The 922,746-nt window shown below is 70.1% G+C and carries 788 protein-coding genes, 9 tRNA genes, 3 rRNA genes, 6 pseudogenes and 5 riboswitches (2 of these 811 cut by a window edge); of the genes and pseudogenes, 508 read left to right on the top strand and 298 right to left on the bottom strand.

The window, feature by feature from the left end; translation table 11 throughout:
* From OG718_RS20880 to OG718_RS20855, 6 genes are all read left to right on the top strand, one after another.
* Window positions 1-785, top strand: partial view of a hypothetical protein gene (locus OG718_RS20880; protein WP_328844780.1) — the end only. The gene continues 1,645 nt to the left of window position 1, outside the view; the window shows 785 of its 2,430 coding nt (coding positions 1,646-2,430); its start codon lies beyond the left edge, outside the window; it ends in the stop codon at window positions 783-785.
* 122 nt (window positions 786-907) lie between these two features.
* Window positions 908-1,780 carry an ABC transporter substrate-binding protein gene (locus tag OG718_RS20875; protein ID WP_143636591.1) on the top strand — a complete coding sequence of 291 codons (873 nt, stop codon included), beginning with the start codon at window positions 908-910 and terminating at the stop codon, window positions 1,778-1,780.
* A 147-nt stretch (window positions 1,781-1,927) separates the two neighbouring features.
* A complete protein-coding gene (locus OG718_RS20870; protein ID WP_328844779.1) occupies window positions 1,928-2,857 on the top strand; it encodes an ABC transporter ATP-binding protein in 930 nt (309 codons plus the stop codon).
* Between the two features lie 50 nt (window positions 2,858-2,907).
* The gene (locus OG718_RS20865) at window positions 2,908-3,657 is read left to right on the top strand and encodes an ABC transporter permease (RefSeq protein ID WP_328847799.1); all 750 of its coding nucleotides are present in this window, start codon (window positions 2,908-2,910) and stop codon (window positions 3,655-3,657) included.
* On the top strand, window positions 3,654-4,814 hold the full coding sequence (locus OG718_RS20860) for a sensor histidine kinase (protein ID WP_306938189.1): 1,161 nt from the start codon (window positions 3,654-3,656) through the stop codon (window positions 4,812-4,814). The genes OG718_RS20865 and OG718_RS20860 overlap by 4 nt, the downstream gene beginning before the upstream one ends.
* Window positions 4,811-5,425 carry a response regulator transcription factor gene (locus tag OG718_RS20855; protein ID WP_328844778.1) on the top strand — a complete coding sequence of 205 codons (615 nt, stop codon included), beginning with the start codon at window positions 4,811-4,813 and terminating at the stop codon, window positions 5,423-5,425. Before OG718_RS20860 ends, OG718_RS20855 begins: the two co-directional genes overlap by 4 nt.
* Window positions 5,426-5,554: 129 nt before the next feature.
* Here the strand turns inward: OG718_RS20855 and OG718_RS20850 are convergent, their stop codons facing one another.
* Window positions 5,555-6,406, bottom strand: a complete 852-nt coding sequence (locus OG718_RS20850) for a transglutaminase-like domain-containing protein (RefSeq protein WP_143636585.1) — start codon at window positions 6,404-6,406, stop codon at window positions 5,555-5,557.
* A gap of 17 nt (window positions 6,407-6,423) precedes the next feature.
* Window positions 6,424-7,527 (bottom strand): GNAT family N-acetyltransferase, encoded by a 1,104-nt coding sequence (locus OG718_RS20845; RefSeq protein WP_328844777.1) that lies wholly within the window; start codon window positions 7,525-7,527, stop codon window positions 6,424-6,426.
* Between the two features lie 141 nt (window positions 7,528-7,668).
* Here OG718_RS20845 and fdxA point away from each other — a divergent pair, with 141 nt between their 5' ends.
* A complete protein-coding gene (gene fdxA, locus OG718_RS20840; RefSeq protein WP_019058397.1) occupies window positions 7,669-7,989 on the top strand; it encodes a ferredoxin in 321 nt (106 codons plus the stop codon).
* Window positions 7,990-8,158: 169 nt separating this feature from the next.
* Window positions 8,159-9,259 (top strand): bifunctional succinyldiaminopimelate transaminase/glutamate-prephenate aminotransferase, encoded by a 1,101-nt coding sequence (locus tag OG718_RS20835; protein ID WP_143636581.1) that lies wholly within the window; start codon window positions 8,159-8,161, stop codon window positions 9,257-9,259.
* Window positions 9,260-9,437: 178 nt separating this feature from the next.
* Here OG718_RS20835 and OG718_RS20830 read toward each other — a convergent pair whose 3' ends face one another.
* Together OG718_RS20830 and OG718_RS20825 are read right to left on the bottom strand one after the other, a co-directional pair.
* Window positions 9,438-9,875: an ATP-binding protein gene (locus OG718_RS20830; protein ID WP_143636580.1), complete on the bottom strand. Its 438-nt coding sequence runs from the start codon at window positions 9,873-9,875 to the stop codon at window positions 9,438-9,440.
* Window positions 9,876-10,239: 364 nt separating this feature from the next.
* Window positions 10,240-11,232, bottom strand: a complete 993-nt coding sequence (locus OG718_RS20825) for a heavy metal transporter (RefSeq protein WP_306938173.1) — start codon at window positions 11,230-11,232, stop codon at window positions 10,240-10,242.
* A 118-nt stretch (window positions 11,233-11,350) separates the two neighbouring features.
* On the opposite strand from OG718_RS20825, the gene dapE reads away from it, so the two are divergent.
* Both dapE and OG718_RS20815 read left to right on the top strand, forming a co-directional pair.
* Window positions 11,351-12,430 (top strand): succinyl-diaminopimelate desuccinylase, encoded by a 1,080-nt coding sequence (gene dapE / locus OG718_RS20820; protein ID WP_328844776.1) that lies wholly within the window; start codon window positions 11,351-11,353, stop codon window positions 12,428-12,430.
* A 106-nt stretch (window positions 12,431-12,536) separates the two neighbouring features.
* Window positions 12,537-13,295: a TIGR00730 family Rossman fold protein gene (locus tag OG718_RS20815; protein WP_143636576.1), complete on the top strand. Its 759-nt coding sequence runs from the start codon at window positions 12,537-12,539 to the stop codon at window positions 13,293-13,295.
* A 209-nt stretch (window positions 13,296-13,504) separates the two neighbouring features.
* On the opposite strand, the gene folP is transcribed toward OG718_RS20815, so the two are convergent.
* A complete protein-coding gene (gene folP / locus OG718_RS20810; RefSeq protein ID WP_143636574.1) occupies window positions 13,505-14,365 on the bottom strand; it encodes a dihydropteroate synthase in 861 nt (286 codons plus the stop codon).
* A 148-nt stretch (window positions 14,366-14,513) separates the two neighbouring features.
* Here folP and OG718_RS20805 point away from each other — a divergent pair, with 148 nt between their 5' ends.
* Window positions 14,514-14,867 (top strand): DivIVA domain-containing protein, encoded by a 354-nt coding sequence (locus OG718_RS20805; RefSeq protein WP_143636573.1) that lies wholly within the window; start codon window positions 14,514-14,516, stop codon window positions 14,865-14,867.
* Complete coding sequence (locus OG718_RS20800) at window positions 14,864-15,448, top strand: DNA-3-methyladenine glycosylase I (protein WP_328844775.1); 585 nt, start codon at window positions 14,864-14,866, stop codon at window positions 15,446-15,448. The genes OG718_RS20805 and OG718_RS20800 overlap by 4 nt, the downstream gene beginning before the upstream one ends.
* Before the next feature lie 55 nt (window positions 15,449-15,503).
* Here OG718_RS20800 and OG718_RS20795 read toward each other — a convergent pair whose 3' ends face one another.
* The gene (locus OG718_RS20795) at window positions 15,504-16,310 is read right to left on the bottom strand and encodes an enoyl-CoA hydratase/isomerase family protein (protein ID WP_328844774.1); all 807 of its coding nucleotides are present in this window, start codon (window positions 16,308-16,310) and stop codon (window positions 15,504-15,506) included.
* Window positions 16,311-16,680: 370 nt separating this feature from the next.
* Here OG718_RS20795 and OG718_RS20790 point away from each other — a divergent pair, with 370 nt between their 5' ends.
* Window positions 16,681-16,848, top strand: a complete 168-nt coding sequence (locus OG718_RS20790) for a DUF3117 domain-containing protein (RefSeq protein WP_003966491.1) — start codon at window positions 16,681-16,683, stop codon at window positions 16,846-16,848.
* A gap of 144 nt (window positions 16,849-16,992) precedes the next feature.
* Here the strand turns inward: OG718_RS20790 and OG718_RS20785 are convergent, their stop codons facing one another.
* Window positions 16,993-17,691, bottom strand: coding sequence for an O-methyltransferase (locus tag OG718_RS20785; protein ID WP_281198615.1), 699 nt, complete (start codon window positions 17,689-17,691; stop codon window positions 16,993-16,995).
* Between the two features lie 214 nt (window positions 17,692-17,905).
* Between OG718_RS20785 and sigE the strand changes: the two genes are divergently transcribed.
* The 5 genes from sigE (at window position 17,906) to OG718_RS20760 (ending at window position 23,469) form a co-directional block, all read left to right on the top strand.
* Window positions 17,906-18,607 carry an RNA polymerase sigma factor SigE gene (gene sigE / locus OG718_RS20780; RefSeq protein ID WP_143636567.1) on the top strand — a complete coding sequence of 234 codons (702 nt, stop codon included), beginning with the start codon at window positions 17,906-17,908 and terminating at the stop codon, window positions 18,605-18,607.
* Window positions 18,604-19,560 carry an anti-sigma factor family protein gene (locus tag OG718_RS20775; RefSeq protein ID WP_143636565.1) on the top strand — a complete coding sequence of 319 codons (957 nt, stop codon included), beginning with the start codon at window positions 18,604-18,606 and terminating at the stop codon, window positions 19,558-19,560. Before sigE ends, OG718_RS20775 begins: the two co-directional genes overlap by 4 nt.
* Window positions 19,561-19,699: 139 nt before the next feature.
* Window positions 19,700-21,739 carry a trypsin-like peptidase domain-containing protein gene (locus tag OG718_RS20770; RefSeq protein WP_328844773.1) on the top strand — a complete coding sequence of 680 codons (2,040 nt, stop codon included), beginning with the start codon at window positions 19,700-19,702 and terminating at the stop codon, window positions 21,737-21,739.
* Window positions 21,740-22,014: 275 nt separating this feature from the next.
* On the top strand, window positions 22,015-22,467 hold the full coding sequence (locus tag OG718_RS20765) for a sec-independent translocase (RefSeq protein ID WP_143636561.1): 453 nt from the start codon (window positions 22,015-22,017) through the stop codon (window positions 22,465-22,467).
* 345 nt (window positions 22,468-22,812) lie between these two features.
* A complete protein-coding gene (locus OG718_RS20760) occupies window positions 22,813-23,469 on the top strand; it encodes a hypothetical protein (protein WP_143636559.1) in 657 nt (218 codons plus the stop codon).
* Between the two features lie 304 nt (window positions 23,470-23,773).
* On the opposite strand, the gene OG718_RS20755 is transcribed toward OG718_RS20760, so the two are convergent.
* The 3 genes from OG718_RS20755 to OG718_RS20745 are packed head-to-tail and all read right to left on the bottom strand — an operon-like array spanning window position 23,774 to window position 26,846.
* Window positions 23,774-24,907 (bottom strand): Mrp/NBP35 family ATP-binding protein, encoded by a 1,134-nt coding sequence (locus OG718_RS20755; protein ID WP_143636557.1) that lies wholly within the window; start codon window positions 24,905-24,907, stop codon window positions 23,774-23,776.
* Window positions 24,908-24,949: 42 nt separating this feature from the next.
* The gene (locus OG718_RS20750; protein ID WP_143636555.1) at window positions 24,950-25,549 is read right to left on the bottom strand and encodes a DUF1003 domain-containing protein; all 600 of its coding nucleotides are present in this window, start codon (window positions 25,547-25,549) and stop codon (window positions 24,950-24,952) included.
* Window positions 25,539-26,846, bottom strand: coding sequence for a magnesium transporter MgtE N-terminal domain-containing protein (locus OG718_RS20745; protein WP_143636553.1), 1,308 nt, complete (start codon window positions 26,844-26,846; stop codon window positions 25,539-25,541). The genes OG718_RS20750 and OG718_RS20745 overlap by 11 nt, the downstream gene beginning before the upstream one ends.
* Window positions 26,847-27,047: 201 nt before the next feature.
* Between OG718_RS20745 and OG718_RS20740 the strand changes: the two genes are divergently transcribed.
* Entirely contained in the window at window positions 27,048-27,806 is a 759-nt protein-coding gene (locus OG718_RS20740; RefSeq protein WP_186001143.1) for a hypothetical protein, read from the top strand.
* 198 nt (window positions 27,807-28,004) lie between these two features.
* Here the strand turns inward: OG718_RS20740 and OG718_RS20735 are convergent, their stop codons facing one another.
* Window positions 28,005-28,553 (bottom strand): hypothetical protein, encoded by a 549-nt coding sequence (locus OG718_RS20735; RefSeq protein WP_328844772.1) that lies wholly within the window; start codon window positions 28,551-28,553, stop codon window positions 28,005-28,007.
* Between the two features lie 25 nt (window positions 28,554-28,578).
* Window positions 28,579-29,688: a magnesium and cobalt transport protein CorA gene (locus tag OG718_RS20730; protein ID WP_143636549.1), complete on the bottom strand. Its 1,110-nt coding sequence runs from the start codon at window positions 29,686-29,688 to the stop codon at window positions 28,579-28,581.
* 504 nt (window positions 29,689-30,192) lie between these two features.
* Here OG718_RS20730 and OG718_RS20725 point away from each other — a divergent pair.
* Entirely contained in the window at window positions 30,193-30,789 is a 597-nt protein-coding gene (locus tag OG718_RS20725) for a suppressor of fused domain protein (protein WP_143636547.1), read from the top strand.
* A 50-nt stretch (window positions 30,790-30,839) separates the two neighbouring features.
* Here the strand turns inward: OG718_RS20725 and OG718_RS20720 are convergent, their stop codons facing one another.
* A complete protein-coding gene (locus tag OG718_RS20720) occupies window positions 30,840-32,105 on the bottom strand; it encodes an MFS transporter (RefSeq protein ID WP_143636544.1) in 1,266 nt (421 codons plus the stop codon).
* A 174-nt stretch (window positions 32,106-32,279) separates the two neighbouring features.
* Between OG718_RS20720 and OG718_RS20715 the strand changes: the two genes are divergently transcribed.
* The 3 genes from OG718_RS20715 (at window position 32,280) to OG718_RS20705 (ending at window position 34,819) form a co-directional block, all read left to right on the top strand.
* Entirely contained in the window at window positions 32,280-32,921 is a 642-nt protein-coding gene (locus OG718_RS20715) for a DUF6758 family protein (RefSeq protein WP_055610553.1), read from the top strand.
* 217 nt (window positions 32,922-33,138) lie between these two features.
* Window positions 33,139-34,005 carry a PHP domain-containing protein gene (locus OG718_RS20710; RefSeq protein WP_328847798.1) on the top strand — a complete coding sequence of 289 codons (867 nt, stop codon included), beginning with the start codon at window positions 33,139-33,141 and terminating at the stop codon, window positions 34,003-34,005.
* A gap of 208 nt (window positions 34,006-34,213) precedes the next feature.
* Window positions 34,214-34,819: a MarC family protein gene (locus OG718_RS20705; protein WP_143636540.1), complete on the top strand. Its 606-nt coding sequence runs from the start codon at window positions 34,214-34,216 to the stop codon at window positions 34,817-34,819.
* Between the two features lie 98 nt (window positions 34,820-34,917).
* On the opposite strand, the gene OG718_RS20700 is transcribed toward OG718_RS20705, so the two are convergent.
* The gene (locus OG718_RS20700) at window positions 34,918-35,070 is read right to left on the bottom strand and encodes a hypothetical protein (RefSeq protein WP_143636538.1); all 153 of its coding nucleotides are present in this window, start codon (window positions 35,068-35,070) and stop codon (window positions 34,918-34,920) included.
* 226 nt (window positions 35,071-35,296) lie between these two features.
* Here OG718_RS20700 and OG718_RS20695 point away from each other — a divergent pair, with 226 nt between their 5' ends.
* On the top strand, window positions 35,297-36,199 hold the full coding sequence (locus tag OG718_RS20695) for an NYN domain-containing protein (protein WP_143636536.1): 903 nt from the start codon (window positions 35,297-35,299) through the stop codon (window positions 36,197-36,199).
* A gap of 106 nt (window positions 36,200-36,305) precedes the next feature.
* On the opposite strand, the gene OG718_RS20690 is transcribed toward OG718_RS20695, so the two are convergent.
* Window positions 36,306-37,175 carry an alpha/beta fold hydrolase gene (locus tag OG718_RS20690; protein ID WP_328844771.1) on the bottom strand — a complete coding sequence of 290 codons (870 nt, stop codon included), beginning with the start codon at window positions 37,173-37,175 and terminating at the stop codon, window positions 36,306-36,308.
* 247 nt (window positions 37,176-37,422) lie between these two features.
* The gene (locus OG718_RS20685) at window positions 37,423-39,936 is read right to left on the bottom strand and encodes a DEAD/DEAH box helicase (protein WP_328844770.1); all 2,514 of its coding nucleotides are present in this window, start codon (window positions 39,934-39,936) and stop codon (window positions 37,423-37,425) included.
* A gap of 479 nt (window positions 39,937-40,415) precedes the next feature.
* Between OG718_RS20685 and OG718_RS20680 the strand changes: the two genes are divergently transcribed.
* Window positions 40,416-41,153: a ferritin-like fold-containing protein gene (locus tag OG718_RS20680; protein WP_143636528.1), complete on the top strand. Its 738-nt coding sequence runs from the start codon at window positions 40,416-40,418 to the stop codon at window positions 41,151-41,153.
* 136 nt (window positions 41,154-41,289) lie between these two features.
* On the opposite strand, the gene OG718_RS20675 is transcribed toward OG718_RS20680, so the two are convergent.
* The 4 genes from OG718_RS20675 to OG718_RS20660 all read right to left on the bottom strand — a co-directional run bounded on the left by OG718_RS20675 (window position 41,290) and on the right by OG718_RS20660 (window position 43,226).
* On the bottom strand, window positions 41,290-41,559 hold the full coding sequence (locus tag OG718_RS20675; RefSeq protein WP_143636527.1) for a hypothetical protein: 270 nt from the start codon (window positions 41,557-41,559) through the stop codon (window positions 41,290-41,292).
* 181 nt (window positions 41,560-41,740) lie between these two features.
* Window positions 41,741-41,968, bottom strand: a complete 228-nt coding sequence (locus OG718_RS20670) for a DUF3107 domain-containing protein (RefSeq protein WP_055610545.1) — start codon at window positions 41,966-41,968, stop codon at window positions 41,741-41,743.
* A 205-nt stretch (window positions 41,969-42,173) separates the two neighbouring features.
* Window positions 42,174-42,815, bottom strand: a complete 642-nt coding sequence (locus tag OG718_RS20665) for a TetR/AcrR family transcriptional regulator (protein ID WP_143636525.1) — start codon at window positions 42,813-42,815, stop codon at window positions 42,174-42,176.
* 195 nt (window positions 42,816-43,010) lie between these two features.
* Entirely contained in the window at window positions 43,011-43,226 is a 216-nt protein-coding gene (locus tag OG718_RS20660) for a hypothetical protein (RefSeq protein WP_143636523.1), read from the bottom strand.
* A gap of 286 nt (window positions 43,227-43,512) precedes the next feature.
* On the opposite strand from OG718_RS20660, the gene OG718_RS20655 reads away from it, so the two are divergent.
* The 7 genes from OG718_RS20655 (at window position 43,513) to moeZ (ending at window position 53,279) form a co-directional block, all read left to right on the top strand.
* Entirely contained in the window at window positions 43,513-44,502 is a 990-nt protein-coding gene (locus tag OG718_RS20655) for an alpha/beta fold hydrolase (RefSeq protein WP_306938144.1), read from the top strand.
* A gap of 8 nt (window positions 44,503-44,510) precedes the next feature.
* Window positions 44,511-46,364, top strand: coding sequence for a DUF3152 domain-containing protein (locus OG718_RS20650; protein WP_328844769.1), 1,854 nt, complete (start codon window positions 44,511-44,513; stop codon window positions 46,362-46,364).
* Between the two features lie 284 nt (window positions 46,365-46,648).
* Window positions 46,649-48,508, top strand: a complete 1,860-nt coding sequence (locus tag OG718_RS20645; protein WP_328844768.1) for a DUF3492 domain-containing protein — start codon at window positions 46,649-46,651, stop codon at window positions 48,506-48,508.
* Window positions 48,502-50,184, top strand: coding sequence for a hypothetical protein (locus OG718_RS20640; protein ID WP_328844767.1), 1,683 nt, complete (start codon window positions 48,502-48,504; stop codon window positions 50,182-50,184). The genes OG718_RS20645 and OG718_RS20640 overlap by 7 nt, the downstream gene beginning before the upstream one ends.
* A gap of 147 nt (window positions 50,185-50,331) precedes the next feature.
* Window positions 50,332-51,291: an NAD-dependent epimerase/dehydratase family protein gene (locus OG718_RS20635; RefSeq protein WP_055610539.1), complete on the top strand. Its 960-nt coding sequence runs from the start codon at window positions 50,332-50,334 to the stop codon at window positions 51,289-51,291.
* Entirely contained in the window at window positions 51,279-52,037 is a 759-nt protein-coding gene (locus OG718_RS20630) for a spherulation-specific family 4 protein (protein ID WP_143636515.1), read from the top strand. Before OG718_RS20635 ends, OG718_RS20630 begins: the two co-directional genes overlap by 13 nt.
* Before the next feature lie 63 nt (window positions 52,038-52,100).
* Window positions 52,101-53,279 (top strand): adenylyltransferase/sulfurtransferase MoeZ, encoded by a 1,179-nt coding sequence (gene moeZ / locus OG718_RS20625; protein ID WP_143636513.1) that lies wholly within the window; start codon window positions 52,101-52,103, stop codon window positions 53,277-53,279.
* Window positions 53,280-53,434: 155 nt separating this feature from the next.
* Here moeZ and OG718_RS20620 read toward each other — a convergent pair whose 3' ends face one another.
* The 3 genes from OG718_RS20620 to OG718_RS20610 form a co-directional block, all read right to left on the bottom strand.
* Window positions 53,435-54,979, bottom strand: coding sequence for an alpha/beta hydrolase (locus OG718_RS20620; RefSeq protein WP_143636511.1), 1,545 nt, complete (start codon window positions 54,977-54,979; stop codon window positions 53,435-53,437).
* A gap of 118 nt (window positions 54,980-55,097) precedes the next feature.
* Window positions 55,098-56,648 (bottom strand): alpha/beta hydrolase, encoded by a 1,551-nt coding sequence (locus tag OG718_RS20615; protein ID WP_328844766.1) that lies wholly within the window; start codon window positions 56,646-56,648, stop codon window positions 55,098-55,100.
* 127 nt (window positions 56,649-56,775) lie between these two features.
* Window positions 56,776-59,592: a lysylphosphatidylglycerol synthase transmembrane domain-containing protein gene (locus OG718_RS20610; RefSeq protein WP_143636507.1), complete on the bottom strand. Its 2,817-nt coding sequence runs from the start codon at window positions 59,590-59,592 to the stop codon at window positions 56,776-56,778.
* 185 nt (window positions 59,593-59,777) lie between these two features.
* On the opposite strand from OG718_RS20610, the gene OG718_RS20605 reads away from it, so the two are divergent.
* From OG718_RS20605 to nudC, 5 genes are all read left to right on the top strand, one after another.
* Window positions 59,778-60,143: an MGMT family protein gene (locus tag OG718_RS20605; RefSeq protein ID WP_143636505.1), complete on the top strand. Its 366-nt coding sequence runs from the start codon at window positions 59,778-59,780 to the stop codon at window positions 60,141-60,143.
* A 305-nt stretch (window positions 60,144-60,448) separates the two neighbouring features.
* Window positions 60,449-64,069, top strand: coding sequence for a UvrD-helicase domain-containing protein (locus OG718_RS20600; RefSeq protein ID WP_443055131.1), 3,621 nt, complete (start codon window positions 60,449-60,451; stop codon window positions 64,067-64,069).
* 268 nt (window positions 64,070-64,337) lie between these two features.
* Window positions 64,338-67,967, top strand: coding sequence for an ATP-dependent DNA helicase (locus tag OG718_RS20595; RefSeq protein WP_328844764.1), 3,630 nt, complete (start codon window positions 64,338-64,340; stop codon window positions 67,965-67,967).
* A gap of 10 nt (window positions 67,968-67,977) precedes the next feature.
* Window positions 67,978-69,381: a dipeptidase gene (locus tag OG718_RS20590; protein ID WP_328844763.1), complete on the top strand. Its 1,404-nt coding sequence runs from the start codon at window positions 67,978-67,980 to the stop codon at window positions 69,379-69,381.
* A gap of 85 nt (window positions 69,382-69,466) precedes the next feature.
* Complete coding sequence (gene nudC, locus OG718_RS20585; protein ID WP_328844762.1) at window positions 69,467-70,414, top strand: NAD(+) diphosphatase; 948 nt, start codon at window positions 69,467-69,469, stop codon at window positions 70,412-70,414.
* A gap of 12 nt (window positions 70,415-70,426) precedes the next feature.
* Here the strand turns inward: nudC and OG718_RS20580 are convergent, their stop codons facing one another.
* Window positions 70,427-70,669 (bottom strand): mycoredoxin, encoded by a 243-nt coding sequence (locus OG718_RS20580; RefSeq protein ID WP_143636495.1) that lies wholly within the window; start codon window positions 70,667-70,669, stop codon window positions 70,427-70,429.
* Window positions 70,670-70,804: 135 nt separating this feature from the next.
* Between OG718_RS20580 and OG718_RS20575 the strand changes: the two genes are divergently transcribed.
* From OG718_RS20575 to OG718_RS20555, 5 genes are all read left to right on the top strand, one after another.
* Window positions 70,805-73,114, top strand: a complete 2,310-nt coding sequence (locus OG718_RS20575; protein WP_143636493.1) for an ATP-dependent DNA helicase UvrD2 — start codon at window positions 70,805-70,807, stop codon at window positions 73,112-73,114.
* Between the two features lie 162 nt (window positions 73,115-73,276).
* Window positions 73,277-73,591, top strand: coding sequence for a hypothetical protein (locus OG718_RS20570; RefSeq protein ID WP_143636491.1), 315 nt, complete (start codon window positions 73,277-73,279; stop codon window positions 73,589-73,591).
* Between the two features lie 174 nt (window positions 73,592-73,765).
* Entirely contained in the window at window positions 73,766-74,134 is a 369-nt protein-coding gene (locus tag OG718_RS20565) for a WhiB family transcriptional regulator (protein ID WP_143636489.1), read from the top strand.
* Window positions 74,131-74,454, top strand: coding sequence for a hypothetical protein (locus OG718_RS20560; RefSeq protein WP_143636487.1), 324 nt, complete (start codon window positions 74,131-74,133; stop codon window positions 74,452-74,454). The genes OG718_RS20565 and OG718_RS20560 overlap by 4 nt, the downstream gene beginning before the upstream one ends.
* Window positions 74,455-74,571: 117 nt before the next feature.
* Window positions 74,572-74,781 (top strand): hypothetical protein, encoded by a 210-nt coding sequence (locus OG718_RS20555; protein ID WP_143636485.1) that lies wholly within the window; start codon window positions 74,572-74,574, stop codon window positions 74,779-74,781.
* 76 nt (window positions 74,782-74,857) lie between these two features.
* Here the strand turns inward: OG718_RS20555 and OG718_RS20550 are convergent, their stop codons facing one another.
* Together OG718_RS20550 and OG718_RS20545 are read right to left on the bottom strand one after the other, a co-directional pair.
* Window positions 74,858-76,261 (bottom strand): ABC1 kinase family protein, encoded by a 1,404-nt coding sequence (locus tag OG718_RS20550; RefSeq protein ID WP_328844761.1) that lies wholly within the window; start codon window positions 76,259-76,261, stop codon window positions 74,858-74,860.
* Entirely contained in the window at window positions 76,254-77,447 is a 1,194-nt protein-coding gene (locus tag OG718_RS20545; protein ID WP_328847797.1) for a TOMM precursor leader peptide-binding protein, read from the bottom strand. Before OG718_RS20545 ends, OG718_RS20550 begins: the two co-directional genes overlap by 8 nt.
* Before the next feature lie 210 nt (window positions 77,448-77,657).
* Between OG718_RS20545 and OG718_RS20540 the strand changes: the two genes are divergently transcribed.
* The 4 genes from OG718_RS20540 (at window position 77,658) to OG718_RS20525 (ending at window position 81,592) form a co-directional block, all read left to right on the top strand.
* A complete protein-coding gene (locus OG718_RS20540) occupies window positions 77,658-78,254 on the top strand; it encodes a M48 metallopeptidase family protein (protein WP_143636481.1) in 597 nt (198 codons plus the stop codon).
* Between the two features lie 152 nt (window positions 78,255-78,406).
* Window positions 78,407-80,125 (top strand): TerD family protein, encoded by a 1,719-nt coding sequence (locus tag OG718_RS20535; RefSeq protein WP_143636479.1) that lies wholly within the window; start codon window positions 78,407-78,409, stop codon window positions 80,123-80,125.
* A gap of 13 nt (window positions 80,126-80,138) precedes the next feature.
* Window positions 80,139-80,819, top strand: coding sequence for an AIM24 family protein (locus tag OG718_RS20530; protein WP_055610520.1), 681 nt, complete (start codon window positions 80,139-80,141; stop codon window positions 80,817-80,819).
* A 17-nt stretch (window positions 80,820-80,836) separates the two neighbouring features.
* Complete coding sequence (locus tag OG718_RS20525; protein ID WP_143636478.1) at window positions 80,837-81,592, top strand: AIM24 family protein; 756 nt, start codon at window positions 80,837-80,839, stop codon at window positions 81,590-81,592.
* 169 nt (window positions 81,593-81,761) lie between these two features.
* Here the strand turns inward: OG718_RS20525 and OG718_RS20520 are convergent, their stop codons facing one another.
* Both OG718_RS20520 and OG718_RS20515 read right to left on the bottom strand, forming a co-directional pair.
* The gene (locus tag OG718_RS20520) at window positions 81,762-82,283 is read right to left on the bottom strand and encodes an NUDIX hydrolase (RefSeq protein ID WP_143636476.1); all 522 of its coding nucleotides are present in this window, start codon (window positions 82,281-82,283) and stop codon (window positions 81,762-81,764) included.
* A complete protein-coding gene (locus tag OG718_RS20515) occupies window positions 82,280-83,719 on the bottom strand; it encodes a zinc-dependent metalloprotease (protein WP_143636474.1) in 1,440 nt (479 codons plus the stop codon). The genes OG718_RS20520 and OG718_RS20515 overlap by 4 nt, the downstream gene beginning before the upstream one ends.
* 190 nt (window positions 83,720-83,909) lie before the next feature.
* On the opposite strand from OG718_RS20515, the gene OG718_RS20510 reads away from it, so the two are divergent.
* The 4 genes from OG718_RS20510 to OG718_RS20495 all read left to right on the top strand — a co-directional run bounded on the left by OG718_RS20510 (window position 83,910) and on the right by OG718_RS20495 (window position 87,242).
* Window positions 83,910-85,022, top strand: a complete 1,113-nt coding sequence (locus tag OG718_RS20510; protein WP_143636471.1) for an SDR family oxidoreductase — start codon at window positions 83,910-83,912, stop codon at window positions 85,020-85,022.
* Between the two features lie 267 nt (window positions 85,023-85,289).
* Window positions 85,290-85,751, top strand: coding sequence for a molybdenum cofactor biosynthesis protein MoaE (locus tag OG718_RS20505; protein ID WP_306938102.1), 462 nt, complete (start codon window positions 85,290-85,292; stop codon window positions 85,749-85,751).
* Between the two features lie 145 nt (window positions 85,752-85,896).
* Window positions 85,897-86,079, top strand: coding sequence for a hypothetical protein (locus OG718_RS20500; protein WP_143636467.1), 183 nt, complete (start codon window positions 85,897-85,899; stop codon window positions 86,077-86,079).
* A gap of 68 nt (window positions 86,080-86,147) precedes the next feature.
* Window positions 86,148-87,242 (top strand): YlbL family protein, encoded by a 1,095-nt coding sequence (locus OG718_RS20495; RefSeq protein ID WP_143636465.1) that lies wholly within the window; start codon window positions 86,148-86,150, stop codon window positions 87,240-87,242.
* 142 nt (window positions 87,243-87,384) lie between these two features.
* Here OG718_RS20495 and OG718_RS20490 read toward each other — a convergent pair whose 3' ends face one another.
* Complete coding sequence (locus OG718_RS20490) at window positions 87,385-87,942, bottom strand: PPA1309 family protein (protein ID WP_186001141.1); 558 nt, start codon at window positions 87,940-87,942, stop codon at window positions 87,385-87,387.
* A 137-nt stretch (window positions 87,943-88,079) separates the two neighbouring features.
* Here OG718_RS20490 and OG718_RS20485 point away from each other — a divergent pair, with 137 nt between their 5' ends.
* The 4 genes from OG718_RS20485 to OG718_RS20470 all read left to right on the top strand — a co-directional run bounded on the left by OG718_RS20485 (window position 88,080) and on the right by OG718_RS20470 (window position 93,460).
* The gene (locus tag OG718_RS20485; RefSeq protein ID WP_143636874.1) at window positions 88,080-91,007 is read left to right on the top strand and encodes a UPF0182 family membrane protein; all 2,928 of its coding nucleotides are present in this window, start codon (window positions 88,080-88,082) and stop codon (window positions 91,005-91,007) included.
* 41 nt (window positions 91,008-91,048) lie between these two features.
* A tRNA-Met gene (locus OG718_RS20480) sits at window positions 91,049-91,122 on the top strand.
* 239 nt (window positions 91,123-91,361) lie between these two features.
* Entirely contained in the window at window positions 91,362-93,167 is a 1,806-nt protein-coding gene (locus OG718_RS20475; RefSeq protein WP_143636463.1) for a tetratricopeptide repeat protein, read from the top strand.
* A 219-nt stretch (window positions 93,168-93,386) separates the two neighbouring features.
* A tRNA-Met gene (locus OG718_RS20470) sits at window positions 93,387-93,460 on the top strand.
* 131 nt (window positions 93,461-93,591) lie between these two features.
* Here OG718_RS20470 and OG718_RS20465 read toward each other — a convergent pair.
* A complete protein-coding gene (locus OG718_RS20465) occupies window positions 93,592-94,008 on the bottom strand; it encodes a Fur family transcriptional regulator (RefSeq protein WP_143636461.1) in 417 nt (138 codons plus the stop codon).
* Window positions 94,009-94,145: 137 nt separating this feature from the next.
* Here OG718_RS20465 and OG718_RS20460 point away from each other — a divergent pair, with 137 nt between their 5' ends.
* Window positions 94,146-95,618 (top strand): catalase, encoded by a 1,473-nt coding sequence (locus OG718_RS20460; RefSeq protein ID WP_328844760.1) that lies wholly within the window; start codon window positions 94,146-94,148, stop codon window positions 95,616-95,618.
* A 128-nt stretch (window positions 95,619-95,746) separates the two neighbouring features.
* Here the strand turns inward: OG718_RS20460 and OG718_RS20455 are convergent, their stop codons facing one another.
* Window positions 95,747-96,139: a CBS domain-containing protein gene (locus OG718_RS20455; protein ID WP_143636457.1), complete on the bottom strand. Its 393-nt coding sequence runs from the start codon at window positions 96,137-96,139 to the stop codon at window positions 95,747-95,749.
* A 164-nt stretch (window positions 96,140-96,303) separates the two neighbouring features.
* The gene (gene hisN, locus OG718_RS20450) at window positions 96,304-97,104 is read right to left on the bottom strand and encodes a histidinol-phosphatase (protein WP_143636426.1); all 801 of its coding nucleotides are present in this window, start codon (window positions 97,102-97,104) and stop codon (window positions 96,304-96,306) included.
* 231 nt (window positions 97,105-97,335) lie between these two features.
* On the opposite strand from hisN, the gene OG718_RS20445 reads away from it, so the two are divergent.
* Window positions 97,336-97,947, top strand: coding sequence for a TetR/AcrR family transcriptional regulator (locus tag OG718_RS20445; protein WP_143636424.1), 612 nt, complete (start codon window positions 97,336-97,338; stop codon window positions 97,945-97,947).
* An 83-nt stretch (window positions 97,948-98,030) separates the two neighbouring features.
* Here OG718_RS20445 and OG718_RS20440 read toward each other — a convergent pair whose 3' ends face one another.
* The 4 genes from OG718_RS20440 to OG718_RS20425 form a co-directional block, all read right to left on the bottom strand.
* Window positions 98,031-98,354, bottom strand: coding sequence for a DMT family transporter (locus OG718_RS20440; RefSeq protein ID WP_306938088.1), 324 nt, complete (start codon window positions 98,352-98,354; stop codon window positions 98,031-98,033).
* 123 nt (window positions 98,355-98,477) lie between these two features.
* Window positions 98,478-99,488 (bottom strand): ribosome small subunit-dependent GTPase A, encoded by a 1,011-nt coding sequence (rsgA, locus tag OG718_RS20435; RefSeq protein ID WP_143636420.1) that lies wholly within the window; start codon window positions 99,486-99,488, stop codon window positions 98,478-98,480.
* Between the two features lie 16 nt (window positions 99,489-99,504).
* Window positions 99,505-100,821, bottom strand: a complete 1,317-nt coding sequence (aroA, locus tag OG718_RS20430; RefSeq protein ID WP_143636418.1) for a 3-phosphoshikimate 1-carboxyvinyltransferase — start codon at window positions 100,819-100,821, stop codon at window positions 99,505-99,507.
* Window positions 100,822-100,995: 174 nt separating this feature from the next.
* On the bottom strand, window positions 100,996-101,718 hold the full coding sequence (locus tag OG718_RS20425; protein WP_143636417.1) for a M50 family metallopeptidase: 723 nt from the start codon (window positions 101,716-101,718) through the stop codon (window positions 100,996-100,998).
* 50 nt (window positions 101,719-101,768) lie between these two features.
* Between OG718_RS20425 and OG718_RS20420 the strand changes: the two genes are divergently transcribed.
* From OG718_RS20420 to rsrA, 4 genes are all read left to right on the top strand, one after another.
* Entirely contained in the window at window positions 101,769-102,584 is an 816-nt protein-coding gene (locus tag OG718_RS20420) for an SOS response-associated peptidase (RefSeq protein ID WP_328844759.1), read from the top strand.
* A gap of 1 nt (window position 102,585) precedes the next feature.
* On the top strand, window positions 102,586-103,233 hold the full coding sequence (locus OG718_RS20415; protein WP_443055130.1) for an alpha/beta hydrolase family protein: 648 nt from the start codon (window positions 102,586-102,588) through the stop codon (window positions 103,231-103,233).
* Window positions 103,234-103,489: 256 nt separating this feature from the next.
* Complete coding sequence (gene sigR, locus OG718_RS20410) at window positions 103,490-104,170, top strand: RNA polymerase sigma factor SigR (protein ID WP_223064926.1); 681 nt, start codon at window positions 103,490-103,492, stop codon at window positions 104,168-104,170.
* The gene (rsrA, locus tag OG718_RS20405) at window positions 104,167-104,484 is read left to right on the top strand and encodes a mycothiol system anti-sigma-R factor (RefSeq protein ID WP_143636411.1); all 318 of its coding nucleotides are present in this window, start codon (window positions 104,167-104,169) and stop codon (window positions 104,482-104,484) included. Before sigR ends, rsrA begins: the two co-directional genes overlap by 4 nt.
* 131 nt (window positions 104,485-104,615) lie before the next feature.
* Here the strand turns inward: rsrA and OG718_RS20400 are convergent, their stop codons facing one another.
* Window positions 104,616-104,981: a hypothetical protein gene (locus tag OG718_RS20400; protein WP_143636409.1), complete on the bottom strand. Its 366-nt coding sequence runs from the start codon at window positions 104,979-104,981 to the stop codon at window positions 104,616-104,618.
* A gap of 160 nt (window positions 104,982-105,141) precedes the next feature.
* Between OG718_RS20400 and OG718_RS20395 the strand changes: the two genes are divergently transcribed.
* From OG718_RS20395 to OG718_RS20350, 10 genes are all read left to right on the top strand, one after another.
* The gene (locus OG718_RS20395; protein ID WP_260695075.1) at window positions 105,142-105,507 is read left to right on the top strand and encodes a hypothetical protein; all 366 of its coding nucleotides are present in this window, start codon (window positions 105,142-105,144) and stop codon (window positions 105,505-105,507) included.
* A complete protein-coding gene (locus OG718_RS20390) occupies window positions 105,504-106,448 on the top strand; it encodes a DUF4388 domain-containing protein (protein WP_328844758.1) in 945 nt (314 codons plus the stop codon). The genes OG718_RS20395 and OG718_RS20390 overlap by 4 nt, the downstream gene beginning before the upstream one ends.
* Window positions 106,449-106,702: 254 nt before the next feature.
* Window positions 106,703-106,879: a hypothetical protein gene (locus tag OG718_RS20385; RefSeq protein WP_186001139.1), complete on the top strand. Its 177-nt coding sequence runs from the start codon at window positions 106,703-106,705 to the stop codon at window positions 106,877-106,879.
* A 65-nt stretch (window positions 106,880-106,944) separates the two neighbouring features.
* Window positions 106,945-107,334, top strand: a complete 390-nt coding sequence (locus OG718_RS20380) for a roadblock/LC7 domain-containing protein (protein WP_143636407.1) — start codon at window positions 106,945-106,947, stop codon at window positions 107,332-107,334.
* A 227-nt stretch (window positions 107,335-107,561) separates the two neighbouring features.
* Window positions 107,562-108,956, top strand: coding sequence for an HD-GYP domain-containing protein (locus OG718_RS20375; protein WP_143636405.1), 1,395 nt, complete (start codon window positions 107,562-107,564; stop codon window positions 108,954-108,956).
* A 94-nt stretch (window positions 108,957-109,050) separates the two neighbouring features.
* A complete protein-coding gene (locus tag OG718_RS20370) occupies window positions 109,051-110,304 on the top strand; it encodes an HD-GYP domain-containing protein (RefSeq protein ID WP_143636403.1) in 1,254 nt (417 codons plus the stop codon).
* 117 nt (window positions 110,305-110,421) lie between these two features.
* Window positions 110,422-111,402, top strand: coding sequence for a tetratricopeptide repeat protein (locus OG718_RS20365; RefSeq protein ID WP_055617768.1), 981 nt, complete (start codon window positions 110,422-110,424; stop codon window positions 111,400-111,402).
* A gap of 136 nt (window positions 111,403-111,538) precedes the next feature.
* Window positions 111,539-112,192 (top strand): peptide deformylase, encoded by a 654-nt coding sequence (gene def, locus OG718_RS20360; RefSeq protein ID WP_328844757.1) that lies wholly within the window; start codon window positions 111,539-111,541, stop codon window positions 112,190-112,192.
* Between the two features lie 400 nt (window positions 112,193-112,592).
* Window positions 112,593-113,678: an epi-isozizaene synthase gene (cyc1, locus tag OG718_RS20355; RefSeq protein ID WP_143636869.1), complete on the top strand. Its 1,086-nt coding sequence runs from the start codon at window positions 112,593-112,595 to the stop codon at window positions 113,676-113,678.
* Window positions 113,675-115,045, top strand: a complete 1,371-nt coding sequence (locus OG718_RS20350) for a bifunctional albaflavenone monooxygenase/terpene synthase (RefSeq protein ID WP_328844756.1) — start codon at window positions 113,675-113,677, stop codon at window positions 115,043-115,045. Before cyc1 ends, OG718_RS20350 begins: the two co-directional genes overlap by 4 nt.
* A 15-nt stretch (window positions 115,046-115,060) precedes the next feature.
* Here OG718_RS20350 and OG718_RS20345 read toward each other — a convergent pair whose 3' ends face one another.
* Window positions 115,061-116,032, bottom strand: coding sequence for a helix-turn-helix domain-containing protein (locus tag OG718_RS20345; RefSeq protein ID WP_143636399.1), 972 nt, complete (start codon window positions 116,030-116,032; stop codon window positions 115,061-115,063).
* 94 nt (window positions 116,033-116,126) lie between these two features.
* On the opposite strand from OG718_RS20345, the gene OG718_RS20340 reads away from it, so the two are divergent.
* Window positions 116,127-116,363, top strand: coding sequence for a hypothetical protein (locus OG718_RS20340; protein ID WP_186001138.1), 237 nt, complete (start codon window positions 116,127-116,129; stop codon window positions 116,361-116,363).
* Here the strand turns inward: OG718_RS20340 and OG718_RS20335 are convergent.
* The 9 genes from OG718_RS20335 to OG718_RS20295 form a co-directional block, all read right to left on the bottom strand.
* Entirely contained in the window at window positions 116,276-117,319 is a 1,044-nt protein-coding gene (locus tag OG718_RS20335) for a ribonucleotide-diphosphate reductase subunit beta (protein ID WP_143636397.1), read from the bottom strand. The two genes, OG718_RS20340 and OG718_RS20335, sit on opposite strands and share 88 nt — an antisense overlap.
* A complete protein-coding gene (locus OG718_RS20330; protein ID WP_328844755.1) occupies window positions 117,319-119,724 on the bottom strand; it encodes a ribonucleoside-diphosphate reductase subunit alpha in 2,406 nt (801 codons plus the stop codon). The genes OG718_RS20335 and OG718_RS20330 overlap by 1 nt, the downstream gene beginning before the upstream one ends.
* A 139-nt stretch (window positions 119,725-119,863) precedes the next feature.
* Window positions 119,864-120,004, bottom strand: a riboswitch (cobalamin riboswitch).
* Between the two features lie 62 nt (window positions 120,005-120,066).
* Window positions 120,067-120,585: a GNAT family N-acetyltransferase gene (locus OG718_RS20325; RefSeq protein ID WP_143636393.1), complete on the bottom strand. Its 519-nt coding sequence runs from the start codon at window positions 120,583-120,585 to the stop codon at window positions 120,067-120,069.
* A gap of 115 nt (window positions 120,586-120,700) precedes the next feature.
* A complete protein-coding gene (locus tag OG718_RS20320; protein WP_328844754.1) occupies window positions 120,701-121,690 on the bottom strand; it encodes a nucleoside hydrolase in 990 nt (329 codons plus the stop codon).
* 239 nt (window positions 121,691-121,929) lie between these two features.
* Complete coding sequence (gene mctP, locus OG718_RS20315; protein WP_143636390.1) at window positions 121,930-123,555, bottom strand: monocarboxylate uptake permease MctP; 1,626 nt, start codon at window positions 123,553-123,555, stop codon at window positions 121,930-121,932.
* Complete coding sequence (locus OG718_RS20310; protein ID WP_373466181.1) at window positions 123,552-123,863, bottom strand: DUF3311 domain-containing protein; 312 nt, start codon at window positions 123,861-123,863, stop codon at window positions 123,552-123,554. The genes mctP and OG718_RS20310 overlap by 4 nt, the downstream gene beginning before the upstream one ends.
* A 168-nt stretch (window positions 123,864-124,031) precedes the next feature.
* Window positions 124,032-124,244 (bottom strand): YbdD/YjiX family protein, encoded by a 213-nt coding sequence (locus OG718_RS20305; protein WP_328844753.1) that lies wholly within the window; start codon window positions 124,242-124,244, stop codon window positions 124,032-124,034.
* Window positions 124,216-126,393, bottom strand: coding sequence for a carbon starvation CstA family protein (locus tag OG718_RS20300; RefSeq protein ID WP_328844752.1), 2,178 nt, complete (start codon window positions 126,391-126,393; stop codon window positions 124,216-124,218). The genes OG718_RS20305 and OG718_RS20300 overlap by 29 nt, the downstream gene beginning before the upstream one ends.
* Before the next feature lie 272 nt (window positions 126,394-126,665).
* Window positions 126,666-127,430 (bottom strand): GntR family transcriptional regulator, encoded by a 765-nt coding sequence (locus OG718_RS20295; RefSeq protein WP_055613737.1) that lies wholly within the window; start codon window positions 127,428-127,430, stop codon window positions 126,666-126,668.
* A 430-nt stretch (window positions 127,431-127,860) separates the two neighbouring features.
* On the opposite strand from OG718_RS20295, the gene OG718_RS20290 reads away from it, so the two are divergent.
* The 4 genes from OG718_RS20290 (at window position 127,861) to OG718_RS20275 (ending at window position 132,573) form a co-directional block, all read left to right on the top strand.
* Entirely contained in the window at window positions 127,861-129,138 is a 1,278-nt protein-coding gene (locus OG718_RS20290) for an extracellular solute-binding protein (protein ID WP_143636384.1), read from the top strand.
* 91 nt (window positions 129,139-129,229) lie between these two features.
* Window positions 129,230-130,222 (top strand): carbohydrate ABC transporter permease, encoded by a 993-nt coding sequence (locus OG718_RS20285; RefSeq protein WP_328844751.1) that lies wholly within the window; start codon window positions 129,230-129,232, stop codon window positions 130,220-130,222.
* Window positions 130,219-131,049, top strand: coding sequence for a carbohydrate ABC transporter permease (locus OG718_RS20280; RefSeq protein ID WP_328844750.1), 831 nt, complete (start codon window positions 130,219-130,221; stop codon window positions 131,047-131,049). The genes OG718_RS20285 and OG718_RS20280 overlap by 4 nt, the downstream gene beginning before the upstream one ends.
* A gap of 9 nt (window positions 131,050-131,058) precedes the next feature.
* A complete protein-coding gene (locus tag OG718_RS20275) occupies window positions 131,059-132,573 on the top strand; it encodes a glycoside hydrolase family 3 protein (protein ID WP_143636381.1) in 1,515 nt (504 codons plus the stop codon).
* A gap of 138 nt (window positions 132,574-132,711) precedes the next feature.
* On the opposite strand, the gene nagB is transcribed toward OG718_RS20275, so the two are convergent.
* On the bottom strand, window positions 132,712-133,497 hold the full coding sequence (nagB, locus tag OG718_RS20270; RefSeq protein WP_143636380.1) for a glucosamine-6-phosphate deaminase: 786 nt from the start codon (window positions 133,495-133,497) through the stop codon (window positions 132,712-132,714).
* Window positions 133,498-133,882: 385 nt separating this feature from the next.
* Between nagB and OG718_RS20265 the strand changes: the two genes are divergently transcribed.
* Entirely contained in the window at window positions 133,883-134,980 is a 1,098-nt protein-coding gene (locus OG718_RS20265) for an SIS domain-containing protein (RefSeq protein ID WP_328844749.1), read from the top strand.
* Between the two features lie 103 nt (window positions 134,981-135,083).
* On the opposite strand, the gene OG718_RS20260 is transcribed toward OG718_RS20265, so the two are convergent.
* On the bottom strand, window positions 135,084-135,836 hold the full coding sequence (locus tag OG718_RS20260) for an SDR family oxidoreductase (protein WP_328844748.1): 753 nt from the start codon (window positions 135,834-135,836) through the stop codon (window positions 135,084-135,086).
* Window positions 135,837-135,932: 96 nt separating this feature from the next.
* On the opposite strand from OG718_RS20260, the gene OG718_RS20255 reads away from it, so the two are divergent.
* A complete protein-coding gene (locus OG718_RS20255) occupies window positions 135,933-136,565 on the top strand; it encodes a TetR/AcrR family transcriptional regulator (RefSeq protein WP_143636375.1) in 633 nt (210 codons plus the stop codon).
* Between the two features lie 410 nt (window positions 136,566-136,975).
* Window positions 136,976-138,442, top strand: a complete 1,467-nt coding sequence (locus tag OG718_RS20250) for a PAS domain-containing sensor histidine kinase (protein ID WP_186001160.1) — start codon at window positions 136,976-136,978, stop codon at window positions 138,440-138,442.
* Window positions 138,443-138,698: 256 nt separating this feature from the next.
* Here the strand turns inward: OG718_RS20250 and OG718_RS20245 are convergent, their stop codons facing one another.
* Both OG718_RS20245 and OG718_RS20240 read right to left on the bottom strand, forming a co-directional pair.
* Window positions 138,699-138,956, bottom strand: a complete 258-nt coding sequence (locus tag OG718_RS20245; protein ID WP_016639615.1) for a WhiB family transcriptional regulator — start codon at window positions 138,954-138,956, stop codon at window positions 138,699-138,701.
* A gap of 318 nt (window positions 138,957-139,274) precedes the next feature.
* The gene (locus tag OG718_RS20240; protein WP_143636372.1) at window positions 139,275-140,243 is read right to left on the bottom strand and encodes a diacylglycerol/lipid kinase family protein; all 969 of its coding nucleotides are present in this window, start codon (window positions 140,241-140,243) and stop codon (window positions 139,275-139,277) included.
* 135 nt (window positions 140,244-140,378) lie between these two features.
* Here OG718_RS20240 and OG718_RS20235 point away from each other — a divergent pair, with 135 nt between their 5' ends.
* Window positions 140,379-140,828, top strand: a complete 450-nt coding sequence (locus tag OG718_RS20235) for a hypothetical protein (protein WP_143636371.1) — start codon at window positions 140,379-140,381, stop codon at window positions 140,826-140,828.
* 140 nt (window positions 140,829-140,968) lie between these two features.
* On the opposite strand, the gene OG718_RS20230 is transcribed toward OG718_RS20235, so the two are convergent.
* The 3 genes from OG718_RS20230 to OG718_RS20220 all read right to left on the bottom strand — a co-directional run bounded on the left by OG718_RS20230 (window position 140,969) and on the right by OG718_RS20220 (window position 143,039).
* A complete protein-coding gene (locus tag OG718_RS20230) occupies window positions 140,969-142,117 on the bottom strand; it encodes an RNA polymerase sigma factor SigF (protein WP_143636369.1) in 1,149 nt (382 codons plus the stop codon).
* Window positions 142,114-142,527, bottom strand: coding sequence for an anti-sigma regulatory factor (locus tag OG718_RS20225; RefSeq protein WP_055512819.1), 414 nt, complete (start codon window positions 142,525-142,527; stop codon window positions 142,114-142,116). The genes OG718_RS20230 and OG718_RS20225 overlap by 4 nt, the downstream gene beginning before the upstream one ends.
* Window positions 142,528-142,778: 251 nt before the next feature.
* Window positions 142,779-143,039, bottom strand: a complete 261-nt coding sequence (locus OG718_RS20220; protein WP_143636368.1) for a UBP-type zinc finger domain-containing protein — start codon at window positions 143,037-143,039, stop codon at window positions 142,779-142,781.
* Window positions 143,040-143,100: 61 nt separating this feature from the next.
* Between OG718_RS20220 and OG718_RS20215 the strand changes: the two genes are divergently transcribed.
* Window positions 143,101-144,696 carry a Na+/H+ antiporter gene (locus tag OG718_RS20215; RefSeq protein WP_143636366.1) on the top strand — a complete coding sequence of 532 codons (1,596 nt, stop codon included), beginning with the start codon at window positions 143,101-143,103 and terminating at the stop codon, window positions 144,694-144,696.
* Between the two features lie 12 nt (window positions 144,697-144,708).
* Here OG718_RS20215 and OG718_RS20210 read toward each other — a convergent pair whose 3' ends face one another.
* The 3 genes from OG718_RS20210 to OG718_RS20200 all read right to left on the bottom strand — a co-directional run bounded on the left by OG718_RS20210 (window position 144,709) and on the right by OG718_RS20200 (window position 146,671).
* Entirely contained in the window at window positions 144,709-145,668 is a 960-nt protein-coding gene (locus tag OG718_RS20210; protein ID WP_328844747.1) for a 1-aminocyclopropane-1-carboxylate deaminase/D-cysteine desulfhydrase, read from the bottom strand.
* A 44-nt stretch (window positions 145,669-145,712) separates the two neighbouring features.
* Window positions 145,713-146,303 carry an N-acetylmuramoyl-L-alanine amidase gene (locus OG718_RS20205; protein WP_186001135.1) on the bottom strand — a complete coding sequence of 197 codons (591 nt, stop codon included), beginning with the start codon at window positions 146,301-146,303 and terminating at the stop codon, window positions 145,713-145,715.
* A gap of 134 nt (window positions 146,304-146,437) precedes the next feature.
* Window positions 146,438-146,671: a hypothetical protein gene (locus tag OG718_RS20200; protein ID WP_328844746.1), complete on the bottom strand. Its 234-nt coding sequence runs from the start codon at window positions 146,669-146,671 to the stop codon at window positions 146,438-146,440.
* A 243-nt stretch (window positions 146,672-146,914) separates the two neighbouring features.
* Here OG718_RS20200 and OG718_RS20195 point away from each other — a divergent pair, with 243 nt between their 5' ends.
* From OG718_RS20195 to OG718_RS20185, 3 genes are all read left to right on the top strand, one after another.
* Window positions 146,915-148,321, top strand: coding sequence for a family 2B encapsulin nanocompartment shell protein (locus OG718_RS20195; RefSeq protein ID WP_143636360.1), 1,407 nt, complete (start codon window positions 146,915-146,917; stop codon window positions 148,319-148,321).
* A 112-nt stretch (window positions 148,322-148,433) separates the two neighbouring features.
* Complete coding sequence (locus tag OG718_RS20190) at window positions 148,434-149,564, top strand: family 2 encapsulin nanocompartment cargo protein polyprenyl transferase (protein WP_328844745.1); 1,131 nt, start codon at window positions 148,434-148,436, stop codon at window positions 149,562-149,564.
* Between the two features lie 841 nt (window positions 149,565-150,405).
* Complete coding sequence (locus OG718_RS20185) at window positions 150,406-151,029, top strand: GNAT family N-acetyltransferase (protein WP_143636356.1); 624 nt, start codon at window positions 150,406-150,408, stop codon at window positions 151,027-151,029.
* 64 nt (window positions 151,030-151,093) lie between these two features.
* Here OG718_RS20185 and OG718_RS20180 read toward each other — a convergent pair whose 3' ends face one another.
* Window positions 151,094-151,708: a TetR/AcrR family transcriptional regulator gene (locus OG718_RS20180; RefSeq protein WP_143636354.1), complete on the bottom strand. Its 615-nt coding sequence runs from the start codon at window positions 151,706-151,708 to the stop codon at window positions 151,094-151,096.
* A 119-nt stretch (window positions 151,709-151,827) separates the two neighbouring features.
* Between OG718_RS20180 and OG718_RS20175 the strand changes: the two genes are divergently transcribed.
* From OG718_RS20175 to OG718_RS20160, 4 genes are all read left to right on the top strand, one after another.
* Window positions 151,828-152,412, top strand: a complete 585-nt coding sequence (locus tag OG718_RS20175) for a dihydrofolate reductase family protein (RefSeq protein ID WP_306938046.1) — start codon at window positions 151,828-151,830, stop codon at window positions 152,410-152,412.
* A 61-nt stretch (window positions 152,413-152,473) separates the two neighbouring features.
* Window positions 152,474-152,734 carry a hypothetical protein gene (locus OG718_RS20170; RefSeq protein ID WP_143636350.1) on the top strand — a complete coding sequence of 87 codons (261 nt, stop codon included), beginning with the start codon at window positions 152,474-152,476 and terminating at the stop codon, window positions 152,732-152,734.
* 127 nt (window positions 152,735-152,861) lie between these two features.
* Window positions 152,862-153,275: a YciI family protein gene (locus OG718_RS20165; RefSeq protein ID WP_143636348.1), complete on the top strand. Its 414-nt coding sequence runs from the start codon at window positions 152,862-152,864 to the stop codon at window positions 153,273-153,275.
* Window positions 153,272-154,522 carry an RNA polymerase sigma factor gene (locus OG718_RS20160; RefSeq protein WP_143636346.1) on the top strand — a complete coding sequence of 417 codons (1,251 nt, stop codon included), beginning with the start codon at window positions 153,272-153,274 and terminating at the stop codon, window positions 154,520-154,522. The genes OG718_RS20165 and OG718_RS20160 overlap by 4 nt, the downstream gene beginning before the upstream one ends.
* 49 nt (window positions 154,523-154,571) lie before the next feature.
* On the opposite strand, the gene OG718_RS20155 is transcribed toward OG718_RS20160, so the two are convergent.
* Together OG718_RS20155 and sodN are read right to left on the bottom strand one after the other, a co-directional pair.
* The gene (locus OG718_RS20155; protein WP_328844744.1) at window positions 154,572-154,985 is read right to left on the bottom strand and encodes a helix-turn-helix transcriptional regulator; all 414 of its coding nucleotides are present in this window, start codon (window positions 154,983-154,985) and stop codon (window positions 154,572-154,574) included.
* Window positions 154,986-155,084: 99 nt separating this feature from the next.
* Window positions 155,085-155,480: a superoxide dismutase, Ni gene (sodN, locus tag OG718_RS20150; protein ID WP_007491258.1), complete on the bottom strand. Its 396-nt coding sequence runs from the start codon at window positions 155,478-155,480 to the stop codon at window positions 155,085-155,087.
* Window positions 155,481-155,625: 145 nt separating this feature from the next.
* Between sodN and sodX the strand changes: the two genes are divergently transcribed.
* A complete protein-coding gene (sodX, locus tag OG718_RS20145) occupies window positions 155,626-156,060 on the top strand; it encodes a nickel-type superoxide dismutase maturation protease (protein WP_186001159.1) in 435 nt (144 codons plus the stop codon).
* Here the strand turns inward: sodX and OG718_RS20140 are convergent.
* Window positions 155,964-156,593: a CGNR zinc finger domain-containing protein gene (locus tag OG718_RS20140; protein WP_055618041.1), complete on the bottom strand. Its 630-nt coding sequence runs from the start codon at window positions 156,591-156,593 to the stop codon at window positions 155,964-155,966. The two genes, sodX and OG718_RS20140, sit on opposite strands and share 97 nt — an antisense overlap.
* Window positions 156,594-156,691: 98 nt before the next feature.
* Between OG718_RS20140 and OG718_RS20135 the strand changes: the two genes are divergently transcribed.
* The gene (locus OG718_RS20135) at window positions 156,692-157,450 is read left to right on the top strand and encodes a class I SAM-dependent methyltransferase (RefSeq protein WP_143636342.1); all 759 of its coding nucleotides are present in this window, start codon (window positions 156,692-156,694) and stop codon (window positions 157,448-157,450) included.
* Between the two features lie 335 nt (window positions 157,451-157,785).
* Here OG718_RS20135 and OG718_RS20130 read toward each other — a convergent pair whose 3' ends face one another.
* From OG718_RS20130 to OG718_RS20120, 3 genes are read right to left on the bottom strand one after another with little or no spacing between them, the layout of a single operon-like run.
* Window positions 157,786-158,589: an amino acid ABC transporter ATP-binding protein gene (locus tag OG718_RS20130; protein ID WP_373466178.1), complete on the bottom strand. Its 804-nt coding sequence runs from the start codon at window positions 158,587-158,589 to the stop codon at window positions 157,786-157,788.
* On the bottom strand, window positions 158,586-159,530 hold the full coding sequence (locus OG718_RS20125) for an amino acid ABC transporter permease (protein ID WP_143636340.1): 945 nt from the start codon (window positions 159,528-159,530) through the stop codon (window positions 158,586-158,588). Before OG718_RS20125 ends, OG718_RS20130 begins: the two co-directional genes overlap by 4 nt.
* 33 nt (window positions 159,531-159,563) lie before the next feature.
* Window positions 159,564-160,526 carry an ABC transporter substrate-binding protein gene (locus tag OG718_RS20120; protein WP_143636338.1) on the bottom strand — a complete coding sequence of 321 codons (963 nt, stop codon included), beginning with the start codon at window positions 160,524-160,526 and terminating at the stop codon, window positions 159,564-159,566.
* Between the two features lie 670 nt (window positions 160,527-161,196).
* Here OG718_RS20120 and OG718_RS20115 point away from each other — a divergent pair.
* The 4 genes from OG718_RS20115 (at window position 161,197) to OG718_RS20100 (ending at window position 164,722) form a co-directional block, all read left to right on the top strand.
* Window positions 161,197-162,420, top strand: a complete 1,224-nt coding sequence (locus OG718_RS20115; RefSeq protein ID WP_143636334.1) for an NAD(P)-dependent malic enzyme — start codon at window positions 161,197-161,199, stop codon at window positions 162,418-162,420.
* A gap of 450 nt (window positions 162,421-162,870) precedes the next feature.
* Window positions 162,871-163,836, top strand: a complete 966-nt coding sequence (locus OG718_RS20110; protein ID WP_328844743.1) for a zinc-binding dehydrogenase — start codon at window positions 162,871-162,873, stop codon at window positions 163,834-163,836.
* An 89-nt stretch (window positions 163,837-163,925) separates the two neighbouring features.
* The gene (locus tag OG718_RS20105; RefSeq protein ID WP_328844742.1) at window positions 163,926-164,135 is read left to right on the top strand and encodes a helix-turn-helix domain-containing protein; all 210 of its coding nucleotides are present in this window, start codon (window positions 163,926-163,928) and stop codon (window positions 164,133-164,135) included.
* Window positions 164,135-164,722, top strand: a complete 588-nt coding sequence (locus OG718_RS20100) for a Clp protease N-terminal domain-containing protein (RefSeq protein WP_328844741.1) — start codon at window positions 164,135-164,137, stop codon at window positions 164,720-164,722. The genes OG718_RS20105 and OG718_RS20100 overlap by 1 nt, the downstream gene beginning before the upstream one ends.
* Before the next feature lie 56 nt (window positions 164,723-164,778).
* Here the strand turns inward: OG718_RS20100 and OG718_RS20095 are convergent, their stop codons facing one another.
* Both OG718_RS20095 and OG718_RS20090 read right to left on the bottom strand, forming a co-directional pair.
* Window positions 164,779-165,891, bottom strand: coding sequence for a PadR family transcriptional regulator (locus tag OG718_RS20095; RefSeq protein ID WP_143636329.1), 1,113 nt, complete (start codon window positions 165,889-165,891; stop codon window positions 164,779-164,781).
* Between the two features lies 1 nt (window position 165,892).
* Window positions 165,893-166,999: a DUF4097 family beta strand repeat-containing protein gene (locus OG718_RS20090; RefSeq protein ID WP_328844740.1), complete on the bottom strand. Its 1,107-nt coding sequence runs from the start codon at window positions 166,997-166,999 to the stop codon at window positions 165,893-165,895.
* Window positions 167,000-167,147: 148 nt separating this feature from the next.
* Between OG718_RS20090 and OG718_RS20085 the strand changes: the two genes are divergently transcribed.
* Window positions 167,148-167,996, top strand: coding sequence for a hypothetical protein (locus OG718_RS20085; protein WP_328844739.1), 849 nt, complete (start codon window positions 167,148-167,150; stop codon window positions 167,994-167,996).
* Window positions 167,997-168,130: 134 nt separating this feature from the next.
* On the opposite strand, the gene OG718_RS20080 is transcribed toward OG718_RS20085, so the two are convergent.
* Window positions 168,131-168,313 carry a DUF6104 family protein gene (locus OG718_RS20080; protein WP_046261288.1) on the bottom strand — a complete coding sequence of 61 codons (183 nt, stop codon included), beginning with the start codon at window positions 168,311-168,313 and terminating at the stop codon, window positions 168,131-168,133.
* Window positions 168,314-168,544: 231 nt separating this feature from the next.
* Here OG718_RS20080 and OG718_RS20075 point away from each other — a divergent pair, with 231 nt between their 5' ends.
* The 6 genes from OG718_RS20075 to fxsT all read left to right on the top strand — a co-directional run bounded on the left by OG718_RS20075 (window position 168,545) and on the right by fxsT (window position 180,092).
* A complete protein-coding gene (locus OG718_RS20075) occupies window positions 168,545-168,955 on the top strand; it encodes a CU044_2847 family protein (protein WP_260695043.1) in 411 nt (136 codons plus the stop codon).
* Complete coding sequence (locus tag OG718_RS20070; RefSeq protein WP_328844738.1) at window positions 168,952-171,036, top strand: VMAP-C domain-containing protein; 2,085 nt, start codon at window positions 168,952-168,954, stop codon at window positions 171,034-171,036. The genes OG718_RS20075 and OG718_RS20070 overlap by 4 nt, the downstream gene beginning before the upstream one ends.
* A gap of 157 nt (window positions 171,037-171,193) precedes the next feature.
* The gene (locus OG718_RS20065) at window positions 171,194-172,213 is read left to right on the top strand and encodes an AAA family ATPase (protein ID WP_143636860.1); all 1,020 of its coding nucleotides are present in this window, start codon (window positions 171,194-171,196) and stop codon (window positions 172,211-172,213) included.
* Between the two features lie 5 nt (window positions 172,214-172,218).
* Window positions 172,219-175,353: an SAV_2336 N-terminal domain-related protein gene (locus OG718_RS20060; protein ID WP_328844737.1), complete on the top strand. Its 3,135-nt coding sequence runs from the start codon at window positions 172,219-172,221 to the stop codon at window positions 175,351-175,353.
* Window positions 175,354-175,715: 362 nt separating this feature from the next.
* Complete coding sequence (locus OG718_RS20055; protein WP_328844736.1) at window positions 175,716-177,005, top strand: aKG-HExxH-type peptide beta-hydroxylase; 1,290 nt, start codon at window positions 175,716-175,718, stop codon at window positions 177,003-177,005.
* A 69-nt stretch (window positions 177,006-177,074) separates the two neighbouring features.
* Window positions 177,075-180,092 (top strand): FxSxx-COOH system tetratricopeptide repeat protein, encoded by a 3,018-nt coding sequence (gene fxsT, locus OG718_RS20050; protein WP_328844735.1) that lies wholly within the window; start codon window positions 177,075-177,077, stop codon window positions 180,090-180,092.
* A 118-nt stretch (window positions 180,093-180,210) separates the two neighbouring features.
* Here fxsT and OG718_RS20045 read toward each other — a convergent pair whose 3' ends face one another.
* The 4 genes from OG718_RS20045 to OG718_RS20030 form a co-directional block, all read right to left on the bottom strand.
* Window positions 180,211-184,002, bottom strand: a complete 3,792-nt coding sequence (locus OG718_RS20045; RefSeq protein ID WP_143636318.1) for a multifunctional oxoglutarate decarboxylase/oxoglutarate dehydrogenase thiamine pyrophosphate-binding subunit/dihydrolipoyllysine-residue succinyltransferase subunit — start codon at window positions 184,000-184,002, stop codon at window positions 180,211-180,213.
* Between the two features lie 296 nt (window positions 184,003-184,298).
* Entirely contained in the window at window positions 184,299-185,393 is a 1,095-nt protein-coding gene (locus OG718_RS20040) for a HAMP domain-containing sensor histidine kinase (RefSeq protein ID WP_143636858.1), read from the bottom strand.
* 359 nt (window positions 185,394-185,752) lie between these two features.
* Window positions 185,753-186,490: a response regulator transcription factor gene (locus OG718_RS20035; RefSeq protein ID WP_143636317.1), complete on the bottom strand. Its 738-nt coding sequence runs from the start codon at window positions 186,488-186,490 to the stop codon at window positions 185,753-185,755.
* A gap of 112 nt (window positions 186,491-186,602) precedes the next feature.
* Entirely contained in the window at window positions 186,603-187,316 is a 714-nt protein-coding gene (locus OG718_RS20030; protein ID WP_328844734.1) for a spermidine synthase, read from the bottom strand.
* A 178-nt stretch (window positions 187,317-187,494) separates the two neighbouring features.
* Here OG718_RS20030 and OG718_RS20025 point away from each other — a divergent pair, with 178 nt between their 5' ends.
* Window positions 187,495-188,385: a rhomboid-like protein gene (locus OG718_RS20025; RefSeq protein ID WP_328844733.1), complete on the top strand. Its 891-nt coding sequence runs from the start codon at window positions 187,495-187,497 to the stop codon at window positions 188,383-188,385.
* On the opposite strand, the gene OG718_RS20020 is transcribed toward OG718_RS20025, so the two are convergent.
* Window positions 188,324-189,232 (bottom strand): hypothetical protein, encoded by a 909-nt coding sequence (locus OG718_RS20020; RefSeq protein ID WP_143636313.1) that lies wholly within the window; start codon window positions 189,230-189,232, stop codon window positions 188,324-188,326. The two genes, OG718_RS20025 and OG718_RS20020, sit on opposite strands and share 62 nt — an antisense overlap.
* A gap of 188 nt (window positions 189,233-189,420) precedes the next feature.
* Between OG718_RS20020 and lon the strand changes: the two genes are divergently transcribed.
* The gene (gene lon, locus OG718_RS20015) at window positions 189,421-191,838 is read left to right on the top strand and encodes an endopeptidase La (RefSeq protein WP_143636311.1); all 2,418 of its coding nucleotides are present in this window, start codon (window positions 189,421-189,423) and stop codon (window positions 191,836-191,838) included.
* A gap of 109 nt (window positions 191,839-191,947) precedes the next feature.
* Here the strand turns inward: lon and OG718_RS20010 are convergent, their stop codons facing one another.
* On the bottom strand, window positions 191,948-192,751 hold the full coding sequence (locus OG718_RS20010) for a lysozyme (RefSeq protein ID WP_143636309.1): 804 nt from the start codon (window positions 192,749-192,751) through the stop codon (window positions 191,948-191,950).
* Between the two features lie 245 nt (window positions 192,752-192,996).
* On the opposite strand from OG718_RS20010, the gene OG718_RS20005 reads away from it, so the two are divergent.
* On the top strand, window positions 192,997-193,503 hold the full coding sequence (locus OG718_RS20005; protein WP_143636856.1) for a MarR family winged helix-turn-helix transcriptional regulator: 507 nt from the start codon (window positions 192,997-192,999) through the stop codon (window positions 193,501-193,503).
* A 216-nt stretch (window positions 193,504-193,719) separates the two neighbouring features.
* Here OG718_RS20005 and OG718_RS20000 read toward each other — a convergent pair whose 3' ends face one another.
* On the bottom strand, window positions 193,720-194,505 hold the full coding sequence (locus tag OG718_RS20000; RefSeq protein ID WP_328844732.1) for a hypothetical protein: 786 nt from the start codon (window positions 194,503-194,505) through the stop codon (window positions 193,720-193,722).
* 356 nt (window positions 194,506-194,861) lie between these two features.
* On the opposite strand from OG718_RS20000, the gene OG718_RS19995 reads away from it, so the two are divergent.
* The 5 genes from OG718_RS19995 to OG718_RS19975 are packed head-to-tail and all read left to right on the top strand — an operon-like array spanning window position 194,862 to window position 200,678.
* Window positions 194,862-197,810, top strand: coding sequence for a nitrate- and nitrite sensing domain-containing protein (locus OG718_RS19995; RefSeq protein ID WP_443055129.1), 2,949 nt, complete (start codon window positions 194,862-194,864; stop codon window positions 197,808-197,810).
* Window positions 197,807-198,307: a roadblock/LC7 domain-containing protein gene (locus OG718_RS19990; RefSeq protein WP_143636304.1), complete on the top strand. Its 501-nt coding sequence runs from the start codon at window positions 197,807-197,809 to the stop codon at window positions 198,305-198,307. The genes OG718_RS19995 and OG718_RS19990 overlap by 4 nt, the downstream gene beginning before the upstream one ends.
* Before the next feature lie 5 nt (window positions 198,308-198,312).
* The gene (locus OG718_RS19985) at window positions 198,313-198,714 is read left to right on the top strand and encodes a DUF742 domain-containing protein (RefSeq protein WP_186001158.1); all 402 of its coding nucleotides are present in this window, start codon (window positions 198,313-198,315) and stop codon (window positions 198,712-198,714) included.
* On the top strand, window positions 198,695-199,366 hold the full coding sequence (locus tag OG718_RS19980) for a GTP-binding protein (RefSeq protein WP_373466175.1): 672 nt from the start codon (window positions 198,695-198,697) through the stop codon (window positions 199,364-199,366). The genes OG718_RS19985 and OG718_RS19980 overlap by 20 nt, the downstream gene beginning before the upstream one ends.
* 58 nt (window positions 199,367-199,424) lie before the next feature.
* Window positions 199,425-200,678: a styrene monooxygenase/indole monooxygenase family protein gene (locus OG718_RS19975; RefSeq protein WP_328844731.1), complete on the top strand. Its 1,254-nt coding sequence runs from the start codon at window positions 199,425-199,427 to the stop codon at window positions 200,676-200,678.
* 43 nt (window positions 200,679-200,721) lie between these two features.
* On the opposite strand, the gene OG718_RS19970 is transcribed toward OG718_RS19975, so the two are convergent.
* The 3 genes from OG718_RS19970 to OG718_RS19960 all read right to left on the bottom strand — a co-directional run bounded on the left by OG718_RS19970 (window position 200,722) and on the right by OG718_RS19960 (window position 202,694).
* On the bottom strand, window positions 200,722-201,408 hold the full coding sequence (locus OG718_RS19970) for an SDR family NAD(P)-dependent oxidoreductase (protein ID WP_143636297.1): 687 nt from the start codon (window positions 201,406-201,408) through the stop codon (window positions 200,722-200,724).
* 89 nt (window positions 201,409-201,497) lie between these two features.
* Entirely contained in the window at window positions 201,498-201,890 is a 393-nt protein-coding gene (locus tag OG718_RS19965) for an ester cyclase (protein WP_328844730.1), read from the bottom strand.
* Window positions 201,891-201,953: 63 nt separating this feature from the next.
* A complete protein-coding gene (locus OG718_RS19960; RefSeq protein WP_328844729.1) occupies window positions 201,954-202,694 on the bottom strand; it encodes an SDR family NAD(P)-dependent oxidoreductase in 741 nt (246 codons plus the stop codon).
* A 94-nt stretch (window positions 202,695-202,788) separates the two neighbouring features.
* Between OG718_RS19960 and OG718_RS19955 the strand changes: the two genes are divergently transcribed.
* Window positions 202,789-203,397, top strand: coding sequence for a TetR/AcrR family transcriptional regulator (locus OG718_RS19955; protein WP_328844728.1), 609 nt, complete (start codon window positions 202,789-202,791; stop codon window positions 203,395-203,397).
* A gap of 17 nt (window positions 203,398-203,414) precedes the next feature.
* Here the strand turns inward: OG718_RS19955 and OG718_RS19950 are convergent, their stop codons facing one another.
* The 4 genes from OG718_RS19950 to OG718_RS19935 all read right to left on the bottom strand — a co-directional run bounded on the left by OG718_RS19950 (window position 203,415) and on the right by OG718_RS19935 (window position 207,262).
* Complete coding sequence (locus OG718_RS19950; RefSeq protein ID WP_328844727.1) at window positions 203,415-204,644, bottom strand: C40 family peptidase; 1,230 nt, start codon at window positions 204,642-204,644, stop codon at window positions 203,415-203,417.
* Between the two features lie 108 nt (window positions 204,645-204,752).
* Window positions 204,753-205,067: a hypothetical protein gene (locus OG718_RS19945; protein ID WP_143636289.1), complete on the bottom strand. Its 315-nt coding sequence runs from the start codon at window positions 205,065-205,067 to the stop codon at window positions 204,753-204,755.
* 10 nt (window positions 205,068-205,077) lie between these two features.
* Window positions 205,078-205,803: a TetR/AcrR family transcriptional regulator gene (locus OG718_RS19940; RefSeq protein WP_143636288.1), complete on the bottom strand. Its 726-nt coding sequence runs from the start codon at window positions 205,801-205,803 to the stop codon at window positions 205,078-205,080.
* A 529-nt stretch (window positions 205,804-206,332) separates the two neighbouring features.
* Window positions 206,333-207,262, bottom strand: coding sequence for an AurF N-oxygenase family protein (locus tag OG718_RS19935; protein WP_257678090.1), 930 nt, complete (start codon window positions 207,260-207,262; stop codon window positions 206,333-206,335).
* Between the two features lie 141 nt (window positions 207,263-207,403).
* On the opposite strand from OG718_RS19935, the gene OG718_RS19930 reads away from it, so the two are divergent.
* Window positions 207,404-208,510, top strand: a complete 1,107-nt coding sequence (locus OG718_RS19930; protein WP_328844726.1) for a ferritin-like domain-containing protein — start codon at window positions 207,404-207,406, stop codon at window positions 208,508-208,510.
* 40 nt (window positions 208,511-208,550) lie between these two features.
* Here the strand turns inward: OG718_RS19930 and OG718_RS19925 are convergent, their stop codons facing one another.
* The 7 genes from OG718_RS19925 to OG718_RS19895 all read right to left on the bottom strand — a co-directional run bounded on the left by OG718_RS19925 (window position 208,551) and on the right by OG718_RS19895 (window position 215,464).
* Window positions 208,551-209,075: a DUF3291 domain-containing protein gene (locus OG718_RS19925; RefSeq protein ID WP_306937980.1), complete on the bottom strand. Its 525-nt coding sequence runs from the start codon at window positions 209,073-209,075 to the stop codon at window positions 208,551-208,553.
* A 184-nt stretch (window positions 209,076-209,259) separates the two neighbouring features.
* Window positions 209,260-210,717: a peptidoglycan D,D-transpeptidase FtsI family protein gene (locus OG718_RS19920; RefSeq protein WP_143636854.1), complete on the bottom strand. Its 1,458-nt coding sequence runs from the start codon at window positions 210,715-210,717 to the stop codon at window positions 209,260-209,262.
* Between the two features lie 17 nt (window positions 210,718-210,734).
* Window positions 210,735-212,135 carry an FtsW/RodA/SpoVE family cell cycle protein gene (locus OG718_RS19915; protein WP_328844725.1) on the bottom strand — a complete coding sequence of 467 codons (1,401 nt, stop codon included), beginning with the start codon at window positions 212,133-212,135 and terminating at the stop codon, window positions 210,735-210,737.
* Between the two features lie 99 nt (window positions 212,136-212,234).
* Window positions 212,235-212,597: an SH3 domain-containing protein gene (locus OG718_RS19910; protein ID WP_143636280.1), complete on the bottom strand. Its 363-nt coding sequence runs from the start codon at window positions 212,595-212,597 to the stop codon at window positions 212,235-212,237.
* Window positions 212,598-212,809: 212 nt separating this feature from the next.
* Window positions 212,810-214,042 carry a sensor histidine kinase gene (locus tag OG718_RS19905; protein WP_143636853.1) on the bottom strand — a complete coding sequence of 411 codons (1,233 nt, stop codon included), beginning with the start codon at window positions 214,040-214,042 and terminating at the stop codon, window positions 212,810-212,812.
* Between the two features lie 32 nt (window positions 214,043-214,074).
* Window positions 214,075-214,815 carry a hypothetical protein gene (locus OG718_RS19900; protein ID WP_306937974.1) on the bottom strand — a complete coding sequence of 247 codons (741 nt, stop codon included), beginning with the start codon at window positions 214,813-214,815 and terminating at the stop codon, window positions 214,075-214,077.
* A gap of 142 nt (window positions 214,816-214,957) precedes the next feature.
* On the bottom strand, window positions 214,958-215,464 hold the full coding sequence (locus tag OG718_RS19895) for a protein-tyrosine phosphatase family protein (protein WP_186001134.1): 507 nt from the start codon (window positions 215,462-215,464) through the stop codon (window positions 214,958-214,960).
* Between the two features lie 90 nt (window positions 215,465-215,554).
* Here OG718_RS19895 and OG718_RS19890 point away from each other — a divergent pair, with 90 nt between their 5' ends.
* Window positions 215,555-216,358 carry a nuclease-related domain-containing protein gene (locus OG718_RS19890; protein ID WP_143636277.1) on the top strand — a complete coding sequence of 268 codons (804 nt, stop codon included), beginning with the start codon at window positions 215,555-215,557 and terminating at the stop codon, window positions 216,356-216,358.
* An 89-nt stretch (window positions 216,359-216,447) separates the two neighbouring features.
* Here the strand turns inward: OG718_RS19890 and OG718_RS19885 are convergent, their stop codons facing one another.
* Window positions 216,448-217,749: a vanadium-dependent haloperoxidase gene (locus OG718_RS19885; RefSeq protein ID WP_143636275.1), complete on the bottom strand. Its 1,302-nt coding sequence runs from the start codon at window positions 217,747-217,749 to the stop codon at window positions 216,448-216,450.
* Window positions 217,750-217,814: 65 nt separating this feature from the next.
* The gene (ligD, locus tag OG718_RS19880; RefSeq protein ID WP_328844724.1) at window positions 217,815-218,696 is read right to left on the bottom strand and encodes a non-homologous end-joining DNA ligase; all 882 of its coding nucleotides are present in this window, start codon (window positions 218,694-218,696) and stop codon (window positions 217,815-217,817) included.
* Between the two features lie 71 nt (window positions 218,697-218,767).
* Here ligD and ku point away from each other — a divergent pair, with 71 nt between their 5' ends.
* On the top strand, window positions 218,768-219,769 hold the full coding sequence (gene ku / locus OG718_RS19875; RefSeq protein ID WP_443055128.1) for a non-homologous end joining protein Ku: 1,002 nt from the start codon (window positions 218,768-218,770) through the stop codon (window positions 219,767-219,769).
* 560 nt (window positions 219,770-220,329) lie between these two features.
* On the opposite strand, the gene OG718_RS19870 is transcribed toward ku, so the two are convergent.
* Window positions 220,330-221,286 (bottom strand): helix-turn-helix domain-containing protein, encoded by a 957-nt coding sequence (locus tag OG718_RS19870; protein ID WP_260695035.1) that lies wholly within the window; start codon window positions 221,284-221,286, stop codon window positions 220,330-220,332.
* Window positions 221,287-221,699: 413 nt separating this feature from the next.
* Here OG718_RS19870 and OG718_RS19865 point away from each other — a divergent pair, with 413 nt between their 5' ends.
* The 5 genes from OG718_RS19865 to OG718_RS19845 all read left to right on the top strand — a co-directional run bounded on the left by OG718_RS19865 (window position 221,700) and on the right by OG718_RS19845 (window position 225,945).
* Window positions 221,700-223,169, top strand: coding sequence for an ATP-binding protein (locus OG718_RS19865; protein ID WP_328844722.1), 1,470 nt, complete (start codon window positions 221,700-221,702; stop codon window positions 223,167-223,169).
* Entirely contained in the window at window positions 223,166-223,582 is a 417-nt protein-coding gene (locus OG718_RS19860) for a roadblock/LC7 domain-containing protein (RefSeq protein ID WP_055616679.1), read from the top strand. Before OG718_RS19865 ends, OG718_RS19860 begins: the two co-directional genes overlap by 4 nt.
* Window positions 223,579-223,938, top strand: coding sequence for a DUF742 domain-containing protein (locus tag OG718_RS19855; protein WP_143636269.1), 360 nt, complete (start codon window positions 223,579-223,581; stop codon window positions 223,936-223,938). Before OG718_RS19860 ends, OG718_RS19855 begins: the two co-directional genes overlap by 4 nt.
* Window positions 223,916-224,575, top strand: a complete 660-nt coding sequence (locus tag OG718_RS19850; RefSeq protein ID WP_143636267.1) for a GTP-binding protein — start codon at window positions 223,916-223,918, stop codon at window positions 224,573-224,575. The genes OG718_RS19855 and OG718_RS19850 overlap by 23 nt, the downstream gene beginning before the upstream one ends.
* Window positions 224,576-224,637: 62 nt before the next feature.
* Entirely contained in the window at window positions 224,638-225,945 is a 1,308-nt protein-coding gene (locus OG718_RS19845) for a cytochrome P450 (protein ID WP_328847794.1), read from the top strand.
* Between the two features lie 513 nt (window positions 225,946-226,458).
* Here the strand turns inward: OG718_RS19845 and OG718_RS19840 are convergent.
* Window positions 226,459-227,706, bottom strand: coding sequence for a cytochrome P450 family protein (locus tag OG718_RS19840; RefSeq protein WP_143636266.1), 1,248 nt, complete (start codon window positions 227,704-227,706; stop codon window positions 226,459-226,461).
* A 199-nt stretch (window positions 227,707-227,905) separates the two neighbouring features.
* On the opposite strand from OG718_RS19840, the gene OG718_RS19835 reads away from it, so the two are divergent.
* The 6 genes and pseudogenes from OG718_RS19835 to OG718_RS19810 all read left to right on the top strand — a co-directional run bounded on the left by OG718_RS19835 (window position 227,906) and on the right by OG718_RS19810 (window position 235,951).
* Complete coding sequence (locus tag OG718_RS19835) at window positions 227,906-228,289, top strand: hypothetical protein (protein ID WP_328844721.1); 384 nt, start codon at window positions 227,906-227,908, stop codon at window positions 228,287-228,289.
* A 265-nt stretch (window positions 228,290-228,554) separates the two neighbouring features.
* Window positions 228,555-229,755 (top strand): annotated as a pseudogene (locus OG718_RS19830) (MFS transporter).
* 75 nt (window positions 229,756-229,830) lie between these two features.
* Entirely contained in the window at window positions 229,831-231,597 is a 1,767-nt protein-coding gene (locus OG718_RS19825; protein ID WP_328844720.1) for a glycoside hydrolase family 35 protein, read from the top strand.
* Window positions 231,597-234,116, top strand: coding sequence for a beta-galactosidase (locus tag OG718_RS19820; protein ID WP_328844719.1), 2,520 nt, complete (start codon window positions 231,597-231,599; stop codon window positions 234,114-234,116). Before OG718_RS19825 ends, OG718_RS19820 begins: the two co-directional genes overlap by 1 nt.
* 94 nt (window positions 234,117-234,210) lie before the next feature.
* Window positions 234,211-235,299: a LacI family DNA-binding transcriptional regulator gene (locus OG718_RS19815; protein WP_306937953.1), complete on the top strand. Its 1,089-nt coding sequence runs from the start codon at window positions 234,211-234,213 to the stop codon at window positions 235,297-235,299.
* A gap of 118 nt (window positions 235,300-235,417) precedes the next feature.
* On the top strand, window positions 235,418-235,951 hold the full coding sequence (locus OG718_RS19810) for a MarR family winged helix-turn-helix transcriptional regulator (RefSeq protein WP_306937951.1): 534 nt from the start codon (window positions 235,418-235,420) through the stop codon (window positions 235,949-235,951).
* Window positions 235,952-235,975: 24 nt separating this feature from the next.
* Here OG718_RS19810 and OG718_RS19805 read toward each other — a convergent pair whose 3' ends face one another.
* On the bottom strand, window positions 235,976-236,722 hold the full coding sequence (locus tag OG718_RS19805; RefSeq protein ID WP_143636254.1) for a DUF4142 domain-containing protein: 747 nt from the start codon (window positions 236,720-236,722) through the stop codon (window positions 235,976-235,978).
* A gap of 262 nt (window positions 236,723-236,984) precedes the next feature.
* On the opposite strand from OG718_RS19805, the gene OG718_RS19800 reads away from it, so the two are divergent.
* Window positions 236,985-237,704: a hypothetical protein gene (locus OG718_RS19800; RefSeq protein ID WP_306937944.1), complete on the top strand. Its 720-nt coding sequence runs from the start codon at window positions 236,985-236,987 to the stop codon at window positions 237,702-237,704.
* A 65-nt stretch (window positions 237,705-237,769) separates the two neighbouring features.
* Complete coding sequence (locus OG718_RS19795; RefSeq protein ID WP_328844718.1) at window positions 237,770-238,549, top strand: DUF1963 domain-containing protein; 780 nt, start codon at window positions 237,770-237,772, stop codon at window positions 238,547-238,549.
* 55 nt (window positions 238,550-238,604) lie between these two features.
* On the opposite strand, the gene OG718_RS19790 is transcribed toward OG718_RS19795, so the two are convergent.
* Both OG718_RS19790 and OG718_RS19785 read right to left on the bottom strand, forming a co-directional pair.
* The gene (locus tag OG718_RS19790; protein ID WP_328844717.1) at window positions 238,605-239,603 is read right to left on the bottom strand and encodes an aldo/keto reductase; all 999 of its coding nucleotides are present in this window, start codon (window positions 239,601-239,603) and stop codon (window positions 238,605-238,607) included.
* Window positions 239,604-239,762: 159 nt separating this feature from the next.
* Window positions 239,763-240,632 carry an SDR family NAD(P)-dependent oxidoreductase gene (locus OG718_RS19785; protein WP_443055127.1) on the bottom strand — a complete coding sequence of 290 codons (870 nt, stop codon included), beginning with the start codon at window positions 240,630-240,632 and terminating at the stop codon, window positions 239,763-239,765.
* Between the two features lie 175 nt (window positions 240,633-240,807).
* Here OG718_RS19785 and OG718_RS19780 point away from each other — a divergent pair, with 175 nt between their 5' ends.
* The gene (locus OG718_RS19780; RefSeq protein WP_443055126.1) at window positions 240,808-241,668 is read left to right on the top strand and encodes a helix-turn-helix transcriptional regulator; all 861 of its coding nucleotides are present in this window, start codon (window positions 240,808-240,810) and stop codon (window positions 241,666-241,668) included.
* Between the two features lie 502 nt (window positions 241,669-242,170).
* On the opposite strand, the gene OG718_RS19770 is transcribed toward OG718_RS19780, so the two are convergent.
* Window positions 242,171-242,638, bottom strand: coding sequence for a hypothetical protein (locus tag OG718_RS19770; RefSeq protein ID WP_143636242.1), 468 nt, complete (start codon window positions 242,636-242,638; stop codon window positions 242,171-242,173).
* A gap of 409 nt (window positions 242,639-243,047) precedes the next feature.
* On the opposite strand from OG718_RS19770, the gene OG718_RS19765 reads away from it, so the two are divergent.
* A complete protein-coding gene (locus OG718_RS19765; protein WP_328844714.1) occupies window positions 243,048-243,974 on the top strand; it encodes a phosphotransferase family protein in 927 nt (308 codons plus the stop codon).
* A 168-nt stretch (window positions 243,975-244,142) separates the two neighbouring features.
* Window positions 244,143-244,310, top strand: coding sequence for a hypothetical protein (locus OG718_RS19760; protein ID WP_328844713.1), 168 nt, complete (start codon window positions 244,143-244,145; stop codon window positions 244,308-244,310).
* A 64-nt stretch (window positions 244,311-244,374) separates the two neighbouring features.
* Here the strand turns inward: OG718_RS19760 and OG718_RS19755 are convergent, their stop codons facing one another.
* Window positions 244,375-245,628 carry a hypothetical protein gene (locus OG718_RS19755; protein ID WP_328847793.1) on the bottom strand — a complete coding sequence of 418 codons (1,254 nt, stop codon included), beginning with the start codon at window positions 245,626-245,628 and terminating at the stop codon, window positions 244,375-244,377.
* A 398-nt stretch (window positions 245,629-246,026) separates the two neighbouring features.
* Between OG718_RS19755 and OG718_RS19750 the strand changes: the two genes are divergently transcribed.
* From OG718_RS19750 to OG718_RS19735, 4 genes are all read left to right on the top strand, one after another.
* The gene (locus OG718_RS19750) at window positions 246,027-246,575 is read left to right on the top strand and encodes a bifunctional DNA primase/polymerase (RefSeq protein ID WP_328844712.1); all 549 of its coding nucleotides are present in this window, start codon (window positions 246,027-246,029) and stop codon (window positions 246,573-246,575) included.
* On the top strand, window positions 246,565-246,867 hold the full coding sequence (locus OG718_RS19745; RefSeq protein WP_328844710.1) for a hypothetical protein: 303 nt from the start codon (window positions 246,565-246,567) through the stop codon (window positions 246,865-246,867). The genes OG718_RS19750 and OG718_RS19745 overlap by 11 nt, the downstream gene beginning before the upstream one ends.
* Window positions 246,868-246,882: 15 nt before the next feature.
* A complete protein-coding gene (locus OG718_RS19740) occupies window positions 246,883-247,206 on the top strand; it encodes a hypothetical protein (protein WP_328844709.1) in 324 nt (107 codons plus the stop codon).
* Between the two features lie 621 nt (window positions 247,207-247,827).
* The gene (locus tag OG718_RS19735) at window positions 247,828-248,331 is read left to right on the top strand and encodes a hypothetical protein (protein WP_328844708.1); all 504 of its coding nucleotides are present in this window, start codon (window positions 247,828-247,830) and stop codon (window positions 248,329-248,331) included.
* Window positions 248,332-248,456: 125 nt separating this feature from the next.
* Here the strand turns inward: OG718_RS19735 and OG718_RS19730 are convergent, their stop codons facing one another.
* The 3 genes from OG718_RS19730 to OG718_RS19720 all read right to left on the bottom strand — a co-directional run bounded on the left by OG718_RS19730 (window position 248,457) and on the right by OG718_RS19720 (window position 251,355).
* Window positions 248,457-248,840 (bottom strand): hypothetical protein, encoded by a 384-nt coding sequence (locus tag OG718_RS19730; RefSeq protein WP_328844707.1) that lies wholly within the window; start codon window positions 248,838-248,840, stop codon window positions 248,457-248,459.
* Complete coding sequence (locus tag OG718_RS19725) at window positions 248,837-250,507, bottom strand: hypothetical protein (RefSeq protein ID WP_328844706.1); 1,671 nt, start codon at window positions 250,505-250,507, stop codon at window positions 248,837-248,839. The genes OG718_RS19730 and OG718_RS19725 overlap by 4 nt, the downstream gene beginning before the upstream one ends.
* Window positions 250,508-250,866: 359 nt before the next feature.
* Window positions 250,867-251,355, bottom strand: coding sequence for a hypothetical protein (locus OG718_RS19720; RefSeq protein ID WP_328844705.1), 489 nt, complete (start codon window positions 251,353-251,355; stop codon window positions 250,867-250,869).
* A 549-nt stretch (window positions 251,356-251,904) separates the two neighbouring features.
* Window positions 251,905-252,086, top strand: a riboswitch (cyclic di-AMP (ydaO/yuaA leader).
* Between the two features lie 7 nt (window positions 252,087-252,093).
* Here OG718_RS19720 and OG718_RS19715 point away from each other — a divergent pair.
* From OG718_RS19715 to OG718_RS19700, 4 genes are all read left to right on the top strand, one after another.
* On the top strand, window positions 252,094-252,327 hold the full coding sequence (locus OG718_RS19715; RefSeq protein WP_328844704.1) for a hypothetical protein: 234 nt from the start codon (window positions 252,094-252,096) through the stop codon (window positions 252,325-252,327).
* A gap of 1,051 nt (window positions 252,328-253,378) precedes the next feature.
* Entirely contained in the window at window positions 253,379-253,519 is a 141-nt protein-coding gene (locus tag OG718_RS19710) for a hypothetical protein (RefSeq protein WP_328844703.1), read from the top strand.
* A gap of 67 nt (window positions 253,520-253,586) precedes the next feature.
* Window positions 253,587-254,015 carry a Pycsar system effector family protein gene (locus tag OG718_RS19705; RefSeq protein ID WP_328844702.1) on the top strand — a complete coding sequence of 143 codons (429 nt, stop codon included), beginning with the start codon at window positions 253,587-253,589 and terminating at the stop codon, window positions 254,013-254,015.
* A gap of 216 nt (window positions 254,016-254,231) precedes the next feature.
* Window positions 254,232-255,152, top strand: coding sequence for a hypothetical protein (locus OG718_RS19700; protein WP_328844701.1), 921 nt, complete (start codon window positions 254,232-254,234; stop codon window positions 255,150-255,152).
* Window positions 255,153-255,532: 380 nt separating this feature from the next.
* On the opposite strand, the gene OG718_RS19695 is transcribed toward OG718_RS19700, so the two are convergent.
* A complete protein-coding gene (locus OG718_RS19695; RefSeq protein ID WP_328844700.1) occupies window positions 255,533-256,273 on the bottom strand; it encodes a GntR family transcriptional regulator in 741 nt (246 codons plus the stop codon).
* 202 nt (window positions 256,274-256,475) lie between these two features.
* Between OG718_RS19695 and OG718_RS19690 the strand changes: the two genes are divergently transcribed.
* The 8 genes from OG718_RS19690 to OG718_RS19655 all read left to right on the top strand — a co-directional run bounded on the left by OG718_RS19690 (window position 256,476) and on the right by OG718_RS19655 (window position 261,945).
* Window positions 256,476-256,817: an SCO3933 family regulatory protein gene (locus OG718_RS19690; protein ID WP_328844699.1), complete on the top strand. Its 342-nt coding sequence runs from the start codon at window positions 256,476-256,478 to the stop codon at window positions 256,815-256,817.
* Window positions 256,817-258,136: an FtsK/SpoIIIE domain-containing protein gene (locus tag OG718_RS19685; RefSeq protein ID WP_328844698.1), complete on the top strand. Its 1,320-nt coding sequence runs from the start codon at window positions 256,817-256,819 to the stop codon at window positions 258,134-258,136. Before OG718_RS19690 ends, OG718_RS19685 begins: the two co-directional genes overlap by 1 nt.
* Window positions 258,137-258,148: 12 nt before the next feature.
* On the top strand, window positions 258,149-258,343 hold the full coding sequence (locus OG718_RS19680; RefSeq protein WP_189837641.1) for a hypothetical protein: 195 nt from the start codon (window positions 258,149-258,151) through the stop codon (window positions 258,341-258,343).
* A gap of 31 nt (window positions 258,344-258,374) precedes the next feature.
* Window positions 258,375-258,665, top strand: coding sequence for a hypothetical protein (locus OG718_RS19675; RefSeq protein WP_189837642.1), 291 nt, complete (start codon window positions 258,375-258,377; stop codon window positions 258,663-258,665).
* Window positions 258,666-258,769: 104 nt separating this feature from the next.
* Window positions 258,770-259,021, top strand: coding sequence for a hypothetical protein (locus tag OG718_RS19670; protein WP_189837643.1), 252 nt, complete (start codon window positions 258,770-258,772; stop codon window positions 259,019-259,021).
* A complete protein-coding gene (locus tag OG718_RS19665) occupies window positions 259,018-260,379 on the top strand; it encodes a replication initiator (protein WP_328844697.1) in 1,362 nt (453 codons plus the stop codon). The genes OG718_RS19670 and OG718_RS19665 overlap by 4 nt, the downstream gene beginning before the upstream one ends.
* The gene (locus OG718_RS19660; protein WP_307521417.1) at window positions 260,369-260,572 is read left to right on the top strand and encodes a helix-turn-helix transcriptional regulator; all 204 of its coding nucleotides are present in this window, start codon (window positions 260,369-260,371) and stop codon (window positions 260,570-260,572) included. The genes OG718_RS19665 and OG718_RS19660 overlap by 11 nt, the downstream gene beginning before the upstream one ends.
* Window positions 260,569-261,945, top strand: coding sequence for a tyrosine-type recombinase/integrase (locus OG718_RS19655; protein WP_328844695.1), 1,377 nt, complete (start codon window positions 260,569-260,571; stop codon window positions 261,943-261,945). Before OG718_RS19660 ends, OG718_RS19655 begins: the two co-directional genes overlap by 4 nt.
* A gap of 82 nt (window positions 261,946-262,027) precedes the next feature.
* Here OG718_RS19655 and OG718_RS19650 read toward each other — a convergent pair whose 3' ends face one another.
* Window positions 262,028-262,810 carry a hypothetical protein gene (locus OG718_RS19650; protein ID WP_328844694.1) on the bottom strand — a complete coding sequence of 261 codons (783 nt, stop codon included), beginning with the start codon at window positions 262,808-262,810 and terminating at the stop codon, window positions 262,028-262,030.
* Window positions 262,811-263,117: 307 nt separating this feature from the next.
* Window positions 263,118-263,189: transfer RNA gene (locus tag OG718_RS19645), tRNA-Arg, on the bottom strand.
* 156 nt (window positions 263,190-263,345) lie between these two features.
* Here OG718_RS19645 and OG718_RS19640 point away from each other — a divergent pair.
* The 25 genes from OG718_RS19640 (at window position 263,346) to OG718_RS19520 (ending at window position 290,626) form a co-directional block, all read left to right on the top strand.
* Window positions 263,346-263,864, top strand: a complete 519-nt coding sequence (locus OG718_RS19640; protein ID WP_306937940.1) for a response regulator — start codon at window positions 263,346-263,348, stop codon at window positions 263,862-263,864.
* A gap of 448 nt (window positions 263,865-264,312) precedes the next feature.
* Window positions 264,313-265,362, top strand: a complete 1,050-nt coding sequence (nrtL, locus tag OG718_RS19635) for an ArgS-related anticodon-binding protein NrtL (RefSeq protein WP_143636237.1) — start codon at window positions 264,313-264,315, stop codon at window positions 265,360-265,362.
* Between the two features lie 26 nt (window positions 265,363-265,388).
* Window positions 265,389-266,780, top strand: a complete 1,392-nt coding sequence (gene lysA / locus OG718_RS19630) for a diaminopimelate decarboxylase (RefSeq protein ID WP_143636235.1) — start codon at window positions 265,389-265,391, stop codon at window positions 266,778-266,780.
* A gap of 160 nt (window positions 266,781-266,940) precedes the next feature.
* Window positions 266,941-268,239: a homoserine dehydrogenase gene (locus tag OG718_RS19625; RefSeq protein ID WP_143636848.1), complete on the top strand. Its 1,299-nt coding sequence runs from the start codon at window positions 266,941-266,943 to the stop codon at window positions 268,237-268,239.
* Window positions 268,240-268,245: 6 nt separating this feature from the next.
* Entirely contained in the window at window positions 268,246-269,304 is a 1,059-nt protein-coding gene (thrC, locus tag OG718_RS19620) for a threonine synthase (protein WP_143636233.1), read from the top strand.
* A 398-nt stretch (window positions 269,305-269,702) separates the two neighbouring features.
* Window positions 269,703-270,620, top strand: coding sequence for a homoserine kinase (thrB, locus tag OG718_RS19615; RefSeq protein ID WP_143636231.1), 918 nt, complete (start codon window positions 269,703-269,705; stop codon window positions 270,618-270,620).
* Between the two features lie 385 nt (window positions 270,621-271,005).
* On the top strand, window positions 271,006-273,060 hold the full coding sequence (gene rho, locus OG718_RS19610; protein WP_143636229.1) for a transcription termination factor Rho: 2,055 nt from the start codon (window positions 271,006-271,008) through the stop codon (window positions 273,058-273,060).
* A 369-nt stretch (window positions 273,061-273,429) separates the two neighbouring features.
* Window positions 273,430-274,563 (top strand): LCP family protein, encoded by a 1,134-nt coding sequence (locus OG718_RS19605; RefSeq protein ID WP_143636227.1) that lies wholly within the window; start codon window positions 273,430-273,432, stop codon window positions 274,561-274,563.
* Window positions 274,564-274,839: 276 nt separating this feature from the next.
* Window positions 274,840-275,067, top strand: a complete 228-nt coding sequence (gene rpmE / locus OG718_RS19600) for a 50S ribosomal protein L31 (protein WP_328844693.1) — start codon at window positions 274,840-274,842, stop codon at window positions 275,065-275,067.
* A 135-nt stretch (window positions 275,068-275,202) separates the two neighbouring features.
* Window positions 275,203-276,279, top strand: coding sequence for a peptide chain release factor 1 (gene prfA / locus OG718_RS19595; protein WP_143636225.1), 1,077 nt, complete (start codon window positions 275,203-275,205; stop codon window positions 276,277-276,279).
* 70 nt (window positions 276,280-276,349) lie between these two features.
* Window positions 276,350-277,195, top strand: coding sequence for a peptide chain release factor N(5)-glutamine methyltransferase (gene prmC / locus OG718_RS19590; RefSeq protein WP_143636223.1), 846 nt, complete (start codon window positions 276,350-276,352; stop codon window positions 277,193-277,195).
* A gap of 84 nt (window positions 277,196-277,279) precedes the next feature.
* Window positions 277,280-277,927, top strand: coding sequence for an L-threonylcarbamoyladenylate synthase (locus tag OG718_RS19585; protein WP_143636220.1), 648 nt, complete (start codon window positions 277,280-277,282; stop codon window positions 277,925-277,927).
* On the top strand, window positions 277,924-278,604 hold the full coding sequence (locus OG718_RS19580) for an arsenate reductase/protein-tyrosine-phosphatase family protein (RefSeq protein ID WP_373466174.1): 681 nt from the start codon (window positions 277,924-277,926) through the stop codon (window positions 278,602-278,604). The genes OG718_RS19585 and OG718_RS19580 overlap by 4 nt, the downstream gene beginning before the upstream one ends.
* 457 nt (window positions 278,605-279,061) lie before the next feature.
* Window positions 279,062-280,315, top strand: coding sequence for a serine hydroxymethyltransferase (gene glyA, locus OG718_RS19575; protein WP_328844692.1), 1,254 nt, complete (start codon window positions 279,062-279,064; stop codon window positions 280,313-280,315).
* 126 nt (window positions 280,316-280,441) lie between these two features.
* On the top strand, window positions 280,442-281,860 hold the full coding sequence (locus OG718_RS19570) for an MraY family glycosyltransferase (RefSeq protein WP_306937924.1): 1,419 nt from the start codon (window positions 280,442-280,444) through the stop codon (window positions 281,858-281,860).
* A 296-nt stretch (window positions 281,861-282,156) separates the two neighbouring features.
* Window positions 282,157-282,594, top strand: a complete 438-nt coding sequence (locus tag OG718_RS19565; protein ID WP_143636215.1) for a hypothetical protein — start codon at window positions 282,157-282,159, stop codon at window positions 282,592-282,594.
* 273 nt (window positions 282,595-282,867) lie between these two features.
* Window positions 282,868-283,638, top strand: a complete 771-nt coding sequence (gene atpB / locus OG718_RS19560) for a F0F1 ATP synthase subunit A (RefSeq protein ID WP_143636846.1) — start codon at window positions 282,868-282,870, stop codon at window positions 283,636-283,638.
* Between the two features lie 77 nt (window positions 283,639-283,715).
* Entirely contained in the window at window positions 283,716-283,949 is a 234-nt protein-coding gene (atpE, locus tag OG718_RS19555; RefSeq protein ID WP_143636214.1) for an ATP synthase F0 subunit C, read from the top strand.
* Window positions 283,950-283,989: 40 nt separating this feature from the next.
* On the top strand, window positions 283,990-284,547 hold the full coding sequence (locus tag OG718_RS19550) for a F0F1 ATP synthase subunit B (protein ID WP_143636212.1): 558 nt from the start codon (window positions 283,990-283,992) through the stop codon (window positions 284,545-284,547).
* Window positions 284,544-285,359 carry a F0F1 ATP synthase subunit delta gene (locus tag OG718_RS19545; protein ID WP_143636211.1) on the top strand — a complete coding sequence of 272 codons (816 nt, stop codon included), beginning with the start codon at window positions 284,544-284,546 and terminating at the stop codon, window positions 285,357-285,359. Before OG718_RS19550 ends, OG718_RS19545 begins: the two co-directional genes overlap by 4 nt.
* A gap of 139 nt (window positions 285,360-285,498) precedes the next feature.
* Window positions 285,499-287,091 carry a F0F1 ATP synthase subunit alpha gene (atpA, locus tag OG718_RS19540; RefSeq protein ID WP_143636209.1) on the top strand — a complete coding sequence of 531 codons (1,593 nt, stop codon included), beginning with the start codon at window positions 285,499-285,501 and terminating at the stop codon, window positions 287,089-287,091.
* 20 nt (window positions 287,092-287,111) lie between these two features.
* Complete coding sequence (locus tag OG718_RS19535; RefSeq protein WP_143636208.1) at window positions 287,112-288,029, top strand: F0F1 ATP synthase subunit gamma; 918 nt, start codon at window positions 287,112-287,114, stop codon at window positions 288,027-288,029.
* Window positions 288,030-289,466 (top strand): F0F1 ATP synthase subunit beta, encoded by a 1,437-nt coding sequence (gene atpD, locus OG718_RS19530; RefSeq protein ID WP_143636207.1) that lies wholly within the window; start codon window positions 288,030-288,032, stop codon window positions 289,464-289,466.
* A 209-nt stretch (window positions 289,467-289,675) separates the two neighbouring features.
* Window positions 289,676-290,050 (top strand): F0F1 ATP synthase subunit epsilon, encoded by a 375-nt coding sequence (locus OG718_RS19525; RefSeq protein ID WP_143636205.1) that lies wholly within the window; start codon window positions 289,676-289,678, stop codon window positions 290,048-290,050.
* Between the two features lie 129 nt (window positions 290,051-290,179).
* Complete coding sequence (locus OG718_RS19520; protein WP_055614422.1) at window positions 290,180-290,626, top strand: DUF2550 domain-containing protein; 447 nt, start codon at window positions 290,180-290,182, stop codon at window positions 290,624-290,626.
* Window positions 290,627-290,716: 90 nt separating this feature from the next.
* On the opposite strand, the gene OG718_RS19515 is transcribed toward OG718_RS19520, so the two are convergent.
* The 3 genes from OG718_RS19515 to OG718_RS19505 all read right to left on the bottom strand — a co-directional run bounded on the left by OG718_RS19515 (window position 290,717) and on the right by OG718_RS19505 (window position 294,538).
* A complete protein-coding gene (locus OG718_RS19515; RefSeq protein WP_328844691.1) occupies window positions 290,717-292,549 on the bottom strand; it encodes a glycoside hydrolase family 18 chitinase in 1,833 nt (610 codons plus the stop codon).
* 151 nt (window positions 292,550-292,700) lie between these two features.
* Window positions 292,701-293,342 (bottom strand): response regulator, encoded by a 642-nt coding sequence (locus OG718_RS19510; protein WP_143636202.1) that lies wholly within the window; start codon window positions 293,340-293,342, stop codon window positions 292,701-292,703.
* A complete protein-coding gene (locus OG718_RS19505) occupies window positions 293,339-294,538 on the bottom strand; it encodes a sensor histidine kinase (RefSeq protein WP_143636201.1) in 1,200 nt (399 codons plus the stop codon). The genes OG718_RS19510 and OG718_RS19505 overlap by 4 nt, the downstream gene beginning before the upstream one ends.
* A gap of 152 nt (window positions 294,539-294,690) precedes the next feature.
* Here OG718_RS19505 and OG718_RS19500 point away from each other — a divergent pair, with 152 nt between their 5' ends.
* Entirely contained in the window at window positions 294,691-295,275 is a 585-nt protein-coding gene (locus OG718_RS19500) for a hypothetical protein (RefSeq protein ID WP_306937910.1), read from the top strand.
* 175 nt (window positions 295,276-295,450) lie between these two features.
* Here OG718_RS19500 and OG718_RS19495 read toward each other — a convergent pair whose 3' ends face one another.
* The 3 genes from OG718_RS19495 to OG718_RS19485 are packed head-to-tail and all read right to left on the bottom strand — an operon-like array spanning window position 295,451 to window position 297,589.
* Entirely contained in the window at window positions 295,451-296,023 is a 573-nt protein-coding gene (locus OG718_RS19495) for a cob(I)yrinic acid a,c-diamide adenosyltransferase (protein WP_328844690.1), read from the bottom strand.
* A 13-nt stretch (window positions 296,024-296,036) separates the two neighbouring features.
* Entirely contained in the window at window positions 296,037-296,786 is a 750-nt protein-coding gene (locus tag OG718_RS19490) for an ABC transporter permease (protein WP_306943331.1), read from the bottom strand.
* 20 nt (window positions 296,787-296,806) lie between these two features.
* A complete protein-coding gene (locus OG718_RS19485) occupies window positions 296,807-297,589 on the bottom strand; it encodes an ABC transporter ATP-binding protein (protein ID WP_143636196.1) in 783 nt (260 codons plus the stop codon).
* A gap of 90 nt (window positions 297,590-297,679) precedes the next feature.
* Between OG718_RS19485 and OG718_RS19480 the strand changes: the two genes are divergently transcribed.
* The 4 genes from OG718_RS19480 (at window position 297,680) to OG718_RS19465 (ending at window position 302,623) form a co-directional block, all read left to right on the top strand.
* The gene (locus OG718_RS19480; protein ID WP_328844689.1) at window positions 297,680-298,321 is read left to right on the top strand and encodes a TetR/AcrR family transcriptional regulator; all 642 of its coding nucleotides are present in this window, start codon (window positions 297,680-297,682) and stop codon (window positions 298,319-298,321) included.
* A gap of 168 nt (window positions 298,322-298,489) precedes the next feature.
* Window positions 298,490-299,338 carry a 3-hydroxyacyl-CoA dehydrogenase family protein gene (locus OG718_RS19475; RefSeq protein ID WP_143636193.1) on the top strand — a complete coding sequence of 283 codons (849 nt, stop codon included), beginning with the start codon at window positions 298,490-298,492 and terminating at the stop codon, window positions 299,336-299,338.
* A 165-nt stretch (window positions 299,339-299,503) separates the two neighbouring features.
* The gene (locus tag OG718_RS19470; protein ID WP_030672301.1) at window positions 299,504-299,827 is read left to right on the top strand and encodes an STAS domain-containing protein; all 324 of its coding nucleotides are present in this window, start codon (window positions 299,504-299,506) and stop codon (window positions 299,825-299,827) included.
* A gap of 306 nt (window positions 299,828-300,133) precedes the next feature.
* Entirely contained in the window at window positions 300,134-302,623 is a 2,490-nt protein-coding gene (locus OG718_RS19465) for an ATP-binding protein (protein ID WP_143636191.1), read from the top strand.
* Between the two features lie 116 nt (window positions 302,624-302,739).
* Here the strand turns inward: OG718_RS19465 and nucS are convergent, their stop codons facing one another.
* A complete protein-coding gene (gene nucS / locus OG718_RS19460) occupies window positions 302,740-303,411 on the bottom strand; it encodes an endonuclease NucS (protein WP_143636189.1) in 672 nt (223 codons plus the stop codon).
* A gap of 287 nt (window positions 303,412-303,698) precedes the next feature.
* Here nucS and OG718_RS19455 point away from each other — a divergent pair, with 287 nt between their 5' ends.
* On the top strand, window positions 303,699-304,091 hold the full coding sequence (locus OG718_RS19455; protein ID WP_055617795.1) for an SCO5389 family protein: 393 nt from the start codon (window positions 303,699-303,701) through the stop codon (window positions 304,089-304,091).
* Between the two features lie 303 nt (window positions 304,092-304,394).
* Here OG718_RS19455 and OG718_RS19450 read toward each other — a convergent pair whose 3' ends face one another.
* Window positions 304,395-305,423 carry an LLM class flavin-dependent oxidoreductase gene (locus tag OG718_RS19450; protein WP_306937895.1) on the bottom strand — a complete coding sequence of 343 codons (1,029 nt, stop codon included), beginning with the start codon at window positions 305,421-305,423 and terminating at the stop codon, window positions 304,395-304,397.
* 218 nt (window positions 305,424-305,641) lie between these two features.
* On the opposite strand from OG718_RS19450, the gene OG718_RS19445 reads away from it, so the two are divergent.
* Window positions 305,642-305,974, top strand: a complete 333-nt coding sequence (locus tag OG718_RS19445; protein ID WP_143636185.1) for an ATP/GTP-binding protein — start codon at window positions 305,642-305,644, stop codon at window positions 305,972-305,974.
* A 34-nt stretch (window positions 305,975-306,008) separates the two neighbouring features.
* On the opposite strand, the gene OG718_RS19440 is transcribed toward OG718_RS19445, so the two are convergent.
* The 3 genes from OG718_RS19440 to OG718_RS19430 all read right to left on the bottom strand — a co-directional run bounded on the left by OG718_RS19440 (window position 306,009) and on the right by OG718_RS19430 (window position 309,116).
* On the bottom strand, window positions 306,009-306,854 hold the full coding sequence (locus OG718_RS19440; protein WP_373466173.1) for an ABC transporter permease: 846 nt from the start codon (window positions 306,852-306,854) through the stop codon (window positions 306,009-306,011).
* On the bottom strand, window positions 306,851-308,080 hold the full coding sequence (locus OG718_RS19435) for an ABC transporter ATP-binding protein (protein ID WP_143636183.1): 1,230 nt from the start codon (window positions 308,078-308,080) through the stop codon (window positions 306,851-306,853). The genes OG718_RS19440 and OG718_RS19435 overlap by 4 nt, the downstream gene beginning before the upstream one ends.
* A 151-nt stretch (window positions 308,081-308,231) precedes the next feature.
* Window positions 308,232-309,116, bottom strand: a complete 885-nt coding sequence (locus tag OG718_RS19430; protein ID WP_328844688.1) for a hypothetical protein — start codon at window positions 309,114-309,116, stop codon at window positions 308,232-308,234.
* Between the two features lie 169 nt (window positions 309,117-309,285).
* Here OG718_RS19430 and OG718_RS19425 point away from each other — a divergent pair, with 169 nt between their 5' ends.
* Window positions 309,286-310,257: a hypothetical protein gene (locus tag OG718_RS19425; RefSeq protein ID WP_328844687.1), complete on the top strand. Its 972-nt coding sequence runs from the start codon at window positions 309,286-309,288 to the stop codon at window positions 310,255-310,257.
* Here OG718_RS19425 and OG718_RS19420 read toward each other — a convergent pair.
* From OG718_RS19420 to mce, 5 genes are all read right to left on the bottom strand, one after another.
* Window positions 310,238-311,008, bottom strand: a complete 771-nt coding sequence (locus tag OG718_RS19420) for an ABC transporter permease (RefSeq protein WP_328844686.1) — start codon at window positions 311,006-311,008, stop codon at window positions 310,238-310,240. The genes OG718_RS19425 and OG718_RS19420 overlap by 20 nt on opposite strands.
* Before the next feature lie 4 nt (window positions 311,009-311,012).
* Window positions 311,013-312,020: an ABC transporter ATP-binding protein gene (locus tag OG718_RS19415; protein ID WP_328844685.1), complete on the bottom strand. Its 1,008-nt coding sequence runs from the start codon at window positions 312,018-312,020 to the stop codon at window positions 311,013-311,015.
* Between the two features lie 142 nt (window positions 312,021-312,162).
* Window positions 312,163-313,098 carry a cellulose-binding protein gene (locus OG718_RS19410; RefSeq protein ID WP_143636173.1) on the bottom strand — a complete coding sequence of 312 codons (936 nt, stop codon included), beginning with the start codon at window positions 313,096-313,098 and terminating at the stop codon, window positions 312,163-312,165.
* Window positions 313,099-313,280: 182 nt separating this feature from the next.
* A complete protein-coding gene (scy, locus tag OG718_RS19405; RefSeq protein WP_306937882.1) occupies window positions 313,281-317,129 on the bottom strand; it encodes a polarized growth protein Scy in 3,849 nt (1,282 codons plus the stop codon).
* Between the two features lie 230 nt (window positions 317,130-317,359).
* On the bottom strand, window positions 317,360-317,800 hold the full coding sequence (gene mce, locus OG718_RS19400) for a methylmalonyl-CoA epimerase (RefSeq protein WP_143636169.1): 441 nt from the start codon (window positions 317,798-317,800) through the stop codon (window positions 317,360-317,362).
* Between the two features lie 147 nt (window positions 317,801-317,947).
* Between mce and OG718_RS19395 the strand changes: the two genes are divergently transcribed.
* From OG718_RS19395 to OG718_RS19385, 3 genes are all read left to right on the top strand, one after another.
* Entirely contained in the window at window positions 317,948-319,150 is a 1,203-nt protein-coding gene (locus tag OG718_RS19395; RefSeq protein WP_143636167.1) for an acetyl-CoA C-acetyltransferase, read from the top strand.
* Window positions 319,151-319,181: 31 nt separating this feature from the next.
* Entirely contained in the window at window positions 319,182-320,138 is a 957-nt protein-coding gene (gene meaB / locus OG718_RS19390) for a methylmalonyl Co-A mutase-associated GTPase MeaB (RefSeq protein WP_143636166.1), read from the top strand.
* Window positions 320,139-320,523: 385 nt separating this feature from the next.
* Window positions 320,524-321,780 carry an MFS transporter gene (locus OG718_RS19385; RefSeq protein WP_328844684.1) on the top strand — a complete coding sequence of 419 codons (1,257 nt, stop codon included), beginning with the start codon at window positions 320,524-320,526 and terminating at the stop codon, window positions 321,778-321,780.
* Between the two features lie 54 nt (window positions 321,781-321,834).
* Here OG718_RS19385 and OG718_RS19380 read toward each other — a convergent pair whose 3' ends face one another.
* Window positions 321,835-322,563 carry a PepSY domain-containing protein gene (locus OG718_RS19380; RefSeq protein WP_143636163.1) on the bottom strand — a complete coding sequence of 243 codons (729 nt, stop codon included), beginning with the start codon at window positions 322,561-322,563 and terminating at the stop codon, window positions 321,835-321,837.
* A gap of 174 nt (window positions 322,564-322,737) precedes the next feature.
* On the opposite strand from OG718_RS19380, the gene OG718_RS19375 reads away from it, so the two are divergent.
* Both OG718_RS19375 and OG718_RS19370 read left to right on the top strand, forming a co-directional pair.
* Window positions 322,738-323,406 (top strand): response regulator transcription factor, encoded by a 669-nt coding sequence (locus OG718_RS19375; protein WP_306937872.1) that lies wholly within the window; start codon window positions 322,738-322,740, stop codon window positions 323,404-323,406.
* Window positions 323,403-324,827 (top strand): HAMP domain-containing sensor histidine kinase, encoded by a 1,425-nt coding sequence (locus OG718_RS19370; protein WP_143636160.1) that lies wholly within the window; start codon window positions 323,403-323,405, stop codon window positions 324,825-324,827. Before OG718_RS19375 ends, OG718_RS19370 begins: the two co-directional genes overlap by 4 nt.
* 171 nt (window positions 324,828-324,998) lie before the next feature.
* Here the strand turns inward: OG718_RS19370 and OG718_RS19365 are convergent, their stop codons facing one another.
* The 4 genes from OG718_RS19365 to OG718_RS19350 all read right to left on the bottom strand — a co-directional run bounded on the left by OG718_RS19365 (window position 324,999) and on the right by OG718_RS19350 (window position 327,646).
* Window positions 324,999-325,475 carry a MarR family winged helix-turn-helix transcriptional regulator gene (locus tag OG718_RS19365; protein WP_143636159.1) on the bottom strand — a complete coding sequence of 159 codons (477 nt, stop codon included), beginning with the start codon at window positions 325,473-325,475 and terminating at the stop codon, window positions 324,999-325,001.
* Between the two features lie 92 nt (window positions 325,476-325,567).
* Window positions 325,568-326,365, bottom strand: a complete 798-nt coding sequence (locus tag OG718_RS19360; protein WP_143636157.1) for an AIM24 family protein — start codon at window positions 326,363-326,365, stop codon at window positions 325,568-325,570.
* Entirely contained in the window at window positions 326,362-327,012 is a 651-nt protein-coding gene (locus OG718_RS19355; RefSeq protein WP_055617944.1) for an AIM24 family protein, read from the bottom strand. Before OG718_RS19355 ends, OG718_RS19360 begins: the two co-directional genes overlap by 4 nt.
* A 1-nt stretch (window position 327,013) precedes the next feature.
* Complete coding sequence (locus OG718_RS19350; protein WP_143636843.1) at window positions 327,014-327,646, bottom strand: AIM24 family protein; 633 nt, start codon at window positions 327,644-327,646, stop codon at window positions 327,014-327,016.
* Between the two features lie 239 nt (window positions 327,647-327,885).
* On the opposite strand from OG718_RS19350, the gene OG718_RS19345 reads away from it, so the two are divergent.
* From OG718_RS19345 to OG718_RS19330, 4 genes are all read left to right on the top strand, one after another.
* Window positions 327,886-328,230, top strand: a complete 345-nt coding sequence (locus OG718_RS19345) for a DUF3817 domain-containing protein (RefSeq protein ID WP_143636156.1) — start codon at window positions 327,886-327,888, stop codon at window positions 328,228-328,230.
* A complete protein-coding gene (locus OG718_RS19340; RefSeq protein ID WP_143636154.1) occupies window positions 328,227-328,520 on the top strand; it encodes an MTH1187 family thiamine-binding protein in 294 nt (97 codons plus the stop codon). The genes OG718_RS19345 and OG718_RS19340 overlap by 4 nt, the downstream gene beginning before the upstream one ends.
* Window positions 328,521-328,868: 348 nt before the next feature.
* The gene (locus OG718_RS19335) at window positions 328,869-330,686 is read left to right on the top strand and encodes a glycosyltransferase family 2 protein (RefSeq protein WP_143636153.1); all 1,818 of its coding nucleotides are present in this window, start codon (window positions 328,869-328,871) and stop codon (window positions 330,684-330,686) included.
* A 3-nt stretch (window positions 330,687-330,689) separates the two neighbouring features.
* Entirely contained in the window at window positions 330,690-332,645 is a 1,956-nt protein-coding gene (locus OG718_RS19330) for a kelch motif-containing protein (RefSeq protein WP_143636151.1), read from the top strand.
* A gap of 26 nt (window positions 332,646-332,671) precedes the next feature.
* Here OG718_RS19330 and OG718_RS19325 read toward each other — a convergent pair whose 3' ends face one another.
* The gene (locus OG718_RS19325; RefSeq protein ID WP_328844683.1) at window positions 332,672-333,682 is read right to left on the bottom strand and encodes a glycoside hydrolase family 6 protein; all 1,011 of its coding nucleotides are present in this window, start codon (window positions 333,680-333,682) and stop codon (window positions 332,672-332,674) included.
* 133 nt (window positions 333,683-333,815) lie between these two features.
* On the bottom strand, window positions 333,816-334,799 hold the full coding sequence (locus OG718_RS19320) for an ArsR/SmtB family transcription factor (protein ID WP_143636148.1): 984 nt from the start codon (window positions 334,797-334,799) through the stop codon (window positions 333,816-333,818).
* Between the two features lie 87 nt (window positions 334,800-334,886).
* Between OG718_RS19320 and OG718_RS19315 the strand changes: the two genes are divergently transcribed.
* The 4 genes from OG718_RS19315 to OG718_RS19300 all read left to right on the top strand — a co-directional run bounded on the left by OG718_RS19315 (window position 334,887) and on the right by OG718_RS19300 (window position 339,071).
* Window positions 334,887-336,224, top strand: a complete 1,338-nt coding sequence (locus OG718_RS19315; RefSeq protein WP_328844682.1) for an MFS transporter — start codon at window positions 334,887-334,889, stop codon at window positions 336,222-336,224.
* A gap of 10 nt (window positions 336,225-336,234) precedes the next feature.
* Window positions 336,235-336,741, top strand: a complete 507-nt coding sequence (locus tag OG718_RS19310; RefSeq protein ID WP_143636144.1) for a MarR family winged helix-turn-helix transcriptional regulator — start codon at window positions 336,235-336,237, stop codon at window positions 336,739-336,741.
* A gap of 170 nt (window positions 336,742-336,911) precedes the next feature.
* Window positions 336,912-337,250 carry a DUF3817 domain-containing protein gene (locus OG718_RS19305; RefSeq protein ID WP_143636143.1) on the top strand — a complete coding sequence of 113 codons (339 nt, stop codon included), beginning with the start codon at window positions 336,912-336,914 and terminating at the stop codon, window positions 337,248-337,250.
* A gap of 120 nt (window positions 337,251-337,370) precedes the next feature.
* Window positions 337,371-339,071, top strand: coding sequence for an acyl-CoA mutase large subunit family protein (locus OG718_RS19300; RefSeq protein ID WP_143636141.1), 1,701 nt, complete (start codon window positions 337,371-337,373; stop codon window positions 339,069-339,071).
* Between the two features lie 167 nt (window positions 339,072-339,238).
* On the opposite strand, the gene OG718_RS19295 is transcribed toward OG718_RS19300, so the two are convergent.
* The gene (locus OG718_RS19295) at window positions 339,239-339,868 is read right to left on the bottom strand and encodes a TetR/AcrR family transcriptional regulator (RefSeq protein WP_143636138.1); all 630 of its coding nucleotides are present in this window, start codon (window positions 339,866-339,868) and stop codon (window positions 339,239-339,241) included.
* 258 nt (window positions 339,869-340,126) lie between these two features.
* On the opposite strand from OG718_RS19295, the gene OG718_RS19290 reads away from it, so the two are divergent.
* From OG718_RS19290 to OG718_RS19275, 4 genes are all read left to right on the top strand, one after another.
* The gene (locus OG718_RS19290; RefSeq protein ID WP_143636137.1) at window positions 340,127-341,107 is read left to right on the top strand and encodes a tetratricopeptide repeat protein; all 981 of its coding nucleotides are present in this window, start codon (window positions 340,127-340,129) and stop codon (window positions 341,105-341,107) included.
* 620 nt (window positions 341,108-341,727) lie between these two features.
* Complete coding sequence (locus OG718_RS19285; RefSeq protein WP_143636135.1) at window positions 341,728-342,363, top strand: DUF6230 family protein; 636 nt, start codon at window positions 341,728-341,730, stop codon at window positions 342,361-342,363.
* Between the two features lie 101 nt (window positions 342,364-342,464).
* The gene (locus tag OG718_RS19280; RefSeq protein WP_055614528.1) at window positions 342,465-343,004 is read left to right on the top strand and encodes a DUF6114 domain-containing protein; all 540 of its coding nucleotides are present in this window, start codon (window positions 342,465-342,467) and stop codon (window positions 343,002-343,004) included.
* Window positions 342,994-344,298, top strand: a complete 1,305-nt coding sequence (locus OG718_RS19275) for a hypothetical protein (protein ID WP_143636133.1) — start codon at window positions 342,994-342,996, stop codon at window positions 344,296-344,298. Before OG718_RS19280 ends, OG718_RS19275 begins: the two co-directional genes overlap by 11 nt.
* Window positions 344,299-344,459: 161 nt before the next feature.
* On the opposite strand, the gene pyk is transcribed toward OG718_RS19275, so the two are convergent.
* From pyk to pta, 3 genes are all read right to left on the bottom strand, one after another.
* The gene (gene pyk / locus OG718_RS19270; RefSeq protein WP_143636131.1) at window positions 344,460-345,878 is read right to left on the bottom strand and encodes a pyruvate kinase; all 1,419 of its coding nucleotides are present in this window, start codon (window positions 345,876-345,878) and stop codon (window positions 344,460-344,462) included.
* A gap of 145 nt (window positions 345,879-346,023) precedes the next feature.
* The gene (locus OG718_RS19265; RefSeq protein ID WP_328844681.1) at window positions 346,024-347,244 is read right to left on the bottom strand and encodes an acetate kinase; all 1,221 of its coding nucleotides are present in this window, start codon (window positions 347,242-347,244) and stop codon (window positions 346,024-346,026) included.
* Window positions 347,241-349,370 carry a phosphate acetyltransferase gene (gene pta / locus OG718_RS19260; protein WP_328844680.1) on the bottom strand — a complete coding sequence of 710 codons (2,130 nt, stop codon included), beginning with the start codon at window positions 349,368-349,370 and terminating at the stop codon, window positions 347,241-347,243. The genes OG718_RS19265 and pta overlap by 4 nt, the downstream gene beginning before the upstream one ends.
* 267 nt (window positions 349,371-349,637) lie before the next feature.
* On the opposite strand from pta, the gene OG718_RS19255 reads away from it, so the two are divergent.
* Window positions 349,638-350,663: an ATP-dependent 6-phosphofructokinase gene (locus tag OG718_RS19255; RefSeq protein WP_143636125.1), complete on the top strand. Its 1,026-nt coding sequence runs from the start codon at window positions 349,638-349,640 to the stop codon at window positions 350,661-350,663.
* Between the two features lie 118 nt (window positions 350,664-350,781).
* Here OG718_RS19255 and OG718_RS19250 read toward each other — a convergent pair whose 3' ends face one another.
* Entirely contained in the window at window positions 350,782-351,495 is a 714-nt protein-coding gene (locus OG718_RS19250) for a helix-turn-helix domain-containing protein (RefSeq protein WP_186001132.1), read from the bottom strand.
* Between the two features lie 202 nt (window positions 351,496-351,697).
* Here OG718_RS19250 and OG718_RS19245 point away from each other — a divergent pair, with 202 nt between their 5' ends.
* Window positions 351,698-352,150, top strand: coding sequence for a PPOX class F420-dependent oxidoreductase (locus OG718_RS19245; protein ID WP_328844678.1), 453 nt, complete (start codon window positions 351,698-351,700; stop codon window positions 352,148-352,150).
* Between the two features lie 95 nt (window positions 352,151-352,245).
* Here the strand turns inward: OG718_RS19245 and OG718_RS19240 are convergent, their stop codons facing one another.
* The 5 genes from OG718_RS19240 to OG718_RS19220 all read right to left on the bottom strand — a co-directional run bounded on the left by OG718_RS19240 (window position 352,246) and on the right by OG718_RS19220 (window position 358,420).
* The gene (locus OG718_RS19240) at window positions 352,246-353,091 is read right to left on the bottom strand and encodes a carbohydrate ABC transporter permease (protein ID WP_143636121.1); all 846 of its coding nucleotides are present in this window, start codon (window positions 353,089-353,091) and stop codon (window positions 352,246-352,248) included.
* A 1-nt stretch (window position 353,092) separates the two neighbouring features.
* Complete coding sequence (locus OG718_RS19235) at window positions 353,093-354,040, bottom strand: carbohydrate ABC transporter permease (RefSeq protein ID WP_143636119.1); 948 nt, start codon at window positions 354,038-354,040, stop codon at window positions 353,093-353,095.
* Between the two features lie 95 nt (window positions 354,041-354,135).
* Complete coding sequence (locus OG718_RS19230) at window positions 354,136-355,503, bottom strand: extracellular solute-binding protein (RefSeq protein ID WP_143636117.1); 1,368 nt, start codon at window positions 355,501-355,503, stop codon at window positions 354,136-354,138.
* Between the two features lie 491 nt (window positions 355,504-355,994).
* The gene (locus OG718_RS19225) at window positions 355,995-356,687 is read right to left on the bottom strand and encodes a response regulator (protein WP_143636116.1); all 693 of its coding nucleotides are present in this window, start codon (window positions 356,685-356,687) and stop codon (window positions 355,995-355,997) included.
* Entirely contained in the window at window positions 356,684-358,420 is a 1,737-nt protein-coding gene (locus OG718_RS19220) for a sensor histidine kinase (protein WP_328844677.1), read from the bottom strand. Before OG718_RS19220 ends, OG718_RS19225 begins: the two co-directional genes overlap by 4 nt.
* A gap of 144 nt (window positions 358,421-358,564) precedes the next feature.
* On the opposite strand from OG718_RS19220, the gene OG718_RS19215 reads away from it, so the two are divergent.
* From OG718_RS19215 to OG718_RS19205, 3 genes are all read left to right on the top strand, one after another.
* A complete protein-coding gene (locus OG718_RS19215) occupies window positions 358,565-359,950 on the top strand; it encodes a cation:dicarboxylate symporter family transporter (RefSeq protein WP_143636113.1) in 1,386 nt (461 codons plus the stop codon).
* 243 nt (window positions 359,951-360,193) lie between these two features.
* Window positions 360,194-360,478 carry a hypothetical protein gene (locus OG718_RS19210; RefSeq protein WP_328844676.1) on the top strand — a complete coding sequence of 95 codons (285 nt, stop codon included), beginning with the start codon at window positions 360,194-360,196 and terminating at the stop codon, window positions 360,476-360,478.
* A gap of 51 nt (window positions 360,479-360,529) precedes the next feature.
* Entirely contained in the window at window positions 360,530-361,450 is a 921-nt protein-coding gene (locus tag OG718_RS19205) for an NAD(P)-dependent oxidoreductase (protein WP_328844675.1), read from the top strand.
* Between the two features lie 49 nt (window positions 361,451-361,499).
* On the opposite strand, the gene OG718_RS19200 is transcribed toward OG718_RS19205, so the two are convergent.
* Both OG718_RS19200 and OG718_RS19195 read right to left on the bottom strand, forming a co-directional pair.
* Window positions 361,500-362,456 carry an aldo/keto reductase gene (locus tag OG718_RS19200; protein ID WP_328844674.1) on the bottom strand — a complete coding sequence of 319 codons (957 nt, stop codon included), beginning with the start codon at window positions 362,454-362,456 and terminating at the stop codon, window positions 361,500-361,502.
* 1 nt (window position 362,457) lies between these two features.
* Window positions 362,458-363,360 (bottom strand): NAD-dependent epimerase/dehydratase family protein, encoded by a 903-nt coding sequence (locus tag OG718_RS19195; RefSeq protein WP_328844673.1) that lies wholly within the window; start codon window positions 363,358-363,360, stop codon window positions 362,458-362,460.
* A gap of 96 nt (window positions 363,361-363,456) precedes the next feature.
* Between OG718_RS19195 and OG718_RS19190 the strand changes: the two genes are divergently transcribed.
* The 4 genes from OG718_RS19190 (at window position 363,457) to OG718_RS19175 (ending at window position 367,177) form a co-directional block, all read left to right on the top strand.
* Window positions 363,457-363,978, top strand: a complete 522-nt coding sequence (locus OG718_RS19190) for an Lrp/AsnC family transcriptional regulator (RefSeq protein WP_186001130.1) — start codon at window positions 363,457-363,459, stop codon at window positions 363,976-363,978.
* A 29-nt stretch (window positions 363,979-364,007) separates the two neighbouring features.
* Window positions 364,008-364,436 (top strand): MerR family transcriptional regulator, encoded by a 429-nt coding sequence (locus tag OG718_RS19185; protein ID WP_143636105.1) that lies wholly within the window; start codon window positions 364,008-364,010, stop codon window positions 364,434-364,436.
* Window positions 364,433-364,765 carry a thioredoxin gene (trxA, locus tag OG718_RS19180; RefSeq protein ID WP_313904872.1) on the top strand — a complete coding sequence of 111 codons (333 nt, stop codon included), beginning with the start codon at window positions 364,433-364,435 and terminating at the stop codon, window positions 364,763-364,765. The genes OG718_RS19185 and trxA overlap by 4 nt, the downstream gene beginning before the upstream one ends.
* A 117-nt stretch (window positions 364,766-364,882) precedes the next feature.
* A complete protein-coding gene (locus OG718_RS19175; protein ID WP_306943324.1) occupies window positions 364,883-367,177 on the top strand; it encodes a HelD family protein in 2,295 nt (764 codons plus the stop codon).
* Window positions 367,178-367,403: 226 nt separating this feature from the next.
* Here the strand turns inward: OG718_RS19175 and glgB are convergent, their stop codons facing one another.
* The 5 genes from glgB to OG718_RS19150 all read right to left on the bottom strand — a co-directional run bounded on the left by glgB (window position 367,404) and on the right by OG718_RS19150 (window position 376,907).
* Window positions 367,404-369,824: a 1,4-alpha-glucan branching enzyme gene (glgB, locus tag OG718_RS19170; protein WP_328844672.1), complete on the bottom strand. Its 2,421-nt coding sequence runs from the start codon at window positions 369,822-369,824 to the stop codon at window positions 367,404-367,406.
* Between the two features lie 67 nt (window positions 369,825-369,891).
* Window positions 369,892-371,295, bottom strand: a complete 1,404-nt coding sequence (locus tag OG718_RS19165; protein WP_143636100.1) for a maltokinase N-terminal cap-like domain-containing protein — start codon at window positions 371,293-371,295, stop codon at window positions 369,892-369,894.
* Window positions 371,296-371,423: 128 nt separating this feature from the next.
* Entirely contained in the window at window positions 371,424-373,124 is a 1,701-nt protein-coding gene (treS, locus tag OG718_RS19160; RefSeq protein ID WP_306937818.1) for a maltose alpha-D-glucosyltransferase, read from the bottom strand.
* Window positions 373,121-375,469, bottom strand: coding sequence for an alpha-1,4-glucan--maltose-1-phosphate maltosyltransferase (locus OG718_RS19155; RefSeq protein WP_328844671.1), 2,349 nt, complete (start codon window positions 375,467-375,469; stop codon window positions 373,121-373,123). The genes treS and OG718_RS19155 overlap by 4 nt, the downstream gene beginning before the upstream one ends.
* 238 nt (window positions 375,470-375,707) lie before the next feature.
* Window positions 375,708-376,907: a S8 family peptidase gene (locus tag OG718_RS19150; RefSeq protein ID WP_306937816.1), complete on the bottom strand. Its 1,200-nt coding sequence runs from the start codon at window positions 376,905-376,907 to the stop codon at window positions 375,708-375,710.
* A gap of 480 nt (window positions 376,908-377,387) precedes the next feature.
* Between OG718_RS19150 and OG718_RS19145 the strand changes: the two genes are divergently transcribed.
* Window positions 377,388-380,006 carry a glycosyltransferase family 1 protein gene (locus OG718_RS19145; protein ID WP_143640516.1) on the top strand — a complete coding sequence of 873 codons (2,619 nt, stop codon included), beginning with the start codon at window positions 377,388-377,390 and terminating at the stop codon, window positions 380,004-380,006.
* Window positions 380,007-380,186: 180 nt separating this feature from the next.
* On the top strand, window positions 380,187-380,867 hold the full coding sequence (locus tag OG718_RS19140) for a hypothetical protein (RefSeq protein WP_328844670.1): 681 nt from the start codon (window positions 380,187-380,189) through the stop codon (window positions 380,865-380,867).
* A gap of 48 nt (window positions 380,868-380,915) precedes the next feature.
* Here the strand turns inward: OG718_RS19140 and OG718_RS19135 are convergent, their stop codons facing one another.
* The 7 genes from OG718_RS19135 to OG718_RS19105 all read right to left on the bottom strand — a co-directional run bounded on the left by OG718_RS19135 (window position 380,916) and on the right by OG718_RS19105 (window position 393,478).
* Entirely contained in the window at window positions 380,916-381,428 is a 513-nt protein-coding gene (locus tag OG718_RS19135; protein WP_143640518.1) for a DUF1990 family protein, read from the bottom strand.
* Between the two features lie 81 nt (window positions 381,429-381,509).
* Window positions 381,510-383,162, bottom strand: a complete 1,653-nt coding sequence (locus OG718_RS19130) for a M4 family metallopeptidase (RefSeq protein ID WP_328844669.1) — start codon at window positions 383,160-383,162, stop codon at window positions 381,510-381,512.
* A gap of 355 nt (window positions 383,163-383,517) precedes the next feature.
* Entirely contained in the window at window positions 383,518-385,554 is a 2,037-nt protein-coding gene (locus tag OG718_RS19125) for a M4 family metallopeptidase (protein ID WP_260695420.1), read from the bottom strand.
* 447 nt (window positions 385,555-386,001) lie between these two features.
* Entirely contained in the window at window positions 386,002-387,774 is a 1,773-nt protein-coding gene (locus OG718_RS19120) for an ABC transporter ATP-binding protein (RefSeq protein WP_306937812.1), read from the bottom strand.
* Window positions 387,771-389,594, bottom strand: coding sequence for an ABC transporter ATP-binding protein (locus OG718_RS19115; protein ID WP_328844668.1), 1,824 nt, complete (start codon window positions 389,592-389,594; stop codon window positions 387,771-387,773). The genes OG718_RS19120 and OG718_RS19115 overlap by 4 nt, the downstream gene beginning before the upstream one ends.
* Before the next feature lie 144 nt (window positions 389,595-389,738).
* Entirely contained in the window at window positions 389,739-391,598 is a 1,860-nt protein-coding gene (locus OG718_RS19110) for an ABC transporter ATP-binding protein (RefSeq protein ID WP_143640523.1), read from the bottom strand.
* On the bottom strand, window positions 391,595-393,478 hold the full coding sequence (locus OG718_RS19105; RefSeq protein WP_328844667.1) for an ABC transporter ATP-binding protein: 1,884 nt from the start codon (window positions 393,476-393,478) through the stop codon (window positions 391,595-391,597). Before OG718_RS19105 ends, OG718_RS19110 begins: the two co-directional genes overlap by 4 nt.
* A 247-nt stretch (window positions 393,479-393,725) precedes the next feature.
* Between OG718_RS19105 and OG718_RS19100 the strand changes: the two genes are divergently transcribed.
* The 4 genes from OG718_RS19100 to OG718_RS19085 are packed head-to-tail and all read left to right on the top strand — an operon-like array spanning window position 393,726 to window position 397,374.
* Window positions 393,726-394,676, top strand: coding sequence for an ABC transporter ATP-binding protein (locus OG718_RS19100; protein ID WP_186001297.1), 951 nt, complete (start codon window positions 393,726-393,728; stop codon window positions 394,674-394,676).
* Window positions 394,673-395,437 carry an ABC transporter permease gene (locus OG718_RS19095; protein WP_306937804.1) on the top strand — a complete coding sequence of 255 codons (765 nt, stop codon included), beginning with the start codon at window positions 394,673-394,675 and terminating at the stop codon, window positions 395,435-395,437. Before OG718_RS19100 ends, OG718_RS19095 begins: the two co-directional genes overlap by 4 nt.
* Window positions 395,438-395,462: 25 nt before the next feature.
* Window positions 395,463-396,716 (top strand): sensor histidine kinase, encoded by a 1,254-nt coding sequence (locus OG718_RS19090; protein WP_143640526.1) that lies wholly within the window; start codon window positions 395,463-395,465, stop codon window positions 396,714-396,716.
* Complete coding sequence (locus OG718_RS19085) at window positions 396,706-397,374, top strand: response regulator (RefSeq protein WP_143640527.1); 669 nt, start codon at window positions 396,706-396,708, stop codon at window positions 397,372-397,374. Before OG718_RS19090 ends, OG718_RS19085 begins: the two co-directional genes overlap by 11 nt.
* 22 nt (window positions 397,375-397,396) lie before the next feature.
* On the opposite strand, the gene OG718_RS19080 is transcribed toward OG718_RS19085, so the two are convergent.
* Together OG718_RS19080 and glgX are read right to left on the bottom strand one after the other, a co-directional pair.
* Window positions 397,397-398,803, bottom strand: a complete 1,407-nt coding sequence (locus tag OG718_RS19080) for a sulfatase family protein (RefSeq protein ID WP_328844666.1) — start codon at window positions 398,801-398,803, stop codon at window positions 397,397-397,399.
* A gap of 130 nt (window positions 398,804-398,933) precedes the next feature.
* Window positions 398,934-401,225, bottom strand: a complete 2,292-nt coding sequence (gene glgX / locus OG718_RS19075) for a glycogen debranching protein GlgX (RefSeq protein ID WP_143640529.1) — start codon at window positions 401,223-401,225, stop codon at window positions 398,934-398,936.
* Window positions 401,226-401,427: 202 nt separating this feature from the next.
* Between glgX and OG718_RS19070 the strand changes: the two genes are divergently transcribed.
* The 6 genes and pseudogenes from OG718_RS19070 to OG718_RS19045 all read left to right on the top strand — a co-directional run bounded on the left by OG718_RS19070 (window position 401,428) and on the right by OG718_RS19045 (window position 406,931).
* The gene (locus OG718_RS19070; protein ID WP_143640530.1) at window positions 401,428-402,660 is read left to right on the top strand and encodes a L,D-transpeptidase; all 1,233 of its coding nucleotides are present in this window, start codon (window positions 401,428-401,430) and stop codon (window positions 402,658-402,660) included.
* 235 nt (window positions 402,661-402,895) lie between these two features.
* The gene (locus tag OG718_RS19065) at window positions 402,896-404,143 is read left to right on the top strand and encodes a L,D-transpeptidase (protein WP_328844665.1); all 1,248 of its coding nucleotides are present in this window, start codon (window positions 402,896-402,898) and stop codon (window positions 404,141-404,143) included.
* 136 nt (window positions 404,144-404,279) lie between these two features.
* The gene (locus OG718_RS19060; RefSeq protein ID WP_143640532.1) at window positions 404,280-405,047 is read left to right on the top strand and encodes an enoyl-CoA hydratase/isomerase family protein; all 768 of its coding nucleotides are present in this window, start codon (window positions 404,280-404,282) and stop codon (window positions 405,045-405,047) included.
* Window positions 405,048-405,307: 260 nt separating this feature from the next.
* Complete coding sequence (locus OG718_RS19055; RefSeq protein WP_186001312.1) at window positions 405,308-405,916, top strand: ATP-binding protein; 609 nt, start codon at window positions 405,308-405,310, stop codon at window positions 405,914-405,916.
* Window positions 405,917-405,970: 54 nt separating this feature from the next.
* Window positions 405,971-406,219, top strand: a pseudogene (locus tag OG718_RS19050) (YncE family protein); the annotation flags it as partial.
* 88 nt (window positions 406,220-406,307) lie between these two features.
* Window positions 406,308-406,931: an ADP-ribosyltransferase gene (locus OG718_RS19045; protein WP_328844664.1), complete on the top strand. Its 624-nt coding sequence runs from the start codon at window positions 406,308-406,310 to the stop codon at window positions 406,929-406,931.
* A gap of 40 nt (window positions 406,932-406,971) precedes the next feature.
* Here the strand turns inward: OG718_RS19045 and OG718_RS19040 are convergent, their stop codons facing one another.
* A complete protein-coding gene (locus OG718_RS19040; protein ID WP_143640769.1) occupies window positions 406,972-407,610 on the bottom strand; it encodes a GNAT family N-acetyltransferase in 639 nt (212 codons plus the stop codon).
* A gap of 66 nt (window positions 407,611-407,676) precedes the next feature.
* On the opposite strand from OG718_RS19040, the gene OG718_RS19035 reads away from it, so the two are divergent.
* From OG718_RS19035 to OG718_RS19025, 3 genes are all read left to right on the top strand, one after another.
* Complete coding sequence (locus OG718_RS19035; protein ID WP_328844663.1) at window positions 407,677-407,937, top strand: hypothetical protein; 261 nt, start codon at window positions 407,677-407,679, stop codon at window positions 407,935-407,937.
* A 62-nt stretch (window positions 407,938-407,999) separates the two neighbouring features.
* Window positions 408,000-408,212, top strand: coding sequence for an EF-hand domain-containing protein (locus OG718_RS19030; protein WP_143640536.1), 213 nt, complete (start codon window positions 408,000-408,002; stop codon window positions 408,210-408,212).
* A 206-nt stretch (window positions 408,213-408,418) separates the two neighbouring features.
* Window positions 408,419-409,081 (top strand): NADPH-dependent F420 reductase, encoded by a 663-nt coding sequence (locus OG718_RS19025; RefSeq protein ID WP_143640537.1) that lies wholly within the window; start codon window positions 408,419-408,421, stop codon window positions 409,079-409,081.
* Between the two features lie 27 nt (window positions 409,082-409,108).
* Here the strand turns inward: OG718_RS19025 and OG718_RS19020 are convergent, their stop codons facing one another.
* From OG718_RS19020 to glyA (OG718_RS18985), 8 genes are all read right to left on the bottom strand, one after another.
* On the bottom strand, window positions 409,109-409,651 hold the full coding sequence (locus tag OG718_RS19020; RefSeq protein ID WP_306937786.1) for an MOSC domain-containing protein: 543 nt from the start codon (window positions 409,649-409,651) through the stop codon (window positions 409,109-409,111).
* Between the two features lie 10 nt (window positions 409,652-409,661).
* Window positions 409,662-410,216, bottom strand: a complete 555-nt coding sequence (locus tag OG718_RS19015) for a glycoside hydrolase family 25 protein (protein WP_143640538.1) — start codon at window positions 410,214-410,216, stop codon at window positions 409,662-409,664.
* 185 nt (window positions 410,217-410,401) lie between these two features.
* The gene (gene purU / locus OG718_RS19010) at window positions 410,402-411,316 is read right to left on the bottom strand and encodes a formyltetrahydrofolate deformylase (RefSeq protein WP_328844662.1); all 915 of its coding nucleotides are present in this window, start codon (window positions 411,314-411,316) and stop codon (window positions 410,402-410,404) included.
* 83 nt (window positions 411,317-411,399) lie between these two features.
* Window positions 411,400-412,047: a sarcosine oxidase subunit gamma gene (locus OG718_RS19005; RefSeq protein ID WP_328844661.1), complete on the bottom strand. Its 648-nt coding sequence runs from the start codon at window positions 412,045-412,047 to the stop codon at window positions 411,400-411,402.
* Window positions 412,040-414,931, bottom strand: coding sequence for a sarcosine oxidase subunit alpha family protein (locus tag OG718_RS19000; RefSeq protein ID WP_328844660.1), 2,892 nt, complete (start codon window positions 414,929-414,931; stop codon window positions 412,040-412,042). Before OG718_RS19000 ends, OG718_RS19005 begins: the two co-directional genes overlap by 8 nt.
* Window positions 414,928-415,224, bottom strand: a complete 297-nt coding sequence (locus OG718_RS18995) for a sarcosine oxidase subunit delta (protein WP_143640542.1) — start codon at window positions 415,222-415,224, stop codon at window positions 414,928-414,930. Before OG718_RS18995 ends, OG718_RS19000 begins: the two co-directional genes overlap by 4 nt.
* 23 nt (window positions 415,225-415,247) lie before the next feature.
* Window positions 415,248-416,468, bottom strand: coding sequence for a sarcosine oxidase subunit beta family protein (locus OG718_RS18990; protein ID WP_143640543.1), 1,221 nt, complete (start codon window positions 416,466-416,468; stop codon window positions 415,248-415,250).
* Window positions 416,465-417,790, bottom strand: a complete 1,326-nt coding sequence (gene glyA / locus OG718_RS18985; RefSeq protein ID WP_328844659.1) for a serine hydroxymethyltransferase — start codon at window positions 417,788-417,790, stop codon at window positions 416,465-416,467. The genes OG718_RS18990 and glyA (OG718_RS18985) overlap by 4 nt, the downstream gene beginning before the upstream one ends.
* A 95-nt stretch (window positions 417,791-417,885) precedes the next feature.
* On the opposite strand from glyA (OG718_RS18985), the gene OG718_RS18980 reads away from it, so the two are divergent.
* Together OG718_RS18980 and OG718_RS18975 are read left to right on the top strand one after the other, a co-directional pair.
* Window positions 417,886-418,581: a GntR family transcriptional regulator gene (locus tag OG718_RS18980; protein WP_328844658.1), complete on the top strand. Its 696-nt coding sequence runs from the start codon at window positions 417,886-417,888 to the stop codon at window positions 418,579-418,581.
* 207 nt (window positions 418,582-418,788) lie between these two features.
* Complete coding sequence (locus tag OG718_RS18975) at window positions 418,789-419,115, top strand: aldehyde dehydrogenase family protein (RefSeq protein ID WP_328844657.1); 327 nt, start codon at window positions 418,789-418,791, stop codon at window positions 419,113-419,115.
* A gap of 118 nt (window positions 419,116-419,233) precedes the next feature.
* Here OG718_RS18975 and OG718_RS18970 read toward each other — a convergent pair whose 3' ends face one another.
* The 4 genes from OG718_RS18970 to gcvT form a co-directional block, all read right to left on the bottom strand.
* Complete coding sequence (locus OG718_RS18970; protein WP_143640547.1) at window positions 419,234-420,601, bottom strand: L-serine ammonia-lyase; 1,368 nt, start codon at window positions 420,599-420,601, stop codon at window positions 419,234-419,236.
* Between the two features lie 137 nt (window positions 420,602-420,738).
* Entirely contained in the window at window positions 420,739-422,016 is a 1,278-nt protein-coding gene (glyA, locus tag OG718_RS18965; RefSeq protein WP_143640548.1) for a serine hydroxymethyltransferase, read from the bottom strand.
* A gap of 13 nt (window positions 422,017-422,029) precedes the next feature.
* The gene (gene gcvH / locus OG718_RS18960) at window positions 422,030-422,407 is read right to left on the bottom strand and encodes a glycine cleavage system protein GcvH (protein WP_143640549.1); all 378 of its coding nucleotides are present in this window, start codon (window positions 422,405-422,407) and stop codon (window positions 422,030-422,032) included.
* 176 nt (window positions 422,408-422,583) lie between these two features.
* Complete coding sequence (gcvT, locus tag OG718_RS18955; RefSeq protein ID WP_143640550.1) at window positions 422,584-423,711, bottom strand: glycine cleavage system aminomethyltransferase GcvT; 1,128 nt, start codon at window positions 423,709-423,711, stop codon at window positions 422,584-422,586.
* 33 nt (window positions 423,712-423,744) lie between these two features.
* Window positions 423,745-423,874, bottom strand: a riboswitch (glycine riboswitch).
* A riboswitch (glycine riboswitch) is annotated at window positions 423,875-423,982 on the bottom strand.
* 234 nt (window positions 423,983-424,216) lie between these two features.
* Between gcvT and OG718_RS18950 the strand changes: the two genes are divergently transcribed.
* From OG718_RS18950 to OG718_RS18895, 12 genes are all read left to right on the top strand, one after another.
* The gene (locus tag OG718_RS18950; protein ID WP_186001300.1) at window positions 424,217-424,903 is read left to right on the top strand and encodes an AAA family ATPase; all 687 of its coding nucleotides are present in this window, start codon (window positions 424,217-424,219) and stop codon (window positions 424,901-424,903) included.
* Window positions 424,904-425,019: 116 nt separating this feature from the next.
* On the top strand, window positions 425,020-425,808 hold the full coding sequence (locus tag OG718_RS18945; protein WP_143640551.1) for an enhanced serine sensitivity protein SseB: 789 nt from the start codon (window positions 425,020-425,022) through the stop codon (window positions 425,806-425,808).
* Window positions 425,809-426,045: 237 nt separating this feature from the next.
* Window positions 426,046-426,837 carry an enhanced serine sensitivity protein SseB C-terminal domain-containing protein gene (locus OG718_RS18940; protein ID WP_143640552.1) on the top strand — a complete coding sequence of 264 codons (792 nt, stop codon included), beginning with the start codon at window positions 426,046-426,048 and terminating at the stop codon, window positions 426,835-426,837.
* Window positions 426,838-427,221: 384 nt separating this feature from the next.
* Window positions 427,222-428,235, top strand: coding sequence for an ABC transporter permease (locus OG718_RS18935; RefSeq protein WP_143640553.1), 1,014 nt, complete (start codon window positions 427,222-427,224; stop codon window positions 428,233-428,235).
* Between the two features lie 61 nt (window positions 428,236-428,296).
* Window positions 428,297-430,087, top strand: coding sequence for an ABC transporter substrate-binding protein (locus OG718_RS18930; RefSeq protein ID WP_143640554.1), 1,791 nt, complete (start codon window positions 428,297-428,299; stop codon window positions 430,085-430,087).
* Between the two features lie 117 nt (window positions 430,088-430,204).
* Complete coding sequence (locus tag OG718_RS18925; RefSeq protein ID WP_143640771.1) at window positions 430,205-431,203, top strand: ABC transporter permease; 999 nt, start codon at window positions 430,205-430,207, stop codon at window positions 431,201-431,203.
* Window positions 431,200-432,297 carry an ABC transporter ATP-binding protein gene (locus OG718_RS18920; RefSeq protein ID WP_328844656.1) on the top strand — a complete coding sequence of 366 codons (1,098 nt, stop codon included), beginning with the start codon at window positions 431,200-431,202 and terminating at the stop codon, window positions 432,295-432,297. Before OG718_RS18925 ends, OG718_RS18920 begins: the two co-directional genes overlap by 4 nt.
* Before the next feature lie 23 nt (window positions 432,298-432,320).
* Window positions 432,321-433,664: a dipeptide ABC transporter ATP-binding protein gene (locus tag OG718_RS18915; protein ID WP_443055345.1), complete on the top strand. Its 1,344-nt coding sequence runs from the start codon at window positions 432,321-432,323 to the stop codon at window positions 433,662-433,664.
* Between the two features lie 27 nt (window positions 433,665-433,691).
* Window positions 433,692-434,393 carry a trimeric intracellular cation channel family protein gene (locus OG718_RS18910; protein WP_398938435.1) on the top strand — a complete coding sequence of 234 codons (702 nt, stop codon included), beginning with the start codon at window positions 433,692-433,694 and terminating at the stop codon, window positions 434,391-434,393.
* A gap of 97 nt (window positions 434,394-434,490) precedes the next feature.
* A complete protein-coding gene (locus OG718_RS18905; RefSeq protein WP_143640558.1) occupies window positions 434,491-435,351 on the top strand; it encodes a thioesterase family protein in 861 nt (286 codons plus the stop codon).
* 150 nt (window positions 435,352-435,501) lie between these two features.
* Complete coding sequence (locus tag OG718_RS18900) at window positions 435,502-436,479, top strand: helix-turn-helix transcriptional regulator (RefSeq protein WP_328844654.1); 978 nt, start codon at window positions 435,502-435,504, stop codon at window positions 436,477-436,479.
* A 112-nt stretch (window positions 436,480-436,591) separates the two neighbouring features.
* On the top strand, window positions 436,592-436,975 hold the full coding sequence (locus OG718_RS18895; RefSeq protein ID WP_143640560.1) for a hypothetical protein: 384 nt from the start codon (window positions 436,592-436,594) through the stop codon (window positions 436,973-436,975).
* 94 nt (window positions 436,976-437,069) lie between these two features.
* Here the strand turns inward: OG718_RS18895 and OG718_RS18890 are convergent, their stop codons facing one another.
* A complete protein-coding gene (locus tag OG718_RS18890; protein WP_143640561.1) occupies window positions 437,070-437,687 on the bottom strand; it encodes a TetR family transcriptional regulator in 618 nt (205 codons plus the stop codon).
* A gap of 145 nt (window positions 437,688-437,832) precedes the next feature.
* Between OG718_RS18890 and OG718_RS18885 the strand changes: the two genes are divergently transcribed.
* From OG718_RS18885 to OG718_RS18875, 3 genes are all read left to right on the top strand, one after another.
* A complete protein-coding gene (locus OG718_RS18885; protein ID WP_143640562.1) occupies window positions 437,833-438,045 on the top strand; it encodes a hypothetical protein in 213 nt (70 codons plus the stop codon).
* A gap of 79 nt (window positions 438,046-438,124) precedes the next feature.
* Window positions 438,125-438,394: a DUF4190 domain-containing protein gene (locus OG718_RS18880; RefSeq protein ID WP_143640563.1), complete on the top strand. Its 270-nt coding sequence runs from the start codon at window positions 438,125-438,127 to the stop codon at window positions 438,392-438,394.
* 190 nt (window positions 438,395-438,584) lie between these two features.
* Window positions 438,585-439,754, top strand: a complete 1,170-nt coding sequence (locus OG718_RS18875) for a cysteine desulfurase family protein (protein ID WP_143640564.1) — start codon at window positions 438,585-438,587, stop codon at window positions 439,752-439,754.
* Between the two features lie 115 nt (window positions 439,755-439,869).
* Here the strand turns inward: OG718_RS18875 and OG718_RS18870 are convergent, their stop codons facing one another.
* The gene (locus tag OG718_RS18870; RefSeq protein WP_328844653.1) at window positions 439,870-440,574 is read right to left on the bottom strand and encodes an N-acetylmuramoyl-L-alanine amidase; all 705 of its coding nucleotides are present in this window, start codon (window positions 440,572-440,574) and stop codon (window positions 439,870-439,872) included.
* Window positions 440,575-440,634: 60 nt separating this feature from the next.
* Here OG718_RS18870 and mnmA point away from each other — a divergent pair, with 60 nt between their 5' ends.
* Window positions 440,635-441,759, top strand: coding sequence for a tRNA 2-thiouridine(34) synthase MnmA (gene mnmA, locus OG718_RS18865; protein ID WP_143640566.1), 1,125 nt, complete (start codon window positions 440,635-440,637; stop codon window positions 441,757-441,759).
* Window positions 441,760-441,820: 61 nt separating this feature from the next.
* Here mnmA and OG718_RS18860 read toward each other — a convergent pair whose 3' ends face one another.
* Complete coding sequence (locus OG718_RS18860) at window positions 441,821-442,603, bottom strand: alpha/beta fold hydrolase (RefSeq protein ID WP_328844652.1); 783 nt, start codon at window positions 442,601-442,603, stop codon at window positions 441,821-441,823.
* Window positions 442,604-442,668: 65 nt separating this feature from the next.
* Window positions 442,669-442,992: a DUF427 domain-containing protein gene (locus tag OG718_RS18855; protein ID WP_143640568.1), complete on the bottom strand. Its 324-nt coding sequence runs from the start codon at window positions 442,990-442,992 to the stop codon at window positions 442,669-442,671.
* 164 nt (window positions 442,993-443,156) lie between these two features.
* On the opposite strand from OG718_RS18855, the gene OG718_RS18850 reads away from it, so the two are divergent.
* The 16 genes from OG718_RS18850 to OG718_RS18775 all read left to right on the top strand — a co-directional run bounded on the left by OG718_RS18850 (window position 443,157) and on the right by OG718_RS18775 (window position 463,442).
* Window positions 443,157-443,969: a class I SAM-dependent DNA methyltransferase gene (locus OG718_RS18850; protein WP_186001301.1), complete on the top strand. Its 813-nt coding sequence runs from the start codon at window positions 443,157-443,159 to the stop codon at window positions 443,967-443,969.
* 47 nt (window positions 443,970-444,016) lie between these two features.
* Window positions 444,017-444,556 (top strand): TIGR00730 family Rossman fold protein, encoded by a 540-nt coding sequence (locus OG718_RS18845; protein ID WP_143640569.1) that lies wholly within the window; start codon window positions 444,017-444,019, stop codon window positions 444,554-444,556.
* A gap of 64 nt (window positions 444,557-444,620) precedes the next feature.
* The gene (locus tag OG718_RS18840; RefSeq protein ID WP_143640570.1) at window positions 444,621-445,319 is read left to right on the top strand and encodes an SDR family oxidoreductase; all 699 of its coding nucleotides are present in this window, start codon (window positions 444,621-444,623) and stop codon (window positions 445,317-445,319) included.
* A gap of 137 nt (window positions 445,320-445,456) precedes the next feature.
* The gene (locus tag OG718_RS18835; protein ID WP_186001302.1) at window positions 445,457-446,476 is read left to right on the top strand and encodes a methionine synthase; all 1,020 of its coding nucleotides are present in this window, start codon (window positions 445,457-445,459) and stop codon (window positions 446,474-446,476) included.
* A 15-nt stretch (window positions 446,477-446,491) separates the two neighbouring features.
* A complete protein-coding gene (ligA, locus tag OG718_RS18830) occupies window positions 446,492-448,699 on the top strand; it encodes an NAD-dependent DNA ligase LigA (protein WP_328844651.1) in 2,208 nt (735 codons plus the stop codon).
* A gap of 260 nt (window positions 448,700-448,959) precedes the next feature.
* Window positions 448,960-451,263: a putative bifunctional diguanylate cyclase/phosphodiesterase gene (locus OG718_RS18825; protein ID WP_143640572.1), complete on the top strand. Its 2,304-nt coding sequence runs from the start codon at window positions 448,960-448,962 to the stop codon at window positions 451,261-451,263.
* A 281-nt stretch (window positions 451,264-451,544) separates the two neighbouring features.
* Window positions 451,545-451,841 carry an Asp-tRNA(Asn)/Glu-tRNA(Gln) amidotransferase subunit GatC gene (gene gatC, locus OG718_RS18820; protein ID WP_015036350.1) on the top strand — a complete coding sequence of 99 codons (297 nt, stop codon included), beginning with the start codon at window positions 451,545-451,547 and terminating at the stop codon, window positions 451,839-451,841.
* A 5-nt stretch (window positions 451,842-451,846) separates the two neighbouring features.
* Window positions 451,847-453,352, top strand: a complete 1,506-nt coding sequence (gene gatA / locus OG718_RS18815) for an Asp-tRNA(Asn)/Glu-tRNA(Gln) amidotransferase subunit GatA (protein ID WP_328844649.1) — start codon at window positions 451,847-451,849, stop codon at window positions 453,350-453,352.
* Window positions 453,349-453,591, top strand: a complete 243-nt coding sequence (locus OG718_RS18810) for a hypothetical protein (protein ID WP_055614821.1) — start codon at window positions 453,349-453,351, stop codon at window positions 453,589-453,591. The genes gatA and OG718_RS18810 overlap by 4 nt, the downstream gene beginning before the upstream one ends.
* Before the next feature lie 16 nt (window positions 453,592-453,607).
* A complete protein-coding gene (gatB, locus tag OG718_RS18805; RefSeq protein WP_143640574.1) occupies window positions 453,608-455,119 on the top strand; it encodes an Asp-tRNA(Asn)/Glu-tRNA(Gln) amidotransferase subunit GatB in 1,512 nt (503 codons plus the stop codon).
* A 490-nt stretch (window positions 455,120-455,609) separates the two neighbouring features.
* A complete protein-coding gene (locus tag OG718_RS18800) occupies window positions 455,610-457,865 on the top strand; it encodes an MMPL family transporter (RefSeq protein WP_328844648.1) in 2,256 nt (751 codons plus the stop codon).
* On the top strand, window positions 457,843-458,409 hold the full coding sequence (locus tag OG718_RS18795) for a GNAT family N-acetyltransferase (protein WP_143640576.1): 567 nt from the start codon (window positions 457,843-457,845) through the stop codon (window positions 458,407-458,409). Before OG718_RS18800 ends, OG718_RS18795 begins: the two co-directional genes overlap by 23 nt.
* 144 nt (window positions 458,410-458,553) lie before the next feature.
* Window positions 458,554-459,165 carry a hypothetical protein gene (locus OG718_RS18790; protein ID WP_143640577.1) on the top strand — a complete coding sequence of 204 codons (612 nt, stop codon included), beginning with the start codon at window positions 458,554-458,556 and terminating at the stop codon, window positions 459,163-459,165.
* Window positions 459,166-459,340: 175 nt separating this feature from the next.
* Window positions 459,341-459,502: a hypothetical protein gene (locus OG718_RS18785; protein ID WP_328844647.1), complete on the top strand. Its 162-nt coding sequence runs from the start codon at window positions 459,341-459,343 to the stop codon at window positions 459,500-459,502.
* A 527-nt stretch (window positions 459,503-460,029) separates the two neighbouring features.
* Window positions 460,030-463,080: a helix-turn-helix transcriptional regulator gene (locus tag OG718_RS18780; RefSeq protein WP_328844646.1), complete on the top strand. Its 3,051-nt coding sequence runs from the start codon at window positions 460,030-460,032 to the stop codon at window positions 463,078-463,080.
* A gap of 104 nt (window positions 463,081-463,184) precedes the next feature.
* A complete protein-coding gene (locus tag OG718_RS18775) occupies window positions 463,185-463,442 on the top strand; it encodes a DUF6191 domain-containing protein (RefSeq protein ID WP_328844645.1) in 258 nt (85 codons plus the stop codon).
* A gap of 19 nt (window positions 463,443-463,461) precedes the next feature.
* Here OG718_RS18775 and OG718_RS18770 read toward each other — a convergent pair whose 3' ends face one another.
* Together OG718_RS18770 and OG718_RS18765 are read right to left on the bottom strand one after the other, a co-directional pair.
* The gene (locus OG718_RS18770) at window positions 463,462-464,604 is read right to left on the bottom strand and encodes a PQQ-dependent sugar dehydrogenase (RefSeq protein WP_373466369.1); all 1,143 of its coding nucleotides are present in this window, start codon (window positions 464,602-464,604) and stop codon (window positions 463,462-463,464) included.
* A gap of 281 nt (window positions 464,605-464,885) precedes the next feature.
* Entirely contained in the window at window positions 464,886-465,893 is a 1,008-nt protein-coding gene (locus OG718_RS18765; RefSeq protein WP_306937750.1) for an aldo/keto reductase, read from the bottom strand.
* Window positions 465,894-465,968: 75 nt separating this feature from the next.
* Here OG718_RS18765 and OG718_RS18760 point away from each other — a divergent pair, with 75 nt between their 5' ends.
* The 7 genes from OG718_RS18760 (at window position 465,969) to OG718_RS18730 (ending at window position 477,057) form a co-directional block, all read left to right on the top strand.
* On the top strand, window positions 465,969-466,910 hold the full coding sequence (locus tag OG718_RS18760) for a 2-hydroxyacid dehydrogenase (RefSeq protein ID WP_143640583.1): 942 nt from the start codon (window positions 465,969-465,971) through the stop codon (window positions 466,908-466,910).
* 393 nt (window positions 466,911-467,303) lie between these two features.
* Window positions 467,304-470,264 carry a putative bifunctional diguanylate cyclase/phosphodiesterase gene (locus OG718_RS18755; RefSeq protein ID WP_328844644.1) on the top strand — a complete coding sequence of 987 codons (2,961 nt, stop codon included), beginning with the start codon at window positions 467,304-467,306 and terminating at the stop codon, window positions 470,262-470,264.
* Between the two features lie 239 nt (window positions 470,265-470,503).
* Window positions 470,504-472,360: an acetolactate synthase large subunit gene (locus OG718_RS18750; RefSeq protein WP_143640585.1), complete on the top strand. Its 1,857-nt coding sequence runs from the start codon at window positions 470,504-470,506 to the stop codon at window positions 472,358-472,360.
* Between the two features lie 25 nt (window positions 472,361-472,385).
* Window positions 472,386-472,913: an acetolactate synthase small subunit gene (gene ilvN, locus OG718_RS18745; protein WP_055615062.1), complete on the top strand. Its 528-nt coding sequence runs from the start codon at window positions 472,386-472,388 to the stop codon at window positions 472,911-472,913.
* A gap of 118 nt (window positions 472,914-473,031) precedes the next feature.
* On the top strand, window positions 473,032-474,030 hold the full coding sequence (gene ilvC, locus OG718_RS18740) for a ketol-acid reductoisomerase (protein WP_306937747.1): 999 nt from the start codon (window positions 473,032-473,034) through the stop codon (window positions 474,028-474,030).
* Window positions 474,031-474,352: 322 nt separating this feature from the next.
* Entirely contained in the window at window positions 474,353-475,942 is a 1,590-nt protein-coding gene (gene serA, locus OG718_RS18735) for a phosphoglycerate dehydrogenase (protein WP_143640587.1), read from the top strand.
* A gap of 464 nt (window positions 475,943-476,406) precedes the next feature.
* Window positions 476,407-477,057: a TetR/AcrR family transcriptional regulator gene (locus OG718_RS18730; protein WP_328844643.1), complete on the top strand. Its 651-nt coding sequence runs from the start codon at window positions 476,407-476,409 to the stop codon at window positions 477,055-477,057.
* On the opposite strand, the gene OG718_RS18725 is transcribed toward OG718_RS18730, so the two are convergent.
* The 6 genes from OG718_RS18725 to OG718_RS18700 form a co-directional block, all read right to left on the bottom strand.
* A complete protein-coding gene (locus tag OG718_RS18725) occupies window positions 477,035-477,724 on the bottom strand; it encodes an ABC transporter ATP-binding protein (protein ID WP_328844642.1) in 690 nt (229 codons plus the stop codon). The two genes, OG718_RS18730 and OG718_RS18725, sit on opposite strands and share 23 nt — an antisense overlap.
* Window positions 477,721-478,764, bottom strand: coding sequence for an ABC transporter ATP-binding protein (locus OG718_RS18720; protein ID WP_328844641.1), 1,044 nt, complete (start codon window positions 478,762-478,764; stop codon window positions 477,721-477,723). Before OG718_RS18720 ends, OG718_RS18725 begins: the two co-directional genes overlap by 4 nt.
* Window positions 478,761-480,572: an ABC transporter permease subunit gene (locus OG718_RS18715; protein WP_328844640.1), complete on the bottom strand. Its 1,812-nt coding sequence runs from the start codon at window positions 480,570-480,572 to the stop codon at window positions 478,761-478,763. The genes OG718_RS18720 and OG718_RS18715 overlap by 4 nt, the downstream gene beginning before the upstream one ends.
* A gap of 5 nt (window positions 480,573-480,577) precedes the next feature.
* Complete coding sequence (locus OG718_RS18710) at window positions 480,578-482,071, bottom strand: ABC transporter substrate-binding protein (protein WP_306937742.1); 1,494 nt, start codon at window positions 482,069-482,071, stop codon at window positions 480,578-480,580.
* 109 nt (window positions 482,072-482,180) lie between these two features.
* The gene (locus OG718_RS18705; RefSeq protein ID WP_328844639.1) at window positions 482,181-482,876 is read right to left on the bottom strand and encodes an HAD family hydrolase; all 696 of its coding nucleotides are present in this window, start codon (window positions 482,874-482,876) and stop codon (window positions 482,181-482,183) included.
* A gap of 59 nt (window positions 482,877-482,935) precedes the next feature.
* Window positions 482,936-484,561, bottom strand: coding sequence for a helix-turn-helix domain-containing protein (locus OG718_RS18700; protein ID WP_328844638.1), 1,626 nt, complete (start codon window positions 484,559-484,561; stop codon window positions 482,936-482,938).
* A 171-nt stretch (window positions 484,562-484,732) separates the two neighbouring features.
* Between OG718_RS18700 and OG718_RS18695 the strand changes: the two genes are divergently transcribed.
* A complete protein-coding gene (locus OG718_RS18695) occupies window positions 484,733-485,659 on the top strand; it encodes a proline dehydrogenase family protein (RefSeq protein WP_143640595.1) in 927 nt (308 codons plus the stop codon).
* Window positions 485,660-485,744: 85 nt separating this feature from the next.
* Window positions 485,745-487,376 (top strand): L-glutamate gamma-semialdehyde dehydrogenase, encoded by a 1,632-nt coding sequence (gene pruA, locus OG718_RS18690; RefSeq protein ID WP_143640596.1) that lies wholly within the window; start codon window positions 485,745-485,747, stop codon window positions 487,374-487,376.
* 154 nt (window positions 487,377-487,530) lie between these two features.
* On the opposite strand, the gene OG718_RS18685 is transcribed toward pruA, so the two are convergent.
* Together OG718_RS18685 and OG718_RS18680 are read right to left on the bottom strand one after the other, a co-directional pair.
* The gene (locus OG718_RS18685) at window positions 487,531-489,444 is read right to left on the bottom strand and encodes a glycoside hydrolase family 97 protein (RefSeq protein WP_328844637.1); all 1,914 of its coding nucleotides are present in this window, start codon (window positions 489,442-489,444) and stop codon (window positions 487,531-487,533) included.
* Window positions 489,445-489,597: 153 nt separating this feature from the next.
* Window positions 489,598-490,545: an NADP-dependent oxidoreductase gene (locus OG718_RS18680; RefSeq protein WP_143640598.1), complete on the bottom strand. Its 948-nt coding sequence runs from the start codon at window positions 490,543-490,545 to the stop codon at window positions 489,598-489,600.
* 102 nt (window positions 490,546-490,647) lie between these two features.
* Between OG718_RS18680 and OG718_RS18675 the strand changes: the two genes are divergently transcribed.
* Both OG718_RS18675 and OG718_RS18670 read left to right on the top strand, forming a co-directional pair.
* Window positions 490,648-491,187 (top strand): GNAT family N-acetyltransferase, encoded by a 540-nt coding sequence (locus OG718_RS18675; RefSeq protein WP_143640599.1) that lies wholly within the window; start codon window positions 490,648-490,650, stop codon window positions 491,185-491,187.
* A 309-nt stretch (window positions 491,188-491,496) separates the two neighbouring features.
* Window positions 491,497-491,625 (top strand): hypothetical protein, encoded by a 129-nt coding sequence (locus tag OG718_RS18670; protein WP_260695433.1) that lies wholly within the window; start codon window positions 491,497-491,499, stop codon window positions 491,623-491,625.
* 89 nt (window positions 491,626-491,714) lie between these two features.
* On the opposite strand, the gene OG718_RS18665 is transcribed toward OG718_RS18670, so the two are convergent.
* Complete coding sequence (locus tag OG718_RS18665) at window positions 491,715-493,298, bottom strand: purple acid phosphatase family protein (protein ID WP_143640600.1); 1,584 nt, start codon at window positions 493,296-493,298, stop codon at window positions 491,715-491,717.
* Window positions 493,299-493,440: 142 nt separating this feature from the next.
* Between OG718_RS18665 and OG718_RS18660 the strand changes: the two genes are divergently transcribed.
* Together OG718_RS18660 and OG718_RS18655 are read left to right on the top strand one after the other, a co-directional pair.
* The gene (locus tag OG718_RS18660) at window positions 493,441-494,484 is read left to right on the top strand and encodes a 3-isopropylmalate dehydrogenase (protein WP_306937736.1); all 1,044 of its coding nucleotides are present in this window, start codon (window positions 493,441-493,443) and stop codon (window positions 494,482-494,484) included.
* A 254-nt stretch (window positions 494,485-494,738) separates the two neighbouring features.
* Window positions 494,739-495,827: a branched-chain amino acid aminotransferase gene (locus tag OG718_RS18655; RefSeq protein WP_143640602.1), complete on the top strand. Its 1,089-nt coding sequence runs from the start codon at window positions 494,739-494,741 to the stop codon at window positions 495,825-495,827.
* Window positions 495,828-495,891: 64 nt separating this feature from the next.
* On the opposite strand, the gene OG718_RS18650 is transcribed toward OG718_RS18655, so the two are convergent.
* Window positions 495,892-497,334 carry a cytosine permease gene (locus tag OG718_RS18650; protein ID WP_328844636.1) on the bottom strand — a complete coding sequence of 481 codons (1,443 nt, stop codon included), beginning with the start codon at window positions 497,332-497,334 and terminating at the stop codon, window positions 495,892-495,894.
* A gap of 151 nt (window positions 497,335-497,485) precedes the next feature.
* Here OG718_RS18650 and ureA point away from each other — a divergent pair, with 151 nt between their 5' ends.
* The 7 genes from ureA to cimA all read left to right on the top strand — a co-directional run bounded on the left by ureA (window position 497,486) and on the right by cimA (window position 504,467).
* A complete protein-coding gene (ureA, locus tag OG718_RS18645) occupies window positions 497,486-498,199 on the top strand; it encodes an urease subunit gamma (RefSeq protein WP_328844635.1) in 714 nt (237 codons plus the stop codon).
* Window positions 498,196-499,923, top strand: coding sequence for an urease subunit alpha (locus OG718_RS18640; RefSeq protein WP_328844634.1), 1,728 nt, complete (start codon window positions 498,196-498,198; stop codon window positions 499,921-499,923). The genes ureA and OG718_RS18640 overlap by 4 nt, the downstream gene beginning before the upstream one ends.
* Before the next feature lie 32 nt (window positions 499,924-499,955).
* Window positions 499,956-500,996 carry an agmatine deiminase family protein gene (locus OG718_RS18635; protein WP_328847790.1) on the top strand — a complete coding sequence of 347 codons (1,041 nt, stop codon included), beginning with the start codon at window positions 499,956-499,958 and terminating at the stop codon, window positions 500,994-500,996.
* 96 nt (window positions 500,997-501,092) lie between these two features.
* On the top strand, window positions 501,093-501,587 hold the full coding sequence (locus OG718_RS18630) for a hypothetical protein (protein WP_143640606.1): 495 nt from the start codon (window positions 501,093-501,095) through the stop codon (window positions 501,585-501,587).
* Between the two features lie 53 nt (window positions 501,588-501,640).
* Window positions 501,641-502,189, top strand: coding sequence for a TetR/AcrR family transcriptional regulator (locus tag OG718_RS18625; protein ID WP_260695468.1), 549 nt, complete (start codon window positions 501,641-501,643; stop codon window positions 502,187-502,189).
* Window positions 502,186-502,551, top strand: coding sequence for a TolB family protein (locus OG718_RS18620; RefSeq protein WP_328844633.1), 366 nt, complete (start codon window positions 502,186-502,188; stop codon window positions 502,549-502,551). Before OG718_RS18625 ends, OG718_RS18620 begins: the two co-directional genes overlap by 4 nt.
* 275 nt (window positions 502,552-502,826) lie before the next feature.
* Window positions 502,827-504,467: a citramalate synthase gene (cimA, locus tag OG718_RS18615; RefSeq protein ID WP_143640609.1), complete on the top strand. Its 1,641-nt coding sequence runs from the start codon at window positions 502,827-502,829 to the stop codon at window positions 504,465-504,467.
* Window positions 504,468-504,720: 253 nt separating this feature from the next.
* On the opposite strand, the gene OG718_RS18610 is transcribed toward cimA, so the two are convergent.
* Window positions 504,721-506,598, bottom strand: a complete 1,878-nt coding sequence (locus OG718_RS18610) for a ricin-type beta-trefoil lectin domain protein (RefSeq protein WP_328844632.1) — start codon at window positions 506,596-506,598, stop codon at window positions 504,721-504,723.
* A 252-nt stretch (window positions 506,599-506,850) separates the two neighbouring features.
* Here OG718_RS18610 and OG718_RS18605 point away from each other — a divergent pair, with 252 nt between their 5' ends.
* Together OG718_RS18605 and OG718_RS18600 are read left to right on the top strand one after the other, a co-directional pair.
* Complete coding sequence (locus OG718_RS18605) at window positions 506,851-509,871, top strand: glycoside hydrolase family 3 protein (protein ID WP_328844631.1); 3,021 nt, start codon at window positions 506,851-506,853, stop codon at window positions 509,869-509,871.
* Window positions 509,872-510,048: 177 nt separating this feature from the next.
* The gene (locus OG718_RS18600) at window positions 510,049-511,386 is read left to right on the top strand and encodes a hypothetical protein (protein ID WP_143640613.1); all 1,338 of its coding nucleotides are present in this window, start codon (window positions 510,049-510,051) and stop codon (window positions 511,384-511,386) included.
* A 121-nt stretch (window positions 511,387-511,507) separates the two neighbouring features.
* Here the strand turns inward: OG718_RS18600 and OG718_RS18595 are convergent, their stop codons facing one another.
* From OG718_RS18595 to OG718_RS18585, 3 genes are all read right to left on the bottom strand, one after another.
* Window positions 511,508-512,290 (bottom strand): serine protease, encoded by a 783-nt coding sequence (locus tag OG718_RS18595; RefSeq protein WP_143640614.1) that lies wholly within the window; start codon window positions 512,288-512,290, stop codon window positions 511,508-511,510.
* A 195-nt stretch (window positions 512,291-512,485) separates the two neighbouring features.
* Window positions 512,486-513,253 (bottom strand): response regulator transcription factor, encoded by a 768-nt coding sequence (locus tag OG718_RS18590; protein WP_328844630.1) that lies wholly within the window; start codon window positions 513,251-513,253, stop codon window positions 512,486-512,488.
* Window positions 513,250-514,755 (bottom strand): sensor histidine kinase, encoded by a 1,506-nt coding sequence (locus tag OG718_RS18585; RefSeq protein ID WP_328844629.1) that lies wholly within the window; start codon window positions 514,753-514,755, stop codon window positions 513,250-513,252. The genes OG718_RS18590 and OG718_RS18585 overlap by 4 nt, the downstream gene beginning before the upstream one ends.
* A 156-nt stretch (window positions 514,756-514,911) precedes the next feature.
* Between OG718_RS18585 and OG718_RS18580 the strand changes: the two genes are divergently transcribed.
* The 3 genes from OG718_RS18580 to OG718_RS18570 are packed head-to-tail and all read left to right on the top strand — an operon-like array spanning window position 514,912 to window position 518,227.
* Window positions 514,912-515,844, top strand: a complete 933-nt coding sequence (locus OG718_RS18580; RefSeq protein WP_143640617.1) for an ABC transporter ATP-binding protein — start codon at window positions 514,912-514,914, stop codon at window positions 515,842-515,844.
* Complete coding sequence (locus OG718_RS18575) at window positions 515,841-517,427, top strand: ABC transporter permease subunit (RefSeq protein WP_328844628.1); 1,587 nt, start codon at window positions 515,841-515,843, stop codon at window positions 517,425-517,427. Before OG718_RS18580 ends, OG718_RS18575 begins: the two co-directional genes overlap by 4 nt.
* Window positions 517,424-518,227, top strand: coding sequence for an ABC transporter permease subunit (locus OG718_RS18570; RefSeq protein WP_328844627.1), 804 nt, complete (start codon window positions 517,424-517,426; stop codon window positions 518,225-518,227). The genes OG718_RS18575 and OG718_RS18570 overlap by 4 nt, the downstream gene beginning before the upstream one ends.
* A 117-nt stretch (window positions 518,228-518,344) precedes the next feature.
* Here the strand turns inward: OG718_RS18570 and OG718_RS18565 are convergent, their stop codons facing one another.
* The 4 genes from OG718_RS18565 to OG718_RS18550 form a co-directional block, all read right to left on the bottom strand.
* On the bottom strand, window positions 518,345-518,842 hold the full coding sequence (locus tag OG718_RS18565; RefSeq protein WP_143640619.1) for an N-acetyltransferase: 498 nt from the start codon (window positions 518,840-518,842) through the stop codon (window positions 518,345-518,347).
* A gap of 39 nt (window positions 518,843-518,881) precedes the next feature.
* Entirely contained in the window at window positions 518,882-520,108 is a 1,227-nt protein-coding gene (locus OG718_RS18560; protein WP_328844626.1) for a Cmx/CmrA family chloramphenicol efflux MFS transporter, read from the bottom strand.
* Window positions 520,109-520,328: 220 nt separating this feature from the next.
* The gene (locus OG718_RS18555; RefSeq protein WP_143640621.1) at window positions 520,329-520,673 is read right to left on the bottom strand and encodes a hypothetical protein; all 345 of its coding nucleotides are present in this window, start codon (window positions 520,671-520,673) and stop codon (window positions 520,329-520,331) included.
* 57 nt (window positions 520,674-520,730) lie between these two features.
* Complete coding sequence (locus tag OG718_RS18550; RefSeq protein WP_143640622.1) at window positions 520,731-521,273, bottom strand: hypothetical protein; 543 nt, start codon at window positions 521,271-521,273, stop codon at window positions 520,731-520,733.
* 85 nt (window positions 521,274-521,358) lie between these two features.
* On the opposite strand from OG718_RS18550, the gene OG718_RS18545 reads away from it, so the two are divergent.
* Window positions 521,359-521,976, top strand: a complete 618-nt coding sequence (locus OG718_RS18545; RefSeq protein WP_143640623.1) for a YdeI/OmpD-associated family protein — start codon at window positions 521,359-521,361, stop codon at window positions 521,974-521,976.
* Between the two features lie 118 nt (window positions 521,977-522,094).
* On the opposite strand, the gene OG718_RS18540 is transcribed toward OG718_RS18545, so the two are convergent.
* Entirely contained in the window at window positions 522,095-522,700 is a 606-nt protein-coding gene (locus OG718_RS18540) for a YceI family protein (protein ID WP_328844625.1), read from the bottom strand.
* 205 nt (window positions 522,701-522,905) lie between these two features.
* On the opposite strand from OG718_RS18540, the gene OG718_RS18535 reads away from it, so the two are divergent.
* The 3 genes from OG718_RS18535 to OG718_RS18525 all read left to right on the top strand — a co-directional run bounded on the left by OG718_RS18535 (window position 522,906) and on the right by OG718_RS18525 (window position 527,234).
* Window positions 522,906-525,236, top strand: coding sequence for a polysaccharide lyase 8 family protein (locus OG718_RS18535; RefSeq protein WP_328844624.1), 2,331 nt, complete (start codon window positions 522,906-522,908; stop codon window positions 525,234-525,236).
* Between the two features lie 153 nt (window positions 525,237-525,389).
* The gene (locus OG718_RS18530) at window positions 525,390-526,982 is read left to right on the top strand and encodes an acyl-CoA carboxylase subunit beta (protein WP_143640626.1); all 1,593 of its coding nucleotides are present in this window, start codon (window positions 525,390-525,392) and stop codon (window positions 526,980-526,982) included.
* Between the two features lie 60 nt (window positions 526,983-527,042).
* Window positions 527,043-527,234, top strand: a complete 192-nt coding sequence (locus tag OG718_RS18525) for an acyl-CoA carboxylase subunit epsilon (protein WP_143640627.1) — start codon at window positions 527,043-527,045, stop codon at window positions 527,232-527,234.
* A gap of 245 nt (window positions 527,235-527,479) precedes the next feature.
* Here the strand turns inward: OG718_RS18525 and OG718_RS18520 are convergent, their stop codons facing one another.
* The 8 genes from OG718_RS18520 to OG718_RS18485 form a co-directional block, all read right to left on the bottom strand.
* Window positions 527,480-528,061, bottom strand: a complete 582-nt coding sequence (locus tag OG718_RS18520) for a GTP-binding protein (RefSeq protein WP_026248371.1) — start codon at window positions 528,059-528,061, stop codon at window positions 527,480-527,482.
* Complete coding sequence (locus OG718_RS18515; RefSeq protein WP_055614001.1) at window positions 528,042-528,623, bottom strand: DUF742 domain-containing protein; 582 nt, start codon at window positions 528,621-528,623, stop codon at window positions 528,042-528,044. The genes OG718_RS18520 and OG718_RS18515 overlap by 20 nt, the downstream gene beginning before the upstream one ends.
* A gap of 92 nt (window positions 528,624-528,715) precedes the next feature.
* Complete coding sequence (locus OG718_RS18510) at window positions 528,716-529,129, bottom strand: roadblock/LC7 domain-containing protein (protein WP_055614026.1); 414 nt, start codon at window positions 529,127-529,129, stop codon at window positions 528,716-528,718.
* A gap of 10 nt (window positions 529,130-529,139) precedes the next feature.
* The gene (locus tag OG718_RS18505) at window positions 529,140-532,394 is read right to left on the bottom strand and encodes a sensor histidine kinase (protein ID WP_328844623.1); all 3,255 of its coding nucleotides are present in this window, start codon (window positions 532,392-532,394) and stop codon (window positions 529,140-529,142) included.
* A 392-nt stretch (window positions 532,395-532,786) separates the two neighbouring features.
* On the bottom strand, window positions 532,787-533,362 hold the full coding sequence (locus OG718_RS18500) for a GTP-binding protein (RefSeq protein ID WP_055614002.1): 576 nt from the start codon (window positions 533,360-533,362) through the stop codon (window positions 532,787-532,789).
* Entirely contained in the window at window positions 533,343-533,741 is a 399-nt protein-coding gene (locus tag OG718_RS18495) for a DUF742 domain-containing protein (protein WP_055614003.1), read from the bottom strand. Before OG718_RS18495 ends, OG718_RS18500 begins: the two co-directional genes overlap by 20 nt.
* Window positions 533,742-533,861: 120 nt before the next feature.
* Window positions 533,862-534,275 carry a roadblock/LC7 domain-containing protein gene (locus tag OG718_RS18490; RefSeq protein WP_044471908.1) on the bottom strand — a complete coding sequence of 138 codons (414 nt, stop codon included), beginning with the start codon at window positions 534,273-534,275 and terminating at the stop codon, window positions 533,862-533,864.
* A gap of 9 nt (window positions 534,276-534,284) precedes the next feature.
* A complete protein-coding gene (locus OG718_RS18485; RefSeq protein ID WP_260695440.1) occupies window positions 534,285-538,067 on the bottom strand; it encodes a sensor histidine kinase in 3,783 nt (1,260 codons plus the stop codon).
* A 602-nt stretch (window positions 538,068-538,669) separates the two neighbouring features.
* On the opposite strand from OG718_RS18485, the gene OG718_RS18480 reads away from it, so the two are divergent.
* The 10 genes from OG718_RS18480 to OG718_RS18435 all read left to right on the top strand — a co-directional run bounded on the left by OG718_RS18480 (window position 538,670) and on the right by OG718_RS18435 (window position 545,043).
* Window positions 538,670-538,858: a hypothetical protein gene (locus OG718_RS18480; RefSeq protein ID WP_186001304.1), complete on the top strand. Its 189-nt coding sequence runs from the start codon at window positions 538,670-538,672 to the stop codon at window positions 538,856-538,858.
* 105 nt (window positions 538,859-538,963) lie between these two features.
* Window positions 538,964-539,752 (top strand): fumarylacetoacetate hydrolase family protein, encoded by a 789-nt coding sequence (locus tag OG718_RS18475; RefSeq protein ID WP_306937715.1) that lies wholly within the window; start codon window positions 538,964-538,966, stop codon window positions 539,750-539,752.
* The gene (gene gltX, locus OG718_RS18470) at window positions 539,745-541,220 is read left to right on the top strand and encodes a glutamate--tRNA ligase (RefSeq protein ID WP_143640629.1); all 1,476 of its coding nucleotides are present in this window, start codon (window positions 539,745-539,747) and stop codon (window positions 541,218-541,220) included. Before OG718_RS18475 ends, gltX begins: the two co-directional genes overlap by 8 nt.
* A gap of 214 nt (window positions 541,221-541,434) precedes the next feature.
* Window positions 541,435-543,633 carry a FlgD immunoglobulin-like domain containing protein gene (locus OG718_RS18465; protein WP_328844622.1) on the top strand — a complete coding sequence of 733 codons (2,199 nt, stop codon included), beginning with the start codon at window positions 541,435-541,437 and terminating at the stop codon, window positions 543,631-543,633.
* 36 nt (window positions 543,634-543,669) lie between these two features.
* The gene (locus OG718_RS18460; protein ID WP_328844621.1) at window positions 543,670-544,437 is read left to right on the top strand and encodes an HAD family hydrolase; all 768 of its coding nucleotides are present in this window, start codon (window positions 543,670-543,672) and stop codon (window positions 544,435-544,437) included.
* 91 nt (window positions 544,438-544,528) lie between these two features.
* Window positions 544,529-544,600: transfer RNA gene (locus OG718_RS18455), tRNA-Gln, on the top strand.
* Between the two features lie 42 nt (window positions 544,601-544,642).
* Window positions 544,643-544,715, top strand: a tRNA-Glu gene (locus tag OG718_RS18450).
* Between the two features lie 62 nt (window positions 544,716-544,777).
* Window positions 544,778-544,850: transfer RNA gene (locus tag OG718_RS18445), tRNA-Glu, on the top strand.
* Window positions 544,851-544,870: 20 nt separating this feature from the next.
* A tRNA-Gln gene (locus OG718_RS18440) sits at window positions 544,871-544,942 on the top strand.
* Between the two features lie 28 nt (window positions 544,943-544,970).
* Window positions 544,971-545,043, top strand: a tRNA-Glu gene (locus OG718_RS18435).
* 139 nt (window positions 545,044-545,182) lie between these two features.
* Here the strand turns inward: OG718_RS18435 and ndgR are convergent.
* A complete protein-coding gene (gene ndgR, locus OG718_RS18430; RefSeq protein WP_053137572.1) occupies window positions 545,183-545,899 on the bottom strand; it encodes an IclR family transcriptional regulator NdgR in 717 nt (238 codons plus the stop codon).
* 189 nt (window positions 545,900-546,088) lie between these two features.
* On the opposite strand from ndgR, the gene leuC reads away from it, so the two are divergent.
* From leuC to OG718_RS18410, 4 genes are all read left to right on the top strand, one after another.
* Entirely contained in the window at window positions 546,089-547,513 is a 1,425-nt protein-coding gene (gene leuC, locus OG718_RS18425; RefSeq protein WP_143640631.1) for a 3-isopropylmalate dehydratase large subunit, read from the top strand.
* 5 nt (window positions 547,514-547,518) lie between these two features.
* On the top strand, window positions 547,519-548,112 hold the full coding sequence (leuD, locus tag OG718_RS18420; RefSeq protein WP_143640632.1) for a 3-isopropylmalate dehydratase small subunit: 594 nt from the start codon (window positions 547,519-547,521) through the stop codon (window positions 548,110-548,112).
* A 302-nt stretch (window positions 548,113-548,414) separates the two neighbouring features.
* On the top strand, window positions 548,415-548,645 hold the full coding sequence (locus tag OG718_RS18415; RefSeq protein ID WP_055614012.1) for a hypothetical protein: 231 nt from the start codon (window positions 548,415-548,417) through the stop codon (window positions 548,643-548,645).
* A gap of 138 nt (window positions 548,646-548,783) precedes the next feature.
* Complete coding sequence (locus tag OG718_RS18410; protein ID WP_143640633.1) at window positions 548,784-549,428, top strand: HU family DNA-binding protein; 645 nt, start codon at window positions 548,784-548,786, stop codon at window positions 549,426-549,428.
* 66 nt (window positions 549,429-549,494) lie between these two features.
* Here the strand turns inward: OG718_RS18410 and OG718_RS18405 are convergent, their stop codons facing one another.
* Window positions 549,495-549,707: a hypothetical protein gene (locus OG718_RS18405; RefSeq protein ID WP_143640634.1), complete on the bottom strand. Its 213-nt coding sequence runs from the start codon at window positions 549,705-549,707 to the stop codon at window positions 549,495-549,497.
* Between the two features lie 56 nt (window positions 549,708-549,763).
* Window positions 549,764-550,396 carry a 2-phospho-L-lactate guanylyltransferase gene (gene cofC / locus OG718_RS18400; RefSeq protein ID WP_328844620.1) on the bottom strand — a complete coding sequence of 211 codons (633 nt, stop codon included), beginning with the start codon at window positions 550,394-550,396 and terminating at the stop codon, window positions 549,764-549,766.
* Between the two features lie 145 nt (window positions 550,397-550,541).
* On the opposite strand from cofC, the gene OG718_RS18395 reads away from it, so the two are divergent.
* The 3 genes from OG718_RS18395 (at window position 550,542) to OG718_RS18385 (ending at window position 553,758) form a co-directional block, all read left to right on the top strand.
* Window positions 550,542-551,387 (top strand): lysophospholipid acyltransferase family protein, encoded by an 846-nt coding sequence (locus tag OG718_RS18395; protein WP_260695444.1) that lies wholly within the window; start codon window positions 550,542-550,544, stop codon window positions 551,385-551,387.
* Window positions 551,384-552,403: an NAD(P)H-dependent glycerol-3-phosphate dehydrogenase gene (locus OG718_RS18390; protein ID WP_328844619.1), complete on the top strand. Its 1,020-nt coding sequence runs from the start codon at window positions 551,384-551,386 to the stop codon at window positions 552,401-552,403. Before OG718_RS18395 ends, OG718_RS18390 begins: the two co-directional genes overlap by 4 nt.
* A gap of 194 nt (window positions 552,404-552,597) precedes the next feature.
* The gene (locus OG718_RS18385; RefSeq protein ID WP_143640637.1) at window positions 552,598-553,758 is read left to right on the top strand and encodes a D-alanine--D-alanine ligase family protein; all 1,161 of its coding nucleotides are present in this window, start codon (window positions 552,598-552,600) and stop codon (window positions 553,756-553,758) included.
* 78 nt (window positions 553,759-553,836) lie between these two features.
* Here OG718_RS18385 and OG718_RS18380 read toward each other — a convergent pair whose 3' ends face one another.
* Window positions 553,837-554,346: a DUF3515 domain-containing protein gene (locus OG718_RS18380; RefSeq protein WP_143640638.1), complete on the bottom strand. Its 510-nt coding sequence runs from the start codon at window positions 554,344-554,346 to the stop codon at window positions 553,837-553,839.
* A 20-nt stretch (window positions 554,347-554,366) separates the two neighbouring features.
* Window positions 554,367-554,600, bottom strand: a complete 234-nt coding sequence (locus OG718_RS18375; protein WP_055614017.1) for an Lrp/AsnC ligand binding domain-containing protein — start codon at window positions 554,598-554,600, stop codon at window positions 554,367-554,369.
* 206 nt (window positions 554,601-554,806) lie between these two features.
* Here OG718_RS18375 and OG718_RS18370 point away from each other — a divergent pair, with 206 nt between their 5' ends.
* Window positions 554,807-555,772 carry a thiamine-phosphate kinase gene (locus OG718_RS18370; RefSeq protein WP_143640639.1) on the top strand — a complete coding sequence of 322 codons (966 nt, stop codon included), beginning with the start codon at window positions 554,807-554,809 and terminating at the stop codon, window positions 555,770-555,772.
* A complete protein-coding gene (gene thiD / locus OG718_RS18365; protein ID WP_328844618.1) occupies window positions 555,769-556,605 on the top strand; it encodes a bifunctional hydroxymethylpyrimidine kinase/phosphomethylpyrimidine kinase in 837 nt (278 codons plus the stop codon). The genes OG718_RS18370 and thiD overlap by 4 nt, the downstream gene beginning before the upstream one ends.
* A gap of 134 nt (window positions 556,606-556,739) precedes the next feature.
* Here thiD and rpmB read toward each other — a convergent pair whose 3' ends face one another.
* Window positions 556,740-556,925 carry a 50S ribosomal protein L28 gene (gene rpmB, locus OG718_RS18360; RefSeq protein ID WP_004924906.1) on the bottom strand — a complete coding sequence of 62 codons (186 nt, stop codon included), beginning with the start codon at window positions 556,923-556,925 and terminating at the stop codon, window positions 556,740-556,742.
* Window positions 556,926-557,173: 248 nt separating this feature from the next.
* Between rpmB and OG718_RS18355 the strand changes: the two genes are divergently transcribed.
* Window positions 557,174-558,976 (top strand): DAK2 domain-containing protein, encoded by a 1,803-nt coding sequence (locus tag OG718_RS18355; protein ID WP_328844617.1) that lies wholly within the window; start codon window positions 557,174-557,176, stop codon window positions 558,974-558,976.
* Window positions 558,977-559,118: 142 nt separating this feature from the next.
* On the opposite strand, the gene OG718_RS18350 is transcribed toward OG718_RS18355, so the two are convergent.
* Together OG718_RS18350 and OG718_RS18345 are read right to left on the bottom strand one after the other, a co-directional pair.
* Window positions 559,119-562,058: a tetratricopeptide repeat protein gene (locus OG718_RS18350; protein WP_328844616.1), complete on the bottom strand. Its 2,940-nt coding sequence runs from the start codon at window positions 562,056-562,058 to the stop codon at window positions 559,119-559,121.
* Entirely contained in the window at window positions 562,055-563,896 is a 1,842-nt protein-coding gene (locus OG718_RS18345) for an HSP90 family protein (RefSeq protein ID WP_328844615.1), read from the bottom strand. The genes OG718_RS18350 and OG718_RS18345 overlap by 4 nt, the downstream gene beginning before the upstream one ends.
* A 163-nt stretch (window positions 563,897-564,059) precedes the next feature.
* Between OG718_RS18345 and recG the strand changes: the two genes are divergently transcribed.
* The 8 genes from recG (at window position 564,060) to mutM (ending at window position 571,615) form a co-directional block, all read left to right on the top strand.
* Window positions 564,060-566,270 carry an ATP-dependent DNA helicase RecG gene (gene recG / locus OG718_RS18340; RefSeq protein WP_328844614.1) on the top strand — a complete coding sequence of 737 codons (2,211 nt, stop codon included), beginning with the start codon at window positions 564,060-564,062 and terminating at the stop codon, window positions 566,268-566,270.
* 158 nt (window positions 566,271-566,428) lie between these two features.
* The gene (gene rsmD / locus OG718_RS18335) at window positions 566,429-567,016 is read left to right on the top strand and encodes a 16S rRNA (guanine(966)-N(2))-methyltransferase RsmD (RefSeq protein WP_143640645.1); all 588 of its coding nucleotides are present in this window, start codon (window positions 566,429-566,431) and stop codon (window positions 567,014-567,016) included.
* A 26-nt stretch (window positions 567,017-567,042) separates the two neighbouring features.
* Window positions 567,043-567,522: a pantetheine-phosphate adenylyltransferase gene (gene coaD, locus OG718_RS18330; RefSeq protein ID WP_055616180.1), complete on the top strand. Its 480-nt coding sequence runs from the start codon at window positions 567,043-567,045 to the stop codon at window positions 567,520-567,522.
* Window positions 567,523-567,632: 110 nt separating this feature from the next.
* On the top strand, window positions 567,633-568,715 hold the full coding sequence (locus OG718_RS18325; RefSeq protein ID WP_328844613.1) for a cell division initiation protein: 1,083 nt from the start codon (window positions 567,633-567,635) through the stop codon (window positions 568,713-568,715).
* A 125-nt stretch (window positions 568,716-568,840) separates the two neighbouring features.
* The gene (locus OG718_RS18320; RefSeq protein WP_143640647.1) at window positions 568,841-569,494 is read left to right on the top strand and encodes a YceD family protein; all 654 of its coding nucleotides are present in this window, start codon (window positions 568,841-568,843) and stop codon (window positions 569,492-569,494) included.
* Window positions 569,495-569,496: 2 nt separating this feature from the next.
* Window positions 569,497-569,670: a 50S ribosomal protein L32 gene (gene rpmF / locus OG718_RS18315; protein ID WP_006139588.1), complete on the top strand. Its 174-nt coding sequence runs from the start codon at window positions 569,497-569,499 to the stop codon at window positions 569,668-569,670.
* Between the two features lie 19 nt (window positions 569,671-569,689).
* Entirely contained in the window at window positions 569,690-570,604 is a 915-nt protein-coding gene (rnc, locus tag OG718_RS18310; protein WP_143640648.1) for a ribonuclease III, read from the top strand.
* A gap of 150 nt (window positions 570,605-570,754) precedes the next feature.
* The gene (gene mutM, locus OG718_RS18305) at window positions 570,755-571,615 is read left to right on the top strand and encodes a bifunctional DNA-formamidopyrimidine glycosylase/DNA-(apurinic or apyrimidinic site) lyase (RefSeq protein ID WP_328844612.1); all 861 of its coding nucleotides are present in this window, start codon (window positions 570,755-570,757) and stop codon (window positions 571,613-571,615) included.
* On the opposite strand, the gene OG718_RS18300 is transcribed toward mutM, so the two are convergent.
* A complete protein-coding gene (locus tag OG718_RS18300; protein WP_143640650.1) occupies window positions 571,588-571,977 on the bottom strand; it encodes a winged helix-turn-helix transcriptional regulator in 390 nt (129 codons plus the stop codon). The two genes, mutM and OG718_RS18300, sit on opposite strands and share 28 nt — an antisense overlap.
* 81 nt (window positions 571,978-572,058) lie before the next feature.
* On the bottom strand, window positions 572,059-573,189 hold the full coding sequence (locus OG718_RS18295) for a CAP domain-containing protein (RefSeq protein WP_143640651.1): 1,131 nt from the start codon (window positions 573,187-573,189) through the stop codon (window positions 572,059-572,061).
* A 131-nt stretch (window positions 573,190-573,320) separates the two neighbouring features.
* Between OG718_RS18295 and OG718_RS18290 the strand changes: the two genes are divergently transcribed.
* From OG718_RS18290 to OG718_RS18275, 4 genes are all read left to right on the top strand, one after another.
* Window positions 573,321-573,602, top strand: a complete 282-nt coding sequence (locus OG718_RS18290) for an acylphosphatase (protein ID WP_328844611.1) — start codon at window positions 573,321-573,323, stop codon at window positions 573,600-573,602.
* Between the two features lie 393 nt (window positions 573,603-573,995).
* Window positions 573,996-574,193, top strand: a complete 198-nt coding sequence (locus OG718_RS18285; protein ID WP_143640779.1) for a hypothetical protein — start codon at window positions 573,996-573,998, stop codon at window positions 574,191-574,193.
* A 202-nt stretch (window positions 574,194-574,395) separates the two neighbouring features.
* Window positions 574,396-578,037, top strand: coding sequence for a chromosome segregation protein SMC (gene smc / locus OG718_RS18280; RefSeq protein ID WP_328844610.1), 3,642 nt, complete (start codon window positions 574,396-574,398; stop codon window positions 578,035-578,037).
* A 321-nt stretch (window positions 578,038-578,358) separates the two neighbouring features.
* The gene (locus tag OG718_RS18275) at window positions 578,359-579,777 is read left to right on the top strand and encodes a sugar porter family MFS transporter (RefSeq protein ID WP_328844609.1); all 1,419 of its coding nucleotides are present in this window, start codon (window positions 578,359-578,361) and stop codon (window positions 579,775-579,777) included.
* 154 nt (window positions 579,778-579,931) lie between these two features.
* Here OG718_RS18275 and OG718_RS18270 read toward each other — a convergent pair whose 3' ends face one another.
* The gene (locus OG718_RS18270) at window positions 579,932-580,906 is read right to left on the bottom strand and encodes an LLM class flavin-dependent oxidoreductase (RefSeq protein ID WP_328844608.1); all 975 of its coding nucleotides are present in this window, start codon (window positions 580,904-580,906) and stop codon (window positions 579,932-579,934) included.
* Between the two features lie 355 nt (window positions 580,907-581,261).
* Between OG718_RS18270 and ftsY the strand changes: the two genes are divergently transcribed.
* Window positions 581,262-582,473: a signal recognition particle-docking protein FtsY gene (gene ftsY, locus OG718_RS18265; protein ID WP_143640656.1), complete on the top strand. Its 1,212-nt coding sequence runs from the start codon at window positions 581,262-581,264 to the stop codon at window positions 582,471-582,473.
* Between the two features lie 96 nt (window positions 582,474-582,569).
* Here the strand turns inward: ftsY and OG718_RS18260 are convergent, their stop codons facing one another.
* Window positions 582,570-583,223 (bottom strand): bifunctional DNA primase/polymerase, encoded by a 654-nt coding sequence (locus OG718_RS18260; RefSeq protein WP_143640657.1) that lies wholly within the window; start codon window positions 583,221-583,223, stop codon window positions 582,570-582,572.
* A 438-nt stretch (window positions 583,224-583,661) separates the two neighbouring features.
* Between OG718_RS18260 and nsdA the strand changes: the two genes are divergently transcribed.
* From nsdA to ftsH, 6 genes are all read left to right on the top strand, one after another.
* Window positions 583,662-585,137 (top strand): transcriptional repressor NsdA, encoded by a 1,476-nt coding sequence (gene nsdA, locus OG718_RS18255; protein ID WP_143640658.1) that lies wholly within the window; start codon window positions 583,662-583,664, stop codon window positions 585,135-585,137.
* A 312-nt stretch (window positions 585,138-585,449) separates the two neighbouring features.
* The gene (locus OG718_RS18250) at window positions 585,450-586,790 is read left to right on the top strand and encodes an ammonium transporter (protein WP_143640659.1); all 1,341 of its coding nucleotides are present in this window, start codon (window positions 585,450-585,452) and stop codon (window positions 586,788-586,790) included.
* Window positions 586,787-587,125, top strand: coding sequence for a P-II family nitrogen regulator (locus OG718_RS18245; RefSeq protein ID WP_143640660.1), 339 nt, complete (start codon window positions 586,787-586,789; stop codon window positions 587,123-587,125). The genes OG718_RS18250 and OG718_RS18245 overlap by 4 nt, the downstream gene beginning before the upstream one ends.
* A gap of 25 nt (window positions 587,126-587,150) precedes the next feature.
* The gene (locus OG718_RS18240; protein ID WP_143640661.1) at window positions 587,151-589,598 is read left to right on the top strand and encodes a [protein-PII] uridylyltransferase; all 2,448 of its coding nucleotides are present in this window, start codon (window positions 587,151-587,153) and stop codon (window positions 589,596-589,598) included.
* 185 nt (window positions 589,599-589,783) lie between these two features.
* Window positions 589,784-591,337 carry a signal recognition particle protein gene (gene ffh, locus OG718_RS18235; protein ID WP_306937665.1) on the top strand — a complete coding sequence of 518 codons (1,554 nt, stop codon included), beginning with the start codon at window positions 589,784-589,786 and terminating at the stop codon, window positions 591,335-591,337.
* A gap of 133 nt (window positions 591,338-591,470) precedes the next feature.
* Complete coding sequence (gene ftsH / locus OG718_RS18230) at window positions 591,471-593,411, top strand: ATP-dependent zinc metalloprotease FtsH (RefSeq protein WP_306937663.1); 1,941 nt, start codon at window positions 591,471-591,473, stop codon at window positions 593,409-593,411.
* A gap of 209 nt (window positions 593,412-593,620) precedes the next feature.
* On the opposite strand, the gene OG718_RS18225 is transcribed toward ftsH, so the two are convergent.
* Window positions 593,621-594,490, bottom strand: a complete 870-nt coding sequence (locus tag OG718_RS18225; RefSeq protein WP_143640664.1) for an SAM-dependent methyltransferase — start codon at window positions 594,488-594,490, stop codon at window positions 593,621-593,623.
* Between the two features lie 199 nt (window positions 594,491-594,689).
* On the opposite strand from OG718_RS18225, the gene proS reads away from it, so the two are divergent.
* From proS to OG718_RS18115, 22 genes and pseudogenes are all read left to right on the top strand, one after another.
* Window positions 594,690-596,105 (top strand): proline--tRNA ligase, encoded by a 1,416-nt coding sequence (gene proS, locus OG718_RS18220; RefSeq protein WP_328844607.1) that lies wholly within the window; start codon window positions 594,690-594,692, stop codon window positions 596,103-596,105.
* Window positions 596,106-596,365: 260 nt separating this feature from the next.
* A complete protein-coding gene (locus OG718_RS18215) occupies window positions 596,366-596,962 on the top strand; it encodes a hypothetical protein (protein WP_107021810.1) in 597 nt (198 codons plus the stop codon).
* Between the two features lie 318 nt (window positions 596,963-597,280).
* A complete protein-coding gene (rpsP, locus tag OG718_RS18210) occupies window positions 597,281-597,700 on the top strand; it encodes a 30S ribosomal protein S16 (RefSeq protein ID WP_143640666.1) in 420 nt (139 codons plus the stop codon).
* Between the two features lie 2 nt (window positions 597,701-597,702).
* Window positions 597,703-597,942, top strand: coding sequence for an RNA-binding protein (locus OG718_RS18205; RefSeq protein ID WP_003973401.1), 240 nt, complete (start codon window positions 597,703-597,705; stop codon window positions 597,940-597,942).
* A gap of 104 nt (window positions 597,943-598,046) precedes the next feature.
* Window positions 598,047-598,613 (top strand): ribosome maturation factor RimM, encoded by a 567-nt coding sequence (gene rimM / locus OG718_RS18200; RefSeq protein WP_143640667.1) that lies wholly within the window; start codon window positions 598,047-598,049, stop codon window positions 598,611-598,613.
* Window positions 598,613-599,434: a tRNA (guanosine(37)-N1)-methyltransferase TrmD gene (trmD, locus tag OG718_RS18195; RefSeq protein WP_143640668.1), complete on the top strand. Its 822-nt coding sequence runs from the start codon at window positions 598,613-598,615 to the stop codon at window positions 599,432-599,434. Before rimM ends, trmD begins: the two co-directional genes overlap by 1 nt.
* A gap of 135 nt (window positions 599,435-599,569) precedes the next feature.
* The gene (rplS, locus tag OG718_RS18190; RefSeq protein ID WP_062723172.1) at window positions 599,570-599,920 is read left to right on the top strand and encodes a 50S ribosomal protein L19; all 351 of its coding nucleotides are present in this window, start codon (window positions 599,570-599,572) and stop codon (window positions 599,918-599,920) included.
* Window positions 599,921-599,967: 47 nt separating this feature from the next.
* Window positions 599,968-600,726, top strand: a complete 759-nt coding sequence (gene lepB, locus OG718_RS18185) for a signal peptidase I (RefSeq protein ID WP_143640669.1) — start codon at window positions 599,968-599,970, stop codon at window positions 600,724-600,726.
* The gene (lepB, locus tag OG718_RS18180; RefSeq protein ID WP_143640670.1) at window positions 600,719-601,804 is read left to right on the top strand and encodes a signal peptidase I; all 1,086 of its coding nucleotides are present in this window, start codon (window positions 600,719-600,721) and stop codon (window positions 601,802-601,804) included. Before lepB (OG718_RS18185) ends, lepB (OG718_RS18180) begins: the two co-directional genes overlap by 8 nt.
* Entirely contained in the window at window positions 601,689-602,654 is a 966-nt protein-coding gene (gene lepB, locus OG718_RS18175; protein WP_143640671.1) for a signal peptidase I, read from the top strand. The genes lepB (OG718_RS18180) and lepB (OG718_RS18175) overlap by 116 nt, the downstream gene beginning before the upstream one ends.
* 80 nt (window positions 602,655-602,734) lie before the next feature.
* Window positions 602,735-603,481, top strand: coding sequence for a signal peptidase I (gene lepB / locus OG718_RS18170; protein WP_143640672.1), 747 nt, complete (start codon window positions 602,735-602,737; stop codon window positions 603,479-603,481).
* Window positions 603,482-603,602: 121 nt separating this feature from the next.
* Window positions 603,603-604,088, top strand: coding sequence for an NUDIX hydrolase (locus tag OG718_RS18165; RefSeq protein ID WP_143640780.1), 486 nt, complete (start codon window positions 603,603-603,605; stop codon window positions 604,086-604,088).
* Between the two features lie 55 nt (window positions 604,089-604,143).
* Window positions 604,144-604,452, top strand: a complete 309-nt coding sequence (locus OG718_RS18160) for a DUF2469 domain-containing protein (protein WP_055510545.1) — start codon at window positions 604,144-604,146, stop codon at window positions 604,450-604,452.
* A gap of 141 nt (window positions 604,453-604,593) precedes the next feature.
* Window positions 604,594-604,965 carry a YraN family protein gene (locus tag OG718_RS18155; protein WP_328844606.1) on the top strand — a complete coding sequence of 124 codons (372 nt, stop codon included), beginning with the start codon at window positions 604,594-604,596 and terminating at the stop codon, window positions 604,963-604,965.
* Entirely contained in the window at window positions 604,965-606,590 is a 1,626-nt protein-coding gene (locus OG718_RS18150; protein WP_328844605.1) for a YifB family Mg chelatase-like AAA ATPase, read from the top strand. Before OG718_RS18155 ends, OG718_RS18150 begins: the two co-directional genes overlap by 1 nt.
* A pseudogene (locus OG718_RS18145) lies at window positions 606,587-607,285 on the top strand (DNA-processing protein DprA); the annotation flags it as partial. The gene OG718_RS18150 and the pseudogene OG718_RS18145, both read left to right, overlap by 4 nt.
* A 58-nt stretch (window positions 607,286-607,343) precedes the next feature.
* Complete coding sequence (locus OG718_RS18140; RefSeq protein WP_328844604.1) at window positions 607,344-608,546, top strand: tyrosine-type recombinase/integrase; 1,203 nt, start codon at window positions 607,344-607,346, stop codon at window positions 608,544-608,546.
* Window positions 608,539-611,022, top strand: a complete 2,484-nt coding sequence (locus OG718_RS18135; RefSeq protein ID WP_328844603.1) for a tyrosine-type recombinase/integrase — start codon at window positions 608,539-608,541, stop codon at window positions 611,020-611,022. Before OG718_RS18140 ends, OG718_RS18135 begins: the two co-directional genes overlap by 8 nt.
* Before the next feature lie 37 nt (window positions 611,023-611,059).
* Window positions 611,060-611,563: pseudogene (locus tag OG718_RS18130) on the top strand (DNA-processing protein DprA); the annotation flags it as partial.
* A 272-nt stretch (window positions 611,564-611,835) separates the two neighbouring features.
* Window positions 611,836-612,672: an RNA polymerase sigma factor WhiG gene (gene whiG / locus OG718_RS18125; protein ID WP_055614587.1), complete on the top strand. Its 837-nt coding sequence runs from the start codon at window positions 611,836-611,838 to the stop codon at window positions 612,670-612,672.
* A 227-nt stretch (window positions 612,673-612,899) separates the two neighbouring features.
* Complete coding sequence (locus OG718_RS18120; protein WP_143640781.1) at window positions 612,900-613,457, top strand: TetR/AcrR family transcriptional regulator; 558 nt, start codon at window positions 612,900-612,902, stop codon at window positions 613,455-613,457.
* A gap of 218 nt (window positions 613,458-613,675) precedes the next feature.
* Window positions 613,676-614,122, top strand: coding sequence for a PPOX class F420-dependent oxidoreductase (locus tag OG718_RS18115; protein WP_328844602.1), 447 nt, complete (start codon window positions 613,676-613,678; stop codon window positions 614,120-614,122).
* On the opposite strand, the gene OG718_RS18110 is transcribed toward OG718_RS18115, so the two are convergent.
* Window positions 614,119-614,790, bottom strand: coding sequence for a murein hydrolase activator EnvC family protein (locus OG718_RS18110; protein WP_328844601.1), 672 nt, complete (start codon window positions 614,788-614,790; stop codon window positions 614,119-614,121). The two genes, OG718_RS18115 and OG718_RS18110, sit on opposite strands and share 4 nt — an antisense overlap.
* 281 nt (window positions 614,791-615,071) lie before the next feature.
* Here OG718_RS18110 and rpsB point away from each other — a divergent pair, with 281 nt between their 5' ends.
* The 5 genes from rpsB (at window position 615,072) to OG718_RS18085 (ending at window position 619,811) form a co-directional block, all read left to right on the top strand.
* Entirely contained in the window at window positions 615,072-616,037 is a 966-nt protein-coding gene (gene rpsB, locus OG718_RS18105) for a 30S ribosomal protein S2 (protein ID WP_306937532.1), read from the top strand.
* A 151-nt stretch (window positions 616,038-616,188) separates the two neighbouring features.
* On the top strand, window positions 616,189-617,025 hold the full coding sequence (tsf, locus tag OG718_RS18100) for a translation elongation factor Ts (protein WP_143640679.1): 837 nt from the start codon (window positions 616,189-616,191) through the stop codon (window positions 617,023-617,025).
* A 189-nt stretch (window positions 617,026-617,214) separates the two neighbouring features.
* Window positions 617,215-617,985: a UMP kinase gene (gene pyrH, locus OG718_RS18095; RefSeq protein WP_055614582.1), complete on the top strand. Its 771-nt coding sequence runs from the start codon at window positions 617,215-617,217 to the stop codon at window positions 617,983-617,985.
* Between the two features lie 120 nt (window positions 617,986-618,105).
* Window positions 618,106-618,663, top strand: coding sequence for a ribosome recycling factor (gene frr, locus OG718_RS18090; protein WP_037741929.1), 558 nt, complete (start codon window positions 618,106-618,108; stop codon window positions 618,661-618,663).
* Entirely contained in the window at window positions 618,663-619,811 is a 1,149-nt protein-coding gene (locus OG718_RS18085; protein ID WP_328844600.1) for a phosphatidate cytidylyltransferase, read from the top strand. The genes frr and OG718_RS18085 overlap by 1 nt, the downstream gene beginning before the upstream one ends.
* Window positions 619,812-619,964: 153 nt before the next feature.
* Here OG718_RS18085 and OG718_RS18080 read toward each other — a convergent pair whose 3' ends face one another.
* Entirely contained in the window at window positions 619,965-620,207 is a 243-nt protein-coding gene (locus OG718_RS18080; RefSeq protein ID WP_143640681.1) for a hypothetical protein, read from the bottom strand.
* 283 nt (window positions 620,208-620,490) lie between these two features.
* On the opposite strand from OG718_RS18080, the gene OG718_RS18075 reads away from it, so the two are divergent.
* The 6 genes from OG718_RS18075 (at window position 620,491) to OG718_RS18050 (ending at window position 627,319) form a co-directional block, all read left to right on the top strand.
* Window positions 620,491-621,327, top strand: coding sequence for a hypothetical protein (locus OG718_RS18075; protein WP_328844599.1), 837 nt, complete (start codon window positions 620,491-620,493; stop codon window positions 621,325-621,327).
* A 51-nt stretch (window positions 621,328-621,378) separates the two neighbouring features.
* The gene (gene rlmN / locus OG718_RS18070; RefSeq protein WP_328844598.1) at window positions 621,379-622,485 is read left to right on the top strand and encodes a 23S rRNA (adenine(2503)-C(2))-methyltransferase RlmN; all 1,107 of its coding nucleotides are present in this window, start codon (window positions 621,379-621,381) and stop codon (window positions 622,483-622,485) included.
* A 209-nt stretch (window positions 622,486-622,694) separates the two neighbouring features.
* Window positions 622,695-623,780 (top strand): thiamine ABC transporter substrate-binding protein, encoded by a 1,086-nt coding sequence (locus tag OG718_RS18065; protein WP_328844597.1) that lies wholly within the window; start codon window positions 622,695-622,697, stop codon window positions 623,778-623,780.
* Window positions 623,756-625,471 (top strand): ABC transporter permease, encoded by a 1,716-nt coding sequence (locus tag OG718_RS18060; RefSeq protein ID WP_443055125.1) that lies wholly within the window; start codon window positions 623,756-623,758, stop codon window positions 625,469-625,471. The genes OG718_RS18065 and OG718_RS18060 overlap by 25 nt, the downstream gene beginning before the upstream one ends.
* Before the next feature lie 2 nt (window positions 625,472-625,473).
* The gene (locus OG718_RS18055) at window positions 625,474-626,517 is read left to right on the top strand and encodes an ABC transporter ATP-binding protein (protein ID WP_328844596.1); all 1,044 of its coding nucleotides are present in this window, start codon (window positions 625,474-625,476) and stop codon (window positions 626,515-626,517) included.
* Window positions 626,518-626,527: 10 nt separating this feature from the next.
* Window positions 626,528-627,319, top strand: coding sequence for a maleylpyruvate isomerase family mycothiol-dependent enzyme (locus tag OG718_RS18050; RefSeq protein ID WP_328844595.1), 792 nt, complete (start codon window positions 626,528-626,530; stop codon window positions 627,317-627,319).
* 186 nt (window positions 627,320-627,505) lie between these two features.
* On the opposite strand, the gene OG718_RS18045 is transcribed toward OG718_RS18050, so the two are convergent.
* The 7 genes from OG718_RS18045 to OG718_RS18015 all read right to left on the bottom strand — a co-directional run bounded on the left by OG718_RS18045 (window position 627,506) and on the right by OG718_RS18015 (window position 634,512).
* Window positions 627,506-628,156: an LAETG motif-containing sortase-dependent surface protein gene (locus OG718_RS18045; protein ID WP_260695450.1), complete on the bottom strand. Its 651-nt coding sequence runs from the start codon at window positions 628,154-628,156 to the stop codon at window positions 627,506-627,508.
* Between the two features lie 165 nt (window positions 628,157-628,321).
* Window positions 628,322-629,455, bottom strand: a complete 1,134-nt coding sequence (locus OG718_RS18040) for an LOG family protein (RefSeq protein ID WP_328844594.1) — start codon at window positions 629,453-629,455, stop codon at window positions 628,322-628,324.
* Window positions 629,456-629,479: 24 nt separating this feature from the next.
* The gene (locus tag OG718_RS18035; protein ID WP_143640694.1) at window positions 629,480-629,887 is read right to left on the bottom strand and encodes a VOC family protein; all 408 of its coding nucleotides are present in this window, start codon (window positions 629,885-629,887) and stop codon (window positions 629,480-629,482) included.
* Window positions 629,888-629,998: 111 nt separating this feature from the next.
* Complete coding sequence (locus OG718_RS18030; protein ID WP_328844593.1) at window positions 629,999-631,678, bottom strand: hypothetical protein; 1,680 nt, start codon at window positions 631,676-631,678, stop codon at window positions 629,999-630,001.
* Window positions 631,660-632,400, bottom strand: a complete 741-nt coding sequence (locus tag OG718_RS18025; protein WP_143640696.1) for an ABC transporter ATP-binding protein — start codon at window positions 632,398-632,400, stop codon at window positions 631,660-631,662. Before OG718_RS18025 ends, OG718_RS18030 begins: the two co-directional genes overlap by 19 nt.
* A gap of 208 nt (window positions 632,401-632,608) precedes the next feature.
* Window positions 632,609-634,006: an aspartate aminotransferase family protein gene (locus OG718_RS18020; protein ID WP_143640697.1), complete on the bottom strand. Its 1,398-nt coding sequence runs from the start codon at window positions 634,004-634,006 to the stop codon at window positions 632,609-632,611.
* A complete protein-coding gene (locus OG718_RS18015) occupies window positions 633,991-634,512 on the bottom strand; it encodes an Lrp/AsnC family transcriptional regulator (RefSeq protein ID WP_143640698.1) in 522 nt (173 codons plus the stop codon). The genes OG718_RS18020 and OG718_RS18015 overlap by 16 nt, the downstream gene beginning before the upstream one ends.
* A gap of 163 nt (window positions 634,513-634,675) precedes the next feature.
* Between OG718_RS18015 and OG718_RS18010 the strand changes: the two genes are divergently transcribed.
* Entirely contained in the window at window positions 634,676-636,115 is a 1,440-nt protein-coding gene (locus tag OG718_RS18010) for a gamma-aminobutyraldehyde dehydrogenase (protein ID WP_328844592.1), read from the top strand.
* 158 nt (window positions 636,116-636,273) lie between these two features.
* Here OG718_RS18010 and OG718_RS18005 read toward each other — a convergent pair whose 3' ends face one another.
* A complete protein-coding gene (locus OG718_RS18005) occupies window positions 636,274-636,834 on the bottom strand; it encodes a hypothetical protein (RefSeq protein ID WP_328844591.1) in 561 nt (186 codons plus the stop codon).
* A 173-nt stretch (window positions 636,835-637,007) separates the two neighbouring features.
* On the opposite strand from OG718_RS18005, the gene OG718_RS18000 reads away from it, so the two are divergent.
* From OG718_RS18000 to OG718_RS17990, 3 genes are all read left to right on the top strand, one after another.
* Window positions 637,008-637,661: a response regulator transcription factor gene (locus OG718_RS18000; protein WP_143640701.1), complete on the top strand. Its 654-nt coding sequence runs from the start codon at window positions 637,008-637,010 to the stop codon at window positions 637,659-637,661.
* Window positions 637,658-638,923, top strand: a complete 1,266-nt coding sequence (locus OG718_RS17995) for a sensor histidine kinase (RefSeq protein ID WP_328844590.1) — start codon at window positions 637,658-637,660, stop codon at window positions 638,921-638,923. The genes OG718_RS18000 and OG718_RS17995 overlap by 4 nt, the downstream gene beginning before the upstream one ends.
* 133 nt (window positions 638,924-639,056) lie before the next feature.
* Window positions 639,057-640,220 (top strand): polyamine ABC transporter substrate-binding protein, encoded by a 1,164-nt coding sequence (locus OG718_RS17990; RefSeq protein WP_143640783.1) that lies wholly within the window; start codon window positions 639,057-639,059, stop codon window positions 640,218-640,220.
* A gap of 69 nt (window positions 640,221-640,289) precedes the next feature.
* Here OG718_RS17990 and OG718_RS17985 read toward each other — a convergent pair whose 3' ends face one another.
* Both OG718_RS17985 and OG718_RS17980 read right to left on the bottom strand, forming a co-directional pair.
* Window positions 640,290-641,444, bottom strand: a complete 1,155-nt coding sequence (locus OG718_RS17985) for a serine hydrolase domain-containing protein (RefSeq protein WP_143640703.1) — start codon at window positions 641,442-641,444, stop codon at window positions 640,290-640,292.
* A gap of 154 nt (window positions 641,445-641,598) precedes the next feature.
* Window positions 641,599-642,407 (bottom strand): IS5 family transposase gene (locus OG718_RS17980; RefSeq protein WP_328844589.1). Its coding sequence is split into 2 segments (ribosomal slippage): window positions 641,599-642,068 and window positions 642,068-642,407, totalling 810 coding nucleotides; the frame shifts between segments, so codons are not numbered across the junction.
* A 198-nt stretch (window positions 642,408-642,605) separates the two neighbouring features.
* Here OG718_RS17980 and OG718_RS17975 point away from each other — a divergent pair.
* Both OG718_RS17975 and OG718_RS17970 read left to right on the top strand, forming a co-directional pair.
* Window positions 642,606-643,880 carry an alginate lyase family protein gene (locus OG718_RS17975; protein WP_143640704.1) on the top strand — a complete coding sequence of 425 codons (1,275 nt, stop codon included), beginning with the start codon at window positions 642,606-642,608 and terminating at the stop codon, window positions 643,878-643,880.
* 23 nt (window positions 643,881-643,903) lie between these two features.
* The gene (locus OG718_RS17970) at window positions 643,904-645,589 is read left to right on the top strand and encodes an RNA polymerase sigma factor (protein WP_328844588.1); all 1,686 of its coding nucleotides are present in this window, start codon (window positions 643,904-643,906) and stop codon (window positions 645,587-645,589) included.
* Here OG718_RS17970 and OG718_RS17965 read toward each other — a convergent pair.
* Window positions 645,504-645,911, bottom strand: a complete 408-nt coding sequence (locus OG718_RS17965; RefSeq protein WP_260695454.1) for a winged helix-turn-helix transcriptional regulator — start codon at window positions 645,909-645,911, stop codon at window positions 645,504-645,506. The genes OG718_RS17970 and OG718_RS17965 overlap by 86 nt on opposite strands.
* A 70-nt stretch (window positions 645,912-645,981) precedes the next feature.
* On the opposite strand from OG718_RS17965, the gene OG718_RS17960 reads away from it, so the two are divergent.
* Window positions 645,982-646,581, top strand: a complete 600-nt coding sequence (locus tag OG718_RS17960) for an NADPH-dependent F420 reductase (RefSeq protein WP_328844587.1) — start codon at window positions 645,982-645,984, stop codon at window positions 646,579-646,581.
* Between the two features lie 37 nt (window positions 646,582-646,618).
* Here OG718_RS17960 and OG718_RS17955 read toward each other — a convergent pair whose 3' ends face one another.
* Window positions 646,619-647,302, bottom strand: a complete 684-nt coding sequence (locus OG718_RS17955; protein ID WP_328844586.1) for a glycerophosphodiester phosphodiesterase — start codon at window positions 647,300-647,302, stop codon at window positions 646,619-646,621.
* Window positions 647,303-647,330: 28 nt separating this feature from the next.
* Window positions 647,331-648,424 (bottom strand): annotated as a pseudogene (locus tag OG718_RS17950) (adenosine deaminase).
* A gap of 99 nt (window positions 648,425-648,523) precedes the next feature.
* Between OG718_RS17950 and OG718_RS17945 the strand changes: the two are divergent.
* Complete coding sequence (locus tag OG718_RS17945; protein ID WP_328844585.1) at window positions 648,524-649,429, top strand: DUF4190 domain-containing protein; 906 nt, start codon at window positions 648,524-648,526, stop codon at window positions 649,427-649,429.
* 280 nt (window positions 649,430-649,709) lie between these two features.
* On the opposite strand, the gene OG718_RS17940 is transcribed toward OG718_RS17945, so the two are convergent.
* On the bottom strand, window positions 649,710-650,267 hold the full coding sequence (locus tag OG718_RS17940; RefSeq protein WP_328844584.1) for an NADAR family protein: 558 nt from the start codon (window positions 650,265-650,267) through the stop codon (window positions 649,710-649,712).
* 207 nt (window positions 650,268-650,474) lie between these two features.
* On the opposite strand from OG718_RS17940, the gene OG718_RS17935 reads away from it, so the two are divergent.
* The 8 genes from OG718_RS17935 to OG718_RS17900 all read left to right on the top strand — a co-directional run bounded on the left by OG718_RS17935 (window position 650,475) and on the right by OG718_RS17900 (window position 660,325).
* Window positions 650,475-651,995, top strand: a complete 1,521-nt coding sequence (locus OG718_RS17935) for a gamma-aminobutyraldehyde dehydrogenase (protein WP_328844583.1) — start codon at window positions 650,475-650,477, stop codon at window positions 651,993-651,995.
* 50 nt (window positions 651,996-652,045) lie between these two features.
* Window positions 652,046-653,290: a polyamine ABC transporter substrate-binding protein gene (locus tag OG718_RS17930; protein WP_143640712.1), complete on the top strand. Its 1,245-nt coding sequence runs from the start codon at window positions 652,046-652,048 to the stop codon at window positions 653,288-653,290.
* A 160-nt stretch (window positions 653,291-653,450) separates the two neighbouring features.
* Window positions 653,451-654,602, top strand: a complete 1,152-nt coding sequence (locus OG718_RS17925; RefSeq protein WP_143640713.1) for an ABC transporter ATP-binding protein — start codon at window positions 653,451-653,453, stop codon at window positions 654,600-654,602.
* Entirely contained in the window at window positions 654,602-655,531 is a 930-nt protein-coding gene (locus tag OG718_RS17920; RefSeq protein WP_143640714.1) for an ABC transporter permease, read from the top strand. Before OG718_RS17925 ends, OG718_RS17920 begins: the two co-directional genes overlap by 1 nt.
* On the top strand, window positions 655,532-656,332 hold the full coding sequence (locus tag OG718_RS17915) for an ABC transporter permease (protein ID WP_055617187.1): 801 nt from the start codon (window positions 655,532-655,534) through the stop codon (window positions 656,330-656,332).
* 47 nt (window positions 656,333-656,379) lie between these two features.
* A complete protein-coding gene (locus OG718_RS17910; RefSeq protein ID WP_328844582.1) occupies window positions 656,380-657,807 on the top strand; it encodes an NAD(P)/FAD-dependent oxidoreductase in 1,428 nt (475 codons plus the stop codon).
* A gap of 118 nt (window positions 657,808-657,925) precedes the next feature.
* A complete protein-coding gene (locus OG718_RS17905) occupies window positions 657,926-658,384 on the top strand; it encodes a hypothetical protein (RefSeq protein WP_143640717.1) in 459 nt (152 codons plus the stop codon).
* 141 nt (window positions 658,385-658,525) lie between these two features.
* A complete protein-coding gene (locus OG718_RS17900; RefSeq protein WP_328844581.1) occupies window positions 658,526-660,325 on the top strand; it encodes a chitinase in 1,800 nt (599 codons plus the stop codon).
* On the opposite strand, the gene OG718_RS17895 is transcribed toward OG718_RS17900, so the two are convergent.
* Window positions 660,313-660,942 carry a phosphatase PAP2 family protein gene (locus OG718_RS17895; RefSeq protein WP_328847789.1) on the bottom strand — a complete coding sequence of 210 codons (630 nt, stop codon included), beginning with the start codon at window positions 660,940-660,942 and terminating at the stop codon, window positions 660,313-660,315. The two genes, OG718_RS17900 and OG718_RS17895, sit on opposite strands and share 13 nt — an antisense overlap.
* 589 nt (window positions 660,943-661,531) lie before the next feature.
* Window positions 661,532-662,866 (bottom strand): 4-aminobutyrate--2-oxoglutarate transaminase, encoded by a 1,335-nt coding sequence (gene gabT, locus OG718_RS17885; protein ID WP_143640720.1) that lies wholly within the window; start codon window positions 662,864-662,866, stop codon window positions 661,532-661,534.
* Window positions 662,867-663,225: 359 nt separating this feature from the next.
* Here gabT and OG718_RS17880 point away from each other — a divergent pair, with 359 nt between their 5' ends.
* From OG718_RS17880 to rpmF (OG718_RS17865), 4 genes are all read left to right on the top strand, one after another.
* On the top strand, window positions 663,226-665,349 hold the full coding sequence (locus OG718_RS17880) for an ATP-binding protein (RefSeq protein ID WP_143640785.1): 2,124 nt from the start codon (window positions 663,226-663,228) through the stop codon (window positions 665,347-665,349).
* Between the two features lie 193 nt (window positions 665,350-665,542).
* Entirely contained in the window at window positions 665,543-667,237 is a 1,695-nt protein-coding gene (locus OG718_RS17875) for a PucR family transcriptional regulator (RefSeq protein WP_328844580.1), read from the top strand.
* 363 nt (window positions 667,238-667,600) lie between these two features.
* A complete protein-coding gene (locus OG718_RS17870) occupies window positions 667,601-669,046 on the top strand; it encodes an aldehyde dehydrogenase family protein (protein ID WP_143640722.1) in 1,446 nt (481 codons plus the stop codon).
* 165 nt (window positions 669,047-669,211) lie between these two features.
* The gene (gene rpmF / locus OG718_RS17865) at window positions 669,212-669,382 is read left to right on the top strand and encodes a 50S ribosomal protein L32 (protein WP_143640723.1); all 171 of its coding nucleotides are present in this window, start codon (window positions 669,212-669,214) and stop codon (window positions 669,380-669,382) included.
* Between the two features lie 87 nt (window positions 669,383-669,469).
* On the opposite strand, the gene OG718_RS17860 is transcribed toward rpmF (OG718_RS17865), so the two are convergent.
* On the bottom strand, window positions 669,470-672,307 hold the full coding sequence (locus OG718_RS17860) for a glycoside hydrolase family 3 C-terminal domain-containing protein (protein WP_328844579.1): 2,838 nt from the start codon (window positions 672,305-672,307) through the stop codon (window positions 669,470-669,472).
* Between the two features lie 384 nt (window positions 672,308-672,691).
* On the opposite strand from OG718_RS17860, the gene OG718_RS17855 reads away from it, so the two are divergent.
* The 7 genes from OG718_RS17855 to OG718_RS17825 all read left to right on the top strand — a co-directional run bounded on the left by OG718_RS17855 (window position 672,692) and on the right by OG718_RS17825 (window position 683,787).
* Window positions 672,692-674,374, top strand: coding sequence for an extracellular solute-binding protein (locus OG718_RS17855; RefSeq protein WP_143640725.1), 1,683 nt, complete (start codon window positions 672,692-672,694; stop codon window positions 674,372-674,374).
* Between the two features lie 4 nt (window positions 674,375-674,378).
* A complete protein-coding gene (locus OG718_RS17850; protein ID WP_143640726.1) occupies window positions 674,379-675,473 on the top strand; it encodes an ABC transporter permease in 1,095 nt (364 codons plus the stop codon).
* The gene (locus OG718_RS17845) at window positions 675,470-676,420 is read left to right on the top strand and encodes a carbohydrate ABC transporter permease (protein ID WP_328844578.1); all 951 of its coding nucleotides are present in this window, start codon (window positions 675,470-675,472) and stop codon (window positions 676,418-676,420) included. Before OG718_RS17850 ends, OG718_RS17845 begins: the two co-directional genes overlap by 4 nt.
* Window positions 676,421-676,573: 153 nt before the next feature.
* On the top strand, window positions 676,574-678,802 hold the full coding sequence (locus tag OG718_RS17840; protein ID WP_143640728.1) for a 1,4-beta-glucanase: 2,229 nt from the start codon (window positions 676,574-676,576) through the stop codon (window positions 678,800-678,802).
* A complete protein-coding gene (locus tag OG718_RS17835) occupies window positions 678,799-680,790 on the top strand; it encodes a beta-galactosidase (RefSeq protein WP_328844577.1) in 1,992 nt (663 codons plus the stop codon). Before OG718_RS17840 ends, OG718_RS17835 begins: the two co-directional genes overlap by 4 nt.
* Window positions 680,787-683,021, top strand: coding sequence for a glycosyl hydrolase family 95 catalytic domain-containing protein (locus OG718_RS17830; RefSeq protein WP_328844576.1), 2,235 nt, complete (start codon window positions 680,787-680,789; stop codon window positions 683,019-683,021). Before OG718_RS17835 ends, OG718_RS17830 begins: the two co-directional genes overlap by 4 nt.
* A 52-nt stretch (window positions 683,022-683,073) precedes the next feature.
* Window positions 683,074-683,787: a glycoside hydrolase family 12 protein gene (locus tag OG718_RS17825; protein WP_143640731.1), complete on the top strand. Its 714-nt coding sequence runs from the start codon at window positions 683,074-683,076 to the stop codon at window positions 683,785-683,787.
* Window positions 683,788-683,862: 75 nt separating this feature from the next.
* Here the strand turns inward: OG718_RS17825 and OG718_RS17820 are convergent, their stop codons facing one another.
* Both OG718_RS17820 and OG718_RS17815 read right to left on the bottom strand, forming a co-directional pair.
* Window positions 683,863-684,630, bottom strand: coding sequence for an ABC transporter permease (locus OG718_RS17820; RefSeq protein ID WP_260695456.1), 768 nt, complete (start codon window positions 684,628-684,630; stop codon window positions 683,863-683,865).
* A 1-nt stretch (window position 684,631) separates the two neighbouring features.
* Complete coding sequence (locus OG718_RS17815; RefSeq protein ID WP_143640732.1) at window positions 684,632-685,669, bottom strand: ABC transporter substrate-binding protein; 1,038 nt, start codon at window positions 685,667-685,669, stop codon at window positions 684,632-684,634.
* A 157-nt stretch (window positions 685,670-685,826) separates the two neighbouring features.
* Between OG718_RS17815 and OG718_RS17810 the strand changes: the two genes are divergently transcribed.
* Window positions 685,827-686,597: an ABC transporter ATP-binding protein gene (locus OG718_RS17810; protein ID WP_328844575.1), complete on the top strand. Its 771-nt coding sequence runs from the start codon at window positions 685,827-685,829 to the stop codon at window positions 686,595-686,597.
* An 8-nt stretch (window positions 686,598-686,605) separates the two neighbouring features.
* Window positions 686,606-687,532, top strand: a complete 927-nt coding sequence (locus tag OG718_RS17805) for an LLM class F420-dependent oxidoreductase (protein ID WP_328847788.1) — start codon at window positions 686,606-686,608, stop codon at window positions 687,530-687,532.
* 12 nt (window positions 687,533-687,544) lie between these two features.
* Here the strand turns inward: OG718_RS17805 and OG718_RS17800 are convergent, their stop codons facing one another.
* Window positions 687,545-689,614, bottom strand: coding sequence for a glycoside hydrolase family 31 protein (locus tag OG718_RS17800; protein ID WP_328844574.1), 2,070 nt, complete (start codon window positions 689,612-689,614; stop codon window positions 687,545-687,547).
* 118 nt (window positions 689,615-689,732) lie between these two features.
* On the bottom strand, window positions 689,733-690,740 hold the full coding sequence (locus tag OG718_RS17795) for a LacI family DNA-binding transcriptional regulator (RefSeq protein ID WP_143640735.1): 1,008 nt from the start codon (window positions 690,738-690,740) through the stop codon (window positions 689,733-689,735).
* 401 nt (window positions 690,741-691,141) lie between these two features.
* Between OG718_RS17795 and OG718_RS17790 the strand changes: the two genes are divergently transcribed.
* The 11 genes from OG718_RS17790 to OG718_RS17740 all read left to right on the top strand — a co-directional run bounded on the left by OG718_RS17790 (window position 691,142) and on the right by OG718_RS17740 (window position 704,839).
* The gene (locus tag OG718_RS17790; RefSeq protein ID WP_373466160.1) at window positions 691,142-693,088 is read left to right on the top strand and encodes an acyl-CoA dehydrogenase family protein; all 1,947 of its coding nucleotides are present in this window, start codon (window positions 691,142-691,144) and stop codon (window positions 693,086-693,088) included.
* A 102-nt stretch (window positions 693,089-693,190) separates the two neighbouring features.
* Window positions 693,191-693,502 carry a hypothetical protein gene (locus tag OG718_RS17785; protein WP_143640737.1) on the top strand — a complete coding sequence of 104 codons (312 nt, stop codon included), beginning with the start codon at window positions 693,191-693,193 and terminating at the stop codon, window positions 693,500-693,502.
* A 53-nt stretch (window positions 693,503-693,555) separates the two neighbouring features.
* On the top strand, window positions 693,556-696,294 hold the full coding sequence (gene secA / locus OG718_RS17780) for a preprotein translocase subunit SecA (protein WP_328847787.1): 2,739 nt from the start codon (window positions 693,556-693,558) through the stop codon (window positions 696,292-696,294).
* Between the two features lie 146 nt (window positions 696,295-696,440).
* Window positions 696,441-697,718: a 1-deoxy-D-xylulose-5-phosphate reductoisomerase gene (gene dxr / locus OG718_RS17775; RefSeq protein ID WP_328844573.1), complete on the top strand. Its 1,278-nt coding sequence runs from the start codon at window positions 696,441-696,443 to the stop codon at window positions 697,716-697,718.
* A complete protein-coding gene (locus OG718_RS17770) occupies window positions 697,715-699,019 on the top strand; it encodes a M50 family metallopeptidase (RefSeq protein ID WP_143640739.1) in 1,305 nt (434 codons plus the stop codon). The genes dxr and OG718_RS17770 overlap by 4 nt, the downstream gene beginning before the upstream one ends.
* A 166-nt stretch (window positions 699,020-699,185) precedes the next feature.
* The gene (gene ispG, locus OG718_RS17765; protein WP_055616509.1) at window positions 699,186-700,343 is read left to right on the top strand and encodes a flavodoxin-dependent (E)-4-hydroxy-3-methylbut-2-enyl-diphosphate synthase; all 1,158 of its coding nucleotides are present in this window, start codon (window positions 699,186-699,188) and stop codon (window positions 700,341-700,343) included.
* A gap of 267 nt (window positions 700,344-700,610) precedes the next feature.
* On the top strand, window positions 700,611-701,459 hold the full coding sequence (locus OG718_RS17760; RefSeq protein WP_143640740.1) for a GNAT family N-acetyltransferase: 849 nt from the start codon (window positions 700,611-700,613) through the stop codon (window positions 701,457-701,459).
* Window positions 701,460-701,623: 164 nt separating this feature from the next.
* Window positions 701,624-702,193, top strand: a complete 570-nt coding sequence (locus OG718_RS17755) for a GNAT family N-acetyltransferase (protein WP_328844572.1) — start codon at window positions 701,624-701,626, stop codon at window positions 702,191-702,193.
* A 116-nt stretch (window positions 702,194-702,309) separates the two neighbouring features.
* The gene (locus OG718_RS17750) at window positions 702,310-704,004 is read left to right on the top strand and encodes a proline--tRNA ligase (protein ID WP_306937437.1); all 1,695 of its coding nucleotides are present in this window, start codon (window positions 702,310-702,312) and stop codon (window positions 704,002-704,004) included.
* 158 nt (window positions 704,005-704,162) lie between these two features.
* Window positions 704,163-704,516, top strand: coding sequence for a hypothetical protein (locus OG718_RS17745; protein ID WP_328844571.1), 354 nt, complete (start codon window positions 704,163-704,165; stop codon window positions 704,514-704,516).
* Window positions 704,513-704,839 carry a ferredoxin gene (locus OG718_RS17740; protein WP_260695458.1) on the top strand — a complete coding sequence of 109 codons (327 nt, stop codon included), beginning with the start codon at window positions 704,513-704,515 and terminating at the stop codon, window positions 704,837-704,839. Before OG718_RS17745 ends, OG718_RS17740 begins: the two co-directional genes overlap by 4 nt.
* 26 nt (window positions 704,840-704,865) lie before the next feature.
* On the opposite strand, the gene OG718_RS17735 is transcribed toward OG718_RS17740, so the two are convergent.
* The 3 genes from OG718_RS17735 to OG718_RS17725 are packed head-to-tail and all read right to left on the bottom strand — an operon-like array spanning window position 704,866 to window position 706,829.
* Window positions 704,866-705,759: an aminoglycoside phosphotransferase family protein gene (locus OG718_RS17735; RefSeq protein ID WP_143640743.1), complete on the bottom strand. Its 894-nt coding sequence runs from the start codon at window positions 705,757-705,759 to the stop codon at window positions 704,866-704,868.
* Between the two features lie 27 nt (window positions 705,760-705,786).
* Entirely contained in the window at window positions 705,787-706,269 is a 483-nt protein-coding gene (locus OG718_RS17730; protein WP_328847786.1) for a ferritin-like domain-containing protein, read from the bottom strand.
* A gap of 11 nt (window positions 706,270-706,280) precedes the next feature.
* The gene (locus OG718_RS17725; RefSeq protein WP_328844570.1) at window positions 706,281-706,829 is read right to left on the bottom strand and encodes a hypothetical protein; all 549 of its coding nucleotides are present in this window, start codon (window positions 706,827-706,829) and stop codon (window positions 706,281-706,283) included.
* Window positions 706,830-707,034: 205 nt separating this feature from the next.
* Between OG718_RS17725 and rimP the strand changes: the two genes are divergently transcribed.
* The 9 genes from rimP to OG718_RS17680 all read left to right on the top strand — a co-directional run bounded on the left by rimP (window position 707,035) and on the right by OG718_RS17680 (window position 719,655).
* Window positions 707,035-707,553 (top strand): ribosome maturation factor RimP, encoded by a 519-nt coding sequence (gene rimP / locus OG718_RS17720; RefSeq protein ID WP_143640745.1) that lies wholly within the window; start codon window positions 707,035-707,037, stop codon window positions 707,551-707,553.
* Between the two features lie 2 nt (window positions 707,554-707,555).
* Window positions 707,556-708,551: a transcription termination factor NusA gene (gene nusA, locus OG718_RS17715; protein WP_143640746.1), complete on the top strand. Its 996-nt coding sequence runs from the start codon at window positions 707,556-707,558 to the stop codon at window positions 708,549-708,551.
* A gap of 203 nt (window positions 708,552-708,754) precedes the next feature.
* Entirely contained in the window at window positions 708,755-709,036 is a 282-nt protein-coding gene (locus OG718_RS17710) for a YlxR family protein (protein WP_143640747.1), read from the top strand.
* A gap of 162 nt (window positions 709,037-709,198) precedes the next feature.
* Window positions 709,199-712,381: a translation initiation factor IF-2 gene (gene infB / locus OG718_RS17705; RefSeq protein ID WP_328844569.1), complete on the top strand. Its 3,183-nt coding sequence runs from the start codon at window positions 709,199-709,201 to the stop codon at window positions 712,379-712,381.
* Between the two features lie 314 nt (window positions 712,382-712,695).
* Window positions 712,696-712,992: a DUF503 domain-containing protein gene (locus OG718_RS17700; protein ID WP_143640749.1), complete on the top strand. Its 297-nt coding sequence runs from the start codon at window positions 712,696-712,698 to the stop codon at window positions 712,990-712,992.
* A gap of 67 nt (window positions 712,993-713,059) precedes the next feature.
* Window positions 713,060-713,515: a 30S ribosome-binding factor RbfA gene (gene rbfA / locus OG718_RS17695; protein WP_143640750.1), complete on the top strand. Its 456-nt coding sequence runs from the start codon at window positions 713,060-713,062 to the stop codon at window positions 713,513-713,515.
* The gene (gene truB, locus OG718_RS17690) at window positions 713,512-714,417 is read left to right on the top strand and encodes a tRNA pseudouridine(55) synthase TruB (protein WP_143640751.1); all 906 of its coding nucleotides are present in this window, start codon (window positions 713,512-713,514) and stop codon (window positions 714,415-714,417) included. The genes rbfA and truB overlap by 4 nt, the downstream gene beginning before the upstream one ends.
* Window positions 714,418-714,786: 369 nt before the next feature.
* Window positions 714,787-718,560, top strand: a complete 3,774-nt coding sequence (locus OG718_RS17685; protein ID WP_328844568.1) for a trypsin-like peptidase domain-containing protein — start codon at window positions 714,787-714,789, stop codon at window positions 718,558-718,560.
* Window positions 718,561-718,698: 138 nt separating this feature from the next.
* Window positions 718,699-719,655: a bifunctional riboflavin kinase/FAD synthetase gene (locus OG718_RS17680; RefSeq protein ID WP_328844567.1), complete on the top strand. Its 957-nt coding sequence runs from the start codon at window positions 718,699-718,701 to the stop codon at window positions 719,653-719,655.
* A 109-nt stretch (window positions 719,656-719,764) separates the two neighbouring features.
* On the opposite strand, the gene OG718_RS17675 is transcribed toward OG718_RS17680, so the two are convergent.
* From OG718_RS17675 to OG718_RS17650, 6 genes are all read right to left on the bottom strand, one after another.
* The gene (locus tag OG718_RS17675) at window positions 719,765-720,790 is read right to left on the bottom strand and encodes an ABC transporter ATP-binding protein (protein ID WP_328844566.1); all 1,026 of its coding nucleotides are present in this window, start codon (window positions 720,788-720,790) and stop codon (window positions 719,765-719,767) included.
* Complete coding sequence (locus OG718_RS17670; protein WP_328844565.1) at window positions 720,787-721,797, bottom strand: ABC transporter ATP-binding protein; 1,011 nt, start codon at window positions 721,795-721,797, stop codon at window positions 720,787-720,789. The genes OG718_RS17675 and OG718_RS17670 overlap by 4 nt, the downstream gene beginning before the upstream one ends.
* Window positions 721,794-722,741: an ABC transporter permease gene (locus OG718_RS17665; protein ID WP_328847785.1), complete on the bottom strand. Its 948-nt coding sequence runs from the start codon at window positions 722,739-722,741 to the stop codon at window positions 721,794-721,796. The genes OG718_RS17670 and OG718_RS17665 overlap by 4 nt, the downstream gene beginning before the upstream one ends.
* A 23-nt stretch (window positions 722,742-722,764) precedes the next feature.
* Window positions 722,765-723,847 (bottom strand): ABC transporter permease, encoded by a 1,083-nt coding sequence (locus OG718_RS17660; protein ID WP_186001311.1) that lies wholly within the window; start codon window positions 723,845-723,847, stop codon window positions 722,765-722,767.
* Window positions 723,848-723,905: 58 nt separating this feature from the next.
* Window positions 723,906-725,753: an ABC transporter substrate-binding protein gene (locus OG718_RS17655; protein WP_143640755.1), complete on the bottom strand. Its 1,848-nt coding sequence runs from the start codon at window positions 725,751-725,753 to the stop codon at window positions 723,906-723,908.
* 380 nt (window positions 725,754-726,133) lie between these two features.
* Window positions 726,134-729,835, bottom strand: coding sequence for an AAA family ATPase (locus tag OG718_RS17650; RefSeq protein ID WP_328847784.1), 3,702 nt, complete (start codon window positions 729,833-729,835; stop codon window positions 726,134-726,136).
* A gap of 151 nt (window positions 729,836-729,986) precedes the next feature.
* On the opposite strand from OG718_RS17650, the gene OG718_RS17645 reads away from it, so the two are divergent.
* Window positions 729,987-730,277 (top strand): hypothetical protein, encoded by a 291-nt coding sequence (locus tag OG718_RS17645; protein ID WP_328848012.1) that lies wholly within the window; start codon window positions 729,987-729,989, stop codon window positions 730,275-730,277.
* Window positions 730,278-730,300: 23 nt separating this feature from the next.
* Here OG718_RS17645 and OG718_RS17640 read toward each other — a convergent pair.
* Window positions 730,301-730,381, bottom strand: a pseudogene (locus tag OG718_RS17640) (SCO5717 family growth-regulating ATPase); the annotation flags it as partial.
* A gap of 402 nt (window positions 730,382-730,783) precedes the next feature.
* Window positions 730,784-731,080 (bottom strand): DUF397 domain-containing protein, encoded by a 297-nt coding sequence (locus tag OG718_RS17635; protein ID WP_143640757.1) that lies wholly within the window; start codon window positions 731,078-731,080, stop codon window positions 730,784-730,786.
* A gap of 298 nt (window positions 731,081-731,378) precedes the next feature.
* Between OG718_RS17635 and rpsO the strand changes: the two genes are divergently transcribed.
* The 5 genes from rpsO (at window position 731,379) to OG718_RS17610 (ending at window position 736,780) form a co-directional block, all read left to right on the top strand.
* Window positions 731,379-731,666, top strand: a complete 288-nt coding sequence (rpsO, locus tag OG718_RS17630) for a 30S ribosomal protein S15 (protein WP_019075416.1) — start codon at window positions 731,379-731,381, stop codon at window positions 731,664-731,666.
* A gap of 282 nt (window positions 731,667-731,948) precedes the next feature.
* Window positions 731,949-734,165: a polyribonucleotide nucleotidyltransferase gene (locus OG718_RS17625; protein ID WP_143640758.1), complete on the top strand. Its 2,217-nt coding sequence runs from the start codon at window positions 731,949-731,951 to the stop codon at window positions 734,163-734,165.
* Entirely contained in the window at window positions 734,162-735,541 is a 1,380-nt protein-coding gene (locus OG718_RS17620) for a M16 family metallopeptidase (RefSeq protein ID WP_328844564.1), read from the top strand. Before OG718_RS17625 ends, OG718_RS17620 begins: the two co-directional genes overlap by 4 nt.
* Before the next feature lie 28 nt (window positions 735,542-735,569).
* Window positions 735,570-736,322: a 4-hydroxy-tetrahydrodipicolinate reductase gene (gene dapB / locus OG718_RS17615; RefSeq protein WP_143640760.1), complete on the top strand. Its 753-nt coding sequence runs from the start codon at window positions 735,570-735,572 to the stop codon at window positions 736,320-736,322.
* A gap of 5 nt (window positions 736,323-736,327) precedes the next feature.
* Entirely contained in the window at window positions 736,328-736,780 is a 453-nt protein-coding gene (locus OG718_RS17610) for a hypothetical protein (RefSeq protein ID WP_328844563.1), read from the top strand.
* 92 nt (window positions 736,781-736,872) lie between these two features.
* On the opposite strand, the gene OG718_RS17605 is transcribed toward OG718_RS17610, so the two are convergent.
* Window positions 736,873-737,433 carry a hypothetical protein gene (locus OG718_RS17605; RefSeq protein ID WP_143640762.1) on the bottom strand — a complete coding sequence of 187 codons (561 nt, stop codon included), beginning with the start codon at window positions 737,431-737,433 and terminating at the stop codon, window positions 736,873-736,875.
* A 121-nt stretch (window positions 737,434-737,554) separates the two neighbouring features.
* The gene (locus OG718_RS17600; RefSeq protein ID WP_143640763.1) at window positions 737,555-737,794 is read right to left on the bottom strand and encodes a hypothetical protein; all 240 of its coding nucleotides are present in this window, start codon (window positions 737,792-737,794) and stop codon (window positions 737,555-737,557) included.
* Between the two features lie 230 nt (window positions 737,795-738,024).
* On the opposite strand from OG718_RS17600, the gene thyX reads away from it, so the two are divergent.
* The 8 genes from thyX to OG718_RS17560 all read left to right on the top strand — a co-directional run bounded on the left by thyX (window position 738,025) and on the right by OG718_RS17560 (window position 748,326).
* Window positions 738,025-738,765, top strand: coding sequence for an FAD-dependent thymidylate synthase (gene thyX / locus OG718_RS17595; RefSeq protein ID WP_143640764.1), 741 nt, complete (start codon window positions 738,025-738,027; stop codon window positions 738,763-738,765).
* Between the two features lie 211 nt (window positions 738,766-738,976).
* Window positions 738,977-739,876: a 4-hydroxy-tetrahydrodipicolinate synthase gene (gene dapA / locus OG718_RS17590; RefSeq protein WP_143640765.1), complete on the top strand. Its 900-nt coding sequence runs from the start codon at window positions 738,977-738,979 to the stop codon at window positions 739,874-739,876.
* A gap of 134 nt (window positions 739,877-740,010) precedes the next feature.
* Entirely contained in the window at window positions 740,011-741,696 is a 1,686-nt protein-coding gene (locus OG718_RS17585; protein ID WP_143640766.1) for a ribonuclease J, read from the top strand.
* A gap of 517 nt (window positions 741,697-742,213) precedes the next feature.
* Window positions 742,214-743,742, top strand: a 16S ribosomal RNA gene (locus OG718_RS17580).
* A 316-nt stretch (window positions 743,743-744,058) separates the two neighbouring features.
* Window positions 744,059-747,181: ribosomal RNA gene (locus OG718_RS17575) — 23S ribosomal RNA — on the top strand.
* Between the two features lie 96 nt (window positions 747,182-747,277).
* Window positions 747,278-747,394 (top strand): 5S ribosomal RNA (rrf, locus tag OG718_RS17570).
* The 16S, 23S and 5S rRNA genes sit together here, the layout of an rRNA operon.
* A gap of 114 nt (window positions 747,395-747,508) precedes the next feature.
* Window positions 747,509-748,171, top strand: coding sequence for a DegT/DnrJ/EryC1/StrS family aminotransferase (locus tag OG718_RS17565; protein ID WP_143638636.1), 663 nt, complete (start codon window positions 747,509-747,511; stop codon window positions 748,169-748,171).
* Window positions 748,172-748,253: 82 nt separating this feature from the next.
* Window positions 748,254-748,326, top strand: a tRNA-Thr gene (locus OG718_RS17560).
* A gap of 72 nt (window positions 748,327-748,398) precedes the next feature.
* Here the strand turns inward: OG718_RS17560 and OG718_RS17555 are convergent.
* Window positions 748,399-751,146, bottom strand: coding sequence for a SpoIIE family protein phosphatase (locus tag OG718_RS17555; protein ID WP_143638026.1), 2,748 nt, complete (start codon window positions 751,144-751,146; stop codon window positions 748,399-748,401).
* 321 nt (window positions 751,147-751,467) lie between these two features.
* Between OG718_RS17555 and OG718_RS17550 the strand changes: the two genes are divergently transcribed.
* The 9 genes from OG718_RS17550 to OG718_RS17510 all read left to right on the top strand — a co-directional run bounded on the left by OG718_RS17550 (window position 751,468) and on the right by OG718_RS17510 (window position 766,193).
* Window positions 751,468-756,954 (top strand): HAMP domain-containing protein, encoded by a 5,487-nt coding sequence (locus tag OG718_RS17550; RefSeq protein ID WP_143638028.1) that lies wholly within the window; start codon window positions 751,468-751,470, stop codon window positions 756,952-756,954.
* 297 nt (window positions 756,955-757,251) lie between these two features.
* Entirely contained in the window at window positions 757,252-757,938 is a 687-nt protein-coding gene (locus tag OG718_RS17545; RefSeq protein WP_143638029.1) for a response regulator, read from the top strand.
* Between the two features lie 226 nt (window positions 757,939-758,164).
* A complete protein-coding gene (locus OG718_RS17540) occupies window positions 758,165-760,915 on the top strand; it encodes a DNA translocase FtsK (RefSeq protein WP_328844562.1) in 2,751 nt (916 codons plus the stop codon).
* Window positions 760,916-761,204: 289 nt separating this feature from the next.
* A complete protein-coding gene (locus tag OG718_RS17535; protein WP_143638032.1) occupies window positions 761,205-762,047 on the top strand; it encodes a helix-turn-helix domain-containing protein in 843 nt (280 codons plus the stop codon).
* Between the two features lie 152 nt (window positions 762,048-762,199).
* Window positions 762,200-763,690: a 30S ribosomal protein S12 methylthiotransferase RimO gene (gene rimO / locus OG718_RS17530; protein WP_328844561.1), complete on the top strand. Its 1,491-nt coding sequence runs from the start codon at window positions 762,200-762,202 to the stop codon at window positions 763,688-763,690.
* Window positions 763,687-764,442 carry a CDP-diacylglycerol--glycerol-3-phosphate 3-phosphatidyltransferase gene (gene pgsA, locus OG718_RS17525; protein ID WP_328844560.1) on the top strand — a complete coding sequence of 252 codons (756 nt, stop codon included), beginning with the start codon at window positions 763,687-763,689 and terminating at the stop codon, window positions 764,440-764,442. Before rimO ends, pgsA begins: the two co-directional genes overlap by 4 nt.
* Window positions 764,439-764,984 (top strand): CinA family protein, encoded by a 546-nt coding sequence (locus OG718_RS17520; RefSeq protein WP_328844559.1) that lies wholly within the window; start codon window positions 764,439-764,441, stop codon window positions 764,982-764,984. The genes pgsA and OG718_RS17520 overlap by 4 nt, the downstream gene beginning before the upstream one ends.
* A gap of 109 nt (window positions 764,985-765,093) precedes the next feature.
* Window positions 765,094-765,468, top strand: a complete 375-nt coding sequence (locus tag OG718_RS17515; RefSeq protein ID WP_055509692.1) for a helix-turn-helix domain-containing protein — start codon at window positions 765,094-765,096, stop codon at window positions 765,466-765,468.
* 254 nt (window positions 765,469-765,722) lie between these two features.
* Window positions 765,723-766,193, top strand: coding sequence for a Dps family protein (locus tag OG718_RS17510; protein WP_306937386.1), 471 nt, complete (start codon window positions 765,723-765,725; stop codon window positions 766,191-766,193).
* Between the two features lie 634 nt (window positions 766,194-766,827).
* Here the strand turns inward: OG718_RS17510 and OG718_RS17500 are convergent.
* The 3 genes from OG718_RS17500 to OG718_RS17490 all read right to left on the bottom strand — a co-directional run bounded on the left by OG718_RS17500 (window position 766,828) and on the right by OG718_RS17490 (window position 773,587).
* The gene (locus OG718_RS17500; protein WP_328844558.1) at window positions 766,828-767,592 is read right to left on the bottom strand and encodes an SDR family NAD(P)-dependent oxidoreductase; all 765 of its coding nucleotides are present in this window, start codon (window positions 767,590-767,592) and stop codon (window positions 766,828-766,830) included.
* Between the two features lie 121 nt (window positions 767,593-767,713).
* On the bottom strand, window positions 767,714-768,514 hold the full coding sequence (locus OG718_RS17495; RefSeq protein ID WP_328844557.1) for an Fpg/Nei family DNA glycosylase: 801 nt from the start codon (window positions 768,512-768,514) through the stop codon (window positions 767,714-767,716).
* Window positions 768,515-768,601: 87 nt separating this feature from the next.
* Window positions 768,602-773,587, bottom strand: coding sequence for an ATP-dependent helicase (locus OG718_RS17490; RefSeq protein WP_328844556.1), 4,986 nt, complete (start codon window positions 773,585-773,587; stop codon window positions 768,602-768,604).
* Window positions 773,588-773,922: 335 nt separating this feature from the next.
* Between OG718_RS17490 and OG718_RS17485 the strand changes: the two genes are divergently transcribed.
* From OG718_RS17485 to OG718_RS17475, 3 genes are read left to right on the top strand one after another with little or no spacing between them, the layout of a single operon-like run.
* Window positions 773,923-774,915, top strand: a complete 993-nt coding sequence (locus OG718_RS17485; RefSeq protein WP_328844555.1) for an AraC family transcriptional regulator — start codon at window positions 773,923-773,925, stop codon at window positions 774,913-774,915.
* The gene (locus OG718_RS17480; RefSeq protein WP_260695281.1) at window positions 774,816-775,547 is read left to right on the top strand and encodes an AzlC family ABC transporter permease; all 732 of its coding nucleotides are present in this window, start codon (window positions 774,816-774,818) and stop codon (window positions 775,545-775,547) included. The genes OG718_RS17485 and OG718_RS17480 overlap by 100 nt, the downstream gene beginning before the upstream one ends.
* Window positions 775,544-775,852, top strand: coding sequence for an AzlD domain-containing protein (locus OG718_RS17475; RefSeq protein ID WP_143638048.1), 309 nt, complete (start codon window positions 775,544-775,546; stop codon window positions 775,850-775,852). Before OG718_RS17480 ends, OG718_RS17475 begins: the two co-directional genes overlap by 4 nt.
* 239 nt (window positions 775,853-776,091) lie before the next feature.
* On the opposite strand, the gene OG718_RS17470 is transcribed toward OG718_RS17475, so the two are convergent.
* Window positions 776,092-777,036, bottom strand: a complete 945-nt coding sequence (locus tag OG718_RS17470) for a hypothetical protein (RefSeq protein WP_143638050.1) — start codon at window positions 777,034-777,036, stop codon at window positions 776,092-776,094.
* 80 nt (window positions 777,037-777,116) lie between these two features.
* Here OG718_RS17470 and OG718_RS17465 point away from each other — a divergent pair, with 80 nt between their 5' ends.
* The 6 genes from OG718_RS17465 (at window position 777,117) to OG718_RS17440 (ending at window position 784,628) form a co-directional block, all read left to right on the top strand.
* On the top strand, window positions 777,117-777,311 hold the full coding sequence (locus tag OG718_RS17465) for a DUF3046 domain-containing protein (RefSeq protein WP_055618504.1): 195 nt from the start codon (window positions 777,117-777,119) through the stop codon (window positions 777,309-777,311).
* 60 nt (window positions 777,312-777,371) lie between these two features.
* The gene (locus OG718_RS17460) at window positions 777,372-778,631 is read left to right on the top strand and encodes an AI-2E family transporter (protein WP_143638052.1); all 1,260 of its coding nucleotides are present in this window, start codon (window positions 777,372-777,374) and stop codon (window positions 778,629-778,631) included.
* Window positions 778,632-778,928: 297 nt separating this feature from the next.
* On the top strand, window positions 778,929-780,056 hold the full coding sequence (recA, locus tag OG718_RS17455) for a recombinase RecA (protein ID WP_143638054.1): 1,128 nt from the start codon (window positions 778,929-778,931) through the stop codon (window positions 780,054-780,056).
* A 3-nt stretch (window positions 780,057-780,059) separates the two neighbouring features.
* Window positions 780,060-781,043, top strand: coding sequence for a recombination regulator RecX (recX, locus tag OG718_RS17450; RefSeq protein WP_143638055.1), 984 nt, complete (start codon window positions 780,060-780,062; stop codon window positions 781,041-781,043).
* Window positions 781,044-781,353: 310 nt separating this feature from the next.
* Window positions 781,354-782,100, top strand: coding sequence for a helix-turn-helix domain-containing protein (locus OG718_RS17445; RefSeq protein ID WP_328844554.1), 747 nt, complete (start codon window positions 781,354-781,356; stop codon window positions 782,098-782,100).
* Window positions 782,097-784,628, top strand: a complete 2,532-nt coding sequence (locus OG718_RS17440; RefSeq protein WP_328844553.1) for an ABC transporter permease — start codon at window positions 782,097-782,099, stop codon at window positions 784,626-784,628. The genes OG718_RS17445 and OG718_RS17440 overlap by 4 nt, the downstream gene beginning before the upstream one ends.
* A 206-nt stretch (window positions 784,629-784,834) precedes the next feature.
* Here OG718_RS17440 and OG718_RS17435 read toward each other — a convergent pair whose 3' ends face one another.
* The 8 genes from OG718_RS17435 to OG718_RS17400 form a co-directional block, all read right to left on the bottom strand.
* Window positions 784,835-785,269: a rhodanese-like domain-containing protein gene (locus OG718_RS17435; protein ID WP_328844552.1), complete on the bottom strand. Its 435-nt coding sequence runs from the start codon at window positions 785,267-785,269 to the stop codon at window positions 784,835-784,837.
* On the bottom strand, window positions 785,266-785,811 hold the full coding sequence (locus OG718_RS17430) for a cysteine dioxygenase (protein WP_186001199.1): 546 nt from the start codon (window positions 785,809-785,811) through the stop codon (window positions 785,266-785,268). Before OG718_RS17430 ends, OG718_RS17435 begins: the two co-directional genes overlap by 4 nt.
* Window positions 785,812-785,890: 79 nt before the next feature.
* The gene (locus tag OG718_RS17425; RefSeq protein WP_309544753.1) at window positions 785,891-785,962 is read right to left on the bottom strand and encodes a putative leader peptide; all 72 of its coding nucleotides are present in this window, start codon (window positions 785,960-785,962) and stop codon (window positions 785,891-785,893) included.
* A gap of 80 nt (window positions 785,963-786,042) precedes the next feature.
* Window positions 786,043-787,638: an FAD-dependent monooxygenase gene (locus OG718_RS17420; RefSeq protein WP_306937362.1), complete on the bottom strand. Its 1,596-nt coding sequence runs from the start codon at window positions 787,636-787,638 to the stop codon at window positions 786,043-786,045.
* A 190-nt stretch (window positions 787,639-787,828) separates the two neighbouring features.
* Window positions 787,829-788,743 carry an amino acid ABC transporter permease gene (locus tag OG718_RS17415; RefSeq protein WP_143638063.1) on the bottom strand — a complete coding sequence of 305 codons (915 nt, stop codon included), beginning with the start codon at window positions 788,741-788,743 and terminating at the stop codon, window positions 787,829-787,831.
* Window positions 788,740-789,405, bottom strand: a complete 666-nt coding sequence (locus OG718_RS17410; protein ID WP_143638065.1) for an amino acid ABC transporter permease — start codon at window positions 789,403-789,405, stop codon at window positions 788,740-788,742. Before OG718_RS17410 ends, OG718_RS17415 begins: the two co-directional genes overlap by 4 nt.
* An 89-nt stretch (window positions 789,406-789,494) precedes the next feature.
* Entirely contained in the window at window positions 789,495-790,340 is an 846-nt protein-coding gene (locus OG718_RS17405) for a glutamate ABC transporter substrate-binding protein (protein ID WP_143638067.1), read from the bottom strand.
* A gap of 60 nt (window positions 790,341-790,400) precedes the next feature.
* The gene (locus OG718_RS17400) at window positions 790,401-791,177 is read right to left on the bottom strand and encodes an amino acid ABC transporter ATP-binding protein (protein WP_143638069.1); all 777 of its coding nucleotides are present in this window, start codon (window positions 791,175-791,177) and stop codon (window positions 790,401-790,403) included.
* Between the two features lie 280 nt (window positions 791,178-791,457).
* Between OG718_RS17400 and OG718_RS17395 the strand changes: the two genes are divergently transcribed.
* Window positions 791,458-792,144, top strand: a complete 687-nt coding sequence (locus tag OG718_RS17395) for a response regulator transcription factor (RefSeq protein ID WP_055616841.1) — start codon at window positions 791,458-791,460, stop codon at window positions 792,142-792,144.
* 9 nt (window positions 792,145-792,153) lie between these two features.
* Window positions 792,154-793,557: a sensor histidine kinase gene (locus tag OG718_RS17390; protein WP_143638071.1), complete on the top strand. Its 1,404-nt coding sequence runs from the start codon at window positions 792,154-792,156 to the stop codon at window positions 793,555-793,557.
* 54 nt (window positions 793,558-793,611) lie between these two features.
* On the opposite strand, the gene OG718_RS17385 is transcribed toward OG718_RS17390, so the two are convergent.
* Window positions 793,612-794,610 carry a TAXI family TRAP transporter solute-binding subunit gene (locus OG718_RS17385; protein WP_143638072.1) on the bottom strand — a complete coding sequence of 333 codons (999 nt, stop codon included), beginning with the start codon at window positions 794,608-794,610 and terminating at the stop codon, window positions 793,612-793,614.
* A gap of 133 nt (window positions 794,611-794,743) precedes the next feature.
* Between OG718_RS17385 and miaB the strand changes: the two genes are divergently transcribed.
* From miaB to OG718_RS17370, 3 genes are all read left to right on the top strand, one after another.
* On the top strand, window positions 794,744-796,264 hold the full coding sequence (miaB, locus tag OG718_RS17380) for a tRNA (N6-isopentenyl adenosine(37)-C2)-methylthiotransferase MiaB (RefSeq protein WP_143638074.1): 1,521 nt from the start codon (window positions 794,744-794,746) through the stop codon (window positions 796,262-796,264).
* A 29-nt stretch (window positions 796,265-796,293) separates the two neighbouring features.
* Entirely contained in the window at window positions 796,294-796,560 is a 267-nt protein-coding gene (locus tag OG718_RS17375) for a hypothetical protein (RefSeq protein WP_143638075.1), read from the top strand.
* Between the two features lie 141 nt (window positions 796,561-796,701).
* The gene (locus OG718_RS17370) at window positions 796,702-797,451 is read left to right on the top strand and encodes a class III extradiol dioxygenase subunit B-like domain-containing protein (RefSeq protein WP_328844551.1); all 750 of its coding nucleotides are present in this window, start codon (window positions 796,702-796,704) and stop codon (window positions 797,449-797,451) included.
* A gap of 345 nt (window positions 797,452-797,796) precedes the next feature.
* Here the strand turns inward: OG718_RS17370 and OG718_RS17365 are convergent, their stop codons facing one another.
* Both OG718_RS17365 and OG718_RS17360 read right to left on the bottom strand, forming a co-directional pair.
* Entirely contained in the window at window positions 797,797-798,081 is a 285-nt protein-coding gene (locus OG718_RS17365) for an antitoxin (RefSeq protein WP_306937342.1), read from the bottom strand.
* 24 nt (window positions 798,082-798,105) lie between these two features.
* Window positions 798,106-798,390, bottom strand: coding sequence for a hypothetical protein (locus OG718_RS17360; RefSeq protein WP_328844550.1), 285 nt, complete (start codon window positions 798,388-798,390; stop codon window positions 798,106-798,108).
* Between the two features lie 182 nt (window positions 798,391-798,572).
* On the opposite strand from OG718_RS17360, the gene miaA reads away from it, so the two are divergent.
* From miaA to hflX, 6 genes are all read left to right on the top strand, one after another.
* Complete coding sequence (gene miaA / locus OG718_RS17355; RefSeq protein WP_143638082.1) at window positions 798,573-799,511, top strand: tRNA (adenosine(37)-N6)-dimethylallyltransferase MiaA; 939 nt, start codon at window positions 798,573-798,575, stop codon at window positions 799,509-799,511.
* Window positions 799,512-799,619: 108 nt separating this feature from the next.
* Window positions 799,620-800,141, top strand: coding sequence for a hypothetical protein (locus OG718_RS17350; RefSeq protein ID WP_143638640.1), 522 nt, complete (start codon window positions 799,620-799,622; stop codon window positions 800,139-800,141).
* Between the two features lie 111 nt (window positions 800,142-800,252).
* Entirely contained in the window at window positions 800,253-801,122 is an 870-nt protein-coding gene (dapF, locus tag OG718_RS17345; protein ID WP_328844549.1) for a diaminopimelate epimerase, read from the top strand.
* Between the two features lie 172 nt (window positions 801,123-801,294).
* Window positions 801,295-803,436, top strand: a complete 2,142-nt coding sequence (locus tag OG718_RS17340; RefSeq protein WP_143638085.1) for a RelA/SpoT family protein — start codon at window positions 801,295-801,297, stop codon at window positions 803,434-803,436.
* Window positions 803,437-803,523: 87 nt separating this feature from the next.
* Window positions 803,524-805,041, top strand: coding sequence for a M1 family metallopeptidase (locus OG718_RS17335; protein WP_328844548.1), 1,518 nt, complete (start codon window positions 803,524-803,526; stop codon window positions 805,039-805,041).
* Between the two features lie 182 nt (window positions 805,042-805,223).
* Complete coding sequence (gene hflX / locus OG718_RS17330) at window positions 805,224-806,717, top strand: GTPase HflX (RefSeq protein WP_143638088.1); 1,494 nt, start codon at window positions 805,224-805,226, stop codon at window positions 806,715-806,717.
* Between the two features lie 112 nt (window positions 806,718-806,829).
* Here hflX and OG718_RS17325 read toward each other — a convergent pair whose 3' ends face one another.
* Together OG718_RS17325 and OG718_RS17320 are read right to left on the bottom strand one after the other, a co-directional pair.
* A complete protein-coding gene (locus tag OG718_RS17325; RefSeq protein WP_143638089.1) occupies window positions 806,830-808,029 on the bottom strand; it encodes a hypothetical protein in 1,200 nt (399 codons plus the stop codon).
* A 231-nt stretch (window positions 808,030-808,260) separates the two neighbouring features.
* A complete protein-coding gene (locus tag OG718_RS17320; protein ID WP_306937329.1) occupies window positions 808,261-809,490 on the bottom strand; it encodes a trypsin-like serine peptidase in 1,230 nt (409 codons plus the stop codon).
* 333 nt (window positions 809,491-809,823) lie between these two features.
* Between OG718_RS17320 and OG718_RS17315 the strand changes: the two genes are divergently transcribed.
* The 5 genes from OG718_RS17315 to OG718_RS17295 all read left to right on the top strand — a co-directional run bounded on the left by OG718_RS17315 (window position 809,824) and on the right by OG718_RS17295 (window position 818,691).
* Complete coding sequence (locus tag OG718_RS17315; protein ID WP_443055120.1) at window positions 809,824-811,350, top strand: diaminobutyrate--2-oxoglutarate transaminase family protein; 1,527 nt, start codon at window positions 809,824-809,826, stop codon at window positions 811,348-811,350.
* Between the two features lie 218 nt (window positions 811,351-811,568).
* A complete protein-coding gene (locus OG718_RS17310) occupies window positions 811,569-813,611 on the top strand; it encodes an IucA/IucC family protein (RefSeq protein WP_443055118.1) in 2,043 nt (680 codons plus the stop codon).
* 39 nt (window positions 813,612-813,650) lie between these two features.
* Entirely contained in the window at window positions 813,651-814,535 is an 885-nt protein-coding gene (locus OG718_RS17305; RefSeq protein ID WP_328844547.1) for a GNAT family N-acetyltransferase, read from the top strand.
* Between the two features lie 57 nt (window positions 814,536-814,592).
* Window positions 814,593-816,551 carry an IucA/IucC family protein gene (locus OG718_RS17300; RefSeq protein WP_328844546.1) on the top strand — a complete coding sequence of 653 codons (1,959 nt, stop codon included), beginning with the start codon at window positions 814,593-814,595 and terminating at the stop codon, window positions 816,549-816,551.
* Window positions 816,552-816,687: 136 nt separating this feature from the next.
* The gene (locus OG718_RS17295; RefSeq protein WP_143638099.1) at window positions 816,688-818,691 is read left to right on the top strand and encodes an ATP-dependent DNA helicase; all 2,004 of its coding nucleotides are present in this window, start codon (window positions 816,688-816,690) and stop codon (window positions 818,689-818,691) included.
* Between the two features lie 116 nt (window positions 818,692-818,807).
* On the opposite strand, the gene lexA is transcribed toward OG718_RS17295, so the two are convergent.
* Window positions 818,808-819,587 carry a transcriptional repressor LexA gene (gene lexA / locus OG718_RS17290; protein ID WP_055617269.1) on the bottom strand — a complete coding sequence of 260 codons (780 nt, stop codon included), beginning with the start codon at window positions 819,585-819,587 and terminating at the stop codon, window positions 818,808-818,810.
* A 520-nt stretch (window positions 819,588-820,107) separates the two neighbouring features.
* On the opposite strand from lexA, the gene nrdR reads away from it, so the two are divergent.
* From nrdR to OG718_RS17260, 6 genes are all read left to right on the top strand, one after another.
* Window positions 820,108-820,659, top strand: coding sequence for a transcriptional regulator NrdR (gene nrdR / locus OG718_RS17285; protein ID WP_143638101.1), 552 nt, complete (start codon window positions 820,108-820,110; stop codon window positions 820,657-820,659).
* Between the two features lie 148 nt (window positions 820,660-820,807).
* Window positions 820,808-823,702, top strand: coding sequence for a vitamin B12-dependent ribonucleotide reductase (locus OG718_RS17280; protein ID WP_328844545.1), 2,895 nt, complete (start codon window positions 820,808-820,810; stop codon window positions 823,700-823,702).
* Between the two features lie 320 nt (window positions 823,703-824,022).
* Window positions 824,023-824,166 carry a hypothetical protein gene (locus OG718_RS17275; RefSeq protein WP_328842803.1) on the top strand — a complete coding sequence of 48 codons (144 nt, stop codon included), beginning with the start codon at window positions 824,023-824,025 and terminating at the stop codon, window positions 824,164-824,166.
* Window positions 824,167-824,276: 110 nt separating this feature from the next.
* Window positions 824,277-825,392 carry a tyrosine-type recombinase/integrase gene (locus tag OG718_RS17270; RefSeq protein WP_328842802.1) on the top strand — a complete coding sequence of 372 codons (1,116 nt, stop codon included), beginning with the start codon at window positions 824,277-824,279 and terminating at the stop codon, window positions 825,390-825,392.
* Window positions 825,389-825,715: a helix-turn-helix domain-containing protein gene (locus tag OG718_RS17265; protein ID WP_328842801.1), complete on the top strand. Its 327-nt coding sequence runs from the start codon at window positions 825,389-825,391 to the stop codon at window positions 825,713-825,715. Before OG718_RS17270 ends, OG718_RS17265 begins: the two co-directional genes overlap by 4 nt.
* Window positions 825,712-828,036 (top strand): XRE family transcriptional regulator, encoded by a 2,325-nt coding sequence (locus tag OG718_RS17260; protein WP_328842800.1) that lies wholly within the window; start codon window positions 825,712-825,714, stop codon window positions 828,034-828,036. The genes OG718_RS17265 and OG718_RS17260 overlap by 4 nt, the downstream gene beginning before the upstream one ends.
* A gap of 87 nt (window positions 828,037-828,123) precedes the next feature.
* Here OG718_RS17260 and OG718_RS17255 read toward each other — a convergent pair whose 3' ends face one another.
* Complete coding sequence (locus OG718_RS17255) at window positions 828,124-828,657, bottom strand: TerD family protein (RefSeq protein ID WP_306937316.1); 534 nt, start codon at window positions 828,655-828,657, stop codon at window positions 828,124-828,126.
* Between the two features lie 154 nt (window positions 828,658-828,811).
* On the opposite strand from OG718_RS17255, the gene OG718_RS17250 reads away from it, so the two are divergent.
* The 4 genes from OG718_RS17250 to OG718_RS17235 all read left to right on the top strand — a co-directional run bounded on the left by OG718_RS17250 (window position 828,812) and on the right by OG718_RS17235 (window position 833,112).
* On the top strand, window positions 828,812-829,417 hold the full coding sequence (locus tag OG718_RS17250; protein WP_143638107.1) for a YdbC family protein: 606 nt from the start codon (window positions 828,812-828,814) through the stop codon (window positions 829,415-829,417).
* A gap of 82 nt (window positions 829,418-829,499) precedes the next feature.
* Window positions 829,500-830,159: a histidine phosphatase family protein gene (locus OG718_RS17245; protein ID WP_143638109.1), complete on the top strand. Its 660-nt coding sequence runs from the start codon at window positions 829,500-829,502 to the stop codon at window positions 830,157-830,159.
* A gap of 12 nt (window positions 830,160-830,171) precedes the next feature.
* Window positions 830,172-831,083 carry an ADP-ribosylglycohydrolase family protein gene (locus OG718_RS17240; RefSeq protein ID WP_143638111.1) on the top strand — a complete coding sequence of 304 codons (912 nt, stop codon included), beginning with the start codon at window positions 830,172-830,174 and terminating at the stop codon, window positions 831,081-831,083.
* 268 nt (window positions 831,084-831,351) lie between these two features.
* The gene (locus tag OG718_RS17235; protein WP_443055115.1) at window positions 831,352-833,112 is read left to right on the top strand and encodes a DUF4153 domain-containing protein; all 1,761 of its coding nucleotides are present in this window, start codon (window positions 831,352-831,354) and stop codon (window positions 833,110-833,112) included.
* 116 nt (window positions 833,113-833,228) lie between these two features.
* Here the strand turns inward: OG718_RS17235 and OG718_RS17230 are convergent, their stop codons facing one another.
* On the bottom strand, window positions 833,229-834,776 hold the full coding sequence (locus tag OG718_RS17230) for an MFS transporter (RefSeq protein WP_143638113.1): 1,548 nt from the start codon (window positions 834,774-834,776) through the stop codon (window positions 833,229-833,231).
* A 199-nt stretch (window positions 834,777-834,975) separates the two neighbouring features.
* Between OG718_RS17230 and OG718_RS17225 the strand changes: the two genes are divergently transcribed.
* The 3 genes from OG718_RS17225 to OG718_RS17215 all read left to right on the top strand — a co-directional run bounded on the left by OG718_RS17225 (window position 834,976) and on the right by OG718_RS17215 (window position 837,092).
* Window positions 834,976-835,599 (top strand): TetR/AcrR family transcriptional regulator, encoded by a 624-nt coding sequence (locus OG718_RS17225; protein WP_143638115.1) that lies wholly within the window; start codon window positions 834,976-834,978, stop codon window positions 835,597-835,599.
* A 93-nt stretch (window positions 835,600-835,692) separates the two neighbouring features.
* Window positions 835,693-836,394, top strand: coding sequence for a ribonuclease HII (locus OG718_RS17220; RefSeq protein WP_055617260.1), 702 nt, complete (start codon window positions 835,693-835,695; stop codon window positions 836,392-836,394).
* A gap of 68 nt (window positions 836,395-836,462) precedes the next feature.
* Window positions 836,463-837,092, top strand: a complete 630-nt coding sequence (locus OG718_RS17215; protein ID WP_328844544.1) for a hypothetical protein — start codon at window positions 836,463-836,465, stop codon at window positions 837,090-837,092.
* A 495-nt stretch (window positions 837,093-837,587) separates the two neighbouring features.
* On the opposite strand, the gene OG718_RS17210 is transcribed toward OG718_RS17215, so the two are convergent.
* From OG718_RS17210 to OG718_RS17200, 3 genes are all read right to left on the bottom strand, one after another.
* Window positions 837,588-838,214 carry a hypothetical protein gene (locus OG718_RS17210; RefSeq protein ID WP_143638118.1) on the bottom strand — a complete coding sequence of 209 codons (627 nt, stop codon included), beginning with the start codon at window positions 838,212-838,214 and terminating at the stop codon, window positions 837,588-837,590.
* 224 nt (window positions 838,215-838,438) lie between these two features.
* Complete coding sequence (locus tag OG718_RS17205) at window positions 838,439-840,601, bottom strand: RecQ family ATP-dependent DNA helicase (protein WP_328844543.1); 2,163 nt, start codon at window positions 840,599-840,601, stop codon at window positions 838,439-838,441.
* A 28-nt stretch (window positions 840,602-840,629) separates the two neighbouring features.
* A complete protein-coding gene (locus tag OG718_RS17200) occupies window positions 840,630-840,959 on the bottom strand; it encodes a hypothetical protein (RefSeq protein WP_328848011.1) in 330 nt (109 codons plus the stop codon).
* A 318-nt stretch (window positions 840,960-841,277) separates the two neighbouring features.
* Between OG718_RS17200 and OG718_RS17195 the strand changes: the two genes are divergently transcribed.
* Entirely contained in the window at window positions 841,278-842,657 is a 1,380-nt protein-coding gene (locus OG718_RS17195; protein WP_443055113.1) for a DUF4192 domain-containing protein, read from the top strand.
* 509 nt (window positions 842,658-843,166) lie between these two features.
* Here OG718_RS17195 and OG718_RS17190 read toward each other — a convergent pair.
* Complete coding sequence (locus OG718_RS17190) at window positions 843,167-843,385, bottom strand: hypothetical protein (RefSeq protein WP_328844542.1); 219 nt, start codon at window positions 843,383-843,385, stop codon at window positions 843,167-843,169.
* Between the two features lie 399 nt (window positions 843,386-843,784).
* Between OG718_RS17190 and OG718_RS17185 the strand changes: the two genes are divergently transcribed.
* The 6 genes from OG718_RS17185 to OG718_RS17160 all read left to right on the top strand — a co-directional run bounded on the left by OG718_RS17185 (window position 843,785) and on the right by OG718_RS17160 (window position 852,673).
* On the top strand, window positions 843,785-845,860 hold the full coding sequence (locus tag OG718_RS17185; protein ID WP_328844541.1) for a glycogen debranching N-terminal domain-containing protein: 2,076 nt from the start codon (window positions 843,785-843,787) through the stop codon (window positions 845,858-845,860).
* A 128-nt stretch (window positions 845,861-845,988) separates the two neighbouring features.
* Complete coding sequence (locus OG718_RS17180) at window positions 845,989-846,747, top strand: NUDIX hydrolase (RefSeq protein ID WP_143638125.1); 759 nt, start codon at window positions 845,989-845,991, stop codon at window positions 846,745-846,747.
* 216 nt (window positions 846,748-846,963) lie between these two features.
* Entirely contained in the window at window positions 846,964-848,727 is a 1,764-nt protein-coding gene (locus OG718_RS17175) for an ABC transporter ATP-binding protein (protein WP_328844540.1), read from the top strand.
* 162 nt (window positions 848,728-848,889) lie between these two features.
* Entirely contained in the window at window positions 848,890-849,777 is an 888-nt protein-coding gene (locus OG718_RS17170) for a FadR/GntR family transcriptional regulator (RefSeq protein WP_186001200.1), read from the top strand.
* A gap of 406 nt (window positions 849,778-850,183) precedes the next feature.
* The gene (locus OG718_RS17165) at window positions 850,184-851,725 is read left to right on the top strand and encodes an RNA polymerase sigma factor (protein WP_143638128.1); all 1,542 of its coding nucleotides are present in this window, start codon (window positions 850,184-850,186) and stop codon (window positions 851,723-851,725) included.
* Window positions 851,726-851,857: 132 nt separating this feature from the next.
* Window positions 851,858-852,673, top strand: coding sequence for a serine protease (locus OG718_RS17160; protein ID WP_143638130.1), 816 nt, complete (start codon window positions 851,858-851,860; stop codon window positions 852,671-852,673).
* Between the two features lie 137 nt (window positions 852,674-852,810).
* Here OG718_RS17160 and OG718_RS17155 read toward each other — a convergent pair whose 3' ends face one another.
* Window positions 852,811-853,041, bottom strand: a complete 231-nt coding sequence (locus OG718_RS17155; protein WP_055513118.1) for a DUF7455 domain-containing protein — start codon at window positions 853,039-853,041, stop codon at window positions 852,811-852,813.
* A 440-nt stretch (window positions 853,042-853,481) separates the two neighbouring features.
* Between OG718_RS17155 and OG718_RS17150 the strand changes: the two genes are divergently transcribed.
* The 6 genes from OG718_RS17150 to OG718_RS17125 all read left to right on the top strand — a co-directional run bounded on the left by OG718_RS17150 (window position 853,482) and on the right by OG718_RS17125 (window position 860,406).
* Window positions 853,482-855,605: a DNA gyrase/topoisomerase IV subunit B gene (locus OG718_RS17150; protein ID WP_143638131.1), complete on the top strand. Its 2,124-nt coding sequence runs from the start codon at window positions 853,482-853,484 to the stop codon at window positions 855,603-855,605.
* Between the two features lie 263 nt (window positions 855,606-855,868).
* Window positions 855,869-856,393 carry a DUF1453 domain-containing protein gene (locus OG718_RS17145; protein ID WP_328844539.1) on the top strand — a complete coding sequence of 175 codons (525 nt, stop codon included), beginning with the start codon at window positions 855,869-855,871 and terminating at the stop codon, window positions 856,391-856,393.
* Window positions 856,390-857,541: a sensor histidine kinase gene (locus OG718_RS17140; RefSeq protein ID WP_143638134.1), complete on the top strand. Its 1,152-nt coding sequence runs from the start codon at window positions 856,390-856,392 to the stop codon at window positions 857,539-857,541. The genes OG718_RS17145 and OG718_RS17140 overlap by 4 nt, the downstream gene beginning before the upstream one ends.
* Entirely contained in the window at window positions 857,538-858,224 is a 687-nt protein-coding gene (locus OG718_RS17135; protein WP_328844538.1) for a response regulator transcription factor, read from the top strand. The genes OG718_RS17140 and OG718_RS17135 overlap by 4 nt, the downstream gene beginning before the upstream one ends.
* A gap of 104 nt (window positions 858,225-858,328) precedes the next feature.
* Window positions 858,329-858,817, top strand: coding sequence for a DUF485 domain-containing protein (locus OG718_RS17130; RefSeq protein ID WP_143638137.1), 489 nt, complete (start codon window positions 858,329-858,331; stop codon window positions 858,815-858,817).
* On the top strand, window positions 858,814-860,406 hold the full coding sequence (locus tag OG718_RS17125) for a solute symporter family protein (protein ID WP_143638139.1): 1,593 nt from the start codon (window positions 858,814-858,816) through the stop codon (window positions 860,404-860,406). Before OG718_RS17130 ends, OG718_RS17125 begins: the two co-directional genes overlap by 4 nt.
* 86 nt (window positions 860,407-860,492) lie before the next feature.
* On the opposite strand, the gene OG718_RS17120 is transcribed toward OG718_RS17125, so the two are convergent.
* Entirely contained in the window at window positions 860,493-861,185 is a 693-nt protein-coding gene (locus OG718_RS17120) for a response regulator (RefSeq protein ID WP_143638141.1), read from the bottom strand.
* Between the two features lie 160 nt (window positions 861,186-861,345).
* Here OG718_RS17120 and OG718_RS54425 point away from each other — a divergent pair, with 160 nt between their 5' ends.
* Both OG718_RS54425 and OG718_RS17110 read left to right on the top strand, forming a co-directional pair.
* Complete coding sequence (locus OG718_RS54425; RefSeq protein WP_443055110.1) at window positions 861,346-861,807, top strand: hypothetical protein; 462 nt, start codon at window positions 861,346-861,348, stop codon at window positions 861,805-861,807.
* A 259-nt stretch (window positions 861,808-862,066) separates the two neighbouring features.
* Complete coding sequence (locus tag OG718_RS17110) at window positions 862,067-863,119, top strand: ABC transporter substrate-binding protein (RefSeq protein WP_328844537.1); 1,053 nt, start codon at window positions 862,067-862,069, stop codon at window positions 863,117-863,119.
* Between the two features lie 114 nt (window positions 863,120-863,233).
* Here the strand turns inward: OG718_RS17110 and OG718_RS17105 are convergent, their stop codons facing one another.
* The 4 genes from OG718_RS17105 to OG718_RS17090 all read right to left on the bottom strand — a co-directional run bounded on the left by OG718_RS17105 (window position 863,234) and on the right by OG718_RS17090 (window position 867,927).
* A complete protein-coding gene (locus tag OG718_RS17105; protein WP_143638147.1) occupies window positions 863,234-863,914 on the bottom strand; it encodes a response regulator in 681 nt (226 codons plus the stop codon).
* Window positions 863,911-865,593, bottom strand: a complete 1,683-nt coding sequence (locus OG718_RS17100; RefSeq protein WP_328844536.1) for a sensor histidine kinase — start codon at window positions 865,591-865,593, stop codon at window positions 863,911-863,913. Before OG718_RS17100 ends, OG718_RS17105 begins: the two co-directional genes overlap by 4 nt.
* Before the next feature lie 71 nt (window positions 865,594-865,664).
* Window positions 865,665-866,615 (bottom strand): sucrase ferredoxin, encoded by a 951-nt coding sequence (locus OG718_RS17095; RefSeq protein ID WP_328844535.1) that lies wholly within the window; start codon window positions 866,613-866,615, stop codon window positions 865,665-865,667.
* Window positions 866,616-866,667: 52 nt separating this feature from the next.
* On the bottom strand, window positions 866,668-867,927 hold the full coding sequence (locus OG718_RS17090) for a citrate synthase (protein WP_328844534.1): 1,260 nt from the start codon (window positions 867,925-867,927) through the stop codon (window positions 866,668-866,670).
* A gap of 97 nt (window positions 867,928-868,024) precedes the next feature.
* On the opposite strand from OG718_RS17090, the gene OG718_RS17085 reads away from it, so the two are divergent.
* Window positions 868,025-869,191, top strand: coding sequence for a citrate synthase/methylcitrate synthase (locus OG718_RS17085; protein ID WP_328844533.1), 1,167 nt, complete (start codon window positions 868,025-868,027; stop codon window positions 869,189-869,191).
* 278 nt (window positions 869,192-869,469) lie between these two features.
* Here the strand turns inward: OG718_RS17085 and OG718_RS17080 are convergent, their stop codons facing one another.
* Both OG718_RS17080 and OG718_RS17075 read right to left on the bottom strand, forming a co-directional pair.
* On the bottom strand, window positions 869,470-869,706 hold the full coding sequence (locus OG718_RS17080; RefSeq protein ID WP_143638156.1) for a hypothetical protein: 237 nt from the start codon (window positions 869,704-869,706) through the stop codon (window positions 869,470-869,472).
* 150 nt (window positions 869,707-869,856) lie between these two features.
* Complete coding sequence (locus tag OG718_RS17075; protein WP_143638158.1) at window positions 869,857-870,399, bottom strand: DUF6082 family protein; 543 nt, start codon at window positions 870,397-870,399, stop codon at window positions 869,857-869,859.
* A 319-nt stretch (window positions 870,400-870,718) separates the two neighbouring features.
* On the opposite strand from OG718_RS17075, the gene OG718_RS17070 reads away from it, so the two are divergent.
* Window positions 870,719-871,861 (top strand): CobW family GTP-binding protein, encoded by a 1,143-nt coding sequence (locus OG718_RS17070; protein WP_328844532.1) that lies wholly within the window; start codon window positions 870,719-870,721, stop codon window positions 871,859-871,861.
* Here OG718_RS17070 and OG718_RS17065 read toward each other — a convergent pair.
* Window positions 871,858-874,308, bottom strand: coding sequence for a DNA gyrase/topoisomerase IV subunit A (locus tag OG718_RS17065; RefSeq protein WP_328844531.1), 2,451 nt, complete (start codon window positions 874,306-874,308; stop codon window positions 871,858-871,860). The two genes, OG718_RS17070 and OG718_RS17065, sit on opposite strands and share 4 nt — an antisense overlap.
* Window positions 874,309-874,681: 373 nt before the next feature.
* Here OG718_RS17065 and OG718_RS17060 point away from each other — a divergent pair, with 373 nt between their 5' ends.
* The 4 genes from OG718_RS17060 (at window position 874,682) to OG718_RS17045 (ending at window position 879,579) form a co-directional block, all read left to right on the top strand.
* On the top strand, window positions 874,682-876,043 hold the full coding sequence (locus OG718_RS17060; RefSeq protein WP_328844530.1) for a M16 family metallopeptidase: 1,362 nt from the start codon (window positions 874,682-874,684) through the stop codon (window positions 876,041-876,043).
* The gene (locus OG718_RS17055; protein ID WP_328844529.1) at window positions 876,040-877,428 is read left to right on the top strand and encodes a M16 family metallopeptidase; all 1,389 of its coding nucleotides are present in this window, start codon (window positions 876,040-876,042) and stop codon (window positions 877,426-877,428) included. The genes OG718_RS17060 and OG718_RS17055 overlap by 4 nt, the downstream gene beginning before the upstream one ends.
* Before the next feature lie 225 nt (window positions 877,429-877,653).
* A riboswitch (cyclic di-AMP (ydaO/yuaA leader) is annotated at window positions 877,654-877,814 on the top strand.
* 12 nt (window positions 877,815-877,826) lie between these two features.
* On the top strand, window positions 877,827-878,600 hold the full coding sequence (locus tag OG718_RS17050; protein WP_143638168.1) for a M23 family metallopeptidase: 774 nt from the start codon (window positions 877,827-877,829) through the stop codon (window positions 878,598-878,600).
* 286 nt (window positions 878,601-878,886) lie between these two features.
* Window positions 878,887-879,579: a GntR family transcriptional regulator gene (locus tag OG718_RS17045; RefSeq protein WP_306937263.1), complete on the top strand. Its 693-nt coding sequence runs from the start codon at window positions 878,887-878,889 to the stop codon at window positions 879,577-879,579.
* A gap of 292 nt (window positions 879,580-879,871) precedes the next feature.
* Here the strand turns inward: OG718_RS17045 and OG718_RS17040 are convergent, their stop codons facing one another.
* Complete coding sequence (locus OG718_RS17040; protein WP_121406547.1) at window positions 879,872-880,153, bottom strand: HPr family phosphocarrier protein; 282 nt, start codon at window positions 880,151-880,153, stop codon at window positions 879,872-879,874.
* Between the two features lie 267 nt (window positions 880,154-880,420).
* Between OG718_RS17040 and OG718_RS17035 the strand changes: the two genes are divergently transcribed.
* From OG718_RS17035 to OG718_RS17020, 4 genes are read left to right on the top strand one after another with little or no spacing between them, the layout of a single operon-like run.
* The gene (locus OG718_RS17035) at window positions 880,421-883,261 is read left to right on the top strand and encodes a bifunctional acetate--CoA ligase family protein/GNAT family N-acetyltransferase (protein ID WP_328844528.1); all 2,841 of its coding nucleotides are present in this window, start codon (window positions 880,421-880,423) and stop codon (window positions 883,259-883,261) included.
* Between the two features lie 41 nt (window positions 883,262-883,302).
* Window positions 883,303-883,890, top strand: a complete 588-nt coding sequence (locus OG718_RS17030; protein ID WP_143638176.1) for a DUF5998 family protein — start codon at window positions 883,303-883,305, stop codon at window positions 883,888-883,890.
* A complete protein-coding gene (locus OG718_RS17025) occupies window positions 883,890-885,077 on the top strand; it encodes an alkaline phosphatase family protein (RefSeq protein ID WP_143638178.1) in 1,188 nt (395 codons plus the stop codon). The genes OG718_RS17030 and OG718_RS17025 overlap by 1 nt, the downstream gene beginning before the upstream one ends.
* Before the next feature lie 51 nt (window positions 885,078-885,128).
* A complete protein-coding gene (locus OG718_RS17020; protein ID WP_306937256.1) occupies window positions 885,129-885,785 on the top strand; it encodes a thymidine kinase in 657 nt (218 codons plus the stop codon).
* A 54-nt stretch (window positions 885,786-885,839) separates the two neighbouring features.
* Here the strand turns inward: OG718_RS17020 and OG718_RS17015 are convergent, their stop codons facing one another.
* Window positions 885,840-886,634, bottom strand: coding sequence for a VOC family protein (locus OG718_RS17015; RefSeq protein ID WP_306937255.1), 795 nt, complete (start codon window positions 886,632-886,634; stop codon window positions 885,840-885,842).
* 314 nt (window positions 886,635-886,948) lie between these two features.
* Between OG718_RS17015 and OG718_RS17010 the strand changes: the two genes are divergently transcribed.
* Entirely contained in the window at window positions 886,949-887,776 is an 828-nt protein-coding gene (locus OG718_RS17010) for a sulfurtransferase (RefSeq protein WP_328844527.1), read from the top strand.
* A 141-nt stretch (window positions 887,777-887,917) separates the two neighbouring features.
* Here the strand turns inward: OG718_RS17010 and sepH are convergent, their stop codons facing one another.
* From sepH to OG718_RS16995, 3 genes are all read right to left on the bottom strand, one after another.
* On the bottom strand, window positions 887,918-889,012 hold the full coding sequence (gene sepH / locus OG718_RS17005) for a septation protein SepH (RefSeq protein WP_143638186.1): 1,095 nt from the start codon (window positions 889,010-889,012) through the stop codon (window positions 887,918-887,920).
* A gap of 440 nt (window positions 889,013-889,452) precedes the next feature.
* A complete protein-coding gene (locus OG718_RS17000; protein WP_306937252.1) occupies window positions 889,453-890,772 on the bottom strand; it encodes a D-arabinono-1,4-lactone oxidase in 1,320 nt (439 codons plus the stop codon).
* Entirely contained in the window at window positions 890,732-891,970 is a 1,239-nt protein-coding gene (locus OG718_RS16995; RefSeq protein ID WP_328844526.1) for an MFS transporter, read from the bottom strand. The genes OG718_RS17000 and OG718_RS16995 overlap by 41 nt, the downstream gene beginning before the upstream one ends.
* 161 nt (window positions 891,971-892,131) lie before the next feature.
* On the opposite strand from OG718_RS16995, the gene OG718_RS16990 reads away from it, so the two are divergent.
* Window positions 892,132-893,259 carry a ferrochelatase gene (locus OG718_RS16990; RefSeq protein ID WP_328844525.1) on the top strand — a complete coding sequence of 376 codons (1,128 nt, stop codon included), beginning with the start codon at window positions 892,132-892,134 and terminating at the stop codon, window positions 893,257-893,259.
* Window positions 893,256-894,080 carry an inositol monophosphatase family protein gene (locus tag OG718_RS16985; protein ID WP_328844524.1) on the top strand — a complete coding sequence of 275 codons (825 nt, stop codon included), beginning with the start codon at window positions 893,256-893,258 and terminating at the stop codon, window positions 894,078-894,080. The genes OG718_RS16990 and OG718_RS16985 overlap by 4 nt, the downstream gene beginning before the upstream one ends.
* 78 nt (window positions 894,081-894,158) lie before the next feature.
* On the opposite strand, the gene OG718_RS16980 is transcribed toward OG718_RS16985, so the two are convergent.
* Window positions 894,159-894,332 carry a hypothetical protein gene (locus OG718_RS16980; RefSeq protein ID WP_169801958.1) on the bottom strand — a complete coding sequence of 58 codons (174 nt, stop codon included), beginning with the start codon at window positions 894,330-894,332 and terminating at the stop codon, window positions 894,159-894,161.
* Between the two features lie 391 nt (window positions 894,333-894,723).
* Here OG718_RS16980 and OG718_RS16975 point away from each other — a divergent pair, with 391 nt between their 5' ends.
* The 4 genes from OG718_RS16975 to OG718_RS16960 all read left to right on the top strand — a co-directional run bounded on the left by OG718_RS16975 (window position 894,724) and on the right by OG718_RS16960 (window position 898,216).
* The gene (locus tag OG718_RS16975; RefSeq protein WP_055615445.1) at window positions 894,724-895,377 is read left to right on the top strand and encodes a response regulator transcription factor; all 654 of its coding nucleotides are present in this window, start codon (window positions 894,724-894,726) and stop codon (window positions 895,375-895,377) included.
* Window positions 895,378-895,383: 6 nt separating this feature from the next.
* A complete protein-coding gene (locus OG718_RS16970; RefSeq protein WP_143638650.1) occupies window positions 895,384-896,616 on the top strand; it encodes a sensor histidine kinase in 1,233 nt (410 codons plus the stop codon).
* Between the two features lie 393 nt (window positions 896,617-897,009).
* Window positions 897,010-897,306, top strand: coding sequence for a DUF4193 domain-containing protein (locus tag OG718_RS16965; RefSeq protein WP_005481602.1), 297 nt, complete (start codon window positions 897,010-897,012; stop codon window positions 897,304-897,306).
* A gap of 13 nt (window positions 897,307-897,319) precedes the next feature.
* A complete protein-coding gene (locus OG718_RS16960) occupies window positions 897,320-898,216 on the top strand; it encodes a hypothetical protein (protein ID WP_306937244.1) in 897 nt (298 codons plus the stop codon).
* A gap of 124 nt (window positions 898,217-898,340) precedes the next feature.
* Here the strand turns inward: OG718_RS16960 and OG718_RS16955 are convergent, their stop codons facing one another.
* Window positions 898,341-898,805, bottom strand: coding sequence for a DUF3093 domain-containing protein (locus OG718_RS16955; protein WP_200395445.1), 465 nt, complete (start codon window positions 898,803-898,805; stop codon window positions 898,341-898,343).
* 58 nt (window positions 898,806-898,863) lie between these two features.
* On the opposite strand from OG718_RS16955, the gene OG718_RS16950 reads away from it, so the two are divergent.
* From OG718_RS16950 to OG718_RS16940, 3 genes are read left to right on the top strand one after another with little or no spacing between them, the layout of a single operon-like run.
* On the top strand, window positions 898,864-899,448 hold the full coding sequence (locus OG718_RS16950; protein WP_328844523.1) for a PaaI family thioesterase: 585 nt from the start codon (window positions 898,864-898,866) through the stop codon (window positions 899,446-899,448).
* Window positions 899,445-899,966, top strand: a complete 522-nt coding sequence (dut, locus tag OG718_RS16945; protein ID WP_143638200.1) for a dUTP diphosphatase — start codon at window positions 899,445-899,447, stop codon at window positions 899,964-899,966. Before OG718_RS16950 ends, dut begins: the two co-directional genes overlap by 4 nt.
* 1 nt (window position 899,967) lies before the next feature.
* Window positions 899,968-900,729, top strand: coding sequence for a DUF3710 domain-containing protein (locus tag OG718_RS16940; RefSeq protein ID WP_055615449.1), 762 nt, complete (start codon window positions 899,968-899,970; stop codon window positions 900,727-900,729).
* 96 nt (window positions 900,730-900,825) lie between these two features.
* Here OG718_RS16940 and OG718_RS16935 read toward each other — a convergent pair whose 3' ends face one another.
* The 4 genes from OG718_RS16935 to OG718_RS16920 all read right to left on the bottom strand — a co-directional run bounded on the left by OG718_RS16935 (window position 900,826) and on the right by OG718_RS16920 (window position 905,012).
* On the bottom strand, window positions 900,826-902,187 hold the full coding sequence (locus OG718_RS16935) for a carotenoid oxygenase family protein (protein WP_328844522.1): 1,362 nt from the start codon (window positions 902,185-902,187) through the stop codon (window positions 900,826-900,828).
* A 123-nt stretch (window positions 902,188-902,310) separates the two neighbouring features.
* The gene (locus OG718_RS16930) at window positions 902,311-902,784 is read right to left on the bottom strand and encodes an SRPBCC family protein (RefSeq protein ID WP_328844521.1); all 474 of its coding nucleotides are present in this window, start codon (window positions 902,782-902,784) and stop codon (window positions 902,311-902,313) included.
* Window positions 902,785-902,835: 51 nt separating this feature from the next.
* Window positions 902,836-904,293: an MFS transporter gene (locus OG718_RS16925; RefSeq protein WP_328844520.1), complete on the bottom strand. Its 1,458-nt coding sequence runs from the start codon at window positions 904,291-904,293 to the stop codon at window positions 902,836-902,838.
* Between the two features lie 152 nt (window positions 904,294-904,445).
* Window positions 904,446-905,012: a TetR/AcrR family transcriptional regulator gene (locus tag OG718_RS16920; RefSeq protein ID WP_328844519.1), complete on the bottom strand. Its 567-nt coding sequence runs from the start codon at window positions 905,010-905,012 to the stop codon at window positions 904,446-904,448.
* A gap of 198 nt (window positions 905,013-905,210) precedes the next feature.
* Between OG718_RS16920 and OG718_RS16915 the strand changes: the two genes are divergently transcribed.
* The 7 genes from OG718_RS16915 to OG718_RS16885 all read left to right on the top strand — a co-directional run bounded on the left by OG718_RS16915 (window position 905,211) and on the right by OG718_RS16885 (window position 912,882).
* Window positions 905,211-906,104, top strand: coding sequence for a peptidoglycan-binding domain-containing protein (locus tag OG718_RS16915; RefSeq protein WP_328844518.1), 894 nt, complete (start codon window positions 905,211-905,213; stop codon window positions 906,102-906,104).
* Between the two features lie 207 nt (window positions 906,105-906,311).
* Window positions 906,312-907,526, top strand: coding sequence for an alginate lyase family protein (locus OG718_RS16910; protein WP_328844517.1), 1,215 nt, complete (start codon window positions 906,312-906,314; stop codon window positions 907,524-907,526).
* Between the two features lie 59 nt (window positions 907,527-907,585).
* Window positions 907,586-908,278, top strand: a complete 693-nt coding sequence (locus OG718_RS16905) for an ABC transporter ATP-binding protein (RefSeq protein WP_143638214.1) — start codon at window positions 907,586-907,588, stop codon at window positions 908,276-908,278.
* Between the two features lie 163 nt (window positions 908,279-908,441).
* Entirely contained in the window at window positions 908,442-911,000 is a 2,559-nt protein-coding gene (locus tag OG718_RS16900) for a sensor histidine kinase (RefSeq protein WP_260695257.1), read from the top strand.
* Window positions 910,997-911,680: a response regulator gene (locus OG718_RS16895; protein WP_328844516.1), complete on the top strand. Its 684-nt coding sequence runs from the start codon at window positions 910,997-910,999 to the stop codon at window positions 911,678-911,680. The genes OG718_RS16900 and OG718_RS16895 overlap by 4 nt, the downstream gene beginning before the upstream one ends.
* 80 nt (window positions 911,681-911,760) lie before the next feature.
* Complete coding sequence (locus OG718_RS16890) at window positions 911,761-912,159, top strand: OB-fold nucleic acid binding domain-containing protein (protein ID WP_143638218.1); 399 nt, start codon at window positions 911,761-911,763, stop codon at window positions 912,157-912,159.
* Window positions 912,160-912,162: 3 nt separating this feature from the next.
* The gene (locus OG718_RS16885) at window positions 912,163-912,882 is read left to right on the top strand and encodes a DUF3159 domain-containing protein (RefSeq protein WP_055615459.1); all 720 of its coding nucleotides are present in this window, start codon (window positions 912,163-912,165) and stop codon (window positions 912,880-912,882) included.
* A 182-nt stretch (window positions 912,883-913,064) separates the two neighbouring features.
* On the opposite strand, the gene OG718_RS16880 is transcribed toward OG718_RS16885, so the two are convergent.
* Both OG718_RS16880 and OG718_RS16875 read right to left on the bottom strand, forming a co-directional pair.
* Window positions 913,065-913,742: a potassium channel family protein gene (locus OG718_RS16880; protein ID WP_143638222.1), complete on the bottom strand. Its 678-nt coding sequence runs from the start codon at window positions 913,740-913,742 to the stop codon at window positions 913,065-913,067.
* Window positions 913,742-914,413: a potassium channel family protein gene (locus OG718_RS16875; RefSeq protein WP_055615461.1), complete on the bottom strand. Its 672-nt coding sequence runs from the start codon at window positions 914,411-914,413 to the stop codon at window positions 913,742-913,744. The genes OG718_RS16880 and OG718_RS16875 overlap by 1 nt, the downstream gene beginning before the upstream one ends.
* Before the next feature lie 436 nt (window positions 914,414-914,849).
* Here OG718_RS16875 and OG718_RS16870 point away from each other — a divergent pair, with 436 nt between their 5' ends.
* From OG718_RS16870 to OG718_RS16860, 3 genes are all read left to right on the top strand, one after another.
* A complete protein-coding gene (locus tag OG718_RS16870; protein WP_328844515.1) occupies window positions 914,850-916,901 on the top strand; it encodes an APC family permease in 2,052 nt (683 codons plus the stop codon).
* 106 nt (window positions 916,902-917,007) lie between these two features.
* On the top strand, window positions 917,008-918,348 hold the full coding sequence (locus OG718_RS16865) for a class I SAM-dependent RNA methyltransferase (RefSeq protein WP_328844514.1): 1,341 nt from the start codon (window positions 917,008-917,010) through the stop codon (window positions 918,346-918,348).
* A gap of 268 nt (window positions 918,349-918,616) precedes the next feature.
* Complete coding sequence (locus OG718_RS16860) at window positions 918,617-919,303, top strand: phosphatase PAP2 family protein (protein WP_328847781.1); 687 nt, start codon at window positions 918,617-918,619, stop codon at window positions 919,301-919,303.
* Between the two features lie 7 nt (window positions 919,304-919,310).
* Here OG718_RS16860 and OG718_RS16855 read toward each other — a convergent pair whose 3' ends face one another.
* The 4 genes in view from OG718_RS16855 to OG718_RS16840 are tightly spaced (at most 7 nt apart) and all read right to left on the bottom strand, a layout consistent with a single transcriptional unit that may run on beyond the window.
* Window positions 919,311-920,636 (bottom strand): glutamate-1-semialdehyde 2,1-aminomutase, encoded by a 1,326-nt coding sequence (locus OG718_RS16855; protein ID WP_328844513.1) that lies wholly within the window; start codon window positions 920,634-920,636, stop codon window positions 919,311-919,313.
* 7 nt (window positions 920,637-920,643) lie between these two features.
* On the bottom strand, window positions 920,644-921,195 hold the full coding sequence (gene rfbC, locus OG718_RS16850) for a dTDP-4-dehydrorhamnose 3,5-epimerase (protein WP_143638276.1): 552 nt from the start codon (window positions 921,193-921,195) through the stop codon (window positions 920,644-920,646).
* Entirely contained in the window at window positions 921,192-922,430 is a 1,239-nt protein-coding gene (locus OG718_RS16845) for a polysaccharide pyruvyl transferase family protein (protein ID WP_328844511.1), read from the bottom strand. The genes rfbC and OG718_RS16845 overlap by 4 nt, the downstream gene beginning before the upstream one ends.
* Window positions 922,427-922,746 carry the 3' portion of a glycosyltransferase family 2 protein gene (locus OG718_RS16840; protein ID WP_143638279.1) on the bottom strand. 628 nt of this gene lie beyond the right edge of the window, so 320 of the gene's 948 nt are visible here — the last part of the coding sequence; its start codon lies off the right edge, out of view; it ends in the stop codon at window positions 922,427-922,429. Before OG718_RS16840 ends, OG718_RS16845 begins: the two co-directional genes overlap by 4 nt.

Below are 922,746 nucleotides of genomic sequence, written 5' to 3'. Positions count from 1 at the left end.
TCGACGACGCCTTCAAGACGCGGGCGGCCAAGCCGCTGCAGCTCTCGGTCGAGGGCGACACCGTCGCGCTCAGGCCGGACCAGGCCGGTCTCCAGCTCGACAGCCAGGCGACGGTACGGTCCGCGGCGGGCAGCGACTACAACCCCGTCTCGGTGATCGGCTCGCTGTTCGGCAACCATCGCGTGGTCGACCCCGCGATGCCTGTCGACGAGGAGAAGCTGACGGCCGCCCTGGAGCGCGCCGCGGGCGGCTCAGGATCGGCGACCGAGGGCACGATCAAGTTCCAGTCCGGCAAGGCCGTCGCCGTCTACGGCAAGGCGGGCAAGGGCATCGACACCGGGCAGTCGACGGAGGCCGTCGAGGAGGCCTACCGCGCGCAGGTGGAGACCGGCAAGGCGGCGACCGTCAAGGTCCCCACCACGACGAAGGAACCCAAGGTCACCAAGGCCGAGGTCGACCGCATGATGAAGGCCTTCGCGCAGCCGGCGATGTCGGCCAACGTGACGATCAGGGCCGGCGGGGTGGAGCTCCCGTTCAGCCCGGAGAACTCCCTGTGGAAGTTCCTCGGCGTCAAGGCCAACGCCCAGGGCAAGCTGGTCGAGTACTACGACCTGGAAGCGCTGAAGGAGTTGTACGGCGGCGCGTTCGACGGCGTACTGATCACCCGGGGCAACGGCAAGAAGACCCCCGTGACACCCCAGGACGTGGTCGGCGCGATGCGCCCGGCGCTCCTCGGCAAGACGGCGGCGGACCGGGTGGGAGTGATCGAGACCGACCCCAGCTAGTCGCGGACTGGTTGAAGGGGGCACCCGGCGATGGCCGGGTGTCCCCTTGTCTCGTTCCGGCGTCCGGCTCATCGTGGCCCGAGTGGCCCGCGCCGGGCGGGTGCCGAAGGGGCGGGTGCCGTATGGGCTGGGAGTTCACGGACGACCGGGGGATCACGTTACGGCGCATGGGGCGGCCCGAGAGAGTGGCCGCGTACGTCCGCGCGGGCGCGGCACTGTGGGATCTGGGGGTGCGGCCCGTCGGGGTGTACGGATCAGGCCACGACGGTGACGAGCCCGACCGCGCCAAGTCCGGTGCCCTGGCCGACGTCCCGTACCTGGGCGCGGGCAAGGGCCTGGACGACGGGGCCATCCGGTCCGTACGGCCCGACCTGGTCGTCGACGTCACGTACGACCGGGAGAAGCCGTACGCCGTCACGGAGGCGGCGGCGAAACGGGCCGGCGCGCCCGTCCTCGCCCTCGCGGTCGGCGGCGACACCTCGCTGCCCGGCATCCTGGCGCGCTTCGCCCAGCTGGCGGTGGCCCTCGGCGGCGAACCTGCGAGCGGGGACGGCGAGTTGGCCGCCGCGGAGGACGCGGTACGGTCCGCCGCGGAGGACGCCGTATGGTCCGCCGCCTCCGCTCCGCTGAAGGTGCTCGCGCTGTCGGCCGCCGGAGCCCGCCAGGTGCATCTCGCGCGGCCCGGGACCTGGCCCGAACTGCGTCATCTGGCCGAGCTGGGCGTGGAGTTGACCGAGCCCGGCGCCGGTGGCGCGAACTGGTCCACGACCACGTGGGAGCACGCCGTCGACCTCGCCCCCGACCTTGTCCTCGTGGACGCCCGCGCGAACGCCGTGCCGGCGGGGGAGCTGGAGTCCGTGCCCGCCTGGCGCGCCCTCACCTCGACCGCGGCCGTGGAGCCCTGGAACCCTGAACTGCCGTGCAGCGCCCACGCGTACGCCGCTTTCCTCCGCTCGGTGGCGGACGCGCTCGAGGTCCTGGGGGCCAAGAGGTGAGCTTCGTATGACCCCTGACCCCTGACCCCGCCTCGGCCGATCACCCCTGCCGACCGCCTCCGCGTACCCCCACATGACATCTGTCATCCGGGAGTGACGACGGCCGACACTGCCGGGCGGGGCCCGCCTCCCGCCACGCTGGGTCACATGACAGCGACTGCGACAGCGGAGGCCACCGGCTCGGTGGTCGGATTCGATCAGGTGACGAAGACCTACGGAAGCGTACGAGCCGTGGACGGGCTCACGCTCGCGCTGCACCCGGGCGAGACGGTGGCCCTGCTGGGGCCGAACGGCGCGGGCAAGTCGACCACGCTCGACCTGCTGCTCGGCCTGAAGCACCCGGACAGCGGCTCGGTGCGGGTGTTCGGCGGCAGCCCGAGGGACGCCATCGTCGCCGGCCGCGTCGGAGCGATGCTGCAGAGCGGCGGGCTGATGGACGAGGTCACGGTCGGCGAACTGGTGCGGCTGGCCTGCGACCTGCACCCGAAGCCGTTCCCCGTGGCAGACGTACTCGCCCGCGCGAGCCTCACACAGATGGCGGACCGCAAGGTCAACAAGCTCTCGGGCGGCCAGCAGCAGCGCGTGCGCTTCGCGCTCGCCACCGCCGGCGACAGCGACCTCATCGTGCTCGACGAGCCGACGACCGGCATGGACGTCTCCGCGCGCCAGGCCTTCTGGGCCACCATGCGCGAGCAGGCCGACCAGGGACGGACGGTCCTGTTCGCCACGCACTACCTGGAGGAGGCCGACGCCATCGCCGACCGCGTGCTCGTCCTGCACCGGGGGAGGCTGCTCGCGGACGGCACCGCCGCCGAGATCAAGGCGAAGGCGGGCGCCCGGCGGATCGCGTTCGACCTGGAGGAGCCGATCGACGCTCCCGCGCTGCACGCCCTGCCCTTCCTCACCTCGCTCGACGTGTCGGGCCACACGGTCCGCATCCAGTCCTCCGACGCCGACGCGACCGTCCACGCCCTGTACGGGCTCGGCGTCTACCTCCGCAACCTCGAAGTGGCCGGGCTCGGTCTGGAGCAGGCCTTCGTCGCCATCACCGCCGCCGAGGAGGCGCGCACCTCATGAACGCCATGAACGGCATCAAGTCCACGAACCCCATGAAGGCCATGAGTGGCATGTCCGGTGTACGCGGTCTGATCAAGCTGGAGGTCATCCGCGCCCTGCGCAACCGCAAGTTCCTGTTCTTCTCGGTGATCTACCCCTCGGCCCTGTTCCTGCTGATCGCCGGCAGCGCCGACAGCACCACCAAGGTCGACGACACCGGGCTCACCCTGCCGACCTTCTTCATGGTCTCCATGGCGTCCTTCGGCGCCCTGACCGCCGTCCTCATGGGCAACAGCGAGCAGATCGCCAAGGAGCGCGCGAGCGGCTGGGTACGGCAGCTGCGGCTCACCACGCTGCCGGGACGCGGCTATGTCTTCGCGAAGACCGCGAGCGCGGCCGTGATCAGCCTGCCGTCGATCGTCGTCGTCTTCGTGGTCGCGGCAGCCGTGAAGGACGTACGCCTGGACGCCTGGCAGTGGCTCGCGCTCACCGGCGCGATCTGGGCCGGCAGCCTCGTCTTCGCCGCGCTCGGCGTCGCCATCGGCTACATGGCGAGCGGTGACGCGGTCCGCCCGATCACGATGATCGTGTACTTCGGCCTGTCCATGCTGGGCGGACTGTGGATGCCCACGACGACCTTCCCCGACTGGCTGCAGGACATCGCGAAGTGGCTGCCCACGCACGCGTACGCTGCCCTCGGTCAGGCCATCGAGCAGAGCCGGGCCCCGCACGCGACGGACCTCGCCATCCTCGCCGTCTCCTTCGTCCTGTTCGCGGGCGGCGCGGCCTGGCTGTACAGGAAGGACACGCTGAAGGCGTGAGCGGCGTGGAGATCGGTATCGGGCAGCGCCCGCAGAACAGCAGGCAGAGAGCGGTCAAGTTCCTCTGGACCGGCATCTGGCTCGCCTATCTCAGTGCACCCGTGCACGACCTGCTGCACGGCGGGCACAGCGACGGAGTCCGCGTCCTGGGCGCCGTCGGCCTGGTCGCCTTCGTCGCCTGGTACTTCGCCCTGGTCTTCCGTGCCGGACGCGGAGCGGCCAACGGGGTCGTACTCGGTTCGCTGGCCGTGCTCGCGGCCCAGTCGTCGATCCTCTCCCTCGCCCTCGGCCGCGAGTGGCTCGTCCTGTTCGTGTACGTGTCGGTCGCGTCCGGCGCGGCACTGCCGCCGCGGTTCGCACGGCTGACCATCCCGGCCGTGTCCGCCCTGATGACGGTGATCGCCTTCTCCGTGCCGGAGGGGAACGAGTACCTGGCCTCGCTGCTCCTCCCGGCGCTCCTCGGCGGGTTCTCCATGGTCGGCGTCCGCACCCTGATCCGTACGACGATCGAGCTGCGCGAGGCCCGCGCCACCGTCGCCCAGCTCGCCGCCAACGAGGAACGGCTGCGGCTCGCCCGCGACCTGCACGACCTGCTCGGCCACTCGCTCTCGCTGATCACGCTGAAGAGCGAGCTCGCGGGCCGGATGCTGCCCGAGCACCCCGACAAGGCGGCCCAGCAGGTCGCCGACATCGAGAACGTCAGCCGGCAGGCCATGGTCGACGTCCGGGAGGCGGTCACCGGCTACCGGCGGCCCCGGCTGCCCGGCGAACTCGCGGGCGCGCGGGTCGCCCTCACGGCGGCGGGCATCACGGCCGAACTGCCGGCCGAACCGGACCTCATGGGCGTCGCCTCGGAGACCGAGTCCGCGCTGGCCTGGGCACTGCGCGAGGCGGTCACCAACGTCGTACGCCACAGCGGGGCCCGGCGCTGCACGGTCGAGCTGGTGCGGCGCCAGACGCTGGAGGGCCCTGTGCTGGAGCTGAGCGTGGAGGACGACGGGGGCGGCGCGGACAGCGGTCCGGGCAACGGGCTGACCGGACTGCGGGAGCGGCTGGACAAGGTGGGCGGGGAACTGCAGGCAGGGAGCGCGCGGCACGGATTCCGGCTGGTGGCCCGCGTCCCGGCGGCCACGGCCGCCGTAGGATCCGGGGCATGAGCCGAACGATCAAGGTCCTGCTCGCCGAGGACCAGTCGATGGTCCGCGAGGCCCTGGCCGCCCTGCTCGGCCTCGAACCGGACATCGACGTGGTGGCGCAGGTGGCCCGCGGCGACGAGGTACTGACCGCCGTACGCGGTCACGACGTGGACGTGGCGCTCCTGGACATCGAGATGCCGGGCGCCACCGGCATCGAGGCGGCTGCCGAGCTCCACCGGGAGTTCCCCGCGCTCAAGCTGGTCATCCTCACGACCTTCGGCCGCCCCGGCTACCTCCGCAGCGCCATGGAGGCGGGCGCCGACGCCTTCCTGGTGAAGGACGCGCCCGCCGCCCAACTCGCCGAGGCGATACGCAAGGTCCTCACCGGCGAACGTGTCATCGACCCCGCGCTCGCCGCGGCGGCCCTGGCCGAGGGCGCCAACCCCCTGACCGACCGCGAACGCGAGGTACTCCGCGCGGCGGCCGACGGCTCCACCAACGCCGACCTGGCAACGGCCCTCCACCTGTCCCACGGCACGGTCCGCAACTACCTCTCCACCGCAATCCAAAAACTGGCGGCACGCAACAGAGCGGAGGCGGTCAGGATCGCGAGGGAGAAGGGCTGGCTGTAGAAGCCCCTTCAGGGCGCCCCCCGAAGGGGCGCGGGGAACTGCGCGACAAGCCACAACGCACCCGCACTCGCACGACGACGACAGCCCTACGGCGCCCGGGCGAACAACCGGCGGGCGCGAGGGCCAGGCTCAGTTCAGCATGGCTCGCGCAGCCCGAGCCTGCCGCCGAACCCGATCGGCGGCAGGCTCATCAACGGCGGCCACAACCTCCGCGTACGCATCGAGTTCCGTCGCCCCCACGAGGAAGTCCCCCCGCTCCACGAGCAACTGCGCCCGGTCGTACCGAAGACGAGCAGGATGGGACGGCAGCAGCAGGGAGAAGTCGACGGCCCAGAGGGCCACGTCGGACCGCTCGGGCCGAGCCGCGGCCCACGCACGGATGTTGTTCAGGATCCGCAGCACGACGTCCAGCGGATCGGCGGGCGACAGCATCGAAGGATCCAGCGGCGCCCCCGTCGCACCGGCCACCAGCAACTCGGCATCGGTCCCGGTCAGCACCCGGCCCCCGTCGAAGGGATCGGCGAGAACCTGCTGCTCCGGCGGCCCGAACCCGACGACGAAGTGCCCGGGCAGAGCAACCCCGTACACCGGGGCCCCCGCCCGCCGCGCGACCTCCATCCACACCACCGACAGCAGGATCGGCAGCCCGCGGCGCCGCCGCAGCACCTCGTGCAGCAGTGAGGAGTCCAGCCGCTGATAGTCACCGGGCGTACCCCGGAACCCGCAACGGCCGCCGAGGTGCTCGGCGAGCGCCGTGGCCCAGGACCGCGGCCCGCCGGGCCGGAACGGCAGCTCCCCGGCCAGCCGGTCCAGCTCGATCTGCGCCGCGTCCAGCCCGGCCTCGTCCAGCTCCCCGTCCGCCTGGGCGCCCAACAGCAGACACAACGCCGACAGGTCGGGCCGCTCGGCCCGCGCCTCGTCGCCGAACCGCCGCCGCCACTCGGCGCTCCGCTCGGGCCCGGGAGGATGAAGAGGACGCATAGCTGCCTCGTGCCCTTTCACGCCGATCGATACCGCTCTGTGGCTCCGCCACGGATTTCGCCGCCCGGGCGGTCGCCCACCTGTTCGTCGGCACCGGCGGAGCTCCCGCCGCCCGTTGCCCGGGGCTCGCGATAGTGGTGGTACGCGTGATGCGCCGCGAAGCCCATGCCCGCGTACAGGGCCCGGGCGCCCGCGTTGTCGGCCTCGACCTGGAGCCATGCCGCCGAGGCACCCTCGGACAGCGCCCGGCGGGCCAGGGCGGCCATGACCGTGGTGGCCAGACCCTGACGGCGCAGGGACGGGTCGACCTCCACCGCCGCGAAACCGGCCCAGCGCCCGTCGATCACACAGCGGCCGATCGCCGCCGGTATGCCCGGTTCGGCGCCGGGCACGGTCGCGAACCACACGGCGGGTCCGCTGCCCAGCACCTCCAGGGCCACCCCGCTCACGCCCTTGCGCTGGTAGCGGCCGAGCCACGCCTCGTCCGCCTCGCGCGCAAGCACGACTGGCCGGTCCGGATCGGGGTCCGGGAGGTCACCGATCGGCGCCAGCCCGCCGATCCACATCTCCGCGGTCACCTCGCGCGCCCACCCCCGCGCCTCCAACTCGGCGCACAGCAGCTCCTGCGTGCCTTCGGCACCGGTCGCGGTCTGCACGTACGCGGGCAGCTCCCGGGCCGCGTACCACTCCCGCACGAGGGAGAGCGCGTCGTCGAGCGGGACGCCGGGGTCGCCGAGCGGCAGCACCGAGTTGGCCCGCCGGGTGAACCCCGCGGCGGCCCGCAGCTCCCACTCGCCGAGCCGCTCCCGCTCGACCGGCTGCCAGGCCCGGGCGGCGACCCGCGCCAGCTCCTCGTACGAGGCCGCCGGGCCTCTCCGCCGGGCCGGCGCGGCCGGCACGACCTTGCCCGCCACCAGCGCCGATTCCGGAATACGGACGCTCTCCCCGGACCGTCGTGTGATCAGCAGCACACCGTCGTCCCATGATGTGAGAACGCCAACCGTGTCGGTGAACTTCTCACCCTCAGGAGCGTCTTCGCGCAACCGTCGCACCGAGATGCGTTTCCCCACGTCAGCGGGGGTAACACGGACATCGAGACGGAAGTGTGCGGAGAATTCCACAGCTCAGTCCAACCCTCCTGTTCGGATCATGCCCAAGAACGGAGATACTAGGTGCGGGCATCGACGACGCCGCGCTCCCGCGCGCCAGGTGGCGGGGCCTGAAGACGGCTCGCCAGCGCCCTATCGAGGAGGAACGACAGCGTGACCTACGTCATCGCGCAGCCTTGTGTCGACGTCAAGGACAAGGCGTGCATCGAGGAGTGCCCGGTCGACTGCATCTACGAGGGCTCCCGGTCCTTGTACATCCACCCGGACGAATGCGTCGACTGTGGTGCCTGTGAGCCGGTCTGCCCGGTCGAGGCGATCTTCTACGAGGACGACACTCCCGAGGAGTGGAAGGACTACTACAAGGCGAACGTCGAGTTCTTCGACGAGCTCGGCTCGCCCGGCGGTGCCAGCAAGCTGGGGCTCATCGAGCGCGACCACCCCTTCGTCGCAGCGCTGCCGCCGCAGAACCAGTAAGCGGTACGTACGCCGGGGCCACGCCCAGCGACGCTGTGGCCCCGCGCCGGCGGCAGAACGCCGCCTCGGTCCCGTACGGCCTGCCGCCGTACGGGACCGAGGCGTTTGCCGTGCGTGCCGCCTGTCCGTGCGGACGCCCGCGTCCGTACGAGAAAGTGAGCCAGAAACCGTGTCCGCAGTCTCCGACCGGCTTCCCACCTTCCCCTGGGACAAGCTGGAGCCCTTCAAGGCGACGGCCGCCGCTCACCCGGGCGGCATCGTCGACCTGTCCGTCGGCACCCCGGTCGACCCGGTGCCCGACCTGATCCAGAAAGCCCTGGTCGCGGCCGCCGACTCGCCCGGCTATCCCACGGTGTGGGGCACGCCGGAGCTGCGGGACGCCCTGGTGGGCTGGTGCGAGCGACGGCTGGGCGCACGGGACTTCACCCACCGCAACGTACTGCCGGTGGTCGGCTCCAAGGAGCTGGTGGCCTGGCTGCCCACACAGCTGGGACTCGGCCCCGGCGACAGGGTCGCCTACCCGCGCCTCGCGTACCCGACGTACGAGGTCGGCGCCCGCCTGGCCCGCGCGGACCACGTCTCGTACGAGGACCCGACGGACCTGGACCCGACCGGCCTCAAGCTGCTGTGGCTCAACTCCCCGTCGAACCCGACCGGCCGGGTGCTCTCCCTCCAGGAACTCACCCGGATCGTGGCCTGGGCGCGCGAGCACGGCATCCTCGTCTTCTCCGACGAGTGCTACATCGAGCTGGGCTGGGAGGCCGACCCCGTCTCGGTCCTGCACCCCGACGTGTGCGGCGGCTCGTACGAGGGGATCGTGTCGGTCCACTCGCTCTCGAAGCGGTCCAATCTGGCGGGCTACCGCTCGGCGTTCCTGGCCGGTGACTCCGCGGTCCTCGGTGACCTGCTCCAGATCCGCAAGCACGGCGGCATGATGACCTCCGCGCCCACCCAGGCCGCGGCGGTCGCCGCCCTCTCCGACGACACCCACGTCCACGAACAGCGCGCCCGCTACACGGCCCGCCGCACCGCCCTGCGCGACGCCCTCCTGACCCACGGCTTCCGCATCGAACACAGCGAGGCCAGCCTCTACCTCTGGGCCACCAGGGACGAACCCTGCTGGGACACGGTCGCCCACCTCGCCGACCTCGGCATCCTCGTGGCCCCGGGCGACTTCTACGGCCCGGCGGGCGACAAGTTCGTCCGCGTGGCACTGACGGCAACGGACGAACGGGTTCAGGCGGCGGTAGACCGCCTGGCGCCCCATTAGGGGCGCGGGGAACTGCGCGATCAGCCACGGCGCACCGGCACTCGCCCACCGGGCACGTTTTGAGGGGCGCGGGGAACTGCGCGACCAGCCACGGCGCACCCGCACCCGCCCACCGGGCAAAAGCGAAGGGGTCCAGGGAAACTCCCTGGACCCCTTCGCCGTACAGCCCCCGGAGGGCTTAGCCGAGAGGCAGCCCCTGAAGCGGCAGCTGCTCAGCCCCGGGCAGCCCACCCTTGGCAACGGAATCGGTCGGCAACCCACCACCGGTGGCCCCCGCGGCGTCACCGAGCACGTCACCCGCGGTCCCGGCGACATCCCCGGCGGTCTTCTGCGCCGCGGGAGTCGTGGTCTTGACGGCCTTGCCGCTGGTCTTGCCCGCGGTTGGCACGGCCTTCTTGACGGCCTTGCTGCCCGCGTCACCCGCGAGCCCGGTGGCGTTCTGCGCGGCGCCGTCGACGGTGGTGCCCGCGTTGTCCAGCGCGGTCAGCCCGCCGAGGTCGGGGGTGGCAGGCAGTTCGGCCGCGCTCGCGGAGCCGGCCGCACCGACCCCGGCTGCCGCTCCCGCTGCGACGAGCAGCGCGGCACGGGCGATCCGGCGGGTCAGGGGGAGGGACATGATGCTCCTTTGACGGAAGAGAACGGTGAAGTGTCGTGCCGCGCCCGGCAGTTGACCGACTGGCTGTCGGTCTGCCGTCGATCGACCGGCTGTTGATCGTTCCGGGCTCGGACGCAGTGACTACCGCTCGAAGTCCGCGAAGGTTGCGGTGATCCAACGTAAAGAGTTGGTAATGCGTCGCATTATCGGCTGTGGAGAAACCCGGGCAAAGAACGTCCGGTGAGAAAGTCTGCCGAATCGCTACGGCCCTTTGTTCCCAAGGGGTTCGGCGGATTCGTGAGAGGTGCGGGAAGGGCCGGGGGAAATACCCGGCGAGCCGTCGACATGCCGCGCCGGGCGTACCTCCAACGGGTGACGGCCCGTACTACTGCCCGGTGACGATTCGGACCTCGCCCGTGGAGTTCCGCGTACCCGAGTCGTCGCGCCACTCGCTCCGGGTGTTCCCGGCCGTCCATGCCCGGCCCGCGTACGAGACGCGCTCGACGTGCAGCGCCGAGGAGTTGGCCACGGCCCAGTGCGCCAGGGCCCAGCCACGCCGCCGCTCCCCGCCCTGCGCCGCCGGGGTCTTCGGGACGGTCACGGTCACGGTGCGCGTGCCGTCGGGGCCGTTCGCGGCGGTGGACGAGGTCGACGGTACGGCCGTCGAGGCCGACGGAGAGGCCGAGGGCGTGGCAGCCACCTCGGCACCCGCTTCCTGGAACGCGTCGCGCCCGAAGTCCCGTACGAGCGCGGCACGCACCGCGTCCGGGCCCTCGGCCGGTGTGCTCGGACGCCCCTCGCAGGTGAAGGTGGCGGCCGCGCGCCCGGTCAGGGCCGCGGCGAGGAGCGTGGCGTCCGGCTCGTGCTTCGCGTACGCCTCCGGGTAGCCGCTGCGCTGGACGCGCTGCGCGGCGACGGTGAGCGGCAGTTTCGTGTAGTCCGGCACCTTCTCCAGGTGCTCGTAGAACTCGCCCGCCGCGTACGTCGGGTCCAGGATCTCCTTCTCGGTGCCCCAGCCCTGAGACGGCCGCTGCTGGAACAGGCCCAGTGAATCCCGGTCGCCGTGGCTGATGTTGCGCAGGGCGGACTCCTGGAGGGCCGTCGCGAGAGCGATGGTGACGGCACGCTCGGGCACACCGCGGTTGGTGCCGACGGCCGTGATCGTCGCCGCGTTCACCGCCTGTTCCGCCGTGAACTCGTACGACGCTCCGTCGCCGTTGCCGGAGACGACCGTGCACTTCGGTTCGCCCGTGCTCCCTGTCAGGTACTGCACGGCGAGATAGCCGGCGAGGGCGAGCAGCACGGCGAAGGCGGCTCCGGAACGGAGGAGACGGCCACGGCGTACGGACCTTGCGGAGGTGGGGGACGGCTCTGGCACGCGTACAAGGTACTGGAGAGTACTGTCCGCCATCTGTGTGACTGTGGAGAAGCCGGTGACGTCGGAGGAATCAGGCCACCTACGGGGCCGGGACGCGCGCCGCGTTAGGGTCGACGGCATGGCCGACACCCAGCTTGACCTCGCCCTGGACGCCGCCCGGCTCACCGCGCAGCTCGTCGACTTCCCCTCGGAGAGCGGCACCGAGAAGCCCCTCGCGGACGCCGTCGAGACCGCCCTGCGAGCCCTGCCGCACCTGACGGTCGACCGGTACGGCAACAACGTCGTCGCGCGGACGAACCTGGGCCGGGCCGAGCGCGTGATCCTGGCCGGCCACATCGACACGGTCCCGATCGCCGACAACGTGCCCTCGCGGCTGGACGAGGACGGCGTGCTGTGGGGCTGCGGCACCTGCGACATGAAGTCGGGCGTCGCCGTCCAGCTGCGGATCGCGGCCACGGTCCCGGCCCCCAACCGCGACCTCACCCTCGTCTTCTACGACAACGAAGAGGTCGCCGCACACCTCAACGGGCTGAAGCATGTGGCCGAGGCGCACCCGGAGTGGCTGGAGGGCGACTTCGCGGTCCTCCTGGAGCCTTCCGACGGCCAGGTCGAGGGCGGCTGCCAGGGAACCCTGCGCGTGCTGCTCAGGACGAAGGGCGAGCGCGCACACTCCGCGCGCAGCTGGATGGGCTCCAACGCCATCCACGCCGCCGCCCCGATCCTCGCGCGCCTCGCCGCCTACGAGCCGCGCTACCCGGTCATCGACGGCCTGGAGTACCGCGAGGGCCTCAACGCCGTCGGCATCTCGGGCGGGGTGGCGGGCAACGTCATCCCCGACGAGTGCGTGGTGTCCGTCAACTTCCGTTACGCGCCGGACCGCACGGAGGCCGAGGCCCTGGCCCACGTCCACGAGGTCTTCGCCGACTGCGGCGTCGAGGAGTTCGTGGTCGACGACCACAGCGGCGCGGCGCTGCCGGGCCTCTCCCACCCCGCGGCCGCCGCCTTCATCGAGGCCGTCGGGGGCACCCCCCAGCCCAAGTACGGCTGGACGGACGTCTCCCGCTTCAGCGCGCTCGGCGTCCCGGCCGTCAACTACGGCCCCGGAAACCCGCATCTGGCACACAAGCGGGACGAAAGGGTCGAAACTGCGAAGATCCTCGCGGGCGAGGAGCGGCTGAGGGCATGGCTCACCGCCTGACCCGTACCTGACGGCGGTTCATGGCGGACATGTCGGCGTCCCCCCTCCGTAACCCGCGTAGATCTACGCTGGGGTGGAACGACCCGCACGCGTGAAGGGAGCGGACATGGCTACTGGCAACCCGGAGGGCAAGAAGCGGCCACCGGAGGAGCAGCGGCTGGGCCCCGTGCTGCGCAGGCGGGAGCAGGTGCAGGCCAGCACGACGGACCAGCGGCTGCTGGACGCCGGCGGGCCCTCGGACTGGGTCCACACCGATCCCTGGCGGGTGCTGCGCATCCAGTCGGAGTTCATCGAGGGCTTCGGCACGCTGGCCGAACTGCCGCCCGCGATCAGTGTGTTCGGCTCGGCGCGGACGAAGGCGGACTCTCCGGAGTACGAGGCGGGGGTCGCGCTCGGGCGCGGGCTGGTCGAGGCGGGCTTCGCGGTGATCACGGGCGGCGGTCCCGGTGCCATGGAGGCCGCCAACAAGGGTGCCTGCGAGGCGAAGGGCATCTCCGTCGGGCTCGGCATCGAGCTGCCCTTCGAGCAGGGGCTCAACCAGTACGTCGACATCGGCCTCAACTTCCGCTACTTCTTCGTGCGGAAGATGATGTTCGTGAAGTACGCCCAGGGGTTCGTGGTCCTGCCCGGCGGCCTCGGCACCCTCGACGAACTCTTCGAGGCGCTCACCCTCGTCCAGACCCAGAAGGTGACCCGCTTCCCGATCGTCCTCTTCGGTACGGAGTACTGGGGCGGCCTCGTCGACTGGCTCAAGAACACCCTGATCGCCCAGGGCAAGGCCTCGGAGAAGGACCTCCTCCTCTTCCACCTCACGGACGACGTGGACGAGGCGGTGGCATTGGTGTCGAAGGAGGCGGGGAGGTAGGGGCCTTTTTCCTCGCCCCCGCCGCCCCTACCCGTCCCGTCCCTGGGGGCTGCGCCCCCAGACCCCCCGTTATCGGCCTGAACGGCCTCGTCCTCAAACGCCGGACGGGCTGAAATTCAGCCTCTCCGGCGTTTGAGGAGCGGGGGTTCGGGGGCCGGCCCCCGAGTAGTGACGGGAATGGGTAGGGGCGGCGGGGGCGAAAAATGCCCCTAGGCCAGCCCCCGCCGGGCGACGGCAGGCGGACGATGGCCGGCGATCGACGCCACCATGTCCAGCACCTGCCGAGTCTCGGCAACCTCGTGCACCCGGTACACCTGAGCCCCCAGCCAAGCCGAAACGGCGGTGGTCGCGAGCGTCCCGACCACCCGCTCCTTCACCGGCCGGTCGAGCGTCTCACCCACAAAGTCCTTGTTGGACAGGGACACCAGCACGGGCCACCCCGTGTCCACCATCTCCCCGAGCCGCCGCGTCGCCTCAAGACTGTGCCGCGTGTTCTTCCCGAAGTCGTGCCCGGGATCGATGAGCACGGACTCCCGCGCCACCCCCGCCTCCACGGCCCGCTCGGCCAGCGCCGACGTCACCCGCAGGATGTCGGCCATGACGTCGTCGTAGGCGATGCGGTGCGGACGGGTCCGAGGCTGCGTCTCACCGGCGTGCGTGCACACCAGCCCCACCCCGTACCGCCCGGCGACCTCCGCGAGCCGCGGATCGACCCCGCCCCACGCGTCGTTGAGCAGGTCCGCACCCACCTCGCACACGGCCTCGCCCACCTCGTGCCGCCAGGTGTCGACGCTGATGATCACGTCGGGGAACCGGCGCCGCACCTCGGCGACGAAGCCGACCGTCCGCCGCGCCTCCTCCTCGGCCGTGACCTCCTCGCCGGGACCGGCCTTGACCCCGCCGATGTCGATGATGGCGGCGCCCTCGGACACCGCCTGCTCCACGCGCGCGAGCGCGGGCTCGTCGCGGAAGGTGGCGCCCTGGTCGTAGAAAGAGTCCGGGGTCCGGTTCACGATCGCCATGATCACCGGCTCGTGCGCCTCGAACTCGCGCCTGCCCAGCCTGAGCATCCCCTGTGGCCTCTCCCGGTAGTCGGCAGCGGATGTCGCCGTTCCGCCGCCTGCGACCCTAACTGTCGGAGTCGCATGGCACGATCGGAGCCTGACACTTTCCGCGCCGACGCGTCCGCGTCGGCACCAGAGCGTGGGGACCTCAGCGATGTTCATGTTCTTGTTCCTGGTCGTCGCCCTCGTCGTCGTGGTGGGCGCGGTGACTCTCTCCGTGGTGGGCGGCGGTGAGAGCGGCGCCCTCCCCGAGAGCCCGCCGGAGCGTCTGCAGGACCCGCTGCCCCTGGACCGCCCCCTGCACCGCGGTGACGTGGAGGCCCTGCGCTTCCCGCTCACGATGCGCGGCTACCGCATGGCGGACGTGGACGACGCCCTGGGCCGCCTCGGTGCCGAGCTGGCCGAGCGGGACGCCCGGATCTCCGACCTGGAGGCCGCGCTGGCCGGAGCGGCCCACGAGGCCCGGTCCACCTCCCTGGAGAAGCCCGCCGAGGAGGACCACCGGTGAGCGACGCCCTGAAGGGCCCCGACGGCGCCCTGCGCTGCCCCTGGGCCCTGTCCACCGACGACTACGTGGCGTACCACGACGAGGAGTGGGGCCGCCCGGTCCACGGCGACGACGCGCTGTACGAGAGGCTGTGCCTGGAGGCCTTCCAGTCGGGTCTCTCCTGGATCACGATCCTGCGCCGCCGCGAGGGCTTCCGCACCGCCTTCGCCGGCTTCAAGATCTCCGAGGTCGCCACGTTCACGGACGCCGACAAGGAGCGCCTCCTCGCCGACCCCGGCATCATCCGCAACCGCGCCAAGATCGAGGCGACGGTGGCCAACGCGCGCGTACTCACGGAATGGGCACCGAGTGAGCTGGACGAACTGATCTGGTCCTTCGCCCCCGACCCCACGACCCGCCCGGCCCCGAAGACCCTCGCCGACGTCCCCGCGGTCACCGACGAGTCAACAGCCCTCTCCAAGGCCCTCAAGAAGCAGGGCATCCGCTTCGTGGGCCCCACAACGGCCTACGCCTTGATGCAGGCCTGCGGCCTGGTCAACGACCACCTGGCAGACTGCGTGGCCAGAGGCGCCGCCTTTTAGGGGCGCGGGGAACTGCGCGACCAGCCCTCACCGGCCCGCAGCTCCCCACAATCGGTCACCGCCCCAAGTACTTCGGCTTCTCCTTGTTGACGAACGCCTGCACGGCGATCACATGATCCTCGGAAGACCCGGCCCGAGTCTGCAACTCGTCCTCCTTCTCCAGGGTCTCCTGCAGCGAGTGGGTCAGCCCGTAGGCAAGGGACTCCTTGAGCGCGGCGTACGCCAAGGTCGGCCCCTCGGCCAACCCCCGGGCCACCTTCACCGCCTCGGCCGCCAGCTCGGCACCCGGCACAACCCGATTGGCGATCCCCAGCTCGTACGCCTCCTGCGCGGTGATGCTGCGCGGAAAGAGCAGCAGATCCGCGGCCCGCGAAGGCCCGACGACCCGGGGCAACGTCCACGAGATCCCGGAGTCGGCGGTCAACGCGACCCCGGCGAACGACGTGTTGAAGGCAGCAGTGTCGGCAACGATGCGATAGTCCGCCGCGAGCGCGAAACCGAAGCCGGCACCGGCCGCGACCCCGTTGACCGCGGCCACGACCGGCTTCGCGGCCCCGGTCAGGGCCCGCACGATCGGGTTGTAGTGCTCCTGGACGGTGCTCATGACACCCCCGCCCGAGCCGGACTCGCGCGCCGCCATCAGTCCGCCGATGTGCTCCTTGAGGTCCTGGCCCACACAGAAGGCCCGGTCTCCGGCGGCGGTGAGCAGCACGGCCCGTACGGAGTCGTCCGCCGCGGCCGCCTGCGCCGCCTCCCGGAAGGCGACCTTGGTCTCGATGTTCATCGCGTTCATCGCCTCGGGGCGGTTGAGCGTGATCGTCGCGAGTCCGTCGCTCACCTCGTAGAGCACGGTGTCGGCCATGGCGGTCCCCTCCGGTTCGCGGCTCCGTCGTACCCATCGGTACGTTCTGGTCTGAGGACAGCATGGCGGAGATCATGAGCGGCGGCGGGGTTCGGACATGTGACCTGCGTCAAAGAATTCCGGCGTCCGAAAGTCCATGCAGCGGTGCGGCAGCGGCGCAGTATCGCAGCCACTTCGGCGAATTGAGTGGTTTTGCTCAAGCGCGTTGCGCAAGCGATGCCGACTGATGTTGGTCATCGGGTCCTGAGATGCGGGATAATGGCCTGGAAGCAATGTGTTCGATGCCGGTGACGCGTGTCCGACGAGAGGATGCGTGCCCTTCAGTGGGGCCGTCGGCGACGATGAGCTGGTTTCAGGAAGGGGAACGAGCATGGCGGCCATGAAGCCGCGGACGGGCGATGGCCCGCTCGAGGTGACCAAGGAGGGGCGGGGCATCGTCATGCGCGTTCCGCTCGAAGGCGGCGGTCGGCTCGTCGTCGAGCTGACCCCTGACGAGGCCGACGCGCTCGGCGACGCCCTCAAGAAGGTCGTCGGCTGACGCGGAACGCGACCATACCTGTCCACTGCCCCGGCATCAAAGTGATGCCGGGGCAGTGGGTTTCCAGGAGTACGTCAGCGACGTGTGCCATGCGTGTTCACGCAGGTCAGCAAAGGTTCAGGGGCGGTCGGGGGAGAGGCCGGATCAGCGTTTTACCGCGCACAGCAGGCCGTCGCCGACCGGCAGGAGCGAGGGAATCAGCTCCTGGCTCTCACGGACCGTGCGCAGCAGTTCGCGCAGCCGAAGGACCTCCGTGGGCTGCGGGCCCGACTCCACGGTCCGGCCGTTCGCGAAGACACCCTCGAAGACGACCAGGCCACCGGGCCTGAGCAGGCGCAACGATTCAGCGAGGTAGTCGAGGCTCTCCAGACGGTCGCCGTCGCAGAAAACGAGGTCGTAGCCGGCGTCCGCGAGCCGGGGCAGGACGTCCAGCGCGCGGCCCGGGATGAAGCGGGCCCGGTTGCTCGCGAAGCCGCACGCGCGGAAGGCCTGGCGGGCGAACTGCTGGTGCTCCGGCTCCGGATCCACGGTCGTCAGTACACCGTCCGGCCGCATGCCGTGCAGAAGATGCATTCCGGAGACTCCGGTCCCGGTCCCGATCTCCGCGACCGCCTTGGCGTCCACGGTGGCGGCGAGCAGTCGCAGTGCGGCGCCCGTGCCGGGCGACACAGAGCGCAGCCCTGCGTCCCGGGCCCGGTCCCGGGCCCAGTGCAGTGCTTCGTCCTCGGCGACAAAGGCGTCGGCGAACGCCCAGCTCGTCAGCCGGTTGCCGGTAATGGCCCTCTCCTGTCCCCGTGGTTGCCTGGGCGTGACTGTATCCGTTGCCGCCGGGAACCCGCAGATGGGACCGGGCGTTTAGAGGGGGTGGGGAACTACGCGGGGGTAGCAGATGGATCAGGACACCGAGCAAGTGCTGACGCAGCCATATGAGCGCGTATCAAATTCTCGTAAAACCGCTTATCCGGAGCTAACGGGCGAGGTGGCTATGGTAGGGGCTCCACCGGACACCACCAGAGCCGACAGGGGAGGTGCGGCTGCGCCTGTGGATCGGGGAGGGGTGCTGAGGCGCCTGCTCAGATCGGCGGGTGAGCCGAAATCTGTGAACGACACCGCTGACCGTTTCCGCACCGCTGACTCCGCTCAGACCGCGACCTTCACGTCCGACGCGGACTCGCAGGCGTGGACTCCGCCCACCTGGGAGGAGATCGTCAGCACGCACAGCGCCAGGGTCTACCGTCTCGCCTACCGCCTGACGGGCAACCAGCACGACGCCGAGGACCTGACCCAGGAAGTCTTCGTCCGGGTCTTCCGATCCCTGTCGACGTACACGCCGGGCACCTTCGAGGGCTGGCTCCACCGCATCACCACCAACCTCTTCCTGGACATGGTCCGCCGCAAGCAGCGCATCCGCTTCGACGCCCTCGGCGACGACGCGGCCGAGCGCCTGCCCAGCCGCGAGCCCTCCCCGCAGCAGGTCTTCAACGACACGCACTTCGACGCGGACGTCCAGCAGGCCCTCGACACGCTCGCCCCGGAGTTCCGCGCCGCGGTCGTCCTGTGCGACATCGAAGGGCTTTCGTACGAGGAGATCGCCGCGACCCTGGGCGTCAAGCTCGGTACGGTCCGCAGCCGCATCCACCGCGGCCGCTCCCAGCTGCGCAAGGCGCTCGCCCACCGCTCGCCCGAGGCCCGTGCCGAGCGCCGCGGTTTCGCGGTCACCGGAGTGCCCGCTCTGGGAGGAGGGGGCGCGAGCACGTGAGTGGATCACGGCTTAATCCTGCCGACCGGCCCCTTACCGAGCAGCACCTCGGAGACCGGCTCTCCGCCCTCGTGGACGGCGAGCTCGGTCACGAGGCGCGCGAGCGTGTCCTCTCGCACCTCGCCACGTGCGCGAAGTGCAAAGCCGAGGCCGACGAGCAGCGACGACTGAAGAACGTGTTCGCGGAGGTCGCTCCGCCACCCCCCTCGGAGAGTTTCCTGGCCCGTCTGCAGGGGCTCCCCGGAGGAGGCGACTCGGACGGCGACGGATCGCCGCTGGGCGGGGGAGGGTTCGGAACCTCCGGAGTCTTCGGCATGAAGCCGGACTCCTTCGGCTACGTGCCGTCCGGCCCCCACGCCGCCGTGCTGCCCTCCGAGCAGCGCGGGTTCCGCATCCATGACATAAGCCGGCGTGAGGCCGAGCGTTCGGCCTCACGGGGCCTGCGCTTCGCGGCCGCCGCTGCCGGTGCCGTTTCGCTCGCAGCGATCGCGCTCGGCGGGGTGTCGACCGGCATGCCGACGGACACCACGGACGCGCGCGGCGGGTCGGGCTCCGGAAGCAATGTGACCCCGATGCGGACGTCGAACGCGGGCGGGGTGACCAACCCCGACTCACAGCGCCGCCGGTCCCTCACGCCGCTGCTCGCGCAGGGACAGCGCACCTTCACCGGGGAGGGAGGCGCGCAGACCGAGCTGTCCGCGCCGCTGCTGCCCGGGGTGCCCGCGCCCGGCGTGTCCTCGCCGGTCGAGCAGGGCACGCGCACGCTGCACGCGCTGACCACCCCCGTGGTGGCCGGTGCCGCCGCCATGTCCCCGCTCATACGTCCCTTCAGCCCCGCCCCACCGGTGGCGCTGACCGCGTTCTCGACGGCGTCGGAGCTGGAGACGTCCCTGCTGCCGCTGGTGCCACCGTCCGACCCGTCCGCCTCACCCTCGCCTTCCTCCCCCGGCTGAACCGGCTCTCTGCGCGGCGGCCCGTGAACCTGGTTGAATCCAGGGATGGGCCGCGCCCGCGGTAGTAACCCGGGCTCGGAGTGGACAAACCGTGGTGACCGCCGACGCGTCGAGCCGCGGGTTCAGGTGTGGGGAGAGCATGGACGAGGGGAAGCCCACGAAGCCGAAGTGGTGGAGCCGGCCCCGGACCCACGTGCCGGAATCCGCTCCGGTGGACCCGGTTTCCGCGGGGGACGGCACGAGTGGGTTCCACGGGGGCGACATGGACGGTGACTTCGAGCTGGAGAAGCCTGTGGGTGCCAGCACCGGTGCCGGTGCTGGTGCCTCAGCTGGCTCCGGTGCTGCCGGTGCCTCGGACGGCGCGGGCGCAACCGGCGTCGCGGACGCCGTAGACGGCGAGGCCTCGACCGGTTCCACCGTGGTGCCGAGCCAGGTGTCGGGCCAGACATCGAGCCGGGCACCGATCCAGGCGCCTGTTGCCGCGAGCGGTGGCGCCGACGTGCCCGGTGAGCGGCCCGAGCCTCTCGGGGAGCGTCCCAAGCCGCTGCACGACCCGGACCCCTACAGCACGCCGCCCTACGGCGGGCCCGGCCCCTGGGCGCCCGCGCCCCCGGTCCAGCACCCGGCGACGACTCCCGCGCACGGGACGGCCGTCCAGGCCGCGACTCCGCCCCAGGGCACTCCGGCAGGAGCCGGGCCCGAGGACTCCGCCCCGCGGCCGGCCGCCACGCAGGGCATCCTCGGACCCGGGCTGCCTTCCGGCTACCGGCAGGCGGCGGCCCCCCTCCACGGCGCTCCCGACCACAGCCCCGCCGACCAGGGCGCCCCCGCGCCGGCCCCGGCTCCCCACCCCCAGGCCCCGCACGCCCCTGGACCGCACGCCCCTGGACCGCACGCTTCGGCCCCGCACGTCCCGGCAGCCCCCGTACCCGTGCCCCAGGCCGACGCTCAGGCACACCCCCAGACCCACCCCCCGGCGGCCCTCGCCCCCTGGCAGAACTACGACCCCTGGGCCGCCGCCCCCCTCCAGCAGAACGGGGCGGCCGTCGAGACCACGACCGGACGGCGTCGGCGTACCAGGCGAGGGCTGGTCCTCGGGGCCGCGCTCCTCGCCCTCGTGTCCGGCGGCGTCGGCGGGGCCGTAGGGGCGTATCTGGAGCGCAACGGCGGGATCGACGACATCGAGCTGCCGCAGGCCGGGACCGAGGCCAAGGGACGGGCCGCGGACAGCGTGGCCGGGATCGCTGCCAGCGCGCTGCCCAGTGTGGTGACCCTGCACGTGAGCGGGTCGGAGGCGCAGGGCACCGGCACCGGGTTCGTGCTCGACCAGCGCGGCCACATCCTCACCAACAACCACGTCGTCGACCCCGCGGACGGCAGTGGCGAGATAACCGTGACCTTCAGCGGCGGGCAGACCGCCAAGGCCAAGGTCGTCGGTCATGACAGTGGCTACGACCTCGCCGTCGTGAAGGTGAGCGGTGTCAGAGGCCTCAAGCCCCTGGCCCTCGGCAACTCCGACAACGTCCAGGTCGGCGACCCGGTCGTGGCCATCGGCGCCCCCTTCGACCTGGAGAACACCGTCACCGCGGGCATCATCAGCGCCAAGGAGCGTCCCATCACGGCCGGCGGCGAGGAGGGCGACGGCAGCGACATCTCGTACGTGGACGCGCTGCAGACGGACGCCCCGATAAACCCCGGCAACTCCGGCGGCCCGCTGGTCGACTCCAAGGGCCGGGTCATCGGCATCAACAGCGCCATCCGCTCCGCCGACAGCGGCTCGGACCTGGAGGGCGGCCAGTCCGGCTCGATCGGCCTCGGGTTCGCCATCCCCATCAACCAGGGCAAGCGCGTCGCCGAGGAGCTCATCAACACCGGCAAGGCCACGCACCCGGTGATCGGCGTGACGCTCGACATGGACTACAGCGGCGACGGCGCCCGCGTCGGCACCAAGGGCAACGACGGCAGTCCCCCGGTCAACCAGGACGGTCCGGGTGACCGGGCCGGCATCAAGCCCGGCGATGTGATCACCGAGGTCGACGGGCAGCGCGTGCACTCCGGCGAGGAGCTCATCGTCAAGACCCGGGCCCACCGCCCCGGCGACCGTCTGGAGCTGACGCTGGAGCGCGACGGCAAGGAGAGGAAGGTCACTCTCGTGCTCGGTTCCGCCGACGGTGACTGACGGAACGATCGCGCGGGGCGGAGGGCGGATCGGACGAGTGGATCGAACGAGTGGGCCGCGCCCGCGACTCGATCGCGCGGGGCAGCCGACAGGAACTTCACAGGAAGCGGGCCGAACCCGGGCCCCATCAGGCAAACATCCTGGAAAACCCGGCGTGTACACGCGGTCGGAGGGCCCCGGACAGTACCGGACAGACAGGATCGCCGGGTACCGTGGACCCGGCCCGGACCACGGAACGACCTGCCGAGGGCCGAGGACATCGCAAGGAGCTGAAGGTGTTCAATGACATAGGACCGCTCGAGCTCGTGACGCTCGTTGTCCTTGCCGTGCTCGTCTTCGGCCCGGAGAAGCTCCCGAAGATGATCCAGGACGTCACGCGCACCATCCGCAAGATCCGTGACTTCTCGGAGAGCGCCAAGGCGGACATCCGCGACGAACTCGGCCCGGAGTTCAAGGACTTCGAGTTCGAGGACCTCAACCCCAAGACGTTCATCCGCAAGCAGCTGGACAACGACGAGCTGGGGCTCAAGGAGATCCGCAACGGCTTCGACCTGAAGAAGGAGATGGCCGACGTCACGGACGCGGTGCACGGACGCGAGTCCGAGTCCTCCGCCTCCTCGTCGTCGTCCTCCTCGACCGGTTCCACCGGCGGCACCGTCGACATGACGAAGAAGCGCGAGAAGCTCGATCAGGACGAGCGCCCGCCGTTCGACGCCGACGCGACCTGAGCCGGTCTCGGCCGCTCGGCCGACCGCCCCTGACCTGGGCCGACTCGGCCCGGTCCGAACCGGCCCGTGGTCCGAGGCGTACGCCCGCGGGCCGTCGCCGTGCGGCACGCCCGCCGTCCGGAACGCGCTTCGGCCGGGTCGCCCGCACTCCTTTTTCCCGTACGTCGCCTGCGTTCTGCCTGCTCAAAGGGGGCCGGATCTGACGCGTACGCGACCCACGAGCCGACTGGTTTCCCGGGTCGTCACGGACCTGTGGCTATCCTGCCTAGTTGTTGTGCGGACCGGATGGACGCCCGAAGGGGGGCGGGCCGCCCGGTTCGACTAGAGCGAGGAGGCGTCCGGGCGATGGAGACGACAAGTCGGGTAGGCGCGCAGGCGCCGGCTGCGGAGGGCGGACAACAGGTCCCCTCCGCCCGGCGCACGGTCGACGGCTACCTGCTGGCGCCCTTCCCGTGGTACGGCCTCGACGAGGCCTTCACGGGACCGCGCTGGCTGATGCAGGTCGGTGCCTCGGCCGACGGAGCCATCGAGCACGGCTCGATCGGGCACGGCGACGAGCCCTCGGTACGCGGCGAGACCACGGAGGACAAGGAGCGGTTCGCGGTCGTGGTCACCGTGGCGGCCAGTCCGGTGCGGCGCAGTGCCGACGGCACGGGGCTGTTGGAGGCCACCTCCGTGTCCTCCGCGGCCTGGCTCGCGGGGGTGGGGCTGCTGTCCTTCACCTGGCCCGGGCAGATGGACCACACGCTGCGGGACGACTGGCTGGACCAGCAGACCGAGACGGCGTGGGTCCTCGCGGACGATCTGGACGGCGCCGACTGGTCGACGCTGTCCCTTCCCGTGGACGGGGTGCCGACGCCGTTCCACTACCGGGAGTCCGAGTTCGGGTGGGTTCTTGCGGGGTCCACGCAGGAGGGGGTTCACCTGGGGGCGTACGGGCGGGGTATGAGCGCGTACGGGTTGGGCTTCGCCGTGATCAAGGACATCGCCACGTACGCCTAGGCGGCGGGCTTAGCCGAAGGGGGCACCGTCTTCTGACGGTGCCCCCTTCGGCGTGTGCTGTTCGTCGGCTGCGGGCCGGTGGGGGCTTGTCGCGCAGTTCCCCGCGCCCCTGGAGGGGGTGGCTCGGGCCGGTTGGTACACGTGCGGGTTGTTCGTGGCTGAGCGCGCAGTTCCCCGCGCCCCTGAAGACAAAAGCCAGGGGCGCAGCCCCGCGCTTTTTAGGGGCGCGGGGAACTGCGCGAACAACCCCCACTCACCCGCAGCCGCCCCACAAGAAGCGGCCGCAGGGCATTGGGTGAAAGTCCTAGAACTTGTTCCGCGGGGTGATTCCCAGGGACATGCCCGACAGACCCCGCTGGCGGCCGCCCAGCTTGCCTGCGATGGCTCGCAGGGCCGAGCCCGCAGGGGAGTCGGGGTCCGTCAGCACCACCGGCTTGCCCTCGTCGCCGCCTTCGCGGAGGCGGAGGTCGATGGGGATGGAGCCGAGCACCGGGACGGTGGCACCAGTTGTGCGGGTCAGGCCGTCGGCGACCGACTGGCCACCCCCCGTGCCGAAGATGTCGACCATCTCGTCGCAGTGGGGGCAGGGCATGCCCGACATGTTCTCGACGACGCCGACGATCTTCTGGTGGGTCTGGACGGCGATCGAGCCGGCTCGCTCGGCGACCTCGGCGGCGGCCTGCTGAGGGGTCGTCACGACCAGGATCTCCGCGTTCGGGACGAGCTGCGCGACCGAGATCGCGATGTCGCCCGTACCCGGGGGGAGGTCCAGGAGCAGCACGTCCAGGTCGCCCCAGTAGACGTCCGCGAGGAACTGCTGGAGGGCGCGGTGGAGCATCGGGCCGCGCCACACGACGGGCGCGTTGCCGGGGGTGAACATGCCGATCGAGATGACCTTCACGCCGTTCGCCGACGGCGGCATGATCATGTTCTCGACCTGGGTCGGGTGGCCGTCGGCGCCGAGCATGCGGGGCACGGAGTGGCCGTAGATGTCGGCGTCCACGACACCGACCTTGAGGCCGTCCGCGGCCATCGCCGCCGCGAGGTTGACCGTCACGGACGACTTGCCGACGCCGCCCTTGCCGGAGGCGACCGCGTACACACGCGTCAGCGAACCCGGCTTGGCGAACGGGACCTCCCGCTCTCCCTGGCCGCCGCGCAGCGCGGCCGCCAGCTCCTTGCGCTGTTCGTCGCCCATCACGTCCAGCGTCACGTCGACACGGGTGACGCCCTCGACCGCCGCGACGGCGTCCGTGACGTTCTTCGTGATGGTCTCGCGCATCGGGCAGCCGGAGACCGTGAGGTAGACGGTGACCGCGACAGCACCGTCCGCACCGATCTCCACCGACTTGACCATTCCGAGCTCGGTGATCGGGCGATGGATCTCGGGGTCGTTCACTGTCGCCAGTGCTTCACGCACCGCGTCTTCCGTAGCCATGGGTCGATGGTACGGCGCTTCCCACCGACCCAGGAAAGCCTGTCACCGGTCGTCTACGTCACGTCCCCGAGGGTGTTCTGCCGGGAATACGACACGAGCGTCGCCGCGCGCCCCGGGACGCCGCTCGTCCAGCTCCTTGACCAGGTCCTCCAGCTCCGAGCGGATCCAGTCCCGGGTGGCGACCTCGCCGAGGCCCACGCGCAGCGCGGCGATCTCCCGCGTCAGGTACTCGGTGTCCGCGATCGACCGCTCGTTCTGCTTGCGGTCCTGTTCGAGGTTGACCTTGTCGCGGTCGTCCTGCCGGTTCTGCGCGAGGAGGATCAGCGGGGCGGCGTACGAGGCCTGGAGCGAGAGCATCAGGGTCAGGAAGATGAACGGGTAGTTGTCGAAGCGCAGGTCACGCGGCGCGGACACGTTCCACACCACCCACAGGATGATGACGACCGTCATCCAGACGATGAACCGCCCGGTGCCGAGGAAGCGGGCGATCCGCTCGGACAGCCGGCCGAAGGCCTCCGGGTCGTACTCGGGCAGGAACCGGCGCCGCGGCGGCTGCGGCTGGTCGAGCCGCGTTCGCGGCCGGGGGGCGGCCGTAGCCCCGGTGGCGGCACGCTCGCGGCCGGCCTCGCGCTCAGGAGCCATCAGAAGCCCCCTCGCCGGACGCCTCCGCGTGTGTCTCCTCGTCCAGGTGGAACTCCGTCTCGCGCCAGTCCTCGGGCAGCATGTGGTCGAGTACGTCGTCCACGGTGACCGCACCCAGCAGCGAGCCGCTCTCGTCGACGACGGGCGCCGCGACCATGTCGTACGCCGCGAAGAAGCCCGCCACGACGGGCAGTACGGCCTCCGGGTCCAGCGGCTGCAGATCGTCGTCGATCATCGAGCCGACGAGCGTGTACGGCGGATCGCGCAGCAGCCGCTGGAAGTGGACCGTGCCCAGGTACTTGCCGGTCGGTGTCTCGTCCGGCGGGCGGCACACGTACACCTGGGCGGCCAGCGCGGGGGAGAGGTCCGGGTTGCGCACCCGCGCGAGCGCGTCCGCGACCGTCGCGTCGGGACGCAGCACGATCGGCTCGGTCGTCATCAGACCGCCCGCCGTGCGCTCCTCGTACGCCATCAGCCGCCGTACGTCCGCCGCGTCGTCCGGACGCATCAGCGCCAGCAGCCGCTCCTTGTCCTCCTCCGGCAGCTCGCCGAGCAGGTCGGCCGCGTCGTCGGGGTCCATCGCCTCCAGGACGTCGGCTGCGCGCTCCTCCTTGAGCTTGCCGAGGATCTCGATCTGGTCGTCCTCGGGGAGCTCCTCCAGGACGTCAGCGAGCCGGTCGTCGTCCAGGGCGGCCGCGACCTCCGCGCGCCGCTTGGGGGACAGATGGTGCAGCACGTTCGCCAGGTCGGCCGGGCGCAGCTGCTCGAAGGTGGCAAGGAGGTTCTCGGCGCCCTGCCCGTGCTCCTCCAGCGAGAACCCGGTGACGGCCGACCACTCGACGGTCAGCGTCTCGCCCTTGGCCCGCCGGAACGCACTGCCCGTGCGCCCCTTCCGTACGAAGACCCGGTCGATCTCCCAGTCGCGACGGGCGGGCAGCTGCTGGATGGAGATGTCGAGGACGGTGACCTCCTCGTCGGTCTCGACGAGTGTGACCCGCCGGTCGAGCAGTTCCCCGATGACCAGCCGCTCGGTGGGCCGCTGCTCGAAGCGGCGGACGTTTAGGACACCGGTCGTGATGACCTGACCGGACTCGATGCCGGTCACGCGGGTCATGGGCAGGAAGATGCGGCGGCGGGTGGACAGTTCGACGACGAGGCCGAGCAGCCGAGGGGGCTTCCGCCCGACACGCAGCATGGCGACCAGGTCGCGCACCCGGCCCACCTGGTCGCCGTTCGGGTCGAAGACGGCGATGCCGGAGAGATGCGAGACGAAGATCCTGGGGGCGCCTGCCGCCATGCCCGCGCCTCCTTCTTCGTACGGGCTTCCACTACGGGCGTTTTGATGTGTCATGTCCGCTCGGGTGGGCTTCAGGCTAGCCCGTCCCGGTCGGATACGCCCTGGTGAGCGGTGCGGACGGACTGACTCCGAGTGGCGTAGAGGGCCCCGGTACGCTGCGGTACGCCGTTGAGGTCACCCGTATGAGAGGCAGCGCCACCTGTGACTGCGATTCCCCAGGGACGTACCCGTAGGGCCGCGTTGGCGAGCGCCGTGTGTGCGCTGGTCGTGACGGGGACAGGGGTGACGGGGTGCGGCGGTGACGACCCGGACGCGGGCACGAACGGGGTCGGGAAACTGCCCCCGGCCAAGATCCAGAGCAGAACGCAGTCGGCCGCCCGGGCCGCGGAGACGGTACGGCTGTCCGGTGCCGTGATCAGCGGCAAGCGCACCTACAAGCTGGACATGCAGCTGAAGGGTGACGGCGGCACCGGCTCGGTCACCTCGAAGGGCGTGACGTTCCAGCTGCTGCGGGTCGACGAGCACCTCTTCATCAAGGCCGACGCGGACTTCTGGGACCACCAGGACGGCAAGAGCGACGACGGTACGTCGGACGCGACGGCCGCGGGCAAGCTCGAGGGCAAGTACGTGAAGGTCCCCAAGGGCGACCCCGCTTACAAGCAGCTCAGCGTCTTCACCGACAAGGACGTGCTCCTCGACGGCCTCCTCGCCCTCCAGGGCGAGCTCGCCACCGACGGCCACCACGAGCAGCGCGGGCTCCGCACGATCCGGATCACCGGTGACAAGGGCTCCGGCGGCGAGCTGGACGTCTCCCTGGAGGGCAAGCCGTACCCTCTCCTCCTCGTCCGCGCCGGCGGGGCGGGGACGCTCCGCTTGACGGACTGGGGCAAGGGGTTTGCCCTGGAGGCCCCGGACAAGGACGACACGGTCGACTATGGACAGCAGCTCCCGTCGTCCTAGGGAACCTTCCGTATCCGCCCAACAGCTCGACGGGGCGTGTTGTCGGGCGGCTGCGGGTTGTCGGTGGCTGGTCGCGCAGTCCCCCGCGCCCCTAAAAATGCGGTCGGTGCAGCCCGGCTTCTTTTAGGGGCGCGGGGGACTGCGCGACCAGCCCCCACGCACCCGCAGCCGACAACGCACCCCGCGAACCGCTTCCGTTCAGCCGCGCCTGCGCTTCTTGAAAAGCAGCCGCGGCAACCCCGCCGGAATCGGCAGACGCGTAGTCGCAGACGTAGGCAACGGCGCCGCGGCGAGCGACCCGTCCGGCAGCGACGCAGTCGACCCCGTCGGGGCGAGCCGAACCACCCGGCACTCCCGCGCCCACCGCCCGGTCATGGCCTCCCCGTCCGGCGCGTTCAGCCGCTTGCCCTTCAGCTCGCCGACGGCCGTGTCCCACTCCTCGGACCCGGGAGGGAGCTCCACCACCTTCGCGGACCAGGAGACGAGACGACCGCCCTTGTCCTTGCTTCGGACGGTGACGACGGCCTCGCCCCCGTCCACGAGTCCGGGCAACGGCTGCTCACCGGGCCCGTCCCCGACCAGACACACCGCGCCGTCGTGCCACACGTGCCACAGGGCCCGGGAGGCCGCCCCGTCCCCCTGGACGGTGACCCCGTCCCCCTGGACGGGAAGCCCCCGCACCCAGACGAGCCCGGACTTCTTGGTGGCCTCCTCGACGAGGGCCTGGTCGAGCAGCTGATCCGTCATGAGGGTCAGCCTAGTTGCCGGGCCCTCAGAGCCAGCCGTTGCGCTTCAGGGTCCGGTGGATGCCCAGGCAGAGCACCACGGTGATGCCCATGATCACCGGGTAGCCGTACTTCCAGTGCAGCTCCGGCATGTGGTCGAAGTTCATGCCGTACACCCCGCACACCATCGTCGGCACGGCGATGATCGCCGCCCAGGACGTGATCTTGCGCATGTCCTCGTTCTGCGCGACGGAGGCCTGCGCGAGGTTGGCCTGGAGGATCGAGTTGAGCAGTTCGTCGAAGCCCACGACCTGCTCCTGCACCCGCGCGAGATGGTCGGCGACATCGCGGAAGTACTTCTGGATGTCGGGGTCGACCAGCCGCATCGGCCGCTCGCTCAGCAGCTGCATGGGCCGCATCAGCGGCGACACCGCGCGCTTGAACTCCAGCACCTCACGCTTGAGCTGGTAGATCCGCGCAGAGTCGACACCGCGCGACACCCCGCCGCGAGGCCCGGGCGAGAACACCTCGGTCTCGACCTCGTCGACGTCGTCCTGCAGCGCGTCCGCGACCGCCACGTACCCGTCGACGACGTGGTCGGCGATGGCGTGCAGCACGGCCGAGGGGCCCTTGGTGAGCAGCTCGGGGTCGTCCTGCAGCCGGTGCCGCAGCGCCCGCAGCGAACCCTGGCCGCCGTGCCGCACGGTGATGAAGAAGTCCCGTCCGGTGAAGCACATCACCTCGCCGGTCTCGACGACCTCGCTGGTGGCGGTGAGCTCGTCGTGCTCGACGTAGTGGATGGTCTTGAAGACGGCGAACAGTGTGTCGTCGTACCGCTCCAGCTTGGGCCGCTGGTGGGCGTGGACGGCGTCCTCGACGGCCAGCGGGTGCAGCCCGAACTCGGCGGCCACACCGGCGAATTCGGCCTCGGTCGGCTCGTGCAGGCCGATCCAGGCGAACCCGCCGTCCCGCCGCGCCTGACGGATCGCCGCACGCGGCGTGAGGCCTTCGTCGGACGGGAGGCGGACGCCGTCGCGGTAGACCGCGCAGTCCACGACGGCCGAACTGGCCCCGGCCGCGCGGGTGGTGTCGTACGCGCCGCCGTCCTTGCGCAGCGAGGGACGGACCGCGGCACGCAGGTCACGAATCATCGACATGGCTGGCTCCTTCGCGGAACGAGAGCCGCCGGCAACGGTTGAGACTGCCCGGAATGGGGACGTCCTGACTGCGGATGTTTGGCACGTCCACAAAGCGGGGAGCACCGCACCGTCGCGGTGGCAGCTTCGCTACTGATACAGATCAGAAAAATTCAGACAGATCAGGAAAAACGAAGTGCTCTTCCGTTGTGCACCGGAGGCCAGGACGCGAATGCGAGAGGTGGCAGCCAGTAGAGCCTGAGCTCTGGAGCTGAGAGGGACTCAGCAGCCGGAAGAGCGGGTGGTACTGCACGGTCGACTTCGATCCATGGAGCCCCACCTCCTCCGGCCGGTCCCCCGTAGGGGAGGTCCATCCCCCGTAGGGGAGTCTCATGTGTCGAGACTTGGGTCGGGACTCGAGAGCGACGCTTCTGCGTGCTGCCCCGACCAGCGGCCAAGACTATCAGCCGACTGAAGTGTCAAGCCGTCGCTTTGCCCGTCACTGACGAGTTCTATGCTCGGCGCATGGCTGATGTTCTTCCTCTGGTCGAGGCCCGGTTGCGTACCGCGCTGGGCGAACCGGACGCGCGCGCCGCGGTGACCTTCCTCGGCACGGACCGCATCGAGGTGCTCCGCTTCAGCGACGCGGAAGCCGGCAAGGGGATCGTCCGCTACGCCACGCTCGGCATGTCCGCCCAGCCGATGGCCGACCCCACGGCGGTCGTCGCCGACCCGGTCGCGGGCCCACGCGCCGAGCTGGTCCTCTCCGTACGGGCCGGCGCCGCCGACACCGACAAGGTCCTCCGCCCACTCGCCGTGCTGGCCGCTTCCCCGCAGGTCGAGGGCCTGGTCGTGGCCCCGGGCGCCTCGCTCGACGTGGGCGAGCCCCTGTGGCCGGGCTCCCCCTTCACCTCCGTACTGGTCGCCGAGGCGGGCGGCCTGATCGAGGACCTGGAACTCGACGCACCCCTGGACCCCGTACGTTTCCTGCCGCTGCTCCCCATGACGCCGAACGAGGCCGCGTGGAAGCGGGTGCACGGCGCGGGGGCCCTCCAGGAGCGCTGGCTCACGAGCGGAACGGACCTGCGCGATCCCTCACGCAAGTCCGTCCCGCTGGACTGATCCGGGCGGCCCGGGGGTGAGTAACGTCACCAACCCGTGGCCGGAATCCGTCAGTTGGCAAACACGGCGACACTGTCCTCGGTCGCGTGCCGCGTCTCCAGCTCCTCGGCCTCGTGCGCGAGGGACTTCCGGCGTACGAGGACGACGAGCGCGCCCAGTACCGCGGTGACCGCCGCGACCACGAAGGGGATGTGGATGTCGGTCCACTCCTCGATCTTCGGCGCGAAGAAGGGAGCGGCGGCGGCCGCGAACCAGCGGACGAAGTTGTAGCCGGCGCTCGCCACCGGGCGCGGGGCGTCCGAGACACCGAGCGCGAGCTCTGTGTAGACCGTGTTGTTCACGCCGATGAAGGCGCCGGAGAGGATCGTGCAGACGACGGCCGTGGTGTGGCTGCCGTAGCCGAGGACGAGTACGTCGGCCGCGAGCAGCATCAGCGATCCGCCGAGCACCTTCAGCGACCCGAACCGTGCCTGCAGGCGCGGCGCCACGAGCACCGAGAACACCGCGAGCAGCAGCCCCCAGGCGAAGAAGACCGCGCCGGACCTGTACGGGCTCATGTTCAGCACGAACGGCGTGAAGGCCAGCACGGTGAAGAACGTGTAGTTGTAGAAGAAAGCGGAGGCCGCCGCCGACGCGAGCCCGCCGTGGCCGAGCGCCTTGATCGGGTCGAGCAGGCCCGTCTTGCGCGCGGGCTTCGGCTGCTCCTTCAGGAACGCCGTGATGCACAGGAATCCGATCGCCATCAGGACCGCGGTGCCGAAGAACGGGTAGCGCCAGCTGGCGTCCCCGAGCAGTGCGCCCAGCAGGGGTCCGCAGGCCATGCCGAGGCCCAGGGCGGACTCGTACAGCAGGATCGCCGCGGCGCTGCCGCCGGCCGCCGCGCCGACGATGACGGCGAGGGCCGTCGAGACGAACAGTGCGTTGCCGAGCCCCCAGCCCGCGCGGAATCCGACGAGTTCGCCGACCGAGCCGGAGGTGCCGGACAGGCCCGCGAAGACCACGACCAGGGCGAGGCCGAGGAGCAGGGTCCTGCGGCCGCCGATGCGGCTGGAGACGAAGCCCGTGACCAGCATCGCGATGGCCGTGATGAGGAAGTACGAGGTGAAGAGCAGTGAGACCTGGCCGGCGGTGGCGTCCAGACCCTTGGCGATGGAGGGCAGGATCGGGTCGACGAGCCCGATGCCCATGAAGGCGACGACGGATGCCCCGGCGGTCGCCCAGACCGCCTTCGGCTGACGCAGGAGGCCGCCGGCGCCCGCGTCGAACGTGTCCCCTTCGGCGGGACCTCCTGTGTGATCTGCCGTACCGCTGTTCATGCCGGCTCCTTCGCTCCTCGCATCGAGATCGTTGGCGTATGCACATAATAAGTTAGGTCGGCTAATGAATGCAAGCTGCATCTAGTTTTCCGGGGTGAGGGGAAGGTGACAGGCACACGCCGGACGGGTGATCGTCCTTGACGCAACCAAATACGGGGAGGACCGTTGGGCCCTATGAGGGGCGAACCCAGTTGCCCGAAGTGTGGTGGCCGGGTCAGGGCTCCCGGCCTCTTTGCCGACTCCTGGCAGTGCGATGTGCACGGCATCGTGCATCCGCTGCAGCCCGTGATCCCGCCCAGCGTCGAAGCCCTCGGCGTGGTCGTGCACCGTGCGCGCGTACCGGTGTGGATGCCGTGGCCGCTGCCTGTCGGCTGGCTCTTCACGGGTGCGGCGTTCGCCGGTGACGACCGCAGCGGCGGTCGCGCCACGGCCGTGGCGTGCTCCGGGCCGGGGCCGCTCGGTGGCATAGGGGAACTGGTGCTCATCGCCGAGGAGCTCGGGGTCGGGCTCGGCGCGCGGTACGCGGGGATCGACGGGCCCGATCCGGGGCCGTACATGAGCGTCGAGAAGCCCGCCCAGGCGAAGCTGCTCGCCGCGGGGCGGCCGACACCGCTGTGGCATGTCGCCGGGACGCCCGACGACCGGGCCGTCTTCGCGGGGGAGGCCCGGGGGTTGTGGCTGTGGGCCGTCGTGTGGCCCGAGCAGTCGGGGTTGCTGATGTATGACGAGCTGGTGCTCACGGATCTGCGGGATGCGGGGGCGGAAGTGGATCTGTTGCCCTGTGGGGCGTTGTCGCCGCGGATTCTTGAGCCGTAGGTTTTTGGGCGGCTATGAGGGTGGGGTGCCTGTGGTCTGCCGGGTGCGGGTTGGGTGTGGCTGGTCGCGCAGTTCCCCGCGCCCCTGAAGAGCGGGCGTGCTCCTGTGTGGGTATCCGTAGGGGGTGAACCCCTTCTGCGGGTGTGACAGTGGGCGTCCCTGCTGCCGTTATCCTTGAGCGGTCCCTGCTGTTCCTTCCGTGTCTGGAGTTCGTGTCGTGCGCATCGATCTGCACTGCCACTCCACGGCCTCGGACGGTACGGACACCCCCGCCGAGCTGGTGCGCAACGCCGGTGCCGCCGGGCTCGACGTCGTCGCGCTGACCGACCACGACACCACCCGCGGATACTCGGAGGCCGTCGCGGCCCTGCCCGCGGGGCTGACGCTGGTGACCGGGGCCGAGCTCTCCTGCCGTCTCGACGGAGTGGGGCTGCACATGCTGGCGTACCTCTTCGATCCCGAGGAGCCCGAGCTGCTGAGCGAGCGCGAGCTCGTGCGCGACGACCGCGTGCCGCGGGCCCAGGCGATGATCGGCAACCTCCAGGAACTGGGCGTGCCGGTGACCTGGGGGCAGGTGGAGCGGATCGCGGCCGGCGGTTCCGTGGGGCGGCCGCACATCGCCACCGCGCTGGTCGAGCTGGGAGTCGTGCGCAGCGTCTCCGACGCGTTCACGACCGAGTGGCTCGCCGACGGCGGGCGCGCCTACGTCGCGAAGCACGAGTCGGACCCCTTCGAGATGATCCGGCTCGTCAAGGCCGCGGGCGGGGTGACCGTCTTCGCGCACCCCGCCGCTTCCAAGCGCGGGCTGACCGTGCCGGAGTCCGCGATCGCGGAGCTCGCGGCGGCCGGGCTCGACGGGATCGAGGTCGACCACATGGACCACGAACCGGCCACCCGGGCCCGGCTGCGGGGCCTCGCGGGAGAGTTGGGGCTGCTGCCCACCGGCTCCAGCGACTACCACGGCAGCCGGAAGACGTGCGTGCTCGGGGAGTTCACGACGGATCCCGAGATCTACGGGGAGATCACCCGGCGGGCGACCGGCGCGTTTCCCGTGCCGGGGGCCGGCGGGGGCGCCGGGCGCTGAACCCCGAGCGGTCCCGCTCGGTTCCTGCCGGGTTCCCGCTCGGTCGCTTCCGAAGGCGCCTGCACCCCGGGCTGTGCCCACCGGTTCCCGGCTGCGGCCACCCTTCCCGGGCCGCGTGGAGCCTGCCCGCAGCGATGGACGTCAGGCCGTACGGCCCGTCCTCGTTGTTCCACTCCCTCGTCCCGTCCCTCTTCTCGCAAGGCTCACCGTGTTCGACCTCGCCGTTTTCGGCTCTCTCTTCCTCACCCTCTTCGTCATCATGGATCCCCCCGGGATCACCCCGATCTTCCTTGCGCTGACGGCCGGACGGCCGGCCAAGGTGCAGAAGCGGATGGCGTTCCAGGCCGTCTGTGTGGCCGGCGGAGTCATCACGGTCTTCGGGCTGCTCGGTCACCAGATCCTGAACTACCTGCATGTGTCCGTCCCCGCGCTGATGATCGCGGGCGGGCTGCTGCTTCTGCTCATCGCGCTCGACCTGCTCACGGGCAAGACGGACGAGCCCAAGCAGACGAAGGACGTCAACGTCGCGCTCGTACCGCTGGGCATGCCGTTGCTCGCCGGGCCGGGTGCGATCGTGTCCGTCATCCTGGCCGTGCAGAAGGCCGACGGCGTGGCGTCTCAGGTGTCGGTGTGGGCCGCGATCGTCGCCATCCATGTCGTGCTGTGGGTCGTGATGCGGTACTCGCTGCTGATCATCCGGGTCATCAAGGACGGTGGCGTCGTGCTCGTGACCCGGCTCGCGGGCATGATGCTCTCCGCGATCGCCGTGCAGCAGATCATCAACGGCGTCACGCAGGTCATCCAGAACAGCTGAAGGCCCTCGTACGCGCAGAACCCCCGTACGGCATCGGTGCCGTACGGGGGTTCTGAAGTCTGTCGGTCAGCCATTCCTGGTCTGCCGAGCGTCCGGCGTTATGACGCCGGGGTGTTGGCCGGTCGGATCCAGAGGCGCTGCCCGATGGCGGCGGCCTGCTGAACGATCCGGTTGACGGAGGCGGCGTCCACGACGGTGCTGTCCACGGGGGTTCCGTCGACGTCGTCAAGGCGCATGATTTCGAAGCGCACAGGCTTCTCCCTTCGTCTGGTCATCCTCCTGAGGAGAACTACTTGGTTACACATGGATCCAACGGCATGCGTGTTACAAACATTCCCTACGCTAAAGAAATTTTTCGAACGGCTAACTACTGACTGGTATCCGACCGGTGTCCTGATCGGCGTCCGAACCGTTTTCTGGACCGTTTTCCGGACCGGTTGTGTTCGTCCCGTGACCGCCTGCGACAATGAGGCGTATATGAATGACGACCTCGATCCAGCGGTGCTCGGTGCGCGTATCGACCGCACGAACGAGCTGCTCCAGCGCATGCTCGCCGAGGTGGCGAAGACGCCGTCGACTCATGCGATCTTCGTCGACGCGGGGTATCTCTACGCGGCCGCGGGCCGGCTCGTCGCCGGGACGGAGGACCGCCGGGCCTTCGAACTGGACGCCGAGGGACTCATCGAGGCGCTCATCGACCGGGCCCGCACGATCTTCGCGGACAGCAGGCTGCTGCGCGTCTACTGGTACGACGGGGCGCGGCGCCGCATCCACACCGCGGAGCAGCAGTCCATCGCCGAGCTGCCCGACGTGAAGGTCCGGCTCGGCAACCTCAACGCCAACAACCAGCAGAAGGGCGTCGACTCCCTGATCCGTACCGACCTGGAGTCACTGGCCCGGCACCGCGCCATCAGCGACGCGGCGCTCATCGGCGGCGACGAGGACCTGGTCTCGGCGGTCGAGGCGGCGCAGGGGTACGGGGCCCGTGTGCACCTGTGGGGCATCGAGGCGCCGGAGGGGCGCAACCAGGCGGAGCCGCTGCTCTGGGAGGTCGACAGCCAGCGCACCTTCGACCTGGAGTTCTTCAAGCCGTACGTCGCCCGGCGGACCGCCGCGTCGTACGACACGTCGGCGGCGGGCCGGCCCACGCGCGAGGACGTGCGGTTCGTGGGCGCGCAGATCGCCGCGAAGTGGCTGGCCGCGCGGGGGCGCGAGGCGCTGGCGGAGCTGCTGCCCGGGCATCCCTACCTGCCCGGTCCCGTCGACCAGGACCTGCTCGTGGAGGCGGAGGGGCTGCTGCAGTACTCGCTGCGGGGCCAGGCGGACCTGCGACGGTCACTGCGGGACGGCTTCTGGGAGCACTTGCAGGGGCAGTACTAGCCCGTCACCTGCTTCCGGCCGAACTGGGGGCGCCCCGTCCAGGGGTGCGGGGAACTGCGCGACCAGCCACGAACGACCCGCAGTCATAGAACCCACCGGCAGAGCGTCAGCCCATCCCATCCCAGAACGCGGCGAGCGCCTCGGCCGTCTCCCGCGGCCGGTCCGAGTTCGGCGAGTGCTCGGCCCCGTGGACGATCGTGCGGTGTGCGTCGAGGCGTACGGCCATGTCGTCGAGGAGCGGCACAGGCCACGTGTCGTCGCGTTCGCCCGACAGGACATGGACGGGCAGCCCGACGGCGGCCAGCTCGGCCACCCGGTCGGGCTCCTCGCACAACTGCCGCCCCGCGGCGATGAGTTGGGCCGGGCTGTTGCCGAGCCAGCGGTGCTTGAGGTCGTCCTGGTCGTCCAGACCGGCGTCCAGGTCGTCCTCGGCGTCCTCCGGCGGCTCAAGGGCCTGGATGGCTTCCCACACCTGACCCATGTCCATCACGGCGAGCGCGTCCCGCAGGAGCTTCACGCGCTGCTGCTGGGAGGGGGAGATCTCGGCGGGCCCCGACGCCATCAGGGTGAGCGAGCGGAAACGGGGCGGGTCCAGCAGCACGGCCGCCCGGGCGACCTGGCCGCCGAAGGAGTGGCCCACGAGGTGGACGCGCTCCTGCGAGCCGTCGGTCAGGGCGTCGACCTGTGCGAGGACGTCCTGCGCCAACTCGGCCTGAGCGTAAGGCGTTTCGTCGTCCGACGGCCCCGGCGTCTCGTACTGGCCCCGCCCGTCCACGGCGATGGTCCGGTACCCGGCCGCGGCCAGCGGTTCGTGCAGCGAGATGAAGTCCTCCTTGCTGCCGGTGAACCCCGGCAGCAGGAGTGCGGTTCCCCTCTCGGGGCTGCCCGCCTCGATCACGGCGAACTCCCCGCGCGCGGTGGCGAGCCGATACGCGCGGGTTCCGGGGGGCGGGACGAAGGTGGCGGGCCTGCTCATGAGGAGGAGGCTATCCGGGGAACCTTTCGAGCGGCATGCCGGGCGGCGACGGCCGAGGGACGACGGGCCGGGGGTGCGGGCCCGCGATGGTGTGCGGGAATGGCGACGGGCCCGCGACCGTGTGCGGGAATGCAGGCGACAGGCCCGCGATCGTGTGCGGGAACGCCGGTGACGGGCCGGCAATCGCGTGCGGGAACGCCGACGGCCCGGCCCCACCGAAGGGGGACCGGGCCGTCAGGTGTGAGCGTCAGCTCTCCGTCGTCTCGGCGGCCGCTGCCGTCTTCCGCGCACGGCGGCGGGGAGTGGCCTCGGGGGCGGCCTCGACCGCGTCCGCGACGGCGGCCGTGGCTGCCGTCTTGCGGGTGCGGCGCGGCTTGACCGGGGCCTCGGCCGGGGCGGCCTCGGTGGCCTGGGCCGGGATGTCGGCCTCGGCGACCGCGACCTTGCGGGTGGTGCGGCGGCGGGGCTTCGTCTCGGCTGCCTCCGCGGTGTCCACGGCGGCCTCTGCGGCTGCCGCGGTCTTGCGGGTGCGGCGCGGCTTCGTCGCCGTGGCCGCCGGCGCGTCGACCGTCGTGCCCTCGGCGGTGTCCACCGCGGCCTCGGCGGCCTTGCGTGTACGCCGACGCGGCTTGGCCTCCGCGACGGGCGCCTCGTCCACCGGAGCGGTCTCCGCGACCGTGGCGGCGGTGACGGCCTTGCGGGTGCGGCGGCGCGGCTTGGCCTCGGCCTCCTCGGCCACCTGGGCCGGGATGGCGGCTTCGACGGCCTCGACGGCTGCGGCGACCTCGGCGGACGCGGCGGCCTTACGAGTACGGCGGCGTGGCTTGGCCTCCGCGGCCTCGGCGGTGTCCAGGGCGGCCTCAGCGGCTGCCGTGGTCGTCGCCTTGCGGGTGCGGCGCGGCTTGGCCTCGACGGCCTCCACCGGCTCGACAGTGGCTTCCACCGCGGCCACGGGGGCCTCGGTGGTCTTCCGCGTACGGCGGCGCGGCTTCGTCTCGGCGGCCTCCGCCGTCTCGACGACCGGGCCTTCGGCGGTGTCCACAGCGGTCTCGGCAGCCGTGGTGGCCGTGGCGGACTTGCGGGTCCGGCGGCGCGGCCTGGTCCCGGACGCCGGCTCGGACACCTCGACCGACTCGGCGACGGGGGCCGCGGGGGCCTCCTCGACGACGGCGGCCTCGGGCTGAGCGGCTTCCGCGGTCCGGCGCGAACGGCGGCGACGCGACTTGGCCTCTCCGGCGACCGGCTCGGCCGGCGGGGTCGGCTCGGCGGCCTCCGCCACCGTGCCCTCGGCCGTGGCGACGGCCGTCTCGGCAGCCTCCGACGCGCCACCGGCACGCGTACGACGACGGCGACGCGGCGTGCGCGGCTCCGTGACCGCGGCGGCCGGCGCCGACTCCGCGGTCTCCTGCGTGGTCTGCTGCTCCGTGGCGTCGAGCGGCGTGCCGTTGCGGGTGCGGCGACGGCGACGCGGCGTACGAGCCGGGCGCTCGCGGTCGCGCTCGGCGACCGGGGCCGAGGCCGGGGCGCCGCCGGGACGGCCACCGCGGCCGCGCGGGCCACCACGCCCGCCGGTCTCGCCGAGATCCTCGACCGCCTCGGCCGAGAGACCCGCGCGGGTGCGCTCGCCACGCGGCAGGACACCCTTGGTGCCCGCCGGGATGTTCAGCTCTTCGTAGAGGCGCGGGGACGTGGAGTACGTCTCCGGCGGGTCGCTCAGACCGAGGTCCAGCGCCTTGTTGATGAGCTGCCAGCGCGGGATGTCGTCCCAGTCGACGAGGGTGATCGCGATGCCCTTGGCACCCGCGCGGCCCGTACGGCCGATGCGGTGCAGGTACGTCTTCTCGTCCTCGGGGGACTGGTAGTTGATGACGTGCGTGACGCCCTCGACGTCGATGCCGCGCGCGGCCACGTCGGTGCAGACGAGCACGTCCACCTTGCCGTTGCGGAAGGCGCGCAGCGCCTGCTCGCGGGCGCCCTGGCCGAGGTCGCCGTGGACCGCGCCGGAGGCGAAACCGCGCTGCTGCAGCTGGTCGGCGAGGTCCGCCGCCGTCCGCTTGGTGCGGCAGAAGACCATCACGAGACCGCGGCCGTCGGCCTGCAGTATCCGCGAGACCATCTCCGGCTTGTCCATGTTGTGCGCGCGGTAGACGAACTGCTTGGTGTTGCGGACCGTCTGGCCCTCGTCGTCCGGCGCCGTGGCGCGGATGTGCGTGGGCTGCGACATGTAGCGGCGCGCGAGGCCGATGACCGCGCCCGGCATGGTCGCCGAGAACAGCATCGTCTGACGGCGGGCCGGCAGCATGTTGATGATCTTCTCGACGTCGGGCAGGAAGCCCAGGTCGAGCATCTCGTCGGCCTCGTCGAGGACGAGGGACTTGATGTGCTTCAGGTTCAGCTTCTTCTGGCCCGCGAGGTCCAGCAGGCGGCCCGGGGTGCCGACGATCACGTCGACGCCCTTCTTGAGGGCCTCGACCTGCGGCTCGTACGCCCGGCCGCCGTAGATGGCCAGAACGCGTACGTTACGGACCTTGCCGGCCGTCAGCAGGTCGTTCGTGACCTGGGTGCACAGCTCGCGCGTCGGGACGACGACGAGGGCCTGCGGGGCCTCGGTGAGCTGCTCGGGCTTGGCCCGGCCCGCCTCGACGTCCGCGGGAACGGTCACGCGCTCCAGGAGCGGAAGACCGAAGCCCAGCGTCTTGCCGGTGCCGGTCTTGGCCTGGCCGATGACGTCGGTGCCGGTCAGGGCAACGGGGAGCGTCATCTCCTGGATCGGGAAGGGACTGGTGATGCCGACGGCCTCAAGGGCTTCGGCTGTCTCGGGAAGGATCCCGAGGTCTCGGAAAGTAGTCAGGGTGCTGCCTCTTCTGTGTACGCGGTGCGAGGCGAGCGCGGGGGTCGTGTCGGGACCGTGCCGGGGACGTCGGCCGCTCTTGACCAGCGGGCCGGGTGGCATGGGACCACTGCCGACGCTCGAGCTCTCGTACCGCTGAGGGTTCCCTCCGGGTGTCGTACGCAATGTGCCGTACCGACGTGGAGGGCTGTCTGGTCGGAGCCGATCGGGCCACCGACCGGGCATCCTCATTCGTGCGGCCCGTCGAGTTACGTAGATCAACTCACCGAGCGCATTACCACCATACCCCGGAATCGCGCATATGCGATGGCCGATTTGGTCACGTAGCCGTCGTCACACTGATTGACCAGGGCCTTCCGTCGTACGGTGGGCGGGCTATTGTGCGCTTCATGACGACGCCTGACAACGCTTCCGACGCATCTGCCGCTCACACCGGAGTCGCCGCCCAGGACTGGGCCAAGGCCTCCGTCGACCCCCAGTACCGCGCCGCGGTCGTGGACCTGATCGGAGCGCTGGCGTACGGGGAGCTGGCGGCGTTCGAGCGCCTCGCGGAGGACGCGAAGCTGGCGCCGACGCTCGCGGACAAGGCGGAGCTGGCGAAGATGGCGTCGGCGGAGTTCCACCACTTCGAGCAGCTGCGGGCCCGGCTCACGGAGATCGGGGCGGAGCCGACGCAGGCCATGGAGCCGTTCGTCGCCGCGCTCGACGGTTTCCACAAGCAGACCGCGCCCTCGGACTGGCTGGAGGGGCTCGTCAAGGCGTACGTCGGCGACTCGATCGCCAGTGACTTCTACCGGGAGGTCGCGGCGCGGCTCGACTCCGACACTCGGGGGCTCGTGCTGGCCGTGCTCGACGACACCGGGCACGCGTCGTTCGCCGTCGAGAAGGTGCGGGCCGCCATCGACGCGGATCCGCGGGTGGGCGGGCGACTCGCCCTGTGGGCGCGGCGGTTGATGGGCGAGGCGCTGTCGCAGTCCCAGCGGGTGGTCGCCGACCGGGACGCCCTGTCGACGATGCTCGTCGGTGGGGTGGCCGACGGGTTCGATCTCGCCGAGGTGGGGCGGATGTTCTCGCGGATCACCGAGGCGCACACCAAGCGGATGGCCGCGCTGGGGCTGGCCGCCTAGCTTTTTGGCGCCGGTTCGTTTTCCTTGGGTCGTTCGTTTTCTGCGGGTGCGTGGGGACTGGTCGCGCCCACGCGGCGGAGCCGCATATGTCACAGCCCCGCGCCCCTAAGAAGGGGCGCGCCTCAATCGTCGTCCCTCACACCGTCGCCGAGTGGCGGCTGAGTCTTCCCGCGGGGCGTAGGAGCAGGGAGACGGACGCCGCCGAGACCGCCACCGCGCCGAGCATCACGGGCAGGAAGCCGACGGATCCCAGGGCGGTGTGGGTCAGGAAGGCGCCGAAGAGGCCTCCCGCGACACCTGTCCCGAGGACGAGGCTGCGAGCGGGCAGGCGGTGAGGCAGGCGATACGCGGCAGCCCAGGCCAGTGCCAGACCGAGGATCGCGGAGCCGAGCGCTTCCAAGAACATCAAAGGGTCCCTCCCGCACGGCCGTGTGCACTTCGGTCGTAGCCCGTCATACCCGTGACCTGCGGAATGCAATCCTCCTCTGTGAGCAAGTTGTGCTCCATCCGTGAAGCACGGACACCAGGGGCGAGAGCATGGAAAAGGGGCTCGGCGGCAAACTGCCGCCGAGCCCCTTCTCATCGCCTTACAGCGCGCTGAAGCCCACCTTGCGCGTCGTCGGCTCGCCGAGCTCCACGTAGGCGAGGCGGTCCGCCGGGACCAGGACCTTGCGGCCGTGGTCGTCCACGAGGCTGAGCAGCTGCGACTTGCCGGCCAGCGCCTCGGACACCGCGCGCTCGACCTCTTCCGGGGTCTGACCGCTCTCCAGAACGATCTCGCGGGGCGCGTGCTGCACGCCGATCTTGACCTCCACGGCTATGTCCCTCCGACGGTCACTGATGTGCGCGTTCGTCCGCGCCGTACGCAGCACACATTAGCCCGGTGAGGGGACGTACATGCTCCGCCCGAGAACGCCAGGAGCGAACATCCCGTGGGAACAAAGTGGCGGTCAGCGGTGATCCCCCGTGATCAGTGGTGATGCCCCGGTCCCGTGGTGCTCCGTGCTCCGTGCTCCGCGGTCAGTGGTGCTCGCTGCCGTGCAGCGGGAAACCGGCGATGCCCCGCCATGCCAGCGAGGTCAGCAGCTGCACCGCCTGGTCGCGCGGCACGCTGCGGTCGCTGTGCAGCCAGGAGCGGGCCACCACCTGGGCGAGTCCGCCGAGACCCGAGGCCAGCAGCATCGACTCGGCCTTGGACAGGCCGGTGTCCTCCGCGATGACCTCGCAGATCGCCTCCGCACACTCGAACGTGACCTTGTCGACCCGCTCGCGCACCGCGGGTTCGTTCGTCAGGTCCGACTCGAAGACCAGGCGGAACGCGCCGCCGTCGTCCTCCACGTACGCGAAGTACGCGTCCATGGTCGCCCGCACCCGCAGCTTGTTGTCCGTCGTGGACGCCAGGGCGGCCCGTACGGCCTGCAGCAGTGACTCGCAGTGCTGGTCCAGCAGGGCGAGGTACAGGTCGAGCTTGCCGGGAAAGTGCTGGTAGAGCACCGGCTTGCTGACGCCCGCGCGTTCGGCGATGTCGTCCATCGCGGCCGCGTGATATCCCTGCGCGACAAACACTTCCTGGGCAGCGCCGAGGAGCTGGTTGCGTCGGGCACGGCGCGGCAGGCGTGTGCCCCGCGGGCGCGCCGCCTCTGTCTGCTCGATGGCTGTCACGCCGCCTCCCAAAATCGTCCACATTGCGGTGAGCGCCGCGCGGCCATCGTACTTTTCGGTAACCGTGGTGTGCGCGGTGCGAGCGCAGAATTTCACGGACCGGACGCCGGTGATAACCCTGCATAACCCTTCATGAAGGGGCATACCGGGCGGTCGCTCCTTCTCCGACTCCGTCCCGGTTCGCCTCACCTCGGCTCAGCGGTAGTCGTCCTCGTCGAGTTCGACGACTCTCGCCTGTTCCGCGAGGTCCGCCTCGTTGGCACTGTCCGTGTCCGCGTCGGTCAGTGATTCGTCGCGGTGGGGTGTCAGGTCCGCGTGCTGTTCGGCCGCGTCGGCTTCGGGGGCCTCGACACCGATCTCGGTGTCGTCGGATTCCTCGATGGTCTCGGGGTCGGTGGGGTCGACGGTCATGTGTCCTCTTCCCGAGTGGGTGCGAGTGCGCTCTTGTGCCAGTAACGAGTGCCCTCGTCTATGAAGCGTATGAGAGTCGAGATCCGGACGCTATGCGATCGCGCCGAGGTCCGGTCGCGCTCCGGTCGCAGTCCGGCCGTGGTCCGGCTGCCGTCCGGTCGCGGTCCCGCCGCCGCACGGCCGCCGCTCGGGCGTCGGCCGGGCGTCGGCCGGCCCGTCGTGCGACACCGGACCCTGTGACTGCGAACACACGATCCAGCGCGTGATCGTCTCGTAACATTGCCGCATGTCTTCGACCGAACTGCCGTCCGTGCTGGCCACTTCCGTCGCTCCGAAGGTCGGGACCGTCAGGGTGGCCGCGGGGGAGCGGCTGCGCACGGTCGGGCTTCCCGGGATCACGCTGACGGTCCGGTCGAGACCGCCGGTGCGGGAGGGGCTGCCGCCCGCGCTGTACGTGCACGGGCTGGGCGGTTCCTCGCAGAACTGGTCGGCGCTGATGCCACTCCTGGACGGCCTCGTGGACAGCGAGGCCGTCGATCTGCCGGGCTTCGGCGACTCACCGCCGCCGGACGACGGCGACTACTCGGTGACCGGGCACGCACGCGCGGTCATCCGCTACCTCGACGCGGCCGAGCGCGGTCCCGTGCACCTCTTCGCGAACTCGATGGGCGGCGCCGTCACGACACGCGTCGCGGCCGTACGGCCCGATCTCGTCCGCACGCTCACCCTCGTCTCGCCGGCGCTCCCGGAGATCCGGGTGCAGCGCACGGCCGTACCGACGGCGCTGCTCGCCCTGCCCGGCGTGGCGGGCCTGTTCACCAGGTTCACCAAGGACTGGTCGGCCGAACAGCGCGTACGCGGCGTCACCGCGCTCTGTTACGGCGACCCCGGCATGGTCACGCCCGAGGGATTCCGCAACGCGGTCGAGGAGATGGAGCGGCGGCTCGCCCTCCCCTACTTCTGGGACGCCATGGCGCGCTCGGCACGCGGCATCGTGAACGCGTACACGCTGGGTGGCCAGCACGGACTGTGGCGCCAGGCCGAGCGGGTGCTCGCGCCGACGCTCCTCGTCTACGGGGGTCGCGACCAGCTCGTCTCGTACCGTATGGCCCAGCGGGCGGCACGCGCCTTTCGCGACTCGCGGCTGCTGACGTTGCCTGACGCGGGACATGTGGCGATGATGGAGTACCCGGAGACCGTGGCCACGGCCTTCCGCGAACTCCTCGCGGACACCGGCGAGTTGGCCGAAACCGGCCCTACCAGCGCGAGGAGCTGAGGCGGGACGTGGGACGTCACAGCCGCCGCGGGCCGGCCCCCAAGGGCGACACCGCCGACATACACGTGGTTCCCGCTGCCCGGCCGGAACCGGAGCCGGAGAAGAGAAAACGGACCGGGCGCCGACGGGGGACCGACGGACAGCAACCTCCTCAGCCGCAGACCGGCGGGACGCCGGACCAGGGCGTGCCCCGGCTGCCCGAGGGGTGGGCACCCCGAGGGTCCGAGGGCGTGCCGGGGCAGGGAGTTCCGCGGTCAGGGGGTGGGATGCCTCCGGGCGGAGCACCGCGTCGAGCCCCGGGTGGGACCTCGGGATTCGCGGGTGGCGCGCCGACGGGGGGACCTTCGCGGTTCTCCGGCGGCCCGTCGGCGGGAGCGCCCGCCGGTGGAGGGCCTCGGCTTCCCGACGGCACGCCCGCCCACGGGTTTCCGCGCCTCCCCGACGGGACTCCGGCGCACGGATTCCCGCGGATGCAGGACGGAACGCCCGCCCACGGTTTTCCGCGTATGCAGGACGGCACCCCTGCCTACGGCTTTCCCCGGCTGCCCGACGGGACTCCGGTCCGTGGCATGCCGCGTAATCCCGACGGCACTCCCGCTCACGGCGTACCCCGGGTCCGCGGTGGGCATCCCGAGCAGCGCGAAACCGGCGGTGCCTGGGGCGATTTGAGGGGTGGGCCGCCGGCGGGCGCCGGGTACGGAGGGCCACAGGCATCCCCGCAAGGGCCTCCCGGGGCGGTGCGGCCCGGGCCCGGGCAAGGTCAAGGGCTGCCGCAGGGCCGGTCCGGCCCGACGGTTCCCCGGCAGCGCTTCGCCCCGCCCCGGTCCGGAGCCGGTGGCCCCCGGCAGGCCTACGTCGACGCCTTCGAACAGGGCGACGACCCCTTCGCGCCCCGTTCGGCCGCCGCGGCGACGCTTCGCGCGGACCCTTACGCCTCCGTCACCGTCTGGGACGACGAGGTCGAGCACAAGGTGGCCCCGGGCGGGCCCAGGAGGCCCCCGGGCGATGAGGAGCCCCCGGATGCGCGGCCCGAGAAGGCCAGGGGAGGCAAGGGCCGGGCCTTCACCGGCATCGCGGCGGCAGCCGTCACCACCGTCCTTGCCGTCGTCGTGGCCGGGCAGGTCACCGGCGGGCGCGACGACGACTCCGTACGCTCGCAGTCCGCGAAGGGCGCCGACCGGGAGGCCAAGGACTCGGCGTCGCGCACCGACAGCCGGCCGGTCCCGTCCGCTTCGGCGGGTGGGGACGCGGATGCGGTCACGTTGTCGTACTCCCAGCAGATGGCGAAGAAATATCCCCTGGCGGCCGATCTCAAGGGCTCCGGGGAATTCGACGTGATCCCCGGGTTCGACAAGGCGCCGGGAACCGGGCGGAAGTACACCTACCGCGTCGACGTCGAGAAGGACCTCGGCCTCGACGGTGGGCTCTTCGCGCAGGCCGTGCAGAAAACCCTGAACGACGACCGGAGTTGGGCCCACGACGGCGGCCGTACCTTCGAGCGGGTCTCCTCCGGGAAGCCCGACTTCGTCATCACCCTGGCGAGTCCCGGGACCACGGCGTTCTGGTGCGCCAAGTCCGGCCTCGACACCACCGAGGACAACGTCTCCTGCGACTCGGCCGCCACCGACCGCGTGATGATCAACGCGTACCGCTGGGCCCAGGGTTCCGAGACGTACGGCGACAAGATGTACGCGTACCGCCAGATGCTGATCAACCACGAGATCGGCCACCGGCTCGGCTTCGGCCATGTGAGCTGCAGCGTGGACGGAGCGCTCGCACCCGTCATGCAGCAGCAGACCAAGTTCCTCGACCACGACGGAATCCGCTGCCGGCCCAACCCGTGGGCCTTCCCCGGGAACTGATGGCCTTGGAACCGACGGAACCGGCGGAACCGACGGAACTGGCGGCGCTTGGAGCTGGCGGCCCTTCGTCGGGAACCGGCGGGCTGTGACATGACGAAACGTGTTCGGTTGATCTCTTAGCGCGACAGAACGCGACCCGCACGGGAAAGTTACGACCGTTCACCCCTTTTGGTGGCGCGATGGACAACCGTCCATCGCGCCACCGTCATGTCCGCATACGTTCGTCCCGCTGCGAGCCGCCGGGTCAACGGCGGCTCCCCATACGGGAGATCGGGGGTGCGCTCGTGCGCATCGGACTGCTTACGGAGGGTGGCTATCCGTATGTGAGCGGTGACGCCAGGCTCTGGTGCGACCGGCTCGTGCGCGGGCTCGGGCAGCACGAGTTCGACATCTACGCGCTCAGCCGCAGCGAGCAACAGGAGGACGAGGGCTGGATCGAGCTCCCGCCCCAGGTCAGCCGCGTACGCACCGCCCCGGTGTGGACCGCCGACGACGACGGTGTCGGATACGGGCGACGGGCGCGGCGGCGGTTCGCCGAGTGCTACGAAGAGCTGGCGGCGGCCGTGTGCGCCGGGGACGCGCCTGTGGGATCCGCCGCGTTCGGGGGATCTGTCGCGTCGGCCGGGACTGCGGCGACAGCCGGATCCGTTGGAACGGCTGAGGGCGGAGGAGCAGTCGGGGGTGCTTCCGAGGGCGCTTCCGCGGGTGTGGCGGACCGTTTCGGCAGTGCGCTGTACGGGCTTGCGGAACTCGCCCGGGACGAGGGCGGACTGGTCGGCGCCCTGCGCTCCGAGACCGCTGTGCGCGCCCTGGAGCGCGCCTGCCGCGCGCCCGGCGCACTTCGTGCCGCACGGGGCGCACGCGTTCCGGATCTGCTCACCGTCGCCGCCCAGGTGGAGCGCACGCTGAGACCGCTGTCCCTCGACTGGTACGAGGACGACGGGCTCGGCTCGGTCGACCTGTGCCACGCCACGTCCGGCGGCGCGGCGGCCCTGCCCGGTCTCCTGGCGAGGCACTTCACGGGCGTGCCCCTGCTCGTCACCGAGTACGGCGTGCAGCTGCGGGCGCACTATCTGGGCGCGCGGGAGGATCTGGAGGGCCGTGCGGCCTCGTCCTCCGCGCGGGCGCTGCTCGCCGCGTTCCACGGCCGGCTCGCCGCCGAGGCGTACCGGCAGGCCGAGATCGTCACGCCCGGCAACACGCACGCCCGCCGCTGGCAGGAGCGCTGCGGCGCCGACCGTGCCAAGATCCGTACGGTCTATCCCGGCATGGAGGCGTCCCGCTTCTCGGACGTGGGCGAGAGTGCCGAGGCCGCCGACGCGTACACCCTGGTGTGGGTCGGGCGCATCGAGCCTGCCAAGGACCTGATCTCGCTGCTGCACGCCTTCGCGGAGATCCGCAAGGACGAGCCGAAGACGCGGTTGCGCATCGTCGGCGCACCGGCCGAGGGGCTGGAGGGCGCGACCTATCTGGCGCACTGCAAGGCACTGGCCGCGCAGCTCTTCCCCGACGAGGCCGACGGCGTGCACACCGTCGGCGACAACCCCGTCTCCTTCGAGGAGATCGGCGGACCGGAGGTGCCGACCCTCCCGGAGGCGTACGAGGCGGGCGCCGTCGTCGTCCTGTCCAGCGTCGTCGAGGGCTTCCCGATCAGCCTCGTCGAGGCGATGTTCTGCGGACGCGCCACCGTGTCCACCGACGTCGGCGCGGTCGTGGAGGTCATCGGCGGTACGGGTCTCGTGGTGCCGCCGCGCAATCCGCGGGCGCTCGCCGAGGCGTGCGTCTCCCTGCTGCGCGACCCGGAGCGCCGTGCGCGCCTCGGCGCGGCGGCACGCGCGCGTGCGCTCGAACTGTTCACCGTCGAGCAGAACATCACGGCATTTCACGGCATTTACCTGGAGATCGTCTCGCGCTGTCCGGTCCGGCGGGTCGTCGTCGACGCCTCGGGCGAACCCCTGCCGTTCGCCATACCGGCCGAGGTCCATGTGCCGGGGCGGTGGGCCGAGGCCGGCACACGGCTGGTCGCGGGCAGACCCGGGCCCGGATGGGCGGCGGGACCGCCGGTCCGGGGCCTCCCACTCGGGTCCGCCTCGGGAGCCGCTTCCTCCGGCGAGCCCGTGCCCGCGGGGGAGGGGGCGTGGTGAACGGACGGCGACGGACCGGGCGCGCGGACGCCACCCAGGCTCCGGGAAGCCCCGAGGCATGGGACGCGAGGTCCGAACAGTGGCTGACCGGCGTCGAGGAGTCGGGCACCCCGGACGCCGAGGTGGGCGAGACGAGGGTCGTCGACGTCCAGCCGGGAGAAGTCCGCGTGGTGGACGTGCAATTGGGGGAGTCGAGGGTGGCTGATGCCCGGCGCGGGGCGTCGAGAGTGACGGATGCCCGGCGTGCGGCGCCGCGGGCCACGGATGCCCGGCCGGTCGATTCCGGGGGCCCGGAGCGGGCCGACGACTCCGCAGCCGCGGACGCCCGGCCCGGACAGCCGAGGGTGGCGGATGCCCGGCTCGGGTGGGATGCCGTTTCGGCTGCGGCTGCGGCTGCGGGTGCCGGCTCGGACTCGGGTGTGGGTGTGGCTTCGGCCTCCGGCCGGAAGCCATCGGCTCGCGTGGGCGAGGCCGCGTCCGCCGTCCGCGGGGCTCCCTCCCACGGGAGCGAACCGGCCGGCTTCGACCGCGAGGCATCCGCCTACGCCAGGGGAGGTGCTGCCGCAGACCGCAAACCCTCCGCCCGGCGCGGTGCCGTCGACCCCGTGAAGGCCCTGATGCACCGCCACCGCGAACTGTGCGAGCGCGCGGTGGACCCACTGGAGATCGCCGCGGGCCTGGAGGCGCACGGTGTGACCGACCGGACGGCCACGCGCTTCCGGCACCGGGACGTGTTCTCGCTCGCCGAGGAGATGTACGCGCGCGTGCCCCGCGCCGGTGACACGGAACAGCGGACCGAGGCGCCCGACACCCCCAGGGTGCGCGCCGACTGGGCGCTGCTCACCCTGCTGCCGGGCGCCCTCTGCGCGGCGACCGTGACCGGGCTCCGGTTCACGGAGGGACGGCCGCGTCTCGCGGTGGCCGTCGTGGGCGTGTTCGCCATCTCCATGGGCCTGCGCGCGGCCGTACGCCACGGCCCGCTGCGCGCCGCACGCGCGTGGCATCCGACCACGTCCACGCGTGCGTGGACCTGCGGGCTCCTCGCCTACGTACTCCTCGGCGACGGTCTGCTCGCCGCGGGCATCGAGGGCGGCCCCGACGGACCGCCCACCGGCGGCTCCGACAGCCCCTGGCCGATCGCCCTCGCGTCCGTCGTCGCCCTCACTTCGGCCGTCGTCCCGGCGGCCTGGTGCGCCCACCTCTTCGCCGTACGCGCCCGGCGCCGACTCGCCACCAGCCGGGGCCTGGAGGAGTTCGCCTCCTCCGTGAGGCCCCTGCTCCTGGGCGTGTTCGGACTGTTCCTCTGTGCCCTGGGCGGGCTGCTCGCCGGCAGCGGGGCATGGCTGGGCGAGCCTCCCGCATACGCCGCGGCCGGTGCCCTCGGCGCCCTTCTGCTGCTCGCCCGGCTCCTCACGGTGCACGGCTTCACCCACGCTCCCGCCGTCATCCTCGCTGCCGCGGGCACGGCCGAGGCGCTGGCACTGGTGAGCGTCTTCGCGGGCCGTCTGCCCGGCTGCGCGCTCCTGGGCCGGCCCGTCGAGACCGTGGCCGCCGCCTGGGGGCCGGGATCCGTCCCCGCCCTCGTGTGCGGGGGCGCGGCACTCGTCCTCCTGATCCACGCGACCAGGACCCTCACCCGGGCCTCGGCCCACGCGGCACACGGCGACACGCCGTGAACCGCCCCCGGCGCCAGGCCTCCGCGCCGAGCGCCCTTCCCGCGGGGCCGACACCGCGGGCCTTCCGCACGACCCACGGCAACACCCTGAAGGAGAACGCCAGATGATCACCCTCCGCATCGGAGAATCCGCCCCGGGAGCCGCCCGATGAGGGTGCTGCTGATCGGAGCCAACGGATACCTGGGCCGCTTCGTCGCCGACCGTCTCCTCGCCGACCCCGCCGTGCAGCTCACCGCGCTCGGCCGGGGCGACGACGCGGACGTACGCTTCGACCTCGCCAGCGGCAGCCCGGGAGCGCTCACCCGCTTCCTGGACGCGGTGCACCCCGGCGTAGTCGTCAACTGCGCCGGAGCCACCCGCGGCGGCGCCCGCGAGCTGACCCGGCACAACACCGTCGCCGTCGCCACCGTCTGCGAAGCCCTGCGCCGCAGCGGCTGCGGCGCACGCCTCGTGCAGATCGGCTGCGGCGCGGAGTACGGCCCCAGCCAGCCCGGCTCCTCCACGGCCGAGGACGCCGTGCCCCGCCCCGGCGGCCCGTACGGCGTCAGCAAGCTCGCCGCCACCGAACTCGTCCTCGGGTCCGGCCTCGACGCCGTCGTCCTGCGGGTGTTCTCGCCCGCCGGACCCGGCACCCCGGCAGGATCGCCCCTCGGCCGCCTCGCCGAGGCCATGCGCCGCGCCATGCAGTCCGGCGACGGCGAACTCAAACTCGGTGGCCTGGGTGTCCAACGCGACTTCATCGACGTACGCGACGTCGCCCGTGCCGTCCATGCCGCCTCCCTCTCCGCCGCGCAGGGCGTCATCAACATCGGATCCGGTCGTGCCGTACGCCTCCGCGACGCCGCCTCCGTCCTCGCACGCGTCGCCGGCTACGGCGGTGCCCTGCACGAACTCGACGGACCACCCGTCCCGGTCAGGCCGTCCATCGGCCACCCCCGCTCCGAAGCGGAGCACACGGCCCCGGCCGCCTACCCCTACCCGGACGGCTGCGGCAGCTGGCAGCAGGCCGACGTGCGCACCGCACGCGACCGGCTCGGCTGGCGCCCCCGGATCAACCTCGAGGAATCCCTCGCCGACATCTGGATGGAGGCGGCATGCCGCATCTGACCAGCACCGCAACGGGCACCGCGAGCACCGACTTACGGGTCGGCTTCGGTATCCCCGGCTATGCGCACCCCCTTGTCGCCCCGGTCGAGTGGGGCGAACTCACCCGCCCCGGAACCCCCTTGCACTGGGTCGTCCTGAACGTCGCCGACGGCCCCGGCACCCGCCCCGACCCCCGCTGCCTGGAAGCGGCCGGACGTCTGCGCAACGCGGGTGTCCGGGTCCTCGGCCACCTGGACATGACGTACGGCGCACGAGCCTTCGGTGAGCTCGTCTCCGACGCGCACCGCTATCTCGACTGGTACCAGGTCGACGGCTTCCTCCTGGACCGCTGTCCCACGGAGCGGACAGCACTGCCCGAGGTCCGTCGTAAGGCCACCACCCTGCGCGCGCTCTTCGGCGAGGGCCACGAGGGCCACATCGTGCTCGGACACGGCACCCACCCGTATCCCGGATATGCCGAGGCCGCCGACCAGTTGGTGACCTTCGCCGGCCCCTGGAGCGATTACCGCTGGTCGCAGGTGGCCGAGTGGACCGCCGAGTACCCACCCGAGCGCTTCTGCCACTTCGTGCACAGCGTGCCCCGGGGCCATCTCGACGAGGCGCTGCGCATCGCCCGATGGCAGGGCGCCTCGACGATCTACTTCACCGACCGCACGGATCGCGGGGGTTCGGCCGACCCCTGGGAGAGCATGCCCGGCTACTGGGACGAAATCGTCTCGCGGATCGGAACGGGTGTCTCGGAATGAAGAAGGGCGTGGCAGTGTTACGGGGAGAACAACTGTAGTGATTGACCGACCAACGGAGTCCCCGTGTCGCTGCCACCCCTGGTCGAGCCAGCTGCTGAGCTCACCGTAGACGAGGTCCGCAGGTACTCCCGCCACCTGATCATCCCCGACGTGGGCATGGACGGGCAGAAGCGGCTGAAGAACGCCAAGGTGCTCTGTGTGGGCGCCGGCGGCCTGGGCTCGCCGGCGCTGATGTACCTGGCCGCCGCCGGCGTGGGCACGCTCGGCATCGTGGAGTTCGACGAGGTCGACGAGTCGAACCTGCAGCGCCAGATCATCCACAGCCAGGCGGACATCGGCCGCTCCAAGGCCGAGTCGGCCCGCGACAGCGTGCTGGGCATCAACCCGTACGTGAACGTCGTCCTTCACGAAGAGCGGCTCGAGGCCGAGAACGTGATGGACATCTTCAGCCAGTACGACCTGATCGTCGACGGCACGGACAACTTCGCGACCCGCTACCTGGTCAACGACGCGTGCGTGCTGCTCAACAAGCCGTACGTGTGGGGCTCCATCTACCGCTTCGACGGCCAGGCCTCCGTCTTCTGGTCCGAGCACGGCCCCTGCTACCGCTGCCTCTACCCGGAGCCCCCGCCCCCGGGCATGGTCCCCTCCTGCGCCGAGGGCGGCGTCCTCGGTGTGCTGTGCGCGTCCATCGGTTCCATCCAGGTCAACGAGGCCATCAAGCTCCTCGCGGGCATCGGCGAGCCGCTCCTCGGCCGCCTGATGATCTACGACGCCCTGGAAATGCAGTACCGCCAGGTCAAGGTCCGCAAGGACCCGAACTGCGCGGTCTGCGGCGAGAACCCCACCGTCACCGAGCTCATCGACTACGAGGCCTTCTGCGGCGTCGTCTCCGAGGAGGCCCAGGAGGCGGCCGCCGGCTCGACGATCACTCCCAAGCAGCTCAAGGAGTGGATCGACGACGGCGAGAACATCGAGATCATCGACGTCCGCGAGATCAACGAGTACGAGATCGTCTCGATCCCCGGCGCCAAGCTGATCCCGAAGAACGAGTTCCTCATGGGCACCGCCCTGGAGACCCTCCCGCAGGACAAGAAGATCGTCCTGCACTGCAAGACGGGTGTCCGCAGCGCGGAGGTCCTCGCGGTCCTCAAGTCGGCCGGTTTCGCGGACGCCGTGCACGTGGGCGGCGGCGTGATCGGCTGGGTCAACCAGATCGAGCCGGAGAAGCCCATCTACTAGGGACAGGCTTCGCAGGCACAGTCCTTGCGGCGAGGGGCTCGGCACCGGGTGTGCCGGGCCCCTTTCCGTTGCCCCGGTCGGGACTGCGGTGGTCGGGACTTCGGTGGTCAGGACGGCCCGGGTCGGGATCGCTCCCGTCGGGGCCGCCCGGATCTCTACTCGCAGACCTTGCCGTCCTGCGGCACCTTCCCGTCCAGCAGGTAGTCGTTCACCGTGCTGTCGACACAGTCGCTGCCGCTCCCGTACGCCCCGTGTCCCTCGCCCTTCCAGGTGAGCTGCACACCGACGCCCTTGCCCAACTCGTCGGCCATCTTGCGGGCACCCTCGTACGGCGTCGCCGGGTCGCCGGTGTTGCCCACCACCAGGACGGGCTCCGCGCCGGGGGCGCTCACCTCCGCCGTCTCGTGCTGGCCGGCCACCGGCCAGTCGTGACACCAGCCCGCCGTGTCCCAGCCCATCGAATCGCCGAAGACCGGCGAGATCTTCCGGAACTCGGGGAGCAGCGCCTTCGCCTCCTCGGGCGTCGGCCGCTCCTTGTCGTCCAAGCACGATATGACCCGTTGTGAATGCGTCGTCGTGCCGTAGCGCCCCGACGCGTCACGGTCGTTGTAGCCGTCGGCCTGTGCGAGCAGTTCCGTACCGTCGCCGTCCTCGGCCGCTTCGAGTGCGCTGGTGAGCGCGGGCCAGGACGACTTGCTGTAGAGCGGGTAGATGACGCCCGTGAGGGCCAGCTGCTGGGTGAGGTCGCGGCCGCTCGCCGTCGGCAGCGGCTCGGAGTCGATCCGCTTCAGCAGATCCACGATCTTCTGGGAGCCCTCCTGCGGGTCCTGGCCCGTCGACTTGAGGTAGTCCTCCAGGGCGCGCTGGAAACCCTTGGCCTGGTTCTTGGCGTGGCCCACCGTGCCCGCGCTCGGGTCGACGACCGCGTCGAGGAGCAGGCGCCCCACGTTCTTGGGGAACAAGTGGGCGTACACGCCGCCCAGTTCCGTGCCGTACGAGATGCCGAAGTAGTGCAGCTTCTGGTCGCCGAGGACATGGCGCATCAGGTCCATGTCCCGGGCCGTGTCGGTCGTCGAGACGTGCTCCATGAGCTTGCCCGCCGACTCCTCACAGCCCTTGCCGAAGTCGGCCGCGTCGTTGAGGAACGTGGTCTCCTCGGCGGAGGTGTCCGGAGTGGTGTCGACCGACTCGGCCGTCTCGATCTCCTTGTTGTCGCGGCAGCGCACACCCTCGCTGGCCGCGACGCCGCGCGGGTCCCAGCTCACCAGGTCGTACCGCTTGTGGAGCTCGGCGAACGTGGGCCCGTACGGCGGCAGGTAGTCGACGCCCGAGCCGCCCGGGCCGCCGAAGTTGAACAGCAGCGAGCCGAGGCGCTCGTCCGAGGAGCCGCTCGACTCGCTGCGGATCAGCGCTATGCCGATGGTCTCGCCCTTCGGCTTCGACCAGTCCAGCGGCACCTTGAGCGTCGCACACCGCCAGTCGCCGCCCGGCGCGGCGCCGGTCTCCGTGGCCTTGCAGCCTTCCCAGTCGAGCTTCTGCGAAGTGAGGGAAGCGGGCAGCCCGGTGGTGTCGGAGGGCGCCGCGGCAGGCGGCCTTCCGTCGTCCTTGCTCTCGTCCTCATCGCTCCCGGACGAGCCGCTGCAGCCGGCCACCAGCAACGCGGCGGCGGCCACAGCCGTCCACCGTGCGATACGCGCCATGAACACTTCCCCCCTCGCGGGCGTCGTCCGCCGGATGTCGCGGATGACAGTCAGGCAATAGTAGGCAGATGGCCGCGAGCGCCGTGATGCCCTGTGGATAACCGTCTGACCTGCTACTTCACGAGCAGATCTTGCCGGTCGGCGGGACCTTGCCGTTCAGCAGGTAGCCGTTCACGGCGTCGCGCACGCACTTGTTCCCGCTGTCGTACGACCCGTGCCCCTGGCCCTTGTACGTCAGCTCCACGCCGACGCCCTTGCCGAGCGAGTCCACCATCCTGCGGGCGCCCTCGTAGGGCGTCGCCGGGTCGCCGGTGTTGCCGACCACGAGGATCGGCGCCGAGCCCGGCGCGCTCACGTCCGGGTGGTCGGCGGCGCCCGCCACCGCCCAGTCGGTGCAGCCGACCAGGCCCCACGCCAGGTAGTCGCCGAAGAGCGGAGAGGCCTCGCGGAACTCCGGGAGCTTCGCCTGCACGTCGGCGGTGGTGTAGCGGGGCTTGTCGTCGGCGCAGTTGATGGAGACGTTGGCGGCGGCGATGTTGCTGTACTCGCCGTCCTGGTTGCGGCCGTTCATCGAGTCGGCCAGCAGCATCAGCACCCTGCCGTCACCGTCGTACGCCTGCTGGAGTCCCTCGGTGAGGTACTCCCAGAAGTCCTTCGAGTACAGGGACTGCGCGATGCCGCTGGTGGCGGCGGTCTGGGTCAGCTGACGGGGGAAGACGCCCGGGATGGGCTTGCTGTCGAGGTCCTTGAGCAGTTCGGCGATCCGGTCCTTGACGTCCTGGGCGCTGTCGCCGAGCGGGCAGTCCTCCGTCTTCGACGTGCAGTCCTCGGCGAAGTTGTCGAGCGCGAGCTGGAAGCCCTTGGCCTGCCCGAGGGACCCCTGCTCCGAGTTCTGAGTCGGGTCCACGACCGCGTCGAAGACAGCCCGCCCCACCTTCTTGGGGAACAAGTGGGCGTACACGCCGCCCAGTTCCGTGCCGTACGAGATGCCGAAGTAGTGCAGCTTGTCGTCGCCGAGAACCTGCCGCATCAGGTCCATGTCGCGGGCCGCGTCGGTGGTGCGTACGTACGGGAGGGTCTTGCCGGAGTTCTTCTCGCAAGCCGCGTTGAACTCCTGGGTGTTGTCCAGGAGCGTCTTCTGCTCGGCGGTGTCGTCGGGGGTGGCGTCCTGCTGGAAGTACTCGTCGAGCTGTTCGTTGCTCTCGCACTTCACGCCCGCGCTGCGGCCGACGCCCCGGGGGTCGAAGCTGACCAGGTCGTAGCGGGTGCGCAGTTGCTCGTAGTCCTGGCCGAACGCGGGGAGCGTGGTCACGCCCGAGCCGCCCGGGCCGCCGAAGTTGAAGACCAGTGAGCCGATGCGCTTGTCCTTGGCGCCGCTGGCCTCCGCGCGGATCAGTGCCAGCCCGATCGTGTCCCCTTTGGGCTTGTCCCAGTCGAGGGGCGCCTTCAGGGTCGCGCATTTCCACGTGTCACCGTCCGGAAGGGGCGACGGGGCGTCTCCGCCGCCCTCGGCCTCGGAGGGCTCCGGGCAGTCCTTCCAGCTCAGCTTCTGCGCCGACAGGTCCTCGTCCTTGGAGTCACCGTCGCCGCCGCAGCCGGCGAGGGCCGCCGACAGCAGAACGGCGGTGGCGGTCAGGGCGGCGGCCCGCAGCGGGGAAGGGTTCGGCATGCTCCCATCCTGAGGTCGCCCAGGGCGGGGCGCTCGGGGCACGGGCCGTGCGGGTGAGAGCCCCGACGTCCGTCTGCGGAGCGTGCTCTGGTGTCCCAGCGGCCAGCCCAGGGGCCGTCCCCAGGGGTCAGAGCGCGCCCTTGCGCGTCAGGTGGTTGAAGAACAGCCACCCCGGCAGCACGGGCAGCCACAGTGTGAGCAGGCGGTAGAGGAGGACGGCGGGCGCCGCGACCTCGCTGGGGAGTCCGACGGCGATCAGACCGACCGTCAGGGTCGCCTCGACAGCGCCCACGCCACCCGGGGTGGGCGCCGCGGAGCCGAGCGCGTTTCCGGCGAGGAAGACCACGGCGACGCTGGCGATGCTCAGCGAGGGCATGCCCTCGGTCCCGAACGCCCGGACCGACGCGTCGAGGCACATCACGAAGCAGGCCGTCAGCAGGAGCATGCCGCCGATGCCGGTGAGGAGCTTCTGAGGCCGCTGCAGCACATCCAGCATGCGCGGCACGACTCCCGCGAAAAGCGACCTCACGCGCGTGACGACGAATTTGCGCAGGAACGGCACCGAGGTCACCACGAGGACGAGGACCGCGACGGTCAGCAGACCCGCGATGACGGTCCTGGACGGCGACAAGGAGGGTGTCTTTTCGGTACCCGTCAGATAGCCGAAGGAGAGCAGCATCAGGATGTGGCAGCCGAGCCCGAACAGCTGCGACGCGCCGACACTCGCCACCGCGAGCCCGGGCCGTACCCCCGAGCGCTGGAGGAACCGCGTGTTGAGGGCGACACCGCCCACTGCCGCGGGCGCGACGATCTTCACGAAGGACCCGGCTACCTGCGCGGCCACGGTCCGCATGAACGGCACCCGCTCGGGCACGAAGCCCAGCAGGCTCATGGCCGCCGCGAAGTAGCTCAGCATCGAGAAGAGCACGGCCGCGGCGACCCAGCCCCACTCGGCTTCGTCGAAGAGCGTGCCGAACTCGATGTGCGTGAGCTGCGTCAGCAGGAAGTACGCGCCGAACGCGCCCGCGATGAAACTGATCAGGGTGCGAGGCCGGATGCGCTCCAGACGGGCCGGTTCGACCGGCGCCTGCGGCCTGATCAGGAGCACCTGGTGGCGGATCTGGGTGAGCAGATCCTCCTCGCGCGCCTCCTCCAGAGCGTCGTCGATGGCGCGCTTCTCGGCCCGCTGTTCCGCGCGTGCGGCCTTCTTGTCGGGCTTCTCCAGGACGGGCCTGGTCGCCTCGGAGGTGTGCTCGTGCTCCTCGGCGCGGGCCAGCTTGGCCTGCCGGGAGGCTTCCAGAACGGCCTCGCGCTCGCGCTCCGACCGCTCCCTGGCCAGCTTCCGCAGCGTCGCGCGGTGGGAGCGCGTGAGCGCGATGGGCTGCAGCATGGGCAGACAGTCCGCGACCGCGTCCGGGCCGAGGACCCCGACGGCCGACGCCACCGCGCGCTCCGCGCCGATCCGCAGGCCGAGCGTGGTCACCAGCTGGGCGACGTCCATGCGCAGCAGCAGCTCACCGGCGGCGATCTCGCCGTTGCGCAGATCCGTGAGGATCACCGTGCCGGAACGATCCACCAGGATCGCGTCGCCGGCGAGCCTGCGGTGCGCGATGCGCCGGGACTGCAGCGCCTGTACCTGGTGCCAGGTGTCCCGGAGCAGCTCGTCGGTGATGTCCTCGTCCGGCAGCGAGTCGAGCGTGCGACCACCGGTGTGCTCGTAGACCAGCATCACGGCGTCGGGGCCCAGTTCGGAGGTCGCGATCAGCTTGGGCGCGTTGGCTCCGGCCGCGATGGCCGCGTACGCGAGGAGGGCCTCCTGCTCCAGAGCCTGGCGCAGTGACTGGAGGCTGCGCCGCGTGGTGATGCCCCGCAGCGTCAGACGGCGCCACACGCGGTAGAAGAAGCCCTGTGCCTGCTGCTCGCGGTCGACCACTGTGACGTCCAGCGGTGGACCGTCCTGGAGCGTCACGAAGTACCGGCGGCCACGGTCGCCGTCCAGGGCCTCCGGAGTCTCGTCCCTGGCCGCGCTCACCGGGTGGAAGCCGACGTGCCGCAGGCCCGCCATCAGGGTCCGCCCCGTGGGCCGCACGTTCGGCGAGCCGACCGCGTACAGCGTCCCGTACGCCACGCTCCAGCCGATCAGCACGGTCAGGATGATCGAGAACGGGGTCGTGTAGCCGGTGACCAGCATGGAGAAGGCGTCGAGCATCAGCACGACCCACAGCACCGCGCGCCAGCGTGGCCGGCGCGACATGCCGACGGCCGTCATGTACGCGATGACCGGCGCGAGATAGCCGTGCACCGGGTCGGTGAGGGCGTGGATGTCGCCGGGGGAGGGCTGTGTGAGCGCCTTCTGGATCGAGCCCGGTGCCGCCTTGGCGACCCACAGGTCGGTGGCGAGTGTCACTCCGTGTGCGAGGACCGCGGCCAGCACACCGTCGGCGATGCGCAGCCCGTCGCGCTTGATCAGCCGCTCGATGGCGAACGCGACCGGCACCAGCAGGATCGCGATGCTCGACGCGAGCCCCGCGATCTTGATCAGCAGGTCGGGTGCCTCGTCGGTGCCCTTGTTGATGTCCTGTGCCAGCCCCGACGTCGTGCCGTGCGCGAACGCGGCGATCGCCAGCAACAGGGCGATCGCGAGCACGCCCACCAGGAGACGCATCAGGTCGGAAGGGCGGTGCACGCGCGCGGGGAGCAGCGGTTCGTCGCCCTCGACCTCTTCGCTGTGGGCGTCGTCGGCGCAGTCCGCCGCCTCGTCGCCCCTCTCCTCGTGCGCGTCCGCCTGCCCGTCGGCTCGTCCGTCGGGGTCCGTCTTCTTGGTCAGATCGGCCTTCTCGGACGCGTTCGCGGTGCGCTCGTCCGTGTCGTCGCCGGTGTCCGGGCGCGACGAAACCTCAGAGGTGCCCTCCGCGTCTTCGGGGTGCACGCCCTGCTGTTTCATCGTCTCTTCTTGATCTCGTATCACCAGTAACCGCCCGCACGATGGTGGCATGCCCCGCCGACACAGGGGGGCATCAGGGTGCAATGCGGGGTCGCACAGTCTGCCTCAAGCGCTGCTCCGGGGCGAGGGATACGCACAGTCGCCACCGCGTCACAATGTCGGTGCTCTGGGGCAGGATGGGCCGGATGAGCGAGCAGAGCCTTCCGGCGGACGCCCTGCCGGAGTACGCGGAGCGGGTCCTCGACGTCGCCGAGTTGATCCCGCCCGGGCGTGTCATGACGTACGGAGATGTCGCCGAATGGCTGGAGGAGGGCGGGCCCCGACAGGTCGGCCGCGTCATGGCCCTCTACGGAGGAGCCGTTCCCTGGTGGCGGGTCATACGCGCGGACGGCAAGCTGCTCCCCGGCCACGAGCTGGAGGCGCTCGGCCACTACCGCGCGGAGGGCACGCCGCTGAAGGAGGCGAGCAGAGCATCCGAGGGCCATCTCCCGCGGGTCGACATGAAACGGGCCCGGTGGGACGGCGGCGGGCGCACGGAGAGTCACACCTGACAGCTTCCGGCATTGGATGGTCGGGAGGGGTACCGGTGGCCCGTACGGGGGAAGCGGGGCACGTCCGTGACATGCCGTACGTTCGTGGGGCGGGAGACGCGTGTGCCTGGTGGGAACAAGAGGAAGCGCTGCTTCCACCACATCCACCGGCGTAGCGTCGACGGCGCGCATCCCGTTCATCCCGCGGCCACCGCCCTCAACGCGCGAGGGGCCCTCCATCCGATGCCCCACCACCACCCCTGAATGACGGCGTTCCGCGTCGACAGAGACAGACCCAAGCACACCCACCAGGACCGGCGAACCACGTGAGCTCCTCTTTCTCCACCAGGCGCCTGTCGCACCCCCAGGGGCGACAGGGGACCCGTGGCGCTTACCGACTGGTGCGTACCCCGCCGGCCAGGGTGGCTCCCCCTCTGCTGGACGCAGGGCAGCGCGCGGCGGTTGACCACGAGCACGGCCCCCTGCTCGTCCTCGCAGGTCCGGGCACCGGCAAGACGACCACACTCGTGGAGTCCGTCGCGGCGCGGATCGCACGAGGCACGGACCCCGAGCGGATCCTGGTGCTCACATTCAGCCGCAAGGCCGCCGTGGAACTGCGTGACCGCATGGCGCTGCGCATAGGAGCGGCCCGCGCGCCCCAGGCGACGACCTTCCACTCCTTCTGCTACGCCCTTGTCCGCGCCCACCAGGACAGCGACCTGTTCGTCGAGCCGCTGCGGCTGCTCTCGGGCCCCGAACAGGACGTGGCGGTACGGGAACTGCTCGCGGGCCAGCCCGGCCTGGAGCGGCTCGGCCTCGCCCATGTGCGCTGGCCGGACGAACTCCGCGCCTGTCTGACCACGCGCGGCTTCGCCGACGAGGTCCGCGCGGTCCTCGCCCGCAGCCGCGAACTGGGCCTCGGCCCCGACGCCCTCCAGGCCTTCGCACGGCGCATCGGCCGCCCCGACTGGCTCGCCGCCTCCGCCTTCCTCGCCGAGTACCTCGACGTCCTCGACATGCAAGGAGTCCTCGACTACGCGGAACTGGTCCACCGCGCGGTGCTCCTCGCCCGGCGCCCCGAGGTCGCCGAGCGCCTCGCCGCCCAGTACGACGCCGTCTTCGTGGACGAGTACCAGGACACCGATCCCGCACAGGTACGGCTGCTGCACGCGCTCGCGGGCGGCGGCCGCACCCTCGTGGCCTTCGGCGACCCCGACCAGTCGATCTACACGTTCCGGGGCGCCGATGTGAACGGCATCCTCCAGTTCCCGGAGGCCTTCCCGCGCGTGGACGGTACATCGGCGCCGATGGAGGTCCTGAGGACTTCACGCCGGTCAGGCGCCGGCCTCCTGGCGGCTACCCGGCTGCTGACCCAGCGCATGCCCCTGACCCGCCTTCCCGCGGAGAAGGTACGCGCCCACAGGGAGCTGGCCCCCGTACGGGACGGCGGCAGCGTCGAGGTCCACACGTACCCGACGCCCGGCACGGAGCTGGACAACATCGCGGACATCCTGCGCCGCGCCCACCTGGAGGACGGCGTCCCCTGGAGCGAGATGGCCGTCCTGGTGCGCGCGGGCTCCCGCACCATCCCGACGATCCGCCGCACCCTCACCGCGGCCGGTGTCCCCCTCGACATCGACGGCGACGACCTGGCGTTGCGGCACGAACCGGCCGTGTCGCCCCTCCTGACGGCACTCAGGGCGGTGGCCGCGGCGGAGACCTCGGGCCCGACGGGCGCGGCGGCGGGCGTACGTCCCGACGAGGACAGGCATCCCGATGAGGGCGTGCGAGCGGACGAGAGCGTACGGGCCGATGAGGGCGTACGGACCGGGGCGGATGAACTCGCGGCCGGGGTGGACGAACACACGACCGGCGGTGTGGACGAACACGCGGAGACAGGCCTCCAGGACGACGCACGCGTCGGGGAAGTCGGCGAGCGGGCCGAAGAAGCCGACGCGCCCCACGAGGAGCCCGATCCCTCCCAGGACCTCGACCCCTCTCAGGACCCCGACTCCTCCCAGGACCGCGGCCCCTCCGAGGAACCCGCCCCGGAAGCGCCCTCACCCGACAGGCCCTGGCTCGACACCGAGACCGCGCTCAGCCTCCTCGCGTCCCCGCTGGCCGGCATGGACGCCGCCGATCTGCGCCGCCTGGGCCGTGCCCTGCGCGAGGAGGAGCGCGCCGCGGGCAACCATGTGCCGCCGCCCTCCGACGAGTTGCTGGCGCGAGCACTGGCCGAGCCCGAGCGGCTGGTCGCCCACGACCCGTCGTACGCGCGCGGAGCCCAGAGGCTGGGTGCCCTGCTGCGGAAGGCACGGGAGCGCCTCGCGGGCGGCGGTACGGCCGAGGAGGCGCTCTGGGAGCTGTGGGACGGCACGCCCTGGCCGCAGCGCCTGGAGCGGGCCGCCCGGCGCGGCGGCGCGGCCGGCCGCAACGCGGACCGCGACCTCGACGCCGTGTGCGCGCTGTTCGCCACCGCGTCCCGCGCGGAGGAACGCACCGGAGGCCGCGGCGCCCTCAACTTCCTGGAGGAGATCGACGCCGAGGACATCGCGGCCGACACGCTCACCCGCAGGGCCGTACGCCCCGACGCCGTACGGCTGATGACCGCACACCGCTCCAAGGGCCTGGAGTGGCGCCTCGTGGTCGTCGCGGGCGTCCAGGAGGGTCTGTGGCCCGACCTGCGCCGCCGCGGTTCCCTCCTGGAGGCCGACCGCATCGGACGCGACGGCCTCGCGGAGCCGCTCACCCCCGGAGCGCTCCTCTCCGAAGAACGCCGTCTGTTCTACGTGGCCGCCACGCGCGCGCGTGAGCGCCTCGTCGTCACCGCCGTGAAGGCCCCGGCCGACGACGGCGACCAGCCCTCGCGCTTCATCACCGAACTCGGCGTGGAGCCCAAGGACACGACGGGCCGTCCCCGCCGCCCCCTGTCCGTCGCCGCGCTCGTCGCCGAACTGCGCGCCACGACGGTCGACCCACGCGTCTCGGACCGGCTCAGGGAGGCCGCCGCCCGCCGGCTGGCCAGGCTCGCCGCGCTCGGTGACGAGGACGGCCGCCCCTTCGTGCCGTCCGCCCACCCCTACCGCTGGTGGGGCATGTACGAGCCGACCGAGAGCAAGGTGCCGCTGCGCGACCGCGACCATCCCGTGGTGCTGTCCGGAAGCGCCCTCGACCAGCTCGCCAACACCTGCGCCCTGCAGTGGTTCCTGGGCCGCGAGGTGAAGGCCGACGCCCCCGCGACCGTCGCCCAGGGCTTCGGCAACGTGGTGCACGTCCTGGCCGACGAGGTCGCCTCCGGCCGCACCCCCGCGGACCTCGCCGTCCTCATGGAGCGCCTCGACTCCGTGTGGAACGCGCTCGCCTTCGACGCGCCCTGGAAGTCGGCGCAGGAGAAGGAGCACGCGCGCGTGGCGCTCGAACGCTTCCTGAAGTGGCATGTCATGGACCGCACGGGCCGCACACCGGTGGCGAGCGAGCACGACTTCGACGTCACCCTCGAAGCGGGCTCCTACGAAGTGCGCATCCGCGGCTCCATGGACCGCGTCGAGCAGGACGCCGACGGCCGCGCCTACGTAGTCGACTTCAAGACCGGCAAACAGGCACCGAGCGCGGCCGATGTCGCCCATCACCCGCAGCTCGCCGTCTACCAGCTCGCCGTCCGTGAAGGCGCGGTCGACGAGGCCTTCGAGGGCGAACGCCCCGACCCGGGCGGCGCCGAACTCGTCCAACTCCGTCAGGGCGCCCCCAAGAAGGACGGCGGCGAGACCCTGCCCAAGGTGCAGGCCCAGGAGCCACTGGAGGGGGAGTGGGTCGGCGACCTCCTCGCCACCGCGGCGGGCAAGGTCCTCGACGAACGCTTCACGCCGACGACCGGCCAGCAGTGCACCCACTGCGCGTTCCGTGCCTCGTGCAGCGCACGACCGGAAGGGCGGCACGTGGTCGAGTGATGGGTGCCGTCGAGTGACGGGAATGCGGGAATGGTCGAGTGATGGGCGCGGTCGAGTGACGGGAATGGCCGAGTGACGGCCACGGCCGAGTGACAGGGCGCGGGTCCCGGAGAGCGAGCGGACAACCGCCGCAGCGGGGATCCGCCGTTCGGAGGGCTCCTGCCGTACGCGAAGTGACGTACGGCACCACGCGTGCTGACCAGCGCATCCTCCGGCCCGGCCACCGATTCGGCACCGGCTGTCAGTGGGCGCGGCTAGCCTCTCTGACGTGCCAGCCCGTATCTCTGACCCCGAGCAGCTCAAGGAGCTCCTCGGCATCCCGTTCACCCCGGAGCAGACGGCCTGCATCACCGCACCGCCCGCCCCGCAGGTGATCGTGGCCGGCGCCGGATCCGGCAAGACGACGGTGATGGCCGCGCGCGTGGTGTGGCTGGTCGGCACCGGACAGGTCGCCCCCGAGCAGGTCCTCGGCCTGACCTTCACCAACAAAGCGGCGGGCGAACTCGCCGAGCGCGTACGGAAAGCCCTCATCAGGGCGGGCGTCACCGACCCGGACGTGATCGATCCGGACAACCCGCCCGGTGAGCCGGTCATCTCCACCTACCACGCCTTCGCGGGCCGCCTGCTGACCGACCACGGACTGCGCATCGGGCTCGAACCCACCGCGCGTCTCCTCGCCGACGCGACCCGCTACCAGCTCGCCGCGCGCGTCCTGCGCGAGGCACCGGGGCCCTACCCGTCGCTCACCCGATCCTTCCCCGACCTGGTCAGCGACCTCCTCACGCTCGACGCCGAGCTCGCCGAACACCTCGTACACCCCCAGGACCTGCGGGCCTACGACGCCGCACTGCTGCGCGACCTGGAGAGCGTCAAACTCACCAACGCCGAGCTGCGCAAGGTCCCCGAGACGGCCGCCGCCCGGCGTGAACTGACCGAACTGGTGGGCCGCTACAGGGCCGCCAAACGCGAGCGCGACCTCCTCGACTTCGGCGACCAGATCGCCCTCTCCGCGACCCTCGCCAGCACGCGCCCCGAGGTCGGCGGCATCCTGCGCGACGAGTTCCGGGTGGTCCTCCTCGACGAGTACCAGGACACCTCCGTGGCCCAGCGCATCCTCCTGGCAGGCCTGTTCGGCAGCGGCACGGGCCACCCGGTGACCGCCGTCGGCGACCCCTGCCAGGCGATCTACGGCTGGCGCGGCGCCTCCGTCGCCAACCTCGACGACTTCCCCGAGCACTTCGCCCACGCCGACGGCCGCCCCGCGACCCGCCAGTCGCTCAGCGAGAACCGGCGCAGCGGCGGCCGTCTCCTCGACCTCGCCAACGGCCTCGCCGAGCCCCTGCGCGCCCTGCACGCGGGCGTGGAGGCCCTCCGCCCGGCCCCGGGCGCCGAGCGGGACGGCATGGTGCGCTGCGCCCTGCTGCGCACCCACGCCGAGGAGATGGACTGGCTCGCCGACTCCATCGCCCATCTCGTGCGCACCGGAAAGGCGCCCGGCGAGATCGCCGTCCTGTGCCGCACGGCGACCGACTTCGCCGAGATCCAGGGCGCCCTCGTCGCCCGCGACATCCCCGTGGAGGTCGTCGGCCTCTCCGGGCTGCTGCATCTGCCCGAGGTCGCCGACCTGGTCGCCGTCTGCGAGGTCCTCCAGGACCCGGGTGCCAATGCCTCGCTGGTCCGCCTGCTCACCGGCCCGCGCTGGCGCATCGGCGCCCGCGACCTCGCTCTCCTGGGGCGCCGGGCCCGCCTACTCGTGTCGCACGCACGCGTGGGGGCCGACGACGACCCCGACCGGCGGCTCGCCGCCGCCGTCGAGGGCATCGACCCGGCCGAGATCATCTCGCTCGCGGACGCCCTCGACACGTTCCTGGAGACACCCCTCGGAGGCCATGGGGACGACGACGGACTGCCCTTCTCCGCCGACGCCCGCGTACGGTTCGCGCGGCTCGCCACCGAACTGCGCGACCTGCGCCGCTCGCTCTCCGACCCGCTCATGGACGTCCTGCACCGGGTCCTCGCCACCACCGGTCTGGAGGTGGAACTCTCCGCGTCCCCGCACGCCCTGGCCGCCCGCCGCCGCGAGACCCTCTCCAACTTCCTCGACATCGCCGCGTCCTTCGCCGCCAACGAAGGCGAGGCCACCCTCCTCGCCTTCCTCGGCTTCCTGCGTACCGCCGCCCAGTACGAGAAGGGCCTCGACAACGCCCTGCCCGGCGGCGAGAACACCGTCAAGGTGCTCACCGCGCACAAGTCCAAGGGCCTGGAGTGGGACGTCGTAGCGGTCCCGGGCCTCGTCACCGGCACCTTCCCCAGCAGCCAGGGCCGCGAGAAATGGACCGCCCAGGGCAAGGTCCTGCCGCACGAACTCCGCGGCGACGCCGACACCCTGCCGGACATCGGCGCCTGGGACTCCCGCAGCATGAAGGCCTTCCACGAGGCCATGAAGGAGCACCAGCACACCGAGGAACTCCGCCTCGGCTACGTCACGTTCACCCGCCCCCGCTCCCTCCTGCTCGGCTCCGGACACTGGTGGGGCCCCTCCCAGAAGAAGCCCCGCGGCCCCTCCGACTTCCTGCAGTCCCTGTACGAGCACTGCGAGACCGGGCACGGCGAGATCGAGGCCTGGGCGGACGAACCCGAGGAGACCGAGGAGAACCCCGCGCTGCACGAGGCAGGCGGCGACCACGCCTGGCCGCTCCCGCTCGACGACGCGGCGATGGCCCGCCGACGCGCGGCCGCACAGACGGTCCTGGCCCACCTGGAGTCCGGCCACTCCCACGAGACGGCCCACCCCTCGTCCCACGACGCATCGGACTCGTACGACGACCGGGACTCCTACGACGACCCGGACTGGCCGCCTCCGCCCGAGGAGGACGAGCCCCCTTACGACGAGCCCCCTTACGGGGAGGACGACTTCCCGGACGGTCCTCCCTACGGGGACGGCGATTTCGCGGACGCGCCCTACGGAGAGGCGTCACACAGGAAGACGCCCCGCGGGGAGGACCTCCACGAAGAGACCGATTTCACAGACGAGGCAGACCGCGGGGACCGGGACTCCTGGACCACGAACCGTCCCAGGGTTCCGCGCCCCACCCCGTCCCCGGACGCGCGCCCGCACCCTCCGCAGGCGCCGCGCCCCACGTCCGGGACCAGGCGCCTCACCCCGGAGGAAGCCCGCACCGTCGCCTCCTGGGACCGTGACCTGGACGCCCTCACCGGAGAGCTCCTGCGCGCCCGCGAAAGCGTCACGGACGTCACCCTTCCGGCCTCCCTGACCGCCTCCCAGCTGCTGCGCCTGGCCGCCGACCCGGACGCCTTCGCACAGGAACTGGCGCGCCCCATGCCCCGCCCGCCCCAGCCGGCCGCCCGCCGCGGCACCCGCTTCCACGCCTGGGTCGAGGCCCGCTTCGAAGAGCTGCGACTGCCGATGCTGGAACCGGAGGAACTGCCCGGCAGCGAAGCCGAGATCGCCGACGAACGCGACCTGGAAGCCCTCAAGGACGCCTTCGAACGCACCCCGTACGCCCACCGCACCCCCTACCGCGTCGAGGCACCCTTCCAACTCGCGATCGCCGGACGGGTCGTACGGGGCCGCATCGACGCCGTCTACAAAGAAGACGACGCCGACGGGACGACGTACGAGATCGTCGACTGGAAGACCAACCGCACCCGCAACGCCGACCCCCTCCAGCTCGCCGTCTACCGGCTCGCCTGGGCCGAGCAGCACGGCGTACCCCTGGAATCCGTACAGGCCGCCTTCCTGTACGTGCGCAGCGGCGAGGTCGTGCGCCCCGGGAGCCTGCCCGACCGGGCCGCACTGGAGCGGCTCCTCCTCGAAGAACCACCCGATGGGGTCCCCGAGGAACCGCCGGACCAGCACGCACGCGTGGACGGCTAGGCTCGTGACCATGAGCAAGACTCCGGACAGCGCCGTCCGCGCGTACATCGAGCAGCACCGCGCCGCCTTCCTCGACGACCTCGCCGAGTGGCTGCGCATCCCGTCCGTGTCGGCCCAGCCCGAACACGCAGCGGACGTACGGCGCAGCGCCGACTGGCTCGCCGCCAAACTCCAGGAGACCGGCTTCCCGACCTGCGAGGTCTGGGCGACACCCGGCGCCCCCGCCGTCTTCGCAGAATGGCCCTCCGACGACCCGCAGGCACCCACGGTCCTCGTCTACGGACACCACGACGTGCAGCCCGCAGCCCTCGTGGACGGCTGGGACAGCGACCCCTTCGAGCCCGTCGTCCGCGGAAACCGCCTCCACGCACGCGGGGCCGCGGACGACAAGGGCCAGGTGTTCTTCCACACACTCGGCGTCCGCGCCCACCTCGCCGCCACCGGCCGCACCGCCCCCGCCGTCCACCTGAAGCTGCTCATCGAGGGCGAGGAGGAGTCCGGCTCCCCGCACTTCCGCGCACTCGTCGAAGAGCGGAAGGACCGCCTCACCGCCGACGCCGTGATCGTCTCCGACACCAGCATGTGGTCCGAGGACACCCCCACCGTCTGCACCGGCATGCGCGGCCTCGCCGAGTGCGAGATCACGCTGTACGGGCCCGACCAGGACATACACTCCGGCGCCTTCGGCGGTGCCGTACCCAATCCGGCCACCGCCGTCGCCCGCCTCGTCGCCGCCCTGCACGACGAGCACGCGCGCGTGGCGATCCCCGGCTTCTACGAAGGCATCGCCGAACTCACCGACCACGAGCGGGAACTCTTCGCCGAACTGCCCTTCGACGAGGAGCAGTGGCTGCGCATCGCCAGGTCGACGGCCACCCACGGAGAAGCCGGACACACCACTCTGGAGCGGGTCTGGGCCCGCCCCACCGCCGAGGTCAACGGCATCGGCGGCGGCTACCAGGGCCCCGGCAGCAAGACGATCATCCCCTCCTCGGCGATGGTGAAGCTGTCCTTCCGCCTCGTCGCCGGACAGGACCCCGACCACATCGAGAAGATCGTCCGCGCCTGGACCGCCGAGCGGCTGCCCGCCGGAATCCGCCACGAGATCACCTTCGCCGCCGCCACCCGCCCCTGCCTGACACCGCTCGACCACCCGGCACTGCAGTCCGTCGCACGCGCCATGGGCCGAGCCTTCGAGCAGGAGATCCGCTTCACCCGCGAGGGAGGATCAGGGCCCGCCGCGGACCTCCAGGACGTCCTCGCCGCACCCGTACTGTTCCTCGGCATCTCGGTCCCCTCCGACGGCTGGCACGCCCCCAACGAGAAGGTCGAACTCGACCTGCTCCTCAAGGGCGTCGAAACCACCGCCTACCTGTGGGGCGACCTGGCCGAGAACTGGCGCGATGCACACTGAAGAAACCCCGTCGCACACGTCCTGCCGTACAGCCGCTGAACCACCCGCCGAAACAACCGTTCCACCGGGGGAGTTGGAAGCACCCGTGACCACCTGGACCGACCACACCGCCGACCGTCCCATCTCGCTCACCGCCCCGAGCGGCATCGACCGGGCCGCCCACCACCGGCTCGACGAGGCCTGGCTCGCCGCGGCGTGGAGCCACCCCACCACCCGCGCCTTCGTGGTCTCCGGCGGCCAGGTCCTCATCGACGAGACGGCGGACGGCACCACCGAACTCGTCATGACCCCGTCCTTCGAAGCACCCCTCACCGAAGCACACCGCTACTTCCTGGGCACCGACGACGACGGCGTCAGCTACTTCGCACTCCAGAAGGACGCCCTTCCGGGCCGCATGGACCAGTCCGCACGCGCCGCCGGCCTGCGCGAAGCAGGCCTGCTCCTCTCACAGCGCGACGCAGGCCTGATGGTGCACGCGGTCGCCCTGGAGAACTGGCAGCGCCTGCACCGCTTCTGCTCCCGCTGCGGCGAACGCACCGTGATCGCAGCGGCCGGCCACATCCGCCGCTGCCCCGCCTGCGGCGCCGAGCACTACCCCCGCACCGACCCCGCCGTGATCATGGCCGTCACCGACCACGAGGACCGCATCCTCCTCGGCCGCCAGGTCCACTGGCCCGAAGGCCGCTTCTCCACCCTCGCCGGATTCGTCGAGCCCGGCGAGTCCATCGAGCAGTCGGTCCGCCGCGAGGTCTTCGAAGAGGCCGGCGTCACCGTCGGCGACGTCGAGTACATCGCCAGCCAGCCCTGGCCCTTCCCCTCCAGCCTCATGCTGGGCTTCATGGCCCGCGCCACCTCGGCGGAGATCAACGTCGACGGCGAGGAGATCCAGGAAGCCCGCTGGTTCTCCCGCGAAGACCTGCGGGCCGCCTTCGAGTCCGGGGAGGTCCTGCCTCCCTACGGCATCTCGATTGCGGCCCGCCTGATCGAGCTCTGGTACGGCAAGCCCCTGCCGACGCGCGGAGCGGCCGCCTGAGGCACGTACCGACTACGCGCCGATCTTCTGCTTGACCTGCGCCAGCGAAGGGTTCGTCAGCGTCGAACCGTCCGGGAAGAGGACGGTGGGAACCGTCTGGTTCCCGCCGTTCGCCTTCTCCACGAAGGCCGCCGACGCCGGGTCCTGCTCGATGTTGATCTCGTTGTACGTGATGCCCTCGCGGTCCATCTGGCCCTTCAACCGGCGGCAGTAGCCACACCACGTCGTGCTGTACATCGTCACAGTGCCCGGCATGTCTCTCATGCTCCTTCGCTGCAGGGGAGTGCGTGTTCGCAGTGATGGAACGTACGCGACCTGGCCGCCATTCCCGTACGCGGCAGGGGAGAGAGCCGGTACACACGGCGCAGGACGGCCCCGGCGAAACAGGCGGTGCCGTCGCCACCGAACCGGGCGCCTGCCGCATTAGTACGACTGCAAGCGCCTCCCTGTGGACAACCAGCGCACCCGTCTCCGCCGACCTGGCAGCATGGCGGGGTGACAGCAGCAACGCATTCCACCCTCTTCCCGCAGGCCCCCGACACGGCCGACGCGGTACTGGAAGGGCTCGACCCCGAGCAGCGCGAGGTCGCCACCGCCCTGCACGGCCCGGTGTGCGTGCTGGCGGGAGCCGGTACGGGCAAGACCCGCGCCATCACCCACCGCATCGCCTACGGAGTACGCGCCGGGATCCTCCAGCCCTCCAGCGTGCTCGCCGTCACCTTCACCAACCGCGCCGCCGGAGAGATGCGCGGCCGCCTCCGCCAGCTCGGCGCCTCCGGAGTCCAGGCCCGCACCTTCCACTCCGCCGCCCTGCGCCAGCTCCAGTACTTCTGGCCGAAAGCAGTCGGAGGCAGCCTGCCGCGGATCGTCGACCGCAAGATCCAACTCGTCGCCGACGCCGCGGCCACCTGCCGCGTCCGCCTCGACCGCGGCGAGCTGCGAGACGTCACCGCCGAGATCGAATGGTCCAAGGTCACCCAGACCGTCCCCTCCGACTACGCCGCCGCCGCGGCCAAGGCCGGCCGCGAAGCCCCCCGCGACCGCGCCGAGATCGCCCAGCTCTACGCCGCGTACGAAGACCTCAAACGCGACCGCAGCGTCATCGACTTCGAAGACGTCCTGCTGCTCACCGTCGCCATCCTCCAGGACCAGCACGACATCGCCGAAGCGGTCCGCGCCCAGTACCAGCACTTCGTCGTCGACGAGTACCAGGACGTCAGCCCCCTCCAGCAGCGCCTCCTCGAACTGTGGCTCGGCGAACGCGACAGCCTCTGCGTCGTCGGCGACGCCAGCCAGACCATCTACTCCTTCACCGGCGCGACCCCCGACCACCTCCTCGACTTCCGCACCCGCCACCCCGGAGCCACGGTCGTCAAACTCGTCAGGGACTACCGCTCCACCCCCCAGGTCGTCCACCTCGCCAACGGCCTGCTCGCCCAGGCCCGCGGCCGCGCCGCCGACCACCGCCTGGAGCTCATCTCCCAGCGCACCGCGGGCCCCGAACCCGGCTACACCGAGTACACCGACGAGCCCGCCGAGGCCGAAGGCGCCGCCCGCCGCATCCGCGACCTCATCGCCTCCGGCATCCCCGCGAGCGAGATCGCGATCCTCTTCCGTACGAACTCGCAGTCCGAGATCTACGAACAGGCCCTCGCCGACGTCGCAGTGCCCTACCAACTACGCGGAGCCGAGCGCTTCTTCGACCGACCCGAGGTGAAGAGAGCCATCCACGCCCTGCGCGGAGCAGCCCGCTTCGGAGGCAACGACTCACTCCTCGACGACGCCCCCGACCTGCCCTCCCAGGTGCGAGCCGTCCTGTCGGGAGACGGCTGGACCCACCAGCCCCCCGCGGGCTCCGGCGCCGTCAGAGAGCGCTGGGAATCCCTAGCCGCCCTCGCCCACCTCGCCCAGGACTTCGCCGCCGCCAAACCCGACGCCACCCTCGGCGACCTCGTGGCCGAACTCGACGAACGCGCCGGCGCCCAGCACGCCCCCACCGTCCAGGGCGTCACCCTCGCCTCCCTCCACTCCGCCAAGGGCCTGGAGTGGGACGTCGTGTTCCTCGTCGGCGTAGCCGAAGGCATGATGCCGATCACCTACGCGAAGACCGACGAACAGATCGAGGAGGAACGCCGCCTCCTCTACGTCGGCGTCACCCGGGCCAGAGAACACCTCTCCGTCTCCTGGGCCCTGTCCCGCTCACCCGGCGGCCGGCCCAACCGGCGACCCAGCCGCTTCCTCGACGGACTGCGCCCCGGCTCCGTCACCACGGCCAACCGCGGCAGCGCGGCAGGCCCCCTCGGCTCGGGCGGCATCGAGCGCGGCGCTGCCGGCAGCGCCCCCGGCGTCACACGACGGGCGAACCGCACCCCGGCCCGCTGCCGGGTCTGCGGCCGCACCCTCAACGACGCCGGCGAGATGAAACTGATGCGCTGCGAGGACTGCCCCTCCGACATGGACGAAGGCCTCTACGAGCGGTTGCGCGACTGGCGGGCTGTCCAGGCACAGCGCAGCGGACAGCCGGACTTCTGCGTCTTCACGGACAAGACCCTGATGGCCATCGCAGAAGCGGTGCCGTCCACTCCGGTCGAGCTGTCCCGCATCCCAGGGGTCCGCGCCCGCAAGCTCAACCGCTACGGGGCCGACGTACTCGCCATCTGCGCAGGTCAGGAACTCGAGGACGACGCAGACGACGACTGATTCAAACTCGTCGAGAAAATAGTTTGCGCATGCCCCAGCAATCCCCATAGGTTCTAAAGCACGGAAACGGCGGCCTTCTCGAAGGCCCTGGTTCCGTGCTGTACTTAATAACCGTCGGACCGGCTCGCCCGGTCCCAGAGACGCCGAGAGGAGGCGATTCCAGTGATCAGCATCAACAGCAGCTCCGTCAGCACCGCCAAATTGACCGATCGCTCGGTCGTCTCCACGTGCCTGCTCGGCTTCTCGAACCTGGGCACCGGTCTGTCCGGCATCTCTGCCGTCCGTCCGGCGTCCTCCGTGTCTCTCGCGGGACTCCCTGTCCGCGAGCGCAATGAGCGACCGATGAAGGCACTGGAAGCAGTAGAGGCACAGGCGCAGGCCTATGCCTTTGCAGCCACCGGTGCCGGAGCCGCCAAGCACACGCATCACACGATGTGGGCCTTCCGTGGGCCTGAACCCTGGAGTGATCCAGCCTGATCGACGATCAGGCCGGCGCCTTCAGGGCCGCGGAACCCCACCCGGGATCCGCGGCCCTTCTGTTTGCCCCCGACCAGGGACGACAGAGCGAAGGGGCCTCGGGACAAGAAAAGAACCCGGTACCAGCCGCCAACCGGCCAACCGGCCGGCACGACCAGACGAGGAAGACCAACCGTGCAACTCGAAGCGCACGCCCCGTCCGTACCGCCTTCCGAAACGATCTCCCCGCCCGGCCTCACGGAGGACTCCACCTTGACCCCGCTCACTGCGCTCACCGCGCTCGACGACGCCATCGAGAACCTCGGCGTACCCGTCCCCTGCCGCTCCTACGACCCGGAGGTCTTCTTCGCCGAGTCGCCGGCCGATGTCGAGTACGCCAAGTCCCTCTGCCGCACCTGCCCGCTGATCGAGGCCTGCCTCGCCGGCGCCAAGGAGCGGCGTGAGCCCTGGGGCGTCTGGGGCGGCGAGCTCTTCGTCCAGGGTGTCGTTGTCGCCCGGAAGCGGCCGCGTGGCCGCCCGCGCAAGAACCCGGTTGCGGCATGAACACCCTAGGAACGATCGATCGCCCCCTGACGCACGACCCCAAGAAGCAGGTCCCGATGAAGCCGTCCACCAGCGAGCCCGCCGGCTCCGCGATCCCAGACTTCACCTCCACCGGCGCGAACGACACGCGCCAGAACAGGACCCGAGAGATGCAACTCATCCCAGAAGCCCTGGCTCGTGCGCATATGCACGACCGGCTGCATGAGGCGGAGCAGGAACGCCGGGCGATTCGCCTGGTGGCGGCCCGCCGCATGCAGCGCCGTGCCGAGCGCGCCTCACGTCGCGCCCGCCGCGCACTGGCCATGGCGGTCATGCAGTAGAGCCGTTTTCGCAACGGCAACAGAAGCAACAGCTGATGCGGGGGCCGGTCCGAACGGACCGGCCCCCGCAGTGCGTTGTACCTCTCCAACCACGGATCCCGGAGTTATCGTCACCAGGTGACGAGTCTTCCCGGGGACAGTGACAGCGGCGGCTCCACCGAGGAGCCCAGGCCCATCGTGTGCGCCCGCTGCGGCGCCACGGCAGAGGACCCGCCCCTCACCTGGACCTTCTCCGTCGAGAACGGCATCCGCCACTACATCTGCGACGCCTGCGCCCGGGCCAATCTCAGGGCGATCGAGGGGCGGCTGGACTCGGCTTGGTGGTGAGCTTCGGAGTCCTCTTGGGGCCCCTCCCCCCCGGCCCCCTCCCCACCCCTCCCGCCCAAAGAACGGCAGCCCAAGCTCACGCCTCAGCCGCTGATTCCCCCTCCGCCAGTGTCTGGTCGTCGTCCAGCACGAACCCTGGCAGCCACTCCTCCAGTTCGTCCCGCAGTCGTACCGTCGCTCCGAGTTGGCACAGCACACCGATGGTGCTCAAAGTCACCCGGTGTATCAGCAGGTACGCCGGGGGCAGGTTGAGCTTTTTGCCGAGTTGGTGTGCGGGGGAGCGAGGGTCGGCGATGCGGGCCGCCTGGCTGCGCATCCAGCCGCGGGTGAAGGTGAACTCGTCGGCCTGGGCCGGCTCGATGATGGGGAGCAGGTAGTCCAGTACGGCATCCGGGTCGAGTTCTATGGACTCCTTGACGAAGCCCTCCTCGCGGAGCAGGTCGTAGACCGCCTCGGCATCGCCGTCGAGGGTCATACGGAGCGAGTCGCCGATCGTCGGGGGCAGGCCGCCCGGCAGACGGTCCACCGTGCCGAAGTCCAGGACGCCGAGGCGCCAGCCGCTCTTGCCGCCGGAGCTCTCGGTGTCTTCGGCCTCTTCGGGGTCGTTCGGCAGGAGACGGAAATTGCCCGGGTGCGGGTCGGCGTGGAGCAGGCCGGTGCGGGACGGGCCGGAGAAGAGGAAGCGGGCAAGGAGCTGGCCTGCCCGGTCGCGCTGCTCCTGCGTACCGTCGGTGATCACCTCGGACAGGGGGATCCCGTCGATCCACTCCGTCACCAGGACCTGCTCGCACTGGTGGACCACGGCCGGCACCAGCACATCCGGGTCGTCCGCGAACTCCTCCGCGTGCGCCCGCTGTGCCTGTGCCTCCAAGGCGTAGTCGAGCTCTTCGGACACCCGGTCGCGCAGCTCCGCGATGAGCGGCTTGATGTCCATGCCGGGTATCAACGGTCCCAGGAGGCGGGCAAAACGGCTCAGTTGGTTCAGGTCGGACAGCAGGGCTTCGCCGGCTCCGGGGTACTGCACCTTGACCGCGACCTCCCGGCCGTCGTGCCACACCGCCCGGTGCACCTGGCCGATCGAGGCCGCCGCGGCGGGCTTGTCCTCGAACTCCAGGAACAGGTCGTGCCAGTCCTCGCCGAGCCGCTCCGCCAGCACGGAGTGCACCGTGCGGGTCGGCATCGGCGGGGCCGCTTCCTGGAGTTTCGTCAGCGCCGCTCGGTAGGGGCCCGCGACCTCCTCGGGCAGCGCCGATTCGAAGACGGACATGGCCTGTCCGAACTTCATGGCTCCGCCCTTGAGCTCGCCGAGCACCTTGAAAAGCTGCTCCGCCGTGCGCTGTTGCAGCTCGCGACCCACGAGTTCGGCGGATTTGCCGCCGATTCGTTTGCCGAGTCCCCAGGTCGCCCGCCCGGCGAAGCCGAGCGGTAGTGCGGCGAGCTTGGCGGTTCGGGTGACCGCCTTCCGGGGAAGATCAGACATGCGCCCTCCAAGTACCGGACAGCCGTGCCGCGTGCGGCTGTTGCCCGGCCATTGTCTCGTGCGGCCCTTCGTCGTCCGAGGTCTGCTCCCCCTTACCTTTCTCCGCGGCCCCGCAGCGGCATGCGGGATGCTCCCACACCGGCCTCGCGTGCCAGTCGAAACCAGGCACCGAGACCTCCCAGCGGGCCCCCGCACTCGACGGCAGTTTCCCGTCCAGAAAGGCGAGCGCATGCCCCGCGGCCAGGCCTGCGACCGCGGTGGTCAGCGCCAGATCACAAGCCGGTACGTGACGGGACTGGGCGGAACGCCACTGTGCCAGCAGGCGTGGCCAGGTCGGGTCCCGGTCGGTGCGTCCCTGATCCAGGCAGCCCGCGCAGGCCGTGTCGCCGGGCAGGACCAGCGGGCCGACGACTCCTGTGCCTTCGACCACTCCGGCGTACAGATGGGGTGTTCCGGAGTCGATCAGCGGCTCGGCGGCCGACGGGTCGGGTGCGTGGACCGCGAGACCGTCCCGGGGCGTGATGATCACGAGGGAGAGGCCCGGATCTTCTTGCTCGGTAGCCGGGCGTGTGCTGCCGCGCCGGGGCGGGCGGTTCGGTGCCGCACGGCGCACCGCACGGCGTGCGGCCTCGTCCCTGCGCTCGCCGATGGATTCGGCGGGCAGCCCGCCCGGAGCCACGTCCCACGGCTCGACGCAGCCGCCGTCGTGCACGTCGACCTTGCCCACGCCCGCTCCCGCCAGCGCCGCGGCCAATGCGACTCCGACCCGGCCCGCGCCCCGCACCTGTACGCGCAGTGAGCGGCGGGCCGCCAGCCGGCGCATGGCCTCGCCCGGTTCGGGAGTGACCAGGGAGAGCGATGCGACGTCGGGCCTCAGTCGGTCCAGGACCGCCGGTTTCTTGCGCAAAGCATCGGCGGCCGGGCCGCCGCCCGTCGCGTCGTCGAGCAGTCCGGCCTGGGTGAGCCGCTCCACGAGACCGTCGACATGGCCGTCGGGCAGACCCATGCGGCGCCCCTCGTCGCGTAGCAGAGGCAGTCCGCGTGTGCCGTCGAACAAGGTCAGGAGACTGCCCGTCGCCGTGTCCATCGGGCCGAGCACCATCGCGTGTGCGGGTGCCATCCCGAACTGCACGGTGTTGAGATCCCGCCAGCCGCGCCGCAGCGCGGGTTTCACCATCGGATGCATGACCGACCCCCGTACGTCCCCGTTGTGCCGGCGGGTGTTCGTCCTGTTCCGCCGGTCGAATGTCAGCATGCCCGCATTGCCCGGCGCGTGCCGAAAGTTGTCCACAGGTAGTGGATATTCGTCGTACAAATCGAGCGCGTGGGGTGCGGTTCGGCATCGATGCGTCCCGGAGGCGGGACTTCCCCCGTGTGCAACGGGTAACGTCGGGGCGTGCCCGCCGACCCACTGCACCGCGCCGGAAACCCACAGCGCAGCACGACGAGCCAGCCGCCAAGCGGCTCGGGGGCGAGCGCGATCGAGGTCCGCAGGAGCGCGCGACGGCGCAGAACGGTCTCCGCGTACCGTGAAGGCGATCGCACCGTCGTGCTCATTCCCGCCCGGATGTCCGAGGCGGAGGAGCAGCGCTGGGTGAGCGTCATGCTCGACAAGCTGGCCGCCCAGGAGAACAAGCGGGTGCTCGGCGACACGGAGCTGTCCGAGCGGGCCGCGCGGCTCTCCGATCTGTACTTCGACGGCCGGGCCAGGCCCACTTCGGTCCGCTGGGTCACCAATCAGAACACCCGCTGGGGTTCGTGCACCCCTGCCGAGGGCAGTATCCGTCTTTCGCACCGGCTGCAGGGCATGCCCGAGTACGTCGTCGACTACGTCCTCGTCCATGAACTCGCGCATCTGCTTGTGCCCGGCCACGGCCCCGACTTCTGGCGGCTTCTGGAGGCCTATCCGCGGACCGAGCGGGCCCGCGGCTACCTCGAAGGAGTGGTCGCCGCCGACCGGCTGCCGCACCTGCCCGTCGCTCGCGGCGAGTGACGTCGGTCTGACGCCCGTCCGGCGTCGTACCTGCCCGGACTGCTGGAAGCAGGGTTTCTGTACCGGGTCTGTACCGGCTTCGTCCGCGGCTGGATTTTGCCGTTAGCCTGACGCGACGCACTCGTATTCGGGATGGGGGACGGTCGTTACGCATGGCCAGGGAATTCCAAAGCGGCCACAAGGCCAAGATCAGTGACCTCACCGCGGGCACCGATCTGTACGTAGGTGTGCAGATCACCGGCCCCGGACTTTCCTTCGACATCAGCTGCTTCGGTCTGGACGCCAACGAACAGCTTTCGGACGACCGGTTCTTCGTCTTCTTCAACCAGCCGAAGACTCCCGAAGAGTCCATCCAGCTTCTCGGCGCGCAGGCGGGCGACACGGAGTCCTTCCGCGTCACGCTCGACAGGATCCCGCCGCAGATCCAGAAGCTGTCCTTCACGGCGACGATCGACGGCGCCGGACAGATGTCGCAGGTCGCCCCCGGGTACCTCCGCATCGTCGCGGGCGGCGAGGAGGTGGCCCGCTACTCGTTCAACGGTGGCGAGTTCTCCACCGAGCGCGCCGTGATGCTGGGCGACTTCTATCTCAAGGACGTATGGCGGTTCGCCGCGGTCGGACAGGGCTTCGACGGCGGGCTCGACGCGCTGCTGAAGAACTTCGGCGGCGAGGTCGCCGAGGAAGAGCCAGCAGCCCCGGCACCGCAGGCCGCCACGCCGTCGTTCGCGCCGCCGGCCCAGTCCGCCGCACCGCCCGCGTTCGGCGCCCCGGCGGGCCCCGCCGTGCCGGCTCCAGCGCCGGCTCCGCAGCCTGCCGCCCAGGGTTTCGCACCGCCCCAGGGAGCCACGCCACCGCCGGCCCCCGCGCCTTCAGTGCACGCGGCGCCGACCATCATCGCGCCTATGACCCCGCCCGGCGGCGCCCCGGTACCGCCTCCGGCTCCCGCCCCGGCGCCCTACGGGCAGCCGGGCCAGCAGCAGCCTCCGTACGGCCAGGCCCCCGGCCAGACCGCACCCCTGCCACCCGGCTACGGACAGCCCCAGGCACCTCAGGCGCCCCAGGCGCCCGCTCCGCCCCCGGGCTACGGCCAGCCGACCCCGCCTCCCGGCTACGGTCAGCAGCCGCCGTTCGGTCAGGTGCCCGGTCAGCCCGGCGCGCCGGGTGCGCCCGCCTCCTACGGAGTGCCGCAGGGCGCTCCCCAGGGAGGCGCCGGTGTCACCGCGGCGCTGCAGGTGTACAAGGAGACGCCCACCGGGCAGCGCTGGACGCAGCAGAACAAGAAGATGGTCCGTGTCGACCTCGGCATGGGCGGCGACCAGGCCGTACTGGCCCGCCAGGGCAGCATGGTGCTCTACCAGGGCAAGGTCGACTTCAGCTACAAGGGCGCCGGGTTCTCCGGGCGGATCGTGGGCAACGCGACCGGCCAGGAGATGCAGCTCATGCGCTGTTCGGGCCGCGGTCAGGTCTTCCTCGCGGAGAGCGGCGCCATGCTGCACCCCATCGAGCTGCAGGGTGACGCTGTCTGCGTCTCCGCGGAGAACGTCCTCGCCTTCGACGAGACGCTCCAGTACGAGGTGCGCCGCGTCGAAGGACACGGCATCCCCGGCGGAGCGCTGTTCACGATGCAGTTCCAGGGGACCGGCACGGTCGTCGTGAAGACGCGCGGGGTGCCCGTCGTCCTGCCCGTGACGCCGACGACGTTCGCCGACTGCAACGCCGTCGTCGCCTGGTCCGCCGCCTCGCAGGTGATCGTTTCCAGCCAGGTGCGGATGCGCCGCAACGCCTACCCGGGCGACACCGGAGAGAGCGTGAACCTCCAGTTCCGCGGCGCGCCCGGCAATTTCATCGTCGTCCAGCCGTACGAGGTCTGAGGGAGCCCGTCCTATGAACCAGCAGCTAGCGGGCTTCGCCCCGGCACCCGTTGCCGCACGCATGGAGAACCACGGCAACCACATGCTCAAGGTCGCCATGCAGACCGGAAACGACCTCCTCGCGCGCGTGGGGTCGATGGTCGCCTACGAAGGCTTCGTCCAGTACGAGCCGAATCCGCCGGCCGTGCGCCAGATCGCCAAGGACTGGATGACCGGCGAGGGCGCACCCCTGATGAAGTGCTCCGGAGACGGTCTGCTGTACCTCTCCGACTACGGGGCGAACGTCGTCGTCATCAACCTCAACGGCGACGCGATCTCCGTCAACGCCACCAACCTGCTCGCCTTCGACGCGCACCTCACCTGGGGCGTCGAGCGCGTCAAGGGGCTGGCGAAGTTCGCCGGACAGGGACTGTGGAACACCAAGATCTCCGGGCAGGGCTGGGTCGCCCTGACCTCCCGGGGCAAGCCCATCGTCGTCGACTGCGGCGGCGGCGAGGACGAGACGTACGTCGACCCGGACGCGCTCGTCGCCTGGTCCCCGAACCTCAAGGTGAAGGGCAAGCGCAGCTTCAAGGCGCAGTCCCTGATCGGGCGGGGCAGCGGCGAAGCCTTCCAGATGGCCTTCTCCGGACAGGGCATCGTCGTCGTCCAGCCCAGCGAGGACAGCACCGACCGCCTCCGGGTACGGGGCTGAGGGGGAGCACACACACCATGCAGAGCCCGCTTTTCGCCTACAACGACCAGCAGTCCCAGGAGCGCTACAGCCTGCAGAACAAGCAGATGCTGCGCGTGGTCCTGGAGGGCCACGACGACATGCTGGCCCGCAAGGGCACCATGGTCGCGTACCAGGGTCTTGTGGAGTTCGACGCCGAGTACCAGAACTCCGGTCAGCAGCGTTCGCGCGCGCACACCGGAGAGGGCCTCGACCTGATGCGCTGCCACGGGCAGGGCACCGTCTACCTGGCCAACCTCGCCCAGCACATCCATGTGGTGGACGTGGACCAGGACGGCCTCACCGTCGACAGCAGCTACGTCCTCGCGATGGACTCCTCGCTGCACCACGACGTGATCGCCGTGGACAGCCAGTACGGGATCTCCGGCTCCGGCAAGTACCAGCTCAACATCACCGGGCGCGGCAAGGTCGCCCTGATGACGTCGGGCATGCCGCTGATGCTTCAGGTCACGCCGGACCGGTACGTCAACTGCGACGCCGACGCGATCGTGGCCTGGTCCACGAGTCTGCGCGTACAGATGCAGGCCCAGACCCACTCCTCCGGCGTGTTCCGGCGCCGCGGCAACACCGGTGAGGGCTGGGAACTCAGCTTCATGGGCCAGGGGTACGCGCTCGTTCAGCCCAGCGAGATGCTGCCGCCGCAGAACGCGGCGATCGGGTCGGGTGTCGCCGCGCAGTACGGGATGGGACAGCAGGGGGCCCGGGGGCAGAACCAGGGCAACGCCTGGAGTTAGGACCTTTCGCGGGGCACTCCGAAGAGTGCGCCGCGAAAGGTCCGGGGCCGGTGGTTGGCTGCGGGTCCGCCGTGGCTGGGCGCGCGGTTCCCCGCGCCCCTGACGGGGCGCTCTTGTCGGCGTGTGTAAGGGGCGGCCGCTATTGCGGCCGCCCCTTACACGTGCCCCTTCAGAGCCTTGCTCGTGTTGCATTCAGCAGGCGTACGACCGAGTCGTCCGCCACCGTCGCCACCTCGTCGTACGGGAACCAGCGCAGGTCGAGGGATTCGTCGCTGATCTCCTGGACCGCGCCCGGCTCGGCCACGACCGCGTACTGCACGTCGAAGTGGCAGTGGCAGGGCGGCGGGATGGGATGCCGGTCCAGGCGTACGGGCCCGCCCGGGAGCAGGGTCAGGCCCGCGATACCCGACTCCTCCGTGGCCTCGCGCAGGGCCGCGGCCTCCAGCGTGGCGTCCCCGGGCTCGCAGTGACCACCCATCTGGAGCCACATCCGCAGCTTTTTGTGAAGCGTCAGCAGCACCCTGCCGTGCCCGGGATCGATCACCAGGGCACTCGCCGTGACATGCCCGGCCGTGCAGGCCTTCCACATGCCGTCCGGATGCGCCTCCAGATGGTCGAGATAGGCCTGGCGCAGTTCCTCCTGGCCCTCGATGCCCTTGAGGACCAGGACGGCGTCGTCGTACAGGCTCACTTGTCGTCGTCGCCCTTTTCCTCGCCCTTTTCGTCGTCCTTGGGCGCGTCCTTCGTGAGGTTCGGCTTCTCGGAGGGACCGCTCGCGGCCTCGCCGAGCATCTTGTCGAGCTCGGAGAAGTCCAGCTGCTCGCGGTGCACGAAGCCGTCCGGGTCGTCCAGGTCGGAGGCGGTCGGCAGCATGTCCGGGTGCGCCCACAGGCCGTCACGGCCGTCGACACCGCGCGCGTCCGTGAGCGAGGCCCACAGGCGCGAGGCGTCCCGCAGGCGGCGCGGGCGCAGCTCCAGGCCGATCAGCGTGGCGAAGGTCTGCTCGGCGGGGCCGCCCGTCGCACGGCGGCGGCGCAGCGTCTCCCGCAGCGCGTCGGCGGACGACAGACGCGGCTTCGCGGCAGAGTGGACCACCGCGTCCACCCAGCCCTCGACGAGCGCGAGCGCGGTTTCCAGGCGGGCCAGGGCGGCCTTCTGCTCGGGCGTGTCCTCCGGCTGGAACATGCCCTGCTGGAGTGCCTGCTGCAGCTCCTCCGGGTTCTGCGGGTCGAACTGGCCGACCACGTCCTCCAGCTTCGCCGTGTCGACCTTGATCCCGCGCGCGTACCCCTCGACCGCGCCGAACAGGTGCGAGCGCAGCCACGGCACGTGGGCGAAGAGCCGCTGGTGGGCGGCCTCGCGCAGGGCGAGGTAGAGCCGCACCTCCTCCTGCGGGACGCTCAGGTCCTTGCCGAACGACTCGATGTTCAGCGGCAGCAGCGCGGCCTTGCCGGCCGGGCCGAGCGGCAGGCCGATGTCGGTCGAGCCGACGACCTCGCCCGCGAGCACGCCGACGGCCTGCCCGATCTGCGTGCCGAACATGGCGCCGCCCATGGAACGCATCATCCCCAGGAGCGGGCCCGCCATGGCCTGCATCTCCTCGGGCAGTACGTCGCCCATGGCCGCGCCGACCCGCTCGGCGACCGGGTCGACGAGCTCCTTCCACACCGGAAGGGTCGCCTCGACCCACTCCGCGCGGCTCCAGGCCACCGCGGAACCGGCGCCGGACGGCAGCGACGTCGCGTCGTCCAGCCACAGGTCGGCCAGGCGCACCGCCTCGTCGACCTGGGTGCGCTCGGCGGGGCCGATGCTCGCGTCCTTGGTGCCGTCGGGAGTGCCCTGGGACACCGTCTGGCGGGCGATCTGCTTGGCCATGTCCCAGTTCACCGGCCCGCCCTCGTACGAGAGCATCTGGCCGAGCTGCTGGAACGCGGCGCCCAGGTCGTTGGGGTTCAGCGAACCGAACATGGCTGCGAGCGGGTTGTCGCCCCCCGGTCCGCCGGGCCCGAAACCGAACGGGTTGGCAGGTCCCTGACCACCACCGCTCTGCTGGTCCTTCTTCTTGCCCTCGTCGCCGTCGTCCGGCTCCTCCGGCGGAAGGCCGAATCCGAATGGGGTGTCACTCACGGGATTCCTCGGCTGTTAAGGCCGCCGGTTCGCTCCGACGGCGGCTGCCCTACATCACCACCCAGCGTAGACACCACAACCGGTTCGGGCCTCGGTGCTTCGCCGACTCGGCGGCTGCGGCAGGATGGATGCCACCTGGTACGTACGCGTCACGCGCGTTCTTACTGAAGACAACCGCTGGAGACGCCCGGTGAGTTCCCCAGATCCACAGGTTCGCGCAGCGCGAAACCCTTCAACCAATCCGGCCGTACGCGGCCCCGTAGTCGCGATCACCGGCGCCGCGGCCGGAATCGGCGCGATGCTCACCGAGCGGCTCGCCGCCAGCGACGAGATCAAGCAGGTCATCGCCATCGACGAGCGGCGCGGTGAGTGCGCGGCCGCGCAGTGGCACATCCTGGACGTCCGGGATCCGGCGATCGCCGAGAAGCTGCGCGGCGCGGACGTCGTGGTGCACCTCGCGCTCGATCTCGACCTGGAGACGGATCCGGCCGCACGTACGGCCTACAACGTGCGGGGGACACAGACCGTGCTGACGGCCGCCGCCGCGGCCGGGGTGCACCGGGTCGTGCTGTGCACCTCCGCGATGGTCTACGGAGCCCTGCCCGACAACGAACTGCCCCTCTCCGAAGACGCCGAACTGCAGGCGACCGCGGAGGCCACAGGGGTGGGGGACCTCCTGGAGGTCGAGCGGCTCGCGCGGCGGGCGCCACGCGCGCATCCCGGGCTCAACGTCACCGTCGTACGGCCTGCCGTGCTGGTCGGAGGGACCGACACGGCGCTCACCCGGTACTTCGAGTCGCCCCGGCTGCTGGTCGTCGCCGGGTCCCGGCCCGCCTGGCAGTTCTGTCATGTCGAGGATCTGTGCGCGGCCCTGGAGTACGCCGTTCTGGAGAAGGTCGAAGGAGAGCTGGCCGTCGGGTGCGACGGGTGGCTGGAGCAGGAGGAGGTCGAGGAGCTCAGCGGGATTCGGCGCATGGAGCTGCCGTCCGCCGTAGCGCTGGGGGCCGCGGCCCGGCTGCACCGGATCGGGCTCACGCCGTCTCCGGCGGGGGACCTCGCCTACACGATGTACCCCTGGGTGGTGAGCGGGAGCCGGCTGCACGACGCCGGGTGGCGGCCGCAGTGGACCAATGAGGAGGTTCTCGCGGAGCTTCTGGAGGAGGTTGCCGGGCGGCACACGCTGGCCGGGCGGCGGCTTGGGCGGAAGGACGCCACCGCCGCGGGGGCCGCGGGGGCGACGGTTGCGCTGTTGGGTACGGCCGCGTTGGTGCGGCGGGCTCGGAAGGCTCGGCGGCGGATCTGAGACGGCGGGGTTGGCGGCGTGGGGTTTTCGCCCCCGCCGCCCCTTCCCGTTCCCGTCCCCTTCTGGGGGCTCCGCCCCCAGACCCCCGCTGTCGGCCTGAACGGCCTCGTCCTCAAACGCCGGACGGACCGGGTCTGCCTGGGCCGGGTTGAGAGGTGCGGGACTGAGCCGAAGGGTGCGTCCTGTAGAAGGCTCCAATCGTGCACGCGCGTGTGCGGGAGGAAATCCGTATTCCGTGGGGTTGGCGGGGTGGGGCACGATGGGGGTATGGCACCCATGAATGATCATCCCGGTGAGCAGGCCGCTCAGGAGCCCATCAAGCTGCTGGCCATTCGGGACACCGCACTGTCCTTGGACGAGGTCTTCCGGGCTGTCGGGGACGATGCCTCCGGGGGGACCGCGCTGTTCGTCGGGACCGTGCGGAATCATGACGGGGGAGCCGATGTCGACGCGCTCGGGTACTCCTGCCATCCGAGTGCCGAGGCGGAGATGCGGCGGGTCGCCGAGAAGGTCGTCGCCGAGTATCCGGTGCGGGCGCTCGCCGCGGTGCACCGGATCGGTGACCTTCGGGTGGGTGACCTCGCGGTGGTCGTCGCCGTTTCCTGTCCGCATCGGGGCGAGGCCTTCGAGGCCTGCCGCAAACTGATCGACGATCTCAAGCACGAGGTCCCGATCTGGAAGCACCAGACGTTTTCCGACGGTACGGAGGAGTGGGTCGGGGCCTGTTGAAGTCCCACGGGTCACTTCGGTCCCAGTGGCACTCCTGTCCGCCGTTCCGGTTGCGTAACCGGACCCCTGCCGTGAGCGTTGAACATGCGGATGGTTAATCTGCTGATCAGTCAGTTGCGGTCGCTCATGGGGTTGGGAGGTCGGCATGGCGGCGCTCGCCTGGTTGCTGATTCCGCTTTTGGCCGCGATCGGCGCAGGACTTTGGGGCAGTTGGGCCGGACGGAACCGAAAGACCCTCGGGGACGGCACCGAGCTCGCGGGCTACACACGTTTCCGCGAGGCCATGGAGAAGTCGGAGAAGTCGGAGCAATTGCACACGGACGCCTGACCGGCCCGGATTCCCCGGACGGACGGCCCTGACGGTGCGCTGACAGACCGGTCCCGTACTGTCGTTCCATGCCACGCCGCACCGCGACGATGCTCGCCTCCACCCTGATGCTGATCGCGCTCCTGTGTGCGGGAGTCTTCATCAATGTGCCGTATTCGGAGATGTCACCGGGGCCGACGGTGAACACACTCGGGGAGCACGACGGCGAGCCGGTGCTCCAGATCTCCGGTCGCAAGACCTACGCGACGACCGGGCATCTGAACATGACCACCGTCCGGGTCACCAGCGCCGACTACAAGATGAACCTCGTCGAGGCCGTGTACGGGTGGCTGGCCCACGACAACAAGGTCGTTCCGCACGACACGCTCTATCCGGACGGCAAGACGGAGGAGCAGTCGACGCAGGAGAACGCCGAGGAGTTCAGCCAGTCCCAGGAGAGCGCCAAGGTCGCGGCCCTCAAGGAACTGGACATCCCGGTGAAGTCCTGGGTGATCGTCTCCACCGTCGTCAAGGACACCCCCGCCGAGGGCAGGCTGCACGCCGGTGACGTCATCAAGGCCGTCGACGGTACGACGGTGAAGGCACCCGACGACGTCGCGAAGCTGGTCACCAAGCACAAGCCTGGTGAGAAGGTCGTCTTCACGATCGTGCCCGCCAAGGAACAGGCCGCCGCCGAGAAGGAGAACAGGACGGCGACCAGGACCGAGGAGATCACGATCACCACCGCCAAGTCCGACGACACCGGAGAGCAGCGCGCGATCGTCGGAATCTCGGCCGGGACCGACCACACGCTGCCGTTCACCATCGACATCAAGCTCGCCGACGTCGGCGGCCCGAGCGCCGGCCTGATGTTCGCCCTCGGCATCGTCGACAAGCTGACGCCGGGCAACCTCACCGGCGGCAAGTTCGTGGCCGGCACCGGCACCATCACCGACGACGGCAAGGTCGGCCCGATCGGCGGCATCGAGATGAAGACGGTCGGCGCCCGCGACAAGGGCGCCCAGTACTTCCTGACGCCCAAGGACAACTGCACGGCCGCCGCCCGTGACATCCCCGAGGGGCTCACACTCGTCAAGGTCGACACCATCGACGACGCGATGAGCGCGCTCAAGGACATCCGCGGCGGCAACACGGCCGACCTGCCGAAGTGCACCAGGAGCTAGGGCCTGTCCGGCAATTCCCTCCCCAGCCTCCGGCCGGGGGGACCCCCAGAGCACGCTCCTGACGGCGCCGGGCCGCTCTCCGGGCGACGACGGGAACTGCCAGACAGGCCCTACCGCCCACGGCGGGCCGGCCCGCTCCGCGCTACTCCGCGAACGTCGCCGTCAGGGCCTCGGCCAGGCCCGGCACGAGGTCCGATCCGGTGAGCACGTCCGTCGCCGCGTCCTTCTCGCGCAGCCGCAGCGCCGACTCGCGCTTTCCGCCGCGCAGCACCGCGACGGTCATCCGGACCTCCTGGCGCTCCGGGTGCTCGGCGACCCACTTCGCCAGCCGCTTCTCGTCGAGGCCGTCCGGTACGGACGCCTCCGCGGACGGCGGGAGCATCAGCCGCTCCACGGAGAGGGCGCAGCCGACCACCGAGTCCGGCCAGGCGATGGTGCCGAGGAACTCGTCCAGCGGGCTGCCCGCGGGGAGTTCGTCCTGCTCAATTGGGGTAAGGGTGCCCTCTGGGGCGTCCTCGGTCAGACCGAGGCGCTCGGCGAGACCCGGTTCCTGGGAGCGCAGTTGGCCGGTGTCGACCAGGGCGAAGAGGCGGGCGGGCTGGTCCCAGCCGAGCCCCGATACGTACTCGTCGATCTCGAGGACGGCACGGGTGAGGGGCCCGGCCGCCATGGGGGTGCCTGAGGAGGTGGTGTTGGACATGGTCACAATCCTGCCTCGTTCGGCCCCCGAAGCGGGAACCGAGTAAAGCATCAGTAAGTTGCATAGATGTGGCCCGGCATTTGCGGGGCCCCCAGATACCAACAGCGAACTTCGAGGTGCGCACCTTGGCTTTCCAGATGCCGGACCGCGGCGGAGGCCCGACGGGGCCACGGATCAGAGTGGGCCGACCGTCCCGGCGCGTCCGGACCCTGCTCATGACACTGGGCGTACTGGCCGTGCTGGCCATGGCCTTCGTCATGTTCGCGGGGTTCTGGACGGACTGGCTCTGGTATCGATCGGTCAAGTATTCGTCCGTCTTCACGACCACCCTGTGGACCAAGATCGGCCTGTTCTTCGTCTTCGGACTGCTGATGGCCACGGCCGTCGGCGTGAACATCTGGCTGGCCCACCGGCTGAGGCCGCCACTGAGCGCCATGTCGATGGAGCAGCAGAGCCTCGACCGCTACCGGATGGGCGTGGCCCCGTACAAGAAGTGGATTCTTCTCGGGATCACCGCCCTGGTCGGGCTGATCGCGGGCGCCTCCGCGGCGGGACAGTGGCGTACGTGGCTGCTGTGGGTGAACGGAGTGCCCTTCAACCAGAAGGACCCCCAGTTCCACCTGGACATCGCCTTCTACGCCTTCGATCTGCCCTGGTACCGCTTCCTGCTGGGCTTCGGATTCGCTGCCGCGATCCTTTCGGTGATCGCCGCCGCGCTGACCCACTACCTGTACGGCGGGCTGCGCATCACCAGCCCCGGAGCGCGCGCCACGGCCGCGGCCACCGGGCATCTCTCGGTGCTGCTCGGTCTCTTCGTCGCACTGAAGGCGGTCGCGTACTGGCTCGACCGGTACGGCCTCGCGGTGAAGTCCAGTGACTTCAAGGCGACGGACAACTGGACGGGCCTCAGGTACGTCGACGCGAACGCGTATCTGCCCGCCAAGACGATTCTGTTCTGCATCGCCGTCATCTGCGCCCTGCTGTTCTTCGCCACCCTGTGGCGGCGCACCTGGCAGCTGCCGGTCATCGGCTTCGGCCTGATGGTGCTCTCGGCGATCCTGATCGGCGGTCTGTACCCGGCGATCGTCCAGAAGTTCCAGGTCCAGCCGAACGAGCAGGCCAAGGAAGCGCCGTACGTCGACAAGAACATCAAGGCGACGCGCGAGGCCTACGGCATCGACGACGCCAAGGTGACGGACTACTCCGGCAAGGGCGGCACGGAGAACGCGGAGCAGATCCGCAAGGACGCCGACTCGGCGGCCAGTTACCGGCTGATCGACCCGAACGTCGTCTCGCCGGCCTTCCAGCAGCTCCAGCAGGAGCGCAAGTACTACCAGTTCCCCTCCACGCTCGACGTCGACCGGTACACGGACGCCGACGGCAAGGAGCAGGACACCGTCATCGGTCTGCGCGAGCTGAACCTGAACGGCATCCCGAAGAGCAACTGGATCAACGACCACTTCACGTACACCCACGGCTACGGCGCGGTCGCGGCCAGGGGTACGGCGACGGGTTCCGATCCGCCGGGTTCGCCGGACTTCTCCGAGTCGGGGCTGCCGACCACAGGTGACCTCGGCAAGTACGAGCAGCGGATCTACTACGGGGAGAAGACCGAGCAGTACTCCATCGTGGGCGGCCCGCAGAAGGAGCTCGACTACGAGGAGAACGGCGAGAAGACCACCAGCTACAAGGGCAAGAGCGGCGTCAACCTCGCCAACCCGATCAACCGCGCCGCGTACGCGGTGGCGTTCGGCGAGCCGCAGATGTTCTACTCGGGCGCGATCGGCGAGGGTTCCCGGATCCTCTACAACCGCACGCCCAAGGAGCGCGTCGAGGCCGTGGCCCCGTGGCTGACCATCGACGGCGACGCCTATCCGGCGATCGTGGACGGCAAGATCCAGTGGATCGTCGACGCCTACACGACGACCAACGGGTACCCCTACGCCTCCCGTACGACGCTGGGGGACACCACGGCGGACTCGCTGACCGACAACCAGCGGGCGGTGGTGGCGCAGCAGAACCGCGTCAACTACATCCGCAACTCGGTGAAGGCGACCGTCGACGCGTACGACGGCTCGGTCAAGCTCTACCAGTGGGACACCAAGGACCCGGTCCTCAAGACCTGGATGAAGGCGTTCCCCGACACGGTGAAGCCGAAGACCGACATCAGCGAGTCGCTGATGGAGCACCTGCGCTACCCGCAGGACCTCTTCAAGGTCCAGCGCGAGCTGCTCACCCGCTACCACGTCACCGACGCCGCCCAGTTCTACAGCGGCAGTGACGCCTGGCAGGTGCCGGACGACCCGACCAACAAGGACAGCAGTGCGGTCCCGCCGTATTACCTGAGCCTGAAGATGCCGGGGCAGAACGCACAGCAGTTCTCACTGACCACGACCTTCACGCCCAACGGGCGCCCGAACCTCGGGGCGTTCATGGCCGTGGACGCCGACGCGGCCAGTAAGGACTACGGCACGATAAGGCTGTTGAGAGTGACCTCCACGGTGAGAGGTCCACAACAGGTGCAGAGCGAGCTCAACAGCAATGCAGACGTCGCCGAGTTCGTCCGCAACCTCAGAGGCACGGACTCCGACATCGAGTACGGAAACCTGCTGACCGTGCCACTCAACGGCGGGTTCCTGTACATCGAGCCGGTGTACGCACGAGGCGGCACGTCCAACTACCCGCTGCTGAGAAAGGTGGGCGTCGCCTACGGCGACCAGACCGTCTTCAAGGACACCCTCGCCGAAGGGCTGAACACGGTCTTCGGAGTGGACGGCGAGGAAACCACCGAGCCACCACCCAAGGACGGTGAGACCCCGAAGCCACCGACGACGGGCGACACCGACCTGGCGAAGGCCATCGCCGACGCCGAGGACGCCTACACGGCCGGCGAGGAAGCGCTCAAGAAGGGTGACTGGGAGGCGTACGGCAAGGCCCAGGAGGACCTTCAGGACGCGCTCCAGCGCGCCGCCGAGGCCGAGCAGAAGGCCAGCTCGGCCAGTGGCGCCAACAGCGACGCCGACAAGGAAGCAAGCGGTCAACAGGACGGTGACCAGGGCAGTTGAGCAGTCCCACCCCGCGCCGTGGTACGGTTGCAACACAACGGCGCGGGGTGGAGCAGCTCGGTAGCTCGCTGGGCTCATAACCCAGAGGTCGCAGGTTCAAATCCTGTCCCCGCTACTGAAGTAGAAGGACCCGGATCCTCCAAGGATCCGGGTCCTTCTATGTGTGCGGCCGCGCGGGGATCGCGTGCGTGTGCCCATCGCTCATCAGTGCTGCCGCGGTGAAGGCTGCGCCATCCGCCTGGAGTTGAGGAATCTGTGTTTCACTTGTCTCTCTGTGGGCATGTCGACAAAACGCTGAAGTGACCTCACTGGCTGCGGTATACCAGGTGTACCCAGGTTGCAGGTGGTGCGACGATGGACGTTATGGGGGACAAGGCAACTCTGTTGGAGACAGGGCGGTTTGTGCAGCCTTCCGACCGGGACGAGACCGGCGAGGCTGCTGAGGAGGCGCGCCGACGACTCGCCGCGGAGGCGGGCGACGTCGAGGCGATGAGCGTTCTCGGAGCCATGCTGCTCCGCCGCGGTGATCTCGACGGGGCCGAGCCTCAGCTGCGCGCTGCCACGGCGGCCGGTGACCGGGCCGCCGCCAACAACCTGGGTGTCCTCCTGCACCAGCGCGGATACGCCGAGGAGGCGGCCGGCTGGTGGCGGATCGCCGCCGTCGCCGGATCCGCGGCCGCCGCGCACGCGCTGGGCCGCCACCACCGCGAGCGCGGGGACGAGCCCGCCGCCGAGTACTGGCTGCGCCAGTCCGCCGAGCAGGGCCACGCCCTCGGCGCGTACGCGCTCGCCGACCTTCTGGAGCACCGCGGCGACGCCGGTACCGGGGACTGGATGCGGGCTGCCGCCGAGCGGGGCCATCGTGAGGCGGCGTACCGGCTCGCGCGGACGCTGGACCGCAAGGCCGTGCAGGCGGGCGAGGACGAGGGCGACAACGGTGTCGCGGCGACGATCGCCGCACAGGCCGAGCAGTGGTACCGGCAGGCCGCCGCGCGCGGTCACCGGCGGGCCGCGCTGCACCTCGGAGCGATCCTGGAGAGGCGCGGGGAGCTCAAGGAGGCCGGGCGCTGGTATCTGACCTCCGCCAAGGACGGTGAGGCGCGGGCCGCCTGCGCGCTGGGGTTCCTGCTGCGGGACGCGGGCGACACCGAGAGTGCGGCCGTGTGGTGGCTGCGGGCCGCCCAGGACGGCAACGGGAACGCCGCCAACGCGCTGGGCGCGCTGCACGCGGAGCGGGGCGAGACCCAGACCGCCGAGCGGTGGTACCGGGCCGCGATGGACGCCGGCGATGTGAACGGCGCGTACAACCTCGGGCTGCTCTGCGCCGAGCAGGCACGGACCGCGCAGGCCGAGCAGTGGTACCGGCGCGCGGCGTACGCGGGGCACCGTGAGGCCGCGAACGCACTGGCCATTCTGCTGCTGCAGGTCGGTGACGCGTCCGGGGCCGAGCCGTGGTTCTCCAAGGCCGCCGAGGCCGGGAGCGTGGACGCCGCCTTCAACCTCGGGATCCTGCACGCCGGGCGGGGGGCGGACAAGACAGCCCTTCGGTGGTACGAGCGGGCCGCTGCCGCCGGGCACTCCGAGGCCGCGCTGCAGGTGGGGATCGCGTGTCTGCGGGACGGGGACGAGCGGGCTGCCGAGCGGCACCTCCGGTGTGCCGCGGGTGGGGGGAGCGCGGAAGCGGCCTACCGGCTGGCCACCGTGCTCGACGCCCGGCGGCCGCCTGCGCCCGCGCACGAGCTGGGGGAGCCGGCCACCGAGAAGAGCGAGTGCGAGGAGTGGTACGAGCGGGCCGCCTCCCAGGGGCATCGGCGGGCCCAGGTGCGGGTGGGGATGCTGGCCTCCGCGCGCGGGGATGTCGTGGATGCGGCTCGGTGGTACCGGGAGGCCGCGGAGGCGGGGTCCCGGAACGGGGCGTTCAATCTTGGGCTGTTGCTCGCCCGGGAGGGGAGTGAGCCGGAGGCTGCCCTGTGGTGGACTCGGGCCGCTGACGCGGGGCATGGGCGGGCGGCGTTGCGGCTCGCCCTCGTCTACGCGCGTCGTGGGGAGCTGGCGGAGGGGCAGCGGTGGGCCGATCGGGCCGTGTCGCTCGGGCCCGGTGAGGTTTCCGAGCGGGCGGCTCGGTTGCGGGATGCGTTGCGGCAGGAGTTGTCGGCGTGAGGGGGTGGCGGGGGTGAGTTTTCGCCCCGCCGCCCCTACCCGTTCCCGTCCCTTCTGGGGTTGCGCCCCCAGGCCCCCGCTGTCGGCCTGAACGGCCTCGTCCTCAAACGCCGGACGGGCTGAAGAGCAGCCCGCCCGGCGTTTGGCGGGCAGGGATTCGGGGGGCGCGGGAACTGATTTGCACTGGTCGGCGCCGGTGACGTACTGTTCAGACATCGCCGCGGGGTGGAGCAGCTCGGTAGCTCGCTGGGCTCATAACCCAGAGGTCGCAGGTTCAAATCCTGTCCCCGCTACTGAAGACCGAAGGCCCGGAACCAATGGTTCCGGGCCTTCGGTGTGTTCGGGAGCAAGAGGTAGGGGCGCGGGATGTCGAAAGCCCCGGCCTTCTTGTGGCCGGGGCTTCGGGGAGTGCCGAGTCGGGCGGTCAGGCTGCCGCGCAGTTCGGGCACACGCCGCGGTACGTCACCTCGACGCCCGAGACCGCGAAGCCGAAGCGCTCGGAGTCGGGGAGGTCCGCCAGCGGATTGCCGCCCGGGTGGACGTCCTTGATCGCACCGCACTGGGCGCAGACCAGGTGGTGGTGCGGACTGTGCGCGTTCGGGTCGTACCGCTTCGCGCGCTTGTCCGTGGCGACTTCCAGCACCTCGCCGAGCGAGACCAGCTCACCCAGCGTGTTGTAGACGGTCGCCCGGGAGATCTCGGGCAGCTTGGCCACGGCCCTCGCATGGACCTCGTCGGCCGTCAGATGGACGTGATCGCCGTCGAGGACCTCGGCCACGACGCGCCGTTGCGCGGTCATGCGCCAGCCGCGTCCGCGCAGTCGTTCCAACAGGTCGCTCATACCACCAACCCTAACAGCAAGGAGGCCCAGTTTCCGAACAGGTGTGACTTTGGAGCATTCCTTGACTTAGACATTGTCCATTGTAGGATCGAGTTCGGCTTTGGCTGAGGGACAGGAACAGCCAGGATCAGCAAGGAATGACGCAGGAGGCGCACGTGACGCAGGGACCGCTTACGACGGAGGCCGGCGCGCCGGTGGCCGACAACCAGAACAGCGAGACCGCGGGCATCGGCGGCCCTGTTCTCGTCCAGGACCAGCTCCTCCTGGAGAAGCTCGCCCACTTCAACCGTGAGCGCATCCCGGAGCGTGTGGTGCACGCCCGTGGCGCAGGCGCCTACGGCACCTTCACGGTCACCGCCGATGTCAGCCGGTACACGCGCGCCCACTTCCTCTCCGAGGTCGGCAGGCAGACCGAGACCTTCCTGCGCTTCTCCACCGTCGCGGGCAACCTCGGCTCGGCCGACGCCGTCCGTGACCCGCGCGGCTGGGCGCTGAAGTTCTACACCGAAGAAGGCAACTACGACCTCGTCGGCAACAACACCCCGGTGTTCTTCATCAAGGACGCCATCAAGTTCCCCGACTTCATCCACACGCAGAAGCGCGACCCGTACACGGGCTCCCAGGAGGCCGACAACGTCTGGGACTTCTGGGGGCTCAGCCCGGAGAGCACCCACCAGGTGACCTGGCTCTTCGGCGACCGCGGCATCCCCGCCTCGTACCGCCACATGAACGGGTACGGCTCGCACACCTACCAGTGGAACAACGAGGCCGGCGAGGTCTTCTGGGTCAAGTACCACTTCAAGACCGACCAGGGCATCAAGAACCTGACGACCGAGGAGGCCGTGAACGTCTCCGGTCTCGACCCCGACTCGCACCAGCGCGATCTGCGCGAGTCGATCGAGCGCGGCGACTTCCCGACCTGGACCGTGCAGGTGCAGATCATGCCGGCGGCCGACGCGGCGACGTACCGCTTCAATCCGTTCGACCTCACCAAGGTGTGGCCGCACGAGGACTACCCGCCGATCGAGGTCGGCAGGCTGGAGCTCAACCGCAACCCGGAGAACGTCTTCGCCGAGGTCGAGCAGTCCGTCTTCAGCCCCGCGCACTTCGTGCCGGGCATCGGACCCTCGCCCGACAAGATGCTCCAGGGCCGCCTGTTCGCGTACGGCGACGCCCACCGCTACCGCGTCGGCGTCAACGCCGACCACCTGCCGGTGAACCGTCCGCACGCCACCGAGGCGCGTACGCACTCCCGTGACGGCCTTCTGTACGACGGCCGCCACAAGGGTGCCAGGAACTACGAGCCGAACAGCTTCGGCGGCCCGTTCCAGACGGACCGGCCGCTCTGGCAGGCGACCGCGAACTTCACGGCCGGCACCGGCAGTCATGAGGCCCCGGTCCACTCCGAGGACGACGACTTCGTGCAGGCGGGCAACCTCTACCGCCTGATGTCCGAGGACGAGAAGGGCCGTCTGATCGACAACCTCGCCGGCTTCATCGCCAAGGTCTCGCGCGACGACATCGCCGAGCGCGCGATCGACAACTTCCGTCAGGCCGACGGAGACTTCGGCAAGCGGCTGGAAGCCGCGGTCCAGGCCCTGCGCGGCTGACGCCAGCACTGGAACGCTTGTCGTCGAAGAGCGGGCCGGATCTCCCGTACCGGAGATCCGGCCCGTTCGCCTTCTCCTGAGTTGCTGTGTGCCCGGGGCCGGCAGCCGCCCGGCGGGTCCTTACGTGCTCAGGCCGGGGCGTGCTGTCGCAGCGGTGCCCAGCAGCGGATGATGTCGCGGACCGAGACGATGCCGACCGGCTCGCCGTGGTCGAGGACGACGAGGTGGCGGAAGCCGCCGTGGGTCATGGCCAGCGACGCCTCCTCCAGCGTCCAGGTCGGGGCGGCGAAGACGACGTCGGTGGTCGTGTGGGCGTGGGCCCGCTCGGTGTCCGGGCTCTGGCCCAGGCCTACGGAGTTGAGGATGTCGCGCTCGGTGAGGATGCCGAGCCCGCCTTCGTCGGGGTCGAGGACCACGGCCGCGCCCACGCGGCGTGCGGACATCAGCGCGGCGGCCTGCCGGAGGGTGTGAGCGGGTCCGATGGTGAGGACCACCGTGCTCATGGCGTCGCGGACGAGCATGGACGGAGCCACCTCCTACGAATCCGTTAGTTAACGGATTCACAAGTTCACAAGTGGGGGGACTCTCAGAGTCGCAGTTGAAGAGACGGTCAACAAGAGGGCGCGTGCAGACGATATTTGGGGCGCTTTCCCGCCCGTCAGTGCCTCAACTGCCCCCGGGCGCCTCAGTAGCGCTGGTTCAGATAACCCAACAGCTCGTCGTGGAGGATGCCGTTCGACGCGGCCGCGTTGCCGCTGTGCGGGCCCGGGCGGCCGTCGAGGCCCGTGAAGGAGCCGCCCGCCTCGGTCACGATGATCGCGGTCGCCGCCATGTCCCACAGCGACAGTTCGGGCTCCGCGCAGATGTCGACCGCGCCCTCGGCGACCATCATGTACGGCCAGAAGTCGCCGTACGCGCGCGTGCGCCACACCTCGCGGGTCAGGTCGAGGAAGCCGTCGAGCAGGCTGCGCTCCTCCCAGCCCGCCAGGGAGGAGTACGCGAAGGACGCGTCCTTCATGCGCGAGACCTGCGAGACCTTGAGCCGGGACGCCGACGACAGGCTGCGGCCGGTGAACGCGCCGTGGCTCTTCGCCGCCCACCAGCGGCGGCTCAGCGCGGGCGCGGAGACCACGCCGACGACCGGCTGGTAGCCGCCCTCGACCGCCTCCATCAGCGCGATGAGCGTGGCCCAGACGGGTACGCCGCGTACGTAGTTCTTGGTGCCGTCGATCGGGTCGATCACCCAGCGGCGGGGGCCCGTGCCCTCGACGCCGTACTCCTCGCCGAGGATCGCGTCCCGCGGCCGTGCCCGTTGGAGGTGGCCGCGGATCAGCTCCTCGGCGGCCTTGTCGGCCTCGCTCACCGGGGTCATGTCCGGCTTGGTCTCGACCTTGAGGTCGAGCGCCTTGAACCGGTCCATCGTCGCGGCGTCGGCGGCGTCCGCCAGGACATGGGCGAGGCGCAGGTCATCGCGATAGTCGGGCATGAGCGAACCGTATCTTCCGGGTCGCTCCGCGGGGAACGGGGGGAGACCGGGGGTTGTGTTACAGGTGCGGGTCGGACGCGGCCGGTCGCGCCCCGCGGCGAGCCGCGGGCCGGCACAGCCGCACGCCTCTTCGGGGCACTTGGCGCCCCCTGGTCATGCCGCGAACCCTTGACAGTGCCTCCGTGCGCGTCAACTCTGAAGCGCAGAGCCGATCGCCCCCGGGAGGCGACGATGCCTGCAGCGCGGGAATCCCTGCTGGACGCCGCCCACACGGCGCTCGGACGCCGTCCGTGGTCCGCCGTGCGGATGGTCGACGTGGCCGCCGCGGCCGGGGTTTCCCGGCAGACCCTCTACAACGAGTTCGGGAGCAAGGAAGGGCTTGCGCGTGCGCTCGTACGGCGGGAGGCCGACGCGTATCTCGCGGGGGTCGAGCGGGCTCTGGTGAGCCGTTCGGAGCCTCGGGAGCGGTTGGCCGCTGCGGCGGAGTGGACGGTGTCGGCGGCCCGGGGCAACGCGCTGGTGCGGGCGATGCTCACGGGGTGCTGGGCGGAGCGGCTGCCCTCGCCCACCCTGTCCGCGGTGCCGTCCTCGTCGGCCGTGCCCGCTCAGCGCAGGGCCGACGGGCCGTTGCCGTCGCCGGGGGACTTCGTGGGGCTGGTGCGGGACCGGGCCGTCGCGTCGCTGGCCGTGCAGGGTGCGTCGAAGTCCGAGGCCGCGGAGCTGGCCCGGGCCTGTGAACTCGTGGTGCGGCTGGGGGTGTCGTGCGTGCTGGCCCCCGCCGGGGAGGGCGGCACGGCCGGGATGGTCCGGGACGCTCTGACGACTGTGCGGTCCGTGAGTTGAGCGCGACCGCGGGCGGGCACGGACCGGTGACCTGTGGTCCTGACGGGACGGTCCGGGCGGGAGCAGTCCTATGGGGAGCAGTCCTAGTGGGACGAGCCCGACAGCTGCAGGCCGATGACTCCTATGATCACCAGGGAGATCGAGATGATCTTCAGGACGGAGACCAGGTCGTCGAGGAAGATCATGCCGTAGATGGCGGTGCCGGCGGCGCCGATGCCGGTCCAGACCGCGTACGCGGGGCCCACGTCGAGCTTCTTGAGGGACAGCGTGAGCAGGCCGAAGCTGCCCAGGGCGAAGATACAGAAGGCCACCGTGGGCCAGAGTCTCGTGAAGCCGTGGGAGAGCTTGAGGCAGACGGCGAAACCCGTCTCCAGCAGCCCCGCCACGACAACCAGCAGCCACGCCATGTGATGCCCTCCCACGCTCCGTGACCGCTTCGTCTCGCTTGCATCCCGCTTGGTGCGATTATGCCTTTACCGTCGCGGCGGGGATGCAAACAACACTGAGGTCAAACGGAGATCGGCCGCAGATCAGTCCCCCTCGCGCCGTTCGCGCGTGGAGAGCAGCCGGCGCAGCGAGTAGAGGCGGGCCGGATCCGCGTGACCCTCGGCCACCCACGCGTCCAGCGCGCAGTCCGGTTCGTCGTGGCTGCACGCGCGCGGACAGCCCTCGGTGCCGGGCTCCAGATCCGGGAAGGCCTTGATGACCCGGGACGGGTCCACGTGGTGCAGGCCGAAGGACCGTACGCCCGGCGTGTCGACGACCCAGCCGTCGTTGTCGGGAAGGGGGATCGCGCGCGCCGACGTCGTGGTGTGCCGGCCGCGGCCGGTGACCGCGTTGACCACGCCCGTCGAGCGCCGCCGCTCCCGCGACACGAGCGCGTTGACCAGCGTCGTCTTGCCGACGCCCGAGTGCCCGACGAAGGCCGTGATCTTGCCGTCCAGCTGCTTGTGCACGCGGTCCAGCGCCTCGCCGCTCTCCAGCTCCTGACGGCTCGTCACGACGTACGGGACGCCCAACGCCCCGTACATCTCCAGGAGTTCGTCGGGCGGGGCCAGGTCCGACTTCGTCAGGACCAGCAGGGGGTCCAGGCCGCCGTCATACGCCGCCACCAGGCAGCGGTCGATGAGACGCGGGCGGGGCTCGGGGTCGGCCAGGGCCGTCACGATGGCCAGCTGGTCGGCGTTGGCGACGACCACGCGCTCGTACGGATCGTCGTCGTCGGCCGTGCGGCGCAGCACGGAGGTGCGCGGCTCGATGCGGACGATGCGGGCCAGGGTGTCCTTCTCACCGGACAGGTCGCCGACGATGGCCACCCGGTCGCCGACGACCGCGGCCTTGCGGCCCAGTTCGCGGGCCTTCATCGCCATGACGACCCGGTCGTCCACCAGGCAGGTCAGGCGGCCCCGGTCGACGGTGAGGACCATGCCCTCGACCGCCTCCTCGTGCTTGGGGCGGATGTTCGTACGAGGCCGGTTGCCCTTGCGGTTCGGGCGCTGGCGGATGTCGTCCTCGTCGGTGTGCTTGCCGTAACGGCGCATGATCCCGGTCCGCCCGTCAGTTCCCGAGCATTCCGGTCCACAGATCGGGGAAGTCCGGAAGGGTCTTCGCCGTCGTCGCCACGTTCTCGATCCGTACGTCGTCGACCGCGAGGCCGATGATCGCGCCCGCGGTGGCCATGCGGTGGTCGTCGTAGGTGTGGAACACCCCGCCGTGCAGCGGGCGCGGCCGGATGTGCAGGCCGTCGGCGGTCTCGGTGACGTCGCCGCCCAGTTCGTTGATCTCCTTGGTGAGCGCGGCCAGCCGGTCCGTCTCGTGCAGACGCAGATGGGCCACGCCACGGAGGGTGGAGGGGGAGTCGGCGAGGGCCGCCACCGCCGCGATGCCCGGGGTCAGCTCGCCGACCTCGCCCAGGTCCACGTCGATGCCGTGGATCGAGCCGGATCCGGTGAACTCCAGCCCCCGGTCGGTCAGTTCGCAGGAACCGCCCATCTCGGTGAAGATGTCACGCAGCTTGTCGCCGGGCTGGGTGGTGCGCAGCGGCCAGTCGGGGATGACGACCCTGCCGCCGGTGACCAGGGCGGACGCCAGGAACGGCTGGGCGTTCGACAGGTCCGGCTCGACCGTCAGGTCCCGGCCCAGGAGCGCGCCCGGCGTGACCCGCCAGACGTTCGGCTCGCCGCCCGACTCCGGGGTGTCCACCTGGGCGCCGATCGAGCGCAGCATGTCGACGGTCATCCGGATGTGCGGCATGGAGGGGAGCCTGGAGCCGGTGTGCCGTACTTCCACGCCCTGGTTGAAGCGCGGGCCGGACAGCAGCAGCGCCGACACGAACTGGGACGACGAGGACGCGTCGATCTCCACCGGGCCGCCCTCCAGCGCCCCGGAGCCGTGCACGGTCAGCGGCAGCGCGCCGCGGCTGTCGTCGTCGATACGGGCGCCGAGGGCACGCAGCGCGTCGATCACACCGTGCAGGGGGCGCTCGTACGAACGCGGGTCGCCGTCGAACCGGATGGGGCCGTCGGCGAGGGCGGCGACCGGGGGCAGGAAGCGCATCACCGTGCCGGCGTTGCCGACGTCGACCGTGGCCGGGCCGTGCAGGCCCGAGGGGATGACACGCCAGGCCTCGCCGGAGCCGTCGGGGCCCACGCCCTCCTCGATGCCCACGCCCATCGCCCGCAGGGCGCCGGCCATCAGGAGGGTGTCGCGGGAGCGGAGGGGGCGGCGCAGCCAGCCCGGCTCCGCGGCGAGGGCGGCCAGGACGAGGGCGCGGTTGGTGACCGACTTGGACCCGGGCACGTGGACCGTCGCGTCGACGGCTCCGCTCGCGTGCGGGGCGGGCCAGAGGGCGGTGTGTGCGGCGTTAACGGGCATGCCCTCACTTTAATGGTTTGCCACTTGCGGAGATCTTGATCGAAAGGGGCGAAACCACTCCGTGGGGGTGCGCCTGAGAGCTCGGGGGTTCGTGTGGATGGGCGGCTGCGGGTCGTGTGTGGCTGGTCGCGCAGTTCCCCGCGCCCCTTGCGGGGCGCAGCCCCATCGGGTGCCTCACAGCCCCAGCAGCCACCTGCCCCCGCCCATCAGTGAGCACAGGGACACCGTGTGGAACAGGAACAGCCACAGGCCTGCCGGGACGTGGGTCAGGCGGGAGAGCTGGTCGGCGTCCGAGTCGCCGGCTCCGCCGCGGCTGCGCTTCATCTGGAGTTCGAAGGCCGGGCGGACGCCGCCGAGGAGGAGGAACCAGACCACGGCGTAGGCGAAGGCGGCCTGGACCTGGGGGCCGGCCAGCCAGGAGACCACCACGAACGTGCCGCCGGTGACCAGGACCGTGAGGGCGCCGTACGCGTTGCGGATCATCACCAGCATCGCCACGAGCAGCAGTGTGGCCAGCCACAGCAGGGCCGTGATGTGGCCCGCGGCCAGGAGCGCGGCGCCGCCGAGGCCGAGCAGCGGGGGAGCGGTGTAGCCCGAGGCCGCCGTGAGGATCATGCCGAGACCGGTCGGCTTGCCCCGGCTGACGGTGAGGCCGCTGGTGTCCGAGTGCAGCCGGATACCGCTGAGGCTGCGACCGGTGAGAAGGGCGACGAGACCGTGGCCGCCCTCGTGGGCGATGGTGATGGCGTTGCGCGAGAGCCGCCAGACGTTGTGCGGGACGATCACGGCGAGCGCCGCGACCAACGTGGCTATGACCACCCAGGTGTCCGGGTCGGGCTGGCTCCCGAAGACCTCGTCCCAGAGGGTGGCCAGCGAGGTGGCGGCGATGCTGTCCATTGTGGGTGAGGGCTCCTCTGGCTGGCTCGGAATCTGGCAGTGTTGCACGTATGTGCGGACGGTATGCAGCGAGTCGTAGGCCCGAGGATCTCGCAGGAATCTTTGAGATCGAGAAGTGGGAGCCGGAGGAGGCTCTGGCCCCCGACTACAACGTGGCTCCCACCAAAGAGGTCTACGCGATCCTGGACCGTCCCCTTAAGGACGCGGAGGACCCCAAGCCGGTTCGGCAGTTGCGCACGCTCAAGTGGGGCCTCGTCCCGTCCTGGTCGAAGACCCCCGAGGGCGGCGCCCGGATGATCAACGCCCGGGCCGAGACCGTCCACGAGAAGCCCTCGTACCGGCGGGCCTTCGCCACCCGGCGCTGCATCATCCCCGCCGACGGCTATTACGAGTGGGTGACCGGTTCCGGCGAGCGCGAACTGGAGGTCGAGGGCAAGAAGAAGCGGCCGCGCAAGCAGCCGTACTTCGTGCTCCCCGCCGACGGGTCCGTCTTCGCGATGGCCGGGCTCTACGAGTTCTGGCGGGACAAGACGCTGCCCGACGACCATCCGCGGGCCTGGTGGGTGACGTGCTCCGTCATCACCACCGAGGCGGAGACCGCGGCGCTGGCGGCCGGCCCGGAGGACGGGCCGCGCGCGCTGGCCGACATCCACCCGCGCATGCCGCTCATGCTCACCCCGGACCGCTGGGACTCCTGGCTCGACCCGTCCCGTACGGACGTCGAGGACCTGCGCTCCCTGCTCGCGCCGCCGCCGGAGGGGCTGATGCGGGCGTACCCCGTCTCCACGGCGGTGAGCAACGTCCGCAACAACGGGCCGGAGCTGCTGAAGGAGCTGGAGGGGCCCGAAGAGGGCACACTCTTCTGACGTGACGGATCATGTGACGGAGATCATCGAGACCATCGACACCGACGCGGGTACGGCCCGCGTCACCTGGCACCGGGCGAGCAGGGCGCGGCTGGTGCTGGCCGTCAGCCACGGCGCCGGCGGTGGGATCGAGGCGCGGGACCTCCGGGCGCTCGCCGCCGGGCTGCCCGCGCACGGCGTGAGCGTGGCCCTCGTCGAGCAGCCCTGGCGGGTGGCGGGCAGGAAGCTGGCGCCCGCGCCGAAGACGCTGGACGTGGGATGGCGGGGCATCTGGCCCGTCCTGGCGAAGCCCGGGCTGCCCGTGATCGCGGGCGGTCGCAGCGCCGGAGCCCGCGTCGCCTGCCGCACGGCCACCGAACTCGGCGCCCACGCCGTACTCGCGCTCAGCTTCCCCCTCCACCCGCCGGGCAGGCCGGAGAAGTCCCGCGCCGGCGAACTGCTCGGAGCCGGAGTGCCCACGCTGGTCGTCCAGGGCGGCAACGACCCGTTCGGCAGACCGGAGGAGTTCCCGGAGGGCGCGTACGAACTCGTCGAGGTGCCGTACGGCGATCATGGCTTCGCGGTGCCGAAGCGCGCCCCGGTCGACCAGGACCAGGTCCTGAAGGTCATCACCGATGGCGTACTGAAGTGGACCTCATCACTCGGGTGACCCCCGGGAATGCTGAGCCCCGGGCCACTGTTGTGCGGATCAGACAGCACGGCATGTGCTGTGAGAAGTCGCATGAGAGGAAGTCCGCCGCATGGGTTCGACCATCTGCCCGAGCCGTAGCAGCAGCGCTGACCTGGAGTGGTCGGTTCTGCATGCGGCAAAGACCACCCCTATTCGGGCGGCGGCCGGGCCGGATCGTCGTCTATCCTCCGATTCTGGTGGGTCCGGTTTCGGGCCTGCCCAGACTCTGGAGGAGGTGGGTCCGGTCACAGGGACCGACGCAGGGACCGAAAACGGCCAGGCGGAGCAGCCCGAGGGCCCGGGCAGCGGCGAGTCGGCCGCCGAGCGCAGTGCGCGCTTCGAGCGGGACGCGCTGGAGTTCCTCGACCAGATGTACTCGGCCGCGCTGCGCATGACGCGGAACCCGGCCGACGCCGAGGACCTGGTGCAGGAGACGTACGCGAAGGCGTACGCGTCCTTCCACCAGTTCCGTGAGGGCACCAACCTCAAGGCGTGGCTGTACAGGATCCTCACCAACACCTTCATCAACTCGTACCGCAAGAAGCAGCGCGAGCCCCAGCGGTCCGCCGCCGAGGAGATCGAGGACTGGCAGCTGGCGCGTGCCGAGTCGCACATGTCGACCGGTCTGCGCTCCGCCGAGTCGCAGGCGCTCGACCACCTGCCCGACTCGGACGTCAAGTCCGCGCTGCAGGCGATCCCCGAGGAATTCCGCATCGCCGTCTATCTCGCTGACGTAGAGGGCTTTGCGTACAAGGAGATCGCGGACATCATGGGGACACCCATCGGTACGGTGATGTCCCGGCTGCACCGGGGTCGCCGCCAGCTGCGCGGCATGCTCGAGGACTACGCGAAGGACCGTGGCCTGGTCCCGGCGGGCGCCGGGGAGTCGGACGGAACGAAAGGCTCGGGCTCATGAGCTGCGGAGAGCCGCACGAGACGGACTGCAGTGAAGTACTCGATCATCTCTACGAGTTCCTCGACCGGGAGATGCCCGATGCCGACTGCACCAAGTTCGAGGTGCACTTCGAGGAGTGCTCCCCGTGCCTGGAGAAGTACGGCCTCGAGCAGGCCGTGAAGAAGCTGGTCAAGCGGTGCTGCGGCCATGACGACGTGCCGACCGACCTGCGGGCCAAGGTCATGGGCCGTATCGAGCTGATCCGCTCCGGCGAGACCGTGCCCGAGCACGACGTCACCGCCGCCGACATCCGCGGCGCGGCCACCGAGGGCTGACACCGCCTCGGTCGCTGTCTCTGTCTCCGCACTGCCGGTCCTGAACCGGCCCCGGTCGCCACGCTGCCTGCGGCCGGACCGGGCTGACCGGTCCGGCCGCAGGCAGCGGCGTTGGACGTCCGGGGCCTTTTTCAGATCTCCAGGCCGTTCTCGATCCGCTTCAGGCTGTGCCGGGCCAGTGCCAGGTTGCTGCGGGCGCGGTCGAGCGCGAGGTAGAGGAACAGCGTGCCGCTGCTGCTGCCGAGCGGGCGGATCAGGTGGTACTGCTTGCCCAGCGTGATCAGGATGTCCTCGATGGTGTCGTCCATGGCCAGCGACGCCAGCGTGCGCATCTTCGAGCGCACCACCTCGGTGTTGCCCGCCGCGGCGAGTTCCAGGTCGAGCGACGGCCCGCCGCCGAGCGTGCCGAGCGACATTCCGCTTTCGTAGTCGACGAGGGCGATGCCGATGGCCCCGTCCACGCTCATGGCTTCCTTGAGTGCGGTCTCGATGTTCACGTTGCCCCAATTCCTCAGTGACGCTGACGGTCGTTGCTCGTACAACTACGATCGAACACAAGTGGCTTGTGCGTCACAAAACATCAAATTTGTTACCTGTTGCGGTAGTTGATGTTCAAAGTACTGTGCGACGTTCGGACGTGAAGGGGGAAACGGGGAAATGACGACGGCCGTTGATGCCTCCCTGGCCCGGCTCCTCGACTCCCCCGGGGTCACCGGTGTCGCCCTGGTCGACGCGGTCACGGGCCTCACCTACGGGGTGGCCGGGGACTCCGAGGAGGCCGCGGGCGGCGCGGAGTGTGCCGAACTCGCCGCGCTCATCGTCGAACGGCTCGGACAGGCGGGCGCCGAGGGGGAGTTGGAGAGCGTGATCACGACCAGCGCGCGGCGCCATCAGGTGCTGCTCGCGGTGACACGGCCGGCCGGCGACCCCCTGCTGCTGGCGGCGGGCATGGACCGGGAGCGGGCCAACCTGGCGCTCGCCACGCGGAGTCTGGGCGACCGTGTCGCAGAGGTGCTCGCATGACGGGAGCCCCGGCGCGCAATCTGCCCGCGCTTCTGCAGGGGCTGCACGAGGAGGGCTTCACCGGCACGGTGCGGGTCTCCGGCGCCCCGGGCGGAACGATCCATCTGAGGGACGGTCTGATCGGCGCGGTCGAGACACCGGGCGCACCGACCGCCACGTCGGTCCTGCTCACACCGGGCCGCATCGACGACGAGGCCTGGCTGGCCGCGTGTGCTGCGGAACGTGATGTGGACCGGCTGGGCGGGCAGTTGGTGGCCGCCGGCCTGATCGGCGCCGCCGAACTCGAGATCGTGTGCACCGCGGCCGTGTTCGACGCGGCCTTCGCCATGGCGCTCGGCCCGCCCGGCAGTTGGACGCTGAGCGACCCGGAGCCCACTCTCCTCGCCACGCCGGGTGTGGAACCGCGGCGGCTGACCGAGGAGACCACGCGGCGGATGGTGCAGTTGTCCGGTCCGTGGGGGGCACCGGGAGAACTCGCGCGGGTGCGGCCCACACCGGTTCCGGGCCCCGGGCCGGGCCGCTGGCTGCCGCACCGCCATCAGTCCGTGCTGAACACCGTCAACGGGCGGCGCACGGCCCGGGACATCGCCTTCACGCTCGGGCGCGGGCTGTACGCGGTCATGCTCGACCTGACCCGCCTGGAGGGGCTGGAACTCGTCCGGTGGGACGCGGGCAGGGAACCCGGCGTCAGGCCGAGCACCGCGCCGCGCGTACTGCCCGAACGGCGCTCCGCGACACCGCAGCCGTCGAGGTCGGGCGCCGGGTCCGGGTCCGGGCTCGGGCTCGGGTCACAGTCCAAGGCCGAACCACTGCCGAGGCGCAGGCCCGGCGGTGCGTCGAGGGTGGGTGAAGGCCCGGCACGGGAGGGCCCGGCGGGCGAACGGCCCGCGGAGGGAAGCAACGCTTTTGCCGCAGGGAAGGACGGGGGGACGGGGGGGTAGTGAGTTCACGCAGACGTCGGGCAGCGATGCGCCGACGGAGCACGGAGGCCGAAGCGAGGCGGGCCGCGAAACGGCGGACACGAGGACCGGACGCGGACGCCCCACAGGCGCGGCTCGGGCGCTCCGCCGAATCAGGCACTTCACCGCAGGCGGCGCAGGTCCCACAAGCGCCGCCGGCGCAACAGGTCCCACAGGAACATCAGGCAGCACCGCCGTCCCGGCCGGTACCGCCGGCCGGCAGACCGCCGCTGCCCGTGCGGGGCGCGGCCGCGTCGTCCGGGGACGACCCGGACGCCACCGGTGAATCTCCGGGGGCGCAGCCGTTCGTCCTCCCCATGCTCTCGCCGGAGGACCTGGCCGCCGACCAACCCTCCGTCGACATGCTGCGCCGTGTCCGCCGGGGCCTGACGGGACTGCCGGAATCCGACTGACCCCCTTGGAAACGTGCCAGTTGGACCGTACCAGGATTGCATATGCCTTTAGCAAGGAGCTCGTCATGAGTGAACAGCCGCCGCCCAGTCCCCTGACGGAGATCCTGACCTCGCTGCGCGATCGGGTGATGGGGATATCCCAGAGCGTTCTGTCCACGGCGGACGGCCTCCTCGTCGTCCACGACTCGGACTCCGTCCATCCCGAGTCCGTGGCCGCGCTGGCCGCCGCGACGCTCGGCGTGGGGCGGCGGATGGCGGACCAGGCAGGCGTCGGCGCGCTCCGCGAGGTGGTGGCGAGGTGCGGCTCCGGGCACGTCATCGTGATGGCGGTCGGCGACCGGGCACTGCTGACCGTCATGGGCGACGACGGCCTCGACATCCCCGCGTTCCAGCGCGAGTCACCGGCGACGGTGGAGCAGCTGACCCGGGCGCTCGCGGCCGACGTGGCGCACTGACGGCTTCGATGAGGCTCTGACGGCGCTCTGACGACGCAGCACCCCGTGCGTACCCGGCTCACTCGAACGGGCGAATCTGCCTCCTGGGCCCGGCGAATCGTTCCATGCCTCCCCCGAGCCGTGCCCGGCCGCCCTATCGTCCATGTCCCAAGGCCTGTACGGGGCTCGTGCCGGAGCCGTCCCGCCCGGTCGGCCGACAGGGGCCGGGCCACAGGGAAGGGAGCGCCATGCGGCCGGTTTCGCCGTGGGCGCGTGTCTACGTCGTCTGCACCGCGCTCGGAGCGGCGTGCTGCGCCCTCCCGCTGTGGGCCACGCACGCCCCGTGGGGTGCGGTGCTGCTCTTCGCGGCGCTCTGCGCGGGGTGCGAACGGCTCGCCGGGAGCCGGTTCGCGGCGGGCCGCACACCCGAGGGCGCGGGGGTGGCCGGGGACCCGGGCGGTTCCCCCAGATGGCACACGCCCGTGCTCCTCGCCGCGGCCTTTCTGCTGCCGCCTCCGGCCGCGGCGCTCGTGGCCCTGCCCGGGGCGCTGCTGACCCGGGTCGAGCAGCGGCCGCGGTGGCTGCGCCGGGTGTGGCGGGCCGGGCAGCTCGCGATCGCGGCGTGGGCCGCCTCATGGGTGCACTGGGCGCTGGGCGGGCGGGACGCGGTCCTCTCGTCCGACTTCCCGTACGTCCTCGTGACCGCCGGTGCGGCCGTCGTGGCGTTCTGCCTGGTGCTGACCGTGCTCGACGGGGGGATCCTGGTGCTCGCCGAGCGGGTGCCGGTACGGGCCGCCTGGCGCGGCCTCTTCCTCCGCTCACTAGCGCCCGTCGCCGTGCACGGGCTCGCCGGGCTGATGATGGCGGTGCTCTGGCGCAGTCCGTACGGTCCGGTCGCCGCGCTGCTCGTGCTGTTGCCGATGTACGTGTCGTGGTGGGTGTTCGCGCAGTACAGCCGGGAACGGGCCGCCCACCAGGCGACCATCCGGGCACTCGTGCAGGCCGTCGACATCAAGGACGGGTACACGCGCGGGCACAGCGAGCGGGTGGGACAGGCGTCGATGGTGATCGCGCGCGAACTGGGCATGGACGACGAGCGGGCCGAGGTGCTCAGGTTCGCCGGGATCCTGCACGACGTGGGCAAACTCGGGGTCCCCACGCGGCTGTTGCGCAAGGACGGGCCGCTGACGCCCGAGGAGCGGCGGGTGATCGAACTGCATCCCGAGTACGGGCACGAGATGGTGCGCGGGATCGGATTTCTGGGGGAGGCCAGGTCGGCGATCCTGCATCACCACGAGCGGCTGGACGGGAGCGGGTATCCGTACGGGCTCAAGGGGGGCCAGATTCCGGAGTTCGCGCGGGTGGTGGCCGTCGCGGACGCCTTCGACGCGATGACGTCCACCCGGTCCTACCGGCGGGCGCGGCCTGTTGCGGCCGCGCTCGAGGAGTTGGAGCGGTGTGCGGGGGCGCAGTTCGATCCGCGGATGGTGGAGGCGTTGGTGCGGGGGCTTGGCCGGCGGGGGTGGCATCCCGCGGTCACCGCTGACGAGACGCCGCTGCGCGGCGAGCCCTGCCCACCCGCTTCGCCCGTTTCCAGCGAGCCACCAGGTCAACGTAAAAGCCTCGACGGAACCAGACCATGAGGGCCCCCGGCAACACCTCACCCTCGCAAGCCACCGAACCCCACGCCACCCCGCACGGCCGATCCATCGCCCGCACGGGCCGTCGGAGGTCCCCGTGAACCCGTCGCGCCCCCTGCCCGTGCTCACCCTCGCCCGCGTCACCGCCGCCCTCCTCGCGGCCGTCGCCCTGGTCGCCACCCTCTGGCACGGCCTCGACGAACGTGGTGTCGCGCTTGCCTTCGGGGTGCTGATCGCCGTTGGGGAGCTGGCCCGGTGGGGCGGGGCGGAGCAGCGGGAGTCGGCGCCGCTCGGGGCGGCCGGGGCGCTCGCGTACGCGCTGCTCGGGGAGAACGGCGGGCAGAGCACCCACCACGGGGTGCTGCAGACCGTCGCCGTCGTCGTGGCGGCCTCGCTGCTGGGATGCGTGCCCCATGTGGCCAAGGGAAACGGGCCCACCGCCGATCACCTCACGCGGCGCGTCCTGACCGTCGCCTTCGCCGCCGCCTGCTTCCAACCCCTCTACAACCAGGGCAGGTTGAGGGAGTGGGCCGAGGACGGACCCACGTACGCGGCCCTCGTCGTCGCGCTGCTCGTGCTGTCCGCGCTGTGGGACGCCGTCCTGGCCGCGGCCATGGCGCACGCGCGGACCCGCTGGCCGTTCGGGCCACTGCTGCGGGACGAGCTGCGGGGCACGCTCGGCATCGGGTCGGCGGTCTGCGCGACCGGTGCCGTGATGGCGCTCGCGGTCGCCGTCGCCGGCCTGTGGGCGCTGCCCGTGTTCTCCCTGCCGCTGCTGCTCACCCAGCTGTCCTTCCGGCGGTACGCGGCCGTGCGGACCACCTACCGCCAGACCATCGCCTCACTCGCCCGGGCCACCGAGATCGCCGGCTACACCCCGGCCGGGCATGCCAGACGCGTGGCCGCGCTCAGCCGGGCCGTCGGCCGCGAGCTGGGTCTTTCCGAGCCCGAACTGACCGTTCTGGAGTACGCGGCCCTGATGCACGACATCGGCCAGCTGTCCCTCGTCGATCCCGTTCCCGCGGGGGCCACGGCCTCCCTCGCCCCGGACGACCAGCGGCGCATCGCCCTGCTCGGCGGCGCCGTGGTGCGCCAGACCGGGGTGGACGCCGAGGTCGCCGTGGTGGTGGAGCGCCAGGCGGACCCGTACCGCGAACAGCCGGTCAGCGCCAGAATCGTACGGGCGGTCAACGCGTACGAGGAGAAAGCCCGGGAAGCAGGTCCCGGCGGGCCCCTCAAGGCGTTGGAGGAGCTGAGGCTCGGCACTGCCCGGGACTATCAGCCCGAGGTGGTGGAGTCGCTGGCCAGGGTGCTGGCGAGGGGCAGTCTTATGCTGCCCCTGGCTGGGTAACCCATGGGTAATGAGCGCCCGTCCGACCGTCCGTGGTTGGATGCGAGGAAGAGGACATCAGGGGGCACAGTCCAGCCCGAGGCTGCACGCTCTTCAACGAACTGGCAGGCGGGAATCGTGAGGATCTTCGGCAAGGGACGGCACCGGCCCTCCGCCTCATGGCGGCAGGCCACCGACCGTGCGTTCACGCTGATCGGCGACGGCCGGTACGAGGACGCGGGGGCGCTGCTCACGCGCGCCGCGGACCTGGAACCCTGGCTGTCCGAGTCCTGGTTCAACCTCGCGCTGCTGCACAAGTTCCGGCACGACTGGGAGCAGGCGCGGGCGGCCGGTCTGAGGGCCGTGGCACTGCTCGACCGGGAGACCGGGGCCCCTGATTGGTGGAACGTCGGGATCGCGGCCACCGCCCTGCAGGACTGGCCGCTCGCGCGGCGGGCCTGGCAGGCCTACGGACTGCGGGTGCCCGGCGGTGCCACCGCCTCGGGCGAACCGGTGGGCATGGACCTCGGCAGCGCGGCCGTACGGCTGTCGCCCGAGGGCGAGGCCGAGGTCGTGTGGGGGCGGCGGCTCGACCCCGCCCGCATCGAGGTCCTCTCCATTCCGCTGCCGTCCTCCGGGCGGCGCTGGGGCGAGGTCGTACTGCACGACGGGGTTCCGCACGGCGAGCGGACGACCGCCGCGGGCCACTCCTATCCCGTGTTCGACGAGATCGAGCTGTGGGCGCCCTCTCCCGTGCCGACCTGGGTGGTGCTCCTGGAGGCGGAGACCGAGGACGACCGCAACGCCCTGGAGCGGCTGGCGGCCGATGCCGGGTTCGCCGCGGAGGACTGGTCCTCGTCGGTCCGGCTGCTCTGCCGGATGTGTTCCGAGTCCCGGATGCCGTCCGACGAGGGGGACGGGGAGCATCTCGATCCGCACGATCACAGTGAGCCGGGGCATCCGGGGCCCCTCGGGCACCGGACCGACGGGCAGCTGTGGGTGCCCGAGCGGGAGTGCGGGCTTGCCGCCCCCGCCTCGTTGGTGCGGGGGTTGCTGGACGGGTGGGTTGCCGACAGTCCGGATTCCAGGGACTGGCGCGATCTTGAAGAAGTCTGTTAGGGGCTGCGAGCCCGGTTCTTGACCTGCAGGCCGTCCGTGGCTTGTCGCGCGGTTCCCCACGCCCCTTTCAGGGGCGTGCCCCCCGTACCCTGTTCAGCATCACAACCCTGTTTTCCGAGGAAGGCTTACGTCGGTCATGGCGCAGCAGGACACCGATCAGCAGCACGTGGGCGTGCTCCCCGTGGACGACGAGGGCTTCGTCATCGACAGCGAGGACGACGCGGGGGAGCGTGAGGCGGCCTATCGCGGGCGCGGCAGCTCGCGGCCCATCACGGTCGTCGGGAACCCCGTACTGCACAAGGAGTGCAAGGACGTCACGGAGTTCGGCGACGACCTCGCCAAGCTGGTCGACGACATGTTCGCCAGCCAGCACACCGCCGAGGGTGTGGGCCTGGCCGCCAACCAGGTCGGCGTCGACCTGAAGGTCTTCGTCTACGACTGCCCGGACGACGAGGGCAAGCGGCACGTGGGCGTGGTCTGCAACCCCGTGCTCGTCGAGCTGCCCGCCGAGCGGCGCCAGCTGGACGAGAGCAACGAGGGCTGCCTGTCGGTGCCGACGGCGTACGCGCCGCTGGCCCGCCCCGACTACGCCGAGGTCAGCGGGCAGGACGAGAAGGGCAACCCGATCAAGGTGCGCGGCACCGGCTACTTCGCGCGCTGCCTGCAGCACGAGACGGACCACCTGTACGGGTACCTCTACATCGACCGGCTCTCCAAGCGCGAGCGCAAGGACGCGCTGCGGCAGATGGCCGAGAACGAGCCGCGGTATCCCGTCGTCGCGAACGACTGAACCACCGCTGCCGACGCCACGGGGAACGGCCGAGAACAGCCGGGACGGCTGCGAGCGGCCGTGACGGACTCCGGACGGCTGTGAACGGCTGTGGACGGATGAGACAGAGAACGACAGCCGGGGCGTGAGCGTCCCGCATCCACGACGCCTGGTCGGATCACCCTCCGACCAGGCGTCGTTCGTCTGTGCGTCGCACGTTCGATCCCTTGTGTGCTCGCAATGATCCATATTCAGTCACGGGAGGGGAGATTCTCGGCACGGTGGGGTAGTGAGTGAAGCAAATCCGTTCCCAGAACGGTCAGTTGTGGTGCTGAATGGGAAGTGCGGGGATACGCAACGGCGCACGCCCGGCACAGCGGGAGGGGCGTGTCGCCAACAGGCGGCTGAGAGGGGTTTGTTCGTGCCTGCTTTCCCACAGAGCACCACAACGACGCACACCGCGATCTCGGTTCCACCGGCGCTCTCTCTCCCGGTGATCGAGAGCGAGTTTCCCCGTCAACTCCATCCGTATTGGCCGAGGCTTCAGGAGAAGACCAGGGCCTGGCTCCTGGAAAAACGCCTCATGCCCCCGGACAAGGTCGAGGCATATGCCGACGGGCTTTGCTACACGGACCTGATGGCGGGCTACTACATTGGCGCGCCCGATCAGGTCCTCCAGGCGATTGCGGACTACAGCGCGTGGTTCTTCGTCTGGGACGACCGACACGACCGCGACGTCATACACGGCCGGCCGGAGGCCTGGCGCCGGCTCCGGCGACGGCTGCACACGGCTCTCGACTCCCCGTGGGACCACCTGCACCACCAGGACCCCCTGGTAGCGGGGTTCGCCGACAGCATGGTGCGGCTGTACTCGTTCCTGGGCGAGGGGTGGAACATCCGGTTCGCCGACCACTTCCACGCCGTCATCGAGGCGTACGACCAGGAGTTCCGCAACCGCACGGAAGGAATTGTCCCGACCGTCGACGAATATCTCGAACTGCGGCGGATGACTTTCGCGCACTGGATCTGGCTCGACCTGCTGGAGCCGAGCGCGGAGTGCGAACTGCCCGCCGCCGTACGGGAGAACTCCGCATATCGTCGGGCTTCGTTGCTGTGCCAGGATTTCGCCGCCTGGTACAACGATCTCTGTTCGCTCCCGAAAGAAATAGCGGGCGACGAGGTCCACAATCTCGGAATCAGTCTCATTCACCACGAGGGAATGCGACTCGAAGAAGCGGTGAAGGAAGTGAGGCGTCGGGTCGAGGAATGCATCGCAGAATTCCTCGACGTCGAGAAGGAGGTATTGCGGTACGCCGACCGGATCGACGGCGGCTCCGCGCGGGGCGCCGAATTGGCGGATGCCGTGCGCGCGTGTCTGTTCAATATGCGGAACTGGTTCAGTTCCGTGTACTGGTTCCACCACGAGTCCGGCCGGTACATGGTCGACAGCTGGGACGACCGCTCAACACCCCCGTACGTCAACAACGAAGCGGCAGGTGAGAAATGACCGTCGAGTCCGTGCGGCCCGCTGCACCTCAGGCGGCAGAACTGTCCACCCCGCCCCTCGCGGGGGGCGGGGTCCCCGGCCTCGGTCACGGCCTGAAACTGGTCCGTGACCCGCTGGGCTTCCTGGCCCGGCTGCGCGACCAGGGCGACGTCGTCCGGCTGAAGCTCGGCCCGAAGACGGTGTACGCGGTCACCACGCCGGCCCTCACCGGGGCGCTGGCGCTGAACCCCGACTTCAAGATCGACGGACCCCTGTGGGAGTCCCTCGAAGGCCTGCTCGGCAAGGAGGGAGTGGCGACCGCCAACGGGCCGCGGCACCGGCGCCAGCGGCGGACCATCCAGCCCGCGTTCCGGCTCGACATCATCCCCGAGTACGGGCCGATCATGGAGGAGGAGGCGCACGCCCTCGCCGAGCGCATGGGGTCCGGCGAGACGATCGACTGCACCTCGGAGTCGTTCCGGGTCGCCGTCCGTATCGCCGCCCGCTGTCTGCTGCGCGGCGACTTCATGGACGAGCGCGCCGAGCGGCTGAGCGTCGCGCTCGCCACGGTGTTCCGCGGTATGTACCGGCGGATGGTGATCCCGGCGGGGCCGCTCTATCGGCTGCCGATTCCGGCCAATCGCAAATTCGACCGCGCCTTGGCCGATTTGCACCTCCTGGTCGACGAGATCGTCGCCGAACGCCGGGCGTCTGGTCAAAAGCCGGACGATTTGCTGACGGCATTGCTGGAGGCGAAGGACGAGAATGGCGACCCGATCGGCGAACAGGAGATCCACGATCAGGTCGTCGCGATACTCACCCCCGGCAGCGAAACCGTCGCGTCGACGATCATGTGGCTGCTGCAAGTCCTCACGGAACATCCGGAACACGCGGACCGCGTACGCGAAGAGGTCGAATCCGTCGCGGGGGACCGTCCGGTCGCATTCGCGGATGTGCGGAAGCTGTCCCACACGAACAATGTCGTCGTCGAGGCCATGCGGCTGCGTCCCGCCGTATGGATATTGACGCGCCGGGCCGTGACCGAAACCGAACTGGGCGGGTATCGCATTCCGGCCGGGGCGGACATCGTCTACAGCCCGTACGCGATCCAGCGCGATCCGCGGTCGTACGACGGCAACCTGGAGTTCGACCCCGACCGCTGGCTTCCCGAGCGCGCCAAGGACGTGCCGAAGTACGCGATGAGCCCGTTCAGCGTGGGCAACCGGAAGTGCCCGAGCGACCACTTCTCGATGGCCCAGCTCAGCCTCATCACGGCGGCGGTGGCGTCACGGTGGCGCCTGGAGCAGGTGTCCGACTCCAACGACACGACCCGCGTCGGCATCACCCTGCGGCCGCATCGGCTGCTGCTGAGGGCGGTGGCCCGCTGAGTGCGCGGCGCACGTTCAGGCGGCCTCGGTGCCTCTGAACGTGCGCCGGTACGCGTTCGGGGTCGTCCCGAGCGAGCGGACGAACTGGTGGCGCAGCGCGGCCGCGGTCCCGAACCCCGTGCGGTCCGCGATGAAGTCCATGGTCTCGTCCGTGGCCTCCAGCAACTCCTGTGCCAGCAGCACCCGTTGACGCAGCAGCCAGCGGTACGGGGTCGTGCCCGTCTCCTGCTGGAAGCGGCGGGCGAAGGTGCGCGGGGACATGAGTGCGCGAGCGGCGAGCTGTTCGACGGTCACCTCCTCGTCGAGGTGGTGCTCCATCCAGGCGAGCACCTCGCCGACCGTGTCGCACTGCGAGCGCGGCAGCGGCCGCTCGACGTACTGGGCCTGGCCGCCGTCCCGGTGCGGGGGTACCACCATGCGGCGGGCGATGGCGTTGGCGATCTCGGGGCCCTGCTCCTTGCGGACGATGTGCAGACAGGCGTCGATGCCGGCCGCGGTGCCCGCGGAGGTGACCACCGGGTCGTCGTCCACGTACAGCACGTCCGGCTCGACCCTCGCCCGCGGGTACTGCCGGGCCAGCGTGTCCACGTGCTGCCAGTGCACGGCGCAGCGCCGCCCGTCCAGGAGTCCGGCGGCGCCCAGCACGAAGACCCCGGAGCAGACGCTCAGGATCCGGGCCCCGCGGTCCACGGCCCGGCGCAGCGCGTCGAGCATCTCGGGCGGATACTCGCGCACGGCATAGGTGCTCCCGGCGGGTACGACGACCAGGTCGGCCTCCTCCAGCCGGTCGAGGCCGTACGGAGTGGCGACCGTGAACCCGGGGACGTGGGTGCTGAGGCTCGCGCCCGGAGTCTCCGCGGAGACCACCGCGAAGTCGTACACCGGCAGCCCCTCGTCGCTGCGGTCGAGGCCGAACACCTCGCAGACCACACCGAGTTCGAAAGGATGCACGCCGTCGAGCAGGACGACGGCCACGTTGTTCAGCATGCTGCCCAGTGTGCACCCGATCTGGCAGGAAATCGAGGGTGTGCGGCAGTACTGCCACTCACGGTAAGGAGCATTCGGCGCGACAGTGGTGTCCATGGAAACGACACAGCTGGAAGGCCTGGTCTCAATGCTCTTCGTCCTCGGAATCCTGGTCCTGCTCGTCCTCCCGTCGGTGATCGGCATCGTGCGCGACCGGCGCATCGACCGTCAGCTCAGGGAGGCCGAGCAGGGACACCGCAAGGATCAGAAGTCCTCGTCGAAGCCGACGGAACCCTCCACCGCCACCTGGTACGCCGAAGGCCGGCGCTCGAAGAAGTTGGTCAGCTCCTGAACGCCCTGCAGCTCCATGAAGGAGAAGGGGTTCTCGGAGCCGTACACCGGAGCGAAGCCGAGGCGCGCCAGGCGCTGGTCGGCGACACACTCCAGGTACTGCCTCATCGAGTCGGTGTTCATGCCCGGAAGGCCGTCACCGCACAGGTCGCGCGCGAACTGCAGCTCGGCCTCGACGGCCTCCCGGAGCATGTCGGTGACCTGCTCCTGAAGCCGGTCGTCGAAGAGCTCCGGCTCCTCCTTGCGGACGGTGTCCACGACCTCGAAGGCGAAGCTCATGTGCATCGACTCGTCGCGGAACACCCAGTTGGTGCCCGTCGCCAGACCGTGCAGCAGACCCCGGCTGCGGAACCAGTAGACGTACGCGAAGGCACCGTAGAAGAACAGCCCCTCGATGCACGCGGCGAAGCAGATGAGGTTGAGCAGGAAGCGCCGGCGGTCGGCCTTCGTCTCCAGCCGGTCCAGCTTCTCCACCGAGTCCATCCACCTGAAGCAGAACTCGGCCTTCTCGCGGATGGACGGGATGCTCTCCACCGCGTCGAAGGCCGCGGCCCTGTCCTGAGGGTCGGGCAGATACGTGTCGAGCAGCGTCAGATAGAACTGGACGTGCACGGCCTCCTCGAAGAGCTGACGGCTCAGATACAGCCGCGCCTCGGGGGAGTTGATGTGCTTGTAGAGCGTCAGCACCAGGTTGTTCGACACGATCGAGTCGCCCGTCGCGAAGAACGCGACCAGCCGGCCGATCATGTGCTGCTCGCCCGGTGACAGCTTCGCCAGGTCGGTGACGTCCGAGTGGAGGTCGACCTCCTCGACGGTCCAGGTGTTCTTGATCGCGTCCCGGTAGCGCTCGTAGAAGTCCGGGTAGCGCATGGGACGCAGGGTCAGCTCGAAGCCCGGGTCGAGCAGGTTCTTCTGGACCTTCTCGGCGTTCTCTGTGTTCTCGGGAGCGGTGGTCATTACTGGCAGGCCTCGCAGGACTCGGGGTTCTCAAGGGAGCAGGCGACGGCGTCCTCGTCGGGAGTCGCCTGTACGGGAATGGGGGCGGCCGCGGCCGCGGAGGAACCCGCGGCACGGGCGATGCGCGTCGCCGGGCGCGAGCGCAGGTAGTACGTCGTCTTGAGCCCCGACTTCCAGGCGTACGCGTACATCGAGGAGAGCTTGCCGATGGTCGGCGTCTCCAGGAACAGGTTCAGCGACTGGGACTGGTCCAGGAACGGGGTCCGGGCGGCGGCCATGTCGATCAGGTCGCGCTGCGGGATCTCCCACGCAGTGCGGTACAGATCGCGCACGTCCTGCGGCACCCAGGTGAAGCCCTGCACCGAGCCGTTGGACTCGCGCAGCGCCTCCCGGGTCTGCGCGTCCCACACGCCGAGCTTCTTCAGCTCCGCCACCAGGTAGGAGTTGACCTGGAGGAACTCGCCGGAGAGGGTCTCGCGCTTGAAGAGGTTGGAGACCTGCGGCTCGATGCACTCGTAGACGCCCGCGATGGACGCGATCGTCGCGGTGGGCGCGATCGCGAGCAGCAGCGAGTTCCGCATGCCGACCGAGGTGATCCGCTCCCGCAGCGCGGCCCAGCGCTCCGGCCAGTTCAGCTCCACGTCGTAGTGGTCGGGGTGCAGCACGCCCTGCGCCGTACGGGTCTTCTCCCAGGCGGGCAGCGGGCCGTTGCGCTCGGCGAGATCGGCGGACGCCTCGTACGCGGCGAGCATGACGCGCTCGGCGATACGGGTGGAGAGCGCCTTGGCCTCGGCGGAGTCGAAGGGCATCCGCAGCTTGAAGAAGACGTCCTGCAGACCCATCGCGCCCAGGCCCACCGGCCGCCACTTGGCGTTGGACCGGCCCGCCTGCTCGGTCGGGTAGAAGTTGATGTCGACGACCCGGTCGAGGAAGGTGACGGCGGTACGGACGGTCGAGTCCAGCCGCTCCCAGTCGATGTCGCCCGTCGCCGTGTCCACGAACGCGCCGAGATTGACCGACCCGAGGTTGCAGACCGCCGTCTCGCCGTCGTCCGTGACCTCCAGGATCTCCGTGCAGAGGTTGGAGGAGTGGACCGTGTGGCCGGGCAGCGCGGTCTGGTTGGCGGTGCGGTTGGCGGCGTCCTTGAAGGTCATCCAGCCGTTGCCGGTCTGCGCGAGGGTGCGCATCATGCGGCCGTACAGATCGCGGGCCGGGATGGTCTTCTTGGCGAGCCCCCGGTCCTCAGCCTTGCGGTAGGCAGCGTCGAATTCCTCGCCCCACAGGTCGACCAGCTCGGGCACGTCGGCCGGCGAGAACAGCGACCAGACGCGGTCCTCGTTCACCCGGCGCATGAACTCGTCCGGGATCCAGTGCGCGAGGTTCAGGTTGTGCGTACGCCGGGCGTCCTCACCGGTGTTGTCGCGCAGCTCCAGGAACTCCTCGATGTCGGAGTGCCAGGTCTCCAGGTAGACCGCGGCCGCGCCCTTGCGCCGGCCGCCCTGGTTCACGGCGGCGACCGAGGCGTCGAGTGTCTTCAGGAACGGGACGATGCCGTTGGAGTGCCCGTTCGTCCCCCGGATCAGGGAACCGCGCGAGCGGACACGGGAGTACGCGATGCCGATGCCGCCCGCGTGCTTCGAGAGGCGGGCCACCTGGTGGTAGCGGTCGTAGATGGAGTCCAGCTCGTCCAGCGGGGAGTCGAGGAGGTAGCAGGACGACATCTGGGGGTGCCGCGTACCGGAGTTGAAGAGCGTGGGGGAGGACGGCAGGTAGTCGAGGCGGCTCATCAGCCGGTACAGGGCGGCCACTTCGTCGACCGAGCGGGACGTGTCGTCCTCGGCGAGGCCGCTCGCCACGCGCAGCATGAAGTGCTGGGGCGTCTCGATGACGGACCGCGTGATCGGGTGCCGCAGCAGATACCGGCTGTGCAGCGTGCGCAGGCCGAAGTAGCCGAAGCGGTCGTCGCCTTCGAGGTCGATCAGCGCGTCCAGACGGGCCGCGTGGGTCCGTACGAACTCGGCGGTGCGGTCGGCGATCAGGCCCTCGCGGTGGCCGACCGCGACGGACTCGGAGAAGGAGCGGACCCCCTGCGAGGCGGCCTCCTCGGCGATGCCGATCGTCAGCAGGCGGGCGGCCAGCTTCGAGTACACGGGGTCCTCGGAGATGAGGCCCGCGGCCGCCTCCGTGGCCAGCTCGCGCAGCTCCGCGGTGATCCCGTCGGCCCCGACGGAGGACCGGCCGCGCAGCGCGGCGGCGGCGACCCTGCCGGGATCGGCGTCGGGAAGGTCGGCGGTGAGGTCGGCCAGGGTCCGCAGCAACACGGTTCCCGGTCCGTCGGCCTCGGCCCTGTCCTGCTGGTACTGGGGCGCTTTCGCTGAGACCGGATCGGCTGGCGCGATGGTCACGTGGGGCTCTCCCTCGCTCGGCACGGAGCCTGCGGGGAGAGGGGTTCGGGGCACACGGGGGTACACGCTCTGCGCAGCGGTACGCCGCGTCCACCGGCCCACTCCGCGAGGCCCGGACGTCATGGCACCCGGGCCGGATGGCCTGGGCACGCTGTCGGCAGGTCCTCGGACTGACCAGGCGCACGGCTCTCCTCCAGGGACAGACATGCACAAGTACACCGTTGCGGGACAGTTCCGGATTTGCACCGGATTCCCCTGCGGCGACAGCGAGCATGAGCATACATCTTGTGCCGGGCTCGGGAAGCACCCCCACATGTTGTGTCGTGTCGGCTTCGGAGGGTGTCAGAGTGTCAACTCGTAGGTGAGCAGCATGATGTCGTCGAGGTCCGGGACCGGGTTCCAGTCGCGGTCGGGGGCGCGGGTGAAGCCGAGGCGTCCGTAGATGCGGTGGGCGCTGTGCATGGTGCGCTGGGTGGACAGCACGACGCGTACGCAGCCGTGCGTGGCCCGGGCGCGGTCGACGCAGGCGCGTACGAGGGCCTCGCCCGCTCCGTGCCCGCGGGCCTCCGTGGCGACCGCCAGCATCCGTATCTCGGCCTCGCCCTCGCGCGCGATGTCGGCCATCGGCCCGCCGGACGGGACGAAGGTCACGCCGCCGACGACCCGCTCGCCCGCCCCTGCCCCCAGCACGGCCACCAGCACGTCGGCGGCCGCGGCCCGCTTCGCGACGTCCCGCAGCTCGCCCAGATACTCGTCGCTCTCGCCGAAGTCGAGGAGCCCGTCCCCGAGATAGGCCTGCGCGGTGATCTCGCCCACAGCCTCGTACTCCTCGGGCCTCGCCCGCCTGATCACGATGTCCATGCCTGGCAGTGTGCCCGAGGGGTACGACGAGGGGCTGCCGAGTTTCTCGCGTACCGGTACCGGTACCGGCGTCGGGGGCGTCGCGCCGGTGCCAGGGACGTCCGAGGCGGCGGGCTCAGGCCACGGCCGGCCACTGCGGGAGGGTCGTGACGAAGTCCTTCGTGAAGTCGCGTGGGCCCGGGCCGAGGGCCACCCGGCCCGTGTGGCGGGTGCGGGCGGTCAGGGCGGGCGACTCGGTGTAGTAGTTCCGCTGGGCGGCCGCGGGGACGAACACGGTCTGGCCGCGGGTGAGTTCGCTGGCGCACTCGACGACGACCGCTCCCTCCGCGAGCGTCACGAACGACTCGTCCGCGCACACGCCCACGGCGAGCGGGTCGTGCAGCGGGCAGGAGTCGCCTCCGCCGTGGCGGCGGTAGGAGTCGGTGTAGACCCGCAGCAGCCGGGCCGCGAGCGCCGCGCCCGCCCCCGCCGCCTCCAGCGCGGCGAGGTCGGCGGGGCCGAACAGCCAGCGGTGCGAGGCGTCCAGGTCGACCATGGTGAACGGGATGCCGGAGGAGAGCACCACCTCGGCGGCGTCCGGGTCCGCCCACATGTTGAACTCGGCGACCGGGGTGATGTTGCCCGGCACCTGCGCGTTGCCGCCCATGAACACGAACTTCTTCACGCGGCGGGCGAAGGCCGGGTCCTCCAGGAGCGCGATGGCCACGTTGGTGAGCGGGCCGGTGGCGCACACGGTCAGCTCGCCCTCGTGCTCCCGGGAGAGCCGCAGCAGTGCCTGTGCGGAGGACTCCGTCAGGTGTGCGGCGGTCGAGTCGGGCAGCGTCTCGTGGCCGAGGCCCGCGGGGCCGTGGAAGTGGGCGGCGGCCGCGTACGGGAGGCGGGTGAGGGGGCGGGCCGCTCCGCGGTGGACCGGGACGGCGGTGTCGATGCGGAGGGCTCTCGCCAGGGCGCGGGCGTTGCGGTAGGTCTCCTCGGCCGGGAGGTTGCCGCCCACGGAGGTGTAGGCCCTGAGGTCCCATCTGCCTGTGCCGAGCAGGTACTGGAGAGCTACGGCGTCGTCTATGCCGGGATCACTGTCGAGGACGATCGGCGCGCTGGCGGTCACACCGACCAGCGTAACCGCGGGCTCCCTTGCCGCCAGGGGGAGTTGTCGCCCCCGCCGCCCCTACCCGTCCCGTCCCTGGGGGCTCCGCCCCCAGACCCCCGTATCGCGCTGAACGCGCTTGTCCTCAAACGCCGGACGGGCTGAAGATCAGCCCCTCCGGCGTTTGAGGAGCGGGGGTTCGGGGGCGGAGCCCCCGAGTAGTGACGGGAATGGGTAGGGGCGGCGGGGGCGAAAAAGGGCTAGTGACCAGCCCCCGCCGTCGCCGGCGGCAGCTCAACCTGGACGCCCTTGTCGCCCGCGTCCGCCGTGTAGTCCTCGGGGGACGTCTCGTCGATGCCGTCGGGTGCCTTGAGGGCCCGCAGGGCGAAGGTCAGGACGACCGTCACGACCACGTTCAGGACGAACGCCGTCAGACCGATGTACCCGATCTCCCCGATGCCGGGAATCTCCTTCGAGGAACCACCGAAGTGCTTCTGCGTGGGCGAGGCCACACCGTAGGCCGCGACAGTGCCGTACAGCATGCCGACCGCCCACCCGGCGAGCAGCGCCCACCGGTGGAACCACCGGGTGAACAGCCCACCGACCAGCGCCGGGAAGGTCTGCAGGATCCAGATCCCGCCCAGCAGCTGGAAGTTGATGGCCACGGTCTTGTCCATGGTCAGGACGAAGACCAGCGCACCCACCTTCACGAGGAGCGAGACCAGCTTGGAGACCTTGGTCTCCTGGGCCGGCGTCGCGTCGGGCCGGATGAAGTCCTTGTAGATGTTGCGGGTGAAGAGGTTCGCCGCCGCGATGGACATGATCGCCGCGGGCACGAGCGCACCGATCCCGATCGCCGCGAAGGCCACCCCCGCGAACCACGCCGGGAACATGTCCTCGAAGAGCTGCGGGATCGCCAACTGCCCGTTGCTGACCTTGACTCCGGCCGCGATCGCCATGAACCCGAGCAGCGCGAGCAGGCCCAGCATCAGCGAGTACAGCGGCAGGATCGTGGTGTTGCGCCGGATCACCTCACGGCTGCGGGACGACAGCGTGGCCGTGATCGAGTGCGGGTACATGAACAGGGCCAGGGCGGAGCCCAACGCCAGCGTGGCGTAAGTCCATTGGCCCGCCTCGCCCGGTGCCAGCGCACCACGCGGCGCGCCCGTCGCCGGGTTGGTCTGGCTGTACGCCTCGCCCGCCTTGGCGAAGATCTCGTCGAAGCCGCCCAGCTTGATCGGGATGTAGATGATCGCCACCGCGATGACGATGTAGATCAGCGTGTCCTTCACGAACGCGATCAGGGCGGGCGCGCGCAGACCGGACGAGTACGTGTACGCGGCCAGCACACCGAAGGCGATGAGCAGTGGCAGGTCCTTGACGAACCAGTTGGTGTCCTCGCCGCCGCCGACGCCCATCACGTCCAGGACGGCCTGGATACCGACCAGTTGGAGCGCGATGTACGGCATCGTCGCGAGGATGCCCGTCACCGCGACGGCCAGCGACAGGCCCTTCGAGCCGAAGCGTCCGCGCACGAAGTCCGACGTCGTCACGTACCCGTGCTTGTGCGAGACCGACCACAGGCGGGGCAGGAACGTGAAGATCAGCGGGTAGACGAGGATCGTGTACGGCACGGCGAAGAAGCCGGCCGCGCCCGCCGCGTAGATCGCCGCCGGGACCGCCACGAACGTGTACGCCGTGTAGAGGTCGCCGCCGAGCAGGAACCAGGTGACCCAGGTGCCGAACGACCGTCCGCCCAGGCCCCATTCGTCGAGGCTCTCGGTCTCGGCCCTGCGCCAGCGCGCGGCCAGGAAGCCCATGGCCGTGACGGCCACGAAGAAGAAGATGAAGACGGCGAGTGCCACGCCGTTCACGCCGTCGTTCATGCGGACGCGCCCTCCTTCTGGGACTTGCGGGCGCGCTGGTCACGGTTCCAGAGCTTGTACGCGACCATCGTGAGCGCGGTCGAGATGAACACCCACAGCATCTGGTACCAGTAGAAGAACGGGATGCCGATGAAGGCCGGGTCGACCTTCGCGTACGAGCCCACCCAGAGCATCGCCACGAACGGCGCGATCAGACAGACGGCGATCACCACACGGACCGGTGTGACGACAGGCGGTGTCACGACCGGCGGGGTCTCCACCGGCGGTTTCCCTTCGGGCGCTCTTGGCGCATCCGGCGCTTCAGACATACGGCGGCTCCGTCCCCTCACTGATCACCTGTGCAACGCGCAGGAAATCTAAGGGACGGTTCCGCTTTATGGAACCCCTGTCCGCATAACGGATACGGCGTTCCGCTCACTGTCGCCGACTGCCGCTCACTGCCGAGTTCGAAGCCCGACAGTGAGCGGACATGCTGCTCAGCAGCAGCGGAAGCCCTGCCGGGGGTCCTCCTCCTGACGGTCCGTGCGCATCCGCTCGAACTCCCGCCGCGACGGCACGGCCGCGTCGGGGTGGCCCTGACGTATATGCGCGACATAGCGGTCGTACGCCGATTCGTCGGTGAGCTCCCGTACGTACCAGCGCACACCTCTGAGCGCCCGGCTAGCTGCCCGGTGCAGCGCCGACCGCATCGCGTTCCTCCTCCTTCTCCTCCTTGGTCGGGATCAGCCCGGCCGGAGCGACGATCTTCGACTCGACGTACGGCGACTCGCTGAGCGTGGAGAGTGCGGGACGGCGTACGTGCCGGATGCACACCCTCGTGGCGTCCGCGATCACGATCACGATGAGCAGGGCGAGGACCGCCGTGAGGACACCGTCGACTGTGGAGTTCGTGACGATCGTGTGCATGTCGTCCATGCTCTTGGCGGGTGCGACGAGTTCACCCCGGTCGATGCCGTCCTGGTACACCGAGCGCTGCTTGAAGAAGCCGACGCGCGGGTCGCTGGAGAACACCTTCTGCCAGCTCGCGGTCAGCGTCACCGTGGCATCCCAGACGAGCGGAATCCCCGTGATCCAGGCCCACTTGAGGCGCCCGGACTTCACCAGCAGGGTCGTGCAGACGGCCAGGGCGACCGCCGCGAGGAGCTGGTTGGAGATGCCGAAGATCGGGAACAGCTGGTTGATTCCGCCGAGCGGTTCATGGACGCCGACCCACAGGAAGTAGCCCCAGAGACCGCAGACGATGCCACTCGTGATGACCAGTCCGGGCTTCCAGCTCACATTCTTGAAGGGTTTGTAGAGATTGCCCAGCGTGTCCTGGAGCATGAAGCGGCCCACACGGGTGCCGGCGTCGAGCGCGGTCAGGATGAACAGCGCCTCGAACATGATCGCGAAGTGATACCAGAACGCGCGCAGACTTCCCCCGGTGACCTCGGAGAAGATCTCCGAGACGCCGACCGCGAGGGTGGGCGCGCCACCGGTCCGCGACAGCAGGGACGCCTCCTCGACGTTCTTCGCCGCGGCCGCCAGGTCCTCGGGGGAGATCTGATACCCCCAGCTCCCCACCACCTGCGAGGCGTTCTGGACCGTGTCCCCGATGACACCGGCCGGCGCGTTCATCGCGAAGTACAGACCCGGGTCGATGATGGACGCCGCGATCAGCGCCATCACGGCCACGGACGACTCCATGAGCATGGAGCCGTACCCGATCATCCGGACCTGCGTCTCCTTCTGGATCATCTTCGGCGTCGTACCGGAGGAGATGAGGGCGTGGAAGCCGGACAGGGCCCCGCACGCGATGGTGATGAAGACGAACGGGAAGAGCGAGCCGGCGAACACCGGTCCGTCGCCGCGTGTGGCGAAGTCCGTGACCGGGTCCATCTTCAGCGTCGGCATCGCGACGACGACGCCGATCGCGAGCAGCGCGATGGTGCCGATCTTCATGAAGGTGGAGAGGTAGTCGCGGGGCGCGAGCAGCATCCACACGGGCAGGATCGACGCGACGAAGCCGTACGCCACCAGCCAGATCACCAGCGTCGAGGGCGCGAGCGTGAACGCGCTGGCCCACGACGACTCGGCGACCCAGCGGCCCGCGATCAGCGCGAGCAGCAGCAGGGCGACACCGATCAGCGAGACCTCGCTGACCCGGCCGGGCCGCAGGACCCGCAGGTAGAAGCCCATCAGCAGGGCGATCGGGATCGTCATCGCGATGGAGAAGGTGCCCCACGGCGACTGGGCGAGCGCGTTCACGATGACCAGCGCGAGCACACCGAGCAGGATGATCATGATGGCGAAGGCGGCGAGCAGGGCGGCCGCGCCGCCGAACGGGCCGATCTCCTCGCGTGCCATCTGCCCGAGGGACCTGCCGTCCCGGCGGGTGGAGAAGAACAGGACGACCATGTCCTGGACCGCCCCCGCGAGGATCACGCCGACGATGATCCAGATGGTGCCCGGCAGATATCCCATCTGCGCGGCCAGTACGGGGCCGACCAGAGGGCCCGCCCCCGCGATCGCCGCGAAGTGGTGGCCGAGCAGCACCCGCCGGTCGGTGGGGTGGAAGTCGATGCCGTTGTTGAGCCGCTCGGCGGGCGTGGCCCGGGTCTTGTCGACCTTCAGGACCTTGTAGGCGATGAACTTCGAGTAGAAGCGATAGGCGATGGCGTACGAGCCGAGGGCGGCGGCCACCATCCAGACGGCCGACACCTCCTCGCCCCGGGACAGCGCGAGGACGGACCAACCGGCCGCGCACACCAGCGCGACGACGGTCCAGATGACGATGGTTTGCGGACTTGCCTTGCGAGGGCCTTGAGGGGATGCCGTCTGTGGGCTGTCGGTGCGCACGGGTCGTCCTCCCGTCCATGGGTGACGGGAGGACCGTAGAACAGGAAGAGGACCAGCGCTACACCACGTGCACCAGTGGGTGTGCGTTCCGCGAACTCCCTTGCCCTGACGGGCGCTTGGGCCGGTGGACATCGTGCGGGCCCGGTGGGGGCTGATCGCGCAGTTTCCCGCGCCCCTGAAAGCAGGGGGTTACGCCCGGCCTTTTGTCTTCAGGGGCGCGGGGAACTGTGCGACAAGCCACGACGCACCCGCAGCCGCCCACCCCCGCACCCCTACTCCACAGGCCTCTTCAACCGCGCAACGAACTTGTACCGGTCCCCCCGGTACACCGACCGCACCCACTCCACCGGCAACCCACCCCTGTCGAGCGAGTGCCGGGACAGCATCAGCATCGGCAGCCCCACATCCGTACCGAGAAGGCCCGCCTCCCGAGGAGTGGCCAGCGACGTCTCGATCGTCTCCTCGGCCTCGGCGAGATGAACGTCGTACACCTCCGCCAACGCCGTGTACAGCGAGGTGTACTTGACGAGCGACCGCCGCAACGCGGGAAACCGCTTCGCGGACAGATGCGTCGTCTCGATCGCCATCGGCTCCCCGCTCGCGAGCCGCAGCCGCTCGATGCGCAGCACCCGCCCCCCGGCGGTGATGTCGAGCAGCCCGGCGAGCGTCTCGTCGGCGGTGATGTAGCCGATGTCCAGGAGCTGCGAGGTGGGTTCGAGGCCCTGGGCCCTCATGTCCTCGGTGTACGAGGTGAGTTGGAGTGCCTGCGAGACCTTCGGCTTGGCGACGAACGTGCCCTTGCCCTGGATGCGCTCCAGCCGGCCCTCGACGACCAGCTCCTGGAGGGCCTGCCGCACGGTCGTGCGCGAGGTGTCGAACTCGGCGGCGAGGGTGCGCTCGGGCGGTACCGGCGTGCCGGGCGGCAGGGTCTCCGTCATGTCGAGCAGATGCTTCTTGAGGCGGTAGTACTTGGGCACGCGCGCGGTACGGATGGGTGCCCCACCCTCGTTCTCCGCACTGCTGACGTCGGTGCTCATACTCTGCCTTCCCGGCTCCAGGTGCCGATGGGCCGACGTGCGCGTCGGCCGCGGCTCACATCGTGGCACGGCTTGCCGTGCGAGTGTCCCCCCGCACGCTGCGTGATCCCCTCTATATACCGTCGGGGTCTCTTTTGGTCTAGTCCACAGGGCCAGAGAGCGGTTGCTGCGGGTGCTCCGCAGGGGCTGTCGGGGTGCCCGTCGAGGCATGCCCGTTCTGTTACCCGTGTAGTGAAAGGTCCCTGCATATGTAGGTCGCGTAACGGACGGCCGGGAGCGGCTTTTCGGCCCTTGACACCCCTCTAGGTCTAGGCCAAGCTCCCCCCTACTGGTCTAAACCATTGAGGACCAGGTCCCAGCCCCACGGGCAGTACTCGTCGTAAGTCACGCGGTGGGCAGGGGGGTTGCTGGCATCCCTGAGGAGGGTGACGTGAAGCGCAAGCTCATTGCGGCTGTCGGTGTCGCGGGCATGTTGATGTCTGTCGCGGCATGTGGCGGCGACGACGGTGACAGTGGCGGGAAGACGGGGGCCGACGGCTTCAAGGGGCAGACCCTGACCGTCTGGGCCATGGACGGCTCCACGCCGCCCGGCTGGACCAAGGACGTCACGGCCGCCTTCGAGAAGAAGACGAAGGCCAAGCTGAAGTTCGAGACGCAGCAGTGGAACGGCATTCAGCAGAAGATCACCACCTCGCTCTCCGAGGAGAACCCGCCGGACGTCCTGGAGGTCGGCAACACCCAGACCCCGGCGTACGCGGCCACCGGCGGTCTCGCCGACCTGTCGGACCTCAAGTCGGAGATCGGCGCCGACTGGACCAAGGCCCTCAACGAGTCCTCGGTCTTCGACGGCAAGCAGTACGCGGCCCCGTGGTACTTCGCCAACCGTGTCGTCATCTACAACAAGAAGGTCTGGGCCGACGCGGGCATCAAGGACACCCCGAAGACGCGGGACGAGTTCTTCGACGCCCTGAAGACCATAGACAAGAAGACCGACGCCGAGCCGATCTACCTGCCCGGCCAGAACTGGTACTTCTTCGACGGTCTGACCATCGGCCAGGGCGCCGACCTGGTGAAGAAGGACGGCGACAAGTACGTCTCCAACCTCGCGGACCCGAAGGTCGGCAAGGCCATGGAGATCTACAAGGAGTACCAGGCCTTCTCCAAGGCGCCCAAGGACAAGGACGAGGCGACCCCGCAGCAGGCCGAGGTCTTCGCCAAGGGCAACGTCGGCGCCTTCATCGGCATGGGCTGGGAGGCCGGCACGGCCATCGCCGCCAACAAGAAGATCGAGAAGGACATCGGCTACTTCACCATTCCCGGTGAGTCGGCCGCCGAGCCCGAGGGCGTCTTCCTCGGTGGCTCCAACTTCGCGGTCGCGGCGGGCAGCAAGAAGCAGGAGCTCGCCAAGGAGTTCCTGAAGGTGGCGCTGTCCGACAAGTTCGAGGGCGCGCTCGCCAAGGAGAACGGCGTCATCCCGAACAAGGAGTCGCTGCAGACCAACCTCGCGGGCAACGGCGCCGCCGAAGCCGCCGCCCCGGCCGCGGCCGGCGGTGGCACCACGCCGCTGATCCCCGAGTGGGCCGCCGTGGAGAACGACCCGAACCCGATCAAGGCGTACATGACCGCGGTTCTGAAGGGCAAGTCGCCCGCCGAGGCCGCCAAGCAGGTCGAGGCGGAGATCAACAAGCGGCTCGCACAGAGCAGCTGATCACCTGCGCGCCGGGGGCGGCCCCTTCCGTCCCCGGCGCGCCGGCGCATCGAACGATCTGCGACTCCTGAACCTGGAAGAGATGGCGAGCATGTCAGTGCAGACCGAACGCACGGACACAGGCACGGCCGCGGCGCCCGGTGTCCGTAAGACCGACGTAACCCCGCCCGGCGATCCGGGGCAGGCCAGACGGCGCGGCGGTGCGGCCGCCCCCTATCTGCTCCTGGTGCCCGCACTGCTCGTCACCGTGGTGCTGCTCGGCTGGCCGCTGGTCAAGAACGGCATGCTGTCGTTCCAGAACCTCAATCCGCGCCAGCTGATCCTGCACCTCACCGAGTGGAACGGCGGCGACAACTACAAGGAAGTCCTAGGCAGTTCGGACTTCTGGAAGGTCGTCCAGCGGACGGTCGTCTTCACCACCGCCAACGTCGTCCTCATCATGCTGCTCGGCACCCTCGTCGGACTGCTCCTCGCGCGGCTCGGCAAGCGCATGCGGCTGGTCCTGCTGCTCGGCCTGGTGCTCGCCTGGGCGATGCCGGTGATCGCCGCGACCACGGTCTACCAGTGGCTGTTCGCCCAGCGCTTCGGCGTCGTCAACTGGCTGCTCGCCAAGGCGGGCTGGTCGTCGATGGCGGACTACAACTGGTTCGGCAGCCAGTTCTCCACCTTCTCCGTGATCACCCTGCTGATCGTCTGGCAGTCCATCCCGTTCGTCGCGATCAACCTCTACGCCGCCACGACCACCATCCCGAAAGAGCTGTACGAGGCCGCCTCCATCGACGGGGCCGGGGTGTGGAAGAGCTTCACCCACGTGACCTTCCCGTTCATGCGGCCGTTCCTGTGGGCGACGACCTTCCTCGAGGTCATCTGGGTCTTCAAGGCGTTCCCGCAGATCCTCGCGATGAACGCCGGCGGACCCGACCGGCTCACCGAGACCCTGCCGATCTACGCGTTCGTCGAGGGCCCCGGCAACCAGCACTACGGCATGGGCGCGGCGATCTCGTTCCTGACGATCCTCATCCTGCTCGGCCTGACCGCCTACTACCTGCGTACCGTTCTCAAGCAAGAGGAGGACGAGCTGTGAAGCGCTCCCTGATGGCCCGGCTGTGGCCCAACGCGACGGCCGCCGTCCTCTTCGTCGTCTTCGCGTTCCCCGTCTACTGGATGTTCGCGACCTCGCTGAAGCCGACCGGCGACATCATCGCGGACGACCCGGTCTTCCTGCCGACCGACATCACCTTCGACCACTTCCGACGGGCCCTCGACGCCGACCACTTCTGGACGCTGGTCGGCAACTCCCTGACGGTGACCGTCCTCGCGGTGGTCTTCTCCCTCATAATCGCGCTGCTCGCGTCCTTCGCGCTGGCCCGTATGCGGTTCAAGGGCAGGCGTGGCTTCCTCCTGACCTTCATGATCGCGCAGATGGCGCCCTGGGAGGTCATGGTCATCGCGATCTACATCATCGTGCGTGACGCCAACCTGCTCAACAGCCTCGTCCCGCTCACCGTCTTCTACATGATCATGGTGCTGCCCTTCACCATCCTGACGCTGCGCGGATACGTCGCCGCCGTGCCCAAGGAGCTGGAGGAGTCGGCGATGGTCGACGGCTGCACCCGTCCGCAGGCCTTCGTGAAGGTCATCTTCCCGCTCCTCGCCCCGGGCCTGATGGCGACCTCGCTCTTCGGCTTCATCACGGCGTGGAACGAGTTCCCGCTGGTCCTGATCCTCAACAAGGACGCCGAGAAGCAGACGCTCCCGCTGTGGCTCTCCAGCTTCCAGTCGACGTTCGGCGACGACTGGGGTGCCACGATGGCGGCGGCCTCGCTCTTCGCCATCCCGATCCTCGTTCTCTTCGTCTTCCTCCAGCGCAAGGCCGTCAGCGGACTGACCTCCGGCGCGGTGAAGGGATAACGCCCCCCGATGACCACCATCGCCTCCGGCACCGACACGCTGACCCGTGACGCCCTTGCCGTCCTGCAGCCCGGTTTCACCGGGACCTCGGCCCCCTCCTGGCTGCTGCGACGGCTGGGCGAAGGCCTCGCCTCCGTCGGCCTGTTCGGCCGCAACGTCGCCACGTCCGCCCAAGTGGCCGCCCTGACGGCCCAGTTGCGCGCGGAGCGCGACGACGTGCTGGTCGCCATCGACGAGGAGGGCGGTGACGTGACCCGCCTCGAAGTGCGTACGGGATCCTCCTTCCCCGGCAACCACGCGCTGGGCGCGGTCGACGACACCGCACTGACCGAGGCGGTCGCCCACGAGCTCGGCCGCCGATTGGCCGCCTGCGGCGTGAACCTCAACTGGGCGCCGTCCGCCGACATCAACTCCAACTTCGACAACCCCGTCATCGGCGTACGGTCCTTCGGCGCCGACACCTCACTGGTGGCCCGGCACACGGCCGCGTACGTCTCAGGGCTGCAGTCCGCCGGGGTCGCCGCCTGCACCAAGCACTTCCCGGGCCACGGCGACACGGCGGTCGACTCGCACCACGCGATGCCGCGCATCGACGCGGATCTCCCGGTCCTGGAGTCCCGCGAACTGGTGCCGTTCCGCGCGGCCATCGAGGCCGGCACGCGTGCCGTGATGAGCGCGCACATCCTGGTGCCGGCCCTGGACCCCGTCCACCCCGCGACCCTCTCGCGCCGCATCCTCACCGGCCTGCTCCGCGAGGAACTGGGCTACGACGGCCTGATCGTCACCGACGGCATGGAGATGCAGGCCATCTCGGCGACCTACGGCATCGAACGGGGCAGCGTCCTCGCGATCGCCGCCGGCGCCGACGCCATCTGCGTGGGCGGAGGACTCTCCGACGAACCGACGGTCCTGCGACTGCGGGACGCCCTGGTCGCGGCGGTCCGCTCGGGTGAACTCCCCGAAGAACGCCTGGCGGACGCGGCGGCCCGGGTCAGGGCACTGGCCGCCTGGACGGCATCGACACGGTCGAAGCCTTCGACACCTTCGTCGGCAGGTTCCGCGGCGGGGTCCGAGGCGGGTTCCGACGTCGGGCTGGTGGCGGCCCGGCGGGCGCTGACGGTCACGCGCGGAGCGCACTTCACGCCGGTCACCGAGGCTCCGTACGTCGCCGCCCTCACCCCCGTCGCCAACATCGCCGTCGGTGACGAGACCCCCTGGGGCGTCGCCGCCGAACTGCGGCGCATGCTGCCGGGCACGGAGACCGGAAGCTTCACGGGGGAGCGGGCCGGGGCCGAGGCCCTCGCGGCAGCCGGCTCCCGCCGCGTGATCGCGGTGGTCCGCGACGCCCACCGCCACACCTGGATGGCCGAGGCACTCGACACCCTGCTCGCCGCCCGCCCCGACACCGTCGTGGTCGAGATGGGCGTGCCGCAGTCACCGCCCCGGGGCGCCCTCCACATCGCCACGCACGGCGCGGCCCGCGTCTGCGGCCTCGCGGCGGCGGAGGCCATCGCGGGAGCGTGAGCCGACAGGGCATGAGCCGGCAGGGCGTGAGTCGGCAGAACGAAAGCGCGGGTCACCGCACGGATGAAGATGCCGGGTTCACCACGGGGGACCCGGCACCTTCGTGTTCGTACGCATTCGTCTCGTGGAGCGAGTCGCCTAAATGCCCTGCCAGTCCGGCTTGTTGGCGTAGGTGTGCCGGAAGTAGTCCGCGAGTTTCAGCTTGGAAGCGGCCGCCTCGTCCACGACGACCGTGGCATGCGGATGCAACTGCAGCGCCGACGCGGGGCACACCGCGGCGATGGGCCCCTCGACCGTCGCCGCCACGGCATCGGCCTTGCCCTCGCCCGTGGCGAGCAGCACCAGATGTCGTGCCTCCAGAATCGTCCCGATCCCCTGGGTGATCACGTGATGCGGCACCTGCTCGATGTCGCCCTCGAAGAACCGGGCGTTGTCCACCCGCGTCTGCTCGGTCAGGGTCTTGATCCGCGTACGCGAGGCGAGCGACGAGCACGGCTCGTTGAACCCGATGTGCCCGTCGGTCCCGATCCCGAGGAGCTGGAGATCGACCCCGCCGGCCTCGGCGAGCGCCTTGTCGTACGCCTCGCACGCGGCCCGCACGTCCTCGGCGGTCCCGTCGGGTCCTATGAACGCGTCGACGTCCAGCCCCAACGGCTCCAGCACCTCGCGCCGCAGCACCGACCGGTACGACTCGGGATGCTCGGCCGGCAGTCCCACGTACTCGTCGAGCTGCGCGACCCGCGCCCGCGAGGCGTCCACGGCCCCGGAAACCACCTTCGCCGCCAGCGCCTCGTAGATGGGCAGCGGCGTCGAGCCGGTGGCCACCCCGAGCAGCGCGTCGGGCTTGTGCCGGAGCAGCTCCGCCATGGCCTCGGCAATGAGCTCGCCACCCGCCTTGGCGTCCGAAACGATGACAACTTCCACGCTGGGCCTGCCGTTCTGAAAGGTGAAGGGGACACAACCGAACATGTGGTATAGACCAATCTAGCAGAATGGCTCTCCAAGGTCGCCCCTCAGCAGCCCTCGGCCACCTCGACCCAGGCCACCCCCGGCCCAGGCCACCCCCGGCCCAGGCCACCTCGACCGATGGTGCGGAGCGGCACCTCGACCGACCACATCCGACCGGCACCCCGACCCACGGCAGGCGGCCGGCACTCCGACCCACGGCACCCGACCGTCACCCCACCCCGAGCGGGCGCCGCGCGCCCCGGGGGAGTGGAATGGAACCTGCGCACGCGCAACCAAGCCCCGCCGCCCCTCCCTCAGACGCAGCTCCGCCCACGACGCAACAGCCCCAGGAGGACACGCCATGACCGCCACCCCGCCGGACCCCCAGCCCGACGCGCAGCCGGCGCCTGCCGAGTCCGACCGCCCGGGCCGGATCATGGCCCGCGAGATGGCCGAGCAGCCCGCCGTCCTGCGGCGGATCCTGGAGGAGGGCGCCCCGCGCATCCAGGACGTGGCCCGGCAGGTCGCCGCCCGCAAGCCCCGCTTCGTACTGCTCACCGCCCGAGGGACCTCCGACAACGCCGCCCTCTACGCCAAGTACCTCCTGGAGATCCGCCTCGGCCTGCCGTGCGGCCTCGCCTCCATGTCGACCACGACGGCCTACGGCGCCCGCCCCGACCTCACCGACGTCCTGGTGATCACGGTCAGCCAGTCCGGCGGCTCCCCGGACCTGGTGGCCTCGACCCGGGCCGCCCGCGAGGCCGGCGCCATCACGGTCGCGGTGACCAACAACCCGGACTCACCGCTGGCAGCCGTCTCCGAGTACCACATCGACATCATGGCCGGACCGGAGAAGGCACTCCCCGCGACCAAGACCTACACCGCCTCCCTCCTCGCCCTCTATCTCTTCGTCGAAGGACTGCGCGGCGGCGACGGCTCCCAGGCCAAGGTGCTCCCCGACCTCGCCGAGCATCTCCTCGCCCGCCAGGACGAGATCCGCACCCTCGCCTCGCGCTACCGCTTCGCCGAGCGCATGGTGATCACCTCCCGCGGCTACGGCTACCCCACCGCCAAGGAAGCCGCCCTCAAGCTCATGGAGACCAGCTACATCCCCGCCCTCTCCTACTCCGGCGCGGACCTGCTGCACGGCCCGCTCGCCATGGTCGACAACATCTCCCCGGTCATCGCGGTCGTCACCGACGGCAGGGGCGGCGCGGCACTCCAGCCCGTGCTCGACCGGCTCCGAGGACGCGGCGCCGACCTCGTCGTCATCGGTCCCCGGCCCCAGGTCGAACAGGCCTCCGCCGGCTTCGTCCTGCCCACCGAGGGCGTGGCCGAAGAGGTCCAGCCGATCCTGGAGATCCTCCCGCTCCAACTCCTCGCCTACGAGGTCACCATCGCCCGCGGCCAGGACCCGGACGCACCCCGCGCCCTCGCGAAGGTCACCGAAACCCGCTGATCCCGAGCCGTCCCGCTGACCCCCAGCCGTCCCGCGGGAGCCGCGCGGTTCCGCCGATCCGACGGCGTCCCGCCGGACTCGGCGCGCCCGGGCGTCCGAGGACTCAGGTCAGCGAACCCCCTGTCGCGTCCATCCAGTGCCCGGTCACCCACCGCCCCTCGTCCGAGGCGAGGAACGCCACCACGTCGGCGATGTCGGCTGCCTCGCCCACCCGGCCGAGCGCCGATACCGCCGCGGCCTTCGCCCACCCGTCGGAACTGCCGTGCAGCAGCTCGGCCGTGTTGTCGGTGTCGACGATGCCCGGCGCCAGCGAGTTCACGGTGATGCCGCGGGCGCCCAGCACCTTGGACAGGTCTCGGGAGAAGACGTCCAGGGCGCCCTTCGTCATCGCGTAGGCGATCAAGTGGGGGAAGACCGCGGTCCGTGCCAGCCCCGAGGAGATGTTGACGACCCGGCCGCCGTCGCGAAGGCGCGCCAGACCGTGTCTGACGATGAAGAACGGCGCCTTCACGTTCACCGCGAAGACCTGGTCGTACGTCCCCTCGTCGATCTCCTCGATCGGCGGTGTCGAACCGATCCCGGCGTTGTTCACCAGGATGTCCACCCCGTCCGCGTGCCGGTCGAACTCCTCCCACAGGGCCGCAGCGTCTCCCGGCAGCCCGAGCTCCGCGCGGATCGCGAACGCCGAGCCGCCGGCCGCCTCGATCGTCGCCACCGTCTCCTTCGCGGCCGTCTCGCTCCTGCCGTAGTGCACCCCGACCCGCGCCCCGTCGCGGCCGAGCCGCTCGGCGATGCCGCGTCCGATGCCCCTGCTCGCCCCGGTGACGAGTGCCGTCCTGCCCGTGAGCACGCCCATGCCGGCGCCCCCTTCTCATTTGTCTAGTGGTCGCTACAGAAAGACCGTACAACGCGCCGCGGACATTTCTCTAGTACCCGCTATACAATTCACTCCATGGTGAGCAGCCACGACATCAAGGACGCCGCCGGTCCGGGCTCGAAGCCTCGCGGTCGCCCCCGCTCCTTCGACCGTGAGACCGCGCTGGAGAAGGCGATCCTCGCCTTCTGGGAGCACGGGTACGAGGCGACCTCCGTCTCGGACCTCACCCAGGTCATGGGCATCGGCGCCCCCAGCCTCTACGCGGCCTTCGGCGACAAGCGCTCGCTCTTCGACGAGGTCGTGCGCGAGTACGGCGCGAGGTACGGCTCGTTCGGCGATCGCGCCCTCGCCGAGGAGTCGACGGCCCGAGCCGCGGTCGAGCGGATGCTGCACGAGGCCGCGGCCGAGTACACCGAGCCGGGCCGTCCGCACGGCTGCCTGATCGTCCACGCGGCCACCAACTGCACCACCCCGGAGGTGGAGGAGTCCCTCCGCGAGCGGCGCAACGCGAACATCGCCGCCATCGAGGGCCGTGTAAGGTCCGGCGTCGCCGCAGGTGAGCTGCCCGCGGACATCGACGCGGCAGCCCTGGCCCGGCACACCGGAGCCATGATCCAGGGCATGTCCCAGCAGGCCCGTGACGGCGCCACCAAGGAAGAGCTGGAGGCGCTCGCCGAACTCGCCATGAGAATCTGGCCCCGCTCGTGAACCGCTCGGGGATAGGCTGCGTGGTGGATGTAGGACGTGAGTTGTTGGATAAAGAGACAACAACAAACATCCGCCAACGCATGGACAGTCGAGAGTGGTCTAGTCCACAATCGTACAAAGCTTGAGAATGCAACTGGATGATCAAGCCGTCCGAATGACCAAGCCTCCGTCTTCCCCGCACAGGAAGACGGACCGAGGAGCCGGCGCTCTCTGCCCTGACTGCACCGGATCCTCATCCTTCGGCCGAACGGGACCGCACAGCCCGCGGCCGATGTTGCTCCGGGCTGCGGTGCCGGGAGGGTTGAGGGTCCCTCTCAGGCGCCGCGGCCCGCGGGTGTTTCCGGGCCCGTACGGATGGCCGATTTCGGAGCATGTCGTACCCGGCGGGTACGCTCGCACACGTGCCCTCCATGAACGAACTCGTCCGCCAGCACACAGCCCTCGGTGACTCCGACCTCGAGTGGCTGCACCTGCTGGTCTCGGAGTGGCAGCTGCTCTCCGACCTCTCCTTCGCGGACCTCGTCCTGTGGGTTCCCACCCGCGACGGCACCCGCTATGTGTCGGTCGCCCAGATGAGGCCCAACACCGGCCCCACCTCGTACCAGGACGACATGGTCGGCCACCTCGTCCCGCGCGGCCGCCGCCCCATGCTGGACGCGGCCCTGGACGAGGGCCGGATCGTGCGCGAGGGCGACCCGGAGTGGCGCGAAGAAGTTCCCGTACGGGTCGAGTCGATCCCCGTGCGCAGGGAGGGCCGCGTCCTGGGCGTCATCGCCCGCAACACCAATCTCCTCACCGTGCGCACGCCCTCGCGGCTCGAACTCACCTATCTGCAGAGCGCGTCCGACCTCGCACAGATGATCGCGGCAGGCTCCTTCCCGTTCCCCGACCAGCAGGTCGACATGGACGCCTCGCCGCGGGTGGGTGACGGCCTGATCCGGCTGGACGCCGAGGGCATCGTCCAGTACGCGTCGCCGAACGCGCTGTCGGCGTACCACCGTCTCGGCCTCGCCGCCGACCTGGTCGGCCACCACCTGGGCAAAACCACTTCCGAACTCGCCCCGTCCCGCGGCCCGGTGGACGAGGCGCTGGCCAAGGTCGCCAGCGGCTGGGCGCCCCGCGAGTTCGAGATCGAGAGCAACGACGGCGTGATCCAGCTGCGCGCCATCCCGCTCAAACCCAAGGGCACGCGGGTGGGTTCGCTCGTACTCCTGCGTGATGTGACCGAACTGCGGCGCCGCGAGCGCGAGTTGATCACCAAGGACGCGACCATCCGGGAGATCCACCACCGGGTGAAGAACAACCTCCAGACGGTCGCGGCCCTGCTCCGTCTCCAGGCCCGCCGTATCGAGTCCGACCGGGGCCGCGAGGCGCTCGAAGAGGCCGTGCGCCGAGTCGGGTCGATCGCCATCGTGCACGAGACGCTCTCCCAGAACCTGGACGAGCGCGTGGAGTTCGACGAGATCGCCGACCGGGTGCTCGCCATGGTCGCCGAGATCTCCCCGGGCAAGGTGGTCGGCCGGCGCACCGGGCGCTTCGGCATACTCGACGCCGAGGTCGCGACCCCGCTCTCCATGGTCCTCACGGAGATTCTGCAGAACGCGCTGGAACACGGCTTCCGGGAAGGCGACCGCGGCACGGTCGAGGTGTCCGCGGTCCGCGGCGGCACCACGAAGGAGGCCCGCCTCCTGGTCACCGTCCAGGACGACGGCATCGGTCTGCCCGAGGGCTTCGACCCGCACCGCTCGGGCAATCTGGGCCTGCAGATCGTACGGACCCTGGTGGAGGGGGAGTTGGGCGGCACCTTCGACATGGTCCGCGCCCCCGAGCGCGGGACACAGGTCGTCCTGGACATTCCGGTGGTGCCCCACAAGTGAGACACAGGCAATCCGCACCATTACTCCACGCACACTCTGCGTAATCGTCACGAGTTGCCGGCGGTGGCCGGCGGTCGTCGGGTACCCCACGAAGACGCAGCCGCAAACAGCAATGAGCCCCGGACCGTTTTCCGGTCCGGGGCTCATCGTGTTCGTTGCTATCTGCGCATCGGGGGTACTGCGCGCTGCGGCTCGGGGGCGGGAGAAGCGTACTCGCTGTACGCGCCGCCAAGCTCAGGCCGTGTGGGGTGGGTTGTCAGGCGGATGCCTGGCGGGCCCGGTTGCGGGCGGCGCGGCGCTTCATGGCGCGGCGCTCGTCCTCGCTGAGACCACCCCAGACGCCGGAGTCCTGGCCGGACTCGAGCGCCCACTGCAGGCACTGCTCCATGACGGGGCAGCGACGGCAGACGGCCTTGGCTTCCTCGATCTGCAGCAGCGCAGGACCGGTGTTGCCGATGGGGAAGAAGAGCTCGGGGTCTTCCTCGCGGCAAACGGCGTTGTGACGCCAGTCCATGGCTGCTACCTCTCCTTGGTATTACATGCACGTTGCTTGTGAATGTGAACGCTTTCACGAATCCCTCAACAAGTGAAGGGCCGACTACCAGACGGGCTGGCGTGGTCCTGTGAATTGAGGAGGGGTTCCGGCGCTCTGTGGGGGCGATGTTGCGGCCCGTCCCGAGCGCCACAAAGAGACTCGCAAACCTCAGCGGCGGATACAACCCCTACCGGAAAGTTTTTTTTGATTCCTCGGTGTCGACTAGGTCACAGCCGTACTTCCATGGGGTGGATCCTGGCCTAAACGTTCGAGTGGAAGGACTTTAGCCCGTTCCGCTCACACAATCACACGCAGTGCACGACGAACGCCTGTGAACGTCACGCTCGTACGCAGTCCGAGGTGGTCGCCGTCCATCTGCAGGGGGAGTGGGACCTTCGAATGCAAGGTGAAGTCGGTCAGGTCGTGCAGGGACACCGCATGCTTCCCATGGGGTCCGCGCTCGGGGGACGAAGTGAGCAACTGGGTGCCATACCGGGCAACCGCGGCCGTCGACATGCGGCTGAGACCGAGTACGTCGAGCCCGGTATCGAACGAGGCCTTAGGTGACGCGTACACCGGGCGATTGCCCAGATACGTCCACGGAGAGGTGTTGCAGACTATCGACAGCACCAAATCGGCCACCGGGTCCGCGCCGGGCCGCTCCAGGGTGATCGTGCCGTGGCGGCGGTGGGTCTCCCCGAAGAACTGGCGCATCGCCTGGCGCAGGTAGAGGGAGTGCGTGGAACGCTTGCCGCGCTCGCGGTGCTGTTCGACGCGGCCGACCACGCCGGCGTCGAAGCCGAGACCCGCGTTGAAGGTGAACCAGCGGGCGGGGACTCCTTCGTCCTCACTGCCCGGGGTGCCCGCGGCGAGGCCGAGGCCCACCGTGCGCTGCCGGCCCTCGCGCAACGCGTCGAGGAGGGCACCGGTGGCCTCCACGGGCTCGTTCGGCAGGCCGAGGGCTCGCGCGAAGACATTGGTGGAGCCGCCGGGGACGACGGCGAGGCCGGGCAGCCGGTCGGGGTCGGGGCCGCCGTGCAGCAGACCGTTCACGACCTCGTTGACCGTGCCGTCGCCGCCGAGGGCCACGACCAGTTCTATGTCCTTGCTCTCCGCGGCCTGCCGGCCGAGGTCTCTGGCGTGCCCGCGGTACTCGGTGGTGACCGCTTCGAGCTTCATCTCGCTCGCCAGGGCGTGGATCAAGACGTCACGCGTGCGCGCGCTTGTGGTGGTTGCTGCCGGATTGACCACGAGAAGTGCACGCATGCGATGCAGCGTACCTACCGCGTGGTACTCGGCCCATACCGAGGTAAGGATCAGGTGTGAGGGGGAGCACACAGCGGGTTTCCGAGGGCGCCCCGGGGCCGTTGGCGGGTACGGGGTGAGGGCTACCCTTCAGGGGTGAGTTCTGAGCAGAAGACGACCCCGGACGCCCCCGACGCCGAACCCCGTCCCACGCGGCTGACCGTCGCGGCGGCGCTCGCCGCGCTGGAGGGGCTCGCTCTTGTGGCCGGCGGCGGCTACATGCTTGTGATGGGTCTCACGGGGCACCCGGACGACCGCAGCCAGGCCGTCACGGGAGGCGTGACGCTGATCGTGCTCGCGCTGCTTCCGCTGCTGGCCGCGCGTGGGCTGTTGCTGCGGCGCGGGTGGAGCCGGGGGCCGGCGATCATCACGCAGATCATGGCGCTGCCCGTCGCGTACAACCTGCTTCAGGCCGACAGTCTCGCCATTCCCGGGGGGATCGCCCTGGCGGTGGTGGCTGTTGCGGCGCTGGTGCTGATCGTGAATCCGGAGACGACCAGGGCCCTGGGGATCACCGGGCCGGGTGGCGTACGGGAAACGAAGTAGTCCGGGGTGGGCCGACGGCGTACTGCCGGGGTGGGCCGAGGGCGCACCGAGTCTGCGGGCCCGTTGTGGCTGATCGCGCAGTTCCCCGCGCCCCGAAGAGCCGGTAGTTGCCCGCGCCCCTGTGACAGGGGCGCGGTCCGTTACTCCTCCACCAGGAGCTTTTCGCGGAGCTGGGCCAGGGTGCGGGCCAGCAGGCGGGAGACGTGCATCTGGGAGATGCCCACCTCCTGGGCGATCTGGGACTGGGTCATGTTGGCGAAGAAGCGAAGGAGGAGGATCCGCTTCTCGCGCGGTGGAAGGTCCTCAAGAAGGGGCTTGAGGGACTCGCGGTACTCGACGCCTTCCAGGGCCTCGTCGTACGCGCCCAGGGTGTCCGCGACCGCCGGGGACTCGTCGTCCGTGTCGGGGACGTCCAGGGACAGCGTGGAGTACGCGTTGGCCGACTCCAGGCCCTCCAGGACCTCCTCCTCCGAGATGCCCAGCTTCTCGGCCAGCTCGTGCACGGTGGGCGAGCGGCCGTGCCGCTGCGAGAGCTCCGCGGTCGCCGTGGTGAGAGCGAGCCGCAGCTCCTGCAGCCGGCGCGGCACACGCACCGCCCAGCCCTTGTCGCGGAAGTGCCGCTTGATCTCACCGACCACCGTCGGAGTCGCGTACGTCGAGAACTCGACGCCGCGCTCCGGGTCGAAGCGGTCGACCGACTTGATCAGACCGATCGTGGCGACCTGTGTGAGGTCGTCCAGCGGCTCGCCGCGGTTGCGGAAGCGGCGCGCGAGGTGCTCCACGAGCGGCAGATGCATCCGGACCAGCCGGTTGCGCAGCTCCGCGTACTCCGGGCCGGCGGGGTCCAGCTTGCGCAGCTCGATGAACCTGGCCCGCGCCCCGGCGCGGTCGTGGGGGTCGTGCTGCGTACCCGACGCGCCGCTGTCGGCATTTCGTTCGTGCTCGTGCTGCTCGCTCATGATCCCGCCCGTCACCCGCCGCCGCCCTTCCGAGGACGTTCCCCCAGACTCCGTCCGGGGGGACCCCCACTGCGCGGCAACGTCTGGATCCTGTCGCCCGTCACTGCCGGAGAGCGCCTCGCGCCCGTCCTTGTCGATCGGCTCTTCCCGCCGAGGTGCTTCGGCCGCCGAGGAGGCGTCGTCCTCCGGATGCGGCCGGGCCTGCTGCTCGGGGATGCCGTCGACACCTTCCGCCGGACGCCGTGGCCCGGTCGGGCCGTCCTCGCCGTTGCCGGGAAGTTCCCGTGTGCCGCGCTCTTCGTCCTGCACCGGCCCGTCCCCGTTCCTCACGCCGGCCCGGGTCCCGCGCCGCGCTGTTTGTAGAGGCTGATCGAAACGGTTTTGTCATCGGCCACCGAGGAGGACACCTTGCCCGCGAGGGCCGACAGCACGGTCCAGGCGAAGGTGTCCCGCGCGGGGGCGTGGCCGTCGGTGGTCGGGGCCGAGACGGTCACCTCGAGCGAGTCGTCGATCAGGCGGAAGACACAGCTGAGCACGGAGCCCGGCACCGCCTGTTGCAACAGGATCGCGCATGCCTCGTCCACGGCGATGCGCAAGTCCTCGATCTCGTCGAGGGTGAAGTCCAAACGCGCCGCGAGGCCGGCTGTGGCCGTGCGCAGCACCGACAGGTAGGCACCCGCAGCCGGCAGCCGGACTTCGACGAAGTCCTGGGTCGCGGGCTCGCCTGCGATCTGGGACACCCTCACCTCCAAGGTGGTACAAGCTCTTTCGGGGGCCGAGGGTCGCCCCCCGGGGTAACGCGCAACGTGGTTCAGCGGTGACGCTATCGCGCTCTCAGGTTTCCTGTCCCCGGGACCCCAACCCCTTGCTGTCACTCATAGTAAACCTATGGATACGCACAGTGGCTAGGGGTCTGCGGGCCCAATTGGGAAGAGCGCGCGCCGGGTTGACGTACCCAACGGTCAGAGGGTCGAACCGTCCGGATCCCTCGTCACACGAGTACGTGGTCGACGAAGCACCAGCGCCAGTTCTCTCCGGGCTCGAACGTGCGCATGATCGGGTGTCCCGTCTCCTTGAAGTGCTCCGTCGCGTGCCGCAGAGGCGACGAGTCGCAGCAGCCCACGTCTCCGCAGATGAGACACAGTCGCAACTGCACGGGGTGCGAGCCGGCCGCCAGACACCCCAGGCAGGTCTCGCTCAGCGGCTCGGGTTCCGGATGCGGCAGCGCGTGGGCGTGCGTGCACTGTTTCATGATTGCCAGATTACGTCGGGCGTGCGGGAATCCGCGCGGAAACGAAGGTGGGCCGAAGTCGATGCATGTGATGCCCCTCCTGCTGCTGGTCGCGGGCAGCGCCGTGGTCGCAGGCGCGGCCCGCCGTACCCCGGTGCCCGCGCCGCTGCTGCTGGTCACCGCCGGTCTGATCGTCTCGTACCTGCCCGGCGTCCCCGAATACACCCTCGACCCCCACGTGGTGCTCCCGCTGGTACTGCCCCCGCTGCTCTACACGGCGGCCACGGACAGCTCGTACCTCGATCTGCGGGCGCAGCTCAGGCCGGTCGCGCTGTTGTCGGTCGGGTACGTGCTCTTCGCGACGCTCGTCGTCGGCTGGGCCGCGTACATGATCGTGCCGGACCTGTCGCTGACGGCGGCGCTGGTGCTCGGCGCGGTCGTGGCGCCGCCGGACGCGGTGGCGGCCACGGCGGTGGCGCGCCGGGTCGGGCTGCCCTCCAGGGTCACCACGATCCTGCAGGGCGAGTCCCTGGTGAACGACGCGACCGCGATCACCGCCTACAGGGTGGCCGTCGCCGCCGTTGTCGGCGAGGGCGCGACCTGGGCGGGCGGCATCGGCGAGTTCCTGCTCGCGGCGATCGGCGGCGTCGGGATCGGAGTCGTCCTGATGGTGCCGCTCCACTGGCTGCGCACACACCTGACGGAGGCGCTGCTCCAGAACTCCCTGTCGCTGCTGATCCCGTTCTTCGCGTACGCGGTCGCCGAGCAGGTGCACGCCTCCGGGGTGCTCGCCGTGGTGGTCGTCGCGCTCTACCTGGGGCACCGCAACTGGGAGGTCGACTTCGCGACGCGGCTCCAGGAGGAGGCGGTGTGGAAGATGGTCGCGTTCATCCTGGAGTCGGCGGTCTTCGCACTGATCGGCCTGCAGCTCCCGATCGTCCTCAGGGGTCTCGACGAGTACGAGGGAGTGAGTGCCGCCTGGTACGCGGTGGCCGTCTTCCTGGTCGTCGTCGTGTCCCGCTTCGTGTGGGTGTATCCGGCGACCTTCCTGCCACGCATCCTGTCCAAGCGGATCCGGGAACGGGAGGACGACCCCACCTGGAAGGCGCCCTTCATCATCAGCTGGGCCGGGATGAGAGGCGTGGTCTCGCTCGCCATCGCCTTCTCGATCCCGCTCACCGCAGAGGGCGGCGAGGAGTTCCCGGGCCGCAACCTGATCCTCTTCCTGACCTTCACGACGGTGATCGGCACGCTGGTCGTGCAGGGGCTGACGCTGCCGCCGCTGGTCCGCGCGCTGAAGCTGCCCGAGAGGGACCGGCAGGCCGAGACGCTCGCGGAGGCGAACGCCCAGGCGCAGGCGTCCCGGACCGCGGAGCGCCGTCTGGACGAACTCCTCGCCGACGAGCGCAATGCGCTGCCGCCCCCGCTCGCCGACCGGCTCCGCACGGTCCTGGAGCGTCGCCGCAACGCCGTGTGGGAGCGGCTCGGGACGGTGAACCCCGTGACCGGGGAGACCGTCGACGACACCTACCGGCGGCTGTCGCGCGAGATGATCGGCGCCGAGCGGGAGATGTTCGTGAGACTCCGGGACGGCCGCTACATCGACGACGAGATGCTCCGGACGCTGCTGCGGCGCCTGGACCTGGAGGAGGCGGCGGCGTTCCGCGAGGCGACGTAGGGCCTGGGCGGCCTAGACCCTGTCGGCGGCCCGGGGGAATGGGCTGCCGGTGACGACCGCCGCGATCGTCGTCCCGCGCGGGAACGCACCCTCCCCGGCAAGGGCGACAAGTCCGTACAGCAACTTGGCGACATAGAGACGCTCCACGGGCAGGTCGTGGCGCTGCTCGAAGTCGGCGGCGAACGCTTCGAGTTCGGGTGGCGTACGGGCGTAACCGCCGAAGTGGAAGCGGTCGTCGAGCGACCAGTCGCCGCGCGGGCCGCCGAAGGCGTCGTCCTGGAGCGCACGTATCTCCGCGTCGAGGAAGCCGCCTCTGAGGACGGGTATGCCGAGGGCGCGCCGGCCAGGACCCAGGCCGGCGGCCAGGCCCGCGAAGGTGCCGCCGGTGCCGCAGGCGACCGTGGCCACGTCGACACCGCCGTGGTCGCGCAGCTCCTCGCCGAGAGCCTTGCAGCCGACGACGGCAAGGGAGTTGCTGCCTCCCTCCGGGATCACGTACGCGTCCTCGGCGGCGCACGCGCGAAGGAGGGCGGCCAGCGTCCGAGGCTCGCTCTTGCGGCGGTACGTCGATCTGTCGACGAAGTGGAATCGCATGCCGTCGGCCGCGCAACGGGCCAGGGACGGGTTGAGCGGCCGGTCGGCGAGCTCCTGGCCGCGGACCACGCCGACGGTGGGCAGGCCCAGGAGGCGGCCCGCGGCGGCGGTGGCCCGCAGATGGTTGGAGTACGCGCCGCCGAAGGTGAGGACCGTGCGGCCCGCCGCCGCCCGCAGGTTCGGGGCGAGCTTGCGCCACTTGTTGCCGACCAGCTCCGGGTGGATCAGATCGTCCCGCTTGAGCAGCAGCCGGACACCATGCCGCGCGAACCGCTCGTCCACGGCCTCCCGCACCGGGGACGGCAGCCGTGGCCGCAGGGTGCCCGGGCCGAGCGCTTCGGGGGTCTCGGGGCTGATCACCCACCCATTGTCGGACATGCGTCCGAATGGGGGAGCGGCGGCACGGGCCCGCCACGAGGGCGCTACTTCAGTCGTTCGTGGATGCGATCCCGCATGGCCGCCATCGTGAAGCCGCGGGGGTCGATCTTGCCCGGCTGCCATTCGAGGTGGCCGATGACCGAGCGTGCCGTCCAGCCGTGGTGGCGGCAGACCGCTGCCGCGGCGCGCTCGATGGCGTCGAGCTGGGCTTCGGGCCAGGGGTCCTCGCCGTCGCCGAGGTTCTCGCACTCGAAGCCGTAGAAGTGGCGGTTGCCGTCGGTGTTCGCCTCGTTGTCCGGCGGGAGGGCCTTCTCCGCGATGACCGCGCGCAGGACGTCGTCGTCGCCCAGGCCCGCGTGGTTGGAACGGCCGTAGCCGACGAGGTGGACTCTGCCGTCCTTCGTGATGACACCGTGGCACAGCGGGCCGGGCAGGCCGCTGTAGCCGTCACGGCAGATCTCCACCGTGCGCTGACTTCCCGATGTCACCGTGTGGTGGATCATCACGCCGTGGACCGGGCCCCACGGGCCCTTGTGGTTGCGGTTGTGATGCTCCCAGTCGCCGACCTCGACGACGGTGAGCCCTTCCGCCTTGAGCCGGCTCAGAAAGCTGCCCGCGGACATGGGTGGGGCCATGACCGCCTCCTCACAGGCCGCGACGGCCACCCGGCGCGGCCGTCTCGTACCGCTGCTTGTACCCGGATCTCCTCGGTCGGAGCCACTTCTTCGCACGGCGTGCGAGCCGATCCGGTCAGCGGTACGGGCGGACCTCAGACGCGCAGAAAGCCGTCCCCGTGCGTCGCGATGTGGCTCTCCACGGCCTGGAGGGCCTGCTGCGTGGCCTCCGGAGAGCCGCTGCCGCGCCGCTCCGCCAGGTAGGCCGCGCCCAGGCTCTTCAGCAGATCGGCGCCCGCCCGCTGTGCCTGGACGTCGTCGAGCTTCTGCTTGCCCTGCGTGAGGCCGCGCTGCGCTTGTTCCTTGGCGCGGTCCAGAAAGCCTGCCATTGCCGTCTCCTCGTCATTCGTCCGTGTTGTCGGTTGAACGGGCGGCCCGATCTTGAAGTTCCCGTTCGGGAAGATCCACGTCGTCGGGCAGGCCGGTCGCCAGGGCCTGTCGGCCCGGGCGGGGCCCTCCGTTATGCCCCGCTTTCGAAGATCCATTCCCCCTCTTTCGTGTAATAGCACCAGCACGGTCCGTGATGGAAGTGTTCTCGGCGCAGCTCATTGCACGATGGGGAGGGCAATTTCATGTCGGTAGGCGAAGAGATCCGCGCGGACCAGGATCAGCCGCAGAAGAGTCTCGGCACATCCGCGGCGCGGAACCTGGCCACCACGACCAAGTCCGCACCGCAGATGCAGGAGATCAGCTCACGATGGCTGCTGCGCATGCTGCCGTGGGTGAACGTGCAGGGCGGCACATACCGCGTGAACCGCAGGCTCAGCTACTCGGTGGGCGACGGTCGCGTGACGTTCGTGAAGACGGGTGACCGGGTCCAGGTCATCCCCGCGGAGCTCGGCGAACTGCCGGCACTGCGCACATACGAGGACCCGGAGGTGCTCGCCGAGCTCGCACTGCGCTGCCAGCAGCGGGAGTTCGACCCGGGCGACGTGCTCGCCTCCTTCGGCAGCCAGGCCGACGAGGTGTTCCTGCTCGCACACGGCAAGGTCGAGAAGATCGGCACGGGTCCGTACGGGGACGACGCGGTCCTCGGTGTACTGGCCGACGGTGCCTACTTCGGCGAGCAGGCGATCACCGATCCGGAGGCGATCTGGGAGTACACGGCCCGCGCGGTCACGGCCTGCACGGTGCTCGCGCTGCCCCGCCAGGACCTCGACCAGATCGCCGAGCGCTCCGAATCCCTGCGCGAGCACCTTCAGCAACTGCGCGCGATTCCCACGCAGCGCGCCAACAACTACGGCGAGAAGGAGATCGACCTCGCCGCCGGCCACACCGGAGAGCAGGCCATCCCGGGGACGTACGTCGACTACGACGCGGCACCGCGCGAGTACGAACTCAGCGTCGCGCAGACCGTGTTGCGCATCCACACGCGCGTGGCCGACCTCTACAACCAGCCGATGAACCAGACCGAGCAGCAGTTGCGGCTCACGGTCGAGGCGTTGAAGGAGCGCCAGGAGCACGAGCTCATCAACAACCGGGAGTTCGGGCTGCTCAACAACTGCGAGTACGACCAGCGGCTGCAGCCGCACGACGGCGTACCCAGCCCGGACGACCTGGACGAGCTGCTCACCAGGCGGCGCGGCACCAAGCTGCTGCTCGCCCACCCGCGCGCGATCTCCGCGTTCGGCCGCGAGCTCAACAAGAGGGGGCTCGTCCCGGAGACCATCGACATGGGCGGCAACCGCATCCCCACCTGGCGCGGCGTGCCGATGTTCCCGTGCAACAAGATCCCGGTCACCGAGGCCCGCACGACCTCGATCATCGCCATGCGTACGGGCGAGGCGGACCAGGGCGTCATCGGGCTCCAGCAGGCCGGCATCCCGGACGAGATCGAGCCGAGCCTGTCCGTGCGGTTCATGGGCATCAGCGAGCAGGCGATCATGTCGTACCTGGTGACGACGTACTACTCGGCCGCGGTCCTGGTGCCCGACGCGCTCGGGGTCCTGGAGAACGTCGAGATCGGCCGCTGGAGGTGACGTCCCGTACGGCGCGGGCCGCGTCCCCGTCCGCCGGTGCGGACGGACCGCAGGGGTACGCACCCGTCGCCGGCGGAACCGCCGCCGTCCGAGCACTCCGCGAAGCGGATCCATGGGTGAGCTCATGACGGAGACACAACAGAGCCCGCTACCGGCCGTGGATGGACCGGAAGCGCGGGGAGGGCCGGTGCCTGGTGGCGTGCCTGGCGGGCGGCGGGGTTCGCCCGACGGGCAGGAGGCCGCCGGGATCCTGGAGCGGTCCCGGGCGTCGGTCGACCCCGAACTGCGCCGGGCCGTCGAGTCGTTGCCCGGCCCGTTGCGCCGGATCGCGCTCTACCACTTCGGGTGGGAGCACGCGGACGGCAGCCCGGCGGCGGGGAACGCGGGCAAGGCGATCCGGCCCGCGCTCGTGCTGGCCGCGGTGCGGGCGCTCGGCGGACAGCAGGAGGCGGCCGTGCGGGCGGCCGCCGCGGTGGAGCTGGTGCACAACTTCACCCTGCTGCACGACGACGTGATGGACCGGGACACCACCCGCAGGCACCGGCCCACCGCGTGGGCGGTGTTCGGGGACGCCGACGCGGTCCTCGCAGGGGACTCCCTGCAGGCGCTGGCCCACCAGTTGCTCGCCGAGGATCCGCATCCGGCGTCCTCGGCGGCGGCCGCGCGGCTCGCGAGCTGTGTCGTCGAACTGTGCGCGGGCCAGCACACGGACACCGCGATGGAGCGCCGCGGTCCCGACGACGTCACGCTCGACGAGGTGCTCGCCATGGCCGAGGCCAAGACGGGGGCGCTGCTCGGCTGCGCGTGCGCGCTCGGGGCGCTGTACGCGGGAGCCGGAGAGGAGGACGTCGACGCCCTCGACGCGTTCGGGCGGGAGGCCGGGCTCGCCTTCCAGCTCATCGACGACGTGATCGGCATCTGGGGGGACCCGAGCCGCACCGGCAAGCCGGCCGGGGCGGACCTCATCGCCCGCAAGAAGTCCCTCCCCGTGGTCGCCGCGCTCGCCTCCGGCACACCGGCCGCGGCCGAACTGGCCGAGCTGTACCGGGTTCCGTACCGCGACGGCGATCTGGAGCGTACGGTCCTCGCCGTCGAGCGGGCGGGTGGGCGTGACTGGGCCCAGGTCCAGGCCGCCGACCGGATGGCCAGGTCCCTGCAGCACCTGTCCCGGGCCGTCCCGGATCCGGAGGCGGCGGGAGGACTTCTGTCGCTGGCGGAGTTCGTGACGCGGCGGAGCGCGTGAGGTCGGGCCGCCGAAGGGAGCGGCAGGTGAGACGGGTGAGACAGGTAGGACGAGTGCGACGAGTGAGGGGTGATCGAAGGGCGGCGCCTATGTAGAGATCGGGTGGCCGATGCCGTGCGGTGCCCGCGGGGACGCGGCAGCCGAAGCCGTACGGCGTCGGAAGCGGGGGCAGGGAGGCAGAGGAGGGGCAGGGGCAGAGGGGACCGGGGGCGAGGCGGGCCGAGAGGCCTAGGGGTCGGGGCGCGGGGGGCGAGGGCCGGGGGAACTTTGGGCGGGAAGGCGCTGCCCGGGTGGATGGCTTGGCCGGGCGCGGTGGATGAGGCCGCGCGGCGGGTGAGTTGTCGGTGCCTGGGGGTGGGTGGGGTCCTGACCCGGTTCGATCCGGCCCGATCCTGGCTTGGTGCGGCGGGGTGTGGTGCTGCCTTGCTCGGCTCGGCCCGGCTTGTCTCGGCTCGGTCAGGCCCGGCTCGGTGCGGTAGGCCGGGCCGGGCGGTAGGCGCCCAGTATCCGGTCCGCCCAGTATCCGGTCCGCCGTGCGTCCGGTCCGCCTTGCGTCCGGCCCGCCCCCTGCCGGCCGCCCCGCGTCCGGCCCTCCCCCATCCTCACTTCACTTCTGCCACTCCACCCTGAGCGGTACGGCGTCCGTCGGCCGTAATGGGTACGAGACTCCGGGGCCCTCTTCGCCGCGCGGTGCCTGACAACGCGGTGAGGCGGAGGGGTTCCGGTTCCGGCGGGCCCCGCGCATCCCCACGGTGCGCGGGGCCCGCCGTCTTCTGCCGAAGTGATCGCCTAGGCTGCAACGGCCGAGTGGGCATGGGCAGTTGAGCCAAAGGGGCGGGCTATGGGCGTGGCGATCCGCAGAGCGGGCGAGGGCGACCGGGAGGCCGTGACACGGCTCCTCGACGAGGCCTTCCAGAACGACCCGGTGAGCAGTTGGGTCTTTCCCGACGCGGAACACCGGCGGCGCAGGCATCCGTTGCTGATGGGGGCTTTCGTCGACGCCGTGCTCGCCGAGGGGTACGTGGACGTCACGGAGGACGGCTCGGCCTGTGCGCTGTGGCTGTCGATGCCCGCGGAGCCCACCGGTGAGGACGACGAGGACGGGCCCGCCCAAATGCGCGAGGAGGTCGATCCCGAGAACGAACGGGTCGAGCTGATAGGCCGGTTGACCGCAGGGATCCACCCGGAGGGGCAGGCCCACGAGTACCTCTGGATGATCGCCGTCGCGCCGGGCAGGCAGGGGGAGGGGCTCGGTTCGGCGCTTGTCCAGCATGTGCTGGACCGGTGTGACGGCGAAGGTGTGGCCGCGTATCTGGAGGCGAGCAGTGCGCGCAGCCGAGGGCTCTACGAGCGGCTCGGGTTCGCCTTCACGGGGAGCGCGCTCGAGCTTCCGGACGGGCCGTCGATGTGGCCCATGTGGCGTGACCCGTCGAGTGAATCGCTTGGCGGGGCGGCCGGTTCGTAGTCCGCGGGCCGGTGGGGGCCGGCCGCGCGCTTCCCCGCGTCCCTGACGGGGCGCCCCGGTCCGCTCAGCCGTCGGACGGGCCCTGGTCGCCCCGTTCCGGCACGATCGTCGCGACGATCCGCTCCACCAGACCGTCCGGGACGGTCACGCCCGGCAGTACGCCCTCCAGGACGCCCGGCAGGGTCAGGTGCTCAAGGATCAGGCCGAGCATGGCGAGGTACAGGACCGTGACCGTCTCGTCGCCGCCGGGGAGGCCTGCCCCGCGGTGGAACTCCATGCCGTATTCGAGGTCGGCGCGGATCGTCTTCGTGTAGGAGGCGCGGAGTTCGGGGCGTCGCGTGGCCTCCAGACGCATCTCCAGCAGGGCCAGATAGCCCGTGCGGTCCCGTTGGGCGCGGGCCATGAGGTCGTGCATGAACGCCGTGACCAGGGCGCGGTCCTTGGGGGCCTTCATGAGTTCGGCCAGGACCTTCGGATCCGGGGCGAGGCGTTGGTGGAGGCGGGCGTCGATCTGACGGAGCAGGTCGTCGCGGCCGCCGAAGTAGTTCGATGCCGTGCCCACCGGCACCCCGGCCTCGCCGTCCACCGCGCGGAACGTCAGCCCGCGTGCCCCCTCGCGCGCCAGCACCTCCACGCCGGCATCGACCAGGGCCGCCCGGCGCTCCGGGTTGCTCGCCATGCGGAATCCCTTCTCCTACTTGTCTTCCGTACGGGAGATCCTGGGAAATCCCCTTGCAACCACTACAGATGAAGCACTATGAATGGAGTGGTTCACGCATCCTACGGAAAGAGGCCGGCTTGCGAAAGCTCACGTATTTCATCGCCTGCTCGATCGACGGCTTCATCGGCGACCCGAGCGGCGACGCACAGATGATGGTGGAGATGGTCGACGAGGAGTTCTTCGACTTCCTCAAGACCGAATACCCGGAGACGCTGCCGACCCACGGCCGTCGGGCGACGGGCACGGACCACCTGGCGAACCAGAAGTACGACACGATCATCCAGGGCCGTGCCAGCTACGACATCGCGCTGGAGATCGGCGTCACCAGCCCGTACGCCCACATGCGCGAGTACGTCGCCTCGCGCAGCCTGAAGGAGTCGCCCGACCCGAACGTCGAGATCATCTCCGACGACCTGGTCGGCAAGGTCCGCGAGCTCAAGGCGGAGGACGGCGATCTCGGTATCTACCTGTGCGGCGGCTCGCGGCTCGCGGGCGAGCTGGTCGACGAGATCGACGAGCTCGTCGTCAAGACCTACCCGATCGTGCTGGGCTCCGGCATGCCGATGTTCGGCTCCGGGTTCGCCATCGGTGAGTTCACGCTCGGCGAGGTGCGCACGTTCAAGAACGGAGCGGTCGTGCGGACGTACAGCAGGAAGCACTGATTCCTGGGGCAGAGCCGTCGCCCGCCTGTCGGCGCGCCCCCTCCCGCAATACCCTGGGGACATGACCAGCGATGAGTATGTCTGTCCGGTCTGCAAGCAGGCCGTGGACACGGTCGTGCGTCGGCACAAGACCCTCGGGGTCTTCGTGCCCCTGTGGGGGGCGGGCCCCTGCCAGAACCCCCAGTGCGCGGAGTACGAGGAGGGGGAGGCCGAGAAGGCCGAGGCCGAGTCGGAGCGCGTCCTGGCGAGCGAGCCCGAGGCACCCCAGGCGGCCGCCGGCCAGGCGCCCGCGGACCAGGCGTCCGCGGAGCGCGATTCCTGAGTGCGGAGGCCCGCGAGAAGCCGCGGGAAAGTTTTTTTCCGCGCGCTTGTAGAGAACCGCGGCCCGGCTCCGACGTCCCCTGTGAGAGCCGCCCAGTGCGGGTGGCCCGAACCGAAGGAGCGGACTCATGAAGTACCTCGTGATGATCCAGGGCACGCAGGCGGACTACGCGGCGCAGAGCGGCAAGGGCTCCGCCGACGCGCCCACCTGGACCGAGCAGGACATCCAGACCATGTACGCGCACATGGGCGCGATCAACAACGACCTCGCCGAGACCGGGGAGATCGTCGACGCCAACGGTCTGTCGGAGCCCGCGAAGGCCCGGTTCGTCGAGCGGGGCCCGGACGGGAAGCCCGTGATCACCGACGGACCGTACAGCGAGACCAAGGAAGTGCTCGCCGGCTACTGGGTCCTGGACTGCGCCAGCCTGGAGCGGGTCACGGAGATCGCCGCGCGGGTCCTCGAGTGCCCCGTCCCCGAGGGCACGAAGCAGTACCCGTTGGTCATCCGCCCGATCCCCGACGGCAGCGGGGACGTGTGAGCGGTCCCCCGAGACGTCCGTCGGGGCGTACGACCGAGATCGAGGACCTGCTGCGCCGCCACGCGCCGCAGGTCCTCGGCGCGCTCGTGCGCCGGTACGGGCACTTCGACGCCGCCGAGGACGCCGTACAGGAGGCGCTCCTCGCGGCGGCCGGGCAGTGGCCCGAGGCCGGGGTGCCCGACAATCCGCGCGGCTGGCTGATCAAGGTCGCCTCGCGGCGGCTCACGGACGTTCTGCGCAGTGAGGAGGCCCGCCGACTGCGCGAGGAGCGGGCGGCGGCGCTCACTCCGCGCGACGCGTTCACCGCGCCGCCACCCGGCGCAGACCGTGCGCCGTCGGAGGACGACACCCTCACCCTGCTCTTCCTCTGCTGCCACCCCGAACTGACGCAGCCCGCGCGGATCGCGCTCACGCTGCGCGCGGTCGGCGGTCTGACGACGGCCGAGATCGCCCGTGCGCATCTGATGCCCGAGGCGTCCATGGCACAGCGGATCAGCCGGGCCAAGCAGAAGGTGAAGGGCACGAGCTTCGGCCGCCCCGAGAACTGGGAGGAGCGGCTGCCGGCCGTCCTGCACGTTCTGTACCTCATCTTCAACGAGGGGTACACGGCCACGTCGGGGGCGGCGCTCCAGCGGGCCGAACTCTCGGGCGAGGCCATCCGGTTGACCCGTACGGTGCACGCGCTGCTGCCCGGCCACTGCGAGGTGACGGGTCTGCTGGCGCTCATGCTGCTCACCGACGCCCGCCGTGCCGCGCGCACCGGGCCGCACGGCGAACTGGTGCCGCTCGACGAGCAGGACCGCGCGCTGTGGGACAAGGCGGCGATCGAAGAGGGCGTGGCCCTTGTGACGCGGGCTCTGACCCGACCGCGGCTGGGGCCCTACCAGTTGAGGGCCGCGATCGCCGCCGTCCACGACGAGGCGGCCTCGCCCGACGACACCGACTGGCAGGAGATCCTCGGCCTCTACGACATCCTCGTCCGGCTGGTCCCCGGTCCCGTGGAACGGCTCAACCGCGCGGTGGCCGTCGCGATGGCCCACGGTCCGGAGGCCGGTCTCGCCGAACTCGACTCCCTGGAAGGGGAGCTGTCGACGGGCCACCGCCTCGACGCGGTCCGCGCCCACCTCCTGGAACGGTCCGGTGACGCCGAGGCCGCCCGCACCGCCTACGAGTCGGCCGCCGCAAAGACCCTCAGCCGCCCGGAACAGCGCTACCTCCGGGCGCGCGCGTCCCGCCTGCAGACCTGAAGCGAGCCGCTGTCTTCGAAGCACCCCGGCCCCGAGACCACCCCGGCCGTCAGGACGGGGGCTCGAACGCCCGGACGCGCGTGGGCCGCGTGTACATCTTCGCCACGCAGGCCGGGATCGCCGCCCCCTCGTCGTGCGGCCGGGCCCGGTACGCGCTCGGGGACTCGCCCACCAGCTCGGTGAAGCGGGAGCTGAACGACCCCAGTGACGTACACCCGACCGCGATGCAGACCTCCGTGACACTCAGGTCGCCGCGCCGCAGCAGCGCCTTCGCGCGCTCGATGCGCCGCGTCATGAGATAGCTGTACGGAGTCTCGCCGAAGGCCGCCCGGAAGCTGCGCTGGAAGTGGCCCGCCGACATCAGCGCCGTGCGTGCGAGCGCGGGCACGTCCAGCGGCTCCGCGTACTCACGGTCCATCCGGTCGCGCGCCCTGCGCAGCCGGACCAGATCTTCCGTGTTCATGCCCCTCAGCATGCCACGGCCCACCGACAGGGCAACGCGGAAGGGGCCCGGCCAAGGTACTGGCCGGGCCCCTCCACCGCGAAAACGGAAGGCGTTGGGTCACGCCTTCTTGGTCTCCCAGAAGATCTTGTCGATCTGGGCGATGTAGTCCAGCGCCTTCTGGCCCGTGGCCGGGTCGGTCGAACCCTTGGCGGCCGAGAGGGCCTTGAGGGCGTCGTTGACCAGCTGGTGCAGCTCCGGGTACTTCTCGAAGTGCGGGGGCTTGAAGTAGTCGCTCCAGAGCACCGAGACGTGGTGCTTGGCGAGCTCGGCGCGCTGCTCCTTGATGACGGTGGCGCGAGCCTGGAAGTGCGGGTCGTCGTTGGCGGCCATCTTTTCCTGCACGGCCTTCACCGACTCCGCCTCGATGCGGGCCTGGGCCGGGTCGTACACACCGCAGGGCAGGTCGCAGTGTGCGCTGACCTTGACCTTGGGGGCAAACAGGCGGGAGAGCATTGAGCTGTCCTTCCTCGTGATCGTCTTCTCAGGTGGGACATTACTCCGTGAGGGACGGGTTTTCGCGAGTGCCCCCATGGGCTTAGGACAAAAGTCCAGGGTGAGACTGGGACTCGTGGAGGATAGGACCGGGGAGGTGCCGGTGATGCCGGAGCTGTCGCAGGAGACCGAGCGTGGAAGGGCCGCCCTGCCCTTCGGTACGGCCGAGGTGACGGGGCCGTCCATGGTGCCCACACTGCAGCACGGGGACCTCCTCGTCGTGCAGTACGGGGCCCGGATCAGGCCCGGTGACGTGGTCGTACTGCGTCATCCGTTCCAGCAGGACCTGCTGGTCGTCAAGCGCGCGGCCGAGCGGCGCGAGGGAGGCTGGTGGGTGCTCGGCGACAACGCGTACGCGGGTGGGGACAGTACCGACTACGGGACCGTGCCCGAGGAACTGGTCCTCGGGAAGGTCCGGTTCCGGTACCGGCCGCCGAAGAAGGGTCAGCGCTCGCCGTTCGCGGTCGCGCGCTGGGTGCTGTCGGCCGCGAGGCCGGTGCTCTCCGACCGGTCCGCCTCCAGGCGTTTGCGGGCCCGGTAGGCGGCGACGTTCGCCCGGGTCGCGCAGCGGTCCGAGCAGTAGCGCCGGGAGCGGTTCGTCGAGGTGTCGAGGTAGGCGTTGCGGCACGGTGCTGCCTCGCACAGGCCCAGGCGGTCCACGCCGTACTCGGTGAGGTGGAAGGCCAGGCCCATCGCGGCGGTCGCGGCGTACCCCGCGGTCGCGTTCGACGGGTGGTCCGCCAGGTGCATGTGCCACAGCGGGCGGCCGTCGTCGTCCCGGAAGTCGTGGCCGGAGATCTGCGGGCTCACCGGGAACTCCAGCAGCAGTGAGTTCAACAGGTCCACGGCGAGGGTCTCGTCGCCGCCGTCGGCCGCCTCGAAGACCGCGCGCAGCCGGGCCCGTACGCCGCGGAAGCGGGTCACGTCCGCGTCCGTGGCGCGGCGGGCCGCCGACGAGTTGCCGCCGAAGAGGTCGCGGACGGCCTCGACCGAGGTGAGCGCGTCCTTGCCCCGGGCCGGTTCCTCGCTGTTGACGAGTCGTACGGCGTAATCCGAGTAATAGGCCAGTTCCACTTGTAGTCCTTACGGAGGCACTCTATCGTCGTGGTGCGGACAGGTAATGGCTAATTGCACTTTCAGGGTATTACACGCTGGAGGGGAGAGGGGTATCCATGACGACCGACATCGGAGCCGACTGGGCTGCCTGGCAGGAGAGCTGGGACCGGCAGCAGGAGTGGTACATGCCGGACCGTGAGGAGCGCTTCCGGGTCATGCTCGACATGGTCGAGGCCCTCGTGGGCCCCGAGCCGCGCGTCCTGGACCTCGCGTGCGGTACGGGAAGTATCACGGCTCGCCTCTTCGAAAGGTTCCCGAAGGCGGTCAGTACCGGCGTCGACCTCGACCCCGCGCTCCTCGCCATCGCCGAGGGCACCTTCCGGGGCGACGACCGGGTCACCTTCGTCACGGCCGACCTCAAGGACCCCGACTGGCCGACGCGGCTGCCGTACGACTCGTACGACGCCGTCCTCACGGCCACCGCTCTCCACTGGCTGCACAGCGAGCCCCTCGCGGTCCTCTACGGTCAGGTCGCGGAACTCGTCCGTGACGGCGGTGTGTTCATGAACGCGGACCACATGATCGACGAGACGACTCCGCGGATCAACGCGGCGGACCGGGCCCAGCGGCACGCGCGCATGGACGAGGCCAAGGCGGCCGGTGTCCTCGACTGGGCCGAGTGGTGGCAGCTCGCTGCCCAGGATCCCGTCCTCGCCGAGCCGACTGCCCGCCGGTTCGAGATCTACGGCGAGCATGCGGAGGGGGACACTCCGTCCGTGGAGTGGCACGCGCGTGTGCTGCGCGAAAGGGGCTTCGCGGAGGCCCGCGCGGTCTGGCGCTCGCCGTCGGACGCACTGGTGCTGGCCCTCAAGTAGCGGGTTTTCCTCGCCCCCGCCGCCCCTACCCGTCCCATCCCTGGGGGCTGCCGCCCCCAGACCCCCACTGTCGGCCTGAACGGCCTCGTCCTCGAACGCTGGACGGGCTGGGTGGGTGGAGAGTCGGTCTGAACGGCCTTGTGCTCGAGTGCCGGATGGGCTGAAAGGTCGGGGCGTAGGCCTGCTTTTCAGGGGCGCGGGGAACTGCGCGACAAGCCCCCACCGGCCCGCAGGCGTCGAACCGGCCCGGCGTCGGCCACACGACCGCGGCACGCGAAGGGGCGGTACGGATGATCCGTACCGCCCCTTCGAACGCCTGCTGAACCGCCGGACGGCTAAAGCACCTTCGACAGGAACGACTGCGTCCGCTCCTGCTGCGGATTCGTCAACACGTCCCGCGGGTTGCCGGCCTCGACCACCACGCCCTCGTCCATGAAGACCAGCGAGTCGCCGACCTCCCGGGCGAAGCCCATCTCGTGGGTGACGACGATCATCGTCATACCGGACTCGGCGAGGTCGCGCATCACGTCGAGGACGTCGCCGACGAGCTCCGGGTCGAGGGCCGAGGTCGGCTCGTCGAACAGCATCAGCTTCGGGTCCATGGCGAGGGCCCGGGCGATGGCGACCCGCTGCTGCTGGCCACCGGAGAGCTGCGAGGGGTAGTTGCCCGCCTTGTCGGCGAGACCGACCCGCTCAAGGAGCTGCGCCGCACGCTCCCGGGCCTGCGCCTTGGTGACGCCCTTGACCTGGATCGGCGCCTCCATGACGTTCTCCATCGCCGTCATGTGCGGGAACAGGTTGAAGCGCTGGAAGACCATGCCGATGTCCCGCCGCTTGCGCGCGACCTCGCTGTCCTTGAGCTCGTACAGCTTGTCGCCCCGCTGGCGGTAGCCGACCAGCTCCCCGTCCACGTACAGGCGCCCGGCGTTGACCTTCTCCAGGTGGTTGATGCACCGCAGGAACGTCGACTTGCCGGAGCCGGAGGGGCCGATGAGGCAGAAGACCTCGCTGGGCTTGACCTCGAGGTCGATGCCCTTGAGGACCTCGACCGGGCCGAACGACTTGTGGACGCCTTCGGCCTTCACCATGGGCGTACCGGAGCCCGCCGCGGTCGAGTCCTTGATCATGTCGGTGCTCATGCGTTGGCCCCTCCCCCCGAGCGGTTGGACAGTGACAGCATGTTCGCCTTGATCTTCTGGAACGGCGTGGCCGGCAGCGAGCGGCTCGAACCGCGGGCGTAGTACCGCTCGATGTAGTACTGCCCGACGCTGAGCACCGAGGTCAGGACCAGGTACCAGGCGGCGGCCAGGAAGTACATCTCCACCGGTGCGCCCGAGGACTGGCCGATGTCCTGGGCGTACCGGAACAGTTCGGCGAACTGGACCACCGACACCAGCGAGGTCGTCTTCAGCATGTTGATGACCTCGTTGCCCGTGGGGGGCACGATCACGCGCATCGCCTGCGGGATCACGATCCGCCGCAGGGTCTTGCTGTGGCTCATGCCCAGGGCGTGCGAGGCCTCGGTCTGGCCCTCGTCGACCGACAGGAGACCCGCGCGGCAGATCTCCGCCATGTACGCGGCCTCGTTCAGGCCGAGTCCCAGGAGCGCCGTCAACAGCGGCGTCATGAAGCTCGACCAGTAGTCCTTGTAGATCGGACCGAGGTTGATGTACTGGAAGACCAGGCCCAGGTTGAACCAGACCACGAGCTGCACCAGGACCGGGGTGCCACGGAAGAACCAGATGTAGAACCACGCGATCGACGAGGTCACCGGGTTCCTCGACAGACGCATCACCGCGAGCAGGATGCCGCCCGCGATGCCGATCACCATCGAGAGGACGGTGAGGAGCATCGTCTGGCCGACGCCCTTGAGGATGCGGTCGTCGAGGAAGTAGTCCGGTACGGCACCCCAGTTGATCTTGCCCTGGGCGAACGCGTAGATGATCGAGACGAAGATCGCGATCGCGATGACGGCCGAGACGTACCGCCCGTAGTGACGGACCGGAATGGCCTTGATGGCCTCCGGTCCGCCCGGGGGAGTGTCCTGGGGGCCGGCCGTCTTGTCGATGTCAACAGTCACGGATGTTGCCTTTCAGTGCCGCTGGGAACGCGGTCACTTGCCGCCGTTGAGGGTGGCTTCCTTGACGGCGCCCGCCTCGACGCCCCACTTCGCGATGATCTTGTCGTACTCGCCGTTCTTGATGATCGCGTCGAGCGCGGCCTTCAGGGCGTCCCGCAGCTCGGTGTTCGACTTGGCGATCGCGATGCCGTACGGAGCGGCCTCGACCTGCTCGCCGACGACCACGAAGTCCTTGCCGCCGCCGGAGGTCTTCGCCGCGTACGCCGCGACGGGGAAGTCCGAGGAGCCGGCGTCGGCGCCGCCGGCGCGCAGCCGGGTCTGGGCCTGCTGGTCGTTGTCGAAGGCCTCGATGGAGAGCTTCTTGCCGGCCGGGCACTCCTTGGCCTGAGCCTTGGCCAGGTCGTTCGAGACGGTGTTGCGCTGCACCACGATCTTCTTGCCGCAGAGGTCGTCCCAGGTCTTGATGCCCTGGTCGTCGCCCTGCTTGGTGTAGATCGAGACGCCCGCGGTGAAGTAGTCGAGGAAGTCGACGCCCTCGCCGACCTTCTTGCCGGTGTCGGCGTCGATGCCCTCCTGGCGGTCCTTGGTGTCCGTCATCGCCGACATCGCGATGTCGTACCGCTTGGAGCGCAGGCCGGTGAGCAGGGTGTCGAACGTGCCGTTCTCGAACTCGAACTTCACGCCGAGCTGCTTGCCCATGGCGTCGGCGAGGTCGGGGTCGATACCGACGGTCTTGCCGGAGTCGTCCTTGAACTCGACGGGCGCGTACGCGATGTCCGAGCCGACCTTGATGACGCCCTTGTCGCGGATGGCCTTGGGCAGCTGGTCGGCGAGCGGCGCCGCGCTGGAGTCAGCGGTGTCCGAGCTGCCGCTGTCCTTGTCCTTGGTCTGGTCACCGCAGCCGGTGAGCAGCAGGGCGCCTGCGACCGCGATCGCACCGACCGCGGCTATCCGGGACTGCGCTGCGGTCGTACGACGGGTGGAGCTTGCGGTCATGGTGGGTTCCTCCGGCGGGTGGGTGGAGTTGCCGATGGGTCGGCAGTAGCCGATGGGTCGACGAGAACACACACCTTCGGGTGTCGCGACCTCGTGTGATTACGGCATCTTGCCATTCGGACTCGCGCCTTCAGGGTGCCTGCCATGTCAAAATCGGATAACGGGTGACCCCCGAACCGGACCGAGTCGGTCCGTCGAAGCCGGATCTTGTGCGGAAAACCCCCCGTCACGGCCGGAAGATCTTCGGTGTACTGGGCGAAACGGGCGACCGCTTCTCCGCGTACGCGGTGCTTCGGTGCGCATCGGTGGATGGTTCGCAAAATGGGCGCGTTCGGCATATTCAGTCATGAGTCCCGTCACCGGTATGTGACCTTCGTTCTCCGGTATACGGCCGGTATTCGGCCTGTATCCGGCTCGCGGTCCTCCGGTATGTGACCTTCCGCCGTCGACGTGTGACCTTCGCGCCATGGACTCGTCTGCGATGCGGTCCGTCGGGTAAGAAGGTTCCTTACACCCCTCATCCGGGGCTCAGGGCGCGTGTGCGGCGCGCCCGTCGCGTATGACCCGTACGTACACGTACGTAACCGTCATCTGGGACATACGCGGTGCCCGCCTGCTCCTCACCCGGAGCGGAGACCCTCAACCGTTAAGACTTAAGGGGTAAAACAAAGTGGCAGCGGAGATCGTCAATCCTCGCAGCGACAGCAGTACGGATCAGGAAGGCGGGGCCGAGCCCCTCGATTCCTTCGACCCGGCATTCGCGCTGCACCGCGGCGGCAAGATGGCCGTGCAGGCCACGGTGCCCGTCCGTGACAAGGACGACCTGTCCCTGGCGTACACGCCCGGCGTCGCGAAGGTCTGCATGGCCATCGCGGAGCAGCCGGAGCTCGTCCACGACTACACGTGGAAGTCGTCCGTGGTCGCCGTCGTGACCGACGGCACCGCCGTGCTCGGGCTCGGTGACATCGGGCCCGAGGCCTCCCTCCCCGTGATGGAGGGCAAGGCGATCCTGTTCAAGCAGTTCGGCGGGGTCGATGCCGTGCCGATCGCGCTCGCCTGCACCGGCGTCGACGAGATCGTCGAGACCGTGGTGCGGCTCGCGCCGTCCTTCGGCGGCGTGAACCTGGAGGACATCTCGGCGCCCCGGTGCTTCGAGATCGAGCGGAAGCTGCAGGAGCGGCTCGACATTCCCGTCTTCCACGACGACCAGCACGGCACGGCCGTCGTCACGCTGGCGGCCCTGCGGAACGCCGCGCGGCTGACCGGGCGGAGCCTCGGGCAGCTGCGGGCCGTCATCTCGGGTGCGGGTGCGGCCGGGGTCGCCATCGCCAAGTTCCTGCTGGAGGCGGGGCTCGGGGACGTCGCGGTCGCCGACCGCAGGGGCATCGTGTCGACGGACCGGGACGACCTGACGCCGGTCAAGCGGGAACTCGCCGCCATGACCAACAAGGCGGGACTGTCGGGCTCGCTGGAGTCCGCGCTCGCCGGGGCCGACGTCTTCATCGGCGTGTCCGGCGGTACGGTGCCGGAGCCGGCCGTCGCGTCCATGGCCGAGGGTGCGTTCGTTTTCGCCATGGCGAACCCGAATCCCGAGGTGCATCCCGATGTCGCCCACAAGTACGCGGCGGTCGTCGCCACCGGGCGGTCGGACTTCCCGAACCAGATCAACAACGTGCTGGCGTTCCCCGGGATCTTCGCGGGGGCGCTTCAGGTGCGGGCCTCTCGGATCACCGAGGGGATGAAGATCGCTGCGGCTGAGGCGTTGGCTTCGGTCGTCGGCGACGACCTTGCCGCGGACTACGTGATTCCGTCGCCGTTCGACGAGCGGGTTGCTCCCGCCGTCACCGCGGCGGTCGCGGCGGCGGCTCGGGCCGAGGGTGTGGCCCGGCGGTAGGTCGTTTGCCGTTTGTTGTTTGTTGTTTGTTGTTTGTGCGTGAGGTTCGGGTCCTGTCCTGGTGGGCGGGGCCCGAATTTTTTGTGCCTGGAGATTTTTTGCCCGGAGGTTCGGCTGGGTGGGTGGTGCGTGTGGGGAGGGGCTGGAGGGCTGTGGGTGGGTGCGGGCCCGGTGGGGGCTGGTCGAGCGGTTCCCCGCGCCCCTGAAAGCAGGGGGTTGCGCCCGGTCTTTTGTCTTTAGGGGCGCGGGGAACTGCGCGCTCAACTCCCACCGGACCCGCACTTGACCGGTCACGCCAATCCTCACCCACCCACGGGCGCGGGAGACTGCGCGCTCAAACCCCACCGGCCCGCACTTGCGCACGCGGACGAACCCCGCCCGCCCGGCGGGACACGCGTCACAGGGGGACGTGGTTCCGTCGGGAGGCCGGTGGAGCCTAGGGTCGAGGGCATGTTCGCTGCCTACGCTGCTCGTATTGACCGGGACCAGCCCTTGAACGGCCTTGAGTTGGGGGAGCGGCCCGCTCCCGAGGCCCGCGCCGGCTGGACGACCGTGAACGTCAAGGCCGCCTCACTGAACCACCACGACCTCTGGTCGCTGCGTGGCGTGGGCCTCGCCGAGGACAAGCTGCCGATGATCCTCGGATGCGATGCCGCCGGCGTCGACGAGGACGGTAACGAGGTCGTACTGCACTCCGTGATCGGGCAGACGGGACACGGCGTCGGCCCCAAGGAGCCCCGCTCCATCCTCACCGAGCGGTACCAGGGCACCTTCGCCGAGCAGGTCTCCGTGCCCGCGTGGAACGTGCTGCCCAAGCCCGAGGAGCTCTCCTTCGCAGAGGCCGCCTGTCTGCCCACCGCGTGGCTGACGGCGTACCGCATGCTCTTCACCAACGCCGGTGTACGTCCCGGTGACTCGGTTCTCGTCCAGGGCGCCGGAGGCGGTGTCGCCACCGCCGCGATCGCGCTCGGGAAGGCGGCGGGGCTGCGGGTCTTCGCGACCAGCCGTGACGAGGCGAAGCGCAAGCGGGCCCTCGAACTGGGCGCCGTGGAGGCCGTGGAGTCGGGCGCGCGGCTGCCGCAGCGCGTGGACGCCGTCATCGAGACGGTCGGCGCCGCCACCTGGTCGCACTCGGTCAAGTCCCTGAAGCCCGGCGGCACCCTGGTCATCTCGGGCGCCACGAGCGGCGACCGCCCCTCGCACGCCGAACTGACCCGCATCTTCTTCCTCGAACTCAAGGTCGTCGGCTCCACGATGGGCACGAAGGACGAGCTGGAGGACCTGCTGTCCTTCTGCGCCGCCACCGGTGTCCGTCCCGTCATCGACGAGGTCCTGCCGCTGGACCGGGCCCGCGAGGGCTTCGAGCGGATGGAGTCCGGCGAACTCTTCGGCAAGGTCGTTCTGAACACCCCCTGATGCCGTTCCGGGCCTTGGTGCGGGTCCTGCACACCCTCGGATGTCAACTGTGGTTGACATCCGAGGGTGTGTCAATCTAAGTTGACATCATGACCGAAGCAACGGATCTCGCCGAGCGCGCGGGCGACCGCGATCCGCGGATCGGGCTGCGGGCCGTCTCCGCGTTGCGGCGGCTGCTGGAGCAGCTCGAAGCGGTTCAGGTGCGCAGTGCGCGCAATCAGGGTTGGTCGTGGCAGGAGATCGCCGCGGAACTGGGTGTCAGCAGGCAGGCCGTGCACAAGAAGTACGGGAGGCATTGATGTTCGAACGGTTCACCAAGGACGCCCGGGCGGTGGTGCTCGGTGCGGTCGATCACGCCGAGCGGCTGCACGCGGAGACGGTCGAGGAGCAGCACGTACTGCTGGCCCTGCTCGACCGTGAGGCCAGCCGCGCGTCGTTCGCCCTCATGTCGCTGGGGCTCGCGGAGCGCAAGGAGTCCGTCGAACAGGCACTGGCCGATGCACGGCGTCGCGGCGGGCTCTCCCGCGCCGACGCGGACGCGCTCTCCGGGCTGGGCATCAACGTCTCGGAGATCGTCTCCCGGGTCGAAGAGGCCCATGGCGAGGGCGCGCTGCGGTCCGGCGGGACGCGCGCCGGGCGGGGCAGGGGTTGGTGGTCCGGGCTCGTCGGAGGGCATCGTCCCTTCGCTCAGGGGGCCAAGGACCTTCTCACGGAGTCCCTGCGGATGGCTCTCGCCCAGCGGGACCGGTACATCGGCGACGAGCACCTCCTCCTCGCCCTCGCCGCCCGCCCGGGCGTCCCCGCGGAGGTCCTGGCCGACCACGGGGTGACGTACGCGTCGCTGCGGCGGGTCCTGTACGGCGGGGGAGAGGCCAAGGCGGGCTGAAGGGCCCTCGCGTCGGCCGGCCGTGGTGGGGCAGACCCACCACGGGCGGCCTCCGCTCAGCCCCTGGGCGTCCGCAGTGCTGCCCCTATGTGCGCCGCCGCCGTCGACAGGTGGCGTCGGGCGTCGCGCAGTTGCTCCTCCGTCACCCCGTGGTCGCGGGCCGCGTCGCGGATGTCGTCACGGAAGCGGTCCAGGAGCCGGTCGAGGTCGCGGGCGGGGTCGCCCGTGGAGTCCTCGTGGGCCCAGGAGGGTTCGTAGTCGGCGGGGAAGTCCTCGGGGGTGACCGTGTAGTCGGGCTCCCTCGTGCCGGCCCCAGCACCGGCACCGGCCCGTGCCTCCGTCCCGCCCCCGGTCCCTGTCCCTGGTCGGCCGAAGCCGAAGTCCTTCCCGAACTCCTTGCCGAAGTCCTTTCCGAACTCGCCGAATTCCTTGGCCAGTTCGGTGATGCCCTCGCGCACGCCCGTCGGCCAGTCGCCCCGGGTGAAGTGGTCCTGCACCTGGTCCTGGACGCGCTTGGCGATGCGCTGGAGCTCCTCCTGGGCCTGTGCCCGGGCCCGCTCCTGGGCCTCCTTGGCCTGGTGGCGCGCCCGCTGGGCCTCCTCGCGGGCCCGCCGGCTCTCGTCCTTGGCGCGCCGGGCCTGCTCCTTCCACTCCTGCTTGACGCGGCGCATCTCCTCCTTCGCGATGCGCCACGCCTCCTTGTCGCCGTAGTCCGTGAAGTCCCCGTGGGCGCCCTCGTGCTCGCCGCGCTCCCCCTTGGCGCTCGCTCCCGTGGAACTCCGACGCGCCTCGCTCGCCGCCGCCCGCATCTCCCGGCGCAGATCGCCCGCCGCGCCGCGCACATCGGCACGGATCTCCGCGGCGAGCTCGGCGACCGACTCGCGGATCTCCAGCTCCAGATCGGCCAGTTCGCCACTGCGGTCGGCCAGCTCGGCCCGGCCCGCGTCCGTGATCGCGTACACCTTCCGGCCGCCCTCGGTGGTGTGGGTGACCAGTCCCTCGGCCTCCAGCTTGGACAGCCGGGGGTACACGGTGCCGGCCGACGGCGCGTACAGCCCCTGGAAGCGCTCCTCCAGGAGACGGATCACCTCGTAACCGTGGCGCGGTGCCTCGTCCAGGAGCTTCAGCAGGTAGAGCCGCAGGCGGCCATGGGCAAAGACGGGAGCCATGTCAGAGCCCCTTCTCGTGGGTCGGGTCGTCGGTGACGCCGGCGTCGGAATGCTCGGTGGGGCCGGAGTCGGGGGCCGCGGCGGGGGTCGCGCCGGAAGTGGGGGACTTGGCGGGACCGTCCGTAGCCGAGGCGCCCGGTCCGGCACCGACGTGAGTGCCGGGCACCGTGTCCTCGGGCACCGCGCTGTGCCCCTTGCCGTGCTCGGACCCGGCTCCAACAGGAACCGCGTCCTCCGGCTCATCCTCCCCGAAGTCCGTCCCCTTCTTGAAATCCACTCCCTCGTCCCATGGTTCGTCCTCCGAGGGAGGCCGCCGCAGCAGGGCGATGGAGCCCGAGACTGTGGTCGCCTTCAACCGGCCGTTCCCCGCGCCCAGCCTGCCCGTGATCTTCTTGGCGCCCCACTGGCCGCCGACCCTGAGGTCCTCGAAGGCGCTGGAGACCGTGCCGCTCGCCGTGTCCACCTGGACCTCCGCGTCGGCCGGATGCGGCAGGCGGATGGCGATCTCGCCCGAGATGCTGGTCAGGCTGATGTCGCTGGGCCGTCCCGCCGGGTCGAGGTCGACGATCACGGAACCGCTGACCGACTCGGCCCGCACGGAGGGGCTGGAGCCCTCGATGACGGTCAGGTCGCCCGAGACGGAGTTGAGCCGGAGGTCGCCGGTGAGCGCCTGTGCCTCCACGTTCCCCGACACCGTGTCCGCGCGCACCGGGCCGGAGAGTCCCACGAGTGTCGTGTCACCGGAGATGCCCTTCACCACCGCGCGCCCGTCGACGCCGGAGATCACGGCGGTGGCGCTGACCACGCCGACCTCGACGCGCGTGCGTGCCGGAACGGCCAGGGAGACCACCGCGCTGCGGCGCCAGCCCTTGCGGTCGAGCCATTTGAGGAAGCCCTTCCAGGGCAGGTCCTCGTAGGCGACCGTGAGTGTGCCGTTCTCCTGGGTCACCACCAGAGGTGGTCCCTCTATCGAGGACACTTCGAGCCGGGTGGAACCCTCGTCGACCCCCACGACGTTCACCGTTCCATTGGCGATGCGCACATGGAGGGCCGACACCGGTTCGTCGAACGTGAGCTTGCCGGGCTCTGTGACGGACCACTCGGACATGGTGCTGACCTCCTCGGCCGGGGCGGGACACGACACGCCATATCGCGTCTTCCAATAGACACGATATATCGCGGATTCGCGAAGTCAAGACACTCGTTCTGGTGATCCAGGGGGCATTAGTCACCACAAAACCCAATAATCTGGGCGCATGTCGCCCCATGAGCCGGAGACTCCGCAGGCGCCCGCGCCGCCCGACCGGGCGGCCGGTGCCCTGCTGCTCTGCCGCGCGGACCCCGAGGCCGTCGGCCCTGTCGCCCGACTGCTGCGCGAACGCATGCTGCTCGCCCGGGCCGGGCCGCAGTGGAGCGTGCTGGTCCCCGAGGGAAAGCCCTGGCTGCACGGCGGCGAACCGGTCGGCCGCGTCCTCACCGGCTGGGCCACCGCTCTGGCCGTCGGCGCCCCCTGGCCCGTACTCGCCCTGTGGTGGGACGCCGGCCACAGCGGCTGCATCCTCGCCGCCGGCTTCCGCCGCCCGGTCGGCTACGAGTGGCTCGCCAACGGCACACCCGTGGGCGAGGGCGAGGCCATGAGTGCCCTCGCCGCCCGCCTCGGCCTCGACCCGGTCCTGCAGTCCCTCGACGGCCTCACGGAACCCGACCCCGATGCCGACGCCCGCGCCCGCCTGCGCGGCCTGCTCGCCGTCCTCACGCGCGCGGGTGTCGCCCTGCCCGCCGGGCTCATCCCGGGCGAACCCGCCGGCCGCCTCCGCGAGGCGGCCCGTGCCCAGCCCGACGCGCGGCCCCTCGAATGGACGGGCTGGCGCCACGCCGTCCGCGCGGAACTCGACGTCGTCGAGCGGGGTTCACTCGGTCCCTGGCTGCCCTGGGCCGGCACTCCCGGTGCCCGTGCCCTGGCACTCGCCCAGGTGACGGCCGGCCTGCCGCTCACCGTCTGGGGCGTACGCCGACGCGGCGGCGGCTGGATCGCGGCGGGGGCGCTCCTGGTGGCGCACGGGGCGCTCGGACTGGCGTACGACCTCATGCGCCCGCGCGACTGACCCCGGCGGGCGCCGGAAGCGCCCGGCTCGAACCCCGGACGGACCCTGCTCGAACCCCGGACGGACCCTGCTCGAACCCCGACCAGACCTTGCTGTCAGCCCCGAGCGGGCCTGGCTCCAACCCTGAACAGGCCCTACTCGTCGTCCTCGTCGTCGTCCAGCCGTGCCAGCCAGGTCGCCAGCCGCTCCACCGGAACCTCGAAGTCCGGGTTGAGATCGACGAACGTACGCAGCTGCTCGGCGAGCCACTCGAAGGTGACCTCTTCCTGGCCGCGCCGCTTCTCCAGTTCCTCGATGCCGCGGTCGGTGAAGTACATGGGGTGTTCTCCTGCGTGCGTCCGTGTTCCGCTTCCGGTCACAGTTCACAGTCCGTGGACCGGTTTCCGGTCACAGCCTATGTACTGCCCGCCGGATCCGGTCGCCGGGAGCCGTCACCGATAGGTGCCCCTCGCACATGTCCCAGGTCCGGAGTTAGCCTTCTCCTTCCCTGCGGTAGGGGAGCTTCACAGTTGGCAAAGGGAAACCGGCAGCGAACGGACGGGGGCGCCGTGGGTGGAGGGATCGAACGGATACGGCTCGACGACGGGACCGTCGTATGGGCCAGGGTCAGTGCGGCGGACGAGGCCGAGCTGGAGCGGGACGGATATCAGGACACCGGGGTCGGGGACCGGATCATCGACATGGCGGGCGGACTGGCCGACGCGGTCGGTGGCGTCGTGCGCTCCCTGCGCGCCGGTCTGCACACCCCGGCACCGGTCGAGGTGGCCGTGAGCTTCGGCATCGAACTGTCGGCGCAGGCAGGCAGGATCGTAGGAGCCATCGCGGGAGGCGGTGGCCAGGCTTCCCTTTCCGTGTCCCTGACCTGGACCGAGCCCGCGGGGCAGGCGGGCACGGCGGGTGCGGGGCGGGGAGACGGCGGCGACGGGCAGCCCGGACCCTCGTCCTCCGGCACCGGATGAGCGCCCTTGAGGAGATGGTGCGCCCCTCGCTCGCGCGCATCGTGGCCCCGGGCGACGGGTATGCACCGGACCGTGAGGAGTACTGGGGCAGCGGTTTCTTCATAGCACCCGGCTGGCTGCTGACCTGCGCCCATGTCGTGGGAAAGGGGGGAGCGGCCGTGTGGCGAAGTGGCAACGCCGTCGGCGTGACCTGGCAGGGCGGCAAGACCACCGGCGAGGTGGTGCTCGCCAAACCGCGGCCCGAAGAGCCCGACGGGGCCCGCGGCAGCTGGCGGTTCCCGGACATCGCGCTCGTCAGGGTGCGGGGCGCGGACGACGCGCCGTGCGTCTGGCTCAGCGACCGGGCGCCGACCATCCCCGCTCAGGTCAGCCTGCACGGCTGGTCACGCCAGACCGGCGACCTCGGTATGCGGCACGGCATCGGAGAGGCGTCGGCCCTGGACGGCAAGGCGCTGCTCCTCACCGGCCAGACGCCGGTCGAGGGAGTCTCGGGCGGGCCCGTCGTCGATCTGCGGCACGGCGCCGTCATCGGCATGAACAAGGGGCGCGGCCGGCACGAGGGAGCGGCCGTCCCCATCACCGCGCTGCGCGAGCTGTACGACGTGCGGGGCGGCGAGATCCTGCACACCGTCATGGGGGAGCACGACCTCCACCACCTCGACCGCTTCAACGACCCGGCGGCGGGCGCGGACTGGACCAGGGCCCAGACACGGCTGCGCGGTCCCGGTGCCCAGGGGCTCGATCCCGGACTGCGCGTCCGCCTCTACGGCCACTTCGCCCATCTCCCGCCGCCCGGCGGACCGGGGGAGGTCATGCACCTCGTCCACGAGGTCAAGTCCCGTGTGGTGCAGGAGGACTACCGCTCGCCCATCGAGCACGACCCGCGCACCTGGCGCGAGGGCGCCGGACTGCTGCACGGCCTGCGGGACCCCGGCGACCACGGCGGCAGACCCGAACTCGCCCTCGACGCCGTCCTGTTGTACGCGGCGAAGGTGGCCAGGCAGTCCGCTCTCGACCACCCCGCCGGCCTGGACCGGGACCGGCTGCGCGCCTTCACCGTCTGGATCACCGAGCAGGCGACCCTCTACGCACGGCAGGCCATCCGCGAGGACATCGACGCCCTCCTGGACCGTCTGCCCGAGGAGACCCTCCGGACGCCGGCGACCGTCGTCACGGTGGCCGGGCCGACGCCGGCCGGGACACCGTCCCGGGCCCGGGCCGACGTCCTCGTCGACGTCGGGGAGCCCGTCTACGGAGAGCGGTATCCCCTGAGCGTCAAGCTCCTCTACGACGGCCAGGACGTCACCCCGCTCTACAGCAACGACCACGGCGTGCGCCGCGACGAACTGCACCAGTACCTGAGGGAACCGCTCGCGGAGGCCCTGCGCCTGGGCGACCGCGGCGAACACCTGGCCGCGGTCGAGGCCTTCCTGCCGCGCCGGCTGTTCGACGTACCGCTCGACGACTGGCGGCTCGGCGCCGATGACGCCTGGGACGACGCGGACCTCTTCGACGAGCAGTCGATGCCGCTCGGGCTGCGCAGGGTCGTCGTCATCCGCGACCGCCGGCGGGGCACCCGGCCGCCCAGCCCCGAATGGCGCCGCAGATGGGCGGGCGTGACGGGCCGGCCGCTGTCCGCCGGGCCGCTGAGGGGCGAGGCGACGGCACAGGGGCACCCGGAGACGGGACGCCCGGAGGGCAGGATGGCGGCGTACGGCCGGCTCTCGGGCATGGACGACGCGTGCGTGCCCGTCCACTGCGGTCCCGTCGGGAGCGGTCCCGGCCTCGACGCGATGGCGGCCGCGCTCGCCGCCGGGCATCCCCTGGTGCTGTGGCGCAGGGACGGCCACGACCACGACGAGTGCCGGGAGTTCCATCTGCGGGCCGGGCAGTTGCTGGGTCTGTCGGGCGGGGCCGAAGGCCTGCACCGGCAGGTGCGCGAGCTCAGGATCCGGGTGTCGGATCCCGACACGGCGGAGGGTCTCGTGGGCGACATCGCTGTACTGTTCGATCCGCCGGATCGTCCGCCACACGGAACGGAACCCATGCAACCGCCCCTCATGGCAGCCCCCGACACGTGAATCGACTCCCAACTCCCTTGCCTCGCACGGATGTTCGCTGACCGGATTCGATACCGGACGAACAGGAAGCTCGGCAGGCCCGGCGCACCGGCGGTAACGTCGTACATCGAACAGCCGGGACCCGCTGCATGATCACCAGAGCCGGGAGGAGCCCATGGTGAACGACTGGCGGATCTACCGAGGGGTGGGTCAGCCGCACGACGGTGTGCGGCAGTTACCCCCGCCGCCCCCTTGGCGGGACTTCGCGGCGGCACCCGACCGACCCGAGTCCGGACCGGACGACCCCAGCAGCGCCCGCCGGCTCGGCGTACGGCGGCGCCTCGTCGAGAACTACGCGCCCCGGCCCGCCGAGGTCGACGCCGTCAACGCGGCCCTCTATCTGCGCCGCCCCCTCCTCGTCACCGGCAACCCGGGCACGGGCAAGTCCACCCTCGCCTACGCGGTGGCCCACGAGCTGGGCCTCGGCCGGGTTCTGCGCTGGCCCGTCGTCAGCCGCACCACGCTCCAGGACGGCCTGTACCGCTACGACGCCATCGGCCGCCTCCAGGACGTCCAGCTGGAGCGGGCCCAGGGCGCCACCGCCGCGCCGGCGGCCGCCCCGTCCGGCATCGGATCGTACGTACGACTCGGCCCCCTCGGCACCGCGCTGCTGCCCGCCGAGGTGCCCCGCGTCCTGCTGATCGACGAGCTCGACAAGAGCGACCTCGATCTGCCCAACGACCTTCTGAACACGCTGGAGGAGGGCGAGTTCGCCATCCCCGAGCTGGAGCGCGTGGCCGACCGCGAACCCGTCGTGGAGGTGCTCACCCACGACGGCCGCCGCGTACCCGTGCACGGTGGACGCGTCGCCTGCACCGCCTTCCCGCTCATCATCCTGACGTCCAACGGGGAGAGGGACTTCCCCGCGCCCCTCCTGCGGCGCTGCATCCAGCTGGAGCTCGAACCGCCAGGTGAGGAACAGCTCACCGCCATGGTCGAGGCGCACCTCGGCGGCGAGAGCGTCGAGGCGGGCCGCGATCTCATCGACCGCTTCCTCGACCGGGAGCCCGGCGAGGTCGTCGCCGCGGACCAACTGCTCAACGCCCTCTTCCTCACCCAGCACACCCCCCACGCGGAGCGCCTCACCCGCGAGCGGATCGCGGACCTGCTCATGCACCCACTCGACCGCTCGCGGTGAGCCGGATGCACGGGATGCATCTGGAGGAACTGATCGGCAGGCTGCGCCGGGGCGGTCTCGACCCCACCGCCGAAGAGGTGGCCGACGCCGTCTGGCTGTCCCGGTGGCTCGACGCGGCGCCGCCCCGCGCCGAGCGGGACCACGGACAGGCCGACCCGCCCGCCGCGCCGGAGAACGGGACCGACGGGACGGGGCCGACGATCCGCTCACCGGCGGACCACACCCCCGGGCCCGGCCGGGAACCCGGCACGGACACCTCGCTCGGCGCCGTCCCCCTGCACACGGCCGGCGGCGGTGCCGGTCCGCGGGCCGACGGCGCCCGGCAGGTCTTCCCGGTGCGCGCCCCGGCGGCCACCGCGCTGCCGGGCCTGCTGGGTCTCGAACAGGCGCTGCGCGCCCTGGGCCGCTACCGGGGACCCGCCGCCCCGCCCCGGGACGGGGCGATCGACGAGGAGGCGACCGCCGACCATGCGGCCGCCAGCGGAGTCCTGGTGCCCGTCCGCCGCCCGGGCCGCCGCCGGCGCTGCGACATCCAGCTCCTGATGGACACCGGCCCCGCGATGGCCGTCTGGGGGCAACTGGTCGAGGAACTGCGCCAGGCCTGCCAGCAGTCCGGGGCCTTCGGCAGCGTCCGGGTCCACCATCTGTACGCGGGCGAGGGCGGCATCCCGCTCATCGGCACCACGGCCGGACCCGGTCACCACACCCGGCTGCGCTCGGCCGACGAGTTCCACGACCCCACGGGCCGCTGGCTCACCCTCGTGATCAGCGACTGCGTGGGCCCCCTGTGGCAGAACGGCAGCGCACAGCGGCTCCTGCACGGCTGGCCCCGCACCTCGCCGCTCGCCGTCGTCCAGCCGCTGCCACCCCGGCTCTGGGGCCGCACCGCACTGCCCGCCGAACCGGGCCTGCTGGTCAGGCAGGCGGAGACCGGCGGACGCACCACCTTCCTGCCCGACGAGGAACCCTGGGAGGAACCGGCCGCCGGAGCCCGCCCCGTGCCGGTGCTCCAGCCGACCCCCGAGGCCTTCGAGGCCTTCTCCCGCCTCCTGTCCGGCACCGGCCCCACCAGCGAACGGGCCTGGGCCGCCTGGACCACCCCCGCCCCCGCGCCGGCGCAGAACGTGCCCGCACAGCCCCCCGCCCCACGCGGCGACGACGAACTCCTGCGCGCCTTCCGCGCCGGCGCCTCGCCCGGCGCGGTCCGCCTCGCCGTGTACCTCGCCGCGGCCCCGCTCACCCTGCCCGTCATGCAACTCGTCCAGCGGGCCATGCTCCCGGACACCGGGCCCATGGAACTGGCCGAAGTCCTCCTGGGCGGCCTGCTCAGGCAACTGCCCGGCACCGAACGGCAGCCCTGCTTCGTCTACCCGGGCCGAGTCCAGGACCTGCTGCTCAGCTCACTCGACCAGGACACCGCCGGACTGGTCCTCAAACACTGCTCCGCCTACGTGGAACGCCACTTCGGCAAGGGCACCCGCAACTTCGCCGCGTTCGCCTCCGCCCGACTCGCCGACCACGACACGACCGTCACCGCGACCGGCGTCACCGACGGCGAGGGACAGCGGGACGACCGCGGCGATGTCGAGGCAGAACTGTTCGCCCGCATCCCCGCCCGGGTCCTGCGCTTCTACCTCCCCGACCTGGAGACGCCCGTCCCTCTCGCCGAGGCCGAGCGGCTCCTCGGCCAGTGGCAGGCCCTGGCCGACCCGACCGTCCTGCGCCGCGCGAAGGAACAGGCCGAAGCAGCCGTACGCCAGGGCGGCACCGGCCTCCCCGACGCCGTACGCGCCCATGTGCTCCTCGGCCGGGTCCTGCGGGCGGAGGCCGGCACCGCGGCCGCGCGCACCGGCGACCGCCGCGCGCAGCTCCTGAACGCCGCCGTCGCCGAGTTCACCCGCGCACACCGCGCCGCACCGGCCGGCAGCCCCGGCCGGAGCGAGGCCGCACTCGAACTCGCCGCGTCCCGGCACGAGTTGTGGCGCCTCACCGCGGACACCGCACACCTCACCGCCGCACTCGACGTCCTCGGCGTCCCGTTGGACCCGGACGGCCACTGGCCCGCCCCCCTGCGCCGGGCGCGGCTGCTGCGCCGCGGACGACTGCTGCTCGACCTGGGCCGGCCCGGGGAAGCTGTTCCCGAACTCCGCGAAGGATGCGCACTGTTGGACAGCGAGGGCGCCCCCGACGCGGTACGCGGCCCGGCCCTGCTGGACCTCGCCCGAGCCCTGCACGCCTCCGGGGCCGACGGGGCCGAGGCCCACGACGCCCTCGTACGCGCCGAACGCGCCGCGGCCGACGACCCGGCCCTCCGTCTGTCCTGCCTGGCCGCCCGGGCCGCCTTCCACGACGCCGCGGGCGACCACCCGGCGGCCGACGAGGCGTACGAGACGGCAGCCATGCTCGCTCCGCCGGACAGCGTCCGGCGCTGCGAACTCCTCACCGTCTGGGGCGAGTCACTGCTCCGGCGCGCCTCCCGGCCGGACGGCGCCGGCATCGTCGACCGGGCCGAGAACGTCCTGCGCGAGGCGCTCAAGGCCCTGCCCGCCCGGTCCGCCCAGCGCGGCAGACTCCAGGGGCTCATCGGGAGCGCGCTGGCACAGCGGTTCCGGCATCTGGGCTTCCTGCCGGACCTCTACGAGAGCCGGCATCTGCTGGGGCAGGCGGCCCGGGCTGCCGCCGACGACGCCGTACAGGCCGAGTCCTGGCTCCAGTTGGGGCGGGTGCGCCTGGAACTGTGGCACCGCGCCGGGGCGCCCGTCCTGGCCGACGCGCTCCAGGCGTACGAGGCCGCGGAGCGCGAGGCCCGCCGGGCCCACGGCGACGACCCCGGCTCGGTGACGGCCGCCCGCGCGCTGCACGGCCGCGCCGCGGCCCTCGCCCTCATGGGGCGACCCGCCGCGGCCGGCGAGACCTACCGGGCGGCCCGCGACCAGTGGCAGCGGCTCGTCGGAGTGCTCACCGAAGTCGACTGGGACGACGTCGAGTCGACTCGCCGCGCCGCCGAGGAACTGGCCGCGCGACCGGCGTCGTCCGCCGGCCGCCGGCCGCTGCCGGACGACGAGTGGAGCCGTGCCTCGCCGCCCTGGTACCCCTGGTCCGAGGGGCGGCTCAACCACGCGGCGCATGACCGGAGTTGATCGGCAAGGGTTTCTGATTCCCACGCGTCGGGAAGAACTGGGCAGCCGTTGCGGCCGTGCGGGGCGGGCGTCGGCAGGGAGGAGCCGAGGGTGGGGGAGCAGAGGAATCGGGCGGCCGACCCTGGCCGGGACACCGGACGGACGGTGGCCCTGCCCGACCTCACCGACGTCGACCTGCGGACATTGCGTGCCATGGATGATCCGGGGCTTGCGGCGGCGGTTGATCAGGTGCTCGACAACTCCCGTGAGTTCGGGGAGGTCTGGCACACCACCAGCGATCCGGCCCATGTGCGAAGAGAGCCTGCTGTGCGTTCGTTTTCGGTCGGATGCGCGGAGTCCGCACGGAGTGGGGCAAGGCTGGGATGACTCCGTCGTCCGTCACCTCCGAGGTCTTCGCGGAGTTGGCGAGGACCCAGCCCTCGCCGGCCGGCACAGCGGCACTGCGTGCCGGACTCCACGCGCGTCGACTGTTGCTTCTCAAGTCGCTACTCGTCCTGGTCGAACGGCGAAGCACCCTGCTGTCCCCTGGCGTGCGCCAACGTTTCAAGAGCGACTGGACGCTGCTCGAACGTGCGGAGCGCACCGATGCCACAGCGGTCCGTGACGTCGTCGACTACCCGATGATCGGGGCATGGCTTTCCGCAGCGCTCGCCTCGCCCGACGGCCCCGCCTTCGAAAGGCATCTGGCCCACCTGGGCGGTGTCGCTGTCGCCGCCGCCGTCCGCGCGGGTTGCCGGGTCAGTGGCACGCTGACACTGCCGACAGGCACCTTGACACTGCCTGGCCTCGGCGTGCTCCGCTGCCTGTCGGGCAGCGTCAGCCTGAGCAGCCACGCCGGGCTGGTGCGGATCACGGACGGCACCGGCGATGGAGTGGAACTGCCGAGCCCCGCAGCCCGGCACCGGCTGGGTGCACCGCGCCCGCTCGGTGGCGGGCCGGGCTGGTCCGCGTTGCGCGTCCTGCCCGGCAGCGCGGTCGTACTCGACGACTTGGACCCCTACCGGGTGCTGCCGCGGGGGATCGGCCCTGCGGCGTTACCCGCGGCCGAGCGGCCGCTCTCCGCCCACAGGCTCTGGGCGCAGCGCTGGCGCGAGGCTCATGAGCTGCTCTCGGCGACCCATCCCGGGCGTGCTGCCGAGACAATGGCGGTGCTGCGCGCCGTGGTGCCTCTGGCACTGTCGGAAAGCGCCGGCGGTGCCGCGATGAGCGCCACACTCCGGGCCGCTCCAGGCGCCGTACTCGCTCAATTGCCCGCTGATGCACCGCAGTTGACGGAGGTCCTGGTGCACGAGGCCCATCACAACAAGCTGGCTTCCCTCCATGAGCTCATACCCCTGTTCCGTCCGGACGGGGGCACCCTGCACCGCGTGGGATGGCGGCCGGACCCGCGCCCCATCCCGGGGGTTCTTCAGGGGGCGTACGCGCATCTTGCTCTCACCGATCTCTGGTGGCGGGCATGGAATGGGCCCGCTACTCCCGGAGAGTGGCGGCAGCGGGCCGCGGAGCAGTTCGGGTCGTATCGCGGGAGAGTCAGCGAGGCCTTGTCCATCCTGCTTGAATCCGATGAACTGACCTTTGCGGGAGGGGAGTTCGCCCGGGAGATGGGCAGGCATCATGCGAGTCTCGGCGTGGCGGCCCGGATCCGCAGGTGACACTGGGTGCAAGATCGGTCGCGTTCGGTACGTGAACGGGCGCGACACAGCGGGAGCAGGGAGCTTGGGATGGCGGAACAGCGGCGGTCGGGCGGGGAGAGCGCGGCAGACCGCGGCTCAGCGGCACCGGAGCACTTCCTGGTGGTCTTCCCGGGCTACCACCGCTCGTGGGCGGCGTGGATCGCGCAGTGCCTGGAACGGCACGGCAACCGGGCCACCCAGCAGCGCTGGGACCCGCCTCGTGAGGTCCCGCTCGAGGACTCGCTCGGTGACCTGTTGCTGTCCAGCGGACGCGTACTCCTCGTCCTCAACGACTGGTTCTTCGAGCTCGGCCCGCGCCCCGCGGGCGAGTGGAACGATGTCCTGCGCGGCTTCGTCGCCGCGCACGCGGACCGCTTCGCCGCCGTCAATCTCACGAACCGGCCGCTGCTTCCGGCCACCGCGGTCCTCGAACCGGCCAGCATGTGGGGTCTGAGCGAGGAGGCGGCCGAGGAACGTCTGCTGAGCCGCCTCGGCCTGCAGCGGCGTCGTACCACGAGGGCGGCACCCACCCGGCTCCGCTACCCGGAGACACGCGCCGAGATCTGGGGAGAGGTCCCGCGTCGCAACCCGCGGTTCACGGGCCGCGACGATCTCCTCACGAACCTCCACCAACGTCTCGCCGACGCCGAGCGCGGCGCTGCCGCCTGCACACTGCTCGGCATGTCCGGGATCGGCAAGACCCAGCTGGCCGCCGAGTACGCCCACCGCTTCAGCCCTGACTACGACATGGTGTGGTGGATCAACTCCGACGACCGCAACATTCAGCGTGACCGCTTCGGCGAACTCGCCGTGGAACTCGGTCTGCGCAGCGGCAGTGAGCCGGGCGAGCGCATTCGTGCCGTGCGGGACGCCCTGCGGCGCGGGGAGCCGCACTCCCGCTGGCTTCTGATCTTCGACGGCTGGGACGACACCGACGACATCGACGCGCTGCTCCCGCAGGGACCCGGGCACGTACTGGTCACCTCCCGCAACCGCGGCTGGAGCGAGCACACGGAGATCCTCGAGATCCCCGCCTTCCTGCGCGCGGAGTCCACCGGCTACCTCATGCGCCGCGCCCCGCACATCACCGCGGACGAGGCCGACGAGGTGGCCGTCGAATTCGGCGACGTACCGCTGCCGCTCGTACAGGCCGCCTCCTGGCTCGGCGAGTCCGGCATGGAAGTGCCCGAGTATCTGCGGATGGTCCGCGAACGCAAGCTGTCGACCGTCGACGAACCCGCCACTGGCGAGGGTTTCCCGCAGTCGTCCATGACTTCCTGGTCGATACTGCTCAACCGGCTGCGTCGTTCGCAGCCACAGGCCATCGACGTGCTGAGCCTGTGTACGTCGTTCGCACCCGGACGCATCCCGCTCGGCCTCATTCGCGCCTACCCGCAGGCCGATCTCCCTGAGGAACTGCGTTGGATGGCCACCGACCTGCCCGCCTGGACCCGGGCCCTGGACACACTGGTCAACTACTCGGTGCTCACCCGCGAGACCCGCGGCCCCGCGGGTGCGGAGATGGGCCCGCACCAGGAGTCCGTGCACATGCACCGTCTGGTCCACGACATCGTTTCCAAACTGGCCAGTGAAGACAGCCGCGCCATCCACCGGAGGGCCGTCCGTACCCTCCTCGCGGAGGCCGACCCGGGCAACCCCGTGGACAGCAGGAACTGGCCTCGATACGCGGAGTTGCTTCCGCACCTGGAACCGTCCGGCGCGCTGGGCAGCACCGCGCCCCGGGTCCAGGAGGCCGTCCTCAACTGCCTGCGCTACTGCCTGCGCAGCGGGGAGTTCAAGGCCGGACTGGATCTGGCTCAGCGGATCCACGACCGCTGGGACCGTTCCATGGATCGGCTGGCGCAGCCCATGCTCGACCTGATCAACCAAGAGGGCCACATCCTGCGGGCCAGCGGCAGGTTCCGCGATGCGTACGAACTGGACCGTGGCGTCCTGGAGAAGCTGCAGACCGCGCCGCAGCGCAATGAACTCGGCGAGCTGACCACGAAGGGCGCTGTGGCCACGAGTCTGCGTCACCTCGGCCGGTACGAGGAGGCGTACGAGTTGCAGCGCGAGGTCCTTGACGGCATCGGCCGACTGCTCGGCCAGGACGAGCTGCCCACCCTCGTCGCCCGGCACAACCTCGGCGTCGGGCTCCGGCTCCTCGGCAAGTACACGGACGCGTACGAACTCGACCTGGAGACCCTCGCCAGGCGTGAGAGCGTCCTGCGCGCCCGGCACATCAACACCCTCAGCTCGGGCAACGCGGTCACCCACAGTCTGCGTCTCCTCGGCCGCTACCGTGACGCGCTCGCGCGCCAGGAGCCGGTCGTCAGGCTCCACGTGCAGGTGCTCGGTGCACAGCATCCGCAGACCCTGGAGGCACGAGCCCAACTGACCATGTGCCGCCGCCGCGAGGGCGGTCACACGCAGGACGTCGGGCCTTCGATGACCAGCCTCCTGGAACAGATGGTGCAGTTGAACGGCCGGGAGCACCACCGCACTCTGTCCTTCCTGACGAACTACGGCAACTTCCTGCGGGAGCACGGCGACCTGAGCCAGGCACGCGATCTGATCGCGGAGGCGGAGGCCGGCTACCGGGCCCTCCTCGGCCCCGCACACCCCGTCGCGACCGGCATGCTCACCAACACCGGCCTGGTCATGCAGGCAGCGGGCGAACGAGCCGAGGCCATGTCGATGTTCGAGTCGGCGATGGCCGGTCTCACCGCCACGCTCGGCCCCGACCACCCCTGGGTGCTGGGCTGTGCGCTGAACGCCGCGAGCGCGCGCAACTTCAACGGCCGTATCTCCGACGCGGTCGAGCTGAGCCGCGACACACTGCGCCGCGCCCGGCACTCGCTGGGGGAGGAGCACCCGCTCACGCTGTCCTGCCAGGTGGCCCTCTCCGCGGACCTGCGTGCGGCGCGGGAGCAGGAGGAGGCGGGGAAGCTGGAGGAGGACGGCCTTCTCTCCCTCACCCGCACCCTGGGCGCCCAGCACCCGCACACCATCTCGGCCCGCCAGCGCACGCGGCCCTACTGGGACTTCGAACCGTATCTGGGCTGATGAGCACCCGGCCGGTGTCACCCTGACGCGCCGGACAGCGAAAAGGCCCGGCCCCGAGTGCTGAGACTCGGGGCCGGGCCCTTGTTCGCGTACGTACCGAACGACGCGTTCCAAGCCGTCAGGCCTCGAACACCTCACGCACCAGCTGCTCCTGCTCGGCCTGGTGCCGCTTCGCCGAGCCGACCGCCGGGGAGGAGGACGCCGGGCGGGAGATCCGCCGCAGCCGCTCCCCGTGAGGAACGTCCGCGCCGACCGCCAGGTCCAGGTGGTCGATCAGGTTGAGGGCGATGAACGGCCAGGCACCCTGGTTCGCCGGCTCCTCCTGGGCCCACAGGTACTTCTCGGCGTTCGGGTACTTGGCGATCTCCGCCTGCAGCTCGGCACCCGGCAGCGGGTACAGGCGCTCGATGCGGATGATGGCCGTGTCCGTCGAGCCGCGCTTGGTGCGCTCCGCGTCGAGGTCGTAGTAGACCTTGCCCGCGGTGAAGACGACCTTGCGGACCGCGGACGGGTCCACGGACGCGTCGCCGATGACCGGACGGAAACCGCCCGTCGTGAACTCCTCCGCCTTCGACGCGGCCGCCTTGAGGCGCAGCATCGACTTCGGGGTGAAGACCACCAGCGGCTTGTGGTGCGGGTTGTGCACCTGCCACCGCAGGAGGTGGAAGTAGTTCGACGGCAGGGTCGGCATGGCGACCGTCATGTTGTTCTGCGCGCAGATCTGGAGGAAGCGCTCCGGACGCGCGGACGAGTGGTCCGGGCCCTGGCCCTCGTAGCCGTGGGGCAGCAACAACGTCACACCCGACGTCTGGCCCCACTTCTGCTCCGCCGACGAGATGAACTCGTCCACGACCGTCTGGGCGCCGTTGACGAAGTCGCCGAACTGCGCCTCCCACATGACCAGGGACTCCGGCCTCGCGAGCGAGTAGCCGTACTCGAAGCCCATCGCCGCGTACTCGCTGAGCAGCGAGTCGTAGATGTTGTAACGGGCCTGGTCCTCGGACATGTACTGGAGCGGGGTGAAGTCCTCGCCCGTCTCCCGGTCGATCAGCACCGCGTGGCGCTGGCCGAACGTGCCGCGGCGGGAGTCCTGGCCCGAGAGGCGCACCGGGGTGCCCTCCAGGAGCAGGGAGCCGATGGCCAGCGTCTCGCCCATGCCCCAGTCGATCGTGCCGTCCTCGACCATGGCCGCGCGGCGCTGCAGCTGGGGCAGCAGACGCGGGTGGACGGTGACGCGCTCGGGGATGTTGACCTGGGACTCGGCGATCCGCTTGACGACCTCCTGGGAGACCGCCGTGGTGACGGTCACCGGGAACTCGGGCTGCGCGTCCGGGACATGGGTCTCGGCCGGCGCGTTCGCCGCCTCGCGGACCTCCGTGAAGACCTTCTCCAACTGACCCTGGTAGTCCTGCAGGGCCTGCTCGGCCTCTTCCAGCGTGATGTCGCCGCGACCGATGAGGGACTCGGTGTAGAGCTTGCGCACCGAGCGCTTCTTGTCGATCAGGTCGTACATCAGCGGCTGGGTGAAGGCCGGGTTGTCCGACTCGTTGTGACCGCGGCGGCGGTAGCAGATGAGGTCGATCACCACGTCCTTGTTGAACGCCTGGCGGAACTCGAAGGCCAGGCGCGCGACGCGGACCACGGCCTCCGGGTCGTCGCCGTTCACGTGGAAGATCGGGGCCTCGATCATGCGGGCCACGTCGGTCGAGTACATGGAGGAGCGCGAGGACTCGGGCGCCGCCGTGAAGCCGACCTGGTTGTTGATGACCACGTGGACCGTGCCGCCGGTGCGGTAGCCCCGCAGCTGCGACATGTTCAGGGTCTCCGCGACCACGCCCTGGCCCGCGAAGGCCGCGTCGCCGTGCAGGGCGACCGGCAGGACCGTGAAGTCCGTGCCGCCCTTGTTGATGACGTCCTGCTTGGCGCGGACGACACCCTCCAGGACCGGGTCGACCGCCTCCAGGTGCGAGGGGTTGGCGGCCAGCGAGACCTTGATCTGCTCGCCGTCCAGACCGGTGAACACGCCCTCGGCGCCCAGGTGGTACTTCACGTCGCCGGAGCCGTGCATCGACTTCGGGTCGAGGTTGCCCTCGAACTCGCGGAAGATCTGCGCGTACGACTTGCCGACGATGTTCGCCAGGACGTTCAGGCGGCCGCGGTGGGCCATGCCGATGACGACCTCGTCGAGACGGGACTCCGCCGCGCTGTCGAGAACCGCGTCGAGCAGCGGGATGACGGACTCGCCGCCCTCCAGGGAGAAGCGCTTCTGGCCGACGTACTTCGTCTGCAGGAAGGTCTCGAAGGCCTCCGCCGCGTTCAGCCGGCGCAGGATGCGCAGCTGCTCCTCACGCTCGGGCTTGGTGTTCGAGCGCTCGATGCGGTCCTGGATCCACTTGCGCTGCTTCGGGTCCTGGATGTGCATGAACTCGACGCCGGTGGTGCGGCAGTACGAGTCGCGCAGGACACCGAGGATGGAGCGCAGCTTCATCATCGACTTGCCGGCGAAGCCGCCGACCGCGAACTCGCGCTCCAGGTCCCACAGGGTGAGCCCGTGCTCGGTGATGTCCAGGTCGGGGTGCTTGCGCTGCTTGTACTCCAGCGGGTCGGTGTCGGCCATGACGTGGCCGCGGACCCGGTAGGAGTGGATCAGCTCGAAGACGCGGGCGGCCTTCGTGACGTCGTCGTCGTGCGAGGCGTCGATGTCCTTGAGCCAGCGGACCGGCTCGTACGGAATGCGCAGGGCCTCGAAGATCTCGTCGTAGAAGCCGTTCTCGCCGAGGAGGTAGTTCGCGACGATGCGGAGGAACTCGCCCGACGCGGCGCCCTGGATCACCCGGTGGTCGTAGGTCGACGTGAGCGTCATGACCTTCGAGATGCCGAGCTTGTTCAGGGTGTCCTGGGACGTGCCCTGGAACTCCGCCGGGTAGTCCATCGAGCCGACGCCCATGATGACCGACTGACCGGGCATCAGACGCGGGACCGAGTGGACGGTGCCGAGGCCGCCGGGGTTGGTCAGGGAGACTGTGACACCGGTGAAGTCGTCCATCGTCAGCTTGCCGTCACGGGCGCGGCGGACGATGTCCTCGTAGGCCTGCCAGAACTCGAAGAAGTTCAGCGTCTCGGCCTTCTTGATGCCCGCGACGACCAGCTGGCGGTCGCCGTTGGGCTTCACCAGGTCGATGGCGAGGCCGAAGTTGATGTGCTCCGGCTTGACCAGCGTCGGCTTGCCGTCCTTCTCCACGAAGGAGTAGTTCATCGACGGCATGGCCTTGATGGCCTGCACCATCGCGTAGCCGATGAGGTGGGTGAAGGAGATCTTCCCGCCCCGGGCACGCTTCAGGTGGTTGTTGATGACGATGCGGTTGTCGAAGAGCAGCTTCACCGGGACGGCGCGCACGGACGTGGCCGTGGGCAGTTCCAGCGAGGCGTTCATGTTCTTCGCGACCGCGGCGCTCGGTCCGCGCAGCGTCACGTACTCCGGACCCGCGGTGGACTCCGCCGCGGGCGCGGCCTTCGCCGCGGCCGGCTTGGCCGCTGCGGGCTTGGCCGGGGCCGCGGCAGGAGCAGCGGCGGCGGGCTTCGCCGGCGCTGCGGCCGCGGGCTTCGGCGCCGCTGGTGCGGCCGGGGCCGGAGCGGCCTGAGCCGGAGCCGCGGGCGCAGCCGGAGCGACCGTGGTGGTCCCCGCGGCCCCCGCGGCCGCGGTACCCGACGGAGCCGAGGCGGCGACGCCGCCCGGCTTGTAGTCGGCGAAGAAGTCCCACCAGGCTCGGTCTACCGAATTCGGGTCCTGGAGGTACTGCTGATAGATCTCGTCGACGAGCCACTCATTGGGACCGAACGCAGCAGCGGGGTTCTTCCCGGCTTGGTCCTCGGTCGAGGTGCTCGAGTTACTGGGGGACTGTGGCGACACGGCGGCAACCGCCCTCTTCCGCTTCACAAGGTGATGGACAGCGGGAATAAAGGCTACGCCTCCCGGACCGCGTAGGTCAGGCCGGGCCTGGTCATCGTCGCGTAAGTCACATCGAAAAGCGTGTTTCGGTGGTGGAAATGGCGGGAAACAAGCGAGGTTCCGATGCGGAACCGACACGTCGGGTCAGGACTGCGACCCCGAAAGGCCGAGCCTCCGTACGAGGACCGCGCGATGACACGTGTCCTGCTGCCCGATCACACGTTTCACACATGGATCTTGGGCTCTCGATTTGAACCCTACGTCAACCTGTCAAGCGAAGGCACGCCCGGAAGAGTGACCTGGATCCGGCAGCCACGGGGGGATTCGGCCACACCGATCCGGCCGCCGTGCAGATCCACCGCCCAGCGGGCGATCGCGAGCCCGAGGCCCGTACCGCCGTCGCTGCCGGGACCGTGCGGGGCGACCACGCCGCCGCGGTTGAACCGCTCGAAGACCCGGTGCCACTCCGAGCGCGGGATGCCCGGACCCTCGTCCAGGACCTCCAGGTCCAGCGACTCGTGTCCCTCGCCGCGCCGGGCCTTCACCGTGACGCGGCCGTGCGGCGGGCTGTGCTTGACCGCGTTGTCGATGAGGTTGGCGACGACCTGGTGTATCCGCTCCGGGTCCGCGTGCGCGGTCAGCTCGGGCGGCGACACGTCCAGGTGCAGATGGACGTCCGTACGCGTGTGGCTGCCGGAGCCCGAGGCGATGCCCGCACGCGCGGAGGCCACCATGTTGGCCTCCTTCAGTACGCCGGACAGGTACGGCCACACCTCGAAGCGGCGCTTGCGCAGCGGTACGACGCCGTTGTCCAGGCGGGAGAGGTCGAGGAGCGTCTCCACGAGCCGCCCCAGCCGCTCCGTCTGCTTCAGGGCCGTACGCATCGTCTCGGGGTCGGCGGCGGAGACACCGTCCACCACGTTCTCCAGGACCGCGCGCAGGCCGGCGATGGGGGTGCGCAGCTCGTGGGAGACGTTCGCCACGAGTTCCTTGCGCTGGCGCTCCTGGGCCTCCAGGTCGTCGGCCATGCGGTTGATCGTCTGGGCCAGGTCGCCCAGCTCGTCGCGGCGGTCGGCGCCCCTGACCCGGCGGGTGTAGTCGCCGTGCGAGATACCGCGCGCCACGGTGTTCATCTCGTCCAGCGGGGAGGTCAGCGAGTGCGCCACGAACTGTGTGATCAGCAGAGTCGCGATCACCGAGAAGACCGTGATGAAGCGCAGCTCCGTCTCGGTGCGCACCGCGATCATCAGCAGACCGGTGGTGATGAAGACCGAGACGACGACCAGCGTGCCGAGCTTCGTCTTGATCGAGAAGGGCCGCACCTCGCCCCAGGAGCCCGTCGCCGAGCCCACCGCGGAAGCGGTACCGGTGGCGGCCGACGTCGCCGCGGACGCGGGGGCCGTTCCGGAAGCCACACTCGAATCGGGCACCGGGCTCAATCCGGACACGGAGCCCGAACCGGTGCCGACGCCGATATCGGTACCGCTACCGGTAGGGGGCGGTGAATCCGAACCGGGGCCGACGAACGCACCCGTACCCGAGCCGGCGTGCGGCCCCGCGTCCGGGCCGGCATGCGGCCCCGGACCTGAGTGCCTGCCCGAGCCCGGGCGCCTGCCGAACGGCGAACGGGATCCCGCACCCGCCAGCACGCTCCTGCGCCACGCACCGAGACTGCTCATCACTTGCGCCCCCTCAACCAGGGTGCCCGACTCTAGGGCGTCGGGGTCTCCAGCGCGTAGCCCACGCCATGAACCGTACGGATGCGCTCGGCGCCGATCTTCCGGCGCAGCGCCTTGATGTGGCTGTCCACGGTGCGGGTGCCGGACGCGTCGGCCCAGTCCCACACCTCGGCCAGCAGCTGCTCGCGCGAGAGGACCGCGCGCGGCGTGTTCGCGAGGCAGACCAGCAGGTCGAACTCCGTGGGCGTGAGATGCACGTCCTCGGAGCGCACCCGGACCCGGCGCTGCGCGTGGTCGATCTCCAGCTCGCCGAGCCGCAGGATGCCGGACCGCGGTGTCGACGCGGCCAGCGCGGCGCGCTCCACGCGTCGTAGCAGTACGTGCACGCGCGCGGCCAGCTCGCGCATCGAGAACGGCTTCGTCATGTAGTCGTCGGCGCCCACGCCGAGCCCGACCAGCATGTCCGTCTCGTCGTCGCGCGCGGTGAGCATCAGCACCGGCACCGGACGGGCCGCCTGCACCCGGCGGCAGACCTCCAGGCCGTCGAAGCCGGGCAGCATGATGTCGAGAATCAGCAGGTCGGGCTGCCATGCCTCGGCCGTGTCCACGGCGGCCGGCCCGTCACCCGCCGTTTGCACGAGGAATCCCTCGGCACGCAGGCGGGCGGCGATGGCGTCCACGATCGTGGGATCGTCCTCGACCACCAGCACCCGGCGCTGAGCGCCCGGCGTGGCCGCCGTGCCGTTCTGGGAGGTGTGTGTCTGCTCCATCGCCCGCCCCTGAGTGTGCTTTCCGGAACCAGTGGGGTGATTCCATGACTGCGCTTGACGCTTGAATGATCGGCGTCAGGTCAGCAGAGTACGGGCAGTGACCGCCGCTCGGCTATCCAGGCCCGATCGCGAGATGTACGACGTCCGGAACGCCCCGGGCAACCGGGATCTCTTCGGTACGCACCTGTCGGAACCCGGCATTCCCCAAGGTTCTTGAGAAATCAGGCGAGGGCCTGGCCGACCACACGGCCAGTACCCCGCCGGGCCTCAACACCCTTGCGCACGCGGCGAGTCCGGCCGCCGAATAGAGGTTTTCGTTGCCCTCTGTGACGGTCCACTCGGGTCCGTTGTCGATGTCCAGGCACAGCGCGTCGTACGTGTCGGACGTCTCATTGACGTATGCGACGAGATCCGCCTCGATGATCTCCGTACGCGAATCCGTCAGCGCCCGCGACGACAGGGCGGCCAGCGGCCCGGACCGGTGCCAGCCGATGATCGCCGGCTCCCGCTCGACGACGGCGATCCGGCCCCAGCGCGGCTCGGCGGCAGCGTGTGCGAGCGAGAAGCCGACGCCCAGGCCGCCGATCAGGACGTCGGGCCCCGGCCGGCCGTCCAGCGCGCCGAGCGCGGCCTCGACCAGCCGTCTCTCCGAGCGGCCGTCGGAGGTGTCCATGAGGAAACAGCCGTTGGCGATGATCTGCAGCAGCCCGCCGTGGCGGCGGAGCACGACCTCGCCGTACGGCCCCTCGCGACGGTCGATGACTTCAGGAGTGCCGTGGGAGGCGTCGTAAGTGGTGTTGTAGGGGGCGTCGTGCGAGGTGGTCATGCGGCCATCCTGGCAAGTTCCCCCGGTACGAGCAGCTGAATTGCGCCGGGCCGCCGAATTGCGCCGGGGTCGCACCTGACCATGAGAGATGGCTGTGAATCGGCCCTTCCGTGGTGCCCGTCACAGACAGCCCGGCCGTGCGAAGCTGAGGGTGGGGGTGACGGAAGGAGCCTTCCCGGTGAAAAGGCCTGTGACGAGCGGCGCGGAGACGACGACCCCCGCTGCACCCTCCGCCACTTCCGCCTCCACCGCCGATCCGGCCGTCGGGCTCGACGGCATCCCGCGGCAGCGGCCTCTTGTCGTCGAGCGCGTGCACGTCGCCGTCGCCTCCGCCGAGAGCGCGTCCGCGGCTGCCGAGAACGCGCCCGCCACCACCGGGAGCGCCCGGCCCCTGCCCGCCCGCCTTCGCCGCGTCCGGCCCTGGCGGCTGTTCCCCACGCCCACCGGAACCCCCTTCACCTTCGGGTACGCCGTCGTTCTCGCGGTGACCTCTCTCATCGCCGAGTACGCGGACCCGGACATGGTGGACCGGGTGCTCCAGGCGTCCAGTACCGATGTGGCGCATCTGGCTCAGTCGCCGGTGCGCGTGCTGGTCGCCAGCGCGCTGTGGATCGCGGGCGGCCTCACGTCGGCGTACGTGATCGCCCTTCTGCTGGTGCTCACCGCGTTGGAGCGGCGGATCGGCGGGTGGCGTACGGCGGGCGTCTTCCTGCTGGGGCACGGCCTGGCGACGCTGGCCACCGAGATACCCGTCGGCCTCTCCGTCCTCGCCGGGCACCTTCCCGAGAGCTCGCTCCACCGCTACGACTACGGCATCAGCTTCGGCGTCGCCGCGAGCGTGGGCGCGCTGGCCGGGCTGCTGAGGCCCTGGCTGCGCTGGACCGTGCTCGCGGTGTTCGGCTGGATGGTCGTCGGCGACCTGATCGCCTTCACGGATCCGATGACGAACTGGGGACACGTGATGGCACTGGCCATAGGGGTCGCCACCTGGCCACTGCTGCGACGGGTCAGCTCCAGGACGACGACCGGGACCACGGAGAGTCCTCGTACGGCACGGGCCTGCCCGTGAACGCGTCCAGGAGCATGCGGTCGCCCACGGGCCGGTCCAGCTTCACCGTCACCTTCTTCGCGCGCAGCTCCTTCGTGCAGGGACCGTCGGAGGGGTTGCGGATCCAGGCGGAGAACACCACGTTGTCCGCGCTCTCCAGCACGTCGACGCCGGGGCCGTCGTCGCAGGACCCGTGGTGGGCGCGCAGCACGACGGTCCGGCCGTCCCGCGACACCGTGTCCAGTCCGGCCAGCTCCCACAGGTCCTCCGTCAGGTCCGGTACGGGCTTCACCGGGGGCTTCGGAAGCTTCGAGGCGACGACCGCGACGCGCTTGAGCGGCGTGTCGTAGCCCTTGACCGTGAAGTGCCAGGCGGGGACCGTCGCCGATCCCCGGCTGGTGTGGATCGTCATCTCCCCGAGCCGCGCACCGGTCACGGTGAGCCGGGGCCCGGGCCCGGGACCGGAACCCCCGCCGATCTGCTCGTACGCCGCCCGCGCGGAGACGACCGGAACGGCCAGCGAGCCGCCGCCGCGCCAGCGGACCTCCCCCTTCTTCGGTGGGGCCCCGGGGAGTGAGCCGCGCAGCTCGAAGTTCTGACGCTGGTACGCCTGCTTGTCGGCGTCGCTGTGGAACGCCCCGTCGGGCAGTCGGACCGGGTCCCCCAGCGGGAAATAGCCTTCACGCCACACCCGCGCCGCCGCCGAGCCCTCCCAGGCGTCGGAGACCTGACGCGCGCGTTCCGCGGTACGGGCCGGGTCGTGTGTACCGGCATCGCCGTACTTGTCTCCGCAGGCGGTGACTCCGACGGCCGCGGTGGCGAACAGGCCTAGGCCGACGAGCCACCGACGCAGTTGTGCGGTCCGCATGATGCCCCCGAGGCAGACGGTTGGAACGGAAGGAAACCCGATCGCTGCACCTGTGACGCACCGGCCGGGCGAGACGTTCACCGGGGTTCACCGGCCCGATCGCTCACAGCGAACAGCGCCTGGGGAACAATCAGAGGCTCACATGCATTGAGTCGGCATAGCTCAACTTGAATGCCGAAGGGGAGATCATGACTTTGACGTCCGAACCGCTCACTCTGCCCGTGCTGCCGCTCGACGACGAGGTCGTGCTGCCCGGCATGGTGGTGCCCCTGGACCTCAACGACGCCGACGTACGCGCCGCGGTGGAGGCCGCACAGGCCGCCGCACGCTCCAGTGGAGGAAGCAAGCCGAGGGTGCTGCTTGTTCCGCGGATCGACGGGACGTACGCGAACACGGGGGTGCTCGGCACGGTCGAGCAGGTCGGGCGCCTCGCCGACGGCGACCCCGGCGCCCTGATCCGCGGCCGCGGCCGGGTGCGCGTCGGCGCCGGTACGACCGGCCCCGGAGCCGCGCTGTGGGTGGAGGGCGTCCAGGTCGAGGAGACCGTGCCCGACCCGCTGCCCGGCGCCGTGACCGAGCTGGTCAAGGAGTACAAGGCGCTGGCCACCAACTGGCTGAAGAAGCGTGCCGCCTGGCAGGTCGTGGACCGCGTCCAGGCCATTGACGACGTGTCCGCGCTCGCCGACAACTCCGGCTACTCACCGTTCCTCACGACCGCCCAGAAGGTCGAGCTCCTGGAGACCGCCGACCCGGTGGCCCGGCTGAAGCTCGCCACCGAGCAGCTGCGCGAGCACCTCGCCGAGCAGGACGTGGCCGAGTCCATCGCCAAGGACGTACAGGAAGGTGTGGACAAGCAGCAGCGGGAGTTCCTGCTGCGGCGCCAGCTGGAGGCCGTCCGTAAGGAGCTGCGCGAGCTGAACGGCGAGGCGGAGGGCGAGGAGTCGGACGACTACCGGACCCGCGTCGAGGCCGCCGACCTCCCCGAGAAGGTCCGCGAGGCCGCGCTCAAGGAGGTCGAGAAGCTGGAGCGCTCCAGCGACCAGTCGCCCGAGGGCTCCTGGATCCGCACCTGGCTCGACACCGTCCTGGAGCTCCCGTGGAACGAGCGCACCGAGGACGAGTACGACATCCAGGGCGCCAAGGCGATCCTGGACGCCGAGCACGCCGGCCTCGATGACGTGAAGGAGCGGATCACCGAGTACCTGGCCGTGCGCAAGCGGCGCAACGACCGTGGTCTGGGTGTCGTGGGCGGCCGCCGCGGCGGTGCCGTGCTCGCGCTCGTCGGGCCTCCCGGCGTCGGCAAGACCAGCCTCGGCGAGTCCGTCGCGCACGCCATGGGCCGCAAGTTCGTCCGGGTCGCCCTGGGCGGCGTACGGGACGAGGCGGAGATCCGCGGCCACCGGCGTACGTACGTCGGCGCGCTGCCCGGCCGTGTCGTGCGGGCCATCAAGGAGGCCGGGTCCATGAACCCGGTGGTCCTGCTGGACGAGATCGACAAGGTGGGCTCCGACTTCCGCGGCGACCCGGCCGCGGCCCTGCTCGAAGTCCTGGACCCGGCACAGAACCACACCTTCCGGGACCACTACCTGGAGGTCGAACTCGACCTGAGCGACGTGGTGTTCCTCGCCACGGCGAATGTGCTCGAAGCCATCCCCGAGGCGCTGCTCGACCGTATGGAGCTGGTGCGTCTGGACGGCTACACCGAGGACGAGAAGGTCGTCATCGCCCGGGACCACCTGCTGCCGCGTCAGCTGGAGCGGGCCGGTCTGGAGAAGGCCGAAGTCACCCTGGACGAGAGCGCGTTGCGCAGGCTGGCCGGCGAGTACACGCGGGAGGCGGGCGTACGCAACCTGGAGCGGTCCGTCGCACGGCTGCTCCGCAAGGTGGCGGCGCAGCACGAACTCGGCGAGCGGGAACTGCCGTTCACGGTCGGCGCCGACGATCTGCGCGCGCTGATCGGACGGCCGCACCACGTGCCCGAGTCCGCCACGGACCCGGCCGAGCGCCGCACGGCGGTGCCGGGCGTGGCGACGGGCCTCGCGGTCACGGGCGCGGGCGGTGACGTCCTCTTCGTGGAGGCGTCGCTGGCCGACCCGGAGACGGGCGCGTCGGGTCTGACCCTGACCGGTCAGCTCGGTGACGTCATGAAGGAGTCGGCGCAGATCGCGCTCTCCTTCCTGAGGAGCCACGGAGCCGAACTGGAGCTGCCGGTGGGCGACCTGAAGGACCGGGGTGTGCACATCCACTTCCCGGCCGGCGCGGTCCCGAAGGACGGCCCGAGCGCCGGCGTCACGATGACGACGGCCCTCGCCTCGCTCCTGTCGGGCCGCCTGGTCCGCACGGACGTGGCCATGACGGGTGAGGTCTCGCTCACCGGCCGGGTGCTCCCGATCGGCGGCGTGAAGCAGAAGCTGCTCGCCGCGCACCGCGCCGGGGTCACCACGGTCGTGATCCCCAAGCGCAACGAGCCCGACCTGGACGACGTCCCGGCCGAGGTCCTGGAAAAGCTCGACGTCCACGCGGTCACGGACGTCCGCCAGGTCCTCGAACTGGCCCTCGCCCCGGCGACGAGCGGCGCGGCGACGGAGGTTCCGGTGGCGGCGTGACGGACGTCCACCGGTAACGCAAGGCCCGGGTCCCTCTTCACGAGGGGCTCGGGCCTTCCGCGTACGTACACGCGGGTCGGCGGTGGACGCGGTCATGGCTGTGCGCGGGTCAGCCGTTGGCCAGGGCCACCACTCGGTCCAGGGCCCCATTGAACTTGTTGTGGTCGCCGACCGTCGGGCCCGAGGAGGTGTACTGCCACATCGTGTAGTAGCTCCAGCCCGCCGGGAGTGTGCCCACCGCCGAGGCGTAGCGCGCGATCCAGAGCGGGTTGGCGGAGGCGAAGCCGGCGTAGTTGCCGGTGCACTCGGTCCACCAGCTGGTGGCCGTGTAGATGACGGCGTCGCGGCCGGTGCGGGCCCTGTACTGGTTCAGGAAGTCGCGGATCCAGGTGACCATCGCGCTCTGCGTCTTGCCGTAACAGGCCGCGCCGTACGGGTTCCACTCGATGTCGAGGGCGCCCGGCAGGGTCCTGCCGTCCTTGGACCAGCCGCCGCCGTGGTCGACGAAGTAGTTGGCCTGGGCGGCTCCGCCCGTCGTGTCGGGGGTCGCGAAGTGGTACGCGCCGCGGATCATGCCGACGTTGTACGAGCCGTTGTACTGCTGGGTGAAGTAGGGGTTCGTGTAGTACGTCCCCTCGGTGGCCTTGACGTAGGCCCACCTGACCCCGCTCGTCCACAGGGTCGACCAGGCGACGTTGCCCTGGTGGCTGCTGACGTCCACGCCCTCCGTCTGCGTGGCGTCACCGGGGGTGGGCAGACCGCCCTGGCCGTCGTGCGGGATGACGCCCATCCCCATGTGGGCGGAGCCACGGGGCGGGACGTCGGCCGCCCGGGCCGGGAGCGGGAGGGCGAGGAGGAGAGAGACGAGGGAGATGAGGGCCGCGAGCGGTAATCGGGATCTGTGCACGGGCATTGCGTGCCTCCGAAGGCTCGAAGTGCTCGAAGGTGCCGGAACGTGCTGGAAGATTGCTCGATGCGGGTAGTGGCGTGGGCATGCCATGGAGTGCCTGTCATGAAGCTACGCGCCGCTACGACCGGGCGGAAAGAGGGGCCGGAGGCTGCCGTTGGTCTATTCCTGCGAAATACTGGCCCAGCTGCGGCAATGGCGGTCTTTGGTAGAAACTTTCACGATCGGGAAACCGGGTCATGGGTGCTGACGTGCACGAGGGCGGAAACGGCGAAGGGCACCGGACGAAATCCGGCGCCCCGGCGAGTGGCGTGGACCGGGGCGGGGTGGACCAGGAGTTCCTTGCCCTGGAACGTGAGCTGACCGTCCTGCTGCGGCGTGCCCGCGCCTCCTCCGGTGAGATGGTCCGGGAGGTCCATCCCGACCTGGAGTCCTCCGCGTACGGCCTGCTCGTGCGGCTGGAGGAACTCGGGCGGCAGCGGGCCACGGAGCTTGCCGCCTACATCGGCGTCGGCAAGGCCACGATGTCGCGGCAGCTGCGGGCGCTGGAGGAGATGGGCGTCGTCGCCCGCGAGCCGGATCCCGCGGACGGGCGGGCCTGGCTCGTTCATCTCACGGAGGAGGGGCGGGTGCGGTTTCGTGCCGTGCGGGATGCCCGGCGGGCGCGGTACGTGCGGGAGCTCGCCAGCTGGGACCGGAAGGAAGTGGCTGAGCTGGCTCGGTTGTTGCATCGGCTGAATCGCGGTGTTGAGGGCTGAATGGGTTCCCTCCCGGGGGTTGTTCGTCGGCTGCCGGCCGGGTGTGGCTGGTCGCGCAGTTCCCCGCGCCCCTGAAGGGGCGCCCTGGTCGTCGCGAGCCTGAATGGGCAGCCCCGACCGGCTCACAGCCCCGCGCAGACCACCGTCGATCGACCGACACTCCGCGCAGACCACCGCCGATTGACCGACACTCCGCGCAGACCACCGTCGATCGGCCTACAACTCCACGTACGCCACCGTCGCGTCGTCATGTTGCTTTGAGCGGCCCAGGAACGCGCGCTCCACATCCGCCAGTTCCAGGGCTCGTACGCGGTCGATCAACGCCTGGCCGCCCTCCTTGCGGACCAGGGCGAACAAGTCCGTCCAGTCGCCCTCGTGGAACTTGTCCGTCCAGCGGGTCGCGCCGTCCGTGAGGGCGGCGAGGGCGCGGACCTCGGAGCGGGGAAGGGTGCCCGTCACCGCTCGCGACGCCACCGAGGGATCCGCCGCTGCCGTGAAGAAGCCGCCCTCCTTGTTGCGGAGGGTGGCGTCCGTGGCGGTGTGGGAGGTCAGGGTGGCTCGGGGGACTCGGGAGAGACGGTCGTCGAGGAGCGGGGTGACCACGCCCGCGGGGGATTCCACGAGGAGGGCCGAGTCCGAGAGGATCAGGTACTCGACGGATTCCCGGGACCAGCGGGCCAGGACGACTGTTGCCTGTGGGGTGCGTGGGTGAGAAAGGTCACAGGTGGCTCGATGGGCGTCGGCGGTACGCGCGATGGCGTGCGCGAGCACCTCAGGCAGCGTCAGATCTCGGCGTGAAACGGACAGTTCGTGCAGGGAGCCGCCCAGGTGGGCCGTGAACCAGGGGACGGAATGCAGACAGGCGTAGTCGGTGGACGGTGGCGTGACGCCGTCCAGGACGACTAGCGAACCGCCCTGTCCGGAGGCGGGAAGTCCGAGCGACGCGTAGTCCTCGTCGGGGCGGGCAGGGTCACCGGGGACCGAGATCAGTTCCGAGCGCATTCGGCCAGTCTGCACGAGCCCTTCACAAGCTTCGCCAAAGGCTGGCAACCGTCGCCGAATTGACCCTGACGGGCAGGTCAGGCGCCTGTTTTGAGGTGGAATCACCGACTCCGGTGGAGCGTGGCGGCGCATCTTGCCACCGGTCGCCGTGGACGTCCAACCGGCCTGCCGCGCAAGGGTGTGGCACGCGCCACGGGAACTTGCCGGTCCGCTCCTCGGGGATGTTCACTCCTTCGTGTGGCGGGTCAGGCGATGCGCGACCACTGCCCACCGGCACTGGGAGGGTCGGGAGCCGTACCGGGACGACACGCGAGTTGACGGACAGTCACCCGGGCCCATGGGGACACGAGTCAAGAATGCGAGCACCGGTGCAGAAAATGCGGCCTCGGCGCAAAGGCAGGCAGTCGGCCTCGGGTGAAGCCTCCGGGCACACGCCGAACTCGCCGACCGCACAGAACACCCAGGACCCCGCGGGCCGCGGTCGCCCGGCGCACGTACGCAGTCGGCTGATCATCGCCGTCGCCGTCGTGGCCGCCGCGATCGCCGGAGCCGGTGCCCCGTCCGTGATCACCGCGTCGAGCGAGCTGAACGACTCACAGAACCTGGTGACGCTCGCCGGGCGCACCCAGGACGCGCTGGCCCTCGCCCACTCGCTCTCCGACGAACGCGACGAAGTCACCTCCTACATCGCGGCCGGCCGCCCCGACGGCAAGGGCCCCTCCGAGCGCCGCAGCGCCCGCGTCGACCGGCAGGTCGACGAACTCCGCGCGGAAGCCGTCGAGGCCGACGCCCCCGCGGCGTTCCGCAAGACCCTCGACGACATCGCCACCGTGCGCCGGGCGGCGCTCACCGGGAAGGACACCGCTCTCGAAGCGCATCAGGCGTACTCCGCCGTCCTCACCGAACTCCACGGCCTCGCCGAGGAACTGGCCGAGCAGCTCCCGCCCCGCGCGGGCGCCGGCGCGCACGCCCTCGCAGGCCTCGACACCGCGGTCCAGCAGGCCGCCGCGACCCGCGGCCTCCTCCTCGCGGCCCTGAACGTCCCCACCTCCACCCGGACCGACACCGACCCGATCACGGGCCTGCCCACGACGAGCACCACGTCGACGGCCGCCGACACCAAGCAGCGCAACGCGCTCACGGCCGCGGCCATGCAGTCCAACGTCCGCGAGCAGGCGGCGATCACCGGCTTCCGCGAGACCGCGCCGAAGACCGACCGTGCCTCGTACGACTCCACGGTGACCGGCGCCGAGGTCAACACCGCCGACAAGTACCTCGCGAGCCTGGCGACCCGGCCCACCCTCTCCGACTCCCAACTCGGCACCGACACCAAGAAGCTGGACGCCGCGCTCTCCGCCCGTGTCGAGCAGATGCGTGGCGTCGAGGCCTCCCTCAACACCCAACGGGCCAAGCAACTCGCCCAGTTGAGGGACGACGACGTCACCGCGCTGGAGATCCGGATCGCGATCCTCGGCGCCCTGATGCTGCTCGCCGTCGGTGTCGCCACGGGCATGGCCCGCTCGCTCACCCGCCCGCTGGCCGTCCTGCGCCTCGGCTCGGCCCGCCTCGCCGCCGAACCTGCCACCGAGGAACCGGTCAAGTTCACCGGCCGCAACGACGAGTTCGCGCAGGTCGTTCGCTCGGTCAACGCGCTCCACGCACACGCCCTCGCGGCCCACGAGCGACTGGCGACCCTGGAGAGCGACCGCAAGCACCTCATCGGCAAGCGCCAGAAGATGGCCGACGAGCGCGACCGGCTGCGCTCCGAACTCGCGGACGCCGTCGCCCACTTGGAGCAGGTCCGCAGCAGCATCCACGGCACCTTCGTCAACCTCGCCCTGCGCACCCTCGGCCTCGTCGAGCGTCAACTCGGCGTCATCGAGGGCCTGGAGGAGCGCGAGCAGGACCCGGACCGCCTCGCCACCCTCTTCCGGCTCGACCACTTCGCCACCGTCATGCGCCGCCACAGCGAGAACCTGCTGGTCCTCGCGGGCGCCGACCACGGCCACCAGCACCCCGGCCCGGTCCCGCTCGTCGACGTCGTACGCGCCGCCGTCAGCGAGATCGAGCGGTACGAGCGGGTACGGATCGCCGCGCTGCCGCCGCACGCGCACCTCGCCGGGTTCGCCGCGGACGACATCAGCCACCTGGTGGCCGAACTCCTGGAGAACGCCTCGTCGTTCTCCCCGCCCGACATGCCCGTCGAGGTGTCCGGCTGGCTCCTGGAGAGCGGCGAGGTCATGCTCTCCGTCCAGGACGAGGGCATCGGCATGACAGGCGACCGGCTCACCCAGCTCAACGCCCGCCTCTCGGACTTCGATCCCGAGGACGCGTACGACCAGGAGAGCGGCGAGGGCCTCGGGCTCGGCCTGTACGTGGTGGCCCGGCTCGCCCACCGGCACGGCGTACGGGTGCAGTTGCGCGAGCAGAAGCAGGGCGGCATCACGGCGGTCGTCGTCCTGCCCAAGTCGCTGCTCGCAGCCGCGCCCGCGGTCGCCGTCCCCTCGGCGACCACCGCCCGCACGGCGGGCGGCGCTCCAGCGCTCTCCCTCCCGGGCGCGGACGCCGAGGTCAACTCCAACGTCCTGTACGCCCGTTCGGACCGCGACCCGCTGATCGCGGCGGCGGAGGAGTCCCTGCGGGACACCGGCGAGGTGCCCCTCGCCGACAGTCCCGCACACGAGGACGACGAAGACCGCGAAGCCCACGAGGACGCGAGCCCGCAGGGCGGCACCGAGGACGAGCAGTCCTCCCAGCCGGCCGGGTCCGCGGACACGATGGAGCCCGCCGCCACCGGCCCCGAGACGACCATGGTGCTCATGGCACCGGTCCCCCCGGCCGAGGACCTCTCCGAGCCCGCCGAAGCCCGCGGCCCCGAGGCCCCCGGCCCCGAAGCCGCCACCCCGCCCGTCACGCTCCCCGCCCAGACGAGCACCGACCCGTACGCCATCGGCCCGGACGCCCACGAGCGCGTCCCCGACGCGCCGCACCAGCCGCAGCCGGCGTACGAACCACAGGCACCGCAGGAATCACACGCACCGCAGGAACCGGACGAGCCGGTCACCGACAAGGGGCTGCCCAAGCGGACCCCCAGGATCTCCGCGCCCGCCCCGGCGGCGAGGCCGCGCAACGCTTCCGTGGACGCCGAGGCCCTGCGCCGCAGGCTCGGCGGATTCCACCAGGGCGCGAACCACGGCCGCCGTGACGTCGAAGCGGAGATCGCCGAACAGACGTCGGGGCTGCAGCAGCCCGCCGCACATGCCGTAGAAACCAAGGGGGACACAGTCGAGGAGGCAAGCAGTTGACCGCGCCCAGTACCTTCGGACTGAGCAGTGAAGCCCGCAATCTGCACTGGCTGCTGACGAACCTCGTCGAGGAGGTGCCGGGGCTCCTGTCGGTCGCGGTGGTCTCCTCCGACGGCCTGCTGCTGCTCTCCTCCGACCCCGGGAGAAACGCCCAGGCACGTCGCACCACGGACAGGCGCACGAGCCCCAGGGGCTCCGCGGCGGACCTGGCGACCATCGTGTCCGGCATCGGCAGCCTCGCCATCGGCGCCGCCAAGCTGATGGACGGCGGCGGCGTCAAGCAGACGATGGTCGCGATGGAGGACGGCGGCCTGTTCATCATGTCGATCAGCGACGGCTCGCTGCTCGGTGTGCACGGCGCGCCGGACTGCGACATGAGCGTCGTCGCGTACCACATGGCGCTCTTCGTGGGCCGCGCCGGACATGTCCTGACCCCCGAACTCCGCAGCGAGCTGCGGCAGTCGATCGAGGCCACGACGATGGAGGCGGCCAAGTGAGCGACCTGAGCGGCACGCCCAGGCTCCCGGTCCGCGGCGGCGACCGCAAACCCGCCCGCGTACGCCCGTACTCGCTCACCGGCGGCCGTACGCGCTTCGGGCACGTCCTGCTCGTCGAGACGTTCGTGGCGGCGCTCGAAGCCCCGCCGGAGCGCCCGGAACTGGAGAATGGTTCACTCTCCACCCGGGTGATGCCGGAGATGCGGGCCATCGTCGAACTCTGCCGCCGGATGCGTACGGTGGCCGAGGTCGCCGCCCTGCTGAAGATGCCGCTCGGTGTGGTCCGGGTGCTCCTCAGCGACCTGGCGGACCAGGGAAAGATCCGTGTGTACGGAACAGGTCACGGCCCGGGACAGCCGGACCGCGCTCTGCTGGAAAGGGTGCTGAGTGGACTCCGTCGTCTCTGACGCCTCCCGCGTCTCGGATGCCGCCCGATTCGGGCAATTCTCGAAGGACTCTCAACTCATCGAGCCCGACGAAGAGTTGAAGGCATGGCAGAAGGACCGTACGCGCGCCCCGATCGCCACGAAGATAGTGGTGGCCGGCGGCTTCGGCGTCGGCAAGACCACCCTCGTCACCGCCGTCTCGGAGATCACGCCGCTCCAGACGGAGGCACTGATGACCGAGGCGAGCGAGGACACCGACGACCTCAGCTCGACCCCGGAGAAGCTGACCACGACCGTGGCCATGGACTTCGGCCGCATCACGCTCGACGACGACCTGGTCCTGTACCTGTTCGGCACGCCGGGGCAGCAGCGGTTCTGGTTCATGTGGGACGACCTGGTGCGCGGGGCGATCGGCGCGGTGGTCCTCGCCGACACGCGCCGCCTCAAGGACTGCTTCCCGGCGCTCGACTACTTCGAGAGCTGCGGGCTGCCGTACGTCGTCGCCGTCAACCACTTCGACGGCAGCGAGAAGTACGAGCCGGAGGACGTACGCGAGGCCCTCACGATCCCGCCGCACATACCTGTCATGATCATGGACGCGCGGCACAGGTTCTCGGTGATCGAGACCCTGCTGGCCCTCGTCGGCCACGCGCTCGAAGTCAGCCCGGAATAAGACGCCGGAACAGCCGGATCAAGACACCGGAACACGTCGTACGCAGAGAAGGACAGGCATGCGGAAGATACTCGTCGTCGGAGCCGGCCAGTCCGGACTCCAACTCGCCCTCGGACTCCAGTCGAACGGGTACGAGGTCACTCTGATGTCCAACCGCACGGCGGACGAGATCCGTACCGGCCGCGTCATGTCGACGCAGTGCATGTTCCACACGGCGTTGCAGCACGAGCGCGATCTCCAGGTGAACTTCTGGGAGTCCCAGGCCCCGAAGATCGAAGGACTCGGCGTCTCGGTCGCCGCCCCCGGCTCGCACGACCCGGGGCCGACCCAGCGCGCGATCGACTGGGTCGGCCGGCTCGACGGGTACGCCCAGTCCGTCGACCAGCGCGTCAAGATGGCCGGCTGGATGGAGACGTTCGCCCAGCGCGGCGGCCAACTGGTCATCCACGGCGCGGCGGTCGGCGACCTCGACTACTTCTCCCGTACGTACGACCTGGTCCTCGTCTCGGCAGGCAAGGGCGAACTGGTGTCGATGTTCGGCCGCGACGCCTCCCGCTCCCCGTACACGGAGCCGCAGCGCGCGCTGGCCGTCGCGTACGTCCACGGCCTCGGCCCGCGCCCGGAGCACCCGGACTACGACGCGGTCCGCTGCAACCTCGTCCCCGGCGTCGGTGAACTCTTCGTCATGCCCACCCTCACCACCTCCGGCCGGGCGGACATCCTCTTCTGGGAGGGCATACCCGGCGGCCCGCTGGACGTCTTCCAGGGCGTCAAGGACCCGGCCGAACACCTCTCCCTGACCCTGGAACTCATGGAGCGGTTCACGCCGTGGGAGTACGCGCGGGCCACCAAGGTCGAACTCACCGACGCCGGCGGCACGTTGTCCGGACGCTACGCGCCCACGGTCCGCAACCCGATCGGCCGGCTGCCCGGCGGCGGACTGGTCCTCGGCGTCGCCGACGTGGTCGTGGCGAACGACCCCATCACCGGCCAGGGCTCCAACTCGGCCTCGAAGTGCGCCGCTTCGTACCTCGACTCGATCCTCTCGCACGGCGAGAAGGAGTTCGACGAGACGTGGATGCGAGACACGTTCGAGCGGTACTGGGAGACGGCCCAGCACGTGACCAAGTGGACGAACGCGATGCTCGGCGCCCCGCCGGAGCACGTCCTCAACCTGATCGGCGCGGCGGGCCAACTCCCCCCGGTCGCCGACCGCTTCGCAAACGGCTTCAACGACCCGTCGGACTTCGAGAACTTCTTCTACGAGCCGGAGAAGACGGGCGCGTATCTGGCTTCGGTCGCCGGAGTCTGACGGGGCAGTCGCGTTGCCTTCGGTCGTGCTTGTGCCCGCGCGGCTACCAGCGCAACTCCCCGTTTTCGTCCTGGAGGGTTCCTGTGGGGCCGTCCGTGTCGAGGGTTGCCAGGCGCACGACAGTTCTGGCGCTCTCCTCCACCGGACGTCCGACTCCGAGGGCCGCGGTCATGTCGGTGGCGGTGGTGCCGGGCTCAAGTGCGTTGAACTTGATGCCCGGCTGGGACTTGGCGTACTGGACCGTGAGCATGGTCGCCGCCGACTTGGACGCGGCGTAGAGAGCGAACGGCACGTTGAACTCCGGCCGGTCCGGGTTGTTCACCGCCCAGAATGATCCGAGGCTGCTCGAAACCGTGACCACGTTGGGGTTCGAGGATTTGCGCAGCAGGGGAAGTGCCGCCTCCGTGACGCGCACGATTCCCACCGCGTTGGTGTCGAACATTCGCAGAGCCGTGGGACCGTCGCTGGCTTCGGTCCCGAGGATGCCCGCGTTGTGCACGAGAACGTCGAGCCGGCCCTCGGCCGAACCGATCGTCGCCAGCGCGTTGCTCACCGATGCGTCGTCGGTCACGTCGAGCTGTACGAATCGTGCGCCGAGCGTTGCCGCGGCCTTCTCACCTCGCTCGACGTCACGCGCGCCGATGTAGACGACGTGGCCCAGCTCCAGAAGTTGTCTGGCTGTCTCGAAACCGATGCCCTTGTTGGCTCCGGTGATCAGTGTGACGGTCATGCCTCTACTCCAGAATCAAGTGGCCCGAGTGGGCGGTTGTCGGTGTCCGGACTGCTTCTTCTATGGATTGCTGTTGCCGATCCGGGAGGTCAGCGGGTCAGCTGCCGGCGCAGTTCGCCGGCGTCGTGCAGGGCCGTCATATGCACGAACCGTCCGTCGCGGACCTGATAGATGGCGTACTCGACGATCTCGAACGAGGCGCCGGTGGGAGCCACGCCGAGCCATTCCTTCACCGGGGTACCGGTGTTGACCAGGCGCGCGGCCAGACGGTCGCCGTCGAAGAGCAGTTCCCTGAGCTCCCAGTGGAGGTCCGGAACCGCGTCCACGGTCTTCCTCTGAACCGCGAGAAGGTCGTCCCGGGTGGCCGGCTCACCGTTCAACGTGGTCCGGTCGTTGATGAACTCGTCCATACCGTCTAACTTGTGGGCGTTGAGCTGCTCGATATAGCGGAGATAGAAAGCGCGCAGATCACTGTCGGACATCGGATGACCTTTCTGTGCGGCAGCCGTGAGCCGCCGTCCTCGCCGGATGTGCGGTCACGGAAATCAGATCTGGTTCAGGCCGCCGTCGACGTACAGGCTCGAACCGGTGATGAAGCTGCTCTGCTCGGAGGCGAGGAAGGCCACGGCGGCGGCGACCTCCTCCGGGCGCCCGAGCCGGCCCAGCGGCACACGTGCCGCCAGTTGCCGCTGGAACCGCTCCGGGTCGGGAGTGAGCGCCGACAGCACAGGGGTATCGGTCGGGCCGGGCGTGACGGTGTTGACCCGGATACCGCGTCCCTTGAGCTCGTTGGCCCAGGTCCGGGCGAACGACCGGGTGGCGGCCTTCGTCGCCGCGTACACACCGAGCGCCTCATCGCCGACGTCCACGTTGGTGGAGCCGTTCAGGATCACCGAGGCGCCGTCGTTGAGCAGTGGCAGCGCCTTCTTGACGGTGAACACCGTGCCCCGGACGTTGATGCCGAAGAGGGTGTCGAAGTGCTCCTCGGTGACCTCCTCGAGCGTCCCGAGTTCGGCGACGGAGGCATTCGCGAACAGTACGTCCAGGCCCTGTCCCCGGCTGCGGATCGTCTCGTAGAGCCGGTCCAGGTCGGCCGGGTTCGAGATGTCGCCGGTCACCGCGGCAGCCGCTGAGCCGATCGCTTCGACGGCCTCGTCGAGTTCGGTGCTGCGCCGGCCGGTGATGAACACGTGTGCGCCCTCGGCCGCCAGTCGCACGGCGCTGGCCAGGCCGATTCCGCTGCTGCCTCCGGTGACGAGAGCGGTCTTTCCCTCAAGTAATCCCACGTGAACAGCCTCCTTCGACTTCTGCAGCGATCGCCGCAGAAGTCGAACGATAGCACTTCCGCATCGATCGATACGGAAGAGGTAGACTGCGGGGGTGGAGACGAAACAGAGCGGCCCGATCGGCCGACCGCGAGGGTTCGACGCCGACGAGGCTCTCGAGCGCGCCATGGTGGCCTTCTGGGAGCACGGCTACGAGGGAGCGAGCCTGACCTGTCTGACGAAGGCGATGGGCATCTCCACCACCAGCATGTACGCGGCCTTCGGCAACAAGGAGGAGCTGTTCCGCAAGGTCCTGGAGCGCTACACCGAAGGCCCGAGCGCCTACCTGCCCCGGGCCCTGGAGGAGCCGACCGCCCACGGCGTCGCCACCGCGATCCTGGCCGGCACCGTTCGAACCACCACCCGCCCGGCCCATCCCAACGGCTGCCTGGGCGTCCAGGGCGCCCTGACCGTCAGCGACTCAGGCAGGGGAGTCCGCGACCTCCTCGTCGCCTGGCGTGACAACGGCTACTCCCTCGTCCGGGAGCGGTTCCAGCGAGCCGTCGACGACGGCGACCTGCCCCCGGAGACCGATCCGGGGCTACTGGCCCGCTACCTCACCGCCCTGGCGTACGGCATCGCCGTGCAGGCCGGGAGCGGTGTGGGCCGCGATGAACTCCAGGAGATGGCCGACGCGGCCCTGCGCAACTGGCCGCTCTCCTGAGAGCGGCGCCCGGTCTCTCACCTCGGCTGCGGGCCGGCTGTGGCTGATCGCGCAGTTCCCGGCACCTCCGGGTGGGAAGTGGCGCCGTAGCCCTCGTCCGAGCCGTCCGTCGCGCCCTCGGGGAGCTTCGGCGGGGTGTAGCTCGGCAGCGGCTCCTCGTCGGTGTCCGGGCGGACCGCGCCCAGGATCGGGTTGGCCGCGATGGGGGAGACCTTGACCGTCGCCCCCGGTCTCGGAGCCTGGACGACCATGCCGTCCCCCAGGTACATGGCGACATGGGTGGCCTCGGGGAAGTAGACGACCAGGTCACCGGGCCGCAGCTCGCTCAGCTCCACACGAGGCAGTCGGGCCCACTGCTCCTGGCTGGTACGGGGGATGGAGCGGCCCGCGCTGCCCCAGGCCTCCGACGTGAGACCGGAGCAGTCGTACGTGTCCGGTCCCTCGGCGCCCCACTCGTACGGCTTGCCGATCTGGTCCACGGCATGGCGCAGCGCCCGGTCCCCTTCACCGGAGGGCGGCCGCGCACTGCTCAGCGCACCCGAGGCCACGAGTTCGTCCTGCGCCTCGGCCACCCCCGACTTCTCCAACTCGGCCACCTGGGCAAGCTGTTCGGCGGTCAGTGAGACGAGCAGCTCCTCGACGTCCTTCAGCCGCTTCCCCACGAGGTCGCGGTCCTTCTTCTGCCGTTCGGCGAGGGTGAGTTGCTCGTCGAGTGCGCGCCGGGCCTCCCGCGCCAGCCCGTCTGCCCTCTTCTCGTCCACCGTCAGCCGGTCGACCGTTCCGGCGCGCTCCAGCGAGACCTGCCGGATCACCTGGCCCTGGTCGAGCGCGTGTTGGGGATCGCGGGCGAGCAGCAGCCGGACGTACGAGGAGATCTCACTCGTGCCCTGGTACTGCTGCCTGGCGAGCCGTCCCGCGGCGCCGCGACTGCCCTGGAGCGAGAGCCGGGCCGCGGAGAGGCGCCCGTTGAGCCTCGCGACCTCGGTCCGCTGCCGCTTCAGCTTCTCCTCGGTCGCGTTGTACGTCTCCGTCGCCTCCTCGGCCTCCCGGTACAGCCGCTGGAGGTCGGTCAGCAACTCGGCGACGGACGGCTCGCCCTCCGGTACGGAATCCGGTGCCGAGCTCTCGCCGGGCTCGGCCACGGGGCTCTCGCCGGGCTCGGGCACCGCCGCCGCCGGGCCGGGTGCGAGGACGGCACCGGCCGCGATCGCCGCCGTACAGACCAGCCGCAGAAGCCTTCCTGACACGTCATCACCTCCGGTGCGGGGCGCGGCCCTTCCGCTCCTCCGCACCGCGAGCATCAGACGCGCGCGCGAACCCCGCGCGGCGAGCGTGGGCGATCCGGCCCAACAACGTCACTCGTCGGTGTCGTCCGACTTGCCGTCCGGCGTGGCGTCTGGCTTGATGGTCGGCTTCGACCACGGCCACCGGAGCCTGCCGCCGCTCGTATCGTCCGGGTCGTACTGGTACTTCCACCCCTGATGCAGCGCGAGCCGCCTGCTGGTCCCAGCCTGCACCCGCCGGTAGACGAGCACGGTCGGCGGACCACCGGCGTTGTCCGGCACCGGAACCCGGTACACCTTCGGCGGGTGTCCGGTCGCACCGAGCAGGACCGGCAGCACCCGGCCGTCCAGGGGGCCGCCTTCGAAGGGGGTGTCTTCGCTCTTCACGGAGCCAGTGTCACAGCAGGTGGGCCGCGTCGCCCACCACGGGCAGCACCGCCCGTGCGAACGTGCCCATCGGGCCGTCCGCGTGCTCCGTCGCCAGCGCGGCCCGTACGGCACCGGCCGTCTGGGGGTCGCGTCCCGCGGTCGCCACGAGACACGCGACGAACTGCTCGACCAGCCAGTCCCGCAACTCGTCCAGCGGGGGTTCCTTCTCCTCGTCCAGCCAGATCAGGGAGGCTGCCTCGACCGCCGTGATCCACATCCGGACGGTCATCCGCAGCCGGGGCGCCGGCTCCTCGACCTCCAGATGAACCAGGATGTGCTCGGCGGCCGCCCGCCGCACCCCGTCCACGATGGCCGTGGTCCGTGACGTCTCGACGACGCTTCCGCCCTGCAACAGCGCGCTGAAGCCGGCGTCGTGCTCGTCCACGAAGGCGAGATAGCGGTCGAGAGCGTTGGAGAGCCGCTGGGTGAGCGGGCCTTCCGGGGGTTCCGCGAAGCAGTGCTCAAGCTCTTCCGCGGCGGACCTCAGTGCGGCTTCGTACAACTGCTGCTTGCCGCCGGGGAAGTACCGGTACACCAGGGGCCGCGAGACGCCCGCCGCTTCCGCGACATCGTCCAGGGAGACGTCCTCGGGGGCCCGCGCCGCGAACAACGACAGTGCCGCGTCGAGCAACTGGCTCCGCCGCTCCTCGACACCGAGCCGCCGATACGCGCGTGTAGGAACCTCCGAGCTCATGCCCCGCAGCGTAACCTTTCCCGCCCCCGCCGCCCCTACCCGTCCCATCCCCGAGGTCTGCCGCCCCCAGCCCCCCGCCATCGGCCCGAACGACCTCGTCCTCAATCGCCGGACGGGCTGGGTGAGTGGGACCGGCCTGAACGGCCTTGTCCTCAAACGCCGGACGGGCTGGGTGTGCCTGGGTCAGTTGTGAAGTCGTGAAGTCGTGAAGTCGCGAAGGGGAGGGGTCGTGACGGGGAGGCGGTGGCGCGAGGATGGTCGTGCTCGCGGTCGGCGTCGTGCCGGAGGGGACGGGGCGGGGGTGTCCGCCCGCAGCGGATGGCGTGTCGACTCGGGTGCCTTGGAAGGCGACCGATTTCGCGCCAGACCGAGGACGGACACCCCCGGCCCGTCCCCGCCCCCACGACAACGGACGCCAGACCACAACCCGCAGCAGACGACCGGACCACACCCCCACCCACCCAGGGGCGCGGGGAACTGCGCGATCAGCCACACACAACCCGCACCCGACCCCCGACAGCCCGACCCCTCAGGCCAGCAACCCAGACGACCGCCAGAGCCGCCGCCCGGCCCCCCGCAACACCCCGATGTCGTCAAGGAAGTCGGTCAACCGCTTCGCACCCGTCTGCATGACCTCCCGCCGATGCCCACTCGCCTTCACCTGAGCCATCGCCTCACGCCGGTCGAGCCCCACGTTCTCGTACACGTCCGGATTGACGAAGGCCACAGAGAACACCCGCGCGAACTCCCCGGACGTGACCCGCGTGAACTCCTGCGACCACCGGGGCGCGGTCACCATCTGCCGACGCAGTTCCTCCCGCGCGTACCGGACATGCCGCGCCTCCTCCACCACGTGGATCCGAGTCACCCCCCGGACCAACGTCTGCACCCGCTCGTCCGGAAACGTCAGCCGCTGCATCCAGTCGAGCACCTCCTCGCCCAGCAACGTCGCCGTGAACGACCCCGGCGTCGTCGACACCGTCTTGAAGAAGCGCCCGAGGTTCTGATGGGCCCGGCTCACCGGATACCAAGGCGTCCCGCCCGAAGCGATCAGCCGCGCGAACATCTTCGAGTGCCGGCACTCGTCCTCGATCTCGGTCAGCGCGTAGCGCACATGCGCACTCGTCGCCGCCTTGTCGTAGATGTGCCGCACCAGCAGCTGCATCAGGATGATCTCGAACCAGATCCCCAGCGAGGCCAGCGCAGCGGCCTCGTGCCGCGACAGCAGAATCCGCTGCTCCTCACTCATCCGCTTCCACAGCGGCGTGTCGTACAACGACACCAACTCCGGCGGCCAGAACCACTTCCCCTCCTCGAAGGGCGCGTCCCAGTCCAACTCCTTGTCCGGGTCGAAGGAGTGCTTCGCGGAGGAGTCGAGCAGCCGCTCGGCCACCTGCTCCCGGTCCTTGAGCAGACCGAGCGCATCGCGCAGCACCTCGGCCTCCGTCACGGTCGTCATGGCTGTGCCCACCTCGTCGTACGGGAAGAACCCTCTGGGTTACCGCCGGTCACTTCTTATGAGACTGCTTGTCAGCAAGCCCGTCAATCCCTCGCGCGCAACTTGTTGACCCGTCGTCTACTACGTAGGAGCCTGCGAGACATGCCCACCTACGACCTGTACGCCAAGGACCCCGGAGCCCCCCTCTGGCAGGTGCCCGCGACCGGCGCGGCGCGGTTCAGCTGGGAGTACGACGAAGGGCGCGCCCGTCTGCTCGCCCTCTACCAGAAGGGCAAGGACAAGCAGTGGGACGGCCAGAAACGGATCGACTGGGCCTTGGAGGTGGACCCGTACGATCCGCTCGGCACCCCCGACGAGGCCATCTCGATCTACGGCACGCCCTACTGGGCGAGGATGAACGACCGCGACAAGGGGGAACTCCGCAAGCACTTCGCCTCATGGCAGTTCAGCCAGTTCCTGCACGGCGAGCAGGGAGCCATGGTCTGCGCGGCCCGCATCGTCGAATCCGTCCCCGACCTGGACGCAAAGCTCTACTCCGCCACACAGACCATGGACGAGGCCCGCCACGCGGAGATCTACGCCCGCTTCCTCCACGAGAAGATCGGGATGCTCTACCCGGTCAATGACAACCTTCAGTCGCTGCTCGGCGACACCCTCCGCGACTCCCGCTGGGACATGCCCTACCTCGGCATGCAGGTCCTCATCGAGGGCCTGGCCCTCGCCGCGTTCGGCATGATCAGGGACACCACGGACAAGCCGCTGCCCAAGCAGATCCTCGCGTACGTCATGCAGGACGAGGCCCGCCACGTGGCCTTCGGCCGCATGGCCCTGCGTGACTACTACAAGCAGCTCACCGACGCCGAGCTCCGCGAACGCGAGGAGTTCGTCATCGAGGGCTGCTACCTGATGCGCGACCGGCTGCGCGGCGTCGAGGTCCTGGAGAACTTCGGCATCCCCAAGGCGGAGGCCGAGGAGTACAGCGAGCGCTCCGAATTCCTCGCCCTCTTCCGGCAGTTGCTGTTCTCCCGCATCGTCCCCTGCGTCAAGGACATCGGCCTGTGGGGCAAACGCCTCCAGCAGGCCTACGTCGACATGGGCGTCTTCGACATGGGCAACTCCAACCTCGACCTCCTCATGGCCCAGGACGAGGAACTGGCGGAACAGCTGGACGCGGAACGCTTCGCCGCGGAGGAGAAGGCACGGGTCGCGGAGGTGAAGCAGGCCATCGAGGCCGGCGCGAAGTCCTAGACCGGGCGAGCAGCACTCCTCCAGCCCCGGACCGGCAGTTCTAGACCGGGCACTCCACATCCGGCAGGACCCGGTCCGTCGTCCCCGCCCCGACGACAGGCGCCGCCTCCCCGGCCGGGAACGACGTCCGCAGCGTGAACGCGTACTCCGTGGCCCCGTGCGCCCGCAGATGCAGCAGCCGCTCCTCGGCCTCGGCCACCGTCGGCCGGTGCCCGGCAGGCACCCACCACAGAGCCGTCATCGCCTCCTGGATCCGCGCGAACCATTCATTGCGGCGGGTGAGCAGCTCACGGTGCTGCCCCTGGTACATGAACGCGGTCAGGGCGTTGGTGTCCCGCCACACCGTCAGGTTGATGATCAGCCAGTCGTCGCCGAAGACGGACGTGTCCGTCGCGTTGCCGGAGTCGCTCTGCAGACGCCAGACGAAACCGTCCGAGGCGTCGGCGACCGCGTTCACCGGGTCGAGGGCGTCGACGAAGTCCTTCAACTGAGGGGAATCCAGCGGGGCTTTGAGCCGGGAGATGTTCACCTGGGCGAGTTCGTACGCGGCTGCGGACTGAGTCATGAACCGAACGTTAGGTCGGTGGACGCACGGGCAACACCCCCGTCTCACAAAGCGAGCCGACAACGCAGGCCGGACAGCGCACGCCCGGCAGCGCCCGCCCGGCAACGCCCGCCGGACAACGCACGCCAGACAACGCCTGCCCGGCAGCGCACGCCCCACAACGCACGCCCCACAAAGCCGGGCATCAATCCGCGAGCGCCGCCTCCATCACGGCCCGTGCGATCGGCGCCGCGTCCCCGCCCCCGCTGATGTCGCCCCTGTCGGCCTCCGCGTCCTCGACGACGACCGCGACGGCCACGGCCGGCTCCATCGCGTCGTCCGCCTTGGCCCAGGAGATGAACCAGGCATACGGCGTACCGGAGTTGTGGATGCCGTGCTGGGCGGTGCCGGACTTGCCGCCGACCGTGGCGCCGGGGATGGCGGCGTTCTTGCCGGTGCCCCGCTCCACCACGTCCGTCATCAGCTCGCGCAGCTGTACGGCGGTGGCGGGGTTCATGGCCTGGCGGAGGGTGCGCTGCCCGGTGGCCGACACCGTGTCGCCGTCGTCCGTGGTCGTCCGTTCCACCAGGTGGGGCGCACGCACCGAGCCGTTGTTCGCGACGGCCCCGGCGACCATCGCCATCTGCAGCGGCGTCGCCCGGGTGTTGTACTGGCCGATGGAGGAGAGCGCGAGCTGCGCCTGGTCCACCCGGGTGTCGAAGGTGCTGGGGGAGACTCGGAAGGGGATCCTCAACTGCCGGTCGTTGAAGCCGAATCCGGCCGCCCCGGCCCGCATGCCGGCCACCCCCACGTCCACGCCCAGCCGGGCGAAGACGGTGTTGCACGACCAGGTGAAGGCGTACCGCAGGGACGCGTCCCGGCAGCCCTCGACCTCGTTCGTCAGCCGGACCGAGCTGCCCGGCAGCCGGTAGGGGTCGGGGGACTTCGTGGGCTCGTCGACGTCCTCCACCACGCCCGCGTCGAGGGCCGCCGCCGCGGTGACCACCTTGAAGGTGGAGCCGGGCGGATACGTCTGCCGCACGGCCCGGTTGAGCATCGGCTTGTTGGCCGCCTGGTTCAGCCGCGTCCACGCCCGGGCCACCGCCGAGTCCGTCCCGGAGAGTTCCTCGGGGTTGTAGGACGGGGTGGAGACCAGCGCCAGGATCCGTCCCGTGGACGGTTCCAGAGCCGCCACCGCGCCCCGCCGGTCGCCGAGTCCCGCGTACGCCGCCTGCTGCGCGGCCGGGTCGAGGGTGGTGACGACGTGACCGCCGGGGTTGCGGGCCCGGGTGAGGTCGTTCCACAGGGGGAGCGGCGACAGCAGCGGATCGGTGCCCGCAAGGACGTCGTCCTCGGCGCCTTCCAGCAGATTCGTCCCGTACACCTGAGAGGCGAAGCCGGTGACGGGCGCGTACAACGGGCCGTTCCTGTACGTCCGTTCGTAGCGGAACTGCTCCCCGGAGTCCTTGGAGCCGGTGACCGGCCTGCCGCCGACGAGGATGTCGCCGCGCGGCTGGCCGTAACGGGCGATGGTGTGACGGCGGTTGGCCGGGTTCTCGTCGTACGAGCGGGCCTGGACGAGCTGGATGCGGGTGGCGTTGACGAGGAGGGCGATCAGGAGCAGGGCGCAGAAGGCGGCGGCGTGCCGGATGTACCGGGTCATGGGGCGGCCGTTCCCGGTCATGGCGTGGCTCCTCCTTTGATTCCCTCGATTCCCTCGATTCCCTCGGCCTGTGCCGTCCCGGGCCGGCCGCGTGCCGAGTCGCTGAGGCGCATCAGGAGGGCCACGATGATCCAGTTGGTGACGACCGACGAACCGCCCTGCGCCAGGAAGGGCATCGCCATACCGGTCAGGGGGATCAGCCCGGTCACGCCACCCGCGATCACGAAGACCTGGAGGGCCACGATCGAGGCGAGCCCGACCGCGAGCAGCCGGCCGAAGGGGTCGCGCAGGGCGAGGCCCGCCCGGTAGCCGCGCTCGACCAGCAGCCCGTACAGCAGGAAGATCGCGGAGAGGCCGGCCAGGCCCAGCTCCTCGCCCGCAGTGGCCAGGACGAAGTCCGACTTGGCGGCGAAGCCGATGAGGACGGAGTGGCCGAGGCCGAGTCCCGTGCCCAGCATCCCGCCGGCGGCGAACGAGAAGAGCGACTGGGCGAGTTGGTTGGGACCCCGGCCCGCCTCGATCGACGCGAACGGGTGCAGCCAGTCCTCGACCCTGCTGTGCACATGCGGTTCGAGCCAGCCGACGGCGACGGCCCCGCACGCCGCGAGCAGCAGGCCCACCGCGATCCAGCCGGTGCGGCCCGTGGCGACGTACAGCAGGATCACGAACAGGCCGAAGAAGAGCAGCGAGGTGCCGAGGTCACGTTCGAGGACCAGTACCCCGACGCTCAGCAGCCAGATCGCGAGGATCGGGCCGAGGACACGTCCGGTGGGCAGTTGGAGCCGCCAGACGCGACGGCCGGTGTACGCGAGGGCGTTGCGGTTCGCCGCGAGGTAGCCGGCGAAGAACACCGCGAGCAGGACCTTCGCGAACTCGCCCGGCTGGATGGAGAATCCGGCGACCCTGACCCAGATACGGGCGCCGTTCACGGAGGGGAAGAAGATCGGCAGGACGAGCAGGACGAGCGCGCTGACGACGGACACGTACGTGTAGCGCTGGAGCACGCGGTGGTCGCGCAGCAGCACCACGACCGCGATGAACAGGCCCATGCCCAGCGTCGACCAGACGAGCTGTGTCGGGGCCGCCGGGTCGTCCGGGGTCTCCAGGTCGAGCCGGTAGATGAGCACCAGGCCCAGTCCGTTGAGCAGGACGCCGATCGGCAGCAGCAGCGGATCGGCGTACGGGGCCCGCAGACGCACCGCGAGATGCGCGAGGAGCGCGAGTACACCGAGCCCGGCGCCGTAGCCGACGGCGCCGGGCGGGACCGATCCGGTCCGGGCGATGCCCACGTCGCAGTAGCCGTACACGGAGAGCAGGACGGCCACGACGATGAGGGTGAACTCGATGCCACGGCGCCGGGGGAGGGGGACGACGGGAGCCGGCGGGTCCGCCTGCGCTGTCGTTCCGGGCGAGAGCATGTCCGGAACGTAGCAAGCGAAACAGTCCATGTCCCGCTATAGAGGGTCAAACGGGCTTCTTGGGTGGACCTCTGCCGCCCCCTCAGGGGCGCGGGGTGTTCAGCACCAGCGGGGCGCCGGACCGATGTTGTCGATGAAGCGGGCCGTCGCCCAGGCCCAGGTGCCGTCCGCGAGGAGGTACCAGAGGTGGTTGCCCTTGACGTTCTCGCCGCTCGTCTTGCAGAAGATGGAGACCTTCTGGCCGTGGCCCACGAAGCCGACGATGGCGCTGCCGCGGGTCGGCCTGTCGCGGAGGTTCAGTCCGCCGGGCGCGGTGACGACGCCCTTGTAGAGCTTGTGGTGACTGCCGTTGTTGTGGTGGCCCCAGTCGTCGTTCGCGAGAGCGGGGCTCGCGGCTCCGACGACGAGGGCGCCGCCGGCGGCGGCTATGCCGATGCGGGTGAGAGCGGTACGCAGTGACATTGCTGGCTCCTCCAGAAGGGGGCAGAGCTGACTAATCGCCACATTATGAGCGCCCCGTGCGACGCGCCCGTCACACTGAGCCATCAGAGACAAGCAACCGCTCAGCAAGGCGCCCCAAAGAGGCACGGGGAACGGCGTGACCAGCCACGATGCACCCGCAGCGGCCAACACCATCCGCATCCCCGAGCTCTGTCGCCCCCGTCCCCCGGGGCTCAGCGGAGCGTCAGCGACGCGACAGCCCCACCGTCCACGGAGTTCGCGAACCCGAGCCGCGCCCCCAACACCCCCGCCTGCCCCAGCGCGATGGTCAGACCCAGCCCGTGCCCCTTGGAGCCCCCCTCCGTCCGGAACCGCTGCGGCCCGTGCTCGACGAGATACGCCGGAAAGCCGTCACCGTGGTCCCGCACGGTGACGACGGGCCCGTCCACCGTCAGCGACACGGGCGCCCGCCCGTGCTTGTGCGCGTTGGCCACGAGATTGCCCAACACCCGCTCCAGACGCCGCCGGTCGGTCTCCACGACCACGTCCCGTACGACCAGGACCTCCGTCTCCGTGCCGGACGCCCGGACCACCCGCTCGGCCACTTCCGCGAGCCGCACCGCGTCCACGTCCAGCCGCTCGCTGCGCGCGTCGAGCCGGGAGATCTCCAACAGGTCCTCGGTGAGCGTGCGCAGCGCGGCGACCCGGTCGCGGACCAGTTCGGTCGGGCGGCCGGGCGGCAGCAGCTCGGCCGCCGCGTGCAGCCCCGTCAGCGGGGTCCGCAGCTCGTGGGCGACGTCCGCGGTGAAGCGCTGCTCGCTCAGCAGCTTGCCCTGCAGCGAGGACGCCATCGTGTCCAGCGCGCCCGCGACCGCGGCCACCTCGTCCTGGGGGCGCGTCGGGTCCTCGGCCCGCGGATCGTTCACCCGCGCGTCCAGATCACCCGCGCTGATCCGCCGCGCCACCTGGGCCGTCCCGTGCAGCCGCCGCGTCACGCGCGTCACCGCGAACGCGCCCCCGAGCAGCGTCACGCCGATCGCCAGCGCCGAGGAGCCGAGGATCGCCCGGTCGAGGCCGTCGATCGTACGGACGCCCTGCGAGTAGTCGACCCGCACGGCCAGCGCGCGCCCGCCGCTCGCAGGGCCGGCCGCCCACATCGTGGGGTGCGGGTCGTCGCCGCCGACCATCGTGCCGCGGTCCCCGGCCTCGGCGAGCGTACGCAGTTCGACGGGCAGGCCCGCCAGGTCGACGCCCGCGCCGGGCGGCAGCCGGTCGCCCGCCTCGAACGCCTCCGTCGCCTCGGTGAGCCGGTCGAGCGCGCGGTCGCGGGCCTCGCCGACGGTCTGGTTGGTCACCGAGACGTGCACGAGGGTGCCGAGGAGCGCGGCCAGGCCGCAGCACATCACGGTGATGAAGGCGGCGGCCTTCCAGGTGAGGGTGGCGGTCCAGTGGCGCAGGCGCCGCATCCAGGTGGGCGGCCCGGCCGGCCGCGGGCTCCTCACCGGGAGTCCGCGGCCGGGGAACGCGTCGGGGTGGGGCCGCCGGGCGTGGCGGTCGCCCCCACCCGCAGGATCTCGTCCTTCGCCGCGAGCATCGCCTTCTGGCGGCGGTCCCAGGACCACACCGTGCGGTACTCGTAGCCCGCCAGCGTGGACGGCGAACGGATGATCACGTCATGGTCCGCGACCTGGACGCTGAGCGTGCTGTCCGTCGTGGCCATGACCTCGACCAGCCGGTGGCCGATGAAGGTGTACGCGCGTACGCCCAGCTGGTTCTCGGGCATCCGCACGCCGAGCACCATGTCGTCCCGGCCGTCGCCGGTGATGTCGCGGTAGTACGGGCGCAGGACCGGGCACTTCCGGCCACGTTCGCCCTTCTTGCCGCACTCCTTCGTCCGCTTGGCGGTCTCCGCGTAGGAGGCTCCGTCGTCGGTGTAGAGGTCCGGATGGCGGGCGATCTCCGCGCGGAAGACGGTGACCGGGTCGACCTCGCGGATGTCGTCGCCCGGCGCGGTGACGCCCTGGACCGTCTCGGTGTCCGCCTCGCCGTAGTCGAGGGCGGGCGAGGCGGCGGGCGGGACCTCCGGCCACAGCAGGGTCGGGCCCACGGCGGTGGACGTCGGGCCCGACCCGCGCAGATCGCCCGGATCGCCGCACCCTGCGAGGAGCAGGGCGGCGACGGGCAGCGCGAGCGCCGCGCGCGCGAGGCGGCGGGAGCCCGCGGGGCGGTTGTGGATCACTGCGCTCCTGCGTCAGGGCCGCTCGCCCGGTGCGAGATCGGCGTGGACCGGGATGGTGCCGCGGTCACCGGCCGTGGCCGACTGCCGCCGCCCGTACACCCTATTCGTACGGAAGTCCTTTTTGTTCGCCGGACGGAACAAGCTACTCGGCGAGCTCTTCGAGGAACCGGACCGTGTCGAGCCCGGTGTGCAGGTACTCCACGAACAACTCGTTGTGCAGCGCCCACGGGGAGCGGCGCGAGCGGATCAGACGGATGGTGTCCTCGGCGGTGCCGCCCGCGCGGATCAGGGCGTGGGCGACGACCAGCCCCGAGCGGTTGTAGCCGTGGTAGCAGCGCACCAGGACGCGTCGGCCGGCGTCCCGCGCCTCGTCCGCGGTCCGTGCGAGCCGCATCACACCGGCCAGTTGGGTGCCGTCCAGTGGTCCGTCGGGAATCGGCCACACATGGTGTTCCACGCCCGGGTCGGGGCCGTGGCCGGGTAGTCGCAGCAGGGTCAGTACCAGGTCGAACTCGTCTCGTACGACGGCGAACTCCGGTTGTCCCGACCGGCCCGTGTACTCGTGCCCGCCCATCCAGAGGCCTGGCACGATCTCGCTCCACGGGCTGTCCGGGGCCGGCGCATTGGATTGCTTCCCGCGATCCGGCAACGGCGCCTCCCCCTCCACTGGTCCCAAAGGTAACCGGGTTCTTGCCCCTGGAGCACCCCGCCTGTTCCCATGGTCGTGGGGTGATGGTGCATGAGCGGACTGCGCGTCATACCGACCTGGCGCCACGGCCAGGAGCGGCTTTACGTCTGTCTCACGGACGGCAGGAACGTCGCCTGGTACGACAGGGAGGCGGCCAGGGTCAACCTGCTCAGCGAGGAGCGGCGCGAGGACGTGCTCGACGTGCTCGGGCCGTTCCTGACCGGCGCGGTGACGGTGGGTCCGCCACCGGTGCCCACGCCCGTGGAGCTGGCGCGGCTGTCCCTCCACCCCGACGACGACCTCGCGCCGAACCGGCCCGGAGAGGCGCTCCAGATCGCCCTCGACCGCGAACCGGCCGCCCCGCGCCGCATGCGCCCCGATCCACGAAGGCGCGCGCTCGCGGCGGAGCAGGCGGTGGGGGAGGCCCTGGACCGCCTGGACGGGGCGGGCTGGCACACCCTGCACTCGGTCCCGCTCCCGGGCGGCGACCGCATCCACCATCTCGTCGTCGGCCCCGGCGGCCTCTTCGCCGTCCGCGCCCTCTACGCCCGCAAACAGCGGGTCCTGGTGGCCGATCCGATGGTCACGGTGGGCCGCCGCGAGCCGCGCCCACTGCTCCGCGCCGTACGAGCCGACGCCGATCGCGCCTCGTACGCCCTGACCGCGGAGGTCCGCCCGGTCCTGGCCGTCTTCGCCCCGTCCTCCCTCGACATCACCGCCCCCCTGCGGGAGGCCCGTGTGCTCACCGACACGGACCTCCCGACGCTGACCCGCCTCGGCGGAACCCTCAAGCCGGCGGACGTCGAGGCACTGCACGCGATGGCCCGCGACCGGCACACGTGGACGCGGGTGTGAGGGCCCCGCGACCGGTGCGGCGCATCGACGTGCGCGACGGACGAGGCGAATCGAGGCACGCGTTCGGCGCGGCGGCTCGCATCACGTGATCAGGGCAGCGGCGCGAAGTAGTGGTCGAGTGCCCAGTTGCCGATGTGCCGGCCGATCCGGTTGCCGACGACGTCGGCGGTGCGGAAGTGGATCCCGCTCCAGATCCGGGCGTTGATCACATCACGGTTGTAGTCGGCGGACCTCGTGTACGTACGGGTGGTGCCCGTCACCGCCGACGAGACGCGGAGGTCGATGTCACCGCCGGTCAGCCGGTCCAGTACGGCCATGACGGCCCCGTCGTTGGCGCAGTGGCCGCCGATGTACTCCGGATACGGGGGTGTGGTGAGCAGCGGCTCCCAGGACGGGTCGGCCTCGGTGGCGGGGTTGCCGTCGGTGTCGGCCAGCCGGATCGCGCTGATCGGACGCCACAGGGCGTGGGTGAACTTGGAGTTCCATGTGGTGATCGTCGCGTCGGCACTGGCCGTGTTGGCGGCGGCGAACAACCGGGCCGCCTCGACGATGTCCAGGCCGTGCCGTGCCGTGTGGTCGCGGTAGGCGGCCTGGAGCTGCTGCGGCAGTGGGTCGGAGAAGAAGCGCGCGGTCTCCGTCTGCCGGGCCGTCCGTCCGGGGCTGTTCTTCGCGCCCATCGACTTCACCTCGGCGAAGTCCCGGGCGTACCTCTTCGACGTCAGCGCGGGCGGCGGGCCGGGCATGAACCGGTCCGGCGAGTCGAAGAGCATCGGCCGCAGCTTCCCGAGCCACGGGTTGGCGAAGGGCCTGAAGCCGGGCGGGGTCGGGCGCCAGACGCCGGGGGCGGGCTCCTTGTCGTACGTCACCGGGGTGTCGCGCCCGTCGTTCTCACGCAGCTCGACGATCCGTGCGGCGGCGCGCTCCCCGAAGCGGACGCCCCGGTCCTCGGCCTTTCCGTCGGGGACCCTTGCGAGCGATGCGGTGTAGGCGGTGTCGATCCGGGCCTTCGAGGCGGGGAAGTACGTCAGCAGGACCCGGCGGGCGGCAGCCGCCGCGGCCGCCTCGGAGGAGGCGCCGCGAGGACCGCGCACATGCCACTTGTACGGGGTGTAGCGGCCTTCGATGCCCACGACCGCGTTGTAGACGGCGGCTGAGACGAACCCGTACCAGAGGAACGGTTCGGCCGTCGGGCGCCCGGCGTCCACGCTGACCACGGCAGCGGCGGTCTCGCTCCAGTCGGTGATCACCTCGGCGCCCGGGGCCCGCGTCGGGGCCCGGTCCGTGGAGGCCGTGGAGGCCGTGGGTGCCCAGGGCAGGGCGCCGAGGGCGAGAGCCGTCAGCCCGACGACGAGTGAGCGGCGGACGGTACGAGAGGGCGGTGGTGCTTGCATGGTGCTCCTTTGTTGTGAGGTCCCCCCTCGTCTTCGGTGTGAGCCCCGCCCCCGGCCCGCCGTGCTCAGGGCAGTGGGCCGGCGGACTCCGGATCGAGCAGCGGGGCCAGCAGGTCGCCGTGGTCCCGCAGCCGCGGAGCGATGTCCGGGGCCACGAAGGTGAGCCCGCGGGCGGACCGGCACTCCTCGACCTCGGCCCACGTCACCGGCGCCGACACCGTCGGCTCCGCACGGGCCCGCAGGGTGTAGGGGGTCGCCGTCGTCTTCCGCGCCGCGTTCTGGCTCCAGTCGACGAAGACCTTGCCGGGCCGCAGGCTGCGCGTCATCCGGTGCACGACGAGCCGCGGCAGCGCCTTCTCCGCCTCCATCGCGAGCTCCTTTGCGTACTCCGTCGTCCGGCCGGAGGGTGTCGGCCGCAGCGCCGCCAGCAGGTGCAGCCCCTTCGACCCCGACGTCTTGGCGTAGGCCTCGATCCCGTCCGCCGCGAGCCGCTCCCGCAGCCACAGCGCGACCTCGCAGCACTCGACGACGGTCGCGGGCGCCCCCGGGTCGAGGTCGAAGACGAGCCGGTCGGCCTCGCCCGGCGCGGCGATCAGCCACTGGGGGGTGTGGAACTCGGTCACGAGGTTCGCCGCCCACACGAGGCTCGCGAGGTCCTGGACCAGGACCATACGGGCCGGTCCCTCCGACCGCGGCACCTCGGCGGTGGTGACCCACTCGGGCGTACCGGGCGGCACGTTCTTGGCGAAGAAGACCTGGCCGTCGGGCCCGTCGGGATAGCGCAGGAAGGACAGCGGCCGGTCGCGCAGGTGGGGCAGCAGAACCTCGGCGGTCGTCGCGTAGTAGTGCAGCAGCTCGCCCTTGGTGAAGCCGGTCGCCGGATGGAGGACCTTCTCCAGATTGCTCAGCGCAAGCCGTCGCCCCTCCACCTCCGTGATCGGCGTCATAGGATGACAATCGCATGATTTCGCCCTGAAACGTCAAATCTCATCCTCAACCGATCGGAAAGGTGCTGAACGTGCGATCCATATGGAACGGCGCCATCTCCTTCGGCCTGGTCAGCATCCCGATCAAGCTCGTGAACGCCACCGAGAGCCACTCGATCTCCTTCCGTCAGATCCATCTGGAGGACGGCGGCCGCATTCGCTACCGCAAGGTGTGCGAGCTGGAGGAGCGCGAGGTGTCGGCGCCGGAGATCGGCAAGGGGTACGAGGACGCGGACGGGTCGATCATCCCGATCACGGACGAGGACCTGGCGTCCCTGCCCATCCCGACCGCCAGGACGATCGAGATCGTGGCCTTCGTGCCGGCCGACCGGATCGATCCGCTCCAGATGGACACGGCGTACTACCTGGCGGCGAACGGGGTGCCGGCGGCGAAGCCGTACACGTTGCTGCGGGAAGCGCTGAAGCGCAGCCAGAAGGTCGCCATCGCGAAGTTCGCCCTGCGGGGGCGTGAGCGGCTCGGGATGCTGCGGGTCGTCGACGACGTCATCGCGATGCACGGGCTTCTCTGGCCGGACGAGATCCGTACGCCCGAGAGTGTCGCCCCCGACTCCAGTGTCACCGTCCGGGACAAGGAACTCGATCTCGCGGACGCGCTGATGGACACCCTCGGGGAGGTCGACCTCAACGATCTCCACGACGACTATCGCGAGGCCGTCGAGGAACTCATCGCGGCCAAGGCCTCCGGCGAGAAGGTGCCCGCCGCTCCCTCCGCGGAGAAGGGCGGCGGGAAGGTCATCGACCTCATGGCCGCGCTGGAGAACAGCGTCCGCGAGGCCAAGGCCGCCCGAGGCGAGGAGGCCGCCGACTCCGACGCCGACGTGAAGCCCCTCCGCAAGGGTCCCGCCCGCAAGTCCTCCCCCAAGCCGGCCTCGGGCAAGAAGCCGACAGCGAAGAAGGCGGCCGCCAAGAAGACAGCGGCAACAAAGAAGACGACAGCCGACTCCACGAAGAAGACAGCCGCGAAGAAGACCCCGGCCAAGAAGTCGCCCCCCAGGAAGCGAGCCTCGGCCTGACACTCACGGGGGCCCTCCGGGGGTTGACGGTGACATCGGTGCGGGCCCTCTGAGGCTGGTGTGCGCAGTTCCCCGCGCCCCTGGGGGCGGGTGGGGGTCGAGGTGCTTCGTCGACCGCGGACCGTCGTGGTTGCTCGCGCAGTTCCCCGCGCCCCTAAAAGCCGCTGGTCGAGGCCGGTTCACCACGTGCCGGCCGTCCTGGGTTGCTCGCGCCGTTCCCCGCGCCCCTCAAAAGGGGCGGTACCCGCCGCCGTCACGTGCAGGTATGCGTCGGTTGCTCGCGCCGTTCCTCGCGCCCCTGAAGGGGCGCCCCCCTCTGGCGGGGGCCGGATGGTCCACCGGTCGGAGGGGACGTGGCGGGATGTGTGGCCGCAGCTTACGAGGACGCCAGTTGTCGGTCACCGGGCGGCAACCGCGCTTTACGTCACCGGCTGCGGACGCACATCCCGCCACGGCCCCGCACCAGACGGACGAGCCGAACCCCCCACCCACCCAAGGGGCGCGGGGAACTGCGCGACCAGCCACAAACACACCCGCAGCCGAACACGAACACAAACCCCTCAGCGCACCCCGTACCGCATCTCCCGCGGACTGACCCCGAACCGCTGCCTGAACGCCGTACTCAACGCACTCGCCGACGAGAACCCCGACGCATACGCCAGGTCGGTGATCGTCATGTGCTCACACTCCCCGCACTGCAGCCGATCCCGCACAAGCCGCAACCGCTCCTCACGGATCAGCTCCCTCGGCGTGGTCCCCACCCGCTGCAACGCCAGCTGAATCTGCCGCAACGACCACCCGAGCGCCCGCGCCATCGACGTCCCGGTGAGCCCGGGATCCGCCGCATGCTCCCGCACATGACGGCGTACCACCGCCTCGACCTCCGTCAGATGCCCGGACGAGTCGGGCCGGTCGTCCCCGACAGTGATCATGCACAGCAGCTCGACGATCCGGTCGGACACGGCGTTGAACTCGGTCGTCGTCAGACTGTCCCGTTCTCCGGACAGACCCTCGAACATGGAGCCGACGACCCGCCCCAGCCCGGTCGTCAGATCGATACGGGTCGCCAACGGCGACTTCCGGTTCAGCGGCCCGTCGATCTCACGGGCCGGTATCGAGAAGATGATCCCCCGCAACGACGCGTCGTGCAGCAACTGGAACGGCGCCCCCAGCGTCATCAGACTCCCCGCACCCGGAGTGAGCCGCGCCTCCTGGTCGTCCTGCCGCAGCACCAGCTCCCCGGAGAGCGGAAGCAGGAACCGGTAGTCGGGATCAGGCTCCTGCCGCACAAGCCGCGGCGTACGGACGTACTCGATCTTGTCGCAGCTCCAGTCGACGATCTGGTACGTGTCGGTGCCCTGCCGGATCATCTCGCCGCGGAACGTCTCGGGGCTCGCGTATCTGAAGTCCATCCGGGTCTGGTACGACCCGACATGCTCGCTCCAGAAGTCGGTCCGCTCACGCGGATCCACCTCACCGGTCGTCTGCGACTCCACGATGTAGGTTCCCGCGGGCAATGCGCTTCCTCCGCCCAGAGTGTGCCCGGCCGCGGCCGACATGCCTGATCAACTGGAGTTCTGGCCACGGCAGTTACGGCTCGTAAGCGTAGTGCACACATTCCGTTTACGTAGTCGGAGCGCGACAAACGAGTGGCCGACGGCACCCGCACGACAGACGCGCGCACGCACGACGCACGCACGCCAACCGGCGCTCTGAGCCCACCGCGCGCCCCGCGCCCGAAGACGCGCCCGACAGTGCGCCTCACGGCAACTTCCTTGCGCGCGCGGAAAAGCGCGCGCGCCCGCTCGCGACTATCGTCGGGCGCCGCGTCCCCCACCTCCCCACGCCCCCCATCCCTTGCTCCCACCGCACTCACCACACCCACCCCTCAATCACCACCCTCCCCGCCTTTGAGAACTTCGAGGACTTCATGAAGGAACAGATACCGGAGGCGGTGTTCTGGTGCGTGGCCGTCGGCCTGCTCGCCGTCACCGTGCTGCTGGTGCGCCAGCGCGGGATCACCGCGCGGCTGCGCCGACGCATCACCGAGCTGGCCGAGGACGTGCGCACCCGCGAGGACGAGGTCCGGCACCTGGCCGCCGTACGGCTCCCCGCGCTGGAGGACCACGGCCCCCAGCAGCCGCTCGCCGGCGTGGGCCTGCTCGACTCGAGACTCTCCGGCAGCGGCTTCGCGAAGTCCCTCGACCACGTCCTGGAGCGGTTCGCCACCGCCGTGGAGCACGCCCAGGCCCGCGCAGACCAGTCCGCGAAGGCCGCCCTGAAGTCGTCGATGCGCTCGATCCAGGCGCTGGCCAACGAGCAGCAGGTCGCCATCTCCGACATGCAGGACCGCCACGACCGCCCCGACGTGCTGCGCGACCTGCTGGAGATCGACCACGCCAACGCCCAGTTCGGCCGCCGAGCCCAGGCCATCGCCGTACTGTGCGGATCCTGGCCGGGCCGCCAGCGCTCCACCTCCGCGCTGATCGAGGTCGTCCGCGGTGCCACCTCCCGCATCCGTGACTACCGGCGCGTACAGATCCACGGCCAGGCCGACATCGCCGTCGAGAGCCGGGCCGTCGAGCCGGTCGTGCTCACCATCGCCGAGCTGCTCGACAACGCGGCCCGCCACTCGCAGCCCAACACCAAGGTCGAGGTCAACGTCCAGTCCGTGCACAACGGCGCCTGCGTGATCATCGACGACGCCGGTGTCGGCATGGACGCCCACGCGACCGAGCGGGCCGCCGCCCTGCTGTCCGGCCGGCACGCGGTGGACGTCACCCGGCTCGACGACCCGCCTCAGTTCGGCTTCGCGGTCATCGGCGTGCTCGCCGCGCGCTACGGGTTCAGCGTCTCCGCCGACACCCGCTCCCCGTACGGAGGCGTCCGTGCCGTCGTGTTCGTGCCGTCCGCCCTGCTCACGCACCGGGACACTGCGGAGGAGCTGCCGCCCGTGACCGCACCGCCCGCCCGCGCCTCCTCCCGTACGCCGGCCGCGTCGGCCCGTACGACGGAGTCCGCTCGTACCACCGAGCACGGTCGTACGCCCGCGTCCGCCGGTACGTCCGAGACCGCGCCCGCGTCCGCCCGTACGCGCGAATCCGGCGGTACGTCCGAAGCGGCGCTCGCGCCGTCCTCCGCCTCCTCCGCCGACGAGCCGGCGGCCACGGCCGCCACGGCGACCACGGCCGGTGGACTGCCCAAGCGGCGCAGGCGGGCCCAGGCGCAGGCGGAGCCCGCCGCCGGAGCGCAGGAGCCGCCCGCGCCCCTGGACGATCCCGGCGAGCGCTCGGCCGAGGAGACCGCCCGTCGCATGGGCGCGTTCGCCCGCGGCACGCTGCACGGCCGTGCCGCCCAGGACACCACCTCCCACGAAGACGAAGGGAACATCCAAGGATGATCGAGCCCACTACGAACAACGAGTTGGGCTGGATGCTCGATGAGGTCCTGAAGGTCCCCGAGGCGCGCCACGCGATCCTGCTCTCGGCCGACGGCATGCTCCGCGCCCACTCCGCGGACATCGGCAGGGACGACGCCGAACGGCTCGCCGCGGGGCTCTCCGGCGTCCAGTCGATCAGCCGCAGCACCGCCGAGTTCTGCGGCAGCCCGCACACCCCCTGGCGGCAGACCCTGATCGAGTTCGCGCACGGCTACGTCTTCCTCGTGGCCGCCGGCGAGGGCGCCTACCTCGCGGTGTCCACCACCGAGCACGTGGACATGGAGGCCGTCACGTACCGCATGCACAAGCTCGTCGACCGGCTCGGCAAGGAACTGACCAGCCCGGCGCGTCGGGACGCCGGCAGCCCGGCATGACACCGCCCAGGCGTCCCGGAGGGAAGCTGGTGCGGCCGTACGTCGTGACGGACGGCCGCTCCCACCCGACCCGCAACACCCTGGACCTGGTCACCCTGCTGATCGCCGCCGACGACCTGCCACTGACCGGACTGAGCCCGGAGAAGCGGGCGTTGATGGAGCTGTGCCGGCCCGGCGCGCTGTCGGTCGCCGAGGTGGCCGGACATCTGGCGCTGCCGGTCAGCGTCACCAAGGTGCTGATCGCCGACCTCATGGACAGCGGCCACGTCGTCACCCGCTCCCCCATCCCGTCCGCCCGGCCGTCCGAGACCCGCATCCTCCAGGAGGTCCTCGATGGGCTCCGCGCCCGCCTCTGAAGACCGCCCCGCCGCGGGCGTCTATCTGCCGAGCGGTGTGCAGACCGCCGTCAAGGTCCTGATCGTGGGGCACTTCGCGGTCGGCAAGACCACCTTCGTCGGCGCGCTGTCCGAGATCCGGCCGCTGCGCACGGAGGAGGTCATGACCCAGGCCGGTGCCCTCGTCGACGACCTCGCGGGCACGAAGGACAAGACGACCACCACCGTCGCCCTCGACTTCGGCCGCCTCACCCTCAACGACTCCCTCGTGCTGTACCTCTTCGGCACCCCCGGGCAGCAGCGCTTCACCGAGCTGTGGCAGGACATGACCCGCGGCGCGCTCGGCGCGCTCGTCCTCGCCGACACACGCCGCCTCGGCCAGTCCTTCGACGTCATGGGCGTACTGGAGGAACTGGGCCTGCCGTACGCCGTCGCCCTCAACGACTTCGACGACGCCTGTGCCGAGCACGACCTGGAGGAGGTCCGCGAGGCCCTCGACCTGCTCCCCGAGACACCCCTCGTACGGTGCGACGCCCGCGACCGGATCTCCTCCACGCACGCGCTGATCGCCCTCGTCGAGTACCTCCTCACCCGCAATGCCCACAGCGCCGACGACAGTGCCGGCAGTGCCGGCGACAGTGAACTGGAGCACGCGTGACCTCCCCCGAAGCCCCCGGCCCCGTCTCCGCGCCACCAGAGGGCTGCCCCTTCCACCACCCCATGTACGGCCCCGAGTTCGCCGCCGACCCGGCCGCCACGTACGGCAAGCTGCGCGCGCACGGCAACACCGCGCCCGTCGAACTCGCGCCCGGCGTGCGCGCCACCCTCGTCACCGGGTACGAGGCCGCGCTGCACGTCCTGCGCAGCCCGGAGACGTTCTCCAAGGACCCCCGCCGCTGGCGCGACCTGGCCGACGGCACCGTCGCGCCGGACAGCCCGGTCGTGCCGATGATGATGTACCGGCCGAACGCGCTGTTCACCGACGGCGAGGAGCACCGCAGGCTCCGCGGCGCCATCACCGACAGCCTGGCGCGCGTCGAGCCCAACACCCTGCGCGGGTACGTCGAGCGCAGCGCCGACACGCTGATCGACCTGATCGCGCCGCGCGGCGAGGCCGACTTGCTGGGGGAGTACGCGCAGGTCCTGCCGCTGCTCGTCTTCAACCGGCTCTTCGGGTGCCCGCCCGACCTCGGTGAGCGGCTGGTCGAGGGCATGTCCGGGATCTTCGACGGCGTGGACGCGGAGAAGGCCAACGAGCTGCTCACCGTGACCCTGCTCGACCTCATCGCGCTCAAGCGGGCGCGGCCGGGGCAGGACATGACGTCCTGGATGATGGCCCACCCGGCCGCCCTCACCGACGAGGAGATGATCCACGAGCTCGTCGTCCTCATGGGCGCGGGCACCGAGCCCCAGCAGAACCTGATCTCCAACGGGCTGCGGCTGCTGCTGTCCGACGACCGGTTCGCGGGCAGCCTGGGCGGGGGCAGCCTGCCGGTGGAGGACGCGCTCGACGAGGTCCTGTGGACCGATCCGCCGATGGCCAACTACGCGGTGCACTATCCGGTTCGGGACGTCGTGTACGAGGGGACGCTGTTGCGTGCCGGTGATCCGGTCGTCATCAGCCTCGCCGCCGCGAACACGGATCCGGCGCTGACGAATGATCAGCGGGCGGGGAATCGCGCCCACTTGGCGTGGAGCGCGGGTCCGCACAACTGTCCGGCACAGAGCCCGGCGCGGTTGATCGCCGCCGTGGCGGTCGAGAAGCTGCTCGACCGGTTGCCCGATGTGGAGCTTGCGGTGCCGGTGGGTGAACTGGAGTGGCGGCCGGGGCCGTTCCACCGGGCGTTGGCTTCCCTGCCGGTGCGGTTTCCTGTGGCGCCGGTCAGTCGGGAGACGGTCGTTGGGCGGGAGGGTGTGCGGCGGCCCGCACTGCCCGCGTTCGCCGGGCCGCCGGAGACGGCGGTCGCCGAGGTCGGTCGGCCTGCGGGGGTGTGGGCGCGGCTGCGGGGGTGGTGGCGGGGGGAGTAGGTACGGGTTCGTCTTCGTTGTCGGCTGCGGGTGTGTTGTGGCTGGTCGCGCAGTTCCCCGCGCCCCCTGGGTGGGTGCCGGTTCGTCTTCTGGGTGCGGGGCCGTGGCGGGATGTGCGTCCGCAGCCGGTGACGTAAAGCGCGGTTGCCGCCCGGTGACCGACAACTGGCGTCCTCGTATGCTGCGGACACACATCCCGCCACGTCCCCTCCGGCCGGTGGACCATCCGGCCCCCGCCAGAGGCGCGGCGATCGGCGGGCGGCGCCCCTTCAGGGGCGCGGGGAACGGCGCGAGCAACCCAGGACGGCCGGCACGTGATGAACCGGCCCCAGGCACCGGCTTTTAGGGGCGCGGGGAACGGCGCGAGCAACCCAGGACGGCCGGCACGTGATGAACCGGCCCCAGGCACCGGCTTTCAGGGGCGCGGGGAACGGCGCGAGCAACCACGACGGTCCGCGGCCGACGGAGCACCCCGACCCCCACCCACCCGAAGCCCGTTCACCCGACCGGAGGTCAGCCGCTGAGCCTTACCGGCAGGTACCGGTGGCCGTTGGAGATGAAGGATGCCACCGGGTCCAACTCCTGGTCAGGAACGGCGAGTTCGAGGTCGGGGTAGCGCTCGAAGAGGGCAGGCAGCGCGATGCGGGCCTCCATGCGGCCCAGCGGAGCGCCGAGGCAGAAGTGGACCCCGTGGCCGAAGGCCAGGTGCTCCTTGCCGAGGCGCGTGACGTCGAACCGGTCGGCGTCCGCCCCGTGGTCCACGGGATTACGCCCGGCGGCGGCGTACGCCGCGAGGATCGCCTCACCCTTGGCGATCACCACACCCTCGGGCCCGCCCAGTTCACCGAGCGCCAGGTCCTCCACGGCGTACCGCAACGGCAGGCTGGCCACCGGCGCCTGCACCCGCAGGGTCTCCTCGATCACGTCGTCCCAGGTGGCCCGCCCCGCCCGGACGTGTGCCAACTGCTCGGGGTGGGTCAGCAGCGCGTGAATCGCGTTGTCGATGAGGTTGACCGTGGTCTCATGCCCCGCGCTGATCATCAGCACCAGCGTGTCGAGCAGCTCCTGCTCGCTGAGCCGCGTGTCGCCCTCGTCGTCGCGCGCGGCGATGAGCCCGGAGGTGAGATCGTCGCCGGGCGACTCCCGCTTGGCGGCGACGAGTTCACCCAGGGCCGCGTACAGCCGCGTGTAGATGTCCGTGACCTCCTCCGGGGTGGCGGCGGTGTTGAAGATGCCGTCCACGACGGCCCGCAACTCCGCGCCCTTCTCCTCGGGCAGTCCGAACAGCTCGCTGATCACCTGGATCGGCAGCGGGTAGCAGAACTCCTCGCGAAGGTCGACGACCTCGCCCCGCCGCCCGGCCTCGTCGATACGGTCGAGCAGGGTCTTGGTGATCTCCTCGACACGCGGCTGGAGCGCGGCCGTCCGGCGGCCGGTGAACGCCTTCGCCACCAGGGTCCGCAGGCGTTTGTGCTCCCCGCCGTACGCCGTGAACATGTTCTGCACGGCGACCCAGGTGAACAGCGGCCACTCCGGGGAGATCTCCCCGTTGATCCACACCGGCCAGTGCTGCCGCGGGTCCTTCGACACCCGTGGGTCGGTGAGCAGCTTCTTGAGGAGGTCCGTACTGCTGACCGCCCAGGCCTCCACACCGTCGGGGAGCTCAACTCGTGTCACCGGACCGCGCTCGCGTATCCGTGCCGCCTCGCCGTGGATGTCGCGACCGGACGGGTCGATGACGATGGAGCCCTGCTCTGACATGGGAGCCTCCCAGTTTCCGAAACGCGAACCGCTCGAACCCAATACGGCGGGTGACGTTACGCGGCCGTAGGGTTCGCGAACGAGAGCGCGTGGGACGTGCTGCGCATGTCGACAAGTTCCCTACGCGTACTGGCAAGTTGGTGAATCGCGTCCGCCCTAGGGTCGTCTTCCCCGGGCGAGAGGCGGTGAGAGCCGGACCATGCCGAGCAGCGATGCCCCCAGGTGGCTGCGGCCCCTCGGCCCCGGCGTGCGGACACTGCCGGCCGGCGAGTGGTGGGACGCGGTGCGGGTTCCCCTCGCCACGGGCCTGAGCATCCTCGAACATCTCGGACCGCGCACGGGAGCCGTCATCGAGGACGGCTACGGCGGCAACGGCATTCTGTACTGGCTCGTCCCGCCCGGCGAGGCCGTCGACTGGCACCTCCCTCCGGCCCAGATCCTCGGCCCGGGGTCTCATGTGGCCATCCCGCCGCGGCACCGCACGTACGCCCCCGGCCTGCACTGGCGGGTGCCGCCGACCAGGACCCGGCACTGGACCGACCCGGCCGGCCTCCACGCCGCCCTGCGCGCCACCCTGTCCTGACCGACTCCGGGCCTCCGCGGCCGGACTCCCTCCCGGGTCGCGACCCCACCCCGCACTGTCCTGCTGCGGGGATCTTGACGGCTTTGAGTTACCGGTAACATCATGGTTCTCGTAGCGCTGCCGCCGGCGTCCGGGGCGGCTCGTCGCCCACGGGAGCGTGGGCCGTCGACTGGAGTCCCGCGTGAGTGACCACGTGACAGGCCCGACGACCGCGTCGCCGGTCGCGAGCGTCCCGAGGCATGCCCAAGTGGCCCCGGACAAACCCGTGTTCAGCAGGGCGGCCGTCGTCGCCTCCTGTGTGGGCTTCGTCCTCATCGGTGCGCTCCAGGCGCTGTACGGTCCCGCGATCCCCGCCTTCCGCGAGGAGTTCGGGCTCTCGCCCTCGGCGGCCGGGCTGGGGCTGAGCGCACACTTCGTCGGTGGCGTCGCGGGGGTCCTTCTCTTCGACCGGCTGTACGGGCGGCTCGGCAACCGGCAGATCCTCGGTGCCTCGTACCTGCTGATGGCCGTCGGCGCGGCCGGCTTCGCGCTGGCCGCCGGCCCTGGCCGCGGCCCTGCTCGCCGGGCTGGGCTTCGGCGGCATCGACTACGGGCTCAACCAGCTGTTCGCCGTCGGCTTCGGCCATCGCTCGACCGCCATGCTCAACATCCTCAACGCACACTTCGGCATCGGCGCGATCCTCGGCCCGGCCCTGATCGGTCTGGTCGGCTCCGAGCACTATCCGGCGGTCTTCCTCGTCTTCGCCGCCGCCAACCTGCCGCTGCTGCTCTGCCTCAAGGGCGTACGCGACCATGTGCCGCATCCCGCCACCGGCAGTACGGAGGCCGGTCGTGGCGGGCAGGTGCTCGGCCGCAGCCTCGGGTCCGTACTCGCCGTCTTCGTCACCCTCTATGTCCTGCACGTGGGTATCGAGGCGGGTGTCGGCGGCTGGGAGCCCACCCATCTGGAGACGGTCGGTTATGGCGCCGGGGTCGCCGCCACCGCCACCTCCGTGTACTGGCTGATGATGACCGTCGGCCGCTTTCTCGTGGCACCGATCGCGCTGCGGTACTCCGCCCAAGCCATCATCACCGTCTCGTGCGCCGGCATGACGGTCTGCCTGCTGCTGGCCGCCGTACCGGGGCTCGCCCCCTACGCGTACGCCGGTGTCGGGCTGTTCATCGCGCCGATCTTCCCCACCGGGCTGCCCTGGCTCAACAGGGCCGCCCCGCGGGCCCGTAGGGCCGGAGCGGTGGTCATCGCCGCGTCCATGGTCGGCGGGGTCGCGGCCGGGCCCGCGCTCGGCAAGGCCATCGAGTGGTCCGGCGTCCGCGCGGTGCCCCTCCTGCTGGGCGCGGTCTCGGCGCTGTGTCTGGCGGCCACGGTGTGGCTGATCCGCGCGACGCGAACCGCCGGTGCCGACGCCCACGCCGATCCCGATGCCCACACCGACGCCCATGCCGATGCCGACGCCTGCGTCCGCTGAAGAACACTCCCGTCCCCGGCCCGGCACGACCGGGGCCCCGGCTGAACTCGGTTGAACCGAAAGGAAGTTCCCCTCATGTCCGCTCTGACGACGTCGTCCGACGGTTTCCTCCTCCACGGTGAGCCGTTCCGCATCATCTCCGGCGCGATGCACTACTTCCGCATCCACCCCGACCAGTGGACCGACCGGCTCCGCAAGGCCCGTCTGATGGGCCTCAACACGGTGGAGACGTACGTGCCGTGGAACCTCCACCAGCCGGAGCCCGGCACCCTCGTCCTCGACGGGTTCCTCGACCTGCCGCGCTTTCTGCGCCTCGCCCGCTCCGAGGGACTGCACGTCCTGCTGCGCCCCGGCCCGTACATCTGCGCCGAGTGGGACGGCGGTGGTCTGCCCTCCTGGCTGACCACCGACCCCGACATCCGGCTGCGCTCCAGCGATCCCCGCTTCACGGACGCGCTCGACCGCTATCTCGACCTGCTGCTGCCCCCGATCGTGCCCCAACTGGCCGCGAACGGCGGCCCGGTGATCGCCGTACAGGTGGAGAACGAGTACGGGGCGTACGGCACCGACACCGCGTACCTCGAACACCTCGCCCGGTCCCTGCGCTCGCGCGGCATCGAGGAACTCCTCTTCACCTGCGACCAGGCCAACCCCGAACACCTGGCGGCCGGCAGCCTGCCCGGCGTCCTCAGCACCGGCACCTTCGGCAGCAGGATCGAGTCCTCCCTGGAGCAGTTGCGCGCCCACCAGCCCGAAGGGCCCCTGATGTGCGCGGAGTTCTGGATCGGCTGGTTCGACCACTGGGGCGAGCCGCATCATGTGCGGGATGCCGATGATGCCGCTGCCGATCTCGACCGGCTGCTCTCGGCCGGCGCGTCCGTGAACATCTACATGTTCCACGGCGGCACCAACTTCGCCTTCACCAACGGCGCCAACCACGACCACGCGTACGAGCCGATCGTGACGTCGTACGACTACGACGCCGCCCTCACCGAGTCCGGCGACCCCGGCCCCAAGTACCACGCCTTCCGCGAGGTGATCGCCCGCCACGCCCCCGTCCCCGACGAGCCGGTCCCGGCACCGGCCCGCAAACTCCCGCTCACCACAGTGGAGTTGGACCGCCGGGCCGCACTGCTTCCGCACGCGACCGCCCTGGCCAAGCCCGTACGCGTCGACGCCGACCCGGTGACCGCGGAGGAGCTGGGCCTGCGGTCGGGGTACGTCCTGTACCGCACCACGGTCCCGCTCCACGGCGACGGACTCCTGCATTTCTCGGGCGGTGTCGGCGACCGCGCGCAGGTCTTCGTGGACGGCGCCCCCGTCGGCGTACTCGAACGTGAACGCCATGAGGAGGCCCTGCCCGTGCGCGTTCCGCGGGCCGGTGCCTCGCTCGACGTGCTCGTGGAGAACATGGGCGGCGTCAACTACGGCCCGCGCATCGGCGCGCCGAAGGGGCTGCTCGGCCCCGTCACCTTCAAGGGCACGGTCCTGCAGGGCTGGGACTGCCATCCACTGACACTCGACAACCTGGGATCCGTGCCCTTCGCCCCGGCGTCCGAAGCACCCGCGGACGCCGGTCCCGCCTTCCACCACGGCACCTTCGAGGTCCACGCGCCCGCCGACACGTTCCTCTCCCTGCCCGGCTGGACCAAGGGACAGGCCTGGGTCAACGGCTTCCACCTCGGCCGCTACTGGAACCGCGGCCCGCAGCGCACGCTGTACGTGCCGGCACCCGTACTGCGTCGCGGCACCAACGAACTGGTCCTGCTGGAGCTCCAGGCCACGACCGGCCCGCGCGCGCTGCTCACCGACACGCCCGACCTCGGCCCGGTGAAGCCCTGATGCCCCACCACTTGCGTGTTCCCGCGCCCACCGGGACCCCGCTGACCGGCCATCTCCCCTTCGGCGACGCCCCCGGCGTCCCCGACCCGATCGAGGTCACCAGCCGGTACCTCACACGCGGCGGCCGTCCCTGGTTCCCGGTCTCCGGCGAGTTCCACTACACCCGCTACCCGGCCCGGGACTGGGAGGAGGAACTCCTGAAGATGAAGGCGGGCGGGGTGACCGCCGTCGCCAGCTACGTCATCTGGATCCACCACGAGGAGGCCGAGGGCCGCATCCGCTTCGACGGCGACAGGGACCTGCGGCGTTTCGCCGAACTCTGTGGCCGCCACGGCCTGGACTTCATCCCGCGTATCGGTCCCTGGTCCCACGCGGAGGTGCGCAACGGCGGCCTCCCCGACTGGCTGCTCGCCCGCGCCTGCACCCCGCGCACGGACGATCCGGCCTATCTGGCACCCGTACGCACCTGGTTCGAGGCGATCGCCGGGCAGCTGCGCGGGCTCGACCGTGCGCACGGCGGCCCGATCGTCGCGATCCAGATCGAGAACGAGCTCTACGACCGGCCGGGCCATCTGCTGACGCTGAAGCGCATGGCACAGGAGGCCGGACTGAGCGCCCCGCTCTGGACGTCGACGGCGTGGGGCGGCGTCCAGCTCCCGCCCGACGAACTGCTTCCGCTCTACGGCGGCTACCCCGAGACCTTCTGGACGGAGGCGGACGGCGGCTGGCCCGACACCTGCCGCAAGCACTTCTTCTTCACCCACCAGCGCGACGACGAGGGCATCGGCGCCGATCTGCGCCCGACGACGGTTCGCGGCAGCGACCCGACGGCCCTGGAGGACCGATTCCCCTGGGCCACCTGCGAGTTGGGCGGCGGCATGGCGGTCGCCTATCACCGCCGCCCGCGCGTCGACGCCGCCGACATCGGCGCCCTCGGCCTCACCAAGATCGGCTGCGGTTCGGTGTGGCAGGGCTACTACATGTTCCACGGCGGCACCAACCCGCAGGGCGAGTCGACGACTCTTCAGGAGTCCCACGCCACCGGATATCCGAACGACCTCCCCGTCCTGACGTACGACTTCCAGGCACCGCTCGGCGAGTACGGCCAGTACCGGCCCACGTACGACGAACTGCGGCTCCACCACCTGATGCTGGCCGACTTCGGTCATCTGATCGCGCCCATGGAGTCCGTGCTTCCCGAGCGGCAGCCGGCCGGACAGTACGACCGGGAGACACTCAGGTGGGCGGTCCGCGCGGACGGGCGGTCCGGGTTCCTCTTCGTCAACAACCATCAGCCGCACGAGCCGCTGCCGGACCATCCGGACACGTCGTTCACGGTCGAATTCCCGGACGCCGGCGAACTGACGTTTCCCAGCACACCGGTGACGGTTCCTCAGGGGGCCTACTTCTGCTGGCCGTTACGGCTCGACGTGGCCGGACTGCGGCTCGACTGGGCCACCGCCCAGCCCGTCTGCACGGTCGACGCGGACGGTCGTACGGTCCTGGTGCTGGCCGCCGTCGACGGGATCGCCCCCGAACTCGCCCTGGACACCAGCACGTTGAAGTCGGTCTACGCTCCGACGCGGCAGGTCTCCTCCGTCGGCGGGCGCGTCCTGGTCACCGGGCTGCGGCCCGGCACCGACGCACTCGTCGAGGTCATCACGACGGACGGCAACCAGGTCGGCCTGCTGGTCCTGGACGCGGCGACGGCCCGCACCGCCTACCGGGGTGTCGCGTGGGGAACCGAGCGGCTGGTGCTCTGCGCCGACGGTGTCGTCTTCGACGAGCACGCGGGGGACGGTCGGGGTGGACAGGGCGAGGTGCGGGTGCACGGTCGACGGGCCGGGGAGGTGTCGTTCGCGGTGCTGCCGGCGCCGGAGCGGGCGCCGGTGGTGACGTGGGCGGGGCCAGCGGCAGCCGGGGTGACCGGGGCGGTCGTTCGGGAGGCGGCGGACGGGGTGCTCACGCGCTACACGGTGCAGGGTGGCGGCGGCCAGGCTGTCGCGGAGGCGTCGGCCACGCTGATTCGGGCTTCGGCGGCACCGGCGCCCGAGCCGGTGACGGGTGTGCTGGGCCGGGCGAGCGCCCCGGCGGACAAGCACTTCGACACCCCGGCGGCCGCCGAGTACGAAATCGCCGTGCCGGACGGCCTTCCGCGCGAGGGCACCCTCCTGCGCGTCCACTGGAGCGGGGACGTGGCGCGGGCGTACGTGGGGGACACGCTCGTGGCGGACCAGTTCGCCTCGGGGCGGGTCTGGGACATCGCCCTGGACCGGCTCCCCGCGGAGGCCCTCAGGGAGGAGGGCCTGCGGCTGCGGGTGCTGCCTCGCCACCCGGACGCCCGGGTGTACGTGGCGGCGGAGGCGGGCGACACCGGGGGAGCGGTGGCGGCGGACACGGGTGGGGACGTGGGAGGAGCGGTGGCCGGACGGACGAACGGAGACGGGAGAGCGGTGGCGGCGAGCATCGGGCGCGTCGAGTGGGTGACGGCCCGCACATGGGTGACGAGGGCGGGCTGAGCCCCCGGGGCCCCTCTCCCGCCGGGCGGCCTATCCTGTGGGCCAGCCGGGCGGGGCACGACCGCCGGCACGAACCCGAAGGACATCACCCGTCATGACCCGAAGTGCCGGTGACGGCGCGCCGCCCCAAGGCCCTCCCAAGGACCTCCCCAAGGGCCGCAGCCGCCGCAACTTCGCGGGAGCGCGGCCGGTGATGGACGACGTGGCGCGCCTGGCCGGTGTCTCCAAGCAGACCGTGTCCCGCGTGCTGAACGACAACCCGTCCGTCCGCCCCGAGACCCGTGAGTCGGTCCTGACGGCCATGCGCACGCTCGGCTACCGCCCGAGCCGCAGCGCCCGCTCTCTGGCCAGCGGAAGAACGCGCATGCTGGGCGTGATCTCCTTCGACGCGGCGCGGTTCGGCCCGGCCTCGATCCTGACCGCGATCAACACGGCGGCCCAGGAAGCCGGTTACCTGGTGAGTTCCATCGCGCTGGACACGGCGGACCGGGCCACCGTCGTACGGGCCGTGGACACGCTGTCGGCCGAGGGCGCGGACGGTGTGATCGCCATCGCCCCGCAGCGCTGGGTGGGCAGGGCGCTGGCGGAGGCGCAGTTGGACACCCCGCTGATGGTGCTGGAGAACGACCTGGGCAAGGACGCGTCCTTCGTCACGGCGGACAACCGCGCGGGCGCGCGCAAGGCCACGGAACATCTGCTGGCGCTGGGCCACGCGACGGTCTGGCACATCGCGGGCCCCACGGGCTGGCTGTCGGCGGACCGAAGGGTGGAGGCCTGGAGGGCCACGCTGGAGGCGGCCGGGGCCGAGATCCCCGAACCTCTCATCGGCGACTGGAGTGCAGACTCGGGCTACGAACTTGGCCGCCAACTGGCCGGCCGGCCCGACGTCACCGCGATCTTCGCCTCCAACGACCAGATGGCCCTGGGCCTGCTGCGGGCCCTGTACGAGGCGGGCCGCCACGTCCCCGACGACGTCAGCGTCGTCGGCTACGACGACATCCCCGAGGCCGCGCACCTGCTGCCCCCGCTGACCACGGTCCGCACCGACTTCCCCGAGATCGGCACCCGTTCCCTGCGCCTGCTCCTGTCCCAGCTGGACGGCCCGCCCGAGCCGGCCGTCGGCCGCGTCGTACCGGTCGAACTGATCGTCCGGAGGAGTACGGGCCCGGCCCCGGGCCGTTGACCTCTACCCGGGCACGGCCTGACCGGCGGGCCGTCTTCCCCGTACGCAGGTCATGGAGAAGGAAAATCTGTGCGGATCAGGTGAGTGGTCGGGTACCTCGGCGGGATAGAAAGGACACATGCCGGAGCACGAGACCCCCGCCGGGGCCAAGGACGATGTCGACGCGGTGACCCATGCGGTGATGACCGCCTCCCGCCTTCTCGTCGCGGTCTCGGCGCGTTCGCTCGCCGAGGTCGAGGAGCGCGTGACGCTGCCGCAGGTCCGGATGCTGGTGGTGCTCGCCACACGCGGCGCCACCAAACTGGTCACGCTCGCCGATCTCCTCCAGGTCGCGCCGTCCACCGCCATGCGCATGATCGACCGGCTCATCGCCGCCGGGCTGGCCGACCGCCAGACCAACCCCACCAACCGCCGAGAGACCCTGCTGCAGCTCACGGAGGAGGGGCGGCGCACCGTCGCGAACGTGACCGCCCGTCGGCGCGCCGAGATCTCCGCGATCGTCGAACGGCTCACCCCGAAACAGCGCGAGGCACTGGTCGACGCGCTGACGGCGTTCAACGAGGCGGGCGGAGAGCCCCTGGCCCCGGCACTGGACGACGCCGAGCCGTACCCCCTGGGCTGGGTGGACGTGCCGGCCACACACGAGGCCTGAAACCTTCTTTCCCTCCGGCCCGGTTCAACCGGCGCTCGGGCTGGGAGCCGGCGTCGGGGAACTCGTGTTCACATCCAGCCCCGGAGGCTCGTTGAGGACGAGAACGGGCGAGCCCGGCTGCGGCGCCGGCGGCGTCATCTCGTCCTTGGGGAGCTTCGGCGGGGTGGTCTGCTGGAAGTTGACCTGGTCGTAGTTGACGAGGTCGGTCTTCTCCAACACGGTGATGTGGTCGAGGACGGTGTCGTTGGCCAGGTCGGCCAGCTGCCGGATCATGGTGTTCTGGGTACTGGCCCGGATCTTGGCGATGGTCGGGAAGATCTGCCCGTGCGTCACCCGCATGATGTTCACCGCGGTCGTGTCGAACTGCTTGCCGGTGTTCCCGTCCACGGTCGCCACGAACTGCTGCTGTTGCGGGCTGGCCTGGTTGGGCAGGGTGATGCCCAACTCGGGAGCGATCTTCCGGCACAGCTCGTCGAGCCCGGAGTGCCCCGCGACCAGATGCTCGCCGGCCTCCTTCATCTCCGGGGTCGTCCCCCGCTCCATGGCCATCAGCCCCAGCGGGTGCTCCCACAACCCCGCCGCCCGAACCTTGATGACGAAGTCCCGGTCGGCCTCCGTCACCGGCCCGTACCGGGTGTTGGCGATGATCCGCTCCTGGTTGGTCGCCGTCTTCTCGATCCCGACGAGGGCGGGGTAGGCGAGCGCGGTGAGCGTCACGGCCAGCCCGCCGATCACGAATACGGTTCCTGCCGTGCGTTGCGTTACGCGCATGGTGCCTCCTGGGTGAACGGCTCGGTCCTCAGGGGGTACGGATGAGAAGCACAATGCAATCATTGCGCAGGGTAAATTTTGCACTCCGCTGATCCAGAGGGTGCCGTAAGGGGACCGACGGCCGTCCCGCCTACCGTGCAACCTGCCTCTGCGGCCTCCTCGGCTCGCCGTCTTCGCGGCCACGGGTCATACCCTTCAGTACGCCCCTAGGGTGTTCGGGCATGGGAACGGCCCACACCATTTCTGCTTGGGGGAGGGCGCCATGCCACGTCCGCGCCGTGCCAGGTGGTCAGTTTTATTGATCATGACGTTGGTCGCCGCGCTTCAAGCGGGGGCCATGCCCACCGCTTCCGGTCACGGTGACCACGGCGGTGAAGGCCGCATCGTCGAGCCGCGCAAGAAGTTGGACGGACTGACCGGGCGAGATGCCATGGGAGAGGGCTGGCATCGGACGTTCACCCTGCCGGCGGCGGAGAATCCATGGTTCGAAAACGGCGAACGGTGCGTGAAGCTCGGACGAACCGGCAAGGTTCTCCTGGCCATTGGAAACGGACCCCCGCAGAACTGCACCGTGAAAGAAGGAACGGCGGTGTTCGTCCTCGGACTCATGACTGTCTGCGACGACGTCGAGGAGCCCCCGTACTACGCGGTCGGCGAAGCCGCCCAACGCAAATGCGCCTGGACGGACCTCCGGACCAACACCGAGTCGGTGCGGCTCACCGTCGACGGCGGCAGGCCCATCGATCTCCAAAAGCGACGCTTCGCAATCTGCGCACCGCAGCAGGCGGTTCAGCTGAGGCCGGACAACTTCCTGAACGTACCCGCACAGCCCGCGACCTTCACCGCCTGCGGGTGGGTGGCATGGCTGACAGACCTCGCACCAGGCCGACACGTCCTCAACTCACAAGCAACCTACTTCGACGGCTCGGAGCCGCACGTATGGGCTCCCGTCATCAACGTGGTCCGGAAGAACCACCACTGAGGACCTTCAGCCGCGGCAATTCGACGATCGACGACCTGTCAGTGGCCCATGGCACGATCGCGGCCATGACATCGATCGAGGAACAGCTCCTTCTCAGGACGGCCGCCGAGTACGGCGTTCCCGGCCCCGTCGCACAGGAGTTGATGGCCCGGACGCGGCCGTGCCTGTATCTGGTGCCGCACGAGGAAGTGCCTGCGTCCCGGCGGGGAAACGCCCGCCCCGCCGCACGAACGGGCGGGCTCCCCGCACTGCCGGACGGGGTGGACTGGCCCGAACCGAGAAATCCGCTCGTGCTGAGCGTCGACTGCGCGGCCCTGCCTCACGACGTCCTGGACATCGAACTGCCCGCCGATGGGCACCTGTTGTTGTTCACAGAGATCGAGTACCCGCCGGACTCGTCCGTGGTGCTCCACATCCCTGCCGGAGCACGCACCACGGAACGCTCCGCGACATATGAATTCAACGGTGAGGCCGAGCAGGTCAGGGTCTACGAACCACGCACCCTGTATCCCATGCCCGGGCTGACCCTCGACAGTGACTGGGAAGAGGGCCCACAGACCCGCGCGTTCCTGGCCGAGGACGGAGCGGAGGACACGCTGGACGGTTTCGAGGAAGCCGTCCTCGACATGGCCTTCGGTGGACATCGCCCCGGAGTCTGCGTACAGATCGGCGGGCACTCCGACCCGTGGGACATGGCACCGGACGAGGGCGATCTCGTGCTCTTCGCGCAAATGGCCGGGCAGGCGATCGACTACAACGTATTCACCATGAACCTGATCGTGGGCACACGGGAGGACATCGCCGCCCGACGGTATTCCAGCCTCCAGTACGACCAGCAGTGCTGAGCCGGCGCACTCACCTCGAACCAACGACGCCGGTCGCTTCGGACGGGTACCGGGATCACTCCTGGATGGAGGCCATGCCCATCGGCGCGTAGCGGTCTCCCGCCACGGCTCCGACCGGGATCGCGGCGCTCAGCCCGGCGACGGTTGCGGGGTCGAGTTCGACGGCGGCGGCTGCGACGTTCTGCTCGAGCCACGTGCGCCGCTTGGTTCCGGGGAGGGCAGTGACTCCGTCCTGGGCGAGCACCCAGGCGAGGGCGAGTTGACCGGTCGTCACGCCGAGGCTGTCCGCCGTCGCGACGATCCGGTCGAGAAGTGACAGGTTCTGTTCCAGGTTCGTGTCGGCGAAGCGCGGCGACGTGCGACGGAAGTCGTGGGCCGGCAGGTCGTGCACCGATCGCACGGCTCCGGTGAGGAAGCCGCGGCCGAGCGGGGCGTACGCGACGAATCCGATGCCCAGTTCACGGACCGTGTCGAGCACGCCGTTGACTTCGACGGTGCGGCTGAACAACGAGTACTCGGTCTGCACCGCCGACAGCGGGGCCACCGCGTGCGCTGCCCGGATACTCGCCGGGGACGCCTCGCTGATACCGAGGTACCGCAGCTTCCCCTCCGCCACCAGATCGGCGAGGGCGCCGAATGTCTCCTCGACAGGCACGCCCGGGTCGACCCGGTGCAGATAGTACAGGTCGATGTGATCCGTGCCCAGCCGGCCCAACGAGCCTTCCACACCCGCTCGTAGGTAGTCGGGTCGCCCGTTGGGACCGCCGACGATCTTCCCGGTCCCGTCGAGAGTGACGCCACCACCCTTCGTCGCGACGGTCAGTTCGCCACGGCGGCCCTTCAGCGCCCGGCCGAGCAGTTCCTCGCCGCTGAAGGGCCCGTACATGTCCGCGGTGTCGAACATCGTGACGCCCAGCTCTACCGCCCGGTGAACAGTTCTGATCGCCTCGGCCTCGTCCGGGGTGCCGTACATCGCGGTCATGCCCATGGTGCCGAGGCCCTCGACGGAGGCGACCAGGCCGCCGCCGCCGATGTCGTGTGTCTGCAAAGTCATGTCTCCACCAGGTCGTTGTAGGGGGATCGCTGATGATCTTTCAAGGTGCCACCGAGGGAGCCGGGCGAGATCTACGCCCAGGTCGACGGTCTGTTCCGGAAAGCCGTGCGGTACGTAGATCTCGGCGTGGGGCGGCCTCCAGGTAGTTCATTGGGCCGCTCATCGGACAACCGCACCGACGAGGTCGGTGGTCGCGTCCCACAGCCGGCCGGCCATGGCGGAGTCGAGACCGGCCTTGCCCTGTCTGCGGATGGCCGGGGAGCCCCGGAAGCCGCCCAGACCGTCCGGTCCGACGTAGGAGTTGCCGGGGACGTCCTGCGTCGCGGCGAAGAGCAGCGACAGCGCTCCGCGCTCAGGGGCGTTGGTGAGGAACGTGAACCGGTTGATGACGTTCGACCGGGACTGGGCCGCCAGCGAGGTACGGGCGATGCCGGGGCTGGCAAGCACCGAGCGCACGGCACTACCGGCGGCGGTCAGCCGACGCTGCAGCTCCAGAGAGAACAGGACGACAGCGAGCTTCGACGCCTGGTAGGCCTGCATCCCGTTGTGCTTGCGCGTCCGCCAGTCGAGGTCGTCCAGGTCGATCCAGCCCTGCTTGTGCAGCTCGCTGGTGACGTGCACCACGCGGTCGGAGACGCGCTCGAGCAGCCGGTTGGTCAGCAGAAAGGGACCGGTGTAGTTGGTGGTGGTCTGCAGATCGAGGCCGTCGGCGGTACGCGCGGCGGGGATGTCCATCACACCGGCGTTGTTGATCAGGATGTCGATGTCACCGGACCAGGCGGCGGCGAAGGCTCGCACCGAGGTCAGATCCGATACGTCGAGTGGTCTGACGTCGAAGATGCCGGGCAGGCCGTCGACGGCGCGGCGGGCCTTGCCGGTGTCGCGTACCCCCAGCACGACGCGGGCACCGGCACGGGCGAGCTCGCGTGCCGTGATCAGGCCGAGGCCGCGGCCGGCGCCGGTGATCACCACCGTACGGCCGGTCAGATCGGGGAGGTCGTTCGCTGTCCAACTGCTCATGCTGGTCATGGATCTTGGCTCCGTGGGTCAGGATTCGCGTTTCGGGATCCGCAGTCCGGAATCCGCGGCGACCGGTGATCGCAAAGCCAGTGAACTCGCCGCGCCACGGGCGGTGGAAGGACATGCGGAACCACTGAATGGGAGGTCGTGGCTAAGCCGCGCCGGATGGCCAACGATGGGGAACATGGACCATACGTTCGACCGCTCGTCCCTCGGCGCCTTTCTGCGCACCCGGCGCACGGCGCTGCAACCGGAGGACGTCGGCCTGCGACGCGGGGAACGCCGACGCGCTCCGGGCCTGCGCCGCGAGGAGGTGGCGGAGCTGTGCACCATGTCCGCCGACTACTTCGCCCGGCTGGAACGCGGTGACGGGCCGCAGCCGTCGGAGCAGATGGTCGCGGCCATCGCCCGCGGCCTGCGGCTGACCCCGGACGAACGTGATCACCTGTTCCTGCTCGCCGGCTACCGCACCGCACGACGTGACCTGCGGCTTCAGCACGTGAGCCCCGGCCTGATGCGAGTGATGGACGGCTTGGCCGGCACGACAGCACAGGTCATGGGCCCGATGGGCGAGACGTTGCTGCAGACGCCGTCCGCGGTGGCATTGCTCGGCGAGCAGACCCAGTACACCGGCAACGCCCGCAGCGCGACGTACCGCTGGTTTACCGATCCGGCCGCCCGCGAGCGGTACCACCCCGAGCAGCACGACAACAACAGCCGGACCAATGCCGCCCTTCTGCGCGCGGCTGCCACCCGGGACGGCCCCGGCTCCCCCGCGGCGGAGCTGGCGGACATCCTGCTGCGCACCAGCGACGAGTTCGCCCGCTTGTGGGAGCGTCACGAGGTGGGCCTGCGCCGGAGCGACACCAAACGCTTCATCCACCCCCAGGTCGGCCGACTGGACCTCTACTGCCAACTCCTCCTGGAGCCGGACCAGGGCCAGTCCCTCCTCATATTCACCGCCACCCCGGGCACGGAAAGCCACGAGAAACTAACCCTGCTCACGGTGCTGGGCACCGACCGGTTCGCCGCCAACACGGAGTGACGCCACCCCGGCCTGCCACCTCGGCGGCACTCTCCTGAGCCGAAATCCGGTTGATCTCATGAGAGTTCAGGATATGGCGGGGAAGGAAAGGAAATCTTCCGGCTTTCGTTCATACCGTCGGTGAGGACGCCGCGTCCCCGACAGCCGGCCGATGGTGCGCTCAACGATCCAACGGTGACGGCCCAGGTGGCGGGCGGACTCGATGCGCCTGCGGGCCAGAGGACGGCGAACGCGGCGTCCACTGGCCATCGACGCAGGGGGTTGTGGGGAGTGCCTGCGCCGTGGAGTGGCTGCTCGCGCGGGCCCCCTAGGTCGACGTCGTGCTGAAGGTCTACGCAAAGTAAGTCGACGGCCAGGAGCAAGAGATGAAGGACAGCATCCTGAAGGGCTTGGGAGAAGAGGTGGGCGTGTAGTTGAGGGATGCATGACTACTGATCAGAGTTGCTCAGCCAACCGTGGAACCCGTGGAGGGACCCGGGGCTTCCACGGTATTCGGCTCGTCTCATTGCACGTCGGACGAGGCGAGCGTGATGAAGTGCTCCAGAGCTTCTCGTGCCTGTGTACCGAGAGTGCTCAGTTCTGTCTTGTCGGATGCTTTGTGGAGGTTGGATGCGTGTGCGTAGGCATCTCGCGCGGCGTCGATCAACGTCTGCCCGCTTGCTATGAGCTGAACTCGGAACATCGCGTGGAGGGCGACCCCGCGGAGCCGGTAGGCCTCGGTTCGAGCCTCGAAGCATGCAGAGCTGTCTGGATCTTCGCTCTTGCGGTGCCAGCGATCCAGTTGGCCTCGCCTGTACTCGGTCAGCGCTCCGGCGAAGTCGCTGTAGACAGCCATCCGATCTGAGCGGAGTTGTTGCTGAGCTGCGAACACCTTGTCGCGCGCAGACGCTCTGCGTTGAAACAGGTGCGTCACACCGACGCCCAGTAGCGTTCCGATGACTGCGATGAGGGTCGAGAGAACACCGTCCACGGAAAGCAGAACATCACAAGATCGTCTACCCGCTCAGGTACTTTGCGGAGTTCCCCGGGACCTCTCCGAGAGTCGGCCTGACCTGCGGCGAGGCACATCAAGATCATTAAGCTGTCGTTACGTGACCACAGTCATGGAGCCGCATCCGGCCGCATCCGCCCGCACATACGCCAAGACCCCGTCCTCAGCTGAATCGCTGATGGCGGGGTCTTCGGGCACCTCATAAAGGGTGCCCCCGGCAGGATTCGAACCTGCGCACACGGCTCCGGAGCCCGGGTGAGGTCGTGAGGCCATTGACGCTCTGGCCTGCGAGGGAGCGGTCGGCACGGGGCCTGCTGAGCAAGGTCATCACGCCCCTATTACGTGGGCGGCCTGTCGAGCGGCGGGGCAGCGCCGTATGGTCGAAGGCATGATCTCGGGCAGCGGCGGGGGCCAGGACGGCGGTACGGAGTTCACGGCAGACGGCCTTGAGGTGGTCCTGCGAGAGGCGTGCGGGACGGCAGGACTGGACCCCGACGGCGCTGAGTTGCTGCGGCTCGGCTCCAACGCCGTATACCGCTTATCGGCGTCGCCGGTCATCGTCCGCGTTGCTCGCGACCCCGATGTCCTGGAGGAGATGGAGCGGGCCGTACGGGTTGCCCGATGGCTGGAGGCGGAGGACCTTCCAGCAACTCGGGTGCCGGCCAGGGTGACGCAACCCTTGGTGGTCGGCGGCCGGGTCGTGACGTTCTGGGAGAGCGTGCAGGAGCACGAGGAGTACGCCACGGTGGGTGAGCTGGCCGACCTGCTCCGCCGCTTGCACTGGCTCGAAGAGCCGGAGTCCCTGAGGCTCCCGTACTTCGACCCCTTCGCGAAGCTCTGGGGGTCGCTCCGGCAGATGGACGGCGTAACGGCGGACGACCGCGCGTTCCTGGAGGAACGAGCCGGAAAGCTGAACAAGGACTACGACCGGCTGGACTTCGTGCTCCCGTTCGGGATGATCCACGGGGACGCCAACATAGGCAACGTACTCCGCCACCGAGACGGCCAAGCGGTCCTCATCGACCTCGACGGCTTCGCGCTGGCTCCTCGCGAGTGGGATCTGATCCTCACCGCGATCTACTACGAGCGGTACGGCTGGCACACGCGGGCACAGTACGAGGAGTTCGTCCACCGGTACGGCTTCGACCTGATGAACTGGCCGGGCTACGAAGTACTCGCTGATCTGCGCGAGTTGATGATGGTCGTCTGGGTCGGGCACCAGGTCGCCACGAGCGAGCGGTCCGCCGACGAGTTCGCCCGCCGCGTTCGCGCCCTGCGCACGGGCGGCAGTCGGAAGGACTGGCAGCCGTTCTGAAGGGCCGCCTCTTTGGCTGACCGTGCTCGTTGACGAGAGTGTCCAATCCGGCGCGTGGGTGACTTTGCCATTGCGCGAGCCGTCCCCCATGACGGTGCGGCTCGCGGAACTGACTCGACCCTGGCGCGACGGCAGCACGGCAAGGCCAGCACGCAGAAGGGATCGACCATGAGTAACGTTCATGTCCGTATCGGGGAGTACCGCTACGCGTATCACACCGACCCTGACTGCCCTGCACTGAACGGCAAGCCGGAGACCTTCAAGGGGATGACGGAGATCTCCAGGGAGGAAGCGGAGAAGCAAGACCTCAAGGCTTGCCATCAGTGCAAGAAGTGACGACTGTTCTCGCCTCCCGTGGGGTCGCAGCAACTCGAAGTGGCGGCCCCACCACGTGCAAGCTCTATGCAGTGGAGAGCCCGGCGGCGGCGGCGTACCACAGTCGCTGGTCCGCTGCCTGTTCGTAGAAGTCCCGGAGGACGGCCGTAGGGCCGATGGTCGCCAAGTGCTGCTGGAACTCGGCGAGGTAGCTGACGCAGCGAGCGGACTTCAGCTGCTCGCCGAGGTCCAGCGCGTCCAGGGCCACCCGGCACGCCTCTTCGAGATCGCCGGCGCGTAGGTGTGCGTCGGCGAGAACCATCGTTGCGAAGAAATCACTCCGGACGTGGCTGCCGCTCATCGCGTTCGACGCGTGGGCAACGGCTTGGCGGGCGCTGTTGACGTCCCGGAAGCAGTGGGCGGCCTCGGCGGCGAGTTCCGCTTCGTCGAAATAGCTGATCCACTCGGGCTCGTCGTCGCTGTTCCGACTCTCCAGGGTCTTCGTCGCTGCTGCCAAGGCGAGTTCGCATGCCCGAGCGTCGCCGGTACGGGCCAGAGCGCGGGCCTCCATCGCGTGGAACTGCGCGCGAAGCGTCGGCGTCGCCACGGGCGAGATCCCCATGAGCGCCGCTCGGGCGAGCGTTGCGGCCTGCGTATAGCGGCCCAGGAACGTGGCCTGGTGGCTCATCGCGGAGAGGATGCTCCCGGCGAGGCGGCGATCGTTGGCGTCCTGGGCGAGCCGCAATGCCTGTAGGAAGTACCGCTGAGCGAGGCCGTGATGGCAGGCGTCGTACGACATCCAACCCGCGAGGAGAGTCGCCTCGGCGACGGTGGAGAAGAGTGCGCGGCCGACGGGCTCGGTGTACTGGCCGCTCAGCAGCGGAGTGACATCGCGACTCAGGAACTGGATCACGGAATGCCGCGCGTGGTCGCCTCCGAACCGGTCATCGAGCTGGGCGAACATATCGGCGGTCGTCTTGACCGTTGCCACATCGGCGAGGCCGACACTCACCACACTGTTCCGCGGCGCGGCGGGGAACGACGGCTCGGGCGCCACAAGCCACCGGAGGGACGCTTCATTCCACGCAGGTTCGGACGCCGGGGCCTCGAACAACGGCTCATAGCCGTTGAGATCAGCACGCCATAGCCACCCGACCGACTCAATGGCGGCATCGGGACTGTCCGGGTAGCCGGCCTCCAAGAAGGCCGAGTCCGCTCCATCGGCATGGTTCAGCCCGAGTTCCGCGGCGCTTGTGCCGAACGCAACGCTGAGGAACGGCCCATAGAACTCGTCAGGGACGCTGTGGCCGTTCTCCCAACTGGCGATACGTCGCTTCACGCTGGCGTCCGCCGGGAGTTGGTGCCCACGTCGCGCGGCGACCTGACGCAACTCACGTACGAGACGCGGTTGACTCCAGCCTCGGTTGGTACGGGCTTCACGTAAGCGGACACCGATCGGCTGCATCGGAAACGCGCCCCTTCTTTCCCTCTCGTGTGCCGTACAACAAGCCAGTCCCACAGTCGAATGTACGCGCCGCCAGTCCTCATGCACGCGCTGTAGCCGAAGTTGCCTTTGCCGAGTGTGGGGTGACGGGGGATGACGTACGGGGAGGTGCCGCGTCACCTCCCATCACCTCTCGTCATCTGCCCAGTTCAGGAGCCCTGGGACCAGTCTGGATCTGCGGCGGCAGAGCGGCCGTCGGCGCAGCCCGACAGAGGTGAGATGGCGTGCAGAGGATGACCAGAAGAGGCGTCGAGTGGCTGTCTGCTGCCGCTGACGATCCGGAGATGTGCAGGGCGCGGTGGGCGGACGATCCGCGTGGGCCGCGAATGCTGCCGACGGGCCGTCTCTTCGATGTCGTGGCGATCGACCAGCGCATCGGCTTGGAAACCTTCGATCTGCTCGTACGCCGGCAAATGCCGCTCGGCCCGGTCATGATCGACCACGCGGCCCGACGGGTCGGGTTCTTCCTCAACTCCCGTTGGCAGGGACGCTTTGTCCGCTTCCTGGCCAGGGCGACCGACAACCCACCGCCGTACAGGTACCTGGGCGACAACTCGTTCGTCGTGGTGCCTGGCCCCATGCCCATGTCGGGCGACCGCTACCAATGGCTCCGAGCTCCGGTCCGCCGGCCAGAGGCCGACCCACTACGTGCAGTTGCGCTGGCCTTCATGTTCGTGGCCGCTGCTGACCTCCTCGCGCGGGTCGATCACTACAGCGAGCAATACCCGAACCCTGAGGCTGCGACGGCCGAAGTCCTGGAGGCGGCGGCCAATGAACAGTGAGGGCGAGGAGCGCGACGGCATCGCCCGTTGGTCTCCGCTCGAAAGCGAAGGGTGGTACGCCGCGCGGGGTGCCACGAGCGCGCTGCGCGACGTCCTTGTGGCGGCGGGCCTGGAGAAGGACTTCCCGTACCTGCGGGCGGACTTGAACGCGTTCGGCCATGGGCTGATCGAACTCGGGCGCGTATCGCCGGAGACGGCGGAGCGGTTGGCAGAGCTCCTGAAACGTGCGCTGTCCTGCCCGCAGAGTGCGGACGGCGTGTGTAGCGGCCCGACGAACTTACGAGAGAACTAAAGGAGCGGGGAAGTCATGACGGACCGGCGAGGAGTGGTGGCGAAGCGGGCCGAGAACCTGATGCCCGGTGTGCCTTATGTGCGCGGATGGGTTCGCGCTCGGCGCGGTGCCGAAACGCTGGCACTACAACTGGCCGCGCTCGGCTTGGAGTCAGACTTCCCCGGCCTCAGCGCCGACGTGAACGTCTTCGGCGACGGCATGGTAAGCCTGGGCTCGATCCGACCGGAAGCGGCAGCACTCCTGGCTGAGTTGATCGCCTCCGGTTTAGCTGCGGAGATGACTGACCGTGCGGCGCCTACACCCAGCGAGCGTGACCACCGGGATACTCCAGTGACCTGAGAACTGCTGCCGCCCATGACTCCGGTCCGCTGTGGTCGGTTGAAACTCCCCCTCACGCGAACCGGACCCCGGCCCTGTGCGCCGAATGCCTCCGTCGCAGCAACCGGCACGCAGGGCTTTGGCATGACGGTGCACGTTTCGTGCACTGCGGCCGCCCCTGTCCGCCCGACCGGGACCGGCGCCCCAGCGCCGCAGCCCGGACGGGACGGCAGGGGCGACCGCCCCATGCGTATGTGGTTTCCTCAACGACAACTGCCTTGACATCCGCTTCAGGAGTTCGATCCTTGCCCGGGTGTCCGAGAGAGGACAGCCCTCGACAGGCGGGGGAGTGAGCGCTGAAGGACCTCCTCATCCACGGTCGTCTGCCGTCGTTGATGTCACTGTGTAAGAGGCTGATCCGTCGAGTGAGTTGCTCCGGTAGGCGGCACCCGTGCGAGACCTGGCTCCTACTCTGTCCGCGGCGCCAACATGTCCACTGAGTGGGCCCGGGTATCGACACCGGTGTGAGGTAGCCCGTCATCGGAGTAAGAGACGCCCTACTCCGACTTCCTGGAGGTTTCATCGGGACTGAACCGCTGCCACAATCGTGCTGATTGCGGTAGCACGCGCAGAGGGGGGCGGGTGGCTCAGTCTGAGATCCCTGTGGCGCTGATCGGCCTGGGAGGCGCAGTCGCTGGAGCGGCGGCCACCGCTGTGGTAGGTCGCTTCACAGGGCGCGCGAGCGTTAAGGCAGCGACCGTAGCCAAGGTGGACACCTTGCAGGACGAACTGACGAAATTCTGCGCTCCGTTCGTCGAAGCGAGGATTCAATTGCTTCCCGCTCTCACCGGGCATACGCCTTCCGACCCGTGGTTGGCGATAGCTCCTCAAATGTCCAGGGCAGCGCCGCGCTGGACGTCCATGGCTGCGAACCCCCTAACCCTGTGGGAGATGCCCGGGGTCGTACGTCGTAAGGCCTCGTACGTTGACGGCGAAATACGGTCCCACCAGACACGTGAGGATCAACTGCTCGTTTTCGATGTGCACATGGCCGTCCGCGAGCTCTACCAAGACGCCAGGGAAATCATCGACACGTACACGCGAGAATTTCGGCGACTCGCCAAGCGCGGGATGGGAGTGATGTGACTTGTGGCCAAATGGGCGTCTCCCGTCCCCGCACCCTTACGACGGACGACGGCAAGCGCGACCTCGTTTGGTCCTCGGCTGACGGGCGTACGTCGAAGGATGTTCCGGTGTTGGGTCGTTATACGTCAGGCGAAGGTGGCGATCAAGGAGAGAGCGGAGCTGAGTAGGGATACGAGTCCGGGTACGCCGTCGCATTTGGCCAGGATCTGTTCCAGCATGGTCCTGGCCGTGGAGCGGCCGCCTGTGTCGTCGAGGCGTTGCTGCGCGGTGAGGTCGAGGAGGATGACGCACTGCTGATAGTCGTTGACGCGGTCCTGATCGGCCGCCAACTGCTGTCGGATGCGGTCGAGTAAGGTGGTGAATTCTTTCAGCTGATCCGGGCCGGTGCCGGTGTTGGTCTGATTCTGGTGGGAATTAGTGGCGCCCGGCTGGTTCTGGACGTTGCCCATAGCCCCGTAGTTCACGATGCCGGAGTTATCGCCCGGGGGCTGGCTATTCCTGCGGATCACGCTGTACCTCCTGTCGTCGGGGGCCGGGTGTTCATCTGGGAGTTCACGGCGCCGGGCTGGTTCTGTACGGAGCCCATTTCGCCGTAGTTGATGACGCCAGAGTTCTGGAGAATGACCGTGGTCTGATCCACGTAGGAGCCGATGTCGACGTTGTGATCGACGAGGAATTTCTTGACCGAGTCGAAGATGCGCCGTTGCATCATCTCGATGTAGCGGCGCGCGTCGTCGTACTGGAGCATGTCGTCCATGTACCGGGTCGAGTATGCCTCGCGCAGGCTCACAGGACCTTTCTGCTTATCGAGTTCGGGGCGCCGGCGATCCTTGCCGGGGTTGAACAGCCGAATGAGCATCAGCACCACGTCCACCGCCGAGGCTAGCCAGGCCCGGCGGTGCCAGGACCAACCGGAGCGGGCGGCCTCACTGTCAGCGGTGCGGAGAGTCGGGTGGAGTGGGTTGATCACGTGAGGGCGGATGGTGACCCGCAGGTAGTGGTCCTCATAGGCGAAGCCAACGAAGACTGAAGCTACCAATTCACCGTCCCAGGAGATGACGCGGGCGCACAGGAACCGGCGGGCTACCTTCGGAGTCCGTCCCGCACCGACGGCCCGGGGGCCATGTTCGGCCAGGACACTCAGTGACGTCCATTGCTCGGGAGTGATGCTCTTCCATCGCTCCGCAGAGATTGCGGCGACGCCGTACGCTTCGAGTCGGTTATCTGGGTGGAAGTCGGGGCTGGGCGCGGTTCCGCGTTCGAGCTCGCGAACGACATGGGTGAGCAGATTGTCCGGGGTGAAGTGTTTGACACCGGTTGGCTCTGGCCCGGCCGTGCCAAGGAGGTTTTCGACGCGGGGGTTCGGGATGCCGGGGCCAGGTGCGCCATCGTTCTTGGGCGTTGGCTGAGCAGGCAGGACGTCGATGCCGATCTGGGCCTCGTACCAAACTTTGCCTGCACCGACGAAGTGGTACTTGGGGCCGCCCGCACGGATTTCGGTGACGTACGGAATCACCGTGCCGAACTTGAGCCGCCTGATGGCTTCCAGGGCGCGACGGCTTTTCCGGGGGAGGCCGCGCGTTTGGGTGCCCGTTTCACCGGATTCTGCGGTCACCCGCACCAGGCGGCGTTGTGCGAGGAGCCGGTCGAGGTAGAAGGCGCTCCACAAGCCCACGACCGCGACAGCTAGCGCCCACTCGGTAGCTGCGGTGTACAGGCAGGCGAGTCCCGCCAGTACCGCGAGAGTGATGAGGGCTCGCCGGAGGTACAGCAGATGCTCGGCGGCGGCGCAGCGCTCTATGACCGGGGTGAGCTCGAAACCGAAGGATGGGATGGGACGGGTGGTGGCGACGCGGTCGCGTACCCAGCGAACATAGTCGGGCCCGATGATCACCTTCGGCTGAGGTTTCTCGGGCATCTCGTCCGCGCCAGTGTCAGCCTGCGCTTCCTGCTTCTTGTCCCGCCACTTCGCGACGAAGACGGGCGTCAGTTTCTTCTTGAACTTGGCCCACTCGTTCTTTCGCCACGTGCGAAGCTCCGCTGGAGAATCAGGCCGTAGGTACGCCGCCGCACCCAATAATCGCGTCGTCTCTGTCTGCTCACCCTGGCCGTGTGCGCCGGCGGCGTCCCCCAGTGGCACGGCGGGCGCGCTGATCAATGAGATACCAACGGTCACAGAGCTGTCCGCGTCTTTGCCGAGCTCTCTGCCTAATCCCATGGCTCGCGCTTACCCCTGTCCCTCGCGCGACCCCCCTTGGCCGCTGGGTGGCCCATGCTGCCGTGCCGCCCGGGTTCTGACTACACCACCAACCACAACAAAACTGGCAGGCTACGAAGGATCAGCGGCGCAGGGGCTGTGCCCTCCGGGTGAGGGCCGCACTCGCGCTCTCAGCTTGGGAAGCTGCGATCATCTGCGGTTGGCTCGGGTGCTGACCTGGGCGAATGGTCGGGTTATGGCCTCTTTGGGCTCGGTCGCTTTCACCGTGGTTCCCCGCTGTTCCCCGCCCGATCTGGTGCGCTTGGGTGCGGTCGACCTCACGGCGCCGGTGGTCGGTGTCCTGTCGGGGGCCTTCGCCACGGAGTTCGGCGCAACCACTGGCGGCTGGTGCGAGTTGGCGCCGGGTCATAGGCGGCGTCGAGCCAAAGTTGGCGCAGATGCCTGAACTCGTAGTCGCGCCCAGCATCCGAATCCCGGAGGGTCTCGGCCCAGAGACGGTCGAACGCCGGACGATGCATCTGTGCGTGGATGGCGCCGCCCCAGTCACGCCAAGTGTCGTCCGAGACCCAGCCTTGAGCCCGCAGGTCGGCCTCGTCCTCGCTCAGGCGAAAGTAGAGCCGTATCGGTACCTCCTCTTCCTCGTCCAAGGCGCCAGCGTCTACGCCTCGAAGAGTGCGGGTCGACAACCGGTCCAGCAACGACCAGTAGCGCGCAATGTAGAAGTCCTCGACCTGTCGGACTCGCTGCGTGCGCACCTGCCAGATCGCGACGCCTGAGGCAGCCAACGCTGTCAGCAGGGTGATCACAAGGGAGAGCCATTCCATAATCGGAGATCATGGCGGCTAGCGGACCGCATGCATCCTCTCGTGACTCACTCGTAACTGCCCGCCCCTTGGCAGACAGCAACACGCTTTCCAACTGTGTTGGTTAGGTGTTGGGGCGGGTGCAGGGGCGTTCATCTGCGTTCATGGGGGGCGTTGATGCCGGAAGGCTTTGGGTCTGGTCTGAACGACCGTGAACGGGACTGAATGAGACGGAAATTGATACGGAGGCCAGCGGGAGGGGATCCGTCGGAACTCTCTGGAGGCCATCGAGCACGGGGCCGCATAGCTCCGTCCGGAACCACGTCGACGGCACACGTGGACTCCTGCAACGTGCTGACCTGATACAACGTCAAAGTCCTTTTGACCTTGGGTGATTGGCCATCATGTCCACCCGATCGGGTGAGTGGTGAGTAACCCCACAAATACGGTTCCGAGTTCGCGTTACTCCCAAGTAGCCGTAGATGATCCTCGTCACAAGTCCTCACCGACGGAGGTGGGGCGGTCCGGGCGGACGCCGAGTCCTGCCGCCGTCCGGATGACCGGTCTCTTCATGGGATCGGCAGGAGTGGAGGACCCAGGCACGACGGGTCGCCGGGACGGTCACGCCATGACCGGGCCGAGCAGCCCTTGGGGTGAAGCCGCGTCAGCGGCCGGGCAACTTCGCCAGCCCGAATCCGACAGGTCATCCTTCACAGGCGGTTGACGAAGGTGCAGCGAGCCATGACGGCAACGCAGAACAGCCCGCAGCTCCCAGGGGCTCCGCAGCCCCCGAGGAACAAGAAGACCGACGCGGTCATCGCGATCCTGGCCGCGATCATCGTCGGCGGCTTCGCGGGTGTCCTCCATCGGGCCATGGAGGGGGTCTCGTACTACGAGGCCATGAAGACCGCTGGAGGGACGACCCTCGGTCTTCTGATCGTCATCTTCGTGATCTTGACTTATATCTGGTCCTGATCACACAGGTCAACCCGATTTCCGGCAGTCACCCTCCATCCATCGGGGATACCGGAACCCAGGTCTTCACGGCAACCCCGTGACAGGACGTTGGCGGACCCGGGGGAGAGGCCTTGGAACCCAGACCAAGGCCTCTCCTTTCATGATCGAGAAGGTTCAGGTTGGTGCCAGCAGATGCCGTCCAGCCGCGCAGAACCCTCAGCTTGGGAAGCTCGCGTGCCTCGCGGGTGGGAAGCTTGCTGACCTGCGGCGGAACGCTGTCGGCGTCTGAAGCCCACAGTCTGCGTTCCCCGGTGTTCCCCGTGGTTTCCCGCACGACCTGGCACGAATCTGGCACGTCTGCCTGGGATGCCGACCAGAGGAACATGGGCGTTTGAGGTCGGGACTGTTAGTCAAACCCCTCGTTTGCCGGACAGTCACCCCCATCTGCTGGTATACCACCCAATGATGCCTAGAAGTCGAGAGTGCGCTAGAGGGAGCCATGGGACTCAGGAGTGACATTGACGCAGCACTGACTGAAGTTGTTGGGCATACATGGAAACAACGCGATGGGCGATCGGTCCCGGAGACTAAAGATATTGTCTTGCGCGACGGAGCCGTGAATCTAGAAGCCGTATACCTCTACTCAGACATGAGAGATTCGACCCGCCTGGCTAGAGATTTTCACCCAACCGTTGCGGCCAAAGTAGTGCGAGCATTCTTGAATTGTGCTGTTCGTGTAATTAGGCATTATGATGGTCACGTTCGAAGCTTCGACGGTGACCGAGTTATGGCTATCTATATCGGCGAGCGGGCGCGCACTCGTGCGGCTACCTCCGCTCTTAAGCTCAAATGGGCAGTGGATAACTGCGCCCGCCCCGTACTCGAGCAAAGGTTCCCACAACTGGCAGAAAACGACTTCGTATTGAGTCATGGTACCGGCATCGCGTCAGGGAAGGCATTTCTTGCGCGAGCTGGCGTCCGAGACAATAATGACCTGGTCTCTATCGGGCGTGCCCCGAATGTAGCAGCAAAACTGAGTGATATTAAGCGGCCACCCTATCGGACTTATATGACCGAGGACGTCTATAAGAAGATGGCCGATGATGGGAAACTAGACGACGACGGAAGGGATATGTGGAGTGTGGAGACGCGTGAAGTCGGAGGCGAACAACTCGCTGTCTACCGGTCGTTCTGGGGGTGGGTCGTCTGAGCGCCGAGGAAATCCAGAGGAAACAGCATGGAAGATCCATTCAGCTCTGGTCGATTGGACAGGAAAGGTGGACACCAAGGCTTCCTTCGCCTTGACTGTGGAATCCGCTGTCCTCGTAGCAATTACTGCACTATCCAACAGCGGGCGAAGGTTGGGAAGAATTGACGGGTGCGCAATTTGGAGCTTCTATTTTGGGGTTGCGGCACTAGCCATCGGTGCCTTGTTTGCCATTTCTGTAGTTTCTCCCAATTTGCGAAAGGGGAAAGTATCCTTCGAGAGCCGCGATAACTTTGTATTCTTCGGGCATGTTCGACATTGGGATCCTGCCGACTTGGAGACGGCACTTCGTGAGCGGGATATCCTACCCGTGCTCACCAGGCAATTGGTAGTTATGAGTGAAATCGCATGGAAGAAACACGAGAGAGTGAAGAAGTCTTTTGCATTTGCCGTTTTGGGTGCATTCTTGGTAGTGCTGGCAGGAATCTTCGGCGTATAAGGAGAAGCTGGCATAGCTATCTGTAGATCCCAGCGAAGGGACAGGCGGGCGGGAAGACAGCTCGATAGAGCCTCGGTCAGCGGCTGTGCAAAGATCGCAGGGATCTGAGCATCAGCGTCGATGGCAGTCGCTGCCCGTGCCGTGTGGAACAGCGGTTACTTCGCTCACTAAGCGTGGCGAAAACACGACAGGCACAGGGCGTTAGAAGGGGGAAGTGTGGCCAGTGATGTGAATGTCAACGAGCTACTCGCCGAGTTGAGCACGAAAACGAAGGAGGAGATCTCCAGTACTCCTGAGGTAGTTACTCAAAACGAGGTCGATGTAGCCTCGTTGCCGATCAGAGCCAGAAAGTGGATCAAGCTACCAAGCATCGTCGCGGTGATGATTGATCTGAAGAGTTCTACAAAACTGGGGACTGGTAAATGGGCGGCATCGACAGCCAGCATTTACGAAGCATCGACTGGTGGAGTAGTGAAAGTCCTAAATAATTTCGATGCGGACTTTATTCAGATTCAAGGCGATGGTGCTTTCGGGCTTTTCTGGGGAGAGCGGAGGTTTGAAAGGGCCCTCTGCGCCGGAGTGACCGTGAAGACCTTTAGTGTGGACCTGGGCGACCAGCTCGAAGCTCGATGGCCCAACATGCCGACTACAGGATTCAAGGTTGGCGTTGCCTGTAGTCCAATTCTTGTAAAGCGCATTGGAACTCCAAAGAATCCTGCAGAACAAGAACCGGTGTGGGCGGGAAAAGCCGTCAATTACGCGGCTAAATGTGCTCAGTCGGCAGACCGACACGAGATGATCGTAACCGGCTCCGTTTGGGATCGCGTAGAGAAGAACGATTACCTCTCTATCAGCTGCTCCTGTAACTCCGGGCCAAGCGCTGACATTTGGGAGACCCTTAACATCGATCGACTTCCTGATAGCGACCCTGAAGCGTCAGGAAGAAAGCTCAAGGTCGGCTGGTGCGAGGTGCATGGCCAGGAATACTGTGAAGCAGTACTGGCGGGTCGCAAAAAGCGCCAGGACGTTGATGGCGTCCGCTCGACACTTCAAAGAAATCTGATGCGGGATGCCATCTTCTCTAAGGCTCAGGCGGAGCGCGTAACTCGCGATGCGCGGAGAAGCGGGTTGAGGTAAGTCTGGGAAGATACTGATCGAAAGAGGCGAATTGCAGGAAACGTGCATGCCCACTCGACGATCGGCGCAAAATCCAGGCCGACGGAGCGGCTTTGGGGTGGCGCTGCTTTGGCGCGAGTGATCATGGCCCCGTAAGCTTCCGGCGTGTCGGGCAGTCTGTGGACCTGCCCGCTAAGCACGACGTTGGGGCCATGATCTTCGAGGCTCGCGCCAAAGTGGCTCCGTAAAGCCGTGTAGCCGGCCGCCTCAGCCACGATGTACCCGTTCTCTGGCATTAGGCGGCTGATTGCTGTGCGCCCGGGCCGCGCGGGGAGCGGAGCGAGCCGCCTTGATGACGTAGAGAAAGTCTGAGCCAACCGGGGTTCAACTCGGGTGTCCGGCTACAGCCTGAACGAGAGTTCCAAGTCGTCGCCAGGGAGGTGGAACTCCTCAAGGGCCAGCGGCTTGTCCGCCGCGTTGAGCGTTACGCGGAGGACATGCAGAAGCGGAACTCCGTCCGGGAGTCGGAGCGCCTGGGCCTGGTCGGGCATGGGCATGCGGGTGCGGACGTACTCCGTGAAGTGGAGTTCGTGGTCCAGCTTGGCGAGCGCCCCGTAGAGCTCCGGTGCCGGGGGCGGTGCCTCCTCCTCGTACTTGGTGTCGACCAGTACCGAGAACGGCACGTACGTGCGGTGGAGTTGGCGGAGGTGGCCGTGGTCCGCGGTCTGCAAGGCGTCGTACGTGAACATCGGCTCGCCCGGTGGGATGCGGAGTAGGTCCGCCAGGGCCATAGGGGCATCCGTGCGAGTGGCTACCGGCGGCTCGGCGTTTTCCCATCGGATGCCGTCGGCCTCCACGTATCGGCCGTCGGGAGTCAGGCGTACGCCGCGCGGGCGCGTGAGGCTCGGGCGGCCATGGGGTGAGCGGGCAAATGTGCCCCTGCCCATGATCGCCTCGACGAGACCGGATGCCCGTAGCTCCGTGAGTCCCTGACGGACTGTGGGGCGCGTCACGCCGAACTGCTTTGCCAACGCCTCCTCGGAGGGGAGTGGTTGGCCGGCGGGGAAGGTGCCGTTCAGGATGCCTTCGCGCAGGTAGTCGGCGATTTGCCGGTACTTCGGCTGCGTGTTTTTCGGCGGCATGCGGGCCCTCCGTGGCCGTGATCCCTGATCGGCTGTCCATCGGGATGGATGGTTCATTGCAGTGCTTGGACAGCCTCTCCCATCACAAGACGGTTGACAACCCGTACTACGGGTCGCACTCTGGAGTCTCAACCCGTACTACGGGTGGTCTAGCAACCCGAAGGATCCGCCTTCGGGTGCCAGAGAAGAGGAGTTCAGAACAGTGGCAAGCCTTCCGATCGACACAGCGAAGTTCACGGGGATCATCTGTGCGGTTCCCCCGGCTCCGCGCGTTGCCAACCGAGAGACCGGTCAGCTCCGCGTTGACCGTGAGACAGGCAAGACCATGTACCAAGTCGGCCTCTGCATGATGGCTGGGACATCGGCGGACGTGGTGAACGTGAGTGTGGCCGGGGAACCGGCCGGCGTGCAGCTCGGTATGCCCGTGGCCGTGCGGGACCTGATCGCCACTCCTTGGGAGAACGACGGGCGGCACGGGATTGCCTTCCGCGCGGCGGAGATTCGGCCCCTGAACGCTCCGGCAGGGAAGGGGACCGGGCAGTGATGACCTTGGCCTCCACCCCTTCGGTCGGCGCGACTTGGCCGAGTTGGGTTCTGCTGGTGGCCACAGTGCTGGTGGCGGGCCTGCTTATTGCGGGCCCGGCCCTGCGCCGCCACTACCCCGTTGCTTGGTGGCTGCTACTCGGCTTCCCGGTCGTGGCCTTCCGGGTGACGTACACCTGGCGGCCGTTGATGGCGGGGTGCGGCCTTGCCGTAAGTCGTCGACCGGCGCTGACCGTGGTGTCCGGGCTCGTCGGCAACGGGGCTCCGCCGCCCCAGCCGCGTGTGCCTCGACGCGGGCTCATACGACCGACCGCTGGCGGATTCTGGCTTCTCGTCCGGCTGTTACCTGGGCAGGTGCCGGAAGACTTCATCAAGGCGGCACCCGCGATGGCTGAGGACTGGCAGGTCCACGCGGTGCGAGTGACTTCCTGGAAGCCGGGACTTGTACGGATCGCTGCCTCGATGGCGGACCCGCTGGCCTCGCCTCGGCTGCCGAAGCAGCGCGGGCCTGGTCATCTACTCCGGGTGGTCGTGGGCACGCTGGAGACCGGCGCTGCGTGGGTGATGGACCTGCGTCGCGTACCGCACTGGCTGATCGTCGGGGCTACGCGCTCCGGTAAGTCGACGCTGATCAACGCACTCGTTGCTGGCTTGGCTCCGCAGCCGGTCGCGCTGGTCGGTATCGATTGCAAGGGCGGCATGGAACTGTCGCTCTACGAACCCCGGTTGTCGGCGCTGGCGACCAACCGCGGGCAGGCGGTCAAGCTCCTGGCGGAGCTGGTAGACCTGACGCTCGACCGCATGACCGTCTGCCGGACGGCTCGCGTACGGAACATCTGGGGCCTGCCGGAGAAGGAACGCCCGGTCCCCGTGGTCGTGATCGTTGACGAGATCGCGGAACTGTTCCTCATCGCGAGCCGGAACGAGAAAGACGAAGCACACGCGGCCGGGACGGCGTTGATCAGGCTAGCCCAACTCGGTGCGGCTCTCGGCGTGTTCCTTGTCGTGGCTGGCCAGCGCGTCGGCTCCGACCTGGGGCCGGGTGTCACTGCTCTACGGGCCCAACTCGGCGGCCGGGTCTGCCACCGGGTAGCCGATCCCGGTACGGCAGAGATGGCGCTCGGCGACCTCAACCCCGATGCGCTCAAGGCGGCTCAAGCCATCACTCCGGAACAGGCCGGCACGGCAGTTCTGGCCTCCGGCGACGGCTGGGAGCGCGCCCGTTCCCACCTGACCACCGAGGCGGACGCGGAAGCCATCGCGGCGGAGTACGCACACCTGACCCCGGTCCTGCCCGAACTGCTCGACTCCGAGAAGTGACCGGAGGCTGCCGTGCTGGTGTCCATGTCGGCTGTGCTGTTGCTCGGCCTCCTCATCTGGTTCCTGCTGCGCATCCGCTATCTGCGCTTGGCCGACGTGTTGCTCAGCGGAACCTTCGGCTTCCTGCTCGCCAAGACGGTGGCCGCGCCTGTCGTTCAGACGCTCCTCGACGGCGTGAGCGGCTTCCTCGGCCAACTCCGCTTCTGAACAACCCGACCACAGAAAGGAGGGGAGAGCCATGTCCGCGTATGTCATCCGCTCCGGCGACCGTGCCGCGTTCATCGCCGGCCTCCGGGAGCTGGCGGACTTCCTCACCACCAATCCCGGTGTCCTCGTGCCGCGCAATCCGTCATTCGGCGTCCTCATCGATGCCTCCGACCCTGCTGCTCGCAGAGAGGGCCTGGAATACGCCGCGGCACCGCTCGGCGTCCCGGTGGAGGACCTCGGCGAGGGCTACTACGACGCACGCCGCAGCTTCGGACCGATCGCGTACAGCTTCATCGCGATCCCGCCCGAGGAGCGGCAGTGATCGCCCGTACGACGGGCTCCCGACGGGGCGCGAAGTCGCCAAACCCGACCCCGTCAGGAACCCACTCCATCCGCCACATGAGCAGTGAAAGGAGTACTCACACTTTGTCCACCGCGCATCGTTCGCGCAAATCTCCTCAGCCGGACTGCGAGTTGAGGGAGAAGGAACGGCCGACCTGTGTCGGACGGGAACAGGTCGTCCTCGTCGGGCTCGACGGCTTCGAACAACACCTGTGCCCGGCGCATGCCGCCGCACTCTGGCTCACCGATCCGACACTCCGGTTCAGCGCCAAGACCCGACCGCAAGGGATCACCGCCGTGATGTGGCAGGCGTTCGGGGGCGGTGGTCGGCGATGACCGCACCTCTCCCGAAGAACGTTGCTGCCCTGGTCGCAAGGGCGTCGGAGCCCGAGTTCGCGGCCTGGCGACGTAACATCCTCCGCCTGGGCGGCTGTACCAACCCGATTCACCTGGTCGGCGGGGCAACCGTCTTCGACATGACTACGGGCGAGGCACTGTTCTCGTACGAGTCGGACGTCTACGGTGGTCGGCTGCTGACAGCGTGCGGCAACCGACGGGCGACTGTCTGCCCGACCTGTTCCCGGCTCTATCGGGCAGACACGTACCAGCTGATCCGGGCCGGGCTCGTCGGCGGCAAGAACGTCACGGAGGAGGTGAGCGGGCATCCTCGGGTGTTCGCCACCCTGACCGCTCCCGGCTTCGGCCCGGTCCACACTCGCCGTGAACGAGATGGACGGGTACGAGCCTGCCGTCCCCGGAAGGCGGGGGAGTGCTGTCGACATGGATCGCCCGCCGGCTGCCATGAGCGGCATACGGCGGACGATCTCCGACTCGGCGAACCGTTGTGCCCGCGCTGCTACGACTACGCCGGGGCCGTGCTCTGGCAGGCGCACGCCGGGCAACTCTGGCACCGCTTCGGGCTGGAGCTGCGCCGCGAGATCGCCCGGAGGGTTGGGCTGTCCCGCACTGAGATCAGCGAGGCTGTGCGGCTGTCGTACGCGAAGGTTGCCGAGTATCAGCGGCGTGGCCTGGTCCACTTCCATGCCGTGATCCGCCTCGACGGGCCGGACGGACCGACCTCGGTCCCGCCTGGCTGGGCGACAACGGTTCTCCTGGTGGAGGCGGTGCGCGCGGTCGTCGTGCGGGTGCGGCTCGTTGCTCCCGGCGCGGAGGTCGTCGGTCCTCGCGTGCTGAGGTTCGGCGAACAGGTCGACGCGCGGCCCATCGCGGCTTTCGGCGCGGGGGAGCGGCTGACCTCGGCTGCCGTCGCGGGCTACATCGCCAAGTACGCGGCCAAGGGAGCGGAGTCCGCCGGCGCGGTGGACGGCCGGGTTCACCACGCACGTGACCTGGTCATGCTGCCTGTACGGGCTCACGTACTCCGCCTGATTGGTACCTGCTGGTGGCTCGGCGGCCTGCCTCCGTTCGAACCTCTTGGGTTGCGACGCTGGGCGCACATGCTCGGCTACGGCGGTCACTTCTCCACCAAGTCACGCCGCTACTCCACCACCCTGACGGCACTTCGTCAGGCCCGTGCAGATCACCGTGCCGACGAACAACGGACAGCCCTCGGCATCGGCGCGCGGCCAACCGTCACGGTCGGCCAATGGCGCTACGCCGGGCGCGGCTACTCACCGGAGGCAGCGCTCCTGGCCGCGTCGGTGCGAGAGGGCGGGGGTCCTCATGGCGCGTGAGAAAGCGGCCGAACTGCTCACCGTGCGGCAGGTAATCGAGGAACTGGGCGGGATCTCCCGGCGCACCTTCTACCGGTGGCGGGAGTTGCGCATCGCCCCGCGCTGCATCCGGTTACCGAACGGTGAGCTACGCGTCCGCCGGGACGTTCTCAACGACTGGTTGGAGAAGCGTGCGGAGGGGGCGGCGTCGTGAAGTCGTACAAGGTCTCCGTATGGAAGCTCTCGGTCAATCGGACGACCAAGAAAGCGACCTACCTCGTTCGCTGGGTAGTCGACGGCCAGCCGTTCAGTGAGTCGTACAAGACAAAGGCACTGGCTGACCGCTTCCGCGCGAAGCTGCTCCGAGCTGTGGACAAGGGAGAGCCCTTCGACACGGTGTCTGGACTGCCTGACTCGCTGCGTGGAGGCAAGGCGGCGCTTTCGTTCCTGGAGTTGGCGCTCAAGTACGTCGATGCCCGGTGGGCGGAAGCGTCGGCGAAACAGCGGGACAGCATGACCGACTCTCTGGCGACGGCTGTGCCTGTACTGGTCAAGCCGGTACGGGGGAGGCCAACGCCGGAACTCGTGCGCCGCGCACTGCGCTCGTACGTCCTGCCTGTGCCCCGGAGGGACAGGGAACGGACCGAGGAGATCGCGGCCGCAGTGCGATGGATCGAGCGGGCCTCGCTACCGGTGGCGGAGTTGCTGGAGATCGCTCGGGTTCATGAGCTGATCGACGGTCTCGGGCGAAAGCTGGACGGCAAGCCTGCGGCTACGCAGACGTATCGGCGGCGGCGCGCGGTGGTCTTCAACGCCCTTGAGTTTGCTGTGGAGTTGGAGCTTCTATCGTCCAACCCGCTGAGCAGGGTGAGGCGCAAGCGCGGGAAGCGGCCTGTGCAGGAGGTTGACCGCCGAGTGGTGGTCAATCCCCGGCAGGCACGGGAGCTGCTGGCGTCGGTGACGTACGTGGGTGGCTACGAGAGGGCCAGCGGTCGACGGCTGAGGGCGTTCTTCGGCTGCTTGTACTACGCGGCCATGAGGCCTGGCGAAGCGCTGGGCCTTCGGCGCTCGGACTGCACACTCCCGGCGAAAGGCTGGGGTCGTATCGAACTGGCCGAGACGCGCCCGACGGCAGGCAAGGCATGGACGGACTCAGGTGAGGCGCACGACCGAAGGGGCCTAAAGCAGCGGGCGGAAGGTGAGGTGCGCATCGTGCCGATACCGCCACCACTGGTGCGGTTGCTTCGGGAGCATCTGAAGGAGTTCGGCACGGCGAAGGATGGCCGGCTCTTCGCCAGTGAGCGAGGCAACGTCGTTGCCGCATCGTCGTATTCGCGGGTATGGAAGCAGACACGAGAGCTGGCACTCCTGCCGGAACAGGTCTCATCCGTGCTCGCCTCCCGGCCGTACGACCTCCGGCATGCGGGCGTCTCGCAGTGGCTCAACTCCGGAGTTCCGGCACCGGACGTGGCCGCTCGCGCGGGTCACTCGGTCGACGTGCTGCTCAAGATCTATGCGAAGTGCATCGACGGGCAGGAAGCTGAAATGAATGACCGCATCATGCAAGGACTCGGTGAGGCGGATTAGTGAAAGCGAGCATGTCCGCTCGTGAAGGAGGGCGCCCTCAAGGCTCTTGAGGGCGCCCTCCTTCACGTACGCGAGTCGCGGGTTAAGCCATGGGAGCAGCTCTGATCCAACCGCGCCTGGGTATCCAGGCGATGGCCGGGCTGCGGCTGGCCGTGGTGGACAGCCATACTCCATCGATCCCTTCTGGCAACTCAGGGGGATCACTTGGGAGTGGCCCTTCGTGGCTCAGGGGGACGGCCTCCATATACTCCCAGCCGTAGATCAGGAAGGCGTGCCGCTCGTCGGTCTCTGCTGCGGCCAGTTGCCTTCGCAGCTTGGACATGCTCGGGCTGCTCACTAGCTCGCAGGCGGACGCGACAACGCGTTCCAACTCCGGAACGATCCCGCCCCATGACGCCTGCATCACGTAGTAGCCAGGCGGATGCTTCTCTGTGGAGGGTATGCAGGACAACGAGTCGATGCCAAGGCGTTCGAACTCGATGTACAGGTTGAAGTCGTGCTGCCAAAAGTAGGGCGCGGTTTCGGGGAGAACTCCGCGCTCTTCCAACTCGGACAGAAGGTTCGGGATGCGTGCCAGTGCGCGCTTCCAGCTCTTGTCTGGAGAGAGGTACACGAGCCATGTGTAGGTAAGGCCTGACTGGCGTATGTAGCCGAGCTGATTGGACTTGGTGCCGGCGGCTCTGTGGCGCGGGTCAACCACGAGTTTGACCTCAAGCGCGATGGTGCGTTCTTCGTGTTTTAGCGCCAAGTCGTACGCACCTTGTCGGCCATCGGCATCGTTTGTGATGACCTCCACGCCCAGCGTGCTACTGACGCATTTGCCCGCCAGGTGCGCGGCGGCATCGATCTTTTGACGGCCTTGCATGAGTCGACGGTACGGAGGTCGGGAGCCTCGCGCAGCAGATTTATGGCGGGCTGATCTCTCGGTGCCGTTGGCGTCCCGGTTCCGGGCCTGGCCGTCGCAGCGGGCCGTGCAGCAAGCTGGCTTCTGGTGGGTTCCTTGGGTCTGAGGAGCAATGCTGACCTGCTGATATGCCCCTCAAGATCAACACGCTATTACAACGTGATCACTGTCATGGAGCCGCATTCGGCGGCATCCGCCTGCGCATACGCCAAGACCCCGTCCTCAGCTAAAGCGCTGATGGCGGGGTCTTCGGGCACCTCATACAGGGTGCCCCCGGCAGGATTCGAACCTGCGCACACGGCTCCGGAGGCCGTTGCTCTATCCCCTGAGCTACGGGGGCGTGTCGGGCGCGGTGTTTGCGGCGACGGGTAGAACCCTACCAGCTCTTTCGGGGTCGTCATGAACGGGTTTTGGGGGCGGGGGAGGGGGTGTCGGGGGCCGTTCCGATCTTGGGCGACGGGTGGGTTTCGGGTGGGTTCGGGGTCGCCCGCGCGGGGTGGAAGTGGGGAAAAGCCGGACGCGGCCCCACGTGCCGACCTACTCTCGACTTGTGCCAGGCGCGTCGGGTCGGGTGCTTGTTGTGGACGACAACAAGGTCATCCGGCAACTGATCAGGGTCAATCTCGAGCTGGAGGGTCTCGAGGTCGTGACCGCGGCCGACGGTGTCGAGTGTCTGGACGTCATCCACCAGGTCCGGCCCGATGTGGTCACCCTCGATGTGGTCATGCCCCGGCTCGACGGACTGCGTACCGCCGCTCGGCTCCGGGCCGATCCGCGGACCCGTAACCTCCCCCTCGCCATCGTGAGCGCCTGCAACCAGTACGAGGTCGAGAACGGCCTCGACGTCGGCGTCGACGCCTTCCTGGCCAAGCCCTTCGAACCCGCCGAACTGGTCAGGCTCGTACGCCAGTTGCTGGAGCGGCGGGAGACTCCGCCCACCGGCGCGTCTTTTGAGGGTGCCGAGAGCGTCTACGGCTCCGGCGAGACCGAACGCGCCGGCCGCACCGGCAGCTGAGTCGACGGCAACGACCCGAGACCGGCACCACCGTCCGCCATCCGCGGCACCACCATCCGCCCGCGGTCGCCCGACGGCCGAAGGGGTCGTGGCGATGTGTCCGCCCGCAGCGGATGGCGCGTCCCCGCCGGGCTCCCCGCGATGCGATACCAGTTCATCGCGCCAGACCGAGGACGGACATGTCGCCGCGACCCCGACCCCACCCCGGCGACGGCGCAGCAACCCCCACCGGCCCGTACCAGCCCACCAGCGCGCGCCAGCCCACCGACCCATACCAACCCACAGCCCCGCACCAGCCCACCACCTGAACAACCCCCCCCACCCCCGGCCCCACCGTGCCGCCCGACCTACCCCCGCGCCCGCCCTACCCCCACCCCACCGTCCACATCCCGGACCCTCCCCCAAACCAGTTCGCCTACCCACCCCCCTCCTCCCCTACGCTTGTCCCGTGACCCCCGTCGAGCTCTCCCGTACCGTCCTGCGTGCAGTGCGTCGCGCAGTGGACGCGGGTGAGCTTGTCGCGCCCGTTCCGGAGTGTGCCCAGGTCGCGAGCCCGGGGCCCGGCGGCCGCGGGGACTACGCCACGAACGTCGCTCTGCGGCTGGCCCGCCCCGCAGGCCGCCCGCCGCGCGAGGTCGCCGAGATCCTGCGGTCGCACCTCACGGACGCGGAAGGCGTGGCCGGTGTCGACATCACCGGGCCCGGTTTCCTCAACATCACCCTCGGTGGCAGCAGGGAGCAGGCCCTCGTCGCCGAGGTCCTGCGGCGTGGTGGACGGTACGGGTTCGTCGACGAACCCACCGGGGACCTCGTGCAGCTCCACCACCCACGCGAAGTACGCGCCGCCGTCACCGCTCAGGCCGTCGCCCGGATCCTCCGTTCCCAGGGCGCCCTCGTCCGTACGTCCTGCGAGGACGAGCCCGACCCGGCCTGGGCCGCCGTCCTCGGTGTCAGGGTCGACGCCCACGGCAGGCCCGGCGCGCCGGCGCCTCTCAAGGTCAACGTCCGGCCCGTGCCGGCCGTCGAGGACCCCACCCCCCTCGGCCGTGACGCCGCCCGCTGGGCGCTGCTGCACCCCGCGTCGCACGACCACCCCCGCATCACCGCGGACCACCTCGTTCAGCGGGAGACCAACCCGCTCTTCAGGGTCCGGTACGCCCACGCCCGCACCCGGGCCCTCACCCGCAACGCCGCCGCCCTCGGCTTCGCCGGCGCCCCCGGCGACGTGCAGCACGAGGCCGATGCCCTGGTCGACGCCCTCGCCGCCCACCCCCCCACCCTCGCCACCGCCGCCCGCCACCGTGCCCCCGACCGTCTCGCCCGGCACCTCGTCATCACCGCCGACGCGCTGCTCGCCTTCCAGCACACCGTGCTTCCGCTGGGTGACGAGAAACCCTCGGCCGCCCACCGTGCCCGGCTCGCGCTCGCCGAAGCCGCCGGGACGGTGCTGGCCGGCGGCCTGTCCCTCCTCGGCATCGACGCCCCAGAACATCTCTAGAACATCTCTGAGGAAGCCCAACAGACATGAGCCGTTCCGCACACCCCGCCGGGCCCCGTCACGCCGATGTCTGGCCCGAGGGTCACTACTCCGCCCCTCCCGCCGACCTGAACGCCCTCGACCCGAAGGTCTGGGCCCAGACCGTCACGCGTACGGGCACCGGTGAGGTCAGCGTCGGGGGGATCGGCGTCGCCGCGCTCGCCGAGGAGTTCGGCACCCCCGCCTACTTCGTCGACGAGACCGACTTCAGGGCGCGGGCGCGCGCCTGGCGTACCGCTTTCGGGCATGACGCCGACGTGTTCTATGCCGGCAAGGCCTTCCTCTCCCGCGCCATCGTGCGCTGGCTGCACGAGGAAGGGCTCAACCTCGACGTGTGCTCCGGCGGTGAACTCACCACCGCCCTCTCCGCCGGGATGCCCGCCGACCGCATCGCCTTCCACGGCAACAACAAGTCGACGGACGAGATCACCCAGGCCATCGAGAGCGGCGTCGGACGGATCGTTCTCGACTCCTTCCAGGAGATCGTGCGCGTCGCGCACATCGCGCAGAGCCTCGGCAAGCGGCAGCGCGTGCAGATCCGTGTCACCGTCGGCGTCGAGGCCCACACGCACGAGTTCATCGCCACGGCGCACGAGGACCAGAAGTTCGGCATCGCGCTCGCGGACGGCCAGGCCGCCGAAGCCGTACGTCGCGCGCTGACCCTCGACGGTCTCGAACTGATCGGCATCCACTCCCACATCGGATCGCAGATCTTCGACATGGCGGGCTTCGAAGTCGCCGCCCGTCGTGTCGTGGCCCTGCTTGCCGCCGTCCGTGACGAGCACGGTGTCGAGCTTCCCGAGATCGACCTCGGTGGTGGCCTCGGCATCGCCTACACCAGCGACGACGACCCGCGCGAGCCCCACGAGATCGCCAAGGCCCTCGGCGAGATCGTCACGCGCGAGTGCGAGGCCGCCAAGCTGCGGACGCCCCGGATCTCGGTCGAGCCCGGACGCGCCATCGTGGGCCCGACCGCCTTCACCCTCTACGAGGTCGGCACCATCAAGCCCCTCGAAGGACTGCGTACGTACGTCTCCGTCGACGGCGGCATGTCCGACAACATCCGCACCGCGCTGTACGACGCCGAGTACAGCGTCGCTCTCGTCTCCCGTACGAGCGAGGCCGAGCCCATGCTCGTACGCGTCGTCGGCAAGCACTGCGAGAGCGGCGACATCGTCGTGAAGGACGCCTTCCTGCCCTCCGACCTCGCGCCCGGCGACCTCATCGCGGTGCCGGCCACCGGCGCGTACTGCCGCTCGATGGCGAGCAACTACAACCACGCCCTGCGCCCGCCGGTCGTCGCGGTCCGCGACGGCGAGGCGCGCGTGATCGTCCGCCGTGAGACGGAGGAGGACCTCCTGCGTCTCGACGTCGGCTGACAGGAATGACGGCACAATGCTGAGCGGGGCGGAAGATCTCCTGTCTGCCGCCCTCGCGCAAATGAAATAGACATCTCACGATCCGGACGAGGGATAGAAACCCCCGTCCGGTGAGTGAGACTGGTCCCACCGTGACGGTATGAGGAAACGAGGTCGGATGATGCGTACGCGTCCGCTGAAGGTGGCGCTGCTGGGCTGTGGGGTTGTCGGCTCAGAGGTGGCGCGCATCATGACGACGCACGCCGACGATCTCGCCGCCAGGATCGGTGCTCCCGTCGAGCTCGCCGGTGTCGCCGTGCGGCGACCTTCCAAGGTGCGTGAAGGGATCGACCCCGCCCTCGTCACCACCGACGCCACCGCGCTCGTCAAGAGCGGGGACATCGACGTCGTCGTCGAGGTCATCGGCGGTATCGAGCCCGCCCGTACGCTCATCACCACCGCCTTCGAGCACGGCGCGTCCGTCGTCTCCGCGAACAAGGCGCTCCTCGCCCAGGACGGTGCCGCGCTGCACGCCCTCGCCGAGGAGCAGGGCAGGGACCTCTATTACGAGGCCGCCGTCGCCGGTGCCATCCCGCTGATCCGCCCGCTGCGCGAGTCCCTCGCCGGCGACAAGGTCAACCGGGTGCTGGGCATCGTCAACGGCACCACCAACTTCATCCTCGACAAGATGGACTCCACGGGGGCCGGCTACCAGGAGGCCCTCGACGAGGCCACCGCCCTGGGGTACGCCGAAGCCGACCCGACCGCCGACGTCGAGGGGTTCGACGCCGCCGCCAAGGCCGCCATCCTCGCCGGGATCGCCTTCCACACGCGCGTGCGTCTCGACGACGTCTACCGCGAGGGCATGACCGAGGTCACCGCCGCCGACTTCGCCTCGGCGACGCGGATGGGCTGCACCATCAAGCTGCTCGCCATCTGCGAGCGGGCCGCCGACGGGGGATCGGTCACCGCGCGCGTGCACCCCGCCATGATTCCGCTGAGCCACCCGCTCGCCTCCGTGCGCGGCGCGTACAACGCCGTGTTCGTCGAGTCGGACGCCGCCGGGCAGCTCATGTTCTACGGGCCGGGCGCCGGGGGTGCGCCCACCGCCTCCGCCGTGCTCGGTGACCTCGTCGCCGTCTGTCGCAACAAGCTCAGCGGCGCGACCGGGCCCGGCGACTCGGCGTACACCCAGCTGCCCGTGAGCCCCATGGGTGAGGTCGTGACCCGCTATCACATCAGCCTCGACGTGGCGGACAAACCGGGTGTTCTCGCCCAGGTTGCGACCGTTTTCGCCGAGCACGGTGTCTCGATCGATACCGTTCGGCAGCAAGGCCGACAGGACGGAGGCGGCGAGGCCTCTCTCGTCGTCGTCACGCACCGCGCGTCCGACGCGTCCCTCAACGGGACCGTCGAGGCGTTGCGCAACCTCGACACCGTGCGGGGTGTCGCCAGCATCATGCGGGTTGAAGGAGAGTAACGAGCAATGACCCACCAGTGGCGCGGAATCATCGAGGAGTACCGGGACCGGCTGCCGGTATCCGACACCACGCCGGTCGTGACGCTGCGCGAGGGCGGTACGCCGCTCGTGCCGGCGCAGGTGCTCTCCGAGCGCACGGGCTGCGAGGTCCACCTCAAGGTCGAGGGTGCGAACCCCACCGGGTCCTTCAAGGACCGCGGCATGACCATGGCCATCACGAGGGCCAAGGAGGAGGGCGCGAAGGCAGTCATCTGTGCCTCGACGGGCAACACGTCGGCGTCCGCCGCCGCGTATGCCGTACGCGCCGGAATGGTCTGTGCCGTTCTTGTACCGCAGGGCAAGATCGCGCTCGGCAAGATGGGCCAGGCCCTCGTGCACGGCGCGAAGATCCTCCAGGTCGACGGCAACTTCGACGACTGCCTCACGCTGGCGCGCAGCCTCTCCGACAACTACCCGGTGGCGCTGGTCAATTCGGTGAACCCGGTGCGTATCGAGGGGCAGAAGACCGCCGCCTTCGAGATCGTGGACATGCTGGGTGACGCACCCGACATCCACGTCCTTCCGGTGGGCAACGCGGGCAACATCACCGCGTACTGGAAGGGGTACACCGAGTACGCCGCCGACGGGATCGCCGGGCAGACCCCGCGCATGTGGGGATTCCAGGCCTCCGGTTCCGCGCCCATCGTGCGGGGCGAGGTCGTCAAGGACCCCTCGACGATCGCCACCGCGATCCGCATCGGCAACCCGGCCTCGTGGAAGTTCGCGCTGGCCGCGCGGGACGAGTCGGGCGGCTTCATCGACGAGGTGACGGACCGTGAGATCCTGCGCGCCTACCGCCTGTTGGCCGCTCAGGAGGGCGTCTTCGTCGAGCCCGCCTCCGCGGCTTCGGTCGCCGGTCTGCTCAAGGCCGCGGAGCAGGGCAAGGTCGACCCGGGCCAGCGCATCGTCTGCACGGTGACCGGAAACGGCCTCAAGGACCCCGACTGGGCCGTCGCGGGCGCACCCCAGCCGGTCACGGTCCCTGTGGACGCGGCAACGGCAGCCGAGCGCCTCGGCCTGGCGTAACACGGGACCTCGGCCTGTCGTAGCCCGACACCAACGCCGGGCCACCAACAGCGAGTGAGCCGAAGGGGCGCGCCTGTGTCGAGACGGCGAACGCGCGGAGCGCCCGACGAAGGAGGGTCGAGCACGATCGCCGTCTCGACACAGGCTGTAGCGCCCCGGAGGCGAACCGAGCTCTAAAAAAATGGGGGGTGCACAAGGGGCTTACGACACGCATCGTGCGCCTCCTGTGCGCCCTATGTCGCCACGGAACCTTCCTTCGATAGGCTGTACCGAACCCGCCCGCCGCATATGCCGCGGTGCCGCGCCGTCCCTGCGGCCTCCGGGTCTTCCGCATTTTCCGTATGTCTCGCAGGATTTCGACAATCTCGCAGCTCAAGCTCAAGGAGAGTCATCGAGCGATGGCCGGTCCAGCGTTCCGCGCCGCCGCCGTCCGGGTGCGCGTCCCCGCCACCAGTGCCAACCTCGGCCCGGGCTTCGACGCCTTCGGTCTGTCACTGGGGTTGTACGACGACGTGGTCGTCCGGGTGGCCGACTCCGGACTGAACATCGACATCGCAGGCGAGGGCAGCGAGACGCTCCCACGCGACGAGAGCCACCTGCTCGTACGCTCCCTGCGCACCGCCTTCGATCTGCTCGGCGGACAGCCGCGCGGTCTTGAGATCGTCTGCGCCAACCGCATCCCGCACGGCCGGGGCCTCGGATCCTCGTCGGCGGCCATCTGCGCCGGCATCGTGGCCGCACGCGCTGTGACCATAGGCGGCGACAGCAAGCTCGACGACGAGGCGCTCCTTGAGCTCGCAACGGAGATCGAGGGCCACCCCGACAACGTCGCGGCCTGTCTGCTCGGCGGTTTCACGCTGTCCTGGATGGAGGGCGGATCCGCGCGCGCCATCAGGATGGAACCCGCCGATTCCATCGTTCCGGTGGTTTTCGTACCGGCGAAGCCGGTCCTCACCGAGACCGCGCGAGGACTGCTCCCGCGCTCCGTTCCGCACGTCGACGCAGCCGCCAACGCGGGCCGCGCCGCACTGCTTGTCGAGGCCCTGACCAGGCGCCCCGAGCTGCTGCTGCCCGCCACCGAGGACCGACTGCACCAGGAGTACCGCGCTCCGGCCATGCCGGAGAGCGCGGCGCTGGTGGAGCGGCTGCGGGCCGACGGAATTCCCGCGGTGATCTCCGGCGCCGGGCCCACCGTGCTCGCGCTCGTCGCCGACACCGCGGCCGACAAGGTCGCACGACTGGCGGGCGAGGGCTGGGCGGCCAACCGGCTGGGCCTCGACGCCACCGGAGCGAGCGTGCTGCCGCTTGCCCCGTGACACACGGTCGCCGGATTTCGAGAGGGGGAATGTTTGTTGGATCCGGTAGTGTTAACCTCAAGTCTGCACCCGACCCCACCATGGCGAGGTGCTTCACGTCCCCGTCCGGGACAACCATTCTTCCGGGAGCCCCCCAAATCGCTTTGTGCCATGCATTGGGTGCTACGCGCTGAGCGGTGCTGAGCACGCTCCGGAACCGGCGTGACCGAGCCGATGGACACAGAACCTCAAGTCCACGGCCCCGGGAATCGCCATCCCAGAAATTCCCTCCGCCTTTTGGCGGACCACCGCCCCGGCACGGTCCACACAGCAAGGACCACTGTCGGACAGCACAACCGGTCGCCGAGCCAGACAGGCCGACGTCCGCTCCAGGGAAGGACCCTTCGTGAGCGACACCACCGATCTGATGGGCGCACGTGTCGAGGAGACCGCTGCCGCGCCCGCCACGGACGCCTCCGCGCCTGCCACCGGTGCCGGCTCCCGTCGGCGCCGCGGTACCGGCCTCGAGGGCATGGTGCTGGCCGAGCTGCAGCAGGTCGCATCCGGCCTCGGCATCAGGGGCACCGCGCGGATGCGCAAGAGCCAGCTGATCGAGGTCATCAAGGAGGCGCAGGCGGGCGGGGGAGCCCCGGCCAAGGCCGCGTCCTCCGCCGCCGCGGACGCCACTGAGACCAAGCCGAAGCGCCGGGCCACCTCCAAGGCTCGTACGGGCGACGACGCCGCTCCCGCCGACAAGAAGGCGGAGGCCAAGGCCGAGAAGGCCGTGGCACAGCAGCAGATCGAGATCCCCGGCCAGCCCGCGAGTGACGACGCCCCGGCCGAGCGCCGCCGGCGCCGCGCGACCGCCGATGCCGGCAGCCCCGAGACGGTCACCGCCGAGGCGAAGAGCGAGCCGAAGGCCGAGACGCCCGCCCAGTCCCAGGGCGAGGCCAAGGGCGACGCCGGTGACGGTGGCGAGGGCCGTCAGGGCCGCCGCGACCGCCGTGACCGTGGCGAGCGCGGCGACCGTGACCGCGGAGGCCGCGGCGACCGCGACCGCCGTGGCAAGGGCGACGAGCAGCAGGGCGGCGGCCAGGGTGGTCAGGGCGGTGGCAACCAGCAGCGCCAGGACCGTCAGGGCGGCCAGCAGCAGGGCGGCGGGCGTCAGGACCGCCAGGACCGCCAGCGCGACAACGGGCCCCAGGACGACGACGACTTCGAGGGTGGCCGCCGCGGCCGCCGCGGTCGTTACCGGGACCGCCGTGGCCGGCGCGGCCGCGACGAGTTCGGCCCCAACGAGCCGCAGGTCGCCGACGACGACGTCCTGATCCCCGTCGCGGGAATCCTGGACATCCTCGACAACTACGCGTTCATTCGTACGTCGGGCTACCTGCCCGGCCCGAACGACGTGTACGTCTCCCTGGCCCAGGTCCGCAAGAACGGTCTGCGCAAGGGTGACCACGTCACCGGTGCGGTCCGTCAGCCCAAGGACGGCGAGCGCCGCGAGAAGTTCAACGCGCTGGTCCGCCTCGACTCCGCGAACGGCATGGCCGCCGAATCAGGCCGTGGCCGCCCGGAGTTCAACAAGCTGACGCCCCTTTACCCCCAGGACCGGCTCCGTCTGGAGACCGACCCGGGCGTGCTGACCACCCGCATCATCGACCTCGTCGCGCCGATCGGTAAGGGCCAGCGCGGTCTGATCGTGGCCCCGCCGAAGACCGGCAAGACCATGATCATGCAGGCGATCGCCAACGCGATCACGCACAACAACCCCGAGTGCCACCTGATGGTCGTCCTGGTCGACGAGCGTCCGGAAGAGGTCACCGACATGCAGCGGTCGGTGAAGGGCGAGGTCATCTCCTCGACCTTCGACCGTCCGGCCGAGGACCACACCACGGTCGCCGAGCTCGCCATCGAGCGCGCCAAGCGCCTGGTGGAGCTGGGTCACGACGTCGTCGTGCTGCTCGACTCGATCACGCGTCTGGGCCGTGCGTACAACCTCGCCGCCCCGGCCTCCGGCCGCATCCTGTCCGGTGGTGTCGACTCGACCGCGCTGTACCCGCCGAAGCGCTTCTTCGGTGCCGCGCGCAACATCGAGGACGGCGGCTCGCTGACCATCCTGGCCACCGCGCTCGTCGACACCGGCTCGCGCATGGACGAGGTCATCTTCGAGGAGTTCAAGGGCACCGGCAACGCCGAGCTCAAGCTCGACCGGAAGCTCGCCGACAAGCGCATCTTCCCGGCGGTGGACGTCGACGCGTCCGGTACCCGTAAGGAAGAGATCCTGCTCGGCAGCGACGAGTTGGCGATCACCTGGAAGCTGCGCCGGGTGCTGCACGCGCTCGACCAGCAGCAGGCGATCGAGCTGCTTCTCGACAAGATGAAGCAGACGAAGTCGAACGCCGAGTTCCTGCTGCAGATCCAGAAGACGACGCCGATGCCGGGCAACGGCAACGACTGACGGATCCACAGCCGGCCGGACCGGTACCGCGAAGGGCCGCTCCCGTACACGTACGGGAGCGGCCCTTCGCGTTGCTTTGAGCCCCGGTGAAATGGGTGGTGGAGAGACCTTCGCCACAGATGTGAAGAGCGCCACGTGCTCGCGGAAGCACGCCGTCCGCCATCGAAAGCCCAGGTGAGCGCTCGACGGTCCGCCTCGCCCCTCACACAGCGTGTCCGTTGGTCCACAGTGCGGTCACAGCACGTCGTGCAACCCTTTTTTCGGTTTCAACGTCTGACCTGACGGGTCCTGACAGAGACGTCGCGGGCAGATGACCAGGCCTGACCCTGACTGCAGGGGGTAACCGAACGTACGAGGACTGAGGAGCACATGTCTGCCGAGAGCATGCCGGAACCCGGCACACCGGAGGATTCCGGTTCCAGCGCCCCGGGCCGCCGCGCCAAGGGGCGCCGCCGCAAGCCGCGGAGCACGCGCCACAAGGCGCTCGTCATCACGGCCTGGGCCGCGGCAGGCGTCGTCGTGCTGGGCGGTACCGGCCTCGGGTTCATGTACTTCAAGCTCAACGACAACATCAAGAGCGTCGACATCAACCAGGCACTCGGCACCGACCGGCCCCTGGACGTCGACAACGGCTCGCAGGACATCCTCGTGCTCGGCTCCGACACCCGCTCCGGCGGCAACAAGGAGCTCGGCGGCGGCGTCGACGACGGCAGTGCCCGCTCGGACACCGCGATGATCGTGCACGTCTACGAGGGCCACAAGAAGGCCAGCGTGGTCTCCATACCCCGCGACACCCTCGTGGACCGCCCCGAGTGCACCGACAGCAAGGGCGTCGAGCACGATGCCGGGTCCGAGGTGATGTTCAACTCCGCGTACTCGACGGGCGGCGCCGCCTGTGCCGTGAAGACCGTCGAGTCGATGACCGGTATCCGCATGGACCACTACGTCGAGGTCGACTTCAGCGGTTTCCAGAAGCTCATCGACGAGCTCGGCGGAGTCGAGGTCACCACGACCAAGAGCATCCGGGACAAGGAGAGCCACCTCGACCTCGAGGCCGGCACGCATCAGCTCACCGGCAAGCAGGCACTCGGTCTGGTCCGCACCCGGCACGGCGTCGGCGACGGCTCCGACCTCGGCCGGATCCAGCTCCAGCAGGCGTTCATCAAGGCCCTGGTCGAGCAGGTCAAGGACATCGGCGTACTGACCAGCCCGAAGAAGCTGTTCGACCTCGCCGACACCGCGACCAAGACCGTCACCACCGATACCGACCTCGACTCGGTCAAGGACCTGGCCTCGTTCGCCAACGGCCTCAAGGGCATCGGCCCGTCGAAGATGAACATGGTGACGATGCCGGTGCAGTACGACCCGGCCGACGGCAACCGCGTACTCGTCCTCAAGGCCAAGTCCCAGCAGGTCTGGGACGCGCTGAAGAACGACCGCCCGATCCCGAAGTCCGCGACCAAGGGTGCGGCTACGGGTGCGGCGAAGGGTGTTGTGAGCTGAGCGCTCCGCTGGGGGTGGATTGTTGTCTGCGGGCCCGGTGGGGGTTGCTCGCGCAGTTCCCCGCGCCCCTTAAAAGACAAAAGCCAGGGGCGCAGCCCCGCTTTTAGGGGCGCGGGGAACTGCGCGACAAGCCCCACCGGGCCCGCGGGGAATACACAACGCGAACCCCCGGTTTTGGGGGATGGCGCCAGTGCTGGCAGACTGGTACGTCGGCCCCGGTTCACGCTCCGCATCCCGCGGCAGCGACCCGGCGCCCTCCCGAATCTAGGAGACACCTTGAAGCGCGAAATCCACCCCGAGTACGTCGAGACGCAGGTCAGCTGCACCTGTGGCGCGTCGTTCACCACCCGCAGCACGATCTCCAGCGGCACCGTCCGCGCCGAGGTCTGCTCCGAGTGCCACCCGTTCTACACGGGCAAGCAGAAGATCCTCGACACCGGTGGCCGCGTGGCCCGCTTCGAGGCCCGCTTCGGCAAGGCCAAGGCTGCCGCTGACAACAAGTAGCGAGCCCACAGCGCCGGTCTCCGGAGCCTCCGTCCAGGGGGCGCTGGGACCGGCGCTTTGCGGTGCAGCCCCCATTCGTCTTACCTACGTCCCCACGCCCGACACGGAGCGGGGGACAGCCCATTGGAGCCGGAGATGTTCGAGGCGGTCGAGGAACTGATCGGCGAGCACGCCGATCTGGAGAAGAAGCTCGCTGACCCGTCGGTCCACGCCGACCAGGCCAACGCGCGCAAGCTCAACAAGCGCTACGCCGAGCTCACCCCGATCGTCGCGACGTACCGCTCCTGGAAGCAGACCGGGGACGACATCGAGACGGCGAAGGAGTTCGTCGCCGACGATCCGGACTTCGCGGCCGAGGTCAAGGAGCTGGAGAAGCAGCGCGAGGAACTGACGGAGAAGCTCCGGCTGCTCCTCGTCCCGCGCGACCCCAGCGACGACAAGGACGTCATCCTGGAGATCAAGGCGGGCGCGGGCGGCGACGAGTCGGCCCTGTTCGCCGGCGACCTGCTGCGCATGTACCTGCGGTACGCGGAGCGCGTCGGCTGGAAGACCGAGATCATCGACTCCACCGAGTCCGAGCTGGGCGGCTACAAGGACGTCCAGGTCGCCGTGAAGACCAAGGGCGGCCAGGGCGCGACCGAGCCCGGCCAGGGTGTCTGGGCCCGGATGAAGTACGAGGGCGGGGTGCACCGCGTGCAGCGGGTGCCCTCGACCGAGTCGCAGGGCCGTATCCACACCTCGGCCGCCGGTGTCCTGGTCACGCCCGAGGCCGAGGAGGTCGACGTCGAGATCCTCGCGAACGACCTGCGGATCGACGTCTACCGCTCCTCCGGGCCCGGCGGCCAGTCCGTCAACACGACTGACTCCGCCGTGCGCATCACGCACATTCCCACCGGAGTCGTCGCCTCCTGCCAGAACGAGAAGAGCCAGCTGCAGAACAAGGAGCAGGCGATGCGTATCCTGCGCTCCAGGCTGCTGGCCGCGGCGCAGGAGGAGGCGGAGAGCAAGGCCGCGGACGCCCGCCGCAGCCAGGTCCGCACCGTCGACCGCTCCGAGAAGATCCGTACGTACAACTTCCCGGAGAACCGCATCTCGGACCACCGGGTCGGCTTCAAGGCGTACAACTTGGACCAGGTGCTCGACGGTGATCTGGACGCGGTGATCCAGGCGTGCGTCGACGCGGACTCGGCAGCCAAGCTCGCCGCGGCGTAAGGCACGTACAAGTACACAGCGCAGTACACATCCGCTCGACGGACAACAGCACAGCTCCCGGAGGACCAGCGTGAACCTGCTGCTCGCGGAAGTGGCCCAGGCCACCCAGCGGCTGGCCGACGCCGGCGTGCCCTCGCCGCGCAACGACGCCGAGGAACTCGCCGCGTTCGTGCACGGCGTGAAGCGGGGCGAGCTGCACACCGTCAAGGACGCGGACTTCGACGCCCGGTACTGGGAGGTGACCGCGCGCCGCGAGGCCCGCGAGCCGCTCCAGCACATCACCGGGCGGGCCTACTTCCGCTACCTGGAACTCCAGGTCGGGCCAGGCGTGTTCGTGCCCCGGCCCGAGACGGAGTCCGTGGTCGGCTGGGCCATAGACGCCGTCCGAGCGATGGACGTCGTCGAGCCGCTGATCGTCGACCTGTGCACCGGCTCGGGCGCGATCGCGCTCGCCCTCGCGCAGGAGGTGCCGCGCTCGCGCGTCCACGCCGTCGAACTGTCCGAGGACGCCCTGCGATGGACCCGTAAGAACGTCGAGGGATCCAGGGTCGACCTGCGGCAGGGCAACGCCCTGGACGCGTTCCGCGACCTCGACGGCCAGGTCGACCTCGTCATCTCCAACCCGCCGTACATCCCCCTGACCGAATGGGAGTACGTCGCTCCGGAGGCCCGGGACTACGATCCCGAACTCGCCCTGTTCTCGGGGGAGGACGGCCTCGACCTCATCCGCGGTCTGGAGCGCACCGCGCACCGGCTGCTGCGGCCCGGCGGTGTCGTCGTCATCGAGCACGCCGACACTCAGGGCGGGCAGGTGCCGTGGATCTTCACCGAGGAGCGGGGCTGGGCCGATGCCGCGGACCACCCCGACCTCAACAACCGGCCGCGGTTCGCGACCGCCCGCAGGGCGACGCCATGACAGCGGCGACTTCTTGTGTGGACGACGTGGAAATCGTTAGATGCGCGGCCAACGGGGCCCGCGTGTTCGAGGAGGCTTGCTGATATGGCACGGCGATACGACACCAACGACGCGACCGATCGCACGACCGGTCTGCGCGAGGCCGCGTCCGCCGTCCGCCGCGGCGAGCTCGTGGTGCTGCCGACCGACACCGTGTACGGGGTCGGCGCCGACGCGTTCAGCTCGGAGGCCGTGACCGACCTGCTGGAGGCCAAGGGCCGCGGCCGGAACATGCCCACGCCCGTCCTCATCGGCTCCCCGAACACGCTGCACGGCCTGGTCACCGACTTCTCCGAGATGGCGTGGGAGCTCGTCGACGCGTTCTGGCCGGGCGCGCTCACGCTCGTCGCCAAGCACCAGCCGTCCCTCCAGTGGGACCTGGGGGACACCCGCGGGACCGTCGCCGTCCGTATGCCGCTGCACCCGGTCGCCATCGAGCTGCTGACCGAGGTCGGCCCGATGGCCGTCTCCTCGGCGAACCTGACCGGCCATCCGGCCCCCGAGGACTGTGACGCCGCGCAGGAGATGCTCGGCGACTCCGTCTCCGTGTACCTGGACGGCGGGCCGACCCCCGGCAACGTCCCGTCGTCGATCGTGGACGTCACGGGCAAGGTGCCGGTGCTCCTGCGGGCGGGAGCCCTGTCCGCGGAGGAGCTGCGAAAGGTCGTCCCCGACCTCGAGGTGGCGAATTGACAGCCCCTGACGCGGGGCGTGGCATAGGTACGGGGACGGGGTACACGGGGGCTTACGGCGACGGGGCCTCGGGGGACTCCTCTTTTCGCATCCTCCACGTCAGCACCGGCAACGTGTGCCGCTCGCCGATCACCGAGCGGCTGACCCGTCATGCCCTGGCGGACCGGCTCGGCGACCCCCTGTGGGGCGGCCTGATCGTGGAGAGCGCCGGCACCTGGGGCCACGAGGGCGCGCCCATGGAGGCCAACGCGGAGGCGGTCCTCGCGGACTTCGGCGCGGACGCCTCCGGCTTCGTCGGCCGTGAGCTGCTGGACGAGCACGTCATCAGGGCGGACCTCGTCCTCACGGCCACCCGCGACCACCGCGCCCAGGTCATCTCCATGGGCCACTCGGCGGGCCTGCGCACCTTCACCCTGAAGGAGTTCACCCGCCTGGTCCGCGCCATAGACCCCGCCACCCTCCCTCCCCTGGACGACGGCATGGTCGAACGCGCCCGCGCCCTGGTCCGCGCGGCAGCGGCTCTACGCGGGTGGCTCCTGGCCCCGACAGCAGAGGCGGACGAGGTGTACGACCCGTACGGCGCCCCGCTGCCGTTCTTCCGCTCGGTGGGCGACGAGATCAACCAGGCACTGGATCCCGTGGTCACGGCACTGACAGGTGTGCCGGCTCGCGCCTGACCGGGGCCGGGGCGGTCTCCGGCGGACGGAGTCCGGCGCAGCGGCTCGAAGCCGGGGAGGCCCGCCGGGGCCGAGCGGTGCGAGGGGCGCGTCGGGGATGGGTCGAGATCAACCAGGCGCTGGACCCCGTGGTCACGGCCCTGACGGGTGTGCCGGCTCGCGCCTGACCGGGGCCGGGGCGGTCTCCGGCGGACGGAGTCCGGCGCAGCGGTTCGAAGCCGGGGAGGCCCGCCGGGGCCGAGCGGTGCGAGGGGCGCGTCGGGGATGGGTCGAGATCAACCAGGCACTGGATCCCGTGGTGACGGCGTTGACGGGTGTGCCGGCCCGCGCCCGACCGGCCCGGGCGGTGTGAGCGGGGTGTCAAGGAGGGGCCCCGCTCGGACGTAACACCGGGCGCGGCAGGGGACACGGTTCTACATTGGACTTAGCGTTCCCCTGCCGAGGTCCGGAGTCCGCCATGCCGGTCACACACACGCTTGAAGGTCCGCTGTCGGTCGACGTGCTCGGCCGGCAGGATCCGGAGCTGGCCGAGATCCTGCTCGGGGAGCTGGAGCGGCAGTCGACGACGCTGCAGCTCATCGCCGCCGAGAACTTCACGTCGCCGGTCGTGCTGGCGGCGCTGGGCTCGCCGCTCGCGAACAAGTACGCCGAGGGATATCCCGGTGCCCGGCACCACGGCGGCTGCGAGATCGTCGACGTGGCCGAGCGCATCGCCGTGGAGCGCGCCAAGGCCCTGTTCGGCGCCGATCACGCCAACGTGCAGTCCCACTCCGGGAGTTCGGCCGTCCTGGCCGCGTACGCCGCCCTGCTGCGTCCGGGAGACACCGTCCTCGCGATGGGTCTGCCGCACGGCGGCCACCTCACGCACGGGTCGCCCGCGAACTTCTCCGGCCGCTGGTTCGACTTCGTCGGGTACGGCGTCGACCCCGAGAGCGGGCTCATCGACCACGAGCAGGTGCGCAGCCTGGCCCGCACGCACCGGCCGAAGGCCATCGTGTGCGGGTCGATCTCGTATCCCCGGCACATCGACTACGCCGCGTTCCGCGAGGTCGCGGACGAGGTCGGCGCCTATCTCATCGCGGACGCCGCCCATCCCATCGGGCTCGTCGCCGGGGGAGCGGCGCCCAGTCCGGTCCCGTACGCCGATGTGGTGTGCGCCACCACGCACAAGGTGCTGCGGGGCCCGCGCGGCGGCATGCTGCTGTGCGGGAGCGAACTGGCCGAGCGGGTGGACCGGGCGGTGTTCCCCTTCACACAGGGCGGCGCGCAGATGCACACCATCGCCGCCAAGGCCGTCGCGTTCGGCGAGGCGGCAACACCGGCGTTCACCGCGTACGCCCATCAGGTGGTGGCGAATGCGCGGGTGCTCGCGCAGGGCCTGGCCGCCGAGGGGCTCGCGGTCACCACCGGCGGCACCGACACCCACCTGCTCACCGTCGACCCGGCACCGCTCGGGGTGGACGGCCGCACCGCCCGCGGGCGTCTCGCCGCCGCCGGAATGGTCCTCGACACCTGTGCCCTTCCCCATCCCGACGTGCGAGGACTGCGTCTGGGCACGGCCGCCCTCACCACCCAGGGGATGGGCGAGGCCGAGACGGCACGCATCGCGGTGCTGTTCGCGACGGCCCTGCGGGACGAGTCCGCAGGGCGTGGAGTGCGTGAAGAAGTGCGGGATCTGACCGGAAGATTTCCGCCCTATCCCGCCCACTGAGGGGTAGACGACCATTCGTGCACAGCCACTCGTGCAACCATCGGCCCTACCCGGAAGTCCCCAACCGTATGCGCACGAAGCTAGGGTGTGAGGCTGAGATGGCCAGCGAGACCTGTGGGGAAGCCCGTGCGTGAATACCTCCTGACGCTCTGCATCACGGCCGCGGTGACGTACCTGCTGACCGGGCCGGTGCGGAAGTTCGCGATCGTGGCCGGAGCGATGCCGGAGATCCGGGCACGTGACGTGCACCGGGAACCCACACCGCGCCTCGGCGGGATCGCGATGTTCTTCGGACTGTGCGCCGGCCTGCTGGTCGCCGACCACCTGACGAACCTCAGCGTGGTGTTCGAGAACTCCAACGAGCCGCGGGCCCTGCTGTCCGGCGCCGCCCTGATCTGGTTGATCGGCGTCCTGGACGACAAGTTCGAGATCGACGCCCTCATCAAGCTCGGCGGCCAGATGATCGCCGCGGGCGTCATGGTCATGCAGGGTCTGACGATCCTGTGGCTGCCGATCCCCGGCGTCGGCTCGGTCTCCCTGACCCAGTGGCAGGGCACGCTGCTGACCGTCGCGCTCGTCGTGATCACCATCAACGCCGTGAACTTCGCCGACGGCCTCGACGGCCTCGCCGCCGGCATGGTGTGCATCGCGTCCGCGGCGTTCTTCATGTACGGATACCGCATCTGGTACGGCTACGGTCTTGAGTCCGCCGCCCCCGCCACCCTCTTCTCCGCGCTCCTCATGGGCATGTGTCTCGGCTTCCTGCCGCACAACATGCACCCCGCGCGGATCTTCATGGGTGACTCGGGCTCGATGCTCATCGGCCTGGTGCTGGCGGCCGGTGCCATCTCCATCACCGGGCAGGTCGACCCGGACGCGATGAACCTCTTCGCCGGGTCGGAGAAGGAGGCCGTGCACCAGACGGTGCCGGTCTACATCCCGCTGCTGCTGCCGCTGACGATCATCGCCGTGCCGGCGGCCGACCTGGTGCTCGCCATCGTGCGGCGCACCTGGCGCGGTCAGTCCCCGTTCGCCGCCGACCGCGGCCACCTGCACCACCGTCTCCTTGAGATCGGGCACTCGCACAGCCGGGCCGTGCTCATCATGTACTTCTGGTCGGCGCTGATCGCCTTCGGAGCCCTGGCCTACTCGGTGAACTCCGGGGCCATGTGGATCGTGCTCGGCATCATGGCGCTCAGCGCGGTGGGCCTGGTCCTGCTCCTGCTGCCGCGCTTCACACCGCGCGCCCCGCGCTGGGCCGAGCACTTCGTGCCGCCGCGCTACCGCCGCCGCAGGGCCGCGGAGGTGTCGGCGGAGGCCTCGACGGCGGTCGCGTACGCCACGGGTGACGGGACGCACGACGGGGCACCCGTCGGGGCCGGCGATGGGGTCGGCGAAGGCGCCGACGACGGCGACGGCGTCGACGGCGAGCGTGAGGAACGCCGCACTCCGGTTGTTGCCGGTGTCTCAGGAGTCAACGGGGCGACGGCTGTTGGCCCCCGTTCGCGCCTCCTGGATGGGCGCAAAGCCGGAACGTCGCGCTGACGCGAGGTAAGAATCGTGCAAGAACCACCGAGATGACGGCGTCCGTAAACCGCCCCAATACCAGACAAGTTGGTCGCCTGAGTGCACAGACGTGCAGTTTCACTCTCATGTGTGACGCCGAGCACACCAACCAGGTAAAGACCTCATCAAATAGTTTGTGATACGGTTCACGAGAACCCGGGACAGAGCCGAAGGACCGCAGTGCGACGGTCCATTGGCGGTGAGGTTCTCTCTCTGTCCGGGACTACGCTCGTCCATGACGACACCTGCCCCCTTGAGCAAGCGGAGTTGCCGCCATGCCGTCCAATGACGTCCGGATCCTTCTCCAGGCCGCTGTGCCCACAGCTGCCGTCGGCGCGATCGCAGCCGTCGTCAGTGCCGTGGTCGCCGGTGGCAAGGGAGCGATCGGGGCGGGCTTCGCGACGCTGGTCGTGATCCTCTTCATGGGCATCGGGCTGTACGTCCTGCAGCGCACCGCCAAATCGCTTCCGCACCTTTTCCAGGCGATGGGTCTGATGCTCTATACGGCACAGATTCTGCTGCTGTTCATCTTCGTCGCCGCCTTCAAGAACACGACGCTGTTCAACCCCAAGGCTTTCGCGATCACGCTGGTCGCCGCCACGCTCGCATGGATCGGCGCCCAGGCGCGTGCCCATATGAAGGCCAAGATCCTCTATGTCGAACCCGACTCCTCGAAGGGCGACAAGCCCGAAAAGACGGGGCACTCGTCGTGAGGGGTAGGGCCGGGATAAGCGCGGGTGGGAGATCCTGCTATCGTCCGGTGCCAACTGCGGCATCGCGGGCGCGGGCATATGAGCTGACGCCTGCTCTAGCGCGAGGCTCGATGCCCTCCAGCCGCCCCCACATCCGTAACACCAGTCCAGTGCCGAACCGCGGCTGCGCGCCGCGCCGACACAACGAGGTTGCCGTACCCATGCGTCACGCCGAAGGAGCCCGTGGTGAGTGCTGACCAGACCCAGCTCGCCTTTGAGTGGAACTGTCGGATCATGTCCGACAACGGCTGCGGCTTCCCGGCACCGGGCCTGCACTCGTTCCTGTTCAAGCCGATCGTCACGGTCGGTGGGTTCGAGTTCAACAAGGTGATGCTGCTCGCGCTCATCACCACCCTCCTGGTCATCACCTTCTTCACTCTTGCCTTCGGCAAGGCGAAGGTGGTCCCGGGCAAGCTGCAGATGGTCGGCGAGGCCGGTTACGACTTCGTTCGCCGCGGCATCGTCTACGAGACCCTCGGCAAGCGGGAGGGCGAGAAGTACGTCCCCCTGATGGTCTCGCTCTTCTTCTTCATCTGGATCATGAACATCTGGTCCGTGATCCCGCTGGCCCAGTTCCCGGTCTCGTCGATCATCGCCTTCCCGATGGTGCTCGCCGGCATCGTCTACGTCGTCTGGGTCTCGCTGACGTTCAAGAAGCACGGCTTCGTCGGCTTCTTCAAGAACGTCACCGGTTATGACAAGTCGCTCGGCCCGGTGCTGCCGCTCGTCATGGTGATCGAGTTCTTCTCGAACCTGCTGGTCCGGCCGTTCACGCACGCCGTGCGACTGTTCGCCAACATGTTCGCCGGTCACCTGATGCTGGTGATGTTCACCGTCGCCTCCTGGTACCTGCTGAACAGCTGGATGATCCCGGCGGCCGGCATCTCGTTCGTGATGACCATCGTCATGATCCTCTTCGAGCTCTTCGTGCAGGCCGTCCAGGCGTACGTGTTCGTGCTCCTCGCCTGCTCGTACATCCAGGGCGCCCTGGCCGAGAACCACTGAGCCGCGACGCTCCGCAAACCCCCAGAACGTCCGGTGGCCAACCCCCGCCGGTCCATGAAAGAGAAGGAAGAAACAGCATGGCTGCCCTTGAGACCCTCGCCGCTGTCGAAGGCAACATCGGTTCCATCGGCTACGGCCTCGCCGCCATCGGCCCCGGCGTCGGCGTCGGCATCATCTTCGGTAACGGCACCCAGGCCCTCGCCCGTCAGCCCGAGGCGGCCGGCCTGATCCGCGCCAACCAGATCCTCGGCTTCGCCTTCTGTGAGGCCCTCGCCCTCATCGGCATCGTCATGCCGTTCGTCTACAACTGACGAACCCTGACGAGCGAACCTTTCAACGGAAGGCACTGATGTGATCGCCAACCTGGTACAGCTGGCGGCCGAGGAGGAGCAGAACCCGCTCGTCCCGCCGGGCCCCGAGCTGCTCGTCGGCACCATCGCCTTCGCCATCGTGTTCTTCTTCTTCTGGAAGAAGCTCCTCCCGAACATCAACAAGGTTCTGGAAGAGCGCCGCGCGGCGATCGAAGGCGGTATCGAAGAGGCCGACGCCATGAAGGTCGAGGCCCAGAGCGTGCTCGAGCAGTACAAGGCTCAGCTCGCCGAGGCTCGGCACGAGGCCGCGCGTCTGCGCCAGGAGGCGCAGGAGCAGGGCGCCACGCTCATCGCCGAGATGCGTGCGGAAGGCCAGCGGCAGCGCGAGGAGATCATCGCCGCCGGTCACTCGCAGATCGCGGCCGACCGCAAGGCCGCGTCGTCGGCGCTGCGCCAGGACGTGGGCCAGCTGGCCACCGAACTGGCCGGCAAGCTCGTCGGCGAGTCCCTTGAGGACCACGCCCGGCAGAGCCGCACGATCGACCGGTTCCTCGACGGTCTCGACGAGTCCGCTTCGAAGGCCGAGGCGTCGCGATGAACGGAGCGAGCCGCGAGGCCCTGGCCGCCGCACGGGAGCGTCTCGACGCGCTGACGGACAACACGTCCGTGGACGCGACGCTGCTCGCCGACGAGCTGGCCGCCGTCACCGCGCTGCTCGACCGCGAGGTGTCACTGCGTCGGGTCCTCACCGACCCGGCGCAGGCCGGAGAGGCGAAGGCCGAACTGGCCGGGCGTCTGCTCGGCAGCCAGGTCGGCGGTCCGACCGCCGATCTGGTGGCCGGTCTGGTGCGCTCCCGCTGGTCGCGGTCGCGTGACCTGGTCGACTCCATCGAGGAGCTGGCCGACACCGCCGACCTCACGGCGGCGCAGCAGGCGGGCACGCTCGACGAGGTCGAGGACGAGCTGTTCCGGTTCGGCCGGATCGTCTCTTCGAACACCGGGCTGCGTGCCGCACTGACCGACCGCGGCGCCACGACCGCGGCCAAGAGCGAGCTGCTGCGCAGCCTGCTCGGCGGCCGGGCCAAGGCGACGACCGAGCGTCTGGTCACGCGCCTTGTGACCGCGCCCCGGGGACGTAGCCTGGAGTCGGGACTCGAGTCCCTGTCCAAGCTCGCCGCCGAGCGTCGCAGCCGCATGGTCGCCGTCGTCACCTCGGCGGTTCCGCTGAGCGACCCGCAGAAGCAGCGCCTGGGTGCCGCCCTCGCGAAGCTCTACGGCCGCCAGATGCACCTCAACCTCGACGTGGACCCCGAGGTCCTCGGCGGGATCCGGGTGCAGGTCGGCGACGAGGTCATCAACGGCTCCATCGCGGACCGGCTCGAAGACGTCGGCCGCCGCATGGCGAGCTAGCGACAGCAACTCAATAGACGTACGTAAACAGTTACACGCAGTAATACGGCCCTGGTTGGGCCGTGCAGAGGATTCCTGGGGGCTGACCCCAGACCCCCCAAGAAAACTTCGGGCCCAACAAGGAGAGCAGGGAACCCAGATGGCGGAGCTCACGATCCGGCCGGAGGAGATCCGGGATGCGCTGGAGAACTTTGTCCAGTCGTACAAGCCGGACGCGGCCTCGCGCGAGGAGGTCGGTACGGTCACCCTTGCCGGCGACGGCATCGCGAAGGTCGAGGGCCTGCCCTCGGCCATGGCCAACGAACTGCTGAAGTTCGAGGACGGCACCCTCGGCCTCGCGCTCAACCTGGAAGAGCGCGAGATCGGCGCCATCGTCCTCGGTGAGTTCAGCGGCATCGAGGAGGGACAGCCGGTCACCCGTACCGGCGAGGTCCTCTCCGTGGCCGTCGGCGAGGGCTACCTCGGCCGCGTTGTCGACCCGCTCGGCACCCCGATCGACGGTCTCGGCGAGATCGAGACGTCCGGCCGCCGCGCCCTCGAGCTGCAGGCCCCGGGCGTCATGGCCCGTAAGTCGGTGCACGAGCCGATGGAGACCGGCTACAAGGCCGTCGACGCGATGACCCCGATCGGCCGTGGCCAGCGTCAGCTGGTCATCGGTGACCGCCAGACCGGCAAGACCGCCCTGGCCGTCGACACGATCATCAACCAGCGCGACAACTGGCGCACCGGCGACCCGAACAAGCAGGTCCGCTGCGTGTACGTCGCCATCGGCCAGAAGGGCTCGACCATCGCCTCCGTGCGTGGCGCCCTCGAAGAGGCCGGCGCGCTGGAGTACACGACCATCGTCGCCGCCCCGGCGTCCGACCCGGCCGGCTTCAAGTACCTTGCGCCGTACACCGGTTCGGCCATCGGCCAGCAGTGGATGTACGAGGGCAAGCACGTCCTCATCATCTTCGACGACCTCTCGAAGCAGGCCGACGCCTACCGCGCCGTGTCCCTGCTGCTCCGCCGTCCGCCGGGGCGCGAGGCCTACCCCGGTGACGTCTTCTACCTGCACTCCCGTCTGCTGGAGCGCTGCGCGAAGCTCTCCGACGAGATGGGCGCGGGCTCGATGACCGGTCTGCCGATCGTCGAGACGAAGGCCAACGACGTCTCGGCGTTCATCCCGACCAACGTCATCTCCATCACCGACGGCCAGTGCTTCCTGGAGTCGGACCTGTTCAACGCCGGTCAGCGCCCCGCGCTGAACGTCGGTATCTCCGTCTCCCGAGTCGGTGGTTCCGCACAGCACAAGGCGATGCGCCAGGTGTCCGGCCGACTGCGTGTGGACCTCGCCCAGTTCCGTGAGCTCGAGGCGTTCGCCGCCTTCGGTTCCGACCTGGACGCCGCGTCGAAGTCGCAGCTGGAGCGCGGTCAGCGGATGGTCGAGCTGCTCAAGCAGGCTCAGTACCAGCCGATGGCCACCGAGGACCAGGTCGTCTCCATCTGGGCCGGCACCACCGGCAAGATGGACGAGGTGCCGGTGAACGACGTCCGCCGCTTCGAGAAGGAGCTCCTGGAGTACCTGCACCGCAAGGAGCAGGGCCTCATGACCTCCATCAAGGAGGGCGGCAAGATGTCGGACGACACCCTGCAGGCCATCGCCGACGCGATCGCGGAGTTCAAGAAGCAGTTCGAGACGTCGGACGGCAAGCTGCTCGGCGAGGACACCCCTGCCGCTGCGGGCAAGTGACGACGGAAGGGACCTGACTCATGGGAGCCCAGCTCCGGGTCTACAAGCGTCGCATCAAATCCGTCACCGCGACCAAGAAGATCACCAAGGCGATGGAGATGATCGCCGCCTCGCGTGTCGTCAAGGCGCAGCGCAAGGTGGCGGCCTCCACGCCGTACGCGACCGAGCTCACCCGGGCGGTCACGGCGGTCGGCACGGGCTCGAACACCCAGCACCCGCTGACCACCGAGGCCGAGACGCCGACGCGTTCCGCTGTGCTGCTCCTGTCGAGCGACCGCGGCCTCGCCGGCGCGTTCAACTCCAACGCCATCAAGGCGGCGGAGCAGCTGACCGCCCGTCTCGAGGCCGAGGGCAAGGAGGTCGACACGTACATCGTCGGCCGCCGCGGTCTGGCCCACTACAACTTCCGTGAGCGCAAGGTCTCGGAGTCGTGGTCGGGCTTCACCGACGAGCCCACGTACGCGGACGCCAAGAAGGTGGCCGTTCCGCTCATCGAGGCCATCGAGAAGGAGACGGCGGACGGCGGCGTGGACGAACTCCACATCGTCTACACCGAGTTCGTCTCGATGATGACGCAGACGGCGGTCGACAGCCGACTGCTGCCGCTCAGCCTCGAAGAGGTCGCGGAGGAGTCCACGTCCAAGGGCGAGATCCTTCCGCTGTACGACTTCGAGCCGTCGGCGGAGGACGTCCTCGACGCCCTTCTGCCGCGGTACGTCGAGAGCCGTATCTACAACGCGCTGCTCCAGTCGGCCGCCTCCAAGCACGCGGCCACCCGCCGCGCGATGAAGTCGGCGACCGACAACGCGGGAGACCTGATCACTTCACTCTCCCGACTTGCCAACGCGGCCCGCCAGGCCGAAATCACCCAGGAAATCAGCGAGATCGTCGGTGGCACCGCAGCCCTGGCCGACGCGACCGCGGGGAGTGACAGGTAAATGACGACGACAGTTGAGACGGCCGTTGCCACGGGCCGCGTCGCCCGGGTCATCGGCCCGGTCGTCGACGTGGAATTCCCCGTCGACGCCATGCCGGAGATCTACAACGCCCTTCACGTCGAGGTGGCCGACCCGGCCAACGCCGGCGAGAAGAAGATCCTGACCCTGGAGGTCGCCCAGCACCTGGGTGACGGCCTGGTCCGCACGATCTCGATGCAGCCCACCGACGGTCTGGTCCGCCAGGCCGCGGTGACAGACACGGGCTCGGGCATCAGCGTCCCGGTCGGTGACTTCACCAAGGGCAAGGTGTTCAACACCCTCGGTGAGGTACTGAACACCGACGAGAAGTACGAGGGCGAGCGCTGGACCATCCACCGCAAGGCCCCCGCGTTCGACCAGCTCGAGTCGAAGACCGAGATGTTCGAGACGGGCTTGAAGGTCGTCGACCTTCTCACCCCGTACGTCAAGGGCGGCAAGATCGGTCTGTTCGGTGGTGCCGGTGTCGGCAAGACCGTGCTGATCCAGGAAATGATCATGCGTGTCGCCAACCTCCACGAGGGCGTCTCCGTCTTCGCGGGCGTCGGTGAGCGCACCCGTGAGGGCAACGACCTCATCGCGGAGATGGAGGAGAGCGGTGTTCTCGACAAGACCGCTCTTGTCTTCGGTCAGATGGACGAGCCCCCGGGCACCCGTCTGCGCGTGGCCCTCGCCGGTCTGACCATGGCGGAGTACTTCCGCGATGTGCAGAAGCAGGACGTGCTGTTCTTCATCGACAACATCTTCCGCTTCACCCAGGCCGGTTCCGAGGTCTCGACCCTGCTCGGCCGCATGCCCTCCGCGGTGGGTTACCAGCCGACCCTGGCCGACGAGATGGGTCTCCTCCAGGAGCGCATCACCTCGACCCGTGGTCACTCGATCACCTCGATGCAGGCGATCTACGTCCCCGCGGACGACCTGACCGACCCGGCCCCGGCCACCACGTTCGCCCACCTCGACGCGACGACGGTTCTCTCCCGTCCGATCTCCGAGAAGGGCATCTACCCGGCCGTGGACCCGCTGGACTCCACGTCCCGCATCCTGGACCCGCGGTACATCGCGCAGGACCACTACGACGCCGCCATGCGCGTCAAGACGATCCTGCAGAAGAACAAGGACCTCCAGGACATCATCGCGATCCTCGGTATCGACGAGCTCGGCGAGGAGGACAAGCTCGTCGTCCACCGTGCCCGTCGCGTGGAGCGCTTCCTGTCCCAGAACACCCACGCCGCCAAGCAGTTCACCGGCGTGGACGGGTCGGACGTTCCGCTGGAGGAGTCGATCGCGGCCTTCAACTCGATCTGCGACGGCGAGTACGACCACTTCCCGGAGCAGGCGTTCTTCATGTGCGGTGGCCTGGAGGACCTCAAGGCCAAGGCCAAGGAGCTCGGCGTCTCCTGAACCGGCGCTTCTGATCGAGCACTGCTTCACGAAGAGGGGCGGGTGCGTCCCGCCCCTCTTCGTACGCCCACGCAGCACCTCCCGGGGCCAACCCCCGGACCCCCGGCCGAGAGGCGGGGCGGGGCCCGGCACTTCCGTACTCGGCGCCCTACTAGACTTAGACCCAACACCCGGCGGCAAAAGCCGGGTGGTGACCCGAGGAGCCCACCTTGGCTGCTGAGCTGCACGTCGAGCTCGTCGCCGCGGACCGCAGTGTCTGGTCCGGCGAGGCCACCCTGGTCGTCGCGCGTACCGCGTCCGGCGACATCGGCGTCATGCCCGGCCACCAGCCGCTGCTCGGTGTGCTGGAGTCGGGCCCGGTGACCATCCGTACGAGTGATGGTGGAACGGTCGTCGCCGCGGTGCACGGCGGTTTCATCTCGTTCGCGGACAACAAGCTGTCGCTGCTGGCCGAGATCGCCGAGCTGTCGGACGAGATCGATGTCCAGCGCGTGGAGCGGGAGCTCGAGCGCGCGAAGGCGGAGGGCGATGCCTCCGCCGAGCGTCGCGCGGACGTCCGACTGCGAGCGGCGTCGACGCACTGAAACCAGCGCGCGACGAGATGTGACTCAGCCGCGGCCAGGACCGGAGCTTGCTCCGGACCGGGTCGCGGCTGAGGCGATGCGGGTGCTTTTTTCCTTTCCGTTACCTAGGAGACGAGGAGGTCGGTGTCGATGGTCCTCGCTCTGACTGTGTGCGGGTTGGTAGTCGTGCTGGTGGCGGTGGCACTCTTCGTGTTCCATCTGCGCCGCCGACTGATCCAGCGCTCCGGTGGCACCTTCGACTGCAGCCTCCGCTGGGACGCTCCGGAGAAGAGCGACACCAGCGGCAAAGGCTGGGGCTACGGCATCGCCCGCTACAACGGCGACCGCATCGAGTGGTTCCGCATCTTCTCGTACGCTCCCCGCCCGCGCCGTGTCCTGGAGCGCTCGGCGATCGAGGTGGCCGGCCGCCGCACCCCGGACGGCGAGGAGGAGCTGGCGCTGCTCGCCGACCAGATCATCCTCGCCTGCGTCCATCGCGGTACGCGCCTTGAGCTGGCCATGAGCGAGGACGCGCTGACCGGGTTTCTCGCGTGGCTCGAAGCAGCCCCGCCCGGACAACGAGTGAACGTGGCGTAGCCACGTTCACTCGTTGGTTGGGGGTCCCCCCGGACGAAGTCTGGGGGAGCGTCAATGTCGCTTGATCTCATCCGTTGGTGCTGACGGTCGCTAGTTCAGGCCGCCGTTGATCGCGCTCACCAGCTCGCCGTTGCTGGTGTCGCCGCTGAACTCCCAGAAGAACGCGCCGCCCAGGCCCTGGTTCTTGGCCCAGGTCATCTTCGAGCCGATGGTGGCCGGGGTGTCGTAGCTCCACCAGTTGTTGCCGCAGTAGGCGTAGGCCGTGCCGGCGATGGTGCCGGTGGCCGGGCAGGAGTTCTTGAGGACCTTGTAGTCCTCGATCCCCGCCTCGTACGTGCCGGGTGCCGCGCCGGTCGCCGAGCCGCCGGGAGTGGACTGGGTCACGCCGGTCCAGCCGCGCCCGTAGAAGCCGATACCGAGCAGCAGCTTCTTCGCCGGTACGCCCTTGCTCTTGAGCTTGGCGATCGCGTCGGCCGAGTTGAAGCCGGCCGCCGGGATGCCCGGGTACGAGGTCAGCGGGGAGTGCGGAGCGGTCGGACCGTCCGCGTCGAAGGCGCCGAAGTAGTCGTACGTCATCACGTTGTACCAGTCGAGGGACGCGGAGGCGCCGCCGTAGTCGGCCGCGTCGATCTTGCCGCCGGAGGAGCCGTCGGCGGTGATGGCCGCGGTGACCAGGTAGTTGGAGCCGAACTCGGTGCGCAGCGCCTGGCTGAGCGTCTTGAACGAGCTGAAGCCGGACGTGTCGCAGGTCAGGCCGCAGGCGTTCGGGTACTCCCAGTCGATGTCGATGCCGTCGAAGACGTCGGCCCAGCGCGGGTCCTCGACAACCGCCTTGCAGGAGGCGGCGAACGCGGCCGGGTTGGCGGCGGCCTGTGTGAAGCCGCCGGAGTAGGTCCAGCCGCCGAAGGAGTACAGCACCTTGATGTGCGGGTACTTGGCCTTCAGCTGGCGGAGCTGGTTGAAGTTGCCGCGCAGCGGCTGGTCCCAGGTGTCGGCGGTGCCGCTGACGGACTGGTCGGCGGTGTACGCCTTGTCGTAGGCGGCGTAGGTGTCGTCGACGACGCACTTGCCGTCCTTGACGTTGCCGAACGCGTAGTTGATGTGCGTGATCTTCGACGCGGAGCCGGAGGTCACCAGGTTCTTGACGTGGTAGTTGCGGCCGTAGACGCCCCACTCGGTGAAGTAGCCGAGCTTGACCTTGTCGCCGGTGGGCGGCTCGGTGGTGCCGCCGGTGGTGCGCACGGCGACCGCTCCACCGGCCGGACCGGTCTGGTCGGCGGTGTCACGGGCCTGGACGGTGTACGAGTAGTCGGTGCCGGCGGTCAGGCCGGTGTTCGTGTACGAGGTGGTCGTGACGGTGGCGACCTTCGTGCCGTCGCGCAGGACGTCGTAGTTCTTGATGCCCTTGTCGTCGGTGGCCGCGCTCCAGGACAGCTTCACCGAGGTGTTGGTGATGTCGGAGGCCGTGGGGGTGCCGGGGGCCGAGGGGGCGGAGTCGCCGGGGACACTGCCGCCGTCACAACTGCCGCCGTTCAGAGTGCAGTTGGCGGGGGAGCCGGTGCCGGAGCCGTTGAAGCCGAAGGAGACGGAGGCGCCGGGGGCGAGGCTGCCGTTCCAGGACTTGTTCTTGGCGGTCCAGTGGGTGCCGGAGTTGGTGACGTCGGCGTCCCAGGCGGAGGTGACCGAGGTGCCCGAGGGGAAGTCCCACTGGACGTTCCAGGAACTGATGGCCGTGGTGCCGGTGTTCTTGACGGTCCACTTGCCCTCGAAGCCGGATCCCCAGTCCTGGGTCTTGGCGTAGGTGGCGGTCGCCGATGTGGCGGCGGAGGCGGGGCTCGCGAGCCCGACCAGGGCGGCGAACGGCAACAACAGGGTGGTGAGCCCTGCCACGGTTCTCTGTCCGAGTCTGTGTCTGAGGCGCATCCGCGTCTCCTATGGGGAGTTTGATGAGGTGCGCAGGACAATAGAAAGGTCTGGACCATAGGTCAATAGGTCCAGACCAGTGCGGGCATGCCGGGCGGCTAGTTGTTACACGCGCCGCCCGACCCGCGCCGCCGCTCGCAGCGACTGCCCGCTACACGCCCAACTCCTGTGCCAGGACCGCCGCTTGGACCCGGCTGCGCAGTTCGAGCTTGCCCAGCAGGCGGCTGACGTGCGTCTTCACGGTCGCCTCCGCCATGTCGAGTCGTACGCCGATCTCCGCGTTGGACAGGCCCTCCCCGAGACAGGACAGCACCTCCCGCTCCCGTCGTGTCAACGATTCGAGGACGGACGGGTCGGCCGACGGTTCGCGTACGGGCTTCGCCGCGAACTCGGAGATCAGCCGTCGGGTCACCGCGGGCGCGATCAGACCCTCGCCGCGCGCCACCGTCCGCACCGCGTCGAGGAGTTGACGTGCCTCGGTGTTCTTCAGCAGGAAGCCGGCGGCGCCCGCGCGCAGCGCGCCGAAGACGTACTCGTCCAGGTCGAACGTGGTCAGTACGAGCACGTCCGCGAGGCGCTCGGCGACGACCTGACGGGTGGCGGAAACGCCGTCGAGCCGCGGCATCTGAACGTCCATCAGAACGAGGTCGGGCCTCAGTTCCCGGGCCAGGGCCACCGCCTGCTCGCCGTCCGCGGCCTCGCCGACCACCTCGATGTCGGGGGCGCTGCGCAGGATGAGGACGAGACCGGCGCGTACGGCGGACTGGTCCTCGGCGACGAGCACACGGATCATTCGGATTCTCCTTCGGTGATCGGGAGGGTGGCGCGTACGGTCCAGGTCTTGCCGTCGGCGGAGGCCGGATCCCCGACGGGTCCCGCCTCGAACGTGCCGTGCAGCAGGGCGACCCGCTCGCGCATCCCTATCAGGCCGGCGCCCGAGCCGGGCGCGCGCGGGCCGTCGTCCCGGGCACCGCCGTACGGGCTGGTCACCCGCACGTCGAGGGAGCGGTCGCGCTGGGCGAGGACGACGGTGACCAGGCCGGGGGAGGCGTGCTTGAGGGCGTTGGTCAGGCACTCCTGCACGATGCGGTAGGCGGCCAGCTCGACCGGGGTGGGGAGCGTCGTGTGCGTGCAGTCCAGGTCCACGTCGAGGCCGTTGGCGCGGGCGTGGTCCACCAGCGTGCCGAGTCCGTCGAGGGTGGGCGCGGCGACCGCCTTCGTGTCGCCGCTGCTGTCGCGCAGGATGCCGATGAGACGGCGCATTTCGGCGAGCCCCTCGACGCTGTTCTCGCGGATGACGCCGAGGGCCTGTTTCGAGGTGTCGGGGTCGTCGAGCGAGAGCGCGGCCGTGGAGTGGATGGCGATCGCGGAGAGGTGGTTGGCGACCATGTCGTGCAACTCCCGTGCCATGCGGGCGCGTTCGGCGGTGATGGCCTGGCTGCGGTCCATCTCCGCGAGCAGGGCGGTCTGTTCGGCACGCAGGCGGGCCGCTTCGGCGGCGTCGCGGTGGTTGCGGACGATCCAGCCGGTGGCGGCGGGTGCCAGTGCCACGATGCCGACTGCCACACCGATCAGCAGGGCCTCCGGCTCACGCCAGATCGCCACGGGCGCGATGGTCCCGGCCACCGTGAGCAGCCCGGTGATCCACGGGATGCGCCGGGCGGAGGCCGGTGGCCCGTACAGCACCGCCGCGTACATGAGGTCGGTGAACATCACGACGGTGGCCAGGCTGCCTCGTGTGAACAGGTCCGCGACCAACGCGACCGTGCCGACGAGCAGGGCCGTGCGCGGCATGGTCCGGCGCAGCAGCTCGCAGCCCGCTATCACGCCGAGCGGGATCAGCAGTGCCCGGCTGTCGGACCACAGGACGATCGGCTCGTCGGCCGGCCGGGTGCCAAGACCGACGATGTACAGGAAGAGCCCGCCGAGGAGTCCCGCGGCCGCGATCCGCACGTCGTCTCGGTGGGGGCGGGGGAGTCGTACGGCCATGACTCCATCCAACACGGAGTGTGCGACCGGCGCCTGATCCCCGGGGACGGTCCTCGGCTACATCGAAGGATGCAGTGCCGTTTCGTCACTGGTGACGACGATCGGGGCGCGGGGCGCCGGGAGCCTGGAAGGGTGACCGAGAGGAGCGAGCCGTGATCGTCACGCTGATCGTCGTATGCGAGGTCGGCTTCTGGGTGCTGCTGGCCGCGGGCCTCGCCTTCCGCTACCTGTTCAAGATGCCCCGCACGGGGCTGGCCCTGCTGTTGTGCGAGCCGCTGCTGGAGGTCGTGCTGCTGGTGGTCACCGCGCTGGACCTGAAGGACGGGGCGGAGCCGAGCTGGAAGCACGGGCTGGCCGCGCTCTACATCGGCTACACCGTGGGGCATGGCCACCGGACGGTGAAGTGGCTCGACGGGCATGCGGCCCACCGGCTCGCGGGTGCGGCCCGGCCCGTCGGGCCGCCGCGGTACGGGATGGCTCGTGCGCGGCACGAGGGCAAGGTGTGGCTGGGGTCCGTGGTCGGCGCGGCGGTCGCGACCGTGTTGTTGCAGGTCGCGATCTGGTACGTCGGGGATTCGGGGCGTACGGGGTCGTTGGAGAGCTGGCGGTTTGTGGCTTGGCGGGCGGTCGGGATTCATGGGGTGATCGCGTTGACTTACCTGATCTGGCCCAAGAAGGCCCCGGAGCGCTCCGCTGGGGAAGGGGCGTCGGAGGGGCGGAGCCTCACCAAGAGGTGAGGCTCCGCCGGGGGTGGGGGAGAAGGTGATTCGTTCGCTGCGGGTGCGTCGTGGCTGGTCGCACAGTTCCCCGCGCCCCCGAGAAGCCAAAAGCCAATAGACTGCGCAGTTCCCCGCGCCCCCAAGACGAAGGCCGCGCCGTTCCCCCTGCCCTGAGGTGTCCCCGGCGCCGTCCTCAGCGTTCGCCGCCCGGGACCCAGAGGACGTCGCCCGTCTCCTTGTTGGCCGCCCTTGCCAGGATGAAGAGCAGGTCGGAGAGGCGGTTCAGGTAGGTCGCTGTGAGCGGGTTCATCACCTCTTCGTGCACCTCCAGGGCCGCCCAGGTCGAGCGCTCCGCCCTCCGTACCACCGTGCATGCCTGGTGGAGTAGGGCCGCGCCCGGGGTGCCGCCGGGGAGGATGAAGGAGCGGAGCTTCTCCAGCTGTTCGTTGAAGTGGTCGCAGTCCGCCTCCAGCTTGTCGATGTAGAACTGCTCGACCCGCAGGGGAGGGAACTCGGGGTTCTCGGCGACCGGCGTGGAGAGGTCCGCGCCCACGTCGAAGAGGTCGTTCTGGACGCGGGTGAGGACCTTGACGATCTCCTCGTCGAGGCCGCCGAGGGCGATCGCCGCGCCGATGGCCGCGTTCGCCTCGTTGGCGTCGGCGTACGCCGAGATCCGCGGGTCGGTCTTGGCGACCCGGCTCATGTCGCCCAGGTTCGTCGTGCCCCGGTCGCCGGTCCTGGTGTAGATGCGCGTCAGATTGACCATGCGGCCAGCGTAGTTACGCCCCGGCCTCCCGGAACACTCGTGTGCCCACCGTCACGGCGATTCCGGTGAGGCCGACGGCCACCAGGACGCCGTACGCCATGGAGGCGGTCGCGTACGAGCCGACGTACGCGTCCCGCATCGCGTCCACCAGATAGCGGAACGGCATGACGTGCGAGAGGGCGTCCAGCCAGCCGGGTGCCAGTGACATGGGGAGCATGAGGCCGGACAGGAGCATGGACGGCATGGTCAGGGCGTTGATCGTCGGGCCGAAGGCATGGGGTGACGCGGTCTTCATGGCCAGCGCGTACGACAGCGAGGCCAGTGAGACGGTCAGCAGCGCGACGAACGCGAAGCCGATCAGGATGCCCGTGACCGGTGCGCGCAGGCCCATCACCAGGGCGGCCAGGACCAGCAGGACCGCCTGGAAGACGAAGACCGCCGTGTCGCGCAGCACCCGGCCGAGCAGGAGCGCGAGCCGGCTGACCGGGGTGACGCGCATCCGCTCCACGACCCCGTGGCTCTTCTCGACGATGATCATGAATCCGGCGAACGCGGCGCCGAACAGGCCGAGTTGGAGCAGCAGTCCGGGGACCAGGACCTGCCAGGAACTCCCGCCGCCGCCCAGCGGCAGATCGGTGAGCAGCGGGCCGAAGAAGAGCAGGTACAGCAGCGGCATCAGTACGCCGAAGAGCATCGCGAACTTGGAGCGCAGGGTCTGGCGGAGGTAGCGCCCGAAGATCAGCGCGGTGTCCTGGAGAAGCATGTCGGTCACTTCCTGGAGGGTCAGACGGCTACGGGGGTGGCGTCCGCCGGTGCGGGGGCGCGGCCGGTGATGGCGAGGAACGTGTCCTGGAGCGTCGCGTCGATCGACCCTCCGTACTGGAGCTTGAGCGCGCTCGGCGTGCCCTCCGCCACCACGACGCCCTGGTCGACGATCACGAGCCGGTCGGCGAGCGCGTCCGCCTCGTCGAGGTAGTGGGTGGTGAGGAAGACGGTCGTGCCGTGGTCGTCGCGCAGTCGTCGTACGAGGTCCCAGAGGTCCGCCCGGCTCGCCGGGTCGAGGCCCGTGGTCGGCTCGTCGAGGAACAGCACCTTCGGGCGGTGGGTGAGGCCGAGCGCGATGTCGAGACGCCGGCGCTGGCCGCCGGAGAGCGCCGACGTCTTCCGGTCGAGGAGGTCGGTGAGGTCCAGATCGCGGGCCAGCTCCTCGGCGCGATCGACCGCCTGATCCTTGGTCAGACGGTAGAGCCGTCCCTGCGTTACGAGTTCCTCGCGTACGGAGATCTGGGGGTCGACGCCGCCCGACTGCGCCACGTACCCGCACGCGAGGCGGACGCCCTCCGGGTCGGTGGCCAGGTCGTGGCCCGCGACCGTGGCCGCGCCGCCTGTCGGGGCCAGCAGGGTCGTGAGCATCCGGAGTGTGGTCGTCTTGCCGGCTCCGTTCGGGCCGAGGAAGCCGAGGATCTCGCCCGCCGCGACGGTGAGGTCGATGCCGCGGACCGCCTCGACGGGGCCGCGTCTGGTCTGGAAGGTCCGGGCGAGGCCGGCCGTGCTGATGATGGGCATGCGCCAAGAAAAACAGAGGGACTTAAATTTTGCAATGCCACCAAAATTTGAGAGAGACCAGAAATCATCGGTCCGGCCTACGATGAAGCCATGGCAGAGGGGCTCAGGGAGCGGAAGAAGCGCGAGACCAGGCAGCGCATCTCGGACATCGCCACGGGACTGTTCCTGGAGCACGGCTTCGTGACGGTGACCATGGCCGAGGTCGCGGACGCGGCCGACGTCTCCGTGAACACCGTCTACAACTACTTCCCGGCCAAGGAGGACCTCTTCTTCGACCGCAGCAGGGGTGTCGTCGACCGGCTCTCGCGCTGGGTCCGCGGCCGCCGCGTCGGCGAGTCGGCCGCCGTCGCCGTCCTGCGCGAGCTGCGCGAGGAGGTCGAGGCGGTCTCGCCCCGGGTCGGGCTGATGGAGGGGTACGACCGCTTCATGCGCGTCATCCATGACGCGCCCGCCCTCAGGTCCCGCCTGTGGAGCCTTCAGCAGGAGGTCCACGACGACCTGGAGGCGGCGCTGCGTGAGGAGACGGGCGCGGATCCCGACGATCCGACGCCGGGCCTGATGGCCGGGCAGATCGGCTGGCTCCACCAGACGGTCATGAGCAACATCAGCCGCGAGATGATGGCGTGCCGCGATCCGGCCGAAGTGTCCCGAGAGGTGCTGGCGCTGCTCGACGGCATGGAGGACCTTTTGAGCGAGAAGGTCCTCAACTACGCCGTACGGGCGGCGGAATGAGCCGCTCGGTGTGATGTCCGTCCTATGAGACGTGACGCGCGTTACTTACCGGTCACACAGCGCCTCACGACCGCTAGGGTCCGCCGAAGAGGCAACCCAACAGCGTGTTACCCGGGGTGTCTCGCGATGGTCAACGCCGCCGGGAAAACGCAGTAGGGGAGTCGGACAGTGGCACGGAAGCTCGCCGTCATCGGGGCCGGACTCATGGGTTCAGGTATCGCCCAGGTCTCCGCACAGGCCGGCTGGGACGTCGTCCTGCGCGATGTCACCGACGAGGCGTTGACCCGTGGCACCGACGGCATCAAGGCCTCGTACGACAGGTTCGTGAGCAAGGGCAGGCTGGACGCCGGCGCGGCCGAGCAGGCGCTGGGCCGCATCACCACGACGACCGACCTGGACGCGGCCGCCGACGCCGACATCGTCGTCGAGGCCGTCTTCGAGAAGCTGGAAGTCAAGCACGAGATCTTCCGTACGCTCGACAAGCTGGTGAAGGACGAGACCGTACTGGCCTCCAACACCTCCGCCATCCCGATCACCAAGATCGCGGCGGCCACCGAGCGCCCGGAGCGGGTCGTCGGCGTCCACTTCTTCTCGCCGGTCCCGATGATGCAGCTCTGCGAACTCGTCCGCGGCTACAAGACGAGCGACGAAACGCTCGCCACCGCGCGGGAGTTCGCCGAGTCGGTAGGCAAGACCTGCATCGTCGTCAACCGTGACGTGGCCGGCTTCGTGACCACCCGTCTCATCTCGGCGCTCGTCGTCGAGGCGGCCAAGCTGTACGAGTCGGGCGTGGCGACCGCCGAGGACATCGACCTCGCCTGCAAGCTGGGCTTCGGTCACGCGATGGGTCCTCTCGCCACCGCCGACCTCACGGGCGTCGACATCCTTCTGCACGCGACCAGCAACATCTACACCGAGTCCCAGGACGAGAAGTTCGCCCCGCCGGAGCTGATGCGCCGGATGGTTGACGCCGGTGACATCGGCCGTAAGAGCGGGCAAGGCTTCTACACGTACTGATACACGTACTGACTCTGTGGCGATCTTCGACCGGTCACTCCTCGGGGTGAATTCGGTATCGGTTCGCTTACAGAGGGCAACTTCTGCCCCGGTACGGCAGTCAGTCCTGGCAACACAGGACACGACGAAGACGCAGCGTACGAAACGCACTCTCGGGGAGCGCATATGTACATCAGGGGCGACCACGCCGAGCTGGTCGTCGGGGGCCGCCTCGACGTCCGCAGCGCGGCGGACGCCCGTACGGTCCTGCACTCGGCAGTCGACGACGGCGTCGGCGACCTGGTGCTCGACCTGTCAGAGCTGGACTCCTGGGACGCCACCGGACTCGGTGTCATCATGGGGGCCCACCGGCGGGCGGGGCGGTGCGGCCGGAGGCTTGTGCTGCGCGGCGTCCCGCCGCAGATGCAGCGACTGCTGGTGGCCACCCGGCTCCACCGGATCCTGGCGATCGAAGGCGGCATCGGCGTCGAGTCGCTGCCCCGGGTGTGACCCCGCGCCGCTCCCGGACGTGATCCCGCACCGCCCCTGGATGTGACCCGGCGTCACTGTCGCAAACGGCGAAGATCCGGTAAGAAGCGTTCGTACGAAACGTACGTCGCGAACAATCCTCACGAAGCTGTGACGTCTCGGACGGCGCGGTACCCCGTGTGTTCGTAGATACTGTGCGAAGGTTTAGGGTTCGGCTGCCCGCGTCTTGACGAACCCGTGAGCGGGCACCGGACCAGAAGCGACAGCGCAGTGTGCAGCAAGGCCGGGAGGGGCTCGGCACACCACGCTTTTGGGGGGCTTGGACCTATGGACCCGATGAACCGGGGACCCGAAGAGTACGGCCACGACGACGACGGCTCGGCGCCACGACAGCGGCCGCCGCGCGATCCTCTGACGTCCGACTTCGGTCAGCACACGCCAGCATTGGCCCGCACCGTCCAACTCGTGTCGGGCGACCATCTGCTCACCGTCAATCCCGTCGACGGCAGCGAGATCGAGCTCTGCCCACCGGGCGAGCGACCGCCGCGGCCCACGAAGTTCAGCGCAGCCGAGCGGGCCGAGCTGGCTCGCGCGACACGACCTCCCGTACCGCCCGGGGCCTCACTGCCCAGGCTGCCGCTCCTGGAGCGGCAGGAGGATCGTGAGCGGCTTGTGCGCCTGCTCGCGCGCGGGCGCTCCGTACGGCTCACCGGACCCTCGGGTTCGGGCCGCACCGTGCTCCTGGACGCCGTCGCCGACGACTGCGCGGACCTCGCCCCGGACGGCGTGGTGCGCCTCAGCGGCCACCGCCGTACCCCGGACGATCTCCTGCACGACCTCTTCGCCGCCGTCTTCAACGCTCCGCTGCACCGGCCGGAGCGTGAGGAACTGCTTGCACTCGTCCACGAGATCGGCGCGGTCGTCGTCCTGGACGACGTGGAGTTCGGCGCCGGCGCGCTCGACGAACTGCTCGACGCGACCCCCGAGTGCGCCTTCCTGATCTCCGCGACACCCGACGTTCCCGCGCCGTCGACCGACTCGCTCCTCGAAGAGGTCTTCCTCGGCGGCCTCGGCCGCGGCGGCGGTCTCGAACTGCTGGAGCGCGCCGTAGGCCGCGTCCTGACCGAGGACGAGGCGAACTGGGCGGGCGACCTCTGGTTCGAGTCCGAAGGGCTGCCGCTGCGCTTCGTGCAGGCCGGTGCGCTGCTGCGGCAGCGCGACCAACTGCGCGCCGACCCGAACGCCTTCGACGAGTTCGGCTACTACGAGGACGCGCCCGTGGACGCGCCCTTCGACGCCGAGGACGGCCACGACGTACCACTGCCGTCGCTCGCCGAGGGCGCCGCTCCGGCCGCGCTGCTCGCGACCCGGCTCAGCGAGTCGGCGCGCGCCACGCTGCGCTTCGCCGTCGCGCTGGGCGGCGAGGTGCCGCACCAGGCGCATCTGCCCGCCCTGGTGGGGGACACGCACGCGGACGCCGCGCTCGCCGAGCTCGTCGGCTGCGCGCTGGTCACACCGGTCGGCTCGCACTACCGGCTCGCGGCAGGCGTGCAGACCCAGTTGGAGGCCGTCGGGTACGCCTCCGACGCCGAGGAGAAGGCACACGCCGCCGCCGAGCACTACGCCTGGTGGGCGGGGCATCCGTCGGTGACCCCGGAGCGGGTCGCAGCCGAGGCGGACGCGGTGCTCGCCGCGCTGACCGCCCTGGCGCCTCTCACGGCGCCGCGGGCCGAGGACGAGGAGAGCGCCACCGCCGTACGGCTGGCGCGCACGGCCGCGCCCGCGTTCGCCGCGGGGCTGCACTGGAGCGCCTGGGAGCGTGCGCTGCGCTCGGGCGCCGAGGCGGCCCGGCTGTCCGGCGAGGTCTCGGATCAAGCCTATTTCCACCACGAGCTGGGCATCCTCGCGCTCTGCGGTGATCAGTACGACCGGGCCCGCGCCGAACTGGAGGCGTCCATCGGGCTGCGCGGCGCCCTCGCCGAGAAGCGCGGCACCGTCGCCGGCCGGCGCGCACTGGCGCTGGTCGCGGACCGCACCGGCACCACACCGCCGGCCGGGATCGGTTCGACGGTGGGCGAGGAGGTCCCCGACGCTCGGTACGAGGAGTCGGCGTCGCCGCCCGGTGGCGTACCGGCCGGATTCACTCCGGTCCCCTCGCTCCAGCAGCCGGGCGAGTCCGCGACGGTGATCACCCGTGGCGGTGCCGCCTCCGCGACGAAGCCGGGCCGAGTCAAGGGCCTGGTCAACGGCACCCGGCGCAACCTCGCGGCGGCGGGCGCGGGCGCGCTCCTCGCCGCCGTGCTCGGCACGGTGGTGACACTCGGCGCGACCTCCAACCCCGACGACAACATCCCGTCGGAGCAGGTCGGCCCCAACCCGTCGGCCAGCGCCGGCGACGAGGGCGACGGACTCGGCGCGGACCGGCCGCAGAAGGACAGCGGCAACGCCGACTCGACGAGCCGTCCCACCGACCCGGGCGACGACGGGGTCATCGGGACCTCGGACGACCCGGCGCCTTCTTCGAGCACGAAGCCTTCGGACGATCCGACCGGGACGAAGGACCCGAGCACGAACAAGCCCACGACGAAGCCGCCGTCCTCGACCAAGCCGCCGACTTCACCGAAGCCGCCGACCAGTCCGAAGCCGACGCCCACGCCGACTCCGACCCCGACTCCGACCGAGCCGACCGGTGAGCCGAGCGAGACTCCGCCGACCACACCGGAGACCTCGGACTCGGCCAGCGGCCCGGCCTCCAGCCCGGCCGAGAGCAGCAGTGCCGCGAGCAGCCCGGCGGACGGCGACTCGCCGACGATCTGACACCCGGGGTACGACACCCGCGCACGGCACGACATGACGGTGGGCCGGGTCCTCCACACGGGACCCGGCCCACCGTCATGCCGTACACACCAGTTGTACGAGTGATTCCGTGGCCGTCAGAACAGCCGCAGCTTGTCGTCCTCGATGCCGCGCAGCGCGTTGTAGTCGAGGACCGCGCAGCCGATGCCCCGGTCGGTGGCGAGGACGCGGGCCTGGGGCTTGATCTCCTGGGCCGCGAAGATGCCGCGGACCGGCGCGAGGTGCGGGTCGCGGTTCAACAGCTCCAGATAGCGCGTGAGTTGCTCCACGCCGTCGATCTCACCGCGTCGCTTGATCTCCACGGCGACGGTCTGGCCCTCGCCGTCACGGCACAGGATGTCGACCGGGCCGATGGCCGTCATGTACTCGCGGCGGATCAGCGAGTAACCCTCGCCGAGGGTGTCGATGCGGTCGGCGAGGAGTTCCTGGAGGTGTGCCTCCACGCCGTCCTTGATCAGGCCGGGGTCCACGCCGAGTTCGTGCGAGGAGTCGTGGAGGATCTCCTCCATCGTGATGATGAGCTTCTCGCCCGCCTTGTTGATGACGGTCCAGACACCCTCGTCGTCCCCCGAACCCTCCTTCAGGGTGCAGGGCGGCGACATCCAGTTGAGGGGCTTGTAGGCCCGGTCGTCCGCATGGATCGAGACACTGCCGTCGGCCTTCACAAGGATCAGGCGGGGGGCCGACGGGAGATGGGCGGTGAGCCGGCCCGCGTAGTCAACGGAGCAGCGGGCAATGACGAGACGCATGGTCCGCAACGCTACTCGACCGGCACGGGTCGGCGCGATCCGCCCATGGGTCCGCTTGACCGGAGCCTTTACTGTCGCCCCTGTTTCCCCGGATAAGCCCTGTTCGAAAGTGGCTGGTTGTGAGCAGGTTGAGTCTCCCCCGGTTTCTCAATGTCCTGGTGCGGCCACGAACAGTTGCCTACCGTGTAAACGGGAGGTCGCGACGCGTGTACTCAGCGTGTTCGGCGTCGCGGTCTCCTTACCTGTCCGTCAACCCCCTCTGCCGAGGGGGTGCGAGAGGAGAACCCATGTCGCTGGACGTCTCACCGGCCCTACTCGAAAAGGCCGAGCGAGGCGAGGTCGACGAAGCGGAATTCGTCGACTGCGTCCGGATTTCCCTGCCCTACGCATGGGAGATGATCAGCTCCCTGGTGGCTCAGCTGAAGGTGGACGGCGGCAACTTCGCCGACAACCAGACGCCTCCGCCGGACGAGCAGGCGCGTGGCCAGCTGCTGCGTGCGCTCGCGAGTGACGCGATACGCGGTGCGCTGCAGCGGCACTTCGGGGTGCGCCTGGCCTTCCAGAACTGCCACCGCGTGGCGGTGTTCCCGCTGGACGGCTCGGTGGACGACACCTTGACCCGTTTCACCTCGGTGCGCAGCCAGCTGCTGAACCAGTCGCCGGAGTTCCGGGACTGCTGAGGCAGTGATGCTGCACGGCTTGCCGCTCCGTACGCGGGAGGTGCTTTTGTACTGGGGCGGCAAGCTCCCCGCGGCGCACACCGGTTGGGGCCGGACAGCGGTCTGTTCCGGTCGGATACGGGCCCGTTGCGACCGGACAGGGCCCAACCACCGGAAGGCGCACGCCAGTTCGCTCCCGACGCACTCGGACTCGGTCCGGGCGCACCCTGGTTCGGTGGTCCGGGCGCACCCCGGTTCGGCCCGGTCGCATCCCGGCTCGGCCGGGACGCGGTTCCCTTCGGCTCGGCCCGGGCGGGGCCCCGCTCACCGCAGCCGCGGCAGCACCTCGCCCCCCAGTCGCCGTACGTTCTCCTCGGTCGCCGCGAGGTCGCCCGAGCCCTCCACCAGAAGCGCGAAGCGCGTGATCCCCGTGCGCTCGGAGGTCGCCGCGAGGCGGTCGGCGCACAGGCGGGGCGTGCCCACCGGGTGCAGACCGCAGAGCAGTTCGGTGTACGCCAGCGGGTCCCGCATCGAGCGGGCCCGGCCGTCCACGGTCACATGGGCGTCGAGACCCTGCTTCAGCCAGCCCGGCATGGCCTTCAGGAGCATCTCGACGGCGTCCGTGCGTCGGTCGGCGACCTGGGCGATACCGGCCGAGACATGGGCCGCGTCCGCGATCACGTCGGGCGAGTACCCCGCGTCGCGCGCGCACGTACGCCACAGCGAGACCATCTCCGCCTTCTCCTCGTCCCCGACATGCATCCCGAGAAGCATCGGCAGCCCGTGCCCGGCGGCCAGCCGGACACTCGCCGGTGAGGTGCAGGCGACGACGACCTCGGGGCTCTCGCCGCCCGTCAGGGCCTCCGACGGCCTTGGTACGACGGGGACTTCACGGAAACCGAAGCGCTCCGAACCGCCCGCGACGGACGGCTCACGCAGCCACCGCACCAGCAGATCGAGTGATTCCGGGAACCCCTTCTCGTACGCATCGAGGCCCGTCCCGAAGACCTCCAGGTCCACCCACGGCCCGCCGCGCCCCAGCCCGAGCGAGAAGCGCCCGCCGGACGTCACGTGCAGCAGCGCGGCCTGCTCGCCGAGCGCCACGGGGTGCACGGTGGGCAGCACGCTGACCGCCGTGCCGACCCGGATCCGACGCGTGCGGCCGAGCAGTAACGCCGCGAGCGTGATGGCCGACGGGCACGTCCCGTACGGCACGAAGTGGTGCTCGGCCAGCCATACTGCGTCGAGCCCGGCCTCCTCGGCGACCTCGGCGGACCGCACCGCGCGGTGCAGTGCCTCCCCCTGGCCCTGGCCCGGGAACTGGGCCGCCAGTACAAAACTTCCTACGCGCATCGCACTCCTGCCTCCTTGTGCCGACGCGGCTCCCCCACAGCGCATAACCGTCTGACACGTGCCAAGGACACGGCTTGGCGGGGAGATTGGCGGATTGTCTGCAGAATGAGCCGGCCGTGCGGGGGATCTGTGGGGATTGGTGACGTACGCGTACCCCTGGGTGCTCCGCGTAGGCTGGACACAGCCCGTGCTCCCTGTATAGCTCCGTGAGGTGTCCTGTGTCCCCGCGTCGCAACCGTCCCAAGGGTGCCGGTGACTCCGGCCGGAGCCCGGACGGAGATCCCTCCGACCGTTACGGGGGCTGGCAGTCGACGGAGAGCTGGCAGGGTGACGCGTGGAGCGTGCGGCACGTGGCGGGCGCGAGTGCCCAGGGCAAGACGTATCGCTGCCCCGGCTGCGACCAGCAGATTCCCTCCGGAGTCCCGCACGTGGTGGCCTGGCCCGAGCACTCCGGCGTGGACGAGCGACGGCACTGGCACAAGGCGTGCTGGAACGCGAAGGACCGCCGCACCACGAGGGTGCAGCGGTCCCGGAACGCTCCACGGTTCTAGACCTTCGAACGATTTTGCGTACGTTCCCTACGCCCTAGACATCCCGCTTCTCCAGCAGTGCGTAGGCCCCGGCGATCGCCGCCACGGTCACACCCGCGAGGAGGGCGAGCTGGGAACTGCCGTTCCCGTTCTCGGTGTCGAGCTGGAAGATCCGGGCGAGCGCGTTCGGAGCGTTGTACTCCATCATCTTCTCGCCGATCGTGCGCATGCTCTCGGACATCAACAGGAACGCGGGCAGGATCGCGGGCACCAGCACCACGCCGAGCATCGTGGTGATCGCGCCGGCGGAGTGCCGCAGCATCGAGCCCACCGCGAGCGCGAGGACGCCGAGCAGCGACACGTACAGCGCGCCCATCAGGACGGTCCCGCCCCACTCGTTGTCCGACGCCCCGCCGTGCATGCCCGACGTGATCATGCCGACCACGCCGATGGAGAGGGCCGACACGACGAACGCGACGACGAAGAAGATCATCAGCTTGGCCGTGAGCACCCGGTAGCGCTGCGGCGACGCCGTGAACGTCGTACGGATCATGCCCGTGCCGTACTCCGACGAGACCACCAGCACGCCCAGCGTGATCAGGCAGATCTGCCCGAGGATCAGGCCGAAGAAGGCGGGGACCGTGTACGGGACGTCCGTGAAGTCCTCGTTGGTGGTCTGGGCGGCGACGAGGAAACCGATGCCGACGACCAGCAGCACGAAGACACCGAGCGTCCACATCGTGGAGCGCACCGACTTGATCTTCGTCCACTCGGAGGCGAGCGCGTGACCGAGGTGCGTGCGCGTGATCGGAATCGGCGAGGTGTACGAAGTCCCGGACGTGCCCTGCCAGTCGGTGGCAGGGGCGGCCTGCTGCTGCATCTGGTGCTGGGGCGTGCTCATCGGGCGTCCTCGGGCTTGGTCAGGTCGGGCGCGGCGGAGGAGGGCTGCGCGGGGGCGGTGGGCGCGGGCGCGGTGCCGGCGGGCTGGGCGTACGGGTTGGGCTCTCCGGCACCGGGAGCGGCCGGGGCACCGTACGGACCCGCGGGCGGGCCGGCGGGCGGCTGCGCCTGGGGCATCGCGAACGGCTGGCCGCCCTGCTGGGGCGGCGGCGGGGCGTACCAGCCCGGCTGGCCCTGACCCGGCACCGGCATCTGCTGCGGCGGCATCGCGCCAGGCGGCAGCTCCTGCTGCAGCCCCGCGCGCTGGTCGATGGTGGAGCGGTAGTCGACGGCGCCCTGCGTCATCCGCATGTACGCCTCCTCCAGCGAGGCCTGGTGCGGGGAGAGCTCCCACAGGCGTACGTCGGAGCTGTGCGCGAGGTCGCTGATCTGGGGGAGCGGCAGGCCCATGACACGCAACGCGCCGTCCTGCTCGGGCAGCACCTGGCCGCCCGCCTCGGTCAGCGCCGCCGTCAGCTTCTCGCGCTGCTGGGGCTCGGAGTCGGGCGTGCGTACGCGGGCGAAGTCGGCCGAGTTGTGCGAGATGAAGTCACGGACGCTCATGTCGGCGAGCAGCTGGCCGCGGCCGATCACGATGAGGTGGTCGGCGGTGACCGCCATCTCGCTCATGAGGTGGGAGGAGACGAAGACGGTCCGGCCCTCCGCGGCCAGCGACTTCATCAGGTTCCGCACCCAGAGGATGCCCTCGGGGTCGAGGCCGTTGACCGGCTCGTCGAAGAGCAGCACTTGGGGGTCGCCGAGGAGCGCGGCGGCGATGCCGAGCCGCTGGCCCATGCCGAGCGAGAAGCCCTTGGAGCGCTTTTTCGCCACGTCCTGGAGGCCGACGACACCCAGCACCTCGTCCACGCGCCGGGCCGGGATGCCGGACAGCTGGGCGAGGCACAGGAGGTGGTTGCGGGCGTGCCGGCCACCGTGCACGGCCTTGGCGTCGAGGAGCGCGCCGACCTGGCGGGGGGCGTTGGGCAGCTTGCGGTAGGGGTAGCCGCCGATCGTGACCTGACCGGAGCTGGGGTTGTCGAGCCCGAGGATCATGCGCATGGTCGTCGACTTGCCCGACCCGTTGGGCCCGAGGAAGCCGGTGACGGAACCCGGCCTTACCTGGAAGGAAAGGTTGTACACGGCTGTCTTGTCGCCGTAGCGCTTCGTCAGGCCGACTGCCTCGATCATTCTCCGCACCCATCGAATGGTTCAGGACGTCGGGGCACACGCCCCCGTAAGGGTTAGGAGGATATCGGGGTGCTGACGGTTCCACTCAAGAGGAAGTAAAACAGCGCAGGTCACATGGGCGACTTGTCAGGTATGTGCCGTGCCTGGCCGGTCAGGATTCCGGAAGCGAGCCGTCCAGCGCGGGGAGGTGGTCGTAGAGCCGCAGTTCCGAGTCGTCGGACTCGTACGGCAGGAACTCGGGCTGCAAAGTGAGCCAGCCCTCCTCCCGGAAGACGCTGGTGCCGTTGTCCCGCACCGCCTCGTCGGCGCCCGCCCGACGCACCCAGGACTCGGGATCCGGGCCCAGCAGCTCGCGCAGGGCGCGGGACTCGGTGAGCAGTTCCCGCAGCAGCGCCGCCTGGTCCCCGCCGCCGGGGCGAGGAGCGCCGTTCCGGTCGGCCAGCATTCCATACGCGCTGAAGTAGATGTACGCGCCGCCCAGCCGCTCGCCCGAGGGCATCGTCATCGGGAACGCGTCGCCGGGAAGGAGCGCCCGCCGATAGCCGGGGAACTCGGTGTCGTCGACCACCTTCAGCTGGGCCGCGTCCAGCCAGGTGACGACCAGCGGTGTTTCGGCCTCCGGGTCCAGGTACGGTGCGGAGGCGACGTATCCGGCAGGGCTGATGTGGGCGGAGAGCCCGATGCTTACTCCCCGTACCTTGACCGGGATCATGGGCATCTCGTCGGCGATTCCGATGCGTCCGAATTTGTGGCTCACCTGACCCGGTGCCGCGTTCGACCCCACCGAGATCACCGGGTAGCGGCTACCGGTCGATGCCTGGCCGAGCCGGTCCAATACCGAGTCCAGGGTTTCCTTCTCGGGCACGCCGCCGCAGTCCACCAGCCAGTTGCCCAGGCGCTGCCGCCGTACCCGAAGAGCCAGCAGTTCCTTGCCGGAGAGCAGGACGGGTTCGTCGATGATGCGCCCCGGGTAGGTCAGCGGCTGCAGCGCCGGGACGTCGGTGAAGCCGAGCGCTTCGATGCTGCGGTGGGTCATGGTCAGTCCTTCTGTGAGCCGGCCGGGGAGGCGGGGACGGTCCGAGCCTGCCATAAGCACGCGTACCCGCGACACCTGCGAGGGGACCCTCCGGATGTGAATTGGTCGCAACAACGCCTGGACGCCAGACTGTTGGCGCTACGTTGCTGGTGACGAGTGGGGGAGACACATGCGTCTGTCAAGGCGTGTCCACGGGCAGCATCCCAGATTCCGTAAGTCAGTTCGGTGGTGGATAGCGGACCGTACGCTGCCCGCGCTGCTGATCCTGGCGCTCCTGGCGCTCCTGGCGCTTTCCCTGCTGATCGCCGTGGGGTATGTGCTGGCCGAGGACTCGCCGCAGGCACCGGCGGAGCGGCTGTGGTCCCTTCGGCTGCTGGACGTGACCCTGGAGGCGCTGCGCGCCTGCGTCGGCACGGACAGCCTCTCCGTGCGGGACGGGAACACCGCGCAGGAAGTGCTGGCGACGGTCGCGTCGGTGACCGGCGCGCTGGCCCCGGCGTCTCTCATCGGTGTCCTCTTCATCAAGATGTTCACGGTCCGGCCGGTCGTCTGGCGGAGGAAGGCGAGCATCTCGCGCGCCGCCATGTCGGATGCTCCGGACTACGCGAGGGCCCACGAGAGCAGCGACAAGGCGGTGATCGCCGTGCGCTTCTACAACCACATCCTGAATGTGGTCATGATGGAGGCGCGGGCCGAGGCCCATCTGCGCTATCTCCAGGAGTCACCGCGCGACGGCACACTGGTGATGTACAAGCAGCGGCTGAAGATCCTCGGCGAGGACGGCAAGCCGTGCGACGAGCGTGTGTGGTCCGTCGTGGAGCGCGCGGCTCCGTTCACCGTGTGGATACCCGTCGACGCCAAGGTGTCCGAGCTTCCGCTCTCCTCACTCCAGGGCAAGGATCTGCGCGGGCTCGAGGGTGTGCGCATCATGGTGCGCTTCACCGCCAAGGTGGTGGGGACCGGAGCGGCACTGAGTGACGAACGCTGGTTCAGGCTGGACGACGAGGACATCGAACTGGGCAAGTTTGCGTCCGTGGAGCCGGATCTCAGTATCCCCGTCGGCAAGTGGAAGGGGTGGAAGGAGTTCGACGAACTCCAGCCCGCCGGCTCACCGGAGGACCCTACGCATCCCGCTTCTTGAGCAGCACGTATCCGCCGGCCACCGCCACCAGCACCCACAGGACCATGATTCCCAGGCCGCCCCAGGGGCCGTACGGCACATCGTCGTCGATCGGGGTGACGACCTGCATGATCTTGCTGCCCGCCTGGTCCGGGAGGTACTGGCCGACCTTCTTGGTGGCGTCGACGTTGCCGAGGATCGCGGAGATCAGGAAGAAGAAGGGCATCAGGATGCCGAGGGAGAGCATCGGGCTGCGCAGCATCGTGGCGACGCCCATCGAGAAGAGGGCGATGAGGGTCATGTAGAGGCCGCCGCCGATGACCGCGCGCAGGACACCCGGGTCGCCGATCGAGGCCCGGTGCGAGCCCAGCATCGCCTGGCCGAGGAAGAAGGCGACGAAGCTGGTGGCGAGGGCGACGAGGAAGGCGAGTCCGGTCGCCACCGCGATCTTGCTGAAGAGGAAGGTGCCGCGCTGCGGCACCGCGGCGAGGGAGGTGCGGATCATGCCGGTGCTGTACTCGTTGGACACCACCAGCACGCCGAACACGATCATCGCCAGCTGACCGAGGCTCATCCCCGCGAAGCTGATGAACGTCGGGTCGAAGGAGAGCCGGTCCTTCGTGCTCAGGTCGTCGAACTCGTTCTTGGACAGCAGCGAGATGAGCACGCCGAGCGCGACGGTGACCACCGCGGCGAGACTGAGCGTCCACACCGTGGACGCCACCGACCGGATCTTGGTCCACTCGGACCGGACGACCTGGGTCGCGGCCATGGATTCAGCCCTTCTTCCAGTCGTTGCCCCACTGGGGCGCCTGCCGCTGCCCGGCGGGCGGCGCGGCAGATGGAACGGCGGGTGGCACGGTCCCGGTGAGTCCCGGGTCCGCGTGCGCGTGGTACTCCACCGACTCCGCCGTCAGCTGCATGAACGCCTCTTCCAGCGAGGCCTGTTGAGGGCTCAGCTCATGCAGCACGATCTGGTGCTGGGCCGCGAGCTCCCCGATGTGCTCCGACTTCGCGCCGTCCACTTCGAGCGCCTCGCCGCCCGCCTCGACGACGGTGACCCCGGCCCCGTGCAGCACGTCGAGCAGCCGCTCCCGCTGGGGCGACCGGATCCGTACGTACGACCGTGAGTTCTGCCGGATGAAGTCGGCCATGGAGGTGTCTGCGAGCAGTCGGCCCTGGCCGATCACGACGAGGTGGTCCGCGGTCAGCGCCATCTCGCTCATCAGATGCGAGGAGACGAAGACCGTACGCCCCTGGGCGGCCAGGGACTTCATCAGGTTGCGGATCCAGTGGATGCCCTCGGGGTCGAGCCCGTTGACCGGCTCGTCGAACATCAGGATCCGGGGGTCGCCGAGCAGCGCGCCCGCGATACCGAGCCGCTGCCCCATGCCGAGCGAGAAGCCCTTCGCCTTCTTCTTCGCCACCGCCGTGAGGCCCACCGTGTCGAGGACCTCGTGCACCCGCGCCCTCGGAATCCCGTTGCTCTGCGCGAGGCACAGGAGGTGGTTGAAGGCGCTGCGGCCGCCGTGCATGGCCTTGGCGTCGAGCAGGGCCCCGATGTACTTCAGCGGATCCTTGAGACGGTCGTAGTGCTGCCCGTCGATCCGCACATCGCCCGCGGTCGGCCGGTCGAGCCCGAGCAGCATCCGCATCGTCGTGGACTTTCCGGCCCCGTTCGGCCCCAGAAACCCGGTCACGATCCCCGGCCGCACGGTGAACGTCAGATGATTCACCGCCATTTTCTCGCCGTACCGCTTGGTAAGCCCCTCAAGCTCGATCATGGGCCCACGCTAAAACGCGACAAAGCCCCCTGCCACTTCAGTGGCAGGGGGCTCTTTGCCTTTGCGGGTCCCGCTCCCCTTTGGGGGAGCGAGGAACTGCGCGACCAGCCCGAACGGACCCGCAGATCCCCTACAACCCGGATTAGCGGGTCTGCTGCGCCGGCACCCCACGAGAGATCGGCTCGTCCTCGGCCGGAGAGCCCGCGGCAGCGACCGCCGCACCGGTGAGCGTCGCGAGCATCTCGCGGACATTCGTCAGCTGAGCGTTGATCGAGTCGCGACGGTTCGTGAGAGCCGCCAGCTCCCGCTCGGATTCCGAACGGATCCGGTCAGCCTTGGCGTTCGCGTCGGCCACGATGTCCTCGGCCTGGCGCTGAGCCGTCTCCACCGTCTGACGGGCGCGGCGCTCGGCGTCCGTGCGCAGCTTCTCGGCCTCCAGGCGGAGCTGCTCCGCGCGGTGCTCGATCTCCGCGAGACGCTTCTCGGCCTTGGCCTGACGCGAAGCCAGGTCGCGCTCGGACTGCTCGCGGCGCTTGGCGAGGTTCGTCTCGAAGTCGGCGGCGGCCTGAGCGGCCTTCGCACGGGTCTCCTCGAAGAGGGCGTCCGCCTCCTCACGCTTGGACTGCGCGTCCTTCTGAGCCTCGGTACGCAGCTGAGAAGCGTCGGACTTGGCCTTCTCGACGATCCGGACGCCCTCGTCCTCCGCCTTGGCCTTGCGGTCCGCAGCGAACGATTCTGCGTCGTTACGCACCTGCTGGGCCGCCGACTCGGCGAGCTCACGGTGCTGTTCCGCCGCGCGACGGGCCTCTTCGCGCAGGTCCTTCGCCTCCTCCTCGGCGAGGCGGAGGATCTTCTCGACGCGCGCGCCGAGACCCGCGTACGACGGCTCTGCGTCGCTGACCTGGGCCTGGGCGTTCTGCGTTTCGAGATGGAGCTCCTCGATGCGCTTTTCCAGAGCAGTGATACGGGCCAGAGCGCTGTCACGGTCGGAGACGAGCTTCGAAATGCGTTCGTCCACCTGAGCGCGGTCGTACCCACGCCGCACAAGCTCGAAGCCGTAGGGGGAAGTGTCGCTCATGGGGTTCCTGTCGAATGAGACCGGTGAGGTGATAGGTGGAATCCTAGGGGTCAAGACGGTGTGTCATCGAGCAGTAGCCCGATTGATATGGAGAATGACACCCTTTTTGGTGGCTAACTGCCGGACCGCTTGCCAGAGACGATGCCGAAGGCGTCTGGCAAGCACGGAAGTTGGCCATTTGGCTAGCCCTCCGACGGCTTGCCACCCGAACGAGTCGCACCGGCCGCAGCGGCAGCCTTGACGCCACCGTCCTTGCCACTCGACGGGGCCTCAAACGACTCCAACGCCTCAAGGACGTCCTGGACACGGGAGATCTCGGCATTGATGTCCTCGCGGCGCCGGACCAGCACCTCCAGCTCGCGCTTGCCCTCCTCGACCGCGGCCCGCGCCTCGCGCACCGCCTCGGATCTGATCGCCTCGGCCTCGGAGATGAGCGCGGCCTTCTTCTGCTCGGCCTCCTTGAGAAGCCCCTCCGCCTTCTTCACGGCGGCGATCCGGACCTTGCCCGCCTCGGAGTTGGCCTCCGACACCAGGTCCTTGGCCTTCGACTCGGCTTCTCTCAGCTGGTCCTCGGCGGCCTTGATGAGCGCGTCGCAGCGGTCGCCCGCCGCCTTCATCGTCTCGGCGGACTCCCGGCGGGCCCGGTCGTGCAGATCCTCGATCTCGCCGGTGATCCGGTCACGCAGCTCCTCCGCCCGCTCCCTTATGGCCGTGGCGTCCCGGCGCGCGCCGACGAGCAGCTCGTCCGCGTCCGTCCGGGCCCGCTCCACCAGCGAGTTGCCCTCGACGGTCGCCTCGGAGACCAGCCGCTCGGCTTCGTTGCGGGCGGCGCCGACCATCGTGTCGGACTGCGTCTCCGCGTCCGCGGTGGTCTTGTGCGCCGCCTGCTGGGCCTCCGTGATCAGCTTGTCGGCCTCGGCGGTCGTCTCCGTGATCAGCGTGTCGACCTGCTCGGCCGCCTCGGAGCGCCGCTTGTTGGCTTCCTTGCGCGCCTTGTCCAGCGTGTCGTCGGCCTCGTCGCGTGCGTTCGACATGAGCCGGTCGGCCTCGGCGGCGGCCTCGTTCCTGACGCGCTCCGCCTCCGACCGGACCCGCTCGGCGTGCTGCTGCGCGGAACCGACCGTCTCGGCCGCCTCGGCGCGCAGCCGCTCCGCGTCGCCCGTCGCGTCCGAGATCAGCTTCTCGGCCTTCGCCACGGACTCGGAACGGACCCGCTCCGCCTCCGCGTTGGTCTCCGCCGTGAGCCGCTCCGCCTCCGACGTCACCTCGGTGATGAGGGTGTCGGCCTGTGTCGCCGCGTCCGACCGGATGCGGTTGGCGTCCTCGCGTGCCTCGGCCCGCGCCCGTGAGGCGTCCTGCTCGGCCGACGCGACGGTGTCCGACGCCTCCGTACGGGCCCGCTGGACGAACTCCGAGGCATCCGAGCGCAGCCGCTCGGACTCGGTGATCGCCTCCGAAACCGTGCGCTCCGCAAGGGACTTGGCGGCCTCCGCCTCGTCCCGCGCCTCGCGCCGGACACGGTTGCCGTCCTCGGTGGCCCGCTCCCGCTCCGCGTAGGCGTCTGCGCGGACCCGGTCGGCCTCCTGCTGGGCCTCCGTGCGCATGCGCTCCGCCACGTGCTCGGCGGCGCTGCGCAGGCCGGTGATCTCCTCCTGGGCCTGCTCGTGCAGCCCGGCGACGGAGTCCCGTACCTGCTGCGCGGTCTGCTCGGCGGCCGACACCATCTCGGTCGCCCGGCGGTCCGCCTCCTCGACCAGCCGTACGGCCTCGGTCTGGGCCTCCTCCACGCGGTTGCGCGCCGAGGCCAGCAGCTCCTCGCTCTGCTCGCGAGCCCGCTCCCGCTCCTGGTCGGCCTCCTGCCGGGCGGCGCCGAGGAGTTCCTCGGCCTCGCGGCGGCGCCTGGCGGCCTCCTCCTGGGCGGCGGACAGCGCCTCGGCCGCCTCCGTGGCGAGCCGCTCGGCGGCGGCCTGCGCCTCCGTCCGTACGCGGTCCGCGGTGTCCTGTGCCTCCGACTTCAGCCGCTCGGCCTCCGCCGCGGCCTCCGAACGCAGCCGTACGGCGATGGACTCGCCCTCGGCACGCGACGCGGACGCGTCGGAAGCGGCCTCGTCGCGCAGCCGCTCGGCCTCCGCCTCGGCCTGCGCCTGGAGCGTACGGATCCGCTCGGCGGCCTCGCCGCGCAGCCGGTCGATCTCCTCGGATGCCTCACGACGGATCCGCTCGCCCTCGGCGCGCGCGTCGGTCAGCGCCTCCTCGGCGGAGGCGAGGCGCTCCTCGGCCTCCGTGTGCAGCCGGGTCAGCCCCTCGGCGGCCTCGTCCTGGCGGGCCGCTATGGCCCGCTCGGTGTCCTCGTGCAGTTCACGGGCGGCGCGCTCGGCCTCCGCCGTGATGGCCTCGGCCTGCTCGACGGCCTCCGCCCGGTGCCGCTCGGCCTCCGCGCGGGTGCGCTCCAGCGTCTCCTCGGCCTGCCGGCGCAGCGTCGTGGCGCGCTCGATGGCCTCCGTACGGACCCGCTGGCTGTCCGTCGTCGCGTTCGACCGCTGCTCGTCCGCGTCGGCCTTCGCCTTGGCGAGCAGCTCCTCGGCGGTCTTGGCCGCCTCCTCGATCTGCTGGACGGCCTCACGCCGGGCCTCGGAACGGATCCGCTCGCCCTCGGCATTGGCGTCCGCACGCAGCTGCTCGGCGTCGCCGCGCAGCCGGCGCGCCTCCTCCTGCAGCTCGACCGTCTTGGCGCGGTACTCCTTGGTGTCGTCCTTCGCCGTGCCCTTGAGCTGCTCGGCGATGTCGTGCGCCTCGGCACGCAGCCGGTCCGCCTCGGCCTCGGCCTCGGCGCGGATCCGCTCGGCCTCCTCGGACGCGGCCTTGGTGGTCGACTTGGCTTCCTCGGACGCCTTGTTCAGGACGTCCTCGGCCGTACGGGCCGCCTTGGAGAGCTGGGAGGCGGTCTCCTCGGCGGTGAGACTGCGCGCGTTCTCCTCGGCCTCCGCGACGATCTTCTCGGCGGCGGTCTTGGCGTCCGCGACGACCTGCTCGGCCTCCGCCTTGGTGGCCTCGGCCTCCTTGGTGGCTTCGCTGACCAGCCGGGCGACCTGCTCCTTCGCCGTACGCGTGCGCTGCTCGTTCGCCGACTCCGCGCCGGTGAGCGCCTTGGCCGCGGCCTCCTTCGCCTCGGCGAGGACCTTCTCCGCCTCGGCCCGCGCCTCGCGCAGCGCCGCCTCGGCCTCGCTGGCGCGCTGCTCGGCGGCCCGGCTCAGCTCGCCCGCCTGGCGGCGCGCGCTGTCCGACTCGGTCGCGGTCGAACTGCGCAGCTGCTCGGCGTGGTCCGTGGCCTCCTGGGCCTGCGTCGACGCCGCGTTCAGCAGCCGCTCGGCGTCCGTGCGGGCCCGGCGCAGCAGCGCCTCGGCCTCGGCGCGCGCCTGCTCCGCGTCGCTCTGCAGCCGCTGACGGGCCTCCGCGGCGACCCGCTCGGCCTCCGCGCGGGCGGCGGCCAGGGCCTGCTCGGCCTCGCCACGGGACTCGTCGACCAGCCGGCGGGCCTGCTGCTCGCTGCGGGCACGCAGCTGCTCGGCCCACGCCACGTTCTCGTTGACGTGCGACTCGACGCTCTGCCGGCGCTCCGAGAGCTCCTGGTCGAGCTGCTGGCGACGGGTGACCGCCTCCTGGTGCAGCTCCGCCTGGAGACGGGCGGCCTGCTCGGCGTGCTCCTGGAGGATCCGCTGAGTCTGCGCACGGGCCTGGCTCAGCTCCCGCTCGGCGTCCTGCCGCAGCTGGTCGGCCTGGATCTGCGCGTTACGGAGCATCTGCTCGGCCTGATAGCCGATGTCGGCGCTGTCGTAGGCAGGCCGGGTCGCCAGACTGCGGCGCGCCTCGTGCAGCTTGGCGCGCAGCACCTCGACCTGATAGCCGAGGTCCTCGGCGTGCTGGACGGCCTTCTCCCGCTCGGTCTTCAGCCGCTCCATCTCGGCCTCGAACCGAGAGAGGTGGTCGACGTCAGCCGCCGGCTCTCGCTCCTGGCGTTCGTAGCCCCGCACTGCGCGGTCCCATCCGTCCCCTGGTCGCAAGTCTCTCCAAACGAGCACCGTCCATCCGCCGAACGGGGCCCCCGGGGAATGGTGTCAGATCAACGGCGGAGCACACGCTGCTGCCCCGCCACTCGCCCCCGAAACCTGGACCCCGGCCCTCGGATCCTGACGATGAGGACCCGGACCACCCCGAAGAGGCGGCGGCCGTGCCCAACCCTACCGGCCCTTATGTACGCGGGTCAGTGCTCAGGTGACTCAACAGGCGCCGATGTGACCAGTTCTGTCAGGACGCCATGGCAATCCTTCGGGTGCAGGAAGGTGATGCGCGACCCCATCGAACCCCTGCGCGGCTCGTCGTACAGCACGCGTACGCCCTTGTCGCCGATGGCAGCCGCGTCCGCGTCCACATCCGCCGTACCGAAAGCGATGTGGTGCACGCCCTCACCGTTCTTGGCCAGCCACTTTCCGACGGCGGAGTCCTCGCGGGTGGGTTCCAGGAGCTGGAGGTAGGAGGCGCCCCCGTCGGACGTCTCGTTGATCTTGAGCATGGCCTCGCGCACGCCCTGCTCCTCGTTGACCTCGGAGTGGAAGACCTCGAAGCCGTATGTCGCACGGTAGAACTCGACAGTCCTGTCGAGGTCGAAACAGGCGATCCCGATGTGGTCGATTCGCGTCAGCATGGTGTCAGTGCAGCGCTCCTGAGGCGGTTACGCAACGTGCGCGCGATCACACACCGCGCCGGATGACGCGTGGCGTACCGGTCAGTACATTTCAAGTAAACCCTCGTTCACTCCTCAGCTGTGCAAGCTGGAAGGGGATCGCTCCTCATGTCTGGAACGAACAGCACCACCTCCGTCATCGTCGCGGGTGCCCGCACCCCGATGGGACGGCTGCTCGGCTCTCTCAAGTCCTTCTCCGGAGCCGACCTCGGTGGTTTCGCGATCAAGGCCGCCCTCGACCGTGCGGGCATCGGCGGCGACCAGGTGCAGTACGTGATCATGGGCCAGGTGCTCCAGGCCGGGGCGGGGCAGATCCCGGCACGCCAGGCCGCGGTCAAGGCGGGCATCCCGATGAGCGTCCCGGCGCTCACGATCAACAAGGTCTGTCTGTCGGGGCTCGACGCCATCGCGCTCGCCGACCAGCTGATCCGCGCCGGTGAGTTCGACGTGGTGGTGGCGGGCGGCCAGGAGTCGATGACCAACGCTCCCCACCTGCTCCCGAAGTCCCGGGAGGGCTACAAGTACGGCGCGATCGAGATGCTCGACGCGATGGCGTACGACGGGCTGACCGACGCCTTCGAGAACATCGCCATGGGCGAGTCGACCGAGAAGCACAACACGCGCCTGGGCATTCTGCGGCCCGAGCAGGACGACTTCTCGGCCCTCTCGCACCAGCGGGCCGCCGCCGCGCAGAAGAACGGCCTCTTCGAGGCGGAGATCACTCCGGTCGGGATTCCGCAGCGCAAGGGCGAGCCCGTCGTCTTCAGCGAGGACGAGGGCATCCGTGCCGAGACGACCGCCGAGTCGCTCGGCAAGCTGCGGCCCGCGTTCGCGAAGGACGGGACGATCACCGCAGGCTCGGCCTCGCAGATCTCCGACGGGGCGGCCGCGGTCGTCGTCATGAGCAAGGCCAGGGCGCTGGAGCTCGGACTGGACTGGATCGCGGAGATCGGCGCCCACGGAAACGTCGCGGGACCCGACAACTCTTTGCAGTCGCAGCCGTCGAACGCGATCCAGCACGCGCTCAAGAAGGAGGGCATCGGCGTCGAGGATCTTGACCTGATCGAGATCAACGAAGCCTTCGCCGCCGTCGCGGTCCAGTCAATGAAGGACCTCGGCGTGTCCACGGAAAAGGTGAACGTCAACGGCGGCGCCATCGCCCTCGGTCACCCGATCGGCATGTCCGGCGCCCGGCTCGTACTGCACCTCGCCCTCGAACTGAAGCGGCGGGGCGGCGGAGTGGGCGCGGCCGCGCTGTGCGGTGGCGGCGGGCAGGGTGACGCGCTGATCGTGCGGGTACCCAAGGTCTGACGCGTTTTCCCGTCTCGTGAACGGAGCTGTGATGCAGGACGTCGCCTCGCTGGTGACCCAGGCCAGGGAAGGCCGGCCGCGGGCCGTGGCCCGGCTGATCTCCCTGGTGGAGGGGGCGTCCCCGCAGCTCCGTGAGGTGATGGCCGCACTGGCGCCGCTCGCGGGCAACGCGTACGTCGTGGGGCTCACGGGCTCGCCCGGTGTCGGCAAGTCGACGTGCACGTCGGCGCTCGTGACCGCCTACCGGCGGCAGGGCAAGCGGGTCGGTGTCCTCGCCGTCGACCCGTCCTCGCCCTTCTCCGGCGGTGCGCTCCTGGGGGACCGGGTGCGGATGTCGGACCACGCGTCGGATCCCGGTGTCTACATCCGCTCCATGGCGACGCGGGGGCACCTCGGCGGGCTCGCCTGGGCGGCCCCGCAGGCGATCCGCGTGCTGGACGCGGCGGGGTGCGACGTGGTCCTCGTGGAGACCGTGGGCGTCGGGCAGTCCGAGGTCGAGATCGCGTCGCAGGCCGACACGAGTGTGGTGCTGCTGGCTCCCGGCATGGGTGACGGCATCCAGGCCGCCAAGGCGGGGATCCTGGAGATCGGTGACGTGTACGTGGTCAACAAGGCCGACCGGGACGGGGCGGACGCCACCGCCCGTGAGCTGAACCACATGCTGGGGCTCGGTGAGTCCCGGGGGCCCGGGGACTGGCGGCCGCCGATCGTGAAGACGGTCGCTGCGCGGGAGGAAGGCATCGACGAGGTCGTCGAAGCGCTGGAGAAGCATCGGGCCTGGATGGAGGAGCGGGGGGTGCTCGTCGAGCGGCGGCTCGCTCGGGCCTCTCGCGAGGTCGAGACGATCGCCGTCACGGCCCTGCGCGAACGGATCGCCGACCTTCACGGCGACCGGCGCCTCAGCGCCCTCGCCGAGCGCATCGTCGCGGGCGACCTGGACCCCTACCGGGCGGCGGACTCACTGGTGGAAGGCCTGACGGAGGCCTGACCCCGGGGTTTCCTCGCCCCCGCCGCCCCTTCCCGTCCCGCCCCTGGGGGCTGCGCCCCCAGACCCCCGCTCATCGGCCTGAACGGCCTCGTCCTCAAACGCCGGACGGGCTGAAAATCCAGCCCCTCCGGCGTTTGAGGAGCGGGGGTTCGGGGGCGGAGCCCCCGAGTAGTGACGGGAATGGGTAGGGGCGGCGGGGGCGAGAAAAGTCCTGTCGGCTGCCCGGGGGCGCTGGTACGTTGATCGGCGTGTTCCTCCTCTTGGCATAGGGCCCGTCCCGGCCCGCGATCGGCAGCGCGGTAGGCGCAGCCGTCGCGGAGCACAGGCGTCCCCATTGCCCGGGCGCACGCCCCCGGCGGCGCCCTCTTTCTGAGGAACCCTTCGCATGTCGGCGTCTTCGACGCGGCCTTCGTATGCCGCGGTACTGCGCATGCCCCACGCCACCCGAACCTTCACAGCCGCCCTCGTGGGCAGGCTGTCGTACGGCATGGTCTCGCTGGCCGTGCTGCTCGCGGTGAGCCGTGCCACCGGCTCGTACGCCGTGGCCGGTGTCATCATGGCGCTCTTCGGCGCCGCGAGCGTGTTTCTGTCGCCCCTGAGGGCCGCCCTGGTCGACCGGCACGGCCCGCGCCGCGCACTGCTGCCGATGGCCGCGCTGTACGCGGGCCTGCTCGGCGTACTCGCCGCGGCGACCTGGCGCCCCGGGGCACCCGCGGCCGTCCTGGGAACGGCCGCTGTCGCGGCGGGCGCGTGCACCCCGCCTCTCGGCCCCACCATGCGGGCCGTGTGGGGCGAACTCGTCACCGACCGACGGCTGTTGCAGCGCGCGTACAGCCTGGACGGCGTCGCCGAGGAACTGCTGTTCGTCTCGGGGCCACTGCTGATGGGAGTGGTCGTACAGTTCGCGCCCCCGGCCGCGGGAGTCGCCATAAGCGCCCTGCTGGTGGCCATCGGCACCCTGGCGTTCGTCACCTCACCCGTGGTGAGGAGCGTCGCCGTACAGGCCTCACGCGTACGGGCGCGGATGCGGATGCGGATCGAGCGCGGACTCGTCCAGCCCGTCGTCGTGGCCGCGGGCGTCGGGCTCTCACTCGGCGCCGTCGACCTGCTGGTGCTGGCCTTCGCCGAGGAGCGGGGCCACGGGGACGACACCGTGGCGTGGATCTTCGCCGCGCTGTCGGCCGGAAGCGCCGCGGGCGGGCTGCTGTACGGCGCGGTCGAGTGGCGCGCCGGAGCCCGGGTGCGACTGCCCGCGCTGACGGCGGGCCTCGGCCTCTCCCTGGCCGTCGCCGGGCTCTCTCCGAGCCTGGCCACGCTCACCGGCGCCGTCGTGTGTGCCGGGTTCTTCGTCGCCCCGGCGCTGACCACCGCGTATCTGGTGGCCGACGAGTCCGCCGCGCCGGGCGCCCGGGTCCAGGCCGGCGCCTGGGTCAACACCGCGGTGAACGCGGGTATCTCGACGGGTGCGGCGGCCGCGGGACTGCTGGTGGGCCGACTGCCCGTGGAAGCGGGGTTCGCCCTGGCCGGCGGGGCGGCGCTCCTCGCGGCCGCAGCCGTCGGAGTGGGGACCCGGTATCCGCGCGCACGGCCCCAGGAGCAGGAGCAGGAGCAGGAGGCCGGCTCGGTGGAACAAGCCCGCTGACGCCGGTAAGGGCACCCGGTGCCGGGTGCCCTTACCTGGAGAGAGGGGGAGACGTCAGTCGTTCGAGCGGTCCGCCGTGATCTTGCCGGAGTCGGGGTTGACCCTCCAGTCGCTGCCGGTGCCGTTGGCGGCGGTGGTGTCGACCTCCCAGGCCTTGTCCGTGCTCTCCTCGTCGAGGTCGACGGAGGTCACCGTGCCCTTGGCGGCGCCGGCCTCCGCGGCCTCGGCGGCGGTGACGGAGCTGCCCTTCAGAGCGGCACGGATCTGAGCGGTCTCGGCGGCGTCGTCACCGTCTTCGTCCCGGTCGACGTGGGAGCCGACGACCTTGCCGGTGGCGGGGTCGACCTGGACGCTGTGCCAGGCGCCGCCGTTGGTGAGGATGTCCACGTCCCACACGTGCTTCGTGCCCTCGTCGTCCAGGTCGGCCGAGACGGCCGTGCCCTTCGTGTTCTTCAGCGCCGCCTTGATCGCGTCGGCGGCATCGACCTGCGCGACCTTGGCGTCGGCGGCGTTCTCGGCCTTGTCCTCGGCGTCCTCGCCGTTGTCCTTCGCGGCCCTGTCCTCGGCCGCGTCGGCCTTGTCCTCAGCCTTGTCGTCCGCGTCGTTGTCGTCCGTGTCGTTCACATCGGTGTCGTCGTCACGGCCGGTGTCGTCGTTCGACACCTGCACGTTCGACTTCTTTGCCGGCGCCTCCTCGTCACCCGAGACCGCGAGGGCGGTCGCGGTGCCGCCGCCGATCAGGGCTGCGGCCGCGATGGTGGCGATGACGACGTTGCGCTTCATGGTGATTCCTCCAGAATGCGACTGGTTGCAACCAGTAACGGATGTTGTCGCCGGTTGCAGCTGGCTTGTTTGCCTCGTCTGCTGTTCGACAGGAACCAATCTGGCCGACCGACGCTGAAGCCGACCTGAAGCCTCCTGAAGGTGTCTTCAGGTTCGGTTTGCCAAGCTGGGCGCATGCGCCTGTTGATCGTGGAGGACGAAAAGCGGCTCGCCCTGTCGCTTGCCAAGGGCCTGACGGCCGAGGGATACGCCGTGGACGTGGTCCACGACGGCCTGGAGGGGCTGCACATGGCCGGCGAGGGCTCGTACGACCTCGTCATCCTCGACATCATGCTGCCCGGGATGAACGGCTACCGCGTGTGCGGCGCCCTGCGCGCCGCGGGACACGACGTGCCGATCCTGATGCTCACCGCCAAGGACGGCGAGTACGACGAGGCCGAGGGCCTCGACACGGGCGCCGACGACTATCTGACCAAGCCCTTCTCGTACGTCGTCCTCGTCGCCCGGGTGAAGGCGCTGCTGCGGCGGCGCGGCCCGTCGGGCGGAGCCTCGCCCGTGTACGAGATCGGGAACCTGAAGGTCGACACCGCCGCCCGGCGCGTGTTCCTCGCGGACGACGAGATCACCCTGACCACCAAGGAGTTCTCCGTCCTCGAGCAGCTCGTCGTGCGGGCCGGGGAGGTCGTGTCGAAGGCCGACATCCTGGAGCACGTCTGGGACTTCGCGTACGAGGGAGACCCGAACATCGTCGAGGTCTACATCAGCACCCTGCGCCGCAAGCTCGGCCCGGAGCTCATCAAGACCGTCCGCGGGGCCGGATACAGACTGGAGGTACGGGCATGAGGCGGCGAATGAGATCGGTACGGGCCCGCGCCACGCTCGCCGCGACCCTCGTCGTCGCCATAGCCCTGGTCGCCGCGGGCGCCGCCGTGCTGTTCGCGCTGCGGGCCAGCCTCATCGGCCAGGCGGACACCGAGGCCGACTCGGTGGCCCGCAACGCCGCCTCGGCGCTGTCGAACGGGCTCGCGTACAACGATCTCGACCTGCCGGACGGCGACGAGAACCCCGTCGAGGTCCTGGACCGGAAGGGGAAGGCCGTCGTCTTCGGCGAGGACGTCGAGGGCATGAGCGTGGCCGCCAGGGCCTCGGACCGGCTGAACTCCGTCGCCAATGACGACGCCGGCGACAAGGACGAGGGACTGGCCGACGAGGAGGACGCTCTCAAAGCCGGCGAAATCGCCGACGAGACCTGGTACGGCGAGGGCACCGCGACCGTCGAAGGGGAGACCGACGACTACCGGTTCGCCGGGGTCGACGTGGTCACGAAGGGGGGTGTCCCGCTCACCGTCTACGCGGGCGCTCCGCTCTCCGCCGAACAGAGCGCTGTCGGTACGGCGTTGACGGCCATGCTGATCGGCCTGCCCCTGCTGCTGGTGACGGTCAGCGGGGTGACGTACGTCGTCACCAGGCGGGCTCTGCAACCCGTGGAGGGGATCCGGGCCGAGATGGCCGCCATCACGGCCTCCGAGGACCTCTCGCGACGCGTCCCCGAGCCCGCCACCCACGACGAGGTCGCCCGCCTCGCCCGTACGACGAACGAGACGCTCGCCGCGCTGGAGGCCTCGGTGGAACGGCAGCGCGCGTTCGTCGCCGACGCCTCGCACGAGCTGCGCAGCCCCATCGCCTCACTGCGCACCCAGCTCGAAGTGGGCGCCGCGCACCCGGAGCTGCTCGATGTCGAGGGCGCCGTCGAGGACACCGTACGACTGCAGCGGCTCGCCGCCGACCTGTTGCTGCTCGCCCGGCTGGACGCGGGGGAGCGGTCGGCGGACGCGCCCCTGGACCTGGCGGCGTTCGTCCGCGAGGAGGCGAGCCAGCGGGTCGGGGACGGGGTCGAGGTGTCCGTGGACGCGGACGCCGTGGAAGTGAGCGGATCCCGCGGTCAGCTGACGCGCGTGCTCGGCAATCTGCTGGACAACGCCCAGCGGCACACGCGGACCTCGGTCACCGTGACCGTGCGGCGCTCGGGGGAGTGGGCGGTCGTAGGGGTCGCCGACGACGGCGCGGGCGTGCCCGCCGCCGAGCGCGAGCGGATCTTCGAGCGGTTCGTACGGCTCGACGAGGCACGTACCCGCGACGACGGCGGAGCCGGTCTCGGCCTCGCCATCGCCCGCGGTGTCGCCGTCCGGCACGGCGGATCACTCACCGTCCGGGACGCACCGACAGGCGGAGCCCTGTTCGAACTCCGCCTGCCACTGCGCTGAGCGCTTCGCCGGAAGTGCCGCGATGTGCCGTCGTTCGTCTGCGGCGCCGTCATGGTCCCCCAGCCTTCGGCCGGGAGGTGCCCCCAGGTCGCGCAGTTCCCCGCGCCCCTTCGGGGCGCTGCCGAACCGCGGTGGACTTCGCCAGACCTGCCTGGCCGGCCGCTTTCCGCGCTACGAACGTCCCCGTTGCCCCCGCAGGTGCTCCGCGATCGGGGTCAGGGACTTGTGGAGCTCTTCCAGGGCCTCCGGCGAGAGGAGGTCGATGAAGTGCCGCCGCACGGACGCCACATGATGAGGCGCGACCTTCTTCATCGTCTCCATGCCGTGGTCCGTGAGCACGGCGTACAGCCCACGGCGGTCGGACTCGCAGTTCTCGCGCCTGACCAGGTCCGCGTTCTCCATGCGGGTGATCTGGTGGGAGAGGCGGCTCTTGGACTGGAGGGTGGCGGACGCGAGGTCGCTCATCCGCATTCGTACGCCCTCCGACTCGGAGAGGTTCACCAGGATCTCGTAGTCGTTCATCGTCAGGCCGAACGGTTGGAGGTCCCTCTCGAGCTGGTACGTCAACAGCCTGTTGACCTCCAGGTGGGTGCGCCAGGCGCACTGCTCCGCATCGGTCAGCCAGCGAGTGGCCGTCTCGGTCTCCATGTATGAATTCTACCTAAGATGTTGAAAAGGGAACTAGTGAGGGTTGCATGACGGCGCGCACACGTTCGACGTCACACTCCGCAGACTACCGCTCACAGCCCGAAGCGACGCTGGAGGTCTCCCAGCTGTCCGGGAAGACGCGGTGCGCCGGCTTGCTGTCCCTGGTGGCCGGGTACCCCGCCACCGCCCGGCACTCCGGCCTGGTTCGGCACCGCACCCGCGGCCTGCTCCGCCATCAGGGCCTCACTGGACTGGAGCAGGACCGTGCCGGCACCCACGAACTCGAACTGGTGCTCCTCCCCGGAGGCCCCGCCGACGCCCGTCAGCGCACGTAGACCGCCCATCAGGCCTGTCATGTACCCGTGGTCGTAGTGGTGGCACGGCGAGGGGCAGTCGGCCCAGCCGACCAGCGCCTGCGGGTCGACCCGGATCGGCGGTTCCATGAACACCACGGGACCGTTCGACGCGGCCACGAACTTGCCCGTCCCGATCAGCGTGAGGAAGCCCGGCACGATCGACTGCTTGAGCGCGAGACTTGGCTGAAAAGCGAGGAGGTTGCCCGAGCGAATGGTCAGGTTGCCCTCCTCCAGGTCGAAGGAGTTCACGTCGAAGGCCCGGTCGGCGAGGAGCATCTTGCCCGAGCCGGAGGCCACGACCCAGTCGCTCGCGTGCAACGGCGAATGAAAACTCGTCCGCACCAGCCGGTCGAGACGACCGTGCCCGATGCCGTTGAACTCCATCGAGCCGTAGTACGCGATCATCTTGCCCTTCTGCAGGAACCACTCGCTCCCCTTGAGCTCCACGCAGAAGGTGTACGCGTTCACGTTGTCGTCGACCGGCAGCGTCGACGGGTCGTGGATCACGGGGCCCGCGCCCGGGTAGGTGGTCACAGCTTCTCCTCCGACGCCTGCACGTACACCGCACCACTCCCGGTCAGCTCCAACTGGAACGCCTCGCCCGAGCCGCGGCCCACCAGATCGCGCAGACCGAGCGCGCTGGACAGCTTGTTGCGCACGTCCCCGTGGTGGGCGACGTACGCCTGCGGGTCGACATGGACCGGGCGCTGCGGGCTGATCGGCACCTCGATGACCCCGCCGTGCGCCATGACGGCGACGCTGCCGTGTCCCTTGAGGGTCGTGGTGAACAGCCCCTGCCCCGTCACCTGGCCGCGCACCATGCCCATGACCCCGCCCTGCGAGCCCATGAACATCGTGCCCTGCTCCAGGGTGCCGTCGAAGGCGAGCAGCCGGTCCGCCTCCACGTACAGGGTCTCGCCGGTCAGGCTGATCACCTGGATGTGGTGGCCGCCGTGCCCGAACAGGACCGTGCCGGAGCCCTCGACGGTCATCAGCGGAGTCGCCTCGTCGGCCACCCGCCGTCCGATCATCGACATGAGGCCGCCCTGGCCGCCCTGCATGTTGGGGGTGAAGGACACCTCGCCCTTGTAGGCGAGCATCGCGCCGCGTTGGCTGAACAGCCGCTGCCCCGGCATGACCGTGGCCTCGATCATCTTCGAGTTGATCTCACGGAAGGGCATGTCACACATCTCCCGCGATCGAGTTGCGCTCACTGGGCTGTACGTACACGACGCCGTCGCCCTCGAAGCGGATCTGGAAGGCCTCGCCGCCGCCCTCGCCCATGAACGTGCGGAACGTCACACCGGACTGGAAGGACTGCCGCAGATTGCCCTGATGGGCGATGTACGCCCCCGGGTCGACGGTCAGCGGATACTGCGAGCTGACCCGCAGCACCACGGCCGGTCCGTCCGACATGATCGCCGCCTGGCCGTTCCCCTCGATGGTCGTCGTGAAGAGCCCGTTGCCCTGCGAGGCACCCCTGAGTCCTGTGAAGGACGTGCCCGTACGCAGGCCGGAGTCGGTCGCGAGCAGATTGCTCGACTCGACGAACAGCTTGTCGCCGCGCAGGTCCACGAGATTGATCTCGCTGGCCCGGTCGGCGAACCAGCAGGTCCCCTGCCCCTTCACCTCCATGAGGGTCATCTGCTCACCGGTGATCCGGCGCGTCACCATGCCGCGGATCCCCTCGCCACCGCCGCTGAGCTTCTTGAAGGCCATCTGACCGTCGTACGCCACCATCGAGCCGTTCTTCGCCTTCACGGCGTCGCCGGTCATGTCGACGGCCAGCACCTTGCTGCCTTGCAGTCGGAACATCGCCACGATGACGACGGTAGCCGTCGGGCCTGGTCGCCGAACAGATCCTTCGGGATGATCCGTCCCTGAAAACACCCCTGAGTCCGGTCGGTCAGGTCCCGGCGGCCCGGACCCCGCGGCCGGAGGACAGCGGCCCGGATGCTTCAATGGGAAAGCTTGTGCGTGCGTTCACAAAGCGTCGGCGCGGCACCGGCACCCCTTCCGAATCCACCCCAGACTCCTCCCACCGAAGGTGACTCGTGGACATCAAGACCGCCTCCGCCCTCCGTCGTCTCCGTCTGGTCTCGGCCCCCGAGGCCGTTTCCTTCCTTCTCCTGCTGGTCTGCTCGGTGCTGAAGCGGACGACGGACTTCAACGCGGTACCCGTGATGGGCATGGTCCACGGCGTCCTCTTCATCCTGTACCTGATCTTCTGGGCCGACGCCTGGAACCGCGCCAAGTGGGACCTGAAGACCGCGGCCCTCTACTTCGTCCTCTCCGTGCTGCCGACCGGCGGCTTCTTCGCCGAGCGCAAGCTCAAGCGTGAGGCGGAGAGCGCGCTCATCGCGTCCCGCGCCCGCAACGAGGGGATCGTCAGCGCATGATCGTCGCCTTCTCCGTGACGCCGCTGGGTGTCGGCGAGGACGTGGGTGAGTACGTCGCCGACGCCGTGCGGGTCGTGCGGGAGTCGGGGCTGCCGAACCGTACCGACGCGATGTTTACCTCGATCGAGGGGGAGTGGGATGAGGTGATGGCCGTCGTGAAGCGTGCCGTCGCTGTGGTGGAGGAGCGGGCGCCGCGGGTCTCGCTCGTCCTCAAGGCGGACATCCGGCCCGGGGTCACGGACGGACTGACGTCCAAGGTCGACACGGTGGAGCGCCACCTGTCGGTGTAGCCGCCCTGCCTTGCCGCTTCCACGGGGGGTTGTGTGGTGGGTGCGGGCCGGTGGGGGCTTGTCGCGCAGTTCCCCGCGCCCCTGAGGACGGTGGCTGAGGCCGCTCCGTCGCGTGCCGGCCGTCTTGAGTTGCTCGCGCGGTTCCCCGCGCCCCCAACCGCCTGAGGGGCGCCGGGGAACTGCGCAATCTTTTAGGGGCACGAGGAACTGCGCGAGCAAGCTCCGCCCGCCCGCAGGTGAATCGACAACGCCTCGCCCCCTACCCCCAACTGGACCCTCTCCGTTCGACACGCCGACCAAATGCCACTTTTGTGTGGGTATCGGCTCGTTCGATCACTGGAGGGCGCTGTGCGGCCGGAGGGCTACGACTACGACACCCACAGCCAACTGGCCGGACCGCTCACGGAGCCGTCCGGCACCGCGTACCGGGTGCAGTACACCAAGCTCCTGTCGCGCGAGCCCCACCGAATACGAGCCGTCCTGCTCATGACGCTCGCCCCGCTGCTCACGGGGCTGCTCCTCGTCTACCTGGTCTGGCCGACCCACTGGGTCGCCAGAGAAGGCGGCACCCGCTGGCTCGTCGGTCTCGACATCACGATGCTCATATCCATCGGCCTGATCGAGCTGTTCATGGTCGTCAACGTGGTGTCCATCGCCCACGCGACCATGGTCGCCAGGGACCCGGTCCCCGTGACCCCCGAGCGCGGAACCAGGGTCGCCTTCCTCACCACGTACGTCCCGGGCAAAGAGCCCCTCTCCATGGTCCGCGCCACCCTCGAAGGCGCCGTCCGCGTCACCCACCCCGGCCTCCTCGACGTCTGGCTCCTCGACGAGGGCGACGACGAACAGGCCAAGGCCCTCTGCGTCGAGCTGGGCGTACGCCACTTCACCCGCCACGGCGTCCCCGAGTGGAACAGGGCCAAGGGCGTCCACAAGGCCCGTACGAAGCACGGCAACTACAACGCGTGGATCGCGATGCACGGCGGCGAGTACGACTACTTCGCCTCCGTCGACACCGACCACGTCCCGCTCCCCGAGTACCTGGAGCGGATGATGGGCTACTTCCGCGACCCGGACGTCGCGTTCGTCGTCGGCCCGCAGGTGTACGGCAACTACACCACTCCGGTCACCAAGGCGGCCGAGTCCCAGCAGTTCCTGTTCCACGCGCTGATCCAGCGCGCCGGCAACCGCTACCGCGCCCCCATGTTCGTGGGCACCAACAACGTCGTACGGATGGCGGCCGTCCGGCAGGTGGGCGGGCTGTACGACTCCATCACCGAGGACATGGCCACCGGGTTCGAACTGCACCGGCGCAAGAACCCGAGGACCGGCCACCACTGGCAGTCCGTCTACACACCCGACGTGCTGGCCGTGGGCGAGGGCCCCGCCTCCTGGACGGACTTCTTCACCCAGCAGATGCGCTGGTCGCGCGGCACGTACGAGACGCTGTTCAAGCAGTACTGGAAGGCGCCCTTCACGATGCCGCCCGGCCGGCTGTTCTCGTACACGATGATGCTCGTCTACTACCCGATGACGGCCGTCAACTGGCTGCTGGGCATCCTCAGTTGCGTCCTGTTCCTGTGGTTCGGCGCGTCCGGCACCCAGGTCGCCGCCTCGATGTGGCTGATGCTCTACAGCGACGCCGCCGCCCTCCAGATCGGCCTCTACCTCTGGAACCGGCGGCACAACGTCTCCCCGCACGAACCGGAAGGTTCGGGCGGCCTCGCCGGCATGGCGATGTCGGCCCTCTCCGCGCCGATCTACCTCAAGTCGCTCGGCGCGGCCGTGGTCCGCCGCCCCAGCCGGTTCGTGGTCACCCCGAAGGGCGGCGGCGCCAGCCCGGACCGGGTGCTGACCTTCCGGATCCACCTGTTCTGGGCGGCCGTCCTGACGGCCTCGCTGGTGGCGTCGTTCGTCCTCGGGCACACGCACGCGGCCATGCGCACCTGGTCCGTCCTCGCCCTGGCCATCTCCCTCGCCCCGGTCGGCGTGTGGCTCGGCACCCGGTTCCAGGAACGCCGGGCCCGGCAGCGCGTCGCCCCCGCCGTCGCCCGGGTCACGGAAGGAGAGCAGGCACCCGCGCCGGCCTTCAGCGCCGGCGGCACGCTTCCCAGTGGCTCGATCCCCAGCGGGACGGTCTCCAGCGGTACGACAGGAGGTAACTAGCCCATGGCCTACCGCCCTTCGAAGAAGGCCCAGAAGAGGCTGCTCGGCATAGGCGGCGTCGCACTGCTCGCCGGACTCAACGCCCCGGCCGCGATCGGTTTCGCCTCGGAGCAGTACTACGAGTACAAGATCGCCCAGCCCGGCTACAAGGCGAAGTACGGCTCCTGGAAGCACCTGGACATTCCCAGGGAGTTCCGCACCAACGCCATCCACGCGGCGCTCCTGCACACCGGCAAGGTGCTGATCGTCGCGGGCTCCGGAAACGAGCAGAAGAAGTTCGACAAGGGCTCCTTCGACACCGTCCTGTGGGACCCGAGGACCGACACCTTCAAGAAGATCCCCACCCCGGACGACTTCTTCTGCGCCGGCCACGCCCAACTCCCCAGCGGCAGAATGCTGGTGGCCGGCGGCACGGCCCGCTACGAGCTGCTCGACGGCGAGGTCGACCGGGCCGGCGGCGGTATGCGCGTGAAGAACGAGAACCCGGACAAGCCGGTCGTCCTCAAGAAGGGCACCCGCTTCCGCTCGCCGACCGGGGTGGAGTACGTCAGCAGGTTCGACGTCACCGTCCCCAAGGCCAAGCGCACGCAGGAGATCAAGTACAACAGGGCCGGTGTGATGCAGCCCTGGAAGACGAAGGTCACGGCGAGCGAGGCCCGGGTCTTCGTCGAGGCCACCGAGGTGGGGCAGCGGGCGGTCACGGGCAAGCAGGCCCAGTACGAGATCGTCGGCCTGAAGGGGAAGGAGGCGGCCAACACGTACGGCCTCTCCGAGAAGATCACCATGGACAAGCAGGACTTCCAGGGGATCAAGGCCGCGTACGAGTTCGACCCGACGGCGGAGAAGTACGTACCCGTCGCGCCGATGGCCAAGGCCCGCTGGTATCCGACGCTGGTCGGTCTGGAGGACGGGCGGGTGCTCGCGGTCTCCGGGCTCGACGACGTCGGGGTGATCGACCCGGGCGACAACGAGATCTACGACCCGAAGACCAAGAAGTGGACCCCGGGCCCCAAGCACTACTTCCCGACCTACCCCGCCCTCTTCCTCACCAAGGGCGGCAAGCTCTTCTACCCGGCCTCGAACGCCGGTTACGGGCCCGCCACCATGGGGCGCGAACCCGGGCTGTGGGATCTGAAGACCAACAAGTTCGAGAAGGTGCCGGGGCTGAGCGACACCGACCAGACGGAGACGTCGGCGTCCCTGCTGCTGCCCCCGGCCCAGGACCAGAAGGTGATGATCCTCGGCGGCGGAGGCGTCGGCGAGTCCAAGAAGGCGACCTCGCGCACGGCGGTCATCGACCTCAAGAAGGACAACCCCGTCTTCGAGGACGGCCCCGACCTTCCGCAGGGCACCCGCTACCTGAACAGCGTGATCATGCCGGACGACTCGGTGTTCACCTCGAACGGCTCCTCGGACTACCGCGGGCGCAGCGCCAGCAACATCCTCAAGGCGCAGTTCTACGACCCCCGGTCCAACTCCTTCCGTTCGGCGGCCTCGCCCAGGGTCGGCCGCAACTACCACTCCGAGGCGCTGCTGCTGCCCGACGGCCGGGTCGCCACGTTCGGCTCCGACCCGCTCTTCGACGACCAGCAGAACACCAAGCTCGGCCACTTCGAGCAGCGCATGGAGATCTACACCCCGCCCACCCTGCACAAGAACGCCAAGACCCGTCCCGTACTCGGCGACGGTCCGCAGGAGGTCGACGGCGAGGGCCGTGCGACCTTCGCCACCCGGTATCCGGACCGGATCGTGAACGCCCGTCTGATGCGGCCCAGCGCGGTCACCCACACCACGGACGTCGAGCAGCGGTCCATCGAGCTGGGGCTCACCAAGACGAAGGACTCGGTCACCGTGGACGTACCGAAGGACCGGACGCTGGTGCCGCCCGGCTGGTACATGCTGTTCGTGACGGACACGGACGGCACACCGTCCGAGGCGAAGTGGGTCCAGGTCAGGTGAAACCGACCGAGAGGTGAAGTCGCCTGCTACGCCTTGGAGTTGCGGGCCAGGCTCAGCGCGTAGTCCGCCCACCACTGGCCCGCCGACGGGCCCCCGCGGCACTGTCCGTCCGACTCCCCGGGGCGCTTGATCCACAGGTAGGCGTCCACGAGCGGGTCGCCGGTGTCCTTGGTGGGCGGGGTGCCGAGCGCCCGGCCCGGCGGGTTGCACCAGGCCTGGGAGGGGTCGCCGTCCAGCGGGCCGTTGCCGTTGCGGCTGGTGTCCACGACGAAGTGCTTGCCGCCGAGGTCCTGCGAGAGCCGGCGGCCGTACTCCTTCGTCGTCTCGTCCGTCTGGAAGTTGGAGACGTTCAGGGCGAAGCCGTCGGCGTTCGCGACGCCCGCGCGCTTGAGAGGCTCGACCAGCTTCCACGACTCCCGGATCCAGGCCGGGTTGCCCGCGTCGAGGTACACCTTCGTGTGCGGCTGCCGCTTCAGCCGCACGATCGCCTCGGAGAGCATCTGTTCGCGCTCGGCGTGGTACTCGCCCGGGGTGCAGCCGTCCACGATGTGCGCGACCGCGTCGGGCTCCAGCACCACCAGGGCCTCGCTGTCGCCGATGGCCCGCGCGAACCGGTCGATCCAGTCCTGGTAGGCGTCCGCGCCGTACGCCCCGCCCGCCGAGTGCTGTCCGCAGTCGCGGTGCGGGATGTCGTACGCGACGAAGACCGCGGTGCGCCCCTCCCGGGCCGCCGCCGCGGTCGCCTCCCTGATCTTCGGCTCGGGGCGCTCGGCGGAGGGCCAGATCGCGGCGGGCCGGTCCGCGATGAGCTTCAGGAGACGGGCGTCGCGCTCGCGCCCCTGCCGCTCCCACCGCTGTACCTGCTGGGCCGCGGGGCTCGCGGGGTCGACCCAGAACGGGGAACCGGCGGCGGGGCTCGCCGGTGCGGACGTCTCACGGGCGGCGGTGGTGTCGGCCTCGGGTGCGGACGAGCAGCCCGCCGCGAGTCCGAGCACGGCGAGCGCCGCGAGGGTACGGGTACGGGTCTGCCGGAACATCCTGCCCCCTTGGGCGAAGGTGACGGTCAGTGACGATGTCCGACTATCGTGACATAACGGACTTGACCGGCAGGGGTGCGACACCGTGGGCCGCCGCCTCCTCTCGGGCTCCTGCCGGGCTTTTGTCGGGGCGTCAGGCGCCGCCTGACGCCAGCGCGATGCCCAGCGGCGTCCTCTCGTACAGCACCTGGTGTCCGTACCGGCGCGAGACGAGCAGGCCCGCGTCGCGCAGCGCCGACAGATGCGCCGACACCGATGAGGGCGCGAGGCCGAGGCGGTGCGCGAGGCCCGTCGTGGTGGCGGGGTCGTCGAGCGCGGTCAGGACGGCGGCCCGGCCGCGGCCGAGGATCGCTGCGAGCGCCTCGGGCATGCGGTCGGACGGCTCGGCCCACAGGCCCCCGATGCCGCGCGCCGGGTAGACCAGCGTCGGCTGCCAGGGCGGTTCGAAGCCGCTCACCACGTTCGGCCAGGAGAAGACGCTGGGCATCAACACCAGGCCCTGGCCGCCGAGTTCGCGGACGTGCTCGCCCTTCACGTCGATCGTGAGCGTGCCGGCGTCCCAGGCGAGCCGCCGGTCCAGCTCGGACAGCAGCCCGCCCAGGCCCACCTCGGCCAGGCGGCGCGAGTGGAAGACCACGTCGGCCTCCAGGAGGGCGCGCAGCCGCGGCCAGTCGGGCTCGACCAGGGCGCGCCAGGCCGCGGCCAGCAGATCGGTCAGCTCCTGGATCATGCGGACCGGGTCGGCCAGCAGGGAGCGCCCGCGCGGGGATTCGAGGGCGCCCGGGGTGTCCGCGAGCGCCAGTGCGGTGTCCTCGCGGGCCGCCTCGGGGTCGGCACCGCGAACCGCCGCGATCTCCTCGTCGAACGTGGCCGAGGGGCCGAGCGGCGGAGGTCCCAGCCAGTCCGGAGTGTGCCCGCGCTGGGGCATCAGCAGCCACAGCGGTGTGAGGTCGAGCTCCGCGGCGGCCGAACGCGTACGACGGAGCCAGTGCGCGTGATACCCGTGCCGCTCGGGGCGGTTGAGGGTGCGGACGGCCTCCTGGGTCTCCCACAGCGGGGACACCGCGAAGCGGCACCTGAGGAGGTCGTCCTCGCCGAAGCGCAGATGGAACGGCACGTGCCCTCCCGCCGTGGTCGATCGCGAAGATTCGGCTGACACCGAAACTCTACGGCGGGCGGCCCGCGCGCATGCACGCTGCGGGACATGCCGGAAGAGAACAGGGGCACCACGACGCTGCCCGCACCCGAGAAGACGGGTTACGGTCCCGTCTTCGCCGTACGCGAGTTCCGTGCCGTGTTCCTCGCACACGCGCTCTCGCTGCTCGGCGTCGTCGTCAGTGAGATCGCGCTGACCGTGCTCGTGTACGAGCTGACGGGGTCGCCGCTGCTCAGCGCGCTGGTGTTCGCGCTGGGCTTCCTGCCCTACCTGGTGGGCGGCACGCTGCTGTCCGGCGTGGCCGACCGGTTCCCGCCGCGTCGGGTGCTCGTCGTCTGCGACCTGGTGTGTGCCGGGTGCGCGGCACTGATGGCCCTGCCGTCCACACCCGTCGCCGCGCTGCTCGTGCTGCGGTGCGTCATCGCGGCCGTGTCACCGGTGTTCAGCGGGACACGGATGGCCACGCTGACCGACATCCTCGGGGACGGCGACCTGTTCGTGCTCGGCCGCTCCCTGCTGCGGATCGTGTCGCAGAGCGCGGTACTCGTGGGCTTCGGCCTCGGCGGTGTCCTGCTCACCGTCGTGTCACCGCGCGGGGCACTGGCCGTCACGCTGGGCACCTTCCTCGCCTCGGCGCTGCTCCTGCGGCTGGGCACGCGGCGCCGGCCGGCCCGGGCCGGGGGCGGGGCGTTGGTGCGGTACTCGCTCTCCGGCGCCCGGCAGGTCCTGGGCGACCGCCGGATCCGGGCGCTGCTGCTGCTCCTGTGGGTGCCGCCGATGTTCGTCGTGGCGCCGGAGGCGCTGGCTGCCGCGTACGCGGACGAGGCCGGGGTCGGCACGGCCTGGATCGGGCTGCTGATGTGCGCGATGCCGGTCGGGACGATCGCGGGGGAGCTGTACGCCGGCGCCGCCCTGTCGCCCGCGGCCCGCTCCCGGATCGTCCTGCCCCTGGCGGGCGGCGGACTCCTGCCGCTCCTCCTCTATCCCCTCCACCCGGGCCTCGGCTGGATCCTGCTCGTGCTGGTGCTCGCCGGGTCGGCGGGCGCGTACACCCTCGGGCTCGACCGCTGGTTCGTGGACGCCGTGCCCGAGGAACTGCGCGGGCGGGCCATGACCGTGCACACGGCAGGACTGATGACGATCCAGGGCGTCGGCATGGCGCTCGCCGGGGCGGCCGCCGAGATCTGGGCGGTCAGCACGGTCGTGGGCGGCGTCGGCGTGCTGGGGACCGTGTGCTGTGTGCTCCTGGCGATGGAGGTACGGCGTACGGGAAGGGTTCGGGGAGACGAGGGGAAGGCGCCGGTGAAGGGGCGGGGAGAGAAGGCGGAAAAGGGGGCGGATATCGATACGCGAGACGGGGCTGACCACGATATGACCGGCCGGTAGGGTCCTTGCCGTGCCGAAGCCGCTCAGTCTTGCCTTCGATCCCATCGCCCGTGCCGACGAGCACTGGAAGCAACGCTGGGGATCCGTGCCGTCCATGGGCGCGATCACCTCCATCATGCGCGCCCACCAGATCCTCCTCGCCGAGGTCGACGCGGTCGTCAAGCCGTACGAGCTGACGTTCGCGCGCTACGAGGCCCTGGTGCTGCTCACCTTCTCCAAGGCCGGCGAGCTGCCGATGTCCAAGATCGGCGAACGGCTGATGGTGCATCCGACGTCGGTGACCAACACCGTGGACCGGCTCGCCCGGTCCGGTCTCGTCGACAAGCGCCCCAACCCCAACGACGGCCGCGGCACCCTCGCCTCCATCACCGACAAGGGCCGCGAGGTCTGTGACGCCGCCACTCGCGACCTGATGGCGATGGACTTCGGCCTCGGCGTGTACGACGCCGAGGAGTGCCGGGAGATCTTCGCGATGCTGCGGCCGCTGAGAGTGGCGGCGAACGACTTCGACGAGTAGCTCCGCCGGGCGCGGTTCGTCGACTGCGGATCGGTGGGGGGCCGGTCGCGCCCACGCGGCGGAGCCGCATGATGTCCCGCCCAGCGCCCCTAGCGGGGCCCGTTGCCGGGCCCCGACGACGGGCGGGGGTGGCGGAAGATCGTGCGGAACCGGTCGTTACGCTCGTAGCCATGAAAAAGAGCGTGCTGACCCGCTACCGCGTCATGGCCTACGTCACCGGTGTCCTGCTGGTCCTGTTGGTCCTCGGGATGATCGGCAAGTACGTGCTCGACCTGGACGGTGCCGCGGACTTCACGCGTGTCGTCAGCGTCGCGCACGGCTGGCTGTACGTCGTCTACCTGGTCTTCGCCTTCGACCTGGGCTCCAAGGCCAAGTGGCCGGTCCCGAAGCTGCTGTGGGTGCTGCTCGCGGGCACCGTCCCCACCGCCGCCTTCTTCGTGGAGCGCAAGGTCAGCCGCGAGCTGGAGGCCAAGGTCACGGAGGACGCGGGCGCGGTCGCCAAGGCGTGACGGACTGACGGGCCGGGTGCCATCACCGCTCCGGCCCTCGCCCCGCCCTCACCGCCACGGGTGTGATCTGTGGCGGTTTGCCATCGACCATTACTAGGACGTCCTAGTAACTTTGATGGTATGGACGCTGACGCCATCGAGGAGGGCCGCCGTCGCTGGCAGGCCCGGTACGACGCCTCGCACAAGCGGGAGGCCGACTTCACCACGCTTTCCGGTGACGCGGTGGAGCCCGTGTACGGGCCTCGGCCCGGGGGCGACTACGACGGGTTCGAGCGGATCGGCTGGCCCGGGGAGTACCCCTTCACGCGAGGGCTCTACGCGACCGGCTACCGGGGGCGGACGTGGACCATCCGGCAGTTCGCCGGGTTCGGGAACGCCGAGCAGACCAACGAGCGGTACAAGAAGATCCTCGCCAACGGCGGGGGCGGGCTCTCCGTGGCCTTCGACATGCCCACGCTCATGGGGCGCGACTCCGACGATCCGCGCTCGCTCGGGGAAGTCGGTCACTGCGGGGTCGCGATCGACTCCGCGGCCGACATGGAGGTCCTGTTCAAGGACATCCCGCTGGGCGACGTGACGACGTCGATGACGATCAGCGGGCCGGCCGTCCCGGTCTTCTGCATGTACCTGGTGGCCGCCGAGCGGCAGGGCGTGGACCCGGGGGTGCTCAACGGCACGCTCCAGACCGACATCTTCAAGGAGTACATCGCGCAGAAGGAGTGGCTCTTCCAGCCCGAGCCGCATCTGCGCCTCATCGGCGACCTGATGGAGCACTGCGCGGCGAGGATCCCCGCGTACAAGCCGCTGTCCGTCTCCGGCTACCACATCCGTGAGGCCGGCTCCACGGCCGCGCAGGAACTGGCCTACACGCTGGCGGACGGGTTCGGGTACGTGGAGCTGGGGCTGTCGCGCGGGCTCGACGTCGACGTCTTCGCGCCGGGGCTGTCCTTCTTCTTCGACGCGCACGTCGACTTCTTCGAGGAGATCGCCAAGTTCCGGGCCGCGCGGCGGATCTGGGCGCGGTGGATGCGGGACGTGTACGGGGCGCGGTCCGAGAAGGCGCAGTGGCTGCGCTTCCACACGCAGACGGCGGGCGTCTCGCTCACCGCGCAGCAGCCGTACAACAACGTGGTGCGTACGGCCGTGGAGGCGCTCGCGGCGGTGCTGGGCGGCACCAACTCGCTGCACACGAACGCGCTTGACGAGACGCTCGCCCTGCCGTCCGAGCAGGCGGCGGAGATCGCTCTGCGTACGCAGCAGGTATTGATGGAGGAGACCGGTGTCGCCAACGTCGCTGATCCGCTGGGCGGTTCCTGGTACGTCGAGCAGCTGACGGACCGGATCGAGGCGGACGCGGAGCGGATCTTCGAGCAGATCAGGGAGCGGGGGGTGCGGGCGCATCCCGACGGGGTGCATCCGATCGGGCCCGTCACGTCCGGGATTCTGCGGGGGATCGAGGACGGGTGGTTCACCGGGGAGATCGCGGAGTCGGCGTTCCGGTACCAGCGGGCCGTGGAGAAGGGGGAGAAGCGGGTTGTGGGTGTCAACGTCCACCACGGCTCTGTCACTGGTGACTTGGAGATTCTGCGGGTCGGTCATGAGGTGGAGCGGGAGCAGGTTCGGGTGCTCTCGGGGCGTCGGGCTTCTCGCTCCGAGTCGGCTGTGGATGCCGCCCTTCGCGCGATGCTCGGTGCCGCGCGGGACGGGTCCAACATGATCGTGCCGATGCTCGACGCGGTGCGGGCCGAGGCGACCCTCGGCGAAATCTGCGACGCCCTCCGGGACGAGTGGGGCGAGTACACGGAACCGGCGGGGTTCTAGCCTCTTCCTCGCCCCCGCCGCCCCTACCCATTCCCGTCACTTACTCGGGGGCTCCGCCCCCGAACCCCCGCTCCTCAAACGCCGGAGGGGCTGAACTTCAGTGGGGGTCCGGGGGCGCCAGCCCCCAGGGGAAGGGAACGGGTAGGGGCGGCGGGGGCGAAAAAAGGTCAAGTCTCGGTCGTGGCCGCGCCCGCGAGGCCCAGCAGCAGGACCCGGGTGAAGTCGTGGACCCAGGTCGGGTCGACCGGTTCGGCGCTGACGAGGGTTCGGTGGACCACCGCACCGGCGACCATGTCGAAGATGAGATCGACCGTGCGGCCGGCGGCCGAGGGGTCGGACTCCGGAGGGAGTTCGCCCCGGACCTGGGCCCGCCGACGCCCTTCCAGGACCAGCCGTTTCTGCCGGTCGACGACCGACGCCCGGATCCGCTCCCGCAACGCGTCGTCCCGCGTCGACTCGGCCAGCACCGCCATGAGCCCGCTCTTCGCCTCGGGACGGGCGAGGATCGCCGCGAACTGGAGCACCACGCCCTCGATGTCCGCCGCGAGGCTCCCCCGGTCGGGCAGCTCCAGCTCGTCGAAGAGCGCCGCCACCGCGTCGACCACGAGTTCGTTCTTGCCCGCCCACCGGCGGTAGAGGGTTGTCTTCGCGACCCCGGCACGCGTCGCCACGTCCCCCAGCGTCAGCTTGGACCAGCCCAGTTCGACGAGAGCCGCACGTGTCGCCGCCAGGATCGCGGTGTCCGCGGCGGCGCTGCGGGGACGCCCGGTGCGGGGGGCGGAGGTGCGGCTCTGCATGCCGGTGACCATATCCGGGGACTGCTGAGTAAGGGGATTCGGTGGAGTCGTGAGGGAGATCACCGAAAGGTGCCTGCCGTGATTCCCCCGGGACAGTTACGCTACGACCCGTAGCGAAAGCTCGTGCGTGAGCGACAACCGCGCGGCGCCAGGTGGGGACCCGGCGCCAGGACCGACGTTGACCAGTACTGGACCACGTGAGCGACCAGCTTTCACAACGCTTTTCACACAGGCGCGCGGAGGGGGGAGGATAGACGCATGCAGCCACGGAACATGTCCATGAGCGGAGTCGTCGACCTCGCCGCGGTGAAGGCGGCCCAAGAGGCCAAGGCGAAGGCGGAGCAGGCGCGTGCGGAAGCGGCGCGGCAGGGCGGCGGAGCCGTCTCCGCGGTGTCGCCGTCGAGTCTCGTCATCGACGTCGACGAGGCGGGTTTTGAGCGGGACGTCCTGCAGCGCTCCACCGAGGTGCCGGTCGTCATCGACTTCTGGGCCGAGTGGTGCGAGCCGTGCAAGCAGCTCAGCCCGCTCCTGGAGCGGCTCACCGCCGAGTACAACGGCCGGTTCGTCCTCGCCAAGATCGACGTCGACGCGAATCAGATGTTGATGCAGCAGTTCGGGATCCAGGGGATCCCGGCGGTGTTCGCGGTGGTGGCCGGGCAGGCCCTGCCGCTCTTCCAGGGCGCCGCCCCCGAGGCCCAGATCCGGGGCACCCTCGACCAGCTCGTACAGGTCGCCGAGGAGCGCTTCGGTCTGACGGGCCTGACCGTCGACCCGGACGGCGAGCAGGGCGAGCAGCCCGCGGAGCCCCAGGTCCCGGCCGGTCCGTACGACGCGCTGCTCGAAGCCGCCGTACAGGCCCTGGACGCGGGCGACTTCGGCGGCGCGGTGCAGGCGTACAAGAACGTGCTGAGTGACGACCCGGGCAACACGGAGGCCAAGCTCGGCCTGGCCCAGGCCGAGTTGCTCCAGCGGGTGCAGGCCGCCGACCCGCAGCAGGTGCGCAAGGAGGCCGCCGACAATCCCGGTGACGTAGCGGCGCAGATCGCCGCCGCCGACCTGGATCTGGTGGGCGGCCATGTCGAGGACGCCTTCGGGCGGCTCGTCGACGCGGTGGCGCGTACAGCGGGTGACGACCGGGACGCGGCGCGCGTACGGCTTCTTGAGCTCTTCGAGGTCGTGGGACCCGACGACCCCCGTGTCGCCGCGGCGCGCCGGGCGCTGGCCCGGGCCCTGTTCTGACCAGTCGCTAAACGTCGGGACCCGTGGTGCCCGAGTGAAGGATTTGGCGACAGAGCGACACTGCGGCCGCGTTTTACCAAAACTTGGTAAACGTGGCCGCTGTTACTGCGAGTAAGTCAGAGGCGGTGATCTGTCGGATTCCGTCCAAGGTTCGATCACTTTGTCACCGCCCTTGGTGCCACCCAGAGTTGTCGGCCGATACCGACGGGTCGTTGTTCGGTTATCCGGCCGTTACTAGCCAGTAACGAACCCCCTTGTGCGGGCGGCGAGAATGCACCACGATCGGCGACGCTCGGTCCATTCCCCTTCTCCGACAGCCAATCGGGTCAGCGGGTTTCCTTGGGTCCCCACCGAGTAGGGACGGCGGCAGTGGAGCCGGCCCTTGGGCAGGGGGGTCTTCGCCGTTCGGTGGAGCCTGTCCGGCAGGTTGTGCGTGAAGTGTTCAGGCGCGACCAGTGGTTGTCGCTCGGGGGTGATCGCCGGTGATTCGGGTGCGTTCCGCGCCTCCGGGTTGGGGCGCTCTCCTTCCCGAGGACGTAGCACTTCTCCCATCCCTGCCCGGCTGAGCCGCCGTCTGGGGGCAGCCAGGGCCGGAGATGTACGTCCGAGAAGGAGGAAATATGGAGTCCCAGGTGCGTGGCGGGACCAGATGGAAGCGGTTCGCGGTAGTCATGGTGCCCAGTGTGGCCGCGACCGCCGCGATAGGTGTCGCCCTGGCTCAGGGTGCTCTCGCCGCGTCGTTCAGCGTGTCGGGTCAGTCGTTCAAGGTGACGGCGGACCGGCTCGACGGTGTTGGCTTCTCGCAGTACGGGGCCATCGACCAGGGCTACACGCTCAAGGGTGAGAAGACGGCGCACCCGGTTGCGGTGTCGGCGTTCAAGAGCGCCAAGATCACCAACATGTGCCAGTCCGTGGTCACCCCGGACATCCCGTTGATCGGTTCCGTCAGCCTCACGCTGAAGGCCGGCGGCGGCAGCACGCCGGTCGAGGCCGAGAACCTCTACATCGACGTCGAGGATCTGCAGGCCAACGCGACCTTCCGCAACATCGACATCGGTGTTGCCGCCGGGAACGCCGACAAGGGCCCCGGCATGAAGGGCGGCAAGGAGCAGGCGAACCCCTACGGTTTCGCCCAGCAGGCCGACTCGGCCACGCTGACCGACGTGAAGCAGACGGCGTGGGCGACCACCGCCGGCACCTTCAAGCTCAGCGGCCTGAAGATGTCGCTGTCCAAGGGTGTCAAGGAGTGCTACTAGGCACTCCGTGGGCGGGTGAGGGAGCCTCGCTGCCTCGCCCGCCCGTCCCTTTTCGTAGTACGTGAAACCCTCAGCAACGCCGTTCCAGGGAGCTGTTTTCCATGAGCGCCGAGACTCCTGCCGCGCGCGGTCAATTCCACATCTGGCGGCTGCGGTTCCGTGCCTGGCGGGGCGGCCGGCCGTTCTGGGCGGGCCTGTTCATCCTGATCGCCGGATTCCCGATCGCATACCTTCCGTACGCGAATCTGCAGATCGGGCATCTCACGCTGGCCATGGCGACGACCGCGGGTGCGGGATCCCTCATCATCGGCGTACTCCTGGGCGTTCTCGGAATCAGCCTCTGGTACCAGAAGCACATCCGGACCTTCGCCGGTGTCGCGGCCATCCTGCTGGGCCTGGTGTCGCTGCCGGTGTCCAACTTCGGAGGCTTCTTCGTCGGCTTCCTGCTGTCCCTGGTGGGCGGCGGAATGGCCGTGGCCTGGGCCCCGGGCGAGGAGCCCGCCGCGCGCCCGGCCGAGACGGACCGTACGGACAAGGGAGACGCTCCGGAGGCCGCACTGGCCAACGGCGCGAGCGAGCCGAACGATCTGTCAGGAACGAGCCCGACGAACGGGGCGAACGGGAGGCACAGTGCCGGCTGACGAGGTCCAATACGCGGGCCCCGCGGGGGAGTCCCGTGAGAGAACCGGGCCGCGGCACGCAGCCCCCAAGAAGCCGTTGTTCACCAGGTTGCACGTGCCCGCGGGCAAGGCGATAGCCATCGCGTCGATGCCGACGGCCATCCTCATGGGGATGGGCTTCACACCGACGCTCGCCCGGGCCGAGGACAAGCCGTCGGCCAAGAACCTGACGATCGACGAGTACAAGGACTGCGTCGACGCGCTGGAGGAGGAGACCGAAGAGGCCAAGGACGACGCGTCCCCCACGCCGTCGCCCTCCGCCTCGACGAGCACCCCCGCGGACGACGAGAAGGAGCCGAGTGCCTCGGACCCCTCGGGTTCGGACACGTCGGGCTCGGGCTCTTCGTCGGATTCAGGTTCCGACGACAAGCCCGAACCGACGCCGTCCGCCTCGGAGTCCAAGGCGCCCGCCGAGAAGACCGAGCCGACACCGACGCCCTCCCCCTCGGCGTCCGAGTCGAAGAACCCGCTCGACCCCCTGGGTCTCGGCGAGGCGATCAAGGACATCTTCACCCCCGACGAGGAGAAGACGGCGACCCCGACGCCGACCCCCTCCGCGTCGACCCCCGCGGCCGAGAAGCCCGCCGAGAAGCCGGCGGACAAGGCCGAGGACCCGGTCAAGGACACGGTGGAGAAGGCCGAGGACACGGTCAAGGACGTCACCGACGCGGCGACGGACGCGGCCGAGGACACCGCGGAGAAGGCGGAGGAGGCGGCCGACGACGCCACCGCGTCCCCGACTCCCAGCCCGTCCGCGAGCTCCACCACGGACCCGGACGACTGCCCGACCGCCACGGACGACGAGAGCGGTGTCGAGCAGGGCATTCCCGCCCTGGCCGACGACCCCTGGCAGCTGGAGGCCAGTTCGCTGCTGCTCAAGGGCGCGGACTACCAGGGCATCGTCAAGGTGAAGACCGCCAGCGGCAAGGTCAAGAAGGTCCTCAAGTACGTGATCTCCGACGGGACCGACATCGGTGATCTGCACCAGACCGTCACCGACAAGCAGGCCGGCAAGACCTACCACGTGCAGGCGGGCAAGGGCACCACGTCCACCATCCGCGACGGTAAGACGGTCATGTACACGGAGAGCATCTCCGGCAACCTGCTCGGTCTGATCCCGATCACGTTCGACCCGGAGCACCCGCCGCCGCTGAACATCCCGCTGATCTACTTCACGAAGGTGAAGGTCGTACAGGCCGCCCAGTTCGGCGGGACGCTGACCGTCCCCGGGATGCACCAGTTCACGAGCGACTGACCCGGACGCCATGGACGGGCCGTACGCGGCCGTCCGGGCGCCCACCGGAGAAAACGACCTCCGGGAGCCGCAAAACACGCTGAGGGCGCCCCCTGCGCGGCAGGGGGCGCCCTCAGCGGCGTACAGCGGCCGTACCGCCGACAGGCGGCCGTACGGGCGGATCAGCCGCCCAGGTGGTGCACGCGGACCATGTTGGTGGTGCCGGGGACGCCGGGGGGCGAGCCGGCGGTCATCACGACGATGTCGCCCTCGCTGAAGCGGTTGAGCTTGCGCAGCTCCTGGTCGACCAGGTCGACCATCTCGTCGGTGCTGTTCACGAACGGCACGACGTAGGACTCGACGCCCCAGCTCAGCGCGAGCTGGTTGCGGGTGCCCTCCTCCGTGGTGAAGGCCACGATCGGCTGCTCGGCGCGGTAGCGGGAGAGCCGGCGGGCCGTGTCACCGGAGTTGGTGAAGGCCACCAGGCCCTTGCCGCCCAGGAAGTCCGCGATCTCGCACGCGGCACGGGCCACCGAACCACCCTGCGTACGCGGCTTCTTGCCGGGCACCAGCGGCTGCAGGCCCTTGGAGAGCAGCTCCTGCTCGGCCGCGACGACGATCTTCGACATCGTCTTCACGGTCTCGATCGGATACGCGCCCACGCTGGACTCGGCCGACAGCATGACCGCGTCCGCGCCGTCCAGGATCGCGTTGGCGACGTCGGACGCCTCGGCGCGCGTGGGGCGGGAGTTGGTGATCATCGACTCCATCATCTGGGTCGCCACGATCACCGGCTTGGCGTTGCGTCGGCACAGCTCCACGAGGCGCTTCTGCACCATCGGGACCTTTTCGAGGGGGTACTCGACGGCGAGGTCGCCACGGGCCACCATCACACCGTCGAAGGCCGCGACGACGGCCTCCATGTTCTCCACCGCCTGCGGCTTCTCCACCTTGGCGATGACGGGGACCCGGCGGCCCTCCTCGTCCATGATCTTGTGCACGTCGTTCACGTCGTGGGCGTCGCGCACGAAGGACAGCGCCACCAGGTCGCAGCCCATCCGCAGGGCGAAGCGCAGGTCCTCGACGTCCTTCTCGGACAGCGCAGGCACGTTCACGGCCGTGCCGGGCAGGTTGATGCCCTTGTGGTCCGAGATGACACCGCCCTCGATGACGATCGTCCTGACCTGGGCGCCCTCGACCTCGACGACCCGCAGCTCGACGTTGCCGTCGTTGATCAGGACCTGGTCGCCCTTGGAGACATCGCCCGGCAGACCCTTGTAGGTGGTGCCGCAGATCGACTTGTCGCCCGGGACGTCCTCGGTCGTGATGGTGAACTCGTCACCCCGCTCCAGCTCCACGGGGCCCTCGGCGAAGGTCTCCAGCCGGATCTTGGGGCCCTGCAGGTCGGCGAGCACGCCGATGGCGCGGCCCGTCTCCTGGGCGGCGGCCCGGACCCGGTCGTAACGGCCCTGGTGCTCGGCGTGGGAGCCGTGGCTGAAGTTGAAACGGGCCACGTTCATGCCGGCCTCGATCAGCGAGACGAGCTGTTCGTGGGAGTCGACGGCGGGGCCCAGTGTGCAGACGATTTTGGAACGGCGCATGGGGGCGATCCTATCGGTTTGTTTCGCTACGGAATATTCCGTCTGGTGGAAGATACAAATGGGCGGGTACGCGCTCAGGCGTGGGCCTGGCCGGCTTCCTCGGTGCTCTCTCCGAGCGGCTCGTCGGCAGCTTCCCGGCGGTTCCTCAGGCGTTCCCGTTCCTCACGAGTGCGTAGGTCTGGTCGGCGATCTCCAGTTCCTCGTCGGTCGGTACGACGGCCACCGCGACCCGCGCGCCCTCGGGCGAGATCAGGCGCGGCTCGCCGGACCGTACGGCGTTCAGCCCGCCGTCGACCGCCAGGCCCAGCGCCTGAAGGCCCGCGATCGCGGCCTCGCGCACGGGGGCGGCGTTCTCGCCGACGCCCGCCGTGAAGGCGACCGCGTCGACCCGGCCGAGCACCGCGTAGTACGCGCCGATGTACTTCTTCAGTCTGTGTATGTAGATGTCGAAGGCGAGCTGGGCCTGTGCGGCGTCCTCGGCACCCTCGTCGATGCGGCGGCGGATCTCACGCATGTCGTTGTCGCCGCACAGGCCGATCAGACCGCTCTTCTTGTTGAGAAGAGTGTCGATCTCGTCCGTGGACATCCCGCCAACACGCATCAAATGGAAGATGACCGCGGGATCCATGTCACCGGAGCGTGTACCCATCACGAGCCCCTCCAAGGGCGTCAGTCCCATGGAGGTGTCCACGCACCGGCCCTTCTCGACCGCCGACGCGGAGGCGCCGTTGCCGAGGTGCAGCACGATGACGTTCACCTCCTCCGGCGCCTTGCCCAGCAGCTCGGCGGTCGCGCGGGACACGTACGCGTGCGAGGTGCCGTGGAAGCCGTACCGGCGGATGCGGTGCTCGTCGGCGGTCTTCACGTCGATCGCGTAGCGGGCCGCGGCCTCCGGCATCGTCGTGTGGAACGCGGTGTCGAAGACGGCGACCTGCGGGAGGTCCGGGCGCAGCGCCTGGGCGGTACGGATTCCGGTGAGGTTGGCCGGGTTGTGCAGGGGCGCCACCGGGATGAGGCGCTCGATCTCGGCGAGGACGGCGTCGTCGACGACGGTCGGCTCGGTGAAGGTCTTGCCGCCGTGCACGACCCGGTGGCCGATCGCGGCCAGCTCGGGGGAGTCGAGGCCGAGCCCGTCCTTGGCCAGCTCCTCGGCGACGGCCTTCAGGGCGGCGTCGTGGTCGGCGATCGGCCCGGTCGTCTCGCGGGACTCGCCGGTGGCGAGGGGCGTGTGCTTCAGCCGGGAGGTCTCCTCGCCGATGCGCTCGACGAGCCCCACCGCCAGCCGGCTGCTGTCGCTCATGTCGAGCAGCTGGTACTTCACCGACGAGGAGCCGGAGTTGAGGACGAGGACGCGGGTGGCGGTCACTGGGCGGAGGCCTTCTGGGTCGGGGACGCGGACGGGGAGGTGGCCGAGGGACCCTGCTGGGCGGCTTGGGCCTGGATCGCCGTGATGGCGACGGTGTTCACGATGTCTCCGACCAGGGCGCCGCGGGACAGGTCGTTGACCGGCTTGCGCAGGCCCTGAAGGACCGGCCCGACGGCGATCGCGCCGGCGGAACGCTGCACGGCCTTGTACGTGTTGTTGCCGGTGTTGAGGTCCGGGAAGATCAGCACGGACGCCTGCCCGGCGACCTCCGACCCCGGCAGCTTGGTGGCCGCGACGGTCGGCTCGACGGCGGCGTCGTACTGGATCGGCCCCTCGATCTTCAGGTCGTCGCGGCGTGAGCGGACCAGCTCGGTGGCCGTGCGCACCTTGTCGACGTCCGCGCCCGAGCCCGACGTGCCGGTCGAGTACGAGAGCATCGCGATCCGCGGTTCGACGCCGAACTGCTCGGCGGTGGCGGCCGACTGGATGGCGATGTCGGCCAACTGCTCCGCGTTCGGGTCGGGGTTGACCGCGCAGTCCCCGTACACGAGGACCTTGTCGGCGAGGCACATGAAGAAGACCGAGGAGACGATCGACGCCTCCGGCTTGGTCTTGATGATCTCGAAGGCGGGCCGGATGGTGGCCGCCGTGGAGTGGACCGACCCGGACACCATGCCGTCGGCGAGCCCCTCCTCGACCATCAGCGTGCCGAAGTAGTTCACGTCCGAGACGACGTCGTACGCGAGCTCGACGGACACCCCCTTGTGGGAACGGAGCTGGGCGTACTTCTCGGCGAACCGGTCGCGCAGCTCGGAGGTGTGCGGGTCGATCAGCTGGGCGCCGCCGAGGTCGATGCCCAGGTCGGCGGCCTTCTTGCGGATCTGGTCGACCGGGCCGAGCAGCGTGAGGTCGCAGACACCGCGGCGCAGGAGCACCTCGGCGGCGTGCAGGACGCGGGCCTCGGTGCCCTCGGGCAGCACGACGCGCCGCTTGTCGGAGCGGGCCTGCTCCAGCAGCTTGTGCTCGAACATCATCGGCGTGACCCGGCCGCTGCTGGGTGCCGAGACCCGCTTCAGCAGGCCGCCGCTGTCCACGTACCGCTCGAAGAGACCGAGGGCCGTCTCCGCCTTGCGGGGCGTCGCGGCGTTCAACTTCCCTTCCATGCCGAAGAGTTCGGACGCCGTGAGGAAGGAGCCGGTCTCGACCGCGACCACCGGCGTGCCGGGGGCGAGGCGGGCGGCGAGGGTGAGGACCAGGTCGCTCGGCCGCTCGTTCAGGGTGAGCAGGACGCCCGCGATGGGCGGGGTGCCGGCGCTGTGCGCGGCGAGGGCGCCCACCACGAGGTCCGCGCGGTCGCCGGGCGTGACGACCATGCAGCCCGGGGTCAGCGCGCCCAGGAAGTTCGGCAGCATGGCGCCGCCGAAGACGAAGTTCAGCGCGTCGCGCGCGAGCCCCGAGTCGTCACCGAGGAGCACCTTGCCACCGAGGGTGTGCGCGATCTGGGCGACCGTCGGCGCGGAGAGCGCGGGCTCGTCCGGCAGCACGTAACACGGCACGGGGAGCCGGTTGTCGAGCCGCTCGAATATCTCCGCACGGTCGGCCGGGGCGACCCTGTTCACCACCATCGCGAGCACATCGCAGCCGAGCCCGTCGTAGGCGCGGAACGCGTTGCGGGTCTCCGCGAGCACCGACTCCGAGGTCTGCTTGCGGCCGCCCACGACCGGGATGACGGCGGCGCCGAACTCGTTCGCCAGCCGGGCGTTGAGCGCGAGCTCGTCGGGGAACTGCGTGTCCGCGTAGTCCGTACCGAGCACGAGGACGACGTCGTAGTCGCGGGCCACCCGGTGGAAGCGGTCGACGAGCTGGGAGACCAGTTCGTCGGCGCCCTGCTCGGCCTGGAGCGCGGACGCCTCGTGGTAGTCCATTCCGTAGACCGTCGTCGGGTCCTGGGCCAGCCGGTAGCGGGCCCGCAGCAGCTCGAAGAGACGGTCGGGCCCGTCGTGGACGAGCGGGCGGAACACCCCCACCCGGTCGACCTGGCGGGTCAGGAGCTCCATGACTCCCAGCTCGATGACCTGGCGGCCGTCTCCTCGGTCGATCCCGGTCACGTACACGCTGCGCGTCACGCGTGCTCTCCGTTTCCTCCGATAGCGGTAAAAAGGCAGCCGTTATCATCGGCTGTGCCCTCTTGACAATACCTCCGGGCATGGTTAGAGCGCCCGTCACGGCAGGGGGCGGACGGCGGCTCCGCCGAGGGGGAGCGGGGGCTTGAGGGGCGCGCCGAGGGCGTGCGCAGGCGCGGACAGCGCCCCCCTGCCGCCCATGAAACAATCGGACTGGCTCTCAGGTACCACAGGAGAAACAGCCCAACAGCGAGCAGGAGACACAGCACGATGCGCATCGGAGTTCTCACCGCAGGCGGCGACTGCCCGGGGCTGAACGCAGTGATCCGGTCGGTCGTGCACCGAGCCGTCACGAACTACGGCGATGAGGTCATCGGCTTCGAGGACGGCTACGCGGGGCTGCTCGAAGGCCACTACCGCAGCCTCGACCTCGACGCCGTCAGTGGCATCCTCGCCCGCGGCGGCACCATCCTCGGCTCCTCCCGCCTCCAGCGCGACCGCCTCCGCGAGGCCTGCGAGAACGCGCAGGACATGGCCCGTGAGTTCGGCATCGACGTGCTGATCCCGATCGGCGGCGAGGGCACCCTGACGGCGGCGCGCATGCTGTCGGACGCGGGCCTGCCGGTGGTCGGCGTCCCCAAGACGATCGACAACGACATCTCGTCGACGGACCGTACGTTCGGATTCGACACGGCGGTCGGTGTCGCCACGGAGGCGATGGACCGCCTCAAGACGACCGCCGAGTCCCACCAGCGGGTGATGGTCGTCGAGGTCATGGGCCGGCACGCAGGCTGGATCGCCCTGGAGTCCGGCATGGCGGCCGGCGCCCACGGCATCTGCCTGCCCGAGCGGGCCTTCGACCCGGCCGACCTGGTCAAGATGGTCGAGGAACGCTTCGCGCGGGGCAAGAAGTTCGCCGTCGTCTGCGTCGCCGAGGGCGCCCACCCCGCTGAGGGCACCATGGACTACGGCCACGGAGCGATCGACCAGTTCGGCCACGAGCGCTTCCAGGGCATCGGCACGGCGCTCGCGTACGAACTGGAGCGCCGCCTCGGCAAGGAGGCCAAGCCGGTCATCCTCGGCCACATCCAGCGCGGCGGCACACCGACCGCGTACGACCGGGTGCTGGCGACGCGCTTCGGATGGCACGCGGTCGAGGCCGCGCACCGGTCCGACTTCGGCCGGATGACCGCGCTGCGCGGCACGGACGTGGTGATGGTGCCGCTGGCGGAGGCGACCACCGAACTGAAGACGGTCCCGAAGGACCGCATGGACGAGGCGGAGTCGGTCTTCTAGAAGGCCGGCTTCCGGAAGACCTGTTGGTGAGGGGGCATCGCGGGCGGCCCGGGCGGTCGTTGCGGGCCTGCCCGGTCCGGGGCTTCCCAGCGGCCCCTGGCATCCCCGTCAACCGCGGTCAGGCGCTGTTGCGCTGGACCACCGACCAGAAGCGGTCGACGATCCGGTCCAGGAAGTCCCGGCCCGCGTCGTCGGCCTCACCGGCGGCCGCGCCGCCGCTCCAGCTCAGCGTGGCCACCATCTGCCCCTGGTACTCGGTGTGCAGCGCCCGCAGCACATCACCCACGAGCCGCCGGTCCAGCGGCAGCAGCTTGCCCACCGGCCGTACGTACGCCTGCCAGCGGGTCGTCACCGCGTTGCGCAGCATCTCCGCCAGCTTCGTCTCGTGGCCGGTGACCGTGACGAGGTCCGCCAGGGAGAGGTCGAGCACCTCGGCGAGCGCCGAGGACTGACGCTCGTTGCCGCGCCACTCGTCCGCCTCCTCCATCCGTACGTACACGAGGAGTTCGAGCCCCACGGCGCGCGCGACGTCCTCGGCCGCGAGACCGCGCGCGATCCGGTGCTCGCGCAACGTCCGCGGCGCGCCGATGAGATCGCCCGGCGAGCACCACAACACACCCGCGAGCGCGATGAGTTCGGTACTGCTCGGCGCGGCTATGCCCCGCTCCCAGGCGACGACCAGGTCCGGGGTCACATAGGGCAGCCCGAACGAGGCCTGCATGCCGTACGCGACATGCTCGGGCCCCATGCGCAGGGCCAGCCGCAGCTTGCGGGCGGCCGGGGCGTCGAAGGGCGGGGTGGGCTGTTGGGCCGACGGTTGGTGCACGCGCACAACGTATGGGTGCGGGGCTGCGATGACTACGGTCTGTTCGGCCAGGATCACGGATCGTGCGAACCTACGGTTTCGGATGTCTGACCGAGGCTTGTTCGGGGTGGCCGAAGATCAGCTGGTGGCGGGGTGGTGTGGAGATCAGGATGGCGGGCAGGGGCTCGTGCGGACGAGTCGGAAGGGCGGATCGAAGGTGGCAAGCGCCGTGAGCAGGATCGAAGGGCATATTCGCGAGCGACTGCTGGCGCCGAACTTCTGGCATCTGGCGACCGTGGGCGCGGACGGGTCGCCGCAGATCTCGCCCATGTGGGCGGACCTCGAAGACGAGTACGTCATGGTCAACACGTCGATGGGCCGCGTGAAGGAGGAGAATCTTCGGCGCAATCCGTTCGTTTCCCTGTCCCATCACGACGTCGAGAACCCCTACGACCGGGTGGAGATCCGGGGGCAGGTCGTCCGCTTCGTCGAGGGCGAGGTGGCCGAGCGGGCCATGGACCGGCTCACTCAGAAGTACATCGGTGAGGACCGGTATCCGTGGCTGCTGCCGGGCGAGCGGCGCGTGATGATCCTGATCGAGCCGACGCGGGTGCGGCATGTGGTGGGCGTGGAGAAGTTCCGGCCCGGGGTGCTTCCCGAGGTTTCCGAACCCGCCGAGTGACGCCGGCCTGTCTTCTCCCAGTACTGACGCCCTGACGCCCTGACGTTCACCTGGTCCCGGGCAAGGGTGGTCGGCTCTCCCGTTGTCGGGCCCTGTCACCCCTTGACCGCCCCACCCAGGGCAAACCCCCCGCCCAACCGCCTTGCCACCAGCACGTACAGCAGGATCACCGGTGTCGAGTAGATGATCGAGAACGCGGCCAGCTGCCCGTACACCACCGTCCCGCGGTTTCCGAAGAAGTCGTTGATGCTCACCGACGCCGGCATCTGGTCCGGGGTCAGCAGCAGCATGAAGGGGACGAAGAAGTTGCCCCACATCATCACGAACGAGAAGACGGTGACCACGGCCACTCCGGGGCCCATCAGCGGCAGCACGATCCGCAGGAGGGACTGGAACGAGGACGCGCCGTCCGTCCAGGCCGCCTCCTCCAGCTCCTTCGGTACGCCGTCCATGAAGTTCTTCATCAGCCAGATGGCGAAGGGCAGTTGGGACGCGGCGAAGAAGAAGATCGTGCCCTGCATCGTGTCGATCAGGTCCACCTGAACGAACAGGGCGTACACGGGAACCATGATCGCCGTGATCGGCAGGCACGTCGCGAAGAGGATCGTCAGGAGGAAGGGGCGGTTCAGGCGGGAGCGGAAGCGGGACAGCGGGTAGGCGGCCAGGGCCGCGCACACCACCGTCAGCAGCGTCGCCCCGCCGCACAGGATCAGGCTGTTGAGGAGAGGCGTGAACGTGACCTCCGGCGTCAGGACCGCGTCGAAGTTGTCGAGGGTGACGCCGTCCGGGACCTTCACCTTCAGGTCGGCCTTCGGGTCCACCGACGAGAGGAGGACCCAGACGAGGGGGAGGACGAACGTGGCCGCCAGGAAGAGAAGGCCCGCGTCGGCGGCGTAACGGCGGCTGCTGCGGCGGGACACGAGGGTCGTACTGCCGGGCATGTCAGACCTCCGTCCGCAGCAGGCGCATATAGACCAGGGAGAAGAGCGAGCCGACCACCAGAAGGAGCAGGGCCACGGCCGTTCCGTATCCGATCATGCTCTTCTGGAAGGCCTGTTCGTACATGAAGAGCGGGAGCGTCTGGCTGCGGTTTCCCGGGCCGCCTCTCGTCATCACCCAGATCAGACCGAAGACCGAGAGCGTCTGGAGGGTGTTCAGCATCAGGTTCGTACCGATGGAACGGCGGATCATCGGCAGCGTGATGTGCCACATCCGCCGCCAGCCGCCCGCGCCGTCCACCTCCGCCGCCTCCGTGATCTCCTTCGGGATCTCGTTCAGGGCCGCCGAATAGACCAGCATCGAGAAGGCCGTTCCCCGCCAGACGTTCGCGAAGGACACCGCGAGGATCGGAAGCGTGAACAGCCAGTTCTGGGACGGGAGATGGAGCCAGTCCAGAACGGCGTTCAACGTGCCCTCGCGGCGGAAGAAGGCGTAGAGCAGGAATCCCGCCACCACCTCCGGCAGCACCCAGGCGGCGACGACGATGCCGCCGGTGACCGTTCGGACCGGCTTCGACGCGCGCTGCATCAGTACCGCCAGGGTCAGGCCCAGCGTGTTCTGGCCGATCAGGGAACTCAGCACCGTGAACACCAGCGTCAGCCATACGGCGTTGAGGAACGCGTCGTCCTTGAACGCGGCCCGGAAGTTGTCGAAGCCGACGAACGACGACTCGGCCTGGCCGGTGAGCTGGAGATCCGTGAAGGCGATGTACGCGCAGTACGCGATGGGGCCGGCGAGGAAGAGGAGCAGAAGGACGACGGCGGGGGAGACGGGCAGCGCGCGCGTCAGGGCACGGCGGACATCGCGGCGGCCGCCCGACGGGCGCGGAGGGACGGCCGGGCCCGGCGCGGTCTTCACCACGCCGGGGCCCGCCGGAGGTGCGGAGGTCATGAGCGGCTGATCATTTCTCACTCATCCCCTGGTACGGCCGGTCGTCTTCCGGTGCGGCAGGGCCGGGCCCCGGCTCCGGTGCTTCCGGGCCCCGGTCATTTCTTGATGACCTGGTTGTCCGTGGCCGTCTTCAGTTCCTCGTCGTAGCTCTTCGCCGCCTCCTCGACCGAACTGTCGCCCGTCGTCACGCCCTCCATCGCCTCCTGGATGGCCGTCGAGACCTTCGGGTACGCGGGATACGCGGGGCGGTAGTGCGTGCTGGCCACCAGGTCCGTGAAGAACTTGATGCCGGGCTGCGCCTTCACGTACGCCGGGTCCTCGGCCACGTCCGTGCGCACCGAGATGCCGGAGTTGGCGACGTACCACTTCTGGGCGTTCTCCTTCGTCTGCATCGTCTTGATGAATTCGAAGGCCAGGTCGGGGTTGCCCGCCTTGCTCGGGATCGCCCAGGTCCAGCCGCCCGACATGCTCACCTTGCCGGGGGACTGGCCGGTCTGCGTCGGCATGTACGCGAGGCCCAGCTTCTCGGACCACTCGGGCCACTCGTGGCCGCTGCCCTCCAGCCAGTCCTGGGGGAGCCAGGAGCCGTCGAGGTTGATGCCGAGCTTGCCCTCGGGGAGGAACTCGCCGCGGACCCTCGTCGCGATGTTGGGGTCGAGCGCGTCCGAGACGTCCGGGCCGAGCTTCTCCTTGAACACCGTCTCGACGAACTCCAGAGAGTCCCTGAACCCCTGGCTTCCCGTGATCCACTTCTCGGACGCCGGGTCGTAGAGGGGGCTCTCGGTGGCCCCGGTGGCCGTTCCGTACAGGAGCATCTCGAAGCCCTGCATGGTGGCCGCCTCGCCCGCGGGCTTGCCCGTGTAGACGTTCAGGGGGATGACGCCGGGGACCGTCGTCTTGATCCTGCGGGCCGCTTCGAGGATGTCGTCCCAGGTCTTCGGCTGCCAGTCGGCGGGGAGTCCGGCCTTCTTGAAGATGGCCTTGTCGAACCAGAGGCCCCGGGTGTCGGTGCCGTCCGGGACGCCGTACGTCTTCCCGTCCCGCCCCTGCGCCGCCTCCTTCGCCGTGTCGATGAACTGGTCCCAGTCCTCCCACTTGCTCAGATACGGGTCCAGGGGCTTGAGATAGCCGCTCGTGATGTCGGAGTTGATCAGGAACGTGTCCTCGTAGACCAGGTCCGGGGCCGTCTTGGGCGAGCGGAGCATCTGCTGGAGCTTCGTGTAGTACTCCGAGTCCGGGGCCTTGATCGGGACGAGATCCACCCTCTTGCCGGGGTTGGCCTTCTCGAACTGCTCCTTGATGTCGGCAAGGTACGTGTCCATCACCTTGATGGAGTTGTCCGTCGACTGTTTGAAGGAGATCTTCACCGTGTCCGGATCACTTCCGGAGTCGCTTCCGCAGGCACTGAGCGCGGTGGCGGTGAGCAGGGTGGCGAGGAGAAGTGGAACGGCTGTGGGGCGCACGGGTACAACCTCCTGCTGGCCGACGTCTTTGTGGCCGGGTTGGGCTGCACGAGAACCTAAGAGGGCTGGTCCAGCCAGGTCAATGACTTTGCATGAGCAGTCCGCCACAGTGCGTGTGGTCGCGGACACTCAAGGTACTGCCCAGTCGCCCGCCCTGGCGGGGTGTCGGGCGACCGGAAGAGGAGCGTGACGTGCCGGAACAGGACGCGGCCGCACGGCAGTTGCTGCCGGCGCCGCCGCCCGTGGGCGTAGTGCTCGGCCGGATCTGCCTCGTGAACGACGAGGACATCCCGGCGGTCGGGGCGTATGCGCGGGGCGACTTGGGGCCTCGGCCGGCCGATCTCGCGCAGATCGAGCGGTCGGCGGCCTTCGGCTTCGGCCGGGAGACCGCCCACCGCGGCGGCGCCCGTCGGACGTGGTGGGACCGACGGTTCAAGTCGCGCTGTACGCAGGGGTGTTCGGCTCGGGGAGGTGGTGAGGCACCCGTTCGGCTAGCCCTTCACCCACCGGTACTGCAGCTCCGGTCTCCCCACCTGTCCGTACTGAGGACTGCGTCCCGCTCTCCCCGCGTCCACCAGGTGCTCCAGATAACGCCGGGCCGTGATCCGGGAGATCCCGACGGCCTCCGCGACGCCCGTCGCGGTCAGCCCCTCCTCGGAGTCGCGCAGGGCCCGGGTCACCCGCTCCAGAGTGGGTGCGCTCAGCCCTTTGGGCAGGGCCGCAGGACCGGGGGCCCGGAGGGTGGCGAGGGCGCGGTCGACCTCGTCCTGGCCGCTGGCCTCGCCGGCCGCCGCGTGGAACTCGGCATAGCGCACCAGGCGGTCACGGAGAGTGGCGAAGGTGAACGGCTTCAGTACGTACTGCACCACTCCCAGTGACACGCCCTCCCGCACCACCGTCAGGTCGCGCGCCGAGGTCACCGCGATGACGTCCGCGTGGTGGCCGGCGGCGCGCAGCGAGCGAGCCAGCTGCAGGCCGTGCACGTCCGGCAGGTGGAGGTCCAGGAGGAGCAGGTCCACGGGCATGCGGTCCAGCGCCCGCCGGGCCTCCGCGCCCGTGTGGGCCTTGCCGACGGCCGTGAAACCGGGCACCCGCCCCACGTACAGGACATGCGCGTCCGCCGCGACGGGATCGTCCTCGACGACCAGGACGCGGATGTCCCGCGAGGGGGAAGGCGTGCTCATACGGTGCCTCCGTGCGGCGTCGGCTCGGGCGCGGGCTCATGCGTGGGCCCAGGACCGCCGCCGGACCCGTCCCCGGACCCGTCCCCGGCCCCTGACCCGGACTCGGGCCCGGCGTGGACCTTAGTCCTCTCCCGCCCCGACGTCGGCAGCGGCAGCCGTACCTCGAAGGACGCTCCGCCGCCCGGGGCCTCCGTCACGGTCAGTGTCCCGTCGTGCCGGGCCACCGCCTGCCGTACGAGGGCCAGGCCCAGCCCCCGCCCGCCGGGCCCCGCGGGCTTGGTGGACCACCCGCGCTGGAAGACAGCCTCCGCGTGGGCCGGGTCCACACCCGTACCGGTGTCGACGACCCGCAGGACCAGCCCCTCGGCGTCCGCGATCGCCGTCACCGTGACACGGGCGCCGACCGTGCCCTGCGCCGCGTCCACGGCGTTGTCGATCAGGTTGCCGAGGACCGTCACCAGGTCACGGGAGGGCAGGGACTCGGGGAGCAGGCCGTCGTCGATGCTGCTGTCCTCGGAGACCACCAGTTCCACGCCACGCTCGTTCGCCTGGGCCGTCTTGCCCAGGAGCAGGGCGGCCAGCACCGGCTCGCTGACCGCCGCGACGACCTGGTCGGTCAGCGCCTGGGCCAGTTCCAGCTCGGCCGTGGCGAAGTCGACGGCCTCCTCGGCCCGGTCCAGCTCGATCAGGGAGACGACGGTGTGGAGGCGGTTCGCGGCCTCGTGCGCCTGCGAGCGCAGGGCGGTGGTGAAGCCCCGCTCGGAGTCCAACTCGCCCATCAGGGACTGCAGTTCGGTCACATCGCGCAGGGTCACGACCGTGCCCCGGCGCTCACCGCCCGACACCGGCGAGGTGTTCACGACGAGCACCCGCGACTCGGTCAGATGCACCTCGTCCACGCGCGGTTCCCCGGACAGCAGCGCCCCCGTCAGTGGCGTGGGCAGGCCGATGTCCGCCACCGAGCGGCCCACCACGTCGTCGGTCACATCGAGCAGCTCGCGCCCGCCGTCGTTGATCAGCGCCACCCGGAACTGCCCGTCCAGCATCAGCAGCCCCTCGCGCACGGCGTGCAGCGCGGCCTCGTGGTAGTCGTGCATCCGGCTGAGCTCGGCCGCGTTCATCCCGTGGGTGGAGCGGCGCAGCCTGGCGTTTATGACGTACGTACCGACGGCGCCCAGGGCCAGGGCGGCGGCCGCGACGCCGATCAGGGCCTGCACCTGGCCCTCGACCCGCTGGCTGATCTCGTCGACCTTGATGCCCGCACTGACGAGGCCGACGATGCGGCCGTCGTCGTAGATCGGCGTGACGGCCCGCACGGACTCGCCGAGGGTGCCGGTGTACGTCTCGGTGAAGGGATGGCCGAGGAGCGCGGACTGCGTGTTGCCGAGGAAGTGCTTGCCGATCAGGTCCTTGTTGGGGTGCGTCCAGCGGATGCCCTCGGGGTTCATGATCGTGACGAAGTCGACCTGGGCGTCGCGCTGCACCGACGTCGCGTACGGCTGGAGCGTCTTCGTCGGGTCGTCCGTACGGATGGCCTCCCGTACGGACGGGGAGTCCGCGACCGAGCGGGCCACCGCCATGGCCTGGCGGCCCGCCGCGTCCTCGGCCTGGCTGCGGTCACTGATGTAGGTGAAGAGCGCACAGCCCGCGACCACGACCGCGACGAGCACGGCCTGCATGGCAAAGAGCTGACCAGCCAGGCTGCGGGGTCGTGGAGCACGGGGGAGGCGCATGGAAACAGTCTGCCCCTCCGGATAAGCATGAACTAAATGAACGGAAGGGTGACCGGCCTCACAAGGCGGGAGATAGTCACCGACAACCCCCGGACGTGAGCCGCACGCCGGATGATGCCGACGACGTCGTCAAGGAGGGCAGCCGTGACCAGTACATCGAATACGGCACCTGCCGCTCCCGCTGCCAAGCGGGACCGCACCCACTACCTGTACATCGCGGTGATCGCCGCCGTGGCCGCCGGCATCGCCGTGGGCCTGATCGCTCCCGACTTCGCGGTCGAACTGAAGCCCATCGGTACCGGCTTCGTGAACCTGATCAAGATGATGATCTCGCCGATCATCTTCTGCACGATCGTGCTGGGCATCGGCTCGGTACGGAAGGCCGCCAAGGTCGGCGCGGTGGGCGGCATCGCGCTCGGCTACTTCGTGGTCATGTCGTTCGTCGCCCTCGCCATCGGCCTGGTCGTCGGCAACATCCTGGAGCCCGGCACGGGCCTCGCGGTGACCGACGCGATCAAGGACGCCGGTCAGGGCCAGGTCACCGAGGCCAAGAACACCGAGGAGTTCCTGCTCGGGATCATCCCGACGACGATCGTCTCCGCCTTCACCGGCGGCGAGGTCCTGCAGACCCTGCTCGTCGCGCTGCTCGCCGGGTTCGCGCTGCAGGCCATGGGCTCGTCCGGCGCCCCGATCCTGCGCGGCATCGAGCACATTCAGCGTCTCGTCTTCCGCATCCTCGCCATGGTGATGTGGGCGGCGCCCATCGGCGCGTTCGGCGCGATGGCGGCGGTCACCGGCTCGGCGGGTCTGGACGCACTCAAGAGCCTCGCCGTCCTGATGCTCGGCTTCTACGTCACCTGCTTCCTCTTCGTCTTCATCGTGCTCGGCACGATGCTGCGGGTCGTCGCGGGTCTCAACATCCTCACGTTCTTCAAGTACCTGGGCCGTGAGTTCCTGCTGATCCTGTCGACCTCCTCCTCCGAGTCCGCCCTGCCGCGGCTCATCGCGAAGATGGAACACCTGGGTGTCAGCAAGCCCGTCGTCGGCATCACCGTCCCGACCGGTTACTCCTTCAACCTCGACGGCACCATGATCTACATGACCATGGCCTCGCTGTTCATCGCCGACGCCATGGGTACGCCGATGTCGGTGAGCGAGCAGATTCCGCTGCTCCTCTTCCTGCTGGTCGCCTCCAAGGGCGCGGCGGGTGTCACCGGAGCGGGTCTGGCCACCCTGGCGGGCGGCCTCGCGTCCCACAAGCCCGCGCTGGTGGACGGCATCGGCCTGATCGTCGGCATCGACCGCTTCATGAGCGAGGCGCGCGCCCTGACGAACTTCGCCGGCAACGCCGTCGCCACGGTTCTGATCGGTACGTGGACCAAGGAGATCGACAAGGGCCGCGTCGACCAGGTCCTCGCGGGGGAGCTGCCCTTCGACGAGATGACCCTCCTGGACGACGGCCACGGTTCCGCTCCCGCCGCGGCGGAGGTCCCGGACCAGCCGGAGGACAAGACCCTGGCGAAGGCCTAGCCCCGAGCCTGGGCCCCGTCCCAGAACTCCGGGCGGCTGGGTGCATCCCCCGTCGCTCAGCCGCCCGGTCACTCCGCACCACACGCTCAGACTTCCCCGGCCACCGGCCGGTGGCCCCGGTTCTCCCCGACCGGGCTCACCGGCCGGTGGCTTTTGGGTGGGCGGGAGTGGTCGGCAGGGTGCGGGTGCGTTGTGGCCGAGCGCGCAGTTCCCCGCGCCCCTAAAGACACCGATGGCCGGGGCGTGCCCCGCCAGGGGCGCGAGGAACGCCGTGCTCAGCCCACGACGTCCGAGACGTACGTACGGGCCTGGGCGCCCCGTCAGGGGCGCGGGGAACTGCGCGAGCAACCACGATGGACCGAGACGTACGCACCGGCCTCGACGCACCCCCAGGGGCGCGGGGAACTGCGCGACCGGCCCACCGCGGCCCCGGCCATGCCCACCGGCTCCCGCACCCCCGGATCGACTCCCCGGCGGCGCAAGCCGGTTCCCGCGGGGTCACCCACTTACCTCCCGCTCAGTACCTGACCAAATAGTGCGTACTTGTGGGGAGTTGGGCCCGCGACCAGCATGGTCCGCATGACAAATGACCTTGAAAAGACCCCCGTCACCGTCCTCGGCCTGGGCGCCATGGGCCAGGCCCTGGCCACCGCGTTCCTGGAGGCGGGCCACCCCACCACCGTCTGGAACCGTTCCCCCGGCAAGGGCGACGAGCTGGTCGCCAGGGGCGCGGTCCGCGCGACCGGTGCCGGCGAAGCCGTACGCGCCGCCGAGCTGGTCGTCGTCTGCGTGCTCGACCACGACGCGGTCGAGGCCGTCCTCGACTCCGTCGCCGACGAGCTGCCCGGCCGGGTACTGGTCAACCTCACCTCGGACACCCCGGAGCGCGCCCGCAAGACCGGCGCCTGGGCGCAGGAACGCGGCATCGACTACCTCGACGGCTCGATCATGGTGCCGGTCGACCTGATCGGACAGCCACCCGCGCTGATCTTCTACAGCGGTCCCCGGGCCGCGTACGACAAGCGCGAGGCGGCACTGAAGGCGCTGGGCGGCAAACCCGCCCACCTCGGCGAGGACCAGGGACTGGCCGCCGTCTACGACCTTGCGCTGCTCGACTACTTCTACGGCTCGATCTCCGGCCTGCTGCACGCGTACGCGCTCGCCGGTGCCGACGGCGTGCGCGCGGCGGATCTCGCCCCCTACCTCGACACCATCACCGCCATCATGCCGTCCGGCGTCGCCGAGGCCGCTCAGCATGTCGACGCGGGCAGCCACCCGGGCGAGGCCGCCAACCTCGGCATGATGGCGTCCGGCGTGGGCCACATCCTGGAGTGGGCCGAACACCGCGGCCTCGACGTGAGCACCCTTCGCTCGATCAAGGCGGTCTACGACAAGGCCGTCGCCCTCGGCCACGCCGCCGACAGCTGGACACGCACGATCGACGTCGTACGAGGCGACGCCGGCACGGCACGCGGCGACCGAGTGGGCCAATCCCTTTGACGCGTCCGTGAGTTCGGGCCTCCGGGACGGGGCGCGGCTCGGCACACGCTCAGGAGCCCACCGCCGCGTCCAGCCGCGCCACCTCCTCCGGAGTCAGCTCCAGCTCCGCCGCGCCCGCGGAGTCCCGTATCGTCCCGGGCCGGCTGGCGCCCGGGATGGGCACGACCACAGGTGAGCGCGCCAACAGCCAGGCCAGACAGACCTGTTGAGGGCTGACGCCCCTCTCACGGGCCACCGCGTGGAAGGCGTCGAAGCTGGTGGCGTGGCCGGGGCCGGGGCCGGTGGCGTGGTCGGGCCGGGTGGAGCGGCCGGAGTCGCCGGAGTCGTCGGACGGCAGCCGCGACGGCCCGTCCAGCGAGCTCCGCGATATCCCGCCCAGCGGACTCCACGGCAGGAAGGCGAGGCCCAGCTCGGCGCAGAGCCGCAGTTCGGGTTCGCTGTCCCGGACGGCGGGGGAGTACTGGTTCTGGACCGAGACCAGCCGGTCGCCGAGGACGGCGTGGGCCAGGCGGATCCGGCCGGTGTCCGTGTTGGAGACGCCGGCGTAACGGATCTTGCCCTCGTCGAGCAGGTCGCGCAGGGCACCCACCGAGTCCTCGAAGGGGACGGCGGGGTCGGGCTTGTGGAGCTGGTAGAGGCCGATCGCCTCCACGCCCAGCCGCTTGAGCGAGGCCTCCGCCGCCGACTTCAGATGCCGGGGAGATCCGGTCACCGTCCAGCTCCCGTCGGCCGGCCTGCCGCGTCCGCCCTTGGTGGTCACCAGGACGTCGGCCGTGTCGCCGCCGTACGTCGCGAGGGCGCGGGCCACGAGTCGCTCGTTGTGCCCGGGCTCGTCGCCGGGCAGGTGGTAGGAGTCGGCCGTGTCCAGGAGCGTGACGCCCGCGTCCAGGGCGGCGTGCACCGTGGCCATGGCCCGCCCCTCGTCGGGCCGGCCCTCGATGGACAACGGCATCGCACCGAGCCCGACGGCACTCACCCGCAGCTCGCCGACTGTGCGGTAGCGCATGTCAGTTCACCTTCCCGAGTGTCTCCGCCACGGCACGCGGCAGCCATTCCCGCGCCTCACCGAAGGCGAACCCGAGCCGTGTGGCCCGCGTGTTGTCCATCCCGTACGAGCGCGCGAAGGAGAACGGTGAGAACTCCCCGACCTCGACGGCCTGGAACACGGTCCTCCCGCCGGGGAGGTGTTCGGCCAGCGCCTCGCACAACTCCCCGGTGGTGAGCACCCCGTGGGACGCGGCGTTCACCGGCCCGGTGAACTCCTCGCCCGCCGCCCACGACAGGAGGTCGGCGATCTCCTCCACGTGGATGTACGTCGCCGGGTGGTTCGTGGCGGGCACGGCGATCGCCTCGCCCGCGCGGATCCGCTCGGCGTAGTGGTCGAGCCGTCCCGTGAAGTCGTCGCCCCCGCCCAGCACATGGGCCACCCGCACGGTCACGTACGGAAATCCGGGATCGGCAGCGAAGACCGCCTCCGCCTGCCGCTTGCCCTCGCCGTAGTGGGTGTCGAGGAACTCCGGGTCGTTCCAGGGGAGTTCGAGATCGACGGCGACCGTACGCGGGTTCACGGCGTCCTCGCGTACGAGCTCGGCCGAGTCCTCGTACTCGTACACCTCGACCGTCGAGGTCATCACATAGCGGCGCGTGCGGCCGGCGAAGACCCGGCGGGCGATCTCCGCCTGCCTCGGTGTGTAGCAGACCTGGTCGACGACGACGTCGAAGGTCCGTGAACCGAGCGCTTTCTCAAGGGAATTCTCGTCATTGCGATCGGCGACGAGATGAATGGTCCCCGCGGGAGGCGCCGACGAGCCGCGATTGATGACGGTGACCCTGTCTCCCGCGGCCGTCAGCCTGGCTATCAGCCGCTTGCCGAAATACCGGTTTCCGCCAATGACACACACCTCGCGCACGGCGCCCCTTCCGTAATGCACTTCACCGTGGTCCCGATCCGTGGACCCTGTGGTCATAATTCTCCCGGCGTACGAATGAGGTCTGAAGGGGGAGTCATGGGAGATCCGGTCGCGGTACCGAAAGAACCACGGCATCTGCGAGCCGCCGCCAACGAAACGTCGGTGGCCTTCGACGCGCTGGACCGGCAGATCCTGGAACTGCTCCAGAGCGACGGCCGGATCAAGCTCAGCGAGCTGGGCCGCCGGGTCCGGCTGTCCCCGGCGGCCGTCGCCGAACGCGTGCGCCGGCTGGAGTCCGTCGGTGCCGTCACGGGTTACGGCGCCCATGTCTCGCCGTCCCGCCTCGGTTATGGCATGCAGGCCTACATCCGCGTCAACCCGCACGGCGGCTACACGCTGAAGCACCCCAGGACCCTGGAACTCCTGGCCCGTCCCGAGATCACCGAGGCCCACCACGTCGTCGGCGAGGACTGCTGGATCCTCAAGGTCGCGGTCGAGGGCACCCTCCACCTGGAGGAGGTCCTGGAACAGACCTCGGCGCTCGGCCGTACGACGACGTCGATCCTCCTGTCGTCCCCGGTGGAGCGGAAGCCGCTGCTGCCGCCGGCGTTGCCTTGACGCCAGGGTCAAGGATTACGTTCGTGGGCATGCGAATCGGCGAGCTGGCGGCGCGGGCCGGGACCACCACGCGGACCCTCAGGTACTACGAGTCGCGGGGGCTGCTGCCCGCGCGGCGGGGGAGCAACGGGTACCGCACCTACGACGAGGACGACCTGAGGCTTCTGCGGCAGATCAGGACGCTGCAGGACTTCGGGTTCGACCTGGAGGAGACGCGGCCCTTCGTGGAGTGTCTGCGGGCCGGGCACCCGGAGGGCGACTCCTGCCCGGCGTCGCTCGCCGTGTACCGGCGCAAACTGGGCGAACTCGACGCGCTGATCGGTGAGTTGCAGGCCGTACGCGCGCACGTCGGCGAGCAGTTGGCGCGGGCCGAGGCGTCGAGGGACGAGCTGGCCGCCGGGGCGGAGGTTCCGGGCGGTCCGGAGCCGGTGTGCGAGCTGGGAGGGACCTTCAGGTGATCAGGGCAGCGGGTGTGGCCGAAGTGACGGACGCGGACTTCGAGGCGGAGGTGATCGGGGCGGATCTGCCCGTGCTGGTGGAGTTCACCGCCGACTGGTGCCCGCCGTGCCGGCAGATCGCGCCGGTGCTGAGCGCCGTCGCCGTCGAGGAGGGCGACCGGCTCAAGGTGGTGCAGCTGGACGTGGACACGAACCCGGAGACCACGAACGCGTACGGGGTGCTGTCGATGCCCACGCTCATCGTGTTCCGCGACGGACAGCCGGTGAAGTCGATGGTGGGCGCCCGGCCCAAGCGACGGCTGCTGGAGGAACTGGCCGACGTGCTGTAGACGGGCCGAACAAGAAATCCCCCGCGGCCAATTGCCTGCGGGGGATTTCCTTGCGTATATTGAATGGTTCGCGACTTCAAGGAACTTGGTCGCGATGAAGTTCACTAGGCGCAGTATATCCGGCCGGGAGCGGAATTGTCAAACAGGGGATCACACACAGAATTCACCGACGATGAATTGAGGCACGAGCAGGAATTCATCGACGGTCTGTACGCGCGCGTGGACGCCCTGCGCGGCGGCACCGAGGCCTCGGTGGAGGACGCGCTCGCGCAGGGCAGCACGCCGATGCAGGCCCGCCTGGAGCGGGACGTCCTCGTCGCCGAGCGCTCGGGCCTCCTCGCCGCGCTCAACGCGGTGGACGGCTCGCTCTGCTTCGGCCGTATCGACCTGACCACGGGCCTCACCCACCACATCGGCCGCATCGGCGTCCGCGCCGACGACACCGAGCACACCCCGATCCTGATCGACTGGCGGGCCCCGGTCGCCCGCCCCTTCTACCTCGCCACCGGCCACACCCCGATGGGCCTGCGCCGCCGTCGGCACATCACCACCGACGGCCGCTCGGTCGCCGCCCTGCACGACGAGATCCTCGACCTTGGAGACCAGCAGCGCACCGGGCACGAGGACCCGACCGGCGACGCCGTGCTGCTCTCCGCCCTCAACTCCGCGCGCACCGGCCGCATGAGCGACATCGTGCAGACCATCCAGGCCGAGCAGGACCGCATCATCCGCGCCCCGCACCGCGGCGTGATGGTGGTGGAGGGCGGCCCGGGCACCGGCAAGACCGCCGTGGCGCTCCACCGGGCGGCCTATCTCCTCTACGAACACCGGGAGCTGCTCGCCAAGCGCGCCGTCCTGATCGTCGGCCCGAACCCCGCCTTCCTCGGCTACATCGGCGAGGTCCTGCCCTCGCTCGGCGAGACGGGTGTGCTGCTCGCGACCGTCGGCGAGCTGTACCCCGGGGTGAAGGCGACCGCGTCCGACACCCCCGAGGCCGCCGCCGTGAAGGGCCGGGCCGAGATGGCCGACGTCCTGGCCGCCGTCGTACGAGACCGCCAGGCGCTGCCCGACCCGGTGATCGCCATCGAGCACGACCGGGACATCCTGATGCTCGACGCCGGTCTCGTCCGCGTCGCGCGTGACCGCACCCGCGAGGTGGACCTGCCGCACAACGCGGCCCGTGAGCACTTCGAGGGCCACATCCTCAACACCCTCACCGACATGCTCGCCGAGCGGATCGGTACGGACCCCTTCGACGGCACGAATCTGCTCGATCCGAGCGACGTCACCCAGATCCGCGACGAGCTGGCCGAGAACCGCGAAGTCTGGGCCGCCATCGACCAGTTGTGGCCGCGCGTCACCCCGCGGCGGCTGATCGCGGACTTCCTCGCCGAACCCGACGCGTACCTCTGCGAGTCCGACGCGAACGCCATTCGCCGTACGGTGACGCGGGCCTGGACCACCGCCGACGTTCCCCTCCTCGACGAGGCCGCCGAACTCCTGGGCGAGGACGACCGGTTGGCGAGGGCGGCCGCGGAGAGGGAACGCAACCAGCAAGTCGCTTACGCCCAGGGCGTGCTGGACGTCTCCTACGCCTCCAGGACGTACGAGTTCGAGGACAAGGACGACGAGGACGCCGAGGTTCTCTCCGCGCACGACATCATCGACGCCGAGCGGATGGCCGAGCGCCACGAGGAGGACGACCACCGCAGTGCCGCCGAACGGGCCGCGGCCGACCGGACCTGGGCGTTCGGGCACATCATCGTCGACGAGGCGCAGGAGCTGTCGCCGATGGCGTGGCGCCTGCTGATGCGCCGCAGCCCCACCCGGTCCATGACGCTCGTCGGCGACCCCGCGCAGACGGCCGACGCGGCCGGCGTCGGCTCCTGGTCGGACATCCTCCACCCCTACGTCGAGGACCGCTGGGAGCACACCCGCCTCGCGGTCAACTACCGCACACCGTCCGAGATCATGGACGTGGCGGCGGCCGTCCCGCGTGCCGAGCACCCGGACTTCGAGCCGCCGAGTTCGGTCCGCTCGACGGGCGTACGCCCGTTGGTGCGCGAGGCCGCCGACGCCGCCGAGCTGCCCGGCGCCGTGGAGAAGGCCGTCGCGGAGCTGGCCCCCGCCGAGGGGCGCCTCGCGGTGATCGCGCCGCGCGACCTGCACGCGGCGCTGGCCGCGCGGCTGGACGGGGTCACGGCCGGGGCGGAACCCGATCTGACCCGTGCGGTCGTGCTCCTTGACCCCCGTCAGTCGAAGGGGCTGGAATTCGACGCGGTGCTCGTTGTCGAGCCGGCCCGCTACGGCACGAGTGATCTGTACGTGGCCCTGACGCGGGCCACGCAGGCGTTGGGGATCGTCCACACGGGGGAGCTGCCGCTGCCCCTGGCGAAGGCGCTGGCCCGCTAAGCCTGGTTTCGCCCCCGCCGCCCCTACCCATTCCCGTCACTACTCGGGGGCTCCGCCCCCGAACCCCCGTGCGCAGTTCCCCGCGCCCCTAAAAGGGGCGCGGGGAACTGCGCGACAAGCCACAGCCGGACCCGCACCCGACAACGCACCCCACGGGGCCTGGGGCGGAGCCCCAGAAAAGGGACGGGAATGGGTAGGGGCGGCGGGGGCGAGAAAAGCCATGCCGCTATGCCGGGCGGAGCCACACCGTTGCCAGGGGTGGCAAGGTGAGGCGGATGCTGGCCGGGCGGCCGTGCCAGGGCTGGGCGTCCGGCTTGACGGGGTCGGGGTTCGTGACGTCGGTGCCGCCGTAGCGGCCGACGTCCGTGTTGAGGACCTCGTGCCAGGCGGGCACGTCATCAGGAACCCCGAGCCGGTACTCGTGCCGCACCACGGGCGAGAAGTTGGACACGGCCAGCAACGGCGAGCCGGCCGCGTCGAACCGCAGGAACGCGAAGACGTTGTCCTCGACCGCGTCCCCCGCGATCCAGGCGAACCCGGAGGGATCGGTGTCCCGCTCCCAGAGCGCGGGAGCATGCCGGTACACGGTGTTGAGGTCCCGGACGAGGTCTCGCACACCCTGGTGGTCGGCGGCGGCCCCGTACGACGGATCGAGCAGCCACCAGTCGGGCCCGTGCGCTTCGGACCACTCCGCGCCCTGCGCGAACTCCTGCCCCATGAAGAGGAGCTGCTTGCCGGGATGCGCCCACATGAAGGCCAGATACGCCCGCAGAGTGGCCCGCTGCTGCCACCAGTCGCCGGGCATCTTGGACACCAACGACCGCTTCCCGTGGACGACTTCGTCGTGCGAGATCGGCAGGACGTAGTTCTCGCTGTACGCGTACACCATCGAGAACGTCATCTCGTGGTGGTGGTACTTGCGGTGGACCGGTTCGTGCGCGACATAGCCGAGCGAGTCGTGCATCCAGCCCATGTTCCACTTCAGCCCGAAGCCGAGACCCCCGAAGCCGCCCGGCCCGATGTGGTGGGTGGCCCGCGTGACCCCGTCCCACGCCGTCGACTCCTCGGCGATCGTGACGACTCCCGGCTCGCGCCGGTACAGGGTCGCGTTCATCTCCTGGAGGAAGGCCACCGCGTCGAGGTTCTCCCGCCCGCCGTGGACGTTCGGCGTCCACTGCCCGGCCTCGCGGGAGTAGTCGAGGTAGAGCATGGAGGCGACGGCGTCGACCCGGAGGCCGTCGATGTGGAACTCCTCGCACCAGTACACCGCGTTGGCGACGAGGAAGTTGCGTACCTCCCGGCGCCCGTAGTCGAACTCCAGGGTTCCCCAGTCGGGGTGCTCGGCCCGCAGCGGATCCTCGTGCTCGTACAGCGGCCTGCCGTCGAACTCGGCCAGCGCCCAGTCGTCCTTCGGGAAGTGGGCGGGCACCCAGTCCATGATCACGCCGATCCCGGCCCGGTGCAGCGCGTCGACGAGGTACTTGAAGTCGTCCGGCGTACCCAGCCTCGCCGTGGGCGCGTAGAAGCCGGTGACCTGGTAGCCCCACGAACCGCCGAAGGGATGCTCCGCCACGGGCATCAGCTCCACATGCGTGAAGCCCAGGTCCGACACGTAGACCGGGAGTTGCTCGGCCAGCTGACGGTACGTCAACCCCGGTCGCCAGGACGCAAGATGGACCTCGTACACCGAGAACGGCGCCTCATGGGCCGGCGGGTCGGAGGCCCGCCGCGCCATCCACTCCCCGTCCTGCCACTCGTGACGTGAGGCGTGCACGATGGAGGAGGTGGCGGGCGGGATCTCCGTACGCCGCGCCATCGGGTCGGCCCGCATCGTCTTGGAACCGTCGGGCCGGGTGATCTCGAACTTGTACAGCTCGCCCTCGCCGATCCCGGGAATGAACAGCTCCCACACCCCGGAGGAGCCGAGCGACCGCATCGGAAAGGCCGTGGCGTCCCAGAAGTTGAAGGTCCCGGCGACCCGCACCCCACGGGCGTTGGGCGCCCAGACGGTGAACCGGGTGCCCGCCACACCCTGGTGGACCATCGGCTCGGCACCGAGCGCCGTCCACAGCTGTTCGTGCCGCCCCTCGCCGAACAGATGCAGATCGAACTCACCGATCGTGGGCAGGAACCGGTACGCGTCCTCGGTGTCCTGAACCGTCCCCTCGTACTCCACGAGCAACCGGTACGCGGGCACCTCCCGCAACGGCAGCACGGCCGAGAAGAACCCCTCGCCGTCGTCCTGCAGTTCGGCCCGCAGCTCCCCGGTCACGACCGTCACGGACAGCGCGTACGGCCGCAGCACCCGGAAGACCACACCGCCGGGCACGGGATGGGCCCCGAGCACGGAGTGCGGCTCGTGATGCGCGCCCCCGAGCAGCCGCTCCCGGTCACCACGGTCCAGCACGGCCAACGGCCGCACATCCTGCACGGGCGGCTCGACATCGCGCACGGGCGCGGTAGCCCCTACGGGTTCCACATCGGGCACGGGCTCCGCATCCCGTGCGGGCGGTTCCACATCGCGTACGGGCTCCGCGGGATCCGCGACCGCGGGCTCGGCCTTCGCCTTGGCGGCGGCCTTGCCGTTACTGGCCTTGGCCTTCGCGCTCTTCGGCTTCTTGGCGGGCGGGTTCGGGCGGGGCGTCACGGGTGGGGCCTCCTCGGCGGAGTCGACGGTGATGAGGGGGAGGGGGAGGGCAGGTCGTGCGGGACGCCTACGACGATCCGGAGAGGGCCAGGCGGCGGACCGCCTCCATCGGCACGGGCAGCCAGTCGGGGCGGTGCCGCGCCTCGTACACGACCTCGTAGATCGCCTTGTCGGTCTCGTACGCGCGCAGCAGCACCGGATCCGTACGCGGATCACGTCCGCCGCCCTCCGCGTACCCGGAGCAGTAGGCCGCCCGGCAGGCATCGGCCCAGCCGGGCACGACGGGCGAGTGCGAGTGCGCCGCGTAGTCGAAGGAGCGGAGCATCCCGGCCACGTCCCGCGCGGTCGGCTGCGGCATCCGCCGCTCGGCGAGCGGTTTGGAGGGTTCGCCCTCGAAGTCGATCAGCGACCATTCACCGGACGGCGACCGCAGACACTGCCCGAGGTGCAGATCCCCGTGGATCCGCTGGGCCGTCCACGTCTCGCCCTCGCTCGCCAGATCGGCGAGCGCCTCGAAGGCGGTGTGCAGCCCCGGCGCGTACGGCCGCAGTGCGGGCACCGCCTGGGCGGCCGCCTCCAGCCGCTCGGTCATACCGTCCACGAGGAGTTCCATCTGCCCGCGTCCCATGGTCACCGTGGGCAGCGCCCGCGCCAGCGCCGTGTGCACCTCGGCCGTGGCCCGCCCCAGCGCCCGAGCCTCACCGCTGAAGTCCTCGCCCTTGGCGAGCTCGCGCAGCGCGAGCTCCCAGCCGTCCGCCGCACCCTGGACGAAGGGCTGCAGCACACCCAGTACGTACGTCTCGTCGGCCAGGTCCGCGAGCAGCCACCCGGCGGGCGCCGGAACCCGGGGGCAGCCCTCGCGGGACAGCACCAGCGGCAGCTCCAGGTCGGGGTTGTCCCCCGGCACGATCCGCCGCAACAGCTTCAGGATGAACGTATCTCCGTAGACGATCGAGGAGTTCGACTGCTCGGCCGTCACCAGCCGCGGCACCAGGCCGTCCCGGATCTCCTGCCGCATGTCCCGCTCGAAGCGCAGGTCACCGACGCGTGCCCGCGACCGCAGCGCCTCCAGGAGCACATCGGCGGGCCGTGCGTCGTGCAGAGCCTCGTACACGGTCCGTCCGGCCAGCGGCCCCTCGGTCGGACGGCCGATCAGCGCGGGCGCCAGCCGTGGCGGCAGCGTCTCGCGCACACCGATCAGGAGCTGGTAGCAGTCGGCCGGATGCGTGGCGGCACTCTGCGTCGGTACGAGCGGCTGATGTGCCCGCACGAGCAGATGCAGCAACCCCAGCTTCGCGTCCCACGGCAGCACCTCTACCGCCGCCACCAGCGAGAACCCGGTGACGGGACGGCCCTTACCCGCGAACCACCGCTGCCGTGGCAGCCACTCGCGAAGCAGTGGATCGAGGGACGCAAGGAGGCCTGGACTCGTCGAAGCGGAGTGCACGGAACGGGTGACGGCTTCCGACATGGCGTCGCGTCCTTTCCCCAGGGACCCGGAAACCGGGTGAGTCGGGGTGTTACTGATGCGTGCCCAAGGCGGGGCGGGGGAAACCGCCCCGCCCCTGTTCTACTCCTACCTGCTTCTTCTCCCTGTTTCTAGGCCATGTCCTTGCGGAGTCGGAACCAGTAGAAGCCGTGTCCGGCGAGGGTGAGGAGGTAGGGGAGTTCGCCGATGGCGGGGAAGCGGACGCCGCCGATGAGTTCGACGGGGTGGCGTCCGTTGAAGGCTTGCAGGTCGAGTTCGGTGGGCTGGGCGAAGCGGGAGAAGTTGTGGACGCACAGGACGAGGTCGTCGCCGTGTTCGCGCAGGAAGGCGATGACGGCGGGGTTGGTGGAGGGCAGTTCGGTGTAGGAGCCCAGGCCGAAGGCGGGGTTCTGTTTGCGGATCTCGATCATGCGCCGGGTCCAGTGCAGCAGCGACGAGGGCGAGGACATCGACGCCTCGACGTTGGTGACCTGGTAGCCGTAGACCGGGTCCATGATCGTGGGCAGATACAGGCGTCCGGGGTCGCAGGAGGAGAAGCCGGCGTTGCGGTCCGGGGTCCACTGCATGGGGGTGCGGACCGCGTCGCGGTCGCCGAGCCAGATGTTGTCGCCCATGCCGATCTCGTCGCCGTAATACAGGATCGGCGAGCCGGGCAGCGACAGCAGCAGCGCGGTGAACAGTTCGATCTGGTTGCGGTCGTTGTCCAGGAGGGTGGCCAGCCGCCGCCTGATGCCGATGTTGGCGCGCATCCGCGGGTCCTTGGCGTATTCCGCGTACATGTAGTCGCGTTCTTCGTCGGTGACCATTTCGAGGGTGAGCTCGTCGTGGTTGCGCAGGAAGATGCCCCACTGGCAGCCGGAGGGGATCGCCGGCGTCTTCGCGAGGATTTCCGAGACGGGGTAGCGGGATTCGCGCCGCACGGCCATGAAGATGCGGGGCATGACGGGGAAGTGGAAGGCCATGTGGCATTCGTCGCCGCCGGCGCTGTAGTCGCCGAAGTAGTCGACGACGTCCTCGGGCCATTGGTTGGCCTCGGCGAGCAGGACGGTGTCGGGGTAGTGGGCGTCGATCTCCGCCCGCACCCGCTTCAGGACTTTGTGGGTGGCGGGCAGGTTCTCGCAGTCGGTGCCCTCCTCCGCGAAGAGGTAGGGGACGGCGTCGAGGCGGAAGCCGTCGATGCCCAGGTCGAGCCAGAACCGCAGGGCGGAGACGATCTCCTCCTCGACGGCCGGGTTCTCGAAGTTCAGGTCCGGCTGGTGGGAGAAGAAGCGGTGCCAGTAGTACTGCTTGCGGACGGGGTCGAAGGTCCAGTTGGAGGCTTCGGTGTCGACGAAGATGATGCGGGCGTCGGGGTATTGCTTGTCGTCGTCGGCCCACATGTAGTAGTCGCCGTAGGGCCCGTCCGGGTCGTTGCGGGACTGCTGGAACCAGGGGTGCTGGTCGCTGGTGTGGTTCATGACGAAGTCGATGATGACGCGCATGCCGCGTTGGTGGGCGGCGTCGACGAATTCGACGAAGTCGGCGAGGTCACCGAATTCCGGCAGTACCGCGGTGTAGTCGGAGACGTCGTAGCCGCCGTCTTTGAGGGGTGATTTGAAGAAGGGGGGGAGCCAGAGGCAGTCGACGCCGAGCCATTGCAGGTAGTCGAGTTTGGCGGTGAGGCCTTTGAGGTCGCCGATGCCGTCGCCGTTGCTGTCCTGGAAGGAGCGGACGAGGACTTCGTAGAAGACGGCGCGTTTGAACCATTCGGGGTCCCGGTCTTTTTGCGGGGTGTCCTCGAAGGTGTCCGGGACGGGCTCGTTGACGATCATGGTGTGGGTGACCCTCCGGTTGGCGGTGAGGACGGTCGCAGGACGGTCAGTACGTGCGCGGGCCGGTGCCCGGGCTCAAGGCGTACGTAGTTGGTCCTGCCCCAGTGGTAGGTCTCGCCGGTGAGCTCGTCGCGCACCGGCATCGACTCGTGCCAGTCGAGGCCGAGTCGTGGCATGTCCAACGAGACCGTGGCCTCCTGGGTGTGGTGAGGGTCGAGGTTCACGACCACCAGAACCGTGTTCGATCCGCTGCGTTTCGAGTACGCGATCACCGCCTCTTTGTCCGCCTGGTGGAAGTGCAGGTCGCGCAGTTGCCTCAGGGCCGGGTTGCGGCGCCTGACCGCGTTGAGTTCGGCAATCAGAGGGGCGATGCTACGACCCTCGCGCTCGGCCGACTCCCAGTCTCGCGGACGTAGTTGGTACTTCTCCGAGTCCAGGTATTCTTCGCTCCCGTCCCGCACCGGGACGTTCTCGCACAGCTCGAATCCGCTGTAGACACCCCAGGCCGGCGACAGTGTCGCGGCGAGCACGGCCCGCAGTTCGAAGGCCGGCCGACCGCCCTCCTGGAGGAACTCGTGCAGGATGTCGGGGGTGTTGGCGAAGAAGTTGGGCCGCATATAGGCGGCAGCCTCGCCCGAGAGCTCGGTGAGGTACTCGGTGAGTTCTTCCTTGGTGTTGCGCCAGGTGAAATACGTGTACGACTGCTGGAAACCGATCGCGCCGAGCGTGTGCATCATCGCCGGGCGCGTGAACGCCTCGGCCAGGAAGATGACATCGGGGTCGGTGCGGTTGATGTCGTCGATCACCTGCTCCCAGAAGATGACCGGTTTTGTATGGGGGTTGTCCACACGGAAGATCCGCACCCCGTGACTCATCCAGAACCTCAGAACCCTGAGCGTCTCCTGGACCAGACCAGGCATGTCCTTGTCGAAGGCGATCGGATAGATGTCCTGGTACTTCTTCGGCGGGTTCTCCGCGTACGCGATCGTGCCGTCGGGGCGGTGATGGAACCACTCCGGATGCTTCTCCACCCACGGGTGGTCCGGCGAACACTGGAGCGCGAAGTCCAGGGCGATTTCCATGCCCAGGCTCTCGGCCCGGCGTACGAAGGCGTCGAAGTCGTCGATCGTGCCGAGGTCGGGGTGGACGGCGTCGTGCCCGCCCTCCGGTGAGCCGATCGCCCAGGGGACCCCGACGTCGTGCGGGGCCGCGTCGAGCGTGTTGTTGGGGCCCTTGCGGAAGGTCGTGCCGATGGGGTGGATCGGTGGCAGGTACACCACGTCGAAGCCCATCTCCGCGATCGCCGGCAGCCGCCGCGCGGCGGTCCGGAAGGTGCCGGTGACCGGCGGGCTGTCGGGCTCCACCACCGCGCCCTCCGAGCGCGGGAAGAACTCGTACCAGGAGCCGTACAGCGCCCGCTCCCGCTCCACCAGCAGGGTCAGCCGCTCGGCCGACGAGACCAGTTCGCGCAGGGGGTGGCGTGCGAGGACGTGGTCCACGTCGGGCGTGAGCGCGGCGGCGAGGCGGGCCGCGGCGGGACGGTCGGTGTCGCGCAGGGCCTCCGCGGCCGCGAGGATCGCGTCACGGCGTCCCTTGCTCTTCGGCACGCCGGTCGCGGCGCGTTCGTACAGCAGCGCGCCCTCCTCCAGGACCAGCTCGGTGTCCATGCCCGCCGGGATCTTGATCTGTGCGTGGTGGCGCCAGGTGGTGATCGGGTCGCCCCAGGCCTCCACGGTGTAGGTCCAGCGGCCCGTTCTCGGTACGGAGACGGTGGCGCCCCAGCGGTCGGTGCCGGGGGCCAGTTCGCGCATCGGGGTCCAGGGGCCCGAGCGGCCGTCCTGATCGCGCAGGACGACGTTCGCCGCGACCGCGTCGTGGCCCTCGCGGAAGACCGTCGCGGAGATCTCGAAGGGTTCGCCCACCACGGCCTTGGCGGGGCGGCGCCCGCCCTGCACGAGGGGGCGCACGTCCAGGACGGGGATGCGCCCGATCAGAGGGCCGCTTCCCGGGACGGGCGTGGGGGCGGGGGCGAGGCGGGTGGTGCTCTTCCGGGTGGTCGTCGACGGCCGTGACTGCTTGGACGGCTTGGACGGTTTCATCGACTCCGACGGTTTCGCCGACTCGGCCGGGTGCACTGATTCTGCCGGTTTCGCCGACTCCTCCTGGTTCGCCGACTCGGCGGGTTTCGCCGACTGTGCCGGCTTGGGAGTCTTGGCCGGCTTGGCGGCCGGCTCGACGGTCCTCGCCGTCGGCGGCTGTGGCCGGTCGGCCTTCTCTCCCTGGTCGGGGGGTGCGGTGGTGCTGGGCGTCGGGGGTGGTGACGGCTGGTGGTGCATGGCGGGCATGACCGCTCCTGTCCGCGTCAACGTGGGTGGGCGGATGAGGGTGTGGGGAGGTTGGTCCTGCTGGGCGTACCGGTGGAGCCTTCCCACTCTTTTCGGGTGGGCAATCCGGCACTTTGTTAACTACTCGCGCGTATGTCTACACACAAGACCGGCCTCGTCCGATGAGAATCCGCCAAGGATCCGTAAAGGTTCGGTTGGCGTTTCCCGGGACGAGGCCGGTCGGTGAATGCGCAAATACTTAGGGGTTGTTGACTTGCAGGAGCTTGTTCGGTGAGCCGAGCCCGGCGTTGGACATCTTCCCGGAAGCGGCCCGCTCGACAAGAGCCTTGCTGACATCGGCGGGTGTCGCCCAGGCGTGGTCGGCCAGATACAGCGCGGCCGCACCTGCCGCGTGGGGCGACGCCATCGACGTACCGGAGAAGGTCGCCCTGCCCGTGTCGCTCGCGTTGGAGGCCGAGGTGACGTCCACGCCGGGGGCGAACAGATCGAGCCGCGCGCCCCAGTTGGAGAAGTCCGCCCTCGCGTCCTTCTTGTCGCTCGCGCCGACCGTGATCGCCTCCTTGACACGGGCCGGTGAGTAGAGGCTCGCTGGGAGGCCGTCGTTGCCCGCCGCGACCGTGTAGGTGACGCCGGAGGCGATGGAGTTGCGGACCGCGGAGTCCAGTTGCGGGTCGGCGAGCCCGCCGAGGCTCATGTTGGCGACCGCCGGCTTCCGGGCGTTCTTGGTCACCCAGTCGATGCCCGCGATGACCTGCGAGAGCGTGCCGGCCCCGTTGTCGTCGAGCACGCGGACGGCGACGACCTTCGCCTGCTTGGCGACGCCGTACGTCGTGCCCGCGATCGTGCCCGCCACGTGCGTGCCGTGGCCCTGGCCGTCCTGGGCGGTGGCGTCGTTGTCGACGAAGTCCCAGCCGTGGCTCGCCCGGCCGCCGAAGTCCTTGTGGGTGATGCGTACGCCGGTGTCGATGACGTACGCCGTCACGCCCTGGCCCGCGGACTCCGGCCAGGTGTAGCCGCTGTCCAGCGGCAGGTCCTGCTGGTCGACGCGGTCGAGGCCCCACGGCGGGTCCGCCTGCCGGTGCTCGACGGCCACGGTGGCGTCCCGCGAGACCGAGGCCACACGGGAGTCGGCGGCCAGGCGCTTGGCCTGCCCCTCGTCGGCCTTCACCGCATAGCCGTTGAGCGCCGTGCTGTAGGTGTGGCTGATTCTCGCCCCGTACTCGATGGCGAGGGCCTTGCCCGCCTGCGACGGAGCCTTCGTTCCCCCCTTGAGCGTCACTATGTAGCTGCCGCTGACGGAACCCGCTCCGTCCGCGCCGGATATCTGCCCCTCGGGGGCGGCGTGTGCGGGCAGGGTGATGGCCGAAAGCACCGTGGCCGTCATGACCGCGGTCAGGCCTCCCGCCCAGTGCAGCCGCCGCTTGCGCGTCACTGCCATGGTGTGAGTTCCCCTCCTCAACTCGGCGTGCTCCGGCCGGTGCGCGCGGGCCCCGACGGGGGCTCTGGCAGGCCTGGCAAATCCCGGTACGGGTCCTGCGAGGCCTTGGCCGGATCGCCACTTGGCAGCCTCTCGTGCGGTGTGAAGCGCCACAAGGTCGTACGACGGTGCGGAATCGGCCATATCGCCTGTGGCGGACATGTAAAGGTTGCGCCGATTTTCGGCCCTTTCGCAGGGGGCGCGGGGCTCTGGTGCCGGAGGCTCCACCGCGCGGGCGCGACCAGTGACGATCGTCCTCCGGTCGCAGTACGGCACATCCCGCGGAGCACTTCGCGCCGTGGTTACGGAGGCGCCTCGCCGCTACCGTCATGGGTGACAAAGTGCGCACAGCGACGTGCGTCCCGTGGGTCGCCCCGATCCGTCTACCCATCGCAACGCCGATACGCCGTCCTGGTACGTCCTCCGTGAAGGTGGAAGCTCGTGAAGGCCATCCGCAGATTCACCGTGCGTCCCGTACTCCCCGAAGCCCTTCACCCCCTCATCGATCTGGCGCGCAATCTGCGCTGGTCCTGGCACGCCGAGACCCGTGACCTCTTCCAGTCCGTGGACCCCGAGCACTGGGCCGCCTCCGAATGCGATCCCGTACGCCTCCTCGGGAGCGTTCCGCCCGGACGGCTGGCCGAACTGGCCGAGGACCGGCGCTTCCTGCGGAGGCTCGCCGCGGCAGCCGACGACCTCAAGGACTATGTGGGCGGGGACCGCTGGTACCAGTCCCAGCCCTCCGGACTGCCCGCCGCCATCGCCTACTTCTCACCCGAGTTCGGCATCACGGCCGCGCTGCCGCAGTACTCCGGCGGCCTCGGCATCCTCGCCGGGGACCATCTCAAGGCGGCCAGCGACCTCGGCGTACCCCTGATCGGCGTCGGGCTCCTCTACCGGCACGGCTACTTCCGGCAGTCGCTGTCCCGGGACGGCTGGCAGCAGGAGCACTATCCGGTCCTGGACCCGAACGAACTGCCCGTCTCCCTGCTGCGCGAGCCCGACGGCACCCCCTCGCAGGTGTCCCTGGCCCTCCCCGGCGGGAAGTCCCTCCATGCCCGTGTCTGGCTGGCCCAGGTCGGCCGGGTCCCGTTGCTGATGCTGGACTCGGACATAGAGGAGAACGACCTCGGTGAGCGGGGCGTGACGGACCGGCTCTACGGCGGCGGCAGCGAGCACCGGCTGCTCCAGGAGATGCTGCTCGGCATCGGCGGGGTGCGTGCCGTGCGTACGTACTGCCGGCTGACGGGGCACGCGCGGCCCGAGGTGTTCCATACGAACGAGGGACACGCGGGATTTCTTGGCCTGGAACGAATTCACGAACTGTCTTATGAGGACCTGGACTTCGACGCCGCGCTCGAAGCGGTCCGGGCCGGCACGGTCTTCACGACCCACACCCCCGTGCCCGCCGGAATCGACCGCTTCGACCGGGAACTGGTGGCCCGGCACTTCGGCCCCGACGCGGAACTCCCGCGCATCGACGTCGAACGCATTCTGCAATTGGGAATGGAGACCTATCCGGGCGGCGAACCGAACCTCTTCAACATGGCCGTGATGGGCCTGAGGCTGGGCCAACGCGCCAACGGGGTGTCACTGCTGCACGGACAGGTCAGCCGGGAGATGTTCTCCGGGCTCTGGCCGGGCTTCGACCCGGACGAGGTCCCGATCACCTCCGTCACGAACGGTGTGCACGCGCCGACCTGGGTGGCCCCCGAGGTCTTCCGCCTCGGCGCCCGCCAGATCGGTGCGCAGCGCACGGAGGACGCGATGACGGTCGGTGGTTCCGAACGCTGGGACGCCGTGGCCGAGATCCCCGACCAGGACATCTATGACCTGCGCCGCGTGCTGCGCGAGCAGCTGGTGACGGAGGTACGGGAGCGGCTGCACGCGTCCTGGCGTCAGCGCGGCGCGGGCACGGCCGAACTGGGCTGGATCGACGGCGTGCTGGACCCGGACGTCCTGACGATCGGCTTCGCGCGCAGAGTCCCCTCCTACAAGCGCCTGACGCTGATGCTGAGGGACCGGGACCGGCTGATGGACCTGCTCCTGCACCCCGAGCGGCCGATCCAGATCGTGGTGGCGGGCAAGGCGCACCCGGCGGACGACGGCGGCAAACGCCTGGTCCAGGAACTGGTCCGCTTCGCCGACGACCCACGCGTACGCCACCGGATCGTCTTCCTCCCCGACTACGGCATGGCGATGGCGCAGAAGCTGTATCCCGGCTGCGACATCTGGCTCAACAACCCGCTCCGCCCCCTGGAGGCGTGCGGTACATCGGGGATGAAGGCGGCGCTGAACGGCTGCCTCAACCTCTCGGTCCTGGACGGCTGGTGGGACGAGTGGTTCCAGCCGGACTTCGGCTGGGCGATCCCCACGGCGGACGGCACGGCGGTGGACGACGACCGCCGGGACGAGCTGGAGGCGTCGGCGCTCTACGAGCTCCTGGAACAGCGGGTGGCCCCGCGCTTCTACGAACGCGGCCAGGCCGGCCTGCCCGACCGCTGGATCGAGATGGTCCGCCAGACCCTGACCCACCTGGGCCCGAAGGTGCTGGCCGGCCGCATGGTCCGCGAGTACGTGGAACGCCTCTACACCCCGGCGGCCCACGCCCACCGTGCCATGTCCCCTTCCTCGGCAAGGGAGTTGGCGGTGTGGAAGTCCCGCGTCCGCGCGGCCTGGCCACACGTCACGGTCGACCACGTGGAGACCTCGGCGGGGACTCCGACGGCCGAACTCGGCACGACGCTCTCCCTGCGCGTCCGTGTCGGCCTGGGCGACCTGGCCCCGGACGACGTCGAGGTCCAGGCCGTCTCGGGCCGAGTGGACTCGGAGGACGGCATCACGGACGGCACGGCAGCCCCCCTGAAACCGGCGGGCGGCCCCGACCTGGAGGGCCGCTGGCTGTACGAGGGCCCCCTGTCCCTGGACCGCACGGGCCCCTTCGGCTACACGGTCCGAATCCTGCCCACCCACCGACTGCTGGCGTCGAGCGCGGAGTTGGGGTTGGTGGCGGTGCCTTCTGAGGAGTTGGGGGAGGGGGCGGGGGTTTTGATGCGGTGAGGTCGCCTGCACCCAGGGTCGCTTGACGCGCGGAAGAGGGGTGGGGACGCCCCCGCGCCTCGTTGATCGGAGCTGGTCTAGGGTTGTCGCTCGGGTCCGCCGAGCCAGGGGCAGGGGTGTCGCGGACCCGGTCGGCGACCGGTGGGGGTTGGGTCAGTGGTGAGCGGTGCGTGGCGTGCCATGAAGGCTGTTGTGCTGGTGATCGGCACGACAGTTGTGCTGTCGGCGTGCGGTGGGTCGGGGGACGGGGAGTCGAAGTCCTCCGCCGGTGGTCAAGGGCCGCTCACCAAGGCCCAGTTGACCGACGCGCTGCCCGAGGGGTCCGACCTGCCCGGTTTCAGTGCGGAACCGCAGAGCCTTCCACTGCTGGAGGCCAAGGATGTCGTGACGACGGGTCAGGCGGGCTGTCGTCCGATCGCGGACATGATGAGCGTGCGTCCCCGGCTTCCCCGGCGGGCCATGGTCTGGGCGACGATCGAGGCGGACGGTGCTCCGGAGTCGGCCCCGCCCGGCAGCCTGACCCTGACGAGCCACGGTGGTGACACCGCCGCGGAGTGGATGACGGGGCTGAAGAGAGCGGTTGCCGACTGCCCCCGGTTCACCGCCACGTCGAAGCGTGGCTGGACGTACGAGTTCACTGTCGCCCCCGTTCCCCTGGAGCGGATGGGAGACGACACGGTCGGCTATCGGATCACCAATGTGCTCGACCCGAGCGGTGGTGGCAATGTCATGTCCGTCGTCCGCACCGGCACGACGCTGGCCACGTATCTCCTGCCGCCGTCGAAGAACGGCAAGCCGCGGCCCGTGCCGGAATCCGTCGCCACCGGGCAGGAGAAGAGAATCCGGGCCGCGGCGGACTAGGTGAACGCCGCTGCCAATGCCCGCTTAGGCAGAGTCGGTCGCGCTCGGCTACGCCAGGAAATCGCCCTTGGGGTCCTCGCACATCTTCCGCAGCACCACCCCGCACCGCCGTGCGTACGCGTGCTGCAAGCCACGGGTCGCCGCTCCGCCCGCCTTGGCGTACCACTTCGCCGGGCGGCTGAAGGCGGTTATGGTCAGCCAGACCGTGCCGTCGCCCGTGCGGTCGACGATGAAGGCTTCCTCGCCGGATTCGGGGTGGCCGGGGAGGGTGCCGTAGGCCCAGCCGGCCCGGCGGGGTTCGTCCACCGTCCAGACGATGCGGCAGGGGGCCTGGAGCAGGCCCAGGCCGACCGTGACGTCCACGCCGGGGGCGGCCTGCGGGGCGTCCGTGGTGATCTTGACGCCCACCGCTCTGTGGAGGTCCCAGGTCAGGACCGCCTGGGACGCGGATTTGAAGACCTCCTGGCCCTCGCCGATGCGGCTGCGGACGTGCAGGGGATGGAAGCCGGGTGGGCACCGGCCGTCGCGGGTCGCACCCACGTCCTCGTACGTGTAGGGCATGGGAACCAAGAGTAGGGCGGTACCCGGGAATGCCTTCGTTCCGGGTACCGCCCCGATCGACTACAGCCAACTACGCGGGTGTCAGTTGACGTTGACTCCTGCCCAGGCGGCCTGGACCGCCTTGTACTCCGTGCTCGCCGTGCCGCCGTACAGTGCCGACGCCGCGTTCAGTGTCGCCGTACGGGCGCCCGCGTACTTCGTCGTGGACGTCATGTACTCGGTGAGCGCCTTGTACCAGATCTTGACCGCCTTGTCGCGGCCGATGCCGGTGACCGTGGAGCCGTTGGAGGTCGGGGAGTTGTAGCTGACGCCGTTGATCGTCTTGGCGCCGCTGCCCTCCGAGAGGAGGTAGAAGAAGTGGTTCGCCGGGCCCGAGGAGTAGTGGACGTCGATGCCGCCCAGGCTGGACGACCAGCTGTCCTTGGACGCGCCGTCCTTGCTCGGCTTGTCCATGTAGCGCAGCGGGGTGCCGTTGCCGTTGATGTCGATCTTCTCGCCGATGAGGTAGTCGCCGACGTCGGACGCGCTGGCGGCGTAGAACTCCACCGCCGTGCCGAAGATGTCGGAGGTCGCCTCGTTCAGCCCGCCGGACTCACCGCTGTAGTTGAGGCCCGCGGTGTTCGACGTGACGCCGTGCGTCATCTCGTGGCCCGCCACGTCGAGGGACGTCAGCGGCTTGGAGTTGCCCGAGCCGTCGCCGTACGTCATGCAGAAGCAGCTGTCGTCCCAGAAGGCGTTCACGTACGCGTTGCCGTAGTGGACGCGGGAGTAGGCGGCCTTGCCGTCGTTCTTGATGCCGCTGCGGCCGAGTACGTTCTTGTAGAAGTCCCAGGTGGCCTGGGCGCCGAAGTGCGCGTCGACCGCGGCGGTCTGGGTGTTGGAGGCCGCGCCCGTGCCCCAGGTGTCGTCCGCGTCGGTGAAGAGGGTGCCGGTGCCGGACGTACCCCGGTTGAGGTTGTACGTCTTGTGGGCGCCGCGGCCGGTGTCGTTCAGCTGGTACGTCGAGCCCGACAGCGAGGTGCCGATGGTGACCTTGCCGGAGTACTGGCTGTTGCCGGTGCCGGTCTGGATCGCCTCCCACTCGTACAGCTTCTTGCCCGTCTGCGCGTCGGTGACGACGTGCAGCTGCTGCGGGGTGCCGTCGTGCTGGAAGCCGCCGACGACCGTCTCGTAGGCCAGGGCCGGCTTGCCGTCGGCCGCCCAGACGACCTTGCGGGGCGCCTTGTCGGCCGCCGACTTCTTGCTGCCCTCGGCCTTCGCCGCCTTCAACGCCTGCTTCTCGGCAGTGGACTTGGCGATGTCCGGGGTGACGTCGGAGACCTTGATGGCGGCCTTGGTCGCCTTGGTCACGCCCTCGGTCTCGCCGGCCTTGGTCTCGTGGATCACCAGGTCGCCGCCGAGGACGGGGAGTCCGTCGTACGTGCGCTCGTACCTGGTGTGCGTCGTGCCGTCGGCGTCCTTGACGACGTCTCTGACGACCAGCTTCTCCTTGGCGCCGAGACCTATCTCGTCGGCCGTGTCCGCCGTGGCGGCGTGGGCCTTCTGGATGAGGCTCGTGCGGGCTGCCGCGGTCAGCTGGACCGGCGCCGCGGCGAGGGTCGTCCCACCGGACTGCTCGGCAGGGGACTGGGCGGAGGCGCCGGTGGTCAGACCGGTGGTGAGCAGGGCTCCGGCCGCGACTGCGGTGGCGATGGCCAGAGTGGTGCGCTTGTGACGCGCGTAGAGGGGGGTCACGCAAGCTCCTTCGTGGGGGGTGTCCGGCCGGCATGGGGGACCGGTCGGGCGGTTGTGAAGTTGCGGTGCGGGTGTGGCGTAAGCAGTGATGCGAGGTGAACGTTGCCAGTTGAGTCCTGTACATGTCAGCGGGGCGAATAAAGGTTGGCCGGAAATCGTCCGCTGCCCGAAGATCCGCGTACGGATTGCGGACTTGATCGCCCGCAAAGGCCTGGTAAAGGGTGGGGAAGGCTGTCGTAAGGCGGCGGCAATGGCGTGGCAAAAAGGCGCCGTCCCGGGGAGTTGGATCCCCGGGACGGCGCCCTGTGCGTGTGAACCTGAGCGAGCCCGCGTGGTCGGGGCTCACCCGGACCGGTTACGCCTGCGGGAAGGTGATCTTCCAGCCATTGATCCTGCCGGTGTCCTGCGCCGCCTGGTCCTGGACCTTCAACTGCCAGGTGCCGTTGGCGACTTCGGAGGACGCGTTCACCGTGTACGGCTCGGTCACGTTGTCCGCCGAGTCCGAGGAGCTGAAGGGCTTGAGGCGGTAGCTCGTGCCGTCCGGTGCCACCAGGTCGACGACCAGGTCACCGCGCCACGTGTGTGTGATGTTCGGGGTGACGACCAGGTTCGTGGGAGCGTTGCCGGCCTGGCCGGAGACGGTGATCGACGACGTCACCGCCGCTCCGTTGTCCGGAATCGATACGGCCGTCGTGCTCTCGAACGACGTGCCGCCGCCCCCGCCGCCGGGCCGGGTGCCGACGTTGATACCGGCCCACGCGTTCTGCACCGCCGTGTACTCGGCGCTCGTGGTGCCGTACAGCTCACCCGCGACCGCGAGCGTGCCGGTGCGGGCCGCCGCGTAGTTCGTCGTCGACGTGAACTTCGTGGTGAGCGCCTTGAACCAGATCAGCGCGGCCTTCTCGCGGCCGATGCCGGTCACCGGCAGTCCGTCGGAGGTCGGCGAGTCGTACGAGACGCCGTTGACGGTCTTGGCGCCACTGCCCTCCGAGAGGAGGTAGAAGAAGTGGTTCGCCGGGCCCGAGGAGTAGTGGACGTCGATCGAGCCGATGCCCGAGTACCAACTGTCCTTGGACGAGCCGTCCTTGCTCGGCTTGTCCATGTAACGCAGCGGCGTCCCGTTGCCGTTGATGTCGATCTTCTCGCCGACCAGGTAGTCGCCGACGTCCTGCGAGTTGCCGGCGTAGAACTCGACGGCCGCCGCGAAGATGTCGGAGGTGGCCTCGTTCAGGCCGCCCGACTCACCGCTGTAGACCAGGCCCGCGGTGTTGGAGGTGACGCCGTGCGTCATCTCGTGCGCGGCCACGTCGATCGACGTGAGCGGCTTGGCGTTGCCCGAGCCGTCGCCGTACGTCATGCAGAAGCAGGAGTCCTGCCAGAAGGCGTTGACGTAGTTGTTGCCGTAGTGGACGCGGGAGTACGCGCCGACCCCGTCACCGCGGATGCCGCTGCGGCCCTGCACGTTCTTGTAGTAGTCCCAGGTCAGCGCGGCCCCGTAGTGGGCGTCCGCGCCCGCCGTCTCCAGGTTCGACGCGGCCCCGTTGCCCCAGACGTCGTCGGCGCCGGAGAAGAGCGTGCCGGTGCCCGACGTACCGCGGTTCAGGTTGTTCGTCCTGTGGTTGCCGCGGGTCGTGTCCGTGAGGTTGTACGTCGACCCGGACTGGGCGCTGCCGAGGGTCACCGAGCCGCTGTACTGGGTGTTGCCGGTGCCGGTCTCGACGGCCTGGTACTCGTAGAGCTTCTTGCCGGTGGCCGCGTCCGTGATGACGTGCAGCTCGTTCGGGGTGCCGTCGTGCTGCAGGCCCCCGACGACCGTCTCGTACGCGAGGCTCGGCGTGCCGTCGGCCGCCCAGATCACCTTGCGCGCGCCGTCCGCCTCGGTCTTCTTCGAGCCCTCCGCCGAGGCGGCCTTCAGGGCCTGCTTCTCGGCGACGGCGGGCTTTACCGCCGCGCTGGTGGTGATGCCCTTGAGCTGGGCCTTCACCGCGCGCGTAACGGCCTCCGTCTTCCCCGACTTGGCGGTGTCGACGACCAGGTCGCCGCCGAGGACCGGGAGTCCGGCGTACGTACGCTCGTAGCGCGTGTGGACCGTACCGTCGGCGTCCTTGACGACGTCGCGGACGACGAGCTTCTCCTGGGCGCCCAGGCCGAGTTCCTTCGCCGTGTCCGCCTTCGCCGAGTCGGCGTCGCGGATCAGCGCCGCGCGCTGGGCGGGGGAGAGTTTGACGGCCAGCGAGCCCTTGTCGAGCTTGCCCGGGGCGGGTTTGGTGTCGGCGGTGGCGGCGCCCGTCTGGACGGCCGCGGCGAGCAGGGCGGCGACGGCGACGAGCGCGCCGGCGGCGGCCTTGCGCCGGGTGGAACGGGAGGCGAACGCGGAACGGGAGTTACCCACGGTCTGAGAAGTGCCTGCGGTGTGGGAGGTGCGTCTGTGGGAGGTGCGTCTCAACACGGACTCCTTCTGCGTGGCCGCGGATCGCGGATCGCGCGGCCAGGGGGGACCGGACGGTTGGGATCCGTCCGGGCAGAACAAGGCAGAACGCGGAACCACTTGCATGGGGCACGTGCGGGCGTGCGTGGGGGTCCACCACGGCACAGCAGTTCTTGTGGGGTTGCTGTGGAGTGGTCGTGGGAAGAGTGGCAGGAGATTGCGCTCTCTGTCAGGTGCGCATCAAGAAGTTGGCTGGAAACGGTTCGTTGTCCGGGTGGTCATGTTCGGTATACGGACTCGTTGCCGACGGGTGCGTTGCCGGGCGCCTGGCCCGTGATGGCTCAGGCCCGTGATGGCTCAGGCCCGTGATGGCTGAGGCCCGCGAAGGACCGGGCTCATGAAGGACCGGGCTCATGAAGGCCGTTGGTCGGGAAGCCCCGGCCGCTCGCCGTGCCACGAGTGCCACAGGGCCGCGTACGCGCCGTCGGCGGCCACCAGACTGTCGTGGGTGCCCAGTTCGGTCAGCAGGCCGTCCTCCATCACGGCGACCCGGTCCGCGTCGTGGGCGGTGTGCAGGCGGTGGGCGATGGCGATGACCGTGCGGCCTTCGAGGACGGCGGCGAGCGCGCGCTCCGTGTGGCGTGCGGTCGCCGGGTCCAGCAGTGCCGTGGCCTCGTCGAGGATCAGGGTGTGGGGGTCTGCCAACACGACCCGGGCCAGGGCGAGTTGCTGCGCCCGGGAGCCGTCCGCGCGATGGGGGCTGTCGGGCCCGAGCCCGGTGTCGAGGCCGTCCGGCAGCTCCCGGACCCAGTCGTCGGCGCCGACAGCCGCGAGGGCCGCCCACAACTCGGCGTCACCGGCGGACGGTTCGGCGATGAGCAGGTTGTCGCGGACCGTGCCGAGGAACACGTGGTGTTCCTGGGTGACGAGCACGACCTGCCGCCGCAGCTGCTCCGGGTCAAGGTCGACGATCGGCACCCCGCCCACCGTCACCGAGCCCGAGCGCGGCGCGTCGATGCCCGCCAGCAGCCGGCTCAGGGTGGTCTTCCCGGCGCCGGAGGGTCCGACCACGGCCAGCCGCTCCCCGGGCCGCACGGTCAGGTCCACCCCGCGCAGGACCTCGCCCCCGCGATCGTACGAGTAGCGCACGTCCGTCACGTCGATCCGGTCGTCCGCCGGGGCCGGAGAGCCGGACGGGACGGCCCGCGGCGCCCGGCCGAGGCCCTCCACCCGGGCGAACGAGGCGCTGCTGCTCTGCAGTTGCTCCACCCGCATCAGGACCTGGTCCAGCGGCGATTCCAGCTGCCGCAGATACAGGGCCGCCGCGATCACCGCGCCCAGGCTCACCGTGCCCCGCTCGTGCAGGGCACCGCCGACCAGCAGCACGACGGCCACGGGGAGTACGAACGAGATCTCCACGGTCACGAAGAACACGGTCCGCAGGTACAGCGTGTACAGCCGGGTACGCCTGGACGTCTCCAGGGCGTCCCGGCTCGCGGCGATCCGCCGCCGCTGGAGTCCGAACGCCTCGACCGTGCGCCCGCCGGACGCGGTGGCCGTGAGGATCTCGGCGACCTCCGACGTGGCGGCTCCCTCGGCGAGATAGCCGGTGCGCGCCCGGCGCAGATACCAGCGCAGCGCGAGCCAGATACCTGCCTGGGCGAGCACCGCGCAGCCGCCGAGCAGCGGGTCGAGCGCGAAGACCGCGCCGAGGAGGAACAGACACTGGACCGAGGAGATCAGCAGCTCGGGACCGGCGTCGCGCAGGGTCGTACCCACCGCCGAGACGTCCGCGGTGCCCCGGGCCGTCAGATCGCCCGTGCCCGCCCGCTCCACGACCGAGGCGGGCAGCGTCAGCGTCCGCTCGACGAACTCCTCGCGCACCCGCGCCAGCGTCCGCTCCCCGAACCGGTACCCCACGTACCGGGCGCCGCGCGCCAGCACCAGCTGCGCCAGCGCGCACACCAGGATGACCAGCGCCAGACGGTCCACGACGGCCACGCCGCCACCGGCCCGGACCTCGTCGATGATGCGGCCGAGCAGCCATGGACCTACCAGACCGGCAGCGGCGGCCAGCGCGTTCAGGACGAGCACGACGGCGAAGGCGCGGCCGTCCGCGCGGATCAGCCGGCCCGCGGCCCTGCGTACGTCGGCCGGCTCGGCGACCGGCAGCTGAGCGGTCATCGCACGGCCTCCTCTGCGTCCAGATCCGATGCCGCGGCCGGGCGCGACGACGCGTCCGGATCCGGCTCATCGATGTTCGTGCCGTCCACGTCGTCCACGTCGTCCACGTCGTCCGTGTCGTCCATGTCCGCGTCTCGGGCCACCAGCGCGCGGTATTCCGGCTCCCCGTCGAGGAGTTCCTGATGGCTGCCGAAGGCCGCGACCTTGCCGTCGACCAGGTAGTACACGGTGTCCACCTGGTCGAGGACGAGCGGAGAAGTGCTGGTCACGACGGTCGTACGGCCCGAGCGCGCCGCGCGCAGCCGGGCGGCGACGGCGGCCTCGGTGTGCGCGTCCAGCGCCGACGTGGGCTCGACCGCGAGCAGCACCTCGGCGTCGGCGAGCAGCGCCCGCACCAGGCGTACGCGCTGCCGCTGGCCCCCGGAGAGACTGCGGCCCTGTGCGTCGACGCCCGAGTCGAGCCCGTCCGGCAGCCCGAGCACGACGTCGTCCGCCACGGCCGCGCGAACCGCCGCCGCGACGGTCTCCTCGTCGGGGTCCCCGCGGCCCGAGACCAGGTCGCGCAGGGTGCCCGCGAACAGGTCGGCCTCGTTGTCCGCGACCAGGATGCGTGCCCGGACCTGCGGCAGGGCGATCGCGTCGAGGCGTACGCCGCCCCAGGTCGCCGCCGACGCGGTGTACCGGCCGAGCCGGTCGACCACGGCGGCGGACTCCGCCGGACGGGCGCCGACCAGCGCGGTCAGCCTGCCGGGCGCCACCCGCACGCCGGACCGCGGATCGTGCAGCACGGAGGGTTCGGCCGGCGCGTCCACGGAGGTGCGGCCCGTCTCCATCGGCTCCAGGGACAGGAACCGTACGACGCGCCGGGCGGCCACCACACCCCGGCTGAGCTGGTAACCGCACTCGACGAAGAAGGCCACCGGCGCCACGAGGACCGCGACATAGCCGTACACGGACACCAACTCGCCGATCGTGATGGCCCCTTGAGCGGCGAGCCGGGCCGCCAGCCATGTCACGACGGCCAGGAACACCGTCGGCAGCCCGATGCCGAGCGCCTGGATCCAGCTGGTCACCGACCCGACCCGGTACCCCTGCATCCGCAGCCGCTGCGAGTCACGGCGGAAGGCGTCGGCGAACAGCCCTTTGCCGCCAAGGCCGTTGAGGACGCGCAGCCCGCCCGCGAGGTCGCCGATCCGCGCGGTCAGCACGCCCTGCCGCTCGCGGTACTCCGTCTCCGCGCCCCGCAGCCGCCCCATCAGCGGACCGACGAGTACGACTATCACCGGCACCCCGAGCAACACCACCGCGGCCAGCGGCAGGGAGACCGAAAGCAGCAGTCCGGCCACCACGGCGTAGGCAACGGCCGAGCCCACGCCCGGGCCGACGACGGTCAGGGACTGGCTGATCGTCTGCACGTCACCGACACCGATGGTCACGACCTCCCCGGCTCCGGTCCGGCGCGACAGCGTCGCACCCAGCCGGGTCGCCTGCCCCACCACGAGCTTGACCGACCGGAAGTTGGCGTCCATCCGGAGCCTGGTCATCGTGCGGTGCCGCATGATGCTCACCCAGGAGTTGAACAGCCCGACGCCCAGCAGCGCGGCGGACCAGCCCGCCAGCACCGCCTGGTCACCCGGTTCGAGGCCGTCGTCGATCGCCCGGGACAGCAGATACGGCGTCAGCGCCATGAGCACCATCCAGACGGTGCCCAGCAGCGCCCCCGCGGTGGCCCGGCCCGGCTGTCTGGCGACCAGCCACCAGAGGTACCGCGCTCCACCACGACAGTCGGGTGTCCCCGGATCCTCGTACGCGTCGACCATTGACCCCTCTTTTTTCGCTCGGTTCGCCTCCGGGGCGCCAAAGCCTGTGTCGAGGGACCGACCGTGCTCGACCCTCCTCCGTCGGGCCTCCGCGCACTCGGCCCCTCGACACAGGCGCGCCCCTTCGGCTCACTCGCTGTGCCGCTAGACCAGGCTGTCCCGCCACGCCTGGTGAAGGTCCGCGAATCTGCCCGTGTCCGCGACGAGTTGGGCGGGGCTGCCGTCCTCGACGATGTGGCCGTGCTCCATGACCAGCACCCGGTCGGCGATCTCGACGGTCGACAGACGGTGGGCGATGACGACCGCCGTCCGGCCGCGCAGGACCGTGTCCATGGCACGCTGGACGGCCCGCTCGCCCGGCACGTCCAGCGAACTGGTGGCCTCGTCCAGGATCAGCACCGCCGGATCGGCGAGCAACGCCCGGGCGAACGCCACGAGTTGACGCTGACCGGCCGAGATGCGGCCGCCCCTCTTGCGTACGTCCGTGTCGTAGCCCTCCGGCAGGGCGCTGATGAAGTCGTGGGCGCCGATGGCCTTCGCGGCCCGCTCGATGTCCTCGCGGGAGGCGTCGGGGCGGCCGATGGCGATGTTCTCCGCGACCGTGCCGGAGAACAGGAAGGCCTCCTGCGTCACCATCACCACCCCGCGGCGCAGTTCGGGCACCGAGAGCTCGCGCAGGTCGACGCCGTCGAGGAGGACCCGGCCGTCGGTGGGGTCGTAGAAGCGGGCCAGGAGCTTGGCGAGCGTCGACTTGCCCGCGCCCGTGGAGCCGACCACGGCGACGGTCTGGCCCGCCGGAAGGGTCAGCGAGAAGGGCGGGAGCACCTCGCCGCCGGTGCGGTACGTGAAGCGCACGTCGACGAACTCGACCTCGCGGCCCGGGTGTTCGGAGACGAGCTCCGGCAGCGCACGCGCCCGCGTCGGCTCCGGCACCGAGGGGACCTGGGCCAGCAGACCCGCGATCTTCTCCAGGGACGCGGCCGCCGACTGGTACGAGTTGAGGAACATGCCGAGCCGGTCGATCGGGTCGTACAGCCGGCGCAGGTACAGCACCGCGGCCGCCAGCACGCCCAGCGCCAGCGAACCCGAGGCCACCCGGTAGGCACCCCACAGCACGATCCCCGCGACCGCGGTGTTGGCCACGAGCCGGGAGCCGATGACATAGCGGGCCATCTCCAGGATGGCGTCGCCGTTGACGCGCTCGTGTCGGCTGTTCAGTACGTGGAAGTCCGCGTCGTTGACGGCCTCGCGGCGGAACGCGCGCACCGGCCGGATGCCGTTCATCGTCTCCGCGAACTTCACGATGACGGCGGCGATGGCGGTCGAGCGGACGCTGTAGATCCGTCCGGCGCGGCGCCGGTAGAGCCGGATGAGGAGGTACAGCGGCACGAACGAGGCCACGGCGACCGCGCCGAGGCCCAGGTCGAGCCAGAGCAGCAGCGCCGAGATGTAGACGAACGACAGGATGACGGTGATGAGCTCCTGGAGGCCCTCGCTGAGCAGTTCGCGCAGCGACTCGACGTCCGTCGTGGAGCGCGAGATGAGCCGGCCCGAGGTGTAGCGCTCGTGGAAGTCGACGCTGAGCGCCTGCGCGTGCCGGAAGATCCTGCCGCGCAGGTCGAGCAGGACGTCCTGGTTGACGCGGGCGGAGGTGAGGACGAAGCCGTACTGGAGCGTGCCGGCCGCCACCGACGCCAGGACGTAGGCGACCGCCACGGCGATCAGCGGACCGTGGTCGTCGCCGCGGAAGGCCGGTACGGCACGGTCGATCGCGTACGCCACGAGGAGCGGGCCCGCCTGCACGGCCGCCTGCTGGAGGAGCAGCAGGACCGCGGCGAGGACGACGCGGGCCTTCATCGGTGCGAGCAGGGAGCGCAGGAGGGTGGCCGTCGCGCGCGGGGGAGCGGGGAGGGAGTCGCGGTCGAAGGGGTCGCCGCCGCCCTTGGGCGGAGGTGCCGGCCGGTCCTCTTCGTCGGTCGGCGCGGTGGTCGTGGGCGCCGTCATCGGCCGTCCCCCTCGCTCGTCGCTGTCGCTGTCGCTGTCTCTGCCGTCCCGGACATCAGCCAGGCGTACTCGGCGCTCGTACGCAGCAGTTCGTGGTGGGTGCCGACGGCGGTGATACGCCCTTTGGAGAGCAGCGCCACCCGGTCGGCGAGCATGACCGTGGACGGGCGGTGGGCCACGACGAGGGCGGTCGTATCGGCGAGGACGCGGCGCAGGGCCGCCTCGACCAGGGCCTCCGTGTGCACGTCCAGGGCCGACAGGGGGTCGTCCAGGACGAGGAAGCGGGGTCTGCCGACCACGGCCCGCGCCAGGGCGAGGCGCTGGCGCTGGCCGCCGGAGAGGCTGAGGCCCTGCTCGCCGACCTGTGTGTCCGTGTCATGGGGCAGCGCGTGGACGAAGTCCGCCTGCGCCACGGCCAGGGCACGGTTCAGCTCGGTCTCGCCGGCGTGGGCCCCGGCGCCCATGAGGACGTTCTCCCCCACGCTCGCGGAGAAGAGGGTCGGCTCCTCGAAGGCGACCGCCACGAGTGCGCGCAGTGTTTCCCGGGGCATCTCGGTGATGTCCACGCCGTCAAGGGTGATCCGGCCCGCCGTGACCTCGTGCAGCCGGGGGACGAGCGCGGTGAGTGTCGTCTTCCCGGTGCCCGTGCCTCCCACGAGAGCCATGGTCTCGCCGGGGCGGATGTGGAGGTCGATGCGGTCGAGAACGGGAGCGGAGTCCGCCGGGGCGTCCGGGTAACGGAACCGGACGGCGTCGAAACGGAGTCCACTGGGCTTCGGATCGGGGCTGGAGCCGGGGGCCGGAGAGGGGAGGAGGGCGGAGGAGGTGCCGGTGCCGCCGGCCCCGGACTCCGGTTCCGCGTCCATCACCTCGAAGTACCGCTCCGTCGCCGTCGCCGCCTCCTGGCTCATCGCCAGCAGGAAGCCGATCGACTCGATGGGCCAGCGCAGCGCGAGAGCCGTGGAGAGGAAGGCGACCAGTGTGCCGGTGGACAGCTCGCCGTCGGCCACCTGCACCGTCCCGAGCACGAGCGCCGCGCCGATGGCGAGTTCGGGCAGGATCGTGATCGCGGCGAAGATCCAGGCGAGCAGACGCGCCTTGGCCAGCTCCGTGCCGCGCAGGGTGCGGGAGAGGTCCCGGAAGGCGAGGGCCTGACTGCGGTGGCGCCCGAAGCCCTTGATGATCCGGATGCCGAGCACGCTCTCCTCGACGAGTGTCGTCAGATCGCCGACCTGGTCCTGTGCCCGCCGCGCCACTTTCGAGTACCGCTTCTCGAAGAGCCAGCAGACGATCATCACGGGCACGGCGGGCGCGAGCAGCACCAGCCCGAGCGTCCACTCCTGGGCCAGCATGATGACGAAGCCCACCAGAATCGTCACGCCGTTGACCAGCAGGAACGTCAGCGGGAAGGCGAGGAACATCCGCAGCAGCATCAGATCCGTCGTGCCGCGCGACAGCAACTGCCCCGAGGGCCAACGGTCGTGGAACGCCACGGGCAGCCGCTGCAGATGCCGGTACAGATCCGCCCGCATCGACGCCTCGACCCCGGCGAGCGGCCGGGCCACCAGCCACCGCCGCAGTCCGAAGAGCACCGCCTCGGCGAGCCCGAGCAGCAGCAGACACAGCGCCCCGAGCCACACCCCGCCCGTGTCCCGGTCGGCCACCGGACCGTCCACGATCCACTTCAGTACGAGCGGGATCACCAGCCCCGTACACGAGGCGGCGACCGCGACGACTGCCGCCGTGAAGAGCCGGACGCGCACGGGCCGCACATACGGCCACAGGCGCAGCAGGCTTCGTACGGCGGAACGGCTCCTGGCCGGTTCGGTTTCCGGGGCTTCCTCGGCGGGGGTGTCGGCGGGTGCGGGTGTAGTGGGCATCAACGCGAGCCTACGGATCGGCACTGACAACGCCCACCGAGTTTTGGCCGGTCCCGGATCCGCCGCTGGTCCTACGACCTGCGTGTTCGACGGGTCGTACGCATGAGCGAGCGGGTCGTACGCGCAGGGCGGGAGGGCCGTCCGCTCGGTGCGGCCGGGTCGTACGACGGCATCAACCGATCGGTTGATGCGCGTTCGAGCGCGACGGCCGATGTGGCGCACCCGGCCCCGGCGGGACGCTCGGAACATGTCATCCACATCCATGATCGAAGTCACCGATCTGCGCAAGTCCTACGGCGGCAGGCCCGCCGTCGACCGTGTCTCCTTCACGGTCGAGGAGGGCGAGATCTTCGGCGTCCTCGGCCCGAACGGCGCCGGCAAGACCACCACCGTCGAATGCGTCGAGGGCCTGCGCGTGCCCGACGCGGGCCGCGTCCGGGTGACCGGCCTCGACCCCGTCACCGAGCACGCGGCCACCCGCCGAGTGCTCGGCGCGCAGCTCCAGGAGAGCGAGCTGCAGGCCAAACTCACCGTCCGCGAGGCGCTGGAGCTGTACGCCGCCTTCTACCCCAGGCCGCTCGACTGGCGTCCTCTCGCCGAACGCCTGGGCCTCACCGACAAGCTCACCACCCGCTTCGCCAAGCTCTCCGGCGGCCAGAAGCAGCGCCTGTTCATCGCGCTCGCCCTCATCGGCAACCCCCGGATCGTCGTCCTCGACGAGCTGACCACCGGCCTCGACCCGCGGGCCCGCCGCGACACCTGGGAGCTCATCGAGGACATCCGCGCGAACGGCGTCACCGTCCTGCTCGTCACGCACTTCATGGAGGAGGCGCAACGGCTCTGCGACCGGATCGCCGTGATCGACAAGGGCCGGGTGGCCGCACTCGACACCCCGGCCGGTCTGATCCGCCGCTCGGCGGGCGCCACCGTCATCAGCTTCACCCCGTCCGCCCCGCTGGACGACCGTGACCTGAACTCGCTCCCGGCGCTCGCGTCGGTCGAGTACAGGGACGGCCGCGTCACCCTGTCCGGCACCGACGAGACCGTCAACGCCGTCATCACCCTTCTCGCCCGCACCCACGTCACGGCCCACCAACTCCGCGTCACCGACGCCACGCTGGACGACGCGTTCCTCGACCTCACCAAGGACGCCGCGAAGGACGCCATGAACGACGCCACGAAGGAGGAAGCAGCATGAGCACGGCCCTCGGCGACACCGCTCTCGTCAACCCCGCCGTACTGAGGAGCGAGGTCCGCCTCTTCCGCCGGGAGCCCGGCAGCCTCTTCTGGATCCTCGGATTCCCGACCCTGCTGCTGGTGATCCTCGGCTCGATCCCCGCCTTCCGCGACGCCGACCCGGACTTCGGCGGGCTGCGCCCGGTCGACGCCTACGTCCCGGTGAGCGTGCTGCTTGGCCTGACCGTCGGCGGTCTGCAGGCGATGCCGCAGACCCTCACCGGCTACCGCGAGCGCGGCATCCTGCGCCGGATGTCCACCACCCCGGTCCGGCCCGCGGCCCTGCTGTCAGCGCAGATGCTGATGTACGGCGGGGCCGCCCTGACGTCGTCCCTGCTCGCCCTCGCGGTCGGCCGCCTCGCCTTCGACGTACGACTGCCCGAGCAGCCCTTCGGATACGCGCTGGCGCTGCTCCTCGCCGTGCTGGCGGCCCTCGCCCTGGGCGCGGTGATCTCGGCCCTGTCCCGGACGACGAAGATCGCGGGCGCCATCGGGTCGGCCGTGTTCTTCCCGGCGATGTTCTGCGCGGGTGTGTGGATGCCGGTGCAGACCATGCCCGACGTACTGGCCCGGGTCGTCGGCTACACGCCGTTCGGCGCCGCGGCAGAGGCCCTGAACCAGGCGGCGGCGGGCGACTGGCCCGGCTGGGGCCACCTGGGTGTGCTCGTGGCCTGGACGGTGCTGCTGACGGCCGCGGCGTCACGCTGGTTCCGGTGGGAGTAGGGGAGGGCCCGTGCAGACTGGGGAGATGACCGAGGCGGATCGGCGGATCGAGCACCGTTGGGACCAGCTCCACACCTGGGGTCCCTACGGGCTGCTCCTTGTCTCCACCGTCCTTTCGGTCCTCGCCGGCGAGCTCATGGAGAGTCCCGCCGAGTGGTACACGGCCGGGGCGCTGGTGGTCGCCGCGGTGGTGCTCCAGCTGTGGCACGGGCCCCGCCGTGGCCGCCGGACCCCGTCCCGCAGCGGGACCGTCTACTACGTTCTGCGGTGGGTGATCTCCTTCCCCCTCACCTGGCTGAACCCGTTCTTCGCCTTCTACGCGTCCACCGGCTACTTCGACACCGACGAACTGATGTCCGGAACGCGCCGGCAGCGGCTCGGCCTCTTCGCCACCGTCGTCGTGGTGGCGGGCGCGCAGGCCGGCGGGCTGCCGTTCCGCAGCCCGGTCCAGTGGGTGCTGTTCGGCGTGATGATCGTCGCGAACAACGCCCTGATGATGGTGGTCGGCCACCTCAACCAGCAGGAGGAGCAGCGCTCCCGCGAGCGGGCCGGGACCATCGCCGAACTCGAACGCACCAACACCGCCCTGCAACAGGCCCTCGACGAGAACGCCGCCCTGCACGCCCAACTCCTCGTCCAGGCAAGGGAGGCAGGGGTCGCCGACGAACGCCGGCGCCTCGCCGCCGAGATCCACGACACCATTGCCCAGGGCCTGACCGGCATCATCGCCCAGCTCCAGGTCGTCGCGAGCGCCCCCGACCTGCCCACCGCCCGCACCCATCTCGACCGCGCCTCCACCCTCGCGCGCCACAGCCTCGGCGAGGCCCGCCGCTCCGTGCAGAACCTCGCCCCCGTGGCCCTGGAGAACGACGGACTGCCCGAAGCCCTGAAGAAGACGGTCGCCGAATGGGGCGAACGGACGGGCGTACGCGCCGAGTTCACCGTCACCGGCACCACCGAGCAACTCCACGAGGAGATCTCGGCGACCCTCCTGCGCATCGCCCAGGAGGCCCTGTCCAACGCCTCCCGGCACGCCCACGCCACCCGCCTCGGCCTCACCCTGACCTTCCTCGGCGAGGAGGTGATCCTGGACATCCGCGACGACGGCCGCGGCTTCGACCCGCTCGCCGTCCCCGCCCGCTCCACCGCCGCCGGTTTCGGCCTCGACGGCATGCGCGCCCGCGCCGAACGCGTCGCCGGCTCCCTCGCCGTCGAGTCCGAGCCGGGCCTCGGCACGGCCCTCTCCGCTCGCGTACCGTTGGTACGCCATGACAGATGACGCGACAGACGACGGCACGGAAGAGGGGACGATCTCCCTCCTCGTCGTGGACGACCATCCCGTCGTACGGGACGGTCTGCGCGGCATGTTCGAGTCCGCGCCCGGATTCCGCGTACTGGGAGAGGCGTCGAACGGCGTCGAGGCGGTCGGGAAGGCCGCCGCGCTCGACCCCGACGTGATCCTCATGGACCTGCGCATGCCGGGCGGCGGGGGTGTCGAGGCGATCGCGCACCTCACCCGCGCGGGCGCCCGCGCCAAGATCCTCGTCCTGACGACGTACGACACCGACTCCGACACGATCCCCGCGATCGAGGCGGGCGCGACGGGTTACCTCCTCAAGGACGCGCCCCGCGACGAGCTCTTCACCGCCGTACGGGCGGCCGCCCAGGGCCGTACGGTCCTCTCCCCGGCCGTGGCCTCCCGGCTGGTCTCCGCGGTCCGTACGCCCAGGGCCCCCGGCAACGAGCCGCTCTCCGCCCGCGAACGCGAGGTCCTGACCCTGGTCGCCAAGGGCACGTCCAACCGCGAGATCGCCCGCGAACTCTTCATCAGCGAGGCGACGGTGAAGACCCACCTCACCCACCTGTACGCCAAGCTGGGCGTCAAGGACCGGGCGGCGGCGGTGGCGACGGCCTACGACCGGGGAATCCTGGGCTGATCCGCCCGACTGCATCGCCCGACTACGCGGTCGGGTACGGGAGCAGGCCGTCCGCGACCTTCTCCCACGACGCCTTCAGCTCGGCCAGCAACTCCGGCCTGTCCGGGGCGAGGTCGGCCTGCTCGCGGGAGTCGGCGGCGAGGTTGTAGAGGTGGTCCTCGCCGGTCTCGTCCCGGTAGTACTTCCAGTCGCCGCGCCGCAGGGCCCGGTTGGCCCGGACCCGCCAGAACAGGTCCCGCTCGGGCACGTCCTCGCCCCGCAGCAGGTATCCGGCGAGGCTCCTGCCGTCCAGCGGGTAGGCCGGGTCGGGCCGGGCGCCGCCCAGTTCCAGGAGCGTGGCTGTCCAGTCGGGGGAGAAGTTCGGCTCGTGGCTGACCTGGCGGCCGTCGATCCGGGTGGGCCAGCGCACGATGGCCGGCACCCGGATACCGCCCTCCAGGAGCACGAACTTCTCTCCGCTGAGCGGCCAGTTGTACGAGTAGCGCTCCCCGCCGTTGTCGCTGGCGAACAGCACCAGCGTGTTCTCCTCCTGCCCGGACCTGCGCAGCGCCGCGAGCACCTCGCCGACGGCCGCGTCCAGGCTCTCCACCATCTGCGTGTACTTCTCGACCGAGCCGCCGTCGTAGTGGTTGAGAGCCCTGGAGACCTCCGCCTGGCTCTTCGCGGCCCGGATCTTCGCGGCGATCTCGGCACCGGTCTCCGCGTCGTCCTCCGCGAGCCAGGGCCAGTGCGGGGTCGTGAAGTTGAGGTTCAGCAGCCACGGCTTGTCGTGGTCCCGGCCGACGTACTCCACGGCCCGTTCGGTGAGGACCTCGGTGTAGTAGCGCAGGTCCTGGTACTCGGCGTCACCCTCGTAGAGGTCGTAGGTGCCCAGCTGGCCGAGCTTGGAGAAGTACTCCAGTACGCCGCCGAAGTTGCCGAAGAACTCGTCCCAGCCGGACTTGGTGGGGCTGTAGTCGGGCAGCCAGCCGCAGTGCCACTTGCCGATCAGAGCGGTCGAGTAGCCCGCCTTCTTCAACTGGGAGGCGAGCGTGGGGTGGTTCGGGTCGAGCCCCTGGGCCTTGTTCGCGATCGGCTCGGCAAGACCGCCCGGCGTCCGGCCCGGGTAGCGCCCCGTGTAGAGGCTGAACCGGGTCGGAGAGCAGGTCGCGGACCCGGAGTACGCGTCGGTGAACCGCACCCCCTGCCGGGCCAGCCGGTCCAGGTTCGGCGTCTTGATGTGCGGGGCGCCGTAGGAGGAGAGGTCGGCCCAGCCGAGGTCGTCGCCGAGGATGACCAGGAGGTTGGGGCGTTTGCCGGCGGCGGCGGGGCGCGCCTTGAAGGGGCGTTCGGCGGGCGCGGCCCCGGCGGCGGTGGCCGTACTGGCGACGGCGGTCACGGCACCGCCACCGACGAGACCAGCGAAGGCGCGGCGGGATATTTCAGGCATGCGGAATCCTTGCGGGGAGAGAGGGAGTGGCATCAGTGTGATCAGCCGGTCACCCTCATGGCCAGGAATCCCGCGCGGAGTTCACGGTCCTGAAACGTTGTCTCGGTCGGCCTCCTTCACCCGGCCACCCTCAACTCGCCACCTTCAGCAACATCACCGCCCGCGCCGGCACAGTGATCGCCGCCCCCGCCCGGTGCACCACCCCGGGCGTCTCCCCCTGCTCCTCCCGCGACGTGTCGACGACGACCTCGTACTGCTCCGCCCACGGCGGTCCGGGCAGGACGAAGCTCGCGGGCCGGTCGCCCGCGTGCAGGACGGCCAGGAAGCTGTCGTCCGTGACCGGCACGCCCCGCGCGTCCCGGCCGGGGATGTCCCGTCCGGACAGGTACATACCGAGCGTCGCCGCGGGCGCGTACCAGTCCCGTTCCGTCATCTCCGCTCCGCGGGCCGTGAACCACGCCAGGTCGCGCAGCCCGTCGGCCGAGTGGGCCCGGCCGGAGAAGAAGGCACGCCGCCGCAGCACGGGATGGGCGTGGCGGAGGGCGATCAGACGGGCGGTCAGGTCGAAGAGGGCCCGCCAGTCGGGATCGTCGAGCAGGGTCCAGTCGATCCAGCTGATCTCGTTGTCCTGGCAGTACGCGTTGTTGTTGCCCCCCTGGGTCCGCCCCAGCTCGTCCCCCGCGACCAGCATCGGCACACCCGTGGACAGCAGCAGGGTGGTCAGGAGGTTGCGCAACTGACGGCGCCGCAGACCCTGTACGCGGGCGTCCTCCGTCTCGCCCTCCGTCCCGCAGTTCCAGGCGCGGTTGTCGTCGGTGCCGTCCCGGTTGCCCTCGCCGTTGGCCTCGTTGTGCTTGCGCTCGTACGACACCAGGTCCCGCAGGGTGAAACCGTCGTGGGCCGTCACGAAGTTCACCGAGGCGTACGGCCGCCGCCCGCCCCACGCGTACAGGTCGCTCGACCCCGACAGCCGGTACCCGAGATCCCGTACGTCCGGCAGCGCGCCCCGCCAGAAGTCCCGTACGGCGTTGCGGTAGCGGTCGTTCCACTCGGTCCACAGGGGAGGGAAGGCCCCGACCTGATAGCCGCCGGAGCCGACGTCCCACGGCTCGGCGATCAGCTTCACCCGGCGCAGCACCGGGTCCTGGGCGATGACGGCCAGGAACGGGGACAGCATGTCGACGTCGTGCATGGAGCGGGCCAGCGCGGCCGCCAGGTCGAACCGGAAGCCGTCCACCCCCATCTCCGTCACCCAGTACCGCAGCGAGTCCGTGATCAGGCGCAGGACATGCGGCTGAACGACGTGCAGGGTGTTGCCGCAGCCCGTGTAGTCCGTGTACCGCCGGGCGTCGCTCTGCAGCCGGTAGTAGCCGCGGTTGTCGATGCCGCGCAGCGACAGCGTGGGGCCCAGCTCGCCCGCCTCGGCCGTGTGGTTGTAGACCACGTCGAGGATGACCTCGATACCGGCGGCGTGCAGCGACCGCACCATGCTCTTGAACTCGCCGACCTGCTGGCCGGTCGTCCCCGAGGCCGCGTACCCGGCGTGCGGTGCGAAGTAGCCGATCGAGTTGTAGCCCCAGTAGTTCTTCATGCCCCGGCGCAGCAGATGGTCCTCGTGCGCGAACTGGTGCACCGGCAGCAGTTCCACCGCCGTCACGCCCAGCTTCACCAGGTGCTCGATGGCCGCCGGGTGCGCCAGCCCCGCGTACGTGCCCCGCAGTTCCTCCGGGATGTCCGGGTGCAGCTTCGTGAAGCCGCGCACGTGCAGTTCGTAGATGACCGAGTCCGCCCAGGGCGTCTTCGGGCGGCGGTCGTCCGTCCATTCGTCGTCGGGCGCGTCGTCGTGGACGACGACACCCTTGGGGACGTACGGAGCGGAGTCCCGGTCGTCGCGCACAGTGTCCGCGACCTGCTGCTGGGGCCAGTCGCGCACATGCCCGTACACCTCCGGCGGCAGCGTGAAGTCGCCGTCCACGGCACGGGCGTACGGATCGAGGAGCAGCTTCGCGGGGTTCCAGCGGGCGCCGGTCCACGGGTCCCAGCGGCCGTGCACCCGGAAGCCGTACCGCTGCCCGGGCCGCACGCCGGGCACGAAACCGTGCCAGATCTCGTGGGTCAGCTCGGTGAGGGGCACCCGGATCTCGGTGCTCGCGCCGTCCGCGCCTCCGGAGACGCCGTCGTAGTCGAAGAGGCACAGCTCGACGGACTCGGCGCCGCCCGCCCACAGCGCGAAGTTGGTGCCCGAGACACCGTCGGGACCGGTCCGGAAACGCGCCCCGAGCGGGGTCGGCGCACCGGGCCACACGGGGACGGCCGGCGCGACGCGCGGACTGCCGTTCAGCACGGGGGCGGGCTGCGCGGGCAGCCCGGCGCCCGGGGCGCGCCCCTCCTGCACTGCCTCCTGCTCGGCTGCGCTCGACACCTCACGGCCTCCTGCGGCTCGATGGGAGCGACGCGCGGGGATGCCCATGGCGTCCCGGCCACGGCTCCCCGTCGCGTCGTCCTTCCCACTGTTCTGCCCAGCGCCGGGCTCGCACTCACGTTTCCCCAGGAGGGGGCTGCGCGGCCTCGTGCGGATGAGGCCCGCCCCACTTCCCCGGGGCCGCTTCCTCGTTGGGCCCCACGTGATGCACGCACAGACGCGCGCGGCGCGCGCAGGGGCCACGCTGGCCGCCGTACTGACATGGGCCGGACTGCTGGCCGGAGCCGCGGGATGCACCTCGCACGGCGTGGACAAGGTGCTCGGCAAGCCCCGTTCGCCCGAGAACACGATCCGTGTCTCACCGGACGACGGCAGCAAGGCCGTACGCCCCGAGGAGAGCCTGCGGGTACGGGTGCCGGCCGGGCGCCTGGAGTCGGTGAAGGTCGTCAGGTCCCAGGACGCGCAGGACTTCCCGGTGCCCGGCCGGATCGCCGAGGACGGCATGACCTGGCGGCCGGACGAGCCCCGACTTGCCCTGGCCGCCAAGTACTCCGTCGACGTGGTCGCGCTGGACGGCCACGGCCGCCGGGTGGCCAGGCACGCGACGTTCACGACGTCCGTCCCCGACGAGCGCTTCATCGGCTACGTGATGCCCGAGAACCGCTCCACGGTCGGCACCGGAATGATCGTTTCGCTGGACTTCAACCGGGTGATCGAGAACCGCGCGGCCGTCGAGCGCGCCGTCCGTGTGACCTCCGTGCCGGAGGTGGAGATCGCCCCGCACTGGTTCGGCGAGAAGCGTCTGGACTTCCGGCCCGAGGAGTACTGGAAGCCGGGCACGAAGGTCACCGTCGCGCTGCGGCTGCGCGACGTCGAGGCGGCCCCCGGCGTGTACGGACTGCAGTACAAGACCTTCTCGTTCACGGTCGGCCGCAGCCAGGTCAGCCTCGTCGACGCCGCCGCCCACACCATGGAGGTACGCCGCGACGGCGAGGTCCTCTCCACCGTGCCGATCACCGCGGGCGCCCCCAAGAGCACGACGTACAACGGGAAGATGGTGGTCACCGAGATGCTGGAGGTGACCCGGATGAACGGCGCGACGGTCGGCTTCACCGACGCCGACGGCAAGGGCGAGTACGACATCCCCGACGTGCCGCACGCGCTGCGCCTCACCACCTCCGGGACCTTCCTGCACGGCAACTACTGGGCGCAGGGCGTCTTCGGCACCGCCAATGTCAGCCACGGCTGCGTGGGCCTGCGCGATGTGAAGGGCGGCAGCTCCGCGACCCCGGCGGGCTGGTTCTTCGACCGCAGCCTCATCGGTGACGTCGTCGAAGTCGTCAACAGCAATGACAAGAAGGTCGCTCCTGACAACGGCCTCGGCGGGTGGAACATGGGATGGAAGGCCTGGAAAGCGGGCTCCGCGGTGAAGTAGCCGGACATAGGGGTACGGACAAGACGTACGCCGGTGGCACCACGGGCTGTTGAAGTTGGGACTGAACGGTGACAATCCCAGGAGGCCAACGCTCCTGGCGGTGTGATTAATTAGCGCGATACACGCGTGGGACGCGGCTGTGAGCTGCGGGCTCCCGCCATGGGCCCAGGCGTCACGGGGCGACCATCGATGGGTAGTGCGGGCCTTGATCAGGCCGTGCGAGGGGAGAACGAACTTGAACGGGCGACCGATATCGGGGGCGTCGGTTGGCGCGCGGACACGGCGTGGAAAGGGGGCCCTGGCGCTGGCGCTGGGGACCCTGATGCTCGTCGTGACCGCATGCGGCGGGGGAGGGGACTCGGATTCCGGGTCCGGCTCGGGGAAGGGCGGGGGCAAGGATTCGGGCCAGGCGGACACCAAGGTCTCGCAGGCGGTCGTGACCGTGGCCCCGAAGGACGGCGCCAACGGTGTGAAGACCAGCGGCGCGCTCAAGGTGACGGCGGCCAAGGGCAAGCTGACCGAGGTCGAGGTCGAGGACACCAAGGGCAACCCGGTCGAGGGGAAGATCACCGACGGGGGCGCGACCTGGACGCCCGCCACGCATCTCGCCGCGTCCACCAAGTACAAGGTCCACGCGGTGGCCAAGGACTCCGAGGGCCGTGAGTCGGCGGAGGAGTCGGCGTTCACCACGCTGACCCCGAAGAACACGTTCGTCGGCATCTTCACGCCGGAGGACGGCTCGAAGGTCGGCGTCGGGATGTCCTTCTCGGTCAACTTCACACGGGGGATCACGCACCCCGAGGACGTCGAGAAGGCGATAGACATCAAGACCGAGCCGGCGGTCGACGTCGAGGGCCACTGGTTCGGCAACGACCGCCTCGACTTCCGCCCCGAGAAGTACTGGAAGCCCGGTACGAAGGTCACCGTGAAGCTCAACCTCGACGGCGTCGAGGGCCGGCCCGGTGTCTACGGCGAGCAGGCCAAGACCGTGAAGTTCACGATAGGCCGCAGCCAGGTCTCCACCGTCGACGTCAAGACCAAGAAGATGACCGTCAAGCGCGACGGCAAGGTCATCAAGACCATCCCGGTCACGACGGGCAAGCCCGGCTACGAGACCTGGAACGGCCAGATGGTCATCACCGAGCGCCTCCGGGTGACCCGGATGAACGGTGAGACGGTCGGCTACGGCGGCGAGTACGACATCAAGGACGTGCCGGACGCGATGCGGCTGACCACGTCGGGCACCTTCATCCACGGCAACTACTGGGGCGGCGACGCCTTCGGCAACTACAACGCCAGCCACGGCTGCATCGGCCTGCGCGACCAGCGCGGCGGCGGCGACCGCGGCGCACCGGCCGCCTGGTTCTTCGACCGCTCGATCGTCGGTGACGTGGTGGTCGTGAAGAACTCCAACGACCGGATCGTGGACCCGGACAACGGGCTCAACGGCTGGAACATGTCGTGGGAGAAGTGGAAGGCGTGACGGTCCGCGGACGGGGGCGGCACTGACCACGCTTCTCCCGGCCCGCGTTGTCGCGGCTCGTACGGCCCCGGTGTGCTGCTCCTCTGTGACGCAGCACACCGGGGCCGTTGTCGTTAGCCTTCGTTAACCTGCCTTCATGACTGTGCATCTCGAAGTCGCCGAAGGTGTCGGCACGATCCGTCTCGACCGCCCGCCCATGAACGCGCTGGACGTCGCCACACAGGACCGCCTCAAGGAGCTCGCCGAGGAGGCCGCGCGCCGCGAGGACGTGCGCGCGGTGATCCTCTACGGCGGCGAGAAGGTGTTCGCGGCGGGCGCGGACATCAAGGAGATGCAGGCCATGGACCATACGGCGATGGTCGTACGCTCCCGGGCCCTGCAGGACTCCTTCACCGCAGTGACCCGCATCCCCAAGCCGGTCGTCGCCGCGGTCACGGGTTACGCACTGGGCGGGGGCTGCGAGTTGGCGCTCTGCGCCGACTTCCGCATCGCCGCGGACAACGCCAAGCTGGGCCAGCCGGAGATCCTGCTCGGGCTGATCCCGGGCGCCGGCGGCACCCAGCGCCTGTCCCGCCTGATCGGCCCCTCCAAGGCCAAGGACCTCATCTTCACCGGCCGCATGGTCAAGGCCGACGAGGCCTTGTCGCTCGGCCTGGTGGACCGGGTCGTACCGGCCGGCGAGGTGTACACCGAGGCGCACGCGTGGGCCGCGAAACTGGCCCAGGGGCCGGCGCTCGCGCTGCGCGCCGCCAAGGAGTCCGTCGACGCGGGCCTGGAGACGGACATCGAGACCGGGCTCGCCATCGAACGCAACTGGTTCGCGGGGCTGTTCGCCACCGAGGACCGGGAGCGGGGGATGAAGAGCTTCGTGGAGGAGGGCCCGGGCAAGGCGAAGTTCCTCTGACAGGGGCCGCGGCAGGAAGTCGTGGGTGTCTGCGGCAGGGGTTGCGGGTGTCCGTGGCAAGGGATTGCGGGTGCCGGGAAAGTCACCCGTCGAATTCCGCTGATCCACTTGCAGTTGACGCGATGTCTTACCCGCGTCCCTCGAAGGGGCGGTTTATCCGAGGGTTAAGGCAACCTTAAGACTTCCTTGTCGAGGGCGGCGGGCGATTGCCCCGACGAGGCCTTTTCCCGCAGGCCAGGCAGGCTGTGGTCGCCCCCGAACTGCCGTTGGCATATGCCGATCGAATCGTGCGGAATGGGGGGTTCCGGGGGGCGTATTCCTCCGGAACGCCCCCAACGAGGCCTCTGGGCGGCCATGATGGGGGCATGGCGGGGCTGGAGGGTATCGAACAGCCGCGGCGGCACGGGAGTGCGACCGCGGCGCGCTGGTCGCCCGCGGTCGAGGACGAACACGCGCTCAAGGCGCTGGAGTTGTTCGGCAATCCGACCGAGGGGGAGGTGCCGTTGCCCTCCCGGCCCGAGTCCGCGGCCACCGCGCGTCGGCTCACCCAGGTCGTGGTTCTGCGCCACTGGGGGCTCTCGCCGAAGATGACCGAGGACGCGGTCCTGCTCGTCTCGGAGTTGGTGGGCAACGCCGTGCGGCACACGGGTGCGCGGGTGTTCGGGCTCCGGATGCGCCGCCGTCGGGGCTGGATCCGCGTCGAGGTCCGTGACCCCTCCCGTGGCCTTCCCTGCCTCATGCCGGTCCAGGAGATGGACGTCAGCGGCCGAGGCCTCTTCCTCGTCGACAAACTCTCCGACCGCTGGGGCGTGGATCTCCTGCCTCGCGGCAAGACGACGTGGTTCGAAATGAGGGTGGCGGACCGTTAGGGCTATTCGCCCGGCGGGGCGAAATCCGTAAGCAGGCGATCCGCCCCACCCGTCGACTTCACCCAGGACCGGCTCACCAAGAAGTGGCACCTCCCGGACGGCGGCAGCCCCGACACGGGCGGCGTCTCGGCCGACGGCAAGGTCCTGTGGCTGTCGGGCCGTTGCAACTCCGAGGTGTACGCCATCGACACCGGGACCGGTGCCCAGCTCGCCCGCATCCCGGTCGGCAACGGCCCGCACGGCCTCGCGGCCCATCCCCGGCCGGGCCGCTACTCCCTCGGCCACACGGGCATCCTCCGCTGAGACGGCCGAGGCAACGTCCGTCGGCGGCGCGCCGCCGAACGAGTGAGGATCCACGGCCCGCCCCCGCGGAACCGAGATCGTGCTGTTCATGATCACAACTCGCCTGCGGCGGTGGGCCGCTGCCGTCGTCCTGTCCCTCTCGGCCGTCTTCGCGACGTCCGCGGCGACGCTCCCCGCCGACACCACGACGAAGGCACCCACGGCTTTCGCCGCGAAGGCCGCCGCCCCCACCTGTCCCCAGTTCGCCGACCCGGTCCATGCCGCCGCGGACCACCGCGTGGAGGTCGACCGCATCACGCCCGAGCCCGTCTGGCGCAAGACCTGCGGCACGCTCTACCGCAGCGACGGCCGCGGCCCCTCGATCGTCTTCGAGCAGGGCCTCCACCCGCGGGACGTCATCAACGGCCAGTACGACATCGAGCAGTACGTCCTGGTCAACCAGCCCTCCCCGTACGTCTCCACGACCTACGACCACGACCTCTACAAGACGTGGTGGAAGAGCGGCTACAACTACTACATCGACGCCCCCGGCGGCGTGGACGTCAACAAGACCATCGGCGACACCCACAAGTGGGCCGACCAGGTCGAGGTCGCCTTTCCCGGCGGTATCGAGCGGAAGTACATCATCGGCGTCTGCCCGGTCGACAAGAAGACCAAGACCGAGATCATGAGCGACTGCGAGAGCAACCCGCACTACGAGCCCTGGCACTGAGCCCCGGCCCCCGACCCGACGCCGGCCCGTCGCTCGCTCCCTAGCGGGCGATCAGCAGTGCCTCCGCCCCGACCGGGCGGAACCCGGCCGCCTGGAAGGCCCGTACGCTGCGGGCGTTCCCGGCGGCCTGCTGCGCCCAGACCGGCTCGCCCCCGCCCAGATGCCGGGCGGCCACGGCGAGCGCCCGCCCCAGCCCCCGGTGCCGTACCCCCTCGGCCACCTCGATCGCGGCCTCCAGCCGCCCCGCGACCCCGCGCCCCAGGACGAGTACGCCGCCGTCGGCGGCCCACACCCGCACGTCGTCCCGCCGCTTGCGGGCCCGGGCGACCCGGGGATGGCCGGGATCGTCGAGTTCCGTCAGCCGCAGCGGAGGCGGGCCGGACAGTGGCGCGGCGACCGTCAGCAGGTCGATCGTGTCCGTCGTACGCCCCGTACGCTCCATGAACGCCGCGAGGAACCGCGGGTTCATCGTCGCGGCGAGCGGATCGCAGTCGGCGGCGGCCAGCGTTTCGCGCACCCAGCCCTCCCCCTCGTCGGTGAACACGACGGAGTGCGCGGTGAAGGCGATGACCCCGGCGTCCCGGTGAGCGTGCTGAGGCACGACCGTCGTACCGCCGTCCGGCGGCGGGAAGACTCCTCGCGCCGCCGCGTCGAGAATGTCCCGCAGAGTGCCGGCCACCGCGCCGCCCCTTCCCTCGCCCGCCACTTGAGTCTCCACCCACTGGAAGGCTCCAGACTCCACCCCATGATCGACGACGGCACCGGGCTGCTCACCATCGGGCGGCTCTCCCGGAGCTGGGCCTCGGCCTGGACGACGTACGCCCCGGAGGCCGCCACGGTCCTGGCCGAGCTGCTCGGCGACGCCGACAGGGCCGCCGTACTGGAACGCATGGTGTCGGCGAGCCGGGCCGAGCTCGCCCGCTTCCGGGAACTGCCGGCGCTCGTACGGGGGCCGAGCCGCTGCGCACGCACCGGGAGGAGTCCGCGTGGGTGGTCGCCGCGCTGAGCGCCGAGCTCGGCAGCTAATCTGACCTCGGCAAGTACGGCACATCAGAAGGGGCGGGTCCGGTGGCGGACATCGAGGAAGCACGCAAGGCGTTCGAGCGCATCGACGTGGACGGGGACGGCTACATCACCGCCGCCGAGTTCAAGAAGGCCCTGGCTCAGGGCGGCGACTGGAACGTCACCGAGTCGGTGGCCGAGGCCGTGATCGCCGCCCGGGACCTCAACAGCGACAAGCTGCTGTCGTTCGACGAGTTCTGGTCCCACCTGAACAAGTAGCCGAACGCGAGGGGCGCTCCTGCCGGACGGGCGGGGGCGCCCTTTGCCGTGCGGGCGCGCGACCGGTCACGCGACGGCCGGGACAGCGGTTTCCGGACGTTCGAAACGCTGTGCGGCCTTTCGGGTGATGGCCCGGAATAGCCCGCTTGCCCCGGAGGTTGGTGTTCCACATCGGAGTCATCGACCCCCGGAAGGGCGCGCGAGCCATGAAGATCGGCATCATCGGAGCGGGCAACATCGGCGGCAACCTCACCCGGCGGCTCACCGCCCTCGGTCACGAGGTGTCCGTCGCCAACTCCCGAGGTCCGGGGACCCTCACCGCACTGGCCGAGGAGACCGGCGCGACACCCGTCCCGGTCGGGGAGGCGGCACGCGGCGCCGAGCTCGTCGTGGTCACCATCCCCCTGAAGGCGGTCCCGAACCTGCCGTCCGGGCTCTTCGACGAGGCCGCCGACGGGGCCGTCGTCATCGACACCGGCAACTACTACCCCCGGCAGCGGGACGGAAAGATCGCCGCGATCGAGGACGAGGGCCTGACGGAGAGCCGCTGGACGGCCCGGCAACTCGGCCACACGGTCGTCAAGGCCTTCAACGGTACGTACGCCCAGGACATCCTCGACCGCCACCGCCCGGCCGGCGCCCCGGACCGCATCGCCCTCCCGGTCGCCGCCGACGACGCGTCCGCCAAGCAGGTCGTCCGCGACCTCATCGACGAACTCGGCTTCGACACGGTCGACGCGGGCTCCCTCGACGACTCCTGGCGCCAGCAGCCCGGCACCCCGGTCTACGGCCTCCAGGAAGGCGTGGACGCGGTGACGAAGGCCCTGTCGGAGGCGCCGCGGGAGCGCTCGGCGGACTTCAGGGCGTAGGGCTCCGGCGCCCGCCGGGACGATCTCTCAGACGATCTCCAGGGGCAGGTGCGGCCCGTCCGGCAACTCGACCTCGACCGGGTCACCGGGCCGCACCACGCCACCCGTGACGACGACACTCATGATCCCGGCCCGGAACCGGACGGTCCCGTCCTCGTCCCGCCCGACGACCTGCTTCATCAGCCCCTTCTGGAAGCCGTCGATCTGCGCACAGGGATTCCGCAGCCCGGTGACCTCCACCACGGCCTCGCCCCCGACGCGCAGCAGTGTTCCCGTCGGCAGCCCGAGCAGATCGATCCCCCGGGTGGTGACGTTCTCCCCGAGCTCCCCGGCCGCGACCTCGAACCCGGCCTCCCGCACCTCGTCGAACAACTCCTCGTGAATGAGGTGCACCTGCCGCAGATTCACCTGCGAAGGATCCTTCTCCATCCGGAACCGATGCTTCACCGTCACTCCGGCGTGCACGTCCCCCTCCACCCCGAGCCCGGCAAGCAACGTGATGCCGTCCCGATTCGGCTTGGAGAACGAATACTTGCCGCTGCTGCTGACCGCAGTCACTGTCCCGCCCATGCGCGACAGCCTACGGGGTAGCCCATTCCCGCAGGTCGGCGATGGTGTCGAACCGCGCCATGTTCTTGTCCAGCGGGTCGTCCGTGTACTGGTGGAAGCGCCACTTCGCCTGGATCCGCGGTTTGCCCGCGGTCACGTAGTCGGCGATCCAGAGGCCGTCGCCGGCATACGAGGTGGTGTCGACGTTCAGCCAGTAGTTCCGATTGCAGTAGAGGACCACCCGGTTGTTCGGCCGGAGTTCCTTCACCTTGCGGATGAAGCGGTCCTTCTCGGCGTTGGTCGCGTGGGTGCCGTCGCCCGTTGTCTCCCAGTCGACGGCGAGGATGTCGCCTGCCTTTTCGGGGGCCTTGCCGACGAAGTACTCGGCCTGGGCCGTGAGGTTGCCCGGCCAGAGGAAGTGATAGAAGCCGACGACGCAGCCGGCGTCGCGGGCCCGCTTCGTCTGCGCGCTCAGCTTCGGGTTGACGTACGTGCGGCCCTCAGTGGCCTTGACGAAGACGAACGACAGGCCTTCGGTGCTGTACGAGGACGACTGGTAGGCGCTGACATCGATGCCGCGCAGCATGTGGTTCCTCCGTGCGGTGGGGGGACGGGTGCTGTTGGTGCCTGTGGGGGGCAACTTCCTTTGCTCTTCCCCCACTTCGCCCGTCCCACCCTCAGCAGTCGGTGATGTCCACCGTCGGCCCGCCCCGCGCGGTCCCCCTGTGCTTCACCTGTGTATCGGCCGGTTCCGGTCATGGCGTCCGGCCGTCAGCGGAGGACCACCGTGCGCCTGCCCTGGACGAACACCCGGCCTTCGCAGTGCCATCGGACCGCTCGGGCCAGGGCTGCCGACTCCGCGTCGCGGCCGATGGCGGCCAGGCCGTCGGGGGTGTGGCTGTGGTCGACGTCGATGACCTCCTGGGCGATGATCGGGCCTTCGTCGAGGTCGGCGGTGACGTAGTGGGCCGTCGCGCCGACGAGCTTGACTCCGCGGTCGTGTGCCTGGTGGTAGGGCTTGGCGCCCTTGAAGCTGGGCAGGAACGAATGGTGGATGTTGATCATCCGGCCGGCCAGCCGGGTGCACAGGCCGTCGGAGAGCACCTGCATGTAGCGCGCCAGCACGACCAGCTCGACGTCGAACGAGTCGACGATCTCCATGAGCCGGGTCTCGGCCTCGGGTTTGGTCGTCGTGGTGACCGGCACGTGGAAGAACGGGATGCCGTGCCAGGCGACGAGTGACTCGTGGTCACGGTGGTTGGAGACCACCGCGACCACGTCGACGGGCAGGTCACCGCTGCGGGCGCGGTAGAGCAGGTCGTTGAGGCAGTGGCCGTAGCGGGACACCATGACCAGCACGCGGCGCCGGGTGCTGACCGGTTCGAGGTGCCAACGCATGGTGAAGGGGGCCGCCACGGCGGCGAAGTCGCGGCGCAGGGTCTCCGTGACGCTCTCGCCGGCCGAGGCGGCGAAGCGCACCCGCATGTAGAAGTGGCCGTCGCGGCGGTCGCCGAACTGCTGGTTGTCGATGATGTCGCTGCCGTGCTCGACCAGGAACCGCGAGACGGCAAGGACGATGCCGGGAGCCTCTGGGCAGTCGAGGGTGAGTAGGTGCTCGGCCGGTGCCGTGGCGGGGCCGGCCGGCGGGTGGGCGGGGGACGCGGCGGAAGCCGGGAGATCAGTCATGGTGCCAGCAATCGATGACGTCGACGGCGAGGCCGCCGAGGGCGGATTCCTTGTAGGTGACTCTCGTGTCCCGGCCGGCGCCGTCAGGGCACCTCCGACCCGCGGTACTCACTCATGGCGTCGATGAGCCGGCGCGCCAGGTGGTCGGCGAACGAGGATCGCGGGAGGAGCCGGTAGGTGGGCGCGTCGTCGACCTGCCAGAGCAGCAGCGGGACAGGTCCCACCGTGGTCGACACCGCCCGGCCGGGGCCGAAGGCCCGAGGATGCAGGTCGAGCGGGCAGCCCTTCTCCAGCACCTGCCGAGCGGACGGGCCGCTCAGCTCCACGGTTGTGCGGTTCGCCGAGACGTCCACGACCGAGCCCGGGTCCCCTCCGAGTGCCGCCCGCAACTCGGCGGCCACGTCGGTCTCGTACGTCTCGGTGGCCCCGTCCGTCCGGGACAGCACGAGCCATTCGTCGGGGCCGAGCCAGAGGACCGTGTGGGGGCCGGACGCGGTGGTGTGGCCGCACTGCCGCGGGAGCGATGCCCCCAGGCTCTTCTCGACGCGGTCGGCCGCTTCGGACGCGGGGTCGACGCGCAGGTTCACCATGGTGACGAACGGCCGCTCGGTCAGCGTGACCCCGCGGGCACCGGTGACGGCGGCGGCACGCATCCGATCCTGCAGATGTGCCAGGGGGCTGGTGCGCAGGGCCACCGGGCCCGCGCCTGCTTCGATCGTCGGCTCAGCCATCGCGCTTGGTCCCTTCGGGGTCGTAGAGGACGAAGTCGGTCACCTCGACGGGCACCAGGTCCTCGCCCACCGGGGCGAGCAGGGTCTCGCCGATCCTGGCCCGCCCGTCGGCGACGAGGGCGAGGGCGAAGGGGCGGCCCAGGGCCGGGCTGTGGTAGCTGGAGGTGACGTGGCCGAGCATCGGCACCGGCCCGGTCTCGGGGGTGATGGGTACGTCCGGCGCGACGAGCTGGGTGCCCTCGGGCAGCCGGGTCGTGCGGTCGGCCGGCAGCAGGCCGACCAGCTGCTTGCGGTCGGTGCGGGCGGTGTCGGCGCGGGAGTGGGACCGCTTCCCGATGAAGTCCTTCTGCTTCGAGACCACCCAGGACATGCCGGCGTCCTGCGGGGTGACGGTGCCGTCGGTGTCCTGTCCGACGATGATGTACCCCTTCTCGGCCCGCAGCACGTGCATGGTCTCGGTGCCGTACGGGGTGATGCCGTACGGCTGCCCGGCCGCGTGCACCTGCTCCCAGACGGCCAGGCCGTACCAGGCGGAGACGTTGATCTCGTAGGCGAGTTCGCCGGAGAAGGAGATCCGGCAGATACGGGCCGGGATCCCGGAGGCCAGGGTGGTCTCGCGGAAGGCCATGAAGGGGAACGCCTCGGCGGACAGATCGACGTCGGGCGCGAGTTGGGCCACGACCTGGCGCGACCGCGGGCCGACGACAGCGATCGTCGACCACTGCTCCGTCACCGAGGTGCAGTGGACGTCGAGTTCGGGCCACTCGGTCTGCAGCCACTCCTCCAGCCAGTCCAGGACTCCGGCCGCGCCGCCGGTCGTGGTGGTCATGAAGTAGCGGTTCTCGTCGAGGCGCAGGGTCACACCGTCGTCGAAGATCATGCCGTCGGGCTTGCACATGACGCCGTAACGGGCCATGCCGGGCTTGAGCTTCTTGAAGGCGTTCGTGTAGACGCGGTTCAGGAACTCGCCCGCGTCCGCACCCCGGAGCTCGATCTTGCCGAGGGTGGATGCGTCCATGAACGCCACCCCCTCACGGGCCGCACGGCACTCGCGGGCCACGGCCGCGTCCATGTCCTCACCGGGCCGGGGGTAGTACCGGGGGCGTTTCCACTGCCCGACGTCCTCGAACTCCGCCCCGTGCGCCACATGCCAGCTGTGGATGGAGGTGGTGCGTTCGGGGTCGAGCAGGTCACCGCGCTCACGACCGGCGAGGGCTGCGAAGCCCACCGGCGTGTAGGGCGCCCGGTAGGCCGTGGTGCCGATCTCCCCGGGAGACGCGCCCGCGCCGAGGGCCTCGGCGATCACACCGATCGCGTTGACGCCGGACGTCTTGCCCTGGTCGCCCGCCGTGCCGAGCGAGGTGTAGCGCTTGACGTGCTCGACACCGCGCATGCCGGCGCCGGTCGAGCGCCAGACGTCGGCGACGGTGACGTCGCGTTGCAGGTCGACCAGGTGGGTGTCCCAGCCGATGGGTTCGCCGTCGGGGGCGGGCACCAGCCAGAGGGCGCGCACATCGGCACGTACCTCCTTGTGCGAAGCCGTGGGCACCGGCACCGGGAACCCCGCGTCCGTCGCGGCCCGCGCACCGGCCCGTGCCCCTTCGGCCAGACAGCCGTCGAGGCCGTACGTCCCGTGGGCCGCACCGACGACCTGCTGGTCCCGGACGGTGCCGTCGGGGACGAAGGCGACCAGGTCCTCGTCCCAGCGCAGCCGGCCCTGGCGCTGGCTGTGCAGGTGCACCACCGGGCTCCAGCCGCCCGAGACGGCGAGCAGGTCGCAGTCGAACGGCTCGGCGGCTCCGGTGAGCCGGCCGTCGGCGTCGAGGGTCTGGACGGTGACGCCGGTCAGCCGGCTCTCGCCCGCCGTGCCGGTCACCGCGCTGCCCGTCAGCACCCGGACCCCGGTCGCGACCGCCACCTCGGCGGCCCGGTGGGACATCTCGGGGCGTGCGTCCACGACGACTGCGATGTCGATGCCCGCGGCGTGCAGGTCGGCGACCGTGTCGTACGCACTGTCGTTGGTCGTGCTCACCACGGCCCGCGAGCCCGGGGCCACGGCGTACCTGTTGACGTACGAGCGCACGGCCGCCGCGAGCATCACGCCGGGGCGGTCGTTGCCGGCGAAGACCAGCGGGCGCTCGTGAGCGCCGGTCGCCAGGATCACCTGGCGAGCGCGGATGTGCCACAGCCGCTGGCGCGAGACACCCGTGGACGGTTCGGGGGCATCGGCTCCGAGGTGGTCGGTTCGCCGCTGGAGGGCCAGAACGTAGTTGTCGTCGTACGAGCCGAAGGCCGTGGTGCGGTGCAGTACGACGACCTCGGGGGCGGCGAGGAGTGCCGCGCCGGCCTCGGCGACCCACTCCAGGGCGCTCCGCCCGCCGGCCTTCTCGGTACGCCCGGAGAGCAGCGAACCGCCGGGCTCGGGCTGGTCGTCGACGAGGATCACGCGGGCGCCGGAACCCGCGGCAGCGGCGGCGGCCGCCAGCCCGGCCGGTCCGGCGCCGACGACCAGGACGTCGGTGTGGACGTACTTCTTGTCGTAGACGGCGGGGTCGGAGCCCGGGTCGAGCCGGCCCATCCCGGACAGTGTCGCGGCGGACAGGCCGTCGTACAGCTCCGCCGTCGTCGCGGGCAGCATGCCCTCCGAGTACGAACCGCCGATCTGCAGCAGGGCGTTGGGTTCCTCGACGCCCGCGGAGACGATGCCGCGCGGGCGGCCGCGGTAGATCGACGGGGCGACCTCGACGAGTCCGTTCGCCAGCATCGCCGAGGCGACCGTGTCTCCGGGGTGGCCGGTCAGCTCCCGGCCGTCGACGGTGAACCGCAGCACGGTGCCGCGGTCGACACGGCCGCCCTGCCCGAGCCGGAAGTGCTGGTCGGTCATCGGTTCCCTCCGGCCTGGGGCAGTTCGGGGCGGGGCTCGTCGAGCCGGTAGGAGGTCAGCACTTCGTAGGTGGCGGTGTCGCGCAGGACGTTGAACCAGCGGCGGCAGCCGACGCTGTGCATCCACCGCTCGGCGAAGGGGCCCTTGGGGTTGTCGCGGTAGAAGACGTACTGGCCCCACTGTTCGTCGGTGAGGTCGGCCGTGGTCTCGGGGTAGGGGACGTGGGCCTGTCCGCCGTAGTGGTACTCGGTCTCGTCGCGGGGGCCGCACCATGGGCAGCTGATCAGCAGCACGGTGTCCTTCTCTCAGCGGGCTTTCAGTGGGCCACGGCGGCGGCGCCGTGCTCGTCGATCAGTGCGCCCGTCGTGAAGCGTTCGAGGGCGAAGGGGGCGTTCAGGGGATGCGGTTCGCCCGTGGCGATGGTGTGGGCGAAGGTCCAGCCGGCGGCGGGGGTGGCCTTGAACCCGCCGGTGCCCCAGCCGCAGTTGACGTAGAGGTTCTCGACGGGGGTGGTGCCGATGATCGGGGAGGCGTCCGGGGTGACGTCGACGATGCCGCCCCAGGTCCGCAGCACGTGCGCGCGGGCGAAGACGGGGAAGAGCTCGACGGCGGCGGCCATCTGCTGCTCGATGACATGGAAGGAACCGCGCTGTCCGTAGCCGTTGTACGAGTCGACGCCCGCGCCCATCACCAACTCGCCCTTGTGGGCCTGGGAGACGTAGACGTGCACGTGGTTCGACATGACGACCGTCGGGTGCACCGGCTCGTGCAGCTCGGAGACCAGGGCCTGCAGGGGGTGCGACTGCACCGGCAGCCGTACGCCCGCCCGCTCGGCCAGCACGCTGCTGTGCCCGGCGGCCGCGAGGCCGACCCGGCCGGTGTGGATACGGCCGCGGTTGGTCTCGACGCCGACGACCCGGTCGCCGTCCTTGAGGAAGCCGGTGACCTCGCAGCCCTGGATGAGATCCACGCCCATCTCGTCGGCCCGGCGGGCCAGCGCCCAGGCGACGTGGTCGTGCTTGGCGATGCCGGCCCGCGGCTGGAAGGTGCCGCCGAGGACCGGATACCGGGTGCGCGGCGAGAGGTTGACGATCGGGCAGACCTCGCCGACCTGGTCCGGGTCGAGCCACTCGGCGTCGACTCCGTTGAGCCGGTTGGCGTTGACGCGGCGCATGCCCTCGCGGACGTCCTGCAGGGTGTGCGCGAGGTTGAGGACACCGCGCTGGCTGAACAGGAAGTCGTAGTCCAGTTCCTCCGGGAGCCGTTCCCACAGCCCCAGCGCGTACTCGTAGATCGCCGCGCTCTCGTCCCACAGGTAGTTCGAGCGGATGATCGTGGTGTTGCGGGCCATGTTGCCGCCGGCCAGCCAGCCCTTCTCCAGGACGGCGACGTTGGTGATGCCGTGGTTCTTGGCCAGGTAGTAGGCGGTGGCCAGGCCGTGGCCTCCCGCGCCGACGATGACGACGTCGTACGAGGAGCGCGGCTCCGGGTTGCGCCAGAGGAAGTCCGGATGCTCCGGCAGCGGCGTGCTGGTCATGCCGCGTCTCCGTTCACGTGGGGCAGGTGGGGATAGAGAGGGAAGGCGGAGGCGAGCTTCTCGACCCGGGCACGCAGCAGGCCCGCGTGCTCGTCGCCGAACCGCTCGTCCTTCAGGGCCTGGGCGATGATGTCGGCGGTCTCCCGGAACTCCGCCTCGCCGAAGCCCCTGGTGGCCAGGGCCGGGGTGCCGATCCGCAGCCCCGAGGAGACCATCGGCGGGCGCGGGTCGAACGGCACCGCGTTGCGGTTGACGGTGATGCCGACGCGGTGCAGCCGGTCCTCGGCCTGCTTCCCGTCGAGCGCGGAGTTCCGCAGGTCGACGAGGACCAGGTGCACTTCGGTGCCGCCGGTCAGTACGGTGATGCCGGCCTCGGCCACATCGTCGGCCAGCAGCCGGCCGTCCAGGATGCGGGCGCCGTCCAGGGTGCGCCGCTGGCGCTCCTTGAACTCCTCGCTCGCCGCCACCTTGAAGGCCACCGCCTTCGCCGCGATGACGTGCTCCAGCGGACCGCCCTGCTGACCCGGGAAGACCGCCGAGTTGATCTTCTTGGCCAGTCCGGCCCGGCTGAGGATCACACCGCCGCGCGGACCGCCGAGGGTCTTGTGCGTCGTGGTCGTCACGACATCGGCGTACGGCACCGGGTTCGGGTGCAGGCCCGCGGCCACGAGACCGGCGAAGTGCGCCATGTCCACCAGCAGATACGCGCCCACCGCGTCGGCGATCCGCCGGAACGCGGCGAAGTCCAGCCGGCGGGGATAGGCCGACCAGCCGGCGACGATCATCTTCGGCCGGTGCGCGAGGGCGAGTTGCTCCACCTCGTCCATGTCGATACGCAGGTCGGACTCGCCCACGTGGTACGGGACGGCGTTGTAGAGCTTGCCGGAGTAGTTGAGGCGCATGCCGTGGGTCAGGTGCCCGCCGTGGGCCAGGTCGAGGCCGAGGATCGTGTCGCCGGGCTGGAGCAGCGCGGACATCGCGGCCGCGTTGGCCTGGGCGCCCGAGTGCGGCTGCACGTTCGCGGCCTCGGCGCCGAACAGTTCCCTGACCCGGCCGATGGCCAGCCGCTCGATGACGTCGACGTGCTCGCAGCCGCCGTAGTAGCGGCGGCCCGGGTAGCCCTCGGCGTACTTGTTGGTCAGCACCGACCCCTGGGCCTCCATGACGGCGGCCGGGGCGAAGTTCTCCGAGGCGATCATTTCGAGGGTCGACTGCTGACGGTTCAGCTCGGCGTCCACCGCGGCGGCGACCTCCGGGTCGAGCTCGCTGAGCGGAAGGGCGAGGGGAGGGGTGAATGTGCTGGTCGACGGGCTGGTTGCCATCTGTGCACCATCCTGGAGGCCAACTAGTACGCAACTGATATATCAATCTCTGCGGTACGGTATGGGAGCTCGCGAGACAGGTCAAGGGGGCATTGATGCAGCAGCTGGCGACAGAGCCGAGAAGCGGGAAGCCCGGAGGCGGGGAGCCCGGAGGCGAGGAGCTGTCTCTCGCCGAGCGCGCATACCGCGTCATCCGCGACCGGCTCGTCATGCTCGAGATCCGCCCGGGCGCACCGATCAACGAGGAACAGCTGGCACAGTCCCTGGGCGTCGGCCGGACACCGGTGCGCGAGGCCCTCAAGCGCCTCCAGTACGAGCGCCTCATCACGACCTATCCCCGACGCGGCACCTTCGCCACCGACGTCAACATCACCGACCTGGCCCACATCTCCGAGGTGCGCCAGGAACTGGAGCCCCTGGCCGCGGGCCAGGCCGCACGGCGGGCCACGGCCGCGGACCGGGCGACCCTGACGGCTCTGCGGCAGGAGCTGGAGAGCGCGGATTCCGGTCGGCACGACGCCACCGAGTTCATGCACCTGGACCTTCGGGTCCACCGCGCCATCTACGCCGCCACGCACAACCCGTACCTGGAGGACACCCTCGTCCGCCACGACAACCTGGCCACCCGGATCTGGTGCCTGTTCGTCGACCGTCTGTCCGACATGGCCGGTCACGTCGAGGAGCACGGGCCGTTGATCGAGGCGATCATCGCCGGTGAACCCGACAGGGCGGCACGCCTCGCCCGTAGTCACGTCGAGGGCTTCGAGCGGGCCATTCGCGACGCCATCTGAGAAGACCGTCCGCGTCGAGCAAGGCGTCGTGTACGGCGGCGTCCTCGTCGGCGATGGTGTCGCGGGCCTGGCTGTAGTCCATCTCCAGCACCGTGACGAACATGTGCAGGCGGGCCGTCAGATGTTCGAAGGTGCGGGCGGCCTGCGGAAGGTCCGCGATACGGGCCAGGGCGTCCTGGAACCACAGGTCGACCTCACGTATGCGCGGTGGTCGTTGTCCCGGGCGGCGGCGCGGGCCTCTGCCAGGGCGGCCGAGGCGGGGGCGAGGTTCCCGCGACCGAGCATGGCGACGCGGCGGATGAGCAGCGCACCGAGGCCGGCGCGCAGAGCGTAGAGGTCGAGAACGCCCGCCGCAGCCACGACATCGCAGCGCGCCTGGACTTCGGAACCGTCTGGGTCAACTCACATCTCGTGCTGGCCGGCGAAGTCCCCTGGGGCGGCTTCAAGGGATCCGGTTACGGCCGTGACCTGTCGGTCTACGCCCTGGACGACTACTCGCGCACCAAGCACGTCATGCACAACCACGAGCGCTGATCCGTCCGTCGAGACGGTGGACCCGCTTCGGCAGGCTCCAGCTCCGGAACCGAGGCGAGGTGCGGCACGGGGTACGGGCGTCCGTCACCGTGCCGGGCAGAGCCTGTTCCCCTGGCGCTCAGCACTCGATGATGTTCACAGCCAGCCCGCCCCGTGCCGTCTCCTTGTACTTGACGCTCATGTCCGCGCCCGTTTCCTTCATCGTCTTGATGACCTTGTCGAGGGACACCTTGTGCGAGCCGTCGCCGCGCATGGCCATCCTGGCCGCCGTGACGGCCTTGACCGCGGCCATGCCGTTGCGTTCGATGCAGGGGATCTGGACGAGGCCGCCGACCGGGTCGCAGGTGAGGCCGAGGTTGTGTTCCATGCCGATCTCCGCGGCGTTCTCGACCTGTTCGGGAGAGCCGCCGAGGACCTCGGCCAGCGCGCCCGCCGCCATCGAGCAGGCCGAGCCGACCTCGCCCTGGCAACCGACCTCGGCGCCCGAGATGGAGGCGTTCTCCTTGAAGAGCATGCCGATGGCGCCGGCAGCCAGCATGAAGCGGACCACACCCTCCTCGTCCGCGCCGGGCACGAAGTTGATGTAGTAGTGCAGGACCGCCGGGATGATGCCGGCCGCGCCGTTCGTCGGGGCGGTCACGACACGGCCGCCCGCCGCGTTCTCCTCGTTCACCGCCATCGCGTACAGCGTGATCCACTCCATGGCGTGGGCCAACGGGTCGCCCTCTGCGCGCAGTTGGCGGGCCGACATGGCCGCGCGGCGGCGGACCCTGAGGCCGCCCGGCAGGATGCCCTCGCGGGACATGCCCCGCGAGACGCACGCCTGCATGACCCGCCAGATGGCGAGCAGTCCTTCGCGGATCTCGTCCTCGGTGCGCCAGGCCCGCTCGTTCTCCAGCATCAGGGCCGAGATCGACAGGCCCGTCTCGCGGGTGAGGCGCAGCAGCTCGTCGCCCGTGCGGAAGGGGTACTTGAGGACCGTGTCGTCCAGCTTGATGCGGTCCGCGCCCACCGCGTCCTCGTCGACGACGAACCCGCCGCCGACCGAGTAGTACGTCTTCGACAGCAGTTCGGCGCCCGAGGCGTCGTACGCCCACAGCGTCATGCCGTTCGCGTGGTACGGCAGCGTCTTGCGGCGGTGCAGCACCAGGTCGTCGTCGAAGGAGAAGCCGATCTCCTGGTCGCCGAGCAGGGCGATGCGGCCCGACGACTTGATGTGCTCGACCCGTTCGTCGGCCCCCTCCACGTCCACCGTGCGCGGCGAGGCGCCCTCCAGGCCGAGCAGCACCGCCTTGGGGGTGCCGTGGCCGTGGCCGGTCGCGCCCAGTGAGCCGTACAGCTCGGCGCGGACCGAGGCCACCGAGGACAGGACGTCCTCGGTGCGCAGCCGGCGGGCGAACATCCGCGCGGCACGCATCGGGCCGACCGTGTGGGAGCTGGACGGGCCGATGCCGATCGAGAACAGGTCGAAGACCGAGATGGCCACGGGAACTCCTCAAAGCGGGGGTGGTGCAGAAAAACGAAAGGCGCGAAGCGCTTCGACCAGGGCGGTGGTGTGGGGTGACGGGCGGGCGGGGCACCGCCCACACCTCCCAGTGTGCGCGGTGCCCCCGTGAAACGGGACTACTGGCCCAGACCGGGGTACAGCGGGTGCTTCTCCGCCAGTGCGGACACCCGGGCCTTCAACGCCTGGGCGTCGGCCTCCCCGAAGGACGCGGGGGCCTTCAGTGCCTCGGCGATGACGTCCGCGACCTCGGCGAAGTCCTCGGCGGTGAAGCCGCGGGTGGCGAGGGCGGGCGTGCCGATCCGCAGGCCCGAGGTGACCATCGGCGGGCGTGGGTCGTTCGGGACGGCGTTGCGGTTGACCGTGATGCCGACCTCGTGGAGGCGGTCCTCGGCCTGCTGGCCGTCCAGCTCCGAGTCGCGCAGGTCGACCAGGATCAGGTGGACGTCCGTGCCGCCGGACAGCACGTTCACGCCGGCCGCGCGGGTGTCCGGCGCGGTGAGCCGCTCGGCGAGGATCCGCGCGCCCTCGACCGTACGGCGCTGGCGCTCCTTGAAGTCCTCCGAGGCGGCGACCTTGAAGGAGACGGCCTTGGCCGCGATCACGTGCTCCAGGGGGCCGCCCTGGAAGCCCGGGAAGACGGACGAGTTCAGCTTCTTCGCGAAGGCCTTCTTGGCGAGGATGATCCCGCCGCGGGGCCCGCCCAGCGTCTTGTGGGTGGTGGAGGTGACCACGTCCGCGTGCTCCACCGGGTTCGGGTGGAGACCGGCCGCGACCAGACCCGCGAAGTGCGCCATGTCGACCCACAGGTAGGCCTCGACCTCGTCCGCGATCCGGCGGAACTCGGCGAAGTCGAGCTGCCGCGGGTACGCCGACCAGCCCGCGATGATCACCTTCGGGCGGTGCTCCTTGGCGAGCCGCTCGACCTCGGCCATGTCGACCAGTCCGGCCTCGTCCACGTGGTAGGCGACCACGTTGAACTGCTTGCCGGAGAAGTTGAGCCGCATCCCGTGGGTCAGGTGGCCGCCGTGGGCCAGGTCGAGTCCGAGGATGGTGTCGCCGGGCTGGGCCAGCGCGAAGAGCGCGGCCTGGTTGGCGGAGGCGCCCGAGTGCGGCTGCACGTTGGCGTACTCGGCGCCGAACAGCTCCTTGACCCGGTCGATGGCGATCTGCTCGGCCACGTCGACGTGCTCGCAGCCGCCGTAGTAGCGGCGGCCCGGGTAGCCCTCGGCGTACTTGTTGGTGAGGACCGAGCCCTGGGCCTCCATGACGGCGACCGGAGCGAAGTTCTCCGAGGCGATCATTTCAAGGGTGGACTGCTGACGGTTCAGCTCGGCGTCGACGGCGGCGGCGACGTCCGGGTCGAGCTCGTGGAGGGACTGGTTCAGAAGCGACATCGGTCAGGAGTCCTTAGCTGCCGGAGAATTCGGTGTACTCGTCCGCGGAGAGCAGGTCCTTCGGCTCCTCCGCGACCCGTACCTTGAACAGCCAGCCGCCCTCGAACGGGGCGGTGTTCACCAGCGCGGGGTCGTCCACGACGTCCTGGTTGATCTCGGTGATCTCACCGGAGACGGGCGAGTACAGATCGCTCACCGACTTGGTCGACTCCAGCTCGCCGCAGGTCTCGCCCGCGGTCACCGTGTCACCGACCTCCGGGAGCTGGACGTACACCACATCGCCGAGCGCGTTGGCCGCGTGCTCCGTGATGCCGACCGTCGAGACGCCGTCCTCGGCGCCCGACAGCCACTCGTGCTCCTTGCTGTAGCGCAGCTGCTGGGGGTTGCTCATGGCCTGAATTCTCCTGTACGCGGGGGAGTGCTGATGCAGGGGGACTGGGGGTGACCTGGGCGGATGTGCCCTGGGTCACTTCTGACGCTGTCGACCGGTGTCGCGCAGGGCCTGTGAACCGGTGTCACTTCCGACGCTCGCGACCGGTGTCACTTTCCGACGCTCGCGGACCAGTGTCACTTCTGGCGCTTGTAGAACGGCAGCGCCACGACCTCGTACGGCTCGTGGCTGCCCCGGATGTCCACGCCGACACCGGGCGTTCCGGGTGCGGAGTGCGCGGCGTCGACGTACGCCATCGCGATCGGCTTTCCCAGAGTGGGCGAGGGCGCGCCGGAGGTGACCTCACCGACGACCTTGCCGTCTGCGACGACCGGGTACCCGGCGCGCGGCACGCGGCGGCCCTCGGCGATCAGGCCGACGAGGACGCGCGGGGGCTGCGACTCGGCACGGGCGGCGGCCTCGGTCAGCGCCTCGCGCCCCACGAAGTCGCCCTCCTTCTCGAACTTCACGACCCGGCCGAGCCCCGCGTCGAACGGGGTGAGCGCGGTGCTCAGCTCATGCCCGTACAGCGGCATGCCCGCCTCCAGGCGCAGGGTGTCCCGGCAGGAGAGGCCGCACGGGACGAGCCCGACCGGGGCGCCCCCGTCGGTGAGCGCCTGCCACAGCTTCTCGGCGTCGGCCGGGGCCACGAACAGCTCGAAGCCGTCCTCGCCGGTGTAGCCGGTGCGCGCGATCAGCGCAGGGACGCCGGCGACCGTGCCGGGCAGGCCGGCGTAGTACTTCAGGCCGTCCAGATCGGCGTCGGTGAGGGACTTGAGGATGCCGGGGGACTCGGGTCCCTGGATCGCGAGCAGGGCGTACGCGTCACGGTCGTCGCGGACCTCGGCGTCGAAGCCCGCGGACCGTTCCACGAGCGCGTCCAGGACGACCTGGGCGTTGGAGGCGTTGGCCACGACCATGTACGTGGTCTCCGCGAGCCGGTAGACGATCAGGTCGTCGAGGATGCCGCCGTCGGCCCGGCAGATCATGGTGTAGCGGGCCCGGCCGGGCTTCACGCCCCCGATGTTGCCGACCAGTGCGAAGTCGAGCAGCGCGGCGGCCTGGGGCCCGGTCACGGTGATCTCGCCCATGTGGGAGAGGTCGAAGAGCCCGGCCTTCGTCCGTACGGCGAGGTGCTCGTCGCGCTCGGAGCCGTACCGCAGGGGCATGTCCCAGCCGGCGAAATCGGTCATCGTCGCGCCGAGCGAACGATGGAGGGAGTCGAGCGCGGTATGACGCGGTTCGACGGGGGCGTTACTGCTCACGGTGGGGCTCCCAAGGCATGACGGCGAGGTCGTTCCTCCCCATCTGTCATCGGAACCTGAGAGGTTCGCCGTGACCACCGCTCGAAAGGGACGGTCACTGACTTGCACCTTGGGTGGAGCCGAAGCCCTGGTGACAGGGGGACGGCCCGCTTTTCAGATGTGCCTCGCCCGCGCGGTAACGGTGCCTGAGAGATTCAAGGGAGGGACTTGCTCCTTCGGCGCCCGGACCACGTACGCAAAAACGTGTCCGGAACTCTCCCGCGCGGATTCAAGCGGCCGGTATGCAGTTGGCGGGCACATCATTGCACGCATCGGAGCGGCGCGGCAGGGGACTCTTCGCGAGGGGGCGGTGCACGGCGTCGCGGCCCGGCCGCACGGCGTCCGCACCGGGTCCACAGACATCCACAGTGATCTGTGACGGGGCTGTGGCAGGACGAGAACAGAAATGAGGGGACCAGCGCATTACCTTCTCTTTACACTCGACGGGGATGGGTCTCCCGACCCCATGGGGAGGACGATCAGGGTGAACAGGACCACGGCGTACGCCACGAGCGCGGCCATCGCGCTGCCCAAGCAGCCCACTGCCCCGGCCGGGGAGGCGTGCGGCCCGCTTCCGGCGCCCGTCGTCCGCGATCTGCGGGAGCGTGCGGGACACAGTCCGCACGGCCTCCGCTTCGGCACGGCCGACCTGGTGGTGGTCACGGGCCTGCCCGGCAGCGGCAAGTCGACCCTGATGCGCCGGGCGGTGACGGGCCGCCGCATCGACTCCCAGGACACCCGCGACCGCTGGGACGGCCGGCTGGCCCGCTTCCTGCCGTACGCGGTCTACCGGCCCCTGGTCCGCGCCGCGCACTACGCGGGCCTGCGCCGGGCCCTGCGGTCCGGCGAGGGGGTCGTGGTGCACGACTGCGGGACGCAGGCCTGGGTGCGCAGCTGGCTGGCCCGGGACGCCCGGCGGCGCGGCGGCACCCTGCACCTGCTGCTGCTCGACGTGGACCCCGGCACGGCCCTGGACGGCCAGCGCGAGCGGGGCCGCGGCGTCTCGCGGTACGCGTTCGCGCGGCACCGCGGCGCGTTCGGCCGGCTGCTGCGGTCCGTGGAGAAGGGCGAGATGCCGGAGGGCTGCGGTTCGGCGGTGCTCATCGACCGGGCGGCGGCGGACGTGCTGCGGCGGGTCGACTTCGGCGACTGAGGTTCCGGTGAGCCGGACGGACCGAGGTCCCGGTGACCGGACGGACTGCGGCGGGGGAGGGCGCGTGCGCGTAATCTCGACAGCCGCAGACGGCGGTTCGAGCAGGCGGTAGAGAGATGGACTTCCCGGCACAGGACATTCCGGTGCAAGCACACCCACACCCCCATGTCGGCTGGCCCGGCAACGAGTTGGAGGCGGTACTGGCCGCCTCCCTCGGTGCGGCGTCGCCTTCGGCGGGCGCCCGGATCGTGGAGGTCATGGGCCGCAGCTTCCTGTGGGTGCCGCTGCCCGAGGGCGGCGGCCCGCACAGCGGCCCGCTCGACCTGCCCACGATGGAGTTCGGCGGACAGGCGTACGTGCCGGTCTTCTCCTCGGAGCAGCAGTTCCGCCAGGTCGTCGGCGACCACATGTCGTACACGGTGGCGCCCGCCGTCGAGTTCGCGCGCGGTCTTCCGCCCCAGGTGGGCATCGTGGTGAACCCGGACGGCACGGTCGGGGTGCCGCTGCCGCCGCCCGCCGTGGCCGAGCTGTGCCGGGCCGGGCGTACGGAGCTGGACGGGTCGGCGGGCGGCGGCCGGGTGCGGCTGTTCCAGCCGGACTGGCAGCACGACCCGGTGGACTTCCTGTCCGCCGCGTCCGCGGAGTTCGCCGCGACCGGTGTCGTCCTGAGCGCCCGCCGCTGTCTGGCGAGCATCGAGGGTGGCGATCCCGTGATGTTCATCGGTGTCGAGCTTGCCCACTGGCACGACGAGGCCCGCACCCTCCCGCTGGACGCCGTGGGCCGGGCCCTCGGCCAGGTACCCGTGCCGCACCCGGTGAACCTCGTCTTCCTGGACGTGGCCCAGGACCCGGTGGGCGACTGGCTACGGGCCCAGGTGCGCCCGTTCTACACGCGGGCCCACTGAGGCGCGCCCCGGAGGGGCGCGGGGAACGGCGCGCCCAGCCACACACGACCCGCAGGCGGCGAACAACAGAAAGTCCCGAGCTCTCAACACCAATCCCAGCGGAGCGCAACGGTGCTGTCGGGATCGACACTTAAGCTGGTTTCATGGCTCGGTCGGGGTGGTGCCATGTTCAAGCGAGCACAGCGCCCCGTCGAATAGGACCTGTATGTCAGGGATGTCACGAAGGGGCGGTAGAAGGTGAGCGCGTCGGGCACGGCCGCGGCCGGGCAGGTCGAGCACATGCTGCGCCAAGTGACGCCCGGGCGTTACGACGCCTACGAGGCGCTTCTGCGCGCCCTCGCGACCCCGTCGTCCGGCCAGGTCTGGATGCTGCTCTGGCACGGCCAGTCGGGCTCGCCCGACGCCCAGTACGGGAACATGGAGGTCGACGGCTTCGGCTACGCCCCCTGTGTGACCTCCGCCCAGGAGCTCTCGGCGAGCGGCTGGAACCGTTCGTACGAGGTGGTCGACGGGCTCGACGTGGCCCGCACCCTCTACCCCGACCACTACGGCCTGTGGCTGAACCCGCACGCGCCGGGCGGCGGCGTCGGCATCCCCTGGCTGGATCTGCGGCGCATCGCCACCGGCCTGGAGCGGCAGCCCGCGGGTCCGCTGCGGCTGTCCGAGCCGGGCATCGAGATCCCGCAGTTCTACGCCCTGCTCACGCAGAACGCGCACCGGACCACCGCCGTCAGATCGCTGCGCCGCGCCTGGGTGCAGCCCGCGCTCGGGGCGCCGTATCTCGCCATCGGGCTCGACGTGTACGACACCAGCCCGCCCGCCGTGGACTCGGTGCGGGCGATGATGCAGCAGTCCATCCGAGCGGTGCCGGACGGTCTGCCGGTGTCGACGGTCGCGATGTCCGACGAGTACGACCCGGTGGCCCTGTGGCTGCGGATCAACGCGCGGCCGTTCTACGATCGTGAGGCCCATGCGGCGCCCGCCCAGGCGCCGGCGGCCGGCGGATACGGATTCCCGGGCACCTACTGAGACGATTCGAAGGGTCTGAGAGGATCCGGTCGAAGTGCCTGGGTCGATCCGGGTCCGGTCGAGTCCAACCTGTGGAGCATCGGCTTCCTCTCCCGCATCATCCGTGGGCGGTATGTCCCGATCTACGCGGGTAAATGGGCTGCGAGGCCCCTTTCGTACCAAAACTCCCGCGTCCGACCCCCGTTACCCGGCGTTCGGATAACGGAACCCCCCAGACAGCATCACGTTTGCGCATCCATTCACCGTCAGGTCTGGCAACAGATCGCCGAGGCGTTGAAGACTCCCGGTCCAGGGGGTTTATCCCTCGTGTACGACGGACTGATCACGCCGCTACAGCGGCAAGTGTGGGCCGGCTACCGCCGGTTGAGAGGGGTCCCTGCCACGATGACGGCACCATTGCACGAGCCGACGGCCGAAGCCGCCCCGAGCGCGGCCGAGGAGGCGGCGTTCGTAGCCGGCTCCGCCGAGGCGAAGGCGGTACAGGGTCGTTCCCTCGGCCGCATCGCCTGGGAGCGCCTGAAGCGGGACAAGCTCGCCCTGACGGGCGGCGTCATCGTTCTCGTGCTGATCGCGATCGCGCTGCTCGCTCCCGTGATCACGAACCTGGTCGGGCAGGACCCCGAGTCACACCACGAGGACCTGATCGATCCGCTCTTCTCGACCCCCACCGGGTCCTTCGGTGGAATCAGCGGAGACCACCTTCTCGGCGTCGAACCGGTCAGCGGCCGCGACATCTTCGCCCGGATCGTCTACGGCGCCCGCATCTCGCTGCTCGTCGGCTTCCTGTCGGCCCTGGTGGCCGTGGTGCTCGGCACCGTGCTCGGCGTTCTCGCCGGCTACTTCGGCGGCTGGGTCGACGCGTTCATCAGCCGCGTGATGGACGGCCTGCTGGCCTTCCCGCAGCTGCTCTTCATCATCGCGCTGGTCTCGGTCATGCCGAACGAGATGCTGGGCCTGACGGGTACGGGCGTGCGCCTGTTCGTCATGATCCTGGTGATCGGCTTCTTCGGCTGGCCCTATGTGGGACGCGTGGTGCGCGGTCAGACGCTGTCCCTGCGTGAGCGCGAGTACGTGGAGGCCGCGCGCAGCCTCGGGGCCGGGCGGTTCTACATCCTGTTCAAGGAGCTGCTGCCCAACCTCGTCGCGCCCATCATCGTGTACACGACGATGATGATCCCCACCAACATCCTCACCGAGGCGGCGCTCAGCTTCCTGGGAGTGGGCGTCAAGCCGCCCACCGCCTCCTGGGGACAGATGCTCTCCTCCGCGATCGACTACTACGACTCGGACCCCATGTACATGGTGATCCCGGGTGTGGCGATCTTCATCACCGTGCTCTCCTTCAACCTTTTCGGCGACGGCGTACGCGATGCGCTCGACCCGAAGGGTTCCCGCTGAACTGCCGTACCCCCAGGGCCCCGTCATCTGTCGACGGGCCGCTACATATCGGAGGATCCGAGTGAGTACCCAACGCACCACAGGGCGGCGCAAGCAGGCCGCGGCCGCCGCAGCCGTGGTCGCTGCGCTGCTGTCCACGGCGGCGTGCGGCGGCGGCGGCAACGACGACGACGGCGGCTCGAAGAACGGCGCGGCCGGCTTCAACGCAGCCAACAACAAGGTCGCCCAGGCCTCCCTCGCCAAGAAGGGCGGCGAGCTGAAGTTCGCAGGCGCCCAGGACGCCGACTCGTGGGACACCACGCGCGGCTACTACGGCTTCGCCTGGAACTTCATGCGGTACTACAGCCGCACGCTCGTGACCGGCAAGGCGGAGCCCGGAGCCAAGGGCGCCGAGGTCACTCCCGACCTCGCCACCAGCACGGCGAAGATCTCCGACGACGGCAAGACCTACACGTACACGCTGCGTGACGGGGTCACCTGGGAGGATGGCAAGCCCATCACCTCCAAGGACGTCAAGTACGGCATCGAGCGCGTCTGGGCGCAGGACGTCCTGTCCGGCGGTCCGGTCTACCTGAAGGACGTGCTCGACCCCAAGGGCGAGTACAAGGGCCCGTACAAGGACAAGTCCAAGGACAAGCTCGGTCTGAAGGCGATCGAGACGCCCGACGACAAGACCGTCATCTTCAAGCTGCCCGAGGCCAACTCGGACTTCGAGGACATCCTCGGCCTGGCTTCGGCGTCCCCGGTCCGCCAGGACAAGGACACCAAGTCGAAGTACGGCCTGAAGCCCTTCTCGTCCGGCCCGTACAAGTTCCAGTCGTACACGCCGAACAAGAAGCTGATCCTGGTCCGCAACGAGAACTGGAAGCAGTCCTCGGACCCGATCCGCAAGGCGTACCCGGACAAGATCTCGCTGACGCTGTTCACCAACGCCAATGACATGGACCAGCGTCTGATCAACGGCGACTACGACCTGGACATCGGCCAGACCGGTCTGTCGCCGCAGGGCCGCACCACCGCCCTGAAGCAGCACAAGGCCAACCTGGACAACCCGGTCTCCGGCTACATCCGCTACGCGGTCTTCCCGCAGAGCGTCAAGCCGTTCGACAACGTGCACTGCCGCAAGGCCGTGATCTACGGCGCCGACCACGAGTCGCTGCAGACCGCTCGTGGTGGCCCGGTCGCCGGTGGCGACATCGGCACCAACATGCTGCCGCCGTCCGTCCCCGGTTCCGAGGGCCAGAAGTACGACCCGTACGAGTCGGCCACGACGAACAAGAACGGCAACGTCGCCAAGGCCAAGGAAGAGCTCAAGGCCTGCGGTCAGCCGAACGGCTTCAAGACCACCATCGCGGTCCGTAACAACAAGCCGGTCGAGGTTGCCACCGCCGAGTCCCTCCAGGCCTCGCTGAAGAAGGTCGGCATCACCGTCGACATCGACCAGTTCGACGGTGCGCAGACCACCGGCATCATCGGTAGCCCCGAGAACGTGAAGAAGAAGGGCTACGGCATCATCATCATGGGCTGGGGCCCGGACTTCCCGACCGTCCAGGGCTACGGCATGCCGCTGTGGGACAGCAAGTACATCCTCGAGAGCGGCAACAACAACTTCGCCCTGATCAAGGACAAGTCGATCGACGGTCTCTTCGACAGCTACGTCAAGGAGCTCGACGAGGCGAAGAAGGTCGAGATCTCCACGGAGATCAACCACAAGGTCTCGGAGGGCGCGTACTACCTGCCCTTCGTCTTCGAGAAGTTCATCAACTGGCGCTCCAGCCGTCTCGCGAACGTCTACACGACCGACAACTACAGCGGTCAGTACGACTTCGTGAACCTCGGCATCAAGAAGTAACACCGACCGGCGCACCCGCCATACGGCACGAAAGGCAGGTGAAGGCCGGCGCGGCGTGACCCGCGGGCCACCGGAAGACCTCCGGTGGCCCGCGGCACCGCCGCCGGGCCGAGAGCAGTGCTCGCATACCTCATCAGGCGGCTCTTCGCCGCCGCAGTGATGCTGGTGGTCATCATTCTGGTGGTCTTCGGCATCTTCTTCCTCGTCCCCCGCTGGGCGGGCGTGGACCCGGCCACGATGTTCGTGGGCAAGCAGGCCGACCCCGCGGCGATCGAGGCCGTGCGGCAGAAGCTCGGTCTGGCCGACCCGATCTTCGTCCAGGTCTGGGAGTTCTTCAAAGGCCTCTTCGTCGGGCGCACCTACGCGGCCGGCGGCGACGTCACGAACTGCGCTGCCCCCTGCTTCGGCTACTCCTTCCGCAACGAGCAGGCCATCTGGCCGGTACTCACCGACCGCTTCCCAGTGACCCTGGCTCTCGCGCTCGGTGCCGCCTTCCTGTGGCTGATCTTCGGTGTCGCGGCGGGTGTGCTCTCCGCGCTCAAGCGCGGTTCCCTCTGGGACCGTGGCGCGATGATCGTCGCCCTCGGCGGCGTCTCGCTCCCCATCTACTTCACCGGCCTGCTGTCGCTCGCGATCTTCAGCTACGGACTGGGCTGGATCGACGCCCAGTACGTGCCCATCGAGGAGAGCTTCACCGGCTGGTTCGGCGGCATGATCCTGCCCTGGGTCACGCTGGCCTTCCTCTATGCGGCGATGTACGCCCGGATCACCAGAGCCACCATGCTGGAGGTCCTGGGCGAGGACTACATCCGCACGGCCCGCGCCAAGGGCCTGCGTGAACCCGTCGTCATCGGCAAGCACGCGATGCGCTCCACCATGACGCCGATCCTCACCATGCTCGGCATGGACCTCGGCGCCCTGATCGGCGGCGCGATCCTCACCGAGACCACGTTCAGCCTTCCCGGCCTCGGGCAGGCGGTTCTCAAGGCGATCAGCGACAAGGACCTGCCCGTCATCCTGGGCGTCACGCTGATCACCTCGCTCGCGGTGATCGTCGCGAACCTCCTGGTGGACCTGCTGTACGCCGTGATCGACCCCCGAGTGAGGCTCTCATGACCGAACTCAGCAAGAGTGGAGCCGCGGTGAGCGAGCCCGTCAAGGACTCGCCCGCCCCCTCCGCCTTCCTCGAAGTCCGCGACCTGAAGGTGCACTTCCCGACCGACGACGGCTTGGTCAAGTCCGTCGACGGGCTCAGCTTCACGCTGGAGAAGGGCAAGACCCTCGGCATCGTGGGCGAGTCGGGCTCCGGCAAGTCGGTGACCTCGCTCGGCATCATGGGCCTGCACACCGCGGGTCAGTACGGCAAGCGCAAGGCGCAGATCTCCGGCGAGATCTGGCTCGACGGCACGGAACTGCTCTCCGCCGACCCCGACTACGTGCGCAAGCTGCGTGGCCGCGAGATGGCGATGATCTTCCAGGACCCGCTGTCGGCGCTGCACCCGTACTACACGATCGGCCAGCAGATCGTGGAGGCCTACCGGATCCACCACAAGGTCGACAAGAAGGTGGCGCGCAGGCGTGCCATCGAGATGCTCGACCGGGTCGGCATCCCGCAGCCGGACAAGCGGGTCGACAGCTATCCGCACGAGTTCTCCGGCGGTATGCGCCAGCGCGCGATGATCGCGATGTCGCTGGTCAACAACCCCGAGCTGCTGATCGCGGACGAGCCGACGACCGCCCTCGACGTGACCGTCCAGGCGCAGATCCTCGACCTCATCCGGGACCTGCAGCAGGAGTTCGGCTCCGCGGTCATCATCATCACCCACGACCTGGGCGTCGTCGCCGAGCTCTCCGACGACATCCTGGTGATGTACGGCGGCCGCTGCATCGAGCGGGGCCCGGCCGAGAAGGTCTTCTACGAGCCCAGGCACCCGTACACCTGGGGTCTGCTCGGCTCCATGCCTCGCCTGGACCGTGAGCAGACCGAGCGGCTGATCCCGGTCAAGGGTTCCCCGCCCTCGCTGATCAACATCCCGTCGGGCTGCGCCTTCAACCCGCGCTGCTCGTACGCGGACGTCCCCAAGGACAACGTCACCCGCACGGTCCGCCCCGAGCTGACCGAGGTCGGCAGCCAGCACTGGGCCGCCTGCCACATGACGCAGGAGCAGCGGGAACGGATCTGGACCGAAGAGATTGCGCCGAAGCTGTGAGTGACAAAGCAGAGGACAAACCCGTGGTCATCCCCGCGCAGAGCGACGGCGTGGCGACTCTCACCAAGGACGCCGCCCCCGGCGAGACGCTCCTGAAGGTGACCGGCCTGCAGAAGCACTTCCCGATCCGCAAGGGCCTGCTCCAGCGGCAGGTCGGCGCGGTGCGGGCGGTCGACGGCATCGACTTCGAGGTCAGGTCCGGCGAGACGCTCGGCGTCGTGGGCGAGTCGGGCTGCGGCAAGTCGACGATGGGCCGGCTGATCACGCGGCTGCTCGAACCGACGGCGGGCAAGGTCGAGTTCGAGGGCAAGGACATCACGCACCTCAGCGTCGCGGGCATGCGCCCGATGCGCCGTGACGTCCAGATGATCTTCCAGGACCCGTACTCGTCGCTGAACCCGCGCCACACGATCGGCACGATCATCAGCGCCCCCTTCAAGCTCCAGGGCGTCTCGCCCGAGGGCGGCATCAAGAAGGAGGTCCAGCGGCTGCTGTCGGTGGTCGGTCTCAACCCCGAGCACTACAACCGCTACCCGCACGAGTTCTCCGGCGGCCAGCGCCAGCGCATCGGCATCGCCCGCGCGCTCGCGCTCAACCCGAAGATGGTCGTGGCGGACGAGCCGGTCTCCGCGCTCGACGTGTCGATCCAGGCGCAGGTGGTGAACCTGCTGGACGACCTCCAGCAGGAGCTGGGCCTCACGTACGTGATCATCGCGCACGACCTGTCCGTCGTACGCCATGTCTCGGACCGTATCGCCGTGATGTACCTCGGCAAGATCGTCGAGCTGGCCGACCGCGAGTCGCTGTACAAGGCGCCGATGCACCCGTACACCAAGGCGCTGATGTCGGCCGTGCCGATCCCGGACCCCCGGCGCAAGTCGGCCAAGAGCGAGCGCATCCTGCTCAAGGGCGATGTGCCCTCGCCGATCTCGCCGCCGAGCGGGTGCCGCTTCCACACGCGGTGCTGGAAGGCCACGCAGATCTGCACGACCACCGAGCCGCCGCTCCTGGAGCTGAAGCCCGGTCAGCAGGTGGCCTGCCACCACCCGGAGAACTTCGAGGACCAGGCCCCGCAGGACACCGTGCTGCTGACCGCCGCGAAGGAGGCGGCGGAGCTGGTGGCCGACGAGGTGCTCGCGGAGTCGGCGGCCACGTCGGCGGCGGTCGCGGCCGAGGTGGCGGCGGTCACGGAGACGCCGGCGGTCACGGAGACGCCGGCGGTCACGGAGACGTCGGTCGCCAAGGAGTCCCCGGCGGTTTCCAAGGACGCTCCGGCTGCCACGGAGGCACCGGCGAAGGACGCTGCCGGCGAGGCTGCTCCCGAAGCCGACGAAGCCTCCGAGGGTGACACTCCCGCCAAGGAGTAGTAAGTATCACCGAGCCCCTGCCTTGCAATGGAAGGCAGGGGCTCAGTGCTGGGCGAGAATGTTCGGGTGATCCAGGAACTCTTCACCCCGTCCGTCCAGCACACGCTCGACCTGGTCGGCATCTTCGTCTTCGCGATCTCCGGTGCCCTGCTGGCCGTCCGCAAGAACTTCGACGTCTTCGGCATCGCGGTCCTCGCCGAGGTCACCGCGCTGGGCGGCGGGCTTTTCCGGGACCTGATCATCGGAGCCGTACCGCCCGCGGCCTTCACGGATCTGGGGTACTTCCTCACCCCGCTGCTCGCCGCCCTGCTGGTGTTCTTCCTCCACCCCGAGGTGGAGCGGATCCAGCTCGGGGTGAACATCTTCGACGCGGCCGGACTCGGCCTCTTCTGCGTCGCGGGCACGACGAAGGCGTACGAGTACGGGCTCGGCCTCACCGCCTCGGCGACCCTCGGTCTCGCGACCGCGGTCGGCGGCGGTGTGCTGCGGGACGTCCTCGCCAACGAGGTCCCCTCGCTGCTGCGCTGGGACCGCGACCTCTACGCCGTGCCCGCCATCGTCGGCAGCGCGATGGTCGCCCTGTGCATCCGCTACGACGCCCTGAACACCTTCACCTCCGCGCTCGCCGTCGTCACGACCTTCGTGCTGCGGCTCCTCGCGATGCGGTACCACTGGCGCGCGCCCCGGGCGTGGCACCGGCGCTCGACGGCGGTCGAGGTGGCGGAGTGAGGCAGAGCAAGCCCGAGTGAGGCGGACCACGGGGCGTTTCACGTGATCGAAACAGAAAAAGCTACTGCTTAGTAATTACCTGTTGTACCGTTCAGGCATGTCAGAAGCAGCTTCCGTGCACGCGGTACGGGCCAGGATCGGCGACAGCGAGTTCGACCGCGACACCGCGGTCACCCGTCGCGCGCCCGGCGTCTACGACATCGACCTGTCCGCCGGGTGGACGATCATCAGTGCCGTCAACGGCGGCTACCTGCTCGCAGTCCTGGGCCGCGCGCTCGCGGACGCCCTGCCGCACGCCGACCCGTTCACGATCTCCGCGCACTACCTCACCGCGTCCCAGCCGGGCCCGGCGGTCGTCCGCACCGATGTCGTACGCACCGGTCGCACCCTCTCCACCGGCCAGGCGTCCCTGTACCAGTACGACGACCAGGGCCGCGAGGTCGAGCGGATCCGCGTGCTCGCTTCGTACGGGGACCTCGACGGCCTGCCCGACGACGTCCGTACGAGCGCGAAGCCGCCCGCGATACCGCCCATGGACCAGTGCTTCGGGCCCGAGGACGGACCCGCCCCCGTCTCCGGCAGCTCCGCGATCACCGAGCGGCTGATGCTCAAGCTCGACCCGGCCACCCTGGGCTGGGCCCTCGGATCGCCGTCCGGCAAGGGTGAGATGCGAGCCTGGTTCGGCCTCTCCGACGGGCGTGAACCGGACCCCCTCTCGCTGCTCCTCGCGGTGGACGCGCTGCCGCCGACCGCCTTCGAACTCGGCCTGTCCGGCTGGGTGCCGACCGTCGAACTGACCGTGCACGTGCGCAGCCGTCCGGCACCGGGTCCCCTCCGCGTCTCCATCACCACCCGCAACCTCGCCGGCGGCTTCCTGGAGGAGGACGCCGAGGTCTGGGACAGCGCGGACCGGCTCGTCGCACAGTCGCGTCAGCTGGCGAGGGTGCGGCTCGGCTAGGCTGCCCGGCGCAGTCGGCTGCGGTTCGGGCAGCGCCCCGAAGGGGCGCGGGGCTGTGACACCTGCGGCTACGCCGCGGGGCGCGACCAGCCACAACGCACCCGCAGACGAAACACCGCACCCAGCGGAGCGACTTCGTAGGCTGAGGGCGTGAAGTCCGACCGGCTGCTGTCGATCCTCCTGCTGCTGCAGACCCGCGGCCGGGTGCCCGCGCGGGAACTCGCCGAGCGGCTGGAGGTGTCGGTGCGGACGATCTACCGGGACGTCGAGGCGCTGTCGGCCTCCGGTGTCCCGGTGTACGCCGAGCGTGGGCGGCACGGCGGGATCGAACTGCTCGCAGGGTTCCGTACGGACGTCACGGGGCTCACCGCCGACGAGTCGCGCGCCCTGTTCGTGCTGGCCGCCCAGGGCGCGCACGCCGCGCTCGGCCTCGATGCGGCCCTCGGCTCCGCGCTGCGCAAGGTGATGGCCGCGCTGCCGGAGCCGTACCGGCCCGCCGCCGAGGTGACCAGCCGCCGCATCCTCGTCGACGCGACCCGCTGGAAGGGCGGCCCGCAGGGCCCGGCCGACCTCGCGGCGCTCCAGGACGCGGTGTTCGCCGACCGCAGGCTGCGGCTGCGCTACCGGCACAGCGGTGACGCCGAGCCGCGTACCTACACCGTGGACCCGTACGGACTCGTCGCCAAGGCGGGCGTCTGGTACCTCGTCGCCGACCGGCGCGGCAGGCCGCGGCTCTTCCGCGCCGACCGGGTGCGCTCCGCCCGCCTCACGGACGCGCCGGTGCGGCGTCGGCCCGGCGTCGAACTCGCCGACGTCTGGGAGGTGTTGCGGCGCCGGGTCGAGGAGCGGCCGGGCGGGATCGACGTGACGGTGCGGGTGCGGCGCGACCGCTTCGACCTGTTCCTGCGTCTGCACGGCGGCGCGCTCACCGAGCCGCCCGAGGACGACGGGACGAGCCCGTGGGTCACCGCACGGCTCGGGTACGAAGTCGTGGGCGAGGCACGGCCGTTGCTCGCATTCGGCGACCGGCTGGAGGTCCTCTCGCCGCCCGGGGTGCGCGAGGAACTGGCCCGGGCTGCGGCTTCTGTCACGGACTTGTACCAGGAGTCGCACCAACGCGGCGATTGAGCCGGTTTGCGCCGGAGCCACAGGCTGGGCACAGCGCGGACCCAATCGAGGCACATGGGCGGTTGGTTGCATGCACCTCTCAGAAACCGCTCAGAATCCGGGAGTTGTCCTCATGAAGCGTGTACGCCATGTCCCCGCCGTCGCCCTGTTGGTGCTGTCCCCGCTCCTGCTGACGGCCTGTGGATCCGGCTCGGACGACTCCTCGTCCTCGGGCAACGGCAACGGCGGCTCGGGGCAGCAGAGTTGCCAGGCGCCGTCGGGCGCGCCGAGCGGTGCTCCGTCGGGGAGGCCGAGTGGAGCGCCGTCCGGGGCGCCTTCGGGAGCACCCTCGGGGGCGCCGTCCGGTGCCGCCACGGGGAAGGCCCCGTCGGGCGCGCCCTCGGGGATGCCGTCGGGAGCGCCCAGCGGCGGTCCCGGTGGCGGGCAGGGCGGCGGCCCGGGCGGAGGCTGCGGGGCCGGCGGCCAGCAGGGGCAGGGGCAGCAGGCCCAGGGCTGACCCGCTCGCGGCCGGTGGTGAACGGCGCGAAGGGCGCGTACGGCACTGTCGTACGCGCCCTTCGCGCGTGCGGGCCGAGTCGTATCGCGGGGCGTCAGCCCAGCCAGTGGCGGCGGCCGATGCTGATCAGCCGCATCCGGCGGGTGGCCACCCGGGCCACCTGGTCCAGTTCCTCGGGGGCCGCCTCCAGGAACGTACTGGCGGTCATCAGCATCTGGTCGACGTACAGGCCGGCGAGCATCAGCAGGTCGTCGTCGCTCCAGCCGGAGGATTCGGGCTGTTTGGCCAGTTCGGCCTTCACCTCGTCGGCGAACCGGGCCATCTGCTCCGCGATCGCCGACCGGACCTTCTGTACGCCGCCGTTGCGCTCGCGGGCGATGAACCGGATGTGCGCGGGGTGCTCACGCACGTGACGGGCGATCAGGGCGACGGCACGGTCTATGCGTTCGTCGCTGTCGCCGGACGCCGACACCGTTCCGGCGATCATCGGGTGCAGGCTGCCCAACGCCTCCTCGACCAGGGCGACTCCGAGATCCGCGGTCGAGTGGAAGTGCCGGTAGAAGGCGGTCGGGGCGACGCCGACGGCCCGGGTGACCTCGCGCAGGCCCAGGCTGCTCAGGCTCTGCTCCTCCAGCAGACCCAACGCGGCGTCCAGGAACGCCTGTCGGGTCTTCTGCTTCTGGGCCTGCCGGATGCCGAGGGTGTGACTCATGCCATGTAGTTAACAACTGTTCTCTGTAATGGGAAAGTCGTACGGCGCGCTAGACTATGGAGTCAGTGAACAACTGTAACCACAAGCGTTCACCGAGTTGTCGGGTCCCGGAAACATCCGGGGGTCATCCGGACCGTACGGAGCTGTGCGGAGCGGACACGGCGGCTCGCCGGACTTCCACGAGAGGCATCTCATGCTCTTCCTCGTCGCAGCGCTCCTGCTGCTGGGCCTCATGCTCGGCACCGTGGCCCACGCCCCGCTGTCCTTCACCCTCGTCGCCGCCGCCGTCATCGGCGTGTGGCTGGCCGTCTTCGCGGTCCGCGAGCGCCACGGCCGGCGCCGCGAGACGTCGAGCTGAACCGGCCGAACTCCTCAGCCACCCACGCTCAACCACCCACGATCACCTGACTGTTCGACTGCCTGTTGGGAGCAGACACATGGAACTCACCACCGCCGCCCCGCGGCGCCGGAGCACCGTCCGTGACGCCGACGGCATGGCCGTCGCGTCGTTCATCCTCGGTCTCGTCGGCCTGCTGGCCCTGAACATCTTCCTCGGCCCCATCTCCATCGCCCTCGCCTCGGCGGCCCTCTACCGCGGCACCACCCGCCGCGGCCGCGCCTTCCTCGGCCTCGGCCTGGGAATCGCCGACCTCCTGGTCCTACTGGCCTTCATGTCGGCGGACAGCACGTTGTCCTGGAGCTTCTGAGGTCGCAGCCCACACCTCTGTGGGCACCCGTTCCACCGGGCGGAACGGGTGGGCACAGCCCTTGGCTCCGGGTGCCTGGTCAAAAGGGGCTGAGCAAGAGCACCGGTAGGGGCACCCGGCACCGGGCCCCGTGCAAACAACCCCCGCCCGACCAGCCCATCACATAGCGGGCCCTAGAATCGGGCCTACCATGGCATACCTCGACCACGCCGCGACCACCCCGATGCTCCCGGAGGCGGTCGAGGCAATGACCGCGCAGTTCTCCGTCACCGGCAACGCATCCTCCCTGCACGCAGCCGGCCGCCGCGCCCGCCGCACGGTCGAGGAAGGCCGCGAAACCCTCGCGGACGCCCTGGGCGCCCGCCCGAGCGAGGTGGTCTTCACCTCCGGCGGCACCGAGGCCGACAACCTCGCGGTGAAGGGCCTGTACTGGTCCCGCCGCGACGCCGACCCGGCCCGCACCCGGGTCCTCGCGAGCCCCGTGGAGCACCACGCCGTCCTCGACGCGGTCCACTGGCTCGGCGAGCACGAGGGCGCCACGGTCGAGTACCTCCCCGTCGACCGGTACGGCCGCGTCCACCCCGAGGCCCTCCGCGAGGCCATCGCGCGCAGCCCCGAAGACGTCGCCCTCGCGACCGTCATGTGGGCGAACAACGAGATCGGCACGGTCATGCCGGTCCGTGAACTGGCAGACGTGGCAGGGGAGTTCGACATCCCGCTGCATGCCGACGCCGTCCAGGCCTTCGGTCAGGTCCCCGTCGACTTCGGCGCCTCGGGCCTCGCCGCGATGACCGTCTCGGGCCACAAGATCGGCGGCCCGTACGGCATCGGGGCGCTGCTCCTGGGCCGTGAGTACAGCCCCGTACCGGTCCTGCACGGCGGGGGCCAGGAGCGGCACGTACGCTCCGGCACCCTGGACGTGCCCGCCGTCGCCGCGTTCGCCGTGGCGGGCCGGACCGCCGCCGAGCAGCGCGAGTGGTTCGTCCGCGAGATCGGCGGGCTGCGCGACGACCTGGTCGACGCCGTCCTTCAGGCAGTGCCGGACGCGATCCTCGGCGGCGACCCGGCGAGCGGGGGCCGCCTGCCGGCCAACGCCCACTTCACGTTCCCCGGCTGCGAGGGGGACTCGCTGCTCCTGCTGCTCGACGCGCAGGGCATCGAGTGCTCCACGGGCTCCGCGTGCACGGCGGGTGTGGCCCAGCCGAGCCACGTCCTCCTCGCCACGGGCACCGACCCCGACCTGGCCCGCGGCACCCTCCGCTTCTCCCTCGGCCACACCTCGACGGAGACGGACGTCGAGGCGGTCGCGAAGGCGATCGGGCCGGCGGTGGAGAGGGCCCGGACGGCGGGGCTGAGCTAGACGCTCCGCCGGTTCGCTTCGCTGGACGCGGAGGCGGGGCTGCGGTTGTTTGTGGGCTGCGGGTCGTTCGTGGCTGAGCGCGCAGTTCCCCGCGCCCCTGACGGGGCGCGCCCGTCTACGCGCCGCGCGTGGACGGCTCCGCCGACGGGGAGGCCGACCGCTCGGCTGCCTCGCGCACCAGGGGTATGTATCTCTTCCAGTCCCAGTGCGGTCCCGGGTCCGTGTGGTCCGTGCCCGGTACCTCGACATGGCCGATGATGTGCTTCCGGTCGACCGGGATGTCGTACCGGGCGCAGATGCGGGCCGTCAGCCGGGCCGAGGCCTCGTACATCGCGTCAGTGAAGTCCTTCGGGCGGTCCACGAAGCCCTCGTGCTCGATGCCGACGCTCCGCTCGTTGAAATCACGGTTGCCCGCGTGGAAGGCCACGTCCAGCTCGCGGATCATCTGCGTGACACGGCCGTCCTGGCGGACGATGTAGTGCGTGGCGGCGCCGTGCGCGGGATTCTGGAAGACCTTCACCGCGCTCGCGTAAGTGCCCTGTGTGACATGGATGATCACGCGGTCTATGCCGAAGTCGTCGGGCCGGTCGGCCATCCGCCAGTTCGACGAGGACGCCGCCACCCAGCGCGCGCCCCGGTAGTCGACCTCGCCCTCCTCGCGCGGCTTCTCCACGCTCGGCAACCGCCACCACATACGTCTGAGATCGTCCTGGGCCAGCACGGCCGTGCCCACGGCGGCCACGGCCCCGCCGATGAGCAGCGCACGGCGCCCGATGTGCCGGTCCGTGTCCTTCGCCGTATCCCCACCCTGATCGTGCATGTCTAGTCGAACGGATACTCGTGGGCTCCGGTTCCCACGGACCCGTACCCTGGAAGGGTTATGACTGAGACCTCGCAGCGCCCCCTTCGCGTACTGGCCGCCATGTCCGGTGGTGTGGACTCCGCCGTCGCCGCCGCCCGTGCCGCGGAAGCAGGGCATGACGTGACCGGAGTCCACCTCGCCCTCTCGGCGAACCCGCAATCGTTCCGCACGGGCGCGCGTGGCTGTTGCACCATCGAGGACTCGCGCGACGCCCGCCGCGCCGCGGACGTCATCGGCATCCCGTTCTACGTGTGGGACCTCGCCGAGCGCTTCCGCGAGGACGTGGTCGAGGACTTCGTCGCCGAGTACGAGGCCGGCCGCACCCCGAACCCCTGCCTGCGCTGCAACGAGAAGATCAAGTTCGCGGCCCTGCTCGACAAGGCCCTCGCCCTCGGCTTCGACGCGGTCTGCACGGGCCACTACGCCAAGGTGATCGTGAACGACGACGGCACGCGCGAGCTGCACCGCGCCTCGGACATGGCCAAGGACCAGTCGTACGTCCTCGGTGTGCTGGACGACCGTCAGCTCGCGCACGCGCTCTTCCCGCTCGGTGACACGCTCACCACGAAGGACGAGATCCGCGCGGAGGCCGAGCACCGTGGCCTCGCCGTCGCCAAGAAGCCGGACTCGCACGACATCTGCTTCATCGCCGACGGCGACACCCAGGGCTTCCTCGCGAACCGCCTGGGCAAGGCGGAGGGCGACATCGTCGACGAGACCGGCACGGTCCTCGGCAGCCACGAGGGCGCGTTCGGCTTCACGATCGGCCAGCGCAAGGGCCTGCGCATCGGCACGCCGGCCCCCGACGGCAAGCCGCGGTACGTCCTCGACATCTCGCCCGTGGACAACACCGTGACGGTCGGCCCGGCGGCCGCCCTGGACGTCTCCGCCCTGACGGCCATCAAGCCCCGCTGGTGCGGCGCCGCTCCGGCCGGCCCGGGCACGTACACGGCTCAGCTCCGCGCCCACGGCGGCGAGACGACGGTCACCGCCGAACTCGTCGACGACGAGCTCCAGGTGCGCTTCACCGAGCCCGTCCGCGGCGTCGCCCCCGGCCAGGCGATCGTCCTCTACGACGACACCCGCGTGGTGGGCTCGGCGACGATCGCGACGACGACACGCGCGGCGACCGCACTGGCCTGAGACGGCCCCGCACCGGCCGCACGGCGGCATGGCTGAAGACCGATATACGGCGGTTGTACGGCTACCCGGCGAAGAACTCCGCCAGCGCCGGAGCCAGGACCCCCGGATCCACCACGTGGGTCTGCCCCTCCAGCACGCGGTACGTCCCGTCCGGCGCCGCCTCCGCGGTGGCCCGGGCGGAGTCGCGCATCCACTCGGGGCTCGCGCCGCCCGCCAGGGCCAGCACGGGCACGGGGACGGCGGCGAGGCGCTTGCGGGGCACCAGCCCGTCACCCATCACGGCGTTGTCGTACGCGAGGGTCGGGGCGACCGCCTCCAGGGCCGGCCACACGGCGGAGTGCCGCATGCCCCTGATGACCTCGGGGGGCGCCCCGGTCAGGGCGATGAACAGCTCCACCGCGTCCCCGCGCCTGCCCTGCGCCAGTAGCTGGGCGAGGCGCTCGGTGTACTCCGCGCGCTGTTCTTCGCCCCCTTCGTAGACGGCGAACGGCGGTTCGTAGACGGCCACCTTGCCGACCGGCAGCCTGCTCGCCGCCGCCTCCAGGACCAGCGCGGCGCCCGACGACATGCCGTACAGGGCCGCGCTGCCGTCGCCCGTGGCCTCGATGAGAGCCGCGATGTCCTCGACTTCCCGGGCCACGTCGAAGGGCTGCGTGTCACCGCTCTCGCCGCGGCCCCTCCGGTCGTACACGACCGCGCTGAACCGGTCCGACAGGAGCGAGGCCAGGGGCGCGTCGGAAGCGCCCGTGGCCATGGCCCCGGTCACGAAGATGACCGCCGGGCCCTCACCACTGACTTCGTACGCGATGGGCGTGCCGTCGCGCGAGATCGTCTTCTTCTCCATGCCTGTGAGGACTGCCGGACGGCCCGGAACTCATCGGTGGGATACAGATCTGTTCAGAGGCGGGGTCAGACGACTTCTACTTCGTAGAAGCACAGGTGGTCCTTGATCTCGGCGACCTCCGGCTTCGGGTCGGGGTATGTCCAGACAAGGTCGGGGGCGTCCGGCAGCGACCAGTAGGACGCGTCTCCCTTGAAGGGGCAGTGGGTGCGGGTCTCCGACGGGGTCAGCAGATCGAGGCGTACGTCCTCCGCGGGAAGGTAGTAGCGCACGGGCAGGCCCGTCTCGCGCAGCAGCAGCGGGCGTGTGCTCTCCGCGAGCACCTGTCCCGCGCGCACGACACGGACGTGCTCGGTGCCCTGCTCGACGGTGATGCGGTGGCCCTGGGTCACGGCTTTCGGCCTCCTCGGGTAGCGGTCTCGCCCTGTACAGCGCAGGCTGCTGTCGTGTTCTTCCCCGGCTTTCCGGCCACTTTTCTCGCTTTCTGCTGTCCTGTTCCGTTCGTTGATTCCATTCCGTCCGTTCCTTCCTTGGTTTCTCTCCGGCGGAGGTCCTCATGGGAGCCACGCGCCTGACCCGCAACCGCAAGACCCTCGCCCACCAGGTGCGATACGCCCTGCGGTATCCCGAGAGGGTCCCCGCGCACGCGCGCAGGGCCACGCGTGACGCCTGGCTGCGGCTGCGGTACGGCCACGACCACATCGCGTACTACCGGGCCGTGATGGCGTCGGACACCGCACGCGGCGCCGAGTCGGCGGTGGGGCACAACCCGTCACGCGACCGGTGGACGCAGATCGGCCGGATGCAGTTCGACTACCTGGTGCGGCACGGGCTGAAGCCGGAGCACCGGATGCTGGAGATCGGCTGCGGCAACCTGCGCGCCGGGCGGCTGTTCATCGACCACCTGGAGAGCGGCCACTACTACGGGATCGACATCTCGCCGGACATCCTCATCGCGGCCCAGGACACCCTCGTACGGGAGGGTCTGCAGGACCGGCTGCCGCATCTGACGCTCACCGACGACCTGACGTTCGCGTTCCTGCCTGACGCGCACTTCGACGTGGTGCACGCGCACAGCGTGTTCTCGCACTCGCCGCCGCACGTCATCGAGGAGTGCTTCGCGAACGTTGGCCGGATCCTCGCGCCAGGCGGCTTCTTCGACTTCACCTTCGACCGGACCGAGGGCAGGGAACACCAGGTCCTGCACGAGGACTTCTACTACCGCACGGAGACCCTCGTCGGCCTTGCCGCGACCCACGGCCTGTCGGCCCGCTTCATGGACGACTGGGAGGCACTGCCGCACCGTCAGTCGCGGATGCGGGTGACGGCGCTGCCGGATCCGGCCCGTGGTTCCGGACCGGCCCCCTGATCGAGGATCCGGCTCGTGATGTCAGAGCCGGGCCGTAGCGTGGAGCCATGAATATCTGCGTCTTCCTCTCGGCCGCCGACCTCGACGAGCGCTACACCCGCCCCGCCCGCGAGTTCGCCGAGCTGCTCGGCAAGGGCGGGCACACGCTGGTGTGGGGCGGTTCGGACGTCGGGCTCATGAAGGTGGTCGCCGACGGTGTGCAGGAGGCCGGAGGGCGCCTGCTGGGCGTCTCCGTGGAGTTCCTGGCGGCCAAGGCGCGCGCGGGCGCCGACGAGATGGTCGTCGCGGGCGACCTCGCCGAGCGCAAGGCGCTGCTCCTGAAGAAGGCCGACGCCGTCGTGATCATGGTCGGCGGCACGGGCACGCTCGACGAGGCGACGGAGATCCTGGAGCTGAAGAAGCACGGGCACACCGACATGCCGGTCGTCCTGCTCAACACCGCGGGCTTCTACGACGGCCTGAAGGAGCAGTTCCGCCGCATGGAGGACGAGGGCTTCCTGCCGCTGCCCCTCACGGAGCTCGTGTTCTTCGCCGAGGAGCCCGTCGGGGCGCTGGCCTACCTGGAGGAGAGCCAGGGCACGCAGTGAGCCGAGGGGTGCCTGGGCAGAGCGGCTGCAGGGCCCGGCGGGGGAGGAGTACGGGCGTGCGAGCATGGCGGGCATGCCTACTCATCTGATCACCGGGGCCGGTTCCGGCATCGGCGCGGCCGTCGCCCGCCGCCTGCACGCGCGCGGGGACGAACTCGTCCTGCACGCGCGCGACGCGGGCCGCGCGAAGGAGCTGGTCGCCGAGTTCCCCGGGGCCCGGACCCTCGTCGGCGACCTCGCGGACCCGGACCGGCTCTCCTGGGCGTTCTCGCACCAGACGCTGCCCGACCGGATCGACTCGCTGATGCACATCGCGGGTGTCGTCGACCTCGGCCCGGTCGGCGAGCTGACCCCCAAGACGTGGCGTCACCAGCTCGACGTGAACCTGATCGCGCCCGCCGAGCTGACCCGTCACTTCCTGCCCCAACTCCGCGTCACCCAGGGCCATGTGATCTTCGTCAACTCCGGGGCCGGCCTCAGTGCCTCCGCCGGCTGGTCCGCGTACGCCGCCTCCAAGCACGGTCTGAAGGCCCTCGCCGACTCCCTGCGCAACGAGGAGCACGCGAACGGCGTCCGCGTCACGACCGTCTATCCCGGCCGCACCGCGAGCCCCATGCAGGCCAAGGTCCACCAGCAGGAGGGCAAGGAGTACGACGCCTCGAAGTGGATCGACCCCGAGTCCGTCGCGACGAGCATCCTCATGGCCCTCGACCTGCCCCGGGACGCGGAGATCAACGACCTGACGGTACGCCCCGGCCGCTGACCGGGATCCCGACCGGGACCGGAGCCCGGACGCTGATCCGAACCGGGCACGGACACAGCACCCGAACCCGGACCCGCATCCGTCCCCGGACACGGACTGTGGCGTCCCGTCCTGCGGGCATTCCGTAGGCTGCCCGGGTGAGCGAAAACAGCGAGTTCAGGCCCGGCCCCGCGACCGGTGTCGGGTCGATGCCGGGAGGGGACGCCCGGGAGGCCGCCAAGACCGTGGCCGGGACCTTCGAGGGCCCCGAGACGGGCATGCCGTTCCTGGCGGAACTGCCCGCGCGCGGCCCCGGTGCCGACATGATCGGGCGGACCGCCGGGATGCTCGCCGAGCTGTACGCGCGCGTGGAGCCCAGCGGCTGGCGGATCGGGGACCGGCCGGGGCGGGACACCAAGCGGGCCAGGTCCTGGCTCGGCGAAGACCTCGACGCCCTGGAGGAGTTCACCCAGGGCTACCAGGGACCGCTGAAGGTCCAGGCGGTGGGCCCCTGGACGCTCGCCGCCGCGCTGGAGCTGCGCAACGGCGAGGTGGCGCTCTCCGACCCCGGCGCCTGCCGGGACCTCGCCGGATCGCTCGCCGAGGGACTGCGCGAACACCTCGCCGAGGTCCGCCGTCGCGTGCCCGGCGCCGACGTCGTCCTGCAGCTCGACGAACCGTCCCTCTTCGCCGTACTGAGCGGCCGGGTGAGGTCCGCGAGCGGCTACCGCACCCACCGGGCCGTCGACCGGCAGCTCGTCGAGGCCACATTGCGGGACGTCGTCGAAGTACAGGCCGGCGGCCCGGTCGTCGTGCACTCGTGCGCCCCCGACGTCCCGTTCGCGCTGCTGCGCAGAGCCGGAGCGACCGCCGTCTCCTTCGACTTCGCTCTCCTCACCGAGCGTGACGAGGACACGATCGGGGAAGCAGTGGAAGGGGGGACCAAGCTCTTCGCCGGTGTCGTCCCGGGGACGGATGCCCCATTGTCAGACCCTGCCGGTAGCGTCATGGGTGTCAGGACGCTGTGGCGCAGGCTGGGGCTGAATCCGGGGCTTCTCACGGACGCGGTCACACTCACCCCGTCGTGCGGACTCGCGGGCGCTTCCCCCGAGTACGCACGCCGGGCACTGGCCCACTGCGCCCGGGCGGCGAGATCCCTCGCGGACAACCCAGAGTAACGGGAGGACGACACGGTGGCCGGCGACAAGGACGCACAGATGGCCTCGGCTGCGGGGCCCGTGCCCGCCGAGGCTCGGGAGAAGCACGCGCAGCTCGCTGAGCAGATCGAGGAGCACCGCTTCCGGTACTACGTGAAGGACGCGCCGGTCGTCAGCGACGCCGACTTCGACAGACTCCTGCGCGCCCTTGAGGGGTTGGAGGACGAGTATCCCGAGCTGCGCACCCCCGACTCCCCGACCCAGAAGGTCGCGGGGGCGTACGAGACGGAGTTCACGGCCGTCCAGCACCGCTCGCGCATGCTCTCCCTCGACAACGCCTTCGACGACGAGGAGCTGGCCGGCTGGGCGGACCGCGTCGCCAAGGAGGTCGGCACCTCCGACCACCACTTCCTGTGCGAGCTGAAGGTCGACGGCCTCGCGGTCAACCTCACGTACGAGCACGGCCGTCTCACCCGCGCGGCGACCCGCGGCGACGGCCGCACCGGCGAGGACATCACGCCCAACGTCCGTACGATCACGGAGATCCCCGACCGCCTCCACGGCGACCGCATCCCGGACCTCGTGGAGATCCGCGGCGAGGTCTACTTCCCGATGGAGAAGTTCGAGGAGCTCAACGCCCGTCTGGTGGAGGCGGGTGACAAGCCCTTCGCCAACCCGCGCAACGCGGCGGCGGGTTCACTCCGCCAGAAGGACCCCCGCATCACGGCGACCAGGCCGCTGCACATGGTCGTCCACGGCATCGGCGCCCTTGAGGGCTTCGACGGCATGAGCCGCCTCTCACAGGCGTATGAACTGCTGCACGCATGGGGCCTGCCGACGACCCGCTACGGCAAGGTGGTCGACGACCTCGACGGCGTGAGGGAGTTCATCGCCTACTACGGAGAGAACCGCCACTCCGTGGAGCACGAGATCGACGGCGTGGTCGTCAAGCTCGACGAGATCCCCCTCCAGGGCCGCCTCGGCTCGACCTCCCGCGCGCCGCGCTGGGCGATCGCCTGGAAGTACGCGCCGGAGGAGGTCAACACCAAGCTGGTCAACATCCGCGTGGGCGTGGGCCGCACGGGCCGCGTCACTCCGTACGCGCAGGTGGAGCCCGTCACGGTGGCCGGCTCCGAGGTCGAGTTCGCCACGCTGCACAACCAGGACGTGGTGAAGGCCAAGGGCGTCCTCATCGGCGACACCGTGGTGCTCCGCAAGGCCGGTGACGTCATCCCGGAGATCCTCGGCCCGGTCGTCGACCTGCGGGACGGCAGCGAGCGGGAGTTCGTGATGCCCGCCGAGTGCCCCGAGTGCGGCACACCGCTGGCGCCCGCCAAGGAGGGCGACATCGACCTCCGCTGCCCGAACGGCCAGACCTGCCCCGCCCAGTTGCGCGAGCGCCTCTTCTACCTCGGCGGCCGCAAGTCCCTGGACATCGAGAACTTCGGTTACGTCGCCGCTGCCGCGCTCACCAAGCCCCTGGAGCCGGCCGAGCCGCCCCTGAGGGACGAGGGCGACCTCTTCGACCTCACCATCGAGCAGTTGCTGCCCATCAAGGCGTACGTCCTCGACCAGGACAGCGGACTGCCCAAGCGGGACCCGAAGACCGGCGAGGAGAAGATCGCCACGGTCTTCGCCAACCAGGAGGGCGCTCCGAAGAAGAACGCGCTCGCGATGCTGGACTTCATCGCGGCCGCCAAAGAGCGTCCGCTGGCCCGGATCATCACCGGCCTGTCCATCCGGCACGTGGGACCGGTCGCGGCCGAGGCCCTGGCCCGCGAGTTCCGCTCGATCGAGCGCATCCAGCAGGCCACGGAGGAGGAGCTGGCCGCCGTGGAGGGCGTCGGGCCCACCATCGCCGCCTCCCTGAAGCAATGGTTCATGGTGGACTGGCACCAGGAGATCCTCCGCAAGTGGAAGGCCGCGGGCGTCCGCATGGAGGAGGAGGGCTCCGGCGAGGACGAGGGACCCCGCCCGCTCGAAGGGCTCACGGTCGTCGTCACCGGCACCCTGGAACATCACACCCGCGACGGAGCGAAAGAGGCACTCCAGAGCCGGGGAGCAAAAGTGACCGGTTCAGTTTCGAAGAAGACAGCTTTTGTTGTCGTGGGTGACAATCCTGGATCGAAGTACGACAAGGCAATGCAGCTCAAAGTGCCGGTTCTGAACGAGGAGGGCTTCGCCGTCCTGCTCGAACAAGGACCGGAGGCAGCGGCCGAAGTCGCGCTTCCGATCGAGGAGTAGCGGTTGAAGACCACCCGTTCGGCGCATACCAGATGCATACGGGTGGCCGGGTCGCATTCGGGCAACCGTCGACGACCGCTGCCCGTGGAAGCCTTCTGCGGCCTACTGTTGAGGTGTGCGCCTGCCGTGCCCAGCTGCGGTTGGGGCATCCCCTGCTCTTCAGGAGCTCTGGGGAAGGGTTATCAGACGCGGTGCCGTTGAGGGTTAGTCGGGCATCGGGCCGCGTGGCGTGGGCACCGCCGGCTGTGAGAGGGACGGGAATGGAACCGACCGAGAGCGCCGCCCCGGACTCACGGCTGCGCCCGCGCTGGGTGACCGGCGTGCGGCGATGGGGGCACCCCTTGCTGGAGCGAAGCCGGGAGTTCGGAGCGGGCCTCAGGGTCGCACGGCCGACAGGGCGACCGGGCGGCCAGGTGCGCGCCGCCGGACAGTACAGCGCGGCGGCCGGGCACGGCCCGGGCCGCCTCACCTCCGTCCCCGGATCCCCGTCCCACATGCCGGGCCACGAGTCCGAGAAGCAGATGTCCTGGCCCGCGCTGCCCACGGCGGTCATCACGTCGGCCGCGTTCGTCCTGGGCGCCGGCTTCTACCGGGCGTTCACCGGGAACCACGCGCTCTTTCCGTCCGGTTCCACCGGCTGGGCGCTCGCGGTCCTGGTCGGCATCATCGTCGGCCACCTGGTCGCGCTCGGCCGTTCCCGCTGGTGGGGCGGCACGGGCTCCGGCGCGGCGCTCACCCTCGCCGTGCTGCTGCTGTACGGCTGGGTGCCCGCCGGGATGGTCAGCCTCACCGTCGTCGTCCTCGTCGGCATAGCCCGTCGTCATCGCTGGCGGCAGGGCGTGCTGCACGGCGCGGTGGACATCCTCGGCATCGGTGCCGGGGCGCTGGTGCTCGCGGTGTTCGGCCGGGTGCCGTCCGTCGAGACGCCCTGGAAACCGGAGACTTGGACTGTTTACACGGCACCTTCGGTGGTGTTGGTGGCCGGGGCGTATCTCGTGGTCTCCCGCGCGCTGCTCTGGTACCTCCACGCGCCGCGTACGGCCGGACTGCCGACCGTGGCCCGTACGGCCCTGGTCAGACAGGGGTTGGTCGCCGTCGCGCTGCTCGGCATCGCCCCGCTGATCTGCGTCGTCGCGATCGCGCTCCCTGTGCTGCTGCCGCTCTTCTCGGTTCCCCTCATCGCTCTCGACTCCACGCTCTGGATAGCGCGGGCGCGGGCCGAGGAGCAACTGCGTGACCCCCTCACCGGACTGCCCAACCGGCAGTGGCTGCTCGAACGGACCTGGCGGGCGCTGGACGACGCCGAACGAATCGGGGCCCGTTCCGCTCTGATGCTGATCGATCTCGATCGCTTCAGGGCCGTGAATGACACGCTCGGTCACCTCGCCGGAGACCGGCTGCTGCTGCAGATAGCGGACCGGCTGCGGGTGGCGCTGCCGCGCGGGGCGGAGGCCGCGCGGCTCGGCGGGGACGAGTTCGCCGTGTTACTGCCCATCGTCGACTCGACGACGTCCGCGTCGCGGGTCGCCCGCAATCTCGTGGCCGCGCTCGGGTCACCGCTCGACCTCGACGGGCTGACGCTCGTCCTGGAGGCCAGCGCCGGGCTCGCGGTCTTCCCCGATCACGCGCTGGACGCGGAGGGGCTGCTGCGGCGGGCGGACGTCGCGATGTACCAGGCGAAGCGCGACCGCACGGGCGTGGAGGTGTACGAGTCCAAGCGGGACTCCAACACCCCCGACCGGCTCGGACTGCTGGGGGACCTGCGGCGGGCGCTCGACGCGGGAGACGTCGAGCTGCACTACCAGCCGAAGGTCCGCTTCGACGGACAGGTGGCGGGTCTCGAGGCGCTCGTACGGTGGGTGCATCCCGAGCGCGGGAAGGTGCCGCCGGACGAGTTCATAGCCATCGCCGAGTCGTCCGGGCTGATGCCGCATCTGACGGAGTACGTGCTGGAGACGGCGCTCGCCCAGGTGGCGAGCTGGCGGGCCCGGGGGCTGCGGGTGCCGGTCGCCGTCAACGTGTCGCCGCGGGACGTGCACACGCCCGGGTTCGCCGGTTCGGTCGCCGCGCGGCTCGCCCGGCACGGGGTTCCCGCGGGGTCGCTTCAGCTGGAGATAACGGAACACGTGCTGCTCGAAGACCCGCAGCGCGCCGCGGACACCCTGGCGGGGCTGACCGGGCACGGCGTGAAGATGTCGCTCGACGACTTCGGGACCGGGTACTCGTCGCTGGTGCATCTGCGGCGGCTGCCCGTGAGCGAGCTGAAGATCGACCGGTCCTTCGTGGCCCGGCTCGCCGTGGACACCGAGGACGCCGAGATCGTCCGGTGCACCATCGATCTCGCCCATTCGCTCGGGCTGGTGGTCGTCGCCGAGGGGGTCGAGGACGACGAGACGTGGGAGCGGCTCCGGGATCTCGGGTGCGACGCGGTCCAGGGGTGGCTCGTCGCCGCGGCGATGCCTCCGGAGGAGGCCACCGCGTGGCTGCTCGCCCGGGGGTCGCGGGGGTGGCAGCGGCCCAAGGCTGCGTTGCCCGCGGCGTTGCCTGCGGCGGCTGAGGAGTAGTTCTTCGGGTGCGGGTCGGTGGGTTGTCGCTTTCCCGCCCGCACCGCCCGTTACTGGTACCTGAGACGGTGAAGGTTTCCCGTGGGGCGTCCTCGCCGTCGGCGGCCGTCCGGCCGTCCTGCGGCGGTCCAGGCCGTCCTGCGGCGCGTGAGACCCGTACGGCCCATACCGCCCGCATGCGTCCCCCAACGACCCGTGCCCGGGAAACCGATGTACGGGGATCCCCGTGCGACCCATAGGATTGGGCCAAACCACACTCACTCACCCCTGAGGATCGCTGCATGCCTGGCATCACGCGCGAGGAGGTCGCCCACCTCGCCCGGCTGGCGCGTCTGGAGCTGAAGGGCGAAGAGCTCGACCACTTCGCCGGCCAGCTCGACGACATCATCGGCGCGGTCGCCCGCGTCAGCGAGGTCGCCGACCAAGACGTACCGCCGACCTCCCACCCGCTGCCGCTGACGAACGTCATGCGCGCGGACGAGGTCCGTCCGTCGCTCACCCCCGAGCAGGCGCTCTCCGGCGCCCCGGCCCAGGAGCAGCAGCGTTTCAAGGTGCCGCAGATCCTGGGGGAGGACTAATCACCATGACGGACAGCAACGTCAACATCATCAAGCTCACCGCCGCGGAGATCGCCTCCAGCATCGCCGCCGGCGAACTCACCGCCGTCGAGGTCACCGAGGCGCACCTCGAGCGCATCGAGGCCGTCGACGAGAAGGTGCACGCCTTCCTGCACGTCGACCGGGACGGAGCGCTCGCCCAGGCCCGTGCCGTCGACGAGAAGCGGGCGAAGGGCGAGAAGCTCGGCCCGCTCGCCGGCGTCCCGCTCGCGCTCAAGGACATCTTCACCACCGAGGGCATCCCGACCACCGTCGGCTCGAAGATCCTCGAAGGCTGGATCCCGCCGTACGACGCCACGCTCACCAAGCGGCTCAAGGCCGCCGACGTCGTCATTCTCGGCAAGACCAACATGGACGAGTTCGCCATGGGGTCCAGCACCGAGAACAGCGCGTACGGGCCCACCGGCAACCCCTGGGACCTGACGAGGATCCCCGGCGGCTCCGGCGGCGGTTCGTCCGCCGCGCTCGCCTCCTACCAGGCGCCCCTCGCCATCGGCACGGACACCGGCGGCTCCATCCGCCAGCCCGCCTCCGTCACCGGCACGGTCGGCGTGAAGCCGACGTACGGCGCCGTCTCGCGGTACGGCATGGTCGCGTTCTCGTCCTCCCTCGACCAGGGCGGGCCCTGCGCCCGTACGGTCCTCGACGCCGCGCTCCTGCACGAGGTCATCGCCGGGCACGACCCTCTCGACTCCACCTCCATCGACGCGCCCGTCCCGGCCGTCGTCGAGGCCGCCCGCAACGGCAGCGTCGAAGGCATGCGCGTCGGTGTCGTCAAGCAGTTCCGCGGCGAGGGCTACCAGGCCGGTGTCGTGCAGCGCTTCGACGAGTCCGTCTCGCTCCTCAAGGAGCTGGGCGCCGAGATCGTCGAGCTGGACTGCCCGTCCTTCGACCTCGCCCTTTCGGCGTACTACCTGATCGCCCCGTCCGAGTGTTCGAGCAACCTCGCCCGCTTCGACGGCCTGCGCTACGGCCTGCGCACCGGCGACGACGGCACGCACTCCGCCGAGGAGGTCACCGCCCTCACCCGTGAGGCGGGCTTCGGCGACGAGGTCAAGCGCCGCATCATGCTCGGCACGTACGCGCTCAGCTCCGGCTACTACGACGCGTACTACGGCAGCGCCCAGAAGGTCCGTACACTCATCACGCGCGACTTCGAGAAGGCGTTCGAGCAGGTGGACGTGATCGTGTCGCCCACGACGCCGACCACCGCCTTCCCGATCGGCGAGCGCGCCGACGACCCGATGGCGATGTACCTCGCGGACCTGTGCACCATCCCGACGAACCTCGCGGGCAACGCCGCGATGTCGCTGCCCTGCGGTCTCGCGCCGGAGGACAACCTGCCCGTGGGCCTGCAGATCATCGCCCCCGCGATGCAGGACGACCGCCTCTACAAGGTCGGTGCCGCTGTCGAGGCAGCGTTCGTGGAACGCTGGGGGCACCCGCTGATCGAGGAGGCTCCGTCGTTGTGAGTGCTACGGCCAACAAGGCAAAGAACTTCAAGAAGTCGAAGAAGGGGCTGTACCTGTCGCTCGGCAGTACGGCGTTCGGCGCGATCAGCGTCGCCAAGCAGGCCAAGCTGGCCCGCAGCGACGGGGACACCCTGAGGCTCATCGACGCCGCCGTTTCCGCCGCCGCCATCGTCACCGGCCTTGCGATCATCTACCGGGAGCTCAAGCGCCTCGGTGACGACGACGTCCTGCTGGGCTGAGAGGGAATGTTTCACCGTGACTGTCACGACTGACCTGGTGTCGTACGAGGACGCGCTGGCGTCGTACGACCCCGTCATGGGCCTCGAAGTCCATGTCGAACTCGGCACCAAGACCAAGATGTTCTGCGGCTGCTCCACCGAGCTGGGCGCCGAGCCCAACTCGCAGGCCTGCCCGACCTGCCTCGGCATGCCCGGCGCGCTGCCGGTCGTCAACGCGGTCGGTGTCGAGTCCGCGATCAAGATCGGTCTCGCGCTGCACTGCGAGATCGCCGAGTGGTGCCGCTTCGCCCGGAAGAACTACTTCTATCCGGACATGCCGAAGAACTTCCAGACCTCCCAGTACGACGAGCCGATCGCCTTCAACGGCTATCTGGACGTCCAGCTGGAGGACGGCGAGGTCTTCCGCGTGGAGATCGAGCGCGCCCACATGGAGGAGGACACCGGCAAGTCGCTGCACGTCGGCGGCGCGACCGGCCGTATCCACGGCGCCTCGCACTCGCTGCTCGACTACAACCGCGCCGGCATCCCCCTCATCGAGATCGTCACCAAGCCGATCGAGGGCGCCGGCGAGCGCGCTCCCGAGGTCGCCAAGGCGTACGTCGCCGAGCTGCGCGAGCTCATCAAGGCGCTCGGTGTCTCGGAAGCCCGCATGGAGCAGGGCCAGATGCGCTGCGACGTGAACCTGTCGCTGCGCCCGCACGGCCGCGAGAAGTTCGGCACCCGGAGCGAGACCAAGAACGTCAACTCGCTGCGGTCCGTCGAGCGCGCCGCCCGCTTCGAGATCCAGCGGCACGCCGCGGTTCTCGACGGCGGCGGAACGATCATCCAGGAGACCCGCCACTTCCACGAGGACACGGGCTCCACGACCTCGGGCCGGGTGAAGGAGGAGGCGGAGGACTACCGCTACTTCCCCGAGCCGGACCTCGTGCCGGTCGCACCGTCCCGCGAGTGGGTCGAGGAGCTGCGCGCGGGTCTGCCCGAGCAGCCGCTGGCCCGGCGCAACCGGCTGCGCGAGGAGTGGGGCATCACCGCCCACGACATGCAGTCGATCCTCAACGCCGGTGCCATCGACTCCATCGTCGCCACCATCGCGGCGGGCGCCGACGCGGCCTCCGCCCGTAAGTGGTGGATGGGTGAACTGGCGCGTACGGCCAACGAGTCGGGTGTGTCCCTGGACGCGCTGGCCATCACACCCGAGCAGGTCGCCCGGGTGACCGCCCTGGTCAACGAGGGCTCCCTCAACGACAAGCTGGCCCGCCAGGTCATCGAGGGCGTCCTCAAGGGCGAGGGCACCCCGGACGAGGTCGTCGAGAAGCGCGGTCTGAAGGTCGTCTCTGACGAGGGCGCCCTGACGACGGCCGTCGAGGAGGCCATCGCCGGCAACGCGGCCATCGCGGACAAGATCCGCGGGGGCAAGGTCGCCGCCGTCGGCGCCCTTGTGGGAGCGGTCATGAAGGCCACGCGTGGGCAGGCCGACGCGGCCCGCGTCAAGGAGCTCATCCTGGAGAAGCTGGGGGTCGAGGGCTGAGCCCTCGGTCTTTGCCTTGCGGAGGGGGCGTGCGCCTGAGTTTCAGGTGCGCGCCCCCTCGGCGTTCGTCCTGGGGGCTGCGCCCTCAGACCCCGTCAATCGGTTCACCGCGGGAGTGTGTCCTGTGCGGGCCGTTCGTGACTGGGCGCGCAGTTCCCCGCGCCCCTGAAGGGGCGCCTGCTGAGCGGGCGAGCTGAACGCCGCCGCGGTCTCATGCGTACAAGTCTCCGAGGCCGCTCACTCCTACCGCGTGTAGGTCCGTCGGGGGGTACATCGGGACCGATGTACCCCCCCGACGGTGTGCCTGCGGACGCCGTGTGGGGCGACAGAGTTCATTGGATTGTCGTGTGAACTGCCTCGCACTCTTGTGAGTAAACCCACGAATGCGGCCAACGATCACTTTCGGCTGCAAGAGTGATAACGAATTGGTCATGCGTTCTTTGCGGGCAGTTCCCGATAAAGATCCACAAAACACCCAGGGAGCTCGTCCGTGGCAGCTCTAGCACGTTGGTGTGTCCAGCACCGCCTCGTCGCCGTACTGCTCTGGCTCCTTGCCTTCGGCGGGATCACCGCCGCCGCTGCCGTCACCGGAACCGCGTACTCGAACGACTACGAGGCGCCGGGCACCGAATCGGGCCGCGCCAGCCAGCTCCTCCAGGACGGTTTCCCCGGCCTCGGCGGCGACAGCGACACCGTTGTCTGGCACACCACCGCCGGCACGGTCCGTGCCGCGGACGTCGAGCAGACCATGAGCCACACCCTCGACAAGATCGCCGACCTCCCCGGAGTGGCCGCCGTCGCCAGCCCGTACAAGGGCCACGGCGCGGACCAGATCAGCGGCGACGGACGTACGGCCTACGCCACCGTGACCTTCGACGACCCGGCCGAGGACATCGACCAGGGCGAGGCCACGGCCGTCGTCGACACCGCGAAGGCAGCCGGGACGGACGGACTCCAGGTGGAGCTGGGCGGGCAGGCCGTCGCCCTCACCGAGTCGTCGGGCGGCCACATCGCCGAGGTCGTCGGCGTGATCGTCGCCGCCGTGGTCCTCTTCCTCGCCTTCGGCTCCCTCGCCGCCTCACTGCTGCCCATCGCCACGGCCCTGGTCAGCGTGGGCACGGCGTACGCGGGGATCGCGCTCCTCGGACACGCGATGACCGTCGCCGACTTCGCGCCGATGCTCGGCATGCTGATCGGACTCGGCGTAGGCATCGACTACGCGCTGTTCATAGTGACCAGGCACCGGCGCGGCCTGAAACGCGGACTCTCCGTCGAGGATGCCGCGCGGAACGCGGTGGCCACCACCGGGCGCGCGGTCGTCTTCGCGGGCGCCACCGTCTGTATCGCCCTGCTCGGCATGCTCATACTGCGGCTGGGCTTCCTCAACGGCGTCGCGATCGCCGCGTCCCTCACCGTGGTCCTCACCGTCGCGGCCTCCGTGACCCTGCTGCCCGCGCTCCTCTCCTTCATCGGCATGCGCGCCCTCAGCCGCCGTGAGCGCCGCCGCCTGGACGAGCACGGCCCCCAGCCGGAGATCCCCACCGGGCTCGCCGCCCGCTGGTCCGCCTTCGTCGAGAAGCACCCCAAGATCCTCGGCGGCGTGGCCCTGGCCGTCATGGCCCTGCTCGCGCTCCCGACCTTCTCCCTGCACCTGGGCACCTCCGACCAGGGCAACAATCCGGAGACGGCCACCACGCGACAGGCGTACGACCTGCTCGCGGAAGGCTTCGGACCCGGTCTGAACGGGCCGCTGACCCTCGTCACACACGTCGGCGGGGCCCAGGACCGGGTCGCCCTCGACAACCTCGACGCCACGCTCAGGGCGACCGAGGGTGTTCGGACGGCGACCCCGGTGACGTACAACAACGCCGGTGACACCGCCTACCTCAGCGTCGTACCGACGTCCTCGCCGCAGTCCGAGCGGACCAGCGATCTCGTCGACCGGCTGCGCGACGACGTGCTGCCGCGGGCCGAGGCCGGGACCACGCTCGACCTGCAGGTCGGCGGCATGACCGCCGGGTACGACGACTTCGCCGATGTCATCGTCGGCAAACTGCCCCTCTTCGTGGGCGTCGTCATCGGCCTCGGCTGTGTCCTGCTGCTGCTCGCCTTCCGCTCCATCGGCATCCCGCTGAAGGCCGCCGCGATGAACATCGCGGCCGTCGCCTCCTCCTTCGGAGTCGTCGTCGCGATCTTCCAGTGGGGCTGGGGCAGCGAACTGCTGGGCCTCGGCCGCGCAGGCCCGATCGAACCCTTCCTGCCCGTGATCATGGTCTCCGTACTCTTCGGGCTCTCCATGGACTACCAGGTGTTCCTGGTCAGCAGGATGTACGAGGAGTGGCTGGAGACCGGCGACAACCGGCGGGCCGTCCGCGTGGGTCTCGCCGAGACCGGCCGGGTGATCAACTCCGCCGCAGTGATCATGATCTCGGTCTTCCTGGCCTTCGTGCTCAGCGGCGACCGCGTCATCGCGATGTTCGGCATAGCGCTCGCCTCGGCCGTCGCCCTCGACGCCTTCGTGCTGCGTACGCTCCTGGTGCCGGCCCTGATGCACATGCTGGGCGGCGCCAACTGGTGGCTGCCCCGCTGGCTCGACCGGCGCCTGCCGCGCATCAGCATCGAGCCGCCGGAAATCCGTACCCTCGACGCCGAGGGCCGTGCGAGGATCCCGGGAGCGCGCGAGGACGCGCTCGTGGAGGTTCTCGTGAAGGAGCAGCAGCAGGATGTACGCGATATCCCTGGGTGACGACGGCGCCGAACTGCGGCCCCTGGAGCCGTGGCACGCGGAGGAGTTCCTGGCGCATCTCGACCGGGGACGCGAGTTCATCGGGCAGCACATTCCGTTCGGGACCAAGGCCGTCGACGTCGACTCCGCGAGGGAACTCCTCCAGGCGTACGCCGACAAGCGCGCCACCGACTCCGGCAGCCTGCACGGGCTGTGGCTGGAGGGGAAGCTGGTCGGCGGTGTGCTGTTCCTGCACTTCGACGCCGAGCGGGGCACCTGCGAGGTCGGCTGCTGGCTGGAGCCGGCCGGCGTGGGACGCGGCCTTGTCACGCGTGGCATGCGGATCCTCATCGACTGGGCGGTCGAGGAGCGGGGCATCCACCGCGTGGAGTGGCAGGCGTCGGCCGCCAACGAACCGAGCATCAACGTGGCGCGGCGGCTGGGCATGAACCGCGACGGGGTGCTCAGGGAGAGCTTCCCGTACCGGGGCGTACGCCAGAACCTGGAAGTGTGGTCGGTGCTCGCGCCCGAGTGGCGTGCCGCACGCGCGCGTGCCTGGAAGTGACGTCCGTACCGGTGGCCTCCCGGCAGTGATGTCGGCGGTCGGGACGTTGGCGTACGGGCGCCGAGTAAGGCGAAAAGCCGCCCGGCGCGTGAGGATCTTGGGATCTTTAAGAAATTCTCAGACAGCGTCCGTACGGTGCGGAGCATGGGAACCAAGACAGAGGACGAAGCCGGAGCCAAGACCGGCACCGAGGCACAGCGCGACGAGGAGGCCGTGAAGCTCAGCAAGAGCGACGAGACGGCCGCGATCGGAGAGGTCGAGGAGGCCGAGGCCGCCGAGGCGGCTGACGACCGGGCCGACTCCGAGGTCCTCGGAGAGGACGAGGACGACGAGGCCCTGGTCGCGGCCGAGCGCGGTTCAGGCGTGGGCCTGGGTGCCGCCGCCGTCGTATCCGCCGGACTGGGCGTGGTCTCGCTGACCGGCAGCTGGGTCGGCACCATCGCGCAGGCGCGCGACTCGCTGTACGGCCAGCTGGAGACCGCGCAGGGCGCCGGTGTGGCCGAGCAGATCAAGCAGGTGTACGCCGACTCGTGGAACGCCAACGCGCTGGTCGCCGGGTTCTTCGCGCTGACCGCGCTGATCGTCGGCGTCGTGGTGCTGGCCCGGCCCGCGTTCGGCAACCCCGACCGGATCCCGGCCCAGGCCCCGTGGGTCAAGTCGGTCGCCTGGGCGGGTGTCGCGCTCGGCGTCGTCGGCCTGCTGCTGGCCGCGCTCAAGTACTCCGACATCCTGCTCGGCATGCCGTCCACGAGCTGAGGAACCGCACGTCTGAGGGGCCTTAGTCCCGCCGTAGGCCACTTACGGCGGGACTAAGGCCCTTCGTGCGCTCAAGATGCGGAACTCTCCCGATGTGGCGCACCCCCCTTGGAGACGAAGGTTGAGGCATCGCAACAGAGCGAAGCCGGAAACAACACTTCACGAGGGGTACGAGATGTTCGAGTACGAGCTCCAGCAGATCCGCACCGCGGAGATGATCCGCGAGGCCGACAACTACCGACTGGTCCGCGAGGCCGCGCGATCCGGCCGCGACGACAGTGAGGGGCGGGTGCATAGCCGGCGCCACCGCACGCCCCGGTCCGCACGCGTCGCGTGAGCGCCGGGGCGGGGGAGGGCGGCCGTACGGGGGTCGGCCGCCCTCAGCGGGACGGGGCCACAGTGACCGCCCTCCCGGTCGTGAGCACGCCCCCCGGGACCTCGGGCCCGTCCGCCACCGCGGACGGGCCCGAGGTCTTGAGCGGGGCTGCGACTGCGGGCAGGTCCGAGGCCGTGGGCGGGCCCGAGGTTGTGGGGAGGGCCGGAGCGGTGGGTGGGTCCGAGGTCGCGGGCAGGTCCCAGGCCGTGGGTGAGCCTGCGGCTGTGGGCGGGCCTGAGGCCGTGGGCACGTCCGAGGTCGTGCGTGAGCCTGAGGTCGTGGGCGGGTCCGAGACCTTGGGCACGCTCGGAGCGGCGGGTGAGCCCGAGGCCGTGAGCAGGCTCGTAGCCGTGGGCAGGTCCGAGGCTGTGAGCAGGCCCGAGGTCGTCGGGGGGTTCGTGGAAGTGCGCAGGTCCGAGGGCCCGGGGAGGGCCGGAGGTGTGGGCAGGACCGGGATAACCAGTGCCGTTGTGTCAGAACCCTGTGCGATGCTCGGCGCTGTGGAGACCAGGTCCGTCAGTCCGGTCTTCGTCGGCAGGGCCGACGAGCTGGGCGTGCTGAACGACGCGCTCGCCCGCGCCGCCGCGGGCGAGCCGCAGGCGTTGCTGCTCGGCGGTGAGGCCGGTGTCGGAAAGACCCGGCTCCTTGAGGAGTTCGCCAACGCGGCCTGTCGCGAGGGGGCCGTCGTGGCGCTCGGCGGCTGCGTCGAGATCGGCGCCGACGGCCTGCCCTTCGCGCCCTTCTCCACCGCGCTGCGCGCCCTGCGCCGCCACCTGCCCGACGAACTGGCCGCCGCGGCCGCGGGGCAGGAGGAGGAACTGGCCCGGCTGCTGCCCGAGTTGGGCGACACCTCACGCGGGCGGCACGACGAGGACGGCATGGCCCGTCTCTTCGAACTCACCGTCCGGCTGCTGGAGCGCGTCGCCTCCGACCGCCCGGTCGTCGTCCTCCTGGAGGACCTGCACTGGGCCGACGCCTCGACCCGCCACCTCCTCGCCTATCTCTTCCGCACGCTCCGCAGCGGCCGCCTCCTCGTCGTCGCCACCTACCGCGCCGACGACATCCACCGCCGCCATCCGCTGCGCCCCCTGCTCGCCGAACTCGACCGGCTGCGCACCGTCCGCCGTATCGAACTCGGCCGTTTCAGCCGCGCCGAGGTCGGCCGCCAGATCGCCGGAATCATCGCCTCCGAACCCGATCAGACCCGGGTCGACGAGATCTTCACGCGCTCCGACGGGAACGCGTTCTTCGTCGAGGAGCTGGCCGTGGCCGCCCACGACGGCTGCCGCACCGGCCTCACCGACTCCCTGCGCGATCTGCTCCTCGTCCGCGTCGAGAGCCTGCCCGAAGGATCCCAGCGGGTCGCCCGGATCGTCGCCGAGGGCGGCTCCACCGTGGAGTACCGGCTGCTCGCCGCCGTGGCACGGCTCTCCGAGGACGACCTCATCGAGGCGCTGCGGGCCGCCGTCGGCGCCAACATCCTGCTCGCGACATCCGACGGGGACGGCTACCGCTTCCGCCACTCCCTGGTGCGCGAGGCCGTCGGCGACGACCTGCTGCCCGGCGAGCGCTCCCGCCTCAACCGCCGGTACGCGGAAGCGCTGGAGGCCGATCCCACGCTCGTCCCGGCCGACGAGCGAGCCGCCCGTCTGGCCAGCCACTGGTACCACGCGCACGACGCGGCCAAGGCCCTGCCGGCCGTCCTCGACGCCTCCGTCGCGGCCCGCCGCCGGCACGCCTACTCGGAGCAACTACGGCTCCTGGAGCGGGCGATGGAGCTCTGGGACACGGCCCCCGACTCCGTACGCGCCGACCTGCGGCCCGTCGACTACACCGAGGTCTACCCCCCGTGCGGCTGCGACCCGGCCACCACACCGCTGCGTTACCTCGACCTGATGGCCGAGGCCGCCGTCGCGGGCCGGTTCGGCGGGGAGCGCGAGCGCGCCCTCAAGATCACCAAGCGGGCCCTGCACCTCCTGGGGGACGACGGCGATCCGCTGCGCGCGGCCTGGTTCTGGATCCAGCGCTCCCGTCTCGTCGAGGCGGTGGCCCGCGGCGACGGGTGGAAGGAACTCGCCACGGCCCAGGAGCTGGTGCGAGGGCTGCCGCCGTCCGAGGTGCACGCCGACGTCCTCGCCAATGTCGCCAACTGGTCGATGATGCACAGGCCGGGACCGGCAGCCCTCCAGGCCGCCGAGCGCGCCGTGGAGTACGCCCGGATGGTGGGCGCCCGCGACATCGAACTGAACGCGCGGCTCACTCTTGGCGGCCTCCTCGTCGAGTCGGGCGACATCGAGGCGGGGCTCGCCGAGGTGCACGAGGTCAAGGAGCGGGCCGGGGAGATCGGCGCCGCCTATGTGGTGGGCCGCGCCCATGTGAACCTCCCCTCCCACCTGGAAGGCATCGGCCGCTCCCAGGACGCCGTCCGGATCCTTGAGGAAGGGGTCCAACTGGCCCGCAGACTCGGTCTGTTGGACACCGAGGCCTGGGTGTGGGGCAATCTCGCCGAGTCCCTCTTCTCCCTGGGCCGCTGGGACGAGGCGGGTGCGGCCGGGTTCAACTCGGACCGCGTCGGCCAGAGCGCCAAGCCCCGCGGCTTCCGCACCACCCTCCACGCCCACCTCGCGCGCGCCAGGGGTGACCTGCCCGAGGCCGGCCGCCAACTGGCCGCCGCACGGGAGCACTTCGGCACCCACGACACCGTGCCCCAGCACGCGCTGCCGCTGACCACCCTCGCGATCGGCATAGCCGCCGCCGAGGGCCGCCTCCTCGACGCCCGTGCCGAACTGGACGATGCCCTGAGCACCGGCTTCCCGCCGGGCACCCAGCGCTACGCCTGGCCCCTGCTGCTCACCGCCGCGACCGCGGAGGCCGACGCCCGCGGACTGCCCGTCGCCGAACAGGGCCGCCCCGACGTCCTGGAGCGCCTGCGCAAGGCAGCCAAGTCCCTCGCCACGAACGTGCCCGTCTGGCAGGCCTACGAGCACTGGGTGCGGGCCGAACTGCTGCGCGCCGAGGGCCGGGACACACCGGACGAGTGGTCCGAGGCGGTCACCGCCTTCGAGCCCCTTGAGCGCCCGTACGACCTCGCGCGGGTGCGGCACCGGCTCGCGGAGTCCCTGCTCGCCTCCGGAGGCGGCGAGGAGGAGCGGGACCGCGCCACGGAACTGCTGCGGCTGGCCCGCGCCGTGGCCGACCACCTCGGCGCCCGCCCGCTCGCCGATGACGTCGCCCTGCTCGCCCAGCGCGCCCGTCTCACCCTCGCCCGCGCTCCCGAGCGGTCCGCCCCCGCTCCCGCCGACCCGGTCGAGGCACTCGGTCTGACCAGCCGCGAGCGCGACGTCCTCCGACTGGTCGCCGCCGGTCGCAGCAACCGCCAGATCGCCGAGGAGCTCTTCATCTCCCCGAAGACGGCCAGCGTCCACGTCTCCAACATCCTCGGCAAGCTCAACGTCTCCGGCCGCGGCGAGGCGGCCGCGCTCGCACACCGGATGCGGCTGTTCCCGCCCCACCCGGCCGGCGCCCGGACGGCCGGGTGAGATCCACGCGGACAGGGGTACGCAGACGGATCCACCCAGTGGGATCCACTCCGTGAGGTCTACGCTGTAAGAGACCCAGGGTCGAGGGAGGCACCGTGTTCAACATGATCGAGGAGCTTTTCGCACCAGGCCGCAAGCACACCGACGAGGAACGCAAGCGGCTGGAACTGACCCGCGTGGACCTGAACGACGGGGACCCCGGACGAGGCCCGATAGACCTTGCCTCCGGCAAGGTGATCGTCCGCCTGCCGACGCAGCCCGAGCCCGAGGCTGAGGCCGATTCGGACCCGGTCCCCACTCCGGACCAGGCCCGGGCCACAGTTCCGGATCCGGCCCCCACTCCCGAGGAAGCTCCCGAATAGACGCCCTGCTTCGGGTGCCCTACGTGACCTCCAGTTCCAGAATCTTGTCGTCCCCCGACCCCGGGGTCCCCCTGCCGTCCGTCTCGCTCGTCACCAGCCACAGCTTGTTGCCGCCCGCCGAGACCACCGTGCGCAGGCGGCCGTAGTCGTCCTCCAGGAAGGACTGGGGGTCCGCCGACTCCTTCGTGCCGTTGAGCGGGATGCGCCACAGCCGCTTGCCGCGCAGCCCCGCCATCCAGATGGAGCCCTCCGCGTAGGCGATGCCGCTGGGGGAGGCCTCGTCGGTGCTCCACTGGTCGATCGGGTTGTGGTACTTGGAGTCGTCGGACTGGCCCTCCGCCTCCGGCCAGCCGTAGTTGTCGCCCGGCTTGATGTGGTTCAGCTCGTCCCACGTGTCCTGGCCGAACTCCGAGGCGAACAGGCGCTGCTTGGAGTCCCAGGCGAGGCCCTGCACATTGCGGTGGCCGTACGAGTAGACCGGCGAGTTGAACGGGTTGCCCGGGGCCGGCTCGCCCTCCGGGGTCAGACGGAGGATCTTGCCGCCGGTGGACTTCTTGTCCTGGGCCAGTTCGGTGACGTAGGTCTCGCCCGTGCCCACGTACAGCATCTTGTCCGGGCCGAAGGCGATCCGGCCGCCGTTGTGGTTGGTGCCCTTCGGGATGCCCCTGAACACCGTGTCGGGCGCTCCCAACTGCTCACCGGACGGCTTCTTCGCGTCGTACAGCATGCGCACGATGCGGTTGTCCGAGTCCGAGGTGAAGTACGCGTAGACCATGTGGTCCGACGCGTACGAAGGGGAGAGGGCCAGGCCCATCAGGCCGCCCTCGCCGGCGGGGGCGACTCCGGGCACGGAACCCAGCTCGGTCTTCCTGCCCGTCTTCTCGTCGACCCGGGTGATCGTGCCCTCGTCCCGCGAGGACACCAGGAGGCCGCCCTCGGGCAGCGGTGCCAGGCCCCAGGGGCTCTTCAGACCCTCGGTGACGGTCCGCAGGACCTTCACGGAGCCCTTGGCGGGCGGGGTCTCCTCGGCAGCCTGCCCGGAGGCCGGGGCCGAGGCGCCGGGCTCCGAACTGCTCGGAGACGTGCTCCCGCCGCCGCCCGACTCCTCCCCGTCCCCCGAGGAGCACCCGGCCGTCACCAGGAGCGTGGCCGCGGCCAACATGGCCGTCACAGCTCGACGTTGCACGATCAGGATCCCTTCGACGCGGCAGGTTCTACTTTTCATACACCGCGAGTGCTCCGCAGGTTCCCACTTGGACGGATCAAGCTGTCTTCTCGGCCGGAGGTCCGGGGGTCGTCCCCCGGGAAACGCAGTCGCCGCTCGCGCCTCACGGGTTCCCGATCACCGAACCCCGAAGCACCGAACCCCGAAGCACCGAACCCCGAAGCACCGAACCACGAAGCGCCGAACCTCGAAACGCCGGGCACCGTGAACCATACGGCTCAGTCCCAGGATCCCCGTGCCGAAGGCAGCCCCGCCACCTCCGCGAGATCCTCCGTGGTCAGACGCAGCCCGGCCGCCCCCGCGTTCTCCGCGGCCCAGCACTCCCGCTTGGTCCCCGGCACCGGCACCACGTGCCGCCCTCGCGCGAGCACCCACGCGAGCGCCACCTGCGCGGGAGTGACGTCCGCTCCCTGCGCCGAGTGCCGGGCGGCTATGCGCCGCAGACCGGCGACGATCGGCTGGTTCGCGGCCATCATCTCGGCGGTGAAGCGGGGGTGCCGGGCCCGTACGTCGTCGGGTTCGAAGCCCTCGCCGGGTGTGAGCGTCCCGGTCAGGAAGCCGTTGCCGAGCGGCATCGCCGCCAGGAAGCCGATGCCGCGCGCCTCGCACCACGGCAGCAGACCCTCCAGCGCCTCCGGCGACCACACGGACAGCTCGGCCTCCACCGTGCTCACCGGGAAGACCTGCTGCACCCGCTCCAGCTGGCGGATCGTTCCGTCGTGCAGCCGGGCTCCCGAACGGCGGTGGGAACGCGCGCCCACAGCGCACAGCCCGAGCGCCCGCACCTTGCCGGCCGAGACGAGCTCCGCCATCGCGCCCCATGTCTCCTCGACGGGTATCTCCGGGTCCGCGCGGTGCAGCTGGTACAGGTCGATGACGTCCGTCTGGAGGCGTCGCAGGGAGGCGTCGCACGCCCGCTTCACATAGCCGGGGCGGCCATTGGCCACGATGTGCTGTTCGCCCACCAGGAGGCCGACCTTGGTCGACACGAAGGCCTCGGAACGCCGCTCCTTCAGTGCCCGTCCCACCAGCAGCTCGTTGGTGAACGGTCCGTACATGTCGGCGGTGTCCAGGAGCGTCGCACCCCGGTCGAGGGCCGCGTGCACGGTCCGCAGCGACTCGTCGCCCCGCTGCCGCGAACCCGAGTACGCCCAGCTCATCGGCATGCACCCGAGGCCGACAGCCCCCACCTCGAGCGCCGCCGCCCCGATCGTCCTGCGCTCCACCTGGCCGTGCCCTCCCTTTCCTGGCACCCCAAACTAACCTCTGCGTCCCCAGGCGCTTCGCATAGCCTCCTGACCATGACGTACGAAGTGTGGCTTCCCTTTCACGCAGACGACCTCGACGGCCTCCCCGACGGCCCCAACTACCGCTACTGGAACGGTGAGCAGGAGTTTCCCGCCGATCCCGCCGACTGCGCCTTCTATGTCGTGCCCTACATGAAGGGCAGCGACATCTCGGTGCGACCCCTGGCCGAAATGACGTCCGTCCAGGTCGTGCAGACCCTGTCCGCCGGTATCGACCACGTACAGCCGGGCCTGCAACTGCTCCCCGAGGGCGTGCAGTTGTGCAACGCGCGCGGGGTGCACGACGCGAGCACCGCCGAACTCACCCTCACTCTGATCCTCTCCTCGCTGCGAGGCATCCCCGACTTCGTCCGTGGGCAGGACAGCGAGGAGTGGCGGTCCGGATTCCGTCCCGCTCTCGCCGACAAGTCCGTACTGATCGTCGGCTACGGAGCGGTCGGTTCGGCCATCGAGGACCGGCTCGTTCCCTTCGAACTCGCGCGGGTGGCGCGCGTCGCGCGCTCCGCACGCGAGACGGCGCGCGGCCCAGTGCATCCGATCACCGCCTTGCCCGAACTTCTCCCGGAGGCCGATGTGGTGGTGCTCATCACGCCCCTCACCGAGCAGACGAAGGGCCTGGCAGGGGCCGACTTCCTGGCCCGGATGAAGGACGGCGCCCTGCTCGTGAACGTCGCGCGCGGCGGAGTCGTCGACACCAAGGCGCTCCTCGCCGAGCTGGAGAGCGGCCGGATCATGGCCGCCCTGGATGTCACCGATCCCGAACCGCTGCCCCCGGGGCACCCCTTGTGGCATGCGCCGGGCGTCCTCATCAGCCCCCACGTGGGAGGCCCGACCTCCGCGTTCTTCCCGCGTGCCAAGCGGCTCCTGGGCGACCAGTTGAACCGTTTCGTGAACCGGGAGCCGCTGCGGAACGTGGTCCTTACGACGGGCTCCTAGTCCTCCTCCACCCTCGGCCGCGCCCCGACGGGCACCCTCCGCAGTTCCCCGAATGCGGTCCGTGCCCGTATTCCCGCTGGTCGTCACGGAGCGTAGAGAGACTATGTCCCTGAGTGACGAGACTGGTGTATCGTCCCGACAGGGGCTGCGCCGCGCACGTTCGGCGCCGGGGATCGACAGACAGCAAGAGCGAGGGGGGCGACGGGCGATGCATGGTCTATGGACCAATGATCCGACGCGGCGGGGCCGCCGACGGCGACCCTGGCGCGTACCGACGCACAGACGCGGTCACAGCGGTCATCACCACCGAAGGCCCGGCGGTCGCAGGAGGCACGCACATCCGGCACGCCGGGACCAGAGGGACTCGGGGGCGGCACGGACCGGAGAGACACAGTGAGCTCCCCGGCGGTTCTGCCGGCCCGTCGTCCGGTCGCCGGGGGCGGAGCGGGTCTCGTACCGCAGCTCGTGCTGGCCCTCGTGTGCGCGGGATACGCCGTCGGTTCCGCGCTCGGCTGGGGCTCACCGCGACTCGCCCTGATCATGGGCGACTTCGGGCTCAGCGCGGCGGCCGCCACCGCGGCCGTCTCCTGCTTCCTCTGCGCCCGCACCCGTCGCAGCCGCTTTCGACCCGCATGGCTGCTCTTCGCGCTCTCCTCCGCCATGGCGGCGGCGGGCAACCTCGTCTGGGGCTGGTACGAGGTCGTACTGGACGCCCCGGTGCCCAGCCCGAGCTACGCCGACCTGTTCTTCCTGTGCTTCGCGCCACCGGCCATCGTGGGACTGCTCGTCCTCGCCAAACGGCCGGTGAGCAAGGCCGGCTGGGTCTGTCTGGCCCTGGACGCCTGGCTGATCGGCGGCTCGCTGCTCACGCTCTCCTGGAGCCTCGCGCTCGCCCAGGCGGCGAAGGCGGAGGGTCCGAGCGTCCCGCACACCGCGCTGTCGCTCGCGTACCCGCTGCTGGACATCGCCCTGGTGAGCATGGTGCTCGCACTGCACTTCAGGCGCTCGGCGGTGAACCGCTCGGCGGTGAACACCGCGATCGGCGCCCTGGCCCTGACGGTCATGTGCGACGCCCTGTTCACCTCGCCCCTGATGCACAACGACTACCGCTCCGGGCAACTGCTCGACGCGGGCTGGTTCGCCGGATCACTACTACTCGCATACGCCCCCTGGGTGGGGCAACGACACGGACACACGGAAGAAGAGGGGCACACGCGCGTGGTGTACGGCTACGTGCCCGGGCCCCGGCAGGGACAACCGGCACACGTGCCCCTCCAGGAAGGAGGTCACAGTCGGTATCCGGCCAGCCGGCCCATCAGCAGTTCACTGGCGGCACTCACTCCCTACCTGGCCGCCGCCGTCTGCACACTGGGCATTCTCTACAACGTGCTCAACGGCCGCAGCGTCGACCGCGTGGTGCTCGTCACCGGCGGCACGGTCGTGCTCGCCCTCGTCGTGCGCCAGGGCATCATGCTCGTCGACAACATCACCCTCACCCAGGAGCTGGCCCAGCAGGAGAACCACTTCCGCTCCCTGGTGCAGGGCTCCAGCGACGTCATCATGATCGCCGCTCCGAACGGCATCCTCCGGTACGTCAGCCCGGCCGCGGCCGGGGTCTACGGACAGCCCGCCGAAGAACTGGTCGGCTCCGAACTCGCCACACTGATCCACCCGGAGGACCTGGGCTGTGTGGTGCACGAGGTGCGCCGCTTCCTCGCCGCCAGCCCCGCCGAGGAACCCACCACCCGCATCGAGTGCCGCTTCAGGTCCGGCGGCGGGGGAGGCTGGCTCAATGTCGAGTCGACCGTCAACCGCCACCACGGCGGCCTCATCTTCAACAGCCGTGACGTGACCGAGCGGGTCCGCCTCCAGGCCCAGTTGCAGCACAACGCCGAGCACGACCCGCTCACCGACCTGCCCAACCGCGCCCTGTTCACCAAGCGCGTCGGACAGGCGCTTTCCGGCCGTCGGTCCTCCGACCGCGGCACCGCGGTCCTCTTCATCGACCTCGACGGCTTCAAGGCCGTCAACGACACCATCGGGCACCAGGCCGGCGACGAACTGCTCGTCCAGGCCGCCCGCAGACTCCAGGACGCCGTCCGGCAGAGCGACACCGCCTCCCGCCTGGGCGGCGACGAGTTCGCGGCCCTGATCGTCGGCGACGGCGGCCGCGACCGCACCGCGCGCGAGCACCAGATCTTCGAACTCGCCGACCGGCTGCGCGTGACCCTCTCGCAGCCGTACACCATCGACGGCAACGATGTCCGCGTCGCCGCCTCCATCGGTGTCGCCTTCTCCGAACCCGGCCTCGGCGCGGGCGAGCTGCTGCGCAACGCCGACCTCGCGATGTACCGCGCGAAGGCCGCGGGCAAGGGCCGCGTCGAGCTGTACGCGCCACAGATGCAGCAGGACGTCGTACGGAAGGCCCAGCTGGCCACCCGGCTGCGGGCCGCCCTGCACGACGGCGAGTTCGCGCTGCTGCACCAGCCGGTGGTGTCCCTCGACACCGGCCGGATCACGGCGGTCGCGGCCCAGGCACGCTGGCGTTCGGCCCAGGGCGTGCTGTTCACCCCCGCCGAGTTCCTGCGCGTCGCCGAGGACAGCGACCGCACCGCCGAGCTGGGCCGCTGGATGCTGGAGGAGGCCGTCGAGCAGGCCGCCGAGCGTGCCGCCACGGGGCTCGCCGTGCCCGTCGCCGTCCGGATGACCGCCCGCCGGCTCCTCGACCGGTCCATGCCCCTGGGTTCCGTAGAGGCCCTGCTGACCCGGCACGGCCTGCCGTCCGGTGCCCTCATCATCGAACTGGCCGAAACCGATCCCAAGATCTCCCTCGACGAGCTGGAGCGCCGCCTCAACGCACTCAGGCGGCTGGGCGTCCGGATCGCCCTGGACGGCTTCGGCAACGGCTACGCCACGATCACCGCACTGCGCCGCCTCCCCGTCGACATACTGAAACTGGATCGCGGTCTGGTGGAAGGTGTCGTCGAGTCCGCCCGGCTCCACAAGATCACCAGTGGGCTGCTGCGTATCGCGAACGACCTGGGCCTGCAGACCGTGGCCGCCGGCGTGGACCTGCCCGAGCAGGTGATCGCCCTGCGCTCGATGGGCTGCACACACGGACAGGGCAACGCGTTCTCCGGACCGCTGGACGAGTACCGACTGCGCCGCGCGCTCGCGGCCGGCGCCTACCCCGTGCCCCACGGCCCCGTCGAACCGATCTTCGTGGGAGGCGGCAGCAGCGGTGTCTACGCAGGTGGGAGCACGAGCGCGTACGTGGCCGGAGTGTCCTCGGCCTCGTACGGAACCGGTACGGCCCTCCGCTCACATGATGAGACTCCCGTCCCACCCACTTGACACGCACTGCGTGCCGGGGGGAGGGTCTGTGCCATGCGCACCCGAATTCTCGTACTTGGAAAGCGCGTCGGCTGAGCTGGGAAGCACCGGATCGATGACCCGGAACTCCCAGCGACCGCACCCGGCGCGCTCCCCTCGCTTGCCTCACGGCACGAGGGGTTTTTTGTTGCACAGGTGCCTGTCGAGCAGCAACTGAACACCGCACAAACCTCGCAAAAACCCTCAGCATCGAGAAGAGAATGCCGATGACCGAGCAGGCCACCGGGGCCCACCACCCGCAGCCGCGGCCCCGTTCCGGAGGACAGCAGTCCGCCCCCGAGCAGGTGACGGGAGCGCAGTCCCTCATCCGTTCTCTCGAGGAGGTCGGGGCCGAGACGGTATTCGGCATTCCCGGCGGTGCGATCCTTCCGGCCTACGACCCGCTGATGGACTCCCGGCGGGTGCGCCACGTGCTCGTCCGCCACGAGCAGGGCGCGGGCCACGCGGCCACCGGTTACGCGCAGGCCACCGGCAAGGTCGGCGTCTGCATGGCGACCAGCGGCCCGGGCGCCACCAACCTGGTGACCCCGATCGCCGACGCGCACATGGACTCGGTGCCGCTCGTGGCGATCACCGGCCAGGTCGCGTCCAAGGCGATCGGTACGGACGCCTTCCAGGAGGCGGACATCGTCGGCATCACGATGCCGATCACCAAGCACAACTTCCTCGTCACCAAGGCGGAGGACATCCCGCGGACGATCGCGGAGGCCTTCCACATCGCCTCCACCGGCCGCCCGGGTCCTGTCCTGGTCGACATCGCCAAGGACGCCCTCCAGGCGCGCACCACCTTCCAGTGGCCGCCCGCCCAGGACCTGCCCGGCTACCGACCGGTGACCAAGCCGCACGCCAAGCAGATCCGCGAGGCCGCCCGGCTGATCACCCAGGCCAGGCGGCCCGTCCTGTACGTCGGCGGCGGAGTCCTCAAGGCCGGTGCCACCGCCGAGCTGAAGGTCCTCGCAGAACTCACCGGAGCGCCCGTCACCACCACACTGATGGCGCTCGGCGCATTCCCCGACAGTCACGAGCTGCACGTGGGAATGCCGGGCATGCACGGTGCGGTCACCGCCGTCACCGCGCTGCAGAAGGCCGACCTGATCGTCGCCCTCGGAGCCCGCTTCGACGACCGCGTCACCGGCAAGCTGGACAGCTTCGCCCCGTACGCCAAGATCGTCCACGCCGACATCGACCCGGCCGAGATCGGCAAGAACCGCGCCGCCGACGTGCCGATCGTCGGAGACGCCCGCGAGGTCCTGGCCGACCTGGTGCAGGCGGTGCAGAAGGAGCACAGCGAGGGTCACCGGGGCGACTACACCGCCTGGTGGAAGGACCTCAACCGCTGGCGCGAGACGTACCCCCTGGGCTACGACCAGCCGGACAACGGCTCGCTCTCGCCCCAGCAGGTCATCGAGCGCGTCGGACAGCTCGCCCCGGAGGGCACGATCTTCGCGGCGGGCGTCGGCCAGCACCAGATGTGGGCCGCGCACTACATCCAGTACGAGAAGCCCGCGACCTGGCTGAACTCGGGCGGCGCCGGGACGATGGGGTACGCGGTCCCGGCCGCGATGGGTGCCAAGGCCGGCGCCCCGGACCGTACGGTCTGGGCGATCGACGGCGACGGCTGCTTCCAGATGACCAATCAGGAGCTCACCACCTGCGCCCTGAACAACATCCCGATCAAGGTCGCCATCATCAACAACGGCGCCCTCGGGATGGTCCGCCAGTGGCAGACCCTCTTCTACAACCAGCGGTACTCCAACACCGTGCTGCACTCCGGCCCCGAGGCGGACGGCAAGCAGCCGAGTGCCGGCACCCGCGTCCCCGACTTCGTGAAGCTGTCGGAGGCCATGGGCTGCTACGCGATCCGCTGCGAGTCGCCGGACGACCTCGACAAGTGCATCGAAGAGGCGAACTCGATCAACGACCGTCCCGTCGTGATCGACTTCATCGTGCACGAGGACGCCATGGTGTGGCCGATGGTCGCCGCCGGCACCTCCAACGACGAGGTCATGTTCGCCCGGGACGTCCGCCCCGACTTCGGCGACAACGAAGACGACTGAGAGCCGTAGGTAAAGGAAGCAGATCATGTCCAAGCACACGCTCTCCGTCCTGGTGGAGAACAAGCCCGGTGTCCTCGCCCGGATCACGGCCCTGTTCTCCCGCCGCGGGTTCAACATCGACTCGCTCGCCGTCGGCGTCACCGAGCACCCCGACATCTCCCGCATCACGATCGTGGTGAACGTGATTGAGGAACTCCCCCTCGAACAGGTCACCAAGCAGCTCAACAAGCTCGTCAACGTGCTGAAGATCGTCGAACTGGAGCCGGGTTCCGCGGTTCAGCGCGAACTCGTTCTGGTGAAGGTGCGCGCCGACAACGAGACGCGCTCCCAGATCGTCGAGATCGTCCAGCTGTTCCGCGCCAAGACCGTGGACGTCTCCCCGGAGGCCGTCACCATCGAGGCCACCGGCGGCAGCGAGAAGCTGGAGGCCATGCTCAAGATGCTGGAGCCGTTCGGCATCAAGGAGCTCGTCCAGTCCGGCACGATCGCCATCGGCCGCGGCGCCCGGTCGATCACCGACCGTTCGCTGCGCGCCCTCGACCGGTCCGCGTAGGGCTCCTGCGGCGCGTACGCGAAGTCGTACGCGCCCGTATTCCGAGACCCCGAAACCTCCCTTCCCCCTCCCGCCGTACGGTGGGACGCAACACCCAGCACACATAGGAGAGAACCCAGTGGCCGAGCTGTTCTACGACGACGACGCCGACCTGTCCATCATCCAGGGCCGCAAGGTCGCGGTCATCGGCTACGGCAGCCAGGGCCACGCCCACGCGCTGTCGCTCCGTGACTCGGGTGTCGACGTCCGGGTCGGTCTGCACGAGGGCTCCAAGTCCAAGGCGAAGGCCGAGGAGCAGGGCCTGCGCGTGGTGACCCCGTCGGAGGCGGCCGCCGAGGCCGACGTCATCATGATCCTCGTCCCGGACCCGATCCAGGCCCAGGTGTACGAGGAGTCCATCAAGGACAACCTCAACGACGGCGACGCGCTGTTCTTCGGGCACGGCCTGAACATCCGCTTCGGCTTCATCAAGCCGCCGGCCGGCATCGACGTCTGCATGGTCGCCCCGAAGGGCCCGGGCCACCTGGTCCGCCGCCAGTACGAGGAGGGCCGCGGCGTTCCGTGTATCGCGGCCGTCGAGCAGGACGCGACCGGCAGTGGCTTCCCGCTGGCGCTCTCGTACGCCAAGGGCATCGGTGGCACGCGTGCGGGCGTCATCAAGACGACCTTCACCGAGGAGACCGAGACCGACCTGTTCGGTGAGCAGGCCGTTCTCTGCGGTGGTACGGCCGCGCTGGTCAAGGCCGGTTTCGAGACGCTGACCGAGGCCGGCTACCAGCCGGAGATCGCGTACTTCGAGTGCCTCCACGAGCTGAAGCTGATCGTGGACCTCATGTACGAGGGCGGCCTGGAGAAGATGCGCTGGTCGGTCTCCGAGACCGCCGAGTGGGGCGACTACATCACCGGTCCCCGCATCATCACGGACGCCACCAAGGCCGAGATGAAGAAGGTCCTGGGCGAGATCCAGGACGGCACGTTCGCCCAGCAGTGGATGGACGAGTACCACGGTGGTCTGAAGAAGTACAACGAGTACAAGCAGCAGGATGCCGAGTCCCTCCTGGAGACGACCGGCAAGGAGCTGCGCAAGCTCATGTCGTGGGTCAACGACGACGAGTGACTCCGTCGGTTCGGCCGTGGTGTCGGGGTTGCCCGGCGCCACGGTCTTACCGCCTGCCTCGGGCAACGCCTCGGGGCTCCGCCCCGGACCCCGCTCCTCAAACTCCCCCACTGCCTTAAGGGCGTGGGGGGACCCCCAGGGGCTGGATTATCCACGTGCGGGTGATCCTTCTGCGGAGGCGTAAGAACAGCACCGCGCCGCCACTAGACTGCTCCACTAAATACGCGTCGGGCCCACAGCGTCGTGCGTCTTCCACGCGGCAACCCCTCCACCGCATGCGGCCGTCGGGACGGCCGTCCGCATTGGACCTGTGAGGACTCACGTGAGCTCGAAACCTGTCGTACTCATCGCTGAAGAGCTGTCGCCCGCGACCGTCGACGCCCTGGGCCCGGACTTCGAGATCCGGCACGCGAACGGCGCGGACCGCGCCGAACTGCTGCCCGCCATCGCCGACGTCGACGCGATCCTGATCCGTTCCGCGACGAAGGTCGATGCCGAGGCCATCGCCGCCGCGAGCAAGCTGAAGGTCGTCGCACGAGCCGGCGTCGGCCTGGACAACGTCGACGTCTCCGCCGCCACCAAGGCCGGCGTGATGGTCGTCAACGCCCCCACCTCGAACATCGTGACCGCCGCCGAGCTGGCCTGTGGTCTGCTCCTGGCCTCCGCGCGTCACATCCCGCAGGCCAACACCGCGCTCAAGAACGGTGAGTGGAAGCGCTCCAAGTACACCGGCGTCGAGCTCGCGGAGAAGACCCTCGGTGTCGTGGGTCTGGGCCGCATCGGCGCGCTCGTCGCCCAGCGCATGTCGGCCTTCGGCATGAAGGTCGTCGCCTACGACCCGTACGTACAGCCCGCGCGGGCCGCGCAGATGGGCGTCAAGGTCCTGTCGCTGGACGAGCTGCTCGAGGTCTCCGACTTCATCACCGTGCACCTGCCCAAGACGCCCGAGACCGTCGGTCTCATCGGCGACGAGGCGCTGCACAAGGTCAAGCCGTCGGTGCGGATCGTCAACGCCGCGCGTGGCGGGATCGTCGACGAGGCCGCGCTGTACTCCGCGCTCAAGGAGGGCCGCGTCGCCGGCGCCGGCCTCGACGTGTACGCGAAGGAGCCCTGCACGGACTCCCCGCTCTTCGAGCTCGACGAGGTCGTCTGCACCCCGCACCTCGGTGCCTCCACGGACGAGGCGCAGGAGAAGGCCGGTATCTCCGTCGCCCGCTCGGTGCGCCTCGCGCTCGCCGGTGAGCTGGTCCCGGACGCGGTGAACGTCCAGGGCGGCGTCATCGCCGAGGACGTCAAGCCGGGTCTGCCGCTCGCCGAGAAGCTCGGCCGCATCTTCACCGCCCTCGCGGGCGAGGTCGCGGTCCGTCTCGACGTCGAGGTGTACGGCGAGATCACCCAGCACGACGTCAAGGTTCTCGAACTCTCCGCGCTCAAGGGCGTGTTCGAGGACGTCGTCGACGAGACCGTGTCGTACGTGAACGCTCCGCTGTTCGCGCAGGAGCGCGGTGTCGAGGTGCGGCTGACCACGAGCTCGGAGTCCTCGGACCACCGGAACGTGGTGACCGTGCGTGGCACCCTCGGCGACGGCCAGGAGGTCTCGGTCTCCGGCACGCTCGCCGGGCCCAAGCACCACCAGAAGATCGTCGCGGTCGGCGAGTACGACGTGGATCTGGCGCTCGCCGACCACATGGTCGTCCTCAACTACACCGACCGTCCCGGTGTCGTCGGCACCCTCGGCCGGATCCTCGGCGAGGCGGGCATCAACATCGCGGGGATGCAGGTCGCTCGTGCGGACGTGGGTGGCGAGGCGCTTGCCGTGCTGACTGTGGACGACACGGTTCCGCAGAATGTGCTTACTGAGCTGGCCGAGGAGATCGGAGCCACTCAGGCTCGGTCGGTCAACCTGGTCTGAGGCTGCCCGACCCACTGGGGGCTGCCGCCCCCAGGCCCCCGCTTCGGCCTAACGGCCTTGTCCTCAAACGCCGGACGGGCTGAAGGGCTTTCGTCTGCGGGTGCGTCGTGGCTGGTCGCGCAGTTCCCCGCGCCCCTAAAAGGGGCGCGGGGAACTGCGCGTTTCAGCCCCTCCGGCGTTTGAGGAGCGGGGGTTCGGGGGCGGAGCCCCTGAGCAGGGACGGGAATGGGTAAGGGCGGCAGGGGCGGCCCTCTCCGTGTCGTCAGGCGAGGACCTTCTCCGGCTCCGCGCACGCCGATTCGCGTACGCGGACCTGGCGCAGGGTTACTGCCGCCAGTACCGCCGCGCCCAGCAGGAGCAGCGTCATGCGAAGGAATGTACGGGCGTATTAAGCATTTGCCCCATACGTTCGTATTAGACGTCGGTCTGGGACGATTGTCTGTCGCGGAGGTACGCTGAGTCGCATGGGACACCGTGAGGATCTGCTCGAAGGCGCCAAGCGCTGCTTGCTGGAGAAGGGCTTCGTGCGCACGACGGCCCGCGACATCGTCAAGGAGTCGGGGACGAACCTGGCGTCGATCGGCTACCACTACGGTTCGAAGGACGCGCTGCTCGCGGAGGCCTACGTCTCCATCGTCGAGGGGCTGTCCGACGACTTCGACGCGGGCGGGACCGCCACGGCGAGCGCGGAGCCGGGGTCCCTGGAGCGGTTCCAGGAGGTGTGGTCGAACGTCATCGGGACCATGCAGAAGCCCGGTTCGATGTGGCATCTCAGCATGGAGATCGTGGTCATGGGCGACAAGGTGCCCGGGGTGCGCGACCACCTCGCCAAGGCCCAGCGCGAAGGGGCGCGGGGCATCGTCCCGTTGCTGATGGGCGGGCTGGAGGAGGACGTGCCGGACAGGGACGTCGACACGCTGGGCAAGTTCTACATGACCCTGATGATGGGGCTCATCGCGCAGTGGACCTTCGATCCCGAGACCGCGGCCAGTGCGGAGGAACTCACCGAGGGGCTGCGGCAGGTCCTCGCGAAGGCGGGGGCGGGGACGGGGGCCGTGGACCCGGCGGGCGCGGCGGGTTCGGCGGCTGCGGTTACGGTGGAGGGGTCGTCCTGACGATCCTGCCCTGGCGCATCTCCGCGACACGGTCGCAGAAATGGCGTACGAGTGCCATGTCGTGGCAGATGAACAGGTAGCCGAGGCCGAGGCGATCCTGCAGCTCGGCCAGCAGGTTGAGGATGCCCGCGCGCAGGGACGGGTCCAGCGCGGAGACCGGTTCGTCGAGCACCAGGAGCTTCGGCCCGCAGGCCAACGCGCGGGCGATTCCGGCGCGTTGGCACTGACCGCCGGAGAGTTCGTGCGGGCGCCGGTCGCCGAGTGACGGGTCGAGGCCGACCTGCTCCAGCAGCTCGGCCACCCGCTCGGGGCCGGTCGTCCGGTCCCAACTCCCTTGTATGCGCAGGGGTTCCGCGATGGCCTCGCGGATGCGGTGGCGGGGGCCGAGCGATCCGTACGGGTCCTGGAACACGGGCTGCATCGCCGGTCTGAGCGGGCGCAGCTGCTTCTCGTTCAGTGAGGTCAACTCAAGGTCGTCGAACCATACTTCACCGCCGTCCGGGCGGCGCAGCTGCAGTACGGCCATGGCCGTGGACGACTTGCCGCAGCCCGAGGGGCCGATGAGACCGAGGGTTTCGCCGGGGGCGATGTCGAAGGAGACGTGGTCGACGGTGGTACGGGGCCCGTGGCGGACGACCAGGTCCCGTACGTCCAGCAGAGGGTTCACACCGACTCCAGGAACAACTCGGCGGGGTGGTCGGGGAGTTCGCGCCATCGGTGGCAGGCGACGGTTCGGCCGTCGTGGGATTGCGGCTCCGGCTGCTCCGTGTGGCAACGGGGTGCGTCCGCGAGGGGGCAGCGGGGGGCGAAGGCGCAGCCCCGGGGGAGGCTGGCGGGGTTGGGCGGGGTGCCGGGGATTGAGGGGAGCCGGCTTCTCCGGGTCTGTTGTGGCTGGTCGCGCCCACGCGGCGGAGCCGGGTATGTCACAGCCCCGCGCCCCTGAAGGGGCGCCGATGCCAGTAGGCCCGCCGTGTATGGCGCCCGGGGACGGGTGAACACGTCCTCCACCGGGCCCTCCTCGGCCAGGCGGCCCGCGTACATGACCAGTACTCGGTCGGCGTGGTCGCGGACCACGGGGAGGTCGTGGGTCACCAGGACCAGCGTCGTGCCCGTGGCCTCGCTGCGGCGGGTCAGAAGGTCGAGGATCTGGCGTTGGGTCTCCGGGTCCTGGGCCGTCGTCGGTTCGTCGGCGATCACGAGGTCGGGGGAGTGGAGCAACGCCATGGCGATGACGGCCCGTTGGCGCATACCGCCCGAGAACTCGTGCGGGTAGGCCCGCGTCTGCTCCGCGGGGATGCCGACCTCCTCCAGCGCGGCCACCGCCCGGGCCCGCGCCTCCTTGCGGGAGACCCCGTCCACGGACCGTACGGCGGCGGCGAGTTGGTCGGAGACCCGGTGCACGGGGGAGAGCGCCGAGAGCGCGTCCTGCGGAACGAGGGCGAGACGGCGGCCCCAGAGGGCGGCGCGTACGGAACGAGGGGCGCCCACCAGCTCGTACGGACCCATCCGCACGCTGCCCGTCACCGTCGCCTCCTGCGGTGGCATGCCGAGCAGCGTGCGGGCGGTCAGGGACTTGCCCGCGCCCGACTCGCCCACCACGGCGAGGACTTGGCCCTTGCGTACGTCGAAGGAGAGGCCCCGTACGGCTTCGACCGCGCCGAAGGAGACGTTCAAGTCCCGGACGGAGAGGAGGACTTCGGGGTTCAACGGGCTGGCTCCTTGCGGGGGCGGAGGGTGGAGAAGGCGGCACGGGAGAGGGAGAGGGAACGAGAGCGGGGGCCGGAGCGGGGCGGCCCGGCCGTTCTGCCTGGTCCGGCCTCCGCGTACGCCGCCGACGACACCGCGAGGCCCGCCAGCAGGGCCAGGGCGACCGCCGGGGCCAGGGCCGCCCACGGGGCGCGTTCCACGTACGCCCGTGACTCGTCCAGGAGGAGTCCCCACTCCGGTGCGGGCGGCTGGGCGCCGAGGCCGAGGAAGCCGAGGGAGGCCAGGGCCAGGGCGATGCCGGGGAGGCGCAGGAGGGCGTGGCGGGTGACCGGGGCCGCCACCGAGGGCAGGACGTGACGGGTGAGGATCCACAACGGGCTTGCCCCGATGGCCCGTTGGGCCAGCAGGAAGGTCGACGCGCGGACCTCCTGCACCAGTGCCGCCGCGTGCGACGACAGGGCGGGCCAGGAGAGCAGGGCCACGGCGAGCGCGGCACCGCCCGTTCCGGGGCCCACGACGGCCGCGACCAGGATGCCCGCGATCACCGGCGGCAACGCGTTGGCGATGTCCGAGGCGCCGGACGCCACGGCCGGCAGGAAACCGAGGACGAGCGCGAGGACGAGGCCCGCCAGACAGACCGCGGTCGCCGTGCCGATCGTCGACGCCGCGCCGTGCCCGAGCCGCGCCAGCACGTCACGGCCGAGCCCGTCGGTGCCGAGGGGATAAGCCCAGGAGGGCGCCTGGAGGCGGGCGCTCGTGTCCACCGTGTACGGGTCGCGCAGCAGCCCCCAGCCGACGCAGGTCAGCAGTGTGACCCCGAGCGTCAGAGGGACGGCCGGGTGCGCGCGGACCGGGCGGGCCGCGGGCAGCGTCAGCCCCGCGTCGCGCAGGGCGGGGCCCAGCAGCCGGCGCCGTACGACGGCCGCCGCCGCGCCCGTGACGAGACCGAGGGCGAGCAGCGCGAGAACCGACCCCTGAAGCAGCGGCAGGTCCTGCGACTTGGCCGCTCCCAGCGCCGTACGCCCGATGCCCGGTACCGCGAACACCGTCTCGACGGCGACCGCCCCGCCGGTCAGTCCGACGGCGACCATTCCGAACTGCGGTACCAGGGGCGGCAGTACGCGACGCAGGGCGGCGGCCGAGATGCGTGTCCTGATGACCCCGGCGCCCCGCCACAGCTCCACCCAGCGCTCGTCGAGCACGGGCGGCAGCGCGTCCGCGACCAGCCGGCCGAGCAGTCCGCCGGCGGGAACGCCGAGTGCGACGGCGGGCAGCACCATGTACTGCGGGCCCTGCCAGCCGGAGGTCGGCAGGACGCCCAGCCACACCCCGCACACCAGCAACGCGACCGTGGCCAGCAGGAATTCGGGCAGTGCGGCGAGCATGGCGGCGAACGCGCCGGCCGAGCCCCGGCCCCGTACGAGAACGGGAGCGACGATCGCGCAGGTGACCAGGAGCGCGACCCCGAGCGCCGCGCCCATCAGCGCGAGCGACACCTGGAGTCCGGAGACGACCGACGGCAGGACGTCGGTGCCCGACACCCAGGACGTGCCGAGGTCGCCGCGCGGCAGGCGGGAGAGCCAACTCCCCAGCAGGGAAAGGGGACCCGCGTCCAGGCCGAGGTCGGAGCGGATCGCGGCCAGGGCTTCCGGCGTGCCCTCCTGTTCGGCCGAGCGGGCGCGCAGGACGGTGAGGGCCGGGTCGCGGCCGGAGAGCCAGGGGAGCAGTCCGACGGCGGCGAGAACCGCGGCGAGGCAGCCGAGCCGCGTGAGCGAGGCCCGGCGGCCAGGAGCGAACAGGCGTGCCATGAACGTCACTTGACGTACGTGTCCGCGGTGATCAGGGCCCGCTCGCGCGGGTCGTGCTCGACGTCCACGACACCGGCCGCGTCGCCCTGGATCACACGCTCGTGCAGCATCGGGATCGCGGCGTCGGTGGCCAGCACCGCGGCCTCCGCCTCGACGACGGCCCGGCGGCGCGCGTCACCGGTCTTCGTCCCGGCGGCCTTCTCCAGGGCCGTGTCGACCTTCTTGTCGGACAGCTGCGAGATGTTGAAGGAACCCTTCGATCCGAAGTCGCTGTAGAGGTACGCCGCCGGGTCGCCCGAGTCGAGGACGGTCGCCCGGGACAGGATGAAGGCGTCGAACTCGCCTGCCAGCGCGTCGGATTCGATGTTCGCGTACTCGCGGACGTCCAGCTTCACCTTGAACCCGGCCTTCTGGAGCTGCTGTTGCAGCGTCTGGGCCACCTCCGGCAGTTCGGCGCGGTCGGTGAACGTACCGATCGTGATCGTCTTCCCGTCCGGATCACCGGACTTGGCGTGCGAGACCGGCTTGCGCAGCTCGGCGGCCCAGGGGAGGGCCGGGCCGAGCAGGCCCTTCGCGACGTCCGCGCGGCCCTCGTACACGCCCTTGACGATCGACTCGGCGTCGAGGGCCTCGCGGGCGGCGGCCCTGAGGGAGGCGTCCTTGAACGGGCCGCTCCCGGTGTTCAGGTACAGGGTGTTGGTGCGCGGCATCGGCACCTCGGTGACCAGTTCCTTGTCGAGCAGCGCGGCCTGCGACACCGGAACCGCCTCGACGACGTCGGCCTCGCCGCTGCGCAGGGTGGCCGCGCGGGCGGTGCCGTCCGGCACGAACTTCACGTCGATACCCGGGGACTTGGCCGTGTCGCCCCAGTAGTCGTCGTAGCGGTCGAGGGTCGCCGACGACGTGCCGTTCACCTTCGTCAGCTCGAAGGGGCCGGTGCCCGCGCCGACCGGGCTGACGGTCTTCCCGCGGTACGCCTTCGCCGCCAGGATCGACAGCTGCGGCGAGCTCAGCCGCTGCGGGACGAGCGGGTCCTCGGTGCCGGTGGTGACGGCGACCGAGTCGCCGTCGGCCTTCACCGTCAGGTCGACGCCGTCGAGGATGCGCGGCTTGGGGGAGGCGGTCGCGGCCTTGGTGAGCGACCTGACGACGGACTCGGCGGTGAGCTTCGTACCGTCGTGGAAGGTGACGCCTTCCCGTATCCCGAACGTCCAAGTCCGGCCGCTCTGCTGCCACTTGGTGGCGAGAGCGGGCTCGGCGTCGCCGTCCGCGTCGAGTGTCACCAGCGTCTCGGCGGTCGACCAGCGCGACAGCTTGAACGCGTCGTCGGACAGTGGTGACAGCCCGGAGCGCGGCGGGTTCATCATCGCGATGCGTACGCGCTTGCCGTCGCCGCCCGCGGAATCGTCCGAGGCGGATTCCGAGAAACACCCGGTGAGCAGCAGGGCGGAGGCCGCGGTGACCGCGGACAGGGGGAGAAGACGGGCGGACAGGCGCACGGAGCACTCCGGGTAAAGGGATGGTCAATGGAGACGTGGCGCCGACCGTAGCATGATGACAATCGTTTTCAGTAGTGGCGTCCGAATCCCGACCATCGCCCGGTGGCTGTCACACCCCTCCCGGGGTGTCCGGTGTCCCATCGTCCCGGGCACCGCCGCCGTGCTCGACGACGTGGGTGAGGGCAGACGCGGCGTCGCCGGTGATGTGTGTGGGCCGGAACGTCTCGTCGGTCCACGGCCGGCCACCCGACACCCACACGCTGCGGACCCGGCCGAGTCCCCTCGCGCCGCCGACGTCGGCGTGCGCCGAGTCCCCGATCACCCAGGCCCCGTGCAGGGACGTCCCCACGGCGGCCGCCGCCGCACGGAAGATCTCCGGCGCGGGCTTCTTGCACCCGACCGCCTCGGAAACCACCCATCCGTGGACGATCCCGTCGAGCCCGGTGCCCCGGATCTTCGCCTCCTGCTGCACGACACGGCCGTTGGTGACGATCACGCATGTCCATCCGGCGTCGACAGCCGCCCCGAGCGCGACGCGCGTGGCCTCGGCCAGTACGACACGGTCGGCGGCGCCCCGGTCGAGGAAGTCCCGGACGGCGGCCCCTGAGACGGCCCCTCCGTACCGCTCGGCCATGGCCCGGGCAACGTCCTCCCTCGGCGTATAGCCACTGGCGTCGACGGACAAGAGCCACGCGAGGTCGTCGACAGGGAGCGCGTTCTCGTCGAGGAAGGCCGACGACGCCTCCCGGAAGGCGGAGTCGCGGTCGACCAGGGTGTTGTCGAGGTCGATCATCAGGAGGGGCATGGTCGGGAGTAGAGCATGAGCCGTGTGGCGCGAGCGGACGGATTTCGTGAGCCCGGCGGTTAGAGACGCCGCGCCTTGAGCCCCATGTGCAGGAGCAGGCGGTCCTCGCCGTCGTCCAGGTCGAGGCCGGTGAGCTGTTCGACGCGGGAGAGGCGGTAGTAGAGGGTCTGGCGGTGGATGCCCAGTTCGGCGGCGGTGCGGCCGGCCTGGCCCGCGCAGTCGAGGAACACCTCGGCGGTGTGGGCGAGTTCGCGGTGGGCGGGGGCGAGGAGAGGGCGTACGGCGAGGTCGTGCGAGGCGGTCGGCGGCAGCGACGTCAGCAGGCGGTACGGGCCGATGGACGACCAGTGCGCGACCGGGCCCAGCCGGGGCTCGGCCAGCGCCGCGCGGGCGGCGGCCGATGCCTCCTGCCAGGCGGTGCCGAGGTCGGCGAGTCCGGAGTGCGGGACGGCGATCCCGGCCGCGATCCGGGCGGGGCGGGGGGCGTGCGGTTCCGGGGCCTGTCCGGCTCCGACCGCTCGGGGGCGGCCGGGGGGTGGCGTACGCGGGGCGCTCCGCGCCTGGTCCGACGGCTGGGCCGCCCGTCGGGATCCCTCCGCCTCCTGAGCCGCCCGCCCGGATGCCTCCGCGGCTCGGGCCGTCCGCGTGGATGCACCTGTGCCCTTGACTGTCCGGCCGGACGTTCCTGTCTCGGGGTCTGTCCGCCCGGCACTCCCTTCCCCCTCGTCCGCCCGCGCGGCTTCCGCCTCGCCTGTCCGATCCGGCGGCCGGTCCGCCCCGGCGTCCTGGTCCCGGCCCTGGTTCGGTGGCTGCGCCGGGCCCCGGCCCCGGGTGGCGCCTGTTTGCTGGTGAGCCCCAGGAGGGCCGGGCTCGGCCGGGGAGGACTGTGGGCGCGCTGGTCCCCGTACCCCCTCCGCCCGCTCCAGCAGGCGTGCCGCCGCCGTGGTCGCCGGGGTGAGGACCTCCGGTGAGCGGAGGCGGACCAGCAGGGCCAGGCTCTGGTCGGTGGGGCCCCAGGGGAGGGCGCAGACGGCGGTGGCGGACGGGATGGTGCGGACCGACGGCGCGTCGTCGGGGTGGGACGAGGGCCAGGGAGCCACGCAGACCATCGTGTGGAGGCCCTCGCCACGGGCGCCGAGTTCCGTGTGGAGTTCGGCCAGTGCCATGTCGCGCTGCCAGCCGCTCTCGGCGGTGAGGACCGCGCGCAGCTCCCGGCTGAGGTCCGCGCCCGCCTGGGCCTCGTCCGCCAGGAGGGCGCCGATGCGCGGGGTTACCTCCATCGCCGCGGAGAGCTGCTGGTCGGTGGGACCCGGATCGTCCGACAGCAGCCATACGTACCCGAGGACGACACCCCGGTGGCGTACGGGGAGGCAGACGCGGCCCCGGTAGACGCCGGCCTCGGGGGTGGGCGGGATACGGACCGGCGCCGTGGCGCGGGCGATGCCGAAGCCCTCGAACCAGGTGCGGACCGCCGAGGTCGAGCGACGCGTGAGGATCGAGCGGGCGCGTACGGGGTCCAGCGCGGAGGCGTCCAGCTCGCCCTCGCTGTCGTACGCGCCGAAGGCGATCAGCTCGAAGTCGCGGTTCTCCAGCGTCGCGGGGGCGCCGAGGAGCTCCGAGATCTCGTCCACCAGCTCCTGGTATTCGCCCTTGGGATCCGATGTCACCCGGGCATTCTCCATCATTTCCCCGCGGCTTCATACATCTGTCTGAGATCCAGGGCACGGATGCGTGACAGCTGTCGATGGTCGACGATCGGAGGGATCCTTAGGTTTCACGGTGGTTCTTCGTGCCGTACCGGGACGCCGTACAACGGTGGGTACGGCCTTCCGCCGGCCTTGTTGTGGAGGTGCCCCGTGCTGGGTCCCGTGATTCTCGCCGCGTCGCGCAGCGACCGGATGCGTCGTCTGATCTCGGCGGCCCCGGTGACCAGGCCGGTCGTCGACCGCTTCATCCCCGGCGAGTCCGTCGACCAGGTCGTACCGATCATCCAGGACCTCACGGCCAAGGGCCTCGAGGTCACCATGGACGTGGTCGGCGAGGACATCACCACGCCGGAGCAGGCGACGCTCGCCCGTGACGCGTACCTGGAGCTGATCGACCGCCTCAAGCAGCTGGAGCTCGGAGAGCGCGCCGAGATGTCGGTGAAGCTGTCCCTCTTCGGGCAGGCGCTTCCCGGTGGCCACGAGATCGCTCTCGCCAACGTCCGCCCGGTCGTCGAGGCCGCCGCCGCCATCGGTACGACGGTCACTCTCGACGCCGAGGACCACACCACCCTCGACTCGATGTTCGCCATCCACGAGGAGCTGCGGAAGGACTTCCCGGAGACCGGCTGCGTCATCCAGGCCTACCTCTTCCGCACCGAGGCCGACGCCCGCCGCCTCGCCGACAGCGGCAGCCGCGTACGGCTCGTGAAGGGCGCCTACAAGGAGCCCGCCGAGGTCGCGTACCAGCAGAAGGCCGAGACCGACAAGGCGTACGTGCGCATCCTGCGCATCCTGATGGAGGGCGAGGGGTACCCGATGATCGGGTCCCACGACCCGCGCCTCATCTCCATCGCCCAGGAGCTGGCCCGGCGCGCCGGCCGCAAGCCCGACGAGTACGAGTTCCAGATGCTGTACGGGATCAGGAGCGACGAGCATCTGCGGCTCGCCGCCGAAGGCCACCGGATGCGTGTCTACACCGCGTACGGCACCGACTGGTACGGCTACTTCATGCGGCGCCTCGCCGAGAAGCCGGCCAACCTCCTCTTCTTCGGCCGCTCGATCCTCACCAAGAGCTGAGAAACAAGAACCGGAACCGAGAACCGGAACCGAGAACCAGGGCTTGAGCCCCGAGAACACCGCTCACTAAGGAGTTACGGAACTTATGGACGCTGTGACCCAGGTCCCCACCCCCGTCAACGAGCCGGTGCACGGCTATGCCCCCGGCTCTCCCGAGCGCGCCCGCCTGGAGTCCAAGCTCAAGGAGCTCGCCGAGAACCCGGTCGACCTGCCGATGACCATCGGCGGCGAGAAGCGGATGGGCGGCGGCGACCGTTTCGACGTCGTGCAGCCGCACAACCACAAGGCCCGCCTCGGCACGTACGCGAACGCCACCCAGCAGGACGCCCAGGACGCGATCGACGCGGCCCTCGCCGCCGCGCCCGCCTGGCGCGCGATGTCCTTCGACGACCGCGCCGCGATCATCCTGCGCGCCGCCGAGCTGCTGGCAGGACCGTGGCGCGAGACGCTCGCCGCCTCGACGATGCTCGGCCAGTCGAAGACCGCCCAGCAGGCCGAGATCGACTGTCCCTGTGAGCTGGTCGACTTCTGGCGCTTCAACGTCAAGTACGCCCGTGACCTGCTCGCCGAGCAGCCGCCGGCCAACTCGCCGGGCGTCTGGAACCGCCTCGACCACCGCCCGCTCGAAGGCTTCGTCTACGCGATCACGCCGTTCAACTTCTCGGCGATCGCGGGCAACCTGCCGACCGCGCCCGCGCTGATGGGCAACGTGGTCGTGTGGAAGCCGTCCCCGACGCAGACCCACGCGGCCGTCCTGCTCATGCAGCTGCTGGAGGAGGCCGGTCTTCCCAAGGGCGTCATCAACCTCGTCACCGGTGACGGCATCGAGGTCTCCGAGGTCGCCCTGGAGCACCGCGACCTCGCCGGCATCCACTTCACCGGCTCGACCAGGACCTTCCAGTACCTGTGGAAGACGGTCGGCAACAACATCGAGAAGTACCGCACGTACCCGCGCATGGTCGGCGAGACCGGCGGCAAGGACTTCGTCGTCGCGCACCCGAGCGCCGACCCGGCGATCCTGAAGACGGCCCTCACCCGCGGTTCCTTTGAGTACCAGGGCCAGAAGTGCTCGGCCACCTCGCGCGCGTACGTCCCGGCCTCCATCTGGAACTCCGGCTTCAAGGAGGAGTTCGCGGCCGAGATCGACGGCATCACGATGGGTGACGTCACCGACCTGTCGAACTTCATCGGCGCCGTCATCGACGAGCGCTCCTTCGCCAAGAACAAGGCGGCGATCGACCGGGCGCACGCCGACCCGTCCTGCACGGTCGTCGCGGGCGGCACCTACGACGACTCGGTCGGCTACTTCGTCCGCCCGACCGTCGTCGAGTGCACGGACCCGGCGAACGAGGTCTTCACGACGGAGTACTTCGGCCCGTTCCTCGCGGTGCACGTGTACGAGGACGACCAGTACGACGAGATGCTGGCCCAGATGGAGTCGGTGTCGGACTACGCGCTCACCGGCTCGGTCATCGCGGGCGACCGCGCTGCCGCCGCGTACACGATGGAGAAGCTCCGCTACGCCGCGGGCAACTTCTACATCAACGACAAGTCGACCGGCGCCGTCGTCGGCCAGCAGCCCTTCGGCGGCGGCCGCGCGTCCGGCACCAACGACAAGGCGGGCGCCCCGCAGAACCTGATGCGCTGGACCCTGACCCGCGCCATCAAGGAGACCCTGGTCCCGCCGACCGACTACCCCTACCCGCACATGGGCTGAGACGTCCCCGCACACGGGCCGACGTCTCACGGAACCGCCCCCGCCCCGGACGCATCCCTCCGGGCCGGGGGCGGCGTGCGTCTTGCCGACGTACCGTGGCCCTGCCTCCGCGTGGAGACAGGGCCACGGTGGACGTGCCGGTGGATGTGCCGTGTCAGCGGTCGCAGGTCGTGCGGCCCGGGTGCCAGCGGCAGGCCAGCGCGGCGAAGCCGCCGTCCGCCACGACGGGCACCGTCAGCGAGGTGCCGCCGCGGACGACGTGTGGTTCGCGGACCAGGCCGGACGGGCCGTCGGTCACGGTCTCGACGAGCCACTTGCCCGTGCCGAGACGCATGGGCACGTCCACGCTGTGGGCCGCCCCCGCGAACGTGCCGCCGATGAACCAGCGGCCGTCGGGCGCGCGGCGGGCCAGGACGGCCGAGCGGCCGGGATCGCCGGTCAGCAGCCTGGTCTCCTCCCAGCCGCTGGGCAGTTGCTCCAGGTAGCGGCGGGCCTCCGGGCGGGCCTCGTACGACTCCGGGGTGCCGGCGAGGTTCTGGATGCCGGACTCGTAGAGGACGGTCAGGCCCAACTCGCCCGCGTCGGAGCCGACGTTGGGGCGGAACGGGCGGTGGAAGGCGCCCGGGGTGAAGTCCATCGAGCCGATGACGTTGCGGGTGTAGGGGAGTGCGGCCAGCTGCTCGGGCGTGTTGTTGCGCTTCTCCTCGCCGCCGACGCCCTCCAGCGTCATGACGTGCGGCCAGGTGCGCTGGATGCCCTTGGGGATCGTGGAGCCGTGGAAGTTGACCATCAGGTGGTGCTTCGCGGTGGCCGGCAGGATCTCGTCGTACCAGGCCATCCGCTCCTGGGACTCCGAGTCCATGAAGTCGATCTTCACGCCCCTGACGCCCCAACGCTCCAGCGTGGAGAGCCACTTCTCCCGTTCGACGGGGTCGACGAGGAGCGAGTAATGGAGCCAGACCTGGATCTCGACGCCGCGTTCCTTGCCGTAACGCACCAGCTCCGGCATCCAGTTGTTCGTCTGCCAGTCGGGATCGATGACGTCCCACTCGCCGGGCTTGTAGTACCAGCCCGCGTCGACGACCTCGTACGGCCAGTCGCGCTGGGCCGCGTAGTCGACGTACTTCTTCTGCGCCTCCAGGCTCTGCCCGGCCTCCTTGCCGCCGGCGAGCCAGGTCCACAGGGCCGGGCCCGGCTTGATCCAGGAGGTGTCGCGGACACGGGACTTGGGGGCTAGGTCGTCGGTGAACGTCGACTCGGTGACGGTCGACAGGTCGCCGGTGACCACCGCGCGCCAGGGTGTGGTGAGCTTGCCCGACACCTGGATCGGCTCGTCGTTCCACGGACTCACGCCGAACGTGGGAGAACCGGCGGCGTGCGTGAGGTGGGAGCCGGCGTAGCTGCCGGTCAGGTCCGACTCGGCGACCAGGGCGTAGCCGCCGTCCGTCTTGAAGAGCGCCTGCATCGAGTACGTGCCCGCCGGTACCGCGGCCGCCGACTGGTAGCGGACGAAGGGGAGTTCGTTGTCCCGGCGGTAGGCGCTGATGACGGGCTCGGTGGTGGTCGGGAAGGTGAAGGCGGAGGCCTCGCGTACGACGTCGCCGTGATCGTCCGGCAGGACGTAGCGATACGCGACGCCGTCGGCGGCGACGCGGGTCAGCAGGTCGATGCGCGCGCCGTCCGCCGTACGGAAGCGGAAGCGGGACTCGGTCATACGGACAGCCCGCTGGTGCGACTTGCCCGTCGGGACGGTGTAGCGCTCCGAGATCGTGCGGTCGGAGCGGCGGGTGAGGGTCAAGTTCCGGGAGAAGTCGGCCTGTTCCGTGACGAGGCCGACGGGGGACGGTTCGAGGACCGTACGGCCGGCGCGACTGATCGCCAGGGACGGGCTGCCGTCGGCCGGGTCGAGGGAGACCACGGCCGTGGGGGAGCCGTGGGGGCCGCGCACCTCCCAGGACGTGTGCGGGGCGGGCGCCTCGGCGCGGGCCGGAAGCGTCGCCGCGGTGGTGGCAAGGAGTGCGGAACAGAGCGTCAACACGATGGTGCGGGCCCGGGGTTGGACCGCCATGTGGAACCCCTCCTGTCACAGTCATCCGATGACTGGTCGATGAATGTGAGAGTGGAGGGGGCTTTTGGGCATGTCAAGGAATCTGACAGCATCAGACATCGGATTGCTGATGAGTCATTCAGTAAGAGGGGATCACTCGGGACGGTACGAGGTTCACTCCGGGAGGCTGAGGACGATCTTGCCCTTGGTGTGTCCCGCCTCCCCCAGTTCATGGGCCTTGGCCGCCTCCGCGAACGGCAGGACCGCGTCCACGTGGATACGTACCCGGCCGCCCGCCAGCAGCGAGGCGATCTTCGCCAGACGCATGCCGGACGGTTCCACCCGCACGACCGCGAAACGCATCCCGCGCGCCTCGACGTCCTCGGCCGACAGGCCCGTGTCTCCGGGCAGGGCGGACAGCAACAGGCCTCCTGGATGCAGGGTGTTGAGGGTGCGCGGACCGTAGTCGCCGCCGATCAGGTCGAGGGCGACGTCCATGTCCCGTACGGCCGTGGCGAAGTCCGTGTCCGTGTGGTCGACCGGCTCGTCCACACCCAGGTCGCGCAGGAACTCGTGCTTGTCGGCGCGGGCCGTACCGACGACGTACGCGCCCTCCGCCTTGGCGATCTGCACCGCCGCGTGACCGACGCCGCCCCCTGCCGCGTGGACCAGCACCCGGGTGCCCGGGCCGACCTGGGCCAGATCGACCAGCGCCTGCCAGGCGGTGAGGGTCGCCGTGGGGGCGGCCGCCGCGTGGACGTGGTCCAGGGTCGACGGCTTGGCCGCGAACTGGTCGGCGGGGGCGGCCACGTGCTCCGCGTACCCGCCGCCCAGGACCTTGCCGAAGACCTCGTCACCGGGCCGGAACCTGGTGACGCCCGCCCCGGCCGCCTCCACCACACCGGAGACGTCGCCGCCGAGGACGAACGGCGGTTCCCCGAAGAGCGGCGCCGCGCCCGAACGCACCAGCCGGTCGACGGCGTTGACACCCACCGCGCGCACCCGCAGCAGAATCTCCCCCGGACCGGCGACAGGCCGCTCCCGTTCCTCGATCTCCAGAACCTCAGGACCGCCGAAGCGATGCTGGGTGATCACACGCGTACGCGGAAGTGCGGTGGTCATCGGGTCTCCCTCCCGAAGCCGGTTTCACGGACCGCTCGGCCCCCATGGTGCTCCCACGGCCAGGCTTCCGCAGCCCGCGGGATCAGGACGAATACTTGAGGGATGACCATCCGACTGCGCACCGCCCACACGGCGGACCTCGCTCCGGCCGAACTCCGCGCCGCCCGCGCCCTCCTGGACGACGCGTTCGAGGGGGACTTCTCCGACGAGGACTGGGACCACGGGCTGGGCGGGGTGCACGCCCTCGTGCACGACGGTGCCGGACTCGCCGCCCACGGCTCGGTGGTCATGCGCAGGGTGCTGCACCGGGGCCGCTCCCTGCGCACGGGGTACGTCGAGGCGGTCGCCGTCCGCGCGGACGTACGCCGGACCGGCCTCGGCGGGCAGATCATGGCCGCCCTGGAAGGGGTCGTCGACCGCGCGTACGCCCTCGGCGCGCTCTCCGCGAGCGAGGCGGGCGCCGCCCTCTACACGGCCCGCGGCTGGCAGGTCTGGCCGGGCCGGATCTCCGTCCTCGGCCCGGACGGCATCGTGCGCCTCCCCGACGAGGAGGGCACCACCTTCGTCCGCCCCGCCTCATCCGGCCCCCTCGACCCGTCCCACGACCTGGCCTTCGACTGGCGCGACGGCGACGTCCTCTAGAGACGACCTCCAGGGGCGTCCTCCGGGGATGCCCTCCAGAGAGGCAAATACAGAAAGCGCAGGTCAGCGCGGTGTGACCCAATCCGCCGTCTCAGATAGTAGGAAGTCCGACTAACTGTGGAGACAGATGCGCGGTCCTCGCCTAGCTTTGTAGGAGCCGAACGTCTCGCTAGACCAAGCGAATGGCGGTCGTGAGCCGGAGCCCCTGGCAGGCAACCCCTGCGGCACCGCTCCCCGCCCCATCCGGCGTCTCGTAATCCCTCATCGCACTTCCGGCGGCCGCTGCCGGAGGCAAGGAGTCGATTCATCATGGCCGAGACGACCGCCCGCCGAGTCCGTCACGTCTCCCGTTCGAGCGAGTCCGACCGCAAGAACGCCGCCGCCGCGCTCCAGCGCGCCCTCGACCGCAGGGACAACGGCGGCTCGACCGGGCACTGAGCCCGGTCCTGCCTCACCTGCACGCCTCACTTTCACGCCTCACCGATGGAAGCCGGGAGCCGCGCCCGCACGAGGTGCGGCGCGGGGCCTCACGCCCCGCGCCGCACCTCGAAGTAGTCGATGCGCTCGCCGCCCTGCGCCAGCGCCGACACCTTGAGCTTCGGGGCCGCTCCCGCCACCGCCTCCACGGAGAGGAAGGAGTAGCCGGTGTACCGCACCCTCGACCACTCCACGGTGTCGGGGTTCTGGTCCTTCGACTTCGTCCAGTGGAACGTCTCCACGGACTCGCGGTCGGCGATCTTCCCCTCGTAGCTGTCCTTCACCCCGGCGGGGAAGTGGTAGAGGCTCTTGCCCGCACCGCCCGCCGTGACGTACACGATCCCGTCCCGCGTCGGATCGGTCGACGCACCGACCGGCACCCGCCTGCCCACCTTGCCGCCCTTGATGGCGTCGGTCCGCTCGTAGACGTGGTTGTGCCCGTTGATCACCAGGTCCACCTGGTGCTTGGTGAACAGCGGCAGCCAGGCGTCGCGCACACCGCCGTCCGAGGCGTGGGTCGACGTCGAGTACGTGCAGTGGTGGAAGAAGACCACGATGAAGTCGACCTGCTTGCGCAGTTCACCGAGCCGCGTGTCGAGCCAGGCGGTCTGCCGGCCGTTCGAGTAGCCCTTGTTGGCGGGGATCTCGTAGGACACGTCGTTCGCGTCCAGCGCCACGACCCCGACGTTGCCGTACGTGAACGAGTAGACGCCGGGGGAGTTCTTCGCGTCGAAGCCGTTGTCCGGGAGGGCCCAGCGCGCGGACTGCCCGCCGTACCCGTTCGGGGAGTACCACGCCTCCATGTCGTGGTTGCCGGTCGTCACCATCCACGGGACGGACTTCGCCACCGGCTCGGTCTGCTTGAGGAACAGGTCCCAGGTGGTGGGCGAGTAGTAGTCCGACTTCTTGCCGTGTCCCGTGTCGTCGGCGTAGCAGATGTCCCCCGCGTGCAGATGGAAGGACGGCTGCCGGCCGAGGATCAGCCGGTCGTTGGCGAGCGCGTCCGGGGTGACGCCCTGGTCGCCGAACGCGGTGAACACGAACGTCCCGGGGCGGGCGGGCGCCGTGGTGAACGAGCCGACCGTGGAATGCCGCTGCTTGGACGCCGGGTCGAAGCCCTCGTGGCCGACGCCGTAGTAGTACGTCGTGCCGGCGCGCAGGCCGTCGAGCGCCGCGTGCAGGTAGTACTGCTCCACCGCGAGCCGCTGCCCCTCCACCTCCGGGGTGTGCAGGTCGCGGACCTCGGCCTCGATCTTCCGGCTCAGCTCCCACGGCTTCAGCCCCACGCGCACGTACGGCTTCTTGACGGGAAGCGGCACCTGCCACGAGATCCGCATCTGGGTCTTCGGGTCCGCGCCGAAGGCGAGGTGGCGGCCGAAAGGGGTGACGACCTTGCCGTTCACCCGGCCGGTGCCGGTGGGCGTGGACGTCGCGGACAGGGGCGAGGCCGTCCGGCTCGCCGTGTCCGTACCGGAGCCCGGGCCGGAGCAGCCGGTCAGCAGACCGCCGGCCACCGCCCCGGCGGTCACCAGGGCGCGGCGCCGCGAGTGCTTCGTCCGCAGGTACTCGTACTGCTCCGCCATGCTCATCCGGCGTGCGAGCTGCGGCGGGATGCCGACGTCGGGAGTGTCCATGATTCTGAACTTCCCAGCGTGTCCCAACAACCGCCATACGTACGGGTGAACGGGAGCCGACAGATTGATGCGCGGCCATCCGGTGGTGTCCGTATCGCGGACTCCCGATGTCATCCCGTGGGACGAGGAGTAGGGTGCCGACATGTCTCGCAGCCTCAATCTCGCAGTGATCCCCGGTGACGGCATCGGCCAGGAAGTCGTGGCCCAAGGCCTGAAGGTCCTCTCGGCCGTCCTCCCGCAGGATGTGAAGCTGGAGACCAAGGAGTTCGATTTCGGCGCCAAGCGTTACCACGCGACCGGTGAGACCCTCACCGAGGCCGACCTGGACGCCCTGAAGAAGCACGACGCCATCCTGCTCGGCGCGATCGGTGACCCGAGCGTGCCGTCCGGTGTGCTGGAGCGTGGTTTCCTGCTCAAGCTCCGCTTCGCCTTCGACCACCACGTCAACCTGCGTCCGTCGAAGCTCCTTCCGGGTGTCGCCACCCCGCTCGCCGGCCAGCCGGAGATCGACTTCGTCGTGGTCCGCGAGGGCACCGAGGGCCCGTACACGGGCAACGGCGGCACCATCCGCAAGGGCACCGAGCACGAGGTCGCCACCGAGGTCTCCGTGAACACGGCCTTCGGTGTGGAGCGCGTCGTCCGTGACGCCTTCGCCCGCGCTCAGGCCCGCCCGCGCAAGAAGCTCACGCTGGTCCACAAGAACAACGTGCTGACCTTCGCGGGTCACCTGTGGACGAACGTCTTCAACAAGGTGGCCGAGGAGTTCCCCGAGGTCACCACGGACTACATCCACGTGGACGCCGCGACGATCTACCTCGTCACGGACCCCGCCCGCTTCGACGTGATCGTCACCGACAACCTCTTCGGCGACATCATCACCGACCTCGCCGCGGCCGTCTCCGGCGGCATCGGTGTTGCCGCCTCCGGCAACATCAACCCGAGCGGCGAGTTTCCGTCCATGTTCGAGCCCGTCCACGGCTCGGCCCCGGACATCGCAGGCCAGGGCAAGGCCGACCCCAGCGCCACCGTCCTGTCCGTCGCCCTCCTGCTGCGTCACCTCGGCCACGAGTCCGAGGCCGCGCGCATCGAGGCCGCCGTCTCCGCCGACCTCGCGGAGCGCGTCGGCAAGCCGGCCCGCAGCACCGAGGAAATCGGCGACGCGCTCGCCGTACGAGTAGCCGGCTGACCCGCCGCGCCACTCGAAACTCTCGAAGCCGCCGGGTCTCTCAAACACCCGGCGGCTTTTCTATGTCCCCGCCGGGTGTCACCATCATCCTCTGGGTCGCATTCACGCCCTTTTCGTCCATGGCCCCGCACGCGCGATAATCGAACGCGGAGCCGCGGAATGAGGGAATGCTCGGACGTCCTAACACCGGCCACTGGCAGGTACAGGCGTGAGCGCGGCCCGTCACACACGAAACCGGTGAAGGACAACCACTCATGACGACGCCCACGATCGAGCTCAAGCCCTCGGCCTCGCCACTTTCCGGCGCGGAGCGCGAGGCCATCCTCGCCAACCCCGGGTTCGGCCGCCACTTCACCGACCACATGGTGACGATCAAGTGGACCGAGGGCCGCGGCTGGCACGACGGCCAGCTCACGCCGTACGGACCGCTCTCCCTGGACCCGGCGACCAACGTCCTGCACTACGCGCAGGAGATCTTCGAGGGTCTGAAGGCCTACCGGCAGCCCGACGGCTCCGTCGCCACCTTCCGCCCGGACCGCAACGCCCTGCGCTTCCAGTCCTCCGCCCGTCGCCTGGCGATGCCCGAGCTGCCCGTCGAGACGTTCATCGAGGCGTGTGACGCGCTGGTCCAGCAGGACAAGGCATGGGTGCCCGCGCACGGCGGCGAGGAGTCGCTCTACCTGCGCCCGTTCATGATCGCGAGCGAGGTCGGCCTGGGCGTGAAGCCCGCCAACGAGTACCTCTTCCTGGTCATCGCGTCCCCCGCCGGCGCGTACTTCCCGGGCGGCGTGAAGCCCGTCTCGATCTGGCTCTCCGAGGACCGCGTGCGCGCCGTCCCCGGCGGCATGGGCGACGCCAAGACCGGCGGCAACTACGCCGCGTCCCTGCTCGCCCAGGCCGAGGCCGCCTCGAAGGGCTGCGACCAGGTCTGCTACCTCGACGCCGTCGAGCACAAGTGGGTCGAGGAACTGGGCGGCATGAACCTGTACTTCGTGTACGGGGACAAGATCGTCACGCCCACGCTGACGGGCTCCATCCTGGAGGGCGTCACCCGCGACTCGCTCCTCTCGGTCGCCCGTGACCTCGGCTACGAGTCCGAGGAGTCCCGCGTCTCCATCGACCAGTGGCAGCGCGACGCCGAGAACGGCAGCCTGACCGAGGTCTTCGCCTGCGGCACGGCGGCCGTCATCACCCCCGTCGGCACGGTCAAGCGCTCCAGCGCCGAGTGGCAGCAGTCCGGCGGCGAGCCCGGCGAGGTCACCCTCAAGCTCCGCCAGGCCCTCCTCGACATCCAGCGGGGCGTGACGAAGGACCAGCACGGCTGGATGCACAACCTGGGCTGAGGCTCCGGCTCGGTAGTTACGTTGCGTGAGGCCCGCCCCCTGTGTCGGGGGCGGGCCTTTCGCGCTACTGGGAGACCGAGGCCCGCCGGGTCTCCGTCCCCGACGCCTCCGAAGGCACCGGAGCCTGAGGCGACCGTGCCGTGAGGGTCAGATACGCGGTGCCTCCCACCAGCCCCGACAACAGGAAACTGCAGTCCACCCCGCCGGTCAGGGCCAGCAGCGGCCCCTCGTACGACGGCAGGGACACCGCGAGCAGTCCGGTGACGGCGCCCAGGCACCACGACAGTGTGGCCGGGATGTTCCAGCCGGCCGAGTACCAGTAGATCCCGCCCCGGGAACGGCGGTTGAAGACCTGGAGGGCGTCCGGGTCGTACATGCCGCGGCAGCGTACGAAGCCGATGAGTGTGATGACCGCCCATGGCGTGCCGACCGCGGTCAGCAGCAGCACGAAGGACGTCATCGCGTCCTGGGCGCTCGACGCGTAGTGGCCGACGAAGACGCAGGCCGTGGCCACGACGGCGACCGTGTACGTGGCCCGGGTGCGGGAGGCGCGCGGGAGGATCGCGTCGAGGTCGAGGCCCATCGAGTAGAGCATCAGACCGGCGTTGCCGACCGACCCGGCGGAGGCGGCGAGCAGGAGCGGGACCAGGTACCAGGTCGGGGCGGCGGAGACCAGCGGGCCCGCGTAGTCGAGGGCCGCGCGGGCCGCGTACGCCGTGAAGGTGCCGAAGAGCTGGGGGATCAGGAGCCCGGCGGTCAGGCCCAGCCAGGTCGCGTGCAGGACCGTGCGGGAGGAGTGCCGGGCGGGTGAGATGTAGCGCGTGTAGTCGCCGAGCAGCGTGATGAACGCGACCGGGCCCGAGAGACCCGCGGCCACCGCCGCCAGCAGCCACGTCGGCCAGAAGCCACCGAGCAGATAGCCGCCCGCCTCCGGCAGCGCGGAGGTCGTGAAGTGCGGCGCGTACGCGAACACCCCGAGGACCAGCAGAGCCGTCATGCCCACGGCCAGGACCCGGGACATGCCGAGCAGCACTCGGTAGCCGTACACCGCGCCCGCCACGGTTGCCGCCGAGAGCAGGGCGTAGACCAGCGCGTACGAGAGGTCCGAGGCCGGCAGTCCGAACAGGCGGTGGAGCACGCCCACCATCACGTCGCCGCCGATCCACACGGTCAGGGCCGTGTAGCCGAGGGCGAGCAGGAGCCCGACGACCGAGCCGACGAGCCGGCCCCGGACGCCGAACTGGGCGCCGGACGACGTCGAGAGGTTCGTCGCCGTGCGCAGGGAGACCAGCGCCAGCGGAGCCGTGAGCGCCGTGCCGACCAGCGTGCCCACGACGACCGACGTCACGGACGACCACCAGTCAAGGCCGAACGACGGCGGCAGCCAGCCGAAGATGATCACGCCGAGGCAGAGGTTCGAGCCGAGCAGGATCGACACCAGGTCCCGCGGACCGCTCGTCCGCTCCTCCTCCGGGATGGTGTCGACTCCGTGTTGTTCCACCGGCATGGCAGGTCTCCTTCGATGGCCACTTGCGTCCCGCACTTTAGAGCGACGTTCAATGTGCCCGGTTCGAATTCGCCCGTCAATGGTTCCACTCCAGGAATGACATGGTTAGAGTGATGCTCTAAATCGTGTGGACGCAAGGAGGTGTCGTGGCGTGAGACTGACCCCCACGGAACGTGACCGGCTGCTCCTGTTCGGGGCCGCGGAGCTGGCTCGTGCCCGCCGGGCACGCGGCCTTCGGCTCAACGTTCCGGAGGCGACCGCGCTCATCGCGGACACCGTCTGCGAGGCCGCGCGCGACGGGCGACGGCTCGCCGAGGCCATCGAGGCGGCCAGGGCGGTGCTCGGACCGGACGACGTGCTGCCGGGTGTCGCCGACGTCGTGACCGAGGTGCATGTCGAGGCCGTCTTCGACGACGGATCGCGGCTCGCGGTCGTGGCCGACCCCATCGGCGGCGGACTGGGGGAGCGGGCCCCCGGTGCGTTGCTGCCCGGGCCCGTGCACGCCGAGCCCGAGGCGGTCGTGCGGCTCGCGGTCACCAACACCGCCACCGTGCCCGTCTCCGTCACCTCCCACTTCCACTTCTTCGAGGCCAACCCGCGGCTCGACTTCTCACGCGTGGACGCCTACGGGATGCGGCTCGCCGTGCCCGCGGGGTCGTCGGTGCGGTTCGGGCCGGGCGAGCGCGTCGAGGTCGGGCTCGTACCGGTCGGGGGCGAGCGGATCGCGATCGGGTTCGCCGGGCTCGTGGACGGCCCGCTGGACGCGCCGGGCGCGCGGGAAGAGGCCCTGCGCAGGGCCGTCGCCTGCGGATATCTGGGAGCCGCGGCTCCAGGGGGCGAGTCTCGGCGGGGAGCGACACGATGAATCCGTACGAGTACGCCGCCACCCACGGCCCCCGGGCCGGCGACCGCGTCCGCCTCGGCGACTCGGGGCTCACGATCCGAGTCGAGTCCGACGCCCAGAAGTACGGCGACGAGTTCCTCGCCGGGTTCGGCAAGACCGCGCGCGACGGGCTGCACCTCAAGGCCGCGGCCGTCCGTGAGACCTGTGACGTCGTCATCAGCAACGTGGTGGTGATCGACGCGGCGCAGGGGATCCGGAAGGTCTCCATCGGCATCCGCGAGGGGCGGATCTGCTCCATCGGCCGGGCCGGGAACCCCGACACCCTCGACGGCGTCGACGTCGTGGTCGGCACGGGTACGTCCATCGTCTCCGGGGAAGGGCTGATCGCCACCGCCGGAGCCGTCGACACACACGTCCACCTGCTGTCGCCGCGCGTCATGGAGGCCTCACTCGCGTCCGGCGTGACGACGATCGTCGGGCAGGAGTTCGGTCCGGTGTGGGGCGTCGGCGTCAACTCGCCCTGGGCGCTGCGGCACGCGTTCAACGCGTTCGACGCCTGGCCGGTCAACATCGGCTTCCTTGGGCGGGGTTCGTCCTCGCACGAGGCACCGCTCGTCGAGGCGCTGGCCGAGGGCGGGGCGTCCGGCTTCAAGGTCCACGAGGACATGGGCGCCCACACCCGCGCGCTCGACACGGCCCTTCGGGTGGCCGAGGAGTACGACGTCCAAGTCGCCCTGCACAGCGACGGGTTGAACGAGTGCCTGTCCGTCGAGGACACCCTGCGCGTCCTCGAAGGCCGCACCATCCACGCCTTCCACATCGAGGGCTGCGGCGGCGGTCACGTGCCGAACGTGTTGAAAATGGCGGGAGTCCCGAACGTCATCGGCTCCTCCACCAACCCCACCCTCCCCTTCGGCCGGGACGCGGTCGCCGAGCACTACGGGATGATCGTCTCCGTCCACGACCTCAAGACCGATCTGCCCGGCGACGCGGCGATGGCCCGCGACCGGATACGGGCCGGGACGATGGGCGCCGAGGACGTCCTGCACGACCTGGGCGCGATCGGCATCACCTCGTCGGACGCGCAGGGGATGGGGCGTGCGGGCGAGACCGTGCGCCGGACGTTCGCGATGGCCGGGAAGATGAAGGCGGAGCTGGGGCCGCTGGACGGGGACCAGCCCCGAGGCCCGGGCGGCTCGGCCGGCTTCGGCGGCTCCGGCGACTCGGGCGACGACAACGCGCGCGTCCTGCGCTACATCGCCAAGCTCACCATCAACCCCGCCATCGCGCACGGCCTCGCCCACGAGGTCGGCTCCATCGAGACCGGCAAGCTCGCCGACATCGTGCTGTGGCGCCCCGAGTTCTTCGGCGCGAAACCGCAGCTCGTGCTCAAGTCCGGCTTCCCGGCGTACGGAGTCGTCGGCGATCCGAACGCGGCGACCGACACCTGTGAACCCCTGGTCCTCGGACCGCAGTTCGGGGCGCACGGCACCACACCCGCGGACCTCTCCGTCGCCTTCGTGGCGCGGGCCGCGCTCGACCAGGGCAACGACAGCATGCCAACACGCCGCCGCCGCGTGGCCGTTCGCGGCACCCGCGGCATCGGTCCCGCCGACCTGCGCCTCAACTCCCGTACCGGCACGGTCGATGTGGATCAGCGCACCGGCCTGGTCACCCTCGACGGCGACCCGCTGCGCTCCGAGCCGGCCGACTCGGTCTCCCTCAACCGCCTGTACTTCCTGTGAGAAACCCCGACGAGGACCCGATGACGATCCCGATGGAACAGCCCGCCGCCGACGGTTTCCGCATGCCCGCCGAGTGGGCCCCGCACGAGCGCACCTGGATGGCGTGGCCGGGACCCAACCACACCTTCGACACCCCGGACGACCTCGCCGGGTCGCGCGCGGCGTGGGCGGCGGTGGCCCGAACGGTCCGGCGCTTCGAACCGGTGACCGTGGTGTGCGGTCCGGGGCAGTCCGCGGCGGCCAGGGAGCTCCTCGGCCCGGACATCGACACCGTGGAACGCGAGCTGGACGACGCCTGGATGCGCGACATCGGCCCCACCTTCCTCACCAATGGAAGGGGCGAACTCGCCGCCGTGGACTGGACGTTCAACGGCTGGGGCGCCCAGGACTGGGCCCGCTGGGAACACGACGCCAAGATCGCGGCGTACGTGTCGGACCTGGCCGGGGCACGGACGTACGCCTCGAAGCTCGTCAACGAGGGCGGTGCGATCCACGTGGACGGCGAGGGCACGGTGCTGCTCACCGAGACCGTGCAGCTCGGCCCGGAGCGCAACCCGGGCTGGACCAGGGAACAGGTGGAGGCGGAGATCCATGCCCAGCTCGGCACCCGCAGGGCCATCTGGCTGCCGCGCGGACTGACCGGCGACTATCCCCCGCACGGATACGGGACGCTCGGACACGTCGACATCGTCGCCGCCTTCGCCCGGCCCGGAGTCGTCGTCGCACACTCCCAGCCGGACCCGGCACACCCGGACCACGAGGTGTCGAAGGAGGTCATCGGGCTGCTCAGGGCGCAGACCGACGCGCGCGGCCGCCGGATCGAGGTCGTCGAGGTCCCTGCCCCCACGGTCCTGGAGGCGGACGGCCACTGGGCCGACTACTCCTACATCAACCACTACCTCTGCAACGGCGGAGTCGTGCTCTGCGGCTTCGACGACCCACGCGACGAGATCGCGGCCGGGATCTTCCGGCGACTGTTCCCCGAGCGGACGGTCACGCTGGCCGACGCCCGCACGATCTTCGCGGGCGGCGGCGGCATCCACTGCATCACGCAACAGCAGCCGAGGACCTGATGGCGACAGGAGCGGACCGACCGGATCACTGCGAACCGGGCGGTGGCCCACCGCATCCACCACGACTCCCTGGGAGCGGTCAGGTAGAACGTACGGGTGAACGTACTGTTTTGTGCCGCCTGCGGGCGCCGGCTGACCGAGCCTGTCCGGCAGCTCGACGAGATGCCCGAGTACCCCGGCTGGGACGGCAAGCCCGACGCGGAGGGGCGGCGGCACGGTCCGGCGAGCGTCCCGCGCGGCACGTATGTGGTCGATCCGCAGCCGTTCGGGGCGCCCTTCGAACCGTACGAGGGGGACGAGGACGCGTACGACGGGATCGTGCCCGGCGGGATGTGGATGTCCGACGAGCGGGGCTCGCTCGTGTCCGCCGGGCCGCGCGGCACCTACGTCCTGCACCCGCTCGACGTCGTCGAGCTGGACTTCCACCCCGACATGTCCCGCCTGGGCGGCTGCTGCGGCGCGAGCCCCTACGAGGGCGTCAACCGCGTCTGCTCCTGCGGCGCCGAGATCGCTGTCGAGGCCAGTGACTGCTCGGGCGGCTACGAGACCCGGCTCGTCCCGGACGCCGTCCGTGCGGAGGCCGTCGCGTGACGACCCGTCGGCGCAATACCGCCCCGCCCCGCGAGGACGTCCTCGCCGTGGCGATGGACATGATCGCCGAGAGCGGTCTGGAGAAGCTCACCATGGCGGCGCTCGGCCGCGAGGTCGGCATGAGCAGCGGTCACCTCCTCTACTACTTCCACTCCAAGGACGAGCTGCTGCTGCGCACCCTGGAGTGGAGCGAGGGGCGGCTCGGCGCCGAGCGCGGCCGGCTGCTCACCCGGGCGGCTCCGGCGCGCGAGCGCCTCGACGCGTACGTGGACCTGTACGTGCCCGACGGTCACCGCGACCCGCACTGGACCCTCTGGCTGGAGGTCTGGAACCGCTCGCAGAACGCCGACGAGGACGCCCGCGAGCGACAGGCCGCGATCGAGGGAGCCTGGCACCGGGACCTGGTGGCACTGCTGGCGGAGGGGGTGTCGCGCGGGGAGTTCCGCCCGGTGGACCCGGACCGTTTCGCGTCCCGGCTGAGAGCCCTCCTCGACGGCTTCTCCATCCACGTGGCGATCGGGCTGCGGGGGACGGACAGGGAGCAGATCCTGGCCCACGTACGGGAGTTCCTGGACGAGTCGCTGGCGCGCTCGGACACGTGAAGGACCTCCGCACCGGCGCCGTCGAGCGTCTCGACGACGAGCAGGCGCCCGGCTACGACACCGGGCGCCAGCCCGCGATCAGCGCGGACGGTCGCTATGTCGTCTTCGCCGCGAGCCGCTCGGAGGGCTCCTCCGAGCACGACCAGCACGCCCGGGTCTATCGCGTCGACCGCAGGACCGGCACTGCCGTCCGGCTCAGCCAGGCACCCGATCCCGGGCGGTGGCGATCGGTCACCAACCTGTCGATCAGCGCGGACGGCACTCGCGTCGGCCTCGGCCGACCTGGTGCCGGGAGACACCTGGGACGGCCAGCACGTGTTCGTCCGCCACCTGCGGTGATCAACCGAGTGCTCGCATCCTGAGACGGACGGTGAGCGCGGGGGCGGTATGTGCCAGACTGCCTCCGTGCTCTCGTTCGCCACGATTATTGGCAGCAGGCGCGCCGGTCCGCAGTGACCGCACCGTACGACCACGTACGGGCGGCCACCGTCGTCCTGACCCGCGCGCAGACCTCTCGCACCCGCGAGAGGTTTTTCTGTTTCCTGGCCCACCTTTAGCCGGGACCGGAGCGCGAGAGATCATGGACGGTGGAGCCGGTCATTCCGGTAGACCGAATCCGATACAGGAGCCTCAAGAGATGACGGACGCAACCGACGAGAATCGCGACTCCTCCCGTCGCGGCCCCTCCCGAGTCGACGACGCCTTCCACGTCTTCGACACGACGCTGCGCGACGGTGCGCAGCGAGAGGGCATCAACCTCACCGTCGCGGACAAGCTGGCCATCGCACGGCACCTGGACGACTTCGGCGTGGGCTTCATCGAGGGTGGCTGGCCGGGGGCGAACCCGCGCGACACCGAGTTCTTCGCCCGTGCCCAGCAGGAGATCGACTTCAGGCACGCCCAGCTCGTCGCCTTCGGTGCCACCCGCCGGGCGGGCGGCAAGGCGAGTGAGGACGCGCAGGTCAAGGCACTCGTCGAGTCCGGCGCGCCCGTCGTCACGCTCGTCGCCAAGGCCCACGACCGGCATGTCGAACTGGCGCTGCGCACGACCCTCGAAGAGAACCTGGAGATGGTCCGCGACACCGTCTCCTACCTCCGCTCCCAGGACCGGCGCGTCTTCGTCGACTGCGAGCACTTCTTCGACGGCTACCGCGCGAACCCGCAGTACGCGAAGGCCGTCGTCCGGGCCGCCTCGGAGGCCGGCGCCGACGTGGTCGTGCTGTGCGACACCAACGGCGGCATGCTGCCCGCCCAGGTCCAGGCCGTCGTCGCCACCGTCCTCGCCGACACCGGCGCGCGCCTGGGCATCCACGCCCAGGACGACACCGGCTGCGCCGTCGCCAACACCCTCGCCGCCGTCGACGCGGGCGCGACCCACGTCCAGTGCACGGCGAACGGCTACGGCGAGCGCGTCGGCAACTCCAACCTCTTCCCCGTGGTCGCCGCACTGGAGCTCAAGTACGGCATGAAGGTCCTCCCCGAGGGCGCGCTGTCCGAGATGACCCGTATCTCGCACGCGATCGCCGAGGTCGTGAACCTGACCCCGTCCACGCACCAGCCGTACGTCGGTGTCTCGGCCTTCGCCCACAAGGGCGGCCTGCACGCGTCGGCCATCAAGGTCGACCCGGCCCTGTACCAGCACATCGACCCCGAGCAGGTCGGCAACACCATGCGGATGCTGGTGTCGGACATGGCCGGCCGCGCCTCGATCGAGCTCAAGGGCAAGGAGCTCGGGGTGGACCTGGGCGGCGACCGCGAGCTGATCGGCCGGGTCGTCGAGCGGGTCAAGTCGCGCGAACTCAAGGGCTACACGTACGAGGCCGCGGACGCCTCCTTCGAGCTGATGCTCCGGGAGGAGGTCGAGGGCAAGGCCCGCAAGTACTTCGAGGTCGAGTCCTGGCGCGCCATCGTCGAGGACCGCCCCGACGGCAGCCACGCCAACGAGGCCACGGTCAAGCTCTTCGCCAAGGGCGAGCGCATCGTCGCCACGGCCGAGGGCAACGGCCCGGTCAACGCCCTCGACCGCTCCCTGCGCGTGGCCCTGGAGAAGATCTATCCCCAGCTCGCCAAGCTGGAGCTCGTCGACTACAAGGTCCGCATCCTGGAGGGCAAGCACGGCACCCAGTCCACGACCCGGGTCCTCATCTCCACCTCCGACGGCACGGGGGAGTGGTCGACGGTGGGGGTCGCCGAAAACGTGATCGCGGCCTCGTGGCAGGCACTCGAGGACGCGTACACGTACGGACTGCTGCGCGCGGGTGTGGAACCGGCGGAGTAGCCGACCGGGGGTTTTCTCGCCCCCGCCGCCCCTACCCGTCCCGTCCCTTCTGGGGGGCTGCCGCCCCCAGACCCCCGCTGATCGGCCTGAACGGCCTCGTCCTCAAACGCCGGACGGGCTGAAGGTGTCGGCCCGGGCTGCGAAATCTTCAGCCTCTCCGGCGTTTGAGGAGCGGGGGTTCGGGGGCGGAGCCCCTGAGTAAGTGACGGGAATGGGTAGGGGCGGCGGGGGCGAAAAAAGGTCCCGCGGCCCCCTACCGCAGCTGCCACTTCTGGTTGGCGGCCCCCGTGCAGCTCCAGATCTGCCCCCGCGCCCCGTTCGCCGACGAGTTGTCGCTCACGTCCAGGCACCTGTTCGCGGCCGTGTTCACGACGTCACCGGTCGAGGCGTTGTACGACCAGCGTTGCGCGCCCGAGCCGTTGCAGTCGTAGAGCTGGACCTTGGCCCCGTCGGAGACGGACGCGCCGGTGACGTCGAGGCACTTCCCCAGGGCCCGGACCGAACCGTCCGCGGCGACCGTCCAGTTCTGCGCGCCCGAGCCGTTGCAGTCGTAGAGCTGGACCGCCGTGCCGTTGGCCGACGAACCGCCCGCCACGTCGAGGCACTTGCCCGCGAGCCCGACGAACGACCCTGCCCGCTCGCCGCCGCCCGACTGGGTGCCGGACCAGGTGAAGGTCGCCGACGTCTTGCCGGGGAGCGAGTAAGTGGCGTGCTGCGAGCCCCAGTTGATCGTCACGGTCTTCGCCGCGCTCGCGTCGTTGTACGCGATCAGCGCCTTCGAACCGTCCGTGTTGCGCCAGGCCACGTTCGGCACCGACGAGCTCGCCGTGGAGGCGATGCGCTGGGCTCCGGGGCGTACGAACTTCGTCAGGTGGCCCATCGTGTAGTACTCGACGGTGTAGTCGACCTGGCCGTGCCGGGAGTCCCCGTTGTGCACGGTGATCAGACCGTCGCAGGTGCCGCAGCCGCCGTTGTGCGGGCCGCGGTTCTGGTCCACGGCCAGCGACCACTTGGTCACCGACTTCGCCCAGTTGCGGGTGTAGTCGATGATGTTGAGCATGTCCTCGCGCTGCTGGTTGGCGATCCAGGTGCCGCCCGAGTGCTCGGTGCCGAAGGCGTCCAGCTGCGGATACCGGTTGTGCACGGTGGTCTGCTTGGCGACGTCGCCGCCGTAGCCGTGCCAGGCGATCCCGCCGAAGTTCGGGTGCGAGCGCACCGCCGCGTCGTCGACGGTCTGGGCGGCGTACGCGTCGTACGTGTCCCAGTTCCAGTCGTGCGCCAGCACCTTCGTGGCCAGGCCCGCGCCCTGGAGCCCCGGCAGCAGCTCGCTCTTGGTGAAGTACGCGAGGCCGGAGCCGTTCCAGCTCATGGAGGGGTAGCCGGAGCAACAAGTCGGCTCGTTCTGGGCCGTGACGTAGTCGACCGGGACGCCCTGGTCGCGCCACGCCTGGAGGTACTTCACGAAGTAGTTGGCGTACGCCCCGTAGTTCTCGGCCTTCAGCCAGCCGCCGTTGAGCTGCCCGTTGTCCTTCATCCAGGCGGGCGCGGTCCACGGCGACGCCATCAGCGTGAGGGACGGATTGAGCTGCCTGGCCTGCCGGGTGAGCGGCAGCACGTCCTGGAGGTCGTGGGCGATCGAGAACTCGGAGAGGTCCGGGTCGGTCTGCCCGGCCGGCACGTCGTCGTACGTGTAGCCGAAGCGGGCCAGGTCGGAGCCGCCCATCGGGTTGCGGAGCAGGGAGAGTCCGATGCCCTCGGTGGGGGAGAACAGCTTGCGCATGGTCGCGTCACGGGTCGCCTGGGTCAGGGCACCGCTGCCGTCCATCAGCCAGGCCGCGGTGTCCGTGAAGGACGCGCCGCCGCCGGAGAACGACTGGTAGCGCGTGTTCTCGTCCACGGAGATGTTCTCGCCGCTGCCGCCGCTGCCGGCCTGGAACGCGAAGGGGGCCTGCGCCTGCAACCCCCGCACGACGTGCCGGCCGCCGGTGTCGTCCGTCGTGGTGAGCCAGGCCGTGACCTGCTCGCCCGCGGCCTGCGCGGGCGTGGCACCGACGGCGGTCAGCCCGGCGGTGGTGAGCAGCCCGGCGAGGAGGAGCCGGGCCACCCGGAGGGGTCTTCTGGGGGTGTTCATGGTGCGCCGCCCTTCTGGAGGTGGGGGATGTGGGCGTGCGAGGCGTGAGTAAATGACGGCTCCGGACGGGCGTCAAGGGGGTGCGCGTTCAGTTTCTGAAGGAGCAACGGCCCTGATCCGGCCGGGAGTTGGGTGTGTACCGCTTCTGACGTGAAGTCTTGACGGCTTGGCGGGGCGTCAGTTAACTCACGCCGTGAGGTAAGTCCTGAGAGGTCAAGTCATAACAGCCGCACCAGAGCCGAGGGAAGGTCCATGCGAAGAACCGCCCTGCTCGTCTCCGCCACCCTGCTGACCGGGCTGCTCCCGTTCGCCGTGGCGGGCCCCGCCTCCGGAGCGGACGATCCCGCCCCCGTGCCCGTCGACAGCTTCGAGGGCGAGATCCCGTTCGCGAACCCGCCCGCCGAGGGGATCTTCACCTGGGGCAGCGACACGGACGACCCGCCCACGCTGGAGCTCGCCGCCCGGGACGACGCGCCGCAGGGCGAGAAGGTCCTCTCCGGTACGTACGACATCAGCGGCTACGGCGGCTTCACGCACGACTTCGCCTTCGACAAGCCGGCCCACGACTGGTCGGCCCACCGGGGCATCCGCTTCTGGTGGGAGGGCCGGAACAACGGCAAGAAGGTCAACTTCGAGCTCAAGGACGGCGGCGCCAACGGCGAGGCCTCCGAGCTGTGGACCACGTCCTTCACCGATGACTGGACCGGCTGGAAACAGCTGGAGATCCCCTTCACCGACTTCACCTACCGCACGGACTACCAGCCCGTCGGAGGCATCGACCAGGTCCTCGGCCTCACCGGGATGTGGGGCTACGCGCTCACCCTCCCGGTCGGGAGCGCGGATCAATTCGCCATGGACGGCGTCGAGTTGTACGGCAAGGCCGACCAGGCCCTGCGCGCCAACGTCGTCACCGACGCGGCCGTCCACCCCGTCAAGGAGGGCCGCTCGGCCGCCGTGAGGATCACGGTCGCCACCACCGGCTCGGCGCCGATCGAGGAGCCCGTCACCGTCGCGTACGAGACGGCCGGCGGCACCGGCGAGTCCGGCAAGGACTACACCCCGGTCAAGGGGGAGCTGACCTTCCCGGCGGGCACGGCCTCCGGCGCCTCGCGGACCGTCACCGTGGCGACCCTCCGTGACAAGGCGGGGGAGAACGCCGAGACCGTCCCGCTGAAGCTGGCGGTCACCGGCGCGAAGCCGCCCGCCGAGAACCCGCAGATCGTGATCGACGCCCACGGACTCCCGTACCTGGACCCGAAGTTGCCCGTGAAGAAGCGGGTCGTCGATCTGCTCTCCCGGATGTCCCTCGCGGAGAAGGCCGGCCAGATGACCCAGGCCGAGCGCGGCGCGCTCACCACGCCGGGTGACATCGCCGCGTACGACCTCGGCTCGCTGCTCTCCGGCGGCGGCTCCACACCGACACCGAACACGCCCGAGGCCTGGGCGAAGATGATCGACGGCTTCCAACTCCGGGCGCAGGCAACCCGGTTCCAGATCCCGCTCATATACGGCGTGGACGCGGTGCACGGCCACAACAACCTCGTCGGCGCCACGATCATGCCGCACAACATCGGCATCGGTGCCTCGCGCGATCCCCAACTCGCCTACGAGGCAGGGAAGGTGACCGCAGCCGAGGTCCGGGCCACCGGCATCCCGTGGGACTTCGCGCCCTGCCTGTGCGTGACGCGCGACGAGCGCTGGGGGCGGACCTACGAGTCGTTCGGTGAGGACCCGGCGCTCGTCGAGTCCATGGAGACCGTCGTCCAGGGCCTCCAAGGGGCGCCCAGCGGCAAGGACTTGAAGAGGAACGACAAGGTCCTCGCCACCGCCAAGCACTTCGTCGGCGACGGCGGCACGGAGTACGGCTCGTCCACGACCGGCACGTACACCATCGACCAGGGCATCACCAAGGTCACCCGGCAGGAACTGGAAGCCGTCCACCTCGCGCCCTACCAGGACGCCGTGGACCGGGGCGTCGGCACGGTCATGCCCTCGTACTCCTCGCTCGACGTCCTCGGCGACTCCGAGGGCCCGGTGAAGATGCACGCGGACGCCGCGATGATCAACGGCGTCCTGAAGGACCGCATGGGCTTCGACGGCTTCGTGATCAGCGACTGGCAGGCCATCGACCAGATCCCCGGCGACTACGCGAGCGACGTCCGTACGTCCGTCAACGCGGGCCTCGACATGATCATGGTCCCGTACGCGTACAAGGACTTCCACAAGACGCTGTCGGACGAGGTGACCGCCGGCCGGATCTCCGGCAAGCGCATCGACGACGCCGTGTCCCGCATCCTCACCCAGAAGTTCAGGCTGGGCCTCTTCGAGAAGCCGTACGCCGACACCAGCGGGGCCTCGGCAATCGGCTCGGCCAAGCACCGGGCCGTGGCCCGCGAGGCGGCCGCCGAGTCCCAGGTCCTGCTGAAGAACGCGGGCGGCGTGCTGCCGCTGAAGAAGTCGCAGAAGGTGTACGTCGCCGGGTCCAACGCCGACGACATCGGCAACCAGGCCGGCGGCTGGACCATCACCTGGCAGGGCTCTTCCGGGAAGATCACGGACGGGACGACGATCCTGGAGGGCATGCGGAAGACCGGGAGCGCGGTCACGTACTCCAAGGACGCGTCGGCGCCGACGGGCGGCCATGACGTGGGTGTCGTGGTCGTCGGCGAGACCCCGTACGCCGAGGGCGTCGGAGATGTCGGCAACGGCAACGACCTGGTGCTCTCCGCTGCCGACCGGGCCGCCGTCGACAAGGTGTGCGGCGCCATGAAGTGCGCGGTGCTGATCGTCTCCGGGCGGCCCCAGCTCGTCGGCGACCAGCTGGGCGACATCGACGCGCTGGTCGCTTCCTGGCTGCCGGGCACCGAGGGCGACGGCGTCGCGGACGTGCTGTACGGGAAGCGGGCCTTCGCCGGTCAACTCCCGCTCACCTGGCCGAAGTCGGAGGCCCAGCTGCCGATCAACGTCGGCGACTCCTCGTACGATCCGCAGTTCCCGTACGGATGGGGGCTGACCACGCTGACCTCCGTGCCGGGCGGTGGCACCAGTGCCCTGAAGGCTCTCGCCGTCGCGGCCGCCGTGGCCGAGAAGGCCGGGTCCGGGACGGCCGGGCGCGCGATCGTCACCAAGGCGCGGCTGCTCGTCCAGCAGAAGATGGGGCAGACGATCACGGCGGCGAGCGCGAAGCCCTTCGCCGACGCCGATCACCTGCTGCTGACCGGCCGGTACGGGCAGGCGGTGGCGAAACTGACGGCGGCGTACAAGGCCGCCTGATCACTGCCTGTTCACTGCCGACGGGCCCGTCGGCCGAGGGATCCTCGGCCGATGAGCCCCTCGGCCGAAGGATCCCTGGTGGGCGGTGCTGCGCGCGGCGTCGCACCGCCCACCAGGCACGGGGTGCCCGGCCGGCACGAGGTACGTTTTCGGGCGCCCAGGAGTAGCTTCGAAGGTATGAAGGCCGCACAGACCCTCAGCCGAGGACTCTCCGTACTCCTGATCGCGTTCGCGGCCTTGGCGGTGCTCTCCGTCGGGGCCACGGGCGCCCACGCGGCGACGGACGTCTCGACGGTCGCCGACGCCCTGAAGAAGAGCCCCGTGTACGTCGACCCGTCGATGTCCGGGCAACTGTCGTCGGCGGACGCCGACGCCCTCGCCGAGAAGATCGAGAGGGCCGACAAGCCGGTCTTCGTCGCCGTGCTCCCCGCGGACTTCCCGAAGCAGGACGTCTTCCAGAACCTGCGCACCGCGACCGGCGTCACCGGTTTGTACGCGATCCGGCTCGGCGACCGGTTCGACGCGAAGGCCGACGCCTCGGTCCTGTCGCAGAGCGGTGTGAAGAACCTCGTCACCAGCGTCCGGGGCGAGGACACGAAGACCCAGCTCGACGACTTCACCGACCGGGCCCTCGCCAACGTCGGCGGCTCGGCGCCCAGCGGCTGGAGCGAGGGCGGGGGAGGCGTGGACCCGGGCGCCCTGATCGGGGTCGGCGCGGTGATCGTGGCGGGCGGCGCCGGCGCGTACACCCTCGTGCGCCGCAACCGCCGCAAGAAGGAGGCGGAGCGACAGGCCGCGCTCGACAAGCTGCGCGTCGTCGTCGACGAGGACATCACCGCCTTCGGAGAGGAACTCGACCGGCTCGACTTCCACCCCGCGGAGGCGGGCGCGGACGACGCCATGCGCGCCGACTACGAGCGCGCCCTCGACGCCTACGACAAGGCGAAGTCCTTCATGGCCGCGGCCACCCGCCCCGAGGAGGTACGGGCCGTCACCCAGTCCCTGGAGGACGGGCGCTTCTCGCTCGCCGTGCTCGCCGCGCGCCGCGAGGGCCGGCCCGTTCCCGACCGCCGGGCCCCCTGCTTCTTCGACCCGCGCCACGGTCCGTCGGTCGCCGACGCCACCTGGACGCCGTCGGGCGGGGCGACCCGCGAGGTGCCCGTCTGCGCCGCCGACCAGGTCCGTCTCGCCGACGGCCACGACCCCGCCGTCCGCGAGGTCGACACGGACACCGGCCGCCGCCCCTACTGGGAGGCGGGCCCGGCGTACGGCCCCTGGGCGGGCGGCTACTTCGGCGGCGGCATCCTGCCCGGCCTCCTCGTCGGCACGATGCTCGGCTCCATGATGGCCAGTCCGTCGTACGCGGCCGACTACGGCTCCGGCTACGGGAACTTCGGCGGCGGAGGATACGAGGGCGGGGACGTGTCCGGCGCCGACTTCGACTCCGGTGACTTCGGCGGCGGCTTCGGAGGCGGTGACTTCGGGGGCGGCGGGGACTTCGGAGGGGGTTTCTGAACCCGTTGGCTTCCGCTGAGACCCTTGGCTTCCGTCCGCTGGAGCGGCCAGGGAACGGGCATGGGCCCGGCGCTCTGCGGCACCGGGCCCATGGACCTCGTACGAAGAAATGAGGCGGACGTCAGAGAGTCGACGCCGCCGAGGCGATGGCCGACGCGAACGTCGAGACCTCGCTGTAGACGCCGGGGGCGTTGGGCCGGGCGCAGCCTATGCCCCAGCTGACGATGCCGACCTGGATCCAGGCGCCGGCCGCGTCCCTGCGGAACATCGGGCCGCCGGAGTCGCCCTGGCAGGTGTCGACGCCGCCCGCGGTGAAGCCGGCGCAGATCTCCTCGCTCGCGACGAGCCCGCTGTAGCCGCTGTAGGAACGGCAGGTGGCGTCGCTGACGAACGGCACGGTGGCCTTGAGCATGTAGCGCTGCTGCCCGCCGCCCTCGGAGGCCGCACCCCATCCGGCGACGGTGAAGTTGCCGGTGTTGTACTGCGTGGTGGTGGCGATCTTCAGGGTCGGCAGGTTGATCGGCTGGGCGAGCTTGATGAGCGCCCAGTCCTTGCCGGTGCCGTTGTAGCCGGGGGCCTGAAGGACCTTGGTGGACCTGACCTGGACCCGGCCGCTGGTGTTCTGGAGGTCCACGACTCCGGCGGTGGCCGTGATGCTGGTGTTGTTGCCGGAGCCGCTCACACAGTGCGCGGCGGTGAGCACGATCTGCTGTGTGTAGAGCGCGCCGCCACAGCCCATGGAGAGCCGGACCATGAACGGGAACTCGCCCTGCGCGGCGCGGGTTCCGCCGACCACGGGCGCCGGGGCGGCCTGTGCGTTGGAGACGGGCTGAAGGCTGACGACCGCGAGGGCGGCCGCACCGGCGACCGCGCATCTCTTGAGGGCCTTGAGGAGGTTCTTCAACGTGATGCCTTCCGTGGGGGGTTGACATACGAGCTGGTGGAACCGGATGCGGATGCGGCAGAAATGGCAGGCACATGCCAAGGAATGCGACAAATAATCGCGTTTGCTGGCATGAGCCGGTCAATTTCTGTTGAGGGATTATGTGAACGCTGTGAGTGCCGCCACAAGGGGTGAAATTCGGCCGCCCTTATCCGGTCAGGCCGAGCTCCCCGCCCCCGGCACGACCAGACCCGTCTCGTACGCCATGACCACCGCCTGGGTCCGGTCGCGCAGCCCGAGCTTCGAGAGCACCCGGCTGACATGCGTCTTCACCGTCTCCTCGCCCACGTGCAGACGCCCGGCGAGCTCGGGATTGGACAGCCCCTCGGCGAGCAGCCGCAGCACCTCCGACTCACGCGGAGTCAGAACCGCGAGCGCGTCCCGGCGCGGCGCCCTGGGCTTCAGCCGGGCGAACTCGGCGATCAGCCGGCGCGTGACCCCGGGCGCCAGAAGGGCCTCCCCGGCGGCGACCACGCGTACGGCGTCGAACAGCCGCTCCGCGGTGACGTCCTTGAGGAGGAAGCCGCTCGCTCCGGCGATGAGGGCGTCGTACACGTGCTCGTCGAGGTCGAAGGTGGTGAGGATCAGCACGCGGGGCGGGTGCGTGAGTGCGGCGTCGCCCATGAGTTCCGCGGTCGCCCGGATGCCGTCCGACACCGGCATCCGTACGTCCATCAGCACCACGTCGGGCCGCTGCTCCCGGCACACCCGGACCGCCTCCGCGCCGTCCCGCGCCGTGCCCACGACCGTGAAGTCCGGCTGGGTGGCGAGGAGTCCGGCGTACCCGGCGCGGACGACCTCGTGGTCGTCGGCCACGACGATACGGACGGGGTGGGCCTCGCTCGGCACATCGGCCGCCGTCTCGGGGGCGGCGCCGGCATCCGTCCTCGCGACCGCCTCGGGGGTGGCTTCGGGGGTTGTCATGCGAGGGCCTCCGCCCGTACGGGTAGGCGTGCCTCGACCAGGAAGCCCCCGCCCGGTGCGAGGCCGGTGCGCAGGGTGCCGCCCACGGTCGCCGCGCGTTCGTGCATGCCGAGGAGGCCGTGCCCGACGCGGTCACGGTTCGCCGGGGCCGCGGGATCGTTCGGGTGCGCGGGGTCGAAACCGGAACCAGGTTCGGGTCCAGGTCCGGGGCCGTTGTCGCGTACGCGGAGTTCCAAGTCGTCCGTGCCGTACCGGAGTTCCACGTCGACGGCGGCGCCCGGAGCGTGCCGGCGGGCGTTCGTCAGGGCCTCCTGGACGATGCGGTAGGCGGTGACCTCGATGCCCGGGTCGAGCGGGGCGACCGTGCCACTGACGATCAGCCGGGTACGGGAGCCCGCGGCCTCCCGGGAGTCGTCGACCAGCTCCATCAGCTGGCGCAGGCCCGGCTGGGGGCGCCGGGTGACCCCCACGTCCGCGTCCTCGCGCAGCACGCCGAGCAGCCGGCGCATCTCCGTCAGCGCGGCCCGGGCGGTGTCCCCGATGGCCAGCAGCCGGGTGGCGCCGTCGGCGGGCAGCCCCTGGGTGGTCAGCCGGGCGGTCTCGGCCTGTACGGCGATCATCGAGATGTGGTGGGCGACGACATCGTGCAACTCCCTTGCGATACGGGCCCGTTCACCCCGTGCCGCATGTTCGAGCAGGGTGTCGGCGAAGGCCCGTTCCGTGGCGCTGTGTGCCTGCGCGGCCGTCCGCACATGCCGGGTGATGCCCGTGGCCGCCACGGCGGAGCCGAGCGTGGCGACCAGAACGGCGACGACACGGACGGTGGAGTCGGCGGGGTCACCCGCCGCGGCCAGCGCGAGACCGACGTACGGCAGCACGAGCAGACCGCTGAGCAGTGGTGACCCCGCCCGGCCCAGCGCATGGACGGTGATCAGCTGGGCCGCCACCCCAGCGACGGTGAGGGCACGGAAGGGTTCCAGGGCCAGGACACAGGCGGTCGTGAGCGCGACGGCCGCTGTGCCGCGGATCGGCGCACCGCGCTCCGGCGCGAGGACGAACCCCACGGGCAGCGTGGTGCACAGCGCGAGCAGCAGGGCCAGCGCCAGATTCCCGCGCAGCCCGGCCGCGCGGACCAGGATCTCGGCGGAGGCGAGGACCGCGAGGCCGACGGAGAGCACGACGGGGGAGAGGGACCCGGCACCGGCGGCACCGGCGGAGAACAGGGCCGAGGAGCCGGGGCGTGCCGCGGGGGAGAGGAGGCGAACCGCTCGGCCGAGAGCGAGTGCGCCACGGCCGGGGGCCCGTACGTCAGGGCCGCGGGTGCCTACGCCGTGCCCGTCGGCGACCGCGCCGCGCTCGCGCGACCGCGGCGCGCGGGAGGCGGCGGCCCGGCGCGGCCCCGACGGCCAGGGCCGACGCAGCCCCAACTTCCAAGGTGGGCACGGCAGTTCCGCGGGTCGAGGGACCGCCCGCCCTGTCGTCACCTCGTCGGCCTCGTCCACGTCCGCCATTCTGCCGCCGCCCGCGCCGGACCGCGTCCCCCAGGTCAGCAGTGCCGTGTCCCTCGCGTGGGGGATGCCGTCCCCCGGGCCGGGGGCGGCGAAGACTGCTCCCGGGCGGGACGACGCCCCATGCCGTGGTTCCCTAGCCTCGCCGGCATGGACGCAACCATCGAAGTCCGGGACCTCCGCAAGAGGTTCGGGCAGACCGTCGCCGTGGACGGGCTCTCCTTCACGGTCGAACCGGGCCAGGTCACCGGCTTCGTCGGCCCCAACGGGGCGGGCAAGTCGACGACCATGCGGACCGTGCTCGGTCTGGACGCCCCCGACACGGGGCACGCCCTCATCGGCGGGCGCCCCTACCACGCCCTGCGCACCCCGCTGTTGGAGGTCGGCGCGCTGCTCGACGCCGCCGCGCTGCACCCGGCCCGCCGCGGCCGCGACCACCTGCGCTGGCTGGCCCACTCGCACGGCCTGCCCATGCGCAGGGTCGACGAGGTCCTCGAACAGGTCGGCATGGAACAGCCGGCCCGCCGCAGGGCCGGCGGCTACTCGCTCGGCATGCGCCAGCGCCTCGGCATAGCCGCCGCACTCCTCGGCGACCCGCCCGTGCTCCTCTTCGACGAACCGGTCAACGGCCTCGACCCCGAGGGCATCCAGTGGATCCGCGGCCTGCTGCGCCGACTGGCCGCCGAGGGCCGAGCCGTCCTCGTGTCCAGCCATCTCATGAGTGAACTCGAAGACACCGCCGACCACTTGGTCGTCATCGGCCGGGGGCGCCTGATCGCCGACACGGCCGTCGCCGACCTGCTGGCCGCGGCGTCCGGCGACCGTGTGGCCCTGCGCACGAGTGCTCGTACGGAGGCGATGGAACTGCTCGCCCGCAAGGGCGGCACGGTCGCGGTGACCGGCCGCGACACCCTCACCGTCACCGGTCTGCCGCCGGAGCGGATCGTGGCGCTCCTCACCGAGGCCGGAATCGCGTTCGCGGAGGTGGGCTCCCACCGGGCCACCCTGGAAGAGGCGTACATGGAACTGACCCGGGACTCCACGGAGTTCGTCTCCGCGGTGGACGGCGAGGTCGCGCGATGACGTCCTCCTCGACACCGCCCTCACTCACTCCCCCGACACCTCCGGCACCCACGCCGAGAACCCCGTACAAGTCCCGGCTCCAGCCGGGGCGGGACGGGTTCGTACGGCTGCTGCGCGCGGAGTGGAGCAAGTTCTGGACCGTACGGAGCTGGCTGCTGGTCCTCGTGCTGGCGGCCGCCGCCACGGTCGTGATCTCGCAACTCGGCGCGAGCGGCGCCGTCAACGACTCCAACAGCCGGGTCCGCATCGTCTCCGCCCCCGACGGCACCCGCGTGGACGACACCTTCCGCCTCGTCCACCGGCCGCTCAGCGGGGACGGCAGTGTCACGGTCCGCGTGTCCGGCATCGAGGGACGCGAGGGCAGGTCGCCGGAGCCGTGGGCGAAGGCCGGCGTCATCGTCAAGTCGAGCTCGAAGCCCGGCAGTTCGTACGTGGCCCTGATGGTGACCCCGGACCACGGCGTCCGTATGCAGTGGGACTTCACCCACGACGAGCAGGGCTCGTCCGCCGGCGCGCGCTGGCTCCGGCTGACCCGCTCGGGCCAGGAGCTGACGGGCTACGAGTCGCCCGACGGCCGCGAGTGGACGAAGATCGCGACCGTCCGCCCGGCGGACCTGCCGAGGACGGCCCGGGCGGGACTGTTCGTCGCCTCCCCGGCGCACACCATCCTGCGCCGCTCCTTCGGCGGCTCCTCCGCGACCGCGGGAATCGCGACCGCGACGGCGGCCTTCGACCACGTGGAACTGCGTGGCGACAGCGCGCGCCCGTCCTGGAGCAGCACCGATGTGGGCGCCCCCGACCCGGACGACCCGAGGCTCCCGGAGTCGGGCCCGGCCCGGCCGATCCCCGGCAGCACACAGGTCACCGGCGACGGCGCCTTCACGCTCACCGGCCAGGGCGACATCGCCCCGGACCAGACCGGCGGCGACACCGTCCAGATGAGCTTCCAGGGCGTCTGGGTCGGCGTCCTGTTCATGGTGGCGCTCGGCGCGCTCTTCATCACCGCCGAGTACAAGCGCGGCATGATCCGTACGACGTTCACGGCAAGTCCGCGCCGAGGACAGGTTCTGGCGGCGAAGGTCCTGGTGATCGGGGGAGTGACGTTCGCCGCGGGGCTCGTGGCGGCGGCCCTGGCGTTCCCGCTCGCCCAGGACACGCTGCGCTCCAACGGCTTCGGACCGCCCGCGTTCCCGGAGCTGTCGATGCTGGAGGGGGCGGCCCCGCGGGCGGTCGTCGGCAGCGCGCTCCTGCTGTCCCTGGTCGCGGTCCTCGCCCTGGCCGTGGGGTCGCTGCTCCGCAGCAGCGCGGGCGCGATCACGGTGGTGGTGGTCCTGGTGATCCTGCCGCAGATCCTGGCGTTCGCCCTCCCGCTGCCGGCCTCCGAGTGGCTGCTGCGGCTGACCCCGGCGGCGGCCTTCGCGATCCAGCAGGGGGTCACCTACTACCCGCAGGTGGACCACCACTGCCTGCCGGAGACCGGCTGTTACCCGTTGACTCCCTGGAACGGCCTGGCGGTGCTGGTCGCGTACGTGGCGGTGGCGCTGGCCCTCGCGGTCTGGCGCCTGCGCAGGAGGGACGCGTGAGCCGCCCGCGGGCGTTGCGACCGCTGCACGCCGAGTGGACGAAACTCCGTACGCTGCACAGCAGTTGGTGGCTGCTTGCGGCGACCGCGGTCCTCACGGTCACGGTCGGCGCGGCCACGGTGTCCGCCGTCGGCACCGGGGCGTGCCCGTCGGCGGCCGCCTGCCACGAGGACACCGTGAAACTGAGCCTGACGGGTGTCTGGCTGGGCCAGGCGACGGCCCTCGTCCTCGGCGCGCTGTCGATGGGGGCGGAGTACGGCACGGGCACGATCCGCACGACACTGACGGCGATACCGCGCCGGGTGTCGCTGCTGGTCGCGAAGGCTGTGGTGCTGGCCGCCATGACGGCGGCGGCGGGAACGGCGGCGATCCTGGGTTCCCTCTACGCGGGCCGGCTGATCCTCCCCGGCAACGGCTTCACTCCGGAGGCCGGCTACCCGCTCCCGTCCCTGGCCGACGGCCCCACGCTCCGCGCCGCCTTCGGGTCGGTCCTCTGCCTGACCCTGACAGCCCTTCTCGGCCTCGGCCTCGCGGCCCTGCTCCGGGACAGCACGGGCGCCATCACGATGGGCCTGGGCCTGCTGTACGCCATCCCGCTGCTGGCCGACCTCCTGGGCGACCCGAGCTGGAGGGACCGGCTCGAACGCTGGGCCCCGATGCCGGCGGGCCTGGCCATCCAGGCGACCCGGGACCTCTCCCGCCTCCCGATCGGCCCATGGCCGGGCCTCGGGGTACTGGCGGCGTACGCGCTCGGGTTGCTGGTGGTCGCGGGCGCGGCCTTCAAGGCCCGTGACGCCTAGGAGCCCCCTGAAGGGCAGAAGCTCGCGTGCACCCGTGCCTTCGAGGGGCGCGGGGAACTGCGCGACCAGCCCCCACCCACTCGCAGCCGACACCCATACGAATGGGCCCCCAACGGCTCAGCGAGCCGGATCCGGCAGGGCCAGCCATTCCTTCCACGACAGGTCGCGTCCGATGAACCGCGGCCGCTCGAAGGGCCACGCCTCACCGATCCACCGCGGCACGAACGCGTCGAGATCCCGCTCCAGTTCGGTGCCCACCCGCTCGTCGACGACCCACCAGGAGATCTCGGCGTCGGCACCGGCCTTCTCCGGCGGATCGATGTAGACGCATCCGTACTCGACGCTCTCCGACTCGTCGAACAACACGTAGTTGAACGACTCGTGAGCGGCGATCTCGGCCTCGTGCCGCTCCAGGTCCGCAAGGTTCGCCTCGTACGTGATCGTCGCGGCGGGCCATCCCCAGGCCTCCCCGAAGATGGACCACAACCGCTCCCGCGACCCCATCACCGTCGGGTAGTCGATCGCGGCGTCGCCCCCGGTGATCGGCCGCAGATGGTGCCCACCGGGCACGTCGACGCGCGGCGGATGGACGAAGTCAGCGGGCAGCCAGGTCATCCCCGGAGGCTAACCGCCCGCCCGCCGACCCGCACCGGGTTATTCCGTGGGCTGCCCGAGGGGGCGCCCACTGTCGTCGGTGTGGACGCCGTCCGCATGGGCGCCGGTGCTCGCGCGGACCGTGAGGGCCCCCGCTCGCCGCGCGGCCCCTCCCGCCACGAGGGCGAGCCCCACCAGCACGACACTCACCCACACCGGCGAGCGGTACCCGAGACCCGCCCCGATCGCGAGCCCGCCCAGCCACGGCCCGAGCGCCCCGCCCACGTTGAACGCGGCCGTGGCGAAGCCACCCGCCAGGGACGGCGCGTCGGTGGCCTCGTACAGCACCCGGGAGATCAGCGTGGACCCGACGCCGAACGACAACACGCCCTGTACGAAGGCGAGTACGACCGCGGCCACCGGGTTCCCGGCGGTCAGCCCGAGGAGGCCCCACCCGACGAGCAGGGCCACGCCGCCCCCGACGAGGACCCGGCCGGGCCGGGCGTCGGCGATCCGCCCGGCGACGGCGACCCCGACGAACGAGCCGAACCCGAAGAGCGCGAGCACGAGGGGCACCCAGGCCTCTCCCAGCCGGGCGACGGAGGTGACGAGCGGTGCGAGAAAGGTGAAGGTGCAGAAGGTGGCACCGTTCACCAACGCCCCGAGAAGCAGGGCCACTTGGAGTCGGGGCGCGCGAAGTGCCCGCACCTCGCCGCGCACACTCGCGCGAGCGGCCCCGGGCACCCCGCCCGGCACGGACCGCACGATCGCGAAGAGAGCCGGCACGGAGAGGACGACCACGGCCCAGAAGGCGGCCCGCCACCCCCACAGCTGCCCGAGGACGGCACCTCCCGGTACCCCCGCCACACAGGCGACGGTGACCCCGCCGAGCAGCACGGACGTGGCCCGCCCCTTGGCATCGGCGTCGACCATCCCCACGGCGGTCACCACGGCGACCGCGAGGAACCCGGCGTTGGCGAGCGCGCCCACGACCCGGGTGACCAGCAGCACGGCGAAGCTGTCGGTGACCGCCCCGACGACGTGGACCACCAGGAAGGCGCCCAGGAACCCCAGCAGCGCCGCACGCCGGGACCAGCGCCGCGCCAGTACGGCCATGAGCGGCGCCCCCACGACCATCCCGGCGGCGAACGCGGAGGTCAGCGATCCGGCCGCCGGTACCGAAACCCCCATCTCCCGCGCGATGTCCGGCACCAGCCCGGACAACATGAACTCGGAAGTCCCCTGAGCGAAGACAGCGAGCCCCAACAGATACAGCCCGAAAGGCATGACAGAACTCCGTACACCCGAAAACGAACATGGCAGGCTGCACGGCGTTCCGGTGACGGGCACGGTGACGACAGTGACAAGGGCAGGAGCGTGTACGCGCTTGACCGCGACGCTTCAGCCGGACATCCCGAGCAGCCACCGGAGAGCCGGTGGCCGGAGTCTTGACGCCTCGGGGCTGGACATGGGGGCAGGCTAGTGACGCCCGACCTGCCCGGTCCACTCAATTGCCGGAGAACCTCTTCGCGAGGTCGCGGTGCCAGTCCGCGGCCTGCTTCGCCTCAGTGCCGCTGATGGCCGATCCCGGCGTGAGGCCCAGGTGTTCGACGGTCTCCGCGAGCCGCAGATGCTCGCGCCCCGCGTGTTCACGGCAGGCGAGACAGGTGACGCTGTCCGGACGAGGAGAGGTCATCGCGTACGGCACCCGCAGTCCGCACCCCGTGTCGACAACACTCGGCAAGTCACCGGCCAGGCCGAACGTGGACGCCAGCACATTGCGGACAGCGGAGTCGCCCCGGGCCACTTTCGACTCGACATGGATGTGCGGATCACGACCGTGTTCGTCCATGTGCCCTCCTCTCTCCACCGTCCTTCTCCTGCCCGAGCGACAGGGGGCCGGAACTCCTCACGACCCCGCCGAGGCCGACTCGTCGAAGATCCACCGTCCCGAATGCCCCGGCGGAAGGGCCAGATCGTTGCGCACCGCGGAGTAGTACCGCTCCCGGCCCGCCCGTTGGCGGGCCAGCAGCGTCGACCAGGCCTCGGGATCATGGGTGCGGGTGTCCAGGAAGCGTTCCATCTCGATGACCAGGACGACCCACTCGCGGGCCCGTTCCACCACGTCCGCCGAGCCGAGCATCAGGAGCGCCTCGCCGACCGGATCCCGGGCTTCGAGGGCCGAGGCCAGCTGGGGCGCCGCCTCCTCGGGGGAGAGGGGATGCGGGTGCGGATCGTTTCCGAGGTGGGCGGAGACCCGGTAGGTGAGGGTGACGCTCTTCTTCAGGACACGGGCGTAGTCGGAGTACACGGTGAGGCGCCGTTCCTCCCAGCGCGCCGTCTGCTCGCGCCGGAACCGGACCTGGTCCCCGCGCACGATCGCCAGATACGAGCCGAGGGCACCGACGATCACGCCTATCAGGGCGGGGAGTTGCTGTATGAACGCGGACACCGGCGCACAGTAACGTCGGAGTCCCGTACGGCCAACCGGCCCTTGTAGGACGGAAACTGTCCTAGTTCCGTCCTAGTGTCTTCCCATGGACGAGACCTCCGGTAATCGCGAAGCCCCCGAAGCCCCCGACGCCCTCGACGGCGTGGAGACCAGGACCTTCACGGACGTGGCGGACCTCGACGCCTGGATGTCGGCCAATGCCGGGCTCCGCGGCGGCGTCTGGCTGAAGATCGCCAAGAAGGGGTCCGGCCTGCCGTCCATCACCATCGCGGAGGCACTCGACGTGGCCCTCTGTCACGGCTGGATCGACGGTCAGCGCCGGGGTCTCGACGCGTCGTACTACCTGCAGAGGTACACCCCGCGCAGGCCAGGCAGCCTCTGGTCGATGGTCAACGTGCGCAAGGTCGAGGCCCTCACCGCGGCCGGCCGGATGCGGGCCCCGGGGCTCGCGGAGGTCGCGGCGGCCAAGGCGGACGGCCGGTGGGAGGCGGCGTACGAGTCCCAGCGGAACGCCACGGTGCCGGACGACCTCGCCGCGGCCCTGGACCGCAGCCCTCGCGCGAAGGCCTTCTTCGAAGGGCTCGGCAGAACGGACCAGTACCTGGTCGTCCTGGCCCTGCTGAAGGCGAGAACCCCGGAGGTCAGGGCGGCCCGGCTGGAGAAGGCGATCGCCGGTCTGGAGTCGGGCCGACGGGCGCGGTGACGCCCCGCCGGGATCCAGGCCCCCGACACACCCGAGCGCCCGCCTCCCGCTCACAAGGAGCCGGACGACGGGCGCGCTCAGAGGTCGATCGGGTGCGGTGAAAGAAACCCGAACCCGGTCAGCCGGCGTTCTTGATCGCCGAGATGTCGAAGTTCAGCTTGATCTTGTCGGAGACGAGCACGCCACCGGTCTCCAGCGCCGCGTTCCAGGTGAGGCCCCACTCGGAGCGCAGGATCTCCGCCTTGCCCTCGAAACCGACGCGCTCGTTGCCGAACGGGTCCTTCGCGGAGCCGTTGAACTCCAGGTCGATGGCGAGCTGCTGGGTGGTGCCGAGAATCGTCAGGTCACCGGTGATGCGGTAGTCGTCGCCACCGAGGGCCTCCGCCTTGGTGGAGCGGAACGTCATCGTCGGGAACTCGTCGGTCTTGAAGAAGTCCGCGCTCTTCAGGTGACCGTCACGGTCGGCGGAACCGGTGTTGATGCTGTCCATCGTGATGTCGAGGGAAGCCGTCGACTGCGACGGGTCGGCGCCGTCCAGGTGCAGGCTGCCGGAGAAGTCCAGGAAGCCGCCCTTGACGTTCGTCACCATGGCGTGACGCGCGACGAAGCCGATCGTCGAGTGGGACGGGTCGATCGTGTAGTCGCCGGTGAGGGCGGCAAGGTCGGGGTTCACGGCGGCGGGCGCCGCGGTGGCGGTGTTGTCCTTGTTGCCGAAGAGGCCCATGACTAACTCCTTGTGGGGACGAGCCCGGCCCTGCGCCGAAGCTGTTTAACGTTCAACGACATCGACCATAGACCTATTCCTTACGGGTTTCAACTGAATGCGTGGCGTGTTGCGCCGATTACACCCGGTTGTCATTGGTCTACTCCTAAGATCACCCGTTGCCCCTCTGGTGGGCACACGGGCACCTCCGGCACCATCGCCTGACATGACCCCCACCCGCCGTACGTTCCTCCTGGCAGCGGCGCTCACGGCGAGCCCGGCGCTCATGCCCACCCCATCCGCCCACGCGGCCCGCGACGACGACGAGTACGACACCCTCCGCCTCCGCTGGCTGGAGATCGCCCTCGGCGCCGGCTACGACCCGACCGCCGAGCCGTACGCCGCCCGTCTCGCCGAGACCGGCGAACTGGCCCGCGGCTTCCGGCGGACCATGGCCCCGACCGCCGGCTCACTCTGGCCCGGCCACCCGTACGACCCGCCGACCGGCATCACCCAGAGCTACAGCCGGCTGTGGACGATGACGCAGGCGTACGTCCAGGAGGGCACCGGCTCCACCGGCGACGCGGCCCTCCGCACGGACATCCTCCGCGGCCTCGACCACCTCTCCGCCACCGTCTACAACCCCTCCACCACCCGCTACGGCAACTGGTGGGAGTGGCAGATCGGCAGCCCCCGCCTCCTCATGGACATCGTGGCCGCCCTCCACGGCGAACTCACCGCCGACCGGATCGACGCCGCCTGCGCCGCCGTCGACCACTTCATCCCCGACTCGATGCTCCGCGACTACTCGGGCACCTCGACCGGCGCCAACCGCGTCGACCTGTGCCGCTCCGTCGCCCTGCGCGGCATCCTCGGCCGCACCCCCGCGAAGATCGCGCTCGCCCGGGACGCGCTCTCACCGGTCTTCCCGTACGTCACTAAGGGGGACGGGCTGTACGCCGACGGGTCGTTCGTCCAGCACACCTGGGTCGCGTACTCGGGAACGTACGGACAGGTCCTGCTCGACGGACTCGGCCGCCTCTTCGCGCTGCTGGCCGGTTCGACGTGGGAGGTGACCGACGCCAACAGGCAGATCATCCTCGACAGCGTGGAGGGCGCCTACGCGCCCCTGATCCACGACGGGTTGATGATGGACAGCGTCAACGGGCGTGCCATCAGCCGCGGTTACCTCAGGAGCGACGACCGCCACATCATGCGCAGCGACCACTTCCACGGTCAGGGACTGATCGCCGCGATCGCGCTCCTCGCCCAGGGCGCGAGCGCGGCGGAGCGTGAGCGCTGGCACGCGAGCGTCAAGGGCTGGATCGAACGGGACACCGTCACCCCGCTCCTGACGGCACCTCAGTTCGGGGTCGGCGACCTGGCCCGGCTGCACGCGGTCGCCGACTCGGCGGTCGAGGCCGCGCCCGAACCGGTCGGCCACCGCCTCTTCGCCGCCATGGACCGGGCCGTCCACCGCCGCCCCGGCTTCACCGCGAACATCGCCATGGCGAGCGACCGGATCGCGTACTACGAGTGCGGCAACGGCGAGAACCCGCGAGGCTGGCACACGGGCGCCGGAATGCTCTACTGGTGGGCCGGTGGTCGAAGTGGCCGGGCCGATCAGTACACGGACTGGTACTGGCCGACCGTCGACTGGTACCGGCTCCCCGGAACGACCGTGTCCACCAAGCGGCTCGCCGACAGGGCGGGCGGCGAGTGGGGCGAGCCCAAGCCCGCCGTGCGCTGGGTCGGCGGCGTGACGGACGGGGAGTTCGCGGCCGTCGGACAGCACCTGAAGGGCCTCGGGTCCACCCTGGAGGCCCGCAAGTCCTGGTTCTGCCTCGCCGACACGATCGTCTGCCTGGGCGCGGGCATCACGGCCACCGACGGCGTCCCGGTCGAGACGGTCGTCGACAACCGCAACCTGGGGGAGGGCGGCACCCAGACACTCGTACGAGGTCCCGGGTGGGCGCACCTCGAAGGCCACGGCGGCTGGGTGGTCCTGGACCGGTCCGCCCTGCGCACCCTCCGCGAGGACCGCACCGGCGCCTGGTCCGACATCAACACCACCAGCACCACCGAAGCCCGGACCCGCCGCTGGCAGACCCTCTGGCTCGACCACGGCACGGACCCGGTGGACGCCACGTACGCGTACGCCGTCCTGCCCGGTGCCTCGCGCCGCACGGTCGCCGCCCGCGCGGCCGACCCCCGCCGGCTGTCGGTCCTCGCCAACGACTCGGGCCGCCAGGCCGTGACCGTGCCCTCCCTGGGCCTGACCGCCGCCAACTTCTGGCGGGCGGGCAGGGCGGGCCCGCTCACCGCCTCGGCCCCCGCGAGCGTGCTCGTACGCCGCCGCGGCCGCACCGCTACCCTCTCCGTCAGCGAACCCCCGCGCACCGGAGAGGGCCTGGAGGTCGTCTGGGACCGTCCCGTACGCCGGGTCGTGCGCGCCGATCCCACCGTCGAGGTACTCGCCACCGGGCGCCGACTGAAGGTGCGTGTCACTCCGGGGACGGCATGCGCCACGCACGAATGTGAGGTGGCTCTCAGCTGACGGCTTGTGCGACCCCTACAAGCCGCACGCCCTCTGAGCAGTCGGATCGCCTGCATGCGGTTGTGGTTCTGTTCAGGGGTACCAGTAAAACGGGCCGGAGACTGTACGGAGTCGACGGCCCGCTTTCCTTGGTGGGCTTCGTAAGGTCGCTACATGACCGTTTTGGACGAGACCGGATCCTCGGCAGGCGAACCCACCGACGCCCGCGGGCGCGTGGCCGAACTGCACGCGATCCGTGCGGAGGCTCTTCGCGGACCCAGTGACAAGGCGACCGCGGCGCAGCACGCCAAGGGCAAGCTGACCTCCCGGGAGCGGATCGAGCTTCTGCTGGACGCCGGTTCGTTCAACGAGGTCGAGCAGCTGCGCCGCCACCGGGCGACCGGGTTCGGCCTGGAGGCCAAGAAGCCGTACACGGACGGTGTCGTCACCGGCTGGGGAACGGTGGAGGGCCGCACGGTCTTCGTGTACGCGCACGACTTCCGGATCTTCGGCGGCGCGCTGGGCGAGGCCCACGCCACCAAGATCCACAAGATCATGGACATGGCCATCGCCGCCGGCGCGCCGCTGGTCTCGCTGAACGACGGGGCGGGCGCCCGCATCCAGGAGGGCGTGTCCGCGCTTGCCGGCTACGGCGGCATCTTCCAGCGCAACACCCGCGCCTCGGGCGTCATCCCGCAGATCTCCGTGATGCTCGGCCCGTGCGCGGGCGGCGCGGCCTACAGCCCCGCCCTGACGGACTTCGTCTTCATGGTCCGCGAGACCTCGCAGATGTTCATCACCGGACCGGACGTCGTCAAGGCGGTCACCGGCGAGGAGATCACCCAGAACGGCCTGGGCGGCGCCGACGTGCACGCCGAGACCTCGGGCGTCGCGCACTTCGCGTACGACGACGAGGAGTCCTGCATCCACGAGGTGCGCTACCTCCTGTCGATGCTTCCGCAGAACAACCGCGAGAACCCGCCCCACACGGACTCCGAGGACCCCGCCGAGCGTCGTTCGGAGGTGCTCCTCGACCTGGTCCCGGCGGACGGCAACCGTCCGTACGACATGACCAAGGTCATCGAGGAGCTCGTCGACGACGGCGACTACCTGGAGATCCACGAGCGCTGGGCCCGCAACATCATCTGCGCGCTCGCCCGGCTCGACGGCCAGGTGGTGGGCATCGTCGCCAACCAGCCGCAGAGCCTGGCCGGGGTGCTGGACATCGAGGCGTCGGAGAAAGCTGCGCGTTTCGTCCAGATGTGCGACGCTTTTAACATCCCGATCGTCACTCTGCTGGATGTCCCGGGCTTCCTTCCGGGGGTCGATCAGGAGCACGGCGGCATCATCCGCCACGGCGCGAAGCTCCTCTACGCCTACTGCAACGCGACCGTGCCGCGGATCTCACTGATCCTCAGGAAGGCCTACGGCGGCGCCTACATCGTCATGGACAGCCAGTCCATCGGCGCCGACCTCACCTACGCGTGGCCCACCAACGAGATCGCCGTGATGGGCGCCGAGGGCGCCGCCAACGTCATCTTCCGCAGGCAGATCGCCGACGCCGAGGACCCCGAGGCGATGCGCGTCCGCATGGTCAAGGAGTACAAGTCCGAGCTGATGCACCCCTACTACGCGGCCGAGCGCGGTCTGGTCGACGACGTCATCGACCCCGCCGAGACCCGCGAGGTACTCATCCGCTCCCTCGCGATGCTGCGTACGAAGCACGCGGACCTGCCCTCCCGCAAGCACGGAAACCCGCCGCAGTAGTAACTCGGCGGACCCATCGCGGCAACCCCGCGGACCCCTCTCTCACGGAGACTCACCCACATGGACATGCCTGATATTCGCGTCGAGAAGGGCCACGCCGAGCCCGAGGAAGTCGCCGCCATCACGGCCATCCTCCTGGCCCGCGCCGCCTCCGCCCCGGCCGCGGCCCCGACCCACCGGGGCCGCGCGAAGGCCGGCTGGCGCCGGCTGGAGCGCGAGCCGGGGTTCCGCGCCCCGCACAGCTGGCACTGAGCCTTTGCGAATGGGCCCCCTCCTACACGGAGGGGGCCCATTCGTATGTGTTGTCGGCTGCGGGCCCGGTGGGGGCTGGTCGCGCAGTTCCCCGCGCCCCTTAAAAGCAGGGGGTGCACGCGAGCCTTTGTCTTTCAGGGGCGCGGGGAACTGCGCGAGCAACCACGACGCACCCGCAGTCGAACACGAAGGGGGCCCTCCCAAAAGGAAAGGGCCCCCTTCGCATTCGGCTGAGCGCCGCAGGCCTACCGCAGGCGCGCCATCAGGGCGTGCTCCACCAGCGTGATGAGCGCCGACTTGGCGTCCGCGCGGTGGCGGGCGTCCGTGGTGATGATCGGGGTGTCGGGCCCGATCTGGAGCGCCTCCCGGACCTCGTCCGGGTTGTACGGCTGGTTGCCGTCGAAGCCGTTCAGGGCGATCACGAACGGCAGCCCGCTGTTCTCGAAGTAGTCGACCGCGGGGAAGCAGTCGGCGAGACGGCGGGTGTCGACCAGGACGATCGCACCGATCGCGCCGCGTACCAGGTCGTCCCACATGAACCAGAAGCGGTCCTGGCCGGGCGTACCGAACAGGTACAGGATCAGGTCCTGGTCCAGGGTGATACGGCCGAAGTCCATCGCCACCGTGGTGGTGGTCTTGTCTCCCGTGTGGGTGAGGTCGTCGATGCCCGCCGAAGCGGACGTCATCACGGCCTCGGTACGCAGCGGGTTGATCTCCGAGACGGCCCCGACGAACGTGGTCTTGCCCACGCCGAAGCCGCCCGCCACCACGATCTTCGCGGACGTGGTGGAGCGGGAAGGCCCTCCGCTAGAGCTTGCGAAGTCCACTGAGCACCCTTTCGAGCAAAGTCACGTCTGGCTGACCGCCGGCGTTCTCGTCGCCGCCGGGCTGATGGATGGCGACCAGGCCCGCCTCCGCCAAGTCGGCGACGAGGATCCTGGCCACGCCGAGAGGGATCGTCAGGAGGGCCGAGATCTCGGCCACCGACTTGATCTCCCGGCAGAGGTTGCAGATCCGCTGATGCTCGGGCAGCTGGCCCTGCATCTGGTGCGGCTGCGCGGTGGTGTGCACCAGTGCCTCGATGGCGAGTTGATACCGAGGCCTGGTGCGGCCGCCCGTCATGGCGTAGGGGCGGACCAGCGGGTTGCTGGCGCCCCCCGCGGGCGACGGTTCGGGAGAGCGTCGCTGCGGCTGCACGGGCTGGATGCGCGGCGCCGGCGGCTGGTCGTACGGCGAGGGCCCGGGGCCCTGGGGTGCGTAGGGCTGCTGGCGCCGCGGGGACGGTGCGGAGGGGAAGTTGTACCGGTTCGGCGAGTCGTTCCCGCCCTGGCCCTGGCCAGGGCCATAGGACCAGTTGCCCGAAGACGAACCGCCTGGGGGTGTTGCCACTTTCTCCTCCTCCGACTGTGCCGGGCCCATCAATGTGGAGCCGCGTCCCGAAACCTTACGGCCACGGGACGCCAAAACGCATCGCTTGTCTGCTAGTTGAGAAGGCTCCCCTGGAGCTCCGCACGCAGATCAGGCGTCAGAACCGTACCGGCACGGTCCACCAGAAGGGCCATCTCGTACCCGACGAGACCGATGTCCGCTTCCGGATGTGCGAGTACTGCGAGCGACGATCCATCGGAAATGGACATGAGGAAGAGGAATCCCCGCTCCATCTCCACAACCGTCTGATTCACGCTCCCGCCCTCGAAGATGCGGGACGCGCCCGCGGTCAGCGAGGTGAGACCCGACGCGACGGCCGCCAGCTGGTCGGCACGGTCGCGCGGAAACCCGTCGGACATCGCCAGAAGGAGTCCGTCGGCGGAGACCACCACCGTGTGGGACACCCCGGGGGTGTTGTCCACGAAGTTGGTGATCAACCAGTTCAGGTTCTGTGCCGCCTGGCTCATCGGGCTCACACTAACGCTCCTGGTTGTAGGTGCTGTCAGGACCGAAGCCCTGGCCGTTCGTTTCGCTTCCTGCGTTACGCCCCCTCTGGACCCCACGGCGCAGGTTGCTCAGCCTGCCCCGTACGTCCTCGGGAGCGCGGGAGACCGAGGGGCCGCCCTGGGGGGTCGATTCCGCGGTGCCCTCGACCAGATTGGCCTTGGGTACACGCCTCGGCAGACCGGAGGAGGTGACTCCGCCCGCCTTGGGCTTCTTCAGCTGCTCGGCGCGCTGCCACATCTGGTCGTTGTTCGACCGCCAGTCGCCCTTGCCGGAGCCGTTGCCGCCGCTTGAGTTGCTGTCGTTGCCGCCGCCGAAGGGAGCGGGCGATTCCTGGCCCACGGTCTGCTGGCCGCCCGCGCTCGCGGTGGAGCCGCGACGGGGAAGCCCGGCGTCGGTGGATCCGCGGCGCGGAAGCCCGGCGTCGGTCAGCGCGTGGGCGGCGGGAGAGGCCGTTCCCGGACGCTCGAAGCCTACGCGGTCCTGCTCGGCCACGTCAGCGGCCTGTACGGGTTCCGCTTCGGGAGCGTACTCGGAACGGTAGCCGTTCTGGTACGTCTCCTGCTGCGGCCAGTCGTCCTGGTAGGACTGCTCCTCGAAGGCCGAGAAGGAGTCCCGCGCGGGAGCGTGGGCCGGCTGGGGCTCCTCCTGGACCGGCTCCGCATAGGGGGTTTCCGGGTACCCGCCGTTGGCCGGGAAGTACGTCTCGTCGTACGACGCCTGCTGCGGCTCCTCGTACGGCGTCTGCTGGTCGTACGCGGGCGCGTCGTTGTACGCGGCTGCGCCGTTGTCGTACGCCGTCACACCGTTGTCGAAGGCCTGCTGACCGTTGTCGTAGCCCTGCTGCGGGCCGAACTCGTCGCTGAGCGGCTGGACCCCGCCCTCCAGCTCGCCGTGCGTCTGGGCCTCCAGGGCCGCGCGGCGCTCCTCACGCATCAGCGAACGGCCCACGGGGTCCAGCTCGCGTATGTCGTCCGGGACCTCGGCGTAGCGGCTGTCGTCGAAGCCCAGCTCGGCGGCCGTACGCATCGGCTGCTGGCCGCCGCCCTGGAACTCCTCGCCGCCGAACGGCTGCTGCTCCGGGATGATCTGCGAGACGGTGAACTCGTCGCGCTGCGGTGCCTGCTCGCCGCCACCACCGTGCGTGATGATGTCGGGGAGCATGACGAGCGAGGTCGTACCGGCCTGCTCGCCCGAGGGGCGCAGCTGGACGCGGATGCCGTGCCGGTCGGACAGCCGGCCGACCACGAACAGACCCATGCGCTGCGAGATCGCGGCGTCCACGGTCGGCGGGTTGGCCAGCTTGTGGTTGATGTCCGCGAAGTCCTCGGCGGTGAGGCCGATGCCCTTGTCGTGGATCTCGACCATGATGCGGCCGTCCGGGAGACGGGTCGCGGTGACGCGGACCTTGGTCTGCGGCGAGGAGAACGTGGTCGCGTTCTCCAGGAGCTCGGCGAGCAGGTGCACGAGGTCGGTCACGGCGCGGCCGTGGATCTCGGCCTCCGGGACGCCGGAGAGCTCGACGCGCTCGTACTGCTCCACCTCGGAGGAGGCGGCGCGCAGCACGTCGACCAGCGGGACCGGCTGGTCCCAGCGGCGGCCCGGCTCCTCGCCGGCGAGGACCAGGAGGTTCTCGCCGTTGCGGCGCATACGGGTCGCGAGGTGGTCCAGGCGGAAGAGGTTCTCCAGCTGGTCCGGGTCGGCCTCGTTGTTCTCCAGGTCGGTGATGAGGGTCAGCTGGCCCTCGATCAGCGACTGGTTGCGGCGCGACAGGTTGGTGAAGATCGCGTTGATGTTTCCACGGAGCAGGGCCTGCTCGGCGGCCAGTCGTACGGCCTCGCGGTGGACCTGGTCGAAGGCGCGGGCGACTTCGCCGATCTCGTCCGTGGTGGTGATCGGGATGGGCGTGACCCGGGTGTCGACCCGGCCCGGGTCGGTACGCGAGAGCTGGTCGACCAGCATCGGCAGGCGCTGCTCGGCGACACCGAAGGCCGCGTTGCGCAGCTGGCGCATCGAGCGGCTCATCTGGCGGGCCATGAGGCCGGCGATGATGAAGGCGGCGAGCAGGGCCACGATGACGATGGCGCCGTTGACGAAGGCGTCGCGCTGGGCGTCGGTGGCGATCTGGCCCGCTTCGTCGACCGCCCGGTTGATGAGGTCTTCCTCGACCTCGCCGTAGCCGTCGAACTTGAGGGTGGAGGCCGCCATCCAGGTCTCGGGCGTGATGCCCTGCTGGGCCAGGTCGGTGGGTGAGGCACCGCTGCCGATGGCCTGGATCATGCCGGTCATGGAGGGCGGGGCCTTGTAGGTCCCGCCGGCTGCCTCGGTCTTGCTCTTCGCCTCGGCGGCCAGCTTCGCGCCCTGGGCGGTCTTCTCCGCCATCACCTGCTTGAGCCGCGCGGCGTCCGCCTCCGTGCCACCGGAGACGTACTCCTGGACGGCGATGTTCTCCAGGTACGCGTACGACGTGAACGCGGTGACCTGCTGCTCACGGATCTTCTCGTTCGAGCTGGGCTTCACCAGGAGGTGCATGCCGATCGAGCGCTGCAGGGACTCGGCGCCCTTGGCCAGCGTGACGGCGTACACGGTACGGCCGTAGCTCGTGATGTTGCCGGTACCGAGGCCCAGCTCGTTGGAGAACTCCGCCAGGAGGTGCTCGACGGTGACGTAGCCCTCTTCGGTCTTCGTCGGATCCATCGCGGTGGTGTACGCGGCCTTGCGCAGCTGGCCCAGCGTGGGCTCGGCGTCCTCCACCAGCTTCAGCCGGCGCTCGAGGCCCTGCCCGGCCGGCATTCCGACGACTTCCTCGTGGAACGCGTCGGCCCGCTGGTCCGTGAGAGCACGGGCCTGCTTGACCGTGGCGTTGTTCCGGTCGCCCTCCAGCAGTGGCTGGGCGGAGATGTCACGTTCGTTGAGGAGCGCCTCGGCGTACTGTCCGGCCGCGTCGACGATCTTGGCGACCTTCTCCGCGTCCTGCGCTTCCTGCCAGGTGTCTATGGAGCTCTTCACCTGGAAGCCGCCCATGACGAGCCCGACGATCACGGGTATGAGCAGAATCGCGTTCAGCCTGGTCGGCACACGCCAGTTGCGCGGGGACAGACGACCGCCGCTCTTCGCGGGTGGGGCCGCCGGCTCCGGGCCGGACACATGTGCGGGTGCCGCTCCGCGCGGCGGCGGGGTGAAGTTGCCCCGTGCCGACGGCTCGGGACCGTTCTTGCTACGCCTCACTCGACCAACAACCTCTCGGCGTGTGCACCTTCGTCGTGCCGCGTGTGTCTTCCGGCCCTTACTACTGGGCAGTTCTGGCATTCCAGCACGTCAGGGTGTGCTCGTCCAAACACTCGGAACCAAGGATTCCGAGTGATGTAAGCCCTAGATAAAACGGTCATAAAGAGCGAGCCCCGCCAAAAGGCGGGGCTTTTGTGAGCACAGCGGCATCAGACGACCGCGACGCGTGTCGGTACCACTCGATATCTCTGTCGAAACGTTATGAACACCAAGGCCGACCGTGTCAAACGACACAGCCGGCTCCAGTGCGTCTACGACAACTGCCGTACGGCGTTGCCAACTTGTGTGCCAGGCCTGCCGGGCCGACGAGAACACGGTCCTCCGCACGATCCCTAGCGCAGACGAGCCATCAGGGCGTGCTCGACCAGAGTGATCAGCGCACTCTTGGCGTCCGCGCGATGGCGGGCGTCCGTCGTGATGATCGGGGCGTCCGGGCCGATCTGCAGAGCCTCCCGGACCTCGTCGGGCGTGTAGGGCTGGTGCCCGTCGAAGCCGTTCAGGGCTATGACGAACGGCAGGCCGCTGTTCTCGAAGTAGTCGACCGCGGGGAAGCAGTCGGCGAGACGACGGGTGTCCACGAGCACGACGGCGCCGATCGCGCCGCGTACCAGGTCGTCCCACATGAACCAGAAGCGGTCCTGGCCGGGCGTACCGAACAGGTACAGGATCAGGTCCTGGTCCAGGGTGATACGGCCGAAGTCCATGGCGACGGTGGTCGTCGTCTTGTCCCCGGTGTGGGTGAGGTCGTCGATGCCCGCCGAGGCGGACGTCATGACGGCCTCGGTGCGCAGCGGGTTGATCTCGGAGACGGCACCCACGAACGTGGTCTTGCCGACGCCGAAGCCACCCGCCACCACGATCTTCGCGGAGGTGGTCGCCCGACCTCCGTCAGAGCTTGCGAAGTCCACTGAGCACCCTTTCGAGCAGTGTCACGTCCGGGGCGCCGCCATTGCTCTCGTCGCCACCCGGCTGGTGGATCGCGACGAGTCCGGCCTCCGCGAGGTCCGCGACGAGAATCCGTGCCACACCCAGGGGCATGGACAGCAGGGCCGACACCTCGGCCACCGACTTCACCTCACGGCAGAGGTGGCAGATCCGCTGGTGCTCCGGGAGCAGCCCCATCAGCTGCGCCGGGTCGGCCGTGGTGCTGATCAGTGCCTCTATGGCGAGCTGGTAGCGCGGCCGGGTCCGGCCGCCGGTCATCGCGTACGGACGTACCAGCGGCTGGTCGCCCTCATCCTCGTACGGCTGTGCGTACGGATCATGAGAGGCGGTGGGCGGGGTCATTGATCCTCCGGGCGGGACAGCAGGTCGGTCAGTCGTGCCGTCTGACGGGGCCGGTGGGGGGAGGGCGGCCGACGGATTGTGCGGACGTTCGGTGAAATTCGGACGTACGTTAAAACCTGGCTAGTGAAGCAGGCTGCCCTGGAGCTCGGCCCGCAGATCCGGCGTGAGCACCGCACCCGCACGGTCGACGAGCAGGGCCATCTCGTATCCGACAAGGCCGATGTCGCAGTCCGGGTGGGACAGGACCGCGAGGGACGATCCGTCCGAGACGGACATGAGGAAGAGGAAGCCGCGTTCCATCTCGACGACCGTCTGGGCGACGGTGCCGCCCTCGAAGATCCGGGAGGCGCCGGCCGTGAGTGAAGTGAGTCCGGAGGCGACGGCCGCGAGCTGGTCGGCGCGGTCGCGCGGAAAGCCCTCGGACATCGCCAGAAGGAGTCCGTCGGCGGAAACGACGACGGTGTGGGACACCCCGGGGGTGTTGTCAACGAAGTTGGTGATCAACCAGTTGAGGTTCTGTGCCGCCTGGCTCATCTGGCTCAACTAACGCTCCTGCTGGTGAGTGGGGCTGGGGAAGCTGCCGGTCTGGCCGGTACCGGCCTGCCGACCTTGCTGGATGCCCCTACGAAGATTGGTCAGCCGGCCGCGTACGTCATCGGGCGCACGCGAGACCTGCGGACCGGTTTGGTGCTGTTGCTGCTGAGCCGTCCCCGCGACGAGGTTCGCGCGGGGGACCCGGCGCGGCAGACCCGAGACGGTGACGCCACCCGCGGAGGGCTGGCGTACCCGCTCGGCCTGCCGGCCGAGTTCGTCATTGGGGGTGGTCCGCCAGGAGGCGGACCCGGATGCGGCGGGCGCCGGACGCTGCGGGGCCGCGGGAGCCTGTGCGGGCTCCTGCGGTGCCTGCTCGCCGTTGCCGGCCTGGGCCTGGTTGAACCAGTTGGTCTCCAGGGTGTCGTACAGCGGCGTACGCCCGTCGCCGGGACCCGCCGGCGGCAGCGCCTCGGGCTCCGGGGGGAGCGCGGGACGCCGACGCGACGGGGGACGCTGGGGGTGGGTGCCGTTGGTGCCGTTGGCACCGGGACGCTCGAACTGTCCGGTGCCGCCACCCTGCCGCTCGCCGTGGTTCGGCGCCGGGAACTGGCCGGTGTTGTTCTGCTGAACATCCTGCCCGGGCGCCGCGTACTGACCGGTGGAACCACCGTCATGGCCGGGCATCGAGAACTGGCCGGTGGCGGCGGGGTCCTGGCGGTTGTACTGGCCGCCCGCGGACGGGTTCTGGCCCGCGCCGGAAGGATTCGGCGTACCGAACACGTCCGGGCGGACGAACTGCCCGTTGTTCTGCGGGGCGCCCGCGCCGGAACGCGGGGCGTCGTAGTCCTGCCGCGGGTACTCGCCCGTGGAACCGGCACCCTGACGGTCGTCGATCCGCGGGAACTCCGAGGTGGACGCGGGAGAACCCGGGCCCTGACGGTCGTTGATCCGCGGCATCTGCGAAGTGGCGTCCGGCTCCTCGTGGCCGCGCGGGGCGTCCATCGGGGAACGCGGCACCGGCGGCTGCGCGTTGTCGTCGCTCCAGCTGGGCACCCGCGGCTGCGGGTTGCCGCCGGGCAGCTCGGCACGCGGACCACCGCGCGGCGGCAGCTGCGGCGGCTGCTGCGGAGGACGACGGCCCTGGTCACCACCGGCCGGACGCTGCTGGGGCTGCGGGGGCACGGGGCCGCGGTTGTTGCCGCCCATCGTGTCCTGACGTCCGCCACCGAACGCGTCCTGCCGACCGGAGTCGTTGTTGCCGAAGTCGTTGAAGGCCTGCGGGGCACCGGCACCGGCCGGGGCCGGCCTGCCCTGCGGGGGCTGGGGGCCACGCGAGCCGCCAGGTCCACCAGGTCCAGGTCCGCCCGGGCGACCGCCCGCGTCCGGCCTGGGCAGCGCGGCGCGCGCTCCGGTTCCGGCGCCGACCTGGCCGCGCTGCGGACCGGGGTTGAGCCGACCGCCGTTGCCGCCGGTGGGAGCACCCGCGCCGAGGGCGGGACCGCTTCCTGCGCCGCCCCGACGGGCTGCCGCGACACCGGCCGCGGCCTGCGCGGCGGCGGGGCCGCCGCCGGCGGGAATGCCCTGGCCCTGCTTGTTGCCCGGAACCTTCTTGCCGCCCTGGGCGACATCGACGGGCAGCATGACCAGCGCGGTCGTACCACCGGAGTCGGACGGGCGGAGCTGGATGCGGATGCCGTGTCGCTGGGACAGCCGGCCGACCACGAACAGACCCATGCGGCGGGAGACCGAGACGTCCACGGTGGGCGGCGAGGCGAGCCGCTCGTTGATCGCCGCGAGGTCCTCGGGCGAGAGGCCGATACCGGTGTCGTGGATCTCGATCAGTACGCGGCCGTCGGGCAGCGCGTGACCGGTGACCTTGACCTTGGTCTGCGGGGAGGAGAACGACGTGGCGTTCTCCAGCAGCTCGGCGAGCAGGTGCACGAGGTCGTTGACCACGCGGCCTGCGACCTCGGTGGTGGGCACGGCCGACAGCTCGATGCGCTCGTACTGCTCCACCTCGGAGGCGGCGGCACGGAGCACGTCGACCAGCGGGACCGGACGGGTCCAGCGACGGCCGGGCTCTTCACCGGCGAGAACCAGGAGGTTCTCACCGTTACGGCGCATGCGGGTCGCGAGGTGGTCGAGCTTGAACAGCGAGGACAGCTGGTCCGGGTCGGCCTCGCGGGACTCCAGTTCGGAGATGAGCGAGAGCTGACGCTGGATGAGGCCCTGGGAGCGGCGCGAGAGGTTGGTGAACATCGCGTTGACGTTGCCTCGCAGGAGGGCCTGCTCGGCGGCGAGCCGGACGGCCTCGCGGTGCACGTCGTCGAACGCCGCGGCGACCTGGCCGATCTCGTCCTTGGAGTGCACACCGACCGACTCGACGGACGTGTCGACGTCCTGCGGGTCGGACTCGGAGAGCTGCTTGACCAGCTCGGGCAGCCGGTCCTGGGCGACCTTCGTCGCGGTGTCCTGGAGGCGGCGCAGCGAGCGGATCATGGAGCGGGCCACCACGAAGGCGCCGACCAGCGAGACACCGAGCACCAGCAGGATCAGCGCACCGGAGATGATCGCTTCCTGCTCGGCCTCGTTGCGCAGCTCGCGGGCCTTCTGCTCCATCTCGTTGAGCAGCGTGAGCTCGATCTTCGACATTTCCTGGATCTTGGAGGAGTCCGCGTCCACCCAGTCCAGGTACGAGCGCTTGTCACGCAGCTGCAGACCGTTCTCACGCCGGAGCACACGCTCCGCGTAGGTGTCGGCCGCCTTGATGGTCGGGCTCGGCTCGTCGAGCGGCTTCGTCAGCTCGCGCGAGTTGCCCTCGTAGATGCTGGCGAAGCTGGTGAGCTCGGCCTTCTGGTTCTCGAAGGCGGAGAGGCCGTACTGCCGGTCGTTCTCGGAGAGATCGCCGTACGTGGCATCGGTGGCCGGCAGGGCCGCGGCGATGACCGCACGCTGGATGGACGCGTACTCCTTGGCGGTGGAGAAGGCCGCCAGGGCGCGCGTGCGCTGGATCATCTCCGGGTTGCTGGTCGCCTCGGCCATGTCCTGGGAGAGGCCGAGCAGCTGCTCGATCAGCCGGTGGTACGACTCGACCGACTGGGAGGAGTTCTTCTCGTCCTGGAAGGCGTTGTTGCGGATGCCGCTCAGGGTGTTCAGCTGGGTGGCGATGGCCACCACGTTGTCCCGGACGCCGTCGAGGTTCTCGTTGTTGCCCGCGTCGTCGAGCTCGTGGGTGCCCTCCATGAAGGCGGCACGCGCACGGTCGGTCTTGTCGCGGACGCCCTTGACGGTGAAGTCGGACGCCTTCGTGCCGTTGGCGAGCGGACCGGCCGACTTGTCGCGCTCCTCCTGGAGCGCGGCGGCGAGCTCGGTCGCCTGCTTCGTCATGTCGGTCAGCAGCTTCATGTTCTCGAGCTGCTGGATCTCGTCCATCGTGTCGCTGATGCGCAGGGCGCCCAGCGAGGTGGCGGCGACCACGGGCAGCGCGAGCAGCGAGACCAGACGCGTGGAGATGCGCCAGTTGCGCAGAGCTATTCGCGAGCCGGGGCCGCTGGGGTTCTTCGCTTTGGGCGGTGCGGCGGGCGGGGTACCGGGGCCACCGGTCACCGCGTTCGGACCGCCCTTGCCCTGGGCGCCCTTGGGCGCACCGGGGCGCGAGGAGCGCTCACCTCCGTCGCCGGCCTGCGCCGGTCCTTGGTTCTGGGCGTGCTGGGGCGAGGAACCGGTGCCGGTCCCGCCGTGCGGCTCCGGCTCCGCCGAAGCGCTGCCATCCCTCTTGAAACGTCCCTGCACTAGCGTCGCAACCTCTGGACCAGGCGCCTCTCCGCGTGAACGGCGAGACGGTGTCGGCGTCTTGGGAGCGCCCTGAACGCGCTCCCATGTGTGGTCGTGAGTGACCGGCGCAGGCCCCCCTTCCCGCCGCCACTCGGCGCTGCGTTCGCGCCCCTTGCGCGCCGGTTCGATCCCGCGGCGGTTCCGTGGAATTCCAGCACAGTGCCGGATCTCCAACAAGGCCCATGGGTCATGCTGTGACCATCGTGACACCTAGTGAAGGAGGTGTTACGGCATGTGGAAAGCGATTCTGTTTATATCGGACACAGGTGCACGAGTCATTCGCATGTAAGCGGTGTCCCAGTCGCCATGATCAGGAGCGGAATAAGGGCTTCAGTGGCGCAATGTCCGTTTCGGTAGGGCGAGTTGAGAGTCCGAATTGACCGGATTGCCTGCTGGTAAGTGAGGAAACTCACACGTTGATCACGTCGCCTTCACGCGTTCCACAGGGAATCGCATGTTTAGCCTGGCGCTTTACAGGGATGGCAAATCCGACAACCCGCGCCCGCGCGGCGGTTCTTGAAGCCGCCCGGCGCCCGTACCGACAGGGTCCGAAACCGCAGATGAAGACGACGATGATGTTCCTCAACATAGCCAACCCGCGGCGCACGACACTGGCCCACCTCGAGGACGCCGAGGAGCTGCGTACGCCGGAGCAGCAGGAGCACTCCGTCGAGCTCCCCGCGCAGACCGCCAACCCCCGGCGCACGATCCTGATGGACGCCCCGGTCGCGGCCATGGCGGCGGAGTAACCCTCCCACGCCCACCCCGGAGCAGTTCCGCGAGGTCGCGCCCCTCTCCCGCGTTAGCCTGGAGCCTCAGACTCCAGCCAGCTCAGTGAGGGGCGCAGGCATCTCGTGCGCATCGCCAGGTTCTCCATCGACGGCAACGTCGCGTTCGGCGCGGTCGAGGGCGAGAGCCCTCCTGGGTCGACCGACGGGCTCGTGCTCGACATCATCAAGGGCCATCCGTTCACGGACTTCGAGCTCTCCGGCACGAAGGTCCCGCTGAGCAAGGTCCGGCTCCTGCCGCCCATGCTCCCCAACAAGGTCGTGGCCTTCGGCCGCAACTACGCGGAGCACGCCAGGGAGCTGGGCAACGAGGTGCCGGACGCCCCGTTCGCCTTCTTCAAGCCGTCCACCTCGGTGATCGGCCCCGGCGACGAGATCGCGTACCCCTCCTTCTCGAACGAGGTGCACCACGAGGCCGAGCTGGCCGTGGTCATCGGCCGTATGTGCCGGGAGGTCCCGCGCGAGCGCGTCAAGGACGTCATCCTCGGCTACACCTGCGCCAACGACGTCACCGCACGCGACGTCCAGAAGCGCGAGAAGCAGTGGGCCCGGGCCAAGGGCTTCGACTCCTCCTGCCCGCTCGGCCCCTGGGTGGAGACGGACCTCGACCCGTCCGACCTGACCATCATGTGTACGGTCAACGGCCAACAGCGCCAGCTGGGCCGCACCAGCGAGATGATCCACTCCGTGGAGGATCTGATCGTCAACATCACCGAGGCCATGACGCTGCTCCCCGGCGACGTGATCCTCACGGGCACCCCCGCGGGGGTCGGCCCGCTCACTGTCGGCGACGAGGTCGCCGTCACCATCGAAGGCATCGGCACTCTCACCAACAAGGTGATCAAGCGTGGCTAACGCGACCGTCCGCGTACGTTTCTGTCCGTCCCCGACCGGCAACCCCCACGTGGGCCTGGTCCGCACCGCTCTGTTCAACTGGGCGTTCGCCCGGCACAACGAGGGCACTCTGGTCTTCCGCATCGAGGACACCGACGCGGCCCGCGACTCCGAGGAGTCGTACGGCCAGCTGCTCGACTCGATGCGCTGGCTGGGCTTCGACTGGGACGAGGGCCCCGAGGTCGGCGGCCCGCACGAGCCGTACCGCCAGTCGCAGCGGATGGACATCTACCGCGACGTGGCGGCCAAGCTCCTGGAAGCGGGCCACGCCTACCACTGCTACTGCTCCACGGAGGAGCTGGACGCCCGCCGCGACGCCGCCCGCGCCGCCGGCAAGCCGTCCGGCTACGACGGCCACTGCCGCGAGCTGACCGCCGAGCAGAAGGCCGCGTACGAGGCCGAGGGCCGCACCCCCATCGTCCGCTTCCGCATGCCCGACGAGACGATCACCTTCACGGACCTGGTCCGCGGCGAGATCACGTACCTCCCGGAGAACGTCCCGGACTACGGGATCGTACGAGCCAACGGAGCCCCGCTCTACACGCTCGTGAACCCGGTCGACGACGCCCTGATGGAGATCACCCACGTCCTGCGCGGCGAGGACCTGCTCTCCTCCACCCCGCGCCAGGTCGCCCTCTACAAGGCGCTGACCGAGCTGGGCATCGCCAAGTCGGTACCCGCCTTCGGACACCTGCCGTACGTGATGGGCGAGGGCAACAAGAAGCTCTCCAAGCGTGACCCCCAGTCGTCGCTGAACCTCTACAGGGAGCGCGGCTTCCTCCCCGAGGGCCTGCTCAACTACCTCTCCCTGCTGGGCTGGTCGCTCTCCGCCGACCAGGACATCTTCACGATGGACGAGATGGTCGCGGCCTTCGACGTCAAGGACGTCAACCCGAACCCGGCCCGCTTCGACCTCAAGAAGGCCGAGGCGATCAACGCCGACCACATCCGCCTGCTGGATGTGAAGGACTTCGCCGAGCGCTGCGCCCCCTGGCTGAAGGCCCCCTTCGCGCCCTGGGCGCCGGAGGACTTCGACCAGGCCCAGTGGGACGCGATCGCCCCGCACGCCCAGACCCGCCTCAAGGTCCTCTCCGAGATCACGGACAACGTCGACTTCCTGTTCCTGGCGGAGCCGGTCTTCGACGAGGTGTCCTGGACGAAGGCCATGAAGGAGGGCAGCGACGCGCTGCTCCGTACGGCCCGCGAGAAGCTGGACGCGGCCGACTGGTCTTCGCCCGACTCCCTCAAGGAGGCCGTCCTGGCCGCCGGCGAGGAGCACGGCCTCAAGCTGGGCAAGGCCCAGGCCCCCGTCCGCGTCGCCGTCACGGGCCGCACGATCGGCCTGCCGCTCTTCGAGTCCCTGGAGATCCTGGGCAAGGAGAAGACGCTGGCCCGCATCGACGCGGCACTGGCGAAGCTGACCGCCTAGGCACGCGGTCGTTCAGTCCGCACGCAGAGGGGCGGCGTCCGGTTCGGACGCCGCCCCTCTCGCGTACACGGAGTCGACACCCGGAGTTCACCCCTCCGGCCAACTCCCGCTCTCCCGACGGACATTGGATGTTTCGGGCGCACATGATGCGCGTGTTCACCATGTTTCAGGGGAGGGGAACGTGACCCGTTCACGAGGACGTTCACGAAGACTTGTGGGATTCGCTCTTGGCGGGGCGATGGCGTTGTCGGGGGCAGTGCTGACCGTGCCGGCCGAGGCCGCGCCGAACGCCGACACCCCGGTCGCCACCACGCAGTTGAACCACATCAACCCGGTCGACGTCCGATACGGCTGGGTGGGGGCCTCCGGATTCCAGTACGCGCTGGGCAACGCGGGCAACTTCCAGTGGGCCGAGTACCCCGGCATCACGCCGCCGGCACACGCAGGCCCCGACGATCTGGCCACCGGCACCGACGTCCAGATCACCGGGACGTCGGGCACCGTCATCACCCAGAGGCACCGCTCCACCGGCACGACCGCCACCGTCACGATCCCGACCGGCCAGACCTACCGGGCGGCGTCCGGCTGGAGCGTGCTCACCCAGGACGCCGACGGAGCCCTGCACGTGCTGCGGGCCGCCGCCGACGGCACGACCGCCGACCTCGCGGTCACCGGCCTGCCGTCAGGAGCCCGGCCCACGGGCACCTACGCGACCGGCGGCTCGGTCCGCCGCCTCGCCGTCACCTACACCCTGGACGGCACCTCCTCCCTGGGCCTCGTCGACCTCGCGGACGGCACCTTCCGTACGTACGCCGGAGGCGTCGGCACCGAACCGTCGATCACCTTCAACGACAGCTGGCTCGTGGTGAACCGCAAGGCGATCCGGGTGGACCCGGAGCCCGGCACCGCACCCGCCACGGTGAGCTTCCCCGCCAAGCCCCTCGCGGTCGTCGGCGACCAACTCCTCAGCGGCGACCCGGACTTCATCTCCTCGCCCGCCGGCGAGGCACTCACCGCCACTTCGCTCGCCACCGGCGCCAGGCGCACGGTCCTCGCCGACGCCGACGGCGCCTTCCGTGCCACCCCGGACGGCGGCCTGCTCGCCACGGCCGGTGCCACGGCCAGCGACTTCCACGTGTACCGCGTCCTGCCCGCAGGGGGCGGGGACGTCTCGGCCCGGCCCGTGTTCACGGTGCCGCCGACCCGGGCCAAGGTCGACGGCCTGATGGTCGCGGGCGGCGAACTCCTGATGTTCGGCAACGCCACTCCCACCCCCGGCTGGGACGCCGCGTACGCCGTACCGCTGGACCCCACGGGCAAGCCCACCGGCATCCAGGTCCGCCGCAGCCCGTTCATCGGCTCCTCGCCCTGCCTCGGCGGCGACGCCGCCTGCCCCCAGCTGGAGGCCCTCGGCGACGGCCGCTTCGCCTACCTCCACACCAACTCGGACGGCAAGGAGTCGGTGCACGTCGCCGGGGACACCGACACCTTCCTCGCCGAACCCACCGGCTCCGTCGGCGGCCGCATCGGCACCGGCACCGGTCGCTACGTCCTCTACAACGGCGGAACCCCCGCCACCCAGAAGATCGCCGACTTCCCCCGCGGAGCCGACGGCCAGACCGCGCTCGACCGCACCCGCAGCGCCGCCGCGATCTGGGGCCAGCGCCTGTGGACCCCCGGCACCACCCAGGGCAGCGTCGTCGCGTACGACCTCAAGGCCAAGCGGAACGTCGCCACCGTGGACACCGGCGCCCCCTGCACCCCCAGCGAGATCCAGGCCGTCAACACCTGGCTCTACTGGAGCTGCGGCAGCGCAGGACCCTCCGGTGTCCACGACCGGGCCACGGGCCGGAACATCACGGTCCCGGCCGGCCCGTCCCGGCTCGCCGACGGCTACCTCGTCCGTGAGAACCGCACCGGCCACGAGCTGCTGCTCACGGACTTCCACACCGGTACGGCGACCACCCGGACCGCGGCCGTGCTGCCCACCGCGGACCAGAACACCGGCGGCAACACAGGCCGCTGGGCCGTCGACCGCTTCGGCGGCAACGTCGCGTACCTCACCGCCCAGGGCGAGGTGGCGATCGTCACCGCGGGCGTCCCCACCTCGCCGCTCGCGCAGATGGAGGCCCAGACCGACGCCGCCGCCGGGCCCACGACCCAGAACCCCTGGCAGCCCGTCTGGCAGTTGAGCAAGCCCTCGACGTGGACCCTGACCCTGACCAACGCGAGCGGCAACGTCGTACGCAACCTCACCGGCGATTCCAGGGCCGCCGCCGTCCGCGCCTCCTGGGACGGCCGCTGGGGCGACGGCAACCGGGTCACCGGCACATACACCTGGCGCCTGACCGCCGAGGCACGCGACGGCCAGGGCCCCGACCTGGCCCTGACCGGCACGACCACGGTCAACTGAGAGACGCGGCCACCGGCACAGGGTTACGGTCGAACCATGACGATCAGGGCTGTGGTCTGGGATGTGGACGACACCATCTTCGACTACACCACGGCCGACCGGGCCGGCATGCGCGGACATCTCGCCGCCGAGAACCTGCTCGACGGGTACGCCTCCGTCGAGCAGGCCCTCGACCACTGGCGCGACCTCACCGACCAGCAGTGGGCGAGGTACGCGGCGGGGGAGGTGGACTGGGAGGAGGGCCGCCGGGACCGGGTGCGGGCCTTTCTGGGCAAGCCCCTCACCGACCCGGAGGCGGAGGACTGGTTCCTCCGGTATCTCGGGCACTACGAGTCGGCCTGGGCGCTGTTCCCCGACGTCCTGCCCGTCCTCGACACCCTGGCCGGCAGCCACCGCCACGCCGTGCTGTCCAACTCCAGCATCCGGGTCCAGGACCACAAGCTGCGCGTTCTCGGCGTACGGGACCGGTTCGAGTCCGTGCTCTGCGCGGCCGAGCTGGGTGTCTCGAAGCCCGCGGCGGAGGCGTTCCACGCGGCCTGCGAGGCCCTGGAGCTGCCGCCGAACCAGGTCGCGTACGTCGGGGACCACCCGGAGATCGACGGGCAGGGCGCGGCCGACGCGGGAATGTTCTCGGTCTGGATCGACCGCGGGGGCGTGAGAGCCGTCACGGCCCCGGAGCCCGACGCCGCACCGGGCGGGGTGCCGGATCAGCTCACCGGCCTGCGCCGGATCGCCTCGCTGGCCGAACTCCCTGCGATCCTCGGGCCCGATACCCGTTTTGGAGCGCCGTCCACCTTCAGGTAATGTTCTTCCTGCGCCGCCGGAGAGCGGGCCGAAAGGCCGGAAACCGGAGGCGCACGCTAAAGCAGGATCCCTGCGGGGGTTTGTGTTTCAGTGGCCTATGGTGTAATTGGCAGCACGACGGTTTCTGGTTCCGTTAGTCTAGGTTCGAGTCCTGGTAGGCCAGCTCGCAGAGCTCATCTGCAACCGCGGAGATCAACTCCGCAAAGCCCCCGTTGTGTAGCGGCCTAGCACGCTGCCCTCTCAAGGCAGTAGCGCCGGTTCGAATCCGGTCGGGGGTACAGATCCTTCCCAGGGAGACAGTCCGGGTCGCACCCACTGATTCTCATGCAGGATCGCTAGGGCCCCCGTTGTGTAGCGGCCTAGCACGCCGCCCTCTCAAGGCGGTAGCGCCGGTTCGAATCCGGTCGGGGGTACGAACTGGTATGAACCACATTGGTCTATGGTGTAATTGGCAACACTACGGTTTCTGGTACCGTCATTCTAGGTTCGAGTCCTGGTAGACCAGCTCGGATCTGCGGAAACGCAAGATCCTGGCCCCCGTTGTGTAGCGGCCTAGCACGCCGCCCTCTCAAGGCGGTAGCGCCGGTTCGAATCCGGTCGGGGGTACGTCATCGAAGAAGCCCTCCCCAACAGGGGAGGGCTTCTTCGCGTTGAGAGCCGGGTCGATGTCAACTCCGGTCGGTCGCTGCGGCGTTGAAGCGACCGGCGGGAGGAAGTCGAATCGGGCGTCAGTCTGCGATGCACGTCAGCCGGTGCGGCGCAGGGCCTCCGAGAGGCGGCCGGCCGCGTCGATGATCGCCTGGGCGTGCATCCGGCCGGGGTGACGTGTGAGGCGCTCGATCGGTCCGGAGACCGAGACGGCGGCGACCACGCGGTTCGACGGCCCGCGCACCGGGGCCGAGACGGACGCGACGCCCGGCTCGCGCTCGCCGATCGACTGGGCCCAGCCCCGGCGCCGTACACCCGACAGGGCCGTCGCCGTGAAGCGGGCGCCCTGGAGGCCGCGGTGCAGACGCTCCGGCTCCTCCCAGGCCATCAGGATCTGGGCCGAGGAGCCCGCCTTCATGGTGAGCGTCGAGCCGACCGGGACCGTGTCCCTGAGGCCCGACAGGCGCTCCGCCGCGGCGACGCAGATGCGCATGTCGCCCTGGCGGCGGTAGAGCTGCGCGCTCTCGCCCGTGACATCGCGGAGGTGGGTGAGCACCGGGCCCGCCGTCGCGAGGAGACGGTCCTCGCCGGCGGCCGCGGCCAGCTCGGCGAGGCGGGGGCCGAGAATGAAGCGGCCCTGCATGTCGCGCGCCACCATCCGGTGGTGTTCAAGTGCCACGGCGAGGCGATGTGCCGTGGGTCGTGCCAGCCCGGTTGCCGCGACCAGCCCTGCGAGGGTGGCCGGACCGGACTCCAGGGCGCTCAGGACAAGGGCTGCCTTGTCCAGAACGCCGACGCCGCTACTGTTGTCCATGAAACGATACTCGCGTCTCACTCTGTGAAACGCAAGTTCAATTTTACGTGGAACGCGCCACCCTGGTAGGTACACGGCCCGTGGACCGACGGGCCCGGCGGAAGACGTCCGGTACGAGGGGTACGGACGCCACCGCCCCGAAAATCTCTAGTTGGGCCGGCGCCACACAGGCCGGCCGGAGGGAAAGCGATGGGTAGGACACTCGCGGAGAAGGTCTGGGACGACCACGTCGTCCGGCGCGCGGAGGGCGAGCCCGACCTTCTCTTCATCGATCTGCACCTGCTGCACGAGGTGACCAGCCCCCAGGCCTTCGACGGTCTCCGTCAGGCGGGGCGCCCCGTGCGCCGTCTCGACCTCACCATCGCGACCGAGGATCACAACACCCCGACCCTCGACATCGACAAGCCCATCGCGGACCCGGTCTCCCGCGTCCAGCTGGAGACGCTGCGCAAGAACGCCGCCGAGTTCGGCGTGCGCCTGCACTCGCTGGGCGACGTCGAGCAGGGTGTCGTGCACGTCGTGGGCCCGCAGCTGGGCCTGACCCAGCCCGGCACCACGGTCGTGTGCGGTGACTCCCACACCTCCACGCACGGCGCCTTCGGCGCGCTCGCGTTCGGCATCGGCACCTCCCAGGTCGAGCACGTGCTGGCCACCCAGACGCTGCCGCTGGCCCGCCCCAAGACCATGGCCATCACGGTCGACGGCGAACTGCCCGAGGACGTCACGGCCAAGGACCTGATCCTGGCGATCATCACCAAGATCGGTACGGGCGGCGGCCAGGGCTACATCCTGGAATACCGCGGCTCCGCCATCGAGAAACTCTCGATGGAGGCCCGCATGACCATCTGCAACATGTCGATCGAGGCCGGCGCCCGCGCGGGCATGATCGCCCCCGACGAGACCACCTTCGCGTACATCAAGGGCCGCGCCCACGCCCCCGAGGGCGAGGACTGGGACGCCGCCGTCGCGTACTGGAAGACCCTGAAGACGGACGAGGACGCGGAATTCGACGCCGAGGTCGTCATCGACGGCGCCTCCCTCGCGCCGTTCGTCACCTGGGGCACCAACCCCGGCCAGGGAGCGCCGCTTTCGGCGTCCGTCCCCGACCCGGCTTCGTACGAAGACGCTTCGGAGCGCTTCGCCGCCGAAAAGGCCCTGGAATACATGGGGTTGGAGGCCGGACAGCCGCTGCGCGACATCAAGGTGGACACCGTCTTCGTAGGTTCGTGCACCAACGGCCGTATCGAGGACCTGCGCGCGGCCGCCTCGATCGTGGAGGGCCGCAAAGTCGCCGACGGCGTACGGATGCTGGTGGTCCCCGGCTCCGCGCGCGTCGGTCTGCAGGCCGTCTCCGAGGGCCTGGACCTGGTCTTCAAGGAGGCCGGCGCCGAATGGCGGCACGCGGGCTGCTCGATGTGTCTGGGCATGAACCCCGACCAGCTGGCCCCCGGTGAGCGCTCCGCGTCCACCTCGAACCGCAACTTCGAGGGCAGGCAGGGCAAGGGCGGCCGTACGCACCTGGTCTCGCCGCAGGTCGCCGCCGCCACCGCCGTGCTGGGCCATCTGGCCTCTCCCGCCGACCTGTCCGACGCCCCTGTGCCCGCTGGAGTCTGAGAGTCATGGAAGCATTCACCACGCACACCGGCCGGGCCGTCCCGCTGCGCCGCAGCAACGTGGACACCGACCAGATCATCCCTGCTCACTGGCTCAAGAAGGTGACCAGGGACGGTTTTGAGGACGGGCTCTTCGAGGCCTGGCGCAAGGACCCGTCCTTCGTCCTCAACCAGCCCGAGCGCGCGGGCGCCACGGTCCTGGTCGCCGGACCCGACTTCGGTACGGGCTCCTCGCGCGAGCACGCCGTCTGGGCGCTCCAGAACTACGGCTTCAAGGCCGTCATCTCGTCCCGCTTCGCGGACATCTTCCGCGGCAACTCGCTCAAGAACGGCCTGCTCACAGTGGTTCTGGAGCAGAAGATCGTGGACGCGCTGCAGGAGCTCACCGAGAAGGACCCGAAGGCCGAGGTCACGGTCGACCTGGAGGCCCGTGAGGTGCGTGCCGAGGGCATCACGGCCGCCTTCGAGCTCGACGAGAACGCCCGCTGGCGGCTGCTGAACGGGCTGGACGACATCTCCATCACCCTGCAGAACGAGGCGGACATCTCCGCGTACGAGTCCAAGCGGCCCTCCCACAAGCCGCGGACCGTTCAGATCTGATCGCCTCGGGGTCCCCGGTCCTCTTCGGATCCGATCGGAGTCGCACCCCACAAGGCTGATTCCAGCCAGCGCAACAGGCTTCTGTACCCCCAATCGTGGACGGTTGGGGGTACATCTGTGTCTGCTTCCGGAAGGGCTGTTCAGGACTTTGTGGTTGGCCTCAACTGCCCTTGTTTCAAGGGGCTTTGATGGGGTAGCCGAGTCTCGGCAGAGCCTTGTGGGGAGGTGCGCAGGAGGCCCTCGGGAGGCGGTAGTTACCCCCTGCGCAGGCGACAACTCGCCCCAGATGGCACAATCTGTGCATGGAACACGACGGCCAACTCGAGCTCTATGCGGCAGTCGCGTCCCAACTCAAGGAAGCGCACACAAGGGTGCGCGCACTGCAAGTCCCGGAGGGCGTACGGATGGCGCTGACCCGGAAGCTGCTGGTCATTACGGCCGTGGCCAAGCACGATCTCGCCGATGCGACAAGGCGGCTGGAGCGGTTCACGACGGACCTCGACGAGGGCCGAATCCCCGAAGAGGAACGCTGAGGAACTTCGCAACAGCCCCAGTTCGTTGCGGCACAAGGGTGATTAGCCCGTTTCGTGTTTGATTTGCGGTATATATCTGCCTAACGTGCGAAAAAGCTTGAACACTTTCGTTCTGGCAATGTCTCCGAAGGGGAAGACGTGAACAAGGCGCAGCTCGTAGAAGCGATTGCCGACAAGGTCGGCGGGCGTCAGCAGGCCGCGGAAGCGGTCGACGCCGTACTGGACGCCATCGTGCGTGCAGTTGTCAGCGGGGACCGGGTCTCGGTCACCGGCTTCGGTTCCTTCGAGAAGGTGGACCGTCCGGCCCGTTACGCCCGCAACCCGCAGACCGGGGAGCGCGTTCGGGTCAAGAAGACCTCCGTGCCGCGCTTCCGTGCGGGCCAGGGCTTCAAGGACCTGGTGAGCGGCTCGAAGAAGCTGCCGCGCGGTGGCGAGGTCGCGGTCAAGAAGGCCCCGAAGGGCAGCCTGTCCGGCGGCGCCTCCGCCACGGTCAAGAAGGCGGCGGCGAAGAAGGCCACCGCGAAGAAGGCGGCGGCCAAGAAGACCACGGCCAAGAAGACCACCGCCAGGAAGACGACCGCCAAGAAGACCACGGCGACGGCCAAGAAGACGACCGCCAAGAAGACCTCGGCGGCCGCCAAGAAGACCACGGCCAAGAAGACCACCGCCAAGAAGGCGGCGGCCAAGAAGGCCCCGGCGAAGAAGGCCGCGGCGAAGAAGGCGCCGGCCAAGAAGTCGGCGGCCCGTAAGACCACCGCCAAGAAGGCCACCGCCCGCAGGTAGACAGGGGCGCTGGGATACTCACGCGCCGGGCCGGGCTCCCTCTGGGGAGCCCGGCCCGCGGCGTTTTCAGAACGTCTGCAGCGTGATGAGTGTGATGTGCCGGGCCGAGTCCTCGCCGTGCCCGCTCTCGACCTCGATCCGGACCCGTTGACCCGGGCGGAGCAGTCGGAGACCGCCCTTGTCGAACGCCGGGGCGTCGAAGGGGACGGGGGTGCCGTCGTCCAGCAGTACCTGGCCTGTGCGGGTTTCTGGGTCGTATGTGTACGCGGTCGCCTGCATGGGGGAAGGGTATGCGGTTTGTCCGGGGGCACGCCTGTCTGAAGGGGCGGAGATGTTCAGGCTGCCTTGAGGCGCTCGACCACTGCCGCTGTGCGCGGGCCCACCCCCAGTGTCAATGCCGCTCGCAGGTCCGCGCCCGTGTCCACGTCCTGGCGTACGGAGGGTACGTCGGGCAGGAGGAGTTCCGCGGCGCCCGAGGCGCGGTGTCGGGAACGGGAATCGGGGCCGAATGCGGGGAGCAATTCGCGGTTCGGGGACGCGGCCAGGAGAGTGGTACCGATTCCGGCGGCGTCCGGGAGGAAAGCGCGGGGGAATTCGGCGGCCGCGTCGAGGACTCGGGCCAATTCAAGAGGGCGCAGGGCGGGCAGATCGGCGTTCAGAGCCGCCAGCGGACTTTGCGGGTTTCTGGTGCGTACGACCGAGGCGGCATGGGTCAGAGCGGCGTTGAGGCCGCCTCCGGGCTCGTCCGGGACGATGCGGGCGCCCAGGGCGGCCAGCTCGCGTCCCGCCAGCACATCACCCGTGACTACTGCCACACCCCCGACCACCGGGCAGGCCAGTGCCGCGGCCACCGTGTCCTGCGCGAAGGCCAGGGCGAGCCCCGGGCGCAGGCCGTCGGCCGCGGTGTCCGAGAGCCTGCTCTTCGCCCGCGACAGGGCTTTCAGGGGTATGACCAAGGTCCACTGCACGCGCGCTCCGTCCCTCCCTCGTCGCGCCCATTGTGACCCGGGCGCCCTGGCGGGCCGATGGCCGGGGCGTACGGTGTTCTCGACAGACCGGCGGCCTGGGGCGACACTTGTGCGGCCCCCCAGGCCCTAGAAGGAAGGTGCACGCGTGCCCCGCCGCAGAATCAGCTTCTGGTACCGCTTCGCAGCGGTTCTCTGTAAACCGCCGCTGATGGTTCTGATCAAGCGGGACTGGCGTGGAATGGAGAACATTCCTGCCGAGGGCGGATTTATCACCGCGGTGAACCACAATTCCCACGTGGATCCGTTCGCGTACGGGCACTTTCAGTACAACACGGGCCGGGTTCCGCGATTCCTCGCCAAGAGCGATCTTTTCAGGAAGGGCTTCGTCGGGGCGGCCATGCGCGGGACCGGGCAGATCCCGGTGTACCGCGAGAGCACCGACGCGCTGAGCGCCTACCGCGCCGCGATCGACGCCGTGGAGCGCGGGGAGTGCGTCGCGTTCTATCCCGAGGCCACCCTGACCCGCGACCCCGACCTGTGGCCGATGACCGGCAAGACGGGTGCCGCGCGGGTCGCGCTGCAGACCAGGTGCCCGGTGATCCCGGTGGCCCAGTGGGGCGCCAACCACCTGCTGGCCCCGTACGCGAAGAAGCCCGACCTTCTGCCGCGCAAGACGCATCAGGTGCTCGCGGGCCCGCCCGTGGACCTCTCGCGCTTCTACGACGAGGAGATGACCCCCGACCTCCTGAAGGAGGCGACCGAGGTCATCATGGCGGCGATCACCGCACAGCTGGAGTTGATCCGCGGCGAGAAGGCCCCCGCGACGCGGTACGACCCGCGCCAGGTGCGCATCGAGCAGCGGCGCAGGACGCGGGGGAACGAAGAGCAGGAAACGGCCGTGCCGGAGCGGACGGTGCAGGGAAACACCGCGCCGGAAAAGGCCGTGCGGGAAATGACCGAGGTTGAGCACGAAAAGGGGCATGGCAAGTGACGACATCCGGCAAGCCCGTCAAGGCGGCCGTCTTCGGGACCGGATCGTGGGGCACGGCCTTCGGCATGGTGCTTGCCGACGCCGGGTGCGACGTGACGCTGTGGGGGCGGCGGGCCGAGCTCGCCGAAGCGGTCAACTCCACACATACGAACCCCGACTACCTGCCGGGCATCGAACTCCCGGAGAACCTGCGGGCCACCACGGACGCCGCCGAGGCCGCCCGTGACGCCGACTTCACGGTGCTCGCCGTGCCCTCCCAGACGCTGCGCGGAAACCTCGCGGACTGGGCGCCGCTGCTCGCCCCCGGCACGGTCCTCGTCTCCCTCATGAAGGGCGTCGAACTCGGCTCCGCCATGCGGATGAGCGAGGTCGTCGAGGACGTCTCGAAGGTCGGCGCCGACCGTATCGCCGTGGTCACCGGGCCCAACCTCGCCCGTGAGATCGCCGCCCGCATGCCGGCCGCCGCGGTGGTCGCGTGCAGCGACGAGGCGGTGGCCCAGCGACTCCAGGCCGCCTGCCACACGCCGTACTTCCGCCCCTACACCAACACCGACGTGGTCGGCTGCGAACTGGGCGGCGCCGTCAAGAACGTCATCGGTCTCGCCGTCGGAATCGCGGACGGCATGGGGCTCGGCGACAACGCCAAGGGGTCCCTCATCACACGGGGGTTGGCGGAGACGACCCGGCTCGGACTCGCCATGGGCGCCGACCCGCTGACGTTCTCCGGGCTCGCGGGCCTCGGCGACCTCGTGGCGACCTGCTCCTCGCCGCTCTCGCGCAACCACACCTTCGGCACCAACCTCGGCAAGGGCATGACCCTCCAGGAGACCATCGCGGTCACCAAGCAGACCGCCGAGGGCGTCAAGTCCTGTGAATCCGTACTGGACTTGGCGCGCCGGCACGACGTCGACATGCCCATCACGGAGACCGTCGTCGACATCGTCCACGACGGCAAGCCCCCGGTCGTCGCGCTCAAGGAAATGATGTCGCGCAGCGCCAAGCCGGAGCGACGCTGAGCAACCGCCCCTTCTTTTAGCGCTCGGTTCGCCTCCGGGGCGCCAAAGCCGGTGTCGAGAGACCGACCGTGCTCGACCCTCCTCCGTCGGGCCTCCGCGCGCTCGATCTCTCGACACGGGCGCGCCCCTTCGGCTCACTCGCGGGCCGGGGCACGCTGACTCGGGGCACTACCAACGGGTACTCTCAACGCGATATGAGCACTGAGAACCTTCCCCAGAGCCCTGAGCAGCAGCCACCTCGCAAGCCGCGCGTGGCCGTCGTCTTCGGCGGGCGCAGCTCCGAACACGGGATCTCCATGGTCACCGCCGGAGCCGTACTGCGGGCCATCGACCGGACCAAGTACGACGTCCTGCCGATCGGAATCACCCGGGAAGGCCGCTGGGTGCTCACCGCGGACGAACCGGAGCGCATGGCGATCACCGAGCGTCGTACGCCCGACGTCGAGGAACTCGCCGAGTCGAGCGAGGGCGGCGTGATCCTGCCCGTCGACCCCGCCAACCGCGAAGTCGTCTACAGCGAGCCCGGATCGGTCCCCAAGGCGCTCGGTGAGGTCGACGTCGTCTTCCCGATGCTGCACGGTCCGTACGGCGAGGACGGCACACTCCAGGGCCTCTTGGAGCTCTCCGGTGTCCCGTACGTCGGCTCGGGCGTGCTCGCCTCGGCCGTCGGCCAGGACAAGGAGTACATGAAGCGGGTGTTCACCTCCTTCGGGCTGCCGGTCGGCCCGTACGTGGTGATCCGGCCCCGCGAGTGGGAGCTCGACGAGTCGGCGGCCCGCAAGAAGATCATCGACTTCGCGGGGGAGCACGGCTGGCCGCTCTTCGTGAAGCCCGCGCGCGCGGGGTCCTCGATCGGCATTACCAAGGTCGACGACCTGTCCGGCCTCGACGAGGCGATCGCGGCGGCCCGGCAGCACGACCCGAAGTTCCTCGTGGAGGCGCTGCTGCGCGGCCGCGAGATCGAGTGCGGGGTCCTGGAGTTCGAGGACGGTCCGCGGGCCTCCGTACCGGCCGAGATCCCGCCGGTGCAGTCGCACGACTACTACGACTTCGAGGCGAAGTACATCGACTCGACGCCCGGCATCGTGCCCGCCCCGCTGACCCCCGAGCAGACCGCCGAGGTCAGGCGCCTGGCCGTCGAGGCCTTCGACGCCGCCTCCTGCGAGGGCCTGGTCCGTGCGGACTTCTTCCTCACCGAGGACGGCACCTTCGTCATCAACGAGATCAACACCATGCCCGGCTTCACCCCGATCTCCATGTACCCGCAGATGTGGGAGGCGACGGGAGTGCCGTATCCGGAACTGGTGGACCGCCTGATCCAGGCGGCACTGCGCCGCCCGACAGGCCTGCGCTGAGGTCTTGGTTTTTAGGGGCGCGGGGAACTGCGCGACCGGCCACGACGGGCCCGCAGCCAACGAACCACCCCAGTCGCCTCAGTCCGCGATCCCCTTGGGGATCGCCTTCTTGATGGCCCCGGCCAAGTCGACAAGCACAGAGGACGTGTCCCGCCCCTCGGGCACGGTCACCTCGACATACGCCAGACGCTGAGCGGAGGTGAAGCGGGTCGCCCCGTCGTCCCGCTTCTCCATCAGCCAGCCCACCCCGTTCACCCCGCCGCCGACCGCGTCGGGGTCACCGCCCTCGGCGACCTTGGGGTCGACCATCTTGGGCGGCCGCTGTACACCACAGCGCAGTATGATCGCCGGGCTTCCCCAGCCCGCGGTCAGCGCGGACCGGGGCTCGGGATCCTCCCGGTCGAGTCCGTCCACCTTCCGTGGCAGCGACTTGTCCAGGTTCTGACACAGCTCGGTGGCCTTCGTGCCCGGACTGGGAACCGCGGTCCGGGTGTTGTCGTCTGCTGAGGAGCAGCCTGTGGCCGCGATCAGCAGAACGAGGGCGGGCAGCCCGGGATAAGAGAAGCGCCGGTGACGGAAGAAGTCCACCGGCCAAGGGTAGACGGGGGCTACAGGTGCACGACCGGGCAGGTCAGGGTACGCGTGATGCCGTCCACTTGCTGGACCTTCGCGACCACCATGCGGCCGAGATCGTCCACTGTGTCGGCTTGGGCCCGCACGATCACGTCGTACGGTCCTGTCACATCCTCGGCCTGGATCACCCCTTGTATCTTGCTGATCATTTCGGCGACGGTCGACGCTTTGCCGACCTCCGTCTGGATCAGGATGTACGCCTGTACCACGGAACCTCCAGGGCGGCCACGAGGATCATGTGGGGAAAAGGAACGCCACGGTATCGCGTCGCCGCGCGCCGCGGGGAGACCCGCGGGGGCAAGGGCCCCCGCGAAGGGGTGCACGGACCGCACAGGTTGACGGTCGAATCGACCGTACCCAGGTCGGAGGCGGCCCGCGACCGGGCGGACGCAGCAACAAAAGGAGACGTACAACGATGAAGGGCACCGTGGGCGAGTTGGGGGAGTTCGGGCTCATCAAGGAGCTCACCTCACGGCTCACCACCACTCCGGCGGTACGCGTCGGGCCGGGCGACGACGCCGCCGTGGTGGCCGCCCCCGACCGCAGGGTCGTGGCGAGCACCGACATCCTCCTGGAGGGTCGGCACTTCCGTCGTGACTGGTCCACGGCGTACGACGTCGGTCGCAAGGCGGCCGCACAGAACCTCGCGGACATCGCCGCGATGGGCGCCGTGCCGACCGCGCTGCTGCTCGGCCTGGTCGTCCCGGCCGAGCTCCCGGCCACCTGGCCGTCCGAGCTGATGGACGGCATTCGCGACGAGTGCCAGGTCGCCGGCGCGGCGGTGGTCGGCGGCGATGTCGTACGCGGCGACACGATCACCGTGGCGATCACCGCGCTCGGAGATCTGCGCAACCACGAGCCGGTCACGCGCGCGGGCGCCCAGCCCGGTGACGTGGTGGCCGTGACGGGCTGGCTGGGCTGGTCCGCGGCCGGGCACGCCGTGCTCTCCCGCGGCTTCCGCTCGCCGCGCGCCTTCGTCGAGGCCCACCGGCGTCCGGAACCGCCGTACCACGCGGGTCCCGCGGCCGCCGGGCTCGGCGCGACCTCGATGACGGACGTCAGCGACGGGCTGATCGCCGACCTCGGACACATCGCGGAGGCCAGCAAGGTGCGCATCGACGTCCGCTCCGGCGCCGTCGACATCCCCTCGCAGATGAACGACATCGGTCAGGCCGTCGGCGTCGACCCCCTCCAGTGGGTGCTCACCGGCGGTGAGGACCACGCGATCGTGGCGACCTTCCCGCCGGACGTGAAACTGCCCGCCCGCTGGAAGGTGATCGGCGAGGTCCTCAACCCGTCGGCGCTGCCGCAGGTCACGGTCGACGGGGCCCCGTGGACCAGCAAGGGCGGCTGGGACCACTTCGCGGACATCGAGTCATGAGTGCCCCGCTCAGTGCCCCGCCCAGGGTTCTGACGGTCGCGGGCTCCGACTCCGGTGGCGGCGCCGGGATCCAGGCCGACCTGAAGACGATGCTCGCGCTCGGCGTGCACGGCATGAGCGTGCTCACCGCCGTCACCGCGCAGAACTCCCTCGGCGTACAAGGCGCTTGGGAACTGCCGGTGGAGGCGGTGCGCGCGCAGTACCGCAGCGTGGTCGACGACATTGGCGTCGACGCGGTGAAGACCGGCATGCTCTCCTCGGCCGAACTCGTCGAGGCCGTCGCCGAGTTGATCGGCGGCACGGCCGTGCCCTCCGTCGTCGACCCGGTCGGCGTCTCCAAGCACGGCGACTCGCTGCTCGCCGCGTCCGCGCTGGATTCCGTACGTACGAAGCTGCTGCCCGTCGCGACGGTTGCGACGCCGAACCTCGACGAGGTGTTCCAGCTGACGGGCCTGCAGGTCGAGTCGGAGGACGGGATGCGGCGCGCTGCGGCGGCCGTGCTGGCGTACGGGCCGGCATGGGTGCTGATCAAGGGCGGTCACCTGAGTGACGGCGCGGGGAGGGCGGGCGAGGGCCAGGCCGTCGATTTCCTGACGGACGGTTCGGAGGAGCACTGGCTGCGGGCCCCCCGGTTCGACAACCGGCACACGCACGGCACGGGGTGCACCCTCGCCAGCGCCATCGCTTCGGGGCTCGCGAAGGGGCAGGCGGTGCCGGAGGCGGTCGCGGCGGCGAAGGAGTACGTCACCGGGGCGATCGCGGGCGGCTTCGCGCTCGGGGGCGGGATCGGGCCGGTGGATCATGGATGGCGGTTCGGGGCGGGCGGCGCGTAAACGCTTGCGCAATCGATTACGTCCGCAGGCCAGGCAGTCGCGCGTCTACCTGCGGACACAGCAAAAAGCCGGTCCACCGTGAAGTGGACCGGCTTTGAGCAGCGAACCAGCAGTGGCCGCGCGCTAGCAGAGCGTCAGCGCGAGACCTTGCCGGCCTTGATGCACGAGGTGCAAGCGTTCACGCGCTTCGGCGTCCCGCCCACCACGGTACGGACGCGCTGGATGTTCGGGTTCCAGCGACGGGGCGTACGGCGGTGAGAGTGCGAGATGTTGTTGCCGAAGCCCGGCCCCTTGCCGCAGACGTCGCAGTTGGCAGCCACGGGTCACTCCAAAGACTTCAGATGCTCTTACGGATGATCCCGGCATGCCGGGATCAAGATCTAGGATCTGAGTGGCGGTGCCAGGAGGAAGGCCCGATGGGATCGGGCAACCGGAGCAGCATACAACGACTGCGTCCGTACAACGAAACTACCATGGCCGGCCCGGGGACCTGGCCCGGCCCTCTTCCGGTGGAGACCTGACCGGGGTCTACGCTGCGTCGGACGTTCGGCTGCTCAAGGAGGCGCAGGTGCCGCAGGTGCCGCAGAGACTGGACGCGTCCGCGGTGCGTGCATGGTGCGGCCTCGCGCTGCGGGCACTCGGCAGTGCGCGCGAGGAGATCGACGCGATCAACGTCTATCCCGTGGCGGACGGTGACACCGGCACCAATCTGTATCTGACCGTGGAGTCGGCGGCCGCGGCGGTCGAGGCCGTCTTCGCGGGTCATGCCGCACTTGCGGGCGGCCGGGAAGCCTTCGAAGGGCACGAAGCGGTCGCCGGGCAGGAGGTCTCCCTCGGCCGGGCGGCGGAGGGTCCCGCCCTCGCCGACGCGGTGCACGCGATGGCGCACGGCGCACTCATAGGGGCCCGCGGGAACTCCGGGACGATCCTCGCGCAGCTCCTGAGGGGCATGGCCCAGGTGCTCGCCGCCGACAGTGACGCGACACACACCGACGGGCAGGGGCTGCGGCTCGCCCTCCGGCGCGCGGCCGACTCGGCCCGGCAGGCCGTCGTGCACCCGGTCGAGGGCACGGTCCTCACGGTCGCCTCGGCCGCCGCCGACGCGGCCTCCGGCGCCGAGGGCGACTGCGGGGCGGTCGCGCGTGCGGCGTACGAGGGCGCGCGGGCGGCGCTCGCGGCGACTCCCGGGCAGCTGGCGGTCCTGGAGCGGGCCGGGGTGGTCGACGCGGGCGGACGCGGGCTCGTGGCCGTGCTGGGGGCGCTGGTGGAGACGTTCACGGGCGAGGCGCCCGCCGCGGCGGCGGTGCCGGTTCTCGCGGCCCACGCGCGCGTGGGGGCGGGTTCGGACACGACGGGTCTCCACACGCGCGTGGACGCCACTGTGACGGAACCCCTCGGAGAGGCGGGGGAGTGCGCGGACGGAACCCCCGCTCCCGATGAGGGCGGGCCGGCCTTCGAGGTGATCTACCTCCTGGAGGCGGAGGACGCGGCGGTGACGCGGCTGCGGGACCGGCTCGACGCGCTCGGCGACTCGCTCGTCGTGGTCGGCGGGGACGGCCTCTGGAACGTCCACGTACATGTCGACGACGCAGGCGCGGCCGTGGAGGCGGGCGTCGAGGCCGGGCGGCCGTACCGGATCCGGATCACGCACTTCGGGCTGGACGACGCGCACACGACGGGCGCCGGGAGCCGGCCGGTCCGGGAGCGGGTCGAGCGGGCGGTCGTGGCCGTCGTCCCGGGAGAGGGCCTCGCGGGACTCTACACCGAGGCGGGAGCCACCACGGTCCTCGCACGTCCCGGGGAGCCGCCCGCCAGCGGTGAGCTCGTCGAGGCCGTACGGCGGGCGCACGCGCGCGAGGTGGTGCTGTTGCCGAACGACGCCGAGCTGCGTCACACGGCGGCCGCGGCGGCCGAGCAGGCCCGCACCGAGGGTGTCAGGGTGGCGCTGATCCCCACCCGGTCCGCGGTGCAGGGCATCGCGGCGCTCGCCGTGCACGAGCCAGGGCGGCGCTTCGACGAGGACGTCGTCGCGATGACCTCGGCCGCCGGTGCGACCCGGTACGCCGAGGTCGAGGTCGCGGAACGCCAGTCCTGGACCATGGCCGGCATCTGCCAGGCCGGCGACATCCTCGGCCTCATCGAGGGCGACGTCGCCGTGATCGGCTCCGACGTCACGGCCACCGCCGAGGCGGTCCTGAACCGCATGCTCGCGGCGGGCGGCGAGATGGTCACCCTGGTCCTCGGCGACGACGCCCCCGACACGATCGCGGCCCACCTCGAAGCGCGCGTCCGGGAGTCCTACCTCGCCGTGGACACGGTCGTGTACCGGGGCGGCCGCCAGGGAGCCCTGCTGCTGATCGGCGTGGAGTAGCCGACTCGATCCCGCGCTTGTGAAGCCCGGTGCACAACAGCGCGCCCTGAAGGGGCGGGGGGCTGTGACATAGGCGGCTCCGCCGCGTGGGCGCGACCAGCCCAGCGGGCCCGCAGACAAGGACCGGCCCCCAGGCGGAGCGCTACGCGTTCGACTCCGTCGCCCGCAGCAGCCGCTCCGCCTCACCACGCCGGGCCACCACCGTCTCGTCCGAGCCGTCCCCCTCCGCGTACGCAACGAGCACTTCCCGCGCGCGTGCAGCCGCCCGGTCGGGGTGCTCCAGGTCGGCTTCCAGCCAGCCGGCGGCGAGTTGGGCGCCGGTGCGGCTGTGCAGGGCGTCCTCGCCGAGGGAGAGGAAGCCCGCGACGGCCAGCGTGACGTGGGCCAGGGCCTCCTCGAACAGGGCCTGGATCGCCTCGTCGTCGGCGTCGTCGGGCGCGGAGCGGGCGACCAGGTCGCCGAACTGCCGGTGCGTCTGGGCGAGTTCGGCGACGAGCTGCTCGCGCGTCTCGTCGTCCTCGGACACCTCGTCCTCGCACGCGCGGACCGCCTCGTCCATCAACTCACGTGCCGTGTCGAGCCCGGAGCCCTCCTCGCGCACCGCGAGCCACGCGCGCGCCCGCAGGGAGCGGATCAGCCCATGGACGTTGCCGAGGGACCGCCAGAGGTCACCGGCGCGCGCGTAGGCCTGCTCCGCCTGAGGGAGCAACTCCGCGTGGCCGAGGGCCTCCGCGGCGAGATGGGCGAGCATCGCGTGGTCGCGCTGCTCGGGCCAGTGCCGGGCGATCTCGGCGGCCTGGAGCCAGTGTTCGGCGGCCTCGCGGTGTTCGCCGAGTTCGGTGAGACAGTCGCCGAGCCACCAATGGGTCTGCACGATCGCCCCGTCGCCGTGCGTCTGCGCGCTCAGCTCCGGAAGCGCAGACTCCAGGACCTCCGCGGCCTCGGCCCAGCGGCCCTGACGCAGCAGGAAACCGCCGAGCTGATGCCTGGCCCAGGCGCCGAGCGTGGGCCCCTCGCCGCCCTCGTCGGCCCAGTGCGACGCTTCCAGGGCGTGGTCGGCGGCGGGTCCGAACCGTCCGGTGGCGCCGAGTATCTCGGCCAGCTGCAGGTGCAGTTGGGCGTGGCCGGCCGGCTCAAGGAAATCCGCGCCGTGCTCCAGCGCCGCCCGGGCCGCGCGCTCGGCCGCCTCGGCGTCGCCCAGATGGCGCGCGATTCCGGTGAGCCGGGCCTCGTACTCCACCGCGAACCACGGCAGCCCCGCCGCCACGAACGCCTCCGAGGCCCGCGTGAGCAGCTCGGCCGCCCTCTCCGCGTCCCCGGCGTGCGCCGCGAGCTCCCCGAGCGTGGCCTGCGCCTCCGCGGCCCGTGAGGCGACCAGGACGTCGTTCCCGGCCTCCGGCCCCGCGAGGGCCAGCAACTCCCGGGCGGCGGTCTCCGCGGCGGCCAGGACCTTCGAGTCGTCTCCCGCCCCGTTCACCTCCGCCGCCTCGTGGACCCGCTGCAGCAGGATGCGCGCCCGTCCCACCAGCACCGAGGCGGCCTGCCGGACACCGGTCCCGCCCTCCGCGAAGAGGGCGAGCACCCGCTCGTACGGCTCCGAGACCGCGGCAAGCGCCTCGCGGGTCCGGCCGGAGAGGGCCAGTACGTACGCTCCACGCGCGCGTGCCGCCAGGGCCTCGCCCGGGTCGCCCGCCGCCTCGTACAGCTCGGCGGCGCGGGCGAACAGCTCCACGCCCTCGGGGCCGAGGCCCATCGCCTCGTGGTCGGTCAGCTCCGCGAGGTCGCGGGGAGCCAGTTCCTCGTCACCGGCCGCCTCGGCGACCGCGGCCCATGCCGCGACGGAATCCGGATGCAGGGCGGCCGAGAGCCGACGGGCCTCGGCGAGCAGCGCGGCCAGATCCGGCTCGGCATCGGCGGTGGCATCCGCGGACGGGGCGGGCGCGGGCCGCACGGAAGCAGCCACGGCCGGTGTCGCGCGCATGCCCAGGGGCAGCCGCTCCACCAGCGGCGGTTGGTCCATGCGCTCCCGGACGCGCCCGCTCACGTACGCCGTGCCGTTGCGCTCGTCGAAGCGGCCCGCCAGCGAAAGGGCCTCCACGCGCGCGTGGGCGGCGAGTTCGGCCGCGGTCCAGGTGCGGCCGGCCGGTCCCGGCACGGTCTGCGCGCCGAGCCCGAGCGAGGTCAGCCGGTCCGTCAGCAGGGCGACCACGGCCAGGAAGTCCATCCGGCTGCGCGGTTCCCCGGCGTCCGTGAAGTAGGCGGGACGTTCCGCCAGCAACTCCAGGGCCCGTGCCTCGTTGCCGGTGAGCGCGCAGAACTCCACATGATCCGCGTACGCGCCACGCATGCTCTCCATGGGGCGTACCAGCCGGAAGCCACGCAGATGGTGGGCCCGCGCCTCGTCCAGGCGGCCGAGCCGCAGCAGCGGCAGCAGCGAGGACGCGAGGACCGCGTGCGGCTCGTGGGCGCACGTGTACTCGCCCTCCAGGACGGGCCGCCACAGTTCGAGCGCCTCGGCCTCGGCACCCTGCTCGGCCCGCCACCAGCCCTGGTCGTGCAGTTCGCAGGCGTGGCAGTCGGCCATGCTGTCCCGGTCGGCGGCCAGCCACGCGGTGTACGCCCGCTCCGCCCGTGCCAGGTCCCCGATGGACCGCGCCACCGTGAACTCGGTGCTGCGGACCGCACGTTCGGAGTGACCGGCGAGCCGGTAGCGGTGCTCCATCTCGCCGAGCCACTTCTCGATGGAGGCGAGCGGAACATGCGGCTGGCCGACCATTCCGGAGGACACCCACTTGAAGACCCAGTGCAGGGAGTGGGTCTCGTACTCGTCGAAGTCCTCGGGGCGTTCGTCCCACATGCGCAGCAGGCGCGCGAAGGGGACGAACATCCTGTCCTTCTCGGAGCTGTAGTTGTAGACCTTCAGCTGGTGGCCGAGCGCCTCGATCACGGCGAGCGGGATGTTCAGCTTCTCGGCCTCGGCGAGCAGGACCTCCGCGCGCGCGTTGCGGGCGGGGCCCTCCGGCTGCTCGTAGTTCTCCTGCATCGCCCGGCGCAGCGCGTCGAAGTCCGTGCTCTGGGTCATCGGGGGCCCTCCGGGGAGTCGCTGTGGGTGGCCCACTCCAGGAGGCCGATGAACGCCCGGTTCAGGAGCGCCGAGTCCGCCGGTCGCAGCGGACGCTGCGCCATCAGCAGGGCCTGGCCGTAGAGGGACTCCGTCGCCGTCCCGATCAGCTCCCGGTCGTCGAGCGAACTGATCTTCCGGATCAGCGGGTTGAGGTGGTTGAGCACCAGCCGCGCGCGCGGGGCGCTGCCCCGCAGCGAGCCGAGGATGCCCGCCCACAGGTCGTCGGCCTGCTCCTCGGCCTCCGCGCGCGCCTGCTCGTGGCGGGCCGCCCGGTCGTCCAGGTGCAGCGCGGGCACGGAGAGGGGGTGGAAGGCGCGCAGGACCACATCGCACCCCAGGGGGTCGAGTTTGGCCCGCGCGGCCCCCAGGAAGGCCGACAGGGCCAGCTCCACCGCCGGGTCGACCGAGTCCAGATGCGCGGTCACCGTGTCGGCGTCCAGCTCCGCCACGACCGTCCCGGGCCGCACCGAGGGCAGCGCCTCGACCAGCTCGCTGTCGTACGTGTAGCCGCCGTTCACGACCCCCACGCCCTGTGCGGACGCGATCGGCGCGACCTGGCGGTACTCCTCCACGGACCGCGTGAAGTGCACCACCGGGTGCCGCTGGGCGAACTCCTCCAGGGACAGCTGCCCGTCGGTCGTCTCGAAGGGCAGCCACGGCAGCATCGTGCGCAGCATCTCGCTGTCGTGCCGCGCCAGGGACTTCACGCCCAGGTGGTGCACCGCCAGGAAGGCCGCGAGACGCTCGGGATCACCGGCCGCGAGCCCCGTCAGCCAGGCCCTGATCCGCTCGCCCAGCGCCTCCCGTACGCCCGCCAGGGCCTCGTCCTCGTACAGCGCCTCCCGGGACGCGGTGGGCCGCAGGCTGTCCGTGTCGAGGACGCAGCGCACGAAGAACGCCCAGTCGGGCAGCAGCTGTTCGGCCCGCTCGGTGAGCAGCATGCCCTTCAGGTGCACGCGATGACCGGCGCGCTGGGCGGGACTGACCGCGGACGGCAGCACGTACGCCACCCCGCGTATCCCCGCCAGCGGCACGTCCAGGTCGATCGAGTCCAGCGGCGTGAACCCGAACAGCTCGTGGCAGTGCCGCCCGAGGGCCACCCTTCGGGAGGCGGGGCTCGGGTACGCGCGGTCCCAGGGCGCCGGAAGGTCCGTGACCGCCTCGTCGCCCACCCGTACGTCGTACGGAAGCAGCGATCCGAAGTCCCGGGCCAGCGAGAGGACGCGCTCCTCGGACAGCCAGTCGGCGGCGCCCGGACGCGCCACCAGGTACACGGTCGTACCCGGCTCGGGGCGGGCCTCGTGAGGCAGCGTACGAACGGTGTACGAGCCGTCGTCGGCCGCCGTCCACTCCACGGGCGGTGCGTCCGGCGTACGGGCGCTGCGGCTGACCACCCGGATGCGCTCGGCGACCACGAAGCAGGCGAGCAGGCCGATGCCGAACTGGCCGAGGAAGTCGGAGCGCGCCGATTCCAGGCCCTCCGCCCGCTTGGAACTGCGGCCGATGGTCGCCAGGAGGCTGTGCACGTCCGTCTCGGTGAGTCCGATCCCGGAGTCCTCCACACGAAGGGCACTGCCGCCGCCCTCGACGAACAGCCGCACCAGGGCAGGCGCGTCGGGCTGCTCGGCACGCCGGGCGGTGATCGCGTCCACGGCGTTCTGCAGCAGCTCGCGCAGATAGACCTTGGGGCTGGAGTAGAGGTGATGGGAGAGAAGGTCCACGAGGCCGCGCAGGTCGACCTGGAACGTATGGGGTGACTGGGATGCCTGAGCTGACTGTGAGATCTGGGAGTCCATCGTCGCTGCGCCGGTGGGGGGACGTGCGACGGCGCGGGGTCGGGCGGTCCCAAGACGAGGTGACCGCGAACAGGGCCGGAGCCGGACATCCTAGGCCCGGAACCAGCCGTCTGACCAGCGGATTTCCGGGACGTATACGGCATTGTCAGTGCGGTGGTGTGCAATGGATCTCGTGCCCGCGCTCGAAGAACCACTGAAGAAGGTGCTCGGACCCGCCACCGCGAAGGTGATGGCCGAGCACCTCGGCCTGCACACCGTCGGCGACCTGCTGCACCACTATCCCCGCAGGTACGAGGAGCGCGGCCAGCTCACCCACCTCGCCGACCTGCCCCTGGACGAGCACGCGACGGTGGTCGCCCAGGTCGCCGACGCCCGCCTGCTCACCTTCTCCTCGCCCAAGGCCCCCCGGGGCAAGGGCCAGCGCCTCGAAGTGACCATCACGGACGGCAGCGGCCAGCTGAAGCTGGTCTTCTTCGGCAACGGCGTGCACAAGCCCCACAAGGAGCTCCTGCCCGGCACACGCGCCCTGTTCGCGGGCAAGGTCTCCGTCTTCAACCGCCGCCTCCAGCTGGCCCACCCGGCGTACGAGCTGCTGCGCGGCGACGACGTGACCGAGACGGTGGACACCTGGGCGGGCGCCCTCATCCCGCTCTACCCCGCCACCGCCAAGCTGGAGTCCTGGAAGATCGCCAAGGCGGTCCAGACGGTGCTGCCGAGCGCCCAGGAGGCCACCGATCCGCTGCCGGAGTCCCTGCGGGCCGGCCGCGGTCTGGTCCCCCTCCCCGAGGCCCTGCTGAAGATCCACCGCCCGCACACCAAGGCGGACATCGAGGACGCCCGCTCCCGCCTCAAGTGGGACGAGGCCTTCGTCCTCCAAGTGGCCCTGGCCCGCCGCCGTCACGCGGACGCCCAACTGCCCGCCGTGGCCCGCAGGCCCAAGAAGGACGGCCTGCTCTCCGCCTTCGACGCCAAGCTCCCCTTCACCCTCACCGAGGGCCAGCAGAAGGTCTCCAAGGAGATCTTCGACGACCTGGCCACGGAGCATCCGATGCACCGGCTGTTGCAGGGAGAGGTCGGAAGCGGGAAGACGATGGTGGCCCTGCGCGCCATGCTCGCCGTCGTCGACGCGGGCGGTCAGGCGGCGATGCTCGCGCCCACCGAGGTGCTCGCCCAGCAGCACCACCGGTCGATCACGGAGATGATGGGGGAGCTGGCCGAGGGCGGCATGCTCGGCGGGGCCGAGGACTCCACGAAGGTGGTGCTCCTCACCGGCTCCATGGGGACGGCCACCCGTCGCCAGGCGCTGCTGGACCTGGTCACCGGCGAGGCAGGCCTCGTCATCGGGACGCACGCGCTGATCGAGGACAAGGTGCAGTTCCACGACCTGGGCCTGGTCGTGGTGGACGAGCAGCACCGGTTCGGGGTCGAGCAGCGCGACGCCCTGCGCGGCAAGGGCAAACAGCCGCCGCACCTCCTCGTGATGACCGCCACGCCGATCCCGCGCACGGTCGCCATGACGGTCTTCGGAGACCTCGAGACGTCCGTCCTGGACCAGCTCCCCGCCGGGCGCTCGCCCATCGCCAGCCATGTCGTCCCGGCCGCAGACAAGCCCCACTTCCTTTCGCGCGCGTGGGAGCGCGTGCGCGAGGAGGTGTCCAACGGCCATCAGGCGTACGTGGTCTGCCCGCGCATCGGCGACGAGGACGAGGACCCGAAGAAGTCCAAGAAGAAGCCGTCCCCCGAGGACGAGGCCGAGAAGCGCCCGCCCCTCGCGGTCCTCGACATCGCCGGCCAGCTGGGCAAGGGCCCGCTCCAGGGACTCAAGGTCGAGGTCCTGCACGGCCGTATGCCGCCGGACGACAAGGACGCCGTGATGCGCCGCTTCGCGGCGGGTGAGACGGACGTCCTGGTCGCCACGACGGTCATCGAGGTCGGGGTGAACGTGCCGAACGCCACCGCGATGGTGATCATGGACGCCGACCGGTTCGGCGTCTCCCAGCTCCACCAGCTCCGCGGCCGTGTCGGCCGTGGCTCGGCGGCGGGCCTCTGCCTCCTGGTCACCGAGATGCCCGAGGCCAGCCCGGCCCGCCAGCGGCTTACCGCGGTCGCCTCCACCCTCGACGGCTTCGAGCTCTCCCGCATCGACCTCGAACAGCGCCGCGAGGGCGATGTCCTCGGCCAGGCCCAGTCCGGCGCCCGCACCTCCTTGCGGATGCTCGCCGTCATCGACGACGAGGAGATCATCGCCGAGGCCCGCGAGGAGGCGTCCGCGGTGGTCGCGTCCGACCCGGACCTGGAACACCTGCCCGGCCTGCGCACGGCACTCCAGGCCCTGCTGGACGAGGAGAGGGAGCAGTACCTGGAAAAGGGCTGAGCACCGCGCACCCTGCAAGGGGCGCGGGGAACTGCGCGAGCAACCACGACGGGCCCGCAGCCGTGCACAACGCGAAGCCCCCACCCGCCCAAAACGCATCGCACACCCCTGCCTGCCAGACTGGGGTCCGTGACCATCCCCACCCGCAAGGACCCGAGATGACCCGCGTGATCGCCGGCGCGGCCGGCGGACGACGCCTGGCAGTCCCCCCGGGCACCGGCACAAGGCCCACCTCCGACCGGGCCCGCGAGGGACTCTTCTCCACCTGGCAGTCCCTGCTCGGCGGCCCTCTGGAAGGCGACCGCGTCCTCGACCTGTACGCAGGCTCCGGAGCAGTCGGCCTGGAGGCGCTGAGCCGCGGCGCCGGACACACCCTCCTCGTGGAGGCCGACGCCCGCGCGGCCCGAACCATCCGGGAGAACGTGAAGGCACTGGGCCTCCCCGGCGCCGAGGTCAGGCCCGGCAAAGCGGAACAGATCATCCGCACGGCGGCGCCGGCAGCCCCGTACGACCTCGTCTTTCTCGATCCGCCGTACGCCGTCACGGACGACGATCTTCGCGAGATCCTGCTCACACTCCGCTCCGGGGGCTGGCTCGCGGGCGAAGCGCTCGTCACCGTTGAACGCAGTACTAGAGGCGGCGAATTCCGGTGGCCCGACGGCTTCGAGGCATTGAGGTCCCGTCGTTACGGCGAGGGAACGTTTTGGTACGGTCGCGCCGCCTCTACGTGCGAAGACGCACGATGACCGGACCGGAGAGCGAGGGATCTCAAGTGCGCCGCGCCGTCTGTCCCGGGTCGTTCGACCCGATTACCAACGGACATCTCGACATCATCGCCAGAGCCTCCAAGCTGTACGACGTCGTCCACGTCGCGGTGATGATCAACCAGTCCAAGAGGGGCCTGTTCGAGATCGAGGAGCGGATCGACCTGATCCGCCAGGTCACCGCGGAGTTCGGCAACGTCGAGGTGGAGTCCTTCCACGGCCTCCTCGTCGACTTCTGCAAGGAGCGCGACATCCCGGCCATCGTCAAGGGCCTGCGCGCGGTCAGCGACTTCGACTACGAGCTGCAGATGGCCCAGATGAACAACGGCCTCTCCGGCGTCGAGACCCTCTTCGTCCCGACCAACCCCACCTACAGCTTCCTGTCCTCCTCGCTGGTCAAGGAGGTCGCGACCTGGGGCGGCGACGTCGCCCACCTGGTGCCGCCCGTGGTCCTGGAGGCCCTCAGGGAGCGCCTCAAGAAGGACTGACGGAGCCCCGGACACCTGACAGTGCGTCACCCGGTGTCGGGAGGGGCGGGTGTGGTCGTACAGTCGAGACGTCCGTCTCCATCACAGCTGTAGAGAGTGGCGAGCACACGGTGGACGTGCAGAAGAAGCTCGATGAGATCGTCTCGGCGGTCGGCAGCGCCCGTTCCATGCCCATGTCGGCCTCGTGCGTGGTCAACCGCGCCGAGCTCCTCTCCCTGCTCGAAGAGGTGCGCCAGGCGCTGCCCGGCTCCCTCGCCCAGGCCCAGGAGCTGATCGGCGGCCGCGAGCAGATGGTCGAGCAGGCCCGCCTGGAGGCCGAGCGGATCATCGAGTCCGCGCACGCCGAGCGCGGCAGCCTGATCTCCGACACCGAGGTCGCCCGCCGCTCGCAGAACGAGGCGGACCGCATCCTCTCCGAGGCCCGCAAGGAGGCCGAGGACGTGCGTGCCGAGGCCGACGAGTACGTCGACTCCAAGCTCGCCAACTTCGAGGTCGTCCTCACCAAGACCCTCGGCTCCGTCGGCCGCGGCCGCGAGAAGCTCCTCGGCACGGGCCCCGGCACCGACGAGCAGGGCTACGAGGACGAGGACGCTCCCGAGCGCAGCCACGACCCGGAGACCCTGCGCCAGAACGCGGACCAGTACGTCGACGTCAAGCTCGGCGCCTTCGAGGCCGTGCTCGCCAAGACCCTGGACGCCGTCGGCCGCGGCCGCCAGAAGCTGCACGGCCGGATCGCCAGCGACGATCTCGGCGACCTGGGCGGCTTCGCCGAGGACGGCAACGCGCAGCACACCACCGACGCCGAGTACCTGGACGGCCTCTCGGACCTCTCCGAGCGGCCAGCCCAGCCACAGGCTCCGGCGGTCCTGGCCCAGCAGCAGTACGCCCAGCAGGACGCGTACGCCTATCAGCAGCAGACCGCGGATCCGTACGGCTACCAGCAGCAGTACGCGCAGCAGGACGGATACGGCTACCAGCAGCAGACCGCCGATCCGTACGCCGCCTATCCGCAGCAGCAGGGCTACGACCAGCAGGCCGCGTACGACCCGAACCTGCAGCAGCAGGCGTACGGCCAGTCCCCGCAGGCTCCCCAGCCGCAGCAGGCGCAGGCGAACGCCCTCGACGAGACCAGCCTCTTCGACACCACCATGATCAGCGCGGAGCAGCTCAGGGCCTACGAACAGGGGCGCTGAGCCCGGATTGGGCCGAGAGCGAAAGGTCCAGTATCCTGGCTCTTCGGTCGCGTGTACGTCCGCGATCAACGCTGCCCGGGAAGCACCGAAGGGCGGCGTCCAGAGTTTCAAGATCGAAAGCAGGAATGGCCCTGAACGCCCGCCTCGACCACCGCAACCCTCTCGTGTTCGACACACACGAGCTGGGGCGGCGTCCTGGCGCGCTGCAGCGCCTGACCCGTGAGATCGACGCTCCCAAGGACTTCGGTATCCAGGGAGTCATCGGAGTGCCGGAAGGCGCCCCGGTGAAGCTCGAACTCCGCCTCGAGTCGGTCATGGAAGGTGTGCTTGTCACAGGCACCGCCCGTGCACTGGCCAAGGGGGAGTGCGTAAGGTGTCTGGAGCCGGTCGAGCAGCAGCTCGAAGCGGATTTCCAGGAGATGTTCTCGTACCCTGACGCCGACGACCGGGGCCGTGTGAAAGCGGAGCCGGCCGACGACGCCGAGGACGACGAGGACACGCTCTTCATCGAGGACGGCTTGTTCGACCTCGAACCCGTGCTGCGTGATGCGGTGGTGCTCGCACTGCCGATGCAGCCGGTGTGCCAGGACGACTGCCCCGGCCTGTGCTCCCAGTGCGGAGCCCGGCTCGCGGAAGACCCGGACCACCACCACGACGCCGTCGACATCCGTTGGGCGGCACTGCAGGGACTCGCCGGTTCACTCGAAGATGGCGAGAAGGACGAGATCAGTGGCGAAGCGCCTCGACCGGCGCGCGCCAACGAGAAGCAGGAGAAGTAGCCGTGGCTGTTCCGAAGCGGAAGATGTCGCGCAGCAACACGCGCCACCGCCGGTCGCAGTGGAAGGCTGCGGTCCCCACCCTGGTTGCGTGCGAGCGCTGCCACGAGCCCAAGCTGCAGCACATCGCGTGCCCCGCTTGCGGCACCTATAACAAGCGCCAGGTCCTCGAGGTCTGAGCGGCTGGTGAGAGGCTTCATGTCTGACGCCAAGGCGGACGTAAACGCCAAGAAAAAGGCGGACAACACAGCCTCGTCCCACACGCTTCTGGAAGGGCGGCTCGGGTACAAGCTCGAGTCCGCCCTTCTGGTGCGTGCACTGACCCACCGTTCGTACGCGTACGAGAACGGCGGTCTGCCCACCAACGAGCGCCTGGAGTTCCTCGGGGACTCCGTGCTCGGCCTGGTGGTCACGGACACGCTGTACCGTACCCACCCCGACCTGCCTGAAGGCCAACTGGCCAAGCTGCGGGCCGCGGTGGTCAACTCGCGTGCGCTGGCGGAGGTGGGCCGCGGGCTCGAACTCGGCTCCTTCATCCGGCTCGGCCGGGGCGAAGAGGGCACGGGCGGCCGGGACAAGGCGTCCATCCTCGCCGACACCCTTGAAGCGGTGATCGGCGCTGTCTATCTCGACCAGGGTCTCGACGCGGCGGGCGAACTCGTCCACCGCCTCTTCGACCCGCTGATCGAGAAATCCTCGAATCTGGGAGCGGGCCTGGACTGGAAGACCAGTCTCCAGGAGCTCACGGCGACCGAGGGGCTCGGCGTGCCCGAGTACCTGGTCTCCGAGACCGGCCCGGACCACGAGAAGACCTTTACTGCTGCTGCCCGCGTCGGAGGCGTCTCGTACGGCACCGGCACCGGCCGCAGCAAGAAGGAGGCGGAGCAGCAGGCCGCGGAGTCCGCGTGGCGTGCGATCCGCTCCGCCGCGGACGAACGCGCGAAGGTGGCGAAGGCTGCCGCGGAGGCCGAAGCCTCCGCGGCAGCCAAAACTGCCGCTGCAGTCAAAGCCTCCGCGGAGGCCGAAGCGTCCGCGGCGGTTGAGGAGGCCGCAGCGGCCGAGGAGGCCGTCGAGGCCCCCTCGACAGCGGCATCCGACACCGCTTCCGCCTGACCGAACCGCAGTTCAGCGCTGTGACCGATCGCCCGTCCCCCGTCCGAGGGGGCGGGCGATCGTGTTCGGGGGCGTCGGCGGTACGCTGCGGGCGCGCGGCCCCGGTCCGGGGCGCCCGAGTCATCGGCCCACGCATCCGGAGGAGAAGCCGTGCCCGAACTGCCCGAGGTCGAGGTCGTACGACGGGGCCTCGAGCGCTGGGTCAGCGGACGGATCGTCGCCGACGTCCAGGTGCTACACCCGCGCGCGGTGCGCCGGCACATCGCGGGCGGCGAGGACTTCGGGGCCCGGCTCAAGGGGCACCGGATCGGGCTGGCCCAGCGTCGCGGCAAGTACCTCTGGCTGCCGCTCGCCGACTCCCCGAGTGCCGTTCTCGCGCACCTCGGGATGAGCGGGCAGCTCCTCGTCCAGTCGCAGGACGCCGCCGACGAGAAACATCTGCGCATCCGCGTCCGGTTCGAGGACGACCTCCACACCGAGCTCCGCTTCGTCGACCAACGGACCTTCGGCGGACTGTCGTTGCACGACACGTCGCCCGACGGGCTGCCCGACGTCATCGCGCACATCGCCCGCGACCCGCTGGACCCGCTGTTCGACGACGACGCGTTCCACGAGGCGCTGCGGCGTCGGCGTACGACCGTCAAACGTGCCCTGCTGGACCAGTCGTTGATCAGCGGCGTCGGCAACATCTATGCGGACGAGGCGCTTTGGCGTGCGCGGTTGCACTACGAGCGCCCCACCACCGGGTTCACGCGCCCGCGTACGGCCGAACTCCTGGGCCACGTACGGGATGTGATGAACGCCGCCCTCGCCGTCGGCGGCACCAGTTTCGACAGCCTCTACGTCAACGTGAACGGGGAGTCGGGCTACTTCGACCGCTCGCTCGACGCGTACGGCAGGGAGGGCGAGCCGTGCCGGCGCTGCGGCACCATCATGAGGCGCAGGCCCTGGATGAACCGGTCCAGCTACTTCTGCCCGCGCTGTCAGCGGCCTCCGCGCGCCGTGTCGTAACGCTCGCGCGCTCCCAGCACGTCGTCCATGCGCCCCTCCACGAAGTGGATGAGGGACAGCAGCCGCTCGGCGATCTCGCGGCCCAGCGGCGTCAGTTCGTAGTCCACCCGGGGCGGGTTCGTCGGCTGGGCCTCGCGGTGCACCAGGCCGTCGCGCTCCAGCGCGTGGAGGGTCTGGGACAGCATCTTCTCGCTGACGCCGTCCACGCGCCGGCGCAGTTCGTTGAAACGGAACGAACCCTCGTACAGCGCCCCCAGCGTGAGCGCGCCCCAGCGCCCCGTGACGTGCTCCAGCGTGCCCCGGGACGGGCACGCCTTGGAGAACACGTCGAACTCGAAGTCCGGTCGCTCCGTCAGGTCCATGCGCCCAGAATACTCGCCGCAGCGCAAACCGAAGAGGGGGCGCTAACTTTTCGCTAGCGCCCCCTCTTCGGTTCCACGCGGCTAGTAGCCGAAGTCCTGCGTCCACCAGGGGCCGCCCGACGCGAAGTGCGCGCCGACGCCCAGGGTCTTGAAGTCGCAGTTCAGGATGTTCGCGCGGTGGCCGGGGCTGTTCATCCAGGCTTCCATCACCGCGGCTGCGTCGGCCTGGCCGCGGGCGATGTTCTCCCCGCCGAGGTTCGCGATGCCGAGCTTCTCCGCGCGGTCCCAGGGGGAGGCCCCGCTCGGGTCCGTGTGGTCGAAGAAGCCGCGCGCGGCCATGTCCTCGCTGAAGGACTCGGCCAGCGCCGCAAGCGTGCTGGACGCGGTCACCGGGCTGCAGCCGGCCTTGGCCCGCTCCTCGTTGACCAGCGACAGCACCTCGGCCTCGGCCTTGGACGCGGTGGACACCGCCTTCGACGGAGCAGTCTCGGGTGCCTTCTTCTCCGGAGCCTTCGTGGTCGGCTCGGTCTTCGGCTTCTCCTTGACCGGAGCCTTCGTCGACGGCTTCGCGGAGGGGGTCTTCTTCTCGGTCTTCTCCGGGGCCTCCGTCGGCGAGACCGACGGAGACGCGGAGCGCTCCAGGTCACGGCTCGTGCCCGAGTCCTCGCGGTCGTCCGTGGTGCCGTCCGTGCCGCCCTGGGTCTGCACGTCGCTCGGCGAGTCCTGGGCGCGGACCTTGTCGGCGTTGCCGCCGCCGATCGAGAGGCTGTCGCTGCCCGGGATCAGCCCGGAGGCGACCGCGACGGCACCCATCGCGACGGCGGCCGAGACACCGAGCAGACCGGTGCGTACGGGCGTCACGTTCTTCCTGCGGCGGCGGTGGCCGCGGCCACCGCCGCCGGGCGCATAGCCGGTCGTGGCGTGGGTAGCAGGATCCGCAGCGAAGAGGTAGCTGTCGCTCTTCGAGTAGAGGTCGCCGGTCTCGTGTATGCCGCCCGGCGAGTCGTACATGCCCGCGGTCGCGTAGGGGCTGCCGTTCAGGTAGTCCCCGGCGGTCAGGTGGTCACCCGCGGTCGCGTAGTCGCCGGCGCCCGCGTAATCACCGGAGTCCGCCGCCGCGTAACCGCCCGCGTATGTATCGTACGTTTGTGTGACCCCGGTGGCGCGGCCTGTGGCGGCGCGGCCGGCGGCGGAGCGTCGGTGGCGTCCCATCTCCTGGCCTTCCTCATCCTTGCGGTCAACGTTCCTCACCCGAACGAGTGAGGCTCATTGGGTCGGGACGGTACCCCATGGCGCAAGGGGAGGAAGTGCTCCGAGAGCATTTGGCCGGTTAGCGTGCAGCCATGAGCGAGGATGTAAGGCTGGTCGCGTGGGTACGCGGACGGGTCCAGGGTGTGGGTTTCCGCTGGTACACACGGGCCAAGGCGCTGGAGATCGGCGGCCTGAGTGGTTTTGCTCTCAATTTGGGGGACGGACGGGTCCAGGTGGTCTCCGAGGGCCCTCGGGCCGGATGCCAGCGACTCCTCGACTGGCTCCAGGGGGACGACACGCCGGGCCGCGTCGACGGAGTCACTGAGATTTGGGACACGCCCCGCGGGGGCTACGACGGCTTCGTCATCCGGTGAGATCCACTCCGCTCCACCGGTTGCAACACCCCAGGCGGCGGGCGCGGGGCGTGCGCCGGGCACCTGCCACAGGCAGAAAGCGCCTGGTGGTTGCCAAGAATCGCTTGTCGTGGCAGGCTCCGCGAGTAAGGATGATCTCTACGCCCCCAGGGCCCCGAAACAGTGGCCGCGCCGCCCGTTCTCAAGCCGCGCGCCCCGGGTTGGCCCCCAATACGGGGCGTGATCGTGTTGACCGTCAAACTTTTTGGTGAGACGCTGAAAGTCCCCGCGCACCTTAGCTGTTTGGCATGTAAGAGCGGCAGTAAAAACTCGTCAGTGCCAAGCATCGCGGGTGCGATTCCCTCACGACCCACACCGCTTCGGTCGGTCACTCAGTGTGGAGGACCATCCATCATGGCAAAGGCGCTTCTCGGTTACGTCGGCGGTTCCGACCCGCGACTCATTGCCGAGATGCGACGGCTCCAGCAGCGCGTCCAGGACCTGGAATCCGAGCTCGTACGGATCCAGGCCGAGAACGACGCGCTCGCGGCTGCCGCTTCTCACGACTTCGAAAGCATCGACGTACCCCAGGCGGAGCCTGCGCTCACCTGATCACTGAATCGCATCGTCGCCACCAGTGAACAGGCTGCCCGTGTCAGCCGCTAACAGAGTTGCAAGGGACGCTTCGGCGTCCCTTCTTTCTTGCCCCCGCGCACTCTTTCACTGTCTTTAACGTTTGGTGTGCCCTGCACGTTCAAGGGTGAAACCGCGCGTTCATGGAGTGAGACCCACCCGGAAGGTAGAGTCCGGCTGCGTGCACCTCAAGGCCCTGACCCTGCGCGGGTTCAAATCGTTCGCCTCGGCGACCACGCTGCGGTTCGAGCCGGGCATCACCTGTGTCGTGGGCCCCAACGGCTCGGGCAAGTCCAATGTCGTGGACGCCCTCAGCTGGGTCATGGGCGAGCAGGGCGCCAAGTCGCTGCGCGGCGGCAAGATGGAGGACGTCATCTTCGCCGGCACCACCGGGCGGCCCCCGCTGGGCCGCGCCGAGGTGTCCCTGACCATCGACAACTCCGACGGCGCGCTGCCCATCGAGTACGCCGAGGTCACCATCACGCGGATCATGTTCCGCAACGGCGGCAGCGAGTACCAGATCAACGGCGACACCTGCCGGTTGCTGGACATCCAGGAGCTGTTGTCCGACTCCGGCATCGGCCGCGAGATGCACGTCATCGTCGGACAGGGCCAGCTGGACTCCGTCCTGCACGCCGATCCGATGGGCCGCCGCGCCTTCATCGAGGAGGCCGCGGGCGTTCTCAAGCACCGCAAGCGCAAGGAGAAGGCGCTGCGGAAGCTGGACGCGATGCAGGCCAACCTCGCGCGCGTGCAGGACCTCACGGACGAACTGCGGCGCCAGTTGAAGCCGCTGGGCCGGCAGGCCGCCGTCGCCCGCCGGGCCGCCGTGATCCAGGCCGACCTCCGCGACGCCCGCCTCCGGCTGCTCGCCGACGATCTCGTACGGCTCCGGGGCGCGCTCCAGGCCGAGGTCGCCGACGAGGCCGCGCTGAAGGAACGCAAGGAGGCCGCGGAGGCCGAGCTGAAGAAGGCGCTCCAGCGGGAGGCGATGCTGGAGGACGAGGTCCGGCGGCTCACCCCGCGCCTGCAGCGAGCGCAGCAGACCTGGTACGAGCTGTCGCAGCTGGCCGAGCGGGTACGCGGCACGGTCTCCCTGGCGGACGCGCGGGTCAAGAGCGCGACCGCCCAGCCGCCGGAGGAGCGGCGCGGGCGCGACCCCGAGGACATGGAGCGCGAGGCCGCGCGGATCCGTGAGCAGGAGGCCGAGCTCGAAGCGGCCCTGGAGGCGGCCGAGCGGGCCCTGGAGGACACCGTCTCCCACCGGGCCGACCTCGAGCGCGAACTGGCGGTGGAGGAGCGGCGCCTGAAGGACGTGGCCCGCGCCATCGCGGACCGCCGCGAAGGCCTGGCCCGGCTGAACGGGCAGGTCAACGCGGCCCGTTCGCGCGCCGCCTCCGCCCAGGCGGAGATCGACCGGCTCGCCTCCGCCCGCGACGAGGCGCAGGAAAGGGCCGTCGCCGCCCAGGAGGAGTACGAGCAGCTCAAGGCCGAGGTCGACGGCCTGGACGCGGGCGACGAGGAACTCGCCGAGCGGCACGAGACGGCCAAGCGCGCCCTTGCCGACGCGGAGTCCGCCCTGACCGAGGCCCGCGAGGCGGCCACCGCGGCCGAACGCAAGCGCGCCGCCACGCAGGCCCGCCACGAGGCCCTGTCCCTGGGGCTGCGGCGGAAGGACGGCACGGGGGCGCTGCTCGTGGCGAAGGACAGGCTGACGGGTCTGCTCGGCCCGGCGGCCGAACTGCTCTCCGTCACACCCGGCCACGAGGTCCCGGTCGCGGCCGCCTTCGGCGCGGCGGCGGACGCGATCGCGGTGACCAGCCCGTCAGCGGCGGCGGACGCCATCCGCCTGCTGCGCAAGCAGGACGGGGGACGAGCGGCGCTGTTGCTCGCGGGGGCGCCGGAAGCTTCCGCGGCCGGGGGAGCGTTCGGCAACACCGGCGACGTACCCAGTGGGCAGGCCGGGCAGACCGGCTCGGGCGTCGGCGGGACGTCCTCCGTGGGACATCCGGAGCGCGGTGGTCCGTTGTTCGCCGCCGATCTGGTCCGTGGGCCCTCCGACCTCATGCCTGCCGTACGTCGGCTGCTGTGGGGCATCGTCGTGGTCGGGACGCTGGAGGACGCCGAGGATCTCGTCTACTCCCGGCCCGAGCTGACCGCGGTGACCGCGGAGGGCGACCTGCTCGGGGCGCACTTCGCCCAGGGCGGTTCCGCCGGGGCGCCGAGTCTGCTCGAAGTACAGGCCTCCGTCGACGAGGCGGCGGCCGAGCTGGAAGAACTGGGCGTGCTGTGCGAGGAGTTGACCGAGGGGCAGCACCGGGCCGCTGAGCTGCGCAGGGAACGGACCGCTCTCGTCGAGGAGTTGGGCGAGCGGCGGCGGGCCGGTGAGCGGGAGAAGTCCCAGGTCGCCCAGCAGCTCGGGCGGTTGGCCGGGCAGGCGCGGGGCGCCGCGGGAGAGGCCGAGCGAAGCACCGCGGCGGCCGCACGCGCACAGGAAGCCCTCGAACGGGCCGTCCAGGAGGCGGAGGAACTGGCCGAACGGCTCGCCGTCGCCGAGGAGATGCCGTTCGAGGAGGAGCCCGACACCTCCGTACGGGACCGGCTCGCGGCCGACGGGGCCAACGCTCGGCAGACCGAGATGGAGGCCCGGCTCCAGACGCGTACGCACGAGGAACGGGTCAAGGGGCTTGCCGGGCGGGCCGATTCGCTGGACCGGGCCGCGCGCGCCGAACGCGAGGCACGCGCGCGTGCCGAGCAGCGCAGGGCACGGCTGCGGCACGAGGCCGCCGTCGCCGGGGCCGTCGGCTCCGGCGCGCGGCAACTGCTCGCGCACGTCGAGGTCTCGCTCGCCCGGGCCGACGAGGAGCGTACGGCCGCGGAGCGCGCCAAGGCGCGGCGGGAGCAGGACCTCGTCGTCGCCCGCAACGAGGGCCGCGACCTCAAGGCCGAGCTCGACAAGCTCACGGACTCGGTGCACCGCGGCGAGGTCCTCGGGGCCGAGAAGCGGATGCGGATCGAGCAGCTGGAGGCGAAGGCGCTGGAGGAGCTGGGGGTCGAACCCGCCGGACTGATCGCGGACTTCGGCCCCGACCAGCTCGTGCCGCCCTCCCTGCCGGCCGAGGGCGAGGAGCTGCCGGAGGATCCGGAGCATCCGCGCAACCAGCCCAGGCGCTTCCACCGTGCCGAGCAGGAGAAGCGGCTCAAGTCCGCCGAACGGGCCTACCAGCAGCTGGGCAAGGTCAACCCGCTCGCCCTGGAGGAGTTCTCCGCGCTGGAGGAGCGCCACAAGTTCCTCAGTGAGCAGCTGGAGGACCTGAAGAAGACGCGTGCCGATCTTCTTCAGGTGGTGAAGGAGGTCGACGAGCGGGTCGAGCAGGTCTTCACCCAGGCGTTCTGGGACACGGCGCGGGAGTTCGAAGGGGTCTTCAGCCGGCTGTTCCCGGGTGGGGACGGGCGGCTCATCCTCACCGATCCCGACAACATGCTCACCACGGGTGTCGACGTGGAGGCAAGGCCGCCGGGGAAGAAGGTCAAGCGGCTGTCGCTGCTGTCCGGCGGCGAGCGGTCGCTGACCGCCGTGGCCATGCTCGTGTCGATCTTCAAGGCCAGGCCCAGTCCGTTCTATGTGATGGACGAGGTCGAGGCGGCGCTGGACGACACGAATCTTCAGCGGCTGATCCGGATCATGCAGGAGCTGCAGGAGGCTTCGCAGTTGATCGTGATCACGCATCAGAAGCGGACGATGGAAGTCGCCGACGCGCTTTATGGCGTGTCCATGCAGGGGGACGGTGTTTCCAAGGTGATCAGTCAGAGGCTGCGCTGACCTTCGGTCGGGTTGTCGTGCGGCCGGCGGTTCGTTGTGGCTTGTCGCGCAGTTCCCCGCGCCCCTTGGGGGGCGCCCCTGGCCAGGCACTTTTAACAGGCCGTTTCTCTTTCTTTAAGAGTTGAACACAAAATGGCCACGTGGTGCCTCGAAAGTCACAGCTACCCGCCTGTTGACTTCGGAACTTGAAGGCATAGGGTCGACGGCGTTGCTTTTACCTTCAGGTGGTGGGTGGCGTAAACGTGTGCGCCACTGGAAACACCGTCCCGAAGGGCTCGCCCCCACCCCCGGCAGTGAGGCCGGTGGCCCGAGGAGTCACACGTGACCAGCACAGCGCAGCCACCCCCGTCAGGGGCCCGAGCGGCTCATCCCGAACATCTCGGGCACGTCATCTTCATCGCGGCGGCGGCCGCGATGGGCGGTTTCCTCTTCGGTTACGACAGTGCCGTGATCAACGGTGCAGTCGAGGCCATCCGGCACCGGTACGACATCGACTCCGCGGCTCTGGCCCAGGTCATCGCCATCGCGCTGATCGGCTGTGCGATCGGTGCCGCCACCGCGGGCCGGATCGCCGACCGCATCGGCCGTATCCGCTGCATGCAGATCTCGGCCGCGCTCTTCATCGTCAGCGCCGTCGGGTCCGCGCTGCCCTTCGCCCTGTACGACCTGGCCTTCTGGCGGGTCGTCGGCGGTTTCGCCATCGGTATGGCCTCGGTCATCGGCCCGGCCTACATCGCCGAGGTCGCCCCCGCCGCGTACCGCGGACGGCTCGGCTCCTTCCAGCAGGCCGCGATCGTCATCGGCATCGCCATCTCGCAGCTGGTCAACTGGGGCATCCTGAACGCCGCGGGCGGTGACCAGCGCGGCGAGATCATGGGCCTGGAGGCCTGGCAGGTCATGCTCGGCGTCATGGTCATTCCGGCCGTTCTGTACGGGCTGCTCTCCTTCGCGATCCCCGAGTCGCCGCGCTTCCTCATCTCCGCGGGCAAGGACGAGCGCGCCCGCGAGGTGCTGCGCGAGGTCGAGGGCGACAGCGTCGACCTGGACGCCCGCGTCGCCGAGATCGAGCACGCCATGAAGAGCGAGCACAAGTCGGTCTTCAAGGACCTGCTCGGCGGCAGCTTCTTCTTCAAGCCGATCGTCTGGATCGGCATCGGCCTCTCGGTCTTCCAGCAGTTCGTCGGCATCAACGTCGCGTTCTACTACTCCTCGACGCTGTGGCAGTCGGTCGGCGTCGACCCGTCCGAGTCGTTCTTCTACTCGTTCACGACCTCGATCATCAACATCGTCGGCACCGTGATCGCCATGATCTTCGTCGACCGGATCGGCCGCAAGCCGCTCGCGCTCATCGGCTCCGTGGGCATGGTCATCGGGCTCGGCCTGGAGGCCTGGGCCTTCTCCTTCGACCTCGTCGACGGCAAGCTGCCGGCCACCCAGGGCTGGGTCGCCCTGATCGCCGCCCATGTGTTCGTGCTCTTCTTCGCCCTTTCCTGGGGTGTCGTCGTCTGGGTCTTCCTCGGCGAGATGTTCCCGAACAAGATCCGCGCCGCCGCCCTGGGTGTCGCCGCCTCCGCACAGTGGATCGCCAACTGGGCCATCACCGCGAGCTTCCCGTCGCTGGCCGACTGGAACCTCTCCCTGACCTACGTGATCTACACGGTCTTCGCCGCGCTCTCCATCCCGTTCGTGCTCAAGTTCGTGACGGAGACGAAGGGCAAGACCCTGGAGGAGATGGGCTAGCCCCGTCCGTCCGGCGAGGCTTCCGCGAGCCGCGAGCCGCGAGTCCTCGCCGGCTCCCCGAACTCGGGGAGAAGGGCCAAGTCCCCGCTGCCCCTCTCCCCGTATACGTAAGACGTACTGCCCCGGCTCCGCCTCCGAAGATCTGTCCCAGGATCTACAGGCCCTTGAGCCGGGGCAGTACGTTCTCGCAGAACAGGTGCATGCTGCGCCAGCCCTCGTCGAGCGGCATCCCGCCGGACAGCGGATGCAGCACGTAGCTGTCGAGGCCCTGTGACAGGCACTCGTCCGGCGTAAGGATCCGGTAGACGCCCTCGGCGCGCAGCTCGTCGACCGTCGTGGCCGCCGACCGCACCGCCGAGCGGATGTCCGACGACTGCCAGGAGGCGTACGTCCGCGCCTCGTGCAGGAAGTGCTCGCCGTGCTCGGCCCAGACGCGGTCCGGGTCCTCGGCGAGGTGCAGGAGCGGGGTGACCGCCGAGGGCATCATGGTCCAGCCCTCCTTGCCGTACTCGACCAGCCGCTCCTTGTAATAGGCCTCCAGCTCCGGAAGATGCGCGCTCGGGAAGAACGGCAGTCCGAGCCGGGCCGCGCGGCGGGCCGCCGCCTTGGAGGAGCCGCCGACCAGCAGCAGAGGGTGCGGATCCGAGAAGGGGCGGGGTGTGACCCGTACCGTACGGCCCTGGTACTCGAACTCCTCGCCGGTCCACGCCTTCAACAGCGTCTCCAGGAGCTCGTCCTGGAGACGGCCGCGACGCTTCCACTCCACGTCGAAGATCGCGTACTCCTCGGGCCGGTAGCCGATCCCCGCGACCGTGATCAGCCGGCCGCCGCTCAGCAGGTCGAGTACGGCGATGTCCTCGGCCAGCCGCAGTGGATCGTGCAGCGGGCCGATGATCGCCGAGACGGTGACCGCGATGCGCCGGGTCGCGCCGAAGACCGCGCCCGCGAAGGTGAACGGCGAGGGCAGCCAGTTGTTGGCGACGCCGTGGTGCTCCTCGGTCTGCACGGTGGTCATCCCGCGGTCGTCGGCGTAGGCCGCCATCTCCAGCGCGGCCTTGTAGCGGGTGCTGAGCGAGGCGGGTGTGGCGCCGGGTTCAACCAGGTTGAAACGTACGACCGTTGCGGGCATGGGAAAGTCCCCCTTCGCCGAGCCGGGCGGGGTGCCGGTGTGATGTCGGTGCAGGGGGACGGTAGCTGACGGATCGTCAGACGGCCAGAGTGGCGGGCTCCTTGGCCGGCTTCGGCTTCGGGCCCGGAGTCTGCCCCGACGCGGGCCCGGTCATCGCGGGCTTCGGCGGCGGCATGCGATGCCGGCGGCGAAGCCCAGGTGGGAAAGGGTTCGCGGGTGAGGGCGGGCTCCACACGGCGGCGGGGTGAGCGGTCGTCGAATCTTAGTTCGACGCTCTCCCTTAAGGGGCTTATGTCCTTCGGAGGAAAACACAAGGAGTAGCCGTCAGGGGCCTATGGCCGATACTGGACGCGTTATGGAAATCGTCATCCTTGCTGTAGTCATCGCCGTGGTCGTGATCGGCGCGCTCGGCGGGCTCGTCATCGGCAGTCGCAAGCGGAAGCAGCTGCCCCCGTCGCCCCCGTCCGCCCCCGACATCACCGCTCCGCCGGCCGAGCCGCATATCGGCGACGAGGCCGAGACGCCGCGCGACGAACCGCGCCGCACGATAGAGGAGGTGGATCTTCCGGACGCCTCGGCGGCCGCGCCGGTCGCCGTCGACGAGCCCGCGCCGGTGGTCGAAGCACCGCCGGTCGAGGTTCCGGAGCCGACCGCGGGTCGCCTGGTGCGGCTGCGTGCCCGCCTCTCCCGCTCGCAGAACGCGCTCGGCAAGGGGCTGCTCACGCTCCTCTCGCGCGAGCACCTCGACGAGGACACCTGGGAGGAGATCGAGGACACGCTGCTCACCGCCGATGTCGGCGTGCAGCCCACCCAGGAGCTGGTCGAGCGGCTGCGCGAGCGCGTGCGGGTGCTCGGTACGCGCACTCCGGACGAGCTGCGGTCCCTGCTGCGCGAGGAACTGCTCACCCTCCTCGTGCCCGACTTCGACCGCACCGTGAACACCGAGTCCGGTCTGGACACCCCGGGCATCGTGATGGTCGTCGGGGTCAACGGCACCGGCAAGACCACCACCACCGGCAAGCTCGCGCGCGTGCTCGTCGCCGACGGCAAGCACGTGGTGCTCGGCGCGGCCGACACCTTCCGTGCCGCCGCCGCCGACCAGCTGCAGACCTGGGGCGAGCGCGTCGGCGCCCGCACCGTGCGCGGCCCCGAGGGCGGCGACCCCGCGTCCATCGCCTTCGACGCCGTCAAGGAAGGCATCCAGGAGGGCGCGGACGTCGTGCTCATCGACACCGCGGGCCGGCTGCACACCAAGACCGGTCTCATGGACGAGCTCGGCAAGGTCAAGCGCGTCGTCGAGAAGCACGCCCCGCTGGACGAGGTGCTGCTCGTCCTGGACGCCACCACCGGTCAGAACGGCCTGGTCCAGGCCCGGGTCTTCGCCGAGGTCGTCGACATCACCGGCATCGTCCTGACCAAGCTCGACGGCACGGCCAAGGGCGGCATCGTCATCGCCGTCCAGCGCGAACTGGGCGTCCCCGTCAAGCTCGTCGGCCTCGGCGAGGGCGCGGACGACCTGGCCCCGTTCGAGCCGGAAGCGTTCGTGGATGCCCTTATCGGAGAGTGACGTCCCGTACGAGAGGTACGTACGCGAGGAAGGGCCCCACCGCATGGTGCAGATGCGATGGGGTCCTTCCGTATCGGTAGGTCTGTATAGGTGGGGCTACGCGCGCGACCGGTGTGCCACGTACGCCAGTGTCCCCAGCAACAGCCGCGCGGCGGGCGGCTTCGTGGCCGAGTCGAGGGCGGGGGAGCGGAGCCAGTGGACCGGGCCGAGGCCGGCGCGGTCGGAGGGCGGGGCCGTGACGTATGTGCCGGGGCCCAGGCCGTGCAGGTCGAGCGCGGCGTCGTCCCAGCCCATGCGGTAGAGCAGCTCGGGCAGTTCGGCCGCGGCGCCGGGGGCCACGAAGAAGTGGGCGCGGCCGTCCGGGGTGGCGGCCACGGGGCCCACCGGGAGCCCCATGCGTTCGAGCCGGACCAGGGCTCGGCGGCCGGCCGGCTCGGCGACGTCGATGATGTCGAAGGCGCGGCCCACGGGAAGCATCACCGCGGCGCCGGGGAACTCGCCCCAGGCCTGCGTCACTTCGTCGAGGGTGGCACCGGCCGGGACGACCGGGGCGAAGTCCAGGGGATGTGCGCCGGGTGCCGGGCAGTCGGCCCGGCCGCACGAGCAGGTCCCCCCGGCCGTACGGGCGCCGGGCGCCACGTCCCAGCCCCACAGTCCGGTGAACTCGGCCACGGCCGTGCACTCCGAGGAGCGGCCGCGGCGACGAGAGCCGGACCGGATTTCGCGGATGCCGCCGATCGTGAAGCCCATGCCCCCTCCAACGGGTCCAGCGCGCCGGTGGTTACGTGACGGAACGGAACAGTAACTCTCCGTTCCCAGTGCTGTGTGGTTCATGCGGCGCCCGGTGGCGTCACGGGTGGTGCGTCCGGCTTCGCGCGCCCCGATGTGCATCGCTCCGCCCACTCCCGGCCGTCATGTGTCAAGTGAATCGCGTACAGGCCGCCGGGAGTTCATTCGAAGGGGTGGCGAATGGTGGCGTTTCCGGGATCGCCATGGCTGGAGGGGTGATCGTAGGATTACCGTGAGTGCACGGGTCCTGGGGACGCATGCACTCGTGGGTATGCCGGAGGCAACTCGGCTTCTCGTTCGATGGGTGAGAACCGCCGGACGGACGACCATATGTACCGGCATTCTGGTAGGGCTTGGCGCACACAGCGCACAAGTGGGTTCAGGGATGGGGGCGTTCCAGTGGGCGGCAACGGCGGAGGCGGGACGACTGCTGACAAGCGCCCCAATGAGCTGTTGGGCTCGTGGTTCGTGCGCAGCGGTTGGTCCAAGGGTGAGCTGGCGCGTCAAGTGAACCGCAGGGCACGCCAGTTGGGAGCCAACCACATCTCGACGGACACCTCTCGCGTCCGCCGCTGGCTGGACGGCGAGAACCCCCGCGAGCCCATCCCGCGCATCCTCTCCGAGCTGTTCTCCGAGCGCTTCGGCTGTGTCGTCGCCGTCGAGGACCTGGGCCTGCGCGCCGCGCACCAGTCACCGTCCGTGTCCGGTGTCGACCTGCCCTGGACGGGTCCGCAGACCGTCGCCCTGATCGGTGAGTTCTCGCGCAGTGACCTGATGCTGGCGCGGCGCGGATTCCTCGGCACGTCACTGGTGCTCTCCGCGGGCCCCTCGCTGATCGAGCCCATGCAGCGCTGGCTGGTGCCCAGCCCCGTCACCCCCCGTGAGCAGCCCGAGTCGGCAGCCGCCCTGCGCCGCCCCGGCCGGCTCTCCCAGCCCGAGCTGGACCTCCTCGAATCCACCACGGTGATGTTCCGCCAGTGGGACGCGCAGTGCGGCGGCGGCCTGCGCCGCAAGGCGGTCGTCGGCCAGCTGCACGAGGTGACCGACCTCCTCCAGGAGCCGCAGCCCGAGGCCACCACCAGGCGTCTGTTCAAGGTCGCCGCCGAGCTGGCCGAGCTGGCGGGCTGGATGAGCTACGACGTCGGGCTCCAGCCGACCGCCCAGAAGTACTTCGTCCTCGCCCTGCACGCCGCCAAGGAAGCCGCCGACAAGCCGCTCGGCTCGTACGTCCTGTCCAGCATGAGCCGCCAGATGATCCACCTCGGCCGGCCCGACGACGCTCTGGAACTGATCCACCTCGCCCAGTACGGAAGCCGCGACTGCGCGAGCCCCCGCACCCAGTCCATGCTGTATGCGATGGAGGCCCGGGCCTACGCCAACATGGGGCAGCCCGGAAAGTGCAAGCGAGCCGTCCGGATGGCCGAGGACACCTTCGGTGACGCGCTCGAGTTCGACGAGCCCGAGCCCGACTGGATCCGCTTCTTCTCCGAGGCCGAGCTGCACGGCGAGAACTCCCACTCCTTCCGCGACCTGGCCTACGTCGCGGGCCGCAGCCCCACGTACGCCTCGCTGGCCGAGCCCGTCATGCAGAAGGCCGTCGACCTCTTCGAGAAGGACACCGAGCACCAGCGTTCGTACGCACTCAACCTCGTCGGGATGGGCACGGTGCACCTGCTCCGGCGGGAGCCCGAGCAGAGCACGGTCCTGGTGCGCCAGGCCCTCGGGATCGCCAAGAAGGTGCGCTCCGAGCGGGTCAACACTCGTATCCGAAAAACCGTCGACACGGCTGTACGCGATTTCGGGGATCTCGCCGCCGTGGTGGACCTCACCGAGCAGCTCGCCATCGATCTGCCCGAGACCGCCGAGGCGGTCTGACCCCAGTACCCCGGCCGCGGCCGCCGTCCTTAACAGCCCGACTCGGCTCCCCCATGCCAGGTCATCGGACGGCCGACCGCGGCCGGTTCCATACCTTCGATGAAGGTTGCGCCACGATAACGATCGCGCGGACCGACATCAGCCAGTTCATCGAGGCGTAACACGCAGAGCCTCTTCGTCACTGCGGCGAAACATCGAGGGGTGCCGGTCGAAACGGCGCTGCGCCAATCTCTGGCGCATAACCGGCCCACCCCTCATGACCGCTCATGGCTTCGCCCGCACGGGGCCGTACCAAACGACGAGGAGACGCCGATGGCACCAGCCATCACGCTTGCCGCAGACGCTCCCACGCTGTCTGCCGCCAACACCGGGTTCATGCTCATCTGTTCCGCCCTGGTGCTGATCATGACTCCCGGACTCGCCTTCTTCTACGGAGGCATGGTCCGGGTCAAGAGCACCCTGAACATGTTGATGATGAGCTTCATCAGCATGGGGATCGTCACCATCCTGTGGGTGCTCTACGGCTTCTCGCTCGCCTTCGGCACCGACTCGGGCAGCATCATCGGCTGGTCCTCGGACTACGTGGGCCTCAGCGGAATCGGCATCACGCAGCTCTGGGACGGCTACACCATCCCGATCTACGTCTTCGCCGTCTTCCAGCTGATGTTCGCGATCATCACGCCCGCCCTGATCAGCGGTGCCGTCGCGGACCGTGTGAAGTTCACGGGCTGGGCGCTGTTCGTCGCCCTGTGGGCCACGGTCGTCTACTTCCCGGTCGCGCACTGGGTCTGGGGCGCCGGCGGCTGGGCCTTCGAGCTCGGCGTCATCGACTTCGCCGGTGGTACGGCGGTCCACATCAACGCGGGTGCCGCGGCGCTCGGTGTGATCCTCGTGATCGGCAAGCGCGTCGGCTTCAAGAGGGACCCGATGCGCCCGCACAGCCTGCCGCTGGTCATGCTCGGCGCCGGTCTGCTGTGGTTCGGCTGGTTCGGATTCAACGCCGGCTCCTGGCTCGGCAACGACGACGGCGTCGGCGCGCTGATGTTCATCAACACGCAGATCGCCACCGCCGCGGCCATGCTGGCCTGGCTCGCGTACGAGAAGATCCGCCACGGCGCGTTCACCACGCTGGGTGCCGCCTCCGGCGCGGTCGCCGGTCTGGTCGCCATCACCCCGTCGGGTGGTGCGATCTCCCCGCTCGGCGCGATCGCCGTCGGCGCCATCGCGGGCATCCTCTGCGCCATGGCCGTCGGCCTCAAGTACAAGTTCGGCTACGACGACTCGCTCGACGTCGTCGGAGTCCACCTCGTCGGCGGTGTCGCCGGCTCCCTGCTGATCGGCTTCTTCGCCACCGGCGGCGGCCAGTCCGACGTCGCGGGCCTCTTCTACGGCGGCGGCCTCGACCAGTTCTGGAAGCAGTGTGCCGGTGTCTTCGCGGTCCTGGCCTACTCCCTCGTGGCCTCCGCGGTGCTCGCCTTCCTGATCGACAAGACGATCGGGATGCGCGTCTCCGAGGACGACGAGATCGCGGGCATCGACCAGGCGGAGCACGCCGAAACCGCATACGACTTCAGCGGTGGCGGCGGCGGCGCGTCCTTCAGTGCCGCAGCCTCCCCGGCCCAGGGCACCCCGGCCAAGAAGGTGGACGCATGAAGCTCATCACCGCCGTCGTGAAGCCCCACCGGCTCGACGAGATCAAGGAGGCCCTCCAGGCCTTCGGCGTTCACGGTCTGACGGTCACCGAGGCGAGCGGCTACGGTCGTCAGCGGGGTCACACCGAGGTCTACCGCGGTGCCGAGTACACCGTCGACCTCGTCCCCAAGATCCGCATCGAGGTGCTGGTCGAGGACGACGACGCCGAGCAGCTGCTCGACGTCATCGTGAAGGCGGCCCGCACCGGCAAGATCGGCGACGGCAAGGTCTGGTCCGTCCCGGTCGACACGGCGGTCCGGGTCCGGACCGGCGAGCGCGGACCCGACGCGCTGTAGGCAGAACAAGAACAGGAGCCACTGGGTGACGAGCACGGACGTGCGTACGGATGCAGAGGACTCGGGACCCAGCGGCTATGCGGCGGCCCGGCTGCGCCTCCTCCAGGAGGGGGCGCGGTCCGGGCCGCCGCGCCGTGCGGCCCTCGCCGAACTGACCGACGACTGGCTGTCCGGTCTGTTCGACGCGGGCGCCGACAAGCTGCGCGGCATCTCGCTCGTCGCCGTCGGCGGCTACGGCCGCGGCGAGCTCTCCCCGCGCAGCGACCTCGACCTGCTGCTCCTGCACGACGGCAGCGCCGATCCCGGCGCGGTGGCCTCCCTGGCCGACCGCATCTGGTATCCGATCTGGGACCTCGGCCTCGACCTCGACCACTCCGTCCGTACGCCCGCCGAGGCACGCAAGACCGCGGGCGAGGACCTCAAGGTCCAGCTCGGGCTGCTGGACGCCCGGCACCTCGCCGGCGACCTCGGCCTCACCGCAGGACTGCGCACGGCCGTCCTCGCCGACTGGCGCAACCAGGCGCCGAAACGTCTCCCCGAACTCCAGGAGCTGTGCGCCGAGCGCGCCGAGCGCCAGGGCGAGTTGCAGTTCCTCCTCGAACCCGACCTCAAGGAGGCCCGCGGCGGCCTGCGCGACGCCACCGCGCTGCGCGCCGTCGCCGCCTCCTGGCTCGCCGACGCCCCGCGCGAGGGCCTCTCCGACGCCCGCAGGCGCCTTCTCGACGTCCGTGACGCCCTGCACCTCGCCACCGGCCGTGCCACCGACCGCCTCTCCCTCCAGGAGCAGGACCAGGTCGCCGCCGAACTCGGCCTGCTCGACGCCGACACACTCCTGCGCCAGGTGTACGAGGCCGCCCGCGTCGTCTCGTACGCCAGTGATGTCACCTGGCGCGAGGTGGGGCGCGTGCTGCGATCGCGCGCCGTACGACCCCGGCTGCGCGCCATGCTGGGCGGCGGCAAACCGACCGCCGAGCGCTCACCGCTGGCCGAGGGCGTCGTCGAGCAGGACGGCGAGGTCGTCCTCGCCCGCGCCGCCCGCCCCGACCGCGACCCCGTACTGCCGCTGCGCGCCGCCGCCGCGGCCGCCCAGGCGGGTCTGCCGCTCTCCCTGCACGCGGTCCGCCGCATGGCCGCAGGGGTCCGCCCGCTGCCCACGCCCTGGCCCGCCGAGGCCCGAGAGCAGCTCGTCACGCTGCTCGGCTCGGGCCCTTCGACCATCGAGGTCTGGGAGGCCCTGGAGGCGGAGGGCCTGATCACCCGGCTGCTGCCCGACTGGGAGCGCGTCCGCTGCCGCCCGCAGCGCAACGCCGTCCACATCTGGACCGTCGACCGCCATCTGATCGAGACGGCCGTCCGCGCCGCGGAGTTCACCCGCCGCGTCCACCGCCCCGACCTGCTGCTGGTCTCCGCCCTGCTGCACGACATCGGCAAGGGCTGGCCCGGCGACCACTCCGTGGCCGGCGAGATCATCGCGCGGGACGTGGCCGCCCGGATCGGCTTCGACCGCTCGGACGTGGCCGTGCTCGCCACGCTCGTACGCCATCACCTGCTGCTCGTCGAGACGGCGACCCGGCGCGACCTGGAGGACCCGGCCACCGTGCGCTCGGTCGCCGAGGCGGTCGGCTCGCAGGGCACGCTGGAACTGCTGCACGCGCTGACCGAGGCGGACGCGCTGGCCACCGGGCCCGCCGCCTGGTCCTCGTGGCGCGCCTCCCTCGTCGCCGACCTGGTCAAGCGGGTCTCCGCCGTGCTCGCCGGGGACACCCCCGAGGAGCCCGAGGCCGCGGCGCCCACCGCCGAGCAGGAGCGGCTCGCCATCGAGGCGTTCCGCACCGGCGGTCCCGTACTCGCGCTGCGCGCCCAGACCGAGCCGCCCACCGAGGAGCCGTCCGGCGACCCGGAGCCCCTCGGTGTGGAACTGCTCATCGCGGTACCGGACCAGGAAGGCGTCCTGCCGGCCGTCGCGGGCGTCCTCGCCATGCACCGGCTCACCGTGCGGACGGCGGAGCTGCGTGCGCTGGACCTGCCCGACGGCGTTCCCGGGTCCGTCCTGCTCCTCGACTGGCGGGTCGCCGCCGAGTACGGCTCGCTGCCGCAGGCCGCCCGCCTGCGCGCCGATCTCGTACGCGCTCTCGACGGGTCCCTCGACATCGCCGGACGCCTCGCCGAGCGGGACGCCGCGTATCCGCGCCGGCGGGGGATCGTGGCACCGCCTGCCCGGGTGTCCGTGGCCTCCGCGGCCTCCCGGCTCGCCACCGTCATCGAGGTGCGTGCCCATGACGCGCCTGGGCTGCTGCACCGGATCGGGCGGGCGCTGGAGGAGGCGCACGTGCGGGTCCGCAGCGCGCACGTGTCCACGCTGGGGGCGAACGCGGTGGACGCCTTTTATGTGACGGGGCCCGACGGGTCGCCGTTGCCCGGGGAGCAGGCGGCTTCGGTTGCCCGGGCGCTGGAGGACACGTTGCGGGAGTGAGTGTTCCGTTGGCGGGTTGTTCGACGGCTGCGGGCCGGCCGTGGCTGGTCGCGCAGTTCCCCGCGCCCCTATCGGGACCCCGAGGGCGGAAGCCTGTGACGGGGTGGAGACCCTTCCTGGCGCGGGCAGATACCCTGGAGGGCGGACCTGCCCCCCTGCCCCCTACTTGAGGATTCGCGACCGCCGTGTTCGACACTCTCTCCGATCGCCTCGCAGCGACATTCAAGAACCTTCGCGGCAAGGGGCGCCTGTCCGAGGCGGACATCGACGCCACCGCGCGCGAGATCCGCATCGCCCTGCTGGAAGCGGATGTCGCGCTGCCGGTCGTGCGGGCCTTCATCAAGCAGGTCAAGGAGAGGGCCCTCGGGGCCGAGGTGTCGCAGGCACTGAACCCCGCCCAGCAGGTCATCAAGATCGTCAACGAGGAGCTCGTCGGCATCCTCGGCGGCGAGACCCGCCGGCTGCGCTTCGCCAAGCAGCCGCCGACCGTGATCATGCTCGCGGGTCTGCAGGGTGCCGGTAAGACCACGCTCGCCGGAAAGCTCGGCAAGTGGCTCCAGGGCCAGGGCCACGCCCCGCTGCTGGTCGCCTGCGACCTCCAGCGTCCGAACGCCGTGACCCAGCTGAGCGTCGTCGCCGAGCGGGCCGGGGTCGGCGTCTACGCCCCCCAGCCGGGCAACGGCGTCGGTGACCCGGTCCAGGTCGCCAAGGACTCCATCGAGTACGCGAAGCAGAAGCAGCACGACGTCGTCATCGTCGACACCGCCGGCCGCCTCGGTATCGACCAGGAGCTGATGCAGCAGGCCGCGGACATCCGCGACGCGGTCTCGCCCGACGAGATCCTCTTCGTCGTCGACGCGATGGTCGGTCAGGACGCGGTCAACACCGCCGAGGCCTTCCGTGACGGCGTCGGCTTCGACGGCGTGGTCCTCTCCAAGCTCGACGGCGACGCCCGTGGTGGTGCCGCGCTCTCCATCGCGCACGTCACCGGCCGCCAGGTCATGTTCGCCTCCAACGGCGAGAAGCTGGACGACTTCGACGCGTTCCACCCGGACCGCATGGCGTCCCGCATCCTCGGCATGGGCGACATGCTCACGCTGATCGAGAAGGCCGAGCAGACCTTCTCGCAGCAAGAGGCCGAGCAGATGGCCGAGAAGCTGGCCTCCAAGAAGGGCCAGGACTTCACGCTCGACGACTTCCTGGCCCAGATGGAGCAGGTCAGGAAGATGGGATCCATCTCCAAGCTGCTCGGCATGCTCCCTGGCATGGGCCAGATCAAGGACCAGATCAACAACCTCGACGAGCGTGACGTCGACCGCACGGCCGCCATCATCAAGTCGATGACCCCGGGCGAGCGCCAGGAACCGACGATCATCAACGGCTCGCGCCGTGCCCGTATCGCCAAGGGTTCCGGTGTCGAGGTCAGCGCGGTCAAGGGACTGGTCGAGCGGTTCTTCGAGGCCCGCAAGATGATGTCCCGTATGGCCCAGGGCGGCGGCATGCCGGGAATGCCCGGGATGCCGGGCACGGGTGGTGGCGCCGGCCGCGCGAAGAAGCAGCCCAAGAAGGCCAAGGGCAAGCAGCGCTCCGGCAACCCGATGAAGCGCAAGCAGCAGGAGGAAGAGGCCGCAGCGCGCCGCGAGGCCGCGGGCCAGGCGGGCGGAGCCTTCGGTCTGCCTGGCGGCCAGCAGCCGCAGGACTTCGAGCTGCCGGACGAGTTCAAGAAGTTCATGGGCTGACGAATTTTCGGTACGAGGCTGGGGGCACCCTTCTTTGGAAGGGTGCCCCCAGCCTTCGTATGTGCGGGTGCGGGTGCGGGTGCCGGCCTTCCGAGCGCATGCTGGTGCGGCTTTCATGTCGTAACGTCCGCATATGAGCAACCCTGTGCCGCCGCGCAAGGCCCCCGACCGGCCGTGGCGTTCCGAGGGCACTCCGGACGAGGAGCCGCCGAAGCCGTCGCCCGGTGGTGGGAGGCGGATGCGCGGCGGCTGGTGGGGCCTGGCCCTCACCGCCCTGCTCGTCTTCCTCATCGCCTACCTCGGGCTGTCCTTCTTCAACGAGGGCGACGAGCCGACGATCTCGTACACGGAGTTCAGCAAGCAGGTCGACGACGGCAACGTCACCAAGATCTACTCCAAGGGCGACGCGATCCAGGGTCAGCTCAAGAAGGCGCAGGACAAACCCGGGGACGACGGGAAGTACACCAAGTTCAAGACCCAGCGCCCGGTCTTCGCGGACGACGAGCTCTGGGAACAGCTGGACAAGCACGACGTCACCGTGACGGCCGTGCCGGTGGTCCAGCAGCGCAGCCTCCTGGCGAACCTGCTGATCTCGCTGGCGCCGATGCTGCTGCTGGTCGTCCTGTGGATCTTCATCGCCCGGCGTATGCGCGGGGGACTCGGCGGCGCGGGCGGCATGCTCGGCCGCAAGGCGCCGCCCAAGCCGGTCGAACTGCAGCCCGGCGCCGAGCGCACGACGTTCGCGGACGTGGCCGGTATCGACGAGGTCGAGGGCGAGCTCAACGACGTGGTCGACTTTCTGAAGAACCCGGACGCCTACCGCAGGATGGGCGCGAAGATGCCGCGCGGGGTGCTGCTCGCGGGTGCGCCCGGTACCGGCAAGACGCTGCTCGCGCGGGCGGTCGCGGGAGAGGCGGGCGTGCCGTTCTTCTCGGCCTCCGCGTCGGAGTTCATCGAGATGATCGTGGGCGTGGGCGCCTCGCGCGTACGGGAGCTGTTCGCGGAGGCCCGCAAGGTGGCTCCGTCGATCATCTTCATCGACGAGATCGACACCATCGGGCGGGCCCGGGCCGGCGGTTCCGGCATGGGCGGCCACGACGAGCGCGAGCAGACGCTGAACCAGATCCTCACCGAGATGGACGGCTTCTCCGGCTCCGAGGGCGTGATCGTCGTCGCGGCGACCAACCGGGCCGACGTCCTGGACCCCGCGCTGACCCGGCCCGGCCGCTTCGACCGGGTCGTCAACGTCTCGCCTCCCGACCGCGCCGGCCGCGAGGCGATCCTGGAGATCCACACCCGGGAGATCCCGCTCGCGCCGGACGTCGACCTCGGCCAGATCGCCCGTACGACCCCGGGCATGACCGGTGCGGAGCTGGCCAACCTGGCGAACGAGGGGGCGCTGCTTGCGGTGAAGCGCAAGCAGTCCCAGGTCACCCGGAGCGACCTCTCCGAGGCGCTGGAGAAGGTGCAGCTGGGTGCGGAACGGCCGCTGGTCATGCCCGAGGAGGAACGCAGGCGCACCGCCTACCACGAGAGCGGGCACGCGCTCCTCGGCATGCTGCAGCCGGGCGCCGACCCCGTCCGCAAGGTCACCATCGTGCCGCGCGGGCGGGCGCTGGGTGTCACGCTCTCCACCCCTGACGCCGATCGGTACGCGTACACGGAGGAGTACCTGCGCGGGCGGATCATCGGGGCCCTGGGCGGCATGGCGGCGGAACACGTCGTCTTCGACGTGGTCACGACCGGCGCCGAGAACGACCTGGAGCAGGTCACCAACATCGCCCGTGGCATGGTCGCGCGCTGGGGCATGAGCGAACGCGTCGGCCGCCTCTCCGCGCTTCCGGGCGATGCCCAGCAGGCATACGGGCTCTCCGCCGCGCCGGAGACCCTCGACACGATCGAGCACGAGATGCGGCGGATCGTGGACGAGTGCTACGAGGAAGCGTGCGGCAAGCTGCGCGCCCACCGCGCCCAACTCGACGCCCTCGCGGCGGCGCTGCTGGAGAACGAGAGCTTGGATGAGGCGGACGCGTACCGGGTGGCCGGGGTGACCCGTCTGACGAAGGACGACTGAGGGGCTTCCTTCGCCCCCGCTGCCCCTTCCCTTCCCGTCCCTGGGGGCTGCCGCCCCCCAGACCCCCGTATCGGCCTGAACGGCCTCGTCCTCAAACGCCGGACGGGCTACTGGCCAGCCTCTCCGGCGTTTGAGGAGCGGGGGTTCGGGGGCTGGCCCCCGATTAGTGACGGGAATGGGTAGGGGCGGCGGGGCGAGGAAAGTCCCTGTCAGGGCGTACGCGCGATCAGGTAGCGGAAGATGTTCGGCATCCACACCGTGCCGTCCCGGCGTTGATGCGGATGCAGAGCCTCGCGGAGCTCCTTGTCGACCTGGGCCTGATCCGTGGCGGCGACGGCAGCGTCGAACAGCCCCGTTGAGAGCAACCCCCGCACCGCGTTGTCCACATCGGCGTACCCGAAGGGACAGGCAACCCGCCCCGACCCGTCGGGCCGAAGCCCGGCACGCTGAGCGACCTCCTCCAGATCGTCCCGAAGGGCGGGCCGCCAACTCCCGGCGCCCCGCAGCGGATCCGCCAGCTTGGTGGCGACCCGAAGCACCGAGGCCGTCGCACACCGCTCCGGCGGCCCCCACCCCGCGATCACCACAGGAACCCCCCGCCCCACAAGCGGACGCGCCCCCGCCAGCAACTCACCCAGCCCTTCGGAGTCCCCGGCCACACACCCGACCGGCTCGAAGGCGGTCACCAGGTTGTACGCGGCCGTCCCCGAGTCACCCGCGTCGGACGCGAGGTCCGCCGGCTCCCCGTCGACCAGCCGAGTACGGGCACGCGCACGCGTGCCCCACGCCTCGGGCAGTAACCGCTCCCGCGCGAGCGCCAGCCGCTCCGGCGCGCAGGCATCGACACCGGTGACTCCGGCACCTCGGGAGGCCGCCATGAGCAGCGCGAGACCGGATCCGCAGCCGAGCCCCAACAACCGGGTGGCAGAGCCCACTTCGAGCCGCTGGTACACGGCCTCGTAGAGCGGGACGAGCATCCGCTCCTGAATCTCGGCCCAGTCACGCGCGCGTGCCCACGGATCCACCCGGGGCGCAGCCCCCGTGTGAGGTAGGTGATGCCGCACGAGCGTAGGTGTCATCGAAAGCGCCCCAATCCGCCGAGAGTTGCTTCTTGTGCCCCGTTTCTCCGCCCCCGTGCAGTGCGCGCGCACTCCCCCCGTATGCCAGGAAACTCCGCGCTCGTCGTGGCGTCCAGGGGTTACGGAGCCCGGTTTGTGTGCCACCGGCGCGCGCCGTAAAAATTCACATACCGGCAACATGTGCCCGTACCATCGCGCCATGGCAAAGGCACCTGTTCTTACGCCTCGGGCGGACGACTTCCCACGCTGGTACCAGGATCTGATCAGCAAGGCCGAACTGGCCGACAACGGTCCGGTGCGCGGCACGATGGTCATCCGGCCGTACGGCTACGGGCTGTGGGAGCGGATGCAGCAGGAGATGGACGCCCGGATCAAGGAGGCGGGTGCCCAGAACGCGTACTTCCCGCTGTTCATCCCGCAGTCGTACCTGACGAAGGAGGCGGAGCACGTCGAGGGCTTCGCGCCCGAGCTCGCCGTCGTCACGCACGCCGGGGGCAAGGAGCTGGACGAGCCGGTCGTCGTCCGCCCCACCTCCGAGACGATCGTCAACGACTACTTCTCCAAGTGGGTGCAGAGCTACCGCGACCTCCCGCTGCTGATCAACCAGTGGGCGAACGTGGTCCGTTGGGAGATGCGCCCGCGCGTGTTCCTCCGTACGACGGAATTCCTGTGGCAGGAGGGACACACGGCCCACGCCACGTACGAGGATGCCCGGGACTACGCCGCGCACATCCACGAGAAGGTGTACGCCGACTTCATGGTGAACGTCCTGGGCATCGACGTGGTGCTGGGGCGGAAGACGCCGGGCGAGCGGTTCGCGGGGGCCGTCAACACCCTCACGCTCGAAGCGATGATGGGTGACGGCAAGGCCCTGCAGATGGGCACCAGCCATGAGTTGGGCCAGAACTTCGCCAAGGCCTTCAACACCCGGTACCTGTCCAAGGACGGCCGGGAGGAGTTCGTCTGGCAGACCTCCTGGGGGTCCTCGACCCGCATGGTGGGTGGCCTGATCATGTCGCACGGTGATGACAGTGGGTTGCGGGTGCCACCGCGCCTCGCCCCCGTACAGGCCGTGGTCCTCGCGATCAAGGGCGACGATGCGGTTCTGGCCAAGGTCCACGAGATCGGCGACCGGCTGAAGGCGGCGGGCGTACGCGTCCAGGTCGACGACCGCACGGACACCCCGTTCGGCCGCCGCGCCGTCGACTGGGAACTCAAGGGCGTGCCCGTGCGTATCGAGGTCGGTCCCCGTGACCTGGAGAACGGCACCGCGATGCTGGCCCGCCGAATCCCCGGCGGCAAGGAGCCGGTGGCGATCGACTCCCTCGTACGGCTGCTGCCCGCCGTCCTCGAAGAGGACCAGGCCCTGCTGCTGACGCAGTCGCGCGAGCGGCGGGAGTCCCGGACGTCCGAGGTGTCGACGATGGGGGAGGCCGTCGAGGCCGCCGTCGCCGGCGGCTGGGCGCGCATCCCCTGGGCCGTCCTCGGCGAAGAGGGCGAGGCCGAGCTCGCGGCGCACGCGGTGACCGTACGCTGTCTGGTCGCGGAAGACGGGTCGGTGCCCGGGAGTGACGACGCACCCGGTAACGTCGCCGTTGTGGCCCGCGCCTACTGAGCCCCGGCATTCCGCCGCGAGAAGGACCGAAACGCCTCTTGCGCATCTGATGACCGCAGGTGCCCCGGCGGGCGGACACCGTCTACAGGCCGGGGCGTACGAGTCACTACGTACCGGCTAGGTGTGAACTGTGAGGCTTCTCCGCAGATCAGCGCACCCGCCCTCGTCAGGACGCATCAGCGGCAACTGACGGGTACGTGCAAATTATTTGGGATGCCCCGGAATAGGAACACAGAGGCACCCCGGCTCGTTGTCATTACGTGAGCACGACACCACCTGTTCTCGCCGCAGAGCTGGCAGGGGCGTGGGCCGACATTCAGCGGCACCACCCCGAGCTGCCCGATCTTGCCGCGCCAGAGTCCCTGATCGGAGAATCGTCGTCCGCCTGCGGGCACGAGCTCTCCTTCGAACGACTGCTTCACGAAGCAGTCCACGGCATCGCCGCCGCCCGAGGTGTCCGAGACACCTCCCGCGCCGGCAGATACCACAACCGCAGATTCCTCGCGATCGCCGAGGAGCTGGGCCTGGACCACCCCGAGGAGCCGCATCCCAGCAGTGGCTTCTCGCTGGTCACGCTCAACCCCGAGGCGAAGCGGCGTTATCGCCCGACGATCGAGCGACTGCAGCGTGCCCTCAAGGCGCACACGGTCGCGACCGCCGCGGACACGGCCCGCAGCTTCCGGGGCCCGGCCGCCCGGCACGGCTCCTCCGGAGGAGGCGTGCGCGTGAAGGCGGTCTGCGACTGCGGGCGCAACGTCCGCGTCGTCCCGTCGGTCCTCGCCCAGGCACCGATCGTGTGCGGAGGGTGCGGGAAGCCGTTCCGCATCCCGGAGGTGGTCGGCGCGGCAGCGGGCTGAGCGGACAGTCGTAGCGGCGGGCAGTCGTGCCGCCGGGGTGGTGCGGGAGAGCGCAGTGGCATCTCGTGGGTGCCGGGTTGCGCAGCGGCCCACCTCGACGGCGACACCCGCGTGGGGCCCGATCGTGCCGCGAGCCGGTCGTGCCCTGCCCGGTTCAAGGCGCCGGTCAGGGTGTGGCAGAATGGCCAGCTGTACTCGACAGCCGCACAGGACCCCTCTCTCCTCCGGCTGACGCGTCCATCGGGCACTCGGGTACCGCAACCCCACGCGGCAATTCCGTCGTGCCCAACCACGTCAAGACCAGGAGACACCACTCCAGTGGCAGTCAAGATCAAGCTGAAGCGTCTGGGCAAGATCCGTTCGCCTCACTACCGCATCGTCGTCGCCGACTCCCGTACCCGCCGTGACGGCCGGGCCATCGAGGAGATCGGCCTGTACCACCCGGTGCAGAACCCCTCGCGCATCGAGGTCGACTCCGAGCGTGCGCAGTACTGGCTGGGTGTCGGCGCGCAGCCGACCGAGCCCGTTCTCGCCATTCTCAAGCTGACCGGCGACTGGCAGAAGTACAAGGGCGAGCCCGCCCCGGCGCCGCTGCTCGTGGCCGAGCCGAAGGCCGCGCGCCCGTCGTTCGACGCCCTGGGCGGCGACGACGAGGGCAAGGGTGAGGCCATCACCCAGAAGAAGAAGGCTGAGAAGAAGGACGAGGCCACCGCCGAGTCCGCGTCGACCGAGGCCTGAGCATGCTCGAGGAGGCTCTCGAGCACCTCGTGAAGGGCATCGTCGACAACCCGGACGATGTGCAGGTCGCCTCGCGCAACCTGCGTCGCGGACGCGTTCTCGAGGTCCGGGTGCACCCCGACGACCTCGGTAAGGTGATCGGCCGCAACGGCCGCACCGCACGCGCCCTGCGCACCGTCGTGGGCGCCATCGGCGGCCGCGGCGTCCGTGTCGACCTCGTCGACGTGGACCACGTCCGCTGACGTAAAAGCAGCACCGGCTCGGGCCGGGGAGGGCCATTGGGCCGTCCCCGGCCCGTAGTCGTCTACGCGGCAATGCCGTAGCCACACGACAGGAGATCAGGCAAGTGCAGCTGGTAGTCGCGCGGGTGGGCCGCGCCCATGGCATCAAGGGCGAGGTCACCGTCGAGGTACGTACCGACGAGCCGGAGCTGCGGCTCGCGCCCGGCGCCGTCCTGGCCACGGACCCCGCCTCGGCCGGTCCGCTGACCATCGAGACGGGGCGGGTGCACAGCGGCCGCCTCCTGCTGCGCTTCGAGGGCGTACGCGACCGCAACGGCGCCGAGGCGCTGCGCAACACCCTGCTGATCGCCGAGGTCGACCCGGACGACAAGCCCGAGGACCCGGACGAGTACTACGACCACCAGCTCATGGACCTGGACGTCGTCCTGAAGGACGGCACCGAGGTCGGACGGATCACCGAGATCTCGCACCTGCCCTCGCAGGACCTCTTCGTGGTCGAGCGGGCCGACGGGACCGAGGTGCTGATCCCGTTCGTCGAGGAGATCGTCGTCGACATCGACCTGGAGACGCAGCGGGCGGTCATCGACCCGCCGCCCGGACTGATCGACGACCGGGCGGAGATCGCCTCCTCCAGGGACGCCGAAGACGCCTCCGCGGGAGACGAGGCGTAATGCGGCTCGACGTCCTCACGATCTTCCCCGAGTACCTGGAACCCCTGAACGTCTCGCTCGTCGGCAAGGCACGCGCGCGTGGACAGCTGAATGTGCACGTGCATGATCTTCGGCAGTGGACGTACGACCGGCACAACACGGTCGACGACACCCCGTACGGCGGCGGCCCCGGCATGGTCATGAAGACCGACCCCTGGGGCGACGCGCTGGACTCCGTCCTCGCGGACGGCTACGAGACGGGCTCCCACGGGCCGGTCATGGTCGTCCCCACACCGAGCGGACGTCCGTTCAACCAGGAGCTCGCCGTCGAGCTCTCGCAGCGACCCTGGCTGGTCTTCACACCTGCCCGCTACGAGGGCATCGACCGGCGCGTCATCGACGAGTACGCGACCCGCATGCCCGTATACGAGGTGTCCATCGGCGACTACGTGCTGGCCGGCGGCGAGGCGGCCGTCCTCGTCGTCACCGAGGCCGTGGCCCGGCTGCTGCCCGGTGTCCTCGGCAACGCGGAGTCGCACCGGGACGACTCCTTCGCGCCGGGAGCCATGGCCAACCTCCTGGAGGGGCCCGTCTACACGAAGCCGCCCCAGTGGCGCGACCGCGGGATCCCGGACGTGCTGCTCAGCGGCCACCACGGGAAGATCGCCCGCTGGCGGCGGGACGAGGCACTGAAGCGCACGACGGCCAACAGGCCGGACCTCATCGAGCGTTGCGACCCCGCCGCCTTCGACAAGAAGGACCGCGAAATGCTCTCCATCCTCGGCTGGCAGCCCGGCCCCGACGGCCGATTTTGGCGCAGGCCAGAGGCCGTGGAAGAATAGGCGGCTGCTGTACGTCGTCCGGCGTGCGCCCCTGCCACAGGGGGACACGACGCCCGCCCCGACCCGCACGGCCTCCCTTTTGGAAAAACGACTTCCGTTGATGACCTGTGGCATCGGCGAAGAAAGCAGACGATCATGTCTCACCTGCTCGACACAGTCGACGCCGCGTCGCTGCGCAGCGACGTCCCGGCCTTCCGCCCCGGTGACACCGTCAACGTCCACGTCCGCGTCATCGAGGGCAACCGCTCCCGTGTGCAGCAGTTCAAGGGCGTAGTCATCCGTCGCCAGGGCGCCGGTGTCCGTGAGACCTTCACGGTCCGCAAGGTCTCGTTCTCCGTCGGCGTCGAGCGCACCTTCCCGGTGCACACCCCGATCGTCGAGAAGATCGAGCTCGTCACCCGCGGTGACGTGCGTCGCGCCAAGCTGTACTACCTCCGTGACCTGCGCGGCAAGGCCGCGAAGATCAAGGAGAAGCGCGACAACTGAGCACTCGCGACGGGCTCCGAATGAGGGCCGGATAGCATCTGGCCCCGATGGACGCCGAAGCACAGCACACGGAGCGCGACCGCTCCTCCCACCCCGCCGGATCCGAGGAGATCTCGGACACAGAGGGGACGGAGGAACGGTCGCGTTTCGCGTTGGTGGCCCGGGCCGCCGACCGGCTGCCCGGTGGCCGGATCACCCTGACCGTGCTGTTCTGTCTCTTTTTTCTGCTCCTGCTCAGCCGCTTCGTAATCCAGCCGTTCCAGATTCCCAGTGGCTCGATGGAGCCCGGATTGAGGATCGGGGACCGCGTTCTCGTAAATAAGTTGGCGTACCGTTTCGGTGCTGAGCCGAGGCGCGGTGACGTCGTCGTGTTCGACGGCACCGGTTACTTCGGCGACGCCGACTACATCAAGCGTGTCGTCGGCGTGGGGGGAGACCATGTGGTCTGCTGCGACAGGCAGGGGAGGATCGAGGTGAACGGCCGGTCGGTCGACGAGTCGACGTTTCTGTTCCCGGGCGACAAGCCGTCAGAGGTGTCCTTCGACGTCGCAGTGCCCGACGGCGCTCTGTTCGTCCTCGGCGACCACCGCGGTGACTCCAGCGACTCCCGCGACCACCTGGGCTCCCCGGGCGGCGGCATGATCCCCGTCGACGACGTGATCGGCAGAGCCGACTGGATCGCCTGGCCCCTCGGCCACTGGACCCGCCTGGGGCGTGCCGACGACTACGCGCGCGTGCCCGCCGCCGCGGGACGCGGCGCCCCGGCGGCGAGCGGGCCGAGCACCGCGGACGGTGTCCATGGGTAACCGCGGCAAGCCCCGCAGCGCCCGCAGCGCCGCCGAGGACCTCCTGCCCACCGGTAGCCGACGTACCGGCGGCCCCGTCCTGCCCGGCCGGGCCGAGCGGCGCAAGCTCGCCCGCAGGGTCAAGCGGCGCAGACAGCGCTCGGCCATCAAGGAGATACCCCTTCTGATAGGGGTCGCCCTGCTCATTGCGCTCGTCCTGAAGACGTTCCTCGTCCAGGCCTTCGTGATCCCGTCGGGCTCCATGGAGCAGACGATCCGGATCGGTGACCGCGTCCTCGTCGACAAGCTCACGCCGTGGTTCGGCTCGAAGCCCGAGCGCGGCGACGTCGTCGTGTTCAAGGACCCCGGCGGATGGCTGGAGGACGAACAGCCGGTGGCGAAGGCGGACGACCCCATCGTCGTCAAGCAGGTCAAGGAGGTGCTGACCTTCATCGGCCTGCTGCCCTCCGACAACGAACGGGACTTGATCAAGCGGGTCGTCGCGGTCGGCGGCGACACCGTCAAGTGCTGTGACACCCAGGGCCGCGTGACCGTCAACGGCATGCCGCTCAACGAGCCCTACATCAACCCCGGCGACAAACCCTCGTCACTCAACTTCGAGGTGAAGGTGCCCGAGGGGCGCCTGTGGGTCATGGGCGACCACCGCTCCAACTCCGCCGACTCCCGCTATCACCGCACCGAGAAGTACAACGGCACCATCTCCGAGGACGTCGTGGGCCGCGCCATGGTCATCGCCTGGCCCATCGGTCACTGGAGCCGGCTCAACGAGCCGGAAACGTATGCCTCCGTGCCCGACGCGCCCGGTGGGGCGGGCGTTGTGCTCGGCGCGTCGCATAGGGTGGCCACCGCGGATCGATACGGATTGATCCCGCTCCCGACCCCTGCGGAACTCCCGCTCGTTATGGGAGTGGTGGGCCTGCGTCGCATCCGTCGCAGGCGGCGGCACGGAGTGAGGAGTGGATGTGGGGGATTTGGCGGTCGGCGCACGGTCCGGACACGAGGGCCCCGAGGAGCGACCGGAACGACCCGGAGATTCGGTCCCCCCGGCCGCAGAGGACGACGTGACCGCCGGAGGTGACAACGGAGACGACTCCGGTGGCGACGGAGGCAGGGACGAGCGGGACGGCGACGGAGCCGCCCCGCAGCCGAAGAAACCGCGGTCCTTCTGGAAAGAACTCCCGCTGCTCATCGGTATCGCGCTGGTTCTCGCGCTGCTGATCAAGACCTTCCTGGTGCAGGCGTTCTCGATCCCCTCGGACTCGATGCAGAACACCCTCCAGCAGGGTGACCGCGTCCTGGTCGACAAGTTGACCCCGTGGTTCGGCTCGGAGCCCGAGCGCGGCGAGGTGGTCGTCTTCCACGACCCCGCCAAGTGGCTGGCGGGAGAGCCGACCCCGAACCCGAACGCGATCCAGAAGGGCCTCAGTTGGATCGGCCTGATGCCGTCCGCCGAGGAGAAGGACCTCATCAAGCGCGTCATCGGCGTCGGCGGCGACACCGTCGAGTGCAAGGGCACCGGCCCGCTGAAGGTCAACGGCAAGGCGCTGAACGAGACTTCCTACGTGTACCCGGGGAACACGCCGTGCACCGTGGACGACCTCGGCGGCCAGTTCAAGGTGAAGGTACCCGAAGGCAAAATCTGGGTCATGGGTGACCACCGGCAGAACTCGCTGGACTCCCGTTACCACCAGCAGGACAAGCACAAGGGCTTCGTGCCCGTGGACAACGTCGTGGGCCGCGCCATCGTCGTCGCCTGGCCGCCCACCCGCTGGTCCACGCTGCCGGTGCCGGACACCTTCGACCAGAACCTCAGCGCCGCCGCTCCGGGCGTGCTCGGGCTCGCGGGCGCGGTACCGCTGGTGCTGTGGCGCAGGCGCCGTTCCACCGTCGGGAACACCAGGGTTTCTGGGCCGGGTACCGCCGGGTAGGGTGCCGTCCCAGATCGCCGATCTTCCGCGGCCCGCACCTGGGCCGCGGGGTCGATTCTCCGAGTTGGGGGAGCACTGGGATGAGCGGGACAAGTCGTACGGACGAGGGCCACGGACGGCTCGGCAGCAAGCTGTCGGGACTCGCCATGGCCCTCGGCTGTGTGCTCTTCCTCGGCGGTTTCGCCTGGGGCGCGATCGTCTACCAGCCCTACACCGTGCCGACCGACTCGATGTCGCCGACCATCACGGCAGGCGACCGGGTGCTCGCCGAGCGGATCGACGGCTCCGAGGTCGAGCGCGGTGACGTCGTCGTCTTCAAGCAGGCCAGCTGGGGCAACATGCCCATGGTCAAGCGTGTCGTCGCCGTGGGCGGGGACACGGTCGCCTGCTGCACGCAGGACAAGCTGACCGTCAACGGCAAGAAGGTCGACGAACCGTATCTCCCCAAGGGCAGCGCGGCCGAGGCGACCACGATCCCGTCCATCAAGGTCCCCGAGGGCAGGCTCTTCCTGCTCGGCGACGAGCGCAGCGGCTCCCTCGACTCCACCGCCCACCTCACGGAGGCGGGCAGCGGCACGGTGCCACGCAGCGCGGTGGACGCCCGCGTCGACGCCGTGGCCTGGCCCATGAACGGCATGCTGGCCCGGCCCACCAACTTCGAGCCCTTCGGCGCCATCTCCGAGCCGGGGCCCCTGCGCCTGGTCCTCACGGCGATCGTGGTGGGCGCGGTACTCGTCCTCGGCGGAGGGGCCTACGGTCCGATCGCCAAGCGGGCGGAGCGCCGGCGCAGCCGCACGGGGACGACGGAGCAGGCCCTTGCGGGCTGAGGCGCCGCAGGGAGCGGGCGAGCCGTCGGCCGCCGAGTCCGCAAACGAGGGTGGCCAGCCGGTTCCCCGGTCCGGAAGCACGGGCGAGCGGCCGGTCCCCGGGCCCGGCGAACTCGGGGAGCTGCGGAAGGTCGCCCGGGTGGTGCTGCTGGACCCGCAGGACCGCATCCTGCTGCTCCACGGCCACGAACCCGAGGATCCGTCGGACAACTGGTGGTTCACACCGGGCGGCGGCGTCGAGGGCGACGAGACGCGGGAAGAGGCGGCCCGAAGGGAACTCGCGGAGGAGACCGGCATCACCGAGGTCGAGCTGGGCCCGGTGCTGTGGCGGCGGACCTGTTCGTTCCCGTTCGCGGGGCGCCGCTGGGACCAGGACGAGTGGTACTACCTGGCCCGGACGGCGGATACGCGAGAAGTGGTGCCCGAGGCCGCGGGACTGACCGAGCTGGAACGGCGCAGTGTCGCCGGAGCGCGCTGGTGGACGTGCCAGGAACTTAACCAGGCACATGAGACGGTGTATCCGACCAGACTCGCCGAGCTGCTGCGCAGGCTGCTCGACGACGGGCCCCCGGCCGGTCCCGAGACCCTCGACACGGAAATCGTCTAGGGGCTCGCGGGGCTGGCGCACAATAGGGGGACGCACGGCTGAAGGGGAACATGCCATGAGCGCCGAGGACCTCGAGAAGTACGAGACCGAGATGGAGCTGAAGCTCTACCGGGAGTACCGCGATGTCGTCGGTCTGTTCAAATACGTGATCGAGACCGAACGGCGCTTCTACCTCACCAACGACTACGAGATGCAGGTGCACTCGGTCCAGGGTGAGGTGTTTTTCGAGGTGTCCATGGCGGATGCCTGGGTGTGGGACATGTACCGGCCCGCTCGGTTCGTGAAGCAAGTGCGCGTCCTTACATTCAAGGACGTGAACATCGAGGAGCTCAACAAGAGCGATCTCGAACTGCCGAGCAGCTGAGGGATCACGGTCGCCGACCGGCCGGAGGTGGGGACGGCCGCTCGTGTGGGTGACTGAGTTGTCCACAACCGAGTGGCCGTCCACCAAGATCCAATAGCGGGCCGCGGCGGGCTCAGTGTGGGTGCCGGAGGTGGTGCCCACATGAAGACGTCCAAGGCACGCAACGCACTGGGAAAGTACGGCGAGGATCTGGCCGCGCGGTGGCTGACCGAGTCGGGAATGAAGGTCCTGCAGCGCAACTGGCGCTCGGGCCGGGCCGGCGAGATCGACATCGTGGCCCGTGACGGCGACGCGCTGGTCGTCTGCGAGGTCAAGACCCGCCGCACGGGAACCTTCGAGCACCCGATGGCCGCCGTCACCCCCGTCAAGGCGCAGCGGCTGCGCGGCCTCGCCGAGCGCTGGCTGCAAGAACACGGAGGAGCCCCACCGGGCGGCGTCCGTATCGACGTCGTCGGCGTCCTGCTGCCCGACCGCGGCGCCCCCGTCGTGGAGCACGTGCGGGGGGTGGCCTGATGGGATTCGCGCGTACGTGCTCGGTGGCCCTCGTCGGTGTGGAGGGCGTCGTCGTCGAGGTCCAGGCCGACCTGGAGCCCGGGGTCGCGGCCTTCACCCTGGTCGGCCTGCCCGACAAGAGCCTGACGGAGAGCAAGGACCGGGTGCGGGCGGCCGTGGTCAACTCCGGCGGCGAGTGGCCGCAGAAGAAGCTCACGGTGGGCCTCAGCCCGGCCTCGGTCCCCAAGAGCGGCAGCGGATTCGATCTCGCTATCGCATGTGCGGCTCTGGGGGCCTCCGAGCGCATCGACCCACGGGTGCTCTCCGACATCGTGATGATCGGCGAGCTGGGCCTGGACGGGCGGGTCCGGCCCGTCCGGGGTGTGCTGCCGGCCGTGCTGGCCGCGGCGGACGCGGGATACGAGCAGGTGGTGGTGCCGGAATGCGCGGCCGCCGAGGCCTCGCTGGTGCCCGGGGTCTCCGTGCTCGGCGTCCGCAGCCTCCGGCAACTGATCGCCGTCCTCACGGACGAACCGGTGCCCGACGAGGAGCCCGACGACCAGGGCCGCCCGGATCCGCTGCTCGCGGGCCTGCGCATGCCGGGGACGGGCGCGGCCACAGGCATGCACGGCATGGGCGCCATGCAGCACGACCACGGACACGACCTCGCCGACGTCGTCGGCCAGCACTCGGCACGGACCGCGGTCGAGGTCGCCGCGGCCGGCGGACACCACCTGTTCCTGGAAGGCCCACCGGGGGCGGGCAAGACGATGCTCGCCGAGCGACTGCCCGCCATCCTGCCGAGGCTCAGCCGCGGCGAGTCCCTGGAGGTCACAGCCGTCCACTCGGTCGCCGGCCTGCTGCCACCGGGAAAACCCCTGGTCGACGTCGCTCCCTACTGCGCACCGCACCACTCGGCGACCATGCAGGCGCTCGTCGGAGGTGGCCAGGGAGTCGCACGGCCGGGCGCGGTGTCCCTCTCCCACCGGGGAGTGCTCTTCCTCGACGAGACACCCGAGTTCAGCAGCCATGCCCTCGACGCCCTGCGCCAGCCCTTGGAATCGGGGCATGTGGTGATCGCGCGCAGCGCCGGAGTCGTGCGCTTCCCCGCCCGGTTCCTCATGGTGCTCGCGGCGAACCCCTGTCCGTGTGGTCGCTTCTCGCAGCGGGACAGCCTGTGCGAGTGCCCGTCCTCCGCGATCCGCCGCTACCAGGCACGGCTCTCCGGACCGCTGCTCGACCGGGTCGATCTGAGGGTCGAGGTGGACCGCGTCACCCGTTCCCAACTCACGGAGCGGGGCGCGCGGGGCGAATCCACCGAGACGGTCGCCGACCGGGTGCGGGCTGCCAGGGAGCGGGCCGCGGCGCGGCTGACGGACACTCCCTGGCGGACCAACAGCGAAGTGCCGGGGCGGGAGCTGCGCAGCCGTTGGTACGCCTCCCCGGGAGCCATGGACGACGCCGAGCGCAGTCTGGAGCGCGGTGTGCTCACCGCGCGCGGTCTCGACCGTGTCCTGCGCGTCGCCTGGACCGTCGCGGACCTCGTGGGGCACGACCGGCCCGACGTGACGGACGTCGCCCTCGCCCTGCAACTGCGCACCGGGGTCCCTCGGGGGGTGCCAATGGCGATCGGAGCGCTGTCATGACCGGGGACAGCAGGGGCAGAGAGGATGACAAGGACAGCAGGGACAGCAGGGAGGACGCGCGACTCCACCGGGCCTTCCTCGCGCGCGTCGTCGAACCGGGGGACGAGGTCTGCGGGCGGTGGCTCCGCGAGTTCGGCGCGGCGGAGGTGGTCGGGCGGCTCACCGGAGGCGGTCAGCAGCTGCCGGGCGTGACGGACAAGCGATGGGCGGGGCTGAGGGCCCGGGCCGAGCGGGCGGACCCGGAGCGGGACCTCGCCGTGGCACGGGACACCGGGACGCGGTTCGTGTGCCCGGGGGACGCCGAATGGCCCGCGCAGCTGGACGACCTCGGGGACGCGCGGCCCACCGGTCTCTGGGTGCGAGGGCGGCCCAGCCTGCGGATATGGGCGCTGCGCTCGGTCGCGGTCGTGGGCGCACGGGCCTGCACCGAGTACGGCGCGCACATGGCGTCCGTACTCGGCGCGGGGCTCGCCGAGCGGGGGTGGGTCGTGGTGTCCGGGGGCGCCTACGGGGTGGACGGCGCGACACACCGCGGTGCGCTCGGCGCGGGCGGGGCCACCGTCGCCGTCCTCGCCTGCGGGGTCGACCGGCCCTACCCGCGCGGGCACACACAACTGATCACCCGCATCGCCGAACAGGGACTGGTCGTGGGTGAGTTGCCACCCGGTGACCATCCGACTCCGAGCAGGTGTGTTAACTGCACCTGCTCTGGCTCGTTAGACGGGGTGATGTACCCCTTCCAAGGAGCTCAACGTGTCCGACGATCCATACCGAGAACTGATCGAGGGACGGGTATCCGTCCCTCGAATCGGCTCGGTCGTACAGCTCCGTACTGTGCATCCGCCGTACGGCATGCTCGATGCCACCGGAGAGCCGTTCAAGCCCGTGATGACCTACCTCCGGCAGCTCTCGCTTGATGACAACAGGCCGCTGACCTGCCGGAGTTACGCCTACGACTTGCTCCGCTGGTTCCGCATCCTGTGGCTGCTCGGCCTCTCCTGGGAGAAGGCCACCGAGGCCGAGGTCACCGCGATGGTGGGCTGGCTCCGCGTAATCCCGAACCCACAGCGCCGCCGCAGCAACCCGAAGGCTCCTCGGCCCGGGTCCGTGAACGTCCGGACCGGCAAGCCCTACCTCAAGGCGGGGTACTCGCCCAGGACGATCAACCATGCCCTGACGGTGGTCAGCAGCTTCTACAACTTCTATCGCCTCACCAACCGTGGCCCGCTGATCAACCCGGTCCCCGAGTCCCTGGCCCGCCGCCGAGCTCTCGCCCACCACAACCCCATGGAAGCGCCGGCGAAGTTCCGCCGCACACGCCTGCGCCAGAGGGTTCCCAAGACGGACCCGCGAGCCATTCCCGACGCGATGTGGGACGAGTTCTTCGAGGCCATGACCCATGACCGCGACCGTGCTGCCGTCCTGCTCTATGTCTCCAGCGGCGCCCGCGCCGGTGAACTGCTCGGGGTCACCCCGGGTGACATCAACTGGCCCAAGCAGATCTTCTACGTCATTTCCAAGGGGACGGACGAGAAGGAACCCGTGCCGGCCAGCCCGCAGGCCCTGGTGGTGCTCGCCGCCTACATCGATCAGACCGGCCTGCCACCCGCGGACCAGCCGGTGTTCCGCACCCGCCGCGGCCCGGACAAGCCGCTGACCTACTGGGCGATGCGCCGCGTCGTTCAGCGCGTCAACGACAGACTCCGCACCAACTGGACCCTGCACGACCTACGGCACACCGCTGCCCAGCGGATGGCCAACGATCCCGCCCTCACCCTCGCCCAGGTCCGGGCCATCATGCGCCACTCCGACCTGGCCACTACGGGCCTCTACCTGCACCAACGCGTCGAGGATCTCTTCGACGCCCTCCAGGAGCACTACAACCGGCCCCGTGTTGAGCGGAGTTACGCACCCGGCTACGACCCCGAGGACGTGAAGGCGGTATTCGGTGCCTAGTCAGGAGCTCACCTTCGGCAGCTACACCGTCCGCAACCGGCGCACGAACTACCGCGACCGTGACGCCGAACTGCCGGAGCCTCGTGGCACCCGGTTCTCCAGCGCACAGGTCAAGGCGGCCCCGGCGCCGCGGCCGGAGAACCCGCCGGCCCCGTTCGGCGACTTGTCGCGGTCCTCCATCGAGGACCTCTGCTACCTGGCGACCTCCACCTTGAAGGGGCGGACCAGCTCCTTGGCAGAGAAGCGCCGACGAGGGCTCCGGCTGTTGCTCGGGCACCTGGAGACACTGCCGGGGGAGACCTGGCAGGAACGGTGGGAGGCAAGCGGGTTCAACGAGGAGAACGCGCAGTCGGTCAACATCCTTGGCCGACCGGAGAGCCGCTTCGACGGCTCCGACCTCATCTCCGCGGCGAAGTGGGCCTTCGGCACCCGGCTGATCCAGCCCTCGTTATCCGGGTTTCGGGCCAACAAGTTTCTAGACTTCGCCGAGCCCTTCCGCAAGCTCCAGAATGACCCTCATCTGGACGCCTTCTTCGCCGCGGTCGACGCGACCGAGCACTTCAACAACAACCATCGGCTCCGCGCGAGGTTCGATCTGACCTGCGCGTTGACCGTTCAGGGCATCGACCTGGAACACCTGACGCCGGCCGCACTGCTGCACTACTCGCTCGAGTGCCGCCGCCTGAGACTCACGCACGGCGCCAGCACCCACAACAAGGAGACCCGCTTCGCGGCTCGCGGAGCTTGGGAAGTCCTGCACGCGATGGGGCACTTTCCCGACGGGACACCGCCGACCTTGCGGACGTTCATCTACAACGGTCAGTACACGATCGAGGAGATGGTCGACCGCTACGGGATCAAGCACCAGGGCATCCGCCAGCTACTGATCGACTATCTCGTCCGGCGACGGGCTGACACCGACTACATCACCACCGAAGGCCTCGCCCGCCATCTGGCCAGCCATTTCTGGGCCAAGATCGAAGAACTCAACCCCGATCAGCAGGACCTCGTACTCAGCACGGATCTCTACGACCAGTGGCGAGCCGACCTCCAGTTCTGGGGGAAGGAGAAGAACAGGGTCCGCAAGGACGTCGCTTCCATCCTCTTGGCGATCCGCGGCTTCTACGTCGACCTGCACAGCTGGGCCATCGAGGAACCGGAACGATGGGCGCAATGGGTGGCCCCCTGCCCCATCCAGCCCAAGGACCTCAAGGGCTTCGGCAAACGCCGCCGCGAGATCAACCGGCGCATGGCCGAACGGACCCGGGTCCGCCAGCCCCTTCTGCCGATCCTCGTCCAGCACGTCGAGGCACGGCACGAGCACCTGGCATCCCTACTGGAAGCCGGGGCCGACGTTCCGCTCGGCGGCGAGTTCACCCTCAACGGACTCCACTACCGTCGCACCGACTCCCGTCAGGACCGGCGCCTGCTGAACCTTGGTATCGAGCTGCCCCTCCGGGTCTTCGCCCCCTCCGGCGACATGATCAACGTGACCATGGCCGAGGACTCTGCCTTCTGGGAGTGGGCCGCAGTCGAGATCTTGCGGCACAGTGGCATCCGGGTCGAGGAGCTCGTTGAACTCACCCACCTCAGCATCCGGCAATACCAGCGGCCGAACGGCGAGGTGATCGCCCTCTTGGTGATCGCTCCATCCAAGAGTGAACGTGAGCGGGTCATCCCGATGTCCGCCGAGCTGTTCCACACGGTCGCCCAGGTCGTGCGCCGCCACACCCGCAACAGCCGCACGGTTCCCTTGCTCACCCGCTACGACGGACACGAAAAGACCTGGTCAGAGCCCATGCCGTTCCTCTTTCAACGGCAGATCGGGACCAGTCGCGGCGTCATGTCACCCACCACTGTCCTCAACATGCTCGGCCGCACCTGCGAGGAGATCGCCAAGACCAGCAAGACCTTCGCCGCGAAGTTCACCCCGCACGACTTCCGCCGGCTGTTCGCCACCGACATCGTCAATGGCGGCCTGCCCATCCACATCGGAGCCGCTCTACTTGGCCACCTGAATCTGCAAACCACACAGGGTTACGTCGCGGTCTTCGCCGAGGACATCGTCAGCCACTACCAGAAGTTCCTCAACCACCGCCGATCTCTGCGGCCCGAGACCGAGTACGCAGACGTCACCGCCGACGAGTGGACTGAATTTGAAGAGCACTTCGACAAGCGGAAGGTCGAGTTGGGGAACTGCGCTCGTCCCTACGGATCGCCCTGCCAGCATGAGCACGCTTGCATCCGATGCCCGATGCTCCAGGTCAATCCCAAGATGCTGCCCAGGCTGGCCGAGTTGGAGAAGGACCTCCTCCTGCGACGCAAGCGCGCGGAACAAGAGGACTGGCTCGGAGAGATCGAAGGCATCGACATGACCCTGACCTTCCTTCGCACCAAGCAAGCGGACGCGGCACGGCTCACACGCCGAGCGCCAGTCGATATCGGGCTGCCGCGACCTCGACCAGAACAGCCCTAGCTGCCCGATCATCACCCCGCAGAGTGAAGTGCAGAGAAGGTTCATCCTGCGCAACCGAGTCATCGCGGCGTTGACCCGCGGCACGGTGGTCGTCGAGGCGGCGTACCGCAGCGGCGCCCTGGTCACCGCCCGAGCCGCTCAGCGGTTGGGCCGGTACGCGATGGGGGTGCCCGGCCCGGCCACCAGCGCGCTCTCGGCGGGGGTGCACGAACTGCTGCGCGGAGAGGCGGCGCTGGTCACCGACGCCGCGGAAGTGGCGGAGCTGGTCGGCGACATGGGCGAGCTGGCGCCGGACCGGCGTGGGCCGGTGCTGCCGCGCGACCTCCTGGACCCAGCCGCCGCCCGTGTGCTGGCCGCGCTGCCGGCCCACGGGACCGCGTCGCCGCAGGACACGGCCAGGGGCGCCGGAACGACGGCGGACGACGCGGTCGCGAGACTGTACGAACTCCGCTCACTTGGGTTCGTCGAACGACACGGCGACGGCTGGAAGTTGACACGCCAGGCCACTATCTCCGTCGACAAGGATCGGGGGCCATGCTGACCGAGAGTGTTCGGCCGTCCGGGCGACCCCCCGAAACCCTTGGCAATTCCCGTAGTTGGCGCTCAGCGATGATTACGCACGGCGACGGTCGTGACCCTGAGGGGCGCCCAGCGGAACGTATCTGCGCACGGTGGATCCCTCGCCCTTCGCACACTGCGACTCCTCAGTCACGCTACGCTCACGAGGATTCCGACTCAGACAGGCAACTCGACATCAGACCGACAGCTCACTCAGGCACCCCCAGTTCACGGCAGAACGGCACAAGGCGACGAATGCCCCAGCACACCTCCGGGTCTGACCGGGCGGCTGTTACCCCCGCTGCCCGCGGCGGCGTGCGGCCGCCCGCCCCCTCGACGCTCGACGAGCTGTGGAGGTCGTACAAGACCACGGGCGACGAGCGACTGCGCGAGCAGCTGATCCTGCACTACTCGCCGCTGGTGAAGTACGTCGCGGGCCGGGTGAGTGTGGGGCTGCCGCCCAATGTGGAGCAGGCGGACTTCGTCTCGTCGGGAGTGTTCGGGCTGATCGACGCCATCGAGAAGTTCGACATCGAGCGTGAGATCAAGTTCGAGACGTACGCGATCACGCGGATCCGGGGCGCGATGATCGACGAGCTGAGAGCGCTCGACTGGATCCCGCGGTCCGTGCGGCAGAAGGCGCGCAATGTCGAGCGGGCCTACGCGACGCTGGAGGCACGGCTGCGGCGTACGCCGTCGGAGTGCGAGGTGGCCGGCGAGATGGGCATCGCGGTCGACGAACTGCATGCGGTGTTCAGCCAGTTGTCGCTGGCGAACGTGGTGGCCCTGGAGGAGCTGCTGCACGTCGGCGGCGAGGGCGGCGACCGGCTGAGCCTGATGGACACCCTTGAGGACACCGCGGCCGACAATCCCGTGGAGGTCGCCGAGGACCGGGAACTGCGGCGCTTCCTGGCGCGGGCCATCAACACGCTGCCCGAGCGCGAGAAGACCGTCGTCACGCTCTACTACTACGAAGGGCTCACGCTCGCCGAGATCGGCAATGTCCTCGGAGTGACGGAGAGCCGGGTCAGCCAGATCCACACCAAGTCCGTCCTCCAGCTGCGGGCCAAGCTGGCGAGTTTCGGGCGCTGATCTCGTTTCCTCGAATGCTGATCTCGCTGAATCGTCCCTGCCTCCGGCGCGGGGCGGTGCCCTGCGGGGGCGCGTGAGGTGAAGCCGGATGCTGCCGGCCGTAGCGCCTCTGAAGTGGGACTTCTTTCGGCCGGGGACCCAGGGATCAAGCCCTGAGGGGCGAGACCCTCCCGTCTTGGGCGGGGCATCCGTAAAGTGGGAGCGTGCCAAGGATTCGAGCGGCCTCCGTGGCCGAGCACCGGTCGATGCAGCGAGCCGCCCTGCTGGACGCGGCACGGTCACTGCTGTCCGAGGGCGGGACGGAGGCGCTGACGTTCCCGGCACTCGCCGAGCGGACGGGTCTGGCGCGGTCTTCCGTGTACGAGTACTTCCGGTCGCGGGCGGCCGTCGTCGAAGAACTCTGCGAGGTCGACTTCCCGGTGTGGGCGGCCGAGGTCGAGGCGGCGATGGCGCTGGCCGGTACGCCCGAGGGCAAGGTCGAGGCGTACGTCCGCCGGCAACTCGGTCTCGTCGGCGACCGGCGTCACCGGGCCGTCGTGGCGATCTCCGCGAGCGAGCTCGACGCGGGTGCGCGCGAGAAGATCCGCGCGGCTCACGGGGGACTCGTCGCGATGATCGTGGAGGCGCTGCGGGACATCGGGCACGAACAGCCGCGGATGGCCGCGATGCTCCTCCAGGGGATCGTGGACGCGGCCGTGCGCAGGATCGAGATCGGTGCGGCCGAGGATCCCGGTGTGATCACCGATGCCGCGGTGGCGATGGCCCTGCGGGGCGTCCAGGGCTGAGTCCCTCCGACCTCGGACGGCCGGGAGTCCTCCGGCGTCGGACGGTCAGGATCCCTCCCGCGTCGGACGGCCGGTGTCCCTCCGGCCGCTGCCGGCCGGGGTGCCTCTCAGGCGTGTCGGTCGGTGTCGATTTGGCGGGATGCCGTTCGTATGGGGGTGGAGGCCACTTCCCTCTGGGATGGTTGCGCCCCTTTCGAAACGTAGGCCCGGAGGTTGTCATGTCGTTCACCGACGAAGAGATCGCCTACATGCGGTCACAGCCGCTCGCGCGCGTCGCGACACTGTCTCCCGACGGCCGGCAGCCCGACGTGGTCCCGCTCGCCTTCGAATACGACGGCACGCATTTCTGGGTCGGCGGCAGCGGCTCGTCGGTCGCCGGGACCCGTAAGTTCCGCAACATCCGGGGCGGCCACCACGAGGTGGCCCTCGTCATCGACGATCTGGTGTCCCTCAATCCGTTCGTCGCACGAGGCGTCCGGGTCTACGGCATCGCCGATGAACCCGTCGAGCGTGTGGGGATGGTCGGCCCGGGGCTCTATGTGCGCATCACGCCGACCCTCTCCTGGAGTTGGAACATGGCGGGCCGTCCGGTGGGCGCGGAGTGGTACCCGTCGCGTCGGTCGGTCCACGAGGTGCCGCCGTCCGGTCGGCCGGACCCGAGCTAGGGCACGGCCCGTGCCCCGGACTCGGGCACTCCGATGACCGGCAGCAGCCGTGACGGACCACGGCCGAGCAGCCATGGCGGCAGCAGGGACAGGGGATCCAGGTAGGTGTCGGCCCGGCGCAGTCCCCAGTGCAGGCAGGACGCCGGGCAGTGGGAACCCGTCGGTTCCACTACGCCGATCACCTCGCCCGCCGCCACCTCCGCGCCCCTTTTCGCCGTCGCCCGCACCGGCTCGTAGGTCGTGCGCAGGGGTGGGTCTCCCGTGCCGTTCAGCTCCACCGAGACGACTCCACGGCCCGCGACCCGGCCCGCGAAGGACACGCGGCCGGGAGCCACCGCGCGGACCGGGGTGCCGGGGGCCGCGGTGAGATCGACGCCGCGGTGGCCACGGCCGTAGGTGGTGGCCGGGGGTTCCCAGCCGCGTATCACCGATGGACGCAGGCCCACCGGCCAGGCGCGGCCGATGGCGGGCACCGGTGTGTCGGCGGGTGGAGCCGCCGGGGGCGAACTGCCGTCGGGATCGCTGCCGGGACCGCCACCGCGGCCACCGCCGGGACCGCCGTCGAGGGCGGTCGCCGCGGGGAGAGCGGCACCCCCGGCGCCCACGGCGGCCACCATCAGGGCCAGCAGCAGCGTCAGCCACGTACGCGTCGATCGGTCTTCTCGCATGCGAGAACGGTCCCGTGCTCGGTGGAAAAAAGTGGATCATGGCCAGGATCTGTGGAGTACCGGTCGGTTGTGGACAGCGGCGTCACCCGGCACCTCGCGGGTCCCGTACACTTCTTGTGGCGATCCGGGTCACCGGGTCGACTTCGCACGCCCCGACACCAGGCCCTCAAACAGCCGGTGTCAGCGCCTCTCGGTCCCTAGCGGCAAGGCGCATCGCGGGCGTCAGGCGCGAGTGCCGTCCGGCACGCGCGGCACAACCGAGAAACTCAAGGAGAACGGCCATGGCCGTCGTCACGATGCGGGAGCTGCTGGAAAGCGGCGTCCACTTCGGTCACCAGACCCGTCGTTGGAACCCGAAGATGAAGCGATTCATCTTCACGGAGCGCAACGGCATCTACATCATCGACCTGCTCCAGTCGCTGTCGTACATCGACCGCGCCTACGAGTTCGTCAAGGAGACCGTCGCCCACGGCGGCACGGTCATGTTCGTCGGCACGAAGAAGCAGGCGCAGGAGGCGATCGCCGAGCAGGCGACCCGCGTCGGCATGCCCTACGTCAACCAGCGCTGGCTGGGCGGCATGCTCACCAACTTCTCCACCGTCTACAAGCGTCTGCAGCGCCTCAAGGAGCTTGAGCAGATCGACTTCGAGGACGTCGCCGCGTCCGGTCTGACCAAGAAGGAGCTTCTCGTGCTCTCGCGCGAGAAGGCCAAGCTTGAGAAGACCCTCGGTGGTATCCGCGAGATGTCCAAGGTTCCCAGCGCCGTCTGGATCGTGGACACCAAGAAGGAGCACATCGCGGTCGGTGAGGCCCGGAAGCTCAACATTCCGGTCGTCGCCATCCTCGACACGAACTGCGACCCCGACGAGGTCGACTACAAGATCCCGGGCAACGACGACGCGATCCGCTCCGTCACCCTGCTCACCCGCGTGATCGCCGACGCCGTCGCCGAGGGCCTCATCTCCCGTTCCGGTGCCGGCAAGGCCGCCGAGGGTGACAAGGCCGCGGGCGAGCCGCTCGCCGCGTGGGAGCGCGACCTGCTCGAGGGTGGCGAGAAGAAGGCCGACGAGGCCACCGCCGAGGCTCCCGCCGCCGAGGCGCCTGCTGCTGAGGCCCCTGCCGCCGAGGAGGCCCCCGCGGCCGCCGAGGCGGAGGCTCCGGCCGCTGCCGAGGCTCCCGTCGCCGAGGCTCCCGCCGCTGCTGAGGCCGAGGCCGAGAAGCCGGCCGAGGCCGCCGAGCAGGCCTGACGAACCAGCGTCACGGTTGAGTGACGGCGGGCGGTGCCAAGGGCGCCGCCCGCCGTTCACCCCCAGACCGTAGATCTTCGGTGGACGCCCGCCCGATCAGCGGCGGACGCCGACTTCGAGACTTCGAACTCCGAGAAGAGATTCACAGATCATGGCGAACTACACCGCCGCTGACGTCAAGAAGCTCCGCGAGCTCACCGGCGCCGGCATGATGGACTGCAAGAAGGCGCTGGACGAGGCCGACGGCAACGTCGACAAGGCCGTCGAGGCGCTGCGCATCAAGGGCCAGAAGGGCGTCGCCAAGCGCGAGGGCCGCTCCGCCGAGAACGGCGCCGTGGTTTCCATCATCGCCGACGACAACACCTCGGGCGTCCTGGTCGAGCTGAAGTGCGAGACGGACTTCGTCGCCAAGGGCGAGAGGTTCCAGGCTGTCGCCAACACGATCGCCGAGCACGTCACCAAGACCTCCCCGGCCGACCTCGAGGCGCTGCTCGCGTCCGAGATCGAGGCCGGCAAGACGGTCCAGGCGTACGTCGACGAGGCCAACGCGAACCTGGGCGAGAAGATCGTCCTGGACCGCTTCGCGCAGTTCTCCGGCGCCTACGTCGGCTCGTACATGCACCGCACCATGCCCGACCTGCCCCCGCAGATCGGTGTCCTGGTCGAGCTGGACAAGGCCGACGCCGACCTCGCCAAGGGCATCGCGCAGCACATCGCCGCCTTCGCGCCGAAGTACCTCTCCCGTGAGGACGTTCCGGCCGAGGTCGTCGAGTCCGAGCGTCGCGTCGCCGAGGAGACCACCCGCGCCGAGGGCAAGCCCGAGGCCGCCCTCCCGAAGATCGTCGAGGGTCGCGTCAACGGCTTCTTCAAGGAAGCCACCCTTCTCGGTCAGCCGTACGCGCTCGACCAGAAGAAGTCCGTCCAGAAGATCCTGGACGAGGCCGGTGTCACCCTGAAGCGTTTCGTACGCATCAAGGTCGGCATCTGAGTCCGTACCGCGATCGACGCACGACCCCGATAGGGTCGACAGCAGTCGTCCGCGTACGCCATCACGCGTGTGCGTGACGGTCGACAGCAGATCTGACGAGGAGGCCATTGCCGCGCATGGGTTGCCACCAACACCCCACCGGCAATGGCCTTCTTTGTATGTGCGACACGTAGAAGAGGCGAGATCTCCATGACCACCACCAAGGCCGACAAGGACGAAAAGAGCGACACCGGCAAGGGCGCCGGCCGCTTCCTGCTGAAGCTTTCCGGCGAGGCGTTCGCCGGTGGCGGGGCACTCGGCGTCGACCCCGACGTGGTGCACAAAATGGCCCGGGAGATCGCCGCGGTGGTCCGCGGCGGTGCCCAGATCGCCGTCGTCATCGGCGGCGGCAACTTCTTCCGCGGTGCCGAACTCCAGCAGCGCGGCATGGACCGGGCCCGCTCCGACTACATGGGCATGCTCGGCACGGTCATGAACTGCCTGGCCCTCCAGGACTTCCTGGAGAAGGAGGGCATCGACTCGCGCGTGCAGACCGCCATCACCATGGGGCAGGTCGCCGAGCCGTACATCCCGCTGCGGGCCGTGCGGCACCTGGAGAAGGGCCGTGTGGTCATCTTCGGTGCGGGCATGGGCATGCCCTACTTCTCCACCGACACCACCGCCGCCCAGCGCGCCCTGGAGATCGACGCCGAGGCTCTGCTGATGGGCAAGAACGGTGTGGACGGGGTCTACGACTCCGACCCGAAGACCAACCCCGAAGCGGTCAAGTTCGACTCGCTCAGCTACGGCGAGGTCATCACCCGCGACCTCAAGGTCGCCGACATGACCGCGATCACCCTGTGCCGCGACAACAAGCTCCCGATCCTCGTCTTCGAGCTTCTGGCCGAGGGCAATATCGCGCGGGCGGTCAAGGGTGAGAAGATCGGCACGCTTGTGGGTGACCAGGGCAGTCGGGCCTGACCGGGGGATGGACAATGTCCTGCCGGTCGGGAACCGTGCAGGAATAAGACGCGACGCAGCCGGCCGCCTACCCGCCAAGGAACCGCAGCCGGGCCTACTCAAGACACGCAGGAGCAAGTGGTGATCGAAGAGACCCTCCTCGAGGCCGAGGAGAAGATGGAGAAGGCCGTCGTGGTCGCCAAGGAGGACTTCGCCGCGATCCGCACCGGCCGTGCGCACCCGGCGATGTTCAACAAGATCGTGGCGGACTACTACGGCGCGCTGACGCCGATCAACCAGCTGGCCTCGTTCTCGGTGCCCGAGCCGCGTATGGCCGTGGTGACCCCGTTCGACAAGAGCGCGCTGCGCAACATCGAGCAGGCGATCCGTGACTCCGACCTCGGAGTCAACCCGAGCAACGACGGCAATATCATCCGGGTGGTGTTCCCCGAGCTGACGGAGGAGCGCCGCAAGGACTACATCAAGGTCGCGCGCACCAAGGCCGAGGACTCCAAGATCTCGATCCGCTCCGTGCGCCGCAAGGCCAAGGACGCCATCGACAAGCTGATCAAGGACGGCGAGGTCGGCGAGGACGAGGGCCGCCGTGCGGAGAAGGAGCTCGACGACACCACGGCGAAGTACGTCGCTCAGGTGGACGAGCTGCTCAAGCACAAGGAAGCAGAGCTGCTCGAGGTCTGATGAACGACTCTTCCTGGGAGGCGCCGCCACAAGCCGGGTACTGGGGGCCGTCCGACCAGGGGCCTGTCCAGGGGGCTGCCCCGGCGGGTCCCGCCTACGATGCGTACAACGCGCAGCAGACTCGCCCCATGCCCATCGTGCCCGACGTACCCGCGCATGGCGGAGACCAGGATGACGACCGGGGGGCTGCTCGGACGGGCGGCCCCCTGTTCCGCGACGAGGCGCCTCGGACGCCGCCGCACCAGGATCCGTCCTCTCAGGTGCCGTCCCACCAGTCGCAGAATCCGCAGGAGCCCATGTCCAGCGCCGCACAACCCGCACCCGCGCCGCAGAAGAAGAGCGCGGGCCGCGACCTGGGCGCTGCCATAGGGGTCGGGGTCGGGCTCGGTGCCGTGATCGTCGCGTCGCTGTTCGTCGTCAAGGCCGCCTTCGTCGGGGTGATAACGGTCGCCGTCGTGGTCGGCCTGTGGGAGCTCACGTCGCGGCTCGCGGAGCAGAAGGGCATCAAGGCGCCGCTCGTGCCGCTGGCGGTCGGCGGTGCCGCGATGGTGATCGCCGGATACGTCCGGGGTGCCGAGGGTGCCTGGGTGGCGATGGCGCTCACCGCGCTCGCGGTCCTGGTCTGGCGGATGACCGAACCGCCCGAGGGGTACCTCAAGGACGTCACCGCGGGAGTCTTCGCCGCCTTCTACATTCCGTTCCTCGCCACGTTCGTGGCGATGATGCTCACCGCGGACGACGGTGCGCGGCGGGTGCTCACGTTCCTGCTGCTGGCCGTGGTCAGTGACACGGGCGCGTACGCCGTCGGCTGGCGCTTCGGCAAGCACAAGCTCGCCCCGCGCATCAGCCCCGGCAAGACCCGCGAGGGCCTGCTGGGCGCGCTCGCCTTCGCCATGGTGGCGGGCGCGTTGTGCATGCAGTTCCTCATCGACGGCGGCACCTGGTGGCAGGGGCTGATCGTCGGCCTCGCGGTCGCGGCCAGCGCCACGCTCGGCGACCTCGGCGAGTCGATGATCAAGCGCGACCTCGGAATCAAGGACATGGGCACCTTGCTGCCGGGGCACGGCGGCATCATGGACCGCCTGGACTCGCTGCTGCCCACGGCTCCGGTGGTGTGGCTGCTGCTCGTGCTGTTCGTCGGTAGCTGATCGTCGGGAGCTGACACCGAGGTTCGCGGTCTGCGGTTTCGCGGTACGAGGGGCTCGTCGTCCAAGTGGACGGCGAGCCCCTGACGTATGTCTGCCGTACGCATGCCGGATGTCCGGGCCACTCGAACGGGAGGGCCCTGGTCTGCGCCGATGTCAGTCCGTGCCGTATTCGTGCGGTCGGCCGCCCTGCCAGTCCACCCAGTGCGGATCCTCCAGCAGCTCCCACGCGTCCGGCAGGCCCGCGCGGCGCAGGAACTCGATCAGGTCGGCGTCGCTGTGGGCGAGGCCGGCGACCCGGGAGCGGATCGACACCCGGCGGCCGCCGGTGCCGGCCGCGCGATGCACGACGATGGGCGCGGTGCCCTCGCCTTCAGGCTGTGACTGTTCGCGGTTCACAGCTCACCGCGGAAGCCATAGGGGGTGGGGGCGCGTCTGCCGCCCACTGGTCGCGCGGCGAGCTTCCGCCCGGGCGTCGGTGGGGGAGGCGTGCGTGCTTGATCCGGGCGAGACAGGTATTCGTACACGAGTTCGATTGTAGGTCCAGGTGTGGCCCTTGGGACAGAGCCAGGCCTCCCGCGGCATCGAACTTGGGCCCGTCGGCAGCTCACGACCACGCGCCTGCCCGAGGTCGTGACCCGAGGGATGGGTAGGTTTGTCGCACCGCTCAAGGAGATGCCCGATGCCGGAACGCCGTAGAGCCCTGTACGTGACCGATCTCGCCTACCAGGCACGGGGGCGGCGCTACTGCGACGAGGACATCTTCCTGACCTCCCGACTGCGCGACGCCTTCGATGTCGCCCTGTGCCACCCGCTGGACGCCGCCGCGCTGATGGACGCCTTCGACGTGGTCGTGGTCCGCAACAGCGGGCCGGTGCTGCACTACCAGAAGGAGTACGACGCCTTCCGGGAGCGGGCGACGGCCGTCGGCACCCGGGTCTACAACCCGTTGACCGGACGCGGCGACATGGCGGGCAAGCAGTACCTGCTGGATCTGACCGCCGCAGGACACCCGGTCATCCCCACCGTCGACCGGCCCGAGGACCTGCACCTGCTCCCCGGGGCCGGCCAGTACGCGGTCAAGCCCAAGGTGGGCGCGGACTCCATAGGCCTGGCCTTCCTGCCCCGAGAGCAGCTCGGCGCCCTCGCCTACGGCGACATCCTGGTCCAGCCGCGCATCGACTTCCGCTACGAAGTGTCCTTCTACTACGTCGACGACGCCTTCCAGTACGCCCTTCACGCCCCCGATCCCGAGCGCCGCTGGGTCCTTGAGCCCTACGAGCCCACCGACGCCGACCTGGCCTTCGCCCGGCGTTTCATCGACTGGAACACCCTCGACCACGGCATCCAGCGCGTGGACGCCTGCCGCACCCGGGAAGGCGCGCTGCTCCTCGTCGAACTGGAGGACCTCAACCCGTACCTGTCCCTGGAACTGGTCTCCGACCGGACCCGCGACTCCTTCGTGGCGAGCATGACGGAATCGGTCCACCGGTTCCTGGATGCCCAGCCCCGCAGCTGAGACTGCCGGCGGCACAAGTCACACGATTCGATCTGCGACACTGATACAGCCATGCCTAAGCCCGGAGAACTCACTTTCGTTGCCCCCCGCGGAGCCAAGAAGCCGCCGCGGCACCTTGCCGATCTCACGCCTGCCGAGCGTAAAGAGGCGGTTGCCGCGGTCGGTGAGAAGCCGTTTCGTGCCAAGCAGCTGTCGCAGCACTACTTCGCACGGTACGCGCACGACCCGGAGCAGTGGACCGACATCCCCGCCGGATCGCGCGCCAAGCTGCAGGAAGCGCTGCTGCCCGAGCTGATGACGGTCGTGCGGCACCTTTCCACCGATGAGGACACCACCCGCAAGACCCTCTGGCGGCTCTTCGACGGCACGCTCGTCGAGTCCGTGCTGATGCGGTACCCGGACCGGGTCACCATGTGCATCAGCTCGCAGGCGGGCTGTGGCATGAACTGTCCGTTCTGTGCCACCGGGCAGGCCGGTCTCGACCGGAATCTGTCCAGCGCAGAGATCGTGCACCAGATCGTGGACGGGATGCGGGCGCTGAGGGACGGGGAGATTCCCGGCGGGCCGGCTCGGCTCAGCAACATCGTCTTCATGGGCATGGGCGAGCCGCTGGCCAACTACAAGCGGGTCGTCCAGTCCATCCGGGCCCTCACCGACCCCGAGCCGGACGGGCTCGGGCTGTCGCAGCGGGGGATCACCGTCTCCACGGTGGGTCTGGTCCCTGCCATCAACCGCTTCGCCGACGAGGGCTTCAAGTGCCGTCTCGCCATCTCCCTGCACGCACCGGACGACGAGCTGCGTGACACGCTCGTGCCCGTGAACACGCGGTGGAAGGTCCGGGAAGTGCTGGATGCCGGCTGGGAGTACGCGGCGAAGTCGGGGCGCCGGCTCTCCATCGAGTACGCGCTCATCCGGGACATCAACGACCAGGCGTGGCGCGGTGACCGGCTCGGGCGCATGCTCAAGGGCAAGCCCGTGCATGTGAACCTGATTCCGCTGAACCCGACACCCGGCTCCAAATGGACCGCCTCGCGGCCCGAGGACGAGAAGGCGTTCGTCGAGGCGATCGCCGCCCATGGTGTGCCCGTCACCGTCCGGGACACCCGTGGTCAGGAGATCGACGGGGCCTGCGGGCAGCTCGCGGCGACCGAGCGGTAGTCTGGCGGACGTACATACATCTTCATATTCCGACAGGGGAGCGCCACAGCGCTGAGAGTGCGGGACAGCCCGCAGACCCTCTGAACCTTGCCCAGGTCATTCTGGGTAGGAAGTTCGGTCACTACTCAAGCTGTTGCGCCCTGCCCGGGACCCGACCGAGGTCCCGGGCAGGGCCGCGTCTCTTCCTGGTCACCCCCAGGAGGAATTCAGTGAGCACCACAGGGAAGTTCACGGCCGTGGTCGCGGTCACCGGGCTCGGCCTCGCCGCGCTCACCGCGTGCGGGTCGTCCGACTCCGGCGACGAGGGCTCCGGGTCCAAGACCGTCACCCTCGTCAGCCATGACTCCTTCGCCTACACCAAGGCCGTACTGAAGGACTTCGAGAAGGAGTCCGGTTACAAGGTCAAGGTCCTCAAGGACGGCGACGCCGGTACGGCCGTCAACAAGGCCATCCTCACCAAGGACAACCCGCAGGGCGACGTCTTCTTCGGCGTCGACAACACCCTGCTGTCGCGGGCGCTCGACAACGGGCTGTTCCAGTCGTACGAGGCCAAGGGCTCGGACCTGATCCTGCCGCAGTACCGGGTCGACCAGGACAAGCACCGGGTCACGCCCATCGACTCCGGCGACATCTGCGTCAACTACGACAAGGCGTATTTCGACAAGCGGAAGCTGGCTCCGCCGACGTCCTTCGACGATCTGATCAAGCCCGAGTACAAGAACCTGCTGGTCACCGAGAACGCCTCCACGTCCTCGCCCGGCCTCGGTTTCCTGCTCGGGACTGCCGCCAAGTACGGCGACGACGGCTGGCAGGACTACTGGAAGAAGCTCAAGAGCAACGGCGTGAAGGTCGTCGACGGCTGGGAGCAGGCCTACAACGTGGAGTTCTCCGGTTCCGCCGGCGGCAAGAAGGCCAAGGGCGACCGGCCGCTCGTCGTCTCGTACGCCTCGTCCCCGCCGGCCGAGGTCATCTACGCCGACCCGAAGCCGAAGACCGCGCCGACCGGTGTCGCGGACGGCACCTGCTTCCGCCAGGTCGAGTACGCGGGCCTGCTCAGCAACGCGAAGAACACGAAGGGCGGCAAGGCGCTCATCGACTTCCTGATCACCAAGAAGTTCCAGGACGACATGCCGCTCAACATGTTCGTGTACCCGGTCCGTGAGGTCGCCCAGGTGCCCCCGGAGTTCACGAAGTTCGGCCCGGCCGTCGAGAACCCCGAGACCCTGGACCCCGCCAAGATCGCCGACAACCGTGACGAGTGGGTCAAGTCATGGACCTCGCTCGTACTGAAGTAGAGCCCCGCGCCGAGGCGGAGCCGCCCGCGAGCCGGCGTCCGCGCCCCCGCACGCGCCCGCGTACGGGGAGCGCGGCGCGGCTCGCTCTCATGGCCCTGCCCGTCGCGTTCTTCGGGCTCTTCTTCGCCTACCCGGTCGCGGCGATCACGGCCCGCGGGCTCAGGATCGACGGGGTCTGGCGGTTCGGGCGGATCGGCGACGTGCTCGCGCAGTCCGACATCCGGCACGTCCTGTGGTTCACGACCTGGCAGGCGCTCGCCTCGACCGCGCTCACACTGCTGATCGCGCTCCCCGGCGCGTATGTGTTCGCGCGCTTTGATTTCAGGGGCAAGCAGGTCCTGCGAGCCGTCGTCACCGTGCCGTTCGTGCTGCCTACCGTGGTCGTCGGCACGGCGTTCCTGGCACTCCTCGGCCGCGGTGGGCTTCTGGACGAGCTGTGGGGTGTACGGCTCGACACGACCGTGTGGGCGATCCTGCTGGCGCACGTCTTCTTCAACTACGCGGTCGTCGTCCGTACGGTCGGCGGCCTCTGGTCGCAGCTCGATCCGCGTCAGGAGGAGGCCGCGCGCGTGCTCGGCGCCTCACGGTTCGCCGCCTGGCGCAGGGTGACGCTTCCGGCGCTCGGGCCGGCCGTCGCGGCCGCCGCGCTCATGGTCTTCCTCTTCACCTTCACCTCGTTCGGCGTGGTGCAGATCCTCGGCGGCCCCACCTTCTCGACGCTCGAAGTCGAGATCTACCGGCAGACCTCGGAGATCTTCGACCTCTCGACGGCCGCCGTCCTCACCCTCGTCCAGTTCGTGGCGGTCGGCGCGATCCTCGCCGTCCACGCGTGGACGGTACGGCGGCGGGAGACCGCCCTGCGCCTGGTCGACGCGTCCGTGACGGCGCGACGGCCGCGCGGCGCCGGGCAGTGGGCGCTGCTCGCAGGTGTCCTCGCCACCATCGCCGTCCTGCTGGTGCTGCCGCTGGCCGTGCTGGTCGAGCGGTCCCTCGACGCCCCCGGATTCGGCTACTACAAGGCGCTGACCAGCGACGAGGGCGGCATTTTCCTCGTCCCGCCGATAGAGGCCATCGGCAACTCGCTGCAGTACGCGCTCGCCGCCACCGCCATCGCCCTGCTGATCGGCGGACTCGCGGCCGCCGCCCTCACCCGCCGGGACGCAGGCCGTCTCGTACGGGGGTTCGACGCCCTGCTGATGCTGCCGCTCGGTGTCTCCGCCGTGACCGTCGGGTTCGGCTTCCTCATCGCGCTCGACAAGCCTCCGCTGGACCTCCGGAGCACCTGGATCCTCGTGCCCCTCGCACAGGCGCTGGTGGGCGTCCCCTTCGTCGTACGGACCATGCTGCCCGTACTGCGGGCGGTGGACGGACGCCTGCGCGAGGCGGCCGCGGTGCTCGGGGCCTCGCCGTGGCGGGTGTGGCGCGAGGTCGATCTGCCGATGGTGCGGCGGGCGCTGCTGATCGCGGCCGGGTTCGCCTTCGCCGTGTCGCTGGGCGAGTTCGGCGCGACCGTCTTCATCGCGCGGCCCGACAACCCGACGCTGCCGGTCGCCGTGGCACGGCTGCTCGGGCGGGCCGGTGACCTCAACTACGGACAGGCCATGGCCCTTTCGACGATCTTGATGATGGTGTGCGCGGTGGCGCTGCTGGTTCTCGAACGTCTTCGCACCGACCGGACCGGGGAGTTCTGACCATGCGTGACGCAAAGCTCGAACTCGTTGGCGCGACCGTACGTTTCGGCGGGCGGGCCGTGCTCGACTCCGTCGGGCTCGATGTCGCCGAGCACGAGATCGTGTGCGTTCTCGGGCCCAGCGGCAGCGGCAAGTCGACCCTGCTGCGGGCGGTCGCGGGTCTCCAACCTCTGGACGAGGGACGGGTGTTCCTGGACGGCCTCGACCTCCACGGCGTGCCCGCGCACAAGCGGGGCGTCGGCCTGATGTTCCAGGACCACCAGCTGTTCCCGCAGCGCGACGTGGGCGGCAACGTGGCCTTCGGGCTGCGGATGCACGGCGAGTCGAAGGATCAACAGGCCGTACGTGTAAGGGAGTTGCTCGATCTCGTGGGGCTCCCCGGTGCCCGTGAGCGGGCCGTCGCCTCCCTCTCCGGTGGGGAGCAGCAGCGCGTCGCGCTCGCCCGGGCCCTCGCGCCCCGCCCCCGGCTGCTGATGCTCGACGAACCCCTGGGCCAGCTGGACCGCTCGCTGCGTGAACGGCTGGTGGTCGAACTCCGCCAGCTGTTCGGCGAGTTGGGCACCACCGTGCTCGCGGTCACCCATGACCAGGGGGAGGCGTTCGCGCTCGCCGACCGGGTCGTCGTGATGCGGGACGGCCGGATCGCTCAGTCCGGTACGCCACTTGAGGTCTGGCAGCGCCCGGCCGACGCGTTCGTGGCCCGCTTCCTCGGCTTCGAGAACGTGACCGCGGCGACCGTCAGCGGGGAGGCCGCGGACACGCCGTGGGGCAAGCTGCCGGTGCCCTCGGACGCCCGGCAGGGCGAGGTCGAACTGCTCGTCAGGCCCGCCGGCGTACGCCTCGTACCGGCGTCCGAGGGGCTGCGCTGCACGGTGGCCGCGCGGACGTTCCGGGGCACCCATGTCGCCGTACGGCTGCGGCCCGAGGACGCGCCGTGGCTGGAGGCGGCATGTGCCCTGCGGGACGCGCCGGAGACGGGCGACGAGGTCGGGGTGGCGTTCGACGCAGCGGAAATTGTCGTACTCGGAGGGCCACCAGGAGCCTAGGGTGCGGCTCATGACGCTACTCGGGCACGACCGCTACTGCGGCGAAATCGTCGGGCAGACCGCGCTGCTGAGGTCGCACCTCGCCGGCGCCGACCTCGACGCGACCGTACCGACCTGTCCGGACTGGACGCTGCGGCAGCTCGCCGTGCATGTCGGCGAGGCACATCGCTGGTCCGAGCACATCGTGCGGACGAGAGCGACGAAGAACGTGCCGGTCGAGCACGTGGCCGACGTCGGAGGACCGGAGAGCGACGACCCCGCCGCCCTGGACGCCTGGCTCGCCGAGGGCGCCGAGAAGGCCGCGGAGACCTTTCGCACCGCCGGGGCCGACACCGCCTCCTGGTCCTGGGCCTGGGAGCACACGGCAGGCTTCTGGGCGCGGCGCATGACCCACGAGACGGTGATCCACCGGGCCGACGCGGCGATCGCCGCGGGGGTGACGTACGAGGTGGCGCCGGAGTTCGCCGCCGACGCGATCGACGAGTGGCTGCAGATCGTACGGTTCGCGCAGGAGAAGTATCCGAGCGACGCCGCGAACGAACTGCGGGGCGAGGGGCGCAGCATCCACCTTCACGCCACCGACACCGAGTCCGGCCTGGACGCCGAGTGGCTCATCGAGTTCGAGGACGAGGGCATCGGCTGGCGGCGCGGGCACGAGAAGGCGACCGTCGCGCTGCGGGGGCCGCTCACCGAGGTGATGCTCGCCTTCTATCGCCGGATGGCGCCGGACGGTGGGGGGCTGGAGGTTCTGGGGGAGCGGGAGTTGCTGGACTTCTGGTTGGAGCGGGCCACGTTTGGTTGAGTGGTGGCGCTCCGCTCGGGCGCGGGTTTTCGTGTGCGGGCCCGGTGGGGGCTGGTCGAGCAGTTCCCCGCGCCCCTCAAAAGCGGGGCTGCGCCCACGCTTTCAGGAGCGCGAAACGAGACGGTGGCCCGCCCCCTCGGACGGGGGCGGGCCACGCCTGGTGGAACTGGGTCTACCGGGCGGTGCTCAGCGACCGTTCGCTGCGCCGCGGCGACGCAGGGCGAACATGACGCCGGCGCCGGCCGCCACGAGCGCGGCCGCTATCCCGGCGATGGCACCGGTGTTGGAGCTGGAGCCGGTCTCGGCGAGGTTCGAGTCGCCGCCCGCGGGAGACGGGGTGCTGCCGCCGGCCGACGCGGCCGGGGTGCTCTCCGACTCCGAGGGCGCCGGGGACTCCGGCTTCGCGGTGACGGGCGAGGAGGGCTCGTCGGACGGGGACGGGGTGGCCGGAGGCGTCGACGGCTCCTCGGACTTGCAGGCCTCGGACGGGGTGACGAGGTTCGGCTTGATGTCCTCGTCGACCTGCTTGCCGGCCTTGACGTGGATCCGGTACTCCGCGTTCGGCTTCCAGTCCTCTGAGAAGTCGATGGTCACGCCCTCGCGGGAGCCCTTGACCTCCTGGGTGCCGACGAGCTTCTCGTCCGCGCCGTTGGACTCCAGGAAGACAGTGACCGTGGCCGCGACGCCGGTCGGGTCCTTGTCGGTGACGCTGATGACACCCTTGGCGCCGTCGCACTTGGCGACGGCCGAGAACTCACTGATGTTGCAGGCGAGCGCGTTGCCGGCGAGGCCGAGCGTGAGCGCGGCCGAGGCGGAGGCAACTCCGAGAATGCGCACGGAACGTGCGGTACGGCGAGATATGGACACGATTGCCCTTCACGGGATGCACAAACGAGGGGGGTGGGGGAGTGGCTGCGAAGAAGCAGCAATCCCAGACGCCTCACAGGTTTATTGGGCCACGTCTCGGGTTGTCAATCCGTCTGTCCGTCTTGACCCTCGGCTTTAGCTTTCATTTACATGAGCCAACCGGATGAGTGCCTCCGGTGCCTCCTCGATCCGGTCGACCAGCGCGATCCGGGACTCCATCGAGCGGTCGCGGGCGAGCGCCTGGAGCAGGGGCCAGGTGGGCAGCCGTTCAGTCCAGTGCGCCCGGTTCACCAGCACCATCGGGGTGGGTTCGCCCCGGGACTCGTAGTAGTTGGGGGTCGCGTTGTCGAAGATTTCCTGGACCGTTCCGGCGGCGCCGGGCAGGAACACCACACCCGCGTTCGAACGAGCCAGCAGGCCGTCCTCGCGGGTGGCGTTGGCGAAGTACTTGGCGATGTGCGAGGCGAAGGCGTTCGGCGGCTCGTGCCCGTAGAACCAAGTGGGGATCCCCACGGAGGTGTTGCCCTTCGGCCAGCGAGTGCGCACCTCGAAGGCGGCGCGCGCCCAGTCGGTCACCGACGGCACGAACGACGGTGACTTCGCGAGGAGTTCGCACGCCTCGTGCAGCATGGTGTCGTCGTACGGGGCCGCGTACGCGCCGAGGTTCGCCGCCTCCATCGCGCCGGGGCCGCCGCCCGTCGCAACGGTGAACCCGGCGCGCGCGAGCGCACGGCCGAGCCGGACGGCGCTGTCGTACGCGTCCGTGCCGCGCCCGAGCGCGTGGCCGCCCATCACGCCCACCACCCGTGTGCCGCGCAGGAGTTCGTCGAGGGCGTCGGAGATCGCGTCGTCGTGGACGGAGCGCAGCATCGACGCGTAGATGTCGCCGTCGGTCTTCGTCTGCTGGAACCAGGCGTACGCGAGGGCGTCCGGCGTCTCCTCGTACCCCTTGTCGAGCGAGGCGAACAGCTCGTCGGGCCGGTAGAGATGACCGCGGTACGGGTCGAAGGGCAGGCCGGGGAGCGGCGGGAAGACCAGGGCGCCGTCGGCACGGACCTTCGCCGCGGCGTTCTCCCGCATCGGACAGCCGAGGAATACGGCGCCGGTGGCGTCGCTCGCCAGCAACTCCTTTGTACGGTCCGTCAGATCGACGCACTGGACACGGAAGCCGGCGAGGGTGCCGCGGGACGAGACGACTGCGTCGAACTCCTCCAGCGTCTCGATCTCACGGTCGTTGTGGTGGGCCGCATGGGCGGGGCTCGTCTGCACCCGCCCATGCTAAGCACGGCCGGTTCAGCCCTGGACGACCGCCGGGTCCATCCACATGACCTCCCAGGTGTGGCCGTCCGGGTCGTCGAAGGCGCGGCCATACATCTGGCCGTAGTCCTGGGGATCGCGGGTCTCCGAACCGCCCGCCGCGACCGCCTTGTCGACCAGCTCGTCCACCTTCTCGCGGCTCTCGGCGCTCAGACACAGCAGCACCTCACTGGTCTTCGTCGAGTCCGCGATCTCCTTCTTCGTGAAGTCCGCGTAGCGCTGCTTGTTCAGCAGCATCGCGACGATCGTGTCGCTGATCACGACGGACGCGCAGTTCTCGTCCGAGAACTGCTCGTTGATCGTGTAGCCGAGCTCCGTGAAGAACTTCTTGGAGGCGTCCACGTCGGTCACGGCCAGGTTCACGAAGATCATCTGCTGGTACATATGAGGTCTCTCCCATCGCGTGATGTGCTGTTCGGAGGGGTAGACCGGGGGGTCGTCGAAAAGTCATCGGCGTCCCGTGAACTTTTTCGGGCGAGTTCTTCGGGTGAGCCGTCAGCGGGTCAGTGGCAGCGCGGCCAGCTCGGCGACCGCCCAGGTCAGCGGGCCGAAGACGGCGAGCAGGGCACCCGTGCGGAGGGCGGCGGCGCTGCGCAGGGCCGTGGCGGGCGCCCCGAGCCGCAGCAGGGCGGCCGTGGTGTCGGCGCGCGCGTTCCTCGCCTCCACCGCGGCGGTCAGGAGCGTCGCGACGGCGCACCCCGCGACGAGCAGCGCGCCCAGGGTGGTGAGCGGCCCCACGTCGGGGCGCGCGCGGCCATAGAGCACGGCCATGGCGTACGCCCCCGACGCCACCGCGCACACCACGCCGAGCGGGCGCCCGATGCGGGCCGCCTCCTCCATGAGCACGCGCCCGGCGAGCAGCCGCAGGGCGCCCGGCCGCACGGCCTGGAGCAGCCTGCCGCAGAGGTGCGTGATCGCGGGCCCGGCCAGCGCGAGACCGAACGCGGTGAGCGCCCAGCCCACCAGCACACCGAGGGGTCCGACCGAGAAGCCGCCCGGCAGCTCGGGTCCCGCGAGAGCCGGGGACGTACGGCCGGCGTACGTCTCCACGGCGAGCCCGGCCGCCAGGACCGCGGCGCCCCAGGGGAGGCCGGAGGGGGCGGGGAGAGGGGCCGGAGGGTGTTGGGGGTCCAGCGGGTCCATGGGGTGGCGGGTGCGGCCGGAGAACCCGGGGCCGTCGTTGCTGCCGGGGCTGCCGGGGCTGTCGGGACGCAGTGAGGCGGTGCGGTGGTCGGGCGCGTCGTGACCGTTGTGCGCGGGTGAGTCGGCGGTGGCGTGGGTGGCGGCGAGCTGCTCGCCGCCGGGGCGGCCCTCGACCCTCGCGCGGGCGCGCGCGCCGGAGCGGCGGGGAACGTCGAGCGCCGCGGCGCTGGTGGACGCCTCCGGGCTGCCGTGCCCGGTGTGCGCGGTGCGGCCGGTGGTGTCCTGCCGGGAGCTGCCCCGACCCTCGGAACCCCCCTGACCCTCGGAACCCTCCCGACCCCCGGAGCCGCGAGGGCCCCCCGAACCGTCCGGGCTCTCCGAGCGAGGGCCCGCCTTCGCCTCCGTACGCGTCCCGAAGCGCCCGTACGCGCCGAAGCCGACGCGCTCGACGGAGCGTCCGTATCCGCCGAAGCCGCTCAGCCGTCCCGGCCGTCCGCCCGTGGTGAAGCCGCTCGGCCTCGGGCCCCGTGGCCGGAGCACCGCCGCACTGGCCGCCGAGGCGATGATCGGTACGAGGGCCAGCAGGGTGAGCGCGGCCGGGAGGGGCAGCGGCTCGTCCGCGGCGAGGAGGTCGGCGGCGTCGCCGTCGAAGGGGAGGCCGGTCAGGTCGCCGCGCAGATGCAGGAAGAAGAGCAGGGCGACCATCGAACCGAGCGTGCAGGACACGGCGGTCGAGATCGCCGCGAGGGCCGTCAGCCGGGCGGGGCCGAGACCGAGCGCCGACAGCCCCTGCCGGGGACGGGTGGCCGGGTCGGTCCGGGCGACCGCCACCGCGAACTGCACGGTCGCGGCGAGCGGCGCGACACACCAGGCCAGCCGCAGCACGGCCGCGCCGGACGCGTCCGGGTGCCCCATCGCGTACCCCAGGGTGCACAGCAGCAGGAAGCCCGTGCCCGCCGACGCCGCCGCGACCAGGAGCCTGCGGAGCTGGACGGCGGGGCGGGCCCCGCGCGCTAGACGGAGAGCGAGCACGCGGCCCGGCCTTCCGCGCTGTCGGACACCGGCGGCAGATGGACGGTGTTCACGCGCCGCCCGTCGAGCAGTGACACCGTGCGGTCGGCGAGGGCCGCGGTGTCCGCGTCGTGCGTGGCCAGCACGACGGTGATCCCGTGCGAACGGGCCGCCGTCGTGAGCGTACGCAGCACATGGGCCCGGTCGGCGCGGTGCAGCGGGGCGGTGGGCTCGTCGGCGAAGAGCACGGTCGGCGCGGGGGCCAGGGCGCGGGCGATGGCCACACGCTGTCGCTCGGCGTGCAGAAGCGCGTGCGGGCGTTTGCGGGCGCAGCCGCCGATGTCGAGGCGGTCCAGCCACTCCAGGGCGGCGGTCTTGGCGCGGCGGCGCGAGACACCTCGCAGCATCAGGGGCAGGGCCGCGTTCTCCCAGGCGTTCAGCTCAGGGACCAGGACCGGCGCCGGGTCGATCCAGGCGAACCGGTCGCGGCGCAGCCGCTCGCGGGTCAGCGGACCCATGGTGTGCACCGGCGTGCTGTTGAACCAGACCTCGCCCTGTTGCGCCTGCAACTGCCCGGACAGGCACTGGAGGAGGGTCGTCTTGCCGCTGCCGCGCGGACCGCCGACGGCAAGGATCTCGCCCTCGCGAACCCCGAGCGAGACGCCGGTGAGCGCGGGCGAGCCGTTGTGGTTGACGTGCAGGGCGCGTGCCCACAGCACGTCGTTGTCCGGCGGAGCCACCATGGCGTACACCTCGGTTCAGATCAGAAATGCCGTGCGGAGTCCCCCTTCCGGGGGAACGAAGGCAGGGCCGATCGGTCACTGGGCACGCTAGGTAGTCGGGGCCGGGAGGCCGGACAGCACGCGGCCCCGGGCCGCCCATTCTCACTCGAACGGGCGCCACCGGGGCCGGTGTTGATCACAGATTCAGCTCATCGGAGCCATGTCACGATCAGAGCTTCGCCCACGCCTCCGTCAGCACCTGGCGGACGATCCCCTCGATCTCGTCGAAGGTCGACTGGTCGGCGATCAGCGGCGGCGAGAGCTGGATGACCGGGTCACCGCGGTCGTCGGCGCGGCAGTAGAGGCCGTACTCGAAGAGCTTCTTGGAGACGAAGCCGTAGAGCACGCGCTCCGACTCCTCGTCCGTGAAGGTCTCCTTGGTGGCCTTGTCCTTCACGAGCTCGATGCCGTAGAAGAAGCCGTTGCCGCGGACGTCGCCGACGATCGGCAGGTCGTGCAGCTTCTGGAGGGTGGAGAGGAACGCCCCCTCGTTGTCCAGCACGTGCTGCGTGAGGTTCTCCCGCTCGAACAGGTCGAGGTTGGCGAGACCCACGGCCGCCGACACCGGGTGGCCGCCGAAGGTGTAGCCGTGCAGGAAGGTGTTGTCGCCCTTGTAGAACGGCTCGGCGAGCCGGTCCGAGATGATGCACGCGCCGATCGGGGAGTAGCCCGAGGTCATGCCCTTGGCGCAGGTGATCATGTCCGGTACGTAGTCGAACTTGTCGCAGGCGAACATCGTGCCGAGGCGGCCGAAGGCGCAGATGACCTCGTCCGAGACGAGCAGTACGTCGTACTGGTCGCAGATCTCGCGTACGCGCTGGAAGTAGCCGGGCGGCGGCGGGAAGCAGCCGCCGGCGTTCTGCACGGGCTCCAGGAAGACCGCGGCGACCGTCTCCGGGCCCTCGAAGAGGATCTGCTCCTCGATCTGGTCGGCGGCCCAGCGGCCGAAGGCCTCGGGGGAGACGCCGGACCCCTGGTCGAGGAACGAGGGGGCACGGTAGATGTTGGTGTTCGGGACCTTGTGGGCGCCGGGGACCAGCGGCTCGAACGGTGCCTTCAGGGCGGGCAGGCCCGTGATCGACAGGGCGCCCTGCGGGGTGCCGTGGTAGGCGACCGCGCGGGAGATGACCTTGTACTTGGTCGGCTTGCCCTGCAGCTTGAAGTACTGCTTGGCGAGCTTCCAGGCGGTCTCGACGGCCTCGCCGCCACCCGTGGTGAAGAAGACCTTGTTCAGGTCGCCCGGCGCGTAGTTCGCGAGGCGCTCCGCGAGCTCGACGGCCTTCGGGTGGGCGTAGGACCAGATCGGGAAGAAGGCCAGCTCCTGCGCCTGCTTGAACGCCGTCTCGGCCAGCTCCCGGCGGCCGTGGCCCGCCTGGACCACGAACAGCCCCGCGAGACCGTCGAGGTAGCGCTTGCCCTTGTCGTCGTAGATGTACGTGCCCTCGCCACGGACGATCGTGGGGACGGGAGCGTTCTCGTACGAGGACATGCGGGTGAAGTGCATCCACAGGTGGTCGTACGCGGTTCGGCTGAGGTCCTTGGTGGTCACGGCTATCGGGTTCCCCACATGTAGGTCTGCTTCTTGAGCTTGAGGTAGACGAAGCTTTCGGTGGAGCGCACGCCGGGCAGGGCCCGTATGCGTTTGTTGATGACGTCCAGCAGGTGGTCGTCGTCCTCGCAGACGATCTCGGCGAGGATGTCGAACGAGCCCGCGGTCATCACCACGTACTCGACTTCCGGCATGGCGGTCAGCGCGTCCGCCACGGGCTCAAGGTCGCCGTCGACGTTGACGCCCACCATCGCCTGCCTGCGGAAACCCACGGTGAGCGGGTCCGTGACGGCGACGATCTGCATCACGCCCTGGTCGAGCAGCTTCTGGACGCGCTGGCGCACGGCCGCCTCGGAGAGGCCGACGGCCTTGCCGATCGCGGCGTAGGGCCTCCGGCCGTCTTCCTGGAGTTGCTCGATGATGGCGAGGGAGACGCTGTCCAGTGAGGGAGTGGTGTTCCCCGACCGGGTGTCTCGGGAGCCCTTTGGCTCTGCGCTGCGACTGGACACGTGCTCACTGTGCATGAGGCATCAGCAGTTCCGCAAGAGTTGATTGATGAAATTCGTTGTCTGCGCGGCCTACATGTGCGGATTTCGCAGTTCTGAGGCGATCGGGGGTGTTGAAAACGTGGGGCGCGGGACTAGGGTGGGTGTCTCAGTGATTGGACATCCGACTGGAGGGCCGGCAGTGAGCACCGAGCTGCGTCGTCTGCGCAATTACATCGACGGAGAATTCCGCGATGCCGCCGATGGACGGACCACCGACGTGGTCAACCCCGCGACGGGCGAGGCCTACGCCACCGCGCCGCTGTCCGGTCGGGCCGACGTCGACGCCGCGATGGCAGCGGCCGCCGCGGCCTTCCCGGCCTGGCGCGACCAGACCCCGGCCGAGCGTCAGAAGGCCCTGCTCAAGATCGCGGACGCCTTCGAGGAGCGGGCCGAGGAGCTGATCGCGGCCGAGGTGGAGAACACCGGCAAGCCCATCGGCCTCACCCGGTCCGAGGAAATCCCGCCCATGGTCGACCAGATCCGCTTCTTCGCGGGCGCGGCGCGCATGCTGGAGGGCCGCGCGTCCGGTGAGTACATGGAGGGCCTGACCTCGATCGTCCGCCGCGAGCCGGTCGGCGTCTGCGCGCAGGTCGCGCCGTGGAACTACCCGATGATGATGGCCGTGTGGAAGTTCGCCCCCGCGCTCGCGGCCGGCAACACGGTCGTCCTGAAGCCGTCGGACACCACTCCCGCCTCCACGGTCCTGATCGCCGAGATCATCGGCTCGATCGTCCCCAAGGGCGTCTTCAACGTCATCTGCGGCGACCGTGACTCCGGCCGCGCGATGGTCGAGCACCCGGTGCCCGCCATGGCGTCGATCACCGGCTCCGTGCGCGCCGGTATCTCCGTCGCCGAGTCCGCCGCCAAGGACGTCAAGCGGGTCCACCTGGAGCTGGGCGGCAAGGCGCCGGTCGTCGTCTTCGAGGACACCGACATGGCCAAGGCCGTCGAGGACATCTCGGTCGCGGGCTTCTTCAACGCGGGCCAGGACTGTACGGCCGCCACCCGCGTCCTCGTCCAGGAGTCCATCCACGACGAGTTCGTGGCCGCGCTCGCCAAGGCCGCCGCCGACACGAAGACCGGTATGCCGGACGACGAGGACGTGCTGTACGGGCCGCTCAACAACCCGAACCAGCTCAAGCAGGTCACCGGCTTCATCGAGCGACTGCCCGCCCACGCCAAGGTCGAGGCGGGCGGCCACCGCGTCGGCGACAAGGGCTACTTCTACGCTCCGACCGTGGTGTCGGGGCTGAAGCAGGACGACGAGATCATCCAGAACGAGGTCTTCGGCCCGGTCATCACCGTCCAGTCCTTCTCGGACGAGGCACAGGCCGTCGCGTGGGCGAACGGCGTCGAGTACGCCCTCGCCTCCTCCGTCTGGACCAAGGACCACTCGCGCGCGATGCGCATGGCCAAGGTCCTCGACTTCGGCTGCGTCTGGATCAACACCCACATCCCGCTGGTCGCGGAGATGCCGCACGGCGGATTCAAGAAGTCCGGCTACGGCAAGGACCTGTCGGCGTACGGGTTCGACGACTACACGCGGATCAAGCACGTGATGACGTCCATCGAGGGCTGACGGGCCGGCGGGCCGACGGTTCGCGGCTGACGGAGTGAACGGCACGGCCCCGGGCGGGAGTTGATCCGCCCGGGGCCGTGTCGTGTCGTGCCGTGTCGGTCGCTCGGTCGGGTGGCTGGTTGGGCGAGTACGTGTCGGACGGCCTGGGTGAGTACGAGTCAGACGGTCCCCGTGAGTACGAGTCCGGCGGCGCTCTGCTCTGCGTCGGCCCCCTTCTCGCTCTTGTCGCCCTTCTCGTTCCTGTGCTCCTCGCGGCCGCCGCAGTCCGGGGGCCAGGGCCGGTCGCCCTTGCCGGGCGGCTCGTCGGGCGGGACCGGGAAGTCGACGCCGATGTCCTCCAGGATGTGCTTGCAGGCCTTCACGGCCTTCCGGAACTCCTTGGAGACCGGGTCGGGGCGGCTCGCCCGGTCGCCCGCGTCGATCCGTACGCGTACGCCGTCGCCGTCGTCCGCCGTGTGGATGACGATGTCGGGGAAGTCCTCCAGACCGTTGTCGCGCACGCACTCGGTGAACTCGCGGGATGCCTCGTCCTGGCGTTTCCAGTCGGTCGAACCGCTCGGGTCGTCGTCCTTCGGGGGTTCCGACGACGATCCGCCGCCCGACGGTGCGGACGGGTCGGCCGCGACGGCCTGGCCCGCGTACACCCCGCCGAGTGTGACGGCGGTGATCAGGGCGCAGGCCGCGGCCAGCCGGCGGTGCCCCTTCGTCGTACTTCGCATGAGGATCCTCCTGGTGCGTCTCTGGAGTACGTCTCGGGAGTGCGTCTCCTCGAATCACCTCAGCGCGTGGGCGGTTACGGCACGGGAACGGGTGCTCTTACCGCCCTGTTACCGCCCGGCGGGCACGCTGGCCGCAGGGTTCGCAGCAGCCGGAGACGCAGCCGGAGATGCCGATGCGCGTATTGGTGGTCGAGGACCACGAGGAGCTCGCCGAGACCGTCGCGGCGGGACTGCGCAGAGAGGGTATGGCCGTCGACATCGCGCTGGACGGCCATGCGGCGCTGGAGCGTGCCACGGTCAACGGCTACGACGTCGTCGTACTCGACCGTGACCTGCCCGGGCTGCACGGAGACCGGGTCTGCCGGGCCCTGGCCGAGGGGGGCAGCCGGGCGCGGGTACTGATGCTGACCGCGTCCGGCACGGTCGCCGACCGCGTCGCGGGGCTCGGGATGGGTGCCGACGACTATCTGCCGAAGCCGTTCGCGTTCACCGAACTCGTCGCGCGTATACGGGCGTTGGGGCGCCGTGCCCAACCCGCGCTGCCGCCGGTTCTGGTCCACGGCGATCTGCGGCTCGACCCCGCGCGACGGGTGGCGTCCCGCAACGGCAGCCAACTCCCGCTCAGTCCCAAGGAGTTCGCGGTCCTGGAGCTGCTGATGGGTGCGGGTGGGGCCGTGGTCTCCGCCGAGGAACTGCTGGAGCGGGCCTGGGACGAGGCGGCCGATCCGTTCACGCAGACCGTGAAGGTGACGGTCAGCCGACTGCGGCGCAAGCTCGGAGAGCCGCCGTTGATCGAGACGGTGGCGCAGGCCGGGTACCGGGTATGAGTGAGCGTCCTGGGCTCCCCGGGGTGTGGCGGATCCGCGGCCGGAAGAGCATGCGCAGACTGCGGGGCATCCGGGGACCGCAGAGCATCCGGTGGCGGCTGACGTTGGTCTACAGCGGGCTGTTCGTGGTGGCGGGGGCGGTGCTGCTGGCCCTCACGTACACCCTCATGTCAGAGCGCGGCGGACAGGTGTCGGTGACCAGGCCCGATGTGCCTGCGCCGGGGGCAGGGGTGCCCGACGTCCGGGGGTACGTACGTGAGCAGCTGGTCGCCCAGCGCAGCGACCAGCTGCATCAGCTCTTCGTCGAGTCGGGGGTCGCCCTCGGCGTCATGGCGTTGGCCTCGCTCCTGCTCGGGTGGCTGGTGGCCGGGCGGGTGCTCGCGCCTCTGCGGAGCATGACCGGGGCGGTACGGCGGATCTCCGCGGACGCTCTGCACCGACGGCTCGCGGTGGCCGGGCCGGCCGACGAACTCAAGGACCTCGCCGACACGTTCGACGATCTGCTCGCCCGGCTGGAAGGCGCCTTCGAGGCGCAGCGGCGGTTCGTCGCCAACGCGTCGCACGAGTTGCGTACGCCGCTCACCCTTCAGCAGGCCGTCATCGATGTCGCGCTCGCCGATCCCGGGGCCGGTGTCGAGGCCCTGCGGTCCGCCTGTCTTCGGGTCCGGGCCGCCGGGCAGGAGCAGGAGCGGTTGATCGAGGCGTTGTTGACGTTGGCTCTCAGCCAACGGGGGGTGCCGGAACGGGAGTTCGTGGATCTGTCCGTGGTCGCGGCCGAGCTGTTGCCCGACGGCGGGCCCCGGGTGTCCGCCGAGCTCGCGCCCGCGGCGCTCGTCGGGGACCCGCAGCTGATCGGGCGGCTGGTGAGCAACCTCGTCGAGAACGCCGTGCGCCACAACGTGCCGTCGGGGGAGGGTGGTTGGGTCTCCGTCTGGACCGGGGTCGTCGATGGGCGGGCCTCCCTGCGGGTCGTGAACAGTGGGCCTGTGGTGCCGTCGGATCAGGTGGGCGTCCTGTTCGAACCGTTTCGGAGGCTGGGGGTCGAGCGGGTGCGGGCCCGGGCCCGCGAGGGTTCCGGGCTGGGGCTGTCGATCGTGGCGGCGATCGCCGCGGCGCACGGGGGTGTGGTGGAGGCGCGGGCTCGGGGGGAGGGTGGGTTGTGGGTCGAGGTGGTGTTTCCGCCCCCGCCGCCCCTACCCATTCCCGTCACTACTCGGGGGCCAGCCCCCGAACCCCCGCTCCTCAAACGCCGGAGGGGCTGACTATTAGCCCGTCCGGCGGGGGCGACAGTGTGTCGCACCCCAGCCGGACGGCTCGACGCAGCGTCCATTGCCCGCCCGGCAGGGCAAGCGGGATGCTGCCCACGTGCCAGCGAACCCGAGCCAGAGAACGCGAATCTCCCGCCGCAGCCTGCTGCGCACCCTCGGCACGGGCGCAGCCACCGCACTGGCCGCCGGTTGCGGAGTACCCGCGGCGTACGTCGCGCCCTCGGACCGTTCGAGAAGCGACCTGTCGGCCACCGACAAGCGTCTGACCTGGGCCAACTGGCCCCTCTACATCGACACGGACGACGAGAACGAGTCGAGGCGCCCCACCCTGGACGCCTTCGAGAAGCGCACCGGGATCGAGGTCACGTACACCGAGGAGATCAACGACAACGACGAGTTCTTCGGGAAGATCAGCCCCTCCCTGATGAATCATCAGGAGACGGGCCGGGACCTGATGGTGATCAGCGACTGGATGTGCGCGCGGTTCGTACGCCTGGGCTGGGTCCAGGAGATGGACCGATCCAGGCAGCCCAACGTCACCAAGTACCTGGACCCACAACTGCGTTCACCGGCCTTCGACCCGGGCCGGAGGCACACCGTGCCGTGGCAGTCGGGAATCACCGGCATCGCGTACAACCGCCGCAGGGTCGGCCGCGAGGTCCGGCACGTCTCCGACCTGTGGGCGGACGACCTCAAGGGCCGTGTCACGCTCCTCTCCGGTCTGGACGAGGCGTTCGCGCTGCTCATGCAGGGCAACGGCGTCGACATCACCAAGTGGACCGCGGACGACTTCCACACGATGTGCGACCAGGTCGAGGAACTCGTCCGCGCGGACCACATCCGCCGTTTCACCGGCAACGACTACATCAAGGACCTGTCGAGCGGCGACGTACTGGCCTGCCAGGCGTACAGCGGTGACGTGATCCAGCTCCAGGCCGACGACCCCGACATCGAGTTCGTCGTCCCGGAGGAGGGCGCCGAACTCTGGTCCGAGTCCCTGATGATCCCGAACCTCGCCCGCCACAAGGCGAACGCGGAGTCGCTCGTCGACCACTACTACGAGCCGTCCGTCGCCGCCGAACTCGCCGCCTGGGTCAACTACGTCTGCCCCGTCCCGGCCGCCCAGGACGTCCTCGCCTCCGCCAAGGACGAGGAGACCGCCGCCCTGGCCGAGGACCCGCTCATCTTCCCCGACACCGCCATGCGCAAGCGGCTCGCGATCGCACGCGACATCACGTCGAAGGAACGCACGGACTTCGCGAAGCGATGGAACGCGATCGCCGGGCTGTAGACGGGGACAGAGACGGAGATGGGGACCGAGACGGAGACGGGGACGGGGACGGAAACGGACGCGCGGGCGTCACTCCGTTCCGAACGCCGCCCCCACGATCCGCTCCGCCACCGGATTCATCTCCTCGCTCTTCGCGTCGGTCGCGTTCACCGAGTACACGAGGGTGCGTGACAGATTGCGGGTGGCGGCGATCGCCGTGCCGTAGCCGGGCCTGGCGCCGGACTTGGCCCAGACGACGGTGTCTTCGTCGACCTGGAAGCGCTGGAGGCCGGCGCTCATCGTGGCGTTCGGCACGTCCGGGAGTGTGAACATCTCCTTGTCCAGGAGGGGCTGGGGGACCAGTTGGCCGCGGAACAGTGCGAAGAGCAGGCGTTCCAGGTCCTCCGTCGTGGAGATCATGTCGCCCGCTGCCCACCGGTCCGACATGTTCCACTCGGTGGCGTCCACCAGCCTGCCGTCCGCCAGGATCTGGTAGCCGCGGTTGTGCGGGCCGTGGATACGGGGGTCGGGCCCGTCGGGGAAGGACGTGTGATGCATCCGGGCCGGCCGCAGGACCCGTACGGCCGCCTGATGCTCGTACGTGTCGTCGGTGACCTTCTCGATGAGCAGGCCGAGCACGGTGTAGTCGATGTTTGCGTACTGCTGCCGCTTGCCCGGGCAGAAGGCGGGGCCGGCGGCGACGGACGACGCCACGACCGCCTCCGGGGTCAGCGTCTCGAACCGCCGATCGTACCCCTCACCGTTCACGTCACCCAGCGTCGCTCCCGGCTTCAGCCCGCTGGTGAAGGTCAGCAACTGCCGTACGGTGATGGGTTCGAACGCCTTCGAGAGGAGGCCGGGGAGGTAGGTCTGGACGTGTCCGTCCAGGTCGATCGTGCCTTCCGCGGCGAGCTGCAGCACGACGGCCGCGGTGACCACCTTGGTGGTCGAACCGGCCCTGAAGCGCCCGTGTTCCAGGGCCTTGCGGCCGCTCGCCAGGTCGTGCACGCCGGCGCTGCCCCGCCAGGTGCCGGCCTTGCCCCCGACGCGTACCAGCGCGGCCGTCGTGTCCTTGTCCGGAATCCCCTTGAGCGCTTCGCGTAAGGCCTTGTCTGTCTTCGGACTCACGGTCTCCCGTACGACCGCCGTGGGGGTGGGGGCGGCGAGCGCGGTCCCGGCCAGGGGCCCCGCGGTGAGGCCCAGGACCACGAGGGCGGCGCAGGCGGTACGGATACGGAGATGCATCGGCTGACTCCCGGGGGTGGTTGGTGACCTTCATCCTCCGGTCGTACGCCGCCGCCGCGGATCCTCTCCGAGGAGGGTGCCGACCCTGGCCGCTGCCCCCATCAACTGCCGGGCAGAACAAGGGTGTTGTCAGGGATTCCCCTTACTGATGGTTTCAGAATGAGGTTCGGAGTCGTCTCAAGCAGATGATGCTGCAGGCAAGTTGGAGGAAGCCCAGGTGGAGATCTGCGCGCTTCTCGTAGCGGATCCGCAGCCGTTTGAACTGGTGCAGCCAGGCAAATGTGCGCTCCACGACCCAACGCGTCTTTCCCAGGCCGGAGCCGTGCGTGATGCCTTTTCGGGCGAACTTGGGTGTGATGCCGCGAGCCCGGAGAAGGCGGCGGTACTTGTCGTAGTCGTAACCGCGGTCGGCGAACAGCCGACTTGGCCGGTGCCTGGGTCGACCGCGGACACCGCGGATGCGGGGTATCGCATCGAGCAGGGGCATCAGCTGGGTGATGTCGTGGCGGTTCCCGCTGGTCAGTGAGACGCAAAGGGGGGTGCCTTGCCGGTCGACGATCAAGTGGTGCTTGCTGCCGGGCCGGGCCCGGTCGACCGGCGAAGGTCCGGTGTGAGCCCCCCTTTCAGAGCCCTCACGTGCGATCCGTCGATCGCGGCGTCGTCCATGTCCAGCAGACCCGCCGCACGCAGCTCGGCCAGCAGCACCTCGTGCAGTTGCGGCCAGACACCGGCCTCGGTCCAGTCCCGCAGTCGCCGCCAGGCCGTCACGCCACTGCAGCCGACCTGTTCTGCGGGAACGTCCCGCCAGCTCACGCTTTTGCACAGCCCGTAGACGATGCCTCTGAGCGCAGCCCGGTCATCTGCCGGCAACCGCCCCGGATACCGATGCCGCCGAGGCGGCCGAGCAGGTAAAAGCGGGGCTACACGTTCCCACAGGTCATCAGGCACAAGTTCAGCAGCCACTCAACCGATCCTGCCGACACAACACCCAACTGCCAAGCCCCACAACGAATGTCATTCTGAAACGGTCAGTTAGGGCGACGCACGCGGTACGGGAAAAACTGTTATCGCGGAAGCCCCTCCTCCGTCTCCTGTGCACACGCACCACGCACGCGCAACGTACGCACAACGCACACCCCTCCATCCGCACAGGAGCTATTCGTGGCAGAGCACAACAAGCACCGCATCAGCCGTCGCAGCGCTCTCCAGATCGCCGGTGGTGTCGCCGCCGCGGGAGCCGTCGGCGGTATCGCGGTCTCGTTGGGCGGCGGCGACTCGGCCGACGCGGCGCAGACCGGTGCCTCCCCGTCGCCCGGTGAGTCCGCCGGGAAGCCGGTCTTCGCGCACCCCGGGATGCTGCACAACGCCGGCGACCTCAACCGGGCCAGGGTGCGCGTCGCCGCCGGACGGGAGCCCTGGACGGCGGGCTGGCAGCGGCTGACCGCCAACCGGCACTCCGCGAGCACCTGGGCCCCCAGGCCGCAGGCCACGGTCGTCCGCGGCGGCACCGGCCAGAACTACGTGTCCCTCTACAACGACATCCACGCCGCCTACCAGAACGCCCTGCGCTGGAAGATCGCGGGCACGAGGGAGAACGCCGAGGCGGCCGTCGCGATTCTCAACGCCTGGTCGGCCACGCTCACCACGGTCACCGGCAACGCCGACCGGTTCCTGGCGGCCGGGCTCTACGGCTACCAGTTCGCCAACGCCGCCGAGCTGGTGCGCGACCACGACGGCTTCGACCTGGCCCGCTTCCAGAAGATGATGCTCAAGGTCTTCCACCCCATGAACGACGACTTCCTCACCCACCACAACGGCGCCGTCATCACCAACTACTGGGCCAACTGGGACCTGTGCAACGTGGCTTCGGTCATGGCGATCGGCATCCTCTGCGACAACAGGGCCGTGTTCGACCGTGCGGTGGACTACTTCAAGAAGGGGGCGGGCAACGGCTCGATCGGGAACGCCGTCCCCTTCGTCCACGAGTCCGACGACCTCGCCCAGTGGCAGGAGGCCGGCCGCGACCAGGGGCACACAGCGATGGGCGTGGGCCAGATGGGCGCGATCTGCGAGATGGCCTGGAACCAGGGCGTCGACCTCTACGGCTACGACGACAGCCGGTTCATGAAGGGCGCCGAGTACGTCGCCAAGTACAACCTCGGCGGCGACGTGCCCTTCACCAAGTACACCTGGCGCAGTGGCACCGGGAGGGGCAAGTACAACGAGCAGTCTGTGATCTCCGGCATAGCGCGTGGAGAGACCCGTCCCGTTTGGGAGATCCTGCACTACCACTACGCGCGCCGCCGTCGGCTCTCCGTTCCGAACATCACGGCCATGGCTGAGAAGGTGCGTGCGGAAGGCGGAGGCGGTGACTACGGACCGAACAGCGGCGGCTTCGACCAGCTCGGCTTCGGGACGCTGCTCTACGCCAAGTGACACCTCTTCGGGAAGGGACGGACGTGAACGGGCGGCAGTGGCGTACGACGATCGCGGCGGCGCAGGCCGGTGACCGGCGCGCGCTCGACGAACTCGTCGAGGGCTGGCTGCCGCTGGTCTACAACATCGTCGGCCGCGCGCTGAACGGTCACGCGGACGTCGACGACGTCGTGCAGGAGACGATGCTGCGGGCCGTCGACAACCTCGGCACCCTGCGTGACCCGGACAGCTTCCGCTCCTGGCTGGTCGCCATCGCCATGCGGCAGATACGCGACAGGGCCAGACGTCGGACCTCCGAGTCACTGGCCGACGACGCGGCCCAGGAGGCCACCGACTTCGCCGAACTCACCGTGCTGCGGCTCCAGTTGGAGGGTCAGCGGCGCGAGGTCGCGGAGGCGGTGCGCTGGCTCGACGACGAGGACAGGCAACTGCTGTCGCTGTGGTGGCTGGAGGTCGCGGGCGAACTCACCCGGCGCGAACTGGCCGCGGCCGTCGGTATCTCTCGCCAGCACACCGCCGTACGCGTCCAGCGGATGAAGGCCCGCCTGGAGGCCGCGCGCGGCATCGTGCGGGCCCTCGACTCGTCCTGCCCAGAACTGCGCGAGCTGACCGCCCGCTGGGACGGGCGCCCCGACTCGGTGTGGCGCAAGCGGCTGGCCCGGCACATCCGGGGCTGCCGTCACTGCGCGGCGCCCGGCGAGACGGTCGTACCGGCCGAACGGCTGCTCGTCGGGCTCGCGCTCGTCCCGATCCCGGTCGGCTTCACGCTCTCGCTCGCCCTCGGCGGCAAGACGGCGGTCGCCGCGACGACAGCCGCCACGGGGGTCGGCTGGTCCGCCAAGGTCGTCGCCGCACTCACCAAGCCCGCCGTCGCCATGACGGCCGGGGCGACCATCGTCGCGGGCGGCGCGTACGTCGTCACCCAGCCGGACTCCCGGCCGCCCAAGGCGGCCGCGCCGCCCACCGCGTCGAGCACCTCGCGGCCGAAGGCGCCGAGCCCCACCGCGGCGCTCAGCCCGTCACCGTCCCCCAGCAAGACCCGCAAGGACCTGTACGGCACTGTTGTCGACGCCGTCGACAGGGCCCCGGACCCGAACGCGCGGCCCGTGGACCTGCCGCGCCGCCCCGAGTCCGGGCTCACCAGCACCGGCGGACCCAAGGCCGTGATGCAGCACCGCGGGGACAGCGTGACGCTCAGCGGCCAGGGCTATGTGCTGGTGCGCTGGCAGATCTCCCCGAAGTCGCGGCCGGGCGCCGTGGTCATGCCGGCCTGGACCGGCCTCAAGGGGAAGCTGTTCCACGTGGCCTCGGGCGGCGGCCGCCGGATGGACGACACCTTCGCGGAGAACGCCGACGGCTACACCTCCGGCATGGGCGGACCGCGTGTCGGATACGCCGTCCTGCCGACCGGCACCCAGCAGATGTGGCAGAACGAGTACTTCTACGTCGACGGCACGGTCACCCTCACCCAGAACGAGCGGGGCGGCGACTACGGACTCATCGTCTTCCCCTCGAACCGGGAAGCCGTGACCAAGGACGTCATGACCGGCCCCGCCCAGGGCGCCATCCGCTACGGCCTCGTCCGCGACACCGGAGACGACACGGCACCGATCCCTCAGTACGTCACGCGCTCGACCCCGGCCGACGCGTCGACGGTCCGTCAGAAGTCGCTGCTGACTGGCTGGTCGCGCGGTCCTGGGCCGCCATGATCTCGTCCCCGTGGTCGAAGGCCCACGCCCCGAACGCCTCGATCGGGTCGAGCAACGTCCGCCCCAGCGCGGTGAGTTCGTACTCCACCCGGGGCGGCGACCCGGCGTACGCGCGCCGCCCGACCAGACCGTTGAACTCCAGCCGCCGCAGCGTCTCCGTCAGGACCTTCTGGCTGATCCCGCCGATGTGTTCACGCAGTTCGCCCGGTCGCCGCGGACCGTGCCGCAGCGCCCAGAGGACCACGGCGTTCCAGGTGTTGGAGAGCAGGTCGAAGGCGAGCCGGGCACGGCAGTCGGCGAGGAAGAACGGTTCGGTGCTCACATACCGAATGGTGCCCGAGCGGCTTCCTACTGTCGTAGGAGATCGACCCACGGACCGGAGGCAGAGGCGTATGCGGATAGGGATTCTCGGCACGGGCGGCATGGCGGACGCGCTCGGCACGCAGTGGCGGCGGGCCGGACACGAGGTGCTCGCGGGGAGCCGCTCGGGCGGACTGCGGGAGGCGGCCGGGTTCGGGACGGACGCGGTGCTGCTGGCCCTGCCGTACATGGCGGTGGCCGACGTGGTCGCCGGTCTTGAGGAGGTGCTCCGTGGGCGGGTGCTGATCGACTGCACCAACCCGGTGGGCCCGGGCTTCGCCCTGCTCACGGCGGGCGGGCCCGCGGCGGCCGAGCGGATCGCCTCCGCCGCCCCGGCCGCGTCCGTGGTCAAGGCCTTCAACCTCTGCCACGTGGACGTCTGGCGGCTGACCCCGCCGGTCTTCGACGACCGCCCGCTGGCGGTCCCGCTGTGCGGCGACGACGAGGCGGCGCTGACCGTCGTACGCCGCCTCGTGCGCGACCTGGGCTGCGAGCCGTTGAACGCGGGCGGCCTGGACCGGGCCGGGCTGCTGGAGGCGACGGCGGCACTGCTGATCGGACTGTGGGTGGGGGAGGGGGCGGACGCCCAGGCGATCGCCCCGCCACTGGAGTTCGCGCAGCCCTCCCTCTAGACCTCTGGACTCTTCAGGGACCCGGGCCCTTGGATCATCAGCCCTTGCGCAGTGCGCACAGCGTGTCGATGCGGTTCGTGGTGATCGAGTCGACGCCCGCGTCGAGGAGTCGCCGCATGGAGCGGCGGGTGTCGGGCGTCCACACCGACACCAGGTACCCGTCGCGGTGCGTACGGGCGATCACGTCCCGATTGGCAAGCCCGAAGCGGTAGTTGAGCCACTGGGGCCGCACCGCGTCGAGCAGTGCGGGACGCGGCGGCGCGAGGGTCGTCCAGGTGAGGGCGATCTCCGCGGCGGGGTCCGCCGCGCGGACGGCGAGCATGGTGTCGGCGCCGGCGCAGTAGTACACGCGCTCCTCGGCGCCGAGGTCACGGATGACGCCGACGATCCGGCGGACGGCACGCGCGTCCGCCGGACCCGGCAGATCGACCATGAGCCGGCCCTCGTCCGTGGCCTTCAGGGCCTCCTCCAGCGTGGGAACACCGCCGGAGGTCAGGCCCCGCACCTCGTCCGAGGAGAGCGACAGCAGTGGCCGGTCCTGCTCCCACAACCGCTTCAGCGTGCTGTCGTGCAGCAGCACGGGCACGCCGTCGCGGGTGAGCCGGACGTCGATCTCCACGGCGTCCGCGCCCCGTTGGAGCGCGGAACGCAGCGAGTCGATCGTGTTCTCGCGGACGCGGTAGGGGTCGCCGCGATGGGCCACGGCTGTCACGGTACGCATGGGCCCATTGTGCTGGGTCCGCGTCGGCTCAGGGAGCGAGCCAGGCAGAGGTGTACGTGTCGATGTCCTCGGCGAGCTTCGCCTTGCCGGTGTCGTCGAGGAACGAGGCCTCGACGGCGTTCTTGGCGAGCGCGGCGAGACCCCGCTCGTCCAGGTCGAGGAGGCGGGCGGCGACCGCGTACTCGTTGTTGAGGTCGGTGCCGAACATCGGCGGGTCGTCGGAGTTGATGGTGACGACGACCCCGGCCCGTACGAATTCCTTTATGGGGTGCTCGTCGAGGGTGCGGACCGCACGGGTGGCGATGTTGGACGTGGGGCAGACCTCCAGCGGGATCCGGTGCTCGGCGAGGTGCGCGAGGAGCTTCGGGTCCCGGGCGGAGCTGGTGCCGTGCCCGATGCGCTCGGCGCGCAGGTCGGTCAGCGCGTCCCAGATGGTCTCCGGTCCCGTCGTCTCGCCCGCGTGCGGTACGGAGTGCAGGCCCGCCGCGATCGCACGGTCGAAGTACGGCTTGAACTGCGGCCGGGGCACGCCGATCTCCGGCCCGCCGAGCCCGAAGGAGACCAGGCCCTCCGGGCGGAGCTTGTCGGTGGTGGCGAGCCGGACCGTCTCCTCGGCGGATTCGAGTCCCGCCTCGCCCGGAATGTCGAAGCACCAGCGCAGCACGGTCCCGAAGTCCGCCTCGGCGGCCGTGCGCGCGTCCTCGATCGCCTCCATGAAGGCGCCCTCGTCGATACCGCGACGGGTCGACGAGAACGGCGTGATCGTCAGCTCGGCGTAGCGGATCTGCTGGCGGGCCATGTCCCGGGCGACCTCGTACGTCAACAGACGTACGTCCTCGGGGGTGCGGATGAGGTCGACGACGGACAGGTACACGTCGATGAAGTGGGCGAAGTCCGTGAAGGTGAAGAAGTCGACCAGGGCCTCGGGGTCCGAGGGCACCTTGGAGTCGGGGTGGCGGGCGGCCAGTTCGGAGACGATACGCGGGGAGGCTGAGCCGACGTGGTGCACGTGGAGTTCGGCCTTGGGCAGTCCGGCGATGAAGGCGTGCAGGTCGTGGTGGTCGGTCAAGGGTTCCTCCCCGGGAACGGCGTCCGGCCGTGTGTCCGGCGGACGCGGGTGATCGGCTGATCGATGGTTCAGGGATCATCGTAGGACGCGGTCTGTGCGGGGGAGGCACGGGCCGTAGCATGACGCTACGTACGACAGAGGGGACTCCGCGCATGTCCGACGACGCGCAGACACCGGGTGCGGCGGCCGGCGACGAATCGGGGGCCGGCCCCGAGGACGCGGCTCCCGCTCCGAAGGTCCCGCTGAGCAAGTCCTCCGCCGAGCCGAACCCCTGGGCCCCACCGACGGACGCGCCCCCTGGAGAGAGGGCCGGCCCGACACCGCCGTCGGTTCACGACCAGCAGACGGTGACGTCGCTGCCGGGCGGGGCGCCGCACGCTCCCGGTACGGGTACGGGTACGGGTACGGGGCCGGGTGCTCCGGTGCCGCCCGGCTCGGGCTCTGTGACCCCCGCGCCCCCTGCGAACCCCTCGGCTCCCTCAGGTCCGCAGCCCTGGGCCAACCCGTTCGCGCCGCCGGCCGCCTCGGCCCCGCCGAACCCCTTCGGGCCTCCCGGAGGGGCGCCCCACCCGTACGCGCCCCCGACCGGCCCGCATCTCCACCCCACTCATGGCTCCTCCGTGCCCCCGCCTCCCATCGCGCCCGAGGGCCCTGGGCAGATGCCGTACGGATACGGCTACCCGGGATACCCCGCCTACGGTGGCCCCGGCGGGGGGCCCGGCTACGGCTGGCCGGGGATGCCCATGGCGCCCAGCAACGGGCTGGGCACGGCAGGGCTCGTACTCGGCATCATCGCGGCGGTGGGCTTCTGCCTCTGGCCGGTTGCCCTGGCCTGCGGGATCCTCGCGGTGATCTTCGGCGCGATCGGACGCGGGAAGGCTCGCCGCGGCGAGGCCACCAATCCCGGCCAGGCGCTGGCCGGGATCATCTGCGGTGCCGTCGGCATAGCGCTGGCCATCGCCTTCGTGGTGGTGTTCCTGATCGTCCCCGACGACTCCGAAAGCGACTCGGGAACCGTTGACGACGGCTTCAACACGTCCCTGACCGTCAACGGCTGATCTGCCTACGGCTGTCTGCGGGCCGGTGGGGGCTGGTCGCGCAGTTCCCCGCGCCCCTGAGGTGGGTGGGGCTTGACGGTGTGCGTCGGGTGCGAGCCGTCCGGGGCCGAGCGCGCAGTTCCCCGCGCCCCTGAAGGCGTAGGGCGTCCCACGCTTTTCAGGGGCGCGGGGAACTGCGCGAGCAACCCACGACAACCCGCACCCGGCAAATGAACCCGACGCCCCCTGGGGCCAAGGGGCGCGGGGAACTGCGCGACCAGCCCCCACTGGCCCGCACTCATCACGCAGCCCTCAACCGCCCCCGCGCCTCCATCAGCGCGAACCCCAGCAGGTTCGGCCCCCTCCACCGCTCCGGATCGAACGCACGGTCGTCGTTCGCCGCCACCCCGATCCCCCACACCCGGTCAACGGGGCTGGCCTCAACGAGCACCCGCTCACCCGTGCCCAGCAGAAACGACCGGAGCTCGCCGTCCGAGGCGAACTTCCGCACGCTTCCCTCCACGACGATCCCGAACCGCTCCCGCTCCCAGGCGCCCTCGTCGAACCCCCGCACCAGCCGCCCCGCCTTCTTCGCGAGCGCGGGATTCGGCGCGTCGAGAGCGAGCCGCTCCGCCCGGTCGTCACCGAACAGCCGCGCTTTCCGCGCCATCATCCAGTGCTCGGCCGTCCGGTACTCCACCGAGTCCACCGTGAACGGCGACGGCCACCATTGACTCAGACAGCCGGCCCCCACCTGCCCGTCGGCCCGCGCCCGGTGCCCCCAGAAGTGGAGGTACTTGACCTTTTCCCCTGACCGGACCGCGCTGACCAGCGCGTCCCGCGAATCGATCTTCCCCATGCACGCGAGTCTGGCAGGCACCACTGACAGTTCGTCCCTCCTTTTTCAAGGGAACTCGACACCTGGTCGACAGATTCCGTCGCGTAACCAAAAGGCAACAACGGAATCACTTGTTGGAGGGCCGTTGCTCTGTCAGGATCGGCACTCAAATCGAGCTGGAGCTACGCCGACCCCCGGTGCACGGGGAGGACGGCGGAGGAGAGCGACATGCACAATCCGGGCCATCGCTTCCAGGCACAGGACCGCTTCGAGGCGGGCGCGCAGTACATCGCGGGCCGGCTGACGAAGGGCACGTCCGGCCGCACCCACGCGGTCGTCGACCCGGCCACCGGCGACGACGTCTACACGTACCGGCTGGCGAGCACCGTGGACGTGGACGCGGCCGTCGCCGCCGCCCACGAGGCGTTCCCGGGCTGGGCCGCCACCACCCCGGGCGAGCGCTCGGACGCCATGCACCGCTTCGCCGCAGTACTGGCCGACCGCGCGGAGGAGTTCGCGCAGGCGGAGTCCCTCCAGTGCGGCAAGCCGATCAAGCTGACCCGGGAGTTCGACGTCCCGGGCACGATCGACAACACCGCCTTCTTCGCGGGCGCCGCCCGGCATCTGCAGGGGCAGTCCGCCGGCGAGTACTCCGGCGACCACACCTCGTACGTACGCCGTGAACCCATCGGTGTCGTCGGCTCCATCGCCCCCTGGAACTACCCCCTCCAGATGGCGGCCTGGAAGGTCCTCCCGGCGATCGCCGCGGGCAACACCATCGTTCTGAAGCCCGCCGAGCTCACCCCGCTCACCTCGCTGCTGTTCGCCGAGGCGGCCACCCAGGCGGGTATCCCCGACGGTGTCGTCAACATCATCACCGGGGCCGGCAAGGACGCCGGTGAGCATCTCGTCGGGCACCCCGACGTCGCCATGACCTCCTTCACCGGTTCCACCGCGGTCGGCAAGCGCGTCGCCGAGATCGCCACGGCCACCGTCACACGCCTCCACCTGGAGCTCGGCGGCAAGGCGCCCTTCGTGGTCTTTGACGACGCGGACCTGGAGGCCGCCGTGCACGGCGCGGTGGCGGGCGCCCTCATCAACACGGGCCAGGACTGCACGGCCGCCACGCGCGCGTACGTGCAAAGGCCCCTCTACGAAGAGTTCGTTTCGAAGACCGCGGGCCTGATGGCGACCGTCCGGCTCGGCGACCCGTTCGCGCCGGACACCGACCTCGGGCCGCTCATCTCGGTCGCCCAGCGCGACCGCGTCGCCGGATTCGTCGACCGGGCGCGGTCCTACGCGCGCGTGGTCACCGGCGGTGAGATCCCGCAGGACCTCAAGCACGGCGCGTACTACCGGCCCACCCTGGTCGCGGACGCCGCGCAGGACAGCGAGATCGTGCAGTCCGAGCTCTTCGGTCCCGTCCTCGTCGTCCTGCCCTTCGACAGCGACGACGAAGGCATCCGGCTCGCCAACGACACCCCGTACGGCCTCGCCGCCTCCGCCTGGAGTCGTGACGTGTACCGCGCGAACCGTGCCACGCGCGAGATCAAGGCCGGCTGTGTGTGGGTCAACGACCACATCCCGATCATCAGCGAGATGCCGCACGGCGGCTACAAGGCGTCCGGCTTCGGCAAGGACATGTCCTCGTACTCGTTCGAGGAGTACACCCAGATCAAGCACGTCATGTTCGACAACACCGCGGTGGCCAGGAAGGACTGGCACCGCACGATCTTCGGGGACCGATAGTCACCACCGGCCGAGACCAGGCCGCACCCTCCCGAAAGGGCACCACGAGCATGGAGCAGTACGAGCCCGAAAGCCTGTCCTCGGCCCAACTGGCCGCCATGCGGCGCAGCCTCAGGAACGGCAGGGCCTCACTCACCCGCCGTTCACTGATGCGTGCGTCCGCCGGCGGCGCGCTCGCGCTGGGCGGACTCGGGACGCTGAGCGCCTGCGGGATCCCCGCGGCGAAGAACACCGCGGGCGTCTCGTCCGAGGACCACTCGGCCAAGGAGAAGCAGATCAACTTCTCCAACTGGACCGAGTACATGGACGTGGACGACAGCGAGAAACGCCACCCCACGCTCGACGAGTTCGCCAAACGCACCGGCATCAAGGTCAAGTACACCGAGGACATCAACGACAACGTCGAGTTCTTCGGGAAGCTCAAGCCGCAGCTCGCGGCGGGCCAGGACACCGGACGCGACCTGATCTGCGTCACCGACTGGCTGGCCGCCCGGCTCATCCGCTTCGGATGGGTGCAGAAGCTGAACGCCTCCAACCTGCCGCACGCGTACGCCAACCTCTCCCAGCAGTTCCGTACGCCGGACTGGGACCCGGGACGCGCGTACTCCTACCCCTGGACCGGTATCTCCACGGTCATCGCCTACAACAAGAAGGCGCTGGACGGTGTGGAGGTGAAGTCCCTCTCCGACATGCTCGACAACCCCAAGCTCAAGGGGCGCATCGGCTTCCTGTCGGAGATGCGGGACAGCATAGGGATGACGCTGCTCGACCTGGGCAAGGACCCGGCGAAGTTCACCGACGACGACTTCGACGCGGCGATCGCCCGCCTCCAGAAGGCCGTCGACAAGGGCCAGATCCGCCGCTTCACCGGCAACGACTACACCTCCGACCTCACCAAGGGCGACCTCGCGGCCTGTGTCGCCTGGGCCGGTGACGTCGTCCAGCTCAAGGCGGACAGCCCGGACGTCGACTTCGTCATCCCGGAGAGCGGCTATCTGACCTCCACGGACAATCTGCTGGTCCCCAACAAGGCGCGGCACAAGACCAACGCCGAGCGGCTCATCGACTACTACTACGAGCCCGGTCCGGCCGCGCAGCTCGCCGCGTACATCAACTACGTCTGTCCCGTCGACGGCGTGAAGGCCGAGCTGGCGAAGATCGACGAGTCGGCGGCGGAAAACCCGCTGATCATTCCCGACGCCGCCATGGCGGCCAAGTCCCACTCCTTCCGCTCCCTGAGCACGAAGGAAGAGACGGCCTACGAAGAGAAGTTCGCGAAGCTGACAGGGGCGTAACGCCTCCGGCGGGTGCGGATTCGGTGGTCCAGGCAAGCCCGGGCGGGTGCCCGGCGCCCTGGGCGGCAGACACCGGCTCCGCCGCGGACCTGCCCGTGCGGCACAGCTTCCGTGTCCCGCCCCCGGACCACAGACGACCCCGACACCCAGGGACCACACCATGACGAACGACACCGGCGGCGACGTCCGCCTCTCCGGAATCAGCAAGACCTACGGCTCCTTCACCGCCGTCCACCCGCTCGACCTGACCGTCCCCCAGGGCTCGTTCTTCGCGCTCCTGGGCGCCTCGGGCTGCGGCAAGACCACCACCCTGCGCATGATCGCCGGTCTGGAGGAACCTTCCTCCGGCTCCGTCCGTCTCGGCGACCAGGACGTGACGAACCTGCCGCCGTACAAGCGGCCGGTGAACACGGTCTTCCAGTCGTACGCGCTCTTCCCGCACCTCGACATATTCGAGAACGTCGCCTTCGGTCTGCGCCGGCGCGGCATCAAGTCGGTGAAGAAGCAGGTCGAGGACATGCTGGAGCTGGTCCAGCTCGGCGAGCAGGCCCGCAAGAAGCCGCATCAGCTCTCCGGCGGCCAGCAGCAGCGCGTCGCCGTGGCCCGCGCGCTGATCAACACCCCCAAGGTGCTCCTCCTCGACGAGCCCCTCGGCGCCCTCGACCTCAAGCTGCGCCGCCAGATGCAGCTGGAGCTCAAGCGCATCCAGACCGAGGTCGGCATCACCTTCGTGCACGTCACGCACGACCAGGAGGAGGCCATGACCATGGCCGACACGGTCGCCGTGATGAACGCGGGCCGTGTCGAGCAGCTCGGCTCGCCCGCCGACCTCTACGAGAACCCGAACACCACGTTCGTCGCCAACTTCCTCGGCACCTCGAACCTCATCGAGGCCGAGGTCGACTCCAAGAGCGGCGACGAGATCGTCCTCAAGGCGGGCGGCGGCAAGCTCCTGCTGCCCGCCGCGCGATGTTCCGCGCCCACGACGACCGGCGGCAAGGTCCTCGTCGGCGTACGACCCGAGAAGATCTCGCTCACGCACGCCGACGACGCCGGCGAGATCCCGGCGGGCCGCAACCGCATCACCGGCACGATCGCCGACTCCAGCTTCATCGGCGTCTCCACGCAGTACGTCATCGACAGCCCGGTCTGTCCCGAGTTCGAGGTCTACGCCCAGAACATAGACCGCGACTCCCGGCTCGTGCCCGGCACCGAGGTCGTCCTGCACTGGAACCCGGCCCACACCTTCGGCCTGGACGCGGCCCAGGACATCGACGCCGGGATCGAAACGGTCGAGGAAGAGGCGGCCTGATGACGACCGTCACCGACGCGCCACCCCTGGCGCCCACACCCGCGCCCGAGGAGCGCCCGCCTCGCAGAAGAGGCCGCCTCACTCCGTACTGGCTGCTGCTCCCCGGCATCCTCTGGCTGCTCGTCTTCTTCGCGCTGCCGATGGTCTACCAGGCCTCCACGTCCGTGCAGACGGGCTCCCTGGAGGAGGGCTACAAGGTCACCTGGCACTTCGCGACCTACTGGGACGCGGTGGCCGACTACTGGCCGCAGTTCCTGCGCTCCATCGCGTACGCCGGCACCGCCACGATCCTGTGTCTGCTCCTCGGCTATCCGCTCGCGTACCTGATCGCGTTCCGCGCGGGCCGCTGGCGCAACCTGATCCTGATCCTGGTGATCGCGCCGTTCTTCACCAGCTTCCTGATCCGTACGCTCGCCTGGAAGACGATCCTCGCGGACGGCGGACCGGTCGTCGGCGCCCTCAACTCGCTGCACGTCCTGGATGTCACCAGCTGGCTCGGCATCACGGCGGGCGACCGGGTGCTGGCCACGCCGCTCGCGGTGGTCTGCGGTCTCACGTACAACTTCCTGCCGTTCATGATCCTGCCGCTCTACACCTCGCTTGAGCGGATCGACGGGCGGCTGCACGAGGCGGCCGGCGATCTGTACGCGAAGCCCTTCACCACCTTCCGCAAAGTGACGTTCCCGCTGTCGATGCCAGGTGTCGTCTCCGGGACGCTGCTCACCTTCATCCCGGCGAGCGGCGACTACGTGAACGCCGATCTGCTCGGCTCCACCGACACCCGCATGGTCGGAAACGTCATCCAGACCCAATTCCTGCGGATTCTCGACTATCCGACGGCCGCGGCGCTCTCGTTCATTCTCATGGCCGGGATCCTCGCCATCGTCACGCTCTACATTCGCAAGTCCGGGACGGAGGATCTGGTTTAAATGGCCCTCGTACGCTGGCTGAAGCGCCGTCTCGTCGTCATCGCGGGTCTGCTGACCCTCGGTTATCTGCTGCTGCCGAACATCGTCGTCACGGTGTTCTCCTTCAACAATCCGAAGGGGCGCTTCAACTACGAATGGCAGCAGTTCTCCACGGACGCCTGGACCGATCCCTGTGGGGTCGCCGACCTGTGCGGCTCGCTCTCGCTGAGCCTGCAGATCGCGGCCTGGGCGACCCTCGGCGCGACCGTCCTCGGCACGATGATCGCCTTCGCGCTCGTCCGCTACCGCTTCCGGGCGCGCGGCGCCGTGAACTCGCTGATCTTCCTGCCGATGGCGATGCCCGAGGTCGTGATGGCCGCCTCGCTGCTCACGCTCTTCCTCAACCTGGGCGCGCAGCTGGGCTTCTGGACGATCCTGATCGCCCACATCATGTTCTGTCTGAGCTTCGTCGTCACCGCCGTCAAGGCCCGTGTCATGTCGATGGATCCGCGGCTGGAGCAGGCCGCCCAGGACCTGTACGCCGGTCCCGTGCAGACCTTCGTCCGCGTCACCCTGCCCATCGCCGCCCCCGGAATCGCCGCGGGAGCGCTGCTCGCCTTCGCGCTCTCCTTCGACGACTTCATCATCACCAATTTCAACGCGGGCTCGACCGTCACCTTCCCCATGTTCGTCTGGGGCTCGGCCCAGCGCGGAACACCCGTTCAGATCAATGTCATCGGTACGGCCATGTTCATCGTCGCCGTACTGTTCGTGCTGGCCGGAATGGTCATCGGCAACCGCAGGAACCGCCAAAAGGCATAGCGCTTCAATGAATATCAAGAAAGCAGCAGTCGTAGGGAGTTGAAATCATGGCCCCAAGCGCCATGAGCCGTGACAAGAACTGGGCGAAGTCGCTTTCGGACGCCCAGCCGGTCTCGTACTGGCTGGACGACCCCGGCAAGCCCCGCCCCGAGCCCGCGCTCACCACCGCCGAGACCTGCGACCTGCTCGTCGTCGGCGGCGGCTACAGCGGACTGTGGACCGCGCTCCTCGCCAAGGAGCGCGACCCCGGGCGCGAGGTCGTCCTGGTCGAGGGCCGCGAGGCGGGCTGGGCCGCCTCGGGCCGCAACGGCGGTTTCTGCGCCGCCTCCCTCACCCACGGCCTGTCCAACGGCCTGACCCGCTGGCCCGACGAGATCCACAAGCTGGAGGAACTGGGAGCCCGCAACCTCGACGGCATCGAGGCCACCGTGGCCCGCTACTCCCTCGACTGCGACTTCGAGCGCACCGGCGAGATCGACGTCGCCACCGAGCCGTACCAGGCAGCGGAACTCCGCGACTGGCACGAGGAGTTGGAGCGCCGCGGTCTGGCGAACGACGTCGAGTACCTGGACGCCGAGGCCGTACGGGAACAGGTCGACTCACCGACATTCCTCGCGGGCCTGCACGACCGCCGCGGCGTCGCCATGCTGCACCCCGCCAAGCTGGCCTGGGGCCTCAAGCGCGCCTGCGTCGAGCTGGGCGTCCGGGTGTACGAGAACACGCCCGCCCTCACCCTCAAGCCGTACGGCGCCGGAATGGCCGTACGCACTCCGTACGGCAGCATCCGCGCCCGCCGGGTCGCCCTGGGCACGAACATCTTCCCGAACCTGGTCAAGCGTGTGCGCTCGTACACCGTCCCGGTCTACGACTACGCGCTGATGACCGAGCCGCTGACCGCCGACCAGCTCGCGTCGATCGGCTGGAAGAACCGGCAGGGACTCGGGGACTCGGCGAACCAGTTCCACTACTTCCGGCTGTCCGCCGACAACCGGATCCTGTGGGGCGGCTACGACGCGGTCTACCCGTACGGGGGCCGGGTGCGCGCCGAGTACGACGACCGGCCGGAGACGTACGCGAAGCTCGCGGGCCACTTCTTCACCTGCTTCCCGCAGTTGGAGGGCGTTCGCTTCAGCCACGCGTGGGGCGGCGCGATCGACACCTGCTCCCGCTTCTCCGCCTTCTTCGGTACGGCGCACCAGGGCCGCGTGTCCTACGCGGCGGGCTATACGGGCCTCGGCGTCGGCGCCACCCGCTTCGGCGCGGACGTGATGCTCGACCTGCTGTCGGGGGAGCGCACCGAACGTACGTCGCTGGAGATGGTCCGCAAGAAGCCGCTGCCCTTCCCGCCGGAACCGTTCGCGTGGACGGGGATCGCACTCACCAAGTGGTCCCTGGCGCGGGCGGACGCGCACGGCGGCCGGCGCAATCTGTGGCTGAAGACGATGGACCGGCTGGGTCTCGGCTTCGACAGCTGAGACCGTGTGACCCTCTTCACTCTCAACAAGTTGTCAGAACCCGCGTAATGCTCGGCCCGAACCTCCCTCTCTCCTGTGACGCGACCAGCGTCGACACGAGAAAAAGGGAGGTTCCGCCATGACAGGGGCCAAGACGGCGGTCGAGTGGCTGGCATCCGTCGCTCCGGATCCAGAGGCCTGCCGCTGGGAGTGGGAGCGCAACCCCTTGGGGGTCGCGCTGCTGCCGGCGGGCAGGGCCTGGGACGTACTCATCCTGCCGGGTGAACTCGGCTATCCGACGCTCGACGTACTGACCCGGGTGCTCGATCAACCGGGCCCGGTGCTCGTCGACTTCGGCGACGCCCGGATGGGGTTCTTCGTGCCCCCGGGCACGGCGGCCCGGTGGCTCGGCACGGGGGTTCGCACGGCGGGGCACGGTACGTGGATCGTGGTGCCGTATCCGGGGAGGTCGACCGGCGGGGTCCGCTGGCTGGTCGCACCGGACGGCTCCGGCACACTCACCGATCCGACGCTGCTGGAACTGGCGATGCACGAGGCGGCGGCGGCTCTCGCGACCGATGACCGCGACAACCGATGAGCGCGATACCGGTGATCGCGACAGCCGGTGACTGCGGTACCGGTGACCGCGGATAGCTGTCGGAGACCTTGACAACAGGATTGGTCTGGACCAAATTGAGCGCGCTCCACCCCTCCAATTCCCCCATGCCAGGAGGTACTTGTGGATCGCGTCAGATCCGTCCTCGCCGTCTGTGCGGCCACCGTCCTGGCCGTACCAGGCATCACCGCACTCTCGTCGGCCGCCCGTGCGGCCGACGCGGACCTCGCCAGGAACGGCGGGTTCGAGGCGGGCCTCGACGGCTGGACCTGCACGGCGGGCAGCGTGGTCACCTCACCCGTGCGGAGCGGCGGTTCGGCACTGAAGGCGACCCCGGCCGGCAGTGACAACGCGCGCTGCGCGCAGACCGTGACCGTCAAGCCCGGCTCCCAGTACACGCTCGCCGGATACGTCCGGGGCGACTACGCCTACCTCGGCGCGAGCGGCACCGGTACCACCGACGTCTCCGCCTGGACACAGTCCGCGCCGGACTGGCAGCGGCTGACCACGACCTTCCGCACCGGCGCGTCCACCACCAAGGTCACGATCTACACCCACGGCTGGTACGGCACCGGCGCGTATCACGCCGACGACATCTCGCTGGTCGGCCCGGGCGTCGACGCCGGACAACCGCCGGCCGCTCCCACCGCCCCGACGGTCGGCACGGTCACGTCCACCAGCGTGGCCCTGTCCTGGCCGTCCGTCCTCGGCGCGACGGGCTACGCGATCCACCGCAACGGCACGAAGGTCCAGTCGGCGAGCGGCACGTCGACCACCGTCTCCGGACTCTCCCCCTCCACCGCGTACTCCTTCCAGATCACCGCCGTGAACGAGGCGGGCGAGTCCGCGAAGTCCCCGGCGGTCACGGCGACCACGACATCCGGTCCGGGTGGCGGCGACCCCTCGGACCTCCCCGCCCACGCCCTGGTCGGCTACCTCCACGCGAGCTTCGCCAACGGCTCCGGCTACACGCGCATGGCCGACGTTCCCGACAGCTGGGACGTCATAGACCTGGCCTTCGGCGAACCCACCTCGACCACCTCCGGCGACATCCGCTTCGACCGCTGCCCGGTCACCGAGTGCCCGAACGTCGAGAGCGACGCCGAGTTCAAGGCGGCGATCAAGGCGAAGCAGGCGGCGGGCAAGAAGGTCCTGATATCCATCGGCGGCCAGAACGGCCAGGTGCAACTGACGACCACGGCGGCCCGCGACACGTTCGTCTCCTCGGTCTCGAAGATCATCGACGAGTACGGACTCGACGGCCTGGACATCGACTTCGAGGGCCACTCGCTCTCCCTGAACGCCGACGACACCGACTTCAAGAACCCGAAGACACCGGTGATCGTCAACCTCGTCTCGGCCGTGAAGACCCTCAAGGCCAGGTACGGCGCCGACTTCGTCCTGACGATGGCGCCGGAGACGTTCTTCGTCCAACTCGGCTACCAGTACTACGGAACCGGCAAGTGGGGCGGCCAGGACCCGCGCGCCGGCGCCTACCTCCCCGTCATCCACGCCCTGCGCGACGACCTGACGCTCCTGCACGTCCAGGACTACAACTCGGGCCCGATCATGGGCCTCGACAACCAGTACCACTCCATGGGCGGCGCCGACTTCCACATAGCCATGACCGACATGCTCCTCACGGGCTTCCCGGTCGCGGGCGACGCGAACAACGTCTTCCCGCCCCTGCGCCCCGACCAGATCGCCATCGGAATGCCGGCGACGACGAACGCGGGCAACGGCCACGTCCCGTCCTCCGAGACCAACAAGGCCCTCGACTGCCTCACCAAGAAGACCAACTGCGGCTCATACACGACCCACGGCACCTGGCCCGCCCTCCGCGGCCTGATGACGTGGTCGATCAACTGGGACCGGTTCGGGGGGTGGGAGTTCTCGAGGAACTTCGACGGCTACTTCGGCTGACGAGCCGTGTCGCTGCTGCGGCTCGTGACCATCGCGAGCCCCAGCAGCAGCATGGCGCTCAGACACCAACTCCCCGCCACATCCAGCGGCCAGTGGTAGCCGCGGCGGATCAGGCCGAAGCTCACCGCCGTCACCAGGACCAGGCAGCCGATGACGAGTTCGCGGCGGCGGTAGCGGCTGTGGAGCCAGGGGAGCAGGAGGAGGACGGCCGCGCCGTAGGCGACGGCGGCCGTGGCCGTGTGGCCCGAGGGGTAGTAGCCGTCCCCGGCCATGCCGGGCGGGCCGGTGCGGCCGACGGCTTCCTTCAGAGGCACGACCAATGCCGGTACGGCGGCCATCGCGACCAGAGCCGCGAGCGACGGAACCCACCAGCGGGGCAGGTCCGCGCGCCGGGCCCGCCAGGACACGTAGACGACGACCGCGAGCAGCACGGGAACGGCCACCGCGAGGTTGCCGAGATCCGCGAGAAACTCGGCGGCACCGCTCGGCAGACGACTGCCCCTGACCTCCCCGGCGAGCCGCTCGTCCGCCCGGCGCACGGGGCCGTCGACGGCGGCCTGCCAGGTCAGGAGGGCGAACAGGAGGAGGAGCGGCCCGAGGACCCAGACCGGGGGCACCGAACCTGTGTGTCCTCCAGCCTGACCCTGACTGTCAGGCACATGTGGCGATGAACGCCGATCCGGAACGCTAGCCATGCCCCACACCTTGCCAGCCATGATCGCCTGGGGTGACGGAGGCGCCCCTACAAGGGGCGCGGGGAACTGCGCGACAAGCCCCCACCGACCCGCACCCACCCCACAACACCAGCCCAGCAGACGCCCACCCCCACCACCAGCGGAGCGCAGACGCGCCGAAGGGCTTGCACCAGGGGGGGTAGGTGCAAGCCCTTCGGTGGAACCGATCAGATCGGGTTGTCGCACGCCCCGGGGGGTTTGGGGCGGGCGACTGTCCGATCGGTGAGGAGACCCGAAGCCGGAAGCTCCGGTTGTGTGCGCGAGGCACGCCCAGGGCGAAGCTGGGGAGGCCCCGTCCCGGTACCGTCCACAGTCCCCTGTGGCCGGGGTGTATCTCTCATCTGGGTAGAACCTACGTCAGGGGTGAGGGCTCCGACAGGTGGATTCGCGTCCCGCCATGCACCTCGCACACGTTCTTCACACGCCCCGCTCCTCACCACCGCGACACCGGAACCGATGAGACAGACTCCGCTCAGATGCGGGCAAAAGCCTGCTCGATGATGTCGAGTCCCTCGTTCAGCAGGTCCTCGCCGATGACCAGCGGCGGCAGGAAGCGCAGCACGTTGCCGTAGGTGCCACAGGTAAGGACCAGCAGGCCCTCCTGGTGGCACGCCTTGGCGAGCGCGGCGGTCGCCTCCGCGTTCGGCTCCTTCGTCGTACGGTCCTTGACCAGCTCGATGGCGATCATCGCGCCGCGGCCCCGGACGTCGCCGATGATGTCGAACTTCTCGGCCATCGCGCCCAGGCGGGCCTTCATGACGGCCTCGATGTTCTTCGCCTTCGCGTTGAGGTCGAGCTCCTTCATCGTCTCGATCGAGCCGAGCGCGCCCGCGCAGGCCACCGGGTTGCCGCCGTAGGTGCCGCCCAGGCCGCCCGCGTGCGCGGCGTCCATGATCTCGGCGCGGCCCGTGACGGCGGCGAGCGGCAGACCGCCCGCGATGCCCTTGGCGGTGGTGATCAGGTCCGGGACGACGCCCTCGTCCTCGCACGCGAACCACTGACCCGTACGGCAGAAGCCGGACTGGATCTCGTCCGCGACGAAGACGATGCCGTTGTCGGTGGCGAACCTGCTGAGGGCCGGCAGGAAGCCCTTGGCGGGCTCGATGAAGCCGCCCTCGCCGAGCAGCGGCTCGATGACGATCGCGGCCACGTTCTCCGCGCCGACCTGCTTGCTGATCTGGTCGATGGCCTGCGCGGCGGCCTCGGGGCCCGCGTTGTCCGCACCGGTCGGCCAGCGGTAGCCGTACGCCACCGGCACGCGGTAGACCTCGGGCGCGAACGGGCCGAAGCCGTGCTTGTACGGCATGTTCTTCGAGGTCAGCGCCATCGTGAGGTTGGTGCGCCCGTGGTAGCCGTGGTCGAAGACGACGACGGCCTGCCGCTTGGTGTGTGCCCGGGCGATCTTCACGGCGTTCTCGACGGCCTCGGCGCCGGAGTTGAAGAGGGCGCTCTTCTTGGCGTGGTCGCCGGGGGTCAGCTCGGCCAGCGCCTCGGCGACGGCCACGTAACCCTCGTACGGCGTGACCATGAAACAGGTGTGGGTGAAGTCCTGGAGCTGGGCGGAGGCCCGGCGTACGACGGCCTCGGCGGACGCGCCGACGGACGTCACGGCGATGCCGGAACCGAAGTCGATCAGCCGGTTCCCGTCGACGTCCTCGATGATCCCGCCGCTCGCGCGCGCGGTGAAGACGGGCAGTACGGACCCCACTCCGGCCGCGACCGCGGCGATCCGGCGGGCCTGCAGTTCCTGCGACTTCGGACCGGGAATGGCGGTGACGACGCGGCGCTCCTGCGGAAGTGTGCTCATGAGGGGCTCCCTGGGGGGTCTTGCGAACGGCTTGGGGAAGGTCTTCGGGAAGGACGCCGGAGAGACGTCGGCAGGACGTCGGCAAGGGCGTGGCGGACGGCTTGCGAACGGATTCCTCGGACGCTCCGCTTCCTTCTTCGCAGGCTAGAGCCGGGAATGGGGGGTGGGCATGCTCCATCTGGGCGTTGTCGGGAGATTCGGTTGTCCGTCATGGACATAGCGTGGGCGGGGAGCGACGAGGGGCCGCGGTGTCCGTATCGCCGCGTACCCGGCCCGGTAAGCGGTGAACTCCCCTTGTGAGGGCGTTAGATTGACTCGCAAACCACGTATGGAGCGGCTGGTCAGGGGTGGCAGAGGCGATGGACAGCGACGGCACGCAGGACGCACGGGGCACGCACGCCGATCGTGTGCCGCGGCCGGCGGGACCGCCCCAGGTGCCGCCACGGCCCGCGCAGGCGCCCGGGATGCCGCCGGCGCCGGACGGGTCCAGCTTTCTCACCTGGCTGCGGACCCCCAGGCCCGAGGCCGCGCCGGGCGTGTGGCGCTTCGGGCATCTGCCGCGGCCGGATGAGGAGCCCGAGGAGATCCCCACGCGCCAACTGCTCAGCGGCGCGTTGATCGCCTTCCTGGTGGGGTGGCTGATCTGGTCGCTGCTGCAGAACCGCTACCTGGGTGACTGGTGGTGGGTGCCCCTCTTCCTGATCACCCCCGACTCCTGGCGCGGCGCCGACAGTGACCTCGGTGACGTCGGCATTCTCATCGTGTACCGGGGTTATGAGCTGCTTGTCGCCCTGGTCATCATGGTCGCGGTCGGGCGGGTCGGCCGCTGGAGCGAGGTCTGGCGCCGCTTCGTCGCCCCCAGACTCCGGCGCCGACAGCCCCAGCAGGCACCGCCCGCGCCCGAGGAGGACCCCGCCCAGTGGAACCAGCTGCGCGCCGCCGGTGCCGCCGACGCCGCCGAGCGGCTCGGCGCCGAGGCCCGGGCCGGCCGCATGCGCGATGTCGACCAGGCCAGGATCGCCCGGGCCTGGCAGGGCGTGCGGAGCGGACGCCACAGTCTCGCCACCTTCAGCGGTGCCGTCCTGCAGGACGGAGCCGCCGCCTGTCTGCACCCTTCCGGGGAGCGGGATCTGCCCGGACGGCTCGCCAAGCACGATCTCGTCACCGGGCAGGTGCGGCTCGGCACGACGGCCGACGATCCGCGGAACCCGTACTCCTACCGCGGGACCGGCCTCGCGCTCGGACCGGACCTGCTGGGCACCTCGCTGCTCGCGGTCGGGCCCGCCGGATCCGGCAAGACCGGCGGGGTCGTCTGGCCGCTCGCCGAGTCGCTGTGCCTGCACGCGCTCGCGGGGCGGGCCGCCGTGGTCGTCGTCGGGGCCGCGGGGGCGGGGCTCGGGCCGGTGGACGCGTACGACGTCGTGGTGCGGGTGGGCAATCCCGAGTCCGTGTACGACCTCGATCTGTACGGCGGGACCACCGACCCCGACGAGGCGGCGGCCGTACTCGCCGAGGCACTCGTCGGGGACCTCGCCGATCCGCATCCCGGGGCGGACAGCAGGCGGTCCACCACCGTGCTGGCCCAGCTGCTCGGGCCGTTCCGGGGCGTGCACGGCCGATTCCCGTCCGTGCCCGAGCTGAGGCAGCTGCTCGATGGCACGCCCGGACCGCTCGGCGCACTGCGCACTGCGCTCACGGAGGGTGGGAAGGAGTCCCTGCTGCGCGAACTCGACGCGCGGGAGCGGCAGTTGGGGCAGCCGGGGGATGTGGGGAGTGTGCTCGCCGATCGGGTGGCGCTGCTCGACCGCCCCGCGTTCGCCGGGTTCTTCGACACGTCCGGGCAGTCCCGTCCCTTCTCCCTGCGCGCCCTCGACCACCCTGTGCGGGTGCGGATCGACCTGCCCGAGCGCGGGCACGCCGACGCCTCCCGGATGCTCGCGCGGCTCGTGCTCGCCCAGTTCGCCGCGAGCGTCGCCGTACGGGAGGACCGGTCGCTGTTCGCCTGTCTCGTCCTCGACGACGCGACGGGAGTCATCACGCCCGAGGCCGTACGGGGCATTCAGCGGCTGCGGTCCGCCAACGCCGGCGTCGTGATGACGCTGCGCACGCTCGACGACGTACCCCGGCCGCTGCGGTCGCCGCTGCTCGGTGCCATCGGGTGCCGGATGGCGCTGTCCGGGCTCACACCGTGGGACGGGCAGGACTTCGCCGAGGTGTGGGGCAAGGAGTGGACCGAGGCTCGGGACGTCACCGACCGGCAGATCATCGCGGAGACGCCGGCCGGCAAGGCCGTGCACATGCTGCGACGGGTGATCACCGGGAACGCGCCCACCGCCCGGGCCGTGACCGTGCGGCAGGTCGAGCGGGAGCGGTGGTCGGCGTCCGAGCTGGCGCACGGGGTGCCGCCGGGGCACGCGGTGCTCTCGCTCACCAGCGTGCGCGGGGAGCACGCGCCGCCGCTGCTGGTGGATCTGCGGAACTGAGGCGCGTGCGGGAGCCGGTGGCTCCTGAGGGGCTTTTGACGGGTGTGCCGAGCGGGACGTCCGGACATATGGTCACGGGCCGACCGTACGGTGAGGCAGAATCGACATAGGTCGTTCATACGCTGCGGCCAAAAGATCACAAAGATCACATTGTCCGTGACCGTCGAAGAACCTGTGAAGACCTGAAGGCCTCATGCCCCCCACGCTCGCCTCGCTCGTCCATCACTCGGCGCTCAAGCTCACCGTGCGCGCGGGCGGGGAACGTCTGGACACCCCCGTTCGCTGGGTGCACGCCAGCGAGCTCGCCGACCCCGTGCCGTACATGGAGGGCGGGGAACTGCTCCTCATCACCGCGCTCAAGCTGGACGCGGAGGACGCCGACGCCATGCGGCGGTATGTGAAGCGCCTGGTGGGGGCGGGGGTGGCCGGGATCGGCTTCGCCGTCGGGGTGCACTACGAAGAGACGCCCAAGGCGCTCGTCGACGCGGCGGAGGGCGAGGGCCTGCCACTGCTGGAAGTGCCCCGCCGGACGCCGTTCCTCGCCATCAGCAAGGCCGTGTCCGCCGCCATCGCCGCCGATCAGTACCGGGCGGTGACGGCAGGCTTCGCGGCGCAGCGGGAGCTGACCAAGCAGGCGCTGAGCGACGGGCCCGAAGGACTGCTGACCGCGCTCGCCTCGCAGGTGGACGGGTGGGCCGCCCTGTACGACGCGTCCGGAGCCGTCGTCGCCACCGCACCCGAGTGGGCGGGGCGGCGCGCCGCCCGGATCACCGGTGACGTGGAGCGGCTGAGGGAGCGGGCCGCGCCCGCGAGTTCCGTCGTCGGCGGCGCGGGCGACGCCGAGGGTGACGGTGTGGACGGGAGCGGCGAGGACCGGGTCGAACTGCACTCGCTCGGGACGGGCCGGCGGGCCCGGGCCGCGCTGGCCGTGGGGACCGCGGCCGCACTGGGTACGGCCGAGCGGTACGCCGTGCACTCGGCCATCGCCCTGCTGACGCTGACCACGGAGCGGTCCCGGTCGCTGTACGCCGCCGAGCAGCGGATCGGGGCGGCCGTGCTGCGGATGCTGCTGGCGGGCCAGCCGGATCATGCGCGGGGGGTCGCCGGGGACTTGTACGGGGGGCTGTTGGACGCGCCCTACCGGATGATCCTGGCCGAGGCCGCGTCGGCTTCCGCGGGGCGGGCCCGGGCTCGGGCCGGGGACGAGGACGGTGGCGGGGGCACGGTGAGCGCCGAGGCCGCTGCCGCACTTGCCGATGCCGGCGGCGATCTCGTGGGCGGGCTCGGTGAGGTCGTTGAGTCCGCCGCCGCCCGGTCCGGCGAGGCCGTGCTCGTGGTGCCCGACGGGGAGCGGCTCGTGGTGCTCGCGGCGGATCGGGGTGCGGTCGTTTCCGCCTGCGCCCAGTACGCCGAGGCCGTCGGGGGTGCGCGGGGCGGCAGCGAGCAGGCGGGCGACGAGGACGAGCTGGTGGTCGGGATCTCGGCTCCCGCCGGGCCCATCGCCGCGGGGGCCGCCTACAAGCAGGCCGAGCAGGCGCTGTCCGTCGCTCGGCGGCGGGGGCGGGTGCTCGTCGAGCACGAGGATCTGGCCGCGGGGTCCGTGGTGCCGTTGCTCGCGGATGACGCGGTGCGGGCGTTCGCGGACGGGCTGCTCAGGCCCCTGTACGAGCATGACGCCACCGGGCGGGGGGATCTGGTCGCCTCGTTGCGGGCGTGGTTGTCGCGGCACGGGCAGTGGGATGCGGCCGCGGCGGATCTTGGGGTGCATCGGCATACGTTGCGGTACCGCATGCGGCGGGTCGAGGAGATCCTCGGGCGGTCTCTGGACGATCCGGACGTACGGATGGAACTGTGGCTGGCCCTGAAGGCGACGGCGTCGGCGGAGTAGGAAGGGCCTTTCCTCGCCCCCGCCGCCCCTACCCGTTCCCGTCACTACTCGGGGGCGCTGCCCCCGAACCCCCGCTGCGCAGTTCCCCGCGCCCCTAGGTTTTCAGGGGCGCGGGGAACTGCGCGACCAGCCACACCCGACCCGCACCCGACAACGCACCCCACGGGGTCTGGGGCGGAGCCCCAGAAGGATGGGACGGGTAGGGGCGGCGGGGGCGAGAAACAAATCGGGGACTAGGCCAAAGCGGCGTACCCCGGGCGGGGAGTGCTACGACTCGGACAGGCGCCGCCAGGGCATCGCGGCCATACCGTGGACGCGAAAGACCAAGAACACCCCCGAACGCGGAAGGGCCCGGACTCGCACATGACCTCCACCCACGCCTTCTGGCTCGCCGGCCGCCAGGCCACAGGCGAGTCCACCTTCGACGTCACCTCCCCGTGGGACGGCCACCCCGTCGGCAAGGTCTCCGTACCGACCGACGCCCAGGTCGAGGAGGCCGTGGCCGCCGCACACGCCGTACGGGACGAGTTCGCCGCCACCCCCGCCCACGTACGCGCAGCCGCCCTCGACCACGTCAGCCGCCGCCTGGTGGAGCGGACCGAGGAGATCGCCCGGCTCATCTCCGCCGAGAACGGCAAGCCGGTCAAGTGGGCCCGCGGCGAGGTCGGCCGGGCCGTGTCCGTGTTCCGGTTCGCGGCCGAGGAGGCCCGCCGGTTCAACGGCGGCGAGGCCCAGCGGCTCGACACCGACGCCGGTGGCCAGGGGCGCCTCGCCCTCACCCGCCGCTTCCCGAAGGGCGTCGTCCTCGGCATCGCGCCCTTCAACTTCCCGCTGAACCTCTGCGCCCACAAGATCGCCCCCGCCATCGCGGCCGGCGCCCCGATCATCCTCAAGCCCGCTCCCGCGACTCCCCTCTCCGGGCTGCTCATCGGCGAGCTGCTGGCCGAGACCGACCTGCCGGCCGGGTCCTGGTCCGTGCTGCCCGTCGCCAACGACAAGATGCCCGCCCTGGTGCAGGACGAGCGGCTGCCCGTCATCTCGTTCACGGGGTCCGACAAGGTCGGCTACGCGATCATGGACTCCGTGCCGCGCAAGCACCTCACCCTCGAACTGGGCGGCAACGGCGCGGCCGTCGTCCTCGCCGACTGGGCGAGCGATGCGGACCTGGACTGGGCGGCCTCGCGGATCGCCACCTTCTCCAACTACCAGGGCGGACAGTCCTGCATCTCCGTCCAGCGGGTGATCGCGGACGCCTCCGTGTACGAGCGGCTGCTGCCCCGCGTGGTGGCCGCCGTCGAGGCGCAGGTCACCGGCGATCCGGCCGACGACGCCACCGATGTCGGGCCGCTGGTGAGCGAGGACGCCGCCAAGCGGGTCGAGACGTGGGTGGACGAGGCGGTGAACGCCGGCGCCACGCTGCTCGCGGGCGGCAAGCGTGACGGTGCCTCGTACGCGCCGACCGTGCTGGCCGATGTGCCGGCCGATGTGACCCTCTCCTGCGAGGAGGTCTTCGGGCCCGTCCTCACCGTGCAGAAGGTGGAGGGGGAGGCGGCCGCCTTCGCCGCCGTCAACGAGTCCAAGTACGGGCTGCAGGCAGGGGTGTTCACCCACGACCTGCAGACCGCCTTCCGTGCCCACCGCGCGCTGGAGGTGGGCGGCGTCGTGGTCGGTGACGTGCCGTCCTACCGCGCCGACCAGATGCCGTACGGCGGAGTGAAGCAGTCCGGTGTCGGGCGTGAAGGCGTGAAGTTCGCGATGGACGACTACACGTACGAGCGCGTGCTCGTGCTCACGGGACTCGCTCTCTGAGATCAGGTGCGAGGTACGGCGACGGCCGGAGTCCGCTGTGCGGGGACTCCGGCCGTCGCCGTGTGCGGTCTGTCGTGAGTGGTCCGACGCGTGGGTGTGTGACCTGGGACGCAGGGCACGACCCGCTATAGCTAGTGACAATCGTTTTCATGTAGAGTGCCGGGCATGGCAGTCCCGAAGCGCAAGATGTCCCGCTCCAACACGCGTCACCGCAGGTCCCAGTGGAAGGCGGCGACGCCCGATCTCGTCCCGTTCTTCGCCGACGGGCGCGAGTACGCCGTACCCCGGCGACTGATCCGTGCCTACGAGCGCGGGCTCATCAAGCCCGAGGGGTGACCCCACCCACTCCCGGACGAAGGGGCCCGGCACCGATGCCTTCCGGTGCCGGGCCCCTTCCTTGTGCCGTCGGCCTGGTCCGGACCCTCAACCGGAGAAGCCGACGTGCGCGAGCCGCAGCGGGCCGCGCAGCCCGATGCGCAGGTCGTGGACCTCGGTGGCCCCGAACGGGGTGACGACGGTGGTGTAGTCGTACGGTCCCGGCGTGGCCGGGACATCGAGCCGGGCGATCACCGGGCCGCCGTCCAGGGCCAGTTCGATTGAGCCCTCGCCGGACACCTCGACGGTGACGGTCCTGGTTGCCGGGCCGAAGTCGCAGCCGCGGTAGACCAGTTCGGCGGTGTTCTCGCTCGCGGGTGTCACCGCGTCGCCCGACAGCTTCGTACGGTCGACGATCTCCGCACCGCGCTGCTCGTCGAAGTCGGCCGCGTTCAGGCCGAGTTCGAGGGCCGGGCGCGGGTTGGCGGGCGTGCCGTCCAGCTCGACCGTCCCGCGCAGCCGGATGTCCTCGCTGGACGCGCCCACGAGCAGTTCGTACGAGCCCGGCTCGAGGCGTCGGGTGCCGCGGGCCACGTCCCAGAACTCGAAGGCGGACAGCGGGAGTTCGAAGGTCAGCTCGGTGGAGGCGCCGGGGAGCACGTGGACCCTGCGGTGGGCCAGCAGTTCGCGGCGGGGGCGGGAGACCGAGGGGGCCACGGCACGGGAGTAGAGCTGGGCCACCTCGTCGGCCGGTGTGCCGCCCGTGTTGGTGACCGTGAAGGTGACGTGCACGGAGTTCTCGCCCGCGTGGGCCACGAGGTTCCCGTACTCGAAGGACGCGTACGACAGGCCGTGGCCGAAGGGGAAGAGCGGGGTGCCCTCGAAGTACAGGTACGTCTGGCGGCTGCCGATCACGTCGTAGTCGAGGAGGTCGGGGAGGTTCGCGTCCGAGGCGTACCAGGTCTGGGGGAGCCGGCCCGCCGGGGAGACGTCGCCCGCCAGGACGCGGGCCAGGGCCGTGCCGGCTGCCTGGCCGCCGTGGGCCGTCCAGAGGACGGCGGGGAGGTCCGCGGGGTCGGTCGCGTACGGGTAGGAGGACGTGATCACCAGGGCCGTACGGGGGTTCGCGGCGCGGGCCGCCTCCAGGAGGCGCTGCTGGTGGGCGGGGAGGGCGAGGGTCGTGCGGTCCTCCGTCTCGCGGCCATTGATGTGCGGGTCGTTGCCCGCGACCACGAGGACCACGTCGGCCGCGGCGGCCGTGCGGGCCACCGTGTCCTCGCCGCGCTCCGTGATCTCCAGTTCGAGGATTTCCGGGTTCTGAGCGGCAACCTTCACGCCGTCGGCGGTGACAGAGACGTAGCGACCCGTACCGACATGCTTCAGGAGGTGACCGCCCTCGTGGGATTCGTGAGGCTCCAGGCGGAAGGTCTCCTGGACCACCCAGCCGCCGGGCTGGTCGGCGGAGGCGCGTACGAAGCCGTCGTCGGCGACCGAGAGGTAGCGGCCGTCGGGGGCGCGCAGGGTGAGGACGCCCCCGCCCCAGTCGATCAGCGCGAGTTCGGTGCCCGTGGTGTCGGTGGTGAGCGGGGGCAGGTCCGTGCGGCCCGCGAGGAGGGCCGGGTCCAGCGCGCCCTCGGCGCCGCGGACCTCGTCGGCCGCTTCGTCCGCCGACGGAACGCTGAGATACGTACCGGCGGAGGTCTTGAGGCGTACGCGGTCCACGCCCTCGGTGAAGTCCACGCGGTCGGCGCCGAAGCGCTCGTAGAGGCCTTCGAGCGGGGTGGAGCGGTGGATGAGGGTGCCGCTGTACCAGTCGAGTTTGCACTCGTCGGCGAGGAGGCCCACCACCGCGATGCGGGTGTCCTGTCCGGTGAGGGGGAGCAGGCCGTCGTTCTTGAGGAGGACGATCGCCTGTTCAGCGGCTTCCCGCGCGAGGGACCGGTGCGCGGGGGTGTCGAAGTCCAAGGCGCCGGCGTACGGGTCCAGGCGTGGGTCGAACTCGCCGAGGCGGAAGCGGACCGCGAGCTGGCGGCGGACCGCCGCGTCGATGTCGGCCTCGGTCAACAGGCCCTGGTCCAGGGCTCCCTGGAGGCGTTCGACGATCTGCGAGCTGTCCGTGCCGTGGTCCGTGAAACTGTCGACGCCGGCGATCAGGGAGGCGGCCGTGGCCTCCTCGTGCGTGTCGAAGTAGTGCTCGGAGTCGACCAGGTTCGAGGGCGCGCCGGCGTCCGAGCAGACCAGGAGGTCCTGGTCCGTCCAGGTGCGCAGCTGCTCGCGCAGATACGGCGAGACATGGTTGGGGCGGCCGTTGACCAGGTTGTACGCGGGCATCACGCCGGCCACCGTGCCCGCCTCGACCGTCTCGCGGAAGGCGCGCAGGTCGTACTCGTGCAGCACGCGCGGGCGGACGGAACTCGACGCGGTCGCCCGGTCCGTCTCGTTGTTGTGCGCGAGCCAGTGCTTGAGGACCGGGGCCGTCCGCCAGTACGCGGGGTGGTCGCCGCGCAGGCCCCGGGTGTACGCGGTGGCGATCGCCGAGGTCAGCTTCGGGTCCTCCGAGTAGCCCTCCTCGTTGCGGCCCCACAGGGGGTGGCGCAGCAGGTTGACCGTGGGCGCCCAGACGTTGAGGCCGACGCGGTCGTCGCGCGAGCGCATCGCGCGGGTCTCGGTGGAGACCGCCTCGCCGACCCGGCGTACGAGCTCGTCGTTCCAGGTCGCGCCGAGGCCGACCGCCTGGGGGAACACCGTGGCCGGGCCCATCCAGGCGACCCCGTGCAGCGCCTCCTGGCCGGTGCGGAACGCGGCGACACCGAGCCGCTCCACCGCGGGCCCGAACTGGTGCAGCATCGCGACCCGTTCCTCCAGAGTGAGCCGCGACAGAAGATCGTCGATGCGCTTCGCGAACGGCAGCTGCGAGTCACGGAAAGGCGGCGTTTGAGCGGTCACGCGAGGATCCCTCTGTGGAAGGTGCGGGAGAACGGCGAAGGACTTTCGAAGCGCTTCGATGCTCATTCGACTCCGGGTCGGGTGTCAAGACACCCCGACGCAACAACTCCGAATCCTCACCGCCATCCCAAGGGCCGGAAGCGACCGGTTCAGACCTTTACACCTCCGAGGAATGTTGGAATCGGCTCTTGTGCACCCCCAGGTGTTCACTTAACCTCGCAGCAACATCGAAGCGCTTCGACTCTCGTCGATAGTCGAAGATGTCGCCCCCGGAGGGTGCGCATACCTCCGAGGTCCGCTTCGGCTCAGCCAGTTCCACTCAGACACCGCAGCCGACGGCCCCACCGCCGGGTGTCCTGCTGTGCGCCATGAAGGGTTGACGCAATGACGCCGAACTCCGCCACTTCCGCTCCCAGTCGGAGAAGTTTCCTCGGCTCCACGGCGGTCGCAGCCGCCGCGGTGGCCGGCGGGATGCCGCTTCTCGCCGCGTGCGGCGGGTCCGGCGGCGGCTCCAAGGACGGCACGACCTCGGGCAAGGACGCGCAGAAGATCCTTCCCGCCTTCGTGGCGCAGAACGTGGTGACTCCGGACATCGCGTCGAAGAACGGCTCCTCGGTCGGTTTCACCGGCAAGCTCGTCCTGGGCGACCTGAAGACCTCGGTGCCGCAGAAGCTCGGCAAGGGCAGCACCATCAAGATCATGTCGCCGTTCTGGGGCTCGCCGCCGAAGGGCGGCAATCCCTACTACTCGACGATGAACACGACGATCGGCGCCAACGTCGTCTGGCAGAACCAGGACGGCAACACGTACGACGAGAAGCTGGGCGCGGTTCTCGCCTCCAGTGACATGCCGGACGTCGTGGTGATCCCCAGCTGGAACATGGGCGGCAAGATACCCAGCGCCATCATCAGCAAGATGGCGGACCTCGGCCCGTACCTCTCGGGCGACAAGGTCAAGGAGTATCCGAACCTCGCGGCCATCCCGACCGAGGCCTGGCAGTTCTCCATCTTCGGCGGCAAGCTGCGCGGCCTGCCCATGCCCGCCGCCACGCCTCCCGGCATCGTGCCCTTCTACCGCAAGGACGTCTTCGACAAGGAGGGGTACGAGGTCCCCACCTCCGCCGACGAGTTCCTGGCCCTCGCCAAGGAGATCACCAACGCCAAGGCGAAGGTGTGGGCCTGTGACGACATGAAGTGGAGTGCCTTCAACTTCTTCGGCGTGCTGTCCGGAAGCGAGAAGTCGCTCGGCTGGAACCTCGTCGACGGCAAGCTGATCTACCGGGTCGAGACCGACGAGTACCTCGAAGCGCTGGAGTGGACGCGCAAGCTGTACTCCGCGGGTGTCGTCCACCCCGATGCCAGGGCGGCGAACCAGGGCACCGCGGGTCAGCGTTTCAGCGACGGCCAGGTCCTGATGTACAACCAGAACATCGCGGACTGGTGGGGCAAGATGGCCGAACAGGCCACCCAGGACAAGGGCTTCCGCATCGCCGGCATGGACATCTTCGGCCATGACGGGGGCGACCCCCAGCTGTGGGCCGCATCGCCCGCCGGCATCTTTGCCTTCATCAACAAGAAGGCGTCCAAGGCCGTGATCCACGACGTGCTGGCCGCCGCGAACGTCACCGCCGCCCCGTACGGCACCAAGGAGTACATGCTCACCAACTACGGGGTGGAGGGCACGCACTACACCGTCAAGGACGGCGTTCCCACCAAGAACGACAAGGGCAACCAGGAGGTCCTGAACGCCTTCGTCATGCTGGCGAGCCCCGCCTCGACCATCGCGCACCCCGACTTCCCGGACATCGCGAAGGAACAGGTGGAGTGGCAGCAGCGGATGGGCGCCTTCACCAAGAAGTCCTCCTTCTTCGGGCTCCAGATCACCGAACCGGCCCGCTACACCAGCCTCTCCAACGACTTCGAGGACCTGGAGGACAGCGTCGTCCGCGGCCGCAAGAAGGTCAGCGACATGCAGCAGGCGGTGTCGGAGTGGAAGAGCCAGGGCGGCGACAAGCTGCGGGACTGGTACAAGAAGCTGCTGGACGACAGCGGATCCGCGCAGGGGTGACGAGGTGGCACACAGCACCACTCCGGGCGCCGCCTCGCGCACCGCGCCGTCGACGACGGACGACACCGCCGAACCCTCCGCCGGAGGGGGCAGATCCACCAAAGCCGCCAAGCCCGCGAAGCCCTCCGGGGTCTCCAGAGCCGAGAAGAAGGCCCTGAGGAAGGCCGCGAACGGCGGCACCCTCAGGACCCGCCTCAAGCGGGACCGCACGCTGATCCTGATGACCCTGCCTGCCGTCCTGCTGGTGCTGGTCTTCAACTACATACCGATCCTGGGCAACGTCGTCGCCTTCCAGGAGTACGACCCGTACATCAGCGACAACGGCTTCGTCGCCATCTTCCACAGCCCCTGGGTCGGCTTCGAGCAGTTCTCGCGGATCTTCGAGGACTCGGCGTTCTGGGACGCCGTCCAGAACACCTTCGTCCTGTTCTCCCTCCAACTGCTGCTCTTCTTCCCGATCCCGATCGTGCTGGCGCTGCTCATCAACAGCGTGATCAGGCCCCGGGTGCGGGCGGTGTCGCAGGCGATCCTCTACCTGCCGCACTTCTTCTCCTGGGTGCTGGTCATCACCGTCTTCCAGCAGATCTTCGGCGGCGCCGGCATCATCGCGCAGACGCTGCGCCAGCACGGCTACGAGGGCTTCGACCTCATGACCGACCCGGGGATCTTCAAGTTCCTGGTGACGGCGGAGGGCGTCTGGAAGGACGCCGGCTGGGGAATCATCGTCTTCCTCGCGGCGCTGGCCTCCGTCAGTCCCGACCTGTACGAGGCCTCGGCGATGGACGGGGCCGGCCGGTGGCGCCGGATGTGGCACGTCACGCTGCCCGCGCTGCGTCCGGTGATCGCCCTGCTCCTGGTGCTGCGTGTCGGTGACGCGCTCACGGTCGGCTTCGAACAGATCCTGCTGCAGCGGGACGCGGTGGGGCCGGGGGCGGCGGAGGTCCTCGACACCTTCGTGTGGTGGAACGGCGTCCGCAACCAGGACTTCAGTTACGCGGCGGCGGCGGGCCTGATCAAGGGTGTGGTCAGTCTCGGCCTCGTCCTCGCCGCGAACAAGGTCGCCCATCTCATGGGCGAGCAGGGGGTGTACAAGAAGTGAGCGCTGTCACCGAGGAACGGCCGAAGGCCCCCGGCCCGAAGGCTTCCGGACGCTGGGCCGCACCGCCGAGGCCCGTCTGGGAGGAGGAGCCCAACAAGGCCGGGATCGCGAGCAAGGGCCTCGTCCTGGCCATCGCATGCTTCGCCGTGCTGTTCCCGCTGTGGATCGTCGTCGTCACCAGTCTGTCCTCGAAGCAGGACATCAGTGAGGCCGGCGGCCTGGTGGTGATCCCCAAGGGCATCACCTTCATCGCCTACCAGGAGCTGCTGAGCGGCGGCCAGGTCACCCGCGCCACCCTCGTCAGCCTGGGCGTCACGCTCGTCGGCACGGTGTTCTCGATGACGGTGTCCATCCTCTCCGCGTACGGGCTCTCCCGCGTCGGGTCGGTCGGGCACCGGTGGTTCCTGATGATCCTGCTCGCGACGATGTTCTTCGGCGCCGGCCTCATCCCCACGTATCTGCTCGTGCAGTCCCTGGGGCTGACGGACACGTACCTGGCGCTGATCCTGCCGAGCGCGATCAGTGTCTTCAACATCCTGGTCCTGCGGGCGTTCTTCATGAGCATCTCGCCGGAGCTCACCGACAGCGCGCGGATCGACGGGGCGGGGGACTGGCGGATCCTCTGGCAGATCGTGATGCCGCTCTCCCGTGCCGTCATCGCGGTGATCACGCTGTTCTACGCCGTCGGCTACTGGAGCGCCTGGTTCAACGCGTCGATCTACCTGAGCGACCAGGACATGATGCCGCTGCAGAACGTCATGATCCAGCTCGTCCAGAAGCAGGAGCCCCCGGTCGGTATGAGCCAGGCCATCAAGACGGGCCAGCTCTCCGCGCTCGCCGTCCAGATGGCGGTCATGGTGCTGGCCCTGCTGCCCGTCGCGTTCCTCTCGCCCTTCGTCCAGAAGCACTTCAAGAAGGGCATGCTGACCGGCGCCGTCAAGGGGTGACTCGCGTCCCCCTTCTGGCTTGGTCTGGGAATTGTTCGGTTGTTTGTCGGCTGCGGGGCCGCCGTGGCTGATCGCGCAGTTCTCCGCGCCCCTTGAGAGGCGCCCGTCCACTCCTCATTTCGAAGTTCTCCCTTTCCTGGAACGAGGTATGTCATGCGCACGTCCCGCCTGAGCAGACGCGCCGTCCTTGCCGGGACCGCTGCCACGGTTGCCCTCACCACTGTTTCCGCCGGCTCCAGCCCGGCGCTGGCGGCCCCGGCCGCTGACACGGACGCGTCCGCCTACCGCTGGCGCAACGTCGTCATCGGCGGGACCGGCTTCGTCACCGGTGTTCTCTTCCATCCGTCCGTACGGGGTCTCGCCTATGCCCGTACCGACATCGGTGGCGCCTACCGCTGGGACGACCGTGCCGCCCGTTGGACCCCGCTCACCGACCACCTCGGGTGGGACGACTGGAACCTGCTCGGTGTGGAGGCGATCGCCGTCGACCCGGCGCACCCGAACCGCGTCTACCTCTCCCTCGGTACGTACGCCCAGTCCTGGGCCGGCAACGGCGCGGTACTGCGTTCCGAGGACCGGGGCGCCACCTGGAAGCGCTCGGACCTGGGTGTGAAGCTCGGTGCCAACGAGGACGGCCGGGGTGCGGGGGAGCGCCTGCTGGTCGACCCGCGTGACAGCGACACCCTGTGGCTGGGCACGCGGCACGACGGACTGTTGAAGTCCACCGACCGCGGGGCCACCTGGGCGGCCGTGACCGGCTTCCCGGCGCAGGCGAGCGCTTCCGGGCAGGGCGTCATGTTCCTCGTCGCCGTCGGGCGGGCCGTCTATGCCGGCTGGGGCGACGGCGACGGCACCTCGGGCACGGCGAACCTGTACCGCACGGCCGACGGGACGGCGTGGGAGGCCGTTCCCGGGCAGCCGTCCGGCACGTCCGTCAAGGTCCCGGTCCGGGCCGCCTACGACCGGCACACGCGTGAGCTGTACGTGACGTACGCCAACGCGCCAGGACCCAACGGCCAGTCCGACGGCAGCGTGCACAAGCTGCGCACCGCGACCGGCAAGTGGGCCGACGTGACCCCCGTGAAGCCGGGCGGAACGACGGCCGACGGATCCGCCGACACCTTCGGCTACGGCGGAGTCGCCGTGGACGCCCGCTGCCCGGGCACCCTCGCCGTCTCCACCAACAACCGCTGGGCCGACGTCGACACCGTGTACCGCACCACGAACGGCGGCCGTACCTGGACGTCCCTCAAGGACGCTGCCGTGTTCGACGTGTCCGAGACTCCTTTCCTCAAGTGGGGTGCCGACAAGCCGAAGTTCGGCTGGTGGATCCAGGCGCTCGCCGTGGACCCGTACGACTCGAAGCACATCGTGTACGGGACCGGGGCCACCCTCTACGGCACCCGTGACCTGAAGCGGTGGGCGCCGCAGATCCGGGGCCTGGAGGAGACGGCCGTGCGCCAGCTGATCTCGCCCCCGGTCGGGGAGGCGCACCTGCTGAGCGGGCTCGGGGACATCGGCGTGATGTACCACGAGCGGCTCACGGCGTCGCCGGCGCGCGGCATGGCGGCGAACCCCGTGTTCGGGTCGGCGACGGGACTCGCACAGGCCGCGGCCAGGCCGTCGTACGTGGTCCGGGCGGGCTGGGGCGACAACGGCAACGGCGCCTGCTCGAACGACGGAGGCAGGACCTGGGCGCCCTTCGAGGCCCAGCCCGACATCGCCAAGGACGCACCGGGGCCGATCGCCACCAACGCCGACGGCAGCGCGCTGCTGTGGTCCTTCGTGCACTGGGACGGCACGAAGTACGCAGCCCACCGGTCCACCGACAACGGCGCGACCTGGTCCGAGATCTCCTCCTTCCCGAAGGGCGCCACGCCGGTCGCCGACCCGGCCGACCCGACGCTCTTCTACGCGTACGACACCGACACAGGAACGCTACTCGCCAGCACTGACAGTGGCCTAACCTTCACCGAGCGTGCAGGCGGACTGCCCTCCGGGGACGCCCAGTTCAAGCTCGTCGCCGCGCCCGGGCGGAGCGGTGACCTGTGGCTCTCCGCCAAATGGAACGGGCTCTACCGGTCCACCGACGGCGGGGCGAGCTTCTCGAAGGTGGCCAGCTGCTGGGCCTCGTACACCCTCGGTTTCGGCAGAGCCGCCGACGGGGCGGACTATCCCGCGATCTACCAGGTCGGGTCGACGGACACCATCACCGCCGTCTACCGCTCCGACGACGAGGCGAAGACCTGGACGCGGATCAACGACGACGCCCATCAGTGGGGCTGGACCGGCGAGGTCGTCGTCGGGGACCCGCGCGTGTACGGCCGGGTGTATCTGGCGACGAACGGTCGCGGCATCCAGTACGGGGAGCCCGTCCGATGACCGGGCGCGAAGGGCACGCGCGCCCCGGTCTCGCGGACGCCACCCGCGGCCGGATCCTCTTCGGCGGCGACTACAACCCCGAGCAGTGGCCCGAGGAGACCTGGCACGAGGACGTACGCCTCATGAAGGCGGCCGGCGTCAACTCCGTCACGCTCGGTGTCTTCTCGTGGGCGAAGCTCGAACCCCAGCCGGGGGCAAGGGAGTTCGGCTGGCTGGACCGGCTGATGGACCTCATGCACGAGAGCGGCATCGGGGCCGTCCTCGCCACGCCGACCACCTCGCCCCCGCCCTGGATGGGCCGCCTCCACCCGGACACCCTGCCCCGCGACGAGGACGGCCGCACCGAGTGGTGGGGCGGCCGCCAGCACTTCTCGCACTCCAGCGCCACCTACCGCCGCTACGCCGCCGCGATCACCGAGGATCTGGCCGCCCGCTACGGCAGCCACCCAGCCCTCACGATGTGGCACATCAACAACGAGTACTGCACCTACGACTGGGGCGACGAGGCCGCCGCCACCTTCCGCCACTGGCTCCGGGACAGGTACGGCACGCTCGACTCCCTCAACACCGCCTGGGGAACGGCCTTCTGGAGCCAGGGCTACGGCGACTGGGAGGAGATCCTGCCGCCGCGGCACGCCCACTACATGAAGAACCCCAGCCAGGTCCTCGACTTCAAGCGCTACACCTCCGACATGCTCCTGGAGTGTTACGTCGCCGAGCGCGACATCGTCCGACGGCACTCCCCGCACCTCCCGGTGACCACCAACTTCATGCCGATGTGGGTCGGTCAGGACGCCTGGAAGTGGGCGGACGAGGAGGACGTCGTCTCCGTCGACATCTATCCCGACCCGCGCGACCCCTTCGGCGCCCAGAACGGCGCGCTCATCCAGGACATGACCCGCTCCCAGGCCCGTGGGCCGTGGATGCTGATGGAACAGGCCGCGGGGCCCGTGAACTGGCGGGGCGTCAACCACCCCAAGCCGCGCGGCCTCAACCGCCTGTGGTCCCTCCAGGCCGTCGCCCGGGGCGCCGACGCCGTCTGCTACTTCCAGTGGCGGCAGTCCCGCCAGGGTGCGGAGAAGTTCCACTCCGGCATGGTCAGCCACGCGGGGGAGCAGGGCCGCATCTACCAGGAGGTCAAGCAGCTCGGAGCCGAACTCGCCCGAATCGGCGCTGAAGTGACGGGCGGTCACTCGACCTCGGACGTCGCGATCCTCCACGAATGGAACGCCTGGTGGGCCGGTGCGCAGGAGGGCCGTCTCTCCTCCGAGGTCGACCATCCGCAGGTCGTGCGCGCCTGGCACCGCGCCCTGTGGGAGGCCCACATCACCACGGACTTCGCGCACCCGGAGCACGACCTGTCCGCGTACCGGCTGGTCGTCGTGCCGCAGCTCTACCTGCTCACCGACGCGGCGATCGACAACCTCGTCGCGTACGTCCGCGGCGGCGGCACCCTCGTCAGCGGCTTCCTCACCGGGGTCGCCGACGAGGACGACCGGGTGCGGCCCGGCGGAATGGACGAGCGGCTGCGGGAGCTCTTCGGTATCCGCACCCTGCACGAGTGGTGGCCGCTGGACGCGGGGGAGACCGCCGAATGCGAGGGATTCCGGGGCACGTTGTGGTCCGAGGAGATCGAGGCCGAGGAGGGTGCGGTCGCGGAGGCCCGCTACAAGGGCGACGAACTCGACGGGCTCCCGGCGGTATTGCGCAAGGAGCGTGTCTGGTACGTCTCCACGCTGCCCGAACCCGCCGCGCTGCGCGAGCTGTTGGCGGGCGTGGCGACCGGCGCCGGCGTGCGGCCGGTGCTCGACGGGCTGCCCCCACAGGTCGAGGCCGTCCGCCGGGGAGACGTGCTCTTCGTGCTCAACCACGGGCGCGAGGCGGTGACCGTGCAGGTGCCGGGGACTTACCGGGACCTGCTGAACGGTCAACAGGTCACAGGGTCGCTGGAGTTGGAGCGCCTTGGAGCGGCGGTGCTCTCGCCGTGAGCGCCGACGCCTCGCCCTCCGCTTCGACCTCTTCCTCGCCGCACGGCACCTGGGAGCCGCGCCCGGCCGCCCGCTGGGAGGACGCCTTCCTCAGCGGCAACGGCCGTCATGGCGCCATGGTGTTCGGCGATCCGGACGACGACCGTGTCATCGTCACGCACCACACCCTGGTCCGCCCCAACGGTGGCGAGCACGCCAGGCCCCCGGAGCTGGCGGACCAACTGGCCGCGCTCCAGGACAGGTTGCTCGCCGGGGACCTGGCCGCGGCCGAGGAGTTCACGGACGGGCGCCCGCTGCAGTGGGTGCAGCCCTTCCATCCCGCCTTCCAGGTGCGGCTGCGCCGGCCCGCCGACGGGGAGCGCGGTTACCGCCGCTCGGTCGACTTCACCACGGGCGTCGCCGAGGCGGCCTGCACGGGCTGGAGCAGCCGCGTCTTCGTCTCACGCGCGGACGACGTGATCGTCCAGCACGTGACCTCCCCGGGCCTCACCGCGGACATCGCGCTGGACCACCGGCTCCCCGGAGCTCCCGCAGGTCTGAGGGTCAGCGACGGGGTGATCCTCACCCCCGAGGGCGCCGTGCTCACCCTGCGTGCCCGCTATCCCGGCAGCGACCGCGCGTACACCGGAGTGACGCTGGCGGTGGTCACCGGAGGCCGTACGACGCTGACCCCGCCCGGCATCCGCGTGGCCGGGGCGGAGTCGGTCCTGCTGCTGACCCGGGTGCGGCGGCACACCGGGGAACTGGACACGGTGGCGGAGGCGCAGGCTCTGCGCGAACTGTTGCCGGACGGCGGCGGCGAGGAACCGTACGGCAGCCTCCTGGAGAGTCACCTGGAGCTCCACCGAACCGCATACAGCCGCGTCTCCCTCGCCCTGGACGCCGACGAGGCCGAACGCGCCCTTCCCGGCTCGGAGTTGCTCAAGCGGCCCAAGAGCCCCGCACTGCTCGAACGGCTCTTCGCGGCGGGCCGCTACCATCTGCTGTCCGCCGCCGGGATGCTGCCGCCGAGGCTCACCGGGCTGTGGACCGGCGACTGGGACACGGCGTGGTCCGGGGCGTTCACCACGGACGCCAACCTCAATCTGCAGACCGCGTCGGCCGTCGCGTGCGCGCTGCCCGAGGTCGTCGAGGCCCACGCGGCCCTGATCCACGGGCAGTTGCCGCACTGGCGGGACAACGCCCGGGCCGTCTTCGGCGCCCGAGGCATCGTCGCCCCACCGCACACGGACGGCGAGTCCGGGCACACGTACCACTTCAGCCGCGAATACCCCCTGCACCTGTGGACCGCGGGTGCCGACTGGCTCCTCGAACCGCTTGTCGACCACGACGAGACACGCGGGGAGCACGACCCCCGGTTGAAGGGTGCGCTCGCCGAACTCGCCCTGTTCTACGAGGACTTCCTCACCCGTACCGACGAGCACGGCCAACTCGTCGTCGTCCCCTCCTATTCGCCCGAGAACCGCCCGGCGAACGGGAGCTGGGGCGCCGTCAACGCCGCCATGGACCTCTCGGCGGCCCGGCACGCCCTGCTCACGGCGGCCGCGTACCACCCGGGACCGGACGCCGACCGCTGGCGCGCGCTCGCCGAGCGGCTGCCCCCGCATCGCGTCAACGACGACGGAGCGCTCGCCGAATGGGCGTGGCCCGGCCTCGACGACACGTACGACCACCGGCACCTCAGCCATCTGTACGGCGTGTGGCCGCTCGACGAGATCAACCCGTACGACACCCCGGATCTCGCGGCCGCCGCGCACCGGGCGCTCGAACTGAGGGGCGCCGAGAACGACTCCGCGCACGGCCATCTGCACCACGCGCTCGTCGCGGCCCGGCTGCGCGACGGCGAGCGGGTCGCGCACGCGCTCGGCCAGGTGCTGGAGGGCGAATTCTTCCACGCCTCCCTCATGAGCGCGCACTATCCCCGCCGCGACGTCTACAACGCGGACGCCGCCCACACCCTCCCCGCCGTGATCGTCGAGACGCTGATCCAGTCGACCGCCGACCGGCTGGTCGTCCTGCCCGCCCTGCCCGCCGCGTTCCCGAAGGGCGAACTGCGGGGCGTACGGACGAGGTTCGGCGCCGAGGTCGACCTCGGCTGGAGCCCGGCGGGGGCCCGCGCGGTGGTACGGCCCACCCGCAGCCGACGCGTCGACCTCAGGACTTCCTCCGGAGCGCGACCGCTCCACCTGCGAGCCGGAGAAGACTGCGTCCTCACCCTGGGGCCGCAGTAGATCCACAGCAGAACGACCACCCCCACATCCCCCCACCCATGGAAGGGACACCATGGCAACACGCACGCTGACCCGGATCACCAAGGCACTCCTGGCCCCCGCGCTTGCGCTCGGCGCCACCATCGGCCTCGCCTCCGCCCCCGCCTCGGCGGCCGTGTGGAACTCCTGCGACCAGTGGGGCAACACCAGCCTCAACGGCTACACGCTCTACAACAACATCTGGGGCTCCGGCGCCGGCAGCCAGTGCGTCTGGGCCAACTCCGGTACCAACTGGGGTGTCTGGGCCAACCACCCCAACACCGGCGGCATCAAGTCGTACCCGAACTCGAAGAAGGTGGTCAACAAGACGATCACCTCGCTCGGTTCGCTCAGCAGCAGCTACAACGTCACCGTCCCGTCCTCGGGCGCGTACAACACCTCGTACGACATCTGGGACACCGACTACGACTACGAGATCATGCTCTGGGTCAACTACAACGGAGCCGTCGGTCCGCTCGGCACCTCCCAGGGCAACGTCACCCTCGGCGGCCACACCTGGACCGTCTACAAGGGCAACAACGGTGCCAACGAGGTCTTCTCGTTCCTGCGCACCTCGGACTCGAACTCCGGCACCGTCAACGTCCTGCCGATCCTCAAGTGGATCAAGGACACCAAGGGCTGGATGGGCAACGAGACCATCGGCGACGTGCAGTTCGGCTTCGAGATCACCTCGTCGTCCGGCGGCCTGGACTTCACGACCAACAACCTGACCGTTTCCAGCAGTTGAGCCCCGCCGTCACCGGCAGGTGACCGTACGTCCGGGTCGGCGCCGTCCCCCAGGCGGAGCCGGCCCGGGCTGCTCCTACCGCTGCGACGTCGTCTCCCTCACCCACGGCAGCAGCGTCCGCTCCGCGAGCACCAGGGCATAGAACAGCGCCACGCTCATCACGCCGAGCAGGGCGATCGCGGCGAACGCCAGCGCGGTGTCGGAGTTCGCCCCGGACTGTACGACGACGAAGCCGAGCCCCTCGTCTCCGGCGCTGAACTCACCGATGACCGCGCCGACGGCCGACAGCGGCATGGCGACCTTCAGTCCCACGAAGATCTGCGGCAGCGCGCTCGGGAACCGGAACCTGAGGAACGTCTGGGTGCGCGACGCGCGCAACGACCGTGCCAGCTCCACGAGTTCGACCGGTGTCGAGGTGAGCCCGCCCGCGACCGACAGCACGACGGGGAAGAAGCAGACGAGCAGCGCCATGACGACCTTCGGCTGCTGCCCGAACCCCATCCACACCACCAGCAGCGGGGCCAGCGCCACCTTGGGCACCGCGTTGAACGCCACCAGGAGCGGCGAGAACATCAGCTCCACGATCCGCGACGCCGCGATCGCCACCCCGATCACCAGCCCCGCCGCCACGGCCAGCACGAAGCCCAGCACGATGACGACGAGCGTGGTGACCGCCTCGCCCAGCAGATAGCCGGGCACACGGAGGAAGGCGTCCAGCACGTCCGCGGGCGACGGCAGGATGATCTCCGGTACGTCGAACACGACCACGGCGAGCGCCCAGGCCCCGATCGCGGCGGCCAGCCCGAGCACGGGCCAGCCGAACTCCATCACCCGCCTGAGCACTTCAGGACTTCGGCACCAGATCGAAGGAGACCAGCTGCTCGGGCGTCAGACCGGACTTGACCGCCCCGGCGTCCACCAGAGCCTTGATCGCCCCGGCCACCCGCTCCCGGTCCATCGTGCCGATCGGCGCCCCGTCGTCCTTGGGCTGTACTGCCTCGCCGACCAGCTCGATCTCCGCGGTGGCGGCCTTCTCGTTCACGGTCGGGTGCTTCTTCGCCAACAGCTCGGCCGCTTCCTCCGGGTGGTCGATCGCGTAGCGCATGCCCTTGAACAGCGCCGATGTGAAGCGCCTGACCAGGTCGGGGTCCTCCTCGGCGATCTTCGTGGTGGTCGTGATGGCCGAGCCGTAGCTCTCGGTCAGGAACTTGCCGAACGGCAGGACCACGACGTCCTTGCCCTTGACGGCGTTCTCGATGTTCGGGCGGCCCACCCGGTACTGGCCGACCGCGTCGACCTTGCCGGCCGCGAGGTTGACCCCGAGCTGCTGGGGTTCGAGATTGACGAAGTCGACCTTGTCGGCGTCGAATCCGGCGAGCTTCGCGTACGCCGGGAAGAGGGCCCCGATGACCGAACCGGCCGGGTCCGCGATCTTCTTGCCCTCCAGGTCCGCGGGCTTGCTGATGCCGCTGTCCGCCAGCGCCATCACGGCGGCGTCCGTGGTCTGGTGGACGGCCGCGACCGCCGTCACGCCGGACACCTTGCCGCCGCCGACCTGCATGATCGTGCTGCTGAGGTCGACGGGCGCGAACTGCGCCCGCCCGCCGGCCAGCGCGGCCAGGCTGATGGCGCTGCCCTGCCCCGGCTGGATGGTGACCGAGACGCCCGCGTCGCTGAAGTAGCCCTTGTCCTGGGCGACATAGGCGTACGCCTCGCGCCCGAAGGTGCCGAAACCGGTGATGTAGGTGACCTTGTCGGGCGCGGAACCGCCGGAGGCCCCGGCCTTGCCATCGTTGTCGTCGTCGGAGCCGCAGGCCGTGGAGAGTGCCGCCGTCAGCAGGACAGCCAGGAGCGCGGCGGGTAACCGCGTATTCCGTCTCATGGCTCCCAAGTGGAGCTGTTGAGGCGGAAGTTGTCGATACCGCAGACCTGGTTGTCATGTAACAAACATCGACCGAGGTGGTTGATCACGGATTGCGCCGCCCTATCCTCGGCCGTACCGCTACCGCTCAAGGTGAACCGGTGATGGAGGGCGGCCCGTGATCCGAGTGCGCGGCGTGTCGAAGAGCTTCAACGGCCGCAGAGGGACCGTGGAGGCCCTGCGCGGAATCGAACTGGACGTCGGGGACGGTGAGTTCGTGGCGGTCCTGGGCCGCTCCGGCTGCGGAAAGTCCACCCTGCTGCGGGTGATCGCCGGACTGCTCCCGGCCTCCTCGGGCGAGGTACGGATCGCGGACGAGCCCGTACGGGAACCGCGCCGGGACGTCGCCATCCTCTTCCAGCGCCCGGCCCTGCTCCCCTGGCGTTCGGTGCTCGACAACGTCCTGCTGCCCATCCAGGTGCACGGCCGGCCGCGTCCCGAACACCGTGAAGCCGCAAGGCAGTTGCTGACCACCGTCGGCCTGGACTCCCCCTTCCACAAACGCCTGCCGCACGAGCTGTCCGGTGGCATGCAGCAACGCGTGGCGCTGTGCCGCTCACTGATCCAGCGGCCGCGCGTGATGCTGATGGACGAGCCCTTCTCGGCCCTGGACGCCCTGACCCGCGAGGAGTTGTGCGAGGTGCTGCAGCGTGTGCACATGGAGTACGCCGCCACGGTCGTCCTCGTCACCCACTCCATCGAGGAGGCGGTCCTGCTCGCCGACCGGGTCGTGGTGCTCAGCCCCCGCCCCGGCCAGGTCCGCACGGTCCTCGACGTCCCTGTACCTCGCCCCCGCTCCCTGGGCCACGACACGCACGCCACCGAACTCGCCCGCTGCCGGGCCGAGTTGCACGACCTGCTGCTGGCCAGCCACATGACGGGAGTGTGAGCGGGGAGATGGAGCTGCGCCTCTTCACCGAGCCGTACCACGGGGCCACGTACGACGAACTGGCGCGCGCCGCCCGGCATGCGGAGGAGTGCGGCTTCGGGGGCTTCTTCGTCGCCGACCACTACCACCCGATGCACTACACCGACGCCCTGCCGGGCCCCACCGACGCCTGGACCACCCTCGCCGGTCTGGCCCGCGAGACCTCGCGGATCCGGCTCGGCACCCTCATGACCTCGGCCACCTTCCGGCACCCCGGCCCGCTCGCGGTCATCGCCGCCCAGGTCGACGCGATGAGCGGTGGAAGGGTCGAACTCGGCCTGGGCGCCGGTTGGTTCGCCCTCGACCACAGCGCGTACGGCATCCCGTTCCCGGCGCCCGCCGAACGCTTCGAGCGGATGGAGGAACAGCTCCGGATCGTCACCGGCCTGTGGGCCACCCCGACCGGCGAGCGCTTCTCGTACGAGGGCCGCCACTACCGTCTGACCGACTCGCCCGCCCTGCCGAAGCCCGTCCAGCGGCCGAGCGTGCCCATCATCGTGGGCGGCCGCGGCCCCCGCCGCACACCGAGGCTGGCCGCCCGGTACGCCGACGAGTTCAACCTGCCCTTCACCTCACCCGAGCAGAGCGCCGGCCTGTTCGCTGGCGCGCGGGCCGCCAGGGAGGCGGCCGGCGGACCTCCCCTGATCCTCTCGGTGTGCCTCGGCATCGCCTCCGGCCGCACCGGGGCCGAGATCGACACCCGCCTCGCCCTGATGCACGAGCCGTCACGCCTCCCCCCGGAGGAACCGCTGCACGGCTCCCCGGGGAAGATCGTCGACGTGCTCGGCCAGTACGCCGGCCTCGGGGCCTCCCGCGTGTACGTACGCCTGCGAGACCTCTCCGACCTCGACCACCTGGACCTGCTGGCGGCCGAGGTCGCGCCTCAACTGACGTGAGACAGAGAGCTGTTAATCGGCGATCGGGAGAGCCGCCCCGTCCCGCAGGAAGAGCGGGATCCGGTCCAGCGGGGCGTCCACCGTGACGTTCGTACCGCCTTCGTACGAGGTTCCCGTCCAGGCGTCCGTCCACCGGGCCCCGGCCGGGAGATAGGCCGTCCGCACGCTCGCCCCCGCCGTCAGGACGGGTGCGACCAGCAGATCCGGGCCGAAGAGATAGGAGTCGGCCACCGACCAGGTCGCCTGGTCGTCCGGGAACTCCAGGAACAGCGGCCGCATCACCGGCAGCCCTTCCTCGTGCGCGGCCCGCATCACGTCGAGCACGTACGGCTTCAGGCGCTCACGCAGCCGGAGGTACTTCTCCATGATCGTGGCGGCCTCCTCGCCGTACGACCAGACCTCGTTCGGGCCGCCGGTCATGTCCGGGCCGAGCGGCATGCCCGGGTCCCGGAAGCCGTGCAGGCGCATCAGCGGGGAGAGCGCGCCGAACTGGAACCAGCGGATCATCACCTCGCGGTACGCCGGGTCGTCCGGGTCGCCGCCGTGGAAGCCGCCGATGTCGGTGTTCCACCAGGGGATGCCGGACAGCGAGGTGTTGAGACCCGCCGCGATCTGGCGGCGCAGGGTCGCGAAGTCCGTGCCGATGTCACCGGACCACAGGGCGGCGCCGTAGCGCTGGCTGCCCGCCCACGCCGAGCGGTTGAGGGTGACTATCTCGGTCTCGCCGGCCGCCACCATCCCCTCGTAGAAGGTGCGGGCGTTCTCGCTCGGGTACATGTTGCCGACTTCGAGGCCCGGGCCCGCCCAGTAGCGCAGGTTCTCCTGGAAGCCCGGCTTCAGCTCCGGCTCGCAGGCGTCGAGCCAGAAGGCCGTGATCCCGTACGGGTCAAGGTAGTTCTCCTTGATCCGCGACCACAGGAACTCGCGGGCCTCGGGGTTCGTCGCGTCGTAGAAGGCGACCTGGACCGTGGAGGCGACCTCCTTGTCCGGCCAGTCGGCGTGAGCCATCGGGCCGTACTGCGTGCCGATGAAGTAGCCGCGCTGCTCCATGAGCTGATGGTTCTCGGAGAGCGGGGAGACGGACGGCCAGACGGACACGATGAGCGTGATGCCCAGCTCCTCCAGCTCCCGCTGCATCGCCGCCGGGTCCGGCCACTCCGCCGGGTCGAACTTCCACTCGCCCAGGTGCGTCCAGTGGAAGAAGTCGCAGACGATCGCGTCGATGGGCAGGCCGCGACGCTTGTACTCCCTTGCCACGCCGAGGAGTTCGTCCTGGGTGCGGTAGCGCAGCTTGCACTGCCAGAAGCCGGCGGCCCACTCGGGCAGCATCGGCGTACGGCCGGTCACCGCGCTGTAGCGGCGCTGTGCGTCGGCCGGCTGCCCCGCGGTGATCCAGTAGTCGATCTGCCGGGCCGAGTCCGCCACCCAGCGTGTGCCGTTGCCCGCGAGCTCGACGCGGCCGATGGCCGGGCTGTTCCACAGCAGGGTGTAGCCGCGGCTGGAGGTGAGCACCGGGATGGTCACCTCGGCGTTGCGCTGGACCAGGTCGAGGACGGCGCCCTTCTGGTCGAGCAGTCCGTGCTGGTGCTGGCCCAGGCCGTACAGCTTCTCGCCCTCGTACGCGGCGAAGCGCTGTTCCAGACGGTGGTGGCCGTTGCCGACCGGGGTGTAGAGACGCGGGCCCGGCCACCAGAAGTGGGCGCGCTCCTCGGTGAGGAGTTCCGCGGAGTCGTCGGTGCGGACGAAGCGGACGAGGCCCTCGGCGTCGACCTCGACGGTCAGCGCGCCGACGGTCAACTGCCCGTGCCCGTCCTCGATCTTGACGGAGGCCTCGGTCGCGGGCGCCTCGTCGAGCAGCGCGCCCGGCAGACCCTCCAGGACCGGCCCGCCGAGCCTGGCCCGGACCCGGACCGCGTCGGGGCCCCAAGGCTCGATGCGTACGGTCTCCTGTCGGCCGCTCCACTCAAGGGCGCCGTCGCGCTCGCGGAACGTGCCGACGGTGGGGGAGGACTGGGCCAGGCTCGCGGACCCATGGCCGGGCTGTCCGGACTGTCCGGGCTGGTTTTCGGCAGGCTGATTCACGTGGGGTGCTCCTGAAGGAAGGAGTGGCGACAGGACCCGGTGACGCGGCTCCGGCGGACCGGGACAGGTAGGGATGCCCCAACGTCCTTGAGGAACGGACTGGTTGGGGCGTGGTGGTTCAGGAAGCGGCCGGGCCCGTGCTCGCCCGTACCGTCAACTCGGGTGCGAGAAGCACGACTTCGTCCTTGCCGTGCCCTTCGAGCTTGGCGATCAGATGCTCCACGGCGTGCCGACCCATCTCCTGCGCGGGGATGGCGACCGAGGTCAGCCGCACCGAGGCCTGGGTGGCGACCTGGTCCGGGCAGATCGCGATCACCGACACGTCCTCGGGGATGGCCCGGCCCTGCTGGCGCAGCAGCGCGAGCAGCGGCTCGACCGCGGACTCGTTCTGCACGACGAAGCCCGTGGTGCCCGGGCGCTCGTCGAAGATCCGGGCCAGGGTCAGCGACATCGCGTCGTAGCCGCCCTCGCACGGGCGGTGCAGCACGCGCAGGCCCAACTCCCTCGACCGGGACCGGAGTCCGTCGAGCGTGCGCTCGGCGAAGCCCGTGTGCCGTTCGTAGACCGCGGGCGCCTCACCGATGACAGCGATGTCACGGTGACCGAGCATCGCGAGATGCTCGGCGCACAGCGCGCCCGTCGCACCGAAGTCGAGATCGACACAGGTCAGGCCGCTGGTGTCGGCGGGCAGACCGATGAGGACGGACGGCTGGTCCGTGCCGCGCAGCAGCGGCAGCCGCTCGTCGTCGAGCTCGACGTCCATCAGGATCATCGCGTCGGCGAGCCCGCTGCCGGTGACCCGGCGCACGGCGTCGGGGCCCTCCTCGCCGGTGAGCAGCAGCACGTCGTACCCGTGGGTGCGGGCCGAGGTCGCCACGGCGATGGCGATCTCCATCATCACGGGTACGTACATGTCCGTACGGAGCGGGATCATCAGCGCGATGATGTTGGACCGGCTGCTTGCCAGCGCCCGGGCTCCCGCGTTGGGGTGGTACCCGAGCTGCTGGATGCTCTGCTCGACCCGCTCGCGGGTGCCCGCGGAGATGGACCGCTTGCCGCTGAGGACATAGCTCACCGTGCTCGCCGAGACTCCGGCGTGCTGGGCGACCTCGGCGAGGGTGACCATCCAGCTCTCCAAGCGTTGTGTGAAGCGCTTCGACAGTGCGCGTTGCGGACAAGGGGTGAGTGAGGGTGGCTCGACAGTAGCTTGACGGAGGGTGGGTGTCCATAGGTTGTCGAAGCGCTTCGACTCCGTCGGTTTTCTGGGGCGCCTTTGGGGGTGGGGGTCCGGTGGCGTGGCGGGTGCGGGTGAGTGGGGGCTTGTCGCGCAGTTCCCCGCGCCCCTTGGTGGGAGGCTTCGCCCCCACTATCCCCCGGGGCCCCGGAGTGGGTGGTTTCGCTCTTGTGTGCGTCGGGTTGGGCCGAACGGCGCGCGAGGGCTGGTGAGGGAGGGCGGAATCGGGTACATACGATCGAGTAGAACCGGTCGGTAACCGTACCGGTACCAAGATCCCTATTCGCGGCGAGGTGAGCCTCTTGTCCGCAACACCCCACCAGCCCGCTGTCACCGAGCGTGAAGCCCGGCAGGTCGCCGAGGCGGCACGGGAGCAGGACTGGCGCAAGCCCAGCTTCGCCAAGGAGCTGTTCCTCGGCCGCTTCCGGCTCGATCTGATCCATCCGCACCCGATGCCGCCCGACGAGGACGTGCAGCGCGGCGAGGAGTTCCTCACCAAGCTGCGCGACTTCTGCGAGACGAAGGTCGACTCGGCCCTCATCGAGCGGGAGGCGCGGATCCCGGACGAGGTGATCAACGGGCTCAAGGAGCTCGGCGCCCTCGGCATGAAGATCGACACCAAGTACGGCGGCCTCGGTCTGACGCAGGTGTACTACAACAAGGCGCTCGCCCTGGTCGGCTCGGCGAACCCGGCGCTCGGCGCACTGCTCTCGGCGCACCAGTCGATCGGCGTACCGCAGCCGCTGAAGCTCTTCGGCACCCAGGAGCAGCGGGACATCTTCCTGCCGCGCTGCGCCCGTACCGACATCTCCGCCTTCCTGCTCACCGAGCCGGACGTCGGCTCCGACCCGGCGCGCCTCGCGACCAGCGCGGTGCCGGACGGCGACGACTACGTCCTCGACGGGGTGAAGCTCTGGACGACCAACGGCGTCGTCGCGGACCTGCTGGTCGTGATGGCGCGCGTACCGAAGTCCGAGGGCCACAAGGGCGGCATCACGGCGTTCGTCGTGGAGACCGCCTCGGAGGGCGTCACCGTCGAGAACCGCAACGCCTTCATGGGGCTGCGCGGTCTGGAGAACGGTGTCACGCGCCTCCACCAGGTCCGGGTCCCGGCGGCGAACCGGATCGGTCCGGAAGGCGCGGGGCTCAAGATCGCCCTGACCACGCTCAACACCGGACGGCTCTCGCTGCCCGCCATGTGCGTCGGCGCGGGCAAGTGGTGCCTGAAGATCGCCCGCGAGTGGTCCTCCGTGCGCGAGCAGTGGGGCAAGCCGGTGGCCTTCCACGAGGCCGTGGGCGCGAAGATCTCCTTCATCGCGGCGACGACCTTCGCCCTGGAGGCCGTCCTCGACCTGTCGTCCCAGATGGCCGACGAGAACCGCAACGACATCCGTATCGAGGCGGCCCTCGCCAAGCTCTACGGCTCCGAGATGGCCTGGCTGATGGCCGACGAACTGGTCCAGATCCGCGGTGGCCGCGGCTTCGAGACCGCAGACTCGCTGGCCGCCCGCGGCGAACGGGCCGTCCCCGCCGAACAGGTGCTGCGCGACCTGCGCATCAACCGCATCTTCGAGGGCTCGACCGAGATCATGCACCTGCTGATCGCCCGCGAGGCGGTCGACGCCCACCTGTCCGTGGCCGGCGACCTGATCGACCCGGAGAAGTCCCTCTCGGACAAGGCGAAGGCGGGCGCGAACGCCGGAGTCTTCTACGCCAAGTGGCTCCCGAAGCTGGTCGCGGGTCCCGGTCAACTCCCGCGCTCGTACGGGGACTTCCACCCGGCGGGCCACGTCGACCTCTCCGGCCACCTGCGGTACGTGGAGAGGTCGGCCCGCAAGCTCGCCCGGTCCACCTTCTACGCCATGTCCCGCTGGCAGGGCCGGATGGAGACCAAGCAGGGCTTCCTCGGCCGGATCGTCGACATCGGCGCCGAACTCTTCGCGATGAGCGCCGCCTGCGTCCGCGCCGAACTCCTGCGCTCCACCGGGGAACACGGCCGCGAGGCGTACCAGCTCGCCGACGCCTTCTGCAGTCAGTCCCGGGTCCGTGTCGAGGAACTCTTCGGCCGTCTGTGGTCCAACACCGACGACCTCGACCGCAAGGTCGTCAAGGGCGTCCTCGGCGGCGCCTACACCTGGCTGGAGGAGGGAGTCGTAGACCCGTCCGGCGAAGGCCCCTGGATCGCCGACGCGACACCCGGCCCGTCCGAAAGGGAGAACGTCCACCGCCCCATCCGTTGACCTTTTCCCCAGGAATGCGCTGCCGTCCCCGTCGTCATTCTGCCGCTTGCCGCACAGAACGTGTGCGTCAACAATGAGCAGAATGGCGAACGGGGACAAAATATGCGCGCACATCGGGACGCGCTCGCGGTCCTGCTGAACGACTGCGCGCCGGCCCTGGTCGACGGGGAACCGCGGCCCTCCGTGGCCTCTTTCGACCCGCTGCCCGTCCGGAGGGTCGACCTCCGGGACGTCGACGCACTGCTCGACGCGGGGCGACCGGGCGAACGGCCCGTGGTCCAGCAGCTTTTCCGCGGTGCGGTGGGGTACGCGAAGGACCCCGTACTGCGTGAGGTGATCAAAGCGAACCAACAAGGCGTCCACATTCCGCAGCGCGCCAATCGCCGAATACAGATGCTGGTGGACGCGATTTAATGGGGGTAATTCCAGTGCCGGCTCTCGGTCTCGACAACATCACCGGCCGGATCATGCGGGCCGGCGAGGGAAGAATCCTGCGCAAGCTCCAGCGCATCGCGGAACAGGTGGGCTCCCTGGAGGAGGACTTCGAGCAGCTCACCGACGAGGAACTCCAGGCGCTCACACCGGAGTTCCAGGAGCGGTACGAGGCCGGTGAGAGCCTCGACGACCTGCTGCCGGAGGCCTTCGCCGCCATGCGCGAGGCCGCCCGCCGCACACTGGGGATGCGCCACTTCGACGTACAGGTCATGGGCGGCGCGGCCCTCCACCTCGGCAACATCGCCGAGATGCAGACCGGTGAGGGCAAGACCCTGGTCGCCACCCTGCCCGTCTACCTGAACGCCCTTACCGGCAAGGGAGTTCACCTCGTCACGGTCAACGACTACCTCGCCCAGCGCGACGCCGACTGGATGGGCCGCGCCTACCGCTTCCTGGGTCTGACCGTGGGCGTCATCAAGTCCCAGTCGACCCCGGCCGAGCGGCGCACGCAGTACGCCTGCGACATCACGTACGGCACCAACACGGAGTTCGGCTTCGACTACCTGCGCGACAACATGGCCTGGTCGAAGGACGAACTCGTCCAGCGCGGCCACCACTTCGCGATCGTCGACGAGGCCGACTCGATCCTCATCGACGAGGCCCGCACCCCGCTGATCATCTCCGGTCCCGCCGACCAGCCCACGCACTGGTACGAGGCGTTCTCCAGGATGGTCACGCGGATGCGGGGCGTCGCCGTCCAGGACGAGAACTTCACCTCGCCGCTGGACAAGGAGCGCCTCGCCGAACTGCGGGCCACCCACGACTACGAGTACGACCCGAAGAAGCGCACGGTCGCGATCCTGGACAGCGGAGTGGAGTTCCTCCAGGACCAGCTCGGCATCGAGAGCCTCTACGAGTCCGACCACACGCCCCTCATCGGGCACCTGAACAACGCGCTCAAGGCCAAGGAGCACTTCAAGAAGGACAAGGACTACGTCGTCGTGAACGGCGAGGTCCTCATCGTCGACGAGCACACCGGCCGCATCCTCGCCGGCCGCCGCTACAACGAGGGCCTGCACCAGGCCATCGAGGCCAAGGAGGCGGTGACGGTCAAGGACGAGAACCAGACCCTCGCCACGATCACCCTCCAGAACTTCTTCCGCCTCTACGAGAAGCTCGGCGGGATGACCGGCACCGCCATGACGGAGGCCGCCGAGTTCCACCAGATCTACAAGCTGCATGTGGTGCCGATCCCCACCAACCAGCCGAACGCCCGCGAGGACGACCCCGACCAGATCTACCGGACCGTGGAGGCCAAGTACACGGCGATCCTCGACGACATCGCAGAGAAGCACGAGAAGGGCCAGCCGATCCTCGTCGGCACCACCTCCGTCGAGAAGTCGGAGACCCTCGCCGCCCGGCTGAAGCAGCGGGGGATACGCCACGAAGTCCTCAACGCGAAGAACCACGAGCGCGAGGCGCAGATCGTGGCGCAGGCCGGCCGCAGGGGCGCGGTCACCGTCGCCACCAACATGGCGGGCCGCGGCACCGACATCATGCTCGGCGGCAACCCCGAGGCGATGGCGCTCGCCGAGCTCGACCGGCGCGGCCTCACCCCCGAGGAGAACCCCGACGAGCACCGGGCGGCCCTCGACCGCATCAAGGAGTCGGTCGCGGCCGAGCACGACGAGGTCAAGGACCTCGGCGGTCTCTACGTCCTCGGCACCGAGCGCCACGAGTCCCGCCGCATCGACAACCAGCTGCGCGGCCGCTCCGGCCGCCAGGGCGACCCCGGCGCCTCCCGCTTCTACCTCTCCCTCGGAGACGACCTGATGCGGCTGTTCCGGGCCCAGGTCGTGGAGCGCGTGATGTCGATGGCGAACGTCCCCGACGACGTCCCCATCGAGAACAAGATGGTCACGCGGGCCATCGCCTCCGCCCAGTCCCAGCTGGAGCAGCAGCACTTCGAGTCCCGCAAGGACGTCCTGAAGTTCGACGAGGTGCTCAACCGGCAGCGCACCCTCATCTACGCCGAACGCCGCCGCGTCCTCGACGGCGAGAACCTGCGCGAACAGATCCTCCACTTCATGGACGACACCATCCGCGCGTACATCACCGAGGAGACCGCCGAGGGCTTCCCCGAGGAGTGGAACCTGGAGCGGCTGTGGGGCGCCTTCAAACAGCTCTACCCGGTCCGGGTCACCATCGAGGACCTCGAGGACGCGGCCGGCCAGCGCGCCGAGCTCACCGCCGACGAACTCATCGAGGCCGTCACCGACGACGTCCACGCCCGCTACGAGGAGCGCGAGACCGAACTCGGCGCGGACGCGCTGCGCGACCTGGAGCGGCTCGTCGTGATCTCGGTCCTCGACCGCAAATGGCGCGAGCACCTGTACGAGATGGACTACCTCCGCGACGGCATCGGGCTGCGGTGGACGCTCGGCCGGGAGCCGATCGTCGAGTACGAGCGCGAGGGGTACGACATGTTCGCCGCGATGACCGAGGCGATCAAGGAGGAGTCGGTCGGGTACGTCTTCAATCTGGACGCGTCCGGAAAGGCTGCCGGAGGCCAGGAAGGGCTGGAGTCCGGCCGTCGTACGGACGGGCTGCATTTCAGTGCGCCCACGTTGGACACGGCGGAGGGCGTTGTCGAAGGGGACTTCGAACCGGCCGACGCGGTGCCGGCGCCTCCGGCGGAGGGCGTGGCCGATGCGAAGCCCCAGCAGAGGCGCGCGGCCAGGCCCAGGAGCCGTCGGAAGCGCAAGAGGTAGCTGGCGGCGCGTGAGGTGGAGCGCCGCGCGGTTCGATGGCGGGTGCGGGTCGTGTGGGGCCGGTCGCGCAGTTCCCCGCGCCCCTAACGGGGCACAGGTGGGAGTCCCCTGTCCTGTCGGCGCGGCATTGCGGCAACAATGGGGGGATGAGCGACAGTCCAGCCCCCCTCGCCGATCCGCATCTTGTCTTCGATCCTGTGGACGGAGTCCGGGATGTGGTGATCCTCGGATCCACCGGGTCGATCGGGACCCAGGCAATCGATCTTGTGCTGCGCAACCCCGACAGGTTCCGGGTCGCCGGCCTCTCCGCCGCGGGCGGGAGGGTCGGACTGCTCGCCGAGCAGGCGCACCGGCTCCGCGTACGGACGGTCGCCGTCGCGCGCGAGGACGTCGTACCGGCGCTGCGCGAGGCCCTGTCCGCGCAGTACGGAGCGGGGGAGACCCTCCCCGAGATCCTCGTGGGAGCGGACGCCGCCACCCACCTCGCCGCCTCCGAGTGCCACACCGTCCTGAACGGCATCACCGGCTCGATCGGCCTCGCCCCCACCCTCGCCGCCCTGGAGGCGGGCCGCACCCTCGCGCTCGCCAACAAGGAGTCGCTCATCGTCGGCGGCCCGCTGGTGAAGGCGCTGGCCAAGCCGGGCCAGATCATCCCGGTCGACTCCGAGCACGCCGCCCTCTTCCAGGCACTCGCCTCCGGCACCAGGGCCGACGTACGCAAGCTCGTCGTCACCGCGTCCGGCGGCCCCTTCAGAGGACGTACGAAGGCCGAGCTGGCCGACGTCACCCCCGAGGACGCGCTCGCGCACCCCACCTGGGCCATGGGCCCCGTCATCACGATCAACTCCGCGACCCTGGTCAACAAGGGGCTGGAAGTCATCGAGGCGCACCTCCTCTACGACATTCCCTTCGAACGGATTGAGGTGGTCGTGCATCCGCAGTCGTATGTCCACTCGATGGTGGAGTTCACGGACGGATCGACAATGGCCCAGGCGACGCCCCCCGACATGCGCGGGCCGATCGCCATCGGCCTCGGCTGGCCCGAGCGGGTCCCCGACGCCGCGCCCGCCTTCGACTGGTCGAAGGCGTCGAGCTGGGAGTTCTTCCCCCTCGACACCGACGCGTTTCCGTCGGTCGGGCTCGCCCGGCACGTCGGGCAGCTCGCGGGCACGGCCCCGGCAGTGTTCAATGCGGCCAACGAGGAGTGCGTGGACGCGTTCCTGAAGGGCTCCCTGCCGTTCAACGGAATCATGGAGACCGTCACGAAGGTCGTCGCCGAGCACGGCACACCCCGTACGGGAACCTCGCTCACCGTCCCGGACGTCCTCGATGCGGAGACCTGGGCGCGCGCCCGGGCCCGTGAACTGACAGCCCAGACCACAGCTACAGCGACAGCCACGACAGCGGCGGAGGCTCGTGCATGACGACCCTGATGATGATCCTCGGCATAGTCGTCTTCGCGGTCGGCCTGCTCATCTCGATCGCCTGGCACGAGCTGGGGCACCTCTCCACGGCCAAGCTGTTCGGCATCCGCGTGCCGCAGTACATGGTCGGCTTCGGCCCGACCATCTGGTCGCGCAAGAAGGGCGACACGGAGTACGGGGTCAAGGCGATTCCGCTCGGCGGCTACATCCGCATGATCGGGATGTTCCCGCCCGGCCCCGACGGCCGTATCGAGGCCCGTTCCACCTCACCGTGGCGCGGCATGGTCGAGGACGCCAGAGCCCAGTCCTTCGAGGAACTCCAGCCCGGCGACGAGAACCGCCTCTTCTACACGCGCAAGCCGTGGAAGCGCGTCATCGTGATGTTCGCCGGCCCCTTCATGAACCTGATCCTGGCCGTCGCGATCTTCCTCGGCGTGATGATGACCTTCGGCATCCAGACCCAGACGACCACGGTCGGCAAGGTCTCCGACTGCGTCATCGAGCAGAGCGAGAACCGCTCCGAGTGCCAGAAGAGCGACACGGCCGCGCCCGCCAAGGCCGCCGGGCTCCAGGGCGGTGACAAGATCCTCGCGTTCAACGGCGAGAAGATCACCGACTGGTCCACCCTCCAGGCCGACATCCGCGCCAACCCCGGCAAGGACGTCACCCTCACCGTCGAGCGCGACGGCAAGCAGCTCGACCTGACCGCCCACCTCATCCGCAACCAGGTCAGCAAGACCGACGGCGACGGCGGCTACGTCGAGGGCAAGTACGTGTACGCCGGCTTCCTCGGCTTCACGCCCGCCTCCGGCATCGTCCAGCAGTCGTTCGGGCAGTCCGTGGACCGCATGGGCGACATGATGCAGAACGGCGTCGAGTCGCTCGTCGCCCTGCCGTCCAAGGTCCCCGCCCTGTGGGACGCGGCCTTCGGCGACGGCCCGCGCGAGGCGGACTCCCCGATGGGCGTGGTCGGCGCGGCCCGGGTCGGCGGCGAGGTCTTCACGCTGGACATCCCGCCGGAGAACCAGATCGCGATGATGCTGTTCCTCGTCGCGGGCTTCAACCTCTCCCTGTTCCTGTTCAACATGCTCCCGCTGCTGCCCCTGGACGGCGGGCACATCGCGGGCGCCCTGTGGGAGGCCCTGCGCCGCAACCTGGCGAAGGTGCTGCGGCGGCCGGACCCCGGTCCGTTCGACGTGGCGAAGCTCATGCCCGTCGCGTACGTGGTGGCCGGGATCTTCATCTGCTTCACGATCCTGGTACTGATCGCGGACGTGGTTAACCCGGTGAGAATCTCCTAGTCATACGGAGTTTGTGGCGGCCGGACATGATTTGTGTCCGGCCGCCCTCCATTGGGTGGACCTGAGCAGCGGATGTGCTCCCGTCTGCGGGGGTGCCGTAATCTCGATGGCTGGAGCCCGTCAGCTTTCGGGACCGACCGATCCTTACCTTGGGGTTGCACAGCAGATGACTGCGATTTCACTCGGCATGCCGTCCGTTCCGACCAAACTCGCCGAGCGCCGGAAGAGCCGGCAGATCCAGGTCGGAACCGTGGCGGTGGGCGGAGACGCACCCGTCTCGGTGCAGTCCATGACGACGACGCGTACGTCGGACATCGGCGCCACGCTCCAGCAGATCGCCGAACTGACCGCGTCCGGCTGCCAGATCGTGCGTGTCGCGTGCCCCACGCAGGACGACGCCGACGCGCTGGCGACCATCGCCCGCAAGTCGCAGCTCCCGGTCATCGCCGACATCCATTTCCAGCCGAAGTACGTGTTCGCCGCGATCAAGGCCGGCTGTGCCGCGGTCCGCGTGAACCCCGGCAACATCAAGCAGTTCGACGACCAGGTCAAGGAGATCGCGCGGGCCGCCAAGGACACCGGCACGCCGATCCGGATCGGGGTCAACGCCGGCTCGCTCGACAAGCGGCTGCTCCAGAAGTACGGCAAGGCGACGCCCGAGGCGCTCGTCGAGTCGGCCCTGTGGGAGGCGTCGCTCTTCGAGGAGCACGACTTCCGGGACATCAAGATCTCGGTCAAGCACAACGACCCGGTGGTCATGGTCAACGCCTACCGGCAGCTGGCCGCCGCCTGCGACTACCCGCTGCACCTGGGTGTCACCGAGGCCGGTCCCGCCTTCCAGGGCACGATCAAGTCCGCGGTGGCCTTCGGCGCGCTGCTCGCCGAGGGCATCGGCGACACGATCCGCGTCTCCCTCTCGGCTCCGCCGGTCGAGGAGATCAAGGTCGGCATGCAGATCCTGGAGTCGCTGAACCTCAAGCAGCGCCGTCTTGAGATCGTCTCCTGCCCGTCCTGCGGGCGGGCCCAGGTCGACGTGTACAAGCTGGCGGAGGAGGTCACCGCCGGTCTCGAGGGCATGGAGGTGCCGCTCCGCGTCGCCGTCATGGGCTGCGTCGTCAACGGGCCCGGTGAGGCCCGCGAGGCCGACCTCGGCGTCGCCTCCGGCAACGGCAAGGGCCAGATCTTCGTCAAGGGCGAGGTCATCAAGACCGTCCCCGAGTCGAAGATCGTCGAGACCCTCATCGAGGAGGCGCTGAAGATCGCCGAGCAGATGGAGGCCGACGGAATCCCCTCCGGCGAGCCTTCGGTGTCGGTGGCAGGCTGACGACGTCGGGTGCGGGTTGCCTGCGGCTGGCCGCGCAGTTCCCCGCGCCCCTGGATGGTGGGGCTGCGCCCCTGCTTCCAGCCCGTCCGGCGTTTGAGGACGAGCGCGTTCAGCGCGATACGGGGGTCTGGGGGCGCAGCCCCCAGGGATGGGACGGGTAGGGGCGGCGGGGGCGAGGAAACCCGGCCCGGACCCATCGGGCGGCGCGGCACATTTTCGCCAGGTACAGTGCGGAGATCAGCAGACCTGATGGTGAAGGCCCCGCACGTGTTGACGCAGACGACCACCAGGGTCCTCGAACCGAGCGACCTGGACGCCGCGCTCGCCGTCCTCGACCGCGAGCCGGTGGCGAACGCCTTCGTGACCTCCCGCGTACAGGTCGCCGGCCTCGACCCCTGGCGCCTCGGCGGCGAGATGTGGGGCTGGTACGAGGACGGCATGCTCACGTCCCTCTGCTACGCGGGCGCCAACCTGGTCCCGATCTGCGCCACCCCCCGAGCCGTACGCGCCTTCGCGGACCGCGCCCGCAGGGCAGGCCGCCGCTGCTCCTCCATCGTCGGCCCGTCCGACGCCACCGCCCAGCTCTGGCGCCTCCTGGAACCGAACTGGGGCCCGGCCCGTGAGGTCCGTCCGCACCAGCCCCTGATGGTCACCGACCGGCTCCCCACCGACATGGCCCCGGATCCGTACGTCCGTCGCATCCGCAAGGACGAGATGGAGACGATCATGCCGGCGTGCGTGGCGATGTTCACCGAGGAGGTCGGCGTCTCCCCGCTCGCGGGCGACGGCGGACTCCTCTACCAGGCCCGGGTCGCCGAACTCGTCGGCTCCGGCCGCTCGTTCGCCCGCCTCGACCACAACGGCCGGGTCGTCTTCAAGGCGGAGATCGGCGCGGCCACGACCCAGGCCTGCCAGATCCAGGGCGTCTGGGTGGCCCCCGAATACCGGGGCCAGGGCCTCGCGGCCCCCGGCATGGCAGCGGTCCTCCGCTACGCCCTCGCCGACGTGGCCCCCATCGTCAGCCTCTACGTCAACGACTACAACACAGCGGCCCGAGCGACCTACCGCAGAGTGGGCTTCCAAGAGGTCGGCGCTTTCATGAGCATCCTGTTCTGAGGACGGGCCGAGCCCCGCAAGGGGCGCAAGCCCCTCAGGGGCCCGGGGAACTGCGCGACTCAGGGGCGCGGGGAACTGCGCGACCAGCCACAACGTACCCGCAGCAACAAGACAACCCCCTGTCCCCAGCGCAATCCAACGAATCGCCCGGGTAGTCTCCGGGCATGCTCCGCTTCCCCGGTCAGGGCCCCGTCACGCCCGACGACATCGTCATCGGCCCCCTGGACCTGGCCACCCGGATCGACGAGGCGCTGGCCGTCCAAGCCCTGGCGTTCGGACTCGGCTCGGACGAGATCGCCGTACGACGACAGATCGTGCTCCGCCACCTCACGTACCCCGGTGCCCGCGCGCTCGGCGCGACCACCGCCGACGGACGTCTCGTCGGCTTCGTCTACGGCATGCCCAATCACCGGACGCACTGGTGGTCCACCGTCGTCGAGCCCTACCTGCGGAGCCAGGGATCCGACGGATGGCTGGACGACTCCTTCGTGATCACCGAGCTGCACGTCCACCCGGGTTTCCAGAACCAGGGTGTCGGCCGCGCCCTGATCACCACCATCACGGACAGCGCCGCCCAGCCCCGCTCGATCCTCTCCGCCATCGACACGGAGAGCCCGGCCCGCGGCCTGTACCGCTCGCTCGGATACGAGGACCTCGCCAGGCAGGTCCTGTTCCCCAGCGCACCGAAGCCGTACGCGGTGATGGGCGCCCCGCTGCCTCTCCGGCGCCGCTGACCCGTCCTCCCCGCGCCGCCGACGGATCCCTCCGGCGCCGTAAACGGATTTCCGGCGACGGCGGCCCCCCGGCTAACCTCCTAGCCATCACCCTTACGCAGCAGGAGTCGAGAACCATGGCCCAGGTCCAGCGCATGTCCCGTTTGATGGTCAAGACACTGCGTGACGACCCGGCGGACGCCGAGGTGCTCAGCCACAAGCTGCTGGTGCGCGCCGGCTATGTGCGCCGTACCGCCGCCGGCCTGTGGTCCTGGCTGCCGCTGGGCAAGAAGGTCCTGGCCAATGTGGAGAGGGTCGTCCGCGAGGAGATGGACGCCATCGGCGCCCAGGAGGTCACGCTGCCCGCCCTGCTGCCGAAGGAGCCCTACGAGGCGACCGGCCGCTGGGAGGAGTACGGCCCCGAGCTGTTCCGCCTGAACGACCGCAAGGGCGGCGACTACCTCCTCGGCCCGACCCACGAGGAGATCTTCACCCTCCTGGTCAAGGACCAGTGCACGTCCTACAAGGACCTGCCGGTGATCCTCTACCAGATCCAGAACAAGTACCGCGACGAGGCCCGCCCGCGCGCCGGCATCCTGCGCGGCCGCGAGTTCCTGATGAAGGACTCGTACTCCTTCGACACGGAGGACGAGGGCCTGGCCAAGTCGTACGCCCTGCACCGCGAGGCGTACCAGAAGATCTTCGCGCGTCTCGGCCTGGACTACCGCATCTGCGCGGCCACCGCCGGCGCCATGGGCGGCTCCAAGTCCGAGGAGTTCCTCGCCCCGGCCGCGGCCGGCGAGGACACCTTCGCCGACTGCCCGAACTGCGACTACGCGGCCAACACCGAGGCGATCACGTACGCGCTGAAGCCGGTGGACGGGTCGGCCGCCCCCGCTCTCGAAGAGATCCCGACCCCCGACACCCCGACCATCGAGACGCTCGCCGCGTACCTGGAGGTCCCCGCCTCCGCCACCCTGAAGAACCTGCTGGTCAAGGTGGACGGCGAGATCGTGGCCATCGGTGTGCCCGGCGACCGCGAGGTCGACATGGACAAGGTCGAGGCGCACTTCACCCCCGCCGCGGTCGAACTCGTCACGGCCGAGGACTTCACGGGCCGCGACGACCTCGTACGCGGCTACGTCGGCCCGCAGGGCCTGGAGAAGGTCCGCTACCTCGCCGACCCGCGCGTCGCCCCCGGCACCGCCTGGATCACCGGCGCCAACAAGGAGGGCCTGCACGCGAAGAACGTCGTCGCGGGCCGTGACTTCGAGGTCGACGAGTACGTGGACGCCGTGGTCGTGCAGGAGGGCGACCCCTGCCCCTCCTGCGGCACCGGCCTCACGCTGGACCGCGCCATCGAGATCGGCCACATCTTCCAGCTCGGCCGCAAGTACGCCGACGCCCTCCAGCTCGACGTGCTCGGTCAGCAGGGCAAGCCGGTCCGCGTCACCATGGGCTCGTACGGCATCGGTGTCTCCCGTGCGGTCGCGGCGCTCGCCGAGCAGCACGCGGACGAGCAGGGCCTGGTCTGGCCCGCCGAGATCGCCCCGGCCGACGTCCACGTCGTCGCCGCGGGCAAGGCACTGCAGACCGAGCTGGCGCTCGACGTCTCGGAGAAGCTGGGCGCGGCGGGCGTCCGTGTGCTCGTGGACGACCGGGCGGGTGTCTCGCCGGGCGTCAAGTTCACCGACGCCGAGCTCATCGGCGTACCGAAGATCCTGGTGGCCGGCCGGCGCTCCGCCGAGGGCGTCCTGGAACTGAAGGACCGCCGCACCGGCGAGCGCGAGGAGCTGACGGTGGACGAGGCGATCGCCCGCCTCAGCAACTGAACCCGCCTGAGCAACTGAGCCCGCCGAGCAACTGACTTCGCGCGGTTAAGAAGCCTCTCAGAGACTTCTTGCCGGGCTTATGGGCGCCGCACAGTTTTCTCTCAGGCTGCTCCCCGACCGTAGGACGTGACACAGCGTCATTCGGGAGGGGAGCAGTCATGTCAGGCAGCGAACGGGGGGCCGCCGCGGCGGTCCGCAGAGGCGCACGGCGTACGGCTGCCGCGGCAGCGGCGGTGACACTGGCGGCCGCGGCGGGCGTCTTCGCACTCATCGGCACGATGGAGTCGGCCGCGACGACGACCGCGAGCGGAAGCACGGACTCGTCGTCATCGTCATCGACGACCTCGCAGTCGGACGACTCGTCTTCTTCCTCCTCATCGTCCTCCTCGTCGTCGGATTCCTCGGCCTCGGACAGTGAGAGCGACTCCTCCTCGTCGCTGCGGGGCTCGTCCGGCGACCTGACGTCCGCCGACGACAGTGGGACCGCCGACTCCACCTCGGGGGCGTCGTGACGACCGCCACCACGGCCGACACGGCCGCTCGCCCCATGGCCGCCGCGAACTGGCGGGCCCTCGGCACGAGCGTCCGGCTCGTCACGACGGCCCCGGCCCTGCCGGACTCCTGCAACCTGCTGCTGGCCCGGCAGCTGGGCATCGACTGGACGTCCTGCCGGGCCCACGGCCTCTGCGCCGAACTCCTCCCCGAACACGTCACCCTCGACGAGTGGGGCTACCCGCTCGTCGACGCGCGCCCCGTCCCCGCCCGGACCCTGAAACGCGCCCGCAGAGCGGCGGCGGACTGCCCGGTCCTGGCCCTCAGACTCGCGGCGGCCTGAAGGTGCCCACGCCGAACCGTCGACCTCTACAACCAGCTCGCGAACTCCAGCAACAGCTCCGCGTCCTGGGACCGGCCCACCCGCCGAGCCCGTACGCCCGACTCCACGGCCCGGAACAGGGTCCAGCCGCGCAGCCGCTCCTGGTCCAGGTCCAGGGACTCCGCGAGGCGCTTCACCCGACGGCGGGTGGTGGCGGAACCGGAGGGGGAGGCGATCAGGTCCTCGACCCGGTCACGGACCAGCCGGGCCAGGTCGAAGGCGCACTCGCCGACGACCGGGTCGGGCCCCACGGCCAGCCAGGGGCTGCGCTCGCCGGCCAGCACCTTGCTCTGCCGGAAGGTGCCGTGCAGCAGACGGGCCTCGGGCGCCGAGGCCAGCAGTTCGTCGCGTACCGCCAGGGCCGCGTCGACCAGCGGGGCGGCCTCCGCGTCGGCGCTCGCCCGCATCGCCTCGGCCTGCCGCCCGGTGCGCTCGGCCACCGTCTCGAAGACCGTGCCGGCCGGTGGCTCGACCCACAGGCGGCGCAGCGTCCCCGCCGCCTCCAGCATCGACTTGGCCTCGGCCAGCGAACGCACCGACACATCGGGGTGCAGCCGCTCGAGGAGCAGCACACCCTCGGCACCGGCCGGCTCCAGGAGCCGTACCGCACCCAGGCCGTCCCAGTGCGCGAGCGCGGACCGCTCGCTCTCCGGACGGGCCCGGCCGGGCGCGAGTTTCAGGACGGCTGGGGTGCCGTCCGGCAGCCTCACCAGGACCACCAGACTGCTGCGCCCGCCGGGCACCTGAACGCGCTCCACGGTCAACTCGCGTAGCGCGACGGCCTGTTGAGCCGCCTCGGGCAGCTTCTCCAGCCAGTCGTCACCGCTGGGTGCCGCCTCGCCGAGCGCCTTGACGAGACGCCGCGGCGGTTCGAAAGCCATACGCGAGTCGATTCCTTCCTGTGCGCGTTACGACGGGGGTGCCGCCGACGCGGTGGACCGGGCCGACCGCTCGGCGAGACCAGGGAAGGGTACGCTCTCGCCCCGCCAGCGCACCGCCCGCACCGCCGCGTCCCGCAGCGCCTCGGCGGCCGCCCGGCGCCGGTCGCCCTCCGCGGCACGGACCAGGTCGGAGTACACCCCGGCCACCCGGTCCTCCAGCTCGGCGGCGAGCCGCACGGCCGACTCCGCGTCCGTCACCGGGAACGGCAGCGCGTACGCGGCCGCCGCGGGCTTGGGCTTCCCGCGCAGGTCGCGTACCGTCCGCGCCAGTTCGTCCCGCCGGGCCCGGTGCGCGTCGTACGCCGCCCGCGCCTCGCTGCGACGGTCCTCGCCGATCTTCCCGCCCACGACCCCGTATCCGTACACGGCGGCATGCTCGGCCGCGAGCGCCGCCTGCACGGCCGTCAGCTCCGCCGGGGCCCTGCCCTTCGGCTCCGCTTTTCCGGCCATTCCGGAACCGCTCACTTCTCGCCCTCCGTCAGCAGAAACGCGTGCACCGCACCGGCCGCCGCCACCGAGGCCAGCAGCCGCGCCAGCTCTCCCGGCACGTCGAGGAGCGCCTTCGTCCGCCGGTCCGCCAGCGTCCGCTCGGCCGCGGCGAGTTCGGTGAGGGCGTCCTTCTCCACAGCAGGCACCTCGGCGGACGGGCCGGGGGAAGGCGCCTGGGACGGATCGGCGGAAGCACTCGCCGACGCACTCTCGGAGGCCTTCCTGCCTCCGCCGAACGCTTCCGCGTGCCGTACGACCTCCGCCCGCAGCGGTGACAGGCGTTCGGCCAGCGCGGGATGCACGGCGAGCACGGCCTCGTACCGCTCCGCGAGCCGCTCGCTGTCGCCGGCGGCACGCGCGCGTGCCCGCTCGGCGGCCGACGTGCTGCCGTTGGTGGTCCCGGAGGAGGAGTCGGAGGAGGAGCAGCCCGCGAGCAGCGCGGCGCCGACGCCGGCGGCCCCGGCGAGCAGGCTCCTTCGGCGCGGCCCCGAGGGGATGCGCGACGGCAGGGTGAACGGCACGGCAGACGTCCTCGGAGGGCTCGTACGAACGGAAGGGCGGCAGGCCCGTGATCACGGTACCCGGGTACCGCCTCCGCACCCACCAGCGGCGCCGTCCCGCCGTCCGGCGGGCCACGGTGGACGGCAACACCCCTTGGGACCGGATACCCTTTGACCTGACACGCGACCTACCCACAACAGCACACGCGGCCGAGGAGTCACCCGGATGAGCACCACCCAGAGCGAGAGGCTTCGAGAGCTCCTGGAACCGCTCGTCAGCTCGCAGGGACTCGATCTCGAGGAGATCGAAGTGGACTCGGTTGGACGCAAGCGTGTGCTGCGCGTCGTCGTCGACTCCGACGAAGGAGCCGATCTGGACGCGATCGCCGATGTGAGCCGCGCGCTCTCGGCGAAGCTCGACGAGACCGACGCGATGGGCCAGGGCGAGTACACCCTCGAAGTGGGAACCCCCGGTGCCGAGCGCGAACTCAAGGAACACCGTCACTACGTACGCGCCACGGACCGCCTGGTGAGATTCCAGCTGACGAGCGGCGACGAACTGGTCGCCCGGATCCTGACGGTGGACGAGGACGGGATCGATCTGGAGGTGCCCGGCGTCAAGGGACGCAAGGCCACCGCACGCAGGCTCGCCTTCGCGGACATCGACAAGGCGCGCGTCCAGGTCGAGTTCAACCGCAAGGCCAACGAGAACGACGCAGACATGAAGGAAGAGGAGGAGGCGTAGCCGTGGACATCGACATGAGTGCCCTGCGGGGCTTGGTGCGGGAGAAGGAGATCTCCTTCGACCTGCTGGTCGAAGCGATCGAGTCGGCCCTCCTCATCGCCTACCACCGCACCGAGGGAAGCCGCCGCCACGCGCGCGTCAAGCTCGACCGGGAGACCGGCCATGTGACCGTGTGGGCGAAGGAGGACCCCGAGGACCTGGAGGAGGGTCAGGAGGCGCGCGAGTTCGACGACACCCCGTCCGACTTCGGCCGGATCGCCGCCACCACCGCCAAGCAGGTCATCCTGCAGCGCCTGCGGGACGCGGAGGACGACGCGACGCTCGGCGAGTACGCGGGCCGTGACGGCGACATCGTCACCGGTGTCGTCCAGCAGGGCCGCGACCCGAAGAACGTGCTCGTCGACATCGGCAAGCTGGAGGCCATCCTGCCGGTGCAGGAGCAGGTCCCCGGCGAGTCGTACCAGCACGGTGTGCGGCTGCGGTCGTACGTCGTGCGGGTGGCGAAGGGCGTACGCGGTCCCTCCGTGACCCTCTCCCGCACGCACCCCAACCTGGTGAAGAAGCTCTTCGCCCTGGAGGTGCCGGAGATCGCCGACGGCTCCGTCGAGATCGCCGCGATCGCCCGCGAGGCCGGCCACCGCACGAAGATCGCCGTCCGGTCCACCCGGTCCGGTCTGAACGCCAAGGGCGCCTGTATCGGCCCCATGGGCGGCCGCGTGCGCAACGTCATGGCCGAGCTGAACGGCGAGAAGATCGACATCGTCGACTGGTCGGACGACCCGGCCGAGATGGTGGCGAACGCGCTGTCGCCGGCCCGGGTCTCCAAGGTCGAGGTCGTCGACCTCGCGGCCCGCTCCGCGCGCGTGACGGTCCCCGACTACCAGCTGTCCCTGGCGATCGGCAAGGAAGGGCAGAACGCCCGGCTCGCCGCCCGTCTGACCGGCTGGCGCATCGACATCCGTCCGGACACCGAGCAGCCCGCCGAGAAGCAGGACTGAGCCGGGACCCGGACGGGCCCGAGGCGGGTCCGGGGACGGGCCGGGGAGGGTCCGACGCGGGACCGGGCCGAAACAGGGCCTGGTCCGGGGCGTCAACGGCAAGATCGGGAATAGATCACGCCGTGTGACGCTTGGATTACGACAACAGCCGTTCGATTCTTGCCCCAAAGGGGTGAGGTCGGTGCGGGGAGGTAGACTTAAGAGTGTCTGGCCGGACGCATGCCCGCGCATGCCCTGAGCGCACCTGTGTGGGGTGCCGGGAGCGAGCGGCCAAGATCGATCTGCTGCGCACCGTGGCGGCCGAGGGCGAATGCGCCCCCGATCCTCGCGGTACGCTGCCCGGCCGGGGTGCGTATGTACACCCCGCCCTCGTCTGTCTCGACCTGGCGGTCCGCCGCCGGGCGTTCACGAGGGCGCTGCGTGCCCCGGGTCCGCTCGACACAAAGGCGTTGCGCCTGTACGTCGAGCAGATAGACAGTTGCTGAGCAGGCAACACCGTAAAACGTGTCGCACGGAACCCCGTGCGGCCCTGGTACCCCGCGAGTTGGAAGTAGGTCGAGATTGCGATGAGCACTCGATGAGCACGCGATGAGTACGCCCATGAAGTAGCGACGGTCCGGACGCAACCCGGACCTAAAAGGAGCGAAGTGGCTAAGGTCCGGGTATACGAACTCGCCAAGGAGTTCGGGGTGGAGAGCAAGGTCGTCATGGCCAAGCTCCAAGAACTCGGTGAATTTGTCCGTTCGGCGTCCTCGACGATCGAGGCGCCCGTAGTACGCAAGCTGACCGACGCCCTGCAGCAGGGCAACGGCGGCGGCAAGCCCGCCCCGCGCAAGGCCGCGCCCGCCAGGCCCGGCGCGCCTTCTCCGGCGCAGGCCGCCCGTCCGGGTCCGGCAGCGCCGCGCCCGCCGGCCCCGAAGCCGGCCGCTGCGGAGACGCCCGCGTCCCCGGCGGCTCCGGCCGCAGGCCCGCGTCCGACTCCGGGTCCCAAGCCCCCGGCGCCGGCGCCGAAGCCCGCTCCGGCGTCCCCGGCCCCGGTCGCGCCCGAGTTCACGGCACCCCCGGCGGCTCCCGCCGCTCCGGCGGCCCCCGCGGCTCCGGCCGCGGGTCCCCGTCCGAGCGGTGCCCGTCCCGGCGCCCCGAAGCCCGGTGTCCGTCCGGCCGGTCCCGCACAGGGCGGTCAGGGTGGTCCCGGTCAGGGCCGTGGCGAGCGCGGTGACCGTGGCGACCGTCAGGGCGCCCCGCGTCCCGGCGGCCAGGGCACGCGTCCCGGTGGTCGTCCCGCCGGTCCCCGTCCGGGCAACAACCCGTTCACCTCTGGTGGCTCCACCGGTATGGCGCGCCCGCAGGCGCCCCGTCCGGGCGGTGCCCCGCGTCCCGGCGGCCCCGGTGCCGGCGCCGGTGCCCCGGGCGGCTCGCGTCCCCAGGGCGCGGGCCAGGACCGTGGTCCCCGTCCGCAGGGCGGTCCCGGCGGCGCTCCGCGTCCCGGTGGCGGCCCCGGCGGCAACCGTCCGAGCCCGGGCGGCATGCCCCGTCCGCAGGGTGGTCCCGGTGGCGCTCCGCGTCCCGGTGGCGGCCCCGGCGGCAACCGTCCGAACCCCGGCATGATGCCGCAGCGTCCCGCTGCCGGTACCCCGCGTCCCGGCGGCGGTGGCCCCGGTGGCCGCGGTCCCGGCGGCGGCGGTCGTCCCGGCGGTGGCGGTGGCGGCGGTCGTCCCGGTGGCGGCGGTTTCGCAGGTCGTCCCGGTGGTCCCGGTGGCGGCGGTGGCGGTTTCGCAGGTCGTCCCGGTGGTCCCGGTGGCGGTGGCGGCGGTTTCGCCGGCCGTCCGGGTGGTCCCGGTGGTGGCGGCGGCGGTCGTCCCGGCTTCGGTGGTCGTCCCGGTGGTCCGGGTGGCCGTGGTGGCACGCAGGGCGCCTTCGGCCGTCCCGGCGGGCCCGCGCGTCGTGGCCGCAAGTCGAAGCGGCAGAGGCGCCAGGAGTACGAGGCCATGCAGGCCCCGTCGGTCGGCGGCGTGATGCTGCCTCGCGGCAACGGACAGTCCGTCCGCCTGTCGCGCGGTGCGTCCCTCACCGACTTCGCCGAGAAGATCAACGCCAACCCGGCGTCGCTCGTCGGCGTGATGATGAACCTCGGCGAGATGGTCACTGCCACGCAGTCCGTCTCCGACGAGACGCTGAAGCTCCTCGCGGACGAGATGAACTTCGTCCTCGAGATCGTCAGCCCCGAGGAGGAGGACCGCGAGCTGCTCGAGTCCTTCGACATCGAGTTCGGCGAGGACGAGGGTGGCGAGGAGTTCCTCGTCGCGCGTCCGCCGGTCGTGACCGTCATGGGTCACGTCGACCACGGTAAGACCCGCCTTCTCGACACCATCCGCAAGACGAACGTCGTCGCGGGCGAGGCCGGTGGCATCACGCAGCACATCGGTGCATACCAGGTCGCGACCGAGGTCAACGGCGAAGAGCGCAGGATCACTTTCATCGACACCCCGGGTCACGAGGCGTTCACCGCCATGCGTGCCCGTGGTGCCAAGTCGACCGACATCGCGATCCTCGTGGTGGCGGCCAACGACGGTGTGATGCCCCAGACGATCGAGGCGCTGAACCACGCCAAGGCGGCCGAGGTGCCGATCGTGGTCGCGGTCAACAAGATCGACGTCGAGGGTGCCGACCCGACCAAGGTGCGCGGTCAGCTCACCGAGTTCGGTCTGGTGGCCGAGGAGTACGGCGGCGACACGATGTTCGTCGACATCTCCGCCAAGCAGGGCCTCAACATCGAGAGCCTGCTGGAGGCCGTGGTCCTCACCGCGGACGCCTCGCTCGACCTGCGGGCCAACCCGGAGCAGGACGCGCAGGGTATTGCGATCGAGTCCCACCTCGACCGCGGCCGCGGTGCCGTTTCGACGGTCCTGGTCCAGCGCGGCACGCTGCGCATCGGCGACACGATGGTGGTCGGCGACGCGTACGGCCGTGTCCGGGCGATGCTCGACGACAACGGCAACAACGTCGAGGAAGCGGGTCCGTCGACCCCCGTCCTGGTCCTGGGTCTCACCAACGTCCCGGGTGCCGGCGACAACTTCCTGGTTGTCGACGAGGACCGCACGGCACGTCAGATCGCCGAGAAGCGCGCGGCGCGTGAGCGCAACGCCAACTTCGCCCGGCGCGGAGTCCGGTTCTCCCTGGAGAACCTGGACGAGGCCCTCAAGGCCGGTCTGGTGCAGGAACTCAACCTCATCATCAAGGGCGACGCGTCCGGTTCGGTGGAGGCTCTCGAGTCCTCGCTGCTCCAGCTCGACGTCGGCGAAGAGGTCGACATCCGCGTCCTGCACCGCGGTGTCGGTGCGGTCACCGAGTCGGACATCGACCTGGCGACCGGCTCCGACGCGATCGTCATCGGCTTCAACGTCCGCGCTGCGGGCCGCGCGGCGCAGATGGCGGAGCGCGAGGGCGTCGACGTCCGCTACTACTCGGTGATCTACCAGGCCATCGAGGAGATCGAGGCAGCCCTCAAGGGCATGCTCAAGCCGGAGTACGAAGAGGTCGAGCTCGGTACGGCGGAGATCCGCGAGATCTTCCGCTCGTCCAAGCTGGGCAACATCGCCGGTGTCCTGGTCCGCTCCGGAGAGGTCAAGCGCAACACCAAGGCGCGCCTGCTCCGCGACGGCAAGGTCATCGCCGAGAACCTCAACATCTCCGGTCTGCGCCGCTTCAAGGACGACGTCACCGAGATCCGCGAAGGCTTCGAGGGCGGTATCAACCTCGGAAACTTCAACGACATCAAGATCGACGACGTCATCGCGACGTACGAGATGCGCGAGAAGCCGCGGTCGTAGCCCGCGGCGGGTCTGAACCGTGTGGGGTTGGCCGACGAGGACACGTCCTCGTCGGCCGGCCCCCGCGGTCCTTTCGGGGACCGGCCCTCGAACCCCCGCTCCTCAAACGCCGGAGGGGCTGATCTTCAGCCCGTCCGGCGTTTGAGGACGAGCGCGTTCAGCGCGATACGGGGGTTCGGGGGCGGAGCCCCTAGGGGCGGCGGGGGCAAAACTCCGTCGAGTGGGGGCGGTCGTTCGTTGTACCGTTCTGGTGTTCCGGTGAAGAGCTTGGCCGGGCCATCTACCCCGTACCGGCGGGACATCCGGATACACATATGTACGTGGGGACTCTGTCCTTCGATCTGCTCCTCGGCGACGTACGGTCACTGAAGGAGAAACGCTCCGTCGTCCGCCCGATCGTGGCCGAACTCCAGCGGAAGTACGCGGTGAGCGCGGCGGAGGTCGACCACCTGGACCTCCACCGGAGGGCCGGTATCGGCCTCGCGGTGGTGTCCGCGGATACGGGGCACCTGACCGACGTACTGGACCACTGCGAGCGTCTGGTCGCCGGCCGTCCCGAGGTGGAGCTGCTGTCCGTGAGACGGCGGTTCCACGGCGAAGACGACGACTGAGCGTATGGAGCGTGCGGCGACGAGGATCGGCCGTACACAGAACAGTAAGAAAGAGGGAGACGGACCAGTGGCCGACAACGCGCGGGCGAAGAAGCTGGCGGACCTCATCCGAGAGGTGGTGGCCCAGAAGCTGCAGCGCGGGATCAAGGACCCGCGGCTCGGTTCGCATGTGACCATCACGGACACCCGGGTCACCGGGGACCTCCGGGAGGCGACCGTCTTCTACACGGTGTACGGGGACGACCAGGAGCGTGCGGAGGCCGCCGCGGGCCTGGAGAGCGCCAAGGGCGTGCTCCGCTCGGCCGTCGGCGCGGCAGCCGGTGTGAAGTTCACGCCGACCCTCACCTTCGTGGCGGACGCCCTGCCGGACACCGCCAAGACCATCGAGGACCTGCTCGACAAGGCACGGGCCTCGGACGCGAAGGTGCGCGAGGTCTCGGCCGGCGCAGCCTTCGCCGGTGAAGCGGACCCGTACAAGAAGCCGGGCGAGGACGACGAGACGGACGGCGACGCCGCGGAATGACGCAGAAGCAGAAGACGCCCGACGGCCTTGTCATCGTGGACAAGCCGTCGGGCTTCACTTCGCACGACGTGGTCGCCAAGATGCGCGGGATCGCGAAGACCCGCCGCGTCGGACACGCGGGCACCCTCGACCCCATGGCGACGGGCGTGCTCGTCCTCGGCGTCGAGAAGGCGACCAAGCTCCTCGGACACCTCGCGCTGACCGAGAAGGAGTACCTCGGCACCATCCGGCTGGGGCAGAACACCCTGACCGACGACGCCGAGGGCGACATCACCTCCTCCACGGACGCCTCCAAGGTCGCCCGGGACGCCGTCGACGCCGGTATCGCCAAGCTCAGCGGCGACATCATGCAGGTGCCGTCCAAGGTCAGCGCCATCAAGATCAACGGCGTGCGCTCGTACAAGCGGGCACGTGACGGAGAGGACTTCGAGATCCCGGCCCGTCCGGTACGGATCTCGTCGTTCGCCGTGTACGACATCCGGGACGCGGTCGCCGAGGACGGTACGCCCGTCATGGACCTGGTCGTCTCGGTCGTGTGCTCGTCCGGTACGTACATCCGCGCGCTCGCCCGTGACCTGGGTGCCGACCTGGGCGTCGGCGGGCATCTGACGGCGCTGCGGCGCACCCGCGTCGGCCCGTACAAGCTCGACTCCGCCCGCACCCTCGACCAGCTCCAGGAGGAGCTGACGGTGATGCCGATGGCGGAGGCCGCCGCGGCCGCGTTCCCCCGGTGGAACGTGGACGCCAAGCGCGGGCAGCTGCTGACGAACGGTGTGCGGCTGGAGATGCCCGAGGAGTACGCAGGGGCAGGGGCCGTCGGGGTGTTCGATCCCGAGGGGCGGTTCCTGGCACTGGTGGAGGAGCAGAAGGGCAAGGCGAAGAGCCTGGCGGTGTTCGGCTAGAGCCTGCCGTGTTCGGCCGTCGGCCCATGGGCCGGCCCGGCTGCCTTCTGTGTCGGCCGGGTCGGCCCGCTTGGCCGGGTTCGTCGTGGAGCGGCGTTCACGGGGATTCCTGTGTGCGCCGCTCCACTGTCCCCCTCGGTTCCCCCACCCAAGGGTGTATCCATCCGACCTCCTCTATTCACCCGTCCGGGCAGGCGCTCGGAGTGAACCGGGGGAGCGGAAGGGGGCTCGTTCGGCCGGCGATCTGTCGCGCCCGATCACCTCGCGCCTACCGTCGAAGACGAGGCGTCGGTGGCACGGGTGCGACGCGCGCGGCGGGGAGGTTCGAGCATGGCGGGACGGGGCCCGCGGACCGGGGGCCGTCATCAGATGCCGGACGCTGCCCGGCTCGCACCCGAGGCGACGCAGACGGCCGAGGCGGCGCACGCGGCTGAAGCAGCGTATGCCGTCGAGGCAGCGCCCTTGGCCGAAGCGGTGGTCGAAGCCGCGGACCGGGCTCTGGTGCGGATCTGCGATCTCGCCGGGCGGCCGCGCGGCACCGGGTTCGTCGCCGACCACCGGGGCACGGTGATCACCAGCCACGAGGCGGTCGACGGGCTCGCCCGCCTCGTCCTGCACGCGCCCGGGGACCGCACCTGCCTGGTGACGGCCGACTCGGTCACCCTCCTTCCGTCCCTGGACCTCGCCCTGATCCACACGAAGGGGCTCCACACGGACGGTTCCGGCCCGGACGGTCTCGGCCTCGACCCCCTCCCGATCACCGTCCGGGACTCCGTCGAGAGCGGCACGTACGTCCGTATCGCCGCGGGCGGCTGGCGCGAGGCGCGGGTGCTGGGCACGTCAGCCGTGACGTACACGGCGACCGACCGTTTCCATCTCCTCGACGGTGCCCTGGAGTTGGCGATCGGCACGGCGGGAAGCGACGCGCTGCGGCTCGGCGGCGGGGCGGCCGGGGGACCGGTGGTCGACGCGGCAACCGGCGCGGTCGTCGCCGTTCTGGGAACGGCACTTCACTCCGGGCGACGGGTGGGGGGCTTCGCCGTGCCCTTGTCCACGGGACCGGCGGCCTCCGGCTCTGACTCCGGCTCCGGCGGCCCGCTCGCCGAACTGCTGGCCCGCAACGCGGCGACGGTCCCCGCATACGGGGACGACCTCAATCTGGCGGGCGTGCTGGAGCTGGCCGCCACCGTCGAGGCTCCGCCGGGCTCCGGTGGGGTCGATCCTGTCGAACGAGCCTATGTGGTACGGGAGTTCAGGGCCTTCGACGAGGGGCCGTACGCCGTTCTGGGACTCGTCGGGACTCCGGGAAGCGGACGTACGACGGAACTGGCGGCCCTCGCCGCCCGGCGCGACCGGGGCCCGGAACCGGCTCCGACGCTGTGGCTGCGTGGAGCGGATCTGCTGGACGCCGACTCGTCGGTGGCCGACGCGGCGAGGAGGGCGCTGGAGCGGGCGGGGAGGATCGTGGCGGCCTCGCCATCGACCTCGGCTCCGGCCCCGGCCCCGGCCCCTGCATCGACCTCGGCCCCAGGCGATGCGGCGGAGGCCGGGGGAGCGAGCGCGTACGTACCTTCGCCGGAGCCCGGCACCTTGGACGGCGAACTCGGTGACATCGGTCCCGAGCGTCTGGCCCGTCTTGCCCGGGACGCGGGGCGGCCTCTCCTGCTCCTCCTCGACAGCCCGGAGGAGATGCCGTCGGCTCTCGCGCACAGGCTGCCCGAGTGGACCGAGGACACCGCCGAGTGGCTGCTGGCGCACGGGGCACGTCTCGTAGTGGCCTGCCGGGCCGAGTACTGGGAGCGGGCAGGGGCGGAGTTCCCGCGCGAGCTGCTGTACGGGTGCGAGCGGGGCGGAGGCGAGGCCCCGGGGCGGTTGCCCGCCTGCGTACGGCTGGGGGATCTGGACGAAGGCGAGGCACGGCGGGCCCGGGCGCGGTACGGGGTGCCGGAGGAGGCCCTGCGCGGGGCCGACGCGCGCCATCCACTGATGCTGCGGCTGCTGTCGGAGGTACGGGCCGCGATGTCGCTGCCCGGTGCCTCGGACGAGCAGGTCGAGCCGGTCGAGCGGGTGGGGTGGGTCGAGTCGGTCGAGTCGGTCGAGCCGGTCGGCCGGGACGAGGTCTTCGCCGCGTATTTCGATCTGATGTGCCTGCGGGTGGCCGTACGCCTCGCGGCGGCGAACGGGCTGCGCGGCACGGCCGTACGGAGGCTCGCGGCCAGGGTCTCCGGGCAGGTGCACGCGGCCGCGCGGCGCTGTCTGGGGCCGGGGCAGGGGGAGTTGGACCGGGCGGCGTTCGAGTCCGTGTTCCCGTGGGGGCCCGTTCCCGACCGACGGCTCGGCGGCTGTACCGGGTGGGCCTCGGCGGTCCTCACGGAGGGCCTCCTCGTGCCCGCCGGAGACGGCTACCGCTTCGCCCACGAGGAGCTGGCCGACTGGATCCAGGGCATGCACCTCGACCTCGACACGGCACTCCAGGCGCTGCTGCACCACCGGAGTGCCGAGCATCGCTACGAACCCGGGGCCGAGAGCGGGCCCGAACCCCAGTACGGGCCCGAGCCTCCCCCCGTACCCCGTCACCGCATCGGCCCCGTCCTCCAGGCCCTGCTCCTCCTGCCGCGTCAACAAGGGGACGCGGATCTCACCCTCCGGCTCCGTGAACTGCTTCGCGCGGTCGACGAACTGGATCCGACGGACACCGGGTCCTGGTGGGCCACCCGTCTCCTCAGTGGCGTACTGCTCCGGGTCCCCGACGCGACGCCGTACGTCGGAGTGCTGCGGCACCTCGCCGAGCGGGTGGTGACGTGGCGGACCGAAGGGCGGGCCGTGCCGGGGGAGTTCGGTCCCGTGTTCTGGACCCGTCTGCCGCTGCCCGAGGCACACCGCTTCGATCTGCTGAGGCGGCTCGTCGTCGCGGACGAGGCACCGCCCGCCACCGAACTCCGTTACCTGGACGCCGTGTCCGAGCTGCTCGCCGCCGACCCGGCCGCCACTCAGCCCCACCTGACCCACTGGTTCGACGACGAGCGCCCGCTGCCCGCGACCCCCGACGCCACCGTCGCGACCGCCGCTCAGGCCCTTCTCCACACCCATCGGCGCCGCGCCCTGGACGACCTCACGGAGGCCCTGGCCGAGAGCGCGCACCCGCGCGGCGACGAGCTGCTGGCCGTCCTCGCGGAGGAGGAACCGTCCGCGGTGTGCCGGGCGGTCGACCGCTGGACGCACGACGAGCGGCCGGCCCGCCGGGCGGCGGCGATGGCCCACGGGCTGCGGGCCGCGCCGCACGTGCGCACCGAGGCCGACCGCGAGCTGCTGCGCTACGCCGCGCTCTTCCTGCTCGCCCGCCCCGGCGACTGCACGCTGCACGGGGCCGCGCTGGCGCTACTCGTCCGCGATCCGCACACCCGGGCCCGCCATCTGCCGGGGGCCCTCGCGCGCTTCAGGGCGGGCGACCCGCGCCTGCCCGCGAGCGCCCTGGTGGCGGCGCTGGCGACGCACCCCGAACCGGTTCTCGCCGCGTTCGGCGACCGACTCCGCGAGCCGGACACGGGCGAGGCGCTGCGCACGCTCGCCGAGGTCACCACGCCCGCGCTGGCCCGCCGCGTCGCCGTGCTCGTACGGGATGTCGTGGAGCTGCGTCCGGAGGCGGCCGTGCATGTGGCGGCGTACGTCGACCGGCGCCTTGAGCACGGCCCCGCCGCCCGTTCCGTGCTGTATCCCCTGGTCACCGGGCTGCTCGACGGAGGCAGGCCACAGCTGCGGGCCGCGCTCGCCAAGGTGTTCGCGGCACCCGGCACGCCCGTGGCCCACCCGCTGCGGTGCGAGTTCCTGGATCTGCTGCTGACGCGCGAGCACGACCCGGTGGTCCTCGACGCGCTCGTACGGGCCGCCGCGGAGGGCGCGTTTCGCAGCGGTGAGGACCACACCCGCGCACTGGTCCACAGCGCCGGCCTCCTGCTCGTCCGCACCCCGGACGGCGCCACCGTCCTCGACCGTGCCCTTCTGGACCAGAGCCGCCGGATTCCCGGGTTCGCCGCCCTGGTCGCCGGCTGGCTCACCGACGCTCCCGAGGACTGGTCCACCGTGGTCGGCCCCAGTACGCGGCGCATGATCGAGAACCTGACGGGGGCACGCGTTCCGGTGTGACCGCGTGCGCTCCGCGGCCGTCACGTGCCCCCTGTCACAGCGCCCCATGCCGATGCGGGCCGAGCGGACCCGGCATGGCACTCTTAGAGCTGCGTAATGAGGCAGACACGGACACAGGTTCGACGAGGAGCGGTCACAGTGCAGCGCTGGCGTGGCTTGGAGGACATCCCCCAGGACTGGGGGCGCAGCGTCGTCACCATCGGCTCGTACGACGGGGTCCACCGCGGGCACCAGCTGATCATCACGCATGCCGTGGAACGGGCGCGTGAGCTGGGCGTACCGTCCGTGGTCGTCACCTTCGACCCGCACCCGAGCGAGGTCGTGCGCCCCGGCAGCCATCCGCCCCTGCTCGCCCCGCACCACCGCCGGGCCGAGCTGATGGCCGGGCTGGGCGTCGACGCGCTGCTCATCCTGCCCTTCACCACCGAGTTCTCGAAGCTGTCGCCCGCCGACTTCGTGGTGAAGGTCCTGGACGACAAGCTGCACGCCAAGGCCGTCGTCGAGGGCCCCAACTTCCGCTTCGGCCACAAGGCCGCGGGCAACGTAGCCTTCCTCGCCGAGCAGGGCAAGACGTACGACTTCGAGGTCGAGGTGGTGGATCTCTACGTGACCGGTGAAGCCGGCGGCGGCGAACCCTTCTCCTCCACGATGACCCGGCGACTGGTCGCCGAGGGCGATGTCGAAGGGGCGCACGAGATCCTCGGCCGCCCGCACCGCGTCGAGGGCATCGTCGTGCGCGGCGCCCAGCGCGGCCGCGAGCTGGGCTTCCCCACGGCGAACGTCGAGACCCTCCCGCACACCGCGATCCCCGCCGACGGCGTCTACGCCGGCTGGCTGCACGCGCAGGGCGAGGCGATGCCCGCGGCGATCTCCGTCGGCACGAATCCCCAGTTCGACGGGACCGAGCGCACGGTGGAGGCTTACGCCATCGATCGGGTGGGGCTCGATCTGTACGGGCTGCACGTGGCCGTGGACTTTCTCGCCTTTGTGCGGGGGCAGGCGAAGTTCGAGTCCATCGAGGCGTTGCTTGAAGCGATTTCCGACGACGTCAAGCGGTCGCGGGAGTTGATCGAGGCGTACGACGGCGGGCGGTAGTTACCCCGCCTCGCCCCGCCGCGTTGTTGGTTCGCCGAGGCGGTGGGTGTTCGGGTGCGGCGCCGTCGTGGCTTGTCGCGCAGTTCCCCGCGCCCCTGAAGGGGCGCCCCTACCGCACCGCAGATGCCCTCGCCCAGTGGCATGCCACCTGTGCCCCGGCTCCTCCGTCCAGTACCGGTAGGTCCTCCCCACGGCACGCGTCCGCGACGCCCGCGCGTTCTGCCTCGCCGGTTGCCAGGATCTGGCAGCGGGCGTGGAAGCGGCAGCCGGTGGGGATGCGGGAGGGGTCCGGGGGCTCGCCGGTGAGGACGACCGGATCGCCGGGGGCCTCGGGCAGGACCGACAACAGGGCCTGGGTGTAGGGGTGTTGAGGGTCCGTCAGAACGTCCTCCACCGCCCCCGTCTCGACGATCCGGCCCAGGTACATCACCGCGACCCGGTCCGCGATGTTCCACGCGAGGCCCAGGTCGTGCGTCACCACCAGGGCGGACAGGCCGAGTTCGGAGCGCAGCCGCAGGAGCAGGGCCAGGATCTCGCCGCGTACCGACGCGTCGAGGGAGGCCACCGGCTCGTCGGCGACGATGAGTTCGGGCTCCAGGACGAGGGCGCCGGCGATGACGACACGCTGGCGCTGGCCGCCCGAGAGCTCGTGCGGGTAGCGCAGGAAGAAGCGCTCCGGTGGGCGAAGTCCCGCCCGGGAGAGGGCCACCCCGACCGCCTCGCGCTCGTCGCCCCCGTAACGGTGGATGCGCAGGCCCTCGGCCACCGCGTCGTACACCGTGTGCCGGGGGTTGAGCGAGCCGCTCGGGTCCTGGAGGACCAGCTGGACGCGCTTGCGGTACGCCTTGAGGGCCCGCGAGGAGTAGTCGAGTGGGCGGCCCGCGAAGGTGACACGGCCCGCGGTCGGCGGGACGAGACCGAGCAGCGAGCGCGCCAGGGTCGTCTTGCCGCAGCCCGACTCGCCGACCAGGGCGACGATCTCACCGGCCCGGACGTCGAGGTCCACTCCGTCGACGGCACGGGCCCGGGCGGTGTCGCCGCGCCGGGCCGGGAACGTGACATGCAGGCCCTCGGCGCTCAGCAGGGGACCGGAGGGGGTTTCGGGGACCGGCGGGACCGCCGCGGTCGTCGTCATGGGGTGATCCTCGTTTCTTCGGCCACGGCCGCGGGCCCCACGTGGACGCAGGCCGCTCGGCGGTCCGGTGCCGCCGCCCGCAGCGTCTGGTCCTCGGCGGTACACGAGTCCAGCGCCACCGCGCACCGCGGATGGAACGTACAGCCGCCCGGGAGGGCCGCGGGATCCGGCGGATCGCCCGGCAGCCCGCGCGGCGCGAACCGCGATCCGGCGTCCCCGATCCGCGGGAAGGCCGCCGACAGCGCCTGCCCGTACGGGTGCCGGGCGTCCTCGTAGACCTGCCGGGCCGGACCCTCCTCCACCACCCGCCCGGCGTACATCACCGCGAGCCGGTCGCAGGTGTCGGACAGCACCGCCAGGTCGTGGCTGATCATGACGAGCCCCAACTCCTGCTCGGAGACCAGCTGTTGGATCAGCCGCAGGATCTGGGCCTGGATCATCACGTCGAGCGCGGTGGTCGGTTCGTCGGCGATGACCAGGCGGGGATCGCAGGCCAGGGCCATGGCGATCATCACGCGCTGGCGCTGTCCGCCGGACAGCTCGTGCGGATACGCGGACGCCCGCGCCGCCGGAAGCCCCACCTGCTCCAGGAGTTCGCCGGCCTTCTTCCGCGCGCCCGCCGGGGTCGCCTGCTTGTGCAGCAGGATCGGCTCGGCGATCTGGTCGCCGATGCGGTGCACGGCGTTGAGGGAGTGCATCGCGCCCTGGAAGACGATCGAGGCACCGGCCCAGCGGACCGCCCGTACCCGCCCCCACTTCATGGTCAGTACGTCCTCGCCGTCTAGGAGGATCTCCCCGGTCACCCGGGTCCCGGCCGGCAGCAGCCGCAGCAGCGCGAGCGCCAGAGTGGACTTGCCGCAGCCCGACTCGCCCGCGATGCCGAGCTTCTGGCCCGCGTTCACGGTGAGGTTCACCCCGCGCACGGCGGCGACCCCTCCGGCGTACGTCACCTCCAGGTCCCGTACGTCCAGCAGGGGTCGCGCGGCCGGAGTGCTCGGCGTCTTCAACGGGTCACCCCCAGCTTGGGGTTGAGGATGGACTCGACCGCGCGCCCGCACAGGGTGAAGGCGAGGGCCACGACGGCGATCGCGATACCCGGCGGCACGAGGTACCACCACTTCCCGGCGCTGACCGCGCCCGCCTCGCGCGCGTCCTGGAGCAGACCGCCCCAGGAGACGACCGTCGGGTCGCCGAGGCCGAGGAAGGCGAGCGTCGCCTCGGCGAGGATCGCGGAGGAGATGATCAGGGTCGTCTGTGCCAGGACAAGGGGCATGACGTTGGGCAGGACGTGACGGGACATGACGTGCCAGTGGCCGCCGCCGAGCGCCTTGGCACGCTCGATGTACGGCCGGGACTCCACGGCGAGGGTCTGCGCGCGCACCAGCCGTGCCGTCGTCGGCCAGGTCGTGACACCGATCGCCAGGATGATCGTGCCGAGCGAGCGGGACATCACGGTCGCGAGCGCGATCGCCAGGACCAGCGTCGGCATGACCAGGAACCAGTCCGTGATCCGCATCATCACCGTCGCGAACCAGCCGCGGAAGTGCCCGGCGGTGATGCCGATGAGCGCGCCGATCGCGACCGAGAGGACGGCCGCCAGCAGCCCGACAAGGAGGGAGACCCGCGCCCCCCACACCAAGAGCCCGAGCAGACTGCGCCCGAACTGGTCGGTGCCCAGCGGGAATTCGACACTCGGGCTCTCCATGGGCCGCCCCGGCGCGTCCGTCACGCTCTGCACGTCCGAGCCGACGGTCAGCGGCGCGGTGAGCGCGATCAGCGCGAAGAGAGCGAGGGCGGCCAGACCGAATACGCCGGCCCGATGGGTGCGGTACCGCTGCCAGAAGCGGGCGGCGGAGCGGCGGCGGCGCTGCCACGCGAGCGCGCGGGGTCCGGCCTTCTGTGGCGAGGGAGCTTCGGAGGGAGCCACCGGGGGAGGCGCCTCGGTCGCCATCGGCTCGTCCGGGTCCGTCGTCGTCATCGGCCCACCCTGGGGTCGAGCAGCGGATAGATCAGGTCGGCGAGCGTGTTCATCACGATCACCGCGGCGGCGAAGACGAAGAACAGCCCCTGCACCAGCGGCAGATCGGGCACGCTCAGCGCCTGGTAGAAGAGCCCGCCGAGGCCCGGCCAGGAGAAGACCGTCTCGACCAGGATCACACCCGCGACGGTCCGGCCGAGGTTGATGAAGATCAGCGTCATCGTCGGCAGCAGCGCGTTCGGAACGGCATGGCGGCGGCGTACGAGATCGTCCCGCAGGCCCTTGGCCCGCGCGGTCGTCAGATAGTCGCTGCCCATCTCGTCGAGCAGCGCCGCGCGCGTGACGAGCAGCGTCTGCCCGTAGTCGACGGCAACCAGTGTCACGACGGGCAGGACCAGGTGATGGGCGACGTCGAGGACGTACGCGAAGCCCTGTTCGTCGCCGGACTCCATGCCGCCCGTCGGGAAGAGACCGGGGATCGGTCCGATGCCCACCGCGAAGACGATGATGAGCAGCAGCCCCAGCCAGAACGACGGGATGGAGTAGAGGGTCAGCGCAAGACCGGTGTTGAGCCGGTCGCCGAGCCGGCCGTTGCGCCAGGCCGCACGCGTGCCGAGGAAGATGCCGAGCGCCGTGTAGAGCACGAACGCGGTGCCCGTGAGCAGCAGCGTGTTCGGCAGGGCCTCGGTGATCTTGTCGATGACGGGCGCCCGGAACTGGTACGACGTACCGAGATCGCCTGTCAGCGCCTTGCCGCAGTAGTCCGTGAACTGCTGCCACATGGGCAGATCGAGCCCGAACTCCCGGCGGTACGCGGCGAGTTGCTCGGCCGAGACCTGACGTCCGCCGGTCATGAACTTCACCGGGTCGCCGGGGATCAGCCGGAAGAGGAAGAAGCTAGTGACGAGGACGGCGAGCAGCGAGACGGCCGCGCCGCCCAGCTTGCCCGCCACGTACCGCGGATATCCGGCGGTGGTGCGCGCCCGCGGTCCGCGGGCCCCCGGTCCGGCGGAGGCCGGTCCGGCGGAGGCCGGACCGGCGGTCTTCCCGACCAGCGGGGGTGTCGCTTCAGCGGTCATGAACGGTTCTCAACTCTCGGCCACTCCCGACTGGCTGGCTGTGCGCGGTACCGGGCCGCTACTCGCGGTCCTCGGCGGTGGCGCGGTGGCGCCGCGCGAAGAACACCCCGAGACCCGCCAGGACGACGACACCCGCGACGATGCCGATGATGACGCCTGTCTGGCTGGAGTCGTCGGAGGACTCGCTGACGGCGGCCGGAGTCGCCGACCACCAGCTCCAGTAGCCGTCCTGGCCGTAGATGTTGCCCGCGGCCTCCGGCATCTTCGTGATCGACGCGATCTGGTCGGTGCGGTAGGCCTCGACCGCGTTCGGGTACGCCATGACGTTCATGTACCCGGTGTCGTACAGCCGCGACTCCATCCGCTTGACGATCTCCGCCCGTTTGGCGGGGTCGTACTCGGCGAGCTGCTGCGCGTACAGCTCGTCGAACTTCTTGTCGCAGATGAAGTTGTCGGTCGCGCCGATGTCCTTCGGCGTCGCCGGGAGCGCGGAGCAGGTGTGGATGGAGAGGACGAAGTCGGGGTCGGGGTTGACCGACCAGCCGTCGAAGGCGAGGTCGTACTCGCCGGCCAGCCAGGGATCGCTCACGTTGTCCCGGCAGTCGAGCTCGACCCCGATGCCGAGCTCGCCCCACCACTCCTGCAGGTACTTGCCGACCGCCTTGTCGTTCGGGTCGGTGGCGTGGCACAGGACGCGGTAGTCGATCGGCTTGCCGTCCTTGCCGACGCGCTTGCCGTCACCGTTCTTCTTGTAGCCCGCCTCGTCCAGGAGCCGGCCCGCCTTCGCGGGGTCGTACGCGAGCTTCTGGCCGTCCGACGGCTTCCAGAAGTACGTCGAGAAGCGCGGCGGGATGTAGCCCTCGCCCTCGACGGCGTGGCCCTGGAAGACCTTTTCGATGACGGTCTTGCGGTCCACGGCCATGAACAGGGCCTGACGGACCTTCTGGTCGAGCAGCGACTCGTGGCCGTCACCGAACTTCTCGCCGTCCTTGGCCTTCGCGCCCGGGTTGGTCGCGAGCGCGTAGAAGCGGCGGCCGGGGGCATCGTTGACCTGGATGTTCTTGTCACCCTTGAGAGACGCGGCCTGGGCCGACGTCAGCGCGGGCGAGCCCGCGACGAAGGAGACCTCGCCCTTGCGCAGCGCGGAGACCGCGGCGTCCTGGTCCTTGTAGTACCTGAACACCAGCTCGTCGAACTTCGGGGCCCCGCGCCAGAACGACTTGTTGGGCTTCAGCCGTACGTAACTGTCGGCCTTGTAGCCGGTGAGGACGAACGGGCCGTTGCCGACGACCGGGAAGGACTTGTCGTTGTTGAACTTCGAGAAGTCGTCGACCTTCTCCCAGACGTGCTTCGGCACGATCGGCACGTCCAGCGCGGCCATGGTGGCCTGCGGCTTCTTCAGCTCGACGACGAGCTTGGTGGGGCTGGGGGCGGTGACCCTCCTGAAGTTCGAGACGAAGTTGCCGTTCGCGGTGGCCGCGCCTTCGTCGGTCATCATCTTGTTGAACGTCCACGCCGCGTCCTCGGCGGTGGCCTGTTTGCCGTCGGACCACTTGGAGTTGTCGCGGATGGTGTAGGTCCAGGTGAGCTTGTCGGCGGACGGCTCCCACTTGGTGGCGAGGCCCGGGATCGCGTGGTTGTCCTTCGCGGAGTAGTTGGTCAGGTACTCGTACGTGAGGCGGAAGATACTCGTACTGACCAGCCGCTGAGCCAGGAACGGGCTCAGCGAGTCGACGCTCTGCGCCACCGCGACCGTGAGGACCTTCTTGCCGTCCGCCTCGGCCTGCTGGGGCGCCGGATTGAGCGGCGTCACGAGACCGACCGTGAGGGTGAGGGCTGCCGCACCGGCGGCCGCGAGGAGGCGGAGGACGGTGCCTCTCGCGCCGTACTGGTCGTGTGTGTCCATGGGTCGCTGACCTCGCGTCATCACTCGCACGGAGAAGGGCTGTTGCACTGCTCGGACCGGTGACCGCGGCCGGGCCGATGTGAGTGTCTATCAGCGCTGGTCGGCACGCGTCAACGGCCCGGGAACCCCGTGTGGCCTGCGGAAATAACGAGTTGACGCGGATTTCACGGCCATTGGTTCAGACCGGTGAAGGGGCCCTGGTCGGAGCGTGGCGGCGGGGAATGTGGCTGGTGTGCAGGCGTTTTGGGCCGGGACGGGCGGGGCGCTTCCGGAAGGTGTCCGGGGGTACGCGAAGGGCCCGCGCCGTGGGATACGGGGCGGGCCCTTCGGGGTGGAACGGGAGCGGCGAGTTCGGCCGTATGGGTTACGGGTGACGCCGGTTACTGGTGGGGCGGCGGAGGCGGCGGGGTCTGACCCTGGGGGGCCTGGGGGTCCTGCGCACCCTGGTCCGCCTGCGGGGGCTGGTAGGGCTGCCCCGGCTGGAACTGCTGGCCCGGAGCCGGTGCGGGGGCGTTCGGGTTGAAGGGCTGGCCGGGGGCGACCGGGGCCGGGGGCTGCTGGAAGGGGGCGCCCGGCTGGGGCTGACCGTGCTGATCGGGTTGCCGGCCCGGCTGGGCGGGGGCGGTCTGGGGCTGCCAGCCCTGGGGGGCGGCGCCGGGGTGACCCTGCTGCCCGGGCTGAGCGTGCTGCCCGGGTTGGGCGTGCTGCTGCTGAGGCGGCTGCGGGTATCCGCCGGGCTGCGGCGGGGCACCGTGCCCGTGCTGGGGCTGGGCCCCGGGCTGAGGGTACGGCTGGCCCGGGTGCTGCTGGGGCTGCTGCGGCGGATAGGGCTGACCCGGCTGCGCGGGCGGCTGGCCCTGCTGGGGGATCTGGCCCGGATACGGCTGGCCCGGCATGGGCTGGCCGGGCAGGGGCTGGCCCGGCATCGGAGGGGCCGCGACCGGCGGCGGGTTGCCGTCCGACGTCCACAGGCCCTGCGACTGCTGGTGCCGCGCGATGTCCTCGGCGACCAGCGCCGAGAGGTTGAAGTACGCCTCGCGCACCTTCGGCCGCATCATGTCGAGATTGACCTCGGCACCCGCCGCCAGATGCTCGTCGAACGGCACGACGATGACGCCCCGGCAGCGCGTCTCGAAGTGGCTGACGATGTCGTCCACCTTGATCATCTTGCCGGTCTCACGCACCCCGGAGATGACGGTCAGGGACCGCGACACCAGATCCGCGTACCCGTGCGCCGACAGCCAGTCCAGCGTCGTACTGGCACTGCTGGCACCGTCGACCGACGGCGTCGAGATGATGATGAGCTGGTCGGCCAGGTCGAGTACGCCGCGCATGGCGCTGTAGAGCAGACCCGTACCCGAGTCCGTGAGGATGATCGGGTACTGCTTGCCGAGCACGTCGATCGCGCGTCGGTAGTCCTCGTCGTTGAACGTCGTGGACACGGCCGGGTCGACGTCGTTGGCGATGATCTCCAGCCCGGAGGGCGCCTGCGACGTGAACCGCCGGATGTCCATGTACGAGTTGAGGTACGGGATCGCCTGGACGAGGTCACGGATCGTGGCCCCGGTCTCCCGGCGCACACGGCGGCCGAGCGTACCGGCGTCCGGGTTGGCGTCGATGGCGAGGATCTTGTCCTGCCGCTCCGTGGCGAGCGTGGCGCCGAGCGCGGTGGTCGTGGTCGTCTTGCCCACACCGCCCTTGAGGCTGATCACGGCGATCCGGTAGCACGACAGCACCGGCGTGCGGATCAGTTCGAGCTTCCGCTGCCGCTCGGCCTCCTCCTTCTTCCCACCGAGCTTGAACCGGGAGGAACCGGCGGCGGGCCGACCGCTCTTCGCCTTCTGCTTCTTGTTGTTGAGCAGCCGGTCCGACGACAGCTCCACGGCCGCCGTGTAGCCGAGCGGCGCCCCCGGATTGGTCGGCTGCCGCTGATCGTGCTGCACGGGCTGCGGCCAGGCGGTGCCGGTACGGGGGTCGACGGGGGGCTGCTGCCCGGGCTGGTGCTGCGGCTGCTGGCCCTGGGGCTGGTGACCCTGCGGCTGGTGTGCCTGGGGCTGCGGCTGATGGGCCTGCGGCTGAGGTACGCCGGGCTGGCCGGCGCCGGCGTTCGGCTGATGCGGTACGGGCTGCTGGTGGGGCTGGCCCTGCTGGGGGAGCGGCTGACCGGCGGGCGGCTGCGCGACGGGCGGCTGCGCGACGGGCGGGTGAGGCGCGGGTGGCTGCGGGGCCGGGGCCTGGGCCTGGGGTGCTGGGGCCTGCGGTGCAGGAGCCGGGGCCTGGGCGGCGGGCGACTGCGGGAACCCGTAACCGCCCGGCTGAGCAGGCGGGTTGGGCGTTCCGGGCGGCGGGAATCCGTAGCCCGATCCGGCTCCGGCCGGCTGGTTGGGCACGTGCGGCGGCGCGGGGTTCGCGGCGGGCGCGGCGCCGGGCTGCGGGAATCCGTATCCGGGCTGCGGACCGGGCGCGTTGGGCGCGCTCGGGGCAGGGGCTCCCGGTGGGGGGAACCCGTAGCCGGCGGGCGGCTGCGCAGGCGCGCTGGGCCCGCTCTGAGCCGGAGCGCCAGGCTGCGGGAACCCGTAACCGGGAGCCTGCGCCGGGGCGTTCGGTGTCACAGGAGCGGGCTCGGCCGGAGCGGGCTGAGCAGGGGCGGGCTGATGGGGCGGTGTGGGAAGGCCCGGCTGCGGGAGGCCGTACCCGTCCTGGGGCGCCTGGGGTGCCGGAGGAGTGGGCTGGGCAGCGGCGGGGCCGGACTGCGGGAAGCCATAGCCGCCTTGGGGCGCCGGGGCCGGATTCTGCTGGGCAGGCGCAGGTGCAGGTGCGGGATCCTGAGCCGGAGGCGCGGTGGTGGGTCCGGGCTGCGGGAAGCCGGGAACGGCCTGCGCCGCCGGGGCCGTACCGGGGACGCTGTCCTGGGGCTCCGGAGTCGTACGGGGGATGCTGTCCTGCGGACCCGGAGCCGTACCGGGAGCGCTGAACTGCGGGAATCCGTAACCGCCCGGCTGCCCGGGAGCTGCCGGAGTACCGGAGGCAGGCGCCGGAGGGGGTACGTCGGCGGCGGGCGGCGCGGGCGGCGCGGACGCAGAGGGAGTACCGGCCGCGGCCGGCGTACCAGGCGCGGGCCAGGCGGGCGGGGAAGGCTGTGGAGCCTGCGGCTGGAAGGGCGGCTGACCCTGCGGCGGTACGGACGGCTGAGCCGGAGCCTCCGCCGACGGCTGCCCACCCTCACTCTCCGCGGACGCGGGCCACTGAGCGGCCGAAGCAGGCGCGGCAGGCTGGTACGAGGGCGGCAACGGCGGAAGCCCGCCCTGCGGCACCGGCGGCGGAGCCCACGCGGGAGGCGCGTCCTGCACGGCGTCGGCCACGTCCGCGGCGGGCTCGGGCACTACGTCCTGAGGCTCCGCATCCTGGGGTTCGGCGTCTTGCGGCTCGGCGTCCTGAGGCTCGGCCCGGCTCGCGGGCGGGGCATCCTCAGGCTCCGAGTCCGAGTCCGAATCCGCGGCCGTCTCCGGGGCCGCATCCCTCGGCTCAGCATCCTGGGGCTCGGCGTCCGCCACGGAGACGGCATCGCTGACGTCAGCGGAGTCCTCGGCGTCGACGTCAACCTGATGCAACTCGACGACCCCCGCGGAATCGTCATCGTCCGCGACGGCGTCCTTGTCCTCGTCGGTCGTGGCGGTCACGTCAGCCGTTTCGATCTCGTCCGACGCGTCGGACGGACCGGAAGCCGCGGCCACACCCTCCGAGGCTGCCACCTCGGCTCCTTCGTCAACGCCATCCACGTCGTCGACGTCGTCCACGCCGTCGTCGTCCTCGGACTCGCGCCCGAACGCCACCTCGACGACCTCCGCGTCGACACCCGCATCGAAGGCTTCGTCGGCGGTCTCGTCGGCGGTCTCGTCCGAATTCGGGACGTCGGCCTCGGTCTCGGTCTCGCTCTCGGCCTCGGCGTCAGCGTCGGCGACCTCGCCCGAAGCCGCGGCCCGCTCCGAGACCTCCCGCTTCACAGCGACAGCGGAGATCCGCATGGTGGCGCCACTCTCGATGTCCCCGCTGTCTTGCTCGATCTCGTCCGGAGGCGCCACCGGCGGACCCTGGAGGTTCGGCAGATTCGGCAGACCGGCCGGACCCGCAGAGGGCGGGACAGGAGCCGGGGCCTGAGGCTCGAACCCACTCCCCACAGGCAACCGCGGAACGGCACCCGGACCACCGTCAGGAGCAGAGGGGGGAACAGGCATGGGAGAAACAGGAGCGGAGGGTGGCACAGCGGCAGGCGGAGCGAAAGGAGCCCCAGGAGCGAAACTGGGCACGGAAGCCGGCGAAACCGCGGGCGCCTCGGGTGCCGCCGCAGCCGCTGTCCCGTCCCCCTTCTCCGCCTGGTTCGCCGCGCCGGCCCTGCCGGACCCGTCGGATCCCTCGGACCCGTCCGAGGCCTCCGCCTCGTCCGACTCCTCCTCGACCGGAGCCGACGAAGCCCCATCCGAACTCCCCGACGCGTTCTGCGTGTACCAGGCGGGAGGGGCGTAGTCGATGGTGAACTCGCCCGTCGTCTCGACGGCGGACTCCGCGTCGGACTGGTCATCGCCGGGTGTGGCCCAGCCCCCGCGGATCCCGTCCCGATCGCTGTTCACAATTCCTCCTGGTGTGGTCGAGCACCCTCATACCGAGCTGGGGCGACCGTTCCGATCGTCCGAGGCCGTCCATCGCGCCCCGGCTCCCCCTGTGTGACGCGGCGGTCCCGTCCCCGGGTTCTGCTGCCGCGCCCACCCCAGCCTAATCACCACAACCACCCCCACGGCAGGCCCGTCCACCCCTCCGGTCCCACCCACTGCGTCACACCCTGCCCAGAAGTGACGTATGAACGGCCTTGTACGGACGGCAAAGTGGACAAAATCGCGCTTAAGGAGCGCTCCTGCGCCCCACCGTGCAGCACTCGGACACAACAGGGCGGCACCCCGACACAACAAAGGGGACCGGTGGCATACAAGCCACCGGTCCCTCGCGCGCTCGAAGGCGACTGCCCAGCCGCTCCGCTACTCCGCCGAAACCCCGCCGTTGTGCGGCGCCGGCTCCAGATCGAACTCCCCGTCCCGAGCCCCCAGCACGAAGGCCCGCCACTCCGCCTCCGTGTACCGCAGCACGGTGTCCGGGTCGAGGGACGACCGCATGGCCACCGCGCCCCCGGGCAGGTACGCGATCTCGACCCGCTCCTCGTGTTCCTCCGTACCCGGCGCGCTCTGCCATTCGACGTCCGAGATGTCGAGGGCGTAGAGCTCGTCCTTCTCCCGCTCCTTGCGCGCCTTGACGTCCTTGTCCTCTGCCTCGGCCATGACGAAGCGACCCCTTCCCCGCGTACGCGTCCGGCGTCGGTCCCGACCGGACGAACGACCTGTCGCGTCACCCTACTGGGACCGCCCCTGGCCTCCCCGGACTCCAGGAACCCCGGTAAGTGGGACCCCCACCCCCTGGTACGCTGTGTGACGGCCGTATGTGTACGCACCCCCGGACCGCCCCTCAAGGGCCCTGGAGGACGCGCCCAGCGGATCCCCGCCTCCCGAGTTACGGAAGCTCCCCTGAGATGTGGACCAGGGGCACTCGGTGGCTACTCAAAGACTACGAGGAGTACGCGTGTCGCTCGACGCCGCTACGAAGAAGCAGCTCATCACCGAGTTCGGTCAGAAGGAGGGCGACACCGGCTCCCCCGAGGTCCAGGTCGCGATGCTCTCGCGCCGTATCTCGGACCTGACCGAGCACCTCAAGACCCACAAGCACGACCACCACTCCCGTCGTGGTCTGCTCATCCTGGTCGGTCAGCGCCGTCGCCTCCTGCAGTACCTGGCGAAGAAGGACATCCAGCGCTTCCGTGCGCTGGTCGACCGCCTGGGCATCCGCCGCGGTGCGGCGGGCGCCAAGTAAGACGCCGTGAAGGGAGCGGTTCCCACTCTTAGGGGGCCGCTCCCTTTGCTGTACGTGCGGAGTGTCACCGCACCTTTGTAGTGTGGTAGCACAACGCAATACCACGAGGATGAAGTGCACCTCGCCGCCGCCGGTCCTCGGTAGTGGCTCCCGGGCGATGCGAACCCCGGGTGCTTCGATCGAAGACCGGCCCGCACCAGAAGGCGCGCTTCTCCGCAGAAGCGTCCCCCTGCCACACGGGCAGGACGGGACGAAAGACGAAAAGTATCGGAGAAAACGCTAGTGGAGAACGAGACCCACTACGCCGAGGCCGTTATCGACAACGGATCCTTCGGCACCCGCACCATCCGCTTCGAGACGGGCCGTCTGGCCAAGCAGGCCGCCGGCTCCGCCGTGGCGTACCTGGACGACGACACCATGGTGCTGTCGGCCACCACCGCTTCCAAGAAGCCCAAGGAGAATCTCGACTTCTTCCCCCTCACGGTGGACGTCGAGGAGCGTATGTACGCGGCCGGGAAGATCCCCGGTTCCTTCTTCCGTCGTGAGGGCCGGCCCTCCGAGGACGCGATCCTCACCTGCCGCCTGATCGACCGCCCGCTGCGCCCGTCCTTCAAGAAGGGCCTGCGCAACGAGATCCAGGTCGTCGCCACGATCATGGCGCTCAACCCCGACCACCTGTACGACGTCGTGGCGATCAACGCCGCCTCCGCGTCCACGCAGCTGGCCGGTCTGCCCTTCTCCGGCCCGATCGGCGGCGTCCGCGTCGCGCTGATCAACGGCCAGTGGGTCGCGTTCCCGACGCACACCGAGCTCGAGGACGCCGTCTTCGACATGGTCGTCGCCGGCCGTGTCCTGGAGGACGGCGACGTCGCGATCATGATGGTCGAGGCCGAGGCCACCGAGAAGACCATCGCGCTGGTCGCGGGCGGCGCCGAGGCGCCGACCGAGGAGATCGTCGCCTCCGGTCTGGACGCCGCGAAGCCCTTCATCAAGGTGCTCTGCAAGGCCCAGGCCGACCTCGCCGCCAAGGCCGCCAAGCCCACCGGCGAGTTCCCGGTCTTCCTCGACTACCAGGACGACGTCCTGGAGGCCCTGACCGCCGCGGTCAAGAGCGAGCTCTCCCAGGCGCTCACCATCGCCGGCAAGCAGGACCGCGAGGCCGAGCTGGACCGCATCAAGGAGATCGCCGCCGAGAAGCTGCTCCCGCAGTTCGAGGGCCGCGAGAAGGAGATCTCCGCCGCGTACCGCTCGCTGACCAAGTCCCTGGTCCGTGAGCGCGTCATCACGGACAAGGTCCGCATCGACGGCCGCGGCGTCACGGACATCCGTACGCTCGCCGCCGAGGTCGAGGCCATCCCGCGCGTGCACGGCTCGGCGCTGTTCGAGCGTGGCGAGACCCAGATCCTGGGCGTCACCACCCTCAACATGCTCCGGATGGAGCAGCAGCTGGACACCCTTTCCCCGGTGACCCGCAAGCGCTACATGCACAACTACAACTTCCCGCCCTACTCCGTGGGCGAGACCGGCCGCGTCGGTTCCCCGAAGCGCCGCGAGATCGGCCACGGCGCGCTCGCCGAGCGCGCGATCGTCCCGGTCCTGCCCTCGCGCGAGGACTTCCCGTACGCGATCCGTCAGGTGTCCGAGGCCCTCGGCTCCAACGGCTCGACGTCCATGGGCTCGGTGTGCGCCTCCACCATGTCGCTGCTGAACGCCGGTGTGCCGCTGAAGGCCCCCGTCGCCGGTATCGCCATGGGCCTGATCTCCCAGGAGATCAACGGCGAGACGCACTACGTCGCCCTCACCGACATCCTCGGTGCGGAGGACGCCTTCGGCGACATGGACTTCAAGGTCGCCGGCACCAAGGAGTTCGTGACCGCCCTCCAGCTCGACACCAAGCTGGACGGCATCCCGGCCTCCGTCCTGGCCGCGGCCCTCAAGCAGGCCCGTGACGCCCGCCTCCACATCCTCGACGTGATGATGGAAGCGATCGACACGCCGGACGAGATGTCCCCGAACGCCCCGCGGATCATCACGGTCAAGATCCCCGTGGACAAGATCGGTGAGGTCATCGGCCCGAAGGGCAAGATGATCAACCAGATCCAGGAGGACACCGGCGCCGACATCACGATCGAGGACGACGGCACCATCTACATCGGTGCCGCCCAGGGCTCGCAGGCCGAGGCCGCCCGCGCCACGATCAACGGCATCGCGAACCCGACCATGCCGGAGGTCGGCGAGCGCTACCTGGGCACCGTCGTGAAGACGACGACCTTCGGTGCGTTCGTGTCGCTGCTCCCGGGCAAGGACGGTCTGCTGCACATCTCGCAGATCCGCAAGCTCGCCGGCGGCAAGCGCGTGGAGAACGTCGAGGACGTGGTCGGCGTGGGCTCCAAGGTCCAGGTCGAGATCGCCGAGATCGACTCCCGCGGCAAGCTCTCCCTGATCCCCGTGATCGAGGGCGAAGGCGACGATGAGAAGAAGGACGACACCGACAAGTGACGTCGAGTAGCTCCACGGCGACGGCCCGCACCTCCTCGGAGGCGCGGGCCGTCGCCCGTACCCAAACCCTGATCAAGGGCGAGAACGGCATCGGTACGGTCCGCAAGACCACCCTCCCCGGAGGTCTGCGCATAGTCACCGAGACCCTGCCCTCCGTGCGCTCCGCCACCTTCGGCATCTGGGCGCACGTCGGCTCGCGCGACGAGACGCCGGCTCTGAACGGCGCCACGCACTACCTGGAACACCTCCTCTTCAAGGGCACGCAGAAGCGCAGCGCCCTGGACATCTCCTCCGCGATCGACGCGGTCGGCGGCGAGATGAACGCGTTCACGGCGAAGGAGTACACGTGCTACTACGCACGCGTGCTCGACACCGACCTCCCGCTCGCCATCGACGTCGTCTGCGACATGCTCACGGGCTCGCTGATCCTCGAAGAGGACGTGAACGTCGAGCGGGGCGCGATCCTCGAAGAGATCGCCATGACGGAGGACGACCCGGGCGACTGCGTGCACGACCTGTTCGCGCACACCATGCTCGGCGACACCCCTCTCGGCCGCCCGGTCCTCGGCACGGTCGACACCGTCAACGCCCTCACCGCGGACCGCATCCGCCGCTTCTACAAGAAGCACTACGACCCGACCCACCTCGTGGTCGCCGCCGCCGGCAACGTCGACCACAACAAGGTCGTACGCCAGGTCCGCGCCGCCTTCGAGAAGTCGGGCGCCCTCAGGCAGCCGGACGCGACCCCGATCGCCCCGCGCGACGGCTCCCGCTCCATCCGTACGGCGGGCCGCGTCGAGCTCCTCGGCCGCAAGACCGAGCAGGCCCACGTCGTCCTCGGCATGCCCGGCCTCGCCCGCACGGACGAGCGCCGCTGGGCCCTGGGCGTCCTGAACACCGCGCTGGGCGGCGGCATGTCATCCCGCCTCTTCCAGGAGGTCCGCGAGAAGCGCGGCCTCGCCTACAGCGTGTACTCGTACACCTCGGGCTTCGCCGACTGCGGCCTCTTCGGCGTGTACGCGGGCTGCCGGCCCAGCCAGGTCCACGACGTGCTGAAGATCTGCCGCGACGAACTCGACCAGGTCGCCGAGCACGGTTTGTCGGACGACGAGATCGGCCGCGCCATCGGCCAGCTCCGCGGCTCCACGGTCCTCGGCCTGGAGGACACGGGCGCGCTGATGAACCGTATCGGCAAGAGCGAGCTGTGCTGGGGCGAGCAGATGTCCGTCGACGACATGCTCGGCCGGATCGCGTCGGTCACCCCGGACGACGTACGGGAGGTGGCCCGCGAGATCCTGGGACAGCGGCCCTCGCTGTCGGTCATCGGCCCGCTGAAGGACAAACAGGCTTCCCGTCTGCACGAAGCGGTCGCGTAACCCCCGAATCCGGTAAGGAAGCAAGAAGATGAGCAAGCTGCGCGTGGCGGTCCTCGGTGCCAAGGGCCGCATCGGATCCGAGGCGGTACGAGCCGTCGAGGCGGCCGAGGACCTGGAGCTGGTGGCCGCCCTCGGCCGCGACGACAAACTGGAGACGCTGGTGGACGCCGGCGCCCAGGTCGTCGTCGAACTGACCACACCCGCCTCGGTCATGGGCAACCTCGACTTCTGCGTCCGCCACGGCATCCACGCCGTGGTCGGTACGACGGGCTGGACCGACGAGCGCCTCGCGCAGCTGAACACCTCGCTCGCCGCCTCACCGGAGACGGGCGTGCTCATCGCCCCGAACTTCTCCATCGGCGCCGTTCTCACGATGAAGTTCGCGGAGGTGGCCGCGCCGTACTTCGAGTCCGTCGAGGTCATCGAGCTGCACCACCCGAACAAGGTGGACGCCCCGAGCGGCACCGCCCACCGCACCGCCCAGCTCATCGCAGCCGCCCGTCAGCGCTCGGGCAGCGCCGCGCAGCCCGACGCCACGGTCACGGCCCTGGACGGTGCCCGCGGCGCGGACGTCGACGGCGTCCCGGTGCACTCGGTGCGCCTGCGCGGGCTGCTGGCCCACCAGGAGGTGCTGCTCGGCGCCGAGGGCGAGACCCTCACCGTCCGCCACGACTCCCTCCACCACAGCAGCTTCATGCCGGGCATCCTGCTCGGCGTGCGCCGCGTCGTGGACACCCCGGGCCTCACCTTCGGCCTGGAACACTTCCTGGATCTGAAGTAACCGTCATGGGCGCGAAGATCACATACGCCGTCACGGCCGCCGTCCTGGTCGTCTACTTCGTCCTGGTCGGCAGCCGCGGAGTGATGCTCATACAGAGCGGCACCCTGCTCACCGTCACCTTCGGCGTGGCCGTCCTCATCCTGCCGGTGATCGGCGTCTGGTTCCTCTGGAAGAACACCCAGTTCGTCCAGAGGGCCAACCGGCTCGCCGCTGAGCTCGACGCCGAAGGCGGCCTGCCCGTCGACGAGTTGAAGCGCACCCCGGCCGGCCGGATCGACCGCGACTCGGCCGACGAGGTCTTCGCCATGCGCAAGGCCGAGACCGAGGACGCCCCCGACGACTGGCGCAGCTGGTTCCGGCTGGCCATCGCCTACCACGACGCCCGTGACACCCCCCGGGCCCGCAAGGCGATGCAGCACGCGATCGCCCTGCACGACGGGAAACCCGTACGGGCCTGAGGCACGGAGACGTACACAGACACGGCGAAGGGGCCGGTCCGCACCCGCGGACCGGCCCCTTCGCCGTGCTGACTGTCTGTGTGTGTCGACGGTCAGGCGTGCCCGCTGTACTCGTCCGCCCACACCTCGACGCCGTCCGCGGCCCGGTCGAACGCATCGGGGCGTCCGAGGAAGTCCGCGTTGTGCGTGGTCAGCAGCTGTGTGGGCTCGGCACCCGAGCGGTCACCGCTGACGAGGACGAGCGCCTGCCCCTGCACCGTGCGCGGCAGCCCGAGCCAGCGCACCGGCTGCTGGACCGTCCGCACCGCCTGGACCTTCGCCCAGGGGGTCGTGCTCGTGAGCAGGAAACGGACCCGGCGCAGCCCGTACGCGCTCACCCACGCGCCCATACGCAACAGCCGCAGGGCACACACGATGACGAGCGCCGCGAGCCCCAGGAAGACCGCGCCACCGGACCGGTTGCCGGCCGCCGCGACGATGACCGCCGCGAACAGCACGTACGACGCGAGCAGCAGAAGAAGCGCCGCCGCGGCGACGCGCCACGGTCCGGGCCGGTAGGGGCGTCGCCACTGGTCGCGGTCGTCGAACGGCAGCGCGAGATCCTCGCCCGCCTCGTCGAAAGCGCGATCGGCGGTCAGAAAGGGCAGGGGCACGACTGATCCTCACTCAATCCACGCATGGACTATGCCCGGTGAGGCTACCTAGCGGGATCTCCGGTCACCACCCTCGGGGGTCCATGGGGGTGCTCCCAGGCCATCCGGGCAGTGGGGAGGGTCAACGGCCCTGCGACGCGTCCGACTGTTGCGTATGTGCAGGTGAGGTGCCGGCCGACAGGGCGGGCGTCCCTATGAGCAGGGAGCCCACGAGGCCCGCGACCACGGTGAGGCCCATGAGCCATCGGCCCGCCAGCTCACCGGCGGAGGCCCGCTGGCGCGGTGGGGGAGTGACATTGCTGCGGAACCTGTCGGCTTCGGCGATGAAGGCGAACGGAACGGGCTCGCGCCGACGAAACATGAAGTGCGCTTCTCCTCTGGAGGCTCGAACGGGATCTGACGGAACAGGCGACTCGAACGAATCGCTGTCACCAATACAGACGAGCGAGAGCCCCAATTGGTGCCCGGTTTCACCGACTTCGCAGAAGTTCGGCGAAGAATGTCGCGGCACGGCACCGAACGCCCCGTTGTCAGTGCCTGGCCGTAGAGTGGACGCCGCCCGAGCCAGTGATGGGAAGGACCCTCCAAGCCGTGACCGACACACCCGCCGACGACCTCAAGCCCAGCTTCCACAGCGATGTCACCGTCGAGCTGGTCAAGCACACCGCCTCCGACTCCGACGTGCTGTTCGCCGCCCGTGTCTCGACGGTCGGGGAGCAGTCCCTGGACGAGCTGAAGAAGGACCCGGAGCGTTCAAAGGGCCTGATCAACTACCTGATGCGGGACCGGCACGGCAGCCCCTTCGAGCACAACTCGATGACGTTCTTCATCAACGCCCCGATCTTCGTCTTCCGCGAGTTCATGCGCCACCGCGTCGGCTGGTCGTACAACGAGGAGTCGGGCCGGTACAGGGAGCTCCAGCCGGTCTTCTACGTCCCGGGTGAGTCCCGCAAGCTGGTCCAGGAGGGCCGCCCCGGCAAGTACGTCTTCGTGGAGGGCACCCAGGCCCAGCAGGAGCTGACTGGCCGTGTCATGGAGGACTCCTACCGCCAGGCGTACGAGGCGTACCAGGAGATGCTCGCCGCAGGCGTGGCCCGCGAGGTAGCCCGTGCGGTCCTCCCGGTCGGTCTCTTCTCGTCGATGTACGCGACGTGCAACGCCCGCTCGCTGATGCACTTCCTCGGCCTGCGCACCCAGCACGAGCTGGCGAAGGTCCCGTCCTTCCCCCAGCGGGAGATCGAGATGGTCGGCGAGAAGATGGAGGCGGAATGGGCCCGGCTCATGCCCCTCACGTACGCCGCCTTCAATGCCAACGGGCGCGTGGCGCCGTAGCGCACCTCCGTCACCCGGTCGGGCACATGTGTACGGGTCAACCATGCGAAGTGTCCGTATTGCGGCATTTCGAGAAGTTCATCTAGCCTGATCAAACGGACCCGGCACTGCTTGAACCCCCGAGCAGGCAGTGCCGGGCTCCTCTTTTGTCATGACTTGTCGCCGCCCCCGAGGGCAGACCGCACGTTGAGCAGCGAGTAGCGTGTTACCCATGGCTCCGACCTCCACTCCGCAGACCCCCTTCGGGCGGGTCCTCACCGCCATGGTCACGCCCTTCGCGGCGGACGGCGCACTCGACCTCGACGGCGCTCAGCGGCTCGCCACCCACCTGGTGGACGCAGGCAACGACGGCCTGATCGTCAACGGCACCACCGGCGAGTCCCCGACCACCAGCAACGCGGAGAAAGCGGATCTCGTACGAGCCGTACTGGAGGCGGTCGGCGACCGCGCCCACGTCGTCGCGGGCGTCGGCACGAACGACACGCGCCACAGCATCGAGCTCGCCCGGTCGGCCGAGAAGGTCGGCGCGCACGGTCTCCTGACCGTCACGCCGTACTACAACAAGCCCCCGCAGGAGGGCCTGTACCAGCACTTCAAGGTCATCGCCGACGCGACGGAACTTCCGGTGATGCTCTACGACATCCCCGGCCGCAGCGGTGTCCCGATCAACACGGAAACGCTGGTGCGGCTGGCCGAGCACCCGCGTATCGTCGCCAACAAGGACGCCAAGGGTGACCTCGGCCGCGCCAGCTGGGCCATCGCCAGCTCCGGCCTCGCCTGGTACTCCGGCGACGACATGCTGAACCTGCCCCTGCTCTCCGTGGGCGCGGTCGGCTTCGTCTCCGTCGTCGGCCACGTCGTCACCCCCGAGCTGCGGGCCATGATCGACGCGTACGTCAGCGGCGACGTCCAGAAGGCCACCGAGATCCACCAGAAGCTGCTCCCGGTCTTCACCGGCATGTTCCGCACCCAGGGCGTCATGACGACCAAGGCCGCGCTCGCCCTCCAGGGCCTGCCCGCCGGACCGCTGCGTCTGCCCATGGTCGGCCTGTCACCCGAGGAGACCGCCCAGCTCAAGATCGATCTTGCCGCCGGCGGGGTACAGCTCTAACCACAGACTTCACAACTGAATACGCACGACCCGCAGGCCGGAGGGCCTGCACCACCAGACAACTGCTACTGCACGAACGTCACGCGCGCCACGTGCCCTGCCAGGTACGTGGCGCGTGTGGTGAGGAGAGTCTTTTGAGTCATCCGCATCCTGAACTCGCCGCTCCGCCGGTCCTCCCGAAGGATGGCCTGCGGGTCACCCCACTCGGCGGCCTCGGTGAAATCGGCCGAAACATGACGGTCTTCGAGTACGGAGGCCGCCTTCTGATCGTCGACTGCGGCGTGCTCTTCCCGGAGGAGGAGCAGCCCGGAATCGACCTGATCCTGCCGGACTTCAGTTCCATCAGGGATCGCCTCGACGACATCGAGGGCATCGTCCTCACCCACGGCCATGAGGACCACATCGGCGGCGTCCCCTTTCTCCTGCGCGAGAAGCCGGACATCCCGCTCATCGGCTCCAAGCTGACCCTCGCCCTCATCGAGGCGAAGCTCCAGGAGCACCGCATCCGTCCGTACACCCTCGAAGTCGCGGAGGGCCACCGAGAGCGCATCGGCCCCTTCGACTGCGAGTTCGTCGCGGTCAACCACTCCATCCCGGACGCCCTCGCGGTCGCCATCCGCACCCCCGCGGGCATGGTCGTCCACACGGGCGACTTCAAGATGGACCAGCTTCCGCTGGACGGGCGTCTCACAGATCTACACGCGTTCGCCCGTCTGAGCGAGGAGGGCATCGACCTCCTCCTCTCGGACTCGACGAACGCCGAGGTCCCGGGCTTCGTCCCGCCCGAGCGCGAGATCTCGAACGTGCTGCGCCAGGTCTTCGCCGGCGCCAGCAAGCGGATCATCGTGGCCAGCTTCGCCAGCCATGTCCACCGCATCCAGCAGATCCTCGACGCCGCCCACGAATACGGGCGCCGGGTCGCCTTCGTCGGCCGTTCGATGGTCCGCAACATGGGCATCGCGAGAGACCTGGGCTATCTGAAGGTCCCGCCGGGCCTGGTCGTCGACGTCAAGACGCTCGACGATCTCCCGGAGCGCGAGATCGTCCTCGTCTGCACGGGCTCACAGGGCGAGCCGATGGCCGCGCTGTCCCGCATGGCGAACCGCGACCACCAGATCCGCATCGTCCAGGGCGACACGGTGATCCTGGCGTCGTCGCTCATCCCGGGCAACGAGAACGCGGTCTACCGCGTCATCAACGGCCTGACCCGCTGGGGCGCCAACGTCGTCCACAAGGGCAACGCCAAGGTGCACGTCTCGGGCCACGCGTCCGCGGGCGAGCTCCTGTACTTCTACAACATCTGCAAGCCGCGCAACCTGATGCCGGTCCACGGTGAATGGCGCCACCTGCGCGCCAACGCCGAGCTGGGCGCGCTCACCGGCGTCCCGCACGACCGGATCGTCATCGCCGAGGACGGCGTCGTCGTCGATCTCGTCGAAGGCAAGGCCAAGATCTCCGGCAAGGTCCAGGCGGGATACGTGTACGTCGACGGCCTCTCGGTCGGTGACGTAGGCGAGCCCGCGCTCAAGGACCGCAAGATCCTCGGCGACGAGGGCATCATCTCGGTCTTCGTGGTGATGGACTCCAGCACGGGCAAGATCACCGGCGGTCCCCACATCCAGGCCCGTGGCTCGGGCATCGACGACTCCGCCTTCAGTGACGTCCTCCCGAGGATCAACGAGGTCCTGGAGAGGTCGGCCCAGGACGGCGTCGTCGAACCCCACCAGATGCAGCAGCTCATCCGCCGCACGCTGGGCAAATGGGTCTCCGACAACTACCGCCGCCGGCCGATGATCCTGCCGGTCGTGGTCGAGGTTTGAGCATCTCGTACGCGTGAACCCGGAGCGGGGCCCCTCGATTTGCATCGGGGCGCCCCGCTCCAGTACGTTTACGGCTCCGCCTGAACGGGAACCCGGCGCAACTGTGCGTCCGGACCACCCCGACCGGGGCGGGAATTCCGACTCAGAACTTCTGATAAAGTCGGAGTCGCCGGAAAGGGAAACGCGAAAGCGAAAACCTGGAAAGCACCGAGGAAATCGGATCGGAAAACGGTCTGATAGAGTCGGAAACGCAAGACCGAAGGGAAGCCCGGAGGAAAGCCCGAGAGGGTGAGTACAAAGGAAGCGTCCGTTCCTTGAGAACTCAACAGCGTGCCAAAAATCAACGCCAGATATGTTGATACCCCGTCTCCGGCCATCACGGCCGGGACGAGGTTCCTTTGAAAAAGTCCTGCCGGGCATTGTTCCGGTAGGCGCACAGCGAGGACGCTGTGAACAGTCGGGCTTATTCCGCCCGGTTGTTCCGCTCTCATGGTGTCATCCCGATTACGGGAATACATTCACGGAGAGTTTGATCCTGGCTCAGGACGAACGCTGGCGGCGTGCTTAACACATGCAAGTCGAACGATGAAGCCCTTCGAGGTGGATTAGTGGCGAACGGGTGAGTAACACGTGGGCAATCTGCCCTTCACTCTGGGACAAGCCCTGGAAACGGGGTCTAATACCGGATAACACTTCCACTCGCATGGGTGGGGGTTGAAAGCTCCGGCGGTGAAGGATGAGCCCGCGGCCTATCAGCTTGTTGGTGAGGTAGAAGCTCACCAAGGCGACGACGGGTAGCCGGCCTGAGAGGGCGACCGGCCACACTGGGACTGAGACACGGCCCAGACTCCTACGGGAGGCAGCAGTGGGGAATATTGCACAATGGGCGAAAGCCTGATGCAGCGACGCCGCGTGAGGGATGACGGCCTTCGGGTTGTAAACCTCTTTCAGCAGGGAAGAAGCGAAAGTGACGGTACCTGCAGAAGAAGCGCCGGCTAACTACGTGCCAGCAGCCGCGGTAATACGTAGGGCGCAAGCGTTGTCCGGAATTATTGGGCGTAAAGAGCTCGTAGGCGGTCTGTCACGTCGGATGTGAAAGCCCGGGGCTTAACCCCGGGTCTGCATTCGATACGGGCAGACTAGAGTGTGGTAGGGGAGATCGGAATTCCTGGTGTAGCGGTGAAATGCGCAGATATCAGGAGGAACACCGGTGGCGAAGGCGGATCTCTGGGCCATTACTGACGCTGAGGAGCGAAAGCGTGGGGAGCGAACAGGATTAGATACCCTGGTAGTCCACGCCGTAAACGGTGGGAACTAGGTGTTGGCGACATTCCACGTCGTCGGTGCCGCAGCTAACGCATTAAGTTCCCCGCCTGGGGAGTACGGCCGCAAGGCTAAAACTCAAAGGAATTGACGGGGGCCCGCACAAGCAGCGGAGCATGTGGCTTAATTCGACGCAACGCGAAGAACCTTACCAAGGCTTGACATCGCCCGGAAAGCATCAGAGATGGTGCCCCCTTGTGGTCGGGTGACAGGTGGTGCATGGCTGTCGTCAGCTCGTGTCGTGAGATGTTGGGTTAAGTCCCGCAACGAGCGCAACCCTTGTTCTGTGTTGCCAGCACGTCCCTTCGGGGATGGTGGGGACTCACAGGAGACTGCCGGGGTCAACTCGGAGGAAGGTGGGGACGACGTCAAGTCATCATGCCCCTTATGTCTTGGGCTGCACACGTGCTACAATGGCAGGTACAATGAGCTGCGATGTCGCAAGGCGGAGCGAATCTCAAAAAGCCTGTCTCAGTTCGGATTGGGGTCTGCAACTCGACCCCATGAAGTCGGAGTTGCTAGTAATCGCAGATCAGCATTGCTGCGGTGAATACGTTCCCGGGCCTTGTACACACCGCCCGTCACGTCACGAAAGTCGGTAACACCCGAAGCCGGTGGCCCAACCCCCTTGTGGGGAGGGAGCTGTCGAAGGTGGGACTGGCGATTGGGACGAAGTCGTAACAAGGTAGCCGTACCGGAAGGTGCGGCTGGATCACCTCCTTTCTAAGGAGCACTTCTTACCGAGTCCTTCGGGACGAGGTCAGAGGCCAGTACATCGGCGTACGTCCGGTGCTGGTTGCTCAAGGGTGGAACGTTGATTATTCGGCACTCTCAGTCATCTCGGGCTGCAAGTACTGTCCTTCGGGGCGTGGAAAGCTGATCACGAGTGGCGAGGGTGCCGGGCACGCTGTTGGGTGTCTGAGGGTACGGACTTTATGTCTGGATCTTCAGTGCCGGCCCCGGTGAAAATCTGCTTCGGCGGGTTGTGACGGGTGGTTGGTCGTTGTTTGAGAACTGCACAGTGGACGCGAGCATCTGTGGCCAAGTTTTTAAGGGCGCACGGTGGATGCCTTGGTACCAGGAACCGATGAAGGACGTGGGAGGCCACGATAGTCCCCGGGGAGCCGTCAACCAGGCTTTGATCCGGGGGTTTCCGAATGGGGAAACCCGGCAGTCGTCATGGGCTGTCACCCACATCTGAACACATAGGGTGTGTGGAGGGAACGCGGGGAAGTGAAACATCTCAGTACCCGCAGGAAGAGAAAACAACCGTGATTCCGGGAGTAGTGGCGAGCGAAACCGGATGAGGCCAAACCGTATACGTGTGAGACCCGGCAGGGGTTGCGTGTACGGGGTTGTGGGATCTCTCTTTCACAGTCTGCCGGCTGTGAGACGAGTCAGAAACCGTTGGTGTAGGCGAAGGACATGCGAAAGGTCCGGCGTAGAGGGTAAGACCCCCGTAGTCGAAACATCAACGGCTCGTTTGAGAGACACCCAAGTAGCACGGGGCCCGAGAAATCCCGTGTGAATCTGGCGGGACCACCCGCTAAGCCTAAATATTCCCTGGTGACCGATAGCGGATAGTACCGTGAGGGAATGGTGAAAAGTACCGCGGGAGCGGAGTGAAATAGTACCTGAAACCGTGTGCCTACAAGCCGTGGGAGCGTCGCTGTATGTGCTTGCACATACAGTCGTGACTGCGTGCCTTTTGAAGAATGAGCCTGCGAGTTTGCGGTGTGTTGCGAGGTTAACCCGTGTGGGGAAGCCGTAGCGAAAGCGAGTCCGAACAGGGCGATATAGTAGCGCGCTCAAGACCCGAAGCGGAGTGATCTAGCCATGGGCAGGTTGAAGCGGCTGTAAGAGGTCGTGGAGGACCGAACCCACCAGGGTTGAAAACCTGGGGGATGACCTGTGGTTAGGGGTGAAAGGCCAATCAAACTCCGTGATAGCTGGTTCTCCCCGAAATGCATTTAGGTGCAGCGTCGTGTGTTTCTTGCCGGAGGTAGAGCACTGGATAGGCGATGGGCCCTACCGGGTTACTGACCTTAGCCAAACTCCGAATGCCGGTAAGTGAGAGCACGGCAGTGAGACTGTGGGGGATAAGCTCCATGGTCGAGAGGGAAACAGCCCAGAGCATCGACTAAGGCCCCTAAGCGTACGCTAAGTGGGAAAGGATGTGGAGTCGCAGAGACAACCAGGAGGTTGGCTTAGAAGCAGCCACCCTTGAAAGAGTGCGTAATAGCTCACTGGTCTAGTGATTCCGCGCCGACAATGTAGCGGGGCTCAAGCGTACCGCCGAAGTCGTGTCATTTCAGCATATAGGGCCAACGCCCGCTGGGATGGGTAGGGGAGCGTCGTGTGCCGGGTGAAGCCGCAGCGGAAGCTAGTGGTGGACGGTTCACGAGTGAGAATGCAGGCATGAGTAGCGATACACACGTGAGAAACGTGTGCGCCGATTGACTAAGGGTTCCTGGGTCAAGCTGATCTGCCCAGGGTAAGTCGGGACCTAAGGCGAGGCCGACAGGCGTAGTCGATGGATAACCGGTTGATATTCCGGTACCCGCTGTGAAGCGTCAAACAGTGAACCAGGCGATGCTAAGTCCGTGAAGCCGCCCTGGAGCCTTCGGGCAAAGGGGAGTGGTGGAGCCGACGGACCAGACCTGTAGTAGGTGAGTGATGGGGTGACGCAGGAAGGTAGTCCAGCCCGGGCGGTGGTTGTCCCGGGGTAAGGGTGTAGGACGTCAGGTAGGTAAATCCGCCTGGCAATAGTCTGAGACCTGATGCCGAGCCGATTGTGGTGAAGTGGATGATCCTATGCTGTCGAGAAAAGCCTCTAGCGAGTTTCATGGCGGCCCGTACCCTAAACCGACTCAGGTGGTCAGGTAGAGAATACCGAGGCGTTCGGGTGAACTATGGTTAAGGAACTCGGCAAAATGCCCCCGTAACTTCGGGAGAAGGGGGGCCATCACTGGTGATCCGTTTTACACGGTGAGCTGGGGGTGGCCGCAGAGACCAGCGAGAAGCGACTGTTTACTAAAAACACAGGTCCGTGCGAAGCCGTAAGGCGATGTATACGGACTGACGCCTGCCCGGTGCTGGAACGTTAAGGGGACCGGTTAGTGCACTTTCGGGTGTGCGAAGCTGAGAACTTAAGCGCCAGTAAACGGCGGTGGTAACTATAACCATCCTAAGGTAGCGAAATTCCTTGTCGGGTAAGTTCCGACCTGCACGAATGGCGTAACGACTTCTCGACTGTCTCAACCATAGGCCCGGTGAAATTGCACTACGAGTAAAGATGCTCGTTTCGCGCAGCAGGACGGAAAGACCCCGGGACCTTTACTACAGTTTGATATTGGTGTTCGGTTCGGCTTGTGTAGGATAGCTGGGAGACTGTGAAGTCATGGCGCCAGCCATGGTGGAGTCGTCGTTGAAATACCAGTCTGGTCGTGCTGGATGTCTAACCTGGGTCCGTGATCCGGATCAGGGACAGTGTCTGATGGGTAGTTTAACTGGGGCGGTTGCCTCCTAAAGAGTAACGGAGGCGCCCAAAGGTTCCCTCAGCCTGGTTGGCAATCAGGTGTTGAGTGTAAGTGCACAAGGGAGCTTGACTGTGAGACCGACGGGTCGAGCAGGGACGAAAGTCGGGACTAGTGATCCGGCGGTGGCTTGTGGAAGCGCCGTCGCTCAACGGATAAAAGGTACCCCGGGGATAACAGGCTGATCTTCCCCAAGAGTCCATATCGACGGGATGGTTTGGCACCTCGATGTCGGCTCGTCGCATCCTGGGGCTGGAGTCGGTCCCAAGGGTTGGGCTGTTCGCCCATTAAAGCGGTACGCGAGCTGGGTTTAGAACGTCGTGAGACAGTTCGGTCCCTATCCGCTGTGCGCGTAGGAATATTGAGAAGGGCTGTCCCTAGTACGAGAGGACCGGGACGGACGAACCTCTGGTGTGCCAGTTGTCCTGCCAAGGGCATGGCTGGTTGGCTACGTTCGGGAGGGATAACCGCTGAAAGCATCTAAGCGGGAAGCCTGCTTCGAGATGAGTATTCCCACCAACTAGATTGGTTAAGGCTCCCAGTAGACGACTGGGTTGATAGGCCGGATGTGGAAGCCTCGTAAGGGGTGAAGCTGACCGGTACTAATAGGCCGAGGGCTTGTCCTCAGTTGCTCGCGTCCACTGTGTTGGTTCTGAAACCACGAACAACCCCATACCCGTGTGGCCACGCGGTGTGGTGCGGTATTCACAGTTTCATAGTGTTTCGGTGGTCATAGCGTGAGGGAAACGCCCGGTAACATTCCGAACCCGGAAGCTAAGCCTTACAGCGCCGATGGTACTGCAGGGGGGACCCTGTGGGAGAGTAGGACACCGCCGAACTATTATTAATAGAGCTGGTCCCTGAACTTCGGTTCAGGGACCAGCTCTTTTTTGTTGTGCGTCACTTGGAGTTCACGTTGCGCGACCAACATCCGTCACATGGGTACTGCTGCAATGCTCCGGGCCGCGGGCGTGGGAATCGGTGACGAGGTCATCGTGCCGGCGTTCGGCAACGTCGAGGTCGCCGAGGCCGTGATCCAGGCCGGTGCGATGCCGGTCTTCGCCGACATAGACCCGGGCACGTACTGCCTGGACGCCGCCGAGGTGAACGCGGCCGTCGGTCCGCGGACGGTCGCTGTCGTCGCCGTACACCGCTTCGGTAGGCCGGCTGACATCGCGCGGCTCCGGAACGTCGGGCAGCGGCACGGGCTGCTCGTGCTGGAGCAGGGCGAGTCCGAGGCGCCGTACGACGAGATCGAGGAGCGCAGGGCGCATGCGGCGTACCTCGACGGGCGGTTGAGGGGTGTGCGGACGCCGGTGCGCGGCATCGGACACACGTACCAGCAGTACGTCGTTCGGGTGCCGGGGAACGGGCGGCCGGACCGGGACGCCTTCGCTCGGGCCGTGCGGGCCAAGGGAGTCGAGTGCCGGGTGCCGGTGAAGACGCCCGTGCACCGGATGCCCGTGTTCAGGCGGGACGTCTGTCTGCCGGAGACCGAGCGGGCCGCCGACGAGACGCTGGCTCTGCCTGTCGACGCGTCGTTGACGAAGCGGGAGATGCAGCGGATGGTGTCCGCGTGCAACGCCCTCGGTGGGCTCCTGCAGCCCGCTTTCTAGGCGTCGAACACGGTTGGGAGCACGCCGCCGTTCGGGGTATGATCTATTCCGTTGCCGCGAGGGAGACCTCGAAGAGTAACTGGCCCCCCTAGCTCAGTCGGCAGAGCGTCTCCATGGTAAGGAGAAGGTCAACGGTTCGATTCCGTTGGGGGGCTCAGACAAAAAGGCCTCCGCCCTTGTGGGCGGGGGCCTTTCGTGTGTCCGGGACTGGTCCCTCCGGGCCGGGCTCAGTCGTTCTGGAGGCCCGGAACGCGCATCGCGAGGATCGCCATGTCATCTGACGGGGCGTCCGACGCGAAGCGTTCCACCGCGCGCATGATGCGGGCGGCCACGGCTCCTGCCGTCAGGCCCGTGCAGGTCGTGAGGACGTCGGTGAGGCCGTCGTCGCCCAACATGCGGGTGCCTTCGCGGCGTTCGGTGACGCCGTCCGTCACGCACAGCAGGACGTCGCCCGGGTCGAGCGTGATCGTCTGCTCGTACAGCTCCAGGTCCTCCATCACGCCGAGGAGCGGCTGAGGTTCGGCGGCCGGTTCGACCGTGCCGTCCTGGCGGAGGCGCAGGGGGAGCGGGTGGCCGGCGCAGACGACCTTGAGGAGCGCCGAGCCGTCCTCCTGGGGCCACAACTCCCCGTACAGGAGTGTCAGGAAGCGGCTGCGGGCGCCCTCGTCGAGGATCGCGGAGTTCAGGCGCTCCAGGACCGCCGGGCCGCCGAAGCCCTCGCGGGCGAGCAGGCGCAGCGCGTGCCGGGCGAGGCCCGTGACCGCGGCCGCCTCCGGGCCCGTACCGCAGACGTCTCCGATGGCGAAGCCGTAGGCGCCGTCGCGGATGGGGAAGAGGTCGTAGAAGTCGCCGCCGACTTCGTTGCCCTCGCCCGCCGCGCGGTAGATGACCTCGACCTCCACGCCCTGGACCTGGGGGAGTTCCGGGGGCAGGAGGCTGCGCTGGAGGGACTGGCTGATGGCCGTGCGCTCCGAGTACAGGCGGGCGTTGTCGAGGGCCAGGGCGGCCCTGCGGCTCAAGTCCTCGGCGAGTTCCAGGATTTCCTGGCGGAAGTGTTCGTCCGACGGCTTGCCGAGCGTCAGCATGCCGATGACGCGGTTGCGGGCCACCAGGGGGAGTACGACCGTTTCGCCACCGACCGCGGCGGCCGTCTGCAGTGTCGTGCCGATGCCGGAGCTCACCGTGGCGGGCTCGCCCAGGCCGAGGCTGCGCATGGAGGTGCGCAGGGCGGCCTGGTGGGCCGCCTCCGCGGGAGCGGCCCAGACGCGGGCGCCGGGGGTCGGGACGGGGTCAGGAGGGGCGATCTTCGACAGGAGGGCCTTGAGGCCGTCGATGCGCTCCTCGTCCTCGTGCAGGACGTACGAAAGATATGGATCCGATGCCTGGTCGGCGATCGTGTAGACGGCGCACCAGGTGGCCAGGGTCGGGACCGTCATCTGGGCCATCAGGGCCAGTGTCTGGTCGCGGTCCAGCGTGCCCGCGAGGAGGTCCGAGGCCTCGACGAGGAAGGACAGGGAGCCGCGGCGCAGGCGCTCCAGTTCGCCCAGACGCGCCGACTCCACGGCGAGCGCGATGCGGTCGGCGGCGAACTGGAGGCGCAGGGCCTCCTCGTTCGAATACCGCCCCTGGGCCTCGGCCGCGACGCCGAGTGAACCGGTCAGGCGGCCCTCGACCTTGAGGGGGACCGTGACGACCGAGCGCATGCCCGTGCCGCTGAGCAGCGGCACGGCACCCGGAACGACCGTCAGATCCTCGTGTACGGCGGGCATACGGGCCGAGCCGTAGCGGCCGGGGCCCGCTTCCACGGGGACGCGGGCGAAGCGCTGGCGGGCGGAGGGGAGCCCGGTGGAGGCGCGGACCTCCAACTCCGTTTCGTCGTCGGTCGCCAGGAGGAGGAAGGCGGAGTCGCCGTCGAGCATGTCGCGGGCGCGCTCCACCGTGCGCTGGAGGAGGCCGTCCAGGTCGTCGGGGGCCGGCGAGCCGATGAAGACCTCGAAGGGGTCCGACGCCTGGCCCTCCGAACTGGTCGTCGTGTCCGAGGCGTTGACGCGCAACGGGGTCTGCAGGACGGCGCGCTCGTGGTCGCGGACGAGAAGGCAGACCGTCGAGGGTTCGCCGCCCGTGTCCCGGACGCGCAGATGCGAGGCGTAGACGGGCGTCACACGGCCGTTGGCGGCGCGGAGGCCGTAGCTGCCCTCCCAGCGGGAGAGTTGGAGCGCCTCGACGATGCCGGTGCTGGTGCCGGGCGTGTGCGGCCAGGCCGCGAGGTCGGTGAGGGGCTTGCCGATGACCTGCTCGGCCGCGTACCCGAAGAGTTCCTCCGCGTCCTCGTTCCAGGCGTTGATGGCGCCGGTGCGGTCGATCTGGACGACCGCCACGCGTACGCGGCCGTCGGCGAGCGGGAGGAGGTTGGCCGGGAGGGCGGGGCCGGCCGTGCGGGTGCCCACCGAGCGTTCCGGCAGTTCCAGCTGGAACCAGACCTGCTTGTGCGTGGGCGTGTACTCGACGCCCCAGCGGCCGGCCAGGGCGGCGCAGAGCTGAAGGCCGCGGCCTCCCTCGCGGTCGGGACTGCCCATGTTGATGGCGGTCGCCTGGAGTGGAATCTCACGTTCCGGGTAGCGGTCCCCCACCTCGATCCGTACGCCCTCGTCGCTGCGCAGACACAGGACGTCGGCGGACGTGCCCGCGTGCACCACGGCATTGGTGACAAGCTCGCTGGTGAGGACCACGGCGTCGTCGACGATGTCGGCGAAGCCCCAACCCTGGAGGGTGTCACGGACGAAGGACCGAGCGGTCGCGACGGACCGCCCGACAGGATCGAAGCTGGCGGCCGCGCGCGCGGTGATCACAGAACTCCTTGTCCGGTTGTCGGAGGGCAGCGCTGCGTGGCCGACCCGCTCCTGCCGTGGCAGGGGCTGGTTCCCCGTCGGCCGGGGATCCTGGGGTGGTCCCCCGGGATGCAGTTCGGTGGTCATGGTGCGGTGCCCCTCCGATGCCTGCCCGCTCGTGCTCGTGCCACCGCCCAGGCCGGAAGGACCGGCGTGGCTGGACAGCCGCATGCAAGGTTACTTACCTTCGCCGTCCATGCGGATGCCGGTCACCACTGTTTCCACTCCGGAGCGTGTGTGCGGACCATGTGCGAAGCTGCCGAACTGTTATGGCCTGGTTCAGCCATGGTGAAACACTGGGCAAGCTTCTAGGGAAGGTCAGGGCAGGCCGAGTGCCTTCCAGTACGCCGAGCAGTAGTACCCGAGTACGCCGAGCAGTAAATGGTCGACCCTTGCGGGAGGGACACAGTGGAGTCTGGCGCAGCGACGCGGGGCACTAAAACGCGCGCGAAAGGCGGACAGTCCCTGAGTAACCAGCGCAAACCACGCAATGGCACCACCGCCGTGGATACGGCTGCCCTGAACAGGCTGCTGGCGGCCCTGGTGTCGATGCGGGACGGCAACTTCCGTAAGCGGCTCACGGTCTCGGGCGATGGCGTGATGTCCGAGATTGCGGCGGTTTTCAATGAAGTGGCCGACCGGAATCTGCATCTGACGGGCGAGCTGGCGCGTGTGCGCCGCATGGTCGGCCGCGAGGGGAAGCTGACGGAGCGGCTGGAGTCCGGCGCCTGTGAGGGCTCCTGGGGCACCGCGATCGACAACTCCAACGCGCTGGTCGACGACCTCGTACGGCCCGTCTCCGAGGTCGGGCGGGTGCTGTCCGCCGTGGCGGAGGGTGATCTGTCGCCGCGTATGGAGCTGCGGGCGCAGGCCGCGGACGGGAACGGGCATCCGCTGCGCGGGGAGTTCCTGAAGGTCGGGCGCACGGTCAACAACCTGGTCGACCAGCTGTCGACGTTCACCGACGAGGTCACCCGCGTGGCCAGCGAGGTGGGCACCGAGGGCAAGCTGGGCGGACAGGCGCGGGTGCGCGGAATGTCCGGTTCGTGGAAGGACCTCACGGACTCGGTCAACACCATGGCGTACCGGCTGACGGCCCAGGTGCGGGACATCGCACTCGTGACCACGGCGGTCGCCAAGGGTGACTTGTCCCGGAAGGTCACGGTTCACGTGGCCGGCGAGATGCTGGAGCTCAAGAACACCGTCAACACGATGGTCGACCAGCTGTCCTCTTTCTCCTCCGAGGTGACGCGAGTCGCGCGCGAGGTGGGCACCGAGGGCGAGCTCGGCGGCCAGGCACAGGTGCCGGGTGTGGCCGGTGTGTGGAAGGACCTCACCGATTCGGTGAATCTTATGGCGGGCAATCTGACCGCGCAGGTGCGCGGGATCGCCCAGGTGACGACGGCGGTGGCCAACGGCGACCTGTCGCAGAAGGTGACCGTGTCGGCGCGCGGCGAGGTCGCGCAGCTCGCCGAGACGATCAACCAGATGACCGAGACGCTGCGTACGTTCGCGGACGAGGTCACCCGCGTGGCCAACGAGGTCGGCGGCGAGGGGCGGCTCGGCGGGCAGGCGAACGTGCCGGGCGCGGCGGGAACGTGGAAGGACCTCACCGATTCGGTGAACACGGTCTTCCGGAATCTCACCACTCAGGTGCGGGACATCGCCGCGGTGACGACGGCCGTGGCCAACGGTGACCTGTCGCAGAAGGTCAGCGTCGAGGTCGCCGGCGAGATGCTGGAGCTGAAGAACACCGTCAACACGATGGTCGACCAGCTGTCGAGCTTCGGCGCCGAGGTGACCCGCGTGGCGCGGGAGATCGGTGTCGAGGGTGAGCTGGGCGGCCAGGCGGCGGTGCCGGGCGCGGCCGGCACGTGGAAGGACCTCACGGACTCCGTCAACACGGCGTTCCGGAATCTCACCGGACAGGTGAGGAACATCGCGCAGGTGACGACGGCGGTGGCCAATGGCGACCTGTCGCAGAAGGTCACCGTGGACGTCTCCGGCGAGATGCTCCAGCTGAAGAACACCGTGAACACGATGGTGGACCAGCTGTCGTCCTTCGCCGACCAGGTGACGCGGATGGCGCGTGACGTGGGTACGGAGGGCCGGCTGGGCGGCCAGGCGCGTGTGGACGGAGTGTCCGGCACGTGGAAGGACCTCACCGACTCCGTCAACTTCATGGCGGGCAACCTGACGTCCCAGGTGCGGCAGATCGCCCAGGTGACGACGGCGGTCGCCCGGGGTGACCTGTCGCAGAAGATCGAGGTCGACGCCCGCGGCGAGATCCTGGAGCTGAAGAACACCATCAACACGATGGTCGACCAGCTCAGCGCGTTCGCCGAGCAGGTGACCAGGGTGGCCCGTGAGGTGGGTACGGACGGCCGGCTCGGCGGTCAGGCGCAGGTGCCCGGCGTCGCCGGTGTGTGGCGCGACCTGACCGACTCCGTGAACGGCATGGCCGGCAACCTCACCGCCCAGGTGCGCAACATCGCGCAGGTCGCGACGGCGGTGGCCCGGGGTGACCTGTCGCAGAAGATCGACGTGGACGCCCGCGGCGAGATCCTGGAGCTGAAGAACACCCTCAACACAATGGTGGACCAGCTCTCGAACTTCGCCGAGCAGGTCACGCGGGTCGCCCGCGAGGTGGGCACCGAGGGCATCCTCGGCGGGCAGGCCGAGGTGCAGGGTGTCTCCGGCACCTGGAAGGACCTCACGCAGTCCGTGAACTTCATGGCGAACAACCTGACGATCCAGGTGCGCAACATCGCCGAGGTCACGACCGCCGTCGCCATGGGCGACCTGTCCAAGAAGATCACCGTCGACGCCAAGGGCGAGATCCTCGAACTGGTCACGACCGTCAACACGATGGTCGACCAGCTGTCGTCGTTCGCCGAGCAGGTGACCCGGGTGGCCCGCGAGGTGGGCACCGAGGGCCAGTTGGGCGGCCAGGCGCGGGTGCCCGGGGTCACGGGCATCTGGAAGGACCTGAGCGACAACGTCAACCTGATGGCCTACAACCTCACCATGCAGGTGCGGAACATCTCGCAGGTCGCGGCGGCCGTCGCCAACGGCGACCTGACGCGGACCGTGACGATCGAGGCGCGCGGCGAGGTCGCGCAGCTCGCCGACACCTTCAACACCATGGTGAAGACGCTGAGTTCGTTCGCCGACCAGGTCACCAAGGTGGCCCGCGAGGTGGGCACGGACGGCATCCTCGGCGGCCAGGCGCGCGTACCGGGTGTGTCCGGTACGTGGAAGGACCTCACCGAGTCCGTGAACGGCATGGCGTCCAACCTGACCGGCCAGGTCCGCAACATCGCGATGGTCACCACGGCCATCGCCAAGGGCGACCTGACCAAGAAGATCGACATCGACGCGCGCGGCGAGATCCTGGAGCTGAAGACCACCATCAACACGATGGTCGACCAGCTGTCGTCGTTCGCCGAGGAGGTCACCCGAGTCGCCCGCGAGGTGGGCACGGAGGGCCAGTTGGGCGGCCAGGCGCGCGTCCGCGACGTCGACGGCACCTGGCGCGACCTCACCGAGTCGGTGAACGAGATGGCCGGGAACCTCACCCGGCAGGTGCGTGCCATCGCGCGCGTGGCGACCGCGGTGACCCGTGGCGACCTCAACCTGAAGATCGACGTGGACGCCTCCGGCGAGATCCAGGAACTTCAGGACTACATCAACAAGATGATCGCCAACCTCCGCGACACCACCATCGCCAACAAGGAGCAGGACTGGCTGAAGGGCAACCTCGCCCGGATCTCCGGTCTGATGCAGGGTCGGCGCGACCTCGCCGACGTGGCCTCGCTGATCATGAGCGAGCTGACTCCGGTGGTTTCGGCGCAGCACGGCGCGTTCTTCCTGGCGATGCCGCTGGACGACGGCAAGGACGTGGGCGCCGCGCACGACGACTCGTACGAGCTGCGCATGCTCGGGTCGTACGGGTACTCCATGGGCTCCATGCCGACGTCGTTCAGGCCCGGGGAGACGCTGATCGGGACGGCCGCCAAGGAGAGGCGGACGATCCTCGTGGAGAACGTGCCGCCGGGGTACCTGAAGATCGCCTCCGGGCTCGGTGAGGCGCCTCCCGCGCATGTCATCGTGCTGCCGGTGCTCTTCGAAGGGACCGTCCTCGGTGTGATCGAGCTGGCGTCGTTCCACTCGTTCACGCACATCCAGAAGGACTTCCTCAGCCAGATCGCCGAGATGATCGCGACGAGCGTCAACACGATCGCGGTCAACACGAAGACCGAGGTACTGCTCAAGCAGTCGCAGGAGTTGACCGAGCAGCTGCGGGAGCGGTCGGCCGAGCTGGAGAACCGGCAGAAGGCCCTCCAGGCGTCCAACGCCGAGCTGGAGGAGAAGGCCGAGCTGCTCGCCCAGCAGAACCGCGACATCGAGGTGAAGAACACCGAGATCGAGGAGGCGCGGCAGGTCCTAGAGGAGCGCGCCGAGCAACTCGCGGTCTCCATGCGCTACAAGAGCGAGTTCCTCGCCAACATGTCGCACGAGCTGCGTACGCCGCTCAACTCGCTGCTGATCCTGGCCAAGCTGCTCGCCGACAACGCGGACTCCAACCTCACCCCGAAGCAGGTCGAGTTCGCCGAGACGATCCACGGTGCGGGTTCCGACCTGCTCCAGCTGATCAACGACATCCTGGACCTGTCGAAGGTCGAGGCGGGCAAGATGGACGTGTCGCCGACGCGTATCGCACTGGTCCAACTCGTCGACTACGTAGAGGCCACTTTCCGTCCGCTGACGGCGGAGAAGGGCCTCGATTTCTCCGTACGGGTGTCGCCGGAGCTGCCGGCCACGCTGCACACGGACGAACAGCGGCTCCTCCAGGTGCTGCGCAACCTGCTCTCCAACGCGGTGAAGTTCACCGACTCCGGAGCGGTCGAACTGGTCATCAGGCCCGCGGGCGCCGAGGTGCCGGTCGCCATCCGGGAACAGCTCCTGGAGGCGGGTTCGCTGCGCGACGCGGACGCCGATCTGATCGCGTTCTCCGTGGCGGACACGGGGATCGGGATCGCGGCCAGCAAGATGCGGGTGATCTTCGAGGCGTTCAAGCAGGCGGACGGCACGACGAGCCGCAAGTACGGCGGTACGGGACTGGGGTTGTCCATCTCGCGGGAGATCGCGCGACTGCTGGGCGGCGAGATCCACGCGCAGAGCGAGCCGGGACGCGGCTCGACCTTCACGCTGTATTTGCCGCTGCACCCGAGCGAACTGCCTCCCCAGGGTTATCCGCAACTCGGTACGCCCATGGAGAACGGGGCGCTTCCGGCCGGCTCGGACGAGGAGAACGGGGGTCACGTGGAGACCCCCGCGGAGGTCAAGTCGTACCAGGAGACCCAGAACGGGGCCGCCGCGCTCTTCAGGCGGCGTCGCAGGGCGATGCCCTCGGCCCAGCAGCGGCCCGCCCTTCCGGGGCCGCAGACGCAGGCCCGGGATTCCTGGACCGTCGGCGGCGAGGAGACGTCCGTGCACTCGCGCGCCGTCATCCGTTTCGAGGGCGAGAAGGTGCTGATCGTCGACGACGACATCCGCAACGTGTTCGCGCTCACCAGCGTCCTGGAGCAGCACGGACTGTCGGTGCTGTACGCCGAGAACGGCCGCGAGGGCATCGAAGTGCTGGAGCAGCACGACGACGTGACGGTCGTCCTGATGGACATCATGATGCCCGAGATGGACGGATACGCGACCACGACGGCGATCCGTCGGATGCCTCAGTTCGCCGGGCTTCCGATCATCGCGCTCACCGCGAAGGCGATGAAGGGCGACCGGGAGAAGGCGATCGAGTCCGGCGCTTCCGACTATGTGACGAAGCCGGTCGATCCCGATCATCTGCTCGCGGTGATGCAGCAGTGGATGAGCGGACAGTGACAGAGTGGCAGGAGTGATCGGCAGGCCGGAAACGGCCGGGTGGCCAGGGGCGTTCGGGCGGAGGCCCGGGCGCGCCGGGCTGTTGACTGAGTGTGCCCGAGGCGGTGTAGAAACCCGGGATTCGGGGAACCTTCTGGTCTCCCGCTACGTTTCTGCTACGTGCACAGTGACATCGCGGTGACAGGGTGTGGCGACAGGCGGGGTGCGGCTACCATGACCGGCACAAGGACGGGCGACGCAAGGGAGTCGTCCCCTGGGGCGGCGCCCGGTGCACTGCCGGGGCGAGGAGGGCGGGCCATGGTGCAGAAGGCCAAGATCCTCCTGGTCGATGACCGGCCGGAGAATCTGCTGGCGCTGGAGGCGATTCTCTCCGCGCTCGATCAGACACTGGTTCGGGCATCTTCCGGGGAGGAAGCGCTCAAAGCACTGCTCACGGACGACTTCGCGGTCATTCTGCTGGATGTCCAGATGCCGGGCATGGACGGTTTCGAAACCGCCGCGCACATCAAGAGGCGAGAACGGACCCGGGACATCCCGATCATCTTCCTCACGGCGATCAACCACGGCCCGCACCACACCTTCCGGGGATACGCGGCGGGTGCGGTGGACTACATCTCGAAGCCGTTCGACCCGTGGGTGCTGCGCGCGAAGGTCTCGGTCTTCGTAGAGCTCTACATGAAGAACTGCCAACTCCGGGAGCAGGCCGCGCTGCTGCGGCTCCAGCTCGAAGGCGGTGGCGGCAAGGCGGCGGTCGGCGACACCAAGGAGCCGGCCGGACTGCTCGCCGAACTCTCCGCGCGGCTCGCGGCTGTCGAGGAGCAGGCCGAGGCCCTCTCCAAACAGCTCGACGACGACTCGGCGGACGCGGCGGCGGTGGCGACCGCGGCCCATCTCGAACGCAAACTCACGGGGTTGCGGCGGGCGCTGGACGCGTTGGAACCGGGGGCGGGGAATGGGGCGGCTTCGTTGCCGTCTCAGAACTGAGTCGGGTCCGCGTCGGCTTGGGGCCGGTGTGCCGCTTACGGGTCCGTGGGGGCTGGTCGCGCAGTTCCCCGCGCCCCTGGCGTGGCGCCGGTGAGGCGAACGTCGTTGTCCACGGCCGGGATTGGTGTTGAGACGGCGTCAGTTCGGCGCCCTGTGTGGGCGACACGAACGGGTGAAGCACTAGGCACACGTGTCCGCAGTGGTCTCCACCGGTAACCTCACACTCATGGCCCCACGTCAGTCCGCAGCCAAGAAGGCGCCCGCGAAGAAGGCGGCCGCTCCGAGGAAGGCTGCGGCGAAGAAGGCCCCCGCGAAGAAAGCTCCGGCGAAAAAGGCGCCCGCGAAGAAGGCCGCGGCCAAGAAAGCCGCGCCTCCGAAGCCGGCGCCCAACCCGACCGGGGGCGTGTACAGGCTGGTGCGCGCCCTGTGGCTGGGGATCGCGCACGCCGTCGGCGCCGTGTTCCGCGGCATAGGGCGGGGCGCGAAGGGGCTCGACCCGGCGCATCGAAAGGACGGTCTCGCGCTGCTGCTGCTCGGGCTGGCACTGATTGTCGCGGCCGGGACCTGGTCCAACCTCCGTGGTCCGGTGGGCGACCTCGTCGAGATGCTGGTGACCGGTGCCTTCGGCCGCCTCGACCTGCTCGTGCCGATACTGCTCGGGGTCATCGCCGCGCGTCTCATCCGGCATCCCGAGAAGCCCGAGGCCAACGGCCGCATCGTGATCGGTCTGTCCGCGCTCGCCATCGGTGTGCTCGGTCAGGTCCACATCGCCTGCGGGGCGCCCGCGCGCAGCGACGGCATGCAGGCGATAAGGGACGCGGGCGGGCTCATCGGCTGGGGAGCGGCGACACCGCTGACGTACACGATGGGCGAGGTCCTCGCCGTACCGCTCCTGGTGCTGGTCACCGTCTTCGGCCTGCTCGTGGTCACCGCGACGCCGGTCAACGCCATTCCGCAGCGGCTGCGAATGCTCGGAGCCCGGCTCGGCCTCGTACACCCTCGTGAGACGGACGACGGCTTCGGCGAGGACGACGAGCGCTACGACGACCAGTGGCGCGAAGCGCTGCCCGCGAGCCCCCGGCGGCGCCGGTCGGTGCCTGAGGAGTACGACCCGGACAGTGCCGAGCAGGAGGCGCTCTCCGCGCGCCGGAGCCGCCGTAGGCGGCCCGCCGTGCAGCAGCCCGCGCTGGACAGGCCCATGGACGCCGTGGACGTGGCAGCGGCCGCCGCGGCGGCGCTCGACGGTGCCGTGATGCACGGGATGCCTCCCAGCGCGCTGGTGGCCGATCTGACGCAGGGCGTCGGTGCGGACCGCGGGGACCGGCAGGACACCGGCGGGCGCGGGGGGCCGACGCCGGTGCCCGCCGCGCGTGCCAAGGGGACCAAGGGTGCCAAGCCCAAGCAGGAGATGCTCAAGGCCGAGGTCGCCGACCTGACCAAACCCGCCCCCGAGGCTCCGCGTGACCTGCCTCCGCGCGCCGAGCAGCTGCAGCTCTCCGGCGACATCACCTACTCCCTGCCGTCGCTCGACCTCCTGGAGCGCGGCGGCCCGGGCAAGACGCGCAGCGCCGCCAACGACGCGGTGGTCGCCTCGCTGACGAACGTCTTCATGGAGTTCAAGGTCGACGCCGCCGTCACTGGCTTCACCCGCGGCCCGACGGTCACGCGGTACGAGGTCGAGCTCGGCCCCGCCGTGAAGGTCGAGCGGATCACGGCGCTCGCCAAGAACATCGCGTACGCCGTCGCCAGCCCGGACGTGCGGATCATCAGCCCGATCCCCGGCAAGTCCGCGGTCGGCATCGAGATCCCCAACACCGACCGCGAGATGGTCAACCTCGGCGACGTGCTGCGCCTCGCGGACGCCGCCGAGGACGACCACCCGATGCTGGTCGCGCTCGGCAAGGACGTCGAGGGCGGCTACGTGATGGCCAACCTGGCGAAGATGCCGCACGTCCTGGTGGCCGGAGCGACCGGCTCCGGCAAGTCCTCATGCATCAACTGCCTGATCACGTCCGTCATGGTCCGTGCGACCCCCGAGGACGTGCGCATGGTCCTCGTCGACCCCAAGCGCGTCGAGCTGACCGCCTACGAGGGCATCCCGCACCTGATCACGCCGATCATCACCAACCCGAAGCGGGCCGCTGAGGCTCTGCAGTGGGTCGTACGGGAGATGGATCTGCGGTACGACGACCTGGCGGCGTTCGGCTACCGGCACATCGACGACTTCAACCAGGCCATCCGCGACGGCAAGCTCAAGACGCCGGAAGGCAGCGAGCGGGAGCTCAAGACCTATCCGTACCTGCTGGTGATCGTCGATGAGCTCGCCGACCTGATGATGGTCGCGCCACGGGACGTCGAGGACTCGATCGTGCGCATCACGCAGCTCGCGCGCGCGGCAGGCATCCACCTGGTGCTCGCCACGCAGCGGCCGTCCGTGGACGTCGTCACCGGTCTGATCAAGGCGAACGTGCCTTCGCGGCTCGCCTTCGCCACGTCGTCGCTCGCGGACTCACGGGTCATCCTCGACCAGCCCGGAGCCGAGAAGCTGATCGGCAAGGGCGACGGGCTCTTCCTGCCGATGGGGGCGAACAAGCCGACCCGTATGCAGGGCGCCTTCGTCACCGAGGAAGAGGTCGCCGTCGTCGTCCAGCACTGCAAGGACCAGATGGCGCCGGTCTTCCGGGACGACGTCACCGTGGGCACCAAGCAGAAGAAGGAGATCGACGAGGACATCGGCGACGACCTCGACCTGCTGTGCCAGGCCGCCGAGCTGGTCGTCTCCACGCAGTTCGGGTCGACCTCGATGCTCCAGCGCAAGCTGCGCGTCGGCTTCGCCAAGGCGGGCCGGCTGATGGACCTCATGGAGTCCCGCAACATCGTCGGTCCGAGTGAGGGTTCCAAGGCACGTGATGTTCTTGTGAAAGCTGACGAGCTGGACGGAGTGCTCGCGGTGATCCGTGGGGAGGCTCATCCGTAGAGAAACGGGGAAGTCCGTTTCCTCTTGCGGATGGGCCACGGCCACGTGGGTGAGCACGTCAGGGCCACGTGGGTGATTCGAACGTGACTCACCCGTAAGGGAACCGTGAGCAACCGTTTCCCTTCGTCGCACGTCAAGTTGAGGGAAGGGAAAGGCACGTGTCCCACCATCAGGATGACCGGCCGTTCTGATGGCGTACAAAGTCCCACCGCCCGGTTGCCCCACCCTTTCGCACCCCCCCTAGACTGAACCTCCAGCACAGGTGGCTACACGCTCGAAAGGCGCCCCCGTGTCCATCGGCAACTCCCCTGACGACAACTCCCCTCAGGACGAGCCTCCCATCGAAAAGGGTGATCGCCCTTCGATCGGCCGTGCTCTGCAGCAGGCGCGCATCGCGGCGGGGCTGACCGTCGACGACGTCAGTAACGCCACCCGGGTCCGCATCGCCATCGTGCACGCGATCGAACAGGACGACTTCACGCCCTGCGGCGGCGACGTGTACGCGCGCGGTCACCTCAAGACGCTGGCGCGCGCCGTCCACCTCGATCCGGCGCCGCTGCTCGCCCAGTACGACGGTGATCACGGCGGGCGGCCCGCGCCGACCCCCGCGGCACCGATGTTCGAGGCCGAGCGGATCCGTCCGGAGCGCCGGGGTCCCAACTGGACCGCCGCCATGGTCGCCGCGATCGTCGCGGTGATCGGCTTCGTCGGGTTCACGCTGGTCAAGGACGACTCGGACGGCTCGAAGACGCAGGTCGCCGAGGGATCCACGCCCACCGCCAGCAAGCCCGTCAAGAGCAAGCCGACGCCGACCAAGCCCGCCGACCCCAAGCCCGACCCGTCGGACAGCGCCATCGCGGCCGCGCCGCAGGACAAGGTGACCGTCCAGGTGACCGCCCCCGACGGGCGCAGCTGGATCTCCGCCAAGGACCACAACGGCCGGCTGCTCTTCGACGGCTTCCTGAAGCAGGGCGACTCCAAGACCTTCCAGGACAAGGAGAAGATCGACCTCGTCCTCGGTGACGCGGGTGCGCTCCAGCTCTACGTCAACGGTAAGAAGATCGAGGACGAGTTCCAGCCGGGTGGGGTCGAGCGCCTCACCTACACGAAGGGCGACCCCGAGGTCGGATGACCGACCCCGAGGTCGGATGACCGACCCCGAGGTCGGATGACCGACCCCGAGGTCGGACAAGCGACCTCAAGGGGCATGCCGGTACGGGGTTGGCCAAGATCGGCCAACCCCGTCGACGTGGGCTGTCAGTGGGACGAAGTAGTCTTGAGCCCATGCCTGAACGCCGTACCGTCGCACTCGTCACTCTTGGCTGCGCCCGTAACGAGGTGGACTCGGAGGAGCTCGCAGGCCGCTTGGAGGCGGACGGCTGGCACCTCGTGGAGGACGCCGAGAACGCGGACGTCGCGGTCGTCAACACCTGTGGATTCGTCGAGGCCGCCAAGAAGGACTCCGTCGACGCCCTCCTGGAGGCCAACGACCTCAAGGGCCATGGGAGAACGCAGGCCGTCGTGGCCGTCGGCTGCATGGCCGAGCGGTACGGCAAGGAGCTCGCCGAGGCCCTGCCCGAGGCCGACGGTGTGCTCGGCTTCGACGACTACGCCGACATCTCCGACCGGCTCCAGACCATCCTGAACGGCGGAATCCACGCCGCCCACACCCCGCGCGACCGGCGCAAGCTGCTGCCGATCAGCCCGGCCGAGCGGCAGAGCGCCGGCACGGAGGTCGCCCTTCCCGGGCACGCTCCCGTCGATCTTCCGGAGGGACTCGCTCCGGAGTCCGGCCCCCGCGCGCCCCTGCGCCGCCGGCTCGACGGCTCACCGGTCGCCTCGGTGAAGCTGGCCTCCGGCTGTGACCGGCGCTGCTCCTTCTGCGCCATCCCGTCCTTCCGCGGCTCCTTCATCTCGCGGCGGCCGTCCGACGTCCTGGGCGAGACGCGCTGGCTGGCCGAGCAGGGCGTCAAGGAGATCATGCTGGTCTCCGAGAACAACACCTCGTACGGCAAGGACCTCGGCGACATCCGCCTCCTGGAGACGCTGCTGCCCGAGCTCGCCGACGTCGATGGGATCGAGCGGGTGCGGGTCAGCTACCTCCAGCCCGCCGAGATGCGGCCCGGGCTCATCGACGTACTGACCTCGACGCCGAAGATCGCGCCCTACTTCGACCTGTCCTTCCAGCACTCCGCCCCCGGCGTGCTGCGCGCGATGCGGCGCTTCGGGAGCACCGACCAGTTCCTGCAGCTGCTCGACACGATCCGCTCCAAGGCCCCGCAGGCCGGTGTGCGGTCCAACTTCATCGTGGGCTTCCCCGGCGAGACCGCGGACGACCTGGCGGAGCTGGAGCGCTTCCTGACCGGCGCGCGGCTGGACGCCATCGGCGTCTTCGGATACTCCGACGAGGACGGCACCGAGGCGGCGACGTACGAGAACAAGCTGGACGAGGACGTCGTCGCCGAGCGGCTCGCGCGCGTGTCCCGGCTCGCCGAGGAGCTGGTCTCCCAGCGTGCGGAGGAGCGTGTCGGGGAGACCCTGCAGGTCCTGGTCGAGTCCCTGGGCTCCTCCGGCTCCGACGGCGAGGAGGAGTCCGCGTACGGCCGTGCCGCGCATCAGGCGCCCGAGACCGACGGCCAGGTGCTGTTCACAAGCGGCGAAGGTCTCACCGTCGGCCGTATGGTCGAGGCGAAGGTGGTCGGTACGGAAGGTGTCGACCTGGTGGCCGAGCCGCTCCCGGGCTCGATCGCGTGTACAGAGGAGGCGGCCAGATGACCGGAGCCCCGGCATCCGCGGCGGGCGGCCCCGGTGCGCCCGGTACGCGTGGTGCTGCCGGCGCCTCCAGCGCTTCCGGCAAGGGAACCTCCGGTACGGGTGCCACCGGCGCCCAGGGCTCGAAGACACCGCGTGGCGCGAAGCTGAGCGCCGCGGCCGTCAACCAGGCCAGCCTGTGGAACGTCGCCAACCTCCTCACCATGCTCCGGCTCGTGCTCGTGCCGGGCTTCGTGGCACTGATGCTGGCCGACGGCGGATACGACCCCGTGTGGCGGGCCTGGGCCTGGGCCGCCTTCGCCGTAGCCATGATCACGGACGTCTTCGACGGCCATCTGGCGCGTACGTACAACCTCGTCACCGACTTCGGGAAGATCGCCGACCCGATCGCCGACAAGGCGATCATGGGAGCGGCGCTGATCTGTCTCTCCTCGCTCGGCGATCTGCCGTGGTGGGTGACGGGCGTGATCCTCGGGCGTGAGCTCGGGATCACCCTGCTGCGCTTCGTGGTGATCCGTTACGGCGTGATCCCCGCCAGCCGCGGCGGCAAGATAAAGACGCTGACGCAGGGCGTGGCCGTCGGGATGTACGTCCTGGCGCTGACGGGGCCGCTGGCGACCCTGAGGTTCTGGGTGATGGCTGTGGCGGTCGCCCTGACCGTCCTCACCGGGCTCGACTATGTGAGACAGGCCATTGTGCTGCGGCGCCAGGGACTGGCCGAGCGGAAGGCCGCCGCCGAGGACGCGGAAGCGTGACCTCCACGGCCGCCGAAGTGCTGCGACTACTCACGGTGAGGGGCGAGACGCTCGCTGTCGCCGAGTCGCTGACCGGCGGTCTGGTGGCGGCGGACCTCGCGGCGGTGCCCGGAGCCTCCAAGGCCTTCCGCGGCTCGGTGACCGCGTACGCCACCGATCTCAAGCGCGATGTGCTCGGCGTCGACGCCACGCTGCTGGATCAGCGTGGAGCGGTGGATCCGCAGGTCGCGGCCCAGATGGCGGCCGGCGTCTGCAAGGTGCTCGGAGCGGACTGGGGCATCGCGACGACCGGTGTCGCCGGTCCCGACCCCCAGGACGGACAGCCCGTCGGCACGGTTTTCGTGGCCGTGGACGGGCCGCACGGCGCGTCCGGCGAAGGCGTTCTTGGCGGGAAAGTGGTGGCGTTGCGGTTGAACGGCTCCCGGACGGAAATCCGTATGGAGAGTGTACGGAGCGTGCTCGCACTGCTTCTGGAGCAGCTTGTGGGCGAACTCACTGAGAATGAGCGGGCACAGGATACGGAACAGAACGGGGGGTTTTGATGTTTGCAGCCCTGAGTGAACACGACATCGCTCCCCGCACGGCCGCGGCGCAAGGCGGTACGGTGGGGCGTGAAGGATGCGGCTACGCGGTCCGAGGAGGGAGCCACCGATGATTCTGCTCCGTCGCCTGCTTGGTGACGTGCTGCGTCGGCAGCGCCAGCGCCAGGGCCGTACTCTGCGCGAAGTCTCCTCGTCCGCCCGAGTTTCACTCGGCTATCTTTCCGAGGTGGAGCGGGGGCAGAAAGAGGCTTCCTCTGAGCTGCTTTCCGCGATCTGCGACGCGCTGGACGTACGGATGTCCGAGCTCATGCGGGAAGTGAGCGACGAGCTCGCACTCGCCGAGCTGGCCCGGTCGGCAGCTGCTACCGAGCCTGTGCCCACACCGGTGCGCCCGAGGCTCAATTCCGTATCGGTGACCGGTGTGCCGCCGGAACGGGTGACCATCAAGGCGCCTGCGGAGGCGGTCGACGTCGTCGCCGCCTGACGCTCACGGGCTCGCGCCCGCGAGCTGAGACGAGAAGAACTGTGTGAGAGCCCCGGCCGGGGCCTTCTCCGGGGAGACCTGGAGGGGGCGGCCGGGGCTTTTGCGTGGGCGGGTGGAGGCCAAGTGGAGGTCGGGGGAGGGTGCGGGGCGGTGGTGCGACGGCTTTTGTCAGCGTTTGCCGGTAATGGGCGGGGCGGTCATGGTGGAGGAGCGGGGGCGGAAGCCGGGGGGTCGTTGCCGACCGGAGGATGTCCATGTACGTCGTGAAGAGCCCGTTGACCGATGCCGATCTGAAGACCGTGGCCGAGGCGCTGCAGGGCGCGCTGGTCGATCTGGTGGATCTGTCGCTCGTCGCTAAGCAGATTCACTGGAACGTGGTCGGGCCGCGCTTCCGGTCCATCCATCTCCAGCTCGACGAGGTCGTGGACACCGCCCGGCTGCACTCCGACACCGTGGCCGAGCGTGCCTCCACGCTCGGGGTCTCGCCGGACGGACGTGCCGCGACCGTCGCGACCAGCAGCGGTATCGGGGCCACGCCGGACGGGTGGGTGAAGGACACCGACGCGGTGGGGGCGCTCGTGGACGCACTCGCAGCCGTCATCGAGCGGATGCGGGAGCGGGTCGGGGCAACAGGGGAGGCGGATCCGGTGAGCCAGGACATCTTCATCGGGATCACCGCGGATCTTGAGAAGCATCACTGGATGTTCCAGGCGGAGAACGGGTGACGTCGGCTCCGCCGGGTTATGCGGGTTGTGGCTGTGGCTGTGGCTGTGGCTGTGGCTGTGGCTGTGGCTGTGGCTGTGGCTGTGGGATTGGCTCGGCTTCGGATTTGGGTGTGCGGTTGTGGGGCGGGCGCCGGTGGTGTGCGCCGGGCGCCCCGTTCTTGTCGGTGCGCCCTGTCGATGGGTGAACGCGGCGGTCTAGCGTCGGGCGTCTGGCTGGAGGTGGTGCCATGACGGGGCGGATGGGGCGAATAGGCGGGTGGGGGCTGGCTCTCTGCGTCGGAGGGCTGTGGTGGTGGGCCGTGATGCGGCTGGCGTTCGCGCCGGACGCCGGCGTGCTTGAGGGGGCGGTCGCGGCCGGCGGGTGGGGGCTGAGTCTGCTTCCGGTGCACTGTGTGCCGAAGGGGCGAGCCGCGGGGGCGGCCGGGTCGGATCAGTGGGCGCGGCGCGTTTCGGAGGCCTGGCGGAGGAGGCGGGGGCCGCTTCTGGGGCGTGGGGGGTCTTCCTGAGACGCCTTCCGAAGCCCTCCCTGAAGCACTGCAGAGGGCCTTGGGGGCCTTGAGGGCTTCAGGGGCCATTTCATGGAGGCTTCGGGGAAGGTCTGGGTGGGGAAGGGCGGGCGTGCGCCGGTGCCTCGCTACCAGGGCATTGCCACGCCTCCGTTGGGGCGGAGGATCTGGCCCGTCGTGAACGACGAGGCGTCGGAGGCGAGGTGCAGGACCGCGTGGGCGATGTCCTCAGGCTCGCCGACTCGGCCCAGTGGTGACATCCGGGCCATGAACCCCTCGGTCCGCGCCTGTGTCTCGCCGTCGTGGCGGTCGGTCATCGGCGTACGGATCCAGCCCGGCGCCACCGCGTTGACGCGGATGCCGTGCGGGCCCATCTCCGTCGCCAGGGTCTTCGTCAGCTGGACGACGGCCGCCTTCGCCGCTCCGTAGCAGAGCAGGCCCGGCCCGCCGGTGTCGACGGCTCCGGACGCCATCGTGACGATGCTGCCGCGCGTACCCGAAGCGATCATCGCGAGGGCCGCCTCCTGGCAGGCGTACAGAACACCCTTGAAGTTGACGCCGAGTACGCGGTCGAGGTCCTCGTCGCGGGTCTCCAGGACCGGGCTGCTGTGCATGATCCCGGCGACCGCGGCCATGACGTCCAGGCGCTGACAGGCCGCCACCGCCTCTTTGAGCTGGGCGCGGTCGGTGACGTCCAGGGGGTGTGAGCGTGCGGTACCGCCCGTGTCCTTGATGAGGGCCGCTGTCTCGTCCAGGCCCTGGGCGTCGCGGTCGGCGCAGTGGACGGTGGCACCCGCCTCCGCGAGCAGCACGGCACTGGCGCGGCCGATACCGCTTGCCGCGCCGGTGACGAATGCGGTGCGTCCGGTGAGGTCGTACGCCGTGACGGGCATGAGTGGACCGTACGAGGGTTTCTGACGGGTCGTCAATTGGTCGTGCGTGGCGGGTTGTGTGCGGTGGGGCTGAGTGCCGCCGTACGGCTTGGGCGGAGCCGGCAGGCGCCAGGGGGGTTGGTCAGGGGTGTGGGGAAGGGCCCGGCTGGCAGGTCGGGCACCAGTACGTGGGGCGCTCCCGGGAGCCGTCGCCCTGGTTGGCGGCGCGGATCGAGGTGCGGCAGCGCAGGCAGGGGCGGGGAGCGCGGCCGTACACGTACAGGTTCTGGTCGCGGCGGCCTGTGGTGCTGCGGGCCGGGCGGTCGCGGTTGGCTTCGAGGAGCTTCCTGGCGAGGGCGGGCAGACGGGCGGCGTGTTCGGCGGGGAGGTCGCCGACGGGGAGCCAGGGGGTCGCGCGGAGCAGGAAGCAGAGCTCGCTCTTGTAGATGTTTCCGATGCCGGCGAGGTTGCGCTGGTCGAGGAGGGCCTCACCGAGGGGGCGGGCCGGGTCGCGCAGGAGGTTCGACAGGGCCTTTTCGGGGTCCCAGTCCGGGCCCAGGAGATCGGGGCCGAGATGGCCGACGGCGCGGTCCTCTTCGGTGGTGCGGAGCAGATCCAGTACGGGGAGCCGGTAGCCCACGGCCGTGCGGTCGGCGGTGCCGAGGATCACCCTGATCTGGTGGCCCGGGCCGCCGCTCCAGCGCTCGCCCGGGGCGTACACCCTCCAGGAGCCGTCCATCCGAAGATGCGAGTGCAGCGTCAGGCCGCCCTCGATACGGGTGAGCAGGTGTTTCCCGCGCGGGGTGACGTCCAGGACGGTGCGTCCGGTGAGGTCGGCCGTGGCGTACTTGGGCACCCGGAGGTCGGAGCGGGTGAGCACGTGGCCCGCGAGCGCGGTGTGCAGGCGCCGGGCGGTCTGCCAGACGGTGTCTCCTTCGGGCATGGGGTCCAGGGTGGCACGGGGCGGGCGGGGTGTCTTGTGTGGTGGGGGCGGCCGGGGAGGGGACGGGCCGGCGCTGGGCGGGCTGCTTTACGCGCGCAGGCGCAGCCCTCGTGGGGTCGCGTGGAATCCGGCTCCTTCCAGGAGGGTGCCGAAGGCGGATGTCAGCGCGGAGGCGCCGTTGACCCGCTCCACCGTGACCGTGCCGAGGGATCCCGCGCGGGCGGCCGCGACGAGTGCCTCGGCGGCTGTGCGCAGGCGTGGGTCGTGCAAGGGCGAGTCGTCGGCAGGTGAACTGTCGGAGGGTGAGCCGTCAAGGGTGGACGGCCAGGCCAGGAGTGTCTTGCCGCCGCGCTCCATGTAGAGGGTCAGCTCGCCGTCCACCAGCACGACCAGGGAGCCTGCCTTGCGGCCTGGCTTGTGACCGGCGCCGGTGGGGGGCTCGGGCCAGGGGAGGGCCGCGCCGTAGGCGTTCGCGGGGTCGGCGGCGGCCAGCACGATGGCGCGGTTGGCGTTGCCCGCACGGGTACGGGATGCGGGGCCTCCGGGGAAGGCCTGCGGGGCCGTACGCGGGGTGTCGGTGAAAGGGGGCGGATATCGGTGGTCGGAGCCGGGTGTCGGGGCGCCGGGGAAGGGCGCTCCGGAACCGTGGCCCAAGGAGTACGGGTCGTTGTCCGACCGGAGAGCCTCGGAGGCAGGGAGGCCCGTGTCGTCGAAGTCGTCGAAGGGGTCAGGATGTTCGGCGGGGCCGTCGGCGTGGCCCGGTGTGCGTGCGCTCGGGCGGCCGCCGGGCAGGGGCATACCCGGGAACCCGGGCTCGGGCAGGGCCTCGCCCCGCTCACGGGCGTTGGCCGCCGCGCGCAGCCGGTCCACCGCGCCGTCCATCGCGAACTGGGCGGCGCCGAGCCCTTCCACGACATAGCCGCGGCGGGCCTGGCCGCTGTCCTCGAAGGCGGTCAGGATGCGGTAGACGGCGGAGAAGCCGCCCTCCACGCCCTCCGCGGCGACCGCGCCCCGGGTGACCACGCCGTGCCGGTCGAGCAGGGTACGGGCCAGGGCATGGGCTCGGACCGTGGCGTCGGGTTCGAGACCGGGGAGCAGCGACCAGCGGCCCGCGACGGTCGGCGGGCCCGTCCGGGACTGGGGGCGTGCGGCGGCCGTCAGGCTTCCGTACCGTCCGCGGGGCACCGTGCGTTTCGCGCGGTGTGCGGTGGAACCCGCGGTACGGCCCGAGCCGAGGAGGGAGCGCATCGGGCCGAGCGTGTCGTTCGTCAGACGGCCAGACCAGGCCAGGTCCCAGATGGCGTCGGCGAGTTGGGGATCGGTGGCGTCGGGGTGCGTGGTGGCACGGATCTGGTCGGTGATCTGGCGGAAGAAGAGGCCGTAGCCCCCGGCGAGGGCGTCCAGGACCGACTGGTGGAGCGCGGTCAGCTCCAGGGGATGCGGGGGTGGCAGGAGCAGGGGAGCGGTGTCCGCCAGGTAGACGGACACCCAGCCGTCCTTGCCGGGCAGCGCGCCCGCTCCGGCCCAGACGACCTCTCCGGCGGCGGTCAGTTCGTCGAGCATCGCGGGGGCGTAGTGCGCGACGCGGGACGGCAGGACGAGCTTCTCCAGCGCCGACGCGGGCACCGAAGCGCCCTGCAACTGCTCAATGGCGCGCACGAGTCCGTCGATACCGCGCAGGCCGTGACCACTGCCGAGGTGCTGCCACTGCGGCAGGAACTGTGCCAGCGCGGCGGGCGGCACGGGCTCCAGCTCATGACGCAGCGCGGCCAGCGAACGGCGCCGCAGCCGGCGCAGCACCGTCGCGTCGCACCACTCCTGGCCGATCCCCGCCGGGTGGAACTCCCCTTGTACGACGCGACCGGCCGCGGCGAGCCTCTGCAGTGCCCCCTCGGTGACGGCCGGACCCAGGCCGAAGCGGGCCGCCGCCGTGGTCGATGTGAACGGGCCGTGTGTGCGCGCGTACCGGGCGAGGAGGTCGCCGAGCGGGTCCTTGACCGGTTCGGTGAAGGCCTCCGGGACGCCGACCGGCAGCGCCGTGCCGAGGGCGTCGCGCAGTCGGCCCGCGTCCTCGATCGCGGCCCAGTGGTCGGCCCCGCCGATGCGGACCCGGATGGCGCGGCGGGCCGAAGCCAGGTCCCGGGCCCACTCCGGTTCGGCGCCGCGCTCGGCCAGTTCGGCGTCGGTGAGCGGGCCGAGCATCCGCAGGAGGTCCGCGACGCCTTCGGCGTCCTTGGTGCGGCGGTCCTCCGTGAGCCACTGGAGCTCGCTCTCCAGCTCCGTCAGGACGTCGGCGTCCAGGAGCTCGCGCAGCTCCGCCTGGCCCAGGAGCTCGGCGAGCAGACGGGAGTCCAGAGACAGGGCCGCGGCACGCCGCTCGGCGAGCGGGGAGTCGCCCTCGTACAGGAACTGGGCGACATAGCCGAACAGCAGTGACCGGGCGAAGGGGGACGGCTCCGGTGTAGTGACCTCGACGAGCCGCACCTTGCGGGATTCCAGGTCGCCCATCAGTTCCGTGAGGCCCGGTACGTCGAAGACGTCCTGGAGGCATTCGCGGACCGCCTCCAGGACGATGGGGAAGGAGCCGTACTCACTGGCCACCTGGAGCAGTTGGGCGGCGCGCTGGCGCTGCTGCCACAGGGGGGTGCGCTTGCCGGGGCTGCGGCGCGGCAGGAGCAGGGCGCGGGCGGCGCATTCGCGGAAGCGGGAGGCGAACAGGGCGGAGCCGCCGACCTGGTCGGTGACGATCTGATTGACCTCGCCCTTGTCGAACGCTACGTCCGCCGCGCCCACGGGGGCCTGGTCGGAGTCGTACTCCGTGCCCAGTTTCATGGGCTCCTGGTCGAGCAGTTCCAGGCCCATCAGGTCGGCGTCCGGGAGGCGCAGGACGATGCCGTCGTCGGCGTGCATGACCTGGGCGTCCATGCCGTACCGCTCGGAGAGGCGGGCGCCCAGTGCGAGGGCCCACGGGGCGTGGACCTGGGCGCCGAAGGGCGAGTGCACGACGACCCGCCAGTCGCCGAGCTCGTCACGGAAACGCTCGACGACGATGGTGCGGTCGTCCGGGATGTGGCCGCAGGCCTCTCGTTGTTCGGCCAGGTAGGACAGGACGTTGTCCGCGGCCCAGGCGTCCAGGCCCGCCGCGAGGAGGCGGAGGCGGGCGTCGTCCTTGGGCAGCGATCCGACCTCGCGCAGGAACGCGCCCACCGCGCGGCCCAGTTCGAGCGGGCGCCCGAGCTGGTCGCCCTTCCAGAACGGCAGCCTGCCCGGCACACCGGGGGCGGGGGACACCAGGACGCGGTCGCGCGTGATGTCCTCGATGCGCCAGGAGCTGGTGCCGAGTGTGAAGACGTCTCCCACGCGGGACTCGTAGACCATCTCCTCGTCGAGCTCGCCGACCCTGCCGCCGCCCTTCTTGGGGTCGGCGCCGGCGAGGAAGACCCCGAAGAGGCCGCGGTCGGGGATGGTGCCGCCGGAGGTGACGGCGAGTCGCTGGGCGCCGGGACGGCCCGTGACCGTACCGGCGACGCGGTCCCACACCACACGCGGCCGCAACTCGGCGAAGGCGTCGGAGGGATAGCGGCCCGCGAGCATGTCGAGCACCGCTGTGAACGCCGACTCCGGGAGCGACGCGAAGGGCGCCGCGCGGCGGACCGTGGTGAGCAGGTCGTCGACCTGCCAGGTGTCCAGCGCGGTCATGGCGACGAGCTGCTGGGCCAGCACGTCCAGGGGGTTGGCGGGGATGCGGAGGGACTCGATGGAGCCGGTGCGCATCCGCTCGGTGACCACGGCGGCCTGTACGAGGTCGCCTCGGTACTTGGGGAAGACCACGCCCGTGGAGACCGCCCCGACCTGGTGGCCCGCACGGCCCACGCGCTGGAGGCCGGACGCCACGGAGGGTGGTGACTCGACCTGGACGACGAGGTCCACCGCGCCCATGTCGATGCCGAGCTCCAGGCTGGACGTGGCGACCACCGCGGGCAGGCGGCCCGCCTTCAGGTCCTCCTCGACGAGGGCGCGCTGCTCCTTGGAGACCGAGCCGTGGTGGGCGCGGGCGATGACCGGCGGGGCACCTTGGGCGGCGCCCGAGCCGCCCATCAGCTCGGCCGGCGTGTGGTGCTCCTCCAGGGGCTCGCCCGTCGCCCTCTCGTACGCGATCTCGTTGAGCCGGTTGCAGAGGCGCTCCGCCAGGCGGCGGGAGTTGGCGAAGACGATCGTCGAGCGGTGGGACTGGACCAGGTCGGCGATCCTCTCCTCTACGTGGGGCCAGATCGAGGGGCGCTCGGCTCCCGTGTCCGAGTCCGCGACGGGGGAGCCGCCGAGCTCGCCCAGGTCCTCGACGGGCACGACCACGGAGAGGTCGAATTCCTTGCCCGACGGGGGCTGGACGATCTCGACCTTGCGCTGGGGGGAGAGGTAGCGGGCGACTTCGTCCACCGGGCGGACGGTGGCGGAGAGGCCGATCCGGCGGGCCGGCTTCGGGAGCAGCTCGTCCAGGCGCTCCAGGGTGAGGGCGAGGTGGGCGCCGCGTTTCGTGCCCGCGACCGCGTGGACCTCGTCCAGGATCACCGTCTCGATGCCCGTCAGCGCGTCGCGCGTGGCCGACGTGAGCATCAGGAACAGCGACTCCGGGGTCGTGATCAGGATGTCCGGCGGGCGGGTGGACAGTGCGCGGCGCTCGGCCGGCGGGGTGTCTCCGGAGCGGATGCCGACCTTCACCTCGGGCTCGGGCAGGCCCAGGCGCACCGCCTCCTGCCGGATGCCGGTCAGCGGGCTGCGCAGGTTTCGCTCCACGTCGACCGCGAGGGCCTTCAGCGGTGACACGTACAGGACCCGGCAGCGCTTCTTCGGGTCGGCGGGGGGTGGGGTCGAGGCCAGCTGGTCGAGGGCCGCGAGGAACGCTGCGAGGGTCTTGCCTGAGCCGGTGGGGGCCACGACCAGCACGTCCGAGCCCTCGCCGATGGCTCGCCACGCTCCGGCCTGGGCCGCGGTGGGCGCGTCGAAGGCACCCGTGAACCAGGCACGGGTCGCTGGTGAGAAGCCGTCGAGGGCTCGGTGCGCGGAGCTGACCATGCGTCCATCCTGCACCCGGGCACTGACAACGGCGCTGACCTGCGAGGGATCGGCTGTGAAGGTCGGCTGGGAGGGATCGATCTGCTGCGGGCCGGTGGTTCGCGCGACTGCCGTGGTGGTGAGTCGGGGCCGGTCCGGGGGTGTCCGTCCTCGGTCTGGTGCGGAATCGGTTTGCCTTCGCAGGAGCTCGAGTCGACGCGCCATCCGCTGCGGGCGGACACCCCCGGACCGGCCCCTTCCGTCGTCCGGCGGCTGCGGGTCGTGGGGTGTGCCCGTCTCGTGGCTGCCCCGATGGCGGAGAACCCGTGTTTCTCGTGATGGCGGAGAATGGGGGCATGGCTGGAGCGGGGAAGGAGCGGGCTCGGCACTGGCAGTACGCGGAGTTGCCCGGTGTCGATCTGCTGCGGGCTCGGTATGTGCAGAAGACCTTTGTCCGGCATACGCATGAGAACTTCGTCATCGCCGCCATCGCCGATGGTGTCGAGGTCTTTCATCACGGTGGGGCGGATCAGTACGCGGGGGCCGGGTCTCTGGCGTTGGTCAATCCCGATACGCCGCACACGGGGCGGGCAGGGGTTCCCGAGGGCTGGCGCTACGGGGCCGTCTATCCGTCGCCGGAGCTGGTGGCGGAGATCGCTGCCGAGACCACTGCTCTTCGCGGCGCTCCCGCTTTTGTGAGCCCGGTTCTCGATGACCCGTACGCCGTGAGACTGGTTCACCAGGTGTTGCGGGCCGCCGAGGAGGGCAACGCGCTGGCTGCGGACACGTTGTTGCGCGTTGCCGTGACTCGGTTGCTGCGGGTGAACGGCGGGCCGTTGCCGGAGCGGGTCCTGCGGACTGCGGGAGCCGGGGTTGCGGCACGCGCGCGTGCCGTTCTCGAGGAACAGCTCGTGGAGCCGCCCACTCTGGAGCGGCTCGCCGTCGACCTCGGGACCAGTCCCTTCGCGCTGTTGCGCGCCTTTCGGGACGCCTACGGGATGCCTCCACACGCGTGGCTGACCGATGTCCGGGTACGGCGTGCGCGTCGGTTGCTGGACTCGGGTGTCGCGCCCGCGGAGGCGGCTGTCGCGGTGGGGTTCACGGACCAGCCGCACCTCAATCGGCACTTCACGCGGATCGTGGGCGTGCCGCCGGGCGCGTATCAGCGCGAGCGCAAGAACGTACAAGAATCGCGGCGGGAGATTCTCGTACCGTCCGGGGCGTGGCAGAACATGCAGCTCTCGCAGACATACGCAGTGAAGACGGCGGAAAACCCGACGCCGCCGTCGTACGGGACGCCCTCGGAGTCGGGGTGGCCGTCGGACTGTCCGGTTTCGCCTTCGGAGTGACCTCGGCGGGCAGCGGGCTCACGCTGCTGCAGACCTGTGCACTGAGCCTCCTGGTGTTCACCGGTGCTTCCCAGTTCGCCCTCGTGGGAGCGCTGGCCGGCGGGGGCAACCCGTTCACGGCCGCGGCGGGCGCGTTCTTCCTTGGGGTGCGCAACGCCTTCTACGGGCTGCGTCTGTCGCAGCTGCTGGCCCTCCCGCGCGCGGTGCGGCCCTTCGCAGCCCAATGGGTCATCGACGAGACCACCGCTGTGGCGCTCGCCCAGCCCACGCGGCGCAGCGTGCGGATCGGCTTCACCGTCACCGGGCTCACCCTCTACGTGCTGTGGAACCTCACCACGCTGCTCGGCGCGCTGGGCGCCGACGCCATCGGCGACACCGACGCCTGGGGCCTGGACGCGGCCGGGCCCGCCGTCTTTCTGGCGCTGCTCGCGCCGATGCTCAAGACCACCATGGAGCGGGTTGTCGCGGGGCTCGCGGTCGTCCTCGGGCTCGGGCTGTTGCCTGTCCTGCCTGCCGGTGTTCCCGTCCTGGTGGCCGCGCTCGCCGCCCCGGCCGTTCTGTGGGCGGAAGGGCGTCGTCGGGCGCGTACCGGGCCGAGTGAAGACGACGACACCGTGGGGGAGGGACGTTGAACATCTGGATCGCGATCGGACTCACCGCCGTCGGTTGCTATGCCGTCAAGCTCATCGGGCTGCTGGTTCCGGCGGGCCTTCTGGAGCGGCCGCTCGTCCAGCGGCTCGCCGCTCTGCTGCCCGTCGCCCTCCTGGCCGCCCTCACGGCCCAGCAGACCTTCGCCGACGGACGCGTCCTGGTGCTGGACGCGAAGGCCGCGGGGCTTGCCGCGGCCGCCGTGGCGCTGCTGCTGCGCGCCCCCTTCCTGCTGGTCGTCGCCGCGGCCGTACTCGTCACGGCGGGGGTGCGGGCGATGACCGGCTGAGGAGGGGGCGGGCTCAGATGATGTTGGGCCGAGGAGGGGGCGTCGGGCTGGGCCGAAGAGGGGGCACGCGTGCGTGTGCCCCCTGATCACGGTCCCGTCGGCGGTCGGCAGCGGCAACTGGCGGTCGGTGATCGGCATGGCCAGGCCGGCGAGTGGACGGGCGTCGAGTTGTCGTTGCCCCCAGGGGGCGATCCGCGTGATCGACGCGCTTCGCCCTTCCTCCGGGGCACCTGGGAGCGTCAGCCGACGGGCAGACCATAGGCCCGCAGGGTGCGCAGGGCCTCGATCGTCACGATCGGTCGTGTCTCCAGGGCCGTACTCGCTGCCCACCGGCGCCGGCGGATCGGCCAGCCGCCGTCCTCCTGCTGTTGGCTCACCAGGAACTCCAGGGAACCCGTCATCTCGGCGTCGGTGAACCACGCGCGCGCGAGCGAACCTGGTGTCTTCGCGTAGTCGTACGGGAAGTGGTGCTCCCCGGGCGCGTAACCGGAGGCCACGGGGAATGCGTCAGGGCGCTTCGGGTCCAGCGCCGCGAGCCGGTGTTCGCGCACCAGGCGGCCCAGCCGGTCGGCGGCCGCCTCGGCGCGCGGGCGGTCGGGCGCCGCGTCCAGGAAGGCCACGGCCGCCTCGATCTCGTACGGGTGCGACTTGTCCAGGGACTCCACCGCCTGCCAGCAGAAGTCGGTGGCCCTGAACAGCCAGGCGTGCCAGACCTCGTTGTGGTGCAACAGGCCCACCACGGGGCCGGTGGCGAGGAGTTCGCTGGGCGGGTCGTCGACGATCGGCAGGAAGGGCGCCGCCGGATAGCCACGCTGGCTGGGATGGATCGCCGGCAGCGCGCCGTCCTGCGTGGACACGGAGGTCAGATAGCGGCACATGCGCTCCACCCGCTGCCCGCCACAGCGCCCGATCGAGTCCAGGACGCGCAGTGCGTGCCCGGTGTGCAGGGGCTGGCTGACAGGGCCGCGCAGATCGGGTTCCAGCGCGTGACCGTACCCGTCGTCCTCGTTGCGGTAGGCGGACAGCGCGGTCTCGACCGCGTCGGCACCGCCGCCCAGGAAGTGGTACGCGAAACGGCGCTGCTCCAGCACGCGCGCGGTGAGCCAGACGAAGTGCTCGGCGCGGGCGAGGGGGGTGTGCGCCGGGGGCGTCGGGGGGAGTGGGGATGCTCCTGTTTCGGCCATGAGTCAGACCGTAGGACGGAAAGCGTTCTCGGCAAGCGGTCCCGGCTCGGGCCCACTCTCAGGGGCGGGATACTGGAGTCATGCGGTTGACGGTCTTCTGGCAGCGGATGGCGGATCACTTCGGAGCGGGGTACGCCGACACCTTCGCGCGCGATCATGTGATGTCGGAGCTCGGCGGACGTACGGTGCGGCAGGCGCTGGACGCGGGCTGGGAGGCGAAGGACGTGTGGCGCGCGGTATGTACGGCGGTGAACGTTCCGTACGAAAACCGCTGATGAGCCACGAAGATCCGGGGGCAGGGGTCGATTGTCGGCGGTGTGGGCGAGACTTGGTCCGTGGCATCGACAGATGAGACCGCGCACGTCGGTCAGCAGGCTTCCCCGCTCGGCACGACACCCCCCAGGCCCCCGGCCGGGAGCGCGGCCGAGACGGGTGCCCGCATGCCGCGCTGGCTGCCGCGGGCCATGGTGCTCGCCCTCACTCTCATCGCCTGTTTCCAGCTGGGCAGTTGGGCCTTCCACGAGCTGACCGGGCTGCTGATCAACATCCTGATCGCGTTCTTCCTGGCGCTCGCCATCGAGCCCGCGGTGAGCTGGATGGCCTCGTACGGCATGCGCAGGGGCCTGGCCACCGGGATCGTGTTCCTCTTCGTGATGATCGCGAGCGCGGGGTTCGTCACGCTGCTCGGCTCGATGCTCGCGGGACAGATCATCGACATGGTCGAGGACTTCCCGCAGTACGTCGACTCGGTGATCAGCTGGGTCAACACGACCTTCCACACGGAGCTCAGCCGCGTCGACATCCAGGAGGGACTGCTGCGCTCCGACTGGCTGCGGAAGTACGTGCAGAACAGCGCGACCGGTGTCCTGGACGTGTCCACACAGGTGCTGGGCGGACTCTTCCAACTCCTGACGATCACACTGTTCGCCTTCTACTTCGCCGCCGACGGCCCGCGGCTGCGGCGCGCCCTGTGCTCCGTACTGCCGCCCGCCCGACAGGCCGAGGTGCTGCGCGCGTGGGAGATCGCCGTCAACAAGACGGGCGGTTATCTGTACTCGCGCGGGCTGATGGCGCTGATCTCCGGCGTAGCGCACTACATCCTGCTGGAGTCCCTCGGCGTGAACTACGCGCCCGTGCTCGCCGTCTGGGTGGGTCTGGTCTCGCAGTTCATCCCCACCATCGGTACATACCTCGCCGGCGCCCTGCCGATGCTGATCGCCTTCACGGTCGACCCCTGGTACGCGCTGTGGGTGATGATCTTCGTCGTGGTCTACCAGCAGTTCGAGAACTACGTGCTGCAGCCCAAGCTGACCGCGAAGACCGTGGACATCCACCCGGCGGTCGCCTTCGGGTCGGTCATCGCGGGCACCGCACTCCTCGGCGCCGTGGGCGCGCTGATCGCCATCCCGGCGGTCGCCACGCTGCAGGCCTTCCTGGGGGCCTATGTGAAGCGGTACGACGTCACGGACGACCCCCGGGTCCACGGGCGCCGACAGCGGGCCACGGGCACTCTCCTCGCACGCATACGACGCGCGCTGAAGGGGCCCCGGGAAGTGCGGACGGCGGAGGACGAAGAACCTCGCGACGCCTCGTAGCGCGAACCCCGCGACGCCTCGTAGCGCACCGGCACGGTGCCCGTACGACGCTGGAAGCAGCCGGGCGGTACGGCTCGCGACACGCTCTCGTCGAAGCGCGTGGTGCGCTTGACACCAAAATCGAACATCCATTCCAATAGGGGCTCCGGTGAAGCCCGGGGCGGGATGTCGGCGGGGATTTCGTGGTGAAGCGCCCGAGTTATCCACAGGCCGGACGGGCGTCGGGGCGCATTGTCAGTGGCAGGCGTTAGCGTCTTTGACGTGAAGCGATCGACTCAAGCAAATCGGGTGGAACCAATGGCAGCAGGTACTGACCGCGAGAAGGCGCTCGACACCGCGCTCGCACAGATTGAACGGCAATTCGGGAAGGGCGCGGTGATGCGCCTCGGTGAGCGGCCGAACGAGCCCATCGAGGTCATCCCCACCGGGTCGACCGCACTCGATGTCGCCCTCGGCGTCGGCGGTCTGCCGCGCGGCCGAGTGGTCGAGGTGTACGGCCCGGAGTCCTCCGGCAAGACGACCCTGACCCTGCACGCGGTGGCGAACGCGCAGAGGGCCGGTGGCCAGGTCGCCTTCGTGGACGCGGAGCACGCCCTCGACCCCGAGTACGCGAAGAAGCTCGGCGTCGACATCGACAACCTGATCCTGTCGCAGCCGGACAACGGCGAGCAGGCCCTGGAGATCGTGGACATGCTGGTCCGCTCCGGCGCCCTCGACCTCATCGTCATCGACTCCGTCGCGGCACTCGTCCCGCGCGCGGAGATCGAGGGCGAGATGGGAGACAGCCACGTCGGTCTGCAGGCCCGTCTGATGAGCCAGGCGCTCCGCAAGATCACCGGCGCGCTCCACCAGTCCGGGACCACCGCGATCTTCATCAACCAGCTCCGCGAGAAGATCGGCGTGATGTTCGGCTCCCCGGAGACCACGACCGGTGGCCGCGCGCTGAAGTTCTACGCCTCGGTGCGACTCGACATCCGTCGTATCGAGACCCTCAAGGACGGCACGGACGCGGTCGGCAACCGCACCCGCGTCAAGGTCGTCAAGAACAAGGTCGCCCCGCCCTTCAAGCAGGCCGAGTTCGACATCCTCTACGGGCACGGCATCAGCCGCGAGGGCGGCCTGATCGACATGGGCGTGGAGAACGGCTTCGTCCGCAAGGCAGGCGCCTGGTACACGTACGAGGGCGACCAGCTCGGCCAGGGCAAGGAGAACGCGCGCAACTTCCTGAAGGACAACCCCGACCTCGCCAACGAGATCGAGAAGAAGATCCTGGAGAAGCTGGGCGTCGGTGTGAAGCCGGAGAAGCCCACCGCCGAGCCGGGCGCGGACGCGGCGGTGTCGGCGGCCTCGGACGAGGCCGCGAAGACGGTTCCCGCTCCCGCGACCAAGGCCGTCAAGCCCAAGGCCGCGGCGGCCAAGAGCTAGTCCGTGACACGGCGAACCGACTGGGCCGAGTACGTCCACCCCGCAGCCTCCGAAGGGAAGAGGCGCGGGGGTGACAGCGGCACGGCCGGAGACAGCGACAGGGCGTACGACGATGACGGGCCGTACGGTCTCGGGGCCTGGGACGCCGAGGCTGCGTACGGCGATCCGGAGGGGGACCGACGGGCGGACGATGGTCCGCGCCGCGATGACGGTCCGTCCCGCGGCGACGGTCCGCGGGACGGTGACACCACGCCGAGCGGCGGTTCGCGTCGCGGCTCCGGCCGGCGCGGTGACGGCGGCTGGTCGTACGGGGGCGACGGGCCGCAGGGTACGGGGGAGCGGGGCGCTGGAGCCCCGCGCGGTGGCGGCCGTGGTGGTCGCGGTCGCGGTCGGCGGCGTGGTTTCGGCGAATCGTCCGCCGACGGCGACCCACAGGACGGAGGCCCCTCTTCCTCGTCGAGGGCCGAGAAGGGGGAGCCCCCAGGGGACCCGGCTGAGCGGGCGCGGGGCATCTGCCTGCGTCTGCTCACCGGGACCCCGCGCACGCGGAAGCAACTCGCGGACGCGTTGCGCAAGCGCGAGATCCCGGACGACGTGGCGGACGAGGTGCTCTCCCGCTTCGAAGAGGTCGGGCTGATCAACGACAGTGCCTTCGCGGACGCCTGGGTGGAGTCCCGGCATCACGGCCGGGGCCTGGCCCGGCGGGCGCTCGCCCGGGAGCTGCGGACCAAGGGTGTGGACTCCGCACTGATCGACGAGGCCGTCGGCCAGCTCGACTCCGAGCAGGAGGAGACGACCGCACGCGAGCTCGTCGCCCGCAGGCTGCGCTCCACGCGCGGCCTCGACCGCGACAAGCGGATACGACGCCTCGCGAGCATGCTCGCCCGCAAGGGCTACTCCGAAGGCATGGCCCTCCGAGTGGTCCGGCAGGCGTTGGAGGAAGAGGGCGAGGACACGGAGTTCCTCGATGACGGCGAGGGGTTCTGAGACGGGCCCTTGAGGAGGCGTGGGGCTGCCTCCGGGCCGACCGGTTCCGAGCCCCGGGCACGGTGGACGCGCGGGGGCGCCCATCGCATCCGGGGCCGGGGCGGGCAGGGCGGAGGGGGCTGGGCGCGGGCTTCCGACGCCGACGTCGGAAGCCCGCGCCCAGCGCCGGAGAGCCCCGCCCCCACCCGACGAGTGACAACTCCCTGTCGGGGAGCCTCCGTTGCCATGAGCGAAGGTGGGGTTAACCCCCGGTCCAAGACGCTGGCCGACCGCAGTGCACAGACACCTGTGCACGGGCGACTGTGTACGCATGGCACAGGAACCCGGCGCCACCGACCCCGCTGAACCGGGACGCACACGTCCCGATCCCGCGAATCCGGAGCACACAGCTCCCGACCCCGACCCCCGCCCGGCCCCCGTCGAGCTCTCCGACCTCGCCGCGCTCAAGGCACTTGCCCAGCCCCGGCGCCAGTGGATGCTGCAGCACCTCACCGTGCACGGCCCCGCCACATCCGCGACGCTCGCCAGGGCACTCGGGCTCAACACCGGGGCCACCAGCTACCACCTGCGCGAACTCGCGCGCTACGGCTTCGTCGAGGAGACGGGCGCCGCCGGGCACGGCCGGGAGCGCTGGTGGCGAGCCGTCCCCGGCGACCGCCGCTTCCCGCCGCGCAGCCGCCAGAGCCCCGAGATGCGGCTCGTGATGGACGAGTTGAACCACCACGCGTACGCCGCCGACCTCGAACTCTTCGAGCAGCTCCAGCGGGACGCGGCCGACGAGCCATGGGCCGACGCGTTCCCGTACTCGCGCGGCACGATTCGGCTGACGCTCCCCGAACTGCGCGAGTTCTTCGAGGAGTACATCGCGCTCCTCAACCGCTACAAGCGCCCCGAGGCGGACACTCCGGCCGACGCCCGCACCGTACTCACCCGGTTCCTCGCCTTCCCCGCCCAGGCCGCCTCCGTGGAGGCGCCCACCCTCGATTCCTCGCCCGACTCGGCGCCCGGCCCCGCTCCCGACACGGCAGACAACGGAAGAGAGACCGAGACCCCATGATGCTGCCCTACGCCCTGCGGACCGTCCGCCACCGCAAAGGCGGATTCCTCGGTGCCTTCCTCGCCCTGATGTGCGCGGCCGCCCTCATCACGGCCTGCGGCACCCTCCTCGAAACGGGACTGCGCGGCACCATCGGCACCGAGCGCTACGCCGCCACCCCCGTCGTGGTCTCCGCCGACCAGAACGTCCACCAGACCACCGTCAAGCACAAGAAGGGCAAGACGAAGACCAAGCACAAGGCCAAGCCCATCGCCGAACGGGCCTGGCTGCCCGAGAACCTCACCACGAGGCTCAGCCGAGTCCCCGGCGCCGATCGCGTCATCCCCGAACTGACCTTCCTCGCCGAGCCGTTGACGCTCACCGGCACCGGCGGTCGCACCGCCTACGGCCACGCCTGGGACTCCGCGGCCCTCACTCCGTACACCCTCACCACCGGAACCCCTCCCCGAGCCCGGGACGATCTGGTCGTCGACCGCTACCTCGCCGACCGAGCCCGGCTGCAGTCGGGCGACCGTCTCACCGTCCAGTCCACCCGGAGCCCGCGCACGTATCGCGTCACCGGCATCGCCGCACCCGCCGACAACGACATACGCCACCAGACCTCGCTCTTCTTCTCCACCGCCGAAGCCCGGCGCCTCGCCGCGCACCCCGGCCAGGTCACGGCGATCGGTGTCGTCCCGGCCGAGGGCACCGACACCACCGCCCTCCGAACAGCCGTGGCCAAGGCGTTGCGTGGCACGACCGCACAGGTCAGCGTGGGAGACGAGCGAGGTCCCGTCGAGTTCCTGGACGCGGCCGCCGCCCGGATCAAGCTCGTCAGCATGGGCGGAGCGATGGGCGGCACATCCCTGCTCGTCGCCGTACTCGTGGTCGTCGGCACCTTCGCGCTCTCCGTGCAGCAGCGGCACCGCGAACTCGCCCTGCTGCGCGCCATCGCCGCCACACCAGGACAGATCCGCAAGCTCCTCGGCCGAGAGGCCCTGCTGATCGGCGCGGCCGCCGGAGTCGCCGGAGCGCTCGCGGGGCTGCCGCTCGGCAGCTGGCTGCACGGCAGGTTCGTCGCCCTGGGTGCCGTGCCCGCCACGCTTCAGCACACCGTCAGTGTGTTCCCGCTGTTCGCCGCCGTCGCCGCCACGCTCATCGGTGCCTGGGCCGCCGCCCGTGTCTCCTCGCGCCGCATCGCCCGTATTCGCCCGGCCGAGGCGCTCGCCGAGGCCTCCGCCGAGCGCGGCCGCCCCGCCTGGGGGCGCATCCTCGCGGGGCTCGTGCTGCTCGCCGGAGGTACGGTCCTCGTCGCCGTACTCAGCGTCCTGCGCACCGAGCCGGCGTCGACTCCCGTGACGTTCCTTGCCGTTGTCGTCCTCGCCTCGTCCGTCGCCCTGCTCGGCCCCCTCCTGGTGAGGGCGGCCGCGGCGGTCCTGGGCACCCCGCTGGGACTCACCGGCCCGGGCGGCAGGCTCGCCACAGCCAACCTGCGCGGCAACGCCGCCCGCCTGGCCTCCGTCGTCACCCCGCTCACGCTCCTCATCGGTATGACCTGCACCGTCCTCTTCGTCCAGCCGACCCTGGGACACGCCGCCCGCGCCCAGGCCCGCGAAGGCATCCGCGCGGACTGGGTCCTCGCAGCCGAGGGCCCCGGCGTCCCGGCGCAGGCCGCACGGCAGCTGCGTACGGGCCGCGATGTCGCCACCGAAGTCGTCCGGACGACCGTCCGCGTCGGCCTCGACAAGTACGCGGCACAGGGCGTCAGCCCCGCCGGCCTGAGCCGCACCTGGGACCCCGACGTCACCGCGGGCTCCCTCGCCGACCTCACGAACAACACCGTCGCCGTCAGCGAACTCGCCGCGGACCAGCTCCACTTGAAGCCCGGCAGCACGCTGAAACTCACCCTCGGGGACGGCACTCCCACCACCCTCACCGTCGCCGCCGTCTACGCCAAGGGTCTCGGCTTCGGCGACCTCACCATGGCCCACGACCTGGTCGCCCGCCACGTCGACAACCCGCTCGCCGCCACGGTCCTCGTCTCCACCGCCCGTTCGCAGGAAGAACTCGCGGCCTCCGTCCGGAAGTTCCCGGGCGTCAGGGTCGTCTCACCGGCCACCGCGGACTCGTTGCAGGCCGAGCGCCTGCAGGCGAACGCCGAGGTCAACTACTTCGCCATGGGGCTCGTTCTCGCCTTCACCGCCATCGCGGTCGTCAACACGCTCGCCATGTCGGTCTCCGAGCGTGTACGGGAGTTCGCGCTGCTCCGCCTCGCCGGCGCCACGCGTCGCCAAGTACTGCGGATGCTGCGGACCGAAGCCCTCTCGGTGCTGCTCCTGGCCACGACCCTCGGCAGCGGCATCGCGCTCGCCGTCCTCACGGCCTTCAGCATCGGGATGACAGGCAGCGCGGCCCCGGCCGTCACACCCCTGGTGTACGTCACGGTGGTCGCCGCCGCCGGACTGCTCGCCCTCGTCGGCACCGCGCTGCCGGGCCGGGTGGCACTCAAGGCGCGGCCGGTCACGGTGGCAACGGCCAGGGAGTGACCTGAGGGGTCTGGGAGTAAGGGGTGATACGCAATGGTGGGGGCCCCTTACACGAAGGGGCCCCCACCGCTACATATGCCCAAGCAGGCGCCCGAATATGCCGACAGGGGAGGCTTTGTGTACGACAGGAACCGCCGCCGCACTCCTCGGGCAGGGGCTTGACGGCTGACAGTTGACGGCTGAGGCAGAGGCCCGCGCGCGCCGGATCAGGAGGTCTGACCGGAAGTCCGGGAAGTCACCGGCAGGCCGGCCGCACGCCAGGCCTGGAAACCGCCCACCAGGTCTGTCGCCCGATGCAGGCCCAACCGGCGCAGCGACGCGGCCGCGAGGCTCGACGCGTAGCCCTCGTTGCAGACGATCACGACGCGTAGGTCATGGCTCGTGGCTTCGGGAGCACGATGGCTGCCATGGGGGTCGAGGCGCCACTCCAGTTCGTTGCGTTCGACGACGAGGGCGCCGGGGATCAGCCCGTCGCGCTCGCGCAGTGCCGCGTACCGGATGTCCACCAGCAGGGCCTCGCCCGCCCGCGCGGCGTCGTGGGCGGTGTCGGCCTCGACCCGGTCGAGGTCCTCACGGACCCGCTCCAGCAACTCGTCGATTCCGACCGGGCTTCCGGCTCGTACGGAACCCTCGGCGGTCACTGCCAGTCCGCCGGGCGCTCGACCTGCTCAAGGCGCAGGATCTGGCCGCTGCGGCTGTAGCGGCGGATCTGCGGCAGCGGCGGGTAGTACGCGTGGACGGAGACCGCGTGCTCCTCCGTGGACTCGTTGAGCACCTCGTGCACATGGTGACGACCGAAGGAACGGCCCTTGCCTGCCTGTAGCCGCCGTTCCCGGTCGATGTCCTCGGTCAGTTCGAGGGTCTTCCAGCCGTCCGTGGGCAGCCGGGCGGTGAGCGAGTTCTCCTTGAGTTCGCCCGACGCCGTGAGGAAGGCGCCGACCGACTCGGCGTGGTCGTGCCAGCCGGTGCCCGTGCCGGGCGGCCAGCCGATGAGCCACGCCTCGCTGCCGCCGGGCCCTTCGAGGCGTACCCACGTACGGCCCTCGGGGTCGAGCGGGAGAGAGGCGATCAGCTCGGTGTCGGCGGCCGTGCGCCGGACGAAGTCGAGCAGCTCGGCCTGCGTGGGGCCGTGAGCCGGCGCGGCGGCGGAGGCAGAGGGCGTCAGGGAAGGGGAGACAGACACGGGTACCGTCCTGGTCAGCGTTCGCGTGGAGCGCGCGGGAACGACGTCGGCGACGCGCGCGGGTGGAGAGGATGCGAATTCAGCAGGACGGGCGACACACGCAGCCCGCATAGCGGACGAGGTCCATATGGACCCTCCGCCACAGGCGCACACAGGTGTCGGTCACGATCCGGAGTACACCATGACGGTCCGGACCGGTCAACTCAGTGTCACCGACTGGACAGAGCGCACTCAGGACGTCCCCGCCGCGGCCTTGGCCGTGGCCCGGGGGCCGCCCAGCGCCGCCTCCGCCGCCTCGTACAGATCCGCCGGGCGTACCCCGCTGAGCGCCGTGACCAGGTGCCCGTCCGGGCGGATCAGCAGCACCGTGTGCGCCGCCGCACCCGGGTAGCTCTCCGCGACCAGCAGCTCGGCATGGTGCGGCAGCGCGGTCACGGCGGCCGCGAGACGCGGCATGATCCCGGCAGTCACCCAGTGCTTGCGCTCCCACACCCCGGTCCCCGGCGCGATCAGCAGGACCAGCAGCGCCCCGTGGCCCAGCCTGTCCCGCAGCCGTACGAAGGAACCGTCCTCCGCAGTCACCCGTACATCGGCGACCTGATCGCCCACCTCCGTGCCGACCTCGGCCGACGACTCGGCGCGTGGAGGCGCGAGAGGCGAATCGGCGTACGCCCCCGGCGCGCCCAGCTGGCCGCGCCCCAGATGGCCGTCGGTGAGCAGCGAGTCATGGCCGCGCGCCGACCCGGGCACCGCGGAGCGCAGGCCTCCGGCCCGCAGTATCGGCAGCGCCTGGTCCGCGGCGCGCAGGCGGGCGGCGACGACCGCGCGCCGCTCCACCTGGTAACTGTCGAGCAGCGCCTCGTGAGGGCCGTGGTGCCAGGCGAGGGACAGCTTCCACGCGAGGTTGTCGGCGTCCCGCAGGCCGTCGTCGAGACCCTGCGTACCGAGCGCACCGAGCAGATGCGCGGCGTCCCCGGCCAGGAAGACACGGCCGGCCCGCCACCGGCGCGCCAGCCGGTGATGCACTGTGTGGACTCCGGTGTCCAGCAGTTCGTACGGGGGTGTGGTGCCCCCGCTCCAGCCCGCGAGGGTCTCGCGCACGCGGGCCACCAGCAGGTCCGGCGTGACCAGGTCCTTGCCCGGCGGCAGCAGCCAGTCCAGGCGCCACACGTCGTCGGCGAGCGGACGCGCGGTCACCTCCCCGGCCGAGGGGCCCGACGTCCGCCACGGCGGCATCCGGTGCAACAACGCCTCGCCGGGCCACGGAAGTTCCGTACGCAGCGCGGCGACGGCGTGTCGCTCGACGGCGGTGCGACCTGGGAAGCGGATGTCCTGGAGCTTGCGCACCGTCGAACGCGGTCCGTCGCAGCCGATCAGATAGCTGCCGCGCCACCACGTGCCCTTGGGCTCGCGGGTGTGCGCCGTGACGCCCGAGGTCTCCTGCTCGATCGAGTCGAGGCGGCTGTCCACGGCGACCTTGACCAGGCGCTCGGTCGCGATGGCTGCTCTGAGCGCGGCGGTCAGTACGTGCTGGGGGACGTGCAGGGGTGCGGGCTCGTCGTCGCCGAACGTGATCTGCCGCATCACCTGCTTGCGCCGCATCGACCGCCATCCGGCCCAACGGAAACCGGCCTCGGCGAGCGGGAACCCCGTCAGCCGCTCGACCAGCGCGGTGGTGTCCTCACGCAGTACGACCGTGCGCGCGAGCCTCTGTTCGTCCTTGCCGGGACCCTCGTCCAGAACGATGGACGGGACCTCCTGGCGGGCCAGCGCCAGGGCGAGCGTGAGTCCGACGGGCCCCGCTCCGACGATGATCACCGGGTCCACGGCGCGGCGCCCCCTGCCCGGAGAGGTGTGCCGAGTGTCTTACCGGGAGAGGCAGGTGGAGCGGGGTGCACGATCACAGAACGTATGCAACCCATTGCCGGTGCTTGCGTCAAGTGACGGAGGCAGTGGCGATCATGCCACTGCCTCCGGTTGCTCACATCTCGTCAGTTCTTCGGTGTGCGCGGTTCGTTCACGGACCCTTGTCGACCTCGTGGGTGACGTCCACGTGGTCGCCGGGCGCGCTGAGCTCGTCGACCGCGTCCACTCCGAGGACCGCGCCGGTGGACTTCTTGCCGCGGCGCAGCCTGCCCTCCAGCCAGCTCGCGAAGCTCGTGAGGGCGAAGTTGATCACGATGTAGATCACAGCGACGATCGTGAAGCTGGCGATGGTGTTCGCGCCGTAGTAGGCGCTCATCGGGCTGACGGCCGCCATCAGGTCGGAGAAGGTGAGGACGGCGCCACCGAGTGCCGTGTCCTTCACGATCACCACGAGCTGGCTGACGATCGCCGGCAGCATCGCCGTGACCGCCTGTGGCAGCAGGATGAACCGCATCACCTGGTTCTTGCGCAGACCGACCGCCAACGCCGCCTCGGCCTGGCCCCTGGGCAGCGACAGGATGCCTGCCCGGACGATCTCCGCGAGGACCGAGGAGTTGTAGAGCACCAGGCCGGTGACGACCGCGTACAGCGGACGGTCGTCCGCGTTGACGTTCGTGTACTCCGAGAACAGCGCGAGGCCGAAGATCATGAGGACCAGCACCGGGATGGCGCGGAAGAACTCCACCACAGCGCCGGCCGGGACGCGTACCCAGGCGTGCTCGGACAGCCGGGCGATACCGAGGACGGCACCGAGCGGCAGTGCGATGACCATGGAGAGCGCCGCGGCCTTGAGCGTGTTCTGGAGCCCCGGCCAGAGGTACGTGCTCCAGACTTCGGTGTCGGTGAAGAAGGGCTTCCACAGCACCCACTCGAGCTGGCCCTTCTCGTCCAGCATGGTGTACACCCACCACAGCACCGCGGCGAGGGCGGCGAGGAACACCACGGAGAACACGATGTTCCGCCGCTTGGCCCGCGGGCCCTGGGCGTCGTAGAGGACCGAGCTCATCGCTTCACCGCCACCTTCTTGCTCACCCAGCCGAGGATCAGACCGGTCGGCAGCGTCAGACACACGAATCCGAATGCGAAGACCGCGGAGATCGCGATGAGCTGCGCCTCGTTCTCGATCATCTCCTTCATCAGCAGCGCCGCCTCGGCGACACCGATCGCGGCGGCCACCGTGGTGTTCTTGGTCAACGCGATCAGGACGTTCGCCAGCGGGCCCACGACCGAACGGAATGCCTGGGGCAGCACGATCAGCGTCAGCACCTGCGTGAAGTTCAGGCCGATGGCGCGTGCCGCCTCGGCCTGGCCGACAGGCACCGTGTTGATGCCGGACCGCAGTGCCTCACACACGAACGCCGAGGTGTACATGATCAGACCGAGCACCGCGAGCCGGAAGTTCGTGGTGTCGACCTGGTCCGATCCGAGGCTGATACCCAGCGTCTGGTTCAGGCCGAGCGAGGCGAACAGGATGATCACGGTGAGCGGGATGTTCCGCACGATGTTGACGTAGGCGGTACCGAAACCGCGCATGAGAGGCACCGGGCCGACCCGCATGGCGGCCAGCAGGGTCCCCCAGATCAGGGAGCCGACGGCGGACAGGACGGTCAGTTGCACCGTCGTCCAGAAGGCTTCCCACAGGTCGTAACCTTCAAGAAAGTCGAACACGATCTCCCGCGCTTCCGCGTGTGGGGAGGGGCCGTCCTGACAGGTGCGCCGCCCCGGAGGACGGCGCACCTGTCAGGTCAGGTCCCGCTTCACTTGACGATGTTGCCGATCTTCGGGGCGGGCTCGTTCTTGTAGTTCGCCGGGCCGAAGTTGGCCGTCACGGCCTTCTCCCACGCACCGTCGGAGACCATCTTCTCGAGAGCCGTGTCGATCTTGGCCTTGAGGTCGCTGCCCTTCTTGACGCCGATGCCGTAGTTCTCGTTGGTCATCTTGAAGCCGCCGAGCTTGAACTTGCCCTTGAAGTTCGCCTGCGAGGCGTAGCCGGCGAGGATCGAGTCGTCCGTGGTCAGCGCGTCGAGCTGGCCGCTCTGGACACCGGTCAGGCAGGCCGAGTACGTCGGGTACTCCTGCAGCTGAGCCTTGGGGGCGAGCTTGTCCTTGACGTTCTGCGCCGAGGTGGAGCCCGTCACCGAACACAGCTTCTTGTCGTTGAGGTCCTTCGGCGTCTTGATCGAGTCGTCGTCGGCGCGGATCAGGACGTCCTGGTGGGCCAGGAGGTACGGACCGGCGAAGTCGACCTTCGCGGCGCGCTCGTCGTTGATCGAGTAGGAGGCGGCGATGAAGTCGACGTCACCACGCTGGAGCATGGTCTCGCGGTCGGCGCTCTTCGCTTCCTTCCACTGGATCTGGTCCGCGTTGTAACCGAGCTGCTTGGCGACGTACGTCGCGACGTCGACGTCGAAGCCCTCGTAGCCCTGCGGCGTTTTCTGGCCGATGCCGGGCTGGTCGAACTTGATGCCGATGGTGATCTTCTTGCTGCCGCCGGAGCCGGTGTCAGCGCTGTCGCTGTCCTTGTCGTCCGAACCGCAGGCGGTGGCCGTGAGGGCGAGTGCGAGGACGGCGGCCGAGGCGGCGGTGACCTTGCGGAGCTTCATGGTGAACATCCTTTGAGTGGTGAAGATGTGCGATCCGTCGGTGGCGGGTGACGCAGGCCGTCAGTGGTGCAGGATCTTCGACAGGAAGTCCTTCGCCCGGTCGCTGCGGGGGTTGCTGAAGAACTGGTCCGGCACAGCCTCTTCGACGATGCGCCCGTCCGCCATGAAGACGACGCGGTTGGCGGCCGAACGGGCGAAACCCATCTCGTGTGTGACTACAACCATCGTCATCCCGTCACGCGCAAGCTGCTGCATGACTTCCAGGACCTCGTTGATCATCTCCGGGTCGAGAGCCGACGTCGGCTCGTCGAAGAGCATGACCTTGGGGTCCATCGCCAGCGCCCGCGCGATCGCGACACGCTGCTGCTGACCGCCGGAGAGCTGGGCGGGGTACTTGTCCGCCTGCGTGGCGACACCCACCCGGTCGAGCAGCCCGCGGGCCTTCTCCTCCGCGGCCTTCTTGTCCGCCTTACGGACCTTGAGCTGGCCCAGCATCACGTTCTCGAGCACCGTCTTGTGCGCGAAGAGGTTGAAGGACTGGAAGACCATGCCGACATCGGCCCGCAGCCGGGCCAGTTCCTTGCCCTCCTCGGGCAGCGGCTTGCCGTCGATCGAGATGTCTCCCGAGTCGATCATCTCCAGGCGATTGATGGCGCGGCACAGGGTGGACTTTCCGGACCCGGAGGGCCCGATGACCACGACGACCTCACCACGCGCGATCGTCAGGTCGATGTCCTGGAGCACGTGCAACGCACCGAAGTGCTTGTTGACGTTCTTCAGTACGACCAGATCGTCGGCCGCGGGTACGGCGTCCTTGGTCACCGATACTTCGGTCATCGGCCTCTTGCTCCGTCCTCCTCGGTTGCGGAGGACAGTAGTGATGCCGCACGACCAGCGTCATTACATCTGAGGGGAAATTGAGCATAACGATCTGGTAGCAACCGGACACTCTTCGTGAAGGCCGCGGCGGGCACGTACCGGCTGCGTAACGGAAGTCGGCCGCGCCCCGAACACACTTGACGCCTGCAGCGTCATCGGACTGACTTCCAGGGGGCACGCGCGCGTGCCCACGTCTATCCACCGAAAACGTACGACCGATGAACCGAAGGGGGCCGGGATGAGACTGCTCCTCGTCGAGGACGACAACCACGTGGCCGCCGCTCTGTCCGCGGTTCTCGCACGTCACGGCTTCGACGTGACCCACGCCCGCAGTGGCGAGGAGGCCCTCCAGGCGCTCGTTCCCGAAGGCGCCGGCTTCGGAGTGGTGCTCCTCGACCTCGGCCTGCCCGACCAGGACGGCTACGAGGTCTGCGGCAAGATCCGCAAGCGCACCAGCATCCCCGTGATCATGGTCACCGCGCGCGCCGACGTACGCTCCCGGATCCACGGCCTCAACCTCGGCGCCGACGACTACGTGGTGAAGCCGTACGACACCGGGGAACTCCTCGCCCGTATCCACGCCGTCAGCCGGCGCAACGTCGCCGACGAGACCGCGGCCCCCGGCGAGACCGCACTGAACCTGGGCCCCGTACGGATCGAACTGCCCACCCGCCAGGTCAGCGTGGACGGTTCGGTTGTCCAACTGACCCGCAAGGAGTTCGACCTTCTCGCACTCCTCGCCCAGCGTCCTGGCGTGGTGTTCCGGCGGGAACAGATCATCAGCGAGGTCTGGCGTACCAGCTGGGAGGGGACCGGCCGCACCCTGGAGGTGCACGTCGCGTCCCTGCGCTCCAAGCTGCGCATGCCGGCCCTGATCGAGACCGTGCGCGGCGTCGGGTACCGGCTCGTCGCGCCCGCCGCGTAGCGGGGCCAGGTGCGCGCACGTCTCCTCCCGCTGCTCATCGTCCTGATGGCGGCCGTACTGCTCGCCCTCGGCGTCCCCCTCGCCGTCAGCCTGGCGGCCGCCCAGCAGCAGAAGGTGGTCGTCGACCGGATCGACGACACGGCCCGCTTCGCGTCCCTCGCACAGTTCGTCACCGACCCGCCGAAGGGCTCACGCGTCGACGCCTCGGACGAGCGCCTCAACACGCTCGGCAGGGAACTCATCAAGTACAACGGGCTGTACGGCATCAAGGTCGGCGTGTTCTACCGCGACAGCATCATGGCCAAGGCGCCCGCGGACTGGTACATCCCCGTGAAGGGCGAGGCCCGCGACGCCTTCGCCGAGGCCTTCCAGAGCCGCCGCAGCCACGACCCCGCACAGGTCTGGCCGTGGCAGCGGGACCGTCTCGTCGTGGCATCCCCCGTCATCCGGGACGGTGACGTCATCGCCGTCGTGGTCACCGACTCGCCAACCGGACAGATGCGCTCGCAGATCCTGCGCGGCTGGCTGGTCATCGGCGTCGGTGAGATCGCCGCGATGCTCCTCGCACTCAGCGCCGCGCTGCGCCTGACCGGCTGGGTGCTGCGGCCCGTACGCGTCCTCGACGCCACCACCCACGACATCGCGACCGGCCGCCTGAAGTCCCGTGTCGCGGCCGCGGGCGGGCCGCCGGAACTCAGGCGCCTGGCCCGGTCGTTCAACGAGATGGCAGACAACGTCGAGGACGTGCTGGAACAGCAGCGCGCCTTCGTCGCCGACGCCTCGCACCAGCTGCGCAACCCCCTGTCCGCCCTGCTGCTGCGCATCGAACTGCTCGCCCTGGAACTCCCCGAGGGCAACGAGGAGATCGCCTCCGTCCGCACCGAGGGCAAGCGTCTCGCGCAGGTCCTGGACGACCTGCTGGACCTCGCCCTCGCCGAGCACGCCGAGGCGGACCTGCGGCTCACCGACATCGGTGAGCTGACCGCCGAGCGCGTGGCGTCCTGGTCGCCGGTCGCAGACGACAAGGGCGTACGACTCGTCGGGACCTGCCCCGCCACGACCGCGTGGGCCGACCCCGTCGCCCTCTCCAGCGCCCTGGACGCCGTGATCGACAACGCGCTGAAGTTCACCCCCGAGGGAAAGTCCGTCGAGGTCGAGGTGGCCTCCAACGGCGAGGTCTCGACCATCGTCGTCACCGACCTCGGTCCCGGACTCAGCGACGAGGAGCTCACCCGTGTCGGCGACCGCTTCTGGCGCAGCCCCGGCCACCAGAACGTCAAGGGCTCCGGCCTCGGCCTGTCCATCTCCCGGGCCCTGCTCGCGGCGGGCGGCGGCGCCATCGCGTACGAGCACCACGAGCCGCACGGCCTGAAGGTGACGGTGAGCGTGCCGCGGACGGTGCCGGGAACCTGAACGGCCGCGCGAGCGGCGCCTGTGCCGCCCCCTGACCTGCCGCCGTTCGAACCGCTACGGCTTGACCGAGCGGTAGTAGCGACTCGCACCCTCGTCCAGGTCCAGCGGATCCGTGTAGATGGCGGTCCGCAGGTCCACACGCTGTGCCGCGTGCACCTCCTCGCCGATGCGGTCGCGACTGTGGATCACCGTGCGGGTCATCCCCTCGGTCAGCTCCGCGTCCGTCCCCGCCCGGGTCACGAGCAGGTTCGCCACCGCCACCGTCTGCACGGATTCTCCGGACTGGGCACGGGGATAGGCATCCGCCGGCATGACGGCGGACCGGTAGTACTCGGCTTCCTGGCCTTGTTCGTGCAGCTTCTTCACGAGGTCGGGGGTGATCTGGAGCAGCCTGATGTCGGTCCTGTCCGAGAGGTCACTCACGGCTTTCGTCGGGAGCCCGCCGGACCAGAAGAAGGCGTCGATCTTCTTCGATTCGAGCAGCTCCGGCATGTCTCCTATGCCGACGGACACCGGCTGGATGTCCTTGTCCAGGTCGAGGCCGGCCGCTGCCAGCACATGCTCGGCGATCAGCCGCACCCCGGAGCCGCGCGGCCCCACCGCGACCCGCTTGCCCTTCAGCTCCCCGATGGTCTCCACGGTGGAACTCTGGGGGACGACCACGTGCACATAGTCGTCGTACAGCCGGGCGCAGCCGCGCAGCAGGTCCGCGCCCCGGCCGCCCTCCCGCTGGTACTTCGCCACCGCGTCGGCGGCCGCGATGGTGAAATCGGCCTGCCCGGTGGCGACCCGCTGCACGTTCTGCTGCGAGCCCTCGCTCCCTTCCAGCTCCACCTTCAGGCGGGGCATGTCCTTCGCGAGCGCCTCCTGCAGCAGCGTCCCGTACAGCTGGTACACGCCGGACGCCGATCCCGTACTGAAGGACACCGTCCCGTCCGGTGAGCTCTTGCCCAGGGGCAGCAGCCACCACAGGAGCAGCCCGAAGGCCACGAAGGCGGCGGCCGAACCCTGCAGGGCCCGGCGTCTGCCGATACGGGAAAATGCCTGGAACATGCGCGCGATCCTGCCAGCACACCGCCCACGATGACCAGGGCCGGGCCTCCGGACGCGAGCGCCGAGGTCCGCCGGCCCCCGCACGACAGGCGCCAGGGCCGGACGTACTCCGGGCACCGCCTACCCTTGTCGCATGAGCAGCAGCGACCGGAGCCGTGCAGTGGACCTGACGAGAACGTATGAAGTACGCACTTACGGATGTCAGATGAACGTCCACGACTCGGAACGGCTCTCCGGGCTGCTCGAGGACGCCGGATACGTACGTGCGCCCGAGGGTTCCGACGGTGACGCGGACGTCGTCGTCTTCAACACCTGCGCGGTGCGGGAGAACGCCGACAACCGTCTCTACGGCAACCTCGGCAGGCTCGCGCCGATGAAGACGAAGCGGCCCGGCATGCAGATCGCCGTCGGCGGCTGCCTCGCCCAGAAGGACCGGGACACCATCGTGAAGAAGGCGCCCTGGGTCGACGTCGTCTTCGGTACGCACAACATCGGCAAGCTGCCCGTCCTCCTGGAGCGCGCCCGTGTACAGGAAGAGGCACAGGTCGAGATCGCCGAGTCGCTCGAAGCGTTCCCCTCGACGCTGCCGACCCGCCGCGAGAGCGCGTACGCGGCCTGGGTCTCCATCTCCGTCGGTTGCAACAACACCTGCACCTTCTGCATCGTCCCGGCGCTGCGAGGCAAGGAGAAGGACCGAAGGACCGGCGACATCCTCGCCGAGATCGAGGCCCTGGTCGGCGAGGGCGTCTCCGAGATCACGCTGCTCGGGCAGAACGTAAACGCTTACGGCTCCGACATCGGCGACCGTGAGGCGTTCAGCAAGCTCCTGCGGGCCTGCGGGAAGATCGCGGGCCTGGAGCGCGTCCGCTTCACCTCGCCGCATCCGCGCGACTTCACGGACGACGTCATCGCCGCGATGGCCGAGACCCCGAACGTCATGCCGCAGCTGCACATGCCGATGCAGTCCGGTTCGGACACCGTCCTGAAGGCGATGCGCCGCTCGTACCGGCAGGAGCGGTACCTCGGGATCATCGACAAGGTCCGCGCCGCGATCCCGCACGCCGCGATCACCACCGACATCATCGTGGGCTTCCCCGGCGAGACCGAGGAGGACTTCGAGCAGACCCTGCACGCGGTCCGCGAGGCCCGATTCGCGCAAGCGTTTACGTTCCAGTACTCCAAGCGCCCCGGCACCCCTGCGGCCACCATGGAGGGTCAGATCCCCAAGAAGGTCGTGCAGGCGCGCTACGAGCGTCTCGTCGCCCTCCAGGAGGAGATCTCCTGGGACGAGAACAAGAAGCAGGTCGGCCGCACACTGGAGCTGATGGTCGCCGAGGGCGAGGGGCGCAAGGACGGCGCCACCCACCGCCTCTCCGGCCGCGCCGCCGACAACCGCCTGGTGCACTTCACCAAGCCCGACACCGAGGTCCGCCCCGGCGACGTCGTCACCGTCGAGATCACGTACGCCGCCCCGCACCACCTGCTCGCCGAGGGCGCCGTCCTCGATGTGCGCCGCACGCGCGCGGGGGACGCCTGGGACAAGCGCAACGCCACCGAGGCCGCGAAGCCGGTGGGCGTCATGCTGGGGCTGCCGAAGATCGGGGCGCCGGAGCCGCTGCCGGTCGCCACGGGCAGCGGGTGCGGCTGCGACTGACCGCGTCACGGGCCGGGAAGGGGTCCCTCATGCCGTACAGCGTGGAGTTCACCGAGCGCGCCGCACGCGTCCGGGACAGCCTTCCCGTCGAGCGCCGGGAGGTGCTGGACCGCGGGCTGGCCATACTGGTCGCCGACCCGCGCCACAAGCTGTCGCACGCCGTGGGCGGCGACGAGTCGACCCGCGAGATAGCCCTCTCCCGGAACCTGTTCGTCGAGTACGTCATCAGCGACGGCAAGCTCGTCGTGCTCCTCCTCACGGTCATCGACCTCACGGACGTGCTGATCGAGGAGTGACGTCCGGCGGAGCGGGCGGGGCGTGGTGTTGGGTATGGCGTTGCGTTGGGCGGGGTGTGGCGACGAGCTCCACCGAGGAGTGACATCCGGCCGCCGAGGAGGAGTGCCGTCCGGCCGCCGCACGGGGCTACGCTGCCGATCATGCTTGTCGCCGCCGCCGTCTGCCCCTGCCCGCCCCTCCTAGTGCCCGACGTCGCCGCGGGCGCCGCACCCGAACTGGACACCGCGCGTGCCGCCTGCACGGACGCGCTGGGGGTCCTGGCCGCCGCGCGGCCCGACCGGCTGGTGGTCGTGGGTCCCGCCGACCAGAGCGGCCGCGGACCCCACCCGGAGGGCGCCCGGGGCACGTTCCACGGCTTCGGCGTGGATCTCGACGTCAGGCTGGGCGGGAACGGGGCCCGGACGCTGGAAGGCCCGGCCGGATCCGGCCCCGTCGAGGGCGCCGATCGGCCCCTGCCGCCGTCGCTCGCGGTCGCGGCCTGGCTGCTCGGTCGTACGAACTGGTCGGACGCCCCCGTCGAAGGTCTCGGTGTGGGGGAACCTCTCGCGGCCGAGCGGTGTATCCAAAGCGGAAGGGAAATCGCCGAGCGGGGCGAGCGGGTGGCGTTGCTGGTGATGGGCGACGCCAGCGCATGCCGCACGCTCAAGGCGCCCGGGTATCTGGACGACCGGGCGGCGGGCTTCGACGCGGAGGTGGCGCATGCGCTCGGAACGGCCGACGTGGCCGCGCTCAAGACACTGGACGCGGAGCTGGCGTACGAGTTGAAGGCCTCCGGCCGCGCACCCTGGCAGGTGCTCGCGGGCGCCGCCGAGGGCGCGGGGCTCGCGGGCGCGCTCCTGTACGAGGACGCGCCCTACGGCGTGGGATACGTGGTGGCGGCTTGGTCGTAGTCCCTGGGTCGGGTGTGGGGCCTGGGTTGGCTGGTCCTGGGCCTGGTCCTGGTGCCGGGGCGGTCGGTCGTATCGCTCCGGACGGTCGTAGCGCCCGCTCTACGACATGGTCCCGCGCTTGCCCTGGTCCCGTACTGGTCGTAGTCCCGCGCTGGTCGCAGTGCCCGCCGGTCGGGTGCGCGGCACGGGCGGGGTGCGCCCCTGCCAGGGATTCGGACAGGGGGCGAAGTCGACAGGTGCGGGGCGCAGGAACGGGCGTCGAGCGCGCGGCGTCAGGGTGCCGCCGACACGGCGGACGGCCCGGAGCTCAACGTGCTCCGAGGCCGTCCGTCGATGTGGTGTCGCTCAGGATGCCGAGGGCGGTGGTGCCGGGGGAGACGGGGGCGTCGCGCCACCGTCCGTGCCGTCACTCTCCTTGTGCGCGAGTCGGTCCAGGGCGCCCTTGGCCTTGCCCGTGCCCGTCTGGATCTTGTCGCTGTACTTGCCCTTGGTCTTCTCGTCGGCCAGTTTCGCGGCCTTGTCGAGACCCTGTTCGATCTTGTCGATCTTTCCCCCGTGCTGCTGCGCGAGGTCGGAGACCTTCTCCTTGGCAGGCGCGAGCCTGGCCTTCAAGTTGTCCAGGAGACCCATGGTTCACCTTCCCTCGCGGGACAGCTACTTGCGGGCGCCCTCGCCGGCCTCGCTGTCGGCCGCCTCCTCGACGGACTGCTGCTTGGGAATCTCGACGCCCTCCGCCGCGGACTCGTCGGACTCCGCCGACTCCGTCGCCGCTCCGGACGAGGTCTCGGGCTCGGCCGTCGCCGACCCCTTCGCCGCGTCCTCCGCATCCGCCCCGGACTCGTCCGTCACAGTGCCGGCCTCGGCCTCGGCGGGCGACGCCTCCTCCGAACCCTTGGACTTAGGCCCATCTTTACGAAGAAGCCGTGCAAAAACGCCCATATCATCTCCATACTCTACTCATGTGGGCGAAATTCCGCGTTGCCCGGTGCGTCCCATTGCGTCGCCCGGGTCACCGGCCCTCACGGCCGGCGGCTGGAACCTCGCAACAGGCAACGACCCCGGCCCCGCGCCGTCACGTAGCTCGTTCGAGAAGAGGCCCCGAGGTTTGCGAGACTGTTGCGGTGAGTAGTCCTGCCCCCGCCCCGCGGGTCATCGCCGTCGTCGGTCCCACCGCGGCGGGAAAGTCCGATCTCGGCGTCCATCTGGCCCAGCGCCTGGGCGGCGAGGTCGTCAACGCCGACTCGATGCAGCTCTACCGGGGGATGGACGTCGGTACCGCCAAGCTGACGCCCGAGGAACGGGGCGGCATCCCGCACCACCTCCTGGACATCTGGGACGTGACGGTCACGGCGAGCGTGGCCGAGTACCAGCGCCTCGCGCGCGACCGCATCGACGCACTCCTCACCGAGGGCCGCTGGCCGATCCTCGTCGGCGGCTCCGGGCTGTACGTCCGGGGAGCCGTCGACAACCTGGAGTTCCCCGGCACAGACCCCGAGGTGCGGGCCCGCCTGGAGGAGGAGCTCACCTTGCGTGGCTCCGGCGCCCTGCATGCCCGGCTGGCCGTCGCCGACCCCGAGGCCGCCCACGCGATCCTGCCCAGCAACGGCCGCCGGATCGTCCGGGCCCTGGAGGTCATCGAGATCACCGGCAAGCCCTTCACCGCCAACCTCCCCGGCCACGACTCCGTCTACGACACCGTGCAGATCGGCGTCGACGTGGCGCGCCCCGAGCTCGACGACCGCATCGCCCTGCGGGTGGACCGCATGTGGGCGGCCGGCCTCGTCGACGAAGTGCGCGCACTGGAGGCGCAAGGGTTGCGCGAGGGGCGTACGGCGTCGCGTGCCCTCGGCTACCAGCAGGTGCTCACGGCGCTCTCGGGGGAGTGCACGGAGGACGAGGCGCGTGCCGAGACCGTGCGTGCCACCAAGCGCTTCGCGCGCCGTCAGGATTCCTGGTTCAGACGCGATCCACGGGTGCATTGGCTGAGTGGGGCTGCGGCGGATCTCACAGAACTTCCGCAGCTCGCGCTGGCGTTGGTCGAACGACCGGTCACAGCCTGATCACGTCATGGCATCGGGACGCTCCGGCCGTCATCCCGGTCTCCGAGGCCGTGCCATCATCGAGCTTCGATCGACCAAGTGGAGTCCGAGTTGGGAGGGCGCGTGGCGATGGAGGCCGGCCCTCGCAACACCGCACAAGGCGCGGAGCAGAGCACCGCCACCGGCGGGGTGCACGACGCCGCACAGGAGCAGCAGGACCCCGATGAGGACCGACTGAGCCCGGACGGGCCCGACGAGATCACCGGCGGGGTCACCGCCGACGGTCCCGAGCCCGACGAGATGTTCCCGGGGCCCGAGGTCGAGGTCGAGCTCCGCCCGCAGCGCCGCATGCGCATCTGGCAGCTCGCACCCATCGTGAGCCTCGCCGCACTCGGCTCCCTGATGTTCGCCTTCCCGCTCGCCTTCGACTTCGGCGACAGCGGGGCCATGATCGCCATGCTCGGCCTGTTGATCTGCTCCTGCGCCGCCGGCTGGGGCATGATGGCCGCCCGCCGCGTGGGTTACACGTGGCCCGGCCTCCCGCAGCGCGGCTCCGGCCGCCGCCCGGACTGGCGGGTCGCCATCGCGTACGCCGTCGTCGTCGCCGCGGTCGTGGTGCTCGCCGTGTGGCGCGTGGCGCGGCTGCGCTGAGCCTCTCGGGCGGTCTGCCCCGGCGTGCGCGGTCCTGCGTGTGACATCCGGTGTGATCCGGCTGTCGGACCGCTCGGCCGGGTTGTCGTACCGACCCCTTACGATCGAGGAATGAGCACGCGGATCGCCTTCCTCAAGGGACACGGGACCGAGAACGACTTCGTGATCATCCCCGACCCCGAGAACGTCATCGACCTGCCCCCGGCCGCCGTCGCCGCCCTGTGCGACCGCCGTGCGGGTATCGGCGGGGACGGTCTGCTGCACGTCGTACGGTCCGTGGCGCACCCCGAGGCCCGGGCGATGGCGGCCGAAGCGGAATGGTTCATGGACTACCGCAACGGCGACGGTTCGGTCGCGGAGATGTGCGGCAACGGCGTGCGTGTGTTCGCCCACTATCTCCAGCGCGCCGGACATGTGGCCGAAGGTGACATCGCCGTCGCCACGCGCGGAGGCGTCAAGACGGTGCACATCGCCAAGGAGGGCGACATCACCGTCGGCATGGGCAAGGCGCTCCTCCCCGAAGGGGACGTCACCGTGAGCGTCGGCGAGCGCAGCTGGCCCGCGCGCAACGTCAACATGGGCAACCCCCACGCGGTCGCCTTCGTGGAGGACCTCGACCACGCCGGAGATCTGTACACCGCGCCGCCGTTCAGCCCCGCCTCCGCGTACCCGGACGGCGTGAACGTCGAGTTCGTCGTCGACCGTGGTCTTCGTCACGTCGCTCTGCGTGTCCACGAGCGAGGCTCCGGCGAGACCCGCTCGTGCGGCACGGGCGCGTGCGCCGTGGCCGTGGCGACGGCGCGCAGGGACGGCGCCGACCCCGCCGTGACCGGTGCACCGGCGACGTACACGGTCGATGTGCCCGGCGGACGCCTGATCATCACCGAGCGGGCCGACGGCGAGATCGAGATGACCGGGCCCGCGGTGATCGTCGCAGAGGGTGAGATCGACGCCGGATGGCTCGAAACGGCGACCCCCTGATCCTTCGCTCGAATGGGTGATCCGTTTCACGCTCGGCGAGAGGCGGTCAGTCGGGCGTGGTGGGCTCGGTAGCATCAAGCACCGGCCCGGACGGGGGAACGACGCCATCCCCAGAGCCGCGCAGTACGCCATGGGGCACCCCGTCCGCCGGTCCACGCAGCCGGAGGTGCCCATGAGTGCGGAGGCCACGAACCCCGCGACGCCCGGCCCCATGCCGCCCGGGGCACAGCGCAGGAGAAGCCGCCCCCGGATCGATCTGCGGCGCCTCGGCCGGGCCGCCCTCCTGGGGCCCGCCGCCCGCGGCCGGCTGCCCGACGCGATCGGTCACGTGGTCGAGGCCCACCGCGCTCACTACCCCGACGCCGACCTGGACCCGCTGCGCCGCGCGTACGTCCTCGCCGAGTCCTCGCATCGCGGACAGATGCGCAAGAGCGGCGAGCCGTACATCACGCACCCGCTCGCCGTGACGCTGATCCTCGCCGAACTCGGCGCGGAGACCACGACTTTGACGGCGTCCCTGCTCCACGACACGGTCGAGGACACGGAAGTGACACTCGATCAGGTGCGTGAGGAGTTCGGCGAGGAGGTCCGCTATCTCGTCGACGGCGTGACGAAGCTGGAGAAGGTCGACTACGGGGCGGCCGCCGAGCCCGAGACGTTCCGCAAGATGCTCGTCGCCACCGGCAGCGACGTACGCGTGATGTCGATCAAGCTCGCCGACCGGCTGCACAACATGCGCACCCTCGGCGTGATGCGCCCCGAGAAACAGGCACGCATCGCCAAGGTGACGAGGGACGTGCTGATCCCGCTCGCCGAACGCCTGGGCGTGCAGGCACTGAAGACCGAGCTGGAGGACCTCGTCTTCGCGATCCTGCACCCCGAGGAGTACGCCCACACCCGCCAGCTCGTCGTCGACAACGCCTCCCGCGCCGACGATCCCCTCGAGGAGATCGCCGAAGAGGTGCGGGTGGTCCTGCGCGAGGCCGGTCTGCAGGCCGAAGTCCTCATCCGGCCACGGCACTTCGTCTCCGTGCACCGCGTCTCTCGCAAGCGCGGCGAGATGCGCGGCTCCGACTTCGGACGCCTCCTGGTGCTCGTGAACGAGGACGCCGACTGCTACGGGGTCCTCGGCGAACTGCACACCTGTCTCACGCCCGTGGTCTCGGAGTTCAAGGACTTCATCGCCGTCCCCAAGTTCAACCTGTACCAGTCGCTGCACACCGCGGTCGCCCGCACCGACGGCCAGGTCGCCGAAGTCCTCATCCGTACGCACCAGATGCACAAGGTCGCCGAGGCCGGCGTCATCGCGCTCGGCAATCCCTACGCTCCTCCTTCGGAGGAGCAGACGGACGGCGACGGCACGCGCGCCGCCGACGTGGTGGACGGCGAGCGCGCCGACCCGACCCGTCCAGGTTGGCTCTCCCGCCTCCTCGACTGGCAGGAGGCGGCCCCGGACCCCGACACGTTCTGGTCGACGCTCCGCGAGGACCTCGCCCAGGACCGGGAGATCACCGTCTACCGCCCCGACGGCGGCACGCTCGGACTTCCCGCGGGCGCCAGTTGCGTCGACGCCGCGTACGCCCAGTACGGCGAGGACGCGCACGCCTGCATCGGCGCGCGCGTCAACGGCCGCCTGGTGAGGCTCAGTACGGTCCTGAACGACGGCGACACCGTGCAACTGCTCATGGGCCAGGACCCGGCCTCCGAGCCCTCCAGGGAGTGGCTGGAGCACGCGCACACGCCCGTCGCGCGGATCGCCATCACCCGCTGGCTGGCCGCACACCCGTCGCCCGCGACGCCGCCCGAGGCTCCCGCCACGACCCGCCGTCCGTCCGCGGACGCGCCCGCCGCGCGCCCGGCCGCCGCGGACGTCGTGGTCGACCAGCCCGGCGCGACCGTACGCCTCGCGGGCTGTTGTACGCCCGTGCCGCCCGACGACATCACCGGCTTCGCCGTACGCGGCGGAGTGGTGACCGTGCACCGCGTCGAGTGCGCGGGGGCGGCCCGCATGAAGGACCTCGGGCGCACGGAAGTCGGAGTGCGCTGGGGCGACACATCGGAATGCCGCGTCACACTCTTCGTCGAGTCCTTCGGACGGCCCCACCTGCTCGCCGACCTCACCGAGGCCATCGCCCTGGAAGGCGGCGACATCGTCGCGGCGACCGTCGAACCGCCCAGCCAGCAGCGGGTACGCCACACCTACACGCTCCAACTCCCGGACGCCGCCCACCTCCCCGTGCTCATGCGGGCGATGCGCAACGTTCCGGGTGTCTTCGACGTCGGCCGCGCGCAGCACCAGACGACCACTCCGTAGAGCGGCGACTCGGCGGAAAGCGCCCGTTCGAGTGGGCTCGGCGCGAGTCGTCGCCGTGAGGCGGGCGGGCGCTGATAGCCGTGGTCCATGCTGCGCACCCCCAGGACCACCACCCGTGCCGGGACTCCACGCCCGAAGGCCCCCCGACGGCTCCGCACGGCGTTCCTCGCCTCCGCCGCCTCCGTCTGCCTCATCGCCGCGAGCGCCCCGGCTCCGGCCCCGCTCGGCATCGGCGACCGGCTCTTCCCGTACCTGGGCAACCCCGGGTACGACGTCACGGCGTACGACCTGGCCTTCACCTATCCCGGCAGCAACAGCAAGCCGCTGCCGGCCGTCACCACGATCGAGGCCAGGACGACAGACTGGCTGGAGCAGGTCAATCTTGACTACTCGCACGGAACAGTGCGATCCGTCGAGGTCGACGGCGAGCCCGCAGAGTTCCGGAGCGCCGGGGAGGACCTGGTGGTCACACCCGCGGAGCCGCTGCCGCCCGGCGTCCGGATGCGGATCACCGTGCGCCACGACAGCAACCCCGTGTCGAGCAAGGACCAGGACAGCGGCTGGGTGCGGACCGAGGACGGCCTCGCGATGGCCAACCAGGCCGACGCCGGGCACCGGGTCTTCCCGAGCAACGACCATCCCTCGGACAAGGCCCTGTTCACCATCCGGGTCACCGCGCCCAACGGCTACACGGCCGTCGCCAACGGGCTGCCCCTGGGCGTGAACCGGCGCGCCGCGGCCACCACCTGGACGTACCGGACCGAGCACCCCATGGCCACCGAACTGGCCCAGGTCTCCATCGGCCGCTCCTCCGTGCTGCACCGGAGCGGGCCGGACGGTCTGCCCGTACGCGACGTGGTTCCCACCAAGGACCGCGAGCTCCTGGAACCGTGGCTCAAGAAGACCCCCGACCAGATCGCCTGGATGCAGGAGAAGGTCGGTGACTACCCCTTCGAGACGTACGGGCTGCTGATCGCCGAGGCCCGCACCGGGTTCGAACTGGAGACACAGACACTCTCCCTCTTCGAGAAGGAGCTCTTCACACGGCCCGAGTACCCGAAGTGGTACGTCGAGGCGATCATGGTGCACGAACTGGCGCACCAGTGGTTCGGCGACAGCGTCTCCCCGCGCACCTGGTCCGACCTGTGGCTCAACGAAGGCCACGCCACCTGGTACGAGGCCCTCTACGCCGAGGAGAAGGCCGACAGGCCCATGGAGGCACGGATGCGGGCCGCCTACCGGGCCTCCGACACATGGCGTGCCGCAGGAGGCCCGCCCGCCGCGCCCAAGGGGGCCGCACCCGGCGAGAAGCTCAGCATCTTCCGCCCGAACGTCTACGACGGCAGCGCCCTGGTCCTGTACGCGCTCCGCGAGGAGATCGGCCGCCACGCCTTCGAGCAACTGGAGCGGACCTGGGTGAGCACCCACCACGACGGGGTCGCGGACACCGCGGACTTCACGCACCTCGCCTCGGGCATCTCGGGCCGTGATCTGAGCGGATTCTTCGAGGCATGGCTCTACGGGGAGAAGACCCCGCCCATGCCGGGCCACCCCGACTGGCGCAGCGAGAAGCCCGCGGAGAAGCCCGCCAAGCCCACCCGATAGCCCCGAAAATCCGGTGACGAGACGGGCCGTGCCGTGCGAACATCTTCACGTCGACGCCACTTCGGGTCGGCGGCACGGCCCCCCGGACTCCGGACGGGAATCTCCCGGCGGCCCCGGACGTTGTCGTGTATGTCGGACGGAAGTCCGTCGTCCCACAGGTATCCCCTCGACGTAAGGACCCAATGACCTCCTCTTCTTCCCCTTCCCAGGACACGCAGAGCCTCGCGCAGAACTACCCCGACGGTCTTCGGGCCGATGCCCTGATGGAAGAGGACGTCGCCTGGAGCCACGAGGTCGACGGAGACCGGGACGGCGACCAGTTCGACCGCTCCGAGCGTGCGGCCCTGCGCCGTGTCGCGGGCCTCTCCACCGAACTCGAGGACGTCACCGAGGTCGAGTACCGACAGCTCCGTCTGGAGCGAGTGGTGCTTGTCGGTGTGTGGACCTCCGGGACCGCGACCGACTCGGAGAACTCCCTCGCGGAGCTCGCCGCCCTCGCCGAGACCGCGGGCGCGCTTGTGCTCGACGGCGTCATCCAGCGCCGCGACAAGCCCGACGCGGCCACCTACATCGGTTCCGGCAAGGCCAACGAGCTGCGGGACATCGTGCTGGAGACCGGCGCGGACACCGTCATCTGTGACGGTGAGCTCTCGCCGGGCCAGCTGATCCACCTCGAAGACGTCGTCAAGGTCAAGGTCATCGACCGTACGGCCCTGATCCTCGACATCTTCGCCCAGCACGCCAAGTCCCGAGAGGGCAAGGCGCAGGTCGCGCTCGCGCAGATGCAGTACATGCTGCCGAGGCTGCGAGGCTGGGGCCAGTCGCTGTCCCGTCAGATGGGCGGCGGCAAGGGCGGCGGCCTCGCCACCCGTGGTCCCGGTGAGACCAAGATCGAGACCGACCGGCGTCGTATCCGCGAGAAGATGGCGAAGATGCGCCGGGAGATCGCGGACATGAAGGTCGGCCGCGAGATCAAGCGCCAGGAGCGCCGTCGCAACAAGGTGCCCTCGGTGGCGATCGCCGGCTACACCAACGCCGGCAAGTCCTCGCTGCTCAACCGCCTCACGGGCGCGGGCGTGCTCGTGCAGAACGAGCTGTTCGCCACCCTCGACCCGACCGTGCGCCGTGCCGAGACGCCCAGCGGGCGGATCTACACACTCGCGGACACCGTCGGCTTCGTCCGGCACCTGCCGCACCACCTCGTCGAGGCGTTCCGCTCCACGATGGAAGAGGTCGGGGACTCCGACCTGATCCTGCACGTGGTGGACGGTTCGCACCCGGCGCCGGAGGAGCAGCTGGCCGCCGTGCGCGAGGTCGTCCGCGACGTGGGCGCGACCAAGGTGCCCGAGATCGTGGTGATCAACAAGGCGGACGCGGCCGACCCGCTGGTGCTCCAGCGGCTCATGCGGAACGAGAAGCGGTCCATCGCCGTCTCGGCCCGCACGGGCCAGGGCATCGCCGAGCTGCTCGCGCTCATCGACGTCGAACTGCCGCACCCCTCGGTCGAGATCGAGGTGCTCGTGCCGTACACGCTCGGCCGGCTGGTCGCGCGCGCCCACTCCGAGGGCGAGGTGATCTCCGAGGAGCACACCCCGGAGGGCACCCTGCTGAAGGTGCGGGTGCACGAGGAACTGGCGGCGGAGCTGGCTCCGTACGTCCCGGTGCCGGCTGCCTGATCTCTGATGTGATCGCATACGGCGAAGGCCCGCCCCCTCTGGCAGGGGGCGGGCCTTCGCCGTATGCGTGGCGCGGATGCCGTGGGCGTGGCGCCGGCAGGCGTACGGGCGCCTACTTGGCGCCGTACTCCTTGCTCATGTTGTCGAAGAGCGTCTCGGCGCCCTGACCCAGCTGCGGTCCCGCGAGCCAGGTGTTGTCGGCCGGGCCGATCGAGGTGTTCGAGACGAGCACGGTCTTGCCGTCGACGACCCGGAACCAGCCGCCGCCCGACGAACCTCCGGTCATCGTGCAGCCGATGCGGTACATCGTCGGCAGGCTCGGGCTGAGCGAGAGCCGGCCCGGCCGGTCGACGCACTTGTGCATGATCAGACCGTTGTACGGCGGCGCCGCCGGGTAGCCCCAGGCGCCCATCGATCCCGCGTCCGCCGCGGCGGGGGTGGAGAAGTCCACGTCCAGCGCCGTACCGACGGTCTCCTCAAGGGACTTGGAGCCCGACTCCGGCTTCACGTGCAGCACCGCGTAGTCGTACGCGGCACCCGCGCCGCCCGACTCCGAGCCGCCCTGGATCCACTCGTTCGACGTGGACGCCCAGTCCGCCCAGTACTGGCCGTACGGGGAGATCTCCTGCTGTGTCGCATTGGCCAGCTCGGCCTCGGACTTGCCGAGGTCGTTGTAGGCGGGCACGAAGGCGATGTTGCGGTACCAGCCGCCGCCACCGCCCGCGTGGACACAGTGGCCCGCGGTCCACACGAGGTTGGACTTCCCCGGGTTGCGCGGATCCTTGACGACCGTGCCGGAGCAGACCATCGAGCCTTCGGGGGAGTCGAAGAAGACCTTCCCGACCGGGGCGGCGTTGTCGTGGTACGGGGTCTCTTCCCGCGTCGCGGTGACCGGGGCCGGTGCCGGGTCGCTCACGCCCTGGTCGGCCGAGGCGTCCTTCGCGGAGATCGTCTTGTCCGGGTCCTTGGCGGACTTCATCCGCTCGGGCTTCCAGAGGCCCTCGATCACCGGGTTGACGAAGTCCTCGGCCTCAGTGAGCCACTTGTCCCTGTCCCAGTTCTTCCATTCGCCGTCCTTCCAGTCGTCGACATCGATGCCGTGCTCCTTGAGCTTGCCGGCGATGTCGGCCGGAATTTCGATCTTGTCGCCGCCGGAGGCCCCGGAGCCGGTGGCGGCCGGCTTGTCGGCGGCGTTGTCGTCGCCCGACTCGCAGGCGGTGGCGGTGAGCGCAAGAGCCGCCGCCAGGCCGGTGACGGCGAGGACGCGGCGTCGCCCGCGCATCCCCCAGAAGGACGGACGTGTGGAACGCATGATGTTGTTACCCCCGATAGAACGTGCAGCTTTCGTCTGCGGGTCAGGCGCGAAGAGCGCGAAGAAGGCTCTCCGCGGAGCCCGTGTCACCGCGACACCCCACTATGCCCGGGGAGTCGAGGACGAACGGCGGCCGGGTGGTGAAGGTTTCCGTGAGGCCCCACCCTGCCGCCGTTCGCCCCTGTGCCGCTACTGCGGTACCGCTACGGCTACGCCGCTATCGCTGCGTCGCTACTGCTGCGCCGCGAACTTCTTGCTCACCGCGTCGTAGATCCCCTTGGCCTCCGTGCCCAGGTGCGGGCCCGCGAGCCAGCCCGCGGTCACCGGGCCGATCGAGGTGTTGGACACCAGCGCCGGCTTGCCGTCCGAACCCGCCGCGACCCAGCCGCCGCCCGACGAACCGCCGGTCATGGTGCAGCCGATGCGGTACATCGTCGGCTCGGACTCGGCGATCGACAGCCGACCCGGCTTGTCCGCGCACTGGAACATGGTCTCCCCGTCGAACGGCTTCGCCGCCGGGTAGCCGGTCGCGGTGATGTCCCCGACCTGCGACACGGCCGGAGCGTTGAAGTCCACCGGGAGCGCCGAACCGACGGTCTCCTCGAGGGACTTGCCCCCGCTGCCCTTCTCCGGCGTCACATGAATGACCGCGAAGTCGTACGAGGCACCGTCGCCGCCCGTCGCACCACCCTGCTCGATCCACTGGTCCGAGGTCTGCGCCCAGTCACCCCACCAGAGACCGTACGGAGCGACCTCCTCCTTGGTGGCGGTCGCGAGCTCCGCCGCCGACATGGCGTCGTTGTTGTACGAGGGCACGAAGGCGATGTTGCGGTACCAGCCGCCCTTCTTGCCGGCGTGCACGCAGTGGCCCGCGGTCCACACGAGGTTGGACTTGCCCGGGTGGGCCGGGTCCTCGACCACGGTCGCCGAGCAGACCATCGTGCCCTCGGGCGAGTCGAAGAACACCTTGCCCGCCTCGGGCGCGTTCTCGTGGTACGCCGCAGGGACGGACTTCGCCTCCACGGGCGCCGGCTCCGGGTCGGTCACGCCCTGGTCACCCGAGAGGTCGTTCTCGTCGACGCCCTTGCCCTGGTCCGGGTCCTCGGCCTCGCGCATACGGTCCGGGTCCCACAGGTCCTTGATGATCGGGTTGATGTAGTCCCCGGCCTCGCGCAGCCAGTCGTCCTTGTCCCAGTTCTTCCAGGCGCCGCCCTTCCACTGGTCGATGTCGATCCCGTGCTCTTTGAGCCTGTCCCTGATGTTGTCCGGGATCTTGATCTTGCCGTCGCCCGCCGCGGACGCCGACGCCTGCGCGCCCGCGTTGGTGTCCTCTTCCGAGCCGCAGGCGGTGGCGGTGAGCGCCAGTGCGGTGGCCAGTCCGACCGCGGCCAGCATGGGGGAGGTTCTGCGGCGCGAGCTCCTCCCTCGACGGGCGGCGAAGGGCGGGCGTATGGGTCGCATGGTGTGACTCCCCCTGGAGGTGAACGAACAACTCTGTGCTGCCACATGGGACTTCGTACGGATCCGGTGACCCGGATGTGTCCGACGTGGACCGTGGGTGCTGATCAGCGGGGATCCGCTGAACGGCACCACAGACTATGCCGTTGCTGTGGGGGACTTCCGACGGAACCGCAACGGTTCCGTCACGGCAAGGATCTTCGCCCCACCGTTGCCCCTCGCGGTCCTCGTCGTTGGTACGTACGGGGGACGTTCCGGCTGCGTTCATTCCCCTGTCGCCTCCCACCGGGCGGCCGAGCAACTCGCCTCTTCTGGACAGCGGGAGGACCGACAGACGTGGCTGTGACCGAGTCTGCGCCCGAGGCGGCGCCCGCGATGCCCGAGGTCGCTGGGGCGCGCGCGACACAGGAGAACGTCGGGGCGCGCGCGGCGCACGAGGGGATTCTGCGGCGCCAGGCGGCGCGTGAATCCGCGGCGCGCACCTACGCACGCGCCCTTCCGATCGTCCCGGTCCGCGCGCGCGGCCTGACGATCGAGGGCGCCGACGGGAACCGCTACCTCGACTGCCTCTCGGGCGCCGGGACGCTGGCCCTCGGCCACAACCACCCGGTTGTACTGGAAGCCATCAGGAAGGTCCTCGACTCCGGGGCGCCGTTGCAGGTCCTCGACCTGGCCACGCCCGTCAAGGACGCCTTCACCACCGAGCTGTTCCGCACGCTGCCGCCCGGTCTCGCCGACCACGCGCGCGTGCAGTTCTGCGGGCCCGCCGGTACGGACGCCGTGGAGGCCGCCCTGAAACTGGTGCGCGCCGCGACCGGGCGCAGCGGGATTCTCGCCTTCGCCGGCGCCTACCACGGGATGACCGCGGGGGCGCTCGCAGCATCCGGTGGCGCGTCCGACGTACGTGTCGCGCGCCTGCCCTATCCGCAGGACTACCGCTGTCCGTTCGGCGTCGGCGGCGAACCGGGTGCCGAACTCGCCGCGCGCTGGACCGAGTCCATCCTCGACGACACCAAGTCCGGGGTGCCGAGCCCCGCCGGGATGATCCTGGAACCGGTGCAGGGCGAGGGCGGAGTGATTCCGGCCCGCGACGACTGGATGCGGCGGATGCGCGAGATCACCTCGGCGCGCTCCATCCCGCTGATCGCCGACGAGGTCCAGACGGGAGTCGGGCGGACCGGCGCCTTCTGGGCGGTGGAGCACAGCGGCATCACACCCGATGTGATGGTCCTCTCCAAGGCCATCGGGGGCAGCCTGCCGCTGGCGGTCGTCGTCTACCGCGAGGACCTCGACGTGTGGGAACCGGGCGCCCACGCGGGCACGTTCCGCGGCAACCAGCTCGCCATGGCCGCGGGCGCCGCGACTCTCGCGTACGTCCGTGAGAACGGCCTCACCGAGCGAGCCGCGGTTCTGGGCACCCGCATGATCGCCCAACTCCGGAGTCTTGCCGACGACTTCGGCTGTGTCGGCGACGTGCGCGGCCGGGGGCTGATGATCGGCGTCGAACTCGTGGACCCCGAGAAGCCTCCGTCGTCCCCCGGCGGACCGCCTCCCGCGGCCCCCGAACTGGCGGCCGCCGTCCAGCGGGAGTGCCTGCGCCGCGGGCTGATCGTGGAACTCGGCGGACGGAACTCCAGTGTGGTGCGCCTGCTGCCACCGCTCACGATCAGCGACGAACAGGCGAGCGCGGTGCTCAACCGTCTTGCCGACGCCGTGGCGGAGGTCGCGAAGGCGCACACCGGCTCACCCTCCGAGAACACCCGGCGGACAGCGACCCGGCACGCCCAGAAGGTCGACCAGGCCCAAAAGGTCGAGCACGCCCAAGGCGCCGAGCACACCCGACGCGCCGAGCGCTCCGGATAGCCGGTCGGCCCGGTGGACGGCCCGGCGGTGGGACCCCGGAGACGTCGTCCTCCGGCGACACCCGCAGGGCACCACCAGAACTGCCTCCTCCATTCCGCACCCCCTGAACCAGACGACACCCCGCACCCGCATCAACCAGGAAACGCACGGGCCCAACGCACGCCGGAACAGCCCCGGTTCGTCGCCGCACGAACCTGAACCACCCCCGAGGAAGCCTCTTGAACGCCATCCCCGCACCCGACGGCCACCCCTACACCCATGAGCGAGGAGGGCGCGGCACACAGGCCCCGCTCGGGTCGGGGGCCGAATCGGTCCCCAGGCAGAAGACAGGGTCCCAGGAGTCCGAAGGGCTGCGCGGCGCCACCACCGACCTGCTGGAACACCCCGATCCCCACACCGCGGCCCAGGCCGCCGCCATCGAGAACCTGCTGCGCTGCTGGGTACGCGAGCACGACCTCGCCGCCCCCGACGACGGCACCCTCCGCATCCCCCTCCCCGCGAGTGGCACAGCCCTCGTCGTTCCCGTCCACTACTGGTCCCCCACGGGCTGGCACCGCCTCGGCCCTCCCTACCTCTCCGACGCCCCCGACCAGGCACCTCCCACGGACGCCGTCACCCTTGCGGCCCTCCTGGGACGCGAGACCCCGACAACCGGAGCTCCCACCCAGCTGACCGCCCTCACCGCCCCGGACGCTCCCACCGAGCCAATCGCCTCCGACGCGACAGACGCTCCCGCTGGGCCCCAGGCTTCCGCTACGACGGATGCTCCTGCCCAGCCCCACGCCTCGGCCGACGGCGGTGACCTGGTCGGCCGCGTCGCCGACTCCGTACGGCGGACCGTCGTCTTCATCACGGACCGCCGGGAGAATCCCGCCGACGGCCCCGACTTCTTCCTCTCGGCCGAGCAGGCGCTGTTGCTCGGCCACCCGCTGCACCCCACCCCGAAGAGCCGCGAGGGACTCTCCGGGACCGAAACCCGCCTCTACTCACCCGAGTTGCGCGGCTCCTTCCCCCTGCACTGGATGGCTGTCGCCCCCTCCGCGCTCGCCACCGACTCGGCCTGGACCGAGCGAGGCCGCCTCGTGCCCGCGGAGCAGCTCACCCCCCGGCTCGCCGGTGCCGGACTGCGGTTGCCCGACGGATACGCCGCGCTGCCGATGCACCCCTGGCAGGTCCGCGAGATCCGCCACCGCCCGGATACGGCGAAACTTCTGGACGCCGGTCTGCTCCTGGACCTCGGTCCCCATGGCTCTCCGTGGTACCCCACCTCCTCCGTACGCACCCTCTACCGCTCCGGCGCCCCTGCGATGCTGAAGCTTTCGCTGGGCCTGCGCATCACCAACTCCCGCAGGGAGAACCTCCGCAAGGAACTCCACCGCGGTGTCGAGGTCCACCGTCTGCTGCGCGGCGGCCTCGCCGAACAGTGGCAGGCGGCCCACCCGGGCTTCGACATCGTGCGCGACCCGGCCTGGCTCGCGGTGAACGACCCGGACGGCAACCCCGTGCCCGGCCTCGACGTGATGATCCGCCACAATCCGTTCACGCCGACGGACGACGTCTCCTGCGTCGCCGGACTCGTCTCGCCCAGGCCCCAGGCCCAGCCCATCGGACAGCAGCACCCCGAGCAGAGCCGGACCACGACACGGGCCAGGCTCACCGAGATCGTCACCCGGCTCGCCGGACGCACGGGCCGGCCACGCGGCGCCGTCGCCGCCGAGTGGTTCCTGCGCTACCTGGAGCAGGTCGTCCGCCCTGTCCTCTGGCTGGACAGCGAGGCGGGCATCGCGCTGGAGGCCCACCAGCAGAACACCCTGCTCCTGCTGGACCAGGAAGGGTGGCCCGCGGGCGGCCGCTACCGCGACAACCAGGGCTACTACTTCCGCGAGTCGCGGCGCGCGGAACTGAACGAACGACTCCCCGGCATCGGCGAGCACAGCGACACCTTCGTCTCCGACGAGGTCACCGACGAACGATTCGCCTACTACCTCGGCATCAACAACGTGCTCGGCCTCATCGGGGCCTTCGGCTCCCAGCGCCTCGCCGACGAACGGCTGCTGCTCGCCGCCTTCCGCCGATTCCTCGCCGACGTCGCCTCGGGGCCCGCCCGGCTGCGTACCTCCCTGCCCGCCCAGCTGCTCGACTCACCCGTTCTGCGCTGCAAGGCCAACCTGCTGACCCGGCTGCACGGTCTCGACGAACTCGTCGGTCCGGTCGACACCCAGTCCGTCTACGTCACCATCGCCAACCCCCTTCATTCCTGAGGAACATGACCCACCCCGTCTCCTGAGAGGAGCGTCGCCGTGCCTCCCACCGATGCGAGCACCGACGCCGGTACCGCCCCCTACACCACCGCCGGCAGCGACACGGGTCCCGGTGCGGACACCGAGGACACCCTCGATCTGCGCCTGCCCGAAGAACTTCTCGCGTTCTTCGCCGAAAAGGCCGAGAAGGCCGGGGAAGCGAAGGGCAGGGCGGCCGGGGGCGCGAACGCCGAAGCGGCCGGGGGAGCCGCGGAACGGGCAGAGCGGAACGGCGGGGGCCGGAGCACGGCGGGCTCGGCGCAGGACTGGGCGCCGGGCACAGCGTGGCCCTCCCCGGTCGCCCCGGCCGGTGACGACCTGCTGGACCGCGTCGGTGACTGGGGGCCGACCGCCACCGCCGCGGGCGTCTTCCACCTCGTCCCCGTACACCTCGACCGAGACCTCCCGCTCATCAACCGCTGGATGAACGACCCCGCCGTGGCCGCCTTCTGGGAGCTCTCGGGACCCGGGACGGCGACCGAGGACCACCTGCGCGCCCAACTCGGCGGCGACGGACGCAGCGTCCCCTGCCTCGGCGTGCTGGACGGCACGCCGATGAGCTACTGGGAGATCTACCGGGCGGACCTCGACCCCCTGGCCCGCCACTACCCGGCCCGCCTTCACGACACCGGTATCCACCTCCTCATCGGCGGTGTCGCCCATCGCGGGCGTGGACTCGGCACGACTCTGCTCAGAGCCGTCTCCGATCTGGTCCTCGACCGTCGTCCCTCATGCGCACGCGTCATCGCTGAACCCGACCTCCGCAACATCCCCTCCGTGTCCGCCTTTCTCAGTGCCGGCTTCCGGTTCTCCGCCGAGGTCGATCTGCCCGACAAGAAGGCAGCCCTCATGGTCCGGGACCGGGCCCTGCGCGATCTGTTGTAGCGCCGTCACTTTTAGTACACCGCTCGCTCCGATCAGGTTCCCAGTCGAGGAGTCCCCGTGCCGAACCCGTCCGCCGCCCCGACTCCCGGAGAGCCGTCGTGGCTCTACGACCCGCCCGAACTGAGCCCGGAGCGATGGGAAAGAGCGGGGCGCCGTCTGCTCGCCAAGATGATCGGGGAGTTCGCGCACGAGGAGATCCTGGTACCCGAGGCGGACGGGAACCGTGCCGCTGCAACCGCGGCAGCGCCCTGTCCCACCGAGGCCACCGCACCGGTCGGCGCCCTGGACCCCAGAGGAGACGATTCGCCGCCCGCCGCAGGCGCCGATGACGAGCGTCCGTACACCCTCCGCCTCGACGCAGGCGGCATCATCGCCTTCCGCGCCCGCCGCGGCGCGTACGACAGCTGGCAGGTCGATCCGTTGTCACTCACCCTGACCGAGGCAACCGGAGCCACCGGCGAGACCGTGGGACCGGAACCCTCACGCCCCTACACCGACCCCCTCGACTTCCTCACCCGCGCCCGCGCCACCCTCGGACTCGACGGCGCCACTCTCGGGCACGTCATCAGGGAACTGACCACCACACTCGCGGCGGACGCCCGCCTCGACCACACCGCACTGCCCGCCGCCCGGCTCGCCGACCTGGGATACGCCGAGCTGGAAGGCCATCAGACGGGCCACCCCTGGATCGTCCTCAACAAGGGGCGCCTCGGCTTCTCCGCCACGGACGCCGCCCACTGGGCACCCGAGGGCCGTAGAGGGACAGCCCTGCCATGGATCGCGGTGCACACCTCACTGGCCACATACCGGGGCGTCGCAGGTCTGGAGACCGCGGACCAGCTTTACGCGCGCGAGCTCGACCCCGCCACCAGGGAGTCCTACGACGTCGCCCTACGCGCGCGTGGGCTCTCACCGGAGTCGTATCTCTACCTGCCCGTGCACCCCTGGCAGTGGAACGACGTCGTGCTGCCGCTCTTCGCGCCCTCTGTCGCCGCAGGCGCCATCGTTCCGCTGCCCCCGGACGCCGATTTACGCCTGCCCCAGCAGTCGGTCCGCACCTTCCTCAACACCTCACGCCCGGACCGGCACACCGTCAAACTGCCGCTGTCCGTCCTCAACACCCTGGTGTGGCGGGGCCTCCCCACGGAGCGCACTCTCGCGGCACCCGCCGTCACCGCCTGGATGCACGGCCTGCGCGACGCGGACCCCTTCCTGCGGGACACCTGCGGGGTCATCCTCCTCGGCGAGGTCGCGTCCGTCACGGTCGGGCACCCCGTGTACGACGCTCTGCCGGAAGTCCCGTACCAGTACAAGGAGCTGTTGGGCGCGATCTGGCGCGAGCCGCTCTGTCGGCATCTGGCGCCCGGCGAACGCGCCCGCACCCTCGCCGCTCTCCTGCACACCGACCCCGAAGGCCGAGCCTTCACGACGGAGCTCGTCGAGCGCTCGGGACTGGCCCCGCGGATCTGGTTGCGCCGTCTCTTCGCCGCTCTGCTGCCGCCCCTGCTGCACTTCCTCTACCGCTACGGCACTGTGTTCAGCCCACACGGCGAGAACGCGATCGTTGTCTTCGACGACCACGACGTACCCGTCCGACTCGCGGTGAAGGACTTCGTGGACGACGTGAACGTCAGCGCCGAGCGGTTTCCCGAGCACGCGTCCATGCCGGACGACGTGCGCGCCGTTCTGCTCACGGAACCGGCCGCCTTCCTCACCCAGTTCATCCACTCCGGGCTCTTCGTCGGTGTCTTCCGCTATCTGGCCCCGCTCTGCGAGGCGCAACTGGGTGTTCCGGAGGCCGAGTTCTGGTCGCTCGTCCGGGCGGAGATCCTCCGTCACCACAAGCTCTTCCCGGAGCTCAAGGAGCGCTACGAAACGTTCGACCTGCTCACTCCGCGTATCGAGCGGCTGTGCCTCAACCGCAACCGACTGCACCTGGACGGCTACCGTGACCGCCCCAAGCGCCCGCACGCAGCCGTGCACGGCACCGTTCCGAACCCACTGCACCAGCCATGATCAGTGACCGCGGCAATGATCATTTCACCGATCACTCCACCCCCGGTGTCACCGGCCGTGCACCCGTCTTGATCGCGTCCCTCGCCCCGGCCTTGATCGCCCGGTTGTCAGTGCGGCCCCGTAGGGTGGTCGGGCTATGACAGAGCCCTCACTCCCCGAACTCCTGCATGCCGCCGTCACAGCCGTCGGCGGTACGGAGCGCCCTGGCCAGGTGACCATGGCCGAAGCCGTCGAGCAGGCCATCGACGACGGCTCCCATCTGCTGGTCCAGGCCGGCACGGGCACCGGAAAGTCGCTCGGCTACCTCGTGCCCGCGCTCGCGCACGGTGAGCGGGTCGTCGTGGCGACGGCCACCCTCGCGCTCCAGCGGCAGCTCGTGGAGCGGGACCTGCCGCGCACGGTGGACGCGCTGCATCCGCTGCTGCGCCGCCGCCCCGAGTTCGCGATGCTCAAGGGCCGATCCAACTACATGTGCCTGCACCGCCTCCATGAAGGCGTCCCGCAGGACGAGGAGGAGGGCCTCTTCGACCAGTTCGAGGCGGCCGCGCCCACCAGCAAGCTGGGCCAGGACCTGCTGCGGATGCGGGACTGGGCGGACGAGACCGAGACGGGCGACCGCGACGACCTCACCCCCGGTGTCTCGGACCGTGCCTGGTCACAGATCTCGGTGTCCTCCAGGGAGTGCCTCGGCGCCTCCAAGTGCGCCTATGGAGCGGAGTGCTTCGCCGAGATGGCCCGCGAGCGCGCCAAGCTCGCCGAGGTCGTCGTCACCAACCACGCCCTCCTCGCGATCGATGCCATCGAAGGCGCCCCGGTCCTCCCGCAGCACGAGGTGCTGATCGTGGACGAGGCGCACGAGCTGGTCTCCCGCGTCACCGGAGTCGCGACCGGCGAGCTCACCCCGGGCCAGGTCAACCGCGCCGTGCGCCGCGTCTCGAAGCTCGTGAACGAGAAGGCGGCCGACCAGCTCCAGACAGCCGCCGAGGGCTTCGAGCGCCTGATGGAGCTCGCTCTGCCCGGCCGCCTGGAAGAGGTCCCCGAGGATCTCGGCTACGCGCTGATGGCCCTGCGGGACGCCGCGCGTACGGTCATCTCGGCGATCGGCGCGACCCGCGACAAGTCCGTCGGCGACGAGGACGCGGTCCGCAAACAGGCCCTCGCCTCCGTGGAGTCGGTCCACGACGTGGCGGAGCGGATCACGAACGGCTCGGAGTGGGACGTCGTCTGGTACGAGCGCCACGACCGCTTCGGCGCCTCCCTGCGGGTCGCCCCGATGTCCGTGTCGGGCCTGCTGCGCGAGAAGCTCTTCACGGACCGCTCCGTCGTCCTGGCCTCGGCCACGCTCAAGCTCGGCGGCGACTTCAACGGCGTGGGTGCCTCACTGGGCCTGGCCCCGGAAGGCATCGAGGGCGAGGACATCCCGCCCTGGAAGGGCATCGACGTCGGTTCGCCCTTCGACTACGGCAAGCAGGGCATCCTGTACGTCGCGAAGCACCTCGCGCGGCCCGCGCGTGACAGCGACCGCGGGGACATGCTCGACGAACTCACCGAGCTGATCCAGGCCGCCGGCGGCCGCACGCTCGGCCTGTTCTCCTCGATGCGGGCAGCCCAGCTCGCCGCGGAGGAACTGCGCTCCCGCATCCCGGAGTTCCCCATCCTGCTCCAGGGTGAGGAGACCCTCGGCGAGCTGATCAAGAACTTCGCGGCGGACCCGAAGACCTGCCTCTTCGGCACGCTCTCGCTCTGGCAGGGCGTGGACGTCCCGGGCGCCAGCTGCCAGCTGGTCGTCATGGACAAGATCCCCTTCCCCCGCCCCGACGACCCGCTGATGAGCGCCCGCCAGAAGGCGGTCGAGGACGCCGGGGGCAACGGCTTCATGGCGGTCGCGGCCACCCACGCGGCCCTGTTGATGGCCCAGGGCGCCGGCCGTCTCGTACGGGCGACGGGGGACCGCGGTGTGGTCGCCGTGCTGGACCAGCGGCTCGCCACGGCGCGCTACGGCAGCTATCTGAAGGCGTCACTGCCCGACTTCTGGTTCACGACGGACCGTAATCAGGTGCGCAGGTCGCTGGCCGCCATCGACGAGGTGGCGAAGAAGGCGGAACAGAACACCGAAGAGGCGACGGCGGAAGAGGCATAGACGTCAGTAGCCTGCCCCCGGCCTCAGCCGGGGGCAGGCTACAAACATGCGCAAGTGGGGACAGCACAGGGCCCCGGAACCGGCGCAGGGGTCCCGGGGCCCGGTCAGGGGCGGAGTCAGATCCGCCGCAGCACCGCCACGACCTTGCCGAGGATGGTCGCCTCGTCGCCGGGGATCGGCTGGTACGCGGAGTTGTGCGGGAGCAGCCACACGTGGCCGTCCTCGCGCTTGAAGCGCTTGACCGTGGCCTCGCCGTCCAGCATGGCCGCCACGATGTCGCCGTTCTCCGCGACCGGCTGGCGGCGGACCGTCACCCAGTCTCCGTCACAGATCGCGGCCTCGATCATCGAGTCTCCGACGACCTTCAGGACGAACAACTCGCCGTCACCCACCAGCTGCCGGGGCAGCGGGAACACGTCCTCGACCGACTCCTCGGCGAGGATCGGGCCACCGGCGGCGATGCGGCCGACCAGTGGGACGTACGACGCGGCCGGTTTGCCCGCCGTGTCGGTGGGCTGCGCGGTGGACTGGTCGGACCCCCGGACCTCGTAGGCCCGCGGTCGGTGCGGGTCGCGGCGCAGGAAGCCCTTGCGCTCCAGTGCCATCAGCTGGTGTGCGACCGAGGAGGTGCTGGACAGGCCGACGGCCTGTCCGATCTCCCGCATCGACGGCGGGTATCCGCGCCGTTGCACGGAGTCCCTGATGACCTCGATCACCCGGCGCTGCCGGTCGGTGAGTCCGGAGCTGTCCGCCCGGATACCTGGAGGTCGGCCCGGCAGGGAGCGTGTGGGCTTGGGCCCCTCCTGGTTCACTTCATTCATGGCATGCACCGGCTCAAATCGGCCCTGGGAGCGGTCCTGGGCAGTGATGGTGGCACTGTCTGCGGTGGTGGTCACGTCGGCCCCTCTCGTTCGTCTCCCTGCTGGACAACGGTAGTTGCTTTCGAAAGGTTGCGCCAAACACACGTTCGAGTGAAAAAGTGTGGATGGCCTGACGCGATCACGTATCTGGGTGTATGGCTAACGCTGCACCGGGCGGACAAAAGCGCTCATTGCTGTACTCTTCACCGCCGGGGCGATGGCCTTGTGGGCCGGAGCGGGGCGAGGGCCAGTCTGCCACCAGGTGTTCCGTCGGTCGGGAACCGGCCCCCTGTCCCCGTGGCGCCCACCGTATCCCCGTACGCCTCTCACGGGTATGGCCGTGCGGCACATGCCAATACGGGCGCGACACGCGCGCCGGGTGTGAATTTACGAGCCAATCACCACATCTAGTGGTTGGATTGCAGCAGCAGCCCAGAAGTTGTGGTCCCCCGGTCTTCCGGACCCATGGTCATCGCCTATGCTGGGGCTGCTTCGAGGGGCCCAAGGGCCCTGACGAGGCTATTGAGTCGTGCTTGTGAAGGAGGGTTGGAGTCAGATGCACTGCCCCTTCTGCAGGCACCCCGACAGCCGTGTCGTCGACAGCCGTACGACGGACGACGGTACGTCGATCCGCAGGCGCCGCCAGTGTCCGGACTGCTCCCGTCGTTTCACGACCGTGGAGACGTGCTCGCTCATGGTGGTCAAGCGGTCCGGAGTCACCGAGCCCTTCAGTCGTACCAAGGTCATCAACGGCGTGCGCAAGGCGTGCCAGGGAAGGCCTGTCACGGAGGACGCGCTCGCTCAGCTCGGCCAGCGGGTCGAGGAGGCGGTGCGTGCCACCGGAAGCGCCGAACTGACCACCCACGACGTGGGACTGGCCATACTCGGCCCCTTGCAGGAGCTCGACCTCGTCGCCTATCTGCGCTTCGCGTCCGTGTACCGGGCGTTCGACTCGCTGGAGGACTTCGAGGCCGCCATCACTGAACTCAGGGAAGAGACGCAGCCCCCCGCCGCGGTCGACGAAGACGCGGGCGAGGGATGCCAGGGAATCGACCGCGGGTCCGGGGGGACTGTCGAAGTCCCCGTGCCCGCCAGCGCCGCCGACTGACGAGAGGGGCCGGACCGGCCCGGACGGCGGCGACCACAGACCTGTTGCGAGCGGACGCGTACGCGTGGCTCGCGGCATTCAGACACACACCGTGCCACGGGAAGAACGAGGCACTTCTGGGCGTTTTAGCCCGATACAGGGAGGCGGCATGACAGAGACGGCGAGCGGTCCGGCACGGAGTTCCCGAGCCAAGGGGACGAAGGCGAACAAGGGACTGCGCATCGAGCGGATCCACACGACCCCGGGTGTGCACCCGTACGACGAGGTCGAGTGGGCGAGCCGTGACGTCGTCATGACCAACTGGCGCGACGGCTCGGTCAATTTCGAGCAGCGTGGCGTCGAGTTCCCCGCCGAGTGGGCGGTGAACGCGGTCAACATCGTCACCAGTAAGTACTTCCGCGGCGCTGTGGGTACCCCGCAGCGTGAGGTGAGCCTCAAGCAGCTCATCGACCGCATCGTGAAGACGTACCGGAAGGCCGGCGAGGACAACAAGTACTTCGCCTCGCCCGCCGACGCCGAGATCTTCGAGCACGAGTTGGCCTACGCCCTCCTGCACCAGATCTTCAGCTTCAACAGCCCGGTGTGGTTCAACGTCGGCACGCCCCAGCCCCAGCAGGTCTCCGCCTGCTTCATCCTGGCCGTCGACGACTCCATGGAGTCGATCCTCGACTGGTACAAGGAAGAGGGCATGATCTTCAAGGGCGGCTCGGGCGCCGGCCTGAACCTCTCCCGGATCCGTTCCTCCAAGGAACTGCTCTCCTCGGGCGGCAACGCCTCGGGTCCCGTCTCCTTCATGCGCGGTGCCGACGCCTCCGCAGGAACGATCAAGTCGGGCGGCGCCACCCGCCGCGCGGCCAAGATGGTCATCCTCGACGTCGACCACCCCGACATCGAGGGCTTCATCGAGACCAAGGTGAAGGAAGAGGAGAAGATCCGCGCCCTGCGTGACGCGGGCTTCGACATGGACCTGGGCGGCGACGACATCACGTCCGTCCAGTACCAGAACGCCAACAACTCGGTCCGCGTGAACGACGAGTTCATGAAGGCCGTGGAGAACGGCGACAAGTTCGGCCTGCGCGCCCGCATGACCGGTGAGGTCATCGAGGAGGTCGACGCCAAGGAGCTCTTCCGCAAGATGGCCGAGGCGGCCTGGGCCTGTGCCGACCCCGGCATCCAGTACGACGACACCATCAACGCCTGGCACACGTGCCCGGAGTCCGGCCGGATCAACGGCTCGAACCCGTGCAGCGAGTACATGCACCTGGACAACACGTCCTGCAACCTCGCCTCGCTGAACCTGATGAAGTTCCTGAAGGACGACGGCCTCGGCCACCAGTCCTTCGAGGTCGAGCGCTTCTCGCAGGTCGTCGAGCTGGTCATCACCGCGATGGACATCTCCATCTGCTTCGCTGACTTCCCGACGCAGAAGATCGGCGAGAACACCCGCGCCTTCCGCCAGTTGGGCATCGGCTACGCCAACCTCGGCGCCCTCCTGATGGCGACCGGCCACGCGTACGACTCCGACGGCGGCCGCTCCCTCGCCGGCGCCATCACCTCGCTGATGACCGGCACCTCGTACAAGCGCTCCGCCGAACTCGCCGCGGTCGTCGGCCCGTACGACGGCTACGCCCGCAACGCGCAGCCGCACCAGCGCGTCATGAAGCAGCACTCCGACGCCAACGCCGTGGCCGTGCGCGTGGACGACCTGGACTCGCCGGTCTGGGCCGCCGCCACGGAGGCCTGGCAGGACGTGCTGCGCCTCGGTGAGAAGAACGGATTCCGCAACGCGCAGGCCTCGGTCATCGCCCCGACCGGCACCATCGGTCTCGCGATGTCCTGCGACACCACCGGTCTTGAGCCCGACCTCGCGCTGGTCAAGTTCAAGAAGCTGGTCGGCGGCGGCTCGATGCAGATCGTCAACGGCACCGTCCCGCAGGCCCTGCGCCGCCTGGGTTACCAGGAGGAGCAGATCGAGGCGATCGTCGCCCACATCGCCGATCACGGCAATGTCGTCGACGCCCCGGGTCTCAAGCACGAGCACTACGAGGTCTTCGACTGCGCCATGGGCGAGCGCTCCATCTCCGCGATGGGCCACGTCCGCATGATGGCCGCGATCCAGCCGTGGATCTCCGGCGCGCTCTCCAAGACGGTCAACCTGCCGGAGACGGCGACCGTCGAGGACGTCGAAGAGGTCTACTTCGAGGCGTGGAAGATGGGCGTCAAGGCGCTCGCGATCTACCGCGACAACTGCAAGGTCGGCCAGCCCCTCTCGGCGAAGACCAAGGACAAGGAGAAGGCCGAGGTCACCGCCAAGGCCGAGGAGACCATCCGTACCGCGGTCGAGAAGGTCGTCGAGTACCGCCCGGTCCGCAAGCGCCTCCCCAAGGGACGTCCCGGCATCACCACCTCCTTCACGGTGGGCGGCGCCGAGGGCTACATGACCGCCAACTCCTACCCGGACGACGGTCTCGGCGAGGTCTTCCTGAAGATGTCCAAGCAGGGCTCCACCCTCGCGGGCATGATGGACGCCTTCTCGATCGCCGTCTCCGTGGGCCTGCAGTACGGCGTGCCCCTGGAGACGTACGTCTCGAAGTTCACCAACATGCGCTTCGAGCCGGCCGGTATGACGGACGACCCGGACGTGCGGATGGCGCAGTCGATCGTCGACTACATCTTCCGCCGCCTGGCGCTCGACTTCCTGCCCTTCGAGACGCGCTCCGCGCTCGGCATCCACTCCGCCGACGAGCGTCAGCGCCACCTGGAGACGGGCTCGTACGAGCCGACCGACGACGAGCTGGACGTCGAGGGTCTCGCCCAGTCCGCGCCCCGCGCGCAGGAGCTGAAGGCCGTCGCCACGCCGAAGGCCGAGGTCGAGGCCGCCAAGCCCGCCCCGCAGCAGGCCCACACCAGCGCCGAGCTGGTGGAGATGCAGCTGGGCATCCAGGCGGACGCCCCCCTGTGCTTCTCCTGCGGCACGAAGATGCAGCGGGCCGGTTCCTGCTACATCTGCGAGGGCTGCGGCTCGACCAGCGGCTGCAGCTGATACCGGGCGGAATTGCGTCGAATGCAACACCCGACGTAACCGCACCTAGAAGCCGTGATCTGTGAAAGGGAGGGGCGTCAGCCCTTGGCTGACGCCCCTCCCTCCGACGGTTGGTGCACCACGACCAGCCCCGCATGGTGCCCGAGAGGCACCAATAGAACGTTCTGGTGGTGAAAGCCTCCGGAATGACGAAAGCCCAGCCTTGTAGGAGGCCGGGCGATCGTTGCAGACAGGAACGTTGTGTCCTGCGCGGTGTGAGAACCTGCATGACATCACGTCCTGGATGCGATTTCAAATGCAACCAGGAAGGAGTGATCATCGTGGCTAAGAACCCGAAGCAGACAGGCAAGAAGGCGGCTTCCAACGCCAGCAAGGTGCTGGCTGACCCGAAGTCGACCAAGGCCGAGAAGTCGGCGGCGGCCAGCGCGCTGGCCCAGACGCCGTCGACCAAGAAGAAGAAGTGATTCTGGCCGCCCCGGGCCTACACCTGGGGCGGCCAGCCCATTTCCCCTGGTCGGAGGCTCTGGCGTAACCGATTCAACGATGTTGCGTTAGATGCATCGTGAGTCGAGGGGTGGATCTGCCAGGGGCCGCGCACTTGGTGCTGGCCGACGGGGTTGTGCATCTGGAACCGGAGCCGGCCGTCTTCGAGGCGATGCTGGACGGCTGGGCCCGGCAGCAGAGGACCCGTTTCCTGGACGAAGACGGGACGATCAAGCCGCGGCTGTCAGTGGTGCGGAGGTTCGCCGAGTTCACCAACCAGTACCCCTGGCAGTGGGAGTCCGCCGAGGTTGAGGCGTTCATCGACCACCTGAGGTCGCGGCGGAAGAAGTTTGCTGTCTCCACCGGCCGGAACTACCAGAACGCCCTGCGGATGTTCTGCGAGTACGTCACTGATTCACGCTACGGATGGCCGCTGCGCTGCCTGGACCGGTTCGGTCAGGCACCCGCACAAATCCTGCATGAGTGGAACACGATTACCCACAGCAGTGAGTACGAGGGCGATGCCAGCCGACGCCCACTGACCTACGACGAGGTCCAGGCCCTGTTCGATGCGGCCGATGCACGGGTCGACGAGATCCGGGCCCGGCGCCGCAAGGGATCCCTCGCCGCCCTTCGGGACGCCATCCTCCTCAAGACCGTCTACGCCTACGGACTGCGCCGCCAGGAAGCTTGCGGTCTCGACCTGGCAGACCTGCGGCGGAACCCGAAGATGTCGCAGTACGGCCGGTTCGGCGGCCTGTTCGTCCGTTATGGGAAGGCGTCCAAGGGCGGCCCGCCCAAACGACGCACCGTCTTGACCGTCCCCGAACTGGACTGGATCGCCGACCTCCTCGACCAGTACTTGGACGAGGTCCGCCCGGCCTTCACCCCGGGAAAACACCCCGCGCTCTGGATCACCGAACGCCGCGGCCGGATGTCCGCCCGCCGCCTGGACGAAGCCTTCGAGACCGCCCGCAAGGCGGCGGACCTGCCCGAAGAACTTGACTTGCACGGACTCCGGCACAGCTACGTCACGCACCTCGTCGAGTTCGGCTACCCCGAGCGGTTCGTCCAAGACCAGGTCGGCCATGCCTACGCCAGCACCACCGCGATCTACACCGGCGTCTCGGACGACTACCGCAACCGGCTGCTCCAGCGGATGTTGAAGGAACGGCACGCCGAGCTCTGGGAGGACGACGAGACGTGATCAAGAAGATGGGCTACCAGTGGCACCTGCGGCAGATCATGGCCACCCGGCAAATGTTCCAGACCACTGACCTGGTCGGCCCGCTCGCAGAGCGAGGCGTCGCCCTGTCCCGGGAGCAGGTATTCCGCCTGGTCACCCAGACCCCGCAACGGCTTTCGATGGACACCCTCGCGGCGCTCTGCGACATCCTTGGCTGCCAGCCCGGTGACCTCATCGAAGTCCGCGTCGTCAACGAGGAGATCCGCAAGACCGCAGACGAAGCACCTCTCCGGCCGCTGCCGGCCGCCCGCCGGACCACGATCCGCCGCCCCGAGGGACTATGACCAAGGCTCGCGACCGGTGGCGAGCCGAACAGCGACAGGCCGCCCTGGATCGCGTGATCACCGCGCTCACCGCCTCGCTGCCCGACCTGGACCGGGCACAGGCAGGCCAGGCCGTCGCCGAGGCACACGCCGCAAAGGGCATCCCGCTCCGCGACCTCGACCAGCACCTCGCCGACCACCCCAAGGCCCTGACCTCCGGCGAAGCCCACTGCCCGCCTGTCGTCGTCCGCCTCGCCAAGGTATTGCACACTGCGGGACACACAACCGTGGTCCGACCGGCCTGCACCGACTGCGGAAGATCCAACCTGGAGCTCCCCCGGCTCGGCCCCAACGGGCGCCTCTGCATCAACTGCTCGGCCCGCAGCAGCAAGGGCACCTGCGACCGGTGCGGTCGAACCGACACCCGGCTCGCCGCCCGCAGGGCTGAGGGCCTCATCTGCTACTCCTGCTATCGCGTCGACGCGGACGTCATCGAGGAATGCGCCGCCTGCGGCCAACTCCGCATGCCGGTCACCCGTCGGCCGGACAACTCCCCGCTCTGCGTCTCCTGCTGGGAAGCTCCCCAACACACCTGCGTGAGCTGCGGCACCGTTGGACCAGCCAAGTCGAAATGCTCGGGCGGGCCGCTCTGCGCGTCCTGCCACCACCGCCAGCAGAAGCCGGTCCGGGAATGCGGCCGCTGCGGACAAGTCCGACCCATCGCTCGTCGGGCCACTCGCTCACGGCCGGACATCTGCGAGGACTGCCACAGTGGGCCGGCCATGACCTGCTCCGTCTGTGTGAGAGTCCGCCCCTGCCACCGCGGGACGGACGGCGCCTGGACCTGCCGGAGCTGCCGCCCGGGGGCCACCCGGGAGTGCTGCCGCTGCGGACGGACTCGCCGAGTCCACACCCGTTGGCCGATCGGCCCGGTCTGCTCGACCTGCTACACCGTCGTGCTCGACGCGCCCGCGACCTGCACCGGCTGCGGCCGCCACCAGCCGCTGATCGGCGTCGCTGAGGACGGCACCGGCATCTGCGGAGCCTGCTCGGGCACCGCCTTCGACTACACCTGCCGCACCTGCGGGCTCGGCGGCAGAACCTACGCCGACGCCCAATGCGCCCGCTGTGTGCTCACCGACCGCCTTCAGCAACTGCTGGCAGGCCCCGCCGGGAACATCCCAGCACCTCTACAGTCGCTGCGAGACACGCTCGCCCTGGCCGAGCGTCCCCGCGGCATCCTGCACTGGCTCAAGCACAGCCCGAACGCCGCCCTCTTCGCCACCCTGGCCGCCTCCGGAGAACCGATCACCCACCAACGGCTCGATCAGCTCCCTCTCAGCCGACACCTGCACTACGTCCGCCACACCCTCGTGCACCTCGGCGCCCTCCCAGAGCGAGACGAGGAACTCGACCGCATCCCCGCCTGGCTGGACACGGTCCTCGCCGACCGCCCCGCCGGCCACATCCAGCTGGTCCGCCCCTACGCGCACTGGCACCTGCTGCGACGAGCTCGACGACGCGCCGCCCAGCGCCGCCGCCCGGCGGAGCCGGGCTCCTTCCTCCGAACCCGGGTCCTAGTGGCCCTGGAGTTCCTCGCCTGGCTAGACGAGCATGGCCTTGACCTGGGCGGACTTCGGCATGACCACCTCGACCGCTGGCTGGACGCAGGCAACACACGCACCTACGCGATCCGATACTTCCTGTCCTGGACCGCTGGCCGCGGCCTCACCGGCAAACTCACGGTCCCTTCCATTCCGCGTCAGCAGCCCAGTCGGCTGATGGACGAAGACGGTCGCTGGCAGCTGCTGAAACGGTGCTTGACCGACTCCACGATGGCTCTGGATACGCGGGCCGCAGGCGCACTGATCCTTCTGTTCGGCCTGCACGCGTCCCACGTCCGGCACCTCACCGCGACCCAGCTCACCAGCCGCGACGGCAATAGCTACCTCACCGTCGACCGGCACCCGGTTCTGCTGCCGCCCCGACTCGCCAGAATTCTCCACCAGCTGGCGGAAGCACCCCACACCCGGGCCGCGCTCACCCGCACCACCCGGGGCGAGCCATGGCTCTTCCCCGGCCTCGTCCCCGGCCGCCCCACCTCTCAGACCGGCCTCAGTTCGAAACTCCTCGCGCACGGCATCGACACCAGGCCGGCCCGAAGCGCGGCCCTGGTCGCGCTCTTCGGTGACCTGCCCGCACCAGTCCTCGCGAGCATCCTCGGCCTCCACCCCAACACCGCAGTCCGCTGGGCAGGGTTCGCCAAGACCTCCTGGGCCAGCTACCTCGCCGCCCGCGCTGCGGACCTTCAGATGGAGAGGAATACGGCACCGCAGGAATAAGTGGCCTGCGCCAGTATCCACAAACCGTGAGGGGCGGTACGGCCATCGGCCGTACCGCCCCTTCGGCGTGCATGAGTGCGTCGCGGGTCAGGACTCCTGGGGGCTGCCCATGATCCTTGCGAAGGTCGCCGGGTCGGCGTCGAAGCCGCGGATGTCCGACTGGAACGTCCACTCTCCGGAGTCGTCGCGTACGAAGTCCGCGACCGTGGTGGCCGTCGACCCCAGGACGCTGCCGAAATCGCCCTCGGCCAGGACGTTGTAGCCCTCGCGGATCCGCAGGCCCGGGTTGTGCACGCTGACGAAGGTGGACCGCCCGGTGCGCTGCTGGATGGCGACGCCGACGACCACGCGCGCGTACCGCTTGTCGAGGCGGGTGAGCTCGAGGGTCATCACCTCGTCCCAGCCGAAGCCCTTGCCGTCCTTGCTGTCCCGGTTGAGATAGATGGTGCCGTCCGGTGAGCGGCTGTCGAAGTGCACTACGTAGTCAGGGTTTTTGTGTGTGTCGGTCGCGAGGTAGGTGGCGGCGACGATGTCGAGATCGGTGGCCGGTTCGCCGGCGGGACTGGGATCCCATTTCACCGAGATCTCGACCTTGTTGATGCCTTTGTTGAGGCCGTTCACCGGTTCTCCCCTCGTGGTCCCCCTGCAACGGTCGCCTCAACTGCCTGGCAGGTGAGGCGTGTTGCCCATCGTGCCACGCGCATGGGGGCGCACGGGCGGCCGCAGTCCACCCGAGCGTGACCGACGCCACGTTCCTGGGCCGTACGATGGCGCGGTGCTGGTCAAGTGGATTCGCTGCACCGTGGTGGACCGCCGCGGTTTTGAACGGGGGCAGCGGAAATGGGCGGGACTTCTGGGGGAGCCGGGTTTCCGGGGGCAGGGCGGGGGCTGGAGCCGGGGAAGGCCCGGAGTGGCCCACATCTTCGCCTTCTGGGAGAGCCGTGCCTTCTACGACTCCTTCATGGCGCGCTCCCATGACCGGCTGGCAACAGCCCAGTCGGGCACCTTCAAGGACGCGCAGAGCAAACTGTTCGATCACCGCTTCGACGTGAAGACCGGCTTCGAGCCGCGCTTCACAGAGACCGATCTGGTCCGGGTGGCGCACTGTCGCGTCCACGAGGAGCGCGCCGAGCACTTCGCGCTGATGCAGGAGAAGGTGTGGAACCCGGCGATGGCCGGCTCGCCCGGCATGGTGAGGGGCCTCTTCGGCGAGGCGCCCGGCCACGAGTTCCTGGTCCTCTCCATGTGGCAGTCGGCCGCCGAGCACGGAAAATACCGGGCCGAGCGTGTGGAGCGGCTCGCCCTGCGGGCCCAGCTCGAGGCGGACGTCGTGGCGCTCACGGGCGACATCGTCCAGTTGGAACCGTCCTGGACGGTCTGAGACGGCCGCGATTTATGTGACCTGTGCCGTATGGAGGCCGTACGAGTGCTCGATCGGGCGCAACTCGATCTAGGGTTCCGGTATGGCACGTCCACGGCGCATCGTCCTTGTCCGGCACGGCGAGTCGGTGGGCAATGCCGATGACTCGGTGTACGAACGTGAACCCGACCACGCCCTGGCGCTCACCGAGAAGGGGTGGCGGCAGGCGGAGGAGACGGGCACACGGATCCGCGAGGTCCTCGGCGACGAGCGCGTAAGCGTTTACGTCTCCCCGTACCGCCGCACGCACGAGACCTTCCGGGCCTTCCACCTCGACCCCGAAAAGGTACGCGTACGCGAGGAGCCGCGGCTGCGCGAACAGGACTGGGGAAACTGGCAGGACCGGGACGACGTACGGCTGCAGAAGGCGTACCGCGACGCGTACGGGCATTTCTTCTACCGCTTCGCGCAGGGTGAGTCCGGTGCCGATGTGTACGACCGGGTCGGCGGCTTCCTGGAGAGTCTTTTCCGGAGTTTCGAGGCCCCCGATCACCCGCCGAACGTGCTCCTCGTGACCCACGGCCTCGCCATGCGGCTGTTCTGCATGCGCTGGTTCCACTGGACGGTCGCGGAATTCGAGTCGCTGGCGAACCCGGGGAACGCGGAAGTGCGCATGCTTGTTCTGGGGGAGGACGGCAAGTACACGCTTGACCGTCCCTTCGAACGCTGGCGTGATCCGGAGCCGTACGGAGTCACCGGATAGAGTGGCAGGGCGATGACCGCTGACTTCTCTCCCGACGGGCGCCTGGACCGCGCCCTGTCCAGCCTGCGCGGACTCGCGGTCGGGGACGCGCTGGGCTCGCAGTTCTTCGTGCCCGCGAACTATCCGCTGCTCAAGCGCCGCGGGCTGCCGCCAGGTCCCTGGCAGTGGACCGACGACACGGAAATGGCCTCCTCCGTAGTGGCCACTCTGGCCGTCCACCACCGCATCGACCAGGACGCGCTGGCCCGCTCCTTCGCCGAGCACCACGACTTCGACCGCGGCTACGGCCCCGCGGTCAACCGGCTGCTGCGGCAGGTCCGGGAGGGCGGCGACTGGCGAGAGCTGGCCTCGGCCCTCTTCAAGGGACAGGGCTCGTGGGGGAACGGCGCGGCGATGCGGATCGCCCCCCTGGGCGCCTGGTACGCGGACGATCCGGAGCAGGCCACACACCAGGCCGAGATCTCGGCCTACCCCACGCACCAGCACCGCGAGGCCGTGGTCGGCGCCATGGCCGTGGCCGCGGCGGCCGCGCTGACCGCCGCACCGGGCGGCCCGCCGAGCCCCGGGGCGCTGCTCGACGGCGTCATCGCCCTGGTGCCGCGCAGCGCGGTGGAAGCCGGTCTGCGGCGCGCCCGGGACATGCTCGACTACGGCGACACGACGACCGTCGCCGCGGTCCTCGGCTGCGGGCGGCGTACGACCGCGCACGACACCGTGCCGTTCGCCCTCTGGTCGGCGGCGCGGGCTCTCGGTGACTACGAAGAGGGCTTCTGGGCGACCGCCCAGGTCGGCGGCGACATGGACACGACCTGCGCCATCGTCGGAGGTGTCGTGGCCGCGGGGAAGGCAGGGATGCCGCCCGCGGAGTGGGTGGAGCGGACCGAGGCGTTCCCGGAGTGGCTGTCGACGAGGACTGTGGACTGAGGCTGCGGGACAGGGCTGCGGGGCGGAGCTTGCGTTCGGCTGTTCGGCGAGGGCGTCGTGCCTGCCCGTTACCTCCCGCCCCAGGCGTCTGCCACTGTCACAGCCGTGCCACAGAGAGCCGGTGACCGGGTGCGCCGCGTGTCCCACGGTTAACCTTTCCGCCACGCCGCTCGTTGATCATCACGGGCGTGCGCCGACGAGACACCGGTCCCTGGGCTTCCGCGGTAGCCACGAGCTGCGCTGCCCGGACCGGTCGGGAGGGGGTCCCGTGTCCGACATACCGTCCGAGGCCGAGCCGAGAGGGTCGGCCTCGAAGGATTCAGTGGTGAAGCCCGGCGTCGACGCCGAGGATCCGGAGGCACCTGAGGTGCCCGAGGACGTGGTTCCCGCGGCCCGCACCGGCGACGCGCTCTCGAAGGGCGACTCCGCGCGGGGTGACTCCGGTGGGACCGCTTCGGACGGGAGCGATTCCAGGAAACGCAGCGTCGCCACGCGAGACGTCGACCGGCAGGGCATCGACGACGAAGGGTGGGACGGCCCCGTCGTCGAGTCCTGGTTCGCCGGCGTCCAGGCGGAACCCCCGTCCCCCATCCACAACGCCACGCTCTGGGCCGCCCTGGCCACCGGCGTGCTCAGCATGCTCCTGCTCGGCGACGGCCTGGCCCTCAACCTCCTGCTGGTGGCGATACCGGCCGCGGTCGGCGCGTACTACGCGGCTCGGGCAGCGGGCCGGCGCCCGCACCGCTGGACGCTGGTGTGGGGTGCCGGAGGGCTTTCCCTGCTGATCGTGCCGGCGCTCCGCGACGCCGACTGGCCGTCGTTCCTGGCCGTCGTGGCCGCCGTGGCGGCGGGTTCGCTCGCCCTGCACGGCGGACGCACCTGGACGGGTGTGCTGTTCGGCCCGATCGGTCTCTACACCTCGCTGGTCACCGGCCCCCTCTGGGGCTGGCGCGGCCTGCGAGAGCGGTCCGGCGGCGCCCGGGGCAACGTGGGCCCGGTGATGCGCGCGCTCGCGGTGGCCGCGGTCCTGCTGGTGGTCTTCGGCACGCTCTTCGCCGGGGCGGACGCCGCCTTCGCGGACCTCCTCGGCCGTCTCGTGCCGGACGCATCGGTCTCCGGAGGGCCCTGGCATGCCGTGCTGTTCGTGATCGGCGTGGTCGGAGCGCTCGTGGTGGCGCACACGGCCGCCGCACCCGTTCAGTGGGACCGCGTCGAGGTGCCGGCGGGCCGCGCTCGCGGACGCGTCGAGTGGGCGCTGCCGCTGATCGTGCTCGCCACGCTCTTCGCGGTCTTCAACGCGGTCCAGCTCGCCGTCCTGTTCGGCGGCTACGACGCGGTACTGGAGAAGACCGGCCAGACGTACGCCGAGTACGCCCGCCAGGGCTTCTGGCAGCTGCTGTTGGTCACGCTCCTCACCCTGCTCGTCATCGTCTTCGCCCTGCGCTGGGCCCCTCGTGACAGCGCCGGCGACTGGACGCTGGTACGTGCCGTCCTCGGAACCCTGTGCGTCCTCGCGCTCGTTGTCGTGGCGTCGGCGGTGCGGCGTATGGACATGTACGTGGAGGCGTACGGGCTGACGCGACTGAGGATCTCCGTGGTGACCGTGGAGCTCTGGCTCGGTCTGGTCATCGTGCTCATCATGGCGGCAGGTGTCTGGGGTGCCCGCTGGCTGCCGCGCGCGGTCCTGGCGAGCGCCGCCGCGGGAGTGCTCGCCTTCGGGCTGGTGTCACCGGACGCTCTGATCGCCGAGCGCAACGTCCAGCGGTACGAGGCGAAGGGCTCGTTCGACCTCGACTACGCGCGCGGGCTGTCCGCCGACGCCGCACCGGCTCTCGACAAACTTGATGAGCCACTGCGTTCCTGTGCGCTGCAGTCCATCGCGCAGGACCTGGCGGGGGCGGACGAGTCCTGGTACGCCACGAGTCTGGGCGAGGCGCGCGCCCGGGACATCCTCGACGGACGGCCGCTGTCCCCCGACGCCGACTGGAACGTGTGCAACCGACTGGGCACCGAGCTGGCGTACCGCTGAGGCGGGGGCGCGCACGGACCGCGTACGCGCCTGCGAGGAACGTTGTTGCCGGACGCGTGCGAACGACGATGCCGGGCCGCCGTCCCCTGTACGGCGGCCCGGCATCGTCGTGTCGTTCAGCCCACGCCGGGTCCGGCCGTGCCCGCCAGGGCGTCGAGGTCGCTCTTGCGGACCCGGATCACCAACGCGGCGACGGCCAGGGCGAGCACCGCCATCGCGACGGCCGGGATGAAGGCCGTGGAGATCCCCTGGGACAGCACGTCGTGGCTCCAGGGAGCGGGCAGCTGATGGGTTTTGGCGAACTCCGCCTTCTGTTCGGCCGAGGCGGTGGCCATGAAGTCCGCGACCTGTTTCTCCGCCTCGTCGCGGCTGGCCGTGCCGAAGACCGTGGTCAGGATGGAGAGGCCGAGCGAACCGCCCACCTGCTGCGTGGCGTTGAGGAGGCCGGACGCCGCGCCCGCCTCGTGCACGGCGACTCCGGAGACCGCGGTCAGGGTCAGTGTCACGAAGTTCAGCCCCATGCCGAAGGCGAACAGCAGCATCGGACCGAGCACCCCGCCGACGTACGTACTCCCGGGGTCCATGAAGGTCAGCCAGCCGAGACCGAGCGCGACGAGGGCCGAGCCGACCATCATGAACGGCTTCGGGCCGAGCACCGGCAGGAACCGCTGCGACAGACCCGCGCCGATGACGATCGCGACCGTCACAGGGAGGAAGGCCAGGCCCGCCTCGATCGGCGTGTAGCTCAACACGTTCTGAACGAAGAGAACGATGAAGAAGAACATGCCGAACATCGCCGCGGCCAGGCTCAGCATGATCACGTACGTACCGGAGCGGTTGCGGTCGGCGAACATCCGCAGCGGTGTGATCGGTTCCTTCGCGCGGGACTCGACCAGTGCGAAGGCGACCAGCAGGACCACCGCCGCGCCGAAGGAGCCGATGGTGAGACTGTCCCGCCAGCCTTCCTCCGAAGCCCGGATGAAGCCGTAGACGAGCGACGCCATACCGGCCGTCGAGGTCAGCGCGCCCGCGATGTCGAAGCGCCCGGGGTGCCGCTCGGACTCGCTGATGTAGAGCGGTGTGACCACGGCTATCAGCACACCGATGGGTACGTTGACGAAGAGCACCCAGCGCCAGTCGAGCCACTCCGTGAGCATGCCGCCGGCCAGCAGGCCGATCGCGCCGCCGCCGGCCGAGACCGCGGCGAAGACTCCGAACGCCCTGTTGCGCTCGGGCCCTTCGGGGAACGTCGTGGTGATCAGTGCCAGCGAGGTGGGAGACGCGATCGCGCCACCGACGCCCTGGAGGGCGCGTGCGGCCAGCAACTGCCAGGGCTCCTGGGCGAATCCGCCGAGCAGCGAGGCGACCGTGAAGAGCAGGATGCCGGTCATGAAGACCCGGCGACGGCCGAGGATGTCACCGGCCCGGCCGCCGAGCAGCAGCAGACCGCCGAAGGTGAGCGTGTACGCGCTGACGACCCAGGTGAGGTCGGTGGTGGAGAACTCGAGCGCGTTCTGAATGTGCGGGAGGGCGATGTTCACAATCGTCGCGTCGAGTACCACCATGAGTTGGCAGGCCGCGATGACGGTGAGCGCGATGCCGGGATGCCCCTCCCGGCGGGCCGCTCCTGGCTTTGGTTTCTGGATCAACGGAGAGGTTGTCACTATTAAGTCCCCCACAAGTGCGTTAGTGAACGCTCGCGTTCACTGCCGCGTCAAACGGTAGTGAGTCCCCGACAGTGAACGCAAGCGTTCACTGAAGTCGCTGCCGCTTCGCGTCACTTGACCACTTGCGGACCCCGGTCCGCACGGCACGTATGCACGCGCGTGCGTGCCGCTTGCCCGCTCAGACGGAGACACGCTCATGGTTACTTCGAGTTGGACGGCCGCCTCCGCTCAGGCGGCCTCCCCGCGCCGCCGTGGTGCCGTACTCGAACGTGCGATCCTCGAAGCCGCGCTGGAACAGCTCAGTACGGTCGGCTGGAACGGACTCACGATGGAGGGCGTCGCCGCCGGCGCCCAGACCGGCAAGGCCGCGGTCTACCGCCGCTGGCCGTCGAAGGAGGATCTGGTCGCGGACGCACTCCAGGCGGGACTGCCGTCGCTCGACGACGTGCCCGACATGGGGAGCGTGCGAGAAGACCTGCTGGAGCTGTGCCGCCGGGCGCGCGAGGCGATGTTCTCGCGTCCCGGATTCGCGCTGCGCTCGGTGATTCACGAATGCGACTCGTCGCAGGCTCAGCGCTTCCAGAAGGTGATCTTCGGAGGTGTCGTGGAGCCGACCATCCGGCTGCTCGGTGAGGTCGTCGAGCGTGGAATCCAGCGGGGAGAGGTGCGGCCCGACGCGGCGAACTCGTATGTCTTCGACGCCATTCCGGCGATGATGATGTACCGGTCCAAGGTGTGCGCGAGTGAATGGAACGAGCGGGACATCGAGGAGATGATCGACCAGCTCATGGTTCCGCTGCTACGTCCGACGGGCGCGTGAGCGGCCTCTGGGGCGGTGCGGCCGGAGCGCCGAGGTTGCCTGGGGAAACCTGGGTGTCGCGTGGGGTTCCGGGCGGCGTAGGCTGAGGGCGCCATGCCGTACGAACCACCAACCCACACTGTCGAGCGCTCCCTGCGCGCCACGACCGGAGCGAAGGTCATTGCCGGTGTCGACGAGGTGGGCCGCGGTGCGTGGGCCGGCCCGGTCACCGTCTGCGCGGCGGTCACCGGCCTGCGCCGCCCGCCCGAAGGCCTCACCGACTCCAAGCTCCTGACCGTCAAGAGGCGCACCGCGCTCGCCGAGATACTGGCGAAGTGGGTGACGTCGTACGCCCTCGGGCATGCCTCTCCGGAGGAGATCGACGGCATGGGGATGACGGCCGCGCTGCGACTGGCCGCCTGCCGTGCCCTCGAAGCCCTGCCCGTGCGTCCCGACGCGGTCATCCTCGACGGGAAGCACGACTACCTCGGGGACCCCTGGCGTGTCCGTACGGTGATCAAGGGCGACCAGTCATGCGTCGCCGTCGCGGCGGCCTCGGTGATCGCCAAGGTGCAGCGCGACAAAATGATGGCCGAACTGGGTATCGACCATGCAGACTTCGGTTTTGCGGCCAACGCCGGGTATCCGTCACCGGTGCACAAGGCCGCGCTGGAGATGCGGGGCCCCACCCCGTACCACCGGATGACGTGGGCGTATCTTGATGCGCTGCCCCAGTGGCGGCACCTCAAGAAGGTCCGCAGTTGGGCGGATGGAAGCGTTCCGGAGATCGAAGGGCAGCTCGGCTTCGATTTCTGACGGTTCCGCTCGCACTCATGTGCCACCCGCCGACGCGACTCGCACCGGCGTTTGATAAAAATCAGCTCATGCCTCTCATTCCCGAGGAGCCTCAGATTCACGAGAGTGCCCAGGGTCCCCGCGCCACTCCGGCCGCCGGCCGTACCGCGCCGACCCCCCGTCCCGTACCCGGACCCCGCCCCGCGGCTCCGCCGCGTCCCGGCCGCCCGGGTCCTGTCCGGCCTGTGCCACCGGTGCAACGCGCACCGCGCGACACGGCCGTGGCCAAGCCGGGGCCGACCGCCCCGGCGGCCCCCACCGCCCCCTCGACTCCGCAGATCCAGCTGATCCCGGCCTCGGCCGAGGGTGCGCTGGACGCGGCCGAGGAAGCGGTCGACCTGCTCCTTGACTCGGGCCGCGTCCCCGGTGAGGTTCTGGTGATCACCACCGGCGAACCGCACCCGTGGGCCGCGCACGAGCTCTCGTTCGGCGAGGCCGCCTACTGGGCTCAGCACGACGCGGGAGACGACGTCTTCTACGCCGACGCGTCCGCCCTCGGTCGTGCCACGTCCCGGCCCGTGGTCGTCGTCGCCGTCAACGGCGGACCCGATGCCACTGCCGCCACCGCCCTGCCGCTGGCTCTCGGCCGAGCCGGCGCCCTGCTGATCGTCTGCGGGGATCCGCAGCAGATCAACTCGGTGCTGGGCGCGGGGGTCTGAGGACCCCCGTTCTTCTGGGGGTACTTGGGGGGTGGAGTGCCACTGCGGCCCAGGCCGCGGTGGCATGAGCACGGTGGACGGTCCGACGTGTGCCGGTACGGGGGGACGTGCCGGCGCGGCTGTCAGGGTCCGCGAGGTCGGCGTTTGGCCGTTCAGCCTTGCCGTGGCACATGTCTGGTGGCACATGTCTGAAGGGCTGTGCGGGGTGGAGGCCGCGTGTGCTCTTGCTACGGGCGTGCGTCCCGGCATGCGCTGAGACCTCGCACCCCCGCTGGCTTCTTGCACCTGCCGAGCCCTTGTACGCGTGCTCTTGTGCGGGTTCGGGGCGCCGGTTGGCCCCCTCGCGATCCTCGGCCGACCGGTGTTGTGCCCGTCTCGCCTCGGCGAGGCCGGTGGTCCGTGACCATGCGGCGGCCGGTGCGACCGGCGCTGAGGGGCGACCGGCCGGACGAACGCCGACCGGTGCCCGAGTGCGGCGGTCGCGCGGGCTCGGCCTCAGCGGGCCGCCGCGCGGCGCAGCACCTCCGAGGCCGAGCCACCGGTACGTGGCTGAATGGCATCGACCGCCGCGAGCGCTTCGAGGGACTCCGGCTTCGAGTCCGCACTGGGCCGACGTCCGCCACGCCCTTCGCCGAGCACCTGCCAGCCCTCACGCGTCAGCGTGATGTACGCCCCGCATCGCAGCCCGTGCAGCGTGCAGGCGTCCCGCAGCCCCCACATCCACGCCCCGTCCTCCTCCGTCCATCGCCCGTCGCCCTCACGGCAGTAGAGCAGGACGGCCGTACGCACCGGTGTGCGGCGCCTCAGGTCGTGCGGGATCACCCGGCGCAGCTGCGCGAGCAGCGCGTTGCGGAACATCCAGCCGTCCGCCGGGGCCGGCCGCCGGACGAAGGACGCGCTGGCCCTGAGCCGTTCGTCCGGATCGAGGACGGCGACGATCGCGGTGTCGGGCCGGGGCCGATGCCGGGAGTGCAGCCCGCTGACGACCTCCCGGGGGTTGCGCAGCAACGGAATCCCTGCGGCGGCCCATTCGGCGGGTTCGAGCATCCGGGCGAGTGAGTTGGCGGAATTGGCGGACGTCGACATCGACGCCGCCGAGGACGGAGCGAATCCGAAGGTCACGGTCCTCCCTTCGGCTACGCGCCCATACAGCGGGCGGGGGTCGGACTTGGGGGAGCGCACCGCGGCACAGCCCGAACGGGCGGCCCAGGAAAGGACCACGCGGGGCGCGATGCCAATTCTTCCTGTCGAACTTGGTTGCGGCAACGAGCAATTGGGGCCACCGACCGTTATCCGGTGATCCGCCTCATATATCCCTGCCCGTTACTCTCCCTGTCACGCCTCGATCACCCTTGCATGGCGAGGACCAGCGGCAACACCCCCTGTGCCCCGGCCCGCCGGAGCAGACGCGCGGCCACCGCCAGCGTCCAGCCGGTCTCGGTCGAGTCGTCCACGAGCAGGACGGGTCCCTGGGCCTGGGCCAGCGTGGCGACCAGATCGGGCGGCACCACGAGCGCCCCGTCGAGGGCCTTCAACCGCTGCGCGCTGTTGCTCCTGGAGACCTGCGCCGCCCCGGCTCCGGGGGCGTACTCGATGGAACCCAGCAGGGGCAGGCGTCCGACCTCCGCGATTCGCGCGCCCAGCGACTGGATCAGGCGTGGCCGGCCGTGGGAGGCCATGGTGACGACACCGACCGGGCGCGGCTGTGCGTCGGGGCTCCCCGAAGCCCAGCCGCCGGGACCCTTCGCCCAGTCGGCCAGCACACCGACCACGGCCTTCGCCACATCGTCCGGAACGGGCTCGTCAGGAGCCTGGGGCGAGAGCATCGGCCGCAGCCGGTTGCCCCAGCCGATGTCCGAGAGCCGTCCCAACGCCCGCCCGGACGCGGCCTGTTCACCGGCCGGAATGCGCCCCTTCAGGTCGACACCGACCGCCGGCAGGCCCGTCGGCCACATCTTCCGGGGCTCGACCTCGACACCCGCCCGGACCAGCTCGCCACGCGCGGAGTCCAGGGACGACGAGGACACGGATTCGGTGAACCGGGGCCCCGCACACATGTCGCAGCGACCGCACGGAGTCGCTCCCTCGTCGTCCAGCTGGCGTCGCAGGAACTCCATTCGGCAGCCGGTGGTCGTCACGTAGTCACGCATCGCCTGTTGCTCGGCCGCGCGCTGCTTGGCGACCCAGGCATAGCGCTCGGTGTCGTACGTCCACGGGTCGCCCGTGGAGATCCAACCGCCCTTGACGCGGTGCACCGCACCATCCACGTCCAGGACCTTGAGCATTGTCTCCAGACGTGACCTGCGCAGCTCCACCAAGGGTTCGAGCGCGGGCAGCGACAGTGGCCGGCCGGCCTGGCCGAGGACGTCCAGGGTGCGCCGGACCTGCTCCTCCGGAGGGAAGGCGATCGACGCGAAGTACTGCCAGATCGCCTGGTCCTCCTTGCCAGGCAGGAGCAGCACCTCGGCATGCTCCACCCCGCGCCCCGCACGGCCGACCTGCTGGTAGTACGCGATGGGGGAGGACGGCGACCCCAGGTGCACCACGAACCCGAGGTCGGGCTTATCGAAGCCCATGCCCAGCGCCGACGTGGCCACGAGGGCCTTGACGCGGTTGGCGAGCAGATCCTCCTCGGCCTGCTGACGGTCCGCGTTCTCCGTCTTCCCGGTGTACGAGGCCACTGTGTGCCCGCACTGCCGCAGGAACGCGGTGACCTCCTCGGCCGCGGCCACCGTGAGCGTGTAGATGATTCCCGAGCCGGGCAGCTCGCCCAGATGCTCGGCCAGCCAGGCCATCCGGTGTGCGGCGTCGGGCAGCTGCAGCACGCCGAGGCTCAGGCTCTCCCGGTCCAGCGGGCCGCGCAGGACGAGAGCGTCCGTGCTGCCGCCGGTGCCCAGCTGCTCGGCGACATCGGCCGTCACGCGCGCGTTGGCCGTGGCGGTGGTGGCGAGGACCGGGACGCCCGGCGGGAGATCCGCGAGCATCGTGCGCAGACGGCGGTAGTCCGGCCGGAAGTCGTGGCCCCAGTCGGAGATGCAGTGTGCTTCGTCGACCACGAGGAGTCCGGTCGCGGCGGCGAGCTTGGGCAGCACCTGATCACGGAAATCGGGATTGTTGAGCCGCTCCGGGCTCACCAGGAGGACATCCACCTCGCCCGCGGCCACCTCGTCCTGGATCGTGTCCCATTCCTCCGTGTTGGACGAGTTGATGGTCCGCGCCCGGATGCCGGCGCGGGCGGCGGCCTCGACCTGGTTGCGCATGAGGGCGAGGAGCGGGGAGACGATGACGGTGGGGCCCGCGCCCTGCTCCCTCAGCAGCGCCGTCGCCACGAAGTACACGGCGGACTTGCCCCAGCCGGTGCGCTGCACGACCAGGGCTCTGCGCTTGTCGGCCACCAGCGCCTCGATGGCGCGCCACTGGTCCTCGCGAAGCCGGGCGTCACCCGCCGGGGCGCCGACGAGGCGGGCGAGGACGGTGTCGGCCGCGGTGCGCAGCTCTGCGTTGCTCATGGCCCCATGCAACCTGATGGGTCGGACATCACGCGAATGAGGCGGTCAGCCTGTGGACAGATCCTGACGTGATCATGGTCGTGGTTATCCACAGGCCAAAGCGGAATTCTGGGATCCGCGGGATGGTCACGGCATGACGAATCACAGCGAAGCGGCCGGGAATCTCGGCGACGGTGACATGAGCGGGTGCGGCGAGCGGGGCGAGCGCGACGGGTTTGGAGGGCCCGACGGGCTCGGGGGACTCGATGGACTTGGGGGACTCGACGGGTTCGGGGGAGCCGACGGATTCGGAGGATCTGGAGGGCTTGGAAGGAGCGGGGGCGCGGGCGGTGAGCATGGCCAAGTCGGTGGAGGTCATGGTGAAGCGCGTGGTGGGCAGGGTGGAACCTGTGGCGGATCTGGCTCAGGGGGTGGCGGACGCGGTTCAGAGCACGGTGGAGATGGTGCAGGGCACCGTGTAGATGGTCCAGGTAGTGGCGGACGCGGTTCAGGGAGCGGGGGGTGTGGCTCGGGGCCGGGGGAACAGGGTGACGGCCGTGGAGGTGAGAGCCGTGTCGGCCCCGCACACGGCGCGTCCGGCGTCCCGTTCGCCGAGCATCAGGTCACCCTGCGCACTCCCGCCGAACTGGCAGACGCCCTGCCGTACCTGCTCGGATACCGGCCCGAGGACAGCATCGTGCTCGCCGCCCTGCACGACAGGGACGGGCGTGGCAGGTTCGGCGGACGGGCCCGGCTCGGCATCCCGGGCAACGCGGACGACTGGGCGTCCGTGGCCCGGCAGCTGACCGAGGGACTCGTGAAGGGCAGCGAACGCAGGGGCGCGCTGCCCGAGAGCATGGTCGCCTTCCTCTGCCAGGACCCCAAGGACGGAGAGTCGGCCCGGGACGTCATGGAACGACTGCGCCCACTCGCGCAGTTGCTGCGCACGGCCTGCGGTGCCCTGGACGTTCCCGTGATCGAGGCCCTGTGCATCTCGGACGGCCGCTTCTGGTCGTACTGCTGCCCCAGCGAGCAGTGCTGCCCGTCCGACGGGACACCCATGGGGCTGCCCGGCACGTCCGTGCTGGCCGCCGCAGCCACCTATGCCGGCCTCCAGATTCGGGGCTCCCTGCGGGAGTTCAGGGCGAGGCTCGTTCCGTGGGAGACCGCGGCCGCACTGGAGCAGGAGTCCGCACTCAACGCGGTGAGCATGGCGTTGATTCCGCGAATCCTGGACGACGAGAGCCGCACAGCCGTGGCGACCGAGACCTTGGACCTGGCTCATCGGGTCATGCGCCGGTTCGCCGACTCCACGTCTGTGGCCGGTGTACCGGGTGTTTCCGGTGTACCTGCGGTGTCCGGTGCGTCCGGCGCCCTGTCGGCGGATCTCCGGGACGACGAACTCCTGTGCCACGACGAGGCAGCCACCTTGATCCTCGGCCTCCAGGACCGCACGACGCGCGACCGGGCGGCGGAGTGGATGGAGGGCGACGAGGCCGGCCCGGCCCTCCGCCTCTGGCGGGCTCTGGCCCGCCGCTGTGTCGGCCCGTACGGAGAGCATGCCGCGGCGCCGCTCACACTCGTGGGATGGGTCGCCTGGTCCTCCGGGGACGAGCTGGAGGCCCGCGAAGCCCTGGCGATGGCTCTCGGGGCGGATCCGGGATACCTGTTTGCCCGCCTTCTCCACCAGGCGTGCAACGAGGGCCTAGACCCGGAGTCGATTCGCCGCTGCCTTCGCAAGGAGCGTGTGGACCGTGCCGACGCGGAGGTGATCGCGTCCTCGGCGTCCCCGGAGTCCTCGACGTCCCCGGTCGACGCCGACGGACCGTCCGGGTCCGCCTCGGCATCGTCGACCCGGGTGGCTTCCCGTCGCCGACGCAAGCCGCGGTCGACGGGGAGCGTGGCCGGCCGGCCGGCTTCACGGCCCTCCGGGACCGTGGGCACGCGCCGTCCCCGGTCCACCGCCGACGGCTCCTCGGCGCCGGAAGCACCCACCCGGGCCGGTGACGGTACGGGCGGCGGCACCCGGTCCCGCCGAGGGGTCGGCCGGCACGGGACGAAGCAAGGCGAGACATGAGGGCGGGGGAGCGGCGTCGAGCGAGCCGGTCGACTCGGTTCGGATGGCCGGCCTGGTTGCTTCGGGTGGTGGCGTGGGGGTTGGCGGGGCTCGAGGCAGCGTGGGGGCCTGCCGGACTCGGGACGGTGTGGCGTGGGGTGCTTGCTCCGGGCCTGGCTGCGGTTTTGCCCGGGAAGGGTGGGAGTGCTGAGGGCGCTCCGGGTGGGGCTGGCTGGGAGGAATGGGCCTCCGCCCCGGGCCGGTCGCTGGAAGAAGCATCAGGCCGGGGCCGGCCGTTGGAGGTATGCGGCCTAGGCCGGCTGTCGGAAGAAGCATCAGGTCTGTGCCGGCTGGTGGAACGTGTATCCGACCCGGGCACATTGCCGGGAGATGCATCCGACCTGGGCCGAACATCGCAAGGTGTATCCGACCCGGGCCGACCACCGGAAGGTGCGTCCGACCTGAGCCGACCATCCGAAGGTGTATCCGACCCGAACCGTTGGCCGGAAGACGCATGCGATCCGAGCGGTCTATCGGAAGCGAGTGGCGTGGCGCTCCGCGAGGTGGACCGCCTTGCCCGGTTCCTGGCCGCCGGATGCGGTGAGGGCGACGCAGCGGTTGTTGCGCCACTCGCCCCCGTCGTTCTCTGCCTGCGGCCCCTCCACAGCGGAGCCCTCGACTGGGACTGGGGCCGCCCACATGCGATAGCCGATCTGCATGTGGGTCACCCTCCGGCCGGCGTGCTGCATGTGGACCACCCCAGACCGGCATCCTGCGTGTGTGTTGCCTTCAGACCGGCATGCTGCATGTGGCGGCGACCCCCAGACCGGCGTCCTGCGTGTGTGCTGCCTCCAGAGGGGAGCGGGCCCCGACTCTCGGCCGCACATGCCCGAGCGGGACGTCAGGGCAGCCCGCGGACGCGCACCCCGCTCCGGGGAGCAGCCGCGACCGCATTCCGGAGCCCTCGGCTCACCGCCAATCGGTCGGCTTCCGTGAACCGGGGCGTGACCCGGGACAGGCCCGCTCCGTTCACCTGTGTGGCGCAGCCCGCGGCCGGGCCGTGCCATCGCATCGACCCCGCCCTTCCGGAGCCCCCCACACCCCGCTGAGCGCGCACTCAGCGCACGGAGCACAGAAGAAGCCGCCCCATGCCCCTGCCCACCCAGTCCTCCACTCCGCACGACAACCACCCTCTGACCCGCAGGCCCGCACAGTTCCCCATAACCCCCGGCGGTGCCACAACTCCGAAGGCACCCCTGTCCCTGCCGCCCGCCACAGCGAATCTGCCCCCCGCGCACGGCGCGCTGATCTGTGTCGCGCTGCCCGGGCTCGCGATCTCCGCGGAGCACGGCCAGCTGACCGGACAGGGGCTGGAGGGCTTCTACCGCGCGGGCCGACGCATGCTCTCCCGATGCCGACTGCGCGTCGCGGGGCGGGAGCCGCTCGCGATCCAGGCCCGGATGATCGCGGCCGACCAGGCCCGTTTCGTGGCGACCCTGAGCCTGTCCGCCGACGGCGGCCCCGACCCGGATGTCATCGTCGAACGGACGCGATACGCGGACGGCACGGAGCGGATCACCCTGCGCAGCGCGGCCCACCGCCATCTGCGCCTGCCCGTCGAGGTGTCGCTCGGCACGGACCTGGCGGAACTGGGCGAGGTCGCCTCCGGGCGAGCCGGTCCTGACCTGCCCGCCAGCGTTCACGACTCGGGCATGCGATGGTCCTGTGCCACTGGGCACTCCGTCGTCACGGCCAACCCGCAGCCCTCGGACGCACTGGCCTCCGCGGGGCTGCTCCGATGGGAGCTCGACCTGCAGCCCGGCGACACCCGAAGCGTGGAGCTGAGGGTACGGCCGACCGGTGCGGGTCCCATCCGGGCCGTGGCGCGCGCTGCCACGAGTCCGCTTGCCCCGGCACGGGCCGTGAGCGACGACCCAAGGGCCGAGGCACTCCTGCGCACGAGCATCGAGGACCTCCAGGCGCTGTTGCTGCGCGACCCCGTGCATCCGTCCGACACCCACCTCGCGGCCGGCGCGCCTTGGCGGTGCGGCATGGCACCGGCCGATGCGCTGGCGGCGGCGCGCATGACCCTGCCGCTGGGCACCCGGCTCGCCGCGGGGACCCTGCGCACCCTCGCGCGCACCCAACTGGTGGGCGCGGGGCCGCGATCCGGACTGCTCCCAGGGCCGCGACGGCATGCCGGTACGCATCTGCCACCGAGCTGCACGGGCGAAGAGGCGACCCTGCTGTTCCCCGTCGTTCTTGCGGAAGCCAGGCGCTGGGGGCTGCCTGAACAGGAGACCGAGGAACTGCTCCCCGTGGCCGAGCGCTGCCTGCAGTGGCTGCGGACGGCGGTCGGCGACAGTACGTATCTGTCCGACCCACGCCCCGGCGGACCGTGGCGCTGCGAGACCCAGGCACACGCCCACCGCGCCGCGCTGCTGGGCGCCGATCTCCTCGACGCGTACGGCAGGGGAGGCGGCCCCGAGTTGCGGGGGTGGGCTCGTGGGATGAGGGCCGCGTTCCAGGAGGACTTCTGGATCGAGGACAGGGGAGGCGGTAGACCGGCCGCGGCCCGTCTACCGGACGGACGGATCGTGCCGCACCTCGGTGCGGCCAGTGTGCACCTCCTCGACACCGGGCTGCTCGACGCGGGCGCCCCTGCCCCGGGGTTGCTCGACAAGGTGCAGACGGAACAGCTGGCGCGGCTGCTCGGCGGGCCCGTCATGGACTCGGGCTGGGGACTGCGCAGCCTCGGCGCGAAGGAGGCGGCGTACAACCCGTTCGGACATCGGGGCGGGGCCGTGCGGGTCCACGAGACGGCTGTCGCCGTCGCGGGACTGGCCGCCGCGGGCTACGAAAAGGAGGCGACCTCACTACTGAGGGGCGTGCTGTCGGCGGCAGAGGCCTTCGGGTACCGGCTGCCGGAGATGTACGCGGGGGAGCAGCGCACGGAAGGCGGTGCCCCGCTGCCGCATCCGGCGGCCTGTCGGCCGGCGGCGACGGCCGCGGCCGCAGGGGTCCTTCTGCTCACCACACTCGCCGGCATCCGTCCCGACGCCCCTGCCGGAACGGTGACGCTGCGGCCGCTCCGTGGTGCGCCCCTGGGCGAGATCGGGCTGACCGGCCTGCGCGTCGCGGGCGCCCCCTTCTCCGTACGCGTCAGCAGGCTCGGCCTCGCCATGGTCGAGGAGGCTGCCGACGGGCTCCAGCTGGGAGTGTGAGCGGGCGGAAGCCGGCGAGGGGCGGGTCGGCGGCGTCCCCGGCACCCGCACCGGAGAGCAGTGGATCAGCCACTGAAGCGACCGACGAAGGGACTGTTTATCGTCAGGCAGACGACTATGATCTCGACATGCCCTACGACCCGTCAGCCTTCCCGCCGTTTGCCGTCACCGTTGACCTGGTCGTGCTGACCGTGCGTCGCCATGCCCTGTGCGCGCTGGCGGTACGGAGGGGTGAGCCGCCCTTCCAGGGGCGGTGGGCGCTGCCCGGCGGCTTCGTACGGCCGGACGAGGACCTGGCGCAGGCTGCGGCCCGGGAACTGGGCGAGGAGACCGGGTTGTGCGCCCATGATCCTGCCGCGCCCGCGCAGGCCAACGGCGCGCACCTGGAGCAGCTCGCGACCTACGGCGATCCGAAGCGCGACCCGCGGATGAGGGTCGTCAGCGTCGCCCATCTCGCCCTCGCCCCCGATCTGCCCGCGCCCAGGGCCGGCGGAGACGCGAACAGCGCGCGCTGGGCCCCCGTCGAGGAACTGCTTCAGCGAGGCGGCTACGGCCGTGACGGCGAACAGGCCGCGCCGCTCGCCTTCGACCACGCGCAGATCGTGGCGGACGGTGTGGAGCGCGCCCGCTCCAAGATCGAGTACTCGTCGCTGGCGACCGCCTTCTGCCCGACGGAGTTCACGGTCGGTGAACTGCGCCGGGTGTACGAGGCGGTGTGGGGCGTGGCGCTCGACCCCCGCAACTTCCACCGCAAGGTGACCGGCACGCCGGGATTCCTCGTCCCCACGGGCGGTACGACGACCCGCCAGGGCGGCCGCCCGGCCCAGCTGTTCCGCGCGGGCGGTGCCACGCTGCTCAACCCGCCGATGCTCCGCCCCGAGGTCTGACGCCGCTCCTGGAGCGCTGCCGAGACGCAACCGCGCCAAGACGGGCATGGCCTCGAGATTCGTGCCGGGACCGGGCACGGCCCCGAGATCCGTGCCGAGACCTGAGGCCGCCCCGGGATTCTCTGTCCGGCCAAGTGGTCGGACGGGTACGGGGCGTGCCGTCCAGCGCGCTCAAGATGCCCGAAAAACCGTACATATCGCGCTATCTTGCTTCGGGTGATCCAGGCCATCGGACTGACCAGCAACGCCCGCAAGGAGCTTCCCCCCGCCGTCGACGACGTGTCCTTCGAGGTGCCCGCGGGCCGCGTCACGGCGCTCCTCGGGGCCCCGGGCGCGGGCAAGACGACGGCTCTCAGGCTCATGCTCGAACTCCAACAGGGCCGCGGAATCACCTACTTCAGAGGCCGTCCGCTGCATCGCATCGCCCATCCCTCGCGCGAGGTCGGCGTGCTCCTCGGGGAGGTCCCCGGCCATCCGGCACGCACGGTCCGTGGCCAACTCCGCATGCTGTGCGCGGCGACAGGTGTGCCGGCCCGGCGCGCCGACGACGTCCTCGAAGTGGTGGGCCTGGTCAGCCTGCGCGACCAACGTCTGAGCGCGCTCTCGCGCGGCATGGACCGTCGCCTCGGTCTGGCCTGCGCACTGCTGTCCGATCCGCACACGCTCGTGCTCGACGACGCCGCCGACGGGCTCTCCGCCCGCGAGGGCCGCTGGCTGCACGGGATTCTGCGGGCCCACGCCGCCGGGGGCGGCACGGTGCTGTTCGCCACGGGCGACCCGAAGGAGGCCGCGCGGACCGCCGACCGTGTCGTCACGCTGGAGGAGGGCAGGCTCGTCGCCGATCAGGACGTCACGGACTTCGCCCGCACCCGTCTCAGGCCCCGTGTAGCCGTCCGCAGCCCGCACGCCGCCCGGCTCGGCGCGCTGCTCACCAAGGAGGCCCGTACCACCCGACGCTCCGTGGAGGTCGTACGGGAGGACGGCAACCGCCTCTCCGTGTACGGCAGCACCTGCGCCGACGTCGGCGAAACCGCGTACCGCCACAGCATCCTCGTACACCAACTCGCGGATGAGATCGGCGACATGGGGCCCGTCCCCGCGCGGCAGTCGGTGAGTGACTCCCAGGAGGGCGAGCCGCCCGCGCGCACCGCGGAGGCGGAAGGCGCGAACGAACTGTCTCCGCTCCCGCCGCCCATCAGTGTCAGGCCGGGCTCCAGCCCCTTGCGGCCGCTGCGCTACGAGCTGCGCCGTGCGGCCGGGGTCGCCACCGGCTACCTCACCGCGGTCGCCGTGCTCGTCGCCTCCGCCCTGATCTCCTTGCTCCTGGCCAGAGCGGGACACACACCGCAGCCGCGCCTGCTCGCCGCGTGGCCGCGGGAATTCCCTCTGCCGCCCGCGGCGCTCGGCGCGGGGCTGCTCGGTGCCATCGCCTTCGGTGACGAGTTCCGCCATCCCGCCCTGGCCGCCGATCGCGGGAACGTCCCCCGCCGCCTGGGACTGCTCGCCGCCAAACTCCTCGTCGCCGCCGCCACCGCGCTGCTGCTGGCCGTCGCCGCGGTGGCTGTGGACGCCGAACTGCTCTACCTCGTCTACGGACGGGAACTCACCGGAGTTCCCGAAGACTGGCTTTCGCTGAGCGTGAGTTGGATCGGTCTCGTGGTGGGCTGCGCCTGGGCGGGCGTTCTGGCGGCGGGGATCTTCCGGTCGACGACCGCCGGACTCGCGGCGGTGCTGGCCGTACCGGTCCTCGTCGTACCGCTCGTACAGAAAGTCCTTGAGGGGCCGTCCGTGCGGACCGCCGCCGGGTTCTCGACCCGGCTGCGGGAGCTCGTGCTGATGCAGTGGCCCTTCGGGGGCGAGCGCTATCTCGGTGCTGTGGCGCGAGTGATCGCCCAACCCGTCGGCGGAGCACTGATGTTGTCGCTCAGCGCCCTGCTCTGCGCGTATCTGCTCACCACCCTGCGGAGCAGGGTCCGATGACGACCGTCCGTGCACACGCGTTCCCCTCGTGCGCGCAACTCCACACAGAACGCCCATTTCTTTCCGATAAGGCGTCAATTGCGACGGGGTGAGCGATCACCCTTTCGTGTGCTTTTCACCAAAGACCTCAAGGGAGTTGGAGACGGAGCCGACAAAGGATCCGTGAGTACCCTTGCGCACACCATGATGACCGCCGCCCGTTCCGCAGACTCCGGCCTCGCCGGCCCGGGCGAACTCGACCGCTACCCCTACGGGGAGGTCCCCGGCGCAGACCGCGTCAGCGCCTCCGTGTGGGACAGCACGGACCCGGAGCTGGGCCGCATGGGTCGGCGTGCCGCCGGCAGCCGCGGCCGCGGCCTGCATGGCCAACTGGTCCAGCAGCTCGGGCAGATGATCGTCTCCGGCGACCTGGGCGCGGACCGCCCGCTGGTGCCCGAGGAGATCGGCCAGCGGTTCGAGGTCTCCCGTACCGTCGTCCGTGAGTCGCTCCGCGTTCTTGAGGCCAAGGGCCTGGTCAGCGCCCGCCCCAATGTCGGCACGCGCGTACGCCCGGTCAGCGACTGGAACCTCCTTGACCCCGACATCATCGAGTGGCGGGCCTTCGGGCCGCAGCGCGACGACCAGCGTCGCGAGCTGAGCGAGCTGCGCTGGACGATCGAACCGCTCGCTGCCCGTCTTGCCGCCGGACATGGCCGGGAGGAGGTGCAGCAGAGGCTCTGCGACATGGTCGAGATCATGGGCCACTCCATGGCGCAGGGTGACGCGCTCACTTTCTCGCGCGCCGACGCGGAGTTCCACTCCCTGCTCATCCAGGTCGCCGGCAACCGCATGCTGGAGCATCTCTCCGGGATCGTGTCCGCCGCGCTCCAGGTGTCCGGCAACCCGGTCACGGGCTGTGACCGGCCGACCGAGGCGTCCCTCGGACACCACGCCCGCATCGTCGACGCCCTCGCCGCCGGCGACGGATCGGGTGCCGAGGCGGCCATGCGCCAACTGCTCACCGTCCACCCCGAGGTGGAGCGCGTCGTGCCCGCGCCGCGCGAGCACTGACCGCGCACCGCGGGCGGTGCGGTCGGTGGCGGGTGCCCCGCGTGGCATCGCTTGGCCGGCGAACCATCTGCCGCCGGACCCCCTGGATGCTTCTGGAATCCGGCGGGGTCCGGCGGCGCGATGGGGTACTGAGGTCATCGGCTGACCACCTCTGACCGCATCTGGGAGCTTTTGAGCACTTACGGGGTGTGACTCGGGCCACGCAGATTGGGCGTAACGCTCCACGGGGCAGCGCGATGACCTAAGAGGTGACAGCCGAGTGGGGAATACAGACGCCGTTCAAGGCGCTGTGACTCTTCCCGGCCCTCGCCCGCGCCGTCGGCCCATCCCCAAGTCGGCGGTCGTCGGCTCCTGTCCGTACCGGACGGGGCCGGAAGCCGTTTTCCAACGTTCCGAGAGGTTGTTCGTGTCGGCCAGCACATCCCGTACGCTCCCGCCGGAGATCGCCGAGTCCGTCTCTGTCATGGCGCTCATTGAGCGGGGAAAGGCTGAGGGGCAGATCGCCGGCGATGACGTGCGTCGGGCCTTCGAAGCTGACCAGATTCCGGCCACTCAGTGGAAGAACGTACTGCGCAGCCTCAACCAGATCCTCGAGGAAGAGGGTGTGACGCTGATGGTCAGTGCCGCGGAGCCCAAGCGCACCCGAAAGAGCGTCGCAGCGAAGAGTCCGGCCAAGCGCACCGCCACCAAGACCGTCGCGGCGAAGACGGCGACGGCCAAGAAGGCCACCGCCACCGCCGCCCCGGCGATGCCTGCCGCAGACGCTCCCGCCGAGGACGCAGCCGAGAAGAAGGTCGCTGCCAAGAAGGCGACGGCCAAGAAGGCCGTAGCGAAGAAGACCGTCGCCAAGAAGGCGACGGCGAAGAAGACCACCGCCAAGAAGGACGACGCCGAGGCCGTCGACGACGAGGCTGCCGAGGAGACTCCGGGCGCGGCCAAGGCCGGCGGCGAGGAGCCTGCCGAGGACGGTGCCCAGGGCTTCGTCCTGTCCGACGAGGACGAGGACGACGCGCCCGCGCAGCAGGTCGCCGCGGCCGGTGCCACGGCCGACCCCGTCAAGGACTACCTCAAGCAGATCGGCAAGGTCCCGCTGCTCAACGCCGAGCAGGAGGTCGAGCTCGCCAAGCGCATCGAGGCCGGTCTGTTCGCCGAGGACAAGCTGGCCAACGCCGACAAGCTCGCACCGAAGCTCAAGCGCGAGCTGGAGATCATCGCCGAGGACGGCCGCCGCGCCAAGAACCACCTCCTGGAGGCCAACCTCCGTCTGGTGGTCTCCCTGGCCAAGCGTTACACCGGCCGCGGCATGCTCTTCCTGGACCTCATCCAGGAGGGCAACCTCGGTCTGATCCGCGCGGTGGAAAAGTTTGACTACACCAAGGGCTACAAGTTCTCGACGTATGCCACGTGGTGGATCCGTCAGGCGATCACCCGCGCCATGGCCGACCAGGCCCGCACCATCCGTATCCCGGTGCACATGGTCGAGGTCATCAACAAGCTCGCGCGCGTGCAGCGCCAGATGCTCCAGGACCTGGGCCGCGAGCCCACCCCGGAGGAGCTGGCCAAGGAACTCGACATGACCCCGGAGAAGGTCATCGAGGTCCAGAAGTACGGCCGTGAGCCGATCTCCCTGCACACCCCCCTGGGTGAGGACGGCGACAGCGAGTTCGGTGACCTCATCGAGGACTCCGAAGCGGTCGTCCCGGCCGACGCGGTCAGCTTCACGCTTCTCCAGGAGCAGCTGCACTCGGTCCTGGACACCCTGTCCGAGCGTGAGGCGGGCGTGGTCTCGATGCGCTTCGGTCTCACCGACGGGCAGCCGAAGACCCTCGACGAGATCGGCAAGGTCTACGGCGTGACGCGCGAGCGCATCCGCCAGATCGAGTCCAAGACGATGTCGAAGCTGCGCCATCCGTCGCGCTCGCAGGTGCTGCGCGACTACCTCGACTAGGTCTCGGCCGTACGTCACGGAGGGCCCGGTTTCCCGCTCAGGGAGCCGGGCCCTCGGTCTGTGCGGAGTGCGGAGTGCGGCCATCTGGATCACGCTGGGTGTCTCATGACAACCCCAGAGTGAGGAGCGCGCATGCCTCGTCCCTTTGCCCGAGCGCTGGCCGTCGCGGCCACGGCGGCCGTCATACCGTTGGCCTGTCCGGCCCCCGCGGCGGCCGATGTCATTATCGGCGGCTACCCGGTCGAGATCTCCGAGAGCCCCTGGACGGTCGCCGTGTCCAGCCGTGACCGGTTCGGGGGTACGCGTGCCGGACAGTTCTGCGGGGGTGTGGTGATAGGCCGCTCGACGGTGCTGACCGCGGCCCACTGTCTGAGCAAGGAGGTGCTGGGCGCACCTCCACGGCAGGTTCGCGATCTGAAGGTCATCGCGGGCCGCGGGAATCTTCTGTCGGACGAGGGCAGGGAGATCGCTGTACGCGACACCTGGATCAACCCGCGCTACGACAGCTACACGAACGCCGGAGACTTCGCCGTACTCACTCTCGCGGAACCCCTCGCCGCGAGCGCGGTCATTCCCATGGCGGGCCCCGGTGACGCCGCGTACCAGCCCGGTACGGGGGCCGTGGTCTACGGCTGGGGGGACACCACAGGGAGCGGCGACTACACGACCGCGCTGCGGGCCGCGCGCGTACAGGTGCTGTCCGACGCGCTCTGCGAGGAGGCCTATCCGGGGAGCGTGGACGGAACGTACGTGGCCGCTTCCATGCTGTGTGCGGGGGAGGAAGAGGGGGGCCGGGACGCCTGTCAGGGGGACAGCGGCGGTCCCCTGGTCGCTCAGGGGCGGCTCATCGGCCTCGTGTCGTGGGGGAGCGGCTGTGGGCGGGCCGGGAGCCCCGGTGTCTACACGCGGGTCTCGGAGGTCGTCAGGACGCTCGGAGCGGGCCGCTGAAGGCCCTTCTGCGGCCCTTGGGGGCGTGAGCCGTCTCACGGCCGCGGGGAGCACGAGCACGGGCGGCCGCCCCTGGATGGGGGCGGCCGCCCGGTCACCGGCCTGTGCCGGAGATGGCTCGTCGTCTGCGCGAAGTGTCAGTGCTCTTCGTCGTTGGCGCTTGCCGGGGCGGCCGTCAACCGCTCCGTCTCGTCCTGTATCTCAGCGGCGATCTTCTTGAGTTCCGGCTCGAACTTGCGCCCATGGTGGGCACAGAAGAGCAGCTCACCACCGCTGAGGAGGACGACGCGCAGATATGCCTGGGCGCCGCAACGGTCGCAGCGGTCAGCGGCCGTCAGCGGGCTCGCGGGGGTCAGAACAGTAGTCACGTCGCCTCTTCTCTAGCTCGACGAGCTGTCGTACCAGGGTCAACATCCAACCAGGCCGAAAACGTTCCCGCTCGTGGCTCTTCCTCGAAAAAAATCTTTCCGAGTCGGCTGTCTGCTGCCGGTTGGCGGCGAATGAGCCGTATTGCGTGTCTTCGTGTCTTACGGGTTCGCGCTCTGTCAGGTTCAGTCCTCCCGGCTGGCTTGCCGGTTGTTCTTGAGGACGTGCCCGGAGCCTAAATGGTTCATGCCTGGAAGGGAACGTGATATGTACTTCACTCCAACGAGGGATCGAACAAGCATGCGACGCTGGTCTAGTCTGAGTTTCGGACGAGGGTGGCGTTACAACGGCTCTACCAGGCCTCGGTACCCTCGGAGCGGCGACCGAAGCCGGGCCCTTACCCAAAAGGGCCACACCTGAAATTCAGCGAGGAGCGAACCGCGTGACCGCCGAGACGTCCGTGCCGTCCACAGCGCTGCTGACCGGAGCAGACCGGGACGGTTCCAACTACACCGCGCGGCACCTGCTCGTCCTCGAGGGACTCGAGGCCGTGCGGAAGCGCCCGGGCATGTACATCGGGTCGACCGACAGCCGCGGTCTGATGCACTGCCTGTGGGAGATCATCGACAACTCCGTGGACGAGGCCCTCGGAGGCTACTGCGACCACATCGACGTGACCCTTCACGACGACGGCTCGGTCGAGGTGCGCGACAACGGCCGGGGCATCCCGGTGGACGTCGAGCCCAAGACCGGCATGTCCGGCGTCGAGGTCGTGATGACCAAGCTGCACGCCGGAGGCAAGTTCGGCGGCGGCTCGTACGCGGCCTCCGGCGGCCTGCACGGCGTGGGCGCCTCCGTGGTGAACGCGCTCTCGGCCCGTCTGGACGTCCAGGTGGACCGTGGAGGCCACACCCACGAGGTGAGCTTCCGCCGCGGCACCCCCGGAGCGTTCAAGGGGGACGGGGCCGACGCCGCTTTCGACGCGTCGGCCGGGCTGCGCAAGCTCAAGCGGATCCCCAAGACCCGCACCGGCACGCGCGTGCGCTACTGGGCCGACCGGCAGATCTTCCTCAAGGACGCGAAACTCTCCCTGGAGCACCTGCACCAGCGCGCCCGGCAGACCGCCTTCCTGGTGCCCGGCCTGACCATCGTCGTCCGCGACGAGTACGGGCTCGGCGACGGCGGCAGCAAGGGTGAGGAGTCCTTCCGCTTCGACGGCGGCATCAGCGAGTTCTGCGAGTACCTGGCAAGCGACAAGCCCGTCTGCGATGTCCTCCGCTTCTCCGGGCAGGGCACCTTCAAGGAGACGGTCCCGGTCCTGGACGACCACGGGCAGATGACGCCCACCGAGGTCACCCGGGAACTGGGCGTCGACGTGGCGATGCGGTGGGGCACGGGCTACGACACGACCCTGAAGTCCTTCGTGAACATCATCGCCACGCCCAAGGGCGGCACCCATGTCGCCGGCTTCGAGCAGGCCGTCGCGAAGACGATGAACGAGGTGCTGCGCACCAAGAAGCTGCTGCGCGTCGCCGAGGACGACATCGTCAAGGACGACGCCCTGGAAGGTCTCACGGCTGTTGTCACGGTCCGCCTCGCCGAACCGCAGTTCGAGGGTCAGACCAAGGAGGTCCTCGGCACCTCGGCAGCCCGCAGGATCGTGACGAACGTGGTCTCCAAGGAGCTCAAGGACTTCCTGACCACCACGAAGCGGGATGCCGCCGCGCAGGCCCGGGTCGTCATGGAGAAGGCCGTCTCCGCCGCCCGTACGCGTATCGCTGCCCGTCAGCACAAGGACGCGCAGCGCAGGAAGACGGCCCTGGAGTCCTCCTCGCTGCCGGCCAAGCTCGCCGACTGCCGCAGCGACGACGTGGACCGCAGCGAGCTGTTCATCGTCGAGGGAGACTCCGCGCTCGGCACCGCCAAGCTCGCCCGGAACTCCGAGTTCCAGGCGCTGCTGCCGATCCGCGGAAAGATCCTCAACGTCCAGAAGGCGTCCGTCACGGACATGCTGAAGAACGCCGAGTGCGGCGCGATCATCCAGGTCATAGGAGCCGGGTCAGGCCGGACCTTCGACATCGACGCGGCTCGCTACGGGAAGATCATTCTTCTCGTCGACGCCGATGTCGACGGCGCGCACATCCGCATCCTGCTGCTGACACTCTTCCAGCGCTACATGCGGCCGATGGTCGAGGCGGGGCGGGTGTTCGCGGCGGTGCCGCCGCTGCACCGCATCGAGCTCAGCCAGCCCAAGAAGGGCCAGGACAAGTACATCTACACGTACTCGGACCGCGAGCTGCGAGAGACAGTGCTGGAGCTCCAGCGCAAGAACGTGCGGTACAAGGACTCGATCCAGCGCTACAAGGGCCTCGGCGAGATGGACGCCGACCAGCTGGCCGAGACGACCATGGACCCGCGCTTCCGTACGCTGCGCCGGATCAACATCTCCGACCTGGAGGCCTCGGAGCAGGTGTTCGACCTGCTGATGGGCAACGACGTCGCCCCGCGCAAGGAGTTCATCTCCAGCTCCGCGGCGACGCTGGACCGCTCGCGCATCGACGCGTAGAGGGTCGCGCAGCCGGCTTGGCCGAGTGAGCCCGTCGGGACCGCGAGAGGTCCCGACGGGCGTCGGGCCGGGAGACCGGCCCGGTGACATCTGTGAGGGCGTCCGTGAGGGCGTCTCCACCCGTGGGTGGAGACGGGGCGCCTGAGGGATCCACCCATGATCCACCCTGGCTCCGATCTGCCGATCTGCCTATTTCCGTAGCGTCGAAGGCGTCGACAGCGCCCGCTGCCGGCACCCGTCCTTCCCCGCACACGGAGGCCGCGATGTCCGGGCTTGTCGATGCCTTGGTGATCCTCGCCGTTGTCGTCCTGGTGATCGCTCGCCAGTTCCGCACCCGTCGGATAGCGACAGACAGGAGCTGGTGGGCCGTGCCCGCGGTCCTGATCTTCCTGGCTCTGCGCGAACCGGGCCTGCTCGACCCCGACCACCGGACGCTGTCGGCCCTCCTGCTCGGCACCGAACTCCTCATAGGCCTGGCCACCGGTGTCGGCTGGGCCTGGACCACCCGGATCTGGAGGGCACCGGACGGCACGGTGTGGAGCAGGAGCAGCAAGGCCAGCGGCCTCGTCTGGACCGTCGGGATAGCCCTGCGGGCCGGCTTGTTCGGCCTCGGCGCCGCCCTCGGCCTGCACCAGGACAGTTCCGCCCTGCTCCTCGCACTCGCGGTGACGCTGCTGGTGCGCTCCGGGATCATGGTCCGGAGGGCGCAGACACTGCCCTCGGCGAGCGGGCAGAGCGCGGCGTACGGTGACGGCATGCCCCAGCCCACGCGGAAGGAGCGTGTATGACGGAGAACGTCTGGACGCTCTGGCCTTCCCGCGAGGCACTCTCCCGAATGGGAGTGCACAGGGCGCGGCGTGCTCTCGCCGGGGCCGGGCGCACCTTCGCCGTAGGCATCCTCCTCGCGACGACCTTCATCCACAGCGACCTGCACGGCTGGGGTGTCGCAGGGGCTGTTCTGGGAGTCCTTGTCGGTGGACTCGGGATCTGGGGCTTCTGGAGGGTCACGCTCGAACATCGCCTGCTTCCCTCATTGGGGTTGCTCGTGCTGCTCTTCGCCATCGCGACGGTGGCAGAGAGCGCGGGGCTGCGGGTTCCTGCCCTCGTCGTGTGGTGCGCCTGCGCCGTCAGCGCCATGGAACGACTGCCGCTCGCGGCGGCCCTGCCCGCGAGCGCCGTGGCTCTGGGCACGTACGCGGCAGTGAACAACGACGCCTGGCTGACCACCCTGGCCACGACCGTGGGGCTCGCTCTGGCCGGATACGTGCTGCGGCTGGACGCGGAGGCCCGGGGCAGCGCCCAGCGGCTCCTTGCCCAGGAGCGTGCCGCACGGGCGGCCGAGGCGGAGTCGGCGGCGCTCGCGGAGCGGGCCCGGATCGCACGGGAGATCCATGACGTGCTGGCACACAGCCTCTCGGCCCAGCTCGTGCACCTGGAGGCGGCTCGGTTGTTGATCGAGAGGGGAGCGGAGAGGGACCAGATCCTCGATCGGGTCGTGGCGGCACGGGGAATGGCCCGCGAAGGCCTCGCCGAGACCCGGCAGGCACTCTCCGCGCTGCGCGGAGAGCTGTCACCGCTGGAGGAGTTCCTGAGCGAACTGGTCGCCGACACCGCCGGCGCCGATGTCACCGTCACGGGTGAACGGCGGCTGTTGCCGGCGGAGGCGTCGCAGGCGGTGCGCAGGGTCGCCCAGGAGGCACTGACGAACGTCCGGAAGCACGCGCCCGGGGCCAAGATCCGCATACGGCTGGAGTACGGCGAGCACGAAGTGATGTTGAACGTAAGGGATTCGGGAGCTCCGCCGGGTGAATTCACACACTCCGGTGCCGGATACGGTCTGATCGGAATGCGGGAGCGGGCCGAGCTGCTGGGCGGCTCGCTGGAGGCCGGGCCGTACGAGGAGGGGTTCGTGGTGACGCTGAAGGTGCCTGTATGACGGAGGAGGAGGGCGGAGCACCGGCCCGTGTCGTCGTGGCGGACGATCAGACCGTGGTGCGCGAGGGCATCGTGATGCTGCTCGGGCTGCTGTCGGGGATCGAGGTCGTCGGGGCGGCCGCCGACGGGCACGAGGCCGTGCGGCTGGTGGCCGAACTCGACCCGGACGTCGTGCTGATGGACCTGCGCATGCCTCGCTGCGACGGGGTGGAGGCGACCAGACGAATCCGGGCCGAACACCCCAGGACGCAGGTTGTCGTGCTCACCACGTACGCGGACGACGCCTCGCTGTTCCCCGCGCTCAGGGCCGGGGCCCGTGGCTATCTCACCAAGGACGCGGGCGGCGACGAGATCGTACGGGCCGTGCGGAGCGTGCTGTCCGGGGACGCAGGGCTCTCCCCGGGCATTCAACGGCGCTTGCTGGAGCGGCTGTCCGAGCCGGAGCCGGCCGTTCCCGCGCAGGGCACCGAGGCGCCGGACGGGCTCACCGCGCGGGAGACGGAGGTGCTCGTGCTGATCGCCGACGGTCTGACCAACCAGGAGATCGCCCGCAGGCTCCATGTCTCGACGGCCACCGTGAAGACCCACATCAACAACCTGTTCGCCAAGACGGGGCTCAAGGATCGTGCGCAGGCGGTCCGTTACGCCTTCGGGAAGGGACTTGTGCGGCCACCAGGGGGGTGAGTCACCTGATGGGGTGAAGAGCGCGGAGAGAAGAGTCTGGGATCTTCCCGATCTGTCCATCCTTGGGCACGCGGCCGAAACGGGCAGCGGACAAGGAGAGTTCGGTGGAGAAGTACGACGGTCCCGACTCCGGAAAGGTCCGGTTCGACGACCCCTGGTACGACGCGCTCGCCTCCGGCTGGGGCGAGTTGGACAGTACGGGTGCGCCCGCTCCCGCCGTGCCGCCCGCGCGCGGGGAGCAGGAGGACCGGACCGCCCGTGCGGCCGACGTCTATCTGGAGGTGCAGCGCAGCGCGGCCTTCCAGGAGGTGCGCAGTCGGTACCGGAGGTTCGTGGTCCCGGCCGTCGCCGTCTTCTTCACCTGGTACGTGGCCTATGTGGTGACGGCGACGACGGCTCCGGATTTCATGGCGCAGCCCGTCGCCGGCGCGGTGAACGTGGCGATGCTCGCGGGGCTGGGGCAGTTCCTCACGACGTTCCTGTTCACCTGGGCGTACGCACGGCACGCTCGGCTGCGCAGAGACCGGGCCGCGCTCGATCTGCGCTGGGACACACAGGAGCTGACGCGAAGCGTCGCGGGTGGTGAACGGTGACCGGGAACCATCAGACGCTGGCGCTGCTGCTGTTCAGCGTGTTCGTCGCGGTCACCCTGGGGATCACGACCTGGGTGAGCCGCCACCGGCATGGTTCGGCGGAGGAGTTCTACGCGGGCGGACGGCTCTTCTCGCCCATGGAGAATGGTTTTGCCATCGCGGGCGACTACATGTCCGCCGCGTCCTTCCTCGGTATCTCGGGGCTGATCGCGCTCTTCGGCTATGACGGGCTGCTGTACTCGGTGGGCTTCCTCGTCGCCTGGCTCGTCGTGCTGTTCCTCGTCGCCGAACTGGTGCGCAACTGCGGGCGGTTCACGCTCGCGGACGTCGTCGCGTCCCGCATGAGCGAGCGACCGGTACGGATCGCGGCGGGAACCTCCTCGGTGACCGTGTCCGTTCTGTACCTGGTGGCGCAGATGGTGGGTGCCGGCAGCCTGGTCGCGCTGCTGCTCGGCGGTACGAGCGAGGCGGCGCAAGCCTGGACGGTCATCGGCGTCGGGGCGCTCATGGTCGTCTATGTGTCGATGGGAGGGATGCGGGCCACCACGTGGATCCAGATCGTCAAGGCGGTCCTGCTGATGGGCGGGGCGATCGCGTTGACCGTGCTCGTCCTGGTGCGGTTCCACGGGGACTTCGACCAGTTGCTGCGTACGGCGGCGGACCGGAGCGGACACGGGAAGTCGTTCCTCGCGCCGGGGCTGAAGTACGGCGGGGACTGGACCGCGCGCATGGACTTCATCAGCCTGGGACTCGCGCTGGTGCTCGGCACGGCCGGGCTGCCGCACATCCTGTCGCGCTTCTACACCGTGCCGACCGCGCGGGCCGCGCGGCGGTCGGTCGTCTGGGCGATCGGTCTGATCGGCGGCTTCTACCTGATGACGATCGTGCTGGGGTTCGGGGCGGCGGCGATCGTGGGCCCCGATGCCGTACGCGGGTCGAACGCGGCCGGGAACACGGCGGTTCCGCTGCTGGCGCTCGATCTGGGCGGCGGCGCCGGTTCCACCGGAGGAACGGTTCTGTTCGCGATCGTCGCCGCGATCGCCTTCGCCACGATCCTCGCGGTGGTAGCCGGAATCACGCTCGCCTCCTCGGCGTCCGTGGCCCACGACCTGTACGCGTCGCTGCGACGACGGCGTGCAAAGCCGCGCAGCGAGGTGGCCGTGGCGCGGACCGCCGCGGTCGGTATCGGCGTTGTCGCCATCGCGCTGGGCCTGCTCGCGCGCGACCTGAATGTGGCCTTCCTGGTGGGGCTTGCCTTCGCCGTCGCCGCGTCGGCGAACCTGCCGGTGCTGCTGTACTCGCTGTTCTGGCGGAACTTCACGACGCGCGGCGCGGTGTGGTCCGTATACGGCGGCTTGGTGCCGGCACTGGTGCTCGTCGTGCTGTCTCCGGTGGTGACGGGCAGTCCCGCGTCGCTGTTCCCAGGAATCGACCTCCAGTACTTCCCGCTGGAGAACCCGGGCCTGGTGTCGATCCCGCTCGGCTTCCTGGCGGGCTGGCTGGGCACGGTCACCTCGGCGGAGCCGCCGGACGAGGCCAAGCACGCCGAAACCGAGGTACGGGCGCTTACGGGGGCGGGAGCGGTCTGACCGACGGGCGGGCGAGGGGAGGTCCGGCGGGACACCCTCAGGCGAGGCCCACGAAGCCCCGGGGCGGTCCGGCAGGGCTCACCGGCTCAAGGTGCCACCCACGCATAGCGGTGTTCCGGACGCCCTGTGTCCCCGTACTTGAGTGAGAGCCGGAGACGGCCCGCCTGTTCCAGGTGGCGGAGGTAGCGCTGCGCGGTGGAGCGGCTGAGGCCCGTCTCGGCGGCGACCTCGTGGGCCGAGAGGGGGTGGCCGGCCTGGTGGAGGACGGTGCAGATCAGGTCCGTCGTCGGCTCCGAGTGACCGGTGGGCAGACCCGGCGAGGACGGGGCGGGCGTCGTACGCAGGGCGCCGAAAATACGGTCGACCTGTTCCTGCCCTGCCATGCCTTGGTCGCTGACCCTGTCGACGGTACGGCGCAGTGCGGCGTACGACTCGAGCCGCGTTCGCAGCGCTGCGAACGTGAACGGCTTGACCAGGTAGTGCAGGGCGCCGAGACGCATCGCGGCCCGTACGGTCTCCACGTCGCCGGCCGCGGTGATCATGATGACGTCCGCGCCCATGCCCAGTTCCCGCATCTGCTGGACGAGTTCGAGGCCCGTCCGGTCGGGCAGATAGTGGTCGAGCAGGATCAGGTCGACGGGTTCCCGGCCCGCCGCGTCCAGGGCCTGGGCGGCGCTGTGCGCACGGGCGGCCACCCGGAAACCGGGAACCTTCCCCACGAACTTGGCGTTGATTTCGGCGACACGGAAGTCGTCGTCCACGACCAGGACGTCAATCATCGGGCCTCTCCCCCCGAGCCGGGCGAGCGGTGAGCCCGTGCTGTCGGCCCCAGTGTTGTGGAGTGAGCAGAAAGAGCACAACACCCTTCTGTAATCAGAAGAACGCCTTGCGCACACAAGACTGATGCCGTGGCGCAGGCCACGGCTACGGTCGCGGGGCATGAGCGCAGACACCGGCCCCGCCATCGCACCACGAGGCGCGCGCAAGGTCTTCACAACCCCGCCGGGGGAACTGCACACGGCCGTCATCGGACTCGATCCGACCGTGGGAGGCTGCGGGTTCACGGCCGTCGTGGCCCCCGCAGGCCGAGGCAGATCGACCACACCGACCCTCGTCAGCGGTCCCGAAGAACTTACGGAGTGCGAAGCCCTGGTGCCGGACGAACCGCTCGACCTGCGGGAAGGCACGCGCGACTCGGTCGCCTTCGGTGCCCGCGCCCTTGAGGAATCCCCCGCCCGCGTCGCCAGAAGGATCGATACGGCCTCCCGCGCACGGACCGTCCGCGGAGGCATGGCCGTTGTCGCCGCCTCCCGTGTGTCGCCCCTGGTCGCCGACACGTGGTCCCTGGGAACGGGCAGCCGCCGGGTGACGCTCTGCGAGGAGGCCGCACACGTTCGCTGAGCGCAGTACCTCCCGGTGGAAGTCGTCGTGGACCGAGGGTTGAACTCCCTCCTCAGGGCACGCACAGGCCCACATGCCCCTCCTAGGACCCCGTTTTGTTGAGCGCCTCCCCAGGAGGCGCATTTCGCAGACAGCCCTCTCCAGGACACCGGTTCTCCTTCGGCGCCGGTCTCCCGGCGGAGAGGTCGGTTCCCCGTCGCTGGCCGCTCCAAGGCACTCGTTTTCCCGCACCGCCTTCTTCACAAGGACGTGAACGAACATGCCCAAGACCCTCAGACACGGGTCGCTGGCAGCCGCCAGCCTGCTTGTCCTCTCCTCGCTCACCGCGTGCGCCAATGACGTGGCCGGATCGGCCGCCGCCGACGAGGCGGGCGGCAAGGGGGAGAAGGTCAAAATCATGGTCGGCGGCCTGGACAAGGTGATCTACCTGCCCGCGATGCTCACCGAGCGGCTCGGCTACTTCGATGACGAGGGCCTCGACGTGGAGCTGCTGGGCGAGCACGCCGGTGTGGAGGCCGAGACCGCGCTCGTCTCCGGGGAGGTACAAGGAGCCGTCGGCTTCTACGACCACACCCTCGATCTGCAGGTCAAGGGCGAAGAAGTCCAGTCGGTGGTGCAGTTCTCGCACGCGCCCGGTGAGGTCCAGATCGTCTCCGACAAGGCGGCGAGCGAGATCAACTCACCGAAGGACTTCAAGGGCAAGAGGCTCGGCGTCACCGGCCTCGGCTCCTCGACCGACTTCCTCACCAAGTACCTCGCCGTCAAGAACGGTGTGTCCGTCAGCGAGTTCAAGACCGTCCCGGTCGGCGCGGGAGAGAGCTTCATCTCCGCGCTCAAGAAGGGTTCCATCGACGGCGGCATGACGACCGACCCGACGGTCGCCACGATCCTGGCGGAGAACAGCGGCAAGGTGCTCCTCGACATGCGCACCCCGGAGGGCTCCGACGAGGCACTCGGCGGCGCGTACCCGTCGTCCAGCCTCTACATGCAGACGGACTGGGTGAACGACAACAAGAAGACGGTCCAGAAGCTGGCCAACGCCTTGGTGAAGACCCTCAAGTGGATGGCCGGGCACAGCGCCAGCGAGATCGCCGACGAGATGCCGGACGACTACTCGAAGGGCAACGGGACGCTCTACGCCAGCGCCATCCAGAGCACCATGCCGATGTTCACCCAGGACGGTGTGATGCCCGAGGACGGTCCGAAGACCGTCGAGAAGGTCCTCAAGGCGTTCAACCCCGACATCAAGAACGCCGACGTGGACCTCAGCAGGACGTACACGACGGAGTTCGTGGACAAGGTCGTGGACTGAATCCCCCGACCGCGGTCTCCCCGACCGCGGGCCGAGCTCCTGTGTACGGCTGAACTCCCCTGACAGCCGTACAGAGGCGGGTGCGGTCGCTTCCCCCGTACTGCGGCCGTGTCCTCAGGCGCGGGTCGCCCAGATGTAACGGTGCTCCGGGCGGCCCGCGTCACCGTATTTCAGGGTCAGCGTGGCCCGTCCCGTGCGCTCCAGGAGCTTCAGATAGCGCTGGGCGGTCTGGCGGCTGAGTCCGGTCCGGTCGGCGATCTCCTGGGCCGACAGAGGGCCTTCCGCGGTCACCAGCGCCCGGCGTACGGCCTCCGCGGTGGTGGGGGAGTGCCCTTTGGGCAGACCCGGCTCCGAGCCGGCGGACAAGGCACCGAAGATCCGGTCGACCTCGGCCTGTTCGGCCTCGCCGCCGCCGTCGAGGGTGCGGCGCAGGTCCGCGTACGCCTCCAGCTTGGCGCGCAGTCCGGCGAAGGCGAACGGTTTCACCAGGTACTGGAGCGCGCCCTGCCGCATCGCCGCCTGGACCGTGGAGACGTCACGGGCCGCGGTCACCATGATCACATCGGCCTGATGTCCGCGTCTGCGCATCTCCTGGACGACCGCGAGGCCCGTCTCGTCCGGCAGATAGTGGTCGAGAAGCACCAGGTCCAGCCGGGGCAGAGCCTCCAGCTGCCGCAGCGCCTCCGCCGCCGAGTGTGCCTCGCCCGCGACATGGAAGCCCGCGACCTTCTCGACGTAGGCGGCGTTGACCCGGGCGACCCGGATGTCGTCGTCCACGACCAGTACCTCGATCATCGCGACTCCTCGTTGACGGTCGTGGCGGCACGCTCCAGCATGAGGCCGGGCGCGGGCTCCGGTGCGAGTCCGGGCTCCGCCAGTGCCTCCGGCAGCACGATGGTGAACTCGGCGCCTCCGCCGTCCGCCTCGGAGACCCGGGCGCTGCCACCCTGCCGCTCGGCGAGCCTGCGCACCAGGGAGAGGCCGATCCCGCGCTTTCGGTGGGCCGGGGGCTTCTTGGTGGACCATCCGTCCGTGAAGATCAACTCGCGCTGTTCGGCGGGAATTCCTGGACCTGTGTCCCGCACTCTGAGGACGGCGGTACGCCCTTCCGCGCGCAATTCGACCTCCACGCGCGCGTGGAGGGTGCCCGCGGCGGCGTCGAGTGCGTTGTCGACGAGGTTCCCGACGATCGTGACCAGCCCCCTCGGGTCGATCAACCGGTCCGGGAACAGTGTCGTGTCCGAGATCCACAGGGCCACTCCGCGCTCCGCCGCGACGGTGGCCTTGCCCACCAGGAGGGCGGCGAGCAGCGGGTCATGGATCTTCTCCGTGACCTGTTCCGCGGTCGCCCTGTGGTCACCGACCACCTCTCCGACGAACTCCACGGCGTCGTCGTACATCTCCAGTTCCAGCAGCCCGAGCAGTGTGTGCATGCGGTTGGCGTGTTCGTGGTCCTGGGCGCGCAGGGCGTCGATCAGGCCGCGGGTGGAGTCGAGTTCGCGGCCCAGCTGCTCCAGTTCGGTGCGGTCGCGCAGCGTGGCGACGGCACCGCCGTCGTCGGTGGGCATGCGGTTGGCGACCAGCACACGCTGACCGCGGACGGTGAGCAGATCGGTTCCGGTGACGGTCCCGGCCAGCACATCGGTCGTACGGCCCTCCCCGAGCGCGGTGTCGAGGGGCTGGCCGACGGCCTCGTCGCCGATCCCCAGCAGGCGCCGGGCCTCGTCGTTGAGGAGCCGGATCCTGCCCTCGCGGTCCAGCGCGACGACGCCCTCCCTGATGCCGTGCAGCATCGCCTCACGCTCCGCCAGAAGCCCGGCGATGTCCGAGAAGGCCAGGTCACGGGTCTGCCGTTGCACCCGCCGTGAGATCAGATAGGCGGCCAGCGCGCCGACGGCCATGGCTCCTCCCGCGTACGCGAAGAGCCCGGGGATCGCGTGGATGAGGCGGGCGCGCACGCTGTCGTACTCGATGCCGACCGAGACCGCGCCGACAATGCGGCCGTCGGCGTCGCGCAACGGCACCTTGCCGCGCGCCGAGCGGCCCAGGGTGCCGCTGTCGATCTCCATGACCTCCCGGCCGGACAGAGCAGACCTGGGATCGGTCGAGACGTGTCCGCCGATCTCTGCGGGGTTCGTGTGCGACCAGCGTGTGCCGTCGACGTTCATCACCACGACGTACTCGGCTCCGCTCGCCTTGCGGATCCGCTCCGCCTCGGCCTGCACGGGCCCGTCCGCCGAGGCCGGAGTGGACTTCAGCTCCTCGGCGAGCCTCGGCTGCGCCGCCGTGGTCTGCGCGATCGCGAGAGCGCGGCGCATCGCCTGGTCGTCCAGCTGTTCGCTCAGCGGAGCCAGGAACAGACCGGTCGCGAGGACGGCGACTCCTGCGGCGATCGCCACCTGCATCAGCAGCACCTGCGAGAACATCCGCTTCGGCATGCCCAGGCGGAGTCGTCGAGGGGGAGTGGGGCTCATGCCTATGACGGTACGGGGAGGGGCGCGCGGTGCCGTACGGGGTGTGGCGTGGATCTCGTTCGGAGGGGCGGTCAGCGGCCCGCGGGGTGCGCGACAGCCGTACGGGACAGCCGGCGCACCGCCATCACGTCCATCCGCGCCGGAGAGCCCAGAGCCGAGCCGCAGCTCTCGGGGCGGGGCGGCAGGGCCGCGCCCTGTGCGACCGTGACGAGCCAGCGGCGGCCGTCGGTGTGGGCGACCGTCACCTCCCAGCGGGGCGCAGAACCCTCCGTACGGACGACGCTCAGCACGCCCGCGGCGTCCTCGTGGGCCGCCGTGCGCACGGCCAGTTCGGCGGCCTGCCCGGGACGCTCCCAGGCTGAGCTCCCACGGCATCCGTCGGTCACGACGCGGCCTTCCCGGACGCCCTGGAGGATCTCCTTGACGGCATGGGCCTCGGCTCGCCCGTACGCGTATCCGAACGGCAGTACGAGGAGGGTGGGGGAGAATCGATGGCCCCCGAGGTGTGTGACCTCCCATATGCCGTCCACTCCGGAGGCGGCGAGTTCGGCGGCGAGGGGGCGGCCCAGAAGGGCGCAGCAGCGGTCGCGCTTGCCGTTCGTGCACACGAGCGCGAGCGGGTCGCCGGTGTGCGGGGCGCCGTCGAGGGTCGTGTCGAACGTCTCGGGCATGCCCTCACCGAGCTCGGTGAAGTCAAGTTGGAGCAGTCGCTCGGGGGCAGACGTGGTGGCCTTGTGCAGCCACACGTTTCCCGGGGTGGTGTGGGCCGCGTACACCTGGCGCTCGGCGGCCGTGTGGCAGTCGGCGTGGCGGCCCGGGCGCCGGATCAGCGCGATGCGTACGCCGGTGCCCTCGGCGGCCTGCTCCAGCGCCCGGCCGAGTGCGGGGTCCAGGTGGCTCGATGTCAGCGCATTGGCGCCCCAGGGGCCGGGCTGTTCGACCAGCAGCCACGTCCTCGCGGTGGCGGCGGTCCCCGCGAGGGGCTCCTCCAGGTCCCGTGAGACCTTCGCGCACGTACTCACAGAGGTGAGCCTAACCTGACTTGACCGGGGGTGACTCCCGGGGCGGGTGGTGTCACTGCTCCGGAAGTGGTTGAGGGGGCCGTGCGCCTACGTAGTGTCCGCTCGGGCGCATGCGCAGGGGGGCCTCGTCGTACTCCTCCAGTACGTGGGCGATCCAGCCGGCCGTGCGGGCCACGGCGAAGATCGTCTCGCCCGCCGAGGCGTGCATGCCGGACGTGGCCGTGAGGACGGCGAGGGCCAGGTCGACGTTGGCGTGCAGGGGTGCGTGGCGGGCCGTGGTGTCCACGATGTCGCGGGCCGCGGCCAGGGCGGGGCCGGCGCCGGGAACGTCCTCCAGGAGGCCGAACAGCACGCGCGCGCGTGGGTCCTCGCCCGGGTAGACGCGGTGGCCCAGTCCCGGGACGCGGCGCCCCGCGCGCAGTTCGTCCGCGACCACCGGGGCCGCCGTGCCCCGGTCCAGGACGTCGAGCAGCATCCTGTGCGCCAGGCCGCTGGCCGCTCCGTGCAACGGGCCTTCGAGGACGCCGAGGCCCGCAGAGACGGCGGCGTACGCGTGGGCGCGGGCCGACGCGGCGACCCGGACCGCAAGCGTCGAGGCGGCCAGGTCGTGGTCGATGAGCAGGACGAGTGCGGTGTCCAGGGCGCGCAGGGACGCCTCGTCGGCTTCGCGGCCGCTGAGCCGGGCCCAGAGGCGTTGCGCGAGCGAGTTTCCGTCCCGATGGTCGTGCCTCTTGGGCGGCAGGGCGGCGACGAGCGTGGGGATCAGCGTGCGGGCCGTGCCGAGCACGGCCTGTTCGGAGAGGTCGAAGCGCAGCGGGTCGGCGGTCGCCGCGGCGATGGCCGCGACGCGGAGCCGGTCGGTCGGGGCCGTGTGCTCGGGCAGCGCGTCGACGGCACGACGGGCGACGGCGACGGATGCCTCCGGTGCCGTGAATGTGGCGCCCGGGCGCAGGACGCCTGTCCACAGCCACTCGGCGACCTCTTCGTAGGAGTGGCGCGCGGCCAGTTCGGTCGCGTCGACCCCCCGGAAGTAGTACCGGTCCTTGTCGATCAAGGTGATCCGGGTGCGTACGGAGAGCCTGCCGGCGGCCGGTGAACTGTCGGCCGGTTCACGCCTGTTGCGACGCGCGAGCGCCTCCACCTCCTTGGCGTCGAAGGTGCTGCCGCGGCCGCCTGAGCTGCGTCGGCTGCTGAGCTGGCCGCGGCTCACATACGCGTACACCGTCTCGGGCTTCACCCCGAGCAGTTCGGCGGCCTCCTTGGTACTGATCCGCCGCGCTTCGTACGCGAGGGCCGGTTCTTGATCCGTCATGAGCGTCACCGTATCTGTGCAGTTGAATATTGATTCAATCAATATTGACAGGGATTGAGTCAAGCATGGACAGTCAAATCAAGTCCAGGGAGGAAACATGTCGATCAACCGGGCCGCGGCCGCCTCTGTCGACGTACCGCGAGGGCTCGCGGGCGTCGTCGTCACCGACACCGTGCTGGGTGACGTCAGGGGGATCGAGGGGTTCTACCACTACCGCCAGTACTCGGCTGTCGACCTCGCACGGACCCGCGGCTTCGAGGACGTGTGGCATCTGCTGGTGCACGGTGAACTGCCGGACGCGGCACAGCGTTCCGCCTTTGCCGCGCGGACGGCGGAACTGCGGAAGCTGCCGGTGGAGGTGCGGGCCGTACTGCCCGCGATCGCCGCGGCCAGTGGGAGGTCCGGGGCGCTTTCCGGGATGCGGACCGCGTTGTCGCTGCTCGGTGCGGCGCGGGGGTTCCGGCCGGTGTACGACATTGACGCCGGGCAACGTCGAGCGGACGCGCTCGCCGCGTCGGCGGCCGTGCCGACGTTGCTGACGGCGCTCCACCGGCTCGGGCGGGGCCTCGAACCGGTCGAGCCCCGTGACGATCTGCCGTACGCCGCCAACTACCTCTACATGCTGACGGGTTCGGAACCGGATCCGGAGCGGGCGCGGGCCGTCGAGCAGTATCTGATCTCGACCATTGATCATGGATTCAATGCATCAACATTTACGGCTCGAGTGATCGCGTCGACGGGGGCGGATGTGGCGGCCTGTCTCGTCGGCGCGGTGGGAGCCCTCTCCGGTCCGCTCCACGGCGGCGCTCCGAGCCGGGCCCTGGACACCCTCGACGCGATCGGGACTCCCGACCGCATCGACTCCTGGATCAGGGAACGCGTCCTCGCCGGCGAGCGCATCATGGGCTTCGGTCACCCCGTCTACCGCACCGAGGACCCCCGCTCGCGCATGCTTCGCGGCATCGCCCAGCAATTCGGCGGCCCCCTGGTCGACTTCGCGGTCGAGGTCGAACGCCGCGTGGAGGCGATCCTCGCCGAGCTCAAGCCCGGCCGGGAACTCCACACGAACGTGGAGTTCTACGCGGGCGTCGTCATGGAACTCTGCGGGCTGCCACGCGAGATGTTCACTCCGACCTTCGCCGCGGCCCGAGTCGTCGGCTGGAGCGCCAACATCCTCGAACAGGCGGAGGACCCGAAGATCATCCGCCCGGCGGCACGGTACGTGGGGCCGGTTCCGACGGTTGCGGTGCCCGCGGTGGCCTGAGGGTCACGCATCCGACGTAGGGCACGGCATGCGACGCGTACGCGCGAGGTCCGGCACCGTTCAGATGCCGGACCTCGGGAAGCTTGGATCGAGTGGACGGCGAGGTAGGCGCCGGCCTTCTCGGTGGGCCCCTGTCGTCACGGAGTGGTGCGCGGGGCGTGGTGGATGTGTGGGGCGGGCTGGAACGGCACCGTCTCCCGGAGGCGAATCTCAACGGGGTGACCGGATGGACCTCAACAGTTGACGGGGATCATCCTTACGACAGCCCTGCGGTCGCGTCAGGCGTCGGGGATGTCCGCCTTGGCACGGACCAGCGTCTCTCTGCTGACGATGACGATGCGTTCATAGTCCGCGCGTGCTGCGTCAGGGGGGAGTTCTTGGTCGAGCGCCGCGGTGGCCTCTGTTCCGATGACTGCGAAGTTCCCGTCGCTGAGTTCAAAAATGTCCGGACATGAGTCGCCGGACAGACTGCCTCGTTCGCGTGGGGACGCACCGATGCGGCGCACGATCTTCAAAGGGATCCCTGTCCTCTGGAGTGATAGGTGATTCGGGCGGGGATCGTACAACGAGGATTGAGTCGATCTTGGCGGAGGGGTCCGATTCACATGTTCGGGTTGACGAGTGGTCGACCCGGTGCGCCTGCGTTGATGCCGCGTCAACTATCTCTATTCCAGCGGCGGTTCGCCCACCACCCACCATTCTTCGGTGTCCGCCTCGTCCAAATCGCGGATCAGGATGTCCACCATTCGGCCGACCCTGGCCTCCTCGGAGTTGTCCTCGAGGCTGGCCCGATGGGGTCGGTGCGCCTCCCAGTAGTTTCGAAAAATGGGGTTGAGGCAGATCATGCGAAGGTGACCGTGCAGCTCCTCCCAGTTGACGACACCGACGCGGTAGGCGAGCAGGGCGTTGGTGTACAGCGCGTTGGCGAAGAGGTACTGACGTCGCTGCGTGGGTGAGTCCACCTGGACGTTGCTGTAGACGGCGGCCAGATCGGGATCCTCCATGGCCCTGCTCAGCAGGTAGAACTGCAGGCGCTGCTGCTCGGTCAGCATGGCCTGCCTGTCACTCCGTTCGACTTCCGCGACCCGCAGCCGCAGTTCCTCGTACCGGCGTTGTTGGGCGGCCAGCGCTACGAGTGCCCCCGCTGCAAAGGCGAGCCCCGCTGTGACCGCGGAGCTCAGCCTTTGCTTCCCAGATTGTGTGACCATGTCAACCCCCGAATCAGGCGACCGTCCGCCGGTCGTCGGTGTGGGTCGCCAGGGGGCGGACCGGCGAGCGGTGGGCGGCGCGCTTGCCGTCTCCCAGGGTGCCGAGCGGCTCTGATCGGCAGGGAGGCGGAGAGGAGGCGCACGGAGGGAAGCGCGGGTCGCGCAACTCGGCGCCATGCCAGACGTGTGCCCCGCGAGCGCCGCTAACAATCGTTCACTTCGAGGGCTTTCGACCGGCTCGTATCCTGGTCGGCATTCGTTTCTCGTCGTGAGCCGGTCCGCGAGCCGGTGCACGCAATGGTGTGAGAGAGGTCGCGCGTTGAGTCAGGCGAGCCCCCAGCAGATCCCCGTCGTCGTCCTCGCAGGCTTCCTGGGCTCCGGCAAGACCACCCTGCTCAACCATCTCCTGCACCGCAGCGGAGGCAGCCGTATCGGGGCGATCGTCAATGACTTCGGTTCCATCGAGATCGATGCGATGGCCGTGGCCGGGGCGCTCGGCGACTCCACCGTCTCCCTCGGGAACGGGTGCCTGTGCTGCGCGGTGGACGCCAGCGAGCTCGACGTCTTCCTGGACCGGCTCACTCGGCCCTCCGCCCGGATCGACGTCATCGTCATCGAGGCGAGCGGGCTGGCCGAGCCCCAGGAGCTGGTGAAGATGCTCCTGGCCAGCGAGAACCCGCGCATCGTCTACGGCGGGCTCGTGGAGGTCGTCGACGCCGCGGAGTTCGACGCCACCCGCCAAAAGCATCCCGAGATCGACCGGCACCTCGCCATCGCCGATCTGGTCGTCGTCAACAAGGCGGACCGCGCGCCGGATCCCGACCGTGTGATCGGCCTCGTCCGGTCCCTCACCGATCGCGCCGCCGTCGTGTCCGCCTCGTACGGGCGGATCGACCCCGGGTTCCTCTTCGACCGCAGGCCCACGGAGGAGCGCATCGGGCAGCTCTCCTTCGACGACCTGCACCGGCTGGAGGACGGTGAGCACGATGGCCTTCCCCAGCCTCATGGCCACCATGACCATCACGGCTCCCGCGACCATCACGGCCATCTGCACTCCGCCTACGAGTCCGTCGCCTTCACCTCCGAAGTGCCCCTCAGCCCGCGGCGGTTGATGGGCTTCCTCGACAGCAGGCCCGAGGGTCTCTACCGCATCAAGGGGTACGTCGACTTCGGTGCAGCCGACCCCCGCAACCGGTACGCCGTGCACGCCGTCGGCCGTTTCCTGCGCTTCTACCCGGAGCCCTGGGCCCAGGGCGAGCGCCTCAGCCAGCTCGTCCTCATCGGCTCGGGCATCGACGCCCTCGCCCTCGGCAAGGAGCTGGAGGCGTGCAAAGAGGACGCCCCACACGCCGACGAGCACAGCATGTGGGGCGTCCTCCGCTACGTACAGGAGCCAGAGGCGGCGCAGGGCCCGGACGGTCGGGCTCAGGGCGCCGACCTGCCGGGTGCCTACGACGTCTAGACCGGGCCCGCCACCACCGAGACCGTCTTCGCCAGGGAGACGCCCGAGCCGTCCCGGCGCGGGTCCATCTCGGGCAGCTCCGCGGGTGTGCCGTCCTTCTGCGCGGCCCGGGCCGGTGTGGGACCTGCCCACGCGAGGCTCAGGCAGTCCTCGCCCTTCAGGAACCGCTGGCAGCGCACGCCACCCGTGGCGCGGCCCTTTCGCGGGTACTGGTCGAAGGGCGTCAGTTTGGCCGTCGTCTGGACCGAGTCGTCCAGCGTGCCGCGTGAGCCGGCCACAGTGAACACCACCGCGTCCACCGCCGGGTCCACCGCCGTGAACGAGATCACCTTGGTGTTGTCCGTGAGCTTGATGCCCGTCATACCGCCCGCGGGCCGGCCCTGGGGGCGGACCTGGGAGGCCTGGTAGCGCAGCAACTGGGCGTCGTCGGTGATGAAGACCAGGTCCTCCTCGCCGGTGCGCAGCTCGGCCGCGCCGACGATCCGGTCACCGTCCTTGAGCGTGATGACCTCCAGCTCCTCCTTGTTGGAGGGATAGTCGGGCACCACGCGCTTGACGACACCCTGCTGCGTGCCGAGCGCGAGCCCCGGCGACGACTCGTCGAGTGTCATCAGACAGACGATGTCCTCGTCGCCCTCCAGGGTCAGGAACTCCGAGACCGGCGCGCCTCCCGAGAGGTTGGGCGCCGCCGTGGTGTCCGGCAGCTGCGGGAGGTCGATGACGTTGATCCGCAGCAGCCGGCCGGCGGACGTGACCGCGCCGATCTCGCCCTGTGCCGTCGCCGGGACGGCGGAGAGGATCAGGTCGTGCTTGGCGCGCTTGCCGTCGCTCTCCCCGAAGGGGTCACCGTTGGCCGTACGCGCGAGGAGCTTCGTCGACGACAGGAGCACGCGGCACGGGTCGTCGGCCACCTGGAGCGGCACGGTCGTGGCGACGGAACCGGCGGACTCCAGCAGGACCGTACGCCGCTCGGTGCCGAACTTCTTGGCCACCGCGGCCAGTTCGGACGACACCAGCTTGCGCAGCTCGGAGTCCGAATCCAGGATGCCGGTCAGCTCGTCGATCTCGCCGTTGAGCCGGTCGCGCTCGGTCTCCAGCTCGATGCGGTCGAACTTGGTGAGCCGGCGCAGCGGCGTGTCCAGGATGTACTGCGTCTGGACGTCGCTCAGCGAGAAGTGCTCGATCAGGCGCTGCTTGGCCTGCGCGGAGTTCTCACTGGAGCGGATGAGGCGGATGACCTCGTCGATGTCGATCAGGGCCACCAGCAGGCCCTCGACCAGGTGCAGCCGGTCGCGCTTCTTGGTGCGGCGGAACTCGCTGCGGCGGCGCACGACCTCGAAGCGGTGGTCGAGGTACACCTCCAGGAGTTCCTTGAGGCCCAGCGTGAGCGGCTGGCCGTCGACCAGTGCCACGTTGTTGATGCCGAAGGACTCCTCCATCGGAGTCAGCTTGTAGAGCTGCTCCAGGACGGCCTCCGGCACGAAGCCGTTCTTGATCTCGATGACCAGGCGCAGGCCGTGGTTGCGGTCGGTGAGGTCCTTGACGTCGGCGATGCCCTGGAGCTTCTTCGAGCCGACCAGGTCCTTGATCTTGGCGATCACCTTCTCCGGGCCGACCGTGAAGGGCAGTTCGGTGACGACGATGCCCTTGCGGCGCGCCGTCACGTTCTCCACGGCCACCGTCGCGCGGATCTTGAAGGTGCCGCGGCCCGTCTCGTACGCGTCCCTGATGCCGGTGAGGCCCACGATGCGGCCGCCGGTGGGCAGGTCGGGACCCGGGACGTGCTTCATGAGCGTTTCGAGATCGGCGCCGGGGTGGCGGATCAGGTGACGGGCGGCGGCGATGACCTCGCCGAGGTTGTGCGGCGCCATGTTCGTCGCCATGCCGACCGCGATGCCCGACGAACCGTTGACCAGGAGGTTCGGGTAGGCGGCCGGGAGGACCGACGGCTCATGCTCCTGGCCGTCGTAGTTCGGGGAGAAGTCGACCGTGTTCTCGTCGATCGACTCCGTCATCAGGGACGTCGCGTCGGCCATGCGCGCCTCGGTGTACCGCATGGCGGCCGGCGGGTCGTCGTTGCCCAGCGAACCGAAGTTGCCGTGGCCGTCGACCAGGGGCAGTCGCATGGAGAAGGGCTGGGCCAGGCGGACCAGGGCGTCGTAGATCGACGCGTCGCCGTGGGGGTGGAGCTTACCCATGACCTCGCCGACGACGCGGGCGCACTTCACATAGCCGCGGTCGGGACGCAGGCCCATCTCGTTCATCTGGTACACGATGCGGCGATGCACCGGCTTGAGGCCGTCGCGGGCGTCCGGCAGGGCTCGGGAGTAGATGACCGAGTACGCGTACTCGAGGAAGGAGCCCTGCATCTCGTCGACGACGTCGATGTCGAGGATGCGCTCCTCGAAGTCGTCTGGCGGCGGGGTCTTCGTGCTGCGGCGGGCCATCGCTGCTGCGACTCCTTCACAGTCTCTGCCGGGGCATGAACGGGTTCTGACGGGCTCCATTGTGGACCGGCCCACTGACAACGTGGACCACGACCCGTCCGTACGGGCCTCCCGAGCCGGGTGTCCGGCCGCCCCAACAGGCGTCGCGGGCCGCCTCCTCGGCCTTTTCCACAGGCTTCGGAAGCGGCGAACCCGCGTGCCCGCACAGGGCTTCGGAGGCCGTGCGGCCGCACGAGCGTACGGGCTCCCGGCGCCGCCCGCCTGCTCGCTCTCGGCGTACGCGCCGCGGGAACTTCGCCAGCTGTCCGCGCGCTTGCATACAGTGGCACGACTAGCAGGAATTCAGCAGTTTTCCGCGATCGAAGGGACGTACATGCCCATGGGTCACACGGCCACAGCTGAGGCCGGTTCCGGCGGCCTGACAGCGACCGAGCACCGCCTGGCCAACGGCCTGCGTGTGGTGCTCTCCGAGGACCACCTGACCCCGGTCGCGGCGGTGTGCCTCTGGTACGACGTCGGTTCGCGCCACGAGGTCAAGGGCCGCACCGGACTTGCCCACCTCTTCGAGCACCTGATGTTCCAGGGCTCGGGTCAGGTGAAGGGCAACGGTCACTTCGAACTGGTGCAGGGCGCGGGCGGTTCGCTCAACGGCACGACCAGTTTCGAGCGCACCAACTACTTCGAGACCATGCCCACCCACCAGCTGGAGCTCGCTCTCTGGCTGGAGGCCGACCGCATGGGCTCGCTGCTCGCCGCGCTCGACGAAGAGTCCATGGAGAACCAGCGGGACGTCGTCAAGAACGAGCGCCGGCAGCGTTACGACAACGTCCCCTATGGCACCGCTTTCGAGAAGCTGACCGCCCTCGCCTACCCGGAGGGCCACCCTTACCACCACACCCCCATCGGGTCGATGGCGGACCTGGACGCGGCCACCCTGGAGGACGCGCGCGCGTTCTTCCGCACCTACTACGCGCCCAACAACGCCGTTCTCTCGATCGTCGGGGACATCGACCCGGAGGAGACGCTCGCCTGGGTCGAGAAGTACTTCGGCTCGATCGCGGGCCACGACGGCAAGCCCGCCCCGCGCGACGGTGCGCTGCCGGTGACCATCGGCGAGCAGCTGCGCGAGGTCGTCGAGGAGGAGGTCCCGGCCCGCGCGCTGATGGCCGCCTACCGGCTGCCGGAGGACGGCACGCGCGCGTGCGACGCGGCGGACCTGGCCCTGACCGTGCTCGGCGGCGGCGAGTCGTCCCGGCTCTACAACCGGCTCGTACGCCGCGACCGCACCGCCGTCGCGGCCGGGTTCGGCCTGCTGCGCCTCGCGGGAGCGCCCTCCCTGGGGTGGCTCGACGTGAAGACGTCCGGCGACGTCGAGGTGCCGGTGATCGAGGCCGCAGTCGACGAGGAGCTCGCCCGGTTCGCCGAGGAGGGCCCCACCGCCGAGGAAATGGAGCGCGCCCAGGCCCAGTTGGAGCGCGAGTGGCTGGACCGCCTCGGTACGGTCGCGGGCCGCGCCGACGAACTGTGCCGGTACGCGGTGCTGTTCGGCGACCCGCAGCTCGCCCTGACGGCCGTCCAGCGCGTTCTCGACGTCACGGCCGAGGAGGTCCAGGAGGTCGCCAAGGCCCGCCTGCGCCCCGACAACCGCGCCGTGCTGGTCTACGAGCCGACCGTCGCCGAAGAGGCCCAAGAGACCGACTCCGCTGACGACACCGACGAGGAGGCGGCCAAGTGACCGAGCTCGCCACGATGGAATTCCACCCGCAGCCCCAGGCCGGCGAGGCCAGGCCGTGGGCCTTCCCGGCCCCCGAGCGCGGCGCGCTCGACAACGGCCTGACCCTGCTGCGCTGCCACCGCCCCGGCCAGCAGGTCGTCGCCGTCGAGATCCTCCTGGCGGCCCCGCTGGAGGCCGAGCCGCAGGGCCTGGACGGCATCGCCACGATCATGGCGCGTGCCTTCACCGAGGGAACCGACAAGCACTCCGCCGAGGAGTTCGCCGCCGAGCTGGAGCGCTGCGGCGCCACCCTCGACGCGCACGCCGACCACCCCGGCGTACGGATCAGCCTCGAAGTCCCCGTCTCCCGGCTCCCCAAGGCGCTCGGCCTGCTCGCCGACGCCCTCAGGGCGCCCGCGTTCGAGGACAGCGAGATCGAGCGGCTGGTGCGCAACCGGCTCGACGAGATCCCGCACGAGACGGCCAACCCGGCCCGTCGCGCCGCCAAAGAGCTCTCCCGGCAGCTCTTCCCGGCGACCTCGCGCATGTCGCGCCCGCGCCAGGGCACCGAGGAGACGGTCACCGCGATCGACTCGGCGGCCGTACGGGCCTTCTACGAGAAGCACGTACGCCCCGCCACCGCGACCGCCGTGGTGGTCGGTGACCTCACCGGCGTCGACCTCGACGCGCTGCTCGGGGACACGCTCGGCACCTGGACCGGTTCGCAGGCCCAGGCCCGACCCATTCCGCCGGTGACCGCCGACGACGCCGGCCGCGTGATCATCGTCGACCGTCCCGGAGCCGTCCAGACGCAGCTGCTCATCGGCCGCGTGGGCGCCGACCGGCACGACCGCGTGTGGCCCGCCCAGGTGCTCGGCACGTACTGCCTCGGTGGCACCCTCACCTCGCGCCTGGACCGCGTCCTGCGCGAGGAAAAGGGATACACCTACGGTGTGCGGGCGTTCGGCCAGGTGCTGCGCTCCGCGCCGGACGGGACGGGTGCCGCGATGCTCGCCATCAGCGGCTCCGTGGACACCCCGAACACCGGCCCGGCGCTCGACGACCTCTGGAAGGTGCTGCGCACCCTCGCGGCCGAGGGCCTCACCGATGCCGAGCGCGACATCGCCGTGCAGAACCTCGTGGGCGTGGCGCCCCTGAAGTACGAGACGGCGGCCGCCGTCGCGGGCACGCTCGCCGACCAGGTCGAGCAGTACCTGCCGGACGACTTCCAGGCGACGCTGTACCAGCAGCTCGCCGCGACCGGCACCGTGGAGGCCACCGCGGCCGCCGTGAGCGCCTTCCCGGTGGACCGTCTGGTGACCGTCCTCGTCGGTGACGCCGCGCAGATCGAGGAGCCGGTCCGGGCCCTCGGAATCGGTGAAGTCAGCGTCGTGTCAGCGGAGTAGAACAGCGCCCCTCCGTGGAGAACCCAGGTGACCGAAGAGTCGCCTGGGTTCTCTTTTTGCCCGTACTTCAGCACCTGAACGGCGAGTTGTCCGTATTAGTAGGGAGGTTGCCTGTCTGCCCTGTGGCATGCGCTACAAAACGCGTGATCCGTTTGTTGATTGAAAGACCCCCCGCTTAGCGTCGGTCCGGCTGTTCGTCAGGCAGTGCGCCGCGCCCGCGGCACCGGACAGTCATCGCCGAGTCCCCGTACGGCGCGAGCCAGGGGAGCCGGGGACCCATACGTAGTCCCTGGGGTGAATCGGACGCCCTTCCCGAAGGGGGTCCGTAGGAGACCTTCCTGCTCCGAACCCGTCAGCTAACCCGGTAGGCGAGAAGGAAGGAAAGGACCAGCCACTTCATGGCGTTCACTCGCGCCGCCGGGAAGCACCGTCGTCCCAGCCGTATGAAGCGCACGACCAACCGGACCGTCGGCGTCGCCGCACTCGCCACCACCGGTGTCGTCGGCACCCTGGCTGCTCCCGCATTCGCCGCCGAGAGCCCGGCAGAGCAGACCCTGACCCAGGCGATCACCATCGGCGACTCGGTCGCCGACCAGATCGACGCGCAGGCCGCCGCCCAGCAGCAGGCCGCCGACGAGACCGCCGCCCGCGAGAAGGCCGAGGCCGCCGCCAAGGAGCGCGCCAAGGAAGCCGCGGAGAAGGCCAAGAAGGAGCGCGAGGTCAAGGCCCGCGCCGCCCGTGCGGCCGAGCGCGAGCGCCTGCTGAAGTCGTACACCGCGCCCATCTCCGGCTCGTACGTCTCCACCGGCTACAAGGCCGGCGGCTCCGTCTGGTCCTCCGGCAGCCACACCGGCATCGACTTCCACGCCGCGAGCGGCACCACCGTGCACGCGGTGGGCGCCGGCACCGTCGTCGAGGCCGGCTGGGGCGGCTCGTACGGCAACGAGGTCGTCATCAAGATGAACGACGGCACCTTCACCCAGTACGGGCACATGTCGTCCCTCGGTGTCTCCGTCGGCCAGACGGTCACGCCGGGCCAGCAGATAGGCCTCTCCGGGGCGACCGGCAACGTCACGGGGGCGCACCTGCACTTCGAGGCACGGACGAGCGCGGAGTACGGCTCGGACATCGACCCCCTCGCGTACCTCCGCCAGCACGGCGTGAACGTCTGACGGCGGGCGACAGCCCTCCCGCGCGACAGCCCTCCGCGCGACACCGCTCCCGAAGGCCCCGGCTCACCGAGCCGGGGCCTTCGCGCGCTCCTGATCACTTTCTGATGGCGTCTCGACCACTTCTGGTCGACTTCGCACCGGACGACTGCCTGTTCAGAAGCGAGGTGTGTCCAAAAAATATCCATGGATTCCGGTCCGCCATCGGAATTTCCCGTTCTCTGCAATAGAGTCACCGAACAAGCGTCAATCGACCGCGTTTCGCGGGGGTTAAGGCGGAGGTCCGGTCATGCGTATTCCCGCGCACTCGGTATGCACGGCGATCCGTGACGACATCGTCGCGGGTGTCTACGAGCGCGGCGGCCGGCTCACCGAAGAACTGCTCGCACGCCGGTACGGAGTCTCGCGGGTCCCCGTTCGCGAGGCTCTGCGCACCCTGGAGGCGGAAGGCTTCGTCGTCACGCGCAGGCACGCGGGCGCGTGCGTCGCGGAGCCCACCGAGCAGGAGGCCGCCGACCTCCTGGAGATGCGCATGCTGCTGGAGCCGCTGGGCGCCGCGCGCGCGGCCCAGCGCCGCACCGAGGCGCACCTCAAGGTGCTGCGAGGCCTGGTCAGGCTGGGCCAGGAGCGGGCCAGGAGGGGCAACAGCGAGGATCTGCGCTCGCTCGGCGCCTGGTTCCACGAGACGCTCGCACAGGCCTCCGGAAGCCCCGCGCTGACCTCCACGCTCGCCCAGCTGCGGCACAAGATCGCCTGGATGTACACGGTCGAGGCGCCCGCCCACCCCGCCGAGTCCTGGGCCGAGCACGGTGCCATCGTGGACGCCGTCGCGCGCGGCGACAACGACCGGGCCAGGGCGATCACGGCGCTGCACACCGAGCGGGCGATGGCCGCGCACCGGCTGCGCTTTCCCGGCGGCGACCGCGTGGAGCGTGTGAGGACTTCGCAACATCCTGTAAACACGGCGGGCCTGCGGCATTAACAGTGGCGCCGTATACAAAGAGAGTTATTCGCCGGGGTCTATTTCTGATGCCCCTTTTTCCCACGTGCCTGGAATTCCCGCGCACGTGATTTACGCATGCGCGGGACCGGAAGAGTGGAACTCGGTGCGCGGGCATGTGAAAAAAGCCCGGACGATGCCCGAGAGTGCAGCGAAAGGCCGCGCGGTGGCGTGACGTACGGACGAAACGGCGCGTGCCCCGCAAGCGGAAAACGGCGGAGCCGCGTCCGCCCGGCACGGGTGGACGCGGCTCCGCCGCACGTGGTCCGCGAGATCAGACGGTCTCGGGGAGTTCGTCGAGGCCCTCGGCGACCAGCTTCGCCAGGCGGTCGAGCGCGGCGTCCGCACCCTCGGCGTCGGAGGCCAGGACGATCTCCTCGCCGCCCTGGGCGCCCAGGCCGAGAACCGCGAGCATGGAGGCCGCGTTGACGGGGTTGCCGTCGGCCTTGGCGATCGTCACGGGGACGCCGGAGGCCGTTGCGGCCCGGACGAAGATGGAGGCGGGACGGGCGTGAAGGCCCTCGGCCCAGCCGACGTTGACGCGGCGCTCAGCCATGTGATGCTGCCCTTCAGGTGTCTCACGGTTGTCTAGACCATTGTTCCATATCGTGAAGCGTGCCCCGAGCGGGTGCGGATTCCGGGCCCGAGGCGGCTCAGGTCCCCCAAGACTGCCTCGCGCCCCTGCCGGACGCGAGCCCGCCGTCGCCGGGACGTGAACGCCTGGTGGTGACTCCGGGAACACGGACCCGGGACACGTATTAGGGACACGAACCCCCGCGACCAGGACCGGCCGTTGTCGGACCCGAGCCGTACTCTGGGCCCCATGCAGACCTCGCCGGACCGGCACGAGTACCCCGCTCACTGGGAGGCCGACGTCGTGCTGCGCGACGGCGGCACCGCGCGCATCCGGCCCATCACGGCCGACGACGCCGACCGCCTGGTCAGCTTCTACGAGCAGGTGTCCGACGAGTCGAAGTACTACCGCTTCTTCGCGCCGTATCCGCGCCTGTCCGCCAAGGACGTCCACCGCTTCACGCACCACGACTTTGTGGACCGGGTGGGACTCGCGGCCACGGTCGGCGGCGAGTTCATCGCCACCGTACGCTACGACCGCATCAACGCCGACGGCCTCCCCGCATCTGCCCCGGCGGACGAGGCCGAGGTCGCCTTCCTCGTGCAGGACGCCCACCAGGGACGCGGTGTGGCGTCGGCCCTGCTGGAGCACATCGCGGCCGTCGCCCGTGAGCGCGGCATCCGCCGGTTCGCCGCCGAGGTGCTGCCCGCCAACAATAAGATGATCAAGGTGTTCACGGACGCCGGGTACCAGCAGAAGCGCCACTTCGAGGACGGCGTCGTACGCCTGGAGTTCGACCTGGAGCCCACCGACCGCTCGCTGGCCGTGCAGCGCGCGCGGGAGCAGCGGGCGGAGGGACGCTCCGTGGCCCGGCTCCTCGCGCCGGGCTCGGTCGCCGTCATCGGCGCGGGCCGCACACCCGGGGGAGTGGGCCGCAGCGTCCTGGAGAACCTCCGCGAAGCGGGCTTCACCGGGCGTCTGTACGCGGTGAACGGGGCCCTTCAGGAGAAGGAGCTCGGCGGAGTGCCGGCGTACCGCTCCGTCCGCGACATCCCCGAGCCCGTCGACCTCGCCGTCGTCGCCGTCCGGACCGAGCGCGTCCCCGAAGCCGTCGCCGAGTGCGGTGAACACGGAGTGCAGGGGCTCGTCGTGGTCTCCGCGGGGTACGCCGAAAGCGGCCCCGAAGGCAGGGAGCGCCAGCGCGAGCTCGTGCGCCAGGCGCGTACGTACGGGATGCGGATCATCGGACCGAACGCCTTCGGGGTCATCAACACCTCCCCGGACGTGCGGCTCAACGCCTCGCTCGCACCGGAGATGCCGCGCGCCGGGCGGATCGGACTGTTCGCCCAGTCCGGCGCCATCGGCATCGCGCTGCTGTCCCGGCTGCACCGGCGTGGCGGCGGGGTCACGGGTGTGACCGGTGTGTCGACGTTCATCTCCTCGGGCAACCGCGCGGACGTGTCCGGCAACGACGTCCTTCAGTACTGGTACGACGACCCCGACACCGACGTCGCCCTCATGTACCTCGAATCCATCGGGAACCCGAGGAAGTTCACCCGCCTCGCGCGGCGCACGGCGGCGGCGAAGCCACTCGTCGTCGTCCAGGGCGCACGGCACGGCGGGGCCGCGCCCCAGGGGCACGCAGTGCGGGCCACCAGGCTGCCGCACGCGACGGTGTCGGCGCTGCTCCGGCAGGCCGGCGTCATCAGGGTGGACACGATCACCGAGCTGGTCGACGCGGGCCTGCTCCTGGCACGCCAGCCCCTGCCGACCGGCCCTCGGGTGGCGATCCTCGGGAACTCCGAGTCGCTCGGGCTGCTGACGTACGACGCCTGCCTCGCCGAGAGGCTGCGGCCGTTGCCCCCGGTGGACCTGACCACGGCCGCCTCGGCCGAGGACTTCCGCGCCGCGCTGACCCACGCACTGGCCGACGACGCCTGCGACGCCGTCGTGGTCACCGCGATTCCGGCGGTGGGGGAGACCTCCACGGCCGACGCCGCCCTGGCGGAGGCGCTGCGCTCGGCCTCAGCCGCGGCTCCCGCCAAGCCGGTCCTCGTGGTCCACGTCGAGCTGGGCGGCCTCGCGGAGGCGCTGTCCGCGGCCGCCAGTACCGCGCCCCAGGCCGCTCCCCCCGCGCTCCCGTTCTCGGGCAGCAACCACCCCATCCGCCCGGCGGACCGCCCGCCGACGGTGGCGGAAGTCCCCGAGGCCGAGGTGGACTCCCGCCTCATCCCCGCCTACCCCGCCGCCGAGCGAGCCGTCCGAGCCCTCGCCGAGGCCGTGAGATACGGCCAGTGGCGGCGCGAGGCCGCCGACCCCGGTCGCGTCCCCGAGTACGAGGACATCGACGAGAAGGGCGCGGCCGAACAGATCGACGGACTGCTCGGCGACGGTGGCATGGGCGGCCTCACCCTCGGCCCCGACGACACCTGCGCCCTGCTCGGGCGGTACGGCATCGACGTACGCCGTGCCCTGCCCGCGCCCACGCCCGACGAGGCCGTCGCCGCAGCGGAGCGCCTCGGCTACCCCGTGGCGCTCAAGACCACCGCCCCCCACCTGCGCCACCGCGCCGACCTCGGCGGCGTACGGCTGGATCTGGCGGACGAGGAGCAACTGCGCCGGGCGTACGCCGAGTTGACCAGCCTCTTCGGGACGCCGGAGGAGCTGCGCCCGGTGGTGCAGGCGATGGCACCGCGCGGGGTCGACACGGTCGTACGGGCGGTCATAGACCCGGCGGCCGGAGCGGTGCTCTCCTTCGGGCTCGCCGGAGCCCCGTCGGAGCTGCTCGGAGACACCGCGCACCGGCTGATTCCGGTCACCGACCGGGACGCGTCCTCGCTGGTCCGGTCGATCCGGACCGCACCGCTCCTCTTCGGCTGGCGGGGCTCGGCACCGGCGGACGTCGTGGCCCTGGAGGAACTGCTGCTGCGCCTGTCACGCCTTGTCGACGACCACCCCGAGGTCGTCTCCGTGTCCCTGGAGCCCGTCGTCGTCGCCCCGCGAGGGCTGAGCGTGCTCGGCGCCTCCGTGCGGCTCGCGCCGCCGCCCGCCCGCGACGACCTCGGTCCGCGCACGCTTCCTGTGTACTGAGCGGTGCCTCGCAGTCAGTGCGCCCCCGTAGGATGGACGTCATGGCCAAGACCAGTACGACGACCCAGGGGCTGCGAGCGGCGATCGAGCGCAGCGGCTACTACCCGGCCCTCGTGGCCGAGGCTGTGGAGGCCGCTGTGGGCGGCGAGCCCATCCGGTCGTATCTGGTCCATCAGGAGACGACGTTCGACGCCAACGAGGTGCGTCGGCACGTGACGGTGCTCGTCCTCACGGGAAACCGCTTCATCGTGAGCCACACCGACGAACAGGCGGCGGACAGCACCTCCCCGACGCCGTACGCGACCACGTCGACCGAGTCCGTGAAGCTTGGCCGGATCTCGTCGGTGGTACTCAGCCGGGTCGTCGCCAATCCGGAGAAGTACGTTCCGGGGACGCTGCCCCGCGAGGTCGTTCTCACCATCGGCTGGGGCGCTGTCGCCCGTATCGACCTGGAGCCGGCCGCCTGCGGCGACCCCAACTGCGAGGCGGACCACGGGTACACGGGCAGTTCGACGGCCGACGACCTGAGCCTGCGCGTCAGCGAGGCCGGAGACGGCCCGGACGCCGTGCGGCAGACCCTCGCCTTCGCGCAGTCCCTCTCCGAGGCGACCGCGGACGTCACCCGCTGATGTCCCAGCAAGTCTGGGACCACCCGGAACCGCTCTCCCTCGACTCCGCTCCCGTGCCCGAGTACGGGACCGGTTCGCTCGCCGACCTGCTGCCCACGCTGGCCGCGGGCATGGACGTCCCGGACGTCACCGCCTCGCTCACGGAACTGAGCCCGGCCGACCGGAACTGCGTCTTCCTGATCGACGGTCTCGGCTGGGAGCAGCTGAAGACGCATCCGGACGAGGCCCCGTTCATGACCTCGCTCCTGGGCAGCTCGCGCGGCGGCACCGGTCGCCCGATCACAGCGGGTTACCCCGCGACCACCGCGACCTCCCTGGCCTCGGTCGGCACGGGCCTGCCCCCGGGCGCGCACGGCCTGCCCGGCTACACCGCGCGCAACCCGGAGACCGGCGAGCTGATGAACCAGCTCCGCTGGCAGCCGTGGACGCAGCCGGGCAAGTGGCAGCCGTACCCCACCCTGTTCCAGCTGGCCGACGCGGCGGGCGTACACACCGCCCAGGTGTCGTCACCGCACTTCCAGAACACCCCGCTGACCAAGGTCGCCCTCAGCGGCGGCACGTTCCACGGGCGGCTGACCGGCGAGGACCGCATGGACCTCGCGGCCGAGCAACTGGCCGCCGGTGACCGCTCGCTGGTCTACACGTACTACGCGGAGGTGGACGGCAAGGGCCACCGCTTCGGCGTCGACTCGGACCCCTGGCGCGGACAACTCATGTACGTGGACCGGCTGGTCCAGCGCCTGGCCGAGCAACTGCCCCCGCGCACGGCCCTGTACGTGACGGCGGACCACGGGATGATCGACATCCCCTTCGACGAGCAGCACCGCATCGACTTCGACGAGGACTGGGAGCTGCGCGCCGGAGTCGCCCTCCTCGGCGGCGAGGGCCGCGCCCGGCACGTCTACGCGGTCCCGGGCGCCGAGTCGGACGTCCTGACCTGCTGGCGCGAGGTGCTCGGCGAGCAGTTCTGGGTGGCCTCGCGGGACGAGGCGATCGCGGCGGGCTGGTTCGGCCCGCACATCGACGAGCGGGTGTACGAGCGCATCGGCGACGTGGTCGCGGCCGCCCGCGACGACGTCCTGATCATCGCGTCCGAGCGGGAGCCGAAGGAGTCGGCGATGGTCGGCAACCACGGCTCGATGACACCGGTCGAGCAGCACATCCCGCTCCTGGAAGTACGTTCCTGACCCTCCCCGTCCGCCCAGCGAACCCTCATGCCGAAAGGTGCTCAACTCCCCATGCCCGAGCTGGTGTTCTTCTCCGGAACCATGGACTGCGGGAAGTCGACACTGGCTCTCCAGATCGAGCACAACCGCTCGGCCCGCGGGCTTCAGGGCATGATCTTCACCCGCGACGACCGCGCGGGCGAGGGCAAACTGTCCTCCCGCCTCGGCCTGGTCACGGACGCGGTGGAGGTCGAGGACGACCAGGACGTGTACGCGTACGTCGTCGACCACCTCTCGAAGGGTGGCCGCGCGGACTACGTCATCGCGGACGAGGCGCAGTTCCTCGCCCCCGAGCAGATCGACCAACTGGCCCGCGTGGTCGACGACCTGGGCATCGACGTCTTCGCCTTCGGCATCACGACGGACTTCCGTTCCAAGCTCTTCCCCGGCTCCCAGCGCCTCGTCGAACTCGCCGACCGGGTCGAGGTCCTGCAGGTCGAGGCCCTCTGCTGGTGCGGCGCCCGCGCCACCCACAACGCCCGCACCATAGGCGGTCACATGGTCGTCGAGGGCGCCCAGGTCGTCGTCGGTGACGTCGACCAGTCGGAGGACATCGGCTACGAGGTCCTGTGCCGCAGACATCACCGTCGGCGGACGACCGCGGCCAGCGCCCGCGCGGGCGTGCTCTCCCCGGACGTGCTGCCGGTGGACGCGGTGTCCCGGACCTGAGGGGGGACTGCCCGTGAAGGGCTGCCCGGCCCTGAAGGGGCGCTGGGGCTCCCCTCAGGGACTCGTCCGCACCACCGAGAACACCGCCCCCTCCGGGTCCGCCACCGTGGCGATACGGCCGTGCGGGGTGTCACGGGCAGGCTTGAGGACATGGCCGCCCAGGTCGAGCAGGTGATCGAGCGACGCGTCCACGTCGGCGACCTCGAAGTACGTCATCCAATGGGGTCCCCGGTCGCGAGGCAGGGCGTTGCCGACACCGTGGATGCCCGCCACCGGGCGCCCCTTGATGTGCAGGGTGATGTAGTCGAAGTCGGCGGAGACGACGGGCTCCTCCTCGAAGCCGAAGACCGTCTCGTAGAACTTGGCGACGCCGGCGGAGTCGCGGGTCATCAGCTCGTTCCAGGTGGGGGTGCCCGGGACGCCGGTGATGCCCGTGCCGAGATGGGCCGCGGCCTGCCAGACGCCGAACACGGCACCCGCCGGGTCCGAGGCGATCGCCAGCCGGCCGGCGTCCTCCGCGTCGAGCGGGCCGACGCCGACCGTGCCGCCGCAGTGCCGGACCGTCTCCGCCGTCAGGTCGACGTCGTCCGAGGCGAAGTAGGGCGTCCAGGCGATGGGCAGATGACGGTCGGGCGGGAGCTGGCCGATACCCGCCACCTCTTGGCCGTCGAGCTGAGCCCGCACGTACGAGCCGAGGTGCTGCGGGCCCGGCTGGAACTCCCAGCCGAACAGATCCCCGTAGAACTCCTGGGTCGCGGCCATCCCGTGCACCATCAGGCTCACCCAGCAGGGTGTGCCGGGCGTGTGCGCAGTGCCGTTCAGGCCGGCCGACCCCCGTGCCTCGGTCATCGTCACCCTCTCCTCGGCGCCTCGTGGGGCCGCTTCACTTCCACTACCGAACCGCTTGTTCCGCCGCCGTGCGCGTTCCGCGCCCGGTGCCGATGGTCGCACCGCCAGGGGCACGGCGCGCCCCGGCCGGGTGGCCCATGGCGGGAGGATGCCCGAATTGCTGGTTCCCATCCGTTTCCCCGCCATTGCCTGCTGATGTCCATCAGCCGTACAGCGTGTGGCCGAGCCCGCACTCCGAGTGGTCGGGGCGGCCCGGCCGAGCAGAGTAGCCGGAGCTGGACGATGCGGCCACCCCGTGCGCGAGGATGGTGGCCATGAACGCCATCATCTCCGCACCCGAACTCGCGAGCGACCTGGCGGGCCCGAATCCGCCGGTCGTCCTGGACATCCGCTGGCAGCTGGGCGGTCCGAACCTGCGCTCCGCCTACGAGGAGGCGCACGTTCCGGGGGCCGTCTACGTGGACCTGGACTCGGAACTCGCCGCCCCCGCCGGAGCTGCGGGCCGCCATCCGCTGCCCGACATGGAGGCCTTCGGAGCTGCCGTGCGGGCGGCCGGAGTGTCCGAGAACCGCGATGTGGTCGTGTACGACGGAGGGCTCGGCTGGGCCGCCGCGCGCGCCTGGTGGCTGCTGCGCTGGACGGGTCATCCGTCGGTGCGTGTGCTTGACGGCGGCCTCGCGGCATGGAACGGCCCGGTCGAGTCCGGCCGCCCGTCGCCCTCCGCCGGCACCTTCGTACCGGCCCCCGGCGCGCTGTCCCTCCTCGACGCCGACGGCGCCGCGGCGCTGGCCCGCACCGGTCTGCTCCTGGACGCCCGGGCCGCCGAGCGCTACCGGGGCGACGTCGAGCCCATCGACCGGATCGGCGGGCACATCCCCGGGGCGGTCTCCGCTCCCACCACGCAGAACGTGGCTGAATCCGGCCGTTTCCGCCCCGCCGCGGACCTCGCCGACCACTTCAAGTCGCTGGGCGTGACCGGTACTTCCGAGGTCGGCGTCTACTGCGGCTCGGGCGTCTCCGGCGCGCACGAGGTCCTCGCGCTGGCCGTCGCGGGCATCCCGGCCGCGCTGTACGTGGGCTCCTGGTCGGAGTGGTCCCAGGACGACAACCGCCCGGTGGCGACTGGGCCGGACCCGCAGTAGCCGCAGCGGCTCCATGGAGGCGTCCGGCATCGCCCCGACGGAAGCAGAAGCAGTGGCGGTGGCGGCACCGGTCCGTGAGGAACGGCGCACGGCAGCGGAAAGGGCTCGCACCAAGGTGGTGCGAGCCCTTTCCGGCATGTCCTAGTCCTGCTTCTTCCTGCGTGTCCCGAAGACGATCTCGTCCCAGCTCGGTACGGCCGCTCTGCGTCCGGGACGGACCCCGTCCGCCTCGGCCTGCCGGTCGGTCGCACCGATCAGACGGTCGCGATGACTGGCCACCGAGCGCGGCATGAGCACGTCCGCGTAAGCGGAACCGGCCGAGGCCGCGGGAGCCGGCTGCTCCTCCGCCTCGGGCTCCGCGTCGAGCGGTTCCTCCGCCTCGGGACGCTCCGTGGTGGAGGTCGTCGAGGCGGCCGGAGCGGGAACGGGAGCGGTCGACGGACGCTCGGGCACCACCATGTCGCCGCGGAAGCTGGGCACCGCCTCCAGGAGACTGGTGAGCGAGTCGCGCTCGCTCGCGGTCTCCTCCAGGTCCGGCTCGGGCGACGGCGAGGGCAGGCTCGGCCGCTCCGTCTGCCGGTCCAGGGCACGGTCCATCGGACGGTCGCGCGGCAGCCGGGCGATGCGTGGCACGAACGGGAAGCTGGGCTCGGCCGCCGCGAGGTCGTCGGACTCGCCGATCAGCGAGCGCGCCTCGTCGTCCACGGCCTGGACGAGCCGCCGGGGCGGGTCGTACGTCCAGCTCGCCGAGTGCGGTTCGCCCGCCACCCGGTAGACCAGCAGGACTTCCCAGGTGCCGTCGTCACGGCGCCAGGAGTCCCACTGGACGGTCTCCTTGTCGGCGCCGCGCAGCAGAAGCCGCTCCTGCACCGCCTCGCCGAGCTGGGGACCGGTGGTTTCGCCTGGACGGCGGACAGGGGTCTTCCGGGCACGCTCCGCCATGAAGGCACGCTCGGCGAGTACCGGTCCCTCGAAGCGGCGCACCCGGTCGACGGGGATACCGGCGAGCTGGGCGACCTCTTCGGCGGACGCTCCCGCACGTATACGTGCCTGGATGTCTCGGGGGCGGAGATGGCTCTCCACCTCGATCTCGATCTGGCCGAGGCGGGGACGGTCGCCGCGTACGGCGGCGCGCAGACGCTCATCGATCGGAAGCGTGTACTCCGTGCTGTCCGCAGCCTTCAGCACCAGCCGTGTGCCGTCGTTAGAGACGGCCACGACACGCAGTTCGGGCATGGGGACCTCCCGGGTGGTGCCTGCCGACGTCACGTGCGTCGCTGCTTCCGCTAGTCGAGTGTGGCCTGCCCGGGTGCAGCCTGCCACAACCTTGCCGAGTTGCCCGGCGTGTCGGGCGGTGGCCCGGGATCGCCGTTATGGCACGGTTACCTATTCGCAACGCTAAGTGACGAACTCCATCACCCTGTGCAACGAGCCCCCTCCCGGCGGTCCTGGAAGGCCCCGGACGCCCTGGCGAGTGTCCGGACCCAGGGCTCGCAACAGTACTCCATTCGGGCCACTTGCGTGGATCGGCACGCCCCCGAACTTCTGTCCGGGGGCGGGAGTTGGCCACCCGGAGCGACGTTCCGGTGACCATGGCGCGCGGGGTGCTTCACGGAATCACCACAAACGGAACTAATCGTTTCGCCTGTGCGTCCTCTTCTCGCGCATCGGCGCGACTATTCGCCCAGCACCCGGCGCAAGTAGTCGTTCCCGAACCGCCGTTCAGGGTCGAGCCGGTCCCGCAGCTCGGTGAACTCGCCGAAGCGCGGGTAGACACCGGCGAAGTACTCCGCGTCGCGCGTGTGCACCTTGCCCCAGTGCGGCCGCCCCTCGTGCGCGGTGAAGATCCGCTCGGCGGCGCTGAAGTAGGCCTGGTACGGCGTGCCCCGGAACATGTGGACGGCGATGTACGCGGTGTCCCGGCCGGACGCCGTGGAGAGCGTGATGTCGTCCGCGGGCGCCGTACGCACCTCCACCGGGAAGCTGATGCGCAGGGGTGAACGGTCGACCATGGCCTTCAGTTCGCGCAGCGTCTCGACGAGGGCCGCGCGCGGAACGGCGAACTCCATCTCCGTGAAGCGGACCCTGCGCGGGGAAGTGAAGACCTTGTAGGGAATGTCGGTGTAGCTGCGCGCGGACAGGGCGCGGCTGGAGATCTTGGCGATCGAGGGGATCGTGGCGGGCACGGCCCGGCCCACGTAATTGGCCACCTGGAAGACGCCGTTGGAGAGGAACTCGTCCTCGAAGAGGCCGCGCACGGTGCCGACCGGTCGCTCCGGGCCGGCGCTGCGGTTGTTGCGCTTGGTGTTGCAGTTGCCGGTGTGCGGGAACCAGTAGAACTCGAAGTGCTCGTTCTCCGCGAACAGTTCGTCGAAGGAACCCGTCACCTCGTCGAAGCTCATCGGCTCCTCACGGGCAGTGAGAAGAAAAGTGGGCTCTACGGAGAAGGTGATCGCGGTGATGATCCCCAGGGCGCCGATACCGACACGGGCCGCAGCGAACACCTCGGGGTTCTCTTTCTCCGAGCAGCTGAGGACCGAGCCGTCGGCCGTCACCAGCTCAAGGCCCTTGATCTGGGCGGCTATCGAGGCGGAGTCGCGGCCGGTGCCGTGCGTCCCGGTGCTGACCGCCCCCGAAACCGTCTGCTCCATGATGTCGCCCATGTTCGTGAGCGACAGTCCCTCGCGCGCGAGAGCCAGGTTGAGACGCTTGAGCGGCGTGCCCGCCTCGACGGTGACGGTGCCTGCCTCACGATCAACCTTGCGGATCCCGGTCAACAGTTGAGGCCGGATCAACACACCGTCGGTGGCGGCGACCGCGGTGAAGGAGTGACCGGTACCGACGGGCTTCACCCTGAGCCCGTCCTCAGCGGCCTGGCGCACGGCGGCGGAGAGTTCCTCGACGGAGGCCGGAGTGACCTCCCGGGCCGGCCGGGCGGTGACGTTCCCCGCCCAGTTACGCCAGGTGCCGCTCTTCCCGCTCACTGTGCTGTTCATGGGTCCCTCCCCGCTGCGGAACCGGCCTGCTGAGCCGGCGATACCCCAGGAAACCCACCGCGACCGCGACGGCTCCGGCCGCGACCGGAACCCCGTACCCGGCCCGTGCCCCGGCCGTGTCGATCACCCAGCCGGACAGTGAGGAGCCGAGCGCGACCCCGACCGCGAGCCCGGTGCTCACCCACGTCATGCCTTCGGTCAGTTTCGCGCGAGGTACGTGCAGTTCGACGAGGGCCATCGTCGTGATCATCGTCGGCGCGATGGACAGGCCCGCAACGAACAGCGCCACGGCCAGGAACGGCAAGTTTCCGACCAGTAGGAGGGGGATCATACTCACGGCCATGGTGCATACGCCCAGCACCCACCTGCGGGCGGGCGCTCCGCCGAGGCGCAGCAGTCCGAACACGGCCCCTGCCAGACAGGAGCCCGCCGCGTACACGGCCAGGACGACGCTTGCGGCCCCCTTGTGGCCCTGCTCGTCGGCGAAGGCGACGGTGACCACGTCGACCGCCCCGAAGATCGCCCCCGTCGCCACGAAGGTGGCCACCAGGACCTGCAGCCCGGCCGAGCGCAGGGCCGAGCCGCCCGTGTGGTGCTCGTGCGGATGCGGCGGGGGCTCGGTGGCGCGCTGGGAGGTCAGCCAGAAGACGCCGGCCGCCAGGAAGCAGGCCGCGAGCAGCGGCCCGGCCTCCGGGAACCAGACGGTGGACAGACCGATCGAGATGATCGGCCCGAAGATGAAGCAGATCTCGTCGACGACGGACTCGAAGGCGTACGCGGTGTGCAGCTGCGGCTTGCCTCGGTACAGGTGCGCCCAGCGCGCCCGGGTCATCGCGCCGACGCTCGGTACGCACCCGATGCCGGCCGAGCAGAGGAAGAGCACCCAGTCCGGCCAGTCGAAATGAGCGGCCAGAAGCAGGCCGGCGGCCGACGCGAGCGCGAAGAGCGTGGCGGGGCGCAGCACCCGCCGCTGCCCGTGCCGGTCGACCAGGCGGGATATCTGCGGGCCGAACACCGCGGCGGACAGCGCCATGGTCGCCGAGAGCGCACCCGCGAGCCCGTACCGCCCGGTGAGCTGCGAGATCATCGTGACCACGCCGATGCCCATCATCGACAGCGGCATCCGGCCGAGGAGGCCCGCGGTGGTGAAGCCCTTGGAGCCGGAGGCGGCGAACAGGGCGCGGTAGGGGCTGGGCACGGGGGTCTCCGGGAGCGGTCCGGTAAGGCGTGAATGTGACCGATACAGCTTACGAGTCAGGTGACCCCAACCCATACGTGGATGCCGGCCTCACCTCGTCCGCCCGCCGTCCGGCACCCCGCCGTTGTCCGGCTGTCGGAGCCGAGTGGCAGGATCGAGACATGCGAGACGCGCTCGATGCCACCCCCTACGACGCCCTGCTCCTGCTCTCGTTCGGCGGCCCCGAGGGCCCCGACGACGTGGTCCCGTTCCTGGAGAACGTGACGCGTGGACGGGGAATCCCCAAGGAACGCCTCAAGGAAGTGGGGCAGCACTACTTCCTGTTCGGCGGGGTCAGCCCCATCAACGACCAGAACCGCGCCCTACTGGACGCCCTCCGCAAGGACTTCGTGGAGCACGGGCTCGACCTGCCGGTGTACTGGGGCAACCGGAACTGGGGGCCGTACCTGACCGACACCCTGCGTGAGATGGTCGCCGACGGCCGCCGCCGGGTCCTGGTCCTCGCCACGAGCGCGTACGCCTCGTACTCGGGCTGCCGGCAGTACCGCGAGGACCTCGCCGGGGCCCTGGCCACCCTGGAGGGCGAGGGCCTGGAGCTGCCGCGCATCGACAAACTGCGGCACTACTTCAACCACCCCGGCTTCCTGGAACCCATGATCGAGGGCCTCCTGAAGTCCCTCGCGGAGCTCCCCGAGGACGTCCGCGTGGGCGCGCACATCGCTTTCACGACCCACTCGATCCCGAACGCCTCGGCGGACACCTCGGGCCCGGCCGAGGACCACGGCGACGGCGGGGCGTACGTGAAGCAGCATCTGGACGTCGCGCGGCTCGTCGCCGACGCCGTGCGTGGGCGGACCGGCGTCGACCACCCCTGGCGGCTCGTCTACCAGTCGCGCTCGGGCGCCCCGCACATCCCGTGGCTGGAGCCGGACATCTGCGACCACCTGGAAGAACTGCACGGCGTCGGCGTCCCGGCCGTCGTCATGGCTCCCATCGGGTTCGTCTCGGACCACATGGAGGTCCTGTACGACCTCGACACGGAGGCCACGGCCAAGGCCGAAGAGCTGGGGCTGCCGGTGCGCCGCTCGGCCACCGTGGGCGCCGACCCGCGGTTCGCCGCCGCCATCCGCGAGCTGGTCCTGGAGCGGGCCGCAGCCGAGAGCGGCCGTGCCGTGACGCCCTGCGCGCTCGGCGCCCTGGGCCCGAGCCACAATCTGTGTCCCGTGGGCTGCTGCCCGGCCCGCGCCCCCAAGCCCGCAGCCGCGGGCGCCGACAGCCCGTACGCATGAGGAGCACCGTGACCGCCACAGCGAACGACGAGCTGAAGGCCGAGCTACTGGAGATCGCGCTCGACGCGGCCCACCGCGCGGGCGCCTTCCTGCGCGACGGCCGCCCGGACGACCTCGGCGTGGCCGCCACCAAGTCCAGTGCCGTCGACGTCGTCACCGAGATGGACATCGCGTCCGAGAAGCTGATCACCGGTCTGCTGGCCGACCGCAGGCCGGACGACGGCGTGCTCGGTGAGGAGGGCGCCAGCGTCGAGGGCAGCAGCGGCGTCCAGTGGGTGATCGACCCGATCGACGGCACGGTCAACTACCTGTACGGACTGCCCAGTTGGGCCGTCTCCATCGCGGCCCTCAAGGACGGCGAGGCCGTCGTCGGAGTGGTGCACGCCCCGATGCGCGCGGAGACCTACCGGGCCGTCGTGGGGCAGGGCGCGTACGTGAACGACCGCCCCGCGCGCGTGCGGCCCGCCCCCGCCTTCGGGCTGGCCCTCGTGGGCACCGGCTTCGGCTACGTCGCCGAGCGCAGGGCCCGGCAGGCCGAGGTGGTCGGACAACTGATCCCCCAGGTCCGGGACATCCGCCGCGGCGGCTCGGCGGCGATCGACCTGTGCGACGTGGCGACGGGCCGCCTGGACGCGTACTACGAGCGGGGCCTGAACCACTGGGACTACGCCGCCGGCGACCTGATCGCCCGTGAGGCGGGCGCACTGACCGGCGGACGCCCCGGAGAGCCCCTCTCGACAGACCTGACCGTCGCAGCCCCACCCGGCCTCTTCGAACCGCTCCAGGCCCGCCTGGAGGAACTGGGCGCCTGGCACGACTGACGCCGAGTGGAACAGCGGCGACAAAGAAGCAGGCCCCGGCACTGGATCGATGCCGGGGCCTGCTTTCGTGCGAGCTGATCAGACGTGTGACACGCCGACCTGCACGCCGTGCTCGGCGGCAAGGCGGTGCAGATCGTCGAGCTCTGCCTGCTCGACCTCCGCGAGGAAGTCGTCGCCGGTCTCGCGAGCCATCGTCAGGTCGGACTCGGTCGCCCTTATGCGCTGCAGAAGTCCTGCGGTGAATGCGTCCATGCTGCGCCCCCTCGTCCTGGGTCGTGGGTCGGTGGCACGGGGGTGTGCCGTTCGGAAGGGGCGATCACGTCTCCAGGGTGCCCAGCGCTGCCCGCACTGGGCGGCGACGGTGCCGGACACCCACGCCCGCCCTGCGGAAGCGGACCGTGACGTACCGCATGGTGGTGCGGCACAAGCAGAGCGTGATCGCGGGGTGTAAAGCCGTCCTCCCCCCGCTCCCTTCCACGGAAACCTCAACCGCGCGAGAAAATCTCGCATTCCCCGGCCCCCGCACCCGCCTTACAGCCGACTTATGGCCGAAAAGGGCAGGATGGAGACTCAACCCGAGACAGGCCCTGCCCGCGTGCGCCGAGAAGGCGCTACGCGGGTGGACAGAGGAAGGACAAGCGACGTGCGCGTACTCGTCGTCGAGGACGAGCAACTGCTCGCCGATGCGGTGGCCACCGGACTGCGCCGGGAGGCCATGGCCGTCGACGTCGTGTACGACGGCGCGGCCGCCCTGGAGCGCATCGGCGTCAACGACTACGACGTGGTCGTCCTCGACCGTGACCTCCCCCTCGTGCACGGCGACGACGTCTGCCGCAAGATCGTCGAGCTCGGCATGCCCACACGCGTGCTGATGCTCACGGCCTCCGGAGACGTCAGCGACCGTGTCGAGGGCCTGGAGATCGGCGCCGACGACTACCTCCCCAAGCCCTTCGCGTTCAGCGAGCTGACGGCACGCGTGCGTGCCCTCGGCCGGCGTACGAGCATGCCGCTGCCGCCCGTCCTGGAGCGCGCCGGGATCAAGCTCGACCCCAACCGCCGTGAGGTCTTCCGGGACGGCAAGGAAGTCCAGCTCGCGCCCAAGGAGTTCGCCGTCCTGGAGGTGCTGCTGCGCAGCGAGGGCGCCGTCGTCTCCGCCGAGCAGCTCCTTGAGAAGGCCTGGGACGAGAACACCGACCCGTTCACCAACGTCGTGCGCGTCACGGTGATGACCCTGCGCCGCAAGCTCGGTGAGCCCCCGGTCATCGTCACGGTGCCCGGTTCCGGCTACCGGATCTGATCCGTGGTGGCCACGACGCCCGCGCCCCCGACGGCGCCTCCGAAGCCCACCTGGGACCCGCGGAAGCCGGAGCCCCCGTTCCCGTGGCTGCGGCCGACCATCCGGATACGGCTCACGCTCCTGTACGGCGGGATGTTCCTGATCGCGGGCATCCTCCTGCTGTCGATCATCTACCTGCTCGCCGCCCAGGCCCTGAACGTGGGCAGCGGTCTGCCCTTCAGGATCGTCTCCGGCGGCGTGACGAGCCCCACCTGCAACTTCCCGTCCCAGCCGTCGGCGACGGAACTCAACGACGCGATGAACGCCTGCGTCAACGAGCAGCGCCAGCACGCCCTGGACAACCTCCTCAGCCGCTCGCTCCTCGCCCTGCTGGGCCTCGCAGTCATCGCGTTCGCCTTCGGCTACGCGATGGCGGGCCGGGTGCTGTCGCCGCTCGGCCGGATCACCCGCACCGCGCGCGCGGTGGCGGGCTCGGACCTGTCGCGGCGGATCGAGCTGGACGGTCCCGACGACGAGTTCAAGGAGCTGGCGGACACCTTCGACGACATGCTGGAGCGGCTGCAGAGAGCCTTCACGGCCCAGCAGCGGTTCGTCGGGAACGCCTCGCACGAACTGCGGACGCCGCTCGCGATCAACCGCACGCTCCTCGAGGTGCACCTCTCCGATCCGGGAGCGCCCGTGGAACTGCAGCAGCTCGGCAAGACGCTGCTCGCCACGAACGAGCGCAGCGAGCAGCTCGTCGAGGGCCTGCTGCTGCTCGCCCGCAGCGACAACCAGATCGTCGAGCGCAAGCCGGTCGACCTCGCCGAGGTCGCCTCGCAGGCCATCGACCAGGCGCGCGGCGAGGCGGAGGCGAAGGGCGTGGCGATCCGCGGGAAGCGCGATGCCGCGGTCGTCCAGGGCAGCGGCGTCCTCCTGGAGCGGATCGCCCTGAACCTCGTCCAGAACGCCGTGCGGTACAACGTGGCGGAGGAAGGCTGGGTCGAGGTGACCACAGAGGTGCAGCACGGCCAGGCGGTTCTCGTGGTGTCCAATACGGGGCCCGTGGTGCCCGCGTACGAGATCGACAATCTTTTCGAGCCTTTCCGGCGACTGCGTACGGAGCGGACGGGCAGTGACAAGGGCGTGGGTCTTGGCCTGTCGATCGCCAGGTCGGTGGCCCGTGCCCACGGCGGTCATATCGCCGCGGAACCGCGTGAGGGGGGTGGGCTGGTGATGCGAGTAACCCTGCCTGTCTGAGACCATGTCGCCGACACGCGAGGATGTTCGCTTTGCGCGGAATTTTCTGGGCATGCAGTGGGCTGACTCGTGTGTGATCGATCACAAGGGCGAATTTCTGGCCATCTACTCTCCGTGATCAAGAAGGCCGTCGGAAAGCCGGGATAATCCGGGTTTTCGGGGGTCGAGATCACGGGAAGTACACGGTGAGACGCCTTTGAAGTGCGGCATTCGGACCGTGTACGGTCCCGTTCGCCATCCAAGCCGATCACTCTTGAGGGGTCCGATTGGGTGTCGATTGAGTAACAGACCTTGATGTGAGGCAAAATCTCCGCCTCGGGTCGGGCACAAGTCCGGCCTCTCACGCGTTACGTGCGCTGGAGACACCGCAGACACCCAGAGGGGGAGAGCGACATGGCAACGGATTACGACACCCCACGCAAGACCGACGACGACGTCGATTCGGACAGCCTTGAAGAACTGAAGGCTCGCCGGAACGACAAGTCGACTTCGGCGGTCGACGTGGACGAGTTCGAGGCCGCAGAAGGCCTGGAACTGCCCGGCGCGGACCTCTCGAACGAGGAGTTGGCCGTCCGGGTCCTGCCGAAGCAGCAGGACGAGTTCACCTGCATGAGCTGCTTCCTGGTCCACCACCGCAGCCAGCTGGCCCGCGAGAAGAACGGCCAGCCGATCTGCCGCGACTGCGACTGAGGCAGGGTCGGCCGTGACAGGCTCGACCCCGCCCTGGAAGCGCCGCTTTCGTGACCAGGGAGCGGCCGGTCCGTCCTCGGACGGCATGCATGACGACGAGCGGGGCCACCCGGCCTCGCTCGAAGCAGTGGACGCGACAGGCGCCTCCGGTGCCCTGGAGGTGCCGGTTTCCAAGGCGCCTGTCGCCAAACGCAGGGCAGCCGCCGTCGGCCACGGGGTCAGGGAAGGCGTCCGTAAGGGCGGCAGCCGCGCCAGGGCGGGCCTGGCGTACCTCACCGACCGCATCATCGAGAACGCCCCGCGAATCCCCGTACGCGACCTCGCGACCCTCCGCAGGCAGTTCCCGGGCCTCGGCCCCGAACAGCTCGCGGACAAACTCGTGGCGGGCGCGTGCAACGCGACCTCCACGGTGGGCGCGGGAATCGGCGCGGCCGCGATGATGCCCGTACCGCCGGCCATGCCCACGGAACTGGCCGCCGAGATCACCGGCGTCGCCGCGATCGAGATGAAGCTGATCGCGGAGTTGTACGAGGTCTACGGCCTGCGGCCGCCGGGCAGTCTGAGAGAGCGCACCACCACGTATCTGAGTTCGTGGTCGGAGGAGCGCGGAATCGACGTGACCAAACCGTCGACTGTCAACGCGGCCCTCGGAGGCCAGCTGAAGCGCGAGCTGCGCCAGCAGATCATGAAGCGCATGGTCAGAAATCTGCCGAACCTGATGCCGTTCATGGTCGGCGCCGCCGTCGGGGCGGTCATGAACCGCCGTGACACGAGAAAGCTCGCGGAGCGCATCCGCAAGGACCTCCGCAAGGCGCAGGTGTCGTGGGACGCGCTGCCGGCGCTACCGCCCCTGGAGAAGCCCGTCGATCCGCTGCGCGTCGGGGAGATCCCCAAGGAGCTGGGGCGCTGACCCCTGGCCCTGGCAGGCAAAGTCCTGACCCGCGGAAGGGAAAGTTTCCGTACGGGACAAGAGTGCGAGCACGGTCGGCGCCCGGGAGCCGGGAGCCGGGACCGGGCCCGGATCCGGGCCCGAACTACGCCGTCGTCGTCCGGGCCGCTTCCAGTGCCGCGGCCAGGCGCTCCGGCTCGCGGGTCGACAGGTACAGGTACGGGGTCGGGTCCGCCGGGTCGGTGACCTCCACGCGGAGTGCCGTGGGGATGTAGGAGCGCAGGAGCATGAAGGCGCGTGTGTCGGCCTTGAACGTGCGCCAGGCGCGCGTCTCCTCCGGGTCGAGGACATGGGCCTCGCCGAGGGCCGAGACCGGGATCTTCGCGTCGCCCGCGATCAGGGAGCCGGCCACCACACGGATCCGCACGGAGCCGTACGAGCTGGCCGCCACCGCCGCGACCGCCGTGCCGCCGACAAGGCCCCCCAGCAGGGGAAGCGTGCCGAACGGCAGCAGGATCAGGGCCATCGAGAGACCCACCAGCAGGCTGATGAACCACCAGGAACGGGGCGCGGTCAGACGTTCTTCGTACGGCGAGGCGGAAAGCTGCATAAGGCCTAGCCTGCCACGGTGCGTGCGCGGCCCTGACGCGGAGGTAAGGTCTGCGCCTGTGAGTGGTACATCTTCAGCTCTGCGGCCCCCGGCCGACGCCGTGGCGCCGGTGAGGCATCCCGACGCGCCCGCGCCCGGCGAGCTGCTCGGCGCGCACTACGGCCAGTGTTTCGGCTGCGGCGGAGAGCAGCCGCACGGACTGCACCTGGAGGCCCGCGCGGGCGAGGGGGTGAGGATCACCGCCGAGTTCACCGTGAAGGCCGCCCACCAGGGCGCTCCCGGTCTGGCGCACGGCGGAGTCCTCGCGAGCGCCCTCGACGAGAGCCTCGGCTCGCTGAACTGGCTGCTGCGCACCATCGCCGTGACCGGACGGCTGGAGACCGACTTCGTACGGCCCGTGCCCGTGGGCACCGTGCTGTACCTGGAGGCCGAGGTGACGGCGGTGGCGGGGCGCAAGATCTACTCGTCCGCCACCGGACGGATCGGCGGCCGGGACGGGCCCGTCGCCGTGCGTGCGGACGCCCTGTTCCTTGAGGTGAAGGTGGAGCACTTCATCGACAACGGCCGCCCGGAGGAGATCCGTGCGGCCATGGACGACCCCGACCAGGTCCGCCGTGCCCGTGCCTTCGAGGTGAACCCGTGACCCCGGCCCCGACTCCCGTGGGCGTGCTGATCAAGCGCGTCGATCCGGACGTACCGCTTCCGGAATACGCGCACCCCGGCGACGCCGGCGCGGACCTCCGGACGACGGAGAGCCGCGTGCTGGAACCCGGTGAGAGGGCCGTGCTGCCCACGGGAGTGTGCATCGCGCTCCCAGAGGGGTACGCGGCCTTCGTGCACCCGCGTTCCGGGCTCGCCGCCCGCTGCGGTGTCGCTCTGGTGAATGCCCCGGGGACGGTTGATGCCGGGTACCGTGGGGAGATCAAGGTGATCGTGGTGAATCTCGACCCGCGCGAGTCCGTGCGGTTCGAGCGCTTCGACCGGATTGCCCAACTGGTCGTCCAGCAGGTCGAGAAGGTGCGCTTCCAGGAGGTGGCGGAGCTTCCCGACTCGGCGCGGGCCGCAGGGGGCTTCGGGTCCACCGGCGGGCATGCCGCCGTGGGCGGCACAACGGGTGGGAATCGATACGCTTCGGTCGTATCCGACCGGGAAGGACAGTGACGTGTTCGGACGTCGCAAGAAGGGCAGTGCCGCCGAGGACGCGGCGGGCGAGGCCGAGCAGGTCGTCGACAGTGTCGACACTGAGGCGGACGACGCGGAGCGCGAGCGCGTGAGGCTCGAGCCCGAGCCGCGCCCCGATGGCCCCTGGGACAGCACAGAGGTCCGGGATCCGGCCGAGGGCCGGGTCGACCTGGGCGGTCTCTTCGTGCCCGGGGTCGACGGCATGGAGCTCCGGGTGGAGGTCGCGGGCGATGCCATCGTCGCGGCGACCGTGGTGCTCAAGGACAGCGCCGTCCAGCTGCAGGCCTTCGCCGCCCCCAAGCGCGAGGGCATCTGGGGCGAGGTGCGCGAGGAGATCGCCACCGGCATCACCCAGCAGGGCGGTGTCATCGACGAGGTCGAGGGCCCGCTGGGCTGGGAGCTGCGCGCCCAGGTACCGGTGCAGCTGCCGGACGGGACGGGCGGCTTCCAGGTCGTCCGGTTCATCGGCGTGGACGGCCCCCGTTGGTTCCTGCGCGGAGTGATCTCCGGCCAGGGCGCCGTGCAGCCGCAGAGCGGCGGCGTACTGGAGTCGATCTTCCGGGACACCGTGGTGGTCCGCGGTGAGGGCCCGATGGCCCCGCGCGACCCGATCGTCCTGAAGCTGCCGGACGACGCGCAGATGGTCGCCGAGGGCGTCCAGCAGGAGGAGCAGGCAGGTTCCCGCTTCTCCGGCGGCATGGGGCAGTTGCAGCGCGGACCGGAGATCACCGAGGTCCGGTAGCCCCATAAACATAAGTACGGCCAAGGAAGTACGGCGTTGGGCCGCACTCCCCCCCCGGGGGGAGTGCGGCCCAACGCCGTTTCCCGGGACCGCCCGTCAGGTGGCGTCCGGGATCCACGAGCCGTGGATCATCGCCGGTACGCGGCGCGGCAGATGAACCGTCGCGACCGGTGGCAGGGACAGGTCCGAGGCGTCCAGGACGAGCAGCGTGGAGGCGTCGGCGTTCAGGTCGCTGACGACGGTGAGCAGATGCCCGGCGTCCTCGTCGGAGGAGTCGGTGGCATCGGCCGCCGGTACGAACACGGCCTCGCTGGGCAGTTGGCCGTTGCCGAACGGCCGCAACTGGCGGGTGCCGTCCCGGCGGTCGTACTTGACCAGTGCGTGGTTGCCGATACCCAGGTCGTCCGGGAACGAGAGCGCGTACTGATAGCGGTGCTCGCGGCCGGTGAAGGTGTCGTTGATGGTGGGGAACTCGACTGTGAGGTCGTCGATCTGCTCCTCGTTCACGCGGCCCGCCGCGAGATCGACGGTCCAGCGTTTCGTCCTGGAGCCGGAGTTGGGCTCGGCGCCGCGGTCCGGGGCGCCGACCCACCAGTTCCAGGAGCGCCGCCAGCCGGTACGGCCCACCGCCGGGCCCTCGACGACGATCCGGCCGTACGCGTCCTCGTAGGCGTTGGCGAAGTGCATCCCGTACCCCTGGCCGATCTCGAACCAGCGGATGCGGGCCGCGCCTCCCGCGCCGCGCGGCATGATCCCGATACGGCACCGCTGGGCGTCGCTCCAGCCGTACGGGATGCCGGAGTGCTCGGCCGGGTCGAAGGTGACCGAGCCCTCCAGGAACACGACGTGGTGCTCGGTGACGGCGAAGTCGTGCTTGAGCGCGGCGCTCGCGTCCGGGACCTCCTGGCTGTCGAGGACCTGGCCGTCGGGCGAGGCCACGTGGTGGATCAGACAGGGCGGGAACGGGGACGAGGCGAAGAAGTGCAGTTCGCCGGTGGCCGGGTCCTCCTTGGGGTGCGCGGTCATCGCCGAGGTCAGCCTGCCGCCGAAGTCGTACGCGCCGACGGTCTCCAGGTCGGCGGTCAGTTCGAAGGGGAGGTTCGCCTCGCACAGCGCGAGGAGGCGACCGGCGTGCTCGATGACGTGGGTGCCCGCGGTGCTGGCGGTCAGGTCGGGGCCCCGCTCCGTCATGTAGGGGGCGCCTTCGAGCGCCGGAGTGTGCACCCAGCGGTTGCGGTACCACTCCGCGCGCCCCTCACGCAGCCGTACGCCGTGCACCATGCCGCTGCCCTTGAACCAGTGGGTGGGGGTGATACCGGGCTTCGGGTTGTGGCTGTTGCGGATCAGCCGGCCGCACAGCTCGGGCGGCAGTGTCCCCTCGACGGTGAGCGCGGTGGCGGTGATCTCGTCGGTGACGGGGGTGTAGTGCCCGGTCAGGTAGGGCGTGTCGACGCTCATGACGGTGACCTTTCTGGTGGGGTCTCGCTCGTGGACGGGGGCTTGTCGAGTGGCTTCTCGTGGAGTTGGGGAGAGGGGGCGGGCGGAACCGGCGTACGCGGGCACCTCGCGTGCCGTACGGCGTCAGCGGCGGCGCTCTGCCTCGGACCGCAGGCGGCTCAGCCAGCTCTCCAGGGACTGCCGCAGCGCCTCGCGCATCTCCTCGGGGCGTTCCTCGATCGGGGCTCCGGCCCAGGACTCCTCGGTGCGGACCGTCACGGTCCCCTCGCCCGTCTCCTCGAAGGTCCAGACGTGGACGCCCTCGATGCCGTGAGCCGGGCCGCCCCAGACGATCCGCTCGCCCGGCACGACCTCGCGGATCGTGGACGTGATGTCGAGGCCGTGGGTGAGCCACCGGAAGGAGGCGCCCGGGGCGAGCGGGCCGCCGAAGTCGACGCTCTCGATGTCCGTGTTCCAGTCGGCCCAGGAGCCGATGTCCGTGTGCAGGTCCCATACGGTCGCGAGCGGTGCGTCGACGGTGGTCGAGAGGCGTACGACGACGGGGGCGTCCTCGTCGACGGAGTGGCCGGGTGTGTTCCCGGTGTTCTCGGCGGTCATGGCGGGATCTCCTTCTGCGGGTGTCGGATTCTGTGGGTGTCGGACGGGCGTTCAGTGCGTGGGAGCGGGGGCCGGGGCCTCCTCGGTGTGGGGTGGTGCCGCGAGGCGGCGGGACAGGAGAGGAGTCAGTGCGGCGCCGACGGCGAGTACGGCCGCCGAGATGAGGAAGGCGAGCCGGTAGCCCTCGGTGAGGGCCACCGCGGGGGAGTGGTGGTGTGCGGCGGCGGCCGTACGGGAGGCGGCGAGTGTCCCGAGGACGGCCAGGCCCACGGCTCCGCCGATCTGCCGGGTGGTGTTGACCAGGCCGCTGGCCAGACCCGAGTCGGCCGGCCGTACGCCGGTCACGGCGGCCCCGGTGAGCTGGACGAACGCGGTGCCGAGGCCGAGACCGATCACGAGGACCGGGCCGAGCAGGTCGGTCGGGTAGCTGCCGTCGGCCGTGATCCGGGACAGCCACAGCAGTCCGGCGGTCTGGGTGAGCAGGCCCGCGGCGAGCGTGACGTGCGGGCCGAGCCGGCGGGCGAGCCGCGGGGCGAACCAGGATCCGAGCATGTTCGCGGCAGCCAGAGGGAGTTGGGAGAGCCCCGTCTCCAACGGCCCGGCGCCGAGGACCTGTTGCTGATAGAGCGGCAGGAAGAAGAACAGGCCCACCCAGACGGCGCCGAGCAGCGTCATGACGAGGTTGGCGGGCGCGACCAGCCCCTCCGTCCACAGACGCGGCGGCAGCAGCGGAGCCGGATGGCGCCGCTCGACCAGGAGGAACAGCGCGAGCAGCACGGCCGCCGCGCTCAGGGAGCCGAGCACCCAGGGGTCGGTCCAGCCGGAGCGTCCGGCCGATGTGAGCCCGTACACCAGCGCGACCAGTCCGGCCGTGACCGTGAGGGCGCCGACGAGGTCGAGCCGCCGGGGAGCGCCGTCGTCGGGCGCCGAGGCGGGAACCAGCGCCAGGGTGCCGACGAGCACGACGGCCGCGCCGAGTCCGGACACGTGGAAGACCCACGGCCAGCCCAGGCCCTCGGTGAGCACCCCGCCGAGCAGGACTCCGGCGGCTCCGCCGGCGCCGGACACCGCGCCCCAGACCCCGATCGCCCTGGCGCGTCCGGGCCCGGGCGGGAAGAGCCGCATGACCAGGGAGAGCGCGGCGGCTGCCACGGCGGCGGCTCCCACGCCCTGTGCGGTGCGGGCGGTGATCAGCGTCCACGGGCCGGTGGCGAGGCCCGCGGCGACCGAGGCCGCGGTGAACAGCGCGAGGCCTCCCAGGAGGACGCGGCGCCGGCCCACGAGGTCGGCGGCCCGTCCGCCCAGCAGGAGCAGCGCTCCGAAGGCGAGCCCGTAGGAGTTCACGACCCAGGACATGCCGGTGTCCGACAGTCCGACGCCGTCACGGACCGCGGGCAGGGCGACGTTGACGACGGAGGTACTGAGCGCGACAGCGAACTGGGCGGCGGCGAGGACCGCGAGGGCGGCGCCGGGGCGGACCGCCCTTGCTCCCTTTCGCGTGCTGGACATCGGGTTCCCTCTCTCGCGGGTTCCTGTGAGTTCCTGTGAGTTCTTGGACGCTATGAGTATGTGTGGTTAACCACTCACTCTTTGCCTCGAAGAAGAGGCGGGGCTGTCGGGGTGTGAAAAGGCGACCCCTTGCCCCGCCGGTGGCGGGCTCGTCAGTAGTGCCGGATGCCTGCCGTGAGTGTGCGCGTCCATGGGGCGTCCACTTCCTGCGCCTCCATCGACACCACGAGATGGCAGAGCATGCCGACGGCGAAGAACTCCTGGACCTGCCGGTCGTCGCCCCCGGAGGCGCCGCGCACGTACTCCACCGTGCGGGCGTACCCCGCTCGTACGGCGTCCCGGATCGCGGGGACGGAGACCGCGGCCGCCTGGGCGTGCAGCTGGACGAGCAGCAGGTCGTTGTCGCTGATCAGGCGGGCGTAGGCGTCGCCCATCGATGACAGCACCGCCTCCGGTGAACTGCCCTTCGCCTCGGCCGCGCCCCCCTCCAGGCTCTCGCGCACCCTGACGAAGCAGTGCTCGACGACCGCGGCGAACAGGGACTCCTTGTTCGGGAACAGCCGGTAGACGTACGCCTGGGAGATTCCGGCGGCCTTGGCCACCTCCGTGGTCGTCGTACCGAAGTACCCCCGCGAGGCGAAGGCGCCGATGGCGGTGCGGAGCACCGTCTCGCGGCGCTCCTCGGCGGTGGACAGGTGGCGGCGTCGTCCCGTCTGCATGTGAGTACTCAACCACTCACACTTTTCCGCCGTCAAGGGCAGGAGCCACCCGTTGCGCTGAAAAAACAAAGAAACGTCCGAACCGGAACCCGTGAGTGGCTACGCTGCGTCACCCAGGGCGGAGCCGGCGCTGAACCGTCAACTCCCCTGTACCACCGACGACTTACCGAACTACGCAACAGAGCACGGGAGCCCGGAATGGGTACGAACTGGATCGAGAAGGCGCAGCGGCTGGGCGACGGGAGCATCGGAGGTGCGATGGACAGTCCATCGATCCCCGGCCGCGTCGTCTGGCACACCACGGAGAGCGGCGCCGGCGACGACGCGTTCCGTTCCGTGACGGCGCATCTGATCAGCGTCTCCGCCGAGCCGCATCTGCTGTACGACCCGACGACCGACCGGCTCGGCCAGTTCGGGCCGCTGAACGCGAGCGCCCGCGCGCTGCGCAACGACGGTTCGACGAGGACCAACCGCGTCGGGAAGGTCTGCATCCAGATCGAGGTGCTCGGGCGGGCGGGCAAGCCGTTCACCGCCACCTGGAAGCCGGGGCCCAACTACCGGGCCATGATGGCCGCGATCCGCTCCTGGAAGATCCCGGACACCTTCCCGGCCGGCCGTCTCGCGACCTCGGGCGCCGACGCGACCAACCGCCCCCGGACGATCTGGATGAGCAAGGGCGGCCACTACGGCCACGCCAACATCCCGGGCAATGACCACTGGGACCCGGGCAACATCGACAAGTCCGCGCTCTTCGAGGCGGCCCCGGTCGGGAAGCCCGCGCCGGGCGGCACCACGCCGTCGAAGCCGGTCGTCGACCTCAGCAACGTCATCGCCGCCGCGCGCCGCGACCCGGGTCTGCCCCAGGGCGGCAAGACCCACAAGGCGGACGTCCTCGTCGTCGAAAAGGCCCTCGTCGCCGAGGGGTTGCTGCCCGCCCAGTGGGCCGACGGCTCCTTCGGCAGCAGGACCGTCGAGGCGTACGCGTCCCTCCAGCGCCGGTACGGCTTCAGTGGTGCCGACGCCAACGGCATCCCGGGCCAGACGACGCTGAAGAGGCTCGGCAAGGAGCGCGGCTTCACGGTCAAGGGCTGAGCGAACTCCAGCACCCCGGCGCGCGGCCCGTGGGGCTCCGGACGACTTCCGGAGCCCCACGGGCCGTTGTCGTTGCCCGGGCCCTTCTCCCGCTTCTTTTCTCCTGCCTTTTCTCTTGACGTGAAATTGGTCCGTACCTATGGTCACCGCCAACGCCTGTGTTCATAAAGGCATTCCGTGATCACATACGAGAACGGATGTCCCCCCATGCCGAACACCCCGGTACCTCCACGTCATCGCCGCAGATCCCGCCTCGCGCTCCTCGCGACCGTCGCCGCCCTCCTGGCCGGCGCCCTCGCCTGGCCCGCCGCCGACCGTGCCGAAGCGGCTCCCGGCACCTTCACGCACCCCGGAGTCACCGTCTCCCGCGGCCAGTTGGACTTCGCGCGGCAACAGGTCAACGCCGGCGCACAGCCCTGGAAGGGCGCGTACGACCAGATGCTGGCGAGCAGGTACGGCTCGCTCTCGCGCACCCCCAAGCCCCGGGCCGTCGTCGAGTGCGGCTCGTACTCGAACCCCAACAACGGCTGCACCGACGAGCGCGAGGACGCGATCGCCGCGTACACCCAGGCCCTCGCCTGGTACGTCACACGGGACGCGCGGTACGCGAAGAAGGCGATCGAGCTGATGGACGCCTGGTCCGCGACGATCCGGGACCACACCAACAGCAACGCCCCGCTGCAGACCGGCTGGGCGGGCTCGTCCTGGCCCAAGGCCGCCGAGATCATCAAGTACACGTACGACGGCGGCTGGGCGAACTCGGGCCGCTTCGCGACCATGCTGCGCACCGTGTACCTCCCCGAGATCATCAACGGCTCGAACTCCAACGGCAACTGGGAGCTGTCGATGATGGAGGCCGCCGTCGGCATCTCCGTCTTCCTGGAGGACAAGGCGTCGTACGACAAGGCCATGGCGAAGTTCCGCACCCGTACGGCCGCGTTCGTGTACCTGTCCTCCGACGGCGCGCTGCCGAAGACCGTGCCGAGCCAGAACCTCGACACCACGCAGAAGATCATCAACTACTGGCACGGGCAGTCGACGTTCGTCAACGGGCTCACCCAGGAGACCTGCCGCGACCTCACGCACACCGGATACGGCATCTCCGCGATCTCGCACGTCGCCGAGACCAGCCGCATCCAGGGCCAGGACCTCTACGGCACCGACGTCGGCGAGCGGCTGCGGCACGCGCTCGGCTTCCAGGCCAAGCACCAGCTGGGTGAGGCGCCCCCGAGCTGGCTGTGCGGCGGGTCGCTGCACCTCGGGCTCGGGCCCATCACCGAGGTGGGCCACAACGCCCTGAGCAACCGCCTCGGCCACGTCATGACCAACACCGAGCGGCTCACGCAGCAGAACCGTCCGGCGGGGAGCAACAACCTCTTCGTCGCCTGGGAGACGCTCACGCACGGCGACAACCCGAACTGAGACGTTGCCCGACCGGGCGCCGGACGGTGATACTGGCGCCCGGTCCACGGGGGAGGGTCATGAGCCAGGTCGTCACCGAAACGATGGTGCGAGTCGAGAACGTCCACCGCTCGTACGGGAGCGGAGCCACCGCCGTACACGCCCTGCGCGGGGTCTCGTTCGACATACCGCGCGGTGAACTCGTCGCCCTCAAGGGGCGGTCGGGGTCCGGCAAGACGACGCTGCTCAACCTCGTCGGCGGGCTCGACGAGCCGGACGACGGGCGGATCACCGTCGACGGGCTCGACCTCTCCGGGCTCGGGGAGAACGGGCTGCTGGAGCTGCGCCGGGACCGTATCGGCTTCGTCTTCCAGTCCTTCGGTCTCATCCCGATCCTGACGGCCGCCGAGAACGTGGGCGTGCCGATGCGGCTGCGCCGGGCCGAGTCCCGCGAGCGCGAGGAGCGCGTCGAACTGCTGCTCTCCCTGGTCGGGCTCGCCGACCACGCGGCGCAGCGGCCCGGCGAGCTCTCCGGCGGCCAGCAGCAGCGCGTGGCGATCGCCCGCGCCCTCGCGAACGAGCCCGCGCTCCTCATCGCCGACGAGCCCACCGGCCAGCTCGACGCCGAGACCGGTATCGCGGTGATGGAGCTGCTGCGGGCGGTCGTCCGCAGTGAGCGCGTCACCGCGCTCGTCGCCACCCATGACGCGGCCCTCCTGGACCTCGCCGACCGGGTCCTGGAGCTGAGCGACGGCGAGATCGTGGAGCACTAGCGACGGAGAGACCGTCGAGCACCGAGGTCCGGAGGGGCCCTCGGCGGCGCGTCAGGGTTCCGTCAAAGACGGTCCGCACCCCACCCCTCACCCCATTTGTCAGGATTGTTGGCCGTAAGGTCGACGCAGCGTACGCAGTGCGTTTTGGGAAGACAATGGGGCCATGGGACGCGGCAAGCTTCGGATCTACCTCGGTGCGGCACCGGGCGTCGGCAAGACGTACGCGATGCTGTCCGAGGCACACCGCCGCGTCGAACGAGGTACGGACTGCGTGGTGGCCTTCGTCGAGCACCACGACCGGCCGCGCACCGAGGTCATGCTGCACGGTCTGGAGCGGATCCCCCGCCGGGAGATCCCCTACCGGGACACCGTCTTCACCGAGATGGACGTCGACGCCGTCCTGGAGCGCGCCCCGGCCGTCGCCCTGGTGGACGAACTGGCCCACACGAATGTCCCCGGCTCACGCAACGCCAAGCGCTGGCAGGACGTCGAGGAACTCCTCGCCGCCGGAATCGACGTCGTCTCGACGGTCAACATCCAGCACCTGGAGTCGCTCGGTGACGTCGTCGAGTCGATAACGGGAGTACGGCAGCGCGAGACCGTCCCGGACGAGGTCGTGCGCAGGGCCGACCAGATCGAGCTGGTCGACATGTCGCCCCAGGCACTGCGCCGCCGGATGGCGCACGGCAACATCTACAAGCCCGACAAGGTCGACGCGGCCCTCTCCAACTACTTCCGCCCCGGCAACCTCACCGCCCTGCGCGAACTGGCCCTCCTCTGGGTCGCCGACCGCGTCGACGAGTACCTCCAGCAGTACCGCGGCGAGCACGGCATCCGCTCCACCTGGCAGGCCCGCGAACGCATCGTCGTGGGCCTGACCGGCGGACCCGAGGGCCGTACGCTCATCCGCCGCGCAGCCCGGCTCGCGGAGAAGGGCGCCGGCGGCGAGGTGCTCGCCGTCTACATCGCCCGCAGCGACGGCCTGACCTCCGCCTCGCCCAAGGAACTGGCCGTCCAGCGCACCCTCGCCGAGGACCTCGGCGGCACCTTCCACCACGTCATAGGGGACGACATCCCGTCCGCGCTGCTGGAGTTCGCGCGCGGAGTCAACGCCTCCCAGATCGTGCTGGGCTCCTCACGGCGCAAGGCCTGGCAGTACGTGCTCGGTCCCGGTGTCGGTGCCACGGTCGCCCGGGAGTCGGGGCCCGACCTGGACGTGCACATCGTCACGCACGACGCGGTCGGCAAGGGGCGCGGACTGCCGGCCGCCCGGGGGTCGCGGCTCGGCCGGTCTCGGATCATCGCGGGCTGGCTGGTCGGTGTCGTCGGCCCGGCCCTCCTCGCCCTGCTGCTGACCCATGGCGCCTCGAACCTCGGGCTCGCCAACGACATGCTGCTCTTCCTGACGCTGATCGTCGCGGCGGCCCTCCTCGGCGGGTTGCTCCCGGCGCTCGCCTCGGCGGCCCTCGGCTCGCTGCTGCTGAACTACTACTTCACCCCGCCGCTGCACCGGATGACCGTCGCCGACCCGAAGAACATCGTCGCCATCGTGATCTTCGTGGGCGTCGCGGTGTCGGTGGCCTCCGTGGTGGACCTGGCCGCCCGTCGCACCCACCAGGCGGCCCGGCTGCGCGCCGAGTCCGAGATCCTCTCCTTCCTGGCCGGCAGCGTCCTGCGCGGCGAGACCAGCCTGGACGCCCTGCTGGAGCGGGTCCGCGAGACCTTCGGCATGGAGTCGGTGGCCCTGCTGGAGCGGGAGAGCGACGTCGACCCGTGGACCTGCGCGGGCAGCGTCGGCCCGCACCCGCCGACGCTGCCCGAGGACGCGGACGTCGACATGCCGGTCGGCGACCACACCGCGCTCGCCCTCTCCGGCCGGGTCCTGCCCGCCGAGGACCGCCGGGTGCTCGCCGCCTTCGCCGCCCAGGCCGTCGTCGTCCTGGACCGCAAGCGCCTCCAGGAGGAGGCCGAGCAGGCCCGCGCACTCGCCGAGGGCAACCGCATCCGTACGGCGCTGCTGGCGGCCGTCAGCCATGACCTGCGCACCCCGCTTGCCGCCATCAAGGCCGCCGTGTCGTCCCTCAGGTCCGACGACGTGGCCTGGTCCGAGGAGGACGAGGCCGAGCTCCTGGAGGGCATCGAGGCGGGCGCCGACCGGCTCGACCACCTGGTCGGCAACCTCCTCGACATGTCCCGCCTGCAGACCGGCACGGTCACCCCGCTGATCCGCGAGATCGACCTCGACGAGGTCGTCCCGATGGCCCTCGGCGGCGTACCGGAGGACAGCGTCGAGCTGGAGATCCCCGAGACGCTGCCCATGGTCGCCGTCGACCCCGGCCTGCTGGAGCGGTCGGTCGCCAACATCGTCGAGAACGCCGTCAAGTACAGCCCCGACGGAGAGCGGGTCCTGGTCGCCGCCAGCGCGCTCGGAGACCGCGTGGAGGTACGGGTGGTGGACCGCGGCCGCGGTGTCCCGGACGAGGCGAAGGACCGCATCTTCGCGCCCTTCCAGCGGTACGGGGACGCCCCGCGCGGCGCCGGTGTGGGCCTCGGCCTCGCGGTCGCCCGGGGCTTCGCCGAGGCCATGGGCGGCACCCTCGACGCAGAGGACACCCCCGGTGGCGGCCTCACCATGGTCCTCACCCTCCGGGCGGGCCCCGCCCACCCGACACCGTTCGTGGACGTCGCAGCACTCGTACAACCGGAAAGGCAGGCTTCATGACCCGCGTCCTCGTGGTCGACGACGAGCCGCAGATCACCCGAGCCCTCGTGATCAACCTCAAGGCACGCAACTACGAGGTCGACGCGGCCCCCGACGGCGCCACCGCGCTCCGGCTCGCGGCCGCCCGGCACCCCGACGTCGTCGTGCTCGACCTGGGTCTGCCCGACATGGACGGCGTCGAGGTGATCAAGGGGCTGCGCGGCTGGACCCGCGTGCCGATCCTGGTGCTGTCCGCCCGGCACTCCTCCGACGAGAAGGTCGAGGCCCTCGACGCGGGCGCCGACGACTACGTGACCAAGCCCTTCGGCATGGACGAGCTGCTCGCCCGCCTGAGGGCCGCCGTCCGCCGTGCCGAGCCCAACGGGGGCGACGAGGAGGACGTGATCGTCGAGACCGAGGACTTCACCGTCGATCTGGCCGCCAAGAAGGTCAACCGGGCCGGCCGCGACGTGCGCCTCACTCCGACCGAGTGGCACCTCCTGGAGGTGCTGGTGCGCAGCACGGGCCGCCTGGTCAGCCAGAAACAGCTGCTCCAGGAGGTCTGGGGCCCCTCCTACGGCACCGAGACGAACTATCTGCGGGTCTACATGGCCCAGTTGCGCCGCAAGCTGGAGACGGACCCGGCGCATCCCCGGCACTTCATCACGGAGCCGGGGATGGGGTACCGGTTCGAGAAGTGAGGCCGGTTCGGGTCGTACGCCGGTTCGAGTGGCGGCACCAGGGGTACGTAGACGTCAGCGCCCCCCGGTACGCTTCAGATATGAGTGCTGTTCCTCGTTCCGAAAAGCCGGCGGGCCGGTTCCGGCGGATGATCGACCGGCTCTCCTCGTCCCAGCAGGACCTGGAGTCCGAGGAACTGCGCGAGGACACAGAGACCGCGGGCTGTACGCGCATCGGTGACTGCCGGGACCGACAGGTGGTCACGGTTACTGGTACCTTGCGCACGGTCACTCTGCGCCCGAGGGCCGGTGTCCCGGCCCTGGAGGCCGAGCTGTTCGACGGTTCGGCCGCCCTGGACGTGGTGTGGCTCGGCAGGCGCTCCATAGTGGGGATAGAACCGGGGCGCAAGCTGATCGCATCGGGCCGGATCTCGATGAGCCGGGGCCGCCGGGTGCTGTTCAATCCCAAATACGAACTCAGACCCCTCGGACGGGAGTAGCCGGTGACGTCGCTCGACAAGCCGACCGAAGACGCCCAGCGGGATTCGCGGGCGGTGACCGAGGCCGCGCTCTTCGAGGCGTTCGGCGGTCTGCGGGGCATGATCGAGACGGTCCTGCCGGGCCTGCTCTTCGTCACGATCTTCACGATCAACAAGGACCTGCACTCGGCGGCCATCGCGGCCCTCGGTGTCTCGATCCTGCTGGTCGTGGTCCGCCTGGTCATGAAGGACACCGTCAAGCACGCCTTCAGCGGTGTCTTCGGTGTGGCCTTCGGCGTGGTCTTCGCGATGATGACGGGCAACGCGAAGGACTTCTATCTGCCGGGCATGCTCTACACGCTCGGACTCGCCCTCGCCTACATCATCACGACGCTCGCGGGAGTTCCGCTGATCGGGCTCATCCTCGGGCCGGTCTTCAAGGAGAACCTCTCCTGGCGTACGCGTAATCCGGGGCGCAAGACGGCTTACGCGAAGGCCAGTTGGGCCTGGGGCCTCATTCTGCTCGCCAAGTGCGCGATCCTGTTTCCGCTGTACTGGTGGGCCGACACGACTCAGTTCGGCTGGGTCCTGATCGCCCTGAAGATCCCGCCCTTCCTGCTCGCGGTCTGGCTCACTTGGGTCTTCCTCGCGAAGGCGCCGCCGCCGATCGACGTCTTCGCCGAGATGGAGGCGGAGGAGCGCGCGGAGAAGGAGCGGGAAGCTGCCGCTCGGTCCGCCGACTAGGTACGCGGTGCCTGTGTGGGCCGCTGGGGGCTGCCGCCCCCAGACCCCCGCTTCGGCCTGAACGGCCTCGTCCTCAAACGCCGGACGGGCTGGATGGTGCCGGACCAAGCTGAAAATTGAGGGGCGCTCGGAGATGTCTCCGAGCGCCCCTCAATTTGTCTCCGTACGTCAGTTGCCCGTCGTCAGCCCGTCGTCTCCTCGCGACGCACCGACAGCAGGTCCTCCAGCTGTTCCTCGCGGGCCTGGGCCGCCACGAAGAGGAGTTCGTCGCCTGCTTCCAGTGAGTCCTCCCGGGTGGGGGTGAGGACTCGGGTGCCGCGGATGATGGTGACGAGGGACGTGTCCTCGGGCCATGCCACTTCGCCGACCTGGGTGCCGGCCAGGGCGGATTCCGGGGGCAGCGTCAGCTCGACGAGGTTGGCGTCGCCGTGGCTGAAGCGGAGCAGGCGGACCAGGTCGCCGACGCTCACCGCCTCCTCGACCAGGGCCGACATCAGACGGGGGGTCGAGACGGCCACGTCCACGCCCCACGACTCGTTGAACAGCCATTCGTTCTTGGGGTTGTTGACACGGGCGACGACCCGCGGAACCCCGTACTCCGTCTTGGCGAGGAGCGACACGACCAGGTTCACCTTGTCGTCGCCCGTCGCCGCGATGACCACGTTGCAGCGCTGCAACGCGGCCTCGTCCAGCGAAGTGATCTCGCAGGCGTCGGCGAGCAGCCACTCCGCCTGCGGGACGCGCTCGACCGAGATGGCGGTCGGCGCCTTGTCGATCAGCAGGACCTCGTGCCCGTTCTCCAGGAGCTCGCCCGCGATCGAGCGGCCCACCGCACCGGCACCGGCAATGGCGACCCTCATCAGTGACCGCCTTCTTCCTCAGGCCCCTCGGCGAACGACGCCTCGACCTTCTCGACGTCGTCCGTACGCATCATCACGTGCACCAGGTCGCCCTCCTGCAGCACCGTCTGCGAGGTGGGCAGCACCGCCTCGCCCAGCCGGGTGAGGAAGGCCACGCGCACACCGGTCTCCTCCTGGAGCCGGCTGATCCGCTGGCCGACCCACGCCGTCGACGCGTGCACCTCGGCGAGCTGTACCCCGCCCGTGGGGTCGCGCCACAGCGGTTCGGCGCCCGACGGCAGCAGCCGGCGCAGCATCTGGTCGGCGGTCCAGCGCACGGTGGCGACGGTCGGGATGCCCAGCCGCTGGTAGACCTCGGCACGGCGGGGGTCGTAGATACGCGCCGCGACGTTCTCGATGCCGAACATCTCGCGGGCCACCCGGGCGGCGATGATGTTCGAGTTGTCACCGCTGGAGACGGCGGCGAAGGCGCCGGCGTCCTCGATGCCCGCCTCACGCAGGGTGTCCTGGTCGAAGCCGATGCCGGTGACACGACGGCCGCCGAACCCGGAGCCCAGCCGTCGGAAGGCGGTGGGGTCCTGGTCGATCACGGCGACCGTATGCCCCTGTTGCTCCAGGGTCTGGGCAAGAGCGGAACCCACTCTTCCGCAGCCCATGATGACGATGTGCACGACCGTCCTTCCGGTGTGGAAAGTTGCTGCTCAGGCTGACACGCTAGGACAGCGTCTCAGACCGACGCCCAAGCTACACACGCGCGGTCCGCGGGGGGCACCCCCGTGCACGATCGCCCGCGGGATCCCGACGATCAGCGGCGGCTGATGCTGCGCACGCTGACGAGGGTGAGGATCCCGAGGCCTACGAGTCCGGCGGCGGCGCCGATGAGTTCCGCGGTGGCGTGCATGGAACCTCCATGAAGTGGCAAGGGGCGGCAAAGTTTTGGCTTTTTTCATATAGGCATGCGGCTTTGCCCAGCCGTGGAATCCGCAACCGGGCCCGTACGGGATTTCACTCGTAGGGCAGACGAAGGGCGGGCGCGCTGTCCTCCGAGCGACACCGAGGGCGGGGGAGGGTGGGCGTGGCCGTGTTCGACCGCTTACGATCCTCTGCGTGTCCAAACTGACCGACGTGCCCAAACGGATCTTGATCGGGCGCGCACTGCGCAGTGACCGGCTCGGAGAGACACTCCTGCCGAAGCGCATCGCACTCCCCGTCTTCGCTTCCGACCCGCTCTCCTCCGTGGCGTACGCGCCGGGAGAAGTGCTGCTCGTCCTGTCCATCGCGGGCGTGTCGGCCTATCACTTCAGCCCCTGGATCGCCGTCGCGGTCGTCGTGCTGATGTTCACCGTTGTGGCCTCCTACCGGCAGAACGTGCACGCCTACCCCAGCGGCGGCGGCGACTACGAGGTGGCCAACACCAACCTCGGCCCCAAGGCCGGCCTCACCGTCGCCAGCGCGCTGCTCGTGGACTACGTCCTCACGGTCGCCGTGTCGATCGCGTCCGGCATCGAGAACCTCGGCTCGGCGATCCCGTTCGTCATCGAGCACAAGGTGCTCTGCGCGGTCGCCGTCATCGTGCTGCTCACGCTGATGAACCTGCGCGGCGTGAAGGAGTCCGGGAAGCTCTTCGCGATCCCGACGTACGTCTTCGTCACGGGCGTCTTCCTGATGATCGCGTGGGGTGCCTTCCGCGGGATCATCCTCGACGACACCATGAAGGCGCCGACCGCCGACTACGAGATCAAGCCCGAGCACCAGGGGCTCGCGGGCTTCGCCCTCGTCTTCCTCCTGCTGCGTGCCTTCTCCTCCGGCTGTGCGGCGCTCACCGGCGTCGAGGCGATCAGCAACGGCGTCCCCGCCTTCCGCAAGCCCAAGTCCAAGAACGCGGCGACCACGCTCGCGGCGATGGGCCTGCTCGCCGTCACCATGTTCTGCGGCATCATCGCGCTGGCCATGGTGACGAAGGTCCGCATGGCCGAGCGGCCGGCGAGCGACCTGTTCCACAACGGGGTCGCGGTGGGCTCCGACTACGTACAGAACCCGGTGATCTCCCAGGTCGCCGAGGCCGTGTTCGGTGACGGCAGCTTCCTGTTCATCGTGCTCGCCGCGGCCACCGCGCTCGTGCTCTTCCTGGCCGCGAACACCGCGTACAACGGCTTCCCGCTGCTCGGCTCGATCCTCGCGCAGGACCGCTACCTGCCGCGCCAGCTGCACACCCGTGGCGACCGGCTCGCCTTCTCGAACGGCATCGTGCTGCTCGCCGGCGCGGCCATCCTGCTCGTCTGGGTCTACGGCGCCGACTCCACGCGGCTCATCCAGCTCTACATCGTCGGCGTGTTCGTGTCCTTCACGCTCAGCCAGACCGGCATGGTCCGGCACTGGAACCGCCACCTGGCCACCGAGAAGGACCAGGCCAAGCGCCGCCACATGGTCCGCTCCCGGGCCATCAACGCCTTCGGAGCCTTCTTCACCGGCCTGGTCCTGGTCGTCGTCCTCGTCACCAAGTTCACGCACGGTGCCTGGGTCGCACTGCTCGGCATGGTGATCTTCTACGCCACGATGTCCGCGATCCGGAAGCACTACGACCGGGTCACCGAGGAGATCGCCGCCCCCGAGGGGCCGTCCGACGACAGCGTGCGCCCCTCCCGTGTCCACTCCGTCGTGCTGATCTCGAAGATCCACCGGCCGACGCTGCGGGCCCTCGCGTACGCCAAGCTGATGCGCTCCGACACCCTGGAGGCTCTCAGCGTCAACGTCGACCCGGCCGAGACGAAGGCCCTGCGCGAGGAGTGGGAGCGGCGCGGCATCACCGTGCCGCTGAAGGTCCTCGACTCGCCGTACCGCGAGATCACGCGGCCGGTCATCGAGTACGTGAAGGGGCTGCGCCGTGAGTCCCCGCGCGACGTGGTGTCGGTGATCATCCCCGAGTACGTGGTCGGTCACTGGTACGAGCAGCTGCTGCACAACCAGAGCGCGCTGCGGCTCAAGGGGCGGCTGCTGTTCACTCCGGGCGTGATGGTGACGTCCGTGCCGTACCAGCTGGAGTCGTCCGAGGTGGCCAAGAAGCGGGCCCGCAAGCGGCAGGACTGGAACGCGCCGGGTTCCGTGCGGCGCGGTCCGGCCGAGGACCGGCCGAAGGAGCCGTCGTCCCCGAAGCGCTGAGGAGCAGGGGGCCCACGGGCTCGTGGTGAGCGGCCGGGCGGTGTCCACGTAGACTGGTGGGCTGTTGTCCGGCCGTTCCCCATTTCGCATCTGGAGTCACCCCGCCATGCAGGCAGAACCGAAGAAATCGCCGGCGGGGTCGCTCGTGGGTCAGGAGTACGAGGTCGAGATCGGCCCCGTCGCGCACGGCGGGCACTGCATCGCCCGTTCGGACGCCGGCCAGGTCCTCTTCGTACGGCATGCGCTGCCCGGCGAGCGGGTCGTCGTACGGGTGACGGAGGGCGAGGAGGACTCGCGCTTCCTGCGGGCGGACGCGGTGACCGTGCTGGAGCCGTCCAAGGACCGCGTCGAGGCGCCCTGTCCGTACGCCGGTCCGGGCCGCTGCGGTGGCTGCGACTGGCAGCACGCCAAGCCGGGCGCACAGCGGCGGCTCAAGGGCGAGGTCGTCGCCGAGCAGCTCCAGCGGCTCGCGGGCCTCACCCCGGAGGAGGCCGGCTGGGACGGCACGGTGATGCCGGCCGAGGGCGACAAGCTGCCCGCCGGTGAGGTCCCCGCGTGGCGTACGCGCGTGCAGTACGCGGTCGACGAGGACGGCAACGCCGGTCTGCGCCGCCACCGTTCGCACGAGGTCGAGCCGATCGAGCACTGCATGATCGCCGCGCCCGGGGTCTCCGAGCTGGGCATCGAGGAGCGCGACTGGTCCGGCATGGAGTCGGTCGAGGCGATCGCGGCGACCGGTTCACAGGACCGCATGGTGATCCTCGAACCGAGGCCCGGCGCCCGCCTGCCCCTCGTCGAACTCGACAAGCCCGTCTCCGTGATGCGCGTCGAGGAGCACGACGGCGGTATCCACCGGGTCCACGGCCGCGCCTTCGTCCGCGAGCGCGCGGACGGCCGTACGCACCGGGTCGGCAGCGGCGGCTTCTGGCAGGTCCACCCGATGGCGGCCGACACCCTGGTCAAGGCCGTCATGCAGGGCCTGCTCCCGCGCAAGGGCGACATGGCCCTCGACCTCTACTGCGGTGTCGGCCTCTTCGCCGGCGCGCTGGCCGATCGCCTCGGCGACAAGGGCGCGGTCCTCGGCATCGAGTCCGGCAAGCGCGCGGTGGAGGACGCCAAGCACAACCTCGCCGCGTTCGACCGCGTCCGCATCGAACAGGGCAAGGTCGAGGCGGTCCTCCCGCGCACCGGCATCACCGAGGTCGACCTCATCGTCCTCGACCCGCCCCGCGCCGGCGCCGGCAAGAAGACGGTCCAGCACCTCGCCTCACTCGGCGCCCGCAAGATCGCGTACGTCGCCTGCGATCCGGCCGCGCTGGCCCGCGACCTGGCGTACTTCCGGGACGGGGGATACCGGGTGCGGACGCTGCGGGCGTTCGACCTGTTTCCGATGACGCATCACGTGGAGTGCGTGGCGATCCTCGAACCGATCGCGAAGGGCGCCTGACCTGCAACCTCTCGGTGATGGGCATGAGTTCGGCCTGTTCCGGTGGGTGCAACGGGTGGATGTGGCGAACCCCGGCTGAGCGGCTGTCAGTCGTAGGGACGCGGGTGCGCGAGCGCGCTGGTGTCCGACGGCGGTTTGCCGCAATCGATTGTTGGCAAGGGTGGCAAGGGAGCAAGCAGAGACTGGTTCCGATGCCCTTGGCCAGGGTGATGAACAGCCTGGAGGGGAGGTGCATCGCATCTGCCGGACGGTCCGCGACGGTGGGCGGGTGAGCGGGCGGTCGGCGTCCGCGGTGCTGCCCCCATCGCTGCGCGCGTGGCTCGGGCCGATCGCGGCCCTCGCCGCGCTGGTGGTCCTCGCGCTCGGGGTTCTGTACGCCGGCCACAGCGAGTCCGGCAGGGTGGACAGGTGGCTCGTCCGGCCGACGGCGGACAGTGTGCGGCCGCCGTGGCGGAACGTCGCTCTGGCCACGGACTTCTTGGGAGAGCCCGCCGGAGCGGCGATCCTCGTCGTGGTTGCCGTGGCGGCCTGTCTGCTGCTTCGGCGTCCTCGCGCGGCGGTGCTCGTCGTTGCCGGTGCCGGCCTGACCGTGGCGACGACGACACTGCTCAAGTCCCTGGTGGGCCGCACCATCCACGGCGACGACAACCTGTCCTATCCGAGCGGCCACACCGCCTTCCTCACCGCGCTCGCCCTCGTGGTGGCGCTGCTCGCGACCGGTCGGCTCGGCCTCGGCAGGACGGTCGGCACGCTACTCGTGCTCGCCGCGGCGCTGGTCGCCGGCGCCGCCATGGGCTGGGCGCAGGTCGCCCTGGGCGCGCACTACCCGACCGACGTCCTCGGCGGCTGGTGCACCGCGCTGGCGGTCACACCGGCGACCGCGTGGCTGGTCGACCGGACGGCTGACCGGCTGGTCGACCGGACGGCCGACGCCGGTCGGCCGGAGCGTCGCTGACGTCACGTCACGCCAAGCGGCGGAATACGGGCTTCACCGGTCGTCCGCCCAGCCAGGGGGTGGGGTCGGCGGCGTCCAGTGCCTTCCGGTACACCGCGCATGCCTGGGCCACCACGTCGACGGTGCGGTCGATGTCGGCGTCGTCGAGCGCGCTGCTCACCACGAACGACGGGGCCAGCACCCCGCCCGCGAGGAGCCGACGCAGGAACAGGGTGCGGTACTCCTGCGACGGCTGCCCGTTTTCGTCGAGCGTGGCGAAGACCAGGTTGCTGGCCCGGCCCCGGACGACGACGTGGTCGCCGACGCCCATGCCGGCCGCGGCCTCGCGGACACCGGCGGCCAACCGATCGCCGAGGGCGTGCAGCCGCGCGGTGATGCCCTCCTCGGCATAGGTGGTCTGCACGGCCATCGCGGCGGCCAGCGAGTGCGTTTCCGCACCGTGCGTGGTGGACAGCAGGAACACCCGGTCGCCGGAGTGACGCAGCCCGCCGCGCTCCATCAGCTCGCGACGGCCGGCCAGCGCGGAGACGGCGAACCCGTTGCCCAGCGCCTTGCCGAACGTGGAGAGGTCGGGGACGACGCCGTACAGGCCCTGGGCGCCCGCCTCGGACCAACGGAGGCCGGTGATCATCTCGTCGAAGATCAGTACACAGCCGTGCCGGTCGGCCAGCTTGCGCAGGCCCGCGAGGTAGCCGGGCGGGGGCTCGGTGTGGGAGGCGGGTTCGAGGATCAGGCAGGCGACCTCGTCCCGGTACCGGGTGAGCAGCTCCTCCGTGGCGGCCAGGTCCCCGTAGGGAAACGCCACGGTGAGGTCGGTGGTCGCCGCCGGAATGCCCGCGGACATCGGCGTGGTGCCGATGAACCAGTCATCGGTGGAGAAGAACGGATGGTCGCCGCAGATGGCCACCCGCGGGCGCCCGGTGGCGGCGCGGGCGAGGCGCACGGCGGCAGTGGTGGCGTCGGAGCCGTTCTTCGTGAACTTCACCATCTCGGCGGTCGGTACCGTGGCCAGGAAGCGTTCCGCGGCCTCGACCTCCACGATGGACGGCCGGACGAAGTTGCTGCCGCGGTCGAGTTCCCGTCGCACCGCCTCGATCACGCGTGGGTGGGCGTGGCCGAGGCTGACCGACCGCAGGCCGGAGCCGTACTCGATGTAGCGGTTGCCGTCGACGTCCCACACGTGGGCACCGCGGCCGTGGCTGATGACCGGGGCCAGGTCTTCGGGGTACTGGTCGTCGCCCTTGGCGTAGGTGTGCGCGCCGCCGGGGATCAGGGCGTGCAGCCGCTCGTTCGCCGCCAGCGATCGGGGAAGGCTGAACTCTTCGGTGTCCACGGTGACTTCAGCTCTCCTTCTGCTTCAGGACCTCGGCGAGGCTCGGCGCCTCCCGGTCCCGTTGGGACATCGAGGCGGGCGGGAGCGGCCAGGGAATGGCGAGCTCCGGGTCGTCGAAGGCGATCGTCACGTCCTCGGCCGGATCGTGCGGGCGGTCGATCCGGTACGAGGTGTCGGCGGTCTCGGTCAGGGCCTGGAAGCCGTGGGCGCAGCCCGCCGGGATGTAGAGGGTCGTCTGCGTCTCGCCGGACAGCTCGAAGGTTGCCACGTTGCGGTACGTCGGTGAGTCCGTCCGCAGGTCCACGACGACGTCGAAGACCATCCCGTACGAGCACCGCACCAGCTTGGCCTCGCCGGCGCCGGAGCGCAGGTGCAGGCCGCGCAGCACGCCCCGGACCGAGCGGGACAGGCTGTCCTGGACGAAGGCGTCCGGGTCGAGGCCCACCGAGCGGACCACGTCGGCGTCGAAGGTGCGGCAGAAGAAGCCGCGTTCGTCGGCGTACGGCGTCGGCTCGAAGAGGTACGCGCCGGCGATCTCCGGGACTTCGGTCGCTTTCATGGAGTCTCCTGCCGGGCGTGGGCACGGTTACGGTCGGCCGTCGGGAACAAGGCCGAGGTCAATGCGCTGAACTGGTGCTCGAGTTGCCGGGCGGCGACCAGGTTCCGCTCGGCGAGGGTCCGCCGCAGCTCCGCCGATCGCTCCTCAAGCGCCCGGAACTGTTCGAGCAGCCGGTCGGCGTCGACCTCGCGGGCCGGGTGGCAGTACGCGGCAAGGCCCATCCGGTCCATGAGTGCGTCGCTCTTCGCCGCATAGCTGAGTGCGAGGGTCGGCGTGCCGACCTTCAGCGCGCAGACCAGGTTGTGGTACCGGGTCGCCACCACGGTGTCGGCAGCCGCCGTCTCCTTCATCAGGTCTGCGAGCGAGGCCGCCTCGGCGGCGGTGACCAGCGGCGAGTCCACCGCGTCGAGGATCGCGGCGACCACCGGCCGGTCGCACTCGTCTCCGGTGAGCAGCCGGACCGGCCTGCCGTCCTCGACCAGCGCGCGGACGAAGCGAGTTGTCCCATCGAGGTAGCGCCGGTGGATCTCCTCGGCCCGTGCGCGGTCGTCGTTGCCGCCGTGGAAGTCCATGACGCCGACGCAGACCGGTCCAGGCGGGCCCGAAGCCGCGCCTTCCAGCGGCGTCGGCAGGGCGAACGCGAGGTCCGGGTAGACCTCGTCGCGCGCGGTGTCCACGCCCATCGCCCGCATCGCGTCACGGGACAGGGTGTCCCGGTACGAGCGGTAGGCGGCCAGCCGCGCCGACCGGCGCACCAGGGCCCGGGTCGGCCGGTTGCCGATCGGGGCGGCGCCGACGCCGACCAGTGCAACCCGGGTGCCGAACAGCCGGCCGCTCGCGCAGAGCAGGAACAGCGAGTACGGGAAGCCCCACGGCCGCAGCGGCAGCGTGGCCTCCAGGACGCCCATGCCGGGCACGATCACCACCTCGTGCCGGCGCACCCAGGCGGCGGTGCGGAAGACGTCGACGAGTTTGCCCAGTCCCTTCCCGGTGATCGAGGCCAGGCGTGACGCGGTCCGGTACTCGCCGCGGTACCAGTGCAGCCGCGTCGCGGGGATGCCGTACCGGGCCGTGACGACCTCGGGTCCGCCGCACAGGGCGTCCACGACCGCCTCCGGGTGCTCGGCGCGGAGGTACCCGATGACGGCCTCCAGCGACCCGTCGTTGCCGAGATTGCCGGAGCCGAGCAGGCCGAACACCCCGACGCGCACCGGGGTTCGGTCCGCGCGTGTCATGCCTGCCGCCCCTCACGTCCGGCGACGAGGGCGTCGACGGAGACAGTGAGCCGGCCCGGGTCGACCGGGGCGCGGTCCTCGACCCGCTCGCCGGCACCCGGCCGGACCCGGCTGGTCATCCACGCGGCCAGGTGGCGGTAGCACGCGCGCCGGTCGGCCGGGGACAACGGCGCCCGCCGGACCGCCGAGACGAAGCCCCAGACGTACTCGGCGAGCAGCCGGGGCGTCGGGTGCAGCGGGCCTGCCCGGCGCGGGTCCAGGTTGACGCACCGGGAGCGCTTGGAAGGGTTCGCCCGCTCGGCGCGGGTGGGGTGGT

This window comes from Streptomyces sp. NBC_00258 (assembly GCF_036182465.1).
GTDB lineage: Bacteria > Actinomycetota > Actinomycetes > Streptomycetales > Streptomycetaceae > Streptomyces.
Note: the sequence above shows the minus strand (reverse complement) of the source record. Positions and strands in the feature narration are given on the sequence as shown.

Coding starts and splice junctions, on each gene's coding strand:
- OG718_RS20875 (WP_143636591.1), top strand. CDS start 908: ATGGGCTGGGAGTTCACGGACGACCGGGGGATCACGTTACGGCGCATG.
- OG718_RS20870 (WP_328844779.1), top strand. CDS start 1,928: ATGACAGCGACTGCGACAGCGGAGGCCACCGGCTCGGTGGTCGGATTC.
- OG718_RS20865 (WP_328847799.1), top strand. CDS start 2,908: ATGTCCGGTGTACGCGGTCTGATCAAGCTGGAGGTCATCCGCGCCCTG.
- OG718_RS20855 (WP_328844778.1), top strand. CDS start 4,811: ATGAGCCGAACGATCAAGGTCCTGCTCGCCGAGGACCAGTCGATGGTC.
- OG718_RS20850 (WP_143636585.1), bottom strand. CDS start 6,406: ATGCGTCCTCTTCATCCTCCCGGGCCCGAGCGGAGCGCCGAGTGGCGG.
- OG718_RS20830 (WP_143636580.1), bottom strand. CDS start 9,875: ATGTCCCTCCCCCTGACCCGCCGGATCGCCCGTGCCGCGCTGCTCGTC.
- dapE (WP_328844776.1), top strand. CDS start 11,351: ATGGCCGACACCCAGCTTGACCTCGCCCTGGACGCCGCCCGGCTCACC.
- OG718_RS20815 (WP_143636576.1), top strand. CDS start 12,537: ATGGCTACTGGCAACCCGGAGGGCAAGAAGCGGCCACCGGAGGAGCAG.
- folP (WP_143636574.1), bottom strand. CDS start 14,365: ATGCTCAGGCTGGGCAGGCGCGAGTTCGAGGCGCACGAGCCGGTGATC.
- OG718_RS20805 (WP_143636573.1), top strand. CDS start 14,514: ATGTTCATGTTCTTGTTCCTGGTCGTCGCCCTCGTCGTCGTGGTGGGC.
- OG718_RS20795 (WP_328844774.1), bottom strand. CDS start 16,310: ATGGCCGACACCGTGCTCTACGAGGTGAGCGACGGACTCGCGACGATC.
- OG718_RS20790 (WP_003966491.1), top strand. CDS start 16,681: ATGGCGGCCATGAAGCCGCGGACGGGCGATGGCCCGCTCGAGGTGACC.
- OG718_RS20770 (WP_328844773.1), top strand. CDS start 19,700: ATGGACGAGGGGAAGCCCACGAAGCCGAAGTGGTGGAGCCGGCCCCGG.
- OG718_RS20760 (WP_143636559.1), top strand. CDS start 22,813: ATGGAGACGACAAGTCGGGTAGGCGCGCAGGCGCCGGCTGCGGAGGGC.
- OG718_RS20755 (WP_143636557.1), bottom strand. CDS start 24,907: ATGGCTACGGAAGACGCGGTGCGTGAAGCACTGGCGACAGTGAACGAC.
- OG718_RS20750 (WP_143636555.1), bottom strand. CDS start 25,549: ATGGCTCCTGAGCGCGAGGCCGGCCGCGAGCGTGCCGCCACCGGGGCT.
- OG718_RS20745 (WP_143636553.1), bottom strand. CDS start 26,846: ATGGCGGCAGGCGCCCCCAGGATCTTCGTCTCGCATCTCTCCGGCATC.
- OG718_RS20735 (WP_328844772.1), bottom strand. CDS start 28,553: ATGACGGATCAGCTGCTCGACCAGGCCCTCGTCGAGGAGGCCACCAAG.
- OG718_RS20730 (WP_143636549.1), bottom strand. CDS start 29,688: ATGTCGATGATTCGTGACCTGCGTGCCGCGGTCCGTCCCTCGCTGCGC.
- OG718_RS20725 (WP_143636547.1), top strand. CDS start 30,193: ATGGCTGATGTTCTTCCTCTGGTCGAGGCCCGGTTGCGTACCGCGCTG.
- OG718_RS20720 (WP_143636544.1), bottom strand. CDS start 32,105: ATGAACAGCGGTACGGCAGATCACACAGGAGGTCCCGCCGAAGGGGAC.
- OG718_RS20715 (WP_055610553.1), top strand. CDS start 32,280: ATGAGGGGCGAACCCAGTTGCCCGAAGTGTGGTGGCCGGGTCAGGGCT.
- OG718_RS20695 (WP_143636536.1), top strand. CDS start 35,297: ATGAATGACGACCTCGATCCAGCGGTGCTCGGTGCGCGTATCGACCGC.
- OG718_RS20690 (WP_328844771.1), bottom strand. CDS start 37,175: ATGAGCAGGCCCGCCACCTTCGTCCCGCCCCCCGGAACCCGCGCGTAT.
- OG718_RS20685 (WP_328844770.1), bottom strand. CDS start 39,936: ATGACGCTCCCCGTTGCCCTGACCGGCACCGACGTCATCGGCCAGGCC.
- OG718_RS20680 (WP_143636528.1), top strand. CDS start 40,416: ATGACGACGCCTGACAACGCTTCCGACGCATCTGCCGCTCACACCGGA.
- OG718_RS20675 (WP_143636527.1), bottom strand. CDS start 41,559: ATGTTCTTGGAAGCGCTCGGCTCCGCGATCCTCGGTCTGGCACTGGCC.
- OG718_RS20660 (WP_143636523.1), bottom strand. CDS start 43,226: ATGACCGTCGACCCCACCGACCCCGAGACCATCGAGGAATCCGACGAC.
- OG718_RS20655 (WP_306938144.1), top strand. CDS start 43,513: ATGTCTTCGACCGAACTGCCGTCCGTGCTGGCCACTTCCGTCGCTCCG.
- OG718_RS20635 (WP_055610539.1), top strand. CDS start 50,332: ATGAGGGTGCTGCTGATCGGAGCCAACGGATACCTGGGCCGCTTCGTC.
- OG718_RS20630 (WP_143636515.1), top strand. CDS start 51,279: ATGCCGCATCTGACCAGCACCGCAACGGGCACCGCGAGCACCGACTTA.
- OG718_RS20620 (WP_143636511.1), bottom strand. CDS start 54,979: ATGGCGCGTATCGCACGGTGGACGGCTGTGGCCGCCGCCGCGTTGCTG.
- OG718_RS20615 (WP_328844766.1), bottom strand. CDS start 56,648: ATGCCGAACCCTTCCCCGCTGCGGGCCGCCGCCCTGACCGCCACCGCC.
- OG718_RS20610 (WP_143636507.1), bottom strand. CDS start 59,592: ATGAAACAGCAGGGCGTGCACCCCGAAGACGCGGAGGGCACCTCTGAG.
- OG718_RS20605 (WP_143636505.1), top strand. CDS start 59,778: ATGAGCGAGCAGAGCCTTCCGGCGGACGCCCTGCCGGAGTACGCGGAG.
- OG718_RS20590 (WP_328844763.1), top strand. CDS start 67,978: ATGAGCAAGACTCCGGACAGCGCCGTCCGCGCGTACATCGAGCAGCAC.
- OG718_RS20580 (WP_143636495.1), bottom strand. CDS start 70,669: ATGCCGGGCACTGTGACGATGTACAGCACGACGTGGTGTGGCTACTGC.
- OG718_RS20560 (WP_143636487.1), top strand. CDS start 74,131: ATGAACACCCTAGGAACGATCGATCGCCCCCTGACGCACGACCCCAAG.
- OG718_RS20550 (WP_328844761.1), bottom strand. CDS start 76,261: ATGTCTGATCTTCCCCGGAAGGCGGTCACCCGAACCGCCAAGCTCGCC.
- OG718_RS20545 (WP_328847797.1), bottom strand. CDS start 77,447: ATGCATCCGATGGTGAAACCCGCGCTGCGGCGCGGCTGGCGGGATCTC.
- OG718_RS20535 (WP_143636479.1), top strand. CDS start 78,407: ATGGCCAGGGAATTCCAAAGCGGCCACAAGGCCAAGATCAGTGACCTC.
- OG718_RS20530 (WP_055610520.1), top strand. CDS start 80,139: ATGAACCAGCAGCTAGCGGGCTTCGCCCCGGCACCCGTTGCCGCACGC.
- OG718_RS20525 (WP_143636478.1), top strand. CDS start 80,837: ATGCAGAGCCCGCTTTTCGCCTACAACGACCAGCAGTCCCAGGAGCGC.
- OG718_RS20505 (WP_306938102.1), top strand. CDS start 85,290: ATGGCACCCATGAATGATCATCCCGGTGAGCAGGCCGCTCAGGAGCCC.
- OG718_RS20500 (WP_143636467.1), top strand. CDS start 85,897: ATGGCGGCGCTCGCCTGGTTGCTGATTCCGCTTTTGGCCGCGATCGGC.
- OG718_RS20495 (WP_143636465.1), top strand. CDS start 86,148: ATGCCACGCCGCACCGCGACGATGCTCGCCTCCACCCTGATGCTGATC.
- OG718_RS20490 (WP_186001141.1), bottom strand. CDS start 87,942: ATGTCCAACACCACCTCCTCAGGCACCCCCATGGCGGCCGGGCCCCTC.
- OG718_RS20485 (WP_143636874.1), top strand. CDS start 88,080: ATGCCGGACCGCGGCGGAGGCCCGACGGGGCCACGGATCAGAGTGGGC.
- OG718_RS20475 (WP_143636463.1), top strand. CDS start 91,362: ATGGACGTTATGGGGGACAAGGCAACTCTGTTGGAGACAGGGCGGTTT.
- OG718_RS20465 (WP_143636461.1), bottom strand. CDS start 94,008: ATGAGCGACCTGTTGGAACGACTGCGCGGACGCGGCTGGCGCATGACC.
- OG718_RS20460 (WP_328844760.1), top strand. CDS start 94,146: ATGACGCAGGAGGCGCACGTGACGCAGGGACCGCTTACGACGGAGGCC.
- OG718_RS20455 (WP_143636457.1), bottom strand. CDS start 96,139: ATGCTCGTCCGCGACGCCATGAGCACGGTGGTCCTCACCATCGGACCC.
- hisN (WP_143636426.1), bottom strand. CDS start 97,104: ATGCCCGACTATCGCGATGACCTGCGCCTCGCCCATGTCCTGGCGGAC.
- OG718_RS20445 (WP_143636424.1), top strand. CDS start 97,336: ATGCCTGCAGCGCGGGAATCCCTGCTGGACGCCGCCCACACGGCGCTC.
- OG718_RS20440 (WP_306938088.1), bottom strand. CDS start 98,354: ATGGCGTGGCTGCTGGTTGTCGTGGCGGGGCTGCTGGAGACGGGTTTC.
- rsgA (WP_143636420.1), bottom strand. CDS start 99,488: ATGCGCCGTTACGGCAAGCACACCGACGAGGACGACATCCGCCAGCGC.
- aroA (WP_143636418.1), bottom strand. CDS start 100,821: ATGCCCGTTAACGCCGCACACACCGCCCTCTGGCCCGCCCCGCACGCG.
- OG718_RS20425 (WP_143636417.1), bottom strand. CDS start 101,718: ATGGACAGCATCGCCGCCACCTCGCTGGCCACCCTCTGGGACGAGGTC.
- OG718_RS20420 (WP_328844759.1), top strand. CDS start 101,769: ATGTGCGGACGGTATGCAGCGAGTCGTAGGCCCGAGGATCTCGCAGGA.
- rsrA (WP_143636411.1), top strand. CDS start 104,167: ATGAGCTGCGGAGAGCCGCACGAGACGGACTGCAGTGAAGTACTCGAT.
- OG718_RS20395 (WP_260695075.1), top strand. CDS start 105,142: ATGACGACGGCCGTTGATGCCTCCCTGGCCCGGCTCCTCGACTCCCCC.
- OG718_RS20390 (WP_328844758.1), top strand. CDS start 105,504: ATGACGGGAGCCCCGGCGCGCAATCTGCCCGCGCTTCTGCAGGGGCTG.
- OG718_RS20380 (WP_143636407.1), top strand. CDS start 106,945: ATGAGTGAACAGCCGCCGCCCAGTCCCCTGACGGAGATCCTGACCTCG.
- OG718_RS20375 (WP_143636405.1), top strand. CDS start 107,562: ATGCGGCCGGTTTCGCCGTGGGCGCGTGTCTACGTCGTCTGCACCGCG.
- def (WP_328844757.1), top strand. CDS start 111,539: ATGGCGCAGCAGGACACCGATCAGCAGCACGTGGGCGTGCTCCCCGTG.
- OG718_RS20350 (WP_328844756.1), top strand. CDS start 113,675: ATGACCGTCGAGTCCGTGCGGCCCGCTGCACCTCAGGCGGCAGAACTG.
- OG718_RS20345 (WP_143636399.1), bottom strand. CDS start 116,032: ATGCTGAACAACGTGGCCGTCGTCCTGCTCGACGGCGTGCATCCTTTC.
- OG718_RS20340 (WP_186001138.1), top strand. CDS start 116,127: ATGGAAACGACACAGCTGGAAGGCCTGGTCTCAATGCTCTTCGTCCTC.
- OG718_RS20335 (WP_143636397.1), bottom strand. CDS start 117,319: ATGACCACCGCTCCCGAGAACACAGAGAACGCCGAGAAGGTCCAGAAG.
- OG718_RS20325 (WP_143636393.1), bottom strand. CDS start 120,585: ATGGACATCGTGATCAGGCGGGCGAGGCCCGAGGAGTACGAGGCTGTG.
- mctP (WP_143636390.1), bottom strand. CDS start 123,555: ATGAACGACGGCGTGAACGGCGTGGCACTCGCCGTCTTCATCTTCTTC.
- OG718_RS20310 (WP_373466181.1), bottom strand. CDS start 123,863: ATGTCTGAAGCGCCGGATGCGCCAAGAGCGCCCGAAGGGAAACCGCCG.
- OG718_RS20305 (WP_328844753.1), bottom strand. CDS start 124,244: ATGCGGTCGGCGCTGCACCGGGCAGCTAGCCGGGCGCTCAGAGGTGTG.
- OG718_RS20295 (WP_055613737.1), bottom strand. CDS start 127,430: ATGAGCACCGACGTCAGCAGTGCGGAGAACGAGGGTGGGGCACCCATC.
- OG718_RS20285 (WP_328844751.1), top strand. CDS start 129,230: ATGTCAGTGCAGACCGAACGCACGGACACAGGCACGGCCGCGGCGCCC.
- OG718_RS20275 (WP_143636381.1), top strand. CDS start 131,059: ATGACCACCATCGCCTCCGGCACCGACACGCTGACCCGTGACGCCCTT.
- OG718_RS20265 (WP_328844749.1), top strand. CDS start 133,883: ATGACCGCCACCCCGCCGGACCCCCAGCCCGACGCGCAGCCGGCGCCT.
- OG718_RS20260 (WP_328844748.1), bottom strand. CDS start 135,836: ATGGGCGTGCTCACGGGCAGGACGGCACTCGTCACCGGGGCGAGCAGG.
- OG718_RS20255 (WP_143636375.1), top strand. CDS start 135,933: ATGGTGAGCAGCCACGACATCAAGGACGCCGCCGGTCCGGGCTCGAAG.
- OG718_RS20250 (WP_186001160.1), top strand. CDS start 136,976: ATGAACGAACTCGTCCGCCAGCACACAGCCCTCGGTGACTCCGACCTC.
- OG718_RS20245 (WP_016639615.1), bottom strand. CDS start 138,956: ATGGACTGGCGTCACAACGCCGTTTGCCGCGAGGAAGACCCCGAGCTC.
- OG718_RS20240 (WP_143636372.1), bottom strand. CDS start 140,243: ATGCGTGCACTTCTCGTGGTCAATCCGGCAGCAACCACCACAAGCGCG.
- OG718_RS20220 (WP_143636368.1), bottom strand. CDS start 143,039: ATGAAACAGTGCACGCACGCCCACGCGCTGCCGCATCCGGAACCCGAG.
- OG718_RS20215 (WP_143636366.1), top strand. CDS start 143,101: ATGCATGTGATGCCCCTCCTGCTGCTGGTCGCGGGCAGCGCCGTGGTC.
- OG718_RS20210 (WP_328844747.1), bottom strand. CDS start 145,668: ATGTCCGACAATGGGTGGGTGATCAGCCCCGAGACCCCCGAAGCGCTC.
- OG718_RS20205 (WP_186001135.1), bottom strand. CDS start 146,303: ATGGCCCCACCCATGTCCGCGGGCAGCTTTCTGAGCCGGCTCAAGGCG.
- OG718_RS20200 (WP_328844746.1), bottom strand. CDS start 146,671: ATGGCAGGCTTTCTGGACCGCGCCAAGGAACAAGCGCAGCGCGGCCTC.
- OG718_RS20195 (WP_143636360.1), top strand. CDS start 146,915: ATGTCGGTAGGCGAAGAGATCCGCGCGGACCAGGATCAGCCGCAGAAG.
- OG718_RS20190 (WP_328844745.1), top strand. CDS start 148,434: ATGGGTGAGCTCATGACGGAGACACAACAGAGCCCGCTACCGGCCGTG.
- OG718_RS20185 (WP_143636356.1), top strand. CDS start 150,406: ATGGGCGTGGCGATCCGCAGAGCGGGCGAGGGCGACCGGGAGGCCGTG.
- OG718_RS20180 (WP_143636354.1), bottom strand. CDS start 151,708: ATGGCGAGCAACCCGGAGCGCCGGGCGGCCCTGGTCGATGCCGGCGTG.
- OG718_RS20170 (WP_143636350.1), top strand. CDS start 152,474: ATGACCAGCGATGAGTATGTCTGTCCGGTCTGCAAGCAGGCCGTGGAC.
- OG718_RS20165 (WP_143636348.1), top strand. CDS start 152,862: ATGAAGTACCTCGTGATGATCCAGGGCACGCAGGCGGACTACGCGGCG.
- OG718_RS20155 (WP_328844744.1), bottom strand. CDS start 154,985: ATGAACACGGAAGATCTGGTCCGGCTGCGCAGGGCGCGCGACCGGATG.
- sodN (WP_007491258.1), bottom strand. CDS start 155,480: ATGCTCTCCCGCCTGTTTGCCCCCAAGGTCAAGGTCAGCGCACACTGC.
- sodX (WP_186001159.1), top strand. CDS start 155,626: ATGCCGGAGCTGTCGCAGGAGACCGAGCGTGGAAGGGCCGCCCTGCCC.
- OG718_RS20135 (WP_143636342.1), top strand. CDS start 156,692: ATGACGACCGACATCGGAGCCGACTGGGCTGCCTGGCAGGAGAGCTGG.
- OG718_RS20130 (WP_373466178.1), bottom strand. CDS start 158,589: ATGAGCACCGACATGATCAAGGACTCGACCGCGGCGGGCTCCGGTACG.
- OG718_RS20120 (WP_143636338.1), bottom strand. CDS start 160,526: ATGACCGCAAGCTCCACCCGTCGTACGACCGCAGCGCAGTCCCGGATA.
- OG718_RS20110 (WP_328844743.1), top strand. CDS start 162,871: ATGTTCGCTGCCTACGCTGCTCGTATTGACCGGGACCAGCCCTTGAAC.
- OG718_RS20105 (WP_328844742.1), top strand. CDS start 163,926: ATGACCGAAGCAACGGATCTCGCCGAGCGCGCGGGCGACCGCGATCCG.
- OG718_RS20100 (WP_328844741.1), top strand. CDS start 164,135: ATGTTCGAACGGTTCACCAAGGACGCCCGGGCGGTGGTGCTCGGTGCG.
- OG718_RS20095 (WP_143636329.1), bottom strand. CDS start 165,891: ATGGCTCCCGTCTTTGCCCATGGCCGCCTGCGGCTCTACCTGCTGAAG.
- OG718_RS20090 (WP_328844740.1), bottom strand. CDS start 166,999: ATGTCCGAGTGGTCCGTCACAGAGCCCGGCAAGCTCACGTTCGACGAA.
- OG718_RS20085 (WP_328844739.1), top strand. CDS start 167,148: ATGTCGCCCCATGAGCCGGAGACTCCGCAGGCGCCCGCGCCGCCCGAC.
- OG718_RS20080 (WP_046261288.1), bottom strand. CDS start 168,313: ATGTACTTCACCGACCGCGGCATCGAGGAACTGGAGAAGCGGCGCGGC.
- OG718_RS20070 (WP_328844738.1), top strand. CDS start 168,952: ATGAGCGCCCTTGAGGAGATGGTGCGCCCCTCGCTCGCGCGCATCGTG.
- OG718_RS20060 (WP_328844737.1), top strand. CDS start 172,219: ATGCACGGGATGCATCTGGAGGAACTGATCGGCAGGCTGCGCCGGGGC.
- OG718_RS20055 (WP_328844736.1), top strand. CDS start 175,716: ATGACTCCGTCGTCCGTCACCTCCGAGGTCTTCGCGGAGTTGGCGAGG.
- fxsT (WP_328844735.1), top strand. CDS start 177,075: ATGGCGGAACAGCGGCGGTCGGGCGGGGAGAGCGCGGCAGACCGCGGC.
- OG718_RS20035 (WP_143636317.1), bottom strand. CDS start 186,490: ATGGAGCAGACACACACCTCCCAGAACGGCACGGCGGCCACGCCGGGC.
- OG718_RS20030 (WP_328844734.1), bottom strand. CDS start 187,316: ATGACCACCTCGCACGACGCCCCCTACAACACCACTTACGACGCCTCC.
- OG718_RS20020 (WP_143636313.1), bottom strand. CDS start 189,232: ATGCGGACCGCACAACTGCGTCGGTGGCTCGTCGGCCTAGGCCTGTTC.
- lon (WP_143636311.1), top strand. CDS start 189,421: ATGACTTTGACGTCCGAACCGCTCACTCTGCCCGTGCTGCCGCTCGAC.
- OG718_RS20010 (WP_143636309.1), bottom strand. CDS start 192,751: ATGCCCGTGCACAGATCCCGATTACCGCTCGCGGCCCTCATCTCCCTC.
- OG718_RS20000 (WP_328844732.1), bottom strand. CDS start 194,505: ATGCGCTCGGAACTGATCTCGGTCCCCGGTGACCCTGCCCGCCCCGAC.
- OG718_RS19995 (WP_443055129.1), top strand. CDS start 194,862: ATGCGAGCACCGGTGCAGAAAATGCGGCCTCGGCGCAAAGGCAGGCAG.
- OG718_RS19975 (WP_328844731.1), top strand. CDS start 199,425: ATGCGGAAGATACTCGTCGTCGGAGCCGGCCAGTCCGGACTCCAACTC.
- OG718_RS19970 (WP_143636297.1), bottom strand. CDS start 201,408: ATGACCGTCACACTGATCACCGGAGCCAACAAGGGCATCGGTTTCGAG.
- OG718_RS19965 (WP_328844730.1), bottom strand. CDS start 201,890: ATGTCCGACAGTGATCTGCGCGCTTTCTATCTCCGCTATATCGAGCAG.
- OG718_RS19940 (WP_143636288.1), bottom strand. CDS start 205,803: ATGAGCTCGGAGGTTCCTACACGCGCGTATCGGCGGCTCGGTGTCGAG.
- OG718_RS19935 (WP_257678090.1), bottom strand. CDS start 207,262: ATGACGACCGTGACGGAGGCCGAGGTGCTGCGCGATGCGCTCGGTCTG.
- OG718_RS19930 (WP_328844726.1), top strand. CDS start 207,404: ATGCCCACCTACGACCTGTACGCCAAGGACCCCGGAGCCCCCCTCTGG.
- OG718_RS19925 (WP_306937980.1), bottom strand. CDS start 209,075: ATGACTCAGTCCGCAGCCGCGTACGAACTCGCCCAGGTGAACATCTCC.
- OG718_RS19920 (WP_143636854.1), bottom strand. CDS start 210,717: ATGACCCGGTACATCCGGCACGCCGCCGCCTTCTGCGCCCTGCTCCTG.
- OG718_RS19915 (WP_328844725.1), bottom strand. CDS start 212,135: ATGCTCTCGCCCGGAACGACAGCGCAGGCGGACCCGCCGGCTCCCGTC.
- OG718_RS19910 (WP_143636280.1), bottom strand. CDS start 212,597: ATGTCACTGCGTACCGCTCTCACCCGCATCGGCATAGCCGCCGCCGGC.
- OG718_RS19905 (WP_143636853.1), bottom strand. CDS start 214,042: ATGCGGCGCCTGCGCCACTGGACCGCCACCCTCACCTGGAAGGCCGCC.
- OG718_RS19890 (WP_143636277.1), top strand. CDS start 215,555: ATGAGCGGACTGCGCGTCATACCGACCTGGCGCCACGGCCAGGAGCGG.
- OG718_RS19885 (WP_143636275.1), bottom strand. CDS start 217,749: ATGCAAGCACCACCGCCCTCTCGTACCGTCCGCCGCTCACTCGTCGTC.
- ligD (WP_328844724.1), bottom strand. CDS start 218,696: ATGACGCCGATCACGGAGGTGGAGGGGCGACGGCTTGCGCTGAGCAAT.
- OG718_RS19865 (WP_328844722.1), top strand. CDS start 221,700: ATGAAGGAACAGATACCGGAGGCGGTGTTCTGGTGCGTGGCCGTCGGC.
- OG718_RS19860 (WP_055616679.1), top strand. CDS start 223,166: ATGATCGAGCCCACTACGAACAACGAGTTGGGCTGGATGCTCGATGAG.
- OG718_RS19855 (WP_143636269.1), top strand. CDS start 223,579: ATGACACCGCCCAGGCGTCCCGGAGGGAAGCTGGTGCGGCCGTACGTC.
- OG718_RS19850 (WP_143636267.1), top strand. CDS start 223,916: ATGGGCTCCGCGCCCGCCTCTGAAGACCGCCCCGCCGCGGGCGTCTAT.
- OG718_RS19845 (WP_328847794.1), top strand. CDS start 224,638: ATGTACGGCCCCGAGTTCGCCGCCGACCCGGCCGCCACGTACGGCAAG.
- OG718_RS19840 (WP_143636266.1), bottom strand. CDS start 227,706: ATGTCAGAGCAGGGCTCCATCGTCATCGACCCGTCCGGTCGCGACATC.
- OG718_RS19835 (WP_328844721.1), top strand. CDS start 227,906: ATGCCGAGCAGCGATGCCCCCAGGTGGCTGCGGCCCCTCGGCCCCGGC.
- OG718_RS19825 (WP_328844720.1), top strand. CDS start 229,831: ATGTCCGCTCTGACGACGTCGTCCGACGGTTTCCTCCTCCACGGTGAG.
- OG718_RS19820 (WP_328844719.1), top strand. CDS start 231,597: ATGCCCCACCACTTGCGTGTTCCCGCGCCCACCGGGACCCCGCTGACC.
- OG718_RS19815 (WP_306937953.1), top strand. CDS start 234,211: ATGACCCGAAGTGCCGGTGACGGCGCGCCGCCCCAAGGCCCTCCCAAG.
- OG718_RS19810 (WP_306937951.1), top strand. CDS start 235,418: ATGCCGGAGCACGAGACCCCCGCCGGGGCCAAGGACGATGTCGACGCG.
- OG718_RS19805 (WP_143636254.1), bottom strand. CDS start 236,722: ATGCGCGTAACGCAACGCACGGCAGGAACCGTATTCGTGATCGGCGGG.
- OG718_RS19800 (WP_306937944.1), top strand. CDS start 236,985: ATGCCACGTCCGCGCCGTGCCAGGTGGTCAGTTTTATTGATCATGACG.
- OG718_RS19795 (WP_328844718.1), top strand. CDS start 237,770: ATGACATCGATCGAGGAACAGCTCCTTCTCAGGACGGCCGCCGAGTAC.
- OG718_RS19790 (WP_328844717.1), bottom strand. CDS start 239,603: ATGACTTTGCAGACACACGACATCGGCGGCGGCGGCCTGGTCGCCTCC.
- OG718_RS19785 (WP_443055127.1), bottom strand. CDS start 240,632: ATGACCAGCATGAGCAGTTGGACAGCGAACGACCTCCCCGATCTGACC.
- OG718_RS19780 (WP_443055126.1), top strand. CDS start 240,808: ATGGACCATACGTTCGACCGCTCGTCCCTCGGCGCCTTTCTGCGCACC.
- OG718_RS19765 (WP_328844714.1), top strand. CDS start 243,048: ATGATCTCGGGCAGCGGCGGGGGCCAGGACGGCGGTACGGAGTTCACG.
- OG718_RS19760 (WP_328844713.1), top strand. CDS start 244,143: ATGAGTAACGTTCATGTCCGTATCGGGGAGTACCGCTACGCGTATCAC.
- OG718_RS19750 (WP_328844712.1), top strand. CDS start 246,027: ATGACCAGAAGAGGCGTCGAGTGGCTGTCTGCTGCCGCTGACGATCCG.
- OG718_RS19745 (WP_328844710.1), top strand. CDS start 246,565: ATGAACAGTGAGGGCGAGGAGCGCGACGGCATCGCCCGTTGGTCTCCG.
- OG718_RS19740 (WP_328844709.1), top strand. CDS start 246,883: ATGACGGACCGGCGAGGAGTGGTGGCGAAGCGGGCCGAGAACCTGATG.
- OG718_RS19715 (WP_328844704.1), top strand. CDS start 252,094: ATGACGGCAACGCAGAACAGCCCGCAGCTCCCAGGGGCTCCGCAGCCC.
- OG718_RS19710 (WP_328844703.1), top strand. CDS start 253,379: ATGACCGAGGACGTCTATAAGAAGATGGCCGATGATGGGAAACTAGAC.
- OG718_RS19695 (WP_328844700.1), bottom strand. CDS start 256,273: ATGCCGCCGAAAAACACGCAGCCGAAGTACCGGCAAATCGCCGACTAC.
- OG718_RS19685 (WP_328844698.1), top strand. CDS start 256,817: ATGACCTTGGCCTCCACCCCTTCGGTCGGCGCGACTTGGCCGAGTTGG.
- OG718_RS19675 (WP_189837642.1), top strand. CDS start 258,375: ATGTCCGCGTATGTCATCCGCTCCGGCGACCGTGCCGCGTTCATCGCC.
- OG718_RS19665 (WP_328844697.1), top strand. CDS start 259,018: ATGACCGCACCTCTCCCGAAGAACGTTGCTGCCCTGGTCGCAAGGGCG.
- OG718_RS19660 (WP_307521417.1), top strand. CDS start 260,369: ATGGCGCGTGAGAAAGCGGCCGAACTGCTCACCGTGCGGCAGGTAATC.
- OG718_RS19650 (WP_328844694.1), bottom strand. CDS start 262,810: ATGCAAGGCCGTCAAAAGATCGATGCCGCCGCGCACCTGGCGGGCAAA.
- lysA (WP_143636235.1), top strand. CDS start 265,389: ATGAGCCGTTCCGCACACCCCGCCGGGCCCCGTCACGCCGATGTCTGG.
- OG718_RS19625 (WP_143636848.1), top strand. CDS start 266,941: ATGCGTACGCGTCCGCTGAAGGTGGCGCTGCTGGGCTGTGGGGTTGTC.
- thrC (WP_143636233.1), top strand. CDS start 268,246: ATGACCCACCAGTGGCGCGGAATCATCGAGGAGTACCGGGACCGGCTG.
- thrB (WP_143636231.1), top strand. CDS start 269,703: ATGGCCGGTCCAGCGTTCCGCGCCGCCGCCGTCCGGGTGCGCGTCCCC.
- OG718_RS19605 (WP_143636227.1), top strand. CDS start 273,430: ATGTCTGCCGAGAGCATGCCGGAACCCGGCACACCGGAGGATTCCGGT.
- prfA (WP_143636225.1), top strand. CDS start 275,203: ATGTTCGAGGCGGTCGAGGAACTGATCGGCGAGCACGCCGATCTGGAG.
- OG718_RS19585 (WP_143636220.1), top strand. CDS start 277,280: ATGGCACGGCGATACGACACCAACGACGCGACCGATCGCACGACCGGT.
- glyA (WP_328844692.1), top strand. CDS start 279,062: ATGCCGGTCACACACACGCTTGAAGGTCCGCTGTCGGTCGACGTGCTC.
- OG718_RS19565 (WP_143636215.1), top strand. CDS start 282,157: ATGCCGTCCAATGACGTCCGGATCCTTCTCCAGGCCGCTGTGCCCACA.
- atpB (WP_143636846.1), top strand. CDS start 282,868: ATGTCCGACAACGGCTGCGGCTTCCCGGCACCGGGCCTGCACTCGTTC.
- atpE (WP_143636214.1), top strand. CDS start 283,716: ATGGCTGCCCTTGAGACCCTCGCCGCTGTCGAAGGCAACATCGGTTCC.
- OG718_RS19545 (WP_143636211.1), top strand. CDS start 284,544: ATGAACGGAGCGAGCCGCGAGGCCCTGGCCGCCGCACGGGAGCGTCTC.
- atpA (WP_143636209.1), top strand. CDS start 285,499: ATGGCGGAGCTCACGATCCGGCCGGAGGAGATCCGGGATGCGCTGGAG.
- OG718_RS19535 (WP_143636208.1), top strand. CDS start 287,112: ATGGGAGCCCAGCTCCGGGTCTACAAGCGTCGCATCAAATCCGTCACC.
- atpD (WP_143636207.1), top strand. CDS start 288,030: ATGACGACGACAGTTGAGACGGCCGTTGCCACGGGCCGCGTCGCCCGG.
- OG718_RS19520 (WP_055614422.1), top strand. CDS start 290,180: ATGGTCCTCGCTCTGACTGTGTGCGGGTTGGTAGTCGTGCTGGTGGCG.
- OG718_RS19515 (WP_328844691.1), bottom strand. CDS start 292,549: ATGCGCCTCAGACACAGACTCGGACAGAGAACCGTGGCAGGGCTCACC.
- OG718_RS19510 (WP_143636202.1), bottom strand. CDS start 293,342: ATGATCCGTGTGCTCGTCGCCGAGGACCAGTCCGCCGTACGCGCCGGT.
- OG718_RS19505 (WP_143636201.1), bottom strand. CDS start 294,538: ATGGCCGTACGACTCCCCCGCCCCCACCGAGACGACGTGCGGATCGCG.
- OG718_RS19495 (WP_328844690.1), bottom strand. CDS start 296,023: ATGGTCAATCTGACGCGCATCTACACCAGGACCGGCGACCGGGGCACG.
- OG718_RS19490 (WP_306943331.1), bottom strand. CDS start 296,786: ATGCTTCTCCAGGACACCGCGCTGATCTTCGGGCGCTACCTCCGCCAG.
- OG718_RS19485 (WP_143636196.1), bottom strand. CDS start 297,589: ATGCCCATCATCAGCACGGCCGGCCTCGCCCGGACCTTCCAGACCAGA.
- OG718_RS19480 (WP_328844689.1), top strand. CDS start 297,680: ATGGCAGAGGGGCTCAGGGAGCGGAAGAAGCGCGAGACCAGGCAGCGC.
- OG718_RS19470 (WP_030672301.1), top strand. CDS start 299,504: ATGTACATCAGGGGCGACCACGCCGAGCTGGTCGTCGGGGGCCGCCTC.
- OG718_RS19465 (WP_143636191.1), top strand. CDS start 300,134: ATGGACCCGATGAACCGGGGACCCGAAGAGTACGGCCACGACGACGAC.
- nucS (WP_143636189.1), bottom strand. CDS start 303,411: ATGCGTCTCGTCATTGCCCGCTGCTCCGTTGACTACGCGGGCCGGCTC.
- OG718_RS19455 (WP_055617795.1), top strand. CDS start 303,699: ATGTCGCTGGACGTCTCACCGGCCCTACTCGAAAAGGCCGAGCGAGGC.
- OG718_RS19450 (WP_306937895.1), bottom strand. CDS start 305,423: ATGCGCGTAGGAAGTTTTGTACTGGCGGCCCAGTTCCCGGGCCAGGGC.
- OG718_RS19440 (WP_373466173.1), bottom strand. CDS start 306,854: ATGAGCACGCCCCAGCACCAGATGCAGCAGCAGGCCGCCCCTGCCACC.
- OG718_RS19435 (WP_143636183.1), bottom strand. CDS start 308,080: ATGATCGAGGCAGTCGGCCTGACGAAGCGCTACGGCGACAAGACAGCC.
- OG718_RS19430 (WP_328844688.1), bottom strand. CDS start 309,116: ATGACCCACCGCAGCATCGAAGCGCTCGGCTTCACCGACGTCCCGGCG.
- OG718_RS19425 (WP_328844687.1), top strand. CDS start 309,286: ATGCGTCTGTCAAGGCGTGTCCACGGGCAGCATCCCAGATTCCGTAAG.
- OG718_RS19420 (WP_328844686.1), bottom strand. CDS start 311,008: ATGGCCGCGACCCAGGTCGTCCGGTCCGAGTGGACCAAGATCCGGTCG.
- OG718_RS19415 (WP_328844685.1), bottom strand. CDS start 312,020: ATGATCGAGCTTGAGGGGCTTACCAAGCGGTACGGCGAGAAAATGGCG.
- OG718_RS19410 (WP_143636173.1), bottom strand. CDS start 313,098: ATGAGCGACACTTCCCCCTACGGCTTCGAGCTTGTGCGGCGTGGGTAC.
- mce (WP_143636169.1), bottom strand. CDS start 317,800: ATGCTGACGCGAATCGACCACATCGGGATCGCCTGTTTCGACCTCGAC.
- OG718_RS19395 (WP_143636167.1), top strand. CDS start 317,948: ATGTCTGGAACGAACAGCACCACCTCCGTCATCGTCGCGGGTGCCCGC.
- meaB (WP_143636166.1), top strand. CDS start 319,182: ATGCAGGACGTCGCCTCGCTGGTGACCCAGGCCAGGGAAGGCCGGCCG.
- OG718_RS19385 (WP_328844684.1), top strand. CDS start 320,524: ATGTCGGCGTCTTCGACGCGGCCTTCGTATGCCGCGGTACTGCGCATG.
- OG718_RS19380 (WP_143636163.1), bottom strand. CDS start 322,563: ATGAAGCGCAACGTCGTCATCGCCACCATCGCGGCCGCAGCCCTGATC.
- OG718_RS19375 (WP_306937872.1), top strand. CDS start 322,738: ATGCGCCTGTTGATCGTGGAGGACGAAAAGCGGCTCGCCCTGTCGCTT.
- OG718_RS19370 (WP_143636160.1), top strand. CDS start 323,403: ATGAGGCGGCGAATGAGATCGGTACGGGCCCGCGCCACGCTCGCCGCG.
- OG718_RS19365 (WP_143636159.1), bottom strand. CDS start 325,475: ATGGAGACCGAGACGGCCACTCGCTGGCTGACCGATGCGGAGCAGTGC.
- OG718_RS19355 (WP_055617944.1), bottom strand. CDS start 327,012: ATGCCCTTCCGTGAGATCAACTCGAAGATGATCGAGGCCACGGTCATG.
- OG718_RS19350 (WP_143636843.1), bottom strand. CDS start 327,646: ATGTTCCGACTGCAAGGCAGCAAGGTGCTGGCCGTCGACATGACCGGC.
- OG718_RS19340 (WP_143636154.1), top strand. CDS start 328,227: ATGATCGTCGCCTTCTCCGTGACGCCGCTGGGTGTCGGCGAGGACGTG.
- OG718_RS19330 (WP_143636151.1), top strand. CDS start 330,690: ATGGCCTACCGCCCTTCGAAGAAGGCCCAGAAGAGGCTGCTCGGCATA.
- OG718_RS19325 (WP_328844683.1), bottom strand. CDS start 333,682: ATGTTCCGGCAGACCCGTACCCGTACCCTCGCGGCGCTCGCCGTGCTC.
- OG718_RS19315 (WP_328844682.1), top strand. CDS start 334,887: ATGCCGGAAGAGAACAGGGGCACCACGACGCTGCCCGCACCCGAGAAG.
- OG718_RS19305 (WP_143636143.1), top strand. CDS start 336,912: ATGAAAAAGAGCGTGCTGACCCGCTACCGCGTCATGGCCTACGTCACC.
- OG718_RS19300 (WP_143636141.1), top strand. CDS start 337,371: ATGGACGCTGACGCCATCGAGGAGGGCCGCCGTCGCTGGCAGGCCCGG.
- OG718_RS19295 (WP_143636138.1), bottom strand. CDS start 339,868: ATGCAGAGCCGCACCTCCGCCCCCCGCACCGGGCGTCCCCGCAGCGCC.
- OG718_RS19290 (WP_143636137.1), top strand. CDS start 340,127: ATGCAGCCACGGAACATGTCCATGAGCGGAGTCGTCGACCTCGCCGCG.
- OG718_RS19285 (WP_143636135.1), top strand. CDS start 341,728: ATGGAGTCCCAGGTGCGTGGCGGGACCAGATGGAAGCGGTTCGCGGTA.
- OG718_RS19280 (WP_055614528.1), top strand. CDS start 342,465: ATGAGCGCCGAGACTCCTGCCGCGCGCGGTCAATTCCACATCTGGCGG.
- pyk (WP_143636131.1), bottom strand. CDS start 345,878: ATGCGCCGTTCCAAAATCGTCTGCACACTGGGCCCCGCCGTCGACTCC.
- OG718_RS19255 (WP_143636125.1), top strand. CDS start 349,638: ATGCGCATCGGAGTTCTCACCGCAGGCGGCGACTGCCCGGGGCTGAAC.
- OG718_RS19240 (WP_143636121.1), bottom strand. CDS start 353,091: ATGCCCGGCAGTACGACCCTCGTGTCCCGCCGCAGCAGCCGCCGTTAC.
- OG718_RS19235 (WP_143636119.1), bottom strand. CDS start 354,040: ATGACCTCCGCACCTCCGGCGGGCCCCGGCGTGGTGAAGACCGCGCCG.
- OG718_RS19225 (WP_143636116.1), bottom strand. CDS start 356,687: ATGAGCACGCCTTCCCCCTCGCGGGACATCCGCGTCCTGGTCGTCGAG.
- OG718_RS19220 (WP_328844677.1), bottom strand. CDS start 358,420: ATGCGCCTCCCCCGTGCTCCACGACCCCGCAGCCTGGCTGGTCAGCTC.
- OG718_RS19205 (WP_328844675.1), top strand. CDS start 360,530: ATGACAAATGACCTTGAAAAGACCCCCGTCACCGTCCTCGGCCTGGGC.
- OG718_RS19200 (WP_328844674.1), bottom strand. CDS start 362,456: ATGCGCTACCGCACAGTCGGCGAGCTGCGGGTGAGTGCCGTCGGGCTC.
- OG718_RS19190 (WP_186001130.1), top strand. CDS start 363,457: ATGGGAGATCCGGTCGCGGTACCGAAAGAACCACGGCATCTGCGAGCC.
- OG718_RS19185 (WP_143636105.1), top strand. CDS start 364,008: ATGCGAATCGGCGAGCTGGCGGCGCGGGCCGGGACCACCACGCGGACC.
- OG718_RS19165 (WP_143636100.1), bottom strand. CDS start 371,295: ATGTCGGAAGCCGTCACCCGTTCCGTGCACTCCGCTTCGACGAGTCCA.
- treS (WP_306937818.1), bottom strand. CDS start 373,124: ATGATCGTCAACGAGCCCGTCCCGGACACCTTCGAGGACACCCCGCAA.
- OG718_RS19155 (WP_328844671.1), bottom strand. CDS start 375,469: ATGCCCGCCATGCACCACCAGCCGTCACCACCCCCGACGCCCAGCACC.
- OG718_RS19150 (WP_306937816.1), bottom strand. CDS start 376,907: ATGGCAGTGACGCGCAAGCGGCGGCTGCACTGGGCGGGAGGCCTGACC.
- OG718_RS19140 (WP_328844670.1), top strand. CDS start 380,187: ATGAAGGCTGTTGTGCTGGTGATCGGCACGACAGTTGTGCTGTCGGCG.
- OG718_RS19135 (WP_143640518.1), bottom strand. CDS start 381,428: ATGCCCTACACGTACGAGGACGTGGGTGCGACCCGCGACGGCCGGTGC.
- OG718_RS19120 (WP_306937812.1), bottom strand. CDS start 387,774: ATGACCGCTCAGCTGCCGGTCGCCGAGCCGGCCGACGTACGCAGGGCC.
- OG718_RS19115 (WP_328844668.1), bottom strand. CDS start 389,594: ATGGTCGACGCGTACGAGGATCCGGGGACACCCGACTGTCGTGGTGGA.
- OG718_RS19110 (WP_143640523.1), bottom strand. CDS start 391,598: ATGACGGCGCCCACGACCACCGCGCCGACCGACGAAGAGGACCGGCCG.
- OG718_RS19105 (WP_328844667.1), bottom strand. CDS start 393,478: ATGCCCACTACACCCGCACCCGCCGACACCCCCGCCGAGGAAGCCCCG.
- OG718_RS19100 (WP_186001297.1), top strand. CDS start 393,726: ATGTCATCCACATCCATGATCGAAGTCACCGATCTGCGCAAGTCCTAC.
- OG718_RS19095 (WP_306937804.1), top strand. CDS start 394,673: ATGAGCACGGCCCTCGGCGACACCGCTCTCGTCAACCCCGCCGTACTG.
- OG718_RS19090 (WP_143640526.1), top strand. CDS start 395,463: ATGACCGAGGCGGATCGGCGGATCGAGCACCGTTGGGACCAGCTCCAC.
- OG718_RS19085 (WP_143640527.1), top strand. CDS start 396,706: ATGACAGATGACGCGACAGACGACGGCACGGAAGAGGGGACGATCTCC.
- OG718_RS19080 (WP_328844666.1), bottom strand. CDS start 398,803: ATGCCTGAAATATCCCGCCGCGCCTTCGCTGGTCTCGTCGGTGGCGGT.
- OG718_RS19060 (WP_143640532.1), top strand. CDS start 404,280: ATGACTGTGCATCTCGAAGTCGCCGAAGGTGTCGGCACGATCCGTCTC.
- OG718_RS19045 (WP_328844664.1), top strand. CDS start 406,308: ATGATCACAACTCGCCTGCGGCGGTGGGCCGCTGCCGTCGTCCTGTCC.
- OG718_RS19035 (WP_328844663.1), top strand. CDS start 407,677: ATGATCGACGACGGCACCGGGCTGCTCACCATCGGGCGGCTCTCCCGG.
- OG718_RS19025 (WP_143640537.1), top strand. CDS start 408,419: ATGAAGATCGGCATCATCGGAGCGGGCAACATCGGCGGCAACCTCACC.
- OG718_RS19020 (WP_306937786.1), bottom strand. CDS start 409,651: ATGGGCGGGACAGTGACTGCGGTCAGCAGCAGCGGCAAGTATTCGTTC.
- OG718_RS19015 (WP_143640538.1), bottom strand. CDS start 410,216: ATGCTGCGCGGCATCGATGTCAGCGCCTACCAGTCGTCCTCGTACAGC.
- purU (WP_328844662.1), bottom strand. CDS start 411,316: ATGACTGATCTCCCGGCTTCCGCCGCGTCCCCCGCCCACCCGCCGGCC.
- OG718_RS19005 (WP_328844661.1), bottom strand. CDS start 412,047: ATGGCTGAGCCGACGATCGAAGCAGGCGCGGGCCCGGTGGCCCTGCGC.
- OG718_RS19000 (WP_328844660.1), bottom strand. CDS start 414,931: ATGACCGACCAGCACTTCCGGCTCGGGCAGGGCGGCCGTGTCGACCGC.
- OG718_RS18990 (WP_143640543.1), bottom strand. CDS start 416,468: ATGACCAGCACGCCGCTGCCGGAGCATCCGGACTTCCTCTGGCGCAAC.
- glyA (WP_328844659.1), bottom strand. CDS start 417,790: ATGGCAACCAGCCCGTCGACCAGCACATTCACCCCTCCCCTCGCCCTT.
- OG718_RS18980 (WP_328844658.1), top strand. CDS start 417,886: ATGCAGCAGCTGGCGACAGAGCCGAGAAGCGGGAAGCCCGGAGGCGGG.
- glyA (WP_143640548.1), bottom strand. CDS start 422,016: ATGTCGCTTCTGAACCAGTCCCTCCACGAGCTCGACCCGGACGTCGCC.
- gcvH (WP_143640549.1), bottom strand. CDS start 422,407: ATGAGCAACCCCCAGCAGCTGCGCTACAGCAAGGAGCACGAGTGGCTG.
- OG718_RS18950 (WP_186001300.1), top strand. CDS start 424,217: ATGGGGAGGACGATCAGGGTGAACAGGACCACGGCGTACGCCACGAGC.
- OG718_RS18945 (WP_143640551.1), top strand. CDS start 425,020: ATGGACTTCCCGGCACAGGACATTCCGGTGCAAGCACACCCACACCCC.
- OG718_RS18935 (WP_143640553.1), top strand. CDS start 427,222: ATGACGGCACCATTGCACGAGCCGACGGCCGAAGCCGCCCCGAGCGCG.
- OG718_RS18920 (WP_328844656.1), top strand. CDS start 431,200: ATGACCGAACTCAGCAAGAGTGGAGCCGCGGTGAGCGAGCCCGTCAAG.
- OG718_RS18910 (WP_398938435.1), top strand. CDS start 433,692: ATGGAAGGCAGGGGCTCAGTGCTGGGCGAGAATGTTCGGGTGATCCAG.
- OG718_RS18905 (WP_143640558.1), top strand. CDS start 434,491: ATGTCAGAAGCAGCTTCCGTGCACGCGGTACGGGCCAGGATCGGCGAC.
- OG718_RS18895 (WP_143640560.1), top strand. CDS start 436,592: ATGAAGCGTGTACGCCATGTCCCCGCCGTCGCCCTGTTGGTGCTGTCC.
- OG718_RS18890 (WP_143640561.1), bottom strand. CDS start 437,687: ATGAGTCACACCCTCGGCATCCGGCAGGCCCAGAAGCAGAAGACCCGA.
- OG718_RS18880 (WP_143640563.1), top strand. CDS start 438,125: ATGGAACTCACCACCGCCGCCCCGCGGCGCCGGAGCACCGTCCGTGAC.
- OG718_RS18875 (WP_143640564.1), top strand. CDS start 438,585: ATGGCATACCTCGACCACGCCGCGACCACCCCGATGCTCCCGGAGGCG.
- OG718_RS18870 (WP_328844653.1), bottom strand. CDS start 440,574: ATGCACGATCAGGGTGGGGATACGGCGAAGGACACGGACCGGCACATC.
- mnmA (WP_143640566.1), top strand. CDS start 440,635: ATGACTGAGACCTCGCAGCGCCCCCTTCGCGTACTGGCCGCCATGTCC.
- OG718_RS18860 (WP_328844652.1), bottom strand. CDS start 442,603: ATGGAGAAGAAGACGATCTCGCGCGACGGCACGCCCATCGCGTACGAA.
- OG718_RS18850 (WP_186001301.1), top strand. CDS start 443,157: ATGGGAGCCACGCGCCTGACCCGCAACCGCAAGACCCTCGCCCACCAG.
- OG718_RS18845 (WP_143640569.1), top strand. CDS start 444,017: ATGAATATCTGCGTCTTCCTCTCGGCCGCCGACCTCGACGAGCGCTAC.
- OG718_RS18840 (WP_143640570.1), top strand. CDS start 444,621: ATGGCGGGCATGCCTACTCATCTGATCACCGGGGCCGGTTCCGGCATC.
- OG718_RS18825 (WP_143640572.1), top strand. CDS start 448,960: ATGGAACCGACCGAGAGCGCCGCCCCGGACTCACGGCTGCGCCCGCGC.
- gatC (WP_015036350.1), top strand. CDS start 451,545: ATGCCTGGCATCACGCGCGAGGAGGTCGCCCACCTCGCCCGGCTGGCG.
- gatA (WP_328844649.1), top strand. CDS start 451,847: ATGACGGACAGCAACGTCAACATCATCAAGCTCACCGCCGCGGAGATC.
- OG718_RS18795 (WP_143640576.1), top strand. CDS start 457,843: ATGTACGCGATATCCCTGGGTGACGACGGCGCCGAACTGCGGCCCCTG.
- OG718_RS18790 (WP_143640577.1), top strand. CDS start 458,554: ATGGGAACCAAGACAGAGGACGAAGCCGGAGCCAAGACCGGCACCGAG.
- OG718_RS18785 (WP_328844647.1), top strand. CDS start 459,341: ATGTTCGAGTACGAGCTCCAGCAGATCCGCACCGCGGAGATGATCCGC.
- OG718_RS18780 (WP_328844646.1), top strand. CDS start 460,030: ATGCTCGGCGCTGTGGAGACCAGGTCCGTCAGTCCGGTCTTCGTCGGC.
- OG718_RS18775 (WP_328844645.1), top strand. CDS start 463,185: ATGATCGAGGAGCTTTTCGCACCAGGCCGCAAGCACACCGACGAGGAA.
- OG718_RS18770 (WP_373466369.1), bottom strand. CDS start 464,604: ATGTTGGCCGCGGCCACGCTCCTGGTGACGGCCGGGTGCTCCTCGGGG.
- OG718_RS18760 (WP_143640583.1), top strand. CDS start 465,969: ATGACGTACGAAGTGTGGCTTCCCTTTCACGCAGACGACCTCGACGGC.
- OG718_RS18750 (WP_143640585.1), top strand. CDS start 470,504: ATGCCGATGACCGAGCAGGCCACCGGGGCCCACCACCCGCAGCCGCGG.
- ilvN (WP_055615062.1), top strand. CDS start 472,386: ATGTCCAAGCACACGCTCTCCGTCCTGGTGGAGAACAAGCCCGGTGTC.
- OG718_RS18730 (WP_328844643.1), top strand. CDS start 476,407: ATGGGACACCGTGAGGATCTGCTCGAAGGCGCCAAGCGCTGCTTGCTG.
- OG718_RS18715 (WP_328844640.1), bottom strand. CDS start 480,572: ATGGCACGCCTGTTCGCTCCTGGCCGCCGGGCCTCGCTCACGCGGCTC.
- OG718_RS18705 (WP_328844639.1), bottom strand. CDS start 482,876: ATGCCCCTCCTGATGATCGACCTCGACAACACCCTGGTCGACCGCGAC.
- OG718_RS18700 (WP_328844638.1), bottom strand. CDS start 484,561: ATGATGGAGAATGCCCGGGTGACATCGGATCCCAAGGGCGAATACCAG.
- pruA (WP_143640596.1), top strand. CDS start 485,745: ATGGACGCTGTGACCCAGGTCCCCACCCCCGTCAACGAGCCGGTGCAC.
- OG718_RS18685 (WP_328844637.1), bottom strand. CDS start 489,444: ATGGCGGTCCAACCCCGGGCCCGCACCATCGTGTTGACGCTCTGTTCC.
- OG718_RS18680 (WP_143640598.1), bottom strand. CDS start 490,545: ATGACCACCGCACTTCCGCGTACGCGTGTGATCACCCAGCATCGCTTC.
- OG718_RS18675 (WP_143640599.1), top strand. CDS start 490,648: ATGACCATCCGACTGCGCACCGCCCACACGGCGGACCTCGCTCCGGCC.
- OG718_RS18670 (WP_260695433.1), top strand. CDS start 491,497: ATGGCCGAGACGACCGCCCGCCGAGTCCGTCACGTCTCCCGTTCGAGC.
- OG718_RS18665 (WP_143640600.1), bottom strand. CDS start 493,298: ATGGACACTCCCGACGTCGGCATCCCGCCGCAGCTCGCACGCCGGATG.
- OG718_RS18660 (WP_306937736.1), top strand. CDS start 493,441: ATGTCTCGCAGCCTCAATCTCGCAGTGATCCCCGGTGACGGCATCGGC.
- OG718_RS18655 (WP_143640602.1), top strand. CDS start 494,739: ATGACGACGCCCACGATCGAGCTCAAGCCCTCGGCCTCGCCACTTTCC.
- OG718_RS18650 (WP_328844636.1), bottom strand. CDS start 497,334: ATGCCGGTGGAACAACACGGAGTCGACACCATCCCGGAGGAGGAGCGG.
- OG718_RS18640 (WP_328844634.1), top strand. CDS start 498,196: ATGAATCCGTACGAGTACGCCGCCACCCACGGCCCCCGGGCCGGCGAC.
- OG718_RS18635 (WP_328847790.1), top strand. CDS start 499,956: ATGGAACAGCCCGCCGCCGACGGTTTCCGCATGCCCGCCGAGTGGGCC.
- OG718_RS18625 (WP_260695468.1), top strand. CDS start 501,641: ATGGACATGATCGCCGAGAGCGGTCTGGAGAAGCTCACCATGGCGGCG.
- cimA (WP_143640609.1), top strand. CDS start 502,827: ATGACGGACGCAACCGACGAGAATCGCGACTCCTCCCGTCGCGGCCCC.
- OG718_RS18610 (WP_328844632.1), bottom strand. CDS start 506,598: ATGAACACCCCCAGAAGACCCCTCCGGGTGGCCCGGCTCCTCCTCGCC.
- OG718_RS18605 (WP_328844631.1), top strand. CDS start 506,851: ATGCGAAGAACCGCCCTGCTCGTCTCCGCCACCCTGCTGACCGGGCTG.
- OG718_RS18600 (WP_143640613.1), top strand. CDS start 510,049: ATGAAGGCCGCACAGACCCTCAGCCGAGGACTCTCCGTACTCCTGATC.
- OG718_RS18590 (WP_328844630.1), bottom strand. CDS start 513,253: ATGACAACCCCCGAAGCCACCCCCGAGGCGGTCGCGAGGACGGATGCC.
- OG718_RS18580 (WP_143640617.1), top strand. CDS start 514,912: ATGGACGCAACCATCGAAGTCCGGGACCTCCGCAAGAGGTTCGGGCAG.
- OG718_RS18575 (WP_328844628.1), top strand. CDS start 515,841: ATGACGTCCTCCTCGACACCGCCCTCACTCACTCCCCCGACACCTCCG.
- OG718_RS18565 (WP_143640619.1), bottom strand. CDS start 518,842: ATGACCTGGCTGCCCGCTGACTTCGTCCATCCGCCGCGCGTCGACGTG.
- OG718_RS18560 (WP_328844626.1), bottom strand. CDS start 520,108: ATGCCTTTCGGGCTGTATCTGTTGGGGCTCGCTGTCTTCGCTCAGGGG.
- OG718_RS18555 (WP_143640621.1), bottom strand. CDS start 520,673: ATGGACGAACACGGTCGTGATCCGCACATCCATGTCGAGTCGAAAGTG.
- OG718_RS18545 (WP_143640623.1), top strand. CDS start 521,359: ATGGACGAGACCTCCGGTAATCGCGAAGCCCCCGAAGCCCCCGACGCC.
- OG718_RS18540 (WP_328844625.1), bottom strand. CDS start 522,700: ATGGGCCTCTTCGGCAACAAGGACAACACCGCCACCGCGGCGCCCGCC.
- OG718_RS18535 (WP_328844624.1), top strand. CDS start 522,906: ATGACCCCCACCCGCCGTACGTTCCTCCTGGCAGCGGCGCTCACGGCG.
- OG718_RS18530 (WP_143640626.1), top strand. CDS start 525,390: ATGACCGTTTTGGACGAGACCGGATCCTCGGCAGGCGAACCCACCGAC.
- OG718_RS18525 (WP_143640627.1), top strand. CDS start 527,043: ATGGACATGCCTGATATTCGCGTCGAGAAGGGCCACGCCGAGCCCGAG.
- OG718_RS18510 (WP_055614026.1), bottom strand. CDS start 529,129: ATGAGCCAGGCGGCACAGAACCTGAACTGGTTGATCACCAACTTCGTG.
- OG718_RS18495 (WP_055614003.1), bottom strand. CDS start 533,741: ATGACCCCGCCCACCGCCTCTCATGATCCGTACGCACAGCCGTACGAG.
- OG718_RS18490 (WP_044471908.1), bottom strand. CDS start 534,275: ATGAGCCAGGCGGCACAGAACCTCAACTGGTTGATCACCAACTTCGTT.
- OG718_RS18480 (WP_186001304.1), top strand. CDS start 538,670: ATGAAGACGACGATGATGTTCCTCAACATAGCCAACCCGCGGCGCACG.
- OG718_RS18460 (WP_328844621.1), top strand. CDS start 543,670: ATGACGATCAGGGCTGTGGTCTGGGATGTGGACGACACCATCTTCGAC.
- ndgR (WP_053137572.1), bottom strand. CDS start 545,899: ATGGACAACAGTAGCGGCGTCGGCGTTCTGGACAAGGCAGCCCTTGTC.
- leuC (WP_143640631.1), top strand. CDS start 546,089: ATGGGTAGGACACTCGCGGAGAAGGTCTGGGACGACCACGTCGTCCGG.
- leuD (WP_143640632.1), top strand. CDS start 547,519: ATGGAAGCATTCACCACGCACACCGGCCGGGCCGTCCCGCTGCGCCGC.
- OG718_RS18415 (WP_055614012.1), top strand. CDS start 548,415: ATGGAACACGACGGCCAACTCGAGCTCTATGCGGCAGTCGCGTCCCAA.
- OG718_RS18405 (WP_143640634.1), bottom strand. CDS start 549,707: ATGCAGGCGACCGCGTACACATACGACCCAGAAACCCGCACAGGCCAG.
- OG718_RS18385 (WP_143640637.1), top strand. CDS start 552,598: ATGAGCACTGAGAACCTTCCCCAGAGCCCTGAGCAGCAGCCACCTCGC.
- OG718_RS18370 (WP_143640639.1), top strand. CDS start 554,807: ATGAAGGGCACCGTGGGCGAGTTGGGGGAGTTCGGGCTCATCAAGGAG.
- thiD (WP_328844618.1), top strand. CDS start 555,769: ATGAGTGCCCCGCTCAGTGCCCCGCCCAGGGTTCTGACGGTCGCGGGC.
- OG718_RS18350 (WP_328844616.1), bottom strand. CDS start 562,058: ATGACCCAGAGCACGGACTTCGACGCGCTGCGCCGGGCGATGCAGGAG.
- OG718_RS18345 (WP_328844615.1), bottom strand. CDS start 563,896: ATGGACTCCCAGATCTCACAGTCAGCTCAGGCATCCCAGTCACCCCAT.
- recG (WP_328844614.1), top strand. CDS start 564,060: ATGGATCTCGTGCCCGCGCTCGAAGAACCACTGAAGAAGGTGCTCGGA.
- rsmD (WP_143640645.1), top strand. CDS start 566,429: ATGACCCGCGTGATCGCCGGCGCGGCCGGCGGACGACGCCTGGCAGTC.
- OG718_RS18320 (WP_143640647.1), top strand. CDS start 568,841: ATGGCCCTGAACGCCCGCCTCGACCACCGCAACCCTCTCGTGTTCGAC.
- rnc (WP_143640648.1), top strand. CDS start 569,690: ATGTCTGACGCCAAGGCGGACGTAAACGCCAAGAAAAAGGCGGACAAC.
- OG718_RS18300 (WP_143640650.1), bottom strand. CDS start 571,977: ATGGACCTGACGGAGCGACCGGACTTCGAGTTCGACGTGTTCTCCAAG.
- OG718_RS18295 (WP_143640651.1), bottom strand. CDS start 573,189: ATGGGACGCCACCGACGCTCCGCCGCCGGCCGCGCCGCCACAGGCCGC.
- OG718_RS18290 (WP_328844611.1), top strand. CDS start 573,321: ATGAGCGAGGATGTAAGGCTGGTCGCGTGGGTACGCGGACGGGTCCAG.
- OG718_RS18285 (WP_143640779.1), top strand. CDS start 573,996: ATGGCAAAGGCGCTTCTCGGTTACGTCGGCGGTTCCGACCCGCGACTC.
- OG718_RS18270 (WP_328844608.1), bottom strand. CDS start 580,906: ATGCCCGCAACGGTCGTACGTTTCAACCTGGTTGAACCCGGCGCCACA.
- ftsY (WP_143640656.1), top strand. CDS start 581,262: ATGGAAATCGTCATCCTTGCTGTAGTCATCGCCGTGGTCGTGATCGGC.
- OG718_RS18260 (WP_143640657.1), bottom strand. CDS start 583,223: ATGGGCTTCACGATCGGCGGCATCCGCGAAATCCGGTCCGGCTCTCGT.
- OG718_RS18250 (WP_143640659.1), top strand. CDS start 585,450: ATGGCACCAGCCATCACGCTTGCCGCAGACGCTCCCACGCTGTCTGCC.
- OG718_RS18245 (WP_143640660.1), top strand. CDS start 586,787: ATGAAGCTCATCACCGCCGTCGTGAAGCCCCACCGGCTCGACGAGATC.
- ftsH (WP_306937663.1), top strand. CDS start 591,471: ATGAGCAACCCTGTGCCGCCGCGCAAGGCCCCCGACCGGCCGTGGCGT.
- OG718_RS18225 (WP_143640664.1), bottom strand. CDS start 594,490: ATGACACCTACGCTCGTGCGGCATCACCTACCTCACACGGGGGCTGCG.
- proS (WP_328844607.1), top strand. CDS start 594,690: ATGGCAAAGGCACCTGTTCTTACGCCTCGGGCGGACGACTTCCCACGC.
- OG718_RS18205 (WP_003973401.1), top strand. CDS start 597,703: ATGCTCGAGGAGGCTCTCGAGCACCTCGTGAAGGGCATCGTCGACAAC.
- trmD (WP_143640668.1), top strand. CDS start 598,613: ATGCGGCTCGACGTCCTCACGATCTTCCCCGAGTACCTGGAACCCCTG.
- rplS (WP_062723172.1), top strand. CDS start 599,570: ATGTCTCACCTGCTCGACACAGTCGACGCCGCGTCGCTGCGCAGCGAC.
- lepB (WP_143640669.1), top strand. CDS start 599,968: ATGGACGCCGAAGCACAGCACACGGAGCGCGACCGCTCCTCCCACCCC.
- lepB (WP_143640670.1), top strand. CDS start 600,719: ATGGGTAACCGCGGCAAGCCCCGCAGCGCCCGCAGCGCCGCCGAGGAC.
- lepB (WP_143640672.1), top strand. CDS start 602,735: ATGAGCGGGACAAGTCGTACGGACGAGGGCCACGGACGGCTCGGCAGC.
- OG718_RS18160 (WP_055510545.1), top strand. CDS start 604,144: ATGAGCGCCGAGGACCTCGAGAAGTACGAGACCGAGATGGAGCTGAAG.
- OG718_RS18155 (WP_328844606.1), top strand. CDS start 604,594: ATGAAGACGTCCAAGGCACGCAACGCACTGGGAAAGTACGGCGAGGAT.
- OG718_RS18150 (WP_328844605.1), top strand. CDS start 604,965: ATGGGATTCGCGCGTACGTGCTCGGTGGCCCTCGTCGGTGTGGAGGGC.
- whiG (WP_055614587.1), top strand. CDS start 611,836: ATGCCCCAGCACACCTCCGGGTCTGACCGGGCGGCTGTTACCCCCGCT.
- OG718_RS18115 (WP_328844602.1), top strand. CDS start 613,676: ATGTCGTTCACCGACGAAGAGATCGCCTACATGCGGTCACAGCCGCTC.
- OG718_RS18110 (WP_328844601.1), bottom strand. CDS start 614,790: ATGCGAGAAGACCGATCGACGCGTACGTGGCTGACGCTGCTGCTGGCC.
- rpsB (WP_306937532.1), top strand. CDS start 615,072: ATGGCCGTCGTCACGATGCGGGAGCTGCTGGAAAGCGGCGTCCACTTC.
- tsf (WP_143640679.1), top strand. CDS start 616,189: ATGGCGAACTACACCGCCGCTGACGTCAAGAAGCTCCGCGAGCTCACC.
- pyrH (WP_055614582.1), top strand. CDS start 617,215: ATGACCACCACCAAGGCCGACAAGGACGAAAAGAGCGACACCGGCAAG.
- OG718_RS18085 (WP_328844600.1), top strand. CDS start 618,663: ATGAACGACTCTTCCTGGGAGGCGCCGCCACAAGCCGGGTACTGGGGG.
- OG718_RS18075 (WP_328844599.1), top strand. CDS start 620,491: ATGCCGGAACGCCGTAGAGCCCTGTACGTGACCGATCTCGCCTACCAG.
- rlmN (WP_328844598.1), top strand. CDS start 621,379: ATGCCTAAGCCCGGAGAACTCACTTTCGTTGCCCCCCGCGGAGCCAAG.
- OG718_RS18060 (WP_443055125.1), top strand. CDS start 623,756: ATGGACCTCGCTCGTACTGAAGTAGAGCCCCGCGCCGAGGCGGAGCCG.
- OG718_RS18055 (WP_328844596.1), top strand. CDS start 625,474: ATGCGTGACGCAAAGCTCGAACTCGTTGGCGCGACCGTACGTTTCGGC.
- OG718_RS18050 (WP_328844595.1), top strand. CDS start 626,528: ATGACGCTACTCGGGCACGACCGCTACTGCGGCGAAATCGTCGGGCAG.
- OG718_RS18035 (WP_143640694.1), bottom strand. CDS start 629,887: ATGTACCAGCAGATGATCTTCGTGAACCTGGCCGTGACCGACGTGGAC.
- OG718_RS18025 (WP_143640696.1), bottom strand. CDS start 632,400: ATGGTGGCTCCGCCGGACAACGACGTGCTGTGGGCACGCGCCCTGCAC.
- OG718_RS18015 (WP_143640698.1), bottom strand. CDS start 634,512: ATGCACAGTGAGCACGTGTCCAGTCGCAGCGCAGAGCCAAAGGGCTCC.
- OG718_RS18005 (WP_328844591.1), bottom strand. CDS start 636,834: ATGCGAAGTACGACGAAGGGGCACCGCCGGCTGGCCGCGGCCTGCGCC.
- OG718_RS18000 (WP_143640701.1), top strand. CDS start 637,008: ATGCGCGTATTGGTGGTCGAGGACCACGAGGAGCTCGCCGAGACCGTC.
- OG718_RS17995 (WP_328844590.1), top strand. CDS start 637,658: ATGAGTGAGCGTCCTGGGCTCCCCGGGGTGTGGCGGATCCGCGGCCGG.
- OG718_RS17985 (WP_143640703.1), bottom strand. CDS start 641,444: ATGCATCTCCGTATCCGTACCGCCTGCGCCGCCCTCGTGGTCCTGGGC.
- OG718_RS17960 (WP_328844587.1), top strand. CDS start 645,982: ATGCGGATAGGGATTCTCGGCACGGGCGGCATGGCGGACGCGCTCGGC.
- OG718_RS17955 (WP_328844586.1), bottom strand. CDS start 647,302: ATGCGTACCGTGACAGCCGTGGCCCATCGCGGCGACCCCTACCGCGTC.
- OG718_RS17945 (WP_328844585.1), top strand. CDS start 648,524: ATGTCCGACGACGCGCAGACACCGGGTGCGGCGGCCGGCGACGAATCG.
- OG718_RS17940 (WP_328844584.1), bottom strand. CDS start 650,267: ATGGGGAAGATCGATTCGCGGGACGCGCTGGTCAGCGCGGTCCGGTCA.
- OG718_RS17935 (WP_328844583.1), top strand. CDS start 650,475: ATGCACAATCCGGGCCATCGCTTCCAGGCACAGGACCGCTTCGAGGCG.
- OG718_RS17930 (WP_143640712.1), top strand. CDS start 652,046: ATGGAGCAGTACGAGCCCGAAAGCCTGTCCTCGGCCCAACTGGCCGCC.
- OG718_RS17925 (WP_143640713.1), top strand. CDS start 653,451: ATGACGAACGACACCGGCGGCGACGTCCGCCTCTCCGGAATCAGCAAG.
- OG718_RS17920 (WP_143640714.1), top strand. CDS start 654,602: ATGACGACCGTCACCGACGCGCCACCCCTGGCGCCCACACCCGCGCCC.
- OG718_RS17915 (WP_055617187.1), top strand. CDS start 655,532: ATGGCCCTCGTACGCTGGCTGAAGCGCCGTCTCGTCGTCATCGCGGGT.
- OG718_RS17910 (WP_328844582.1), top strand. CDS start 656,380: ATGGCCCCAAGCGCCATGAGCCGTGACAAGAACTGGGCGAAGTCGCTT.
- OG718_RS17905 (WP_143640717.1), top strand. CDS start 657,926: ATGACAGGGGCCAAGACGGCGGTCGAGTGGCTGGCATCCGTCGCTCCG.
- gabT (WP_143640720.1), bottom strand. CDS start 662,866: ATGAGCACACTTCCGCAGGAGCGCCGCGTCGTCACCGCCATTCCCGGT.
- OG718_RS17880 (WP_143640785.1), top strand. CDS start 663,226: ATGGACAGCGACGGCACGCAGGACGCACGGGGCACGCACGCCGATCGT.
- OG718_RS17875 (WP_328844580.1), top strand. CDS start 665,543: ATGCCCCCCACGCTCGCCTCGCTCGTCCATCACTCGGCGCTCAAGCTC.
- OG718_RS17870 (WP_143640722.1), top strand. CDS start 667,601: ATGACCTCCACCCACGCCTTCTGGCTCGCCGGCCGCCAGGCCACAGGC.
- rpmF (WP_143640723.1), top strand. CDS start 669,212: ATGGCAGTCCCGAAGCGCAAGATGTCCCGCTCCAACACGCGTCACCGC.
- OG718_RS17855 (WP_143640725.1), top strand. CDS start 672,692: ATGACGCCGAACTCCGCCACTTCCGCTCCCAGTCGGAGAAGTTTCCTC.
- OG718_RS17840 (WP_143640728.1), top strand. CDS start 676,574: ATGCGCACGTCCCGCCTGAGCAGACGCGCCGTCCTTGCCGGGACCGCT.
- OG718_RS17835 (WP_328844577.1), top strand. CDS start 678,799: ATGACCGGGCGCGAAGGGCACGCGCGCCCCGGTCTCGCGGACGCCACC.
- OG718_RS17825 (WP_143640731.1), top strand. CDS start 683,074: ATGGCAACACGCACGCTGACCCGGATCACCAAGGCACTCCTGGCCCCC.
- OG718_RS17815 (WP_143640732.1), bottom strand. CDS start 685,669: ATGAGACGGAATACGCGGTTACCCGCCGCGCTCCTGGCTGTCCTGCTG.
- OG718_RS17805 (WP_328847788.1), top strand. CDS start 686,606: ATGGAGCTGCGCCTCTTCACCGAGCCGTACCACGGGGCCACGTACGAC.
- OG718_RS17795 (WP_143640735.1), bottom strand. CDS start 690,740: ATGGTCACCCTCGCCGAGGTCGCCCAGCACGCCGGAGTCTCGGCGAGC.
- OG718_RS17785 (WP_143640737.1), top strand. CDS start 693,191: ATGCGCGCACATCGGGACGCGCTCGCGGTCCTGCTGAACGACTGCGCG.
- secA (WP_328847787.1), top strand. CDS start 693,556: ATGCGGGCCGGCGAGGGAAGAATCCTGCGCAAGCTCCAGCGCATCGCG.
- dxr (WP_328844573.1), top strand. CDS start 696,441: ATGAGCGACAGTCCAGCCCCCCTCGCCGATCCGCATCTTGTCTTCGAT.
- OG718_RS17770 (WP_143640739.1), top strand. CDS start 697,715: ATGACGACCCTGATGATGATCCTCGGCATAGTCGTCTTCGCGGTCGGC.
- ispG (WP_055616509.1), top strand. CDS start 699,186: ATGACTGCGATTTCACTCGGCATGCCGTCCGTTCCGACCAAACTCGCC.
- OG718_RS17755 (WP_328844572.1), top strand. CDS start 701,624: ATGCTCCGCTTCCCCGGTCAGGGCCCCGTCACGCCCGACGACATCGTC.
- OG718_RS17750 (WP_306937437.1), top strand. CDS start 702,310: ATGGCCCAGGTCCAGCGCATGTCCCGTTTGATGGTCAAGACACTGCGT.
- OG718_RS17745 (WP_328844571.1), top strand. CDS start 704,163: ATGTCAGGCAGCGAACGGGGGGCCGCCGCGGCGGTCCGCAGAGGCGCA.
- OG718_RS17735 (WP_143640743.1), bottom strand. CDS start 705,759: ATGGCTTTCGAACCGCCGCGGCGTCTCGTCAAGGCGCTCGGCGAGGCG.
- OG718_RS17730 (WP_328847786.1), bottom strand. CDS start 706,269: ATGGCCGGAAAAGCGGAGCCGAAGGGCAGGGCCCCGGCGGAGCTGACG.
- rimP (WP_143640745.1), top strand. CDS start 707,035: ATGAGCACCACCCAGAGCGAGAGGCTTCGAGAGCTCCTGGAACCGCTC.
- OG718_RS17700 (WP_143640749.1), top strand. CDS start 712,696: ATGTACGTGGGGACTCTGTCCTTCGATCTGCTCCTCGGCGACGTACGG.
- truB (WP_143640751.1), top strand. CDS start 713,512: ATGACGCAGAAGCAGAAGACGCCCGACGGCCTTGTCATCGTGGACAAG.
- OG718_RS17685 (WP_328844568.1), top strand. CDS start 714,787: ATGCCGGACGCTGCCCGGCTCGCACCCGAGGCGACGCAGACGGCCGAG.
- OG718_RS17675 (WP_328844566.1), bottom strand. CDS start 720,790: ATGACGACGACCGCGGCGGTCCCGCCGGTCCCCGAAACCCCCTCCGGT.
- OG718_RS17665 (WP_328847785.1), bottom strand. CDS start 722,741: ATGGCGACCGAGGCGCCTCCCCCGGTGGCTCCCTCCGAAGCTCCCTCG.
- OG718_RS17660 (WP_186001311.1), bottom strand. CDS start 723,847: ATGACCGCTGAAGCGACACCCCCGCTGGTCGGGAAGACCGCCGGTCCG.
- OG718_RS17655 (WP_143640755.1), bottom strand. CDS start 725,753: ATGGACACACACGACCAGTACGGCGCGAGAGGCACCGTCCTCCGCCTC.
- OG718_RS17645 (WP_328848012.1), top strand. CDS start 729,987: ATGGGAGAAACAGGAGCGGAGGGTGGCACAGCGGCAGGCGGAGCGAAA.
- OG718_RS17635 (WP_143640757.1), bottom strand. CDS start 731,080: ATGGCCGAGGCAGAGGACAAGGACGTCAAGGCGCGCAAGGAGCGGGAG.
- dapB (WP_143640760.1), top strand. CDS start 735,570: ATGAGCAAGCTGCGCGTGGCGGTCCTCGGTGCCAAGGGCCGCATCGGA.
- OG718_RS17610 (WP_328844563.1), top strand. CDS start 736,328: ATGGGCGCGAAGATCACATACGCCGTCACGGCCGCCGTCCTGGTCGTC.
- OG718_RS17600 (WP_143640763.1), bottom strand. CDS start 737,794: ATGTTTCGTCGGCGCGAGCCCGTTCCGTTCGCCTTCATCGCCGAAGCC.
- dapA (WP_143640765.1), top strand. CDS start 738,977: ATGGCTCCGACCTCCACTCCGCAGACCCCCTTCGGGCGGGTCCTCACC.
- OG718_RS17565 (WP_143638636.1), top strand. CDS start 747,509: ATGCTCCGGGCCGCGGGCGTGGGAATCGGTGACGAGGTCATCGTGCCG.
- OG718_RS17555 (WP_143638026.1), bottom strand. CDS start 751,146: ATGACCACCGAACTGCATCCCGGGGGACCACCCCAGGATCCCCGGCCG.
- OG718_RS17545 (WP_143638029.1), top strand. CDS start 757,252: ATGGTGCAGAAGGCCAAGATCCTCCTGGTCGATGACCGGCCGGAGAAT.
- OG718_RS17540 (WP_328844562.1), top strand. CDS start 758,165: ATGGCCCCACGTCAGTCCGCAGCCAAGAAGGCGCCCGCGAAGAAGGCG.
- rimO (WP_328844561.1), top strand. CDS start 762,200: ATGCCTGAACGCCGTACCGTCGCACTCGTCACTCTTGGCTGCGCCCGT.
- pgsA (WP_328844560.1), top strand. CDS start 763,687: ATGACCGGAGCCCCGGCATCCGCGGCGGGCGGCCCCGGTGCGCCCGGT.
- OG718_RS17515 (WP_055509692.1), top strand. CDS start 765,094: ATGATTCTGCTCCGTCGCCTGCTTGGTGACGTGCTGCGTCGGCAGCGC.
- OG718_RS17510 (WP_306937386.1), top strand. CDS start 765,723: ATGTACGTCGTGAAGAGCCCGTTGACCGATGCCGATCTGAAGACCGTG.
- OG718_RS17500 (WP_328844558.1), bottom strand. CDS start 767,592: ATGCCCGTCACGGCGTACGACCTCACCGGACGCACCGCATTCGTCACC.
- OG718_RS17495 (WP_328844557.1), bottom strand. CDS start 768,514: ATGCCCGAAGGAGACACCGTCTGGCAGACCGCCCGGCGCCTGCACACC.
- OG718_RS17490 (WP_328844556.1), bottom strand. CDS start 773,587: ATGGTCAGCTCCGCGCACCGAGCCCTCGACGGCTTCTCACCAGCGACC.
- OG718_RS17485 (WP_328844555.1), top strand. CDS start 773,923: ATGGCTGGAGCGGGGAAGGAGCGGGCTCGGCACTGGCAGTACGCGGAG.
- OG718_RS17470 (WP_143638050.1), bottom strand. CDS start 777,036: ATGGCCGAAACAGGAGCATCCCCACTCCCCCCGACGCCCCCGGCGCAC.
- OG718_RS17465 (WP_055618504.1), top strand. CDS start 777,117: ATGCGGTTGACGGTCTTCTGGCAGCGGATGGCGGATCACTTCGGAGCG.
- recA (WP_143638054.1), top strand. CDS start 778,929: ATGGCAGCAGGTACTGACCGCGAGAAGGCGCTCGACACCGCGCTCGCA.
- OG718_RS17445 (WP_328844554.1), top strand. CDS start 781,354: ATGGCACAGGAACCCGGCGCCACCGACCCCGCTGAACCGGGACGCACA.
- OG718_RS17440 (WP_328844553.1), top strand. CDS start 782,097: ATGATGCTGCCCTACGCCCTGCGGACCGTCCGCCACCGCAAAGGCGGA.
- OG718_RS17415 (WP_143638063.1), bottom strand. CDS start 788,743: ATGAGCTCGGTCCTCTACGACGCCCAGGGCCCGCGGGCCAAGCGGCGG.
- OG718_RS17405 (WP_143638067.1), bottom strand. CDS start 790,340: ATGAAGCTCCGCAAGGTCACCGCCGCCTCGGCCGCCGTCCTCGCACTC.
- OG718_RS17400 (WP_143638069.1), bottom strand. CDS start 791,177: ATGACCGAAGTATCGGTGACCAAGGACGCCGTACCCGCGGCCGACGAT.
- OG718_RS17395 (WP_055616841.1), top strand. CDS start 791,458: ATGAGACTGCTCCTCGTCGAGGACGACAACCACGTGGCCGCCGCTCTG.
- OG718_RS17385 (WP_143638072.1), bottom strand. CDS start 794,610: ATGTTCCAGGCATTTTCCCGTATCGGCAGACGCCGGGCCCTGCAGGGT.
- miaB (WP_143638074.1), top strand. CDS start 794,744: ATGAGCAGCAGCGACCGGAGCCGTGCAGTGGACCTGACGAGAACGTAT.
- OG718_RS17375 (WP_143638075.1), top strand. CDS start 796,294: ATGCCGTACAGCGTGGAGTTCACCGAGCGCGCCGCACGCGTCCGGGAC.
- OG718_RS17370 (WP_328844551.1), top strand. CDS start 796,702: ATGCTTGTCGCCGCCGCCGTCTGCCCCTGCCCGCCCCTCCTAGTGCCC.
- OG718_RS17365 (WP_306937342.1), bottom strand. CDS start 798,081: ATGGGTCTCCTGGACAACTTGAAGGCCAGGCTCGCGCCTGCCAAGGAG.
- OG718_RS17360 (WP_328844550.1), bottom strand. CDS start 798,390: ATGGGCGTTTTTGCACGGCTTCTTCGTAAAGATGGGCCTAAGTCCAAG.
- OG718_RS17350 (WP_143638640.1), top strand. CDS start 799,620: ATGGAGGCCGGCCCTCGCAACACCGCACAAGGCGCGGAGCAGAGCACC.
- dapF (WP_328844549.1), top strand. CDS start 800,253: ATGAGCACGCGGATCGCCTTCCTCAAGGGACACGGGACCGAGAACGAC.
- OG718_RS17340 (WP_143638085.1), top strand. CDS start 801,295: ATGAGTGCGGAGGCCACGAACCCCGCGACGCCCGGCCCCATGCCGCCC.
- OG718_RS17335 (WP_328844548.1), top strand. CDS start 803,524: ATGCTGCGCACCCCCAGGACCACCACCCGTGCCGGGACTCCACGCCCG.
- hflX (WP_143638088.1), top strand. CDS start 805,224: ATGACCTCCTCTTCTTCCCCTTCCCAGGACACGCAGAGCCTCGCGCAG.
- OG718_RS17325 (WP_143638089.1), bottom strand. CDS start 808,029: ATGCGTTCCACACGTCCGTCCTTCTGGGGGATGCGCGGGCGACGCCGC.
- OG718_RS17320 (WP_306937329.1), bottom strand. CDS start 809,490: ATGCGACCCATACGCCCGCCCTTCGCCGCCCGTCGAGGGAGGAGCTCG.
- OG718_RS17295 (WP_143638099.1), top strand. CDS start 816,688: ATGACAGAGCCCTCACTCCCCGAACTCCTGCATGCCGCCGTCACAGCC.
- nrdR (WP_143638101.1), top strand. CDS start 820,108: ATGCACTGCCCCTTCTGCAGGCACCCCGACAGCCGTGTCGTCGACAGC.
- OG718_RS17280 (WP_328844545.1), top strand. CDS start 820,808: ATGACAGAGACGGCGAGCGGTCCGGCACGGAGTTCCCGAGCCAAGGGG.
- OG718_RS17260 (WP_328842800.1), top strand. CDS start 825,712: ATGACCAAGGCTCGCGACCGGTGGCGAGCCGAACAGCGACAGGCCGCC.
- OG718_RS17245 (WP_143638109.1), top strand. CDS start 829,500: ATGGCACGTCCACGGCGCATCGTCCTTGTCCGGCACGGCGAGTCGGTG.
- OG718_RS17240 (WP_143638111.1), top strand. CDS start 830,172: ATGACCGCTGACTTCTCTCCCGACGGGCGCCTGGACCGCGCCCTGTCC.
- OG718_RS17225 (WP_143638115.1), top strand. CDS start 834,976: ATGGTTACTTCGAGTTGGACGGCCGCCTCCGCTCAGGCGGCCTCCCCG.
- OG718_RS17220 (WP_055617260.1), top strand. CDS start 835,693: ATGCCGTACGAACCACCAACCCACACTGTCGAGCGCTCCCTGCGCGCC.
- OG718_RS17215 (WP_328844544.1), top strand. CDS start 836,463: ATGCCTCTCATTCCCGAGGAGCCTCAGATTCACGAGAGTGCCCAGGGT.
- OG718_RS17205 (WP_328844543.1), bottom strand. CDS start 840,601: ATGAGCAACGCAGAGCTGCGCACCGCGGCCGACACCGTCCTCGCCCGC.
- OG718_RS17200 (WP_328848011.1), bottom strand. CDS start 840,959: ATGACCTCCACCGACTTGGCCATGCTCACCGCCCGCGCCCCCGCTCCT.
- OG718_RS17190 (WP_328844542.1), bottom strand. CDS start 843,385: ATGCAGCACGCCGGCCGGAGGGTGACCCACATGCAGATCGGCTATCGC.
- OG718_RS17185 (WP_328844541.1), top strand. CDS start 843,785: ATGCCCCTGCCCACCCAGTCCTCCACTCCGCACGACAACCACCCTCTG.
- OG718_RS17180 (WP_143638125.1), top strand. CDS start 845,989: ATGCCCTACGACCCGTCAGCCTTCCCGCCGTTTGCCGTCACCGTTGAC.
- OG718_RS17160 (WP_143638130.1), top strand. CDS start 851,858: ATGCCTCGTCCCTTTGCCCGAGCGCTGGCCGTCGCGGCCACGGCGGCC.
- OG718_RS17145 (WP_328844539.1), top strand. CDS start 855,869: ATGTCCGGGCTTGTCGATGCCTTGGTGATCCTCGCCGTTGTCGTCCTG.
- OG718_RS17140 (WP_143638134.1), top strand. CDS start 856,390: ATGACGGAGAACGTCTGGACGCTCTGGCCTTCCCGCGAGGCACTCTCC.
- OG718_RS17135 (WP_328844538.1), top strand. CDS start 857,538: ATGACGGAGGAGGAGGGCGGAGCACCGGCCCGTGTCGTCGTGGCGGAC.
- OG718_RS17120 (WP_143638141.1), bottom strand. CDS start 861,185: ATGATTGACGTCCTGGTCGTGGACGACGACTTCCGTGTCGCCGAAATC.
- OG718_RS54425 (WP_443055110.1), top strand. CDS start 861,346: ATGAGCGCAGACACCGGCCCCGCCATCGCACCACGAGGCGCGCGCAAG.
- OG718_RS17110 (WP_328844537.1), top strand. CDS start 862,067: ATGCCCAAGACCCTCAGACACGGGTCGCTGGCAGCCGCCAGCCTGCTT.
- OG718_RS17105 (WP_143638147.1), bottom strand. CDS start 863,914: ATGATCGAGGTACTGGTCGTGGACGACGACATCCGGGTCGCCCGGGTC.
- OG718_RS17100 (WP_328844536.1), bottom strand. CDS start 865,593: ATGAGCCCCACTCCCCCTCGACGACTCCGCCTGGGCATGCCGAAGCGG.
- OG718_RS17090 (WP_328844534.1), bottom strand. CDS start 867,927: ATGACGGATCAAGAACCGGCCCTCGCGTACGAAGCGCGGCGGATCAGT.
- OG718_RS17085 (WP_328844533.1), top strand. CDS start 868,025: ATGTCGATCAACCGGGCCGCGGCCGCCTCTGTCGACGTACCGCGAGGG.
- OG718_RS17075 (WP_143638158.1), bottom strand. CDS start 870,399: ATGGTCACACAATCTGGGAAGCAAAGGCTGAGCTCCGCGGTCACAGCG.
- OG718_RS17065 (WP_328844531.1), bottom strand. CDS start 874,308: ATGGCCCGCCGCAGCACGAAGACCCCGCCGCCAGACGACTTCGAGGAG.
- OG718_RS17060 (WP_328844530.1), top strand. CDS start 874,682: ATGCCCATGGGTCACACGGCCACAGCTGAGGCCGGTTCCGGCGGCCTG.
- OG718_RS17050 (WP_143638168.1), top strand. CDS start 877,827: ATGGCGTTCACTCGCGCCGCCGGGAAGCACCGTCGTCCCAGCCGTATG.
- OG718_RS17045 (WP_306937263.1), top strand. CDS start 878,887: ATGCGTATTCCCGCGCACTCGGTATGCACGGCGATCCGTGACGACATC.
- OG718_RS17040 (WP_121406547.1), bottom strand. CDS start 880,153: ATGGCTGAGCGCCGCGTCAACGTCGGCTGGGCCGAGGGCCTTCACGCC.
- OG718_RS17035 (WP_328844528.1), top strand. CDS start 880,421: ATGCAGACCTCGCCGGACCGGCACGAGTACCCCGCTCACTGGGAGGCC.
- OG718_RS17030 (WP_143638176.1), top strand. CDS start 883,303: ATGGCCAAGACCAGTACGACGACCCAGGGGCTGCGAGCGGCGATCGAG.
- OG718_RS17025 (WP_143638178.1), top strand. CDS start 883,890: ATGTCCCAGCAAGTCTGGGACCACCCGGAACCGCTCTCCCTCGACTCC.
- OG718_RS17020 (WP_306937256.1), top strand. CDS start 885,129: ATGCCCGAGCTGGTGTTCTTCTCCGGAACCATGGACTGCGGGAAGTCG.
- OG718_RS17015 (WP_306937255.1), bottom strand. CDS start 886,634: ATGACCGAGGCACGGGGGTCGGCCGGCCTGAACGGCACTGCGCACACG.
- OG718_RS17010 (WP_328844527.1), top strand. CDS start 886,949: ATGAACGCCATCATCTCCGCACCCGAACTCGCGAGCGACCTGGCGGGC.
- sepH (WP_143638186.1), bottom strand. CDS start 889,012: ATGCCCGAACTGCGTGTCGTGGCCGTCTCTAACGACGGCACACGGCTG.
- OG718_RS17000 (WP_306937252.1), bottom strand. CDS start 890,772: ATGAACAGCACAGTGAGCGGGAAGAGCGGCACCTGGCGTAACTGGGCG.
- OG718_RS16990 (WP_328844525.1), top strand. CDS start 892,132: ATGCGAGACGCGCTCGATGCCACCCCCTACGACGCCCTGCTCCTGCTC.
- OG718_RS16985 (WP_328844524.1), top strand. CDS start 893,256: ATGAGGAGCACCGTGACCGCCACAGCGAACGACGAGCTGAAGGCCGAG.
- OG718_RS16980 (WP_169801958.1), bottom strand. CDS start 894,332: ATGGACGCATTCACCGCAGGACTTCTGCAGCGCATAAGGGCGACCGAG.
- OG718_RS16965 (WP_005481602.1), top strand. CDS start 897,010: ATGGCAACGGATTACGACACCCCACGCAAGACCGACGACGACGTCGAT.
- OG718_RS16955 (WP_200395445.1), bottom strand. CDS start 898,805: ATGCAGCTTTCCGCCTCGCCGTACGAAGAACGTCTGACCGCGCCCCGT.
- OG718_RS16935 (WP_328844522.1), bottom strand. CDS start 902,187: ATGAGCGTCGACACGCCCTACCTGACCGGGCACTACACCCCCGTCACC.
- OG718_RS16930 (WP_328844521.1), bottom strand. CDS start 902,784: ATGACCGCCGAGAACACCGGGAACACACCCGGCCACTCCGTCGACGAG.
- OG718_RS16925 (WP_328844520.1), bottom strand. CDS start 904,293: ATGTCCAGCACGCGAAAGGGAGCAAGGGCGGTCCGCCCCGGCGCCGCC.
- OG718_RS16920 (WP_328844519.1), bottom strand. CDS start 905,012: ATGCAGACGGGACGACGCCGCCACCTGTCCACCGCCGAGGAGCGCCGC.
- OG718_RS16915 (WP_328844518.1), top strand. CDS start 905,211: ATGGGTACGAACTGGATCGAGAAGGCGCAGCGGCTGGGCGACGGGAGC.
- OG718_RS16910 (WP_328844517.1), top strand. CDS start 906,312: ATGCCGAACACCCCGGTACCTCCACGTCATCGCCGCAGATCCCGCCTC.
- OG718_RS16905 (WP_143638214.1), top strand. CDS start 907,586: ATGAGCCAGGTCGTCACCGAAACGATGGTGCGAGTCGAGAACGTCCAC.
- OG718_RS16900 (WP_260695257.1), top strand. CDS start 908,442: ATGGGACGCGGCAAGCTTCGGATCTACCTCGGTGCGGCACCGGGCGTC.
- OG718_RS16895 (WP_328844516.1), top strand. CDS start 910,997: ATGACCCGCGTCCTCGTGGTCGACGACGAGCCGCAGATCACCCGAGCC.
- OG718_RS16890 (WP_143638218.1), top strand. CDS start 911,761: ATGAGTGCTGTTCCTCGTTCCGAAAAGCCGGCGGGCCGGTTCCGGCGG.
- OG718_RS16880 (WP_143638222.1), bottom strand. CDS start 913,742: ATGAGGGTCGCCATTGCCGGTGCCGGTGCGGTGGGCCGCTCGATCGCG.
- OG718_RS16865 (WP_328844514.1), top strand. CDS start 917,008: ATGCAGGCAGAACCGAAGAAATCGCCGGCGGGGTCGCTCGTGGGTCAG.
- rfbC (WP_143638276.1), bottom strand. CDS start 921,195: ATGAAAGCGACCGAAGTCCCGGAGATCGCCGGCGCGTACCTCTTCGAG.
- OG718_RS16845 (WP_328844511.1), bottom strand. CDS start 922,430: ATGACACGCGCGGACCGAACCCCGGTGCGCGTCGGGGTGTTCGGCCTG.